The sequence below is a fragment of the Deinococcus actinosclerus genome, from assembly GCF_001507665.1.
Lineage (GTDB): Bacteria > Deinococcota > Deinococci > Deinococcales > Deinococcaceae > Deinococcus > Deinococcus actinosclerus.
On record NZ_CP013910.1, the window covers coordinates 1889892 to 2777475 of the forward strand.

909 protein-coding genes, 14 tRNA genes, 9 pseudogenes and 2 riboswitches (2 of these 934 only partly in view) are annotated in these 887584 nt (G+C 70.6%); of the genes and pseudogenes, 398 read left to right on the top strand and 534 right to left on the bottom strand.

The genetic code is table 11. The features are described from left to right. The 8 genes from serA to AUC44_RS09210 form a co-directional block, all read right to left on the bottom strand. On the bottom strand, positions 1–76 hold the 5' end (the start) of the coding sequence (gene serA, locus AUC44_RS09175; protein WP_062158350.1) for a phosphoglycerate dehydrogenase. The gene continues 1553 nt to the left of window position 1, outside the view; the window shows 76 of its 1629 coding nt (coding positions 1–76); its start codon is at positions 74–76; the stop codon falls past the left edge of the window. An 80-nt stretch (positions 77–156) separates the two neighbouring features. Then, a complete protein-coding gene (locus AUC44_RS09180) occupies positions 157–669 on the bottom strand; it encodes a GNAT family N-acetyltransferase (RefSeq protein WP_062158351.1) in 513 nt (170 codons plus the stop codon). Further along, entirely contained in the window at positions 666–1730 is a 1065-nt protein-coding gene (locus AUC44_RS09185; protein WP_062158352.1) for an ABC transporter substrate-binding protein, read from the bottom strand. Before AUC44_RS09185 ends, AUC44_RS09180 begins: the two co-directional genes overlap by 4 nt. Positions 1731–1748: 18 nt before the next feature. Further along, positions 1749–2270, bottom strand: a complete 522-nt coding sequence (locus tag AUC44_RS09190) for a phage tail protein (protein WP_062158353.1) — start codon at positions 2268–2270, stop codon at positions 1749–1751. 59 nt (positions 2271–2329) lie between these two features. Beyond that, positions 2330–2842 carry a phage tail protein gene (locus tag AUC44_RS09195; RefSeq protein WP_062158354.1) on the bottom strand — a complete coding sequence of 171 codons (513 nt, stop codon included), beginning with the start codon at positions 2840–2842 and terminating at the stop codon, positions 2330–2332. A gap of 9 nt (positions 2843–2851) precedes the next feature. After that, a complete protein-coding gene (locus tag AUC44_RS09200) occupies positions 2852–3358 on the bottom strand; it encodes a phage tail protein (RefSeq protein WP_062158355.1) in 507 nt (168 codons plus the stop codon). Positions 3359–3371: 13 nt separating this feature from the next. Further along, complete coding sequence (locus AUC44_RS09205; protein WP_062158356.1) at positions 3372–6113, bottom strand: hypothetical protein; 2742 nt, start codon at positions 6111–6113, stop codon at positions 3372–3374. Beyond that, positions 6110–7135, bottom strand: coding sequence for a hypothetical protein (locus AUC44_RS09210; protein ID WP_062158357.1), 1026 nt, complete (start codon positions 7133–7135; stop codon positions 6110–6112). The genes AUC44_RS09205 and AUC44_RS09210 overlap by 4 nt, the downstream gene beginning before the upstream one ends. Before the next feature lie 367 nt (positions 7136–7502). Here AUC44_RS09210 and AUC44_RS09215 point away from each other — a divergent pair, with 367 nt between their 5' ends. Further along, on the top strand, positions 7503–8756 hold the full coding sequence (locus AUC44_RS09215; protein ID WP_157445450.1) for an Nramp family divalent metal transporter: 1254 nt from the start codon (positions 7503–7505) through the stop codon (positions 8754–8756). A gap of 59 nt (positions 8757–8815) precedes the next feature. Here AUC44_RS09215 and AUC44_RS09220 read toward each other — a convergent pair whose 3' ends face one another. The 5 genes from AUC44_RS09220 to AUC44_RS09240 all read right to left on the bottom strand — a co-directional run bounded on the left by AUC44_RS09220 (position 8816) and on the right by AUC44_RS09240 (position 14605). Continuing rightward, positions 8816–9613, bottom strand: a complete 798-nt coding sequence (locus AUC44_RS09220; protein ID WP_062158359.1) for a M12 family metallopeptidase — start codon at positions 9611–9613, stop codon at positions 8816–8818. Between the two features lie 87 nt (positions 9614–9700). Continuing rightward, positions 9701–10528 carry an alpha/beta hydrolase gene (locus AUC44_RS09225; protein WP_062158360.1) on the bottom strand — a complete coding sequence of 276 codons (828 nt, stop codon included), beginning with the start codon at positions 10526–10528 and terminating at the stop codon, positions 9701–9703. Positions 10529–10648: 120 nt separating this feature from the next. Continuing rightward, entirely contained in the window at positions 10649–11467 is an 819-nt protein-coding gene (locus AUC44_RS09230) for an alpha/beta fold hydrolase (RefSeq protein ID WP_062158361.1), read from the bottom strand. Continuing rightward, positions 11464–13545: a S9 family peptidase gene (locus AUC44_RS09235; protein ID WP_062158362.1), complete on the bottom strand. Its 2082-nt coding sequence runs from the start codon at positions 13543–13545 to the stop codon at positions 11464–11466. The genes AUC44_RS09230 and AUC44_RS09235 overlap by 4 nt, the downstream gene beginning before the upstream one ends. Before the next feature lie 121 nt (positions 13546–13666). Beyond that, the gene (locus AUC44_RS09240) at positions 13667–14605 is read right to left on the bottom strand and encodes an ABC transporter substrate-binding protein (protein WP_062158363.1); all 939 of its coding nucleotides are present in this window, start codon (positions 14603–14605) and stop codon (positions 13667–13669) included. A 186-nt stretch (positions 14606–14791) separates the two neighbouring features. Here AUC44_RS09240 and AUC44_RS09245 point away from each other — a divergent pair, with 186 nt between their 5' ends. Both AUC44_RS09245 and AUC44_RS09250 read left to right on the top strand, forming a co-directional pair. Further along, complete coding sequence (locus AUC44_RS09245; protein WP_062158364.1) at positions 14792–15229, top strand: OsmC family protein; 438 nt, start codon at positions 14792–14794, stop codon at positions 15227–15229. 110 nt (positions 15230–15339) lie between these two features. Further along, positions 15340–15933, top strand: coding sequence for a nucleoside/nucleotide kinase family protein (locus AUC44_RS09250; RefSeq protein WP_062158365.1), 594 nt, complete (start codon positions 15340–15342; stop codon positions 15931–15933). Here the strand turns inward: AUC44_RS09250 and AUC44_RS16500 are convergent. Then, a complete protein-coding gene (locus AUC44_RS16500; protein ID WP_157445262.1) occupies positions 15896–16069 on the bottom strand; it encodes a hypothetical protein in 174 nt (57 codons plus the stop codon). The two genes, AUC44_RS09250 and AUC44_RS16500, sit on opposite strands and share 38 nt — an antisense overlap. Before the next feature lie 81 nt (positions 16070–16150). Continuing rightward, positions 16151–16792: a winged helix-turn-helix domain-containing protein gene (locus tag AUC44_RS09255; protein ID WP_062158366.1), complete on the bottom strand. Its 642-nt coding sequence runs from the start codon at positions 16790–16792 to the stop codon at positions 16151–16153. A gap of 298 nt (positions 16793–17090) precedes the next feature. Here AUC44_RS09255 and AUC44_RS09260 point away from each other — a divergent pair, with 298 nt between their 5' ends. Continuing rightward, complete coding sequence (locus AUC44_RS09260; protein ID WP_062158367.1) at positions 17091–18506, top strand: WGR domain-containing protein; 1416 nt, start codon at positions 17091–17093, stop codon at positions 18504–18506. Positions 18507–18534: 28 nt separating this feature from the next. On the opposite strand, the gene AUC44_RS09265 is transcribed toward AUC44_RS09260, so the two are convergent. Further along, entirely contained in the window at positions 18535–18798 is a 264-nt protein-coding gene (locus tag AUC44_RS09265; protein ID WP_081424489.1) for an acylphosphatase, read from the bottom strand. A gap of 165 nt (positions 18799–18963) precedes the next feature. Between AUC44_RS09265 and AUC44_RS09270 the strand changes: the two genes are divergently transcribed. Next, positions 18964–28845, top strand: a complete 9882-nt coding sequence (locus AUC44_RS09270) for a translocation/assembly module TamB domain-containing protein (RefSeq protein ID WP_231724402.1) — start codon at positions 18964–18966, stop codon at positions 28843–28845. A gap of 236 nt (positions 28846–29081) precedes the next feature. Here the strand turns inward: AUC44_RS09270 and AUC44_RS09275 are convergent, their stop codons facing one another. Further along, positions 29082–29534 (bottom strand): hypothetical protein, encoded by a 453-nt coding sequence (locus tag AUC44_RS09275; RefSeq protein WP_062158368.1) that lies wholly within the window; start codon positions 29532–29534, stop codon positions 29082–29084. Positions 29535–29555: 21 nt separating this feature from the next. Beyond that, entirely contained in the window at positions 29556–31688 is a 2133-nt protein-coding gene (locus AUC44_RS09280) for an ABC-F family ATP-binding cassette domain-containing protein (protein ID WP_231724403.1), read from the bottom strand. Between the two features lie 78 nt (positions 31689–31766). On the opposite strand from AUC44_RS09280, the gene AUC44_RS09285 reads away from it, so the two are divergent. The 3 genes from AUC44_RS09285 to AUC44_RS09295 all read left to right on the top strand — a co-directional run bounded on the left by AUC44_RS09285 (position 31767) and on the right by AUC44_RS09295 (position 33721). Next, complete coding sequence (locus tag AUC44_RS09285) at positions 31767–31988, top strand: hypothetical protein (protein WP_062158369.1); 222 nt, start codon at positions 31767–31769, stop codon at positions 31986–31988. An 80-nt stretch (positions 31989–32068) separates the two neighbouring features. Next, on the top strand, positions 32069–32971 hold the full coding sequence (trhO, locus tag AUC44_RS09290) for an oxygen-dependent tRNA uridine(34) hydroxylase TrhO (RefSeq protein WP_231724404.1): 903 nt from the start codon (positions 32069–32071) through the stop codon (positions 32969–32971). A gap of 165 nt (positions 32972–33136) precedes the next feature. Continuing rightward, on the top strand, positions 33137–33721 hold the full coding sequence (locus tag AUC44_RS09295) for a DUF305 domain-containing protein (protein WP_062158371.1): 585 nt from the start codon (positions 33137–33139) through the stop codon (positions 33719–33721). Positions 33722–33736: 15 nt separating this feature from the next. Here AUC44_RS09295 and AUC44_RS09300 read toward each other — a convergent pair whose 3' ends face one another. Genes AUC44_RS09300 through AUC44_RS09310 form a run of 3 tightly spaced genes read right to left on the bottom strand, consistent with a single transcriptional unit; the run spans position 33737 to position 36255 of the window. Further along, positions 33737–34297 carry a DUF402 domain-containing protein gene (locus tag AUC44_RS09300; protein WP_062158372.1) on the bottom strand — a complete coding sequence of 187 codons (561 nt, stop codon included), beginning with the start codon at positions 34295–34297 and terminating at the stop codon, positions 33737–33739. A 15-nt stretch (positions 34298–34312) separates the two neighbouring features. Further along, positions 34313–34885, bottom strand: coding sequence for a phosphoribosylglycinamide formyltransferase (gene purN, locus AUC44_RS09305; RefSeq protein ID WP_062158373.1), 573 nt, complete (start codon positions 34883–34885; stop codon positions 34313–34315). Beyond that, positions 34882–36255, bottom strand: coding sequence for a dipeptidase (locus tag AUC44_RS09310; protein WP_062158374.1), 1374 nt, complete (start codon positions 36253–36255; stop codon positions 34882–34884). The genes purN and AUC44_RS09310 overlap by 4 nt, the downstream gene beginning before the upstream one ends. A 159-nt stretch (positions 36256–36414) precedes the next feature. Between AUC44_RS09310 and hspR the strand changes: the two genes are divergently transcribed. The 5 genes from hspR to AUC44_RS09335 all read left to right on the top strand — a co-directional run bounded on the left by hspR (position 36415) and on the right by AUC44_RS09335 (position 41850). Beyond that, entirely contained in the window at positions 36415–37134 is a 720-nt protein-coding gene (gene hspR / locus AUC44_RS09315; RefSeq protein ID WP_062158375.1) for a heat shock protein transcriptional repressor HspR, fused homodimer type, read from the top strand. A gap of 123 nt (positions 37135–37257) precedes the next feature. Continuing rightward, the gene (locus tag AUC44_RS09320) at positions 37258–38094 is read left to right on the top strand and encodes a metallophosphoesterase (protein WP_062158376.1); all 837 of its coding nucleotides are present in this window, start codon (positions 37258–37260) and stop codon (positions 38092–38094) included. A 217-nt stretch (positions 38095–38311) separates the two neighbouring features. After that, positions 38312–39874: an ABC transporter ATP-binding protein gene (locus tag AUC44_RS09325; RefSeq protein ID WP_157445264.1), complete on the top strand. Its 1563-nt coding sequence runs from the start codon at positions 38312–38314 to the stop codon at positions 39872–39874. Continuing rightward, the gene (locus tag AUC44_RS09330) at positions 39871–40926 is read left to right on the top strand and encodes an ABC transporter permease (RefSeq protein WP_062158378.1); all 1056 of its coding nucleotides are present in this window, start codon (positions 39871–39873) and stop codon (positions 40924–40926) included. Before AUC44_RS09325 ends, AUC44_RS09330 begins: the two co-directional genes overlap by 4 nt. A 30-nt stretch (positions 40927–40956) precedes the next feature. Continuing rightward, positions 40957–41850: an ABC transporter permease gene (locus tag AUC44_RS09335; RefSeq protein ID WP_062158379.1), complete on the top strand. Its 894-nt coding sequence runs from the start codon at positions 40957–40959 to the stop codon at positions 41848–41850. A 62-nt stretch (positions 41851–41912) separates the two neighbouring features. On the opposite strand, the gene AUC44_RS09340 is transcribed toward AUC44_RS09335, so the two are convergent. Together AUC44_RS09340 and msrP are read right to left on the bottom strand one after the other, a co-directional pair. Next, positions 41913–42491, bottom strand: coding sequence for a protein-methionine-sulfoxide reductase heme-binding subunit MsrQ (locus AUC44_RS09340; protein ID WP_082689176.1), 579 nt, complete (start codon positions 42489–42491; stop codon positions 41913–41915). Positions 42492–42547: 56 nt separating this feature from the next. Next, entirely contained in the window at positions 42548–43549 is a 1002-nt protein-coding gene (msrP, locus tag AUC44_RS09345) for a protein-methionine-sulfoxide reductase catalytic subunit MsrP (protein ID WP_062158381.1), read from the bottom strand. A 260-nt stretch (positions 43550–43809) separates the two neighbouring features. Between msrP and AUC44_RS09350 the strand changes: the two genes are divergently transcribed. After that, positions 43810–44979 carry a BMP family ABC transporter substrate-binding protein gene (locus AUC44_RS09350; protein ID WP_082689014.1) on the top strand — a complete coding sequence of 390 codons (1170 nt, stop codon included), beginning with the start codon at positions 43810–43812 and terminating at the stop codon, positions 44977–44979. A gap of 74 nt (positions 44980–45053) precedes the next feature. On the opposite strand, the gene AUC44_RS09355 is transcribed toward AUC44_RS09350, so the two are convergent. Then, a complete protein-coding gene (locus AUC44_RS09355) occupies positions 45054–45686 on the bottom strand; it encodes an MBL fold metallo-hydrolase (RefSeq protein ID WP_062158382.1) in 633 nt (210 codons plus the stop codon). A 25-nt stretch (positions 45687–45711) separates the two neighbouring features. Between AUC44_RS09355 and AUC44_RS09360 the strand changes: the two genes are divergently transcribed. Continuing rightward, the gene (locus AUC44_RS09360; RefSeq protein WP_062158383.1) at positions 45712–46275 is read left to right on the top strand and encodes a peroxidase-related enzyme; all 564 of its coding nucleotides are present in this window, start codon (positions 45712–45714) and stop codon (positions 46273–46275) included. 15 nt (positions 46276–46290) lie between these two features. On the opposite strand, the gene AUC44_RS09365 is transcribed toward AUC44_RS09360, so the two are convergent. The 6 genes from AUC44_RS09365 to AUC44_RS09390 all read right to left on the bottom strand — a co-directional run bounded on the left by AUC44_RS09365 (position 46291) and on the right by AUC44_RS09390 (position 50147). Beyond that, positions 46291–47136 carry a hypothetical protein gene (locus AUC44_RS09365; protein WP_062158384.1) on the bottom strand — a complete coding sequence of 282 codons (846 nt, stop codon included), beginning with the start codon at positions 47134–47136 and terminating at the stop codon, positions 46291–46293. Between the two features lie 68 nt (positions 47137–47204). Next, positions 47205–48041 carry a 3-hydroxyacyl-CoA dehydrogenase family protein gene (locus AUC44_RS09370; RefSeq protein WP_062158385.1) on the bottom strand — a complete coding sequence of 279 codons (837 nt, stop codon included), beginning with the start codon at positions 48039–48041 and terminating at the stop codon, positions 47205–47207. Continuing rightward, on the bottom strand, positions 48038–48337 hold the full coding sequence (locus tag AUC44_RS09375) for a hypothetical protein (RefSeq protein ID WP_062158386.1): 300 nt from the start codon (positions 48335–48337) through the stop codon (positions 48038–48040). Before AUC44_RS09375 ends, AUC44_RS09370 begins: the two co-directional genes overlap by 4 nt. Next, positions 48337–48645 (bottom strand): YciI family protein, encoded by a 309-nt coding sequence (locus tag AUC44_RS09380; RefSeq protein WP_157445265.1) that lies wholly within the window; start codon positions 48643–48645, stop codon positions 48337–48339. Before AUC44_RS09380 ends, AUC44_RS09375 begins: the two co-directional genes overlap by 1 nt. A gap of 5 nt (positions 48646–48650) precedes the next feature. Next, a complete protein-coding gene (locus AUC44_RS09385; protein WP_062158387.1) occupies positions 48651–49832 on the bottom strand; it encodes a thiolase family protein in 1182 nt (393 codons plus the stop codon). 33 nt (positions 49833–49865) lie between these two features. Next, positions 49866–50147: a nucleoside triphosphate pyrophosphohydrolase gene (locus AUC44_RS09390; RefSeq protein ID WP_062158388.1), complete on the bottom strand. Its 282-nt coding sequence runs from the start codon at positions 50145–50147 to the stop codon at positions 49866–49868. A 67-nt stretch (positions 50148–50214) separates the two neighbouring features. Between AUC44_RS09390 and ffh the strand changes: the two genes are divergently transcribed. Next, positions 50215–51555, top strand: a complete 1341-nt coding sequence (gene ffh / locus AUC44_RS09395; RefSeq protein ID WP_062158389.1) for a signal recognition particle protein — start codon at positions 50215–50217, stop codon at positions 51553–51555. A gap of 127 nt (positions 51556–51682) precedes the next feature. Beyond that, positions 51683–51758, top strand: a tRNA-Lys gene (locus tag AUC44_RS09400). A gap of 547 nt (positions 51759–52305) precedes the next feature. Here the strand turns inward: AUC44_RS09400 and AUC44_RS09405 are convergent. The 5 genes from AUC44_RS09405 to AUC44_RS09420 all read right to left on the bottom strand — a co-directional run bounded on the left by AUC44_RS09405 (position 52306) and on the right by AUC44_RS09420 (position 55687). Beyond that, positions 52306–53445: a tyrosine-type recombinase/integrase gene (locus AUC44_RS09405; protein WP_231724405.1), complete on the bottom strand. Its 1140-nt coding sequence runs from the start codon at positions 53443–53445 to the stop codon at positions 52306–52308. 541 nt (positions 53446–53986) lie between these two features. Continuing rightward, on the bottom strand, positions 53987–54157 hold the full coding sequence (locus AUC44_RS16505) for a hypothetical protein (RefSeq protein ID WP_157445267.1): 171 nt from the start codon (positions 54155–54157) through the stop codon (positions 53987–53989). A 181-nt stretch (positions 54158–54338) separates the two neighbouring features. Next, the gene (locus tag AUC44_RS09410; RefSeq protein ID WP_157445269.1) at positions 54339–54626 is read right to left on the bottom strand and encodes a hypothetical protein; all 288 of its coding nucleotides are present in this window, start codon (positions 54624–54626) and stop codon (positions 54339–54341) included. Between the two features lie 10 nt (positions 54627–54636). Continuing rightward, on the bottom strand, positions 54637–55257 hold the full coding sequence (gene aat / locus AUC44_RS09415; protein ID WP_062158392.1) for a leucyl/phenylalanyl-tRNA--protein transferase: 621 nt from the start codon (positions 55255–55257) through the stop codon (positions 54637–54639). Position 55258: 1 nt separating this feature from the next. Next, positions 55259–55687 carry a PaaI family thioesterase gene (locus AUC44_RS09420; RefSeq protein ID WP_062158393.1) on the bottom strand — a complete coding sequence of 143 codons (429 nt, stop codon included), beginning with the start codon at positions 55685–55687 and terminating at the stop codon, positions 55259–55261. Positions 55688–55894: 207 nt separating this feature from the next. Here AUC44_RS09420 and recF point away from each other — a divergent pair, with 207 nt between their 5' ends. The 7 genes from recF (at position 55895) to AUC44_RS09455 (ending at position 63117) form a co-directional block, all read left to right on the top strand. Next, positions 55895–56983: a DNA replication/repair protein RecF gene (recF, locus tag AUC44_RS09425; protein ID WP_062158394.1), complete on the top strand. Its 1089-nt coding sequence runs from the start codon at positions 55895–55897 to the stop codon at positions 56981–56983. Between the two features lie 47 nt (positions 56984–57030). Further along, the gene (locus tag AUC44_RS09430; protein ID WP_062159775.1) at positions 57031–57840 is read left to right on the top strand and encodes a DciA family protein; all 810 of its coding nucleotides are present in this window, start codon (positions 57031–57033) and stop codon (positions 57838–57840) included. Between the two features lie 71 nt (positions 57841–57911). Continuing rightward, on the top strand, positions 57912–58589 hold the full coding sequence (locus AUC44_RS09435; protein ID WP_062158395.1) for a MogA/MoaB family molybdenum cofactor biosynthesis protein: 678 nt from the start codon (positions 57912–57914) through the stop codon (positions 58587–58589). Positions 58590–58602: 13 nt separating this feature from the next. After that, the gene (locus AUC44_RS09440) at positions 58603–59358 is read left to right on the top strand and encodes a hypothetical protein (protein ID WP_082689015.1); all 756 of its coding nucleotides are present in this window, start codon (positions 58603–58605) and stop codon (positions 59356–59358) included. Positions 59359–59618: 260 nt separating this feature from the next. Next, positions 59619–61109, top strand: coding sequence for a DEAD/DEAH box helicase (locus tag AUC44_RS09445; RefSeq protein WP_062158396.1), 1491 nt, complete (start codon positions 59619–59621; stop codon positions 61107–61109). Positions 61110–61227: 118 nt separating this feature from the next. Continuing rightward, positions 61228–61995 carry a hypothetical protein gene (locus AUC44_RS09450; RefSeq protein WP_062158397.1) on the top strand — a complete coding sequence of 256 codons (768 nt, stop codon included), beginning with the start codon at positions 61228–61230 and terminating at the stop codon, positions 61993–61995. 159 nt (positions 61996–62154) lie between these two features. Beyond that, on the top strand, positions 62155–63117 hold the full coding sequence (locus AUC44_RS09455) for an IS4 family transposase (RefSeq protein ID WP_062159777.1): 963 nt from the start codon (positions 62155–62157) through the stop codon (positions 63115–63117). A gap of 84 nt (positions 63118–63201) precedes the next feature. Here AUC44_RS09455 and secA read toward each other — a convergent pair whose 3' ends face one another. Next, entirely contained in the window at positions 63202–65811 is a 2610-nt protein-coding gene (gene secA / locus AUC44_RS09460) for a preprotein translocase subunit SecA (RefSeq protein ID WP_062158398.1), read from the bottom strand. Between the two features lie 162 nt (positions 65812–65973). Here secA and AUC44_RS09465 point away from each other — a divergent pair, with 162 nt between their 5' ends. After that, the gene (locus AUC44_RS09465; protein WP_062158399.1) at positions 65974–66429 is read left to right on the top strand and encodes a hypothetical protein; all 456 of its coding nucleotides are present in this window, start codon (positions 65974–65976) and stop codon (positions 66427–66429) included. A 58-nt stretch (positions 66430–66487) separates the two neighbouring features. On the opposite strand, the gene AUC44_RS09470 is transcribed toward AUC44_RS09465, so the two are convergent. Both AUC44_RS09470 and AUC44_RS09475 read right to left on the bottom strand, forming a co-directional pair. Continuing rightward, entirely contained in the window at positions 66488–67654 is a 1167-nt protein-coding gene (locus tag AUC44_RS09470) for an amidohydrolase family protein (protein ID WP_197408527.1), read from the bottom strand. 86 nt (positions 67655–67740) lie between these two features. Further along, a complete protein-coding gene (locus tag AUC44_RS09475; protein ID WP_062158401.1) occupies positions 67741–69144 on the bottom strand; it encodes an MATE family efflux transporter in 1404 nt (467 codons plus the stop codon). Between the two features lie 154 nt (positions 69145–69298). Between AUC44_RS09475 and lysS the strand changes: the two genes are divergently transcribed. The 10 genes and pseudogenes from lysS (at position 69299) to AUC44_RS09520 (ending at position 80942) form a co-directional block, all read left to right on the top strand. Continuing rightward, on the top strand, positions 69299–70486 hold the full coding sequence (gene lysS / locus AUC44_RS09480; RefSeq protein WP_062158402.1) for a homocitrate synthase: 1188 nt from the start codon (positions 69299–69301) through the stop codon (positions 70484–70486). A 58-nt stretch (positions 70487–70544) separates the two neighbouring features. Continuing rightward, positions 70545–71378 (top strand): PhzF family phenazine biosynthesis protein, encoded by an 834-nt coding sequence (locus tag AUC44_RS09485; RefSeq protein WP_062158403.1) that lies wholly within the window; start codon positions 70545–70547, stop codon positions 71376–71378. A gap of 55 nt (positions 71379–71433) precedes the next feature. Then, positions 71434–72477, top strand: coding sequence for a dual-specificity RNA methyltransferase RlmN (gene rlmN, locus AUC44_RS09490; protein WP_062158404.1), 1044 nt, complete (start codon positions 71434–71436; stop codon positions 72475–72477). Between the two features lie 86 nt (positions 72478–72563). Next, complete coding sequence (locus AUC44_RS09495) at positions 72564–74189, top strand: tetratricopeptide repeat protein (protein ID WP_062158405.1); 1626 nt, start codon at positions 72564–72566, stop codon at positions 74187–74189. Further along, entirely contained in the window at positions 74186–75259 is a 1074-nt protein-coding gene (locus AUC44_RS09500) for an SPOR domain-containing protein (RefSeq protein WP_062158406.1), read from the top strand. The genes AUC44_RS09495 and AUC44_RS09500 overlap by 4 nt, the downstream gene beginning before the upstream one ends. A 2-nt stretch (positions 75260–75261) precedes the next feature. After that, positions 75262–75960 (top strand): redox-sensing transcriptional repressor Rex, encoded by a 699-nt coding sequence (locus tag AUC44_RS09505; protein ID WP_062158407.1) that lies wholly within the window; start codon positions 75262–75264, stop codon positions 75958–75960. Next, positions 75957–76601, top strand: a complete 645-nt coding sequence (locus AUC44_RS09510; protein ID WP_157445271.1) for a hypothetical protein — start codon at positions 75957–75959, stop codon at positions 76599–76601. Before AUC44_RS09505 ends, AUC44_RS09510 begins: the two co-directional genes overlap by 4 nt. A 1-nt stretch (position 76602) precedes the next feature. Continuing rightward, positions 76603–77754: pseudogene (locus tag AUC44_RS17075) on the top strand (Ig-like domain-containing protein); the annotation flags it as partial. A gap of 23 nt (positions 77755–77777) precedes the next feature. Continuing rightward, a pseudogene (locus tag AUC44_RS17360) lies at positions 77778–78050 on the top strand (Ig-like domain-containing protein); the annotation flags it as partial. Positions 78051–78272: 222 nt separating this feature from the next. Beyond that, positions 78273–80942, top strand: a complete 2670-nt coding sequence (locus AUC44_RS09520; RefSeq protein WP_062158410.1) for an Ig-like domain-containing protein — start codon at positions 78273–78275, stop codon at positions 80940–80942. Positions 80943–81108: 166 nt separating this feature from the next. Here the strand turns inward: AUC44_RS09520 and AUC44_RS09525 are convergent, their stop codons facing one another. The 5 genes from AUC44_RS09525 to AUC44_RS09545 all read right to left on the bottom strand — a co-directional run bounded on the left by AUC44_RS09525 (position 81109) and on the right by AUC44_RS09545 (position 85871). Next, positions 81109–82872, bottom strand: coding sequence for a PxKF domain-containing protein (locus AUC44_RS09525; protein WP_062158411.1), 1764 nt, complete (start codon positions 82870–82872; stop codon positions 81109–81111). Positions 82873–83090: 218 nt separating this feature from the next. Then, positions 83091–83489 (bottom strand): barstar family protein, encoded by a 399-nt coding sequence (locus AUC44_RS09530; protein ID WP_062158412.1) that lies wholly within the window; start codon positions 83487–83489, stop codon positions 83091–83093. Continuing rightward, the gene (locus tag AUC44_RS09535; protein WP_231724406.1) at positions 83486–83971 is read right to left on the bottom strand and encodes a guanyl-specific ribonuclease; all 486 of its coding nucleotides are present in this window, start codon (positions 83969–83971) and stop codon (positions 83486–83488) included. Before AUC44_RS09535 ends, AUC44_RS09530 begins: the two co-directional genes overlap by 4 nt. Positions 83972–83975: 4 nt before the next feature. Then, positions 83976–84983, bottom strand: a complete 1008-nt coding sequence (locus AUC44_RS09540; protein ID WP_062158413.1) for a heme-dependent oxidative N-demethylase subunit alpha family protein — start codon at positions 84981–84983, stop codon at positions 83976–83978. A 63-nt stretch (positions 84984–85046) separates the two neighbouring features. After that, positions 85047–85871 carry an undecaprenyl-diphosphate phosphatase gene (locus AUC44_RS09545; RefSeq protein WP_062158414.1) on the bottom strand — a complete coding sequence of 275 codons (825 nt, stop codon included), beginning with the start codon at positions 85869–85871 and terminating at the stop codon, positions 85047–85049. An 81-nt stretch (positions 85872–85952) separates the two neighbouring features. Between AUC44_RS09545 and AUC44_RS09550 the strand changes: the two genes are divergently transcribed. The 8 genes from AUC44_RS09550 (at position 85953) to AUC44_RS09585 (ending at position 93668) form a co-directional block, all read left to right on the top strand. Next, a complete protein-coding gene (locus AUC44_RS09550) occupies positions 85953–86747 on the top strand; it encodes an aminoglycoside phosphotransferase family protein (RefSeq protein WP_062158415.1) in 795 nt (264 codons plus the stop codon). Between the two features lie 219 nt (positions 86748–86966). Then, complete coding sequence (gene rpsB / locus AUC44_RS09555) at positions 86967–87710, top strand: 30S ribosomal protein S2 (RefSeq protein ID WP_062158416.1); 744 nt, start codon at positions 86967–86969, stop codon at positions 87708–87710. Positions 87711–87842: 132 nt separating this feature from the next. Beyond that, complete coding sequence (gene tsf, locus AUC44_RS09560) at positions 87843–88637, top strand: translation elongation factor Ts (protein WP_046842665.1); 795 nt, start codon at positions 87843–87845, stop codon at positions 88635–88637. A 150-nt stretch (positions 88638–88787) separates the two neighbouring features. After that, positions 88788–89495, top strand: a complete 708-nt coding sequence (gene pyrH / locus AUC44_RS09565) for a UMP kinase (RefSeq protein ID WP_062158417.1) — start codon at positions 88788–88790, stop codon at positions 89493–89495. Between the two features lie 205 nt (positions 89496–89700). After that, positions 89701–90252 carry a ribosome recycling factor gene (gene frr, locus AUC44_RS09570; protein WP_062158418.1) on the top strand — a complete coding sequence of 184 codons (552 nt, stop codon included), beginning with the start codon at positions 89701–89703 and terminating at the stop codon, positions 90250–90252. 79 nt (positions 90253–90331) lie between these two features. Beyond that, positions 90332–91162, top strand: a complete 831-nt coding sequence (locus tag AUC44_RS09575; protein WP_062158419.1) for a phosphatidate cytidylyltransferase — start codon at positions 90332–90334, stop codon at positions 91160–91162. A gap of 63 nt (positions 91163–91225) precedes the next feature. After that, the gene (gene dxr / locus AUC44_RS09580; protein WP_062158420.1) at positions 91226–92416 is read left to right on the top strand and encodes a 1-deoxy-D-xylulose-5-phosphate reductoisomerase; all 1191 of its coding nucleotides are present in this window, start codon (positions 91226–91228) and stop codon (positions 92414–92416) included. 133 nt (positions 92417–92549) lie between these two features. Next, positions 92550–93668, top strand: coding sequence for a M50 family metallopeptidase (locus AUC44_RS09585; RefSeq protein WP_062158421.1), 1119 nt, complete (start codon positions 92550–92552; stop codon positions 93666–93668). Positions 93669–93741: 73 nt separating this feature from the next. On the opposite strand, the gene alr is transcribed toward AUC44_RS09585, so the two are convergent. Continuing rightward, positions 93742–94818 (bottom strand): alanine racemase, encoded by a 1077-nt coding sequence (alr, locus tag AUC44_RS09590; protein WP_062158422.1) that lies wholly within the window; start codon positions 94816–94818, stop codon positions 93742–93744. Positions 94819–94914: 96 nt separating this feature from the next. Between alr and AUC44_RS09595 the strand changes: the two genes are divergently transcribed. Beyond that, on the top strand, positions 94915–96861 hold the full coding sequence (locus tag AUC44_RS09595) for a hypothetical protein (protein ID WP_231724407.1): 1947 nt from the start codon (positions 94915–94917) through the stop codon (positions 96859–96861). A gap of 92 nt (positions 96862–96953) precedes the next feature. Next, on the top strand, positions 96954–97370 hold the full coding sequence (locus AUC44_RS09600; RefSeq protein ID WP_062158424.1) for a hypothetical protein: 417 nt from the start codon (positions 96954–96956) through the stop codon (positions 97368–97370). 57 nt (positions 97371–97427) lie between these two features. On the opposite strand, the pseudogene AUC44_RS09605 reads toward AUC44_RS09600, so the two are convergent. Both AUC44_RS09605 and AUC44_RS09610 read right to left on the bottom strand, forming a co-directional pair. Further along, positions 97428–98125: pseudogene (locus tag AUC44_RS09605) on the bottom strand (ABC transporter ATP-binding protein). 10 nt (positions 98126–98135) lie between these two features. Beyond that, complete coding sequence (locus AUC44_RS09610) at positions 98136–99296, bottom strand: ABC transporter permease (RefSeq protein WP_062158425.1); 1161 nt, start codon at positions 99294–99296, stop codon at positions 98136–98138. Between the two features lie 151 nt (positions 99297–99447). Between AUC44_RS09610 and AUC44_RS09615 the strand changes: the two genes are divergently transcribed. Further along, complete coding sequence (locus AUC44_RS09615; protein ID WP_157445273.1) at positions 99448–100683, top strand: DUF4127 family protein; 1236 nt, start codon at positions 99448–99450, stop codon at positions 100681–100683. 17 nt (positions 100684–100700) lie between these two features. On the opposite strand, the gene AUC44_RS09620 is transcribed toward AUC44_RS09615, so the two are convergent. The 3 genes from AUC44_RS09620 to proB are packed head-to-tail and all read right to left on the bottom strand — an operon-like array spanning position 100701 to position 103466. Further along, entirely contained in the window at positions 100701–101588 is an 888-nt protein-coding gene (locus AUC44_RS09620) for a DMT family transporter (protein ID WP_062158427.1), read from the bottom strand. Beyond that, positions 101585–102331 carry a glucodextranase DOMON-like domain-containing protein gene (locus AUC44_RS09625; protein WP_231724408.1) on the bottom strand — a complete coding sequence of 249 codons (747 nt, stop codon included), beginning with the start codon at positions 102329–102331 and terminating at the stop codon, positions 101585–101587. Before AUC44_RS09625 ends, AUC44_RS09620 begins: the two co-directional genes overlap by 4 nt. A gap of 43 nt (positions 102332–102374) precedes the next feature. Continuing rightward, positions 102375–103466 carry a glutamate 5-kinase gene (gene proB, locus AUC44_RS09630; RefSeq protein WP_062158428.1) on the bottom strand — a complete coding sequence of 364 codons (1092 nt, stop codon included), beginning with the start codon at positions 103464–103466 and terminating at the stop codon, positions 102375–102377. Between the two features lie 127 nt (positions 103467–103593). Between proB and AUC44_RS09635 the strand changes: the two genes are divergently transcribed. After that, a complete protein-coding gene (locus tag AUC44_RS09635) occupies positions 103594–104253 on the top strand; it encodes a hypothetical protein (RefSeq protein WP_157445275.1) in 660 nt (219 codons plus the stop codon). 84 nt (positions 104254–104337) lie between these two features. Here AUC44_RS09635 and AUC44_RS09640 read toward each other — a convergent pair whose 3' ends face one another. Beyond that, the gene (locus AUC44_RS09640; RefSeq protein ID WP_062158430.1) at positions 104338–105000 is read right to left on the bottom strand and encodes a TetR/AcrR family transcriptional regulator; all 663 of its coding nucleotides are present in this window, start codon (positions 104998–105000) and stop codon (positions 104338–104340) included. A 197-nt stretch (positions 105001–105197) separates the two neighbouring features. On the opposite strand from AUC44_RS09640, the gene AUC44_RS09645 reads away from it, so the two are divergent. Then, positions 105198–106070 carry a bifunctional 5,10-methylenetetrahydrofolate dehydrogenase/5,10-methenyltetrahydrofolate cyclohydrolase gene (locus AUC44_RS09645; RefSeq protein WP_062158431.1) on the top strand — a complete coding sequence of 291 codons (873 nt, stop codon included), beginning with the start codon at positions 105198–105200 and terminating at the stop codon, positions 106068–106070. A gap of 56 nt (positions 106071–106126) precedes the next feature. On the opposite strand, the gene AUC44_RS09650 is transcribed toward AUC44_RS09645, so the two are convergent. After that, positions 106127–106939, bottom strand: a complete 813-nt coding sequence (locus AUC44_RS09650) for a GNAT family N-acetyltransferase (RefSeq protein WP_062158432.1) — start codon at positions 106937–106939, stop codon at positions 106127–106129. A 56-nt stretch (positions 106940–106995) separates the two neighbouring features. Continuing rightward, positions 106996–108336: a M28 family metallopeptidase gene (locus AUC44_RS09655; protein ID WP_062158433.1), complete on the bottom strand. Its 1341-nt coding sequence runs from the start codon at positions 108334–108336 to the stop codon at positions 106996–106998. Between the two features lie 71 nt (positions 108337–108407). On the opposite strand from AUC44_RS09655, the gene lepA reads away from it, so the two are divergent. The 15 genes from lepA (at position 108408) to AUC44_RS09730 (ending at position 127182) form a co-directional block, all read left to right on the top strand. Beyond that, positions 108408–110228, top strand: a complete 1821-nt coding sequence (gene lepA, locus AUC44_RS09660; RefSeq protein ID WP_110832402.1) for a translation elongation factor 4 — start codon at positions 108408–108410, stop codon at positions 110226–110228. A 129-nt stretch (positions 110229–110357) separates the two neighbouring features. Further along, on the top strand, positions 110358–111443 hold the full coding sequence (locus AUC44_RS09665; RefSeq protein ID WP_082689017.1) for a sensor histidine kinase: 1086 nt from the start codon (positions 110358–110360) through the stop codon (positions 111441–111443). Beyond that, the gene (locus AUC44_RS09670) at positions 111440–112024 is read left to right on the top strand and encodes a response regulator transcription factor (protein ID WP_046842716.1); all 585 of its coding nucleotides are present in this window, start codon (positions 111440–111442) and stop codon (positions 112022–112024) included. The genes AUC44_RS09665 and AUC44_RS09670 overlap by 4 nt, the downstream gene beginning before the upstream one ends. A gap of 117 nt (positions 112025–112141) precedes the next feature. Further along, on the top strand, positions 112142–112645 hold the full coding sequence (locus AUC44_RS09675) for a hypothetical protein (protein ID WP_062158435.1): 504 nt from the start codon (positions 112142–112144) through the stop codon (positions 112643–112645). 44 nt (positions 112646–112689) lie between these two features. After that, the gene (locus AUC44_RS09680) at positions 112690–113856 is read left to right on the top strand and encodes a pyridoxal phosphate-dependent aminotransferase (RefSeq protein WP_062158436.1); all 1167 of its coding nucleotides are present in this window, start codon (positions 112690–112692) and stop codon (positions 113854–113856) included. A gap of 102 nt (positions 113857–113958) precedes the next feature. Beyond that, the gene (locus AUC44_RS09685) at positions 113959–116193 is read left to right on the top strand and encodes an ATP-binding cassette domain-containing protein (protein WP_062158437.1); all 2235 of its coding nucleotides are present in this window, start codon (positions 113959–113961) and stop codon (positions 116191–116193) included. Between the two features lie 54 nt (positions 116194–116247). After that, complete coding sequence (locus AUC44_RS09690) at positions 116248–117015, top strand: AIM24 family protein (RefSeq protein ID WP_062158438.1); 768 nt, start codon at positions 116248–116250, stop codon at positions 117013–117015. 156 nt (positions 117016–117171) lie between these two features. Continuing rightward, positions 117172–118302, top strand: coding sequence for an undecaprenyldiphospho-muramoylpentapeptide beta-N-acetylglucosaminyltransferase (gene murG / locus AUC44_RS09695; RefSeq protein WP_062158439.1), 1131 nt, complete (start codon positions 117172–117174; stop codon positions 118300–118302). A 17-nt stretch (positions 118303–118319) separates the two neighbouring features. Next, positions 118320–119777, top strand: coding sequence for a UDP-N-acetylmuramate--L-alanine ligase (gene murC / locus AUC44_RS09700; protein WP_062158440.1), 1458 nt, complete (start codon positions 118320–118322; stop codon positions 119775–119777). After that, the gene (locus tag AUC44_RS09705; RefSeq protein ID WP_231724410.1) at positions 119774–120658 is read left to right on the top strand and encodes a UDP-N-acetylmuramate dehydrogenase; all 885 of its coding nucleotides are present in this window, start codon (positions 119774–119776) and stop codon (positions 120656–120658) included. Before murC ends, AUC44_RS09705 begins: the two co-directional genes overlap by 4 nt. Next, positions 120655–121416 carry a cell division protein FtsQ/DivIB gene (locus AUC44_RS09710; RefSeq protein ID WP_231724411.1) on the top strand — a complete coding sequence of 254 codons (762 nt, stop codon included), beginning with the start codon at positions 120655–120657 and terminating at the stop codon, positions 121414–121416. The genes AUC44_RS09705 and AUC44_RS09710 overlap by 4 nt, the downstream gene beginning before the upstream one ends. Next, complete coding sequence (ftsA, locus tag AUC44_RS09715) at positions 121413–122765, top strand: cell division protein FtsA (protein ID WP_062158442.1); 1353 nt, start codon at positions 121413–121415, stop codon at positions 122763–122765. Before AUC44_RS09710 ends, ftsA begins: the two co-directional genes overlap by 4 nt. A 154-nt stretch (positions 122766–122919) precedes the next feature. Beyond that, the gene (ftsZ, locus tag AUC44_RS09720) at positions 122920–123984 is read left to right on the top strand and encodes a cell division protein FtsZ (RefSeq protein WP_062159782.1); all 1065 of its coding nucleotides are present in this window, start codon (positions 122920–122922) and stop codon (positions 123982–123984) included. A gap of 253 nt (positions 123985–124237) precedes the next feature. Further along, positions 124238–125383: a branched-chain amino acid ABC transporter substrate-binding protein gene (locus tag AUC44_RS09725; RefSeq protein WP_062158443.1), complete on the top strand. Its 1146-nt coding sequence runs from the start codon at positions 124238–124240 to the stop codon at positions 125381–125383. A 254-nt stretch (positions 125384–125637) separates the two neighbouring features. Continuing rightward, on the top strand, positions 125638–127182 hold the full coding sequence (locus AUC44_RS09730) for a glycoside hydrolase family 68 protein (RefSeq protein WP_062158444.1): 1545 nt from the start codon (positions 125638–125640) through the stop codon (positions 127180–127182). A gap of 62 nt (positions 127183–127244) precedes the next feature. Here the strand turns inward: AUC44_RS09730 and AUC44_RS09735 are convergent, their stop codons facing one another. The 6 genes from AUC44_RS09735 to AUC44_RS09760 all read right to left on the bottom strand — a co-directional run bounded on the left by AUC44_RS09735 (position 127245) and on the right by AUC44_RS09760 (position 135261). After that, the gene (locus AUC44_RS09735) at positions 127245–128357 is read right to left on the bottom strand and encodes a DUF58 domain-containing protein (protein ID WP_062158445.1); all 1113 of its coding nucleotides are present in this window, start codon (positions 128355–128357) and stop codon (positions 127245–127247) included. Beyond that, the gene (locus AUC44_RS09740) at positions 128354–129316 is read right to left on the bottom strand and encodes an AAA family ATPase (protein ID WP_062158446.1); all 963 of its coding nucleotides are present in this window, start codon (positions 129314–129316) and stop codon (positions 128354–128356) included. The genes AUC44_RS09735 and AUC44_RS09740 overlap by 4 nt, the downstream gene beginning before the upstream one ends. Next, the gene (locus AUC44_RS09745) at positions 129313–130749 is read right to left on the bottom strand and encodes a DUF4129 domain-containing protein (RefSeq protein ID WP_062158447.1); all 1437 of its coding nucleotides are present in this window, start codon (positions 130747–130749) and stop codon (positions 129313–129315) included. The genes AUC44_RS09740 and AUC44_RS09745 overlap by 4 nt, the downstream gene beginning before the upstream one ends. Before the next feature lie 125 nt (positions 130750–130874). Beyond that, a complete protein-coding gene (gene rpoD, locus AUC44_RS09750; RefSeq protein ID WP_062158448.1) occupies positions 130875–132554 on the bottom strand; it encodes an RNA polymerase sigma factor RpoD in 1680 nt (559 codons plus the stop codon). A gap of 206 nt (positions 132555–132760) precedes the next feature. Further along, positions 132761–133990 (bottom strand): class I SAM-dependent methyltransferase, encoded by a 1230-nt coding sequence (locus AUC44_RS09755; protein ID WP_062158449.1) that lies wholly within the window; start codon positions 133988–133990, stop codon positions 132761–132763. Positions 133991–134040: 50 nt separating this feature from the next. Beyond that, complete coding sequence (locus AUC44_RS09760; protein ID WP_062158450.1) at positions 134041–135261, bottom strand: hypothetical protein; 1221 nt, start codon at positions 135259–135261, stop codon at positions 134041–134043. Positions 135262–135395: 134 nt separating this feature from the next. Between AUC44_RS09760 and AUC44_RS09765 the strand changes: the two genes are divergently transcribed. Next, entirely contained in the window at positions 135396–135815 is a 420-nt protein-coding gene (locus AUC44_RS09765; RefSeq protein WP_157445276.1) for a hypothetical protein, read from the top strand. Positions 135816–135926: 111 nt separating this feature from the next. Here the strand turns inward: AUC44_RS09765 and AUC44_RS09770 are convergent, their stop codons facing one another. Further along, positions 135927–136550 (bottom strand): C40 family peptidase, encoded by a 624-nt coding sequence (locus tag AUC44_RS09770; protein ID WP_062158452.1) that lies wholly within the window; start codon positions 136548–136550, stop codon positions 135927–135929. A gap of 500 nt (positions 136551–137050) precedes the next feature. On the opposite strand from AUC44_RS09770, the gene AUC44_RS09775 reads away from it, so the two are divergent. The 5 genes from AUC44_RS09775 (at position 137051) to AUC44_RS09795 (ending at position 140205) form a co-directional block, all read left to right on the top strand. Beyond that, positions 137051–137413 carry a hypothetical protein gene (locus AUC44_RS09775; RefSeq protein WP_062158453.1) on the top strand — a complete coding sequence of 121 codons (363 nt, stop codon included), beginning with the start codon at positions 137051–137053 and terminating at the stop codon, positions 137411–137413. An 88-nt stretch (positions 137414–137501) separates the two neighbouring features. Then, positions 137502–137792 carry a DUF1844 domain-containing protein gene (locus tag AUC44_RS09780; RefSeq protein ID WP_062158454.1) on the top strand — a complete coding sequence of 97 codons (291 nt, stop codon included), beginning with the start codon at positions 137502–137504 and terminating at the stop codon, positions 137790–137792. Between the two features lies 1 nt (position 137793). Then, entirely contained in the window at positions 137794–138234 is a 441-nt protein-coding gene (gene dtd / locus AUC44_RS09785) for a D-aminoacyl-tRNA deacylase (protein WP_062158455.1), read from the top strand. Positions 138235–138297: 63 nt separating this feature from the next. Next, on the top strand, positions 138298–139395 hold the full coding sequence (locus tag AUC44_RS09790) for a LysM peptidoglycan-binding domain-containing M23 family metallopeptidase (RefSeq protein WP_062158456.1): 1098 nt from the start codon (positions 138298–138300) through the stop codon (positions 139393–139395). 18 nt (positions 139396–139413) lie between these two features. Further along, on the top strand, positions 139414–140205 hold the full coding sequence (locus AUC44_RS09795) for an N-formylglutamate amidohydrolase (RefSeq protein WP_062158457.1): 792 nt from the start codon (positions 139414–139416) through the stop codon (positions 140203–140205). Between the two features lie 52 nt (positions 140206–140257). On the opposite strand, the gene AUC44_RS09800 is transcribed toward AUC44_RS09795, so the two are convergent. Continuing rightward, a complete protein-coding gene (locus AUC44_RS09800) occupies positions 140258–141250 on the bottom strand; it encodes a polyprenyl synthetase family protein (RefSeq protein WP_062158458.1) in 993 nt (330 codons plus the stop codon). A 109-nt stretch (positions 141251–141359) separates the two neighbouring features. Here AUC44_RS09800 and AUC44_RS09805 point away from each other — a divergent pair, with 109 nt between their 5' ends. Next, positions 141360–142394, top strand: coding sequence for an alpha/beta fold hydrolase (locus tag AUC44_RS09805; RefSeq protein ID WP_082689020.1), 1035 nt, complete (start codon positions 141360–141362; stop codon positions 142392–142394). Between the two features lie 62 nt (positions 142395–142456). Next, on the top strand, positions 142457–144016 hold the full coding sequence (locus AUC44_RS09810; RefSeq protein WP_062158459.1) for a tetratricopeptide repeat-containing diguanylate cyclase: 1560 nt from the start codon (positions 142457–142459) through the stop codon (positions 144014–144016). Positions 144017–144113: 97 nt separating this feature from the next. Here the strand turns inward: AUC44_RS09810 and leuS are convergent, their stop codons facing one another. The 3 genes from leuS to AUC44_RS09825 all read right to left on the bottom strand — a co-directional run bounded on the left by leuS (position 144114) and on the right by AUC44_RS09825 (position 149651). Further along, positions 144114–146582: a leucine--tRNA ligase gene (leuS, locus tag AUC44_RS09815; protein WP_062158460.1), complete on the bottom strand. Its 2469-nt coding sequence runs from the start codon at positions 146580–146582 to the stop codon at positions 144114–144116. Positions 146583–146847: 265 nt separating this feature from the next. Continuing rightward, a complete protein-coding gene (locus tag AUC44_RS09820; protein ID WP_062158461.1) occupies positions 146848–148677 on the bottom strand; it encodes an arginine--tRNA ligase in 1830 nt (609 codons plus the stop codon). Between the two features lie 59 nt (positions 148678–148736). After that, the gene (locus AUC44_RS09825) at positions 148737–149651 is read right to left on the bottom strand and encodes a transglutaminase-like domain-containing protein (RefSeq protein ID WP_062158462.1); all 915 of its coding nucleotides are present in this window, start codon (positions 149649–149651) and stop codon (positions 148737–148739) included. A 105-nt stretch (positions 149652–149756) separates the two neighbouring features. On the opposite strand from AUC44_RS09825, the gene AUC44_RS09830 reads away from it, so the two are divergent. Continuing rightward, complete coding sequence (locus AUC44_RS09830; protein ID WP_062158463.1) at positions 149757–151799, top strand: thioredoxin domain-containing protein; 2043 nt, start codon at positions 149757–149759, stop codon at positions 151797–151799. 2 nt (positions 151800–151801) lie between these two features. Here the strand turns inward: AUC44_RS09830 and AUC44_RS16515 are convergent, their stop codons facing one another. Then, positions 151802–151966 (bottom strand): hypothetical protein, encoded by a 165-nt coding sequence (locus AUC44_RS16515; RefSeq protein ID WP_157445278.1) that lies wholly within the window; start codon positions 151964–151966, stop codon positions 151802–151804. A 219-nt stretch (positions 151967–152185) separates the two neighbouring features. Between AUC44_RS16515 and AUC44_RS09835 the strand changes: the two genes are divergently transcribed. Genes AUC44_RS09835 through AUC44_RS09845 form a run of 3 tightly spaced genes read left to right on the top strand, consistent with a single transcriptional unit; the run spans position 152186 to position 154022 of the window. After that, positions 152186–152776 (top strand): chromate transporter, encoded by a 591-nt coding sequence (locus AUC44_RS09835; RefSeq protein ID WP_062158464.1) that lies wholly within the window; start codon positions 152186–152188, stop codon positions 152774–152776. Next, a complete protein-coding gene (locus AUC44_RS09840) occupies positions 152773–153291 on the top strand; it encodes a chromate transporter (protein ID WP_062158465.1) in 519 nt (172 codons plus the stop codon). The genes AUC44_RS09835 and AUC44_RS09840 overlap by 4 nt, the downstream gene beginning before the upstream one ends. A gap of 56 nt (positions 153292–153347) precedes the next feature. Then, a complete protein-coding gene (locus AUC44_RS09845) occupies positions 153348–154022 on the top strand; it encodes a spermidine synthase (RefSeq protein ID WP_062158466.1) in 675 nt (224 codons plus the stop codon). A 219-nt stretch (positions 154023–154241) separates the two neighbouring features. On the opposite strand, the gene AUC44_RS16520 is transcribed toward AUC44_RS09845, so the two are convergent. From AUC44_RS16520 to aspS, 4 genes are all read right to left on the bottom strand, one after another. After that, on the bottom strand, positions 154242–154580 hold the full coding sequence (locus tag AUC44_RS16520; protein WP_157445280.1) for a hypothetical protein: 339 nt from the start codon (positions 154578–154580) through the stop codon (positions 154242–154244). 51 nt (positions 154581–154631) lie between these two features. Then, positions 154632–155411, bottom strand: coding sequence for an alpha/beta hydrolase family protein (locus AUC44_RS09850; protein ID WP_062158467.1), 780 nt, complete (start codon positions 155409–155411; stop codon positions 154632–154634). 154 nt (positions 155412–155565) lie between these two features. Continuing rightward, positions 155566–156180, bottom strand: a complete 615-nt coding sequence (locus AUC44_RS09855) for a TapB family protein (RefSeq protein WP_062158468.1) — start codon at positions 156178–156180, stop codon at positions 155566–155568. A gap of 190 nt (positions 156181–156370) precedes the next feature. Further along, complete coding sequence (gene aspS, locus AUC44_RS09860) at positions 156371–157705, bottom strand: aspartate--tRNA(Asn) ligase (protein ID WP_062158469.1); 1335 nt, start codon at positions 157703–157705, stop codon at positions 156371–156373. Between the two features lie 237 nt (positions 157706–157942). On the opposite strand from aspS, the gene AUC44_RS09865 reads away from it, so the two are divergent. From AUC44_RS09865 to AUC44_RS09880, 4 genes are read left to right on the top strand one after another with little or no spacing between them, the layout of a single operon-like run. Beyond that, complete coding sequence (locus AUC44_RS09865) at positions 157943–158494, top strand: TetR/AcrR family transcriptional regulator (RefSeq protein WP_062158470.1); 552 nt, start codon at positions 157943–157945, stop codon at positions 158492–158494. Next, on the top strand, positions 158482–159777 hold the full coding sequence (locus AUC44_RS09870; protein WP_062158471.1) for an MFS transporter: 1296 nt from the start codon (positions 158482–158484) through the stop codon (positions 159775–159777). The genes AUC44_RS09865 and AUC44_RS09870 overlap by 13 nt, the downstream gene beginning before the upstream one ends. Before the next feature lie 34 nt (positions 159778–159811). Further along, positions 159812–160726, top strand: a complete 915-nt coding sequence (locus AUC44_RS09875) for an HpcH/HpaI aldolase/citrate lyase family protein (protein WP_062158472.1) — start codon at positions 159812–159814, stop codon at positions 160724–160726. Continuing rightward, positions 160719–161192 carry a MaoC family dehydratase gene (locus AUC44_RS09880; protein WP_062158473.1) on the top strand — a complete coding sequence of 158 codons (474 nt, stop codon included), beginning with the start codon at positions 160719–160721 and terminating at the stop codon, positions 161190–161192. Before AUC44_RS09875 ends, AUC44_RS09880 begins: the two co-directional genes overlap by 8 nt. 18 nt (positions 161193–161210) lie before the next feature. Here AUC44_RS09880 and AUC44_RS09885 read toward each other — a convergent pair whose 3' ends face one another. Continuing rightward, on the bottom strand, positions 161211–161945 hold the full coding sequence (locus AUC44_RS09885; protein WP_062158474.1) for an MBL fold metallo-hydrolase: 735 nt from the start codon (positions 161943–161945) through the stop codon (positions 161211–161213). 48 nt (positions 161946–161993) lie between these two features. Then, positions 161994–162689 (bottom strand): Crp/Fnr family transcriptional regulator, encoded by a 696-nt coding sequence (locus AUC44_RS09890; protein ID WP_062158475.1) that lies wholly within the window; start codon positions 162687–162689, stop codon positions 161994–161996. A 148-nt stretch (positions 162690–162837) separates the two neighbouring features. On the opposite strand from AUC44_RS09890, the gene AUC44_RS09895 reads away from it, so the two are divergent. Next, entirely contained in the window at positions 162838–163536 is a 699-nt protein-coding gene (locus AUC44_RS09895) for an ABC transporter ATP-binding protein (RefSeq protein ID WP_062158476.1), read from the top strand. Between the two features lie 105 nt (positions 163537–163641). Here the strand turns inward: AUC44_RS09895 and AUC44_RS09900 are convergent, their stop codons facing one another. Together AUC44_RS09900 and AUC44_RS09905 are read right to left on the bottom strand one after the other, a co-directional pair. Then, positions 163642–164292, bottom strand: a complete 651-nt coding sequence (locus AUC44_RS09900; RefSeq protein ID WP_062158477.1) for an outer membrane lipoprotein carrier protein LolA — start codon at positions 164290–164292, stop codon at positions 163642–163644. A 119-nt stretch (positions 164293–164411) separates the two neighbouring features. After that, complete coding sequence (locus AUC44_RS09905; RefSeq protein WP_062158478.1) at positions 164412–165458, bottom strand: hypothetical protein; 1047 nt, start codon at positions 165456–165458, stop codon at positions 164412–164414. Positions 165459–165548: 90 nt separating this feature from the next. Here AUC44_RS09905 and AUC44_RS09910 point away from each other — a divergent pair, with 90 nt between their 5' ends. Genes AUC44_RS09910 through AUC44_RS09925 form a run of 4 tightly spaced genes read left to right on the top strand, consistent with a single transcriptional unit; the run spans position 165549 to position 168233 of the window. After that, positions 165549–166049 (top strand): LEA/WHy family protein, encoded by a 501-nt coding sequence (locus tag AUC44_RS09910; protein ID WP_062158479.1) that lies wholly within the window; start codon positions 165549–165551, stop codon positions 166047–166049. 55 nt (positions 166050–166104) lie between these two features. After that, the gene (locus AUC44_RS09915; RefSeq protein WP_062158480.1) at positions 166105–167298 is read left to right on the top strand and encodes an amidase; all 1194 of its coding nucleotides are present in this window, start codon (positions 166105–166107) and stop codon (positions 167296–167298) included. Then, positions 167295–167723, top strand: coding sequence for a hypothetical protein (locus tag AUC44_RS09920; protein WP_062158481.1), 429 nt, complete (start codon positions 167295–167297; stop codon positions 167721–167723). The genes AUC44_RS09915 and AUC44_RS09920 overlap by 4 nt, the downstream gene beginning before the upstream one ends. A 48-nt stretch (positions 167724–167771) precedes the next feature. Beyond that, positions 167772–168233: a hypothetical protein gene (locus AUC44_RS09925; protein WP_062158482.1), complete on the top strand. Its 462-nt coding sequence runs from the start codon at positions 167772–167774 to the stop codon at positions 168231–168233. A gap of 6 nt (positions 168234–168239) precedes the next feature. Here the strand turns inward: AUC44_RS09925 and AUC44_RS09930 are convergent, their stop codons facing one another. The 4 genes from AUC44_RS09930 to AUC44_RS16195 form a co-directional block, all read right to left on the bottom strand. After that, positions 168240–168572 (bottom strand): hypothetical protein, encoded by a 333-nt coding sequence (locus AUC44_RS09930; RefSeq protein ID WP_157445282.1) that lies wholly within the window; start codon positions 168570–168572, stop codon positions 168240–168242. After that, entirely contained in the window at positions 168524–168967 is a 444-nt protein-coding gene (locus tag AUC44_RS16525; RefSeq protein WP_157445285.1) for a hypothetical protein, read from the bottom strand. The genes AUC44_RS09930 and AUC44_RS16525 overlap by 49 nt, the downstream gene beginning before the upstream one ends. Positions 168968–169223: 256 nt before the next feature. Further along, a complete protein-coding gene (locus AUC44_RS16190) occupies positions 169224–170222 on the bottom strand; it encodes a transposase family protein (RefSeq protein ID WP_082689021.1) in 999 nt (332 codons plus the stop codon). Positions 170223–170496: 274 nt separating this feature from the next. Then, positions 170497–171270 (bottom strand): IS982 family transposase, encoded by a 774-nt coding sequence (locus AUC44_RS16195; RefSeq protein WP_082688957.1) that lies wholly within the window; start codon positions 171268–171270, stop codon positions 170497–170499. Positions 171271–171395: 125 nt separating this feature from the next. On the opposite strand from AUC44_RS16195, the gene AUC44_RS16200 reads away from it, so the two are divergent. Next, positions 171396–172919, top strand: coding sequence for a DUF262 domain-containing protein (locus AUC44_RS16200; protein WP_231724586.1), 1524 nt, complete (start codon positions 171396–171398; stop codon positions 172917–172919). 3 nt (positions 172920–172922) lie between these two features. Here the strand turns inward: AUC44_RS16200 and AUC44_RS16530 are convergent, their stop codons facing one another. The 22 genes from AUC44_RS16530 to AUC44_RS10035 form a co-directional block, all read right to left on the bottom strand. Beyond that, a complete protein-coding gene (locus tag AUC44_RS16530) occupies positions 172923–173132 on the bottom strand; it encodes a hypothetical protein (protein ID WP_157445287.1) in 210 nt (69 codons plus the stop codon). A 3-nt stretch (positions 173133–173135) separates the two neighbouring features. Continuing rightward, positions 173136–173705 carry a hypothetical protein gene (locus AUC44_RS09945; RefSeq protein WP_157445289.1) on the bottom strand — a complete coding sequence of 190 codons (570 nt, stop codon included), beginning with the start codon at positions 173703–173705 and terminating at the stop codon, positions 173136–173138. A 519-nt stretch (positions 173706–174224) separates the two neighbouring features. Beyond that, positions 174225–174497 (bottom strand): hypothetical protein, encoded by a 273-nt coding sequence (locus AUC44_RS16535; RefSeq protein WP_157445291.1) that lies wholly within the window; start codon positions 174495–174497, stop codon positions 174225–174227. Next, a complete protein-coding gene (locus AUC44_RS09950; protein WP_062158485.1) occupies positions 174494–175462 on the bottom strand; it encodes a hypothetical protein in 969 nt (322 codons plus the stop codon). Before AUC44_RS09950 ends, AUC44_RS16535 begins: the two co-directional genes overlap by 4 nt. After that, positions 175452–176585 carry a hypothetical protein gene (locus tag AUC44_RS09955; protein ID WP_157445292.1) on the bottom strand — a complete coding sequence of 378 codons (1134 nt, stop codon included), beginning with the start codon at positions 176583–176585 and terminating at the stop codon, positions 175452–175454. The genes AUC44_RS09950 and AUC44_RS09955 overlap by 11 nt, the downstream gene beginning before the upstream one ends. Beyond that, on the bottom strand, positions 176573–178030 hold the full coding sequence (locus AUC44_RS09960; protein ID WP_062158487.1) for a hypothetical protein: 1458 nt from the start codon (positions 178028–178030) through the stop codon (positions 176573–176575). Before AUC44_RS09960 ends, AUC44_RS09955 begins: the two co-directional genes overlap by 13 nt. A 57-nt stretch (positions 178031–178087) precedes the next feature. After that, complete coding sequence (locus tag AUC44_RS09965) at positions 178088–178552, bottom strand: hypothetical protein (protein WP_062158488.1); 465 nt, start codon at positions 178550–178552, stop codon at positions 178088–178090. After that, the gene (locus AUC44_RS09970; protein ID WP_062158489.1) at positions 178552–178833 is read right to left on the bottom strand and encodes a hypothetical protein; all 282 of its coding nucleotides are present in this window, start codon (positions 178831–178833) and stop codon (positions 178552–178554) included. Before AUC44_RS09970 ends, AUC44_RS09965 begins: the two co-directional genes overlap by 1 nt. Further along, positions 178830–179030, bottom strand: coding sequence for a hypothetical protein (locus AUC44_RS09975; protein WP_062158490.1), 201 nt, complete (start codon positions 179028–179030; stop codon positions 178830–178832). The genes AUC44_RS09970 and AUC44_RS09975 overlap by 4 nt, the downstream gene beginning before the upstream one ends. A gap of 17 nt (positions 179031–179047) precedes the next feature. After that, complete coding sequence (locus AUC44_RS16540) at positions 179048–179206, bottom strand: hypothetical protein (protein WP_157445294.1); 159 nt, start codon at positions 179204–179206, stop codon at positions 179048–179050. Between the two features lie 4 nt (positions 179207–179210). Then, a complete protein-coding gene (locus AUC44_RS09980; protein ID WP_157445295.1) occupies positions 179211–179447 on the bottom strand; it encodes a hypothetical protein in 237 nt (78 codons plus the stop codon). A gap of 194 nt (positions 179448–179641) precedes the next feature. Beyond that, positions 179642–180082, bottom strand: a complete 441-nt coding sequence (locus AUC44_RS09985) for a hypothetical protein (protein ID WP_062158492.1) — start codon at positions 180080–180082, stop codon at positions 179642–179644. Continuing rightward, entirely contained in the window at positions 180079–180708 is a 630-nt protein-coding gene (locus tag AUC44_RS09990) for a hypothetical protein (RefSeq protein WP_062158493.1), read from the bottom strand. Before AUC44_RS09990 ends, AUC44_RS09985 begins: the two co-directional genes overlap by 4 nt. 2 nt (positions 180709–180710) lie before the next feature. Then, positions 180711–180980 carry a hypothetical protein gene (locus AUC44_RS09995; protein ID WP_062158494.1) on the bottom strand — a complete coding sequence of 90 codons (270 nt, stop codon included), beginning with the start codon at positions 180978–180980 and terminating at the stop codon, positions 180711–180713. Then, a complete protein-coding gene (locus AUC44_RS10000; protein ID WP_157445297.1) occupies positions 180980–181228 on the bottom strand; it encodes a hypothetical protein in 249 nt (82 codons plus the stop codon). Before AUC44_RS10000 ends, AUC44_RS09995 begins: the two co-directional genes overlap by 1 nt. 106 nt (positions 181229–181334) lie before the next feature. Next, positions 181335–181853, bottom strand: a complete 519-nt coding sequence (locus AUC44_RS10005; protein WP_157445298.1) for a hypothetical protein — start codon at positions 181851–181853, stop codon at positions 181335–181337. Positions 181854–182103: 250 nt separating this feature from the next. Next, on the bottom strand, positions 182104–182586 hold the full coding sequence (locus AUC44_RS10015) for a hypothetical protein (protein ID WP_062158498.1): 483 nt from the start codon (positions 182584–182586) through the stop codon (positions 182104–182106). Positions 182587–182606: 20 nt separating this feature from the next. After that, entirely contained in the window at positions 182607–182990 is a 384-nt protein-coding gene (locus tag AUC44_RS10020; RefSeq protein ID WP_062158499.1) for a hypothetical protein, read from the bottom strand. Then, complete coding sequence (locus AUC44_RS10025; protein ID WP_197408529.1) at positions 182987–183271, bottom strand: hypothetical protein; 285 nt, start codon at positions 183269–183271, stop codon at positions 182987–182989. Before AUC44_RS10025 ends, AUC44_RS10020 begins: the two co-directional genes overlap by 4 nt. A gap of 25 nt (positions 183272–183296) precedes the next feature. After that, a complete protein-coding gene (locus tag AUC44_RS10030) occupies positions 183297–184016 on the bottom strand; it encodes an ATP-binding protein (RefSeq protein WP_062158501.1) in 720 nt (239 codons plus the stop codon). Between the two features lies 1 nt (position 184017). Further along, positions 184018–184179 (bottom strand): hypothetical protein, encoded by a 162-nt coding sequence (locus tag AUC44_RS16545; RefSeq protein ID WP_157445299.1) that lies wholly within the window; start codon positions 184177–184179, stop codon positions 184018–184020. Next, positions 184176–184709 carry a M23 family metallopeptidase gene (locus AUC44_RS10035; RefSeq protein WP_062158502.1) on the bottom strand — a complete coding sequence of 178 codons (534 nt, stop codon included), beginning with the start codon at positions 184707–184709 and terminating at the stop codon, positions 184176–184178. Before AUC44_RS10035 ends, AUC44_RS16545 begins: the two co-directional genes overlap by 4 nt. Positions 184710–184811: 102 nt before the next feature. On the opposite strand from AUC44_RS10035, the gene AUC44_RS16830 reads away from it, so the two are divergent. Continuing rightward, positions 184812–185820 (top strand): IS630 family transposase gene (locus AUC44_RS16830; protein WP_197408525.1). Its coding sequence is split into 2 segments (ribosomal slippage): positions 184812–185279 and positions 185281–185820, totalling 1008 coding nucleotides; the frame shifts between segments, so codons are not numbered across the junction. 39 nt (positions 185821–185859) lie between these two features. Here AUC44_RS16830 and AUC44_RS16550 read toward each other — a convergent pair. Next, positions 185860–186480, bottom strand: a complete 621-nt coding sequence (locus AUC44_RS16550; RefSeq protein ID WP_157445301.1) for a hypothetical protein — start codon at positions 186478–186480, stop codon at positions 185860–185862. 73 nt (positions 186481–186553) lie between these two features. Here AUC44_RS16550 and AUC44_RS10045 point away from each other — a divergent pair, with 73 nt between their 5' ends. The 6 genes from AUC44_RS10045 (at position 186554) to AUC44_RS10070 (ending at position 192893) form a co-directional block, all read left to right on the top strand. Then, positions 186554–187906 (top strand): recombinase family protein, encoded by a 1353-nt coding sequence (locus tag AUC44_RS10045; RefSeq protein WP_062158503.1) that lies wholly within the window; start codon positions 186554–186556, stop codon positions 187904–187906. 47 nt (positions 187907–187953) lie between these two features. After that, complete coding sequence (gene miaB, locus AUC44_RS10050; RefSeq protein ID WP_062158504.1) at positions 187954–189333, top strand: tRNA (N6-isopentenyl adenosine(37)-C2)-methylthiotransferase MiaB; 1380 nt, start codon at positions 187954–187956, stop codon at positions 189331–189333. Between the two features lie 128 nt (positions 189334–189461). Continuing rightward, positions 189462–189962 (top strand): hypothetical protein, encoded by a 501-nt coding sequence (locus AUC44_RS10055; RefSeq protein WP_157445302.1) that lies wholly within the window; start codon positions 189462–189464, stop codon positions 189960–189962. Positions 189963–190091: 129 nt separating this feature from the next. Then, on the top strand, positions 190092–191246 hold the full coding sequence (locus tag AUC44_RS10060) for a DUF3500 domain-containing protein (RefSeq protein ID WP_157445303.1): 1155 nt from the start codon (positions 190092–190094) through the stop codon (positions 191244–191246). 1 nt (position 191247) lies between these two features. After that, the gene (locus tag AUC44_RS10065; protein ID WP_157445305.1) at positions 191248–191787 is read left to right on the top strand and encodes a hypothetical protein; all 540 of its coding nucleotides are present in this window, start codon (positions 191248–191250) and stop codon (positions 191785–191787) included. Continuing rightward, positions 191784–192893, top strand: a complete 1110-nt coding sequence (locus tag AUC44_RS10070; RefSeq protein ID WP_062158508.1) for a HupE/UreJ family protein — start codon at positions 191784–191786, stop codon at positions 192891–192893. The genes AUC44_RS10065 and AUC44_RS10070 overlap by 4 nt, the downstream gene beginning before the upstream one ends. 111 nt (positions 192894–193004) lie before the next feature. On the opposite strand, the gene AUC44_RS10075 is transcribed toward AUC44_RS10070, so the two are convergent. Together AUC44_RS10075 and AUC44_RS10080 are read right to left on the bottom strand one after the other, a co-directional pair. Beyond that, positions 193005–193619 (bottom strand): hypothetical protein, encoded by a 615-nt coding sequence (locus tag AUC44_RS10075; protein ID WP_157445306.1) that lies wholly within the window; start codon positions 193617–193619, stop codon positions 193005–193007. 135 nt (positions 193620–193754) lie between these two features. Continuing rightward, positions 193755–194195: a hypothetical protein gene (locus AUC44_RS10080; RefSeq protein ID WP_062158510.1), complete on the bottom strand. Its 441-nt coding sequence runs from the start codon at positions 194193–194195 to the stop codon at positions 193755–193757. Between the two features lie 69 nt (positions 194196–194264). After that, positions 194265–194348: riboswitch (cyclic di-GMP riboswitch) on the bottom strand. A gap of 185 nt (positions 194349–194533) precedes the next feature. Here AUC44_RS10080 and AUC44_RS10085 point away from each other — a divergent pair. Next, positions 194534–195127, top strand: coding sequence for a hypothetical protein (locus AUC44_RS10085; RefSeq protein ID WP_062158511.1), 594 nt, complete (start codon positions 194534–194536; stop codon positions 195125–195127). Positions 195128–195235: 108 nt separating this feature from the next. Then, on the top strand, positions 195236–195787 hold the full coding sequence (locus AUC44_RS10090; protein WP_157445308.1) for a hypothetical protein: 552 nt from the start codon (positions 195236–195238) through the stop codon (positions 195785–195787). A 55-nt stretch (positions 195788–195842) separates the two neighbouring features. Here AUC44_RS10090 and AUC44_RS10095 read toward each other — a convergent pair whose 3' ends face one another. From AUC44_RS10095 to AUC44_RS10120, 6 genes are all read right to left on the bottom strand, one after another. After that, on the bottom strand, positions 195843–196793 hold the full coding sequence (locus AUC44_RS10095) for a ring-cleaving dioxygenase (RefSeq protein ID WP_062158513.1): 951 nt from the start codon (positions 196791–196793) through the stop codon (positions 195843–195845). 231 nt (positions 196794–197024) lie between these two features. Continuing rightward, positions 197025–198206, bottom strand: a complete 1182-nt coding sequence (locus AUC44_RS10100) for an acetyl-CoA C-acyltransferase (RefSeq protein WP_062158514.1) — start codon at positions 198204–198206, stop codon at positions 197025–197027. Beyond that, positions 198199–199335, bottom strand: coding sequence for a glycosyltransferase family 4 protein (locus tag AUC44_RS10105; RefSeq protein WP_062158515.1), 1137 nt, complete (start codon positions 199333–199335; stop codon positions 198199–198201). The genes AUC44_RS10100 and AUC44_RS10105 overlap by 8 nt, the downstream gene beginning before the upstream one ends. Further along, positions 199328–200464, bottom strand: a complete 1137-nt coding sequence (locus AUC44_RS10110; RefSeq protein ID WP_231724412.1) for a glycosyltransferase family 4 protein — start codon at positions 200462–200464, stop codon at positions 199328–199330. The genes AUC44_RS10105 and AUC44_RS10110 overlap by 8 nt, the downstream gene beginning before the upstream one ends. 64 nt (positions 200465–200528) lie before the next feature. Beyond that, a complete protein-coding gene (locus tag AUC44_RS10115) occupies positions 200529–200726 on the bottom strand; it encodes a hypothetical protein (RefSeq protein ID WP_062158516.1) in 198 nt (65 codons plus the stop codon). A gap of 10 nt (positions 200727–200736) precedes the next feature. After that, positions 200737–202821, bottom strand: a complete 2085-nt coding sequence (locus AUC44_RS10120; RefSeq protein ID WP_062158517.1) for a 3-hydroxyacyl-CoA dehydrogenase NAD-binding domain-containing protein — start codon at positions 202819–202821, stop codon at positions 200737–200739. Positions 202822–202966: 145 nt separating this feature from the next. Between AUC44_RS10120 and AUC44_RS10125 the strand changes: the two genes are divergently transcribed. Further along, entirely contained in the window at positions 202967–203983 is a 1017-nt protein-coding gene (locus tag AUC44_RS10125) for an NADPH:quinone oxidoreductase family protein (protein ID WP_062158518.1), read from the top strand. A gap of 58 nt (positions 203984–204041) precedes the next feature. Here the strand turns inward: AUC44_RS10125 and AUC44_RS10130 are convergent, their stop codons facing one another. The 3 genes from AUC44_RS10130 to AUC44_RS10140 form a co-directional block, all read right to left on the bottom strand. Beyond that, positions 204042–204485, bottom strand: a complete 444-nt coding sequence (locus AUC44_RS10130; protein ID WP_062158519.1) for a hypothetical protein — start codon at positions 204483–204485, stop codon at positions 204042–204044. A 145-nt stretch (positions 204486–204630) separates the two neighbouring features. Then, a complete protein-coding gene (gene purU / locus AUC44_RS10135; RefSeq protein WP_062158520.1) occupies positions 204631–205518 on the bottom strand; it encodes a formyltetrahydrofolate deformylase in 888 nt (295 codons plus the stop codon). Positions 205519–205585: 67 nt separating this feature from the next. Beyond that, positions 205586–206179 (bottom strand): leucine zipper domain-containing protein, encoded by a 594-nt coding sequence (locus tag AUC44_RS10140; RefSeq protein ID WP_062158521.1) that lies wholly within the window; start codon positions 206177–206179, stop codon positions 205586–205588. A 56-nt stretch (positions 206180–206235) separates the two neighbouring features. On the opposite strand from AUC44_RS10140, the gene AUC44_RS10145 reads away from it, so the two are divergent. From AUC44_RS10145 to AUC44_RS10155, 3 genes are all read left to right on the top strand, one after another. Then, the gene (locus AUC44_RS10145) at positions 206236–207585 is read left to right on the top strand and encodes an MFS transporter (RefSeq protein ID WP_062158522.1); all 1350 of its coding nucleotides are present in this window, start codon (positions 206236–206238) and stop codon (positions 207583–207585) included. Positions 207586–207612: 27 nt separating this feature from the next. After that, the gene (locus AUC44_RS10150) at positions 207613–208701 is read left to right on the top strand and encodes an aminopeptidase (protein ID WP_062158523.1); all 1089 of its coding nucleotides are present in this window, start codon (positions 207613–207615) and stop codon (positions 208699–208701) included. Between the two features lie 193 nt (positions 208702–208894). Further along, positions 208895–209155: a hypothetical protein gene (locus AUC44_RS10155; RefSeq protein WP_062158524.1), complete on the top strand. Its 261-nt coding sequence runs from the start codon at positions 208895–208897 to the stop codon at positions 209153–209155. A gap of 144 nt (positions 209156–209299) precedes the next feature. Here AUC44_RS10155 and AUC44_RS10160 read toward each other — a convergent pair whose 3' ends face one another. Both AUC44_RS10160 and AUC44_RS10165 read right to left on the bottom strand, forming a co-directional pair. After that, positions 209300–209938 (bottom strand): hypothetical protein, encoded by a 639-nt coding sequence (locus tag AUC44_RS10160; protein WP_062158525.1) that lies wholly within the window; start codon positions 209936–209938, stop codon positions 209300–209302. 1 nt (position 209939) lies between these two features. Further along, on the bottom strand, positions 209940–210713 hold the full coding sequence (locus tag AUC44_RS10165) for a phage holin family protein (RefSeq protein ID WP_062158526.1): 774 nt from the start codon (positions 210711–210713) through the stop codon (positions 209940–209942). A 61-nt stretch (positions 210714–210774) separates the two neighbouring features. Here AUC44_RS10165 and AUC44_RS10170 point away from each other — a divergent pair, with 61 nt between their 5' ends. The 3 genes from AUC44_RS10170 (at position 210775) to crtI (ending at position 214207) form a co-directional block, all read left to right on the top strand. After that, the gene (locus AUC44_RS10170; protein ID WP_062158527.1) at positions 210775–211482 is read left to right on the top strand and encodes a class I SAM-dependent methyltransferase; all 708 of its coding nucleotides are present in this window, start codon (positions 210775–210777) and stop codon (positions 211480–211482) included. Between the two features lie 66 nt (positions 211483–211548). Then, positions 211549–212442: a phytoene/squalene synthase family protein gene (locus AUC44_RS10175; RefSeq protein WP_062159786.1), complete on the top strand. Its 894-nt coding sequence runs from the start codon at positions 211549–211551 to the stop codon at positions 212440–212442. A 58-nt stretch (positions 212443–212500) separates the two neighbouring features. Then, the gene (gene crtI, locus AUC44_RS10180; protein ID WP_062158528.1) at positions 212501–214207 is read left to right on the top strand and encodes a phytoene desaturase family protein; all 1707 of its coding nucleotides are present in this window, start codon (positions 212501–212503) and stop codon (positions 214205–214207) included. A gap of 205 nt (positions 214208–214412) precedes the next feature. Here the strand turns inward: crtI and AUC44_RS10185 are convergent, their stop codons facing one another. From AUC44_RS10185 to AUC44_RS10215, 7 genes are all read right to left on the bottom strand, one after another. Beyond that, a complete protein-coding gene (locus AUC44_RS10185; RefSeq protein WP_062158529.1) occupies positions 214413–215582 on the bottom strand; it encodes a phenylacetate--CoA ligase family protein in 1170 nt (389 codons plus the stop codon). Between the two features lie 173 nt (positions 215583–215755). Continuing rightward, complete coding sequence (locus AUC44_RS10190; RefSeq protein WP_062158530.1) at positions 215756–216592, bottom strand: ABC transporter ATP-binding protein; 837 nt, start codon at positions 216590–216592, stop codon at positions 215756–215758. Position 216593: 1 nt separating this feature from the next. Then, entirely contained in the window at positions 216594–217778 is a 1185-nt protein-coding gene (locus tag AUC44_RS10195) for an ABC transporter substrate-binding protein (RefSeq protein ID WP_062158531.1), read from the bottom strand. Positions 217779–217860: 82 nt separating this feature from the next. Then, positions 217861–218940 carry a branched-chain amino acid ABC transporter permease gene (locus AUC44_RS10200; protein WP_062158532.1) on the bottom strand — a complete coding sequence of 360 codons (1080 nt, stop codon included), beginning with the start codon at positions 218938–218940 and terminating at the stop codon, positions 217861–217863. 167 nt (positions 218941–219107) lie between these two features. After that, a complete protein-coding gene (locus AUC44_RS10205) occupies positions 219108–220010 on the bottom strand; it encodes a branched-chain amino acid ABC transporter permease (protein WP_062158533.1) in 903 nt (300 codons plus the stop codon). Beyond that, entirely contained in the window at positions 220007–221947 is a 1941-nt protein-coding gene (locus AUC44_RS10210) for an AMP-binding protein (RefSeq protein WP_062158534.1), read from the bottom strand. The genes AUC44_RS10205 and AUC44_RS10210 overlap by 4 nt, the downstream gene beginning before the upstream one ends. Beyond that, positions 221944–222717 carry an ABC transporter ATP-binding protein gene (locus tag AUC44_RS10215; RefSeq protein ID WP_062158535.1) on the bottom strand — a complete coding sequence of 258 codons (774 nt, stop codon included), beginning with the start codon at positions 222715–222717 and terminating at the stop codon, positions 221944–221946. The genes AUC44_RS10210 and AUC44_RS10215 overlap by 4 nt, the downstream gene beginning before the upstream one ends. A gap of 268 nt (positions 222718–222985) precedes the next feature. Between AUC44_RS10215 and AUC44_RS10220 the strand changes: the two genes are divergently transcribed. Genes AUC44_RS10220 through AUC44_RS10230 form a run of 3 tightly spaced genes read left to right on the top strand, consistent with a single transcriptional unit; the run spans position 222986 to position 225763 of the window. Next, positions 222986–224539 carry an AMP-binding protein gene (locus AUC44_RS10220; protein ID WP_062158536.1) on the top strand — a complete coding sequence of 518 codons (1554 nt, stop codon included), beginning with the start codon at positions 222986–222988 and terminating at the stop codon, positions 224537–224539. A 10-nt stretch (positions 224540–224549) separates the two neighbouring features. Further along, complete coding sequence (locus tag AUC44_RS10225) at positions 224550–225188, top strand: ribonuclease HII (RefSeq protein WP_062158537.1); 639 nt, start codon at positions 224550–224552, stop codon at positions 225186–225188. 23 nt (positions 225189–225211) lie between these two features. After that, positions 225212–225763, top strand: a complete 552-nt coding sequence (locus tag AUC44_RS10230; protein WP_062158538.1) for an MOSC domain-containing protein — start codon at positions 225212–225214, stop codon at positions 225761–225763. Between the two features lie 73 nt (positions 225764–225836). On the opposite strand, the gene AUC44_RS10235 is transcribed toward AUC44_RS10230, so the two are convergent. Together AUC44_RS10235 and AUC44_RS10240 are read right to left on the bottom strand one after the other, a co-directional pair. Further along, entirely contained in the window at positions 225837–226868 is a 1032-nt protein-coding gene (locus AUC44_RS10235) for a homoserine O-acetyltransferase family protein (protein WP_082689024.1), read from the bottom strand. Next, positions 226865–228202 (bottom strand): O-acetylhomoserine aminocarboxypropyltransferase/cysteine synthase family protein, encoded by a 1338-nt coding sequence (locus tag AUC44_RS10240; protein ID WP_062158539.1) that lies wholly within the window; start codon positions 228200–228202, stop codon positions 226865–226867. Before AUC44_RS10240 ends, AUC44_RS10235 begins: the two co-directional genes overlap by 4 nt. A 138-nt stretch (positions 228203–228340) precedes the next feature. Continuing rightward, positions 228341–228435, bottom strand: a riboswitch (SAM riboswitch). 224 nt (positions 228436–228659) lie between these two features. Between AUC44_RS10240 and AUC44_RS10245 the strand changes: the two genes are divergently transcribed. Further along, the gene (locus tag AUC44_RS10245; protein WP_062158540.1) at positions 228660–230723 is read left to right on the top strand and encodes a zinc metalloprotease; all 2064 of its coding nucleotides are present in this window, start codon (positions 228660–228662) and stop codon (positions 230721–230723) included. A gap of 77 nt (positions 230724–230800) precedes the next feature. Here AUC44_RS10245 and AUC44_RS10250 read toward each other — a convergent pair whose 3' ends face one another. The 5 genes from AUC44_RS10250 to AUC44_RS17365 form a co-directional block, all read right to left on the bottom strand. After that, complete coding sequence (locus AUC44_RS10250; RefSeq protein WP_062158541.1) at positions 230801–231340, bottom strand: 3'-5' exonuclease; 540 nt, start codon at positions 231338–231340, stop codon at positions 230801–230803. A gap of 93 nt (positions 231341–231433) precedes the next feature. Next, positions 231434–232342 (bottom strand): hypothetical protein, encoded by a 909-nt coding sequence (locus AUC44_RS10255; protein ID WP_062158542.1) that lies wholly within the window; start codon positions 232340–232342, stop codon positions 231434–231436. A 37-nt stretch (positions 232343–232379) separates the two neighbouring features. After that, the gene (locus AUC44_RS10260; RefSeq protein ID WP_231724413.1) at positions 232380–232889 is read right to left on the bottom strand and encodes a gluconokinase; all 510 of its coding nucleotides are present in this window, start codon (positions 232887–232889) and stop codon (positions 232380–232382) included. Then, positions 232886–233788 carry a UV DNA damage repair endonuclease UvsE gene (uvsE, locus tag AUC44_RS10265; protein WP_062158543.1) on the bottom strand — a complete coding sequence of 301 codons (903 nt, stop codon included), beginning with the start codon at positions 233786–233788 and terminating at the stop codon, positions 232886–232888. The genes AUC44_RS10260 and uvsE overlap by 4 nt, the downstream gene beginning before the upstream one ends. Further along, positions 233785–233961: a DUF2256 domain-containing protein gene (locus AUC44_RS17365; protein WP_082689025.1), complete on the bottom strand. Its 177-nt coding sequence runs from the start codon at positions 233959–233961 to the stop codon at positions 233785–233787. Before AUC44_RS17365 ends, uvsE begins: the two co-directional genes overlap by 4 nt. Before the next feature lie 457 nt (positions 233962–234418). On the opposite strand from AUC44_RS17365, the gene AUC44_RS10270 reads away from it, so the two are divergent. Next, entirely contained in the window at positions 234419–236389 is a 1971-nt protein-coding gene (locus AUC44_RS10270; protein WP_062158544.1) for a carbohydrate binding domain-containing protein, read from the top strand. 133 nt (positions 236390–236522) lie between these two features. On the opposite strand, the gene AUC44_RS10275 is transcribed toward AUC44_RS10270, so the two are convergent. The 3 genes from AUC44_RS10275 to AUC44_RS10285 all read right to left on the bottom strand — a co-directional run bounded on the left by AUC44_RS10275 (position 236523) and on the right by AUC44_RS10285 (position 238663). Next, entirely contained in the window at positions 236523–237626 is a 1104-nt protein-coding gene (locus AUC44_RS10275) for a 3-deoxy-7-phosphoheptulonate synthase (protein ID WP_062158545.1), read from the bottom strand. 209 nt (positions 237627–237835) lie between these two features. Continuing rightward, positions 237836–238276, bottom strand: a complete 441-nt coding sequence (locus AUC44_RS10280; protein WP_062158546.1) for a hypothetical protein — start codon at positions 238274–238276, stop codon at positions 237836–237838. Between the two features lie 81 nt (positions 238277–238357). Continuing rightward, positions 238358–238663 carry a hypothetical protein gene (locus AUC44_RS10285; RefSeq protein ID WP_062158547.1) on the bottom strand — a complete coding sequence of 102 codons (306 nt, stop codon included), beginning with the start codon at positions 238661–238663 and terminating at the stop codon, positions 238358–238360. A 174-nt stretch (positions 238664–238837) separates the two neighbouring features. On the opposite strand from AUC44_RS10285, the gene AUC44_RS10290 reads away from it, so the two are divergent. The 3 genes from AUC44_RS10290 to AUC44_RS10300 are packed head-to-tail and all read left to right on the top strand — an operon-like array spanning position 238838 to position 242409. Continuing rightward, the gene (locus tag AUC44_RS10290) at positions 238838–240598 is read left to right on the top strand and encodes a circularly permuted type 2 ATP-grasp protein (protein ID WP_231724414.1); all 1761 of its coding nucleotides are present in this window, start codon (positions 238838–238840) and stop codon (positions 240596–240598) included. Continuing rightward, a complete protein-coding gene (locus tag AUC44_RS10295) occupies positions 240598–241551 on the top strand; it encodes an alpha-E domain-containing protein (protein WP_062158549.1) in 954 nt (317 codons plus the stop codon). The genes AUC44_RS10290 and AUC44_RS10295 overlap by 1 nt, the downstream gene beginning before the upstream one ends. Positions 241552–241584: 33 nt before the next feature. Beyond that, positions 241585–242409 carry a transglutaminase family protein gene (locus AUC44_RS10300; protein ID WP_062158550.1) on the top strand — a complete coding sequence of 275 codons (825 nt, stop codon included), beginning with the start codon at positions 241585–241587 and terminating at the stop codon, positions 242407–242409. Between the two features lie 71 nt (positions 242410–242480). Here AUC44_RS10300 and AUC44_RS10305 read toward each other — a convergent pair whose 3' ends face one another. Next, a complete protein-coding gene (locus AUC44_RS10305) occupies positions 242481–243086 on the bottom strand; it encodes a YIP1 family protein (protein ID WP_062158551.1) in 606 nt (201 codons plus the stop codon). A gap of 119 nt (positions 243087–243205) precedes the next feature. Here AUC44_RS10305 and era point away from each other — a divergent pair, with 119 nt between their 5' ends. Beyond that, positions 243206–244126: a GTPase Era gene (gene era / locus AUC44_RS10310; RefSeq protein ID WP_062158552.1), complete on the top strand. Its 921-nt coding sequence runs from the start codon at positions 243206–243208 to the stop codon at positions 244124–244126. A gap of 71 nt (positions 244127–244197) precedes the next feature. Here the strand turns inward: era and AUC44_RS10315 are convergent, their stop codons facing one another. Further along, positions 244198–244584 (bottom strand): Fur family transcriptional regulator, encoded by a 387-nt coding sequence (locus tag AUC44_RS10315; RefSeq protein ID WP_062158553.1) that lies wholly within the window; start codon positions 244582–244584, stop codon positions 244198–244200. Positions 244585–244691: 107 nt separating this feature from the next. On the opposite strand from AUC44_RS10315, the gene AUC44_RS10320 reads away from it, so the two are divergent. After that, on the top strand, positions 244692–245162 hold the full coding sequence (locus tag AUC44_RS10320) for a LytS/YhcK type 5TM receptor domain-containing protein (RefSeq protein ID WP_062158554.1): 471 nt from the start codon (positions 244692–244694) through the stop codon (positions 245160–245162). 5 nt (positions 245163–245167) lie between these two features. Then, positions 245168–245323: pseudogene (locus AUC44_RS16215) on the top strand (diguanylate cyclase); the annotation flags it as partial. A 287-nt stretch (positions 245324–245610) separates the two neighbouring features. Here AUC44_RS16215 and AUC44_RS10325 read toward each other — a convergent pair. The 7 genes from AUC44_RS10325 to AUC44_RS10355 all read right to left on the bottom strand — a co-directional run bounded on the left by AUC44_RS10325 (position 245611) and on the right by AUC44_RS10355 (position 249861). Continuing rightward, positions 245611–245844 carry a hypothetical protein gene (locus AUC44_RS10325; RefSeq protein WP_062158555.1) on the bottom strand — a complete coding sequence of 78 codons (234 nt, stop codon included), beginning with the start codon at positions 245842–245844 and terminating at the stop codon, positions 245611–245613. Positions 245845–245922: 78 nt separating this feature from the next. Next, positions 245923–246930, bottom strand: a complete 1008-nt coding sequence (gene pfkA, locus AUC44_RS10330; protein WP_062158556.1) for a 6-phosphofructokinase — start codon at positions 246928–246930, stop codon at positions 245923–245925. A 105-nt stretch (positions 246931–247035) separates the two neighbouring features. Beyond that, positions 247036–247926 (bottom strand): 16S rRNA (cytidine(1402)-2'-O)-methyltransferase, encoded by an 891-nt coding sequence (gene rsmI, locus AUC44_RS10335; RefSeq protein ID WP_082689026.1) that lies wholly within the window; start codon positions 247924–247926, stop codon positions 247036–247038. After that, a complete protein-coding gene (locus AUC44_RS10340) occupies positions 247919–248152 on the bottom strand; it encodes a hypothetical protein (protein WP_062158557.1) in 234 nt (77 codons plus the stop codon). Before AUC44_RS10340 ends, rsmI begins: the two co-directional genes overlap by 8 nt. Further along, the gene (locus tag AUC44_RS10345) at positions 248149–248577 is read right to left on the bottom strand and encodes a hypothetical protein (RefSeq protein ID WP_062158558.1); all 429 of its coding nucleotides are present in this window, start codon (positions 248575–248577) and stop codon (positions 248149–248151) included. Before AUC44_RS10345 ends, AUC44_RS10340 begins: the two co-directional genes overlap by 4 nt. 151 nt (positions 248578–248728) lie before the next feature. After that, the gene (locus AUC44_RS10350) at positions 248729–249493 is read right to left on the bottom strand and encodes a pseudouridine synthase (RefSeq protein WP_062158559.1); all 765 of its coding nucleotides are present in this window, start codon (positions 249491–249493) and stop codon (positions 248729–248731) included. After that, positions 249490–249861 carry a hypothetical protein gene (locus AUC44_RS10355; RefSeq protein ID WP_062158560.1) on the bottom strand — a complete coding sequence of 124 codons (372 nt, stop codon included), beginning with the start codon at positions 249859–249861 and terminating at the stop codon, positions 249490–249492. The genes AUC44_RS10350 and AUC44_RS10355 overlap by 4 nt, the downstream gene beginning before the upstream one ends. 91 nt (positions 249862–249952) lie before the next feature. On the opposite strand from AUC44_RS10355, the gene truB reads away from it, so the two are divergent. Further along, positions 249953–250879 (top strand): tRNA pseudouridine(55) synthase TruB, encoded by a 927-nt coding sequence (gene truB, locus AUC44_RS10360; protein WP_062158561.1) that lies wholly within the window; start codon positions 249953–249955, stop codon positions 250877–250879. Positions 250880–250923: 44 nt separating this feature from the next. Here the strand turns inward: truB and gatA are convergent, their stop codons facing one another. The 4 genes from gatA to AUC44_RS10380 form a co-directional block, all read right to left on the bottom strand. Beyond that, a complete protein-coding gene (gatA, locus tag AUC44_RS10365; protein ID WP_062158562.1) occupies positions 250924–252372 on the bottom strand; it encodes an Asp-tRNA(Asn)/Glu-tRNA(Gln) amidotransferase subunit GatA in 1449 nt (482 codons plus the stop codon). Positions 252373–252449: 77 nt separating this feature from the next. Continuing rightward, positions 252450–253211 (bottom strand): DUF4388 domain-containing protein, encoded by a 762-nt coding sequence (locus AUC44_RS10370; RefSeq protein WP_062158563.1) that lies wholly within the window; start codon positions 253209–253211, stop codon positions 252450–252452. 134 nt (positions 253212–253345) lie between these two features. Then, positions 253346–253879, bottom strand: a complete 534-nt coding sequence (scpB, locus tag AUC44_RS10375) for an SMC-Scp complex subunit ScpB (protein WP_231724415.1) — start codon at positions 253877–253879, stop codon at positions 253346–253348. After that, positions 253876–254505 carry an L-threonylcarbamoyladenylate synthase gene (locus AUC44_RS10380; RefSeq protein ID WP_231724416.1) on the bottom strand — a complete coding sequence of 210 codons (630 nt, stop codon included), beginning with the start codon at positions 254503–254505 and terminating at the stop codon, positions 253876–253878. Before AUC44_RS10380 ends, scpB begins: the two co-directional genes overlap by 4 nt. A gap of 81 nt (positions 254506–254586) precedes the next feature. Between AUC44_RS10380 and pilC the strand changes: the two genes are divergently transcribed. The 3 genes from pilC (at position 254587) to AUC44_RS10395 (ending at position 257615) form a co-directional block, all read left to right on the top strand. Continuing rightward, positions 254587–255807: a type IV pilus assembly protein PilC gene (pilC, locus tag AUC44_RS10385; protein ID WP_062158565.1), complete on the top strand. Its 1221-nt coding sequence runs from the start codon at positions 254587–254589 to the stop codon at positions 255805–255807. A 122-nt stretch (positions 255808–255929) separates the two neighbouring features. Further along, a complete protein-coding gene (locus tag AUC44_RS10390) occupies positions 255930–256883 on the top strand; it encodes a DUF1152 domain-containing protein (RefSeq protein ID WP_062158566.1) in 954 nt (317 codons plus the stop codon). 264 nt (positions 256884–257147) lie between these two features. Beyond that, entirely contained in the window at positions 257148–257615 is a 468-nt protein-coding gene (locus tag AUC44_RS10395; RefSeq protein ID WP_157445311.1) for a hypothetical protein, read from the top strand. Between the two features lie 22 nt (positions 257616–257637). On the opposite strand, the gene AUC44_RS10400 is transcribed toward AUC44_RS10395, so the two are convergent. The 4 genes from AUC44_RS10400 to AUC44_RS10415 all read right to left on the bottom strand — a co-directional run bounded on the left by AUC44_RS10400 (position 257638) and on the right by AUC44_RS10415 (position 262173). After that, a complete protein-coding gene (locus tag AUC44_RS10400) occupies positions 257638–258657 on the bottom strand; it encodes an alpha/beta hydrolase (RefSeq protein ID WP_082689027.1) in 1020 nt (339 codons plus the stop codon). A gap of 50 nt (positions 258658–258707) precedes the next feature. After that, positions 258708–259130, bottom strand: a complete 423-nt coding sequence (locus AUC44_RS10405) for a hypothetical protein (RefSeq protein WP_062158569.1) — start codon at positions 259128–259130, stop codon at positions 258708–258710. 58 nt (positions 259131–259188) lie between these two features. After that, the gene (locus tag AUC44_RS10410) at positions 259189–260397 is read right to left on the bottom strand and encodes an acyl-CoA dehydrogenase family protein (protein ID WP_062158570.1); all 1209 of its coding nucleotides are present in this window, start codon (positions 260395–260397) and stop codon (positions 259189–259191) included. 105 nt (positions 260398–260502) lie between these two features. Next, complete coding sequence (locus tag AUC44_RS10415; protein ID WP_062158571.1) at positions 260503–262173, bottom strand: acyl-CoA carboxylase subunit beta; 1671 nt, start codon at positions 262171–262173, stop codon at positions 260503–260505. A gap of 156 nt (positions 262174–262329) precedes the next feature. Between AUC44_RS10415 and AUC44_RS10420 the strand changes: the two genes are divergently transcribed. The 3 genes from AUC44_RS10420 to AUC44_RS10425 all read left to right on the top strand — a co-directional run bounded on the left by AUC44_RS10420 (position 262330) and on the right by AUC44_RS10425 (position 264383). Next, complete coding sequence (locus AUC44_RS10420) at positions 262330–262806, top strand: hypothetical protein (RefSeq protein ID WP_062158572.1); 477 nt, start codon at positions 262330–262332, stop codon at positions 262804–262806. Continuing rightward, positions 262755–262970, top strand: coding sequence for a hypothetical protein (locus AUC44_RS16555; protein WP_157445312.1), 216 nt, complete (start codon positions 262755–262757; stop codon positions 262968–262970). Before AUC44_RS10420 ends, AUC44_RS16555 begins: the two co-directional genes overlap by 52 nt. Positions 262971–263036: 66 nt before the next feature. Continuing rightward, positions 263037–264383 carry a cytochrome P450 gene (locus tag AUC44_RS10425; protein ID WP_062158573.1) on the top strand — a complete coding sequence of 449 codons (1347 nt, stop codon included), beginning with the start codon at positions 263037–263039 and terminating at the stop codon, positions 264381–264383. Between the two features lie 47 nt (positions 264384–264430). On the opposite strand, the gene AUC44_RS10430 is transcribed toward AUC44_RS10425, so the two are convergent. The 4 genes from AUC44_RS10430 to AUC44_RS10445 all read right to left on the bottom strand — a co-directional run bounded on the left by AUC44_RS10430 (position 264431) and on the right by AUC44_RS10445 (position 269172). Next, positions 264431–265060, bottom strand: coding sequence for a CoA transferase subunit B (locus AUC44_RS10430; protein WP_062158574.1), 630 nt, complete (start codon positions 265058–265060; stop codon positions 264431–264433). Between the two features lie 191 nt (positions 265061–265251). Then, positions 265252–266178, bottom strand: a complete 927-nt coding sequence (locus tag AUC44_RS10435) for an adenylyltransferase/cytidyltransferase family protein (protein ID WP_062158575.1) — start codon at positions 266176–266178, stop codon at positions 265252–265254. A 133-nt stretch (positions 266179–266311) separates the two neighbouring features. Continuing rightward, the gene (locus AUC44_RS10440) at positions 266312–267772 is read right to left on the bottom strand and encodes a nicotinate phosphoribosyltransferase (RefSeq protein WP_062158576.1); all 1461 of its coding nucleotides are present in this window, start codon (positions 267770–267772) and stop codon (positions 266312–266314) included. After that, complete coding sequence (locus AUC44_RS10445) at positions 267769–269172, bottom strand: MFS transporter (RefSeq protein WP_335338661.1); 1404 nt, start codon at positions 269170–269172, stop codon at positions 267769–267771. The genes AUC44_RS10440 and AUC44_RS10445 overlap by 4 nt, the downstream gene beginning before the upstream one ends. 68 nt (positions 269173–269240) lie before the next feature. Here AUC44_RS10445 and nadE point away from each other — a divergent pair, with 68 nt between their 5' ends. Continuing rightward, positions 269241–270080: an ammonia-dependent NAD(+) synthetase gene (gene nadE / locus AUC44_RS10450; protein ID WP_062158577.1), complete on the top strand. Its 840-nt coding sequence runs from the start codon at positions 269241–269243 to the stop codon at positions 270078–270080. Positions 270081–270137: 57 nt separating this feature from the next. On the opposite strand, the gene AUC44_RS10455 is transcribed toward nadE, so the two are convergent. The 3 genes from AUC44_RS10455 to AUC44_RS10465 are packed head-to-tail and all read right to left on the bottom strand — an operon-like array spanning position 270138 to position 272599. Continuing rightward, a complete protein-coding gene (locus AUC44_RS10455; protein WP_062158578.1) occupies positions 270138–270836 on the bottom strand; it encodes a CoA transferase subunit A in 699 nt (232 codons plus the stop codon). Between the two features lie 28 nt (positions 270837–270864). Continuing rightward, a complete protein-coding gene (locus AUC44_RS10460) occupies positions 270865–271596 on the bottom strand; it encodes an alpha/beta fold hydrolase (RefSeq protein WP_082689029.1) in 732 nt (243 codons plus the stop codon). Then, positions 271589–272599: an alpha/beta fold hydrolase gene (locus AUC44_RS10465; RefSeq protein WP_231724417.1), complete on the bottom strand. Its 1011-nt coding sequence runs from the start codon at positions 272597–272599 to the stop codon at positions 271589–271591. Before AUC44_RS10465 ends, AUC44_RS10460 begins: the two co-directional genes overlap by 8 nt. A 175-nt stretch (positions 272600–272774) precedes the next feature. Between AUC44_RS10465 and AUC44_RS10470 the strand changes: the two genes are divergently transcribed. The 5 genes from AUC44_RS10470 (at position 272775) to AUC44_RS10490 (ending at position 277406) form a co-directional block, all read left to right on the top strand. Then, the gene (locus AUC44_RS10470; RefSeq protein ID WP_062158581.1) at positions 272775–273935 is read left to right on the top strand and encodes an ABC transporter substrate-binding protein; all 1161 of its coding nucleotides are present in this window, start codon (positions 272775–272777) and stop codon (positions 273933–273935) included. Positions 273936–274022: 87 nt separating this feature from the next. Beyond that, a complete protein-coding gene (locus tag AUC44_RS10475; RefSeq protein WP_062158582.1) occupies positions 274023–274883 on the top strand; it encodes a branched-chain amino acid ABC transporter permease in 861 nt (286 codons plus the stop codon). After that, complete coding sequence (locus AUC44_RS10480; protein ID WP_082689030.1) at positions 274880–275869, top strand: branched-chain amino acid ABC transporter permease; 990 nt, start codon at positions 274880–274882, stop codon at positions 275867–275869. Before AUC44_RS10475 ends, AUC44_RS10480 begins: the two co-directional genes overlap by 4 nt. Continuing rightward, entirely contained in the window at positions 275866–276651 is a 786-nt protein-coding gene (locus tag AUC44_RS10485) for an ABC transporter ATP-binding protein (RefSeq protein ID WP_231724418.1), read from the top strand. Before AUC44_RS10480 ends, AUC44_RS10485 begins: the two co-directional genes overlap by 4 nt. Beyond that, complete coding sequence (locus AUC44_RS10490) at positions 276648–277406, top strand: ABC transporter ATP-binding protein (RefSeq protein ID WP_062158583.1); 759 nt, start codon at positions 276648–276650, stop codon at positions 277404–277406. The genes AUC44_RS10485 and AUC44_RS10490 overlap by 4 nt, the downstream gene beginning before the upstream one ends. Positions 277407–277458: 52 nt before the next feature. Here the strand turns inward: AUC44_RS10490 and AUC44_RS10495 are convergent, their stop codons facing one another. The 4 genes from AUC44_RS10495 to AUC44_RS10505 are packed head-to-tail and all read right to left on the bottom strand — an operon-like array spanning position 277459 to position 280943. After that, complete coding sequence (locus AUC44_RS10495) at positions 277459–278685, bottom strand: polysaccharide deacetylase family protein (RefSeq protein WP_197408530.1); 1227 nt, start codon at positions 278683–278685, stop codon at positions 277459–277461. Beyond that, on the bottom strand, positions 278682–278987 hold the full coding sequence (locus AUC44_RS16835; RefSeq protein ID WP_197408531.1) for a hypothetical protein: 306 nt from the start codon (positions 278985–278987) through the stop codon (positions 278682–278684). The genes AUC44_RS10495 and AUC44_RS16835 overlap by 4 nt, the downstream gene beginning before the upstream one ends. Before the next feature lie 59 nt (positions 278988–279046). Continuing rightward, a complete protein-coding gene (locus AUC44_RS10500; RefSeq protein ID WP_197408532.1) occupies positions 279047–279763 on the bottom strand; it encodes a hypothetical protein in 717 nt (238 codons plus the stop codon). A gap of 19 nt (positions 279764–279782) precedes the next feature. After that, the gene (locus tag AUC44_RS10505; RefSeq protein WP_062158584.1) at positions 279783–280943 is read right to left on the bottom strand and encodes a heparan-alpha-glucosaminide N-acetyltransferase domain-containing protein; all 1161 of its coding nucleotides are present in this window, start codon (positions 280941–280943) and stop codon (positions 279783–279785) included. A gap of 131 nt (positions 280944–281074) precedes the next feature. Between AUC44_RS10505 and AUC44_RS10510 the strand changes: the two genes are divergently transcribed. Then, positions 281075–284083, top strand: a complete 3009-nt coding sequence (locus AUC44_RS10510; protein ID WP_082689031.1) for an AfsR/SARP family transcriptional regulator — start codon at positions 281075–281077, stop codon at positions 284081–284083. A gap of 55 nt (positions 284084–284138) precedes the next feature. Then, on the top strand, positions 284139–284924 hold the full coding sequence (locus AUC44_RS10515) for a 3-hydroxybutyrate dehydrogenase (protein WP_062158585.1): 786 nt from the start codon (positions 284139–284141) through the stop codon (positions 284922–284924). Between the two features lie 75 nt (positions 284925–284999). Here AUC44_RS10515 and AUC44_RS10520 read toward each other — a convergent pair whose 3' ends face one another. Further along, positions 285000–285491, bottom strand: a complete 492-nt coding sequence (locus AUC44_RS10520; RefSeq protein WP_046844909.1) for a CAP domain-containing protein — start codon at positions 285489–285491, stop codon at positions 285000–285002. A 156-nt stretch (positions 285492–285647) separates the two neighbouring features. Continuing rightward, positions 285648–287698 (bottom strand): annotated as a pseudogene (locus tag AUC44_RS10525) (M3 family metallopeptidase). 85 nt (positions 287699–287783) lie between these two features. Here AUC44_RS10525 and AUC44_RS10530 point away from each other — a divergent pair. Next, positions 287784–288746, top strand: a complete 963-nt coding sequence (locus AUC44_RS10530; RefSeq protein ID WP_062158586.1) for a hypothetical protein — start codon at positions 287784–287786, stop codon at positions 288744–288746. Between the two features lie 69 nt (positions 288747–288815). On the opposite strand, the gene queA is transcribed toward AUC44_RS10530, so the two are convergent. Continuing rightward, positions 288816–289934, bottom strand: coding sequence for a tRNA preQ1(34) S-adenosylmethionine ribosyltransferase-isomerase QueA (gene queA, locus AUC44_RS10535; protein ID WP_062158587.1), 1119 nt, complete (start codon positions 289932–289934; stop codon positions 288816–288818). Between the two features lie 5 nt (positions 289935–289939). Continuing rightward, on the bottom strand, positions 289940–290494 hold the full coding sequence (locus AUC44_RS10540; RefSeq protein ID WP_062158588.1) for a LabA-like NYN domain-containing protein: 555 nt from the start codon (positions 290492–290494) through the stop codon (positions 289940–289942). A gap of 195 nt (positions 290495–290689) precedes the next feature. Here AUC44_RS10540 and AUC44_RS10545 point away from each other — a divergent pair, with 195 nt between their 5' ends. Both AUC44_RS10545 and AUC44_RS10550 read left to right on the top strand, forming a co-directional pair. After that, complete coding sequence (locus AUC44_RS10545) at positions 290690–291964, top strand: aspartate aminotransferase type Ic (RefSeq protein ID WP_062158589.1); 1275 nt, start codon at positions 290690–290692, stop codon at positions 291962–291964. A 114-nt stretch (positions 291965–292078) separates the two neighbouring features. Next, the gene (locus AUC44_RS10550; RefSeq protein ID WP_062158590.1) at positions 292079–292597 is read left to right on the top strand and encodes a MarR family winged helix-turn-helix transcriptional regulator; all 519 of its coding nucleotides are present in this window, start codon (positions 292079–292081) and stop codon (positions 292595–292597) included. 123 nt (positions 292598–292720) lie between these two features. On the opposite strand, the gene AUC44_RS10555 is transcribed toward AUC44_RS10550, so the two are convergent. The 4 genes from AUC44_RS10555 to AUC44_RS10570 form a co-directional block, all read right to left on the bottom strand. Further along, positions 292721–293797 carry a GGDEF domain-containing protein gene (locus AUC44_RS10555; RefSeq protein WP_062158591.1) on the bottom strand — a complete coding sequence of 359 codons (1077 nt, stop codon included), beginning with the start codon at positions 293795–293797 and terminating at the stop codon, positions 292721–292723. A 210-nt stretch (positions 293798–294007) separates the two neighbouring features. Then, complete coding sequence (gene panD / locus AUC44_RS10560; protein ID WP_157445313.1) at positions 294008–294370, bottom strand: aspartate 1-decarboxylase; 363 nt, start codon at positions 294368–294370, stop codon at positions 294008–294010. A 95-nt stretch (positions 294371–294465) separates the two neighbouring features. Next, on the bottom strand, positions 294466–296028 hold the full coding sequence (locus AUC44_RS10565) for an Rqc2 family fibronectin-binding protein (protein WP_062158592.1): 1563 nt from the start codon (positions 296026–296028) through the stop codon (positions 294466–294468). A 104-nt stretch (positions 296029–296132) separates the two neighbouring features. Further along, positions 296133–298724 (bottom strand): BamA/OMP85 family outer membrane protein, encoded by a 2592-nt coding sequence (locus AUC44_RS10570; RefSeq protein ID WP_062158593.1) that lies wholly within the window; start codon positions 298722–298724, stop codon positions 296133–296135. Between the two features lie 313 nt (positions 298725–299037). Here AUC44_RS10570 and AUC44_RS10575 point away from each other — a divergent pair, with 313 nt between their 5' ends. From AUC44_RS10575 to AUC44_RS10590, 4 genes are read left to right on the top strand one after another with little or no spacing between them, the layout of a single operon-like run. Further along, complete coding sequence (locus tag AUC44_RS10575) at positions 299038–299688, top strand: YggS family pyridoxal phosphate enzyme (RefSeq protein WP_062159797.1); 651 nt, start codon at positions 299038–299040, stop codon at positions 299686–299688. Then, positions 299685–300488, top strand: coding sequence for a DivIVA domain-containing protein (locus AUC44_RS10580; protein ID WP_082689033.1), 804 nt, complete (start codon positions 299685–299687; stop codon positions 300486–300488). Before AUC44_RS10575 ends, AUC44_RS10580 begins: the two co-directional genes overlap by 4 nt. Next, positions 300485–301744, top strand: a complete 1260-nt coding sequence (locus AUC44_RS10585) for a cytochrome P450 (RefSeq protein WP_197408533.1) — start codon at positions 300485–300487, stop codon at positions 301742–301744. The genes AUC44_RS10580 and AUC44_RS10585 overlap by 4 nt, the downstream gene beginning before the upstream one ends. A gap of 4 nt (positions 301745–301748) precedes the next feature. Further along, a complete protein-coding gene (locus AUC44_RS10590) occupies positions 301749–302702 on the top strand; it encodes a phosphotransferase enzyme family protein (protein ID WP_062158594.1) in 954 nt (317 codons plus the stop codon). An 82-nt stretch (positions 302703–302784) separates the two neighbouring features. On the opposite strand, the gene AUC44_RS10595 is transcribed toward AUC44_RS10590, so the two are convergent. From AUC44_RS10595 to AUC44_RS16560, 3 genes are read right to left on the bottom strand one after another with little or no spacing between them, the layout of a single operon-like run. Then, on the bottom strand, positions 302785–303516 hold the full coding sequence (locus AUC44_RS10595; RefSeq protein ID WP_062158595.1) for a hypothetical protein: 732 nt from the start codon (positions 303514–303516) through the stop codon (positions 302785–302787). 33 nt (positions 303517–303549) lie between these two features. Further along, positions 303550–303726: a helix-turn-helix domain-containing protein gene (locus tag AUC44_RS10600; protein ID WP_157445459.1), complete on the bottom strand. Its 177-nt coding sequence runs from the start codon at positions 303724–303726 to the stop codon at positions 303550–303552. Between the two features lie 29 nt (positions 303727–303755). Next, on the bottom strand, positions 303756–303920 hold the full coding sequence (locus tag AUC44_RS16560) for a hypothetical protein (protein WP_155299455.1): 165 nt from the start codon (positions 303918–303920) through the stop codon (positions 303756–303758). Between the two features lie 166 nt (positions 303921–304086). On the opposite strand from AUC44_RS16560, the gene AUC44_RS10605 reads away from it, so the two are divergent. Further along, positions 304087–304869 (top strand): DUF554 domain-containing protein, encoded by a 783-nt coding sequence (locus AUC44_RS10605; protein WP_062158597.1) that lies wholly within the window; start codon positions 304087–304089, stop codon positions 304867–304869. Between the two features lie 43 nt (positions 304870–304912). Here AUC44_RS10605 and AUC44_RS10610 read toward each other — a convergent pair whose 3' ends face one another. After that, positions 304913–305302: a hypothetical protein gene (locus AUC44_RS10610; protein WP_062158598.1), complete on the bottom strand. Its 390-nt coding sequence runs from the start codon at positions 305300–305302 to the stop codon at positions 304913–304915. A 195-nt stretch (positions 305303–305497) separates the two neighbouring features. Here AUC44_RS10610 and AUC44_RS10615 point away from each other — a divergent pair, with 195 nt between their 5' ends. After that, complete coding sequence (locus AUC44_RS10615) at positions 305498–306793, top strand: DUF4384 domain-containing protein (protein ID WP_062158599.1); 1296 nt, start codon at positions 305498–305500, stop codon at positions 306791–306793. A gap of 538 nt (positions 306794–307331) precedes the next feature. Here AUC44_RS10615 and nspC read toward each other — a convergent pair. The 5 genes from nspC to AUC44_RS10640 all read right to left on the bottom strand — a co-directional run bounded on the left by nspC (position 307332) and on the right by AUC44_RS10640 (position 312666). Beyond that, positions 307332–308561 (bottom strand): carboxynorspermidine decarboxylase, encoded by a 1230-nt coding sequence (gene nspC, locus AUC44_RS10620; protein WP_062158600.1) that lies wholly within the window; start codon positions 308559–308561, stop codon positions 307332–307334. Between the two features lie 47 nt (positions 308562–308608). Then, complete coding sequence (locus AUC44_RS10625) at positions 308609–310378, bottom strand: sel1 repeat family protein (RefSeq protein ID WP_062158601.1); 1770 nt, start codon at positions 310376–310378, stop codon at positions 308609–308611. Positions 310379–310470: 92 nt separating this feature from the next. After that, the gene (locus tag AUC44_RS10630; RefSeq protein WP_062158602.1) at positions 310471–311190 is read right to left on the bottom strand and encodes a 2-phosphosulfolactate phosphatase; all 720 of its coding nucleotides are present in this window, start codon (positions 311188–311190) and stop codon (positions 310471–310473) included. Position 311191: 1 nt separating this feature from the next. Then, positions 311192–311866: a ribulose-phosphate 3-epimerase gene (gene rpe, locus AUC44_RS10635; RefSeq protein WP_231724419.1), complete on the bottom strand. Its 675-nt coding sequence runs from the start codon at positions 311864–311866 to the stop codon at positions 311192–311194. Between the two features lie 158 nt (positions 311867–312024). Then, positions 312025–312666 carry a YbhB/YbcL family Raf kinase inhibitor-like protein gene (locus AUC44_RS10640; protein WP_157445314.1) on the bottom strand — a complete coding sequence of 214 codons (642 nt, stop codon included), beginning with the start codon at positions 312664–312666 and terminating at the stop codon, positions 312025–312027. Positions 312667–312954: 288 nt separating this feature from the next. On the opposite strand from AUC44_RS10640, the gene scpA reads away from it, so the two are divergent. The 5 genes from scpA to meaB all read left to right on the top strand — a co-directional run bounded on the left by scpA (position 312955) and on the right by meaB (position 317318). Beyond that, positions 312955–315084: a methylmalonyl-CoA mutase gene (gene scpA, locus AUC44_RS10645; protein WP_062158603.1), complete on the top strand. Its 2130-nt coding sequence runs from the start codon at positions 312955–312957 to the stop codon at positions 315082–315084. Between the two features lie 71 nt (positions 315085–315155). Continuing rightward, complete coding sequence (locus tag AUC44_RS10650) at positions 315156–315380, top strand: hypothetical protein (protein ID WP_062158604.1); 225 nt, start codon at positions 315156–315158, stop codon at positions 315378–315380. A 71-nt stretch (positions 315381–315451) separates the two neighbouring features. Continuing rightward, on the top strand, positions 315452–315856 hold the full coding sequence (locus tag AUC44_RS10655; protein WP_157445316.1) for a hypothetical protein: 405 nt from the start codon (positions 315452–315454) through the stop codon (positions 315854–315856). Further along, complete coding sequence (locus AUC44_RS10660; protein ID WP_157445317.1) at positions 315850–316386, top strand: hypothetical protein; 537 nt, start codon at positions 315850–315852, stop codon at positions 316384–316386. The genes AUC44_RS10655 and AUC44_RS10660 overlap by 7 nt, the downstream gene beginning before the upstream one ends. Beyond that, positions 316362–317318, top strand: a complete 957-nt coding sequence (gene meaB / locus AUC44_RS10665) for a methylmalonyl Co-A mutase-associated GTPase MeaB (protein ID WP_062158607.1) — start codon at positions 316362–316364, stop codon at positions 317316–317318. Before AUC44_RS10660 ends, meaB begins: the two co-directional genes overlap by 25 nt. Here meaB and AUC44_RS10670 read toward each other — a convergent pair. Genes AUC44_RS10670 through AUC44_RS10700 form a run of 7 tightly spaced genes read right to left on the bottom strand, consistent with a single transcriptional unit; the run spans position 317315 to position 322023 of the window. Next, positions 317315–317920 (bottom strand): DNA-3-methyladenine glycosylase, encoded by a 606-nt coding sequence (locus AUC44_RS10670; RefSeq protein WP_062158608.1) that lies wholly within the window; start codon positions 317918–317920, stop codon positions 317315–317317. The two genes, meaB and AUC44_RS10670, sit on opposite strands and share 4 nt — an antisense overlap. 57 nt (positions 317921–317977) lie before the next feature. Next, positions 317978–318604, bottom strand: a complete 627-nt coding sequence (locus AUC44_RS10675) for a DNA-3-methyladenine glycosylase (RefSeq protein WP_062158609.1) — start codon at positions 318602–318604, stop codon at positions 317978–317980. Continuing rightward, positions 318601–318984, bottom strand: coding sequence for a hypothetical protein (locus AUC44_RS10680; protein WP_157445318.1), 384 nt, complete (start codon positions 318982–318984; stop codon positions 318601–318603). Before AUC44_RS10680 ends, AUC44_RS10675 begins: the two co-directional genes overlap by 4 nt. Beyond that, entirely contained in the window at positions 318981–319370 is a 390-nt protein-coding gene (locus tag AUC44_RS10685) for a hypothetical protein (protein WP_062158611.1), read from the bottom strand. Before AUC44_RS10685 ends, AUC44_RS10680 begins: the two co-directional genes overlap by 4 nt. Next, on the bottom strand, positions 319367–320332 hold the full coding sequence (locus AUC44_RS10690) for an ABC transporter ATP-binding protein (protein ID WP_062158612.1): 966 nt from the start codon (positions 320330–320332) through the stop codon (positions 319367–319369). Before AUC44_RS10690 ends, AUC44_RS10685 begins: the two co-directional genes overlap by 4 nt. Positions 320333–320366: 34 nt before the next feature. Further along, on the bottom strand, positions 320367–321185 hold the full coding sequence (locus AUC44_RS10695; protein ID WP_231724420.1) for an ABC transporter permease: 819 nt from the start codon (positions 321183–321185) through the stop codon (positions 320367–320369). After that, a complete protein-coding gene (locus tag AUC44_RS10700; protein WP_082689035.1) occupies positions 321178–322023 on the bottom strand; it encodes an ABC transporter permease in 846 nt (281 codons plus the stop codon). The genes AUC44_RS10695 and AUC44_RS10700 overlap by 8 nt, the downstream gene beginning before the upstream one ends. Positions 322024–322219: 196 nt before the next feature. On the opposite strand from AUC44_RS10700, the gene AUC44_RS10705 reads away from it, so the two are divergent. Continuing rightward, positions 322220–322957, top strand: a complete 738-nt coding sequence (locus tag AUC44_RS10705) for a DUF937 domain-containing protein (RefSeq protein WP_062158613.1) — start codon at positions 322220–322222, stop codon at positions 322955–322957. 96 nt (positions 322958–323053) lie between these two features. On the opposite strand, the gene AUC44_RS10710 is transcribed toward AUC44_RS10705, so the two are convergent. The 4 genes from AUC44_RS10710 to AUC44_RS17200 all read right to left on the bottom strand — a co-directional run bounded on the left by AUC44_RS10710 (position 323054) and on the right by AUC44_RS17200 (position 326841). Continuing rightward, positions 323054–323722 carry an MIP/aquaporin family protein gene (locus tag AUC44_RS10710; RefSeq protein ID WP_062158614.1) on the bottom strand — a complete coding sequence of 223 codons (669 nt, stop codon included), beginning with the start codon at positions 323720–323722 and terminating at the stop codon, positions 323054–323056. A gap of 56 nt (positions 323723–323778) precedes the next feature. Further along, positions 323779–324732, bottom strand: coding sequence for a cysteine synthase A (cysK, locus tag AUC44_RS10715; RefSeq protein ID WP_062158615.1), 954 nt, complete (start codon positions 324730–324732; stop codon positions 323779–323781). Positions 324733–324869: 137 nt separating this feature from the next. Beyond that, positions 324870–326687, bottom strand: a complete 1818-nt coding sequence (locus AUC44_RS10720; protein WP_082689036.1) for a PRC-barrel domain-containing protein — start codon at positions 326685–326687, stop codon at positions 324870–324872. A 19-nt stretch (positions 326688–326706) separates the two neighbouring features. Then, positions 326707–326841: a hypothetical protein gene (locus AUC44_RS17200; RefSeq protein ID WP_257721363.1), complete on the bottom strand. Its 135-nt coding sequence runs from the start codon at positions 326839–326841 to the stop codon at positions 326707–326709. A gap of 118 nt (positions 326842–326959) precedes the next feature. Between AUC44_RS17200 and AUC44_RS10725 the strand changes: the two genes are divergently transcribed. The 9 genes from AUC44_RS10725 (at position 326960) to AUC44_RS10765 (ending at position 335883) form a co-directional block, all read left to right on the top strand. Next, the gene (locus tag AUC44_RS10725) at positions 326960–327754 is read left to right on the top strand and encodes a DEAD/DEAH box helicase family protein (protein WP_062158616.1); all 795 of its coding nucleotides are present in this window, start codon (positions 326960–326962) and stop codon (positions 327752–327754) included. Further along, the gene (locus AUC44_RS10730) at positions 327751–328842 is read left to right on the top strand and encodes an enolase C-terminal domain-like protein (protein ID WP_062158617.1); all 1092 of its coding nucleotides are present in this window, start codon (positions 327751–327753) and stop codon (positions 328840–328842) included. Before AUC44_RS10725 ends, AUC44_RS10730 begins: the two co-directional genes overlap by 4 nt. A gap of 112 nt (positions 328843–328954) precedes the next feature. Beyond that, complete coding sequence (locus tag AUC44_RS10735; protein ID WP_231724421.1) at positions 328955–329209, top strand: hypothetical protein; 255 nt, start codon at positions 328955–328957, stop codon at positions 329207–329209. Between the two features lie 114 nt (positions 329210–329323). Continuing rightward, the gene (clpS, locus tag AUC44_RS10740; protein ID WP_062158619.1) at positions 329324–329641 is read left to right on the top strand and encodes an ATP-dependent Clp protease adapter ClpS; all 318 of its coding nucleotides are present in this window, start codon (positions 329324–329326) and stop codon (positions 329639–329641) included. Further along, entirely contained in the window at positions 329638–331854 is a 2217-nt protein-coding gene (locus AUC44_RS10745) for an AAA family ATPase (RefSeq protein WP_062158620.1), read from the top strand. Before clpS ends, AUC44_RS10745 begins: the two co-directional genes overlap by 4 nt. 76 nt (positions 331855–331930) lie before the next feature. Next, positions 331931–332350 carry a hypothetical protein gene (locus tag AUC44_RS10750; RefSeq protein WP_062158621.1) on the top strand — a complete coding sequence of 140 codons (420 nt, stop codon included), beginning with the start codon at positions 331931–331933 and terminating at the stop codon, positions 332348–332350. A gap of 67 nt (positions 332351–332417) precedes the next feature. Further along, the gene (locus tag AUC44_RS10755; protein WP_062158622.1) at positions 332418–332984 is read left to right on the top strand and encodes a GNAT family N-acetyltransferase; all 567 of its coding nucleotides are present in this window, start codon (positions 332418–332420) and stop codon (positions 332982–332984) included. A 54-nt stretch (positions 332985–333038) separates the two neighbouring features. Next, entirely contained in the window at positions 333039–334184 is a 1146-nt protein-coding gene (locus AUC44_RS10760) for an LCP family protein (RefSeq protein WP_062158623.1), read from the top strand. Between the two features lie 100 nt (positions 334185–334284). Next, the gene (locus AUC44_RS10765; RefSeq protein ID WP_062158624.1) at positions 334285–335883 is read left to right on the top strand and encodes an alpha-amylase family glycosyl hydrolase; all 1599 of its coding nucleotides are present in this window, start codon (positions 334285–334287) and stop codon (positions 335881–335883) included. A gap of 79 nt (positions 335884–335962) precedes the next feature. Here AUC44_RS10765 and AUC44_RS16565 read toward each other — a convergent pair whose 3' ends face one another. The 4 genes from AUC44_RS16565 to AUC44_RS10780 form a co-directional block, all read right to left on the bottom strand. Beyond that, the gene (locus AUC44_RS16565; RefSeq protein WP_157445319.1) at positions 335963–336103 is read right to left on the bottom strand and encodes a hypothetical protein; all 141 of its coding nucleotides are present in this window, start codon (positions 336101–336103) and stop codon (positions 335963–335965) included. Between the two features lie 5 nt (positions 336104–336108). Further along, positions 336109–336336, bottom strand: coding sequence for a hypothetical protein (locus tag AUC44_RS10770; RefSeq protein WP_062158625.1), 228 nt, complete (start codon positions 336334–336336; stop codon positions 336109–336111). Positions 336337–336408: 72 nt separating this feature from the next. Next, positions 336409–336999 carry a DedA family protein gene (locus AUC44_RS10775; RefSeq protein WP_062158626.1) on the bottom strand — a complete coding sequence of 197 codons (591 nt, stop codon included), beginning with the start codon at positions 336997–336999 and terminating at the stop codon, positions 336409–336411. 96 nt (positions 337000–337095) lie between these two features. After that, positions 337096–337668 carry a hypothetical protein gene (locus AUC44_RS10780; protein WP_062158627.1) on the bottom strand — a complete coding sequence of 191 codons (573 nt, stop codon included), beginning with the start codon at positions 337666–337668 and terminating at the stop codon, positions 337096–337098. 180 nt (positions 337669–337848) lie between these two features. Here AUC44_RS10780 and hisZ point away from each other — a divergent pair, with 180 nt between their 5' ends. Together hisZ and hisG are read left to right on the top strand one after the other, a co-directional pair. After that, positions 337849–338967: an ATP phosphoribosyltransferase regulatory subunit gene (gene hisZ, locus AUC44_RS10785; RefSeq protein WP_062159803.1), complete on the top strand. Its 1119-nt coding sequence runs from the start codon at positions 337849–337851 to the stop codon at positions 338965–338967. After that, positions 338964–339599: an ATP phosphoribosyltransferase gene (gene hisG, locus AUC44_RS10790; RefSeq protein ID WP_062158628.1), complete on the top strand. Its 636-nt coding sequence runs from the start codon at positions 338964–338966 to the stop codon at positions 339597–339599. Before hisZ ends, hisG begins: the two co-directional genes overlap by 4 nt. Before the next feature lie 79 nt (positions 339600–339678). Here hisG and AUC44_RS10795 read toward each other — a convergent pair whose 3' ends face one another. Then, a complete protein-coding gene (locus AUC44_RS10795; RefSeq protein ID WP_062158629.1) occupies positions 339679–340863 on the bottom strand; it encodes a MalY/PatB family protein in 1185 nt (394 codons plus the stop codon). 88 nt (positions 340864–340951) lie between these two features. Here AUC44_RS10795 and AUC44_RS10800 point away from each other — a divergent pair, with 88 nt between their 5' ends. The 4 genes from AUC44_RS10800 to AUC44_RS10815 all read left to right on the top strand — a co-directional run bounded on the left by AUC44_RS10800 (position 340952) and on the right by AUC44_RS10815 (position 343406). Further along, positions 340952–341650, top strand: coding sequence for a 5'-methylthioadenosine/adenosylhomocysteine nucleosidase (locus AUC44_RS10800; protein ID WP_062158630.1), 699 nt, complete (start codon positions 340952–340954; stop codon positions 341648–341650). 7 nt (positions 341651–341657) lie between these two features. After that, positions 341658–342047 carry a CidA/LrgA family protein gene (locus AUC44_RS10805; RefSeq protein ID WP_062158631.1) on the top strand — a complete coding sequence of 130 codons (390 nt, stop codon included), beginning with the start codon at positions 341658–341660 and terminating at the stop codon, positions 342045–342047. Further along, on the top strand, positions 342044–342700 hold the full coding sequence (locus tag AUC44_RS10810) for an LrgB family protein (protein ID WP_062158632.1): 657 nt from the start codon (positions 342044–342046) through the stop codon (positions 342698–342700). The genes AUC44_RS10805 and AUC44_RS10810 overlap by 4 nt, the downstream gene beginning before the upstream one ends. A gap of 109 nt (positions 342701–342809) precedes the next feature. Continuing rightward, entirely contained in the window at positions 342810–343406 is a 597-nt protein-coding gene (locus tag AUC44_RS10815) for a TetR/AcrR family transcriptional regulator (RefSeq protein WP_062158633.1), read from the top strand. Here AUC44_RS10815 and AUC44_RS10820 read toward each other — a convergent pair whose 3' ends face one another. From AUC44_RS10820 to AUC44_RS10845, 6 genes are all read right to left on the bottom strand, one after another. Beyond that, positions 343407–344081, bottom strand: a complete 675-nt coding sequence (locus AUC44_RS10820; RefSeq protein WP_062158634.1) for a response regulator — start codon at positions 344079–344081, stop codon at positions 343407–343409. It lies immediately after the preceding gene. A 20-nt stretch (positions 344082–344101) separates the two neighbouring features. Further along, the gene (locus tag AUC44_RS10825) at positions 344102–345190 is read right to left on the bottom strand and encodes a DUF4097 family beta strand repeat-containing protein (RefSeq protein ID WP_231724423.1); all 1089 of its coding nucleotides are present in this window, start codon (positions 345188–345190) and stop codon (positions 344102–344104) included. Beyond that, positions 345187–346914 carry a sensor histidine kinase gene (locus AUC44_RS10830; protein ID WP_062158635.1) on the bottom strand — a complete coding sequence of 576 codons (1728 nt, stop codon included), beginning with the start codon at positions 346912–346914 and terminating at the stop codon, positions 345187–345189. Before AUC44_RS10830 ends, AUC44_RS10825 begins: the two co-directional genes overlap by 4 nt. Before the next feature lie 133 nt (positions 346915–347047). Beyond that, positions 347048–347557, bottom strand: coding sequence for a DUF1281 family ferredoxin-like fold protein (locus tag AUC44_RS10835; protein WP_157445320.1), 510 nt, complete (start codon positions 347555–347557; stop codon positions 347048–347050). A 232-nt stretch (positions 347558–347789) separates the two neighbouring features. After that, positions 347790–347864, bottom strand: a tRNA-Val gene (locus AUC44_RS10840). Positions 347865–347871: 7 nt separating this feature from the next. Then, positions 347872–347944: transfer RNA gene (locus AUC44_RS10845), tRNA-Ile, on the bottom strand. A 136-nt stretch (positions 347945–348080) separates the two neighbouring features. Between AUC44_RS10845 and AUC44_RS10850 the strand changes: the two genes are divergently transcribed. The 4 genes from AUC44_RS10850 (at position 348081) to AUC44_RS10865 (ending at position 353024) form a co-directional block, all read left to right on the top strand. Beyond that, the gene (locus tag AUC44_RS10850; RefSeq protein WP_062158637.1) at positions 348081–349469 is read left to right on the top strand and encodes a glycogen synthase; all 1389 of its coding nucleotides are present in this window, start codon (positions 348081–348083) and stop codon (positions 349467–349469) included. Further along, positions 349466–350326, top strand: a complete 861-nt coding sequence (locus tag AUC44_RS10855) for a hypothetical protein (RefSeq protein ID WP_231724424.1) — start codon at positions 349466–349468, stop codon at positions 350324–350326. Before AUC44_RS10850 ends, AUC44_RS10855 begins: the two co-directional genes overlap by 4 nt. A 62-nt stretch (positions 350327–350388) precedes the next feature. Further along, positions 350389–351174 (top strand): RNA methyltransferase, encoded by a 786-nt coding sequence (locus tag AUC44_RS10860; protein WP_062158638.1) that lies wholly within the window; start codon positions 350389–350391, stop codon positions 351172–351174. A 113-nt stretch (positions 351175–351287) separates the two neighbouring features. Then, a complete protein-coding gene (locus tag AUC44_RS10865) occupies positions 351288–353024 on the top strand; it encodes a GAF domain-containing sensor histidine kinase (protein ID WP_082689187.1) in 1737 nt (578 codons plus the stop codon). A 47-nt stretch (positions 353025–353071) separates the two neighbouring features. Here AUC44_RS10865 and AUC44_RS10870 read toward each other — a convergent pair whose 3' ends face one another. Together AUC44_RS10870 and AUC44_RS10875 are read right to left on the bottom strand one after the other, a co-directional pair. Beyond that, positions 353072–353524 (bottom strand): VOC family protein, encoded by a 453-nt coding sequence (locus tag AUC44_RS10870; protein WP_062158639.1) that lies wholly within the window; start codon positions 353522–353524, stop codon positions 353072–353074. Continuing rightward, complete coding sequence (locus AUC44_RS10875; protein WP_062158640.1) at positions 353521–353982, bottom strand: hypothetical protein; 462 nt, start codon at positions 353980–353982, stop codon at positions 353521–353523. The genes AUC44_RS10870 and AUC44_RS10875 overlap by 4 nt, the downstream gene beginning before the upstream one ends. Before the next feature lie 254 nt (positions 353983–354236). Here AUC44_RS10875 and glgP point away from each other — a divergent pair, with 254 nt between their 5' ends. From glgP to AUC44_RS17315, 4 genes are all read left to right on the top strand, one after another. After that, entirely contained in the window at positions 354237–356753 is a 2517-nt protein-coding gene (glgP, locus tag AUC44_RS10880) for an alpha-glucan family phosphorylase (RefSeq protein ID WP_062158641.1), read from the top strand. A gap of 110 nt (positions 356754–356863) precedes the next feature. Further along, positions 356864–357238 (top strand): carboxymuconolactone decarboxylase family protein, encoded by a 375-nt coding sequence (locus AUC44_RS10885; RefSeq protein ID WP_062158642.1) that lies wholly within the window; start codon positions 356864–356866, stop codon positions 357236–357238. Between the two features lie 175 nt (positions 357239–357413). Further along, positions 357414–357929, top strand: coding sequence for an EamA family transporter (locus AUC44_RS17310; RefSeq protein WP_335338662.1), 516 nt, complete (start codon positions 357414–357416; stop codon positions 357927–357929). Beyond that, on the top strand, positions 357896–358264 hold the full coding sequence (locus AUC44_RS17315; RefSeq protein ID WP_335338663.1) for an EamA family transporter: 369 nt from the start codon (positions 357896–357898) through the stop codon (positions 358262–358264). The genes AUC44_RS17310 and AUC44_RS17315 overlap by 34 nt, the downstream gene beginning before the upstream one ends. 86 nt (positions 358265–358350) lie before the next feature. Here AUC44_RS17315 and AUC44_RS10895 read toward each other — a convergent pair whose 3' ends face one another. After that, positions 358351–359925, bottom strand: coding sequence for an ABC transporter ATP-binding protein (locus AUC44_RS10895; RefSeq protein WP_062158643.1), 1575 nt, complete (start codon positions 359923–359925; stop codon positions 358351–358353). Positions 359926–360011: 86 nt separating this feature from the next. Here AUC44_RS10895 and AUC44_RS10900 point away from each other — a divergent pair, with 86 nt between their 5' ends. The 3 genes from AUC44_RS10900 (at position 360012) to AUC44_RS10910 (ending at position 362204) form a co-directional block, all read left to right on the top strand. Beyond that, positions 360012–360488, top strand: coding sequence for a hypothetical protein (locus tag AUC44_RS10900; RefSeq protein ID WP_062158644.1), 477 nt, complete (start codon positions 360012–360014; stop codon positions 360486–360488). Positions 360489–360505: 17 nt separating this feature from the next. Beyond that, positions 360506–361330 (top strand): phosphatase PAP2 family protein, encoded by an 825-nt coding sequence (locus tag AUC44_RS10905; protein WP_062158645.1) that lies wholly within the window; start codon positions 360506–360508, stop codon positions 361328–361330. Between the two features lie 154 nt (positions 361331–361484). Then, positions 361485–362204: a c-type cytochrome gene (locus AUC44_RS10910; RefSeq protein ID WP_062158646.1), complete on the top strand. Its 720-nt coding sequence runs from the start codon at positions 361485–361487 to the stop codon at positions 362202–362204. Between the two features lie 42 nt (positions 362205–362246). Here the strand turns inward: AUC44_RS10910 and AUC44_RS10915 are convergent, their stop codons facing one another. Together AUC44_RS10915 and AUC44_RS10920 are read right to left on the bottom strand one after the other, a co-directional pair. Beyond that, positions 362247–362573, bottom strand: a complete 327-nt coding sequence (locus tag AUC44_RS10915; protein WP_062158647.1) for an HNH endonuclease — start codon at positions 362571–362573, stop codon at positions 362247–362249. A 78-nt stretch (positions 362574–362651) separates the two neighbouring features. After that, positions 362652–363629 carry a DUF1517 domain-containing protein gene (locus AUC44_RS10920; protein ID WP_062158648.1) on the bottom strand — a complete coding sequence of 326 codons (978 nt, stop codon included), beginning with the start codon at positions 363627–363629 and terminating at the stop codon, positions 362652–362654. 147 nt (positions 363630–363776) lie between these two features. On the opposite strand from AUC44_RS10920, the gene AUC44_RS10925 reads away from it, so the two are divergent. Together AUC44_RS10925 and AUC44_RS10930 are read left to right on the top strand one after the other, a co-directional pair. Beyond that, a complete protein-coding gene (locus tag AUC44_RS10925; RefSeq protein ID WP_062158649.1) occupies positions 363777–364142 on the top strand; it encodes a hypothetical protein in 366 nt (121 codons plus the stop codon). 83 nt (positions 364143–364225) lie between these two features. Continuing rightward, complete coding sequence (locus AUC44_RS10930; protein WP_062158650.1) at positions 364226–364783, top strand: hypothetical protein; 558 nt, start codon at positions 364226–364228, stop codon at positions 364781–364783. A gap of 66 nt (positions 364784–364849) precedes the next feature. Here AUC44_RS10930 and AUC44_RS10935 read toward each other — a convergent pair whose 3' ends face one another. Continuing rightward, complete coding sequence (locus tag AUC44_RS10935; protein WP_062158651.1) at positions 364850–365902, bottom strand: M42 family metallopeptidase; 1053 nt, start codon at positions 365900–365902, stop codon at positions 364850–364852. 119 nt (positions 365903–366021) lie between these two features. Here AUC44_RS10935 and apaG point away from each other — a divergent pair, with 119 nt between their 5' ends. After that, a complete protein-coding gene (apaG, locus tag AUC44_RS10940) occupies positions 366022–366417 on the top strand; it encodes a Co2+/Mg2+ efflux protein ApaG (RefSeq protein WP_062158652.1) in 396 nt (131 codons plus the stop codon). A 67-nt stretch (positions 366418–366484) separates the two neighbouring features. On the opposite strand, the gene dusA is transcribed toward apaG, so the two are convergent. Next, the gene (gene dusA / locus AUC44_RS10945) at positions 366485–367519 is read right to left on the bottom strand and encodes a tRNA dihydrouridine(20/20a) synthase DusA (RefSeq protein WP_062158653.1); all 1035 of its coding nucleotides are present in this window, start codon (positions 367517–367519) and stop codon (positions 366485–366487) included. A gap of 61 nt (positions 367520–367580) precedes the next feature. Between dusA and AUC44_RS10950 the strand changes: the two genes are divergently transcribed. Then, on the top strand, positions 367581–368390 hold the full coding sequence (locus AUC44_RS10950) for a group III truncated hemoglobin (protein WP_062158654.1): 810 nt from the start codon (positions 367581–367583) through the stop codon (positions 368388–368390). Here AUC44_RS10950 and AUC44_RS10955 read toward each other — a convergent pair. The 4 genes from AUC44_RS10955 to AUC44_RS10970 all read right to left on the bottom strand — a co-directional run bounded on the left by AUC44_RS10955 (position 368378) and on the right by AUC44_RS10970 (position 371961). Continuing rightward, positions 368378–369697, bottom strand: coding sequence for a LysM peptidoglycan-binding domain-containing protein (locus tag AUC44_RS10955; protein WP_062158655.1), 1320 nt, complete (start codon positions 369695–369697; stop codon positions 368378–368380). The genes AUC44_RS10950 and AUC44_RS10955 overlap by 13 nt on opposite strands. 175 nt (positions 369698–369872) lie before the next feature. Further along, entirely contained in the window at positions 369873–370355 is a 483-nt protein-coding gene (locus tag AUC44_RS10960) for a hypothetical protein (RefSeq protein WP_062158656.1), read from the bottom strand. An 81-nt stretch (positions 370356–370436) separates the two neighbouring features. Next, the gene (locus AUC44_RS10965; protein ID WP_062158657.1) at positions 370437–371210 is read right to left on the bottom strand and encodes a TerC family protein; all 774 of its coding nucleotides are present in this window, start codon (positions 371208–371210) and stop codon (positions 370437–370439) included. Between the two features lie 145 nt (positions 371211–371355). Continuing rightward, entirely contained in the window at positions 371356–371961 is a 606-nt protein-coding gene (locus tag AUC44_RS10970; protein ID WP_062158658.1) for a TetR/AcrR family transcriptional regulator, read from the bottom strand. A gap of 102 nt (positions 371962–372063) precedes the next feature. On the opposite strand from AUC44_RS10970, the gene AUC44_RS10975 reads away from it, so the two are divergent. Beyond that, a complete protein-coding gene (locus AUC44_RS10975) occupies positions 372064–372696 on the top strand; it encodes a phospholipase A2 (protein WP_062158659.1) in 633 nt (210 codons plus the stop codon). Between the two features lie 58 nt (positions 372697–372754). Here the strand turns inward: AUC44_RS10975 and AUC44_RS10980 are convergent, their stop codons facing one another. Both AUC44_RS10980 and lysA read right to left on the bottom strand, forming a co-directional pair. Further along, positions 372755–373045, bottom strand: a complete 291-nt coding sequence (locus AUC44_RS10980; protein WP_062158660.1) for a hypothetical protein — start codon at positions 373043–373045, stop codon at positions 372755–372757. A gap of 3 nt (positions 373046–373048) precedes the next feature. After that, entirely contained in the window at positions 373049–374209 is a 1161-nt protein-coding gene (lysA, locus tag AUC44_RS10985; protein ID WP_062158661.1) for a diaminopimelate decarboxylase, read from the bottom strand. A gap of 101 nt (positions 374210–374310) precedes the next feature. Here lysA and AUC44_RS10990 point away from each other — a divergent pair, with 101 nt between their 5' ends. From AUC44_RS10990 to AUC44_RS11005, 4 genes are all read left to right on the top strand, one after another. Next, the gene (locus AUC44_RS10990) at positions 374311–375003 is read left to right on the top strand and encodes a GntR family transcriptional regulator (protein WP_062158662.1); all 693 of its coding nucleotides are present in this window, start codon (positions 374311–374313) and stop codon (positions 375001–375003) included. Then, positions 374996–375838: a sterol desaturase family protein gene (locus AUC44_RS10995; protein ID WP_062158663.1), complete on the top strand. Its 843-nt coding sequence runs from the start codon at positions 374996–374998 to the stop codon at positions 375836–375838. The genes AUC44_RS10990 and AUC44_RS10995 overlap by 8 nt, the downstream gene beginning before the upstream one ends. 77 nt (positions 375839–375915) lie before the next feature. Next, the gene (mnmA, locus tag AUC44_RS11000) at positions 375916–377094 is read left to right on the top strand and encodes a tRNA 2-thiouridine(34) synthase MnmA (protein WP_062158664.1); all 1179 of its coding nucleotides are present in this window, start codon (positions 375916–375918) and stop codon (positions 377092–377094) included. An 11-nt stretch (positions 377095–377105) separates the two neighbouring features. After that, positions 377106–377519 (top strand): DUF5063 domain-containing protein, encoded by a 414-nt coding sequence (locus tag AUC44_RS11005; protein ID WP_197408534.1) that lies wholly within the window; start codon positions 377106–377108, stop codon positions 377517–377519. Between the two features lie 135 nt (positions 377520–377654). Here the strand turns inward: AUC44_RS11005 and AUC44_RS11010 are convergent, their stop codons facing one another. From AUC44_RS11010 to AUC44_RS11040, 7 genes are all read right to left on the bottom strand, one after another. Continuing rightward, entirely contained in the window at positions 377655–378818 is a 1164-nt protein-coding gene (locus tag AUC44_RS11010) for an alkaline phosphatase family protein (RefSeq protein ID WP_062158666.1), read from the bottom strand. A 46-nt stretch (positions 378819–378864) separates the two neighbouring features. After that, positions 378865–379335: a methyltransferase family protein gene (locus AUC44_RS16220; RefSeq protein WP_197408535.1), complete on the bottom strand. Its 471-nt coding sequence runs from the start codon at positions 379333–379335 to the stop codon at positions 378865–378867. A 175-nt stretch (positions 379336–379510) separates the two neighbouring features. Next, positions 379511–380434 carry an NAD(P)-dependent oxidoreductase gene (locus tag AUC44_RS11020; RefSeq protein ID WP_062158668.1) on the bottom strand — a complete coding sequence of 308 codons (924 nt, stop codon included), beginning with the start codon at positions 380432–380434 and terminating at the stop codon, positions 379511–379513. A gap of 4 nt (positions 380435–380438) precedes the next feature. Then, positions 380439–381002: a GNAT family N-acetyltransferase gene (locus AUC44_RS11025; protein WP_062158669.1), complete on the bottom strand. Its 564-nt coding sequence runs from the start codon at positions 381000–381002 to the stop codon at positions 380439–380441. A gap of 6 nt (positions 381003–381008) precedes the next feature. Then, positions 381009–382034, bottom strand: coding sequence for a 3'(2'),5'-bisphosphate nucleotidase CysQ (locus tag AUC44_RS11030; RefSeq protein WP_157445321.1), 1026 nt, complete (start codon positions 382032–382034; stop codon positions 381009–381011). 30 nt (positions 382035–382064) lie between these two features. Continuing rightward, a complete protein-coding gene (locus tag AUC44_RS11035) occupies positions 382065–382787 on the bottom strand; it encodes an endonuclease III domain-containing protein (protein ID WP_062158671.1) in 723 nt (240 codons plus the stop codon). Positions 382788–382868: 81 nt separating this feature from the next. Continuing rightward, positions 382869–383621 (bottom strand): serine/threonine-protein kinase, encoded by a 753-nt coding sequence (locus AUC44_RS11040; protein WP_062158672.1) that lies wholly within the window; start codon positions 383619–383621, stop codon positions 382869–382871. A 159-nt stretch (positions 383622–383780) separates the two neighbouring features. Between AUC44_RS11040 and lepB the strand changes: the two genes are divergently transcribed. Continuing rightward, the gene (lepB, locus tag AUC44_RS11045) at positions 383781–384578 is read left to right on the top strand and encodes a signal peptidase I (RefSeq protein ID WP_062158673.1); all 798 of its coding nucleotides are present in this window, start codon (positions 383781–383783) and stop codon (positions 384576–384578) included. Positions 384579–384660: 82 nt separating this feature from the next. Here the strand turns inward: lepB and AUC44_RS11050 are convergent, their stop codons facing one another. From AUC44_RS11050 to AUC44_RS11070, 5 genes are read right to left on the bottom strand one after another with little or no spacing between them, the layout of a single operon-like run. Then, on the bottom strand, positions 384661–384975 hold the full coding sequence (locus AUC44_RS11050) for a DUF503 domain-containing protein (protein WP_062158674.1): 315 nt from the start codon (positions 384973–384975) through the stop codon (positions 384661–384663). Between the two features lie 2 nt (positions 384976–384977). Continuing rightward, entirely contained in the window at positions 384978–385202 is a 225-nt protein-coding gene (locus AUC44_RS11055; protein WP_062158675.1) for a heavy-metal-associated domain-containing protein, read from the bottom strand. Continuing rightward, positions 385202–385729, bottom strand: coding sequence for a DUF1999 domain-containing protein (locus tag AUC44_RS11060; protein WP_062158676.1), 528 nt, complete (start codon positions 385727–385729; stop codon positions 385202–385204). Before AUC44_RS11060 ends, AUC44_RS11055 begins: the two co-directional genes overlap by 1 nt. A gap of 58 nt (positions 385730–385787) precedes the next feature. Further along, entirely contained in the window at positions 385788–386678 is an 891-nt protein-coding gene (locus tag AUC44_RS11065) for a ribokinase (protein WP_062158677.1), read from the bottom strand. 4 nt (positions 386679–386682) lie between these two features. Continuing rightward, complete coding sequence (locus tag AUC44_RS11070; protein ID WP_062158678.1) at positions 386683–387261, bottom strand: nucleoside deaminase; 579 nt, start codon at positions 387259–387261, stop codon at positions 386683–386685. 343 nt (positions 387262–387604) lie between these two features. Here AUC44_RS11070 and AUC44_RS11075 point away from each other — a divergent pair, with 343 nt between their 5' ends. Continuing rightward, a complete protein-coding gene (locus AUC44_RS11075; protein WP_062158679.1) occupies positions 387605–389314 on the top strand; it encodes a long-chain-fatty-acid--CoA ligase in 1710 nt (569 codons plus the stop codon). Positions 389315–389397: 83 nt separating this feature from the next. On the opposite strand, the gene tsaD is transcribed toward AUC44_RS11075, so the two are convergent. The 4 genes from tsaD to hpf form a co-directional block, all read right to left on the bottom strand. Further along, entirely contained in the window at positions 389398–390408 is a 1011-nt protein-coding gene (tsaD, locus tag AUC44_RS11080; RefSeq protein WP_062158680.1) for a tRNA (adenosine(37)-N6)-threonylcarbamoyltransferase complex transferase subunit TsaD, read from the bottom strand. Between the two features lie 81 nt (positions 390409–390489). Then, positions 390490–390810 (bottom strand): hypothetical protein, encoded by a 321-nt coding sequence (locus AUC44_RS11085; protein WP_110832430.1) that lies wholly within the window; start codon positions 390808–390810, stop codon positions 390490–390492. Positions 390811–390865: 55 nt separating this feature from the next. Then, positions 390866–391945 carry a butyrate kinase gene (locus AUC44_RS11090; RefSeq protein WP_062158682.1) on the bottom strand — a complete coding sequence of 360 codons (1080 nt, stop codon included), beginning with the start codon at positions 391943–391945 and terminating at the stop codon, positions 390866–390868. A gap of 141 nt (positions 391946–392086) precedes the next feature. Then, the gene (gene hpf, locus AUC44_RS11095; RefSeq protein ID WP_062159806.1) at positions 392087–392650 is read right to left on the bottom strand and encodes a ribosome hibernation-promoting factor, HPF/YfiA family; all 564 of its coding nucleotides are present in this window, start codon (positions 392648–392650) and stop codon (positions 392087–392089) included. 202 nt (positions 392651–392852) lie between these two features. Between hpf and AUC44_RS11100 the strand changes: the two genes are divergently transcribed. Beyond that, positions 392853–393506 carry a TetR/AcrR family transcriptional regulator gene (locus AUC44_RS11100; protein WP_062158683.1) on the top strand — a complete coding sequence of 218 codons (654 nt, stop codon included), beginning with the start codon at positions 392853–392855 and terminating at the stop codon, positions 393504–393506. 56 nt (positions 393507–393562) lie between these two features. Here AUC44_RS11100 and AUC44_RS16225 read toward each other — a convergent pair whose 3' ends face one another. The 3 genes and pseudogenes from AUC44_RS16225 to AUC44_RS11115 all read right to left on the bottom strand — a co-directional run bounded on the left by AUC44_RS16225 (position 393563) and on the right by AUC44_RS11115 (position 396637). Continuing rightward, the gene (locus AUC44_RS16225; protein WP_417926346.1) at positions 393563–394933 is read right to left on the bottom strand and encodes a 3-oxoacid CoA-transferase; all 1371 of its coding nucleotides are present in this window, start codon (positions 394931–394933) and stop codon (positions 393563–393565) included. Next, positions 394930–396173, bottom strand: a pseudogene (locus tag AUC44_RS11110) (thiolase family protein). Before AUC44_RS11110 ends, AUC44_RS16225 begins: the two are co-directional and overlap by 4 nt. 248 nt (positions 396174–396421) lie before the next feature. Further along, complete coding sequence (locus AUC44_RS11115; RefSeq protein WP_155299390.1) at positions 396422–396637, bottom strand: hypothetical protein; 216 nt, start codon at positions 396635–396637, stop codon at positions 396422–396424. A gap of 242 nt (positions 396638–396879) precedes the next feature. Between AUC44_RS11115 and pgi the strand changes: the two genes are divergently transcribed. Together pgi and AUC44_RS16570 are read left to right on the top strand one after the other, a co-directional pair. Continuing rightward, positions 396880–398511 (top strand): glucose-6-phosphate isomerase, encoded by a 1632-nt coding sequence (gene pgi, locus AUC44_RS11120; protein WP_062158685.1) that lies wholly within the window; start codon positions 396880–396882, stop codon positions 398509–398511. A gap of 150 nt (positions 398512–398661) precedes the next feature. Next, positions 398662–401001, top strand: coding sequence for an AfsR/SARP family transcriptional regulator (locus tag AUC44_RS16570; protein ID WP_157445323.1), 2340 nt, complete (start codon positions 398662–398664; stop codon positions 400999–401001). A gap of 431 nt (positions 401002–401432) precedes the next feature. Here the strand turns inward: AUC44_RS16570 and AUC44_RS11130 are convergent, their stop codons facing one another. After that, on the bottom strand, positions 401433–402272 hold the full coding sequence (locus AUC44_RS11130) for a pyruvate, water dikinase regulatory protein (protein ID WP_062158687.1): 840 nt from the start codon (positions 402270–402272) through the stop codon (positions 401433–401435). Between the two features lie 193 nt (positions 402273–402465). Between AUC44_RS11130 and AUC44_RS16230 the strand changes: the two genes are divergently transcribed. The 5 genes from AUC44_RS16230 (at position 402466) to AUC44_RS11155 (ending at position 408089) form a co-directional block, all read left to right on the top strand. Continuing rightward, positions 402466–404616: a bifunctional alpha,alpha-trehalose-phosphate synthase (UDP-forming)/trehalose-phosphatase gene (locus tag AUC44_RS16230; RefSeq protein ID WP_157445324.1), complete on the top strand. Its 2151-nt coding sequence runs from the start codon at positions 402466–402468 to the stop codon at positions 404614–404616. 282 nt (positions 404617–404898) lie between these two features. Further along, the gene (locus AUC44_RS11140) at positions 404899–405837 is read left to right on the top strand and encodes a methionine ABC transporter ATP-binding protein (protein ID WP_082689040.1); all 939 of its coding nucleotides are present in this window, start codon (positions 404899–404901) and stop codon (positions 405835–405837) included. Then, positions 405834–406490, top strand: a complete 657-nt coding sequence (locus AUC44_RS11145; RefSeq protein WP_062158688.1) for a methionine ABC transporter permease — start codon at positions 405834–405836, stop codon at positions 406488–406490. Before AUC44_RS11140 ends, AUC44_RS11145 begins: the two co-directional genes overlap by 4 nt. Positions 406491–406516: 26 nt before the next feature. Then, entirely contained in the window at positions 406517–407293 is a 777-nt protein-coding gene (locus AUC44_RS11150) for a MetQ/NlpA family ABC transporter substrate-binding protein (RefSeq protein WP_062158689.1), read from the top strand. A 28-nt stretch (positions 407294–407321) separates the two neighbouring features. Next, entirely contained in the window at positions 407322–408089 is a 768-nt protein-coding gene (locus AUC44_RS11155) for a MetQ/NlpA family ABC transporter substrate-binding protein (RefSeq protein ID WP_062158690.1), read from the top strand. Positions 408090–408155: 66 nt separating this feature from the next. On the opposite strand, the gene AUC44_RS11160 is transcribed toward AUC44_RS11155, so the two are convergent. Both AUC44_RS11160 and AUC44_RS11165 read right to left on the bottom strand, forming a co-directional pair. After that, the gene (locus AUC44_RS11160; protein ID WP_062158691.1) at positions 408156–408617 is read right to left on the bottom strand and encodes an arsenate reductase ArsC; all 462 of its coding nucleotides are present in this window, start codon (positions 408615–408617) and stop codon (positions 408156–408158) included. A 9-nt stretch (positions 408618–408626) separates the two neighbouring features. Then, positions 408627–408947: an ArsR/SmtB family transcription factor gene (locus tag AUC44_RS11165; protein ID WP_062158692.1), complete on the bottom strand. Its 321-nt coding sequence runs from the start codon at positions 408945–408947 to the stop codon at positions 408627–408629. Positions 408948–409342: 395 nt separating this feature from the next. On the opposite strand from AUC44_RS11165, the gene ppsA reads away from it, so the two are divergent. Then, a complete protein-coding gene (ppsA, locus tag AUC44_RS11170) occupies positions 409343–411706 on the top strand; it encodes a phosphoenolpyruvate synthase (protein ID WP_062158693.1) in 2364 nt (787 codons plus the stop codon). Between the two features lie 67 nt (positions 411707–411773). Here the strand turns inward: ppsA and AUC44_RS11175 are convergent, their stop codons facing one another. The 3 genes from AUC44_RS11175 to AUC44_RS17085 are packed head-to-tail and all read right to left on the bottom strand — an operon-like array spanning position 411774 to position 414017. Further along, positions 411774–412412 (bottom strand): response regulator, encoded by a 639-nt coding sequence (locus tag AUC44_RS11175; protein ID WP_062158694.1) that lies wholly within the window; start codon positions 412410–412412, stop codon positions 411774–411776. A 25-nt stretch (positions 412413–412437) separates the two neighbouring features. Beyond that, the gene (locus AUC44_RS17080; RefSeq protein ID WP_062158695.1) at positions 412438–413052 is read right to left on the bottom strand and encodes a sensor histidine kinase; all 615 of its coding nucleotides are present in this window, start codon (positions 413050–413052) and stop codon (positions 412438–412440) included. Beyond that, complete coding sequence (locus tag AUC44_RS17085; RefSeq protein ID WP_062158696.1) at positions 413037–414017, bottom strand: hypothetical protein; 981 nt, start codon at positions 414015–414017, stop codon at positions 413037–413039. Before AUC44_RS17085 ends, AUC44_RS17080 begins: the two co-directional genes overlap by 16 nt. A 66-nt stretch (positions 414018–414083) precedes the next feature. Here AUC44_RS17085 and kdpF point away from each other — a divergent pair, with 66 nt between their 5' ends. The 5 genes from kdpF (at position 414084) to AUC44_RS11205 (ending at position 419684) form a co-directional block, all read left to right on the top strand. Next, positions 414084–414164, top strand: coding sequence for a K(+)-transporting ATPase subunit F (gene kdpF, locus AUC44_RS17370; protein WP_081424716.1), 81 nt, complete (start codon positions 414084–414086; stop codon positions 414162–414164). Continuing rightward, positions 414164–415843: a potassium-transporting ATPase subunit KdpA gene (gene kdpA, locus AUC44_RS11190; protein ID WP_157445325.1), complete on the top strand. Its 1680-nt coding sequence runs from the start codon at positions 414164–414166 to the stop codon at positions 415841–415843. The genes kdpF and kdpA overlap by 1 nt, the downstream gene beginning before the upstream one ends. Further along, positions 415840–417873 carry a potassium-transporting ATPase subunit KdpB gene (gene kdpB / locus AUC44_RS11195; protein WP_062158698.1) on the top strand — a complete coding sequence of 678 codons (2034 nt, stop codon included), beginning with the start codon at positions 415840–415842 and terminating at the stop codon, positions 417871–417873. Before kdpA ends, kdpB begins: the two co-directional genes overlap by 4 nt. Before the next feature lie 65 nt (positions 417874–417938). Further along, positions 417939–418580, top strand: coding sequence for a potassium-transporting ATPase subunit KdpC (gene kdpC / locus AUC44_RS11200; protein WP_231724425.1), 642 nt, complete (start codon positions 417939–417941; stop codon positions 418578–418580). Between the two features lie 33 nt (positions 418581–418613). Further along, positions 418614–419684 carry a histidine kinase gene (locus AUC44_RS11205; protein WP_062158699.1) on the top strand — a complete coding sequence of 357 codons (1071 nt, stop codon included), beginning with the start codon at positions 418614–418616 and terminating at the stop codon, positions 419682–419684. Between the two features lie 127 nt (positions 419685–419811). Here AUC44_RS11205 and AUC44_RS11210 read toward each other — a convergent pair whose 3' ends face one another. The 7 genes from AUC44_RS11210 to AUC44_RS11240 form a co-directional block, all read right to left on the bottom strand. Then, positions 419812–420288 carry a hypothetical protein gene (locus tag AUC44_RS11210; RefSeq protein WP_062159810.1) on the bottom strand — a complete coding sequence of 159 codons (477 nt, stop codon included), beginning with the start codon at positions 420286–420288 and terminating at the stop codon, positions 419812–419814. A gap of 89 nt (positions 420289–420377) precedes the next feature. Beyond that, a complete protein-coding gene (locus AUC44_RS11215; RefSeq protein WP_062158700.1) occupies positions 420378–420755 on the bottom strand; it encodes a roadblock/LC7 domain-containing protein in 378 nt (125 codons plus the stop codon). A gap of 22 nt (positions 420756–420777) precedes the next feature. Next, positions 420778–421308: a GTP-binding protein gene (locus AUC44_RS11220; protein WP_062158701.1), complete on the bottom strand. Its 531-nt coding sequence runs from the start codon at positions 421306–421308 to the stop codon at positions 420778–420780. Beyond that, positions 421305–421991 (bottom strand): hypothetical protein, encoded by a 687-nt coding sequence (locus AUC44_RS11225; protein ID WP_062158702.1) that lies wholly within the window; start codon positions 421989–421991, stop codon positions 421305–421307. Before AUC44_RS11225 ends, AUC44_RS11220 begins: the two co-directional genes overlap by 4 nt. Positions 421992–422398: 407 nt before the next feature. Continuing rightward, positions 422399–423487 carry a DNA polymerase IV gene (gene dinB / locus AUC44_RS11230; RefSeq protein WP_082689041.1) on the bottom strand — a complete coding sequence of 363 codons (1089 nt, stop codon included), beginning with the start codon at positions 423485–423487 and terminating at the stop codon, positions 422399–422401. Between the two features lie 24 nt (positions 423488–423511). Further along, positions 423512–424720, bottom strand: coding sequence for a 23S rRNA (cytosine(2499)-C(5))-methyltransferase (locus tag AUC44_RS11235; protein WP_062158703.1), 1209 nt, complete (start codon positions 424718–424720; stop codon positions 423512–423514). An 83-nt stretch (positions 424721–424803) separates the two neighbouring features. Beyond that, the gene (locus tag AUC44_RS11240; protein WP_082689190.1) at positions 424804–426054 is read right to left on the bottom strand and encodes a cation:proton antiporter; all 1251 of its coding nucleotides are present in this window, start codon (positions 426052–426054) and stop codon (positions 424804–424806) included. Between the two features lie 234 nt (positions 426055–426288). Between AUC44_RS11240 and AUC44_RS11245 the strand changes: the two genes are divergently transcribed. Then, positions 426289–427164, top strand: coding sequence for an Ig-like domain-containing protein (locus AUC44_RS11245; RefSeq protein ID WP_062158704.1), 876 nt, complete (start codon positions 426289–426291; stop codon positions 427162–427164). Positions 427165–427223: 59 nt separating this feature from the next. Here the strand turns inward: AUC44_RS11245 and AUC44_RS11250 are convergent, their stop codons facing one another. The 7 genes from AUC44_RS11250 to AUC44_RS11280 form a co-directional block, all read right to left on the bottom strand. Then, entirely contained in the window at positions 427224–428417 is a 1194-nt protein-coding gene (locus AUC44_RS11250) for a thiolase family protein (RefSeq protein WP_062158705.1), read from the bottom strand. Positions 428418–428505: 88 nt separating this feature from the next. Then, positions 428506–429687, bottom strand: a complete 1182-nt coding sequence (locus AUC44_RS11255; protein ID WP_062158706.1) for an alpha/beta hydrolase family protein — start codon at positions 429685–429687, stop codon at positions 428506–428508. Positions 429688–429712: 25 nt separating this feature from the next. Then, a complete protein-coding gene (locus tag AUC44_RS11260) occupies positions 429713–432058 on the bottom strand; it encodes a 3-hydroxyacyl-CoA dehydrogenase/enoyl-CoA hydratase family protein (protein ID WP_062158707.1) in 2346 nt (781 codons plus the stop codon). 44 nt (positions 432059–432102) lie between these two features. Beyond that, positions 432103–432996, bottom strand: coding sequence for a phosphotransferase (locus AUC44_RS11265; RefSeq protein ID WP_062158708.1), 894 nt, complete (start codon positions 432994–432996; stop codon positions 432103–432105). A gap of 34 nt (positions 432997–433030) precedes the next feature. Further along, the gene (locus AUC44_RS11270; RefSeq protein ID WP_062159813.1) at positions 433031–433309 is read right to left on the bottom strand and encodes a hypothetical protein; all 279 of its coding nucleotides are present in this window, start codon (positions 433307–433309) and stop codon (positions 433031–433033) included. Next, the gene (locus AUC44_RS11275; protein ID WP_062158709.1) at positions 433306–434073 is read right to left on the bottom strand and encodes a sulfite exporter TauE/SafE family protein; all 768 of its coding nucleotides are present in this window, start codon (positions 434071–434073) and stop codon (positions 433306–433308) included. The genes AUC44_RS11270 and AUC44_RS11275 overlap by 4 nt, the downstream gene beginning before the upstream one ends. Before the next feature lie 223 nt (positions 434074–434296). Next, entirely contained in the window at positions 434297–436204 is a 1908-nt protein-coding gene (locus tag AUC44_RS11280; protein WP_157445326.1) for an AfsR/SARP family transcriptional regulator, read from the bottom strand. Positions 436205–436519: 315 nt separating this feature from the next. Here AUC44_RS11280 and AUC44_RS11285 point away from each other — a divergent pair, with 315 nt between their 5' ends. The 3 genes from AUC44_RS11285 (at position 436520) to AUC44_RS11295 (ending at position 446103) form a co-directional block, all read left to right on the top strand. Next, positions 436520–439183: a DUF11 domain-containing protein gene (locus AUC44_RS11285; protein WP_062158711.1), complete on the top strand. Its 2664-nt coding sequence runs from the start codon at positions 436520–436522 to the stop codon at positions 439181–439183. Positions 439184–439372: 189 nt separating this feature from the next. Next, positions 439373–443260: an SdrD B-like domain-containing protein gene (locus AUC44_RS11290; protein WP_157445327.1), complete on the top strand. Its 3888-nt coding sequence runs from the start codon at positions 439373–439375 to the stop codon at positions 443258–443260. 8 nt (positions 443261–443268) lie between these two features. Continuing rightward, on the top strand, positions 443269–446103 hold the full coding sequence (locus tag AUC44_RS11295; protein ID WP_157445328.1) for a DUF11 domain-containing protein: 2835 nt from the start codon (positions 443269–443271) through the stop codon (positions 446101–446103). A 69-nt stretch (positions 446104–446172) separates the two neighbouring features. Here AUC44_RS11295 and AUC44_RS11300 read toward each other — a convergent pair. After that, positions 446173–446247, bottom strand: a tRNA-Ala gene (locus AUC44_RS11300). A gap of 108 nt (positions 446248–446355) precedes the next feature. Between AUC44_RS11300 and AUC44_RS11305 the strand changes: the two genes are divergently transcribed. Both AUC44_RS11305 and AUC44_RS11310 read left to right on the top strand, forming a co-directional pair. Then, on the top strand, positions 446356–447654 hold the full coding sequence (locus AUC44_RS11305; protein WP_062158714.1) for an HD domain-containing protein: 1299 nt from the start codon (positions 446356–446358) through the stop codon (positions 447652–447654). A gap of 182 nt (positions 447655–447836) precedes the next feature. Then, complete coding sequence (locus AUC44_RS11310; protein WP_062158715.1) at positions 447837–449303, top strand: glycoside hydrolase family 13 protein; 1467 nt, start codon at positions 447837–447839, stop codon at positions 449301–449303. Between the two features lie 57 nt (positions 449304–449360). Here AUC44_RS11310 and AUC44_RS11315 read toward each other — a convergent pair whose 3' ends face one another. Next, entirely contained in the window at positions 449361–450551 is a 1191-nt protein-coding gene (locus tag AUC44_RS11315) for a molybdopterin molybdotransferase MoeA (RefSeq protein ID WP_062158716.1), read from the bottom strand. Positions 450552–450613: 62 nt separating this feature from the next. Here AUC44_RS11315 and AUC44_RS16575 point away from each other — a divergent pair, with 62 nt between their 5' ends. Next, positions 450614–451792, top strand: coding sequence for a CAP domain-containing protein (locus tag AUC44_RS16575; RefSeq protein WP_062158717.1), 1179 nt, complete (start codon positions 450614–450616; stop codon positions 451790–451792). Between the two features lie 103 nt (positions 451793–451895). Then, complete coding sequence (locus AUC44_RS11325) at positions 451896–452375, top strand: FKBP-type peptidyl-prolyl cis-trans isomerase (RefSeq protein WP_062158718.1); 480 nt, start codon at positions 451896–451898, stop codon at positions 452373–452375. Positions 452376–452435: 60 nt separating this feature from the next. On the opposite strand, the gene AUC44_RS11330 is transcribed toward AUC44_RS11325, so the two are convergent. The 3 genes from AUC44_RS11330 to AUC44_RS11340 all read right to left on the bottom strand — a co-directional run bounded on the left by AUC44_RS11330 (position 452436) and on the right by AUC44_RS11340 (position 454555). Further along, positions 452436–452951: an HD domain-containing protein gene (locus tag AUC44_RS11330; RefSeq protein ID WP_062158719.1), complete on the bottom strand. Its 516-nt coding sequence runs from the start codon at positions 452949–452951 to the stop codon at positions 452436–452438. A 92-nt stretch (positions 452952–453043) separates the two neighbouring features. Further along, positions 453044–454018, bottom strand: coding sequence for a thioredoxin-disulfide reductase (trxB, locus tag AUC44_RS11335; protein WP_062158720.1), 975 nt, complete (start codon positions 454016–454018; stop codon positions 453044–453046). Between the two features lie 57 nt (positions 454019–454075). After that, a complete protein-coding gene (locus tag AUC44_RS11340; protein WP_062158721.1) occupies positions 454076–454555 on the bottom strand; it encodes a hypothetical protein in 480 nt (159 codons plus the stop codon). 31 nt (positions 454556–454586) lie between these two features. Here AUC44_RS11340 and AUC44_RS11345 point away from each other — a divergent pair, with 31 nt between their 5' ends. The 5 genes from AUC44_RS11345 (at position 454587) to AUC44_RS11365 (ending at position 458746) form a co-directional block, all read left to right on the top strand. Continuing rightward, positions 454587–455642, top strand: a complete 1056-nt coding sequence (locus AUC44_RS11345) for a CobW family GTP-binding protein (RefSeq protein WP_062158722.1) — start codon at positions 454587–454589, stop codon at positions 455640–455642. 223 nt (positions 455643–455865) lie between these two features. After that, positions 455866–456111, top strand: coding sequence for a 50S ribosomal protein L28 (gene rpmB / locus AUC44_RS11350; protein WP_062158723.1), 246 nt, complete (start codon positions 455866–455868; stop codon positions 456109–456111). Continuing rightward, positions 456108–457034: a metal ABC transporter solute-binding protein, Zn/Mn family gene (locus tag AUC44_RS11355; RefSeq protein ID WP_062158724.1), complete on the top strand. Its 927-nt coding sequence runs from the start codon at positions 456108–456110 to the stop codon at positions 457032–457034. Before rpmB ends, AUC44_RS11355 begins: the two co-directional genes overlap by 4 nt. A 103-nt stretch (positions 457035–457137) precedes the next feature. Next, positions 457138–457860 carry a metal ABC transporter ATP-binding protein gene (locus AUC44_RS11360; protein WP_062158725.1) on the top strand — a complete coding sequence of 241 codons (723 nt, stop codon included), beginning with the start codon at positions 457138–457140 and terminating at the stop codon, positions 457858–457860. Positions 457861–457936: 76 nt separating this feature from the next. After that, entirely contained in the window at positions 457937–458746 is an 810-nt protein-coding gene (locus tag AUC44_RS11365) for a metal ABC transporter permease (RefSeq protein ID WP_062158726.1), read from the top strand. A gap of 156 nt (positions 458747–458902) precedes the next feature. Here AUC44_RS11365 and AUC44_RS11370 read toward each other — a convergent pair whose 3' ends face one another. From AUC44_RS11370 to AUC44_RS11410, 9 genes are all read right to left on the bottom strand, one after another. Beyond that, positions 458903–459907, bottom strand: coding sequence for an NADP-dependent oxidoreductase (locus AUC44_RS11370; protein ID WP_062159814.1), 1005 nt, complete (start codon positions 459905–459907; stop codon positions 458903–458905). 97 nt (positions 459908–460004) lie between these two features. Then, positions 460005–461192: a trans-sulfuration enzyme family protein gene (locus AUC44_RS11375; protein ID WP_062158727.1), complete on the bottom strand. Its 1188-nt coding sequence runs from the start codon at positions 461190–461192 to the stop codon at positions 460005–460007. Positions 461193–461235: 43 nt separating this feature from the next. Further along, a complete protein-coding gene (locus tag AUC44_RS11380; RefSeq protein ID WP_062158728.1) occupies positions 461236–461589 on the bottom strand; it encodes a hypothetical protein in 354 nt (117 codons plus the stop codon). 24 nt (positions 461590–461613) lie between these two features. Then, on the bottom strand, positions 461614–462399 hold the full coding sequence (locus tag AUC44_RS11385) for a nitroreductase family protein (protein ID WP_062158729.1): 786 nt from the start codon (positions 462397–462399) through the stop codon (positions 461614–461616). A gap of 122 nt (positions 462400–462521) precedes the next feature. Then, the gene (locus AUC44_RS11390) at positions 462522–463103 is read right to left on the bottom strand and encodes a PepSY-associated TM helix domain-containing protein (RefSeq protein ID WP_082689043.1); all 582 of its coding nucleotides are present in this window, start codon (positions 463101–463103) and stop codon (positions 462522–462524) included. Positions 463104–463154: 51 nt separating this feature from the next. Further along, positions 463155–463712, bottom strand: coding sequence for a DUF2271 domain-containing protein (locus tag AUC44_RS11395; RefSeq protein WP_062158731.1), 558 nt, complete (start codon positions 463710–463712; stop codon positions 463155–463157). A 38-nt stretch (positions 463713–463750) separates the two neighbouring features. Continuing rightward, complete coding sequence (locus tag AUC44_RS11400) at positions 463751–464764, bottom strand: FAD:protein FMN transferase (RefSeq protein ID WP_062158732.1); 1014 nt, start codon at positions 464762–464764, stop codon at positions 463751–463753. A gap of 82 nt (positions 464765–464846) precedes the next feature. Then, positions 464847–465143, bottom strand: coding sequence for a hypothetical protein (locus AUC44_RS11405; RefSeq protein WP_231724426.1), 297 nt, complete (start codon positions 465141–465143; stop codon positions 464847–464849). Between the two features lie 114 nt (positions 465144–465257). Next, on the bottom strand, positions 465258–467153 hold the full coding sequence (locus tag AUC44_RS11410) for a 1,4-alpha-glucan branching enzyme (RefSeq protein ID WP_062158734.1): 1896 nt from the start codon (positions 467151–467153) through the stop codon (positions 465258–465260). Positions 467154–467282: 129 nt separating this feature from the next. On the opposite strand from AUC44_RS11410, the gene AUC44_RS11415 reads away from it, so the two are divergent. Both AUC44_RS11415 and AUC44_RS11420 read left to right on the top strand, forming a co-directional pair. Further along, positions 467283–467540 (top strand): hypothetical protein, encoded by a 258-nt coding sequence (locus tag AUC44_RS11415; RefSeq protein ID WP_062158735.1) that lies wholly within the window; start codon positions 467283–467285, stop codon positions 467538–467540. Positions 467541–467637: 97 nt separating this feature from the next. After that, the gene (locus AUC44_RS11420; RefSeq protein ID WP_062158736.1) at positions 467638–467841 is read left to right on the top strand and encodes a hypothetical protein; all 204 of its coding nucleotides are present in this window, start codon (positions 467638–467640) and stop codon (positions 467839–467841) included. Positions 467842–467893: 52 nt separating this feature from the next. Here the strand turns inward: AUC44_RS11420 and AUC44_RS11425 are convergent, their stop codons facing one another. From AUC44_RS11425 to AUC44_RS11450, 6 genes are all read right to left on the bottom strand, one after another. Continuing rightward, positions 467894–468934: a branched-chain amino acid aminotransferase gene (locus AUC44_RS11425; RefSeq protein ID WP_062158738.1), complete on the bottom strand. Its 1041-nt coding sequence runs from the start codon at positions 468932–468934 to the stop codon at positions 467894–467896. A 66-nt stretch (positions 468935–469000) separates the two neighbouring features. Then, positions 469001–469624 (bottom strand): VOC family protein, encoded by a 624-nt coding sequence (locus AUC44_RS11430; RefSeq protein WP_062158740.1) that lies wholly within the window; start codon positions 469622–469624, stop codon positions 469001–469003. Continuing rightward, positions 469624–470889 (bottom strand): NAD(P)/FAD-dependent oxidoreductase, encoded by a 1266-nt coding sequence (locus AUC44_RS11435; RefSeq protein ID WP_062158742.1) that lies wholly within the window; start codon positions 470887–470889, stop codon positions 469624–469626. Before AUC44_RS11435 ends, AUC44_RS11430 begins: the two co-directional genes overlap by 1 nt. 402 nt (positions 470890–471291) lie before the next feature. Next, positions 471292–472134: a cytochrome c oxidase assembly protein gene (locus AUC44_RS11440; RefSeq protein WP_062158744.1), complete on the bottom strand. Its 843-nt coding sequence runs from the start codon at positions 472132–472134 to the stop codon at positions 471292–471294. Further along, positions 472131–472826 (bottom strand): SCO family protein, encoded by a 696-nt coding sequence (locus tag AUC44_RS11445; RefSeq protein WP_062158746.1) that lies wholly within the window; start codon positions 472824–472826, stop codon positions 472131–472133. Before AUC44_RS11445 ends, AUC44_RS11440 begins: the two co-directional genes overlap by 4 nt. A 13-nt stretch (positions 472827–472839) precedes the next feature. Then, complete coding sequence (locus AUC44_RS11450; RefSeq protein WP_082689191.1) at positions 472840–473376, bottom strand: copper chaperone PCu(A)C; 537 nt, start codon at positions 473374–473376, stop codon at positions 472840–472842. A gap of 166 nt (positions 473377–473542) precedes the next feature. Between AUC44_RS11450 and AUC44_RS11455 the strand changes: the two genes are divergently transcribed. The 3 genes from AUC44_RS11455 (at position 473543) to AUC44_RS11465 (ending at position 476404) form a co-directional block, all read left to right on the top strand. Further along, positions 473543–474544 carry a LacI family DNA-binding transcriptional regulator gene (locus tag AUC44_RS11455; RefSeq protein ID WP_062158750.1) on the top strand — a complete coding sequence of 334 codons (1002 nt, stop codon included), beginning with the start codon at positions 473543–473545 and terminating at the stop codon, positions 474542–474544. Positions 474545–474627: 83 nt separating this feature from the next. Further along, complete coding sequence (gene trpS / locus AUC44_RS11460) at positions 474628–475626, top strand: tryptophan--tRNA ligase (RefSeq protein WP_062158752.1); 999 nt, start codon at positions 474628–474630, stop codon at positions 475624–475626. 10 nt (positions 475627–475636) lie between these two features. Then, a complete protein-coding gene (locus AUC44_RS11465; RefSeq protein WP_231724427.1) occupies positions 475637–476404 on the top strand; it encodes a segregation and condensation protein A in 768 nt (255 codons plus the stop codon). Positions 476405–476463: 59 nt separating this feature from the next. Here AUC44_RS11465 and AUC44_RS11470 read toward each other — a convergent pair whose 3' ends face one another. The 7 genes from AUC44_RS11470 to AUC44_RS11500 form a co-directional block, all read right to left on the bottom strand. After that, a complete protein-coding gene (locus AUC44_RS11470; protein WP_062158754.1) occupies positions 476464–477297 on the bottom strand; it encodes a shikimate 5-dehydrogenase in 834 nt (277 codons plus the stop codon). 118 nt (positions 477298–477415) lie between these two features. Then, complete coding sequence (argC, locus tag AUC44_RS11475; RefSeq protein ID WP_062158756.1) at positions 477416–478333, bottom strand: N-acetyl-gamma-glutamyl-phosphate reductase; 918 nt, start codon at positions 478331–478333, stop codon at positions 477416–477418. Beyond that, positions 478330–478656 carry a hypothetical protein gene (locus AUC44_RS11480; RefSeq protein WP_062158758.1) on the bottom strand — a complete coding sequence of 109 codons (327 nt, stop codon included), beginning with the start codon at positions 478654–478656 and terminating at the stop codon, positions 478330–478332. Before AUC44_RS11480 ends, argC begins: the two co-directional genes overlap by 4 nt. Further along, positions 478649–479161: an NUDIX hydrolase gene (locus AUC44_RS11485; protein ID WP_082689044.1), complete on the bottom strand. Its 513-nt coding sequence runs from the start codon at positions 479159–479161 to the stop codon at positions 478649–478651. Before AUC44_RS11485 ends, AUC44_RS11480 begins: the two co-directional genes overlap by 8 nt. Beyond that, a complete protein-coding gene (locus tag AUC44_RS11490) occupies positions 479158–479676 on the bottom strand; it encodes a GNAT family N-acetyltransferase (RefSeq protein WP_062158762.1) in 519 nt (172 codons plus the stop codon). The genes AUC44_RS11485 and AUC44_RS11490 overlap by 4 nt, the downstream gene beginning before the upstream one ends. Positions 479677–479746: 70 nt before the next feature. After that, positions 479747–480670 (bottom strand): ornithine carbamoyltransferase, encoded by a 924-nt coding sequence (argF, locus tag AUC44_RS11495; RefSeq protein ID WP_062159816.1) that lies wholly within the window; start codon positions 480668–480670, stop codon positions 479747–479749. Between the two features lie 315 nt (positions 480671–480985). Continuing rightward, positions 480986–482983 (bottom strand): M14 family zinc carboxypeptidase, encoded by a 1998-nt coding sequence (locus AUC44_RS11500; protein ID WP_062158764.1) that lies wholly within the window; start codon positions 482981–482983, stop codon positions 480986–480988. 189 nt (positions 482984–483172) lie between these two features. Between AUC44_RS11500 and AUC44_RS11505 the strand changes: the two genes are divergently transcribed. Then, complete coding sequence (locus tag AUC44_RS11505) at positions 483173–484069, top strand: EamA family transporter (protein ID WP_417926373.1); 897 nt, start codon at positions 483173–483175, stop codon at positions 484067–484069. Here the strand turns inward: AUC44_RS11505 and AUC44_RS16580 are convergent. From AUC44_RS16580 to AUC44_RS11515, 3 genes are read right to left on the bottom strand one after another with little or no spacing between them, the layout of a single operon-like run. Continuing rightward, positions 483969–484829 (bottom strand): hypothetical protein, encoded by an 861-nt coding sequence (locus tag AUC44_RS16580; protein ID WP_157445331.1) that lies wholly within the window; start codon positions 484827–484829, stop codon positions 483969–483971. The two genes, AUC44_RS11505 and AUC44_RS16580, sit on opposite strands and share 101 nt — an antisense overlap. After that, positions 484826–485611, bottom strand: a complete 786-nt coding sequence (locus AUC44_RS11510; RefSeq protein ID WP_157445332.1) for a hypothetical protein — start codon at positions 485609–485611, stop codon at positions 484826–484828. The genes AUC44_RS16580 and AUC44_RS11510 overlap by 4 nt, the downstream gene beginning before the upstream one ends. Positions 485612–485625: 14 nt before the next feature. Next, the gene (locus AUC44_RS11515) at positions 485626–485979 is read right to left on the bottom strand and encodes a VOC family protein (RefSeq protein WP_062158771.1); all 354 of its coding nucleotides are present in this window, start codon (positions 485977–485979) and stop codon (positions 485626–485628) included. Between the two features lie 75 nt (positions 485980–486054). Here AUC44_RS11515 and AUC44_RS11520 point away from each other — a divergent pair, with 75 nt between their 5' ends. The 4 genes from AUC44_RS11520 to AUC44_RS11535 all read left to right on the top strand — a co-directional run bounded on the left by AUC44_RS11520 (position 486055) and on the right by AUC44_RS11535 (position 490314). Then, positions 486055–487047, top strand: a complete 993-nt coding sequence (locus tag AUC44_RS11520; RefSeq protein ID WP_062158772.1) for an MBL fold metallo-hydrolase — start codon at positions 486055–486057, stop codon at positions 487045–487047. Between the two features lie 106 nt (positions 487048–487153). After that, on the top strand, positions 487154–487657 hold the full coding sequence (locus AUC44_RS11525) for a hypothetical protein (protein WP_062158774.1): 504 nt from the start codon (positions 487154–487156) through the stop codon (positions 487655–487657). A gap of 25 nt (positions 487658–487682) precedes the next feature. Next, positions 487683–488468: a histidinol-phosphatase gene (locus AUC44_RS11530; protein WP_062158776.1), complete on the top strand. Its 786-nt coding sequence runs from the start codon at positions 487683–487685 to the stop codon at positions 488466–488468. Positions 488469–488607: 139 nt separating this feature from the next. Further along, positions 488608–490314, top strand: coding sequence for a helix-hairpin-helix domain-containing protein (locus AUC44_RS11535; RefSeq protein ID WP_062158778.1), 1707 nt, complete (start codon positions 488608–488610; stop codon positions 490312–490314). Between the two features lie 171 nt (positions 490315–490485). Here the strand turns inward: AUC44_RS11535 and AUC44_RS11540 are convergent, their stop codons facing one another. Together AUC44_RS11540 and AUC44_RS11545 are read right to left on the bottom strand one after the other, a co-directional pair. After that, complete coding sequence (locus tag AUC44_RS11540) at positions 490486–491049, bottom strand: CAP domain-containing protein (RefSeq protein WP_062158780.1); 564 nt, start codon at positions 491047–491049, stop codon at positions 490486–490488. 397 nt (positions 491050–491446) lie between these two features. Further along, positions 491447–492604: a tetratricopeptide repeat protein gene (locus AUC44_RS11545; protein WP_417926347.1), complete on the bottom strand. Its 1158-nt coding sequence runs from the start codon at positions 492602–492604 to the stop codon at positions 491447–491449. A gap of 224 nt (positions 492605–492828) precedes the next feature. Here AUC44_RS11545 and coaE point away from each other — a divergent pair, with 224 nt between their 5' ends. Then, positions 492829–493443 (top strand): dephospho-CoA kinase, encoded by a 615-nt coding sequence (gene coaE, locus AUC44_RS11550; RefSeq protein ID WP_062158784.1) that lies wholly within the window; start codon positions 492829–492831, stop codon positions 493441–493443. Positions 493444–493536: 93 nt separating this feature from the next. Here coaE and AUC44_RS11555 read toward each other — a convergent pair whose 3' ends face one another. Continuing rightward, the gene (locus AUC44_RS11555) at positions 493537–494118 is read right to left on the bottom strand and encodes a DUF4258 domain-containing protein (protein ID WP_062159817.1); all 582 of its coding nucleotides are present in this window, start codon (positions 494116–494118) and stop codon (positions 493537–493539) included. A gap of 404 nt (positions 494119–494522) precedes the next feature. Here AUC44_RS11555 and AUC44_RS11560 point away from each other — a divergent pair, with 404 nt between their 5' ends. Both AUC44_RS11560 and AUC44_RS11565 read left to right on the top strand, forming a co-directional pair. Beyond that, positions 494523–495371: a GNAT family N-acetyltransferase gene (locus AUC44_RS11560; protein ID WP_335338664.1), complete on the top strand. Its 849-nt coding sequence runs from the start codon at positions 494523–494525 to the stop codon at positions 495369–495371. A 147-nt stretch (positions 495372–495518) separates the two neighbouring features. Continuing rightward, positions 495519–495827 carry a hypothetical protein gene (locus AUC44_RS11565; protein ID WP_062158788.1) on the top strand — a complete coding sequence of 103 codons (309 nt, stop codon included), beginning with the start codon at positions 495519–495521 and terminating at the stop codon, positions 495825–495827. A gap of 12 nt (positions 495828–495839) precedes the next feature. On the opposite strand, the gene AUC44_RS11570 is transcribed toward AUC44_RS11565, so the two are convergent. The 4 genes from AUC44_RS11570 to AUC44_RS11585 form a co-directional block, all read right to left on the bottom strand. Continuing rightward, positions 495840–497264 (bottom strand): alpha/beta fold hydrolase, encoded by a 1425-nt coding sequence (locus tag AUC44_RS11570; protein WP_062158791.1) that lies wholly within the window; start codon positions 497262–497264, stop codon positions 495840–495842. Positions 497265–497456: 192 nt separating this feature from the next. Beyond that, positions 497457–498215, bottom strand: a complete 759-nt coding sequence (locus AUC44_RS11575) for a hypothetical protein (protein ID WP_062158793.1) — start codon at positions 498213–498215, stop codon at positions 497457–497459. Then, complete coding sequence (locus AUC44_RS11580) at positions 498212–498742, bottom strand: mismatch-specific DNA-glycosylase (RefSeq protein WP_082689045.1); 531 nt, start codon at positions 498740–498742, stop codon at positions 498212–498214. Before AUC44_RS11580 ends, AUC44_RS11575 begins: the two co-directional genes overlap by 4 nt. Positions 498743–498800: 58 nt before the next feature. After that, positions 498801–499397, bottom strand: coding sequence for a sulfite oxidase-like oxidoreductase (locus tag AUC44_RS11585; RefSeq protein ID WP_062158795.1), 597 nt, complete (start codon positions 499395–499397; stop codon positions 498801–498803). 250 nt (positions 499398–499647) lie between these two features. On the opposite strand from AUC44_RS11585, the gene AUC44_RS11590 reads away from it, so the two are divergent. Next, on the top strand, positions 499648–500568 hold the full coding sequence (locus AUC44_RS11590; RefSeq protein WP_062158797.1) for a transcriptional regulator: 921 nt from the start codon (positions 499648–499650) through the stop codon (positions 500566–500568). 55 nt (positions 500569–500623) lie between these two features. Here AUC44_RS11590 and AUC44_RS11595 read toward each other — a convergent pair whose 3' ends face one another. Then, positions 500624–501946, bottom strand: coding sequence for a M17 family metallopeptidase (locus tag AUC44_RS11595; protein ID WP_062158798.1), 1323 nt, complete (start codon positions 501944–501946; stop codon positions 500624–500626). A gap of 122 nt (positions 501947–502068) precedes the next feature. On the opposite strand from AUC44_RS11595, the gene AUC44_RS11600 reads away from it, so the two are divergent. Both AUC44_RS11600 and AUC44_RS11605 read left to right on the top strand, forming a co-directional pair. Beyond that, positions 502069–502401, top strand: a complete 333-nt coding sequence (locus AUC44_RS11600) for an Asp23/Gls24 family envelope stress response protein (protein WP_062158800.1) — start codon at positions 502069–502071, stop codon at positions 502399–502401. Positions 502402–502462: 61 nt separating this feature from the next. Beyond that, positions 502463–504028, top strand: coding sequence for a DAK2 domain-containing protein (locus tag AUC44_RS11605; protein WP_062159819.1), 1566 nt, complete (start codon positions 502463–502465; stop codon positions 504026–504028). Between the two features lie 173 nt (positions 504029–504201). Here the strand turns inward: AUC44_RS11605 and AUC44_RS11610 are convergent, their stop codons facing one another. Continuing rightward, the gene (locus AUC44_RS11610; protein ID WP_062158802.1) at positions 504202–504897 is read right to left on the bottom strand and encodes a helix-turn-helix domain-containing protein; all 696 of its coding nucleotides are present in this window, start codon (positions 504895–504897) and stop codon (positions 504202–504204) included. A 30-nt stretch (positions 504898–504927) separates the two neighbouring features. Between AUC44_RS11610 and AUC44_RS11615 the strand changes: the two genes are divergently transcribed. Beyond that, positions 504928–506268 (top strand): amidohydrolase family protein, encoded by a 1341-nt coding sequence (locus AUC44_RS11615; RefSeq protein ID WP_062158805.1) that lies wholly within the window; start codon positions 504928–504930, stop codon positions 506266–506268. 13 nt (positions 506269–506281) lie between these two features. Here AUC44_RS11615 and AUC44_RS11620 read toward each other — a convergent pair whose 3' ends face one another. Next, a complete protein-coding gene (locus AUC44_RS11620; protein WP_062158807.1) occupies positions 506282–507265 on the bottom strand; it encodes an acetamidase/formamidase family protein in 984 nt (327 codons plus the stop codon). Between the two features lie 68 nt (positions 507266–507333). Next, positions 507334–509088 carry a bifunctional metallophosphatase/5'-nucleotidase gene (locus tag AUC44_RS11625; RefSeq protein WP_062158809.1) on the bottom strand — a complete coding sequence of 585 codons (1755 nt, stop codon included), beginning with the start codon at positions 509086–509088 and terminating at the stop codon, positions 507334–507336. Positions 509089–509169: 81 nt separating this feature from the next. Here AUC44_RS11625 and murF point away from each other — a divergent pair, with 81 nt between their 5' ends. The 14 genes from murF (at position 509170) to rpsI (ending at position 522800) form a co-directional block, all read left to right on the top strand. Continuing rightward, positions 509170–510486 carry a UDP-N-acetylmuramoyl-tripeptide--D-alanyl-D-alanine ligase gene (murF, locus tag AUC44_RS11630; protein WP_062158811.1) on the top strand — a complete coding sequence of 439 codons (1317 nt, stop codon included), beginning with the start codon at positions 509170–509172 and terminating at the stop codon, positions 510484–510486. A gap of 125 nt (positions 510487–510611) precedes the next feature. Next, positions 510612–511334, top strand: coding sequence for a hypothetical protein (locus AUC44_RS11635; RefSeq protein ID WP_062158813.1), 723 nt, complete (start codon positions 510612–510614; stop codon positions 511332–511334). Positions 511335–511812: 478 nt separating this feature from the next. Beyond that, positions 511813–512991, top strand: a complete 1179-nt coding sequence (gene pilM, locus AUC44_RS11640) for a type IV pilus assembly protein PilM (RefSeq protein ID WP_062158821.1) — start codon at positions 511813–511815, stop codon at positions 512989–512991. Further along, positions 512984–513679 (top strand): hypothetical protein, encoded by a 696-nt coding sequence (locus AUC44_RS11645; protein WP_062158824.1) that lies wholly within the window; start codon positions 512984–512986, stop codon positions 513677–513679. The genes pilM and AUC44_RS11645 overlap by 8 nt, the downstream gene beginning before the upstream one ends. Beyond that, positions 513669–514313, top strand: coding sequence for a type IV pilus inner membrane component PilO (locus AUC44_RS11650; protein ID WP_062158826.1), 645 nt, complete (start codon positions 513669–513671; stop codon positions 514311–514313). Before AUC44_RS11645 ends, AUC44_RS11650 begins: the two co-directional genes overlap by 11 nt. Further along, positions 514310–515416: a hypothetical protein gene (locus AUC44_RS11655; RefSeq protein WP_157445336.1), complete on the top strand. Its 1107-nt coding sequence runs from the start codon at positions 514310–514312 to the stop codon at positions 515414–515416. Before AUC44_RS11650 ends, AUC44_RS11655 begins: the two co-directional genes overlap by 4 nt. Before the next feature lie 3 nt (positions 515417–515419). Continuing rightward, a complete protein-coding gene (locus AUC44_RS11660) occupies positions 515420–517420 on the top strand; it encodes a secretin N-terminal domain-containing protein (RefSeq protein WP_062158830.1) in 2001 nt (666 codons plus the stop codon). 101 nt (positions 517421–517521) lie between these two features. Further along, the gene (gene aroC, locus AUC44_RS11665; RefSeq protein WP_062158832.1) at positions 517522–518670 is read left to right on the top strand and encodes a chorismate synthase; all 1149 of its coding nucleotides are present in this window, start codon (positions 517522–517524) and stop codon (positions 518668–518670) included. 4 nt (positions 518671–518674) lie between these two features. Continuing rightward, positions 518675–519451 (top strand): shikimate kinase, encoded by a 777-nt coding sequence (locus tag AUC44_RS11670; protein ID WP_231724428.1) that lies wholly within the window; start codon positions 518675–518677, stop codon positions 519449–519451. Next, positions 519438–520493, top strand: a complete 1056-nt coding sequence (gene aroB / locus AUC44_RS11675; protein ID WP_062158834.1) for a 3-dehydroquinate synthase — start codon at positions 519438–519440, stop codon at positions 520491–520493. The genes AUC44_RS11670 and aroB overlap by 14 nt, the downstream gene beginning before the upstream one ends. A 68-nt stretch (positions 520494–520561) precedes the next feature. After that, positions 520562–520993: a type II 3-dehydroquinate dehydratase gene (gene aroQ, locus AUC44_RS11680; RefSeq protein ID WP_058975605.1), complete on the top strand. Its 432-nt coding sequence runs from the start codon at positions 520562–520564 to the stop codon at positions 520991–520993. Then, entirely contained in the window at positions 520990–521808 is an 819-nt protein-coding gene (locus AUC44_RS11685) for an alpha/beta hydrolase (protein ID WP_231724429.1), read from the top strand. The genes aroQ and AUC44_RS11685 overlap by 4 nt, the downstream gene beginning before the upstream one ends. 165 nt (positions 521809–521973) lie before the next feature. Continuing rightward, entirely contained in the window at positions 521974–522399 is a 426-nt protein-coding gene (gene rplM, locus AUC44_RS11690; RefSeq protein ID WP_046843114.1) for a 50S ribosomal protein L13, read from the top strand. Then, the gene (rpsI, locus tag AUC44_RS11695; RefSeq protein ID WP_062158837.1) at positions 522399–522800 is read left to right on the top strand and encodes a 30S ribosomal protein S9; all 402 of its coding nucleotides are present in this window, start codon (positions 522399–522401) and stop codon (positions 522798–522800) included. The genes rplM and rpsI overlap by 1 nt, the downstream gene beginning before the upstream one ends. Positions 522801–522904: 104 nt before the next feature. On the opposite strand, the gene trpD is transcribed toward rpsI, so the two are convergent. The 6 genes from trpD to AUC44_RS11725 all read right to left on the bottom strand — a co-directional run bounded on the left by trpD (position 522905) and on the right by AUC44_RS11725 (position 528834). Further along, positions 522905–523891, bottom strand: a complete 987-nt coding sequence (gene trpD, locus AUC44_RS11700; protein ID WP_082689046.1) for an anthranilate phosphoribosyltransferase — start codon at positions 523889–523891, stop codon at positions 522905–522907. Between the two features lie 14 nt (positions 523892–523905). Beyond that, positions 523906–524532, bottom strand: a complete 627-nt coding sequence (locus tag AUC44_RS11705) for an anthranilate synthase component II (RefSeq protein WP_062158841.1) — start codon at positions 524530–524532, stop codon at positions 523906–523908. 50 nt (positions 524533–524582) lie between these two features. Further along, on the bottom strand, positions 524583–526007 hold the full coding sequence (gene trpE / locus AUC44_RS11710) for an anthranilate synthase component I (RefSeq protein WP_062158843.1): 1425 nt from the start codon (positions 526005–526007) through the stop codon (positions 524583–524585). A gap of 215 nt (positions 526008–526222) precedes the next feature. After that, positions 526223–526507, bottom strand: a complete 285-nt coding sequence (locus tag AUC44_RS11715; protein ID WP_062158845.1) for a DUF1905 domain-containing protein — start codon at positions 526505–526507, stop codon at positions 526223–526225. A 17-nt stretch (positions 526508–526524) separates the two neighbouring features. Beyond that, complete coding sequence (locus tag AUC44_RS11720) at positions 526525–528177, bottom strand: hypothetical protein (RefSeq protein WP_062158847.1); 1653 nt, start codon at positions 528175–528177, stop codon at positions 526525–526527. A gap of 117 nt (positions 528178–528294) precedes the next feature. Then, positions 528295–528834, bottom strand: coding sequence for a DUF2721 domain-containing protein (locus AUC44_RS11725; protein WP_062158849.1), 540 nt, complete (start codon positions 528832–528834; stop codon positions 528295–528297). A gap of 151 nt (positions 528835–528985) precedes the next feature. Here AUC44_RS11725 and AUC44_RS11730 point away from each other — a divergent pair, with 151 nt between their 5' ends. Both AUC44_RS11730 and AUC44_RS11735 read left to right on the top strand, forming a co-directional pair. Further along, a complete protein-coding gene (locus AUC44_RS11730; RefSeq protein WP_157445337.1) occupies positions 528986–529384 on the top strand; it encodes a hypothetical protein in 399 nt (132 codons plus the stop codon). Between the two features lie 87 nt (positions 529385–529471). After that, complete coding sequence (locus AUC44_RS11735) at positions 529472–530635, top strand: aminotransferase class I/II-fold pyridoxal phosphate-dependent enzyme (RefSeq protein WP_062158853.1); 1164 nt, start codon at positions 529472–529474, stop codon at positions 530633–530635. Positions 530636–530691: 56 nt separating this feature from the next. Here the strand turns inward: AUC44_RS11735 and AUC44_RS11740 are convergent, their stop codons facing one another. Then, positions 530692–531000: a hypothetical protein gene (locus AUC44_RS11740; RefSeq protein ID WP_062158855.1), complete on the bottom strand. Its 309-nt coding sequence runs from the start codon at positions 530998–531000 to the stop codon at positions 530692–530694. Between the two features lie 134 nt (positions 531001–531134). On the opposite strand from AUC44_RS11740, the gene AUC44_RS11745 reads away from it, so the two are divergent. The 5 genes from AUC44_RS11745 to AUC44_RS11770 all read left to right on the top strand — a co-directional run bounded on the left by AUC44_RS11745 (position 531135) and on the right by AUC44_RS11770 (position 542012). Next, positions 531135–531914: an exodeoxyribonuclease III gene (locus tag AUC44_RS11745; RefSeq protein WP_062158857.1), complete on the top strand. Its 780-nt coding sequence runs from the start codon at positions 531135–531137 to the stop codon at positions 531912–531914. A 236-nt stretch (positions 531915–532150) separates the two neighbouring features. Beyond that, positions 532151–536284 carry a ribonuclease R gene (gene rnr / locus AUC44_RS11755; protein WP_082689048.1) on the top strand — a complete coding sequence of 1378 codons (4134 nt, stop codon included), beginning with the start codon at positions 532151–532153 and terminating at the stop codon, positions 536282–536284. Positions 536285–536543: 259 nt separating this feature from the next. Further along, positions 536544–538373: a malto-oligosyltrehalose trehalohydrolase gene (treZ, locus tag AUC44_RS11760; protein ID WP_062159822.1), complete on the top strand. Its 1830-nt coding sequence runs from the start codon at positions 536544–536546 to the stop codon at positions 538371–538373. Positions 538374–538393: 20 nt separating this feature from the next. Next, positions 538394–541237 carry a malto-oligosyltrehalose synthase gene (treY, locus tag AUC44_RS11765; RefSeq protein WP_062158861.1) on the top strand — a complete coding sequence of 948 codons (2844 nt, stop codon included), beginning with the start codon at positions 538394–538396 and terminating at the stop codon, positions 541235–541237. Positions 541238–541322: 85 nt separating this feature from the next. Continuing rightward, a complete protein-coding gene (locus AUC44_RS11770) occupies positions 541323–542012 on the top strand; it encodes a Bax inhibitor-1/YccA family protein (RefSeq protein WP_062158863.1) in 690 nt (229 codons plus the stop codon). A 59-nt stretch (positions 542013–542071) separates the two neighbouring features. On the opposite strand, the gene AUC44_RS11775 is transcribed toward AUC44_RS11770, so the two are convergent. Together AUC44_RS11775 and AUC44_RS11780 are read right to left on the bottom strand one after the other, a co-directional pair. After that, positions 542072–543151, bottom strand: a complete 1080-nt coding sequence (locus tag AUC44_RS11775) for a hypothetical protein (RefSeq protein WP_231724430.1) — start codon at positions 543149–543151, stop codon at positions 542072–542074. 17 nt (positions 543152–543168) lie between these two features. Continuing rightward, positions 543169–543930 carry a metallophosphoesterase family protein gene (locus tag AUC44_RS11780; RefSeq protein ID WP_062158865.1) on the bottom strand — a complete coding sequence of 254 codons (762 nt, stop codon included), beginning with the start codon at positions 543928–543930 and terminating at the stop codon, positions 543169–543171. A 35-nt stretch (positions 543931–543965) separates the two neighbouring features. Here AUC44_RS11780 and AUC44_RS11785 point away from each other — a divergent pair, with 35 nt between their 5' ends. The 3 genes from AUC44_RS11785 to AUC44_RS11795 all read left to right on the top strand — a co-directional run bounded on the left by AUC44_RS11785 (position 543966) and on the right by AUC44_RS11795 (position 545251). Beyond that, positions 543966–544466, top strand: a complete 501-nt coding sequence (locus AUC44_RS11785; RefSeq protein ID WP_062158867.1) for a GNAT family N-acetyltransferase — start codon at positions 543966–543968, stop codon at positions 544464–544466. A 74-nt stretch (positions 544467–544540) separates the two neighbouring features. Beyond that, positions 544541–544762 carry a hypothetical protein gene (locus tag AUC44_RS11790; RefSeq protein ID WP_062158869.1) on the top strand — a complete coding sequence of 74 codons (222 nt, stop codon included), beginning with the start codon at positions 544541–544543 and terminating at the stop codon, positions 544760–544762. An 81-nt stretch (positions 544763–544843) separates the two neighbouring features. Further along, a complete protein-coding gene (locus tag AUC44_RS11795; RefSeq protein WP_062158871.1) occupies positions 544844–545251 on the top strand; it encodes a DoxX family protein in 408 nt (135 codons plus the stop codon). Between the two features lie 27 nt (positions 545252–545278). Here AUC44_RS11795 and AUC44_RS16585 read toward each other — a convergent pair whose 3' ends face one another. Genes AUC44_RS16585 through AUC44_RS11810 form a run of 4 tightly spaced genes read right to left on the bottom strand, consistent with a single transcriptional unit; the run spans position 545279 to position 548122 of the window. Continuing rightward, positions 545279–545602, bottom strand: coding sequence for a CAP domain-containing protein (locus AUC44_RS16585; RefSeq protein WP_157445338.1), 324 nt, complete (start codon positions 545600–545602; stop codon positions 545279–545281). Continuing rightward, positions 545599–546267 (bottom strand): PKD domain-containing protein, encoded by a 669-nt coding sequence (locus AUC44_RS11800; RefSeq protein ID WP_157445339.1) that lies wholly within the window; start codon positions 546265–546267, stop codon positions 545599–545601. Before AUC44_RS11800 ends, AUC44_RS16585 begins: the two co-directional genes overlap by 4 nt. A gap of 53 nt (positions 546268–546320) precedes the next feature. Then, positions 546321–547565 carry a sensor histidine kinase gene (locus AUC44_RS11805; RefSeq protein ID WP_062158873.1) on the bottom strand — a complete coding sequence of 415 codons (1245 nt, stop codon included), beginning with the start codon at positions 547563–547565 and terminating at the stop codon, positions 546321–546323. After that, the gene (locus AUC44_RS11810) at positions 547562–548122 is read right to left on the bottom strand and encodes a molybdopterin-dependent oxidoreductase (RefSeq protein WP_231724431.1); all 561 of its coding nucleotides are present in this window, start codon (positions 548120–548122) and stop codon (positions 547562–547564) included. The genes AUC44_RS11805 and AUC44_RS11810 overlap by 4 nt, the downstream gene beginning before the upstream one ends. A 141-nt stretch (positions 548123–548263) precedes the next feature. Between AUC44_RS11810 and AUC44_RS11815 the strand changes: the two genes are divergently transcribed. Further along, complete coding sequence (locus tag AUC44_RS11815; protein WP_062158875.1) at positions 548264–549187, top strand: DUF4384 domain-containing protein; 924 nt, start codon at positions 548264–548266, stop codon at positions 549185–549187. Between the two features lie 297 nt (positions 549188–549484). Further along, a complete protein-coding gene (locus AUC44_RS11820; RefSeq protein WP_082689049.1) occupies positions 549485–551461 on the top strand; it encodes an alpha-amylase family glycosyl hydrolase in 1977 nt (658 codons plus the stop codon). Between the two features lie 63 nt (positions 551462–551524). Here the strand turns inward: AUC44_RS11820 and AUC44_RS11825 are convergent, their stop codons facing one another. Then, positions 551525–552658, bottom strand: a complete 1134-nt coding sequence (locus tag AUC44_RS11825; RefSeq protein WP_062158877.1) for an META domain-containing protein — start codon at positions 552656–552658, stop codon at positions 551525–551527. Positions 552659–552812: 154 nt separating this feature from the next. Between AUC44_RS11825 and AUC44_RS11830 the strand changes: the two genes are divergently transcribed. Both AUC44_RS11830 and AUC44_RS11835 read left to right on the top strand, forming a co-directional pair. Then, positions 552813–553235: a cobalamin B12-binding domain-containing protein gene (locus tag AUC44_RS11830; RefSeq protein ID WP_058977707.1), complete on the top strand. Its 423-nt coding sequence runs from the start codon at positions 552813–552815 to the stop codon at positions 553233–553235. Positions 553236–553265: 30 nt separating this feature from the next. Then, positions 553266–554438 (top strand): MFS transporter, encoded by a 1173-nt coding sequence (locus AUC44_RS11835; RefSeq protein ID WP_062158879.1) that lies wholly within the window; start codon positions 553266–553268, stop codon positions 554436–554438. A 74-nt stretch (positions 554439–554512) separates the two neighbouring features. Here AUC44_RS11835 and AUC44_RS11840 read toward each other — a convergent pair whose 3' ends face one another. Together AUC44_RS11840 and AUC44_RS11845 are read right to left on the bottom strand one after the other, a co-directional pair. Then, positions 554513–555799: a hypothetical protein gene (locus tag AUC44_RS11840; RefSeq protein WP_062158881.1), complete on the bottom strand. Its 1287-nt coding sequence runs from the start codon at positions 555797–555799 to the stop codon at positions 554513–554515. Between the two features lie 233 nt (positions 555800–556032). Then, a tRNA-Ser gene (locus AUC44_RS11845) sits at positions 556033–556122 on the bottom strand. Positions 556123–556243: 121 nt separating this feature from the next. Here AUC44_RS11845 and plsY point away from each other — a divergent pair. From plsY to AUC44_RS11865, 4 genes are all read left to right on the top strand, one after another. Next, positions 556244–556834 carry a glycerol-3-phosphate 1-O-acyltransferase PlsY gene (gene plsY / locus AUC44_RS11850; protein WP_062158883.1) on the top strand — a complete coding sequence of 197 codons (591 nt, stop codon included), beginning with the start codon at positions 556244–556246 and terminating at the stop codon, positions 556832–556834. 155 nt (positions 556835–556989) lie between these two features. Beyond that, positions 556990–557289: a hypothetical protein gene (locus tag AUC44_RS11855; protein WP_062158885.1), complete on the top strand. Its 300-nt coding sequence runs from the start codon at positions 556990–556992 to the stop codon at positions 557287–557289. 185 nt (positions 557290–557474) lie between these two features. Then, complete coding sequence (locus tag AUC44_RS11860; protein ID WP_062158887.1) at positions 557475–558494, top strand: aspartate-semialdehyde dehydrogenase; 1020 nt, start codon at positions 557475–557477, stop codon at positions 558492–558494. A 472-nt stretch (positions 558495–558966) separates the two neighbouring features. Further along, positions 558967–560742, top strand: a complete 1776-nt coding sequence (locus AUC44_RS11865) for a proline--tRNA ligase (RefSeq protein ID WP_062158889.1) — start codon at positions 558967–558969, stop codon at positions 560740–560742. 61 nt (positions 560743–560803) lie between these two features. Here AUC44_RS11865 and AUC44_RS11870 read toward each other — a convergent pair whose 3' ends face one another. The 3 genes from AUC44_RS11870 to AUC44_RS11880 form a co-directional block, all read right to left on the bottom strand. Further along, positions 560804–561355, bottom strand: a complete 552-nt coding sequence (locus tag AUC44_RS11870) for an SRPBCC family protein (RefSeq protein ID WP_062158891.1) — start codon at positions 561353–561355, stop codon at positions 560804–560806. Positions 561356–561421: 66 nt separating this feature from the next. Then, the gene (locus AUC44_RS11875; RefSeq protein ID WP_062158893.1) at positions 561422–562174 is read right to left on the bottom strand and encodes a PIG-L deacetylase family protein; all 753 of its coding nucleotides are present in this window, start codon (positions 562172–562174) and stop codon (positions 561422–561424) included. Between the two features lie 42 nt (positions 562175–562216). Further along, complete coding sequence (locus tag AUC44_RS11880; RefSeq protein WP_062158895.1) at positions 562217–562678, bottom strand: DUF4870 domain-containing protein; 462 nt, start codon at positions 562676–562678, stop codon at positions 562217–562219. A gap of 39 nt (positions 562679–562717) precedes the next feature. On the opposite strand from AUC44_RS11880, the gene rnhA reads away from it, so the two are divergent. Together rnhA and yqeK are read left to right on the top strand one after the other, a co-directional pair. Then, entirely contained in the window at positions 562718–563266 is a 549-nt protein-coding gene (gene rnhA / locus AUC44_RS11885) for a ribonuclease HI (RefSeq protein ID WP_062158897.1), read from the top strand. Positions 563267–563272: 6 nt separating this feature from the next. Then, positions 563273–563917 (top strand): bis(5'-nucleosyl)-tetraphosphatase (symmetrical) YqeK, encoded by a 645-nt coding sequence (gene yqeK / locus AUC44_RS11890; RefSeq protein ID WP_062158899.1) that lies wholly within the window; start codon positions 563273–563275, stop codon positions 563915–563917. On the opposite strand, the gene AUC44_RS11895 is transcribed toward yqeK, so the two are convergent. Beyond that, positions 563918–564325, bottom strand: a complete 408-nt coding sequence (locus tag AUC44_RS11895) for a GNAT family N-acetyltransferase (RefSeq protein WP_062158901.1) — start codon at positions 564323–564325, stop codon at positions 563918–563920. It lies immediately after the preceding gene. Between the two features lie 66 nt (positions 564326–564391). On the opposite strand from AUC44_RS11895, the gene AUC44_RS11900 reads away from it, so the two are divergent. After that, positions 564392–565765, top strand: a complete 1374-nt coding sequence (locus AUC44_RS11900) for an MFS transporter (protein WP_062158903.1) — start codon at positions 564392–564394, stop codon at positions 565763–565765. A 51-nt stretch (positions 565766–565816) separates the two neighbouring features. Here AUC44_RS11900 and AUC44_RS11905 read toward each other — a convergent pair whose 3' ends face one another. From AUC44_RS11905 to AUC44_RS11925, 5 genes are all read right to left on the bottom strand, one after another. Continuing rightward, the gene (locus AUC44_RS11905; RefSeq protein ID WP_062158905.1) at positions 565817–567085 is read right to left on the bottom strand and encodes a glucose-1-phosphate adenylyltransferase family protein; all 1269 of its coding nucleotides are present in this window, start codon (positions 567083–567085) and stop codon (positions 565817–565819) included. 79 nt (positions 567086–567164) lie between these two features. Then, entirely contained in the window at positions 567165–567905 is a 741-nt protein-coding gene (locus tag AUC44_RS17090; RefSeq protein ID WP_231724432.1) for a hypothetical protein, read from the bottom strand. Between the two features lie 43 nt (positions 567906–567948). Beyond that, positions 567949–568473, bottom strand: a complete 525-nt coding sequence (locus AUC44_RS11915) for a DUF402 domain-containing protein (protein ID WP_062158907.1) — start codon at positions 568471–568473, stop codon at positions 567949–567951. 251 nt (positions 568474–568724) lie between these two features. After that, positions 568725–571298, bottom strand: a complete 2574-nt coding sequence (locus AUC44_RS11920) for a U32 family peptidase (RefSeq protein ID WP_231724433.1) — start codon at positions 571296–571298, stop codon at positions 568725–568727. Positions 571299–571381: 83 nt separating this feature from the next. Beyond that, positions 571382–571879, bottom strand: a complete 498-nt coding sequence (locus AUC44_RS11925) for a universal stress protein (protein ID WP_062158909.1) — start codon at positions 571877–571879, stop codon at positions 571382–571384. A gap of 113 nt (positions 571880–571992) precedes the next feature. Here AUC44_RS11925 and AUC44_RS11930 point away from each other — a divergent pair, with 113 nt between their 5' ends. From AUC44_RS11930 to AUC44_RS11950, 5 genes are all read left to right on the top strand, one after another. Then, entirely contained in the window at positions 571993–575313 is a 3321-nt protein-coding gene (locus tag AUC44_RS11930) for an eCIS core domain-containing protein (RefSeq protein WP_062158911.1), read from the top strand. A 2-nt stretch (positions 575314–575315) separates the two neighbouring features. Further along, positions 575316–575774, top strand: coding sequence for a hypothetical protein (locus tag AUC44_RS11935; RefSeq protein WP_157445340.1), 459 nt, complete (start codon positions 575316–575318; stop codon positions 575772–575774). A gap of 447 nt (positions 575775–576221) precedes the next feature. After that, entirely contained in the window at positions 576222–577031 is an 810-nt protein-coding gene (locus AUC44_RS11940; protein ID WP_062158915.1) for a TIGR00282 family metallophosphoesterase, read from the top strand. A 154-nt stretch (positions 577032–577185) separates the two neighbouring features. Then, positions 577186–579681 (top strand): phosphoenolpyruvate carboxylase, encoded by a 2496-nt coding sequence (locus AUC44_RS11945; RefSeq protein WP_062159828.1) that lies wholly within the window; start codon positions 577186–577188, stop codon positions 579679–579681. A gap of 132 nt (positions 579682–579813) precedes the next feature. Further along, positions 579814–581268 (top strand): alpha-amylase family glycosyl hydrolase, encoded by a 1455-nt coding sequence (locus tag AUC44_RS11950; RefSeq protein WP_062158917.1) that lies wholly within the window; start codon positions 579814–579816, stop codon positions 581266–581268. Between the two features lie 56 nt (positions 581269–581324). Here the strand turns inward: AUC44_RS11950 and AUC44_RS11955 are convergent, their stop codons facing one another. The 9 genes and pseudogenes from AUC44_RS11955 to AUC44_RS11995 all read right to left on the bottom strand — a co-directional run bounded on the left by AUC44_RS11955 (position 581325) and on the right by AUC44_RS11995 (position 589755). After that, positions 581325–581717: a hypothetical protein gene (locus AUC44_RS11955; RefSeq protein ID WP_062158919.1), complete on the bottom strand. Its 393-nt coding sequence runs from the start codon at positions 581715–581717 to the stop codon at positions 581325–581327. Between the two features lie 82 nt (positions 581718–581799). After that, positions 581800–582231, bottom strand: a complete 432-nt coding sequence (locus tag AUC44_RS11960) for a hypothetical protein (protein ID WP_157445341.1) — start codon at positions 582229–582231, stop codon at positions 581800–581802. Between the two features lie 10 nt (positions 582232–582241). Continuing rightward, complete coding sequence (locus AUC44_RS11965; protein ID WP_062158923.1) at positions 582242–582583, bottom strand: hypothetical protein; 342 nt, start codon at positions 582581–582583, stop codon at positions 582242–582244. Between the two features lie 46 nt (positions 582584–582629). Continuing rightward, positions 582630–585934: pseudogene (locus tag AUC44_RS17395) on the bottom strand (AAA family ATPase). Positions 585935–585953: 19 nt separating this feature from the next. After that, entirely contained in the window at positions 585954–586499 is a 546-nt protein-coding gene (locus tag AUC44_RS11975; RefSeq protein WP_335338666.1) for a GerMN domain-containing protein, read from the bottom strand. Positions 586500–586501: 2 nt separating this feature from the next. Next, a complete protein-coding gene (locus AUC44_RS11980; RefSeq protein ID WP_062158927.1) occupies positions 586502–587890 on the bottom strand; it encodes an N-acetylmuramoyl-L-alanine amidase in 1389 nt (462 codons plus the stop codon). After that, a complete protein-coding gene (smpB, locus tag AUC44_RS11985; RefSeq protein WP_062158929.1) occupies positions 587887–588309 on the bottom strand; it encodes an SsrA-binding protein SmpB in 423 nt (140 codons plus the stop codon). Before smpB ends, AUC44_RS11980 begins: the two co-directional genes overlap by 4 nt. A 102-nt stretch (positions 588310–588411) precedes the next feature. After that, entirely contained in the window at positions 588412–589122 is a 711-nt protein-coding gene (locus tag AUC44_RS11990; RefSeq protein WP_062158931.1) for an SDR family oxidoreductase, read from the bottom strand. A 165-nt stretch (positions 589123–589287) separates the two neighbouring features. Then, entirely contained in the window at positions 589288–589755 is a 468-nt protein-coding gene (locus tag AUC44_RS11995) for a hypothetical protein (RefSeq protein WP_062158933.1), read from the bottom strand. A 103-nt stretch (positions 589756–589858) separates the two neighbouring features. On the opposite strand from AUC44_RS11995, the gene AUC44_RS12000 reads away from it, so the two are divergent. Together AUC44_RS12000 and AUC44_RS12005 are read left to right on the top strand one after the other, a co-directional pair. Then, the gene (locus AUC44_RS12000) at positions 589859–590509 is read left to right on the top strand and encodes a MazG family protein (RefSeq protein ID WP_062158935.1); all 651 of its coding nucleotides are present in this window, start codon (positions 589859–589861) and stop codon (positions 590507–590509) included. Then, complete coding sequence (locus AUC44_RS12005; RefSeq protein ID WP_062158937.1) at positions 590506–591075, top strand: NUDIX hydrolase; 570 nt, start codon at positions 590506–590508, stop codon at positions 591073–591075. Before AUC44_RS12000 ends, AUC44_RS12005 begins: the two co-directional genes overlap by 4 nt. 94 nt (positions 591076–591169) lie before the next feature. Here the strand turns inward: AUC44_RS12005 and AUC44_RS12010 are convergent, their stop codons facing one another. Next, the gene (locus AUC44_RS12010) at positions 591170–592186 is read right to left on the bottom strand and encodes a DUF4384 domain-containing protein (RefSeq protein ID WP_062158939.1); all 1017 of its coding nucleotides are present in this window, start codon (positions 592184–592186) and stop codon (positions 591170–591172) included. Between the two features lie 130 nt (positions 592187–592316). On the opposite strand from AUC44_RS12010, the gene mqnB reads away from it, so the two are divergent. After that, the gene (gene mqnB / locus AUC44_RS12015) at positions 592317–592979 is read left to right on the top strand and encodes a futalosine hydrolase (protein WP_062158941.1); all 663 of its coding nucleotides are present in this window, start codon (positions 592317–592319) and stop codon (positions 592977–592979) included. An 87-nt stretch (positions 592980–593066) separates the two neighbouring features. Here mqnB and AUC44_RS12020 read toward each other — a convergent pair whose 3' ends face one another. Both AUC44_RS12020 and AUC44_RS12025 read right to left on the bottom strand, forming a co-directional pair. Next, positions 593067–593903 carry a DUF72 domain-containing protein gene (locus tag AUC44_RS12020; protein WP_062158943.1) on the bottom strand — a complete coding sequence of 279 codons (837 nt, stop codon included), beginning with the start codon at positions 593901–593903 and terminating at the stop codon, positions 593067–593069. 47 nt (positions 593904–593950) lie between these two features. Continuing rightward, positions 593951–594379, bottom strand: coding sequence for a response regulator (locus AUC44_RS12025; protein ID WP_062159829.1), 429 nt, complete (start codon positions 594377–594379; stop codon positions 593951–593953). Positions 594380–594589: 210 nt separating this feature from the next. Here AUC44_RS12025 and hisF point away from each other — a divergent pair, with 210 nt between their 5' ends. Then, a complete protein-coding gene (gene hisF, locus AUC44_RS12030; protein ID WP_062158945.1) occupies positions 594590–595387 on the top strand; it encodes an imidazole glycerol phosphate synthase subunit HisF in 798 nt (265 codons plus the stop codon). A gap of 44 nt (positions 595388–595431) precedes the next feature. Then, positions 595432–596106: a bifunctional phosphoribosyl-AMP cyclohydrolase/phosphoribosyl-ATP diphosphatase HisIE gene (gene hisIE, locus AUC44_RS12035; RefSeq protein ID WP_062158947.1), complete on the top strand. Its 675-nt coding sequence runs from the start codon at positions 595432–595434 to the stop codon at positions 596104–596106. Positions 596107–596172: 66 nt separating this feature from the next. On the opposite strand, the gene nucS is transcribed toward hisIE, so the two are convergent. After that, entirely contained in the window at positions 596173–596922 is a 750-nt protein-coding gene (gene nucS / locus AUC44_RS12040; RefSeq protein ID WP_062158949.1) for an endonuclease NucS, read from the bottom strand. 245 nt (positions 596923–597167) lie between these two features. Here nucS and AUC44_RS12045 point away from each other — a divergent pair, with 245 nt between their 5' ends. The 3 genes from AUC44_RS12045 (at position 597168) to AUC44_RS12055 (ending at position 599679) form a co-directional block, all read left to right on the top strand. Continuing rightward, positions 597168–598013, top strand: a complete 846-nt coding sequence (locus AUC44_RS12045) for a DUF4394 domain-containing protein (protein ID WP_062158951.1) — start codon at positions 597168–597170, stop codon at positions 598011–598013. Between the two features lie 186 nt (positions 598014–598199). Further along, entirely contained in the window at positions 598200–599024 is an 825-nt protein-coding gene (locus tag AUC44_RS12050) for a phosphodiesterase (protein ID WP_157445342.1), read from the top strand. An 88-nt stretch (positions 599025–599112) separates the two neighbouring features. Further along, on the top strand, positions 599113–599679 hold the full coding sequence (locus tag AUC44_RS12055; RefSeq protein WP_062158959.1) for a 5-formyltetrahydrofolate cyclo-ligase: 567 nt from the start codon (positions 599113–599115) through the stop codon (positions 599677–599679). Between the two features lie 43 nt (positions 599680–599722). Here the strand turns inward: AUC44_RS12055 and AUC44_RS12060 are convergent, their stop codons facing one another. The 4 genes from AUC44_RS12060 to AUC44_RS12075 all read right to left on the bottom strand — a co-directional run bounded on the left by AUC44_RS12060 (position 599723) and on the right by AUC44_RS12075 (position 601838). Further along, positions 599723–600355 (bottom strand): SDR family NAD(P)-dependent oxidoreductase, encoded by a 633-nt coding sequence (locus AUC44_RS12060; protein ID WP_062158961.1) that lies wholly within the window; start codon positions 600353–600355, stop codon positions 599723–599725. 71 nt (positions 600356–600426) lie between these two features. Next, a complete protein-coding gene (locus AUC44_RS12065) occupies positions 600427–600879 on the bottom strand; it encodes an SRPBCC domain-containing protein (RefSeq protein WP_062158963.1) in 453 nt (150 codons plus the stop codon). A gap of 45 nt (positions 600880–600924) precedes the next feature. Then, positions 600925–601446, bottom strand: coding sequence for a 2'-5' RNA ligase family protein (locus AUC44_RS12070; protein ID WP_062158964.1), 522 nt, complete (start codon positions 601444–601446; stop codon positions 600925–600927). Beyond that, the gene (locus AUC44_RS12075) at positions 601443–601838 is read right to left on the bottom strand and encodes a DUF6979 family protein (RefSeq protein WP_062158966.1); all 396 of its coding nucleotides are present in this window, start codon (positions 601836–601838) and stop codon (positions 601443–601445) included. Before AUC44_RS12075 ends, AUC44_RS12070 begins: the two co-directional genes overlap by 4 nt. A 197-nt stretch (positions 601839–602035) precedes the next feature. On the opposite strand from AUC44_RS12075, the gene gcvT reads away from it, so the two are divergent. The 3 genes from gcvT to gcvP all read left to right on the top strand — a co-directional run bounded on the left by gcvT (position 602036) and on the right by gcvP (position 606514). Further along, complete coding sequence (gcvT, locus tag AUC44_RS12080) at positions 602036–603034, top strand: glycine cleavage system aminomethyltransferase GcvT (RefSeq protein WP_417926374.1); 999 nt, start codon at positions 602036–602038, stop codon at positions 603032–603034. A 59-nt stretch (positions 603035–603093) separates the two neighbouring features. Then, complete coding sequence (gene gcvH, locus AUC44_RS12085) at positions 603094–603456, top strand: glycine cleavage system protein GcvH (protein WP_062158970.1); 363 nt, start codon at positions 603094–603096, stop codon at positions 603454–603456. 178 nt (positions 603457–603634) lie between these two features. Then, positions 603635–606514 carry an aminomethyl-transferring glycine dehydrogenase gene (gene gcvP, locus AUC44_RS12090; RefSeq protein ID WP_062158972.1) on the top strand — a complete coding sequence of 960 codons (2880 nt, stop codon included), beginning with the start codon at positions 603635–603637 and terminating at the stop codon, positions 606512–606514. Between the two features lie 492 nt (positions 606515–607006). On the opposite strand, the gene AUC44_RS12095 is transcribed toward gcvP, so the two are convergent. Both AUC44_RS12095 and AUC44_RS12100 read right to left on the bottom strand, forming a co-directional pair. After that, the gene (locus AUC44_RS12095) at positions 607007–607762 is read right to left on the bottom strand and encodes a sugar nucleotide-binding protein (protein WP_062158974.1); all 756 of its coding nucleotides are present in this window, start codon (positions 607760–607762) and stop codon (positions 607007–607009) included. 100 nt (positions 607763–607862) lie between these two features. Further along, positions 607863–608429, bottom strand: coding sequence for a type 1 glutamine amidotransferase domain-containing protein (locus AUC44_RS12100; protein ID WP_062158976.1), 567 nt, complete (start codon positions 608427–608429; stop codon positions 607863–607865). 134 nt (positions 608430–608563) lie between these two features. Here AUC44_RS12100 and AUC44_RS12105 point away from each other — a divergent pair, with 134 nt between their 5' ends. Continuing rightward, positions 608564–608938, top strand: a complete 375-nt coding sequence (locus AUC44_RS12105) for a nuclear transport factor 2 family protein (protein ID WP_062158978.1) — start codon at positions 608564–608566, stop codon at positions 608936–608938. 107 nt (positions 608939–609045) lie between these two features. Here the strand turns inward: AUC44_RS12105 and AUC44_RS12110 are convergent, their stop codons facing one another. Next, positions 609046–609360, bottom strand: a complete 315-nt coding sequence (locus tag AUC44_RS12110) for a cupin domain-containing protein (RefSeq protein WP_062158979.1) — start codon at positions 609358–609360, stop codon at positions 609046–609048. A gap of 411 nt (positions 609361–609771) precedes the next feature. On the opposite strand from AUC44_RS12110, the gene dnaG reads away from it, so the two are divergent. Continuing rightward, positions 609772–611550 carry a DNA primase gene (dnaG, locus tag AUC44_RS12115; protein ID WP_062158980.1) on the top strand — a complete coding sequence of 593 codons (1779 nt, stop codon included), beginning with the start codon at positions 609772–609774 and terminating at the stop codon, positions 611548–611550. A gap of 86 nt (positions 611551–611636) precedes the next feature. On the opposite strand, the gene AUC44_RS12120 is transcribed toward dnaG, so the two are convergent. From AUC44_RS12120 to ald, 3 genes are all read right to left on the bottom strand, one after another. Further along, the gene (locus tag AUC44_RS12120) at positions 611637–612530 is read right to left on the bottom strand and encodes an aldo/keto reductase (RefSeq protein WP_062158981.1); all 894 of its coding nucleotides are present in this window, start codon (positions 612528–612530) and stop codon (positions 611637–611639) included. A gap of 25 nt (positions 612531–612555) precedes the next feature. After that, on the bottom strand, positions 612556–614406 hold the full coding sequence (locus tag AUC44_RS12125; RefSeq protein ID WP_062158982.1) for an ABC transporter ATP-binding protein: 1851 nt from the start codon (positions 614404–614406) through the stop codon (positions 612556–612558). A gap of 411 nt (positions 614407–614817) precedes the next feature. Then, complete coding sequence (gene ald, locus AUC44_RS12130) at positions 614818–615924, bottom strand: alanine dehydrogenase (protein ID WP_062158984.1); 1107 nt, start codon at positions 615922–615924, stop codon at positions 614818–614820. 162 nt (positions 615925–616086) lie between these two features. On the opposite strand from ald, the gene AUC44_RS12135 reads away from it, so the two are divergent. From AUC44_RS12135 to AUC44_RS12155, 5 genes are all read left to right on the top strand, one after another. Next, complete coding sequence (locus AUC44_RS12135) at positions 616087–616557, top strand: Lrp/AsnC family transcriptional regulator (protein WP_046844319.1); 471 nt, start codon at positions 616087–616089, stop codon at positions 616555–616557. A gap of 38 nt (positions 616558–616595) precedes the next feature. Further along, on the top strand, positions 616596–616808 hold the full coding sequence (locus AUC44_RS12140; protein WP_062158986.1) for a hypothetical protein: 213 nt from the start codon (positions 616596–616598) through the stop codon (positions 616806–616808). 100 nt (positions 616809–616908) lie between these two features. Beyond that, the gene (locus AUC44_RS12145; protein ID WP_082689052.1) at positions 616909–617673 is read left to right on the top strand and encodes a peptidylprolyl isomerase; all 765 of its coding nucleotides are present in this window, start codon (positions 616909–616911) and stop codon (positions 617671–617673) included. A 127-nt stretch (positions 617674–617800) separates the two neighbouring features. Continuing rightward, positions 617801–618472: a phosphatidylserine decarboxylase gene (locus AUC44_RS12150; RefSeq protein WP_062158988.1), complete on the top strand. Its 672-nt coding sequence runs from the start codon at positions 617801–617803 to the stop codon at positions 618470–618472. A gap of 90 nt (positions 618473–618562) precedes the next feature. Next, on the top strand, positions 618563–619501 hold the full coding sequence (locus AUC44_RS12155) for a hypothetical protein (RefSeq protein ID WP_062159831.1): 939 nt from the start codon (positions 618563–618565) through the stop codon (positions 619499–619501). 76 nt (positions 619502–619577) lie between these two features. On the opposite strand, the gene AUC44_RS12160 is transcribed toward AUC44_RS12155, so the two are convergent. After that, positions 619578–620018, bottom strand: a complete 441-nt coding sequence (locus AUC44_RS12160) for an Hsp20/alpha crystallin family protein (RefSeq protein ID WP_062158990.1) — start codon at positions 620016–620018, stop codon at positions 619578–619580. A 354-nt stretch (positions 620019–620372) separates the two neighbouring features. Here AUC44_RS12160 and pyrR point away from each other — a divergent pair, with 354 nt between their 5' ends. The 4 genes from pyrR to AUC44_RS12180 are packed head-to-tail and all read left to right on the top strand — an operon-like array spanning position 620373 to position 623811. Then, positions 620373–620921, top strand: a complete 549-nt coding sequence (gene pyrR, locus AUC44_RS12165) for a bifunctional pyr operon transcriptional regulator/uracil phosphoribosyltransferase PyrR (protein WP_062158991.1) — start codon at positions 620373–620375, stop codon at positions 620919–620921. Next, entirely contained in the window at positions 620918–621862 is a 945-nt protein-coding gene (locus tag AUC44_RS12170; RefSeq protein WP_157445345.1) for an aspartate carbamoyltransferase catalytic subunit, read from the top strand. The genes pyrR and AUC44_RS12170 overlap by 4 nt, the downstream gene beginning before the upstream one ends. A gap of 3 nt (positions 621863–621865) precedes the next feature. Beyond that, the gene (locus tag AUC44_RS12175) at positions 621866–622531 is read left to right on the top strand and encodes a metallophosphoesterase (RefSeq protein ID WP_157445346.1); all 666 of its coding nucleotides are present in this window, start codon (positions 621866–621868) and stop codon (positions 622529–622531) included. Between the two features lie 17 nt (positions 622532–622548). Next, the gene (locus tag AUC44_RS12180) at positions 622549–623811 is read left to right on the top strand and encodes a dihydroorotase (RefSeq protein ID WP_062158995.1); all 1263 of its coding nucleotides are present in this window, start codon (positions 622549–622551) and stop codon (positions 623809–623811) included. A 64-nt stretch (positions 623812–623875) separates the two neighbouring features. Here the strand turns inward: AUC44_RS12180 and AUC44_RS12185 are convergent, their stop codons facing one another. From AUC44_RS12185 to AUC44_RS17205, 4 genes are all read right to left on the bottom strand, one after another. Beyond that, the gene (locus AUC44_RS12185; protein WP_062158996.1) at positions 623876–625096 is read right to left on the bottom strand and encodes an NAD(P)/FAD-dependent oxidoreductase; all 1221 of its coding nucleotides are present in this window, start codon (positions 625094–625096) and stop codon (positions 623876–623878) included. A gap of 93 nt (positions 625097–625189) precedes the next feature. Further along, positions 625190–626293 (bottom strand): Gfo/Idh/MocA family protein, encoded by a 1104-nt coding sequence (locus AUC44_RS12190; RefSeq protein ID WP_062158997.1) that lies wholly within the window; start codon positions 626291–626293, stop codon positions 625190–625192. Positions 626294–626356: 63 nt separating this feature from the next. Next, positions 626357–626572 (bottom strand): hypothetical protein, encoded by a 216-nt coding sequence (locus AUC44_RS12195; protein WP_062159833.1) that lies wholly within the window; start codon positions 626570–626572, stop codon positions 626357–626359. A 56-nt stretch (positions 626573–626628) separates the two neighbouring features. Beyond that, positions 626629–626760 (bottom strand): hypothetical protein, encoded by a 132-nt coding sequence (locus AUC44_RS17205; RefSeq protein ID WP_257721364.1) that lies wholly within the window; start codon positions 626758–626760, stop codon positions 626629–626631. A gap of 188 nt (positions 626761–626948) precedes the next feature. Between AUC44_RS17205 and AUC44_RS12200 the strand changes: the two genes are divergently transcribed. Both AUC44_RS12200 and sufU read left to right on the top strand, forming a co-directional pair. Then, entirely contained in the window at positions 626949–628127 is a 1179-nt protein-coding gene (locus tag AUC44_RS12200; protein ID WP_062158998.1) for a M20 family metallopeptidase, read from the top strand. 4 nt (positions 628128–628131) lie between these two features. Beyond that, a complete protein-coding gene (sufU, locus tag AUC44_RS12205) occupies positions 628132–628569 on the top strand; it encodes a Fe-S cluster assembly sulfur transfer protein SufU (protein WP_062158999.1) in 438 nt (145 codons plus the stop codon). A gap of 64 nt (positions 628570–628633) precedes the next feature. Here sufU and AUC44_RS12210 read toward each other — a convergent pair whose 3' ends face one another. The 4 genes from AUC44_RS12210 to AUC44_RS12225 all read right to left on the bottom strand — a co-directional run bounded on the left by AUC44_RS12210 (position 628634) and on the right by AUC44_RS12225 (position 634064). Further along, a complete protein-coding gene (locus tag AUC44_RS12210; RefSeq protein ID WP_197408536.1) occupies positions 628634–631303 on the bottom strand; it encodes an HD domain-containing phosphohydrolase in 2670 nt (889 codons plus the stop codon). A 206-nt stretch (positions 631304–631509) separates the two neighbouring features. After that, a complete protein-coding gene (folE, locus tag AUC44_RS12215; RefSeq protein WP_062159001.1) occupies positions 631510–632121 on the bottom strand; it encodes a GTP cyclohydrolase I FolE in 612 nt (203 codons plus the stop codon). Between the two features lie 151 nt (positions 632122–632272). Continuing rightward, entirely contained in the window at positions 632273–633490 is a 1218-nt protein-coding gene (locus AUC44_RS12220) for an adenylosuccinate synthase (RefSeq protein ID WP_062159002.1), read from the bottom strand. Positions 633491–633638: 148 nt separating this feature from the next. Then, entirely contained in the window at positions 633639–634064 is a 426-nt protein-coding gene (locus tag AUC44_RS12225) for a secondary thiamine-phosphate synthase enzyme YjbQ (RefSeq protein WP_062159003.1), read from the bottom strand. Positions 634065–634133: 69 nt separating this feature from the next. On the opposite strand from AUC44_RS12225, the gene AUC44_RS12230 reads away from it, so the two are divergent. Genes AUC44_RS12230 through AUC44_RS12240 form a run of 3 tightly spaced genes read left to right on the top strand, consistent with a single transcriptional unit; the run spans position 634134 to position 635942 of the window. Continuing rightward, positions 634134–634451: a hypothetical protein gene (locus tag AUC44_RS12230; RefSeq protein WP_062159004.1), complete on the top strand. Its 318-nt coding sequence runs from the start codon at positions 634134–634136 to the stop codon at positions 634449–634451. A 1-nt stretch (position 634452) separates the two neighbouring features. Beyond that, the gene (locus tag AUC44_RS12235; RefSeq protein ID WP_062159005.1) at positions 634453–635298 is read left to right on the top strand and encodes an FAD:protein FMN transferase; all 846 of its coding nucleotides are present in this window, start codon (positions 634453–634455) and stop codon (positions 635296–635298) included. Then, the gene (locus AUC44_RS12240; RefSeq protein ID WP_197408537.1) at positions 635295–635942 is read left to right on the top strand and encodes a ferric reductase-like transmembrane domain-containing protein; all 648 of its coding nucleotides are present in this window, start codon (positions 635295–635297) and stop codon (positions 635940–635942) included. The genes AUC44_RS12235 and AUC44_RS12240 overlap by 4 nt, the downstream gene beginning before the upstream one ends. A 13-nt stretch (positions 635943–635955) precedes the next feature. On the opposite strand, the gene AUC44_RS12245 is transcribed toward AUC44_RS12240, so the two are convergent. Further along, on the bottom strand, positions 635956–636372 hold the full coding sequence (locus AUC44_RS12245; RefSeq protein ID WP_062159007.1) for a hypothetical protein: 417 nt from the start codon (positions 636370–636372) through the stop codon (positions 635956–635958). A gap of 92 nt (positions 636373–636464) precedes the next feature. Further along, the gene (locus tag AUC44_RS12250) at positions 636465–637301 is read right to left on the bottom strand and encodes an intradiol ring-cleavage dioxygenase (RefSeq protein WP_062159008.1); all 837 of its coding nucleotides are present in this window, start codon (positions 637299–637301) and stop codon (positions 636465–636467) included. 194 nt (positions 637302–637495) lie between these two features. Here AUC44_RS12250 and AUC44_RS12255 point away from each other — a divergent pair, with 194 nt between their 5' ends. The 4 genes from AUC44_RS12255 (at position 637496) to AUC44_RS12270 (ending at position 640733) form a co-directional block, all read left to right on the top strand. Next, positions 637496–638842: a DUF4403 family protein gene (locus AUC44_RS12255; protein WP_231724435.1), complete on the top strand. Its 1347-nt coding sequence runs from the start codon at positions 637496–637498 to the stop codon at positions 638840–638842. 397 nt (positions 638843–639239) lie between these two features. Next, positions 639240–639494 (top strand): cold-shock protein, encoded by a 255-nt coding sequence (locus tag AUC44_RS12260; RefSeq protein WP_046844300.1) that lies wholly within the window; start codon positions 639240–639242, stop codon positions 639492–639494. Positions 639495–639654: 160 nt separating this feature from the next. Further along, positions 639655–640095 carry an acyl-CoA thioesterase gene (locus tag AUC44_RS12265; RefSeq protein WP_062159010.1) on the top strand — a complete coding sequence of 147 codons (441 nt, stop codon included), beginning with the start codon at positions 639655–639657 and terminating at the stop codon, positions 640093–640095. After that, the gene (locus AUC44_RS12270; protein WP_231724436.1) at positions 640092–640733 is read left to right on the top strand and encodes a histidine phosphatase family protein; all 642 of its coding nucleotides are present in this window, start codon (positions 640092–640094) and stop codon (positions 640731–640733) included. Before AUC44_RS12265 ends, AUC44_RS12270 begins: the two co-directional genes overlap by 4 nt. Positions 640734–640786: 53 nt before the next feature. On the opposite strand, the gene AUC44_RS12275 is transcribed toward AUC44_RS12270, so the two are convergent. Then, complete coding sequence (locus AUC44_RS12275) at positions 640787–641455, bottom strand: HD domain-containing protein (RefSeq protein WP_062159011.1); 669 nt, start codon at positions 641453–641455, stop codon at positions 640787–640789. A gap of 106 nt (positions 641456–641561) precedes the next feature. Between AUC44_RS12275 and AUC44_RS12280 the strand changes: the two genes are divergently transcribed. Further along, positions 641562–642407 (top strand): response regulator, encoded by an 846-nt coding sequence (locus AUC44_RS12280; protein WP_062159012.1) that lies wholly within the window; start codon positions 641562–641564, stop codon positions 642405–642407. A gap of 21 nt (positions 642408–642428) precedes the next feature. Further along, a complete protein-coding gene (locus AUC44_RS12285; protein WP_062159013.1) occupies positions 642429–642941 on the top strand; it encodes a hypothetical protein in 513 nt (170 codons plus the stop codon). 32 nt (positions 642942–642973) lie between these two features. On the opposite strand, the gene treS is transcribed toward AUC44_RS12285, so the two are convergent. Both treS and AUC44_RS12295 read right to left on the bottom strand, forming a co-directional pair. Further along, the gene (gene treS, locus AUC44_RS12290) at positions 642974–644632 is read right to left on the bottom strand and encodes a maltose alpha-D-glucosyltransferase (RefSeq protein ID WP_062159014.1); all 1659 of its coding nucleotides are present in this window, start codon (positions 644630–644632) and stop codon (positions 642974–642976) included. Between the two features lie 142 nt (positions 644633–644774). Next, positions 644775–644848: transfer RNA gene (locus tag AUC44_RS12295), tRNA-Gln, on the bottom strand. A 298-nt stretch (positions 644849–645146) separates the two neighbouring features. On the opposite strand from AUC44_RS12295, the gene AUC44_RS12300 reads away from it, so the two are divergent. Next, positions 645147–646826: a 30S ribosomal protein S1 gene (locus AUC44_RS12300; RefSeq protein ID WP_062159015.1), complete on the top strand. Its 1680-nt coding sequence runs from the start codon at positions 645147–645149 to the stop codon at positions 646824–646826. 107 nt (positions 646827–646933) lie between these two features. Here the strand turns inward: AUC44_RS12300 and ppk1 are convergent, their stop codons facing one another. The 7 genes from ppk1 to lon all read right to left on the bottom strand — a co-directional run bounded on the left by ppk1 (position 646934) and on the right by lon (position 657277). Next, the gene (gene ppk1, locus AUC44_RS12305; protein ID WP_062159016.1) at positions 646934–649054 is read right to left on the bottom strand and encodes a polyphosphate kinase 1; all 2121 of its coding nucleotides are present in this window, start codon (positions 649052–649054) and stop codon (positions 646934–646936) included. Between the two features lie 143 nt (positions 649055–649197). Continuing rightward, positions 649198–649689 carry a hypothetical protein gene (locus AUC44_RS12310; protein ID WP_082689053.1) on the bottom strand — a complete coding sequence of 164 codons (492 nt, stop codon included), beginning with the start codon at positions 649687–649689 and terminating at the stop codon, positions 649198–649200. A 55-nt stretch (positions 649690–649744) separates the two neighbouring features. Continuing rightward, a complete protein-coding gene (locus AUC44_RS12315) occupies positions 649745–650785 on the bottom strand; it encodes a hypothetical protein (RefSeq protein ID WP_062159017.1) in 1041 nt (346 codons plus the stop codon). After that, the gene (locus AUC44_RS12320) at positions 650785–653151 is read right to left on the bottom strand and encodes a hypothetical protein (RefSeq protein WP_062159018.1); all 2367 of its coding nucleotides are present in this window, start codon (positions 653149–653151) and stop codon (positions 650785–650787) included. Before AUC44_RS12320 ends, AUC44_RS12315 begins: the two co-directional genes overlap by 1 nt. Before the next feature lie 157 nt (positions 653152–653308). Beyond that, entirely contained in the window at positions 653309–653836 is a 528-nt protein-coding gene (locus AUC44_RS12325) for a YqgE/AlgH family protein (protein ID WP_062159019.1), read from the bottom strand. A gap of 40 nt (positions 653837–653876) precedes the next feature. Then, positions 653877–654743 carry a hypothetical protein gene (locus tag AUC44_RS12330; RefSeq protein WP_062159020.1) on the bottom strand — a complete coding sequence of 289 codons (867 nt, stop codon included), beginning with the start codon at positions 654741–654743 and terminating at the stop codon, positions 653877–653879. A gap of 86 nt (positions 654744–654829) precedes the next feature. Continuing rightward, positions 654830–657277 (bottom strand): endopeptidase La, encoded by a 2448-nt coding sequence (gene lon / locus AUC44_RS12335; RefSeq protein ID WP_062159021.1) that lies wholly within the window; start codon positions 657275–657277, stop codon positions 654830–654832. A gap of 242 nt (positions 657278–657519) precedes the next feature. Here lon and AUC44_RS12340 point away from each other — a divergent pair, with 242 nt between their 5' ends. Beyond that, a complete protein-coding gene (locus tag AUC44_RS12340) occupies positions 657520–658587 on the top strand; it encodes an alpha/beta hydrolase (RefSeq protein WP_062159022.1) in 1068 nt (355 codons plus the stop codon). Here AUC44_RS12340 and AUC44_RS12345 read toward each other — a convergent pair whose 3' ends face one another. Next, positions 658588–659730, bottom strand: a complete 1143-nt coding sequence (locus AUC44_RS12345; protein ID WP_062159023.1) for an acyl-CoA dehydrogenase family protein — start codon at positions 659728–659730, stop codon at positions 658588–658590. Between the two features lie 80 nt (positions 659731–659810). Here AUC44_RS12345 and AUC44_RS12350 point away from each other — a divergent pair, with 80 nt between their 5' ends. From AUC44_RS12350 to AUC44_RS12380, 8 genes are all read left to right on the top strand, one after another. Then, positions 659811–660614, top strand: a complete 804-nt coding sequence (locus tag AUC44_RS12350) for an AfsR/SARP family transcriptional regulator (RefSeq protein ID WP_062159024.1) — start codon at positions 659811–659813, stop codon at positions 660612–660614. Between the two features lie 142 nt (positions 660615–660756). Beyond that, on the top strand, positions 660757–661332 hold the full coding sequence (locus AUC44_RS12355; protein ID WP_082689054.1) for a CBS domain-containing protein: 576 nt from the start codon (positions 660757–660759) through the stop codon (positions 661330–661332). Continuing rightward, positions 661329–661460, top strand: a complete 132-nt coding sequence (locus AUC44_RS17210) for a hypothetical protein (RefSeq protein WP_257721365.1) — start codon at positions 661329–661331, stop codon at positions 661458–661460. Before AUC44_RS12355 ends, AUC44_RS17210 begins: the two co-directional genes overlap by 4 nt. A 1-nt stretch (position 661461) precedes the next feature. Then, entirely contained in the window at positions 661462–662058 is a 597-nt protein-coding gene (locus AUC44_RS12360; RefSeq protein ID WP_062159026.1) for a cupredoxin domain-containing protein, read from the top strand. Next, on the top strand, positions 662055–663785 hold the full coding sequence (locus AUC44_RS12365; RefSeq protein ID WP_082689055.1) for a b(o/a)3-type cytochrome-c oxidase subunit 1: 1731 nt from the start codon (positions 662055–662057) through the stop codon (positions 663783–663785). The genes AUC44_RS12360 and AUC44_RS12365 overlap by 4 nt, the downstream gene beginning before the upstream one ends. 5 nt (positions 663786–663790) lie before the next feature. Then, the gene (locus tag AUC44_RS12370) at positions 663791–664216 is read left to right on the top strand and encodes a c-type cytochrome (protein ID WP_062159837.1); all 426 of its coding nucleotides are present in this window, start codon (positions 663791–663793) and stop codon (positions 664214–664216) included. 101 nt (positions 664217–664317) lie between these two features. Beyond that, positions 664318–664394 (top strand) — tRNA-His (locus tag AUC44_RS12375). A gap of 75 nt (positions 664395–664469) precedes the next feature. After that, positions 664470–664555, top strand: a tRNA-Leu gene (locus tag AUC44_RS12380). A gap of 59 nt (positions 664556–664614) precedes the next feature. Here the strand turns inward: AUC44_RS12380 and AUC44_RS12385 are convergent. After that, positions 664615–664869 (bottom strand): hypothetical protein, encoded by a 255-nt coding sequence (locus tag AUC44_RS12385; RefSeq protein WP_062159027.1) that lies wholly within the window; start codon positions 664867–664869, stop codon positions 664615–664617. A 467-nt stretch (positions 664870–665336) separates the two neighbouring features. On the opposite strand from AUC44_RS12385, the gene AUC44_RS12390 reads away from it, so the two are divergent. Continuing rightward, positions 665337–665627 carry a hypothetical protein gene (locus AUC44_RS12390; RefSeq protein ID WP_062159028.1) on the top strand — a complete coding sequence of 97 codons (291 nt, stop codon included), beginning with the start codon at positions 665337–665339 and terminating at the stop codon, positions 665625–665627. A 136-nt stretch (positions 665628–665763) separates the two neighbouring features. Here AUC44_RS12390 and AUC44_RS12395 read toward each other — a convergent pair whose 3' ends face one another. Beyond that, the gene (locus AUC44_RS12395) at positions 665764–667443 is read right to left on the bottom strand and encodes an FAD-dependent oxidoreductase (protein WP_062159029.1); all 1680 of its coding nucleotides are present in this window, start codon (positions 667441–667443) and stop codon (positions 665764–665766) included. 272 nt (positions 667444–667715) lie between these two features. On the opposite strand from AUC44_RS12395, the gene tig reads away from it, so the two are divergent. The 7 genes from tig (at position 667716) to fabF (ending at position 674250) form a co-directional block, all read left to right on the top strand. Then, on the top strand, positions 667716–669011 hold the full coding sequence (gene tig / locus AUC44_RS12400; RefSeq protein ID WP_062159030.1) for a trigger factor: 1296 nt from the start codon (positions 667716–667718) through the stop codon (positions 669009–669011). A 296-nt stretch (positions 669012–669307) separates the two neighbouring features. Next, entirely contained in the window at positions 669308–670357 is a 1050-nt protein-coding gene (locus AUC44_RS12405; protein WP_062159031.1) for a beta-ketoacyl-ACP synthase III, read from the top strand. Further along, positions 670354–671259 (top strand): ACP S-malonyltransferase, encoded by a 906-nt coding sequence (gene fabD, locus AUC44_RS12410; RefSeq protein WP_062159032.1) that lies wholly within the window; start codon positions 670354–670356, stop codon positions 671257–671259. The genes AUC44_RS12405 and fabD overlap by 4 nt, the downstream gene beginning before the upstream one ends. After that, entirely contained in the window at positions 671256–671792 is a 537-nt protein-coding gene (locus tag AUC44_RS12415; RefSeq protein WP_062159033.1) for a DinB family protein, read from the top strand. Before fabD ends, AUC44_RS12415 begins: the two co-directional genes overlap by 4 nt. Continuing rightward, positions 671789–672538, top strand: coding sequence for a 3-oxoacyl-[acyl-carrier-protein] reductase (gene fabG, locus AUC44_RS12420; protein WP_062159034.1), 750 nt, complete (start codon positions 671789–671791; stop codon positions 672536–672538). Before AUC44_RS12415 ends, fabG begins: the two co-directional genes overlap by 4 nt. Before the next feature lie 113 nt (positions 672539–672651). Then, complete coding sequence (acpP, locus tag AUC44_RS12425) at positions 672652–672882, top strand: acyl carrier protein (protein ID WP_046843145.1); 231 nt, start codon at positions 672652–672654, stop codon at positions 672880–672882. A gap of 123 nt (positions 672883–673005) precedes the next feature. Next, positions 673006–674250, top strand: a complete 1245-nt coding sequence (gene fabF, locus AUC44_RS12430; RefSeq protein ID WP_062159035.1) for a beta-ketoacyl-ACP synthase II — start codon at positions 673006–673008, stop codon at positions 674248–674250. A gap of 63 nt (positions 674251–674313) precedes the next feature. On the opposite strand, the gene AUC44_RS12435 is transcribed toward fabF, so the two are convergent. Further along, positions 674314–677235, bottom strand: a complete 2922-nt coding sequence (locus tag AUC44_RS12435) for an insulinase family protein (protein WP_062159036.1) — start codon at positions 677233–677235, stop codon at positions 674314–674316. 129 nt (positions 677236–677364) lie between these two features. Here AUC44_RS12435 and AUC44_RS12440 point away from each other — a divergent pair, with 129 nt between their 5' ends. The 5 genes from AUC44_RS12440 (at position 677365) to AUC44_RS12460 (ending at position 680254) form a co-directional block, all read left to right on the top strand. Next, a complete protein-coding gene (locus AUC44_RS12440; protein WP_062159037.1) occupies positions 677365–678369 on the top strand; it encodes an Ig domain-containing protein in 1005 nt (334 codons plus the stop codon). Continuing rightward, positions 678366–678836 (top strand): hypothetical protein, encoded by a 471-nt coding sequence (locus AUC44_RS12445; RefSeq protein ID WP_231724437.1) that lies wholly within the window; start codon positions 678366–678368, stop codon positions 678834–678836. The genes AUC44_RS12440 and AUC44_RS12445 overlap by 4 nt, the downstream gene beginning before the upstream one ends. Continuing rightward, positions 678836–679360: a hypothetical protein gene (locus AUC44_RS12450; protein ID WP_062159838.1), complete on the top strand. Its 525-nt coding sequence runs from the start codon at positions 678836–678838 to the stop codon at positions 679358–679360. The genes AUC44_RS12445 and AUC44_RS12450 overlap by 1 nt, the downstream gene beginning before the upstream one ends. Positions 679361–679491: 131 nt before the next feature. Then, on the top strand, positions 679492–679707 hold the full coding sequence (locus AUC44_RS12455) for an RNA-binding S4 domain-containing protein (RefSeq protein ID WP_046843150.1): 216 nt from the start codon (positions 679492–679494) through the stop codon (positions 679705–679707). A gap of 1 nt (position 679708) precedes the next feature. After that, entirely contained in the window at positions 679709–680254 is a 546-nt protein-coding gene (locus tag AUC44_RS12460) for a DUF1684 domain-containing protein (protein ID WP_062159038.1), read from the top strand. 235 nt (positions 680255–680489) lie between these two features. Here the strand turns inward: AUC44_RS12460 and AUC44_RS16595 are convergent, their stop codons facing one another. Beyond that, positions 680490–680630: a hypothetical protein gene (locus AUC44_RS16595; RefSeq protein ID WP_157445350.1), complete on the bottom strand. Its 141-nt coding sequence runs from the start codon at positions 680628–680630 to the stop codon at positions 680490–680492. A 161-nt stretch (positions 680631–680791) separates the two neighbouring features. Between AUC44_RS16595 and AUC44_RS12465 the strand changes: the two genes are divergently transcribed. Further along, positions 680792–681244, top strand: a complete 453-nt coding sequence (locus AUC44_RS12465) for a response regulator (RefSeq protein WP_062159039.1) — start codon at positions 680792–680794, stop codon at positions 681242–681244. Positions 681245–681247: 3 nt separating this feature from the next. On the opposite strand, the gene AUC44_RS12470 is transcribed toward AUC44_RS12465, so the two are convergent. From AUC44_RS12470 to AUC44_RS16600, 13 genes are all read right to left on the bottom strand, one after another. After that, on the bottom strand, positions 681248–681625 hold the full coding sequence (locus tag AUC44_RS12470) for a hypothetical protein (protein ID WP_062159040.1): 378 nt from the start codon (positions 681623–681625) through the stop codon (positions 681248–681250). A gap of 80 nt (positions 681626–681705) precedes the next feature. Beyond that, positions 681706–682311: a glycoside hydrolase family 108 protein gene (locus AUC44_RS12475; protein WP_062159041.1), complete on the bottom strand. Its 606-nt coding sequence runs from the start codon at positions 682309–682311 to the stop codon at positions 681706–681708. Continuing rightward, positions 682301–682630, bottom strand: coding sequence for a hypothetical protein (locus tag AUC44_RS12480; protein ID WP_157445351.1), 330 nt, complete (start codon positions 682628–682630; stop codon positions 682301–682303). Before AUC44_RS12480 ends, AUC44_RS12475 begins: the two co-directional genes overlap by 11 nt. A gap of 8 nt (positions 682631–682638) precedes the next feature. Beyond that, entirely contained in the window at positions 682639–682989 is a 351-nt protein-coding gene (locus tag AUC44_RS12485; protein WP_157445352.1) for a hypothetical protein, read from the bottom strand. After that, positions 682970–683161: a hypothetical protein gene (locus tag AUC44_RS12490; RefSeq protein ID WP_058975531.1), complete on the bottom strand. Its 192-nt coding sequence runs from the start codon at positions 683159–683161 to the stop codon at positions 682970–682972. The genes AUC44_RS12485 and AUC44_RS12490 overlap by 20 nt, the downstream gene beginning before the upstream one ends. A gap of 125 nt (positions 683162–683286) precedes the next feature. Then, positions 683287–685788, bottom strand: a complete 2502-nt coding sequence (locus tag AUC44_RS12495; protein WP_062159044.1) for an SGNH/GDSL hydrolase family protein — start codon at positions 685786–685788, stop codon at positions 683287–683289. 8 nt (positions 685789–685796) lie between these two features. Next, entirely contained in the window at positions 685797–686231 is a 435-nt protein-coding gene (locus AUC44_RS12500; protein ID WP_062159045.1) for a hypothetical protein, read from the bottom strand. Further along, on the bottom strand, positions 686228–687733 hold the full coding sequence (locus AUC44_RS12505) for a hypothetical protein (RefSeq protein ID WP_157445353.1): 1506 nt from the start codon (positions 687731–687733) through the stop codon (positions 686228–686230). The genes AUC44_RS12500 and AUC44_RS12505 overlap by 4 nt, the downstream gene beginning before the upstream one ends. Positions 687734–687743: 10 nt before the next feature. Beyond that, positions 687744–691562, bottom strand: a complete 3819-nt coding sequence (locus AUC44_RS12510; protein ID WP_197408538.1) for a phage tail tape measure protein — start codon at positions 691560–691562, stop codon at positions 687744–687746. 349 nt (positions 691563–691911) lie between these two features. Further along, entirely contained in the window at positions 691912–692508 is a 597-nt protein-coding gene (locus AUC44_RS16250) for an HNH endonuclease (RefSeq protein WP_197408539.1), read from the bottom strand. Then, positions 692501–692821 (bottom strand): HNH endonuclease, encoded by a 321-nt coding sequence (locus AUC44_RS17375; RefSeq protein WP_082689058.1) that lies wholly within the window; start codon positions 692819–692821, stop codon positions 692501–692503. The genes AUC44_RS16250 and AUC44_RS17375 overlap by 8 nt, the downstream gene beginning before the upstream one ends. Continuing rightward, positions 692821–693114 carry a hypothetical protein gene (locus AUC44_RS12515; RefSeq protein WP_157445354.1) on the bottom strand — a complete coding sequence of 98 codons (294 nt, stop codon included), beginning with the start codon at positions 693112–693114 and terminating at the stop codon, positions 692821–692823. The genes AUC44_RS17375 and AUC44_RS12515 overlap by 1 nt, the downstream gene beginning before the upstream one ends. Positions 693115–693158: 44 nt before the next feature. Then, positions 693159–693416, bottom strand: coding sequence for a hypothetical protein (locus tag AUC44_RS16600; protein ID WP_335338667.1), 258 nt, complete (start codon positions 693414–693416; stop codon positions 693159–693161). A gap of 141 nt (positions 693417–693557) precedes the next feature. Here AUC44_RS16600 and AUC44_RS16260 point away from each other — a divergent pair, with 141 nt between their 5' ends. Further along, the gene (locus tag AUC44_RS16260; RefSeq protein ID WP_231724438.1) at positions 693558–693770 is read left to right on the top strand and encodes a helix-turn-helix domain-containing protein; all 213 of its coding nucleotides are present in this window, start codon (positions 693558–693560) and stop codon (positions 693768–693770) included. Between the two features lie 17 nt (positions 693771–693787). Here the strand turns inward: AUC44_RS16260 and AUC44_RS16605 are convergent, their stop codons facing one another. The 18 genes from AUC44_RS16605 to AUC44_RS12595 all read right to left on the bottom strand — a co-directional run bounded on the left by AUC44_RS16605 (position 693788) and on the right by AUC44_RS12595 (position 706093). Next, positions 693788–695386, bottom strand: coding sequence for a hypothetical protein (locus AUC44_RS16605; protein WP_157445356.1), 1599 nt, complete (start codon positions 695384–695386; stop codon positions 693788–693790). 184 nt (positions 695387–695570) lie between these two features. Next, complete coding sequence (locus tag AUC44_RS12525; RefSeq protein ID WP_157445357.1) at positions 695571–695864, bottom strand: hypothetical protein; 294 nt, start codon at positions 695862–695864, stop codon at positions 695571–695573. An 87-nt stretch (positions 695865–695951) separates the two neighbouring features. Beyond that, a complete protein-coding gene (locus tag AUC44_RS12530; protein ID WP_062159051.1) occupies positions 695952–696254 on the bottom strand; it encodes a hypothetical protein in 303 nt (100 codons plus the stop codon). A gap of 17 nt (positions 696255–696271) precedes the next feature. Then, positions 696272–696766 carry a hypothetical protein gene (locus tag AUC44_RS12535; RefSeq protein WP_157445358.1) on the bottom strand — a complete coding sequence of 165 codons (495 nt, stop codon included), beginning with the start codon at positions 696764–696766 and terminating at the stop codon, positions 696272–696274. After that, positions 696763–697002 carry a hypothetical protein gene (locus tag AUC44_RS12540; protein ID WP_062159053.1) on the bottom strand — a complete coding sequence of 80 codons (240 nt, stop codon included), beginning with the start codon at positions 697000–697002 and terminating at the stop codon, positions 696763–696765. Before AUC44_RS12540 ends, AUC44_RS12535 begins: the two co-directional genes overlap by 4 nt. Positions 697003–697004: 2 nt before the next feature. Next, complete coding sequence (locus AUC44_RS12545; RefSeq protein WP_062159054.1) at positions 697005–697466, bottom strand: hypothetical protein; 462 nt, start codon at positions 697464–697466, stop codon at positions 697005–697007. A 2-nt stretch (positions 697467–697468) separates the two neighbouring features. After that, the gene (locus AUC44_RS12550; protein WP_062159055.1) at positions 697469–697813 is read right to left on the bottom strand and encodes a DUF3168 domain-containing protein; all 345 of its coding nucleotides are present in this window, start codon (positions 697811–697813) and stop codon (positions 697469–697471) included. Next, a complete protein-coding gene (locus AUC44_RS16840; RefSeq protein WP_062159056.1) occupies positions 697810–698082 on the bottom strand; it encodes an HK97 gp10 family phage protein in 273 nt (90 codons plus the stop codon). The genes AUC44_RS12550 and AUC44_RS16840 overlap by 4 nt, the downstream gene beginning before the upstream one ends. After that, positions 698079–698396, bottom strand: coding sequence for a hypothetical protein (locus AUC44_RS16845; RefSeq protein ID WP_062159057.1), 318 nt, complete (start codon positions 698394–698396; stop codon positions 698079–698081). Before AUC44_RS16845 ends, AUC44_RS16840 begins: the two co-directional genes overlap by 4 nt. Further along, a complete protein-coding gene (locus tag AUC44_RS16615; protein WP_062159058.1) occupies positions 698396–698932 on the bottom strand; it encodes a hypothetical protein in 537 nt (178 codons plus the stop codon). Before AUC44_RS16615 ends, AUC44_RS16845 begins: the two co-directional genes overlap by 1 nt. Beyond that, positions 698901–699326, bottom strand: a complete 426-nt coding sequence (locus AUC44_RS12570) for a hypothetical protein (protein WP_062159059.1) — start codon at positions 699324–699326, stop codon at positions 698901–698903. Before AUC44_RS12570 ends, AUC44_RS16615 begins: the two co-directional genes overlap by 32 nt. A gap of 52 nt (positions 699327–699378) precedes the next feature. Then, a complete protein-coding gene (locus AUC44_RS12575) occupies positions 699379–700635 on the bottom strand; it encodes a phage major capsid protein (protein ID WP_062159060.1) in 1257 nt (418 codons plus the stop codon). After that, positions 700632–701477, bottom strand: a complete 846-nt coding sequence (locus AUC44_RS12580) for an HK97 family phage prohead protease (protein ID WP_062159061.1) — start codon at positions 701475–701477, stop codon at positions 700632–700634. Before AUC44_RS12580 ends, AUC44_RS12575 begins: the two co-directional genes overlap by 4 nt. Positions 701478–701553: 76 nt before the next feature. After that, a complete protein-coding gene (locus AUC44_RS16620) occupies positions 701554–701835 on the bottom strand; it encodes a hypothetical protein (protein WP_157445360.1) in 282 nt (93 codons plus the stop codon). Continuing rightward, positions 701836–702036 (bottom strand): hypothetical protein, encoded by a 201-nt coding sequence (locus AUC44_RS16625; RefSeq protein ID WP_157445361.1) that lies wholly within the window; start codon positions 702034–702036, stop codon positions 701836–701838. 4 nt (positions 702037–702040) lie between these two features. Beyond that, on the bottom strand, positions 702041–704017 hold the full coding sequence (locus AUC44_RS12585; RefSeq protein WP_062159062.1) for a phage portal protein: 1977 nt from the start codon (positions 704015–704017) through the stop codon (positions 702041–702043). Positions 704018–704030: 13 nt separating this feature from the next. Next, a complete protein-coding gene (locus tag AUC44_RS12590) occupies positions 704031–705368 on the bottom strand; it encodes a hypothetical protein (protein WP_062159063.1) in 1338 nt (445 codons plus the stop codon). Beyond that, entirely contained in the window at positions 705365–706093 is a 729-nt protein-coding gene (locus AUC44_RS12595; protein ID WP_157445362.1) for a terminase small subunit, read from the bottom strand. Before AUC44_RS12595 ends, AUC44_RS12590 begins: the two co-directional genes overlap by 4 nt. Before the next feature lie 35 nt (positions 706094–706128). Between AUC44_RS12595 and AUC44_RS16630 the strand changes: the two genes are divergently transcribed. Next, positions 706129–706425, top strand: a complete 297-nt coding sequence (locus tag AUC44_RS16630) for a hypothetical protein (protein ID WP_157445363.1) — start codon at positions 706129–706131, stop codon at positions 706423–706425. 897 nt (positions 706426–707322) lie between these two features. On the opposite strand, the gene AUC44_RS12600 is transcribed toward AUC44_RS16630, so the two are convergent. The 9 genes from AUC44_RS12600 to AUC44_RS17380 form a co-directional block, all read right to left on the bottom strand. Beyond that, positions 707323–707838, bottom strand: a complete 516-nt coding sequence (locus tag AUC44_RS12600; RefSeq protein WP_062159065.1) for a hypothetical protein — start codon at positions 707836–707838, stop codon at positions 707323–707325. Next, positions 707835–708179 carry a RusA family crossover junction endodeoxyribonuclease gene (locus AUC44_RS12605; RefSeq protein WP_197408541.1) on the bottom strand — a complete coding sequence of 115 codons (345 nt, stop codon included), beginning with the start codon at positions 708177–708179 and terminating at the stop codon, positions 707835–707837. The genes AUC44_RS12600 and AUC44_RS12605 overlap by 4 nt, the downstream gene beginning before the upstream one ends. Then, complete coding sequence (locus AUC44_RS16635; protein ID WP_157445364.1) at positions 708176–708331, bottom strand: hypothetical protein; 156 nt, start codon at positions 708329–708331, stop codon at positions 708176–708178. The genes AUC44_RS12605 and AUC44_RS16635 overlap by 4 nt, the downstream gene beginning before the upstream one ends. Beyond that, positions 708328–708522, bottom strand: coding sequence for a hypothetical protein (locus AUC44_RS12610; protein WP_062159066.1), 195 nt, complete (start codon positions 708520–708522; stop codon positions 708328–708330). The genes AUC44_RS16635 and AUC44_RS12610 overlap by 4 nt, the downstream gene beginning before the upstream one ends. Continuing rightward, positions 708519–708773 carry a hypothetical protein gene (locus AUC44_RS12615; RefSeq protein WP_062159067.1) on the bottom strand — a complete coding sequence of 85 codons (255 nt, stop codon included), beginning with the start codon at positions 708771–708773 and terminating at the stop codon, positions 708519–708521. The genes AUC44_RS12610 and AUC44_RS12615 overlap by 4 nt, the downstream gene beginning before the upstream one ends. Beyond that, a complete protein-coding gene (locus tag AUC44_RS12620; protein WP_157445365.1) occupies positions 708770–709162 on the bottom strand; it encodes a hypothetical protein in 393 nt (130 codons plus the stop codon). Before AUC44_RS12620 ends, AUC44_RS12615 begins: the two co-directional genes overlap by 4 nt. A 10-nt stretch (positions 709163–709172) precedes the next feature. After that, entirely contained in the window at positions 709173–709769 is a 597-nt protein-coding gene (locus AUC44_RS12625) for a hypothetical protein (RefSeq protein ID WP_062159069.1), read from the bottom strand. Between the two features lie 283 nt (positions 709770–710052). Beyond that, positions 710053–712782: a bifunctional DNA primase/polymerase gene (locus tag AUC44_RS12630; protein WP_062159070.1), complete on the bottom strand. Its 2730-nt coding sequence runs from the start codon at positions 712780–712782 to the stop codon at positions 710053–710055. Beyond that, a complete protein-coding gene (locus tag AUC44_RS17380; protein ID WP_417926375.1) occupies positions 712779–714005 on the bottom strand; it encodes a DNA cytosine methyltransferase in 1227 nt (408 codons plus the stop codon). Before AUC44_RS17380 ends, AUC44_RS12630 begins: the two co-directional genes overlap by 4 nt. Here AUC44_RS17380 and AUC44_RS17105 point away from each other — a divergent pair. After that, positions 713946–714095, top strand: coding sequence for a hypothetical protein (locus tag AUC44_RS17105; protein ID WP_231724439.1), 150 nt, complete (start codon positions 713946–713948; stop codon positions 714093–714095). The two genes, AUC44_RS17380 and AUC44_RS17105, sit on opposite strands and share 60 nt — an antisense overlap. 161 nt (positions 714096–714256) lie before the next feature. On the opposite strand, the gene AUC44_RS12645 is transcribed toward AUC44_RS17105, so the two are convergent. The 12 genes from AUC44_RS12645 to AUC44_RS12695 form a co-directional block, all read right to left on the bottom strand. After that, a complete protein-coding gene (locus AUC44_RS12645) occupies positions 714257–714505 on the bottom strand; it encodes a hypothetical protein (RefSeq protein WP_062159073.1) in 249 nt (82 codons plus the stop codon). A gap of 117 nt (positions 714506–714622) precedes the next feature. Beyond that, entirely contained in the window at positions 714623–715261 is a 639-nt protein-coding gene (locus tag AUC44_RS12650; RefSeq protein WP_062159074.1) for a hypothetical protein, read from the bottom strand. 126 nt (positions 715262–715387) lie between these two features. After that, positions 715388–715573, bottom strand: coding sequence for a hypothetical protein (locus AUC44_RS12655; RefSeq protein ID WP_157445366.1), 186 nt, complete (start codon positions 715571–715573; stop codon positions 715388–715390). 20 nt (positions 715574–715593) lie between these two features. Further along, entirely contained in the window at positions 715594–715923 is a 330-nt protein-coding gene (locus AUC44_RS12660; protein ID WP_062159076.1) for a hypothetical protein, read from the bottom strand. After that, positions 715920–716192 (bottom strand): hypothetical protein, encoded by a 273-nt coding sequence (locus tag AUC44_RS12665; protein ID WP_062159077.1) that lies wholly within the window; start codon positions 716190–716192, stop codon positions 715920–715922. Before AUC44_RS12665 ends, AUC44_RS12660 begins: the two co-directional genes overlap by 4 nt. Beyond that, positions 716186–716395, bottom strand: coding sequence for a hypothetical protein (locus AUC44_RS12670; protein ID WP_062159078.1), 210 nt, complete (start codon positions 716393–716395; stop codon positions 716186–716188). The genes AUC44_RS12665 and AUC44_RS12670 overlap by 7 nt, the downstream gene beginning before the upstream one ends. Next, complete coding sequence (locus AUC44_RS12675) at positions 716395–716598, bottom strand: hypothetical protein (RefSeq protein WP_062159079.1); 204 nt, start codon at positions 716596–716598, stop codon at positions 716395–716397. Before AUC44_RS12675 ends, AUC44_RS12670 begins: the two co-directional genes overlap by 1 nt. Next, the gene (locus AUC44_RS12680; RefSeq protein WP_062159080.1) at positions 716595–716786 is read right to left on the bottom strand and encodes a hypothetical protein; all 192 of its coding nucleotides are present in this window, start codon (positions 716784–716786) and stop codon (positions 716595–716597) included. Before AUC44_RS12680 ends, AUC44_RS12675 begins: the two co-directional genes overlap by 4 nt. Beyond that, complete coding sequence (locus AUC44_RS12685) at positions 716783–717076, bottom strand: hypothetical protein (RefSeq protein WP_062159081.1); 294 nt, start codon at positions 717074–717076, stop codon at positions 716783–716785. The genes AUC44_RS12680 and AUC44_RS12685 overlap by 4 nt, the downstream gene beginning before the upstream one ends. 60 nt (positions 717077–717136) lie before the next feature. Then, positions 717137–717292 carry a hypothetical protein gene (locus AUC44_RS16640; RefSeq protein ID WP_157445367.1) on the bottom strand — a complete coding sequence of 52 codons (156 nt, stop codon included), beginning with the start codon at positions 717290–717292 and terminating at the stop codon, positions 717137–717139. Next, positions 717289–718044 carry a hypothetical protein gene (locus tag AUC44_RS12690; protein WP_157445368.1) on the bottom strand — a complete coding sequence of 252 codons (756 nt, stop codon included), beginning with the start codon at positions 718042–718044 and terminating at the stop codon, positions 717289–717291. The genes AUC44_RS16640 and AUC44_RS12690 overlap by 4 nt, the downstream gene beginning before the upstream one ends. Before the next feature lie 64 nt (positions 718045–718108). Beyond that, positions 718109–718333 carry a helix-turn-helix transcriptional regulator gene (locus AUC44_RS12695; RefSeq protein ID WP_062159083.1) on the bottom strand — a complete coding sequence of 75 codons (225 nt, stop codon included), beginning with the start codon at positions 718331–718333 and terminating at the stop codon, positions 718109–718111. A gap of 58 nt (positions 718334–718391) precedes the next feature. Between AUC44_RS12695 and AUC44_RS16850 the strand changes: the two genes are divergently transcribed. Next, a complete protein-coding gene (locus AUC44_RS16850) occupies positions 718392–719009 on the top strand; it encodes a helix-turn-helix domain-containing protein (RefSeq protein ID WP_197408542.1) in 618 nt (205 codons plus the stop codon). Beyond that, a pseudogene (locus tag AUC44_RS17110) lies at positions 718969–719328 on the top strand (ImmA/IrrE family metallo-endopeptidase); the annotation flags it as partial. The gene AUC44_RS16850 and the pseudogene AUC44_RS17110, both read left to right, overlap by 41 nt. Positions 719329–719413: 85 nt before the next feature. On the opposite strand, the gene AUC44_RS16280 reads toward AUC44_RS17110, so the two are convergent. After that, positions 719414–720187 carry an IS982 family transposase gene (locus AUC44_RS16280; protein ID WP_082688957.1) on the bottom strand — a complete coding sequence of 258 codons (774 nt, stop codon included), beginning with the start codon at positions 720185–720187 and terminating at the stop codon, positions 719414–719416. Positions 720188–720275: 88 nt separating this feature from the next. On the opposite strand from AUC44_RS16280, the gene AUC44_RS12710 reads away from it, so the two are divergent. From AUC44_RS12710 to AUC44_RS12720, 4 genes are all read left to right on the top strand, one after another. Beyond that, on the top strand, positions 720276–720500 hold the full coding sequence (locus AUC44_RS12710) for a hypothetical protein (RefSeq protein ID WP_157445370.1): 225 nt from the start codon (positions 720276–720278) through the stop codon (positions 720498–720500). Positions 720501–720585: 85 nt separating this feature from the next. After that, positions 720586–720978 (top strand): hypothetical protein, encoded by a 393-nt coding sequence (locus tag AUC44_RS12715; protein WP_062159087.1) that lies wholly within the window; start codon positions 720586–720588, stop codon positions 720976–720978. Positions 720979–721161: 183 nt separating this feature from the next. Continuing rightward, positions 721162–722028: a hypothetical protein gene (locus AUC44_RS16645; RefSeq protein ID WP_157445371.1), complete on the top strand. Its 867-nt coding sequence runs from the start codon at positions 721162–721164 to the stop codon at positions 722026–722028. 390 nt (positions 722029–722418) lie between these two features. Next, a complete protein-coding gene (locus AUC44_RS12720; protein ID WP_062159088.1) occupies positions 722419–723831 on the top strand; it encodes a recombinase family protein in 1413 nt (470 codons plus the stop codon). Here the strand turns inward: AUC44_RS12720 and AUC44_RS12725 are convergent. Beyond that, a complete protein-coding gene (locus tag AUC44_RS12725) occupies positions 723817–724416 on the bottom strand; it encodes a ComF family protein (RefSeq protein ID WP_062159089.1) in 600 nt (199 codons plus the stop codon). The genes AUC44_RS12720 and AUC44_RS12725 overlap by 15 nt on opposite strands. Positions 724417–724620: 204 nt before the next feature. Further along, positions 724621–725139 (bottom strand): hypothetical protein, encoded by a 519-nt coding sequence (locus tag AUC44_RS12730; RefSeq protein ID WP_335338668.1) that lies wholly within the window; start codon positions 725137–725139, stop codon positions 724621–724623. A 174-nt stretch (positions 725140–725313) separates the two neighbouring features. On the opposite strand from AUC44_RS12730, the gene AUC44_RS12735 reads away from it, so the two are divergent. Continuing rightward, on the top strand, positions 725314–725592 hold the full coding sequence (locus AUC44_RS12735; protein WP_062159090.1) for a hypothetical protein: 279 nt from the start codon (positions 725314–725316) through the stop codon (positions 725590–725592). A 61-nt stretch (positions 725593–725653) separates the two neighbouring features. Here the strand turns inward: AUC44_RS12735 and AUC44_RS12740 are convergent, their stop codons facing one another. From AUC44_RS12740 to AUC44_RS12750, 3 genes are all read right to left on the bottom strand, one after another. Next, a complete protein-coding gene (locus AUC44_RS12740) occupies positions 725654–726298 on the bottom strand; it encodes a hypothetical protein (RefSeq protein WP_062159842.1) in 645 nt (214 codons plus the stop codon). Positions 726299–726309: 11 nt separating this feature from the next. Beyond that, positions 726310–727761, bottom strand: a complete 1452-nt coding sequence (gatB, locus tag AUC44_RS12745) for an Asp-tRNA(Asn)/Glu-tRNA(Gln) amidotransferase subunit GatB (protein ID WP_062159091.1) — start codon at positions 727759–727761, stop codon at positions 726310–726312. Positions 727762–727834: 73 nt separating this feature from the next. Beyond that, the gene (locus AUC44_RS12750; protein ID WP_157445372.1) at positions 727835–728608 is read right to left on the bottom strand and encodes a M15 family metallopeptidase; all 774 of its coding nucleotides are present in this window, start codon (positions 728606–728608) and stop codon (positions 727835–727837) included. Between the two features lie 176 nt (positions 728609–728784). On the opposite strand from AUC44_RS12750, the gene AUC44_RS12755 reads away from it, so the two are divergent. Continuing rightward, the gene (locus tag AUC44_RS12755; RefSeq protein WP_155299194.1) at positions 728785–729192 is read left to right on the top strand and encodes a hypothetical protein; all 408 of its coding nucleotides are present in this window, start codon (positions 728785–728787) and stop codon (positions 729190–729192) included. A 65-nt stretch (positions 729193–729257) separates the two neighbouring features. On the opposite strand, the gene AUC44_RS12760 is transcribed toward AUC44_RS12755, so the two are convergent. The 3 genes from AUC44_RS12760 to AUC44_RS12770 are packed head-to-tail and all read right to left on the bottom strand — an operon-like array spanning position 729258 to position 730607. Beyond that, the gene (locus tag AUC44_RS12760) at positions 729258–729644 is read right to left on the bottom strand and encodes a hypothetical protein (protein ID WP_062159094.1); all 387 of its coding nucleotides are present in this window, start codon (positions 729642–729644) and stop codon (positions 729258–729260) included. Between the two features lie 4 nt (positions 729645–729648). Beyond that, positions 729649–730107, bottom strand: a complete 459-nt coding sequence (locus AUC44_RS12765; protein WP_231724440.1) for a GNAT family N-acetyltransferase — start codon at positions 730105–730107, stop codon at positions 729649–729651. Continuing rightward, complete coding sequence (locus tag AUC44_RS12770) at positions 730104–730607, bottom strand: MarR family winged helix-turn-helix transcriptional regulator (RefSeq protein ID WP_231724441.1); 504 nt, start codon at positions 730605–730607, stop codon at positions 730104–730106. Before AUC44_RS12770 ends, AUC44_RS12765 begins: the two co-directional genes overlap by 4 nt. A 64-nt stretch (positions 730608–730671) precedes the next feature. Here AUC44_RS12770 and AUC44_RS12775 point away from each other — a divergent pair, with 64 nt between their 5' ends. After that, positions 730672–731535, top strand: a complete 864-nt coding sequence (locus tag AUC44_RS12775) for an EamA family transporter (RefSeq protein WP_062159095.1) — start codon at positions 730672–730674, stop codon at positions 731533–731535. On the opposite strand, the gene AUC44_RS17115 is transcribed toward AUC44_RS12775, so the two are convergent. Together AUC44_RS17115 and AUC44_RS12780 are read right to left on the bottom strand one after the other, a co-directional pair. Continuing rightward, positions 731526–731696, bottom strand: coding sequence for a MerR family transcriptional regulator (locus AUC44_RS17115; RefSeq protein ID WP_231724593.1), 171 nt, complete (start codon positions 731694–731696; stop codon positions 731526–731528). The two genes, AUC44_RS12775 and AUC44_RS17115, sit on opposite strands and share 10 nt — an antisense overlap. Continuing rightward, on the bottom strand, positions 731648–731953 hold the full coding sequence (locus tag AUC44_RS12780) for a MerR family transcriptional regulator (protein ID WP_231724442.1): 306 nt from the start codon (positions 731951–731953) through the stop codon (positions 731648–731650). Before AUC44_RS12780 ends, AUC44_RS17115 begins: the two co-directional genes overlap by 49 nt. A 132-nt stretch (positions 731954–732085) precedes the next feature. Here AUC44_RS12780 and AUC44_RS12785 point away from each other — a divergent pair, with 132 nt between their 5' ends. From AUC44_RS12785 to AUC44_RS12810, 7 genes are all read left to right on the top strand, one after another. After that, complete coding sequence (locus tag AUC44_RS12785) at positions 732086–732763, top strand: VOC family protein (protein WP_082689061.1); 678 nt, start codon at positions 732086–732088, stop codon at positions 732761–732763. Beyond that, positions 732760–733170, top strand: coding sequence for a VOC family protein (locus tag AUC44_RS12790; RefSeq protein ID WP_062159096.1), 411 nt, complete (start codon positions 732760–732762; stop codon positions 733168–733170). Before AUC44_RS12785 ends, AUC44_RS12790 begins: the two co-directional genes overlap by 4 nt. 13 nt (positions 733171–733183) lie before the next feature. Continuing rightward, positions 733184–733705: a DUF1697 domain-containing protein gene (locus AUC44_RS12795; RefSeq protein ID WP_062159097.1), complete on the top strand. Its 522-nt coding sequence runs from the start codon at positions 733184–733186 to the stop codon at positions 733703–733705. Positions 733706–733865: 160 nt separating this feature from the next. Further along, positions 733866–734420, top strand: a complete 555-nt coding sequence (locus tag AUC44_RS16855) for a DMT family transporter (protein WP_197408543.1) — start codon at positions 733866–733868, stop codon at positions 734418–734420. Beyond that, positions 734408–734755, top strand: a complete 348-nt coding sequence (locus AUC44_RS16860) for a DMT family transporter (RefSeq protein WP_197408544.1) — start codon at positions 734408–734410, stop codon at positions 734753–734755. The genes AUC44_RS16855 and AUC44_RS16860 overlap by 13 nt, the downstream gene beginning before the upstream one ends. A 90-nt stretch (positions 734756–734845) precedes the next feature. Further along, positions 734846–737107 (top strand): putative bifunctional diguanylate cyclase/phosphodiesterase, encoded by a 2262-nt coding sequence (locus tag AUC44_RS12805; protein WP_157445373.1) that lies wholly within the window; start codon positions 734846–734848, stop codon positions 737105–737107. Between the two features lie 91 nt (positions 737108–737198). Beyond that, positions 737199–737696, top strand: coding sequence for a hypothetical protein (locus AUC44_RS12810; protein ID WP_062159099.1), 498 nt, complete (start codon positions 737199–737201; stop codon positions 737694–737696). A gap of 88 nt (positions 737697–737784) precedes the next feature. Here the strand turns inward: AUC44_RS12810 and AUC44_RS12815 are convergent, their stop codons facing one another. Both AUC44_RS12815 and AUC44_RS12820 read right to left on the bottom strand, forming a co-directional pair. Then, a complete protein-coding gene (locus AUC44_RS12815; RefSeq protein ID WP_062159100.1) occupies positions 737785–738306 on the bottom strand; it encodes a DUF2268 domain-containing putative Zn-dependent protease in 522 nt (173 codons plus the stop codon). A gap of 19 nt (positions 738307–738325) precedes the next feature. After that, positions 738326–738661, bottom strand: a complete 336-nt coding sequence (locus tag AUC44_RS12820) for a hypothetical protein (RefSeq protein ID WP_062159101.1) — start codon at positions 738659–738661, stop codon at positions 738326–738328. A 118-nt stretch (positions 738662–738779) separates the two neighbouring features. Between AUC44_RS12820 and AUC44_RS12825 the strand changes: the two genes are divergently transcribed. Beyond that, on the top strand, positions 738780–740231 hold the full coding sequence (locus AUC44_RS12825; protein WP_062159102.1) for a sigma 54-interacting transcriptional regulator: 1452 nt from the start codon (positions 738780–738782) through the stop codon (positions 740229–740231). A 53-nt stretch (positions 740232–740284) separates the two neighbouring features. Here the strand turns inward: AUC44_RS12825 and AUC44_RS12830 are convergent, their stop codons facing one another. Continuing rightward, entirely contained in the window at positions 740285–741085 is an 801-nt protein-coding gene (locus AUC44_RS12830) for a MerR family transcriptional regulator (RefSeq protein ID WP_062159103.1), read from the bottom strand. Between the two features lie 97 nt (positions 741086–741182). Here AUC44_RS12830 and gltX point away from each other — a divergent pair, with 97 nt between their 5' ends. The 6 genes from gltX to AUC44_RS12860 all read left to right on the top strand — a co-directional run bounded on the left by gltX (position 741183) and on the right by AUC44_RS12860 (position 747833). Then, positions 741183–742604, top strand: coding sequence for a glutamate--tRNA ligase (gltX, locus tag AUC44_RS12835; protein ID WP_062159104.1), 1422 nt, complete (start codon positions 741183–741185; stop codon positions 742602–742604). Then, positions 742601–742954: a DUF1304 domain-containing protein gene (locus AUC44_RS12840; protein WP_062159105.1), complete on the top strand. Its 354-nt coding sequence runs from the start codon at positions 742601–742603 to the stop codon at positions 742952–742954. The genes gltX and AUC44_RS12840 overlap by 4 nt, the downstream gene beginning before the upstream one ends. 536 nt (positions 742955–743490) lie before the next feature. Beyond that, on the top strand, positions 743491–744546 hold the full coding sequence (pdhA, locus tag AUC44_RS12845; protein WP_062159845.1) for a pyruvate dehydrogenase (acetyl-transferring) E1 component subunit alpha: 1056 nt from the start codon (positions 743491–743493) through the stop codon (positions 744544–744546). Beyond that, positions 744543–745562: an alpha-ketoacid dehydrogenase subunit beta gene (locus AUC44_RS12850; protein ID WP_062159106.1), complete on the top strand. Its 1020-nt coding sequence runs from the start codon at positions 744543–744545 to the stop codon at positions 745560–745562. Before pdhA ends, AUC44_RS12850 begins: the two co-directional genes overlap by 4 nt. A 460-nt stretch (positions 745563–746022) precedes the next feature. After that, positions 746023–747288: a C39 family peptidase gene (locus tag AUC44_RS12855; protein WP_231724443.1), complete on the top strand. Its 1266-nt coding sequence runs from the start codon at positions 746023–746025 to the stop codon at positions 747286–747288. Positions 747289–747308: 20 nt separating this feature from the next. Continuing rightward, positions 747309–747833, top strand: coding sequence for a hypothetical protein (locus tag AUC44_RS12860; protein WP_062159108.1), 525 nt, complete (start codon positions 747309–747311; stop codon positions 747831–747833). A 30-nt stretch (positions 747834–747863) separates the two neighbouring features. Here AUC44_RS12860 and AUC44_RS12865 read toward each other — a convergent pair whose 3' ends face one another. From AUC44_RS12865 to AUC44_RS12880, 4 genes are all read right to left on the bottom strand, one after another. Further along, a complete protein-coding gene (locus AUC44_RS12865) occupies positions 747864–748931 on the bottom strand; it encodes a type III polyketide synthase (RefSeq protein WP_062159109.1) in 1068 nt (355 codons plus the stop codon). A 130-nt stretch (positions 748932–749061) separates the two neighbouring features. Beyond that, on the bottom strand, positions 749062–749964 hold the full coding sequence (locus AUC44_RS12870) for an aldo/keto reductase (protein ID WP_062159110.1): 903 nt from the start codon (positions 749962–749964) through the stop codon (positions 749062–749064). 223 nt (positions 749965–750187) lie between these two features. Then, complete coding sequence (locus AUC44_RS12875; RefSeq protein WP_062159111.1) at positions 750188–750970, bottom strand: nitroreductase family protein; 783 nt, start codon at positions 750968–750970, stop codon at positions 750188–750190. A gap of 25 nt (positions 750971–750995) precedes the next feature. Further along, positions 750996–751319, bottom strand: coding sequence for a hypothetical protein (locus AUC44_RS12880; protein ID WP_062159112.1), 324 nt, complete (start codon positions 751317–751319; stop codon positions 750996–750998). A 65-nt stretch (positions 751320–751384) separates the two neighbouring features. On the opposite strand from AUC44_RS12880, the gene AUC44_RS12885 reads away from it, so the two are divergent. Beyond that, complete coding sequence (locus tag AUC44_RS12885) at positions 751385–751849, top strand: hypothetical protein (RefSeq protein WP_062159113.1); 465 nt, start codon at positions 751385–751387, stop codon at positions 751847–751849. A 39-nt stretch (positions 751850–751888) separates the two neighbouring features. Here AUC44_RS12885 and AUC44_RS12890 read toward each other — a convergent pair whose 3' ends face one another. Together AUC44_RS12890 and ndk are read right to left on the bottom strand one after the other, a co-directional pair. After that, positions 751889–752926, bottom strand: coding sequence for a GGDEF domain-containing protein (locus AUC44_RS12890; RefSeq protein WP_231724444.1), 1038 nt, complete (start codon positions 752924–752926; stop codon positions 751889–751891). Positions 752927–753091: 165 nt separating this feature from the next. Continuing rightward, positions 753092–753508 (bottom strand): nucleoside-diphosphate kinase, encoded by a 417-nt coding sequence (gene ndk / locus AUC44_RS12895; RefSeq protein ID WP_058975395.1) that lies wholly within the window; start codon positions 753506–753508, stop codon positions 753092–753094. 108 nt (positions 753509–753616) lie between these two features. Between ndk and AUC44_RS12900 the strand changes: the two genes are divergently transcribed. The 4 genes from AUC44_RS12900 to AUC44_RS12915 all read left to right on the top strand — a co-directional run bounded on the left by AUC44_RS12900 (position 753617) and on the right by AUC44_RS12915 (position 758970). Beyond that, complete coding sequence (locus AUC44_RS12900) at positions 753617–755569, top strand: ABC transporter permease (RefSeq protein ID WP_062159114.1); 1953 nt, start codon at positions 753617–753619, stop codon at positions 755567–755569. Then, positions 755569–756483, top strand: coding sequence for an ABC transporter permease (locus AUC44_RS12905; protein ID WP_062159115.1), 915 nt, complete (start codon positions 755569–755571; stop codon positions 756481–756483). The genes AUC44_RS12900 and AUC44_RS12905 overlap by 1 nt, the downstream gene beginning before the upstream one ends. A 102-nt stretch (positions 756484–756585) precedes the next feature. Then, a complete protein-coding gene (locus AUC44_RS12910; protein WP_062159116.1) occupies positions 756586–757581 on the top strand; it encodes a RodZ domain-containing protein in 996 nt (331 codons plus the stop codon). 246 nt (positions 757582–757827) lie between these two features. Beyond that, positions 757828–758970, top strand: a complete 1143-nt coding sequence (locus tag AUC44_RS12915) for an AI-2E family transporter (protein ID WP_062159117.1) — start codon at positions 757828–757830, stop codon at positions 758968–758970. Between the two features lie 261 nt (positions 758971–759231). Here AUC44_RS12915 and rplQ read toward each other — a convergent pair whose 3' ends face one another. The 8 genes from rplQ to AUC44_RS12950 form a co-directional block, all read right to left on the bottom strand. Beyond that, a complete protein-coding gene (rplQ, locus tag AUC44_RS12920) occupies positions 759232–759582 on the bottom strand; it encodes a 50S ribosomal protein L17 (protein WP_046843183.1) in 351 nt (116 codons plus the stop codon). 27 nt (positions 759583–759609) lie between these two features. After that, complete coding sequence (locus AUC44_RS12925) at positions 759610–760611, bottom strand: DNA-directed RNA polymerase subunit alpha (RefSeq protein WP_062159118.1); 1002 nt, start codon at positions 760609–760611, stop codon at positions 759610–759612. Between the two features lie 14 nt (positions 760612–760625). Beyond that, on the bottom strand, positions 760626–761246 hold the full coding sequence (gene rpsD / locus AUC44_RS12930; protein ID WP_046843185.1) for a 30S ribosomal protein S4: 621 nt from the start codon (positions 761244–761246) through the stop codon (positions 760626–760628). A gap of 136 nt (positions 761247–761382) precedes the next feature. Further along, the gene (gene rpsK, locus AUC44_RS12935; RefSeq protein ID WP_046843186.1) at positions 761383–761778 is read right to left on the bottom strand and encodes a 30S ribosomal protein S11; all 396 of its coding nucleotides are present in this window, start codon (positions 761776–761778) and stop codon (positions 761383–761385) included. 3 nt (positions 761779–761781) lie between these two features. Beyond that, positions 761782–762162 carry a 30S ribosomal protein S13 gene (rpsM, locus tag AUC44_RS12940; RefSeq protein ID WP_058975383.1) on the bottom strand — a complete coding sequence of 127 codons (381 nt, stop codon included), beginning with the start codon at positions 762160–762162 and terminating at the stop codon, positions 761782–761784. A gap of 2 nt (positions 762163–762164) precedes the next feature. After that, positions 762165–762278: a 50S ribosomal protein L36 gene (rpmJ, locus tag AUC44_RS16285; RefSeq protein ID WP_012693977.1), complete on the bottom strand. Its 114-nt coding sequence runs from the start codon at positions 762276–762278 to the stop codon at positions 762165–762167. A 115-nt stretch (positions 762279–762393) separates the two neighbouring features. Beyond that, on the bottom strand, positions 762394–762636 hold the full coding sequence (gene infA, locus AUC44_RS12945) for a translation initiation factor IF-1 (RefSeq protein WP_012693978.1): 243 nt from the start codon (positions 762634–762636) through the stop codon (positions 762394–762396). Between the two features lie 131 nt (positions 762637–762767). Continuing rightward, positions 762768–763307 (bottom strand): PadR family transcriptional regulator, encoded by a 540-nt coding sequence (locus AUC44_RS12950; protein WP_062159119.1) that lies wholly within the window; start codon positions 763305–763307, stop codon positions 762768–762770. Between the two features lie 68 nt (positions 763308–763375). On the opposite strand from AUC44_RS12950, the gene AUC44_RS12955 reads away from it, so the two are divergent. The 3 genes from AUC44_RS12955 to AUC44_RS12965 are packed head-to-tail and all read left to right on the top strand — an operon-like array spanning position 763376 to position 765148. After that, positions 763376–763888, top strand: a complete 513-nt coding sequence (locus AUC44_RS12955) for a DUF4188 domain-containing protein (RefSeq protein WP_062159120.1) — start codon at positions 763376–763378, stop codon at positions 763886–763888. 37 nt (positions 763889–763925) lie between these two features. Beyond that, entirely contained in the window at positions 763926–764411 is a 486-nt protein-coding gene (locus AUC44_RS12960) for a hypothetical protein (protein WP_062159121.1), read from the top strand. Continuing rightward, positions 764408–765148: a hypothetical protein gene (locus AUC44_RS12965; protein ID WP_062159122.1), complete on the top strand. Its 741-nt coding sequence runs from the start codon at positions 764408–764410 to the stop codon at positions 765146–765148. The genes AUC44_RS12960 and AUC44_RS12965 overlap by 4 nt, the downstream gene beginning before the upstream one ends. Here the strand turns inward: AUC44_RS12965 and AUC44_RS12970 are convergent. The 37 genes and pseudogenes from AUC44_RS12970 to rpsL all read right to left on the bottom strand — a co-directional run bounded on the left by AUC44_RS12970 (position 765131) and on the right by rpsL (position 794609). Further along, complete coding sequence (locus tag AUC44_RS12970; protein ID WP_062159123.1) at positions 765131–767563, bottom strand: EAL domain-containing protein; 2433 nt, start codon at positions 767561–767563, stop codon at positions 765131–765133. The genes AUC44_RS12965 and AUC44_RS12970 overlap by 18 nt on opposite strands. 86 nt (positions 767564–767649) lie before the next feature. Beyond that, on the bottom strand, positions 767650–768828 hold the full coding sequence (locus AUC44_RS12975) for a VWA domain-containing protein (protein WP_062159124.1): 1179 nt from the start codon (positions 768826–768828) through the stop codon (positions 767650–767652). Positions 768829–768853: 25 nt separating this feature from the next. After that, a complete protein-coding gene (locus AUC44_RS12980) occupies positions 768854–770209 on the bottom strand; it encodes a polysaccharide deacetylase family protein (protein ID WP_062159125.1) in 1356 nt (451 codons plus the stop codon). Between the two features lie 42 nt (positions 770210–770251). Further along, positions 770252–772453: a DUF5682 family protein gene (locus AUC44_RS12985; protein WP_157445375.1), complete on the bottom strand. Its 2202-nt coding sequence runs from the start codon at positions 772451–772453 to the stop codon at positions 770252–770254. A gap of 1 nt (position 772454) precedes the next feature. Next, entirely contained in the window at positions 772455–772955 is a 501-nt protein-coding gene (locus AUC44_RS16650) for a hypothetical protein (RefSeq protein ID WP_157445376.1), read from the bottom strand. Between the two features lie 77 nt (positions 772956–773032). Continuing rightward, positions 773033–774124, bottom strand: a complete 1092-nt coding sequence (locus AUC44_RS12990; RefSeq protein WP_062159126.1) for an ATP-binding protein — start codon at positions 774122–774124, stop codon at positions 773033–773035. Positions 774125–774263: 139 nt separating this feature from the next. Next, positions 774264–774767 (bottom strand): hypothetical protein, encoded by a 504-nt coding sequence (locus AUC44_RS16655; protein WP_157445377.1) that lies wholly within the window; start codon positions 774765–774767, stop codon positions 774264–774266. After that, positions 774764–776137: a DUF5691 domain-containing protein gene (locus AUC44_RS13000; RefSeq protein WP_062159128.1), complete on the bottom strand. Its 1374-nt coding sequence runs from the start codon at positions 776135–776137 to the stop codon at positions 774764–774766. Before AUC44_RS13000 ends, AUC44_RS16655 begins: the two co-directional genes overlap by 4 nt. Further along, the gene (locus tag AUC44_RS13005) at positions 776124–777470 is read right to left on the bottom strand and encodes an SWIM zinc finger family protein (protein WP_062159129.1); all 1347 of its coding nucleotides are present in this window, start codon (positions 777468–777470) and stop codon (positions 776124–776126) included. Before AUC44_RS13005 ends, AUC44_RS13000 begins: the two co-directional genes overlap by 14 nt. Before the next feature lie 137 nt (positions 777471–777607). After that, entirely contained in the window at positions 777608–778201 is a 594-nt protein-coding gene (locus AUC44_RS13010) for an adenylate kinase (RefSeq protein ID WP_062159130.1), read from the bottom strand. A 140-nt stretch (positions 778202–778341) separates the two neighbouring features. Next, a complete protein-coding gene (gene secY, locus AUC44_RS13015) occupies positions 778342–779673 on the bottom strand; it encodes a preprotein translocase subunit SecY (RefSeq protein WP_062159131.1) in 1332 nt (443 codons plus the stop codon). After that, positions 779674–780132 carry a 50S ribosomal protein L15 gene (gene rplO / locus AUC44_RS13020; protein WP_062159132.1) on the bottom strand — a complete coding sequence of 153 codons (459 nt, stop codon included), beginning with the start codon at positions 780130–780132 and terminating at the stop codon, positions 779674–779676. Continuing rightward, entirely contained in the window at positions 780129–780296 is a 168-nt protein-coding gene (rpmD, locus tag AUC44_RS13025) for a 50S ribosomal protein L30 (RefSeq protein WP_046843198.1), read from the bottom strand. Before rpmD ends, rplO begins: the two co-directional genes overlap by 4 nt. Next, positions 780293–780814, bottom strand: a complete 522-nt coding sequence (gene rpsE, locus AUC44_RS13030) for a 30S ribosomal protein S5 (RefSeq protein WP_082689065.1) — start codon at positions 780812–780814, stop codon at positions 780293–780295. The genes rpmD and rpsE overlap by 4 nt, the downstream gene beginning before the upstream one ends. Continuing rightward, positions 780804–781142, bottom strand: coding sequence for a 50S ribosomal protein L18 (gene rplR / locus AUC44_RS13035; protein WP_046843200.1), 339 nt, complete (start codon positions 781140–781142; stop codon positions 780804–780806). The genes rpsE and rplR overlap by 11 nt, the downstream gene beginning before the upstream one ends. Next, a complete protein-coding gene (gene rplF, locus AUC44_RS13040) occupies positions 781142–781699 on the bottom strand; it encodes a 50S ribosomal protein L6 (RefSeq protein WP_062159134.1) in 558 nt (185 codons plus the stop codon). The genes rplR and rplF overlap by 1 nt, the downstream gene beginning before the upstream one ends. 93 nt (positions 781700–781792) lie before the next feature. Further along, positions 781793–782194: a 30S ribosomal protein S8 gene (gene rpsH / locus AUC44_RS13045; RefSeq protein ID WP_046843202.1), complete on the bottom strand. Its 402-nt coding sequence runs from the start codon at positions 782192–782194 to the stop codon at positions 781793–781795. Positions 782195–782535: 341 nt separating this feature from the next. Then, on the bottom strand, positions 782536–782721 hold the full coding sequence (locus AUC44_RS13050) for a type Z 30S ribosomal protein S14 (RefSeq protein ID WP_046843203.1): 186 nt from the start codon (positions 782719–782721) through the stop codon (positions 782536–782538). Between the two features lie 13 nt (positions 782722–782734). Then, a complete protein-coding gene (gene rplE / locus AUC44_RS13055; RefSeq protein WP_046843204.1) occupies positions 782735–783274 on the bottom strand; it encodes a 50S ribosomal protein L5 in 540 nt (179 codons plus the stop codon). A gap of 95 nt (positions 783275–783369) precedes the next feature. Continuing rightward, positions 783370–783717 (bottom strand): 50S ribosomal protein L24, encoded by a 348-nt coding sequence (gene rplX / locus AUC44_RS13060; RefSeq protein ID WP_046843205.1) that lies wholly within the window; start codon positions 783715–783717, stop codon positions 783370–783372. Next, positions 783717–784121, bottom strand: a complete 405-nt coding sequence (gene rplN / locus AUC44_RS13065; RefSeq protein WP_022800312.1) for a 50S ribosomal protein L14 — start codon at positions 784119–784121, stop codon at positions 783717–783719. The genes rplX and rplN overlap by 1 nt, the downstream gene beginning before the upstream one ends. Beyond that, the gene (rpsQ, locus tag AUC44_RS13070; protein ID WP_062159135.1) at positions 784118–784402 is read right to left on the bottom strand and encodes a 30S ribosomal protein S17; all 285 of its coding nucleotides are present in this window, start codon (positions 784400–784402) and stop codon (positions 784118–784120) included. The genes rplN and rpsQ overlap by 4 nt, the downstream gene beginning before the upstream one ends. Continuing rightward, a complete protein-coding gene (rpmC, locus tag AUC44_RS13075) occupies positions 784399–784599 on the bottom strand; it encodes a 50S ribosomal protein L29 (RefSeq protein WP_062159136.1) in 201 nt (66 codons plus the stop codon). Before rpmC ends, rpsQ begins: the two co-directional genes overlap by 4 nt. Further along, positions 784586–785011: a 50S ribosomal protein L16 gene (rplP, locus tag AUC44_RS13080; RefSeq protein WP_062159137.1), complete on the bottom strand. Its 426-nt coding sequence runs from the start codon at positions 785009–785011 to the stop codon at positions 784586–784588. The genes rpmC and rplP overlap by 14 nt, the downstream gene beginning before the upstream one ends. Next, positions 785011–785757, bottom strand: coding sequence for a 30S ribosomal protein S3 (gene rpsC / locus AUC44_RS13085; RefSeq protein ID WP_046843209.1), 747 nt, complete (start codon positions 785755–785757; stop codon positions 785011–785013). Before rpsC ends, rplP begins: the two co-directional genes overlap by 1 nt. Beyond that, entirely contained in the window at positions 785757–786155 is a 399-nt protein-coding gene (rplV, locus tag AUC44_RS13090; RefSeq protein WP_082689066.1) for a 50S ribosomal protein L22, read from the bottom strand. The genes rpsC and rplV overlap by 1 nt, the downstream gene beginning before the upstream one ends. Continuing rightward, the gene (gene rpsS, locus AUC44_RS13095) at positions 786152–786439 is read right to left on the bottom strand and encodes a 30S ribosomal protein S19 (protein WP_046843210.1); all 288 of its coding nucleotides are present in this window, start codon (positions 786437–786439) and stop codon (positions 786152–786154) included. The genes rplV and rpsS overlap by 4 nt, the downstream gene beginning before the upstream one ends. Before the next feature lie 13 nt (positions 786440–786452). Beyond that, positions 786453–787286 (bottom strand): 50S ribosomal protein L2, encoded by an 834-nt coding sequence (gene rplB / locus AUC44_RS13100; RefSeq protein ID WP_058975342.1) that lies wholly within the window; start codon positions 787284–787286, stop codon positions 786453–786455. A gap of 13 nt (positions 787287–787299) precedes the next feature. After that, on the bottom strand, positions 787300–787587 hold the full coding sequence (locus AUC44_RS13105) for a 50S ribosomal protein L23 (protein ID WP_062159138.1): 288 nt from the start codon (positions 787585–787587) through the stop codon (positions 787300–787302). After that, positions 787584–788189, bottom strand: coding sequence for a 50S ribosomal protein L4 (gene rplD / locus AUC44_RS13110; RefSeq protein WP_062159139.1), 606 nt, complete (start codon positions 788187–788189; stop codon positions 787584–787586). The genes AUC44_RS13105 and rplD overlap by 4 nt, the downstream gene beginning before the upstream one ends. 3 nt (positions 788190–788192) lie before the next feature. Next, positions 788193–788813 (bottom strand): 50S ribosomal protein L3, encoded by a 621-nt coding sequence (gene rplC / locus AUC44_RS13115; RefSeq protein WP_062159140.1) that lies wholly within the window; start codon positions 788811–788813, stop codon positions 788193–788195. After that, positions 788810–789133 (bottom strand): 30S ribosomal protein S10, encoded by a 324-nt coding sequence (gene rpsJ, locus AUC44_RS13120; protein ID WP_014685998.1) that lies wholly within the window; start codon positions 789131–789133, stop codon positions 788810–788812. Before rpsJ ends, rplC begins: the two co-directional genes overlap by 4 nt. A gap of 5 nt (positions 789134–789138) precedes the next feature. Beyond that, positions 789139–790355, bottom strand: a pseudogene (tuf, locus tag AUC44_RS13125) (elongation factor Tu). Positions 790356–790720: 365 nt separating this feature from the next. After that, a complete protein-coding gene (locus AUC44_RS13130) occupies positions 790721–791149 on the bottom strand; it encodes a hypothetical protein (RefSeq protein ID WP_062159141.1) in 429 nt (142 codons plus the stop codon). Positions 791150–791257: 108 nt separating this feature from the next. Then, the gene (gene fusA, locus AUC44_RS13135; RefSeq protein WP_046843217.1) at positions 791258–793351 is read right to left on the bottom strand and encodes an elongation factor G; all 2094 of its coding nucleotides are present in this window, start codon (positions 793349–793351) and stop codon (positions 791258–791260) included. A 249-nt stretch (positions 793352–793600) separates the two neighbouring features. After that, entirely contained in the window at positions 793601–794071 is a 471-nt protein-coding gene (gene rpsG, locus AUC44_RS13140) for a 30S ribosomal protein S7 (protein WP_046843218.1), read from the bottom strand. A gap of 136 nt (positions 794072–794207) precedes the next feature. Beyond that, positions 794208–794609, bottom strand: a complete 402-nt coding sequence (rpsL, locus tag AUC44_RS13145) for a 30S ribosomal protein S12 (protein WP_046843219.1) — start codon at positions 794607–794609, stop codon at positions 794208–794210. Positions 794610–794936: 327 nt separating this feature from the next. Between rpsL and AUC44_RS13150 the strand changes: the two genes are divergently transcribed. Next, a tRNA-Ser gene (locus AUC44_RS13150) sits at positions 794937–795026 on the top strand. A gap of 57 nt (positions 795027–795083) precedes the next feature. Here AUC44_RS13150 and AUC44_RS13155 read toward each other — a convergent pair. Further along, entirely contained in the window at positions 795084–795515 is a 432-nt protein-coding gene (locus tag AUC44_RS13155; RefSeq protein WP_062159142.1) for a hypothetical protein, read from the bottom strand. A 77-nt stretch (positions 795516–795592) separates the two neighbouring features. Between AUC44_RS13155 and AUC44_RS13160 the strand changes: the two genes are divergently transcribed. From AUC44_RS13160 to AUC44_RS13175, 4 genes are all read left to right on the top strand, one after another. Continuing rightward, positions 795593–796414: an AAC(3) family N-acetyltransferase gene (locus AUC44_RS13160; protein WP_062159143.1), complete on the top strand. Its 822-nt coding sequence runs from the start codon at positions 795593–795595 to the stop codon at positions 796412–796414. Between the two features lie 304 nt (positions 796415–796718). Next, positions 796719–798428, top strand: coding sequence for a GTPase HflX (gene hflX, locus AUC44_RS13165; RefSeq protein ID WP_062159144.1), 1710 nt, complete (start codon positions 796719–796721; stop codon positions 798426–798428). A gap of 98 nt (positions 798429–798526) precedes the next feature. After that, positions 798527–799456 carry an endonuclease/exonuclease/phosphatase family protein gene (locus tag AUC44_RS13170; RefSeq protein ID WP_231724446.1) on the top strand — a complete coding sequence of 310 codons (930 nt, stop codon included), beginning with the start codon at positions 798527–798529 and terminating at the stop codon, positions 799454–799456. A gap of 80 nt (positions 799457–799536) precedes the next feature. Then, positions 799537–799743, top strand: coding sequence for a hypothetical protein (locus AUC44_RS13175; RefSeq protein WP_046843224.1), 207 nt, complete (start codon positions 799537–799539; stop codon positions 799741–799743). Positions 799744–799814: 71 nt separating this feature from the next. Here the strand turns inward: AUC44_RS13175 and AUC44_RS13180 are convergent, their stop codons facing one another. The 6 genes from AUC44_RS13180 to AUC44_RS13205 form a co-directional block, all read right to left on the bottom strand. Continuing rightward, on the bottom strand, positions 799815–800486 hold the full coding sequence (locus AUC44_RS13180; RefSeq protein ID WP_157445378.1) for a M48 family metallopeptidase: 672 nt from the start codon (positions 800484–800486) through the stop codon (positions 799815–799817). Positions 800487–800601: 115 nt separating this feature from the next. Continuing rightward, on the bottom strand, positions 800602–801465 hold the full coding sequence (gene ypfJ, locus AUC44_RS13185) for a KPN_02809 family neutral zinc metallopeptidase (protein ID WP_062159146.1): 864 nt from the start codon (positions 801463–801465) through the stop codon (positions 800602–800604). A gap of 190 nt (positions 801466–801655) precedes the next feature. Continuing rightward, positions 801656–801919, bottom strand: coding sequence for a MarR family transcriptional regulator (locus AUC44_RS13190; protein ID WP_231724447.1), 264 nt, complete (start codon positions 801917–801919; stop codon positions 801656–801658). After that, the gene (feoB, locus tag AUC44_RS13195; protein WP_062159147.1) at positions 801916–804144 is read right to left on the bottom strand and encodes a ferrous iron transport protein B; all 2229 of its coding nucleotides are present in this window, start codon (positions 804142–804144) and stop codon (positions 801916–801918) included. Before feoB ends, AUC44_RS13190 begins: the two co-directional genes overlap by 4 nt. Then, complete coding sequence (locus AUC44_RS13200; RefSeq protein ID WP_062159148.1) at positions 804141–804371, bottom strand: FeoA family protein; 231 nt, start codon at positions 804369–804371, stop codon at positions 804141–804143. Before AUC44_RS13200 ends, feoB begins: the two co-directional genes overlap by 4 nt. Before the next feature lie 90 nt (positions 804372–804461). After that, positions 804462–805481: a D-alanine--D-alanine ligase family protein gene (locus AUC44_RS13205; RefSeq protein ID WP_062159149.1), complete on the bottom strand. Its 1020-nt coding sequence runs from the start codon at positions 805479–805481 to the stop codon at positions 804462–804464. Positions 805482–805780: 299 nt separating this feature from the next. Between AUC44_RS13205 and AUC44_RS13210 the strand changes: the two genes are divergently transcribed. From AUC44_RS13210 to AUC44_RS13220, 3 genes are all read left to right on the top strand, one after another. Then, positions 805781–807502 (top strand): ABC transporter substrate-binding protein, encoded by a 1722-nt coding sequence (locus AUC44_RS13210; RefSeq protein WP_062159150.1) that lies wholly within the window; start codon positions 805781–805783, stop codon positions 807500–807502. 295 nt (positions 807503–807797) lie between these two features. Continuing rightward, the gene (locus AUC44_RS13215) at positions 807798–808820 is read left to right on the top strand and encodes an ABC transporter permease (RefSeq protein WP_062159151.1); all 1023 of its coding nucleotides are present in this window, start codon (positions 807798–807800) and stop codon (positions 808818–808820) included. A 31-nt stretch (positions 808821–808851) separates the two neighbouring features. Beyond that, on the top strand, positions 808852–809874 hold the full coding sequence (locus tag AUC44_RS13220) for an ABC transporter permease (RefSeq protein ID WP_062159152.1): 1023 nt from the start codon (positions 808852–808854) through the stop codon (positions 809872–809874). A 152-nt stretch (positions 809875–810026) separates the two neighbouring features. Here the strand turns inward: AUC44_RS13220 and AUC44_RS13225 are convergent, their stop codons facing one another. From AUC44_RS13225 to AUC44_RS13235, 3 genes are all read right to left on the bottom strand, one after another. Further along, positions 810027–810443, bottom strand: a complete 417-nt coding sequence (locus AUC44_RS13225) for a hypothetical protein (protein WP_062159153.1) — start codon at positions 810441–810443, stop codon at positions 810027–810029. Then, positions 810436–811320 carry a CAF17-like 4Fe-4S cluster assembly/insertion protein YgfZ gene (gene ygfZ / locus AUC44_RS13230; protein ID WP_062159154.1) on the bottom strand — a complete coding sequence of 295 codons (885 nt, stop codon included), beginning with the start codon at positions 811318–811320 and terminating at the stop codon, positions 810436–810438. The genes AUC44_RS13225 and ygfZ overlap by 8 nt, the downstream gene beginning before the upstream one ends. A 132-nt stretch (positions 811321–811452) precedes the next feature. Beyond that, entirely contained in the window at positions 811453–812169 is a 717-nt protein-coding gene (locus tag AUC44_RS13235) for a 50S ribosomal protein L25/general stress protein Ctc (RefSeq protein ID WP_062159155.1), read from the bottom strand. Positions 812170–812393: 224 nt separating this feature from the next. Between AUC44_RS13235 and efp the strand changes: the two genes are divergently transcribed. The 5 genes from efp to AUC44_RS13260 all read left to right on the top strand — a co-directional run bounded on the left by efp (position 812394) and on the right by AUC44_RS13260 (position 816171). Continuing rightward, a complete protein-coding gene (efp, locus tag AUC44_RS13240; RefSeq protein WP_062159156.1) occupies positions 812394–812951 on the top strand; it encodes an elongation factor P in 558 nt (185 codons plus the stop codon). Positions 812952–813130: 179 nt separating this feature from the next. Continuing rightward, a complete protein-coding gene (gene accB, locus AUC44_RS13245) occupies positions 813131–813676 on the top strand; it encodes an acetyl-CoA carboxylase biotin carboxyl carrier protein (protein ID WP_062159157.1) in 546 nt (181 codons plus the stop codon). 98 nt (positions 813677–813774) lie between these two features. Next, positions 813775–815112 carry an acetyl-CoA carboxylase biotin carboxylase subunit gene (gene accC / locus AUC44_RS13250; RefSeq protein ID WP_046843271.1) on the top strand — a complete coding sequence of 446 codons (1338 nt, stop codon included), beginning with the start codon at positions 813775–813777 and terminating at the stop codon, positions 815110–815112. A gap of 63 nt (positions 815113–815175) precedes the next feature. Continuing rightward, positions 815176–815754: a class I SAM-dependent methyltransferase gene (locus AUC44_RS17255; RefSeq protein WP_062159158.1), complete on the top strand. Its 579-nt coding sequence runs from the start codon at positions 815176–815178 to the stop codon at positions 815752–815754. A 147-nt stretch (positions 815755–815901) separates the two neighbouring features. Further along, positions 815902–816171, top strand: a complete 270-nt coding sequence (locus AUC44_RS13260) for a hypothetical protein (protein ID WP_062159159.1) — start codon at positions 815902–815904, stop codon at positions 816169–816171. A gap of 58 nt (positions 816172–816229) precedes the next feature. Here the strand turns inward: AUC44_RS13260 and acs are convergent, their stop codons facing one another. Further along, complete coding sequence (acs, locus tag AUC44_RS13265) at positions 816230–818146, bottom strand: acetate--CoA ligase (RefSeq protein ID WP_062159850.1); 1917 nt, start codon at positions 818144–818146, stop codon at positions 816230–816232. 270 nt (positions 818147–818416) lie between these two features. Between acs and AUC44_RS13270 the strand changes: the two genes are divergently transcribed. From AUC44_RS13270 to AUC44_RS13280, 3 genes are all read left to right on the top strand, one after another. Next, positions 818417–819025, top strand: a complete 609-nt coding sequence (locus AUC44_RS13270) for a helix-turn-helix domain-containing protein (protein ID WP_231724448.1) — start codon at positions 818417–818419, stop codon at positions 819023–819025. Between the two features lie 3 nt (positions 819026–819028). Beyond that, positions 819029–819547, top strand: a complete 519-nt coding sequence (locus AUC44_RS13275; RefSeq protein WP_062159160.1) for a GNAT family N-acetyltransferase — start codon at positions 819029–819031, stop codon at positions 819545–819547. A 150-nt stretch (positions 819548–819697) separates the two neighbouring features. Further along, a complete protein-coding gene (locus AUC44_RS13280; RefSeq protein ID WP_062159161.1) occupies positions 819698–821461 on the top strand; it encodes a diguanylate cyclase in 1764 nt (587 codons plus the stop codon). Between the two features lie 36 nt (positions 821462–821497). Here the strand turns inward: AUC44_RS13280 and AUC44_RS13285 are convergent, their stop codons facing one another. The 3 genes from AUC44_RS13285 to AUC44_RS13295 form a co-directional block, all read right to left on the bottom strand. Then, complete coding sequence (locus AUC44_RS13285) at positions 821498–822706, bottom strand: MFS transporter (RefSeq protein WP_062159162.1); 1209 nt, start codon at positions 822704–822706, stop codon at positions 821498–821500. Between the two features lie 119 nt (positions 822707–822825). Further along, positions 822826–824418: a solute symporter family protein gene (locus AUC44_RS13290; RefSeq protein WP_062159163.1), complete on the bottom strand. Its 1593-nt coding sequence runs from the start codon at positions 824416–824418 to the stop codon at positions 822826–822828. Continuing rightward, on the bottom strand, positions 824415–824705 hold the full coding sequence (locus AUC44_RS13295; RefSeq protein ID WP_062159164.1) for a DUF485 domain-containing protein: 291 nt from the start codon (positions 824703–824705) through the stop codon (positions 824415–824417). The genes AUC44_RS13290 and AUC44_RS13295 overlap by 4 nt, the downstream gene beginning before the upstream one ends. Positions 824706–824924: 219 nt before the next feature. On the opposite strand from AUC44_RS13295, the gene moaA reads away from it, so the two are divergent. Continuing rightward, positions 824925–825929 (top strand): GTP 3',8-cyclase MoaA, encoded by a 1005-nt coding sequence (gene moaA / locus AUC44_RS13300; RefSeq protein ID WP_062159165.1) that lies wholly within the window; start codon positions 824925–824927, stop codon positions 825927–825929. Positions 825930–826080: 151 nt separating this feature from the next. Then, on the top strand, positions 826081–826773 hold the full coding sequence (locus tag AUC44_RS13305) for a GntR family transcriptional regulator (protein ID WP_046843282.1): 693 nt from the start codon (positions 826081–826083) through the stop codon (positions 826771–826773). Positions 826774–826887: 114 nt separating this feature from the next. On the opposite strand, the gene rplT is transcribed toward AUC44_RS13305, so the two are convergent. The 5 genes from rplT to AUC44_RS13330 form a co-directional block, all read right to left on the bottom strand. Next, positions 826888–827241, bottom strand: coding sequence for a 50S ribosomal protein L20 (gene rplT, locus AUC44_RS13310; RefSeq protein ID WP_062159166.1), 354 nt, complete (start codon positions 827239–827241; stop codon positions 826888–826890). A 5-nt stretch (positions 827242–827246) separates the two neighbouring features. Further along, positions 827247–827447, bottom strand: a complete 201-nt coding sequence (gene rpmI, locus AUC44_RS13315) for a 50S ribosomal protein L35 (protein WP_046843284.1) — start codon at positions 827445–827447, stop codon at positions 827247–827249. 155 nt (positions 827448–827602) lie between these two features. Beyond that, positions 827603–828250 carry a GNAT family N-acetyltransferase gene (locus AUC44_RS13320; protein WP_062159167.1) on the bottom strand — a complete coding sequence of 216 codons (648 nt, stop codon included), beginning with the start codon at positions 828248–828250 and terminating at the stop codon, positions 827603–827605. A 351-nt stretch (positions 828251–828601) separates the two neighbouring features. Next, entirely contained in the window at positions 828602–828874 is a 273-nt protein-coding gene (locus AUC44_RS13325) for a hypothetical protein (protein WP_062159168.1), read from the bottom strand. An 8-nt stretch (positions 828875–828882) separates the two neighbouring features. Further along, positions 828883–829335 carry a DinB family protein gene (locus tag AUC44_RS13330; RefSeq protein WP_062159169.1) on the bottom strand — a complete coding sequence of 151 codons (453 nt, stop codon included), beginning with the start codon at positions 829333–829335 and terminating at the stop codon, positions 828883–828885. A gap of 155 nt (positions 829336–829490) precedes the next feature. Here AUC44_RS13330 and AUC44_RS13335 point away from each other — a divergent pair, with 155 nt between their 5' ends. After that, the gene (locus AUC44_RS13335; protein WP_062159852.1) at positions 829491–830072 is read left to right on the top strand and encodes a BsuPI-related putative proteinase inhibitor; all 582 of its coding nucleotides are present in this window, start codon (positions 829491–829493) and stop codon (positions 830070–830072) included. Positions 830073–830123: 51 nt separating this feature from the next. Here the strand turns inward: AUC44_RS13335 and AUC44_RS13340 are convergent, their stop codons facing one another. After that, positions 830124–830654 carry a GNAT family N-acetyltransferase gene (locus AUC44_RS13340; RefSeq protein ID WP_062159170.1) on the bottom strand — a complete coding sequence of 177 codons (531 nt, stop codon included), beginning with the start codon at positions 830652–830654 and terminating at the stop codon, positions 830124–830126. 88 nt (positions 830655–830742) lie between these two features. Between AUC44_RS13340 and AUC44_RS13345 the strand changes: the two genes are divergently transcribed. After that, entirely contained in the window at positions 830743–831963 is a 1221-nt protein-coding gene (locus tag AUC44_RS13345; RefSeq protein ID WP_062159171.1) for a toxic anion resistance protein, read from the top strand. 29 nt (positions 831964–831992) lie between these two features. Continuing rightward, positions 831993–832637 (top strand): nucleoside/nucleotide kinase family protein, encoded by a 645-nt coding sequence (locus AUC44_RS13350; protein ID WP_082689070.1) that lies wholly within the window; start codon positions 831993–831995, stop codon positions 832635–832637. Positions 832638–832685: 48 nt separating this feature from the next. Here AUC44_RS13350 and AUC44_RS13355 read toward each other — a convergent pair whose 3' ends face one another. From AUC44_RS13355 to AUC44_RS13365, 3 genes are all read right to left on the bottom strand, one after another. Continuing rightward, positions 832686–832871 (bottom strand): DUF1540 domain-containing protein, encoded by a 186-nt coding sequence (locus AUC44_RS13355; RefSeq protein WP_062159173.1) that lies wholly within the window; start codon positions 832869–832871, stop codon positions 832686–832688. A 355-nt stretch (positions 832872–833226) separates the two neighbouring features. Next, entirely contained in the window at positions 833227–833736 is a 510-nt protein-coding gene (locus AUC44_RS13360) for a hypothetical protein (protein WP_062159174.1), read from the bottom strand. A gap of 93 nt (positions 833737–833829) precedes the next feature. After that, complete coding sequence (locus tag AUC44_RS13365) at positions 833830–835722, bottom strand: ABC-F family ATP-binding cassette domain-containing protein (protein ID WP_062159175.1); 1893 nt, start codon at positions 835720–835722, stop codon at positions 833830–833832. A gap of 151 nt (positions 835723–835873) precedes the next feature. Between AUC44_RS13365 and AUC44_RS13370 the strand changes: the two genes are divergently transcribed. Both AUC44_RS13370 and AUC44_RS13375 read left to right on the top strand, forming a co-directional pair. After that, positions 835874–837358, top strand: coding sequence for a FecR domain-containing protein (locus tag AUC44_RS13370; RefSeq protein ID WP_157445380.1), 1485 nt, complete (start codon positions 835874–835876; stop codon positions 837356–837358). Beyond that, complete coding sequence (locus tag AUC44_RS13375) at positions 837342–838808, top strand: CHASE2 domain-containing protein (RefSeq protein ID WP_062159177.1); 1467 nt, start codon at positions 837342–837344, stop codon at positions 838806–838808. The genes AUC44_RS13370 and AUC44_RS13375 overlap by 17 nt, the downstream gene beginning before the upstream one ends. Before the next feature lie 82 nt (positions 838809–838890). On the opposite strand, the gene AUC44_RS13380 is transcribed toward AUC44_RS13375, so the two are convergent. The 14 genes from AUC44_RS13380 to AUC44_RS13445 form a co-directional block, all read right to left on the bottom strand. Further along, positions 838891–840339, bottom strand: a complete 1449-nt coding sequence (locus AUC44_RS13380; RefSeq protein WP_062159178.1) for an NADH-quinone oxidoreductase subunit N — start codon at positions 840337–840339, stop codon at positions 838891–838893. Between the two features lies 1 nt (position 840340). Beyond that, complete coding sequence (locus AUC44_RS13385) at positions 840341–841786, bottom strand: NADH-quinone oxidoreductase subunit M (protein ID WP_062159179.1); 1446 nt, start codon at positions 841784–841786, stop codon at positions 840341–840343. Further along, positions 841783–843642 (bottom strand): NADH-quinone oxidoreductase subunit L, encoded by a 1860-nt coding sequence (gene nuoL, locus AUC44_RS13390; RefSeq protein WP_062159853.1) that lies wholly within the window; start codon positions 843640–843642, stop codon positions 841783–841785. Before nuoL ends, AUC44_RS13385 begins: the two co-directional genes overlap by 4 nt. 73 nt (positions 843643–843715) lie before the next feature. After that, positions 843716–844018, bottom strand: coding sequence for an NADH-quinone oxidoreductase subunit NuoK (nuoK, locus tag AUC44_RS13395; protein WP_062159180.1), 303 nt, complete (start codon positions 844016–844018; stop codon positions 843716–843718). Continuing rightward, a complete protein-coding gene (locus tag AUC44_RS13400; protein WP_082689071.1) occupies positions 844018–844653 on the bottom strand; it encodes an NADH-quinone oxidoreductase subunit J in 636 nt (211 codons plus the stop codon). Before AUC44_RS13400 ends, nuoK begins: the two co-directional genes overlap by 1 nt. Positions 844654–844768: 115 nt before the next feature. Further along, complete coding sequence (gene nuoI, locus AUC44_RS13405; protein ID WP_062159181.1) at positions 844769–845308, bottom strand: NADH-quinone oxidoreductase subunit NuoI; 540 nt, start codon at positions 845306–845308, stop codon at positions 844769–844771. A gap of 36 nt (positions 845309–845344) precedes the next feature. Beyond that, a complete protein-coding gene (gene nuoH / locus AUC44_RS13410; protein WP_062159182.1) occupies positions 845345–846502 on the bottom strand; it encodes an NADH-quinone oxidoreductase subunit NuoH in 1158 nt (385 codons plus the stop codon). Next, positions 846502–848673 carry an NADH-quinone oxidoreductase subunit NuoG gene (nuoG, locus tag AUC44_RS13415; RefSeq protein WP_062159183.1) on the bottom strand — a complete coding sequence of 724 codons (2172 nt, stop codon included), beginning with the start codon at positions 848671–848673 and terminating at the stop codon, positions 846502–846504. Before nuoG ends, nuoH begins: the two co-directional genes overlap by 1 nt. Before the next feature lie 103 nt (positions 848674–848776). Further along, positions 848777–850120 (bottom strand): NADH-quinone oxidoreductase subunit NuoF, encoded by a 1344-nt coding sequence (gene nuoF, locus AUC44_RS13420; RefSeq protein WP_062159184.1) that lies wholly within the window; start codon positions 850118–850120, stop codon positions 848777–848779. Beyond that, complete coding sequence (gene nuoE, locus AUC44_RS13425) at positions 850117–850740, bottom strand: NADH-quinone oxidoreductase subunit NuoE (protein ID WP_062159185.1); 624 nt, start codon at positions 850738–850740, stop codon at positions 850117–850119. Before nuoE ends, nuoF begins: the two co-directional genes overlap by 4 nt. Before the next feature lie 47 nt (positions 850741–850787). Next, a complete protein-coding gene (gene nuoD / locus AUC44_RS13430) occupies positions 850788–851957 on the bottom strand; it encodes an NADH dehydrogenase (quinone) subunit D (RefSeq protein ID WP_062159854.1) in 1170 nt (389 codons plus the stop codon). Positions 851958–852127: 170 nt separating this feature from the next. Continuing rightward, positions 852128–852835 (bottom strand): NADH-quinone oxidoreductase subunit C, encoded by a 708-nt coding sequence (locus tag AUC44_RS13435; RefSeq protein WP_335338669.1) that lies wholly within the window; start codon positions 852833–852835, stop codon positions 852128–852130. Beyond that, positions 852823–853359 carry a NuoB/complex I 20 kDa subunit family protein gene (locus AUC44_RS13440; RefSeq protein WP_046843307.1) on the bottom strand — a complete coding sequence of 179 codons (537 nt, stop codon included), beginning with the start codon at positions 853357–853359 and terminating at the stop codon, positions 852823–852825. Before AUC44_RS13440 ends, AUC44_RS13435 begins: the two co-directional genes overlap by 13 nt. Positions 853360–853459: 100 nt before the next feature. After that, positions 853460–853795, bottom strand: a complete 336-nt coding sequence (locus AUC44_RS13445; RefSeq protein WP_062159186.1) for an NADH-quinone oxidoreductase subunit A — start codon at positions 853793–853795, stop codon at positions 853460–853462. 230 nt (positions 853796–854025) lie between these two features. Between AUC44_RS13445 and AUC44_RS13450 the strand changes: the two genes are divergently transcribed. Together AUC44_RS13450 and AUC44_RS13455 are read left to right on the top strand one after the other, a co-directional pair. Further along, entirely contained in the window at positions 854026–854253 is a 228-nt protein-coding gene (locus AUC44_RS13450; RefSeq protein WP_062159187.1) for a hypothetical protein, read from the top strand. Between the two features lie 36 nt (positions 854254–854289). Next, positions 854290–854703, top strand: a complete 414-nt coding sequence (locus tag AUC44_RS13455; RefSeq protein ID WP_062159188.1) for a DUF4279 domain-containing protein — start codon at positions 854290–854292, stop codon at positions 854701–854703. 16 nt (positions 854704–854719) lie between these two features. On the opposite strand, the gene AUC44_RS13460 is transcribed toward AUC44_RS13455, so the two are convergent. Further along, entirely contained in the window at positions 854720–855868 is a 1149-nt protein-coding gene (locus AUC44_RS13460; RefSeq protein WP_062159189.1) for an ATP-binding protein, read from the bottom strand. 104 nt (positions 855869–855972) lie between these two features. Between AUC44_RS13460 and AUC44_RS13465 the strand changes: the two genes are divergently transcribed. The 3 genes from AUC44_RS13465 to AUC44_RS13475 all read left to right on the top strand — a co-directional run bounded on the left by AUC44_RS13465 (position 855973) and on the right by AUC44_RS13475 (position 859657). Beyond that, the gene (locus AUC44_RS13465) at positions 855973–858657 is read left to right on the top strand and encodes a DEAD/DEAH box helicase (protein ID WP_062159190.1); all 2685 of its coding nucleotides are present in this window, start codon (positions 855973–855975) and stop codon (positions 858655–858657) included. 81 nt (positions 858658–858738) lie between these two features. Continuing rightward, positions 858739–858812, top strand: a tRNA-Gln gene (locus tag AUC44_RS13470). Between the two features lie 257 nt (positions 858813–859069). After that, positions 859070–859657, top strand: a complete 588-nt coding sequence (locus AUC44_RS13475) for a DUF4384 domain-containing protein (protein ID WP_062159191.1) — start codon at positions 859070–859072, stop codon at positions 859655–859657. Positions 859658–859715: 58 nt separating this feature from the next. Here AUC44_RS13475 and AUC44_RS13480 read toward each other — a convergent pair whose 3' ends face one another. Next, positions 859716–860537, bottom strand: coding sequence for an SDR family NAD(P)-dependent oxidoreductase (locus AUC44_RS13480; RefSeq protein WP_062159192.1), 822 nt, complete (start codon positions 860535–860537; stop codon positions 859716–859718). 64 nt (positions 860538–860601) lie between these two features. Between AUC44_RS13480 and AUC44_RS13485 the strand changes: the two genes are divergently transcribed. Then, the gene (locus AUC44_RS13485) at positions 860602–861822 is read left to right on the top strand and encodes a S8 family serine peptidase (RefSeq protein ID WP_062159193.1); all 1221 of its coding nucleotides are present in this window, start codon (positions 860602–860604) and stop codon (positions 861820–861822) included. A gap of 57 nt (positions 861823–861879) precedes the next feature. Beyond that, positions 861880–862050 carry a hypothetical protein gene (locus AUC44_RS16865; protein WP_189062538.1) on the top strand — a complete coding sequence of 57 codons (171 nt, stop codon included), beginning with the start codon at positions 861880–861882 and terminating at the stop codon, positions 862048–862050. A gap of 52 nt (positions 862051–862102) precedes the next feature. Here the strand turns inward: AUC44_RS16865 and AUC44_RS13490 are convergent. The 5 genes from AUC44_RS13490 to AUC44_RS13510 all read right to left on the bottom strand — a co-directional run bounded on the left by AUC44_RS13490 (position 862103) and on the right by AUC44_RS13510 (position 864003). Next, positions 862103–862179, bottom strand: a tRNA-Arg gene (locus tag AUC44_RS13490). A gap of 152 nt (positions 862180–862331) precedes the next feature. Further along, positions 862332–862408 (bottom strand) — tRNA-Arg (locus AUC44_RS13495). A 39-nt stretch (positions 862409–862447) separates the two neighbouring features. Beyond that, a tRNA-Ser gene (locus AUC44_RS13500) sits at positions 862448–862535 on the bottom strand. An 18-nt stretch (positions 862536–862553) separates the two neighbouring features. Beyond that, a tRNA-Ser gene (locus AUC44_RS13505) sits at positions 862554–862641 on the bottom strand. Between the two features lie 81 nt (positions 862642–862722). Continuing rightward, positions 862723–864003 carry a nitrilase-related carbon-nitrogen hydrolase gene (locus AUC44_RS13510; protein ID WP_062159194.1) on the bottom strand — a complete coding sequence of 427 codons (1281 nt, stop codon included), beginning with the start codon at positions 864001–864003 and terminating at the stop codon, positions 862723–862725. 107 nt (positions 864004–864110) lie between these two features. Here AUC44_RS13510 and AUC44_RS13515 point away from each other — a divergent pair, with 107 nt between their 5' ends. Together AUC44_RS13515 and AUC44_RS13520 are read left to right on the top strand one after the other, a co-directional pair. Then, entirely contained in the window at positions 864111–864743 is a 633-nt protein-coding gene (locus tag AUC44_RS13515; protein ID WP_062159195.1) for a 5-oxoprolinase subunit B family protein, read from the top strand. Further along, positions 864740–865723, top strand: coding sequence for a 5-oxoprolinase subunit C family protein (locus AUC44_RS13520; RefSeq protein ID WP_231724450.1), 984 nt, complete (start codon positions 864740–864742; stop codon positions 865721–865723). The genes AUC44_RS13515 and AUC44_RS13520 overlap by 4 nt, the downstream gene beginning before the upstream one ends. A gap of 42 nt (positions 865724–865765) precedes the next feature. On the opposite strand, the gene AUC44_RS13525 is transcribed toward AUC44_RS13520, so the two are convergent. Beyond that, positions 865766–867217, bottom strand: coding sequence for a S41 family peptidase (locus tag AUC44_RS13525; protein ID WP_062159196.1), 1452 nt, complete (start codon positions 867215–867217; stop codon positions 865766–865768). A 41-nt stretch (positions 867218–867258) separates the two neighbouring features. On the opposite strand from AUC44_RS13525, the gene pxpA reads away from it, so the two are divergent. The 3 genes from pxpA (at position 867259) to AUC44_RS13540 (ending at position 870137) form a co-directional block, all read left to right on the top strand. Next, positions 867259–868005 (top strand): 5-oxoprolinase subunit PxpA, encoded by a 747-nt coding sequence (gene pxpA / locus AUC44_RS13530; protein ID WP_062159197.1) that lies wholly within the window; start codon positions 867259–867261, stop codon positions 868003–868005. A 128-nt stretch (positions 868006–868133) separates the two neighbouring features. Continuing rightward, positions 868134–869273 (top strand): GGDEF domain-containing protein, encoded by a 1140-nt coding sequence (locus AUC44_RS13535; RefSeq protein WP_062159198.1) that lies wholly within the window; start codon positions 868134–868136, stop codon positions 869271–869273. Positions 869274–869477: 204 nt separating this feature from the next. Next, entirely contained in the window at positions 869478–870137 is a 660-nt protein-coding gene (locus tag AUC44_RS13540) for a potassium channel family protein (protein ID WP_062159199.1), read from the top strand. Between the two features lie 34 nt (positions 870138–870171). Here AUC44_RS13540 and AUC44_RS16660 read toward each other — a convergent pair whose 3' ends face one another. From AUC44_RS16660 to lptB, 5 genes are read right to left on the bottom strand one after another with little or no spacing between them, the layout of a single operon-like run. Continuing rightward, positions 870172–870327, bottom strand: coding sequence for a hypothetical protein (locus AUC44_RS16660; protein WP_197408606.1), 156 nt, complete (start codon positions 870325–870327; stop codon positions 870172–870174). Between the two features lie 25 nt (positions 870328–870352). Further along, entirely contained in the window at positions 870353–870559 is a 207-nt protein-coding gene (locus tag AUC44_RS17125; RefSeq protein ID WP_231724451.1) for a hypothetical protein, read from the bottom strand. Then, complete coding sequence (locus tag AUC44_RS13545) at positions 870556–871545, bottom strand: extracellular solute-binding protein (RefSeq protein WP_231724452.1); 990 nt, start codon at positions 871543–871545, stop codon at positions 870556–870558. Before AUC44_RS13545 ends, AUC44_RS17125 begins: the two co-directional genes overlap by 4 nt. A 45-nt stretch (positions 871546–871590) precedes the next feature. Beyond that, positions 871591–873246 carry a DUF3084 domain-containing protein gene (locus AUC44_RS13550; protein WP_062159200.1) on the bottom strand — a complete coding sequence of 552 codons (1656 nt, stop codon included), beginning with the start codon at positions 873244–873246 and terminating at the stop codon, positions 871591–871593. A 17-nt stretch (positions 873247–873263) separates the two neighbouring features. Beyond that, positions 873264–874040 carry an LPS export ABC transporter ATP-binding protein gene (lptB, locus tag AUC44_RS13555; RefSeq protein WP_157445382.1) on the bottom strand — a complete coding sequence of 259 codons (777 nt, stop codon included), beginning with the start codon at positions 874038–874040 and terminating at the stop codon, positions 873264–873266. Between the two features lie 170 nt (positions 874041–874210). On the opposite strand from lptB, the gene AUC44_RS13560 reads away from it, so the two are divergent. The 6 genes from AUC44_RS13560 (at position 874211) to AUC44_RS13585 (ending at position 881281) form a co-directional block, all read left to right on the top strand. Then, positions 874211–876508, top strand: a complete 2298-nt coding sequence (locus AUC44_RS13560) for a DUF11 domain-containing protein (RefSeq protein WP_062159201.1) — start codon at positions 874211–874213, stop codon at positions 876506–876508. A 47-nt stretch (positions 876509–876555) separates the two neighbouring features. Then, positions 876556–877731: a phosphopentomutase gene (locus AUC44_RS13565; RefSeq protein WP_062159202.1), complete on the top strand. Its 1176-nt coding sequence runs from the start codon at positions 876556–876558 to the stop codon at positions 877729–877731. A 98-nt stretch (positions 877732–877829) separates the two neighbouring features. Beyond that, a complete protein-coding gene (locus AUC44_RS13570) occupies positions 877830–878348 on the top strand; it encodes a hypothetical protein (RefSeq protein WP_417926348.1) in 519 nt (172 codons plus the stop codon). A 139-nt stretch (positions 878349–878487) separates the two neighbouring features. Beyond that, on the top strand, positions 878488–879798 hold the full coding sequence (hisD, locus tag AUC44_RS13575; protein ID WP_062159204.1) for a histidinol dehydrogenase: 1311 nt from the start codon (positions 878488–878490) through the stop codon (positions 879796–879798). After that, positions 879795–880697 carry a drug/metabolite exporter YedA gene (gene yedA / locus AUC44_RS13580; protein ID WP_062159205.1) on the top strand — a complete coding sequence of 301 codons (903 nt, stop codon included), beginning with the start codon at positions 879795–879797 and terminating at the stop codon, positions 880695–880697. Before hisD ends, yedA begins: the two co-directional genes overlap by 4 nt. After that, on the top strand, positions 880694–881281 hold the full coding sequence (locus tag AUC44_RS13585; RefSeq protein ID WP_062159206.1) for an antibiotic biosynthesis monooxygenase: 588 nt from the start codon (positions 880694–880696) through the stop codon (positions 881279–881281). The genes yedA and AUC44_RS13585 overlap by 4 nt, the downstream gene beginning before the upstream one ends. A 58-nt stretch (positions 881282–881339) precedes the next feature. On the opposite strand, the gene AUC44_RS13590 is transcribed toward AUC44_RS13585, so the two are convergent. The 4 genes from AUC44_RS13590 to AUC44_RS13605 form a co-directional block, all read right to left on the bottom strand. Next, positions 881340–882488, bottom strand: coding sequence for a VanW family protein (locus tag AUC44_RS13590; protein WP_062159207.1), 1149 nt, complete (start codon positions 882486–882488; stop codon positions 881340–881342). A gap of 78 nt (positions 882489–882566) precedes the next feature. After that, complete coding sequence (purK, locus tag AUC44_RS13595) at positions 882567–883721, bottom strand: 5-(carboxyamino)imidazole ribonucleotide synthase (protein ID WP_062159208.1); 1155 nt, start codon at positions 883719–883721, stop codon at positions 882567–882569. After that, positions 883718–884203 (bottom strand): 5-(carboxyamino)imidazole ribonucleotide mutase, encoded by a 486-nt coding sequence (gene purE / locus AUC44_RS13600; RefSeq protein ID WP_062159858.1) that lies wholly within the window; start codon positions 884201–884203, stop codon positions 883718–883720. The genes purK and purE overlap by 4 nt, the downstream gene beginning before the upstream one ends. A 161-nt stretch (positions 884204–884364) precedes the next feature. Next, complete coding sequence (locus tag AUC44_RS13605) at positions 884365–884622, bottom strand: hypothetical protein (protein ID WP_062159209.1); 258 nt, start codon at positions 884620–884622, stop codon at positions 884365–884367. A gap of 167 nt (positions 884623–884789) precedes the next feature. On the opposite strand from AUC44_RS13605, the gene AUC44_RS13610 reads away from it, so the two are divergent. From AUC44_RS13610 to AUC44_RS13620, 3 genes are all read left to right on the top strand, one after another. Next, positions 884790–885785: a hypothetical protein gene (locus AUC44_RS13610; protein ID WP_157445385.1), complete on the top strand. Its 996-nt coding sequence runs from the start codon at positions 884790–884792 to the stop codon at positions 885783–885785. Beyond that, entirely contained in the window at positions 885778–886875 is a 1098-nt protein-coding gene (locus AUC44_RS13615) for a [LysW]-lysine hydrolase (RefSeq protein WP_082689073.1), read from the top strand. The genes AUC44_RS13610 and AUC44_RS13615 overlap by 8 nt, the downstream gene beginning before the upstream one ends. Before the next feature lie 100 nt (positions 886876–886975). Then, positions 886976–887584: the 5' end (the start) of an SLC13 family permease gene (locus tag AUC44_RS13620; protein WP_062159211.1), read on the top strand. Its footprint extends 1128 nt past the window's final position; the window shows 609 of its 1737 coding nt (coding positions 1–609); the start codon lies at positions 886976–886978; its stop codon lies beyond the right edge, outside the window.

The window sequence follows — 887584 nt, forward strand, 5'->3', positions numbered from 1 at the left end:
TCATCTCGTCGCAGATCAGGACGCGCAGCGGGGTGGCGGCGGTCTGATCTGCCTGTGCGGGGGCGGTGGCGGTCATGTCCCGAGGGTACGCGCCCCTCGGGTGACCGGCGCTGATTTGGCTAGGGGAAGTCCGGCCGCGCGGGCACGCGGCCCGGCTCAGGGCAGGCTGCCGGCGGATCGGCCCGGCACCCAGCGCATCTGCAGGTTCAGCTCGTCGCCGCCACACGGCTGGAAGCCGGCGCGGCGGTACAGTCGCTCGGCGCGGTTGCCCCGGGCCACGTTCAGGACGACCGCCCGGCCCGCCCAGGTCTGCAGGGCGGCCAGGGCGGCGCCCCCCTGCCCGCGCCCCTGCTCGTCCGGATGCACGGCGAAATCGATCAGGGTGACGGGCTCGCCCCAGTCCACCAGCGCGTAGCCGATGACCTCGTCCCGTGCCGCCGCGCCGTCCGGGGTGAGGCGGCTCAGGAGGTAGGTGCGGTGTGCCGGGTACTGCGCGCGGTACGCCTGCTGCTGCGCGCGGTGTTGCAGGTCGTGCATCAGGCGGCGGGTGGGTTCCGGCAGGGCGTTCAGGTGGGCGCGGTGCCGCTCCGAGACCAGCCGGACGAACGGGTCGTCCGGGCCGGTCTCCTGCCAGCCGGGGGGCAGGTCAGGCGGGGGCGGCTGGCTCACGCGTGCAGGTAGGTGTGCAGCCACCCGCTGCGCAGGCCGGCCGGTTCCAGCTGCAGCAGGTTGGGTGGGGTCAGCGCCTGCGGCTTCCCGGCACCGAGCAGGGTCAGCGGCGCGCGGAGCACGCCGTGGGCGTCCACGCTCAGGGTGCCGCGCGTGCCGGTCACGGCCGCGCAGGCCAGCGCGGTGTGGACCGCACTGGGGGTCAGTGGGCCGGTCAGGGCGGCGCTGATCCAGCGGCCGGCATCGAAGCCCAGCGCCTGGACGGGGGGCAGGCTGGTCGAGACGGCAGCCAGCGCGCGCGGCACGTTCAGGTCCGGCGCGGTCAGCCCCCCGGCACTCACGCTGAACCCGGCGCGGCGCAGGGCCCCCACGGTCGCGGCGCCCGCACCACTGGCCAGCACGTGCACGTGCGCGGCCCCGGACTCCCGGATCTGGCGCGCGAGCGCGGCGTGGTCCGGCGCGGCCGGGTCGAACAGGGCGGTGCCGCTCAGGGTGCCGCGTCCGGCCTGCAGGCCGCTGGTCACCGCGAAGGGCAGGTCGTACCCGCTGTCCAGGTGCGAGATCAGCAGGTACACCCCCGCGTGCCGGGCCAGGGTGCGGGCGTGCGCCCACTCGGCTTCCCAGCTGTGCAGGGACACCGTGAGGGCCAGCGGGGCAGGCTGGTGCAGGTCCGGCCGCTGCACACCGAACTCGGCCGCCAGCACCGGGGTGGGGCGTTCGAGCAGCGCGGGCTGCGCCGCGCGGGTCAGGCCGTCTCCCAGCAGCACCAGCAGGTCCGGGCTGTCGCGCAGCGCGGTGCGGGCCGCCTCGGCCGCCGCGCGGGGTGCCGGGCCGGTCCGGACGGTGCTCAGGGTGACGTGGCCGTCCAGACTGCCGGTCAGGCCGGTCATGAACGTCTCGGCCAGGGCCGGGTAGGGACTGCGGCGGGGCAGCACCACCGCGATGCGGGCGGCGCGGCGCGGCGTGACCTGCGCGGCGGCGGCAGGCAGGGCGGCGCCGCTGAGGGCGGCGAGGGCCTTGAGAAGGCGGCGGCGGGTGGTCTGAGATTCAGTCTTGGTCATGGCGCGCCAGCTTTCCGCTCAGGAGCGGGGGGGGTAGATGCCTTGCAGCGCGATGATGAAATTCATGGTCAGGTAGGGCTGCATGTTGTTGTGCGGTTGACTGCCGCCCTGCACGCTCAGGGTGGACGGACTCAGCGTGGTGCCGGGTGCGGGCGCGGGCGCGTAGGGGGTAATGTTCGAGCCGCGGGCCAGGGCCAGGTTGGCAGGATTGTCGCTTTCTCCCGGATCGATCGCGGCATTCATGGTGTGGGTGTGCGCAGGCATCTGGGTGGAGAGCAGCGTGACGGTGGCCGCGCCGCCGACCTCTCCCAGGCTGCGCGGCGTGAGCCCGGGGCCAGTGCCCCAGTGCATGGGCGCGCGGCCCTGCAGGTTGGGCAGTGCAAAAGTGGTGGTGCCGTTGCCACCGTAGGTCGTGCCGAGCAGGGAGAACAGGGCCGTGTTCTGACTGATGGCGAGGATCTGACCGTTGCAGAGTGCCCAGCCGGTTGGCGCGAATGTCCCGGCGAAGATGCGGATTTCACCGACGTACGCTTCTGACATGAAAACCTCTGTGAGCGAATGGAGGCTGATGTGATGGATCCGGCGCCCGGACCCACGACTCAGGTGGGGCTGGGGAAGATGCCGTATACCGCGATGATGAACGACACGCACAGGTAGGGCGCCATGTTGTTGTGCGGCTGACTGCCTCCACTCGCCGTGATGCTGCTGGCATTCATGGCCGCAGACGGCGTGTCTTCCAGAAACAGGTCCCCGGCGCTGGGCGGCGCCAGCAGGTTGCCGCCGGGCGCGCTGGTCGTGGCGGTGGCGGCCACACCCAGGGAGTGGCTATGCGACGGGATCTGGTTGGTCGTCAACTGGACGTTCTCCGTTCCCAGTGTGCTGCCAATCGGGAAGGACGTCCCCAGGGCGCTGCCCATGTGGATCGGTACGCGGCCCTGAAGATTGGGCAATGCAAAGTTAGTCTGGCCGTCACCGCCGTAGGTCGTACCGATCAGGGCAAACAGTACATCGTATTCGGCGATGGGCAGCAGCTGACCATTACAGAAGAGCCAGCCAGCGGGCGCGAAGTTTCCGGCGAACTGGCGAATCTCGCCGACGTAAGGCTCTGACATGAAGTCTCCTTAGGGACGCGAGGGGTAAATCCCCACCAGCGCGATGATGTAGTTCAGCACCAGGGACGGCTGCATATTCATGTGTGGCTGACTGCCTCCGGTGACTGCGACGGTGCTGCTGATCAGTGCGGCGGCAGCTGGGCCCGCACCGTACATGTTGCCGCCGTGGGCGGGCGCGGCCAGAACAGCGCCGGTGGGCACCGGGGTGCTGCCGGCCTGCGAGCTGGCCTGCACAGTGTGGGTGTGCTGGGGGATCTCGGTCAGCGTGAGGGTGTGATTGACCTCTCCGCCTGCCTGCCCCTGGTTGTACCCGGTTCCCGCGTGGATGGGCATGCGGCCCTGCAGGTTGGGCAACGCGAAATTGGTGGTGCCGTTTCCACCGTAGGTTGTGCCCAGCAGGGAGAACAGGGCCTGATTCTGGTTGATGGGCAGCAGTTGTCCGTTGCACAGGGCCCAGCCCCTGGGCGCGAAGTTGAAACTGGTCAGGCGGATTTCAGCGAGAAAAGGTTCGGCCATGGGGGTCTCCTGATCAGTTGGGCGCCTGGCAGGTGCCAGCGACGGGAGTGAAGGTGGCGGAGTTCCGCACGCGGACGGTGGAGTTGTTGTTGGCGGCCTGCACGCCCGCCGCGCTGGGCGCCGCAGTGTCGATGATGAAGGCGCTGCCCGCCAGTTGCCGAAGGACAAACCCCATGTTCCCGGTCGTGGGTGAAGCGCTGGTGTTCCCGGTAGGTTTGACGCACAGGGTGTTGGTCTGCCCGCTCGTAATCCCACTGGTCAGGGCGATGCCGTCCAGGTTGAGGCCCACAGGGTTGGAGGCAGGACTGGAGACCGCGTTGTTCGTCAGGATGACGTCCATGCGCGCGGCGCCGTCCATGGCCCGGAACTGCATGCCGTACAGGCCGTAGCTGGTGATGGTGTTCCCGCTGACCTCGAAGCGGCCTGAACCCGCCACCCGCTGGGCCAGATCGATGGGGTTGGCGTTGCCACCTGTGGACAGGGACAGGGTGTTGTTCTGGATCTTGCCCTGATCCACGCTGGTACTCCCGCTGGGGCGCTGCGCCTCGTACGTGACGCCGTTGCCTGTACTGGCGTGGGTAAAGGTGTTGTTGCGGATCAGGTACGTGTTGCTGGTGTTGCCCGTGGGGTTCAGGTACACGCTGGAGGCGGCGTTGTTCAGGAACGAGCTGTCCTGCACGCTCAGGTTCAGGGTGCCGGTGCTGGCCGTGCTGAACGGCGTGAACTGCACGCCGTTGTGGTTCTGCTGCACCACCATGCGGTTGAGGTTCACGGTGAGGTTGGCGGTGTCGGGTTGCAGGTGGATGCCGATATTGCCGGCATTGGCTGCGGTCTGAATCACGCCCCCCGAGCCGGCCGAGCCGCTCCCGGTGACGGTCAGGGTGCCGCCCACCTCTTCCAGGTTGACGCCCCGGCCGTTCGTGGCGGCGTTGGTGGCGTCCAGGCGGGTGGCACTCAGGTTCACCGTGCCGCTCTTCAGGCTCAGGGCCAGGCCGTTGGTGGCCTTCACCTGCGTGAGGGTGCCGTTGAACGTGCCGAAGTTCGTGCCGGTGATACCGTCGGTGCTGCCCTGCACGGACAGGCCGGTCAGGGTGTTGTTGGTCCCGAGGATCACGGCCGCGCCGCCGGTCACCTGGAGGGTCGGGGCCGTACCGGCCGGCGCGACGGTGGCGCCGTTCACGACCAGGGCCGTGCCGGCCCCGACGACCGCCTGGGCGTTCTGGAGGGCCAGGGAGGCGGGCTGGGTGTAGGTCCCCGTGCCGTTCGCCACGTAGATCAGGTCGTTGGCGGCGGCGGCGGTCTGCGCGGCGCTGAGCGTGGTGAAGGGCGCGGTCTGGCGGCCGTCCCCGCCGGTTTTCGTGCCGTCGACGAACCAGACCCGCCCGCCGACATTGACCGGAGCGGTCTGGTTGGTCCCCGAGCAGCCCGTGCTCGTGGCGACGCCGTAGCGCAGGGTGTCACTGGTGGCCGCGCCGCCCGTGAAGGTGAAGGTATCTCCGGCGTTGCGGGTCAGCGTGTAGCCGGCGCCGTCGCCGGCTTTCGAGGTGAACGCGAACGAGCCGTTGGCGTTCATGGCGAGCGTGCCGCCCCGGGCCGTGCCGTTGCCGGTGAAGGTCAGGCTGGGTGTCTGGCCTCCGGGGGTGGGGGGATACACGGTGTAGGCACTCGCCAGGCCGCTGGCCGCGTCGACGTTCAGGGTGACGTTCCCGGTGGCGGCGTACGCCGCGGGCAGGGTTTTCAGGGCCAGGTCACCGCCGATATGCGCGGTGCGTGCGCCGGGGGCGCCGGCGGTGGTCACCGACCCGATGAGCAGTGGGCTGGTCAGGGCGCTGCCGCACAGGGCCGCGATCTGCGCGCCACCCAGGGCGGCGGCGCGGCTGGCAGCGCTGCCGCTGCCCTGCTCCTCAACGCTCTCGGTGACGCGGGTCACGCTGTCGTCGGCCACGGCGAAGGTCATCTGGAAGGTGTAGGGGTCGTCGGCCGGGGTGGCCTGCAGGGGGAGTTTCAGTGCGACCGTGACCACGCCGTCAAACTGGTTGGCGCCGGGGTTGGCGCTCAGGGTGCGGGTGGTGGTCAGGGTGCGGTTGCGGGCCACGAACCCGTAGGGGAAGGCGCGCGTCACGCCTGCACTCACGAGCGGCGTGACCTCGTTCTCGGCGTAGGCCTGCAGGTCCTGCGCGCCGGTCATCAGGTCGGGGCGCGCGGTGTTCAGATTGAAGTTCAGGCCGGTGGTGGGCAGGATCAGCGGGGCGATGCTGGCGCTGGCGTCGGTGCCGTCGAACCGCTTGAGCTGACTGACCGGGGTGTTGGACAGCGTGGAGGGGGTGCTGACCGCGACCAGCGTGAGGTTCTGCCGCGCGGTGGTGTACGCCGTGCCGGCGCTGGAGGCGTTACGCACCAGGAAGGTGGCGTACAGGTAGCGCATGCCGTCCACGCCGCGCGTGCCCGTGGTGAACGTGCCGGTGGAGACGGGTTTGAGCTGGATGCTGCCCCGATCGGTCAGGCCCGCGGCGCCCGTGGGGGCCGGCGCGCTGGCCTGCACGGTGGGTCCGGCCTCGTCGTTCAGGCCGCTGAACTGGATGTCCACGAGGCCCAGCGAGGCCAGTGGGGTGGTGCGGCCGGGCGGGGTGGCCTCCACCGGGGCGGCCGGGGTGGGCGTGGGGGTGGGCACGGCGGGGACGGCGACCGGGGCGGGCTGCTTCGCGCAGGCGCCCAGCAGCAGCGTCAGGCACAGCAGGGTGGGCATGCGGGTCATGGGCAGACTCCCTGAACGAGGTAGGTGGCGTCGGCGTCCGTGGCGAGCCCTGCGGAGCGCACCTTGTTGACGCAGCGGCTGGCGACGGCCGTCACGCCGGCCGGGTAGGTGGAGCCGGGCAGCACGGTGACCTGGGTGGCGGCGACACTGGCGGCGCGCTGCGCCACGGGGGCGTTGCTGCCCTGCTCCTCGAGGCTCTGCGTGACCCGGGTCTGGCTGTCCTGCACGACCAGCACCACGATCCTGAAGGTCCAGGGATCACGGCGGATGCCCTCGGGCGGGGTCAGGCCGGCGTCGTCCGGCTGGAGTGGCACCTTCACGGCGAGCGTCACCTGACCGTCGAACTGCCCGGTGGCGGGGTTGGCGCTCAGGGTGCGGCCGCCGCTGGCGGTGCGCACGGTGTAGCCGTAGGGGAAGACGGTGTTGACGCCCAGGTCGGCGTAGCTCAGCGGCTGGGCGCTGCCGTTCTGGATGCTGCCGCTGGCGACTTCCGCCTCGGTGAAGACCTGCAGGTCCTCGCCGCCGGGGCTGAGCACGGGTTGTGCGCTCAGCGGGTCGAATTTCATGGCGTGGGTGGGCAGGACGCTGCGGATGACGCTCTGCGGGACGGCGCTGCCGGCGAAGGTGGTGACGGCCCGGAAGGGTGAGCCGCCCAGGGTGTCCCCGGCGGAGACGGCCAGCAGGGTCAGGTTGCTGCGGGCAGCGGGGCTGGGGGTGCCGTCGGCGTCGGCGTTGCGGACGCGGTAGGTGGCGCTGATGTAGCGCTGGCCGTCCACGCCGCGCGTGCCGGTGCTGACCACCGAGACGCTCAGGGGGTCGAGTTGCAGGCCGCGCGCCTGTTCGGTCAGGGCCTGGGACCCGAGGGTCAGTGGGCGCACGCGGCTGGCGCTCAGGCCGCCGGCCGAGAAGCTGAGTTCCAGCAGGCCCACGGCCTGGAAGGGCGGCGCTGGGGTGGGGGGCGGGGCGGAGGCGCAGCCCGGCAGGCAGATCAGGGCGGCGGCGAGTAGCAGTGACCGGTGCATGCAGCTCCTTGTGACCCAGGGCGAATGAACCCGGATCGTCAGAGAATGTGAACTTCATCAGTATAAGGTGAACAGCCTGAGCATTTCATCAGGGGCGCGGCCGGATCGAGTCCGGACTGGATGAGGTCTTGCAGGGGCCGCGACGCTGGACAGCGCCTCCCAGTCGTCGGATTCGCCGTTCAGCCGGACCAGTTTTGGGGGCAGTCGCGCGGGCTGGCTCACCTGAAGGCAGAGGTCCCCGGCGAGCCAGTCCCCTCGTCCAGCCCATAGACATTTTTTTTAGGCATGCCTAATATGAGGCATGTCCAGCCTCCCCCCGACCACCGAGAGCGCGCCGCCCCCAGCCGGCCGCAGCCTCGACGACCGCATGACCGCCCGGGCCGAGGCCGTGCTGGCCCGGCACTCGCAGAAACGTGGACTGGCCCGCATCCTGCCGTTCCTGGGGCCCGCCGTGATCGCCTCCATCGCGTACATGGACCCCGGGAACTTCGCCACGAACATCCAGGGCGGCGCGCAGTTCGGGTACGCCCTGCTGTGGGTGATCCTCGCGGCGAACCTGATGGCGATGCTGATCCAGAACCTCAGCGCGAAACTGGGGATCGCCACCGGGAAGAACCTCCCGGAGACCATCCGCGAACGCTGGCCGCGCCCGGTCGTGTGGCTGTACTGGGTGCAGGCGGAGATCGTCGCCATGGCCACCGACCTCGCGGAGTTCCTGGGCGCGGCGGTCGCCATTCAGCTGCTGACCGGCCTGCCGCTCATCTGGGGGGCGAGCATCACCGCCGCGTTGACCTTCTGGCTGCTGACCATCCAGCGCCGCGGCTTCCGCCCGCTGGAACTCGTGATCGGGGGCTTCGTGGCGATCATCGGCGTGGCGTACCTGACGCAGTTCGTGCTCGCCCGCCCCGCGCTGGCCGAGCTGGGCCGCGGGTTCATTCCCAGTTTCCAGGGCGTGGACAGCGTGTACCTCGCGGTGGGCATCATCGGGGCGACCGTCATGCCACACGTGATCTACCTGCACTCGGCGCTCACGCAGGGCCGCGTGCCCACCCGCAACGACGACGAGAAGGTGCGCCTGAGCCGCCTGAACCGCATCGACGTGATCGTGTCCATGGGCCTGGCGGGCCTGATCAACATGAGCATGCTGGCCGTCGCCGCCGCCACCTTCTACGGCAAGGGCGTCGAGAACGCCGGGGACCTGGAAACCGCCTACCGCACCCTGACGCCGCTGCTCGGTCCGGCCGCCGCGACCGCGTTCGCCATCGCGCTGCTCGCCAGCGGCCTGAGCAGCAGCGCGGTGGGCACCATGGCCGGGCAGGTCATCATGCAGGGCTTCGTGAACTTCAGCATCCCGCTGTGGCTGCGCCGCACGATCACCATGCTGCCCGCCTTCATCGTGATCATCCTGGGCCTGAATCCCACGGACGTGCTCGTGCTGTCGCAGGTGATCCTGTCCTTCGGGGTGCCGTTCGCGCTGATCCCGCTGCTGCTGTTCACCGCGCGGCGCGACGTGATGGGTGTCCTGACCAGCAGGCCGCTCGTGACCGGTCTGGGCTGGGTGTTCGCCAGCATCATCATCGGCCTGAACGTGTACCTGCTGTGGGGCGCCTTCACGGGGTAGACGCACCGACAGGAGGGCGGCCCGGATCACCTGTCCGGGCCGCCCTTCCTGACGCGCGTTCAGCGCGGGTACATGAAGTTGACGTTGCCCACGTCCGTGCCCGAGAAGCCGTTGCGCTGCCCCATGCGGTTGAGGTCCACGCTGCTGTCGAGCGGCTGGATGGCGATCTTCCCGTCGAAGAAGGCCGGGTAGTGCATGATCGAGTCGAAGTCGTACGCGCCGTACCCGGCGCTGCCGCTGCGGATCTGGTACTGGCTCTGCCAGTCGGCGGGGATGTTCGCCCAGATGATCTTCACGTACCTGTCGCGGTCGGGGCGGGTCTGCTCGTGGAACAGGCCCATGGCGTGCCCGAACTCGTGGATGATCGAGCCGGTCGTGCAGCGGTCGGCCAGGGTCAGGGTCTGACGGCCGCCCACCATGCCCAGGCTGGACGCGCAGCTCGTGCCGGTGTTGTACGTGATCTCCACGTAGTTGCTCTGCGTGGTGCGCGGCGTGACGATCACGTTCGTGGTCGAGCGGATCGTGGAGGCGGCGGCCGCCACGCGGTCACGGATCGCCTGGGGGACGTTCGCGGCGAAGGTGTACGGAATGGTGCGGCCCGTCCAGCGGTAGCGGGTGTCCACGACGTACGTGCCCTGCTCGCCGACTTTGGCGCTGCTGAGGTCCGCGAGGATGATGTCGTCCTCGAGCATCAGGTACCCGTCCTGCTTGAAGCCCATGACCTGCTGCGTCGAACCGTCGGGCAGGATCAGGGTCGCGGGGGCCTTCTCGGGGGTCGTGCGGGCGTCCGGGGTGGGAGACGAGCTACAGGCGGCGAGGACGAGGGAGACGACGAGCAGAGCAGACGCGACGCGCATGGGTGGAACCTCCGTTGTGTGGTGTGCCCCCGGAATGTAGTGAATGCCGGCCCGAAAGTAAAGCGCAGGTGCCGGCCCGCGCGGCTGTCAGGGCAGTCTGGCCCGCAGCCAGTCGAGAATCACCTGCCGGACCTCCTCGCGCGGCTCGTCGTTCAGGAGTTCGTGGTAGCCCCCCTCGACCATGTGCAGGGTCCTGTCGGTGGACGCGATCGTGTCGTGAAACCGCTGACTGCCGCGCGGGTCCGTGATCCTGTCGGCCGTGCCGTGCAGGATCAGGGTGGGCAGCGTCCAGCGGGCGTACTCGGGCCACAGGCGGCCGCTCAGGCCCAGCATGGTGGCGCCGGTCAGGGCCGGGACGTTCCCGTGGTACATGACCGGGTCGGCCTCGTACGCGGCGACCTCGTCGGGCAGGCGCGAGAGGCCGCCGGTGCCGAGGTCGCTGGTCTTCAGGCCCGGCGCAAGGCGCGCGATCACCGGCGCGAGCCGCCGGAGCCACGCCGGTTCGTTCTCCCCCACCAGCAGCGCCGGGCTGGACAGGATCACGCCGCGCAGGCCGCGCGGATCACGGGCCGCGCTGGCCGCCGTGACCAGCCCGCCCATGGAGTGCCCCAGCGCGAACACCGGCAGGTCCTGCGTCCGCAGGGCGTCGCGGGCTTTCAGGTGATCCTCCACGAGCACGTTCAGGTCCGCGACCGCCTGCCGCCCCGGGGATTTCCCGTGGCTGCGCTGATCGTAGGCGTACACGCTGATCCCGGCGTCGGCCAGCGTGGGAATCAGGCGGTGGTAGCGCTCCACGTAGCGGCCCGCGTACTCCCCGAACCCGTGCGACAGCAGCAGCGCCGCCCTCGGGCTGGCCGCCCGCCACAGGTACCCCTCGACCGGCGCGCCCGGTATCGTCCACGCTTCGTTGTGCATGGACCGAGTCTAACGGGGGTGATGGTCGATGGTCGATGGTCGATGGTCGATGGTCGATGGTCGATGGTCGATGGTCGATGGTCAACATCGTGTGCGCGATCCGAGCGGCCACGTCAAGCCTCAGCCACTACCCACCCCCACTCCCTCCTCCCCCAGGAAGGCGTCCACCAGCGCGCGGTACCGCCCCGCCTCCTCCAGCGCGGGGAAGTGCCCGCTGTGGGCGAGGACCTCCTGACGGGCGTGGGGCAGCAGGGCGGCGATCTCCGCTCCGGCGGGGGGAGGGTTGAGGGGGTCGTGCGCGCCGCTGAGGATCAGGGTGGGGGCGGTGACGCGGGGCAGGCCGGGCCGGAAATCGAAGCGTTCCAGGGCGCGGCGGGCAGCCTCGGCCTGTTCCGGCGTCTGGGCCAGTCCGCTCGCGTGGTCGTCGGCGGTGCGGCGGGCGACCTCGGCCCGGATGGCCTGCGGGGTGCCGGGGGCGAACATGCGCTCCAGCAGGAAGGCCTGCACCTCCTGCGGGGTCAGGTCCCGCAGTTCATCCTCGTGCCGGGCCATCAGGGCGGCGGTGCCGCTGGTCTGCCCGCTGGCCTTCGGGACGACCAGGACCAGCCGCGAGACGCGCTCCGGGTGAGTGGTGGCGAGGGCCTGCGCCACGTAGCTGCCCATGCTGGTGCCCATCACGTCCGCCTGCGGGATGCCCAGGGCGTCCATGACGGCCAGCACGTCACTGACGTGATCGGCCAGCGTGAAGTTCGCGGGGCGGCCCGAGCGGCCGTGCCCGCGACTGTCGGGGGCGATCACGCGCCGCGTCCCGGCGAGGTGGTGCAGGTCGGCGTCCAGCCAGCCGCTGTGGCTGCCCAGGCCGTGCAGGAGGATCAGGGGGTGCCCCTCGCCCCGCTGCTGCACGAACAGCGGGGTGCCGTCGGCGGCGGGGATGATCATGGGGCGTCCGGGGTGGGCAGGGTGCCGTCCACCGCGGCCAGCGCGAAGGCGTACTCCTCGGCGATCTCGTTGAGGTACTCGTAGCGGCTGCTGGACCCGCCGTGCCCGGCGCCCATGATGGTCTTCAGGACGGTCACGCCGCTGCCGGGCTGCGCGAGGTCGCGCACGCGGGCGGCGAACTTGGCGGGTTCCCAGTACGCCACGCGCGGGTCGTTCAGGCCGGTGCTGATGAACAGGTGCGGGTACCGCGCGGCCTTGAGGTTGTCGTAGGGGCTGTACGCGGCCATCACGGCGTACTGATCGGCGTGGTTGGGGTTGCCCCACTCGTCGTACTCGTTGGTGGTCAGCGGGATGCTGTCGTCGAGCATGGTGCTCAGCACGTCCACGAAGGGCACGCCGGGGAACACGGCGGTCCACAGGTCGGGGCGCAGGTTCAGGGCGGCGCCCATGAGCAGGCCGCCCGCGCTGCGGCCCATGGCGACCAGCTCGCGCGCGGTGCCGTCCACCTTGAGGGCCTCCCCGGCGGCGACGAAGTCGGTGAAGGTGTTCATCTTGTGCGCCAGTCGTCCGGCGTCGTACCAGCGGCGGCCCAGTTCGGACCCGCCCCGGACGTGCGCGGTGGCGTACACCCAGCCGCGGTCCACCAGCGGCAGGCGCGCGATGGAGAACGCGGGATCCATGCTGAAGCCGTAACTGCCGTAGCCGTACAGCAGCGTCGGCGCGGGCAGGTGGGTGTCCCGGCGCCGCAGCAGGCTCACGGGGACGCGCTCGCCGTCGGGCGCGGTGATCCAGGTCTGCTCGCTGACGTACAGATCGGCGTCGTAGCCGGGGACCGGCGTGGCCTTCACCAGCGTCCGGTCCAGGGTATTCAGGTCAAGGTCGAGGTGCTCGGTGGGCCGGGTGAGGCTGGTGAACACGATCCGCGCGCTGCCCGCGTCGAACACGTGGTTCGCGCCGATGCGGACGGTGACGCTGTCCTCGGGAAACTCGACGCGGCGGGCCGGGCCGTATCCGCCGGGCGTGCGGGCCAGCACCCACAGGCGCGTGAAGCCCCCCTCGCGCCCAGCGAGCAGCAGGTGGTGGCGGAAGAGGTGCAGGCCGGTCAGGTGCCGCGCCGGGTCGTACGGGAGGACGTCCTGCGCGTCGGCCCAGTTCAGCGCGCCCTCCCCTTTCGGGAAGCGCACGAGTTTGAATTCCTCGGCCCCCCCGTGGTTCGTCAGGGCCAGCCAGTGGTCCCCGGCGCCCGTCAGGACAGGGACCTCAGTGCCGCGTTCACGCGGGAGGAGCAGCGTGGGTTGCGCGCCGTCCTGCGCGGTGTCCAGCGCCCACCACTCCTGCGCCATGTTGCTCTGGCTGATCAGCCGCAGCGTGCCGCCGTCCTCGGTCGTCAGGGCGGCCACGCGGAAGGTGGGGTCCGGTTCGTGCAGCAGCCGCTCGTCCTGCGCCTGCGGCTGCCCCAGCGTGTGCCGCCAGATCGAGTCCGGGCGCTGCGTGGCGTCGTCGGTGGCGTAGTACAGCCCCGTGCCCGCCGCGTTCCAGTCGAGCACCCAGCCACTCAGGCCGGTCAGGGGCGCCCCGGCCAGTTCACCCGTCGCGGTGTCGAGCACGCGCAGCTCGAAGACCTCCTGCCCGGTCGTGTCGAGCAGGTACGCCCACAGCCGCCCGTCCGGGCTGGGCACCGCGCGGTACACCCACACGTTCTCCAGACCCTCGCGGACCTTCAGGGCGTTCAGGTCCAGCAGGGTCTCCTCGGGCCCGCCCGCCAGGGGGCGGCGCATGAAGATCGCGTGCGCCTGCCCCTCCAGGGTGCGCTGGAAGTACGCGTACGCGCCGCGCACGACCTCCGGCTGGTCGTCCTGCTCCTGCACGTGCGACAGCAGTTCCCGGTAGATCGCCGCCTGCGTATCCCGCAGCGGGGCCATCACGGCGTCCAGGTGGGCGTTCTCGGCGCTCAGGTACGCCAGCACCTCGGGGTCGGCCTTGCCCTGCGTTTTCAGCCAGTGGTAGTCGTCAGCGCGCTGGACGCCGTGAATATCGTGCAGGACGCCCTTGCGGGCAGCGCGGGGTGCGGAGGTCATACCCCGGAGCATACCGGCACGCCCCGGGGGCGGGTGCTGGACCTGACCGGCCGCCCCTGCCGGGGTGGGTCGGTCAGGCCACCCGGCTCAGTCCAGCATGCGGCTCAGCGCGGCATGCAGATCAGCGCAGCGCCCGGAGCAGTTCCCGCTCGACGAGTTGCGCGGCGATGGGGCCGCGGATGCGGCGGAACAGGTGGTAGTCGAAGAAGTACACCTGCCCGGCCTGACTGGCGCGCAGGCGGCTGGTGATCGCCCCGGCGGTCCACTCGGCGCGGGCGCGGGTGGGCGTGCTGGTGCCCGCCGCGAGGACGATCACGGCGTCCGGGTCCAGGGCCGCGAGCCCCTCCACGCTGACCACGGCGTCCTTCTTCTGGCCGTCGATGACGTTCAGGCCCACGTCGCGCAGCAGGCCGCCGGTCCAGTCGTCGCTGCCGCTGATCGTGAAGGTGTTGCGGGCGTCCCCTCCGGCCGTCCACACGACCAGCACGCGCTTCTTGCCGAACGCGGTCAGCTGCGCGCGGGTGGCCTGCACGCCCTTGTTGTAGGTGGTCAGCGCGGCGCGGTAGGCGGCCTCGCGGTTCAGGACGCGGGCCAGGGTGGGCAGCGTCTTCTGCCAGGCGCCACGGTCGATGCCGTCGAGCAGCAGCGTGGGCGCGATGCGGCTGAGCTGCGGGTACACGTTCGCGGCGTACGTCTCGCCGACGATCAGGTCCGGGCGCAGGGAGGTCAGGATCTCGAGGTTCGGGTTGAAGCGGTCGCCGACGTTCACGGGCGCGCTGGTCACGCGGCTGCCCAGGTACTTGATGTCGCGGATGGGCGAACCGAACGCTGGGGTTTTCAGGAACGTGGAGGCCTCGCCGTAGCCGACGGGCTGCACGCCGATGGACAGCAGCAGGTCCAGCGCGTGCGGGCCGAGCGCCACGACCCGCAGCGGCTGTCTGGGGATGGTGGTCGTACCGGCAGCGTGCGTGACGGTCTGGGGGTACGTGGCGGCGCTGGCAGTCAGGGCGGCGCTGCCCAGGACGGCGGTGAGGGTCAGGAGGGTGGTTCGTGTGGGCATGGGTGTCCTTGTGCGCCGGGGTCCGTGTGGGATGGCCGCGCTGGTGTGGGGGATTGTGCCAGACTTAATCCCGAGTTGCAAGGTCAGGATTTCCCGGCGGCCCGACCTTCGGCACCCTGAACCGTGAAGTTCCGCTCAAGTCACCCCGCAAACGCCACCGCACCCCCACCCGGCACACTGGAGCGCATGGCAGATATCGCACGCAAGGCAATGGCCCACTGGGAAGGCGACCTCAAGCACGGCAAGGGCACCGTGAGCACCGAGAGCGGCGTGCTGGACGGCGCGCAGTACTCGTTCGGCACCCGCTTCGAGAACGGCAAGGGCACCAACCCCGAAGAACTCCTGGCCAGCGCGCACGCCGGGTGCTTCACCATGCAGCTCTCGGCGCTGCTCGCCAATCACGGCCACACGGTCGAGTCCCTGGACACCCAGGCCACCTGCGAGATGGTCAAGGACGGCGCGGGCTTCAAGGTCAGCGCCATGAAACTCGTGGTGCGCGGCAAGGTCACGGGCAGCGACCAGGCCGACTTCGAGGCGCACGTCAAGCAGGCCGCCGACATGTGCCCCATGAGTCAGGTCATGAAGGGCAACGTCGAGATCACCCACGAAGCCATCCTGGAATAAGGTTCCCGTTCCTGCGGCGCCCCGGCCATCGTGGCCAGGGGCGCCGTCTTCCGTTGCGGCAGGCCACTGGGTGCAGGTGCTCAGGCGCGGCGTGTGGCAGGCTGGCGCGCATGAGTTCCCTGTTCTATCTGGTCGGCGCGCCCGGCAGCGGCAAACGCACGGTCGGCAAGGCGCTGTCGGCCCTGACGGGCGCGGCGCTGCTGGACAATCACCTGTTCAACGATCCGGTGTTCACGGCGTTCGGCGTGGACGGCGTGAGTCCGGTGCCGCCGGACCTGTTCGAGCTGGCCGAGGAGGTGCGGCAGGTGGGCCTGCGGGCGCTGCGGCTGGCGCCGCCTGCGCGGTCGCACATCCTGACGAATTACCTGAGTCGCGTGGAGGACGGCGAGGCGGTCGTGGCCGAGTTGCGTGCCCTGGCGCGGGGGCGGGGCGCGGCGTTCGTGCCGGTGTGGCTGGCGTGTCCACTGCCGGAACTGGAGGCGCGGATGGCGCATCCGGAGCGCCGGGAGCGCCTGAAGTTGCGTGATCCGCTGATCCTACGCGGCCTGCTGGAGCGCGGCGGGGTGATGGACGCCCCGGCGGACGCGCTGGTGCTGGATACCTCGTGCCTGGACCCGCACGAGGCGGCGCGGCGGATCGTGGCGTTCGCCGGGGCGGTCAGTGGGTCTACCCGGCCCGGTGCAGAACGGGCAGGTGCAGGGTGACGCGCGTCAGGCGCCACCGGAACTGCCAGCGGACCGGTCGGGCGGCTCTCAGGGTACGGGCCAGTCCGTCGGCCTGCGCCTCGCGGAGCAGCTGGGCGTGATGGTCGAGGGCGTGCTGGTGGCGTTCGTGAAACATGGTGGGCCTCCTGTCAGGGCGTGAGTGGGGTGTCCCGCCGGCCGCCGGGGCGGTCGGGGGTGACGCGTGGGCCGAGAGCGGTCAGTTCAGGTGCAGCTGACCTCTGAAGGTCATGAGGACGAAGGTGCTCGTCCGCGTGTCTTCGGTCTCTCCCGGTTCGTCGGTGTTCAGGCGGTCGAGGATGTCGTTGATGGCGTCCTGTGCGGCGCGGTACTGCTGCGGGCTGAGCTGCACGGTGCGCAGGCGCATGGCGGGCGCGAAGGCACCGGTGTCGGTGCGGGTGTCGGGCGCGCCGCGGCCCAGGTGGATGGTGAGGTCGTCCCCGGTGGCGGGGTAGCCCTGACGGGCCTGCCAGTCGAGGATGGCGTGGGCGTAGGCAGCGGTGATCTCTCGCATGGCGGGGCCGATGACAGTCAGCGGTTCGTCAAGCTGGACCAGGGTGCGCGGGACGTGGAAGGTGCGGGCAGCCGCGACGTACTGCACGCGTTTGCCGCGCTGCCCGGCGACGCGCAGCAGGCCGCAATCACGCAGCTTGCGGACGTGGTAGGTGACGCGGTTGGCGGGCTCGTTCAGGGCGTGGGCGGCGCTGCTGGCGGTGGCGGGCGTCAGGAACTGTTCGAGGAGGCGCGCGCCGTACGTGAAGTCCATCAGGGCGTCGGCCTGGGCGGGGGTCGTGACGTGCAGGGCCTCGGGTGGGTGTCGGGTGTCGGGTGTGGCGGGCATGGCCTCATTCTGCGAACTTCAATTTTCAGTTGAAAGCCGGGATTCTGAAAATAGCCCAGGGTCGCGTCAGGCTCCCCTGTTCAGCCGTGGACGTGCGCCTCATACGGATTGCGTTTGTTTCGCCAACAATCCGGAACTTCACCGGATCGCCGGCTCCACGTCCGGAACCCGTTTCTCTCCTACTCGCATCCGCTCCGATTGAATGGGCTGTAAAGCCCGTTCAATCGGAGTCCGTATCAGTCGGGGCTCAGCTCGGATTCGCTTGCCAGCTTATCGAGAGGTCAGTTACAATAGAATTATGTCTGTAACATATCTGGAGTATTCAGATCCGAACGGAGCTGAGCACAAGTTCTACGAGGTGACGGTGGACGGCGCCGACCTGACCGTCCGCTACGGCCGCATCGGCACCGACGGACAGACCCAGCGCAAGACCTTCCCCAGCCCCGAGAAGGCCCAGGCGGAAGCCGACAAGAAACTCCGGGAAAAACGCCGCAAGGGCTACGAGGACGCCGTGCAGGGCGTGCGCCAGAAACGCGAGGTGGTGCGGCGCACCTTCACCGAGACCCGCTCCACCACCCGCCAGGGCGCGCCGCTGCTGTGGAAGTTCGACACGAAAGCCACCGCGTTCGGCATCTTCGCGGGCGACGATCAGGTCTGGGTGGGCAACGAGGCCGGGCAGGTGCACGCCCTGAGCCCCGACGGCGAGGTGCAGCGCTCCTTCACCCTGCCCGACGGCGTGAAGTGCCTCGTGCGCGACGACCGCTGGACCTTCGCGGGCTGCGACGACGGGAACGTGTACGACCTGAGCGGCAAACTCCCATTCGTGGCGTACGAGGTCGAGGGCAGCGCCGCGCTCCTGTGGCTGGACATCCACGCGGGCACCCTGGCCGCCAGCGACTGGGACGGCAACGTGTTCGCCTTCGACGCCGAGAGCGACCAGCAGTGGGCGAACGTCGCCACCGGCGGCAAGATGGGCTGGATGGTCCGCGTGGACGACCGGGGCGTGTACTACGGGCACTCGGCGGGCGTAGGCATGTACGACCGCACCAGCGGCCTCCCGCTGTGGCAGGCAAAGACGCGCGGCGGCGTGCTGTTCGGCTGGCAGGACGGCCAGGATCTGTACGCGGGCACCACCCAGAACCTCATCCAGCGCTTCACGAAGGCGGGCGAGCACGTGCAGGACTACGCCTGCGACGCCGCCGTGCTGTCCTGCGCCACCAGCCCCGGCGGGGAGTACGTGTTCGCCGGGGACAGCGGCAGCGCCGTGTACTGCTTCACCCGCACCGGCGAGCGCCTGTGGAAGCTGGGCAGCGGGGTGGGCGGGGCCCTGAGCATGCAGTACTCGGGCGGGCGGCTGTACCTCGTGACCTCGCGCGGCACCCTGGCCGCCCTGGACGCCAGCCCCGAGGCGATCCAGGCCGCGCAGCGCGGCGAGGCCCCCGCCCCCCGCGACGTGAAACTCGCCGCGGCCGCGCAGGTCAGCGCGCCCCTGACGCAGCTGGCCGTCACCGCCGACAGCGGCCAGGGCGTGCGGCTGGTCTGCGAGCGTGACGGCACCCGCCTGCGCGTGCGCCCCACCACCCCCGGGTATCACGCGTGGAACGTGCAGTTCCCCCGCAACCTCCGCGAGGCGGGCGCGACGTACCTCGTGGACGACCTCGTGGACGCCGGGGGCTTCTACCGCGTGGTGGGCGACATCCGCCGCGTCGGGTAAGGACCCGCACCGGCAGCCTGTTGCCGCTTCAGTACAGGTGGAAGTCCTTCAGGCCGGTGGCCTCGCTCTGCTGGGTCTGGACGTCTTGCACGCGGGCGTGCGGTGGGCCGCGCCGCAGCCAGTGCAGCAGCCGCGCGAGGTCGTCCTTGTGGCCCTCGGCGACGACCTCGACGCGGCCGTCGCTGAGGTTCTCGGCGTACCCGGCGAGGTTCAGGTCGCGGGCGTAGCGTTGCACGTAGCGTCGGTAGCCGACGCCCTGCACGGTACCGGTGATGAGGGCGGTCAGGCGCATGGGGGGCATGCTAGCGGCTTTCGCCCGCCCGAACGGTGGGTTTCTGACGGTTGCATGAGGATGCCGTGGGTGCGGCATTCACGCGGCGCTGCGTAGAATGCGGGGAATGCGGCCAGGAGCGTGTGGACAGTGGAAGGACCGGGCAACGCCGGGCCGGGTGGAGGCGTGACGGGACCGGGTCCCGAGGACCGTGACGGGGCGCCGGACCAGCCCGCGCCCGAGCCGATGAGCCCGGAGGGCACCCCCACCCCGGACACCCCGCGCCGCCGGGGCCGGGCGTGGTGGTGGGTCCTGGGGGTGCTGGGCGCGCTGCTGCTGGTGCTGGCGTTCCTGCCCGCGCTGCTGGGCGGGGCGCTGCTCTCAAGGTTCGGTGCCCCGGCGGGCGTGAGTGCCGACCGCGTGACCGGGCCGCTGTGGGCGCCCAGCCTGTCGGGCGTGCGGGTGAACATCCCGGGCCTGACGGGCGAGGCGGGCCGCGTGGGCGTGACGGTCGCGGGCGTGAATCCCCTGACGCGGGTGGTGCGGCTGAACGTGCAGGCGTCCGACGCGGCGCTGAACCTGAAGTTGCAGGACCTGTTCGGCGGGGGCGGCGGCGCGGCGGGTGGCGGGGGCGGCTGGAAGGTCGTGCTGGGCGGGCTGGACGTGCAGCGCACCCGATTGAACGTGGACGGGACGGGCTTCAACGTGCCGGACGGGCGCTTCACGGTCACGCCGGGGCAGGGTGGGGCGCTGGCGGTGCGCGGCGCGACCCGCGACGGTGACCTGAATGCGGACGTGCTGGTGGCCGAGAAGGCGGGCGCGAACGTGTTCACGGTGAATCTGGACGCGGACGCGCGGGTACTGAACCACTACTGGCCGGGCGTGACCGCCGGGCGCATCACCGGGCGCTACGTGCTTGGCGACGGCCCGATCAGGGGCGACCTGCGGGTGACGGACGCCGCGCTGCGCGTGCCGGAGGCGAAATTCGTGACGGTCACGGGCGTCAGCGGCGCGGCCACGCACCGGGGCGACGACATCCGCCTGAACCTCGCCGGGCAGGGCTGGAACGGCCCGGTCACCGCGACGGGCGGTGTGGACCTGAAGGCGCAGAACTGGTCGGTGACGGCCGACGCCGCGCCGACCGTGTCGGGACTGGCGCGCGCGCTGGGCACGACCGGGGACGGCACGCTGAAGCTGCGGGTCACGGCGGGCGGCTGGAGCACCGTGCGCGTGAAGGCGTACGCGCAGGGGGCGGGCACGCTGGCCGGCGTGGGATTCAGCGACGCGACCGCCGAATACACCTTCCTGAACGAGAACGGGAACACGGCGGGGCAGACGAACGATCTGGCGTTCAGCGCGGACACGGCGCTGGGCGGGTCGGCGCAGAAACTCGCGGGCCGCTGGGCCTTCGGGCGCGAGGGCCGCGTGAGCCTGAACGGCACCTTCGCGCAGAAGGCGCTGGACGTCGAGGGCCGCATCGACGCGAAAAACCTACTGAGCTTCGGCGGGCAGGGCCTGGGCGGCCCGCTGCGCGGCACCTTCGCGCTGGAGGGCAGCCGCCTGAACGCCGTGCTGAATCCCACGTTCGGCGCGGCGGGCGCTCGCGTGGCCCTGAGCGGCACGCCGGAGGATCTGCGGGCGCGCGTCACGGACGGGCAGGCGGGGCCCTTCACGGGCCTGTCGGGCACGGCGGCCTTCGACCGCCGGGGCCTGCGCGTGGACCTGGGCGCAGCGAGCCTGAACCTGGATAAGAACTTCAGCGGCACCTGGGCCGCCCGGAACCTCTCCGGGGGCGGCGTGACCCTGACCGGCGGGGGCCGCATCGACCTGACGGGCGGGGACGTGACGGGCACACTGAACGCGACCGTGCCGGGCGTGCCGCAGCCGCTGCAGGGGCCGCTGGACCTGAACTACGTGCAGCAGCGCGGGACGTTCACCGCAGGGGCTCAGCAGCTGAGCTGGAACGGGGACGCCTTCGGGCTGCGCGCCCGGAATCTCGCCGTGGCGGGCGGCCTGCGGGTCACGGGGGACGTGACGGTCACGAACACCCTGAAGGCCTTCGGGTCGCTGAGGGCCGTGGGGGCGGGCGTGACGCTGAGCGCCGAGGGCAACGGCACGACCGCGCAGCTGCGCGGCACGTCGAACGGCGTGACCGTCCTGGCCGACGCGGACCTGCGCGCCCCGTACCGCGTGCAGGCGCGCGTGGCGGGTGCGGACATCCGGGGGACCGTGACGCTGGCGGACGGCGTGCGCTTCACGCTGACCACGCGGGGCGATACGGCCAGCGGCACCGTGGACGGCGAGACCATCACCGCGAATGGGCGCGTGAACCTGGGCGCGCTGCGGCCCCTGCTGCCGGGCCTGAACCTGGGCGGCACGCTGGACCTGAACCTCGCGGGGCGGGGCGGTTCGGCGCGCGTGAACGCGCAGGCAGCGGGCGCAGCGGTCCGGGGCACCCTGACCCGGCAGCCGGGAGCGGGCACGCCGGTCACGGCGGACCTGACCGTGACGTCGGGCAGTGGGGCGGGGCGCGTGGCGGCGCAGGTCGCGGGGCGGGTCTTCCCCGACGTTCAGGTGGGCGGCACCGTGCAGGCGCAGGGGCAGACCCTGAACGCCCGCGTGACCGGCCCGTACGGCGCGCTGAGGGCCGCCGTGACCGGCCGCACGGGCGTGCTGTCCTTCGGCGGCGTGACGCTGCCCGCGCAGGCGGTGAACCTGCGGGGCACCCTGACGCCCGCCGTGCGCGTCAGCGGCACCTGGGGTGACCTGACGGCCGCGTACGACGGCCGCAGCGGTCTGGTGCAGGTCAGCGGCGCGCAGGCCCTGACGGCTTTCGGACAGGACGGCCGCGTGCAGGGCCGCGCGTCCTGGGCGCCCGGCCCTGGCGGCTCGTTCCGGGGCGCGGTGAACGCGCGGGGCGTGCTCGATCAGTACACCCTGGCGGTCAGCGGACCGTGGAATGGCCTGAATCTCCTCGTCACGGACGGCGAGGGCCTGCGCGCCGAGGGCACCGCCTCGCTGCCCAGCGGGCGCTACGACGTGGATGTCAGCGGGCCGCTCGGGAACGGGCTGTTTGTGGACGGGAACGTGCAGGGCGCCGGGACCGAGCCGCGCGGGCAGATCGCGGTGCGGGACGCGCAGGGTGGCCGCGCGACCGTGACCCTGGCGGGCTTCGACAACCTGAACCTGACCGCGCAGGGCCTGACGCTGGCCGGGCAGCGGCTGGAGGGGACGCTGACCGCGCGCGGCGGCGTCCTGAACGGCCGCCTGAACGCCGGGCCGTTCCTGGTGCGCGCGGACCGGGGGGCGCTGCGCGTGACCGGCTCGGTCGCGGGGCAGGCCGTCACCGCGACCGGGCGGGTGCGGCTGCCCGCCACGCTGGAGGGCCTGAACCTGCGCGTGACCGGGCCGTACTTCACGGCGACGGCGGGCGGCAGCGTGGCGGACCTGCGCGGCACCCTGACCCTGAAGCTGCAGCGGTTCGCGGCGGGCCCGACCGCGCTGATCGTGCCGGGGCAGTCGTTCCCCGTGCGCGGCTCGCTGACCGGCGCGCGCGCGACCGTGGGCGGCCTGACGTACGCGGGTGGGAACTGGACCGGGACGCTGGGCCTGCGCTACGCGCTGGGAAGCACCCCTGCGACAGAACAGGCAGGCACCGTGCGGCTGGCGGGGCAGGGCACGACCACCCTGCTGGCGCTGCCTTCGGGGCCGCTGAACGGGCGGGTGTCGGTCCTCCCGGCGCTGGGGGGCACGCTGAGCACCAGCCTCATACCGTTCGCGGCGGGTCTCCCGGCGGACGTGCGCGCGGCGCTCGTGCCGGGGCGGCTGGAGGTGGCCCTGGGCAGCAGCAGCGCCACGCTGTTCACGAGCGGCACCCGGTACCTAGGCGACCCGCTGCGGCTGGACGCCCGCGCGGACTGGAAGAATGGACTGACCGTGAGGGGCACCCTCACCCACCCGGGCTCGCGGATTCCGGTGGCGTACAGCGGCGCGGGGCTGACGGTCCGCAGCGCCGTGCTGGACGCCCGGGTGCTGGGCCCGGTGCTGGACGGCGTGCGGGGCCGCGTCGCCCTGAACCTGAGCGTGCCGGATCTGGACTTCGCGCGGGCGACCGGGCGCGCGGACGTGAACGTGCAGGCCGCCGGACAGGCGGCGCGCGGGAGCGTCAGCCTGCTGCGCGGGCAGGTCAGCGCGAACCTGAGCAGCACCCTGGGCGGGCAGGCGCTGAGCGTGCGCGGCCCGCTGTACCCGCAGGCGAACGCCACCGTGACCTTCGAGGACCTGCGCGCCGCCCTGACCGGCCGCGCGGGGCCTGGGGCGGGGGACGCGCTGACCCTGCGCGTGAACGGCTCGTATGCCGGGAAGGCCGTGAACGTCACCGCGACCGGCGTGGCCCTGACGGGCGGCGCGGCCCGCGTGACCCTGGGCGGCAGCGTGGCGGGCGCGGCGCTGGACCTGACCGCCACGCAGCGCGCCGGGGCGGGCCTGGGCGCCTGGACCCTGGGCGGCTCGGCGAACGCGGGCGACCTGCGGCCCCTGCTGGGGCAGGGGGGCCGGGCGTCCGTCACAGTGGGCGGCACCCTGGCCGACGTGCGCGCCACCGCGCAGGGGGAGGTCTCGGGCGTGGCCTTCCGCGCCCCGCTGCGCTACGCGGGCGGCGCACTGCGCGTGGACGGCGCGCAGGCCGAACTCGCGCAGGGTACCGTGCGGGCCAGTGGGCCGGTGTTCCCGGCGCTGAAACTGGACGCGAAGGCGACCCTGACGGACCTGCTGCCCGGCACGTACACGGCGCAGGTGCGTGGCAGCTTCTCCCGGCCGGACGTGACCGCGCAGGGCGTCCTGGCGGACGGGCCGTCGGGCCTGCGCGCGGCGGGCACGCGGGTCTCGGCGCATCTGCTGGGCGGCGCGTACCGCGCGGTGTTCACGGGGGCACCCCTGGCGGGCGAGCTGCGCGGCGAGCTGGGCACCGGCGCGCTGGGCGGCCTGCAACGGGTCGCGCTGACCCTGAACGCGGCCCTAGTGAACGCGGACACGGACGTGCGGCTGCGCGGCCCGATCGGCTGGAACGCCCGCACGGGCTTCAGCGGGGCGCTGCGCGCGGTGGGTGACGTGCCCGGCGGGCCGCTGGACGCCCTGCTGGACGGGACCCCCACGGGGGACCTGACCGTGGCGGCCACGCTGGGTACCGGCGTGCGTGAGGCCCGCGTGACCGGGCGACTGCCCGCCAGCCTCCCGCTGCGGCCGGGCGGCACGCTGACCCTGGCGAGCTTCGACGCGGGCGCCCTGTGGGGCCGCGCGGAGCAGCTGCGCCTGAGCGGCGCCGCCACGCTGGGCGGCGCGTCGTGGAGCGCGCTGAACGCCTCGTTCAGCGGCGCCGTGCAGGACACGCAGGGGGACCTGAGCGGTGACCTGAGCGCCCGCTACGCCGCCGGGAACGCCCGCGTGCAGCTGACCGGCGCGCGCACGAGCGGACTGGCGACCCTGGACAGCGGGCGCTACGCCGCCTCGCTGCGCCTGGACGGCCTGCGCGCGGCGCGGCTGCTGCCCGCCGGGCTGGACGTGGACGCCCTGACCGTGGCAGGCACCCTGAGTGCCAGCGGCACCCTGTCCGGTGGACTGGAGGCACTGAACGCGCAGAACCTCGCGGTGAAGGGCGAGCAGGCGCAGGCCGGGCCGTTCAGCCTGTACGGCCGCGCCGCCTTCGATCCGCGCGCGGACGTGCTGAGCGCCGACCTGAGCGGCAGCCTGCGCGACGGCGTGCTGCGCGCCCAGGGGTCCCTGCCGGGCGGGCTGCGCGTGACCGCGCGCGACCTGAGCACCGCGTACCTGAACGCGGCGTCGCTGGGGGCCGGCACGCTGGGCGCGGACCTGACCTTCTCGGGCCGCGCCGCCGACCCGGCCGTGGCGGGCCGCGTGACCCTGGACACCGACCAGTTCGAGGCGCTGGTCACCGCGTCGGGCCGCGTCCTCGACCCGCGCCTGAACGCCCGCGCGGCCCTGAAGGGCAGCCTGGGCGGCGCGGTGTACGCCGAGGCGAGCGACCTCGACCTCGCGGCGGGCACCCTGCGCGCCCGCCTGTACGGCACGGTCAGCAGCGGTGAGACCCGCGCGACCCTCGACCTGAATGGTGTGTGGCCACGCCTGTCCGGCTCGGTGCGGGCCAGCGTGGCGGGCCTCCCCGACCCCGTGACCCTGACCGGCGACGGGCGCGGCACGTACGCGCTGGCCGCCGGGCGGCTGGGTGCGGGCTCGCTGAGTCTCACGCCGGGCGCGAACCTCGTCCCGGCGCTGGCGGGCCGCCTGAACGTCACGCCGCTGCCGCTGGTGGGCGGCGCGGGCGAGGCGACCCTGAGCGCCAGCCTGGGCGGCACGCTGGTCTCCCCCACCCTGGCGGGCACGCTGAGCACGCGCGGCGCGGCGCTGGCCGGGGTCACGCTGGGCGACCTGAGCGGCACCCTCGCGGGCACGCTGAGCGGGTTGAAGGGCACGCTGACGCAGGCGGGCCGGACGGTCGCGACGCTGGACGGCACCCGCCTGACCCTGAGTGGCCTGAGCGCGGCGGCCTTCGGCAGTGAGCTGGAGGCCACGGGCAGTGCGGCCCTGGACGGCACCGCCGACCTGACCCTGGACGCCTCGGGCACCCTGGCGGGCCGCGTGCAGGTCACCAACCGCGCGCAGACGATCACGGCGCGCGGGAACCTCAGCGGGCCGCAGGGCCTGCGCGCCGCGCTGGACGTCACCGCCGACCGCCTGGGCGGCTGGCGCGGCAGCGCGCGCGTCACGGGCGGCCCCGCCGGGGTGCTGACGCAGCCGCTGACGCTGCGCCTGAGTGGCCCGCTGGGCACGCCGCTCGCGCAGGGCGAGGCGGGCCTGCTCGGCGCGGGCGCCCGCGTGGTCGCCAGTGCACGCGGCGTGCAGCTGCGCCTCGTGGACGGCCCGCAGGCGCAGGGCAGCGGCGTGCTGGAAACCCGCCCCGGCGCGCGCGGCGAGTGGGCGCTGCTGGGCACCGCCAGCCTGACCCGGCCCGAGGGGGCCGTGACCTTCACGGCGGACGGCACCCTGGCGGACCCGCAGGCCCAGCTGTCCGTGCGGCGCGGCGAGTGGCGCGCCAGTGGCAGCGCCAGCCTGCGGGCCGCCGACCTGAACGTCTCGGACGGGCTGGTGGACGGCTCGCTGCGCTGGCAGACGGGGCAGCTCGCGGCGAACCTGCCGGGCCTGAACCTGGGCCGGCTGGGCATCACGGGCCTGTCGGGCCTGCTGACCGCCACGGGCAGCGTGAACACCGACACGACCTCGGGCCACGTGGCCCTGACGGTGCGGGAACTGGACACCCCCTACGAGGTGCCGTACCTGGGTGTGGCGCTGCGCGGCAACCTGGACGGCGAGGTGACGCTGGCCGGGGGCCGCCCCGACGTGAACCTGACGGCCGCTCTGAGCGCGGGCACGCTGACGCTGCGGGCCGCGCAGGGCCCGGCCTTCTGGACCGGCACACTGACCGGCCGCCTGACCCGCGAGTCGGGCGCCCTGGACGTGAACGTGCGCGCGGCGGGCGACGGGCTGCGCGGCACGCTGGGCGTGAGGGCCTACCCGCTGGAGGTCGCCGGGCAGAGCCTGACCCTCAACGGCGCGGTGACCCTGAACGGCCAGACGTTCGCCGCCGATCTGCGCGGCGGGAACGACATGGGCAGCGCCGACCTGAGCGCCTCGGGCGGCGTGGCGGACCTGATTCCCGCCCTGGACGGCGTGCTCGCCGTGCAACCCACCGGCGAGGGGTACACGCTGCGCGCCACGCTGGACGAACTGGAGGTGCGCGACCTGAAGATCGCCCCGGCGCTGTCCGGCCGCGTGAGCGGCGAGGCGAACCTGCGCGACGGGGGCGGCACGTTCGTGCTGCGCGCCGACGCGCTGACCGTCGGCACGAAGGTCCTGCCCGCCCGGCTGGAGGGCACGCAGGTCGGCAGCGACTGGCGCATCCGGGGCTTCCTGGGCCAGTCGGACTTCACGGCAGGCCTGGGGAGCGGCGAGGTCTTCGGACAGGGCAGCCTGCGCGCCCTGCCGGTGGGCGCGCTGGTGGGGGCCTTTACTGGGGAAACGCCCGGCGAGGGCGTCGTGACCGGCGTGGCCCGCTTCCGGTTCCCGCTGGCCGACCCGACCGCCGGGACGCTGAACGTGGTGGCCGAGCGCATCCGCGTGAGTGCCACGAGCGGCACCGGCGAAGGCGCCGTGACCGAGACCCTGACCGGGAGCGGCACGCTGGACTTCGCCACCCGGGAGCTGCGCGGCGTGAACATCCAGCTGGGCGGCGCCGGCACCTGGGACGTGCGCGGCCAGTACACCCGCGAGAACGTGAACCTCAGCGCGCAGTTCACGGACACCACCTTCACGCCGGTGCTGCGGCTGGTGCCGGGCCTGGTGGACCTGACCCCCAGCCTGAAGGGCACCCTGACCCTCTCGGCGGCCGGGACGTACGACCGCCCGCGCGGGCTGCTGCGCGCGCAGAACCTCCAGGGCAGCGTGGCGGGCCTGAGCCTGAGCGTGCCGCAGTTCGCCGGGGACCTGCCCGACAGCGGCGCGTTCACGGCGGGCGGGCGCGTCCTGACCGGCGGCACCGTCGGGTCGGACGGCACGCTGAACGTGGCCGGTCAGCTTACGCTGGGCCGCCTGAGCGGCACCCGCGTGACCTTCACGGGCCTGCTGGCGCCGCAGCCGCTGGGCGCCCTGCCGAACAGCACGGTGACCCTCGCGCAGCAGACCGACGGCCGCTGGACGCTGGACGCGCAGAGCCGCAGCACCACCACGGCCAGCGGGGCAGGCACCCTGAGCCTCACCGGGACGCTCTCGCCCAGGTGGGATCTGAGCCTCGCCGCGCGGAACTACAACCTGCCACTGGCTGTCATCTACGGCCGCGAGAGTGCGCTGAACGCCGATCTGCGCGCCGTGGACGACGGCAGCGTGATCCGCGTGACCGGCGCGGCCGACTTCGCGCGGCTGGTGCTAGGCCGCGTGAACGCCCCCGCCACCATCCCCGCGCCCGGGCAGAGCAAGGTGGACGCCGCCACGGGCCGCACCACCGATAACTTCGTCAGCCCCCTGCCCGAGCAGTTCACGACCTTCCCGCAGCCGCAGGAGGACCCGGCAGCCCGTCCCGCGCGCCCCTTCCTGCAGCGGCTGGTGTTCGAGGACATCCCCATCACCGCCACGAACGGCATCCGCATCGACGAGAACCTCGTCCGGGCCGAGTTCACCGGTGGCCTGACCCTGGCGGGCAGCGGCGACCGCCCGCGCCTGAGCGGCGAGATCCGCTCGCAACGCGGCTTCGTGTACCTGCGCGAGAACGAGTTCGCGCTGCAGAACGGCGCGGTGACGTTCAGCGGGGACAACCTCTACCCGAAATTCAGCGTGCAGGCCAGCGGCACCGTCACCGCCGTCACCACCCGCCAGCGCGTGCCGGTCACGCTGGAACTGAGCGGCGAGTTCGTCACGCGCAGCGGCTCGCCGGTCCTGGACCTGACGACCACGCTGCGCTGCACCGCCGAGGGCAGCAGCTGCGCCGACCCCGCCACGGGCCTCCCGTACGGCGAGGCGGAACTGTACGCGCTGGTCGCCACCGGCGTCCCGAACCTCGCGGCGCTGCCCAGCAACCTGGGCGCGCTGGGGTCCAGCGCCATCCAGACGGCGCTGAACGTGTTCGTGCTGGGCGAGTTCGAGCGCACCATTGCCAACGCTTTCGGCCTGGACGTGTTCCGCCTGACCCCGCAGCTGAGCGTGGAGGACGGCACCGTGGGCGCCACGATCACGCTCGGCTCGTACCTGACCCGCGACCTGTACCTGCAGTATCAGGTGGACCTGAACGGCGAGGGCCTGATCAACGCCGAGTACACCGCGCCCGACAGCCGCTTCACGTTCAAGGTCAGCACGCCCCTGAAGGGCCTGAACCTCCAGTCGATCCGCCCGACCTTCAGCGTCGGGTACAACGTGAACGACCGGACCAACGTGAACTTCGGCGTGGAGAACGGCGAACGCGGCGCCGTGTTCCGCTTCGGGGTGCGCTACCTGTTCGGCCGGTGAGGCGGACTCCGATTGAATGGGCTGTAAAGCCCGTTCAATCCGAGCGGAGCGAGTGGGAGAAAAACGGGTCCCGGACGTGGAGCTGGCGATCCGGTGAAGTTCCGGATTGCCGGCGAAACAAACGGAATCCGTATGAGGTGAGAAACGCGCCCCTGCCCCCACCTCGCCCCGGCACCGGGCCACGAAGAGCGCCGCCCCCGCTGATTGCAGGGGCGGCGCCGACGTGAGGGGTCAGCTCAGCCGACGGTGACGTTCGCGCGGGGTTCCAGCGCGTAGAAGGCCACGACGGCCACCAGGGTGCCCACCCAGCCAGGGGCGCTGCCCAGGTCCAGCTCGAAGGGGCGGCCCAGGACGGTGCTGCCCAGCTGTCCGACGAGCTTCTCGCCGGTCTGCTGCGCCACGACGTTCCAGCCGACGATGGGTTCGCCCATGAAGCCGGTCACGCGGTCCACGCCACGCAGCGTGAGTTTCTGCGCGCCGACGTTGCCACGCAGCTCGCCGTCTTCCAGCTCGATCTTCACGGAGTCGGCGCCGACGTTGCCCTGCACGCCGCGTTCGGTGATCTCGAGGTTGATGTCCTTGCCGTGCAGCTTGCCGCCCGCGCGGCCCTTGATGGTGTCGCCGTCGATGGCGCAGCGGATGCTGTAGCCGTCCGCTCCGCCGAGGCGGCCCTTGATGAGGTCTTCCATGCGCGCGAGTATAGCGTGCCCTCACGGGGCGGGGCGCGTCCCCTCCCGTCCCGGCGCGAGGCCCAGCCGCTCGAAGTACGCCCGGCGGGTCAGCACCAGGCCGCCGTCCCCGAGCCCCACCCGGCCCACGTTCCAGCGTTCGAACAGCACGCGCAGCGCCCCGCCCAGCAGCGCCGCGCCGAACCACGCGGGCGGCTCGCCGTTCCAGCGCAGCGTCTGTCCGTCCCAGGCGAGGTGCGGGCAGCCCTCGTCGTGCGCGGCCCAGAACATCCCGCCCGAGTCGCCGAGGCGCTGCGCGCGGACGGTCAGGGGCGGCTCGCGGACCTCCGCGTCGAACTGCGGAGCACTCCACACCTGCGCGTACAGGCCGTACAGGCCCTGCTGCACGGCGTGCGCCTGGGCGCGCACGCGGGCCTCCTCGCGCCCGGTCAGGCTGCCGGGCGGGCGGTCCAGTTCCGCCCGCAGGGCCGCCAGCTGGGTTTCGAGCGGCGCGAGGCGCTGCCGGGGCGTGGGCGGTGGTGGCGGGGGCGGCGGGTCGCCCTGCAGCGTCGCAGCCGGGTCGAGGTACTCGCGGCTGCCCCAGCCGCTCACCTCGCGCAGCGCGGCGTCCTCGATGACCCACAGGCGCGTGGCGACCTCCCGCGCGAAGCGGCGGTCGTGCGTGACGATCACGACCGCGCCCCCGTACGCCTGCACCGCGCCCTCCAGCGCCAGCAACGCCTCCACGTCCAGGTGGTTCGTGGGTTCGTCCAGCAGCAGCAGGTCCGCCCGCAGGCCACTCACGAGTGCCAGCCCGGCCCGCGCCCGCTCGCCGCCCGACAGCACCTCTGGGGTTTTCAGCCAGTCCTCCGCCCCGAAACCCGCGCGGCCCAGCAGGGTATTCGCCTGCCGCCCGAAGCGCCGCTCGAACTGCGCGTGCAGGCCCTCGCCCGGCGTCAGCCCGTGCCACGTCTGGTCCAGGCTGGCGACCGTCACGCCCGGCGCGACCCGCAGCGCAGGCAGCGGCCCGGTCTCGCCTGTCAGCGGGTCCGGCGCGGGCGGGTCCGGGTGCAGTTCGCCGGACAGCAGGCGCATCAGCGTGGTCTTCCCCGTGCCGTTCGCGCCCATCAGCGCCACCCGGTCCCCCTGCCTGAGCCGGAAGGCGGCCTCCGACAGCACGGGCCGGTCCCCGTACGCCTTGCTCAGGTGCTCGCCCCACGCCACCAGCGGCGCGCGCGCCGTCCCCGCCAGCAGCCGCATGCGGATCTGCCGCTCCGGCAGCGGCGCCTCCGGGACGCTCTGCCGCTCCGCCCGGGTCTTCAGGCCCCGCGAGCGGCGGCCCCAGCGGTCCAGCACCTCCACACTCCTCGAGAGCCGCTGCGCCTCGCGTTCCCCCAGCCGCGCCGCGCGGGCCTGCGTGCGCCGCTCCAGCTCCCGCTGCGCCGACGCCCGCGAGTACCCCCCGGGATACCCGGTCGCCGCGCCGTGCTCCAGCCACACGCTGCGCGTCGCCACCGCGTCCAGAAACTCCCGGTCATGACTGGTCAGCAGCACCCCACCCCGGAACGCCCGCAACCAGCCCTCCAGCCACTCCCGCATGCGGATATCCAGATGATTCGTCGGTTCATCCAGCACGAGCAGGTCCGGTTCACGCGCCAGGGCCAGCGCTAGCGCCAGCCGCGTCCGCTCCCCACCCGACAGCGTGCTCGCGTCCCGGTCCAGAAAGCGCGTCAGGTCCAGCATGCCCAGCACCCGCGCCACGCGCGACGGCCAGCGGAACGCCTCCACGTCCTCCAGGTGCGCGTGCAACGCCGACCAGCGTGCCAGCACCTCCGGATCACCCAGGTCCGCCTCCAGCTCCAGCAGACTCACCTCCAGCGCCCGGTACGGATGCGCCGCGTCCACCAGCGACCGCACACTCCGCCCCGCCGGGTGCGCGTGATGCTGCTCCAGCACCGCCACCCGCAGGCCCTCCGCGCGCCACACCTCACCCTCCTCCGGCACCCGCTCCCCGGTCAGCACGCGCAGCAGCGTCGTCTTCCCCGCCCCGTTCCGGCCCAGCAACGCCACCCGCTCACCCAGCGACACACCCACACTCACGCCGTCCAGCACCACCCGCTCGCCAAACAACACCGACACGTTCGACGCAGCAATCAGGGTGGACGGCACAGACACGCCCGCAAGGCTAACAGAAGGGCCCGAACAGGAAATGCGCCGAAGGGCTCAGTGCATCCGGCGGACGCAGCCTCGCCGGTGCCGCCGCTGATCTCGCTGGCCCTGACCGGCTGGCTGTGCTGGAACGTGTACCAGGGGCGGGACTGGGCCCGCGTGGTCGTGGCGCTGCTACTCCTCTGGACGGGCGCGCTGGGCGGCGTGGCGGTCACGGTGGTGCTGGGCGGGCTGCACATGCTGGCTGCCGCGCTGCTCTTCACGCCGGGCGTCCGCACGTACATGGCCTACGCCCGGCAGCTGTAACCCCTCGTACCACCAGAGCTCACAGCCACCCGTCCGCTATCCTGTGCCGGATGTCGGTCGTGCCTTACCCTGCCCCTGAAATGCCTTCTTCCGCGCCGTTCGTGGTGGCGGCGCTGTATCAGTTCCGGGCGGTGGCGGACCCGGCGGGTCTGCGGGAGCGGCTGCTGGCGATGGGTGAGGCCAGGGGGCTGTGCGGGACGCTGATCGTGGCGTCCGAGGGGATCAACGGGACGGTCGCGGGAAGCCGCTCGGGGATTGACGCGCTGCATGCGGCGCTGCTCGCCGAGGGCTTCGCGGGGCTGGAGTACAAGGAGTCCGGCGCGTCGGCACAGCCTTTTAAGCGGTTCAAGGTGCGGCTGAAGCGGGAGATCGTGACGCTGGGCGTGCCGGTCGCGCCGGAGCGGGAGGTCGGGCAGTACGTCGAGGCGGGCGACTGGAACGCGCTGATCGAGTCGGAGGACGTGGTCGTGATCGACACGCGCAACCGGTACGAGGTGAAGGCCGGGACGTTCCGGGGTGCGGTGGATCCGGGGATCGAGTCGTTCCGGGAGTTTCCCGCGTGGCTGGATGAGCATGCGGAGGAGTTGCGGGGGAAGCGCGTGGCGATGTTCTGCACGGGGGGCATCCGCTGCGAGAAGAGCACGAGCCTGCTGCGGCAGCGCGGGTACCGGGACGTGTTTCACCTGCGCGGCGGGATTCTGCAATATCTGGAGGACGTGCCCGAGGAGCAGAGCCGCTGGGACGGCGAGTGTTTCGTGTTCGACGGGCGCGTGACGGTCGGGCATGGGCTGCGGGAGGGCGCGGCGGTGATGTGTCATTCGTGCGGCTGGCCGCTGGGTGAGGCCGAGCGGGCGCACGCGCTGTTCGAGGAGGGGGTGAGCTGCGAGCACTGCCACGCGCGGACCACGCTGGAGCAGAAGGCGGCGTTCCGGGAGCGGCAGCGGCACTTCGACCGCCAGGGGCAGGAGGGGTGCGGGGCGTGACGGTCGCTTGAACCGGCTTTCGTCTGTTTCGCCGTCCACCCGCAGAGGCCCCGGGGGGCCAACTCCACGCCCGGACTCCGCTCTGCTGCCTCTCTGCGGGGCAGCTCTGCGAGTCGCATCCACTCGGATTGAACGATTCTGGCGAACCATTCGATCCGAGCCCAGATGAACCGGCGCGGCGCGCTGGTCGTCCTGGCGGCCCTGGGGGTGGGCGGCGCGCTGCTGCTCGCCCAGCCCCGCCCGGTCACCCCTGCGCCGGACAGTCCGGAGGTGCGGTTCGTGCAGGACATGCGCATGCACCACGATCAGGCGGTCACCATGAGCGTCCTCGTGCTGAAGGTCGCGCGGGACCGTTCGGTGCGCTCCCTGGCGCTCGATATCCAGCTGGGTCAGGAGGAGCAGAACCGGCAGATGGAGGCGTGGCTGCGCCGCTGGAACGCCCCGGACGGCGCGCCGCCCGGCGCGATGCACGCGGGCATGATGGGCCTCGCCACACCCGATGAACTCCTCTCGCTGAAGACCCTGCCGGTCCGCGAGGCCGAAACGCAGTTCCTGCGCCTGATGCTCCGCCACCACCAGGGCGCGCTGCTCATGGCGCGGCCCCTGACCGGCAGCCCGCAGCCGCTCGTCGCTGGTCTGGCCCGGCAGGTCACCGCCGCGCAGGGTGGCGAGATCCACACCCTGGGCAGCCTGCTGCGCGCGCGTGAGGCCACGCCGCTGCCCGCACCGGCCGGCATGTCCCACCACTGAGACCGGCCTGCCCCCTCAGGTGTACGGGTCTTCCAGGTAGCGTTTCAGGACGTGCAGGGGCGGATAGGTTCCCGACCGGAGCTGGGCCTCGACCTGCCGGGCGTGTGCCCAGGTGGCGTCCGCCTGATCGGGGCTGACGAGGCCCTGCGTGACGGCCTCGTCGAGTTCGTCCCCGTCGATGATGGCGGTCGCGTCGATCACCCAGGGGTCGTGCTCGGCGGGGTGGCCGATCACGTCGAGGTACAGGTCGTCGTGCCAGGGGTGGCCGCTGTCGTGCCAGCCCTCGCCGCCGTGCAGGTCGATGTAGAACTGCACGGGGCGGCCGCTGGGATCGAGCTGCACGGTCAGGGCGCTGCCCGGGACGCCCTCGCCGCTGGTGGGGTGGGCGCGCACCCAGCGGTAGCCGCTGTCGAGGACGCGCCTCAGGCCGGCCTGACCGGGAATGGGGACGTCCAGCGGACGGTGCACCTCGTGGGCCACGAAGTCCACGATCACGTGCCCGGGAACGTGCAGGACGGTCTGGTCGTGCCGGGTCACGCGCGCCCAGGGCCGCAGGTCGAAGACTTTCCGTTTCATGCCCCTCTCCTGTGTCTACGCGAGGCTGCGCACGGCGCGCAGCATGAGGTCGCCCTCGGTGGCCTGCACACGCGCCTTGAGGCTGGTGAGGTCGTCGCCCGGCAGGACGGGCACGCGGGCCTGGGCGAGGATGGGCCCCTCGTCGATCCCGGCGGTGACGAGGTGCACGGTGGCGCCGCTCTCCGCGTCACCGCTGGCGAGGACGCTCTCGTGGACGCGGTCGCCGTACATGCCGCGCCCGCCGTGGCGGGGCAGCAGGCTGGGGTGGATGTTCACGAGGCGACCCGCGAAGTGCGCCAGGACGCGCGGGCCGATCTCGCGCATGTAGCCGCTGAGGACCAGCGTGTCCGCGCCCGCGCCCACCAAGACGCCCAGGATGGCGGCGTCCAGGTCGTCCGGGTCGGGGTACTTCGCGCTGCTGAGGTGCGCGACGGCGAGCCCCGCCTCGCGCGCCCAGGCCAGGGCCGGGGAGCGGCTGTTGTTGCTGACCAGCGCGACCGGCGTGGCGTCCAGCTCACCGCGCTGGCAGGCTCCGACGAGGTGCCGCGCGGCGCTGCCGCCGTGCGAGGCGAGAAAGCCGAGTTTCATTCGGCGCTGGTGGGCGCGCCGAGTTCCTGCAGGAGGTAGGCGCTGGTGAGGATGCCGTTGTGGTAGTCGCTGACGGCGAAGCTCTCGTTGGGGCTGTGGGGGGCGTCCTCGTTCAGGCCGAGGTCCACGAACAGCACGGGGGCGTGCAGCAGGTCGTTGAAGGCCGCCACGATCGGGATGCTCCCACCGGTGCGGGCGAACACGGCTTCACGGCCGAAGACGCGCTTGAGGGCGCGGTTGGCGGCGAGGTTGTAGGGGCTGTTCAGGTCGAACTTGAAGGGGCGGCCGCCGTGGTGGGGGTGCACAACGGCGGTGGTGCCTGCTGGCGCGAGGGTGGGGACGTACTCGCTGATCAGCCCCGTGATGCGTTCGGGGTCCTGGCCGGGGACGAGGCGCATGCTGACCTTCGCGCCGGCCTTGGCGGCGATGACGGTCTTGCTGCCCTCACCCTGGTAGCCGCCCCAGATGCCGTTCACGTCGAGGGTGGGGCGGCCCCACAGGCGCTCGAGGGTGCTGTAGCCGGCCTCGCCGGGCAGGGCGGGCACGCCGATGCTCGCGGCGAACGCGGCGTCGTCGTGGGGCAGGTCGGCCCACATCTGGCGCTCGGTGTCGGTCAGCTCGTCGATGCCGTCGTAGAAGCCAGGGATGGTGACGCGGCCCTGGTCGTCCTTGAGGCGCGTGATGATCTCGGCCAGCGCGTTGATGGGGTTGGGGGCGGCGCCGCCGTAGCTGCCGCTGTGCAGGTCGCGGTTGGCGCCCTGGACGTGAATCTCGACGTAGCTCAGGCCGCGCACGCCGTAGGTGATGGTGGGCACGTCGGGCGCGAAGCGGCTCCCGTCGCTGATGACGATCACGTCGGCTTTCAGTTCGTCGGCGTGGTCGCGCAGGTACGGTTCGAGGTTCGGGCTGCCGATCTCCTCCTCGCCTTCAAGCAGGAATTTCACGTTCACGGGCAGTTCGCCCTGCGAGAGCAGCAGTTCCACGCCCTTGACGTGCGCGTACGCCTGTCCCTTGTCGTCGGTGCTGCCGCGCGCGTAGATGCGCCCGTCCCGCACGGTGGGCTCGAAGGGCGGCGTGACCCATTCCTCCAGCGGCGTCTCGGGCTGCACGTCGTAGTGGCCGTAGATCAGGACGGTGGGTTTGTGTGGGGCGTTCAGGCGCTCGGCGTACACGACGGGATGCCCGGCGGTGGGGTCGATGCGGGCCGTGAAGCCCAGGCCCGCCAGTTTGGCGCGCAGGAACTCGGCGGTGGCGGCCATGTCGGCCGTGCGGGTAGGATCGGCGCTGACGGAGGGAAGGCGCAGCAGGTCGAACAGCTCCGCATTGGCGCGGTCACGGTCGAGCAGGGCACTCAGATCAGGCGTGGTCATGGGGGGATGATACGGGCTGCCGGGCGCGGGGCGTCCGGGATGGGCGGCTGCGAGGCCGGACCCGCGCCCCGGTCGCCGCCCCGCGCTGCCGCGCCCCACCCAGAACCTCTACGCGGCACGGTCTCAGAAACACTGCCTCCGGTATACTCAAGGGAAGGTATGCCCAGTGACGCGAAAAACCGGCCAGTGTACGTGATCTCCGTGGCGGCGGAACTGGTGGACATGCACCCCCAGACGCTGCGCCTGTACGAACGCAAGGGCCTGATCCGCCCCGGGCGCAGCAGTGGCAAGACGCGGCTGTACAGCGAACGCGACATCGAGCACCTGCGCGAGATCCGCCGCCTGACCCAGGAACTCGGCGTGAACCTCGCGGGCGTCGAGGAGGTCATGCGCCTCCAGCACGAGCTCGACGACATGCAGGGCGAGTTCGAGGCGGAGATCGAGCGGATCGAGGGGGAGCTGCGCGAGCAGGCCCAGCGGCCCGAGGCGCTGCCCGCCCCGGACGGCCGGCTCGATCCGCGCGACCGGCCGGTGTACGTGATCAGCATCGCGGCGGAACTGGTGGACATGCATCCTCAGACGCTGCGCCTGTACGAGCGCAAGCAGCTGATCCGCCCGGGGCGCAGCAGCGGCAAGACGCGGCTGTACAGCGAACGCGACATCGAGCATCTGCGCGAGATCCGCCGCCTGACCCAGGAACTCGGCGTGAACCTCGCGGGTGTCGAGGAGATCATGCGGCTGCGCCACCAGCTGGACGCGACGCGCCTGGGCCTGGAGAGCAACGTGCGGCGCATTCAGGAGGACATCACCGAGCGGATGACGAAGTGGCGGACCCTGCCGCAGGGCGAAGAGGCGGGGGACGGTGCGGAGCAGGACTGACCGGCGGCGCCCGGCTGCGGCTGGCGCGGCGGGGCAAGCGTTCATGCCGTCCGCGCGTGGGCGCCGTATCCTGCTGGGCGTGCCGCCCGCCTCCTCCTTCTCCGCGCCGCTGACGGTGTTGCCATGAGACCCCTGTGGGTGGTGGGGGACGTCCACGGCGCGTACGACAAGCTGCGCGCCACGCTGCTGCGCGCGGGCCTGATCGACTTCGACGGTTCGTGGACGGCCGGGGACACCCATCTGGTGTTCCTGGGCGACTACGTGGACCGGGGGCCGCACGGCCTGGAGGTCATCCGGCTGGTGCGCAGCCTGGAGGTGCAGGCGAAGGAGGTCGGCGGGCAGGTGACGGCGCTGCTGGGCAACCACGAGGTGATGTTCCTGGCGGCGCTGGTGTTCCGGCATCAGGATCCGCTCGACCGCCTGGGGTACCGGCAGTACTGGCTGGAGAACGGGGGGCAGCTGCGGGACGCGGATCTGCTCGAACCCAGCGACCTGGCGTGGCTGTCGTCGCGGCCGGTCATGGCCGCGTCGCACGGGTGCCTGCTCATTCACGCCGACAGCATGATGTACGTGCGGCTGGGCAGCACCCTGGAGGAGGTCAATGCCGAGGTGGCGCGCCTGCTCTCGGCCCCGGACGCCGACGAGTGGGGGCTGTTCCTGAACTGGTTCACGGAGCGGCTGGCGTTCGCGCTGGCCCAGGGTGAGGCGAAGGCGCGGCGCACCCTCCAGACCTTCGGGGGGCAGCGGATCGTGCACGGCCACACCCCGGTGTACGTGCTGCTGGATGAGACGCTGCACGGCCCGACGCTGGGGGCGGGCGCGCCGGTGCCCTACGCGAACCGGCTGTGCGTGGCGATGGACAGCGGCATGGCGTACCGCGAGGACGCGGGTTTCATCGCGCGGCTCAACCAGCACGGGATCGCGGAGGTGGTGGCCTTTCCCGGGGGCGCGCTGTACTGAGCGCCGTCGGCGCGCTCCTTGCACATGGTTCCCTCAGGCCCCGGCCAGCCGGGACCGATACCGCCCAGGGGTGTGAGGGGCCGCGCGGCCGGTCACCGGGCCTGTGTGGGCGTGTGGGCACGGCGGCGCGCGGGGTTGGTTAGGCTGTCCGCACACTGGTTTAAGGTTCCGTGAAGGAACCGGCTGGCGGGTGCCCGCCCCGGTGGAAGGATGGACTGTGAAGCATTCGGAGAGGCAGACGGCTGGCCCACCCGCGTTGCGGCTGAGCGGCATCACGAAACGGTTCCCGGGCGTCGTGGCGAACGACGCGGTGGAGCTGACCGTCCACGCGGGCGAGGTGCTGGCCCTGCTGGGCGAGAACGGCGCAGGGAAAAGCACCCTGATCTCGATCCTGTACGGCCTGTACCAGCCCGACGAGGGCGCGGTGGAGCTGGCGGGGCAGCCGGTGCGGATCGGCAGTCCGGCGCAGGCGCGGCGGCTCGGGATCGGGCTGGTGCCGCAGCATCCGCTGCTGGTGTCGCGGCACACCGTGGCGGAGAATCTGGCGCTGGGCCGCGTGGGCGGGCTGTTCCCGGCGCGGCGCGTGGCGGGGCAGGTCCGTGAACTGTCCGCCCGGTACGGGCTGGAGGTGAACCCGGACGCGCGCGTGTCGGACCTGTCGCCCGGCGAGAAGCAGCGCGTGGAGATCGTGCGGGCCCTGCTGGGCGGCGCGCGGGTGCTGATCCTCGACGAGCCCACCAGCGTGCTGACCCCGCAGGAGGCCGAGGGCCTGTTCCGCGTGATGCGCGAACTGAAGGCGGACGGACGCAGCCTGATCTTCATCTCGCACAAGCTGGACGAGGTGCTCTCGGTGGCGGACCGCGTGACGGTGCTGCGCCGCGGCAGGGTCGTGGGCGGCGTATCCACGCAGGGCGCGACCCGTGAGAGCCTCGCGGAACTGATGGTGGGCCGCAGCGTGGACTTCACCCGCAAGCGCGCGGGTGGCCCGGCCGCCGACGCGGGCGCGCTGCTGAGCGTGCGGGACCTGAGCGCGCAGGGCGCGCGGGGCCTGCACGCCCTGCGCGGCGTGAGTTTCGAGCTGCGCCGGGGCGAGGTGCTGGGCGTGGCCGGGATCGCCGGGAACGGCCAGAGCGAACTGGTGGAGGTCCTGGCGGGCCTGCACGCGGCGACCGGCTCGGTCACGCTGGACGGGCAGGCGCTGACCGGGGACGCGGCGGCGCGCTTCCGGTCGGGCGTGGCGCACATTCCCGAGGACCGCATTCACAGCGGCACGGTGCCGAGCATGACGGTCGCGGAGAACCTCGCCCTGCGGGACTTCGAGCGGCCCCCACTGGCGCGCGGACTGGCGCGGGACATTGCCGCCACGGACGAGCGGGCGCGGCGCGAGGTGGAGGCCTACGCGGTCGCCACGCCGGGCATTCACACGCCCACGCGGCTGCTGTCGGGCGGGAACATCCAGAAGCTGATCCTGGCGCGGGAACTGGCGGGGCAGCCGAAACTGATCCTGGCGGTGCACCCGACCTACGGGCTGGACATCGGCGCGACCGATCAGGTGCACCGGGTGCTGCTGGACCGCGCGGGGGACGGCGCGGGCGTCCTGCTGGTCAGTGAGGATCTGGACGAACTGCTCAGCCTCTCGGACCGCGTGGCGGTCATGGTGGGCGGCTCGCTGCTGGGGCCGTTCCCGGTGGCCGAGGTCACGCGCGAGTCGCTGGGCCTCCTGATGGGCGGCGCGCACCCCCACAGCCTGCCCGGAGCCACACAGGGGGTGGGCGCGTGAGGTTCGTGGCAGTCACGGCCCCCTCGGCGGCCCGCACGGCACTGGTCACGGTGGCGTCGGTGGTCGTGGCGCTGCTGGTCTGCGCGCTGGTGTTCGCGCTGGCGGGGCAGTCCCCGGCGGAGGTGTACGGCACGATGCTGCGCGGCACGCTGGGCGACCCGACCGGGCTGGCCGAGGTGGGGCGGCGCACCATTCCGCTGCTCCTGATCGGAGCGGGGCTGGCGCTGGCGTTCCGCGCGCAGTTCTTCAACATCGGCGCGGAGGGCCAGCTGCTGCTCGGCGCGGTGTTCGCGGCGGGCACGGCGCTGTTCCTGCCCGTTCCGGGCGCGCTGCTCGTCCCGGCCGTGTTCGTGGCGGGCTTCATCGGCGGGGGCCTGTGGGCGCTCGTGGCGGCGGCGCTGCGGCGCGTGAACGTGAACGAGATCCTCTCCACCCTGATGCTCAACTACATCGCCGTGGCGCTCGTCACGTACCTGATCGCCGGGCCGTGGAAGGGCAAGGACGTGCGCGGGTACATCTACACCGACACCTTCCCGCAGGGGGCGTGGCTGCCCACCCTGAGCGGCACGCAGGTGCACTGGCCCACGCTGCTGCTGGGCGTGGCGCTGGCGCTGGGCCTCCAGTGGCTGCTCTCGCGCTCCACCTTCGGGTACGCGCTGCGCGTCGTCGGGGAGAACCCCGGTGCGGCGCACTACGCGGGCCTCAGCAGCGCGCGCGTCGCCACGCTGGTCGCGCTGCTCACCGGGGGGCTGGCGGGGCTGGCCGGCGCAGGCGAGGTGGCGGGCATCCACCACCGCCTCCTGGAGGCCAGTCAGATCAGCCTGGGGTACGGCTTCACTGCCGTGATCGTGGCGTGGCTGGCGCGCGGGAACCCGGCGCTGTGCCTGATCACCGCGCCCCTGATGGCCGTGATCCTGGCGGGCGGCGACCTGCTGAAGATCGACCTGAACCTGCCCTTCCGCGTGGTGGACATCTTCAGCGGCGTGATCCTGCTGTGCCTGATCGCCTCGGAAGTCTTCGTCCGCCACCGCGTCAAGTGGGGCCGCGCGTGAGCCGCCTCCTCTCCTCCACCGAGGTCCTGTATGGATAGCATTGTCGTAGAGGCGCTCGTGCGCGCCCTGGCGGTCGGGACGCCGCTGCTGCTCGCGTGCCTGGGCGCGATCCTCAACGAACGCGCCGGGGTGGTGAACCTGGGCGTGGAGGGCATGATGGCCGTCGGCGCGCTCGCGGCGTTCGCGGTGGCGTCCAGGAGTCCGGACGCGAGCCTGTGGGCGGCGGTCGGCGCGGCCATGCTGGCGGGCGCGGCGCTGTCTGGGCTGCACGCCGTGGCGACCGTCACGCTGCGCGCCAACCAGTTCGTGAGTGGGCTGGCCCTGGCGCTAATCGGCACGGGCGCGGCGGGCCTGCTGGGCAAGAAGTTCGAGGGCCTGCCCCTCTTCAACAAGGTTCAGGACTGGACGCTGGGGAGCTTCACGATCAGTCCGTTCACGGTCGCCGCGCTGATCCTGGCAGGGCTGCTGGCCTTCTGGCTGAACGCCACCCGCTCCGGCCTGACGCTGCGCTCGGTGGGGGAAAACCCGGCGGCGGCGGACGTGCTGGGCGTGAACGTCGGCCTGACCCGCGTGCTGGCCGTGCTGGGCGGCGGCGCGCTGGCCGGGCTGGCGGGCGCGTTCCTGGCGCTCTCGTACCGGTCCTCGTGGGCCGACAACATGGTGGGGGGCCTGGGCTGGATCGCCGTGGCGCTGGTGATCTTCGTCGGGTGGCGGCCCCTGCGGGCCATCGCCGGGGCGCTGTTCTTCGGGTTCCTGTACTACCTGCAGTTCCGCCTCCAGGGCAACAGCAACGTGCCCACCGAGGTGTTCAGCGCCATGCCGTTCATCCTCGTGCTCGTGGTGCTGGCCCTGGCGGGTCTGCGCGGACAGGCCGGGGACGCCCCCGCCGCGCTGGGCCGCCCCTACGTGCGCGGCGAACGCTAGGCGCGAAGGCGGGAGGCCCGGCGACTGCACCGCCGGGCCTCCGCCGTCCGGTCCAGGCCGGTTCAGCCGCCGCTGACCGGCCGTGACCGCGCGGCGCCGCGCGCCGGTCGGCGTTTCAGCAGGCGCACGGCGAACAGCGCGGCGATCACGGCGGCGTAGATCAGCGGCTGGGTGTGGTCCTTCTTCACGCCCCAGTAGTAGTGCAGCGCGCCCAGGCTGACCGCCACGTACGCCAGCTGGTGCAGGCGCGTCCAGCGCTGGAAGCCCAGCCGCTTGACCGCGCGGGGCGTGCTGGTCAGCGCCAGCGGCACGAGCAGCAGCAGCGCCGTGAACCCGGCCGTGATGAACGGGCGCTTCAGGATGTCCTCGGTCATCAGTGACAGGTCGAAGGAGTGGTCCAGCAGGTAGATCAGGAAGTGCAGCGCGGCGTACCCGAACGCCAGCAGGCCCAGCGGCTTGCGGATGCGGGCGGGCCACGTCCAGCCGGTCAGCAGGCGCAGGGGCGTGCAGGCCAGCGACAGCACCAGCAGCGCCAGCGTCAGCAGCCCGGTCTGGAGCGTGGCCCGCTGGATGGGATTGGCACCCAGCTGCCCGGTCGCAGCGTCCAGCAGCAGCACCGCTGCCGGCAGCAGACCCCCCACGGTCACGGCCGGGGGCAGCCAGCTCAGGGACGCGCGGCGCGGGCGGGCCGGGCTGGTCAGAAGAACCGCCTCAGGTCCATGCCCTTGTACAGGCCCGCGACCTGTTCGGCGTACCCGTTGAACGGCAGGGTCTTGCGGCGGCCCAGTTCACCGATGCGGCGCTCGGTCGCCTGACTCCAGCGGGGGTGCGGCACTGCCGGGTTCACGTTCGCGTAGAACCCGTACTCCTGCGGGGCCGCCAGCGCCCAGGTCGTCTGCGGCTGCTTCTCGGTCAGGGTGATCCGCACGACGCTCTTGATGCTCTTGAAGCCGTACTTCCAGGGCACGGCCAGCCGCAGCGGCGCGCCGTTCTGACCGGGCAGCACCCGCCCGTCCAGACCGACCGCCATGAACGCCAGGGGATGCAGCGCCTCGTCCAGGCGCAGGCCCTCCACGTAGGGCCACTGCAACACGGCCTGCTTCTGCCCGGGGAGCTGCTTGGGGTCCAGCAGCGCCGTGAACTGGACGTACTTCGCCTTACTCGTGGGTTCCATGCGGCGGATCAGGGCGGCCAGCGGGAAGCCCAGCCAGGGCATGACCATGCTCCAGCCCTCCACGCAGCGCATGCGGTACACGCGGTCCTCAAGCGGGAACCAGCCCTGCAGCGTGTCGATGTCCACGGTCATGGGCTTGCGGACCTCGCCGTCGATGCGCACGGTCCAGGGGCGGGTCTTCAGGCTGCCGGCCATGCGGGCGGGGTCACTCTTGTCCAGCCCGAACTCGTAGAAGTTGTTGTACGAGGTGGCCTGCGCGTAGGGCGTGACGGCCTCGCTGGTGTCGTACGGGCCCAGCGGGCGGGCCGGGCGGGTGAAGGCGGCGCCCTGCGCCTCGGCCGCGCCGGGACCGCCGGGGCGGCGGGTGAGCAGTTCCAGGCCGCCCCCCAGCGCGCCGGCCGTGGCGGTGAACAGGGCGGCGCTGCGCAGGAATTCCCGGCGGGGGTTGGGGCTGCCCGGGGTCAGGATGCGGCGCTCGCTGGACTCGGGATCGGGTCGTTCCGGTGGGGGGGTGCGGTCACTCATGGGGGAACCTCCTGAAGAGTTGTATGCAGCCTGCGCCCAAACGGTTGACATCACTGTCACGCCAGACACCCCACGCGCAGGGCCCAGACACCGTCGCCCGCCCAGGAGATGCGTCCTGGCAGGCCCCGAGGTGACAATCTGCACGTTGGTCCGTCCTCATCCGGCAGAGGTCCGGTCCACCGAGACAGACTGTCCCTTTTCCTGGGAACAAAATGAAGTCACAATAAAGGCAGGCGTCACCCCGTCCCCGGAGGTTCACCATGAAGAAAGCACTCCTCACTGCCCTGCCCCTGTCCCTGGCACTCCTGAGCACCGCCGCCAGCCCCGCCGCGCAGGCCCAGCAGCCCGGCAAACTCAAGGCCTGCTTCATCTACGTCGGCCCGGTCGGCGACATCGGCTGGAGCTATGCCCACGACGAGGCCCGCAAGAAGACCGAGAAGGCCCTCCCCTGGCTGGAAACGAAGTACGTCGAGAGCGTGCCCGAGGGGCAGGCTATGCCCGTCATTGACCGGCTGGTCAAGGACAACTGCAAGGTCATCTTCACCACGTCCTTCGGCTTCATGGACCAGACCTACGACGCCGCCAAGAAGTACCCGAACGTGATCTTCGCGCATGCCAGCGGCTTCAAGCGCCTGCCGAACATGGCGACGTACATGGCGGACTTCTACCAGATCTACTACCTCAACGGCATGATGGCCGCCGCCGTCAGCAAGTCCGACAAGCTCGGCTACGTGGGGGCCTTCCCCGTGCCCGAACTCAAGCGGCACATCAGCGCCTTCGCCATGGGCGCGCGCGCCGTGAACCCCAAGGCGACCGTCAGCGTCAAATGGATCAACGCGTGGTTCGACCCCAACAAGGCCCGCGAGGCCGCCGAGGCCCTGATCAGCGAGGGCGCGGGCGCTTTGGCCTTCACCGAGGACACCGCCAGCGTTGTGCAGACGGCCGCCGCGCGCAAGATCCCGTCCTTCGCGCACTACTCGCCCATGTACAAGTTTGCGCCCGACTACGTGGTCAGCGGGCAGCTCGTGCACTGGGACAAGATCTACATCGACTTCCTGACCAAGGTGCGCAACGGCACCTACACCAACAAGAACCTCCAGACCGTCGACTACTGGAACCTGCTGCGCGGCGGCAGCGTCGAACTGGGCGCGCAGGACGGCATGGCCATCAACCCCAAATGGGTCCCCGCCCTGAAAGCCAGGACGATCACCGTCGCCGGGAAGAAAACCAGCGTGTACGACCGCGTCATGGCCCTGAAAGCCGACATGGAGAAGGGCGGCAAGTTCGACCCGTTCGCGGGGCCGCTGAAAGACCGCAACGGCATCCTGCGCGTCCCCGCCGGGAAGGTCGCCAGCATCGCCGACCTGAACAACATGTCCTGGGTCGCCCCTGGCGTCACCGGTCAGGTCGCCGACGAACCCAAGAAGTGACGCTGTAGAAGTTTGACAGTCGATGGTTGACGGAAGGGAGTGCGCGCCCTCCATTAACCATCAACTGTTCACCATCAACCATTCCGCTCAGCGCGGGCGCGGATCTGCCCCGGCGTGAGGCGGCCACCGTGCCCGGGCCAGACCTCACGCAGGTCGAGGTCCAGCAGGCCCCTGAGCGTCGTCAGCGCCTGCGCGTGGTCGTGGTTGTACGCCGCGCGGGGCAGGTGCGCGCCGTCCGCGCCCCCCACCACGGCGTCGCCCGCGATCAGCACCCCGTCCCGCAGCAGCCCGGTCTGCCCCGGCGTGTGCCCGGGCAGCGGCACGACCTGCCAGCCCAGCACGTCCTGACCGGGCGTCGTGGCCTGCACGGCGCGCAGCTTCGGGTGCGCGCGGGAGATCACGCGGCCCAGGGCGGGAAAGCCGGACGGATAGGGCAGGTCATGCACCTGCCCCAGCAGCGCCGGGTGCTCCAGCGGGTGCGCCAGCACCGGCACGCCCGCCCGCTGCGCCAGGAACGCGTTCCCGGCGTGATCCACATGCGCGTGCGTGAGCAGGAGGGCGTCCGGCCGGAACGCCCGCAGCAGCCGGGCGAACCGCGGCGCGTGCGAGAGGGCGCCACTGTCCACCAGCAGCCGCCCCGCCGGGGTACTCAGCAGGTACACGTTCGCGTACAGGGGACGGACGGCCAGCTTCACGCGACCGATCATGCCACGCGGCGTACCCTGAAGCACCATGAACCGCATCTCCTGGCTGGCCGTCCCCGACGAAGCGACCGCACCCGAAGGCGTGCAGAAACTCTGGGCGAAAGCCCAGGGAAACCTCGGCTTCGTGCCCAACGTGTTCCGCGCGCAGGCCCTGAACCCCGACACGTTCCTGGCGTGGTGGCACGACTTCAACACCCTGGTAAACCGCGAAGGGCACCTGAAGAACGCCGACCGGGAACTCCTGGCCGTGGTCGTCAGCGGCCTGAACCGCTGCGTGTACTGCGCGGTCTCCCACGGCGCGGCCCTGCGCGACTACACCGGTGACGCCGCCCTGGCCGACACGGTCGCCGTGAACTGGCGTCACGCCCCCCTCACGCCGCAGCAGGCGGCCCTGTGCGCCTACGCCGAGAAACTCACCCTCACGCCCGCGCACATGACCGAAGCCGACCTGCGTGACCTCCGCGCGGCGGGCCTCACCGACCACGCCATCCTGGAAGCCACGCAGGTCATCGGGATGTTCAACATGACCAACCGCGTCAGCAGCGCCCTGGGTTTTACCCCCAACGCCGAGTACCACCGGCAGGGCCGCTGACCGCGCCTGCCCCTCTTACCCGCGCGTGTAGCCGGTGGCGCGCCAGCCGCAGCCGTCACGCACCAGGGTCACCGTGCCCGGGTAGGTGTCGCTGGAGCGCGTGCCACTGCCCCGGCTGACCAGATTGATGGTGATCGAGCCGGTCGCGACCGCTGTATTTCCGTTGATCGTCACGCTGGAGATGTTCACCTGATACGTGAAACTGGAGAATCCGGCCGAGTAGGACCCGGCCGCCGCCGACAGCGCCCGCGTGGCCGCGCGGCTGGCCGCCGACCGCGCCGCCGCGCGGTCCTCTTCGGGGGAGACACTGCACTGCGCCGGGGCGCCCTCCCCTGAGCCGGCGGCCCCTTCACCCGCCGCAGCGGCGGGCGCCGCCACCAGACTGCTCAGCGGCCCCACGAACGTGCGGTACGTCAACCCGACCGTCACCCTCGGCCCGGGAATCACGAGCAGGTCGGTCGACAGGCGCTGCACGCCGACTTCCGCGAAACCCTCGACCGGGAAGAGTTCCAGGCCGTAGCGCGCGCCCAGGCCGCCGTACACGACCGGGTTGCCGTCCTGGAGGTTCGCCCCCGCCACGACGTACCCGGTCAGGCCGTTCGTGCTGAACAGATCGAACGTGGCACCCAGGCCGAAGGCCGCAGAGCCGGCCTCACCCTCCACCCCGGAGCGGCAGTACGCACCCTCGCCGTACACCCCGAAGCGGCCCTCCTGCACGCCCGCGCGGGCGCCGGCCACACCGCACGACAGGCCGAGGCTGCTGGTCGCACTCAGGCGCAGATCGGCGGCCTGGGCGGGCGTGGCGAGGGACGTCAGGGCAGCGGCGGCGGTCAGGGCGGTCAACCAGCGGGTTTTCAACATGCTGCGTTCTAACATGAAACCGGGGCTGCCTCCAGAGGGCGCCCCGGGTGCCTGAAGCCGTCGTCAGGTCAGTACGTGTAGAAGCCCTGCCCGCTCTTGCGGCCCAGCAGGCCCGCCTGCACCATCTTGCGCAGCAGCGGGCTGGGGCGGTACTTGTCGTCCCCCAGGCCCCTGTGCAGCACTTCCATGATGGCGAGGCAGGTGTCCAGCCCGATGAAGTCCGCCAGGGTCAGGGGACCCATGGGGTGGTTCATGCCGAGTTTCATGATCCCGTCGATGGCCTCGGGCTCCGCGACGCCTTCCATGACGCATTGGATGGCCTCGTTCAGCATGGGCATCAGGATGCGGTTGCTGACAAACCCGGGGAAATCGTTGCAGCTCAGCGGGGTCTTCCCCATCCGCTCGGCGGTCTGCGTGACGAACTGCGCGGTCTCGTCGCTGGTGCTGTAGCCCCGGATGACCTCCACGAGTTGCATCAGTGGCACCGGGTTCATGAAGTGCATCCCGATGAACTTATCGGGGCGGCCCGACGCGCTCGCCAGCGCCGTGATCGGAATAGAGCTCGTGTTGCTCGCCAGGATGCCGTCCGGCTTCACGATCTGCCCCAGTTGCCCGAACAGGTCGGCCTTCACCCCCTCGTTTTCCACGATGGCCTCCACGACCAGATCGCAGTCCGCGAACGCGTTCAGGTCGGTCGTGAACTCCATACGGCCCAGGATCACGTCCGGGGCGTCCGTCAGGCGGCCCTTCTCGTGCAGTTTCGCCAGGGACTTCTCGATCACGGCGCGGCCCCGATCCAGGAATTCCTGCTTCACGTCCTGCACGACCACGGTAAATCCACTCTGCGCGGCGACCTGCGCGATGCCGCCGCCCATCTGTCCAGCTCCGATCACTCCGAATTTCATTGATTGACTCCCTGCGTCAGGATGAATTCCCTGACCCGTTTCAAATGCTCAAGTAATTCTGGCGCGGCTCCCTGCGCCTCGGCCTTCCACCGAAGACGCGTCACCCCAGCAGCAACGGCTACAAGCTGCTCGGACGTTAACGGGTCGAGTTCCAGCAGATAGGACAGTTGCGCCTTTTCCAGAATCAACTTGAGGGCAGCGTCCTCGCCGTGTGCCACCATCTCGTCGCGGAGGCTCTCAAATACGATGTTGGCGAGGGAGATGTCGTTACTCTCCGTCGAAATAAAAACCGCCATTACTCCACCAGCGGCACGCCCTCGAGCTGCACGGCTTTGCCTCGTTTGACGGGGTTGAAGGCGGTGTACTTGTAGCGGGAGCAGCCTGACTGGACGAAGGGGTCGTGGTCGAACAGGTCCACGAGCTCCTGCAGGGTGTCGGCCTGCGCGACGATCACGCCGCCAGTGTTGTCGACCTTGCGGCCGCTGGTGAGGAACACGCCGCTCTTGTAGTGCTGGTCGAGCCATTCGCGGTGAGCGGGGGTGACCTGGGCGATCTCGTCGGCGGGTTTGAGGTAGGTGCTCTCGATGATCCACAGGGTCGTCATGGTGCTCAGCCTACCCGCTTGACGGCCAGGGCGAGGCCGTTGCCGCCGCCCATGCACAGCGTGGCGATGCCGGTTTCCTTGTTCTGCTGCTTCAGGGCGTGCAGGAGGGTCACGAGGATGCGCGCGCCGGATGCGCCGATGGGGTGGCCGAGGGCGACGGCGCCGCCGTTCACGTTCACGCGGGCGGGGTCCAGGCCGAGTTCGCGGGCGACGGCGAGGCTCTGGACGCTGAACGCCTCGTTCAGTTCCCAGAGGTCCACGTCACCGGCCTGCCAGCCGAGTTTTGTCAGGAGTTTCTGCGTGGCGGGGACGGGCGTCATCATGACCCATTCGGGGGCGAGGCCGCCCGTGGCGTAGTCGATGATCTCGGCCAGGGGGGTCAGGCCGTGGGCCTGGGCGAAGTCGGCGCTGACGACCATCAGGCTGGCCGCGCCGTCGTTCAGGCCGGGGGCGTTCCCGGCGGTGACGCTGCCGTCTTTCTTGAAAGCGGGTTTGAGGCGGCCCAGGGTCTCCTCGCTGGTGTCGGCGCGGGGGCCCTCGTCGGTGTCCACGACGGTGTCGCCCTTGCGGCCCTTGACGGTCACGGGGACGATCTCTTCGGCGAAGCGGCCCTCCTGCTGCGCGGCGATGGCGCGGCGGTGGCTCTGGGTGGCGTAGGCGTCCTGCTCCTCGCGGGTGATGGCGTACTTCTCGGCGACGCGTTCGCCGGTCAGGCCCATGCCCTCGTCGTTGATGGAGCACCACAGGCCGTCCTGGGTGTTCGCGTCGAGGACCTGCGCGTGGCCCAGGCGGTAGCCCTTGCGCGCGCCGGGCAGCAGGTGCGGGGCGTTGCTCATGGATTCCATGCCCCCGGCGAGGACGGCGTGCTGGTCCCCGGCGCGGATGCTCTGCGCGGCGAGGATCACGGCTTTCAGGCCGCTGCCGCACACCTTGTTGATGGTCAGCGCGCCGACCTCGTTCGTCAGTCCGGCTTTCAGGGCGGCCTGCCGGGCGGGGTTCTGCCCGCTACCCGCCTGCACGACCTGACCCATGATGACTTCCTCGATCAGGCCAGCGTCCAGGCCGCTGCGGCGCAGGGTTTCACGCAGGGTGGCGGCGCCCAGGTCGACGGCGCTGACGCTCTCGAGGCTGCCCAGGAACTTCCCGGTGGGCGTGCGGCTGGCCGCGACGATCACTGCTCTTTGCATGGCCGCAGCATAGCGCGGCCTGCCTAACGGGCGTTAGGCTGGCGTCCACCACACCCGGCCCGCGAAGCCGCCCCGCGCGTCCGCCTTCGCACGGCGCAGTGCCTCCAGCTCCTCCGGGCTCAGACCATGCAGGGCCGCCAGGGCCCGCAGGACTTCCAGCACGTCCGCCAGTTCCTCGGCGTCGCCGGAATCGAGGTACTCCGCGACCTCCTCCTCCAGCTTGGCGCGCAGCGCGGCGCAGTACTCCCCCTCCGTCAGGGTGCGGGTCTGCCCGCTGAACAGGTCCGGGATGCGGTCACGCACGAGTTTGCCCATGCCGCGCAGCGTAACAGCCCGCGTGCGCGTCACAGACGCCTGCGGGGCTGCGTGGTAGCGTGACAGCATGTTTGAGTCCCTGGGCAACAAGTTGCAGGACATCCTGGACCGGGTGGGTAAGGAACGCCAGCTGACCGAGGCGCAGGTCAAGGCCGCGATGCGCGAGATCCGCATGGCGCTGCTGGAAGCCGACGTGAACTTCGGCGTCGCGAAGGACTTCGTGGCGCGCGTCTCCGAGAAGGCCGTCGGGCAGTCCGTGGAAGGCAGCCTGACCGCCGGGCAGACCGTCGTGAAACTCGTGCACGACGAACTGATCGAGACGCTGGGTGGCAAGACCATCCAGCCGGAACTGAAGACCGAGGGGAACGTCTGGTTCATGGTGGGCCTCCAGGGCGCCGGGAAGACGACCAGCACCGGCAAGCTCGCCGCGCACTACAAGAGCAAGGGCCGCCGCGTGCTGCTCGTCGCGGCCGACACGCAGCGTCCCGCCGCGCGCGACCAGCTCGAAGTCCTCGCCAAACAGGTGGGCGTGCCGGTCCTGAAGGTCGCGGACGGCGAGAGCCCCGCCGAGACGAAACGCCGGGTGGACGAGCACCTGAAGACCGACTTCCGCGACCTCGTGATCGTGGACACCGCCGGCCGCCTCCAGATCGACGAGGCGCTGATGGACCAGCTGGCCGACCTCCAGCGCGTCATGCAGCCCACCGAGAGCCTGCTCGTCGTGGACGCCATGACCGGCCAGGAGGCGCTGAACGTCGCGCAGACCTTCGACCAGCGCGTGAACGTCACGGGCCTGATCATCACGAAGATGGACGGCGACGCGCGCGGCGGCGCGGCCCTCAGCGCGCGCAGCGTGACCGGCAAACCCATCTACTTCGCGGGCACCAGCGAGAAGATCGCCGGACTGGACGCCTTCCACCCCGACCGGGTCGCGGGACGCATCCTCGGCATGGGCGACGTGCTCGGCCTGATCGAACGCGCGCAGCAGGCCGACCTGAAAGCCATGGAAGTCAAGAAACCCGGCGACTTCGACCTGGAAGACCTGCTGCTGCAACTGCGGCAGATCCGCAAGATGGGCCCGCTGGGCGACCTGCTCAAGCTCATCCCCGGCATGAGCCGCGCGCTGCCCGAAGGCTTCAACATTGACGAGGCGCAGCTCCAGCGGATCGACGCGATGATCAGCTCCATGACCGTCAAGGAACGCCGCAACCCCAAGATCATCGACGGGCGCCGCCGCAAACGCATCGCCGCCGGCAGCGGCCACAGCGTGCAGGACATCAACAAACTCCTGAAGATGCACGAGCAGATGAAGGACATGATGAAGATGCTCCAGCGCATGAGCGGCCCCGGCGCCAAGGGCATGAAACCGCCCCGCATGCCCAACGTCCCCCCCAGCCTCAAACGCTGAAGCCCCACCCATCGACACCCGCCCCCGCAGCGCAGCCGGGGCGGGTGTTGACACTCCGGCACCCGCCCCATATACTCACTCCCGCTGAGAACGCGCCCACACGGCACGCAGCGAGACAAAACCACCTGGGTCGTTAGCTCAATCGGTAGAGCAGCTGACTTTTAATCAGCGGGTTGTAGGTTCAAGTCCTACACGACCCACCAGAAAAACCCCGTCCTAGACGGGGTTTCTTGTTTTACTTCCACCCGCTGACGTGGCCCACTGTGCCCCACGTGGCCCAAACGTGGCCCACCGCGTTTCAGGGGGTCACCCTGCCCCACCGTGCCCGGTCCCGCTCGAAGACCCCCCGCCCTGGCCCCGGCCTGAACCGTCAGCGACCGTCGCCGGGCCAGGGGGGGGCGGGTCATCCTGGCCCGGTCCTCTTCGCAGAAAAAAACACGCCCGAAAGATTCCAGCTCTTATACCTCGAAAAATCTGGGGACATTGGGGACTCAAGCCGTTTCACGCCGTCTGACACGAAGAAAAACCCTGTCCCCACGAAAAACGGGGGTGGGGACTCACTTCCAGAAAACACCGTGCAGGACAGCGTTTCTCCGTGTCCGCACTTTTGGGACTTTGCGTCCCCACTCTGGGGACTCAGGCCGTTCAGGGGTGGGGACCGGCGCAGGAACCGGCGAAGAGGGACGGTCAGACCGCCCCCCCGCACCCCCCCGCCTTTCCAGCGTGCCGACCGCACGCCCTGGCCCTGGCCTACACCTTCCGGCGCGGCCCGCCCTTCCTGACCGCCCCACGGCGCACCGGGGACACGCCCGCCCGCGTCTTCCCTTCGCCGGTCCCGCCTTCCACCTCGAGCGGCCCCCCGCCGGGCACCGTGGGCGCTTCCAGGGGTGCCGGCGCCGCCCGCCCCTGGCCCCGCCCCCGAAGGTCTGACAGCTCATACCCCAGGCCGCGCAGCTTGCCGGGCAGGGCGTGCGCGTAAATGTTCAGGGTGGTACTCACCTGCGCGTGACCCAGCATGGCCGCGACACTCACCGGGTCTTCCCCCCTCGAGATCAGGAACGTCCCTGTACTGTGGCGCAGCGCGTGCGGGGACAGGACTTCTACGCCCGCCGCCTCGCACGTCCGGCGCATCACGGCGCGCAGCGAGTCCTGACGCATGGGGCGGCCGTCCACTGACGGGAACACCGGGGCCGTCTCTGCCACGCCCGCGCCCTGGTACTTGAGTGCCCGCGCCTCGACTGCCACGCGCGCCCGCATGTCTTCCACGATCCCCAGGGCGTCCCCGGACAGGTACACGCGCCGCACGCCCGCCGAAGTCTTCGGCCCGCCCGCGTAGTACTTCCCCTCAAACTCACTGCGGGTCTTCGAGACACTGACGTAAGGCGCGCCCGTGTCATCCTGCCGCACGTCCCCCCACGTCAGGGCCAGCGCTTCCCCGATCCGAAGGCCGGTGTACGCCAGGAAGGCCAGGGGCAGGGCGAAACGGTCCCCCAGGGCCACGGTCACGAACCGCGCCAGGTCTTCCGGCTCGAAGTGCTTGACCTTCGCCTCTTTGACGGCGCCGCCCTTCGAGGGGGACAGGGGCCGCGCGTACTGCGCCGGGTTGTCCCTCAGCAGCCCGTCAGCGATAGCGTGGGCATACGCGCCGTGCAAGAGGACGTGAACCTGTCTCTGCCCGCTGTACCCCAGGGGGGGCCGCATCATTCCCTCTTCGCCGGGCCGCGCCACGCTCAGCAGCTCGAAGTACTCACGCAACCGGCCCGGCAGGACGCCCGCCGCGATCAGGTGGGCCAGATGGGGCGCTATGTGCCGGGTGTACAGGGCTTCGTTATTCCAGGCCGTGCGGTCTGCCCACGTGGCCCGCTTCGAGCGCATGTACTCCGTGACCATCTCGCCCACCGTCAGGGTCCGGGACGCGGGCCGCTTCCCTTCCCCCGCTTCCTGTAGGGCGCGCGCTATCGCTTCGTGCCCTTCCCTCTTCGTGTTCACCGTCCCGCTAGGGCGCGCCGTTGTCCCGTCCGGGTACGTCACCCGGACCCGCCACCGCCACCGCCCGGACGGCAGTTGCGTAACGTCCCCCTGCCGGTCACTGGCCTTGCCCTTCCGCTTCCCCGTCATACGCCACAGGGTAAACCCGGCCTACTCCCCTGGCCCCCGGACAACCCCGGAAGACAGCAGCGTAAACCCGCATCCCCCCGGACGATCCCGGAAGACAGTGGGCCGCGCCCTGGCCCCTCGAGCGGCCCGCCCCTCTTTTACTCAGGTCTGAGTAAAACCCCCTGACGCCCTAAGCCGGGCTTAGACCGTGGGGGCCGGATCATGTGCCCGGCGTCAGGAAGATGTTCCGGGGGCCGCTCGAGCGGGCCAGGGGCACGGCGAAGGGGAAGCCCAGGCACGCGCCCACGCTTCCCCTTCGCCGGTCTTCCAGGTGCTACGCCATGCCCGCCCACAGGACGCCCGCCACGATCAGGGCCAGCACGGCCGCGCCGGTCAGCGCCCAGCGCGCCCAGGTCACCCGGCGAAAGAGGAACGCCAGGAACAGCAGCGCGCACGCCAGGGCGAAGACCTCCCACGGTGCGCCCCGGTCAGCGTTCACGATCACCACCGGCACCGTCCGGCTTCCAGGCGTGCCGCTCACCGCGTGCCTCGCAGGAAGGCCCGGACGCGCAGCGCGGCCCGCACGATCACCCGCGTGGGCCACGGCAGGGGCGGGCCGGTGAACGTGGGACCCAAGGTCGCGTGGGCCTCGGTGCCCTGGAGTCTGCCAGGCCACACGGTCATCCTCACACGCCGCAGGGACCAGGGGAGGCGGCGCAGGTGAGGCTGGCGCCGCCGTCGGGTGAGGCGAGCGCGGCGGGCGGGGCCCAGGGGAGCCCTCTCGCCAGCAGCAGGGCGACGAGCAGCGTCACCGTTCCGGTGATCAGCAGGACGCGGCGCCGGAGGCGCCAGCGCAGCGCTCCCAGGGCCGACAGCGGGAGTACGAGCCCACCCACTGCAAGCTGTGCAGGCAGGGCAGAGCTGTACGAGATGATCACGCCTGTACTCGTCGCGGTGCCGGGTGGCGTGGTCATGGCGTCTCTCCTACAGCGTGGCGTCGGTGGTGAGGGCGGCCTGGAGTCGCCGGGTGTACTCGTCGGCGCCGATCTCGTAGACGCCGAGGGTCTGGAGGTGCGGGTTCTGGATCTGCGCGTCGAGGAGGGTGAACCCCCGGGCGTGCAGGTGGCCGGCGAGGCCGATGAGGGCGGCCTTGCTGCCGTTGGTGACGCGGTGGAATTTGCTCTCGGCGATGAACGCGCCGCCCAGCGCGAGGCCGAGGACGCCGCCCGCGAGTTCCCCATCTCGGTACGCCTCGAAGGAGTGGGCGAGGCCTGTGTCGTGCAGGTGGCCGTAGATGGCGGTGAGGTCGTCGCTGATCCACTCGCCGTCGCGGGGGGGGCTGCCGGGCAGTAGGCCGCGGCACCCGGCGAGGACAGCGTCGAAGTTGGTGTCCACGCGGTAGGTGAAGTGCCGCAGGTCGCGTTTCAGTCGGCGGGCGACGTGCAGGCCGCCTTCCTCGGTCAGGGGCACGATGGCGCGCTCCTCGACGCTGTAGAACTGCACGCCGTCCCCGTTGTCCATCAGGAACGCGCCCTGCGCGTAGGCGCGGGCGACCTGCCGGGTCAGGGGGTCGGGGTGGGTCAGCCAGGGCTGGGCGGCGGGCACCTCAGCGGGGGTACAGCACGGCCTGCGTGCAGCGGAACAGGGCCATGAGTTTGCCGTCCGGCGCGCGGACCTCGGCGTCCCAGACCTGGGTGGTGCGTCCGGCGTGGACGCTCCGGGCCTCGCAGGTGACGGTGCCCTCGCGGGCGGTGCCGAGGTGGTTGCTCTTGAGTTCGATGGTCGTGAACGACTGCGCGCCCTCGGGCAGCAGGATGCGGGTGCCGTAGCCACAGGTCGTGTCGGCCAGCGCGACAACAGTCGCGGCGTGCAGGAAGCCGTTCGGGGCAAGCAGTTCGGGCCGCACGGTCAGTTCGCTGCGCAGCAGTCCCCGCTCGGCGTGCGTGAAGCGGATGCCGATCAGGCCGGGCAGGTGGCCGGCGCCGAACGCGGTCAGGTCGTCCGGGCTGGGGACGGGACGGGGGGTGGTGGTCATGCGGCCCAGCGTACCCTGCCCGCCCGCGCGAATTGGGGGGAGGCTTCCGCGCGGTTTAGAGCAGTTCTGCGAATTACGGCGTCAGGGCAAAGGACGCCTGACGCCTCCATTCTTCGTCCTGCTCCGCCACATTCACTCGCTTCGCTCGGTCATGAAGACCTTATCTTCATGACAAATGCTTTAGTCCGCGTCGCCTAGAATGGGAGGGTGCGTCTGGATTCGCTGTCCACCCTGAATTACCGGAATCTCGCCCCGTGTACCTTGCTGTTCCCGGCGGGCGTGACCGGGGTCTTCGGGGAGAACGGCGCGGGCAAGACGAACCTGCTGGAGGCGGCGTTCCTGGCCCTGACCGGCCTGACGGACGTGACGCGCCTGGAGCAGCTGGTGCAGCAGGGCGAGACCGAGGCGTACGTGCGGGCGGACCTGGAGAGCAGCGGCAGCCTGAGTGTGCAGGAGGTCGGGCTGGGGCGCGGGCGGCGGCAGCTGAAGGTGGACGGCGTGCGCGTGCGCACCGGGGACCTGCCGCGCGGGAGCGCCGTGTGGATCCGTCCGGAGGACAGCGAGCTGGTGTTCGGGTCGCCGTCGGGGCGGCGGGCGTTCCTGGATTCGCTGCTGTCGCGCCTGAGTGCCCGCTACGCGGAGGTCCTGTCGCGGTACGAGCGTACGGTGTCACAGCGCAACGCGGCCCTGCGCGGCGGTGAGGAATGGGCGATGCACGTCTGGGACGAGTCCCTGGTGCGCCTGGGGACCGAGATCATGACGGTGCGCCGCCGCGCGCTGGTGCGCCTGAACGAACTGGCGGCCGAGGCGAACGCCGCGCTGGGCAGCCGCAAGAGCCTGACGCTGAGCCTCGCGGAGTCCACCACGCCTGAGGCCTACGCGCAGGATCTCGCGTCGCGCCGCGCGGAGGAACTCGCGCGGGGCAGCACCGCGACCGGCCCGCACCGGGACGATCTGGTGCTGACGCTGGGGGACTTCCCGGCCAGCGAGTACGCCAGCCGCGGCGAGGGCCGCACGGTGGCGCTAGCGCTGCGCCGCGCGGAACTGGAACTCCTGGCGGAACGCTTCGGCGAGCGGCCCGTGCTGCTGATCGACGACTTCTCGGCGGAACTCGACCCGGGGCGGCGGGCGTTCCTGCTGGACCTGGCAGCCAGCGTCCCGCAGGCGATCGTGACGGGCACCGAGCGCGCCCCCGGCGCGGCCCTGACCCTGCGCGCGCACGGGGGCCGCTTCACGCCGGAGGTCACCGCTGAACCTCTGCCCGGGGAACCGCTGGCCGAGGAGGTGCGCGCGTGACCCGCCGGGGGCGGCGCATGAGCGGCCCGCTGCGGCTGGGGGACCTGATGGGGGCCACGCTGGGCAGCGCGAAACTCACGGGCGGCATCCAGCGGGCGCGGGCGATCCTGCTGTGGCCGCAGGCGGTCGGCCCGGAAATCGCGCGGATCACGCGGCCCCGCACGCAGCAGGGCGGCACGCTGTTCATCGAGGTGCGTGACAGCGCCACCGCGCACCACCTCAGCATGCAGCGGCACCACTTCCTGAAGGCCCTGAACGCCCTGCTGCCCGACGCGCCCCTGACCGAGCTGCGTTTCGGGGTGGGCACCGTGCGCGAACCGACCGCGCCGGTGGCGGTGGCGCCGCTGCCCGCTCCGGACCGCGCCCGCGCACGGGAACTCGTGCAGGACGTTCCGGACGACCTGAAGAGTGCCGCGCTGCGCGCCGCCGAGGCGATCACCCGCGCGCGCAAGTGGCGCGAGGAACAGGGCTTCCGGCCCTGCCCGGTGTGCGGGGAGGCCAGCCGCGAGCAGCCCTGCCGCGCCTGCACGCTGACGCTGGACGACCCGAACGTGCGCCGCGCCGCCAGGGCGCTCATGCGCCACCCCGAGCGGCTGGAGGGCCTGCGCGACACGCTGGGGAACAGTGGCGTGCAGGCCGCGCGGTTCCTGGCGCTGCGGCAGCTGGAGGAACAACTCGAGCTGCTGGCGCTGGAGTGCGTCCGCAGTGGCGAGGGCGGCGGGTACCAGGGGTTCCTGGCCGAGCAGGCGGCGCTGTACCTGACGCTGCTCCTCAGCCGGCCCCGCGCCGCCCTGAAACGCAGTGACCGCGCGTACCTGCCCGAGCGGGTGCGGCACGTCCTGAACGCCAGCGACTGACCCGTCCCGCCCGGCGGAATGCTGGCGCAGGTGCCTGTGCATCGCGCGCGCCGCCCACTATCCTGAAGGGCATGACCGACGCCCCGGACGGCACGCCCACCCCCTCCCCCGTTCAGCCCGGCGGTTCGGCCGGTTCGCACCGTGAGGCCTCGCCCCGGCGGGTGCGGGTGGCGATCCTGACGGTCAGCGACACCCGCACGCCCGAGACGGACACCAGCGGGCAGTTCCTGCGCGCCGAGATCGAGGCGCAGGGGCACGAGGTCGTGGCGTACCGCGTCGTGAAGGACGACGCCGTGCAGATCCGCTCGGCCCTCGTGGCGTTCACGCGCGAGGCGACCGTCGTGATCTCCAGCGGCGGCACCGGCATCACGGGCCGCGACGTGACCGTGCCGGTCGTGGAGAGCCTGATCACCAAACCCATCCCCGGCTTCGGCGAGCTGTTCCGGATGCTCAGCTACCAGCAGGTGGGCGGCGCGGCCATGCTGTCACGCGCCGTGGCCGGACTGGTGCGCGGCGCGGTGGTGTTCGCCATGCCGGGCAGCCTGAACGCCGTGCAGACCGCCTGGAACGGCATCCTGAAGGACGAGCTGGGTCACCTCGCGTTCGAGGTGGAACGCCACGGGCAGCCGGGCGTCCTGACCCCGCCGCCCCTCCCCGGGCCGGACGCCCCGGCGCCACCCCCGATGCCCGGCGCGGGGGGCGGCGTGGCCGCCGGCCTGGGCCGCCACAAGAAAGGCGGGAGCCTGTGACCCCGGGGCGCACGTGGACAGCCTGAGCCTGCCGCTGGCCGTCACGCTGGCCGTCCTCGCCGCGTACTGGCTGGGCCGCGTGATCCGCGCCGCCCGCATGCGCCTCGCGCCGCGCGTGACGTACTGGGCCGCCCCGGGCCTGGGCGCGCTGCTGCTGGCGCCGATGCTGGACGTCCCCGCCCTGTTCGGCGTGGGCGCGGGCCTGATGCTGCTCGCCGAGTACTGGCCGCAGGCGTTCGTGCCGACCCGCACCCGCCCCAGTCCCGGCTGGCCGTTCGTGGTGACCCTGCTGGGCACCGGCCTGGGCGTGAACGTCCTGCGCGGCAGCACCGACCCCTGGATCACGGCGGTCAGCGCCGCGCTGCTCCTGGCGGGGCTGGCGGGCCTGCTGGCCGCCGCCGCGTATCGCCCCTGGCCGGTCACGCCGGCCCTGACCTTCGCCGCGCGCTGGAAGACCGTCACCACGCCCGACTGGCCGGAGCTGACCGTCACCCTCAGCGAGCGCGGCGCGCACCTACGCAACGTGTCGGGCCGCGCGCTGCGCATGGCCGGCTGGTCCCCTGCCGGACTGAACGCGTGGTACCCCGTCCGCACGCCCGCCGGGGAGGCCGTGCAGGAACTCGCCGCCGGGCAGGAGGCCCTGCTGCCCGTCCACGGGCACGACCACGGGGTGCGCGTCTGGTACGCCCCTGCACGCGGCGAGGCCACCCACCTGTTCCGCGCCGACTGGACCCCCACGGCCCACGCCGAGGACCGCGTCCTGAACTGAACCCGAACTGGGGACTGGCCCGGAACGCCGCCCGGCAAACAGAGCGGGCGGCGTTCTGGCGGACGGGTCGTCCGACCGGAAGACCTGAATCGTCACCCCGTGATTTGCCCTGTGGCCCCCCCGCGTGGCAGGATGACGGGTCACGCGCTCAGCGCGACCGGGCCAGGTCGGCCCACCGGGCACGCCCCGCCTCTCAAGCCTCACCTCAAGACACGGCCCCCGCCCCCACCTGTGCGGCGTGCAGGCCGACAGGATCACCCATGACCCAGCACACCCGCGCGCCCCGCCGCGCCAGCAGCACCTCCGCCGCCAGCACCGCCCCCGCCCCCACCGTGCGCGACTGGCAGACCCTCCTGGGCGACCGCACGCCCACTCCCGTGCAGGCGCAGGCGATTCCCGCCCTGCTGGACGGCCGGGACGTCATCACGACCGCCCGCACCGGCAGCGGCAAGACCCTCGCGTTTCTGATCCCCGCCGCCGCGCGCGGCATCGGCATGCGCCCCACGCGCGGCATGCAGCCCGAGGCCCTGGTCATCACGCCCACGCGCGAACTCGCCGTGCAGATCCGCGACGTCGCCACCGAACTCGGCATGACCGCCGGGCGCATCACGGGCGGCATCACCCCCGGGCAGACGACCCGCGAGGCGACCGGCAAGGGCCTGATCACCGGCACGCCCGGCCGCCTGAAGGACCTCATCGGGCGCGGCGAGCTGCGGCTGAACAACCTGCGCTACGTCGTCCTCGACGAGGCCGACGAGCTGCTCTCGCTGGGCTTCCTGCGCGACGTGGGTGACATCCTGCGCCACGCCCGCGACCAGCAGCCGCAGGGCCGCACGCTGCAGATCGCCATGGCCTCCGCCACGTTCCCCGCCGAGATCCGCGACGTCGCGCAGCGCTTCATGCACGACCCCGCGCGCATCGACGTGGCCCCCACCCCCGGCGCGGACGCCACCGGCGACATCCTGGGCGGGGTCAGCACCGCCACGCACCTCCTGCACCACACCACCAAGGACGCCCTCCTGACCGACGCGGCCCGGCACACCCGCGCCGCGCTGAAAGAACCCGGCGGCTGCGTCGTGCTGTTCAGCCGCACCAAACACCTCGTCAAGCGCCGCGCCCAGCACCTCGGCGACCTGCTGCCCGGCGAGCAGGTCAGCCCGCTCGAAGGGAACATGGACCAGAAGAAGCGCGAGCGCACCATGCAGGCGCTCCGTGACGGGCAGTCCCGCATCCTGGTCGCCACCGACATCGCCGGACGCGGCATTGACCTGCCCGAGGTGCGCCTCGTGATTCACCTGGACGTCGCCGCCACCGCCGAGGATCACGTGCACCGCTCGGGCCGCACCGCCCGCGCCGGACGCGACGGCACCAACCTGATCCTCCTGGCGCCCGAACAGCGCGCCCTGTGGCAGGGCATCCGCCGCAAGCTGCCCGCCGCGCTGCAACCCCCCGCCACGCCCGAGGAACGCCAGATCGACCCCGAAGTGCAGGAAAAACGCGGCCAGGGTCGCGGGCAGGGCCAGAGTCAGGGTCGCGGCGGACAGCCGGGCCGGGGCGCCGGACAGCAGCCGCGCAGCGCGCAGGGCGGCAGCCAGGGCCAGCGGCAGGGGGCTCCCCGTCAGGGCCAGCAGGGCGGTGGGCGCAGCGAAGGGCGCCCGCAACGCAGTGAGGGCCGTCCCCAGCAGCGCCAGGACACCCCGGGGACCGGCGCCGGCCGCGTCGGCCCGCAGCGCCCCAAACGCCGCCGCTGAGCAGCCCCACAGCGCCCCAGTCGAACGAGGACTGGGGCGCTGATTTTCTCATTTCCTCTTCCAGCAGAGCACCTGCGCCGCATGCCGACGACCGGCTGTGATACATCCTGAACATCCCATGATGCGCCGCACCATCCTCCTGTGTACCCTGCTCGCGACCTCCGCTCACGCCGCGCCGAGTGGCTTCATCGGGCAGTCCGTCTTCACTCTCTCCCGACAGCTCCTCCAGCTGCCCCCGGACCAACCCCAGTTGGACGCCGTCTGCGATGAGGGTGTCCGGATCGCCCTTCAACCGGACCACACGACAGCACAGACCTGGCCCCAGCTCAGCCAGACGAAATGGGTCCTGCCCAAGGTCTACGAGGACGGTCGGTACACCATCCGTCTGCACGGCGCACCCGAACAGATACTGGTCAGTTGCTACATGGAAGCCCTGCGCCTACAGAAGCTCCAGGCAGAGGGCCGATTCGATCCGGCCATTCACCGATTCGGACCCCTGACCCGCGCACCCCTGATTCTTGATGTACAGGGACCCGGACCGGATGACACCACCTACGCTCTCGCCTCACTCAGCGCGCGGCTCATGAACGACGCGGGTGACGAAGTGTGGATCAAGACGTTCTCCGGACTGAACACGGCCCAGCCCACCTGGGACACCCCGAACAAGGAACGGTACTGGCCTCTCAAGGCCCACTTCAATCTCATCGACCGGGAGTCCGACGAGCGCACACGCGCCGCATTTCAGCAGGCCACCCTGCTCCGACTGGTCCTGGCCTACATGGATGACCAGATCATCCTGGACTTCGACCAAGTAATCGCGAGACAGCTCTGTACCGGACATCTTCAGGTTGAGGCTGTGCTGGACGCAAAATTCCTGAACGTATGATCGGTCGCGAATCGGCACAACAAACGGCGGTGTTTTGGGTGTGTGACCATCCCAGAACCCGCCGATCTCCAGCGTACTGAACTCACCCGCCATTTCAAAGCCTGCGTGCCCTTCCTGCGCCACGACACGCTGCAGCGTGTCGTGGACGTGATCTTCGCGATGGTGACCGCGAGGAGCGTGAACCAGAGTGACCTGTGCGCCCACCTGCCTGGGGCACGCTCCCTCGACGCGAAGAAACGCCGGGTGGAACGAGGGTGCCGGGATCCCCAGCTGACCGGACCGGTGTTCCTGGCCTTCCTGCTGGCCCTGCTGCCCCCTGGGAAACTTCTGCTCAGCATGGACCGGACGACCTGGGAGCGTGGCGAGTCGCCCCTGAACCTCTTGGTCCTCGGCGTCGTGTTGCACGGGTACACGGTGCCGCTCGTCTGGACCGCTCTCGATCACGACGGCAACAGCGGCACGGTCCGGCGCATCCAATTGGTCTCACGACTCCTGAAGGCCCTTCCAGCGGGCCGCTGGAAGGGCCTGGTCGCTGACCGGGAGTTCATCGGTGGGGAGTGGTTCCGCTTCCTGAGGCGCAAGGGCATCAAACGGGCCATTCGCATCCGAAAGAACGCTGTGGTCGACGAGCTGCGCGTGGACGCGTGGTTCGGTGATCTGAAGGTTGGAGAAGTCCGGTGCATGGCTGAGAAGGCGTACGTCTACGGTGAGGTGATGCAGGTCGTGGCCACCAGGTCCCCTGCGGGGGACCTGGTGGCCATTGCCACAGATTTCAGCGTGTGGGACACCTGCGTGCTGTACCGGGCTCGCTGGTCGGTAGAGTGCACGTTCGCGAGCCTCAAGGTCCGCGGGTTCGATGTGGAGCGGACCGGCATCACCCGCCCGGACCGGCTGGAACGTCTGTTCGGGCTGGTCGTCCTGGCCTGGATCAGCTGCCTCAGGGTGGGCGTGTGGCTCCAGGCGCAGGTTCCGGTCAAGGTGAAGGCTCATGGCCGGGCGGCCATGAGCCTCGTGCGGTACGGCGCGGAGCGGCTGTGCCATGCCCTGCGGTGGAATCTCCCCGAGTTACCCGCACTGATCAGGCTGCTGAGCACGCCATTTCACGCGCCAGGCGCGGCTTGAAGGCAAGATGTCCGGTACAGAGGCGAGACAGCAAAGACGCGCACTCCCGTTCCCAGGAGTGCGCGTCTCGTTTTGTTCTCTGTCTTACCCGGCCTGGCCGAACTGCATGCGGAAGACGAATTTGGTGACGTCGGCTTTGAGGTTGTCGATCATCTCGTTGAACATGGTGGTGGCTTCGAACTTGTATTCGGTGAAGGGGTCGCGCTGGCCGTAGCCGCGCAGGCCGATGCCCTGGCGCAGGACGTCCATGCCGTGCAGGTGTTCTTTCCAGAGCTGGTCGACGACCTGCAGGATGACGTAGCGCGAGAGGCTGTTCATCATGGTGGGGCTGAGTTCTTCCTTGCGGGTGTCGAAGGCGTCGGCGACGGCGGCCAGCAGGGTGTCCTGCGCCTCGGCGGGGGTCTTGCCCCGCAGGCTCTCGAAGTCGAAGCTTTCCAGCTGGGGGACGGCGTCGGTGACGGCGGCGCGCAGTCCGTCGATGTCCCAGTTCTCGTGGCTCTGCTCGATGGGCAGGTGCGTGGCGAGCTGGTGGTCGATGAAGTCGGCGATCATGCCTTCGGTGCTCTCCTCGACGTCCGCGTCGGGTCCGAGAAGCACCTCGCGGCGCTGGGCGTAGACGGTGTCGCGCTGTTTGCTCATGACGTTGTCGAATTCGAGGAGCTGTTTGCGGGTGCTGAAGTTGCGGTCCTCGACGCGCGCCTGGGCCTTCTCGATGGCGCCGGTGACCATCTTGGCCTCGATGGGCTGGGTGTCGTCCATGCCGAGGCGGTCCATCATGGCGACGACGCGATCGTTGGCGAACAGGCGCATCAGGTCGTCCTCGAACGACACGTAGAAGCGGCTGGAGCCGGGGTCGCCCTGGCGGCCGGCGCGGCCGCGCAGCTGGTTGTCGATGCGGCGGCTCTCGTGGCGTTCGGTGCCGATGATGTGCAGGCCGCCGAGGTCCTTGACGCGCTGGCGGTCGGTGAGGGTGTCGGCCTGAAGCCCGATGGCCTGGCGGATGAAGTCCTCGTTCATGCCGGGAATCTGCATGCCGATCTGCATGGCGTCAGGGTCCTGGCGGCTGATGGCCTTGATGAATTGCTCGACTTCGGGCACGTAGCGGCTCAGGCCGAGCTGCTGCTCGATGGCCTCCCCGAGGATGAATTCGGCGTTGCCGCCGAGCATGATGTCGGTGCCGCGGCCGGCCATGTTGGTGGCGATGGTGACGGTGCCCGAGCGGCCGGCCTGCGCGACGATGCTGGCCTCCTGCGCCTCGAATTTGGCGTTCAGGACGCTGTGCTGGATGCCCGCCTGGGTCAGCAGGTCGCTGAGCTGCTCGCTGGTGACGATGCTGGCGGTCCCGATCAGGACGGGGCGGCCGGTGGCGTGCATCTCGCGGACCTCCTGCACGACGGCGTTGTACTTGCCCATCTTGGTGCGGTAGACGAGGTCCTCGGCGTCCTTGCGCTGCACGCCCTTGTTGGTGGGGATGACCAGGACGTCGCTGCCGTAGATGTCGAGGAATTCCTTTTCCTCGGTCTTGGCGGTGCCGGTCATGCCCGCGAACTTGTTGTACAGGCGGAAGAAGTTCTGGTAGGTGATCGTGGCGAGCGTCTGGTTCTCGTTCTCGATCTTGACGCCTTCTTTCGCTTCGATGGCCTGGTGGAGGCCCTCGCCGTAGCGGCGGCCGGGCATGCTGCGGCCGGTGAATTCGTCGATGATGATGACCTCGCCCTCGGCGTTGACGATGTAGTCCTTCTCGCGGTGGTACAGTTCGCGCGCGCGGATCGCCTGGGTGATCATGTGCGCCTTGTCCATATTGTCCGGGCTGTACAGGTCGCTCAGGGACAGCAGGCGCTCGATCTTGCTGATGCCGCCTTCCGTGATGTGCACCTGTTTACCCTTCTCGTCGATGGTGTAGTCGCCGGTGGGTTCGGTGCGCACGCCGGGCTCGGCCGGTTCGCCCTTCTGGAGGCGGCGGATGAGTTTGGCGTACACGTAGTAGAGGTCGGTGGCCTTCTCGGCGGCGCCGCTGATGATCAGGGGCGTGCGGGCCTCGTCGATGAGGATCGAGTCCACCTCGTCCACGATGGCGAAGTTCAGGGGGTGGTCGGCGCGCAGGGCGAGGGCCTCGCGGCTCTGGGCCATGTTGTCACGCAGGTAGTCAAAGCCCAGTTCGCTGTTGGTGACGTAGGTGATGTCGCAGGCGTACGCGGCCTGTTTCTCGTGGGGCTGCATCTCGCGGCTGGCGAGGCCCACGGTGAGGCCGAGCGTGCGGTACAGCAGGCTCATTTCCTCCATGCCGACCCGGGCGAGGTAGTCGTTCACGGTCACGAGGTGGCAGCCGCGCCCCTGAAGGGCGTTCAGCGCCAGGGCCAGCGTGGCGACGAGGGTTTTGCCCTCACCGGTGCGCATCTCCGCGATACGGCCCTTGTGCAGGGCGTAGCCGCCGATGAGCTGCACGTCGTAGTGGCGCTTGCCGATGGAACGGCGTCCGGCCTCGCGGATCAGGGCGAAGGCGGGGACGACGACGTCGTCGAGGGACTCGCCGCCTTCCGTGACGCGGCGGCGCAGATCCATGAAGGCAGCGGCGAGATCTTCGACCTTCTTGGTCTCTTCTTCCAGCGCGCCCACAGGCTGCACGATCGTCTTGATGATCTGCGCAACGTCGCGCTGGTTGTTATCGAACATTTTGTTCAGGACACGGAACATGACAAGCGAGTATAACGCGCGGGCCGGGCGCGGCGCGGCGTGATTTCAGTGAGGGGCACGTAAGCAACTTGAGCGGTTTTCGCTCAGGGAGCATGAACGTCCGCTCCATGCGCGGTGAAGGGGGCAGGCGCGTCACTCATGCGCGGCCCTTATCCTGCGCCCATGAACCTGAAAGTCCTGCCTGCCCTGCTGGCCCTGCCGCTGCTGGGCGCCTGCGCGCCCCTGGCCTCCCTGCTCGCGAACTCCGAGACCGAGGGGCCCAGGCCCCGCACCGCCGGCCCGCTCACGGTCGGGCAGACCTGGACGGTCAGCGGGCCGGTGGACGGCGGGACCGTCACGCAGTCGGTGAACATCACCGATCTGGTGGACGTCGCCGACGGCACCGCCAGCGTGAACGGCCGCGATCAGGCCGACGCGTTCAGTACGGGCCGCGCGGGCTTCACCATCGCCACGTACGACGGTGTCCGCCGCACCCTGCGCTTCGACTGGATCGGCGAGAACGGGGCGGCCTACACCTGCCGCATCACCACCCTGCTGTCCCAGCCGTACCAGGGTGAACTGACCCTGAAGACGGGGGGCCGCACGGCGACCGGCACCTGCTCGGCTGTCAGCAACTGACCGTCACGGGGGGAGGGGGCGACCGAGCCGCACGCCGGTCGCCCCCTCCCCTGCCGGGTCACCAGCGGTAGCGCTCGTCCCACGCCTCGCCCCGGCGGATGAAGGGCGCGCGGGTCCCGAGCACGCGGTGCCCGCCCTTCACGGCGGCGCGCACGATCACGCGCGGGTCGAGCCCCGGGTGCACTTCTTGCGCGAAGGCGACGTCCTCGCGCACGTCGAGGTTTCCCCCGCTGGCGACGGAATCGGTGCCCAGCGCGACCTCCACCCCGGCCGCCGCGAAGGCCGCCCAGGGGAACACGCCGCAGTCCAGGTGGTGGTTGCTGCGCGGGCAGGTCACGACGGCGCTGCCGGCCCGGGCGACCCGCGCGATGTCGTCCGGGGTGACGTTCACCATGTGGATCAGCGTGGGTTTCGCGTTCAGGACGCCCAGTTCGTCCAGGTAGCGTACGGGGGTCAGGTCGGGCTCCGGGGCGCGGCCCATGACCTCCGCGAAGGTGTCGGGGTACAGCGCGGCCAGCCGGTTGTCCCAGATGGGTCCGCCGCCGCGCGTGTACAGGTCGTGCTCGGCGGGGTGCTCGGCCACATGGATCTGGAGGGGCAGGCCCTCCCCGGCGGCGTAGTCGCACAGCAGCCGCATCAGGCGATGGCTGACGGTGTGCGGCGTGTGCGGGGACAGGCCCACGCGCGGCCCGCCGGGACGCTCCTGCGCGCGCCAGCCCTCGATCCGTTCGCGCACGGTCCGGAAGATCTCGTTGGCCTTTTCTGGGAAGGTACCCAGCACCTCGTAGTACAGGACGCCGCTCAGGTCCTCACGGGGCAGCAGGGTCTCCATCACGTCCGGGGCGTGCATGTACACGATGTCGCCCACGCCGCCCGCGCCCAGCCCGGCCAGGGTGTCCGCGCCGTGCCGGGCGGCCTCGGCGCTGCGTTTCTCGCGCTGGGGCACGACCACCTCGGGAATCCAGCGGAAGTACGGCAGGGCCGTGAACTCGTACGTGCTCATGTCCAGGTGCGTGTGGGCGTTCACGGGCGGCGGCGCGATCACGGACCCCGCGCGTTCCTCCCGCGCGTGGGGATACGCGGCACGCAGCGTATCCGGGTGCCCGGTCGCCGCGACCGTCCCGCCCACCACGACCACCCCGCCGGGACTCTGCGCGCCGCCCATGCCGGTGTACAGCACGTCGCAGGTGAGCAGGCGGGGCGTGTGCGGGTCGCTGTGGGTCATGCGCGCCATGCTACGCCGCGCGTGCGGGACAGACGGACCGCGCCGCGCGTGCAGGACACGGCGGCGCGGAGGGGCTGAGCCCGGTTTCAGTGGGCGGTCACTTCCTGGCCCTGCTGGTCGCGGGCGAGTCTGTCCCAGTCGATGCGGCGGCGCCGCCATTCGAAGATCAGGACCTTCACGACTTCTTCCGCGCCGCGGGCGAGGAACACGCCCCAGACGCCCAGCGGTGAGTAGAGGCCCAGGCCGATGGCGAGGGGCAGGCCGACGACGAACGCGCCGACGACGTCGCCGATGATGACGCCCTTGCCGTCGGCCGCGCCGGGGAGGACGCCGCCCCCGATGATCATGTTCCGGACCTTGAAGATCTGGAAGGCGGCGCTGATCAGGATGCCGATCAATGCGATGTGATGCACGTCGCTGCCGACGCGCGGGAACAGCGCGGGGACGATCAGGGCGCTCAGGGCGTACAGCAGCCCGAAGCCCAGCCCGGTGACGAGTCCGGCGCGGCTGATGCGCCCCAGCCACAGCTGCGCGGCAGTCGCGTCCCCGGCGCCCAGCGAGCGGCCGATGAAGACGGTGGCGGCGCTCATCAGGCCGAACGAACCCACGATGAAGATGCCTTCCAGCGTGCCGACGATCTGGCTGGCGGCCAGCGCGGCGGTGCCGACGCGGGCGTACACGGCGGCGTACAGGAACCCGCCGAGGCTCCAGGCGAACTCGGTAAACGCAATGGGCGCGCTGATGGTCAGCAGCGGCGCGGCGATGGACCGCCAGGCGTCCCGGGCGGGCAGGGTGAGCGCGGCGAGGTGGCGCGGGCCGTAGATCTGGTAGGCGAGCAGGGCGGTCTTGAGGATGTTCGCGAACACCAGCGCCCAGGCGGCGCCGACCACCCCGAGTTGCGGGAGGGGGCCGACGCCGAACACGAGGCCGTACGCCAGCAGGCTCTCGACGATGACGGTGATGACGGTGGCGACCAGGGGGGTGCGGGCGTGCCCGAGGGAGCGCAGGGCGCCGCTGAGGATCCAGGCGAGGCTGCCGGGGATCAGGGCGAGCATGCTGACCTGCATGTAAGGGGTGGCGGTGCGGGTGACGGCGTCCTCGCCGCCCGCGAGGCTCAGGAGGGGTCCGGCGAGCAGCACGACCGGGAGGGTCAGGAGGGCCGCGGCGAGCACGCTGGTGACGACGCTGACGGTCAGCGTCTGGTTCACGCCGGGCCGGTCGGCGGCGCCGTGGCGGCGGGCGACGAGGATGCTGGTGCCGCTGCCCAGGGCGCCCAGGGTGACGAAGAACAGGAAGCCCAGGCTGCCGCTGAGGCCGACGGCGGCGACGGCAACCGCGCCGAGCGTGCCGACGATGATCTGGTTGATGAAGGTCAGGACGAGCTGGATGACCATTTCCAGGCTGACGGGGACGGCGATGCTGGCGATCTCGCGCGCCGGGCTCTTGATCGATTCAGTTGGGGGTGGGGTGGGGGCCGTGACGGCTGACATGCCTCCACCCTACACGGCGCGGGTCAGCGGGGCATCCGCCAGGTGGCGCAGTCCAACCCCCTCTCGCCCATCTTTTCATTTGTGAACCAATCTGCGATTTTTCTTGACATTTATCAATCACGGCAGGCAGAATGCCCCTCAAGAGGCAGCCCCCATGACCCAGGACCCCAGCGTGACCACCGACCACCCCGCCCCTCTGATCCCCGCGACCTCGTGGGCGATCATCGACTCCACCCTGCGGGAGGGCGAGCAGTTCGCACGCGGGAACTTCAAACAAGGCGACAAGATCGAGATCGCCCGGGCGCTCGACGCCTTCGGGGCCGAATTCATCGAGGTCACCACCCCGATGGTCAGCGCGCAGACCCACGCGGACATCCGCCGCCTGACCAGCCTGGGGTTGAAGGCCAAGTTCCTGACGCACGTCCGCTGCCACATGGACGACGTGCAGCGCGCCGTGGATACCGGCGTGGACGGCCTGGACCTGCTGTTCGGCACCAGTTCGTTCCTGCGGGAATTCAGTCACGGCAAGAACATCGGGCAGATCATCGACAGCGCCCAGCAGGTCATCAGCTGGATCAAGACCCACCACCCGGACCTCCAGATCCGCTTCAGCGCCGAGGACACCTTCCGCAGCGAGGAAGCCGACCTGATGGCCGTGTACAGGGCCGTCTCCGACCTGGGCGTGCACCGCGTCGGCCTGGCCGACACCGTCGGCGTCGCCACGCCCCGGCAGGTGTACACGCTGGTCCGCGAGGTGCGCAAGGTCATCCATGCCGAGTGCGGCATCGAATTCCACGGGCACAACGACACGGGCTGCGCCGTCAGCAACGCCTACGAGGCCGTCGAGGCGGGCGCCACCCACATCGACACGACCATCCTCGGGATCGGGGAACGCAACGGCATCACGCCGCTCGGCGGCTTCCTGGCCCGCATGTTCACCTTCGACCCGCAGGGCCTGATCGACAAGTACAACCTCGACCTGCTGCCGGAACTCGACCGCATGATCGCCCGCATGGTGGACCTGCCGATTCCCTGGAACAACTACCTGACCGGCGAATTCGCGTACAACCACAAGGCCGGGATGCACCTGAAGGCCATCTACCTCAACCCCGGCGCGTACGAGGCCATCCCGCCCGGCGTGTTCGGCGTGGGCCGCCGCATCCAGGCGGCGAGCAAGGTCACGGGCAAGCACGCCATCGCCTACAAGGCCCGCGAACTGGGCCTGCACTACGGCGAGGACGCCCTGCGCCGGGTCACGGACCACATCAAGGCGCTGGCCGAGCAGGACGAACTGGACGACGCCCACCTGGAACAGGTGCTGCGCGAGTGGGTCAGCGCCTGAGGCGGCCCGTGCAGATCACCCGCCCACCCCGCCCGGGACGCTTCGGCACAATGCCCGCATGACCCCCGACCCGACCGCCGCCGCTCCCGTCCTGTACCGAGCCCTGTCCGATGGGGGCGTGGGCGGCAAGCGCGTGGCGGTCTTTCTGGACGGCGGCGATGAGCAGGCGCGGGCCGAGGCGGCCGGCGCGCCGCTGAGCGTGTTCGTGCAGGCTGCCGACCCGACCGGATTGAGGCTGCGGGTCTTCACGCCCACGCGCGAGAAGGGCAGCAGCGACAGCGCCGCCATCGCCGCGCTGAGCGCCCTCCACACGCGAGCGGGTCTGCTGGACGTCGTGGAGGTCACGCAGGGCGACCCGGAAGCGGGGGGCGAGGTCCAGAGCGCGCAGCTGTGCGGCGGCGAGTGGGTGCTGCGCCAGGGCCTCGCCACGGCGCGGGAGGTGCAGGCGGACCTCTCCCCCACCGGGCTGGCCGGGCTGGCGGCGTGGGTGGGCAGCACGGGCCGCCCGAATCTGGTCGCAGAGCTGCCCTCGCTGGCGGCACTGGACGCCTTCATGCCGGACGACGCGGCGATCAGCGGGGTGAACCGCGCCACCGACACGACGGGCCTCGTCCTGTACACCCTGGGCGGCCCCGGGCGGGTGGACGTGAGCTTCCGGGCGTTCGGTCCCCTGAAGGGCTTTACCGAGGACGCCGCGAGCAGCAACATGCTGGCTTGCCTGATCGGCGTGCTGGGCCGGCGCGGACAGCTGCCGCAGGACGCGAACCTGCTGCGGGCCGCGCAGCGCCGCCCCGGGCACCCCGCCCGGCTGACCGCGCAGTTCGCGCCGCTCTCGGGCGGGGTGGAAGTCTGGGTGGGCGGCCGCGCTACCCCGGCGGGCGCGGCGCCCTGAGCGCAGCATGAAGACCCTCACGGAGCGGGTGGGGCCTGACCTTTAGACTGCTCCCATGGAGCTTTTACTCGACCTTCACCCCGACGCCTACCCCCTGGAGGGCTTCCGGCGTCGGCAGCTGCTCGACTGGGTCTTCGGGCAGGGCGCCGGCACCTTCGACGCCATGACCAACCTGCCCGCCCCCACCCGGCAGGAGCTGACCGCCAGCTACCTGCTCAATCCCTTCAAGCTGATCGAGACGGTCCGCAGCGCCGACGGCAGCGTGAAGTACCTCTTCACCCTGCAGGACGGCCGGCAGATGGAAGCGGTGTACATGCCGTACCTCGACCGCAAGACCATCTGCGTGTCCACCATGGTGGGGTGCCCGGCGCGGTGCGCCTTCTGCGCGACCGGCGCGATGGGCTTCGGGCGCAACCTGACCCCCGGCGAGATCGTGGCGCAGGTCCTGGCCGTCGCCGGCGGCGAGGACATCGCCCCGCGCGAGATCCGCAACCTGGTGTTCATGGGCATGGGCGAGGCCATGCTCAACTACGACAACACCATGCTCGCCGCGCGCATCCTGCTGCACCCCGAAGCGCTGGGCATGAGCAAGCGCCGCGTGACGCTCTCCACCGTGGGCATCGCCAAGGGCATCCGCCGCCTGGCGACCGAGGACGACCTGGGCATCAAGCTGGCGATCAGCCTGCACGCCCCGGACGAGGACACCCGGCGCCGGATCATCCCGACCGGGCAAGTGAACTCCATCGAGGAGATCATGAGTGCCGCCCGCGAGTACCAGGACGTCACGGGCCGGCGCATCACCATGGAATACACCATGCTGCGCGGCATCAACGACCACCTCTGGCAGGCCGAGCTGCTGGCCGAACTGCTGCGCGGCCTGGTCAGCCACGTGAACCTGATTCCCATGAATCCCTGGCCGGGCTCGGACTTCGAGAGCAGCACCGAGGAGCAGATCCAGGCCTTCTACGACCTGCTCGAATCGCGCGGCGTGGACGTCAGCGTGCGCCGCTCGCGCGGTCGCGACGCGGGGGCCGCGTGCGGTCAGCTGGCCCTGAAGCGACCCGGCGCGGTGGGGGGGCAGGGCAGCGGCGCCGCCTGAGCGTTCATGCAGTCAGATGAGTAAGGGTTACGAGAGAGGTTAATGCTACGCTACAGGCGTTTCCGAAACGTCAGGAGGCCAATAAGGTGACACATACACGTACCGTTCTGCTGGGACTCACCCTGGCCCTCGTCTCACAGGGCGCGGCGCAGACCATGCTGGAGACGGCCACCACCATCGGCGTGCAGAACACCCTGCAGTCCATCGGCACGCCCACCATGCCCAAGGTCAACCTGCCCGCGCCGGGGACGACCGGCGCCGCACCCTCGACCGCCACGACCCCGGCGACCGCCGCGGCTGTACCCACCGTGACCGTCACGCCCCTCACGGCCGACCAGCAGGTCCTGCTGGGACAGGCGCGCGCCGCCTACCAGGCCGGCACGCTGCCCGAGGCCCGGCGCCTGTACGAGACGCTGGTGACGCAGAACTACACCAATCCGGCCCCGCACTTCGGGCTGGCCCTGACCCTCTTCGCCCAGAATGACGACAAGGGCGCCGCCTTCGAACTGCAGCAGTTCGCGGCGCTGGCCCCGGACCGCTTCGAAGGCCCCTACAACCTGGGCGTGATCGCCACCCGCGCCGGCCGCCACGACGAGGCCCTGACCCTCTATGCCCAGGCCGCCGGCCTCATGAAGGACCAGGCGGGACCCGCGGCGCAGCGTCAGGTGCTCGAGGCGCTGGCCGCCGAGCAGACCCGCAAGGCGGACTTCGCGGCGCTGAGCACCACCCTGGCCGCCGTCAGCGCCATCGACCCGCAGGATCTCGACGTGCAGTACCGGCTGGCGCAGGCGCGCACGCTCAGCGGCCAGGGCGCCGCCGCGCTGCCCGGCGTCTACGCCCTGCTGCAGAGCGCCCCGGACCGCGTGGACGCCGCCCTGCTGCTGGCCGACATCTACGTCGCCCAGGGCCTGCCGGAGCGTGCGCTGCGCGAACTGGACGCCGCCGGCCCCCGCGTGAAGACCGGCGACGACCGCGCCACCCTGCTGCTGCGCCGGGCCGACCTGCTCGCCCAGACCGGCGACACCCGCGCCGCCGTGTTCGCCGCGCAGGCCGCCACCCGCGAGGCGCCCAAGAACGCCGTCGCCTACGCCCGCGAGGGCGAGCTGCGCGCCGCGCGCGGTGACCGTCCCGGGGCCCTGACCGCCTACCTGAACGCCGTGAAGCTCGCGCCGCAGAGTGCCGCCTACCGCGCCGCACTGGCCGGCGTGCGCCTCACCCTGGGCGACAACGTCCAGGCGCAGGCCGACGCCGCCCGCGCCCTGACGCTGCGTCCCGACGACGCCACGCTTGCCCGCGCGCTGTTCGTGCAGGGGGTCGCCGCCTACCGCCGGGGGCAGTACGCGCAGGCCCGCGCCGCCCTGACCTCCAGTCAGACGCGGGCGCCCAGCGCAGACACGGCGCTGTGGCTGGGCCTGAGCGCCTACGCGGCCCGTGACTACGCGGCCGCCGCGAGCGCCCTGGCCGAGAGCGTGAAGCTCAACCCCACCCCTACCGCCCGCGTGAACCTGGGCAGCGCGCTGCTCGCCAGCGCCCGCTACGCCGAGGCCGAGGCCGTCCTGCGCGGCCTGGTCAGCGAGAATCCCAGGAACGCCGAGGCGTGGTATCTGCTGGGCCTCAGCCAGCGCGCCCAGGCCCGCGAAACCGACGCCCGCACCTCGCTGAAGGCGGCGGCGGCGCTGGGCAACGCCCGCGCGCAGGAGGCCCTGAAATGAGCCGGGCCAGTACCCGCCGCTGGCCCGACGTGATGATCGGCACCCTGGTCGTCCTGCTGCTGGGCGGCTTCGGGACCCTGCTGCTGCGCCCCCAGGCCAGCGCGCCCGTCAGCGCCGACGAACCCCAGCCGGCGACCACCGCGACCAGCCCGGTCCCCGGCATCCCCGGCGCGCCCGGCACGACCAGCGACGATGCAGTCGCCGCCCCCGTGACGGCCGCGCCCACCACCACGCAGCCGGCGACCGGCACCGACACCGGCGCAACAGCCGACGCTCCGGCCACCCCGGCCCCTGAAACGACAGACGCACCCGTCATCGCCGCCGCGCCTATCGGCACCCCGGATCCGGCCCTGACCGGCCAGCCCGAGTCCCCCACCACGGCCACGCCCGGCACGGAAGCCACCCCGGCCGCTGAACAGCCGGACGCGGCCGCCCCAGGGACACCCACCCCGAGGACCGGCGGCGCGGTGCCCACGAGCGAGCAGCGCACGCCGCTGCGCAGCGACTACCGCATCACCCTCGGCACCTTCAGCAGCGTGGGCGCCGCACAGACCGCCGCGCAGGGCGTCAGCGCACTCGGCTACGCCGTCTACCCCATTGACCTGGGCAGTCAGGTGGTCGCGCAGGTCGGGCCCTTCGCCGACGAGACCAGCGCCCGCGAGGCCCTGGCCGACGTGCAGCGGGCCTACCCCGGCGCGGTCCTCTACCCCCCCAGGAACCGCAGCCTGAGCAGCGCGGCCACCCCGGCGACCGCGACCCCCTCCCAGACGGAACAGGCGCAACCCGAGCCGACGCCAGCGGCCACCCCCGCCGACCGCGCCGGCGACACGGCCGCCAGCCCCGCAGCCACCAGCACAGAACCCACCTACCTGCAGGTCGGGGCCTTCGACCGCCTGGAAAGCGCGCAGAACCTCGTGCAGCAGCTGCGCGACCTGGGCTACAACCCCACCGTGAACGCCCCGGCCGGCAAGAAGGTCACCGTGCTCGTCGGCCCGTACACCGGCGATCCGCTCACGCGGACCGAGGCGCGCCTCGGGCAGAACGGCCTCCAGTCCTTCCGGGTCCGCTGACCGTGGCTGAAATTCCCACTGCGGCCATCAGCCGCCTCGTCACCTACCTGCGCATTCTCGAACAGCTCGAACTTCAGGACGTCAGCCGCACCAGCAGCACGGATCTCGCCGAGCGCGCCGGCGTGACGGCCTTCCAGGTCCGCAAGGATCTCGCCTATTTCGGGCGCTTCGGCACGCGCGGCATGGGGTACACCGTCCCCATCCTCAAGCGTGAACTCGTGCGCGTCCTGGGCCTGAACCGCACCTGGAACGTCGTGATCGTCGGCGTGGGCCGCCTGGGTCAGGCCATCGCCAACTACCCGGGCGCCAGCGACTACCAGTTCCAGTACGTGGGTCTGTTCGACGTCAACCCGGATCTGGTGGGCACCCAGGTGCGCGGGCTGACCGTCCAGCACCTCGATGCGCTGCCCGCCTTCACGCAGGCGCAGCCCGTCGACATGGGCTTCCTGGCCGTGCCGCCGGACCGCGCGCAGGACGCCGCACAATCGCTTGCAGACGCTGGCGTGAAAGGTATCCTGAATTTCGCTCCCACCGTGATTCAGCCCCGCACCATCGAGCGCCCCGGGTTCAGCGACCTCAGCGACGAGTGGCGCGGCGTGATCGTGGAGAACGTCGATTTCCTCGCCGGCATGAAACGCCTCGCCTTCTACATTCTCAACCCCCACCTGAAAGACGCCCCCACCCCGGAGGACCCCGCATGAAGAAATTAGCCGCACTCGCCTTACCGCTCGTCCTTGCCGCCTGCGGGCAACAAAGCGTGAATATCGGCCAGGGCTTCCAGATGACCCCCTCCTTCGACGGCGCGACCGTAGCCGCCAACGTGGTCAACGTGTACGCCAAGAATGCCGACGGCAGCCGCGGCGCCTACCTGGGCAGCCAGGTCAAGAGCTACACCGTCACCCAGGGCCGCCTGAACGTCGCCGTGCGGGAGGGCAGCCTGGGCATGACCGTCAAGCAGGTGAACGTGAAGTACACCGACGCCTCCGGCAATCCCTTCGGCGGCGAGTACAGCACCTTCAACGTCTCCTCCGCCTTCAACATCCCCGAGGGTTTCGTGTGTCCTGACGGCACCAATACATGTGATTTCACCCAGAAGAAGGCGCAGAACGTCCTCTTCAGCAAGACCGAGGATCTGTACCAGCTGAGCGAACAGATCGCCATCGCCGCAGCAGACACCTGCGTGGACGGCTCGACCGTCGTCGGTACGTCGGCCGCCTGCGCCGAGGTACGCATGAACATCACCCTGAGCGGCACCGATAGCCTTGGCGCGCCGCGCACGATCAACATTCCCCAGGCACAGGTGCGGGTCTACGTGAGTACCGTCACCGACGAGGTCCGCTGATATGAAGACTGCCCGCAATCCCCTCCTGCTCCTCCTGACCGGCACCCTGGTCGCCTGCGGCGGTGGCACCACGCCCGCGGCCACCAACACCCCCCCCAGTGTCAGCGTCAAGTCCGACGGCCGCGCCATCACCACCAGCACCTACCTGCGCAGCGGCAGCGCCGTGCAGATCGCGGCGACCGATCCGGACGTGGGCGGCAGCATCACCAAGGTCACCTACGCCATCGACGGCGGCGCCCGGGTCTCGCTGACCCCGGCGGCCAGCATCACGCTGCCCGTCGGGAACCTGCGCGGCGGTCAGCACGAACTGGCCGTGGACGCCACCGACAATCAGAACGCCACCACCAGCATCAAGGTGCCCTTCCTGATCGACGCGGCGGCCCCCACCATCACACAACTGACCCTGAACGGTCAGGCCGCCGCCTCCACCACCACCTACACCGTCGGGGACGCCGTCCTGCTGGATATCGCCGCGCGTGATACCCGCGGCGACGCGGCCAACACCACCGGGCCCATCGCTGCGATCCGCGTCTACGAGAACGGCAGCCTGGTGAAATCCGGCAGTGGCGGCACCCTGAACGTCGACCTGAGCAAGACCGCCGCCGGCGCGGCGCGCGCCGCCGGCACCTCGGTCATCACGGTGGAGGTCGAGGACAGCGTCGGCTACGTCACCACCCGCACCCTGACCCTGACCTTCAATGCTGGCACCGACAACGGCGGCGCCGTGGCGCCGACCTTCACGTGGCTGAGTCCTGCCAGCGACTTCGTCAAGGGTGGCGGCAGCGTCACCCTGCGCGCCACCGCGACCCGCAACGGGCAGGATCTGAGCAGCCAGATCGTGTACACCGCCACCTGCGGCACCATCAGCGGCAACGTGTGGACCCTGGGTGCCGACTGCGCCGACGGCAGCAAGCAGAGCGTGACCGCCACCGTCACCGACGGCGGCCGCAGCTTCAGCAGCCCCGCCCGGGTCATCACCGTGGACGCCAGCGATCCCACCGTGCAGATCACCAGCCCCCAGCAGGGCCAGAGCTTCACGCAGAACCCCATCAAGATCTCGGTCACCGGCACCGACGCCGTCAGCGGACTGGACCGCATCCTCGTGGAAGCCAGCAGGGACGGCGGCGCCAGCTACACGCAGGTGGGCGTGGTCACGGCCGCCAGTGGCGAGGTCACCTGGGCGCCCATGAACGGCACCTACACCCTGCGCGCCACCGCCACCGACAAGACCGGGCGCACCAGCAGCAGCACCCTGGACGGCATCAAGGTCAACCTGACCAGCAGCGACGCCACCCCCCGGCCGTCACCCTCGCCCCCCTTCCCACCACCCCGCAGCGCGCCACGGTCACCGTCACCGCCACCGCCACCGACACTGACAGCGGCGTCGCCAAGGTCGACCTGTACGACGGCGGCACCCTCATCACCTCCAACGCCACGGGCATCAACGGGAAGTACACGTTCAGCGTCGATACCACCAAACTCAGCGACGGCACCCACACCCTCAGGGCGGTTGCCTTCGACAACGCCGGCCTGAGCTCCGAGACCAGCGTCACCCTGACCGTCGACAACACGGCTCCCGCGGTCAACTGGGTCAGTCCCGCCGACGGCGCCATCACGGGCGGCACCGTCACACTGAACGCCACCACGAACGAGGGAACCGTCACCTACACGGTGGACGGCACCCCGCTGAGCGGCAACACCGTCACCTTCCAGCGCGACGGCGAGCACACCATCACGGCCACGGCCACCGACGCCGCCGGCAACTGCACTGTCAACAGCATCAGGGTCACCAGCGACGCCACCAAACCCACCGTGCAGATCACCAGTCCCACCCAGAACCAGATGTTCACCAGCAGCCCGGTGTCCATCAGCGTGATCGGACAGGACGGCGAAACGGGCCTGGCCAACATCAAGGTGTACGCCAACGATGGCGTGACCGACGAGCTGATCAGCACGCTGGGCGCGGCCGGCACGGTCACCTGGTATCCCCGGAAAACTGACGGCACCCCCTACACCATCAGGGCGGTCGCCACTGACCGGGCGGGCAATACCAGTGACGCCGCGCAGGTCGGCAACATTCAGGTGAAGACCGCCAGCAAGCTGATCGCCAGTCCCGCTGTGACGATCACGCCACCGGCCGCGGCGCCCCGGGGCAGCACCTACAGCGCGAACGCCCGACTGTACGTTCGTGGACCGCTCACCGTGCAGGCCACCGCCACCACCGACGCACCCAGCCTGACTCAGGCCGACCTGCAGATTGACGGGCAGACGCTCACCAGCACCACCACCGCTCCCGGCACGCCGACATTCAACTTCGATTTCGATACCCTCAACGAGGGACTGCACGACGTGGGCGTGCGCTTCACCGACTCGGTCGGCACCACGGGCATCAGCAAGACCAGCGTCTACGTCGACAAGACCGCGCCAGTCATCACCTGGAATACCCCAGCCAGCGGCGCCCTGTCGAACACGGACGTTACCCTGAGCGCCACGGCCCAGGACAACGCCTCTGGTGTGAAAGGCAGCGTGACGTACACCGAGAGCGGCCAGCCGATCACCAGCCCCGTGACCAGCGAGGGCCTGCACACGGTCACCGCCACCGCCACCGATAACGTGGACAACGTGGCCACCCGCACGGTCAGCTTCACCATCGACAAGACGGCGCCCGTGGTCGTGCCTGGCCTGCCCGCCACCACGCAGGAATTCAACACGGCGCCCGTTACCCTGACAGCCACCGCCACCGACAATCTCAGCGGCGTGGCCTCCATGGAACTCCTGGTCGGCCAGAGCGGTCAGCCCCTGACTACCCTGGGCCAGCAGAGTGGCGCCTCCTACAGTGCCGTGTTCACCCCGACCCAGACCGGCACGTACGACGTGCGGTACGTGGCGCGGGATGTGGCCGGCAACGTCACGAGCAGCGTGACGCGCTCGTTCAGATACTCGGTGACGACCGCCCCCGCCGAGCAGGCGCCCGCACCGGTGCTGGACGTGGTCGGCAGCGCGCCCTTCTCCGGCAATATCTCCGTGAATGTATCGGGCAACTTCGACGCTGCCAGTCAGGTGGACCGTCTGATCCTCCAGATCACCGACTCGAAGGGCGTCGTGGACAACAGCACGTACGTCACCACGCAGGCCCGCGCGACGTTCAGCGTGGATACCACCAAGTTCGCCAACGGCCCTCTGAAACTTCAGGTGATCGCCTATACCAAAACCGGTCTGCGCGGTCTCAGTAGCGAAACCAGTGTGCAGGTGCAGAATATCGAGGCGCCCAGCATGACTATCCTCAGTCCAGATGCAGGGTCTACTATCAACGGCCCCATTACTGTACGAGTCCAGCTTCGCCAGTCCACTGACGCGTTCACTCTTACTGCCCTGGATTCAAGCGGGAATAATGTCCAGCTCGACGTACGAGACTTCGCCGGTCGTAGTGTCAAGACAGTCTTGGGCACGGCCACCAAAGTCAGCAATGGTATTTATGAAGCGTTCATTCCTCTGGACCTGATCGGCTCAGACTTTTCCAGCAACACGTACAGGATTGATGCGAAAGCCCAGACTGTGCTTGCAGACGGGAGTGTCCGGTCCCTCACGGCGACGACTGCCGTTTCGACACAGGTCTCGGATAACAAACCCCCTGCGCTCAGCATCCTCATGCCTGCCTACATCACCGATCCGTACAAGGCAGACGGCCGAGTCACTTTCTCCCGTAAGTCTGCGCTGATGATCCAGGCCAGCGATGACAACGGTATCAGCAGTATCCGCGTGGATCTTGTCTGTGATGCCGCTACGGCCGCAAGTGGACAGACGTGCCCCACTGCACCCTACCAGTACAACTTCCCTGTGAACGTGGCTGGCAAAATCTTCCGGGTCTTCACGCTCGGCACCCTGATGGACGGCCAACCTTACGTGCAGAACGGCAATTACACCATGCGCGTCGTCGCCTACGACGGTAGCAACGCGAACGTGCAGGAGTTCCCGATCCGCGTCGCGCGTGACGCAGCAGCCTCGACCATCGGGCAGATTGCTGTCAATCAGGAGATTGTCACGACTGTTGTGCCAGATCTCACGCCTGGGGCGCTGAACCCCACCTCCGCCACATGGACACTGCCCGGTAACGCCGCACGTGTGCGGGTCGCCACCCTGTTCTACCGGAACGAGCAGGCAGTGGAACTGCCAGCAGAAGTCAGCGTTAATCCTGAAACTTCTATCAGCAACTTCTCAGTCAGCGCCGGCTTTATTGAAGAGGGAAGCTACCGTTACGATTTCATTATTGAAGATCTTGATACGGGCGTAACCCGCTACTATCAGGGCGGGACGGTGCGCGTTAAGAAGAATCCGAGCTGATCTTTCTTTGCGAGGTGTCACGTCGCATGATGACGTGACACCTTTCTCTTGAATGAAAAAAATTCCGATCTGGATGACGGTAAGGCTCAAGCAACCTTCCAAATACCATGACTCGCAACAGTGCAGGGGTGGCAGCGCGTGGCTGTCACCCCTGTACGCTCGTGGGTTATTTGAAGCGGAAGTAGGCTTTCTGGCTGGTGCCGTCGGCCAGGGTGAGGGTGAAGGTGCGGCAGCTGCCGGCCCAGGCGCTGTTGGTCTTCCAGATGTACACGTACTGTCCAGCGGTGGCGTCCCAGGTGAGGCTGCTGTTGCCGGCGGTGACGGTTTCCTCGACGGGGGCTTCGGTGGCGCCGCAGCTGTTGGCGGCGGAGGTGGGGGCGTTGGGCGCGAGGATGGTCATGCCCTGGTAGCCGCCGAGTCTGAATTTGACGGGTACGGCGCTGCCGGCCTTGACGGTGTTCACGACGCCGCCCATGTCGATCGGCTGGAAGAAGCCGGTGAAGGCGTAGGTGACGCTGATGGGGAATGAGCCGGTGGCCTGGTTGCCGGCGTTGTCGGTGGCGGCGCAGGTGGCGAGGGTGGTGCCGACGGAGAGGGTGCTTCCGCTGGCAGGCGTGCAGTTGAGGCCAGCCAGCCCGCTGATGGCGGCGTCAGCGGTGGCGGCGTAGGTCACGGTGGCCTGACTGTTGGCGGTGGCCGTGACGTTGACGCCGCTGGGGAGGCTGAGGACGGGTCTGGTCGCGTCGCGTTTCACGGTGATGCTGGCGGCCGCGCTGGTGTTGCCGGCGTTGTCCGTGCAGGTGGCGGTAGCGGCGTAGGCGGCGCTGTCGGCCGTGAGGGCGGCAGGGGCCGTGCAGGTCCCGATGCCGCTGAGGTTGTCCTGGCCGGTGACGCTGAAGCTGACGTCGCTGGTGTACCAGCCGTTCTGGCCCTGGGTGCCGCTGGGGGTGACGCTGGCGGTCGGCGCGGTGGCGTCGCGTTTCACGGTGACGCTGGCCTGGGCGGTGTTTCCGGCGTTGTCGGTGCAGCTGAGGGCGGCCGTGTGGCTGGCCGCGTCGGTGGTCAGCGGGTCGGTACCGCTGGCTTCGCAGCTGGCGATACCGCTGGTGGCGTCGGCGCGGGTGGTCTCGAAGGTGACGTCACTGGTGTACCAGCCGTTCTGGCCCTGGGTGCCGCCGGGGGTCACGGTGACGTCCGGGAGTGTGGCGTCGCGTTTGATGGTGACGGTCTGGGTGCTGGTGCCGCCCGCGCTGGTCGCCGAGCAGGTGAGGGTCTGTCCGGTGGTGTCCTCGGTCAGGGTGACTGATGGGCAGGGGGCGCTGGTCACGCCGCTGTCGGGATCGGTGGTATTCCAGACGACCGTGACATCCCCGGTGTACCAGCCGTTCTGGCCCTGAGGGCCGGTGATGGTCGGCGTGACCACCGGGGGCGTGCTGTCGGTCGGGGTGGGGGCCACCACCTGCACGGTGAACCGGGCGGCGGTATTGGTGCCCTGGGCGCCCGCAGCGCTGACGGTCAGGGTGACGACTGTGCCGACCGGAGCGTTGGGATTCACGGTGTACGTGAGGGAGCGTGCGTTCAGTGAGCCGCAGCCCGTTATGGGGGAGGAGGGGCCCGCGTTGGCGATGACTGACGGGTCGCTGGAGGCGAGTGAGAAGGTGACCTGGCCGCCGTTGCCGGTGGCGTTGCAGCCCTGTTTCCCGTCGCCGTTGGTGGGGTCGAGGTAGAAGCTGGCCGATCCGGTCTGGCCGGGTTCCTTGGTGACGTTACCGGTCGGGACGACCCCGTTGACGTTCACGATCACCAGGTCCTGGGCCTTGACGGCGCCGCCCGTATGGGCGGCCGGAGGAGCCGGGGGTGAGACTGGGGCCTGGTGGCAGGCGGCAAGCAGCAGGGTGAGGGTGGCGAGGGCCGGGAGGTGTGCCTTCATATGGGCTCCTTTCCGTGGGCGGGTCTCACCATTCGCTCGTTCTGTCCGAGGTGACCGGGTTACGGGACAGAGGTCAATGCGGCCCATGGCGGCGCGCTGGACAGCGAGCCGTTTCGATGTTGAACGTGTATGTTCTGGGCCTCAGCGTAATGCATCCTTTTCTCACATTGCCCATGATGTGCCGCTTGCCGGGGGCATCCTTTCGGGGGGGAGCCCCCCTACCAGCCGTTGGGATCGTAGTCGGGTTCCTCGATGAGGAGCCAGAGGCTGCGGTCCTGCTCGCTGGCGTTGGTCTGGGCGTCCAGCAGGGTGCGTTCCAGTTCCGTGGCGAGGTGGGGGTGGCGGCGGCGGAAGTGGGCGTAGTCGCAGAGGATGAGGGCGTAGCGGGCGCTGATCTGCTCGGGGTCGGTGAGGACGTCGTAGAGGGCGTCCCAGTTGCGGCCGAAGGTGTCGCGCAGGCCCAGGCCCTTGAGGAAGGCGAGCATCAGGCTGTCCTTGTCGTGGACGGTGCCGAAGTTGATTTCGCGCACGGCGATCTGGTAGCCGGCGGCGATGATGCGGGGTTCGTGCGGCGCGGTCTGGAGACCGCTGGGGGGTTCGTTGAAGATCTGGATCATGGCTGGAGGCTCCTGAAGGTGCGGTAGTGGTCGGCGGTGTAGTAGCAGTCGTCGGTGCGGGTGTCGGGCTGGCCGCCGCAGATGATGCGCCGCGCGCCGCGGTCGGTCTCGCCGGGCGTGGGGACGGTGTACTCGCGGTAGTAGCCGCCAGGTTGCCGGGGGAGGCGGCGTTCGCGGTTGCCGAAGGGGCTGCCGTCCTTGGCGTAGCGGAAGGGGCCGCCCTGGGCGATCTGCCGCATGACCTGCTGTCCCTCGCGGGGCAGGGCGCTGACGGGGAGCGCGCCGCGCGTCGTCTGCTGGGTCGTGGTGGTCTGGCGCTGGCTGACCGTGCCGGGGTTGGTGGGGCCGCTGCCTGTCGTGACGGTGGTGCGGGTGGTGACCCGCGTGCTGTCGCTCCGGATCACGGTGGCGTCGTCCGGGGCGGCGCAGGCACCCAGGAGCAGGGGAATGAGGAGGAGCAGGGCGGGGCGGGCGGGCTTCACCCGGTTAGTCTAGGCTGCGGGCTCTGAGCCACCCCAGCAGGTCTTCTTGCAGGTGGGTTAATCCCTTGTACGTGACCTGTGTGGGCGTCATGGATTCGATGGCGGCGGCGAGGGCCTGGGCGTGCGCGGGCGTCTGCACGGCCTCCCGCAGGGGATGGATCAGCGGGCGGATGGTGAACAGGGCGCCATACGCGGCGGGGAAGCCGGTGAGGGTCTGGCGTTCCACCCGCAGGACGGCGCGGTCCGGGTCGAAGCGGGTGTGCGCGGCGCGGTCCTCGTCGGGTGGCGCGGCGGGGTGATGGTCCAGGCGACCCGTCATGCTGAGGCCCCACGCGAAGCGGATGAACGGCCCGCGCGTGACGGCGGCCTCCACGAGGCGGGGCGCCGTGGCGTTCATGGGTGCGCTGCCCGCGACGGGTTCGTGAACGGCGCGGAAGTCGCGGCCCAGCTTGTCGCGCGGGTCCCAGTGCTGCGGCAGCAGGACGTGCGTGGCGGCCAGCCAGTCCGCGCCGGTGTAGGGGTCGCGGGCAATGAGGGCGAGGTCCTCCTGCGCGTTCAGGCCCAGGAAGTCCAGGGCGTGCAGGGGCTGCACCCCGTCGACCAGCGCGGCGTGCGGGGCGGGGAAGTGCCTGAGGTCGTGCACGGCGTTCCAGCGGGGGTCGAGGGTGGCCTGCCAGCCCAGCAGGTCGTTGCGCAGTCGCGCGCCATCCCAGGTGATCATCCCGCCACTGTCGCGGGCCAGGGTCGCGGCGATGTGGGTCAGCGCCGCCCCTCGCAGGTCCGGGGTCAGGGCGGCCTCACCCATGTACTCGTGGGCAGCGCGGGCGTGCGCGGCGACCTTGCCCGCGATGAATGCGGGGTACGCGTCGTCCAGCGTGAAGGTGTGCCCCTCCGGGCGGGGGTCGTCCAGCCAAGGAATGGGCTGCTGGCCCATGCGGTACAGGCCGGCAGAGACGGCGTACGTCCCGTTCAGGAACGGGCGGTAGAGGGTGGGTGGGGCCACGCCCCGCATTCTGGCAGGACAGCGGTGGGGGCGGCCTGTCGTGTGGATCAGGCCGCCCCCGGTGTCAGAGCCTCAGGCGAGGTTGCCGTTGTTCAGCACGCCCGCCGCGATCAGCACGAGGATCAGTACGCCGACCACGACGCGGTAGATCGCGAAGGGTTTGAAGTTGTTGGTGGACACGAAGCGCAGGAGCCACCCGATGGACAGGTACGCCACCACGAAGCTCACGGCGGCGCCCAGCAGCACGTTCAGCACGCCGATCTCGGCGAGGATGTCGCGGCTCTTGATGAAGTCCAGCAGCGCCGCGCCGCCCAGGGTGGGCACGCCCAGGTAGAAGCTGAACTTCGTGGCGGTGGGCCGGTCCAGACCCAGGATCATGCCGCCCAGGATGGAACTCGCGGAGCGGGAGAACCCGGGCCACAGCAGCGCGAGGCACTGCAGCGTGCCGATCATCAGCGAGCGGCGCACGCCGATCTTCTCGATGGCGTCCACGTTGGGCGTGACGCGGCGCGATTCGATCAGCCACATCAGGATGCCGCCCACGATCAGCGCCCAGGCGACCACGCTGGGACGGAACAGGTACGCCTTGATGGTGTCGCCGAACAGCACCCCCAGGATCACGGCGGGAATGCAGGCCACGACCACGCCCAGCCACAGGTTCTGCTGGGTCTTATCGCGGCCGATGTGGCGGATCTGCAGGAAGTCCTTCCAGTAGTAGGCGAGCACGGCCAGGATCGCGCCGCCCTGGATGACGACCTCGAAGGTGTCCTTGACTTCCTTCGACCACGGCACGCCCATCAGGTTGCCGGTGAGGATCAGGTGCCCGGTGGAGCTGATCGGCAGGAACTCGGTGATCCCCTCGACGATCCCGTAAACGATGGCGTAGAACCAGTCCATAAGGGCCAAGTGTAAGCCCTGTCACGCCCTGCGGCGCGTCCCCCTTTGGATGCACCCCCGTTCCGGGGCAGACTGACCGGCATGAGTCTGGAGGCTGACCTGATCCGCTGGGGGCTGACGCCGGACGGCGCGGCGATCCGCACGCCGGGCAGCGATCTGATGCCCGTGTGCTGGCAGGGCCGGGCGGCGATGATGAAGGTGGCCCGCAGCGCGGAGGAGGTGCGGGGCCACGACCTGATGGTGTGGCTGGACGGGCAGGGCGCGGCCCGTGTGTTCAAACATGGGGGGGAGGCGCTGCTGCTGGAACGCCTGGAGACGACCCCATCGCTGGCGGGCTGGGCGCTGACTGGCCGGGATGACGTGGCGACGCGGGTGCTGTGCGGCGCGGCGGCGGGTGTGCATGCGGCGCGTGTGACTCCCTGGCCGGACCTGCCGGGTCTCCCCCGCTGGTTCGGGTCGCTGGAGGCTGCACAGGGCCGGGGCGAGGGATTTGCGCGGGCCTGGGCCACCGCGCGGCGCCTGCTGGCTGACCAGCGGGACGTGCGTCCGCTGCACGGTGATCTGCATCACGGGAACGTCCTGCGCAGCCCGGAGCGGGGCTGGCTGGTCATCGATCCGAAGGGACTGATCGGGGAGCGGACCTTCGATTTCGCGAACATGCTGTGCAACCCGAATCTGAATCACGCGCTGAGGCCGGAGCGGCTGGCGCGGCAGGCGGCTCTGATCGCCCGGGAGGCCGGGCTGGACCACGCGCGGCTGCTGGGGTGGGTGGGGGCATATGCGGGTCTCTCGGCGGCGTGGCATCTGGAGGACGGTCAGGAGGAGCAGGCGCGGCAGTCGCTGGCGATCTCGGCGCTGGCCCACAGCCTCCTCTGAGCGGCCTGTCCGCCCTGTTCACCCGACCTCCGCTCTCCCCTTCCCGCTCGGGCCTCCCATCGCGTATAATTTCCGTTTGGGTGCCCCCGTGATCCTGCCCTGCGCGCTCGAGCGTCGCGCTGCGGCCTGGCCCCACCACATGCGGAAGGACGTTCTTCCTGACGCGGGGCTGGCACGAGGACGGCAAACTTTTCCCGAACACAACGCTCAGGAGTCACCATGTCGTACATCAGCATGAAACAGCTGCTGGAAGCCGGAGTTCACTTCGGTCACGAAACCAAGCGCTGGAACCCCCGCTTCAAGCGCTTCATCTTCGCCGAGCGCAACGGCATCTTCATCATCGACCTGCAGAAGACCCTCAAGCAGGTCGACCGCAGCTTCGACTTCATCAAGGAACTCTCCGAGCGCGGCGGCGTCATCCTGTTCGTCGGCACGAAGAAGCAGGCGCAGGAGATCGTGGAGCTCGAGGCGCGCCGCACCGGCATGCCCTTCGTCACCAGCCGCTGGCTGGGCGGCATGCTCACGAACTTCAAGACCATGCGCACCCGCATTGACCGCCTGAACGAACTCGACGACCTGTTCGAGTCCGAGCGCGTCAACGACCGCACCAAGGCCGAGCGCATCAAGCTGGCCGCCGAGCGCGAGCGCCTCCAGCGCTTCGTGGGCGGCATCCGCAAGATGACCCGCCTGCCCGACGCGATCTTCGTGGTGGACCCCACCAAGGAAGTCATCGCCGTGCAGGAAGCGAACAAGCTCGGGATTCCCGTGATCGCCCTGGCCGACACCGACAGTGACCCCGATGTCATCGACTACATCGTGCCCGGCAACGACGACGCGATCCGCAGCATCCAGCTGATCACCCACCGCATCGGTGACCTGCTGGTCGAGGCGCGCGGCGGCGGCGAGGACGTCGGCGCGGCCGAAGCCGAGCAGACCGAGGCCACCGAAGCAGCCGAAGCCTAAGCACGGGACCCAGGGGGGACGCGTCCCGGCGCAGGCCGATCAAGGGCGCGCCCCCCTTTTCCCGCGCAGCGCAGCTCCGAACCCGACTCCGAAGCCCGAGATGCGGGCTTCACGCCCACAGGAGGCAACACCATGCTGGAATCGATCAAGAAACTCCGCGAACTGACCGGCGCGGGCATGATGGACGTCAAGAAGGCCCTCGCCGACGCCGACAACAACGAAGAGAAGGCCATCGCCCTGCTGCGCGAGCGCGGCATCGCCAAGGCCGTCAAGAAGGGCGACCGCGAAGCCAAGGAAGGCATCGTGCGCTTCGCCGTGGACGGCAACCGCGCCGCCATCGTCGAAGTGAACAGCGAGACCGACTTCGTGGCCCGCAACAGCGACTTCCAAGCTGTCGTCGAGAAGCTCGCGCAGGCCGCGCTGGCCGCCAAGACCAGCGACCTCGACACCTTCAAGGCGTACACCGTGGACGGCGAGACCGTCGCCGACCTGGTCGCCGCGACCGCCGGCAAGATCGGTGAGAACATCGTCCTGAACAAGGTCGCGTACCTCGAGGGCAGCACCGTCGCCGGCTACGTGCACAGCAACGGCAAGATCGGCGTGCTCGTGGACGTCGAGGGCGGCAGCGAGGCCCAGGCCAAGGACGTCGCCCTGCACGTCGCCGCCGAGCGCCCCCAGTTCCTCACCCGTGACGAAGTGGACTCCAGCGACATCGAAAAAGAGCGCGAGATCCTCACGAACAAGGCGCTGAACGAAGGCAAGCCCCAGCAGATCGTCGAGAAGATCGTCGAGGGCCAGATCGGCAAGTTCTACTCCGAGAAGGTGCTGCCCGAGCAGGCCTTCGTGAAGGACAACAGCCTGACCGTCGCCAAGTACCTGGGCGGCGCGACCGTGAAGCGCTTCGTCCGCTTCGAGATCGGCGCTTAAAGTCCCTCACAGGCCCCCCGCTGCGGGGGCCTTCGCGCGGCGGCCCCCGCGTCACAGCTGGCCGTACCCGTCAGGGGCACCCGGCAGCCGCCCCGCGCGGTTGCCGGTTTCTCCTGCCCCTTCCCGCCCCCCCATTCGTAGAGGTGAAACATGTTCAAGCGTGTCCTGTTGAAATTATCTGGTGAGTTCCTGGCTGGCGAGTCGGGCTTCGGGATCAGCCCCGAGACGACGGCCGCGCTGGCCCGGCGCATCACGGACGCGCTGGACGGCACCGACATCGAACTGTCGATCGTGATCGGCGGCGGGAACCTGTGGCGCGGGGCGCGCAACGGGCAGGGCATGGACCCCGCCACCGCCGACTACATCGGCATGCTGGGCACCGTGATGAACGCCATGGCCCTCCAGGACGCCATGGAGAGCGCCGGGCGGCCCACCCGCGTCATGAGCGCCATCCAGATGGCGGCCGTGGCCGAGCCGTACATCCGCCGCCGCGCGATCCGTCACCTGGAAAAGGGCCGCGTCGTGATCTTCGGCGGGGGGAACGGCGCGCCGTTCTTCACGACCGACACGACAAGCACCCTGCGCGCCCTGGAAGTCGGCGCGGACGTCGTGCTGATGGCGAAGAACAAGGTGGACGGCGTGTACGACAGCGACCCCCGCAAGAACCCGGACGCCAAGTTCATCGAGCAGGCCACGCACCTCCAGGTCGTCGAGCAGCGCCTGGAGGTCATGGACGCCACCGCCCTGACGCTGTGCATGGACAAGGGCCTGCCCATCGTGGTGTTCGACCTGTTCCAGGAGGGCAACCTGCCGCGCCTGTTCCGGGGCGAGCGGGTGGGCACACTCATCCAGAGCTGAGACTGACTTCGGTGGAACGGCTGATTTCAGATGTTCCATCCGAGCGGATGCGAGCAGAAGCAAAACGGGTTCCGGGCGTGGAGTTGGCCACCCGGTGCAGTGCCGGGTAGCCAAAGGAACAGACGGAATCCGTACGACCCCTGAACGGGCACCGGGCGCCCTGATCGCTTAGACTGGCGACACTTTCCCGCAAGGAGACTCACCCATGGCTGACATGAAAACCATCCAGGCCGACACCCGCGAGAAGATGGGCAAGGCCATCGAATCGCTGGAAAATAACCTCTCGGTGCTGCGCACGGGCCGCGCCAACCCCGGCATCCTGAAGAAGATCGTCGTGGACTATTACGGCAGCACCATGCCGATCGATCAGGTGGCGAGCATCACCACGCCCGACGCCCGCACGCTGGTCATCACTCCCTGGGACCGGGGCGCGCTGAACCCGATCGAGAAGGCCATCCGCGACAGCGACCTGGGCCTGAACCCGAACAACAAGGGCGACACGATCTTCATCAGCCTGCCCATGCTGACCGAGGAGCGCCGACGTGACCTCGTGAAGAACGCCAAGAGCTACTCGGAGGACGCCCGCATCGCCGTGCGCAACATCCGCAAGCACGCGCTGGACGAGGTGAAGAAGGTCGAGGGCATCGGCGACGACGAGATCAAGCGCGGCGAGGCCGACGTGCAGAAGATCACCGACGAGTTCATCGCGCGCGTGGATCAGACCTTCCAGAAGAAGGAGCAGGAAATCCTCGGGTGAGGCCCCCCGCCTCCCCTGCCCGTGACCGCCGGTCTCCCCGGCGGCACTTTCCTATGGCCCGCCTGAGCCCGGAGGCCGCGTGGAGTCGCTGAGCAGCCGCGTCCTGACGAGCGTGGTGGGCTTCGCGCTCCTGAGCGTGATCGTGTGGATCGGCTGGGTGGCGCTGCTGCCTGCGCTGATCGTCGTGGCGCTGATGTGCCTGTTTGAGTACATCCGCATGCTCGACCGCAACGACATCGACGTGCGCCGCGTGAGCCTGGGCGTGTTCACTGTGGCGATCATGATCGCCAGCCTGCCGCTGTGGCCGCACGCGCCGTGGCCCGGCGGGTCGTGGCGCGAGGCGGTGCTGACGGTCGCGCTGGGCTACATGCTGGTCGTGGAGGTCATCCGGCCCGGGGAGCGGCCGCTGGAGCGCATCGTGTACTCGATGTTCGGGCTGCTGTACATCCCGTGGCTGATGGGGTACTTCCTGATGCTGCGTTACAGCCCGGACGCCGGGGACGGCCTGCTGTACTTCGCGCTGCCGCTGCTGGCGACCTTCGCGGCGGATATCGGCGGGTACTTCGTGGGGCACTTCTTCGGGCGGCGCAAGCTCGCCCCGGAGGTCAGTCCCGGCAAGACCGTGGAGGGCTCGGTGGGGGGGCTGGCGTTCAGCTTCCTGGTGGTGCTGGCCCTGACGACCTTCACGCACGTGTGGACGCCGTTCGAGGCGCTGCTGTACTCGATCCTGGTCGCCAGCGCCAGTCAGCTGGGCGACCTGTCCGAGAGTCTGCTGAAGCGGGCGCTGAAGACCAAGGACAGTGGCAGCAGCCTGCCCGGGCACGGGGGGTTCCTCGACCGGGTGGACAGCCTGCTGTTCGCGGTGCCCGCCACGTACCTGTTCCTGAACATCAGCGTCTTCACCCGCTGAGGGCAGCGCCAATCGTGCGCGGTCCCGCCGCTTCCGTCCCCCGCGTCGTCTAGCATGCGGGGGATGAGTCTTTCCGAGGGTGCAGGGCGCGGGATCGCGGTGCTGGGCAGTACGGGCAGCATCGGCACGCAGACGCTGGACGTGGCGCGGGAGCGCGGCTGGCGGGTGACGGCGCTGGCGGCCGGGCGCAACGTGGAGTTGCTGGCCGCGCAGGTGCGGGAGTTCCGGCCCGGACTGGTCAGCGTGGACGCGGGTGTGCTGGCGCAGGCACGGGAGGCGCTGCCGGGCGTGCGCGTGATCGCCGACCCGGCCGAGGTGGCGAGTGTGCCGACCGGGGTGGTCGTGAACGCCATGAGCGGCCTGATCGGCCTGTCGCCCACCCGCGCGGCGCTGGAGGGGGGGCAGGCCGTGGCGCTGGCGACGAAGGAGGCGATGGTGACGGCCGCGCACCTGATGTGGGAGGCCGCAGCCGTGGGCGGCGGGCGCGTGGTGCCCATCGATTCCGAGCACACCGGGGTGTTCCAGTGCCTGACGGGTGAGGACATGGCGGACGTGGCCGAGGTGATCCTCACGGCGTCCGGCGGGCCGTTCCGCGAGGGCCCCGCCGACCTGAGCGGCGTGACACCCGAGCAGGCCCTGCGGCACCCGTCGTGGAGCATGGGCCCGAAGGTCACGATCGACAGCGCTACTCTGATGAACAAGGGGCTGGAGGTCATGGAGTGCGCCAGCCTGTACGGCCTGCCGCTGTCGCAGGTGGGCGTGGTGGTGCACCCGCAGAGCCTGATCCACGCGGCGGTGCGCTTCCGCGACGGCAGCCTGAAAGCGCAGTTCGGCCCGACCGACATGCGCCTGCCCATCGCGTACGCCGTGGACGCCGCGCCGACCGGCATGACGCGCCCCGGGGACGTGCGCGGCGCGCGGCGCGGACGCGAGGTGGGCACGCACCTGGGCTGGCCGATGCGCGGCACCTGGGAGTTCCGCGAACCGGACCTGGACCGCTTCCCGTGCCTGGGCCTCGCGTACCGCGCCGGGGAAGCCGGGGGGCTGCTGCCGGTCGCGCTGAACGCCGCCGACGAGGTGGCGGTGGACGCCTTCCTGGCCGGGCAGATCGGCTTCACGGATATCCCCAGGCTGCTGGAACGGGTGCTGGACGACACGCCTGCCGGGACCCTGACCTGGGACACGCTGGCCGAGACGGACGCGTGGGCCCGCACCCGCGCGCAGGAACTCGCCGGCAGCGGGGTACGCGCGTGAGACGGACACCGTCTGTTGCGTTCGCCCTCCGGGAGGTCGCCGAAGGACGAACTCCACGTCCGGTGCCCGTCCTGCTCCCACTCGCATCCGCTCGGATGGCACGGCTGAACCCCGCCGTCCCATCGGAGGCCCTGTGAATGTCGTGCAGGGCATCGCGGCGGCCCTGACGCCGCTGGGGCTGCTGTGGACGGTGCTGATCATCGGCGTGGCGACGTTCCTGCACGAACTGGCGCACTACGCGCTGGCGCGGCGGCAGGGCGTGGCCGTGCACTCGTTCAGTGTCGGCATGGGCCCGGTGCTGCTGCGGCGGCAGTGGCGCGGCACCGAGTGGCGCCTGAGCCTGCTGCCCATCGGCGGGTACGTGGAGATCGACGGCATGGCCCCCGAGGAGGACGGGCAGGGCGGCTACCGGCAGCCCACGCGCGGCTTCGCGGCGCTGCCGGTGTGGGGCAAGGTGGCGATCCTGCTGGCCGGGCCGCTGACGAACCTGCTGCTGGCGATCGGCCTGATGACCGTGTCGTTCAGTTCGCAGGGCGTGGCTGTGCCCGACCGCGCCCGCATCGAGGAGGTCGTGGCCGGCAGCCGCGCGCAGACGCTGGGCTTCCGCGTCGGGGACGTCATCACCGCCATCGACGGGCAGGACATCCCGGAGACCGCGCAGGTCGGCGGGCAGACGGTGGCCGGGTGGGAGGGCGTGCGGGACGTGCTCACGAAAGCCGGGCCGCATACCTTCACGGTGGTGCGCGACGGGCAGCCCCGCGACGTGCGCTTCGACTGGACCCCCACCGTCGGCGGCCAGAAACAGCTGCTGGGCATCCGCTACGCACCGGACGTACAGCCCGTCAGTGTCGGCGCGGCGTTCGTGCGCGCGTGGCAGGTGACCGGTGAGGCCGTCCCGCAGGTCATCAAATCCTTCGCCGGGCTGTTCCAGCGCTTCTTCACCCTGAACTTCACGCGGGACGAGAACGTCAGTGGGCCCATCGGCACCGCCGAGATCGTCTCCCGCGCCGCCGCCGTCAGTCCCTGGGCGCTCGTGCAGGTCGCCATCCTGCTGAACCTGTCCCTGGCGTTCTTCAACCTGATCCCCATTCCCGGCCTGGACGGGGGGCGTATCGTGCTGGCGCTGGTGGGGGCGCTGCGGGGCCGCCCGCTGACCTTCCAGCAGGAGCAGGCGATCAACTTCGCGGGCTTCGCGTTCGTGATGCTCCTCATGGCCTTCGTGGTCGTCCGGGACGTCAGCCGCTTCTTCTGAGTCAGGCGGCAGCGGGGCCACCGGGATGTCCTCCGGTGGCCCCGCTGCCGCAGATCTCGGGTGAGGACAGCCTTCAGGGGGCGACGCGCCGCTCAATGCGGTCGCCCAGCCCGGTCAGGACCTCGTATTCGATGGTGTCCCCCCAGGCGGCGACGTCGGTGACGGTCAGCCCCTGCTGCTGCCAGAGGGTGACGGGATCGCCCACCTGCACGGTCAGGCCGGTGACGTCCACCATGAGCTGATCCATGCAGATGCGGCCCAGGACGGGGCGGCGCTGGCCCGCGACGAGGACCTGGGCGCGGCCAGTGGCGTTGCGGGGGTACCCGTCGGCGTAACCGATGCCGACCGTGGCGACCTGCGTGTCCCGCTGGGCGCGCCACAGGCCGTTATAGCTGACGGTCTCGCCGGTGTGGGCGGTGTGGAGGTGCGTGACCTGCGCGGTGAGGGTCATGACCGGGCGCAGGGGGAGCACGTCGCGCAGGTGTGTGGGGGCGAAGCCGTAGGAGGCGAGGCCGGGCCGGGCGAGGCGCATGCCGGGCAGCGCCCCGAAGGACAGGATGCCGCCGCCGTTGGAAGCGTGGGCCAGCAGGGGCTCGGGCGTGGCGGGCAGGGCGTCCAGCACGGTCTGGAAGCGGCGCAGCTGTTCGTGCGCAAAGCTCAGGTCGGGTTCGTCGGCGGTGGCGAAGTGGGTGTACGCGCCTTCCAGCAGGCCACGTTCCGCGAGGCGGGTGCCGACCCGGATGGCCTCCTCGGGGCGGGCGCCCAGGCGGTTCATGCCGGTGTCCACCTTCAGGTGCGCGCGGGCGTGGGCGGGCAGGGCGTCGGCCTCGGCCAGCGAGGCGACGGGCAGCCGGACGCCCAGGTCGGCCAGGACGGGCACCTCGGCGGGGGCAGGGGGTGTGAGGAGCAGCACGGGCCGCCCGGTGTTCAGCGTGGCGACCTGCGCGGCCTCGCGGGGCGTGGCGACCGCGAGGCCCCACACGTCCGGGTGGCGGGCGGCCAGGGTGACCACCTCGCGCAGCCCGTGCCCGTAGGCGTTGGCCTTGACGGGCAGCAGCAGCGGCACCCCGGCGCGGCGGGACAGGTGGGTGAGGTTGCCGTGCAGGGCAGCTTCGGAGAGGTGGGCGTGGGCGCGGGCGGCGAGGGTCATCGCCCGCGATGCTACCCCCAGGGACCGCCCGGTGGGGATCAGGTGTCCAGCCGGGACGGGCCTGTATGCTTTTTCTCAGCGATGCCCAGCTTACCGATGACTGTCCGTGCCGTTCCCGTCCGCCTCGCTGTCCTGAGTGGCCTGCTGCTGCTCGCCGCGCCCGCCGCCGCGCAGACCGGCGGCACCCTGCCGCTGGTGTCGGTGGGGGACAAGTGGCCGCAGGCGCAGGAGACCTACGTGATCCGCGTGTCCGCGCAGGACGCCGGCAAACCCCTGGGACTGGAGGTCTACTCCCCCACCTTCAACCTCGCGGACTACGTGGATGGCCGCCGCGCCGAGGGGTATTTCGGGGATGAGCTGTACGCGAAGAACGAGCCCTTCGAGACGACCTTCACGCTGTCCGGCCCCGGCGGCACGGTGCTGGAGCGGCGCTTCAGCCTGAACCGCGAGCACACCTGGGACAGCCTGTTCAGCGGCGGCCTGGGTGCCGGGACGTACACCCTGAAGGTCACCAGCAGGGGCAACGGGAAGAACTCGTTCGCGCTGCGCGTGGCGGACCCCTTCCGGCTGGAGACGAGCGACTTCAGCGTGAACGCCCGTTCCACCGACGAGAACGCGCTGCTGGCCGCGCGCGTGAACGTCACCGCCGACTGGGTGGGCAGGACTCTGGGCCTGCTGAACTACGACGTGGACGGCGCGCAGGAGGCCGAGATCTGGGCGGTGCAGCCCGGCGGGGCGCGCGTGAACCTCACGCCCAGCGAGAACGGCCGCACGGCCACCGACGCGTTCCGCATCACGCCCGAGCTGGTGGGCGAGTGGCAGCTGTACATCCGGGTGCTCAGGACCACGAAGCAGTACAGCAACGCGATCCGCTTCTCGTTCCGCCTGAACGACCAGCCCATCACGGGCAGCGTGGGGGGCTTCGTGGTGCCGGGCGGCGCCAAGATCGCCAACCAGCTGCTGGTGGACGTCGTGGACCCGCAGGGCCGCCCGATTCCCGGCGCGTCGTACGCGCTGGTCGGGGACGCGGTGGTGCGCCCGGTGCTGCCCGGCGGGTACGTGCCCGTCAGCAGCACCCTGATCCAGGGCACGGGCAACATCGTCTCGCCCACCGAGGTGCGCTACCAGCCGGGCTTCACGAAGATCCGCTTCGTGGCCCGCCCGCCACAGGGGCAGCTCCAGGTGGAGGCGGTGGCGCTGTACGCCGGGCAGCGCATCCCGCTGACGGGCGTGCCGTTCCAGGTGGGCGGGCAGACGCTGAGCACGCCCACGACGGTGCCGCTCGCGCCGGGCGACTACCCGGTCACCCCGACGGCGGTGCCGGGCAGCACGGTCACGCCGCCCCCGGCAGGCCGCGTGACCGACAGCGGCACCGAGCGCGTGACCATCGAGTACCGCGTGCTGACGGACGTGACGCTGGTCACCTCGCCGGACATCCTGAACGTCTGCGACGTGACGCAGCTGACGGCGCTGGCGAAGACGGACTTCCCGTACCGCCTGCCCGGCAAGCTCAGCCTGAACCTGCCGACCGGCTGGACGACCGACTATCCGCTGGAGGCGAACGGCGACTTCAGTCAGGGACTGCCGCTGCGGCTGAAGGTGCCGGTGCGGGTGTGCCGCAGTGACACCGCCGAGGCGGTGCTCGACCCGGTGGGGCTGCGCACGACCGGGCAGGCGCGGGTACGCAACCCGGGCGGCGCGAACGTGACCCGTAACGTGCAGGGCGGCGCGCGCGCCAGCCTGTCCAAGGCGGTGGAGGCCGCCCCGCAGGGCCAGGGGTACGTGGTGACGCTGGTGTTCACGGTGGACAGCACCCTGGAGAACGTGCGGCTGATCGACCCCCTCCCGGCCGCCGGGGCGCAGCCGGCGGTGCGCGGCCCGCTGCAGGTGCAGGGGCCCAGCCTCGCGAACCTGAACCCGCGCCTGGAGGGCGACGCGATCGTGCTCACGCGGGTGATTCCCGGCACCTACACGCTGTCGTACACGCTGCTCACGGATCAGCCGGCCGACCGGGTGGTCACGGCCCCGGATCTCGGCTGGTAGGCCGCCGCGGGGCGCGGGCTAGCGCGCGGGGGTGAACGGCCCGTGAGTCAGGTGTTCACCCTTCCCGGGGGCTTCTCAGGTACACTCCTCTCATGAAGCGATTTGCGCTGTGCCTGCCGCTGCTGCTGGCGGCCTGTGGGTTCTCACCGGCGGTGCCGCCGTCGGTGGGCGACCTGCTGAGTGCCCCGACGGCGCTGAACGTGGGCGGGCAGGTCGTGACGCTGGACTCGGCGTCCGCCAGTGGCGCGGGCGGCTTCGGCGTGAAGGTGCGCCTGAACTCACGGGACGCCCTGCCGGCCCTGCGGCTGGACGGGGTGTTCGTGGTGAGCGGCACGGACCTGTGGAAGTCCCCGCTGCGCGCATCGGGCGCGCAGGGCAGTGCGTTCGGCCGGTCCGGTGCGGGCGTGCAGCCGGGCGAGACCGTGCAGGTCGTGGTGCGCCTGCGGGACGCGCAGGGCCGCCCCCTGTGGCTGCGCGACGGCGAGACCCGCGTGGGCACCGCCCCCTGACCAGGAAGCAGTGAGCGCGGCCCGGACAGCTCATCCGGGCCGCGCTTCCTTGTGTGGTCAGCCGGGCGTGACCACGCCGTCACGCACGCTGAGGTGATGGTCGGCCTGCGCGGCGATGTCGCGGTCGTGGGTGATCAGCACGACCGTACGGCCTGCGTCGGCCGCGCCGCGCAGCAGCGCCAGGATGCGTTCGCCGGTGCGGGTGTCGAGGTTCCCGGTGGGTTCGTCGGCCAGCAGCACGCCCGGATTTCCGGCCAGTGCGCGGGCGATGGCGACGCGCTGCGCCTCCCCGCCGGACAGCTGGCTGGGCAGGTGGTCGGCGCGGCGCTCCAGGCCGACGAGGGCCAGCAGTTCGCGGGCGCGGGCCTGCCGCTCGCGGGGGGCAGGCCCGCCAGGGTCAGGGGGAATTCGACGTTCTCCTGCGCGTTGAGGATGCTCACGAGGTTGTGGTTCTGGAACACGAAACCGTAGTGCCGCAGCCTGAGGTCGGCGCGGCTGGTCTCACTCAGGGCGGTGAGGTCGGTGTCGCCGACCTGCACGTGGCCGGTGGTGGGCGTGTCGAAGCCCGCCAGGAGGTTCAGCAGGGTGCTCTTGCCGCTGCCCGAGGGCCCGACGACGGCAGTCAGGCCGGGCGGGAAGGCGTGCGTGAAGGGCGCCAGCGCCTGCACCTGTCCGTCCCCGCTGGGGTACACGCGCGACAGGTTGTGAACACTGAGGGTGGGCGTAATGGCCGCAGTGCTGGCTGGCGTGGTCATGGCGGTCATGTCAGACCCTCCCGAGGGCGCCCACGATGCTCAGGCGGCTGGCGTTCCGGGCGGGCAGCAGGCCCGAGAGCAGCCCCAGCAGGAAGCTGATGCCCAGTGCCAGAAGCGTCAGGCGGGGCGTGAGGGCCGCCGCGTCGATCCCGGCGAGCTGCTGCGTGTACAGGTTCACGATCACGATGCCCACGAGGCCCAGCAGGACGCCGCCCACGCCACCCACCAGCGAGAGCAGCAGCGACTCGGTCAGGACGAGCGCGCGCACGAACGCGGGCCGCGCCCCGATGGCGCGCAGCGTGGCGAACTCGCGGGTGCGTTCGAAGACGCCCATCATGACGGTGTTCGCGACGGCCAGCCCACCCACGATCAGCGCGATCAGGGAGATCCCGAAGCGCACGGCGTCGCTGATGCGCAGCGCCCGCTCGATGAAGCTCAGGAAGTCCGACTGCGTGGCGGCCTCCAGGTTCAGGCGGTCACTGATGCTCGTGGCGACCGCGCGGGCCTGCCGGGGATCGTTCAGTTTCACGGCGACCAGGGACACGCGGCCCTCGGCGCCCTCGCTGCGTTGAAGGGGCGTCAACGGCATGAAGATGAAGTTGTCCACCAGCCCGGACTGCGGCGCCAGGACGCCCACGACCTTCACGCTGGCGCGGCGGTTGAGGTTCAGGGTGCTGCCCAGGCCCAGGCGCAGGTTCTGCGCGGCCTTGGCGCCCACGACGGCCGCACCGGTCTGCTCGTCGGCGGGCAGCAGCAGGCGGCCCTGGGCGAGCGCCGTGTTCGGGAAGACCGCGCCGATCCCGCCGCTGGCGGGCAGGCCGTACAGCACGACGCTCTGGGTGGGGTCCAGGCCGCCCCGCACGGCCATCACGACCGGCGTGACGGTCTGGAGGCCCAGTTCCGGCGCGAGCGCCTGGAGCTGCTTGACCGTGTCCTGCGGGAGGTTCGGGTGCAGCGCCAGGCCCTGCGAGAGCGGCGTGAGGCTCACCTGGATGTCCGGGCCGATGCCGCCCAGTTCGCTGGTGAATACCTTGCGGATGCCCTCGCCCAGGGACAGGAAGATCACCATGCTGGCGACCGCCACGGTGATGCCCAGCGCGGTCAGGAAGGTGCGTACCCGGCGGCGGGTCAGGCCGCGCCACGCGAGTCGCCACAGGTCACTGGCTTTCATGAGGTTCAGGCTACCCGCCTGTACCCGGGACAGGTGGCATGCCCGCGTACAGAGCCCGCCGTGGACTCCATGAAACACCCAGCGGGTCCTCACGGGTGGCCGCTAGGGTCGGGGCACGATGCGCCGCACCTCTTCCCTCCTGAAGGCCCTCATGCCCCTCGCGCTGCTGGGCGCGGCGGACGCGCAGACGCTGCTGCCCCTGGATTCCCGCCCAGCCACGCGGGTGCTGCCCGCCCTGATCGGGGGCCTGCGCGGCGACGCGCTGCACGTGCCGGACGCGGCGCTGCTGGGCACCGCGGCGCGCGGCGCGGACCCGGCGGCGCTGGGCGCGTGGCTGGACGCCCAGCCGCGCACGGGGCCGCTGATCGTGTCCCTGGACGCCCTGGCGTACGGCGGGCTGGTGCAGTCCCGCACGAGCCCGCTGACGGCACAGGAAGCCCTGGCGCGGCTGGATCCGCTGCGCACCTGGACCGAGCGGACGGGCCAGCCGGTGTACGCGTTCATCACGCTGCCGCGCGAACCGGACGCCACCGACCGCGCGCGTAACCTGGAGGTCGTGCGTGCCGTGATCGGCTGGGCGCGCGAGGGCCGCCTGAAGGAACTGGACGTCACCTGGGACGACGCGCTGCCCGGCAGTCCCGCCCCGCAGGAGGGCGCCGCGCTGGCGAAGGACGCCCCGGCGAACGTGCGCGTGTACCCCGGTGCGGACGAGGTGCTGTCCATGCTGACCGCCCGCGCCCTGGCCCCGGAAGCGGCGACGGTGCGCGTGGAGTACAGCGACCCCGACGCGGCGCAGCAGGTCATGAAGTACGAGGGGATTCCCCTGACGCAGAGTGCCACCAATCACGCGCAGGGCAGCGGGTTTCAGGTGGTGGATGGTCGGGCCGACCTGACGCTGTTCGTGTTCAACGGCGGCGACCCGCGCCGCGCGGCCCTGCGGGTCAGCAGTCTGCTGCGCGCCGGACGGGTCGCGGTGGCGGACGTGGCGCAGGTGAATCTGGGCAACCCGCGCTTCTGGTCGGATCTGCGCACGCTGCGCCAGCACGCGAACCTTCAGGCGCTGGCGGCGTGGGGCACACCCGGCAACAACCTCGGGACGGCCCTGGCGCACGCGAAACTGGCGCGGGGGGCCGATCCGGTCCGGCAGGACGCGTTGCTGGCCCGTGAGTTCGCCAACGACGTGATCTACAGCTCGGAGGTCCGCGCGCAGCTACGCAGGCTGATCCCGGAGGCGCAGCTGAACACCCCGCAGGCGCAGGAAGCCCTGATGCGGCTGGCCGGCGGGTTCTTCCCGCTGCGGGTGGGCGACAGCTACACCCTTAGCGGCGCGGCGCTGCCGTGGGGCCGCTCGTTCGAGTGGGACTTCACGCTCGACCAGCAGCCCTGATCAGTCCGCCGGTCTGATCATTCGGCTGGCGGGTGGCGTTCGGTATCGCTGGGCCCCACGCTCAGGAGCAGCGCCGCGCCGATCACCAGGGCAGCACCCAGCAGGGCCAGCGCGGAGAGGCGCTCGCCGAACAGCAGGGCGGCCAGTGAGGCGGCCACGACGGGCTCCAGGCTGGCGATCACGCTGGCGCGCGTGGCAGGCAGGCGCTTGAGGCCCCAGGAGTACGCGAGGTACGCGAGGTAGGTGCTGAACACGGCGATCGCGCCCAGGCTGCCCCACGCGCCGGGGGTCTTCTCCGTGAAGGTCACGAAGGGCAGCAGGACCACGGCCCCCACCGGCAGGGCCACCGCGAGCAGTGCGGGCGGCTCGTAGCGGGTGAAGAACGCCTTGCCATACAGGTAGTACAGGCTGTACGTGAACCCGGCGGTCAGGCCCCAGGCGAGCGCGGCGGGCGTGACGGTCACGCCCTGCCCGCCGCCCAGGCTGATCAGGGCGATGCCGCCCAGCGTGCCCGCCACGGCCAGGAGTTCACGGCCGCCCAGGCGTTCGCGCAGGAACGCCCAGCCCATCACGGCCACGAAGGCGGGCGCGGTGTACAGCAGCACGCTGGCGAGGCTGGCCCCACCCGCGCGCACCGCCAGCTGGTACGAGCCGTAGAAGATGCTCACGCCGGCCACGCCGAACGCGGCAGTGATCAGCAGGTCACGCCCACGCGGGAGGCGGGCGCGGATCACGGCGGCGTGAGCGGCGTACAGCGTCCCGGCCAGCGCGGCGCGCCAGAACGCGACCTCCAGCGGGTCCAGACCGGCGGCCTGCGCCTGCTTGCCCAGGATGCCCAGCAGGCCCCACAGGACGGCGGCGGCCAGGATCAGCAGCGGGGCGGGCAGGGCCGGGCGGGCCGTCACGGCCTCACGCGCGCATTCAGTCGCCGCCAGACGGCGACGGTGGCGATCACGGTGATCAGCAGGCCCACGCCGCCCAGCGCGAGCAGCCCGATTCCCACGAGGTCACGGGTCTCCCCCACCGGGGCCAGGGTGCCGCGCGTGTACGCCTGGGTATCCCCGGGCGCGGCCATCACGTCCACCGGGACCGGCGCGTCGGCGCGGCCCGCCTGAAGGGCCGTGGAGCCCGGTGTGGTCGTGGGGCGCAGCACGCCGTCGCGCGTCAGCGGGGAGTACACGCTGTTCGTCACCCAGTAGCCGTAGCGGCCCTCGGGCACGGCGGTCTGCACGATCAGGTTCGTGCCGGACACCTGCACGGTCGGCGTGGCCAGCGGGCGTTCCCGGCCCTGGGCGTCCACCTCGGTCAAGGTGCTGCCGCCCGGCGAGACGCGCAGGTGGTACTGCCAGCCGCCGCCACTGGTGCGCAGGCCCAGGTCACCCAGGGTCGCCTGACCACCCAGCGCGCCCTTCACGAAGATGTCGGTCACGCCGGCGCTGAAGCCGCCCGGGGCGTTCCAGGGGTTGCCCAGCTGGCCGTACGTGACCGTGAACTGCATCCCTTGCGGGGTGCCCTTGGTGCTCAGGGCGCGCAGGTCGAGCATCTCGGCCGTGAAGGGGGGGCGGGTGGGCAACACGTACCCGCCGTCGCCACGGGCGTCTCCGGCCGGGTCGGTGAGTTGAGCTTGGGAGGCGAGCAGGGCCAGCACGCCCGGCAGTATAGAGGCGGGGCTCACCGCGCGGCGCCCGCCCTCACAGCCGCACGAGGTCGTCGCGGTGCACGGCTTCCGGGCCGTAGGTGTAGCCCAGCAGGCCCTCGGTGGCGCTGGAGTGCTGCCCGGCGAGTTTCAGCAGGTCCGCCGAGGCGTAGCGGGTCAGGCCGCGCGCGAGTTCGGTGCCGTCGGGGCCCAGCAGGCGGATGGTGTGGCCGCGCCCGAAGCGGCCCTGCACCCCGGTGATCCCGGCGGGCAGCAGGCTCGCGCCGCGCTCGGACACGGCGCGGGCGGCCCCGGCGTCCAGGGTGACGCTCCCGGCGGCGATCTCCGCGAGGATCCAGCGCTTCCTGGCCTCCAGGCGGGACCCGGCGGCCAGGAAGCGCGTGCCGACGCTCTCGCCGGCCAGCAGCCGGGTCAGGACGTCGCGGGCGTCGCCGGGCGCGACCACCACCGGGGTGCCCGCGCGGGTGGCGATCTCGGCCGCCTGGATCTTGGTGTGCATACCGCCGGTGCCCCGGTGCGACCCCGCACCGCCGGCGCGCGCCCAGACGTCGGGGGTCACGCGCTCCACGACGGGAATCAGGGTGGCGCCTGCGTCCCGGCGCGGGTCGGCGGTGTACAGGCCGGGCGCGTCGGTCAGGATGACCAGCAGGTCCGCCTCCACGAGGTTCGCCACGAACGCCGAGAGGGTGTCGTTGTCGCCGACCTTGAGCTGTTCGAGCGCCACGGCGTCGTTCTCGTTGATGACCGGCATCACGCCGCGCGCCAGGCAGGTGTCCAGGGTGGTGCGGGCGTTCAGGTAGCGCGTGCGGTCCCGGAAGTCGTCGGCGGTGAGCAGCACCTGCGCCACGGGCAGGCCGTACAGGTCGGCCAGCTGCGCGTACGTGTGCATCAGGCGGCCCTGCCCCACGGCGGCCAGCAGCTGCTTTTCCGCCAGCGTGCGGTCGCGCGGCGGGAAGCCCAGCGCCTCCCAGCCGGCCAGGACCGCGCCGCTCGTGACGAGCACGACCTCGTGCCCGGCCTCGCGGGCGGCGGCCAGGGTGCGGATCAGGTCCACCATGCGGGGGCGGTGCAGGCGGTCCGTGCCTGCCGTGAGGACGCTGGTGCCGAGTTTCAGAACGACGCGCATACCGCCGCCAGCATACGGGCGCGTCCAGGCGGGGCGGGTCGCCCTGTGCAGCCGGGGGCCGAGCGTCCCCCCTCCTCCCCGGCGGGTGCAGCGCGCCGCGCCGGGAGGATCAGGCACACTGGGGCGCGTGCGTCCTCACGCCTTGGCCCTCCTGCCTGTCCTGCTGGCCCTGCCGGGTACCGCAGCCGCCCAGCCGGGCGCGCTCAGCCCGGCGCGGGGCGCGCAGCTCTTTGTCCAGAGCTTCCAGTCGCTGCCGGGCGAGACGTCCCTGCTGGCCCTGGCGCGGCGGGAGCGGCTCGACTGGACGGCCACGCAGAACCTGTTCGCCACGCAGGTCACCGACGAGGAGCACAGCTTCCTCGACTGGCGCGGCAGCAGCGTGGAGGCCGGGGGCCGCACCTTCACGACCCTGCGGGCCGCCACCTACCCCCAGGGGAACCGGGCGCTGCTGGTGCTGAACCGCGAGTGGTGCCGCGCCGGGTCGTGTCAGCAGCGCACGGCCTTCGGCTGGGTGGACGCCCGGGGGCTGAGGCCCGTGCCGGAGGCGGACGTCATCCAGCTGATCCGCGACGCGGATTTCCTGGTGGGCCCGCCGCCCGCCTGCCTGCGCGGGGTGAGTCTGGGCGTGCAGTACCTGCCGTCGCGTCAGCGCGCGGGCCTGACCATCCTGCCCGTCGTGCCCGACCCCGTCCGGCGGACCTGCGAGGCGGCGGGCGCGAACCTGACGGCGGCGCTCCGGGCCCTGCAGCTCAACTGGGTGCCGGGCGCCGGAAAGTTCCGCTGGTGACCCCCGGGGGTCTGCGCCGGCATGCCAGACAGGCGAACCTCCGGGCGCCGCTGCAGGTGCCCGGAGGTCACGGGAGGGGCGGGTTCAGACCGCGTTGGCGCGGGCGTCCTGAGCGGCCAGCTGCTCGACGATGCCGCGCAGCGCGAGTTCGAACTCGGCGCGGTACTCGCCGGGCAGCTCGGCCCGGGGCTGTCCGGTCCTGGGGTCCAGGCCCGGCAGGCTCTCGCGGAACTGCTGCCAGCCGATGGCCAGGGCGTACAGGTGACGCAGCAGGCGCAGCGTGACCGGCGCGCTGTAGGGCATGTGCTGCACGAGGCGGTGCAGCTGGCTGTCGAGTTCACGGCGGAATTCCAGGCCCAGTTCAGGGCGCACGTTGCGTTCCAGCACCGTGCCCAGCAGCACGAGCAGGCGGCGCAGCGGCGTGAGGCTGTCGGCCGAGTCGAGCAGCACGTCGGTGACCTGCTGCGGCGTGCGGGGCTGGCGCTCGATCAGCAGGTCGCTGGTGCGGGTGATCCACTGCCCGAGGTGTTCGCTGAGCAGCGCCAGGAACAGTTCTTCTTTCGTGTCGAAGTACAGGTACAGCGTGCCCTTGGCGAGTTTGGCCTCGCGGGCGACCTGATTCATGCTGAGTTCGGCGTAGGTGGTGGTCGTCCACAGGCGCTCGGCGGCACGCAGGATGTCGTCGCGGCGCTGGTTCTTTTCTTCGGCGCTGCGGGCGCGGGCGGGTCGGACGGATTCGGAAGGCATCAGGCTAGACCATAGCTTTGTGAGTTTTCTGACGCTGTGAAGCACTTCACGGTATCCCCCCCCAGGGGATCGGTGCCCCCCCCAGATGCCCCCGCCGCCTCAGGGCCGGGTATGCTGGGCGGGACGCCTTCCCGCACGGGAAACGGCCCGCCCGTCCCGACCTCTGCGCCCTCTGACTTCACCCTCTGGATCTCCCCATGACTGACCTTGCACCCACCCCCCTGGCCCTGCCAGGTAAACCCCGCGCCGACCAGGTCACCCGGCAGGTGCGCGCCGATCTGAGCAGCTGGGACTTCCAGCCGCACCTCGTGAGTGTCCTGGCCTCCGGCGATCCGGCCAGCCGCGTGTACGTGGACAGCAAGGCCCGGCAGGCCAAGCGGCTGGGCGTGCGCTTCACGGTGCGCGACCTGGGACCGCAGGCCACCCAGGAGAAGCTGCACGCCACGCTGCACGCGCTGTCCAGCGATCCGGACGTGCACGGCATCATGCTGGAGCTGCCGCTGGCCGCGCCGCTGGACGCGGACGCCGCGCTGCTGCACCTGACGGCCCGCAAGGACATCGAGGGCCTGAGCCCCGCGAACCTCGCGCTGATCGCCGCCGGACGCGAGGGAGAGGCGCTGCTGCCCCCCACGCCCCGCTCGATCCGGTTCCTGCTGCGCGAGGCGCTGGGCGACGACCTGCGCGGCGCGCGCGTGGCCGTGATCGGGCCGGGCCGCACGGTGGGCCGCCCGCTGACGTTCATGCTGAACAACCGCGGCGCGACCGTCACGCTGTGCAACGAGCACACCCGCGACCTGAGCGGCGTGCTGGCCGCGCAGGACGCCGTGGTGATCGCGGTGGGCCGCGCGGGCCTGCTGCGCGCCGGGCACGTGCAGCCACACCACGTGGTGATCGACGCCGGGATCAACGTGCCCGCCGACGGCAGCGGCGTGGTGGGCGACGCCCAGGCGAACCTGCCGGTCCGCGCGCAGACGCCGGTCCCCGGGGGGGTGGGGCCGCTGACGAGCGCGCTGATGTACCAGAACCTCGTGCGCGCCGTGAAGTTGCAGCGCGGCGAACCGGTCGAGTAGACGCTGAACGCCGGTGGGGCACCCCGTCCTCAGGCCCAGGGGTGCCCCACCGGCGTTCACTCCTGCGGGCGCCGTTCCAGGGCGATCTGCACCTCAGTCGGCGTGAAGCCCACGCTCTCGTACAGGCGCTGGGCGTGGTAGTCCGGGTCGGCCACGATGACCAGCGTGCGGGTGCCCAGCTGCCCGCGGGCCCACTCGCCCGCGCGGTGGACCAGGGTGCCCGCCAGGCCGCGCGAGCGGGCGTCCGGGTGCGTCTCGACGCTCTGGTAGCGGGCGACGCCCTCCCCCGCGCCGAAGATGCCCAGGCCCGAGAGCATGTCGCCCCGGTCGTCGAAGGCGCCCAGCACCGCGCCGTGCCCGGCGGCCTGCGCGGCGCGGTAGGCGGCCAGCTTGCGTTCGGCGAACACCCGGTAGCCTGCCGGCTCGTGCCCGTGCGGGTCGGCGGCGTTCACGGCCTCGCGCAGGCGCAGGGCGGCACTCCAGTCGGCGTCGCCGTCCAGCACCCGCACGGTCGCGTCGCGGTTTATGCGGCGGGGCGCGTGGGTGCGCCCGGCGGTCAGGACCGTGTCGGCACGCACGTCGTACCCGGCTGCCCTGAACTCGTCGGCGGCCGGGCCCTCCAGCGCCGGGCCGGGCACGTCCACCCCGAACACGCGGTGCGCGGCGTGCGGATACTCCTGCGTGAACGCCGCCTCCCAGCCCGGACGGTCGCCGGGAGCGGGCAGCGCGGGCATGAGCAGGAAGTTGCCCCACCAGAACGTGGGATTGGCGGGCGACCGGACGACCGCGTAGGCCGGGCCGCGCGCCACGAGGCTCCCCTCCTGGCGGCGCAGCGCGAGATCCGTGAAGTAGGCGAGGGACCGGGTCATGCCGCCCAGGCTAGCGGGCCGGGTGATCCAGCAGCCTCCGCCAGATGGCGTGCTTCTCAGTGGCAGTCGCGGCCGGTCAGCCCGCACTCGGGACGCGGCGTGAACGGCGCGGCCAGTGCCGCCTGCCCGATCGTCCAGGCGGCGTCGGCCGCGTCCTGCACGAGGGCGGTGTTCAGCGCAGTGTCCTGGGCGGTGTGGTACTGCCGGTCCACGCCCCGGTGCAGGAACGCGGCGGGAATACGGACCGCCTTGAAGGCCGCGTGGTCGCTCAGGCCGGTCGGGCCGGCGCTGCGCCCGAAGGTCTCGCGGGTGGACTGGGGGTCGTCCTCGAACTCGCGCAGGCCGGGCCGGGCGGCGCGGATCAGCGGCAGCAGGTCCTCGGTGGCGGCCACGCCCAGCGGCTGGGCGTTCACGCCCACCATGTCGAGGTTGATCATGACGCGGGTCTGCTCCATGGGGTAGGCGTACGTCTTCACGAACTGGCGGCTGCCGGTCAGGCCGAGTTCCTCCCCGTCGAAGAGCACGAACCAGGCCCGCTCCGCGTCCGGGGTGCCCGCCGCGCGCCGGGCGAGGTCGAGCACCGCCAGGACACCGCTGGCGTTGTCGTTCGCGCCGGGCGCCCCGGGGACGCTGTCGAGGTGCGCGCCGTAGATGACCTGCGGCTGCCCCTGGACGCGCCGCGCGACGAGATTCCCCGCCTGCACCGTGTGCGTACCGGTCCGGGCGGTGAAGGTGACGGTCTGCCCCAGGTGCGCCTCCAGGGCCGTTCCAGCCGCGCGGTCCAGCACCAGCATGGGCAGCGGTGTGGCCGGCGCGCGGGACAGGGCGGGCGGACGGGCGCAGTCGTCGATGATCGCCTCGCCGAACGCCCCCTGGTCGATGAGGTCGGCGGCGAACGCCCCCCAGGGCCGCGCGGGGCAGTGCGTGAGGACCAGTTTCATCTGGAGGTCCAGGGCGTCCACCTGCGACTCGGTGGCGTCCCCGGACACCGCCACGAGTGCCCCCTGCTGGTCGGCACCCTGCGAGCCGTACAGGGCGCGGCCCGTGACGGTCAGCCCACCGGGACCGGCGACGGTCGCGCCGCCGTCCGTCCAGACCTCCAGCGGGAAGGCGTCGCGGGTCACGTGGTAGCCCAGCGCGGTCAACTGCGCCTGCGCCCAGTCGAGGGTGCGGTCGTGGCCGGGGGTGCCGGGCGCACGCGGCCCGAACGTCTTCAGGGTGGCCCAGTCGCCCGCAGCGGTGCCCTGCCGCGCGGCGGGCTGCACGGCGGGATTCACGGGGCGGGTGACCCAGCTATACGCGCCCCACCCCAGCGCCGCCGCGCCGAGCAGGGGCAGGATCACTTTCCAGGCGGGAAGGGCGGGGCGGGTGGGCAGGACGCGGGTGCGGGGGAACATGCTGCCCTCTTCATACGCTGCCCGGGCGGGCCGGGTTGCCGCAGGTGCCGCGGCGGGGCGCGGGTCAATGCATGCTTACCATGCGCCGCGCTAGACTGCGGGTTGTGAACGTCAGGAACTTCTCGATCATCGCCCATGTGGACCACGGGAAATCGACCCTCGCGGACCGCATCCTGGAGCGGCTGGGGGCCATGTCCGAACGGGACAAGCGCGACCAGACGCTCGACACACTGGAACTGGAGCGCGAGCGCGGCATCACCATCAAGTCCACCCCGGTGCGCCTCACGTACCGGCGCGAGAACGGGGAGGAGTACACCTTCAACCTGATCGACACGCCCGGGCACGTGGACTTCAACTACGAGGTCTCGCGGTCGCTGGCGGCCTGCGAGGGCGTGCTGCTGCTCGTGGACGCCTCGCAGGGCGTCGAGGCGCAGACGATCGTGAACGCGTACCTCGCCATCGACAGCAACCTGGAGATCGTGCCGGTCATCAACAAGATCGACCTGCCCGCCGCCGACCCGGAGGGCGCCGCGCAGGAACTCGAGGAGGTCATCGGGATTCCCGCCTCGGACGCCGTGTTCGCGTCCGGCAAGGCCGGGATCGGTATTCCCGAGATCCTGGAAGCCATCGTGGAGCGCATCCCGGCGCCCAGCGGCGACCCCGAGGCCCCGCTGAAGGCGCTGATCTTCGACTCGTTCTTCGACGCCTACCAGGGCGTGATCCTGTTCGTGCGGGTGCTCGAAGGCACCCTGAACCCCAAGGATCAGATCCGCCTGATGAACGCCGGGAAGAACTTCGAGGTGGACAAGGTCGGCACCTTCAGCCCCGGGCTGGTCGTGGGCGAGTCCCTCCCGGCCGGCGCGGTGGGCTGGGTGGCGGCGGGCATCAAGGACATCCAGGACGCGCAGGTCGGGGACACCCTGACCGGGCGCGAGCGGCAGACCGCCGAGCCGTTCCCCGGCTTCAAGCCCGCCCAGCCCGTGGTGTTCTCGGGCCTGTACCCCACCGACACCGAGGACTACCGCAAGCTGCGCGACGCGCTGGAGAAGCTGAAACTGAACGACGCGGCCTTCTCCTTCGAGCCCGAGACTTCCGAGGCGCTGGGCTTCGGGTTCCGCTGCGGCTTCCTGGGCCTGCTGCACGCCGAGATCATCCAGGAGCGCCTGGAACGCGAGTACGACCTGGACCTGATCGCCACGGCGCCCGCCGTGGTGTACCGCGTGACCCTCACGAACGGCGAGGTGTTCGAGACGCAGAACCCGGCCGAGTTCCCCACCCGGGACCGCATCACGACCGTGGAGGAGCCGTACATCAAGCTTAGCATCATGCTGCCCGAGGACTACGTGGGGCCGGTCATGCAGCTGCTGCAGGAGCGCCGCGGCTCGATGATCACCATGAACTACGTTGGCAAGCGCGTGGAGCTGCTGTACGAGGTGCCGTTCGCGGAGATCCTGTACGACTTCCACGACCGCCTCAAGAGCATCAGCCGCGGCTACGCCAGCATGGACTACGAGCAGCTCGGCTACCGCGAGGGCGACCTGCGCAAGGTCGACATCATGGTGAACAACGAGGTCATCGACGCGCTGGCCGTGATCGTGCACGAGACCAAGACCTACGGGCTGGGCCGCAAGATCGTGGACAAGATGGCGGACGTGATTCCCCGGCAGATGTTCCCGGTGCCGGTGCAGGCCGTGATCGGCGGGAAGATCATCGCGCGCGCCACCGTGAAAGCCTTCCGTAAGGACGTGCTCGCCAAGTGCTACGGCGGGGATATTTCCCGCAAGAAGAAGCTGCTGGAAAAGCAGAAGAAGGGGCGCGCCCGCATGAAGCAGTTCGGCACGGTCGAGGTGCCGCAGGAGGCGTTCCTGGCGGTGCTGAGCACCGAGGAGTAACCGGCCCCGACTTCACTGGCCGCCCGCGAACACGCGTGGGCGGCCATCCCATGTGGGGGCGTGCGGCGGGGGTGGGGCTTGACAGGTGCGTGACGGTTCTGTCAGACCCTGGCCCCTATCCTGAGCTTCATGAGCTCCGGATCAAGTGTGATCGTGCCAGCGCGGCCCGGCCGGAGCCGCCGCCTGCGCACGACCATGCGCGGTCAGTTCACGCTGGTCATCTTCCTGATGGCGTTCGTGCCCAACCTGGTGATGACCGTCATGGCCCGCCCGGCGCTGCCCAGCGGCGCCATCATCGCCTGGATGGTGCTGGTGGGCGCCGCGTGCGTCCTGGTGGGCTTCTTCCTGAGCGGGGCGCTGCTGACGCCGGTCAGCCGCCTGCGCCGCGAGGTCATGAGCGGCCGCTTCGGCGAGGTGCATCCGGACGATCCGAACGAGATCCTGGCGCTGCGCGCGGCGTTCTCCGCGCTGCTCGAACGGCTCCGGACCGAGCAGGCGCGGCGCAACGCCTTCATGGCGACCCTGGTGCACGACCTGAAGACGCCGCTGATCGCCACCGGGCACCTGACCAAGATCATCACGACCCTGCCCGTCCCGGACGCCGAGCGCCGCATGATGGGCGAGCAGATCCAGGCCGAGACCACGCGCCTGCTGGCCCTGGTGCAGCAGATGGCCGACGCGCACCGCTTCGAGCAGGAGGACGTGCAGGTGCGTCTGGCCCCCACCGACCTGCGCGCCGTGCTGGACGAGGTCGCGGCGGGCATCACCACGCAGGCGCAGGAGCGGGGCGTGCGGGTGCGCGTCGCCGGACACGGGGTCGCGGCGGCTGACGCGCCCATCCTGGAACGCGCCGTCACGAACCTGGCCGTGAACGCCCTGCGCTACGCCCACACGCAGGTGACGCTGGAGGTCACGGCTTCCGGCGTCAGCGTCAGCGACGACGGTCCCGGCCTGCCGGCCCCGCTGGACGAGCTGGCGCAGCCCTTCAACGCGCAGCCCACCACCATCGCCGGTCAGCAGTACACGTCCGGCACCGCCGGGCTGGGCCTGTTCATCGTGCGCCGCATCGCGCAGGCGCACGGCGGCGACCTCCACTACGACCGCGTGCCTGCGCGTCCCCCTGACGGACCCGACCCACCGGATCCGCCCCTGACCGGCCCGGCCCTGCCCACCCTGACCCGCTTCGCTCTGTCCCTCCCGGAGGTTCAACCATGAGACTAGTCATCGCCGACGATCACCCCCTCTTCCGCATGGGCCTGAAGTACGCCCTGATTCACCAGGGGTTCGACGTGGTCGCCGAGGCCAGCGACGGCCTGGCCGCGCTGGAGGCCTGCCGGGCCCTGCAACCCGACGCGGCGCTGCTGGACGTGAAGATGCCCGGGATGACCGGCATCGAGGTGTGCGAGCGGCTGCGCCAGAGTAACCCGCGCCTGGTCAGCGTGCTGATCACGACCTTCGCGGAGCCCGCCATCGTGCAGGCCGCCCGGGCCGCCGGGGCGCGCGGTTACGTGAGCAAGGAGACGGACCCCGAGAGCCTCGCGCGTCAGCTGCGCGACATCGTGGCGAACCCCGATATCGACCGCCTGCCGCACGTGGACGTGCCCCGCCTGACCCCCCGCGAGTCCGAGGTGCTGCCCCTGCTGGCGCAGGGCTACAGCAACAAGGAGATCGCGAAGAACCTGGGCGTCAGCCCCGACACGGTCAAGGATCACCTCGCGCGCCTGTACGCGAAGCTGGACGCCGGGGACCGCACCGAGGCGGTCAGCCGCGCCCGCTCCATCGGCCTGCTGCACTGACGTCAGCCCCGAACCCCGGTCTGCACGGACGCGCGCCGCCTCTCCCCCGCCGGGGGTACAGGGCGGCGCGCGTCATGTGTGGCCGGCGGCGTGCGGCGCGGCCCGTACACTCACCGGATGAACCTCCTGAAGTCCTTCGTGGTGGCGGCGTTCCTGTCGGGTGCGGCCGCCGCGCAGTCCACATCCATCCAGACGCCGTCCACCGATCTCCCGCGCGGCGCGACCGTGTGGGTGAATACCGGCACGGAGATCGTCCTGCTGCCCGCGCTGGGGCTGTCCGTGAGTGTCCCGGTCGGGAGCGTGGACGTGCGCGGCAGCGTGGGCACCATGTTCCTTCCGTTCGCCGCTGACGGTATGGGTGGGCCGGCCAGCGTGCCTGTGTTCGCCAGTGTGGACGCGCTGTTCAACTTTCCGCAGGGGCCCGTTAACCTGTACGCGGGGCCCGGGGTGGGCACGGTGAGTGGTCAGGCGCTGCTGCTGAACGCCACGGCGGGGGTGCGCGGCGAGTTCCGGGGGGGCCGGCCGGGCTGGTTCTCGGAGGCGAAACTGCGTGGGTACGTCATGGACGGCAGTTCCGTGGTCCTGCCGGGACTGCACCTGGGCGTGACGTACCGCTTCTAAACCTCTCGCCCGTCCGGGTGTGGGCCGCCTGTACCCTGCGGGGTATGAGTGGCCCTTTTCTGCTGTCCGAGCGTGCCCTGAGCCTCAAGCCTTCCGCGACGGTCGCGGTAACCAGCCGTGCGCTGGAGCTGCGGCGGCAGGGGGTGGACGTGATCAGCATGAGCGTGGGCGAGCCGGATTTCGATACGCCGGCGCACGTGAAGGCGGCGGCCACCGCGGCCATCGAGAGCGGCAAGACGAAGTACACGGCCGTGAACGGCATTCCGGAGCTGCGTGAGGCGATCAGCGCGAAGTTCGCCCGGGAGAACGGCCTGACCTACGCGCCGGACTGCGTGACGGTCACGAGCGGCGGGAAGCAGGCGCTGTTCAACGCGTTCTTCGCGCTGCTGAACCCGGGGGATGAGGTGCTGATCCCGGCGCCGTACTGGGTGAGCTACCCGGAGATGGTGGCGCTGACGGGCGCGGTGCCGGTGGCGGTGCCGACCACCCCGGAGTCGGGCTTCCTGCTCGACCCGGAGGCGCTGGAGGCGCGCGTGACGCCCCGGACGCGGATGATCGTGCTGAACAGCCCCGGGAACCCGACGGGCGCGGTCTTCCCGCCGGAGGTGCTGCGCGCGGTGGCGGCGGTGGCGCAGCGGCACAACCTCGTGATCGTGACGGACGAGATGTACGAGCATCTGGTGTACGACGCCGAGCAGGTCAGCATCGGCACCTTCGCGCCCGAGCACACGCTGACGATCAACGGGGCCAGCAAGGCGTACGCGATGACCGGGTGGCGCATCGGGTACGCGGGCGGCCCGAAAGGCGTGATCGCGGCGATGAACGCCCTGCAGTCGCAGAGCACGAGCAACGCGAGCAGCGTGTCGCAGTACGCGACGCTGGCGGCCCTGTCGGATCAGGCGCACACGGCGGCGTTCGTGGACATGGCCCGCGCGGCGTACCGCGAGCGGCGTGACCGGATCGTCGCGGGGCTGAACGCGCTGGGGCTGCGCACGCCCACGCCGCAGGGCGCGTTCTACGTGATGGCGGATACGACCCCCATCCACCTCGACGAGCTGGAGGCGGCGCGGCGCATCCTGGACGACGCGCGGGTGGCGGTCGTGCCGGGGACGGATTTTGCCGCGCCGGGGCAGGTCCGCCTGAGTTACGCCACGAGCATGGCGAACATCGAGGAGGTGCTGCGCCGCATCGGCGGCCTGCTGAGCGCCTGAGCCCTGACGGTGCGTTTCCCCTTCGGTGAAGCTTCCATGAAGCTCTGCCGTGGGGGGTTTTCACATGTTGCTCAGAGACGCTGGATGTTCAGGAGGCACACCATGACCGACCGGGCTTTCATTGAGGTGCGCGGCGCGCGCGAACACAACCTGAACAACGTCTCGCTGGACATTCCCAAACGGCAGCTGACCGTCTTCACGGGCGTGTCGGGCTCCGGGAAGTCGTCGCTGGTGTTTGACACGCTGGCCGCCGAGGCGCAGCGGCAGCTGAACGAGACCTTCACCGCCTTCGTGCAGGGGTTCCTGCCGCACTACGGGCAGCCGGACGTGGACCGCGTGGCGAACCTGAACGCCCCGGTGGTCATCAACCAGAAGCGGGTGGGGGGCGGGGCGCGCTCGACGGTGGGCACGTACACGGACATCGCCGCGCCGCTGCGGGTGCTGTTCTCCCGCGCGGGGCAGCCGTCGGCGGGCCCGGCGTTCGCGTACTCGTTCAACACGCCGCAGGGCATGTGCCCGGAGTGCGAGGGGATCGGCCGCACCACCCAGCTCGACCTGGACCGCCTGCTCGACCGCAGCCTCTCGCTGAACGGCGGGGCGATCCAGCACCCGGATTTCAGACCCGGCAAGTGGCTGTGGAAGACGTACGCGCTCAGTGGCCTGTTCGACCCCGACCGGCCCGTGCAGGCGTACAGCGAGCACGACCTGCACCTGCTGCTGCACGGCCGGGACCTGAAGGTGTCGCTGGGCGAGATCAACATGACCTATGAGGGACTGGTGGACCGCTTCGAGCGGATGTACCTGAAAAAGGACGCGGCCGCCATGTCCGACCGGGGCCGCGCGGTCTTTGAGCAGTTCGTGACGGGCCGCACCTGCCCGGTCTGCCATGGCGCGCGCCTGAACGCGGCGGCGCTGGCCTCGCGGATCGAGGGGCGCACCATCGCGGAGCTGGCGGATCTGGAGGCCACCGAGCTGCTGGACTTCCTGCGTGGCCTGAGCGACCCGGCGGCGGCGCGGGTGGCGGGGCACCTCGCGCAGCGGCTGTCGCACCTCGTGGAGATCGGGCTGGGTTACCTGAGCCTGAGCCGCGAGACGGCCACGCTGTCCGGCGGCGAGGGCCAGCGCCTGAAGCTGGTGCGGCACCTGGGCAACAGCCTCACCGACATGCTGTACATCCTGGACGAGCCCAGTGTGGGCCTGCACGCGCGGGACGTGTCGCGCCTGACCGGGCTGCTGGGCGCGCTGCGCGACAAGGGCAACACGGTGCTCGTCGTGGAGCACGACCCGGACGTGATCCTGGCAGCCGATCACGTCGTGGACCTGGGCCCCGGGGCGGGCGTGCGGGGCGGCGAGGTGGTGTTCCAGGGGCCCGTCGCCGCGCTGCTGGCGGCCGACACCCTGACCGGGCGGCACCTCGGGCAGCCGCTGCCGCTCAGGGCGCAGGTGCGCGCCCCGACCGGCTGGCTGCGCGTGGCGGGCGCGCGGCGGCACAACCTCAAGGACGTGACGGTGGACATCCCTACGGGCGTCCTGACGGTCGTGACCGGCGTGGCCGGGTCGGGCAAGAGCACCCTCATCCACGACGTGTTCCTGCCGCTGCATCCGGACGCCGTGGTCGTGGATCAGTCGCGCGTGACCACGAACAGCCGCTCGGCGCCCGCCACGTACACCGGGATCATGGACCCGATCCGCAAGGCCTTCGCGAAGGCCAGCGGGCAGAGCCCCTCACTGTTCAGCTTCAACTCGGAGGGCAGCTGCCCGAACTGCGCCGGGCTGGGCGTCGTGTACACGGACCTGGCCTTCATGGAGGGCGTCTCAACCGTGTGCGAGGTCTGTGAGGGCCAGCGCTTCCGCCCGGAGGTGCTGCGCCATCAGCTGCGCGGGCAGTCCATCAGCGACGTGCTGAACATGACCGCCGGGGACGCCCTGGCCTTCTTCACAAAAAAGCCCGTGCGGACCGTGTTGCAGGCCATGACGGACGTGGGCCTGGGCTACCTGACGCTGGGGCAGCCGCTGAGCACCGTCTCGGGCGGCGAGGCGCAGCGCCTGAAACTCGCGACCGAACTGCACAAGAAGGGCAGCGTGTACGTCATGGACGAACCCACCACGGGCCTGCACCTGAGCGATATCGGGCTGCTGCTGGGCATCGTCGGCCGGCTGGTGGACGGCGGGAACACCGTGATCCTGATCGAGCACCAGCTGGACGTGATCCGGCAGGCGGACTGGCTGATCGACCTGGGCCCGGAGGGCGGGCGCGCGGGCGGCGAGGTGCTGTACAGCGGCCCGCCCGCCGGACTGCGCGGCGTGGCGCGCTCGGTCACGGCGCGTTACCTCTGATCCGCAGCCCCGGCTGGGAACCCGGGCGCGCGGGGCGTCGTACTGTGGCTTCGTATGACGAATATGCACCCGGGCAGTGACGGCACCTACAGCCTCCGTGACTTCATCGCGCAGACCGCCGAGCGGGACAATCCCGGCGAAGTGTTCGAGCTCGAGAGCAGCAAGATGCTGGAAGTGAAGGTCAACGGCCGCATCTGGAGCAAGCTGGGCGCCATGGTCGCCTACAAGGGCAACCTCTCGTTCACGCGCGAGGGCATGCTCGAGGGCGGCCTGATGAAGGCCCTGAAGCGCGCTGTGTCGCAGGAGATGAGCCCCCTGGCGAAGATCGAGGGGCGCGGCGTGGCGTACCTCGCCGACCAGGGCAAGGAGGTGCAGATCCTGCGGCTTCAGGGCGACGCGCTGAACGTGAACGGCAACGACCTGCTGGCCTTCGAGGACACCGTGCAGTACGACATCACCATGCAGCGCCGCATCGCGGGCATGGCGGCGGGCGGGCTGTTCAGCGTGCGCGTGCAGGGGCACGGCATGGTCGCGATCCTCAGCCACGGCAAGCCGCTGACGCTGCGCGTGACGCCGCAGGAGCCGATCTTCACCGATCCGAACGCCACGATCGCCTGGAGCGGGAACCTGCAGCCGCAGCTGCGCATGGATTCCAGCATGCGCAGCATGTTCGGCCGGGGCGGCGGCGAGACGTACCAGATGGTCTTCCAGGGGGACGGCTTCGTGGTCGTGCAGCCGTACGAGGAGTTTGAGGCGGGCATGCTGGGCGGCGACAGCCACGGCGGCAGCGTCGGCAGGAGCCTGGGCGACCTGTTCGACTGAGCGGCGCGGCCGGCCAGCCCGGCAGGGTCGGCAGGGCAGGGGCGGGGGCGGCGGCTCCCGCCCCTCGTGCTGCCCGGTCGCCGGCTGGGCCGGCCTGACCCACCCCGGTGGCGGCCCCCGACATCCGGCGCGCCGCACGGGCTACACTCGCCCGCGATGAGTCTGGTTGTAATGGCGACGGGGGGCACGGGGGGGCACATCTATCCGGCGGTGGCGACGGCGCGGGAGCTGTCGCGGCGCGGGCACGAGGTGCTGCTGCTGGGGCAGCGGGGCGGCATGGAGGAGCGCGTCTCGCGCGAGCAGGGCCTGCCGTTCGAGGGCGTGGACGCCGGGAAGCTGGCGCGCAGCGGCCAGGGCCGCCCAGACCCGCGCGAGCTGCTGCGGGCCGGGCAGGGCGTGTTGCAGGCCCGCTCGCTGCTGAACCGGCTGAAGCCCGGCGTGGTCGTCGGGTACGGGGGCTTTGCGAGCCTGCCGGGCGTGCTGGCCGCGCAGAGCCTGGGGGTGCCGACCGTGCTGCACGAACAGAACGCCCGGCTGGGGCTGACGCAGCGGCTGGCGGTCCGTAAGGCGCGGGCAGTGGGCACGGCCTACGAGCGCGTGATCGGGCTGGACGCGCAGTTAGCGACCATGGTGGGCATGCCGGTGCGCGAGGAACGCCTGCCGCGCGCGGAGGCGCTCGCGCGGTTGGGGCTCCAGGAGGGGCCGCTGACGATCTTCGTGATGGGCGGGTCGCAGGGGTCGCTGTTCCTGAACCAGACGGTGCCGGACGTGCTGCGCCACGCCTTCGGGCCGGAGGGACTGCTGCCGCCCCCCGCGCGGGGCGTGGTGGACCTGGACTTCACGGGATCGGCGGCGGGTGGGGTGCAGGTGCTGCACTCGACCGGGCCGCGCTGGCTGGCGGAGGTCGCGCCGGGCGTGCAGGACCTGGAGTGGTATGAGGCGGCCGGGTACGTGGACGCCGTGGCGGCGTGGTCGGTGGCGGACCTCGCGATCACGCGGGCGGGGACCAGCACGCTGGCGGAGGCGGCGTTCCACGGGGTGCCGCTGGTCATGGTGCCGCTGCCCGAATCGGCCGAGAACCACCAGTTCCACAACGCGCAGGCGGTGGCGGCGGCGGGGGCGGGGCTCGTGGTGGAGCAGCGCAGCGCGTCAGAAGCGCTGGGGCGGGCGGTGTTAGAGTGTGCCTCAGCGGGGACGCGCGCCTCGATGAGAGAGGCGGCGCTCGGACGGGCCCAGACGGGTGCGGCGGGGCGTTTCGCGGACCTGATCGAACGGCACCTGCGTTAGTGGGCCTCACCCCTCTCATGACTGACCTCCCTGAAGCTGTTTCCCCGCCCGGCGTGGCCGCGGCGTCTTCAATCCGTCCTTCCCGTCCCGATTTCCAGAGCCTGCACTATCACCTGATGGGGGCAGGCGGGATCGGCATGAGTGCCTTCGCGCGCCTGCTCTCGGCGCAGGGCCACCGCGTGAGCGGCTGCGATGAGCACGCTTCCGAGCTGACGGCCCGTCTGGCGCAGGAGGGCATCCCGGTGGCCCCGGGGCACGCGGCGTCGCACGTGACCGATCCGCCGTTCGGGGCGCCGTTCGGCCCGATCGACGTGCTCGTGGCCTCGGAAGCGATTCCAAAAACCCACCCGGAACTGGTGGCGGCCCGCGCGTCCGGCGTGGAGATCCGCCCGCGCATGGCCCTGCTGGACGCCCTCCTGCGCGGCGGGCCCAGCATCGGCGTGATCGGCACGCACGGCAAGACCACCACCACGAGCATGATCGCCGTGGCGCTGGCCGGCGCCGGGCTTGATCCCTCGGCGTTCGTGGGCGGCATCGTGCCGGAATTCGGCAGCAACGCCCGCGTGGGCGCGGGGCCGTTCGTGGCCGAGGTCGACGAGAGCGACAAGGGCTTCGCGGCACTGGGGGCGGGCACGGCCGTCTTCACGAACGCCGAGGACGATCACGTGGGCGGCACGCAGGCCACCTACTGGGAGACCGTCGAGGAGCAGCACGCGGCCTTCGCGCAGTTCGTGGCGCAGTCGGGCCGGGTGCTGCTGTGCGCCGACTGGCCCGGCCTGGACGAGCTGTGCCTGGGCGCCCGCGAACGCCTCACGTACGGGCAGGCCGAGGGCGCGGACTACCGCGCCGCGAACCTGCGCCCGGACGCGGACGGCACGACCTTCACGGTCACGCGCCGGGGCGAGGCGCTGGCCGAGGCGCGCGTGGCGCTGCCGGGCCTGCACAACGTCCTGAACGCACTGGCGGCGCTGGCGGTCGTGGACCTGCACGGCGGGGACGTGCCCCGCGCGGCGGCGGCCCTGGCCGAGTTCCGGGGACCCGGGCGGCGCTGGCAGCGCATCGGGGAACTGAACGGCGCGCTCGTCATCGACGACTACGCGCACAACGCCACGAAGGTCGCGGCGGCGGTACAGGCGGCCCGGCAGACCGGGCGGCGCGTGCGGGTGGTGTTCCAGCCCCACCGCTACCTCCGCACGCAGCAGTCCTGGCCGCGCCTCGCGGACGCGCTGATGGACGCCGACGAGGTGCTGCTGCTGGACATCGCGGCGGCCAGCGAGACGCCCATTCCCGGCATTCACGCCACGCTGATCAGCGACCGCATGAGTGCGGGCGGGCACACGGGCGTGCGTTACCTCCCGGACCGCGCCGAGGTGCTGCGCGTGCTGCGCGAGACCGCCGGGCCCGGCGACCTGATCGTCACGATGGGCGCCGGGGACGTATGGACCCTCTCGCGGGACCTGGTGGGGCCGCTGTGACCGCCCTGCTCAGCCGCACGGGCGCGCGCGTGGAGCGGCTGCCCCTGTCGCGCTTCACGACGCTGGGCGTGGGCGGCGAGGCCGAGGTGTGGTTCGTCGAGTCCCACGAGCAGCTCGCCGAGGCGATGGAGCAGCCCTACCGCATCCTGGGGGGCGGCAGCAACCTCGTGATCGCCGACGAGGGCGTGCCGGAACGCGTGATCCGCCTGAGCGGCCCGCTGGCCGAGCGTGACCTGACCCCGGACCCCGCCCTGAGTGACGACACCTGGGTCGTGACCGGCTGGGTGGGCGGCGGCGTGCCCCTGCCCGGGCTGATCCGGCAGCTCCAGAAGCTGGGCCTGAGCGGCCTGGAGGGCACCGTGGGCATTCCGGCGCAGGTGGGCGGCGCGGTGTGGATGAACGCCGGCACCCGCTACGGCGAGATGTTCGACGGGCTGCACACCCTGGAGATCGTCACGCCCGAGGGCACGCGGCAGGTCACGCCGGACGACCTGAACTGGGGCTACCGGGACAGCGGCATTCCGCGCAACCACATCGTGACCCGCGTGCGCCTGCGGCTGCGCCGCGCCGCGCCCGAAGAGGTGCTGGCGAAGATGGACTTCGCGGATCAGGCCCGCAAGGGCCAGCCGAAAATGAAGACGCCGGGCTGCGCGTTCAAGAATCCGGGCGGCGTGAGCGCCGGAAAACTGATCGACGAGGCCGGCCTGAAGGGCTCCCGCGTGGGCAACGCACTGATCGCGCCCGAGCACGCCAACTTCATCGTGAACCTGGGCGGGGCGAGCGCCGCAGACGTGCACGCGCTGCTGGCACTCATCCGTGACCGCGTCCCGGTACCGATGGAACTGGAGTACGAGCTCTGGCCTGCCCCGGGGAACGCGTGAGCGGCCCGCCCCGACCCCGCAACCGCCGGCTGGACCCGCCCGCGCCCGCCCGGGGCGGCCCGGGCGACGACCCGGCCCTAGGGGCCGCCCCCGACACACCCGACCCCACCGCCGGCCTTCCCGATGCCGCCGCGCCGCGCCGCCGCTCGCGCCGTCCCCTGTGGGCGGCCCTGGCGGCGGCGCTCGTGGTGGCGGCCGGGGTGGGCGCCTGGTTCGCGCTGCCGGTCAACACCGTGACCGTCAGCGGCAACGCCCGGCTCAGCGAGGCCCGGGTCAGGGCGCTGGCGGGCCTGGAGGGTCACTTCGGCTGGCTGTACTACGGCGGCTGGCGGGCGCGGGGCCTGCTGGAGAGCCCCTGGGTGCAGTCGGCGGTGGTCACCCGCACCTTCCCGGACCGCGTATCGATCGCAGTCACCGAGCGGACGCCGCGCGCCCGCTGGCAGCGCCGCAGCGGCGAAGTGGTGGCGCTCGCGGCCGACGGGACGGTGCTCCCGGCCGCGACCGGGACGGCGCAGCTGCCGCTCATCCGCGGCTGGGGCCCGGACCGGGTGCCGGAAGCCCTGCACCTGCTCGACACGCTGGCCCGCTACACTGTGCAGTCGGTCACGTACACCCCGTCCGGGGTGAGCGTGAAACTCAAAACCGGTTCAGTCTGGAGTGGCGACCTGCGCGCCCTTGTGAAGTATGCTGGGAGCATCAGCATGTATCCAGACCGTGACATTTTTATTTACCCCTGGGGGGTGAGCGTCCAGGAATGAAAGAGAACAGCATCATCGTTGGCCTGGACATCGGGACGACGAAAATCACCACCGTGATCGGCGAGGTCGGGCCGAACGGCAGTGTTGACATCATCGGTGAAGGCACGGTGCCCAGCGAGGGCATGAAGCGCGGGTCGGTCGTGAATCTGGAACGCGCCACACACGCGATCCGGCAGTCGGTCCAGACCGCCGAGCGGGTCAGCGGCGTGAAGGTCGAATCCGTGTACGTGACGGTGGCCGGCAATCACGCCAAGGCCATCACCAGTCACGGCCTCGCCGCGATCCGCCGTAATCAGGAGATCGCCCAGCCGGACGTGGACCGCGCCATCGAGAACGCCCGCGCCGTGCCGCTCGACCCGAACCTGGAGATCATCCACACCCTCCCGCAGGAGTACGTCGTGGACGGCCAGGAGGGCATCAAGAACCCCGTCGGCATGCACGGCGTGCGCCTGGAAGTGGACGTGCACATCGTGGCCGGCACGGCCGGGCCGCTGCTGAACCTGCGCCGCTGCGTGCAGGAGGCCGGGCTGCGGGTGGAGGGCTTCGCGCTGCACGCCCTGGCCAGCGGCCTGGCGACCCTGGAAGCCGCCGAGCAGGCCCAGACGGTGATCGTGGTGGACATGGGCGGCGGCACGACCGACGTGGCGGTGTTCAAGCGCGGGAACCTGACCCACTCGGCCTGCATTCCCATCGGTGGGGATCACGTCACGGCGGATCTCGCGCAGATCCTCAAGATTCCGGCCGAGGAAGCCGAGAACGTCAAGCGCCGCTACGGCGCGGCCCTGCCGGAACTCGCCGATCAGGACCTCACGCTGGAGATCACGACCTCCTCGGGCAGCACGCACGCCATCACGGCCTTCGAGCTCTCGCGGATCATCAAGCCGCGCCTCGCTGAGATCTTCGGCATGATCCGCGACGAGATCGACCAGACCCTCGGGCCTGTCGAACTCGTGGCGAACGGCGTGATCCTCACGGGCGGCGCCGCGCTGCTGCGCGGCACACCCGAACTCGCCCGCGACCGCTTCCGCCTGCCGGTGCGGGTGGGCCGCCCGCGCGGGATCGGCGGCCTGACCGATATCGTCAGTGGCCCCGGGCACGCGGGCAGCGTGGGCCTGGTGCTGTACGGCATGGTCGAGGACGGCCGGGTGCCTCACCTGGTCTACGGCGACATGGCGCCGGTCACGCCGCCGCAGCCCACCCCCGCAGCCCCCAGCGTGGCGGCGCCCCTGGCGCCCGAGCCTCAGCCGCAGACCGCCGAGCCGCGTGCCGCCGCACCGGCGCGCGAGAAGGAGAAGCAGGGGCCCAGCCTGGCCGAGCGCATGCGCAACTGGTTCAAAGACTGGATGTGATGACCGGCCAGAGGGGCAGGCCGGGACCCGCTGCGGCGCGGGAACCTTCTGCGGCGCATGCAGGGGGTACCGGCCTGCTATCGTGCGCTAAACTACAACGCAGTCAACGGTGTCAGCCTGATTTTCAGGCTGTTCGCCGTGGTAAGGAGACATGATGCAAGCGGCCAGAATTCGCGTGATCGGCTTGGGCGGGGCGGGCAACAATGCCGTCAACCGCATGATTGAATCGGGACTTGAAGGCGTGGAGTTCATCGCCGGGAACACGGACGCGCAGGTGCTCGCCAAGAGTCACGCGGAGATCCGCATTCAGCTCGGCGACCGCCTGACGCGCGGCCTGGGCGCGGGCGCGGATCCCGAGGTGGGCGAGAAGGCCGCCCTGGAAGACCGCGAGCGCATCAAGGAATACCTCGACGGGACCGACATGCTGTTCATCACCGCCGGAATGGGCGGCGGGACCGGCACCGGCAGCGCGCCGGTCGTGGCCGAGATCGCCCGCGAGATGGGCATCCTGACGGTCGCCATCGTGACCCGGCCCTTCAAGTTCGAGGGGCCCAAGCGGCTGCGCGTGGCGGAGGAGGGCATCAGCAAGCTCGCCGACCGCGTGGACGGCATGATCGTCGTGAACAACGAGAAGCTGCTGACCGCCGTGGACAAGAAGGTCTCGTTCCGCGAGGCGTTCCTGATCGCCGACCGCGTGCTGTACTACGGCGTGAAGGGCATCAGCGACGTGATCAACGTCGAGGGCATGATCAACCTGGACTTCGCGGACGTGCGTAACCTGCTGGCGAACAGCGGCACCGTCCTGATGGGCATCGGTGCGGGGCGCGGCGAGAAGGTCGCCGAGGAGGCCGCCATGAGCGCCATCCACAGCCCGCTGCTCGAGCGCGGCATTGAGGGCGCCCGGCGCATCCTGGTGAACGTGACCGGCAGCTACGACCTGAGCATGACCGACGCGAACGAGATCGTCGAGAAGATCCGCGAGGCGACCGGCTTCGAGGAACCCGACATCCTGTTCGGCATCACGCCCGATGAGGACGCCGGGGACGAGGTGCGCGTGACCGTGATCGCCACCGGCTTCAACGACATGCCGGTCACCGTGGCCGGGGGCCTGCGCTCCAGCGTCATCGACACGATCGTCAAGCCGGTCCGTGGCGGCAGCAGCTACGACCCGAAGGACTACGACATCCCGGCGTTCCTGCGCAACGTGGACCGCGACTGACCCGCGCCTCACCCCTGTCCCCCACCCGCGCGGTGGGGGTTTTTGCTGTCCCGCCCACGCGGGCGGCCGGCCAGGGGGCCGGGAGCTGTGTAGACACACTGACCTTCACAGGGCCGCATTTGTCCGGACATCCGGCCGGGCGCGCGGCTGGGCCGCCTATCTTGAACGCCCAGCCCCGGCCGCTCCGGCGCCGCCTCTGTCCCCTGCACCGCTCACACCTGCCCGCGCGGCGGGTGTCCCGAAGGAGTTTTCCATGAAGCGCATCCTGACCCTGACCCTGCTGGCCCTGAGTGCCGGCGCGCACGCCCAGAGTACCGTCAAGCTCGCCACCCTCAGCCCGCTGTCCGGTTCGATCAGCAACCTGGGCGCGCAGGTGCGCAACGGCGCGCAGCTGGCCGTGAACGAGTACAAGGCGCCGTTCAAGAAACTCGGCTTCGACCTCGTGCTCGCGCCCTACGACGATCAGGCCGATCCGGCGACCGGCACGGCGGCCGCGCGCAAGATCGCCGCCGACCGGCAGGTCCTGGCGGTGGTGGGGGCGCTCAACAGCGGCGTGACCATTCCCGCAACCGCCGCGCTGAGTGCCAGTCGCGTGGCGGTCGTGAACTCGGGCAGCACCGCCAATCAGGTGACCGACCGCGGCCTGAAGAACGTGAGCCGTATCGTGCCGCGCGACGACGCGCAGGGGCCCGCCGGCGCGAGTTTCCTGACCGGCACCCTGAAGGCTAGGCGGGTGTACATCCTGAACGACAAGACCGCGTACGGCGAGGGCCTGGCCGGTGAGGTCGAGAAGACCCTGAAGGCGCGCGGCGTGAAGGTCCTGGCGAACGAGGGCACCGAGGAGAAGAGCGACTTCTCCGGCGTGGTCGCCAAGATCAAGTTGCAGCGCCCTGACGCGATCTATTTCGGTGGCGTGTACAACCAGGTGGGGGTGTTCCTGGCGCAGCTGCGCGGCGCGGGCGTCACGGTGCCGGTGGTGGGCGGCGACGGGCTGGACAGCCCGGAACTGAGCCGCGTGGCCGGCGCGGGCGCCACGAACGTGTACTACACGACCGTGTCGGCGCCCCTGAGCGCCCTGCCGGCCGCGAAGACCTTTGCCACGTCGTACCGCAAGGCGTTCGGCAGCGATCCGCAGGGGTTCGCGGCCTTTGCGTACGACGCGGCGCGCGTGGCGCTTCAGGGCGTTCTGAGCGCCGCGAAGGCGAACGGCGGGAAACTGCCCAGCCGCGCGCAGGTGGAGACGGCGGTGCGGGCCGGGTCGTACTCGGGCCTGCTGTCCGGCAGCGTGAAGTTCAATGCGGTCGGCGACCGGCAGAGCGCGAAACTGTACGTCATGAAGCTCACGGGAGGCAAGCTGAGCCTCAGTACCAGCCTGACGGTCCAGCCAGCCCGCCGCTGATCACGGCCCGCAGCAGTGGATGTGAGGCGGCTCTCAGGGGCCTGTAGGCGGGTTGATCCAGCCTCAAGCCGCTGGTCCCGAAACGCTCAGATTGTGTGGATTCGCACGTCAGCTCAGGGCGCCGACCAGCACACTGCCTCACACAACTCACACCGGATAGCGCCGCATCCGTCCGCCTGACTCTCCCCCGCCCCGGCGTCACCCTGCACGCCGGGGTGACGTTCTGTTTGGGCCGCCCCACACGGAGACCCGTCATGCCTCGACTGCCCCGGCCCCGACTGCCGCTGCCCCGCCACGCCGCCACTGCGCTCATCAGCCTGCTGCTGGCCGCCTGCGCTCCAGGCAACGCGCCCACGCCCGCCCCGGAACCGGCGCCGCCCGACACCCGCCCCGAGGGCACCTTCACGGACCGCTGGACGCTGCAGGAAGCGCTGCAGCTGCCGGCCGACACCGAGAAGACCGCGCAGACGACCATGCCGCTGATCACCAGCTGGCCGCAGGGCGCGCAGAAGACCCTGCCGGACCAGTGGGTGTGGGACACGTGGCCGCTGAAGACCGAGGACATGCAGATCGCCACGGTGCGCGCGGCGGACGGCACGCCGTACTACGTGCTCATTCACCTGAGCGTGGACGACAGCGTGCTGCCCGGCGCGCGGCACGACCTCGCCACGCTGCGCTACTCGTACTCCACCGACGGGCGCAGCTGGCAGCCGGGTGGGTACCTGTTCCCGGAGGGCGTGGTGCTCGGCTCGCGCAACTGGGCGGGTTCGGCGCTGCTGAAGGCGGACGGCAGCGTGGAGGTGTACTACACCGCGACCGGTGAGCGCGACGAGGGGCCGGTGCAGGGGCCGTCGTCGGTGCTGGAACGCCAGCAGGTCGGCGACGTGCAGGGCCCGCTGACGGCCGACGGGCAACTGGTTCCGCAGAGTGGCAGCGGCTTCCCGAACGAGGGGGGCATCGGCTTCGAGCAGCGGATCGCGCTGGCCGACGGCGTGAAGGCCGAGGTCGTGAACGGCCGGGTGGTCTTCAGCGGCACCTGGAAGCACCGCGTGATCCTGCGCGCGGACGGCACGCTGTACCAGACGGTCGCGCAGTCCGACGCGGGCCCGCTGTACGGCTTCCGTGACCCCTGGGCCTTCCGCAACCCGGCCGACGGGAAACGCTACGTGCTGTTCACCGGGAACATGGGCGGCCTGAAATCCCAGCAGACCTGCCAGCCCGAGGATCTGGGCGACGCGGCCTTCCGCGCCGGCCTGGGCGCCCTGAACGCCGAGATGCCGCTGCACAACGGCGCGATCGGACTGGCGGTGGAAACCGCGCCCGGCGCGTGGAAACTGCTGAACCCGCTGCTGACGGCCCGCTGCGTGAATCAGGAACTGGAACGGCCCCACCTCGTCATGAAGGACGGCCAGGTGTACCTGTTCTTCAGCAGCCACATCGGCAAGTTCGCGCCGTACGGTGACCTGCGCGACCGGGGCGAGGAAGGGCTGTACGGCTTCGTGGGCGACTCGCTGCGCGGCGACTACACGCCGCTGAACCGGGGCGGACTGGTGCTGAACACCCCGCTGACCCAGCGCTACCAGAGCTACTCCTACGACGTGCTGCCCGGCGGCCTGACCACCCTGTTCGTGGACGTGCCGGGTATCGGCAACCAGGACATCAGCGTGGTGTCCACCCTGCCTCCCGAGGAGCAGCGGGCGGTGTTCGGCGGGACGCTGGGCAAGACGCTGAAGATCGACATCAGCGGCAGGTCCACGGCGCTCGTGTCGGAACTGAACTACGGGCAGATCATTCCCTGACCCGGCGTGGCGGCGGCGGGGCCGCAGTGGCCGGATCACCACTGCCGCCCCGCCGCTGTGGATCAACCGGCCAGGGTCAGGACGCTCTGGTTGCCGCGCAGGACGTACACCAGGATGCCGGACTCGGCCAGCACGGCGGCGCGGCGTTCCAGGTCCCGCACGGCGTCCGGCAGGCCCGCCCACTGCCGCCGGGCCTGCTCGCCGGGCTCAAGGTAGAAGCCCTCGGGGAGCGCGACGATGCTGACGCGGCTGGCCGTGGCGCGGGCGCGCAGCGCCTGGGTGGTCAGGTCGGCGCTGGGCCGCGCGGTCAGGATGATCAGGTTCCCCCCGGCGCGCGTGGCCGGCAGCGCGGGCGGCGCCGGGTCGGGGTCCAGCCGGGCCAGCAGGTGCAGCGCGGCGTGCAGGGCGTCCGTGCCGCGCCCGGCGGGCGTGACCTGTCCCCCGGCGGCGGCCGCCACCGGAAGGCCCAGCGTCTGCCCCTCGCGCAGCAGGCTGGCGGCCAGCCGCACGGCGCTGTCCACGAAGGTCGGCCCACCGGCGCTGGCATCCACGAACACCGTCAGGCTGCTGGCCGCCGTGCGTTCAGGTTCCCGCACGACCAGCTCGCCCCGGCGGGCGCTCAGGCGCCAGTGGATCCGGCCCGGCGCGTCCCCGGTGACGTACTCGCGGGCGCTGCGCAGGCTGAGGGGATCGTCCAGCCCCAGCTGCCGCGACAGGCTTCCCTCCGAGAGCAGGGGCCGCAGCAGGTCCGGCAGGAGCAGCCCGTGCGTGCCGGGGTACACGGTGACGGCCGTGGAGGCGGGCACCGTGGTCTGCTGCCAGAACAGCCCCAGCGGATCGGCCCAGGCGAGGTCCAGGCCCGGCCACTCGAACTGGCCCCGGCGGTTCAGCCGCAGGGTGGTCGTGAAGGTGTGGGTGGTCTCGCCGAGGTGCAGCGCGGCGGCGCTCAGCTCCTGGCGGACCACCACGCTGCGCGGCGCAGGATCACTGAACTGCACGCGCAGCGGGCGGCGTGAACGCACCGTGACGGTCACGGTCAGGGGCAGCTGGCCGCCCTCGAAGCCGCTGGGCGGCACGTCCCGCGTGACGGTCACGTGCGGCGGGCGGCGCGAGAGGCCCCACAGGCCGCCCGTGACGGCGAGGATCAGAGCCAGCCACAGCAGCGCCGCCGTCATGCGTGCGCGGCGTCCTCGACCGGGACCGGCTGGGCGCGCAGCACCTCGCCGACGATGCCTTCGGCACTCTGACCCTGGAGGCGCGCCTCGATCCGCAGGCTCAGGCGGTGCGCCAACACGCCCGGCGCGGCGCGCTGCACGTCGTCCGGCGTGACGAAGGACCGCCCCGCCAGCCACGCCAGCGCCTGCGCGGCGCCCTGCAGGCCCAGACTGGCGCGCGGCCCGCCCCCCAGCGTGACCAGGGGGTGCGCGCGGGTCGCGGCGCTCAGACCCGCGATATACGCCCGCACGGGTTCCGACACGAACACGCGCCGCACGGCCTCCTGCGCGTCCAGCAGCGCCGCCGGGGTCGTCACGGCCCGCAGCGCCCCGATGGGATGCTCGCCTTGAAGTCGGCCCAGCATCCGCACCTCCTCCTCCGGCGTGGGGTACCCCACCGAGAGTTTCAGCAGGAAGCGGTCCAGCTGCGCCTCGGGCAGGCGGTAGGTGCCCTCGTGCTCGACGGGGTTCTGCGTGGCGATCACCACGAACGGCGCGGGCAGCGGGTGGGTCACGCCGGATTCCGTGACCTGCCCCTCGGCCATGGCTTCCAGCAGCGCGGACTGCGTCTTGGGCGTGGCGCGGTTGATCTCGTCGGCGAGCAGCACCCCGGTGAAGATCGGCCCGGGCACGAAGCGGAACTCGTGGGTGTCCGGGCGGTACACGCTCACGCCGGTCACGTCGCCGGGCAGCAGGTCCGGCGTGAACTGCACGCGCCGGAAATCCAGGCCCAGACTGAGCGCCAGGGCGCGCGCCAGCATGGTCTTCCCGGTGCCAGGGGCGTCCTCCAGCAGGACGTGCCCACCGGCCAGGACGCCCGCCAGCGCGAGCCGCGTGACGTCCTCCTTGCCCACGAGGACCTGGGCGACGTTGTCGAGAATCGAGCGGGCGAAGGCGGGCGTGGGCGCAGTGTGGGTCATGACAGGTCCTTTTGGTCGGAGGGATGATCGGTGGGCGTGAGGGTCGGCGCGACCCCCTGAATGGTCCGGGCGACCTGCTCGGCCTGTTCGGCCTGCTCGTCGGTCAGCTGGCCGCCGTAGCGGACGGGTTCGTACAGGGCGGTCAGGGTGCCCAGCGCTTCAGCCAGTGAGGGGTGCTGGGTGCCGAGCCGCGCGGCGTACCCGGCGGGCGTCTCGTGCGCCGCGCGGCCCAGTCCGGCGTCCGACAGGGCCGCCAGCGCCCCCCGGTACGCGACGCGCACCCGGTGCAGCGGGGCAGACAGCGTCGCGCCGAGCGGCAGGTCAGGGATGGCCGCCTCTGCTGTCGCGGCAGACGACTGGTGACGGTAGGCCCACAGCAGCGCGACCATTGCCCCCAGCAGGCTCAGGAGCGCCACGAGCTGCGCGGCCGGGGCCAGCCAGCTCACATTCACCAGCTGGTCCGTCGCTCCGGCCGCGACCGCCGCGGCCTCCTGGGACGCCGACTCCGGTGGGGGCGCTGCGTCCAGTGGCATGGCTGAGGCACGGCCGCCCTGATTCAGCAGGAACGCCGACGCGAACCACAGCAGCCCGCTCAGCACCAGTCCGGCCGTCATCAGGACCTCGGCCGGGTGCGGCGGCCGGCCCGCGCGGCGGCGCAGCTGCGGCAGGCCCAGGGCCAGCAGCAGACACACCACGCCCAGGCCCATCAGCAGTTCCGGCGGGAGCAGCGGCGCGCCCAGATTGAACTGCACCCCCGGGGCAGACTGACCCCGGTGCAGGAGGTCTGGGGTCACCGGGTCCGCCGGCCGACCGGCAGCCGCCGCTGGCGGCCCCGGGGGAGCGGCGTCGCTGGTGGCAGGCGGCGTGAGCGCCGCGCCGATGTCGGGCCGGGGCGAAGGCAACAGGGCCGACAGCAGCGCCACGGCCAGCACACCACCCGCGGCCCAGGCCCACCAGGTGGGCGCGGCCTGCCCCGCATGCCGGGCGTCGCGCCCGGGCCGCGCCAGGGCCCCCCCGGCCAGCGCCAGGATCAGACCAGGCTGCGGGGCGAGGAGGCCGGGCAGCAGCCCCAGCAGACCGCGCCGCTCCCCGTCCTCCAGCGCCTGCGCGCCCCAGGTCAGTGCCAGGCCCGACAGGCTGAGCAGCAGGTAGCCGCCCGCCACGGCGAGCAGTTGACGGGGCTGACCCAGGGCGGCGGGCACCTGCGCGGCCACGCTCAGGCCGATGATCAACTGCGTGATCAGCAGCCGCCCCTGTCCCCAGGCCGGCAACCGGACGCCCAGCGCGAACAGGCCGCACAGCAGGCCCACTCCCCACAGTGGCATCAGCCCGGCGAGGCCCAGGGGCAGCAGCGCCAGCCCGTACGCGGTCAGAGGCGGGCCGGTGCGGGGCGCGGCGAGGTCGTCCGGCACCGGGGAGGTGAGGTCAGTCATGGTTGCCGGAGAATACGCGCGTCCCCGCGCGGAAGTTGCCGCAGATGGGGGGCCTGCGTCCGAGCGCGCGGCATGGCAGCGCCGCCCCGATCCGGTGTGGATGCGGGGCGGCGCTGGGGCGGAATTCAGTCGAGGAAGTCGCGGAGCTTGCGGGTGCGGCTCTCGTGGTACTTGAGTTTGCGCAGCGCCTTGTTCTCGATCTGGCGGATGCGTTCGCGGGTCACGCTGAAGCGCTGCCCGACCTCCTCCAGGGTGTGCTCGCGGCCGTCCACGAGGCCCTTGCGGAACTTCAGGACCATCGCTTCACGCTCGGTGAGTTTCGAGAGGGCCTTTTCCAGTTCCTCGCTCAGGAGGGTCTTGGCGGCATTCTCGACGGGGCTGTCGAGGTTCTCGTCGGGGATGAAGTCGCCGTAGAAGGAGTCCTTCTCGTCACCGATGGGCGTCTCGAGCGAGACGGGTTCCTGGCTGACCTTCTGCACTTCCTCCACCTTCGTGGCGTCCCAGCCGGGGCCCATGGCCTCGGCGATCTCCTCGTAGGTGGCCTCGCGCGACAGTTCCTGCTGAAGCTGGCGGGCGGTGCGGGTCAGTTTGTTGATCGTCTCGACCATGTGCACCGGGATGCGGATGGTGCGGGCCTGGTCGGCAATGGCGCGGTTGATGGCCTGCCGGATCCACCACGTGGCGTACGTGGAGAACTTGTAGCGGCGGCGGTACTCGAACTTCTCGACCGCGCGGATCAGGCCCTGGTTTCCTTCCTGGATCAGGTCCAGGAAGCCCAGGCCGCGTCCGGTGTACTTCTTGGCGATGCTGACCACGAGGCGGAGGTTGGCCTCGATCAGGCCCTGGCGGGCGGCGGCGCCGTCCTCGGTCTGGCGCATCAGGCGGCGGCGGGCGCGGTCCTCGAGTTCGAGGTCCTCCTCGAGCACCTTGCGGGCTTCCTCGCCTTCCTCGATGCGCCGGGCGAGCGCGATCTCCTCTTCGAGGGTCAGCAGGGGCACGCGGCCGATCTCGTGCAGGTACTGGCGCACCGGGTCGTTGGACACGGCGCGGGGCATGTCGTCGAAGTATTTCTCCTCGTCGTCGTCCTGCGCGGCGGCTGGGCCGTCCTCGGCAGCTTCTTCCTCGTCGGCCTCGTCCTCTTCGTCGAGGTCCTGCACCTCGATGTTCTGCCCGGCGAGGTACAGCTGCATGTCCTCGAAGGCGTCGGGGCTCTCGGGGTCAAGACCGTTGGCTTCGAGCGCGCTGGCGAGCGCGGTGGCGATGTCCTCGCTGGAGAGCACCCCGGCGGCGCGCCCGGCCTTCAGGAGTTCCTGAATACTGGCGTGCGCGTAGTAGGGCTTCTCGGGCTGGCCGCCCTTGACGGGGCCGGCCGCCGGTTTGGCGGCAGGTTTCGCGGCGCGCGCGGTGGGCTTGGCGGCCTTGGCGGGCTTGTCGGCCGGTTCGGCCTTCGCCGCAGTTTTCTTCGCGGCGGGCTTCTTGGCCGGCTTGTCGGCGTCGTCCTTGGGCGCCGCCTTCTTTGCGGCCGGCTTCTTGACGGGCGACTCGACGGTTTCCGTGGCGACCACCGGCGCCGCGACACTGGGCGCGGGTTCGGCTGGTGTCGCCTGGACGGCGGGGGCCGCCTCGACTTTCGGCGCGACCTTCTTGGCCGGCGCGGGCTTGGCCGGGAGGGGGCTGGTGGCGGTCGTGACGGGTTTGGGGGTGGTGCCGGGGGCCACGCGGGCGCGGGCGCGCGCGGCGGCTTTGGGTTCGCCGCTTTCGGCGTCGACTTTCTTGCGGGTGCGGACGGTCGTGGAATCTGCCATGCGGCCTCCTGGGGTGGGGTCGGGGCGGGTTTGTGGGGGTGGGGGTGTCCGGGCGGCGGACCGTGCGCCGGGCACCTGAACGCGTCAGTCTAGCAAACGCGCCTTGCACCGCATCGTGACGTGGGAAGGGGCCGGTTGCGGAACGCCGGGCTAGCAGATCACATACGAGGTCCGGGGCCGGCCGGTTCCCACCCCCGGCTGGGGGATCAGGGGCGGGTGACGGTCAGCACCTTGAAGCCGGCCTCGCGCAGGGTCTCGCGCACCTCGCCCAGGGCGCGCAGGTCGGCCTCGTAGGGCAGGAAGTCGTTGGCGACGAGGTGCAGCGTCCCGCCCGGGCGCAGGCGACGCCCGGCGGCGGCGATGAATTCACGGGCCACGTCCAGCACCACGCCGCGTCCCATGTGGAAGGGCGGGTTGGTGAGGATCACGTCGAAGGTCGCCTCGGCGTCCAGGGCGGCGTCCACGTCCGAGTGGATCGCCACGCCGCTCAGACCGCTGGCCGCCAGGGTGGCCTGCGCGCTGCGGACACTGGGCAGGTCGCCGTCCACGAGCGTGACGGTCGCGCCGCGCCGCGCGGCCCACGCGCCGATCAGGCCCGTGCCGCAGCCCAGGTCCAGCACGTCCTTCCCGTTCAGCGCGCTGCCGTCCGGGTCGAGGCGTTCCAGGGCGCCCAGCATCAGCGAGGTGGCCTTGTCGGGTTTCGCGGCGCTGAACACGCCGGGCAGGCCGACGACCGTCACGCCAAAGGCCTCGAAGCCCTCGGGGTCGGGCAGGGGCGGGGTGGGTCCGGGACGGCGGATGAGTTTCGCCACGCGCATCCCGCCGTCGCGGGCCACGACCTCGCCGGCACCGAAGGCGTTCCCGGCGAGCCGCACGTAACGGTCGAAGCCCTTGTCGCGGTCGCCGGCGATGTACAGCGTGCCGCCCGGGGGCGTGCTGGCGTGCGCCCACGCGACCTGCGCGGCGGCGTAGGCGTTCCCCCGGTCACCGGCCAGCACCAGCGCCACGGTCCGGGCGCGGTCCGGCCAGCGGTCCTGGAGCGGGTCGCCGGGCGCGGCGGCGTGGGCGTCCAGCCCGGCCGCCTTCAGGGCGCTCAGGGCGGCGGCGCTGCCCTCCACGGCGCGCAGGGTCACGCCCGGCAGGCTGCCCAGCAGGCCGCCCATGGCGCTCAGGTCCAGCACCTCGCCGCGCACGCGGTCCCTGCGCATCACGCCCGCCAGCAGGGCCTGCGCGGCGTCCACGTCGGGGTAGCCGCGCACGCCGCTCTTGGTGAGGGCCTTCAGGGAATCCAGGCGGGGCGGGAGGTTGGCGGGGCGCACCTCAAAGTAGTTCACGGGGGGCCGCGCCTCCGGGCGGCTACCGGTCGCGGCGGCCGGGCGCTCGGAGGCCGGTCGGTCGTTCTTGAATCGGATCTTCTGCTTGGGCCTGCGCGTCACCCCCACAGACTCGCACACCTTCGCCCCCACCGGGCCCTGCGGGCCCCCGGTCAGTCGTCGTGGGGGGGCGGCGCGTCCGGGTCGCAGTAGTCCAGGCGGCTGGGTTTGAAGTCCCCGACCACGACCTCCCGCTTGAAGGGGTAGCCGATCCGGACGCCCTCGGCGGCGCACTCGATCGTGAAGCGCTTGCCCCGGGTGACGGGCGTGTCCCCGATTATCACGGGCCGCGCCGCCTCGTAGATCGCGGCCCAGGGCGTGCAGAAGTAATGGCCGATCAGGCGGCCCCCGTTGCGGCCGTAGGTCACGTCGCCGCGCGCCATGGCCGCCTGGATGTCCTGCCACAGCGCCACGCTCTGGCGCGGGTCGGGGTCGAGCGCCCACATCTCCGTGATGACCTCCCGCGCGCGGGGATCGGCGCGCAGGCTCGGGGCGGCCACCGGGTCGGTCATCACCCAGGGGTCGAAGCCGGGCTCGCCGGGCAGGGCCACGTGGACGGCGCGGCCCCCCGCGCCACCGGGTGACGGCCGCTGGCGGGGGGCCTGCCGGGTGTGCAGCGCCGGGTAGCTGAGCACCTGTCCGGCGTGGTACAGCGCCTCCACGGCCCGCTTGGCGTGTTCCTCGACCTGCTCGTGCAGCGCCTGGCTGGCGCCCGGCGTGTACATCCGCTCGGCGTACTCGGCGCGGCTGACGGCCTCGGCGAACAGGCCGCGCACCCCGGCCAGCTGGCCGCGGTCGGCCTCAGGGGTGGCCTTTTCCAGGGCGTTTATGACCGATCCGGCGTGCAGGCGCATGGCTCCCAGGGCGGCGATCATGGCGTCCAGGTGGGGGCGCGGGCAGGGTTCCACCGGCGACCAGTCCGGCAGCGGTGCGGGCAGCGGGCTGTCCGGCTGGAAGTGCGGGTCGTGCGCGGCGCGCGTGGCGTGCGCCAGCCAGCGCTGCACGTCCTGGTAGTACGCCTGCACCTGATTGAAGGTCACGGGCGGCACGAAACCGGCGGTGGCCGGGTCGGCGGTCTCGTCGGCGCTCAGCATGCGGTCACCCAGGGTCTGCAGCGCGAAGGCGTTCCAGATGCACGCGAGTTCCGTGCCGACCTGGGCGGGCATCCCGAACGGACTCGTGCCGCTGGCGGCCAGATCGAAGCGGCGGCGTTCGGCGGCGTCCAGCAGCTCGTGCACCGCGCCGCCGGCGCGCTGGTAGGCGTAGAGGGTCTCGGCGTTCTGTTCGCCACTCAGGGCCGCGCGGAGGCGGGTCCAGACGGTCGGAGGTTCCATGTCCCTGCACAGTACCGCCCGGGGGGCGCGGCGGTTCCCGCAGGTGCGGTCGGCCGATCCAGTGCCGTGCGCCGGGGCACCGGTTCGGTGGTCAGGAGAGGAACCCAGGTGCGCGGCGCGGTAGCCTGCGGCCCATGCGTGCTCCTGCTGTCGCTGCCGTTCTCGCCCTGTGTGCCGCCGCCGGGGGGGTGGTCTGGTGGCAGGGCGAATCGCGCTGGCGCGGCGAGCTGTACTGCTTCGCCGATCCCGCGCGGGTGTGGGGGGTCGCGCCGCTACCGCCAGGCGTCACGCCCTCCTGCCCGGCGTCCCGGGGCGTGCGGCGCGAGGTGCGCAGCGGCCAGACGCGCGTGGAGCAGTTCACGCTGCCTGGATGGGCGCCGCAGCAGGTGCGTGAGCTGCTCACGGCGCAGGGGTTCGTGGTGGCCCACGCCCTGCCCGACGACGGGATCCAGGTCGAGGCGGTGCTGACCCGCGCCGGAGAAACCGTGCTGTACACGGCCGCCCACCAGGGTGAGGGGACGTTCGTGACGCTCAGTTCCCCCGGCGAACGCTGAGCTCGGGCTGGCCTGCGCCCCGCTGACGGGCCAGGGCGGGGGCCCAATGCAGCGCCCCCGCCCTGGGAGGGGCGGGGGGGTCGATGAAAGCGCTGCGTTGTGGGTCCGGCTTCAGTTCAGGACGCGGCGGGCGCCGTCGTAGCGGCTGGCCCAGTAGGGGTTGCCGAACAGCGGTTCGATCATGGTCTTGCCGTAGTAGCTGTTGGCGTTGGCCATCATGCCGTCGCCCATGTAGATGCCGACGTGGCTGGCGGTGCGGCCCATGGTGTTGAAGAACACCAGGTCGCCGGCGCGCAGGTCGCGGCGGCTGACGGCGCTGCCCGCGCGCCACTGGGCGGCGGCGGTGCGGGGCAGGTTGATGCCCAGCTGGCGGAACACGTTCAGGGTGTAGCCGCTGCAGTCCAGGGCGCCGCCGCCGGTCGCGCCGAGCACGTACCGGGCGCCCAGGAAGCGGGTGGCGGCGGCGCGGATGGTGACGCTGCTGCGACCGGCCTGTGCGGGGGCGGCCTGGGGGCGCGCGGCGGCCGGGGCGGGGCTGGCGCCACCCGTGCTGAGCTTCTGACCGACCTGGATGGTGCTGCTGCCGAGCTTGTTCAGCTGCATGAGCTTGGCGGCGTCCACACCGGTGCTCTTGGCGATGGAGTACAGCGTGTCACCGGGTTTGACGGTGTAGGTGGCGGCGGTGGCGCTACTGGTCAGGGCCAGGAGGGTCAGGAGGGTGCGTGTGGCTTTCATCGACAGGCAGAGTTTAACCTACCTTTATTTATTCGTCCTTAATTCATCTGCTTTCCCAGGCTTGGTATGCGCCTATACGGCCTCTATGCGTCCCCGAATCTGATTTATGAGTCAGGTCCAGCGGTCGTCGGTCACATTTCTCAGGAATCCTCTCATGGCGCCAGAACCGACCGGAACGCCGTCTTGTACGTTTTCTGGGGTATATGCCGAAAACAGCACGTCCTCATGTTCATCATGTCTGGCCGTCATGCACCGTTGCCGTCGGCCAAAGGAATGACGCCAGACCACACCGACTCCCCTCACTGACCCGACGTTTCTTACACATCATGCACATGAGTATGCGCATAGGCTCATGCGGCCCAGGAGCAGGGTGAGCCTCCAGCCCTGCCCCGCCCACACCTGGGGCGCCCCGTGTGCAGGGGCGCGGCCACTGCCTATACTCGACGCAACGCCCCGCACCTCGCCCGACCAGCGGCGCGCGGGGTACCCTGGAGGACGGCATGAAGGAAATCCTCTCGACCGAGCAGATCCAGACCGGACTCAAGCACTACCGCCGCATCGCCCGGCAGGACATGCTGCGCGCAGGTGAAACCCCGCACCCCGACGCGTTCCTGAAACACGCCGAGTGCCGCCGCGAGGTCTACACCCGCCTCGGCGCGTTCGCCGACGACCACGGCCCCGACGAGGTCATCACCCACGCCCTGGAGCTGTACCGCACCCTGCCCTTCGTGACCGGCACCCCCGAACACGAATACCCGGACATCAAGGGCCAGGAGAACGCGCTGGAGAACTTCTTCCTGCTCGTCGGGCTGGACCCCAAGACCCGCCGCGAGGCGCGCAGCAAACGCCCCCGCCTGAGCTGACCCGCCCCACGCCCGCGCCGCCCCCGACCACCGGCAGGGCGGCGCGGCGCGTTCAGCCACGCCCCTGTCAGCCGCTACACTTCCAGCCATGCCGAACCCCGAATTCGTCGGACTCGTGAACTCCCTCCAGGCGACCGCCGAGGCCGCCCTAGGCGACCTGAACGCCGCCACCGCGAGCGCCGCCCGCGACGGTCTGCTCGAGGAACGCCGCGCCCGCCAGACCGCCGAGCGCAGCCTGAAACTCCTGACCATGCTCGCCGAGAAGACGCGCGGCAACCTGGACTTCACCGAGGCCGACCTGCTCACGGACGCCATCGCCAGCGTCCGTGAACGCCTCGCCGCGCCCAGCCCCAGCGCCGACACCACAGACGCGAACTGACGTGCGCGCCACCCTCCAGCGCGTCACCCGCGCCACCTGCACCGTCGACGGTGCACTGACCGGGCAGACCGGCCCCGGCCTGCTCGTCCTGCTGGGCGTCGCGCCCGGCGACACCGACGCCACCGCCCGCGCCCTGGCCGCCAAGATCGCCAAGCTGCGCATCTTCGGTGACGAGCAGGGCCGCATGAACCGCAGCGTGCAGGACATCGGCGGCGGCATCCTGAGCGTCAGCCAGTTCACGCTGTACGCCGACACGCGCGGCGGCAACCGCCCCAGCTTCACCGCCGCCGCGCCCCCCGAGCAGGCCCGCGCGCTGTACCACACCTTCAACGCCGCGCTGCGAGACCTGGGCCTCCCGGTGGGCGAGGGCGTCTTCGGCGCGCACATGGTCCTCGACCTGACCAACGACGGCCCCGTCACCCTGACCCTCGACCTCGACTGACGCCCTCGCCCCGGATGTGGGTCCGGGGCGGGTTTCTCACGTCCTGCGCGTAGGGTGGGGCGCATGACGCGCCGAACGCTGGCCGCCCTGCTCCTCCTGACCGCGCTGCCGGCCCTGGCGGCCCCGTACGTGGTGCGGGCCGGGGACACGCTGTACTCGATCGCGCGGGCGAACGGGACGACCGTGGACGCCCTGCTGAAACTGAACCGGCTGAGCGGCACCGCGCTGGAGGTCGGGCAGACGTTGCAGCTGCCCGCAAAGGGCGAGACGCCGCCGGGCGCGACCGAGAAGCCGGGTCTGCCCGCGCCGCTGCCGGGCGATCAGCTGGCGCCCACACCGGTCACGGCGCGGATCGCGGGGGTGAACATCACGGTGCCCACCAGCCTGCGCATGGGGGACGCCTTCCTGGTGGGCCTCAGCGGTCCGCGCGCCGCGCAGGCGACCGTGCGCTTCCCCAGCGAGGTGGGCGAGGACGTCCGGCAGCCGAACGAGGTGCTGCGGCCCATCGGTGGGGCGGAGCAGTTCGTGGTGGTGGGCCGCGTGGTGCTCGGCAAGACCACCCCGGTCGTGTACGAGGTGAGCCTGGACGGGCAACTGGTGAGGGGGCGCATTCCGGTGCTTGGGCTGGAGGATCCCATCCAGCACCTGAACCTGCCCCCCAGCGTGAGCAAGGTCCTCGTGGACCCCGCCCGCGCAGCGGAGGACGCGCTGGTGGAGAAGGCGTACGCGCGCCGCACCCCGCAGGCCTGGAGCAGACCCTTCGCGCCCGCGCTCAGGGGCGTGGCGCCGACGAGTTCATCGTTCGGGCAGCCGCGCACGTACGTGGCGGGCGGCCCGGTCGCGTACCACTTCGGGACCGATTACCCCGCGAAGGCCGGCACGCCGGTGCTGGCCGTGAACGACGGAACGGTCGTGATCGCCGGGCGCTACCCGGTGCGCGGCGGGCTGGTCGTCATCGACCACGGGGCAGGCGTGGTGAGCCTGTACTTCCACCAGAGTCGCGTGACCGCCAGGGTCGGACAGAAGGTGAAGCGGGGCGACAAGGTCGGCGAGGTGGGCAGCACCGGCCTGAGCGCCGGGCCGCACCTGCACCTGGAGATCCGCGTGCGCGGCGAGGGGACCAACCCCGCCGGGTGGGTGGGCCGCCTGTGGCCCCGCTGAGGGGCGTATCCTCCGGTCGTGCCTGAACTGAACCGACTGCTGGTCGTGACGCCGCACCCGTCCGGCGCGCTGCCCGCCGAGGTGCTGAGCGACATGCTCGGCCCGGACCTCCTGAACGCAGAGGCGCGGGACGCCCTGCTGAGCCGCGTGTTCCTGGACGGCGACCCGTACACCGACCTGATCTTCCACCTGCCGGGCGCGCGCAGCGTGCAGGCGGCCTGGAGCCGCTTCGCGGTGGACCTGAACCGTGAGCGGGACGACCGGGACGAGAACGGCGTGATCAAACGCGGCACCTTCGACCGTCAGCCCCTCTACCCGCCGGAGTTCACGCTGAGCGAGGCGGCGCGCGAGACCCGGCTGCGCCGCTACTGGGATCCCTTCCACGCGCTCGTGAACCTGGAGGCGCAGGAGGCGGCGCTGCTGATCGTGGGGCACTGCATGGCCCCCAGCGGCCCGGCCCTGAGCCACGACACCGGCACGCCCCGCCCGGGCCTGTGCCTGATGACCGGCACGGACGAGGCCCCCACCTTCCCGCGCGGGGCGTGGGAGGCCCTGCGCGCCGCCTGCGCCGACGCCTTCGCGCCTGTCCTGGCGGGCACCCCCTACCCGGACGTGCAGGTGGGCGTGCCGTGGCAGACCGACACCATCAGTGCCGCGTACGCAGCGCCGGGCCGCGCGGCGTTCGGGATCGAGGTGAACTCTGGCCTCTATCTGAACGCCGACGGCACGCCCCGCCACGACGTGATCCGCGCGCTGAACGGGGCCTTCGCCCGCTTCGCCCCGCAGGCCCTGGACCTCGCCCGGGGCTGAGCCCACAGCAAAGGAGGGAGCGCCGCGGCCCCCTCCGATCTGGAAATCGCTGTCAGTGGTCGCGGGTGGCGAGGGTCCGCATGGCGCCCAGCAGGTCCTGCGCGGCCTGCGGGTTCGCGGCGCCCGCCAGGGTCCCCTCGAGCGCGGCGAGGCCCGTGACCGCCTCACGGTCGGCGTAGGCCTGCGCGTAGGCGACGCTGCCGCTCTCCAGCAGCCAGCGGTGGATGTCCGCGATCACTGCCGGGTCCTTGTCGGGGCGGTCACGGTGCATCTGCGTCAGGAAGGCCTCGCGCTGACCGGCGGGGGCGTGCGCCAGCCAGTGCAGCACGATCAGGGTGCGTTTGCCCTCCAGCAGGTCGCCGCCGATCTCCTTGCCGTACTTCGCAGGGTCGCCGTTCAGGTTCAGCACGTCGTCGCGGATCTGGAAGGCCGCGCCCAGCGCCAGCCCGGCCGGCAGGAAGTCCGGGTGCGGCGCCGCACCGGCGGCCAGCGCGCCCAGTTGCAGCGGCACGACGACCGTGTAGTACGCGGTCTTCAGGCGCACCATGTCCAGGTAGTCGCCCTCGGTCAGATGCCACTCGCGCGCCTCCACCCAGCCCAGGTCGAGGTGCTGGCCCTCGGCGGTGCGGTGGATCATCTCCAGGAACGCCTCCATCGCGCCGGGCACGCCCGCGCGGTGCACAGCCGCCCACATGTAGGCGTGCAGGCCGTCCCCGGCGTTGATCGCCAGGGGGACGCCGTGCAGGCGGTGCAGGGCCGGGCGGCCGCGGCGTTCCTCGCTGTCGTCCTCGATGTCGTCGTGGATGAGCACCCAGTTCTGGAAGAGTTCCAGCGCCGCCGCGAGCCACAGCGCGCCCTCCCAGGCGGGGCCGGGCTGCACGCCGTGCGCGCGGGCGCTGGCGAGCAGCAGGTCGCTGCGGATGCCCTTGCCGCCGCGCCCGGGGTAGTCGCGCAGCATCGCGTGGTACGCGGCGAGTTCGGGCCGCCCGGCGTGGGCCGGGTCGGGCAGCAGGGACAGCACGCGGGACAGCAGTTCGGCACGCATCGCCGCGCAGCATAGAGCAGCCGCCCGCCGCCCGGAGCCGAAGGGCACATGAAGGCACACTGGGTTCTCCCGGACAGTTTCCCTCAGGAGGGGCCGGGAGGATGGAGCCATGACACCCTCCCGAACCAAGCTCCGCGCGACCCCCCGCCCCGGCCGGGTGCGCCGCGCCGTGACCCTCGGCCTGCTGCTGGGCGGCCTGACCCTGGGCGCCGTCGCCGCCGCGCAGGCCGCGCAGACCCAGGCGGCCCCCGCCCAGACCGCAGCCACCCCCGCGGCGACCACGACGCTGCGCCCCGCCCTGAGCGGCGAGCGCCGGTTCCTGACCCTGCCGGGCTTCGGCCGGGTCGCGTACTACGCCGACCCGCGCGGCGAGGGCAGACCCCTGATCCTAACCGTCAGCGTGAACGCCGCCGCCAGCGCCTACGAGATGAAGCCCCTGTGGGACGCCTTCGCCGGGAAGCGCCCGGTGTACGCGCTGGAGTGGCCGGGCTTCGGCAGCAGCGACCGCCCGGACGTGAAGTACACGCCCGCCCTGATGACGGGCGCCCTGACGGCCCTGGTGGCCGAGGTGGGCAGCGACGTGGACGTGGTCGCCCTGAGCCTGGGCAGCGAGTTCGCCGCGCGCGCCGCCCTGCAGGAGCCGCGCATCCGCACGCTGGCCCTGATCAGCCCCAGCGGCCTGGGCCAGCCGCGCGGCGGCACCCAGCGCGCCACGAACGAGGACGGCGGCCAGACCCTCTACAACCGCCTGAACGCCGTCAGCACCCCGCTGTACGCGCTGCTGCGCACCCGCATCAGCATCGAGTACTTCCTGAGCCGCTCCTTCCGGGGCGTGGTGGATCAGGGCCTCGTGAACTACTCGCTGGACACCACCCGGCAGCCCGGCGCGAAGTACGCCCCGGTGTATTTCATCAGCGGACAGCTGTTCACCGCCGACGCCTACGGCGACCTCTACAGCCGCCTGAAGGTTCCCACCCTGGTGCTGTACGACCAGGACGCCTTCGTGTCGTTCGACCGCCTGCCGCAGTTCACGGCGCAGCCCGGCGTGCGCGCCGTGCGCATCGGGGGCACCGACGGCCTCCCGCAGTTCGAGAAGACCGCCGAGGTGGTCGAGGTCCTGAACGCCTTCTGGGCCACGCCCTGAGGCACGCGCCGGCAGGGGCAGCAACGGGCGGCCGGTAAACGAAGTATCGTGCTCGGTGAGCCATGACGGACGCGACAGCCGCACAACTCCTCAGCATGGATCAGGCCTGGGACAGGCGTGACACGGCGCCTGGGCAGGCGCGGGCGGCCGCGCAGGCACAGGTCGGCACGGCAGCGCGCACCCAGGCGCTGGTGGTGCTGGCGTACCTCGACTGGCGGACCGGTCAGCTGTCCCAGGCCACGGAACACGTCACCACGGCCATCAGCACCCTCCGCCTGGGCGAGCCCAGCGTGTGGCTAGGCCGGGGCCTGAACATCCTCGCGGCGCTGCACAGCACGCTCAACCGCCCCGACCGGGCCGTGGAACTGTACGAGGAACAGGTGTCGCTGGCGCGGCACATCCAGGACCCGGAGCTGACCGCCACCGCCCTGCACGACCTCGCCGTGGAACTGCGCCACAGCGATCCGCAGCGCGCCCGCGCGCACATCACCGAGGCGCTGAACACCTTCCGGCAGCTGCGCTCGCCGTTCGGGGTGGCCATCGCCCACGCCAACCTGGCGGAGTTCGACCGCGACGAGGGAGACCTGCCCGGCGCCTACCGGCACGTCCAGCGGGCCCTGCACTACGCCCACCTGGATCAGCACCCCCATCTGGAAGCCAGCCTGCTCAGCACCCTGCTGGTGGTGCTGCCGGCCCAGGCGCCGCAGCGTGAGCGTCGCCGCACCCGGCAGCGGCTGGAGTACCTGCGCACCCACAGCGACAACCCGGAGCTCCGGGCCACCGTGGCGCTGGCACTGGCCGAACATGCCCCGTCCGGCGAGGCGGCCGAACTGCTCAGCAGCGCGCTGGACGACCTGCAACCGCTGGGCGATCACGTGCTGCTGCCGGAGCTGCACGAACGGCTCAGTCAGAACTACAGCGCCCAGGGCCACCATGAGGGCGCCCTCCACCATCTTCAGGAGACCCTGGCGTACGTCCGCCGCACCCACGTGGCGGAGCGGCGGCAGAACATCCAGACGTTCGAGGTGCTCGCGCGCATCCAGGCGCTGCAGGATCAGGCGCGCGAGGAGCGCCAGCGCAACCATGAGCTCCAGACGCACCTGCAGGAACTCCGGGCGCTGAACGCCCGCATCCGTGAACTGAGCCGCACCGATCACCTGACGCGCCTCGCCAACCGCGAGCACCTCTTCAGCGAGGGCCATCACCTCGCGCAGACGGTCACCCCGTACACCCCACTCAGCGCGGCGCTGATCGACATCGACCACTTCAAGCTGGTGAACGACACCTGGGGCCACCAGACCGGCGACCTCGTGCTGCAGCGCGTGGCCCGCATGATCCTGGACGTGACCCGCCCCGGCGACATCGCGGCCCGCTACGGCGGGGAGGAATTCGTCCTCCTGCGCGCCGCGCCGGTCGAGCACCTGGAGGGCAGCTGCCATGACCTGCAACAGCTGATCCGCCTGCACCCCTGGGAGGACATCGCGCCCGGCCTGCAGGTCACGCTGAGTATCGGGCTGGCCCAGACCACCGAGCCGCAGTTCGACACCCTGCTGGGCCACGCCGACCGTCGCCTGTACAGCGTCAAGCGCGCGGGTCGCAACGCGATTCACCTGCGGGACTGACGGCGGAGGCCCGCCCGGCAGCGGGCGGCGCCCTTCAGCCGCACGTCCCCCAGCGTGAACCGGGGGACGGTGACGGTCGGGGCGCTCCCCTGCCGGCTTACTTCACGACGATGTTGATGATGCGGCCCGGCACGTAGATCTCCTTGACGATCTGCTTGCCCTCGATGAAGCGGGCCACGTCGGCGTTCTCTTTGGCGGCGGCCATCGCCTCGTCCTGCGTGGCCCCCTTGCTGATGGTGACCTGCCCGCGCACCTTGCCGCTCACCTGCACGCCCATGGTGACGGTGTCGCGGGTGGCCGCGGCCTCGTCCACCTCAGGCCACGCGGCGGTGTGCACGCTGCCCTGCTGGCCGCGCGCGGCCCAGATCTCCTCGGCGATGTGCGGCACGACCGGGGCCAGCAGGCGGTTGAAGATGTCCAGCGCCTCGTCCCAGGCGGGCGTGCCGAACACCGGGGCGCGCTTGGCCTTCACCAGGGTGTTCGTCAGTTCCATCAGCGACGCGATGATCGTGTTGAAGCTCAGGCGCTCGAAGTCTCCGGTGACCTTCTTCAGGGTGGAGTGCACCGCGAAGCGCAGGTCGGCTTCACTGACGGTCTCGGCGGGGCCGGTGACCTTGTCGTCGGTGAACAGGGTCCACACGCGGCTCAGCCACTTGGCGGGGCCGTTGATGCCCTGCGGGTCCCACGGGCCGCCCAGTTCCCACGGGGCGATGAACATCAGGTACGTGCGCACGGTGTCCGCGCCGTACTCGCGCACCAGGTCGTCCGGGTCGACGACGTTCCCGCGCGACTTGCTCATCTTCTCGCCGTCCTCACCCAGGATCATGCCCTGGTTGCGCAACCTTGCGAAGGGTTCGCTGTGCCTGGTCAGGCCCATGTCGCGCATGACCTTCACCCAGAAGCGCGAGTACAGCAGGTGCAGGATCGCGTGCTCGATGCCGCCGGTGTACAGGTCCACGGGCATCATGGGGTCCTTGGCGGGGTCGAAGGGCCCCTCGTGGTAGTCGGGGCTCAGGTAGCGGTACATGTACCAGCTGGAATCCACGAAGGTGTCCATGGTGTCGGTGTCGCGCTCGGCGGGGCCGCCGCAGACGGGGCAGGTGGTCTTCAGCCACTCGGTGTCCAGTTTCAGGGGGCTCTGGCCGGTCGGGGTGAACTCCACGTTCTCCGGCAGGCGCACCGGCAGCTGATCCTCGGGGACGGGCTGCGCGCCGTGCTCGGGGCAGTGCACGAACGGGATCGGGGTGCCCCAGTAGCGCTGGCGGGCGAACAGCCAGTCGCGCAGGCGGTACGTGGTCTTCGCCTTCGCAATGCCGCGCGTCTCCAGCTGCTCCACGATCCCGGCGATGCTGGCCTTCCCGCCGGGCAGGCCGTCGAACTCGCCGCTGTTCACGATGACGCCCTCGCCGGTGTAGGGCTCGGCGGCATCGGCGGCCATGGGCCCGGCGCCCTCGGCGCGGATGACCTCCACGATGTCCAGGTCGAACTTGCGCGCGAACGCGAAGTCACGGTCGTCGTGCGCGGGCACCGCCATGATCGACCCGGTGCCGTACGTGACCAGCACGTAATCCGCCACCCAGATAGGCAGCTGATGCCCGGTGATGGGGTGCGTGGCGTAGCTGCCGGTGAACACGCCCGTCTTCTCCCCTTCCTGCTGGCGTTCCACGTCGGTCTTGCGGCCCGCGGCGGCCACATACGCCTCGACCTGCGCGCGCTGCTCGTCGGTGGTCAGGTCGGCCACCTTGGCGTGCTCGGGGGCCAGCACCATGAACGTCGCGCCCATCAGGGTGTCCGGGCGGGTCGTGAACACCGTCTCCGGCCCGGCGGGCGTGTCGAAGGTCACCTCGGCGCCCACCGACTTCCCGATCCAGTTCGTCTGCATCAGGCGCACCTTCTCGGGCATGTCGGTGTCACTGAAGTCCAGCAGCTCGTCGGCGTAGTCGGTGATCTTCATGTACCACTGGCTCAGGTTGCGTTTCTCCACGGCCGTGCCGCAGCGCTCGCAGTGGCCGTTCACGACCTGCTCGTTCGCCAGCACCGTCTGGTCCTTCGGGCACCAGTTCACCAGCCCGCCCTTCTTGTACGCCAGGCCGCGCTTGTAGAACTCGATGAAGAACCACTGGTTCCAGCGGTAGTACTCCGGGTCGCAGGTGGCGAACTGGCGGCTCCAGTCGATCATGGTGCCCATCGCCTGGAACTGCCCGGTCATCCGCTCGATGTTCGCGTACGTCCACGTCGCCGGGTTCGTCTTGTTCTTGATGGCGGCGTTCTCGGCGGGCAGGCCGAACGCGTCGAAGCCCATCGGGAACAGGACGTTGTACCCGCGCATCCGCAGCCAGCGCGCCCGCGCGTCCGGCGCGACGTTCGCGTACCAGTGCCCGATATGCAGGTTCCCACTGGGGTACGGGAACATCGTCAGCGCGTAGAACTTCTCGCCCGGCGCGTCCTCGTTGAACTTGTACAGGCCGCTGGCCTCCCAGGCCTCCTGCCACTTCTTCTCGATGGCGTGCGGGTTGTAGCGCTCCATGCGCGGCTCGGGAATGTTGATGGGGTGCTCGTTGTTCATCTGGACTCCTTCGGAAGGTGATGGGTGAAAGTTGACAGGTGATGGAAGGGGCGGCTCTGGCGGTTGCTGAAGCTGGTCTATCAACCATCGACTATCAAAAAAAACGCCCCGGCAGCCAGCCGGGGACGCTCGAACGGACTTAGGCAGTCAGTCGAGGCGTCCCCGGGTGGTAAGCGCAGAGCGGATCATGGGGGAAGTGTAGCGCAGAACCTGCGCGGCCCGCCATCCGCCATCTGAGCAGCGAGAGGACGGGACCACGCTGGGCTTACATCGCCGGGGGAATCTCGATGCCGATCAGGCCGAGGGTGTCCTCGAACGCGGTGCGGACGCGGGCGACGAGTGCCAGCCTCGCTTCGCGCAGGCCTTCGGGGCTTTCAAGGACGTTCGTAATACGTTTGCCCTGCTTGTCCTTGGCGTTGTACCAGGCGTTGAAGGACGTGGCGAGGTCCAGGGCGTACTGGGCGACGCCGTGCGGGGAGTGCGCGCGGACGGCCTGTTCGACGACTTCGGGAAGTTTGGCGACCTGCTTGGCGAGGATCAGGTCCACGTCGGGCAGGGCGTCCCAGGCGGCGCCGGTGCCGTCCGTGGGGTGCCCGGCGTCCTGGGCTTTGCGCAGGATGTTCGCAGCGCGCACGGCGGCGTACTGGATGTACGGGGCGGTGTCGCCCTGCAGGCTGCTGGCTTTTTCCAGGTCGAAGTCGAAGGCGCGGCTGGGTTCGTTGCGCAGCATGGCGAACCGTAGCGCGCCCACGCCGATGCGGCGGGCGATCTCCTGCGCGTCGTCGCGGCCAGCCAGGTCGGGGTTCTTCGCGCTGAGTTCCGCAAAACCCCGCGCGGCGGCCTGTTCCAGCGCGCTGTCCACGGCCAGGGTGATGCCCTTGCGGCCGCTGATGGTCTGGCCGTTCAGGTTCACGAACTCGTAGCTGAGGTGGATGCTGCGCGCTTCCTTCTCGGTTTCCCCGGCGACGCCCAGGCTGCTGCGCACGAGCATCTGGGGGTGTTTCTGGCGGGAGTCGATGACGTTGATAACCTCGTGCGCGTGCCCGAAACGGGTGGCCTGGGCGCTGTCCCCCGTGGGGTCGCTGGTCCAGATGGTGTGGCCGGCGGGGTCGGTCATGAAGGGCTTGAAGGTCATCCCCTCGAACAGGCCGAACTTCCAGAACTGGAAGCCGATGTCCTTGGCGACGTACATGGCGGTGCCGTCGCTGCGGCGCAGCACCACGTTGGATTCCTCCAGGCCGGGCATGAACTCGCTGACGTCCATGATGAACGCGCCCGCGAACTTCCCTTCCGTGGGGTGCGAGGTGTAGCGGCTGCCCTCCAGGATGTCCATGGCGCGGTTCAGGAAGCCGCTGCCGACCACGTCGGACTCCCACACGAGCAGGTCGTACGTCGCACCGATGCGGAAGCAGGTTTCCAGCTGGGCCTTCACGGTCTGCTCGACCAGGGGGCGCAGCAGCCCCTCTTCGAGCTTGTGCATGACCTCGCGGATGCCCGCTTCCATGTCGGCCTTGGCGGGGTCGGCGTTCAGCCGCACGTAGCCCTCGCCCAGCCAGTGGTCGTACTTCTGCTCACCGTTCCACACGCGGCCGTAGTGGTCCATGGCAAAGAGGCTCTCGGCGGCCTGCCGGCCGGTGTCGTCGATGTAGTTCTGCACCTCGACCTCGTACCCGGCGGCGCGGAAGATGCGCGCCATGCTGTCGCCGAGCACGACGTTGCGCAGGTGCCCCACGTGGAGTTCCTTGTTGGGGTTCACGCTGGTGTGCTCGATGACGACCTTGCCCGCCTGCGCGGGGAGGTTCAGGGGCGTCTGCACGACGCCGCGCACAAAGCCGCCAACGTCCACGAAGAAGTTCAGGAACGGCCCGGCGGCCTCCACACGCTCGATGCCGCCTGGCAGCTGCACGGTCTGCGCGAGCGTCTGCGCGACCTGCGCGGGGTTCTGTCCCAGCGCCTTGGCGATCTGGAACGCGGCGGGCGTGCCGTAATCGCCGGGTTTGTTCGCGGGCGTCTCCTGGATGGCGGCGTCCAGCGGGGCGCCCATCTGTGCGGCGGCGGCCTCCACGGCGGTCTTGAGTCGAGCCTTCAGGTCCATAACTGCCAAGTGTACGGGAAAGCGCCTGGGCGGACGACCCCGCCCGGGCGGTCACCGGTTCAGAAGATGCGCGGGTTGGGGGGCGTGTCCAGCGTGGTGTCGGGCGTGGTCTCGTCCGCCCAGACTTTCATGTGAGTCAGGCGGGCGCTGCCGAACGAGGTCGTGAAGGCCACGTCGGACGCGTCGCGGCCCTGCGCGATGATCAGGCGTCCGGCGCGGGGGCGGTTGTGGCGGGCGTCGAAGGTGCGCCACTGCCCGTCGATGAACGCCTCGAACCACGCGTGGAAGTCCATGGGCACCGGGTCGGGCGTGATGTCGATGTCAGGCAGGTACCCGCACACGTACCGGGCAGGGATGTTCAGGGCGCGGCAGAACGCGACGCCCATGTGCGCGAAGTCGCGGCACACGGCGCGGCCGCTGCCGAGCGCCTGGAACGCGGTGGTGGCGCTGGTGGAGCCGTAGCCGTAGGTGCAGGTGTCGTTCAGGTAGTCGCTGATGGCCTGCACCTGCGCCCAGCCGCCCTGGATGTGCCCGAAGCGTTCCCAGGCGTCCGCACTCACGAGGTCGCTGTCCACGTAACGGCTGGGCAGCAGGTACGTGATGGTCTCGTCGGGCAGACCCTCGACGGGCGTCTTGGGCAGGGTCGGGTGGGCGGGGTCGGGGTTGCGGGTGGTCTGGGCGATCAGGTCGTGCCCGATGGTGAACGTGCCGGGCTGCGCGACGGTGCGCCAGACGGTGTTGCCGTGCGTGTCGGTGTAGGTGTGGATGCCCTGCGCGGCCCCCAGGGGTCGCTGGTCGATGATGCGCTGGCGGGTGCCGGTGGGTTCCAGCCGGTCGCGGGGCTGCACGACGAACAGCATGGGGGTGGGGTAGGGCACGTCGAAGGTCAGCTGGAAGCCCGCGCGGATGAAGACCGGTCGCTCAAAGCCGGGGGTGGGGTGGGTGTGGTCGGGGGCAGCATCGGGCTGGGCCATATCCCTCAGTGTGAGGCGCGGTGGGGGCGGCGTGGGTGTGAGGGCACGTATCCCGGGCGTTCATGTTCCGCCCGGGAGGTGCAGGCGGGCGGTACGCTGCGCCCCATGAACCGTCTGGGACAGGAGAGCAGCCCGTACCTTCGTCAGCATGCGGACAACCCGGTGGCGTGGTGGCCGTGGGGCGAGGAGGCGTTCCGGGAGGCGCGCGAGCGGGACGTGCCGGTGCTGCTGTCGGTGGGGTACTCGACGTGCCACTGGTGTCACGTGATGGCGCACGAGAGTTTTGAGGACGAGGCGACGGCCGGGTACATGAACACGCACTTCGTGAACGTGAAGGTGGACCGCGAGGAGCGGCCGGACGTGGACGCGGTGTACATGGCGGCCACGCAGGCCCTGACCGGGCAGGGCGGCTGGCCGATGACGGTGTTCCTGACGCCGGACGGCGAGCCGTTCTACGCCGGGACGTACTTCCCGCCGCGCGACGGGCACGGCCTGCCGAGTTTCACGCGGGTGATGGCCAGCGTGGAGCGCGCGTGGCGCGAGGAGCGGCCCAAGCTGCTGGGGAACGCCGAGGCGCTGACCGAGCATGTCCGCGAGGCCAGCCGTCCGCGCCCCGCCGAGGGCGAGGTGGACGCCGGGCTGCTGGAGCGGGCGGTGGGGAACCTGCGGCGGGTGTTCGACGAGTCGCTGGGCGGCTTCGGCGGCGCGCCGAAGTTCCCGGCCCCGACGACGCTGGATTTCCTGCTGACGCAGCCCACGGGCCGCCTGATGGCGCTGCACACGCTGCGGCGCATGCTGGCGGGCGGGCTGCACGATCAGCTGGGCGGTGGCTTCCACCGCTACAGCGTGGACGAGGCGTGGCGGGTGCCGCACTTCGAGAAGATGCTGTACGACAACGCCCAGCTGACCCGCACGCTGCTGCGCGCCTACCAGATCAGTGGGGACACGGCGTTCGCGCAGGCGGCGCGCGGGACGCTGGAGTACCTGCGGCGCGAGATGCTCGCCCCGGACGGCGGCTTCTTCTCCGCGCAGGACGCGGATACGGGGGGCGTGGAGGGCATGACCTTCACCTGGACTCCCGCCGAGGTCCGGGACGTGCTGGGCGACGCAGACGGCGAGCTGCTGTGCCGTCACCTGGGCATCGCGGACCCTGGCAATTTTCTCGACCCGCACCGGCCCGAGGTGGGGCGCCGCAGCGTGCCGTTCGTGGCGCTGCCCGTCCCGGATCTGGCACTGGAGCGCAGGCAGACGGAAGGCGAGGTCGCGGCGCATCTGGACGCCCTGAAGGTCCGCCTCCTCGCGGCCCGCGCGCAGCGGCCGCAGCCGGGCACGGACGACAAGGTGCTCACCTCGTGGAACGGGCTGGCGCTGGCGGCCTTCGCGGACGCGGCCCGCATCCTGCGTGAGCCCGCGTACCTGGAGGTCGCGCGCCGGAACGCGGTGTTCATCGAGGAGCACCTCGCCCTGCCGGACGGCACGCTGCGCCACACCTGGGGCGGCGGGCAGGCGCGCGTGGAGGGCCTGATGGAGGACCACGCGCTGTACGCCCTGGGGCTCGTGGCGCTGTTCCAGGCGGGTGGCGACCTGACGCACCTGCACCGCGCGCGCGAGCTGTGGGGGGTGGTGCGCCGCGACTTCTGGAACGAGGAGGCGGGCGTGTTCATGGCGTCCGGAGGCCGCGCCGAGCCGCTGCTGGCGCGGCAGGCGCCGGGCTTCGACAGCGCCGTCCTGTCCGAGAACGCGGCAGGGGCGCTGCTGGCGCTGTGGATGCACCGCTACTTCGCGGACGAGGAAGCCGAGGGCATGGCGCGGCGCACCGTGAACGCCTTCCGGGGCGACATGCTGGCCGCTGCGGGCGGCTTCGGCGGGCTGTGGCAGGCCGCCGCGTTCCTCCACGCGCCGCACACCGAGGTCGCCATCATCGGGACGCCCGAAGAGCGTGCCCCGCTGGAGGCGGTCGCGGCGGGCGTGTTCCTTCCCTTCGCCGCGCTGGCGTTCACGGAGGCGGGCGGTGACCTGCCCGTCCTCCAGGACCGCCCCGGCGACGGGCGCGGGTACGTGTGCCTGCACCACACCTGCGACCTGCCCACCACCGACCCCGGCGTGTTCCGCGCGCAGCTGGACCGGGTGGCCGGTGGGGGCCGGTAGGGTCAGGGCAGCTGCGTCCAGGTCAGCTCGACTGAGCCACTGGCCGACTCCAGGCAGGTGAACGCGTACCGTTCCACGATCTCCCCCCGGTCCAGCAGCGTGACGCGGAACCGCTCGGACTTTCCCCCATCGGGCAGAACCTCGAACCGTTCCGCGTTGTACGGCATCCGCACCGACTGCGCCAGATTCAGCGACGCGGCGTCCTGACAGGGCGTCCCGGCGTTCCTGCTCTCGACTGGGCCGCAAGCAGAGTAGCGAGCAGCAGGAACGCTGCCCGGTTCACCCGCCCATCGTATGTCCTCGATCCGTCCGTTCCGTGCATTCTGTTCAGTGTTGTCCCTGGAGTAGTTGCGCTATTCCAGATGTGTGAGCGCTACGCTCGGGGCATGAGCGCGCCCACCACCCCGGCCGCCAGCGCCGCGCCCGCCACCCCCACCCCGCCGCCCACGCCCGCCGGGCTGCTGCGGCTGTTCGTGGGCGTCGCGCTGGTCGGCATCGGCGGCGGCCTCCCCGCCCACACCCGCCGCGCCCTGACCACCCGCGGCTGGATGACCGACGCCGAATTCGCCGAGGCCTACACCCTCGCGCAGCTCACACCCGGCCCGAACGCCGTGAACCTCGCCGCCATGATCGGCGCGCGCCTGCTGGGCGGGGGCGGCGCGGCGCTGGCGGTCGTGGGCATCCTCACGCCCGGCCTGATCGCCATGCTGACCGTCACCGTCTTCACCCTCGGCCTGCCCGGCGGCCTGCCCCCCGCCGTACAGAGCGGGCTGCGTGGCGCGGCCTGCGCGGCGCTGGGCGTCATGCTGACCGCCGCCCTGCCGGTCCTGAAGGTCACCGCGGGCATCCGCTTCGGCCCCACCCTCGCGGTGATCACCTTCCTGCTGCTCGCCGTGCTGCGCGCCGACCTGCTGCTCGTCCTGGCGGGCACCATGATCGTCGGCCTGATCCTCCACCGCCCCCGGAGCGGCGAATGACGGCCGAACCGCTGGATATCCTGCTCACATTCGCGCGGCTGGGCCTCGTGAGCTTCGGCGGCGCCAACCTCCCCGAGATCGAACGCGTGCTGGTCGAACAGAAGGACTGGATCACGCCGCAGCTCCTCGCGAACGGCTTCGCGCTGGGGCAGGTCATGCCCGGACCGAACATGCTGGCCATGACCCACTACGGCTTCGCGGCGGGCGGCTGGCTGGGCGCGTTCGCCGCCACCCTGGGCTTCTACGGCCCCACCGCGCTCCTCAGCGCCGCCGCGATGACCGCGTGGCAGCGCCTGAGCCGCTGGCGCTGGCTGCCCTCCCTGCGCAGCGCGCTGCTGCCCTTCGGGGCGGGCGTGCTGCTCGCCGGGGTGCTGGTCCTCGCCCGCGGCAGCATTCACAGCCCAGCGGGCGCGCTGATCGCCGCCGTGTCGTTCGCGCTGCTGTGGCGCACCCGCGTGAACGCCGCGCTGATCGTCGTGGGCGCCGCCGTGCTGGGCGCCGTCCTCGGGCTGTAACCGCTCGGGTAGACTGGCCGGATGCCGCGCCTCCCCCACGCCCCCCGGAGCCTCTCTTGAAACCCTGGGTTCACCTCGGCTCCGCGCCCGTACCCGGCAGCCCCGACGAACTGCAGTTGTGGCAGCGGGATACCGAGTTCAGCATCCGCGTGCGCGGCACGCCGTACGACCTGATGAACTCCCGCCAGCACGGCAGTGAGGAGGCCCTGGCCGACCTCGCCCTGGCAGGGCTGGAGGCCGCCGCGCCGCGCGTGCTGATCGGCGGGCTGGGCATGGGCTTCACCCTGGCCGCCGCCCTGCGCACCCTGCCCGGCGCGGCGCAGGTGATGGTGGCGGAACTCGTGCCGGAGGTCGTCACGTGGAACCACGGGCCGCTGGGCGAGGTGGCCGGGCATCCCCTGCGTGACCCGCGCGTGACCGTCACGGTGGCCGACGTGGGCGAGGTCATGCGCGCCCACCCCGCCGGATTCGACGCGATCCTGCTGGACGTGGACAACGGCCCCGAGGGCATGACCCGCGCCGCGAACGACGCGCTGTACGGCCCGCGCGGCCTCGCCAACGCCCGCGCCGCCCTGCGCCCCGGCGGGGTGCTGGCCGTGTGGAGCGTCGAGCACGTCCCCCGCTTCACCGACGCCCTGACCCGCGCCGGATTCACCCCCCAGGTGCACCACCCCCGCGCCCGCCACGGCAAAGGCGGCAAACACACCGTCTGGACGGGGAGGAAGAGTTAGCGGGGCTCAGGAGGCAGTGGGGCGCGTTGCCTGGTCACGGTAACCGAGTCCAATAGGGCAACCCGGTCACGACGATTACGGCTGAGCACCAACCCACCGAACAGCGATCTCTGGGGGATTAATGGCGCGTACCGACTCAGCTATCCAGGGGTGCGCCGCTCCGCCCATGAACAGTCCAACGACGACATCGGAGTTCGCCAACCACTTCTCTCTGCCGTTTCACAGCACTCGGTGGACAATCTGACGAACTGCCAGCGGGTCGATGTCATATGCCGAAAAATCTGACGACCAGCCTTGTCCCAGGACCTCTTCAACCTGCTGAAAAAGGACACTGTTCGACAGGTGGAATTCCCAGTCAGGCGGTGACCACGGCGACGTTCCGGCTTCGCGCAGAAACGCACGGGTGTTGGCAGTTGGCACGAGGTATGAGAGTTCACCGCCTGAATAGAGCCCAGCGGCATACAAGTCCGCAGCAGCCGTCTGGCTCAACAGCCACTGAAAAAAGGCATCCACAGCGAGGAACAGCTCGTTTTCCAAGTGCAGCAGATCTACGGCCACATCACAGTTTAGCGGCGCGTCCCCCCCACCTCTACCCGACCCACTCCCCCTTCACCCTCCGGTGAGGAACCGCGTCGTCTCGCGGAAGAGGAGGTCCACCTGCTCCAGGTTGTCGAAGGTGTGCCCGGCGCCGGGGATGGCGACGGCGTCGCAGTGCAGGGCCTGGGCGTAGCGGACGCCGTACTCGGGGGGGCAGGTTTTGTCCTGGTCGCCGTGGAAGACGCGGGCTTCGCCGCCCCACGCGGCGGCGGCGTCCAGGGGCCGCAGGCGGGTGACTTCCTGAAGGAATTCGCGGCCCAGTGGCCAGCCGCCGTAGTCGGTGACCGTGGCGGGCAGGAAGCCGCCGCGCAGGAACGGCAGCCACAGGTCGGGCAGGGCGGGGGCCCACAGGGCAAGGCGGTGGGGGCGGGCCTGCGCGGCGCTCTGGGCGGCGACGAGGCCGCCCATGCTGAAGCCGAGCAGCATGACGCGTTCCGGGTCAATTCCGGACTGGCGGCGCATGTAGTCGAACGCGGCGAGGGTGTCCTCGACCTCGCGGGTGACGGTCATCTCGCTGAAGTCGCCGTGGCTCTCGCCGCTGCCGCGGAAGTCGAAGCGCAGGCTGGCGACGCCCCGCGCGGCGAGGTACCGCGAGAGCAGCGGGAAGAGGCGGTGGTCGCTGGTGCGGCTGCCGGTGAAGCCGTGCAGCAGGATCACGCTGGGCCAGCCGTGCGCGGGGATGTCCCCGGTGGGGCGGTGCAGCATGCCGTATACGCGCTGCCCGCCGACGCTGAACTGCGCGAATTCCTCGTTCAGGGCCTGTTCGTTGCTGCCTCGGGCGCGGTCGGTCATGCGCCGATGCTAGGGACTGCCGGGGTGAGGATGCAAGGCGCATTTCGTTCACCGCAGCCGTCAGGGACGCCAGGGAAAACCCTCAGCGTCCCTAATGTGGGCGGAGCGAGCCGTCAGGCGGGCCAGCAACCGGGGTGGCCTCCGGTGTCTGGCCTCAGCGTTTGACCTTCACGAGTTCGATGGTCACGCCGCTGTTCTCGCTGCGGATCATGCCGGTGCCGGGCGCGTACCAGACACTGCTCTTGATGGTGGTGGTCTTGGGCGCGCTGGTCCCCGGGAGGGTCATGGTCATGGTGGAGGTGGTGTCGAGCCGCCACGCGGTGAACGTCCCGGCGGGCACCTTGATGGATTCGCGTTTCACGATCTTGTTGACGCTGGTGCTCTTGGCGGTGATGCCGCCGCCCATCTTGACGTTCTGGTCACTTTTCCAGCTGTAGCCGGGCCGCCAGACGTTCAGGGGCGGCAGGAAGGCGCTGCTGGTCGTCGTGAGGTTGTCCTTGCCGCCGGTGGACATCGTGCCGGTCAGGCCCTTGGCGGTGCAGGTCCAGGTCATGCTGGTGGTGGTGCCGGCCACGGCGGTGGTGGTGGTCACGCTGTTGCTCTTGGCGGCGTTGGTGGTGGTGTAGGTGCTCGGGCCGGGGCCGGACATGCGGTAGGTGTAGACGCCGCTGGGGAACACGTCTTTCAGGGCGCAGGCGGCGTGCGCGGCGGGGCTGGCCAGGGCGGCGAGGGTGACGCTCAGGATGAGGCGGGGGGTGGGTACGCGCATGGGGTGTCCTCCTGTGGGCCGGGGCGTGATGCCGCGTCGGTGGTGCCGATTTGATGGTGCTTGCCGCCAGCGTAGCCGCCTGAAGATGTGAAGACAGGCCCATCCTCCTGGATGAGCCTGCGGGCCGTTCATGGTGTCTTAAGGGTGCCGGGGCCGGAATGCCCGGCCTCTCCCCTGCCTGGCACGCCCTTCAGGGCGTGAGGCGGTGGCGGTCGCGGGGGAAGGCGCGGGCGTAGCGGACGTTGCTGATGCCCAGCAGTTTGGCGGTGAGGCGCTCGGCGCCGATGGCGAAGCCGCCGTGGGGGGGCATGCCGTACTTGAAGACCTCGGTGTAGCCTTCCAGCGTCTCGGGCTTGAGTTTGTACGTGGCGATGGAGTCCATGAGCATGGCGTGGTCGTGGATACGCTGGCCGCCGCTCGTGATCTCGATCCCGCGGAACAGGAGGTCGAAGCCGCGCGTGATCTCACTGCTGGGGGTGCCGTCGGCGTTCGCGTCCGGGTGGGCGTAGAAGGGGCGGGCGGCGCGGGGGTACTTCGTGACGAACACGAAGTCGCTGCCCTCGGTTTCCGCGTAGTGCTGGCACAGCAGGCGCTCGGCTTCCGGGTCGAGGTCCTTGCCGCCCACCTGATGCCCGTACTTCTCGGTGACCAGCGCGCGGGCGTCCAGCAGCGTGATGCGGGGGATGTGGGCGGGCACGTCGGGGATGGTCGCGCCGAGCAGGTCGAACTCGGCCTGCGCGGTGCTCTTCAGGCGGGTCATGATGGCGGCCAGGAGGCGGTTTTCGAGGCTCATGACGTCTTCCTCGTCCTCGATGAAGCCCATCTCGACGTCCAGGCTCAGGTACTCGTTGAGGTGGCGGCTGGTGGCGTGCTCCTCGGCGCGGTAGACGGGCGCGACCTCGAACACGCGCTCGAAGACACCCACCATGATCTGCTTGTACAGCTGCGGGCTCTGCGCGAGGTAGGCGGGGTGCCCGAAGTAGTCGATGGGGAACAGGTTCGCGCCGCCCTCGGCGCCCGCCGAGACGATCTTGGGGGTGCTGATCTCGGTGAAGCCCTCGGTCATCAGGTGGTCGCGGAAGGCGGCGACGAGTTCCGCCTGGACCTTCAGCGCGGCGCGTTCCTTCAGGCCGCGCACGGTGACGACCCGGTAGTCGAGCATGGTTTCCGGGTTGACGTTCCATTCCATCTTGGGAATCTCGACCGGGGCGGGCTCCACGGCCGCACTGATGACGCGGAAGTCCTCGACCTGCACCTCGAAACCGCCGGGGGCCTTGGGGTGCGCCTTGACCTTCCCGGTGACCTCCACGCTGCTCTCGGCCAGGGGCAGGGTCAGGCCGCTGCCGACACACTGGGTGACGCCGCTCACGTCGCGCAGCACCAGGAACTGCACGCCGCCCAGGTCGCGCCGGGCGTGCACGAAGCCCTGGAGGCGCACGGTCTGACCGTCGTGGTTCCTGAGGTCGCGGGTGAGGGTGCGGGGCAGGCGTGTCTGGGCAGGTTCGGTCGGTGCTGGGGTGGTCATGCGGGCTCCTTGTGCATCGGTGTTCACTGAAAAGCCCCCGACTCCGGTGAGGGTGTCGGGGGCGCGGTATGCGGCGTGACGTCCCCTAGCAGGGATCATCATTCACGTTGTTGTTCGCCGCGATCATGCGGGGCAGTGTACGCGCGCCCGGCGGGGGTGGTCAACGCGGGCGGCTAGGCAGGCACATGGGGGCGGGCACCACACATTTACCGACCGTCCAGACGGTATGCTTTTTGTATGGCCCGGACCCGTCAACCCGAACTCACCCGCGCCGCCCTGCTGGACGCCGCCTCAGTCGTCCTGCGCGACCAGGGGGCCGCCCTGTCGCTGGACGCCGTGGCCCGCGCCGCCGGCGTCAGCAAGGGCGGCCTGCTGCACCACTACCCCAGCCGCGACGCGCTGCTGCGCGCCCTGGGCTTCGCGCTGATTGACCGCTTCCGCCAGCAGCTGGACGCCGCCCACGCTCACGAACTCGCCGCGCACGGCCCGGCGCGCGGCGCGTGGCTGCGCGCGTACATCACGCTGACCTTCACCCCCGACCGGGACGGGGAGGCGCTGCACGCGGCCCTCGCCCCCCTGGCCGGCCACCCGGCGCTCTTGGCCGGACTGAGCGAGGCGCAGGCGTTCCTGCTGACCGACGCCGAGGCGGACGGCGTGCCCCCCGGCACCGCGCACGCCATCCGGCTGGCCTGCGACGGCTACTGGATGGGCGACCTGACCGGCCTGCCACGCCTGAACGCCGCGCAGGCGCAGGCCCTGCGGGAGACGCTGACCGCATGGACCCGCTGAAACCAGCTGGACAGCCGGGCCTCCCGGCGGGCGGCGCCGATCCGGGCCCCGGCTGGCAGCGGCGCTACTGGAGCATCTTCGGCGGGCAGGCGCTGTCGCTGATCGGGTCGGCCATGACGCAGTTCGTGCTGCTGTGGTGGATCACTGACACGACCGGCAGCGCCGCCGCGCTGGGCGTGGCAGGCGTGGCGGCGCTGCTGCCGCAGGCGCTGCTCTCCCCCGTGGGCGGCATCCTCGCCGACCGCTACAGCCGCCGCGCGATCATGATCGGCGCGGACGTAATCAGCGCCGCGTGCATGCTCGTGCTGATCGGCCTGTTCGCCAGCGGCGGCGCGCAGCTGTGGCACGTGTACACCATGATGGCCGTGCGCAGCGCCATGCAGGCCTTCCAGACCCCGGCGGCGGGGGCGAGTACCGCCATGCTGGTGCCCGCCAGCTTCCTGCCGCGCGCGGCGGGCCTGAACCAGACCCTCCAGGGCGTCATGACGGTGGCCGCCGCGCCGCTGGGGGCCCTGGCGATCAGCGTGCTGCCGCTGGGCGCGGCCCTGAGCATCGACGTGGCCACCGCGCTGCTGGGCGTCGCGCCGCTGCTGCGCTACGCGGTGCCGCAACCGCGCGTGACCCGCGAGGCGGGGGCGGGCGTCCTGTCGGACTTCCGGGCGGGCGTGCACGTGGTGTGGCGCGACGCGGGCCTGCGCCGCCTGTACCTGCTGCTGGGCGCGGTGGTGCTGGCGGTCATGCCGACCTTCACGCTCACGCCGCTGCTCGTCAAGACCCACTTCGGCGGGGGGGCGGGGCAGGTGGCCCTCATGGAGGGCCTGTCCGGCGTGGGCATGATCGCGGGCGGCGTGCTCGTCGCGGCCCTGAACCCGCGCCGGCCGGTGATGACGATCCTCCTGTCGTTCGCCGCGTCGTGCCTGACGGTGGCCCTGACCGCCCTGGCGCCCGGGGAGGCGTTCTGGCTGGCGGTCGTGTGGTGGGTCGTGAGCGGCGTGACGTTCTCGTTCGGGAACGCGCCCATGACGGCGCTGCTCCAGCGCGTGATCCCGAACGAGTTGCAGGGCCGCGCGCTGTCCCTGCTGAACACGGTCATGGGCCTGTCGGGACCGGTGGGGCTGGCGCTGGCCGGACCGCTGGGCGAGTGGATCGGCGTGCGGGGCGTGTTCGTGGTGGGCGGCGTCCTGAGCGGCGCGGCGGCCCTGGCCGGGTTCCTGTCCCCGGCGCTGCGCCGCCTGGACGCGCCGGCCGGTCACCCGTCCGGCGAGGCGTCCCGCGCCGGGTAGGTTCGCGGGACGCCGAGCCGCTATCCTCTGGGGCATGTCAACGAACGTTCGTTCGGCGGGCCGCCCGTCCGGGCTGGCGCGGCCCCGCAGCCTGCTGTTCGCGCCGGGGAACCGCGCCGACCTGATCGCCAAGCTGCCCCGCAGCGCCCCCGACGCGGTGGTCATCGACCTGGAGGACGCCATTCCCGGCACGCCCGAGGCGAAGGCCGCCGCCCGCCCGGTCGCGCGCGACGCGGCGCGGGACCTGATCGCCACCGCGCCGCACCTGCCGGTGTTCCTGCGCGTGAATGCCGTGCATTCGCCATACTTCGCCGAGGACCTGCACGTGCTCACGCCCGAGCTGGCCGGCGTGGTCGTGCCGAAACTGGAACGCGCGGACGACGTGCGGCAGGTCGTAAACGCCCTGGCGACCTTCGGCCTGACCCTCCCCATCCTGGCCGGCCTGGAGACCGGCGCGGGCGTGTGGCACGCGCACGAGATCCTGCGCGAGGACGCCGTGCGCTGGGCGTACTTCGGCGCGGAGGACTACACGACCGACCTGGGAGGCCGCCGCACGCCCGGCGGGCTGGAGGTCCTGTACGCCCGCTCGCAGGTGGCGCTCGCCGCCCGGCTGACCGGCGTCCCCGCGCTGGACATCGTCGTGACCGCCCTGAACGACCCGGAGCGCTTCCGCGAGGACGCCGCGCTGGGCCGCGCGCTGGGCTACGCCGGGAAGCTGTGCATCCACCCGGCCCAGGTCGAACTGGCCCACGAGTCCTTCGGCGCGACGCCCGCCGAGCTGACGCGCGCCCGCGCCCTGCTCGCCGCCGCGCATGACGCCGCCACGCAGGGTCACGGCGCGTTCAGCTTCGAGGGGCAGATGGTGGACGAACCCATGCTCGCCGCCGCGCGCGCCATCCTCGCGCAGGATCACGCCGGACTCCCCCACCCCGGAGGCTCCCATGAATGAAGACCTGAACCGCCCGCAGGGCCGCTACCTGGAGGAACTGACCCCCGGCACCGTCATCCGGCACCGCGTGACCCGCACGGTCACCGAGGCCGACAACGTGTTCTTCACGACGATGACCATGAACCCGCAGCCGCTGCATCTGGATCACGAGTACGCCGCCGCCACCGAGTTCGGACGGCCCCTGGTGAACAGCCTGCTCACCCTGAGCCTGCTGGTGGGCCTCAGCGTGCACGAACTGACGCTGGGCACCCTGGTCGCCAATCTGGGCCTGACAGACGTGGCGTTCCCGAAACCGGTGTTCCACGGGGACACCATCCACGCCGAATCGGAGGTCCTCGAAGTGCGCGAGAGCCGCAGCCGCCCCGACGCGGGCATCGTGGTCGTGGAGCACCGCGCGCTGAACCAGCGGGGCGAGGTCGTCGCGAAGTGCAAGCGGACCGCGCTGATGCAGAAACGCCCGGCCTGACCGGGTCAGGTCACGGGATCACGCCAGGCTGGCGGCCAGGGCGCGCAGCTGGCCGCCGGCGTCGTCGCTGACCACGCCGCCGTGGTACGTCACGATGGTCTGGACGTCCTCCTGCGCGAGGCGGCGCACGGACGCGTGGGCGGCGGGCAGATCCGGCGTGGCGCGGGGCAGCGGGCCGCTCAGCTGCCCGCCCTGCGAGGTCAGGGCGTCGCCGCTGATGAGTGTCCGCCCACCGGGCACCAGGAGGCTCAGGTGCCCCGGGGTGTGTCCGGGCGTGGCGATGACGCGCACGCCGCCGGGCAGCTGGTCTCCGTCACGCAGGGGCCGCTGCACGGGCACGCGGACAGGGTCGCGGGTCAGCATGGCGCGCAGGGGGGCGCTCAGCTGGGGGTCGCCCAGCATGGCCTGCGCCTGTTCGGGGCTGGGCAGTTTCTGCGCGCGGCGCGCGCCGGTCACGTAGGGCACCTCGTCTTCCAGGGCGTACACCTCGGCGCCAGTGGCCCGCACGATGTCCTCCAGGCTGCCGATGTGGTCGAGGTCGTGGTGCGTGACGACCACGCGCCGCACCTGGCCCAGCGCGTACCCCGCTTGGGCGAGTTCGGCCGTGATGGCCTCCAGCATGCCGGGCAGGCCGGTGTCCACCAGGGTCAGGGTGTGGTCCGGTCCGGCCAGCGCGACCGGGTGGATCAGGGTGGGGCCGTCCAGCAGGGTGGCGGGCAGGTCCAGGACGATCACGTCACCGAGGCGTTGCATGCGTGAAGGGTACCCCGCGCCGGGTGGGCGGGGCGCTTCAGTCTCCCTTCATTCTAGCTGCTCGGCTTCTTCCAGGGTGATGCCCAGCAGGCCGTCCACGTCGAGCAGCGTGACCTGCTGGCCGTTGCTCTTCACGAGCCCGGCGTGTTGCAGGCGGCGCATGACGCGCGAGACGGTCTCGCGGCTTGACGAGATGCGCGCCATGATGTCCTGGGTGCTCAGGGGCAGCACCTCGGGGTGGGGCACGCCCGCGCCGACGCGCTGCTGGTAGAGGTTCGTGAAGACGTGACTCAGGGCCGCCTCGGTGTTCAGGCCGAAGGCGATCAGTTCGTCGTTCAGGAACGTGATGCGCTGCACGAGCAGGGCGCTGAGGTTCCACAGCACGTCGGGGTGGCGGCGCAGGATCTGGCGGAAGTGCTCGCGGTACAGCATCAGGGAGGTCACGTCGCTCAGGGCGCGGACGGTGGCGCTGCGTTCCCCGTCGCCCAGTACGGCGGTCTCGCCGACGACGGCGGGCGCGTAGACGTCACCCATGACGCGTTCGCGGCTGCCCAGGCTGACCCGCGAGACGCGCACGACGCCGTGCGTGATCAGGTACAGCGCCTCGCCCTGGGCGTCCTGTTCCAGGATGACCTGTCCGGCGCGGAAGTGCCGCTCGGTGGTCACGCGCGCGGCTTCCTGAAGCGCTTCCGGCGGCACGTTCCGGAACAGGGGGGATAGTTGAAGGTCGTCCAGCCGGGGCATGTCGCACCATCCTAGCCTGCTGAGGCTTCCCTGAACAGTCTGACCGTTCAGAAAGGAGCGCCGCGGCGCGCACCCACGCGCAGTTTTTCGGCCGCCCGTCCGCGCGGCGGCGGTTCCCGGGGCCAGAGCGCCGCGCCGAGCGGGTAACATGCCCCGCGTGAGTCTTCCGCTTTCCGTGCCGCCCGCCCTGGAGGGCCGCGACCTGCAGCAGGCGTTCGGACCGCAGACCGTCCTGCGCGGCGTGACGCTGCAGGTGCGTCCCGGGGAGGTGGTGGCCGTGACCGGGCCGTCCGGCAGCGGCAAGAGCACCCTGCTGCACCTGCTGGGCGGGCTGGACACCCCGCAGGGCGGCGAGGTGTACTGGGCGGGCACGCGCGTGGACACGCTGGGCACCCAGGTGCGCGCGCAGCGCCGGGCCGCGCAGCTCGGGCTGGTGTTCCAGCACCATTACCTGCTGGAGGACCTGAGCGTGCTGGACAACGTGCTGATTCCCACCCGTCTGTCCGGCCGGGGGGACGAGGGGCGCGCCCGCGACCTGCTGGGCCGCGTGGGGCTGGCCGGGCGTGAGGGGGCCTATCCCGGCGTGCTCAGCGGCGGCGAGCGGCAGCGCGTGGCGGTGGCCCGCGCCCTGGCGGCGCACCCGGCGGCGGTGCTGGCCGATGAACCCACCGGCAGTCTGGACCGCGCGAATGCGCAGGCGGTGGCGCAGCTTCTCGTGAACCTCGCGCGCGAGGAGGGCGCGGGGGTGCTGCTGGTTACGCACGATGACCGGCTCACCCGTTACGCGGACCGTACCCTGCACCTGCTGGACGGCCAGTTCACGGACGAGGCCCCGGACTTCGCCTGAGGCGGGCCTGCGCCGGCGTGGAGCGGTCCGGGGGTGGGGCCTGCCGGCGGGGGGCAGCGTGAAAGCCGCCCGGCGCGGGGCGCGGGCGGCTGGGACACGGCGGGTTTACTGCTTGATGATCTGCGCGTCCTTGGGCAGCTGCCGGATGGCCGCGGCGGTGATGCCGCTGTTCACCTTGTAGCTGCTGACGGTCAGGTCCGCGACGGTCTTGCCGCCGCTGAGCAGCTGGATGCGGGTGGGGCGCCAGCCGGCCTCGGTGATCCAGACGCGGCTGCTGTCACCGCCGCCGGTCTTGGGGGTGGCTTCGAGCTGGTACACGCGCTTCCCGGCGCTGCCGCTCGTGCCGAGCAGCTTGACGTTGTAGCGCGCGAGCATGCTGGCGGTGTTCGTCAGCTGCGTGAAGTCCAGGCCCAGGCCGGCCTGATCGGCGGCCTTCTGGGCGCTGGTGACCGTGATCTGGTTCGTGAGGTACATGTACTGGCGGATCTCGGTCTTGTCGGCGACGATCACGTTGTCGGCCAGGGCGTCGGGCGCCATGAACTGCACGCGCGCGAGGCTCTGGGCGGGAATCGCCTTGACGGTCAGGTCGATCTTCTGGCCGGCGCTGTCGAAGCTAGCGTTGCCGCTCAGGCGGAAGGTGACGTCCTTGGCGGCCTTCTGGGCGGCGTCCACCTTGTTCACGATGTCCTGCGCGCTCTGGGCGCCCGCGACACTCAGGAGGCCCGCAAGGAGGGTCAGGGTCAGGCGTTTGCTCATGCGCGCAGTATCCCGCGCTCCCTCATGAGAAGGGAGCCGCGGGGCTGATGAATGGTTTAACGTCGCGCCAGGACGGCATTTACCGTCACAATCCGGTCAGCAGACGGCCCGGGGACAGCTCAGGGGCGGCCGAGGTCGAACTGGTAGCCGACCTTCACGCCGAAGCCCAGCGCCCCGTCCAGGCCGCGCCCGCCCGCGACGTCCACGTTCAGGAGGCCGCTGCCGGCCGGCACCGCCGCGTTCAGGCCCGCGCGCAGGGGCGAGGCGGCCGCCCGCCACGGCTCGTAGGCCGCGTAGGCGCGCAGGGTGCTGCCCTCGCCCAGCAGGTCGGGGGCCGCCACGCTGCCGCTCAGGCCCCAGGCGCGCTGGCGGGTCTGAACGCGGCGCCAGTCCTGCACGCCGGCCAGCGCGTCGAGGTTCAGGGTGATCCCGGCCGGGGTGGCGTACCCCACGCCGCCCGTGATGGCCAGCAGGTCCGCGCCGGCCCGCACGCCCGCGCGCCAGTTCACGGTACCCGTCACCTCGGTCTCCGGCGCCGGGATGGGCGCCGGGTCGCTGCCGTCCCCGCTGGCCTCGGGCTGGTCGGCCGGGTCGGGCGGCACGATCCGGGTCAGGGGGCGGCGGCCCTCCACGCCCAGCGTGGCGTGCGCCTGCGGCCCGGCCTCGCCGCCCACCACGGCCACCAGATCGCGGTTCACCCGGTAGCGGACACTCAGGTCGGCGTTCCAGCCCTTCAGGCGCAGGTCGACCGGGGCCTGCGCGTAGGCGGCCAGCGGGTCGTTCACGGTGGCGGGCACCGTGAAGGCGGCGCCGCCGGCCGTCACGGCGACCGGCCCGGCACTGCCGCTGGCGCGGCTGCTCAGGCGGTAGCCCTGCCGGGTCACGGTCAGGTCCGTGCTGGCGGTCACGGCCGCCAGGGGCGGCAGGCTCAGGCCCCGGCGGTAGCCGACGCTCAGGGCGCGGGTGGAGACGCTGCCACTCAGGGTGCCGCCCCCCAGGGCCACGTCATCCACGCCGGCGCGGGCCCAGACGGGCCAGGACCAGGGCGACTGCGGCTGGACGTACGCCACGCCGAAATTCAGGCTGGTCGCGTGAGCGGTGGTCAGGGCAGGCGCCGTGAGCAGGCCGCCCAGCAGGACGGCGCGCAGGGAAAATCGCAGGGACATGGGGGCAGCGTAGCAGTCCGCGTCCACCCGGGCGGCCCACTTCATGATCCGGTCAGCTTCGCGTGAGCCTGCGGGGCTACGCTGGGCGGCATGCGTCCCCTGCTCGCCGTGACTGCTGTCCTGCCCGCCCTCGCCCTGGGGGCCTGCGCTCCCCTGCAACAGATCGTGCAGGTGCCGCAGGTCGAGGTGCAGGGCGTGCGCCTGACCAGCCTGACCCTCCCCGGCGGCTTCGGCAGCGCCCCGGTCGCGAACCTGACCATGAACCTGCGCGTCACGAACCCCAACCCGCTGCCGCTGCGGGTGGCGAACCTCGCGGGATCCCTGATCATCGACGGGGCGAACGTCGGGGACGTGACCTTCCCGAACGTGGCCATCCCGGCCCGCGGCGCGGCGGACCAGCTCGCGCAGGTGAGCGTGCCGGTCACGCTGAACACCGCCGCGTCGTTCCTGAAGGTGGCGCGTGGGCAGCTCGTGACCTACCGCGTGGACGGCGGCTTCACCGCTGACTTCGGCCCGCTGGGCCTGCAGCAGTTCGGGCCGTTCACGCTGTCGCAGGGCCAGTGGAAGCAAAGCCCGATCATCCCCTTCTGACGCCTGGAGCGCGCCGGGCCGGCCCTGGCCCGCACCGGCGCGCTACCCTGCGGGCGTGAGTGACCCCGCCTCCCCCACCGGCCGTCCCGACCCGCAGCGGGCCTGGGCGTTCCTCCCGGCTTCTCCCCTGACCGGCGCGCCGGACGGGCCGCTGCGGGGGCTGAGCTTCAGCGTGAAGGACCTGTTCGGCGTGACCGGCTGGCCGCTGCGCGCGAGCACCCGCGCGCCGGTGCCGGATCCCGGCGTGAGCCCGCTGGTCGAGCGGCTCCTGGCGCTGGGCGCCAGCGCGGCCGGGAAGACGCACCTGCACGAGATCGCGCTGGGCATCACGGGCCTGAACGGCTTCGGCGGCACCGGGCACCCCACCCTGCCGGGGCGCGTGCCGGGCGGCAGCAGCAGCGGCGCGGCCGTCAGCGTGGCCCTGAAGCAGGTGGACTTCGCCCTGGGCACCGACACGGGCGGCAGTATCCGCGTGCCGGCCGCGTGGTGCGGCGTGGTGGGGTTCAAACCCACCAAGGATCACCCGGCGTGGCCGACAGGCGGCGTTCTGCCGCTGTCCGTGACCTGCGATCACGCGGGCCCGCTGGCGCGGGACGTGGCGACCGTCACGCGCGTCCACGAGGCCCTGACCGGGCACGCGGCGCCCCCGGTCCCGCTGGACGGCCTGCGGGTGGGCCTGTGGTGTCCGGCGGGATGGGTCACCGACGACGTGCACGCCGCGCTGCTCGACGTGACCGGCACCCTGCGGCGGGTCGGCGCGACGGTGGACCCCGTCGAGTTCCCGGACGTGCTCGACGCCTACTCACCCATCGTGCTGAGCGAGGCCGCGCAGGTCCACCGCGACGCGCTGCGGCTGGACGACCCGGGGTTCCTGCCGTTCACGCTGGCCTCGTTGCGGCAGGGCGCGGCCCTGACCGGCGCGGAGGTCCAGGCGGCGCACGGTCGCCGCGCCGCGTACCGCGCGCAGCTGGACGACCTGCTGACCCGCTTCGACCTGCTGCTCGCGCCCGCCGTGCCCACCCCGCCCCCCGCACAGGGACAGGACGAGGTGCTCCTCCCGGACGGCCCCACCCCGCTGCGCCGCGCCGTGCTGCGGCTCACCGCGCCGTTCAGCCTGCTCGGCGCACCTGTCGTGGCGCTGCCCACCCGCACGCCGTTCGTGGGCGCGCAGATGATCGCCCCGCACGGGCAGGACGACCGCCTGCTCGGCCTCGCCCAGCGCCTGGAACGCACCCTGGAGACCCCATGAAACCCCTGACCATCCTGCCGCTGCTCGGCCTGCTCGCCGCGTGCGCGCCCACCACCCAGGCGCAGCCCACCTACACCTTCGAGGGCAACACCCGCTTCGTGTTCCTGGTTCAGAAAATCCGCGTCACCTACACCGTGAACCCCGTCACGCACGAGGCGCGCGGCGAGTACCGCAACCTGAGCAGCGGCGACACCTTCACCCTGAGGGGCACGCACCTGCCGTCCGCACGCGGCGACCTCCTGACCGCGACGATCGACCCCGGCGACACCCCCCGCCTGAACGCCAGCCTCCTGGGCCTGGGCATCGGCAACGTTTCCCTGAAGGCCAGCGGCACCCTGGCCGCCACCATCACCGCAGGGACCCTGACCGGCACCCTGCGCGTCAATGGCTTCAACTACCCCATCACCCTGACCCGCGCCCCCTGACCCGCCCCCCGTCAGCCCCGCTTCATGAGGCCCGCTTACGCTGACCCCATGCGCCCCCATCCCGCCGCCCGCCCCGCGCTGACCGCCGCCCTGCTCCTGCTGCCGCCCGCCCTGAGCGGCTGCGCGTGGGGCGCGTACTTTCCCGCGATCACACCGCTGGAACGGCAGGTCAACGGCGTGTACGAGGGTGAAGGCAACGGCCCGACCGGACGCGTCCCGTACCGCCTGACCCTGGGCCTCGTGGAACGCGACGGGCGCGCCAGCGGCAGCCTCGTGAACCTGGAGAGCCGCAAGGTGTACGCCGGGAGCGGCAGCTTCAAACGCCTCGTGGACGGCACCGAGATCACGCTGCACCTGTTCGAGAACGGCGCGCACCGCGCGAACCTGTACGTCGTGCGCCGCGACACGGACGGGCAGGTGAGCCTGGACGGGCACCTGCGGACCGTCCTGCTGGGCCGTGAGGCCCTCAGCTACGCCGTCAGCCTGCGTCCCGTGCCCGCGCAGCCCTGAGCGTACCTACCGGTTGAACGGCTTCTCCTGAATGAGGTTGAACCCACGGGTCTTGAGCGGAGCCGGACTGCACCGGGTCGCCACCCGACCCTCCCGCAGCGTCCGGAGGCCCGCGCGCAGGCTCAGCCCCACCTGCACCACGACGAGCGCCGTGAGCAGCCACGACAGCGCCAGCAGGACCAGGGCCGCGAGAAGAAGGTGACCACTGAACAGCTTGACCGGCACGTCGCAGAAGAGGTTCAGGGCGAACACGTTCGTCATCGTGACCGCCGCGACCAGTCCCCCCGCCGTCACGGTCCGGCGGTGCAGGAGCAGCGGCGCGGGGAACACCTCGGCCACGCCAGCCACCAGCTGAGACCCGGGGCTGGCCGCCATGAACCGCCACAACAACCCCATCGGACTGGAGTCCCGTACGTGCCGGCCAGCTGCCAGCTGTTCAGCAGCCCGAACTGCGAGAACGCGAACTTGCTCAGGCCGTACACGGTCAGCCACCAGATCAGCACCACCGGCAGGAAGATCCGCAACGCCGCCCGCTGACCGGCCGTGGGGGCCGCCCGCTGCCGCGCCGCCCAGACCAGCCCGGCGGCCACCGCCAGCAGCAGGCACAGCGTCCACGCCCAGTCGAACGCCGTGTCCCCACTGCCTGTCGGTTGGGGAATGGGCGGCACCGGCACCTGAAAGACTGCCCAGCTGACCACGTCCGCCAGCTGACGCACCCAGGTCAGCGTCGACACCGGCAGGAACAACCTTCAGACTGGTCATAAGCCCGGTGTGACCAGTGCAGCACCGACGTGGGGCCGCACATGCCCGCCGCCAACGGCCGCGCCGCGACCCGCTAGAATCCCTTGCGCTGCCCCTGCCCGCGCGGGGGCGTGGGAAAGGCCCCGGAATCCATCCGTCAGGCTGAGAGGAGAGACAAGACCGATTGCGCAGTTGTGAAGCGGGTGAATGCGGGGAGGCGATGCCTCCCCGCATCTGTGTTGCGGTGGTTCAGGCGAACTGTGGCGCGCGGTTGACGGTGCGGAGGTTGACCAGGCCCGCCACACAACCCCAGAACAGGCCGTGTCGCCGGGTGTCGTTCCGGTAGAACTCCCTGCAAATGCGGAACTTCTTCAGCTTGCAGACCACGTTCTCCACCGTGATCCGCACCTTGGCGATCTGATGGTTGAGCTCCCGGTCCTCCGGGCTCAGCATGCCGCCCTTGGGGCGCATGCGGGGAACGATCACCTCGTGCTGTGGGCAGAGCTTGTCCACTCCCGTGTAGCCCCGGTCCCCCCACACTCGACTTCCCCGCGGAAGTCTCGGCAAGAGTCGTGATTGTTTGAGGACCTTCATGTCATGGGTGCGCCCGCGGGCGGGCGCACTGAGGTGCACGACGAGCCCATCCGGGGTCACCGCCACCTGTGTTTTCAGCGTGTGGGTGCCCTTCTTGACGCTGAAGAACTTCTTCTGGTCCTTGGGCCGCCCGACGGCTTTCTTCCCTGGACCGCTGCCCTTCTTCTTCTTTGGTTGCCCTCGTAGCTGCTCCGTACCGTCAACGATGATGTCGGCGATCTCTGGGAACGCTGCAAGCACGTCCTCCAGGGTGCGCAGCCGACGACGTGGGGCGTCGTCGGGCGTGACCTTGCGACTGTTCAGCGTCCGGGCCCGGAGGGGAGCAGGCAGTGCCTGCTCCAAGAGCGGCAGGAGCGCATGGATGTTCCGGCAGACGTTGGCGGCGTCCATCTCGAACAGCACACCCAACAGATGCATCGGGAGGTAGTGGCGCAGATAGATCAGCGTCAGCAGGAGACGGTGGGGGACGTCGAGTTTGAACTGCCGGCCCGCCCCGATGCGGCGCTTTCGTCCCTCCCGCAGGAGGGACGTGCGGTGCGCCCGGGTCCACAAGGGCTCAAGGTGTTCAGCGAGGAGCGCGAATTCGGTGGGGTTCAGGCCGCACAGCGACTCGAAGGACCGGGAACGCTGCATGAGGCGAACGACCTGAAGCATGCCCCCACTTTGCTCAATTCACCTCAACTGCGCAACGGGTCTACACACATGAAGGCAATGATCGTCACGTCCAGGTGGGCAGCGGGTGTATAAGCCGGTGGTCATATTTTCCCCACCGATGATCACGCCATTGCTACTGTAGCCATATGCCCGCGTCGTTCAGCTCCACTACTTACAACGTTAATACACTTCTAGGCAGAAGTAGCTTTCCGAATTATACGTCGAAACAAATCATAATCCCTCCATTTCAACGTGGATATAGTTGGGACGCCGTTTAGGGTTGGGCAAGGTTGTGAGCGAGTATGGCTAGGACGACACGGAGACGGAGCGACCGCAACGTTTTCGTCTGCACGGAGCGAATCTGAGCCTCGACCAAACCAGAGAACACCGTTTCAATGCGTTTTCGCAGTCGAGGGTGTCGGCCTGGCCGCCACCCCGTGTCATACCGGGTATTACTCTTCGGTGGGAACACGTAGCCCAGGCAGCAGTACCCCTTATCACCGATGATGCGTGGCCCGCCGAAGTCGGGCCACCGCCGGTTGAGCTCGTAGCTTACGGTCGTATCGTGCAAATTGGCTGGTCGGATCAGATACTGCACGATGGCACCTGAAGCGGTGACCCACGCGTGCAACTTGTATCCGTAGACGTCTCCCTGCGTGCCGTAACCCCAACGAGCACCGGGAAACGAACACCGCTTCCCCCGTTTGGGTCGGCAGACGGGCAGAGGCATGGAATCAACGATCACTTCCGTGCAGGACTGTGACGGGGTGGCGACCGCTTCAAGTCGTTCAAGCAATCGCTGTCCCCGTGTATACGCCTGCGTGTAGGAGGGAAGATCGTGTCGATCTTCCCTCAGGATGTTCCACCAGATGGACGGGAATGGATGTTTGAAGACCAGTCGGCTGAGCAACAGGGCGACCAGCAGGGCGTCACTCAATTTCTGGTGCGAACACCGCTTGAGGTCACTGAAATACCGTTTGGCCCAGCGGTGAAGCTGACGGATGACGGCTCGTCGGCCTAAACTGTGATGGAGACGGTATCTAGCCATACCGTCTCCATTTTTTGCTCTCTGGGAACCATTGAACAGGTCATAGCGAGAGCCCTAAACGAGGTAGTTGGGAGAAGAATCATGTTTCTACTTTCTGGGACGACATATCTACTTTTATAGATAAAATAGACACGGCTGGGGCCATTGATACATACTTTTTAGGGCCAGTAGTTTTACTTCCAGATGCAGCAACTGGAGTGATGCTTTTGGATGGCCAGCAAAGACTGACGACAATTACCATACTCCTTGCAGTCATCAGGGATATTGCTAGAATAAATGGAGCTCCTGGAAGTGATTTAGCCAGAGATATACAAAGAGACTTTATCCTTTTGGATGAAGATAGGGCCGTATTTTCTCTTCAGCTTGGAACTTTGGATGCAGATTTCTTTAAAAATAATATTCAATCTGATCCACCTAATAACACTAAAGCCACACTAAGATCGCAGAAATTGCTCTTGGATACTTATAAATTTTTTAGAGTGCAAGTTGAAAATAAAATACAAGGATTAACTCTTGAAAATACAATAAGATATTTAAAAAAATTAAAAAATACATTAGCCGAAAGAATAAAAATGGTTGGTATAGAGGTCAACTCCGAAGATGAAGCGTTCCAGATATTTGAAACGCTGAATGATAGGGGACTGCGTCTATCAGTCCATGACCTGCTTTTGAACTTCTTAATGCAAAAAGCAGACAGCGATCAAGCTCGCCAGAGAATTAGAACAAACTGGAATAAAGTTATTGAGAACGTTGGCTTGAGAAAAATGGGAAACTTCCTTAGATTCATGTGGGTTTCCCATTATGGAGATATTAAAAGCCAAGCTCTATACCGCGAGATTAGAGCTAGTTTTACCAATGATGGTCGCAATCCAGTAGAATTTGCAGTTCTTTGTGCTGAAGAAAGCACAAACTATAAGGCTTTACTGGATTTAGATAGCAACGTCTTAAAAGGTTCTATACCCTATATAAGGTATTTAATTCGAAATCTCGATAGCGACCGCTCTATCCCAGTTCTACTGTCTGGAATGAGCAAACTTAACGAAAATTCGCTGGAAAAGCTAGCCAAACTTTGCATAGACATTACGGTTCGACACAGCATAATTGCCCAGCAAGATCCAAGCAGATTAGAGGCCGCAATGTACAAGGCAGCAAAAAGTCTAAGAGCTGCCCCAAATAACTTATCTGAAAATCAGAAAATTAGCATCGTTAAAGAAGAGTTTAACCGCATAAATCCAGCAAACGATGTGATACTATCACAGATAATTCACACCGAGCTAAATAGAGACCAAGCATCTTATATAATTAAGGCAATTGCCGAGAAGGCTCAGTCGCAGTATGGCAATATTGATCTAAGTGAATACACAATTGAGCACATTCTACCTAGAAATAGAGAAGAAGGGACATGGGAGGGATTCCAAGAGCCCGACCTGCACATATGGAACATCGGCAACTTAACTGTACTAGAAGGGACTCTCAATCGTAGAGAAGGAAATAATGAGTACGCAGATAAGTTAAGGACTTATGCAGAAAGCGACGCCATAATCACTCGAGACATCGCCCATTACCATCCAGAGTGGAGTGCGGCTTCTATCGAGGCCAGAGCCAGGTACTACGGGGGGATTGCAGTAAGGATATGGACAGGCGATTGATTATTATGCTCGTGTCCACGACTCCGCAATTTTAGAGAGTGGATTTGTAATTTCTTGAACATCCTGGAACACTTCAGGGATATTGCTGCCGGCCCAGAAGTTCTTCTCGTCGAGGCTGCGGCTGAGACGTTCGGCGATGATCACGCTGCCGGCGAGGATGGCGAGGGCGACGAGGCCACTCCCGATGAGCACGGTCTGTTCTGTCTTGTTCACGGTTCAGCTCCCCCACCAGCTGGTGGTGCGCAGCTCCGGGTGCCGCTGCGCGATGGCGATGATGGTCGCGCTGTAGGGACGATTCCCGGGGCAGCCCAGTTCTGCCCGGGCCACGGAGACGGTGGTGCTGCAGGTCAGCTCTCCCCTGTTGAAGCGCAGCCAGTTTCCGCGCCCCATGCCGTAGTGCCGCAGGGTGGTCCGGACGCTGCCCGTGCATTCCGCGTAGGCGCTCCGGAGCCACTTCATGTAGCGGACGCCGGCGCGGACTTTGGCAGCCGCGGTCGTCAGTGGCCACGCCACGCCCACCTGGCGGGCGGCCACGGCCGTCACCTGTAGGGGCCCGGCCGCGCCGGAGCTGCGGTTCAGGGCGTTCACGTCCAGCGCGCTTTCGGCGTAGGCGTGCGAGAAGGCCAGATCCAGCGGGTAGCTCTCTTCCGCACACACGGCAACCAGCGCTGTAGCCAGATCACGCGTGGCGATCGGCGAGAGACGCCGAGCGGGCACCTCTTTGTAGATGGCGGCCACACACCGATCGATCAGCTGCGCGCGGGTGGGCGTGCTGGGTGTCGGCACCGGGTTGCTCCCCCCAGGTGCAGGTGCGGGCAGCGTTGGGATCGTGGCCACCGGCCCGCGGTGAGGTTTGGTCACGGTTCGCGTGGCCAGCGCCGCGCCGGTAAGGGCCGCCCCGCCGATCAGCAGGATCCTCCCCTGCTTGGGCGTCAGGCGTGCCATACCGGCACCCATCCCCCATTATCCTGGACGTCGACTGCCAGCAGGCCTTGTTTGGCCAGGTTCAGGCCACCCAGCAGGCCCATGTACTGGCCAGCCTCCCCACCGTACGCCGGAGAGGCTGTCCCGTCCGCCAGCTGAACCCTCGCCATAAATGGGCCGCCTGGTAGGAGGACAGAAGCACCCAGATCCCGCACGGCCGGCAGGATCTGGCGAACCCCTGGCGCGGCCGTCGACGTCGCTGGTGCAGGCAGCCCAGCGGGCGGGGGAGCGGCCGCTGGCTGAGTGGCGGAAGGGGCTGTGTACCGTGAAGCGTGCCAGAGCCAGGCACCACCCCCACAGACAGCAGCCAGGAGGGCAATCTTACCGGCGACGTTCACTGGTGTCCTCCAGGCCTGATAGTCCCCGCGGCGCCATCCGTCGACCGTTGCGCACATCCCAGCCACCACCCACGAACCACGCGCAGGCGTTCAGGTCGCTGTAATCGGTCAGGGCGCCCTCTACGCTGCCCGCCACATGGTTGGCACTGCCGGAGCTGCGCGGCGCCACCCCAGCGGCCAGCACCGGCACCGGCACCGGCACCGGCACCGGGGCAGGCTGCACCAGCTCCGCAGGCGCCGCAGCGGGCGAGATCACGCGCGCCCCCAGGTGACAGACGGGCCGCGCAGCGTGAGGCGGTCGAGATCGGTTTTCGTGACCTCCTGCCCGGGGTCAAACGACCACACCCACGCCAGCCGGTTGTAGTAGTCGGTGGCGCAGCTGAGCGTGACGCCAACAATCTGCCCGTTGAACTGGCTCGTGTCCCAGGTGTACGTCTGCCCCTGGCGCGTGTAGCTGCCTGCCACGTAGGCGCCCGCGCTGCCGCCCGCAGGCCCCGCCGCGCTCCCCTCCATGACGCGCCACAGGTTGTAATCGGACGTCCTGAACGCGGGGTCATCGTAGAGGCTCATGCAGTTCTGGAATCCGCCGAACATGCCGGGGGGCTGCTGCGCGACCATGATCTGATCCACGATTTGAAGGTCGCCCGCATGCCCGCCCACGCCGCACAGATGATACGAGCCGGTGCGCGTGCCGACACCATCAATGGTCACGGCGCCAGCGGTGCGGGTGGTCGGGCCGACCGTGATCTGTAGCGTGTATGTGAGGCGCAACTTCTGCGTGTTGTCCTTACTGATCACGATGGGGGCGCCCTGCGCGTCCCGGAACAGTTCACGCACACTCAGGGACGCGGCGCCGTTCGGCCCATAGCCCCACTCGGTGAGGTTCCCGTTTGCCTCTCCAAACCCAAACTCCCGCTCCAGCACGTAGTTATAGACACCCTCAGCGGTGCGGATAGTTGCCGGGTAGGTGGTACCGATCTGGCGGGTACTCGCCAGCGGCGCCGCGAGGCCGGTCTGCGCGACGGCGGGCGCGGTGCTGCCGGTGCCGACGTGAGCGACGTCCACCGATCCGCGAATGCCGTGAATGGCGTAGTAATCCAGGCCGCTGTTCAGGATGAGGTTATGCTGTTCGCCTTCCTCCACGATCAGGCCACCCTCACTCACGAGTTGGTAGTGCAGCCATCCCTCGACGGTGACACGAACGGGTTTGTCATTGAGCATTGAGTGAACCTCCAGTTAGGCCGCTGACGGTGCCACGCACCGCATCAGGGCCGCGAGAAACGACGATCACAGCGCGGCGAAGCATGCCGGCAGCCAGGCCGGTGACGGTGCCGCGCGCCGCGTCCGGGCCGGTGGCCGCAGTGATCACAACAGGCCGCAGCGCGCCGGCAGACAGACCGGTGACGGTGCCCCAGGCGTGCCCGTCTGCGAGGGGGCGTAGCAGGGTTGAGGGCACCAGCGCGCCAGCAGACAGGCCGGTCACGGTGCCCCAGGCGTGCCCGTCTGCCACCTGTACGCGCTTCGTGACGGGCATCAGGGCGCCGCCACTCGGGCCGGACACGCGGCCTCGCGTCTGGCCGTGCAGGTGCGCGGGATAGAGGCCAGAGCGCAACGTGAGCGGCGCGCGGCTCGCCTCCCCTGCCGCCTGCCACGCCAGCGGGCCGGGGATGATCTGGTCGAGGACCGCGCCGTCCGGCACCGCGTCCGCCACGACGGCAGGGACGGCGTAGCTATCGCGCTGGTGCCGCGCGACCAGCTGCGCGCCGGACAGGTGCATCAGCACCACGTCTGACGCGCTCGGCTCGCCGTGCAGGACGGCATCACACATCAGCAGCGGCTCACGCCCAGCCCACGGGCCGCGCGTCACATACGCCTGTACTGCCGGGTTCCACTGACGCACGAATACCAGCCCGTCACGCTCCCACCCGAACACGGGCCGCGCGGCCTGATCGAACGCGAGCGCAACGTGCCGAACGTCCACCAGCTCGCCCAGCGCGTCGGGGTCGCTGCGGTCCACCCAGACGCCCGCCTGCGCTTGATACAGGCGCGGCCCGCCCTTGTACAGCGCGAGCGACCAGCGCCCACCGTACAGCTCGGCCAGCGTGCCGCCCCCCGGCTGTCCCAGGCGGTACGGCCCAGCCGACACGACCAGCTCCGGGCGCAGGGTGCCGCGCACGCGTTTGGTCACGATCACGCCGCCCAGCTCTGCGGCCGATCCGGGCGCCAGTGTGCCATCCCGCTCCTGACCCCGGATCACGGCAGGGGGCAGGGACGCCCAGGCGGGCCGCTGGAGGCCCAGACCCCAGAACACGCCCCAGGACGCGCCGTAGCTCACTCGCGCCACTCCTGCCAGCGGTGCACGGTGACCGGCGCCGGTTTGCCCAGCAGCCACCCGGCATGCCCTGGATGCGTGAGGATCGCCATACGCCAGGAGGACAGGTCACCCGCGCCGCCTTCCACCCGGCGCTCCTGCGCCTGTAGCAGCTCCCCGGCAGCGTTGTAGAGCCGGTAATCCCAGCTCCAGCCGCGCGCCCGCGTGGTGAGGCTGCCCGTGCTCGTGACGATCTCGATGTCCCGGCGCGTGACCTCCAGGCGGTACCGCTCGCCGCCACGAACGCCATACGTCCAGAGGTTGTCATCCCGGCGCGGCGGGTGAACCAGCGTCAGCGCGAGGTCTATGGGGTTCAGGGACGCGCTGTAGACGGTCTCGCTGCGCTCCCCCATGCCGCCCGTGATGCCCAGCAGGTAGGGCAGCTCGTCATGCAGGCGCGCGTCCGGGTAGAAGGTCGGCAGGAACGAGATTTGGCCGCCCCAGGCGCGCACGTCTGGCGTGTCATCCAGGCTGAATTCCAGCACCCAGCGCGAGGCGAGCGTGCCGGACGGCCCCAGGGGCGTAGCGGTGCGGATCAGCTGCGCGCCCGTGAAGCGCGCCGCGTCCTCGGTCATGTTGGAGGTCACGCCCACAGTCAGGTCCAGGTCGAACACCACCGCGCCGGTACTGCGGCGCCCGTCCGGCCACGCCGGGGAGGGGGTCAGCGCGGCGATGGTCGAGCCGCCCCCGTCCGCCACCGGGTAGGCGTTGGTGTCCACGCTCTGAAACTCGCTCACGGTGTACCGGGGGCGCACCGTGCGGAGCGTCCAGCGCACACCGTAGGCCCCACCGGGCAGCACGCGGCCCACCGGCAGGTCTACGGCCGCCACGGCGGGCACGTCCAGCTGTACGGGTGTGCCGTTGCTGCGGTACACCGTCAGGGTCCGCTGGCTCAGAATCCGCGCGTCACGTGGGGACACGTCCAGCGCCTCGGCCACCGTGGCGCCGTCTGGGCCGATCAGCGCCACGTCATAGCGGGTATCCGCGCACGGCTCCAGTGCCACCGATCCGTCCGGCGCGGTGTAGCCAGCGGCGCCCAGCATCCACAGGAAGGACACCCGCGCGACGTGCGCGGCGCCTGGAAGGTCTACCGGGAGGGTGTGCGTACTCCCGGACGCCGAGAGGCCGTCTGCGGGCGCCCCGTAGCGGTACCCGACCTTCCCGGCGTAGTTGGTCGCAGGGGTCGCAGACAGGAGGCTGCGCGGGCCGCTCAGGGGCGTGCCCTGGATGGTCCAGCCGGTCTCAGGCTCGTTGACCGCGTACTGCGCGGAGGCGTAGGCGTAGGGGCTCAGCGCGGCGGGAGACAGCAGGGTCTCTCGGAGGTACGCCTCTATGGCATCCCACAGATCAACGTCTCTCCCCTCTTCGAACGCACGGGGGCCACGCTGCAGCAGTGCTGTCAGCGTGGCCTCATCCATGCGCTTGTCCCAGGGAGCACCAGGCTCAGGTCGTTTGAGAGACAAGTCGGTTCTCCTTTACTGCATGTACAGCTGGTACTTCGCGGGTTCGCCGTCCACGACGTCGATGATCACCTTGCTGATCAGGCAGGTGAGGCTGATCGTGGTGCCGGGCGGCACGGTGTGACTGGTGCTGGCCTGCCCACCCAGCCCCATCAGGGTGACCTTGAACGGCCCGTCACCCAGGTTCGCGTAGAAGCCTCGGCTGACGGCGCGGCCCTGGTTCAATCCCTCGACGTCGATCTCCTTGCGGTCGGCCGTTTCGGCCTCGACGATCACAGGCAGTTGCGTGAGGCGCCGCGGCGCAACGCGGGAGGTGTCCTGCACGTCCATCACGCCGAACTCGAACGCCAGGGCGCGCTGCTGCGCCTGCGTGGCCTCACGGGTGGCTTTCGCTTCCGCGTAGAGGTGCGCCAGGCAATTCTTCATGTCGTCCAGGCCGCTCTGCAGCATGGGGATGTATTTGGTGAAGTCGGGGAACATCAGCAGCGCTCCGTGAGGCGCTGGTACAGGCGCGGCGCGAGCCAGTGCAGGACGTCCGGCAGGACGACCAGAGCGAAGCCGACACTGCCGATCACCCAGTTGAACTCCGCGGCTGGGGTGACGTAGTGCGTGATGACCGCGACCAGGTACAGGAAGCCGCCCAGGCCCTGACTCCACTCGATGTAGTTGCGGGCCGTGCCGGACAGCACGAAGAGGACGCTGCGGGCGCAGTAGGCCAGCAGCACGGCGTACACGAGGGTGAGAACGATGGTGGTGATCATTCCTTGTCTCCTTCAGGGGGGCTCTGTTCCTTGCGCCGCGCCAGGACTTCCGGGACGCCCAGGACAGCGGTGATCACACCGCCCAGGAAAAGGCTCCAGGTGTTGTCGAGGGGGGCATTACGCCAGATGCTGTTGCCGGCGAGGGCGAGCATGATGACAGTGACGGCGATGATGAGCAGGCCTGCGGGTCGTTGCATGGGGCTCCTGGGGTGAATTACTTCGAGCCGCCGCACCCGCAGCCGCACCCGGTCGATTTGGGGCGGCGGGATTCTGCGAACCGGACGGCGCTCAGCACCACGCCGTACACGAGAAGCGTGCCAACGGCCGTGAAGGCGCCCTGCCGGATCAGTTGTGTGCCAGTGAGTTCTTTCATGGGGTCACCTGTCCAGGAGGGGAAGGGGGTTGCGTTCGTCGAAGATCCAGGGGGGTGTGCCGCCGGGCCACTGCTGCTTCTGGTCTTTCAGCCGCGAAATGATGCTGTCCGAGGCGTACTGCAGGGGGTTCGTGCTCCCGGCCCGCTGCCACACGTCCGTGATGGGAGAGATGACACTAGGTGCCAGCACGGTGGGCGCGGGCGCCACGGGCATGGTCGTCACCGGCGGACGGGTCGGCACGCTGGACGCTGGCGGGAGCACAGGAACGCTTGGAGCGGCCGGGCTCGTAGGGAGTGGGCTGGGAGTGGCCGTGCTGGGCGCACCAGGACTCGGCGCTGCAGCCGGGGACGTGCGCCGCTGCAGCAGGTACGCCGCGCCGGCCGTGCCGGCACCCAGCACGCCCAGCAGCAGCGCCAGGGACACGGCCGTGCGCATCAGTTCCCCCGCCCGTAGAGACTGCCAGCGGAGACGCCGAAGGATCCGGAGCTCGTGCCGGTGTTGCCGGACGGTGTGAAGCCGCTGCTGGTGGTGGCCGCACCCGTGCCTGCGGGTGTGTCGTAGGTATAGCGGTCGCTGTAGCGTTCGCCGTACAGGCCGCCCGGGCGGGGCGCGAGCGGCATGGGCGGCGCAATGCTGTTCACCCAGCGGTCCCAGACGCTGGTATAACTGCCGCTGACGAGATTGTTGTGCAGGCCGAAGTCCGGCACGAGATCCCAGAATCCACTGGGATTCGGGATGGGATTACCGGGGGTGCCCAGATCCGTGCCGTACCCGGCGAGCGGATCCGGACGCATCAGCACCGCGGCCCCGGCGGCCGCCATGGCCACAGCGGCGCCGGCGAGCAGGAGCATGGTGGGGGTGAACTTCTTGGTCATGTCGTCCTCACGGTGAAGGGCTGCTTCGTCACGCCCAGCTGAGCCAGGTTGGCGATGAGGTTCTGCTGCTTGGTGTTCAGTTCGCTCAGGCGGGTCAGGATGGGGCGTTTCTGCGCGGCCATCTTCTGGTCCCAGTCGGCCTTGGCCTTGACGTCCCAGCCTTCACTGAGGTCGTTTCGCTTGTTGCAGCCGAATCCGAAGGTGTAGGCGTCGTAGCAGCTCTGCATGTGCTTGGCGGACCACGCCTGGATGTGCTCCTGGGACATGGGCGCCGCGTCGATGCTGTTGAGCTGATCGGTGAGCCGCTTGATCTCGTTCTGCGCCTCGGAAAGCGCCTGGTCGAGTTCACGGATCTTGTCCGCACGGCGCCACTCCTCCTGCCGTTTCCGTTCGGCTTCCTGCGCGGCGAAGATGTCCGACGCGCTGGGGCCGATGGGGGCAACCACGCCGTTGCCGATCGGCAGGGAAGGAACGCCGGTGGCAGGCGTGCCGGACGTGGTGGCGCTGGGGCTGCCCGGAGAACTCAGGCGGGGTTTGAGCAGCAGGTACCCGCCCACGCCTGCACCCACGAGCAGCAGCGCCCCCAGGGAAACACTGACGGCAAGCATGGCCGTTCCGTCCTTCATGGTCACCAGTCCTTCTTCACGCCGGCGTACGCCCAGCCGGGGCCGATGTAGGAGTAATCGACCGGGCCGGTGTCGATCAGGACACTGGGGGCGTACCCGGTGGCCACACCCACCTGCACGGGTGGCAGGGAGGCGTCGGCCTTCCCAGGCAGCGTGACCGGCGCGCCCGTCCCGCCCGCGGCCACCTGGGGCCGGCGCAGGGTCAGCGCCAGCGCCACCCCGCCGGTCGCCAGGACGCCCAGAAGCGCCACGGCCAGGACGGGGCGGCGCATCAGGCCACCACCCGGTACGCGATGACGCCGAGGGCGACGATGCCCACTGCCAGTAGCCCGTAGGTCAGGGTCTGCTGGGTGGTCTTCGCCTGCAGGCGTTCATGCTCGATCTGAGCCTGGATGGCGGCCGTCTGCGCGTTGGCTGCGGCTTCGGCCGCCTCCGCTTTGGCCTTGCCGGTCCCGGTGAACGAATCGACGATGCTGGCGACGGGGCTGGCGAGTGCCCCCACAGCGGCTAACCATTCCATGGGCCCTCCTGGGGTGCCAGAGCTGATCGTGCTGCTGGCGTGCACCGCGGCCGCCTGCGTGTCATACGCGGCGGTTCGCTGGTAGTTCGTGCCGAAGTCCACGCGCTCAGAGCGTCCCGCCGCGCAGCTTCAGTTCCGCCTCCGCGTTCAGGCGCGCGGCGTCGAGCACGCGGATGGGCGTGTCAAAAAGTGGCAGGCTCAGCTCGTGCCGGGCGTACCGGTCGAAGGGGATGGGCGTGGTGCTGCGCACGGCGAGTTCCAGGCGGAACTGCGGGGGCAGCGGGTACTCGCGGCCGTCACTGCCGAAGGTGGGGGCGCTGCGGGCGTTCACCTGGTTCGTCTCGTTGATGCTGCGCAGCGCGCCGCCGAAGAGTTTCGCGCTGGACACGTCGCTGCCCAGGGGGCGCACCACGCGCAGTTCGAATTCACCGTTGCCGGTCGTGAAGTAGACGGCCACGCGCGTGGCGTTCCCGGGCCGGTCGACCGTGACGGTGCCGGCGTTCCAGTCAACGGCCGTCACGGCCGCGGGCAGCCAGGTCGTGCCGCCGTCCGCGCTGGTGTAGGCCTGCACGTCCGGGTGGCCGGTCGTGGGGAACGCCGCGGCGGGGCGGGGGGAGCGGACCAAGCTGTGCCCGGCGGCCGCCAGATCCACCACGTAGGGGCCGGCCGCGGTGCCGCCCGCTACGCCCACCTCGTGGCGGCCCTGCAGGTAGAAGCGGAAGGGCTCACCCCCCTTGAAGAGCAGCAGGTGCCCCAGCGGACCGCTTCACGCCCGGTCAGCAGGCCCAGGACCTGCTGACCGGGCGTGAAGCGGTCCGCGGTGAGCGTGATGCGCATGGCGTTCCCCAGCACCTGGAAGGGGTAGGCGCCCGTCATCAGTTCAGCTCCTCGAAGTCGATCTGGAAGAACGACTTCGTGGTGTCCACCACGTCAGGGCCCTCGACGTGGATCAGCAGCTGGTGCCCTTCGGGGATCTCAATGCCCAGGTTGGTGTTCAGGTCACTCTGGCTGATGATGGTGGCCTTGAAGTCCTCGTTGCGCTGATCCTGGGTGCTCAGGTCACGCCAGATGCTGTAAGGCAGTGCGCGGTGGAACTTGGGGAACTCGTCGGCCGGGCCGCGCGTGCCGATCAGGACGCGGGAGGCGCCGCTGATCTTGTTGCCGGCCGCGTCGCGCAGGTCCAGGATGATGTAGGTGCCCTGCACGCTGCGGTCGCGCACGTCGTTGCGGTTGTGCAGGCGGTACATGGCGCCGCGGGGCACGGTGATCTTCGCGTAGGGCGTGGCGACGTTCGCCACGTTCGCGGTGAGGGCGACGACGCTGGGATTGCTCTGGCTGGTGATGCTGGTTTTACGCATGGGTCACGTCTCCTTGAAGGTCAGCGGATGGCCGGGAAGAGGTCCTGCAGGATGTGAGCGACCGCCACGGCCGCAATCCCCAGGAAGGCGTACTGGGCGTTGCCGTTCGGCACGTACTCGATGCCTGCCACGGAACCCACAACCAGGCCGAGGCGGGCGAGCTGGCGGTTGGTGCCCAGTTGCGGGGCTTCCGCACCGGCCTTGCCGTCCGCGTCCGGCGCGAAGAACTTCAGCTGACCGCCCTGCAGGCTGGCGATGCCGAACGTGTCGCGCATGCCGGTCCACAGTTGCTTCTCGATCACGGCGCCCACGGCCGCGCCGGCGGCAGTCGCCAGCACGCGCGGATCCGTGAGGGTTTCGATGATGTTGCCGTCCGGTTTACTGAGCCACTGTTCCTTTTTCATGCCTGCTCCTTGAGAGATTCGATGCGCACAGCGGCGTATTCACGGCGGATCAGCGCGCGAATGAGTTGCCGCACCGCTTCCCGCTCTGCCCAGTCGACGACCGGCAGATCCATGTACCGGCCGATGACCGGCAGGGCGTGATCCACCGCCTCAATGCGGGGCATGGCGAGATCCAGCGCGAACGCTTCCCGCTCCTGCCCGTCCACGCCGGGCAGGGCGTTCCAGGCGTGCGCGACGCCCTCACGGGCAAGGGCCGTCACCTGCGCCCAGATCTGTTTCATGACTTCCTGGTTCATGGGGTCTCCTTTACGCGGCGATCGCCACGCGCCCGCCCTGTCCGTCCCGGCGGATCACGACCGTGCGGCCGCGCTTGCTGTCCCGCACGGCGTACTCCAGGGCCTGCCCGTCATCCGGCCGCGCGAACGTTTCCGGATCCGGGATGGACGGGAAGAGCGACTGGATGCGCCTCCGGTCGTTGAAGTCGGTCATGTTGAACACGACCAGGACGTTCACCTGCTTGATGGCCAGGTGCGACAGGGTTTCGCCGGTGGTGCTCTGTAGCGTCTGCGTGATCTTCACGAGGTCGAACCCGAACTTGCGGCCCTCGGTTTCCAGGCGGGCCATGGCGGCCGGCATGCTCTTCTTCGCCAGGAACAGGTGCGTCTCGTCGTACACGACCAGGCACTCCGTGACGCTGGTGTTGTACTGGCCCAGGAGCCACAGGGCGCGGCCCAGGGTGTCCAGGAAGCGCTTGCAGTTCTCACCGGGCGCGACTTCGAAGAACACGCGCTTGTGATGCCGGATGAGGCCCGCGAGGCCTTCGACGTCGTACTCGCGCTGCTGCTGCTCTTCACCCACGTACTCGCGGTGCGCGCAGTGGCGGGACAGCTCCTCGGTGGTGTTGATCATCACGAGGTGCCGGGCGCGGCCTTCCAGGGCAGGCAGGAGATCCTGGTCGACCCAGTGGCTCTTGCCGCTGCCGGACGAGCCGCAGACGAGCATGTTCAGGTACCCGCGGCCGGCCACGTCAGTCCGTCTCGGTCTCGTCGTCCAAGAGTTCCCTGGCCGTGTCCGCGTCGACCACCAAAACGGTCTGGCGGGGACGGGTGGGGATCAGGCCCTCGAGGAGTTTCAGGAGGCCGTAGGCGGCCAGGGTCGTCAGGATGATCTCTTCCGTGCGGTTGTTCATGCGTGCACCACCTTCTGGGTCGTGGGGTTCAGAGCGCTGCGGCCGTTCAGGAAGGCCAGCGGATCCGAGAAGTACTTGCGGGTCAGGGCATCCTCGACGGGATCCAGCCCAGCGAGCGGACGGGCCACGCCGCCGGTCGCGGGGTTGTGCGGGTTGAAGCGCGGGTTGGGCAGGGCGAGCTTGATCACGTCGAAGTGCAGGTGCACGTTGTCGGTGCCGCTGGTGCCCATGCGGCCGATCTGCTGGCCGGCCGTGACGCGCTGGCCTTCTTTGACGTCCCGGGCGTACAGGTGCGAGGACCGCGTGTAGAGGCCCAGCTGCGCGTGGTAGATCACGACGTTGTGGCCATACCCGGAGGCGCTGGCGGGCGGGGTGCTGCTGACGACCACACCGTCAGCCATCGCCACGACCTTCAGGCCCAGCGGGCCCAGGAAGTCGATCCCGGTGTGGTAGCCGTAGCCGCTGCGGTACGTGCCCAGCGCGGCGTGCCCCATGAATCTGGGGCCGATCCGGACGCGGGACAGGTCCACGGGCCAGTAGAAGGGCCCGGCCGGGGTGGGCGTGGACGTGTCGCGCTTGGGGGGCGGGGGCTTATTGATAGCGACGTAAATACGAGCTGGTATGCTGGAGGTGTGGCTGAATGGCATCCATCCAAGTACTCCCGGGCGCAGCTGGAGGAACGCCGACTGGCGGCGACCCCCTGGCTTCAAGGGGGCCAGCATTCACAGCAGGCGATTGCCGATCACTTTGGCGTGTCCGTCCACACCGTCAGTAACTGGAAGAAACGCCTGAAGCGCACCGGCAGTCTCCAGGCAACGGTGACGACAGGACGCCCATCCCGACTCACCGCCGCCCAGCTCGAACAGGTCCGCACCCTCCTGCGGGAGGGTGCGCTGCACCACGGCTTCCCTGATCCGACCTGGAGCACCAGACGAGTCGCAGACCTGATCGGGCGGCACTTCGACGTGTGGTACCACCCCGATCACGTCCGGAGAATTCTTCGTCAGCTGGGGTTCACGCCCCAGATGCCGGATGGACGGGCAGCAGAACGTAATGAACTCCGGATCGCGTCCTGGAAAGAACAGGTGGCTCCGGAGTTGGGAAAAAAAGGTCGCGCAGGGCGCAACCCTGGTGTACCTGGATGAGGTTGGCTTCTCGCTGAAAGGCGTGCGAAGACGAACGTGGTCGACCAGGGGCGTCACGCCCCTGGTCACACTCCCGGCCAACTGGGAAAAACTCTCGACCATCGGGGCGATCACCTCGGACGGTCGATTCTTCCAGCACACGAAGCCTGGGGCGATCCGGAGTGGGGACGTCATCCGGTTCTTCCAGCATCTGTTGCGCCATGCGCAGGGGGAGATCGTGGTGGTGCTGGACAACGCGGGCATTCACCGAGCGAAGGCAACTCAGGCGTTCGTGGATCTCCACGAACGCCTGTCGCTGGTGTTTTTGCCGCCTTACGCTCCAGAGTTGAATCCGATCGAGCTGGTGTGGGCGTACGTGAAGCGGAATGTGCTGGGGAACTTCTGTGCCCGCTCAGTGGGCATGCTGAAAGCGAAGCTGGTGAAGGCCTGGCAGCGGGTTCGGTACATCGACCTGCCTCAACATTTGATGGACTCGAACTTATGCCGTTATCAATAATGCATCGCAGTCAAAGTCAAGTGTGGTTGACCATAGTAATTAAATAGATTTTTTTACTTTTATCGTGTTGCAAGTCTCTTCGATTGTTTTTATGTTCTCCACGCGTTCAGTTGTTCCAAGACATCTAATCCTGGCCAAACCTTCAATTCTCTCAAATGATTCAAAGTTAAAGCGAGTAGTTTGTGAGCTCCGGGCGCCATTTCTAGTTTCGGAGATTTGAATATCCCTATTACTATATCTTCTCACTTCAGTCACTCTGTCGTACATCAAGTTTGGCATATTGCCCGAATTTAAATTATAAATCCCGATTGAAATATTAATGTCTCTGTATTTATCCCTCATCTCTAGCTCGTTGCTTTCACTATCTTGAATTTCAAAAGTACCAAGTGCATTCACGGATAAGTCAAACCTACCCTCATCTTCATTATCTGGAAGGCTGAGTATCTTTGAATATCGAAGAGGTCCAATTTTCTCAGCACTGGCCATAGCACGGGCAATTTCTTTTTTAGCTTTATAGTCAATAAAGATAAATATTGATGAAAATGAAATCCATACTATGCCAAACAACGACACAAGGATTTTAAACATTAAAGATGCTTTTCTACCCATCCACAACAAAGAAGCCACAATTATGATTCCGAACAACATAGTGTAGAGCACACCAGAGTATAACGGCACTTATTCCTTATCGTTGCCTCAAGTGAGGATCACTGTGACTGCACTACCCGCCGCAATGTACCTTCGAGTATCCAGCAAGCCTCAGGCCGGTGAGGACCGTTTCGGCCTTGCCGCCCAGGAGCACGAGTGCCGCGCCTACGCCGCGCGCCTGGGCCTCCAAGTGGCGCGGGTGTATGTCGACCAGATCACGGGCGTCTCCAGCGACCGCGTGCAGTTCCAGCAGCTTCTGCAAGACGCCCCGGCGTACAGCGCCGTGATCCTCGGCGTGCAAGACCGGCTGGCGCGGGACGTACCTCTCTCCTACGCCATGCTGGGCGCCCTGCAGGACGCCGGCCTGAAGGTGTACAGCGCCGGGGAAGGTGCGCTGGACCTGGAAGACGACTCGTCCGCGCTGGGCTTCGGGATCCGCGCGGTGATCGCCGATCAGGAGCGTCGGCGCATCACCAAGCGCATGTACAGCGGGAAGCTGGCCAAGGTGCGCGCGGGGCAGCCAGTCACGCCGATCAGCGCGTACGGATGGCGGAACGGCCAGGTGCTCGAGGAGCAGGCCCGGTGGGTGCGCTGGATCTTCGACCAGCTGGAAACACAGGGTTCCAATCAGGTCATGTGGGCCCTCGAGGCACATGGGGTGCCCTCCCCTGCCGGGCGACCGCGTTGGGGGAAAAGCACGATCCTGAAGCTGGTGCAGAACCCGCTGTACCGGGGCGTGTACGAGTATGGCCGGAAGGGTGAGCGCCTGACTCTGCAGGTCGAGGCCCTGGTCACGCCAGAGCAGTGGTACCGCGTGAACGCGGTCATACAGGGACGCTTCCGTAATCAGGGCCGGGCGGGGTCGCAGGCGCACGTGTACGAGTTACAGGGCGTGGCGCGGTGTGGCGCCTGCGGGCACGTGATTACGTCTACAGGCGTCCAGCATCTCAAGAGTGGGGGCAAGCTCCGGTACTACTACTGCCGGGGCACCCTGAAGGTCGAGGGCGCCAACTGCACGCACTGGACGTACTACCGCATCGAGGAGGTCCACGACGTCGTGCACCAGGCGCTGCGGCAACTGGCAGGGGATGCGGATGCGGTCCTGCGGGCCGTGCAGACACCTGCCCCGCGCGGCCCGGTGCAGGGTGAAGCACTGGCCCGGCTGGACGCCGAGTGGGAACGCTGGAAGGGCGCGCTGCGAGCCGGAGCCATCACGCCGGAGGAGCTAGCCAGCGAACGCCGGCGCATCGATGAGGCCCGGGCAAAGTTGCGCGCGGCACCTGCGGCGGCCGCCCCGCTGGACGTGCAGGCCTGGCAGGCAGCCCTCTCGGACAAGCTGGGCAGCCTACCCCTCGGCGAAACGCTGCGCGCCGCCGGGATCACGGTCTTGCTGAGCGAAGGCGGCGCTGTGACATTCCAGGTGCGTGGTGGTCGCTAGAATCGCCCGCATGTGGTTCTGGAAATACAACCTGGGAGACGTATAAAGTGCGTGCCCACATAGTCACCTACGGGTGCCAGATGAACGAGTACGACACGCATCTGGTGCAGTCGCAACTCGTGAGTTTCGGGGCGGACATCGTGGACAGCGTGGACGTGGCCGATTTCGTGCTGCTGAACACCTGCGCCATTCGCGGGAAACCCGTCGAGAAGGTCCGCAGTCTGCTGGGCGACCTGCGCAAGATCAAGGCCCGCCGCCCCCTGGTGATCGGCATGATGGGTTGCCTCGCGCAGCTGGAGGAAGGGCAGCAGATGGCCCGGAAGTTCGGCGTGGACGTGCTGCTGGGCCCCGGGAGCCTGCTGGAGATCGGGAAGGCGCTGGAGAGCAACGAGCGCTTCTGGGGTCTGGCGTTCCGGGATGAGCTGCACGACCACGTGCCGCCTGCTCCGGTCGGGCAGTTGCAGGCGCACCTGACGATCATGCGGGGGTGTGACCACCACTGCACGTACTGCATCGTGCCGACGACGCGCGGGCCGCAGGTGAGCCGTCATCCGGACGACATCCTGCGGGAACTGGATTCGCTGCTGGTGGCGGGCGTGCAGGAGGTGACGCTGCTGGGGCAGAACGTGAACGCGTACGGCGTGGATCAGGGCGCGCGGCTGGGCGGGTATCCGAGTTTCGCGAACCTGCTGCGGCTGGTGGGGCGCAGTGGGGTGCGGCGCGTGAAGTTCACGACGAGCCACCCGATGAATTTCACGGAGGATGTGGCGGCGGCCATGGCGGAGACGCCCGCGATCTGCGAGTACGTGCACCTGCCGGTGCAGAGTGGGAGCAGCCGCGTGCTGAGGCGCATGGCGCGCGAGTACACCCGCGAGGATTACCTGCGGCACGTGGCGGACATCCGCAGGCACCTGCCGCACGCGGTGCTGGCGACGGACATCATCGTGGGCTTCCCCGGCGAGACCGAGGAGGACTTCCAGGAGACGCTGAGTCTGTACGACGAGGTCGGCTTCGACAGCGCGTACATGTTCGCGTACTCCCCCCGCCCCGGGACACCAAGTTACAAGCACTTCGACGACCTGCCGCGCGAGGTGAAGACCGAGCGGCTGGCCCGGCTGATTGCCAGACAGAAGGAGTGGAGCGCCCGCAAGAACACCGCGAAGGTCGGCACCGTGCAGGAACTGCTGCTGCGCGGGGACGCGCACGACTCCGGGTTTCTGGAGGGGCACACGCGCGGCAATCACCCCACGGTGGTGCCCAAGGCGGTGGGCGTGACGGGCCCGGGGGTTCACCGCGCGCGCATCGAGCACGCCACGCCGCACATGATGTACGCCAGGCTGATCGACGCGCAGGGCAACGACCTGCCGGAGTTGCCGAACCTGAACCCGGAGGCGGCGGCCCTGAGTGCCCCGCTGGCGCTGGCCTGAGGCCGGTTGACCGGCGCGCCGCCCCGTTCATCCGCGCGGGGCGGCGTTCATCTGCTTGAGGGTCCTCCTCTGCGGGTTCTCAGGGAACCATCATGTTAATGGGGGGCTCAGGCGCGAAAGTGAACCGCATGAAGAAAGTGATTCTCGCCGCACTGGCCACTCCTGTCGTCCTCGCGTCCTGCGGTACCGCGCTGGGCGGCAGCGACGGCAGCGAAAAACTCCTGAGCGTCACGACCAGCCACACCAGCGCGGGCGCGCCCGTCCTGTGCAACGCCGTCGGCGGCGTGGACAGCGGCACGCAGATCGTGATCGGCCTCGCGGCGGGCGGCACCATCCAGAACGTCCGCGTGAATCTGAAAGACGAGGCCGGGAAGATCGTCAGCACCACCGACGTCGCCGGGAACTACCTGCTCAAGGGTGACAAGGACGGCGAGTACAAGCTGCCCCTGACCCGCCGCAGCACCGGCGCCCTGACAGTCAACTCGGCCGTGAACACCGTGGCGGCCGTGACGGTGGGGGGCGCGCCCATCCAGACCCTGAAAACGGACATCGTCATCAACCGTACCCGCAGCGCCGTGCCGCTCGCCAGCACGGTAGCGCTGCCCGTGTACGCCACCTGCACGCTGTAACCTCAGCCGGCTCCGCTGTGTGCCCCCGCCCCACGCGGGGGTTTTTCACGCAGGTCTTAACCTTCCCTTAAACGGGGTCAGGTGTGATGCGTCTCACAGGCAGCCGCACGCCGCCTGGAGGAGACACACGTGAAATCACCCACCTGGATTCCCCTGACGGCCGCCCTTGGCGCGGTCACCCTGAGCCTCTCCCTGATGACCGCCAGCGCCGGCAGTGCAGGCACCCCCACCGTGAGCACAGTGAACGGCAGCACGGACGCCCAGACGCAGCAGATCGTGACGGCCGCCCGGGCGTTCCTGGGAACGCTGAGCGCCGCGCAGCGCCAGAGCGTGGCCTTCGCCTTCACGGACAGCGCGCAGCGCCAGCGCTGGTCGAACTTTCCCACCGGCATCTTTCAGCGTAAGGGCCTGCGCTGGGGCGACCTGAACGCCACGCAGCGCGCCGCCCTGACCGCCCTGCTGGGCACCGTGCTGTCCCCGGACGGCCTGAAGATGGTTCAGCAGCAGATGGCCGCCGACGACATCCTGAAAGCCGAGAGTGCCAGCGCAGGCGCGCAGGGGGGCGCACCCCAGGGAGCAACGGGGCAGTCCCCCACCGGTCAGGCCCCGGCCGGGCGCGGCGGTCCCGGTGGCGCGCTGATCTTCGGCAGTGACGAGTACTACGTGTCGTTCCTGGGCACACCCAGCACGACGGGCGCGTGGACCCTCCAGTTCGGCGGGCATCACCTGGCGATCAACGCCACCGTCGCCGGGAAGAACGTCACGCTGTCCCCCAGCCTGACGGGCGGGCAGCCCATCCGCAGCACGGCGAGCGGGAAGACGACCACCGTGATCGAGAAGGTCCCGCAGGAGATCCGGGACGCCAGCGCCCTGCTGGGCAGCCTGAGCGCCGCGCAGAAGGCCAGGGCGGTCGTCAGCACCCAGAGCATCGACCTCGTACTCGGACCAGGGCAGGACGGCAAGACCCTGCAACCCGAGGGCCTGAGCGCCTCCGCGATGACGGCCGCGCAGCAGACGGCGCTGCTGAAGCTCATCCAGGACCGGCTGGGCATCCTGAACGCCGACGATCTGAAAGCCAGGATGACCGACATCCGCAAGAACCTCGCCAAGACCACCTTCGCGTGGTACGGGCCCACGAACGGCTCGGCCGCGTACTACCGCGTGAGCGCCCCCACCGCGATCATCGAGTTCTCCCCGCAGAGCATGGGCGGGGACGCCACGAACCACCTCCATAACATGTACCGCGACCCCAGCAACGACTACGGCGCGGCCTGGACGAAATAACATGAGGATTCGCCCCGTGCCGCTGCTGCTGGCCCTGCTGGGCGCCGCCGAGGCCCACCCGGTGGACGAGGTGGTGCAGGGCGCGTACCTCACCCTGACGCCTGCGGGGGTGGAACTGGAACTGGACATCACGCCCGGCAGCGCCGTCGCCGCGAGCGTCACGGGCAGCCTGGACGCCGACCGCAACGGAACGGTCACGGCCACCGAGGCCGGCGCGTACGCCACGCGGGTCCTGGCCGCGCAGAGCCTGACACTGGACGGCACCCGCGCCCGCTGGACGCTGCGGGACGTGCAGGTGCCACCCCTGGGGAACCTGAAGCTGGGCAGTGACACCCTCAAGATCTTTGCCACCGCTCCCCGAACGCAGCGCAGCGGAGTACATACCCTCAGCTACACGAACTCCTACGCGCCCGCGAAGACGCAGCGGGTGGCGAACATCTTCCTGAAGCCCGGCGGCACCCTGACCGACCGGGTGACCGGGCAGACCCGCAGCGCCGACCTGACCCGCCTGACCGTGCAGTTCACGACCGGGCGGTCATGAGGGGCGCCCTGCGCCAGCTGGGTCTGCGCTGCCTGCTCGTGACCCTGCTGGCGCTGAGCGGCGCGGCGGGCGCGCACAGCCTCACGTTCAGTCAGGTGGACGTGCGCCTGAACCTGAACGCCACGCAGCTGACCGTCACGCTGCCCAGCGCCGCCCTCACGCACGACCCAGGAGCGCTGCCCGCCGGGACGACCACCGCCAGCCTCCAGGCAGCGCCCCTGTCGTCGCCCGTCACGCAGGCCCTCGCGCGGCTGGTGACTGCGCGGCTGCACATCCGGGCCGGCACGCGGAGCCTCCCCCTGACCGTCACCGCTGCCCGCGCCGCCGGGGAGAACGTCACGGTCATCCTGACCGCCCCCGCCGCGCGCGGCGCCGTCACCGTGCAGAGCAACCTCTTCCCCGACGACACCCTGCACAAGACCTTCCTGAACCTGTACCGCGGCCAGAGCCTCGCCGGGCAGTACGCCCTGGACCGCACCCAGACCACCGCCGCGCTGGATGCCCCGCGCGAGGCCACCACGGCGGTCGTCCTGACCTTCATCCGCGAAGGGGTGCGGCACATCTTCATCGGCCCGGATCACATCCTGTTCGTGCTGGCGCTCGTGCTGCTCGGCGGCCGCCCCCGCACGCAGGTCAGGATCATCACGGCGTTCACCGCCGCGCACAGCGTCACGCTGGCCCTCGCCACGCTAAACGTCGTGCAGCTTCCCAGCCGGCTGGTGGAGAGCGTGATTGCCCTGAGCATCGTCGTGGTCGGCCTGCACGACCTGCGCATCCTGCGCCGCGCGGCCCCCGAGGGCATCGGGGCGACCCGCGACCCGCGCGCCGCACTGGCCTTCGGGTTCGGCCTGATCCACGGGTTCGGCTTCGCCAGCGTGCTGCGCGAACAGACCCTCCCGCCACAGGCGGTGGCGTGGTCGCTCGCGGCCTTCAACGTCGGCGTGGAACTCGGGCAGCTGTGCATCCTGCTCGCCGCCGGCGCCGCGCTGCACCTGCTGCGCCGCGCCGCCCGCCCGCACGTCACCCGGACCAGCCTGCGGGTCGCCGCCACGCTGATCACCGCGACCGGCGGTGTGTGGCTGGCCCAGCGCGCGCTGGGCTTCTGAGGGCCACCTTCAGCGCCGTGGTGGATCGGCCAGCGTCCCAGCGCCCCTCAGCTCAGGCCCACGGCCACCCGCACGTCGCCTTCAGGGCGGGGCGCCGCAGCGCGCCGGGACTCACCACGACACGTTCAGGCTCACGCCACCGGTGACCTTCCCGGTCCCGGTATTCACGCTGAGGTTTACGCCCGCCGACCAGCGCGGATCGAAGATGGACTGCTGCACCCCGCTGAGGGCGTAACTCAGGCCCAGGCGGTCACTGCTGGGCGAGTAGTTCAGGGACAGTCCCTGATTCACCTGCTTGGCCTCACCGACCACGTACGGCACGTGCCCGATCACGCGGCCCTCCCGGTTCAGCACCTCCAGAGCGCCGGTGTGGGCGGCCAGGGCCAGCACGCTGACCGTCTGCGCCGTGAACGCCGTCAACCGGACCGGGCTGCCGGGTTCGCCCCGCACCACCAGCCGGGCGTCCGGGCTGCGCAGAAACACCTCGGTCGACACCGGGCTGAGCAGCGAGAAGGTCAGGGTCGCGGTGCTGAACCCCACCCCCAGACGCGCCTCGACCCGCGCCGGCTGCACCAGCACCTCCTGCGCGACCGCCACCGACGGCACCTGCCCCGGCGTGATCGTCACCTGCGGCGCCATGATCTGCGCGCCCCCCACGCCGTGAAGCGACAGCAGCGCTCCCAGCGTCACGGCCAGCCCACGCCGGCTCTGTCTCCGCTTCCCCATGTCTCACTCCCTGCCCGTACCGGGCCGAATACCAGAGAGGCGCGGGATGACCGAACGTCACCCTGCGCCCCTGCGGCTCCACCTCAGTTGTCAGGGGGCCGGCGGACCCGACTCAGGCCCCCTGACACCCGTCGATCAGTAGCTGCTGACGCCCAGGACGTCGTACTTGAGCGTGATCTTGCTGCCCGCCACCACATCAGCCGCCGCGCTCGTGGTGACCTTGATGGTCAGGTTCTGCGTCCCGCCGGGCGTGATGGTCACGTCGTCACTGACCACCGTGGACGCCACGGAATCACTGCCGCTCGTGAGCGCGACGTTTTCGAGGGACACGGTGATGTCACGGTCCGTGGTGTTCACCACGGGAATGGTCACGGTGTACGTCTCGCCGGGCTTCATGACGCTCAGGTCAACGCTGCCGGCGGCCACGTTGAACGAGAGCGCTTGACCGAAGGTGCCGACATCGGCAGTCTCGCCGAGCACGGTGGCGGTGTCGTAATCCACCGGGGTGGAGGCGGCGGCGAAGGCGGGGCCGAAGGACAGCGCGGCGAGCAGAGCAACAGCAGTCAGTGAACGCATCAGAACTCCTCTGGACGGCCACAGGCCATCCAAGTCAGGGAATAGGCTCCGTTCACAGGGAACGGCAGCGTGACGAAAAGCCGGTCGCACCACTTGCTCACCACGTACCAGGTGCCCGGATACAGTACGGGGATCATCGCATCTCTCCGCCAGAACGAGTTCTGTACGAAGTATGAGTAATGTATCAAAGTGAATTTACACTCCCCTTACACCAGGCGAACATGAGGTAGTCACAGGGTCAACAGTGAGTACCGCATCATTTGAACCCCAAGAAATCCTCCACATCACATGAAGCCGCTGTCACCCGGGGGCCGCACGCACCCCACACAGTGAGAGTCATGAAGAAACTGATGCTGGCAGCAGGCGGGCTCACAGGCCTCCTGGCGGGATGCGGTTCATTCGGCGGCGCACCAGACGGCACGAACGCCGTGATGCGCTCGGTCACGACCGAATACAAAGTAGCCGGCTCGAATCCCACCAAATACGTGGGATGCGACCGGATCACCAACCCGACCGATGGCCGTGCCACGAATACGCAGGTCGTCGTGACCTTCAGTGCCGCCGGCAACCTGTCGACAGTGGACGTGAGCCTCGTCGGCGTCCGTACTGGGCAGACCAAAACGCAGACGATCGCCGCCTCCGATCTGCGCAAGAACAGTGCCGGCGACTATCAGGCCATCTTTGACTTCCAGTCCGCCACCAATGACCTGCTGCCCGCCAGCATCATCGTGAACCCCACACTCCGCTCGCCCCGCGATGTGACCGTCAATGATGCCAACAACGTCGGGCAGTTTTACGCCAACCTGACGGTCTCCACGACCAGCGGCTCCACCTTCACCATCACCAGCAAAAATCTCGGGCCATACATCGGCAACATCAGTGTGTACAGCAGCTGCACCCTCAGCGGCACGGCTCAGCCCCTGACGCGCTGAAACCGGCCCTTCATGAACCCCCCCGTGGACCGGGGGGTTTCTTCATTGTTCATGCGGCTTCAGGTGACCATCACAAGACCGTCAGTTTCGACAGGCAGAGTGAGAGGCATGAAAAAGATTGTCCTGGCGGCAGTGGGTCTCACGGGTCTTCTGGCGAGTTGCGGCGGTACGGTCGTGGTGCAACCGTCCGATCCGGTCCGGAACCTTCAACTCAGCGCCTATCAGAGTCAGTACACCCTGCCGACGGATTACCGGGACACGACGACGGGCGTCACGTATCCCCGGGGCACGTCGATCATCTGCGACAACCTGAACACGCGCCTGAGCGTCGACCTGACCTGGGACGGCACCATCAACATGGTCGGCGCGCGTCTGGTCGGCCGCGACACCGGCGCGACGCGCACCGTGTACTCCTCCAACCTGGGCGACCTGTACTCCGCGCGGCCCTCGACTTTCGAGTTCGTGGTCGGCCCGAACACGGCGCCCCTGAGCATGACCCGCACGGGCCTGAGCAGCCAGGCGATTGTCGTGACGCCCGTGAACACCTTCACGGTCAAGGGCGCGACCTTCGTGGACGTGCAGGCGCAGTCCTCGGACGGCACGGTCTCCAACGTGGTGCAGAGCGTCCAGGCCCTTCCCGTCGCCGACTGCACGCTGTAAACCGTCAGGCACACGACGCCGCCCCGATTGACCGGGGCGGCGTTTCGTGATGCGTTCAGGTCAGCGGGGTGAGGCCCGCCTCGATCTGCGCGCGGTGCGGTTCGAGGAACGGGGCGAGCACCAGGGTTTCGCCCAGGTGGTCGGGGTGCTCGTCCACGGCGAAGCCGGGCCCGTCGGTGGCGAGTTCGATCAGGATGCCCTGCGGTTCGCGGTAGTAGATGCTGTGGAACCAGTGGCGGTCGACCTCGCCGCTGGTGCGCAGGCCGAGGCTGCTCAGGTGGGCGTTCCAGTCGTGGTACTGGTCGTCCTGCACGCGCAGGGCGATGTGGTGCACGCCGCCCGCACCGGGCCGGGCGGGGGGCAGGGTCGGGTCGATGCGCAGGTGCAGTTCGGCGTGTGGGCCGCCGTCCTGCATGGCGTATACGTGGATGGTGCGGCTGGGCTGTTCCGGGTCGGGGTAGGTGCCGGCGGGCGTGAGGTGGTAGGCGCGTTCGAGGACGCGGGTGGTGGGGAACAGGTTCGGGAGGGTGAGTTCGCTGGGGCCCAGGCCCAGGATCTGTTTGTCTGCCGGGACGGGGCTGCCCTCCCAGGGGGTGCCGGCCGGGCCGCCCTCGACGAGACTGAGGCGCTGGCCTTCGGGGTCGCTGAAGTCGAGGTGGGCGCGGCCGTGGCGGGTGACGCTGGTGACGGGGGTGCCGCTGGCGGTCAGGTGGGCCTGCCACCAGCTCAGGGTGCCTTCCGGGACGCGCAGGCTGGTGCGGCTGACGCTGTGGTTGCCGGGCTGTTCGCGGGGCACGTCCCACTGGAAGAAGGTGAGGTCGCTGCCGGGGGTGCCGTCGCGGTCGGCATAGAAGAGGTGGTAGGCGGTGACGTCGTCCTGGTTGACGGTCTTCTTCACGAGGCGCAGGCCGAGGGTCTGGGTGTAATAGCAGAGGTTCCCGCGGGCGTCCGCGGTGACGGCGGTGACGTGGTGCAGGCCGTGCGGGGTGAGGGGCGTGGTGGTCATACGCACACTTTAATTCGTTTGATGTTAAGTGATTGTGACGAGCCGACAGCCCTGATGATCTGAGGCAAAGAGCGGGCCGCAGGATCAACACCCACGGCCCACTTCCTCCTTCCCTGGCGATGGTGTCCGGTTCCGGTCACGGGAGAACGGCACTCCTGCCCCCTCCACTTCCCACCACCGCCTCTCGTGTCTTCTCGTTCCACCCGGTTCAGGGCGCGGCCCTGAACGCCGTCACAGCACTTCGAACAGACCGGCCGCGCCCATGCCGCCGCCGATGCACATGGTCACGACGACGTGCTTCGCGCCGCGGCGTTTGCCTTCCAGCAGGGCGTGCCCGGTCAAGCGCGCCCCGCTCATGCCGTAGGGGTGCCCGATGCTGATGGAGCCGCCGTTCACGTTGTACTTCTCCGGATCGATGCCGAGGTGGTCGCGGCAGTACAGGGCCTGCACGGCGAACGCCTCGTTCAGTTCCCACAGGTCGATGTCGTCCACGCTCAGCCCGTGGCGCTTGAGGAGCTTGGGCACGGCGAACACCGGGCCGATGCCCATCTCGTCGGGTTCGCACCCGGCGATGGCGAAGCCCTTGAACAGGCCCAGCGGGGCGAGGCCGCGCTCGCGCGCCACGTCGGCGTTCATGACGACCACGGCGGCCGCGCCGTCGCTGAGCTGGCTGGCGTTCCCGGCGGTGATCACGCCGCCCTCGAACACGGGCTTCAGCTTGCCCAGGCCTTCCAGGGTGGTGTCGGCGCGGTTGCCCTCGTCCAGGGTGCGGGTGACGGTCTGGTCGCTGATCTCGCCGGTGGCCTTGTCCTGCACCTTCATCGCAGCGGTCATGGGGACGATCTCGTGCTCGAACAGGCCGGCCTGCTGGGCGCGGGCGGTGCGCATCTGCGAGTGGTACGCGTACTCGTCCTGCTGCTCGCGCGTGATGCCGTAGCGCTTTGCGACGATCTCGGCGGTTTCCAGCATGGGCATGTAGATGGCGGGCTTGTGTTCCATGAGCCACTCGCCGCGCAGACGGTACTTGTTCGCGTGCTCGTTCTGCGTCAGCGTGATGCTCTCCAGGCCACCCGCGACGTACACGTCGCCCTGGCCGGCCATGACGCTGTTCGCGGCGGTGGCGATGGTCTGCAGGCCGCTGGAGCAGAAGCGGTTCACGGTCTGCCCCGCCACGCCCACGGGCAGGCCAGCGCGCAGCGCGATCTGCCGGGCGATGTTGCTGCCGGTGGCGCCCTCGGGGTTCCCGGCGCCCATGATGACGTCCTCGATCTCGGCGGGGTCCACGCCCGCGCGGGCAATGGCGTGCGTGACGGCGTGCGCGCCCAGGTCGCTGCCGTGCGTGTCGTTCAGGAAGCCGCGGTAGGCCTTGCCGATGGGGGTGCGGGCAGTGGAGACGATGACAGCTTCAGGCATGGGGGTGCTCCTTCGCGGCGTGCGCCGCAGGTGAGGGGTGGGGGACGAGGCGCCGCAGTTGGGTCAGGACGAGCGCGGCGGTGTGATCGGTGGTGTGGTGGTCGAGAACGAACTGCCGCGCGGCCCGCCCGAACGCAGCCGTGCGCCCGGGGTGCGCCGCGAGGGCCCGCAGGGCGCGGGCCAGCACGTCCGGCTGCGCCGGCACCGTCAGGCCCGTCACGCCGTCCTGCACCAGTTCCGCCTGCGCCGGAATGTCCGTGGTCACGACCGGGAGGCCGGACGCCATCGCCTCCAGCGTCACCAGCGACTGGTTCTCCGCCAGCGTGGGTTGCAGCAGCGCGTCCGCCGCGCGGTACAGCTCCGGCATGTCCCAGCGCCGACCCAGGAACCGCACGTTCCGCAATCCCAGCCGCGCCGCGTAGCCCTGCACCAGCGTGCCCACGCTGGAATCCATGTCCCCGACGAACACGAAGTCCAGCTCCGGGGCGTGCCGGGCCGCCCGGACACTCGCCCACTGGTTCTTCTCCGGCGTGAAGCGACCCGGGATCAGGACGGTGAAGCGTGTGAAGCCCAGCGATTCGCGCAGGGTGGCGCGCGCCTCTGGCGGTGCGGGACGGAACTGCCCGGGGTCCACGCCGTTCGTGACGAAGGTCGTGTCCCGCAGGCCCATCGGGCCGCGCAGGAAGTCGGCCCCCCAGCGCGACACGGTCAGCAGGTGCCCGGCGCGGCGCAGCGGGATCGCCTTCGTGCGGCGGTACGTCTCGCGGTACAGCGCCCGCAGCGGCGGCGCGTAGTGGTAGTCCAGCTGGTCGTGCGACACGACCAGCGTGGGCGCGGCCAGCCCCGGCAGCAGCCGCAGGTACGTGCCAGGGTCCCAGGCCTGCAAGAGGCGCAGGTCGAACTCGCGGGTCAGCTCCGGCAGCGCCGTCAGGTCGGTGAAGCGCTGCACCGGAATCCCGGCCTCCCTGAACTGCGCGGCCAGCCGGTCCAGGCTCTCCCCCACCCGCAGGAACACGGTGGGCTGCACGCCGCCCGGCAGGAGGCGCGGCAGGATGTACAGCAGCCACAGTTCACTGCCCGCCACGCGCGGCGCGTCGGTCAGGACGGCCAGCCGCAGCGGGTCAGGCATGCGCCACCGGGGGGGTCAGCAGCACGTCCCGCACCTTGGCGACGGTGTGCTCCAGCGTGTGCCGGCTCAGCACGAAGTCGCGGGCGGCCCGCCCGAATTCCTGCGTGCGCTCGGGGTGCGCCGCGAGGGCGCGCAGGGCGCGGGCCAGCACGTCCGGCTGCGCCGGCACCGTCAGGCCCGTCACGCCGTCCTGCACCAGTTCCGCCTGCGCCGGAATGTCCGTGGTCACGACCGGGAGGCCGGACGCCATCGCCTCCAGCGTCACCAGCGACTGGTTCTCCGCCAGCGTGGGTTGCAGCAGCGCGTCCGCCGCGCGGTACAGCTCCGGCATGTCCCAGCGCCGACCCAGGAACCGCACGTTCCGCAATCCCAGCCGCGCCGCGTAGCCCTGTACCAGCGTGCCCACGCTGGAATCCATGTCCCCGACGAACACGAAGTCCAGCTCCGGGGCGTGCCGGGCCGCCCGGACACTCGCCCACTGGTTCTTCTCGGGGGCGAAGCGGCCCGGAACGAGCACCGTGAAGCGCGTGAAGCCGAACTCGGCTCGCAGCGCCGCGCGGTCCTCCGGGGTGGCCGGGCGGAAGCGGTCCACCTTCACGCCGTTCGTGACGACCTGCACGTCCGGCAGGCGCATGTCGCGCCGCATGAACGCGCCCGCCCACTCGGACACCGTGACCAGCCGGTCGGCCTGCCGGAACGGCGCGGCCTTCGTCCAGGGGTACGTCTCGCGGTACGTCAGCCGCAGCGGCTGCAGGTAGTGGAAGTCGAGTTGATCGTGACTGATCACTATCCGCGGCGAGCGCAGCGCCGGGAGCAGCGTGCGGTACGTGCCCGGCGTCCAGCCCTGCACGATCCGCAGGTCGAAGTCCCGGCTCAGCTCCGGCAGGGTCCGCAGGTCGTCGTAGCGCTGCACGGTCACGCCACCCTCCTCGAAGCGTTCGGCCAGTCCATCGAGCTTCTCCTCCACGCGCAGGAAGACCGTCGCCTGGATGCCGTCCGGCCGGAGGCGCGGCAGGACGTCCAGCAGCCACAGTTCACTGCCCGCCACGCGCGGCGCGTCGGTCAGGACCGCCACGCGCAGCCGCGTGGGGGTGGTGGTCGAGTCAGATTGAACCGGGTCCAGCATCATCCGGTCATGGTAGTGCGGGCCGCCACTCACACGCCACCGCCGACCGCCGCGCGGGACCGCACCGTCATGGGATCCGCTCGGCGGACTGCGGGTCGAACAGGACCGCGCCGGGGCACAGGGCGCCGAAGGCGACCTCCCTGGCCCGGTCGCCGGGGCGCAGGCTGAGCCCCACTCCGGCGTGCCGGGCGACCCGCGCGCCCAGCCCGCCCAGGTCGGTACCGGCCGGGAGAAGCGCGTGGGTCAGGGACGGGGGGACATTCATGGCCCTGGGCTCAGCGGCCCCGGCTGGCGTCCAGCCCGGCGAAGCTACCGCCCTCGTCCGCGAGCCGCTTCAGGAGGGGTGCGGGCGTCTGGCCGTAGCGTTCGAGGTCCGCCACGACGCCCTGCAGGCCCATCTCGTCGGCGTACTGCATGGGGCCGCCGCGGTAGGCGGGGAAGCCGTAGCCGTACAGGTAGATCACGTCGATGTCCCCGGCGCGCGCGGCGATGCCCTCGTCGAGGATCTGCGCGCCCTCGTTCACCAGGGTGTACGCGAGACGTTTGGTAAGTTCCTCGGTGCTGATGTCGCGGGGCGTGACGCCCTTCTCGGTGCGGTACGTGTCGATCAGGGCCTGCACGTCCGCGTTCGGGCGGGGTGTGCGGGTCTCGTCGTAGTCGTAGATGCCGCCGCCCGTCTTCTGGCCCTTGCGGCCGGTCTTCACGATCCGGTCAAGCCAGCCGTCCGGCTCGGGTTCGCCGCTGACCTTCGCGCGGTGCACGCGGATGGCGTGACCGATGTCCAGACCGGCCATGTCGCTCATCTGGAAGGGCCCCATGGGGAGGCCCAGGGCGTTCATGGCGGCGTCCACGTCCTCGGGGCGGGCACCTTCCTCGACGAGCTGGCGGGCTTCCTCGCCGTAGCGGTGCACCATGCGGTTGCCGACGAAGCCGTCGCACACGCCGACGACCACGCCGACTTTCCTGATCCTGCGGGCCAGGGCCATGCTGGTCGCCAGGACCGTGTCGCTGGTCTTGTCGGCGCGGACGATCTCCAGCAGTTTCATGACGTTGGCGGGGCTGAAGAAGTGCAGGCCGATGACGCTCTCGGGGCGGCTGGTGACGGCGGCGATCTCGTTCACGTCCAGGGTGCTGGTGTTCGTGGCGAGGATCGCGCCGGGCTTGGCGATGGCGTCGAGCCGCGTGAAGATGTCCTTCTTCACGTCCATGTTCTCGAACACCGCCTCGATGATGATGTCGGCGTCCGCGAGGCTGCCCATATCGAGGCTGGGCGTCAGCAGGCCCATGCGGGTCTCGACGTCGCCCTGGCTCATGCGGCCCTTCTTGGCGGTGTTCTCGTAGTTGCGGCGGATGACGCCCAGGCCCCGGTCGAGCGCCTCCTGGGTGGTCTCCACGATGGTCACGGGAATACCGGCGTTCAGGAAGTTCATGGCGATGCCGCCGCCCATGGTGCCCGCCCCGATGATCCCGGCGCGGCGGATGTCCAGCGTGGGCGTGTCCTTGCCCAGGCCGGGGATCTTTGCGGCCTCGCGCTCGGCGAAGAAGACGTGCCGCAGCGCGCGGGACTGCGGGGAGTCCTTCGCCTGCATGAACTTCGTGGCCTCGGCGGTCCAGCCGTCCTGGAAGGGGGTGGTGGCGGCCATCTCGGCGAGGTCGATGATGAGTTCCGGGGACAGCTGCCCCCGGTGGGATTTCTTGATGCCCTGGCGGGCGGCGGCGAAGACCTCGGGGCTGGCGCCCTCAACGCTCCGCTCGCTGATGCGCGGGAGGGGCCGGGCGTCGGCGACCTCACGGGCGAAGGCGACTGCGCCGCTCAGGAGGTCCCCGTCGATCAGGCGGTCGATCAGCCCGACCTCCTGCCCCTCGGTCGCCTTGATGGGCTCGCCGCTGAGCATCATCTCCAGGGCCTTCTGGGCGCCGACCACGCGGGGAAGGCGCTGGGTGCCGCCCGCGCCGGGCAGGACGCCCAGTTTCACCTCGGGCAGGCCCAGTTGCGCGTCGGGGGTCGCCACGCGGTACGTGCAGCCCATGGCGAGTTCCAGCCCGCCGCCCAGCGCGGTGCCGTGGATGGCGGCGACGGTGGGTTTGGGAAAGGCATCCAGTTTGTCGATGGTGCCGCGCAGGTCCGGCGCCTGCTCGCGGGGCAGGTTGAAGGTCTTGATGTCCGCCCCGGCCACGAAGGTGCGCCCCCCGCCGATGATCACGACGGCCTTGACGCTGTCATCTGCGGCGGCGGCGTCCAGTCCGGCCTTGAGGCCCTCCGGGACGCCGGGGCTGAAGGCGTTCACGGGCGGGTTCTGGATGGTCAGGATCAGGACGTCGTCCTGGCGGGACTGCGCGACGATGTTCTCGGTGCTCATGCGGGGCCTCCTGCGGGGCGGTTGGGTTGGGGGTGCGGGTCTGCGGCCCCAGCTTTCCACGAAAGGCCGGGGTGGTCAAACACGTTCACGTTCAGAGTGTACGTTGACGTTCACTTCCGCGCGGGGGCGGGGTATGCTGCCGGGCATGACCGACTCCCAGACTGCCGCCACCCCGCAGGCCAGCATGCGCGCCATCCGCGTGGAACGCCTCGGCCCGCCCGACGTCATGCAGCTCCAGGACACGCCCGTCCCCTCCCCCGCCCCCGGCGAGGTCCGCGTGCGGGTCGAGGCGGTCGGCATCAACTTCGCCGACGCGCTGGCCGTCGCCGGGGAGTACCTCACCCGCACGCGCGTGCCGTACACGCCCGGCATGGAATTCGCCGGGATCGTGGACGCCCTGGGTGAAGGTGTCCAGGGCGTGCAGGTCGGCACGCGGGTCGCCGCGCTGGGCGGCAGCGGCGCCATGGCCGAGTACGCCACCGTGCCCGCCGCCGGGCTGATCCCCGTCCCGCAGACCCTGAGTGGCGCGCAGGCCGCCGCGTTCCCCGTGTCGTACTTCACCGCGTACCACGGCCTGAAAACCCTCGGGCGCGGCGAGGCGGGCGAGTGGGTGCTCGTGCAGGCCGCCGCCGGGGCGCTGGGCACCGCCAGCATCCAGCTCGCCAAGGCGCTCGGCATGAACGTCATCGCGCTGGCCAGCACCGACGAGAAACTGGAGATCGCCCGCACCCTGGGCGCGGACGTCACGATCCTCCAGGACGACCCGGACCGCGTGAAGAAGGTCCGCGACGCGGCGGGCGGCAAAGGTGTGCCCCTGATCCTGGAGGTCGTGGGCGGCAAGCGCTTCCAGGAGAGCCTCGACATGGCCGCCAGCCGCGGCCGGATTATCGTGATCGGCAACGCCAGCCGCGAGCAGGCGAACCTGCGCCCCGTGGAACTCATGAAACGCAACCTGACGGTCACGGGCCTGTGGCTGACCAGCCTCATGAGCGACGCGCCCGCCACCGCCGAGGCCGCGCGCGCCCTGGCCGAGCTGGTCGGCAGCGGAAAGGTCATCCCACAGGTGGGCCCCACCTACGCCCTGGATCAGAGCGTGCAGGCCTTCGAGGACCTGCTCAACCGCCGGACGACCGGCAAGGTCATCATCGAACCCGGCCGCTGACCGACAGCTGCGGCAGCAGAGGAGGGCCCGGTACGCACGGGCCCTCCTCTGCTACGGGTTACTGCGTGAAGAAACGCAGCAGGGGCCGCCACCAGGGAATGGCGAGCAGGATGGTCACGAGGCTCAGCGCCGTCCAGAGGGTCGCGGCGCGGAACTTGCCCTGGTCGGTGGCGGCCTTGCGGGCCTGCACGCTGGCCAGGGTGCCGAACACGGCGGCGATGATCCCCAGGCCCAGGTGCTCCCACTGGAAGCTGGTGCGCGGCGCACCCGCGAACACGGGGATGTTCTGCATGCCCATGAACGCGAACAGCAGCAGGCCCAGCACGACCTGCAGGTGCAGGCTGCCCATGAACATCACGACCGGGCGGCGGTCGGCGGGCGTGAAGGTCCGCCCACCGGACGCGCCGGGCACAGTGCGGGTCAGGGCCCAGATGCCCGCAATGAGGATCAGCCAGCGGTTGAGGTTGTGGAGGGTCAGGAGCACGAGGTACAGGGTCGCCATGCCCGTCAGCCTAACCTGACCGATCGGTAAGCTCAAGGGACAGGGAGCTCCGGGCCGTGAGCTGTGGGCTATGAGCAGGAGGATCCTTGACTGCCGGTGTGCCTCACCGCTCAGAGCCCATAGTCTATAAGCTCAGCGCCTCCGCTCAGAACACGACGGTCTTGTTCCCGTACACGAGCACGCGGTCTTCCACGTGCGCCTTCACGGCGCGGGCCAGCACCTGCCGCTCCACGTCGCGCCCGATGCGCATCAGACTGTCGGGCGTCTCGCGGTGCGTGACCGGAATGACGTCCTGCGCGATGATCGGCCCGGCGTCGAGTTCCTCGGTGACGTAATGGCTGGTCGCGCCGATGAGTTTCACGCCCCGGTTGAACGCCGCGCGGTAGGGGTTGGCGCCCACGAACGCCGGCAGGAACGAGTGGTGGATGTTGATGACGGGCCGCCCGAAGGCCCGCAGGAAGTCCCCGCTGAGGATCTGCATGTAGCGGGCCAGCACGGCGAAGTCCGCGCCCGCCTCGTGCATCAGGCGGACCTGCTCGGCTTCCGCCTCGGCCTTGGTGTCCTTCGTGACGGGCACGACGTGGAAGGGAATGCCGAACATCTCCGCGTCGCGGCGCAGGTCGTCGTGGTTGCTGATGATCAGCGGGATCTCGATGTTCAGTTCGCCCCGCCGCTTGCGCCACAGCAGGTCCAGGAAGCAGTGGTCGTAGCGGCTGACGAGCAGCGCCATGCGTTTGGGCTGCGTGGTGTACGAGACGCGCCACTCCATGCCGAACGGCGCGGCGACCACGGTCGCGAAGGCCCGCTCGAACTGGTCCCGGGCGAGATCCAGGCCCGCGAGGTGGAATTCCATGCGCATGAAGAACGTGCCGCCCGCCGGGTCGGTGCTGTGCTGGTCGCTGTGCAGGATATTCGCGCCGTGGTTGTGCAGGAACTGCGAGACCGCCGCGACGATCCCGCCCCGGTCGGGGCAGGTGATGGTCAGGACTGCGGTGTTCAGGGGGTCGAGCGCGGCTGGGGCAGGCACCGTCATATCCGGCGAGGATACCGCACCGCGCCTGAAGCGCGCCGGACCCTGCCCAGACCGTGCGGCGGGCCGGTCAATTCAGGTCCAGCAGGTCCACGCGCAGCCCCACGCGCTGGCCCTCCTCCCGGCCGCTGTACGTGGCGATCACCGCTTCCAGGTCGCGTTGCAGGTCGCGGGCCTCCTGCGGCGTGAGGCGCAGGGTGGCGGTCCGCAGCTGCCACAGGGCGCCGGGCGCGGCGGGCTGGGATTCAGGGCCGTGCTGGATGACGAGGCCGCCCTGGTCGTTCAGGTGAACGTGAATGACCTGCACGTCGTGCGCGGCGCGGGCCATGCGGTCCAGCACGCGGCGGTTCCAGTAGCCGTCCCCGAAGGTGCGTTCCCGGTCGGCCAGGGAAAGGGCGGCCACGTCCACCTCGAAGGTGTCGCTGACGGCGCGGTAGGTGGTCATGGGGCGCCCGCGCCGGGCGCGCTGGCCGGTGACGGTCAGCAGGCCGGCAGCCACGAAGCGCCCCACGGCATGGTGCAGGCGCTTGAACGGTACGCCCAGTTCGCGTGCGGCGGCGGCGACGGTCTGCTCGGAGCGCATGAAGGGCTTGAGGAGCTGCGCGGTGTCCACCTGCGTCAGGAGGGCGGCGGCCGCGGCGGTCGTGATGCGGTGGGGCGGCATGGCTCTAGTTCACAGGACGGGTGGTGGTGGAACAAGAGGGGCGCCTACGGTGCCGTATGACCACTCCTCGTCATCTTCGGGGCCTGCGGGCGTACGCGCTGCTGTGGGCCGGTCAGGGCGTGGGCTCGCTGGGCCTGGGCCTGACGGCGTTCGCGCAGGCGGTGTGGCTGTGGGACCAGACACACTCGGTCACGGCGAGCAGTCTGGTCACGCTGGCCACGACCCTCCCGGCGTTCCTGGCGGCGCCGTGGGTTGGGGCGCTGGTGGACCGCTGGCACGCGCAGCTGCGCCGCGTCCTGGCCCTCGGGGACGGTGCGCGGCTGCTGCTGGCCCTGCTCACGCTGGGTCTGCTGCACGCGGGGCAGCTCACGCCCGCGCTGCTGTACGCGCTGCTGGCGACCGAATCGGTATTCACGGCCTTTCACTGGCCCGCGGCGTCCGCAGCGGCCCGCGCGCTCCTGCGGCCCGACGAGTACACGCGGGGCAGCGGCGTGCAGATGCTGGCCCTGTCGGCCAGTGGCGTGCTGGCCGCGCCATTGGGGGCGCTGCTGTACCCGCGCGTGGGTCTGGGCGGCGTGGTGGCGCTGGACGTCCTGGGAAGCGTCATCGCGCTGGGAAGCGTCCTGCTGCTGCGCCTGCCCGCCCACGCTGGGACCGACACGCCCCGCGCCGCACCAGTGGGCCTGCGGGACACGCTGCGGCGCAGTCTGCGCTTCCTGGCCGCGCGGCCCTCACTGCTCACGCTGCAGCTGGTGCTGACCGGTGGGTACTTCGTACAGGGCGTGTACGCCGCGCTGCTCACCCCGCTCGTCCTGTCGCTGGGGACGGGCGGGCAGGGCCGGCTGGCGCAGGTGTCCATGGCGGGCGGCGGGGCGGCCCTGCTGGGCGGCGCGCTGCTCAGCGTGTGGCGCGGCTGGTCACGGCAGACGCCGGTGTTCGTGGCGGGGTGGACGCTGGTCCTGCTGGGCGTGCTGGGCACCGGCCTGAGCGGTGCGCCCGGCGTGTGGGCAGCCTGCGCGGCCCTGATCGCGCTGGGCATCACGGCGTTCGGCACGGCCAATCAGGCGATCTGGCTACAGCAGACGCCCCAGGAGATTCAGGGCACGGTGTTCGCGCTGCGGCGCATGCTGGGCATGTCCACGCTGCCCCTGGCCGCCGCCCTGTCGGGTCCGCTGGTGGACCGCGTGCTGGCCCCGCAGGTGAAGTTGCCGCTGCTGGGGTCCGGTACGTCCGGCGCGATCCGGCTGCTGCTGGTCACGCTGAGCGTGCTGGGACTGCTGCTGCTGGCGGGCGTGGTCCGCTCCGGCCGCCTGCGCGGCGCGGAACCCGGCCCGGCTCCTGCCCTGGACCGGCGTCCAGACGGCGCGGCCACCGTCCGGACCGTGCCGGGGCGCCGCACGTCCTGAACCGGCGGATACGGTAGCCTCGCGGGCATGCACACCCACCTGATCGCGTATGACCCGGACCTTCACGCGGCCCTGCTGGCCGACTACTGCCTGTCGGCCGCGCCGGGCGAGCGCCTGCTCGTCGCCGGGGGGCAGGCGGCGACGCCGCTGATCCGGGCGGTGACGCGGGCGCTGCTCACGCGCGGCGCGCGGCCTGTGGTGCGCGTGGACTACCCGGGGCAGCAGGAGGACTTCGCGGAGCTGGCCAGTGACGCGGTGCTGGACGCCATCCACCCGGCGGACCTGTCGGACGTGGAGGCGCTGGACGGCAGCCTGCGCGTCCTGACGCCCGCCGAGCCCCGGAGCGTGGACGCCTCGCGCCGGGCGCGGCTGCTCGCGGCGAACGCGCCGGTCGCGTCGGCCCGCGCGCGCAGGAAATGGAGCCTCACGCTGTACCCCACCGCGTACGCGGCGGCGCAGGCAGGCATGAGCGAGGCGCAGTTCGGAGATTTCGTGATGCGCGCCATGTTCCTCGAGCGCGCCGACCCGGTGGCCGCCTGGGGCGAGGTCCGCGCGACGCAGGCCCGCATCATCGAGCGCCTGACCCGCGCGGACGTCGTGCGGATCGAGGCGCCCGGCACGGACCTGACCCTGCGCGTGGGGGGCCGCACCTGGGCGAACAGTGACGGCAAGCGCAACATGCCCAGCGGCGAGGTCTTCACCGGGCCGCACGAGGACAGCGCCGAGGGCGTCGTGACCTTCACGGTGCCCGCCGAGTACCAGGGCGTGATGGTGCGCGGCGCCCGCCTGGAATTCCGGGGGGGGCTGGTCGTGAACGCCAGCGCCGACGAGGGCGAGGCCGCGCTGCACGCCGCGCTGGACACCGATCCCGGGGCGCGGCGCCTGGGCGAACTGGGCATCGGCACGAACGGCGGCATCCAGGTGCCGACCGGGAACATCCTGTTCGACGAGAAGATCGGCGGGACCGTGCATCTCGCCATCGGCAAGAGCTACCCGGAGACGGGCGGCGTGAACGCCAGCGCCGTGCACTGGGACCTGATCACGGACCTGCGCCGCGGGGGCCGCCTGAGCCTCGACGGCGAGGTGGTGCAGGAGAACGGCCAGTTCCTGATCTGAACCGGGGGTCCTCCGGGGCATGGATGGCAGGTTGGTGGCGGCAGGAGTGAGTGGACCGACACCGTTCGGCCGGCGGCCACGGGGTCGTCCAGAGGCCCGCGCGGCGATATGAAGCGCGGCTGAATGTTCGATGATGGTCAACTGAATTCACTTCACGTCCAACAGTCGGGGCAGACCGACACACTGTGAACAGATGAGCCGCTGCCCCCTGGACGCCTGCCTGCGCCTTTCGACGATCGAGGTGCCGCTGCTGGTGCCGGCCGCCGCGCCGCTGCTCTTTGCCCTGGCACGGCGGCACGCCCTGCCCGATCCGGAGGAGTTCACGTATCAGGTATTGAGCCGCGTGGTGCAGGAGCGGGACTGCTGGTTCCGCTCGGATCTGCCCGCCCGCGCGTGGATCTGTGGCCTGGCGATCCAGGTCGCGCAGGTGCACGCCCGGCCCGCCTCCGCCTGAACGCGCAGGGGGCGTCCCGTCCGGACAGGCGGAGAGGGGCAGCGCGGAGAGCCTCTCCCTTCGGCCTCCTGCATCCCGTCCACCGCCCGCCGGGGTCATGACAGCGGCGGCCCCTGATAACGGGGCCGCCGCTCGCCGCGTGGTTCAGCGCCGGTTGGGGTTGCTCAGGTCGTCCGGGGCGATGGGGCTGCCCTCGGCGGCGGCCTTCACGGTGCTGACCGGCGCGCTGGCCGTGGGGGCGGGGGCGGCGCTGCCCTCGGCCGGGGCCTGCTGGGTGTAGCTCTGGGCGCTGGCGGCGGGGGTCGTGCGGGTGAAGGCCCCCACGCCGCTGCTGACACTCGGGCTGACCTGTCCGCCGGGGCCCCGCTGCGCGGGCTGATCGGCGCGGTCGCGGGGATGGCCGGCCTTGTCGAGCAGGCCGTCGGCGAGGGTCTCCAGGCGGGGCGTGATGACCTTGTCCATCAGGGTCTTGACGGCCAGGGTGCCGAGGGTCGCGACGAGCGCGCCGCCCACGCCACCCCCGCCCTTCTGGGTTTTCTGGGCCTTGATCAGCGCCTTCTGGTGCTTGGCGGGGCTCTCAGCGTCCACGTAGATCTTGCGGCTGCGGCGGAACTGCCGGCCCACCACGATCCCCATCAGCGCGCCGACGGCGGAGGCGCCGCCCAGCATCTTCAGGGGGTCTTTCTGCATCTGGACGTGCAGGCTGGCCTGCTGCGTCAGGGCGTCCACGCTCTGCTGGAGGCGCTGGCGGGCTTCCTCGCGTTCCGTGAGGTACTCGGCCATGTCACTTGCCGCCTTTCTGCATGTCCTCGCGGAAGGTGGGGGTGGTGCTGACGCTGATGCCGGGGGCGTCCTTGAGCACCCTGGGTTCCTGGAGGTTGGGGTCGTGGTCGTGGTGGCCGCTGATCTTCTTGTTCAGGCCGCTGCCGTAGTTGGCGGCTTCCCCGCCGGGTTTGCTCTCGTACACGGGGACGGTCTGGGGGCCTTCCTCGGTGCGGACGACGGCCACGCCGTCGGCTTCGCTCAGGACGCGGTTCTCACCGGCGGCGTGTTCCTGCGCGTCGCGGCGCAGCTCGACCTTGGGGCCGCTGTCGTTGTGGGAGTCCCGCGCGGCGTTGCTGCCGGTGGGGGCGGGGGCACCGCGGCCACTACTGGCGCCGCTGCTGGGGCTGACGGGCTGGGTAGGGGTGTACTCCGTGTCGTCCATGCTGTCCCTCCGGTGGCGGGGTTCGTCCATCTGAACGTCCGCGCCGAGTTTCTTGATCCCCATGACGATCAGGGCGGCGGTCACGATGAAGCTGACGATGGCGATGATCAGCGCGGCCGCCCAGGCGCCCAGGCCCAGGCGCATCAGGCCGTAGAACACGGCCAGGATGATGAAGATCAAACCCAGGATGAGGGGCCCGGTGGCGGCGAGCAGCAGCACCGCGCCGATGCCCTTGGCCTTGGCGATCTGACCGGCCTTGCGGGCGACGGCCGTGATCTCCGATTTGACGAGGGTCACGCCCGCGTCGAATACGTCGACCAGGGCGCCTCCCATACTCTTGCGTTCTTCCATGCTTCCTCCGGGTGAAGCCCTCACGTTTCATGAACGGGGGGCGTGAAGTGCCCCCAGCATAATGAACCTCGTGCCCTCTGCCGCGCAGGCGAAAGAAAACCTGAATCCGGACGCACATTCCGCGCCGGCCCTGAGCGCCGCCCAGCGCAGCAACCTCCTGCCCCTGACGGCGTGGGGCTACGCGTGGTGGCGCGAGCGGTCCCTGGGGCTGCTCGGCGCGCGCGGCTTCACGCTGGAGCGCGAGGCCGCGCTGTTCACCGCGCTGTGCCGCCCCGCCACCGGGCAGCGCTGGCTGGACGTGGGCACCAGCGCGGGCTTCTACGCGGGCGTGCTGGCCCGCGCGGGCGCGCAGGTCACGGCCGCCGACCTGAGCCCGGCGATGCTGGCGGTCGCCGCGCGGCGTGAGCCGGATCCCGCGATCACCTGGGCGAACCTGAACGTGGAGGCCAGTGGCCTGCCGGACGCCAGCTTCGACGGGATCACGGTGGGCGCCACCCTGAACGAGACGCACGACCCGGCGCGGCTGCTGGGCGAACTGGAGCGGCTGCTACGGCCCGGCGGGCAGCTGTGGCTGATGTACCTGCGCCGCACCGCCGGGCCCGTACAGGAGCTGCTGTCGCGCCCGGCGCTGGGCGGCCTGACCTTCCCCGACCCGGCCTGGGTGGCGCGGGGGCTGCCCGGCTGCGAGCGCACCGACGGCCTGGGCGTGGGCGCGGCGCAGTTCGACCGGTTCGAGCGGCGCGCGGCGGCCCCCGGGGGCACTCTGTAACAATGCGTGACGTTTACGCGCCCGGCCCCCCGTACACTCCCTGCAAAGGAACCCAACGTGACTGACCTGACCTTCACCTCCGCATCCCCCCCCGGACTCGACCGGGCCGTGGCGCACTGTCAGGACGTGACGCGGGAGCACAGCAAGACCTTCTACCTGGGGTCACGCTTCTTCCCGGCGGCGCAGCGCCGCGCCGTGTGGGCCGTCTACGCGGCCTGCCGCGACGGGGACGACACCGTGGACGAACTGAGCGGCCACGCCGCGCAGCTGGGCCTGGACCAGTGGTGGACGCGCGTGCAGGGCGCGTTCGCCGGCCGTCCCGGCGACCACCCGATCGACATGGCGCTGGCCTGGGCGGCGCGCGAGTACCCCATCCCGCTCTCCGCGTTCGCGGAACTGCACGAGGGCCTGCGCATGGACCTGAGCGGGCACGAGTACCACTCCATGGCCGACCTGATCCTGTACTGCCGCCGGGTGGCGGGCGTGGTGGGATTCATGATCGCGCCCGTCAGCGGGTACAGCGGCGGCGAGCGCACCCTGCACGCCGCGCTGATGCTGGGGCAGGCCATGCAGCTCACCAACATCCTGCGGGACGTGGGCGAGGACCTCACGCGCCGCCGGGTGTACCTTCCCTCAGAGCTGCTGGCCGAGTTCCGCGTGAGCCGCGCCGATCTGGAACGCGGCGTGGTGACGCCCGAGTACCGCGCGCTGATGCGGCACCTGAGTGCCCTGGCGCGCGAGTGGTACGCCGAGGGCCGCCAGGGGATCCCCTGCCTGCACGGCAGCGCCCGCTTGGCCGTAGCGACCGCCGCCCGAGCCTACGAGGGCATCCTGGACGACCTCGCCCGGAACGACTTCGACAACTTCGGCCGCCGCGCGCACGTGAGCGGCCCGCGCAAGCTGATGATGCTGCCGCAGGCGTGGTGGGAACTGCGCACCGCGCCCGCGCCGCTGACCTGAATCCAGCCCTCTCATCCCGCGCCGCCCGCAGCACTGGGGCGGCGGGAGGTTGCCACGAATGACCCCTGACCGCACCACCACGCCCGCTGCCGCACGCCGCAAGACCGCCCTGATCGTCGGGGCCGGGATCGGGGGCCTGTCGCTGGGCATCCGCCTGCAATCGCTGGGCTTCGACACGACCATCGTCGAACGCCTGGACCAGCCGGGCGGGCGCGCGTACCAGAAGCGCACCGCCGACGGGTACGTGTTCGACATGGGCCCCACCGTGATCACCGTGCCGCACTTCATCGAGGAACTGTTCGCCCTGGAACGCGATAAAGGAATGCTGGGCGAGGCCGACTACCCCGCGCAGGTGCTCGCCCCGGACGCCCGCGTGCGCGAGGGCGAAAGCGGCGGCGAACGCACCCGCGACTACGTGAAACTCGTGCCGATCCTGCCGTTCTACCGCATCTACTTCGATGACGGCACGTTCTTCGACTACGACGGCGACCCGGTCAGCACCCGCCGCCAGATCGCGGACCTGGCCCCGGAGGACCTCGCGGGCTACGAGCGCTTCCACGCGGACGCGCAGGCGATCTTCGAGCGCGGCTTCCTGGAGCTGGGCTACACGCACTTCGGGGACATGCCGACCATGCTGCGGGTCGTGCCGGACCTGATGCGCCTGGACGCGGTCCGCACGCTGTTCTCGTTCACGAGCAAGTACTTCTCTAACCCGAAGATGCGGCAGGTGTTCTCGTTCGAGACGCTGCTCGTCGGCGGGAACCCCCTGAGCGTCCCGGCGATCTACGCGATGATCCACTTCGTGGAGAAGACCTGGGGCATCCACTACGCGATGGGCGGCACCGGCGCGCTCGTGGACGCCTTCGCGCGCAAGTTCGAGGAACTGGGCGGCACGCTGCGCCTGAACGCGGGCGTGCAGGAGATCCTGGTCACCGACGACCGGGGCCGCCCGGTGCGCCGCCCCGGCGGGAAGCGCGTGGCGCGCGGCCTGCGCCTGGAGAGCGGTGAGGAGCTGCACGCGGACATCGTGGTCAGCAACGGCGACTGGGCGAACACGTACCTCAAGCGCGTGCCCGCCGCCGCGCGGCTCGTGAACAGCGACGTGCGCGTGAAGGCTGCGCGCCAGAGCATGAGCCTGCTGGTGATCTACTTCGGCTTCCGCCAGGAAGGCCCGGCGCTGAACCTGCGCCACCACAACATCATCCTGGGCCCGCGCTACGAGGAACTGCTCACCGAGATCTTCGGGAAGAAAGTGCTGGGCCGCGACTTCAGCCAGTACCTGCACGTCCCCACCCTGACCGACCCCACCCTGGCCCCCGAGGGCCACCACGCCGCGTACACGCTGGTACCCGTTCCGCACAACGCCAGCGGCCTCGACTGGAACGTGGAGGGGCCCAAACTGGTCGAGCGGGTGTACGACTTCCTGGAGGAACGCGGGTACATCCCGAACCTGCGCGCCCGGCTGACCCACAGCGAGTTCATCACGCCCGACTACTTCGAGGGAACCCTCGACAGTTACCTCGGGAACGCCTTCGGGCCCGAGCCGCTCCTGGCGCAGAGCGCGTACTTCCGCCCGCACAACCGCAGTGAGGACGTCCGCAACCTCTACATGGTCGGCGCGGGCGCGCAGCCCGGCGGCGGCACGCCCAGCGTCATGATGAGCGCCAAGATGACCGCTCGCCTGATCGCGCAGGACTTCGGGATTCACCCGAGCGTCCGCGACGGCGTCCCGGAACGGAACACGGCGGAGCTCGCCGCCGACTGACTCCATCCACGACAGGCGGGCGACCTGCACGGACAGCCGCAGGTCGCCCCTGACCGGCGTTGCGAGTGACTCCACGTCATTCGGAGTCGCCCGGTGATCTCCTCACCCTTCGGCCGCTCCGCTCCTCCCCCGCCCCAGGGGGGAGTGGGCAACGCAACACGATCACCCTGGACACGAGTCACTGTCATCCCGTGTGACGTGCTGTTCAGTGCCGCTCGTCCCGCACGCCCTGCCCCTCGTGCGTGGCGTCTACGGTCAGGTCGTCCAGGCGGAAGGCAAACCGCCGCTGGAAGTCCACGCGCAGCGCCTCCAGGTCGGGGGCACTCGTGCCGGGCAGCGGGGCAGCGGTGACGCCCACGCGGTCCGCGCCGCCCGGCGACCAGACGCGCAGCGTGTGCCGCGCGTGATCCAGGCCGTGCCCGGCCAGCCAGAACGCCACCTCGCGCGGGTAGAGTTTCACGCCCTTGACCTTCAGCATGCCGCTCACGTTCCCGAACACCCCGCCGGGCAGGAACGTGCCGTCCGCGCGCCGGTCCAGGCGGGTCAGGTCGCCCGTGCGGAAGCGCAGCAGCGGCATCGCCTCGCGTGTCAGGTGCGTGACGACCAGTTCACCCCGCTCGCCGTCCGGGAGGGCCGCGCCGGTCTCCGGGTCGATCACCTCCAGGAACACCCAGTCGTCCAGCACGCGCAGGCCCAGCGCGGGATCGGTGGTCTCGGCGGCCATCAGGCCCGCCTCGCTGCTGGCGTACACGTCGGCCGCGCGGCAGGTGACGCCGTCGCCGCTCAGGGCGGCCTGCACCCGCTCACGCCGCCCGGCGACGCTGCTCAGCGGTTCCCCGCTGGCGAGCAGCAGCGGCACGCGCGCGCCGGCCTCGCCCAGCCGCTGCGCGAAGGACGGCGCGCAGGCCAGCACGCCCACCTGCAGGCGGCGGATGGTGTCCAGTTGCGCGTCGGTCTCGCCGGGCCCGAATGGAATCACGCACGCGCCGAGTTCCTCCAGCGGTCCCTGGAACAGCCAGCCGCCCGCGAACCGGTGGAAGCCGAACGCGACCTGCGCGGTCACGCCTCCCGTCACGCCGGCGAGGGCCAGGGCCCGCGCGCCCGCCCGCGCGTGCCCGAGCAGGTCGGCGGGTGTGGCGTACTCGGGCAGCCAGTGTCCGCCAGGGTGCGGGGTGAGGTACGCGCGCGTGGCGGCCGGGTGGCGCAGCTCGCCACGCGTGAACGCCCCGGTCAGGTCCTCGCGGGTCAGGAAGGGCACGTCCGCCCAGGGGGTCCCGGTCGGGTCGGGCAGCGCGCGGTACAGCGGCAGACCGCGCAGGCGCGACAGGAGGTCCGGCGCGTGGGGCGGGGCGGGGGCGGGCAGGGTGACGGTCATGCGCGGGGCACCTCCGGGATGGGGCGTGATCTTGGGCGGGTCACACGGACTCCGGTTGAAAGGTGTGCAGAACCTGTCAACCCGAGCGGATGCGAGGAGCAGCGCGGGTTCAGAGCGTAGGGGTGGCAACCCGGACCTTCACCGGGCTGCCGACGAAACACACGGAATCCGGGTCACATCCAGCGTTTGCGGCGCTTGTAGCTCTTGACGTCACGGAAACTCTTGCGCTGGCCGTGTTCGGTGACGCCCAGGTAGAACTCCTTGACGTCCGGGTTGCCGGACAGCCAGGCGCTCTCGCCTTCCATGACGATCCGGCCGCCCTCCATGACGTACCCGTAGTCGCTGTGGGCCAGGGCGACGGTGGCGTTCTGCTCGACGACCAGGACGCTCAGGCCTTCCTCCCGGTTGATGCGGCGGACGTTCTCGAAGATCTCCGCGACGAGCATCGGGGCGAGACCCAGGCTGGGTTCGTCCAGCAGCAGCACGCGCGGGTGGGCCATCAGGGCGCGGCCGATGGCGAGCATCTGCTGCTCCCCGCCGGACGTGTAGCCCGCCTGCCGGTGGCGCAGCGTGCGCAGCTTCGGGAAGTACGTGTAGATGCGTTCCAGGTCGTCGCGCCAGCGGCCCCGGCCGAGGATCGCCCCGGCGCGCAGGTTCTCCTCGACGTTCAGGTGCTTGAACACGCGGCGGCCCTCGGGGACCTGCACGACGCCGCTCTTGACGACCTCGGTGCCGCCCAGGCTGCTCAGGGTCCGCCCGCCGAAGCTGACGGTGCCCTCGCGGATGCGGCCGTTCTCGGGCTTGAGCAGGCCCGAGATGGCGCGCAGGGTGGTGGTCTTGCCCGCGCCGTTCGTGCCGAGCAGGCTGGTGACCTGCCCGGCCCGGACGGTCAGGGACACGCCGCGCAGGACCTGCACGATGTCGTGGTACACGACCTCGACGTTGTTCACGGTCAGGTCGCCGTGCGGGGCGGGCGCGGGCGGATTCGGGGCGGGGTGCGTGGCTGTCATGTCACTTCAGGGAGTGCACGAGGGGGAAGATCGCGCTGCGCTGCGCGCCGGTGATCGCCTTGAAGTTCCCGGTGCTGTCGGCCTGCAGCAGGCGCAGGCTCTCGGCGCCGATGTGGTCCTTGGCGCTGAACGTGACGGGCCCGACCGTGAAGCCCGGGTTGAACGCGCGGCTGCCGGTCATGGAGGTGATGCCCTTGTACACCCCGGCGGCGCTGGGGTCCTTGCTGCGGCGGATCGCCTCGATGGCGATGCTGGCGGCCAGCATGCCGCTGGTGTAGTGCACGCTGCGGATCGTGTCGGGTTTGCGGTTGTTCGCCGCGCCGATCTTCTTCACGAGCTGAATGCCGGGTTTGTCGGCCTCGTCGAACATGTAGTAGCTGGTCGCCCAGATGAAGTTGTTCGCGGCGTCCCCGGCCAGGCGGGTCAGGTCCTCGCCGCCCGCATAGTGCGCGCCCATGAACTGCATCTTGCCGAGGAGGTTCAGGCGTTTGGCGTCCTTGAGGATGTTCGCGACCGGTCCGGCGGTGTTCTGGTTCAGGACGTACTTCACCCCGGCGGACTCGAAGCGTTTGAGCAGGGCAGTGTTGTCGAGGTTGTTCCCGCCGACCTCCTGTACGTCCACGATCTGCACGCCGAGGCGCTGCGCGGCCTTGCGGACGTCGTCCACGGGGGCGCGGCCGAAGGGGCTGGGGTTGACGACCAGCGCGATCTTTGCGCCGCGGTCCTTCTTCGCGACGTACTCGACGAGGCTCACGAGCTGCTCGGAGTACGAGCTGATCGGCAGGAAGATGTACTGGCTGTCGGCGCCGTCCACGTTCCCGATGTGGTAACTGCCGGGCAGGGTGGGCACCTTGACTTCCTGGACGGTGCTCTTGAGTTGCAGGGTGCCGCCCGTGGAGTAGCCCAGGAAGGCGCTGGCGTTCATGTTCCCGACGTAGTCCTCGAAGTTCCGCTGGGTGTTGGCGTTGTTGTACTGGTCGTCCCGGACCACGCAGTTGAGCTTGATGCCGGGCAGGGTGTTCTGGCTGACGGCGTAGCGGCAGTAGTCCTCGACCCCGGCGGCGTAGCTGGCGCCCGCGTCGCTGGTGGGGCCGGTGATCGCGCCGGACCAGCCGATGGTGGCGGTCTTCTGCGCGGCGGCGAGGCTCAGAGTCAGCAGGGCGGACAGGGCGGCAGCTCGTTTCATGGTGAAACCTCCGTGGGGCTGTGGGCGAGGCTGAGGGCGGGGGCGGAACTTCGGTCGGCCCGGCGGGGGGCGCGTGGGGGGGTCAGAATTTGAACGGCCAGCGTTTGAAGTACAGGCGGGTCAGGCGCCACCAGTTCGCCAGGCCGCGCGGCTCGAACATCAGGAACAGCACGATGGCCATCCCGAACGAGAACGGACGCAGCGCGGAGGCGACGTCCACGCCCTCGGCGAATGCGGTGACGCGGCCCAGCAGGGCGCTCTGGCTCAGGAGTTCCACGCTCCGGTCGAGTCCCACGATGAACAGCGGGCCCAGAAACGAGCCGGGCAGGCTGCCCAGGCCGCCCACGATGGCCATGGCGAGCAGTTTCACGGACAGGCCCAGGCTGTAGTCCTCGATCACGGCGCCCTTCTGGAAGTACATGAACAGCCCCCCGGCCACCCCGGCGTAGAACGAGCCGATCAGGAAGGCCGTGAGTTTGGCGCGACCCGGGTGGATGCCCATGGCGGCGGCGGCGCGGTCGTTGTCGCGCACGGCGATCATGGCGCGGCCGTGGCGGGTGCGCAGCACGTTGCGCCACAGCAGCGCCACACTGATCAGTACCGGGAGGCTCACGAGGTACCAGAAGACGTTGTGGTTCAGGAAGGAGTCCTTCACGCCGAACGCCTGCGGGGTGGGGGGTTTGATCACGCCGCCCTGTTCGAGCAGCGGCGCGTGCCCCACGCCCCACTCGAAGATGATCTGGAACGCCAGCGTGGCGATCGCCAGATACAGGTACTTCAGGCGCAGGCTGGGGAGCCCGACGAGCGTGCCGATCAGGGCGCCCGCCACGCCGCCCAGCGGGATCGCCAGGTAGAACGGGAGGTTCAGGCGGGTGGCGGCCAGCGCGGTGGCGTACGCGCCGACACCCATGAACGCGCCCTGCCCGATGTTGATCAGGCCGGTGTAGCCGGTGGTGACGTTCAGGCCGATCACCGCGACGCTGAAGATCACGATCTGCGTCAGGTACGGGAACCACGCGCGGGGCACGATCAGCGGCAGGACGGCCAGGACGGCGATGAGCAGCAGCAGGCTGAGCTGCTCGGCGTAGGTGGCGAAGATCGTCTGGTCCTGCGTGTACCGCACGCGGTAGTTGCCGGTCTGCGTGAAGCGGGAGGCGGGCATGTCAGCGGTTCTCCTGGGGCATCTGCCGTAACGGCCTGTCGCTCACGGCCGAGCGGGGCGAGTGGAATTCACTGAGGGGGGCGGGCTGGAACAGCTGCGCAGCAGAGAATGGAAGCGTCAGGAATGCCCTTTCCTGCTGCACGTCGGCGCACTGCTCCTGGGGCGCGTTACACACGTTCGATCTCCTTGGTGCCGAACAGACCGTAGGGGCGCAGCAGCAGCACGATGAGCAGCACGATGAACGGGAAGACGTCGCGGGTGCCGCCGCCCGGCACGAGGCCGTCGAGGTACCCGGCGGCGAGGTTTTCCAGCACGCCGATCAGGATGCCGCCCACAATGGCGCCCAGGACGCTGTCCAGCCCCCCGAGGATCACGACCGGGAAGACCTTCAGGCCGATGCCGGCCAGTCCGGTGAGGGTCAGGCCGCTCATGAGGCCCAGGATGACCCCGGCGGCGGCGGCGGTCAGGCCCGCGAAGGCCCAGGCGAGGGCGAAGACCCGCTCGACGCTGGTCCCGACGGACATGGCGGCCATCTGGTCGTCGGCGACGGCGCGCATGGTGATGCCCATGGTGCTGCGGTTGAAGAAGTACGTGAACCCGCCCAGCAGCGCCAGCGCGGCGAGCACCCCGGCGAGCTGCACGCGGGACAGCTGCGTGCCCAGCAGGTCGATCCCGGCGCCGCCCAGCGCGGCGGGCGTGGTGAAGCTGAAGTTGCCCGCGCCGTAGGGCGTGAGGTGCAGCAGGCCGTCGACGACGCTGGCCAGTCCGATGGTGACCATGATGACGCTGATGATCGGTTCGCCCACCATGCGGCGCAGGAACACCCGTTCGATCAGCATGCCCAGCGCGAAGGTGGCGAGCATGGCGAGCAGGCCCGCCAGCCAGAAGTTCATGCCGGACTGGGTGAGGGCGAAGGAGATGAACGCGCCGGTGGCGATCACCTGCCCGTGCGCGAAGTTGATGACGCGGCTGGACTTGTAGATCAGCACGAAGCCCAGCGCGGCCAGCGCGTAGATGCTGCCGATCACGACGCCGGCGAGCAGCAGTTGCGGGAGCAGGTCGAGGTTCATGCGGTCACCTGCCGCGCGCGGGGCGCGGTCACCGGGGCGGGGGAGTCGGCGCGGTGGATCTGCACGTCGGTGTCCATGTGCTGCTCCTGGCCGTCCTGGTAGCGGAAGGTGGCGTGGACGCGCACCTGCTGGCTGCCGTCGTACAGCGCGTCCACGATGGGGGCGTACTTGGCGCGGATGGCCGCGCGGCGGACCTTGCCGGTGCGGGTCAGTTCGTCGTCGTCCGCGTCGAGCAGCTTGTACAGCAGCACGAAGCGCCGCACCCGTTCGTGCTCTTCGAGCAGGTCGTTGATACCCGCGACCTCCTTGCGGATCAGGTCGGCCACCTCGGGTTTGCCGCTCAGGTCCATGTAGGTGGTGTAGGCGAGGCGGTGGCGTTCGGCCCACTGCCCGGCCGTGAGCGGATCGACGTTCAGGAAGGCGGTCACGTCGTCCTGCCCGTCGCCGAACACGACGGCTTCCTTGATGTACGGGCTGAATTTCAGGCGGTTTTCGATGTACTGCGGGCTGAAGGTCTCGCCGCCTGCGGCGCGCATGACGTCCGACAGGCGGTCGATGACCACGAGGTGCCCCTCGGGGGTCAGGCGGCCCGCGTCGCCGGAGTGCAGCCAGCCGTCCCGGATGGTGTCGGCGGTGGCGTCCGCTTTCTTGTAGTAGCCCTGGCACACGGCGGGGCTGCGCGAGAGGATCTCGCCGGTGTCGCTGATGCGGCACTCGCCGCCCGGCAGGGGCAGCCCGACGGTGTCGAAGCGGACGTCCCCGTCGCGGTGCACGTACGCGATGCCGATGTTCTCGGTCTGTCCGTAGATCTGTTTCAGGTTCACGCCCAGGCCGTGGTAGAAGCGGAACACGTCCGGGCCGAGGGCCGCGCCGCCGGTGTAGGCGTGCTTCAGGCGCAGCAGGCCCAGCTGGTCGAGCAGCGGGCGGGTCAGCGCGTGGTACGCGACGAAGCGTTTCAGGGCGGCCAGTCCGGTGGGCCGCTTGCCGCGCAGGCTGGCGTCGGCGGCGTCGGTGCTCCAGCGCAGCAGGGTGCGGTACGCGGCGCGGTTCAGCGGGTAGGATTCCTGCACGCGCAGGAACACCTGGCTCTGCAGGCCCTCCCAGATTCGGGGCGGGGCGAACATGAAGTGCGGGCCGATCTCGACGAGGTCGTGCATGGCGGTGTGGCTGCTCTCGGGGAAATTCACGGTGACGCCGTTGGCCAGCGCCACGCCGACGGTCATCATCTGCTCGCCGATCCAGGCCATCGGCAGGAAGCTCAGGTAGTCCTGCCCGGCGCGGAAGCCCTCGACCTGTCCGAGGGCCTGGCCCATGAACAGCAGGTTGCGGTGGCTGAGCATGGCGGCCTTGGGCTGTCCGGTGGTGCCGCTCGTGAGGCTGAAGTGGCACACGTCGTCCGGGTGGCCCAGGGCGGCCTCGCGGGCGTAGTGGTCCTCGGGTTGCGCGCGGCCCAGCGCGAGCAGGTCGCCGAAGGTCATGATCCAGTCGTCCCCGGCGTGCTTGCTCATGCCGCGCGGGTCCTCGACGATCACGCGCCGGACCTGACCGAGCGCGGCGCGGCGTTCCAGGAGTTTGTCGACCTGTTCCTCGTCCTCGCACAGGACGACGCTGGCATCGGTGTAGGTCAGGACGTACTCGACCTCGGCGGCGACGCTGGTGTGGTACACGCCGACGCTGATCGCGCCGAGGGCCTGGGCGCCCAGTTCGGTGTAGGCCCAGGCGGGGATGTTCTCGGCAATGATGGCGACCTTGTCGCCGCGCCGGACGCCCAGGGCGTGCAGGCCGGCGGCGACCTCGCGGGCGCGTTCGTGGTACGCGGCGTAGGTCGTCTCCTGCCAGATGCCCAGCTGCTTGTGGCGCAGCGCGACGGCGTCCGGGGTGTCGTGGGCGCGCCGGGCGAGCAGCTGCGGGAGGGTCAGGCTGGTGACGTCGGTCATGCGCTGAGCTCCTGCGCGCCGGTGTACGCGGCGATGACGCGCGGGTCGGCGCTGACCTGCGCGGGGGTGCCGGCGGCGATCAGCTGCCCGAAGTCCAGGACGTACACACGGTCGCTGATGTCCATGACGACGCCGAGGTCGTGTTCGATCAGGACGACGGTGACGCCGTGCTCGCGGTTGATGTCGAGAATGAAGCGCACCATGTCTTCTTTCTCCTCGACGTTCATGCCGGCCATGGGTTCGTCGAGGAGCAGCAGGCGCGGCGCGAGGGTCAGGGCGCGGGCGACCTCGACGCGTTTCTGGATACCGTAGGCGAGGGTGCCGACCGGATGGGCGCGGTGTTCCTCGAGTTCCATGAAGTCGATGATGCTCTCGACGTAGGCGCGGTTCTCGGCTTCCTGGCGGCTGGCGCGGCCGTAGTAGAGCAGGCTGCTCAGCAGGCCGTAGCGCAGGTGGGTGTGGCGGGCGAGCAGCAGGTTCTCGGTGACGCTCAGGCCGCGGAACAGTTCGAGGTTCTGGAAGGCGCGGGCGACGCCGTAGCCGGTGATGACGTTGGGCGCGGCGTGCGTCAGGTCGTGTTCCCCGAAGCGGATCTGGCCGCGGGTGGGGTGGTAGAAGCCGCTGACGCAGTTCAGGAGGCTGGTCTTGCCCGCGCCGTTGGGGCCGATGATGCTGACGATCTCGCCTTCGGGAACGGTGAGGCTCACGTCGGTCAGGGCGTTCAGGCCGCCGAAGGTGAGGGTGACGTTCTCCACGTGCAGTTGCGGCATGGCACCTCCCGGCGCGGGGCCGTGGGCGGAACTCGCGGGTGTGGCAGGGGTGTCCGGCTTCGCGGGGGAGCCGGGCGTCGGAACGTGAATTTGGGTGAGTCGATTATGCGGATGGGGTGGGTCGGCTGCCAGCTAACCTGACTAGACAGATCGACCTTTCCTGAGAATATGACTCTATTGATCTAGACAGGTCAGTGAGCCCACCGTTCCATGCGGGCAGACTGATTTTCCGCCCCCACACGCGCCCCACCCCGCCCAGAGGCCCCCCGTGAAGATCCCCCTCAGCCCACTGAGTGCCGTCCTGCGCGCCCTGACCGTCCACGCCCACCGCCCCGCCCTGCAGGCACCGGGCGAAGCGGCGCTGACCTACGCCGACCTCGCCGGGGCCACCGCCCGCCTCGTCACGCACCTGCGGGGGCTGGGCGTGCAGCCCGGCGCGCACGTCCTGCTGATCGGCCCGAACACCGCCGACGCCCTGCTGGCCTTCCACGCCGTCCCGCTGGCCGGGGCCGTGATCGTGCCCCTGAACCCCGCCTTTCCCGACGACGCCCTGCGCTTCCTGGCGCAGCACGCCCAGCCCACCGCCGCGCTCATCGACACCCGCGACCTCCCCCGCGTGCAGGACACCCTGAAGGCCCTGAACGTCCCCGTGGTCCCCACCGGACCCGGGGCGCCGCTGCTGGGGCGCCTGGGCGGCCTCTCCCCCGCCCCGCTGGCCCTGCCGGACACGCTGGACGAGGACCAGCCGATCAGCATCAACTACACCAGCGGCACCACCAGCGACCCCAAGGGCGTCATGCTCACGCACCGCGCCGCGTTCGTGAACCAGGCCAACCTCCTGTACCACCTGAACCTCCGGCCCCCCAGCCGCTACCTGCACGCCCTGCCCCTGACGCACGGCAACGGCTGGGGCAGCCCGTGGACCGTCAGCGCCGCCGGGGCGACCCACCTGCTGCCCGGCGACTCGCTGCGCGCGGACCTGCTCACGCGCGGCGTCACGCACCTGTGCGCTTCACCCGCGCTGCTCGCGCCGCTCTCGGATCCGGCCGCGCCCCTCACGCTGGGCAGCCCCACACGGGTGCTCGTGGCGGGCACCAGCCCCGGCCCGCGCCTGCTCGGCACGCTGACCGGGCAGGGCTTCGAGGTGCTGCACGGCTACGGCCTGATCGAGACGAGCGCCCTCCTCACCCTGACCGACCCGGCCGACCTGCCCCCCACCCCGCCCGGGCAGCTGCCCGCAGCCCTGAACCGCCAGGGACACCCCATGGCGTTCGCCGGGGAGGTGCGCGCCGTCACCGAGGACGGCCAGAGCGTCCCACACGACGGCTTCACGCCCGGCGAGATCGTCGTGCGCAGCAATCAGGTCATGCGCGGCTACCACCGCAACCGCGCCGCGACCCGCCGCGCCCTGGACGGCGGCTGGCTGCACACCGGCGACCTGGCCGTCATGCACCCCGACGGCCGCCTGGAGATCCTCGACCGCGCCGGGGACCTGCTGCACTTGGGCGGGCAGCCGGTCAGCAGCGCGCAGGTGGAGGCCGCGCTGTACCGCCACCCCAGCGTCCGCGAGGCGGTCGTGGTGGCCGCCCCCCACCCGGACGCCGGGCAGATCGCCGTGGCGTTCGTGACCCTGCACCCCGGCGCGCAGGTTCAGGGCCGCGAGTTGCAGCGCTTCTGTGAGCCGCTGCTGCCCACGCACGCCTGGCCGCGCCGCGTGCACGTCGTGACTGACCTGCCGAAAACCGCCAGTGGAAAGGTGCTGCGGCACGTGCTGCGCCGCCGCGCGGCGGGCCCGGAGGCGTCGGCGGCGCCGCTGCGCTAGGGTACGCGCGATGACCCGACCCTCCGTCACCCCCGACTGGTCCTTCGAGCGTGAGCACTGGCGGCGCGGCTTCTTCCGCGTGGCGGGCGTGGACGAGGCCGGGCGCGGCGCGTGGGCGGGGCCGGTGACGGTCGCGGCCGTGATCCTGCCGGGCGCGGCGGCGGAGTACCCGTTCCGGGACAGTAAGCAGCTCAGTGCCGCGCAGCGGGAAGCCTACGCGGCGCAGGTGCGCGAGGTGGCGGTGAGCTGGGCGGTGGAGCACGCCTGGCCGGACGAGATCGACCGCCTGAACATCCTGGGCGCCACCCACGCGGCTGCCGCCCGGGCGCTGGCGCGGCTGGACCCGCCCCCGCAGGCGCTGGTCACGGACTACCTGAAGCTCCGCACGGACCTGCCCCTGACAGCCCCGCCGAAGGCCGACGCGCTGAGTTACTCGGTGGCCGCCGCGAGCCTCCTGGCGAAGACGGAACGCGACCGGCTGATGCTGGAACTGGACGCGCAGCACCCCGGCTACGGTTTCGCGGGGCACAAGGGGTACGGCGCGCCCGCCCACCGCGCGGCCCTGCGTGACCTGGGCGTCAGTGAGGCGCACCGCCGGTCGTTCGCGCCGATCCGGGCGCTGCTGAACGAACCCGAGCGGCTGCTGTAGCGGGTGCGGGGTACGCTCGGCGCATGACGATCCATGAGGCCGAGGTCATCGCCGTCGCGCGGGACGGCACGCACCGCTTCAGCAAGGCGCCGCAGCCGGGGATCACGCTGCTGGCCGGGCTGGGCGTGCAGGGCGACGCGCACGCGGGCGACACGGTGCGGCACCGCTCGCGGGTCCGGGCGGACCCCACGCAGCCGAACCTGCGACAGGTGCACCTGATCCACGCCGAACTGTTTGGTCAGGTCGCGGCAGACGGCTTCCGGGTGCAACCGGCTGACCTGGGGGAGAACATCACGACGCGCGGCCTGGACCTGCTGGCCCTGCCGCGCGGCACGCGGCTGACCTTTCCGTCCGGCGCGGCGGTCGAGGTGACCGGCCTGCGCAACCCCTGCGCACAGATCGACGCGTTCCAGCCGGGCCTGATGCGCCGCCTGATCGGCACGGACGACGCGGGCGCCCCGGTGTTCCTCGCCGGGGTGATGGGCGTCGTGGTGGAGGGGGGCGAAGTGACACCCGGTGACACCATCCACGTGACTCTGCCGCCGGAACCGCATGAGTCCCTGCGGCGCGTGTAACCATGCCGGAAGCGCCCGTCTGAGCATGACTCCCGGACGCGGCGCGGCTTCCTGATGTGGATTGAGGTGGGGCTCAGGCGGTCAGGAACCCGCTGACCTGCTCTGGCAGGTCGCCCGCGTCCATCAGGAACGCGTCGTGCCCGTGGATGCTGTTCAGTTCGATATACCGCGCGTGCGGGAGGAGTGCCGCGCTGGCCTGCACCTCGGCGGCCGGATACAGCTGATCGCTGCTGATCCCGACGGCCAGGACGGGCGTGCGGATGGTCCGCAGTTCCGCGTCACTGGGCTGGAAGGCGTCCATCGCGCCCGTCAGGGCAACGTAGGTGCGTTCGCAGAAGCGCGCCTGAAGCTTCTCGCCCTGGTGGTGCAGGTAGGACGTGATGGCGGGAACGCCCGGGGCGCGCTGCCCAGTTTGCGTGGCGGCGAAACTCTCGGGGCTGCGGTAGGAGAGCATGGCGATCTGCCGCGCGACCTTCAGCCCCTCCCCGCCGGGCGCGGCGCGAATGGCGCTGCGGGCAGCCGTGTTCAGGCCGATGGCCCACGGGGAGTGGCGGGCCGGGGCACCGATGATCACGGCCTTCTCGACCAGGTCCGGGCATTCGAGCAGCCACGCATACGCGAGCATGCCGCCCATGCTGCCGCCTACGATCCGCACGCGCTTCACGCCCAGCTGCTCCAGCAGGGCGCGGCCCGCACGGGCCAGGTCGCGCAGGGTCAGCGGGGCGTCCTGGCCGCCCAGAGTGGGCAGGTCGGCGGGGCCGCTGCTGCCCGCGCAGCCGCCCAGGACATTGGCGCAGATCACGTAATCGCGCGCGGGGTCGAGGGGTTTGCCCGCTCCCAGGAAATCCGGCCACCACTCGTGCACGGCGCTCGTGCCGGTCAGGGCGTGCAGGACCAGGGTGGCGGTCTCCTGCGGCTGGCCGTAGGTGTGGTAGGCGAGACGGACGTCACTGACGGGCAGGCCGCAGTCGAGCAGCAACGGGGCGGTGCGGAACAGCCGCGCGACCCGCAGGCGAGGGCGTTCCCCGGCCTGACATCGTTCGGGCGTGTCATCCGGCGCCGTCAGCGGGAAGAGGGTGGACGCGGGGTGCGTCAGGGCGGTCACGCTTCCTCTCCGACGGTGTCGCCTGCCTCGACCAGCGCGGCGGCCAGCGCCTGCGCGAAGTCCTCGCGGATGTCGTCAATGTGCTCGATGCCCACCGACACGCGCACCAGTCCCGGCGTGACCCCGGCGGCGCGCTGCGCGGCCTCCTCCAGCTGGCTGTGCGTGGTGCTGGCCGGGTGGATCACCAGCGTGCGGGTGTCCCCCACGTTCGCCACGTGCTGCGCCAGCGCGACCGAACGGATGAACGCCTCGCCCGCCGCGCGCCCGCCGCGCAGCTCGAAGGTCAGCACGGCGCCCGCCCCGCGCGGCAGGTAATGCTGCGCGCGGTCGTAGTGCGGGTGGTTGCTCAGGCCGGGGTACGTGACGCGCGCCACGTCCGGATGCGCGGCCAGCCAGGAGGCCAGTGCGTGCGCGTTCTGCGCGTGCCGTTCGGCGCGCAGGCTCAGGGTTTCCAGGCCCTGCAGGAACTGCCACGCCTGCTGCGGGGCCAGCGTGGGGCCCAGGTCACGCAGGCCCTCGGTGCGGGCGCGGATGATGAACGCCACGTTCGGCAGGCCCAGCGGGTTGCCCGCCCCGAAGGTCTCCCAGAAGTTCAGGCCGTGGTAGCTGGGGCTGGGTTCGGTCATCAGCGGGTAGCGGCCGTTGCCCCAGTCGAAGGTGCCGCCGTCCACGATCACGCCGCCGATGCCGTTGCCGTGCCCGCCGATCCACTTGCTCGCGGAGTGCAGCACCACGTCCGCGCCGTGCCTGAGGGGCTGGCAGTAGTACCCGCCCGCACCGAAGGTGTTATCCACGATCACCGCGACGCCCTGCGCGTGCGCGGCGGCCGCGATCGCCTCGAAATCCGGGATGTTCAGCGCGGGGTTGCCGATGGTCTCCAGGTACACGGCGCGCGTGCGGTCGTCGATCAGCGCCGTGAATTCCTCGGGGCGCTCGTCGCGGCTGGTGAAGCGCACCTCGATCCCGAGGCGTTTCAGGGTCACGCGGAACTGGTTCACGGTCCCGCCGTACAGGTTCGGGCTGGACACGATGTTGTCCCCCGCCTGCGCGACGTTCGTGATCGCCAGGAACTGCGCGGCGTGCCCACTGGCGACCGCGAGCGCCCCGACGCCGCCCTCCAGCGCCGCCACGCGCTCCTCGAACACGGCGTTCGTGGGGTTCATGATCCGGCTGTAGATGTTCCCGAACTGCCGCAGCCCGAACAGGTCCGCCGCGTGCTCCGGGGACTGGAACACGTAGCTGTTCGTGGGGTAGATGGGCGTCTGCTGCGCGCCCGTGGTGGGGTCGGGCTTCTGCCCGGCGTGAACCTGCAAGGTCTCGAATTTGTGCGCCATGACTGCGCCTCCTGGGGTGGGGTGCGTCGGTGGGGCGCCAGATACGAAGGCAGCGCCCCTGCTCGTGGGATGCGAGAAGGGGCGCTGAGATATCACCGCGTGACCTTCCCTCTTGCTCCCCGGCGGCGGTCATCGTTGACCCGCCTGCGGGGCTGGCCTTGGCACCGTGACGTGATGAGGTCCGGTTGCCGCGCCGTCAACGAGCCAGGTCTCTCGGGCGCTCTGAAGTGGGTCGCTCCACGCGGGAGCTACCGAAGAGGGTAGCGCGCGCTGGCCGGCAGGGTCAAGGTGACCGGTCAGCTGCGCCGGGCTGCATACCTACACACCTGTTTGGGGGAACAGGAGTAGGATGAGCAGGTCATTCCATTCAGATGTGCTCTGCGTGACCCGCCGGGCATGACACGGACCCACCCTGATCCAGCGCGGATCTCTCACGCCCCCACCCATCAGGAGTCTCATGAACCACAAACTTGTTGCCACTGCCCTGCTGAGCGCCGCCCTCCTGGCCGGCTGCACCAGCCCCAACGCCACCACCACGCCCACCCCGGGCACTGAACCCGGTCAGAGCGCCTTCGGCGTCCTGCAGGCCCTGAAACCCGGGGTGCAGGACACCATCAATACGAAGCTGAAGGTGAACATCGTATTCGTCGGCTACCGCCAGACCCCTCCCGGTCAGCCCGCCACGGCCCGGCAGATCAACACCCAGGATTTCGATCAGCGCCTCCCTGGCAGCTACGACGCCGTGAACCGCATTCCCAGCGCGTACGGCCGCACTGAGAAGACCGGGACCAGCTTCGATTTCGATTACAACTATGTCTTTGCCGACCAGAGCTTCGAGGATGATTTCTTCAAGTTCGTGCAGTCTGCCGGCGCTGAAAAACCCCTGACCGTGCAGCAGAGCGTGTACAACTGCCAGAGCTCGGACCCGGACACCGGCCTGCCCGACTGCGACGCGCCCGCCGGGAACATCAACCGCGTCATCACCGGCAACTTCGAGATCGACGCCCTGAAGACCGAGAACTGGCTGGCGGACAACGGCGCGCGCGTCGGCGTGAAGAACGGCGAGTACACCATCTACTTCGTGAACTGGTATGACCGCCCCGACTTCAAGTTCCACAGCTACACCCGCGCCGACGCGGCCGACACCGACACCGGCACGAAATTCGGCGCGCGTGGCAGCCGCCGCCTGATCGCCTGGGGCGGCAGCGCCCGCGAGAACGCCCCCGCGCAGCGCGTATGGTTCTACGACCTCTCCGCCAACCCCGACCCCTGGACGAATGCCTACGACGTGACCAACGACGACGTGGACGGTGACGGCGCGGCCGACTACCGCATGCCTCCCGTCTGGGAGTACGGCACCCGCAAGGCCAGCATCGGCTACGGCCGCAAGGTCAGCCCCGATCTGGCCCTGGTGGCGCGCTACACCGCCATCAACCTGCTGTTCACGCCCAGTCCCATCTACCGCGCGGCGCTGACGCCCCCCGACATGCCCGAGAAGATCAACCTGGACGTGCACGTCGAGCAGGGCGAGGGCGCCACCGACCCCACCCGGCTGCTGAACAGCGCGCTGCTGCAGGACCGCGTGAAGGTGCTCCAGCCGTTCACGACCTTCAGCTCCACGCGCAAGACCACCGCGCTCGACGGTGACCTGGCCGACGTGTACAAGTGCTTCTTCCCGGTCGTGGCCGACGACATCTGCTCGCCGGACTACGCGGACTTCAGCGGCGAGAAACTCTTCCAGTTCGGCGTGAAGGAACTGCGCGAGGAGTACAAGGCCACGCCCGCAGGCACGTACCAGCTGCCCATCTACTCGTTCAACGACAACCAGGACAGCCAGGGCGGCCTGCTGGGCGTCGCCTACGACGACGGCGAGACCGGTACCCAGAGCTTCGTGTACTCCTTCCTCACGCCCGGCCTGGTCGCCGCCGGATACGGCTTCACCGACACCACGGTGCACGAGACGGGTCACCACCTCAGCCTGAGCCACCCGCACGACGGGTACGACAGCGAGCAGGACCTCTCCTACGGGCCCAGCGGGCAGTTCTACTTCGTGAACACCGGCGACCAGAGTGCTTCAATCATGTCCTACAACGACCTGTCGCGCACCTTCGGGCAGTTCAACCTGGACAGCCAGTACCGCTACCTGACGGCCGCCTACCTGAACAACACCAACGCCATCCTGGAACTCGTGCGCCGCGCCAACAAGGCGGGAACGGTCAGCAGCGCCGCGCAGGGCGCCGACAGCAAGTTCGTGCAGGCCAAGACGAAGTACGACGCCCTGGATTACCTGGGGGCAGCGCAGCTCGCGCACGAGGGCTACCGCAGCGTCCTGAACGCCGCGAAGAGTGCGGGCGTGCCCGTCACTGCGTACAAGTGGTACGAGAACCTCAACGGCCTTGAAGGCCTGAGCGTCGGCAAGGGCGCGAAGATGCGCTTCAGCCCCACCTTCAAGGCCCAGACGGGCGTGGTCGTCTTCCCCGAGGAGACCGCGCAGCAGCGCAAACTCCGCCTGATGAAATAAGGCCTCCGCGCCGCAGGAACCCGGTCGCGCTGGCCGGGTTCTTCCCTTGCCAGTTCAGCCGCCGACCTCGCCCGGACTCAGGTCTGCTTGAGCAGGTCCATCAGGCGCAGGTACGCCTGCGCGGTGACCTGCACGTCCCCGAAGGAGCGGTGACGCCCACCGGGCGCGAAGTTCAGGCCCAGGCGCTCCGCGAGGACGGTCAGGTTGTGGGCGCGCTCCCTCGGAAAGGCACGGCGCGAGAGCTGCACCGTGCAGTATTCCGCCTGCGGGTTCCAGTGCAGGCCGGCGCGGGCGGCGTTGGCGCGCATGAATCCGGCGTCGAAGCCGACGTTATGCGCCACGACCGGCCAGCCGTTCACGAACTCCAGGAACTCGGGCAGAACCTCGCCGATGGTGGGCGAGGCGCGCACCATGTCGTTGCTGATGCCATGCACCTGCTCGGCGCGCCAGGGGATCAGGAGGGGCCGGCCCTCGGCGGTGGTGGGGCGCACCAGGGTCTCGTAGCGCTGCGTCTCGTCCACCTGACCGTCCACGATGCGCACCGCGCCGATCTCGACGATGCCGTCGCGTTCCGGCGAGAGGCCCGTGGTTTCCAGGTCGAACACGACAACATTCACGCCCCGCAGGGTAGCGCGTGCGGGGCGTGAACGGGAGGCAGGTCGGCGCGCTGGGCAGGTCGGCGCGCTGGGCAGGTCGGCGCGCTGGGCAGGTCAGCGCACGAGCAGGGGTTCGTACGCCGTCTTGACCGCGCCGTTCGCGAAGGTCAGCCGCGCGATGGTGTTGAGGCTGGTCACCGTGCGGCCCGGCACCTTCTTCACGGCGAGGCTGACATTCAGGTCGATCACGCGGCCCTGCTGGGTCAGGCGCGGGTCGAGCGGGCCGGGCGCGCGGCCCGGCAGCCACAGTTCCTTCGCCGGCAGGAGTGTCTTGACGTACTGGCCGTTCTGGACGTACTCGATCTCGTACTGGAGTTCGGCCTTCACGACCGGGCTCTGCTCGCCCTTGGTGGTAACGCGCAGGGTGCAGCGCGCCGCCTCGCCCATGGTCAGGTAGCTGTTCGTGCCGCCCGCGCCCACGCAGGTGGTGAAGGTCCAGGTGTTCAGCTTGGTGGGGCCGCTGCTGATCGTGACCGGGGCAGGGGCGGTGCGGGTCAGGTAGGCGCGGTCGGCCCTGACCGTGAAATCGGTGGTGCTGTCCCAGAGTTCGCAGCCTACGTCCGAGGCGCGTTCGTCAGGAGCTCTGACCAGGGTGCGGGTGCTCATGGCGGCGTAACAGGGTTCGACCGGGCCGGTATACGGCACGTAGCCCAGGGCGAGTTTCTGCATCTGCTGGAAGGCCTGCCGGTCGGCGGTGGCGTTCAGCCCGTCATTGCGGACCCACAGTTGGACGCTGACGACGCGGCTGCCGGGCTCACCGGATTCGCGCGTGACGGTCAGTCCCTGGTAGCGGGTGAACGGATACTGCCAGTCGCGGCCCCACACGAACGGTTCGCCGCAGCTGTACTGCTGGCAGAAGGCCGACTGCTGAATCTGGGTGGTGGTGACGCTGCTCCCGATGATGCCGGCGGCGCTGGCGGGGGCGAGCAGCAGGGCGGGGAGGAAGCTCAGGAGTCGCGGCATGTCCGCAGCGTAAGTGGCGGGGTCGGGCGGCGCTGCCTCAGGTGACCTTGAGTGCAGTGAGGGCCTGTGCTAGCAGCGCCGTGGGGGTCGTGGCGGGGGTGACGGGCAGGGTGAGGACGTCGTGCTCGCCCTGCTGAGGGGCCTCCAGGGTGGCGAGCTGTGAGGGGAGCAGGTCCGCCCCGGCGTAGTGGCCGGGCCGCTGGCGCAGGCGCGCAGCCAGCAGGGGTTCGGGGACGTCCAGGTACAGGAACCGGGTCCCGGGCGCGCGAAGCGCGTCGCGGTAGGTGCGCTTCAGGGCCGAGCAGGCCAGCACCACGCGCCCCTGGGCGTCCAGTTCGGCGCGCAGCCGGGCCAGCCAGGGGGCGCGGTCGGCGTCGGTCAGGCCGTGCCCGGCGTGCATGCGTTCACGGGCCTGGGAGGTGTGGTAGTCGTCGCCGTCCAGGAAGGGGGCGTGCAGCGCGGCGCCCAGGGCGCGGCCCAGGGTGCTCTTGCCGCTGCCGGAGACCCCCATGACGACCACGCGCAGGGGACTGTGGGAGGGCGTCACGCGGTCAGGGCAGGGGCGCAGGCCCCCAGGGCGACCAGGGCTTCTTCCTTGCCCTTGGCCTCCACCTCGATCCAGGGCACGTCGTGGTACGCGCTGGGCAGCTGATCGATCAGCCAGCTGTGGCGGCGGTCCTGCGGGCCGTCCAGGCCGTTGCTGAGGTGCACGACCTGCCACTCCGGCGGGCTCCAGGTGCGGCGGGCGGCCAGGACCCACTCGCGCACGCTGGGGTCCTCCTGATCGGGCAGGCGGTCGTGGACGACATGGTGGTGCGCGTCGAAGATCAGCGGGGTGCCGGTGGCCTCGCAGACGGGCAGCAGGTCGCGGGGGCTGTAGGCGCGCTCGTCGTTTTCCAGGCCCAGGCGCAGGCGGACCGCGTCGGGCAGGTCGGGAATGATCGCCTGGAGTTCCTGGGCGCGGCCGCCCTTGCCGCCGTGCAGGAGCAGGAGGTTCCAGGTGCTGCGCTCCAGGTTCAGGGCGTCCATGACCTGCGCGTGGGTGGTGATGGCCCGCAGGCTGCTCGCGCGGACCTCGGGGCGGTCGCTGTTCAGCACGATGAACTGCTCGGGGTGCATCAGCACGCGGATACCGTGGTCCTGGAAGGCGTGCCCGGCGTCCCGAAGCTGCGGGGCGAGATGGGCGAGGACCTGCGCGCCGGTGTCGTCCCCGTCCAGGTCCAGCATGGGAAAGAGGCTGGAACTCAGGCGGTACAGGCGGATGGCGCGCGCGGCGCAGTAGTCGGCGGCGCGGCGCACGCGGGCGACGTTGTCGGCGTACAGGTCGAGCAGCGTGCCGTACCGCTGCGCCGGGGGCAGGGCGCGGTAGCGGGTGAGGGTGATGGTGCGGAAGCGGATCTCGGGCCCGGTGGTCAGGCACACGAGGCCGTAGGCGGGGCCGGTCATTCGGTCCTGCGTTTCGCGGCCGAGCGGCAGCGGTCGGAGCAGTACTTGACGGTGTCCCAGTCGCGTTCCCATTTCTTGCGCCACGTGAACGGGAGGCCGCAGTGGGCGCAGGTCTTGCTGGGGCGCTGGCTGGGCGGGCGTCCGCCGCCGAAGGTGCGTTCCGGGCGAGGCATATCCCCCAGCATGGGCCGATCTGGCGTGCCCTTCCGTAGCGGGGGGTGAAGTTCCCTTCACGGCAGGTCAGGCGGGCCATTCGTTCGCCTGGAAAACTTATACCGATCTTCGGGCAGAGGACCGCGAACCAGCGGAGGTGAGCCCGGTCCATACCGGAACCGGGCTGCGCGGCGTGTGGGGCGACGCCAGTCCGCCCTCCGGAGCGGCACCACCCGAATTCGTGGGTGAGCGAGCGCTATACGCCGCACGCTCCATTCGTTCGCCGGATAGCCAGATTAGGCGTCCTGCCGCGCGAATCCCGGCTTTCGCCTCTGCCTTGACAGCGCTTTCAGCTTGGCTTACGCTCCGGTCAATCCACCGTCCACCGACCCCACCCAGCCGGGGTCACCCCTGTCGTCACGTCCCAGCGGGCGCGGCGCGTCCCGTTCCTGCGCCTGTGGGCGCCCAGGAGGTCTCATGTCCCGTTCTCCCCTGCCCGTCCTCCTCCCCCTGTCCCTGCTGCTCGGCGCCTGCACCCTCACGGACGCCAGCAGCGCCACACCCGTCTGGCAGGACGAATTCAGCGGCACCGGCCTCGACACCAGCAAATGGAGCTACCAGACCGGCAACGGGTTCACGGCCGGCACGGACTACGTGGCCGGGTGGGGCAACAACGAACTGGAGTACTACACCGACCGCGCCAGCAACGTCAGCGTGCAGGGCGGCACCCTCGTCATCACCGCCCGCAGGGAGAAGATCACCGGCCCTGCTGGCCGCACCGCCGGCACCTTCGACTGGACGTCCGGCCGTATCCGCACCGCCGGGAAGTTCAGCCGCGCGTACGGCAAGTTCGAGATCCGGGCCAAGTTCCCCAGAGGCAAGGGGTTCTGGCCCGCCATCTGGATGCTGCCCGAGGAACCCAGCCCCTACGCCAGCTGGGCCGCGAACGGCGAGATCGACATCGCCGAGGGATGGGGCAGCAGACCCACGGAGGTCGCGCACACCATCCACTACGGCGGCGTGTGGCCGAACAACGTGTACGCCAGCAAGACCGCCAGCTACCCGAACGCGGGCAGCATGGACCAGTGGCACACCTACACCCTGCAGTGGACGCCCGGCAAGATCCAGTGGCTGATCGACGGGCAGGTCACCAGCGAGAAGACCCAGTGGTGGAGCGCCAAGAACAATCCCCCCAGCAGCGACGCCGACCTGAACGCCTGGCCCGCCCCCTTCGACCGGCCCTTCTACCTGCTGCTGAATCTCGCCGTGGGCGGCAACTTCGACGGGAACCCCGACGCGACCACCCCCGACCAGGGCCAGATGCTCGTGGACTACGTGCGCGTGTACGGCATGCAGACCGAGACCGGCAGCGCCGGACCGCGCCCCGACATGACCTACCCCTGGACGCCGAAACCCGCCCGCCCGGCCCTGAGCGACGGGAACCTCGTGTACAACGGGTCCTTCGACTGGGCCGACACCGACCCGCGCGTGACGCCCGACACGAGCAGCCTCAGCAGCGCGGCGAACAGCAGGTTCTGGACGCTGTACACCAGTGACGGGCAGGTCACCCTGAGCAACGACGCAGGGGCCCTCAAAGCCGACGTCACCAATGCGGGCAGCGTGAACTACGCCGTGCAGGTCCGCCAGGACGGCCTGAACATCGAGTCCGGCGGCCGGTACGAGGTCAGCTTCGACGCCTGGGCGCAGAGCGCCCGCCCCATGATGCTCAAGGTCGGCGGCGGGCAGGACCGCGGGTACGCCGCGTACTCCGGCGAGCGGGCCGTGCAGATCGGCACCACGAAGGAACGCAAGACCGTCACCTTCGACATGAAGGCCACCACCGACGCCGCCGCCCGCCTGGAATTCAACCTCGGGAACGCCGGCACCGGCCCGGTGTGGTTCGACAACGTGGTCGTGCGGCGCGTCGGGACGGCCGCCGGGGCGCGCCCACCCGCCGCGGACGGCAACCTGCTGTACAACGCCGCGTTCACGCAGGACGCCACCGCCACCGTCCCCGGCATCGCGGGCGTGCCCGGCACTGCGTACTGGACCGCCTGGAGCAACGTGCCCGAACGCCTGAGCGCGGGCGTCAGCGGCGGCGTGATCACCCTGAACGTCAGGGACGTGGACCCCGCGAACAACTGGCACGTGCAGCTGAACCAGACCGAGGTCCCCCTGACCGCCAGGAAGTCCTACACCCTGACCTTCAGGGGCCGGGCCAGCGACGCCCGCGAGGTCGCCGTGGTCATCGGCGAGAACGGCGGCAGCTACGCCCGCTACCTGGACGGCAAGGCCGCCCTGGGCGCCACCGAGCAGACCTTCACGTACACCTTCACGGCGCCCGTCACGAACCCGGCCGCGCAGTTCCAGCTTCTCGGCGCGGTCGGCGCGGCGGGCAGCAGCTACGGCCTGAGCTTCCGTGACTTCCGCCTCGTGCAGAATCCCTGACCTGAACGGGGCCTCTCCCTCACCCTGGCAGGCGTCCGGGGTGGGGGGCTGGTTTCACGGCGGTCACCCAACTCACTCGGAGGCCCTGAGGATGCTCCCCGAGACCTCCGAAGGCTGCGGCCGGATCGTGTGGTCAGCCGCTGACGGTCTCGCGGCCCGCCGCCTGCTTCTCCAGTGCGGCGTGCGCCTCGAGCAGCAGCGCCTCGGTCTCGTCCCAGCCGACGCAGGCGTCCGTGACGCTCAGGCCGGGCACCAGGGTGCTGAGGTCCTTGGGAATGCCCTGCTTGCCGGGACGGAGGTTGCTCTCGATCATCAGGCCCCTCACGGCGCTCTGCCCGGCGGCGCGCTGGTGCAGCACGTCGCGCCACACGAGGCTCTGGCGGGTGTGATCCGAGCCGCTGTTGGCGTGCGAGCAGTCCACCATGACGGCCGGGGTCAGGCCGGCGGCGGTCATGAGGTCGGCGGCCTCCTTCACGAACTGCGGGGCGTAGTTGGGGCCGCCGCGGCCGCCGCGCAGGATGACGTGCCCGTCGGGGTTGCCGAGCGTATGGACGATGCAGGCCTGCCCGTCGTCGTCGATGGTGAAGAACGCGTGCGAGGCGCGCGCGGCGACGATGGCGTCCACGGCGAGTTTGATGCCGCCGCCCGTGCCGTTCTTGAAGCCCATCGGGGCGGACACGGCGCTGCTCATGACGCGGTGCGTCTGGCTTTCGGTGGTGCGGGCACCCAGGCAGGCCCAGGCGACCGCGTCGAACACGTACTGCGGGGCGAACGGGTCGAGGAGTTCCGTGGCGACCGGCAGGCCCAGCTCGCTGACCTGCACCATCAGCTTGCGGGTGAGTTCCAGGCCCTTGTTGATGTCGTTCGCGCCGTTCATGTCGGGGTCAAGCAGGTAGCCGCGCCAGCCGACGGTGGTGCGGGGTTTGTCCACGTACACCCGCATGTGCACTTCCAGCCGGTCTCCCACCCGTTCGCGCAGCGCGGCGAGGCGGCGGGCGTAGTCGAGCGCCTGCTCGTGGTCGTGGATGGAGCAGGGCCCCACCACCACGAGCAGCCGGTCGTCGCGGCCATGCAGGATGTCCTGCGCGGCGCGGCGGCCCGCGAGCACCGTCGCCTCGGCCTGCGGGGTCAGCGGGTGCAGGGCCTTCAGGGCGCGGGGGGTGATCAGGGGCGTGAAGCCGCTGACGTTCAGGTTCTCGGTGCGGCCGGCGTGGATGGTGGGTTCGGGGTGCGTCATGGCGGGGCTCCTGGGGTGTAAGGCAGCGCCCGGTGGCTTGTGGGCTCACCGGGCGTCGGGGGTGGAATGCAAGCGCGACTAGGCCCGGTGGGAACCGAACCAATAAAAGAAGAAGCCGCGCGGGGTCATGCCCTGAAGTGTAGGCCCACCCCCCGGCGTGAACCGGGTGGGCGGTCTAGGGCACCGGCAGACAGGCCGCGCCGCCCGCCTCAGGGCAGGTAGGGTTTCAGCGCCACCTGGATGGCGGGCGCGTCCGCCAGCTGCGCGGGGTTCAGGTGCAGCACCGTGACGATGGCCCGCTGCGCGCCGGCGGCCTCGGTGGCCGGCGTGGGGGGGCGGCGGCGGTCCCGGCCGTACGAGCGGGAGGACAGAATGATGCCCGCAAACGGCGTCTGCGTGCGGGGATTGACCAGCACGTAATCCACCTTCACCTGCGCCTTCTGGGCCAGGGTGCCCTGGGGCCGCGCGGGCAGCACCTCGAAGGCCAGCACGTCCCTGAGGATGGTGGGCCCGCGCACCTCGACCGGCTGGTCCTGCAGCGCCAGGCGAAGTTGCTGCTCGAACCGGTCTTCCTGGCGTGACCGTTCGGTCCGCGGCGCCTTCGCACCTGGACGCTCGACCTCTCCCCGTTTCAGGAAATGCAGCGGCATGGATCATGGTACGCGCTGGGGCGCGCCTGCCGCTGCGCCCGCCCGTCAGGGGCATCCGCACCGGCCCGGGGGGGCCCCGGCTCAGCCCTGGGCGATGCGGCGCAGGTTCTCGACGCGGGTGGCCAGTTCCGGCAGTTCGAGGGCGCGCAGGGCCTTGGTCGTGCGGGCCAGGCCGGCGTCGTCCACGCGGCCCTGGTTCCAGCCGGCGATCAGCATGGCGCAGCCCTGCAGGGCGTCACTGACGGTTTCCTTGTGGAACATCGCGGCCAGGGTGCCGCTCTGGGCCGGCGCGGTCTGCTGCGCCTGAGCCTGCACGTCCAGCACGACCTGCATGAACACCTGATCCAGGCGGGCCCGGTCGTCGGCTTGAATGGGGGTTCCGGTCATGGGGCGCAGTGTATCCCGGGCCGTGCGGCTTTCTTCATGTCGCCTCTCATGACTCGCGGGGGCGCGGGAGCGCTGCGTATCTTGGTGCATCTCAGGGGATGCGGGGAGGGCAGGACTGCAATGAAGTACGAGCCGGGGAGCAGGTTTTATGACGAGATGGTCACCGCTGATGGCGTGGCACGCGCCCATTACCAGGGGGTGCAGGCGTACCTGGACGCCCTGGGGGTGAGCGAGTTCCGGCGGCGGCATCAGCTGCTGGATCTGGCGTTCCGCAATCAGGGGATCACGTTCACGGTCTACGGTGACGCGCAGGGGACCGAGCGCACCTTCCCGTTCGATCCGGTGCCGCGCATCATTCCGGCGACCGAGTGGTCGCATATCGAGGCGGGGCTGACCCAGCGGGTAAGGGCGCTGAACGCCTTCCTGACCGACATCTACAGTGGCGCGCAGATTCTCGGGGACGGCGTCATCCCGGCGGAACTGGTGTACACGAGCGCCCACTTCCGGCGCGAGGTGCACGGGGTGCTCCCGCCGGGCGGGGTGTTCACCCACGTGGTCGGCACGGACCTGATCCGCAACGAGCAGGGCGAGTACCTGGTGCTCGAGGACAACCTGCGCTCGCCGAGCGGCGTGTCGTACCTGCTGGCCAACCGGCAGGCGATGACCCGGGTGTACCCGGGCATGTTCGAGGGGCAGGGCGTGCGGCCGGTGCAGCACTACGCCTCGGCGCTGCTGCGACTGCTGCTCGACAGCAGCCCGCGCGAGAACGGTACGGTGGTCGTCCTGACGCCGGGGATGTACAACAGCGCGTACTTCGAGCACGCCTACCTGGCGCAGCAGATGGGCGTGGAACTGGTCGAGGGGCGTGACCTGTTCGTGGACGGCGGCCGGGTCTGGATGCGCACGACCGGCGGCCGTCAGCAGGTGGACGTAATCTACCGCCGCGTGGACGACGACTTCCTGGACCCGCTGGCGTTCCGCCGGGACAGCGCGCTGGGCGTGGCCGGACTGGTGGACGTGTACCGGCAGGGGCGCGTGGCGATCGCCAACGCCATCGGGACGGGCGTCGCGGACGACAAGGCGGTGTACGCCTACGTGCCCGACATGATCCGCTACTACCTGAACGAGTCGCCGGTCCTGAACAACGTGCCCACCTACCTGGGCTGGAACGCCGAACATCTGGAGTTCATGCTCGCGAACGCGCAGGAACTGGTGTTCAAGTCGGTGGGCGAGGCGGGCGGGTACGGCATGCTGATCGGCCCGGACGCCACGCGGGACGAGGTGCGGGCGTACCTGGAGAAGGTGCGGCGCGATCCGCGCGACTTCATCGCCCAGCCGGTGGTGGGCCTGTCGCGGCACCCGACCTTCTACCCCGACAGCGGCGGGTTCGAGGCGGCGCACGTGGACCTGCGGCCGTACATCCTCTTCGGGCAGGACGTGACGATCGTGCCGGGCGGCCTGACGCGCGTGGCGCTGCGCCGGGGCAGCCTGGTCGTGAACAGCTCGCAGGGGGGCGGCAGCAAGGACACCTGGGTCCTCGATCACGACGGTCCGGCGGCGCCGCTGGGCATGACGCAGCTGCTGCACGGAACGACCGATCCGGTCGGCGGGCAGGGCCAGCGTCAGACGCAGTCCCAGTCGGGCGGCGGGCAGGCGCAGTCACAGTCGCAATCCCAGTCGCAGTGGCAGGGGGGCTTCGGGGCGGTGCCGCTGGGCGAGCCGCTGTCTCCCGACTCGCTGGCCGTGCTGGCCGACCAGGCGGCGCTGCACCGCGCGCAGGCGGCCGACGAGGCGCAGGTGGCGGCCTACGGCGAGAGTCAGCGCGCCCCGGAGGGTCCGCCGCCCGCAGGCGTGGCGTCCGGGCGCAGCGGGCCGCAGTCGTACCAGCAGCAGCTGGAAAAGGATCAGCTGGACGCTGACGGGGAGGACCGCTGATGCTGCTGCTGTCTCGACTGGCGGAGAACCTGTTCTGGATGGGCCGCTACATGGAACGCGCCGAGAACACGGCGCGGCTCCTGAGCGTGAACTACTACGCCACCCTGGAATCGGCAGGCAGCGCCCGCGACCACTGGCGCCCGCTGCTTGATCTCACGGGGGGCGAGGGGGCCCTGCGCGCTCACTACGGCCGGGTGGACGCCCGCAGCGTGGGGTCGTGGCTGGCGTTTGACCGCGAGAATCCATCCAGTATCGCCAGCAGCCTCGCGTTTGCCCGCTCAAACGCGCGGGGCCTGCGCGACCGGATTCCCAGCGAGATGTGGGAGGCCGTGAACCGCGCGTACCTGAACCTGTGCTTTGAGACCGGCGACATCCTCGACCGGGACGGGCTGTTCGAGTTCTGCGTGGCGGCGCGCGACGCGTCGCAGTTCTTCTTCGGGATCGCGTTCGCCACCCTGCCGCGCGACGAGGGCTGGTCGTTCATGCGCGCCGGTCAGATGCTGGAGCGGGCGGACAACACGCTGCGCGTCCTGCAGGGCCGCCTGACACCCGAGGCCCTGCGCGGCGCGCTGGAGCCGGCCGCGGCCGTGCAGATCGAGCAGCGCTGGGCGCAGGTGCTCAAGGGGGCCAGCGCCTACGAGGCGTACCGCAAGCGCATCCACGCGGGCATCAATCCGCGGCTGATCGCCGGCTTCCTGCTGCTCGACGAGTACTTCCCGCGCAGCGTGCGCTACAGCGTGCAGAACCTGCACGACGCGCTGGAGCAGATTCACCGCTGTCACCCCGGCGAGCATCCGGAGGTGCTGCGCCTGTCGCGCTGGCTGGTGGCCCGCCTGGAATTCGCGCAGGTCGACGACATCCTGACCCGGCAGCAGCCGGGCCTGCCCGACCTGCTCGTCGATGTGAACGGCGTGGGCGCCGCGATCACCGCGGCGTACTTTGAGCAGGAATGAGGCGCGGCGGGCAAGGGTTCAGGGAGGTGAACGGTGCGCTGTGAGATCCGGCACGTGACCGAGTACCGCTACCCGCAACCGGCGTGGGATTCGTTCAATCAGGTCCGCCTGCATCCCACGCAGGAGGCGCGGCAGGCCGTGCGGTCGTTCCACCTGCATGTGGTGCCTCAGGCCGAGGTCACCTCACACAAGGACTATTTCGGCGCGATCGTGCATCACGTGCACGTGCACGACCAGCACACCCAGCTGCGGATTGAGGCGCAGGCGATGGTGGACACCCACGCGCTGCCCGACCCGGGGCCGACCCCGGTGATGGCCCTGCGCGGCACGCGCGGTCCCCTGACCGAGTTTCTGGTGCCGTGTCAGCGGGTCCCGGCCGGGCCCTGGCCAGAGGTGTTCGGGGTGACCCGCCCGGGCGAGCAGGACGATCTGGGCGAGTACCTGCAGCACCTCAACTCGTTCCTGTACTCGCAGTTCACCTATGACGCCAGGGCCACGACAGTCAGCACCCCCCTGGCGGAATTCGCCCAGCACAGGCGGGGCGTGTGCCAGGACTTCACGCACGCGATGCTGGGCATCACCCGGCAGCTGGGCATCCCGTCGCGGTACGTGAGCGGCTACCTGTACAGCGGCGGCGAGATGCGCGGCGCGGAGGCCACCCACGCCTGGGTCGAATGCTTTATCCCGGAGTACGGGTGGCTGGGGCTGGACCCCACGAACAACTGCGTGGCGCGCGAGAAGCACATCAAGATCGGGCATGGGCGCGAGTACAGCGACGTCTCGCCGGTGCGCGGCACGTACTACGGGGGCGGCAAGGGCAGCATGTCGGTGGCGGTGTACGTGTACGGCGAAACCTAGCGTCCGCCCAGCGGCAGGTGGTAGCGAGGCGGGCCCCCAGGTGACCGGGAGCCCGCCTGCCGCTGGGCGGCTCAGTTGCCGGAGATGACGCGCCCGGTCAGGAAAAGGCCGCTGATGAGGCCCCCGATCACGCCGGCCACGATCAGCTGGGCGATCCAGGCGAGCACCAGCGTGACGATCGCCTGGGTCTGGTCACGCAGGTTCAGGCTGCTCTGGGCGGCCAGGAACCCGAAGTAGATCATGACCAGGCCGATCACGAACATCACCAGCCAGCCCAGGATGGGGATGATGCCCAGGAGGGTGCTGACGATGCTCAGCGGCACGTAGAACAGCGCGAAGGAGTAGGCGACCTCGGCGTAGGTGCCGGTGCCCTTGAAGAGGGTCCGGCCGATCAGGTAGACCGCGCCGGTGTAGGCCAGGAAGCCCAGGGGAATGCTGATCAGGCGGCTCAGGAGCTGGCCGAAGAAGGTCACGTCGCTGTGCAGCCCGGCGAACAGCGCGGCGATCACGGCGGAGACGACGGCCGCGATCATGACGTATGTCAGGGCGCTGCTCAGGCCGCCGCGGCGCTCGAAACGTTCGAAGGTGGCGGGGCTGGGGCGGCTCAGGACGGCGACGCTCTGGGCGAACATGTCCTGCACGCTGCTCTCGGGCCGGCTGGTCACGGGGCTTTTCATGGCACGGAGTACGGCCGCTGGGCCAGCGAAGTTGCCACATGGCCCGTTCATCCTCCCTTCATGTCCGGACGGGGCGGGGGCACCTTTGTCTGCGCCCCGGCATGTCACAATGCGGCGCGATGACGGAACCTTCCATTACCTCCGGCGAGCAGACCCACTCCGGCTTCGTGGCCATCGTGGGCAAGCCCAACGTCGGCAAAAGCACCCTTCTGAACGCCTTCCTGGGGACCAAGGTGGCCCCCACCAGCCCCCGGCCCCAGACCACCCGCCGGGGCGTGCGCGGTATCCACACCAGCGGCGAACGTCAGATCGTCTTCGTGGATACGCCCGGGCTGCACAAACCCAAAGACGCGCTGGGCAAGTACATGAACCACGAGGTGCACAGCGCCCTGGCCGACGTGGACGCGGTCGTGTGGGTCGTGGACCTGCGCCACCCGCCCACCGACGAGGATCAGCTCGTGGCGCGGCAGGTGCGCGAGCTGCCCAAGCCGCTGTTCCTAGTGGGCAACAAGACCGACGCCGCCAAGTACCCCGACGAGGCCATGAAGCTCTACCGCGCGCTGCTCGAGGGCCGTGACGCCGAGCTGAGCGACACGATGCTCAGCGCGCAGAACAACCCGAACGCCGTGGCGACCCTGCGCGAGCAGCTGCTCGAGATCCTGCCCGAGAGTCCCTTCTTCTTCCCGGTGGGTCCCGCCAGCGACCAGAGCCGCGAGCAGTGGGCGGCCGAGATCATCCGCGAGGAGGCCATGAAGAAGCTGCGCGACGAGCTGCCCTACGCGGTCGCCACCCGCGTGAACCGCTGGACGGAACGCGAGGATGGCCTGCAGCGCATCGAGGGCGAGATCGTTGTGGAGAAGAACGCGCACAAGGGCATGGTGATCGGCTCGGGCGGCAAGCAGCTCAAGGAGATCGGTCAGGCGGCCCGCAAGCAGCTGGAGGTCTTCCTGGACCGCAAGGTGTACCTGGGGCTTGAAGTCATCGTGATTCCCGGCTGGCGCGAGGATGTCGAGGCCCTGCGCGAACTCGGCTACGAGTAAACCCGCCGGCCCCTGGCAGCGCCGCCCTTCACTGGTCGTGGAGGGCGGCGCTCTGCTGCTTCCGGCAGGCGTCAGCTGGCCTGCGCGCACTGCGGGCACTGGCCGTACAGGGTCACCTCGTGCGCTTCCACGATGAACCCGCCGGGGTAGACGGTGCCGCTGGGCAGCGCGACCGGGCAGGTGTGCAGCGTGAACACGCGCTGGCAGCGGGTGCAGGCGAAGTGGTGGTGGTGGCCCTTGCCGCTCGATTCGTAGAGGGTCTCGCCGTCCAGGGTCACGGGATGGATGCGGCCCTGGTCGGTCAGGAGTTTCAGGGTGCGGTACACGGTGGCGACGCCCAGGGCGGGCAGGTCCGTGCGGGCGCGTTCCAGCACGTCCCCGACGCCCAGGGGTCCCTCGGCGTCGTGCAGGACGCGGGTGATCACGTCGCGCTGGCGGGTGCTGCGGGTGGCGGTCATGGACTCAGGATACCACTTGTTGAGACGCCCCGATCAATAAAGAGGCAGCCGCCGCGTATCTACACTGGACGGCACCGGAATGATCGTGCCGCGCGCCGGGGAGCCGAATGCTGCGTGAACTCTTCTTCAACTTCTGCCTGCTGATCAGCGTTCATTCCGTCCTGCGCTTCACCTTCCGCTCCTGGCCCACCTCCCGCAGCGGCCCCGTGCCCATGGCGCGGCTGGCCGCCTTCGCCGCCGCCACCCTGCTGCTCCTGCTGTTCCCGGCGCAGCCCACACCCGGCATCGTGCTCGACGCGCGGGCGGTGCCGGTCGCCTTCGTCACCCTGCAGTTCGGGCCGCTGCCGGGCCTGCTCGTGGCCTTGCCCGCCCTGGCGTACCGCATCTGGCTGGGCGGAGCCGGCGTGTACGCGGCCGTGCCCAGCCTGCTGGCCGTCATCGGCGTGACGGCCCTGCTGCGCCGCCGCATTCCCGCGGTGGGACCGCTGTTCTGGCCGCACTGGCCCAGCCTGATCCTGATGTTCGGCGCGAACGGCCTGCCACTGCTTCTGCCCGGCGGCAGTTCGATCTGGACCTGACCGCCATGGGCCCCGGCGACGCCCTGCTGCTGGTCGATGTCGATCACTTCAATCGGGTCAACGACACCTTCGGTCATCAGGTGGGGGACGAGGTGCTGCAGGAGGTGGCGCAGGTCCTGCAACGCGAGGGGCGCGGCCGTGACCGGGCGTACCGCTACGGTGGGGAGGAATTCGCCGTCATCCTGCGCGACGTGAAGGTGGACGGCCTGCGTCACGCGGCCGTGTATCGGGGGCGTGGCCTGGATGGCCGTCTCGACCACGCAGCTGACCCAGCGCGCCGACGAGGCCCTGTACAGCGCGAAGACCGGCGGGCGGAACCAGACTTGCCTCTGGCAGTCCCCTTCCCCGGCGCGCCGGGCCTGACCCGGCAGGGGCAAAGACCCCCGGGCCTGAACGCGCAGCGCCCACGCCGGAAGAAACTGGCGTGGGCGCTGCGCGTCGGGACGCTTCAGCTGTCGCTGTCGCCCATGTTGGTGCTGGGGGGATCGCTGGCGTCCATGCTCTGGGTCATGGCGACGTCCTGCTTGTCCAGGCCCTCCTTGCGGTACTCGCTGGGGGCCTTGTTCTCGGCGTCCACGGCGGCGTCGATCTCCGCTTCGGGGTTGCTGCGGCCCATGAACTGCAGGTCGACGTTGCTGATCTCGTCCTCGGTCTTGATCTGGTCGCGTTTGTCGTCAGTCATGAGGTCACGCTACCGCCCGGGCGTGGGGCGCGCCTGAACGCGCCCTTCATGTCGGCTGGAGGTTCGCCCGGGCGCCGCTCAGATGCTGAGGGTCTTGGCGCAGCGGTACAGGTCGCGGCTGACGTCCTTGCGTTTCTCCCAGGTGTCGGCCAGGGGCGTGAAGCTGGTGCCGTGGTTCTGGCGGCCCACCATGACGTCACTCCGGCCCTCCATCAGGGCGTACACGGCGGCCTCGCCCAGGCGGCTGGCCAGGATGCGGTCCGAGGACACCGGGCTGCCGCCGCGCTGGATGTGACCCAGGATGCTCACGCGGGTTTCCATGCCGGTCCCGTCCTCGATGGCCTTGGCCACGCCGGTCGCGCCGCCGGGGTAGCCCTCGGCCACGATGATGATGCTGCCCATCTTGCCCTTCTTCACCGAGGCCTTGACGATGTCGAGCACGCCCGCGACCTCCTTGGCGTCCTCGGGGATGAAGACCTCCTCGGCCCCGCCCGCCACGGCGACGTCCAGGGCGATGTGCCCGGCGTGGCGGCCCATGACCTCGATCACGAAGATGCGCTCGTGGCTGGCCCCGGTGTCGCGCAGCTTGTCCACGGCGTCCAGGGCGGTCTCGACGGCCGTGAAGTACCCGATGGTGTGATCCGTGCCGTACAGGTCGTTGTCGATGGTGCCGGGCAGGCCGATCACGGGGATGCCGTGCTCTTCCTGCAGGAAGTGCGCGCCGTGGAAGCTGCCGTCCCCGCCGATGACGATCAGGGCGTCCACGTCGTGGGCGCGCAGGTGCCGCGCGCCGCGGGCGCGGCCTTCCGGGGTGCGCCAGGTGTGGCTGCGCGCCGAGAGCAGGATGGTGCCGCCGCGCTGGAGGGTGTTGGCCACGTCGCGCGGCCCGAGGGTGATGAAGTCGCCGCGGTGCAGCCCGGAGAAACCGCGCCGGACGCCGATGACCTCGATGCCCTGGGAGGTGGCGGTGCGCACGACGGCGCGGATGGCGGCGTTCATGCCGGGAGCGTCGCCGCCGCTGGTCAGGACGGCCACACGCTTGATGCCGGCGGGGTTGGGGTGGGGATCGCAGTGGGGTTCGGTCATGCTGGGCCTCGCTGTCGGGGTAGGGAGTGGAACTGAGCGCACCGTGGAAGCACTTCCAGGCTGCCGCGCCGCCCCGCCGGGTTGGGCGAGGGCCGCGCGCCGGGGTCAGGCGTCCGAGGTCGCCTGGAGTGCCAGTGCATAAGCGTCATTCTTACGCAAACCCTCCCGGATGAGAAGGTCACGTATATCCCGAGTACCCAGGCCCTGCGCCGCCAGCTCCCGGGCACGCGCCGCGTGGTCCACCTCGTCACCCCTCGCCTCGCCCTCGGGGCGGCCCGCGACGACCACCACGAGCTCACCGCGCACGCCCGACTTGAAGTGCGCGGCCAGTTCGGCCAGGGTGCCGCGCACCGTCTCCTCGAAGCGCTTGGTCAGCTCGCGGGTCACGCTCGCGGCGCGCTGTGGCCCGCAGGTGTCCCTCAGATCCTCCAGTGTCGCGTGCAGGCGGTGCGGACTCTCGTACAGCACGCTCGTCTCGGCGCGGGCGGCCACGGCGGTCAGCCGCTCCCTGCGGTCGCGGCCCGAACGGGGCAGGAACCCCTCGAAGGTGAAGCGCCCGGTCGGCAGGGCCGACAGCACCAGCGCCGGCACGAACGCCGTCGCGCCCGGCAACGCCTCCACCGGCACGTCCGCCGCCACGGCCGCCGCGACCAGCTCCGCGCCGGGGTCGCTGATGCCCGGCGTGCCCGCGTCGCTCACGTAGGCCAGCCGCGCGTAGCGCTCGAGCACCTGCGGCGCGCGGCCCATCGTGTGGGCGTCGAGCCGCACGAGCGGTTTCCTGATGCCCAGGTGCGTCAGCAGCGCCCCGGTGCGGCGGGTGTCCTCGCAGGCGACCGCGTCGGCGGCGCGCAGCACCTCCAGCGCCCGCAGCGTGATGTCCCCCAGGTTGCCCACCGGGGTCGGGACCAGCCACACCCGCGCCCCGTCCGGGATGGTCACCGGGGAGACGTCGGGCAGGTCCAGTTCGGGCGTCGCAGCAAACTCCGGCTCAGTCATCGCTGCCGAGTATGCCGCCCCCGGCCCCACCCAGACCGGACGTCGCCAGGCCCGTGTTCGGCTTCAGGCGCACCTTGACCTTGCGGGGCCGCTTGAGGACGTTCGTGATCCGGGCGCGCAGCAGCTCGCCCTCCCCCACGGTGACCGTCACGACCGTTCCCTCGGGGAGGCGGCCCCCGATGATCACCACCACTCCGTTTTCCACCACGCCCTTGTAGGCTTTCATGCGTTCCCCCCCTGCGCGCGGCGCTGACGCCGCTCCGCGCGTGACAGCGCCTCGCGCAGCGCCACGATCTCCGACTCGCGCGCTCCGCCCAGCCGCGCGTACCGGTCGATGACCTCCGCCGCCTCACGCCGGCGATCCAGCCGCAGCAGCAGCGTGCCCAGATGCTCCCCACCCACGAAGTACGCCCGGGGGTTCTGCGGGTCGGCCGCCACCTGCGCCCGCGCCGCTTCCAGCCGCGCTAGGTGCGCGCGGTGCCGGTTGACCTGCCAGCGCACCGTGAACGTCGCCAGGCCGAACGTGACCAGCGCGCCCAGCAGGGATATCACGACCGCCTCCGGCACGCCCACCTGCGCGGCCAGCTGCACCGTCAGCGGGAAGCAGAAGGCCAGGACGACCAGCACGGCCAGGGTCGCGGCGTAGTTCACCTGTGCTCCCGGCGCCGCTCTCCGTTCACGCCACTCATGAGGCACAGTCTAGCGGCATAGCCCCCGCCCGCGCCGCCCACCCGGTCACGAACCCACCGGCCCGCGGCTGCGGCCCCCGGCGTGGACCCCGGTGCGGCCCTGCACGCGGTCGTCATCCCCAGCGCTTCTGGATGCGGTCCCACTGGCGCTCCCAGATGGGCGCGGGTACCTTCTCCGGGTGCAGCAGGTCCTGGAGATCCCGCTCGTCGAGCTGCTGGTACTCGCCGACCTCCATGTTGCCCAGCCACAGGCCGCCCACGCGGTAGCGCAGCAGGCGCGTGACCGGGTGGCCGATCTCCTCCATCATGCGGCGCACCTGCCGGTTGCGGCCCTCACCGAGCGTCACGAACGCCCCACCCCGCGCGGGCGTCGCCAGCAGGGCGCGGGCCGGGCCGTCCTCCAGCTTCAGGGCGCCGCCCGTCAGGGCGTCCAGATCGGCCTGGGTGGGCTCGTGGGGCCCGTCCGTCCAGGCGCGGTACGCCTTCTCGTGGCCGTAGCGCGGGTGGGTCATGGTCAGCGTCAGGTCGCCGTCGGTGGTCAGGAGCAGCAGCCCCTCCGAGTCGCGGTCGAGCCGGCCCACCGGGTGCAGGCCCGGAATGCGGGGCATGGCGTCCAGCACGTTCCGGCGGCCGTACTCGTCGCGGGCGGTGGTGACGTACCCACGCGGTTTGTACAGCATGTACGTGACCTTCGGGACGCTCTCGGTCTCGATGAGCTGCCCGTCGAGGCGGATGTCGTCGGCGTCGGTGACGGTGCGGCCCAGCGTGGCGACCTCGCCGTTCACGGTGATCCGCCCGGCGCTGATGAGCTCCTCGGCGGCGCGGCGCGAGGCGACCCCGGCGCGGGCGAGGCGCTTCTGGAGGCGTTCGGCGCTCACAGCCGACCCCGGCGCGACGGCGCGCCCAGCAGCCCCAGGACGGCGAGCACGGTCAGCACCCCCGCGACGACCAGCAGGACCGTGCGCACGGGCGCGGGCAGGGCGTCCCCGCCACGCAGCGCGGCCGGCACGAGCGCCGCCACGAGCAGCAGGTGCCCGCCGACCAGCCCGCCGATCTTCACGCGGTCCGGCGCAAAACTCGCCGCCACCTGGAAGGCCCCCCACGCGAACACCAGCGCGCCCGCTGCGCGCGCCAGCCACAGCGGCGACACGCCGACCAGGGACGCCACGTCCGGCGGCAGGAAGTAGAGGTACAGGCCCAGCGGGATGAACAGCAGGGCGGTCAGCCAGAACGCGACACGCAACACGAGACCCAGTTTACGCGCCGGACGGATGAGGGACGCGGGGGCCGCCCCGTCCGCGCGACGCCCCCCGCCGCGCTCTGCTAGCCTCGCGCGTATGCCCGTGATCGCCGTGGACAAGCCGCTGAACCTCACCTCGCACGATGTCGTCAACCGCGCGAGGCGGGCGCGCAGCACCAAGCGCGTGGGGCACACCGGCACCCTGGACCCCCTGGCGACCGGGGTGCTGGTGCTGTGCGTGGACGACAGCACGAAGGTCGTGCAGTTCATGGAAGCCGACAGCAAGGATTACCTCGCGTGGATCAGCCTCGGGGCCGGCACGCCGACCCTGGACGCGGAAGGGCCGGTGGACGAGGTGGCAACCGTGCCGGAGCTGGACACCGCGCGCGTGCAGGAGCTCCTGAACACGTTCACCGGGCCGCAGGCGCAGGTGCCGCCGCAGTACAGCGCCATCCAGGTGGGCGGCCAGCGGGCCTACGCGGTGGCCCGCGCCGGGGGTGCGCTGGACCTGCCCGCCCGGCACGTGATGATCCACTCGCTGGACCTGCTGGGCGTGTACCCCAGCGTGGACGCAGCGCCGCGCACCTTCGACCCGCAGAACTGGACCCCGGCGGACACCGGCCACACCTTCACCCTGCCGCCCGCGCTGGGTGAGTTCCCCACCCTGCTCGTGCGGGCCAGCGTGGGCAGCGGCACGTACCTGCGCTCCCTGGCCCGCGACGTCGGTGCGGCGCTGGGCGTGCCCGCGCACCTGGGCGGGCTGGTGCGCACCCGCGTGGGCCGCTACGACCTGCGTGACGCCGTGACCGTGGACGACCTGCCCGGCGCGACCGGCATACCTGATCTGGCCGCGCTGGACTTCCCGGTGATCGAGGCTGACGACCGACTGGCCCGCGAACTGCGCCAGGGTAAACGCCCGGCGCATCCCGCGCAGGGCCGCCACGTCGTCACCCTGAACGGCGACCTCGTGGCGGTCGTGGACGGGGACGGCGAGCAGCTGAAGGTCGTGCGCGCCTGGGCGTGACGGGGTCGTGGTGAGGGTCCCTCACCACGTACCACGCTCCAGGGTCAGTACCCCGGGGCCACCTGCGGCTGCGCGATCCCGATGCCTTCCAGGCCGCCCGCGATCCGCACGAGGCGTTCGTCCTGGAAGGGCGGCGCGATGAACTGGACACCGACCGGGAGGCGCACGCCCTCCGCAGTCTCGAATCCGGCGGGGACGCTCAGGGCGGGCAGGCCCGCGAGGTTGATCGCGACGGTGTCCACGTCGGCGGCGTACATGGCCAGGGGATCGCTGGTCTTCTCGCCGCGCCGGAAGGCGGGGAAGGGACTGGTGGGGGTGACCAGGACGTCGAACTGCGTGAAGGCCTGGGTGAAGCGGTCGGCGATCAGGCGGCGGACCTTCATGGCCTTGCTATAGTAGGCGTCGTAGTAGCCGCTACTCAGGGCGTACGTGCCGATCAGGATGCGGCGCTGCACCTCGGGCCCGAAGCCCTGCTCGCGGGTGAGGGTCATCGCCTCGGTCAGGTCGCTGCCCGCCGCGCGCTGGCCGTACACCATGCCGTCGAAGCGGGCGAGGTTGCTGCTCGCCTCGGGCATGGCGATCAGGTAGTACGCGGCGATGGCGTACTTCAGTTCGGGCAGGCTGACCTCGCTCACGGCGGCCCCCGCGCCGCGCAGGGCGTCCAGCGTGGCGCTCAGGGTGGCGTCCACACCCGCCGTGTTCCCCGCGAGGCTCTCGGTGATCACGCCCACCCGCAGGCCGCGCAGGTCGTCCGGGGTGCCCGCCGCGAACGCCGGGGGCGCGTCCAGGCTGGTGGCGTCCAGCGGGTCGTGCCCGGCGATGACGTTCATGATGAGCGCCAGATCCTCGGCGCTGCGGGCGAACGGTCCGATCTGGTCGAGGCTGCTGGCGTACGCGACCAGCCCCGAGCGGCTCACGCGCCCGTAGGTGGGTTTCAGGCCGTACACGCCGGTGAACGAGGCGGGCTGGCGGACGCTGCCGCCCGTGTCGCTGCCCAGACTGATGTCCACGAGGTTCGCGGCGACCGCCACGGCGCTCCCGCCGCTGCTGCCGCCCGGCACGCGGCCGGTGTCCCAGGGGTTCAGGGTGGGGCCGTGCGCGCTGCTCTCGGTGGAGCTGCCCATCGCGAACTCGTCCATGTTGGCCTTGGCGACGATCACGGCGCCCGCGCGGGTCAGGCGCGCGGCGGCGGTCGCGTCGTAGGGGCTCACGTACCCGCGCAGGATGCGGCTGCCGCAGGTGGTCTCGGTGCCCATCACGTTGATGTTGTCCTTCACGATCACGGGCACGCCCGCCAGCGGCAGGCTCTCCCCGGCGTCCAGGCGCGCCTGCACCGCCTGTGCCTGGGAGCGCGCGTTCGGATTCACGCTGACCACGGCGTTCAGGTCACGGGCCGCCTCGATGCGGGTCAGGGCCTGCGTAGTCAGATCCTGCGGGGAGAGGTCACGCGCCTGAACGCGGCGCGCCTGCTGTGCAGCGGAGGTGAAGGCCATACCGCGCCAGTGTACCGGGCGGCTCGCCGGCCCCGGCGGGGACGCCCAGACGGGCTGACGCCCGAACGGGCCCATGGTCAGACAGGTTTGACGAGCACGCTCTCACCGGCGCGCAGCGCGGTGCGCATGAGCAGCTCCGGCGGGATCATCAGCTGCGTCGTCAGGTTGCTGCCCGCCCGCACCGGCAGCGACACCACCTTGCCCGAGTCACCCCGGATCGCCACGAACTGCGGGTGGCGCACGATGTCCTCCTTCCAGCGGCGCATGATCAGTTCGTCCACCAGCACCACGTCCCGCACCTGCCGCGTGACCGTCACGACCAGCCGCGCCGTCCGTGACCGCCGGGCCACCAGCAGCCCCATGCGCACCAGTTTCAGCAGCATGCGCTTGACCTCGGGATCCGCGACCAGGTCACTCACGGGTTTCTGCGCCTCGATCATCTTCAGGACGTCAAGTTCCTTCAGGCTCCAGCGCATGCGGCTCACCCGTTCCGGCGAGGTGATCCGGCCGGGCCCGTCGAAGGGCAGCTCCCTGACCGGCAGCGCCTCCAGCGCCTCCAGCGTCACCTCGTCGAGCGTGGCGTCCAGCCGCGGGCGGGGATGCGTGACCCCCTCGTCGAACTGGAAGCGGCCCACCGGATCCTGCATCAGCCGCGCCAGCGCGGGCACTCCCAGATCGTCTCCCAGTTGCAGGTGCCGGACCCGGCCGCCCTCCAGCCACGCCTGGAACTGTCCGTCGGGCCGGTGCACCGACAGCACGCCGCTGCGGCCCTGCTCGGAGAGCAGGTACAGCAGTTCCAGAAAATCAAACGTTTCGAGGCTGGCAGTGGATTTCGTCATGTAGGAGGGGGCTGAGGACAATCCTGCTCCGACACGGAAGACCCTCGGAGGCTCATGTTCGCTCATCCGGCCCGCCCGGGCAAGTGCACTCTCCCCAGCGGACGCACCCACGGCCGCCGCGACCGCCCCGGCCCTCAGCTGCGCAGGAGGTGCGCGAACGACCCGGATTCCAGCGGCGGCAGGTCCGCCAGGGTCGTCAACCCGAAGTCCAGCAGGAACCGCTCGGTGGTGCCGTACAGCAGCGGCTGTCCCACCGCGTCAGAGCGGCCCACCACCTTCACGAGTTCCCGTTCCTGCAGGGTCACGACCGTACTGGCACTGCCGCCCCGCATCGCCTCGATCTCCGCCCGCGTGACCGGCTGCCGGTACGCGATCACCGCGAGGACCTCCAGCGCGGCGCTGCTCAGCACCGGCAGCGGCGGCGGCGACAGCAGGGGTGACAGGTACGGGGCGATCACCGGGGGCACCACCAGCCGGTAGCCGCCCGCGACCGCCTCCACCTGAAAGCCGAGCTCCGCCTGCGCCACCCGGTCGGCAAACCCCTCCACCTCACGCCGGACCGCGTCCTCGGGCACCCCCAGCACCTGCGAGAGTTCACGCAGCGTCACCGGGCGCCCCGCCGCGAGCAGCGCCGCGCCCACCAGCGCCGGCAGGCCGGGCCCGCTCACGCCAGACCGTCCAGCGCCGCCAGCACCCGGGCCGCCGGCACCGCGCCCTCGCGCAGCACCCGCCGCGCCGGGACGTCCAGCACCGTACTCGGCAGCCCCTGGGCCGGCACGCCCGCGTCAGGCAGCACCAGATCAGCCAGGTCCAGCGCACGGGCCTGCGCGAAGGTCAGGGCGGCGGCCTCCCCACTGCGGTTACAGCTGGTGGTCGCCAGCACGCCGCCCACCTGCGCGAGCAGCGCCTGCGCGACCGGGTGATCCGGCACCCGCACCCCCACGCGCCCGCCCGGCGCCAGCGCCGCCGGACACGCCGCCGAGGCCGGGATCACCAGCGTCAGTGGCCCCGGCAGGAAGACCGCCAGCGCCTCGAAGGCCCGGTCCGGCTGCACGAACGCCCGCGCGGCCTCCAGATCCAGGAAGGACCCCTGCACCGGCTTGCCCTCATCCCGCCCCTTGCGCCGGAACAGCTGCGCCGCCGCGTCCGGCAGGGCCGCCAGCCCCCACACGGTCTCGCTGGGGTACGCGACCACGCCGCCCGCCCTGAGCACCCGCGCCGCCTCAAGGAGCAGCGCGGCCCAGGGAACGTCCGGCTGCCGACTCGTCAATCTGTTCGTCAAACTGTTCATCATGCCTGTCAGCCGCGTCCTGATCCAGGGTTTGCCCCCGAATCTGTAAGGTCACCGCAAGGCCCACAGTCTATACTGACCGGCATGCCCGTCTTCGAATACCGCGTGCGAGACCGCTCCGGCAAGGTGCTGAAATCCCAGATGGAAGCCGAGACGGCCAACCAGGTCCGCGACACCCTGCGCTCCAAGGGCCTGATGATCGTCGAGATCAAGGCCCCCAAGACCGGCCTGAACGCCGACATCAAGATCCCCTTCCTCGACAACCGCCCGCCCAGCCTGAAACAGGTCGCCATCTTCAGCAAGCAGCTGGCCACCCTGATCAACGCCGGGGTGCCCCTCGTGCAGTCACTGGCGATTCTGCAAAAACAGATCGAGCACAAGGGCTTCCAGGGAGTTGTCAAGGAAATGCGCGGTGAGATTGAGGCCGGGACGCCCCTGAGCGAGGCCATCGCCAAGCATCCCAAGATCTTCAACCGCCTGTACCTGAACCTGGTCCGCGCCGGGGAAACGAGCGGCACGCTGGACTCCGTGCTGGAACGCATCGCCGCTTTCCAGGAAAAGGAACTGGCACTGCGCGGCAAGATCAAGAGCGCCCTGACCTACCCAGTGGTGGTCCTGGTCTTCGCCATCCTCATCACCTACTTCCTGCTCACGACGATCGTGCCGCAGTTCGCCGGGATCCTGGCGCAACTGAACGCCCCGCTGCCATTCATCACGCGCATGCTGATGGCCGTCTCCAACTTCCTTCAGCATCAGATTCTGATCATGATCGCCATTGCCGCTGTCTGTACGTTCGCCTACCGGGCCTACTACAACACACCCAAAGGGCGGACCGTCATTGACGACATCAAGCTCAAGGTGCCGATCCTAGGCAACCTCATTCAGAAGAGTGCGATTTCCTCGTTCGCCCGCACCTTCGGCCTGCTCATCAGCAGCGGGGTCAACATCATCGAGAGTCTAGAAATCACCAAGGGCACGGCCAACAACGCGATTGTCGAGGCGAGTATCGACAATGCCAAGAACGTCGTGATGGTAGGTGAGCAGATGAGCAGCAGCCTCGCGACCAGCAAGGTCTTCCCCCCGATGGTCGTCAGCATGATCAGCATCGGTGAAGAAACCGGCTCCCTAGACGACATGCTCGTCAAGGTCGGCGACTTCTACGACCGTGAAGTGGACGAGGCCGTCGACAGCATGACGGCCGCCATTGAGCCACTGATGATCGTCTTCCTGGGTGGCATCGTCGGCACCATCGTTGCCGGCATGTTCCTGCCCATGTTCAGCATCATCGGCCAGCTCAGTCAGTAGACTCTTTGCCCGAAGGAGGACCGCCCTCAGAAGCACGTGAGGGCGGTCTTCCTTTAGAAGTCTACGGGCTTCAACCAAGAGAGTGCGGTCCACAATGACAGTCCATGCCAGAATGGTGTCCCATGCCTTCCCTCCATCTGCCCTTCTTCCGGGAACTTCAGGACTCGCACCGCGTGCTGATCGCCGGGATGGGTGGTGGATTCGACGTGTTCTGCGGGCTCCCGCTGTACTTCGCACTGAAGGCCGAGGGGAAAGAGGTATTCCTGGCGAACTACTCGTTCACCAGCCTGGGCCTCGGCCCGAACGGCCCGCTGCCGCACGCGGTGGTGCCCGTCACGCCGGATCTGTTCGTGCCGCTCGGCGAGTACTTCCCGGAGTACTGGCTGAGCCGCTGGCTGGTCACGCAAGGTGAACCGGGCACCGTGTACGCCCTGCGGAAGGTGGGCGTGAAGCCCCTGAAAAGCGCATACGAGGCGCTGGTGCAGCATCTGAGCATCGACACGATCATCCTCGTGGACGGCGGGACCGACTCCCTGATGCGTGGCGACGAGTCCGGGCTGGGCACCCCGCACGAGGACGCCACCAGCCTCGTCGCCGTGAACGAACTGCGCGGCCCGAAGAAGCTGCTGGCCTGCCTGGGCTTCGGCGTGGACCACTTCCACGGCGTCTCGCACGCCGATTACCTGGAAGCCACCGCCGAACTCGCCCGGGGCGGCGCGTACCTGGGCGCGTTCAGCCTCACGCCCGACATGCCCCCGGTACAGAAGTACAAGGAAACCTGCGAGGCCGCCTTCCAGATGATGCCCCGCTACACCAGCATCGTGAACAGCAGCGTCGTCAGCGCCATCGACGGGCAGTACGGCGACCACCACGCCACCAGCCGCACGGACGGCAGCAAACTGTGGATCAACCCGCTGATGGGCCTGTACTGGACATACCACCTGCCCGACGTCGCCCGCCGCCTCCAGTACTACCAGCCCATGCTGGACACCATCACGCTGAGCGACGTGGGCCTCGTGATCGAACGACACCGCGAAGAAATCACGATCAGGCCGCGGGTGGACATTCCAGTCTGATGTCTGATCACTGTTCTGGGCCCGGGCCCTGCTGACGCCGCCAGGAACGTGCCTGAGATATGCAGGTGAGCACCTCTCACACGGCGATCTCCGGAGTCTTCTCATAGAGCGCCGGCCCAGATTACTGTCCTCTCCTGGCGCCCAGCCGCCGGAGGGCCCGGCAGTTCCTGTGCCTGTCCTCATCTTCTGCCCAGCCGTGCAGGGCGAACTCTCAGGCGGCCACCATGGGCAGCCTTTACCTTGACCTTCTCCCAGGAGGTCACCATGAATGCCCGTTCCATCACTGTTCTGACGGCACTGAGCATCACCGGACTGGCTGGCGCACAGTGCGTCAGAGCGCCCACGCACGCGTTCAACGGACTGGTGAAGATTCCCTACCCGTCCGGTGGCGGCGGCGCCCTGCTGCAACAGGCCTGCGACGCCGGAGCTCAGCAGTTGAAAGCGGAGATCATGGCGAACGCCCGGGCCAGGGGCGTTCCCGTGAAGTGGATCGAGATCTACGGCGCCCGCAACTGGAGCTCGACCTTCCACGACCTGATCTATAAGACCCGGTCCCTGGGCTACAGCCAGGCGGCGTACTCCAGGTACAACGCCCTCCCCAGCTCTCGCCTGAGTGGCTCAGAACTTCTCGTCTACGCCACGAAGGCGGGTAAGTACATCGCCATGAGTTCACAGCGAGAGGGGAACACGAGTGCCAGCACCACCGATGTCTTCGTGGTGTACGGGAACTGACTGAAAACCGCCCGGGACCTCTTCAGGACAGGCTCAGCCCGCTCCGCAGGGCCTTCAGGGCGGAGGCCGTGAATGCACGGGCAGCCGAGGAGTCCGGCGTGAAGCGCTCGAAGGCGTGGTACGCGCCGGGCACCTCCACGTACTCGCAGGGCACGCCCGCCGCCTGAAGTCGCTGGGCGTACTCGCGGTCCTCCGCGTGGAAGAGGTCGAGGGTGCCCACACCGATCCACGCGGGCGGCAGGCCGGTCAGGTCGGCGCGGCGGGCGGGCGCTGCGTACGCCGGGGCACTGTCCAGGCGCGGTGGGCGGCCCAGGTACGATGTCCAGCCCAGCACGTTCGACGCGGGCCGCCAGATGAACTCACCCCGCCCGGCGTGATCGGCGTTCAGGGCCGTGCGGTCGTCCAGCATGGGGTAGTACAGCAGCTGGAAGGCGGGCGTGACCTCGCCCCGGTCGTGCGCGAGTTGCGCCAGCGCGGCGGCCAGCCCGCCCCCGGCACTGTCCCCCACGAGCGCGATGCGGGCCGGGTCGATCCCCAGCGCCTCTGCGTCACGGGCCATCCACGTCAGGGCCGCGTAGCAGTCCTCCAGCGGGCCAGGGAACGGCGTGGCGGGTGCGAGGCGATACTCGACGCCCACCACGACCACACCAAGGTCCCGCGCGTACCCGGCGCTCTGCGGGTGGTACGCCGCCGCCGAGCCCGTCACGTACCCGCCCCCGTGAATGTTCAGGATCGCCGCCGCACCCGCCGCCAGGGTCGGGGGCCGGTACACGAACACCGTCACGTCCGGCGCCCCGGGCGGTCCCGGAATGCGCCGCTCCTCCACCGCCACCCCGTCCGGCAGCGCCGGAGCCTTCGCGCGGGCCTGCACCGCCTGCATCAACGCCACGACGCCCCGCGTGAAGGGCGGCGAACGGAACCGCACGAACGGAGAACGCAACTCCGGGTGCAGCTGAGCATACGAGGCGGCTCGGCGGGTCGAGAGGAACCAGGCGCCCAGCACCAGCGCCGCCCCACCACCCAACAATCTTCCGGGGTTCATGACTGATTGTGACACTGGGAGATCACCGGCAGGCTGACCGATTTGCGTGTTCAAGCGTGCAGCGCGAGGGTGACGTTCCAGAGCCGTCCCTCCTGAAGAGCGATCAGGGCTCCGGAGGGGGCACTCCAGAGTTGCCCCCCTCCCTCCTCATGCATCAGGGTGACGGGAATCCCCTGCGCCGCGCACCATCCCAGGAGATCGCCGGAGAAGGGGTCGAAGCCACACCAGTTCACGAGGTCGGACAGACCGTGCTGGGCGCTGGTTGTCACCTCGACGCTGTCGAGACGACCTTCGATGAACCAGAACACCAGATTGTTGCGCTGAAGGTGCGACACACCCTTCCCGGTTCGTATCGCACCGAACGGCACATGGAATCGCTCCAGCACATGCTCCAGCCGATCATCCGAACGAAGGGGGAGTTTCACTCTGGCCGTGAGCAGTGTTCGGAGGGACATGGTGTTGAGGCGCGGCACCCCTCCATGCTGGGCGCCGCGCCTCGGGTTGTCATCCGCACCCTGGCGGACACGGGGTTCAGTCCGCGAAGCGTTTGAGGACGTCGCGGCTGATGACGAGGCGCTGCACCTCGTCGGTGCCCTCGCCGATGCGGGTGAGGCGGTTGTCACGCCACATGCGTTCCACGGGGTACTCCTTGATGTAGCCGTACCCGCCGAGCATCTGGATGGCCTCGTCGCAGGCCTCGACGCCGACGGTGGTCGCGAAGAGTTTGGCGCGGGCGACGGGCACGGTGAAGTTCATGCCCGCGTCCTTGAGGTCGGCGGCCTTGCGGATGAGCAGGCGCGCGGCTTCCAGTTTGGTGTCCATGTCGGCGAGGCGGAACGCGAGGTTCTGGTTGTGCCCGATGGGTTTGCCGAACTGTTCGCGCTGGGTGGTGTAGCGGGCGGCGTACTCGAATGCGGCGCGGCCCAGGCCCAGGCCCATCGCGGCGATGCCGACGCGCCCGCCGTCGAGGACTTTCATGACGTCCTTGAAGGCGTTCCCACGCTCGCCCAGCAGCGCGTCAGCAGGGAGGTGGATGTCCTCGAAGATCAGCTGCGCGGTGTCGCTGCTGCGCAGGCCAAGTTTGTCTTCCTTGCGGCCGATGGAGAAGCCCTGCACCTCGTCGCGGTTGAACACGAACGCGCTGATGCCGTCGTTCTTGCCCTTGCCGGGGCGGGCGGCGTCGGTGCGGGCCAGGACGACGTACGTGCCGCCGACGCTGCCCTGCGTGATGAAGTTCTTGCTGCCGTTCAGGATCCACGAACCGTCGGGCTGCTCCTTGGCATTGCTCTGCATGCCGCCGCTGTCACTGCCGCTGCCGGGCTCGGTGAGGCCCCACGCGCCCAGTTTCTCCGCGCTGGCCAGGGCCGGGAGGAACTTCTGCTTCTGCGCCTCGGTCCCGCCGATCAGGATGTGCCCCTGGCACAGGCTGTTGTGCGAGGCGACCGTCAGGCACAGGCTGCCGTCCACGGCGGCGATCTCCTCGATGATCATCGCGAACGTCGCCGTGTCCAGCCCGGCCCCGCCGTACTCCTCGGGCGTCTGCGCGCCCATGATGCCCATCTCGCCCAGTTCACGGACGATCTGCATGGGGAACTCGCTCGTCTGGTCGCGCTCGGCCGCGCCGGGTTCCACCTTGTTCTTCAGGAAGCTCCGCAGCGCGCCGATGATGGTGCGCTGGTCATCGTTCATGGACTGCGTGTTCGGGTTGCTGACATCGGGACGGTTCAGGGTGCTGGTCATGGAATTCTCCTTCGGAGGGCAGATGGCGGATGGCAGATGGAGAGGGGTGGGGGTGTGGCTGGGGCGTTATAGGCCATAGGCCATCGGCCTTCAGCCATCCGCCCCCTACACCTGGAACACGCCGACGCGGAATTCGTCCTGGTGGGGGTTCTGCGCGCAGGCTTCGAGGGCGCGGATGAGGCGGTCGCGGGTGTCGTTGGGGGGGATGATCTCGTCGACCCAGAGGCGGGCGGCGGCGTAGCGGGGGTCGAGTTCGGTGTCGTACTTGCTCTTGACCTCGTCGTAGAGGCGCTGGAGTTCCTCGTCGTCGGGCTGGTGGCCGCTGCGCTTCAGGGCCGCGAGCTGGATGTCGAGCAGGGTCTTGGCGGCGGCGTTCCCGCTCATGACGGCGTACTTGGCGCTGGGCCACGCGAACAGGAAGCGGGGGGCGTAGGCCTTGCCGTTCATGGCGTAGTTCCCCGCTCCGAAGCTGCCGCCGGTGATGATGGTGATCTTGGGGACGACGGTGTTGGACACGGCGTTGACGAGTTTCGCGCCGCGCCGGATGATGCCTTCCTGTTCGCTGTCGCGCCCGACCATGAAGCCGGTCACGTCGCTCAGGAACACGAGGGGCACGCCGGCCTGGTTGGCGTCCATGATGAAGCGGGCGGCCTTGTCGGCGCTGTCGCCGTAGATGACGCCGCCGACCTCGATGCGGGTGCGCAGGCCGGGTTCGCCGCCGCTCTTGAGTTTCTTCTTGATGACGGTGCGCTGGTTCGCCACGAACGCCACGGGGTAGCCACCGGCGCGGGCGAAGCCGCACACGAGCGTCTCGCCGTACTCGGGTTTGAACTCGTGGAACTCGCCGCCATCGACCAGGGCGGTGATGAGGTCGCGCACGTCGTACGTCTTGCTGCCGTCGAAGCCGACGAGGTCGGTGAGGTCGCGTTCCGGGGCGGGCAGCGTCTCCTTGCGGCGTCTGGCAAAGGGGGCGCTTTCGCCCTGCGCGTACAGGTCGGCCAGCGCGCGGATGCGCCTCAGTGCGGCGGCGTCGTCGGGTTCCTTGTAATCCACGGTCCCGGCGATGGAGGCGTGCATGCCCGCCCCGCCGAGGTCCTCACTGTCCACGACCTGTCCGATGGCAGCCTTCACCAGCGCAGGTCCGGCGAGGTACAGCCCCGAGCCCTCGGTCATGATCAGGGTGTCGCACATGACGGGCAGGTACGCGCCGCCCGCCACGCAGTTGCCCATGATCGCGGCAATCTGCGGGATGCCGCGCGCGCTCATGCGGGCGTTGAGGTAGAACACGCGGCCGAAGTCGTCCTGATCGGGAAAGATCTCGTCCTGCATGGGCAGGTACACGCCGGCACTGTCCACGAGGTACACGACCGGGAGGTGGTTTTCCAGCGCGATGGTCTGCGCGCGGATGACCTTCTTCGCGGTGATCGGGAAGAACGCGCCGGCCTTCACGGTGGCGTCGTTGGCGATGATCATCCAGGGGCGGCCCTGGATGGTGCCGATGCCGGTGACGGTCCCGCCGGACGGGCAGCCGCCGACATCCTGATACATCTCCCAGCCGGCGAAGGTCATCAGTTCGTCGAAGGGGGTCCCATCGTCGATGAGCTGGCGGATACGTTCGCGGGCGGTGAGGCGGTTCTTGTCGTGCTGGCGCTGCTGGGCCTTGGCGCCGCCACCGGCGTGGACGGTCAGGCGGTCGGTGACGAGGCGTTCCAGGGCGTCCTGCCACGCGCTACGGGTCGGGGGCGCCGGGGGGGCGCTGGTGTCGGGCTGGGTCATTGTTGCCGCCAGTCTAACAAACGCTCGTTAGGGGTGTGTGGGATACCCGGCGCTGTCCGGCCCTCAGCGGACTGCAACGGCGGCGCAACGGTGCCCGTTGCAGGCTGGCCGCACAGACGCTTCAGTCCCAGTCCCCGGCGTCTCCAAGGAGCACCCATGCGTCACCTCACGACCCTGCTGGCCCTGACCGCCCTGTCCATCGCCGCCGCCGCCCCCGTGACCCTCACCCTGAACGGGCAACCCACCACCGTGAACACCAGCGTCATCGGCGGGGTGACGTACATCAAACTGGCCGACCTTCAGAAAGTCCTGGCGGCGCAGGGCGGCGCGAACGCGAAGGCCAGCGTGACCGGCTGCGTGAACGAGTGGCTGTTCAACGGCATCTGGCGCCTGCGCGTCACGAAGGTCACGCCGTTCCACAACAACCCGTACGGCGACGGGTACGCCGTCACGGTCGAGGTGAAGAACGGCACCACGCAGACCCTGACCCTGGATGACGCGGGCATTCACTACAACAGCGCGCGGAACCTGACCTTCGCCGACGGCGACAGCTGGGCGAAGATGACCCTGGGCGTGGGCGCGTGGCAGGACAAGACCTACGCGAAACTGCCGCAGGGCACGGGAACGGTCTAACCTTCCAGATCTTCCCGGAGGAGAAACTGGACGCCGCTGCCGTCGCCGCCGCGACCCCCCAGAAGTTCCTGTTCGAGGTGGACCCGAAGCTGGACAGCAGCGTCAAGGCGCGCTTCTCGGTGCTGGACCCGAGTTTCCGGGTGGACCTGACCTGCCGCAAGTGACCCCCCAGGGGGGAGGCGGGAGACACCAACCCACACCGCCGACCGGGTGTCAGACTGGAGGTCACTGTGACTGCTTCCTCTCCCCTGCCGCCCGGCCCCCGCACCTCGCCGCTGCGCTCCGCGCTGGACCTGCGCCGCGACCCGCTGGGGTACCTGCGCCACCTGCGCGCCGCGTACGGGGACGCCTTCCGCGTGCGGATCGGCCCGCGCGAGGTGCTGATGGTCACGCACCCGGACGCGGCGCGCGAGGTCCTGGTCACGCAGGCCGCGCGGTTTCGCAAGGGACGCGGCATCCAGAAGATGCAGGACTTCCTGGGCACCGGCCTCCTGACCGCCGAGGGGCAGACGTGGCGCACCCACCGCCGCCTGATGCAGCCCTCCTTTCACCGCGCGGCGCTGAGCGGTATGGCAGACGACATCGTGCAGGCGACCCGGCCCACCCACGCGGCCCTGCTGAAGGCCGCCGACTCCGGGGCGGGGCTGGAGGTGGGCGGCGAGATGCTGCGCGTCACGCTGCGCGCCGTGGCGTCGGTCCTGTTCGGCACCGGCCTGACCGACGAGGAACTGGCCGTGGTGGAGGCCGAACTGCCGCCCCTGCTCGATCACACGGCCAGTCGCGTGCGCTCGGTGGTGGACCTGCCGCGCTGGCTGCCCACCCCGGCCGGGCAACGCTCGGCAGCGGCCAGCCGGGCGCTGGACGCCATCGTGGCGCGCATCATCGCCGCGCGCCGCGCCGAGCAGGAGGCCGGCGCCCCGGGGAACGACCTGCTGGGCTTGCTGCTCGCCGCCCGCGACGAGGAGGGCGGCGGCCTGAGTGACCGCGAACTGCGCGACGAGGTCATGACCCTGTTCCTGGCCGGGCATGAGACGACCGCGAACACCCTGACGTTCCTGCTGCTGCTGCTCTCGCGCCACCCCGAGGTGCAGGCCCGCGTGCAGGCCGAACTGCGCGGGGTACTGGGGGACCGCGACCCCACCGCCGCCGACCTCCCGCGCCTGCCGCTGCTGCACGCCTGCATCCAGGAGACGCTGCGGCTGTACCCGCCCGCGTGGCTGGTGCCCCGGCAGGCGACCGCCCCGGTCCGCGTGGCGGGCTTCGACCTGCCGGAAGGCGCGGCGGTGTCGGTGTGCATCTACCTGCTGCAGCGGCACGCGGCGTACTGGCCAGATCCCAACGCCTTCGTGCCGGACCGCTGGCTGCGCGGCGAACGCACCCCGGACGCGTTCATGCCGTTCGGCTTGGGGCCGCGCATGTGCATCGGGAACAACCTCGCGCTGATGGAGGCGGGGCTGATCGCCGCGCTGCTGCTGCGGGACGTGCGCGTGACCGTCCCGGACGGCGGCCCCACCGGCCTGAACGCGGGCGTGACCCTGCGCCCGGACGGCCCGGTGACCGCCGTGTTCCACCGCTGAACGACGACCGGCCCCGGCGTGACACCAGGGCCGGTCGCCTGAACGGGTTACGCGTGGATGGGCGCGCCGGTCTTCGCCTGCAACTCCTCCAGCGTCACGCCCGGGGCGAGTTCCACCAGTTTCAGGCCATCCGGCGTGACGTCCAGCACGCCCAGGTCTGTGATGATGCGGTTCACGACCGCCTGCCCGGTCAGCGGCAGGGTGCAGTCGGGCAGGATCTTGTGCGCGTCCCCTTTGGCGACGTGCTCCATGAGGACCACGACGCGCTGCACGCCCGCCACGAGGTCCATCGCGCCGCCCATGCCCTTGACCATCTTGCCGGGAATCATCCAGTTCGCCAGGTCACCCTTCTCGCTGACCTGCATGGCGCCCAGGATCGCGAGGTTCACGTGCCCGCCGCGGATCATGGCGAAACTGTCCGCGCTGGAGAAGAAACTCGCGCCGGGCAGCGCCGTGACGGTCTGCTTCCCGGCGTTGATCAGGTCGGGGTCCACCTGCTCCTCGGTGGGGAACGGCCCGATGCCGAGCAGGCCATTCTCGCTTTGCAGCATGACGCTCACGCCGCCTGGGATGTGGTTGGCGACCAGGGTGGGCAGGCCGATGCCCAGGTTCACGTAGTAGCCGTCCTGCAGTTCACGGGCCGCGCGGGCAGCCATCTCGTCTCGGGTCCAGGGCATGGGTGACCTCCTTGAAGTCAGTGGGGGGTGGGCTTGTGAAAGTCAGGGGCAGCTTGCGGCGCGGGTTGCCGGGGTGTCAAGCCGCCGGGCCCGCTGGAATGGACAGGGCCATCATGCCCGGCGCCCGTCACAGGCCCGTTTCAGACAGGCGGATGGCCGATGGAGGATGGCTGATAGGCAGCCTCTGCCTGTCACGCGCGACTGCGGCCCGCCCCAACCTCCAGCCTCCGCCGGAGGATGACGTGGTGGTCCTCGAAGAACTGCCGGGGCCGCGCCAGCGCCCGCGCGAGGGCCACGGGGCGGGTGCCGGGCGGCGGCGCGGCCACGCGGACGACGTGCGCGGTGGTCGGCACGCCCAGCGAGCGGGCCGGGTGGGCGAACACGGCGGCCCCTGCGGGCCGCGCCTCCGGGGACAGGGGCGTGGCGGGCAGCGTCCACAGGCCCGCACCGACCGGGCCGGGGCGGCGGGCCAGCCACACGCAGTCCTCGCCGTGCTCGCGGGACAGGTGCAGGTCGAGGCGCTCGTGACGGGGCGTGCCGTCCCAGGCGGCCAGTTCGGCCTGGAGGGCCATCCACTCGGCGCGCAGGCGGGTGAGCGCGGGGGTGTCCCGGAAGCGGGTCAGGAACGCGGCGACCGTCGGGGGCAGGTGGGCGGGCACCTCGTCCCGTTCCAGCAGGGCTCGGCGCACCGCCGTGGCGTTCAGCACGCCTTCCTGCGCCGTCACGGGTGGGCTGGGGTCGAGGGTCCAGTCGGGAAACCAGTGCAGGTAGCTGCTGCTGGCGTCCTTCTCGAAGCCGGTCAGGTGGACCGGGGCGTCCCCGGCCTCCGCCCGCGCGAGCTGCCGCACGTGCGCCGCCCAGCGGGTCGCGTCGAACTCGTCCGGGAGGGGCCGCAGGGTCACGCGGCCCGGCGGGACTCCAGACTCGCGCAGCGCGGCGCGGATCATCCCGGCCCGTTCGCGCGGCGTGAACGGATTGCGGGCGCTGCGGGCGAGGTTCGCGCTGCCCAGCAGCACCAGCAGCCGACCGTGCCGGTCCAGGGCCGCGTGCATGGTGTGCAGGTGCCCGGCGTGCGGCGGCTGGAAGCGGCCCACGTACACGGCCAGCGGGCCGGTCATACGGACTCCGGTTGAATGGGCTGCAAAGCCCATGCAATCCGAGCGGATGCGAGTGGGAGCGGGGCGGGTTCCGGACGTGGAGCCGGCAATCTGGTGACGTTCCGGATTGTTGGCGAAACAGACGGAATCCGTATCACAGCCCGTGGCGGTCGCGCAGGGTGGCGATCAGCGCGTCGCGCCGCGCCTGGAGTGCGGCACCCAGACTCACGTGGTAGCGGTGCGGGTTCAGGAGGCGGCGGGTGCCTTCAGGCAGCGCGGCGATCTCCGCGCGGGCGCGGGCCTGGAGGTCGGTCAGCGGTTCGGGCGCCTGGCGGCGCACGCCGCCGTCCATGACGACCACGCGCGGGTCGGTCCAGGTCAGTCCGGCGGGCACGCGGCGCGACCCGAGGGGGTTGGTGGGGTCGCTGACACGCTCGCCGGGCTGCGGCGCGGGGTCGTCCAGGCCCGTGATGACGTCCATGACCAGTCCGCCCTGCTCGGTGCGGGCGCGCCAGACGCGTTTGTCGCCGGGCACGCTGGCCTTGGCGGGGTCCCCGGTGAGTTTCATGCGGTCCTGCCCGCCCAGCGCCACGAGCTTGAACACGCCGCCCAGCGCGCCGCCGCCCTCGCCGCCGCCCGTGGCGAGCTGGGTGCCGACGCCGTACACGTCCACCCGGCCGCCGCCCTTGATGACGCTCTCGATCACGAATTCGGACAGGTCGTTGCTGGCGACGATCTGCACGTCCGGGAACCCCGCCCCGTCGAGCGCGGCGCGCACCTGCGCGGACAGGTACGCGAGGTCCCCGCTGTCCAGCCGCACGCCGCGCAGCTCGTGCCCGGCCGCGCGCAGTTCCCGCGCGACGGTCAGGGCGTTTGGGAGACCGCTGCGCAGCGTGTCGAAGGTGTCCAGCAGCAGCGTGGTGGCGTCCGGGTACAGCGCGGCGTAGGCGCGGAAGGCGTCCAGTTCGGTGGGGAACGCCTCGACCCAGGCGTGCGCGTGCGTGCCGGTGGCGCGCAGGCCGTAGCGGGCGGCGGCCTCGACGTTGCTCGTGCCGGTGGCCCCGCCGATCACGGCGGCGCGCGTGGCGCCCAGCGCGCCGTCCGGGCCCTGGGCGCGGCGCGCGCCGAACTCCACGACCTCGCCCCCGTGCGGGCTGGCCTGCGCGGCGGACACCAGCCGGGCGGCCTTCGTGGCGATCAGGGTCTGGAAGTTCAGGACGTTCAGCAGCGCCGTCTCGACGAGCTGCGCCTCCCACAGCGGCCCGCGCACGGTCAGCAGCGGTTCGTGCGGGAAGACCACGCGGCCCTCCGGGAAGGCCGTGACCTGCCCGCTGAAGCGCCAGCCGCGCAGGGCGCCCAGGAAGGCGGGGCGGAACAGACCGGTGCCCTCCAGGTACGCGAGGTCCCGGTCCGTGAAGCGCAGGCCCTCGAGCGCACTCAGGGCCGGGTCCAGTCCGGCCCACACCGCGTACCCGCCGTGAAACGGCGCGCGGCGGCAGTACAGGTCGAAGGTGGCGGTCTGGGTGTGCAGGCCGGCCTCGTGGTAGCCCTGCATCATCGTGAGCTGGTAGAGATCGGTGAACAGCGCCGATCCCAGCGGTGAGGCGTCGTTCATCCCTGCTCTCCTTCGGGAATGGGCTGACCACGCGGTTCCAGCCCGGTGGCCCACACGCACCCGGCCGAGATGATAAACGACGCGGCGAACACGGTCAGCGCCTGTTCCAGATTGCCGCTGAGCAGCAGCCCGCCCGCCACGGGCGAGACCAGACTGCCCAGCCGCGCGGCGGCGCTGACCGTGCCCATGCCACTGGCGCGCAGGGTGGTGGGAAACACCTCGGCCGCGAAGGCGTACAGCGCGCCCCACGCTCCCAGCAGCGAGAACGACAGCGCCCCCGAGGCCAGCAGCGACCAGGCCGGGCTGTCGGAGAGCAGGAACAGGTACGCGCCCGCCGCGCTGGCGAGCATGAAGGCCAGCAGGGTCGCGCGGCGGCCCACCCACTCGACGAGCAGACTGGCGAGCAGGTACCCGGGCACCTGCGCCAGGGCCAGCAGCATGGTCGTCCGGTACGCCTCGCCCAGGTCCACGCCCTGCGTGCGCAGGTGGGTGGGGAGCCAGGAGAAGATGCCGTAGTACCCCAGGCTCATGCCGAACCACGTGAGGCTCAGCAGCAGCGTCCGGTCGCGCAGGCGGGGCGCCAGCAGCGCCGCCCAGCGGGGGGGCCGCGCGGGCACGTGGCGGGGCGCCAGCAGCGGTCCGGGCGGCAGGGGACGGCCGCTGAGCTGCGCGACGCGGGCCAGGGCGGCGCGCGCCTCGGGCAGCCGGCCGCGGGTCAGCAGCCAGCGGGGAGAATCCGGCACGCCAGTCCGCACGAGCAGGCCGACCACGCCGGGCAGCGCCGCGATGACCACCAGGACCCGCCAGCCCTCCTGCGGGGGCAGCAGCTGGCCCAGCAGGTACGCCAGCGCGCCGATCAGCAGCGTCCCGATCGCCCAGAAGCCCTCGGTGAGGACCAGGAAGCGTCCGCGCACGCGCCGGGGAACGAACTCGGCCATCAGGGCGTAGTCCACGGCCATGGTGCCGCCGATGGCGAAGCCGGCCAGCACCCGCGCGATCACCAGCACCCAGATGTTCGGGGCCATGGCGCCCACCAGACCGAAGATCACGCCGGCCAGCACCGTGAACAGGAACACCGGGCGGCGCCCGTGCAGGTCGGCCTGCCGGCCCCAGAAGGGCGCGCCGATCAGCATGCCCGCGAACGTCGCCGAGAGCAGCATGGTGGCGCCCAGCGCGCCGGGCGGCAGGCCGAAGGTGGCGTTCACGCCCGGCAGCGCGAAGCCCATCAGCAGGACCTCCATGGCGTCGGCGGCGAAGGTCAGGCCGCAGATGAGCAGCAGCCGGATCTGGAACGGCCCGACCCCCAGCGCCTCGATCACGCCGTCCACGGTCAGGGTGCCGGGGGTGGGCGCGGCCTGCACGTCGTCCGGGAGTTGCAGTCGCGTGGGCCGCTCGGTCACCCGTTCAGTGTAGAGCGTTCCTGTGCGCCCACCTGCGCCACCTGAGCGCATCTGGAATACTGCGCGGCATGAGCATGCAGCAGATCATCCGGCGTGAACTGGGCGTCCAACCCGAGATCGACCCGGCGGCGGAGGTCGAGCGCCGCGTGGCGTTCCTGTGCGCGTACCTGCGGGCGTCGGGCACGCGGGGCTTCGTGCTGGGGATCAGTGGCGGGCAGGACAGCACCCTGGCGGGGCGGCTGTGCCAGCTGGCCGCCGAGCGTCTGCGCGCCGACGGGACCGAGGCCACGTTCGTGGCTGTTCGCCTGCCGTACGGCGTGCAGGCCGACGAGGCGGACGCGCAGCGCGCCCTGGCGTTCATCCGACCCGATCAGAGCGTGACCGTGAACGTGAAGGGTGCCGTGGACACCGCCTCGGGTGCCGCCGCCGCCGCGCTGACCGAGGCCGGGGCGGGCGGCGAGCTGCGCGACTTCGTGCGGGGGAACATCAAGGCCCGCGAGCGGATGGTCGCGCAGTACGCGCTGGCCGGGCAGCTGAACCTGCTCGTGGTGGGCACCGATCACGCCGCCGAGGCGGTCACGGGCTTCTTCACGAAGTACGGGGACGGCGGCGTGGACCTGACCCCCCTGACCGGCCTGAACAAACGCCAGGGTGCGCAGCTGCTGGAACACCTGGGCGCGCCCCGCGAGACGTGGCAGAAGGTGCCCACCGCCGACCTGGAAGACGACCGGCCCGGCCTGCCCGACGAGGTCGCGCTGGGCCTGACGTACACCCAGATCGACGACTACCTGGAAGGCAAGCCGGTCGCGCCGGAGGTGGCGCAGAAGCTGGAGCGCCTGTACCGCGTCACCCGCCACAAGCGCGCCGTGCCGGTCACGCCCTTCGACGGGTGGTGGCAGGAGGCGTAGACGGACCGGGGGTCACACGGGGTAGACGTTCCCGCGTGACCTCCCCTGCGACCGGACCTACCCGGCGCGGACGGTGCGCTGCTCGATGCGCTTCTCGGGCGTGGCGTTGAGCACGACGCGCTGCACGAAGATGCCGGGGGTGTCCACGTCGTCCGGGTCGATCTGACCGATCTCGACGATCTCCTCGACCTCCGCGACCGTGACCCGGCCGCAGGTGGCGGCCATCGGGTTGAAGTTGCGGGCGGTCTTGCGGTACACGAGGTTCCCGGCGCGGTCGGCCTTCCAGGCCTTCACGAGCGCCACGTCGGCCACGATGCCGCGTTCCAGGATGAACGTCTGGCCGCCAAAGTCCTTGTGTTCCTTGCCCTCGGCGACGGTGGTGCCCACGCCGGTCTTCGTGTAGAAGCCGGGGATGCCCGCCCCGCCGGCGCGCATGCGTTCGGCCAGCGTGCCCTGCGGCGTGAATTCCAGTTCGAGTTCCCCGGCGAGGTACTGGCGTTCGAATTCCTTGTTCTCGCCGACGTAGGAGCTGATCATCTTGCGGATCTGGCGGGTCTGGAGCAGCAGACCCAGGCCCCAGCCGTCCACGCCCGCGTTGTTGCTCACGGCGGTCAGGTTGGTGGCCCCGCTGTCGCGCAGGGCCAGGATGAGCTGTTCGGGAATGCCGCACAGGCCGAAGCCCCCCACGGCGATGGTCTGGCCGTCGGCCACGATGTCTGCAAGCGCCGCGTTGGCGTCGGGGTACACCTTGTTCATGTTGGCTCCAGTGTAGAACGAACGGTCGTTAGGACGCGGGGAGGGTGTCCAGGAATCCCTCCAGCAGCGCGCGGAAGGCCGCCGGGTCCTCCTGCGGGAAGCCGTGCCCGCGCCCGGGCAGGACGGTGGCGGCCGTGCCCAGCGCCGCCGCCTGCGCGCGCACGAGGCCAGGGGTGATCAGGGCGTCCAGTTCGCCCCCCAGCACCAGCGTCGGCAGCCCCGCCAGCCGCGCGGCGTCCACCTGCCACCCGGCCAGCGCGCGGGCGTTCCCGCTGTAGTGCGTGGCGGCCATGTTCGCCCCGTCGGTCAGCAGGTCCGCGAAGTTCGCCGGTCGACCGGAGGGAAACAGCGCGCCCAGGCTGGCCTCCAGCAGAGCGGGCGTGGTGCGCAGCAGCTCCAGCACCGGGTAGTGCTCCTCGGGCGTGACCAGCCCGCTCAGGGGTGCGCTGGCCGCCAGCACCAGCCCCGACAGGGCCTGCGGGTCACGCGCTGCGACATCCAGCGCCACCGCGCCGCCCAGCGAGTGGCCCAGCAGCGCGGGCCGCGTGACGCCCTGCGCGCGCAGCCACTCCTGCACCCAGTCCGCATACGCCCCGATGGAGACGGGACCCGAATGCGGCGTGCCCGCGAAACCCGGCAGGTCAGGGGCGAGCACCCGCCACCCGGCCGGCGGCGCGGCGAGCAGGTCCACCCACCAGCGGGACGAGGCGAAATTACCGTGCAGGGCCACCAGGGTGCGGGTCACGCCTTCATCAGACATGGCGCACCTCCGCCGCGTCCAGTGCGGGCGGCAGCGGCGCCGTGTCCATCAGGTCCCGCAGGGCGTCCTCGAAGGCGGCAGTGTCGGTCAGGCCGCCCAGGTGCCCGCGCGGCGAGTCGAACTCCAGGTGGGTGTGCGCCACGCCCGCCGCCTGCGTCTGCGCGGCGAAATCGCGCATCTCGGCGGCCGGGAAGAACTGGTCGCCGCGCACGTTCACGCTCAGCAGCCGCGTGCCCTGTTCGCGCCAGCGGCGGCACAGGTCGTCCAGCGGGGCCACCTCCAGCAGATCGTGCGTCTGCACGGCCCGGCCGATGTCCAGCACGTGGCTCAGGTCGGCGGTCGCGGTGCGCGTGCGCAGGTAGGCGTCCACGTCCGTGTCCCGGAACAGCAGGTCCACGCCGTCCGCGCCCAGCCCGAAGAAGGTGATCAGGCGCAGCGTCTCGCGCAGCGCCCCGTCCGGCTCGCCCTGCGCCGCCGCGTGCAGGAGCGGGCCGAACACGCCGCGCAGCACCGGCCCCGCGACCGGGCTGCTCACGACCGCCGCCACGCGCGGCGCCAGCGCCGGGGTGCGCGCCGCCCACTGTAGGGCCTGCATCCCACCGAAGCTGGGCCCCACCACCGCGTGCCAGTGCGGCGCCCCCAGAGAGCGCAGCAGCCCGCACTGCGCCCCGTGCAGGTCGGCCATCGTCCACGCTGGGAACCGCTCCCCCCAGGGCTGCCCGTCCGGGTGAGGGGTGGCCGGGCCGGTCGTGACCACCTCTGGGTCGCGCACCTGCACGTTCCCGGGCGTGTTCAGGCACGCCACGTAGAACCGGTCGGTGTCCAGCGCGCGGCCCGGGCCGATCAGGGCGTCCCACCAGCCGGGCGTCCCGTCGGGCTGCTCGCCAGCGGCGCGCATGGTGCCGGTGTAGTGATGACAGACCAGCACGGCGTTGTCCCGCGCGGCGTTCAGTTCACCCCAGGCCCGGCCGCCCAGGCGCAGCGGCACCGTCTGGCCCGCCACGGTCAGGTCACCTCTCAGTTCAAAGGCGCCAGGTGATTCTCCTGGCATCCACGTCCACGGACTGTCTCGCATCGCGGTTCAGGCTAGGCGCGGGGCGTCACGGGGCGGTTACACGCCCGGTCAGCGGCGGGTGTAACGCGCGTGTGACGGCCCGGCCCTACACTGCGCAGCGAACATGAAAACACTCCTGATGACGGGCGTTCTGCTCGCGCTGTCTGGCGCGGGCGCAGTGAAGGTCGGCGTGCTGCTTCCCCTGAGCGGGGCGGGCAGCGTGTCCGGCCAGGCCGCAAAAAACGGGTACCAGCTGGCGCTCGACGAGATCAACCGGGCGGGCGGCGTGCTCGGCAAGCCCCTGGAACTGGAATTCGCCGATGACGGCAGCGCGCCCGCCAAGGCCGTGCCGGAATTCGTGAAGCTCGTGACGGTCGAGAAGGTGGACTTCATGGCGGGCGGCGTGAGCAGCGCCACCAGCATCGCCATCAGCGGGCCCGCCAAGCAGTACAACACCTTCATGGCCTGGATCGGCGCGGCCGCCGTGCCCGTCGAGGACGCCTTCGCGGACCACCCGTACTTCTTCCACTACCACCCCTGGTCGTACTACAACTTCGAGGCGATCCTCGGGTACTTCAAGTACCTCAAGACGTACAAGAAGGCCAAGAACATCGCCATCGCGTACGAGGACGGCCCCTTCGGCAGCGCGGGCATCGACGCGACCGTGGACGCCTTCAAGAAGGCCGGGTTCAACGTCGTCATGACCGAGAAGTTCAAGACCGGCAGCGGCAACTTCGGCCCGCTGGTCAGCAAGGCCAAGGCCGCCAGGCCCGACATCCTGTACTGGGTCGGCTACGACACCGACGCCCTGCCCCTGGCGACCGAGATCAAGCAGCAGAACCTGCAGCTGGGCCTGCTGTACGGCACGCCCCCCAGCTGGCCCGTGGGCTTCGAGAAGAACAGCCTCGCGGACAACGTGGCGGGCCTGAGCCTGTGGCTGTCCACCAGCCCCAACAAGGACAGCCGCACCTTCGTCGCCGCGTACAAGAAGAAGTACGGCACGGTCACCGACGAGTACTTCGCGCCGCTGGCGTACGTGAACCTCAAGACGCTGGCCGCCGCGATCAACCGCGCGGGCACGACCGACAAGGCCAAAGTCGCCGCCGAGATGGCCAGGACGAACGTGTCCACGCCGTTCGGGCAGCTGACCTTCAGCCCCAGCCTGAAAACGAAGTACCAGGGCTTCAAGGCCGGGAACTGGCTGCACTTCCAGTACCTCGGGGACGCGCGCGTGCCGGTCTTCCCGATCAAGTTCGCGCAGAAACCCATGGTGTACGGCAAGTAACGAGGTCACTCGCCCGGACCGTCCGGGTTCTGAGCGGGGGTCGTCCTGTGTCGCCTTGGACGACCCCCGGTCTGTTGGAGGAACGAGATGGACTTATTTGTGCAGACGCTGGTCAACGGCCTGCTCCAGAGTGGCCTGTACGCGCTCGTCGCGTCGGGGCTGGCGCTGGCGGTGGGCGTGGTCGGCATCGTGAATTTCGCGCATGGGGAATACCTGATGATCGGGGCGTTCCTGGCGTGGGCGGGCAGCGCCTTCCTGGGTGTCGATCCGCTGCTGAGCCTGCCGGTGATCGCGGTCGCCGTGTTCGCCATCGGGGCGCTGACGTACCGCGTGAGCATCCGGCACGTGCTGCTCGCGCCGGAACTGAACCAGATGCTGCTGACCTTCGGGCTGGGCATCCTGCTGCAGAACCTCGCGCTGATGCTGCTGGGCGGCAACACCCGCACGGTCACCACGCCGTACCAGGCGAGCAGCCTGCAACTGGGTGACCTGAGCGTGGGCGGCCCGAAGGCGCTGGCGTTCGGACTGGCGGCGCTGCTGCTGGGCGCGCTGTACGTGGTGCTGTACCGCACGACGCTGGGCCGCCAGATGCGCGCCGTGGCGCAGAACCGCCGGGGCGCGCAGCTGATCGGCATCAACGTGGACCGCGTGTACCTGATCGCGTTCGGCGTGAGCTGCGCCCTGGCGGCGGTGGCGGGCGTGCTCGTGAGCGTGCTGCTGTTCGCGTCCCCGACCGTGGGGCTGGTGTTCGCGCTGAAGGCCTTCGCGATCATCGTGATGGCGGGCCTGGGGAACCTGACGGGCGTGCTGTGGGCGTCGGTGCTGCTGGGCGTCAGCGAGGCGCTGGTGCAGACGTACGTGCCGGGCGGCGGCGGCTGGAGTGACGCGGTGTTCTTCCTGATGATCTTCGGGACGCTGGTGCTGCGCTCCTTCCGGGGGGCGAAATGAGCGCCCGTCAGGCCGAGGCCGGCGCACCCGTGCGCGCGGCGCCGCGCCGCGAGATCACGCCGGGCGCCGCGCTGCCCCTGCTGGGGTTCCTGCTGCTGGCGGCGCTGTTTCCGTTCCTGCCGCTGGGTACCCGCGCGGAGTTCCTGTTGCAGATCGCGTTCTTCACGCTGGTGGCGGGCATCATGGCGCTGTCGTGGGACATCCTGGCGCGCAGCGGGCAGGTAAGCCTCGCGCACGCGGCGTTCTACGGGCTGGGTGCGTACGGGTACGCGCTGCTGCTGAAAGCGGGCCTGCCGTGGCTGCTGGCCATGCCAGTCGCGGCCATCATGGCAGGCGGCGTGAGCCTGATTCTGGGCGCGGTCACCATGCGTCTGAGCGGCATGTACTTCGCGATCGCCACGCTGGCCTTCACGGAGGTGGTCCGCACGATCATCCAGAACCTCCCCGAGAGCGTCGCGGGCGGCGCGACCGGCCTGCTCGTGCCCGCGCTGCTGGGCGGGAACAGCCGCGCGCAGTACTTCCTCGCGTGGGGCCTGCTGGCCTTCACGGTGCTCGTCAGTCTGGCAGTGCGCCTGACGCGGCTGCACTTCGCGTTCGCCGCGATCCGGCAGGGCGAGGAAACGGCGCGGGTGCTGGGCGTGAGCATCGTGCGCTTCAAGCTGCTGGCGTTCTTCATCAGCTCGTCGCTGGCGGCGCTGGCGGGCGTGCTGTACGCCGGGAAGACGTTCTTCATCAACCCGCTGGAGACCTTCAGCCTGGCGAACTCCATCGCGCCGCTGACCACCTCGATCTTCGGGGGTCTGTACACGACGCTGGGGCCGGTGCTGGGCGCGACTGTGCTGCGCGTGGCCGAGGAACTGCTGCATGGCAGCGTGAAGAACGGTTACCTCGTCGTGTACGGACTGGTGCTGATGCTGAGCATCCTGTGGCTGCCGCGCGGCCTGATGGGCCTGCGCCGCAACAAGAAGCATGGAGGTGACCTGTGACCGCTGCCACCACATCCGGGGGCGCCTTCTCCCCCACTCCGCAGGGCACCGAGGTGCTGCGTGCCGAGGGCCTCTCGAAGCGTTTCGGGGGTCTGAAGGCCGTGCAGGACGTGTCGTTCACGCACCATCAGGGTGAGATCCTGGCGGTGATCGGGCCGAACGGGGCGGGCAAGACGACGCTGCTGAACCTGCTGTCCGGCGTGTACCGCCCGTCGGCGGGACGGCTGCACCTGATGGGCCGCGACGTAACGGCACTGCCCATGGAGGCCCGCTGTCACGCCGGGCTGGGCCGCGCGTTCCAGATCGTGCGTCCCTTCCCGGAGATGACCGTGCACGAGAACGTCACGGTGGGCGCGCTGTTCGGCAAGCCCGGTCAGCGCCTGCCGGAGGCGCGCGAGCGGGCCTGGGCGCTGCTGGAACGCACCGGGCTGGCCGCGCACGCCGACAAGGCCGCGCATGAACTGACGCTGCTGCAGGACAAGCGGCTGGAGGTGGCGCGCGCCCTGGCGACCAACCCCAGCGTGCTGCTGCTGGACGAGGTGATGGCGGGCCTGCGTCCCGGCGAGGCGCAGGAGGCCGTGGCGCTCGTGCGCGGCGTGCGCGAGAGCGGCGTGAGCGTGCTGTTCATCGAGCACATCATGCCGGTCGTGCGGGATCTGGCCGACCGGGTGGTCGTGATGGATCAGGGGCAGGTGCTCGCGCAGGGCACCTACCGCGAGGTGACGGCCGACCCGCGCGTGGTCAGCGCGTACCTGGGCACGGAAGAAGGATTACAGGCATGACCGACACACTGCATCGGACGACCCCCGCAGCGAATGACGTGGGGCAGGAATTGAGGATCGAGGGTCTGGCCGCCGGGTACGGGAAGGTGCAGGTGCTGTGGGACGTCTCGCTGCACGCCGCGCCGGGCGAGTTCGTGGCGGTGATTGGCGCGAACGGGGCGGGCAAGACCACCACGCTGCGCGCCGTGAGTGGCGTCGTGAAACCCAGCGCGGGCCGCATCACGCTGGGCGGCGTGGACATCACGCGGGCCGAACCGAGCCGCGTGGTGGCGCTGGGCCTGGGGCACGTCCCGGAAGGCCGCGAGCTCTTCCCGCACATGACGGTCCGCGAGAACCTGGATCTGGGCGCGGCCATGAGCGCCGCCGCCCGCGCACGCGCCGCCGAGACGCTGGGCGAGGTGTACGCGCTGTTCCCCCGGTTGCAGGAACGCGCGGGGCAGCTGGCGGGCACGCTGTCGGGCGGGGAGCAGCAGATGGTCGCGGTGGGCCGCGCGCTGATGGCCCGCCCCAGCGTGCTGGTCGTGGACGAACCCAGCCTGGGCCTGTCGCCGCTGATGACGCAGACGGTGTTCGAGGCGCTGAAGGCCGTGAACGCGCAGGGCGTGACGGTCGTGCTCGTCGAGCAGAACGTGAACCTCAGCCTGAAGCTGGCGCACCGGGCGTACGTGCTGGAGAACGGGCAGGTCGTGGGGGAGGGCACGGGCGCGGCGCTGCTGGCCGACCCGGCGGTGCGTGAGGCGTATCTGGCGCTGTGAGCGAACAGCAGGGGCGGGAGGGGACGATTACACGTCCCCTCCCCTTTTTCTGTTATTTCGGGAGGCCGCCGACGGTGGTCAGGGCCACGCCCTCCTGCCGGGCGTAGCGCAGGAAGTCCCGCAGCACATCGAGCATCTGCGGCGCGTTGTCGTGCAGCAGCACGATCCCGCCCGCATGCAGGTGGGCGCGGTAGCGGCGTTCCAGGACGGTGTCGCCGGGGTTCTGGAAGTCGCCGGGATCGTCCGTCCAGAACACGGTGGTCAGGCCCGCGTCGCGCGCCGCCTGGAGGGTCGCGGGCGTGTACTCACCGCCGGGCGGGCGGAAGTAGCGCACGGGTTTGCCGGTCAGGTCGCGCAGCAGGGCGTCGGTGCTCTGGAGTTCGTCCTGCACGGCGGCCGGGCTCAGGGGTGGCAGGCGGACGTGGTGGTAGGTGTGGTTGCCGACCTCGTGGCCCTGGGCGGCCATGTCGCGCACGAAGTACGGGTACGCCTGGGCGTTGCGGCCGATCACGAAGAACGTGGCGTGCGCGCCGCTGCGGCGCAGCAGGTCCAGCAGCAGCGGTTCAAACAGCGGGTGGGGCGCGTCGTCGAAGGTCAGGGCGGCCAGATCCGTGGTGCCCCGGCGGGCGCGGTACAGCAGGCCGCCGTGTTCGCCACCGGCGACCTGGGCGGTGGTGTCGCGCAGCCGCGCGCGGTTCTGGGCGGTCAGGGGCGCGGCCGGGTCGGTGGTGAGGGTCGGGGTGGTCTCGCGCACGCGGTCGGCGGGGCGCGGGGCGACGGCGGCGGGGCCGGGGTTGACCCAGGCGCGCTCGTACGCGCCGTGTCCGGCGGCCCAGGTCTGGAAGTCGGTCAGGCGGGCGCGGGGCACGCTGGCGGTCAGCAGGGGCAGCGGCCCGCCGAAGCCGCCGTAGCTGCCCGCGTCGTACACGCTGACGTCCACCTCGGTCAGGTCGGGGCGGGCGGCGAACACGCGCTGCACGGCCGTTTCGGCCAGGGTGCGGGCCTGGGGGTGCTGCGCGGCGTTCAGGGTCAGGATGGCGTGCGCCACCGTGATGAACCCGTTGCTGAGCACGTTCACGGTATGCACGTACGGCAGGGCGGGCGTGAGGGTCAGGGTGGGCAGTTCCGGCGCGGCGCGCGTGCCGGGCGCGACCGGTTGAATCTGGCCCGGCAGCGCGGCCAGCACGAGTGCGTGCGTGGTGGCCGTGCTGGCCTGGGCGGCGAGGGTCAGCGTGGCCAGCAGGGCGAGCAGGGGACGGGCGGGGCGGGTGGGGTTCAATGGGCACTCCGGGTCAGCAGGGCGAGGATCGGGGCGGGCAGGTCCAGGAAGCGGCCGGTCGTGTCGGCCCACTTCAGGTTGGCCTGCATCCCGGCGGGCGTGTGGCCCTGGGCGGCGTACAGGGTGGCGGCGGCGCGGTACTGGGTGCGGGCCGCTCCGGTTTGGCCTTCCTTGCGCAGGGTGGTGCCCAGCACGCTGGCGGCCAGGGCGTTGCGGGGTTCCTCGGTCAGGGCGCGGCGCAGCAGGGTCTCGCTGGTCTTCAGGCCCTGCGGGGTGCTGCGCCCGGTGCCGGTACCCAGCACCCCGCCCACGGTGCGTTCGGCCCGGTAGTAGTCGTACTGCGAGCGGAGGTACGCGAGGCTCAGGAATCCCAGGCCCGCGCCCGGTACGCGGCCCCCCCGTCTGCCCGGGCGTAGGCGGTCATGCGGTCGCCCTGGAAGGTGGGGGTCACGAAGCGCCACGCGCCGTCCACGCGGGCCAGCAGGCCCTGGTGCCGCGCGAAGGGCGTGGGTTCGCTGGCGTCCACCTGCACGTCCCCGCCGGGCAGGCGCAGCACGCTGGTCACGTGCCCGAGGTTGCTCTCCTGCCCGGTCTGGCTCTTCCAGACCATGACCAGTCCGGCGTCCAGGCCCGCGCGCTGGAGCAGGGCGGCGATGATGGTGCTCTGGAGCAGGCACTGCCGCTCGCCGTACAAGGCGGTGGCGGCGAACTCGTAGCCGCGCTCCAGGCTGAAGCGCGGGATGCTGGCCTTGACGTAGCGGTGCGCCCAGGCGGCGGTGTCCAGCGCCAGCTGGTCGTGCGCGGCGCCCCTCAGACCCTTCAGGTGGGCGCGGCGGGCGTCCAGCGCGGCGCCCAAGGTGGCCTGTCCCTCCAGCTTCACGCTCTGGCGGGCGTAGGCGGTCGTCAGCCAGTCCTCGAAGGTGCCCTTCAGCCCGGCGCGGGCGTACGAGTCGGCCGCCAGGGCGCGGAAGGCGGGGCCGCCCAGGTGCAGGTCGGCGGGCACTGTGGGGGGTGGGGCGGCGTGGGCCGGGGCAGCCAGCAGGGCGAGCAGGGTCAGGGATGTCAGGAGTCGGTTCATGGGGACCTCGTGCGGGGGGTCAGAGTTTCAGGATGAGGTCGCGGCGGGCCATCCAGGCCAGGCCCAGCCAGACGGCGGCGACGTAGCCCAGGGTGTACGTCCAGCCGCCGCCGACCGCGCCGAGGTGCCGCTGCGCGAGGGTCAGCAGGGCCGCGCCCATGGGCTGCGCGCTCCCCGCCCAGGTCACGCGCCAGTCCTGCAGGATCCAGACCTTGATCAGGATGGGCAGCACGTACCCGGCCAGGGCGTTGCGGCCCGGGATGGTCAGCGGGGCCAGCAGCGCCGCGCCGCGCGGCACGCGGCCCGAGTCGGCGATCAGCCAGGTCAGCAGCAGGGCCAGGGTGCCCAGGCCCGCCGCGTACAGGATGTACGGGGGTGTCCAGAGGGTCTTGCTCAGCGGCAGGTGCCCGCTGGCCGCCCAGCCGAAGCCCGCGGCGCTCAGGATCAGGCCCAGGCCCAGCAGTTTGGCGGGCGCGCGCGGGTCGCGCACGGACAGGACGCGCGCGGCGACACTGCCCAGCAGCACGAGCGCGGTGGTGGGAATCACGGAGAGCAGGCCGCGCAGGCCCAGCGGGTTCAGGACGGCGTCGTTCAGGGCCTGCACGGGGTTGCTGGTCTCACTGACCACCCCCACCCCGCCGGGGTGCGCGCCGAGTGTCAGGAACGCGGCGTACCCGGCGAGCAGCAGCGCCGCGATCAGCAGGCGGGTGCGGCTACGCAGGTCGCCGGGCAGCGCGGCGAACAGGGTGGCCAGCGCGATGAGTTGCAGCACCCCCAGCCCCAGCGTGAGGTGGTGGGTGGTGACGCTCGTCTCGAAGGCGCCCAGCAGGTACAGCAGCGCGGCGCGTTCCAGCAGGCGGCGGGTGCGGGCCGCGCCGGTCAGGCCCGCGCGGGTCATAGCGGCCTGCGAGAACGGCAGGGCCGCCCCGGCGCAGTAGAGAAACCACGGGAAGACGAGGTCCGTGAGGGTCAGCCCGCCGAACGGCGCGTGCATGAGCTGCTCCGGCGTGGCGCTGCCCAGCGCGACGTTGTTCACGAGCAGCATGAGCAGCACGGTCGCGCCGCGGAAGGCGTCCAGTGCGGTCAGGCGGGGCCGCGCGGCGCGGGGTGGGGCGCCGCCCTGGAGGTCGGGGGTGGGATCGCTGTGGCCGGTGGTGGGGGGCGGGGCCGGGAGCGTCATGCGCGCACGCTAGTCCTCTCATGAGCCGCGCAGGTGACTGAAATTTCCGGGTTGGGTGAGTCGTGTGAGCCACCCCCACAGGGCGCGCTGAACAGGCGTTCAGCACGGCGAAATACGCTAGATTTCCTCGCGTGACCCTTCACTGGCGGGACCTGACGTCCGCGCGGCGCACGCGGCTGCCGGCGGTGCGCGGCGCGGTGGCGCGCGAGCGGCTGCTGGCGGCGCTGGACGCCCGCGTGCTTCTCGTGACCGCACCGGCCGGGTACGGCAAGACGACGGCGCTGGCAGGCGCGGCGACGGGTCGGCCCGGTCCAGTCGCGTGGCTGACGCTGGACGGCGACGACGCCGATCCGCTGGTGCTGGCGGCCAGCCTGTCACTGGCGGTGCAGGCGCTGCCCGGGGGCGCGCGGCCCGGGGACGCGCTGGGCGCCGGGGCGTCGCCGCGCCGGGTGGCGGGACTGGTGGCGGACGTGCTCGACGACTGCGGGGCGCTGCTCGTGCTGGACGAGGCGCAGGTGCTGTCGGGCTCGGCGGGGACGGAGGTGCTGGGCGGGCTGCTCGCGCCGGGCGAGGGGCGGCTGGCGCTGCTGTCACGCACCGCGCTGGACCTGCCGGAACTGGCGCGGCTGGAGGTCTCGGGGGACGCGGCGCGGCTCTCGGCGGCGGAACTGGCGTTCACCCCGGCCGAGATCGCGGCGCTGTTCGCGGCGCAGGGCCTGACCCTGACGGGCGCGGAGGTCCGCACGGCACACGCGGTGACCGAGGGCTGGCCGATCGCGGCGCGCTTCCTGGCGCAGGCGGCGGCGCAGGGCCGCGTGACGCTGGCGGACCTGGCGGACTTGGAGGGCGGGGACGCGCCGCTGGGGACGCTGTTCACGTACCTCGCGCAGGAGGTGCTGGGTCCGCTCGACCCGGCGCTGCGGGGGCTGCTGACGCGCAGCAGCGTGTTCGAGGAACTCATTCCGGCGCTGCTGGAGGACGCGCTGGACGAGCCGCGCGCGCGGACACTGCTGGAGACGCTGGCGGGCAGCGGGACGTTCCTGACCCGGGCGGGCGAGGACACGTATCGGGCGCATCCGCTGCTGCGCGCGCACCTGCGCGGCCTGCTGCCCCCGGCGGAGGCGCGGGAGATCGCGGCGCGCGGCGCGGCGTTCTTCGAGCGGACCGGGCGGCTGCGCCGGGCGCTGGCGGCGCACCTGCTGGCGGGGAACACGGCGCGGGCGGCCGCACTCCTGGCGGGCCGGGGCGGCGCGTGGCTGGCGCAGGGGCGCGTGACGCTGGTGGACCGCAGCCTCGCCCGGCTGCCGCGCGCGGACTGGACGCCCGCCCTGCACGCCCTGGCCGGGGACGCGCTGCGGCTGGCGAGCCGCTACGACGAGGCCCGCGCCGAGTACGCCCTGGCGGACCCGCTGGAGCGGGCACTGGGCGAGGTCCGGCTGGCGCTGGATACCGTGCAGCCCGAGCAGGCCTGGGGTCCGCTGGACATGGCGGCCGCCCTGATCGGCGGGGAGCGGCAGGCTGAACTGCGCCGCCTGCGGGCGGAGAACCTGCTGAACGCCGGGCAGCTGGCCGGGGCGGTGGCGCTGGAACCCGAATTGCGCGGCGGGGCGCGCTACGCGCTGCGCTCCGGGGATCTGGACGCGGCCCTGGCGCGCGCGCACTCACTTGCGGACGGCGAGACGGGCGGCGCGCGGGCCGCGCAGAACCACCGCGAGGGCCTGCTGCTGGCGAGTTTCCTGCACGCGGCGCGCGGCGAGGTGCACGAGGCCGGGGCGTGCGCCCGCCGGGGCCTGAGCGAGGGCGAGCGGCTGGAGAGCCCCTTCGTGCAGTCGCTGGCGCTGGCGCGGCTGGGGCACGCGCAGCAGGCGGCGGGGGACTTCGCGGCGGCCCGCGAGAGTTACGACGCGGCGCTGCGGCAGGCGCAGCCGGTCACGGGGCGCCTGCGGGTCGAGCCGCTGATGGGTCTCGCGGCGCTGGCAGGCCGGGCGGGAGACGGGGCGCGCGCGCAGGCCCTGACCGCCGAGGCGCGCGGACAGACCGGCGGGGACAGCTATATGGCGGGGCTGCTGATCCTGACGTCCGCGCTGGGACTGGCGCAGGGCCCGCAGGCGGCGCAGGCCGTCCCGGGATTGCAGGAGGCCGCCGCGCTGTTCGGCGCGTGTGGGGACGCCTTCGGGCAGGCGGCGGCGGCGCTGGCCCTGTTCGCACTGGACGCCGGGCCAGCCGAGGCCGCCGCGCAGGCCGCCACGGCGTACCCGTTCCTGCTGGGCCGCCCGTCCCTGTTCGCCCCGGCCGCGACCCGCGCGGGCCGCGCGGCGCTGCTGGCCCGCCTGGGCGAGGCGCAGCCCGGTGCGCGCGGCCCGCTGACCGGCGCGGCCCGCCTGCTGGGGTACCCGGCGGTGCCGGACCCGGCCGACACGCCGGGGTTCGAGGTTCACGTGCAGGTGCTGGGCCGCGTGGCGGTCACCCGCGAGGACGGCCGGATCCGCGAGTGGGGCCGCGCGAAGGCCCGGGACCTGCTGGCGCTGCTCGCCGTCCACCCGGCGGGCCTGCCGCGCGAGGCCGCGCAGGAGGCGCTGTTCCCCGACGCCGACCCGGGCGTGGGCGAACGGAATTTCCGCGTGACCCTGCACGCCCTGGGGCAGGTGCTGGAAGAGGGCGCGCGCAGCGGCGTGTTCGTGGAACGCGGCGACTGGCTGCGCCTGCGCCCCGGTCCAGAGTTGCACGTGGACCTGGCGGCCGCCTGGGCGCAGCTGGGGCAGGCGGCAGGCACCCCGGGCCGCCTGGACGCCCTGCTGGCGTTGCCCCCCGCGCTGGCGGACGTGGATCTGGAAGACGTGGCCCGTGAGGCCGAACGGTACGCGGCGGCGCTCCCCGAGGCGCTGGCCGCCGAGGCCGACGTGGCGCTGGCCCTGGCCCGCCCGGACCGGGCCGCGCTGGCCGCCGGGCGCGCCCTGAGCCTCGACCCGGCGCACGAACCGGCCGCGCGGGCTCTGATGCGCGCCCAGCACGCGCTGGGGCGCGGCGCGGCGGCCGGGCGGGTGTACGCGGCCCTCACGGCGGCGCTGGCCGACCTGGGCCTGAAGCCCCTGCCGGACACGCAGGCGCTGTGGCAGGCGCTGTCCGGCGCGCGGGCCTGATCGGTCTTCCTGTGGCCGTAACCGCCGAGTGACGCCTGCGGCCTACACTCCGCGCATGACGCAGGACACGCACAGGCAGGGTACGGAAGGCAGGGCCGCGCTCGTCACGGGTGGCACGAGCGGCATTGGGCTGGCGATCGCGCGGCGGCTCGCGCAGGATGGGCTGAGGGTGGCGGTGCTGGACCTGGACCGCCCGCAGGCGCGCGAGGTGGCGCAGGCGCACGGCCTCACGTTCATCGGGGCGGACCTGTCGCGCCGGGCGGACTGCCGCCGCGCGGTGGACGAGACGGTGGCGGCGCTGGGTGGCCTGGACGTCCTCGTGAACAACGCGGGCTTTCAGCACATCGACCCCATTGCCGCCTTCCCGGAGGATACCTGGGACGCGATGCTGCACGTGATGCTCACCGCGCCGTTCCTGCTGAGCAAGTACGCGTGGCCGCACCTGACCCGCTCCGGGCAGGGCCGCATCGTGAACGTCGCGAGCATCCACGGGCACGTGGCCAGCCCCTTCAAGAGTGCGTACATCAGCGCGAAGCACGGCCTGATCGGCCTGACCCGCACGGCGGCGCTGGAGGCCGGGGAGCAGGACCTGACCGTGAACGCCATCTGCCCCGGGTACGTGCGCACGCCGCTGGTCGAGGGTCAGATCGCCGATCAGGCCCGCACGCGCGGCCTGACCGAGCAGGAGGTCGAGCAGAAGGTCATGCTGGAACCCGCCGCGATCAAGCGCCTGCTGAACCCGGAGGACATCGCCGCGCTGGCGAGTTACGTGGTCAGCCCGGCGGCGTGGGGCATGACCGGCGCGGTGCTGGACCTGGACCTGGGCTGGACCGCCCGGTAACAGTCGAACGGCGACATCTCAGAGCAAGAAAATGGAGGACGGTTCCATCAACCATCCTCCATCGCCTATCAACCCTTAGCGGGGCTGGCTGCTGAGGACCATCACGTACGCGGTGCCGCGGGAGCCCTGCACGACGGCGGCGCCGACGTGGGTGTAGCGGCCCTCGTTCATCCAGAAGCAGTGCACGGGGGACTGCAGCCACCAGCGGATCGCGCTTTCCGGGTTCTGGCTGCCGCCCATGAAGACGATCTCGGTGACGCTGACGGCGTTCACGCCGGTGCTGGCGGCGCGCACGCGGGGGGTGCTGCCGTTGGCGCCGGTGTGGGTGATGCGCCCGGTGGCGCTCATGTACCCGGCCTGCTGGCGGGCGGCGGCGGCCAGGGCGGGCGTGAAGGTCAGGCTCCCCGCGACGGGCCGCTGGCCGCTGCCGGGGCAGGTGACGCCCTGGGCACGCACCTGGTTCAGGCGCGCGACGAGTTGCCCCTCTGCGGAGGACTGGGCCGTGGCGGGAAGTCCCAGGGCCACCAGGGCCGCCAGGGCTCCCAGCGTACGCTGGGCGGTCTGCATGAGCATCGTGAACCGATCTTAACCTGAATGGCAGATGAAGGAGATGGGAAAATCGACGTCGGCTCTCATGCAGGGCCCGGACGGTCGTCCGTCGAAAGGGTGAAGGGGCCACGAGCTGCCGCCCTGGCCCCCTCCCCCTCCGGTTTCCTGTGTGCTTTACAGCAGGCCGCTGCGGCGCAGCAGGGCGTCCGCGTCGGGGTCACGGCCCATGAACTCGCGGTACAGCTCGGCCGGGTCGGCGCTGTTGCCGCGGCTGAGGATCGTGTCCACGTAGGCGCGGCCGGTGTCGCGGTTGAAGATGCCTTCCTGCGCGAAGCGGCTGAACGCGTCGGCGTCGAGCACCTCGGCCCACTTGTAGCTGTAGTACCCGGCGCCGTAGCCGACGGGGCTGCTGAACAGGTGGTTGAACGCGGCGATCATCGCGTAGTGCTCGGGCAGCGCGGTGGGGTTGAAGGTCGCCATCAGGTCGCGGGCGTACGTGACGTGGTCGGCGTCGCCTTCGGGGTCGAACTCGACGTGCAGGCTCAGGTCGGTCAGGCCGAAGGAGTACTGGCGCATGGCGGCGTTCGCGGCGCGGTAGTTGCGCGCGGCGATCATGCGGTCGAACAGCACCTGCGGGATGGCCTCGCCGGTCTGGTAGTGGCGGGCGAACAGGTCGAGCGCCTCGCGTTCCATGACCCAGTTCTCCATGATCTGGCTGGGCAGTTCCACGAAGTCCCACGGCACGTTGGTGCCGCTCAGGCTGCGTACCGGCACGCGGCTCATGGCGTGGTGCAGCAGGTGCCCGAACTCGTGGAAGACGGTCTCGACTTCACGGATGGACAGCAGGGCGGGCGTGTCGCCGTCGGGGGGGTCATGTTGCCGCACATCAGGCCCAGGTGCGGGTCGACGCCCTGCTCCCTGGGGCCGCCGGTGATGAAGGCGTTCATCCAGGCGCCGGCGCGTTTGGTGTCGCGGGGGAACCAGTCGGTGTAGAAGCTCGCCACGTGCGTGCCGCTCTCGTCGTGGATGGTGTAGTAGCGCACCTCGGGGTGCCAGCCGGGGGCCTCGCTCTCGGCCACGGTGATGCCGAACACCCGCCGCGTGATCTCGAACAGGCCGCTCAGCACGCCGTCCATCGGGAAGTAGGGCCGCAGGGCCTCCTCGTCGAAGTCGTATTTCGCCTGCCGCTGCTTCTCGGCCCAGTACGCGACGTCCCAGGCGTCCAGTTCGGGGGCGTCTGCGCCCAGCTGCTCGCGGTGGAAGGCGCGCAGCTCCTCGTTCTCGCGGTCGAAGGCGGGGCGGGTGCGGGCGTCCAGGTCGCGCTCGAAGGCCAGGGCGCGCGCGCCGCTGCCCGCCATGCGGTCCTGCAGCACGTAGTCCGCGAAGTTCGCGAAGCCCAGCAGCTGGGCCTTCTCGCGGCGCAGTTTCAGGATCTCGCGGATCAGGGGGCGGTTGTCGCGGCCCTCCTGCTGGCCCACGCGGCTGTTCGCCAGCCACAGGTCGCGGCGCAGCTCGCGGTCGTCCGCGTACGTCAGGACGGGCACGAGGACCGGGGCGTGCAGGGTCAGGCGGTGCCCATCCTGGCCCTTGCTCTCCGCGTCGCGGCGGGTGGCGTCCTGCACGCGCTGCGGCACGCCCGCCAGCCGCTCGGTGGGCACGTACAGCTCGAAGGCGGCCGTCTCGTCAAGGACGTTCTTGCTGAACTCGCTGGTCACCTCGGCGAGGCGGGTGTTCAGGGCCAGCAGGCGCTCCTGCTCCTCACCCTGGAGGTCGGCGCCCTCGCGGCGGAACTCGTCGATGGTGAGTTTCAGGTGCCGGGCGCGCACCGGGTCGAGCGCGGTGGCCTCGGGCGTGGCGGCGAAGGCCTTCAGCGCCGCCCACAGGCCGGGGTGCAGGCTGAGTTTCGTGTAGAACTCGCTGGTCTTGGGCAGGATCGCCATCTTCGCGGCGTGCCACTCGGGACCGTTGAGCACGCTGTCGAGGTGGTGCACGATGGTGTTCACGGTGTCGAGCTGCTCGGTCAGGGTGTCCAGGTCGGCCATGAAGTTGGCAAAGCCGCGCTCGCCGCTGCGGGCGAGGTCCTCGAGTTTCGCCTGCGTCTGCGCCAGGAGGGTGTCCACGGCGCCCTCGGCGTGCTCGGGGCGGATCTGGTCGAAGGGGATGCGGAAGCCGACGTTCAGCAGCGGGTTGCTGGCGCCGGTCACCTCGGTCTGGGTTGCAGTCATCACCCCGGAGTATAGAGAGGGGGGCTGAGGGCGCCGTAAGCCATTTGACGTGCCCGGCCGTCCGGGGCGCGTGCTGTAATCACGCATGGACGCGACCCTCCCCCACCTGACGCCCATCGCGGACGCCGATCTGGCCGCGCTGCGCACCCTGGCCCACCCGGACAGTCCGGTGAGCGTGGCCGACCTGACCCGCCTGAGCGCCACCCGCCTCCCGGGCGAACACCACACCCAGCAGGCCGCCTTCGAACGCGGCGAGGCGAGGGGGGCCCTCACGACGGGCGTGCCGCGCATGGACGCGCACGACGGCTGGCTGGACCTGACCCTCACCCTCCACCCGCAGGAGGCCGGGGGACCCCTGGCGGACGCGCTGCTGACGGCCGGGCTGAGTGTGCTAAGCGAGGCGGGCGCGACGACGGCCGTGACCCGCGTGCGCGAGGACTGGTGGGAGCATGACTACCTGCGGGCGCGCGGCTGGCAGGAGGCCGACCGCATGTGGCTCAGCAGCCTCGACCTGCGCACCCTGGATTTCACGGCCTTCGCCGCCGACGAGGCCCGCGCCCGCGCGAGCGGCGTGCGGATCGTCCCGCTGAGCGACCTGGGCGGCTGGGACGCGACGGCGCGCGAGCATTACGACCTGATCCACGCGCTGCTGACCGACGTGCCCAGCGCCCGCCCCGTGCAGGTCTGGCCGTTCGAGGTCTGGCTGGAGCGCATGCACACCCTGCTGCCCGACACGAGCGGCATCATGATCGCCGTGGCGCCGGACGGCACATGGGTGGGGACCAGTCAGCTGTCGCAGCCCATCGCTGGCCGCCCCGGCTTCGTCCACAACGGCCTGACCGGCGTGCGTGCCGGGTGGCGCGGGCACGGTCTGGGCCTCGCGCTGAAACTCGCTGCCGCGCGCGCCGCGCTGGGCCGGGGCTTCACGCACTCCCGCACCGGCAACCACGTCACCAACCGTCCCATGCTCGCCATCAACGAGCGGATGGGCTTCGAGCGCGAGGCGGCGACGGTCACGCTCACGCGGGAAGTGGAAAGTCGGGAATAGGAAGTGGAGAGAGAAGGTGGGCGCGTCGCCGTGACGCGCCCACCTTCCTGTGTCCCCACTCACCACTCCCTACTCCCCACTGACCCCGGATCGTGCGCCGCGCACGTTCGTCAGGAGCATCGCGTCGCCCAGCGAGTAGAAGCGGTACTCGCCGTCCAGGGCGGCGTCGTACGCGGCGCGGATGCGGTCCTCCCCGGCGAACGCGGCGACGAGCAGCAGCAGGGTGCTGCCCGGCAGGTGCAGGTTCGTGATCAGCAGGTCCGGCACGTTGACGGGACGGCCGGGCGTGATGAAGATCTGCGTGTCGCCCTCGCCGGGCTGGACCTGCGTGCCGTCCCAGGCGCTTTCCAGCGTGCGGACGGTGGTGGTCCCGACGGCGATGACCCGGCGGCCCTCGGCGCGGGCGGCATTGATCGCCTGCGCGGTCTCGGGGGTGACGTGCCAGCGTTCGGCGTGCATGACGTGGTCGGCCACGCTGCCGCTGATGGGCCGGAAGGTGCCCGCGCCGACGTGCAGGGTGACGTGCGCGGTCTGCACGCCCATCGCGGCCAGCCGGGCCAGCAGGTCGGGCGTGAAGTGCAGGCCGGCGGTGGGCGCGGCGACGCTGCCGGGCTCGCGGGCGTACACGGTCTGGTAGCGGTCGCGCCACGTCTCGTCACTGTCCCCCGCGTCGATGTACGGCGGGAGGGGCAGGCGGCCGATGTCGTCCAGGTGCGGCAGGATGTCGTGGTCGAAGCGCAGCAGCCGCGCGCCGTCCTCCAGCTCCCCGACGACCTGGGCGCGGTGCCCGCCCTCGTGCTCCAGGCCGCCCAGCCACAGTTCAAACCCGGCGCGGCGGGCGGGTTTCAGGTACGCGCTCCAGACGTGTCGGCCCAGTTCGGGGCGTTCCTCGGTGCGCAGCAGCATGACCTCCACGCTGCCGCCGCCGTGCCCGTGGGCGTCCACGGGTTTGCGGGCCATGACGCGCGCGGGGATGACCTTGCTCTGGTTGAACACCAGCAGGTCACCCGCGCGCAGGAACTCCGGCAGGTCGCGGAACACGCGGTGCTCGAGTGCTTCGCCCACGATCATCAGGCGCGAGGCGTCGCGGGGTTCCGCGCCGGTCTGCGCGACGCGGTCCTCGGGCAGGTGGAAGTTCAGGCGGTGCAGGACGGCGTCCGCCCCGGCGTGCGGCGTGGCGTCGGTCATCGGGGTTATTCCTCGGTCTTGGGCGTGGCGGCGCGGGTCTGGCGGGCGGGCATCAGGCCCCCGTCGATGTCGGGCAGGTGAGTGAAGCGGTCGGCGGCGTCCACGAGCTTCTGCGCGGTGTGCTCCCGGAACGCGATGACCTCCACGCGCTTGCCGCGCTCCTGCAGCACCTCGACGATATCGGTGAAGTCCCCGTCGCCGCTGCCGAGCACAATGACGTCGAGGTGGTCCATCAGGCGCACCATGTCGGCCACGATGCCCATGTCCCAGTTGCCCTCGTAGATGGCCTTGCCGCCGTCGGTGACGTGGTGCAGCGTGAGGTTCATGCGGCGAACCTTGAAGCCCAGCGTGGACAGCTTGTAGATGAACGGGCGGGCGGTGGCCTCGTTCTCGCGTTCCACGGTGTAGCTGATGGCGTGCACGAGTTCGCGGCCCTCGGTGGCGCTCCTGAGGATCGTCTCGAAGTTCACGGTGCGTTCCATCAGGTCGCGGGCCGAGTGGTAGAGGTTCTGCGTGTCGATGAACACCCCGACGCGGGGGCGGTGCACTACGTATTGCATGTGGATTCTCCTGTTGTGGTCGAAGCTAGGTGGGAAAAGGCGGAAGGGGAAAGGAACGAAAGGGAGGCAAAAGCTGGCCCGGCGGGCGCAGCGCTGGCAGTGTAACACCCCCCGCCCCGTCCTCCGCTTCCCGGTGTCCCGTCAGGGGTAGACACGTCCCTGCCCTGCCCGGCTGGGGGCGGGTACGCTGGGCGCATGACGAGTGACGTGCAGAGTGAGGCCCTGGCGCAGGCGTGCGCGGCGTACGACGCGGTGAAAGCCAAGGGGTTGAAGCTGAACATGCAGCGCGGCCAGCCTGCCGACGCGGACTTCGACCTCAGTAACGGCCTGCTGACCGCGCTGGGTGAAACGGACACGCACCTGGACGGCCTGGACCTGCGCAACTACCCCGGGGGCGTGGCGGGCCTGCCGTCCGCGCGGGCGATGTTCGGCGCGTACCTGGACCTGAAGCCCGAGAACGTGATCGTGTGGAACAACGCCAGCCTGGAACTCCAGGGCTACGTGCTGACGTTCGCGCTGCTGCACGGCCCGCGTGGCGGGCAGCCCTGGGCGGGGCAAAACCCGAAGATGATCGTCACGACGCCCGGGTACGACCGGCACTTCCTGCTGCTACAGACGCTGGGCTTCGAACTGCTGACCGTGGACATGCAGCCCGACGGCCCGGACGTGGAGGCCATCGAGCGACTGGCCGCGGCGGACGCGAGCGTGAAGGGTGTGCTGTTCGTCCCCACGTACTCGAACCCCAGCGGTGAGACGATCAGCGCCGGGAAGGCCCGCCGGCTGGCCGGCGTGAAGGCGGCCGCGCCGGACTTCACGATCTTCGCGGACGACGCGTACCGCGCCCATCACCTCTCCCCCGACGCCGCCGAGCAGGATCAGCCGGTGAACCTCGTGACGCTGTCGCGGGACGCCGGGTACCCGGACCGGACGTTCGTGTTCGCCAGCACCAGCAAGATCACCTTCGCGGGCGCCGGGCTGGGCTTCGTGGGCAGCAGCGAGGACAACATCCGGTGGCTGTCGACGTTCCTGAATGCGCAGAGCATCGGCCCGAACAAGGTCGAGCAGGCGCGTCACGTGAAGTTCCTCCAGGCGTACCCTGGTGGGCTGGAGGGCCTGATGAAGGATCACGCGGCGCTGATCGCCCCGAAATTCCGCGCGGTGGACGAGGTGCTGCGCGCGGAACTGGGGGACGGCGGCGAGTTCGCCACCTGGGGCAGTCCGCGCGGCGGGTACTTCATCAGCCTGGACACGGCCGCGCCGGTCGCCTCGCGCGTGGTGCAGCTCGCCGACGAGGCCGGCGTGAGCCTCACCCCGGCGGGCGCCACCTACCCCGGCGGGCGGGACCCGCACGACCGCAACATCCGCCTCGCCCCGACCCGCCCGCCGGTCGAGGAGGTCTACGAGGCGATGCGCGCCGTGGCGACCTGCGTCCGGCTGGCCACCGAGGAGTACCGCGCGGCCCAGCGCTGAGGCCGGGCCGCGCTGACGCCGACCACCGCTGAGGCCGGGTGCAGCGTCACCGGCCGCCCCCCTGACCGGCCGCCCAGCTTGACTTCATGAGGGCCCGCCCCGACCATGGAGGCAATGCCGAACCGTTACGCAGGTTCACCGGAAGACCGCGCCGCGCTGGACGCCTACGTGAAGTTGTGGCGCGCCGCGCACGCGGTCGAGGTGAACGCCAACCGTCATCTTTCCGACTACAACCTCACCATCAGCCAGTTCGGCGTGCTCGAAGCCGTCTATCACCTGGGCCCCCTCAGCCAGCGGCAGCTGGCCGACAAGATCCTGCGCTCCAGCGGAAACCTCACCATGGTGATCGACAACCTGGAGCGTGACGGCCTCGTCCGGCGCGACCGGGACGAACTGGACCGCCGCATCATGCGGGTCTCCCTGACGGAACCGGGCCGCGCACTTATCGGGCGCGTGCTGCCCCGGCACGTCACCGGCATCCGTGAGGTCTTCAGCGTGATGACCCCGGACGAGCTGGCCCAGCTGAGCGCCCTGACGCGCAAGCTGGGGCTGGCGCTCGGCGACCACCCGGCGAACGCCGCCTCCGACACCGAACCCCGCCGGACACGGCGGGCCCGGCCCACCCTCGACTGATCCGGCCTGTCCGCCGGCCAGCGCCGCGCCTCCTCACTGGAAGGGGCGCGGCGTTCTGGTGGCTGGCGCGTCAGCCGGGGGCAGGCAGTGGCGCAGCGGGACGGAACAGGCCACCGGGCACGCCTAACTCACCTGGGTCCGCCGCAGATCGGCCAGGTGCACGTCGTTGCGGCCCTGCTCCTTGACGTGGTACATCGCCAGATCGGCGCGCTGCACCACCTCCACCGGATCCTCCGCCGGACTGGCCGTGGCCACGCCGAAGCAGGCGGTGACGCCGTTGACCGTTCCGTAGCGGTGGTGGCGCAGGTCGGCCCGCAGGCGGTCGAGCAGGGGCCGCAGGTGCTTGTCCCGCTGCTCGGGCAGGATGAGGAGGAATTCCTCGCCGCCCCAGCGGGCCGCGAGGCTCCCCTCCGGCAGGTGCTGGCGCGTGATCTCAGCCACGCCGCGCAGCACCAAGTCCCCCATGGCGTGCCCGTGCATGTCGTTCACGCGTTTGAAATGATCGAGGTCGAACAGCACCAGCGTGTACGTCTGCCCGCCCTGCGTGAGGGCGGTCAGGCGTTCCTCGGCCGCGCGGCGGTTGGCCAGCCCGGTCAGCGGGTCGGTGAGCGCGGCGGCGCGCGCCGCCTGGAACTGGGTGCGCTGCACGCCCAGCGTGGCCTGCATGAGCGTCAGGACGGCGCCCATGAGCAGGAACTGCGCGCACGGCCCGATCAGGTGGTGCCGGGCGTCAGCGGGCACGGTCAGCCACAGGTTCCCGGCGCAGATCAGGGTGGCCACCCCCAGGATCAGGGCGGCGGCGCGGGTGGCCTGCCGGGGCTCGTACACCAGGAACGCCGCGACATAGATCACGGCGAACCAGTAGGTGTTTTCCATCAGCGCCTGCGACTGCACGGTCAGCACGCTGAACTGGTGATTCAGTGCCAGCAGCACGTACCCGGCGGTGCCCACGAACGTGACCTGCACGGCCGTGCCGATGGACACGGTGCCGAGGCGCATGAGCAGTTGCAGGGCCAGCAGCGTGGTGCCCAGGGTGGGCAGGGCCCAGAGGTCGAGCGGGTCGAACTCGGGGTACTGCGAGCCCAGCGCGGCGCAGCAGGCCAGGGCGCCCAGCCAGACGAGCCAGGTGAACATGCGCCGCTGGCGGGTCAGCCACGGAGCAGCGTCAGGGGTGGAGGGAGCGGCGGTCGGCTTCGTCAAGGATCATCCCGGCACTGAGGGGGTGGCTGATTCAGGTGTGTACCAGCCAGTGTACTTCACATGAGAACCGGATGACTGTGCGCTCTGCCCCACCGGACTGGGCGCCTGGCCCCTACACCGCGCTCTGCCGTGGGCCGTCCGCGACCACGAGGCGCCCCGCACCGGTCCTCACGCGCTCCCCAGTTGCCGCTGACCCGCCCCACGTGGGGTTCAGGCGGGTTGCAGTTCGATCCGGCGGTTGCGCGCGTCCACGTGCACGACGTGCGGCTCGAGCGCGCGGGCCTCCTCCTCGCTGTAGTTTCCGAACGCGGCGATGATCACGAGGTCACCGGGATTCACGAGGTGCGCGGCGGCCCCGTTGATGCCGATCACGCCGCTCCCGCGCGGGCCACTCAGGGCGTAGGTGCTCAGGCGGTTGCCGTTGGTGATGTTGTAGATGTCCACCCGTTCGTTCACGAGGATGTCCGCCGCGTCGAGCAGGTCCTGGTCGACGGTGATGCTTCCCACGTAATCCAGGTCGGCCTGGGTGACGGTGGCGCGGTGAATCTTGGCCCTGAACATGATGCGTTCCACGAGCGGCCATTGTACGTGGTGCCGGGCCGCGCACCGGGCGGCGGGTCACGGTCCGCTGCCCGGCCCCCGAGTCGGCGCCGGCCGGGGCCCGGTGGCTACTCGGGCAGGGTGCCGTCCACGAACACGGTCTTCTGGTCGGTGTAGTGCACCTGCCCGGCGGGGGCGCCGCGCGGCTTCCACACGTGCTTGATGCGCGTGTAGTCCACGGGGACGTTGCTGCTGCCGCGCGCCTTGCTGTTCGCGGCGGCCAGCCGCGCGGCGTACAGGATGTCCGGCAGGTCCAGGTCGCGCCCGCCGCTGCGCACCAGGACGTGACTGCCGGGGTACCCCTGCGCGTGGAACCACCAGTCCAGGCTCCGCCCGATGCGGTGGGTCAGGGTGGCGTTCTCCTTGTTGTTGCGGCCCACCAGGGCCTCCAGCCCGCTCGGCGTGGTGAAGCGCGTGCCGTAGGGGCTCTTTTCCGGGCGTTCCTGCTGCACCCGGGCACTCAGGGCTTCCAGGTCGGGCAGGTCGGCGGTGTCCAGCGCCTGCACGCGGGCCTCGGCCTCGGCCAGTTCGGCGCGCAGGGTGTCCTCACGCTCGGCGAGGCGCAGGTACACGTCCTCACGGCGCCGGGCGCGGGCGTAGCGCTTCTCGGCGTTCTGCACGGCGCTCAGCTGCGGTTCGAGGCTGACGGGCCGCTCGCCGCTCCCGTCGAAGGCGGGCAGGGTGACGCTGCCGGCGCCGGTGGGCACGGTGTGCGCGTAGGCCATGAGCAGGTCGGCCTCCTCCCGGTCGCGGGCGGCGTCGGTGAGGCCCGCCTCGGCGCGCGTGACGTCCGCGAGCTGGTTGCGCAGCAGCGTCACGCGCTTGTCGAGCGGTTCGCGCAGGGCCTTGCGCAGCGTGGCGGCCTTCTCACCGCGGGCCGCCTCGCGCGCGCCGTCCTGCAAGGCGCCCTCGCTGACGGTCGGGTCGGCCACCAGGGACTGCACCGCCGCCAGGACGCGCGGCCACGCCTCACCGGGCAGCTCGGCGGGGCCCAGGTCCGCCCGGCGGGCGAGCTCCGCGCCCAGCAGCGGCCCCAGGCCGTCGAGCTGCTCACGCCAGCGCCCGACAGGAACGCTGCGCAGCGCCTGGGCCTGCTCGGGGCTGAGGGCGCGCGGATTGAGCTTCTCGTAGGGCGGCGGCGGCGTGTAGCGCCCCCCGGTGCGGATGGTGCGGAAGCGGTTGCGGCTGCCGGTGATCTCGCGCGCGGCCATCACGATGCGGCCCTCGAAGCCCTCCCCCTCGTCGAGGACGAGGAGGTTGGCGTTGCGGCCCGTCACCTCGAACAGCAGCCGGGTGGGCGGCTGATCCACGAACCCCGTCTCGCCCGCGAAGTGCAGGGTGATCACCCGGTCGAGTTTCAGCTGCTCGGCGCGCAGCAGGTCACCCCGCACCCGCGCCGCCAGGAAGCGCTGGAAGGGGCTGCGGGGATCGCCGCGCAGCCGCTCGCGCGACAGGTACACCACGGGCTGCGGCGGTCGGTAGGCGAGCACCAGATTGCTGGGGCCCCCCAGGCGCGGCCCGTCGAGCAGCAGCGCGGCGGTCGTCTCGTCCGGGAAGACCCAGCCCAGGGTGCGCAGGGGCAGCTGGGCGCTCAGGTCGCGCAGCACGCGCGCGAGCATCAGGCCTTCCACGGGCGGCCTCCGGGGTGGGGGTGAGCAGTCATCCGGGCATGCTAGCGCGCGGGCCGCCCCCGGCCGTGAAGCTGGGGGCGGCCCGCGCGGGGCGGATCAGGGGGTTACCAGAAGTTCCCGATGCGGAAGTAGAACTTCCCGGTGCCGGTCTGGGGGCTGAAGCCGTAGTCGAAGCGCAGGCTGGGCAGCAGCGCCCCGCCGATGCCGAGGTTGAGCTGCGCGCCCGCCCCGATGCCGTATTTCAGGCTGGGATCGGTGTTCGTGGCGCTGCCGCCCCAGGCAGTCCCGGCGTCGGCGAACAGCACGCCGTACAGGCCCTGGGCGATCCCGGCTTTCAGGCCGAAGTCGTAGCGGTACTCGGCGCTGGTGGTGAAGTAGTTCGTGCCGAACAGCTCGCCGTCCTTCAGGCCGCGCAGCTGGAAGGGCGTGGCGACGCTGCCCCCGCCGACGGAGTACCCGGTACCGGCCGGGGCACTGTCGACGCCCAGCACGGTGCCGGCGTTGGCGCGCACGGCGAACACCTGCTGCTTGTTGCTGACGCCCAGGTCCTTCTCGATGGTGCGCCCGAAGCCGTAGTAGGTGCTCGCGCCGCCGCCCAGCGTCGTCCAGCGCAGGGGCGTGTCGCCCTGACGGCCGAAGCTGTACGCGGCGCCCAGGCTGGCGCGCACGCCCTTGTCGGGGAACTCGCCGCTGGTGGTGCTGTCGTAGTTCAGGCCACTGGACAGGCGGGTGGTCAGGTTGGTGTCGGGCAGCAGCGCCTCGGCGTCACCCTGGCTGAAGGTGCGGGTCTGGTCGGCGCCGCTGGCGTCCTTGTACGCGACCGTGTTCTTGTCACCGCTCTGGAGGGCTTCGAGGTAGTAGGTCTTGTAGCTGATCCCCACGCCCACGTTCGCGGTGAGGTTCCTGGCGAGGCTGCGCCCGGCGCTGACGCTGAAGCTGGTGTCGCGGGTCGTGTAGTCCCAGCCGGTGTCAGTCCTTGCGGGGGTGTCGGTGCTCCTGGTAAGCAGGGCGTTGTTGCCGAAGACGTTGGTGCCCGCGCTGAAGCTGAGGCTGGTGGGGGTCTTGCGGAAATCCAGGAAGTCGATGTCCAGCCAGGGAATCGTGTAGCTGGCGTTCGCCACGAGGTTCTGTCCCGCCTCGTTCTGCTGCCCGCCCAGGCTGGCCGTCAGGTTGTGGCCCAGACCGAAGACGTTGTTGTTGGAGTACCCGGCGTCCCCGGCGAAGCCACCGTTGAACTGGTCGTAGCTCAGGCCCAGGTTGACGGGGATGCCGCTCTTGGTTTCCGCGATTCCCAGCACGTAGGTGATGCTCTCGGGGTTCTGCGGGTCGGCGCGGACGCTCTCGGTGGTGACGCGCACGAAGCCCAGGCGGGCGATGCGGCCCAGCGCCGCGTTCAGCTCGTTGCGGTTGAAGGCGCTGCCCGGCGCGGGCAGTTCACGGGTGATCACGCGGTCCTTGGTGTTGTGGGCGCCCTGCCACTGGAGTTCGTAGGCGGCGACCTTCACCTCGCGTACCGCGAAGGTCAGGGTGCCGTCCTTGAAGGTGATGGCGTCGCGGGTGCTGATCTCGTAGCCCTGCTTGCGGTACGCGTCGCGCAGCGCCAGGAAGTCCTGCTGGGCCAGCTGCGGGGAGTACACGTCGCCCACCTTGGTCTTCAGGGCGGCCTGGAGGGTCGCGGTGGGGATCAGGGTGTTGCCCTGGATGGCGACGGCCTTGACCGGCCCGGTCTCGACGCCGGCGGAGCCGAACAGCACGGTGACCTGCGCGGGGTTCTGGGGATCGGCCTGGATGGCGAAGCCCACGGGCTTGCCGGTCTGGTTGGAGAGGGTGCGGACGTCGGCCTGGAGTTTGCTGAGGCTGACGGGCTGCCCGGCCTGGGTCTGCAGGGTCACCTGGGGGTTGCCCAGGTCGTCGAGGTTGACGGCCGTGACGCGGCCCTCGATGACCTTGATCTTCAGGACGCCGCCTTCCAGGGTGCTGCTCTGCACGTCGACGCCTGCCTGGACGTAGCCGGCGTCGTCGTAGGCCTGCTGGAGCTGCTGCACGGCGCCGTAGTACGCGTCGGGCGTGAAGCGCTTGGCGTCGTACAGCGGCTTGAAGATGCCCGTGATCTGAGCGGCGGGCAGCAGCGTGACGCCGCTGACCTCCACGCGGCTGACGGGGGCGGTCTCGTCCACGACGAAGTTCACGGTGACGGTGCCGTCGGCCGCCGCCTTCACGTCGGCGCTGATGCTGGGCGCGAAGGGGTAGCCTTCCTGCTCGAAGTTCTGCGCCAGGGCCGTCTTGGCTTCCTCGATGCGCTGGTTGTTCAGTGTGGCGCCGGGGGCGATGTTCAGGAGGTCAGCGACACTCTTCTTGAAGCCGTCGGCGGGCAGGAAGGTCAGGCCCGTAATGGTGACGTCCTTGATGGTGGCGTTGGGCACCACGGTGATGACCAGGGTGTCCTTGCCGCCCACGCTGCGCAGTTCGGCCACGGCGCTCTTGAAGTATCCGGTGGCCACGACCTCCTGCTCGACCTGGCGGAGGTTCACGCTGCTCAGGGGCGTGCCGGTCTGGGTGCTGAGGGTGGCGCGGATAAAGTTGGCCAGCAGGTCGCTGGTGCCGACCACGGTCACGTCCTGCACGGTGCCCGCGGTCTGGGCGACGGCAGGCGCGGCAAGAAGGACGGTCACGGCGAGCGTCAGGGGGTGTCGCATGCTTCTCCTAGTGTCGCACACCCGTGGACATCGCCGGCGGCCGCTGGTGCTGGCTGCAGGCTGGGGTGCGCATCGTTGCTCACAGTTGCGGGGCTGAGCCTGAGAAGGGTGAAGATTGGGTGCGGGCGACTTACGAGCGGCCAGGCGCCGTCCCGGCGCGCCCCGTCACCGGGCCCGCCGCCGCATGAGTGCGCGGTGGGCGCGGCGAGGGCGCGCGAAGCTTCCGCTTGAGCCGCGTGGGGGGCGCAGGTGAGAATGGGCCGGTGAAAGCATCATGTCAGCGGGTGAGGCGCGCGCGCGCCGGGAGTCACCCATGAGTCTGCCCGGGGTCCTGGCCGGCATCCGCGCGGCGGAGCAGGCAGCGGGCCGCGCACCCGGCAGCGCGCGGCTGGTCGCCGTGACCAAGGGACAGGATCTGGACGCCATCGAGCGCTGCGTGCTGGCGCACGGCGCGTTTCCCCTGGGCGAGGGCCGCGCGCAGGAACTGCGGGACAAGTCGGCGCTGCGGCCGGAACTGGAGTGGCATTTCATCGGGTCGCTCCAGCGCAACAAGGTGAAGTACCTGCGGCACGTGACGCTGGTGCATTCCATTGAGGCGCCCTGGCAGGCCGAGGCCATCGCGCAGGCCGCGCAGGGCTGGGGGCGCGCGCCGGACGTGCTGCTCCAGGTGCACAACGGCGAGGCCCAGAAGCATGGCGCCGAGACACACGAGCTGGCCGGCGTGCTGCGCGAGGTGGAGCAGACCGGCCTGACGGTGCGGGGCCTGATGGTGATGGCGCCCGATCTGGACGATCTGCCGCTGCCCGAGCGGGACGCCCGGCTCCTGACCCTGTTTACGGACACCGCCCGGCGCGCGCATGATCTGGGTCTGTCAGAGTTGAGCATGGGCATGAGCGGGGATTACCCGCTGGCCGTTGCGGCTGGAGCCACCCTGGTTCGGGTGGGAAGGAGTCTGTTCACGTGAAATTCACTCCCCTCGATGTGCGTCACCAGGAATTCCCCAACCGCATGGGCGGGTACGAACGCAGCGGCGTGCGCGCCTTCCTGAACGATCTGGCCGACGATCTGGAACAGCAGCTGCAGCAGCATCAGACGCTGCTCGAACGAGTGGCCGTACTGGAAAAGGAACTGGAGGCGCAGCGGCAGAACGAGGACGAGATCCGCCGGGCCGTGATCGCGGCCGAGCGCATCTCGCACGAACTGCGGGAGAACGCGGCGCGTGAGGCGGAACTCATGGTCGCGCAGGCCACCACCGAACGCGACGGCCTGCTGCGGGAGATCGAGTCGCGCCGCAACGAGCTGGAGGCCGGCCATCAGGCCCGCCTCTCGGCCCTCGACGCGGCCTTCCGGGGCCGCTTTGCCGATCTGGAACGCGACCACCACGCCCTGATCCTGGAACGCGAGCGCGCGCAGGCGCAGCGGCTGGGTGAGCTGGAGCGGGCGTTCAGCGAGCAGCACGCGGCGCTCACGACCCGCCTGACCATGGCCCGGCAGGAGTACGCGCAGTTCCTGAGCGGCTACCGGGCCCTGGTGGCGTCGTTCTCCGAACTCGCCGCGCGCCACGCCCTGCCCGAGGAACCGGCCCTGCCGGCCACGAGTCTGCCCGCCGGGCCGGTGGAAGCCGGGCCCGCGGCGGACGCCCACGACCCGGCCGGCGCACCGGAGCCGGCGGCCCTGCTGGGCCACGCGCTCGTCACGGCCGGGGCCCTGACCCCGGACGCCGAGGACCGGCCGATGCGCGTGGAGGCGCAGCAGTTCCTGTGAGCGCGCCCACGTCTTCCCTGCCGTCATTCAGCCTGCCGGTCGCGGACGCGGCGTTCGTGCGCGACCCGTACCCGCTGCTCTCGCGGCTGCGCGCCGAGCAGCCGGTGTTTTTCGATCCGGGCATGAACCGCGTGGTGCTGACCCGGCACGCCGACATCAGCGCCGTCCTGCGCGACCGGCGCTTCGGGCGCAGCGCCCTGCACCGCTTTTCACGCGACGAGCTGGGCTGGCCGCTGCCGGACCCCCGGCAGGCGAACTTCGACGCGTTCAACAGCAATCACCTGCTCGACAGCGAACCGCCGAAGCACACGCGCCTGCGCTCGCTGGTGGGGCTGGCGTTCACGCCCCGGCGCGTGGAGGCCCTGACGGAGCGGATCGAGGCGATCCTGGAGGCGCAGCTGCGCGACCTGGGCCGCGCCGGGCCGTTCGATCTGGTGGAGGGCTACGCCGAGCCGCTGCCCGTGACGGTCATCGCCGAGCTGCTGGGCGTGCCGCAGCAGCGCCGCGACCGGCTGCGCCCCTGGTCGGCCGCCATCGTGAAGCTGTACGAACCGGCGCCCACCCCCGCCGACCAGGACGAGGCGGAGCGGGCGGTGCTGGACTTCAGCGCGCTGCTGCGTGAACTCGTCGCGCAGCGCCGGGCCGCGCCGCAGGACGACCTGATCACGGCGCTCGTGCAGGCCGAGGAGAACGGCGACCGCCTGACCGAGCAGGAACTCATCGACACCTGCATCCTGCTGCTCAACGCGGGGCACGAGGCCAGCGTGAACGGCCTGACGGCGGGCGTGCTGGCCCTGCAACGCGACCGGCGGCACTGGGAGGCGCTGGTCGCGCAGGCCCACGCGCCAGACAGCCTGCCGGTGTTCCGCCGCGCCATTGAGGAGCTGCTGCGCTTCGACACGCCGCTGCCGATGTTCGAGCGGATCGTCCTGGAACCGCTGACGCTGCGCGGCGCGGAGCTCAGACCCGGCGACCGCGTGAGCCTGCTGTACGCCAGCGGGAACCGCGACCCGGAGCGGTTCGAGGCGCCGGACGAGCTGCGGCTGGACCGCGACCCGAACCCGCACCTGACGTTCGGGCTGGGCATCCACTACTGCCTGGGCGCGCCGCTGGCCCGGCTGGAACTCGCGCTGAGCCTGCGCGCACTGTGCCGCGCCCTGCCGGACCTGCGCCTCGTGAATCCGCAGGAGCCGGGGCAGTACACCGGGGGCTTCGTGATCCGGGGGCTGGCGCGGCTGGACGTGCAGGCCGGGTGACCGGGTGACCGCCCCGACCCCGGCGGCCGTCGCGGCCCACTGGCCGGTCGGGGAGATCCGGGCGGTGACCCCGCTGGGCGGCGGGAGCATCAACGCCGCCTTCCGCGTGCAGGCGGCAGCGGGCACGTTCCACCTGCGCGTGTACCGTGACCCGCAGCGCGGACGGGCCGAACGTGAACACCGGGCAGTGCGGCTGGCCCGCGCGTGCGGACTGCCCACCCCGGACCTCTCGGTCACGCGGGAGGGCGGCACGCTGGCCCGGCTGGGGAACCACTGGGCAGCGCTGTTCGAGGTGGCCCCCGGTGCGCCCGTCCCGCGCAGCGCCCTGAACCCGGAGCACGCGGCGGGGCTGGGCGCGCTGCTGGCGGAGCTGCACATCCGCCTGCCCGGGGCCGCGCCGTTCGCCGTGCCTGCGCTCGCCCCGCCCGCGGACGTGGCGACCACCCTGGCGCGCCTGCGGGCGGTCGAGACGGCGATCCTGGCCCTCCCCCACCCGGACGCCACGGACGGCTGGGCGCTGGCACGCACCCGGCAGCGGCTGGCTCACCTGCGGCGCGCTCCCCTGCCGGATGCGCCGTGCCCCCCGGCGCGCCGTTTCGTGCACGGCGACTATCACGACGGGAACGTGTTCTTCCGCGGCGGCGCGCCGGTCTCGATCATCGACTGGGAGCAGCCGCGCCTCGCACCGCGTGCGTGGGAGGTGGCGCGCTGCCTGCATCTCAGCCTGCGGCTCGATCCGGCGCTGGGCGCGGCGTTCCTGCGCGCCTACCGCGAGCGCCTCCCCCTCCCGGCCGAGGAACTGCGGCTGGGCGCGGCGCTGTACGCCACCCTGCAGGAGCGCACCGTGTATGTGTACGAGAGCGTGTACCTGCGCGGCAATCCCGGACCACGGGCGTTCATCCGCCCGCCGCCGTACGTGCCGTTCCCGCAGGCGTGGGCGGCGTCGGGGCTGCGGTGACAGCGGTGTCCAGTTCCACCCTGGGGCCAACACCACGACCCAGGGCTCCACTTCCAACCGCCGCCATTCTCAGGTGCTCGATTCAGAGGGATTGAGAAAGACCTTCAGTCCCTCTGAATTCTGCGCTGAACGCCCACCAGCCGGGGTGCAGGTCGCCCGCGCGGGCCTCGGCGTGGGCCTCGCCCGGGCGGACCAGGGCCAGCAGGGCCAGCACCCGCGCGGGACTACGTGGCGCACTGCGCTCCAGGGACTTCGCGGCGGTCGCCTGACCTTTACGGGCGTTCAGACGCGCCTGGGTGTGGGCCAGCACGGCCAGCAGGTGCGGGTCCGCGCTCTGTCCGGCGATCTCGGCGACCTTCAGACCCTCGGCCAGCGTCCGCAGGGCCGCGTAAGGCTCGGCCTGCTCCCCCTCCGCGAGCAGGGTCGCGGCGGCGATCAGGGCGGCGCTGTCCCCCTCCTGGCGGGCCAGGGTGCGGGCGTGCGCGGCCAGGGTAGGCGCGTCCTGCGCCCCGCTCAGGGCGGCAGCGCGGGCCCGCAGCAGCGCCACGCGGGCGCCTGCGGGCTCACCGGCCAGCTCGGCCAGGGCCGGCCCCGACTCACCCAGGCGCAGGTGCGCGGCGGCGCGGCGCAGCGGGTCACGACTCCAGGCGAGCGCGGCGCGGGGCGCTCCCCACTGGAGGGCCAGGGCCGCCGCCGCCTCCACCTGAGCGTCATCCAGACGGGCGGGCAGGGACAGTGCGGCTCCACGGAACTCCGGGGTGGGCAGGCTCAGGGCGGCACGCAGGTCACGCAGCGGATCGGTCACGCCCGCCATTGTGCCAGCGCCGCGCCGGACGCGCCCTGCCGGTCAGGCGCTGAGGGCCAGATCGAGACCCAGGAAGCGCCACAGCGAGCGGCGGGGCACACGCAGTCCACTGGGGTGTTCCACGGCGCTCAGGCGGCCGTCGCGGATCCAGCGGCGCACGGTGCGTTCGTGGGTGCCGGTGAAGTCGGCCACTTCGCTGACTTTCAGGAGTTTGGGCATGTTCTGGTACTGGTCGCTCAGGGTCACGTTCAGACCTCCTTCAACGCAGCGGGGCCGCCCGCAGGCAGCCCCGTAACAGATTCGATGTCGATGCCAGGAAACAGGCAGTGCGCCGGCATGGGTTTCAGCGGCGCGCCGCCCGGCCCGCCGCGCAGGAGCGGCTCAGGCAGGAGGATGTGCAGCGGACGTTTCAACTTGCGATGAACGTACCATACCCGCTGTCAGCGGGAGGTCAAAGATCTTGCCCTCTTCTTGATCACCCCTGAAGGGGGCCTTGAGGTTCGCGGCGCCTGCCCGTGCCGGGTGAGACTGGACAGCGCCGGCACGCCGAACAGGCGGCGTGCTCTACAGTCAGCGGCGATGAGCGTCCTGTCGCAGCTGTCCGGCACCCTGGTCAACGTTGTCACGGTTGTGCTGGGCACCGCCGTGGGCCTCGCGGTGGGCGGCCGGCTGCCCGAGCGGACGCAGCGCACCCTCCTCCAGACCCTCAGTCTGGTGACGCTGTTCATCGGTCTGGACATGGCGGGCAGCCTGAACCACGTCTCGGGCGGCGCCGTGCCGGGCGTGATCCTGGCGCTGGTTAGTCTGGCGCTGGGCGCCGTGATCGGTGAGGCGCTGGGCATCGAGGAGAGCCTGGAACGCCTGGGCGAGACCCTGAAACGCCGCTTCCGGGGTGGGGGCCGCTTCACGGAAGGCTTCGTGGCGGCCAGCCTGCTGTTCTGCATCGGTCCGATGACCGTGATCGGCGGGCTCCAGAACGGCCTGACCGGGGACAGCGCCACGTACGTCCTGAAAGCCACGCTCGACGGCATCGCCGCGCTGGCGCTGGCCGGCGCCTACGGCATCGGGGTGGGCTTCAGCGCCCTGACCGTGCTGATCGTGCAGGGCGGCATCAGCCTGCTGGCAGGCACCTTCGCCGCCGGGCTGCTGGGCGGCGCCGACCCGCAGATTCTCAAAACCAACCCGTACGTGCTGCTCATCACCGGGGCGGGCGGCCTGACCATCATCGGGATCAGCTGGAACCTCATGCTGGCCGGGCTGGGCTTCGAGGACCGCCGCGTGCGGGTGGGCAGCCTGCTGCCCGCGCTGCTGCTGGCGCCGCTGGCCCTGTGGCTCGCCACTCGCCTGAGCGGAGGCGCCTGAATCGGGGCGGCCGGGCTGGACCGCGCGCAGTGAACGTGACCCGTTACGGGCGCTGCGCCTGACGCACCTGCGCCTGCCACCACGCCCGCACCCACACCCGGAACCGGTCGTAGTCGCGGCCCAGCAGGCGGCGCACCTTGCGGTCCTTTTCGGCGTTCATGGCGGCCAGCTTCACGTTCAGGGCCCGCGCCGCGGCGGTTCCCAGGGGCCGCGCCGCCTGCGCGTAGGCGCGTTCACTGCCCGCCAGCCGCTGCAGTTCGCGCACCTGCGCCACCGTGAGGTCGAGGGTCCGGATCAGGCGCTCACTGTCCTGCCGCCCCGAAGCGAGGACGAATAGGCGCGTCAGGACCGGCGCGCGTGGCCAGGGATCCGCCACCGTCTGCGCGGGGGCGGCGCCCCAGCCCAGCGCGAACAGCAGCAGCAGGCGGCGCATGTCCCTGAGGGTAGACGATCAGCCCGGCCACTTCACCCCCGGTCGGCTTAACGCGCCGGCACGCCACTCTCACGAACGCCCCGGCAGCTGCCGCCGATCTTCAGTCAGCCTTGAGGGTGCCTTTCAGGACGGGCTTTTTTCAGCAACCGGTCAGAGAGGCGGGGTACGGTGCGCCTCACCACAAGGAGGCACACCATGCTGAAACGAACCCTGATCCTGAGTACGCTGCTCCTGGGCGCCGCGAGCGCCAGCCCCGCCAAGATCACCGCGCAGAGCATCATCGTGAACCCGGTGGAGACGAAACTGAACGTGGAAGTCTGGGTGAACAAGGACGCCAGCGGCAAGGCCAACCCCACCTACCGCAAGGGCGAGGCCATCCAGGTGGCCGTGAAGACCAACCAGGACGCCTACGTGTACCTGTTCAACATCAACGCCAACGGCGTCGTGGACATGTTCTTCCCCAACAACTTCGAGGAGAGCAACTTCGTCAGGGGCGGCGTCACGCGCGTCTTCCCGCAGCAGGGCGCCAAGTACGGCCTGAACGTGGGCGGCCCGAACGGTCAGGACCGCCTGCTGGCGATCGCGAGCAGCAAGGAACTCGACCTGCGTGACATCGCTACCTTCGCGCAGAACCAGTCCTTCGCCCAGGTGAAGGTCAAGGGGCAGGCGAACCTCGCCAGGGCCCTGAGTATCGTCGTCAATCCCCTCCCGGCCGACGGCTGGACGACCGACGTCGTGACCTTCAAGGTGGGCGGCCAGCCGGTCAGCACCCCGGTCAACCCACTGCCCGGCACGGCGACCGGCACCGTGACCATCACGCCCGGCCAGGGCACGCAGCCCGCGCCGCAGCCGGCCCAGCCGCAGCCCACCCAGCCGGCACCCGCGCAGCCCGCCCCCACGACGCCCGCACCGCAGCCCACCACGACCATCCAGCCCGGCGAGAAGCAGAGCGGTGAGCGCGATCAGGCCATGGTGGACGCCTACGCGCGCCTGAAGGGCACCGAGAGCCTGGGGCAGGCGACCACCTACGCGGTGCCCTGGGGCGACGGCCTGTGGCAGAAGTTCAAAGGCGTCGGTGCCTACGGGGACGCCGTGCTCCTGCATGCCAACGGCAGCAGCCGCGCCTACGCCGTCCACGGCATGCTGCTGGAACGCTACCTGGCACTCGCCAAGGCCGAGAACGGCGCCACTCGGCCCCCCAGCCGCCTGGGCTGGGCCGCCGGTGACGAGAAGGTCATCCCGCAGAACAGCCTGGGCACCAGCGGCCTGTACGGCTTCTTCCAGAACGGCGCGCTGTACGGCACCGAGAAGTACGGCACCTTCTGGCTCAGCGGGAACGTCCTGAAGACCTACCAGGGTCTGGGCGGCAGCGGCTCGTTCCTGGGTTTCCCCACCCGTGACCAGTACACGATCAGCGGCGCCTGGGCCGCCGACTTCGAGGGTGGCACCATCCGCACCGTGAACGGCGTGACGAAGGTCTACCGCAAGTAAGCCTGAACCTGTCAGGTGGGCCGCTCCTCGGGGGGGCGGCCCCTTTCTGGTCTGGTGAGAGCAGGCGAATGCTGGCATGACGATCCGTCTCACCACCGCAAGACCAGCCTGGCAGTCCAGACGCACGACGTGCCCGGCAGGCTGCGGAGAGACAGGCCCTGCACCGATGGGCAGAGGACAGCACCCATGGAGCCGCCTTGATCTCCGGTGAAAGCGTATGAGCGGAGAAAGCGCGTGCATGAGGCGGAATATCAGTGGCCGGTCAGGTGCGGCGCCTATGCTGGGCTCACCTCGAAAGAGGTTAAGACCACTCAGCCATCTCGTGCTGCCGGAGGGACACACTGCACGCCCCCGGCCCACCCCTCCCCCCGCAGGCGACGCCGCAATGTGCGCGGCTACCACACGGGGTTCCAATCGGCGCCTGTGCCGCGCAGGCAGAGGCACACCCCCTTCACCGAAGCTTCGTTGTCCAGCACCCGGGCCGCCCCCACGCGCAGAGGAGGCGGCCCGGACCCTGTGCCACGTCAGACCGGCGCGGTCAGCTGAGCTTGGCCCTGAACTCCTCGTAGCCGAAGGTCTTCACCCGCTCGTACGAGCCGTCCAGGTGCAGAATGCCGATGTCCGGGTGCTTCACGCCGTTGAAGAACGTCGTCTTCACCATCGTGTAGTGGATCATGTCGTCGAACACCACGCGGTCCCCGATCTCCAGCGCCCGGTCGAACACGTACTCCCCGACCACGTCCCCCGCGAGGCAGGTCGTCCCGCCGATGATATACGGATGGCCGCCCGCGCCCTCGGTCGTCTCGCGGTGGTGATCCAGCTCGGGCGGGTCGCCTGCCCCCAGGATGCGGGGCCGGTAGGGCATCTCCAGCACGTCCGGCATGTGCGCCGACACGCTGATGTCCAGCAGCAGGGCGTCCTTGACGTTGTGCACCACGTCCAGCACGCTGCTCACCAGCCAGCCGGTCTGCCAGCCGAACGCGCTGCCGGGCTCCAGGATCACGTGCACGCCCCACCGCTCACGGAAGGCCCGCACCACGCGGATCAGGCGCGGAATGTCATACCCTTCGCGGGTCATCAGGTGCCCCCCGCCGAAGTTCACCCACTTCACCTGCGAGAGCACGTCCCCGAAGTTGCGTTCCAGCACCTCCAGCGTGCGCTCCAGCGTGTCACTGTCCTTCTCGCACAGCGTGTGGAAGTGCAGGCCGTCCACGCCGTCCATCAGGTCCATGCGGAACTCGCGGCGGGTCACGCCCAGCCGCGAGAACGGCCCCGCCGGGTTGTACAGGTCCGTCTCCACCTCGGCGTACTCCGGGTTCACGCGGATGCCCACGTGCACCGTCCGGCCCGCCGCGCGCGCCGCCTCCACCTGCGGCCTGAAGCGCGCCCACTGCGAGAACGAGTTGAACACCAGATGATCCGCCAGCTCAAGAATGCGCGGGAAATCCTCATCGCTGTACGCCGGCGCGTACACGTGCACCTCGCCCCCCATCTCCTCTCTGGCCAGGATCGCCTCGTTCAGGCTGCTGGCCGTCGCCCCGGTGATCCCGTACTCACGCAGCGTCGGGAACGCCGACCACATCGAGAAGCCCTTGAAGGCCACGATGATCTGCGCGCCACTCTCGCGCTGCACGTACGAGATCAACTCCAGGTTCCGGCGCAGCCGCGACTCGTCCAGCACGAACGCCGGGCTGGGGATCGCCGCCCAGTCCACCGCGTTCACGGGCGTCACGGCACTTAACTTGAGATCAGAGGGAAAAACAGTCACGCCCCACAGCGTAACGGCTGACGCGCGAAGAAAGAGTCAGCGGGGATTCAGGGGGACTTGGGAGTCACCGGCTCGAAGTGGATGCCGTCCTTCTCGAAGACGGGCTGGAGTTCGCCGGCCGCCACGCGCTCGATCAACCGCTGGTGCTCTGCGCTGATCTCGCGCTGCTCAATCCGTTGCCTCGGATCAAACAAGGCTGCGGTGGACGAATCGTTCATGTGACTGCACGCACGGAACACCCCGAAGATCAGTGCCGCGATCAGGAACCACGGCACCCGGAAGGGTCGGGAGTCCGTCTCGTCCTTCGGGGTCAATCGTCTGGCGCGCACCGCTTTCAATTTCAGGCGTCTCGCCGTGACTTCCTGCCAGTCTTTCTCCTGCGCGGACTTCAGCGCCTTGCGTGAGGGTCCATGATCGGTCATGGCCGCACGCTCCAGCAGATGCCGTGCGTACTCCAGGCTGGCCTGGATGGGCTGAGTGTCCACGGGGCGCAGCACGCCGTCCTCGCCCAGTTCGACATTCCCGGCCCGCAGCTGCCGGGCCAGTTCGAAACGGGCGTCGTTTTCACCACCGTCGGCGGCGCGGTGCAGGTACTTGAAGCGTTGCCGTGGTTCCAGATTGAACTGCCGCTGGAATTCCGGGAACTGCTGGTACACGTGCCAGCTCATTTCTCCGCTGAGCAGGTCGGCCGCCTTGAGGACGTCTACTCGCCGCTGCTCGACTGGCGCGGAGGTGTGCTCGCTGAGGTAGGCGAGGGTTTCAGCCGCTGCCGTATGGCCCTGGTCACGGGCGATTTCCAGAACGGCGCGGGCACTCTGCGTCCCCCAGGCGGGATGGACCAACTGCATGTGCCCGAGCAGGACGGCCGAATCGGCGTCTCCGTCCTGCGCTGCGCTGGCCAGCAGGGCGGTGATGCGTGGCAGCTCGGGCTTGATCCAGTCTCCAGCCTTGAGCACAGCCCAGCCAAAATTTCCAGACGGCACGCTGTTCTCCTGCTGCGCGGCGGAAAGGTAACGGCGCAGGGCGTCCAGACGCTCGGATGGACTGGCGTCCGCTCCGGTCAGGGCGATCAGGAGCTGCTCGGACTGGAGCGGGTCGAGTTCAGCGGCGATGCGCGCGCGTTCCACGGCCAGTGCGTGATCCTGCGAAAAATGCTGCGCGTGGTGCGCCACGCGACTGTGGAATGCGGCCCAGAGGCGCTGCATGTCGGTCTGACCCAGCAGTCCGGCGTCCTGCTGCTGGCGCACGAAGGTGAGCATGTGTTCCTCACTGCCGCCCCACTCGGTGCGCAGGTGCAGCAGCATGACGCGGCGCAGGGCGAGGGTGCCCGGGTTGTCCTGAACAGCGCGCGTGAACCAGTCGGGGTACTGCTGCGTCTGCACGTCGCGCAGGCTCAGCTGGCAGCCGCGCGTGTTGCTGGCCAGTCCGATGACGTTCCAGGCGGCCAGGGGATTGTCGGTGAGGGTAACGGCGTGGCGGGCGCACCCGTCCGTCTGGGTCAGGAAGTGATCCAGGGAGCGCCAGCCCTGGTCACTGACGCGGTTGGACGTGTGACCGCCGCGCGCTTCCCAGCCCCGTCCCAGGAACCAGCCCGCCAGGGCGACGTGCGGGGCATACGTGCCGGGATGAGTCTCGGTCCACTTCTGGAAGCCTTCTGCCAGGGTCAGGTCGGAGGTCTGGAAGGCACCGAAGGCCCTTAGCAGGTCGCCTTCACTGATCTGCCCGGCCTCGAACTGCGCCTGCAGGTTGGTGAGGTGGGCGTGCAGGGGTTCGATGTCGCCGGTGCGGAGGAGGTTCAGGAGGCTTGGGCCGTTCATGGAGCCTTCATGCTAGCGAATCCCCTCAGGCAGAACGGACGAAACCGCCCGCCATACCGGGGGGCAGGCGGGCGGGGATGGGGGTACACGACTCACCCAGCGGTGAATTTCAGGGTGCCGTCCGGGGCGCCCTCGGGGATCAGGGTGGGGACGATGGTGCTGGTGCTCAGTCCGGCGGCGGCGCGGACGTCCTCGCCCAGGCCCAAGCGCATGAGGTGCTGGCCGTGGCCGCTGCTGCCCAGGGCTTCCAGGGGGTTGCCGCCGTTGCGGCGGACCGTCAGGGCGATGCGGGCGCCGTCGTCGATGCTGAATTCACCCATGGCGAGCAGGTACTCGGCGAGGACCCCGGCGGCGTACACGTCCTCCAGGCCGACGTGTTCGTCGGTGCCGGCGCAGACGATGGCGATTTCCTCGGTGGCGGCGGCGCGGGCGCGGCGGGCGGCGGCGTGCGCGTTCGTCAGGGCAGCCAGGAAGATGTGCTTGCCGCTCTGCGCGGCGGTGTGGGCGGCGCCGGTGCCGTTGGTGGTGTTCATGACGACCGTCTTGCCGGTGAAGTTCTGCCCGGCGGCCTCGACGGGGCTGTTGCCGAAGTCGAAGCCAGGGATGGGCAGGCCGCCGCGTTCTCCGCCGAGCAGGTAGGGGCTGCCCTCGGTGCGGAGGTTCAGGGCGATCTCGGGGGTGGCGGTGAGCAGCAGGGCGTCCGCGCCGCGTTCGAGGTACGTGACAGCGGTGGTGGTGGCGCGCAGCACGTCAATGATGACCACGACGTCCGGGTAGTTGCCGTGTGGGAGGAGGTCGACCCTCAGGCGCATGTTATTTCAGGGCCTCGCGCAGGCGTTCCAGTCCGGCCTGCGCGCCGTCCTTGCCGAACACGGCGCTGCCCGCGACGAGGTTGCTCGCCCCGGCGGCGACGACCGCGCGGGCGTTCGTAGCGCTGACGCCCCCATCAACCTGGAGTTCGGCAGCGCTGCCGGTCTCGTCGAGCCAGCGGCGGACGGTGCGGATGCGCTCCAGGCTGTGCGGGATGAACTTCTGGCCGCCGAAGCCCGGGTTGACGCTCATGATGAGCACGAGGTCCACGTCGGCCAGCACGGGCCGCAGGGTCTCCAGGGGCGTGCCGGGGTTCAGGGTGACGCCCGCCTTCTTGCCCAGTTCCCGGATCTGCTGCACGGCGCGGTGGACATGCGCGGTGCTCTCCACATGCACGGTCAGGCCGTCGGCGCCGGCGTCGGCGAAGTCGCGCAGGTACCGTTCGGGCCGCTCGATCATGAGGTGAACGTCCATGAACAGCGGGCTGGCGGCGCGGGCGGCGGCCAGGATGGGCAGCCCGAAGCTGATGTTGGGCACGAACTGGCCGTCCATGACGTCCACGTGCGCCCAGTCGGCGCTCTCGATGGCGCGGAGTTCGTCGCCCAGGCGGGCGAAATCACTGGCGAGGATGCTCGGCGCGAGCTTCACGCGCCTCGCTTCGGGGGTGTCGGCGGTCACGCGCAGAAGCTTAGCATTCCCCACACGAGGAGTTCACGGGGGGCGAATCGGCGCGGCAGGGTTCGCGCTGGGGCAGAACGCTGGCGCAGAACACCGCCGCACGAACCGCCCGCCCCGGCGGGTGCGCGGGGCGGGTCGCAAAGGCACCGGGCCTCCGCTCAGCGGCCGTAGTAGGCGGTCAGGCTGGTCTTGGCGAGCACCTTGCCGTTCAGCATGAAGCCCAGCGCGGCGGGGCTCGTGCCGGCGGGCAGGTCGAGGGTGCTGCTCAGGGCGTACAGCGTGAACACGTAGCGGTGGGCGGGATCGCCGACCGGGGGGCACGCCCCGATGAAGCCGGGCTGCCCGCCGTCGTTGTTCAGCTGCGTGGCCCCGGCGGGCAGGGTGCCGCCGGGATTGCCTGCGCCCTGCGCGAGGCCGGTGGCGCTGGCGGGAATGTTGAACACGGCCCAGTGCCAGAAGCCGCTGCCGGTGGGGGCGTCCGGGTCGTACTTGGTGAGCACCAGGGACTGCGTGCCGGTGGGCACACCGCTCCAGTTCAGGGCGGGGCTGGTGTTGGGGCCGCTGCACCCGAAGCCGCTCGCGACCTGCGCGGCGGGGTACGCGCCGCCATTGGCGAAGGTGGGGCTGGTGAGGCTCAGGCCCATGGCGGTCGCGGTGGGGGCGGGCTGCGCGACGGTGAGTCGCTGGGCGGGGTTCAGGCCGGCGTTCATGGGGTTGGCGCCGCCGATCATCTGGGTGGGGGCGCAGGCGGCCAGGGCGAGGGTGGGGACGGTCAGGGCGGCGGCGTGCAGGTGGCGCATGGGGGTCCTCGGGGTGCGCGGCAGGGGTTTGCGTCCCGGCGCGCGTGGCGACGGGGGCGCGGGCCGCGCAGATGCTTCGACGCTAAACGGTCAGGCTCACGGGGCGGTTACCGGGGCCACATTCTCAAGGGTGCCTCACCGGCAGCTTCAGGCTGCGTCAAGAGGCAGGTCAGGGAAGGGCAGCTGTCTCACACGCAGGAACAGCCCCTCCCCCTTGGAAACCGAACGGTCGTTTGGTGCCGGGGCAGGGTGGGTGGCATCATGGCGGCAGCACACGGAGGAACACACATGCCCGACCTGAGTGCCTGGAAAGCCCAGGCCAGCAAGGACCTCAAAGGCGCCGACCCCGCGCGCCTGAACCGCGAGACGCCCGAGGGCATCACCCTCCAGGCGCTCTACACCGCAGACGACGTGCAGGACGTGGACACGGCCTCACTCCCGGGCCTGCCACCCTTCACGCGCGGCCCCAGGGCCACCATGTACGCCGCGCGCCCCTGGACGATCCGGCAGTACGCGGGCTTCAGTACCGCCGAGGAGTCGAACGCCTTCTACCGCCGCAATCTCGCCGCCGGGCAGAAGGGCCTGTCGGTCGCGTTCGACCTCGCCACGCACCGCGGGTACGACAGCGACCACCCACGCGTGGTGGGGGACGTGGGCAAGGCCGGGGTCGCCATCGACTCCGTCGAGGACATGAAGATCCTCTTCGACGGCATCCCGCTCAGCGAGATGTCGGTGTCCATGACCATGAACGGCGCGGTCCTGCCGATCCTGGCGGGGTACATCGTGGCGGGGCTGGAGCAGGGCGCCACGCTGGATCAGCTGTCCGGGACCATCCAGAACGACATCCTCAAAGAGTTCATGGTGCGCAACACGTACATCTACCCGCCCGCCCCCAGCATGCGGATCATCGCAGACATCATCGAGTTCACGGCGCAGCGGATGCCGCGCTTCAACTCCATCTCCATTTCCGGGTACCACATCCAGGAGGCCGGGGCGAACGCCGCGCTGGAACTCGCGTATACCCTCGCCGACGGGCTGGAGTACGTGAAGGCCGCGCTCGGGAAGGGCCTGCACATCGACGAGTTCGCGCCGCGCCTGAGTTTCTTCTTCGGGATCGGCATGAACTTCTACATGGAGGTCGCCAAGCTCCGCGCCGCCCGCCTGCTGTGGAGTGAGCTCATGGCGCCCTTCGAGCCGAGGAACCCCATGAGCCGCGCGCTGCGCACCCACTGCCAGACGAGCGGCTGGAGCCTCACCGAGCAGGACCCGTACAACAACGTCATCCGCACGACCGTCGAGGCCATGGCCGCCGTGTTCGGCGGGACGCAGAGCCTCCACACGAACTCCTTCGACGAGGCCATCGGTCTGCCCACCGATTTTTCAGCCCGCATCGCCCGCAACACCCAGCTGGTCATCCAGGAGGAGACGGGCATCCCGCACGTCGTGGACCCCTGGGGCGGCAGTTTCATGATGGAACGCCTCACCCACGACCTCGCCGAGAAGGCGCGGGAACTGATGCGCGAGGTCGAGGGGCTGGGCGGCATGGCGAAGGCCATCGAGAGCGGCGTGCCGAAACTGCGCATCGAGGAGTCCGCCGCGCGCAAACAGGCCCGCATCGACCGGGGCGAGGACGTCATCGTGGGCGTGAACAAGTACCGCCCCACCCAGGACACCCCGGTGGACGTGCTGGACATCGACAACGCTGCCGTGCGCGAGGCGCAGATCGCCCGCCTGAACCGCGTGCGCGAAACGCGCGATCCGCAGGCCGTGCAGGCCGCCCTCGCGGCCCTGGAACACGCCGCCCGCTCCGGCGAGGGGAACCTGCTGGCGCTGGCTGTGACCGCCATGGGGGCCCGCTGCACGGTCGGCGAGGTCAGCGACGCGCTGGAGCGCGCATGGGGTCGCCACGCCGCCGAGATCCGCACCCTCAGCGGCGTGTACGCCGCCGGATACGACGGCGACGAGGGCTTCGCGTCCCTCCAGGGTGAGATCGAGGCCTTCGCCGAGGCCGAGGGCCGCCGCCCCCGCATCCTGGTCGTGAAGATGGGACAGGACGGGCACGACCGCGGCGCGAAGGTCATCGCCACCGGCTTCGCCGACCTGGGCTTCGACGTGGATGTCGGCCCCCTCTTCCAGACGCCCGACGAGGCCGCGCGGCAGGCCATCGAGAACGACGTGCACGTCGTCGGCGTGAGCAGTCAGGCCGCCGGGCACAAGACCCTGGTGCCGCAACTCATCGCCGCGCTGCGTGACCAGGGCGCGGGCGACATCCTGGTCGTGGTGGGCGGCGTCATCCCGCAGCAGGACTACCCGGCGCTGCGCGAGGCCGGCGCGGCAGGCATCTTCGGCCCCGGCACGCCCATCCTCAGCAGCGCCCGCGAAGTGCTCAACCTCCTGCGGGAGCGTCAGCCCGCGTGACCGATCCCCAGCCCCAGCCGTCACCCCCGGACCCACTCGCCCGGACGTGGCGCCGGGTGGGGTGCGGCGGCATGGCGCTGGGAGCACTGGGCGCGCTCATGGGGGCGCTGCTGGTGCTCCCCTCGCTGGGGACAGGCGTCGCGCTCGTGCTGGCGGGCGGCGGCCCGGACGCGACCGACCCACTGCCGGAGATCCGGTTCGGCAGCGCCCTGGTGTACGGCTCGGGGATGCTGTTCGTGCTGGGGCTGATCGCGCTGGCGGTGTCGTACCAGTTCCGCCCGGTCGGGGAGCCGTGAGCCCGGCCCCCTGCAACCTCTGCCCACCTCGCCGCGTACCTGCGCGCATGCTGAGGCGACTGAGGGCTGTGGTGGCGTGTGCCGTGCTGGGCGTGACTGGTCTGAGCGATGCGGGCGCGGTGGGGATGACCCTGCCCGCGCCGCCTGCCGGGCCGCCCGCGCAGGTGGGGGGCCTGCGGGTGTGTGAGCAGGGGGACACGACGTTCCTGCTGGACCGCTCGGGCCGCGTGCGGAGCCTGACGTACGCGCGGCTGGTGCCGGACAACACGCTGCGGGTGCGGCAGAGTTACGACCGGGCGGGGCGACTGACGGGCCTGAGCGTGCAGTGGAGCGGCTTCGCGGGCCGCCTGCTGGACGCGCGTGGGTCGTTCGACGCGCGCGGGCGACTGGTGAAGGAGACGGGGTTCCGCGCGCGGGGCGTGACGACACCACTGCGGTCGTACCTGCGCGCGGTGCCGAAGGGAGTGACATGCTGAAATTGCTGCTGGTGGGGCTGCTGCTGAGCGCGCCGCTGTCGGGCGGGGCCGCGCTGGCGGGCGGTGCGGGCGGGCCGGTGGGCCTCTCCCCTGCCGCGTCCGCTCGGGCGGTCGTGACCGGGAATGACGCCGCGCTGGGAGGCTGGCAGGCGTTCCAGGGCTCGTCCATGCCCTGCATCATGGACGCGTTCTTCGACGTGCAGACCTGGACGGACGCGCGCGGCACGGTGCGGCGGCTGGTGTTCCGCGCGGCCTCCGGCTGGAACCCGGACCGGACCGAGCAGCGCCTCGACTGGGACGAGGCGGGCCGCCCCCGGGCGTACTCGTGGGTGCTGCGCCGCACGCCCGGCCAGGACACGGTCGCCGCGCGGATCGAGCTGCTGATCGGCCCCGCCGGGCAGGTCGTGCAGACCCGCGAGTGGGGCGACGTGCAGCCCGAGCACCGCGTCCCCTGGCCGACCCTGGAACGCGAACTGCGCCCCGCCGAGCTGATCGAGAGGTTCACTTGTCCCCCGCGCCCCATCCCCTGACCCTGCCGCTGCTGTCGGGTGCGCGGCGGGCACTGGCGAAGGCGATCACGCTGGTCGAGTCCACGCGGCCCGAGCATGAGGCGCAGGCGCAATCCCTCCTGTCGGAGGTGCTGCCGCGTGCGGGGCGGTCGGTGCGGATCGGCCTGACGGGCGTGCCGGGCGTGGGCAAGAGCACGTTCATTGAGGCGCTGGGCGTGCGGCTGGCCGACGCGGGGCACCGGGTGGCGGTGCTGGCCGTGGATCCCAGCAGCGCCCGCACGGGCGGGAGCATCATGGGCGACAAGACCCGCATGCCGCGCCTGACGGTGCATCCGAATGCGTTCATCCGTCCCAGCCCCAGCGGGGGCACGCTGGGCGGCGTGGCGCGGCGCACGCGCGAGTCCATCACGCTGTGCGAGGCGGCGGGCTTCGACGTGATCCTCGTGGAGACGGTGGGCGTGGGCCAGAGCGAGACGCAGGTGGCCGCCATGACGGACCTGTTCGTGCTGCTGACCCTCCCGAACGCCGGGGACGAGTTGCAGGGCATCAAGCGGGGGATCATGGAACTTGCGGACGTGTGCGTGGTGAACAAGGCGGACACGAACCCGCAGGCGGCGGTGCGCGCCCAGACGGAACTCCGCACGGCGCTGACGCTGCTCACCCCGCACGACGCGCCGTGGCGACCCGCAGCGCTGCGGGCGTCCGCGCTGACCGGTGAGGGACTGGACGGCGTGTGGGCGAACGTCGAGGCCTACCGCGCCGCGGTGGACCTGCGCGTGAAACGCCAGGGGCAGGCGGCGCAGTGGTTCGACGAACTGCTGCGCGAGGCGGCGTGGCGGGCGTTCCAGGCGGGCCTGGACCCGGCGCGGCTGCACGCCCTGCGCGCCGAGGTCACGCGCGGGGAGCGGACAGCGGTGCAGGGCGTCACGGCCCTGCTGACGCCAGATCTCTAGGCGCTGGGTTTCCCCGCCGATACCCAGGGGTTGCCGGTGATCAGGAACCGCCAGGGCAGGTCGGCGCCCCGGCGCAGGCCCACGCGGGCGGTGGTGGTCACGTCCCCGTCCGGCAGGGGGTCGCCGGGCACGAGGTAGAAGTCCGGGCCGTCCACCGGCTGGCCGCGCAGCTCGGGTCCCAGGTGCAGGGCCGTGACGAGCTTGGCGGGGCCGTTCGTGAGGTCCAGGCGGCGCTTCACAGGCCGCCGCTCACGCATGCGCTCCTCGCCCGCCAGGGGTTCGGCGGCGCGGATCAGGACGGCGGCCTGCACGCCCTGGGGCCGGCACACGATGTTCAGCAGGGGCTGGTCGTACGCGACGTGGTAGTACACCCGGCCCGGCGGGCCCGCCATGCTCGCCGCCGCGCCGGGCAGCCGGGCGACGACGTGGCAGCTGGGGTCGCGCGGGCAGTCGTAGCCCTCGGTCTCCACGATCCGCGCCGCGAGCCGTTCGCCGCCGGGCAGCACGCGCACCAGCGCGGCCCCCAGCAGGTCGCGCGCCAGGGTGACGGGATCGCCCGCGAAGGTCTGGGCGCTCAGGGCGCGGGCGTGGGAGAGGTCCATGCGCGCCAGCGTAGGGCGCCGCCCGGCGGTGGACTGTACGCCCCGGCCCGTACGGTGCTACTCCTCGCTGGCCGGGCGGGCGAGGTCCATGCTGGGCGCGGCGGGCGACACCCAGGGGTTGCCGCGAACCGTGAAGCGCCACGGGAGGGTGCGGCCCTCACGGATGCCGACACGGGCGGTGACCTCGACCAGTTCGTCGGGCAGGGGCGCGGGGGGCGGCAGGAGGTGCAGTTCCGGGGCGTTCACCGGCCGCCCGCTGATCTGCGCGGGGTTCAGGCCCAGCGCGTACACCAGTTTCGCCGGGCCGTTCGTCAGGTCCCGTTCACGGGTGACGGGCCGGAAGGTCAGCATCTGGCCCACGCCGTCCAGCGGCTCGATGGCGCGGATGAGCACGCTGGCCGACACCCCCTCGGGGCGGCACGCGACCTGCAGCAGCGGATGACCGTGTGCCGTCCAGAACAGCCACGTGCCGGGCGGGATCGCCATCTCGGCGCTGCGGGCGGCGTGGAAGCGCCCGGCGGTGCAGGCGGGGTCGCGGGGGCAGTCGTAGGCCTCGACCTCCACGATCCGCCCGGTCAGGCGCTCCCCACCGTCCAGCACGCGCACCAGCGTCCCGCCCAGCAGCGCCCGCGCGATGGGTACCGGGTCACCCCGGAAGTGAGCCGGCGGGAGCGGGGCGGTCATGCCGGAGGAGAGCGGCGCAGCAGCAGGACCGCCAGCCCGAGACTCAGCACGCCGCCGATCAGCAGGGCGGCGCGGGCGGGCGGCAGCGGCTGGCCCGTCAGGAGGAGCAGCGTCACGCCCGAGAGGTTCAGAACGGCCATGCACAGGAAGAGCGGGCCCAGGATGGTCGCCTCGGGGGTCCAGGACGACCGCTGGTGACGCAGCCGCAGCGCCCACCACGGCAGGGGCGCGAACGGCGCCGCCGCGCACAGGAGGCGCAGCGTCCGGTCGTCGGGGCGGCCCAGCAGGTTCGCCGCGTGGCCGAGGACACTGATCGCCATCAGCACGAGCAGCAGGATGCCGAACGCCCGCTCGCCGGGTGACCGGGGTCTGCCCCTCACCGGGCGCCCGTCCGGTGGGTGTAGATGGCCGCGCCGGTGAATGCCAGCAGGCCCAGCCCCAGGATGGCCCACTGCCCCGCCGCGAGGGGCTCACCCTGCGCGAGCCGGAGGGCCGCGCCGGACACGGGCAGGCTGAGGAGGGTAGCGCAGACGGGCAGGAGCGGGGCGGGGAATGGACTGGGCACGCCGCGCGAACGCCAGACGGCCACGGCGGTCCACAGCAGCGCGGCGAAGGGCAGGGCGGCGCAGACGATTCGCAGGGGGCGGCCCTCGGGAACGACCGTCAGGGACAGGGTGTTGAAGGCGACCGCGAAGGTCAGGATCACCAGGAACAGCGCGCCCGTGCTCACGCTGGGCGCCGGGCCTGCCCCGTCAGGAGTGGTCATGCCCCTGAGCCTACCCCGGCGCGCAGCAGGTCGCCCTCGTAGATGCGGCGGATGGTGGCCTCGATGTCCGGTTCGCGCACGGTGAGGTCGCGGACGGGGGCGTGCGCGGTGACGCGGGCGATGGGGTCCGCGGCCGGGCCGGTGAAGGCGTACGTGGCACGGCCCGAGTCGCTGCTCAGGAGGGTCAAGTCGGGCACCCGGGCGTCCCCAACGGGTTCGCTGAACTCCACGTGCAGTTCACGGTGCGAGCCGTAGCGCGCCTGGAGGCGGGCGAGGTCGCCGTCGAATAGCAGCTGCCCGTGGTCGATGATCAGCACGCGCCGCGCGAGCCGTTCGACGTCGCCGAGGTCGTGCGTGGTCAGGAGCACCGTGACCTCGCGCTCGCGGCTCATGTGGGCGATGAACTCGCGGATGCGGTCCTTCGCCACGACGTCCAGACCCACGGTGGGTTCGTCCAGGAACAGCAGCTCCGGGTCGTGCAGCAGCGCGGCGGCGAGATCGGCCCGCATCCGCTGGCCCAGCGAGAGGGCGCGGGCGGGGGTGTGCAGGAACGGCCCGAGGTCGAGCAGTTCGGTGAAGGTGGTCAGGTTCGCCTGCCACCTCGCGTGCGGGATGCGGTACACGTGCCGCAGCAGGCGCAGGCTCTCGATGACCGGCAGGTCCCACCACAGGGTGGTGCGCTGCCCGAACACCGCGCCCAGCCGCGCGACGTGGCGGCGGCGGTCCTGCCAGGGCGTCAGGCCGCCCACGCTGACGGCGCCGCTGTCGGGCACGAGCAGCCCGGTGAGGATCTTGACGGTGGTGCTCTTCCCCGCCCCGTTCGGCCCGAGGTAGCCGACGATCTCGCCGCGTGGGACGTGGAAGGACACGTCCCGGACGGCCTCGTGCGTGCGCCGCTGTGCGCTCAGGAAGCGGCCGGTGCGGGTGGTGAAGGTCTTGTGCAGGTGCTCGACGTGAATCATGGGGTGCCTCCCTTCGGGTCTGTGGCGAGCGGTTTCATGTCCCGGTGCCCTGGTAGCGCCGCACGCCGACGCGCCAGAACGCGAACGCCCCGGCCAGCACGAGTGGCCCGGCCAGCGGCCCGATCAGCGCGGCCCAACCGGGCAGGCCGTCGGGCAGGGGGCGGCCCAGCAGGTGCAGGGCGGGCAGGTAGGACAGGAACGCGGCGGGGATCAGGTACGTGAAGGTGCGGCGCAGCCACGCGGAGTAGATGTCCATGGGGTAGCTGATCAGGGTGCGGCCGCCGTAGGTGAGGACGTTCATGGCCTCGACGCTGTCCACCGTCCAGAAGGTGAGGGTGCCGCCGATGACGAACAGCCCGCCGAAGAAGCAGATCATGCCGAGCACGGCGGCGCCGAGGAGGGCGGCCGTCTCGGGCCCGGCGGCCAGGGGCGCGTGCGTGAGGCCGTACCCGGCGATGGCGGCGGCGAGCAGCACGCGCGGGATGCGGCGCAGCGCGAAGTCGGAGGCGAACACCTGCAACGTCAGCGGGGCGGGGCGCAGCAGGAAGGTACTGAACGAGCCGGTGCGGACGTGCGTGGAGAGGTTGGGCGCGTCGAAGCCCCCGAACAGGATGTCCATGAGGACGAACGCGAGTTCCGCGAGGCCGTACAGCAGGCAGATCTCGCCCAGCGTCCAGCCGCCCAGCCCGCCGAAGCGCGGGAGCACCAGCGCGAGCGCGGCGAACTCGGCGGCGGTGATCAGCAGGCTGCCCAGCGCGTCGAGCATGAACGAGGTGCGGTGCGCGCCCTGCGAGCGGATCTGCGCGCCCAGCAGCCGCGCGTAGAGGGTCAGGTGATGCCGGAAGTCAGCCACCGGCGACCTCCAGCCGCCGCAGACCCGCGCGCAGCGTGACCTGACAGGCCAGCAGCAGCGCCAGTGTCCAGCCCAGCTGCGTGCCCAGCGCCGCCCACGCCGCCGGGCCGGTGGTGACGCCCACCCACAGCTCCACGACGGTGTTCAGCATGCCGGGAAAGGGCGTCCAGGCGAGTAGCGCGCGGAACCACTCGGGGAAGAAGGCCAGGGGCATCAGGAACCCGCAGCCCAGGCCCAGCACCGCCCACGCGAAGCGCCCGAACCCCACGGCGTCCGGCGACCAGAATGCCGCGCAGTTCACGAGGAAGCGGAACAGGAAGCCGCAGGCCCAGGCGAGCAGGACACTCAGGGTGACCTGCGCCCAGGCGAGCGGCCCGGGCGGCCAGTTCAGGCCCCAGATGACCTGGAAGATCAGCAGCATGGGCAGGCCGCGCAGCGCCAGCTGGCCCAGGGCGCGCCCGGCGTCCTGCGCGGCCCAGAAGCCCAGCAGGCTGGCGGGCCGCAGCAGGTCTGCCGTCACCTCGCCCCGGTGGATGACGCGCATGAAGTCGAACCAGCCGAAGAGGCTGAACGCCATGATGAACGCCTGGGTCAGGCCGGTGTACGTGATGGCGTCCTGCGGGGTGTACCCGGCCACCTGCGGGCGGGTGCCGAACAGCGCCAGCAGCACCGCGACGCGCAGCAGGCCGAAAAACGAGTTGGTGATCAGGCCCCACAGGGCCGCCTGCGGGTACGCGAACTGCCGCTGGAAGCCCAGCCGCGTGACGGCCCAGGGCAGCGCCAGCCGGGACAGACGTGAAACGGGGCCCCCCGTGGGGGGGGCAGGCGTGGTGGTCATGACTTCCTCCCTACTCCAGTTGCCGAACCGGAAGCGTTCAGGGTACCGGGCCGGGCGGCGGAAGCGGAATACGCCGGGTGGCGGAGGGACCGGCGCCGCCAGCGGGGCGCGAGCGTCAGGATTTGCTGAACGGCCCGCCCACGGACGCCGCGCCGGGGGGGCTTAGGCTGGGCGCATCCCAAGGGAGGAACGCATCATGATGGACATCTTCAACATGCTGGGCGGAATGGGGCAGGCAGAGCAGCGGATCGGGCAGCAGGCGGGCACGACGCCCGGGCAGACGCAGGCGGCCATGCAGGCGGCGTTGCCGCTGCTGCTGGGCGCCCTGACCCGCAACGCCGCGCAGCCCGGCGGGCTGGACACCCTGAGCGGCGCGCTGGACCGCCACGACGGCTCGGCCCTGGACGCCTTCGCGCAGGGGCAGGTGCCCGACACGCAGGACGGTCAGAAGATCCTGGGGCACGTGTTCGGCAGCCAGCAGGCCCAGGTGGCGCAGGCCGTCAGCAAGCGGGCCGGGATCGACCCGCAGCTCGCCATGCAGATTCTGAGCATGCTGGCCCCGCTGGTCCTGGCGTACCTGGGCCGCCAGCGGCAGGGGGGCGGGATGAGCACGAACAGCGGTCAGACCGGCGGCCAGGGCGGCCCGGATCTGGGCAGCATCCTGGGCGGTCTGGTGGGGGGCGGCGGTCTGGGCAGCGTGCTCGGCGGCATCCTGGGCGGCGGGCAGCAGCGCGCGCCGGCGCAGCAGCCGCAGTCGGGCAGTGTGCTGGGGGGCGGCAGTGTGCTGCCCGGCTACCCGGACGCGGGGGCCGCGCAGACGGGCACGACGGGCGGCAGCGGTGACCTGTTCGGCACGCTGAACCGCGCCCTCGACGGCGACGGGGACGGCAACGCCCTGAATGACCTGATCGGCATGTTCAGCGGGCGCCGCTGACGGCACCGCGCCACCCAACCGACCACATAGGGAAGAGGCCCGGGGGCACGCAGCGCCCGGGCCTCTTCTCTACGCAGACTTCGGTACGGAGACGGGTCAGTTCAGCTGTTCCGGCACGCGGCGGGGCGTGACGCCCTCGGTGAAGGCTGCCACGCCGGCACCGATGGCCGCGCCAAGCAGCGGGCCGGCCCAGTACACCCACTGGTCCGCCCAGTGTCCGCCGATCAGGGCGGGGCCGAAGGCGCGGGCGGGGTTCATGGCCGCGCCGGTCAGGGGCCCGGTGGCGAGGATGTCCATGACGATGGTCAGGCCCACGATCAGGCCGCCCAGCACGTGCCGCTGGTGAATGGCGACCTTCACGACCACCAGGACCAGAAAGGCGGTGGTGATCACCTCGGCGAGCAGGCCGCCACCGAGCGTGATCCCATTCAGGGCGGGCGTGCCGTAGCCGATGGCCTGCATGCGGGCGGGTCCGGCGACGCCCAGCGCGGCCAGGGCGCCCAGGGCCGCACCGATCAGCTGGGCGGGAACGAAGCTCAGGGTGGTGCGCCAGTCCTGGTGGCCGCTGAGGCTCAGGGCGACGCTGACAGCCGGGTTGAACTGCCCGCCGCTGACGGTGCCCAGGGCCATGGCCATCACGGCGATGGCCAGACCGTGCGCGAAGGCGACGCCCAGCAGGGTGGCGTTGTTGCTGATGGCGAGCAGGCCTGCGAAGACCAGCGCGAAGGTCCCGATGAGCTCGGCGGTGAGTTTCTGTGGTGACATCCGCGCCAATGTACCGGCGGCGCGGAGGGCTGGACAATCACCCCGACTGGTGAGGCTTACGCGGTGCGTTGGCGCGAGCGGGGCAGGTACCCGGCGGGCGTGTCGCCCTCGCCCGCGAAGAGGCTGGTGGTCAGGTAGCGGGCGCCGGTGTCGCAGGCGATGGTGGCGACGCGCCGGCCGGGGCCCAGGCGGCGGGCGACCTCCAGCGCGGCCCAGGCCATCGCGCCGCTGCTCATGCCGACGAACACGCCTTCCTCCTGCGCCAGGCGGCGGGCCAGTGGGTAGGCGTCTTCCTCCCACACGTCGATCACGTCGTCGATGACGCTGCGGTCGAGGTTGTCCGGGATGAAGCCGGGGCCCATGCCCTGGAAGCCGTGGGTGCCCATCTCGCCGCCGGTCAGGACGTTGCTGCGCGCCGGTTCACAGGCGATGATCTGCACGTCCGGGTTCATGCGCCTCAGGTACCGGCCGACGCCGCTGATGGTGCCGCCGGTGCCGCTGCCGTACACGAAGGCGTCGATGCGGCCGTCCATCTGCTCCCACAGTTCGGGGCCGGTGGTGCGTTCGTGCACGGCGGGGTTGGCGGGGTTACCGAACTGGTTCATCATGACCGCGCCGCGCTCCTGCACGAGCTTCTCGGCTTCCTCGATGGCGGCCAGCATGCGGCGGGTGGGGTCGGTGAGGATCAGTTCGGCGCCGTACGCGACCAGGGTGCGTTTGCGTTCCTCGCTCATGCTGGCGGGCATGCACAGGATCAGTTTGTAGCCCTTGGCAGCGGCGACCTGCGCCAGTCCGATGCCGGTGTTGCCGCTGGTGGGTTCCACGATGGTCCCACCGGGTTTCAGGACGCCGCGCCGCTCGGCGTCCTCGATGAGGCCCAGGGCGGTGCGGTCCTTGATGCTGCCGCCGGGGTTCTGACCTTCGAGTTTCACGAACACGTCGGCCATGCCGGGCTCGACGACGCGCGTCAGTTGCAGGAGGGGGGTGTGCCCGATGAGGGACTCGATCATGCCGCTCAGGATAGGCGCTGCCGGGCCGCGCCGTGGTGGCGGCGCAGACAGGTGGCGCGCAGACAGGTCGCAGTCCCAGACAGCGCGCGTCCGCCCGCGCCTGGGCTGGCGGGGCGGACGCGATTGGGGGGAGGGACTCAGCTCAGGCGGTCGTCGGGCGCGACGGGAAGGGTCGCGGGGCGGCGCTCGTCGGCGGCACCGGACGCAGGGGCACTGGGTGCGGGGACGCTGGGTGTGGGGACGCTGGGCGCGGCAGGCTGGGCACCGACCTGGGCCGTTGCGGGGTGCACGGGGTCGGGCTGGCTGTCCAGCGCGGCCTCACCGGTCGCGTCGGGCCGGCTGGCCAGCGGGTCGAGGTCGGGGGCCTCCTTGTTCACGCTCTCCACCAGGATGTCCAGCATGTCACCGTCACGCGCGGCCTGCACGGCCTTGTGCGTCACGATCTCGCCCACGTTCAGGATGATGCTGTCGTCCGGCGCCAGGATCACGCGCGTGACGGGCCGGCCCAGCGCGTCGCGCACCTTCTGCTCCTGCGCCTCCTGCTGGCGCTGGTCGATGGCCTGCTCGGCCTGCTCGCGCTTGTCACCCAGCCAGTGCTTGGCGCGTTCCAGCAGGTTGCCGGCACTCTCGCTGACGTTCCCCAGCCCCTGGCTGACGGCGCTCGTGGCGCTCACGCCGGGCCGCGTGCTGCCGGTCGTGGCGTCGATCAGGGCCTGCTGCGCCCCCACGTGCCGCGCGCGGTCCAGGATGGCGGGCGTCACGATCTGGCCCTGCGCGGCCACGAGGCTGCCGCCGGGGGCGCGCACGTCGGTCTTCACGCGGCGGCCGATGGTCGCCTCGGGGCTGTTCGGGTCGAGCTGCTGGCGCTGGCGCAGCCCCTCCACGCCCTCCTGGATGGCGCCACCGGTCGCGGCGGCGGTCAGGGCGGCGAGGCGGCCGGTCTGTTCGGCGCGGTCGGCCTGGAAGCTGGTGATGGTCGCCCCGGCAGGCACGATGACCTCACCCGCGTCGGTGGTGATCTCGCTGCGGGCGGTCTTGCCGGTCACGTAGGCCTTCTGCCGTTCGGCGGTGGCGTCCTTGACGTCCTCGTAGGATTCCTGCACGCGGTCACGGGCGCTGCCGTAGGCGCCGGCGATCACGCCGCCGGTCGCGGCGGTGGCCAGCGCGGCGAGCTTCCCGGCCGCCTCGGCGTCGTCGGCGTGCGCGGCGGTGATGGTCTCGCCCTTGGCGACGATCAGGTGGCCGTCGGTGGCGGTGATGTCTCCCCCGGCGGTCTTGCCGACCACGTATTCCTTCTGGCGTTCGCGGGTGGCCTCGGCGATGTTCTCGTAGGCGCCCTTGACCCCTTCGGCGGCGTTGCCGTAGGCGTCCTTGATGCCCTCGGCGGCGTTCTGGTACGCGCCGCTGATGCTCTCACCGGCGCTGTTCAGGGCGCCCTTCAGGCCGCCGTCCTCCTGTTCCTGCATGGCCTGCGCAACCGTGACGGGGACGATGGCGGTGTCGGTGCCGATCTGCACGCTCTCGGGCGCGGGCACGAAGGTGCGGCCGCTGCTCAGGTCGGCGAACAGGCCGCCGGTGGCCTCGTAACCCTCGACGCGGCCGGTGTGCTCGTCGAAGAACACGTCGGCGATGCGGCCCAGGTTCTGCCCGTCGGTGGTCAGCAGGGTCAGGCCGACCAGGCTGGTCTTGCTGTCCAGCGCCTCTTTCAGGCGGCCGTCCTCGCGGGTGGTGGTGACGTCGTCGGGCGTGCCGATCATGATGGCGTCCTCACCGACGCTGCGGATGCGCTCGAAGGGCACGACCTTCGCGGCGCTGAACCAGCCGCCCTCGTCGACGAGCAGACCCAGCACCTGATTGGCCTGGTGGTCGAAGATGACGTCATGCACGCGGTCGACCTTCTCGCCGGTGCTGACCGCGATGATGGAACGGTTCAGGATATCTTTGCCTTTGATCATGGGGTCTCCGGGTCGGGCGTCAGAAGCCCAGGTTGAGCAGGCCCTGCGGCTTGAGGTACAGGAAGTACGCCAGCAGGAACAGAACGATGAGCAGGACGAGGACGAGCAGGATGCGACCTCCGCTGCCTCCGGGTTTGCCTTTCAGTCGGGTCATGGTGCCTCCACGAGCGAGTGTAGGCAGCGGCGCGCCCTGTTCCGTGGGGAGCCACTGACGCTGGCTTGACTGAACCTTGCGGCCCTCTTTAGGCGGCAGGGGGGCTAGCCTGTGCGCCATGAGTGCCGCCTCCCCTGCCCTGCCGTTCCTGCGTGCGCCCGGCGCGCCGCCCGCCGCCGCCGAGCGGCCCTTGGCCGAGCTGCCCCTGACCGTCCTCGTGGGCGTGACCGGGGTGGGCAAGAGCACCGCGCTGGCCGCGCTGACCGGCGCCGACGCGGGCATGCGGGTCCTGCCGGACCGGCGCGACGTGACCGACGCCGTGATGATCCTCCCCGCCACGGGCGGCGCGCCCGTGCGGGACCGCGAGGACCGCTTCCGGCTGACGGCGGCGTACCGGCAGGCGCATCCGGGTGGGATGGCGCAGGCGCTGGGGTCACTGATCGCGGACGTGAGCCACTGGGGTGAGACGCCGGTGTTCGACGGGCTGCGCGGTCTGGATGAGGTGGAGTACGCGGCGCAGGCGTTCCCCGCGTGGCGGTTCGTGGCGCTGGGCGCGCCGGACGCGGTGCGGGTGCGGCGGCTGCTGGGCCGCGCGGACGCCTTTGATCAGGTGGGGGCGGGTGGGGGCGGCGCGCTGCGCGAGGAGCTGGCGGCGCTGAGAGGCGTGGACGCGGTGTTCACCCCGGCTGAACTGGATGAGCTGGCGGCGCTGGCGCAGGCGGGGTTCGCCCCGGCGGACGTGCTGGCGAAGGTGAAGATCGTGGTGTCCGAACGCCGCAACTACGACCCGGCGGCCGCCGAGGCGTTCCTGCGGACCCTGCCGCCCGCGCGGGCGCTGGTACTGGACACCGTGGCGCTGGACCCGGCGGGCGTGGCGGCGGCGGTGCGCGCCTGGGCCGGAGGTGAGGCGTGAGCGCCCCGACGGTCGCGCGGGTGGAGGGCATTCCCTTCCGGCTGCCGCTCACGTCCGCGCTGGCGTGGGGGGCGCACTCGGCCCTGAGTGCCGCCGAGCACGTCCTCGTGCGCGTGACCCTCTCGGACGGAACGGTGGGGCAGGCCGAGGCCACGCCGCGCCCCACCATCTACGGCGAGACGACCGCGAGCGTGCTGGGCATCCTGGCCCAGCTGGAGGTGGGGTTAAGCGGCACGGTGATTACGGACGAGGCCGGGCTGAACCGGGTGCGGAACAGCGTGGTGAACAACCACACGGCGCGCGGCGCGCTCGATATGGCGCTGCATGACGCCCGCGCCCGCGCGCAGGGCCTGACCCTGTTCGACACGCTGCTGGGCCCGAACACGCGGGTGCGGCCCAGTTTCATCCTGGGGATCGCCCCCCCGGAGGAGATGCTGGCCGAGGCGCGGCGCGTGGTGGCGGCGGGGGTGCGCTGCCTGAAGGTGAAGGTGGGCCGCGAGCACGAGCGCGACCTGCGCGTGATCCGCGAGCTGCGCGCCGAATTCGGCCCTGAGGTGCTGCTGTACGCCGACAGCAACGAGACCCTGACGCCGCAGTCAGCCCCGGCGGCGCTGGACGCCATGCGCGAGGCGGGGCTGATGTACGTCGAGGAACCGCTGCCCGCCCGGAACCTGCGGGCGCGGGCCGAGCTGCACGCGCAGGGGCGGCTGCCGATCGTGGCAGACGACTCGTGCTTCACGCCCGCGGACTTGGAGCGCGAACTGGACTTCGACACCTTCGACGTGCTGAACGTGAAGACCGCCCGCAACGGCTTCACGGACGGCCTGCAGATGCTGCGCCGGGCGGCGGCGGCGGGCAAGCGCGGCATGGTGGGCTCGCAGGCCAGCACGGGGCTGGGTACCATCCACGCGGCGCTGCTCTCGACCCGGGCCGAGGTGACCGAGCCGTGCGAGCTGAGTTTTGTGCTGAAGTTGCAAGACGACCTGCTCACCGGCGGGATCGGGTTCCGGGATGGCTGGCTGGATGTGACTTCTATGAGAGAACTGGCAGTGGATGAGGTGAAGCTGAGCCGCTACCGCCTTTCATGAAGGGCCTGTCCAGGCAGTTCCAGTCGCATGAATCCCCGCGTCTCACCTGAAGGGCCCACAGGGTCATATGCCTGTCATGGTTGCCCTTCAATAATGAGGTATGGCTCAAGAGATGCTTAACGCTCTGCTGCTGCCGCTGCTGTTCAGCATGGCAGGCGGCACCTTCGTCTTCCTGCGGCGTCCCGATCAACGCACGCGCGGTCTGCTGGTCATGATCCTCTTCCAGCTCGTCGGCGCGGCTGGCAACGTCATGCAGTCCAGCCCGGAACTGTACGCACTGCTGTGCGTGCACGCGCTGGTGGTGCTGATCCTGATGACCCGTCATCTCCAGTCCCCCCACGTCACGCCGCACCCCAGCGGCGAGTAAACCGGGCAGCGGGCAGGGCGGCTCCTCCGGATGGGCCGCCCTGCCCGCTGGTCCGGGACCCTACCGTGAGGCCCGCCGCAGCCCGGGGCAGCGCGGGCGGGTACACTCGGGCGCATGACGCGCCGCGACCCCGACTCGCGCACCCAGACGCTGGAACGCACGCACACGCAGCGGCCCCGCCTGTTCCGGGTGCTGCTGCTGAACGACGACTACACCCCCATGGAATTCGTGGTGATGGTGCTCAGGCGCTACTTCCGCAAGGCCGAGCAGGAGGCGGAGCTGATCATGCTGGCCGTGCATCACAAGGGGCAGGGCGTGGCGGGCGTGTACACCCGCGACGTGGCGGAGACGAAGGTCGCGCAGGTCATGAATCACGCGCGCCGCGACGGGCATCCCCTGCGGGTCGTGGCGGAACCGGAGCCGGACGCATGATCGGCGATCATCTGCAGGTCACGATTGGCCGCGCGGCGGACTACGCGCGCGAGGCGGGCCACGAGCTGGTCACGCTGGAGCACCTGCTGCTGGCCCTGACGCACGACCCGGAGGCGCGCGAGGCGCTGCTGGCGGTGGGCGTGGACGTGGAGCGGCTGCGCGAGGACCTCCAGGGCCTGCTCGCGGAGTTTGAGGCCGTGCCGGACGCCGAGCCGGACTTCACGCTGGGCGTGCACAGGGTCGTGGAGGGCGCGGTGCTGCAGCTGCATGCCAGCGGCAAGGGGCACGAGGTCGCGGACGGCGCGCGGGTGCTCGTGGAACTGCTCGAAGAACCCGACAGTCCGGCGCGCGCGGCGCTGGAGGCGCGGGGGGCGTCGCGGCTGGACGTGCTGAGTTTCGTGTCGCACGGCGCGGCGAAGGTGCCCGGGCGTGACCGCGAGCGGCGCGTGGACGGCGTGGACGGCCCGGCCCCCGAGGCGGCCCCGGAGGAGGCCGATCCGCTGGAGGCCTACGCGGCGGACCTGACGGCGCAGGCGCGCGCCGGGGCGTTCGATCCGGTGATCGGGCGCGTGGCGGAACTGGAGCGGGTGGTGCATGTGCTGGCGCGGCGCGGGAAGAACAACCCGGTGCTGGTCGGCGAGCCGGGCGTGGGCAAGACCGCGCTGGCCGAGGGCCTCGCGCAGCGGATCGTGGACGGTGAGGCGCCCGGTTTCCTGCGGGGCGCGTCGGTGTTCGCGCTGGACCTGGGGGCGCTGCTGGCCGGAACGCGCTACCGGGGTGATTTCGAGGCGCGGCTGAAAGCGGTCCTCGCCGCGCTGGACGGGCAGAACGCGGTGCTGTTCATCGACGAACTGCACACCCTGGTGGGCGCCGGGGCGACCGAGGGCGGCAGCGTGGACGCCGCGAACCTCCTCAAACCGGCCCTCGCGCGGGGCAAGCTGCGGGTGCTGGGGGCGACCACCCCGGCGGAACTGCGGCACCTGGAGAAGGACCGGGCACTGTGGCGCCGCTTCCAGACCGTCGAGGTGCCCGAGCCGGGAGAGGAGGACGCGCTGAAGATCGTGCAGGGCCTCGCGCCCCGCTACGAGGCGCACCACGGGGTGGTGTTCACCCCGGACGCGCTGGACGCGGCGGTGCGGCTGTCGGTGCGGCACCTGCGCGACCGCTTCCTGCCGGACAAGGCCATCGACGTACTGGACGAGGCGGGCGCGGCGCGCAGCAGCGCCGGGACAGGCGGCACTATCGACGTGCCGGACATCGAGGGCACGGTGGCGCGCATGGCGCGCGTCCCACTGGGCGCCGTGAAGGCCGAGGAGGTCACGTCCCTGGCGACGCTGGAGGCCGACCTCAGGGCGCGGGTGTTCGGGCAGGACGCGGCGGTGGGCGCCGTGGCGAGCGCCGTGAAGCTGGCCCGCGCGGGCCTGCGCGACCCAAACAGACCGCAGGGGGCGTTCCTGTTCGCCGGGCCGACCGGGGTGGGCAAGACCGAACTGGCCCGCGCGCTGGCCGAGCGGCTGGGCATTCGCCTGGCGCGGTTCGACATGAGCGAGTACCAGGAGGCGCACACGGTTGCGCGCCTGATCGGGGCGCCCCCCGGGTACGTGGGCTTCGATCAGGGCGGCCTGCTCACCGACGCGGTGGCGAAGCATCCGCACGCGGTGCTGCTCCTCGACGAGATCGAGAAGGCCCACCCGGACGTGTACAACGTGTTCCTGCAGCTCATGGATCACGGGACGCTGACCGACCACACCGGGAAGAAGGTGGACGGGCGCGGCCTGATCCTGGTGTTCACCACGAACGCCGGCGCCGCCGACGCCTCGCGGCCCGCGCTGGGCTTCGGGCGCACGGGCCGCGCGGGCGAGGAGGCGGAGGCTGTGAAGCGGACGTTCACGCCGGAGTTCCGCAACCGCCTAGATGGGGTGCTGCACTTCGCGCCGCTGTCGCCGGAGGTGATGGGCGGCGTGGTGGACAAGTTCGTGCGGGAATTGCAGGTGCAGCTGGAGGAACGCCGCGTGACCCTGACCGTGACCCCGGCGGCGCGCGCGCGGCTGGCGGCGCTGGGGTACGACCCGCTGATGGGCGCGCGGCCGCTGGCGCGCGTGATCGAGGCGCAGCTCAAGCGGCCGCTGGCCGACCTGATGCTGTTTGGCCGCCTGAAAGGTGGGGGGCGCGTGCGGGTGGGCGTCAAGGACGGGAGCTTTACGTTCACTTAATTTCGCGTGCTGGACGTAAAGATTCCCTGGGATTGTCCTCACATGAGAACCGCCGGAAATCGGGAAGATGACAGGCATGAAACCCACCCTGCTGGCCCTTCTGACTGCTGCCCTCCTCGCCTCCTGCGCGCCGAAGACCGAGTCCACCGAGACCTCCACCGACGGCACCACCACCACCACCACCACGGACACCGGCGTCGCCGCCGACAGCACCCTGAACAACGGTGACACCGCCAACGCCAGCGAAGAAGCCGACATGGCAGCCGGCGACGGCCTCGAAGGCATGGTCATGAACTTCGACGGCACCGCCAAGACCTTCGGTCTGAACGAAAACGACAAGAACTACAACGTCAGCGTGACCGACACCACCACCTATGAGGGTAGCGCCACCACCGCCGACGAGTTCTTCGGCACTGACCGCAACGACGCCAACGTGTCCGTCGAAGGCGAGATCAACGGCGAGAGCCTCGTCGCCAGCAAGATCACCCTGAACTAAACCACCCCACACGCCAGGGCCGGGTTCCTACAGGAGCCCGGCTTTGGCATGACGCTACGCTGGGCAGATGACCGACGTGCTCATCCGCCCGGCCCATCCGTTTGATGCGGCGTTCGCCGTTCCGCTGATCCAGGCGACCATCGGGCCCATCGGGCTGGCCCTGACCAGCGCCTCTGCCAGCGTGGAGGCCGAGCGGGCCCTGCTGGGCTTCTACCCGCTGCGGGGCAACCGCCTGAGTTTCGAGCATCAACTGATCGCCCAGTCGCCCACCGGGGAGGGGCTGGGCCTGATCCTCGCGTACCCGGGCGAGCACGCCGAGGCGCTGGATGATCCGTTCCGCGAACGGCTCCGCGCCCTGGGCCTGCCGGGGCGCATCGAGTCCGAGGGCACGCCCGGCGAACTGTACGTGGATACCCTGGCGGTCACGGAGACCGCGCGGGGACGCGGGATCGGCACCCGGCTGCTGGACGCGGCGGCCGATGGCGCCGTGGCGCTGGGGCTGAACCGGGTCGGCCTCCTCGTCGAGGACGGCAACCCGGCCGCGCGCCTGTACGACCGACAGGGCTTCCGTCCGGCGGGCACCCGCCGGCTGGCGGGCGGCACGTACACGCATCTGGTCCGCGACCTGACCTGAGCGTCCCCCTTCCGACTGATCCACGGTGGGGGCGGCGGGCGGTATGCTCCGCGCGTGCGCACTCCGGTTGTCGTTGGTCTGGTCGTCCTGGCGGGCGTGGTGGCGGTCGTGTCGCCCGCCGCGCCGTTTCTCGCGCGGTACGGCACGCTGCCGCGCAAGGCCGAGGGGCCGGTGAATCTGGTGCTGGCCGGCGTGGACGTCGCTTACGATGACCGCTCGGCCGTGTGGCCGTGGCCGGCCAAGGCGGAAACCTTCTCGACCCGGACCGACACGCTGATGCTCGCGCAGGCCTGGCCGGACGGGCGCGTGAACATGCTCAGCATCCCCCGCGACTCCTGGGTGAACCTGCCCAAAGCCGGCTGGGGCAAGATTAACGGCGCGAACGTGCATGGCGGCCCGGAGCTCCTCATGCGGGCCGTGCAGGACCTGACGGGCCTGCCGGTGGACGGATACGCGCTGCTCAGCCTGAACGCCGTACCCGCCCTGACGGACGCGGCGGGCGGCGTGACGGTGGATGTGGGACAGGCCATGAAGTACGACGACAACGCCGGGAAGCTGCACATCGACCTGAAGCCCGGTCGGCAGCGCCTCAGTGGCGAGCAGATGGTGGGCTTCCTGCGCTTCCGGCACGACAACCTGGGCGATATCGGCCGGATCGCGCGGCAGCAGCAGTTCGTGGGGGCGCTGGGCGCGCAGGTGCGTAGCCCGCTGAACGTGTGGCGGCTCCCGCTGATGGTCGCGGCGGTGGACCGCAACATGAAGTCGAACCTGACCCGCGCGCAGGTGGCGGCGCTGATGGGCGCGGGCCTGAGCGGCGTGAAGATCAAGACGCATCAGGTGCCCGGTAATTTCGGGTACCGGGGCGCGGCGAGTGTCTGGGAGGTGGACCGCGCGGCGCTGGGCGCGCTCATCGCCAGGGAGTTCCGTGACCCGAACGATCCGCGGTCGCTGGGCGTGGCGGTCGTGAACACCGACGCCCCGGACGGCAGCGCCCGCCGCCTGAAGGAGCGGCTGGAGGGCCTGGGCTACGCGAACGTCTGGATCGTGAACGAGCCGCGCGGCCCGGCCAGGACCACCGCGTCGGGCGCGGCGGCGGCGCGGGTGCTGCGTGACGTGGGCTTCGGGACGGTCAGCGAGCAGCCCCTGGCCTCCGGGGCGGACGTGACCGTGCGGCTGGGCTCGGATACACCCGCGCCCTGAGGACGGGAGCGCAGGGCGCGGGGGAGCCGGTCATGGCTCCCCTCGCCTGTCTGCTTGTGCCCACTTGATCTGAAACGATTCAGACCGTACTGTGCTGGGCATGACCTCCTCCCTGACCGGCGAGCTGAAGTGGTGGCAGAGCGGCATCATCTACCAGATCTACCCCCGTTCCTTCCAGGACGACAGCGGCGACGGCGTGGGCGACCTGCGCGGCATCACCCGCCGCCTGCCGTACGTGGCGAGCCTGGGCGTGAAGGCCGTGTGGCTCTCCCCCATCTTCAAGAGCCCCATGCGCGACTTCGGCTACGACGTCGCCGACTACTGCGACATCGACCCGCTGTTCGGCACGCTGGAGGACTTCGACGCCTTCGTGGCCGAGGCGCACCGCCTGGACCTGAAGGTCATGCTGGACTACGTGCCCAACCACTCGTCCAGTGACCACGCGTGGTTCCAGGAGGCACTGACGGGCAAGGGCAGCGCGAAACGCGACTGGTACGTGTGGCGCGACCCGGCCGAAGGCGGCGGCCTGCCGAACAACTGGAAGTCCTTCTTCGGCGGGCCCGCCTGGACGCTGGACGAGGCCAGCGGGCAGTACTACCTCCACCAGTTCCTGCCCAGCCAGCCGGACCTGAACTGGCGCAACCCGGCCGTGCGGCAGGCGATGTTCGACGCGCTGCGCTTCTGGATGCGCCGCGGCGTGGACGGCTTCCGCGTGGACGTCATCTGGCTGCTGGCCGAGGACGACCGCTACCTGGACGAACCCGAGAACCCCGACTGGCAGCCCGGGCAGCCCGAACACTGGAGCCTCCTGCACCCCTACACCCAGGACCAGCCGGAGACGCACGAGTACATCCGCGAGATGCGCGCCGTGCTGGACGAGTTCGATGACCGCATGATGGTCGGCGAGATCTACCTGCCGGTCGAGCAGCTCCTGCCGTACTCCGGCACGGAGGACGCGCGGATGGTGCACCTGCCATTCAACTTCCACCTGATCCTGATGCCCTGGACGGCCGGGGACGTGCGGCGCTTCACGGACAGCTACGACGCGGCGTGCCTCGCGGCGGGCGCGTGGCCGAACTGGGTGCTCGGCAACCACGACCAGCACCGCTTCCGCAGCCGGGTCGGCGACGCGCAGTACCGCGTGGCTCAGACCCTCCTGCTGACCCTGCGCGGCACGCCCACCGTGTACTACGGCGACGAGATCGGCATGCACGACGTCGAGATTCCCGCCGACCGCATCGTGGACCCCGCCGCGCTGCAACAGCCCGACAGCCCCGAGGCGGGCCGTGACCCGGAACGCACCCCCATGCAGTGGGACGCTGGCGTGAACGCGGGCTTCAGCGCGGAGGGCACGATCCCCTGGCTGCCCATCGCGGATGACTGCGCCACCCTGAACGTCACCGCGCAGGAGGGCGACCCGGCCAGCGACCTGAACTACTTCCGCGCGCTGACCCGCCTGCGCCAGGAACACCCCGCGCTGATCGGCGGCACGTACCGCAGCGTGGACGCCCCCGATGACGTGTTCGCCTTCGTCCGCGAGGAGCATGGCGAGACCCTGACCGTCCTGCTGAACTTCGGCGCGCAGACCCACGACCTCGGCGCCCTGGCAGGCGGCGAGACCCTCCTGAGCAGCCTGGGAGACCAGCCCGCGAGCGGCGCGGCCCTGCGCCCGAACGAGGCCCGCATCCTGCGGGGGTAGTGGGAAGGAGGCAGTGGGGAGTGGGAAAAACAAAGAGGGGGGGAGGTTGTCGGGTGACAGCCTCCCCCCCCCTCTGCTGCTATGGCACGCGGGGGTGGATGTTCGCGCTGATCGCATCGGCGCTGTACAGGCACCCGTAGGGATACACCGTGACGCGACCGCCGTCGTGACTCGTCAGTTCACCCCGCACCTGCCACAGCTCCGGGGTGAGGGCCTTCACGCCGGTCAGCCGGTTGGACTGCTCTGCTTCTCTGCGCCGTGATACTGCTTGGCCAGGACGAGGCGCGCGGAGCTCACGCACCGCTGCGTGATCACCTTCGGCTCGGGCAGGGGGGCAGTCACCGCAGGGGGCGGCGCCGTCCTCGCACCACGCTTCGCCCGCAGTCCAGCCCCGAGCGTCACGGCCAGCAGGACGCACGCCAGCACCACACCCAGCCTCTGCATCGTCGTCATCCCAGCCTCCGATCAGGAGGGGTGGGCTCCGTCACCGGACGAAGCCCACCCCTCCAGTGCCCACGTCCAGCGTCAGGTCGCGCGGCGGGCCTGCATGACCTTCAGCAGGACGGGCACGATGCTGATCACGACGACGCCCCCCACGATGAGCAGGATGTAGCGGTCGAGGTGGGGAATGCGGTCGCCCAGGAAGTACCCCAGCGCGGGCACGCTGACCCCCCACAGCAGGGCGCCGAGGATGTTGTACAGCGTGAACGGCACCAGGGGCATGCGGCTCACGCCCGCCATGGTGGGGACCAGGGTGCGCACGACCGGCACGAAGCGCGCCAGGACGACGGCCAGCCAGCCGTAGCGGGTGAAGAACAGCTCGGCGCGGGTCACGTACTCGGGTTTGAAGTACCGGGCGTCCTGGTTGGCGAACACGCGCGGCCCGAACTTCCCGCCGATAAAGTACCCGGCGACGCACCCCAGGATCGCGCCCGCCACGACGGCCGCCATGATCCCCCCGAGACTCAGGGCGCCCCCGGCGGCGAGGACCCCGGCGGCCAGCAGCAGGGTGTCGCCCGGCAGGAAGAAGCCCAGCAGCAGTCCGGTCTCGGCGAAGACGATGGCGAAGAGCCCCACGTAGGACGCGGAGAGGATCAGGCTGGTCAGGTCGTGCATACCCGATCAGGCTAGCGTGCCGGGTTGCACCCGCGCGTCACTCGCAGGATGGAGGGCGCGCTTCATGAAGGCCCCCGCGCCGCTGCGGGGCGGCCCTCAGCGCGCGCGGAGGTTGGTGGTGTTCCCGGCGGTGTCGGTGACCACGATGTCGGCCCAGATGCCGGTCGTCTCGGCGTAGAACTCGACCTCCTTGCCGGGCGTGATGTTCAGGCGGTTGCCGTCCACGCTGACCTGCGCGACGCGGACGTTGTCGCTGGCGACGCCGGACACGCGGATCACGTTTCCGCTGCGCTCGAAGCGGGTGACCTTCACGGTGGGCCGCGTGGGATCGACACTGACGGGCAGCACCAGTTTCGCCGCGTTCCCGGCGGCGTCCCGGGCGGTGATGGTGTACTGCCCGGTGGGCGTGGACAGCACCGCCTGGAACTGGAAGCGGGCGATCTTGCGGCTGCCGGGCTGGATGGGGATGCTCTTGCCGTCCACCTGAATGTCGGTGACGCCGGTGTCGTCGAGGACGTAGCCCTGGACCAGGAAGCCGTTGGCGCTTCGGGTCGCGCCGGTATCGGTGACGCTGATCCGGGGCGTGAAGTTGTCGGCCGTGCGGGCGCAGCTGCCCAGCGCGAGGATCAGGCTGGCTCCCAGCAGGGCGAGGATGGGGGAGCGGCGCATACAGGGCAAGTATACCCGCCGCGTGGGCGGGCCTGGACCGGAGCGCGGCGCAGACCGGCGCGGCCGCGCGGACCGGGATGACGGTGGGCGGCGCGGGTGGCGCTTAGAATGCCGGGCGTGAATTCGTCCGCCTCATCATCCGCTGCCGCAGCCGGCTCCGCGCCGCGCGTGTCGGCGTTCATTCCGGAGGGCACGCGCGACGTGCTGCCGCCCGAGTGGGCGCAGCGCGAAGCGATCCGCGCGCAGCTGTCCGGCCTGTTTTCCCGCTGGGGCTACCGGGGCGTGGAGGTCCCCGCCCTGGAGTACGCCAGCGCGCACCATCCGCAGGACGCCGTGGCGTTCAAGCTGATCGACTCGGGCGGGCAGGTGCTCTCGCTGCGCAGCGAGTTCACGACCGCCGTGGGCCGCCTGGTGCGCACGCGCTACCCGCACGGGCCGTTCCCGCTGCGGCTGCAGTACTCGGGGCGGCTGTGGCTGCGCGCGCAGAACAGCGAGCTGGGCCGCCTGCGCGAGTTCAATCAGCTGGGCGTGGAACTGATCGGCGTGGAGTCCGCCCGTTCGGACGCGGAGCTGCTGCATCTGGCGGCGGCGGCGCTGCGTGAGGTCGGGGTGGGCGCGGCGCTGGAGGTCGGGTACCCGGGCTTCGTGGACGCCGTGCTGGAGGACGCCGGGCTGCACGGCGCGGCGCGGGCGGCGCTGCATGACGCGATCGACCGCAAGAGTGGCGCGGACGTGGACCTGCTGTGCGGCCAGTTCGGGCTGGGCGGCGAGACGCGCCGCACCCTGCACGCCCTGACGGACCTGTACGGCGGCCCCGAGGTACTCGACGCCGCGCAGGCGCTGGCGCAGGGCACGCGCGCGCACGAGGCGGTGGCGCACCTGCGGCGCGTGGCCGCGCTGTACGCGGGGCCGCTGCTGTTCGACCTGGGCGTCAGCCGCCGCTACGACTACTACACCGGGCTGACCTTCCGCGCGTACGCGCCGGGCCTGAACCAGCCGGTGCTGGGCGGGGGCCGCTACGCGCTGGAGGGCGGCCTGCCGGGCGCGGGCTTCGCGCTGGGCCTGGAACGCCTGATGCGCGCCCTGGCCGGCGACCTGCCCCCCGAACCGGAACTGGTGCTGGCGCTGGACCTCGCGGCGGCCGAGGCGGCGCGCGCGCAGGGCCTGCACGCGGAACTCGCCTGGACGGACGACCGGGCTGACTTGCAGGCGTTCAGCGCGGCGCGCGGCATCCGCCGCTGGGCCTACACCGACGGCGGCACGCTGATCTTCCAGCCCGCCACGGAGGTGACGCTGTGACCCCCGCCCCCACCCGGGACCCCGGGCACCTGACCCTGGCGCTGCCCAAGGGCCGCATCCTGGAAGACGCCATCGCGCTGCTCTCGCAGGCGGGCCTGCCGCTGACCATGCCCGAGAAATCCCGCGCGCTGCGCCACGAGTTCCCCGGCGTGACGGTGCTGGAACTGCGCAACCAGGACGTGCCGGTGTACGTGGACCTGGGCGTCGCGGACGCCGGGATCGTCGGGAAGGACGTGCTGATCGAGTCGGGGCGCACCGTGTACGAACCGGTGGACCTGCGCTTTGCCGGGTGCCGCCTCTCCCTGATCCGCGAGGTCGGCGCGGGCGGCGACATCGCGCGGGTCGGCACGAAGTACCCCCGCGCGGCCCGCGCGTACCTGAACGCGCGCGGCATTCCCGCCGAGATCGTCAAGCTCAGCGGGAACATCGAACTGGCGTGCCTGACGGGCCTCGCGGACGCCGTGGTGGACCTCGTGCAGACGGGCAGCACCCTGCGCGCGAACAACCTGGAGGAGGTGGACGTGCTGTTCCACTCGACCGCGCGGCTGGTCGTGAACCGCGCGGCCCTCAAGACCCGCCGCGAGCGCCTGCGGCCCCTGATCGAGCGTCTGCGCGAACTGACCTCGCAGTAAACGCAGGAAGTGGAAAGTGGGGAGTGGATGCGGCGCAGCTCCACTCCCCACTTCCTACTGCCCACTCCCCTCTTCCGGCCTACTTCGCGGCGTTCAGGGCGCGTTCCATGCGGGTCAGCGCCTCGGTCAGCAGTTCGCGGCTGGTGGCGAAGTTCAGGCGGATGAAGCCCTGGTACTGCGGCTTGTGGCCCTCGTGCGCGAAGACCGGGCCGTCGTGGATGGCGACCCGCGCCTCCTCCAGCAGGAAGGTCTGGATGTCCCCGGCGCGCGGGTGGGCACGCAGATCCAGCCACGCGAGGTACGTCGCCTCGGGGACGTGGAAGCGCACCCAGGGGAGCCGCTCGCGCAGGAACGCCGCCATGAAGTCGCGGTTCTCCCGCAGGTACTCGACGGTCTCGGCCAGCCAGGGGCCACCCTCGGCCAGGGCGGCGCGCCACATGGTGAGGCTCAGGGCGCTCTCGTGGCCCATCAGGCCGCCCGCCGCGCCGCGCACGCGGGTCAGCAGCTGGGCGCTGTGGCTGATCATCGCGCCGATCCCCAGGCCGGCCGTGTTGAACGCCTTGCACGGCCCGGTCAGGGTGATGGTGCGGCTCTGCACGCGCGGGTCGGCGGCGAACGACTCGAACGGTCCGTCCGTGAAGCGCAGGTCGGCGTGCAGCTCGTCACTCATGACGAACAGGTCGCGCGCGATCACCAGGTCGCGCAGTTTCTGCAACTCCTCGGCCGTCCAGACGCGCCCGGTGGGGTTGTGCGGGTGGCACAGCAGCAGCAGCCGCGACCCGCGCGACGCGGCGTCCATCGCCGCCCAGTTGATCTCGAAGCCGTTCTCGCCGTCGCGCAGGGGCACGCCTGCCACGCGGCGGCCCAGATCCGTGATCGCCAGATGGAACGGGTGGTAGATGGGCGTCATGGTCACGACCGGTTCACCCGGCGTGGTCAGCGCGTGCACGGCGGCGTAGATGCCCGGCACGACGCCCGGCAGGAACGTGAGGTTCTCGGCCGTGAGGCTGTCGAGTCCCTGCGCGGCCAGTTTCGGCAGCAGGGCGTCTTTCAGTCGGGTGTCGCCGCGCAGCTGCGCGTAGCCCAGGCCCTGATCCAGCCGCTCGTGCAGCGCCTTCATGATGGGCGGCGCGACCGGGAAGTCCATGTCCGCCACCCACATGGGAATGACGTCTTCCGGGTACAGCGTCCATTTCAGCGAGTCGGGGTGACGCAGGGCGCTGACGTCCAGGGTGTCGCGCGGGTTCCGGGCAGTGTCCGTCATGAGGGCGAGCATACCCCCCGCCCATGAGGAGGCGGGCAGGGAGCGCCTCTCGTCCCCCGCACGCCGCCGCGGGGCTACACTGCTCGGCATGCTGGCGATCATCGGCGCAATGGACGAAGAAATCGAGTTGCTCTTGGGGGACCTGCGGGAGCGTGAGGACCTGAGCTTTCCGGGCGTGACCCTGCACCGGGGCGCGCTGGACGGCGTGCCGGTCCTGCTCACGCGCGGCGGGATCGGCAAGGTGAACGCCGCGATGACCACCACGTACCTGCTGATGCAGGGCGCGACCCGCGTGATCTTCACGGGCGTGGCGGGCGGCGTGCACCCCGAGCTGCGGGTCGGGGACATCGTGGTGAGCACCGACTGCGTGCAGCACGACGTGGACGTGACCGCGCTGGGCTACGCGGTGGGCACCGTGCCGGGTGAACTCCCGGCGTGGCCCGCCGACGACACGCTGCGCGCGGTGGCGCTGGAGGCCGCGCGGGACGTGGAGGGCGTGCGCGTGCTGGACGGCCGCGTGGCGAGCGGGGATCAGTTCATCGCGTCCAGGGAGGGCGTGACGCGCCTGTGGACGGGCTTCGGTGCGGCCTGCGCCGAGATGGAGGGCGCGGCGGTCGCGCAGGTGTGCGCGAAGGCGGGCGTGCCGTTCGTGGTGATCCGCTCGGTCAGCGACACGGCCGACCACGACGCGAAGGTGGATTACCGGGAGTTCATGCCGCTGGTGGCCCGCCACGCCAAGCAGGTCGTGCGCGGCATGCTCGCGCGCCTGAGCGCCCAGGCCGGCTGAGTCCCGCGTGACCCCGCCCGGCTCGGTCACGGCGCGCCTGCCGGTCCCGGCCCGGTTCGTGCTGGGCCTGGGGCTGCTGCTGGGGTTCGCGGCGGCCGGGCAGGCCCTGACGCATGCGCTGGGCCTGCCGCTGCCGGGCTCGGTGGTGGGGCTGGCGCTGCTATGGGCGGCGCTGGGCCTGAAAGTGGTTCGGCTGCACTGGATCACGGACGCCGCCGACGGGCTGCTGGGCGTGCTGGGCCTGCTGTTCATTCCCGCCACCGCAGGCTTCCTGCAATTCCTGAGCGCCGGAGCGGCGTGGGGCCTGTGGCTGCTCGTCATGACGGCGGGCCTGCTCGTGGGGGCGGGCGCGGCGGGCCTGCTCGCGTCGCGCCTGCTGCGCCCGGAGGACTCTTGATCTGGGTCATGGTCACGCTGCTGGCCTTCGCGGCGGGCGTGCTGGCGCAGCTGCGGCTGCGCTCCCCGCTGGCGAACCCGACCCTGATCGGCACGCTGATCGTCGCGGCGGCGCTGCTGCTCACGCGGGTGCCGTACGACACGTACCTGCATGACGTGCAGCCGCTCTCGGTGCTGCTCACGCCCGCCGTGGTCGCGCTGGCCGTACCGCTGTACCGCCTGCGGGCACTGCTGGCCCGGCAGTGGCGGGCGCTGCTGCTGGGCGGCCTGAGCGGCACGGCGCTGGGCGTCGGGGTGGACACGCTGCTCGCGCGGGCGCTGCACCTCTCCCCCGACGCGCAGCGGGCCCTGCACACGGCGCCGGCCACCAGCCCGGTCGCGCTGCAACTCGCCCCGTTCACGCACGCGCCCCCCGCGCTGGCGGCCACGCTGGCGGTGCTGTCCGGGCTGATCGGCGCGCTGATCCTGCCGCCCGTCCTGAACGCCCTGCGCGTCCGGCACCCGCTGGCGCGCGGCATCGCCATCGGGTCGGTCGCGCACGGCATCGGCACCGCCCGCGCACGCGAGGAAGGCGAGTGGGCGGGCGCGGCCGCCTCCATCGGCATGGGGCTCGCCGCGCTGACCGTCACGCTGATCGTCGCGCTGCTGGCGTAGACCGGCAGCCGCCCGCAGGTCGCCCGCGCCCCGCCGGTCACCCCGGCCTCCCCCTCTGCCCCGCCTGCCCTCCTTGACCTCCACCCGCGCAGCCGGGATGCTGGGCACAATGGCGCGCAAGGTGAACCCCATTCAGGACCGGTTGCGGCGCGCGGCGCTGGAGAAGGCGGCGTACCTGGCCATCTACGAGCGGGGGTACGCGGGCGTGACGCTGGCGGACATCGCCGCGCACGCCGGGGTCAGCCGGGGCACGCTGGTGTATCACTTCGGCAGCCGGGCGGGCCTGCTCGCGGCCGTCATGCGGCGCTTCTCGCGGACGATCGCGGTGGCGACGCGGCGCGCGGTGCGGCTCTCGGACACCCCGGAGGGGAAACTGCGGGCGTACGTGGACAACCAGTTCTACGGACTGGTGAACACCCGGCGGTTCTACACGGTGTCCCTGGACTTCCTGGCCGCCGCGACGCGCGACGCGGACCTGATGACCATGCAGCGCGCGTTCCTGGCCGAGTCGCTGGCGGTGGATCTGGAACTGGCGCGCCTGACCGGCCGCGTGGGCGCGGAGGGCCGGGCGCGGCTGCTGCGCGCCATCGTGGAGGGCCTCAGCGTGCGCTTCCTGGCCGACCCCGAGCCGGATCTGGCGGTGTACCGCGCCGACTGCATGACGGGCCTGCGCGCCGTGCTGGGCTGGCCGGACGACGCCGCGTAGTTACACGTTCACGCCGTCCAGCGTGGCGATGCCGTGCTTCAGGGCGTACAAGGCGGCCTGGGTGCGGCTGTCCAGCCCCAGCTTGCTGAGCAGGCGCGACACGTGGGTCTTGACGGTGGCCTCGCTGACGCCCTGGTCGGTGGCGATGTCGCGGTTGCTGTAGCCGTGCGCGAGGAGTTGCAGGACGATGGTTTCCTTGGGGGTGAGGCTCTCGCGCATCTCGCCGCCCCGGAAGTCCCGCACGAGACGCTTGGCGGCCTCGGGGTGCAGGCGCACCTCGCCGCGCGCAGCGGCGTGGATGGCGTCGGCCAGCGTGTCCGATGACGCGTCCTTGAGCATGTAACTGATCGCGCCCGCCTCGATCGCGCCGTTCACCTTGTGTTCTTCCAGGGTGCTCGTCAGGGCGATGACCTCGGTGTCGGGGTGCTGGCGTTTGAGGGTGCGGGTGGCGGTGATGCCGTCCATGACGGGCATCATCAGGTCCATGATCACCACGTCGGGGCGCAGGCTGGCGGCGGCCTGGAGGGCCTCCTCGCCGTTGGCGGCCTCGCCGATCACGTCGATGTGCGGGTCGAGGCCCAGGAACAGGCGCAGGCCCTGGCGGACGACGGCGTGGTCGTCCACGAGCAGCACGCGGACAGGAGCGGGCGGGGTGGGGGCAGGGTCATGGGTCATGGCAGGTCTCCGGGAGGGGCTCAGCGGCGCAAGGGGCGGGTGGGAGTGGAGTCGGTGGGGGCCGGGGCCGTCACGCCGGCGCGGGCGTCGTCCTGGGCCTGACTGAGGGTCACGTTGACGGCGCGGCCGTCCACGAACACGTCCAGGTCCGGGGCGGGGCTGGGGGGCTGCCCCGGGGGAAAGGTCTGCGTGTCGCGGTCGGGGTAGCGGACGCGGGCGGTCAGGCCGGGCGGGAGGAGCAGGGTCACGTGGCCGCTCTGGGTGCGGACATCCAGGGTGCCGCGCGTGCGGGTCGTGGCGGTCAGGCGGATGTCGCCGCTGCCGGTGGTAACGGTCCCGCGCCCGGTGATGGCGGGGAGGGTCATGCGGACGTCGCCGCTGTCGGTGCCGATCCCGAGGGTCTGGGTGGTCAGCCCGGTGAGGTTCAGGGTCTGGTCGCCGCTGCTGGTGTTCACGCGCAGGGCGTCGGTCAGGCTGCCGCGCGGGGCGGTCAGGGTCACGGCCCCGCTGCGGCTGACGGCGCTGACCGCCCCGGCCTCGCGGGCGGGCAGGCTGAGGGTCTGGTCGCCGCTGTCACTGCGGACGGTCAGGGCCCGCAGGCGCAGCGGCGTGAGGGTCAGGTGCTGGTCGCCGCTGGCGGTGCTGGTACTCAGCGTGACAGGCAGGTCACGGCTGAGCGCCAGATCCAGGGTGTGCTGCACGCCCTCGGGGCCGCTGATGATCACGCCGCGTTCCCGCAGCGGCTGCACGTTCAGGCTCACGGACGCCGTGATGGCGCGGCCCTGGCGGGTCACGTCGGCCTGCACCGGGTTGCGGGCGCGGTGGTGCGCGCGCCCCCGCAGGGCGTACTCGCTGCCGCCGGGCAGCGGCGTGACGGTCAGGTCGCTGCGGTCACCGCTGGCATTCACGGCGGCGCTGCTGGCCAGGTCCAGCGGCAGCGGGCCGTCCAGGAGCACGCTGATCGGCGTGTCCTGCACGCTCATGCCGGGCGTCAGGGTGCGGCCACTGCCCTGCCACACGAGCACGAATCCGGCGGCGGCGAGCAGCAGCCCCCAGGCCATGCGGCCCAGCGTGGGCGCCAGCGGGCGCGACGGCGGCACGGTGGTCACGCGCTGACCTCCAGGGCGGCGGTGGCCTGCGGGGCGCGCGGGAGGATGAGGGTGACCCGGGTGCCCTGCCCGGGCGCGCTGAGCACCTCCAGGGTGCCGCCCGCCCCGGCGGCGCGTTCGCGCATGGAGCGCTGGCCCAGCGTGCCGCGCCCCTGGGCGGTCACGTCGAAGCCGCGCCCGTCGTCCCGGACGCTGAGCGTCACGTGCGCGGCGTCCTGGGTCACGCTCAGCCACACCGCCTGCGCGCGGGCGTGCTTCACGGTGTTGTGCAGCGCCTCCTGCGCCACGCGGTACGCGGCGGCCTGCGCGTCGGGGCTCAGCTCGGGTTCCTCGCGCAGCTCGGTGTGGACGCTCAGGCCGTGGCGGGCTTCCAGGGCGTGCGCATGCTGCGTGAGGGCGGCGATCAGGCCCCCCTCCTCCAGCGCATCGGGGCGCAGGCTGAACAGCAGCGCCTTCATCTCGGACACGCCGCCCTCGGCGAGCCGGATGGTGTATTCCAGGCTCTGACGGGTGCGCTCCGGGTCGCGGTCCAGGGTGGCGCGGGCGGTCTTGGCGCCCAGCGTGATGCCGTACAGTGCCTGCGCGACACTGTCGTGCAGTTCACGGGCCAGCCGGGCGCGTTCCAGTTCACCGGCCCGCGTGCCCGCCCGCTCGATCAGCTGCGCGGCGTGCAGGGCCGTGCCCGCGTGGTCCGCGATGGACAGCAGGAACGCCAGTTCGTCGGCGCCGGGCCGCGTGCCGGGGGCGTACAGGGCGCGCAGGGTGCCGCCGTCCACCCCGGTACTCGCGGGCAGCGCCACGGGCAGGATCGCCAGGGCGGCGCCGCCGCCCAGCAGGGTCAGGCTGGCCTCGCCGGGCGCGGGCGGGCGGGTCAGGGCGCCGCCCAGCAGGCTGGGGGGCAGGTCACCGAACCCGGTGTCCAGGGCGCGGGGCGTGCCGTCCGGGGCCACCAGCGCCACCGCCTCGGCGGTGCTGGCCTCGCGGGCCTGGGTGGTCAGGTCCCGCAAGGTGGCCTCCAGATCGTCTCCCAGTGCCACCCGCCCGGCCGCGCGGCGCAGCGCGATCACTTCGCGCCGCGCGGCCTCCCCGGCGTCCTGGGCCAGCAGCGCCGTGCCCAGGCGCGTCCACATGCGGCCCATCAGGTTCAGGACCCCGGCCGTGACCAGCAGCGCCCCCGCCCCGCTGAGCATCAGCCCGGCGGTCGCCAGCGGGCCGGGCCGCAGCGTCCATTCGTTCCAGACCAGCGGGACACTGGCGTCCATCAGCCACAGCGGCGCGCCCAGACCCAGCACCACCAGGGCCAGCAGGGCGGCGAGCACCACCCAGCACACCAGCCCCAGCGGCAGCTGGATCACGTGGAACAGCAGCGTGCGGTACGTGACCGGGTCCGAGAGCGTGGCGCCCAGCCAGCCCAGCACGCCGCTTGTGGTCGGCTGCGCCGGGCGGACAAACCGCACGCCCAGCACGCTGACCAGCGCGCGCTGCATGTCACCCAGGGCGCCCACCAGCCACAGCGCGCCCAGCAGGAACAGCGCGCCCACCAGCACCGGCAGGGTCAGCAGTCCGGCGAGCACCGCGCCGGTCAGCAGGGCCGCGACCAGCCCGCCCAGCGGCACGCTGAGCAGCACGTACGCCCCCACCCGGTACGTGCCGGGGTCAAGCAGATCCGCCAGCGCCGGGAACCGGGGGGGGCGGATGGGGTGGGGCGGGCGTCCCTGGTCCATCGGCCTTATCATGCCGCGCAGCGTAGCGGCCTGCCGCGCCGCGCCGCGTCCCCCGAAAGGCGCAGCACGTCATCCGGCGGCCAGCGCCGGGCGGGGAGGGTCACGGCCACCACCGGCAGCGCCCTGCCGGGCTTCACCCGTCCGGGTCGTAGCCCCAGGCGCTCAGTTCCTCACCGGTCGGGTCTCGCTCCTCCAGCCGGGTCACGCGGCCCGCCTCCAGCTGCGCGTGCACATACAGGTCGTTGCCCGGCTCGATGCTCCACAGCTCGAAGCGCAGGGCGGGCCACGCCGCCGCGACGGCCCGCAGCCACGGCACCGGCGCCGCCCACGCCGTCGCGAAGTGCAGGACCAGCCCGCCGGGCCGCTCCGTGACGGTCACGTCGTCCGCGTCCCGGCTTGAGCCCCAGTGCAGGGTCTGCCAGGACTCGCCGTCCAGCGGCAGGTGGGGCGCGGGGTCCTCACCGCCGGCTTGCAGGGCGATCACCCGCTGCAGGTCGCCCGGTCCAGCCGCGCGGTAGCCCCGGCGGATCACGGTGGCAGGCACCGGCACCTGGGCGTGGAAGCTCAGCGCCTGAGCGGCCTGCCGGGCCCCGCCATAGGCTGCGGTCGGCCCCCGCTGCGCCGCGCGCCACGCCGTGAGCACGGGGCCAGCCCCGCTCACTTCCAGTCTGTTCTGGCACCAGTTGGTCATCGTCCTCCCGTGGTGGAGGCTCGGGCCGACCGGGGCACGGCGCCCCAAGCCTCCGCGTCACCTCGCCTGTCAGGGAACCACATCCGGGGGCGGGCGCGCGTGAGCCGTACCCCCGACCCCCGGGGTGTTCGTGGGGACAGCAAGAAAAAAACGCGCCTCCCGGCTGGGGAGGCGCGTTTCTGTATGGTGGGCGGTATAGGATTTGAACCTACGACCCTTCGCGTGTGAAGCGAATGCTCTACCGCTGAGCTAACCGCCCGTGTTGATGGGCCCTGCCGGATTTGAACCGGCAACCAATCGGTTATGAGCCGACTGCTCTGACCGTTGAGCTAAGAGCCCTCAGAGCTTTTCTGGCCGCCCTGGCGTTCAGGGCGAGGGGAAGTGTAGCAACGGGGTGGGTGCTTGTCAAACCCCCGCGGCCCCCTGCCTGAGTGACGCGCGGCCGGGGACGCCGCGGGCGGGTAGAGTGCGGGGCATGCGTGTCGTGCATGTGGCGTCCGAGGTGTTCCCGTTCTCGCGTTCCGGTGGGCTGGGGGACGTGCTGGGCGCGCTGCCCGCGCAGCAGGCCCGGCTGGGGGCGGAGGTGACGGTGGTCTCTCCGTGGTACGCGGATATCACGCAGCCGGTGCGCGAGCTCTGGCGCGGCCCGCTGACCGTGCCGGGCACGGTGGCCCTGGAGGACGTGCGGGTGGGAGAACTGGTGCAGGACGGCGTGCAGTTCCTGTTCGTGGGGCTGGGGGCGTTCGACCGGCCGGGCCTGTACTTCCCGGACGACGTGTGGCGGTTCACGCAGTTCGGTCGGGCGGTGCTGCCGGCCCTGGAGCGGGTCGGCGTCCGGCCGGACGTGCTGCACGGGCACGACTGGCAGGCGGGACTGGTGGTGGCGCTGGCGCGCCTGGCGGGGGTGCGGGCCGTGTTCAGCGTGCACAACCTCCAGTACCAGGGCCGCTGGAACCTGATCGACGGGACCGGATGGACCGGGCTCCCCGACTGGGTGTACACGCACGAGGGCCTGGAGTTCCACGGGGACGTGAACCTGATGAAGGCGGGGCTGGTGTTCGCCTCGCAGGTCACGACGGTCAGCCCGACGTACGCGCAGGAGATCACCACGCCCGAGTACGGCGAGGGGCTGGAGGGCCTGCTGATCCGCCTGACGCACGAGGGGCGCCTGAGCGGCGTCCTGAACGGGCTGGATCAGGCGCGCTGGGACCCGCGCACGGACGCGGACATCACGCCGTTCACGGACCCGGCCGGCAAGGCGGCGTGCGGGGCGGCGCTGCGGGCCGAGTACGGCCTGGACGAGGCGCCGATCCTGGCGACCGTCAGCCGCCTCGCGGAGCAGAAGGGCATGGACCTGCTCATCGGGGCGCTGCCCGAACTGACGCGCGACTGGAACGTGGTCGTGCTGGGCGGCGGTGACCCGCGCCTGGAGGCGGCGCTGCGCGAGTGGGACGCCCATCCCCGGGTGGCGTTCGCGCAGGGCATGAACGAGCCGCTGGCGCACCGCATCTACGCCGGCGCGGACGCGTTCGCGATGCCCAGCCGCTTCGAGCCGTGCGGCCTGTCGCAGATGATCGCCATGCGCTACGGAACGCTGCCGGTGGTGCGCGAGACGGGCGGGCTGGTGGACACCGTGCCGCACGAGGTGGGCTTCCGCTTCGGTCCGGCCTCCGTGCAGGGGCTCGTGGACGCCTGCGCCGCGGCGAGATCGACCTTCGACGACCGCGCCGAGTGGACGGCCCGCGCCGCCGAGGCCATGAGCCTGGACTTCAGCTGGGACGGCCCCACCCGCGAGTACCTGGGGCTGTACGCCCGCGTGCTGAGCAGTCCGCTGCGGCCCCTGACGGGTCTGGCGGGCGCGTGAGCGGGCCACAGGTGAGCGCCGTGCAGGTCGAGCGGCTGTCCGGCGAGGGCCTAACCACCGCGCTGGCCGCGCTGTACGACGCGCCGGCCGAGGCGGTCGCGTGGATGGCGGACGTGTGCACGGCGGCGTGGGTGGCCTTCGAGGTGCAGCCCGGCGAGGCCGGCGAGGTGCGCGAGGTGGTGCTCGGCGCGGCCGGCACGCGCCCCAGCCCGGCGCATGGAGCGGAACTGCTCGGCGGGGTGTTCAGCGGCGCGCGGCGCGACGAGGCGGCGCTGGCACTGGCGGACGCCGCACGCGCCGAGGTGGGCCGCGCGTACGTGTTCGCCGACGGGCATCTGTTCCCGCCGGAGCCGTTCCTGACGCTGGGCTGGCGCGAGACGGGCGCGTACCGCCGCCTGGAGGGCCGCGTGCCCTACCGGCACGTCACGCCACCCGAGGGCGTGACCCTGCGCGCCCTGGCCGACACGCCTCACGCGGCGCGGCTGGAGGCGCTGCGCACCTACGAGGACCGCATCGGGCATCACGCGGTGCACGAGGACGCCGCGCGGGACGGCGCGGGGGAGTTCGACGCGCACGTCAGCGTGATCGCGCTGGACGACCAGGGGCGCGGGATCGGCGTGTGCCGCGCCGCCATCGAGGACGGGCAGGGCCGCGTGGACGCCCCGGGCGTGCACCCGCTGTGGCGGCACACGGCGCTGCGCTCGGCGCTGCTGAACGAGGTGAATACCCGCCTGCGCGCCCGGGGCGTCACGCAGCTCAGCATGGACTCCTGGGGGGACACGCCCGAGGACCTCGCGCACGACCTGAAGTGGGGCCTGCACGTCGTGGACGAGACGCCGCTGCTCAGCTCGCCCTGACCTGCGCGCTGAACGTGGGCGGCGGCGCGGTCGAATTGCGCCGCTGAGGTACCATCGGGGGTGTGAATCTCGCGGTGGTGCTCGTTTCTCCTAAAACTCCTGGCAATATCGGTTCGGCGGCGCGCGCCATGCTGAACATGGGGGCGCGGGACCTGCGACTGGTCGCGCCGCGCTGCGATCACCTCGATTCCGGCGCGGTGGCGATGGCGGTCCATGCGGCGGATCTGCTGCGCGAGGCGAAGGTCTACCCGACGCTGCGCGAGGCGCTGGCCGACCGGGACCTGAGTGTGGGCACCACCGCCCGCCTGCGCGCGGACCTGGCGCCGCCGCAGCACCCGGCGTACGTGCGGCCGCTCGTGCGCGCGGCGGCCGCGCCCGCGCTGGTGTTCGGCCCCGAGGAGACCGGGCTGATCAACAGCGACCTGGAGCAGTGCCAGCTGGCGGTGCGCATCCCGACCGGGGACTACGCGAGCCTGAACCTCGCGCAGGCGGTGCTGCTGGTGTGCTACGAGTTCCTGCAGGGGCAGGACGAACTGCCCGAGCGGCAGCGCAAGACCGCCACGCGTGAGGAGATGGAGGCCCTGTACGGGCACCTGCGCGAGACGATGACCCTGATCGGCTACACGGACGCGGTGCGGGCGCGCCACACGCTGCGGCTGTGGCGGGCGGTGCTCGACCGGGCGCTGATGAGCAGTGCCGAGAGCCGCCTGTTCCGCGGCCTGCTGCGGCAGGTGCACTGGAAGGTGGAGGACGCCGCCGCGCGCGGCACGACCGCGCCCCGGCAGGCTCCTGCGCCGGACACCCCCGAGCTGGACCTCCCCGCTACCGACGACCAGCCCGGGCGCTGAGGGGGGGCGCCGGGACGGCCCGCCCGGCGCGGCGGGCCTAGACTGGGGGCATGACGGACGCTCCCGCGCCGCGCCAGCCTGTCCCTGACGCCCTGACCCCCGACCTCTCCCCCATGCCCGATCATCTGCCGGACGCCCTGCCCGAGGCGCTGGACGGCGCGCCGGTACGGGGGCCGCGGGGGTTCCGGCTGTCGGACCGGGTGCGGGTGGTGCGCAATGTCCTGCCGCCGCTGATCGTGCTGGTGGTGGGCGTGGTGGAGTTCCTGATCTCGCTGCTGCCCGGCGCGGCGCTGGAGCTATGGGCGCACCTGCTGTTCTACGGGCTGGTGGGCCCGGCGGTGACGTACTTCAGCGTGGAGTGGATCGCGGAGGGCACCCGCGCGCGTGAGCGGGCCGAGCGGCAGCTGCTGGACCTGTACGGCGAGCTGCGGGTATCGCACGCGCGGCTGGGGGCGGTGCAGGAACTCATGCGGGACCTGTCGGACGCGGCGGACATGGGCGCGGTGCTGGACGTCGCGGCGCGCGGCGCGGTGCGCGTGACCGGAGCGCAGCGGGCGACGCTGACGGTGCCGGGCGGCCTGAGCGGCACGGCCCGCGCCGAGGGGTCCAGCGAGGCGTCGGGGCCGCTGCATCCGCTGAAGGTGCCGGTGCCGGGCGGCGGGGCGCTCGCGCTGCACTTCCAGGACGCCCCCCCGGCGGACGCCGAGGCGCTGGCGCAGGCGCTGGCCTCGGAGGTCGCGCGCGGCGTGGAGGCGGTGCGGCAGCGGACGCTGGACCTGATGACGCTGTACTCGGTGGATCAGAGTATCCGCGCCGAGCGCAACATGCGCCGCCTGCTGGGCCGCGTGACGCACGCCATGGCGGGCCGCGTGGGGGCCGGGGCGCGGGCGGTGGTCCTGAGCGATCAGGACGGGGTGCTGCGGCTGGAGTACGCGCAGGACGCGCACGGCGAGCGGCGCGGCGGGGTCGCTCCGGCGTTCGCGCAGCGGGTCGCGCAGGCCGAGGCGGCCCTGAAGGCCACCGACGAGGAGGCCGGGGAAGTGTTCCCGGAGGCCCGCAGCGTGCTGGGCCTGCCCATGCGCGACGAGGAGGGCCTGGTGGGCGTGCTGCTGCTGGGCGACCCGGACCCGAACGCCTTCGACGACGCGCGGGTGTCGCTGCTGGCGCTGATGGCGGGGCAGGCGACGCTGGCGGTCCGCAACGCGCGGGCGTACCTGTACTCGGAGGAACTGGCGATCAGTGACGAGCGCGCCCGCATCGCGCGCGAGATTCACGACGGGGTGGCGCAGTCGCTGGCCTTCGCGGCGCTGAAGCTGGACGTCGTGGCCCGGCAGATCCACACCGATCCCCCGAAGGCGGAGGCCGAGGTGCGCGCCGCCACGACGCTGCTGCGCGAGCAGATCCGCGAGGTGCGCCGCTCGATCTTCGCGCTGCGGCCCATCGACCTGGAACGCTACGGGCTGCTGGAGACCGTGCGCCGCTACGTGCTGGATTTCGGCGAGCAGAATGGCCTGCGGGTGCACCTGAACGTGAGCGGGGACGTGCACCTCGCGCCGGGGGACGAGGCGGTCGTGTTCCGGATCCTGCAGGAGAGCCTGAACAACGTCGCCAAGCACGCCCGCGCGCAGGAGGTCAAGGTGACGCTGCACGGCGCGGAACAGGTGACGCTGCGGGTGCAGGACGACGGCGCGGGTTTCGATCCGGAGACCATCACGGGCCGCGTGAGCAGCGCGGGCGGCCTGGGCCTCTTGCAGATGCGCGAGCGGATCGAGGCGCGTGGCGGCCTGTACCGCGTGCTGTCGAGCCCCGGGCACGGCACGCTGGTCGAGGCGGAACTCCCGCAGGGCTGAGCGTCCCGTGACGGCGCGCCGCGCCTGGCAGCGGGCCCGCCCTGCGGTCAGCGGGGCAGCTGGATGAATTCCAGGATGGTGCCGTCCGTGTTGTGCAGGTACGCCAGTCGCGCGCCGACCGGGCCGGGTCCCTCGGTGACGACCGCCACCTGACCCCGGACCTGCCAGCCCCAGGGCGCGCTGTCGCGGATCAGGGCGTCAAGGTCCGCGACGCGGAACGCGAGGTGCCAGGAGCCGATGTCGGCCGGGCTGGGCCGGTACGAGGCGCGGCTTCCTGGGGCGAGCGGCTGGTACAGTTCGACGGTCTGGCCGTGCAGGGCGAGCATCGCGAGGCGGCTGCGCAGGCCGGGCACGCCGGTTTCCTGTTCGGGGAGGGGGCCGCCCACCTCGGTGGTGCCGAGCAGGGTGAAGCCCAGGACCTGCTGCCAGTAGCCGAGTTCATGGGTCAGGTCGCTGACGGCGATGGCGGTGTGGTCGGTTCCGAGGACATGGCCGCTCATGAGCGGGGCAGGACGGCGCGGATCTGCGTTTCCATGCCGGTCAGGACGCTGGGGTGGCGCAGCGCGGCGACCAGGGCGCGGGTGGCGTGGTGTTCGCTGCCGCTCAGGCCGTCCTGGAGGTGCGCGTGGATGGCGGGGTGCAGGTGGCCGCGCGGCCACAGCAGGTCGCGTAGCAGGTCGGCGGCGGGCAGGTCGCGCAGGGGCTGGCCCGCGCGGGTCAGGTGCAGGGTGGCGTGCCCGTGGGCGTCGCAGGTCAGCTGGGCGTGGACGGGGTGCCCGGCGTGGCGGGTGACGTGTTCCAGGGTCTGCCCGAAGGCCTGCACGAGGTTCAGGGCGAGGCTGCGGCCCAGCAGGGTCAGCCGCGCCGGGTCGTGGGTGGTGACGCGCAGGGTCTGCGTGAGCTGCCGGGCGAGGCGGTCGCCTTCGGCCATCAGGGCGGTGTGGGGGTCTGGGGTCATGGGTGGTCTCTGGGTGGGGGAAGGCCCGGGGCTGTCTGGACAGCTGCCGGGGTGGGACGGGGGGATCGGGGGGCGGGCGGCGCGCGGGTGGGTGGGCGAGGGTGGCTGGGCGGGTCGGTGCGGCGCGCGTCCAGACGCGGCCTGGGCGGGGGTCTGGCCCGGCCGGGTGGGGCGCCGGGGGCCGGGGGGCGGCTCAGGAGGGGCGGGCGCGGCGTTCAGCAGATAAAGAGAGGCTTAGTGTAAGCTCATCGGGTATGAACGTCATTGGCAAGGTCACTGTGCTGCCCCAGCTGCCGCCCAGCATCGCGCGGCTGTCGGAACTGGCTTACAACCTCTACTGGTCGTGGACTCCTCACGCTCAGGCGCTGTACGAGGAACTCGACGCCCCAAATTGGGAGCGCTTCCAACATAACCCGGTGCGCCAGCTGCTCGAGGTGCCCCAGGCCCGCCTGGAACAGGCCGCCGCCGACCCCGCGTACCTCGCGCGCTACGCGAAGGTCATGGCCGACTTCGACGCCTACATGGGCAAGAAGGACACCTGGGCCGCGAAGAACGCCGCCGACATGAAGCCGGTTGCGTACTTCAGCATGGAGTACGCCTTCCACGAGTCCCTGCCGATCTACTCCGGCGGCCTGGGCGTGCTCGCGGGCGACCACTGCAAGAGTGCCTCGGACCTCGGCATTCCCTTCACGGCGGTCGGCATGCTGTTCCACCAGGGCTACTTCCGGCAGCTGTTCGACAAGGACGGCTGGCAGAACGAGGCCTACGACGAACTCGACCTGACCACCCTGCCCATCACGCCCGCCCTGACCGAGAAGGGTGAGGAGGCGCGCGTGAAGGTCCGCATCGGCGAGCGCGACGTGCACGTCCGCATCTGGAACCTGAACGTGGGCCGCATCAAGGTGCTGCTGCTCGACACGAACGTCCCCGAGAACAGCGAGGACGACCGTAAACTCACGGCCCGCCTGTACGGCGGCAACCAGGAACTGCGCGTGCAGCAGTACGTCCTGCTGGGCGTGGCGGGTATCCGCGCGCTGCGCGTCCTGAACGTCCCCGGCGACGTGTACCACATGAACGAGGGCCACGCCGCGCTGCTGGGCCTGGAACGCACCCGCGAGTACGTGGCGCGTGGCCTGGACTTCAAGACCGCCCTGGAAACGGTGGCCAGCTCGACGCTGTTCACCACCCACACGCCCGTCGCCGCCGGCAACGACGCCTTCGCGTACGACCTGATGGACCGCTACATCGGCGCGTGGCCCGCGCAGCTCGCCACCAGCCGCGACGAGCTGTACCGGCTCGCCGAGCACGAGCAGATGTGGGACGGCCACCCGGTGCCCACCTTCTCCATGACGGTGTTCGCGCTGAACATGAGCCGCGCGGCGAACGGCGTGTCCGAACTGCACGGCGAGGTCAGCCGCGACATGTGGAAGTTCCTGTACCCCGGCGCCGAGACCGAGGAGGTGCCGATCGGGCACGTCACGAACGGCGCGCACAACCTCACCTTCACCAGCCAGGCCATGCGTGACCTGCTCTCGACCGTCTTGCCCGCCGACTGGACCGAGCGGCTGGAAGACGAGCAGATGTGGACCGCCGTGGAGAAGCTGACCGACCAGCAGCTGCAGGACGTGCAGCGCGACATGAAGCGCGACATGATCACCTTCGTGCGCGGCCGCATGCGCGAGCAGATGCTGCGCAACGGGGCCTCCGCCGCCGACGTGGCCGCCACCGACACCCTGCTCGACGAGAACACCCTGACCATCGGCTTCGCGCGCCGGTTCGCGACGTACAAACGCGCCACGCTGCTGTTCCGCGACAAGGCCCGCCTCAGCCGCATCGTGAACCACCCCGAGCGGCCCGTGCAGTTCGTGTTCGCCGGCAAGGCCCACCCCGCCGACAACCCCGGCAAGTCCTTCATCCAGGAGATCTACAAGATCAGCCAGGAACCCGAGTTCCGCGGCAAGATCGTCATCCTGGAAAACTACGACATGCACGTCGCCCGTCACCTCGTGCAGGGCGTGGACATCTGGCTGAACAACCCCCGCCGCCCCCTGGAGGCCTCCGGCACCAGTGGCATGAAGGCCAGCTTCAACGGCAGCCCCAACCTCAGCATCCTGGACGGCTGGTGGCGTGAAGGCTTTGATGGCACGAACGGCTGGCCGATCGGCGAGGAACGCGAGTACGCCGACCTGAACGTGCAGGACGACGCCGACGCCTTCAGCATGTACCACACGCTGGAAACCGACATCACGCCCCGCTACTATGGCGGCCTGAGCGGCCAGCCCACCTGGGCGTCCACGGTGCGCCGCGCCATCCAGACGGTCAGCCCGCGCTTCTCCATGCAGCGTCAGGTGATCGACTACGTGCAGAAGTACTACCGGCCCATCGCCGGGCGCGGCGCGAGCCTCGCCAGCGGCAACAGCACCCGCGCCCGCGAGATCGCCGCGTGGAAGGGCTGGGTGCGCCAGCAGTGGCCCTACACCACCCTGACCGCGACCGCCCAGCTGCCCGCCACCGCCCGCCCCGGCCAGAGCGTCCCCGTGACCGCGCAGGTGAACCCCGCCGGCATCAACCTGGACGAACTGCGCGTCGAGGCTGTCCTGAACCGCGGCGGCCACCTGACCCGCGTGCCCCTGGTCAGCCGCGGCGGCGGCACGTACAGCGCCGAGATCCCCCTGAAGGACAGCGGCCTGTACTCGGTCGGCGTGCGCATGCTGCCCGTCATCGACGGCCTGAGCAACGACCTGGAAGCGGGCCTGATCAAGTGGGCCTGAGCCCCTCCTGAGCCCTGCCCCCTCCCCCGGCCGGGAGGGGGTTTCTGCTGTCTGGTTCTCTCCCCCGGACGGTGACAGGGCCGCCCTGTTCACGCCGGGTACGCTCAGGCATGAGCGAGCAACTGGAACGCGGCAAACGCAAACGCGCGCAGGTCATGGGGCAGGAGTACGTGGACCGGGCATTCAGTGGGGACCCTGAGGCGTTCGGCGCGGACTACCAGCGCTTCCTGACCGAGTACGCCTGGGGCGCGGCGTGGGGCCGCGGCAACCTGACCGACCGCGAGCGGCACATGGTCACGCTGGGCATCCTGGCGGCGCTGGGCCGCGAGCGGGAGTTCGAGGGGCACGTCCGGGCGACGCGCAACACGGGTGTCAGCGAACGTGACCTGAGTGACGTGCTGCATCAGGTGGCGATCTACGCGGGCGTTCCGGCGGGCCTGAGCGGGTTCACGATTGCCAAGAGGGTGCTGGGAGAACAGGAGTAGGCATTCCGGCAGCGCAGACACCTGCGCCCGCCGGATGGGCGCCGGGTGATCTAATGCCCGCCATGTCCTGCCCCCTGCCCCACCCCGTCCGTCCCGCCCGGCTGCGGGCCGCCGCTGCCCCGGTGACCCGGCCTTGACGAGCGCCGCCACCCGGGCGCGGCCCAGCCTGCCGCCCGTGCCGTCCCTGCTGCTGGCGATGCTGAGCATCCAGGGCGGCGCGGCCTTCGCGAAGACGCTGTTCCCGACGCTGGGCCCGGCGGGGACGACCACCGTCCGCGTGGCGCTGGCGGCGGCGCTGCTGATGCTGGTGTTCCGCCCGGCGCTGCACCGCCTGACGTGGGGGCAGTGGCGCGCGATCCTCCCGTACGGCGCGGCGCTGGGCCTGATGAACCTCGCGTTCTACGAGTCGCTGCGGCTGCTGCCGCTGGGTCTGGCGGTCACGCTGGAGTTCGTGGGGCCGCTGCTGCTGTCGCTGGCACTGTCGCGCCGCCCGCTGGACGTGGCGTGGGTGGCGCTGGCCGGGCTGGGCATCGTGCTGATCTCGCCCCTTGGGAGTGGGGGGGCCGCGAACGCCCCGGTGCTGGGCATCGTGCTGGCGCTGGTGGCGGGCGGCATGTGGGCGCTGTACATCCTGGCGGGGGGGCGGTGGGCCGCCGGGTGCCCGGCACAACCGGCGTGGTCGCGGGCATGATCGTCGCCGCGCTGGTCACGCTGCCGTGCGGGGTGATCCAGGCCGGCCCGGCCCTGCTCACCCCGCACGCCCTGCTGCTGGGCCTGGGCGTCGCGGTGCTGTCCAGCGCGCTGCCGTACACGCTGGAGATGCGGGCCCTGCGCGCCATTCCCGCCCGCATCTTCGGGGTCATGATGAGCATCGAGCCGGCCCTGGCGGCCCTGAGCGGCCTGCTGTTCCTCGGTGAGCGCCTCACGGCCGTGCAGTGGGCCGCGATGGCCTGCGTGATCGCCGCCAGCGCCGGGATCAACCTGACCGGCAAGGCCGCGCACAGCGAACCGGACCCGGTGAACTAGGGAGTCACACGAGAAGGCCCGCCAGCATGGACGCTGCGCGGGCCTTCTTCACGGGTGCACGCGGGCCTGTCCCCCGCTTCCGCCGGTTACCAGTTCGCCTGGGTGGTGGTGGTGTCCCCGCCACTGCCGGTCATCAGGAGGCCCAGCTGGGTCTCGGTGGCGTTCGCGGCGTTCACCTCACCGACGATCCTGCCCTCGTACATGACCAGGATGCGGTCGGCGAGGTTCATGACCTCCCCGAGGTCGGCGCTGACGAGCAGCACGGCGAGGCCCTGGTCGCGCGCCTCGACGATGCGGGAGTGGATGAACTCGATCGCGCCGATGTCCACCCCGCGGGTGGGCTGGCTGGCGACCAGGATCTTGGGGCCCTTGCGCATCTCGCGGGCGACGATGATCTTCTGCGCGTTCCCGCCGGAGTAGCTCCCGGCGGGGAGGGTGGCGCTGCGGGGGCGGACGTCGTACTGCTCGCTGAGGGTGCGGGCGTTCTCGTCGATGACGTCCTGCTTGAGGATGCCCAGCGGCCCGGCGAAGGGCGCGCGGTCGTGTTCGCCCAGGATGAAGTTCTCGGCGGTGGTCATCTCGAGCACGAGGCCGCGTTCGTTGCGGTCCTCGGGCACGTGCGACAGGCCGCTGGCCTCGACCTCGCGCACGCCGCGCGCGGTCTTGCCGAGGTACGTGATCTGGCCCTGGTACGTCTGGAGGCCGGTGATCGCCTCGACGAGTTCGCTCTGGCCGTTGCCCTCGACGCCCGCGATGCCCACGATCTCGCCGGCGCGCACCTGGAAGCTCACGCCGTCCACGGCGTTGCGGTGCTCGCCCTTGACGGTGACGTTCTGCACGTCCAGCGCGGCGGCGCCGGGGTTGGCCGGGGCCTTGTTGACCTTCAGGGTCACGTCGCGGCCCACCATCATGCGGGCCAGGATCTCGGTGGTGGCGCCCTGGGTGGGGATCGAGCCGATCATCTTGCCGTCGCGGATGACGCTGATGGTGTCGCTGATGTGCAGCACCTCGTGCAGCTTGTGGCTGATGAACACGACGGCGTTGCCGCTCTTGGCGTACTGGTTGACCAGGAAGTCGAACAGCTCGTCGGTCTCGCTGGGGGTCAGCACGGCGGTGGGTTCGTCGAGAATCAGGATGCGCGCGCCGCGGTACAGGGTCTTGAGGATCTCGACCTTCTGCTGGAGGCCCACGGCCAGTTCACCCACGATGGCGTCGGGGTTCAGGGCGAAGTTGAACTGCTTGATGAGTTCCGCGACGCGCTTGCGGGCGGCGGCGTAGTTGATGCTGCCGCCGCTGGTGGGTTCCATGCCCAGGATGACGTTCTCGGTGACGGTCAGGGTCTCGACGAGCATGAAGTGCTGGAAGACCATGCCGATGCCGCGCTTGATGGCCTCGCTGGGGTCGGTGAGGTTCACGACCTCGCCGTCCACGACGATCTCGCCGCTGGTGGGGGGCTGGATGCCGTACACGATCTTCATCAGGGTGCTCTTGCCCGCGCCGTTCTCGCCGCACAGGGCGTGGACGCTGCCCCACTTGACCTGCATGGAGATGTTGTCGTTGGCGAGCACGAGGGGGAAGCGTTTGGTGATGCCGCGCAACTCCAGCGCGTTCGGGGAGTTGTGCTGAACCGCGCGCAGAACGTCGGCCTGTGGAACAGTCATAACGTTCAGTCTAGCTTTCGCGGGCTCGTCTGGACAGACCCCGGGGGGGCCGCCCGACTCGCCCGGTCGCCCGCTACGCTGGCGGCATGCGGCAGCCCATCACGGCCCTGATGCGCACCCCGGCCGAGGTGCAGGACATTCACCGGAGTGCGGCCCGGCCCGATCTGCCCTTCTTCGCGGCGGGGGCGTGTCACGTGCTGGCCTTCGCGTTCCTGGAGCGGTATCCGCGGGCGGGCTTCCGGCCGCGCTTCATCCGGCCCGCGCCGGGGTGCCGTGGGGCGCACGTGTTCGTCTCGGACGGTCAGCTGGCGTTCGACGCGCAGGGCTACGTCGCGGAGGCCGAGCTGCTGCGCGGGCACGCGCTGGCCTGTCAGCAGCTGCACCCGGGCTGGGCGGCGGAGGTGGTGGCGATCGAGGTGCCGCTCGCGGCGTTCTGCGCCGCGAACAACCACCGGGCGCCGTGGGACTTTCCGGGCGACGTGTGGGCCCGGGCGCTGGCGTACCTGAACCGCTTCCCGGCTCCGCCCCGGAGTGTGCTTCACGCACGTTCAGGGGAGGAATGAGGCATGATGAGGCCATCATGGAAACGCTGTGGTTGACGGTTACGAACCTGGGTCGTGACGAGGTGTTCATCATCGTGCTGGCACTGTTCACGTGGCTGGTGCGCCCGCAGGGGGGGCGGGAGCTGGGCGTGGCGTTCGCGCTGAGCTACCTGCTGAACTCCGCGCTGAAGTACGGCCTCGATCTGCCGCGCCCCTTCACGAACGATCCGGCGCTGGCGTCGGAGGCGGCGAAGGCCACGGCGGGCGGGCCGGGCCTGCCGAGCGGGCACGCGCAGATGAGCGCGACGCTGTGGCTGGGCATCGCGGCGCAGCTGCGCTCGGCGGGCTTCACGGTGTTCGCCGCGCTGCTGGTGGCGCTGATCTGCGCGTCACGGCTGCTGCTGCACGTGCATTACCCCAGCGACATCGCGGTGGGGCTGCTGCTGGGCGTGATGTTCGCACTGCTCGCGGCGCGGGTGCACTTCCCGCAGGCGGGGGTGCTGCGCTGGGGGATTCCGGCGGCGCTGCTGGTTGTTGCGGCCTTCATTCCGGCGGGCGCCCCGCGCGAGTTCGGGACGGGGCTGGGCCTGCTGGCGGGCTTCTGGGCGGCGCGGCCCACCTTCGCCCCGCCGCGCGACTGGGCGGGCCGCCTGATCGTGGCCGCGCTGGGGCTGGTGATGGTGTTCGCGGTGTACTTCGCGCTGGGGGCGCTGCCGCAGGAACTCAAGGACATGGGCGTGGTGCGGGCGCTGCGGTACGCGGCTCTGGTGCTGGTCGCCGCCGAGGGCGTGCCGCTGGCGCTGCGCCGCTGGCTGCCTGCCCAGGCGAGTGCCGCGCAGGGAGCGCCGCAGGTCGTACACTGACGGTCATCAGACCCGTGCGGGGCAGGTCAGACCTGTCCCTTTTTCCTTCCCGGATAGTCGTTGCCACGTCCTTTCGTCGCCCTGTTCCTGCCCTGCACGCACTGTTCCTCTGCCCTGCTCCCGCCCCGTACTGCCGCGCCCCGTGGAGGCCTCTATGAACCGACGTTCCCTGCCTGCCGCCCTGCTCATCGTCACGCCGCTGCTGGCCGGTGTGGCCGCGCTGGCCCAGACCGGCCCCGCGCCGGCCAGTCCTGCCGCGTCCACCACCCTGAAGGCAGGTCCGGCCGACCCCGCGCGCGGCGAGGCGATCGCCGCCAGTTGCAGCGGCTGCCACGGCCCCACCGGCCGCGCGCCCGTCCTGAAGGGCCAGCCCGCCGCGCAGATCCAGAACGCGCTGCTGGCCTTCCGCAGCGGCACGCGCCGCAACGGCACCATGCAGGGCGTCGCCTCGCGCCTGAGTGACCAGGACATCGTGGACGTCGCCGCCCACTTCGCCGGCCCGCCCACGCCGCCCGCGGCCCCTGCCACCACACCGCCCGCCCCGCCCACCCCGGCAGCGCCGCCCACGCCCACGCTGCCCACGACCACCGCCGCGCCCGGCACCCTGGGCCGCACCCTCTACCTGGAGGGCGACCCGGCCCGCGACCTGCTGGCCTGCGCGGTCTGCCACGGCGAGGACGGCCGGGGCGCGGACGCGGTGGGCATCCCGGCCATCGCGGGCCGCAGCGCCGCCAGCGTCCTGGCGACCCTGAAGGACTACCACGCCATGCCGCCCGTGGGCATCGCCTACCCCGACGCCATGCGGATCGCCGTCAAGCCGCTGTCGGACGCGGACATGAGCGCCGTTGCCCAGTTCGTCGCCACGTTGAAGTAGGCGCCAGCGACAGGGCTCCCTACCGCCGTCCGGGTGCCCCGCTCAGCGCACCCGGACGGCCTTCGTGGCGGGCTGCGTGCGGAGCCAGCGCACGAAACGCTGCACGTCCTCGTGGGTGCGCAGCGCGGCGAGGTCGCTGTACTCGCGGGCCAGTTCCACGTTCGAGAAGGTGCGGTGCAGGAACTTGTGGCACGGGCCGCACAGCATGGTGGTGGGCAGGTCCGTGACGCGCAGGCCCTGACGCCGCCCCTGCGAGCGGGGCAGCAGGTGATGCTCGGTCAGCTGCGGCACCGCCCGCTCGCACAGCGCGCAGGTGGGCGCCTCGCGGGGCGGCGGGGGCCACGTGGATTCGGGCTGGCGGCGGGCCATGACCCGCCCAGGATAGGTCAGGCCCCCGGCGGGTCACTGCGCCGGGGGTCGCAATCCGTCCTGCTCGGCGGACGGGGTCTACAGGCGGGTCAGGCTGGGGTACTTCTGGATGGCCTCGTCCTCGGAGAGGAACTCGCCGGGCGCGTCGGGGCTCCAGACGACGTCCGCGCGGATCAGGTCGCCCGGGGCGACGCTGCTGATGGCACTCAGGGCCGCGCGGGCCTCCTGCGCGGTGGTCACCCCGGCGGGCGGCAGGGCCGAGAGGGCATGGGCGGCCACCATGATCGTCACCGCGAGGTACTGGTCGCTGGGGTCGCCCTTGAAGGTGTAGTCGTCGCGGTGCTGGTAGCCGCTGTGCGGGTCCCTGTTCTGGTAGTTGCTGGTGGTCTGCTCGGTGAAGGCGGCGCGGGCCTCGGTGGCCCAGGCGCCCACCTGACTGTCCGTGGTGCTGGCCGAGCCCTGGGCGCGCTGCACGTTGCCGTACACCCAGCGCTCCGGGTGGCGCAGCGCGACGAGCGCGGCCTCCTGGAGCATGCGCGCCAGGCCCTCGTTCGTGTCGGGGTCGCCGCTCTGCGCCACGCGCTGCAGGGCGCGCTTGACCTCGTCGCCCTCCGCGAGGAGCAGCTGCACGCTGACGGCCTGGGCGGTGCCGCTGACGCTGCTCAGGCCGCGCGCACCCCCGCCCAGGTTGCGGCGCATGACCATCACCACGGCGAAGATCACCACCCCGAAGATGATCAGGCCGACCAGCCCGAAGCCGCCGCCCCCGGTGCTGTACCCGTAGCCGCCCCCGTACCCGCCGTTGTTGATGATGATCGGGCCGCTGTACCCGCCGCCGTAGCCGCCGCCGTAACTGCCGCCCCGCGAGGAACTGCCGCCACTGTAGCCGCCCCCGGACCGGGAACTGCCGGAGCTGGAACTGCCGGAACTGCGGCCCCCGAAGCCCCCACCGGACTGTGCGTGGGCGACGGAGGCGATCAGCGTGGTCAGGACGAGCAGCAGGGCCGCCAGCAGCAGCAGGCGGCGCGGGGCTGCGCCGGGGTGGGCTCGGGTCATGCGTCAGTCTACGGGGCGCGCGCGGCGCACGTTCCGCCCCGCCCCTGCACGCTTCCTTCACGCCGGGGGTCGGCTCGGCTCCTTCACGCCGGGACGGCACTGGGCCGTCACTGAGGCGCCACCGGGGCGGGGGCTACACTGCGGGGTATGGAGAACGTGATCACCCTGACTGCCGATGCCTGGGAGGCCTTCCTGGCTGGCCTGTACGAGCGCGACGACCGACTCAACCTGCGCCGGGACGGCGAGACGTACGCGCGCGACGAGGTGGTGGACGCCTGGGTCATGAGCGGGCACGCCGAGGCGCTGCGCAGCGCCGATCTGGACGGCGACGTGTGGGGCACCCTGGAGGACATCGAGGAGCAGGCCCCGGACGAGGCGGCGGCTTGGGCGAAGATCCGCGCGTTCTACCTGGAGCGCGGCTGCGTGCTCGTGCAGGTGCAGGGGTACGACGAGCCGGAGGACTGGATCCTGACCGAGGCGCTGGCCCGCCGCCTGGGCCTGATCCCGGCTTGAGGGGCCCATCCATCAGGAAGCCCTGAACGCCGTGTAAATCGCGCCTCATCCTGCACAGATGAGCGGGGCGTAGGCTGGCTCTCATGAAAAGCGACCGTCACTTTCCCGTGAAACGCCTGCTCGTGCTGGGTGCCCTGGTGGGCGCCGGCGCGTACTACTTCAGCCGTGAGCAGAACCGCCGCGCCCTGGATTCCAAACTGGCCGAACTGGGCCTGAAGGACGCCGCGCACGACGTGGGCGAGAGCGTCACGAAGGGCTGGGAGAAGACCAAGGAGGCTGCCAAGGACGCCGGGGCCGTCATCGCCGACAAGGCCGGCGAGGTCAAGGACGCCGCCGCCGGTGGCGCGCAGGCCGCCGCCGACAAGGTCAAGGAAGTCGCGGGCGACGTGAAGGACGCTGTGCAGGGCGCCGCTGACAAGGCCGGGGACGCCGCGAAGGACGTGGCCGGCACCGCCAGCGACAAGGCGAGCGACGTGAAGGCCGCCGCCCAGGACAAGGCGGGCGACCTGAAAGCGGCCGCGCAGGACAAGGCCGCCGAGATCAAGGCCGACACCCAGGCCAAGGTGGCGGACGTGAAGGCCGACGCGCAGAAGGCCGCCAACGACGTCAAGAGCGCCGCCCGCGACGCCAAGAACTCCTGATCCATTCACGGTAGAAGCAGCGCCCCGCCAACCAGTGGCGGGGCGCTGCCGTGCCGCGGGGTGCGGTCAGCGGCGGGTGAAGTCCGCGCCCTGCGGCAGCCGTTCCAGCCACGCGGCGATGATGTCCGTGCAGGCCTTCACGTCCCGCTCGTCCACCATCTCGCTGGGCGAGTGCATGTAGCGGTTGGGAATGCTGACCACGGCAGTCGGCACGCCCGCGCGCACCAGGGTCAGGGCGTCGGCGTCGGTGCCGGAGTAGCGGCCCGAGGCGCTCAGGGTGAACGGCACGCCCGCCTCGCGGCCCGCGTCGGTCATCTGGCGGGTCAGGACGGGGCTGACCATCGGGCTGACCGTCAGGTTCGCGCCGGACCCGAAGGGCACCACGCCGTACTTCTTCTCGCTCACGCCCGGCTGCTTGGTCTCGTGGGTGACGTCCACCGCGACGCCCGCGACGGGGTCCAGGTGGTAGCCGCCGAGCTGCGCGCCGAAGCAGCCGATCTCCTCCTGGCTGGTGCCCACGGCCACCACGCGGTACGGGAGGTCCTTCCCGGCGACGGCGCGCAGCGCCTCCAGGACGATGAACGCGCCCACGCGGTTGTCCAGGGCGCGGCCCACGACGCGCGTGCCGACCATGATGGGGCCCTGCTCGATCACGGCGTACGTGCCGACCGGCACCTGTTCCGTGACCTCCTCCTTGCTCAGGCCCAGATCGATCCAGAGGTCCTCGATCCGGCTGGCCTTGGTGCGCTCGTCGGCGTCCATGACGTGAATGGCCTTCTTGCCGATCACGCCGATCAGGTCCCCGCCGGGCGCGAGCACCCGGATGCGCTGCCCGACGAGCACCTGCGGGTCCCAGCCGCCGACCGGCAGGACGCTCAGGAAGCCCTCGTCCCCCACGTGCGAGACGATCAGGCCGATCTCGTCCAGGTGGCCCATCAGGGCGACGGCGGGGGCGTCCTCGGGGCCCACCTCGGCGTACACGTTGCCGTAGTGGTCCTCGTGCGTGCGTGCGAACGAGGCCGCCTCGGCGAGCCAGACGTCGGCGGCGCGGCGTTCCAGGCCGCTGGGCGCGGCGGCGTCCAGAAGTTTGAACAGGAATTCACGGTTGATGCTGGTCACGTCCGCGAGTCTACGCCGGAACGGGCGTTCGTTCGCAGGGGGTCATGGGCACACCGTCCGGCTGGGCCGTGCCGCCCGCACGCCTGGGAGGCCGCCCATCCGCCAGAATGCAGGCACTCATGCCGGACGCCATCCCTTTCACCGACAGCCCCGACATCCAGGTGCGGGTCGAGGTGCTGTTCATGCCCTCGCACAGCCAGCCGGGTCGGCTGGTGTTCGCGTACATCATCCACATCGAGAACCGCAGCGACCAGACCTGGAAGCTCCTGGCGCGCCACTGGAACATCGTGGACGGCCTGGGCCGCGAGACCAGCGTGGACGGCGAGGGCGTCGTGGGCGAGCAGCCGGTCCTGCCGCCCGGCGGGTCGTTCACGTACGACTCGTTCGTGACGCTGGAGGCCGCGCCCGGCCACATGGGCGGCCATTATGTCATGCAGGACGCCTGGGGCGCGCGTGCGCGCGTGCCGATCGCGCCGTTCATCCTGGCGGAACCGGGCGCCCGCACCCTGAACTGAGACGAACTCCGGTTGAATGGTTGGTCAAAACCGTTCAACCCGGGCGGACGCGACTCGAAGAGCGGCCTCAGACCGGGACGCGCTGACCCGGGCGCTCGTCGAGCACACTGTCCGGCACGCCCGCCAGGGCGGCGTGGACGACCTCCAGGCCCGCGCCGGGCTTGTGGCCCTGTTCGCTGATGGTGCGTTTCCAGTGGCGCGCGCCGGGCTGGCCGGCGAAGAGGCCGAGGGTGTGTTTCATCATGCGGTTCAGCGGCTGCCCGGCCTGGAGTTGTGCGGCGACGTAGGGCAGGTACGCCTCCACGGCCTCGCGACGCGTGACGGGCGGGGTGGCCTCCCCGAAGATGTCGGCATCCGCGCGGGCGAGGATGAACGGGTCCTGGTACGCGGCGCGGCCGATCATGACGCCGTCCGCCCAGGTCAGCGCGGCCTGCGCGGCGTCCAGCGTGAGCACGCCGCCGTTCAGGACGATGGTGAGGTGCGGGAAGTCGGCCTTCAGCTGCCGCACGACCTCGTGCCGCAGGGGGGGAATCTCGCGGTTCTCCTTGGGGGACAGGCCCGAGAGCCACGCCTTGCGGGCGTGCACGATGAACGTGTCGCACCCGGCGGCCTCCACCGTGCGGATGAAGCCGGTCAGGTGTTCGTAGCTGTCGAGATCGTCGATGCCGATGCGGTGCTTGACGGTCACCGGGAGGCGGGTGGCGGCGCGCATGGCGTCCACGGCGCGCGCCACGACGTCCGGGGTGCCCATCAGGCACGCGCCGAACGAACCGCTGCTCACGCGGTCGCTGGGGCAGCCGCAGTTCAGGTTCACCTCGTCGTAGCCGTAGCCTTCCGCGATGCGGGTGCAGTCCGCGAGGGCCCGGGCGTCGCTGCCGCCCAGTTGCAGCGCGACCGGGTGCTCTCCCGCGTCGAAGGCGAGGTGCCGGTCGCGGTCACCGTGCAGGATCGCGCCGGTCGTGACCATCTCGGTGTACAGCAGGGTGCGGCGGGTCAGGGTGCGGTGAAAGACGCGGCAGTGCCGGTCGGTCCAGTCCATCATCGGCGCGACCGACAGCGTGTGCGGCGGCCGGGTCTGTGGGGGGCGGGCAGGGGCACTCATCAGCCCGTCAGTGTACGCCGCGCCCGCCGCCCGCAACCGTGAGGCGGGTATCCTGCCCGCGATGCTCCTGACGTCCTCTCCCCTGCCCGGCTGGCCGGACACCCGCCCACTGGGCAGCGTGCCCATTCGGGAGGCGGCGGGCCTGCTCCTGCCGCACGATGGGGGCCCGGTGGCCGACCTGCGGGATCAGCCGGAGCGCTGGGCGCTGCTGACCGACGTGACGGCGGCGCTGCGCCGGGGCATGCCGGTCCTGGGCTGGGGCACGGGCGCGGCGCTGCTGGGCCGCGCGCTGGGCGCCCAGATTCACGGCCCGGATGGGGGTCTGGAATGGGCGGCCCTCCCGCGCGGCGCGCAGGTCCACAGCTGGGCCGGTGAGATGCCGCGGCACTGGACGCAGGGGCGGGCGGCGGCCTGGGCCACCCCGGACCTCCCCGGGTGGGTGCGGACTGCGTTTCTGGCGGCGCTGCCCGGCTGGGCGGACCGCACGCCCGGCTCCCCGCTGGAGGAGCTGGGGGGCGTGCCCACGCTGGAGGGGGTCGTGACCGAGTTCTACGCCCGCGCGCGCCGCGACCCGCTGCTGGGGCCGGTGTTCGCAGCGCATGTCGAGGACTGGCCCGCGCACCTGGGGCGCGTCACGGCGTTCTGGGTGACGCTGCTGGGCGGCGACGCGGACCTCGCTCCGTGGCGGGGGAACCTGAACGCGGCGCACGCGGGACTGGGCGTACGGGGCGAGCACCTGCGGGCGTGGCTGACACTGTGGGAGACGACCGCGCGTGACCTCCTGCCCGCTCCCGCCGCCGACCTGCTGACGGCACGCGCCCGGGCGATGGGGGCGCGTCTGGGTGGCCCTGGTTCACGTCAGCGGGCGTAACGGCGCCCGGTGTAGTTCGTGAACACCCCGATGCCGTAACTGACGCGCCGCACGCTGTCCAGCACGGCGCGGCCGTTCCAGGCGATCCCGGCGCTGCTGCCCCCGTCGAGCAGCAGGGCGTCGCGCACGCCCAGGCGCAGCAGCAGCTTGCCCATCTCGGTGGTGGTGAGTTTCGCGTGCGTGCTGACGAGCACGAGGTCGCGGTTGCTGACCAGCCCCACGGCGCTGCGCGCGGCCCGCCCGAACAGCGCCGGGTCGCGGAACGCCGTGCTGTAGCGCGTGACGACCTGCCCGCCGCTGAGGATGCGCGGCCCGGTGGCGATCACGGTCTCCATGCCGGTCCAGCTCGTGTCCAGCGGGCGGCCCAGCAGCGCCGTGGCGCTGGGACGGATCGCGGCGCGGTTGTCCGGCGTGATCGCCAGCGCCTGCGGGATGCGGCCCCAGGTGAGCAGCCGCCCCTGCATCACGATGTCCCCGGCAGGCGCGAAGGACTGCGGGTGGAAGTAGCTGCCGTTCACGAGCACGCGCGCGCCGCTGCGCCGGGCGAGTTCCCCGACCCGCGCGCCGGAATTGAACACCAGCGCCCGCCCGGGCAGCACCGGGGCGACCAGCGTGCTGCGCCAGCGCAGGTCCACGTTCGCGATCTGCATGGGCACGTTCAGGGGTGTCAGGCGCTTGAAGGTCACGGGATCACGCTGCGGTTTCGGGGGGATCGGAACGGGCACCCGGGACGGCACGAGCAGTTTCTTGCCGGGCACGATGTGCTTGAAACTCCCCAGTCCGTTCAGGCGGCGCAGGTCGTCCACGCTCAGGCGGTAGCGGGCCGCCAGGGCCTGCGGGGTGTCCTTCACGCCCACGCGGACGTAGCGGTACACCACGCGGACCTCGGTGGTGGGAGGCCGGACGGGCGCGGCCACGCGGGTGCGGGGCGGGATCTTCAGGCGCTGCCCGACCGCCAGCGCCGTGCCCCGGAGGCTGTTCCCGGCCTGGAGCGCCGCGACCGTCACGCCGAACCGGGCCGCGATGGCACTCAGGGTGTCGCCCTTTTTCACGGTGTACGGGCCCGCGCTGCTGGCCGGACGGACCGGCGACGCGGCGCCGGCCGGGCCCACGAGGCGCAGGACCTGCCCGGCGCGGATGGTGGTGCCACTCAAGCCGTTCAGGCGCTGAATGTCGGCCACGCTGACCCCGGTGCGGGTCGAGATGCGGAACAGCGTGTCGCCGGGCCTCACCGTCACGCTGGCCGGAAGCGCCAGTGCGGCGGAACCCAGACCGGCCAGCAGAAGAGAAGAGAACAGTCGCCGCATGCGGTCACACCTGATCACAGTTGCCCCCCCCGGGTCGTGAACTGAAGCTGACGTGACGTTCATGCCCCGGTGGCGACGCCCGGGGCCTTCAGCCCTCACCCGGACGCCAACCGGGCCGCCGGGCCGCCTCGGTCCCGGCCCGTGAGCCCCCACCGCGCGAGGCGCCGGTCGGGATTCAGGTGCCGGGAGTGCTGCCCGGGAAGACCGCCACCCGCCCCACCATGTAGGCGCAGCCGTACAGGAAGAGGGTCGCCACCGGCAGCAGGCGCAGGCCCAGCCGCTGCGGCGTGAGCTTCTCGCGGATCATCAGTTCGATCACGTACAGGGTCAGCAGACAGAACCCGGCGTACATCCAGTGTTCCCAGTCGCGGCTGGGGTCCGCCGGGAACCCGTACTTCGTGACGCCCTTCCCGACGTCCGTGGCGCTGGGCACCTTCGCGCCGCCCAGGGCCAGCAGCACGCCGGTCACGCCGGGCAGCAGGGTCAGCACCCAGGTCAGGCGCAGCCAGACCATGAAGCCCGGCCCCACCCGCCCCTTGATGGCCGGCGCGACACTCCAGATGAACAGCACCAGGGTCGCCAGCGCGTACGGGGTGGGGAAGAAGAACGCGGCGGCGTTGTTGAACTGGTACCCGTGGATGAGGCGCAGGAACTCCATGCGCGCAGCGTAAAGCATCGGGCGGGCAACAGAAGACCCCGCCCAGGGTGGGGCGGGGCCGCAGAGACGGTGGGGGGGCGTTCAGCCCGCGTCGGGGTGGCGGTTGGTCTCGTGCAGGTGCACGGGCTTGCCGCGCCGGGCGCGCAGGTTCAGGAGTTCCACGGCGATGGCGAAGCCCATCGCGAAGTACGTGTACCCCTTGGGGATCTTGAAGCCGAAGCCGTCCGCGATGAGGTTCACGCCGATCAGGAGCAGGAACGCCAGGGCGAGCATCTTCACGGTGGGGTGCGCCTGCACGAACTCCCCGATGGGGCGCGCGGCGACGAGCATGATCAGCACGGTCACGACGACGGCCGCCACCATCACGCCGATGTCGTCGGCCATCCCGACGGCCGTGATGACGCTGTCGAGGCTGAACACGATGTCGAGGATCATGATCTGCCCGATGATCGCGGCGAAGTTCGCCCCCGCCACCTTCCCGGCGGTGGGCGCACCCTCGTGCGCGCCGGGTCCTTCGAGCTGCTCGTGCATCTCCTTGACGGCCTTGTACAGCAGGAACAGGCCACCGAAGATCAGGATCAGGTCCCGTCCCGAGAAGCCCATGCCGAACAGGGTGAACAGGTCGTTTTTCAGACTGTAGATCCAGCTGATGGAGAACAGCAGCCCCAGGCGCATGACCATGGCGGCCAGCAGGCCGATGGTGCGGGCCCGCTGCCGCTGCTCCGGCGGCAGCTTCCCGGCCAGGATCGAGATGAAAATGACGTTGTCGATGCCAAGGACAACTTCAAGCAGCAGCAGCGTACCGAACGCCAGCCACGCTTCGGGCTGGGTGATCCAGCCGAACAGTGATTCCATTGTGTCACTCCGCGAAACAGAAAGCGGACGCTGCCACGCACGTCCAGGATGCCGTTGGGGGTAGTAACCCGAGTCCGCGCCCGTGCGGCGCGCCAGGGATCATGTTCCCCGACACCCGGGGGGCCGGTCAAGACCCGTCAAATCTTCATGCTGCGCCCTGGCGGGGGGTAGCGCCGTCCAGGAACACCGCCAGCAGCGCCCGGGCGGTGCCCTGCGGATCGCTGGTGGGCGCGCCGGTCACCAGCGGGTACGTGATCGCCAGGAACGCGCGGGCCAGCATCGCCGGGGGCAGGTCGCCGCGCAGTTCGCCGCGCGCCGCCGCGTCCTCGAACAGGCGCGAGAGTCCGCCGACCCAGACCCGGCGGTACTCCTGCTCGAACGCGGCGCGCCGCTCGGGGCTCACGTGCCGCAGTTCGCTCGCCAGTTGCAGCCCGACGCGCTGCTCGGGGGCGCTCGCCAGCAGTTCGTACACCAGGGTGTCCAGTTGCAGGCGGATGCCCACCTGCGAGTTCGCGGCCTGCACGAGGCGGCTCAGGCCCGCCAGGGTGCCCTCCAGCATGGCGAGGAACAGCGCCTCCTTGTCGGCGTAGTGGTGGTACAGGGCGGGCTTGGTGACGCCGACGGCCTCCGCGACCTCGCGCATGCTGACCCCGTGGTAGCCGCTCTTCACGAACAGCCGCGCCGCCTCCTGCTGAATGCGGGCGCGGGTCGTATCGGGCACAGCGGGGGAAGACACAGGAGGAACCGTCATTGCCGCTCATGATAGCGGGCCGTGGGCTGGCACCACCCTGACACGGACGGGTAGAGTGAGAGGCGTCACACAACCCATCGCCCCCATTCCCGGAGGACCCCCATGCGCCGACTTGCCGCCGCTTTCACCCTTGCGCTGCCCCTGGCCCTGGCCGCCTGCTCCCAGCAGGCCGCCCCCACTGCCAGCCCCTCACCGTACGCCGACCGACCCGAGCTGCAGGACTCGGGCAGTCAGGCCATCCTGGCCCGCTACGGCAGCGACCCCGGGCTGACCGCCGCCCTTCAGGAAGCGTACGGCGAGCGGCCCAGCACCCTCGCCTACCCCAGCGTGCCCGCACTGAACACGCAGGACTACGCCAGTGACCGCCTCGCGTACGTCAAGCGCACCGGGTGGGGCACCGTGGGCAACTACAACGCGCAGTACAGCGCGTACGCCGGGACCAGCCTCCCGTACACCGGCCTGGACTGGACCCGCGACGGGTGCAGCGCCCCCGACGGCCTGGGCCTGGGCTACCGCGAGGACTTCCGCCCGGCGTGCAACGTGCACGACTTCGCGTACCGCAACCTCAAGGTGTACCAGCGCACCGACGCCAACCGCCTGACGAGCGACGACGTGTTCTACACGAACATGAAAGCCATCTGCGCCGCCAAGAGCTGGTACGCCCGCCCCGCCTGCTACAGCGCCGCGTACGCCTACTACCAGGGCGTGCGCATCGGCGGCAGCGACAGCTTCTAAAGCGGGGGGCGCAGGACACGGGAGGTGGGGTTGACTGCGCCCCGCCTCCTTCCCGTGTTCAGGCCGGGTTCGTCCAGTACGCCCAAGTGTGCCCGCCCGCGCAGGTCGCGGTGAACTCCGGGCCGCGCTTGCTGACCTTCCCCGGCTGCCCACACGCCGCGCACACCGGCTTGGCGGGCGTGTTCCCACCGCAGTCGCCGCAGTTCAGGTAGTACCCGTACTTCCCGAACTGCACGGTCACGTTCGCGGACGCACACGTGCGGCACGCCACGTCCGGGCGGGGCCGCGCCTGCGCCTGCCGCTCCTGGGAGGTCCGGACGCTGGCCCGCTGTCTGTCCCCATTGCCCACTCCCTACTCCACGCCCTCTTCCGCGCGCCAGATGTCCTGCGGGGTTTCGCGCTGGCGGATGACCGTCCAGGTACCCGCGTCGTGCAGGACCTCGGCGGGGCGGGCGCGGGTGAGGTAGTTGCTGCTCATGGCGGCGCCGTACGCGCCGGCCTCGTGGATGGCGAGGAGGTTGCCGGGCTGCGGGTCGGGCAGGGCGAGGTCGCGCGCGAGGAGGTCGCCGCTCTCGCAGGCGGGGCCGGCGAGGTCCCAGGTGGCGTCCTGTGTGTCTGGGCCGCCCAGGTCCCAGAGGGGCGTGACGGGGTGCTGCGCGCCGTACAGCATGGGGCGCAGGAGTTCGGTCATGCCGGCGTCCACCAGCACGAAGTTCCGCCCGGTGCGTTTGGTGCCCACCACGCGGGTCAGGAGGGTGCCGGCCTGCGCGACGAGGTACCGGCCGGGTTCGACCCAGAGTTGCGCGCCGAAGGTGGCAGCGGCGGCGCGGGCCTCGCGGGCGATGCCGTGCAGGTCGGCGCCCAGACCCCAGCCGCCCCCGGCGTCGAGGACGTCCAGCGGGCCGGTGTGGGCGCGCAACTCGCCGAGGCGGTGGAAGGCGGCGGTGAAGTCGTGCGCGTCGCGGATGGCGCTGCCGATGTGCACGTGCAGGCCCAGGGCCGTGTGCCCGGCGGCGCGCAGGGCGTCCAGCACGCGCGGGGCCTGGTCCAGCGTGACGCCGAACTTGCTGCCGGCGGCGCCGGTGGCGAGGTGGTCGTGGGTGCTGACGTTCAGGGCGGGGTTCACGCGCACGAGTGCGCGGGAGGCAGGCGGGAGCAGGCGGACCTCCTCTTCCCGGTCGAGGATGAAAGTCGCGCCGAGGTGCGCGCCGGTGGCGTACTCGCCGGGGGTCTTGGCGGGGCCGTTCACGAGGATGCGGTCACCTGCCGCGCCCACTCGGGAGGCGCGGGCGAGTTCCCCGGCGCTGACGCATTCGAAACCGACGCCCTGGGCGTGCAGGCGGCGCAGCAGGGTCAGGTTGGGGTTGGCTTTCATGGCGTAGTACACGCGGGCGTCCCCGAACGCGGCGCGGACGCGCGCCAGGGCAGCGTCGAGTTCGGCGGCGTCGTAGACGTACAGGGGCGTGCCGTACGTGTGCGCGGCGGTCTGGAGGACGTCGGCGGGAAGGCTCATGCCGGGGAGTGTACCGGGCGGGGCGGACTTGACGTACAGATGGTGGTCAGCCCAGACTGGTCAGACCACTGACCACTGAGCTGAATCTTCCGGAGGTTCATATGCCTGACCCTGCCCCCATCCCGCTGCGGCCCGCGCTGCACGCCGAGGACACCCTGCTCGCCCGCCTGCTGGACGGCACGTACCCGCCCGGGAGCACCCTGCCCGCCGAACGGGAACTGGCCGTCAGCCTGGGCGTCACGCGCCCCACCCTGCGCGAGGCGCTGCAACGCCTGGGCCGCGACGGCCTGCTGGACATCCGGCAGGGTAAACCCACCCGCGTCCTGCACCCGCACGAGGGCGGGCTGCGCGTCCTGGCGCACCTGTCCCGGCATGGTGAGCTGGGCGGCATGGTGCCGGACCTGCTGGACCTGCGCGCCGCGCTGCTGCCCCACTGGGTCGCGCAGACCGCCGCGCGCGAGCCGCAGCCGCTCCGGGATCACCTCGCCACGCCGCCGGCCGAATCGGACGACGCCGACCTGCCGCGGATCTTCACCACGTTCGACTGGACCTTCCAGACGCTCGCCGCGCACGGCAGCGGGAACGCGCTGGCCCCGCTGCTGCTGGGCGCGTTCGCCGAGGTGTACGCCCGCGCCGGGGCGATCTACTTCGGTGACCCGCACCGCCGCGAGCGCTCCCGCGAGCACTACCGCGCGCTGCACGCCGCGCTCCCCCTGGGCGGGATCGCCGCCGGGCAGGTGGCGCGCAGCACCAGCCTCGACAGCCTGCACCTGTGGGAGGCGCGCCATGTTTGACCTGATCCGCACGGCGATCCCCGTCTTCCTGCTGTCCCTGCTGATCGAGTGGGCCGCTTACCGGTACCTCAGCCACGACCACGACGGGCCGCACGAACACTCCGGGTACGGGACGCGCGACACGATCACCAGCCTGAGCATGGGCGTCGGAAACGTCCTGATCAACTTCTTCTGGAAGGGCGCCGTCGTGACCCTCTACGCCGCGCTGTACAGCGTCACCCCGCTGCGCCTGCCCGAGCATGCGTGGTGGGCGTGGGCCCTGCTGTTCCTCGCGGACGACTACGCCTACTACTGGTACCACCGCGTCAGCCACGAGGTCCGGCTGTTCTGGGCCAGTCACGTCGTGCATCACTCCAGCCAGCACTACAACCTGTCCACCGCGCTGCGGCAGACCTGGGTACCCATGACCGCCCTGCCGTTCTGGCTGCTCCTGCCCCTGCTGGGCTTCGCGCCGTGGATGGTGCTGCTCGCGCAGGCGTGGAACCTCCTGTACCAGTTCTTCGTCCACACCGAACGCGTGCGCCGCCTGCCCGCCCCCATCGAGTACGTGCTGAACACGCCCAGCCACCACCGCGCGCACCACGGCAGCAACGACGTGTACCTCGACCGCAACTACGGCGGCATCCTGATCGTCTGGGACCGCCTGCACCGCACCTTCCAGCCCGAGACGGAACCCGTCCGCTACGGCCTCGTGCACAACATCCACACGCACCGGCCCGTGCAGGTCGCCTTCCACGAATTCGCGGCCCTGTGGCGTGACGTCCGCGCCGCCCGCAGCTGGCGCGACCGCCTGCACTACCTGACCCGCCCGCCCGGCTGGCACCCCGAACGGTAACCCTACCCGCGGCCCCGTCTCAATTGCCGCGCGCGTCACCGCCGGTTCAGGGGCCGGATGGTAAGCTGCGCGGCTGTATGAGTGCCCCCTCCCCTGCCTCCGCGACCGTCCCCGCCCCTGCCGCCGCTGCGGGGGAACGGGTGCTGTGCGCCATGTCCGGCGGCGTGGACAGCAGCGTCACGGCGGCGCTGCTGAAGGACCAGGGGTATCAGGTGGTCGGCGCGATGATGCGCTTCTGGCCCGACGACAAGCGCACCGACACCTTCGACTCGTGCTGCTCGCCCGACGCGGCGTACGAGGCGCGCCGCGTGGCCGAGCAGGTGGGCGTGCCCTTCTACCTGCTGGACTACCGCGAGCAGTTCCAGCGGCACATCGTGGGGCCGTTCATCGACGAGTACAGCAAGGGCCGCACGCCCAACCCCTGCGTGAACTGCAACACCAAGGTGAAGTTCGACGAACTGGTGAAGAAGGCCAAGATGCTGGGCTGCCGCTACGTCGCCACCGGGCACTACGTGAAGCGCGTGGAAAACGCGCAGGGTGAGGTGGAGTTCCACCGGGGCGACGATCCGCGCAAGGACCAGACGTACTTCCTGTGGGGCACGCCGCGTGACGCGCTGCCGTACATCCTCTTCCCCGTTGGGGAACTGGAAAAGCCCCACGTGCGCGAGATCGCGGCGGAACGCGGCCTGCTGACCGCGCAGAAACCCGAGAGTCAGAACATCTGCTTCGTGCCCGGCAAGGTGCAGGACTTCGTCGCCGAGCACATCCCCCAGGCGCAGGGCTTCATCCGCGAGATCAGCACGGGAGAGGTCGTCGGGGAGCACCTGGGCACGCAGTTCTACACGCTGGGCCAGAAGAAGGGTCTGGGCCTGTACCAGTCGCACCGCGTGCGGCACGTCGTGCACCTGGCACCCGACACGAACACCGTCTGGGTGGGCGACTACGACGACTGCCTGTGGACCGGCCTGAAGGCGCAGAGTGCCAACTACCTGATCGACCTGACCGACCTGCCGGGGGAACTGGAGGTGCAGGTCCGCTACCGCACCGCGCCCGTGAAAGCCCGCGTGGTCCGCGCCGACGAGAGCGGCTTCGAACTGGCCTTCGCGGACCCGCAGTTCGCGGTCGCGCCCGGCCAGAGCGCCGTGCTGTACGCCGGGCCGCGCCTGCTGGGCGGCGGCCTGATTGAGGACCACGTCCCCACGCTGCCCGAACCGAAAGCCCCGCCGAAGAAACGCCCGGCGGTCCTGCTGTCCTGATGCTGGCGCACGTGCGCCGAGTCCACGCGGCCCTGATTGACCGAGGGAACCTTACGCCCGGCGCGCTGGCCGACCTGCTGAGTGACCTGCGGCGAGAGGTGCAGGAACTGCCCTTCGGCGCCCCAAACGCTGATGCCCTGCCGCGCGAGACGTACCGCGACCTGCGTGCCCGCATCGCCCGAGCGTGGCCGGAACCCGGCTTCTACGACCCGGCCACCGGACGCGCCCTGGGCCACTGCGACCTTCCCGCCGAGATCGGCGACGCCCTGGACGACCTGACGGACCTCGCCCTTGACCTGGGGACCGCTCTCGCGCTGACTGATACGGACGCGGCCGATGTGCTGGCGTGGCTGCGCCTCTCCCACGACATCCACTGGGGCGATCACGTGCAGGACGTCACGCGGCACCTGCGCTGGCTGGGTTAGACGGACTGCCGTTTGTTGCGCTGACAATCCGGAATTTCACCGCCCCTGCCAGCTCCACGTCCGGAGGGCGCCCTGCTCCCACTCGCATCCGCTCGGATTGAACGGTCTTTGCAGCCCATTCAATCGGAGTCCATGTTAGACCCGCCCGCTCAGCACGGGCACGAGCGTCTCCTCGGCGGTCCAGCCGCCGTGCAGGCCGAGCATGGGGGCGGGGCTGGTGGGGCGGCGGATGGCGTGCCCGGGGTGCGGGACGGCGATCAGGTCGCCCACGCGCGGGCGGAAGCGGGCCCCGGCGTGGGCGGGTGGGCCGAACAGGCCGCCGGTCCAGGCGTCGTCGGCGGTCAGGAGGGTGGCGTGCGGGGCGAGCAGCGCCGCGATCTCGGCGTGGTGCCCGGGCTGGGGGCGCAGGTACGCGGCGCGTTCCTCCCCGGCGACGGGGCCGCGCAGGGCCGTTTTCATGACCTTCTTGGTGATCGCATCCACGTAGCCGTCCGGGGGCTGGGGGCTCTGGCCGTGGTCGGCGGTGAGGACGACCAGCGTGTCCCCGGTCCTGGGTAGCGCGGCGAGGAGGTCCGCGACGATGCGGTCGGTGCGGCGCAGTTCGGCGTGCGCCTCGGGGCTGTCGGGGCCGGAGCCGTGGCAGATCAGGTCGTACTCGGGGAAGTACACCAGCGTGTACGACGCCTGCCCTGGCTGGATGGTCGCGGCGGTCAGCTCTGGCGTTTCCTCGGGCTGAGCGTAGGGGTGGTATTCGGCGCCGTCGCAGGCCCAGCGGGTCAGGACGCTGTGCTGGTACGCGGCGGGCATGACGACGTGCGCGGCCACACCCCGGTCCCGCACCTGGCGGTACAGGGACGGCACGGCGGCCAGGAAGCCCGCGTCCGCCAGGGGGGCGTGGGTGTACACGTCGTACAGGCGGATGAGGTTCACGACCGCCTGCGCCTCGTCCAGCCACACGGTCAGGCCCAGGTAGCCGTGCTCGGCGGGCGCGCGGGCAGTATGCAGGGTGGTCAGGGCGGCCATGGTGGTGCTGGGGAACACGCTGGTGACCGGGCCAGGGGTGGGCGTCAGGGATGCCAGGGTGGGCGCGTCCCCGCGCGTGATGGCGTCCCGCAGCTGACCGGCGCCCAGGGCGTCCACGACGATCAGGACAACGTGCCGCGCGCCGTCCAGCGGCAGCGGATGGCGGTACGGGGCGTGGTGGGTGGGCACCCCAAAGTGCGCGCCCAGGGTCGCGGCGAGGTTCAGGACACTGCCGCCCGCGTAGTCGGGCCGGATCGCGTGCGGGGGCAGGTGCATGGGTGAAGATAGCCGCCGGGGTGTCCGGTCCACCTTGAGGCTTCGTTCAGCGCCGCCCGTGGCGCGGCAGGAACGCCCCGGTGCGCGCCCGGTACGCCGCGTGGTCGGGGTGACGTGCGGCCAGCGCGGCGTCCTCGATCCTGGCCTTGTGCCGCAGCAGTCCCGCGAGCAGGAGGGTCCCCGCAGCGCGCGTCCGCCCACCCCGCGCGACCGTCCAGCCGCCCGCCAGCAGGAGCAGCGCCGTGTAGATCGGGTGCCGCACGTGCCGGTACGGGCCGCGCTGCACGAGGCTGCCGCCCGCGACCGGGGTGGGCAGAGGCGTGAGGTTCCGCCCCAGGGTGCGCCCGCTCCAGACGAGCAGGCCCAGCCCACCTGCACTCAGCACCGAGCCCATCACCTGAACGAGTCGCGGCCGACCTCTCCCCCGCTGGCCACCGGCCAGGATGACGGCCAGCAGCGCGAACTGCGCGGCGACCAGACCCCGGTCGCGGTTTGCGTCCCTTGCCTCAGTACCCATAGCCGGCGGCTCACGCCTCCTAATGATTCCGTCTGTTTCGCCGACAACCCGGAACATCACCGGGTTGCCAGCTCCACGCCCGGAACCCGCCTCGCTCCTTCTCTGCTGGCGCAGCTCTGCGAGTCGCATCCGCTCGGGTGAACAGGTTCTGCGCTCCTGTTCACGGAGTCCTTCCTCAGTACGTGCGGCCGGCGGTGACGCGCCCGTCGGGTTCGCGGCCCTGTTGCAGGTCGATCAGGAAGTCGCGGGTGAGGTGCGCGCCGCGCGCGACGAGGTCGGTGGTGGTGCTGGCGATGTGCGGCGTGAGGATCACGTTCGGCTGCTCCCAGAGCGGGTGCCCCTCGGGGAGGGGTTCGGGGTCGGTGACGTCGAGGACCGCGCCGCCCAGTTGCCCGCCCTCCAGCGCGGTCAGGAGGTCGTCGGTGACGACGAGGTTCCCCCGGCCGACGTTCACGAGCCACGCGCCGCGTTTCAGGCCGCGCAGGGTGGCGGCGTTCACGATGCCGCGCGTGTCCGGGGTGCTGGGCAGCAGCAGGACGACCCAGTCCGCCTGCGCGAGCAGCTCGTCGCGTTCGCCTTCGGGGGTGGTGCTGCGGATGCCGTGCACGTGCGCGCCGTGGGGGGCCAGGAGTTCTTTGAGGTGCCGGCCGATGTGCCCGTGGCCCCACAGGACGACGTGTGCGCCGTCCAGGGTGGTCAGGGCGGAGTCGCCGGGCCGGGCGGGGGCGTCCCAGTGGTGTCGGCGCTGCGCGTCCCGGAAGCGGTGCAGGCCGCGCGCGGCGGCGAGCATGCCGCTCAGGGCGTGCACGGCGACGGCGCGGTCGTGCAGGCGGCTGGCGTTGAACAGCGCGGCGCCGGGTGGGAGGTGCGCCTGCACGTGTTCGATCCCGGCGGTCAGGGTGAGCACCCACTTCACGCCGGGCGTGGCGAGCAGCGCGGTGCGGGTGGCGGCGTCGGTCAGCCACAGGACGACGCCGTCGGCCTCGCCGTCGGGTACGTGGCCGCGCCGGTAGTGGTCGAAGGTCACGCCGGGCACGCCGCGCTCGTCGTGCTGGCTGAGGGCGCGGAACTCGGGCAGGTCGGGCAGCAGGACGCGCATGGGTCTATTCTGACCCGCCGGGCGCGTGCGCGGCCAGCCAGTCGGGGCGGGTGAGTTCCATGTGCACGTCGGTGCGGCCCTCGCGTTCGGTGCGGTGCACCTCGCGGAAGCCGCAGGCCAGGAAGGCCCGCTGGGCGCGGCGGTTGTGCCCGAAGGTGGTCAGGCGGATGCGGTTCAGGGTGGGGTCGCGGCGCGTGAACGCCCACTGCAAAAGGGCCTGCACGGCCTCGCGCCCGTAGCCCTGCCCCCACAGGCTGGGCACGCCGATCATGACGCCCAGCGTGGCGGTCGTGGGGGTGAGGGGCGGGGAGGGCCGCAGGTCGTACAGTTCGGCGCTGCCGATCAGGGTGCCGCGCTCGTCCAGCACGCCGAATCCGTGGCGTTCGCCGGTGCGTTCCTCGTCCTGCATGATGCGGCGGAACAGGAAGCCGGGCAGGCGGATGGGTTTGGCGTCGTTCCAGTCGGCCAGTTCCCGGTCGCGGAAGAAGCCGTGCAGGACGCGCCACTCGTGCGGCGTGAAGTCCAGCATGGGCTTGAGGGTCACCCGGGGCGTGAGGGGATCGGTCATGCCGCCTCAGCCCGCCAGGGTGCCCAGCGCGCGGGTCACGTCCCGGGTGAGGCGCTCGAGGTGGAAGGCGTCCCCCTCGGCCCGCTCGACCTGCCGCGTGCCGGGGTTCACGACGAGCAGGGCCAGCACCTCGCCGTCCGCGTGGCGGACGTTCACGCCGGGATGCCCGCCAAGCGCGGCGCGGTCGGATTCGGGCAGCAGCGTCCAGGCAGGGTCGGCCGGGGTCAGGCCAAGGTGCGCGACGGGCAGCCGGTGCCCGCGCAGCTGCCCCTCCAGCCAGTCCAGCGCGGCGGGCACGCCGCCGATCAGTCCCTGTTCGATGTGCGGGCGCGGCCGGTTGTACTGGACAGGGCGGCCGTCGCGGCGGCGCAGCTCACCCCCGGCGGCGCGCAGCAGGGCGTGCCCGGCGGCGATGTCCCACTCGCTGCGGGGCGACATGGTGAAGGTCGCGTCGACCTGACCGGCCGCGATCCGCGCGAGCTTCAGGGCGATGCTCCCGCTGGGTTTCATGCCGGGGAGTGCGGTGCCGCGCAGTTCCCGTCCGTGCTCGGTGTCGGACACGGCAATGCGCCAGTCCGGCCCGACATGCGGCACGGGGGCAGGCTGGCCGTTCAGGGTGACGCCCTGCCCCACCACGCCGCTGAACAGTTCGTCCGTCTCCGGGGCGTACACGACGCCCAGCACCGGCTCGCCGTCCACCGCGAGACCGATGCTCACGCAGTAGTCCGGCAGGCCCGTCGAGTACTCCTTCGTGCCGTCGATGGGATCCACGATCCACACCCGCGCGGCACTCAGGCGGTCCTGGCTGTCCTCCTCCTCCTCGGACAGCAGGCCGTCCAGGGGGAAAACCTGGGCCAACCGGGTCGTGATCAGGGTGGACGCCTCGCGGTCGGCGACGGTCACGGGGTCGTCGGCACTCGTCTTGTGTTCCACGGTGAACCCGGCGCGCAGGTGCGAGAGCAGCAGCGCCCCGGCCTCGCGCGCCAGCGCCGACGCGACCGAGAGTTCATGCGAGAAGGTGGGAGCGGTCATGCCCCCGAGCATAGCCCGCGCCTCCGCACCTCAGCCCGGTCCGAGCAGCGCGGCCGAGGGGCACAGGTCGGCCAGCACGCAGGCGTCGCAGCGCGGGTGGCGGCTGAGGCACACCTCGCGCCCGTGCCGGACCCCCGCGACGTGCAGGCGCAGGCGGTCCGGGGTGGTGCGGGGCACGACCGCGTCGTACCAGCGTTCCACCCGCGCGCCCGTCCAGGCGTCCGGCACCCACTCCAGCCGCCGCGCCAGCCGGTCCAGGTTGCCCTCGACCGGCATGGCGGGCCGGTGCAGGTCGAACAGGAGCATGAGTGCGGCGGTGTGGCGGCCCACGCCGGGCAGGGCCTCCAGGGCCGCGCGGGCGTCCTCGTCGGTCAGGCCGGACAGGTGCGCCAGGGTCAGGGGGCCGTCCTCGTCCGGCCCGGCCAGGGCGCTCAGGATGCCGTGCACGCTGGCGGCCTTGCTGCGGTGCAGGCCGCCCCCCGCGCCGCGCAGGGTGTCCTCGATGCCGTCGGGGCCGTCGAGAAGCGCGGCCTCCCACGCCGGGTAGGCTGCGCGCAGCGCGCGGTACTGCCGGTCGGCGGCGGCGCGGGTATTCTGCTGGCCCAGGATGGTGCGGATCAGGCTGTCCAGGAGTTCGGGCGGGCGGGTGCGCGGGAAGGGCAACTCTCCGTCCGGCAGGTACTGCCCGGTCAGGCGGCGCGTCACCTCCGGCAGGGTGGCGGGCGCCGTGAACGTGGGGGCGGGGCGGGGCATCCCGGCAGGCTAGCGGGCGGGGCGGGCAGCAACCGTGCCGGGGCGCGCGATCCTGGCCCTGGCGTCTGCGCGCCGCGCGGGTCAGTACGGCAGGCCGGCCAGCCGCAGCAGTTCGGCGCGGACGCGCGCGGCGTCGTTGGGGCGCTCGGCGCGCTCGGCGCGGGTCATGCTCAGGTGCAGCGGCGCCAGCGGGTCCAGGGTATGCGGGTAGGGCTCGTCCGGGTCCGGCAGCGCGCCGTGAATGCCCCACCCCAGCAGAATGCCCACGCCGTACAGGTCGCTCTCGGGGCCGAGCGGTTCACCGCGCGCGGCTTCCGGACTCTGGAAGGCGGCGGTGCCCATGCGCAGCGGCGCGTCGAAGGTCTCGAAGGCGGGGCCGGACAGGTCGAAATCCACCAGTTTGGCGCTGCCGTCCTCCTCCACCAGGATGTTCTCGGGCTTGATATCGCGGTGCACCAGCCCCCGCTCGTGCAGGTAGCCCAGGGCGTCCAGGAGGTGCACCAGGGTGAGCAGGAAGGCGCGGCGCTCGGCGTACACGGCGGGCCGCTGGGCGTAGCGGCGGAACAGCACCTCGCCGCGCGCCAGGGTGCTGATCAGGGCCGGCTGCTCATCCACGACGGCGCGGTCCATCACGCGCACCAGCCGGGGGTGGTGCAGGTCGTGCGCGTGGTCGAATTCACGGTCGGCGTACCCGCTCAGGTGCGCGGGGAAGATCTTGACGGCGCAGGGCTGACCGTCGCGCGCCACGGCGAAATACACGAGGCTGTGAGAGCCGCGTCCGACCGGACGCACCAGTCGGACACCGTTGCCCACCACCTGTCCCGCAAGAGGCATCCCCCACACCGTACCCTACCGGTCCGCAGGGCGGATAGGGCCGCGCGCCCCCGAAGGCCGGATGCCCGCGCCCCGGCGCTCTGCCGGAGCGGGGTCGTGCACCATGCGGGGCCAGCCCCCGCCCGGACGGGCGCCGCCATCCGGTATTCTGCGCGGTGCATGACCACCCCTGAGTCCGCCCCCGCCCCGTCCAAGCCCCCGCAGACCGCGCTGCAGAAACTGTGGAAGGAAATCCTGGAGCCCATCGTGTTCGCGGTGGTGATCACGCAGTTCGTGGCGACCCTGGTGGGCGTGGACGGCGTGAGCATGATGCCGAACCTCCGCAACGGGGAGCGCGTGTTCGTGCCGAAGTACGAGACGTGGCTGCACAAGGCGGGCGTGGGGGAATTCAAGCGCGGCGACATCCTGATCTTCAAGCCGCCCCGCGAGGCCAGCGCGAAGATCGAGAACCTGAACAAGAGCGCGTTCGGGCTGTGGTCGTACCGGCCGTTCCTGATCAAGCGTCTGATCGGTCTGCCCGGCGACCGGGTCAGCATCCGGGCGGGCGAGGTGACCGTGAACGGTCAGCAGCTCGATTCCAGCTGGACGACCGCGTTCTGGCAGGCGCAGGGCTGCTGGGACACCCAGAGCGAGGTGGCGAACAACGTCACGTCCGCCAGCATCGCGGGGCAGACCGTGAACGTCGTGCCGGACCGTCAGGAGTTCACGGTGCCCGAGGGGCAGTACTTCGTGATGGGGGACAACCGCACCGCGACCGGCAGTGAGGACTCGCGCATCATGGGCGCCATCGCGCGCCGGGACGTGGCGGGGCGCGCGGCGGCGGTCGTGTGGCCGATCATGCGCAAGACCAACGCGAAGTACGACTGCAACGGCTACGGCCAGCCGGAATTCAGCGGGCCCAACGAGCTGAACTGGCGGGTCCTGACCCGCCCGGCGGGCTTCGGGCAGCTGAAGTAACGCCCGCAGCAGCGCGCCGGATCGGGACTGACCCGGTCCGGCGCGCTTCACTGTGAGGGGGCGTCTGCGCAGGCCCGGGCCTCTACTCGTCCTCGTCGTGCCCCAGCGGCGTGATCTCGATCTCCTCGCTCGTCACGCGGTAGGGGCCCTCCTTGGCGACGTAGTCGGCGGCCATGCGCAGGGTTTCCTCGACCCAGCCGTAGTCGTTGCTGAGGGTCGCCACGCCGATGACCTCCCAGTCGTGGGCGTCGAGACCGTCGAGCCGCGCGACGGTCAGGGGAAAGCGGGCCTTGAGGCGCTCGACGACCGGGCGCACCAGGGCGCGTTTCTCCTTCAGGCTGGCGACCCAGGGCATCTCGACGCGGATGGTCAGGACGCCCACGTACCCGAGGGCCACGGTCAGATCATGCCGGCCAGGAAACCCTGTCGGCGGATGGCGCGCACGAGATCCATGACGGTCAGCTGCGAGGGGTCGTAGTGGACTTCAAGCTGGCCGTCGTCAGGGGTGGCCTTCACGACGCCGGGAATGGCCCTCAGGGCCTCGGCGACGGTGGTTCCGGCGTCGCGGTTCATGCCGCGCACGCCCAGCAGCACGCGGGTGGCGGTGTTGGTCATGCCCGACATTATGCGCCCTGGGCGGGCGGGGTGCGCCGCTCATCGTCCGACGGCTGCCCGTCCAGCCGCTCGCCGGGCGCCGTCTGCGCGCGGGTGCCCAGGTGCGTCACGGCGTACGCGCCGGTCAGGACGGCGCCCTCGGCGGTCGCGGCGGCGCGCAGGGTGGGCGGGACCGGGTAGTGGATCTCGTACACGGCGGTGTCGTAGGCGCTCTTCACGGTGGCGTGCAGCAGCCCCTCGGCAGTCCCGGCCGGCGCGTCCGGGTGGACGCTCAGGGTGCGCACGAGCACGATGGGGCGGTCCCCCTGCCACACCGACTGGGCGAACACGAAGCCGTGCAGGACGCCGCTGTCCTCGGCCACGAAGGAGTGCTCGCTGCGTTCGTAGAACTTCAGGGCGGGCAGGCTGGTGTGCAGCCGCCCGGCCCGTTCCCGCTCGGCCAGGGTGTCGAAGGCGGGGGCCAGCGCGCGCTGCACGTCTAGGTCGAGGGCCTGCAGGGCGGCGTAGTCGTGATCGGTGAAGGTGCGGTAGCGCATGCGCTGAGCGTAGCCCAGCCCCCGCGCGGGGGCCAGGGTCAATCGGGTCGGGGCCGCCTCAGGCGGGGGCCAGGACGGCCTGCACCTCTGCCCAGCGCGGCATGGCGTCCTGCGCGCCGGGGCGGGTGCAGGCCAGGGCGCCCGCGACCCCGGCGGCCCGCAGCGCGGCCGGCAGCGGGTCCCCGGCGGCCAGCCGGGCGGCGAGCACGCCGCAGAAGGTGTCGCCCGCGCCGGTGGTGTCGGTGGCCTGCACCGGGTGCGCCGCGAGGCGGTGGGTGCCTTGGGCGGTGACGGTCAGGCTGCCCTGCGCGCCCAGCGTGACGGTCACCGCCTGCGGGCCGCGCGCCAGGATGGAGGCCGCCTGCCGCTCCAGGGTGCCGCCGTCCGGCCGCAGGGCGGTCAGTTCGTGCTCGTTCACGATCAGGTGCGTGACCTGCCCCAGCAGGTCGGCCGGCAGGTCGCGGGTGGGGGCGGCGTTCAGCAGCACCGGGACGCCGGCGGCGCGGGCCTGCCGGGCGGCGTGCAGGGTCACCTCGGGTGGGAGTTCCTGTTGCAGCAGCAGGTGGCTCACGCCGCCCAGGTCTTCTGGCAGGTGCGCGGGGGTCAGGTGGGCGTTCGCGCCACTGGCGACCGTGATGGCGTTCTCCCCCTGCGCGGAGACCGTGATGAGCGCCAGACCGGTGGGGGCGTCCAGGGTGAGCAGGCCGCCTAGGTTCACGCCCGCGCCCTGAAGGCCGCGCAGGGCCACGTCCCGGAAGGTGTCCTGCCCGACCGCGCCGATCAGCGCCACGGGCGCGCCGGCCAGCGCGGCGGCGACCGCCTGGTTGGCGCCCTTGCCGCCGGGCGAGGTGACGGCGTCGCCGCCCAGGACGGTCTCTCCGGGGGCGGGAATGCGGGCGGTCCGGACGGTGAGGTCCGCGTTGACGCTGCCGACGACGAGGACGGTCATCGGTCTATTGTGAGGCCTGCGCGTCCTCCACGGCGGCCGTCTCCTGCGGGTAGCGCCGCTGCCACAGCGCCCAGCCCTCGTCCGGGAAGGCGCGCCTGGCCTCGGGAGCGAACAGCGCCGCGCCCTGGTGTTCCAGGTCGGGGTGGGGGGTGGGGACCACCTGGGTGTCCTGCATGGCGGGGTGGTCGGTCCACCTGATCAGGCGGCCCGAGCCGCCCCAGGGGTCGTCGGTGGCCCACACGATCCGCCCGACGCCCAGCAGGGCGCTGGCGCCGCCGCACATCAGGCAGGGTTCGAGGCTGGTGTACAGGGTCAGGGTGTGCGGGTCGTCCAGCTTGCCCGCCTGGAAGAACAGGTCCATCTCGGCGTGGGCGACGCTGGCGTCCCCGACGTGCTGCGGGGTCTGGGGTTCCCCGACGCGGTTGCGGCCCCGCGCGATGATCTGGCCCGCGTGGTTCACGAGGACGGCCCCGACGGGGGAGCTGCCGGCGGCCTGGCCCTCCCGGGCGAGTTCGAGGGCCTCGCGCAGGTAGGGGGCGTGGTCGAGGTCGGGGAGGCGTGGGGCGGGCCGGTCGTCACTCATGGGGTTCAGGGTGGGGGCGGGGCGCCGGGTCTGGGTGCGGGGTGAGTGAGGGGGCCTTCATGCCCCGCCGCGCGGTGTTGTTCCCCGGGCGGGCACAGTCTCACCTGTCTGCCTGCCCGGGGGCGTGCTGGACGGCCTTCCGGTCCCGGTCGCCGGCGGTCGGCCCACCGGGGGGTCCCCGCACACACCCTTGAAGCGCGCGCCACAATGTTTATACTGAGTTTAATTTCAGACCTGGCCCAACAGGCCACCGATCGGCCGAGATCACCTGCCCCGCCCACCGGCGGCGCGGACGCCGGGAGCCGCCCCCAGGGCCCCCCCTATCCCCACCCCGAGGAGTGACATGACGCAACCTCCCCTCCCCCAGCCCTGGCTCGCCCACTACGAAGCCGGCGTGCCCCGCTCCTTCCGCCCCAGCGGCCTGACCCTGCCTGCCCTGCTGGAACGCACCGCCCGCAAGTACCCGGACCGCACCGCCCTGAGCTTCGTCGGGGCCCACACCAGCTACCGCGACCTGTGGCAGCAGGTGCAGCGCTTCGCCTCCGGCCTGCAGAAGATGGGCGTGCAGCCCGGCGACCGCGTGTCCATCATGCTGCCCAACACCCCGCAGTTCGTGGTGGCCTTCTACGGCACCCTGCTGGCGGGCGCGGTGGCCGTGAACACCAGCCCCATGTACACCCCCAGCGAACTGGAGCACCAGCTCCAGGACAGCGGCAGCGAGACGCTGGTCATCCTCGACACCTTCTACCCCCGCTACGCCGAGATCCAGGGCCGCGTGAACGTGAAACGTGTCCTCGTGACCGGCGTGCAGGATGCCCTGAGCTTCCCGAAGAACCTGCTGTACCCCGTGAAAGCCAGACGTGAAGGCACCTGGGTGCCCGTGCCCTACGGCGAGCGGGTACTGTCCATGCGCAAGGTCATCGACTCCCAGACGCCCACCCCGCAGCCCGTGACGGCCAGCCCCGACGACGTGGCGCTGCTGCAGTACACCGGCGGCACCACCGGGGTGCCCAAGGGCGCCATGCTCACGCACGGCAACCTCGTTGCCAACTGCGAGCAGGCCAGCTCCTGGATGACCGACCTGCGCGAGGGCCAGGAGGTCACGCTGGCCGCCATTCCGTTCTTCCACGTGTACGGCATGACGGTCGCCATGAACCTCAGCCTGCTGAACGGCGCGACCATCGTCCTGATTCCCAACCCGCGCGACCTGAACATGATCCTGCGGGCCGTGCAGCAGAGCCGTGCGACCCTCTTCCCGGCCGTGCCCACGCTGTACAACGCGATCAACAATCACCCCGACACGCCCAAATTCGACCTGACCAGCATCCGCGCCTGCATCAGCGGCAGCGCGCCCCTGCTGCTCGAGACCGCCCGGAAGTTCCGTGAGATCACGAACGGCGCCAACCTCGTCGAGGGCTACGGCCTGACCGAGGCCAGCCCCATCACGCACGTCAACCCCATCTACGGCGAGCAGCAGGACGGCAGCATCGGCCTGCCCATGCCCGGCGTGGACGCCGTCGTGGCCGGAGACGACGGTCAGATCGTCGCGCCGGGTGAGGTAGGCGAGCTGTGGGTGGCCGGGCCGCAGATCATGAAAGGCTACTGGCAGAAACCCGAGGAGACCGCCAAGACCCTGGTGGACGCCCACGGCCGCACCTGGCTCATGACCGGGGACATGGCCACCATGGACGAGCGCGGCTACTTCCGGATCGTGGACCGCAAGAAGGACCTGATCATCGCGGGCGGCTACAACATCTACCCGCGCGAGGTCGAGGAGGCCCTGATGAGCCACCCGGCCGTGCTGGAAGCCGCCGCTGTCGGCGTGCCCGACACCTACCGCGGCGAGAGTGTGCACGCGGTCGTCGCGCTGAAGCCCGGCGCGACCGCCACGGACGCCGAGATCATCGCGCACTGCCGTGAACTCCTGAGCCCGTACAAGGTGCCCCGCAGTGTGGAATTCCGCGCGGAACTGCCCAAGACGGCCGCCATGAAGATCCTGCGCCGTCAGCTGGCCCAGGAAGCCCGCGACGCGCGGGCCGCCCGCAGCGCCTGAGCAGGGCATCCACGAGGAGTAGTTCAGACAGAGGGGCGGCCCCGTTCAGGCCGCCCCTTCCCCCTGGTGCCGCGCAGCCCTCTTCAGGCGTTCGCCAGGGGCGCGTACGCGGTCGCGCCGCCGTCCAGGGCACTGGCCGGGCGTCCGGCCTGGATGGCGGCGGCGCCCGCCAGGGCGATCATGGCGCCGTTGTCGGTGTTCAGGCCCCTGCCGGGGAACACGACGTGCAGGCCGGTGGCGGCGAACGCGTCGCGCAGGGCGCGGTTGGCGGCCACCCCGCCGGACACGACGACCGTGCGGCGCCCGGTGGACTGCGCGGCGCGGACGGTGGTGTTCACGAGAGTCTGCACGGCGGCCCGCTGGAAGCTCGCCGCGAGGTTCTCCGGGGTGGCGCCCGCGCGGTGGGCGAGGAGCGCCGCCGTCTTCAGGCCGCTGAAGCTGAAGTCGAAGCCGCTCTGGCCCTTCAGGGGTTCCTTGAACGGCACGGCGTTCGGGTCGCCGCGCGTGGCGGCCTCGCTGATGGCCGGGCCGCCGGGGTAGCCCAGCCCGGCGAGGCGGGCGACCTTGTCGAAGGCCTCACCCGCCGCGTCGTCGCGGGTCGCGCCGACCAGCACGTACTCGCCATCGCGCGGTACGTCGAACAGGTGGGTGTGTCCGCCGCTGACGACCAGCGCCAGGAACGGGGCGCGCAGCTCGGCCTCGCTGGCCGCCGCGAAGATGTGGCCCTCCAGGTGGTGCGCCGCGTGGAAGGGCACGTTCAGCGCCTGCGCGAGGCCCTTGCCGTACATCAGGCCCACCAGCAGCGCGCCCACCAGTCCAGGCCCGGAGGTCGCCGCGACCGCGCCGATGTCGGTGACGCTCAGGCCCGCCTCGTGCAGGGCGCCTTCCATGATCTGGTCGATGCGCTCGACGTGCTCGCGGCTGGCGAGTTCCGGCATGACGCCCCCGTACTGCGCGTGCACCGCCTGCGACCACACCCGGTTCGCCAGGACCGTCACGCGGCCGTCCGGCGTGAGCTCCACGATCCCGACGCCCGTGTCGTCGCAGGACGTGTCGATTCCCAGGATGCGCAGCGGACGGGGGCGATCAGTCATCGCCGGGGAGTGTAGCAGGGGGCAGGCGGGGCAAATGGACGCTGGAGGCAGAATGGTGGGCGGGTGAACGGGCAGGGCCGGTCAGCGCTGCTGGTCGCGCACGGCCGCGAGGGTCTCCTCGAACTCGTCGAGGAACTCGTCTTCGAGCAGGCGGTCGCGGATCAGGGCGTCCTGCTCGGTGGTGGCCTGCTCGCGGGTCCAGCGCAGCCGCGCCTGCCGCGCGCCGCTCACGTTGCCCTTCCCGGCGATGAAACGCGCGGCGTGCCGCACGGCCTGCACCGGGTCCTCGGTGGGCGCGGTGACGGACAGGTTGCGCAGCCCGCCCTGGTCGTTCACCAGCGAGCAGGTCACCTCGATGCGCGGGCCGCGCCGGGCCAGGAACACCTGATCCACGCGCCACATGCTGGTCGCGCGGATGGGCTCCGGGGCGCGCTGGGGGGCTCGGCGGCGGGCCACGTCAGCACCCCGGCCCGGCGGGCGGCGTCCACTCGCGCAGCGCCTCCTGGCCCAGCAGGACGCGCCCGGCCCCCTCGGCCAGGGCCTCAAGTTCCAGCTCGCCGGGAATCACGAACACCGGGGCGATCCACGCGACGCGCCGCTCGATCCGGTCCACGAGTTCGTCCCAGCGGGCGATGCCGCCGGTCAGGACGATGGCGTCCGGGCGGGCGCTGAGCGCGCCGGTCTGCTCGCCGATGGCCTTGGCGGCCTGATGCACGAACGCGGCGGCGACGATGCTGACGTCCGGGTCGCCCAGGCTGCGGCCCTCCAGTTCACGCAGGTTCGCGCTACCGGTCAGGGCCAGGAAGCCGCTCTCGGCAGCGAGGTGATGCAGGGTCTGCTCGCCCAGCTGCGCGTGCAGGCGCAGCAGGTCCCGCGCGGGGACCGGGCCGCTCTGGCGCGCGCCCATCGGGCCGCCGTTGGCGCCGCTGCCCGTGGTGTCGATGGCGCGTCCGGCCTCGAAGGCGGTCACGCTGGTCGTGGCGCCCAGGTGCGCGACGACCACGCGGGCGTCCTGGAAGCGTTTGCCGACCTCGTACGCGGCGCGGCGGGCGACCGCTCGGGCGTTCAGCGCGTGGAATTCCGCGCGGCGGTTCACGCCCCGCAGGCCGGTGGGGCGCGCCTCGGGCAGCAGTTCGTCCGCGCTCTGCGGGTCCACGATGAAGGCGGGCACGCCGCGCGCCTTCGCCACGGCCAGGGCCAGCGGGCCGCCCAGGTTCGGGGGGTCCTGCCCGGCGTCGCAGGCCAGCGCGAAGGCGGCGAGTTCCTCAGTGACGCGGTACGTGCCGGTCGTGACCCGCCCGATGAATCCGCCGCGCCCCACCACGGCGTCCGGCGCGGGCCAGTCTGCGGTCAGGGCCAGCACCTGCCGGGTGAGGTCGGGCAGGTCCCCGGCGGTGGGGGGGGCGTCCAGCGACAGTTCGGCGCGCGTCAGGCTCAGGCGCAGCTGTCCCGGCAGGGCGGGGTTCTCGCTGGGCTCGATCTGGGCGCAGGCGAGTTTCACGCCGCTGGTTCCGGGATTGATCACGTGGGCGATCACAACGCCGCAGCGTACCAGATCAGGCGGTGATCAGACCGGGACAGGCTGCCCGCCTCACCGGCACAGGCAGAAGGGACGGGCGGGAGCGCCCCGTTCCCGGAGGCTCCCGCCTGTCCCTGCGTCAGGCCAGCTGCCTGCAGGTCAGCTGGGTTCGATCAGGCCGTAGTGGCCGTCCTTGCGGCGGTACACGACCCCGCAGGCGTTCGTGCGCATGTTCATGAACACGTAGAAGTCGTGCCCCAGCGCCTCCATCTGCGCCACGGCGTCTTCGGGGCTCATGGGGCGCAGGTCGAAGCGTTTCTGCCGCACGATCTCGGGCGCGAACTCGGTCACGTCGTCCATCCCGGCGTTCACGTCGGCCTCGGCGGGGCCGGGCTCGGGCTGGGGTGTGGCATCGTGGCGGTGCTTGAGGTAGCGGGTCTTGAATTTGCGCAGCTGGCGTTCCAGGACGTCGCTGGCCTTGTCGATCGCGGCGTACATGTCCGAGTGGTGTTCCTCGGCGCGGATGATGCCGCTGGGGACATTGAGCTGCACCTCGACGCGGTTGCGGCGCCCGGCGTCGCGCACGTCACGGACGGTCAGGGTCACGCGTGCATCGGTGATCTGGTCATTGAAACGATCCAGGCGCGTGAGTTTCTCCTCGACGTAATCGCGCATGGCATCGGTGATTTCAACGTTACGGCCAGACAGCTTGTAGATGTGCACGGCTTTCACCTCTTCCTTTTCCCGGAGGAGTGGGTCGGGCTCCGGTGATTCACTGTAGTCGCAAGGTCATGAGACTGTCATGCGAGCAGTTCACAGCGTCCCCCTCTTGTTTCGCGGTATGCTCCGGGGTAGAGCGCTCCCCCCATTTGCATGAAGGTGGCGGGGGCTGACCGGCGTGAGCCGCGCGCGCTAGCATGGGAGCGTGAAGGTAGACCGGCAGGAACAGGACGACGCGCGGCGCGAACGCATCGCCCGCGCCGCCTTCGAGCTGTTCGCCCGCAGCGGCCTGGACGCGATCAGCGCGCAGGACATTGCGCAGGCCGCGTTTGTCAGCCGCACGAACCTGTACCGCTATTTCCCCAGCAAGGTGCACATGCTCCTGGCGCACTTCGAGAAGGCCGTGCAGGCCAGCCGTGACGACGCGCTGGAACGCCTGCGCGCCGGCGCGAACCCGCAGCAGGTGTGGGACAAGGTCACGGCCCGCATGGCCGACCTGGGCGTGCGCTACCGGCATCTGGTGGGCGCGGTGGGGCAGGCGGTGCTGGGTGCCCCGCCCGAGGCCGAGCGGGTGGGCGCCCCCGACCGCGCCCCGGGCGACGGCCTGCGCACCGCGCTGACGCTGGCGGCGCTGGTGCAGCCGGTGCTGCTGGCCATGCAGGCCCAGGGTCGCCTGCGCCCCGAGGCGAACGTGCAGATGCTGAGCGTGCTGCTCGTGGACGCGTTCATCCTGGCGCTGCTGCACGGCGGGCACCGCGACCAGCGCGAGGTGCTGCGCGACTGGCAGGACCGCTTCAGCCTGCTGATGTACGGCGCGCTGGCCCCGGAGAGCACGGCCAGGGGCGAACTGAAAGACTGACCCCGGCACGGACGACGGGCCGCCCGGATCACCAGGGCGGCCCGTTGCCGTTCGGGTTACAGCGCTTCCGTGAAGGCCGCGCCCGTGCTGGCGCGCACCTCGTCCAGGGTGGCGCCGGGCATCAGTTCGGTCAGGGTGAGCGTCCCGTCCCGGAACTCGAAGACGGCCCGGTCGGTGATGATCATGCTCACCGCGCCGCGCGAGGTCAGCGGCAGCGTGCACTCGGGGACGACCTTGGGCGTGCCGTCCGGGTCGGTGTGGGTCATCAGGACGATCAGTCGCCGCGCGCCGCTGGCGAGGTCCATGGCGCCGCCCACACCCAGCAGCGGCTTGCCGGGCACCGCCCAGTTCGCGAGGTTCGCCTGCGAATCCACCTGCAACCCGCCCATGACCGCCACGTCCACGTGCCCGCCGCGGATCATGCCGAAACTGTCGGCGCTGTCGAAGTAGCTCGCGCCGGGCAGGGCCGTGACCGGAATCTTCCCGGCGTTCACCGGGTAGTCCAGCGCGCCGCCCTGCTCGGGGGCGGGGCCGACGCCCAGCATGCCGTTCTCGGTGTGCAGGTTCACGCCGTGCTCCGGGGTGATCAGATCGGCGACCAGCGTGGGAATCCCGATGCCGAGGTTCACCACGTCCCCTCGCCGCAGCTCTTGCAGCGCGCGGCGGGCCATGTGCATGCGGGCCTCGTCCACCTTCTTGGCGCTGCCCTTCACGTCGGCGCTGCTGCCGAGTGCCTCGGCGGTCAGGGTCGCCTGTACGAGGTAATCCACGTACAGGCCCGGCGTGTGCACCCCCTCGGGCGGGATGGTCCCCACCGGGACGATCTCCTCGACCTCGGCAACCACGAGGTCGGCGGCGGTCGCCATGGCGCGGTTGAAGTTCTGCTCGGTCAGGCGGTACTGGAGGTTCCCCGCCTCATCGGCCCGCCACGCGCGCACGAACGCGACGTCGCCGCGCAGGGCGGGCACGAAGACCATCTCCCGGCCATTCAGGACGCGCACGTCCGCGTCCCCGGCGATGACGGTCCCGGCGGCGGTGGGCGTATAGAACCCGCCGATGCCGGCGCCCCCGGCCCGCAGCGCCTCGGCCAGACTCCCCTGCGGGATGAGCTGCACCTCCAGGCGGCCCTCCTGCGCGGCCGCCACCGCCTCACGGTTGCTCGTGAAGAACGACCCGATGGCCTTTCTCAGCTGCCCGTTCCGGAGAAGCCGCCCACCACTCAGGCCCGCCTCGCCCACGTTGTTCGCCACGTACGTCAGGTCGCGCACGTCCGTCTCGGCCAGCGCGTGCACGAGGTGCACCGGGTTCCCGGTCATGCCGAAGCCGCCCACCAGCAGCGTCTGCCCGGACTTCACGAGGGCCGCCGCCTCCAGCGCAGTGATGACCGGCACGTGCTTCAGACCCGTCGGGGGTGCCGTCGCGGTCATGCGCCGACCCGCTCGATGATCGCGGCCTCGCCCTGCCCGACCCCCACGCACAGTGTCGCCAGCCCGTAGCGGCCCTCACGGCGGGCCAGTTCGTGCGTCAGCGCCACGACCAGGCGGGCGCCGCTCATGCCCAGCGGGTGGCCCAGGGCGATGGCGCCGCCGTTCACGTTTACCCGGTCCTCGGGCAATTCCAGTTCGCGGATGCAGGCCAGGGCCTGCGCGGCGAAGGCCTCGTTCAGCTCGATCAGGTCCAGGTCCTGCACGCTCAGGCCGGTGCGGTCCAGCACCTTGCGGGTGGCGGGGATGGGGCCCAGGCCCATCACGCGGGCCTCCACGCCGGCCGCCGCCGCGCCCACCCAGCGGGCCAGTGGCGTGACGCCCAGTTCGCGGGCCTTCGCGGCGCTCATCAGGACCAGCGCGGCCGCGCCGTCGTTCAGGCCGCTGGCGTTCCCGGCGGTCACGCTGCCGCCCCCCGGAAGGCAGGTTTCAGGCCCGCCAGGGTGGCCTCGTCGGTGGCGAGGGTGAACCCCCCCTCGGTGCGGGTCACGCGGGGGTGCTCGTCGGTGTCGAACACGGTGACGCCCTTGCGGCCCCTGACCTGCACGGGCACGATCTCGTCCCGGAAGCGGCCGACGTTCAGGGCGTCCAGGGTCTTGCGCTGACTGTCCAGCGCGAAGGCGTCCTGATCCTCGCGGGTGATCTCGCCGCCGGCATACGCGCCCTCGCGGGAGCGCCCCACGATGTTCTCGGCGGTCTCCCCCATCGCCTCCAGCGGGAACAGGGCCTCCATGGCGGGGTTCGGGAAGCGCCAGCCCAGCGTGGTGTCGTACGCGGTGACGTTCCCGTTCGCGAAGGCCTGCGCGCCCTTGGGCATCACGAGAGGCGCGCGGGTCATGCTCTCCACGCCGCCCGCCACGTACACGTCCCCGTCGCCGTTGCGGATCGCGCGGGCCGCCGTGTTGATGGCCGACAGGCCAGAGGCGCACAGGCGGTTCACGGTCAGGCCCGCCACGGAGTCCGGCAGGCCCGCGAGCAGGGCGGCCATGCGGGCCACGTTGCGGTTGTCCTCGCCCGCCTGATTCGCGCAGCCCAGGATCACCTCCTCGATCTGATCGGCGGGCACACCGCTGCGCGCGACCGCCTCACGGATGGCGTGCGCGGCGAGGTCGTCGGGGCGGACGGTGGACAGCGCGCCACGGATCGCGCCGATGGGCGTGCGGACGGCCGCGACGATCACCACGTCACGGTCGTGCAGGTCTTGAACTCTCAGGGCTGGGGTCACGGTCGGAAACCTCCGGGAATGCAGGCGGGAGGGCCTCCGGTCAGACTTCAGGGAGGCCCGGGGTGAGTGCAGTTGACGGCTGCATTCAAGCGCGCCCTGCCCCCGATTGGAAGGGCCGCCGGCCTGTCAAACGGAACGCGGCCCCTGACACCTGAGAGGCGCGGGGGCCGCGAACGGAGAGCGGATGTAAAGGAGGGCCTCGGAATTCAGCCCAGGCGGCTGCGGCGCAGGCGGCCCAGCAGGGCGAACACCTGCCGCTGCTCCTCGGCGTGGATGGCGCGGCGGATCGCCTCAGGCGAGAGGGGGCGCAGATCGGTGGGACTGCTCACCACCGCCGGTACGGGCGTGTCCTTCTGCTCCTCCAGGTAGGGGGTGCCCCAGCGGCCCCATGTAGCGTCCATATCCCTCACCTTCCTGGTCATGAGCTCAGCCTAGTCATGTCACTCACACAATTCTCTGACGAAACCTGACGGGCTCACGCCGCGCAGGTGGCCTCCACCACGCCGTGGAGGGTGATCTTCGCGCCCACCCCCACGGGGCCCTTGTATGAGAATCACTTCAAGGCCGCCTACACACCTCGCCTCCCCGCCAGGACGGCCAGAGTATCCTCGCGGGCACACAGGCCGCGCCCACCTCAACCCAGGCCGGCCGAAGGGAGACGCGCATGACCATCACGCAAACGGCCGCCTGGAGCGCCCTGCTCGACCACCACCGCGCCCTGGAGGGCACCCACCTGCGCGACCTCTTCGCTCAGGACGCCGCGCGCGGCGAACGCCTGAGCGCCGAGGGCGCGGGCCTGTACCTCGACTACAGCAAGAACCGCGTGACCGACGAGACCCTGACCCTGCTCCTGAACCTCGCGCGTGAAACCGGCGTGGAAGCCAAGCGGGACGCCATGTTCGCGGGCGAGAAGATCAACGTGACCGAGGGGCGGGCCGTGCTGCACACCGCTCTGCGCGCCCCGGCCGGCGCGACTGTCCTCGTGGACGGCCACGACGTCGTCCCCGACGTGCACGAGGTGCTGGGCCGCATGGCGGCCTTCGCGGATCAGGTGCGCGCCGGGACGTGGCTGGGCTACACGGGGCGGCCCCTGAAGAACATCGTCAACATCGGCATCGGCGGCAGCGACCTGGGCCCGGTCATGGCCTACGAGGCCCTCAAGCATTACGCGCAGCGCGACCTGACCCTGCGCTTCGTGTCGAACGTGGACGGCACCGACCTGACCGAGAAGACCCGTGACCTCAACCCGGCCGAGACGCTGGTCATCGTGAGTTCCAAGACCTTCACCACGCAGGAAACCATGGCGAACGCCCGCAGCGCCCGCGCGTGGCTCCTCGCGGCGCTGGGCGACGAGTCGGCCGTCGCGCGGCACTTCGTGGCCGTGTCCACCAACGCCGAGGCGGTCCAGCAGTTCGGGATCGACACCGCCAACATGTTCGGCTTCTGGGACTGGGTGGGCGGCCGGTACTCCATGGACAGCGCCATCGGCCTGAGCCTGATGCTCGCCGTCGGCCCCGCCGGGTTCCACGAGCTGCTTGCCGGCTTCCACGCCATGGACGAGCACTTCCGCACCGCCCCGCTGGAGAGCAACCTGCCCGCCCTGCTGGGCATGCTGGGCATCTGGTACAACAACTTCTTCGGTGCCCAGAGCCACGCCGTGCTGCCCTACGACCAGTACCTCGCGTACTTCCCCGCGTACCTGCAACAGCTCGACATGGAAAGCAACGGCAAACACATCACCCTGGACGGCAGGGCGGTGGACTACCAGACCGGCCCGGTCATCTGGGGGCAGCCCGGCACGAACGGCCAGCACGCCTTCTACCAGCTGATCCACCAGGGCACCAAACTCATCCCCTGCGACTTCATCGGCTTCTGCCAGACCCTCAACCCCCTGCCTCTGGAAGGCGGCGCGCCCCACCACGACCTCCTCATGGCGAACGTATTCGCGCAGACCGAAGCGCTCGCCTTCGGCAAGAGCCTCCAGCAGGTCCTGGACGAGGGCGTCCCCGAAGACCTCGCCCCGCACCGCGTGTTCGACGGCAACCGCCCCACCAACACCATCCTCGCCGACCGCCTCACCCCGCACACGCTGGGCGCACTGATCGCCCTGTACGAACACAAGGTCTTCGTGCAGGGCGCCGTGTGGAACATCAACTCCTTCGACCAGTGGGGCGTCGAACTCGGCAAGGTCCTCGCCGGGAAGATCGTCCCCGAACTGCACGCGCCCGCAGCACCGGAGCTGCGCCACGACAGCAGCACCAACGCCCTGATCCGCCGCTACCGCGCCCGCCGCTGACCCGCACCCACCCCCACCGCCGGAGGCTTCCGTTCGGAGCCTCCGGCGTCTCATATCCCGAAAAGCCCACAGTTTCCAGACGGCGCCGCCTGCTATACATGCCCCTAGATCCCCCTCAACCCCCCGTTCGAAACCCCCCCAGGAGGCGCAGTGCGACTCACGCTGCAACCCACCCCCGAGCAGGCCCACGCCCTGAACGACACCCGCACCCACGTCAGCCGACTCATGAACGGCCTGCTCGTGCAGGCCCGCCGTCACCCCGACACGCCCACCGACGACCTCCTGCACGCCCACCCCGACGCCCCCACCCTGCCCCACGCCACCCGCCGCGCCGCCGCGCAGGCCGCACACAACGCCCGCCACAACACCCGCGGCGGCCTGAAAGGCGAGAGCTACTGGCTCGACGCCCGCAGCCTGCGCCTCAACCCCGACACCGGCCACGTCACCCTCTGGACCCTCCAGGGGCGCCACACCATCCCCACCCGGCTGGGCAACTACCAGCGCCACCTGCTCAAATCCGGCCGCGTCCAGGGCGGCCGCGTCACCCAGGCCCGCAACGGCGACTGGTACGTCAACGTCCAGCTCGACACCCCCGCCGCCCCCACCCGCCCGAAAGCAGGCGCCGATCCCCTGGCCTCCCGCACCGACCAGCTCGAACGGGAGGGGAAATACAGCGACATCGTCCGCCTCCTGCGCCGCCGCACCCTCACCTCGAAACAGAAGGGACAGCTCGCCCTCTCGCTGCTGGAAACCGGGGAGACAGACGCCGCAGAGATCCTTCTGCTGCGCGCGGCGGGTGACCACTATGCCGATGCCCGGATCCACCTGGGACTCAGCCTGCTGGCCGCCATGCGCAGCGATCCTGAAGCCCGGCTGGCTCATGCACGGCGCGGCCTGGATGCCAATCCGGATCAGGTGACGCGCTGGTGGCTGATCTGCTCACAAGCACGCGCTCTGGTGGAGCTTGGCAGCTCATCAGAAGCGCAGGAACTCATGGCCAGCGTCCTGGAGGAGATTCCGGTTTCAGAATTGCGGTCAAGAGCACGCGCGCTGTACTTTGCACAAAATGTGAGCGCGTCCATGGATGATTTTGAGTCCCAGGATCGCTATGCACGTGAAGCTCTGCGCTTATTTGATCTTCTGGGTGGTCATAGTGAAAGCCTGTCACTAAGGATGGACCTGGGATACCGCCTCTTCTTTGAGGGACGCCCGGAAGAATCGCTCAGTATGATTCATGAGGTTTTACGGCGAGCCGAAGAATCAAATGACCACCGCCGCGACACCACACATCTCATCCTGGGAGAGTTGTATCTTTTACAGGAGAAATTTGATACTGCACTTCACCATCTTGATCTCTCGATAGAAACCCAGAGCGTACAGGGGAGCGACCGTCTCAATGTACTGGCCCGAGCATTCAGAGCTGAATGCCTCTGGAGAACCAGCAAAATAGACCTCAATACATTTGAACGCCAGATAGATTCTCTGAATCCAAAACAGGAATTTGATTACATCGCACAGTCTTTCTATTCAGGATTAATCCACACAGAAAATAGGAATTATAATCTTGCCTTGCCAAAATTCGAAGCCGTGATTGATGGTGTGGCCTTATTAGATGGTTTCAGACTACGCGCTCATGCATTCAGGACGTTCTGCCGATGGTCAACCCATGCACCATTGGAGCAAGCCAGCACCGAACTAATCGAAGTGCTGTCCCGCATTGGCGGCGAACTGGCACTCGCCATCGATACAGACCGGCTCGCTCCCCTGTATGCGGCCTTCGCGGAACTTAAACTGGGCGGCGGTGCCGCGCGCCGTCTCGCGCTTCGCGCAAGGCCCGTCTTGAGGGTCACGCTGCTGGGTCAATTCACCCTTACTGTCAACGGCACAGAAGTACCAATCCGACTCAAGAAATCGCGTGAACTCTTAGCTTTCCTGTGTCTGAATGGTTCAGCCACACGCGACCAGTTGATGACCGCTCTTTGGAATGGAGAGATGCGGAGCGAATTGAATTCTTATTTCAAGCAGGCACTTCACGGCCTCCGGCAGGCACTCAAGCCGTTTCTTGGCATTCAAGATCCGCTGCCCTTAGCCGGCGGTGTCTACCGCCTGGCTGAAAAATTCGAAATTCGCTGCGACGCGACAGCCCTCCAAAACTGGCAACAGGCCAGCAGCGCCGTAGATAAACATAGGCTGGCCGACTCCTACCCTGGTGCACTTCTGCCGGAAGCCGAAACTGAATGGGCGACTGAAACACGCGAATTTCTGGAGAATCAATGGCTTGCGCTTGTCATGGCGGTCGGTAGCGAGATTGAAGTGACTGACCCTGTAGCGGCCGCACACCTGTATCTCAAAGCTACCCATCTCAACCCCCTCTTTGAATCAGCCTGGAGCGCAGCTATCACCGCCTATGCGAAAGCCGGGCTCTCACATCTCAGCCAGCACACCAGATCGACCGCAAAACGCGTTCTGAACGGCGAAATCTCTCATTAGCCCAGCTGTAACCGTACGACATTGAAACCAGACCAGACACATTGGCCATCAGTTAACCGGGTATGCGCCACACTGAGCGCAGTCAAAAGGACCGGAGGTTAGAGGATATGAAGAGTGTTCTAGGACGTAGCGTTATTCTTGTCTTGTTCCTTTTTACACAGGTCAAGGCTGCGCCCGATCTCCACGCTGCGTTTGACTGCTGCATCACCGGTCAAGGGCCAGCGACCCTCAAGACTACCAAATAACTTCACCTTCTTCGTTCGCGGTTTTGAGTCGAGCGTCTCCTCCAGCGTCTTCCCGATTCGTTTTCCAGCTCGTCATCTTGTTCGTCTTCTTCAGCGTTTTCTCTTCCGTCTTCTTTCGTTTTCTCTGACTCTGGGGGTTCCGGGCGCGCAGCCGGAACCCCCGGCCGCGTGTGGGGCCGGTCGTGCTCAGCTGGGCATGGTCGGCCCTGCTCTTTCCTGGCTGGCGCGCAGGGCGCTGAGGATGGCGGCGGCGATTTCCTCGACGCTGGCGCTGGTGGTGTCGCGGACAGGAAGGCCGGCACGCTGGAAGAGGCGCTCGGCGCGGCGGACCTCGTGTTCGCACTGTTCGAGGCTGGCGTAGCGGCTGCCGGGTTTGCGCTGAGTGCGGATGGCGTGCAGGCGGCGGGGGTCGATGGTCAGGGCGTGGAGTTTATGCCGGTGCGCTTCGAGCGGCAGGGGCAGGCCGGTGCGCTCGAAGTCGTCCTCGGCCAGGGGGTAGTTGCTGGCGCGGACGCCGTGCTGGAGGGCCAGGAAGAGGCTGGTGGGGGTCTTGCCGGCGCGGGAGACGCCCACCAGGATGACGTCGCTGTGGGCGTACTGTTTGTCGCCGATGCCGTCGTCGGTGGCGAGGGCGAAGTCGAGGGCGTCCATGCGGGAGAGGTAGGCTTCGCTGTCGTGCATGTCGTGGTGCCGGCCGATCTGACGGACGGCGGGCAGGCCGAACTGCCGTTCGAGCACGCTCAGGCCGGGGCCGAGCAGGTCGAAGACCTCGGCGGGGGCGGTCTGGAGTTCGCGCAGGACGTCCGGCTGGGTGACGGTGGTGAAGATGATGGGCTGTTCACCGCGCCCGAACAGGGCCGTGACCTCGCGGCAGACGGCGCGGGCGGCCTGAAGGTCGGCGGTGAAGGGTCGGCGCAGGTAGCGCAGGGGCTGATCGGGGAAGTGGGCCAGGAGGGCGCGGGCCATGTTCTCGGCGGTCAGGCCGGTGTGGTCGCTGACGATCAGGACGGTGCGGGGGTCGGGCATGGGTTCAGCGTGACATGCGCCGCGCGCAGGAGAGGTGTGGTTCAGGCTGATTGGACGGCCGGGTGCGCCTGGGCAGGGCGACGGGAAGCCCGTCAGCGGCGGGGCGGCGCCCCCATCGTTCGTTCACGCTTCGCCGCTCCCCTACCGCCTCATGCTCCTGTCTGGCATGGTGTCAGGCACGCAGGGAGGCATCATGGCGGTCATCGTTCTGTCCAACCGGGAACCCTATGCGCCGCGCACCGGCCCGGACGGCCGCGTCCACTGGACGGCGTCCATCGGCGGTCTCACCACGGCCCTTGATCCCGTCATGCAGCGCGAAGGCGGCACCTGGATCGCCTGGGCCGAGACGCACCCCGAGCTCAGGACCGTGCACCTGCCCGAGGCGCAGCCCCGGTACCGGGTCGAGCGCCTCCCGCTGGCCGAGGACGACGTGCGGCTCTTCTATCACGGCTTCGCCAACGGCGCCCTGTGGCCCATGAGTCACTATTTCCTCGAGCGGGCCCAGTACCGCCGGGAGGAGTGGGACGCGTACCGCCGCGTGAACGAGACGTTCGCGCAGGCCGCGCTGGACTGCGCGCAGGACGGGGACGTGTTCTGGGTGCACGACTACCAGCTGGCCCTGGTGCCGGGGCTGATCCGCCGCGCGCGTCCTGAGGCCCGGATCGGGTTCTTCTGGCATATTCCCTGGCCGGCGCAGGACGTGTTCCGCACGCTGCCGTGGGACCGCGAGCTTCTGGAGGGAGTGCTGGGCGCCGACCTGATCGGCATGCACACTCCCGCGTACACCCGGCATTTCCTGGAGGCGTGCGCGCGCACGCTGGGCGCCGAGACGGACGGGGGCACCGTGCGGGTCGGGGCGCGGACCGTGCAGGTCGAGGCGCGGCCCATCGGCATCGACACGGCGACCTTTGAGACCCTCGCGGCGAATCCGGTCACGGCGGAGCGGGCGCAGCGGCTGCGGGACAACCTGCGCACCCTGATGCTGCTGTGCGTGGACCGCCTGGACTACACCAAGGGCATCCCGGAGCGCCTCGCGGCGTTCAGCAGCTTCCTGGAGTGCCACCCGGCGGCGCGGGGCCGGGTGACGCTCGTGCAGGTGGCCGTGCCGAGCCGCGAGCGGGCCCCGGCCTACCAGCAGCTGCGCACGCAGGTGGAGGGCCTGGTGGGGCGCATCAACGGGCAGTTCAGCCGGGACGGGTGGACGCCCGTGCACTACATCTACCGCGGCCTGGACCGGGAGGAACTGGTGGCCCACTACCGCGCGGCGGACGCCATGCTGGTCACGCCGCTGCGCGACGGGCTGAATCTGGTCGCCAAGGAGTTCGCGGCCAGCAGCCAGGACGGCGTGCTGCTGCTTTCGCGGTTTGCGGGCGCCGTGGATGAGCTGCCCGGCGCGATCGAGGTCAACCCGTATGACGTGGACGGCCTGTCGGCCACGTTGATGAGCGCGCTGCGGATGCCGCTGGAGGAGAAGAAGGCCCGGCTGGCGCAGATGCGGCAGGCCCTGCGGCAGCGTGACCTGCGGGCGTGGACGGCGGACTTCCTGCGGGATCTCGCGGGGGTGGCCGCCCTGCCGGGCCCGCTCGTGCAGCTGGGGGACCGGCCGCTGCTGATCCTGTGCGACTACGACGGGACCCTGGCCCCGATCGCGCGGCTGCCGCGTGACGCCGACCCGCAGCCCGGAGCCCTGCAGGCGCTCTCGGCACTGCTGCACCATCCCCGGCACCGGGTGGCGGTCGTCACGGGGCGGCGCAGCGTGCAGGTTTACGGGTTCCTGCCCCTCCCGGACCTGACGGTGGTGGGGCTGCACGGAATGGAGTGGCCGGGGCAGACGCCGCCGCCACCGCAGCGGGAGGTGCTCGAACGGCTCGCGCGGCAGTTTCCGGCGGCGCGGGGCGTGCGCGTGGAGGACAAGCGCTGGACGGTGGCGGTGCATTACCGCAACGTGGCGCCGGCGGAGCAGGGCGGCGTGGAGCGGTCGCTTGATCAGGTGCCGCTGGAGAGCGGCTGGGAGAGGATTGCCGGGAAGGCCGTGCGGGAGTTCAGGCCCAGCGGGTACGGCAAGGGCCGGGCGGTGCGGGCACTCATGGACGGCGCGCCCGGCTGGTACCCGGTGTTCATCGGCGACGACGCCACGGACGAGGAGGCCTTCGGGGCCGTGAACGCTGCTGGTGGCCTGAGCGTGAAGGTGGGCGCGGGCGAGACGGCCGCGCAGGTGCGGCTGCATGACCCGGCGGCAGTGGTGGCGCTGCTCTCGGCCTGGGCGGACGGAGGCCGTGAAGCGCTGACCCGGGAGCGCGGGGGCCGCGCGGCGCTTAACGGCGTGAATCCCGGCCTTAGTTGACAGAGTTGGTCAACTGCCCTAGAGTCTCCTCCGGCTTCACCGAAGCCACCTTTATCCAGAGTCGGCGCGAGGTCACTGGGCCCCGGACCGCCACAGCAACCAGCCCTCATCACGGCGGGTGCTTTCCAGCCCTGCGCGCCCCAACGATGACCCCGGGCCGCAGATCGGGTAAAGGAAGGGTGCACCTCACTGCAACGCACGATTGCCGTCCCCTTCCCGAGCGACCAGCCCAGGAAGGGGACGTCTGCCGTTCCCTCCGCCCATACCCACCGGAGGTCACCCGTGCCCGACGCGCACGCTCCGGACGTCCTGGCCTTCCAGAACGTCTGCAAAACCTATCCCGGCCAGCCCCGCCCGGCCCTGCACAACCTGACGCTGCGCGTGCCGCGCGGCAGCCGCACCGGCATCATCGGTCGCAGCGGCGCCGGCAAGAGCACCCTGGTGCACCTGCTCAGCGGCCTCGACACGCCCGACGCCGGCGAACTGCGCGTGCGCGGCGAGGTGCTCGGCCCGGCCACGCGCGCCGCGCACCAGGCGCGCACCGGCCTGGTGTTCCAGCAGTTCAACCTCCTCGCGCAGCGGACCGTGCTGCGCAACGTCACCCTGCCCCTCGAACTGCGCGGCGTGCCCCGCGCCCGCCGCGAGGCCCTGGCCCGCGAGCAGCTGGACCTCGTGGGCCTGAGCGAGTACGCCGGCCGCTACCCGGCGCAGCTCAGCGGCGGGCAGAAACAGCGGGTCGGTATCGCCCGCGCGCTCGTCACCGCGCCGGACCTGCTGCTCGCCGACGAGGCCACCAGCGCCCTCGATCCGGAGACGAGCGCCGGCATCCTGAACCTGCTGCTGGACCTGCAACGCGAGCGGGACCTCACCCTGGTGATCGTCACGCACCAGCTTGAGGTCGTGCGGGCCGTGACGACCCACGTGGCCGTCCTCGAAGGCGGGCAGCTCGTGGAGAGCGGCGAGACGGCAGCCGTGCTGCGCGACCCGCACCACGCGGCCACCCGCGCGCTGCTCGACGCCCACCGCCCGCAGGTGACGCTCGCACCCGGCGAGACGCTGCGGCGCGTGACGCTGCCGGACCTGACGGCCGGCACGCTCGCGGCCCTGGCCCGCAGCGGCGCGCGCCTCGTGCAGGCCGAGCCGCACCCGCAGGGCATGGACGTCTGGTTCGCCGCGCCGGCTGCGGAGGCCGCGCCGCAGCCCGGGGCGGTGCCCGCATGAGCTGGGAGGCCCTCTGGCCGCTGCTGGCCCAGGGCACGCTGGACACCCTGTGGATGGTCGTGCCCGCCGCGCTGTGCGCGCAGCTGCTCGGCACGGCGCTGGGCGTGCTCCTCACCCTGACCCGCCCGGGCGGCCTGCACCCACTGCCGCCCCTGTTCCGGACGCTCGACGCGGTCGTCAACGTGGGCCGCAGCCTGCCGTTCATCATCCTGCTGGTCCTGCTGATTCCCTTCACGCGCCTGATCACCGGCACGAGCATCGGCGCCACGGCCGCCATCGTCCCGCTGACCGTCGCGGCCATTCCCTTCGTCGCCCGCCTCGTGGACGGCGCCCTGAAGGACGTTCCGCACGGCGTGGTGGACGCCGCGCGCGCCATGGGCGCCACCACCGCGCAGACCGTCTTCAAGGTGCTGCTGCCTGAAGCGCGGCCCGCCCTGATCCACGCGTTCACCGTCATGTCTGTCAGCCTGATCGGGTACAGCGCCATGGCGGGCGCCATCGGCGGCGGCGGCCTGGGCGACCTCGCCATCCGCTACGGCTACCAGCGCTTCGAGACCGGCGTGATGTTCGCCACCGTCGCCGCGCTGCTCGTGCTCGTGCAGGTCACGCAGTGGGCCGGCGACCGCGCCGCCGCCCGCAGCGACCACCGCTGATCCCCTCACCCCCAAGGAGTCCATCCATGCGCCCTACTGCCCTGCCAGCCCTGCTCGGCGCCCTGCTGCTCACCTCCGCCTCTGCCGGCACCCTGCGCGTGGGCGCCACGCCCGTCCCCGCCGGGGAACTGCTGAGCTTCGTCAAACCCATCCTGGCCAAACAGGGCGTCACGCTGGTCATCCGGGAATTCAGCGACTACGTGCAGCCCAACGTGGCCCTCGGCGAGGGCGCGCTGGACGCCAACCTCTTCCAGCACGTTCCGTACCTGAACGCCTTCCAGCAAAGCCGCCCGCTGAACATCGTGCCGGTGCGCAGGATCTACCTGCCGCCGCTGGGCCTGTACTCGCGCCGCGTCACGCAGGTGACCGAGCTGCGCCGGGGCGCGACCGTCGCCATTCCCAACGACCCCAGCAACGGCGCCCGCGCGCTGCTGCTCCTCGAACGCGCCGGCCTGATCCGCCTCAAGGCCGGCGTGGGCGCCCGCGCCGCCGTGACCGACATCACCAGCAACGTCAAGGGCCTGCGCTTCCGCGAACTGGAAGCCGCGCAGCTGCCGCGCAGCCTCGCGGACGTGGACGCTGCGATCATCAACACCAACTACGCCCTGGAAGTGGGCCTGAACCCCGAACGGGACGCGATCTACCGCGAGGGCGCGAGCAGCCCGTACGTGAACGTCCTGGCCACCACCCGCGACAAGCTCGGCAACCCCGACCTCGCCAAGCTCGCCGCCGCCCTGACCAGCCCCGAAGCGAAAGCGTGGCTGCTCCGGAAGTACGGCGGCAGCGTCATCCCCGCCTTCTGACCCCCACCCCATCCAAGGAGTTCTCACCATGCGCACCCTGATCCTGTCCGCCCTGCTGCTCGCCACGACCGCCGCCGCCGGCACGCTGCGCGTCGGCGCCAGCCCCGTCCCGCACGCCGAGATCCTGAACTTCGTCAAACCGATCCTGGCCAAGCAGGGCGTCACGCTGGTCATCCGCGAATTCAACGACTACGTGCAGCCCAACCTCGCCCTGGCCGACGGCAGCATCGACGTGAACTTCTTCCAGCACGCCCCGTACCTGGGCGCCTTCCAGAAGGACCGCCCGCTGGGTATCGTGGCCGGCGCGACCGTGCACGTGGAACCCATGGGCCTGTACTCCCGCCGCGTGAAGGCCCTGCGCGACCTGAAGACCGGCGCGACCATCGCCATTCCCAACGACCCCAGCAACAGTGGCCGCGCCCTGAAACTCCTCGAACGCGCCGGGCTGATCCGCCTTAAGGCCAGCGTCGGCACCGCCGCGACCGCGCTGGACATCACCAGCAACGTCAAACGCCTGAAGTTCCGCGAGATCGACGCCGCGCAGCTGCCCCGCACCCTCGCGGACGTGGACGCCGCGGTCATCAACACCAACTACGCGCTGAACGCCGGGCTCAACCCGCTCAAGGACGCCCTGACCCTCGAAGGCGCGAGCAGCCCCTACGCGAACCTGCTGGCCGTCAAACCCGCCACGCTGAAGAACCCGGACTACCTCAAGCTCGTGGCCGCGCTGCGCAGCCCCGCCACGCGCACGTTCATCCTGAACACCTACAAGGGCGCGGTCGTTCCCGCGTTCTGAGGACACCCCCGCTCCGGGGCGGCGTCTACAGCCGCTCCGGGACGAGTCCCGAGGTCCGTCCTCCCCTCAGGCGAGGCGCACGGCGGGACTCTGCTCGTAGGTGGGGGGCGCCTCGCGTCCCTCGTGCAGGGCGAGCACGAACGCGCCGAACTGGGTGCTGATCTGGTCGCGGACGGCGCGCCAGCGGTCGAGGCTGCCGCCGCTGGGATCAACGAAGGGGTAGTGGCGCCGGACCGTCCGGCCCGGGTATGCGGGGCAGGCCTCGGCGGCGCTGTCGCAGACCGTCACCACGTAGTCGAAATTCTGCGCGTCCGGGACGTCCCAGAGGGTCTTGCTGGTGTGACCGGACAGGTCCAGGCCCAGTTCGGCCATGACGGTCCTGGCGTCCTCCTTGACCCGGGTGGCCTCGGTACCGGCCGAGTGGACCTCCAGCTCGGCGCCGAGCCGCTGCGCGGCGGCGCGGGTCAGGGCTTCGGCCATCTGCGAGCGGGCCGAGTTGTGGGTGCAGAGAATGAGGACACGGAGCACGCCCGCACGCTAACACACCGAATCGGTTTGATGCGTCAGGGGTGACCGGTCGGGCAGCAGGTCGGTGAGCAGGTGCCCCCCGAGGGTAAACAGCGGCGCCCGCCGCAGGGTGTAATACATGTTCTTGCCCCGCTGCTCAGAGACGATCAGGCCCGCGTCCCTGAGGATGCCCAGGTGGTAGGACACCCTGGACTGCGGCAGCTCCAGCAGGGATTCCAGGTCACAGACGCAGCGTTCGCCCTGCGCCAGATGCCGCACGAGTTCGTAGCGGGTCTCCTGCGCCAGCGCCTTGAGTTGATCCAGCACCGTGGGGTCAGCGAGCGTGGTCACACCTTCAATGTATCAACTGGACTGGTTGCGTGCTGCCATTCCCAGGCACGGCCGACACCGTCCAGCTCCACAGGGCCCGCACCACCGACCCGCTGGCCTCCCGCCCGGCCCATGTACCACCCCCGTTTACCGCCTCCGGGACGGCTCTCAGTCCTCGCCTCGCGGCACAGGTGCCTTTTCTGCGTGGCACCCGGGCCCGGTTCCGGACCGTCACGCCGGGGCGGGCCGCGAACGATCAGGTCGGGGGGGTGGTTCGGGCTGTCTGGACGGCCGAGTCGGGTGTGCCCGGGCGGGTAACGCACCCGGGCGGTCAGGTCAGGTAAGGTGGATCCAGAAAGAAACACTAATTCGCCTCTTTCCAGTCCGCTGGAGCTTCTCAGGAACGGTGAAAAGCAATGGATATGATTCGCGTGCTGGGTACACTAAGGATGACCGACGTGGAGATCGTCGGCGGGAAGAACGCCTCGCTGGGCGAACTCATCCAGGGCCTCGCCGGGGCCGGCGTGCGGGTCCCCGGCGGTTTCGCCACCACCGCCGACGCGTTCCGGCTGTTCCTGCAGGAGAACGGCATCGAGGAGAGCATCAACGCCCGCCTGCACGCCCTCGACGTGAACGACGTCGTGGCGCTGGCGCAGGCGGGCCGCGAGATCCGCGCGCAGGTTGAGGCGGCCACCCTCCCCGCCGCGCTGGAAACGGCCATCCGCGACGCGTACGCCGCCATGACCGCCGAGTCGGGCGGCACCGAGCCGGACGTCGCCGTGCGCTCCAGCGCCACCGCCGAGGACCTGCCCGAGGCGAGCTTCGCGGGGCAGCAGGAGACGTTCCTGAACGTGCGCGGTATTGACGACGTGCTGCGGCACGTGCGGCTGGTGTTCGCCAGCCTGTACAACGACCGCGCCATCAGCTACCGCGTGCACCACGGCTTCGCGCACAGCGAGGTGGCGCTGTCGGCGGGCGTGCAGCGCATGGTCCGCAGCGACCTGGGGGCGTCCGGCGTGGCGTTCACGCTGGACACCGAGAGCGGCTACCGCGACGCGGTCCTCGTGACCAGTTCGTACGGGCTGGGCGAGATGGTCGTGCAGGGCGCCGTGAACCCGGACGAGTTCTTCGTGTACAAACCCGCCCTGAACGCCGGGCGCAAGGCGATCCTGCGCCGCACGCTGGGCAGCAAGCAGAAGCGCATGGAGTACGCCCCGGAAGGTGGCGTGCAGACCGTGGACGTGCCCACCGAGCAGCAGCGGTCGTTCAGCCTCTCGGACGACGACCTGACCGAACTCGCGCGGCAGTGCGTGACCATCGAGAACCACTACGGCCGCCCCATGGACATCGAGTGGGGCAAGGACGGCCGCGACGGCCTGATCTACATCCTCCAGGCACGCCCGGAGACCGTACAGAGCCGCACCGGAAAGACCCTGGAACGCTTCGAACTGACCGGGAAGGGGAGCGTGCTCGTCGAGGGCCGCGCCGTCGGGAACCGCATCGGGGCGGGCGTCGTGCGGGTCGTGCGGGACGTGTCCCAGATGGACAGCGTGCAGGACGGCGACGTGCTCGTCGCGGACATGACCGACCCGGACTGGGAACCCGTCATGAAACGCGCCTCGGCGATCGTCACGAACCGCGGCGGGCGCACCTGCCACGCGGCGATCATCGCCCGCGAACTGGGCATTCCGGCGGTGGTCGGCAGCGGGAACGCCACCCGTGAACTGCGCAGCGGGCAGGAGGTCACGGTGTCCTGCGCCGAGGGCGACACCGGCTTCGTGTACGAGGGCCGCCTCGCGTACCGCGTGAACCGCGTCGAGCTGGGCCACATGCCCGAGGTCGGCATGAAGATCATGATGAACGTCGCCTCGCCCGACCGCGCGTTCTCCTTCGCCGCGCTGCCAAACGAGGGCGTGGGACTCGCCCGCGTGGAGTTCATCTGCTCAAACGTGATCGGCATTCACCCCCGCGCGCTGCTGGACTACCCGGACGTCCCCGACGATGTGAAGGCGCAGATCGAGGAGCGCGCCGCCGGGTACGCCTCGCCCCGCGACTTCTTCCGCGAGAAGCTGGCCGAGGGCGTCGCCAGCATCGCCGCCGCGTTCGCGCCGAAACCCGTGATCGTGCGCCTGAGCGACTTCAAGAGCAACGAGTACGCGCACCTCATCGGCGGCCCGGCCTACGAACCCACCGAGGAGAACCCCATGATCGGCTTCCGGGGCGCGAGCCGCTACCGCTCCCGCGACTTCGCCGCCGCGTTCGCGCTGGAATGCGAGGCGATCAGGTCCGTGCGGGACGACATGGGCCTCACGAACGTGCAGGTCATGATCCCCTTCGTCCGCACCGTCGGCGAGGCCAAGCAGGTCATCGAGATCCTCGCTAGGAACGGCCTGAAACGCGGAGAGAACGGCCTCAAGATCATCATGATGTGCGAGATTCCCAGCAACGCCATCCTCGCCGACCAGTTCCTCGAACACTTCGACGGCTTTTCCATCGGCAGCAACGACCTCACGCAGCTGACCCTGGCGCTGGACCGCGACTCGGGCCTCGTGGCGGACCTGTTCGACGAGCAGAACGAAGCCGTGCTGGCCCTGATGAGTCAGGCGATCCAGGCGGCCAAGCGCGCCGGGAAGTACGTCGGCATCTGCGGCCAGGGCCCCAGCGACCACCCCGCCCTCGCCCAGTGGCTCATGGAACAGGGCATTGACTCGGTCAGCCTCAACCCCGACAGCGTGCTGGGCACGTGGCTGCACCTCGCCGGAGAGACCGTCCCGGCGTAAGCGGACCGTGAGGGGTGGGCGCTGAGGCTGGGGGAGGCCCTCCGCTCGTCGCCCACTCCTTCTGGATCTACAGCAGACCCTGCCTCAGCGCCTGCACGGCGGCCTGGGTGCGGTCGGCGGCGTGGAGTTTCACGAGGATCTCCTGCACGTGGAGTTTCACGGTGCTGACGCTGATGCCCAGGCTGGCGGCGATGTCGCGGTTGCCCTGTCCGTCGGCGATGAGGCGCAGAACCTCGGTCTCGCGCGGGGTGAGGGGTGAGGTCGCGTGGGGCGTGCGGATGCTGCCCAGCACGTGGTGAGCGATCTGCGGGTCGAGGTACGCACTGCCGGACGCGGCGGCGCGGATGCCGAGCAGCAACAGGTCCGGGTCGGCGCTCTTGAGGCAGTAGGCGTGCGCGCCGGACGCCAGCGCGGCCAGCACCTCGTCGCGCAGGTCGTGGGCGGTGAGCATCACCATGCGGACCTGCGGGTAGCGGCGGCCGATCTCGGCGGCGGTCTGGATGCCGTCCATGCCGGGCAGGCCGATGTCGAGCACGGCAACGTGGACGGGTTGCGGCCCGGTCTGGGTGCGGGCCAGGACGTCCAGGGCCTCCTCGCCGCTGCGGGCCTCGGCGGTGACGCGCAGGTCGAGTTCGAGGTTGATGGCGGCGCGCAGGCCGTCGCGGGTGAAGGCATGATCCTCGACGAGCAGGACGTGGGTGGTCACGCGGGGTTCCGGTGAGGGGATGCGGTCATGCGTCCTCCAGGGGCAGGGTGAGGGTGAAGACGCTCTGGGCGCGGGCGGTGCGGGCGTACGTGACGGTCCCGCCGTGGCGTTCGGCGATGCGGCGGGTGAGGTACAGGCCCAGGCCGGTGCCGCCGCCCGCGCCGCCGGAGCGGAAGCGCTGGAAGAGGGAGGGGACGCGCGGCGCGCTGACGCCGGGACCGCTGTCGAGGACGCTGAGGATCGCCTCGCCGTCCGCCCGGGCCAGGGTGACGTGCACGGCGCTGCCGGGTGGGGCGTAGCGGACGGCGTTGTCAAGGAGGTTCTGCACGGCGCGGCGCAGGTCGTGTTTGCGGCCGGGGACGCGCGCGCCGTCCAGGGTGGGTTCGATGGTCACGCCGCGCGCGGCGGCGGTGGACTGGAGCTGCTCGGTGACGTTCAGGACGAGGTCACGCAGCGGCACGCTCTGGAGTTCGCTGTCCTCCTCGCCGCTCTCGTACTTGGCGACGAGCAGCAGCTGATCGGCCAGGGTGAGCAGGGCGGCGTTGGCATCCAGGCCGTTGCGGAGCGTGGCGGCGTAGTCGTCCGGGAGAGGCCCGTAGGCGCCTTTCAGGGCCGAGCGCATGTTCACGGCGTTCGCCATGAGCGGGGTGCGCAGGTCGTGACTGAAGGAGTAGATGAGGTCCTGGAGTAACTCCCCGCGTTCCTGGAGCTGGGCCTGCCGGGCATGCAGGTCGTCGAGCAGGGCGGTGCGGTCGAGGAGTGGCTGGAGGGTCTGCACGGCTTCCGAGAGCTGGTCGGGGGGGCGGCGGGGCGGGTGAGGAGGATCAGGAGTTCCGGGTCGCTGGGGCGGGTGAGGCGGGCCACGTAGGTGTCGCCGCCGCCGACCGCCCATACCTGATCGGGTCTCCCCTGCCCTGGGTCGCGGGTGGCGGGGCGGGCCAGCAGGTCCAGGGGCAGGCGGCGGCCCAGGCTGCCCTCGCCGGGGCCGGTGTAGGCGTGGGGTTCGCGCAGCACGGCGCGGTCGACGCTGCCGATCTCGACAGCGGCCGCGCCGGTCAGGGCCTGGAGGGCGTGGGCGGCGCGCGTGACGAACTGCGCCTGCGTGAGGGGCCCACTGACCGCCTCGATCAGGGCGCGCAGGGCGCGTTCGCGCTGGAGGCGGCGTTCCTCCTCGTGCAGGCGGGCGGCGCGGGTGGCGGCCTCACGCGCGCGCAGGCTCAGGAATCCCACGAGCAGCGCGGCGAGGATGCTCACGGCGCGGTTGCCGAGGTCGGTGGGGGTCGCGCCGTCCCGCGTGGCGTTCACGAGGCCCGCCAGGACGTTCCCGGTGACGGCCAGCGCGGTGAGGTTCACGGTGGCGCGCCGCGTGGCGCCCAGCGCGGCCAGGGCCAGCGGGGCGCTGACCAGGGTGCCGATGACCAGGGACGCCGGGGTGAGGATGTCCGTCAGGACGATGGCGGTGATCAGGCCCGCGCTGGCGGCCAGCAGGCGGCGTTCGCTGCGTTCCGGGGTGGTGGGGGTGGCCGGGTTAGGGGTGGGTGGGGTGGTCATGTGGCGTCTGGCGTTCAGCGTAGGGGCGCGGTGGGCGGCGTGGGGACTGGCCATCTGGCCAGGGGGGTGGGCCGGTCGGAGCATACCGCCCGGGTGGGGGGGCGGCGCAGGCTGGGCGGCATGGACGCACTGCTTCTCATTCTGGTGCTGGCGCTGGGCGCGTATCTGCTGTACGCCCTGGTGAAGGCGGAACGGTTCTGATGGATATCCTGCTCACCTACGGGCTGGCGCTGGCGCTGGCCCTTCCCCTGGGGCTGTTCATGGCCCGGCTGATGGAGGCCCCGGCGCCCCGGGTCACGGCGGGTCTGCTGCGCGCGTGCGGCGTGGACGCCGCGCGGGGCATGTCGTGGCGCGCGTACGTGGGGGCGCTGCTGGGCACGAACGTGATCGTGGGGCTGGTGGCGCTGGCCACGTACCTTTTGCAGGGTGGCCTGCCGCTGAACCCGGACGGCATCGCGAACCTGCGCTGGGACACGGCGGTGCACACGATGGCGTCGTTCATCACGAACACGAACCAGCAGCACTACAGCGGGCAGAGTGGCCTGTCGTACCTGTCGCAGATGCTGGGCATCACGGCGCTGCAGATCTTCACCCCGGCGGTGGGATTCGCAGCGCTGTTCGCGGTGCTGCGCGGGCTGCGCGGGGACGCGCACCTGGGGAACTACTTCCTGGACGTGACGCGCGGCGCGGCGCTGCTGACGGTCTCTTCGGCGGTGCTGGCACTGCTGCTGACGTGGCAGGGCGTGCCGAGCACCTTCGCGGGCGCGCGCACGGCGACGCTGGTGCAGCCTCAGACCGTGGAGGGGCAGGCGGTGACCACGCAGACCATCCCGGTGGGGCCGGTCGCGCCGATGGTGGCGATCAAGCAGCTGGGCACGAACGGGGGCGGCTGGTACGGGCCGAACTCGACGGTGCCGCTGGAGAACCCCACGCCGCTGGCGAACCTGCTGGAGACGGTCAGCATCATCCTGTTCCCGCTGGCGCTGGTCGTGGCGACCGGCCGGTTCCTGCGCCGCCCGCGCTTCGGACTGGTGCTGATGGGCGTCATGAGCGTGCTGTCCGCCGCACTGACGCTGGGCGCGGTGCTCGCCGAGCGGATGCCGAACGCCGCCCTGGCCGGCCTGTCCGCACTGGGCCCGAACATGGAGGGCAAGGAGGTCCGCCTGGGCGCGGACGCGACGGCGCTGTGGGCCGCGCTGACCACGCAGACGAGTAACGGGAGCGTGAACGGCATGCTGGATTCGTTCACGCCGCTGGGCGGGCTGGTGCCGCAGCTGGGCATGTTCCTGAACGACGTGTACGGCGGGATCGGCGTGGGGCCGATCAACATGCTGGTGTTCGTGATCCTGACGGTGTTCGTGGCGGGCCTGATGGTGGGCCGCACGCCGGAACTGTTCGGCCGGAAGATCGAGGCCCCCGAGATCAAACTGGCGTCGCTGATCCTGCTGCTGCAGCCGCTGCTGGTGCTGGGCTTCACGGCGCTGGCCCTGGCGAACCCGGCGGTCACGGCGAACTCGAACCCCGGCTTCCACGGGCTGTCGCAGGTGCTGTACGAGTACAACTCGGCGTTCGCGAACAACGGCAGCGGCTTTGAGGGTCTGGGCGACAACACGCCCTGGTGGAACCTCAGCTGCGCGCTGGTGCTGCTGCTGGCCCGCTTCCTGCCGATCGTGGGGCCGCTGGCGATCGCGGGCCTGCTGGCCGCCAAGCGCGCCGCACCTGAAGGCAGCGGGACGCTGCGGGTGGACACGCCGGTGTTCGCCGGGATGCTCCTGAGCGTGATGCTGCTGCTGCAACTCCTGAACTTCGCCCCGGCGCTGGTGCTGGGCCCGGTGGCGGAACAGATGACCCTGAATACCGTGAAGGACGTGACGAAATGACCGCCGCGCCGCAGAAAACCCCGAAGGGGGGCGTGTTCGCCCCGGCGCTGATGCGCGCCGCGCTGAGGGCCGCCTTCGTGAAACTCGATCCGCGCTTCATGGTGCGCAGCCCGGTGATGTTCGTGGTGCTGCTGGGCGGCGTGCTGACGCTGCTGCTGACCGTGCAGGCCGCCGCGAGCGGGCAGGCGTGGGGCTACCCGGCGGGCGTGACGGTCTGGCTGCTCTTCACGGTGGTGTTCGCGAACTTCGCCGAGGGGCTGGCCGAGGCGCGCGGGAAGGCGCAGGCGGCCACACTCCGCTCGGCGCGCGAGGACACCCCGGCCCGCCGGGTGCTGGACGGCCGCGAGGAGGTCATCCCCAGCACGGGGCTGCGGCGCGGGGACGTGATCGTGGTGCAGGCGGGCGAGATGATTCCCGGCGACGGCGAGGTCATTGAGGGGCTGGCGGCGGTGGACGAGAGCGCCATCACGGGCGAGAGCGCCCCGGTGATCCGCGAGGCGGGGACCGACCACAGCGGCGTGACGGGCGGGACGCGCGTGCTGTCCGACCGGATCGTGGTGCGGGTGACGTCGCAGCCCGGCGAGAGCTTCCTCGACCGCATGATCGCGCTGGTCGAGGGCGCCAGCCGCCAGAAAACCCCCAACGAACTGGCCCTGTCGATCCTGCTGGCCGCGCTGACGCTGGTGTTCCTGATCGTCGTGGCGACCCTGCTGCCCCTGTCGCGGTTCGCGGGGGCGACGGTGGACGTGGTGACGCTCGCAGCGCTGCTCGTGTGCCTGATTCCCACGACGATCGGCGGTCTGCTGCCCGCCATCGGCATCGCAGGCATGGACCGGGCCTTGCAGGCGAACGTGATCGCCAAGAGCGGCAAGGCAGTCGAGGTCGCCGGGGACGTGGACATCCTGCTGCTGGACAAGACCGGCACGATCACCGTCGGCGACCGTCAGGCGACGCGCTTCCTGCCGCTGCCCGGCGTGAGCGGCGAGGAACTGGCGGGCGCGGCGGCGCTGGCCTCGGCGGCGGACCCCACCCCGGAAGGCAAGAGCATCGTGACGCTGGCCCGCACGCAGGGCGTGACGCCCGCCACCCCGGCGGACGCGGCGTTCATCGAGTTCACCGCGCAGACCCGCATGAGCGGCGTGGACGCGGGCGGCGTGAGCATCCGCAAGGGCGCCGCCGACCGCATCACCCGCCTGGCCCGCGAGCGGGGCGGCAGCGTCCCCACCGAACTGTCCCCGCTGGTGGACGAGGTGGCGCGCGCGGGTGGCACGCCCCTCGTGGTGCTCCAGGACGAGCGGGTGCTGGGCGTGGTGGCCCTGTCGGACGTGGTGAAGCCCGGCATGCGGGAACGCTTCGAGCAGCTGCGCCGCATGGGACTGCGCACCGTGATGATCACCGGGGACAACCCCCTGACCGCCGAGGCGATCGCCCGCGAGGCCGGCGTGGACGGCTTCCTGGCGGAGGCGACGCCCGAGGACAAGCTCGCCATGATCCGCGAGGAGCAGCGCGGCGGGAAGCTGGTCGCCATGATGGGCGACGGCACGAACGACGCGCCCGCCCTGGCGCAGGCGGACGTGGGCCTCGCCATGCAGAGCGGCACCCAGGCGGCCAAGGAAGCGGCGAACATGATCGACCTGGACTCCGACCCCACCAAGCTGATTGAGGTCGTGGAGATCGGCAAGGGCCTGCTGATGACGCGCGGCGCGCTGACGACCTTCTCGATCGCGAACGACGTCGCGAAGTACTTCGCGATCCTGCCCGCGCTGTTCGCCACGCAGATTCCCGCGCTGGCCCCGCTGAACGTGATGGACCTGCGCAGCCCGCAGAGCGCGATCCTGTCCGCTGTGATCTTCAACGCGCTGGTGATTCCGGCGCTGATTCCGGTGGCGCTGCGCGGCGTGCGTTACTCGCCCGGCAGTGCCGACGCGCTGCTGGCCCGCAACCTGCTCATCTACGGGCTGGGCGGCGTGCTCGTGCCGTTCGTGGGCATCAAGCTCATCGACGTGCTCCTCGGGCTGATAGGCGCCTAAGCACTCCCTCCCGGCGAGGTCCGGGGGACTGGCCCCCACCTCGCCCCCCACAAAGAGGTTTCATCATGACCCTGAACGACATGCCCTCCCCTGCCCTTCCTGAATCGGCCCTTCCCCAACCGACCCTGCCTGACGCGCCCCAGCCGGGGTGGAGTGCGTGGCTGCGCTTCTCGGCGCTGTGGCTGGTGCTGGGCGGCCTCGCGTACCCGGCGGTGACAACCGCGCTGGGCGGCGCGCTGTTTCCCGCGCAGGCGACCGGTTCCCTGATCCGCGACCGCGGCCGGGTGGTCGGCTCGGCACTGATCGGGCAGCCCTTCACGGGGGGCCGCTACTTCATCGGGCGGCCCAGCGCCGCCGGGAACGGCTACGACCCGGTGAACGCGTCAGGCAGCAACCTCGCCGTGAGCAACCCGGCGCTGCGGGAGCGCGTGCAGGCCCAGGCGCAGACGATCGCCGCGCGGGAGAACATCCCCGTCACGCAGATTCCGGTGGATCTGCTCACCGCGAGCGGCAGTGGCCTCGACCCGCACGTGTCCCCGGCGGGGGCGGCGGTGCAGGTGGCGCGGGTGGCGCGCGCGCGCGGCCTGACGGACGCGCAGGTGCAGGCGCTGGTCCGTGACCACACCGAGCGGGGCGTGCTGGGCCTGGGACAACCCGGCGTGAACGTGCTGGAACTGAACCTCGCCCTGGACCGGCTGGGACGGTGAGCCGTCACGCCGCCTGAACCCGAGCGGCTGGCGATGCCCGGCGCCGCCCGCCCCGTGCGGGGTCGGCACCGGGTGTTCGTGGGCATGGCGGCGGGGGTCGGGAAGACCACCCGCGCGCTCAGTGAACTACGCGACCGCCTAGCGCGCGGCGAGGACGCCCTGATCGGCGTGCTGGAAACGCACGGGCGGGCGTTCACGCAGGCGGCCGCGGCGGGCCTGCCGGTCTTCCCGCGGCTGGAGGTCGTGCGGGGCGGCGTGACGCTGGGTGAACTGGACGTGGCGGGCCTGATCGCGCGCCGTCCGGACGCGGTGCTCGTGGATGAACTGGCGCACTCGAACGCGCCGGGCAGCGCGCGGGAGAAACGCTGGATGGACGTCGAGGCCCTGCTGGACGCGGGCGTGAACGTGCTGTCCACCGTGAACGTCCAGCACCTGGAGTCCCTGCACGACACGGTGGCACGCCTGACCGGCGTGCGCGTCCGCGAGCGCATCCCGGACGCCGTACTGCGCGGCGCGGACGAACTGGTGCTCGTGGACCTGACGCCCGCCGACCTGCGCGAGCGGGTGCGGTCCGGCGCGGTGTACGGCGCGGAGCGGGCCGAGCACGCCCTGACGAACTTCTTCACGCTGCCGAACCTGACGGCGCTGCGGGAACTGGCGCTGCGGCAGGTGGCGCAGGTCGTCGAGCAGGGCGCGGCCGGTCTCGCGGCAGGCCTGGGCGTGCAGGAACGCGTGGTGGTCGCCGTGGCCGCCGAGGAGACCGGCGCGCGCCTGATCCGCCGCGGCGGGCAGCTCGCGCAGCGCCTGCACGCCGACCTTCAGGTCGTGACCGTGCGGTCCGGGCGGATCAGTGCCGAGCGCGCGCGGCTGCTCGACACCTTCCGTGCGGTCACGGTCGCGCTGGGCGGCGAGTTCATCGTGCTCGACCCGGCGGGCGGCGTGGCGGCCACCCTGATCCGGCACGTGCGGGCCGCGCAGGCCACGCAGGTCGTGCTGGGCGAGAGCAGCCGCTCCCGCTGGGAGGAAGTCCTGCGCGGGGACATCATCCGCTCGGTGCTGCGGCAGACCCGCAACGTGGACGTGTACGTCATCACCCGCGAGTAGGGGCCACTTGTACAAAGGCAGCGGCCCGCCGTGACAGCGGGCCGGGCGGTCTTCTGTCACGGGGCCGGGCGGGCCCGGCAGACCGCGCGGGGCCCACCCGGGTTCTGCCCGTGGCCCCGCGCGGCGCTCAGAGGGGGCTGAAGACGAACTTGTCGCAGCTGCCGCTGCGCAGCACGCTCTCGGTCTGCTCTCCCAGGAAGGTCTGGCCGGTGATGGCTTCCAGCGCACCCCACACGGCGCCCAGCGTGAAGGTGCAGCGGCGGTCGCTGCCCGGCGCCTCCCCGGCGGAGCAGACGGTGTCCTGCGTCTCGATCACGATGTTCTCGCCATCCGTGTACGAGCGGGTCACGGCGGCCAGGCGGGTGCCGTCCCGGCCGATGGCGGCGTTCAGCAGCCCGGCGATCTGTTCCGTGGGCGGATTGCTGCCGGTCAGGCCGAGGTCCCGCGCGAGGGTGTGGCCGCGCACCTTCCCAGCGCGCGTGAAGACGACCGCGGCCCCGTCGCGGCCGAGGGTATCCTCGACCCCGATGATCACGGCCTTGAAGCAGACGATTGAACTGAAGTCCCCGAGCTGGGGGCGTAGGGTGGACAGCGTGGCAGTCATGACGTTCCTCCTGGAATAGCGGGTGGCGAGCAGCTCGCGGAGTTCGGCGGGCAGGTCCATCCGGGCGGCGGGCGGGGCAGGCGACCGGGTTACAGGGTGCCGGCGACGCGCTCGGCGGCGTCACGGGCTTCCATGTGCAGCAGGCCCAGGTTCACCCCGGGCGGGGTGACGACCGCGAGCACGCCCTTGTGCCCGGCGGCGTAGATGAACACCTGTCCGCTCTGACCGCCGATCCCCATGTCGGTCAGGGTGCCGGAGCCGAGGGTGTCGTTGATGCGTTTGCCCAGCCCCAGGGCGGTGGCGGCCATGGCGGCCACGCGGTTGGCGTCGGCGCCGTCGCCCATGGACTGCGCGATGGGCAGGCCGTCGACGGTGGCGACCAGGACGCCGCGCAGTTCGGGCATGGCGCCGCGCAGGTCGCTGAGGATGACGTTGAGGCGGTCTTGCTTGCTGAGGGTTGCGGTCATGGTGGGCTCCTTGTGGGGATCGTCAGGACGACTGGGGCTGAAGGGTGAGTTCCAGCAGGCGGATGAGCACCCGGCGGGCGGCACCGGGTTCGGTGGCGTTCAGGCCGGTCACGTGGGGGGCGGGCAGGTCGAAGTACAGGGCGACGTCGCCGGGCGTCCAGACGCGCGGCTGATCCTGGCGGGTCACGCCGATCAGGAACGGCACCGCGACGCGGCTGGTGATGAATTCCAGGATGTTGCGGGCGTGGGCGAAGTCCTGAGGGCGGTCACCGGCCACGAGCAGTACGAGGCCCAGGTCGCCCTCGCACAGCACCTCCCACATGAAGTTGAAGCGTTCCTGGCCGGGTGTGCCGTACAGATGGACGGCCTGTCCGTCGAGGGTCAGGGTGCCGAAGTCGAAGGCGACGGTGGTGTGGCGCTTGCCGATGTCCTCGCTGGCTTCCGCCTCGGTGGCGATGACGGGCGTTTCCGAGAGGGTCTGCACGAAGGTGGTCTTCCCGGCGCCGACCGGGCCGGCCACCACGAGTTTCAGCGGGGCCTGCGGGGGCGTCACGCGCGCACTCCGGTGAGGCGGCGCAGCGCCCCGAGCAGCCGGCTGATGAGTGGGGCCGGCGCGGCGGCACCCGCGCCCGCGGCGGGCGTGAGCTCCCACACCGGAAGGCCCGGGGTGGGGGCGTCGGCCACGCCGCTCCGCCGGACGGGCGTGACGAGCTCCGCGGCCCGCAGGTGGTGCAGCGTGACCCGCACGTCGCGTTCGGCCTGCCCGGTCAGCCGGCTCAGTTCAGCCGCGCTGGCGCCCTGCCGCAGATGGGGCGCGAGGGAAGCCCAGCGGGCCTGGAGTGCGGTCGGGACGGGCGCGCCGGTGGCCGAAACCTGGAAGCGGGTCTCCGGGTGAGGCAGCTGCGCTTCCGGAACAGCGGTGGCGGTGAACGTCTGAAGCGTCTCCAGCAGCGGCACGACGTAGAGGGTCGGTTCGGCGGAGGTCAGGACGCGGGCCTGGAACTCGAATTCACCCTGGGGCCGGGCGCTCACGGCGCGCAGGATGTCGCCGGCCTGCGCGGGCGTGGGCACCGGAAATCCGTTGACGTACAGCGCGAGAAGCTGCCCGCGCATCAGGGTGAGTTCCAGGGTGCGGCCCTGGTAGGCTTCGTGAAGGTAGAGGCTGCCGGTCTGAGGTCTGAGCACCTTCGCCAGATCGGTGAAGGCATGGTGTGCGAGGTCACCGAAGAGGGCCATATCAACTCCTTTCCGTGAGAGAACCTGTGCGGGTTGTCGGAAGCCGGGCACCTGCGGGCGCAGTGGCGTGACCGGTTCCGTTGCTGTAGTTGTCTCACGGGTCAATTGAAGAATTTCTTACATACGCCGTGAGCTGATCCCCAATTCGTGGAGCGGTCAGCCGGCCTGTCCACCGGCCGGGCGCGGCCCCCAGCCACCGCAATCGGTTCCACCCCGTGCTGGACGGCCCCGGCTGTCAGCCCCGGCAGTGGGCAGGGGGCCGCAGCGCCCGTCCACCGTCCCCCTGCCAGGGGGGACCCTGGGGTCCTCCACCCCCACCCGGCGGTGGGGCGCCTGTGTGCGGGCCACTGGGCCACGGCACCCGGCGCCCCGCACAGAGGCGGCGCAGGTGCCCCCAGACGGGGGATTCAGCGGACCGGGTCCGGCGCGCCCAGCAGCAGCGGTTGCGTGGGCGTCTGCCCGGCCGGCACCAGCGAGGCTGCCGTGATGCCCGCCAGTCGCACGCCCCGGCCCGCGAGCAGCTCCGGCGTCAGGAGCCGCGCGGCGGCGCGGGCCAGATCCGGCGCGGCGTGAACCGGCAGCGGGAGGGTGACCCGGCGCGTGATGACGCTGCGGTCGTCGAACTTCAGTTTCAGCACCACCGTCCTGGCCGCCAGCCCGGCCCGCTCCAGGCGGCGTTCCACGCCCTGCGCCAGCACGGGCAGCCGGGCCGCCACCGCGTCCACGCCACGCAGGTCGTGCCCGTAGGTCTCCTCGGTGCCCACGCTGCGGTGCGGGCGGTCCGGTTCGACCGGGCGGTCGTCCAGCCCGCGCGCGATCCGCGAGAAGTGCGCGCCGTGCACCCCAAAGCGCGCCGTCAGGGCCGCCGGGTCGGCGGCGCGCAGCTGCGCACCCGTGTGAATGCCCATCCCGGCCAGTTTCGCGGCGGTCGCCGGGCCGATCCCGTGAAAGTCCCCCACCGGCAGTTCGGCCAGCAGCGCGTCCACCTGATCCGGCAGGATCACGGTCAGCCCGTCGGGCTTGTGCAGGCCGCTCGCGAGTTTCGCCAGGAACTTGTTCACGCTCACGCCCGCCGTCGCCGTCAGGCCCGTCCCCTCGCGGATCTGCCGCCGGATGGCCTGCGCAATCCGCGTCGCACTCGGCCCGCCCGTCAGGGGCGCGGTGACGTCGAGGTACGCCTCGTCCAGCGACAGCGGCTCCACCAGCGGCGTGAACGCGGCGAACACCGCGCGGATCTGCACGCTCACCTCGCGGTACGCCTCGAACCTCGGCTCCACCACCACCAGCTCCGGGCAGCGCTCCAGCGCGCGGTACAGCGGCATCGCCGACCGCACCCCATAGGGCCGCGCCTCGTAACTCGCGGTCAGGACCACCGACCGACGCCCACCCCACGCGACCGCCACGGGCCGCCCCCGCAGCCGCGCGTCGTCCCGCTGCTCCACCGACGCGTAGAAGGCGTCCATGTCCACGTGAATGATCTTGCGGGGCGAGGGCACCCGCCCATGCTAGAGCGAGCCGGGTCAGTCGAACTGGATGAAGATGGCCTTGAGGTACTGCGCTTCCGGGAAGGTCGCGTGGTGGTCGGGGGCGTGCTGGCTGGTGTGCAGTTCGCGCCACGTGCGGCCCGAGCGGGTGGCGGCGCCCCGCACGGCGTCCCAGAATTCCTCGGCGCTGACGTGCGCGGAGCACGAGGCGCTCAGGAGGATGCCACCCGGCGCGAGGCGGCGGATGCCGTCGGCGGCGAGTTTCCCGTACGCGCGGATCGCGCCGGCCCGTTCCGTCTCGCGGCGGGCCAGGGAGGGCGGGTCGAGGATCACGAGGTCGAAGTCACGGTCGGTCTCGGCCAACCATTCGAACACGTCGGCCTGGACGGTCTCGTGCGGGGCGCTCAGTTTGGGGTTCAGGGCGTAGTTGCGTTCGGCGCTGTCCAGCGCGTGCGCGCTGATGTCGAGGCTGACGACGTGCGCCGCCCCGCCCCGCGCGGCGTACAGCGAAAAGCCTCCGCTGAACGAGAAGGCGTTCAGGATCCGGCGGCCCCGGGCGTACTTCTCTACGCGGCGGCGGTTGTCACGCTGGTCGAGGAAGAAGCCGGTCTTCTGGCCGCGCAGGACCTCCGCCTCGAAAGCCAGCCCCGTCTCGTGGAACACGACCGTGCCACTCCCGACACTGCCCGCCAGGAGCTGCCCGTCGAACAGGCCGTCCTCGCGCGCGCGGGTCTGGATGTTGCGGCTCAGGCGCAGCACCAGCGCAAAGTCCGGAAAGCGCTCCGCGAGGAGGCCCAGGATGCGCTCCAGGTGCGGGAACCACGCGGCGGTGTACAGCTTCACGACCAGCGTGCTCGCGTAGCGGTCCACGACCAGTCCGGGGAAGCCGTCGGACTCGCCGTTCACCACGCGGTACCCGTCGGTGTCCGGGCCGAACAGCGGCGCGCGGCGCAGCAGCGCCTCGTCCAGCCGCCCGGCCCACCACGCGTCGTCCAGGGTGGCCGGGGTGCCCTGGTGCAGCACCCGCACGCGCAGCGGGCTGTCCGGGTCGAACAGCCCGATCGCCAGGAAGCGGTCGCGGCGATCGTAGATCACGGCGAGTTCACCCGCGTCGCCGTCACGGTTCTGGGCGCGCAGGCTGGACTCGTACACCCAGGGGTGCCCGGCGCGCACGTGCGCCTCGGCGGCTGGGGAGACCCGCAACCTCAGGCGGGCACGGGTGGGGGCGGCGGGAGCGTCCGGCATCCCTCCAGGGTACCGCACGGGCCACAAAATGCGGGAGGGGGCGGGTGCCACGCGGGCCCGCCCCCTCCCCTGCCGCGCCCGACTCAGGCGGCCGGCACGTCCCGCTCCGGGCGGGGGGCCAGGGCGCGCAGCACCAGCGGGGCCAGCACGGTCGTGAGCAGCACCATGAGGAGCACCTCCGCGTACACCTGCTTGCCGATCACGCCCGCCGCGAGGCCCAGGCTGGCGACGATCAGGCCCACCTCGCCACGCGGGACCATGCCCACGCCGACCAGCAGCGACTGCCGCCCGCCCATGCTGCGCGCGCCGATCAGGCCGCCCGCGACCTTGCCGATGACGGCCAGCACCGTCAGGATCAGGCCCGCGACGATCACGGTGGTGTTCCCCAGCACGCTCAGGTCCAGCTGCAAACCCACGACCACGAAGAACACCGGCGCGAGGAAGGACTCCAGCGCGTGCACCTTCGACTCGAATTCCAGTTCGTCCTTCACCTCGGCCAGCACCATGCCGGCCAGGAACGCCCCGATGATGGGCGCGAGACCCGCCACGGTGCTCAGCGCGGCCACGCCCAGGCCCACCACGATCGCCACGTTGAACATGCGCGACAGGCTCAGGTTCCGCAGACGGGGCTGGAAGCGGCGGATCAGCGGAATGCCCACCGCGAGCACCAGCGCCACGAAGCCCACGCTGAGGCCCAGGATCAGCCCCACCTGCCCGGCACTCATGCTCTCCCCGGCGCCCAGGCCGCTCACGACCGCCAGCAGCGTCAGGCCCAGGATGTCGTCAATGACGGCCGCGCCCAGGATCACCTGCGCGAACCGCGCGTCCAGCACGCCCATCTCCTGCAACACCTTCGCGGTGATGCCCACCGACGTCGCCACCAGCGCCGTTCCCACGAACAGCGCGCTGACGTTCTCCTGCCCCTGCCACAACCCGAAGCCGAAGCCCAGCGCCAGCGGGAACACGATGCCCAGCACCGCCACGAGCAGCGCCTCCTTCCCCACCGACAGCAGATCCCGGAAGCGGGTCTCCAGCCCCACCATGAACAGCAGGAACACCGCCCCCAGTTCCGCGAGGCTGAGCAGGAACTCGTCCGGACGCACCAGATTCAGCACGCTCGGCCCGATCAGGATCCCGGCCAGCACCTGCCCCACCACCGCCGGAACCCCCAGCTTCGAGGCCACCGTGCCGAACACCGCCGCGGCCAGCACCACCCAGAACAGACCAAACAGCAGATCCGCCGTTCCCGCCGAACTCGCCGCCAGCGCGCCGCCCGACAGCAGCACGCCCAGCGGCAGCGCCGCACGCCAACCCGATCCCTTGAACACCACCATCACCTCCACACCTGAAAGAGCGAAAAGCAAAAGGCATGGAGTCAGGCCAACTTGACCTGACTCCACCCCGGCGGCCTATGGGAACCGCACCCCGCCGCACCGAAGCGACGAACTTGCTCTCCATCCTAAAGGAGCAGGCCCCGCCTTGATCAGAATCTTAATGTCAGGTGAACAGCGGGGGGGGTGCCCAGGGTGCGCCACATGAGAGACCGGGGCCACCCTACAGTGAGCCTCGTGAAACTTGCCACTCCCCTCCTGCTCCTGACCGCCACCCTCATGACCGCCTGTGGCGGGGGCAAGACCGCGAACACCCCCGACACCACCGGCCCGCAACTCACCCTGACCCAGAGCGCGCCTCTGGAAGACGGCACCGTTACCCTGACCGCCGCCGCCACCGACGACAGCGGAATCAGCAAAGTCGAGTTCTACCAGAACGGTACCCTGCTCGGCACAGACACCACCGCCCCCTACACGTATCCGGTCGATCTGGTCAACGACAGCCGAAGCGGATACACCGCCAAGGCGTACGACACCAAGGGCAACGCCACCGTCACCGCCACGTTCAACGTCACTACCAAGTACCAGGGGGGCTGGTACTGGGTGGCGACGGATGGCAGCGGCGGCGTCATCGCAGACGGCATTTCCACCTTCATCACAGAGGTGCCGGTCAATGGACAGCAGGTGGCCGGGGGCATCTACTCGGATACCGATCAGACCCGCCTGGGCATCAGTCTGATGGGGCCGATCTTCAGCACCACGACCCTCGAAACCGCCTTCACAGTCAGCACCGACAACGCGGATCTGTACCTCGCCGCGCAGGATGATGACGGGACCATCGGTACCTACGAGGGCCGCCCCGTCTTCGAAGGACGAGGTGCCATTCTCGACACCGCGACGTCCAGCAGCATTCCCGTCTACTTCGGCATGCTTCAGATCAACACAGATGTAGACGCGACGGTCAACACGCAGACCCAGACCACTCTGCGGGCCATGCTGAAAGGCAGCCTGAGTGCTCAGCGCCTGAACCGCCCTGCCCGAGTGGGAGTGGCCCTACCCAGCACCCTGAACGTCAAGCTGCCCGACCTCAGCCGCTTCAAGCTGCCCCAGTAACCTTCACGGAAGCAGGGCGCCCCCTTCCCGGCGGGCGCCCTGCTTCTATCCTGCTCGGGTCAGTCGGCGGCCTGGTCCGCGCCGTACACTTCGATGATCCCGGCGGCGCCCATGCCCCCGCCGATGCACATGGTGATCAGGGCCTTCCCGCCGCCACGGCGCTGCAGTTCGTAGATGGCGGTCGTGGCGAGTTTCGCGCCGCTGCACCCCAGGGGGTGGCCCAGGGCGATGGCGCCGCCGTTGACGTTCATGATGTCCTGGTTCAGGCCCAGTTCGCGCGCCACGGCGAGGGACTGCGCGGCGAACGCCTCGTTCAGCTCGATCAGGTCGATGTCGTCGAGGGTCAGGCCGGTCTGCGCGAGCACCTTCGGCACAGCCTTCACAGGGCCGATGCCCATCAGTTCGGGCTCCACGCCTGCCACGGCGAAGCCGAGGAACTTCGCCAGCGGTTTCACGCCGAGTTCCTGCGCCTTCTCGCCGCTCATGATGAGCACGGCGGCCGCGCCGTCACTGAAGGGGCTGCTGTTCGCGGCGCTGACGGACCCGGTCGCCTTGAACGCGGGGCGGACCTTCGCCATGTCCGCGAGGTTCGCGTCCCGGCGGATCAGTTCGTCCTTGTCGAAGTTCACGGTCTCGGACTTCATCTTCGTGCCCTTCAGTTTGTCCACGCGGACGGGCACGGGCACGATCTCAGCGTCGAACTTCCCGGCGTCCTGCGCCGCTGCGGCGCGCTGGTGGCTGCGGAACGCGAACGCGTCCTGATCCTCGCGGCTGATGCCGTACTTCGCGGCGACGTTCTCGGCGGTCATGCCCATGCCGATGTACGCGCCGGGACGGGCGTCCACCAGTTCCGGGTTCGGGCTGGGGTTGTGGCCGCTCATGGGCACGAAGCTCATGCTCTCCACGCCACCGGCCAGCATCACGTCCGCCTGCCCGGTCTGAATGGCGGCCGCGGCCATCGCGATGGTCTGCAGGCCGCTGGAGCAGAAGCGGTTCACGGTCACGCCGCCCACACTGTCGGGCATCCCGGCGCGCAGCGCGGCCAGACGGGCCACGTTCAGCCCCTGCTCTGCCTCGGGAATCGCGCAGCCGAGGTACACGTCCTCGACCAGGGCGGCGTCCACACCGGCGCGCTTCACGGCCTCATTCAGCACCAGCGCCGCGAGGTCGTCGGGGCGGGTGTTCGCCAGGGTGCCTTTCACGCCACGACCAACGGGCGTCCGGACGGCAGAAACAATAAAGGCGTCACGCATCAGGGTTCTCTCCTTGCACCGTCGCTCTCGGACGGTTGAGGTTGAATGGGTCCAGTCAGGGACTGAACGAGGTTGAACTTGAGCCCGCTCATCCCGCCACCTCTGGCAGCACCCTGCCGATGAAGGTGTCGAGTTGGGCGTCGTACTGTTCGGGGTTGATGTTCCACACGCGGATGTGTTTGCCGCCTTCGACCCGGTGGTATTCGATGAGGTCGGGGCGGGCAGCGGCGAGCGCGTCGGCCTGACTGACCGGGATGGTGCGGTCGCGCGTGCCGTGCCACATGAGGATGGGGAGGTTGAAGCTGGGTGCGGCGCGGATCTGGTCGACGGTGTCGAAGTCCTGGCCGCTGCGGCGCGTCACGACCCACTGGGTGAAGGTGGCGACGTGCCGCGCGAGGAAGGGTGGGAGGCCGAAGCGTTGGCCCTGGGAGAGGATGGTGGCCCGCCAGTCCAGCGCGGGGCAGTCGAGCATGACGCCCGTGACGGGAATCGGGTACGGCTGGTGCCGGGCGCGCAGGGCGCTGAGGGCGATGTTGCCGCCCATGCTGAACCCGTACAGCACGGCCCGCCTGTACCCGGCCCCCTGCGCCCAGTGCAGCGCGCTGATGACGTCCTCGGCTTCCTGGTCGCCCAGGGTCAGGTAGCCGCTCTCGCTTCGGGGGGCGCCGTGGGCGTTGCGGAACGTGACGAACAGGCTGGCCGCGCCGGTGCGCCGCAGCGCGGGCAGCATCCGCAGCGCCTGGGCGCGCTGTCCGCCGTGACCGTGGATGACGATCACGACGGCGTCCGCGCGGCCGGGGGCGTCGCCGCTGGGTGGAATGTGCCACGCGGGCATGTCCCCCAGCGGGGTGTGCACCTTCGTGTCCTCGAACTCGACGCCCAGCTGGGCGGGTGTGCCGTTGTACACGAAGGTGCTGGCCCAGGCGAGCGCGCCGTTGGGCAGCACGCCGCGTTCCTCCTGCACCGGGCGGCGCACGAGGGTGCCCACGACCTGCCGCTCACCCAGGACCGCGTGCCCCTTGTTCGGGAGCAGTGGCACGATGCCGATGGGGCCGCGCGACAGCGTCTCCGCACTGGCGGGCAGGTACACCTCGTTCCCCCGCCGACCCACCGGCACGAACACGCCCTTCACCCAGCGGGTCTTGCTGCGCAGGGTGATATCAGCTCCCACCAGCGCACCCGCCAGCACCACCCCGGCGTAGGCCAGGGCGGCCCAGCCGAGGGCGCGGCGTTTACGGACGTTCAGGAGTCGGTCGGTCAGGCGGGTCATGAGGTCATCCTGTCAGGCGGGGGCTTCAGTTGCGCAGGGGTTTGCCGGTCTTGAGCATGTGGTCGATGCGCTGCTGGGTGCCTTTCTTCCCGAGGAGGGTGAGGAAGGCTTCGCGTTCGAGGTCAAGGAGGTGCTGTTCGGACACTTTGGCGGTGCGGTTGTTGCCGGTGCCGCCGCTCAGGACCTTGGCAAGCTGTTCGGACACGACGAGGTCGTAGTCGGTGATGTAGCCGCCCTGGTGCATGCCGTGCAGGGCGCTTCTAATGGCGCCGATGGCGGCGTCACCCATGACGGGGATGTCCTGGCGGGGGGTGGGCTGCACGTAGCCGGGGGCCAGGGCGAGGACCTGACGCTTGGCGTCCTCAAGGATGTGGTTCTTGTTCATGGCGACGGTGTCGGTGTCGCGCAGGAAGCCGAGGTTGCGGGCTTCGAGGGCGCTGGTGCTCACCTTGGCGGTGCCGATGAGTTCGAAGGCGCGCTGCACGGCGGGCAGCAGGGTGGCGCCGAGGCGCTGGCTGGGCTGCTGCATGTCCGTGAAGCGCAGCAGCATTTCCTTGGTGCCGCCGCCGCCGGGGATCAGGCCCACGCCGACTTCCACAAGGCCCATGTACAGTTCGGCGCTGGCGACGACGTGGTCGGCGTGCAGGGTGAACTCGGCGCCGCCGCCGAGCGTCAGGCCGAAGGGGGCGGCGACGGTGGGGTGGGGGCTGAAGCGCAGCGACGTGGTGACCTGCTGGAACTGCTTGATCATGTCGTCGAGTTCGTCCCACTCGTCCGCCTGCGCCTGCGAGAGGATCAGGGGGAGGTTCGCGCCCGCGCTGAAGTTGTCGCCCTGGTTGCCGATGACGAGGCCCGCGTAGCCCATGTCCTGCACGAGCTTGTGGGCGTCCTGCACGGTGCGGAGCTGGTCCTCGCCGAGGGCGTTCATCTTGGCGTGCCATTCGGCGAGCAGCACGCCGTCGCCCAGGTCGATGACGCTGGCCCCGGCGCGTTTCTTGACGATCTTCGTGGCATCCTTCTTCAGGTCGGTCAGGATGAAGTACGGGGCCTCGTACGCGGTGGGCTGGCCCCCCGGGGTGACGATCTCGCCGCCCTGGTAGAAGGCGTCGCGGCCACTGGCCTTCATGGCGGCCAGCAGCGGGGGCAGGGTGCGGCCCTCGGCCTCGAGGTTGGCGATGACGGTCTGGACGCCCAGGGTGTCCATCGTCTCGAAGGGACCCTGTTCCCAGCCAAAGCCCCATTTCAGGGCGTTGTCGATGTCCTGGAGGCGGTTACTGACGTTGCCGGCCATCTTGGCGGCGTACCAGAAGCCGTCGTTCATGACGCCGCGCAGGAAGTCGCCTTCCTTACCTTCGGCGCCGTACAGGGCCTTCACGCGCTCAGCCAGGGCGCGGCCCTTGACGGCGTCCACAGCGGCGACCTTGACCTTGCCCTGGTCCTCGTACTCGAAGGTGTCGAGGTTCAGGTTCAGGATCTTGGTCTTGCCCTTCTCGTCCTTGGTCTTCTTGTAGAAGCCGCTGCCGGTCTTGTCGCCCAGCCACTTCTTCTCCTCGACCAGGGTGCGGAAGGCGGGCGTGAGGGTGAAGTCCTCGTCGTCCGGCGTGGCCTTCCCAAGGTCGTTGGACACGTGGTAGATGATGTCCAGGCCGGAGAGGTCGGCGGTGCGGAAGGTGGCGCTGCTGGCGCGGCCCAGGGCGGGGCCGGTGAGCTGGTCCACCTGCGCGGGGGTCAGCCCGGCCTTGACCATGTGGTCCATGGCGCGGACGATGCCGTACACGCCGATGCGGTTGGCGACGAAGCCGGGCACGTCGTTGGCGACCACGATGCCCTTGCCGAGGGTGGTTTCCGCGAACTCGCTGAAGGTCTTCACGATCGCCGGGTCGGTCTTGGGCGTGGGGATGACTTCGAGGAGGTGCAGGTAGCGGGGCGGGTTGAAGAAGTGCGCGCCCACGAAGCGGCGCTGGAAGTCCTCACCCCGGCCCTCGATCTGGAGGTGCATGGGGATGCCGCTGGAGTTGCTGGAGATGATCGCGGTCTTCTTGGCAACGGCCTCAACCCTCGCCCACAGGTCGCGTTTGGCGTCGAGTTTCTCGATGATCGCCTCGATGATCCAGTCGGCGTCCTTGAGTTTTTTCAGGTCGTCTTCGAGGTTCCCGACCTGGATCAGGGCGGCGCGGGCCGGGTCCATGAAGGCGGCGGGGCGGGCTTTCAGGGCGCGCTGCACGCCCTGCTTGGCGAGGAAGTTGCGGTCGGGGTTGTCGGGCAGGACGATGTCCAGCAACATGACGGGAATCCCGGCGTTGGCGAGCTGGGCGGCGATGGCAGCGCCCATGACGCCTGCGCCGATGACTGCGGCTTTCTGAATCTTCATGCGACCTCCTGCGAGATACCTATAAAATTAGACTCGGTTCAAGTTTAAGACCGCGGCGGGGCGTTTGTCCACCAGCCCCGCAGGCCCGTCAGCGCCCACCGTCCCGCCTCCAGATACGCGGGCCGGCCCTCCCGCACCGCGAACGCCAGATCACCCAGCGCGCGGCACAGCGCGTACCATGCCGCGCGCTCCCACACCGCCCCAGACGCCGGGTACGCCGCCTGCGCGGCGTGCCACAGCACCGGGTTACCCCAGTGGAGCAGACCCGCCAGGTCCCGCGCCGGGTCCCCCAGCGCCGCGTCCGCCCAGTCCAGCACACCCGAGAGGCGTCCCGCCCCGTCCAGGTGAACGTGCTCGGCCGCGAAATCCCCGTGGATAGGGACCGGCCCCACCTCCCGCAGGTCGGGCACCGCCTGCACACGCGCCGCCCACCACGCCGCGTCCGGCAGGACCCCTGCCACCGACGCGACGTGCAGGTCGTCCAGCGCGGCGTTCTGCCAATCGTGCCCGGTCGGGTCGAGATCCACGCTTAGCTCGGAGCCCTGCGGGTTCAGTCTGTGCAGGTCGGCCAGCCAGCCCCCCAGTGCCCCACCCAGCGCGCCCGGATCGGATAGCGGCTGCCCCAGTGCCGACACGCCAGGCACGCGGCGGGCCACGCTGAACCCCTCCGGGGCCAGGGGCGCCGGGTCACTCAGGCGCATCACTTCCGGCAGCGCCGCGCCGGGCAGCCGGGGGGTCAGCCACGCCAGCAGCCGGGCTTCGCGCCGCAGGGCCTCTCCCCCGCCGGGCCAGCGGGGCAGACGAACGACGCGGTTCCCCTCCAGCGTGTAGGCGCGGTGGTCGCTGCCCACGCCCAGCAGGCCCACGGCGTCCGGCGGGGCGCGCAGCAGGGCCGCCACCTGCCGCGCACTCAGGGCCGGAAGTTCAGAAGCGGTCACGCCTCACAGTCCAGCACGCCCCGGTTCCGCGGGGTTACTTGATGAAGCCTTTCACCACGAACACCAGCGCCAGCCCCGCCAGGGCCAGCAGCGCCGCGCCGCTCAGGCGGCGGTCCGTGCGCCAGCCCGCTGCCGCCACCCACAGCGCCGCCAGGACCGGCACGGCCGCCACCCACACCACGCCCACCCACGCGTAGTCCGGCAGCAGCACCCCCACCGCCAGCAGGGCCACGCCCACCCAGAAGCCCAGCGGGTACAGCCACGCGGGCAGCCCGGCCAGTTCGGTGTTGTCCCTGCGGTCCGGGGCGCTCACGCCTGCCCCCAGTACTTCCACAGGAGTTGCAGGGCGGTGAAGATCAGCAGCAGGCTGAAGAACAGCTTCAGTTGCGCGGCGGGAATGCGGCTTTGCAGGCTGGCTCCGGCGCGCGCGCCGATCAGAACGCCCAGCGCCACCCCGGCCGCCAGGCGCAGGTCGAGCAGGCCGCCCGCCTGGTACACCAGCGCGTTGCTGACGGCGGTCAGGCCCATGATGAAGGTGCTCGTGGCGATGGCCTGCCGGATGGGCACGCCCGCCATGAGGTTCAGCACCGGGACCTGCACGGTGCCGCCGCCGATGCCCAGCAGGCCGCTCATGACGCCCGCGAAGGTCATGGCCGGAGGCACCAGCCGCGAGGGTTCGCGTTCGACCTCCACGCGTTTCAGGCCGCGCAGGAGGTTGTAAGCGGAGTACAGCAGCAGCGCCGCGAACACGGTCGCGACCGCGCGCGCCGGGAGGATCAGGCCCAGGAACGACCCGGCGGCCCCGCCGACGATGGTGTACGGCGAGAGCAGGTACCCGGTCCGGGCGCGCACGAGGCCCTGCTGCAGGTAGCTGGCCGCGCCGCTGAGGCCCACGGCGAGCACGCCGATCTGGCTGATGGCGACCGCCTGCGCGATCGTGATGTCCCGCCCGAAGTGCGGCAGCAGGAATTCCAGCGCGGGGACGACGACCACGCCGCCACCCAGGCCCAGGATCGCGCCGAGCACCCCGGCGAGCAGGCCCACGCCGATCACGGCGAGCGTCACGGCGCTGATCACGCGCGGCCCCGCCCGGCGGGCGCGGTCAGGAGGCGGACACGGGTTGAACTCACGTCCCGGAGGCTAACACGGCCTGTGGGGCCGCGGCGGCCGGCCACCGGTTCAGGCTGGACACCGACTGCACGCGCCTCGCCGACCTCCTGTGCCCCGCGCGACCCCGGGGCAGGAATCAGCGGCCCGCAGGGCGAGTCCTGCGCCTGCCCGGCCAGGGCGTCCGGTGCGGTCAGTTCGGCAGGGGGGCCAGGGTGCCCATCAACCGCTGCTCCCAGTCGGGGCGCAGGCCCAGCTCCTGCTGCGCCCGCTGCGCCGCGCCACTCAGCGCCCGCTGCGCGGCCACGCGGCCCTCCAGCTCCAGGGTGGCCGTCACCAGATACTCCACCAGCGCCTCGTCACAGGGATCGATGTCGAGCAGCCGGGCGGCCAGATCGGCGCACTTCTGGTACTCGCCGCGCTCGCTCCAGCGCTTCATCAGGCTCAGGCCGGATTTCATGACAGTCCACTCCAAGGCGTCACGCTCCTCGCGCACCCACTGGGTATCGACGTCCGGCAGGAAGAGGCCGGGCAGAGACCGGATGGTTTCGGCCACCTCATCCTCGCTGTCGGCGCTGAGTTCCCGCTGAGTGAATTGCAGGTCCCACTGAAACAGCGCGCCCTCGCAGCTCACCCGGTACTCGCCGCTGCCCTTGTCGAGCAGGATACGCAGCCACGGCAGGTGCCGCGACAGCTCGCGCTTGGCCTGATGGAAGTAGTTCGCGGCGCGCCGGGGGTCATCGTCCCCCCACAGGGCGGACAGCAGCTGGCTGCGGGTGGCCGGGCCCCGCAGCAGCAAAAAGGCCAGCAGTTCCACCGTGCGCCGCATGCCCAGCCGGATCTCCTGCCCGTCCACCAGGACGGCCGTCTGCCCCAGGGTGCGCAGTTCGATCAGGAAGGGTTCGTCCGGGAAGGCCGCGCGCCAGTCCGCCTGGAGCGCCTGAGCGGCCAGCGACGGCCGGCGTGACTGCAGCAGCGGCAGCAGGTGGGGCAGCAGACGCAGCTCCGCCAGGAGCACGGGGCTGCCGTGCGCGTGTCGCGCCTGCAGCGCATCCTCCAGCGCGCGCTGCGCCGAGGTCAGATCCGGCAGCAGCGCCGCGCTGCGGTGCAGGTCGCACCAGGCGGTCTCCCGCGTCAGGTGCAGGGCCACGAAGGCGGCACGCGCCAGATTCAGGTACTCCAGGGCCTGGGTGTCCCCGCGCGCGGCGTGCCAGGCGCCCAGCCGCAGGTCCACGAGCGCGCGCAGGTAGGGGGTGGGACTCAGACGCTGCGCGCGGAGCAGTTCCGCGTGCGCGGCGCCCCAGGCCTGCTGCGCGGTCAGCAGCGCCGCGCGCCCCAGCGCCGCCTGACACTCGGTGCCCAGTTCACCGCTGCGCTGGGCCAGCCGCCGCGTCTCCTCAAACGCGGCCATGGCGGTCTCCCAGCGGCCCCGCGCGCAGGCCAGCTGACCCAGCAGGAGGTGGTGCCCCCCCGCCGCGACCGGAGCGCCGTCCAGGTGCGGCCGCGCCTGCTCGAGCGCCTGCGCCGCCAGGTCGAACTGGGCGGCGTCCAGAGCGATGCGCGCCTGGGCGTGCAGGGCCAGCAGGCGTTCGGGGCCCTGCGCGTGGGTCAGGGCGCTGCTCAGGTAGTGCTGCGCGGGGGTGCTGAGCCCCAGCTGGGCATAGGTGGAGGCCAGCAGCCGCGCCGCGCGGCAGCGCTCGGGCCGACTGACCGCCTGGGGACTGAGCAGGACCCCGGCCGCCGTGAAGTGGTCGTGCGCGCGGCGCAGCTGGCCCTCGGCCAGGTCGAGCGCCCCCAGTTCCAGCGACAGGAGGGCGCGGTTCTCGGCGCTGTACTCCTGCGCCAGCAGCGGGGTCAGGAGCGCCCGCGCCGCGCCGGCCTCACCCGTGAAACGCAGCGTGCGGGCCAGATCGACCGCCGCCGGGACGCAGCCGCACTGCACGGCCTGGGTGAACAGGTCACGGGCGGTCAGCAGTTCACCCCGCAGGAAGTGGGCGCGGCCGGCCGCATGCACCTCGGCCGCCTGCAGGCCGACAGGAGCATTGTGTGCACCAGCCTGACCGTCCCCGGGCGGGAGGAGCGGAAGTCCTGGATTCGACATGAGAGCACCTTACCGGTCGTTCACGAACTTGGCGCCGAAATTTAGCATAGAGCCTCGTAAATGAAGATTCGCTCATGGAAGCGTGGACACCAGGTAAACATTCAGTGAGGCCAGTCAGGACCTAAGTGAGGCCAGCAGCAGCGCCTCCTACGGTTCAGTCACGCTCTGGAGGGCGTTATCCGTGTGCATGACTGCCCCTGATCTGGTCCGTCCACCTCCCCCCGAATCCTGCGCGAGCGCCCATACCCGGGGCCCCTGATCCCGCCCCGGTCAGCGGCCCTGTCCACCCCGCGCCCCGCCCACCAGAGGTGATCCATGCTCACGAACAGCCTGGCCCGACTGCTGTCCACCGCCGCCCTGAGTCTGCTCTCCGCCGCCCTGGCTGCCGGCACGCCCGCCAACACGCCCATCTCGAACACGGCCAGCCTCACCTACCTCGACGCGCTGAACGTTCAGCGCACCCAGCCGTCGAACGTCAGCGTCGTGACCGTCCGGCAGGTGTACGTCGTGAGTGTCGATCCCAGCGCCCCCGAGAACGCCATCCCCGCCGGGCGACAGTTCGCGGCGGCGCCCGGCACCACCACCCGTATTCCCTACGTCGTGGTCAACGGCGGCAACGGCAGCGACACCTTCACGCTCACCACCGTGCAGTCCGGCACCGACGGTTTCGACGTGACCACCCGCCTGCTGCCCGACGCCAACTGTGACGGCGTGGGCGACGGCGCCGCCATTGACGGCGTGCCGCAGGTGCTGGCGGCCGACGCGACACTCTGCGTGGTGATCGAGGCGGACGTGCCCGCCGGCACGCCGGCCGGCGCAGCGGCGAGGTTGAGCCTGACTGCCACCTCGCAGGGCAATCAGGCCGTGACGGATACCGAGAACTACGCCCAGGTCACCGCCGCGGCCACCGGCACCCTGAGTCTCAGCAAGGCGGCCAGTCCCACCACGCCCGTCGCGCCCGGCGGCACCCTGACCTACACGGTCAGCGGCACGGTGCAGAACGCCCCGGCCGGCGCGGTGACCGGCGTCGTCACGGTCGACGGCACCGCGCGCACCGGGGTCCTGATCCGCGACGTGCTGCCCGCCGTCACCTTCGGCGCCGTCACCGCGGCCAGCGCCAGCAGCGGCGCGCCCACGCCCCTGTACTCCACCGACGGCGGCGTCACCTGGAGCGCGGCCGCGCCCGCCAGCGGGGTCAACGCCGTCGGCCTGCTCGTCGAGGGCACCGGCGCCTTCCTGCCGGTGGGCAGCACCCTGACCCTGAGTTTCACCGCCACCATCCCCACCGGCCTGGCCGCCGGCACGACCATCCGCAACAGCGCCGTCAGCACCCTGGACGGCAACGGCGACGGTGACGGCGCCGACCCCGGCGAGACCGCCACCACGCCCGAGACCACCTCGACCGTCGCGGCCGTCACCAGCGTCGCGGTCGGCCCGGCCGACTTCCCGCAGGGCGGTGCCAGCGGCTCGTACACGCTGCTGGGCGCCAGCATCACCCGCGCCGGCGACACGCAGACCCTCACGACCCCCGTCACAGCCGGCACCGACGCCACCTTCCGCCAGACGCTGCAGAACACCGGCAACGCCCCCACCAGCGTGACGCTGGACGTGACCGCCGCGCCCGCCGGCTGGAGCTGCACGGTGGCGAGCATCAGTGCCAGCGACACCCTGGGCACCCTGACGAACCCCGTCACCCTGGCGGCCGGGCAGACCCTGGACTTCGCGGTGCGCTGCGCCGTGCCCGCCGGGGCGGCCGGCACCGTCAACGCGGCCCTCACGGTGAGCGCCACGCCCCAGGGGGGCAGCGCCGACACCACCACCGACACCGTCGCGCAGGTCGTCGCGGCCGCCCCGGCGGTGCTCGGCAACGGCGACCGGGACCCCACCACCCCGCCCGATCAGACCAGCGTGACGGTCAGCACGCCCCCCGGCACACCCGCCAGCTTCCCACTGGAACTGCGCAACGGCGGCGTGAGCCCCGAGAGCTACGACCTGACCAGCAGCGTCAACACGCAGTTCTTCATCGACACCAACTGTGACGGCACGCCCGACGGCGCCGCCATCACGACCACGCCCAGCGTGCCGGCGGGCAGCACCCTCTGCCTGGTGGCGCAGGTGACCGTCCCGGCCGGCGCCGCCGCCGGCACCAGCCCGGCCACCTTCACCGCGACCTCCACCGCCGACCCCACGCGCGTCAGCAGCGTGACCGACGCGGTGCAGGTCAACGCGGTCGCCAGCGGCACCATCGCCCCGGACGGCGCGCAGAGCACCGTCGCGGGAGGCAGCGTCACCTACGCGCACACCCTGACGAACACCAGCAACGGCGCCGTGACCTACACGGTCGCCCCGTACACCTCGGCGCAGGGCTTCACGTACACCTACGCCACCAACCCGAACGGCCCCTTCAGCGCCACGCTGACCGGCACCCTGGCGGCCGGCGCCAGCACCCCGGTTTACGTGCGGGTGGACGTGCCGGCCGGCGTGACCGGCACCCCCAGCGAGGCCGCCACCCTGACCGTCACCCTGAGCGCGCAGGACGCGCCGCAGCCCACCGCGACCGCGCAGGTCACCGATACCACCAGCGTGCAGACCGTCCAGGCCAACCTCGTCAAGAGCGTGCTGCGCTGCCCTGACGTGGCCTGCGCCGCGCCGGCCGCCATCCCGGGCGACCTGGTCAGCCCGGACGACATCCTGCGCTACACCCTGCTGGCCCAGAACACCGGCACCAGCGTCCTGAGTAACGTCACCATCCTCGACGCGGTACCGGCCAACACCACCTTCCTGTCCGTGGCCGCCGCGCCCGGCGTGCTTTTCAGCGTGGATGGCGGCGCGACCTGGACGGCCACTGCCCCCACCAGCCTGCCGACCGGCGAGTTCCTGGCCGGGCTGGACAGCGACGCCAACGGCCGCATCGACGCCGCCGACACCCTCGCCCCGGGCGGCAGCTTCCAGGTGACGTTCACCGTCCAGGTGAACTGACCCCCCGGCGCGGCGCCCCGGCACGAGGATCCGCCGGGGCGCCCGCACTCCACCTGTGTCCTCCAGCACCTGTGTCAGCCCAGACCGGCGCCTCACTCCAGGCCCTCCGGGTGAGCCCGCGCCCACCCTGTCCCACCGCGAGGACCAGCGCACCACCCCCGCTACACCCCCTGCAAAGAGGTGCAGACCGTGCCTGATATCCCGCCGAGCTTCCTCCGGTTCCTGAGTGTCCTGCCGCTGCTGGGCGCCCCCGCCGCCGCGCAGGCCACCCAGGTCAGCAACACCGCCCAGCTGCGCGTGGGTGCCACGCAGCTGCCCTCCAACACCGTCACCCTCCAGCTGGCCCAGGCCTGCCTGCCCCGCGTGAGCCCGGACGGCACGCCCGGCGCTCCGGGACAGCGGGCGCAGCTGCGTACCCCGGGCCTGACCACCCTGCCCTACCGCGTCACGCAGGGCGGCACCCAGGCCGCCACCATCGACCTGAGCGCCACCGCGCAGGGCGTGGAGGGCGTTCAGGTGCGCGTGCAGACCAGCGCCGCGCCCGACGCCACCCCCCTGAGCCAGCTGACCCTGCAGCCCGGCGAGTCGCGCGACGTGACGGTCGCCGTACTCACCGACCGGGCCCTGGCCGGGGACGTGCTCGTGAATCTCGCGGCCCGCTGCGGCGACGCGCAGGATCCCGTGAACACGTCCCTGGTGACCCTGGAGCCCAGCCTGGCCCTGCTGCTCAGCCACACCGTCACGCCCGGCGCGGCCGAGATCGGCGACCGGGCCACCTTCACCCTGACGCTCCCCTCCCCCGGACCGCAGGCGGTCACGCCCGAGTTCCGCGTGCAACTGCCGCCGGGCGTCACGTACCTGCCCGGCAGCGCCCAGCAGGGCGGCGCGCCCGTGCCCGCCACCCTCAGCGAGGACGGGCGGAGCCTCATCCTGAGCCCCACCACGCCGCTGCGGCCCGGCGAGACGAGCACGGTCACCTATCAGGTCACCCTGGGCCCCGCCGCCGTCACGCAGACCGTCCTCGCCGTGGACGCCCAGGCGACCGCCACGCTGAACGGCACCGCGTACCGCAGTCCGGTCGCCACCGCCCGCGTCCGGGTGCGCGCGGCCGTGTTCGACCAGCGCGCCACCCTGATCGGCAGCGTGTACCGCGACCTGAACGGGAACGGCGCGCGTGAGCCCGGCGAGCCCGGCGTCGCCGGCGCGCGCGTCCTGCTGAGCAACGGCGCGCAGGTGCTGACCGACACGCGCGGCGAGTACACCTTCCGGCAGCTGCTGCCGGGGCCGTGGCGCGTTCAGCTCGACCGGGCCGGCCTGGGGCTGGCCGAGTCGCCCGCGCGGCTCGTGGACGTCAGCGGCCTGAGCCGCGCGGATTTCCCGCTGCCGCCCGCCGCCGCCCCCGTGGCGCCCGGCCGCCCCGCCGGGACCGAAGGCACCGGGCTGATCCGCCTGCCGCTGGAGGGCAGCGTGATCCGCAGCGGTGAGCGCGTGAACGTCACGCTGCAGGGCCCGCCCGGCACGCCGCTGCAGCTGCTGGTCAACGGCGAGCCCGTCCCGGACACCCTGATCGGCGAGGCCGGCGCCGACAGTCAGGCCCAGCGCGCGCGGTACGTCGGCGTGCCCCTGCGGCCCGGCCTCAACACCCTGGAAGCCGTTGCCGGGGAGCGGCGTGAGCAGGTGCAGGTCACGCTGGCCGGCGCGGCCACCACCCTCGAACTCAGTCTCGCCCCGGGCACCCAGGCCGACGGCCGCACCCCCGTGAGCGTGCAGGTCCGCAGCCTGGACGCGCGGGGCGTGCCGAGCGGGCAGGGCGCCGTGACCCTGACCCTGCCGGCCGAACCCCTCGACCCGGACATCGACCCGGCCACGCCTGGGTATCAGATCGCGCTGCGTGACGGCGAGGGCCGCGTGCGCCTGACCCCGCAGACGAGCGCCGCGACCCTGACGGTCGCCGCGCGCCTGGGCGAACTGCGCGTCAGCACCCCCCTGACCGTGCCCCCGGCCCAGCGCGATACCGTCACGGCGCAGGCCAGTGTGGGCGTGCGCCTGAGCCCCGGCGGGGAGGCGCAGGCCACCGTGCAGGCCCGCGCCTACACCGAGCAGTCCATCGCGGGCGGCGAGCTGCAGGTCGCCGTGGACACGGCGGGCCTGCCCCGCGCGGCCGACCCCGCCCAGGCGCCCGCCCGGTTCCCGGTGGTCGGCTCCGGGCAGGAGGCGCGCGCGCCCCTGACGAGTGACGTGGGCTTCGCCTTCCGGTACGACCACCCGAACCTGAGTGCCGGGTACTACGACGCGCCCCTGACCCTGACGCCGCTGACCGGGCTGCCCCGCAGCAGCGCCCTGCGCGTCTCGACCGGTGGAAACGGCTGGCAGGTGCAGGCGTTCCTGGCCCGCGTGCCCGGCGGTCAGCTGAGCGAGACCTTCGGGCCGGACGGCGGCCGCACCTACCGCCTGACCCGCAGCGCCCGGCCCGGCAGTGAGGTCGTCAGCGTGGTGCGGGCGGGCGGCACCGACACCCTGACTCCCGGCCGAGACTACGTGTTCGATCCCCTGACCGGCACGGTCACGCTGGCGTCCGGCCTGACCCTGTACGGCCGCGACTTCGAACGCCAGACCCTGATCGTCACGTACGTGCCGGATCAGGCCGCGCCGGGCGCCCTGGCGTTCGGGGTGGGGGCCAGCACCACGCAGGGCCCCTGGACGCTGGACGCCGCTGCCGCGCGCGTCGACCGGGACACCCTCTACGGCGTGCAGGTCGCGTACCGCAGCGCGCAGTTCAGCGCCCGCGCCGCGTACGTCCGTGATCCCCAGCGTCCCGGCGGTCAGCTCAGCACCGACGCGCACTACCGCAGCGGGCCCGTCAGCGCCAACGCCACCCTGAGCTACGCGCCCGTGACCGGCCTGACCGGCAGCGCCGACCTGAGCTACCAGGCCGGTCCGTTCCACACGCGCCTGTCGCACACGGCCCTGAGCAGCGATCAGCGCACGCTGCTGAGCGTCGACCGGGCCCTCACCAGCCACCTGTCCGCCGGGGCTGGCGTGGAACTCGTGTGGCCCGGGACCACCCAGCCCGGCGTGGGCGTGAACGCCGTGGCGCTCGTCCGTTACGCCGGCGGCCCCCTGACGGCCGAACTGAGCCACGCCCAGCCGCTGCTGGGGCCCACCACACCCCAGACGCGCCTGAACGCCAGCGTGGCCCTCAGCGACGACACGGCCCTGCAGGCCCGCCTGATCCAGGACTGGCAGACCGGCCTGACCGGCGAGGTCGGCGTGCAGCAGGCGCTCGGCGCGGCGAATCTGGACGTCACGTACCAGCTGTCCAGCGCCTCCGGGCAGGGATCACGCGCGCGGCTGGGCCTCAGCGCGCCGCTGACCTTCAGTGACGACCTGAGCGGCACGGTCGGGGCGTCGGTCACGCGGGACATGACCAGCGGGCAGCTGGCGCTGGGCGGCACGTTCGGCGTGCGCTACACGCAGGACCACCTGATCGCCACGCTGGGCGTGGACGGCAGCACTGGCCAGAATGGCCTGCTGCTGCTGCGCGGCGGCCTGACCGGCGAGCGCGGCGCGCACACCTTCGGGCTGGACGCCCGCGTGCAGCTGCGGCCCACCCTGGCGCCGAACGTGACCTTCAGCCACGCCTGGCGCGCCGCGAACGTCGCCCTGCTGCAGGTGCACACGCTCGCGCCCTCCGCCGCGAACGGGGACCTGACCCTGTCCGGCGAGGCGGCCCTGAACGTGCAGTGGCCCCGGACACTGCGGCTCGACCTGAGTCCCAGCGTCGCCTACCGCTGGATCCTGCCGCGCCCGGACGCGTCCGTGGTGCAGGCCGGCGTGGGCGTGGGCGTGGGCGTCACCGACCGGCTGGGCTTCGGCGTGAACGGCTTCCTGATCGCCCAGCCCGGCCAGGGCCTCCTGAACGCCGCCTACGGCGCCGAGCTGCGGTACCTGATCGTGGACGGCGTGCGGCTCGTCGCCGGCTACACCGTCACGACCGGCGACGTGAACCTGCCGGCCCTGACGCCCGCCGCGCGCCCCGGCGCATACCTGAGACTCGACCTGACAGGGGGCAAATGATGCAGTGGTTGACGTACCTGATCCGCACGCCCCTGGGGCGCGCCGCGCTCTGCCTGCTGGCCCTGCTGGGCGGCGCCTCCGGCCGCGCCGGCAGCTGCGTGGGCACCGCGTGCGTGGTCGCCGGACCCCGGCTGCTCAGCGTGGACTCCGGCCGCAGCGTCATCCTGAACACGCTCATCGAGGGACTGCTGGGCGGCGGGAACCTCAGCGCGACGGCGCTCGACTGGAACGCCGTGGCGCAGGCGGACGTGCGGCTGGACACCTTCCTGAATCTCCTGCAGGCCCGGGTCAGCGCCGCGAGCGTGCAGGACGCGCTGAATACCCAGATCACGGCCGCGACCCTCTTCGAGGTGGCCGCGCAGGCGGCCCAGGCGGACGGCAACGTGGCCGCCGCCAGCGCCCTGAACCTCCTGGCCGCGCGGGTGGGCGGCCTGAGCGGCACGCTGCGTCTGGGTGAGCTGCTGCAGCTCAGCTTCCCGCCCGGCGCATTCACGGACGCCCGGCTGAACCTGCTCAATCTCGTGCTGGGCGGCGCGCAGCTGTTCAACACCCGCAACGCCGTCACCACCGGCACCACGCCCATCACCCTGACCGGCGTCAGCGTGGACCTCAGCGCCCTGGGCCTGGGCCTGGGCACCGTCACGCCCACCGTGCAGGCCTTCGTGCAGGTGATCGAGCCGCCCGTCTACGTCTGCGGTCCCCAGGGCGCCGAGTTCCACACGGCGGCCGTCCGCGTCAAGCTCGACGTGAACCTCGGCAACCTGAACGTGGGCGTCCCGGCCGCCGGCCTGACGCTGACCCTCACGCGGCTGAACCTGTACCTGGAAGTCGCGCAGGCCGCCGGCACCATCGGCCTGATCGACGCGGTCGCCGACGCCGTCACCCTGAGCGCCACCCCCGGCGTCGCGAAGCTGGGCCTGGGCACCATCCCGGACGCCACCTTCTTCAACCGCACGGTCGCCGATCCCTTCACGGCCCTGACGCCCGCCATCATCGGCACGACGCAGATCAGCGTGTCACTGCCACTCGTCGGGTCACAGAGCGTCAATCTCGACGTGAACGCGCGCGGCCTCGCCAGCGGCACGCCCGGCCCCGGCAGCCTGACCTTCAGCGGCCCCTATCCGCAGACCCAGACCGTCAGCAGCGGCGCCGTGGGGGTGACCAGCCTCGTGACCAGCCTGGTGGACAGCCTGACCCTCTCGCTGACCGTCAGCGCCGGGCAGTCGATTCTTTCCGGACTACAGACCGTGCTGAACGCAGCCATCTCCAATGCCCTGGCCCCCGTCACGTCCACCCTGAAACTGGTGCTCAGGCCCGTCCTGGTCGCCGTGCTGAACGCCGCAGTCGATCAGGTGCTGACCCTGCTCGGCATCCGCATCGGGGAAGCCGTCCTCACGGTCACGGGCGTGAACACCGTCTGCACGGTCACCGGCCGGGTCTACAGCGACCAGCAGCCCGACGGAACGCCCGACCCGGGCGAGACCTGGCCCGGGCCCACCGTCACCGTCAACGCGCTGCGCGGTGGCCGGGTGGTCGGCACCGTCAGCGTGCCCGCCGGCAGCGGCGCGTACAGCCTCAGCGTGCCCGAGAACACCGACGCCCTGCTGCTGAGCACCTCGCCCACCAGCCTCACCCCCACCGCCCCCGGTGGCTTCGTGTTCGTGAACCCGCCCACCGGGCAGGTCACCCTGAGTGTCCCGCCCGGCGCCACCAGCGTGCCGGACCAGAACTTCGGCCTGTTCGCCGGGGACCGGCTGACCACCCTGGTCTTCCGGGACGACGGGCGGGACGCCGTGATCAACGGCGTTCCCGTCAGCGGCGTGCCCCACGACGTGCTGCGCCAGCTCAGCGAGCTGCCGGTCGCGGGCCTGACCCTCACCGCGCAGGGCAGCGGCGGCACCCGCAGCGCCACCACCGATCAGACCGGCGCGGCCACCCTGTACCTGCCCCTGGGCTGGACGGGCGTCACCCTGAGCGCCGGCATCGTCCCCGCCCGCGACGCCCTGACGGGCCTGCGCGTGGACAGCGCCGTCGTCCTCGCCACCGACCCGCTGGGCAGCGGCCTGTCCCCCGCGCCCCTGCCCACGCCCGCCGGAACCGTCCGCGCCGCCCAGCTCGGCCTGACCGGGCGGCCGGCCCTCAGCCCCAACAACGCCGCCAGCACCGAGGCGCCCGCCACCCTGACCTACACGCACCAGCTGGAGCCCGGCACGCTGGGCACCCTCACGCTGAGCGCCACCGGGCCCTACCCGGTCAGTGTGGCCGTGGACCGTGACTGCGACGGTACCATCAGCGCCGCCGAACGCAGCGCCGGCCCGACCCTCACGGTCGACGGCCGCTGGCCCCGCGACGCCAGCGGCCGCCTGCGCGCCTGCGCGGCCGAGACGACCGTGACGGTCCCCCCCACGGCCACACCCGGCACGACCGGCGTCACGACCACGACCGCCACGCTCAACTGGGCGCTGCGCCCCGTCACCGACAGCGCGCAGGCCACCGACACCACCACCGTCATCCCGGGCGCCACCATCAGCAAGACCGTGCAGAACCTCACCCGCCAGGAAGGGCCCGCCGCCAGCGTCGGCGCGCGCCCCCAGGACACCCTGCGGTACTGCCTGAACGTGCAGAACACCACCCCGAACCCCATCACGGGCGCCGTGATCAGCGACACCGTCCCGGGCCCCACGCAGTACGTGAGCGGCAGCCTGACCCTGAACGGCCTCCCAGTCAGCGACATCGCCGACACCGACGCCGCCGAGATCACCGCCGGCACGGTCACGTACCGCCTGGGCACCCTGCCACCCGGCGCCACCGCCCGCGCCTGCTTCGACGTGACCGTCCCCTGAGCGCGCAGGCACCGGCCCGGGCTCCCGGGCACAAGACAGAAGGACGCGGCCTAAGCCGCGTCCTTTCCTTGGTGGAGGCTTGGGGATTCGAACCCCAGACCCTCCGCTTGCAAAGCGGATGCTCTCCCGCTGAGCTAAGCCCCCTCAGCGCCCGGCAATGTATCAGAGGGGTGCGCTTCTGGCAAGGGGCAGGGGGTGGCGTAGGCCAGGGCGCGCATGGCGCGGGGGGTGGGGGCGGGTAGCATGGCGGGCATGTTCCGTCGCCGCGCCCCTCTGCCGCCGTTTCCGCCGGGTGGGGTGCTGGTAGGGGGCGCGGCGCGGGACTGGTTGCGTGGGGTGGCGGCGAAGGATTTCGACTGGATGGTGCCCGACCCGGCCGGGGCGGCGTGGGGGCTGGCGGACGCGCTGGGGGGCTCGGCGTTCGAGCTGGACGCGGCGCGGGGCTACTGGCGCGTGAATGCGCCGGGTGGGGTGCAGCATGATCTGGTGCCGCGCCCGGCGGACGTGCAGGAGGACCTGCGTCGGCGGGATTTCACGGTGAATGCGCTGGGGGTGCTGCCGGGTGGGCGGGTGCTGGACGTGGTGGGCGGGCAGGCGGACCTGCGCGCGCGGCGGCTGCGGATGGTGTCACGGGAGAATCTGCGCGCGGATCCGCTGCGGGCGTGGCGGGCGGCGCGGTTCGAGCTGACGCTGGGCTTCCGGCTGGAGCCGGGGACGGAGACGGCGCTGCGGGAGGTCGCCTCGGATCTGGCGGGGGGCCGCCTGCCGCTGCCCGCGTGGGAGCGGGTGCGGGATGAGGTGCACGCGCTGCTGCGATCCATGGACGCGGCGCGGGGCGTGGGGCGGCTGGAGGACCTGGGCCTGCTGGCCCTGACCGTGCCGGAGCTGCGCGAGGGGCGGGGCGTGGCGCAGGGCGGCTTTCATCACCTGGACGTGTTCGCGCATGGGGTGGAGGCGCTGCATCAGCTGATCGGGCGCTTCCCGGATGCCCCGCTGCCGCTGCGCTGGGCGGCGCTGCTGCATGACGTGGGTAAACCCCGCACGCTGGTGCGTGACGAGCTGACCGGGCGGGCGTCGTTCCACGGGCATGACCGGGTGGGGGCGGCCGTCGCGGCGCAGGTGCTGACGCGCCTGAAACTCCCCGGGGAGGACGTGCGGCACGCCTCGGCGCTGGTGGGGGCGCACATGGTCCCGCTGCCCGCCACCGAGCGGGAGGCGCGGCGCTTCGTGCACCGCCGCCGCGCGCTGCTGCCGGACCTGCTGGCAGTCATGCTGGCCGACCGCGAGGCGGCGCGCGGTCCGCTGAGCAGCGAGGCGTCCCGCCGGGCGTACGCGCGCGGCATCGAGCGGGTCCTGGCGGCGCTGGAGGAGCAGCCCAGCGCCCCGCCTCCGCTGCTGCGCGGCGAGGAGATCATGGCCCTGCTGGGCGTCCCCTCGGGCCCCCGGGTGGGCGAGGCGACCCGCGCGCTGGCCGAGGCGGCGGCCCTGGGCGAGGTCGGCACCCCCGAGGAGGCCCGCGCGTTCCTGCTGGCCTGGGCCGCCGCGAACTGAAGCAGTTCTCCGAATTACGGCATCGGAACAACAGACTTCCCATGCCTCCATTCTCCGTCCTGCTCGGCAACATTCACTCGCTCCGCTCGGCCATAAGGAAGGCATCTTCATGGCAAATGCTCTAGCCGGGTGGGGGGGCCGTCAGCATTCCGACAGGGCCATGGGGCTATCCTGGCCCGGTCATGAACGCGCTTCACCCGGACCACACCCTCGATCCCCGTCCTGTCACGCCGCAGTGGGTGACGGACGCGGTGTTCTACCAGATCTTCCCCGACCGCTTCGCCCGTTCGGGTCGCGTGCGGGGCCTGAACCTGCAGGAGTGGGGGGACACGCCGCACTTCAACCGCTACATGGGCGGCGACCTGTGGGGCGTGGCGGCGAAACTGGACTACATCCAGAGCCTGGGCGTGAACGCCATCTACTTCTGCCCGGTGTTCCAGTCCGCCAGCAACCACCGCTACCACACGCACGACTACTATCAGGTGGACCCGATGCTGGGCGGCAACGAGGCGTTGCGGCACCTGATCGACGAGGCGCACGCGCGCGGCATGCGTGTGGTGCTGGACGGCGTGTTCAACCACGCCAGCCGGGGGTTCTTCCAGTTCAACGACCTGCTGGAGCAGGGCGAGGCGAGCGCGTACCGCGACTGGTTCCACGTGGACGCGTGGCCGCTGCACCCGTACGACGACGCGCAGCCCGCGAACTACGCGGCGTGGTGGGGCAACCGCGCGCTGCCCAAATTCAACACGGACAACCGCGCGGTGCGGGCGTTTCTGTGGGACGTCGCCGAGCACTGGATCCGTTTCGGGGTGGACGGCTGGCGGCTGGACGTCCCGAACGAGATCGACGACGATTCGTTCTGGCAGGAGTTCCGGCGGCGCGTGAAGGCCATCAACCCGGACGCGTACATCGTCGGGGAGATCTGGGGCGACGCGCACCGCTGGCTCCAGGGCGACCAGTTCGACGCGGTCATGAACTACCACTTCACGCGGCCCTGCCTGGCGTTCTTCGGGGCGCACACGCTCGATCACCCCATGAACGAGCGCAGCGGCACGGGGCGCGTGGACGCGATGGACGCCGCGGCGTTCGCGCAGCGCATGACCGAGGTGACGCGCATGTACCACCCGGACGTGGTGCGCGTGCAGCTGAACCTGCTCGACTCGCACGACACGGCGCGCTTCCTGACCGCCGTGGGGGGGGATCACTCGGCGTTCCGGCTGGCGACGGTGTTCCAGATGACGTACGTGGGCACGCCCTGCATCTACTACGGCGACGAGGTGGGCCTGCCCGGTGGCCCGGACCCCGACTGCCGCCGCGCGTTCCCCTGGGACGAGGGCAGCTGGAATCAGGAGACGCTGGCCCTGACCCGCAAGCTGACGGCGGCGCGTCACGCCACGCCGGCCCTGCAACGCGGGGATTTCCACGTGACGCACGCGCAGGGCGAGCAGCTCGTGTACGCGCGCCGTCACGCGAGCGGCGCGGCGTTCGTGGGGCTGAACGCCGGCCTGAAGGACGCGCACCTGCCGTTCACGGGGGTCACGCCCGGCGATTACCGCGACGTGCTCACGGGCCGCACCGTCCACCTGACCGGCGACACGCCCCTGAGCGTACCCGCACGCGGCGCGCTGGTGCTGGTCCCCCTGGGGTGAGTGGGCAGTAGGAAGTGGGGAGTGGAGTGAGCACGACCTCCACTCCCCACTCCCTACTTACAGCAGGATCACGTCCACGTCGTCGCCGGACTGCACGGCCTGCCCTTCGGGCACGATCACCAGGGCGCCCGCGTCACTCAGGGACCGCAGGATGCCGCTGCCCTGCTGGCCGTAGTCGCGGACCTGCCCGCCGTCGATCACGCCGCGCCAGAACGCGGTCTTGTCGGGCAGGGCGCGGAAGGGCGTGGCGGCGCGCAGGCGCAGCGTCTGGGGGGGCTGCCCGGTCAGGGCGGGGCGTACGATCACGTGGAACACCACGAGGCTGCTGACCGGGTTGCCGGGCAGGCCGAAGACGGGCAGGCCGTTCCAGCCGCCCAGGATGGCGGGCCCGCCGGGGCGCATGCGGACCTTCCAGAAGCTCACGCGGCCCTGCTCGACCAGCAGGTCCCGCATGAAGTCGTACTTGCCCATGCTGACGCCGCCGCTGGTCAGCAGGACGTCCGCGCCGCCCGCCGCGGCGATGGCCGCCTGGAGCGCCTGGGGGCTGTCGGGCGCGTGACCCAGCGGGAGGACCTCGCACCCGGCTTCCAGCAGCATGGCGTGCAGGCCGACGCTGTTACTGTCGTACACCTGCCCGGCCGTCAGGGGCTGGCCGGGCGGGACGACCTCGTCCCCGGTGGAGAGCAGCGCGACCCGCAGGCGGCGCTGCACGCTCAGCCGCGCGTGCCCGAGGGCCGCCGCCAGCGCCAGCCGGGGGGCCGTGAGGAGCTGCCCGGCGTGCAGGACGACCTCGCCCGCGCGGAAGTCGCCGCCCTCGTGGCGGACGTCGGCGGGACTGGCGGCGCGGCGCAGGAGCACCCCGTCCGGCCCGTCGTCGAGCAGCTGTTCGACCGGGCAGATGGCGTCCGCGCCCGCCGGGAGGGGCGCGCCGGTGTAGATCCGCACGCACTCGCCCGCCCCGACCGTGCCGGTGAACGCGGCCCCGGCGCGGCTCTCGCCGATCACGCGCAGGTGCGCCGGGGCGTCCGGGGAGGCGCCCAGCGTGTCGGCCTCGCGGGCGGCGATGCCGTCCAGGGCGCTCTCGGTGGCGCTGGGGTGGCTGACCAGCGCGGGCACATCCGCGGCCAGGGTGCGGCCGTACGCCTGCGCGAGGGGCACCGTCTCGGCCGTCCGGGCGGGCAGCAGGGCGCTCAGGTGGGTGCGGGCGTCGTCCACGCTGACGTGCATGGGGAAGGTCGGGGCGGTCATGAAGGCAGGATAGGCGCGCGGCGCACGCGGCGCAGCCCCGGCCCGTCTAGCCTGAAGGGATCATGGTGCGTTGGAGGCGGGCCCTGTGGGCGATCCTGGGTGGCGCGGCGCTGTTCGCGCTGGGCCTGAGCGGCCTCTGGCTGGCCGGGTGGTGGCCGGGTCGGGACGCGGCCCGGCCACCCGCGCCACGCGTGGAGGCACCGCTCGCCCTGCCGTCCGTGGCGTCCGAACCGGAGGTCCCGGCCGCCCCTGAGATTCAGGAGGCGCCCGCCCCCACGGACCTCGCCGGGGTGCGGCAGGACCCTCTGGGCACGGTGCCCCCCGCCCCGGCCACAGAGGAGCAGACGCCAGAGGAAAGCACGCCCCCCGCCTCCGCCCAGTCGGCGCCGGACACGCCGGAACCGCTGCTCGCTCCACCAGCGGCGGCCTCACCAGAGTCGGCCCCACCAGAGTCGGCGGGTGCCCGGACCTCTCCCCTGCTGGCGGGCCTGAACCGGGTGCGGGCCCGGGCCGGACTTCAGACCGTGACGGCCGAGGCGGCGTGGCAGGCGGGCTGCGCGGGGCACGCGCGGTACCTCGTGCGGGCGGACCGCGCCGAGCACCGCGAGGACCCTGCCAGTCCCTTCCGGTCGGCGGCGGGCGAGGCGTGCGCGCCCGGCCATTACTTCGTGTCCAGCCGCGCGGAGTCCGGGCCCGAGCGGGCGCTGACGTACTGGGTGGGGGGCGCGTTTCACCTGCCGCAGCTGATCGATCCGCGGCTGACCCGCGTGGCGTCCGGGGTGGCGCATGACGCTGCCGGGGCCTTCCAGTCGGCGGTGGTGCTGGATGTCCGGCGCGGCCTGATAGGAGCGGGGCGTTACCCGGTGCGGTACCCGGGCCCGGGCCAGGCGGCACCCAGCCTGCGGGCCGCGACGGGCGAGTGGCCGGACGCGCTGGCCGGGTGCCCGGTGGTGGCCGCGCGGGGCGCGCCGGTCGCGTTGCTGCTCGGGCCGGACCGGGCGGACGAGGTGAGCGGCGTGACGCTGCGCGTGAACGGACAGGCGGCAGGCGCGTGCCTGCTCACGGCGTCCACCTTCACGGGGGCGAACGAGGCCGAGACGCGCGTGGGCCGGGGCGTGCTCGCGGCCCAGGGGGCGGCGCTGGCCCTGCCGGACGCGCCGCTACCGGCCGGGGCGGGCGTGCAGGTCAGCTTCGAGACGCCGCGCGGGCCGGTGTCGTGGGCGTTCCGCACGCAACCGTGACCGTCAGGAGACCGCGACCTGCGGGTCCCGGGGTACACTCCTGAGTGGCGAGCACGCCTCTCGCGCCCACCTGATCTCGGTGGGGCCGCGAAACGGAGACCCCATGAACATCACCCAGGACAAGGTTGTCGAACTCGACTACAAACTCACCGTGAACGGCGAGGTCATCGACCAGAGCGAACCCGGCGAGCCGCTGGTGTACCTGCAGGGCCACAGCAACATCATTCCCGGACTGGAGCGCGCCCTGGAAGGCAAGGCCGTCGGGGACGAGCTGCAGGTGACCGTGCAGCCCGAGGACGGCTACGGCGAGCGGGACGACGAGAACGTCGAGGAACTGTCCCGCGAGGACTTCGAGGACGACATCGAGGTCGGCGCGACGTACTACGCGCAGGACGAGGCCGGCAGCGTCATCCCCTTCACCGTGATGGACGTCAGCGGCGACACCGTCAAGGTGGACTTCAACCCGCCCCTGGCCGGCATGGTCCTGAACTTCGACGTGAAGGTCCTGAACGTCCGTGACGCGACGCCCGAGGAACTCGAGCACGGGCACGCGCACAGCGACGGTGACCACGACCACGAGTAAGCCCTGAACCGGAGCAGCGCCGCCCCCCGGCATGGGGGGGGCGGCGCTGCTCCGGTTCACCTACTCCTGATCGTCGTAGAGATGCAGGAGCATGGCCTCCGGGTCCCCGCCCGGGTGGTGGTGCCGGGCGACCAGCCGGGCCACGCGGGGCCGCGCCCCGGCATGCGCCAGCAGCCTTGCGCCGAGTTCCGGGTGGTGCGCGCGGATACCGACCGCCCCGACGGGCGGCAGCAGGCGTGTCAGCCGGTTGGGAATCAGGCCGACCAGCACGCGTTCCCACAGGTAGTAGGGGCGCAGGCTCTTGCCGCAGTCGTGCAGCAGCGCGGCGGCGACCAGTTCGGGGTCGGCGTGCGGGTGGTCGCGCAGCAGGTGCCGGGTGACGCGGCAGGCGTGCTCGCGGTCGCGGGGGTCCATGGCTCGGTACACGACCTGCTCGGCGGGGGTGAGCAGGTGCTCGGCCCAGGGATCGTCGGGGTGGGCGTCCTCGGCGTTCACGCTGCGCAGCAGGCGGCGGGCCTTGGCTGCGTACCCGTTGGCCTTGCGGCGGAGTCGGGCGAGGAGGGAACGGCGCGGCATGCGCTGAGCATAAGCGAGCGGGACGTGCCGGTGCTGCCCGGACGTCCCGCTGTGGCGCTGAAGTGTTCTTAATGGCCGGTGAGGCGGGGGCCTCAGTCGGCGGCGGTCTCGGTTTCGAGTTCCAGGGCGGCCAGGGCGCGTTCGGCGCTCATGGCGGCGCGGGTGCCAGCGCCAACGCTGGTGCCCAGCTGGCGGTAGATGTAGTCGCTGACGTCCCCGGCAGCGAACAGCATCGGGACGCTGGTGTAGATCTCGTCCGTGACGTCCACGTACCCGTCGGGGCGCAGCTTGACGGTGTCCTTGACGAATTCGGTGTTGGGGGTGTGGCCGATGAAGATGAACACGCCGTCGGTGCTCATGTCGGTCTCCTCGCCGGTCTTGAGGTTCTTCAGGCGCACGCCGGTGACGGTGTCCTCGCCCTTGATCTCCTCGACGGCGGTGTCCCAGATGAATTTCATCTTGGGGTTCGCGAACGCGCGGGCCTGGGCGACCTTGTTGGCGCGCAGGGTGTCGCGGCGGTGGATCAGGATGACCTCGTCGGCGAACTTGGTCAGGAACAGGCCCTCTTCCACGGCGGCGTCCCCGCCGCCCACCACGACGACCTTCTTGCCGCGGTAGAAGAAGCCGTCGCAGGTGGCGCAGGTGCTGACGCCCTTGCCCCAGAAGTGCTCCTCGCCGGGCACGTACAGGCGTTTGGGGTTGGCGCCGGTGGCGAGGATGACGGCCTTGGCGCGGTAGGTGCCGCCGTAGCCGGTGACGGTGAAGGGGTAGGCGTGTTCGCGGTCGTCGTCGGTGCGGGTGATGCTCTGCACCTCGTCCATCTCGATGACGCCGCCGAACTTCTCGGCCTGCTGCTGCATGCGGCTGGCGAGTTCCATGCCGCTGATGGGTTCGGGGAAGCCGGGGTAATTCTCGACTTCCTCGGTCTGGGCGATCTGCCCGCCGGGGAGGCCCTTTTCGAGGATCAGGGTGCTGAGGCTGGCGCGGCCGGTGTAGATCGCGGCGGTGAGGCCGGCGGGGCCGCCGCCGACGATGACCACGTCGTAGTTCTGGGTGTTGCCCGTCATGGGTGAAGCGTACCACCGGGCACGATTGGGGATGGTCAGCCACGCACAGTTTATTTTTTAAAGCATGCCGGACCCAGCGGTGGACTGGAGCGGCACAGTGACGCCCCACACCGGCATGCCCGGCAGGCCGCCGATGAATGCGCGCCAGGGGTCCAGCGCACCCATCACCGGGCGGGGCGGGCGGTGCAGGGCCACGAGACCCTCGCGGTAGGCGGCGCCGTGGCGGGCGGCGATCCAGGTTTCGTGGGTGTGAAGGGCGGCGCGCAGGTGCAGGCGGCCCTCGGTAGCGGGTACGGTGCGGCCGCCGCGCGTGAAGGTCTGGGTGCGGCGGTTGAAGTGCAGCGGCTCGCCGGGCAGCAGCAGGGTCAGTCCGGCGGAGTGCAGGCTGAGGCCGTCCAGGGTGTAGCGGCTGCTGCCGTGCGGGGTGGGAGTCTTGCAGAAGCCGCGCAGGGTCAGGTCGCCCTGGCGGGCGTCGAGGCCCAGGAACCAAAACTGGGCGGTCAGCGGGCAGCGCCTACGGATGTGGAACCTTGCCATATTATTGATAATAGAATATCGTTATCAGTACATGCCTACTCCTGTTTCCCGTTCCGTCCCCATCACCGTCCTGTGCGGCTTCCTCGGCGCGGGGAAGACCACCCTCCTGAACCACCTCCTGACCCAGACCGGCGGGCAGCGCGTCGCCGTGATCGTCAACGAGTTCGGCGCCGTGAACATCGACGCCAGTCTCGTCGTGAAGACCGACGAGCAGACGGTCGAGCTGAGCAACGGCTGCATCTGCTGCACCCTGCGCGGCGACCTGCTGCACGCCGTGCACGACCTGCTGGAAACGCGCGACCTGGACGCCATCCTGATCGAATCCACCGGCATCGGCGAGCCCCTGCCCATCGCGCAGAGCTTCTGCCTGACCCCCGAGGAACTGGAGATCGAACCGGAAGACGGTCAGGCGCCCATTCCCAACCTGCTGGGCCGCGTGCACGTGGACGCCATGATCACCGTCGTGGACAGCGCGCAGTTCTTCACACTCTGGAACCGCCAGGACACCATCCCCGGCGACGACGAGGGGCGTGGCTTCGGGGAACTGCTGGCCGAGCAGCTGGAATTCGCGGACATCGTCGTGCTGAACAAACTCGACCTGGCCGCCCCGGACGACGTGCGGCAGCTGCGCGACCTGATCCGCATCACCAACCCCCGCGCCCGCGTGCTGGAAGCCACGCGCGGTGGACTTCCCGCCACCGAGCTGCTGAACATCGGTCTGTTCGACTTCGACCACGCCAGCCAGCTCGACGCGTGGATGGCTGAACTGGACAAGGAGCACACCCCGGAATCCGAGACGTACGGCCTGGGCACCCACATCTTCCGCACCGAACGGCCCTTCGACCCGGACCGCCTGACCGAGGCGCTGACGCTGGGCCTGCCGCGCAACGTGATCCGGAGCAAGGGCTGGGTGAACCTGGGCAATGGCGTGGCGACCCTCTGGAACCACACCGGGCGCCAGCTGGCGCTGGAAACGGCCGGTGAGTGGCTCAGCCCCGACGAGGCGTTCAGCGAGCTGGTGTTCATCGGGCACGACCTCAACCCGGACGCGCTGGATCAACTGCTGACCCGTGCGCTGCGCGCCTGATAAGGACTCGGATTGAATGGCCTTGTAAGCCATTCAATCCGAGCGGACTCGTAGAGCTGCGCAGCAGAGCGAGCAGGAGAGAAACGGGTTCCGGACGTGGAGTTGACAGATCGGTGGTGTTCCGATCTGTCAACGGAACAAACGGAATCCGTATGACCGGACCGGCGGAACGTGCGCCGGTGAACCTTCCCCCCACCCCCATTTGTGATAAGGAGAAATCAATATGAGTCGTGAATGCTACCTGACCGGCAAGAAGAACCTCGTGGTGAACAGCGTCACCCGGCGCGGCAAGGCCCGCGCGCAGGGCGGGGTGGGCCGCAAGGTCACCGGCGTGACCCGGCGCGTGCAGCGCGCCAACCTCCACAAGCGCGCCATCTGCGAGGGCGGCGTCACGAAGACCGTCTGGCTCAGCGCCAGCGCCCTGCGCACCCTCAGCCGCGGCCCGTACCGGGGCATCGAACTGCTGTGAGGCGCCCCCACCTCCTCCTGCCCGCGCTGCTGCTCGCCGCGTGCGCCGCGCCTAGCGCGCAGGCCGCGCCCCTGCAGGTCAGCGCCACCACCACGATCATCGCGGACTTCGTGAAGGCCGTGGGCGGCACCCGTGTCAGCGTGAACGTCATCGTGCCGCCCGGCGGGGACACCCACACCTTCCAGCCCAGCACCGGCGCGATCCGCGACCTCGCCCGCAGCCGCACCCTCTTCGCGAACGGCGCGGGCCTGGAGCCCTGGCTGCCCCGACTGAAGGCCAGCGCGCCGAAGGTGCCGGTGCAGGAACTCACGGCGGGCCTGAAGCTGCACCCCGCCGGGGAAGGCGAGGACCACGCGGCGGCCGGGCATGACGGGCACGACGACCACGGCGCGCTCGACCCGCACGCGTGGTGGGACGCCAGTCTGGCCGCCGGGTACGTGAAGAACGCCCAGGCGGCCCTGACCCGCCTCGACCCGGCCGGGAAGGCCACGTACGCGAAGAACGCCGCCGCCTACCTGAAAGCCCTCAGCGCCGCCGACGCCTACGCGAAGGGGCAGTTCGCCACGGTCCCCGCCGCGCGGCGTGTGCTCGTGACGAACCACGACAGCCTCCACTACCTTGCCGAACGGTACGGGCTGCGCCTGATCGGGGCCGTCATTCCGGGCCTGAGCACCGAACGGGAACCCAGTGCCCGCGAACTCGCCGTGCTGACCCAGACCATGAAGAAGGCCGGGGCGAAGGTGATCTTCACGGAGAACACCGTCAACGCCCGCCTCGCCCAGACGCTCGCCCGCGAGACCGGCGCCCGCATCGCCCCCGCGCTGTACACCGACGCCCTGGGCCCCAAAGGCAGCGGCGGCGAGACGTACCTCAAGGCGTTCCGGACGAACGTGGACATCATGGTCAAGGCCCTGAAGGGCTGACCGGCACCGGCGGCGGCGGGTGGAGGCGGACCCCACGGCTCCACCCGCTTCACTTTTGATTCTGCACTCGCAACATCACCGCGTGGGGAGGTATGCTGGTCTGATGCTGGGCGTCGAGAACCTGACAGTCAAATACGGCCCGCAGACGGCGCTGGAGCGCGCCAGCGTGCGCTTCGAGGCGGGATCGTTCAGCGCGATCATCGGCCCGAACGGCGCGGGCAAGAGCACCCTCCTGAAGACCCTGGTGGGCCTGCTGCCCGATCCCGAAGGCGCCGTGCGCTTCGACCCGGGCCACACTGCGCGCGGCTGCATCAGTTACGTGCCGCAGCAGCAGACGCTCGACTGGGGCTTCCCCGTGACCGTCTGGGACGTCGCCATGATGGGCCGCACGGGTCGCCTGGGCTGGCTGCGCTGGCCGGGCCGGAAAGATAGGCAGATCGTGGAGGACGCCCTGAAGGAGACCGGCGTGTTCGACCTGCGGGGGCGCCACATCGGCGCGCTGTCCGGCGGGCAGCGGCAGCGGGTGCTGCTGGCCCGCATGCTGGCCCGCCAGGGCCACCTGCTGCTGCTGGACGAACCCCTGACCGGCGTGGACGCCGCCACGCAGGAGACCCTGATGGCCCTCCTGCGGCGGCAGGCCGACAAGGGGCGCGCCGTCGTGATGGTCACGCACGACCTCGAACAGGCGCGGCGCTGGTGCGACCACCTCGTGCTCGTCAACCGCCGCGTGGTCGCGGACGGCACGCCCGAGCAGGTGTACACCACCCAGAACATCGAGGCGACGTTCAGCACCAGTTTCCTGGGCCACACGCACGCCGAGGCGTGAGGTGGATGGGTGATGGTTGAAAGATGATGGATGACACACCCGGCCTGACCACCTTCCCGCACCTTCGAGGACTCCCGTGTACCTGCTGACCGACCCCCTGCAATTCGACTTCTTCACCCGCGCGCTGCTCGCCGTGGTGCTCGTCAGCGTCCTGTGCGCCCTCGTCGGCGCGTGGGTGGTGCTGCGCGGCCTCAGTTACATCGGGGACGCCATGAGCCACGCCGTGTTCCCCGGCATCGTCGGCGCGTTCCTGATGAAAGGCAACCTCCTCGTCGGCGCACTCATCGCGGCCGTCCTCACCGCGCTGGGCATCGGCGCCATCGGGCGGCGCAGCGGCCTGAAGCAGGACAGCGCCATCGGCATCGTGTTCGTCGGGATGTTCGCGCTGGGCATCGTCATGCTGTCGCGCGCCCCGACCTTCACCACCGACCTCAGCAACTTCCTGATCGGCAACCCCCTGGGCGTCACGCCCGCCGACCTGTGGGGCGCGCTGGCCGTCACGGTCGTCGTCGGCGGCATCCTCACCGCCGTCCAGAAGGAACTCCTGCTCGCGTCCTTCGACCCCACCGAGGCCCGCGCCGTCGGCCTCCCGGTGCGCCGTCTCGAGAGCCTGCTGCTGATCCTCATCGGTCTCGTCGTCGTGCTGACCGTGCAGCTCGTCGGCACGACCCTCAGCGTCAGCCTGCTCATCACGTCCAGCGCCGCCGCGCGCCTGCTCGCCCGCAGCCTCAGGAAGATGATGCTCCTCGCCGCCGCGCTGGGCACGGTCGGCGGCGTCACCGGCCTGTACCTCAGCTACTACCAGGACACCGCCCCCGGCGCGACCATCGTCCTCGTGAACACCGCCGTCTTCCTGCTCGCCCTGGCGTTCCGCAGGCGGGAATAGCGGGCCATCCCGGCAGGAAGCAGGGCAGGAGGTTGCATCCCTCCTGCCCTGCTTCCTGTGGTGCCCCTGACCGGCGCGCGTGCCAGGGCTCTCCAGGGTCCGCTGCGGTCAGCCCCGAAGCGCAGGGAGGGCGGTCCGGTCCCGCCCGCCCTGCCCTCAGAGTTTGACGATCATCTTGCCGGTGTTCTGGCCCTGCAACAGGCCCATGAACGCGGCGGGCGTCTGGTCGATGCCGTCCACGACGGTCTCATCGAATTTCAGTTCGCCGCTGGCGATCCAGCCACCGACTTCCTGCGCGAAGGTGTCGAACAGGTCGTAGTGCGGCCCGACGAGGAAGCCGCGCAGCGTGAGCTGCTTGCCGATGACCTGCACGAGGTTGCGGGGGGCGGGCGTGGGTTCGGTGGCGTTGTACTGGCTGATCATGCCGCAGATGGCGGCGCGGCCGTGCGGGCGCATGGCGCTGATGGCGGCTTCCAGGTGCTCGCCGCCCACGTTGTCGAAGTACACGTCGATCCCGTCGGGCGCAGCGGCTTTCAGCTGTTCAGCGACCGGGCCGCCTTTGTAGTTGAAGGCCGCGTCGAAGCGCAGGGTGTCGGTCAGGTGGCGCACCTTGTCGGCGCTGCCGGCGCTGCCGATCACGCGCGAGGCACCCTTCAGGCGGGCGATCTGCCCGACGGCGCTGCCCACGGCTCCGGCCGCGCCGGACACGAACACCACGTCACCGGCCTTGAATTCCGCCACGCGCAGCAGGCCGGCGTAGGCGGTCAGGCCGGGCATGCCCAGCACGCCCAGGTACGCGCTGAGGGGCACGCCGGGCAGTTCGGGCAGCACCTTCACGCGCTTGGCGTCGATGTTGGCGTGGGTGCGCCAGCCCTGATCGTGCAGGACGTGCGCGCCGACCGGCACGCTGGCGTCCTCGCTGTGCGTGACGACGCCCACCGCGCCGCCGGTCATGGTCTCGCCGATGGCGAAGGGCGCGGCGTAGCTCTTGGCGTCGTTCATGCGGCCGCGCATGTACGGATCGACCGTCAGGTAGAGGTTGCGGACCTGGATCTGCCCGGCGGCGGGCGCGGCCAGGGTCAGGTCCACGAGGTTGAAGTCGCTGTCCCTGGGAGCGCCGACGGGACGGGCGGCGAGTTGCACTTCGCGTGAGGTCGTCATGCCGGCCACTGTGCGCCCTCATGAGAGGGCCGGATGGTAAGCGCGGTGACGTTGAATCGGTCACGGGCGCCCGGACACCCGGCCCCAAGCCCCTGACTTACTCGTCCAGCGCGCGTTCGAAGTCGCCCAGCAGGTCGCCGATGTCCTCGATGCCGATGCTCAGGCGCAGCAGGTTCGGGGTGATGCCCAGGCGGCGGCGTTCGCCTTCGGGCAGGGGGCGGTGCGAGGTGCCCCACGGCCACGACAGCGTGGTCACGACGTCCGCGAGGGAGGGGGCAAGCGGAATCCGCCCGGCGAGGGCCTTCACGAAGCGCGGGGCGTCCTCGATGTCGGCGCTGAGCATCCCGCCGAAGCCCTGCGGGAAGAGGTCCATGGCGAGGTGGAACTGCGGGTGGTCGCTGAGGCCCGGGTGGTACACGGCCTTCACGCGCGGGTGGTTCACGAGGACGTCCGCGATGGCCTGCGCGTTGCCGCTGTGGGCACGCATGCGCAGGCCCAGCGTCTTGAGGCCCTGCATGGTCATCCAGGCGTCGAACGCGCTGATGGTGCCGCCCAGGCGCAGCAGGCGCGTGCGTGCCAGCGCGACGAGTTCCGCCGAGGCGCATAGCACCCCGCCGAATGCCGTGGAGTGCCCGCTGAGGTACTTGCTGACCGAGTGCGTGACCAGATCGGCGCCGTGCTCGGCGGGGCGGAACATGGCGGGGCTGGCGAAGGTGTTGTCCACGCTCAGCAGCGCGCCGCGCTCGTGGGCGAGGCGGGCCAGGGCGGGCACGTCCGGCACGGTCAGCAGCGGGTTGGTGAGGCTCTCGACGTGCACGACGCGGGTCGTCGGCCGGAAGGCGGCCTCGACCTCGTTCAGGTCGCAGGCGTCCACGAAGGACACCTCGATGCCCAGGCGGGGGAATTCTTCGGCCAGCAGCGCGTACGTCACGCCGTACACGCGCGCGTCCGTGATGACGTGGTCCCCGACCTTCAGGACGCCCAGCAGCGCCGCGCTGATCGCCGCCATGCCGCTCCCGGCCACCAGCGCCGCCTCGGTGCCCTCCAGGGTCGCCAGGGCGCGTTCCAGCGTCGCGGCGTTCGGGGTGCCGTTGCGGTAGTAGAACGCGGCGGGTTCCGCGCCGCTCATGGCCCGGTCCAGGTCGTCCAGGTCCGCGAAGGCGTACACGGTGCTCTGGTAGATCGGCTCGACCAGTGCGGGCGCGCGGTTGGGGCGCGCCTCCTCGCCCGCGCGGGCGGCCAGGGTGGTCAGGTCGTAGGTGGGGGCGGGCTTGGGGTCGCTCACCCGCGCATTCTACGAAGGTGAGCCCGCGCGGGCGGGCAGACCTTCAGACCAGCCGCAGCGCGGCTTCCAGAACGAAGCAGGTCGCCCCCGCTGTCCCGAGCCGCAGGATCAACGGCCAGGGCAACCCCGCGCCGCGCCCCCCGCGTCCCAGACCGGCACCTGTGGCCGCGTCCACCTCAGCGGACTGGTACGCGCCCCAGGTGATCAGACCTGCCAGCACCACCAATAGGATGCCCGTACGGTCCACCCACGCCGCGCCGTGCGCGGGCACCCAGCCGCCCAGGCTCAGGCCGATCAGGGAGGCCAGGACGCCCAGTCCGGCGCCCTGGCCCGCGAGGGTGCGCAGGGCCTGGGCGCCGGACTGTGGCTGGAGGGTGGACGCAGGAGGTCGCAGCATGCCCACCGGTACGTGACGCGACCCTTACTCGTTCCCGGCCCAGAGGCCCTGGCGCTTGAGGGCCGCGACGAGGCCGGGTTCGCGTTTCTCCATGCCGCCGCCCTGCCCGAAGTACGCGGTCAGCAGGCGCGCCCAGTCGCCGGGCTGGCCATTGCGCGCCGCGATGGGATTCATGACCTCGGTGGCGTGGCGGATCTCGTCGTCGGTGCCGTCGTGGTACGTGTCGGTGTGGATGACGAGGGGCCGGGGCACGCGGGGGCGGTACGGGGCGTGCTCGGCGGGGCGGCCGATGGTGAGCGCCGCGAAGGGCAGGACGCCCTGCGGGAGGTTCAGCTCGTCGATGATGCCCTCCAGGCCGTTCAGCACCCCGCCGATCCAGCAGCCCTGGTAGCCGAGCATCTCGGCGGCGGTCAGGAGGTTCGTCCCGGCCATGACGGCGTCCCCGATGCCGAAGTGCACGGCGATCGCGGGCCACGTACCTGTCTCCTGCCCGGCGACCTCCAGCACCCGCTGGACGCGGCGCACGTCGGCGCACACGACGAAGGCCTCGCTGGCGGTGGCGATATGCGCGTTCGTGGTGAGGTCCGCCACGCGGGCGCGCAGGTCGGGGCGGGTGATGCGGATCAGGGAGTACAGCTGCGCGGTCGCGTCGGTCGGGGCGCGCTGTGCGGCGTGCAGGATGACGTCCAGGTGCTCGTCCGGCATCGGCAGGGGCGTGCCGTCCTCATGGGTCTCGTACTGGCGGACGGTGCGGTGCGCGTCGTAGAAGGCGCGGACGTCCTCGGGGCGGCGGTGGCGTTCATCGGTCATGCGGCGCAGCATACCTGCCCCGACCGGCCCGGAAGTGCGGGAGGCGCGACAGAACGCCACCCTCCCCGCGCGGGGCGGCAGAGGGTGGTCGCCGGGGGTGCGGCCGTGGTGAGCGGCTGTGGCTAGCGGCTGGCCTGCCACGCGAGCAGCACGGTCAGGACGGCCCCGATGCCCATGACGCTCAGGGCCTGCACGCGGGTCTTCTTGAGGTACAGCAGGATGCCCAGCCCGGTCAGCGAGATCACGGTCAGGAACGCGCCGCTCAGGTCGATGACCCACTTCCAGGCGGGGCTGGCGTCGCGGCCCTTGTGCAGGTCGTTCATGACCGCCACGGCGCCCTGTTCCAGGATGGTGGTCTCGTACGTGCCGGTCTTCACGTCGATGACGGTGTCGGCGCTGTAGCCGGGCGCCAGGAAGGAGATGTCGGCCTGCTGGTCGTCCGCGCGGGGGGCGCTGGCGCGGCCCCTCAGGCCCTGCTGGGCGCGCAGTTCCTCCGCGACGGTCAGCCAGTCCGGCTGGCCGTTCTTGATCCACCCGCCCGGGAGGGTGCCCGACACGGTGCGCGTGACGTCCTTCGTGCCGAACACCCAGTCCGGGTGGTTCAGGGTGATGCCGGTCAGGCTGAAGAACAGCACGACGAGCAGGCTGATCATGCTGGTGTACGTGTGCGCCCAGCGCAGCCAGAGGTTCGTGCGGGCCTTCAGCGTGCGCGGTCGGGGGCGGGCCGGGCAGCCACTGCCCCGGCCCCGCCCGGCTCAGGCTTTGCCGAAAGCGACACTGGCCGCCTCGATGTCGTTGTCGGCGCTCAGGGTCTTCTTGAAGGCTGCCGTGCCCACCGTGATCTTCTCGCGCACCAGCGAGTACGGGCCGTGCTCGCGGGCCGCTTCCACGCACACGTAGTACGTGCCCTGCGCGGCCAGGGCGCCCTTATCGGTCTTGCCGTCCCACGCGACCGCGTACGTGCCCGGGTTGCGGGTGGCGCTGCTGACGGTCGTCAGAAGGTCGGCGTTGCCCCGGTACCAGCGGCGCAGTTCGGACAGCCAGCGGGGGTTCATGCGCGACTGCTGCACCCACACGGTCAGGTTCCGGACGGTGTTCCCGGATTCGTCCTCGATCCACACGGCCACGTAGGGGCGTTTCACGCGCCCGGTGGCTTTCGTGGCGACTGTGAAGGCCACGTCCAGGCTCATGCCGGCAGGCCACTTCTTGGCGGTGGCGGCGGCGGCAGCCTGGGCGGGGGTGAAGCGGGCGACGGTCAGGGCGGCGGCGGTCAGGCCGAGGCGGTTCAGAAAGCGGCGGCGCGTGTGGGTCATGGGGTGGATCCTCCTGCGGGCAGGGTGGCGCCGCCCCGTTAGCGGGCGGTTAACAGGGGCCGCGCGCCGCGTCCCGGCCCGGCCGCGAGGGCCGCGCCGCGCCAGCCGGGCGAGGCGTGCCGCTGGCCGTCGGCCGTGATGATCAGCGCCTCGCACTCGGGCAGGCCCGCGAGCAGTTGCAGACCCGCGCGGACGTCCAGAACACTCAGGACCGTCGCGAGGGCGTCGGCGGTCACGCACTCGGGGGCGGTGACGGTCACGCCCGGCACGTCCTGCACCGGCTGCCCAGAGCGGGGATCAAGGACGTGCGAGTAGTGGACCGCGCCGATCCGGACTCCCCGGTGGGCCTGCCCGCTGGTGGCCAGGGCGCCGCCGCGCACCTGCACCCGCGCGGCGGGCGGGGCGTCGTCCCGGGCCGTGAAGGGATCGGCGATCAGCACGTTCACGCGGGCCGGTCCGGTCACGCGCAGGTCGCCCCCGGCGTTGATCAGGACGCTCCGGACCCCCGCGCCGCGCGTGGCGGCCAGTACCGCCCGGTCCACGATGTACCCCTTGGCCAGGGCGTTCAGTCCCAGGGGACCGCTGGCGTGCAGGGTGGCGCTGCCGTCGGCGTGCAGCGTCCAGGGCGCGGCCCGCAGGGCGCTGACCTGCCGGGCCAGCGCGGCCTCGCTGGGCCGCTGACCGGTCGCGGCGGCCTGCTGCCACAGCTGGCCCAGGGCGTCCGCGCCCGGGTGGAACGCCCCGCCGCTCAGGGCGCGCCAGTGGTCCGCGAGCCGCAGGACATGCTGGAGTTCCAGGCTCAGCGCGACGTGGGTGGCGCCGGGCCGAGCCTGCCAGCGGCACAGTTCGCTGCCGGGGTCGAAGCGGTTGAAGATCAGGGTCAGCCGCTCGATCTCGGCCAGGGCCGCCTGCTCCGCCGCCTCGGCCTGCGCGGCCGTGCGGGCGACCACCTGCACCTCCACCTCGGTGCCCAGCAGGCGCTCGTAGGTGGTGTGCAGCCGGTGGGGGGGCCGCAGGACGGCACGCAGGGCACTGGAGATCACGTGCCGCATTCTGCGCTGGCTTTCTGACCGGTGCGTTAAAATGTGACCAGAGCCACGAGGAAGAGGTAGAGACCACCCAGGGGCGTGACGCTCAGGCCGGCTGACGGCTGGCGACGTTGAAGATCAGCGCGATGAGGAGCAGGTCCAGCGCCCAGCTGACCGGGCGGCGCAGCCGCGGATCACGGCGGGCACGCAGGAGCTGCACGCCCAGGCGCGCCAGCAGCAGCCCGCCGATCAGGTACGGACTGGGGGCAACGCCGCCGGTCACGAGCGGCCAGAGCAGCAGCGCGGCCAGTACGGCCAGCAGCAGGAAACTCAGGGCCGTCAGCGCGTCCGGGGTGGGGCGGCGGCCCGGCTGGTCAGGCGTGGGGTCGGGCGGGGTCGTCACGCGCTGCATTCAAGCACAGGCCACCCCACCCGACTGTCCCCCACGCACGGGCCGACGGGTCAGGGCGATCCACGGGACGGCTTGGCCTCCGTGGATCGCCCTGATCTCCCCTGGTCAGCGGTCGTCGCTGACGATCGTCTCCCCGGTGGGCGCGAGCACCAGCACGCTGTTCGGGGGCAGGTTCAGGCGCAGGTGGTGGGTCTGCCCGTGCCAGCCTTCCTCCCTGGCGGTCAGGTCGGGCTGCTGCGTGCCGAAGCCGCCGAACTCGCCGTCGTCGGTGGAGAGCAGCAGGCGGTACGCGCCGCCCTGCGGCACCCCGACCGGGTACACGTCGCGGTACACCGGGGTCAGGTTCGCCACGACCACGCTCCACGCGCCGCCCACCGGGTCGCGGCGGATGAAGGCGTACACGCTGTTGTCCACGTCGTCGGCGTTCACCCACAGCATGCCCTCTTCCTTCGTGTCGGCCACGTGCCAGTCCGGGCGGGTGCGGTACAGGCCGTTCAGGCGCCGCACGAGGTTCAGCACGCCCCGGTGGTCCGGGTGGTCCGCGAGGTGCCAGGGCAGGCCGGCGTCGTGGTTCCATTCGGTGGGCTGCGCGAACTCCTGCCCCATGAACAGCAGTTTCTTGCCGGGCGTGGCCCACATCAGCGCCAGGAACGCGCGGTAGCCGGCGCGCTGCGCGTACCAGTCGCCGGGCATCTTCATGACCATGCTCTTCTTCAGGTGCACGACCTCGTCGTGACTGATCGCCAGGACGTAGTTCTCGCTCGTGCGGTACACGTTGAAGAACGTCAGCGCGTGGTGGTGGTGCTTGCGCCACAGGGGGTCCTGCTCGAAGTACCCCAGGTTGTCGTTCATCCAGCCCATCGCCCACTTGTAGTCGAAGCCCAGCCCGAACGGGCTCGGGGTGGTCACGCCGGGGAACGAGGTGCTCTCCTCCGCGACGATCATGCAACCCGGGGCCATGTGATGCACGACCTCGTTCAGGCGCTTGAGGAACGCGATGGCCTCGAGGTTCTCGCGGCCGCCGTGCACGTTCGGGATCCACTCGGTGCGGGAGAAGTCGAGGTACAGCATGCTGGCGACCGCGTCCACCCGCAGGCCGTCCACGTGGAAGTCCTGCAGCCACTTCAGGGCCGAGCCGATCAGGAACATCACGACCTCGTTGCGGCCGTAGTCGAAGATGTACGTGTTCCAGTCCTGGTGGAAGCCCTTGCGGGGGTCGGCGTACTCGAACAGCGGCGTGCCGTCGAACTTCGCCAGGCCCGCGCTGTCGGTCGGGAAGTGCCCGGGCACCCAGTCCAGGATCACGCCGATGCCCAGGCCGTGCAGGTGGTTGACGAGGTACTTGAAGTCCTCCGGGCTGCCCATGCGGCTGGTCGGCGCGTAGTACCCGGTCACCTGATAGCCCCACGAGCCGTCGAAGGGGTGCTCCATGACCCCCAGCAGTTCCACGTGGGTGTAGCCCAGGAACTGCACGTACTCGCCCAGCCGGTGCGCGAGGTCGCGGTAGTTCATGAACCAGCCGTCGTCCCGGCGTGCCCAGGAGGGCAGGTGCACCTCGTAGATGCTGACCGGACGGTCGAAGCCCGCGCTGCGGTGCGCCATCCAGCCGTCGTCGGACCACGTGAACGGCTGGTCCCACACGATGCTGGCCGTGGCGGGCCGCACCTCGAAGAACGACCCGTAGGGGTCCATCTTGTCCTCGGTGCGGCCGTCCGGGCCAGTCACGCGGAACTTGTAGCGCTGCCCGTTGCGGGCCGCCGGGACGAACGCGCCCCAGAACCCGAAGTCGAGGCGCTGCATGGCGTTGTCGAAGCCGTTGTAGCCGTTGAAGTCCCCCACGACGCTGACATGGTGCGCGTTGGGGGCCCACACGCCGAACCGCACGCCCTCCACGCCATTCTCGGTGACGACGTGCGCGCCCAGCAGGTGGTCGGGCCGCACCAGGTCCGCCGTGACCAGTTTCTGCAGGTGCCCGTGATCGAGCGGAAGCGGTTCATTCATGAAGGTCAGTCTAGCCGCGCCTCCACGGGCACGCTGAGGGCCGGTCCAGAACATGAAGGAAACGCTCAGGGCCACCCACGGCCGTCATGTGTGGCGTGAGCAGTGGTCCCCGCCGCCTATGCTGCCCCGGTGACGGCCACCACACCCACGACGCCCGACCTGATCCTGCCCGCCCTGGCCGACCTGCTGGGTTGCGGCGCGGACGACCTGCGCCCCCTGCTGCCGCAGCTGATCTCCGCATGGACGGCAGAGGACGGGTCGGGCGCGATTGCCCTGCGCCTCACCCCCCGCGCGGACCTGGAGGTGCTGGGCGGCGCCCGCCCCGGCCCCCGACAGACCCAGGTTGCCCTGACCCTCCTGCGGGCCTGTCCTCTGGCGCGACCCTGAGCGCCTACGCGGACGACGCCATGGCCACGTCGCGCTGGACGCCTCCGGTCAGGGCGTCGGGGTCTGCCGCGCGTGGCTGGCCGGCGACACGCTGACCGTGGGCAGTCCCGGCGTCCACCCGGCGCTGCGCCACACCACCCTGCGTCACGCCCTGCTGCGCGCCACCGGCGACGCCGCCCGCGAACGCGGCGCCCGGCGGCTGGTCATGCAGGCCTGGGGCGACACGCCCGCCGAGACCCAGGCGGACGCAGGGCTGGGCCTGGACGCCGAGACGGTCACCCCCATCCACCTCTCGCGGTAAACAGAGAGGCGGCCCGCTCATCGCGAACCGCCCCCACTTACTTCATCTGCCGTTACACCTTGACGATCCAGCCCTCGGGCGCCTCGCGGTCGCCGGACTGGATGCCGACCAGTTCGTCGTACAGGCGGCGGGTGACTGGCCCGACCTTGGTCTCACTGTGGAACACGTGGAAGGTGTCGCCGTGCTGGATGCCGCCGATGGGCGTGATGACGGCCGCCGTCCCGCACGCGCCCGCCTCGGCGTACTCGTCCAGGCGGTCGATGTACACGTCCCCCTCGACGACGTTCAGGCCCAGGCGGTGCTCGGCCAGCCACAGCAGGCTGTACTTCGTGATGCTGGGCAGGATGCTGGGCGACTTCGGCGTGATGAACGTCTGGCCGTCCTTCGTGATGGCGAAGAAGTTCGCCGCGCCGACCTCCTCGATCTTCGTGTGGGTCGCCGGGTCAAGGTAAATCGCGTCCGCGAAGTGGCGGTCCTTGGCCTGCGCGCCGGGCATCAGGCTCGCGGCGTAGTTCCCGCCGACCTTCGCGGCGCCCGTACCATGCGGCGCGGCGCGGTCGTACTCGCTGGTCATGAAGTTGTGCGGGGTCAGGCCACCCTTGAAGTACGCGCCCACGGGAATGCAGAACACGCCGAACAGGAACTCCGGGGCGCTGCGCACGCCGATGTTGTCGCCGACGCCGATCACGTACGGACGCAGGTACAGCGCGCCGCCGCTGCCGTAGGGGGGCATCCAGCGCTCGTTGGCCTGCACGACCTGACGGCACGCCTCGATGAACTGCTCGGTGCTGACCTCCGGCATGAGCAGGCGGCGGCAGCTGGCCTGCATGCGCGCCGCGTTCTGATCCGGGCGGAAGAGGTTGATGCTGCCGTCCGCCGCGCGGTACGCCTTGAGGCCCTCGAAGCACTGCTGACCGTAGTGCAGCGCCGTTGAGCCCTCACTGATATGCAGCACGTTGTCCAGCGTCAGCGTCCCGGCGTCCCACGCGCCGTCCCGCCAGTGCGACAGGTAGCGCTCGTCGGTGCGGACGTAACTGAATCCCAGCGTGTTCCAGTCGAGATCCACGGGCGGGCGGGCAGTCTGGGTGCTCATGACGCCCATTGTGGCGCACCCCGACCGGGAAGGGTCAAGACTGCCGGACACGCCCCCACGGCACCCCTACAGCTCCACCGGCCCGTGCGGCGTGTCCAGCGTGGCGCGCAGCTCGACCTGCGGGGCCTCCACGACCTCCACCTCACCCTGGAAACGCAGGGCGTCCAGCGCCGCGCGCAGCCCGTCCGGTTCGGGCGAACCCAGCCGCAGGCCCGACAGGCGCACCCCCACGTCCGGCAGCCGCGTGGGCGGCGGCGGCGTCAACCAGTGAATCAGGGACGGCGTGGCCCCACCCCCCGGCAGGCCCCCGTCCGGCGGCACGGTCAGCACCCAGCGGTTCTCCCCGCGCGACAGCGGCAGCGCGTCCGGCCCGCCCGGCACCTCCGGCACCTGCGCCACCCAGTGCACCAGCGCCGGACCGTGCGACAGCCGCTCCTGCATCCCCGGCGTGTCCAGCGCGAACCAGCGGGCCCGCGCGGGCGGCGGCGCGGCCGGATTCACGGCGATCACCTCCAGGTACGCGTCCGGACCCAGCGACAGCAGCAGGTTGTGCGTGCCGAACAGCTCGTGCTCCCCGCCCGGCTGGAGCGGCACGCGCAGGCGACCCTCCAGCCAGTCCCGCCCCTCCGCCAGCGAACGGGCCGCCACCACCAGATGATCCAGACGCGCCCCGCTGCCCGCCACGGCCATCACGCTCCCCGTGGGCGGCTCATGCCGACCGGGTCGTTCAGGACGATCGCGGCGGCCTTCTCGCCGCTTTCCATCGCGCCCTGGATGCCGCTCATGGCGGTGGCCTCGCTGGCGATGATCACGCCCGGTAGAGGCGTCGCGTGGCCGGGCAGGACAGCGGCGTACTCGGGTGGCTGCGGGTACTGCGCGTGACGGATGCGTTCCACGAGCAGGGTGCGCAGCGCCTGCACCTGCGCGGGTGGGTACCAGCGGCCCAGTTCGCCGCGCACGCGGGCGTCCAGCGCGTCGTCATCCAGGTCCGGTTCACCCAGGACCGTCACGGTGAGCAGGTGGCCGCCCGCCGGAGCGCGGCCCGGGACGGCGTTGCTGAGCCAGTGGGCATTGTTGATGAACCCGTCCTCGGCGTTCAGGAGCAGCCGCACCTCCCGGTCGATCTGCTCTGGGCTCGCGTAGTACAGGTACGTGCTGCTCACGCTGCCACGCGCCGCGTCCGCACCGGTCAGGCGGGCCGCGGTGCCCGGATCGGTCGCCACGATCACCTGCCGCGCCTCCAGCTCCCCTGCCGCCGAATGCACCGTCACGTGCCCCGCGTGCGTGCTCAGGCGCTGCACCGGCACGTTCACGCTGACCTCCAGCCCCTGCGCGAGCTGCGCCGTCAGGGCTCCCATGCCCGCGCGGGGCAGCGCCGCGCCGCCGTCCATCAGCATCCGGAAGTAGTACCGGAACAGCCGCGCACTCGTGCCCAGGCTGCGGTCCAGGAAGATCCCCCCGAAGAACGGCCGGAAGAACGCGTCCAGCGCCCCCTCACTGAACCCCTGCCGCCGCAGGTAGCCCTCCGTGGACTCGTCCGCACCACGCAGCAACTCGAACGCCGCGGGTGCCCGCAACCGCAGTGCCAGCGCCGCCACCCGCGCCTTGTCCGCCACGCCCAGCGACCGCGCCGCCAGCGTCCCCGGCAGCGCCGCGAGATCCCCGAACGGACTGCCCAGCGTCTCCCGTTTCTCTCCCCGCACCACCACCGCGCCCGGCGGAATCGCCACCAGATCCAGCGCCCCCAGGTTCACGTGCCGCCGCACCGCCGGGTACGCCGGGAACAGCACCTGATACCCCGCGTCCAGCACGAACCCACCCACCACCCGCGACCGCACGCGCCCCCCGAACTCCGGCGCGGCCTCCAGCACCCGCACCCGCTCCCCCGCCCGCGACAGCACCCGCGCCGCCGTCAGGCCAGCCAACCCAGCACCGACCACCACCACGTCATACATGCGCGCAGGCTACCCCGCGCGCCACACGCCCGACTGAGCGAATGGACGGAAAGTGAAGGGGGGAAGTGGGTTGTGGGCAGTGGGGAGTGATCTTGGGGGCTGAGGGCGGGTACGCGGGTCACACGCCCCCTCACCCGCCCCTGCGGGGCACCCTCTCCCACGAGGGGAGAGGGCCGTCAGGTCGATCAGCCGCCCGCACCTGCCGGGCCCGCCGTCGCCGGTCACCCCGAGCCGTCGGACGCGCAGCGTCCGGGCCTTACCATCTTCACGGCAGCAGGGCGTCGAGGCCGGACACGTCAGCACCCATCAAAGAACCGCCGATCAAGTCACATCTCTTGGCCGAGCGCAGCGAAAAGCCCCCCTGCCCTCTGTGTAGGGGGGTTGGGGGGTGGGTCTCGCAGTTCAGTTCTCAGCGTCGGAGTCAGGCACGACGCGCGCGGGCGGCATGCCCTGCGTTTCGGACAGTTTGATCAGCCACGCGAACAGCTGGATGAACGCGAGGGCCAGCGCGGGGAGGCCGGCGAGCATCATGATCCAGCCGCTGAGCTGCTGGTTCTGGATGGGGGTGTAGTTCCAGAGGCACAGGGCCCCCACGTAGGGGGTGTAGAGGACGCGGGGGCTGTACAGCCAGACGCTGGCGACGCCCATCATGGGGAGGGCGGCGAGGAGGCCGAACCAGCCGCGTGAGCCGATGTCGGCGGGTTGCACGGTGGGGAGGGGGCGGAGGATGACGCTCCAGACGAGCAGGCTGCTCAGCAGGTACAGCCCCGGCAGGAGGGGGGCGGCGGTGTTGCTGACGACGCTGGCGTTGAAGCCGGCGGGGACGTTCCAGTAGATGATGACGGCCGTCCAGAGGGCCAGGGCCACCCAGGGGTCGAGCAGGAGGTTGAGGACCCTCCCGGGGCCGCGCCGGGGGTCGGGGCGCAGGCGGGGCAGGCCGAGCACGAGGAGGGGCGGGACGACCTCGGCGAGGACCATGAGGCGGGTCATGTAGAGGGCCATGCTGCTCTGGGTGAGGGTCGCGGCGCGGCTCTGGGTGGTCATCAGCAGGAGGAGCACACCCAGGGCGAACAGGGCGGCTTTCCAGGCGGGCCAGTCCTGCGCGCGGCCTTCACGGTGGGCCCGCAGGAAGCCCCAGAGGTACGCGGCGGCGATGAGCAGGGTGGGGATCAGGAAGAGGGGGTCGAGGCTGGGGCTGAGCAGGTCGGCCAGCGTGGGGTTGAGGGTGGAGGGCGGGGCGCTCATGGGGTCTCCATGACGTGTTGCAGGTCGGCCCGGACGCGCTCGACCTGGGGAAGCTGGGTGTAGTCCCACAGGACGCGCAGGTTGCCCTGGGCGTCGACGAGGTAGGTGGCGGTGGTGTGGTTGATCTGGTAGTCCGCGCCCTGGATGTCGGCCTTCTGGTAGCCGACGCCGTATGCCTGGGCGACGTTCGCCAGCTGCGGTTCGGGGACATGCACGCCGACGCCTTCCTTGCCGAAGTACGAGGCGTATTCGTTCAGGCGCCCCGGGGTGTCGCGGGCGGGGTCGACGCTGACGAGCAGGATGCGGAAGCGGGCCTTCTGGTCCTCGGGGAGGGCGTCACGGACCTTGTTCAGGTACGAGAGGGTCAGGGGGCAGATGCTGGCGCAGTGCGTGAACCCGAAGAACACGGCGGTGACCTGGCCCTGGCCGGGCGTGAACGTGAACGCGTGGGGCGCGGCGGTGGGGGTGTCGCTGACGGTGCCCGTGAAGCCCGTCGCGGCGGTGCCCTGCGGGTACGCGGTGCCGAAGAACGGGTAGGGGCTGCGCAGCCGCGCGGCGGCCCAGGCGCCCAGCAGGAGCAGGGTCACGGCGACGAGGGCCAGGATCGCGGACACGTACCAGGGCCGCGCGGGGGGGGCGCTGGTCGTCTCGGGGCTGATCGACTCGGGGCTGGGGGCGGGTTCGCTGGTCATCAGGGGGTCACCGTCATGGTTTCATCACGGGCGCCTGGATGGTCAGGGAGCGGCCCTGGTCGTCGGTCAGGGTGATGGGAATGGTCTGCCCGGGCTGGAGGGGCTCTGTCAGGTCCATGAGCATGAGGTGGTCGCCGGTGTCGCTGAGGGTCAGCGTACCGCCCGCCGGGAGGGTGAGGGCATCGGTCATGCTCATGCCGGTCATGTTGTCCTCGGTGCGGGTGACCATCAGCATGGCGTGCCCGGCGGCGGGGCTGCTCACCTCGGTCAGGCGGACGTCCGCGTCCCCGGTGCTCCGCAGGGTGGCGAACACGCTCGTCTCGCGGATGCCGGGGGGCACGGCCACCACGCGGGCGTCCATGACGCGGGCGGGCAACGTGCTGCTGGCTGCCGTGGCCGCAGGGCTGGCCTGCGAGGCGGTCTGGGGTGCGGGGGTGCTCGTGGTGGCGGGGCGGGGGCGCAGCAGGGCAGCGGCCAGCGCGGCGGCGAGGATCAGCAACGCGGCGATCAGGAGGGGCCGGGCGGGTCCGGCGCGGCGGGTTGAGGTCATGGGTCGCTCCTTCATGGCGGGGCGTGCCCGGCGCGGGCAGCCGTCAGGGTGCAGTGTAGGCGCGCGCGCGGGGGGGCATTGTCCCCGCCGCACCGCTGCGGGGCCGGCGGCGCTCATGAAGTGCGTGGAACCCGTTCCATAAAAAGCGTATCCTGAGTGCCAAATCATGCGGAAACCCACCATTCAGGATGTAGCCCGGCGCGCCGGGGTCGGGGTCGGCACCGTCTCGCGGGTGCTGAATAATCACGTGGCCGTCAAGGGAGCCACGCGCGAGAGCGTCCTCAAGGCCATCGCGGACCTGGAGTACACGCCCAACCCGCACGCCCGGCGCATCGCGGGAGGCCGCAGCTACACCATCAGCGTCCTGCTGCCCGTCCTGACCACCGAGTTCTACGTCCGCCTGCTCGACGGGCTGGAAACGGCGTTCCAGGAAGCGCGTTACGACGTGGCGATCTTCCCGCTGCTCGACCGCTCGCGGCTGGAACGCTACCTGGGCTCGCACACCCTGGCGTACCAGGCCGACGGGCTGGTCATGGCGACCTACAACCTCACGCAGATGTTCCACGAGCGCCGCCTGCGCACCCAGCAGCCCACCGTGCTGGTGGACGCCTTCGCGGACAACGTGGACTCCTCGTTCATGGACAACGTCGCGGGCGGGCGCATGGCGGGCGAGTACGCCGCGCAGTTCAGTGGCGACCTGTACGCCGTGTGGGTCGAGACCGAACTCGATCAGCTGTTCACCACCCGCGTGTTCGAGGACCGCCGCAGCGGCTTCATGAGCGCGCTGGACACCGCCGGGCGCACCATGAAGGCCGAGTACACCAGCTCGTTCGATTCGCTCGCGGCGCGCAACACGGCCGCCACCGTCCTCGATCAGGCGCAGGCGTCGGGCCTGCCCTGCACGGTGTTCGCGTCGGCGGACATGCTGGCGGGCGCGCTGCTCGACGAGGTGCGCCTGCGCGGCCTGAAGATCGGGCAGGACGTGCGCGTGATCGGCTTCGACGACCAGCCCTGGGCCGCCGAGCGCGGCCTGACCACCCTGCACCAGCCGGTCGAGAGCATGGGCTACGAGGCCGCGCAGCTGCTGCTGTCGCGCCTGAACGGCTACAAGGGCCCGGCCCGCGCCCGCCGCTTCGAGCCGCGTCTGATCATCCGCGGCAGCGCGTAAAGGAAAGCGTGGAGCAGCGGGTCGTGGGCCAGCGCCTGCGGCCCGCTTCCTTTGCAGCCTCCATCCTCTAGAATCTCCGGGTTATGCCGCGCGTCTTTTCAGGGATTCAGCCCACAGGTGAACCGCACATCGGGAACTACTTCGGGGCCATGCGCAACTACGTGCGGCTGGGCGAGGAGTTCGGGAAGAACTCCATCTACTGCGTGGTGGACCTGCACGCCATCACCAACCCCGCCGCCTCCGATCCGAGGCTGCTCGCGCAGCGGACCTTCGAGATGGCGGTCGCGAACTTCGCGGTGGGCCTCGATCCCAGCCGGGTCACGTTCTTCGTGCAGTCGCACGTGCCGGAGCATCAGGAACTGTCGTGGATCTTCACGACCCTCACGCCGGTCGGCGAGCTGGAACGCATGACGCAGTACAAGGACAAGTCCGCGCAGCTCGAGAGCGTCCCGGCGGGCCTGCTGATGTACCCGGCCCTGATGGCCGCCGACATCCTGCTGTACAAGGCCGACACCGTGCCCGTCGGTGAGGACCAGACGCAGCACATCGAACTGACGCGTGAGATCGCCCGCAAGTTCAACCACGCCTTCGGCGAGACGTTCCCTGAACCCAGGGCCGTGTACAACAAGGACGCGCTGCGGATTCCCGGTGTGGACGGCAACGGCAAGATGGGCAAGAGCAAGGGCGAGACGAGCACCATCGGCATCCTGGAACCGCTGGATTCCATCTGGCAGAAGCTGCGCGTGGCGCCCACCGACCCGGCCCGCGTGCGCCGCACCGACCCCGGCGACCCCGAGAAGTGCCTGATCTTCGACTACCACAAGCTGTTCAGCGACCTGGACACCATCCAGACCGTGGACGCCGGGTGCCGCACCGCCGGGATCGGCTGCATTGACTGCAAGAAACAGCTCATGACCGGCGTCACCGCGCACCTGACACCCATCCAGGAGCGGGCCGAGACGCTGAAGGCCGACCCGGACTTCGTGCGCGACGCCCTGGCGCAGGGAGCGCGCGAGGCCCGCGCGATCGCGCAGCCGATCATGGCCGAAGTGCGCGAGAAAGTCGGCTTCCTGACCCTCTAAACCACCTGCCGTGACCGCCGCGCCCGCGCTGCCCACCCCCACCCCGCCGCCCCCGGCCGGGGTGGGCTTCAGCGTGGCGCTGCCCGCATTCAGCGGCACCCTGGCGGAACTGGCCTCCGCGCTGCGCGCCGGCCGCGTCCAGCCGGGCGAGGTGCCCCTGCTGACCCTCACGCGCGACGTGCTGGCCTGGGCGCAGGCGGTCACGGGCGGCCCGCTGGAGGGCGCGCACCCGGACCTGCTGCCCACCCTGGCCGCCGTCATCGCGCTGAAGGCCCGTCTGCTACTGCCGCAACCCGAGCCCGAGGAGACAGAGGCGGGCGGCGACTGGTTCGAGCCGCTGGACGACGTACTGGAAGGCGTGGAGGCCCTGGCGGAACTGGGCGCCCTGGTGGACTTCCTGGCCGCGCGCCGCCGCGAACGCGAGGGCCTGATTCCCGCCCGCGCCGTGCCCGTGACCCTCCCACGCCGCGAACGGCCCCGCAACCCGCAGGGCAGCCTCGCCAAACTCGTGAAGGCCGCGCAGAACGCCGTGCGGCAGGTCGAGGTGCCCCTGCTGGCCCGCGACCGCCTCTCGCTGGCCGACGCGCTGGGCGCGCTGCGCGCCTTCGGCCGCCGCCTGCGGACCTTCACCTTCCGGGGCATCCCCGCGCAGGACTGGGGCGAGCAGACCACCTACTTCGCCGCGCTGCTCGAAGGCGTGAAGGAAGGGAACTTCAGCGTCGAGCAGACCGACACGTACGGCGACATTCAGGTGCAGTCCCACCTCGCGCAGGACTGACCGCCGATGAACTGGGGGGAGAGGCCGGTGCGACCTCTGCCCCAGGCTGTTCCTGCGCGTCAGGTGCGGGCGAACTCGACGGCGGCCTGTACCTGCTCTTCCGATGGGCGCACGCCGGTGTACAGCACGAACTGCTCCAGCGCCTGCAACGCCACGACCTCCAGCCCGGTCACGACGGGCCTCCCCTGCCGCCGGGCCTCCACGATCAGGGGCGTCTCGCTGGGCAGGGCGACCACGTCGAACACCGTGCCTGCGCGGGCGATGGCGTCAGGGGTGAAGGCGAGGTCGTCCGCCTCCGGGCCGCCCGCCATGCCAATCGGCGTGACATTCACGAGCAGGTCACCGCCTTGCACGCCCGGCGTCGTGGGGTGCCAGTCCCAGCCGCAGCGCGCCGCCAGTGCCCGCCCGGCCGCCTCGTTGCGGGCGACGAGCACGCCGCGCGTGAAGCCCGCGTCGCGCAGGGCGCTCGCCACGGCCCTGCCCATGCCGCCACTGCCGCGCAGCACCACCCGCGCGTCCCGGTTCAGCGCGTGCCGTTCGATCAGGAGCTGAATGGCGGTGTAATCGGTGTTGAAGGCCTTCAGGTGCCCGCCGGTGTTCACGATGGTGTTCACCGACCCGATGGCGGCCGCCGAGGCGTCCAGTTCGTCCAGCAGCGGGATCACGGCCTCCTTGAACGGCATGCTGACCGCGCAGCCGCGCACGCCCAGCGCCCGGATACCCGCCACGACGCCCACGATGTCCTGCACGCCGAACGCCTTGTACACGAAATCCAGACCCAGCGCTGCGTACAGGTGATTGTGAAAACGAGTCCCGAAGTTGCTCGGGCGGGCCGACACGCTCATGCACAGCGTCGTGCCCCGATTGATGTCCAGCTTGCTCGCGCCTGTCATGACTGCCACGCTCCGGCGACTGCGCTGCGTGCCCTGCGCTCCGCTCCGGTCACTCCACTCCGTCTCCGTCGTCTCATTCCTGCTCCTTCCAGTCGGCTCCGGGTCACCCGGAGCGGAATCACAGTCCCAGCATCAGGTTCAGGTTCTGCACCGCCGCGCCGCCCGCGCCCTTCCCGAGGTTGTCCAGCCGCGCGACCAGCAGCACCCGCTCGCCGTTCGCGGACGGGTACACGAACAGCTCCAGATCGTTCGTGCCGTTCAGGGTCTGCGGGTCCAGCACCTCCGGGTTGGCGGCCATGTCAAACACCCGCACGTACCGCTGCCCGGCGTAGTGAGCCTTCAACGCCGCGTGCAGGGCGTCGGGCGTGGTGCCCAGCTCGCGCAGGTGCAGCGGGATGGTCACGGTCATGCCCTGCGCCCACGCGCCCACGTTCGGCGTGAAGATCGGCGTGCGGCTCAATCCCCCGTAGCGCATCGTCTCGGGGATGTGCTTGTGCTCCAGCCCCAGCGCGTAACTCAGGAACGCGCCCTTCATCGGGTGATCCTCACCCTTCTCGTGCGCGTCCACCAGCGCCCGGCCCCCACCCGTATACCCGCTGTACCCCTGGATGCTGACCGGGAAGTCCGCCGGGATCAGGCCCGCGCCCGTCAGCGGCGCCAGCAGTGAGATCGCGCCGGTGCTGTAACAGCCGGGGTTCGCCACGAAGCGCGCCGCGCGGATCGCGTCCGCCTGCCCCGCGTTCAACTCCGGGAAGCCGAACACCCACGCCGGATTCACCCGGTGCGCCGTGCTCGCATCCAGCAGCCGCGCGGCCGGGTTGGTCGTCAGCGTGACCGCCTCGCGCGCCGCGTCGTCATGCAGGCACAGAATCGACACGTCCGCCGCGTTCAGCAACTCCGCCCGCGCGTCCGCATCCTTGCGCCGCGCCGGGTCGATGCTCAGCAGCTCGATATCCGACCGGCCCTCCAGCCGGGAGCGGATCTGCAGGCCGGTCGTTCCGGCCTCACCGTCAATAAATACCTTGGGGGCTGTCATGCTTGATTCTCCATCAGGGACTGAGTGACCTGCGCGTGCAGGCGTTCGAATGTCATAGCCAGGGACGTTCCCGGTTGCAGGTGCGTCCAGAGGTCCGGCGTCATGGGCACGATGCGGATCACGCCGTGTCCGCCGCGCCCGATGACCTCCGGGTCATGGTTCTCCCACCATGCGTACGCCTTCACCAGCTCTCCGGCGCGATGGAAGCTGAAGACGCTGCCGTCCATCGCGCCCACGTTGTCCCCGAAGCGCCGGTGGATGAATGACGTCGTCCGGTCATCCGGCAGGTGAACGCAGGCCAGCAGGAACGCCGCGTCACGCACCGCCCACCCCGTAGCACAGCTGCACGAGCCGCTTCAGGTCGCCCTTGGCGGGGTCGCCCTGCTCGATGCGGCGCAGGAGTTCGGCGGGCGTGAGCCACTCGGCGCTGCTGAAGTCGTCCGGGTTGAAGGCGGGCGGGTCGTCGCGGCGCAACTCGTACACGTGCATGAAGGCACTCAGGCCGTCGCGTGGGCCAAGGCGGGCGATCTGCTGCCAGGGGAGGTCGTCCACGGTCAGGTTCAGTTCCTCCTGCGTCTCGCGGCGGAAGGCCTGCTCGTACGTCTCGCCGCGTTCCACGTGCCCGCCGACGCTCATGTCGAGGCAGCCGGGGAACAGGCGTTTGTGCGCGGTGCGGCGCGGAATCCACAGCTGACCCGCGCGGTTGATCAGGAAGGCGTTGATGACGCGGACGGTCAGGCCGCGCGCGTAGGCGTCCTCGCGGGTGACGGTGCCCACGACCTCGTCGTGCTCGTTGACGACGTCCAGCCACTCTGTCTGCGCCGTCATGCCGTCCATTCTGAAGCCAGGACGGCGTAGAGGGCGTCGTCCGTCCATTCGCCCCGGTGCAGGTAGCTCTGGAGACTGGTGCCCTCATGCCGGAAGCCCAGGTGGGTGAGCAGCGCCGCGACCGCAGTGTTGCGCGGGTCGATGCTGGCGTGCACGCGGTGCAGGCCCAGGTCCGCGAACGCGTAGGTGACCAGGGCGTGCAGGGCCTCGCGGGCGTACCCGTGCCCCTGCGCGCGGCGGGCGAGCGTCACGCCGAGTTCCGCCTGCGGCCCCTGCGTGTTCAGGGCGACGTCGCCCACGAGGTCACCGCCCGTCAGGGTGACGGCGCGCTGCACCCAGCCGGGCGCCCCCAGCGGCGCGTCCGACACGAGCCCCGACACACTGTCCGGCGTGGCGGGCAGCGGCCAGCCCTGATACCGGGCGACCTCCGGATCGTTCCGGTACGCCAGAACACACGGCAGGTCGTCCGGCGTCAGGGGCCGGAGTGTCAGGCGAGGTGTGTGCAGGATGGTCATGGGGTCAGCGTGGCAGAGAAACCGGCGGGCGCGCATCCGCGTGACGGCAGATGCGCGCCACGGCGGAGGTTTACCAGCGGGGTTTCAGGTCACCCATGAGGTGGTACATCAGGGCTTTCTGCGCGTGCAGGCGGTTTTCGGCCTGGTCGAACACGCGGCTCTTGGGGTGTTCGGTGGCTTCGGGGACGGTCTCCTCGCCGTAGTGGGCGGGCAGGCAGTGCAGGAAGATGCCGTCCGGTGCGATGGAGTCGAGCATCTCGGGCGTGACCTGGTAGCCCTGGAAGGCGCGGCGGCGGATGTCGGCCTCGGCTTCCTGGCCCATGCTGATCCACACGTCGGTGTACAGCACTTCGGCGCCCTGCACGGCGGCAAGGTCGTTCGTGAGGGTGATGTTGACCCCGGCGCGCACGGCGTCCATGAGGACTCCGGCGTTCGGTTCGTAGCCGACGGGGGTGACGACGGTGACGTCGGTGCCGGTCAGGATGCCCATGTGGATGTGGCTGTTGGCGAGGTTGTTCCCGTCGCCGATGTACACGACGCGGCGGCCCGTCAGGTCGGTGCCGAATTCTTCCTCGATGGTCTGGTAGTCGGCGAGGAGCTGCGCGGGGTGCAGCATGTCCGACAGGCCGTTGATGACGGGGATGCTGGCGTGCTGGGCGAGTTCCTGGAGGGTCTGCTGGAGGTACACGCGGCCCATGACGGCGTCCACCCAGCGTTCGAGGTTGCGGGCCACGTCGCTCACACGTTCGCGGGTGCCGAGGCCGATCTCGGTGTTGCTGAGCGTGATGGCGTGACCGCCGAGCTGGTACATGCCGACGTCGAAGGTGGTGCGGGTGCGCAGGGACGCCTTCTCGAACACCAGCGCGATGCTGAGGCCTGCCAGGGGTTTCACGGCGCGCCACTCGCCGCGTTTCATGGAGTGGGCAGTGTCCATGACGGCGCGCAGTTCAGTGGCGGTCATGTCGAGGTTGCTCAGGAAGTCCCGCCCGGCCATGACGGGCTTGGGGAGGGTGTCCGGAGTGAGCAGCACGGGCGCAGCGACCGGCGCGGTGGCTGGCGCCATGGCTGCATCTTTTTTCGTGACAGCCTTGCGCGCCGCGCCGGTCTTCTGCGGGGCGGCGCTGGCCTGGGCCTGGGTTTTCTTTGAGCGGGCGACCTTCGTCATAGGCGAGGAGTATACCCGCTTCCCGTCAGCGCACGATCACTCCGTGCAAGCTACGCATGAATATGCATTCTGAATGACTGGACATGCAGAGTGGGGAGCGGCGCGGGGCCCTGACGGCTGCCCGCGCGCTGCGCCCCACCTCCCTTACTTCGTTTCGGTCAGGCTGTAGCTGCCGCTGCCGCTGTAGGCGTACACGCGCCAGCGGTACGTGCCGCTCGCGGCGGCGTATTTGATGGCCTCGGCGCTGCTGCCGCCCTCGCTGGCGGCCACCTGCGTCCAGGTGGTGCCGGAGAGTTTCTGGAGGTACAGGTCGAAGTCCGTGCCGGTGGGGCCGCTCAGGTTGCCCTGCAGGGTGCCGCCCGCGTAGGTAAAGCCGGTGCTGGACGGCTGGTAGGAGTTGCCGGCGGCGGCGACCGTACCGGTGTAGGTGGTGGTCGTGCCAGTGGTCGTGCCGACCGTGACGAACAGCGCGGAGACCGGCCCGTACGTGCCGTTGTTGTTTTTCGCGCGCACGTACACCATGTGCTTCCCGGCGCTGAGCCCGCTGGTGGACACCGTGGCCTGTACGCTCTCGGTGGCGGCGTTGAACGCGCCGTCAGCGGCCGTCATGGCGCGCGCGGTCCCGCCGGCCCAGGGGGGCGTGTCGATGAAGTACTCCGCGCCGCTGATCGTGCGGGTGGGTTCCGCGCCGTTGCTGGTGTTGAAGCGGGTGTTCGTGGCGCTGGCGCTCAGGGTGAAGCTGGCGCCCGTGGCGACGCTGGCGGGGGCGTTCAGCGTGACGCTGTCCGGGCCGCTGCCCATGGTGTACGGCTGGCGGGCCACGCGCAGCGCGTACAGCAGGGCCGCCTGGTTCTTGGGCAGGGTGGTGCCGGTGAAGGTGTTGCACGGCTCGAAGAACGCGCTGCCCAGTTCGATGGTGTAGGCGGGCACGCCCAGCTCGCCGTACGCGAAGTCGTCGGTGGTGCCGCTGGTGGGGTACAGGCCGACGCTCTGCTCGGGCGTGTAGCCGTTGAAGTACGCGAACTTGCGGCCCAGGCTCTGCATCTGCGTGCCGTTCGGGGCGACGGTGGTGGTGTCTCCCCAGGGCCACAGGACCAGCTGGGAGTAGCTGTGGATGTCCATGTACAGGCCGCTGGTGGTGTCGGGCGCGGCGTCGGTGCGGGCGGGGCCCCGGTTGTCCGCGAAGGCCGCCTTGATCAGGGCCTGGAGGTTCTGCGTCTCGATTTCACTCGCGGCGGCGGTGCCCTTGTACGTCTCGTTGCAGGGGTCGGCGCTGGATCCGCCGGTGCCCCAGGCGTAGTTGAAGTTGCGGTTCAGGTCCACGCCGTACAGGCCGTTGCTGCACGCCTGGGTGTCGTTCACGTTCTTGCGCCAGGACGCGCCCGCCTCGGCCTTCTTGCGGCCGTCCGGGTTGCTCTGGAGGACCAGCCAGACCTCCTGACTGTCGAGCATCCAGGTGACGTCGGCGTCCTTGCCGTAGTTGGCGAGCAGGTACTCCGCGAAGCGGGTCGTGAGTTCCGCCGGGGTGTACTCGCGCGCGTGGATGGACGCGGTGATGAGCAGCCGGGGCTTGGTGCCGGTCACGCTCTTGTTGGTCAGTTTCAGGACGTTCATGTCGTACCCGCCGCGCCCCTTGCTCTTGAGCCACGAGGAGCCGAAGCTGCTCCAGCTGGCGAGGTTCGGGTACTGCGTGACGAGGCCCTGCGCGCTGGCGTAGGTTTCCTCGACGGTGCGGTAGCAGGAGTAGCCGCTGATGCTCAGGGCGCTCAGCGGGGTTTTCAGCGAGGCGCTGTGGCGCTCGGTCTGGGTCTGGTCGATCTTCACGGTCCAGCCGCGGGCGAGGCCGGTGACGCGCAGCTGCTCGAATTCGGGTCGGCTGATGTCCAGCAGCACGTAGCCGTCGTCCAGGCTGCCGCCGACCGGTTCGAAGGTCTTGACGATGTCCAGCCAGTCGCGTTTGGTCTTGAAATCCACGCGGGACACGACGACCGGGTACTGCTGGAAGGTGCTGCACTCGTCGGCGGTGGCGACCAGGGAGTCGCTGCCCTTGGGGGCGGCCGCCTGGGGGGAGGCGGGGGTCTGCGAGCAGGACGCGAGCAGCAGGGTAGCGCTGAGCAGGGAGACGGACAGACCTTTATGCATGGAGCCTCCATCGGCGGCGGCCCCGTCCGGGGAGACCGGCAGGACGTCGCCTGGGTTGTGTGGTGCTGCGCTACTCTAACACCCCCCCGGCGCGCAAGCGAAAGTTCCACTGTCCATCATGGATGAACGTGCCCGAGGGGGCCGGGCGTACACTCCCGCGCAATGAGCGCCCCCGCGTCCCTGTCGCCCCTGAACACCCGCGCGCTGCTGCTGGCGCTGCTCATCACGGGCATCTGGGGCGTCAATTTCATCGTGATCAAGTGGAGCGTGGCGGGCGCGCCGCCGCTGCTGGTGGCCGCGCTGCGCTTCGCGGTGGCTGCCCTTCCCGCCGTGTTCCTCGTGCCGCGCCCGCAGCTGCCCGCGCGGCTGCTGTGGAGCTACGGGCTGCTCGTGGGCGTCGTGCAGTTCGGGCTGCTGTACCTCGCCATCCAGCTGGGCATGAGCGCCGGCCTGGGCTCGCTGCTCATGCAGATGCAGGCGTTCTTCACGGCGCTGCTCGCCGCGCGGCTGCTCGGCGAGCGCATCCAGCCGTGGCAGGCCGCCGGGATGACGGCCGCCTTCAGCGGCATGGCCCTGATCGGCGCGCTGTCCGGCGGCGACCTGCCCCTCATCAGCCTGGGGCTCACGCTGCTGGCCGCGCTGGGCTGGGCGGGCAGCAACCTCGTGGTGCGGGCCTCGGGCGGCGCGAACATGCTCTCCCTGGTCGTCTGGAGCGCCCTGATCCCCCCCATCCCCCTGACGCTGCTGGCCGGCCTGACCGGCGGATGGGCCGCCGTGGGGCACACCCTCACGCACAGCGGGTGGGGCTTCTGGGCCGCCATCGTGTTCATGGGGCTGGGCAACACCGTGCTGGGCTTCGGGCTGTGGTCGCTGCTGATCCAGCGGCACGGCGCGGCGCGGGTGGCCCCCCTGTCGCTGCTGGTCCCGGTGTTCGGCCTGATCGCCAGCGCCCTGGCCTTCCACGAGGCGTTCCCGCCCGGCAAGGCTATCGGCGCGCTGCTGGTGTTCGCGGGCCTGACCCTACACGTGTTCGGGGGCCGCTGGCAGCGCGCGCCGCGTCCTTCAGGGCCAGCACCAGAAGCGTGAGCAGCAGCGCGGGCCACGCCAGCCCCTCGGGCGTGTCCAGCCACGTCCAGCGCGCGAAACTGATGAGCTGACCCAGGTCGGCCTTCAGCGGGACCGCCGTCACGTCCGGCACGGCGTCCAGGCTGTCCGTGAACGCCACGGTCAGCGTCGGCTGATCGTGGAAGCCCAGCACGCCCAGTTCCATCAGCCACAGGAACACGCCGCTCAGGACGGTGCCCAGCACGGCGCCCAGGCGTGGGCGCAGGTGCGGCCACACGTGCGCGCGCAGGACGTGCGCGGCGCCGCCGCCCAGCGCCGCCGCGCCCTCCACGAACGCCTCCTGGCGCACGGCGGCCACCTGCGCCGCCACCAGCCGCGCCGTGAGGAGCGCCGCGCCGCCCGCCAGCACCAGCCGGAACGACCCGCGCCCCAGCAGCAGCGCCGCGAGCAGCAGCGCCGGGAGTTCCGGGGGCCAGCTGAGCGCGCCGCGCCAGCCGCGCCACAGGCCCAGCAGCACGCCCGGCAGCGCCCCCCACGCCAGCGCCCACAGCGCCAGCCCCAGCGACCGCCGCAGCGCGCGCGGCAGCACGCACGCCGCGTCCCGCCCGAAACGGTCGGTGCCCAGGGGAGCCAGCCGATCACCGGGCCGCAGCGGCGGCACCCGCAGCGCGGCGGCGTCCGTCACGCCCGGCGGGGCGATCAGGGGCCGCACCGGGCACTCGGCGCGCGGGGCCAGGAGCGCCAGCCCCAGCAGCGGCCCCAGCAGCCAGCGCCACCTCACGTGGGCTCCGGCGCGGGGCGCGGATCGAGGCGGGACGCCACGGCCTGCTGCGCGCCCCCAGCCACGCTGCCCAGCCCCAGCAGGACCGCCAGCGCTGCGCTCAGGGCCGCGCCGTCCACCGAGCCCGTGGCGGGCGCGCCGCTCAGCGCCGCCTGCGCGGCGGCGTACACGGTATTGCCCACGCCGGGAAACTGAAGCAGTCCCTCCAGGACGGTCAGCGACAGCGTGACGTTCAGGGTGTCGCCGGTCAGGCTGCGGGCCGCGACGGGCCGCGCGACCGCCCAGGCCCGTCCCGCCAGCCGCGCTTCCGGCAGGCCCATGGCGCGGGCCGCGCGGGTGTGCGGGGCGGCCCAGGCGTCCCGGAACGCGCCGCGCCCCTGCGTGGCGGCGCGGGCGGCGGCCGGGAGTGCCAGGGCCAGCGTGAACAGCGTGAGCATCAGCGGGGCCCAGGGCGTCAGCGGGAACGCCCAGCCGCGCGCGGTCGTGACCGTCAGCCCCAGCGCCAGCGCCGCGAGGAGCAGCCCGAACGGCGGGACGGATTCCAGCACCCACAGCGTGGGCAGCGGAACCCGCCGCAGCGCGCCCACCAGCGCCCACGCCACCCCGAGGCCGAGCAGCAGGTACGTGCTGCTCAGCAGCGCGGCGGACCCCACCCCCGCCCACACGCCGGGATCCAGCGCGCCGCGCAGGGCGGCGCCGTACGCCGCGAGCCGCTCCGGCCAGGGCAGCGAGCGGTTCAGGCCCAGCCACAGGGCCGCGTGAGCGACCACCAGGAGCGCCACCCGGGCCAGCATGGTCAGCGGCGGCGGTAGAGGGTCAGCGCGTGCCCGTCGGGGTCGCGGGCGTCGAGCGCCTCGCCCCAGCCCATGCGCTGCACGTCGCCTGCCGTGCCGCCCGCCGCGAGCAGCGCCTCGCGCGCGGCGTCCACGTCCGGCACCTCGAAACCCAGCTCCACCCCGCCCGGCTGCGGCGCGGCGCTGCTGGCCGCCGCCGGCTGCAGGATCACGGTCACGGGTCCCGCCTGGAGCATCACGAAGGTCGGCCCGGCGTCGGGCGCGTCCGGCAGGTCGAGCACCGACCGGTAGAACGCGCGGGACGCATGCGGGTCCCGCACGACCAGGGTCACGTTCCGCAGGGAGGCAGGCGGCATACGCCATCGTACCGGGCCCGGGCTCCGCCGAAGCGCCGTGGCCCGCCCGTACCCGGCGCGGCTAGACTGCCCCGCATGTTGAGGGCACGGGTGCTGGGCCGACCAGCGGAAGACAACGCGCTGTGGGTCACGGCGGACAGCGGGCAGGGCCGCACGCGGCTGCTGCTGGACTGCGGCGCGCGCGTGCTGGACACGCTGCCCTTCGCGGAGGTGCAGGCCACCGATCACCTGCTGCTGTCACACCTGCACATGGATCACGTGGGCGGCTTCGACGACTTCTTCCGGGCCACCTTCGACCGCGCGGCGCCCACGCACGCCTGGGGGCCGCCCGGTACCGCCCGCATCCTCGGGCACCGCTTCCAGGGGTTCTGGTGGAACCACGCGCCCGAGCTGCGCGGGCAGTGGGTGGTGCACGACGTGCACGACACGCACGTGCGGTCCTTCCGCTTCGAGGCGCGCGAGGCCTTCGCCGTCCCCCACGAGGCAGGTACTCGCCCGCACGACGGCCCTATCCTGACCACCCCGGAAGTGACCGTGCAGGCCGTCCCGCTGGAACACCACGGGCGCAGCCTGGGTTTCATCCTGCGGGAACCCGACCGGGAACGCGTGAACACGGGCGCCCTGACGGGGCTGGGTCTGCGCCCCGGCCCGTGGCTGGCCGAGCTGAAAGGCGGCGCGACCGGCGAACTGGACGTGAACGGTCAGCCGCACGACGCCGCCGGCCTCCGCGCCGCGCTGCTGGAACGCGAGACCGGGGAAAGCCTCGCGTACCTCACGGACTTCCTGCTGGACGCCGCGCAGCAGGCACGCCTCGCCCCGCTGCTGCGCGGCGTGCAGACGCTGTACGCCGAGGCGCAGTACGCCCCCGAAGACCACGCCCTCGCCGCGCGGCACGAGCACACCACCGTCACACAGGTCGCTGCCCTCGCCCACGCGGCGGACGTGCCCGCGCTGACGCTGCTGCACCTGAGCCGCCGCTACCGGCCCGAACAGTGGCCCGCCCTGCTGAGCGCCGCGCAGGCCATCCACCCCGCCACGCGCTTCCCGAACGGCTGGCTGGACGCCTGAGACGGCCGGTTCGTGTGCCAGACCGTCCCCCTTCCCCTATCCTGCCCGGGTGACCTCCTCTCTCGCTGCGCCACGTCACCCACACGTCACGGCGCTGTGGGGCTCAGTGACCGCTTTCTGCCTGCTGCCCCTGTTCACACCGGACCGCCCGCTGACCCCAGTCCTGCTGGCCGCCCTGCTGCCCTTCACGCTCCGTCTGACCCGCTGGATGACGGCAGGGCACTCGGGGCAAGAGGCGACGCCGCACGCCCGGGCACTGAACGTCTGGGCGCTGCACGGCGTGGCGCTGGGCCTCATCTGGGTGGGGGTGGGGCTGTGGCGACAGCGGGCCGGGTGGATGCCGGACGGTGCCGTTCAGGTGCTGACGGGCGCCGCGCTGGCGTGGACGTCCTGGGCCTTCCGTTCCGTGATTCGCCGGCCAGCCGGCCCGCCCACGGACGCGACGCTGACCCGCTGGAGCTGGTCGCTGAGGGGCTGGCAGGTGGCCCTGCTCATGAATCTGATCTGGACTGCACTGCGGTTTCCGCTGAACCCACAGATGCTTCAGCCGCTCGCGCTGATTCTTGCGGCGGAACTCCTGCACCGTTCCGTGCAGGGCCGCGCCCGCTGACTCCGGCTGCCGTACCCTGTGGGGCATGACTGCTCCGCTGTTCGATTCGCACATGCACACGCCCCTGTGCGGGCACGCCACGGGGGCGCCGCGCGAGTACGCGCAGGCGGCGCTGGACGCCGGACTGGCGGGCATCTGCTTCACGGATCACATGCCGATGCCCGCGTGGTACGACGCGCCGTGGCGGATGCGCCGCGACCAGCTCGCGCAGTACGTGGCGGACGTGCAGGACGCCCAGGCGGAGTTCGCGGGGCGACTGGAGGTCCGGCTGGGGCTGGAGGCCGACTTCCACCCCGGCACGGAACGGTACGTGGAGGAGGTGCTGGGCGCGCACCCGTGGGATTACGTGATCGGCAGCGTCCACTACATCGGCGCGTGGGGCTTCGACAACCCGGAATTCATAGCGGAATACGACAGCCGCGACCTGGGCGGCCTGTACCGGGACTACTACGCGCTGGCCGAGGGCGCGGCGAAATCAGGGCTGTTCGACAGTATTGGGCACCTGGACCTGCCCAAGAAGTTCGGGCACCGCGACCCGGACGGGTACGCCGCGCTGCACGCGCTGGACGTCATTGCCGAGCGCGGCCTCGCGCTGGATTTCAACACCGCCGGGTGGCGCAAGCCCGTCGCCGAGGCGTACCCCGCCCCGGACCTGACCCGCGCCGCCGCCGAACGCGGCATTCCCTTCGTGCTCGGCAGCGATGCCCACACCCCCCAGGAGGTCGGTCACCGCTTCACCGAGGCCATCAAGCAGATTCACGACGTCGGTGGGCGGATCGTGACATACCAGGGCCGCGTCCGGCACGGATAACACGTGGACTCCTGGCTCCCCCTGGGGGAAGGTGGCCGCGCAGCGGACTGAGGGATCATCGACCGGCCCGGCTGATCCTTGCCTGCGGATCGGCCATCGCCCCTCCTCTCTCCCCATGCCCCTCCCTTACCCTGGGGGTATGGAAGTCACGAAGAAGTCCCTGGCGGGGGTGCTGAAGACGACGGCGGATCTGCTCGATCTGCTGGGCGTGGGCGACGATCCGTTCCGGGCGCAGGCGTTCCGGAGTGCGGCGCGCAGCCTGGAGGCGTCGGCGGACGAGGCCGAGGCGCTGGTGGCGCGTAGTTTTGCGGGCGTGCCGAAGGTGGGCAAGGCGATCGCGCTGGACCTGATGGAGTTCGTGGAGACTGGCGTGTTCGGGCCGCTGGAGGACGCCGCGAGTCTGATTCCGGCGGGTGTGCTGAGCCTGTTCCGGGTACGGGGGCTGGGGCCCAAGAAGATCCGCGCGCTGTGGGACGCCGGGATCGATTCGCTGGAGGGGCTGCGGGAGGCCTGCCGGGACGGGCGGGTGGCGGCGCTGAAGGGCTTCGGGGCGAAGAGTGCGGCGTCGTTCCTGGCGGCGGTGGAGTTCGCCCTGAGCGCGCAGGAGCGGCAGCACCTGAGCACGGCGACCGAGGTCGCGGAGGGCCTGTGCCGCGTGCTGGATGGTCTGGAGGCGCGGCTGGCGGGGGATGTGCGCCGGGGACTGGACACGGTGCGGGTGGCGCGCGTGACCGTCACCGCCGACCCGGACGTGGTGGCAGCGCGGCTGGCGGGCGTGGTGGAGGGCCTGGAGCGCGTCGGGCAGAAGCCGCTGTTCGCGGGGCGGGTGGATGGCGTGCCGGTCGAGGTGGCGTTCGCGCCGCGTGGGGGCGTGCGGGGCGCGCTGGACCTGATGATGGGCGGCCCCGCGGCGTACCGCGAGGCGCTGCGCGCCGAGGCGTCGGCGCGGGGCTTCGACCTGAGCGGGCACGGCCTGATCCGGGCGGGCGAGGTACTGGACACGCCCAGCGAGGCGGACGTGATGACGGCGCTGGACCTGCCGCTCCGGCCCGCCGAGTACCGCGAACCCGAGCATGACGGCGTGTGGGAGGCCCTCCCCCACCCGGATGAACTGGTGACGGTCTCGGACCTGCGCGGGATGCTGCACACGCACTCGACCTGGTCGGACGGCGCGGCGAGCATCGCGGACATGGCGGCCGCGGCGGTGCGGCTGGGGCACGAATTCCTGGGGACCGGGGATCACTCGCGCGCCGCGCACTACGCGAACGGCCTGAGCATCGAACGCCTCCAGGCGCAGCTGAAGGAGATCCGCGAGTTGCAATCAGCGGGCGTGCCCCTCGTGGCGGGCGCCGAGGTGGACATCCTGGAGGACGGCTCGCTGGACTACCCGGACGACATCCTGGCGGAACTGGATTACGTGGTCGCCAGTGTCCACAGTCTCTTCACGCTGCCTGCCGAGCGGCAGACCAAGCGGCTCGTGCAGGCCGCGCGACACCCCCTCGTGACCATCCTGGGGCACCCCACGGGCCGCCTGCTGCTGCGCCGCCCCGGCTACGCGCTGGACCTGGACGCCGTGATGGCCGCCTGCGCCGAGCGGGGTACCGTCGTGGAGATCAACGCGAACGCGTACCGCCTGGATCTCGACTGGCGCGTGGCGCTCGCGTGGCGCGACCGCGTGCGCTTCGCCGTCAACACCGACGCCCACGTCCCGGCCGGACTCGCCGACGCCCGCTACGGCGTGCTGGCAGCCCGCAAGGCCGGCCTGACGCCCGCGCACGTCGTGAACACCCTGGACCGCGAGGCGTTCCTGGCGTTCGTGCAGGCGCAGCGGGCCGCCCGGACCTGAGGACAGGGGGGTGAAGCCAGGCCGACGGGTCACCCCTGGGTGGACCTGCGGCGGGCGAGCCCGGTCACACGTCGTGGGCGGGACGACTCCCCTCACAGAGTCGTCCCGCCCAGGTGTCTTCGCGGTGGGGGCGGGCGCCTAGACGGCCGTCGCCCCGGGGTGGGGGGAACTTCAGCGCGTGCCGAAGTCCTGCACCCAGTACGTGCCGTAGGGGGTGCCGGGCTGGTAGGTGTAGCCGATACCCACCTCTTTCAGCGTGGCGTCCATCAGGGTCTTGCAGTGGCTGGGGCTGTCGATCCAGCCCTGCATGACGTTCGCGACGGTGTACCCGGCGGCGATGTTCTCGGCCACTTCCGTCCAGCCGCTGTACCCGGCCCGCTCGACCCGCTGGGCGGGGGTGGTGCCGTCGGGGGTCACGTGGTCGAAGTAGCGGCGCTGGGCCATGTCCGCCGCGTGGGCGCGGGCGGCGCCGGCAAGGTAGCCGTTCCAGGTGACGGGCGGAGCGGCCGCGAAGCGCTGGTCCCCGCAGGTACGGGGGGTGGCGCGGGCCTCGTTCAGGGCCCTGAGGATCTGCGCTTCCTCACTGCTCATGGTCTGCGGCCCGGCGTCCTGCTGGCCGCCGCTGGGCCCGCCGGTACTGGTGGTGCTGCCGACGGCGCTGGGCGTGCCGGCGCCGCCGCAGGAGGCGAGCAGGGCGGTCAGGGGAAGGAGGGTGGCCAGGATGAACTTCTGCATGGGAGGATCCTTTGACCGGTGGAACTGTGGGGACCGGTCGGAAGTGTCCTCAAGGTAGTCAGCCGGCTCTCTCGGCTCCCTCACGGCCACAGAGATGAAGACGCCAGTGCCCGCTCGCCGGCGCCGGGGGATCCTGCGGGCGGGCCAGGGGACCGCCAGCCCGCTCCAGACCGCATTTTTTCCCTGAGCGGCGCGGCGGGTGGGGCACGGGGCCCGGGTCGCGGCGGACTGGCGGGGCATGCCTGTCCGGTTGTCATGAACCTGTGACAGCGCAGGCCCGCCTGGCGTGAAGGCGGCCGCCCCGGCAGCCAGCAGGGCCCGCGGCTGGCGCACGCGCCACAGACCGAAACAAGCCCCCCAGGCTGTTCCTGGGGGGCCAAGGGGGGTGGAGGTCAGGTCAGCGGACGCGGTTCAGGGCGTCCTGCGCGTCCTTGTAGCCCGGGGTGAGCTTGAGGGCCCGCTCGTAGTTCTCGCGGGCTTTCAGGCGGTCCGGCGCGACGGCCCCGGCGCCCCGCTCGTAGCTCAGGCCCAGGTAGTAGGCGTACTCGGCGTTCTGGCTGCCGAGCGCGGCGGCCCGGGTGAACTGCTCGCGGGCGGCCTTCAGGTCACCGGCGTCCAGCGACAGGCGGCCCAGGTAGAAGTAGAACTCCGGGTAACGCAGGGGATCGAGGGCCACGGCCTGGTTCAGCTGCGCGCGGGCGGTGACGGCGTCGCGCGCCAGGTAGCTGACCACGCCGTACTGCCCGACTGCGTAGGCGTTCTTCGGGGCGAGCCGCGCGGCCTGGGCCGCCTCGGGCTTGGCGGCGGTGACGTTGCCGCTCAGGGCGAGCAGCTTGGCGTAGTAGGCGCGGTTGAAGGGGTCGCGCGGGTCGAGGATCACGGCCTGCTGCAGGTTGTCGAGCGCCAGGGGAATGTTGCCGGTGGCGTAGTACATGTCGCCCAGGTTGTACAGCAGGATGGCGTTGTCGCCGTTCAGGGCGATGGCCTGCTTGAAGGCCGTGATGGCCTTGGGGGCGTCGCCCTGGAGTTTGTACACGTAGCCGCGCTCGTTCCACACGCGGCTGAGCAGCAGGTCGCGGTTCTGCGTGGCGCCCTGCGCCAGCGCCTCGGCGTCCTGCAGGGTCCGCAGCGCCTCGCCGAGGTTGCTGCTGACGACCGTGCGGTCACCGGCACCGATGAACTGCTGCACGTACGCCTGTGACAGCGAGATGTACGCGTCGAAGTTGCGGCTGTCGAGGGTCACGAGCTTTTTCAGCGTGGTGATGCCGGCGCTGTACAGGCGCAGTTTGACCTGTGAGCGGCCCAGGCCCAGCAGCGCGGCGGGGCTGTTCGGTTCGAGTTCCGCGGCGGCGCGGTAGGCGACGTAGGCCTGGTCGAACTGACCCTGTTCGTAGTAGTAGCCACCCACGGCGACGTAGTTCGCGGCCGGAATGGGGCGGGCGGCCGCCGGAGCGGCGCTGGGGGTGGCGGGGGTGGCGGGCGCGGTCTGGGCGCTGGCCGGGGCCAGCATCAGCATGAGGCCCAGCAGTCCGCCGGTCATGTTGCGTCGATTCACTCGGAAACCTCCGTGGGGGTCAGGCCGGCCGGTGGGCACAGGTCTGACCTCGCACTGCCAGGGGTGGGCATGGGCGCATGATACGTGAGAACGGCTTCAGGCGGGGTGAAGTGCCCGTGAGAGGCGCGAAAATGACCGGCGAGGCGGCACATGACGGCAGTCTTGCCGCGCGACTTGACCGGCGTCTGATCCAGCCCAAGGCAGCGGCTGCTACAGTGCCGCCCATGAGCGTGCCCAGGCGGATTGGACTGACCGGTTCTATCGGGGCGGGCAAGAGTACCGTCGCGGCCCTGCTGCGCGCCCGGGGCCTGACCGTCCTCGACGCCGACGAGCAGGCGCGGCTGGTCACGCAGGAAGCGGAGGTGCTGGCCCGGCTGGAGGCCCGGTTTCCCGGCGTGGTGCGCGGCGGGAGCCTCGACCGCGCCGCGCTGGCCGCGCAGGTCTTCGGGGACGCGGCGGCGCTGGCGGACCTGAACGCGATCACGCACCCGCGCGTGCGCGCCCGCATGGCGGCCCTGGAGGCGCAGGCAGCGGCCGGCGGCGCGCAGGTGGTGGTCCAGGACGTCCCGCTGCTGTTCGAGGGGGGTCTGGCGGCCCAGATGGACGGGGTGATCGTGGTGGACGCCCCGCTGCCGCTGCGTGTCGCGCGGGTGCAGGCGCGCAGCGGCCTGAGCGAGGCCGAGATCCGCGCCCGGGACGCCCGGCAGTGGCCGGCGGCGCAGAAGCGGGCGCGGGCGACGGCCGTGCTGGAGAACGACGGTGACCTGGGGCACCTGGAGGCGCAGCTGGACCGCGCCCTGAAGCGCCTGGGCATCGGTGGGCCGCCGCCTGCACAGTGACCGGGCCCCAGGGGGCGGCCCGGCGCGACCGGTCAAGGAGCATGGGGGCCGCGGTCCCGGCGGTCTACGGCCCCCACGCCTGTGCCCGGCCGGTCAGGCGCTCTTCTTCCAGCGGCCCTTGCCCCGGTGCCCGACGCGGTTGCCGGCGGGGGCGGTGCGGGCACGGACCTGCTCGTCGTCGTAGCGGAGCATGACGGCCAGCCGGGCGCGGCTGATGATGTGGTGGGGGTGCTTGGGCACGAACGCCGTGACGATGTCCACGTGCCCGTCGCGTTGCGGCTGCGCCACGACGTGCAGCGGCAGCGCCACGCCGCAGGCCTCGAAGTACCCGCAGACCAGCCAGCGGCGCTCCTCGGTGTACACGGCACGCACGCGGCCGGTCAGCAGGACGTTCAGCACGTCGTGCTCGAGGAACCCCTCGGCGCGGGCGTGGCCGATGGCGTGCGGGCACAGGTGGTAGCGACCGTCGTACACGGCGTCGCGCAGCCGGGCGTGCGCCTGCGCGAGGCTGAAGTCGTCGGTGCTGACCCCGCTGAGTTCGGCCTGCCGCTGTGGTTTCAGCGGCGCCTGTACCCGGGCGGGGCGGGCGGGCGTGGGGGGCGGCGCGCGCCGGGCGGCCTTCTCGGCGCGGGACAGCTGGGCACGCAGGGCAAGCAGGTCGGCGCTGGCGGCCAGCGTGGTGGCGTGCGACGGGTCGGCGGGGCGGCCTGGGGCGTCGGTGTTCGGGCGGGCGCGGCGGGGCGGGGGCCCAGAAGCCGATTTGCTGGACTGTTTCGTCACGGCGGTGCACCTCCGGTTCTTCCGGGTCTGCTGGCGGCGCTGCGTGGCCGCCCCTTTCAAAAAGAAAAGGCCCCTCAAACACGGCTTCGTGTCTGTGGGGAGGCAGGCGGCGTACCCTGTTCAGGGCATGCGCGCAGCATAGCATGGGCCCGGTGCGGGGCAGGGTGAGCGGCGGAACAGACGCGCGTGCCCGGGCGTCTCTAGGCTGGGGGTCAGCATCCACCGGCCGTTCGCGCTGACGCCACGTTTCCCTGTGCACCTGGTCATTTGCGCCTGGAGGTCACCTCATGATCCGACCCATGCTGGCCACCGATGTCCCCGACGTGCTCGCCCTGCTCACCTGGATGGACGACGCCCCCGAACGCGAGGTCTTCTCCCCCGACGCCCGCGACCCGCGCGAGTTGCAGACCGAATGCGAGGACAACCTCTGCCTGGTGGACGTGGATGAGGAGGGCGTCCTGGCGTACTGCGCGCTGTCACCCTTCCGGGACGGCCTGGTCCTGGAGGGGCCGGTCAGTGACGGCGGGCATGTGCAGGCGCTGCTGGGCCGGGCACTGGCCCACACCGACGGCCTGCCGGTCTACGCGTTCTCGGCGCAGGACAACGTGCCGGTGCGCGCGGCGCTGGAGGCCGCGGGCTTCGCGCCGATGCACACCACGGACTTCTACAGCGCGCCGCTCTCGCACCTGACCCCGCAGGCCTGCGCGCCCGCCGGGCACCGCATCGCCCGGAAGCTGCCCATCGCGGCCTACCGTGAGCTGTTCAAGTCCAGTGAGGACGCCTGGGCGGGCCGCCTGACCTGGACGCCCGAGCAGTTCGACGGGCACTTCGCGCGGGACGACGTGCGGCTGGTGGCGCTGCTGCGCGGGGACCGGCCGGTGGGGTTCGCCGAACTGGAATTCTGCCCGGAGGACGCGCGCGCCGACGTGACCTATCTGGCCGTGCACCCCGCCGAGCGCGGGCAGGGCTACGGCCTGAAGCTGCTGGCCCTGGCCGCCGCCGAGGCCGACACCCACCCGGAAGTCCGCACGCTGCGGGTGCGCGCCCACGACCACATGAAGCCCGCCCGCGCCCTGTACGCCCGCGCGGGCTTCACGCACTGCCGCAGCATCGTGACGTACATGCGGGACGGCGACGAGGACGTGTAGGTCCGGCCGTGTAGGTCCCCCCTTTCAGCCTGCCCCGCCGGCCGGGAGGGGCGCACGCGGGACGCCGCACCTGCTTCCAGGGCTGCCCTGCGGCATGGGGGCGCGCGCCACACATGCGCGCGGGGGGCGGGGGTACGCTGCGCGCCTATGGCGAAGAAGGATCGGCGTTCCCCGCAACCGGCGTTCGTGACCCTGCGGGACATGCCGGGCACGCGGGTGATGTTCTGGGTGGTGGACGCCTGCCCGTACTGCGGCGAGCGGCACGCGCACGTGATCGGCAACCTGCGCACCGCCGACCCGGTGGATGCGCTGGGCGAGATTCCCGCGCCGTGCCAGCCGGACCGGCTGTACGTGCTGTCCCTGCCGCCCAAACCCAAGCGCAAGGGCGGCAAGGAGGAGCGCCGCCGCGCCCGCCGGGACGGCAAGCGCGAGGAACTGGACGACGAGACGTGGTGACCTGACGCTGACTTACGCGCGGCGCAGGGGGCGCAGCCAGTCGAGGATCCAGCGGGCGACCTGATCACCGCTGGCCGTGGTGACGTCCAGGTGCGCCGCGCCCTTGAGGGTGTGCACGGTCAGGGGGGCGTGGGTGCCCGCCGCGTACACGCGGAACTGCGCCTCGGTGGTGACGCCCTGCTCGGCCGCGATGCCCAGGATGGGCAGGGTCAGGTCGCGGGCGCTCCGCACGGACAGGGTCTTCTCGAACGGGGTGCCGGTCGTGTCGGTGCGCGCGGCGGCCAGATCCAGGGTCAGGCGGTTCGGGAAGTACCACTCGGCGTAGTCGCTCTGCGGGGTCAGGTAACGGCGCACGAAGTCGCGGGCGTCGGTGACCTGCCCGGCGTCGCTGCCCCAGCCGACGGGCCGGGCCGGGTCGGCCGCACCGGTGATCCAGCGGGTGTCCCTGGCGCCCAGCACGCGGTTCAGGAGGTACGGGGCGTCAGTGGCGTTCGTGGGGCGTCCGGCCCGGATCGCCAGGAACGGCAGCAGGGCGTAGCGCTGGTCCAGGCGGGTCATGGCCGCGGCGAGGTTCGTGGCGGGAAAGGTCGTGAATCCGTCCTGCGGGGCGGGAGCGTCGGGTTGCAGGGCGGCCAGCCGGGCCTGCGCGGCGGCGCGGACGGCCAGGGCAGGGCCGAAGTAGAAGGTGTCCACGTACGGCGCGCGGGTCAGGCTGTTCAGGCCGGGCAGGGGGCCCAGGGGATTCAGGGCGCCCTGCTCGTACTGGTCCGTGGTGAGGGGCTGGCCGCTCATCAGGCCGGGCAGCCCGTCGAGCATCACGAGGCCGCGCACGTCCTGCGCGCCGCGCGCGCCCCTGAAGTCGTACGTGGCGTACAGACCGGTCAGGGTGCCGCCCATGGAGTGCCCGCCGATGAACACGTTCGGGGTCAGGGTGCGGGCCTCCAGCACGGCGGCGCGCCAGTCGCGCAGGGTCACGTCCAGGCCCCAGTCCTTCATGAACGGCACGCTGGCGGGACTGCGGGTGGGCAGGGCGCGCTGCACGATCTGCGCCAGCTGCGGGGCCCCACCCGTGAGCAGAGGCGTGTGGTCCTCCAGCAGGTTCGAGCGGCGGTCCACGGCCCACACCGCCAGGGTGGGGTCGAGGTTCACGAGTTGCCGCGCCAGCCGGTCGAAACTGCCCGCGCCGCCCAGGTAGCCGGGCATGAGCAGCAGCACGGCGGCGGGTTTCGAGGGGCCGTAGCGGACGGTGACGCTGGCGTTCAGGTCAGCGGGCGTACCGGGCGCAGGCGCCCCGGGCCGCACGACGCGCGCCGCAGGCACGAGGTTCAGGGTGACGGCGGCCTGGGCGTTCAGTTCGTCCAGGGCGGCGTCCTGGGCCGTGGCTGCGGTGGTGCTCAGGGCACCGAACAGGAGGAGGGAGCGGGCGGCGCGGCGCATACCTCCCCAGGGTGGCAGGCGTGCGGGCGCGGCGTGTCCCAGCCTGCATTGACAGGACTTGGGTGTTCCTGTAGGGGTCCTTTAGAGACCGGCAGCCAGCGGGTGTGGCGCCCGTCACCGGGTCGGGCTGCGGGGGCATGTCCCCAGACGCGCCACTGAACGGACGTCGACCACCCCCTCCGGTCTGCGCGGCTAGTCCTGCGGCGGGGTGTACTTGTCGCGCAGGTAAGTCGTGCCGGCCTGCTGGTCGCGGCGCTGCGCCTCGGCCTGTTCGCGGGCGATGCGGGCCATGCGTTCCTCGATCAGCCTCAGCTGGCGGGTCAGCTCGCGGTCGTCGCGGCCCTGCGGCGCGGCCGTCTGGTAGGTCTCCAGGATGCGAGGCAGGTCCTCACGGGCGGCCTGCCGGGCGTCGAACACGTCGCGGGTGAGGGTCGAGACCTGGGCGGTGGCGCGCAGCGCGTCGCGGGTGGCGGTCACGGCGCCCAGGAGGGCCGGCAGGGTGGGGGCGGGCAGGGCGCGTTCGTGCTGGCGCAGGGTGCGCAGCAGGTCCTGCTCATCCGGGGGGGCGGCCTCCAGGGTCAGGGGGTCGGGCGTGGGGGCGCGCAGGAGGCGGCGGGCGCGGCGTACGCTCCAGCCGATCACGATCAGGCTCAGGAGGAGCGTGGCGCCCAGCAGCCACCCGGCCACGTCACTGCCTGAGGCCACACCGATGCCCAGCAGGACGGCCAGCGTGCCCAGGAACGACAGGGCGGTCAGGGTCAGCACGGCCAGCAGGCCCACCCCGGCGAAGCGGCGGGCCTGGGTGCGGCCGTGGGCCAGGGCGGCGCGTGGGTCGCGGCCCGGCTGGAGTCGCCAGGGGTCGGCGGGGTTCAGGGGACCATAGGTGGGGGGGCTGAGGAGGTCGCGGGCGGCGCGCACGCCGCCCCGCAGGATCGTGCGGGAGCGGGTCATGATGCCGGTACGCCGTCCGGAGCGTCCGGGTTCCCGCGCAGCGCCTGCACGCGCGCCGCGAGGGCCTGCCAGGGCGCGAGCTGGAAGTGCGTCTGGCCCAGGGGACTGGTGCTGGGCAGCACCCACAGCTCGCAGCCTTCCAGGGTCTGCGGCTGCTGGCCGTAGGGCAGGCGCCCGGTGGGCAGCCCCAGCGTCTCGGCCGCCCCGCGCTTGCTGGTGAACGCCACCAGCCGGGGCCGGTGGGCGCGCAGTTTGGCGCGCAGTTCGTCGGGTGCCCAGGCGTGGCCGGGCAGGGCGGCGTCCACGCCGCTGTGCCGCTTGGCGACGTCGGTCAGGCCGATGCCGAACTCGGGCAGGCTCGGGTACTCCTGTGGCAAGAGCAGCCTGGGGGTCAGGCCGACCTCGTGCAGGGTGCGCCAGAAGCGGTTGCCGGGGTTGGCGTAGTACGCGCGGGCGGCGGCGCTGATGCGGCTGGGCGCGGTCCCGACGAGCACCAGCGTCAGCCCGGACCGCAGGACGTCCGGCACGAGGTACTCGCCGCTCCCGGTCAGGTCGGGCGCGCCGGGGGACTGGTCAGTTAGCGGGTCAGTCGTCGTCGTAGCGTTCCTCCGCGAAGGGATCGCCGCGCATGTGGTACCCGTTGCGCTCCCAGAAGCCGGGCTGGTCGGCACTCATGAATTCCAGGCCGGAGAGCCACTTGGCACTCTTCCAGAAGTACAGGTGCGGCACGACCAGCCGCAGCGGCCCGCCGTGCTCGGCGTCCAGCGGCTGCCCGTCGAAGGTGTGGGCCAGCAGGTTCTCGGGCCGCAGGAAGTCCTCCAGGGCGAGGTTGGTGGTGTAGCCGCCCACCGAGTGCTGCATGACGTGCGTCGCGCCGGGTTTCAGCCCGATGTGCTCCATCAGGTCGGTGACGCGCACGCCGGTCCAGGTGGTGTCGAGCTTGCTCCAGTGGGTGACGCAGTGGATGTCGTAGGTCAGGGTGGTCTGCGGCAGGGCCATCAGGTCCGCCCAGGTGAAGGTGCGTTCCCCGGCGAGGCCCGTGATGCGGATGACCACGTCCTCGGGCCGGTAGTGCTGGGTGGGGCCGTAGGTCAGCACCGGGAAGCGCGTGGTGAGGGTCTGCCCCGGGGGGACGCGGCCGCCCATGTCGTCGGCGGGTTTCTTGAAGAACTTGCCAAGCATGCCGCATTCAACACCCCTGGCGCGCGCGGTCCAGGGACGCGGCACACCATCCGGCGCGACATGAAGCGAATCAGAAGGCCGCCGCGCGGCCCGCAGGGTCTGCTGGGGGCAGAGGGCATTCGTCACCGAATCCTGACACGCGCAGGTGTACACTGCACACCAAGTCCGGGCTTCTCTCTCCCGGCGGTGACAGAGGCGACCCGGCCCCCGCGCGCCCCCCCAGGGGGGACACAAGGAGTGAGCCAGTCCCATGTCCATCTTCGATCAGGCCAAACACGACGTCGAACGCGCCCGTTTTCTCGGGGACGTGCGCGACCTCCTGTCCATCCTGCGGCGGCAGCCGAACGAACTGCTGCCCTTCGACTGGGTGCGTCACCTCTCGCCGGACGGCGAGCACCAGCGCGGCCTGGAGACCATCGAGGTCGACCACATCATCGGGTCGGTGGACCGCTACCGCGAGTTCGACCGGCACTACCTGCCCAAGGAAGCGCACCTGGACGAACGCTGGATCGGCGTGCGCGCCGCGCAGCTCCAGGGCAAGGAACTGCCGCCCATCCAGGTGTACAAGGTCGGGGACCTGTACTTCGTCAAGGACGGCAACCACCGCGTGTCCGTCGCCCGCCGTCAGGGGCAGAAGTTCATCGACGCGTACGTGATCGAACTGCACGTCACCGTCCCGCCCGAGGAGGGCGACACCCTAAAGGACCTGATCATCAAGGGCGAGTACGCGCAGTTGCTGAAGGCCACGAACCTCGACACGCTCGTGCCGAACCACCACCCGATCCGCTTCACCACGCCGGGCCGCTACGAGAAACTGCTCGAGCACATCCGCACCCGGCAGTACTTCATGGACCGCAAACCCGACCGCGCGGGCCTGCCGCCCGTCACCTGGGAGGAGGCCGTGGAGAGCTGGTACCGCCGCCTGTACTGCCGGATCGTGGAGAACCTCGACCTGCACGACGTGATGTCCCGCTTCCCCGGGCGCACCGAGGCCGACCTGTACCTGTGGATCATGGACCACCGCTACTTCCTGACGCAGAAGTACGGGCATGACGTGGGCAGCGAGGAGGCCACCATGGACTTCCGCGCGCAGCACTCCCCGCCGCTGTACAAGCGGCTGGGGCAGCGCATGAAGCTCGTGCTGCGCGGGAAGATCAACCCCGCGATGTGAGCGAACAGTGGGGAGTGGGAGGCGGAGTCACCACGCTCCACTTCCCACTTCCCGTCTACCTCGCCAGGACGTATTCCACGAGCGTGCCGACGCCCCAGCCGGTGGCGTGTTCCTCGCGCGTGGCGTTCCCGGCGATGTCCAGGTGCGCCCAGGGCCGCGTGACGAACTGCCCCAGGAACAGCGCGGCCTTGATGCTCGCCCCGGCGGGCTGCATGTCGCTGTTCTTCAGGTCGGCCACCGTGCCCTTGCGGTAGGTCTTCAGGTACGGCTGGTGCAGCGGCAGTTCCCAGACGTGCTCGCCCGCGTCCTGCGCGGCGGCCTTCAGGCGGGCGGTCAGGGCGGGGTCGCTGCTGAACAGCGCGGCGATGTCGTTGCCCAGCGCGCTGACCTTCACACCGGTCAGCGTGGCGAGGTCCACGAGTTCGGTCGCGCCTTCCTCGCAGGCGACGGTCAGCGTGTCGGCCAGCACGAGGCGGCCCTCGGCGTCGGTGTTCGTGATCTCCACGTGCAGGCCGTTGGCGGCGCGGTACACGTCGCCGGGGCGCATGGCGTCCGGGCCGACCATGTTCTCGGCGGCGGCGACGTAGGCGCGCACCTCGACGCCCTCGGGGATCAGGTCCCGCAGGGCGGCCAGGGCGCGCACGGCGCCCAGCACGGCGGCCGCGCCGCCCATGTCGCTCTTCATGTTCACCATGCCGGCGGCGGGCTTGATGGAGTACCCGCCGGTGTCGAAGGTGATCCCCTTCCCGACGAGCGCGACGACCGTGTGGGCCTCGCCCCGCGCGGGAATGGTCGCGCGGATCAGGCGCGGCCCCGTGGCGCTGCCCGCCGCGACAGCGGCGAGGAGGTTCATGCCGCGCGCGGCGATGTCGTCGCCGTCCCAGACGTCCACGTCCACGCCGTGCGCTTCCAGGGTGCGGGCCTCGCGGGCCAGCGTGGCGGGGTTCAGGACATTCGCCGGGGCGCTCACGAGGTCCCGCGCGAGGGTCAGGCCCGCGCCCAGCGCCTCGATGCGGGCCTGCTCGTCGGCGCCCAGGCCTTCCACGAACAGCTGGACCGGTGCGGGGGTGGTCTGGCGGTAGCGGCCGTCACGCCAGTCCTCGGCCAGGGCGGCGGCGGCCAGCGCGGCGGCGTGCTCGCTGGCGGGCACCCTCACGCGCGTGGCTTTCAGTTCGCGGGCCAGTCGCATCAGCGCGGCGCCCACCTCGCGCGCCTCGGCGGCGCTGGTAGGGCGCGGGGCGGCGGCCTGATCGCCGTCCTCGTGGCGGGCAGTCAGGCGGACCTCTCCCCCGTTCAGGTCCCGGGTCAGGCGGCCCCCGTCCGGCGTGACGAACGACAGGGTGAGGTCGGCGGCGTCCATGGCAGTGACCAGAGGCATGCGCGGAGTAGACCACGCGCCGCCCTGGCCGGGTTCCGCAGGGCGGGACGGGCTCAGGGATGGTGCGCGGCGGCGGGCCTGCCGGGAGGGAACAGGGGCGGACGGGTATACTGCCCTTTACTGTGAATGGCTCCATTCAAATCACCGAGGCGGCCCTCGCCTCACTGATCGGGCTGACTGCCCACGAGATCCCGGGCGTGGTGGGCATGGCCCCCAGCAACCTGAAAGAGGGCCTCAGCCGCGTGCTGGGCCGCGCGAACGTCAGTGACGGCGTCGTGATCAGCCGCGACGGCGCGAAGTACGCCGCCGACCTGTACGTGGTCGTCGCGTACGGCGTGAGCATCCCCACCGTGGCGCGCAATATCGTGGAGCGCGTGGAACACACCGTGAAGACCCAGGCGGGCATCGACCTGAGCGCCGCGCGCGTGCACGCCGTGGGGGTGCAGCGTGTCTGACGTCCCGAACGCCGCGAACACCGGCCACCGCGCGCACCTGAACCCCGCCGATCTGGCCCGCATGCTGCGCTACGCCACCGACTGGCTGGGCGTGTACCGCGAGCAGGTCAACGCGCTGAACGTCTACCCCGTCCCGGACGGCGACACCGGCACGAACATGCACCTGACCATGCAGTCCGTGCGCCGCGAACTGGACACCTGCGACGAGAGCAGCATGCCCGGCGTGGCGCGCGCGATCAGCTACGGCGCGCTGCTGGGCGCGCGTGGGAACAGCGGCGTGATCCTCTCGCAGCTCCTCAAGGGCTTCGCCGAGGCGATCAAGGATCTGAAGGTCGTGGACGCCGCCGCGCTGGGCCGCGCGTTCCAGGCGGCGCAGAAGACCGGATACGGGGCCGTCATGAAGCCCGTGGAGGGCACCATCCTGACCGTCGCGCGCGGCGTGGCCGAGGGGGCAGCGCAGGCGGGCGAACACATCGAGGACGTGCTGGAGAACGCCCTGTTCAAAGGTCAGGAACTGCTCGACCAGACGCCCGAGATGCTCCCGGCGCTGAAGCAGGCGGGCGTGATCGACAGCGGCGGGCAGGGCTACCTGTACATCGTGCAGGGCATGCTCGCGCAGCTGCGCGGCGAGGCGCTGCCGCCCGCGCCGGAGATCACCAGCTACGCGCAGGAGCAGTTCGAGAACGAGGAGTTCGGCTTCTGCACCGAGTTCCTCATGAGCGAGGCCACCAAACCCATCGAGGAGATCCGTGAACTCGTCACGCCGTTCGGGGACAGCCTGCTTGTCGTGGGCGCCGAGGGGTACGTCAAGGGCCACATCCACACGAACGAACCCGATCAGCTGCTCGCCACGGTGGGCCGCTACGGGAAGATGCTCAAGACGAAGGTCGAGGACATGAGCGAGCAGCACACCGAGATCCTCGGCATGGCCGGTGCCACCGCCCGCGCCGAGGAGGAACTGGCGCCGACCGGTCTCGTGGCGGTCGCCAGCGGGTACGGGCTGGTCAAATTGTTCCGGGGCTTCGGGGCGCGGATCGTGTCCGGCGGGCAGACTGCGAACCCCAGCGTGCAGGACATCGTGGACGCTGTCCGCAGCGTGAGCGCCGAGAAGGTCATCATCCTGCCGAACAACAAGAACGTCCTGATGGCCGCCGAGAAGGCCATGGAACTCATGGAGGGCCGCGCGGTCGTCATTCCCACCCGCACGCTGGGCCAGGGCATCGGCGCGGCGCTGAACTTCAACCCCGACGTGCCCGCCGAGGAGCTGGTGGACGGCATGACCGAGGCGTCCCGCGCCGTCACGACCTTCGAGGTGACCCGCGCCAGCCGCACCACGAACATCACCGTGAAGGACGGCCGCACCCTGGACATCAGGGAAGGCGACGTGATCGGCCTGATGGACGACGAACTCGTCCAGAGCGGCGGCAGCCCCGAGGACAGCGTCATGGAGATGCTCAACCGCCACTACCAGGGCCAGGAGATCATCACCGTGTTCGGGGGCCCGCAGCACACCCAGGAGGACCTGGACGCCCTGGCCGGACGGATCGGGAAGGAATTCAGCATGGCCGAGGTCGAAACCCACCCCGGCGGGCCGGACCTGTACGACTACCTCGTCACGGTGGAATAAGCGCAGTCAGCAGCGCAGTCAGCACTGTGGAATGAATTGAGGACAGCACCGGGCAGGGGTCGGCGTTCACTTGAGCGTCGGCCCCTGCCTCTGCCACCCTGACCTGACAGGTGCAACCGCCAAGCCACGGCAACGGACCTGAGGGCACCCCCGAACGCCTCCAACGTCTGCGCTCAGCGGTGCAGGTTCCGGAGTTCATCCTCGGTCAGCGGGGCCAGGCCCAGGCGCAGCAGCACGGGCTGGCCTGCCCCGGCATTGGCGGCGCTGAACTCTGCGACCTTGCGCATCAGGAGGATCAGGTCGCGCTGCACCTCGGTCACCTGGGCGGTCGTCAGGTGGGCGGTGGGGGTGCCGCTCAGCATCCGGGCCGGGGGGCCCTGCCACTCGTCGAGCGGACTGAGGCGGCGGGCGCTGCGGGGCCCCTCCAGCACCGCGAATCCCGGCGCGTCCGGCGTGGCGTACACCCGCAGGCCCCAGCCGGGCGAAAAATCGCTCAGGGCGCGGCGGAATTCCCTTGCCACCGCGTGGTGAAAGAGGGGATCCAGCGCGGCCGCCTGCCCCTCCCCCGCCTGTTGGGGCAGATGCCGGGCGTCCACGAACAGGTCGTCCGCATGGGCGCGGTACATCTTCACGGGCCGCCCGGCGCGCGCCTGCTCGCGGGTCACGCGCAGAAGGCCCGCCCGCCGGAGGGCCTGCACGTCCCGGTGCACCACCCGGAGGTCCAGCCCGGTCTCGCGCGCCGCGCCAGCCACGGTCTGCTCGCGGCCCAGGAACGCGCCCAGCACCCGCCGGGTCCGGTCGTGAACAAGGAGGGTCACGGCGGCCAGGTCGGTCACCTCGTGCGGGCTACTCACCGTGGGGCCTGTCATGGCGAGCAGCCTACCCGTGAAGCTGGCTCCATGCCCACCTTCACGCTGCCCACCCTGCCCGACCTCTCCCCCAGCGCGCCGGTCCTGTGGCGGGGTCGCGTGTGGACCGGGGTGGAGGACGCCCCGCTGGACGACGGCGCGGTCCTCACCCGCGCGGGGCGGATCGAGGCGGTCGGCCCCGCCGCCCAGCTGGTCGCCTTGGAGGACGCCGTGACCGTGCAGACCGGCGGCACGATCCTGCCGGGTCTGATCGACCTGCACGTGCACGCCCGGACGGGGTACCTGCCGTGGTTCGTGGCGGCGGGCGTGACGACCGTGCGGGACGCCTGCAACTCGCTGGAGACCGTGGCGGCCCTGCTGACCCCGGCGGGGCTCGCGCCACGCGTGCTGCCCTCGGGGCCGCTGCTGGACGGCCCGGACGCCTTCTTCCGCCAGTTCGGGCCCGGCGCGGTCCACGAGCCGGGCGACGGGCAGGAACGCAGCGCCGGGGCGCTGATCGTGCGCACCCCCGCGCAGGCGGAACGAGCGGTGGCATTCCTGGCCGATCAGGGCGTGACGCACCTCAAGCTGTACGAGGCGCTTGCCCCGGAGGCCTACGCGGCCGCCACGCGCGCCGCCGCCCGGCTGGACCTGCCGGTCATGACCGACCTGGGCCTGCTCACCACGCGGGGCCGCGCGGCGCAGGTGGACGCCCGGCAGGCCCTGGCGCTGGGTGTGCGCTCGGTGGAGCATGCCAGCGGGTTCGCCCTGGCCGCCACGCGCGCGGGCTTCGACCCGGCGGGCGAGCTCCCCACGGCGCTACTGGACGAACTGGCCGCCCTGACCGTGGCGGCGGGCACGGCGCTGGTGCCGACCCTGAGCGTGTTCGCGCCGCTGACGACCGACACCCTGCCCGACCAGCGTGACCTGCCGCTCGCCGGGCAGGGCGGGCCCCTGCGGGAGAGCCTGGAGGCACAGTGGAATGCCGTCCACGCGGGCACCCGGTCCATCCGGGCCCTGGCGCGGGCGGACGCGCGACTGGCCGCGCAGCTCGCCGTGCGGGTCGCCCGGCTGGGCGGGCGGGTCGGGGCGGGCACCGACACCCCGGCGGGCGCGTTCACCCTGCCCGGCGGGAGCCTGCACGCGGAACTCGAACGGCTGGTGCGCGCGGGCCTGACCCCCACGCAGGCCCTGCGCGCCGCGACGGGCACGGCGGCCGACATCCTGGGCCGCGCCGATCTGGGCCGCGTGCAGCCCGGCGCGGTGGCGGACCTGCTCGTCGTGGCGGGCGATCCCACCGCCGATATCCGCGCCACCCGCGACGTCCGGCTGGTGGTGCAGGGCGGGCGGCCCCTGACCCTGGCGAGCCTGCGCGCCGCGCTGGAGGCGTGAGGGCGCCGGCCCGTCACGCCTCCCGGAAGATGTCGAGCGGCAGGAACGCGCTGACGGTGTAGGTGGGGGCGTCCACGATCTGGCTGATCTTCAGGTCCGCGCACGCGCTCGCCAGGACGTAGGCGTCTTCCAGGCTGAGGCCGCGCGCTTCCAGGCGGCGCAGCAGGGCGCGCAGGGCGATGCGGGCGGCCTCCATCAGGTCGGGGTGGTGGCCGGTGGTGGCGTGCCACTGGCGACTCTGGCCCCCGCTGGTAGGCGTGACGAATTCCGGGGTGGTGATCCCGGCGTCACGCTCGACGTGCACCCGCAGGGTCAGTTGCCCGTTCGTCTCGATGCCGGTACCGCTGACCTCGCCGTCCCCCTGCGCGGCGTGGAGGTCGCCCGCCGAGAGGAGCGCGCCGGGCACCTCCACCGGCAGCCACAGGGTGCTGCCCGCCACGAGCTGCCGCACGTCCATGTTCCCGCCCACGTGCCGGGGCGGCGCGGTGGGGTGCGGGCCAGGGGCGGCGGGGGCCACGCCGATCACGCCGGGGAACGGCGCGAGGGGCACGCGGATGCCGGGTCGGAAGTCGGCGTGCGTGCCGGCGCGCAGGTCCCACAGGTGCGTGTGGGGGCGCAGGCCCTCGGCGGCCAGCGCGGCGTCGAGCAGGCCGATGCCGTCCGGGCGGCAGCCGGTCCAGCCCCACGCGGCGGTCTGCACGTCCAGGATCTCGAGGCGCAGGGCGTCGCCGGGCTGCGCGCCGTCCACGAACAGCGGGCCGGTCAGCGGGTGCCCGCGCGGGCCGTCCAGGGGGTCGCGGACGTCCGCGAGGATCAGGGCGCGCAGATCGTCCGGGGCGCTCAGGTCACCGCTCGCCACCCGGCGGGCCACGCCGCCGCCCGAGGCGTCCAGGGTGTCCAGCGTGACGGTATCCCCGCTGGCGACGGTCAGGGCAGGCGGCAGGGCGTTGTCCCAGACGGTGTGCAGGGCGTCCAGGCGCAGGTGGTGGCGGGTCATGGCTCCAGGGTAGAGCAGAACGCCCGCCCCGGCGCATGTGGACCGGGGCGGGCGGGTGGACGCTCAGCTCAGAGCTTGACGATGCGGCCCTTGACGACGTTCTTCAGGCTGGGCCCGAACGCCTTGAGGTAGGTGCTGAGCACGTCGGTGTCGCTCAGGCCGGGCAGCTGCACGACGTTCGTGGCGTTCTTGAACACGGTGAAGTTGTCGCCACCGGCCGCCAGGAAGTTGTTCGTGGCGACGCGGTAGGTGGCGGTCGCGCTGATGGGCGTGCCGTTCAGGGTGATGTCGGCGATGTTCACGCGCTGCCCGTCGGGGTTGCTCAGCGTGTACTTGTAGCTGAAGCCCTCGGACACCTGCAGCAGCTTGATGGCGCTGGCGTTCGCGCCGCTCCACTGCTGCTCGAGCAGGTCCTTGATCTGCTGGCCGGTCAGGGTCAGGACGGTGGTGGTGTTGCCGAAGGGATGCACCGCGAACACGTCGCCGAAGTTCACGGCGTTGCCGGGCTTGATGGCGGTCGCGTCGGGCAGGTCGGCGCGGATGCCGCCGGGGTTCATCAGGGCGATCTGGCTGCCCTGGGCCTTGGTGGTGTACAGCAGGGCGTCGGCGATCACGTCGCCCAGCGCGGACTCGGTGTTGCGGGCATTGCTGATGCCGCGCTGGATCTGCGGGTCACCCAGCGTGGCGATCTGCACGTTCTTGATCGCGGCGACCTTGTCGTTCGCCTTGTTCACGATCGCCGTCATGTTGGCGGCCAGGGTGCCGCTGGCCTTGCGGGCGTCGTAGTTCACGACGAGATTGGCGGCCTTGACCTGCATGACCTTGTGGTTGGCCTTGTCCACGACCAGATCCAGGCGCTGCAGCAGGTGCCCGTAGTAGTCGCCCTGGATCACGATGCGGTCCTTACCGGTGGGATCAGGCACCAGGCAGTTGTAACCCTGGTGGGTGTGGCCGCTGATGATGGCGCTGACGGCCGGATCGACGCGCTTGGCGATGCCCACGATGGGGGACGTTTCGTCGAGCGCCTTGCAGCCCACCGTGTTGTAGGTGACGTCCTTGTTGATCTCCTTGCCGTCCTTGTCCTTGCGGAGGATCTCGCCGCCCTCGTGGATCAGCATGATGATCGCGTCGGGCTTCTTGGCCTTGATCTCGGGGATGTACTTGTTGACGGCGGCGGCCTCGTCGGTGAAGTTCAGCATCTTCACGCCGTCGGGGGACACGATGCCGGGCGTGGTCTTGGTGACCGCACCCACGAACGCGATCTTCAGGCCGTTGATCTCCTGGATGACGTAGGGCGCAAAGGGCGTGCCGGTCTTGCCGGAGGTGGCGTTGTACTCGACGTTCGCGCCGATCCACTTGAAGGTGGCGCCGGTGTAGGTCGTGTCGTACTTGCAGGCCTTGCTGGCGTCGTTGCTGTTGCAGCCGCCGTTCTGCATGCGGAACAGCTCGTCCAGGCCCTGGTCGAACTCGTGGTTGCCCAGCGCGCTGACCTTCATGCCCATGTCGTTCAGGGCGTACACGGCGGGTTCGTCGCGCAGCAGGCCGCTGGTGATGGGGCTCGCGCCGATCAGGTCACCGCCGCCGACCAGGATGGTGTTGGGGTTGGCCTTGCGGGCGTCGTTGACCTCCGCGGCGATGGCCTCGATGCCGCCGGCGCTGATCTTGGCGCCCTCGGCAGTCGTGAAGCTGGTCGGAGTGAGGTTCCCGTGGAAGTCGTTCAGACCCAGGATGGTGACGTTGGTGGGCTCGGGAACGAGGGTACCGGTGGTGCAGGCGGTCAGGCCCAGGGCCACGGTCAGCAGCAGAACAGGCATGGTTTTCATATGACCTGCACAGTCTACTCATCTCCGCAGGCGGTGTGGTGTGTACCCGGTCAGGCCGGTGGGGGTGTTAGCCTGCCTGCCATGCTGGATCCGCACCTGCCGCTCCCGTTCACTGCCGCCGTTCATCCGGAGGCCCGCGCGGCGCGGCGCCTGACCTGGGATTCGCGCGAGGCCGGCCCGGCGGTGGCCTTCGTGGCGCTGCCGGGGGAGCGGACGCACGGCAACGCCTTCGTCGAGCAGGCGCTGGCGGCGGGCGCGCCCTTCGTACTGACGGATCTGGACGTGCCGCGCGCCGTGCGGGTGGCCGACGCGCAGGCGGCGCTGTTCGCCTGGGCGCGCGCGGAGCGCGCCTGCGCGCCGCTGGTGGTGGGCGTCACCGGCAGCGCCGGGAAGACCACCGCGAAGAGTTACGTGGCGGCGGCGCTGGACGCGCTGTTCATGCCGGTCTTCAACACCATGCCCGCGATCGCCTGCTTCCTGATCGAGTCCGGCCGGGCCGGGCGGCCGCTGGTGGTGGAGATGGGGATCGACCGGGTCGGTGAGATGGCCGAGCTGGTGGATCTGGTGCGGCCGGACGTGGGCGTGATCACCACGATCGGCCCGGCCCACCTGGAGCAGCTGGGCAGCATCGAGGGCATCGCGCGGGAGAAGGGCGTGATCCTGCGTGACGTGGCGGGGCAGCCGGTGCGGGGCTTGGTGGGCTCGCAGGCGGCGGCGTTCTACCCCGGGGTGGACAGTTACGGCTTCGGGGACGTGACCTTCGCGGGCGAGGCCCTGACGGTCACGCCCGAGGGGGCGTCGTTCCGCTTCGGCGGGATGCCCGTGACGCTGCCGCTGGCCTCCACCGTGCAGGCGGAAGCGGCGGTGCTGGGCCTCCAGCTGGCCCGCGAGGCTGGCCTGCCCCTGCCCGCAGCGGCGGCGCGGCTGGGGGGGGTCAGCGTGCCGGGGGGCCGCTACCGGGTGCATCCGGGACGCTTCACGGTGATCGACGACGCGTACAACGCCTCACCGGTGGCGGTGCGCGCCGCCCTGGACGCCCTGCACGGCTGGGCGCCGGCGGGTGGGGGCCGGCGGATCAGCGTGCTGGGCCGCATGCTGGAACTCGGTCGGACCGAGCAGGCCCTGCACGCCGAGGTGGGCGCCTACGCCCGCGAGCGCGCGGACCTGACCTTCGGGGTGGGCGCCTTCGGCCGGGAGCTGGGCGAGCGGGCCTTCGAGTCGGTGCCGGCCCTGACGGCCGCCCTGCTGACCGAGGTGCGTGACGGGGACGTGGTGCTGATCAAGGCCAGCCGCGGGATCAGCTGGACACCCGAGCGCCGCGCGCAGGAAGGCGTTGGCCTGGACGTGGTGGTGCAGGCGCTGCTGACGGTCCGCGACGGCGCCCCGGAGGGCCGCTGACCGGGGAAGGGTCGCTCTCCCCGCTCTGAGGGCGACGGGCGGCCGTCGTGTCGGCAACAGCCTCCGCCCGGCACCGGCGACCGCCCCTTCATGCCCCTCAGGGACGTGATGGTCAGAATGTGGGCATGCGCCTTCTCCTGAGTGCCCTGCTGCTGAGCCTGACGGCCTGCGCCCCGTCCATGACGGCCCCCGCCCGCGCGCCAGTTGGCCTGCGCGCGGCCTTCAGTGAGGCAGGGGTGGCCTGGGTGTCGGGCGGGCGGGCGTGTGTGGCGCGGGCACCGTCCTTTCAGCCGAGCTGTCCGGCGCTGCCTCCGGCCGTGGACGTTGCGTGGCATGGCGGTCAGGCCTGGGCGGGGGTGCCGTCCCTGGCGGCGGTGGTCACGCTGGACGGTGCGCCCGGCAGCGTGAACGTGGGTCGCGTGGCGGCCATGAGCGCCAGCCGGGTATACCGCGAGAACGGCAGCGCCGTGACATACGACGGGACGGACGCTGCGGGCGCGCTGGGCCAGCCGGAGGCGGCCCTCACGGGCGGGGACGGTCTCGACTACCTGCTGCTGGGCGGCCGGGTGGTGCGGGTCGCCGACGGCGCGGCCCTGCCGGGTGAGGGGTTCACAGTCCTGAACTGGGCGCCCGGCGGCGTCCGCGGCGGCACCCTGCCGGAGGTGGGGACGGGCGTGGGGACCTACCGCCTGACCGGCGCGGCCCTGGAACGGCTGGACGCGGCGGGCGTGGTGCGGGCCCGGCTGCCTCACGGCCCGGGCCGGATCGGGGTGGTGGGGGCGTGGCTGGTGACCGTCTCGGCCAACGGCACCCTGCGCGTCTTCGGGCCTGATCTGTCGGCCCGCTGAGGTCGGGAACCTCCCCGGCAGGAGTCTGCCCGGGTGGGATCACCGACGCCCGCCCGGAACAGGGGCCGCCTCGCGGAACTTCCGGCTGCCCTCCCTGCGCCCTGACGCGCCGGTAGGGCCTCACCGCATTCATACCGCAGCCTCATCCGGACGTGAGGTATTCCCTGAACGTGCGGGCTGACTTGTGGTGTACTAAAGCACCCCGTTCAAGAACCCTTCATGTTCGGGGTGGGTGACCGGGCTGCGCGCGCCGTGCCCACCGGGCTATGGAGGCGGCAGCAGGTAACCGGAGTTGGGAAACGGCCGCGCAGGACCGCGGGCGTTTCAGGATGTCAGGGTTACGTGAGGGGCGAGGTGCTTGAATACCCTACCCATGTCCCTCACTGCGTCTTCCCGTGCATCGTCTGCCCACCGCCCACTCCGTCCCTCCCGTCGTCAGATGAGTGAATGCTAAAATCCGCGTGATCCTGGAGGGAGAATGTCGAGTTTCCTGAACCGCTTACTCAGTCCGCGCCCGAATGCCCTGGGCGTGGAAATTGGCACCAGCGCCATCAAGGTCGTGGCGCTGCGCCCCGGCTCACCACCGTCCCTCCAGCACGCCGTGATGGTGCCCACGCCCATCGGCAGCATGCGGGACGGACTGGTGGTCGAGCCGCAGGCCGTCGCCACCGAACTGAAGAACCTGCTGGCCGAGCACCGCATCACCAACCGCTTCGCCGTCACCTCGGTCCCGAACCAGGTGGCGGTGACCCGCAACATCATGGTGCCCAAGATGGACCGCAAGGACCTGCAGGAGGCCATCAAATGGGAGGCGGAACGCTACATTCCGTACCCGATCGATGACGTCAGCCTGGACTTCGACCTGCTGGACGACCCGGCCAACGTGCCCGACGACGGCCAGATGGAGGTCGTGATCGCCGCGGCCCCCACCGAGGCCGTGGCGCGTCAGGTCGAGGTGCTGCGCCTCGCCGGCCTCGAACCGAGCATCGTGGACCTCAAGTCCTTCGCGGCGCTGCGCGCCCTGCGCGGCAACCTGCTCGGCGAACACCTCACCAAGAGCACCCTGACCGGCAGCAACTACACCGAGTCCGGCGAGGTGGCGCTGGTCATGGAGATCGGCGCCAGCAGTTCCGTGATCAATCTGGTGCGCGGCGACCGCGTGCTGATGGCCCGCAACATCAACGTCTCGGCCGACGACTTCACGACCGCGCTCCAGAAGGCCTTCGACCTGGACTTCAGCGCCGCCGAGGAGGTCAAGCTGGGCTACGCGACCGCCACCACCCCCACCGAGGACGAGGAAGACCTGCTGAACTTCGACATGGCCCGCGAGCAGTACTCCCCGGCGCGCGTGTTCGAGGTGGTGCGCCCGGTGCTGGGCGACCTGATCACCGAGATCCGCCGCAGCCTGGAGTTCTACCGCGTGCAGAGTGGCGACGTGGTCATCGACCGCACCTTCCTGGCCGGCGGCGGCGCGAAGCTGCGCGGCCTGGCCGCCGCGATCAGCGACGCGCTGGGCTTCCGGGTGGAGGTCGCCAGTCCCTGGCTGACCGTGCAGACCGATCAGGCGAACGTGGACACCGGGTACCTCCAGGCCAACGCGCCGGAATTCACGGTGCCGCTGGGGCTGGCGCTGCGGGGGGTGACGACCCGTGGTTGAGATCAACCTCCTCCCGCAGCAGTACCGCAAGCAGAGCGAGCCGACCCTCTGGCAGCCTGCAGCGGTGGGCGTGGTGGTCCTGACCGCCCTGATCCTGATCGGGGTGGAGGTCGCCACCGCCACAAAGGTCGGCAACCTGACCAAGGAACTGGACAGCGTGAACGGAGAGATCGCCGCGCTGACCCCCGCCTCGCAGGAATTCGGCCGGCTGAACCAGGAAAAGAACCAGCTGACGCAGGTCACCGCGATCGCCGTGCAGCTGCGCGACGCCAAGACCTACTGGGCCAACGACATCGCCAGCTTCACCGCGCAGCTGCCCGGTGGCAGCGGGGTCGCGCTGCAGAGCATGACCATCCGCCCGCTGGACGCCGGCGCACTCGCCAGTCAGCAGCAGAACGGCGTGTATACCGGCAAGAACGTGACCCGCGAAATCGAGCTGAACGGCTCGGCCAGCAGCCAGCAGGCGGTCGTGAACTTCCTGCGCACCTTCGAGAACAACCCGAACTTCGGGCTGAACTTCCGCAGCATGCAGGCCGAGGGCGACACCGGGCAGTACACCTTCAGCGCGACGGTCGGCATCGTGAAGGGTGAGGCCACCGCGCCCGCCAGCACGGACGGCAGCTCACCGGCGACGCCCGCCGCTCCCGGCGCACCCGTCAGCTCAGTGGGAGGCGGACGTGTCAATTAAACTCACGCCCCGCAACCTGTTCTTCGTCGTCCTGGCGGCCTGCATCCTGGCGTCCGTCCTGTGGTACACCCTGCGCTTCCAGGCGCGCCAGCAGCAGATCAGTCTGCTCCAGTCCGACCTGGACGCCGCGCAGGCCCGCGTGGCGGTGCTGCGCAGCAACGCCCAGCAGCTGCCCGCCCTGCGCGAGGAGGTGGCCAAGCTGAAGGTGGAGCAGGACGAGTTCCTGGCGGCCCTCCCGCAGACTGCCCGGTACTACAGCGTCCTGGACGAGATCCGTCTCAACGCGGCGGCGGCCGGCGCCACCATGTCCTCGTTCAGCGTGACGAACGGCAACGCCACCAACCTGCCCGGCGGCGTGCGGCCCATCAACCTGGCCGTGAACGTGTCGGGCACCTTCGGGCAGCTGTTCCAGCTACTGCGCTCCGTGGAGACCATGAGCCGCTTCACGAACGTGAACAACGTCAGCCTGCAACTGCCGCAGGCCACCAGCTTCGATCCCAAGCTCGAAGGGACCCTGGCCCTGACCGTGTACACCTTCGATCCTGCGCAGGCCAGCCCCACCTCGACGGGCACCAGCCCGCAGGCGCCCAATACGGCGCCCGCCGCGCCTACCCCTGCCGGAGGCACCCAGTGACGCGCGCGCCCATCAAACTCTCCCGTGAAATGAAACTGGTGCTGGGCCTGCTGCTGCTGGTCGCCGCGATCGGCCTGTGGTACGTCCTGACCAACCGGGGCGCCGCCCCGGCGACTGAGGTGCAGACCCCCACCACGCCCAGCGAGACGGTGCCGGTCACCCCCACCCCGCCGTCCGGCACGACGGACGCGGCGCCCAGCAGCGGCGTCCAGTCCGGCGGTCAGGTGGACGTGGAGGTCATTCCTCCCTTCCCCACCGACGCGACCGACCCGGCGCAGGGAGCGGCCGCAGCGGTCACCGACACGCCCCCCACGCCCTCCGGGATCAATCCGGCCGGCACCCTGGCGAGCGTCCCCGGCAACAACCCCTTCCGTCCCCTGAGCGTGACCGCGGACGCCCAGGCTGCCGCGGGGACGCCCACCCCTGCGACCCAGCCCCAGCCCGGCAGTGCCTCCAGCACCGCGCCGGTGGCGAGCACGCCGGAAGTGACTCCCATCGCCTCAGGCGGCGCCCTGGGCCTGACGCCGGTCTCCGGCTCGGCGGGTACCCCGGCCAGCGGCGCGATTCCGCTGCCCACCATTCCCAGCTCGGGCAGCACCCCGCCGGTCGTGACGCCCATCGGCTCGGGCGGCACCGTGGTCGTGACCCCCGGCGGCGCCTCAGGGAGCGGCACCGGCACGCCCGTGGCGATCACGCCGGTCAAACCCCCGGTGGCCGGCGTGAATGTCCCCGCCGTGACCAGCCTGCCGGACACCACCGCGGCGCGGCCCGGCGGCCAGGCGGGCACCACGCCGGCCACGACCCTGCCGGCGACCACGCTGCCCACAGCCGTCACCCCGCAGGTGATCAGCGAGATCGGCAGCGCCGAGACGGCCGCCGCGTCCCCCCTGGACAGCTTCGTGCAGGCGCAGGGGCTGGCGTTCAACGCCGTGGTGCTCGGCCCGGTGAACACCGCGATCTTCCGCAGCAAGGACGGCTACGTGGTCGTCGCCGTCGGGCAGACCCTGCCGGACAGCCAGGTCACCGTGAAGGAAGTCACGGCGACTGGCGCCACCCTGAGCCTCGGTACCGACTCCAAGACCCTCGAACTGGATAAAAGGTGAGCCATGACTAACCGCTTCGCTTCTCTCCTGCTGACCGCTGCGCTGGGCATGGCCGCCGCTCAGACCGCTCCCACGACCTCCCCGGTGGCCGACACCAGCCTGACGAACGCCAACGTGACCATCGAGATCGGCCGTTACGCCGGTCCGCTGTCGAGCCTGCTGGCCGCGCTGGCCAAGAGCGCCGGGTACGGCCTGATTCTCGACACGAACGTGGACGCGCTGCCCCAGGCCGCCGGCACCACTGCCGCCGGCGCGGCGACCACGGGTGCCAGCGGCGTCAGCACTGGCGCGGCCGACACCGCCCGCCCGGTCGTGTACTCCTTCCAGAACAAGCCCTTCAACGAGGTCTGGCCCCTCCTGATGGACGTGTACGGCCTGAGCTACGACGTCGTCACTCTGGCCGGGCAGCCGGTGCTGCGCGTGAGCAACACGCCCATCCAGCGCACCGTCACCCTGAAGAATGCGGACGCCACCCAGGCCAGCCAGCAGGTCAAGCTGTTCTTCGGCACCCCCGCCTACAGCGAGACCCCGCAGCGCGACGCGCAGGGCAACACGGTGGGCGTGACCCGCACCCTGGCCGACGTGAAACTGGACAGCGCCACGCTGCGGATCGTGCCGGACGTGCGCAGCAACGCCGTGATCGTGCGCGGCACGAACAAGGAAGTCGCGGAGGTCACGCGCCTGCTCGCGCAGCTGGACAGCGCGCCCGGCACGCAGAGCAGCGCGGCCAGCACCCCCGAGACGCAGACCGTGCAGCGCGTGTACACCGTCAAGGGCGCGCAGGCCGATATCGTGGCGCTGCTGGCCGCGCAGTACCCGGGCCTGAAGGTCACCCCGGTCGGGCAGACCGGGCAGCTGGTCGTGACGGGCCCGCAGAACCAGCTCGACGCCGCACTGACCCTGCTGGGTCAGGTGGACCGGGTCGCGCCGGTCGTGGCGAGCGCGCAGATCACCCAGCGGGTCTTCCAGCTCGTGAACGCCAGCGCCGAGGAGGTCAAGGCCACCCTGGAGGGCACCCTGGCACGCGAGGTCACCCAGACCACGCCCGCCCTGGCCAACGTGCCGGTGAACGCCACGGACGCCAACGGCAACGCCATCACGGTGACGGTGCCGACCACGAACACCTCTGCGGCGCAGCCCACCGCCAGCGCGGCGGCCACGGCCCCGAAGACCACGGACGCGGTGACCATCATCGCGGACAAGCGCACGAACACCGTGATCGTGCGCGGCACGGCCACCCAGGTGGCGCAGGTGGCCGAGCTGATTCCCCAGCTCGATCAGCGTGTGCCGCAGATCAACGTGCAGGTGCGCATCCAGGAGATCACCGAGCGGGCGTCCAGGGCGCTGGGCCTGAACTGGAGTGCCGGGTTCGGCGGTTTCAGCGTCTCGTCGAATAGCTCGACGGGCCTGGGGCTCTCCTTCGATCCGACCCGCAGCCTGGTGGGCTTCAACCTGGGCGCCACGCTCAACGCCCTGGAAGGCCAGAACCTCTCCAAGAACGTCTATGACGGCACTATCACCATGCAGAGCGGTCAGCGGTCCCTGGGCGCCTCCAGTGACACGCAGAATGCGTCCAGCGGGGCGGCAGCGAGCATCAAGAGCGGCGGTCGCCTGGAGATCAACATTCCGTCCAGCTCCGGCAACATTCAGAAGCAGATCGACTACGGCGTGAACCTCGACTTCTTCAGCCCGCAGGTGGCGCCGGACGGCACGATCACCCTGCGTGTCCGGGGGCAGGTCAACAACCTGACGACGGATATCAGCACCATCTCGGTGCCCAACATCCTGCAGTTCACGAACAGCGAGGCGCAGAGTACGCTGACGTTCAAGACCGGGGAGACGCTGCTGCTCAGCGGCCTGCTCGCCACGAAGACCACGAACACCAAGGATGGCACGCCGTTCCTGTCGAGCATCCCGGTGATCGGCAGCCTGTTCGGGAAGCAGTCCACCTCCTCCGAGAAGACGCAGCTGCTGGTGGTGATCACGGGCAATATCGTCCAGTAACGCCGCTGCCCGCCCGCGCCCCCGCCGCTCCGGCCCGGGGGCGCGCTTTGTTTGTGCAGGGGCGCCGGGCCGGGGCGGGGCAGGCGGTACAGTCGGGGGGCATGAGGTACCTGACCGCTGGCGAATCGCACGGGCCGCAACTGACGGCCATCATCGAGGGGCTGCCCTCCCAGTTGCCGCTCGGCAAGGGGGACATCGACCCGTGGCTGCGCAGGCGTCAGGGGGGATATGGGCGCGGGCGGCGCATGGTGATTGAGACGGACGAGGCCGAGATCCTCTCCGGGGTGCGGGCCGGGCGGACGACGGGCGCGCCGGTCACGCTGGCGATCGCGAACAAGGATCACCGGAACTGGACGGAGATCATGTCGCCCGAGCCAGGCGGCGAGCCGCGCAAGAAGGCCCTGACGGACGCGCGGCCCGGGCACGCGGACCTGACGGGCGGCGTGAAGTACCGCCACAAGGACCTGCGGGACGTGCTGGAGCGGGCCTCGGCGCGGGAGACGGCGGCGCGCGTGGCGGTCGGGAGTATCGCGCTGAAGCTGCTGTCGGAGCTGGGCGTAGAGGGCGCGAACTACGTGTCGAGCCTCGCGGGGATCGAGACGAAAGTGCCGTTCAGCTGGGACGCGCTGGAGGCCATCGAGAACAGCGACCTGCGCACACCGGACGAGGATGCCGCCGCCATGATGCGCGAGCGGATCGATCAGGCGAAGAAGGACGGGGACACGCTGGGCGGCATCCTGGAGGTGCGCTTCCGGGGCCTGCCGGTGGGCCTGGGGTCCTTCGTGCATTACGACCGCAAGCTGGACGGGAAGATCGCGCAGGCGGCCCTGAGCGTGCAGGCGATGAAGGGCGTGGAGATCGGCCGGGCGTTCGAGAACGCCACGGCGCCGGGCAGCCGCGTGCACGACGCCGTGTACTACCGTGAAGGGACCTACGCGCGGGACACGAACGGTGCGGGCGGCCTGGAGGCCGGGATGACGAACGGCGAGGAGCTGATCGTGCGGGTCGCCATGAAGCCGATCGCCACGCTGATGAAGCCGCTGCCGACCGTGAACGTGGTCACGCACGAGGCGTCCGACGCGGCCCGCGAGCGCAGCGACACGACGGCGGTCCCGGCGGCGGGCGTGATCCTGCAGTGCGTGATCGGCTGGGTGCTGGCCGAGGCGATGCTGGAGAAGTTTGGTGGGGACACCCTGCCGGAATTGCAGGAGCGCGTGGCGGCGGCCCGGGCCTTCGCGCAGTCGTACTGAGCGCATGCTGAACGACACCGAGGGCGGGGTCCGCCACCTGCAGGGGTTCCGGGCCGGGCTGGAGGCCGGGCTGACGGCGCACCTGCGGGACCTTCCTGAAGATCCGATCGGGGGACGCGTCACGCCGCTGCCGGAGGATTCCCGTACACTGTCCCCCATGTTCAGTTCGGGCCTCATTGAGCGTCCGGTGTCGTGGGTGGCGCTGGCGGGCTTCATGGGCACCGGCAAGAGCCGGATCGGCTGGGAGCTGTCGCGGGCGCTGGCGCTGCACTTCGTGGATACCGACAAGCTGATCACGCGGGTGGTCGGCAAGAGCATCCCGGAGGTGTTCGCGCAGGAGGGCGAGGGGTATTTCCGCGCCTGCGAGCACGAGGTCGTGGGGCGCGTGACGCGGCTGGAGCACGCCGTGATCAGCCTGGGCGGCGGGACCTTCATTCAGGAGGACAACCGCCGCTGCCTGCTGGAACGCGGGCCCGTGGTGGTGCTGTGGGCCACGCCGGAAACGGTGTACCAGCGCACGAAGCACAGCGACCGGCCGCTGCTGCGCACCGAGGACCCCCTGGAGCGCATCCGCACGCTGATGGACGAGCGCGCCCCGGTGTACCAGCAAGGCACCATCCACGTGCACAGCGACGGGCGGCCCAGCGAGGAGATCGTCGAGGAGATCATCGACCGCCTGTGGTCGTGGGCGGACGCGCAGCACGCCTGGGCCCTCGATCACGCGGCACTGGATCACGCGCCGGAGACGGCGGGCAGCGGGGAGTCACGTGCGTCGGATTGAGGTGGGCGGCGCGCAGCCGTACGCGGTGGAGGTCGGAGCGGGACTGCTGGGTACGCTGAGGGTCCCCGAGCGGCACGTCGCCCTGATCCACCCGGTGGACCTGCCCCCCGAGTTCGTGGCGCGGGTGCAGGCGGCGCTGACGCCCGTCGTGACGATTCCCGTGCCTGCTCGTGACGACTGCAAGACGCTGGAGGTCCTCTCGGGCGTCCTGTCGCGGCTGGCGGCGGCGAACATCCCCCGGGACGGCGCGGTCGTGGGCCTGGGGGGCGGCGCGGCGACCGACCTGGCGGGCTTCGCGGCGGCCAGTTACCTGCGCGGCGTGGCGTTCTACACGCTGCCGACCACGCTGCTGGGCATGGTGGACGCGGCGGTGGGCGGCAAGACCGGCGTGAACCTCCCCGAGGGGAAGAATCTGGTGGGCGCGTTCTGGCCGCCGCGCGCCGTGTGGTGCGATACGGACACCCTGGGGACCCTGCCCGGCGCGGTGTTCCGCGAGGGCGCCGCCGAGGCGTTCAAGCACGGCCTGATCAGCGACCCCACCCTGCTGGACCGTGTGCTGTCGCCGGACTTCCGCCCCGGCGGTCCGCTGCTGGAAGGCACCCTGGCCGACGCGATCGCCGTGAAGGCGGGCGTCGTCACCCGTGACCTGACCGAGCGCGGCGAGCGGGCGTACCTGAATTTCGGGCACACGCTGGCGCACGCGCTGGAGGCCGTCACGCACCACGGCGTGTCCCACGGCGACGCGGTCGGGTACGGGATGCACTACGCGGCGCGGCTGTCGCGCGCGCTGGGCGGCGCGGACCTGACCGGGCACACCCGCGCGTTCCTGACATGGCAGCAGCCGGCGCCGCTGGCCCCCGTGAGCTTCGAGGACGCCCTGACCTTCATGGCCCGCGACAAGAAGGCGGACGCGGACGGCGTGCGCTTCGTGCTCCTGCGCAACCTCGCTCAGCCCTACCTGACGCGCGTCCCGGAAGACGTGCTGCGCGAGGAATTCAGCGGCTGGCAGGACGACCTGCGCGACCTCAACCTGCTGGCCTGACCGCCCCCATCCATCCGGGCTGCACAATCCGCCCCTGGCCCACACGCCGGGGGCGGTACGCTGCGGGCATGCTGCTCGTGCTGAACGGCCCCAACCTCAACCGACTCGGCCTGCGGGAACCCGGCGTGTACGGCTCCCAGACCCTCGAAGACCTGGAACGGCAGTGCGACGCCTGGGGCGCGGAACTCGGGCAGGCCGTCACCTGCCGCCAGAGCAACTACGAGGGCCAGCTCATCGAATGGATCCACGAGGCCGAGGAGCACGGCTTCACCGGCATCGTCCTGAACCCCGGCGCGCTGACGCACTACTCGTACGCGCTGCGCGACGCCATCGCCGGACAGCGCGTCCCCGTGATCGAGGTGCACATCAGCAACGTGGACGCCCGCGAGGAATTCCGCCACAGGAGCGTCACGGCCGCCGTGTGCCGCGGCAAGATCAGCGGCCTGGGGTTCCTGGGCTACCGCCTGGGCCTGGAGGCGCTGGTCGAGGGGCAGGCGTGACCGGCTGGCGGCCCTACCCGCGCCGGGCGGACAGCACCGTCACCGGGGAACTCTGGCAGCTGGACGGCGTCGGCGACGCGCAGCATGCGCCCCGGCCCGTGCTGGTGTGGCTGCCCCCCTCGTATCACGCGGAGAGTAGGCGGCGGTACCCGGTCGTGTACTTCCACGACGGGCAGAACGTGTTCGACGCCGCCACCAGTTACAGCGGCGAGTGGGGCGCGGACGAGACCCTGAGCGCCCTGGCCGAGCAGGGCACCGAGGCCATCGCCGTCGGCATCCCAAACGGTGGCGACCGCCGCTTTCACGAGTACAGCCCGGTCGAGAACACCGACTACCCGCAGGGTGGTGGGGGCGGCGCGGAGGCCTACGTGGCGTTCCTGACCGGCACGGTGAAACCCGCCGTGGACGCAGCGTTCCGCACGCGACCCGGCGCGGACGACACGGTCGTGATCGGCTCCAGCATGGGCGGCGTGATCAGCCTGCACGCCTGGCTGACCCGCCCTGACGTGTTCGGGCACGCCGGGATCATGAGCCCCGCCTTCTGGACGAACGCCGGCTTCTCACTGCGGCAGGCGCAGCAGGCCCCCCTCCCAGCCGGGCGCGTGTGGGTGGACATCGGCGGGCAGGAAAGCCCGGAGTTTCCCGACCGGATGCGCGCCTACTGGGACGAGGCGCACACCCTCGCGGACACCCTGAGGGCCCGGGGGCTGGGCAAGAGGCTGCGCTTCCAGGCCGACCCGGCCGCCCCACACCACGAGAGCGCCTGGGCGGCCCGGCTACCCGCCGCACTGCGCTTCCTGCTGACCGGCCGGTAGTCCCACATGACTTGCCCCACCAGCGCTCATCTGGTACCCTTGCGTTTAGTGTCTCGCGCTTGGTAGGGCCGAGATGACCGGGAGGCACCCGGACACGCCAGCAGCCCTCTCCCCCGTCGGCCTGGACCGTGTCGCAGCCAAATCCCCCAACTTCGGAGTTTCACGGTGAAAACCTACATCCCCAAAAATGACGAGCAGAACTGGGTCGTCGTGGACGCCACGAACGTGCCCCTCGGCCGCCTCGCGACGCTGATCGCCAGCCGCATCCGTGGCAAGCACCGCCCCGACTTCACCCCCAACATGATCCAGGGTGACTTCGTGGTCGTCCTGAACGCCGCCCAGGTCGCCCTGACCGGCAACAAGCTGGACGGCAAGGTCTACACCCGCTACACCGGCTACCAGGGCGGCCTGAAGAAGGAAACCGCCCGCGAGGCGCTGAAGAAGCACCCCGAGCGCGTCATCGAGCACGCCGTGTTCGGCATGCTCCCCAAGGGCCGCCAGGGCCGCGCCATGCACAGCCGCCTGAAGGTGTACGCCGGTGAGGCGCACCCCCACGCCGCCCAGAAACCCCAGACGCTCGAGGTCAAATAATGGCGATTCAGCAACCCGAACAGTTCTACGGCACCGGCCGCCGCAAGAGCGCCGTCGCCCGCGTGTTCCTCCGCCCTGGCGAAGGCAAGATCATCGTGAACGGCAAGGAATTCCAGGCCTACTTCCGTGGTCTCCTGCGCGCCGTGCACGCCCTGCAGGCCTTCCGTGAAACCGGCACCGCCGGCCGTTACGACGCCGTGATCACGGTCGTCGGCGGCGGCCCCACCGGCCAGGCCGACGCGATCAAGCTGGGCATCTCCCGCGCCCTGCTGAAAGTGAACCCCGACTTCCGCGCGCAGCTCAAGCCCAAGGGCCTGCTGACCCGCGACCCCCGCGAAGTCGAGCGCAAGAAGTACGGCCTCAAGAAGGCCCGCCGCGCCCCCCAGTTCAGCAAGCGCTGATCCCCGCGAAAAAAGCCCCCGCACCTTCGGATGCGGGGGCTTTTTGTGTTGATGGTTGATAGGTGATGGGCTGCTCCCCTCTATCAACCATCGACTCTCCTCCATCAACGCCTCGTATGCGCGGCGTACCGCTCCAGGATGTCCCAGCCCTGCCCGCCGCGCATGACTTCTCGGGCCTGTTCGACGCCCTCGCGGATGCTCGCGGCGCGGCCCGCAGTGCGCAGGGCTGCCCCGGCATTCAGGGCCACGATGTCGCGCTGGGCCGGGGTGCCGCCGCCGGTGAGGAGCGCGCGGGTGATCTCGGCGTTCTCGGCGGGGCTGCCACCCACGATCGCCTCGCGCGGGTGGACGCTGACGCCGGCCTCCTCGGGGTGGAGGGTGCGGTCGATGATCTCGCCGTCGCGTAGGCCCGAGACGGTGTTCACGCCGCTGACAGTGAACTCGTCCAGGCCGCTGCCGTTCACGACGGTCGCGCCGCGCGCGCCCAGCAGGCGCAGCACCTCGGCCAGGGTGCGGGTCAGTTCCGGTTTGAACACGCCCACGACGAGGTGCGTGGCGCCCGCCGGGTTGCTGAGCGGCCCCAGGATGTTGAACACGGTGCGGGCCGCCAGTTCCGAGCGGACGGGCGCGGCGTGCCGCAGCGCCGGGTGGTAGTTGCGGGCGAACATGAACCCGATGCCCAGGGTGTTCACGGCGTCCGCGACGACGTCCGGCGTGGCGTCCAGGTTCACGCCCAGCGCTTCGAGCACGTCGGCGCTCCCGGCGCGGCTGCTCGCGGCGCGGTTGCCGTGCTTCGCAACCGGCACGCCCGCACCGGCCACCACGAACGCCGTCGTGGTACTGATGTTGAAGGTGTGCGCGCCGTCCCCACCGGTCCCCACCACGTCCAGCAGGACCTCGCGCGGCTGCACGTTCACGCGCACCGCATGCTCGCGCATGGCCTGCGCGAAGCCCGCGATCTCCTCGGGCGTCTCGCCGCGCACCCGCAGGGCCGCCAGCGCCGCCGCGAGGCGCACGCCGCTCAGTTCGCCCTCCATGACCTCGCGCATGAATGTCGCCGCCTCCGCCTGTGAGAGGCGCTCTCCGTTCATCAACCTCGCGTGCATCACTTCGTCTCCTCCTGACCTGCGCGGAACGCCTGCACCTCGGCCAGGAAATTCCGCAGCATCTCCAGTCCGTCCTCGGTCGCGATGCTCTCCGGGTGGAACTGCACGCCGAACACCGGGAACTCCCGGTGGCGCAGCGCCATCACGACCTCCTCGCCCGGGTCGGTCGTCCAGGCGGTCGCCACCAGCTCCGGCGGCAGGTCACGCACCACCAGCGAGTGGTACCGCGTGACCGTCACGCCGTCCCGCAGGCCCGCGAACAGGCCCGAGCCGTCATGCCGCACCGGACTGGTCTTGCCGTGCACGGGCAGCAGCGCGCGGCCCACCTGCGCCCCGAAGGCCTCCCCGATGCTCTGGTGACCCAGGCACACGCCCAGCACCGGCACGCTCGGCCCCAGTTCGCGGATCACGGCGACACTCTGCCCCGCCTCGGTCGGCGTGCACGGCCCGGGCGAGACCACGATCGCGTCCGGGTTCAGGGCCCGCACGTCGTCCAGCGTGAAGGCGTCGTTGCGCCACACCGTCAGCTCCGCGCCCAGCGCCCCGAAGTACTGCACCAGATTGAACGTGAACGAATCGTAGTTGTCGATCAGGAGGAGGCGGAGGGGCGCGGCGGGCTCGGTCATCGGTGAGTCTCCTGAGGGGGTGGCGGTCGGTGCGGGCGGCGTGACGGCCATCACAGCCCACCTGCCGCGAGTTCGACGGCGCGCATGAGGGCGGCGGCCTTGTTGCGGGTTTCCTGCTCCTCGCTGGCCGGGTCGCTGTCGGCGACGACGCCCGCACCGGCCTGGATGTGCACGCGGCCCTTCGTGATGACCATGGTGCGCAGGGTCAGGGCCATGTCCATGCTGCCGTTCAGGGCGATGTACCCGAAACTGCCGCCGTACGGGCCGCGCCGGACGGGTTCGAGTTCGTCGATGATCTGCATGGCGCGGATCTTGGGCGCGCCGCTGACGGTGCCCATGGGTTGCACGCTGGCCAGCGCGTGCAGGGGCGTCTGGTCGTCCCGCAGGGTGGCGGTGACGCTGGAGACGATGTGCATGACGTGGCTGTAGCGTTCGATGGTGAAGGCGTCGTGCACGCGGACGCTGCCGTACTCGCTGACCTTTCCGAGGTCGTTGCGGCCCAGGTCCACGAGCATGAGGTGCTCGGCGCGTTCCTTCTCGTCCGCGAGGAGTTCGTCCGCGAGATCCTGATCGTGCCCCTGGGTGGCGCCACGCGGGCGGGTCCCGGCGATGGGGCGGGTGGTCACCGTCCGGCCGTCGCTGGCGAGGAGGCTCTCGGGGCTGCTGGCGACCAGCGTGACCGGCCCGAGTTGCAGGTACCCGAGGTACGGGCTGGGATTCACGCGGCGCAGCGCGCGGTACAGCGCGAAGGGGTGCAGGTCGCCCAGGTCGGCGCTGAAGCGCTGGCTGGGCACCACCTGGAAGATGTCCCCGGCGCGGATGTACTCCAGGGCCTCTCTGACGGCGGCCTGGAAAGTGTCCGGAGTGAAGTTGCTGGTGAACTCGGGCGGCGTGGTGGGCATGCAGCCCGGCACGGCCGGCAGCGGCCCGCGCAGGCGCTGGGTGAGGCGCTGCACCTCCTCCTGCGCGTCCGCCTGGGTATCGGCGGTGGCGACGGTGATCAGGCGGTGCTTGAGGTGGTCGAAGATGACCATGCCGCGCGGCGCGATGAAGCACGCGTCCGGGACGTTCAGTTCGTCGGGGTTCGCGTCGGGCAGGCGCTCGTAGTTGCGGATCAGGTCGTACGCGGCGTACCCGATCGCGCCGCCGATCAGCGCCGGGAGACCGTCCGGGACGGTCGCGGGGCGGACGGTCGCGTGGTACAGCCGCGCCAGGGGATCGGTGTCCTGTCCACCGAAGTCGCCGAAGGTGCCGCTGCTCGTCACGTGCGCGCCGCGCGCCTCGAAGCGGCCCTGCTCACCCACGCCGATGAACGAGTAGCGGCCCAGTTTCTCCCCGGCCTCCACGCTCTCGAGCAGGAAGGTGACCGTCTCGCCCTGCGCGACTTTCAGGTACGCGGTGACGGGCGTGTCGAGGTCGGCGTTGAGTTCCTGCACGGCGACGGCCAACGGGGAGCGCGGATTCGGATGCGTCATGGGTCTCCTGGGATTCGGGGGCGGGGGGTCAAAAAAACGCCCGGGTGGGAGTTCCACCTGGGCGCGTCTGTGCAGTGTCGGGGCGACAAGCGTGATCAGACCCAGGAGTTTCTGGGCCACCACCACGCACCGGACACGGTCATGCGTGGCAGGATAGCGCGCCGCCCCCAGCGGCCGGGGGGGTGTGTAGACAGGTCACCGCTCAGCCAGGCGGGTCACCCAGGCGTGACGCTCACCGTGACCGCCTGCCCCTCCTCCAGCGACTCCGCGCGGCGCACCACGACCTTCACCGGCAACAGGTACCCGCCATCCTTCGGGAAGATCGAGGTGCGGAACCGGGTCTCCCCCACCACCGCCTCGCACGGGATCATGCCCCACCCGTACGTCACGAACCGCGCGGCGTCCTTCAGGTCCGGCACCAGTTCCTCCGGCACCCGCAGGAAGTAATGCGGGGCGGGACCACGCCAGTGAAACAGCTCGGCCGTGAACGTCAGGGGCATGCAGGCAGCGTAGCGGGTCAGGGGGTGACGGTCATCCAGAGGACGGTGCGGCCCACCTCCTGACCGTCCTTGCGGAAGGTGAGGGTCATGGGCGAGTCCCCGGTCGGCACGGTGGCATCGGCCTGGAATGTCAGCGTCGTCTGGAGGGCCTCAGCTGTCAGACCCTGTCCGGTCAGACTGGGCAGATTCAGGGTCGCCGGACTGACGGTCACGCCCGGCACGTCCACGTGTAGGGTGACGGGCCCACTGATCGCGCCACTCTGACGCAGGTCAAACGGCACTGCCGTGGGCTGACCGGTGCGGAGCAGCAGGTCGCTCCCCCAGGCAGGCGAGGCGACGCCGACCCACAGGCCACCCGTCGGGAAGGTCAGCCGGGACCACGTGCCCACCGGGATAGACGTGCGCTGAATGGTGTACTGGGTGTCCGTGCTACTTCTGCGCTTCTGGATCAGATTCCAGCCCTTCTTCAGATCCAGTTGATCCACGTACGTGAGCGTCAGATCGAGCGACGTGTCATCACAGCGGCCCTGCACGCGGATGTCGCGGTCGACGTACAGGCGGATCAGGCCGCTGCCGTCCAGACCAACCGAGTTGAGCACCCCCAACAGATCACCCTCGCGGCTGCTGACGCGCAGGCGGGGCGTGGCGCTCAGGGCGTCGGGCTGCGAACGGTCTCCGACGAAGTCCGAGCACTCGAACAGGCTGCTCAGCGCCCCGACCGGTGGGGTACTCAGCGTGAAATCCACCTGCCCGTCGGCGGCCAGCGGGACCCGCTGGGCCACGACCGTCTCGCCTGCGCCCCAGTCCACGTATTCCTCCTCAACCAGGGCACCCTGCCCCAGCGTGGCGTGGTGCAGGGTGCCGACCACCCGCGCCGGGTCGGTGGGGCCGCCCACCTCGCTGCCGGTGGCGTCCTGCGCAGGCGTGAACAGCAGGCTGAAGCTGAAGACCTGCGTCTCGGGGTGCTGGCGGTCGACCGGAAAGTCCACGGCGAACGTCACGGGCACGCTGGCGCCGGGAGCGAGTGTGCCGGGCACCAGCCAGCCGCCACTCTGGGTGGTCACACTCAGGCCAGCGGGTGGGGTGACCTGCACGCCGCGCAGGTCGAGGTCCGTCAGGAAGGGCGTGCCCTGCGGGTGCGGGCGGGCCACGCCGGTCTGGAGGTCGAGGTCCTGGGCGCGGGTGGCACTCAGTTGCGGGGCCTGGGCGGACGCGTCCTGGCCGTCGAAGCGTTGCAGGCGGCGGAACGGCGTGCCGGCGATGGTGGGCGCCATGGCGTTGTTGTTCGGGTCGCCGTCCGTGTCGTTCAGGGCGACGGGCAGCAGCACGAGGTTCGTGATGGGTGCGCCCGTCGGGTTGGTGACCAGGAACGTGGTGTTCACGTGCCGGACGTCCTGGGTGCCGCGCCGGCTGATGAACGTGACGGCGCTGACGGCCTGGGCACTGAGTTGCACGTCACCCGGCGTGGCCTCCAGCCGCTGCGCGGTCAGCCGAGTGGGGCGCAGGGAGTGCAGGGTCGCCTGCGCGCCCTGCGGGCCGCCCACCCGGATGTCGAGGGCGTAGACCTGACCGCTGGACGCGGCGGGCCGGGTGGGCGGGGTGGAGGTCGGCGCAGAGCAGCCGAGGAGCAGCAGGGTCAGGGCCGGGATCAGGGACGCGCGCTTGAACATGGGGAACCTCGGGTGAAGGGGAACTGGAGGTTCAGCGTAGCGGACGGCAGCGGGCAGCTCTGCCTCACCTGCGTGCGAGCCGGCGCCCTGAGGCCGCTCCGGGGTGGTCGGGCAGCTCTATTGCTGATCGACGCCCTGACGGACGCCGCTCATGAGCGCCTCGTCGTACAGGCCGGCGTAGTGGTCCCCAAGATTGACGAGGAACTGCATCTCCTCCTTGGTGGTGCGCGCGCTCAGGCGCGTCTCAAAACTCAGCAGGAGCGCGCCGTAAGCGAGCGAGGCGGCGCCCGCGATAGCCAGGATGACCGGCAGCGGCCCGGCCTGGGCGCCGAGCAGGGCGCTGCCGCCGATCAGGATGCTGGTCAGGACGAGCAGCGCCACGGCGAGGTACAGGGACGTCATGGCCCGCACGATGATGCGGCTGCGCCGCGCCAGCCGGGGCAACTGCTTGACGATCATGCGTTTCTCGTCCCTCGCCAGCGGTTCGGCGCGGCCGTCCTCGGTCACGAGCACCTTGAAACGCGCCGTGAGCTGCCGCACCCGGTCGGTCACGCGGCCCAGGCGGCTGCTGGTGCTCATGAGCAGGGTGCCCGCGCCGCTGATCAGCACGGCCGGGGTGATCATGGCGGTCAGGACCTGCAAGCTCGCGTCGGCCATGCCCTGAAGGTACGCTAAAACCCCACTGGGACGTCTTCGATAAATCTGCACATTCCCTGCAAAGACCCTGCACGCACGCCGGTCATCCTTTGACCCAGGAGAAGGGCAGCGGCCAGCAGAGGCCGCACCCGGACCGCAAAGGAGACCCACCATGAAAAAGATGCTGCTGACCGTCGCCGCTGCCCTGAGCCTCGCCACCACCGCCTTCGCGGCCACCCCCGCCACCGTGTACGCCACGGACGGGAACGGCAACCAGTTCGATGGCCTGTACACCGAATCGAGTTGGATGGCCGTCGAGGTGCCGCTCGCAGACCTGGGAGGCCGCGTGCCGAGCGACCTGAGCATCGCCGTGAGTGGCCTGCCGGAAGGGACGTACGTGACGCTCGACAGCGTGAGCACCCAGGGCAGCTACGCGCTGCTGCACGTCTCGGTGACCCGCGACAGCACCGCCAGCAACGTGAACAGCCTCGCGCAGATCGCCGTGAACTCGGGCAGCGCGACGCTGACCACAGTGCAGCTGCCGGTGTACGGCGCAGCCTACAGCGAGTGACCTCCCACTGGCCTGCCAGGGGAACGCCCATCTCTTCGGAGGTGGGCGCTTTTTCATGCGGGCCTCTGATGCTCTAGGCTGCAGGGCATGTGGGAGTCACGGCGGGCGGCGGCAGTTCCGGGGAGCGTGTTCGCGCTGATGGACGCCGCGAAGGGGCGGGCGCGGGCGGCGGGGCTGGGCGTCGTGGACCTGAGTATCGGGAGCAGTGATCTGCCGCCGCCGGACGCGGTGCTGGAGGTGCTGCGCGGCGCGACCCGCGATCCGGGCACGTACCGGTACCCGCTGTTCAGCGACACGGCTCCGCTGCGTGAGGCGGCGGCGGCTTATCTGGCGCGGCGGTTCGGGATGCGGGTGGACCCGGAGCGGGAGGTGCTGCCGCTGATCGGCGCGCAGGAGGGGCTGGCGCACCTGCTGCTGGCCGTGACCGATCCGGGAGACACCCTGCTGCTACCGGATCCGTGCTACCCGCCTTACCTGGGCGCGGCGGCGGTGGCGGGCCTGAATGTGGTCACGCTCCCCCTGCGGCCCGAGGCGGGCTTCCTGCCGGACCTGGACGCCGTGCCGCAGGGCGTGCAGCCGCGCGTGCTGCTGCTGAACTACCCGAACAATCCGACGTCGGCGGTGGCGGACGCGGCCTTCTTCCGGCGGGCGGCGGCGTGGTGCCGGGCGCGGGGGACGCTGCTCGTGCATGACCATCCGTACGCGGAACTGACCTTCGGAGCGTACCGCGCGCCGAGTGCGCTGGAAGCCGGGCTGGACGGCGCACTGGACGGGGTGGTGGAGCTGCACTCGCTGAGCAAGACGCACCACATGGGCGGTTTCCGGGTGGGGTTCGCGGCCGGGGACGCCGGGGTCATGGCGGCGCTGGCGCGGGTGAAGGGCGCAGTGGATTTCCACCCGTACCTGGGTATCCAGCGGGCGGCGGCGCACGCGCTGGGGCTGCCGGACGGGGTGGGCCAGGCGGGCGCGGCGGTGTTCGAGGCCCGCCGTGACGCGCTCGTGCCCGCGCTGCGGGCGCTGGGCTGGGAGGTGGCGCTGCCTGAGGCGAGCATGTATGCGTGGGCGCGCGTGCCGGGGCTGACCGACAGTGTAGCGTTCGCGGTGCGCGCCGCCGAGACGACCGGGGTCGCGGTGAGTCCTGGCGCGGCGTTCGGGGCTGGCGGGGAGGGGTTTGTACGCTTTGCCCTCGTGCAGCCGCCGGAGGTGCTGCGCGAGGCCGCGCGGCGGCTGGGCACGGTCTCGGTCGACTAGCTCAGACGGAAGGGGGGGCGCCGCGCGGCTGCGCGGCGCCCCCCCTTCTGCGGCGTTTACTTGTCGAACTTGTCGTATCCGGCGGCGCTGCGGCGCTGGGCGCCACGGGCGTAGTCCATCTGCATCTCGACGGTCTCGTGCTTGCCTTCGGTGAAGGTGCTGTCGTGGATCCAGTAGTTGAGCCGGTCGTCGCCCAGCTGGACCCACAGCTTGTGCTCGTCTTCGGGGTCACGCCAGAAGGCGACGTGCTCGAAGGCGTTGAGCTGCGCCCAGGCCTTGATGTCCGACAGGACGCGCGCGGCCTTGGGATGGGTCATCTGGAATTCCTGACCGTCGGCTTCGTTGCGGAACTTGATCTCGACCATGATGCGTTCAGCGTAACAGACCCCGGGTGAACTGCGTACAGAGTTCCGCGAACGGCCCTTCATGTGTGCGGGACAGCATGGAAGCGGTACCGGTCCGGTGGGGACCGCAGCCCGGTCACGCTAGGGTGGGGGCGATGACGGACGTGTTGAAGGTCACCACGCTGAACGTGAACGGGCTGCGCAGCGCGCTGCGCAAGGGCCTGCGCGACTGGGCGGCGCGCGAACGCCCGGACGTGCTGCTGCTGCAGGAGGTGCGCGCCGATCCGATGCCGGGCGCGCTGGCGGATCTGGGCTACGACAGCGCGTGGTTCCCGGCGCAGAAGGCGGGGTACAGCGGCGTGGCGATCCTGTCGCGCCGGCCCCTGACGGACGTCCGCGCGGGCATGCCCCACGCCGAGATGGACGCCGAGGGCCGCGTGCTGAGCGCCGTGGTCGGCGGCGTGCGTTTCGTGAGCGTGTACCTCCCGAGCGGCAGCAGCGGCCCGGAGCGGCAGGGGTTCAAGGACCGTGTGCTGCTGGACTTCCAGGCCTGGACGGACGCCCTGCTCGCCGAGGGTCGGCCCGTGGTGATTGGTGGGGACTACAACGTCGCGCACCAGCCGATCGACCTGAAGAACTGGCGCTCGAATCAGAAGAACAGCGGTTTCCTGCCCCATGAGCGCGAGTGGATGACCGCGCACCTCGCCGCCGGCCTGACGGACACGCACCGCGCCTGCCTGGGCGACGCGGCGGAGTACACGTGGTGGAGCAACCGCGCGAACGCCTACGCCAACAACGTGGGCTGGCGCATCGATTATCTCCTCGCTTCGGGCGTGACCGTGCGGGAGGTCCGGGTGGACCGCGACGCGCGGCTGAGCGATCACGCGCCGCTCAGCGGCGTGATCTGGCAGGGCAAGCCGCTGAGGGAAGCGTAAAGTCCGCGTCAGATGAGGCCCGGGGGCCCGTGATATGCTGGGCGGGCTGCCGGGTTCAGGACAGCGCCCAACCCACGGCACGGTTCTGCATCTGAACCTGAGGTGAGGGGGCGCAACCCGAGGAAGCGATTACCTGTTCCCGTGGGCGGGTTGCGCGCACCAGCGCCAAAAGCCTGAGAAGCGCGTCTCACACGAGTTTACCCCCACGGGCGCGTCCTGAGTGACCAGGAACGTACATGCCGAAAACGAAGAAGACGGAAGCGGTGCCGGTCACCGAGAGGAACGGCACCGACATCACCAAGACCACCCCATCCAAGCGCGGCGCGAAGACAGCAGCCGCCCAGACTGAACCGAAGGCAACCCGCGCGGCGAAGAGCACCGCTAGCAAAGCCGCTGCCAAGGCCCCCGCGCCCCGCGCCAAGAAAACTTCGGCGGCCGCACCCCAGCCGGTGACTGAACCGGCCACATCTGCCGAGGTCGTGCACGAGGCCGCAGCGATGCCGCCCGTGCCCGCCCCTGCAAAGCGCGGCGGGCGCAAGGCGGCCGCACAGCCCACCCCGATGCCGGCCGAGGCAGCCCCTGAAGAGCCAACCACTGAAGCGGTGGCCGCCGAGGTCGAGCCGATCAGCCCGATACCCACCCCCACCGAGCCGACGCCCGCGAAGGCCCGCCGGGGTCGTCCGGCCAGAGCGAAGCCTGCGGCCGAACCGGCCGTGGCGCAGGCCGTCCAGCCGGTCGAGGCTCCACAGTCGGAGCAGCCCAGGACCGGCCGCGGCAAGACCGGCCGCCGGACCACCCCGGTGGTGCCGGAGGCTGAAGCGGCCACTCCGTCGACCGAGATGGATGCCGCTCCCGCCGCACCGGTAGAGGAGGTGGCAGTGGCCGCACCGGTCGCCACGGCGGGCCGGAAGACCGGGCGTGGGCGCCGTCAGGCGGCACCCGTGACTGAGCGGGAGCCGGACATCCAGGCGGCCTCGCCAACCGAGGCGGAGGGACAGGTGCCCGCCGCGGAGCCTCAGCCGGAAGCGGCCGCACCGGCCGTGACCCCTGCGCGCCGGGGCCGCAAGCCCAGGGCCGCGCCCGTACAGGACCCCCCGGTCAGCGAACCGCAGGTCGTGGCGCAGGCCCAGCCCGAAGCGGCTCCCGTGGACGCCGATCCGGTGATCCTGGAGGTGCCCCGCAAGCGTGGCGGCCGCCGCAAGAGCACACTGCCGAGCGCGCCGCTGGAGGACGTGCTGACGGGCGTGGAAGCCGTCACGAGCGAGCCTCAACCGGCAGCCGAGGTTGTCGAGACTGAGCCTGTCACCGCCGAACCCCTGGTCACCGAGGCACCTGCGGTCGAGACGAAGGGGCGCCGGGGCCGCAAGAAGAAGCCGGAGGCGACGCCCGCACCCACGCCGGTGGCCGCTGATGAGCCCACGCCCGCCGTGGATCAGGCCACGGAGTCCGTCGAGGAGCCAGAGGCCGGGGAGCCGCTGCCGGGCCTGGATCCGCTGCGGGATCTGGTGGTGGCGCAGCTGCGTAAGCTGGGCCGCCCGGTGCACGTGCGGGATCTGGAGCGCACCTTCACGCGGCAGACCATGAACCGCCTGGGCGGCTGGCGCGAGCTGACGGACCTGCTCGACACGCTGGTCGAGGACGGGCAGGTCATCCGCACCCGCAAGAAGACGTACGGACTGCCCGAGGCGATGAGCCTCATCCGTGGGCGCTTCCAGGCGTCGGCGGCGGGCTTCGGCTTCGTGATTCCCGACAGCGGCGGCGAGGACTACTACGTCCCGGCCGAGCAGACGCTGGAGGCCTGGAACGGCGACATCGTCCTCGTGCGTCAGGAGGGCCGTGGGGACAGCCGGGATGACCGCGGCCGGGGCGGGTCGCGCCGCGGGCAGCGGGGCGACGGCAATCCCCGCGCCAGCGTGGTGCGGATCGTGCAGCGCGCCTACCGCCAGCTGGTGGGGACGCTGGAATTCCATCACGGACACCCGATCCTGAAGCCGGACGATCACCGCGCGCGGCACCGCATCCTGCTGCTGCCCGAGGGTCTGGACGGCCTGGAGGCCGGGGCGCGCGTCGTGACCGAACTGTTCTGGCCCGAGCATACGGGCGAGGACGAGGTGTTCGGGCAGGTGTCGCGCGTGCTGGGCGACCAGGATGATCCGGTCACCGAGACGGAGGCCGTGATCGTGAAGTTCGGCCTGCGTGGCGACTTCCCCGAGGACGTGCTGGAGCAGGCGAACGCGATTCCCACCCGGATTCCCGAGGAGGCCCTGAAGGGCCGCCTGGACCTGCGGGACTTCAACATCTTCACGGTGGACGGCCGGGACGCGAAGGACTTCGACGACGCGATCCACATCCAGCCGACGCCCGAGGGCACCTTCGTGGTGGGCGTGCATATCGCCGACGTGAGTCACTACGTGCAGGAGGGCTCGCCGCTGGACGAGGAGGCGTACGCGCGGGCGACCAGCGTGTACCTGCCGGGCCGGGTGCTGCCCATGCTGCCCGAGCACCTCAGCAACGGCGTGTGCAGCCTCGTGCCGTACGAGGACCGCCTGACCATGACGGCTCTGGTGGAACTGAGTGCCGAGGGCGAGATCCTGAAGGTGCAGCTCGCGCCCAGCGTGATCAACAGCAAGGCCCGCCTGACCTACGACGAGGTGCAGGCGTACAGCGAGGCGACCGCCACGCTGCCCGAACACGCCCGGCACCTCGAGGGCGACCTGCACCTGCTGCTGAAGATCACCACGAAGCTGCGCCAGAAGCGCCTGCGTGAGGGGTCCCTCGACTTCAAGCTGCGCGAGGTGAAGGTGGACGTGGGCCCCGACGGGCGCATGGAACTCATCCCGATCCGCGAGGAGACGGCGCGCGGCATGATCGAGGACCTGATGCTGCTGGCGAACAAGGTCGTCGCGCACGAGCTGATCCAGCGCGAGATCCCGGCCCTGTTCCGCATTCACGAGGAACCCACCCTGCAACGCTTCCAGGACGTCACGAACGCCATCGGGCGCCTGGGGCTGGCCTTCCCCGGCGGGGAACCCACCCCGCAGGCGTACCAGGCGGTGCTGAAGCAGGTGCGGGGCACGCCGCGCGAGAGCGTCGTGAACACGCTGCTGCTGCGCTCCATGCAGCAGGCGAAGTACGCCGGGGAGAACCTGGGGCACTTCGGGCTGGCGTTTGGCGAGTACCTGCACTTCACCTCGCCGATCCGCCGCTACCCGGACCTGCTCGTGCACCGCGTGCTGCGCGGCATGCTGAGCGGCGAACTGAAGGCCGGGGGCCGCGCGGTGGCGCAGTTGCAGGCGCGCCTGCCCGGCATGGGCGAGCACACCAGTGAGCGCGAGCGCGCCGCGACGGAAGCGGAGCGGGACCTCACGAAGTACTACCAGGCGAAGTGGGCGCAGGAACACCTCGGGGAGTCGTTCCCCGGCACGGTGTCCGGCGTGGTGGCGAGCGGGCTGTTCGTGGCGCTGGACAACGGCGTGGAAGGCAAGCTGCACATCTCGCACCTGGACGACGACTACTACGTGTTCATCGAGGACGCGCAGATCCTGCGTGGCCGCAGCCGCGGGCGGTCGTACCGCCTGGGCGATTCGCTTCACGTCACGATTCAGGCCGTGAACCCGCTGGCTCGCCAGACGGATTTCACGCTGGCCGACCCGACCGACCCGGACTACCGCCCGGGCGACCTTCATCAGGAGACCGATATGGATTCACCCGTCAAACCCCGTGCCCGCCGCCGTGAGGACCGCGAGCAGGAGAAACGCGAGAAGTTGCAGAGCCTGCCCGTGAGCGAACCGAAGAAGTTCACGCTGGAGGATCCCTCGAACCGGCCCACGCTGTCCCCCTCGGCGGGCGGACGCACGGGGCGCGGACGCGGCCAGGGCCAGGCGCCCAGAGAGGGCCGCAGTGAGGGCCGTGGAGAGGCGCGCGAGCGTGGACAGGGGCGCACCTTCGGCGGGGTGAGCATGGGCCGCTCACGGCGCGTGATCACGCTGGAACGGCCCCGCAATGAGCACCTGCGCCCCGTGAACATCACGGTGCAGCGCATGTACTTCGGCGACTGGACGCTGGAGAACATGCCGCCCGAGGACGGTCAGGGCGGCGGGCGCGGCGGGCGTCCCCCCGTGCGGGAGCGCAGCGGCGGGGAACGCGGGCGCGGTTTCACGCGCGGCGGGAACGACCGGGGCGCGGTGCAGCGCGTGAACGGCCGTCAGCAGGGACAGACCGGTCAGGGCCGTCAGCGGGAGGCGGCGGCGCAGGTGCAGGCGCCGCAACCCGCACCCGCCGCCGCGCAGGACGCGGCCGGGGACGACGCCAAGCGCCGCCGCCGCCGCCGGGGCCGCCGGGGTGGCGGCAGCACGACCTCGCAGAGCTGAGTGCAACCTCTGTGAGCGGGCCGGTCTCCTGTGGGAGGCTGGCCCGCTCGCTTGGTGGAATTCCCATCTTGACACTTTGACCGCAGAACACCGTAGCCGTCGCTCCAGAGGGGACGGAACGCTGGACACCTGGCGGGTCGGTCGCCTATGCAGGTGCCCGGAACACGGGCACGCCTTAGGGTTTCTATCATCGGGTGGGTGGCGGCGCGCCTCTAGGCTGTCCTGATGCGCCCGGACGGGCGTGCAGGAGGGAACAGTCATGACCACGTCGGAACAGCCAGGGACTCAGCGTCAGCGCTCCCGCCTGGGGGCGCAACTCCTGCCGGGGGGCCGGGAGACGCGCTTCCGGGCCTGGAGTACCCGCGCCGGGCAGATGTGCGTGCGGATCGGGAACGAGTCTCACGTGATGGAGCCGCAGCCCGGCGCGTATTTCGAGACGGTGCTGCCGGTCGGGGCGGGCACCCGCTACTGCTTCGAACTGGACGGTCACGCGTTGCCGGACCCGTACGCGCGTTTCATGCCGCACGGCGTGCACGGCGACTCGGAGGTCGTGGATTTCTCCGTGTACGCGTGGCAGCATCCGGACTGGACGGGACGGGCGCTGGCCGAGTGCGTGTTCTACGAACTGCACGTGGGCACGTTCACGCCGGAAGGCACGTACAGGGCGGCGCAGGCGCGGCTGCCGGAGCTGGTGGACCTGGGCGTGACCGCGATCCAGATGATGCCGGTCGCGGCCTTCCCCGGCGAGCGGGGCTGGGGGTACGACGGCGTGGCGCTGTTCGCGCCGTTCGCGCCGTACGGCCGCCCCGAGGACCTGATGGCGTTCGTGGACGCCGCGCACGGTCTGGGCCTGGCGGTGTTCCTGGACGTGGTGTACAACCACTTCGGGCCGGACGGGAACTACCTGACGAGCTACAGCCCGTCGTACTTCACGGACCGCTTCCACACGGCGTGGGGGCAGGGCCTGGACTACGCCGAGCCGCACATGCGCCGCTACATCACCGGGAACGCGCGCATGTGGCTGCAGGACTACCGCTTCGACGGCCTGCGGCTGGACGCGACCGCCAGCATGCAGGACGACAGCGAGGAGCACATCCTGCACGAACTGGCGCGCGAGACGCACGCGCTGGGCGGCGGGCACATCCTGCTGGCCGAGGATCACCGCAACCTGCCGGAACTGGTCACCGAGACCGGCCTGGACGGCATCTGGGTGGACGACTTCCACCACGAGGTGCGCGTGACCCTGACAGAGGAGCAGGAGGGCTACTACGGGGGCTTCCGGGGCGGCGCGCGCGAACTGGCGCACGTCATTGGCAGGGGCTGGCAGTACGAGGGGCAGTTCTGGAACGTGACCGGCGAGGAACACAACCGCGGCCGGCCCGCCACCGACCTGGAGGCGCCGAGCTTCGTGTACTGCATCCAGAATCATGATCAGGTGGGGAACCGCGCGCTGGGCGACCGCCTGCACCACTTCGACTCCGTGACGCTGGCCGAGTACCGCGGGGCGAGCACGCTGCTGCTGTCGCTGCCGATGACGCCGCTGCTGTTCCAGGGGCAGGAGTGGGCGGCGAGCACGCCCTTCCCGTTCTTCAGCGACCACGCCGGCGAACTGGGGCAGATGGTGACCGAGGGGCGGCAGCGCGAGTTCGCGTACTTCTCGGGCTTCAGCACGCTGAACGTGCCCGACCCGCAGGCCGCCGGGACGTTCGAGAGCGCGAAGCTGAACTGGGCCGAGCGCGGGGAGGGCGAGCACGGGCGCACGCTGGCGCTGTACCGCCACCTGCTGCGCCTGCGCCGGGAGGATCCGGTGCTGCGGGAGCGGTCGCGCCGCTTCATCCGGGCGGGCGCGGTGGACACCGGCGCCGGGGAGGCGCTGTGGGTGCGCTGGGAGACCCCGCAGGGCGTGCGGGCCCTGCTGTGGAACCTGACACACACGCCGCTCACGCCGGGGCTGCTGGCGCTGCCGTTCGCGCTGCCGCCGGAGGTGCTGCTGCACTCCGAGGGGGACCTGCACGCGCCCGCCGCGCTGGGCGAGCTGCACCTGAGTCCGGGTGAGGCCGCGCTGCTGGCCGGGCCGGTGGAGGCGTGACCACGGGTTCCCGAGACGGGGTGTCTCCGGCCGGGGCCGCACGGGCCAGCACCGACGGCGTCCGGACCCACCTGCCGGGCGCGACGTACCGCCTCCAGCTGCACCGGGACTTCGATTTCGCGGCGGCGCGGCGGGTGCTGCCTTACCTTGCGCGGCTGGGCGTGACCGACGTGTACCTCTCCCCCATCTGGACGAGCACGCCGGGCAGCACGCACGGCTACGACGTGACCGACCACGCGCAGGTCAACCCGGAACTGGGCGGCCTGAAGGGCCTGAAGAGCCTGTCCGCGCGGGCCCGCGAGCTGGGCCTGGGCCTGATCGTGGATTTCGTGCCGAACCACATGGGCATCCAGGGCGGCCACAACCCCTACTGGGAGGACGTGCTGGAGCACGGGCAGGCCAGCCGCTACGCGCATTTCTTCGACATCTCCTGGCATCCGCTGAAGCGGGCGCTGGACGGCAAGGTGCTGCTGCCGGTGCTGGGCGACCAGTACGGGCGGGTGCTGGAACGCCGTGAGCTGCGCCTGGAACGGCAGGGCGGCGCGTTCAGGCTGCGCTACTGGGAGCGGCAGCTGCCCCTCTCGCCGCGCAGCGTGGGACAGCTGCTGGCCTGGACGGCAGACGCCCTGCCCGCCGCGACGGACACGGTCACGCTGGGGGAACTGGCGAGCATCCGCCGCTCGGTGGATACGCTGCCGCGCAGCACCTCGGCCGACCTGACCGACACCGACCGCGTGATCCGCGCGCAGGAGGTGCAGGTCATGACCCGCCGCCTGGGCGCGCTGCTGGAGGACTCGGGAGCGGTGCGCGGCGCGCTGGACGCCACGCTGGACGCCGTGAACGCCGACCCGGCGCGGCTGGACCGGGTGATCAGCGAGCAGAACTACCGGCTGGCGTTCTGGAAGGTCGCCGCCGAGGAGATCAACTACCGGCGTTTCTTCGACATCAACGACCTCGCGGCGCTGCGCATGGAGGACCCCCGCGTGTTCGCCTGGGCGCACGGGACGCTGTTCGACCTGCTGCGTCAGGGGCTCGTGCAGGGCGTGCGGCTCGATCACACCGACGGGCTGTTCGACCCGGCCGGGTACTTCCAGGCCCTCCAGGAAGGCGCCGCACAGGCCCTGGGCCGCGAGATGGGCGACGGGCTGCCGCTGTACGTGGTGGCCGAGAAGATCCTGGAGCCCGGCGAGACCCTGCCCGAGGCCTGGGCGATTCACGGCACGACCGGGTACGACTTCCTGGCGCAGCTCAGCGGCACCTTCGTGGACGGCGCGAACGAGGAGGAACTGAGTGCCATCTACCGCCGCTTCAGCGGGGACCGGCTGTCGTACGGGGAGCACCTGTACCGCGGTAAGCACCTGATCCAGCGGGTCAGCCTGCCGGGCGAGGTGAACGTCCTGACCGAGCACCTCGAGCGGCTGGCCGAGACGGACCTGAACGCGCGGGACTTCACGCTGAGCACGCTGCGCGCCGCGATCCGCGAGGTCATCGCGACGTTCCCGGTGTACCGCACGTACATCCGCGCCGACGGGCAGCGCGAACCCGGCGACGACGCGAAGATCGCCCACGCCATCCGCGACGCGAAGGCCCACAACCGCCGGGACGGCCTGACCCTGGACCCCAGCGTGTTCGACTACCTGCACGCCGTGCTGACCCTGAACGCCCCGGACGGGCGGACGCGCGCGGCCTACGCGGACTTCGCGCTGAAATTCCAGCAGCTGACCGGGCCGGTCACGGCCAAGGGCGCCGAGGACACGGCCTTCTACCGCTACGCGCGGCTGCTGTCGCTGAACGAGGTGGGGGGAGACCCGGCGCTGTTCGGCACGCCGGTCACGACCTTCCACGAGGCGGCGCAGGGCCGCGCGGCGCGCTGGCCGCACGCGATGCTCGCGGGCAGCACCCACGACACCAAGCGCGGCGAGGACACCCGCGCGCGCATCAGCGTGCTGTCCGAGCTGCCGCAGACGTGGTCGGCGTACCTGAGCCGCTGGTCGCCGCTGATCCGCAGCCTGGAAACCGACCTGGAACTGGGCCGCGCGCCCACCACCCTGGACGGGTACGTGCTCCTGCAGAACGCGCTGGGCGCGTACCCGCTGGACGGCCGCACGGAGGACTTCGCGGACCGCCTGAGCGCGTACATGCTCAAGGCGGCGCGCGAGGCGAAACTCCGCACGAGCTGGGCCGCGCCCGACGAGGAGTACGAGGCGGCGCTGGACGCCCTGGTGCGCGGCCTGCTGACCGACGACGACTTCATGACGTCACTGACCGAACTGCACGGCCGGATCAGCCCGCACGGGGCGCAGAACGGCCTGAGTGCCGCGCTGGTGCGCCTGACCGCGCCCGGCGTGCCCGACACGTACCAGGGCAGCGAGGGCTGGAACCAGAGCCTCGTCGATCCGGACAACCGCCGCCCCGTAAACTACGGCGCGCTGAACCGCACGCTGGGGCGCCTGGAACGCGGGCAGGGCACCCTGGCGCTGGCCCGCAAACTGCTCGACACCTTCGAGGACGGCAGCGTGAAGGTCCTGGTCACCTGGGCGGCCCTCCAGGCCCGCGCCGCGCACCCCGAGCTGTTCCGGGAAGGCACGTACCGGCCCCTGGACGGCGGTCGGCACGTCCTGGCGTTCGCGCGGGAACTGGGGACGCAGCGGGCCGTGACGGTCGCGCCGCGCCTGACCTTCACCCTGACGCGCGAGCGGACCCCCTGGGCAACCGGGGCGGCGTGGGGCACGCGGCAGCTGACCCTGCCTGCCGGGACGTACACCAACCTCCTGACCGGGGAGCGGCTGCGCGCCCGCGGCGGCAAGACCCCGCTGGCGAAGGTGCTGGAGGACTTCCCGCTGGCCCTGCTGCTGCGCGAGTGACTCCCACAGGTGGTGGAGGCGCGGGTGAATGCGCCTTCACCACCTGCGGGAACTTCCGGTGCGGCCGCCGCGTACTCTGAGACGTATGCAGACCTATCCCACCACTGCCCGTTCGACCGACATCGTGCGGACGTTCATGGCCCGCACCTATTCCTGGATGGCGGCCGGTCTGGCCCTGACCGCCGGCATCGCGTGGCTGACCGCCAGCAACGAGGCCCTGGCCCTGCAGGTGCTGAACCTGCGCCTGCCGCTGGTCATCGCGCAGCTGGCGCTGGTGTTCGTGCTGAGCCTCGGCGCGCAGCGCCTGCCCAGCGCCCTGGCCGGCGTGCTGTTCATCGTGTACGCCGCCCTGACCGGCCTGACGTTCTCGTCGATCCTGCTCGCCTACGACCTGAGCGCCGTGACGGCCGCGTTCGCCACGACCGCCGGGACCTTCGGCCTGATGAGCGTGGCGGGCTTCGTGATCAAGAAGGACCTGAGCGCCATGGGCCGCTTCTTCATGTTCGCGGTGATCGGCCTGTTCGTCGCCATGATCGTGAACCTGTTCGTGGCAAGCAGCGCCCTGACGCTGGGGATCAGCATTGTGGGCGTGCTGCTGTTCGCGGGCCTCACCGCGTACGACACGCAGATGCTGCGCAACCTCGCCCTGAGTGGCGTGCAGGGCGAGCAGGCCGAGCGGGCCGCGATCAACGGGGCGCTGGCGCTGTACCTGGACTTCATCAACATGTTCCTGTTCATCCTGCGTCTGTTCGGCATCGGCGGCAGCCGCGACTGACTGCTGCATCACTAAACGCCCCCGCCGAGTCACTGGCGAGGGCGTTTCTGCTGTGTCGGTTATTTCGGGTACAGCGTCTTCACGAGCGGGCTGTTCAGGTTCGCGTCGCCGCGCAGCATGGCGTACGGCAGGGTGACCGTCTCGGCGCAGGCCGACACGACGTGCGGCAGGTCGCTGGGCGTCAGATTCACCCCGGCGGCGCTCAGGTGCGCGGTGAACTCGTCGGCGTCTTCACGCAGGACGTTCAGGCACTCGGCGTCCACCTTCGCCTTCACGGCCGACAGGTACAGCGTCTTCTGCCGCGCGGCGCCCAGTTTCGGGAACAGGGTGGTCAGCGGCACGGCGCGGCCCGTCATGCGGTCCAGAATGACGCCCTCGGTCCAGTTGTCGGGGTGCGCGCCGCCGCAGTAATAATCCACGTCGTCGCGCAGGCTGAGCAGGCGGGCGTTCGACAGCGTGATGGCGGCCCTCAGGGTGTACCCCTCCTGCGGGTCCTGCTGCGCGGCCTCGGGCAGCAGGGCGCGGCAGTCTAGGGCGTCCGCCGCGTGGCGCAGCTGACGGTCCTGCAGCGCGGCGTTCAGCGCGCCGCTCGCGCCGGGCACGCGCGGGTACGTCACGCCGGACAGCGGCTCGCGCACCGCGCGCCCCCCGGTGAGCGTCACCCAGGGGCGGTTCAGTTTCAGGAAGGCCAGCGGATCGTCGCGGCGCAGCGCACTCAGGCCCGGCGAGAGGGGCAGCCGCAGCGGCAGCCGAGCGGCGTCCAGCGGGGTCAGGGTGACCTCCTGTGGCCGGGCGGCACCCGGCGCCTGCCACGTCCCCTTCAGGCCGCCCGGGGCGGGCATCAGGCTGAAGCAGCCGGTCACGACCGCTTCGCCGCCCAGTTCGCGGCGCACGCGTTCCTCCAGCACCAGCGCGTTCCCGCTGCGGCGCGCCTCCAGGAACAGGTCGAGGCTGCGGCCCTCGTAGAAGTACCGCGACTCGCCCTTCGGATCGAGGCTCAGGGCGACCGGCAGCGTCCCGAGTGTTCCCCGGTACGTCCCGGCGCGGGCCCAGTCAGGCAGGCCCTCGGTGCCGCCGCACCCGGCAGCCTGCGCGTCCGCACCGAGGACGAGGGCGGCAGTGAAGATCCATCTCAGCATGCGTGCAGCGTACACCGTCAGGGCTGCGGGCCCTCCCACACGCCGTCCCCGCGGGCGTCCATGGTGCCGGTGCGCAGCAGCTGCGCCTCGCCGTCCCCGAAGGGCGTGTGGGTGCAGGCCCAGGCCACGGCGGCCTCGATGTCGTACGGCACGGCGTGGAAGGTGACGGCCCACTGGCCGTTCGCGCGGTCCAGCAGCGTCCAGCGGGCGCGGGGGTCGCCGTCCACCTGATCGCTGACCGACCCGGCGTTCACGAGCAGCGTGTCCCCCACGCGGGTCGTCCCGGCGCGGTGGGTGTGCCCGCACAGCACGACCTCCGCGCCCAGCGGGTCCAGCGCCGCGCGCAGCTCACGCGGGTCGCGGGCCCGGTAGAATCCGCCGTGATCCCACACCCACAGCAGGCTGTGCCACGCGCTGTCCGGCGTGCCGTGGCAGGCCAGCAGCGCGCCGCCCAGCGCGCGGGCCGTCAGGGGCAGGGCCGCCACGCGCGCCAGCAGGGCCGGATCGGTGTGCTCGGCCAGCCACGCGCCGTAGTGCCGGGACAGGGCCGAGCGGCGCCCGCCGGGCCAGAGTTTCTCCTCGTTGTTGCCGCGCACCTCCAGCGCGCCCGCCGCGGCCAGTTCCGCCTGCATCTCCAGCGCGCGGGCGGGGTCGGCGCTCCCCTCGGCCTGATCGCCCAGGTTCACGATCAGGTCCGGGCCGGCGGCGCGCACCTCGCGCAGCGCCGCGTCCAGCGCGAAGGCGTTTCCGTGCACGTCACTGATCACCGCGACCCTCATCAGGGTGCAGGGTAGCGCGGCGCTACACTCCGCGCATGACCGTCCCGCCGCGCCCCCGCACGCCCGACGACCTGCCCGCGCTCGTGGCGGCCCTGCGCGCCGTGCACGAGCAGTCCGGGTACCCCTCCGCATGGCCGGATGATCCGGCGGCGTTCGTGTTGGGCCGCGGCGAGGCCTGGGTGGCGGAACACGCGGGCCGCGCGGCGGGGCAGGTCATGCTGGCGCCCCTGCCCGAACCGCGCCCGGTCTGGGCGGCGCCGCTGGGCCTGCCGGGCGAGATCCTGGAAGTCAAGCGGCTGTTCGTCAGTCCGGACGCGCAGGGGCTGGGGCTCGCGCGGGCGCTGCTGGCCCACGCGCTGCGCGAGTCGCGGGCGCGCGGGGCGTTCAGCGTCCTGCAGGTGAACGCGACCAGCCTGCCCGCCATCCGTCTGTACGAGCGCGAGGGCTGGCGGTTCCTGACGCGCGCGCAGGCCGCGTGGACGGACCCGGACGGCTCGCATCCCTGGGTGCGGGTCTACGCGCAGCCCACGCCTTGAGGCTCGCTTCAGAGATCAAGTGCCGTTCACGTGGCCCTGAGATTTCTCCGCCTCGCGGCTGCCACCCTGAAGGCATGCCAGACAAGGACGACAAGAACAGCGGGCACACCAGCCAGCCTCAGGACTACGACCGCAACAAGAAGGAAGTCCACGAGATCGAGCACGACAACGGGCCGTCCATGAAGAGCGCGAACGACCGCGAGGCCAACGCGCCCCGCAACAACGACAACGGCCTGAGTGACAAGGAACTCAAGGACCGCGAAGAAGCGCGCAGCGTGCCCTCCAGCAACGGCTGACCGCCAACCCAGCTGAACCCCCAAGCGAAGAGGGAGCCCCGACAGGGCTCCCTTTTCGCTGTGGGGGCGTACCCTGTCCGGGTGACTGACTCTCCTGTGCCTCCCCGCCCGAGCGTGGGGACGCTGCTGCTCGCGGCGCTGTTCGTCACGGCGGGCGCGCTGCACTTCGTGGCGCCTGCTCCCTTCGACCGGATCGTGCCTCCCTGGGTACCCCTGACGGCGCGGCAGGCGACCCTGATCAGCGGCGCGGCGGAACTCCTGGGCGGACTGGGCCTGCTGCTCCCGCGCACCCGCCCCGCCGCCCGCTGGGGCCTGCTGGCGCTGCTCGTGGCGGTCTTCCCCGCGAACGTCTGGATGGCGCAGGACCCCGGGCGATTCGGGGTCAGTCCGGCAGTCGCGTGGGGCCGCCTGCCCCTGCAACCGCTGCTGATGTGGGCGGTCTGGCGTGCGGGCCGGGCCCGGCTGGTCGGCGCTGACCCGCCGCGCTGAGCACGGCGCCCGGCCGGCGGGCGCCGGTCAGGGCCGGGCGAAGACCTGCGTCCAGTAGCGGGTGAACTTCGTGCCGGGGCGCTGCACGTAGCTCAGGCCCACCATCGTGAAGTCGCCCATGATGTTGCGGCAGTGGCCGGGGCTGCGCAGCCAGGCGTCCACCACCTCCTGCGGCGTCTGCTGCCCGGCGGCGATGTTCTCGGCGACGCTGATTGGGTTCATCCCGGCGGCCTGCACGCGCCGCAGGGGGCTGCTCCCGTCCAGCGCGCTGGTGTGATCGAAGTAGCCGTACAGTGCCATCCCCGCCGACTGGGCCTGGGCGGCGATGTCCAGGGTCGCGTTGCCCTTCAGGGGGGCAGGCCCGGACCGCCGGGGCGCTGGCTGTCACAGTTCCAGCCCTGCGCGCGCGCCTGATTGGTGAGGCGCAGCACCTCGCCGTCAAAGGGCAGGCTGGCGGTCAGGGGCGCGGCGGTCAGGGTCAGCTGGCGCTGCGTGGGTTGCCCGCTGCTGGTGACCGCCAGGGCCGCCGCCGTGTGCTGCCCCGGACTCAGTCGCGCCGGACCCGTGACGTCGCGGCCGTCGAGGATCAGGCGCGCCGGGCCGGGGCGGTAGAGCACGCTGCCCAGCTCACTCAGGCGGACGGTACCGTCGGCGGCGTGCAGGACGGTCAGCTCGGCGCGCTCGGCGCCACTCCCCCTCACGGTGATGGGCATCTCGCTGCGGCCGACCTCGCGCCCCTGACGGTCGAGCAGGGTGACCTTCACCTGATAGGTGTCCGGGCGGTAGTACGTGTGGGTGACCTGGTCGCCGGTGGCGGTGGCGCCGTCCCCGTACGCCCAGACGACCGTGTACCCGCCGGGCTGCGTGACCCGCAGCGTGACCGTCAGGGGCGCGAGGTGGTCGCTGCTCATGCTGGACCCCACGCGGAACAGTTCGGCCGGCTGCGCCTGCCCGGCCGCAGAGGCGACCAGCGACAACGCGACCATCGGGGCCAGCAGGGGACGTACACGGCGCATGCACAAAGATTAAGGGACGCTGAAGCCCAGCGGCTGTGAAATGCTCCTGAAGATCAGCCTGGCGTCAGCCTGCCCTGGGGCGTGAGGGGACGCACGTGGGTTTCCGCCTGACCGAAGGTCAGCGTGATCAGCAGGCCCCCGCCGGGCGCGTGCGTGAGCATCACGTCCCCGCCGTGCGCGCGGGCGTAGCGCCGCACCAGCGGCAGGCCCAGACCACTGCCGGGCGCGAGACTCTGCGGGCCACGCTCGTAGGGCAGGAACACGCGCCCGCGCAGCTCGTCACTCATGCCCGGCCCGTGATCGCGCACCTGCACGCGCGGCGCCCCCTGCGCGGCGTCCAGCGTGAGCTCCACGGCGCCCTGCGTGTACTTGACCGCGTTCTCCACAAGGTTCTCCAGCATCTGCCGCACACGGTTCGCGTCCACGGGCCACAGCAGCTGCTCCGGGGCCGTCACGTGGACGCGGCTGGACGAGAACCGCCGCACGAGTGCCGTCAGATCCGTCGGCTGCACGCGCAGCGTCACGTCCAGGTACAGGTCGTTCAGGCGGGTCAGGTCGGCCCGGCTGGCGAGCTGCGCGGCGCTGTCCTCGATCTGGGCCAGGAGCCGCTGACGCAGGGTCTCATCCGGCGCGGCCCGCAGGGCGTCCGCTGCCAGTAGCAGGGACTGAAGGGGGCGGCGCATCTCGTGACTGGCGAGGTTCAGGGCTTCACGCTGACGGTCCTCGCGCTGCTGCGCGCGGCGCTGCTCGGCACGCCACAGCAGCAGCGCGCGCAGGATCAAGACCAGGCTCAGCAACCCGGAAAAGACCGCGCTGCCGATCAGGGCGCGGCGAAGCTCGACGAAGGCCTTCTCGTAGGCAGCTCCCTGCGCGGCGCTGTAGTCCCGCACGAGGTTGTTCAGCGCGATCGCCTCGTTGATCGCCCGCTTCAGTCCGGCTGGCGTGCGCCGCTCCAGTCCGCGCTGCACGTTGAGCAGCCTGAACTCGTCGCTGGCCTCGATGCTGTCGAGCAGAACGAACTGCGACCGGTTGCTGGCGCTGCTCAACACCTGTTCGTACCACGCCGCGCGCTTCTCAGGGGTGACCTGCGGGTCCAGCAGCGCAATGCGGTACTGCAGCAGGTCCTGCACCAGCCCCTGATAGGCATAGGGGCTCAGGCCCTTCCCCCCGTGCAGCAGAACGGTATATGCCGGCTGGGTGGCCAGGAACAGCAGCGTCACGGTAGCGATCAGTGGCAGCAGGGCCAGCAGCAGTTCCCGCAGCAGGTCGCGCTGTGGCCGGGCCGGTTGGCCGCTCATTTCAGCGGGGCGATCCGCTCGGCGTACCACACCCAGGCGGCGCCGTATTCCGGGCCGTTCAGCCGCGCGGGCTGGGCGGGCAGCACGACGGTCAGCGGCCCCTTCTGCAGCGTCGTGATGGGTTGCCCGTCCGCACTGTAGGCGAGCATGATCGGTTCGTTCATGTAGTCGTCGGCGTGGATGGTCGTGAAGTACCCGTTCGCGGCGTATACCCGGAGGTCCTTGCCGGCGAAACCGCCCCGCGCGGCGAGGTCGCGCAGCGTGACGCCCTGGTAGGTGAAGGTCTGCTTGAGCTGGCGGTGCAGGATGGTGTAGCGCATGGCCGGCATGGCCTGCAACTGCCGTAGCGTGAGCTTGAGGGTGCCCGTCGTGCCGTCGAGGGCCAGCAGGGTCTTCTCGCCGGGCTTGCGGGCCGGGGTGGGCTGGGCGGCGCGGGCGTACGTGAAGGGCTTCCAGCTCGCGGGGGAGCCCCAGGTCTGCGCCGCAGCGATGTGGAGCAGCGCGGGGTGCAGCAGCAGGACGCTCAGGGCCACGCGGGCGGGGTGCAGCGGGGTCACGTCCCCGATTGTAGGGTTGGCCGGGCGGGTCCTCAACTAGCGGCGTTCGGGCCGGCGGCATGAGCGCCGAGTGAGCAGAGCCGTCCAGTTCTCTGATCGCGCGGTCAGGCTCAGGTCACGCCAGGGAGTCAGGCTGGGGGCATGAACGCGAAACTGTCCCTGACCCTGCTGAGTGCCGCCCTGGGCCTCGGCGCACCCGCACTGGCCGCCCCGACGCTGAGTGCGCAGAGCATCATCGTGAATCCGGTGCAGACCGATCTGGGCGTGAAGGTCTGGACCGACCGTGACAGCAGCGGCTCGGGCACGCCGGCCTACCGCCCTGGCGAGAAGATCAAGCTGTTCACCAGCGTGAACCAGGACGCGTACGTGTACCTGTTCAACGTCGATCCCCAGGGACAGGTGGATATGATCCTGCCCAACCGCTTCCAGGGGGGGGCTAACTTCCTGAAGGCCAACACCGTCAAGGCGTTCCCCAGCGCGGGTGATCCCTTCACGTTCGACATCGCCGCGCCGTATGGCGTGAACAAGGTGCTGGCGCTGGCCAGCCGCACGCCGCTGAATCTGGATCAGATCGCGTCGTTCAGGTCGCAGAATTCGTTCGCTTCGGTGAGTGTCTCCGGGCAGCAGGGGCTGGCGCAGGCGCTGAGCATCGTGGTGTCGCCGGTGCCGCAGACGAGCTGGGTGACGGACACGGCCTTCTACGCGGTGGCCGCGCCCACTGCGGCGGCGCCCCTGCGGACGGCGCCGGCCCCTGCGCCCGCTCCGGTGGCCTCGCAGCCCGCCCCCGCTCCTCGGACCGCGCAGGCCCTGTCCGTGACGGTGCAGCCCAGGAGCCCCTGGGGTGCGGCGCGCGAGTGGTCGGCCCTGGTCGAGAACCAGGCGGACCTGCGGGCGGTCCATGACCGGTACGCGGCGTACCTGCGGGCCGAGGGGTACACGCTGACGGAACTGAAGAGCAAGCCCAGCGAGGTCAAGAGCGAGTACCGCCGCGCGAATGGCGGGAAGGCCGAACTGACCGTGAAGCGCAAGGGCAACCGGATTGAGGTGAAGGTCGAGCGCCGCTGACCTTCCGGGGAAGAAGGCGGGCCGCTGGGTGACCAGCTGGCCCGCTTTCCCGTCTGGGTCAGGGACTGGTACAGGTGACGGAGATCACGCTGGCCACCCCTTCTCTCATGAGAGGCCGGATAAAGTGGCGGGCGCTCACAATGCAAGCAGACTTAGACGAGTTGTCTAAACAGATGCGGTTGTCTGAACCGGTCGCCCTCTTGCCCTGGCAGGCAGGGGGTCGTTTATGATTGGCAGGCACCAAAATTTCTGAAACCGGTTCCACGCCGTTGTGGAACCATTTTCTGGAGGTTTCTTATGAAACGTTCTGTTCTGGCCCGCACCAGCGCGGGCGCGCTCTCGGCTGCCCTTCTTCTTTCCGCCTGCTCCCCTGCCTCGACGCCTGCCCAGAATGGAACCGTTTCCAATTCGAAGCCTGTCAGTGCCCAGGCGATCAGCGGCACCAACATCGACGCCTGGCGGCAACAGGTCATCTACCTCGTCATGCCCGACCGCTTCTCGAATGGCAATACGGCCAACGACGGTCTCGGCCAGCCCAACTGCCTCGACACCGCCAACGCCACCAAATTCCACGGCGGCGACATCCAGGGCCTGCGCAACAAGCTGAGCTACATCCGTGACCTGGGCGCCACCACCGTCTGGACCACCCCCGTCTACAAGCAGGTGCCCATCGTCAACGGCAGCCAGTGCGGCTACCACGGCTACTGGCCTGACTACACCAACCCCAACGACACCGCCATCGAACCCAAGTTCGGCACGAGCGCCGACCTCACCGGCCTGATCAACGACCTGCACGCGGGCGGGCAGAAGTACATGATGGACATGGTCGTGAACCACGCCGGGTACGGCGCGCGGATCGTCAGCCAGAACCCCTCGTGGTTCCACAGCAACTGCACCGGCGACGAGGTGAACTGCCCCCTGGCGGGCCTCCCCGACTTCCGGCAGGAAGACAGCACCGTCGCCACGTACCTGACCAACCTGTCCAAGACCTGGACGAGCACCTACGCCATCGACGGCATCCGCATGGACACCGTCAAGCACGTCCCCACGACCTACTGGCAGACCTCCTGGGTGCCCGGCGTGCTCGCCGCCCGCCCCAACACCTTCCTGCTGGGCGAGGTCTTCGATTCCGGCGACCTGAACAAGCTCAAGACCTACCTCGACGCGGGCTTCGACTCCACCTTCAACTTCCCGCTGCGTCAGGCGATGGTGGATTCGGTCGGCAAGGGCGGCAGCCTGGACACCCTGGCGACCCGCATGCAGTCCACCCTGACCACCTTCGGCCTGGACCGCACCCTGCTGCAGGTCAACCTGCTCGACAACCACGACGTGCAGCGCTTCGTGAACGAACCCGGCAGCGCCGTGGCCGAAGCCGAGATCCGCGCCCGCTACAGTAGCGCCCTGGGCCTGCTGATGACCATGCCCGGCATCCCGCAGCTGTACTACGGCAACGAACTGGGCATGTACGGCGGCTCCGACCCCGACAACCGCCGCGACATGCCCAGCTGGGCCTGGACGGACACGGGCCGCAACGCCACGCAGGCGAACTTCGTGGCCGGCGGCGCGACCCCCAAGGTCACGTACGACCTCACCAAGAAGCTCATCGCCATCCGCAAGGGCAACGAGGCCCTCTGGAAGGGCAGCTACGCCGAGATGTGGCGACCCAACGGCGGGCAGAACGTGTACGCCTTCTACCGTGGCAGCGGCGCCAACCGCGTCGTCGTGCTCGTGAACACCTCGGCCAGCGCCGCCAGCGTCAACCTGGACATCCAGGGCAACACCGGCATCAGCGCGACCGACAAGAGCGCCCTGACGAACGGCACGGTCTTCAACGACCTGCTCGCCGAGGGGGCGCCCAGCAGCGCGACCGTCACCAACGGCAAGCTGCCGGTCACGATCCCGGCCGGGAAGATGGGCATCTACCGCGCCGGGGCGACCGGTACCGGCGGCACGGGCGGCACCGCCGTGCAGGTCACCTTCCAGGTGAGCGCCAGCACGTACTTCGGGCAGGACGTGTACCTCCTGGGGGACCGCGCCGAACTGGGCGCCTGGAACACCGCCTCCGCGCTGGCGATGACGCCCAGCGGCTGCTCGGGCAGCACCTGCACCTGGAAGACCACCGTCAGCCTGCCGCCCAGCGTCGCCGCGCAGTTCAAGTTCATCAAGAAACCCGGCGACAGCGGTGCCAGCGTCACCTATGAAGGCGGCAGCAACCGCACCCTGACCACGCCCGCCTCGGGCAGCACCACCTACAACGGCGGCAACTGGCAGTAAGCCCCACCCACACAGAGAGGAGGCGCCCGGGCATGTCCCGTGGCGCCTCCTCTCTGGGTAGCTTCAGCGCGACTGGAATTCCCAGGTGTCCTCGGCGGTCTTCAGGATCAGGGTGCCGCCCTGCACGCTCACGGTCGGGCGCTGCTCAAAGAACGTCTGGAAGTCCAGGGTGGGCTGATCGGGGCAGGCCATCTTCGTACCCATCAGCCCCCCGCTGAGTTCCACGCGGCCCGCGCGGATCACGTACGCGCCGCCCACGCTGTTGCAGCCGTCACTGCCCCCCAGCCGACCATCCTTGAAGCTCAGCGTGACCGGACGCAGGGTCTGCGGGGCGGGCTGCCCGTTCAGGCGCGTCAGGGTGTACGTGGCGGCCGGGTCGGGCAGGGCGCTGCCGGGGGTGGCCGGGACGGGCGCGCGGGTCAGGGTGAGCTGGCCGCTCTGGCCGCGCAGGATGAGTGTGGCGCCCTGCCGCTCAATGGTCAGTGGGGCGCGCAGCAGCCCGAGGAGGCGGTTCTCGGCCGCCCCCGCCGCGCCGGGGCAGAGCCGGCGGGTGGAGGCCACTCCGCCGAACACGACCTGCTGCCCGACCACGGCGCCGGAACCGGTCACGGTGTTACACCCGGTCAGTCCGGCGACCGTCACCTTCGCGCCGCTGAACGTGAAGCGCAGCAGCGCCTGCCCCCGCTCGGGGCCCGCGGGTCCCGGGGTCACGCGGGTCTGCCAGGTGCCGTCCAGGGAATCGGTGGGGGTGCCGGTCATCACGCCTCCGGTGCGGGTGAAGGTCAGGCGGCCCGCCCCGCCACTGAGAATCAGGGTGCCGCCGCTCAGGTCGTAGCGGGTGGTGGCGTTCAGGAGCCGCAGGTAGTCCTCGCGCAGGCTCAGGGCGGCGTCGGTGCAGCGGTCGCTGCTGCCGCCCTGCACGCCGCGCAGCACGAGCGCCTGCCCCTTCACGGCAGCCTGCCCGGTCAGGGGGCTGCACCCGGTACTGCCGGACACCGTCAGGGCGGCGCCGCTGCCCGTCAGCCGCAGGGTCGGGCGGGTCAGGGCCGCGCCCGGCGTGATGCTGGCCTGCCCGGTGGGTTGCAGGCTGCCCAGCGTCCAGGTGACGCTCTCTGCGGTGACCGGCGCGGCGCCCGGGGCCGAGGAGGGGGCAGCGGCCAGGGCCGCGAGGGTCAGGGTGGTCAGCAGGGCGCTCATGCTCTGGTTGTACACTGCCCAGCTGACCGGCGGGTGATGACGGGGAGGCGGGACGGCCGCGCCGGGCAGCGCGTAGAATGCCCCCAAACGCCCGTTAGGTTCCCTGACCCCTGCCCCGCGCAGGCGCCGCGGCCCGGCGGGCACCGGAGGAACCATGGAAGACCGCCGAATTCGAGTGCTGATCGCCAAACCCGGCATGGACGGCCATGACCGGGGCGCGAAGGTCGTGGCGCGCGCCCTGCGCGACGCGGGCATGGAAGTCATCTACACCGGCCTGCGCCAGACCGCCGAGATGATCGTGAACGCCGCCGTGCAGGAGGACGTGGACGCCATCGGCCTGAGCGTCCTGTCCGGCGCACACATGCATTACTTCCGCGAGGTGATGGGCCTGCTGCGTGAAAAGGGCGCGGGGGACATCATCGTGTTCGGGGGCGGCATCATCCCCGATCAGGACCTGCCCACCCTGCAGGAACTGGGTGTGGGGCGCGTGTTCACGCCGGGTGCGAGCACGGAGGATGCCGCGACGTACCTGCGCGGCGCCGTGCAGGCCCGCTGGCAGGCGCAGGGCGAGGCATGACCCCGGCTCCCTTGACCGCAGTTACCCAGCGTGAGTGACGCCGCCCGCCCCGCCGCGCTGAGCGGGGCCGCGCGGCTGGCGCCGCTGTACGTGGCGCAGGCGCTGGCGACCGGGGCGACGACCGTCAGCACGGTGCTGGCGAGCCTGATCATGTCGGGGCTGGGCAGCGAGGCGCTGGCGGGGCTGCCCAGCACGCTGATCCAGGCCTCGGCGGCCACGTCGGCGGGGCTGTTCGGGGCGCTGATGCTGCGCCGGGGCCGCCGGCCGGGCCTGAGCCTGGCGTTCGCGCTGGGCACCGTGGGGTCACTGGTGGGCTTCCTGGGGGCGCGCGCGGGTGTCACGCCACTGTTCCTGGCCGGCGCGATGCTGATGGGCGCGGCGCAGGGAGGGTACCAGCAGGCCCGTTACGCCGCCGCCGAGAGCGTCCCGGAGGCGCGGCGCGGCGCGGCGCTGGGGGCGCTGATGCTCATGAGCGTGCTGGGCTCGTTCGTGATGACCGGCTTCGCGCACCCCATCGAGCGGCTGGGGGCGACGCTGGGCGCCACGCCGGAGGTCACGGGCTGGCTGGTGGGCGGCGCGCTGCTGGGCGTGGCCGCCCTGCTGATCCTGTCCTGGCAGCCCCTGAGCGGCCCGGCCGTAGCGAAGCGAGAGCGCCTGCCCCTGGCGGCGGCCTTCCGGATTCCCGGGGTGAAGTCCACGGCGCTGGCGGTGGCGACCGCGCAGGGCCTGATGGTCACCCTGATGAGCCTCACGCCGCTGCGCGCGCATCACATGGGCATGGATCACGCGCAGGTGGCCGCGCTGATCAGCGGGCACATCCTGGGCATGTTCGGCTTCGGCTGGCTGACCGGGCCGCTGATTGACCGGCTGGGGCTGCGCTTCGGGTACGTGAGCGGCGCGCTGCTCCTCGCGGCGGCGGCCCTGACGGCGCCCCTGACCGGTCAGGCGTGGCTGGCGGCCAGCATGTTCCTGCTGGGCCTGGGCTGGAATCTGGCCTTCGTGGCAGGCAGCAAGGCCCTGACGCGCTTCCCAGCGGCGCAGGGCGTGACCGACGCGCTGGGGTACGTCGCAGCCGGGCTGGGCACGCTGCTGGGCGGCGCGGTGATCGCGCGGGCCGGCTTTCCGGCGCTGGCGATCACCTGCGCGGTGCTGGCGGCGCTCCCCCTGGTCAGCGCGTGGCGCGCCCGACCCGCCCGGTCCTGAAACACGAAGGGGGGCACCGGGGACGCGAATCCCGGTGCCCCCTCCCCTTCTCCGGTTCTGGGGCCTGCCCCGGATCAGGGATTCGCGGCGCTGACAAAGGTGTCGTCGCCCGGCGTGGTGCTGCCGCGCCCGCCGTTCTGGTCGTAGCGCACACCGCTGTTCATGACGGTGGTGGCCCCGCCCAGGGTGTTCGCGGCGCTGACCGCCCCGGCCGGCGCGAAGGACTTGCTCCAGAGGTACCAGCGGGGCGCGACGCTGTGCTTGCGGGCCACGCCGCTGGCGGGGTTCAGGTCGAAGACGTACTCGGGGAAGATCTCGGTGCGGCTGACGAACTTCGCCATGCCAGTGTTGTTGTCGCCGCCCAGGTCGTTCACGCGGCTGGACTTGATCCACTCGACCGCCACGCCCTGCCCCTTGAGGGTCTGCGCGATGCGGGCGCTGCGCGCGGCGGGGTTCACGTCGGGGCTCAGGAAGGCGTAGCTGTTGCCGTACCCGGCGCTGGCGGGCGTCCAGTACGGGTCCGCCAGCACCACGCGCCTGGGCCGCTTGGCGGCGCTCAGGCCGGTGTCGGCGTAGGCCTTCTCGGTCATGGCGAGGGCCATCTGCGCGCCCAGCGAGTGGCCCATGACCCGCACGCCCTCGGTCCCCGCGTAGGTCCACTGGCTCAGGGCACTCTTGTACGCCGTGTAGAACAGCTGCCCGGCGCTGACGGTGGGCATCCCGGCCGTGGAGTACGTGCCGCCCGGGGTGCGGTAGCGCATGTTGATGCTCTGGGTGCGGCCGTAGGTGTCCTGGTAGGTGTAGGTGGGCGTCCAGATCTTCGCCTGCGAGTGGTACGGCGCGCCCGCCGTGCCCTCGTCATCGGCGAGCTGCGTCCACTGGTACAGGGCGACGTTCCACCCGGCGTCGATCCAGGCGTCGGCGACGTTGCGGCTGGCCTCGCTGAAGTAGAAGTTGTCGCGCACGCCCGCGACCGTACTGCCGTTCTGCCAGCCGTGCACGAAGACCATCACGGGCTTGGTGGGGTCGTAGTAGCCGGTCATGGCGGCGCCGTCCGCGCGGGCCTTGCAGCCCACGCCGCCCAGCGCGCCGCTCTCACCCTTGCTGTACCAGTACAGGCCGGTGTCGAGCCCACTCTGGCCGTACGGGAGGGCGAGCTGGGTGGGGCAGGCAGCGGCCTGGGCGCGCAGCGTGCCGGCGGTGCCCCCCCTGGCGGCCTCGGCGACGAGGGCGGCGCTGAAGCCGTCAGGCAGGCCGGCCTGGGCCGTCTCGGCGCTGGTCTGGGTGGGGGCGGCGGGGCTGCCGCAGGCGGCGAGCAGGGCGGGCAGCAGGAACGGCAGGGCAGCAGAACGTCGGATCATGATGGGCCTCCGGGCAGGACAGGGCGCCGGAAACCGGTTTCCGGCAGGGGGGTGGATTGTGTGTGCGACGCCCACCCTATCCCCACCGCCCCGCGAAAAAAAAGTCCTCCCGGTTCAAAAATTGACCCGGTCCAATCGACCGGGCTGCCACCGCGAGTCCATTCCATACAGCGTCGCCGCCCGGCGCCGACAAAAGAGCGCCGGGACTTCCTGTCGGAAGTCCCGGCCTGATCTGGCGGAACGGGAGGGATTCGAACCCTCGATAAGCTTGCACCTATACACGCTTTCCAGGCGTGCTCCTTCAACCACTCGGACACCGTTCCAGCGCACAGCAGAGTAGCGGCTTCGCGGGGGAAGTGCAAGCGACCCGCCCAGCCGCGCGCCCCACCCCCCCGGCACCTTCACCGTCAACCCGCTGTAAGGGCGGTGCCCTATCATGGCAACGTGACCCTTTTTGCCGTGCTGACGGTTCTGTGCTCGTACCTGTTCGGAGCGATCCCCGCCGCCGCGTGGGTGGCCCGCCTGCGGGGCGTGGACATCCGCACGGTCGGCAGCGGCAACAGCGGCGCCACGAACGTCCAGCGCGCCCTGGGCAACGGACCCGGCCTGGCGGTCGCCATCTTCGACATCATGAAAGGCGCACTGGCTGTCCTGGCCGCGTACGGGCTGGACCTGGGCCTGCCCGTCATGGCGGCGTGCGGCGTGGCCGCCGTGATCGGCCATAACTTCAGTCCGTTCCTGCGCTTCCGGGGCGGCAAGGGCGTCGCCACCACCTTCGGCGCGGTCGCCGCGCTGCTGCCGGTCGCGGGCCTCGCCTTCTTCGTGCTCTTCATGGCCACCGTGTGGCTCACGCGCTTCGTGTCCGCCGGGAGCATCCTGGCCTCCATCGCGGCGGCCTTCACGGCCTTCCTGGTCGGGCCCGGGTGGCTGGGCGCGGTCGTGACCGCCCTGGCCGCGCTGCTGATCTGGCAGCACCGGGATAACGTGGGCCGCCTGACCGCCGGCAACGAACGGCGCTTCGGCCAGAAGGTCTGACCTGACCCCAAATGCAGAAGGGGCAGGCGCCGCCCACCGCCGCGCCTGCCCCTTCTGCATTTGCGTGCGCTGTACGCTATGCTGTCCGCGTCCCACAATCCACCCCTTCCCTCTTCAGCCCGCGCGGGCGGGCCCGACCCATCCCAGAGGACCACATGACGGCCAGGATTCGCGTGTACGGCAAGGAAGCCACCTTCACCCAGGGCCACTGGGCCTGCGACGACGAGAGCCTCCAGGCGATGCTCCAGGCGCTGGCCGACCCGCGCGCCGTCACCGAGGAACAGGAACGCACGCACGCCCTGTACGCCGCCGGGCGCCTGGGCGGCCTGATCGCCACCGAGTACGGCTGGGAGGCCGCGCCGCACCCCGAGGCGGAGATCAAGATGGAGGACTTCGCCCCGGCGCGGCAGCCGGAACGCGCCGGGTGGCTGAGCTTCCTGCGCCGCCGCAAGTAAGCGCCGCCCAGTCCGCCGGAGGCCACGGTCCCTTCACGCTAGGCAGGCGACCTTGACCCCCAGAGGGGCAGCCCCTACGCTGGGGCGCATGAACGTCATGACCACCATTACCCCGTGAGGGCGGTGTCGATTGACAGCCGCCCCGCGAGACACGCCGGGCGGTTTTTTCATTCAAGGAGACGAGCATGCGCGTAGCGATTGTCGGAGCGACCGGAGCGGTGGGGCACGAACTTCTCAAGGTGCTGGAGAGCAGCAGCCTCCAGTTCGACGAACTGCTCCTCTATGCCAGCCCGCGCAGCGCGGGCACGCAGCTGACCTTCAAGGGCCAGCCCCTGACCGTGCAGGTCACGCCCGAGGGCGCCATCGACGCGGACGTGATCCTCGCGTCGGCGGGCGGCAGCATCAGCAAGGCCCTCGCGCCCAAGTGGGTGGAGGGCGGCGCGGTCGTGATCGACAACAGCAGCGCCTTCCGCTACGACGCCGACGTCCCCCTGGTCGTGCCCGAGGTGAACGGCGACGCCGCGCTGGCCCACAAGGGCATCATCGCGAACCCGAACTGCACGACCGCGATCGCCGTGGTCGCCGTGGCGCCCATTCACCGCGCGTACGGCGTGAAACGCATGATCGTAAGCACGTATCAGGCCACCAGCGGCGCGGGTGCCAAGGGCATGGAGGAACTGCTGGAGCAGACTCGCGCCGAACTGAACGGCGAGCAGGCGCAGGCGAGTGTGTTCGCGCACCCCATCCCGTTCAACGTCATCCCGCACATCGACTCCTTCCAGGACAACGGGTACACCAAGGAGGAAATGAAGGTCGCGTGGGAGACCCGCAAGATCATCGGGGACGACAGCCTGAAGATCAGCTGCACCGCCGTGCGTATCCCCACCCTGCGCACCCACAGCGAGGCGATCACCCTGGAACTGGAACGCCCCGCCACGCCCGACGCCGTGCGTGACCTGCTGGCCGGGGCGGCCGGGGTCGAGGTGCGCGACAACCCGGGGGGCAAGCTGTACCCCATGCCCCTGACCGCCAGCGGCAAGTACGACGTCGAGGTGGGCCGCATCCGCGAGTCCCTGGTGTTCGACGGCGGCATCGACCTGTTCGTCGCAGGCGACCAGCTCCTGAAGGGCGCGGCGCTGAACGCCGTGCAGATCGCCGAGTACCTCCAGCAGAAAGGCGCGCTGAAAGCCAGACAGCGGGCATAAGCGGCAGCCGGGGAGGTGGGGTGTGGGCACTGGACCTGCATCCCACCTCCCCTGTTGCTGTCCCGCCTGCCTCCTGGCGCGCCGCATCTGCGCTTGACCGTCCCCGGACTCGCGTTTAGTCTGGGCGGCATGAGCGTGCAGATCTCCCCCACCATCCGGATCGGTGCGGGCCTGCCCGTGCTCCCGCCACCCTCCGGGGTGTGACATGAACTGTGGTTGAGGGCTCTGCTCAACCCGAGCGGACTTCAAAAGCTGCGCAGCAGAGCGAGAAACAGAAAGGACGTGCAGCCGGAGATGGAGGAGCATTCCGGCGCAGTTTCCGGAATGCACCGGAGTCGGAGGCGGTCCGTCCGACGCTGCCACTTCTGGAGTTTGCCGCCCGGCCCTGAGCTGGGCGTGCCGTCACATCGCATCAGTCCGACCTCGCCTGCTGTCGCGCGGCGCGGGTCGTGATCCCCGAGGGGGGCACCGCATGAAATTGAGTGAGAGTCTGTTCCGGACGTGGCGGGAGACGCCGGAGGGCGCGGAGACGCGCGGGGTGCAGTTCCTGTTGCGGGCGGGGTACGTGCGGCGGGTGGGGAGCGGCCTGTACGCGCACCTGCCGCTGATGACCCGCGTGATGGGGCGGCTGGAGGCCCTGATCCGTGAGGAGCTGGAGGGCGTGTCGCAGGAGGTGAGCTTCCCGGTGCTCCAGCCGCGGGCGCTGTGGGAGGCGTCGGGGCGCTGGGAAACGTACACCCAGGCGGAGGGGATCATGTTCACGGTGACGGACCGCTCGGGGCGGGCGCACGCGCTGGGCCCGACGCACGAGGAGGTCGCGCTGGACGTGGTGGGCGGGCTGGTGCGCAGTTACCGGGATCTGCCGGTCAGCGTGTACCAGTTCGGCCGGAAGTTCCGGGACGAGCTGCGCCCGCGCTTCGGGCTGCTGCGCACGCGGGAGTTCGTGATGAAGGACGCGTACTCCTTCCACGCGGACCCGGCGAGCCTGGAGGAGCACTTCAAGGCGATGAGCGGCGTGTACGGGCGGGTGCTGTCGCGGCTGGGCGTGGCGTGGCGGGCAGTGCAGGCCGACAGCGGGAACATCGGCGGGGCCGAGAGCCGCGAGTTCATGGTCCTGAGTGACGTGGGCGAGGACGAGGTGCTGTTCACCCCGGACGGCCGGTACGCGGCGAACGCCGAGCGGGCCATGTCGCGGGCGTATGTGGCGGCCCCGAGTCCGTTCACGGGGTTCGCGCGGCAGCACACGCCGGGCACGGCAACGGTCGCCGAAGCGTGCGCGGCGCTGGGCTGCGACGCGGCGCACATGCTGAAGAACGTCCTGTACGACGCCGTGTTCCTGCGGGCGGGGCGGCGGGTCCTGCGGCCGGTGCTCGTCAGTCTGCGCGGGGATCACAGCGTGAACCCGGTGAAACTGTGGAACGCCGTGCAGGCCCGTGTGGACGGGGACCTGATCGGGTTGGATGTGGCGCAGCCGGGCGCCTGGGCGGCGGGGGCGCTGCCGCTGGGGTACCTCGCGCCGGACCTGCCGGACACCGCCATCGCCGCGCGGGAGGACGTGGAGGGGACGTTCCTGCGGCTGTGCGACCCGGCGGGCGCGGCGCTGCGGGACTTCACGACCGGCGCGAACGACACCGACTGGCACGTCACGGGCGCGAACTGGGGCACGCAGTACGACCTACCGGAAGAGGTGGACGTGCGGCAGGCCCGCGCGGGCGAGGCGGCGCTGCACGACGCTACGCAGATCCTGCAGTCGGCGCGGGGGATCGAGGTGGGGCACGTCTTCCAGCTGGGTACGCGGTACTCGGCGGCGATGAACGCGACGTTCACGGCGGCGGACGGCAGCGAGCGGCCGTTCCAGATGGGCTGCTACGGGATCGGCGTGTCGCGGCTGGCGCAGGCCGTCGCGGAGGGGCTGTCCGACGAGCGGGGGCTGGTCTGGCCGGACGCCCTTGCACCGTTCCACGCGCACCTGATCGTGGTGGACATCCGCCATGAGGCGCAGCAGGCGGCCGCGCGGACCCTGTACGCCGCGCTGCGCGCCGCCCGGCTGGCCCCGCTGCTGGACGACCGGGACGAACGCGCCGGGGCGAAGTTCGCGGACGCGGACCTGCTGGGCATCCCGTACCGGGTGACGCTGGGCCGCACCCTCGACCGCGGCGAGGTCGAGGTGAAGGACCGCCGCAGCGGCGAGACGCTCACCCTCCCACTGGCGGAGGTCGCGGGCTGGCTGCGCGCCCGCTTCGCCTGAAAGGACCGGGTGCCCGCCACGTCCTCACCGGGAGGCGTGGCGGGCACCTGGCCTCAGGATCTTACTTCCGGCGCCTGGCGGCCTTCGCGGCTTCCTTCGCCGCCTTCTGGTCGGCCTTCTGCTTCTCGGCCAGTTCGCGGCCCATGTCCTCCATGAGCTGCGCGCCCTGGGCGTCCACCGTGCGCTGGAGTTCCAGCAGGGTCGTGGCGACCATGTTGTGCAGCACGCGCTCCACGGGTCCCCGCACCCACTTGTAGCGCACGCGGCCGTTCACGGTCAGGGTCACCTCGGTGCCGCCGGGCATGGGCTTGAACACCCAGCCCTGCGTGAGCTTCTCCAGCGGCCCGACGTGCCGCACGCTCTCCCAGCCGCCGCGCTGCGGGGCCTGAAGCTGCCCGTACTTCGCGGTGAAGCCCAGACCCAGCAGGCGGCGCGTGAACTTGAAGCGCACCAGGGCGTTGTTCGCGAGGCGGCCGCCCTCGCCCTCGTAATCAGCGGACGCGAGGTTCGGGTCCCATTTCGCGCGGCGTTTCGGTTCCAGCGCGAGGCGGTACAGGACGTCCGGGCGGGCACGGACCACGATCGTCTGCTTGATATTGATGGACTCCGACATGCTAACCGCCACTGTAGCGCGTTCCCGGTCAGGCGCGCGTCCCGCTCGCTGGCCGCGCGGCCATGATCAGTGCAGGTAGTCCCGCGCGGGCAGATGCGTGACCCGCAGGTTGAACCGCTCGGCGGCCCCCACGCCCGCCAGACGCCCCAGGTCCACCCGCGCCGTCCGGTACTGTTCCGCCGTCCACTGCCACTTGTAGAACGCCTGATAGAAACCCATGACCTCGGCCCCCACGTCCAGGGTGTCCGCCGTGTTCACGAACACCTCCGGGTAAGGACTGGCGGGCGCGAAGTACTGGTAAAAGCGCACCGGCTCCCGCCACGCGTCCAGTCGGCGCACGTCCTCGCCACTCTCGGGCGCGGCGTCCCCGCTGAGGTCCGGCGCGGGCGGCATCGCCACGCCCCCCGCCTCGTTGATGATCTTCGGGATGCGCGCCAGCGTGATCGCATCGAACGCGATCTTCGCCGTCATCCGGTGATCCGGGTGCGGGTGATCGTCACTCCAGGTGATCACCGCGTTCGGCCGGAACTGCGCGTACAGCCGCGCCAGTTGCAGGGCCTCGGCGCGGCCGCCCGTCATGCGGCTGTCCCCCATGTCGAAGAAGTGGTACCGCGCCCCGATCCGCTGGGCGACCCACGCGCCGTGCTCCCGGCGCACGCGGGTCACCTCCTCGTGCGAGGTGTCCCCGAACTGACTGGCGAGTTCCCCCAGCGTCGTCCAGACCAGCAGCACCTCGTCCCCGCGCGCCGCGTGCTTCGCCAGCGTCCCGATGCACCCGATCTCGTCGTCCGGGTGCGCAAACACAGCCATGATCCGCATGCGGGCAGCATACCCCGGTGCCTTCCCGCTTCACCCAGCGTCTTACTTTAAAAAGCGGATGCTGAGGGGATAGTGGTACGCCTGCCCCGCGCTGACCCGCACCACCGCCAGGATCATGAACACGAACGGCACCACGCTGACGATCAGCAGCACCGGCAGGAAGAACAGGAAGAACGCCCCGAACGACCCCAGGAACGCGAACGCCCCCACGTCCGGCGCGCCCGCCGCCGCCCCCACCGCGCCGCCCAGCAGGCCCAGGCTGAACAGCACGAACGCCAGCACCCCCAGCACCAGCGAGTACAGCCACCAGCTGAGCTGGAAGTTCAGCGCCTCCTTGCCCTGCTCGTCCAGCGCGCGGCTGCGGTCCCGGAACGCCAGCCACGCCACGAGCGGCCCCAGCAGGTTCCCCAGCGTGGGAATCAGGAACCCCGCCAGCGGCGACAGGTGCGTGACGATCGCAGGCGTACGGTCCGGTTCAGGAATGGTCAGGGGCGAGCGGATCATGCTTGACAGTACGGGCTGCCCATCCCTACAGTTCCCAGGATGTCGCGTCCGCACCGCCCCCAATCTGCCGCGCAGAAAGCGCAGGCCGCCGCGCGCGACCGCCTGCCCATCAAGGCCGGCATCCAGCCAGACGCGCCCATCACCGGGGAGAACGTCGAACTGTACAGCGACGGCGCGTGCGACACCCAGGCCGGACACGGCGGCTGGGCCACCATCCTCAACTACAAGGGTAAGGAACTCGTCCTGAGCGGCCACGAGGAAGGCACCACCAACAACCGCATGGAACTGCGCGGCCTCCTCGAAGGCCTGAAGGTCCTCAAACGGCCCTGTCAGGTGCGGGTCGTCACGGACAGCCAGTACCTGCGCAAGGCCTTCACGGACGGCTGGATCCTCAAATGGCAGCGCAACGGTTGGAAGACCGCCGGCGGCGACCCCGTGAAGAACCAGGACCTGTGGGAGGAACTGATCGCGCAGGCCAAGACGCACGCCCTGACGTTCGTCTGGGTCAAGGGGCACGCCGGGCACGGCGAGAACGAACGCGTGGACGAACTCGCCGTGCAGGAGCGCAAGAAACTCCGCCGGAAGTAAATCGGGATGGACCCCCTGCACCTCTGGCCTGAGCCGCTGCGAGCGCAGACCTGGACGGGTGACGCGGGCGACCTGACGGCGCTGGCCGACGACGTGGATACCCTGCTGGCGGCGTGCGGTCGCGAGGTGACCCGTGAGCACATCCCACGTGTCACGGCCGAGGCGCGGCGACTGGCCCGGCACTTCCGTGTGCCAGAGGGGGCGGCGGCGCAGGCGGCCCTGCTGCACGACCTGGGCGGGATCGTGCCGCGTGGGGAGATGGTGCCGCTGTGCAGGGCATTGGGCATCCCGATCTATCCGGAGGAACGGCAGGTGCCGATGCTGCTGCATGCCCAGTTGAGTGTCGTGCTGGCGCGGGAGCGGTATGGAGTCACAGACGAAGGGGTTTTGCAGGCCATCCGGTACCACACGACCCTCCACGCCGCCCCGAACCCACTGGATCTGGTGGTGTTCCTGGCGGACAAGCTGGAGTGGGATCAGGGAGGGGCGCCGCCCTACCAAGCGGCGCTGCGGCGGGCGTTGCGGGACGGACTGGAAGCAGGCGCGACATGGATGCTGCGCTGGATGGCGTCCCCGGAAGCGCGGCTGCTGGTGCCGCACCCCGACCTGCGGGCTGCCTGGGCCGCGTTCGGCGTCACCGCGCGGGGGTGATCACGCCGGCCGGCTGAGCGTGCAGCGGTAGCGGCGGTCCCAGGGGCTGGGAATTTCCTGAACGCTGAAGCCGCTGCGGCGGTAGAAGCCGGCGGCGTCCCCGTCGGTGTCGGCGGTCAGGGTGCGGAGGTCCAGGGTGTCCATCAGCGCGTGCAGGAGGGCGCGGGCGTGACCCTGCCGGGCGTGGTCGGGGTGCGTGACGATGTGCCGGACGGTGGCGTGTGTTCCCTGGGTGGTCAGTCCGGCGGCGCAGACGACCTGCCCGGCGACCTCCCAGGTGTGCAGCTGCCAGCCGGGGTCGGTGCGATAGGGCTGGAGGCCAGTCTGGATGCGCGCCGGGTCGGGGAACATGGCGCGGGCAAGCAGGGCGTCCGTGTCGGGGGTGGGGGTGGCGTGCAGGCGCAGCATGGGGTCAGGGTAGGGCAGGTCATCTGGCGCATGTGCGGCGCGCGGGGGCGGGCCTACGCTGGGCGCATGACGTCCCCTGTTTCCCCCACTCCCCTGTCGCCGCCGGACGGGTGGCGGACGTTCCTGTGGCTGTGGGGGTCGCAGGCGCTGAGTGTCATCGGGTCGGCGGTGGCGGGGTTCGCGTTCAACATCTACCTGACGCAGACGCGCTTTCCGCTGGCGGAGCAGAAGCCGCAGCTGGCGGCGGCGCTGTCGCTGACCGCCCTGGCGTGGGCGCTGACGGCGACGCTGCTGGCCCCACTGGCGGGCGTGTGGACTGACCGGCACGACCGGCGGCGGATCATGCTGGCGTGCGACCTGGCGGGGGTCGCGTTGACGCTGGGGACGCTGCTGCTGGTGGGTTCGGCGGCCACGCCGCTGTGGGCGCTGGTCGCCCTGACGGCGCTGATGGGGGCGGTGTCCACCTTCCACGGGTCGGCGTTCGACGCGAGCTACACGAGTCTGGTGCCACGCGAGCGGCTGCCGCGCGCCAACGGGATGATGCAGACGGTCTGGAGTCTGGCGGGGTTGGTGGGTCCGGCGGCGGCGGCGCTGCTGATCGGCGTGCCCGCCCTGCTGCGCCAGAGCGGGAGTGGTCCGGCGTGGCTCTCGGGCCTGCGCGACGGGGTGCCGTTCGCGTACGCGGTGGACGCGGTGACGTTCCTGGTGGCCGTGCTGATCCTCTCGCGGTTGCGGGTGCCGTCGCCCGCGCGGCGGGAGGGGGCGGCGCGCGGCAGCCTGCTGGCGGACATGCGCTTCGGGTGGGTGTTCATCGGGCAGCGGCGGCCCCTGCTGGCGCTGCTGCTCACCTTCGCCGTGGCCAACCTCTGCACGAGCAACCTGGGCGTGCTGGAGCCGCTGATCGCGAAGTTCGGCCTTCAGGGCGACTGGTCCGCGCGGGGCGGCACCCTCCAGGGGACACTGGCGACCCTGGCGGTCGTGCAGAGCGTGGGTGGCGTGCTGGGGGGCGTGCTGATCAGCACCTGGGGCGGCCTGAAGCGGCAGCGGGTGCTGGGCGTGCTGGTGCCCATGATCGTCTCGGGGCTGGGGTTCGCGGCGTTCGGCGCGGCAGGCACCGTGCTGGGTGCGGCGGCGGCCCTGCTCGTCATGGGGCTGACCTTCCCGGCGATGAACGCGCACTCGCAGAGCATCTGGCAGTCGCAGGTGCCGCCCGAGTTGCAGGGCCGGGTGTTCAGCGTCCGCCGCCTGATCGCGCAGTTCACGTCCCCGGCCAGCAGCGCCCTGGCTGGCCTCCTGGCCGCGCGGTACGCGCCGGGGGCCGTGGCGGTCGCGGCGGGCCTGACCCTGGCGGCCGTGGCGGCCCTGCAACTCCTGAACCCGGCGTTGCGACGCGTGGAGGACCCCGCGCTGTCCGCGCACGCGCCCACCGGGGCGGACTGACCGGCCTCTCCCCTGTCCCCTCCGGCCGTCTGGGCGGGAGGGGGGCCTGCTTTACTCGTCGTCGGTGCGGGGGCGGGAGCCCTTGCGCCAGCGGCGGCCCGGTTCGACCTGCACGTCCCCCTTCACCGGCGCGGCGATGTGGGCGCGCGCGCCGATCACGGCCACGCCGCCCGGCCCGCCGTCCACGTGGGCCGCGATGACGGCTTCCTCGTCCACGATGGCGCGGCGCAAGCGCGCCCCGGCGCGGATGGTCGCGTCACGCAGGATCACGGCGTCCTCGACGACCGCCCCGGCCTCCACCGTCACGCCGGGGGACAGCACCGAGCGGATCACGCGGCCCTGCACGTGGCAACCGTACGACACGAGGCTGTCCTCCACCTGCGCGCCCTGCGCGATGCGGGCAGGCATGCGCGGGATGCTGCTGCTCAGGACCGGCCACTCGGGGGTGTCCAGGCGCACCGAGCGGCCCGCGAGCAGGTCCTGGTGCGCGCGGAAGTACGCGCCGGGCAGGCCCACGTCCAGCCAGTAGCCGTCCAGGGGGTAGGCGTGCGCCGATTTCGCCTTCACGAAGGCGGGGATCAACGCGTGCCCGAAGTCCCCCAGGCCCTGCCCGGCGGGTGTCCCGGCGCGCAGGTCGTCCAGGGTGCGCAGCAGCGCCGGGGCGTCGTACACGAAGACCTCGGTGGTGATGGGTCCCCCCAGCGGCTCGCCGGGCTTGTAGGCGAAGCGTTTCACGCGTCCGCCCTTCGTGACCTGCACGTTCCCGAAGCGGCTGGCGTCCTCCCCGGCGGGCAGGTCGGTGGTGACCATCGTGACGGCCGCCCCGACCTTCAGGTGGTGGCGGATCACCTCGGCGTAATCCAGGGTGTACACGTGGTCGGCGGACAGCACCACCACCACGTCCGGCGCGTACGAGCGGATCAGGTGCCGGTTGGCATGCAGGGCGTCCGCGTTCCCGGCGCCTTCCAGCGCGCCGGTCAGGGTGTCGGGGCTGGGGGGCAGCACCTCCAGCCCGCCGTAGGTGCGGTCCAGGTCCCAGGGGCGGCCGTTCGTCAGGTGGTCGTTCAGGGTGTGCAGCTGGTATTCCTCCAGCACCCATACGTCCGGCAGGCCGCTGTGCATGCAGTTGCTCAGCGCGAAGTCGATCAGTCGGTACGTCCCGCCGAAGGTCAGGGCGGGCTTGGCACGCTCCTGGGTCAGGACGCCCAGCCGCTCGCCCTTTCCCCCGGCGAGAATCAGGACGAGGACTTTCCTGCCTTCCACGCGGGTGCCGCGCCCGGCGGGAAGGCTGCTGAGACTGCGGGAGGAGAACCGTGCCATCTGCCCCGCAGTCTGCCCCGCCCTCACCACAGGCGGCTGAGGCGCGCCTGAACGCCCTTCAGGTTCAGCCCGGCGGCGGTCAGGGCACCGGGACCGGGTCGCTGCCGCCCTCGTGGTACGTCAGGTCGCCGGTCACGCGGACGGTCAGGGCCTCCAGCGCCGCCTGCCGCGCAGAGGCGTCCGGCGCGGTCAGCACGGCCCGGAGGTCGTGGGCGGCCTGCCGATCGCGCTCGGCCAGCGTGTCCAGCCAGCGCTGCGCTTTGACCTTCCACCAGCCGCGCGCTCCGAACAGCGCCTCCACGGCCAGTCCGGCGGCGCGGCACGCCACGAGCACGTGCAGCGGATCGCCCGCCGCGGCCAGGGCGCGGGCGTCCATGACCTCCTCGACCAGCCGGAAGCGGGCCTGCTGCCCCAGAGGGCGCGGGTCCGGCCCGGCGGCGTACAGGGCGCGGGCCTCGGCGATCAGGGCGTCCAGGTCCGGGTGCGGCCAGACGGGGCGGCCCTCGGCGTACATGGTGATCGTGTCGCCCTGCCCGGCAGCGAACATCGCGCGGACCTTGCGCAGCGGGTTATGGAGCGCCTCGACCGGCACGCCGTCCACGACGTAGTTCGCGCGCCAGCGGTCGTCCCCGCTCACGAGCACGTGGAAGTCGAGGTCGCTGTGCGCGTTCCCCTCACCGCGCGCGGCACTGCCGCACCACAGGGCCGCGTAGGCGCCCGGCGTGGCCCGCAGGCGCTCCAGCGCGGCGGGCAGGGCGGCCTCCAGTCGGGCCTGCGGATCGGTGGGCACGGTGGCCTCAGGCGTGGGCTCGGCGGTCATGCCCGCCAGGGTAGCGGTGCGGGGCCCCCTGGGCCGCCGCAGGTCAGCGGCTGAGCAGGCTCCACTCGTGCCAGTGCAGCCGCACGCCGCGCGTCGCCAGCCAGTCGTTCAGGCTGTAGCGCGCGTGGGCCAGGCCGGACAGCGTGTCGTGCGCCATCTGCACGGCCCGCAGCGCCTCGGCCTCGCCGATGAAGCCCGCGCCGCGCGCCGCAAGCAGTTCGTCGGTATCCACGATCTCGGCCATCAAGCCGTCGTGCACGATCAGGTCGAGGTACAGGTCGCGCACCTCCCACACGTCCCCACTGTCCGTGATCGTCGCCACGTCCAGGTAGTAGTCGTGCTCACGCCGCCCGTGGAAGTCGTAGCGGCACGCCACGAGGTTCAGTCCCGGCAGCAGGTGCGCCTGCCAGTGCCGGATGCGCGGGTGGCCCGCGAAGGTCCGCGCGACGTACAGGCCGTGCGGGGTACGGTGGTACGTGTGCACCGGGCGGACCCCGGTGTTCGTCGAATGTTGTCTCCCCGGCACGTCGTGCCGTTCCACCTTGACCGGGTGCGCGGGGGTCGCCATGACCCAGCGTACACAGCCGCGCGCCGCGTACGTGAGAAATGCCTCAGGTCAGCACGAAACCCCCGGCAGGGGGCGGGAGAGGCGCGGTTTTTCCCTGACCGGTTCAGAGACCGGGTTATGCGGTTTCCGTCTGGTCCGCCCTCAACCCGGAACTTCACCGGGTTGCCAACTCCACGCCCGAAACCGACTCTGCTCCCGCTCGCATCCGCTCGGGCTGAACGGGCTGTGAAACCGTTCAGCCCGAGGCAGGATCAGCTCAGGATGGGCAGGGCGTCGAGCAGGCCGAAGTCGTTCGGGACGAACAGGCTGCCCTCGGTGGTGCCCTGCTCCGTCAGGTCGTCCAGCGCCGCCTGGAGCTGCGCGGCGGTCAGGTCGCCCCGCAGGTACGCGCGGTGCGCGGCGATGACCTCGCGGACCTGCTCGGGCGTCTCGTGCACGAATTCCACCCTGAGGTCGCGGATGCCCGCCGCCTGCCAGTCCCGCAGGTGCGCGGCGGCCACCTGGGGGCGGCCCTCGAACACGGTGTTGCGGCAGCCGACGTCCGCCATGACCGGGTGCGCGCGGCCCTTCTCGTCCCGCAGGGCGACGCGGTGTGACTCGCAGGGATGCCCGCAGTTCGTGTAGTCGGTGCCGCTGCTCAGGAAGCGGCAGAACACGCAGTGCTCGGTGTGGAAGACCGGCAGGTGCCCGTACGCGACGGGTTCCAGCGCCGCGCCGCCCACGAGGGAGGCCAGTTCGGTGATCTGCTGCGCGTTCAGGTCGAAGGTGGGCGTCAGGCGGCTCAGGCCCAGGTCCAGCAGCGCTCGGGCGGTCAGGACGTTCGCGGCGTTCAGGCTGAAATCCCCCGTGAGTTCCGCGGTCGTCCCGGCGCCCTGCAGGCCCTCCAGCAGGCCGCCGCTGCGGACCAGGATGCCCGCGTCCAGGGATTCGAGGAACTTCTGGAGGTTCTGCTCGGTGGGTTTCAGGATGCGGGGGCTGGCGACCCGCACGGGCAGTCCAGCGGCCCTGACGCGTTCCACGCTGGGTTTCAGGCCGTACAGTTCGAGGTAGTCCAGCGTGACCGAGTCGGGCCGGCTCTCCAGCGCGGCGTCGAGCTGTTCGGGCGTGCGGACCAGCGCGTGCAGGCGCACCTGGGCGGGCGCGGGGGCCTGCGGGCGGGTCAGGGCGGCCAGCGCGTCGTCCAGGCGCGGCGTGACCGTGCGCTCGGGCGCGGCCGCGCGGGCGTCGGTCAGGGCGGCGGCGGCCTCGCGGCGCAGGGCGTTCAAGGCGCTGACCGGCAGGAAGCCCGCCCCGCGCAGGTCGGTGCTCAGGGTCCCGAGGTGGTACGGGGTGCCGCCCAGTTTGCCCAGCTGCTCGCGCAGGCCCGCCTCGTCCAGCGCGCGGTTGCGGGCCTCGGAGAGCGGCTCGGGCAGCGTGACGGTCACGGTGCGGCCCTGCCCGTCGGTCAGGGTCAGCGCGGGCGGCTGGCCCACGTGCCCCATGAAGTGCGCGTCCACCGGGCGGGTGTGCAGCGGGTCGGCGGCCTCCACCAGGGGTCTGACGCGCGCGGCCAGCGTGGGGTCCTGGGTGCGCCACACCGGGTCCCCCTCGCGCACGCGGCGGCCGTCCACCGCGCCGCGCCCGAAGCGCAGCTCGTACAGGCCACCCACGCGGACGGCGGCCAGCCCAGCGTCGTCGAGCTGACGGCCGTCCTGCCACAGGCCGTACAGGAAGCCGCCCTCCTCGCGCCCCTCGGGGGTGCGCCAGTTCGCGGGGTCGAACACCAGTCCGTCGCCGGGTTTCACGACCTCGCTCAGTTCGACCAGCACGCCGCGTTCGGTCACGCCGCGCACGGTCCCGACGCGCACGCCACGGTGCCGGGGCGCGCGGCCGCGCACGACGGTCTGGTGGTTGGTGCCTGCCATGAAGTGCGGCCCCAGCCCGCGCGAGTACACCTGCTCCAGGTCGCGTTCCTCCTGCGCGGTGACGCTCAGCGGGAGGCCCGCCCAGGCCTCGTCCACCGCCTTGCGGTACGCGGCGGTCGTCAGGGCGACGAACTCGGCGTCCTTGTAGCGGCCCTCGATCTTCAGGCAGTCCACGCCGATCCGCACGAGCTCCGGCACCTGATGCAGCGCGTACAGGTCACCCGGCGAGAGCAGGTAGCGGGCGTCGCCCAGGTCGCGGTGTTCGCCGTCCACGAACAGCTCGTACGGAAGGCGGCACGCCTGCGCGCACTGCCCGCGGTTCGCGCTGCGCCCACCCCAGGCCTCACTGGAAAAACACTGCCCGGAGTAGCTGACGCACAGCGCGCCGTGCACGAACGTCTCCAGTTCGATGTCGGTCGCGTTCTTGATCCGCTCGATGTCGCGCAGGCTCAGCTCGCGGCCCAGCACCACGCGGCTCGCCCCGAAGCGCCGCGCGAGTTCAGCGCCCTCGGCAGACGTGATGCTCATCTGCGTGCTGCCGTGAATGGGCAGGTCCGGGCAGATCTCGTGCGCCAGTCGCGCCACGCCGTGATCCTGCACGATCAGCGCGTCCACCCCGGCCTCCGCCAGCGCCATCAGCTGCCGCTCGGCCTGCCGCAGTTCCCGGTCGAACACGAGCACGTTGAACGTCACGAAGCCCAGCACGCCGCGCGCATGCAGGCCCCCCATGATGTCCGGCAGGGCCTCCAGATCGAAGCCCACCTTCGCGCGGGCGTGGAAGCCCGCCCCGTCCGCGCGGCCCTCGCCACGCGCGGGATTCACGCCGAAGAACACGGCGTCCGCGCCGGCCTCCACTGCGGCGCGCAGTTGCGCCTCACCGCCCACCGGGCTCATCACTTCTGGTTTCCTGACCGCCGCCATAACGCGCCAGTCTACCCGCCCACGGGTCAGGAGACGGTGACCCGCGTCCCCCCGGCGCGCGGACTGCCCTCAGCCCCGTCAGGTCAGGCGACCGGACCGTTCGGCGTGACGGCCGGGACGCCCGACGTGCCGGGCACCGCCCAGGCGGTCACGGACTGCCCGGCGCGCACCAGCAGCACCGGCGCGGGCGCGTGATGCGCCACCCCCTCCGCCACGCTGCCCAGCAGCGCCCGGCCCAGCCCGCTGCGCCCGTGCGTGCCCATGACGATCAGGTCCGGTCTCAGTTCCGCAGCGACGTCCAGGATGACGCGCGTGGTGTGCCGCCCACGCGCCAGTTCGGCCCGCACCGCCGCGCCCGGCAGCCGCGCGGCGAGGTCCGCCTCGGTCGCGCGCAGACGCGCCTCCTCGTCCGGCCCGCTGACGGGCGGAACGTACGCGAATTCCGAGGCCAGCATGATGTCGTCCGGAACGACGCTCAGCACCGTCAGCCCTGCGTGCAGGGCGTCCGCCAGGGCCCGCGCGTGCGGGAGAGCCAGGTGACCGAGTTCGCTGCCGTCCGTCGTGACCAGGATGTGTGTCATGGCGTGAATCCTCCTGACCTCACCGTGCGCGCCCAGCATTACCGACCCGTTACCACACCCGAACTGGTCAGAAAATCTGACCCGCCGATCAGTTCCGGGCTACGCTGAACCTCATGAGCGCTCCCCTCACGATCCGGCGCAGCGTGAAGGACCACCCTGCCCGCGTCCCCTCCCCAGCCGCTCCATCCGCCCCCACGCTGGCCCTCTCGTCTGCCGCGCCGGTGCAGCGGTTCCTGAGCCGCCCGACGCGCGCGCAGGGTCAGGTCGCCCAGCCCGTCCTGCGCGCCGCCACGCTCCAGCGACAGGAGGACACCCGCCTGTCGGGCGCCCGCGAGGTCGTGCAGCAACAGGTCGCGGCCCTGGGTCATGTGCCGCCCGTCCAGCGGCTCGTCCACACGCCGGTGCCAGACAGACCCGTCACCCCCACCGACTGGGTCACTGTGATGCGGGCCCGCGCCGAGGGGATCGAGGGACAGCGCCTTGACGCCCGCACCTTCGGCGAGTTCCAGACCCTCCAGCGGCAGGTGGCCCAGTCCCTGGGTCACGCCTTCCGCGCGGACCGGGGCGAGCCCGCTGCCCGGTACGCCACGTACGGCGAGCACCTCGCCACGCTGCACCGCCACCCGCTGAGCGCCCCGGTGTCCCGCGTGGTCCTGGGCCTGATCCCTCCTGCTGAGCGAGTGCCCCTTCAGCGGGCCACGGACGAGGCGCTGCAACGCCAGATGGCGCAGGAGCAGGCCGCCCTGAACTTCGACATCCACGCGGCCCTGCAACGCCAGCTGGCAGCGTTGGACGCCGAGGCCACCCAGCCTGTCCTGGCGCGCATCCAGGCCCGTCGGGGCGCGGGCAGTCCCCTCCCGGAGGCGATCCAGCGGCACCTGGAGCAGGGCCTGAACCACGACCTGAGCCGCGTGCGGATTCACGACGACGCCGAAGCGGACAGACTGGCCAAAGGTGTGAACGCACTGGCGTTCACGACGGGGACGGACATCTTCTTCCAGGCGGGGCGGTTCAATCCGAACACGCAGACTGGCCTGGAACTGCTGGCGCACGAGGTGACGCACACCGTGCAGCAGAGCCAGGGCCGCGTCGGGAAAGGCATTGACCCCGACGCTGGACTGGAAACCGAGGCCAGAGCCATGGGCGTCAAGCTCAGCCGTACCCTGCCCAGCCCGAAGAGTCTCTTTCCCGCCAGTCCGCATGCCCCTGGCGTGTACAGCCAGGGTGCGGCGCTACGCCGCGCGCAGACCGCGGCGGTGCAGCGCGTGGCCCTCAAGCCGCTGTATGACCTGCACCCGCAGGCGGTGCAGCGCTGGGGCAATCCATTCAGCTGGGCGGCCGACAAGGTCAGGGACGGCGTGAGTGCTATCGCGGATAAGGGCAAGGAACTGATCGCCGGGGCCCTGACCGCCCTGCCGGGGTACCGCGAGCTGTGCATGGCGTTCGGGAAGGACCTCGTGACGGGCAAGGCCCTGGCCGCCAACCCGGATGCGATTCTGGACACCCTGACCGGCTGGGTGCCCGGCCCGCTGAAGGACATCCTGAAAGCCCTCAAGGAAACCCAGGCCATTCCCAGGGCGTGGACGTGGTTCAAGGGCGAACTGGGCAAGCTCGACCTGGGCGGCGCGCTGGGCGAGGTTGCCTCTGCGATCGGCAAGGCGGACCTGGGGGCGGCCAGGACGGCCGTGACCCGGCGGATCAGCGGCCTGAGGAGCCTCATCACGGGCAGCGCCCGCAGGATTGCCGACATCGGCCTGACGGCCCTGGCCGCCGGACTCGGCCCGGTCGGGCAGCAGGTCGTGGCGCAGCTGCGCCGGGGGGGCGACCTGATCCTGCAGGTGCTGAAGAACCCCGCCGAGTTCGCCCGGAACCTCCTAGGGGCCCTCAAGGGCGGCTTCTCCCGCTTCGCCGGGAACGCCCCGAAGCACCTCCAGAACGGCCTGGGTCAGTGGCTGACCGGGGCCAGTGGCGTCACCTTTCCCGCCCGGCTGGACCTTCAGGGCGTGTTCCTGACCGCGCTGAGCGTCATGGGCCTCACGTATCAGGCCCTGCGCGGGCGCCTCGTGCGGGCCATGGGGCCGAACGGCGAACGGCAGGTCAGCGCCGCCGAGGGCACCCTCGATACCCTCAAGACCATCCGCACTGGCCTGCACAAGGCAGACGAACTGAAAACCAATCAGGCGCCCATCGGTACCGAGGTCGTCAGCGGCCTGAAAACTGAAGTGACGAAGAGTGTCGTCACGGCGGGCATCACGAAGGTGGCCAGCATGCTCATTCCCGGCGGGGGCTTCGTGCAGGCGCTGCTGGGCGCGTTCCGCAGCGTGCAGTTCGTCGTGCAGCAGGGCCAGCAGATCATGGGCGTCGTCGGCAGCGCCATTCAGAGCGTCAGTGCCATCGCCGCCGGGAACCTCGGCGCGGCCATCAGTGGCGTCGAGACCACGCTGGCGCGCAGCATTCCCGTCGCGCTGGGCTTCCTGACCAAGGTGCTGGGCCTGGGCAGCATCGGCACGAAGATCAAGGCCGTCATCGGCAAGGTCCGGGGAAAACTCGACGCCCTGCTGGACCGGGCCGTGGCGCGGATCAAAGGCCTGATCTCGAAACTGAGCCGGAAGAACACCCCAGGGCAGAAACCCGGGACAGGTGAGGACTCATCCCGGAGCGTGGCCGTGAAAGCCAGGGTCCGGACTCACCTTGCGGCCACACTGCGTGGCCCAGCCACCCCCGCCGTCATTCGCAACGCCCTTGAACACACCATGAATCAGTTCAGACCCCAGGGCCTGAATGCCCTCCGGACGCGGAAAGCGGGCCAAGGGAGGTACGGGATCGAGGCGAGCGCGTCGCCATACGAGAATGTCGGGCTGACCGACACGAACATCATGTTCGACGCGGATGATCTGGAACTCATGACCCTGCGCCGGGGCGTGGCGCTGCGCGCGTCCATCAACGGCATCGAGGTTCAGACAGCCAACACGCCCGGCAAGAAGGGCGAGCTCCCCAAGCATGCCGAGGAAAACTTCGTGATCAATGCCCAGCGGATTCTGCAACGGTTCGCGGGACAGACACCCGAGGTGATTGTCCAGCTGTCCAGCAGCCCCTGCGGTGACCCGGGCTGCGACGCCGACCTTCAGAAAAAACTGCATAACTGCGCCTCGACACTGATCGAGTTCGCTCAGCGCCATCAGGTCAAGCTGCGGGTGCAGGTGCTGGGCATCTACTCGCCGAAGGTGAAGGGCGGCAAAGCCCTCTCACGCGACGGACTGCGCCGCATGCTGGATCACGGCATCCGTGTGGAGACGTGGTCGCCCGATCAGGCTCTCGCGCAGCTGGAAGCCTCCGCTGGCCCGCTGGAACCCGGAGTGCGGCAGTCCATCAGCTCGAAATTGCGGAATATCATCAAGGAACTCGAGGCTCTTTCCGGACTCAACCTGAGGTAAACGTGGACAAAGCAAGCATGAGCGAAAGCCAGCTTCAGCAGAGGCAGACGCTGGCACAAGACCTGTCAGCGCAGGGCTGGCAACTCAAGAATGAGGACGCGTTCAACCATGACCTGTGGCTCAGCGCGGAACTGACGGCCCGGAAGCGGATTCCCGAGAGCATCATGGAACTCAACTACAGCTTCGAGAACAGCTATGTCGGGTTCACCGTGGCAAAATTCGACGAAGGCCGGGCCGAGTACATCATCTATTTCGATGACTGGGACACGTCGCAGGGGATTGTTCAGGACATCCTCAGGCACTCGGAGCAGATGACGGTCGCCCGGGCCGCCCAGTGGTCCGTCGAACTTGTCAGGAAACATCCTGGGAACGTGTTCTTCTTCACCGGATCGGACAGCATCGAACTCACGGAGGCGAACGCCCTGGACGTGTTCGAGCGTTTCAATCTCGAAGTGGGTTGACCGGCCCAGGATCACGCAGCACTCCGCTTAAGCGGCTCTGCACGCGGCCCTCCGGAGCAGTTCTCCGAGGGGCAGCTTCAGGCAAGGAATGACCTGATGCCCCCATCCGCGGCTTCGCAGTTGTGCCCGCGAACTGGACGGCCGTGGTCGCCACGGGTGACCGGAAGCTGCGCTGCATTCCCGACGCTGCAGGCCAGACAGACCTGACCCTGCGCCGCATCTGGCAATGCGGCAAGGGCCTGACGGCAGGCCTCCGACGTGGTCGCGTTCCGTTGTGCCCTCTCCCCCTGAGGGACTCGCAGAGCCGCGAAGCAGTGGAGCGACAAGGTGGAAGGCTGAGGGGCCCACCGGGCGACTCCGCATGACGAGGGATCACTCGAATCTCGTATCAGTCCATGGTCAAGGCAGAGCGGCGAGGAGAAGCGCGCCCCGCGCTAGTCTGACCGAATGATCCGGTTGCTGTTTGTGGGGGATGTGTTCGCCGCGGCGGGGCGGCGGGTGCTGGGGTCGCACCTGCCGTCCCTGCGCTCGAAGTCGGATTTCATCGTGGTGAACATGGAGAACGCGGCGGGGGGTTTTGGCCTGCACCGCGAGGGCGCGGACGGGGCGCTGAAGGCCGGGGCGCACTGCATGACGCTGGGGAACCACGCGTGGCATCACAAGGACGTGTACGTGCTCATGCAGGACGAGGGCACGTACCCGATCGTGCGGCCGCTGAACTACAGCGATCCGGGCACGCCGGGCGTGGGCTGGCGCAGCTTCGACGTGAAGACCGCGCAGGGCACCGAGCGGTTGACGGTCGTGAACCTGCTGGGCCGGGTGTTCATGGAGGCGGTGGACAACCCGTTCCGCGCGATGGACACGCTGCTGGAACGCGACGATCTGGGCAGCGTGTTCGTGGATTTCCACGCCGAGGCGACCAGTGAGAAGCAGGGCATGGCGCGGTACCTGGACGGGCGGGTGGCCGCGGTAATCGGCACGCACACGCACGTGCCCACAGCGGACACGCGGATCCTGCCGGGCGGCACGGCGTTCCAGGCGGACGCGGGCTTCACCGGGCCGTTCGAGTCGATCATCGGCAGTGATCCGCACGGCCCGATCGAGCGCTTCGTGACCGAGCGCCCGCACCGCTACGGCGCGGCGGACGGCCCGGCGGAACTGAACGGCGTCTTTGTCCAGATAGAGGGCAACCGGGCCGTGGGGATTGAACGGTACCGTTACGTGGAAGGGCAGGAGAGCGGTGGTCAGCTCTCTTGACGGTGTCCTTCCGGAGAGAGAACTGACCCGAGCGAAGCGAGTACCCGCAGTGGGCAGCGGTCTGGAGTGAAGCCGGTGGGCGTGCTGTCCTCCCGCTGGCGGAACGAAGGAACCGCTGCCGGGATCGCTTCCCTGCCGGCTGAAGGGAGTGAACATGAGCATTCGGAGTGATGTGAACCTGCTGGGCCGCACGCTGGGGCAGGTGCTGAAGGAACAGGAAGGCGAGGCGTTCTTCGAGCTGGTGGAGCGCACGCGCGCCCTGGTGCGCGAGGTGCGGGCAGGGGGCAGTGACGCGGAGTTGCGCGCGATGCTGGCGGGGCTGTCCGGGCCGGACGCGGGGAACCTGGCGCGGGCGTTCACGTGGTACTTCCAGCTGGTGAACCTGGCCGAGGAGTACGAGCGGGTGCGGGTGCTGGCGGCGGCGGGCGGGGTGCGGCCGCAGAGTCTGGCGCAGGCGATGCAGGAACTCCGCGCGCAGGGCCTCACGGCCGAGGAGGTCGAGGCGCTGCTGGCGCGGCTGGACCTGGGCCTGACGTTCACGGCGCACCCGACCGAGATGCGAAGGCGCACGGTGCGCCGTCACCTGGAGCAGGTGGCGCGCGCCATTCCCACCCTCAGTGACGGGGGCGTGGACGGGCCGGAGGCGGCGGGGATCGCCGCGCACGTGGAGGCGCTGTGGCGCACGCCAGAACTGCGCCGCCTGAAACCCACCGTGCTGGACGAGGTGAAGGGCGGCCTGACGTACGTGTCGAGCATCGCGCAGGCCCTCCCGGCCTTGCAGCGGGACCTGCACGCGGCGTTCCGGGAGGTGTTCGGGCGGGATACGGCGGCGACGCTGCCGCTGAGCTTCTCGTCGTGGATGGGCGGGGACCGGGACGGGAATCCGTTCGTGACGCCGCAGGCGACGCGGGAGACGCTGGCGCTGCACGGCGAGCGGGCGCGCGAGGTGCTGCTGGGGCTGATCCGGCAGGCGTTCGCGGACCTCAGCCAGGAGGACGAGGGCGAGGAGGCGTACCGCGAGGAGCTCCAGAGCCTGTTCGATGCGGTCAAAGGCGGGCAGACGCTGGATCTGGTGGGCCGCCTGGAGGCCCTGCATGAGCGTCTGCTCGCCGACGGGCAGCGGCGCACGGCAGAGCAGCTGCTGTCGCCGCTGCTGACGGTCGCGCGGGTGTTCGGGCAGCACCTCGTGAGCCTGGACGTGCGCGAGCACAGCGCGCAGACGGGCGCGGCGGTCGCGGAGCTGCTGCGCGCCGCGGGCGTGGAGGCCGATTACGCCGCGCTGCCCGAGCATGCCAAGCAGGAACTGCTGATCCGGGAGCTGCGCTCGCGCCGTCCGCTGTGGCCTGCCGGGGAGGGGCTGCCCGACACCCTGGAGACGGCGGTCGGCCCGATCCGCGAGGTGCGGGACGCGGTGCGCCGCGCCGGGCCGCGCGCGTTCGGGCGGTACGTGATCAGCATGGCCGAGTCGGTCAGCGACGTGCTCGAACCGCTGATCCTGGCGCGAGAGGTGGGCCTGCGGATCCTGCCGGTCCCGCTGTTCGAGACGCTGGACGACCTCCAGCGCGCGCCGCAGGTCGTGTGGGAACTGCTCTCGCTGCCCGAGTACCGCGCGGTGCTGGGTGACGACGTGCAGGAGATCATGCTGGGCTACAGCGACAGCAACAAGGACACCGGCTTCCTCGCGGCGAACTGGGCGCTGCACGAGGCGCAGCGGCAGATCAGTGACGTGTGCCGCCGCGCCGGGGTGCGCTGGCGCTTCTTCCACGGGCGCGGCACCAGCATCGGCCGGGGGGGCGGCCCGGCCAGCCGCGCCATCCTCGGGCAGCCTGCCGGCACCATCGACGCGGGGCTGCGCATCACCGAGCAGGGCGAGGCGCTGGCCGACAAGTACAGCCACCCGGTCCTGGCGCGGCGCAACCTGGAACAGGCGCTGTACGGGCTGCTGCTGTCCGCCGCGCGCCCGGCCGGAGAGCTGAATCCCGCCTGGACGGACGCCATGACCCGCGCCGCCGCGAGCAGCGCCCGCGCGTACCGCGCGCTGGTGGACGACCCGGCGTTCCTGCCGTTCTTCGAGCACGTCACGCCCATCCACGAGATCGCCCGCCTGAACATCGCCTCCCGTCCGGTGCGCCGCCCCGGCGCGCCCACGCTGGGCAACCTGCGCGCCATTCCGTGGGTGATGAGCTGGACGCAGAACCGCGCCAACCTCCCCGGCTGGTACGGGCTCTGCGAGGGCCTGCAGGAGATCGGCGTGGAGACCGCCCGCGAGATGTACGCCACATGGCCGTTCTTCCGCACCGTGCTCGACAACGCGCAGATGAGCCTCGCCAAGAGCGACCCGCTGATCTTCGACGAGTACCTGCGCCTGCTGCCCGAAGGGGACGCGCACCCGCTCGCCACGCACCTCAAGGACGCCTACGCCCGCACGGTCGCGCTGGTGCAGGACGTGGTGGGCGCCGAACTCATGGCGAACGAGCCGCGCCTGAAAGAGAGCATCAGTCTGCGCAACCCTTACATCGACCCGATTCACCGCATCCAGGTGGAACTCCTGCGCCGCAGCCGCGGCAAGGACGGCGGCCTGGACGAGTTCGAGCGTCCCCTGCTCCTGAGCATCCAGGGCATCGCGGCGGGCGTGCGCAACACCGGCTGACGGCTGGACCGGGCAACGTGGGGAGGGGGCGACCTCTCCCCTTTCCCGTGCGTGGAGACCGGGTGGGACACCTCCTATCACCCATTACCCAGCCACCATCCTCCCCACAGCTGGAAGCGATACCATGTCAGCATGCGTCATTACGCCCTGCTGGGCGCGCTGCTGACCTCCCTGGCGGGCGGTTCGGGCGCGCAGACGGCCCTGCCCATCCCCACCTTCGAGGGGCAGGTGATCTATCAGGTCATGCCCGACCGCTTCTTCGACGGGAACCCCGCGAACAACCAGGGCGTGAACCGCGACGACCCGCGCGCCTGGCACGGCGGGGACCTGCCGGGCCTCACGCAGAAACTCGCGTACATCCAGAAGCTGGGGGCAACGTCGGTGTGGCTCACGCCGGTGTACCAGCAGCAGGCCACGAACTCGTTCGGCACGGCCGGGTACCACGGGTACTGGCCCGCGGACTTCCGGAACGTGGACCCGCACTTCGGGACGCTGGCGGACTTCGGGACGTTCGTGAAGGCCGCGCAGGGCGCCGGGATGCGCGTCGTGCTCGATCAGGTCATCAACCACTACGGGTACGAGGCGGCCGCCGTGCGCCTGCGCAAGGACTGGTTCAACACCCAGGCGCAGTGCGACGCGACTCAAAACAAGGACGTGGACTGCCCCCTGTCGGGCCTGCCGGACCTGCGCCAGAGCAACCCGCAGGTGCGCGACCTCCTGCTCGGGAACGCAAACTTCTGGCGCGAACAGGGCGTGAACGCCTTCCGCTACGACGCGATCAAGCACGTCGAGCGGCCCTTCCTGAACGACCTGCTGGCCGCCGACCGCCGCGCGGGCACCTGGACGCTCGGCGAGTGGTTCGGCGCGGACACCGGCACCGTCGCGGACTGGCAGAAGGCGGGCTTCGACAGCCTGTTCCTGTTCAGCCTGCAGGACGCCATGAAAACCAGCGTGATGGGCGAGGGCAGCCTGGACGCCGTCCGTCAGGTGCTCGCCCGCCAGGGTGAACTGCCGCGCCCGGGCGAGGTGGCGCTGTTCCTCGACAACCACGACGTGCCGCGCTTCGCGCAGGGCAGCCTGTTCGAGGACGTGGGTCAGGAGCGCACCCGCTACGGCCTGCGCGCCCTGATGACCCTGCGCGGCGTGCCCGTCATCTGGCAGGGCACCGAGATCGCCATGCGCGGCGCCGCGGACCCCGACAACCGCCGCGACATGCGCTTCGAGGACGCGTGGACGCCCGCCGAGCGCGCCGTGTTCGGCGCCACGCAGGCCGCCATCGCCGCGCGCAAGGCCAGCCCGGCCCTGAGTAGCGGCTCGCAGACGCTGCTGCCCACCCCGGACAGTGTCAGCGGCCAGCTCCTGCTCTTCACCCGCGAACTGAACGGCCAGACCGTCCTCGCCGCGTGGCACAGCGGCAACGCCCGCCGCACGTACTCCCTGAAACTGGGCAGCCTGGGCATGAAGTGGGCCGCGCTGGCCGCCACGCCCTCGCTGTTCGCCGGGCAGAATGCGAAGGTCAGCGTCAGCGGCGGGTACCTGCACCTGAGCCTCCCCGCGCGGGACGCCGCCGCCTTCCGCGTGCAATAACCCCGCTCCAGCGAGGGGGCGGACCTGCGCGGCCCGCCCCCTCTTCCCCACGCCCGTTATGCCCGCAGGGGCCGGGGGACCGGCAGGGTGTACGTCGCGAACGGCTTCCACTGCCCGCCCGGGTGGTGGCGCGCGATGGGCTGATCGCGGTCGTCCACGTACACCATGCGGTAGCGCACGCGGCCCAGTTCCAGCCCGCCCCGCTGCCGCCACAGCACCTGCACGTCCACGTTCGTGGCGGCCGGATCGGTGTCCCGCGCGGACAGGATGCTGAACCCATCCAGGGTGCCGGGGTACGCGCGGCGCACCTGCCGCACGCTGCGCCGCCGCGTGGGAAAGAGGCGCGCGGGCAGCGCCAGGGCCATCGCATGGTACTGCCCGCCCTGCCAGTGCGTCAGGAACGCGCTGAGCGCCTCCTGCGGCGTGGAGTTGGTCGGCGTGATGTCCATACCCCAGCATGCCACGCCCCGGCCCCGGCGGGCCATCCCACGAATGGCGCAACCCGGCAAGCAGTGAACTCAGCCGAACCTCCTATGCGGACGAGTTGGCGGCAAGACTGCGGAGCCAGGCCTGATACCAGTCGAGCTGATCCTGAACCGTTGCGGGCTGAACGTCAGGGCCAGTCTGGAAGATATCAACGGTGTCCAGGCCACCCCGCACTCCCATCCTCAGACGGCTGCCAACCGATCCGATGCCCATGTTCAGGGCCATGGGGGTCACCGTGACGTTCAGGCTGGTGCCGTAACAGATGAGCAGCCATCCCTGCGCTTCCAGCGCAAGCCGCAGCGCGGTCAATGCATCCCAGCCGGTCGCCTCATGCGCTGTGAGAACTCCAGCCGAGTCCACTTGCAGGCTCAGGGAGATCAGACCGTCTGCCTTCTCCTGAATCGTCAGTGTGGTCTGCCTCTCCTGCCCCGTGGTCATGTTCCGCAGGGCAAGCTGAGAGACGTCGATTTCGGTCACTCACGGCTCCTCAGGCACGCAGCGCGCGCTGCCCCAGGAACAGCGCGCCGGCGCCGATCAGCGAGGTGAGGATCGGTGCCCAGGGCAGCCCTGGCGCGCGGTAGCCTTCGCCCAGGCGGGCGCGCATGCCGCTCTCGCTCTGCGACTGGCCGTTGTGCGAGTAGATGATCGCCCCAGCCAAGAACGTCAGGATCAGGCCGCCCCAGCCGAGGGCAGTGGCAGCGCCCGCGCGGGTCAGGCCGCCCGCCAGGAGCGCCCCGACGAGCACGCACAGCAGGCCGGTCCCCAGACCGGCGCCCAGGCCGTACAGGACAATCTGGCCGAGTCGGGCGGCGCGGGTCTGGGTGGTCATGTGGGGACTCTATGTCCGAAGGGAGCGCGGCTCAAGCGAATCTGTCCTATCCGGCGCGGGCGTCGTCGTGCTGGCGGATGCTCAGGACGCGGCTGGCGCCGGTCTGGTCGGTGGTGACGCCCCACAGGGCGTGCGCGACTTCCATGGTGGCTTTCTGGTGCGTGACGAGCAGGAACTGCGCGCCGCGTTCGCTGAAGCGCTTCAGGAAGGCGGTGAAGCGGCGGATGTTCGCCTCGTCCAGCGGGGCGTCCACCTCGTCCAGCACGGCCAGGGGGAGGCCCCCGGCGCTGCCTTCGCCGCCCGCGTGGTTCAGGGCGAACAGGAAGCCCAGGCCCGCCATGGTGCGTTCCCCGGCGGAGAGCAGCGTCATGGAGCGGGTGCGTTTCCCGCGCGGCTGCACGGCGAGACGCAGGCCGCGCAGGATGCCCGCGTCGTCCGTTTCGGGTTCCAGGTCGCCCTGCCCGCCGAGGAGTTCGGTGCTGTACTCGCGGAAGGCGGTGTTGACGCGGTCGAAGGCGGCGCGGGTGGCGTGTTCCTCGGCCGCCTGGAGTCCCTGCAGGTGCGTGCGGAGTTCCTGCGCGGCGGCGTCCGCGTCGTGCAGTTCGGCCCGCTGGGCGTCCAGCAGCGCGGTCTCGGCGGCGTGGTCGGCCTCGGCGCGGGCGTTCACAGGCCCCAGGGCGTCCAGGGCGGCGCGGGTGCGGGTCAGTTCGGCCGTCCACTCGCGGGGGGTGCCGGGCGGGAGGCAGCCGTCGGGGATGGGTTCGAGGCTGCCCTCGCGCCGGGCGATCAGAAGGCGCAGGTCGTCCAGGCGGGCGCGGGCCTTGTTCTGCGTGCCGATGAGGCTGGCGTAGTCCTGACTGGCCTTCTCGCGGGCGTACTCGGCGCGGGCGTACTCGTTCTCGTCCAGGGTGCCCAGCGCGGCCTCGCGGCGGGCCACTTCGGCGCGGGCGGCGTCCAGGGCGGCGTCCTGGGCGGTCAGCGAGGTGGCGTTCGTCTCCAGGCGGGCGCGCAGGTCCCCGGCGCGGGCGCGGCCGGTGCGGTAGGCGCGCCACGCGGCGTCCGCCTGCTGCGCCAGGGCGAGGGCCTCGGCGGCGTGGCGTTCCTGCGCGCGGTGCGTCTCGGCGTCCCCCCGGGCGGCCTGGAGGCTGGCGGTCAGGGCGTCCACGTCCGGGAGGGGCTCGCCGGGTGCCAGGGGTTCGGGTTCGTCGGGGCCCAGGCGGGCGGCGAGGCGGTCGTGGTTCGCCTGGAGGCTGCGGGTCTGCGCGCCCAGTTCGGTCACGCGGCGCTCGGCACTCGCCTCTTCCTGCGCGGCGCGTTCGCGGGCGGCGAGCAGGGTGGCGTGCCGCTCGGTCCCCCCGCGAGGATCGCCTCGACCTTCTTCAGTTCGGCGTTCAGGCGCGCGCTCTGACGGTCGGCGTCTTCCAGTTCCGCGTCGAGTTCCTGGAAACGGCGCTGGTCGCCCAGGACGCCGCTGCCGGTGTCGCGGGCGCGGCCCCCGGTGATCGCGCCGCCGGGTTCGACGAGTTCGCCGTCCAGCGTGACGAGGCGGGGGCGGCTGGCGTGCGCGCGGGCAATGCGGTTTGCGGCGCGCAGGTCGCGGACGACCAGCGTGTCGGCCAGGATGCTCTCGGCGACCAGGGGTGGGTCGCTGGGGCACAGGTCGGCGAGGTTGCCGATCACGCCGTCCTCGCGCAGCAGCGCGCCGTCGCGGCGGGGCCGGGCGCGGATGAGGTCCAGCGGCAGGAAGGTGGCGCGGCCGCCCACGCGCCTCAGTTCGTCGATAATCTCGCGGGCGTCGTCCGCGCGGTTCACGACGACCTGTTCCAGGCGGCGGCCCAGGGCGGCGCCCAGCGCGGTCTCGTATTCGGCGGGGACGGTCAGCAGGTCCGCGACAGAGCCCACGATGCCCGGGTGGTCGAGGCGCAGGGCGTTGCGGGCGCCCTCGCCGTAGCGGGCGTAGGAGTTGAGGGTCTGTTCCAGCCGGTCGCGTTCGCGCCGCAGTGGGGCGACGCTGGCGTTCACGCGGGCCAGCTCGCCGCGCAGGTGCCGCTCGTGCTGCGTGGCGGCCTCGCGCTCGTCGCGGACGCCCAAGTAGGCGCGCTCGGCCTGCTCCCGGGCGGTGCGGGCGTGCCCGAGGCGTTCCTGCGCGGCCTCCAGCGCTTCGCGGGCCTGGGTCAGGTTGCCCTGGGCGCGCTCGTACTCGGCGCGGATGGTCTCGCGGCTGGCGTCCTGGCGGGCGGCGGCCTCGGCGGCGCGGGCGGCCAGGGCGCGGGCGCGGGTCAGGTCGGCGTCCAGGGTGCGGGCGCGGCGTTCAGAGGCGTCCGCCTGCGTGCGCGCCTGCGTCAGCGCGGCGTCCAGCGCGGTGAGGTCCGGGGCGGGCTGTTCGGGCGGCGTGCGCGGCAGCCCCTCCAGTTCGGCCGTCAGGGTCTGTCGTTCGGCGTCCAGGTGCGCGCGGTAGCGCTGCGCCTGCGCGGCGGCGTCGCGGGCGGCGCGCAGGGTGTCCAGCGCTCCGGCGTACGCGTCGCGCCTCGCGCGGGCGTCCTGCGCGGCGTCACGGGCGGCGTCCACGGCGGTGGCGGCCGCCTGCACGTCGGCGGCCAGGGCGGCGCTGCGGGCCTCCAGCTCGGCCGCTTCGGTGCGGGCCGCGAAGACCTCGCGCGCCAGGGTGAGCTGCCGGTCGCGCCTCAGGGCGTCCTCCAGCGTCAGCATCCGGCCGCTCAGATCGCGGTGGGTGCGGGCGTCCTGCGCGGCGCGCGCCAGCCGCTCCAGCGCCGCCTCGCGTTCGCTGAGCACCAGCCGCAGCGAGTCCAGGTGGGTGTCGGCCTCGCGCAGCCGCGCCTCGGTCTCCTGGCGGGCGGTCACGGCGCGCGACAGTCCGGCGGCCTCCTGCACGTAGCCCAGCAGGGTTTTGCCCTCGGCCTGCACGACGCCGCTGACCTCGCCCTGTCCGATCACGGCCAGTCCGCCGGGGCCCAGGCCGGTGCCGCGCAGCGCGCCCTGCACGTCCCGCACCCGCACGCCGCGCCCGTTCAGGTCCTGCTCGCCGGTCCCGTCGCGGTATACGCGCCGCGCGAGGTTCACGCGCTCCCCGGCGGGCGTCACGAGTTCCAGCTGCACCTCCGCGAGGCCCAGCGGGGCCTTGCCGCCGCTGCCGTGGAAGATCAGCTCGGTGCCGCGCCCGGCGCGCAGGTCACGCGCGCGGGCCTGGTGGGTGGCCCAGCGGATGGCCTCCACGACGTTGCTTTTGCCGCTGCCGTTCGGCCCGATGACGGCGCTGACGCCGGGCCCGAACTCCAGGCGGGTGCGGTCGGCGAAACTCTTGAAGCCCTGCAGGGTGACGCTCTGAAGCATGATTACCGGCCGGCGCCTGTCACTGGTCGGCGCAGTCCCCGGCCGTGAAGGGCTGCGTCAGGTCCATGCGGCCCAGCGCCTCGACCCCCTGCCCGGCCACCAGGAAGGTCACGTCCTGCCCCTTCTGCTCGAGCAGGGTGCGGGTCAGGGTGCACAGCAGCATGCGCTCGCCGCTGGCGCCGTAGCGCAGCTTGGTGTACGCGTCGGGCAGATCCACGTAGTAGTGCTGCCCGCGCAGGTATACCTTCGGGGAGGGCGTGCCGGTCGGCACGACGCCCAGGAAGCTCTTGTCGTACGGGCCGCGCGCCCAGACGTCCACGGCGGCCTGCGCCACCGAGCGGGTGTTCGTGCGCGACACCTGCACGGTGCGGGTCTCGGCCTTCAGGGTCTGCACCTGCAGGTCCGTGAAGTACACCTTGACCTTCAGGGTCTGCCGCTCGGTCAGTTCCAGCTTGGGCGGCTCCGGCGTGGGCGGCGTGCGCTGCACGGCCTGCAGGGCCAGGACCGACACGGCCAGCAGGCCGGCCGCCACCACGTTGAACGGCGAGAACAGCTTGCGCGGCACGCTCACTGCGTGACTCCCTGCGCGCTGAGGTTGGCGTTGTTGTTCGCGCGGGCCGTCAGGTACGTGGCGACCGACCGGGCCACCGCCACCGACAGCACCTTCTGCCGGGCGGCGCTGCCCAGGGTGGCGAGGTCCTGCGCGTTGTTCGCCCAGCCGAGTTCGAGTAGCAGCGCGGCCTGCGGGGCCTCACCGAGGCTCTGCACGCGGCTGATGCTGTCCTGCTGCGCACTGACGCCGCCGCCCTTGAGTTCCCCGCGCAGCAGTTCACCCAGGCGGCGGGTGCTGCCCGCCCCGGCCACGATCAGGGTGCTGTAGGGAACGCTGCTGCCGCCGCGCAGGGTGTTGATCAGCTGACTGCCCGCGCGGCCGGTCTGCTCGTAGACGGTCACGCCGCTGCGCCGGGCGCCGGGCAGGCGGCCGAGGTCCAGGGCGAGATACACGTCGCTCTGGCGCGCCAGGGTCAGGACCTGCTCGCGGTTCAGGGCCGCGGCGCTGTCGCGCGTGACCCGCACCTGCCAGCCCTTCTCGGTCAGCAGCTGCGCGGCCTGCCGGGCGACTTCCAGGGTCACGTCGTCACTCAGGCCGGGCACCAGCGCGGGATCCAGGACGATCAGCGGCGAGTTGATGCGCGAGAGCACCTCCGGGGCGCTGCTGGGCACGCCGGGCCCGGCGTCCACGACGACGCGCACCCCGTTGCCGCGCACCACCTTGAACACCCGGTACCCGCTGCTGGCGGGCAGGGGCAGCGTGACGGTCAGGTCACTGCCGCTGCGCGCGACCTCCGCGCTGGGCATGAAGGCGCCGCGGGTGGTGTAGCGCCGCGCGTCGCCCTGGATGCCCTTCAGCGTCAGGACGACCCGGTCGCCGCGCTGCTCGTCGACGACCTGCACGTCGCGGCTGAGGTCCAGCACGACGCGGTCGGTGTCACGCCCGGCGCGGCTGCTGACGCTGACCAGTTTCGGCGCGGCCAGCGTGAACTTGCCCTGCTCGTACTGGGCGCCCAGGCCGCTGGCCAGCGTGTCCAGCGGCAGGTAGAGGTTCCCGTTCACCAGTGTCGCGGTGCGTCCCTGCACGCGCCGGGTGTCGAGCTGCACGGTGTTGTAGGAGGTCGCGGCGCGCTGCTGGTCCTCGTCCAGGGGCAGCAGCAGGGTGTGGCCCAGGCCGGTCACGCGGACCACGCCGCTGTCCTGGGTGATGCTCAGCAGGCCGCTGAGGTTGCTCTGGCTGGCGTACTCCGCGCCGTACAGCTGGATGCTCTGCACGTCCCGCCCGGCCAGGTTCAGGCGGGAAAAGGCGATCTGCGCGCCGGCCAGACCGATGAGCAGCAGGCTGGCGGCGGCGGCGCTCAGGGCGGTGCGGCGGCCGGGCCGCCCGACTTTCAGGCGCCTCACAGTTCGCGCAGCTCCCGGCGCACGGTCTTCTCGGCCTCGGCGCGGCGCTTGTCGTGCAGTTTCTTGCCGCGTGCCAGCGCGATTTCCACCTTGAAGAACTTGCCCTTCTGGTACAGGCGGGTGGGGACCAGCGTCAGGCCTTTCTGTTCCAGGCCGCGCCTGACCTTGCCGATCTCCTCGCGGTGCAGGAGCAGGCGGCGGGTGCGGCGGGGCTCGTGGTTGTTGTAGGTCGCTTCCTTGTACGTGGGGATGTACAGGCCCTCGAGGTCGATGTTGCCCCCGTGCAGGCGCGCGAAGGCGTCCCGGAAGTCCACGCCGCCCGCGCGGATGCTCTTGACTTCACTGCCGGTCAGGCTGATCCCCGCCTCGAAGCGCTCCAGCAGTTCGTACTCGTAGTGAGCGCGGCGGTTGGTGTACACCCGGGCATTCTAGCAGCACGGGGAAAAGCTGTTGATGGTCCAAAGGTGATGGTTGATGGACGGGACGCTGGCCCCCTCCATCAACCATCACCTGTCAACCGGTTACTTCTTCGGGGGGCGGCTGGGGCGGACCTCCACGCGGCTGGGCAGGGTGCGCTCCGGCATGTGCAGCAGGTCCACGGTAAGCTGCGCGAGGTCCTCGGGCTGGATCTTCCAGGCGTCCTTGTCCTGATCGGGCGTGTGGCCGTTGAAGTGCGTGGCGACGCTGCCGGGCATGATCTGCGTCACCTTGATGCCCCGGTCGCGCAGGTCGAGGTTCAGCACCTCGCTGAGGCCGTTGAGCCCGAACTTGCTGGCGTTGTACGCGCCGCCGCCCGGCAGAGGGTTCTTCCCGGCCAGACTGGAGAGCGTGAAGATGTAACCGCCGCGCTCCGAGAGGGCAGGAATGGCGGCCTTGACGGTGTAGAACGCGCCGCTGAGGTTGGTGTCGATCACGTCCTGCCACTGCTCGATGCTCAGGTCCGCCACGTTCCCGAAGTGCCCGACTCCCGCGTTCACGAACAGCACGTCCAGCCCGCCGAAGGCCTGCACGTGCGCGTCCACGGCGGCCTGCACGGCCTGAGGGTCTTTCACGTCGCAGGCCACGCCGCGCGCGCCCGCGCCCAGGTCGGCGGCGACCTGCTCGATCTCGTCGGCCTTGCGGCTGGTGATGGTCACGGCGTAGCCGTCCGCGATCAGGGCCTGCGCGACGGCGTGCCCGATGCCCTTGCTGGCTCCGGTGATGAAAGCACTCTTCTGGGTGGTCTGCGTCATGGGCGGCACCCTAACACGCCCCCGCCGGCGCGCAGTGTGAAAAGCAAAGCAGTGTGAACGCGGGCTTCAGACCCGGCACCGGACCGGGGCGCCGCGGCCGAGCCGCGCACAACACGCGCCGCCGCGCCTCCAGCTGCGGAGGTGCGGCGGCGTGGGCCGGTCGGCTCAGCGGGGCAGGCGCGTGGCGAGCTGGTCGTACATGTAGTTCACGAATTCCGCGCGGTAGCGCAGCAGCACGCTGATGCCGAAGCTGTCGCTCACGCTGTACTTCTGTCCCTCGGGCATCTGGAGCTCTAGGCGGGCGCCCAGCTTGTTCCAGGGCACCAGCGCGCTGGGGGCCACGAACACCGGGCGCACCTGGATGGCGTTCGCGGTGGGGCCGGCGGCGATGGTGGCCTGCGGGTAGCGGCGCTTGAGCGCGCCGCCGCTGTCGCGTTTCATGGCCTCCAGGATGCTGCGGCGCTGATCGGCATTCACGAGGTTCTGGTTGCCCTCGATCACGGGGTCGAGGATGACGTAGGTGGCGGTTGCCATCCGCTGGGGGCTCAGGGTGGGGGCGGGCTGCGCGGCGGCGACGCCCAGGGCCAGCATCGGAACGGCCAGGGCGGCGCGGGTGAGGGTGGTGGTCTTCATGGCGTCAGTGCATCACACCTTTCCTGACGGAGCGTGAAGTGGGCGTGAGGGGCCGCCCCGCCCCCGATGACTCCCGCGCTCACGCCCGGTCTAGAGTGGGGGCATGCAGGATCTCCTCTCGATCATGCGGCGCCTGCGCGCGCCAGACGGCTGTCCCTGGGACCGCGAGCAGACGCACGAGTCCCTGCGTCCCTACCTGCTGGAGGAGGCGGCCGAGGCGGCCGACGCGGTGAGCAGCCCGGACCCGGCCGACCTGCCCGACGAACTGGGGGACGTGCTGCTCCAGGTGGCCTTCCACAGCGTGATTGCCGAGGAGGCCGGCACCTTCGGCTACGCGGATGTGGAGCGCGCCATCGTGGAGAAGCTCGTGCGGCGTCACCCGCACGTGTTCGGCGAGGCCAGCGTGAGCGGCAGCGCCGAGGTCGTGACGAACTGGCAGGCGATCAAGGCCGCCGAGCGTGGCGGGCGCGTGCGGCGGCCTGAGGACCGCGTGCCCGCCGGCCTGGGCGCCCTGGCGCGCGAGGCGAAGGCGCAGAAGCTGGCCGGGCGCGAGAAGGGAACGCCCGAAGCGGCGCGGGAGGCGCTGCTGGCGGCCACGCAGGACGCGCCCGATTCGGACGCCGGCGTGGCGGACGTCCTGGCGGCCGTGGTGGCCTGGGCCCGCGCGGCAGGGGTGGACGCCGAACTGGCCCTGCGTGAGCGGACGCTGGGCACCCTGCGCGCCCTGCCGGACGACGCCGGCAGGCCGTCATGAGCGATCCGCTCGACGCGGCCTTGAGCGACCCCTGGGCCGCGTGGCTGGGCGAGCGTGAACGGCGCACGCTGCACCTGCCCGAGTACCGGCGCGCCGCCGTGCTCGTGGGCCTGACCCGCGAGGTGGACGCCCGGGTGCTGCTCACGGTCCGCTCGGCCGACCTGCCCACCCACAAGGGGCAGATCAGCTTCCCCGGCGGCAGCCTGGAGCGCGGCGAGACGCCCGTGGAGGCCGCGCTGCGCGAGGCGCAGGAGGAGGTCGGGCTCGATCCGGCGCAGGTGACGGTGCTGGGGGAACTGGACGACGTGTTCACGCCCATCGGGTTTCACGTCACGCCGGTGCTGGCGCGCATTCCGGCGCAGCCCACCCTGACCCTCACGCCGGAGGTCGCGCAGCTGCTGCTCCCCGGTCTGGCCGAGCTGCGCGCCGTGCCCGTGACCCGCGAGACGCGCAGTCTGCCGGACGGGACGCGCGTGCCGCTCTACCGCTACCCCTGGCAGGGCCACGACATCTGGGGGATGACGGCGCGGGTGCTGCACGATCTGCTGCGCGACGGCCCTGCCTGACCACCACGCCACCTGACGGTGCTCCCGCCTGACCGGCGCGGCGCGCAGCAAAACCCCCACCCGCGTGGGGTGGGGGCAAGCAACCTGACTGGACTCAGCGGGTGGGGGTGATGGTGATCTGGCCGTTCTTCGTCACGTTGTACGTGCTCGTGAACGTGCGGTACCCGCTGGCGACCATCGAGATCTCGTGGACGCCGGGGGTCAGGCTCAGGTCCAGCCCACCGTTGCGGATGACGCCGGCCTCGTCGCCGTCGACGAAGATGCGCGCGCCGTTGACGCTGGTGCGGATCGAGACGGTGTAGCGCGTGACGGGGGCGGGCGTCACGGCCTGCGCGAACTCGACGTTCACGTTGGTGGTGCTGCCGCCACGGATGGAGACGGTCGTGGTGAAGTCACGGTAACCGGGGGCCTGCACGCGGATGGGGTACGTGCCGGCACGCAGGTTGCTGTAGGTGACGTTCGCGCCGCCCAGGCGCTGGCCGTTCAGGATCACGCTGGCGTTGTTCACGTTCGTGCCGATGAACAGGCTGCCGGTGCTGACGGGCGTGCGGCCCGCGACGGTGTAGAACGCGGTGTCGCTCACCCAGCTGTTCTGGGGCAGGGGGTTGACCACGATGCTCAGCGCCTGGGCGAGGCCCGCCTGGTTCTTGGCGCTGACGGTGGCGAACTGATCCTGGGTGGTCTTGAAGGAGCTGATCTGATCAAGGTTCAGCGGGGTCAGGCTGGCGAGGGCCAGGACCTTGTTCTGCCCGATGGGGCCGGCGACCGTGAAGTTGAAGTTGTCTTCGGGGGCCGGGAACACCTTGGTGGTGTTGGCCTTCACGAGGTTGCTGTCGCTCAGGCGGTTGGGCAGGATCTGGTCGACGCTGCCGTCGGGGTTCACGTTGAACAGGTACACGTACGCGTCACGGTTGACGGTGGCGCTGATGCTGATCTTGTCACCCACGCGGTAGGCGGGGTTCTGGTTGCCGGTGGTGTCCTTGTCCACACGCACGCTGACGTTCAGGTCGGGCTGCGTGGGGTTCACGATGATGCTCTGGGCACTGATTTTGGGGGCAGCGGCGGCGGTGCTCAGGAGCATGGCGGCCGGGATCAGAAGAAGCTTTTTCATGTAGTACCTCCGCAGATGAGCCTACGTTCGCGCAGATGACGCGCCGTGAGTCCCGGGCGGCGCAACGTTAATGGTGCTTCAGGCCACCGTCAGATTCTGACGGGCGCGGCGTGTGCTCTAGGCTGACGGCATGCATGACACTGGCCGTTCCGGCGCGTCCGTCCTGATCATCGTGGCCACGGCCGGCGAGGCCGCGCGCCTGGCCGACCTCCCCGCGCGGGTGGTGGTCAGCGGCGTCGGCCCGGTCGCGGCGGCGCTGGCGACGCAGCGCGCCCTGACGCAGGCGCCGGCGCGGCTGGTGATCAGCGCCGGGATCGGCGGGGCGTACCCCGGCAGCGGCATGCACCCGGGCGACCTTGCGGTGTCCAGCGTGATGATTCAGGCGGATCTGGGCGCCTGGGACGCCGGGACCTTCCGGCCACTGGGCGAACTGGGGCTGTCGGTGCGGCCGGATGAACCGCAGGACGCCCTCTTCCCGGCCTGGGGAGGGGCGCAGGCCGCAGCCGTCCGGGCGGGCGCCGCGCTCGGCCCGGCCCTGACCCTGAGCAGCGTGACGGGCAGCCTGGAACAGGCGCTGGCGCTGACCGCCCGGTATCCCGGCGCGCTGTGCGAGGGCATGGAGGGCGCGGGGGTGGCCCACGCCGCCCTGCTCCGGGGCGTCCCGGCCGTGGAGGTGCGGGGCATCAGCAACCCGGTCGGGCCGCGTGACCGCAGCGCGTGGCGGATCCCCGAGGCGCTCGCGGCCACCCGCCGGGGGGTGGAGGCCGCGCTGGCCGTGATAGGTGACAGGTGACGGGTGGGCCGCCGGCGCGGCACGCCGTCCCACGGGCCACCTGTCCGCTTCCCCTCTCGTGCGTACCGCGCCCTACTTCCCGCGCCTCTACAGCAGGCGGCCGTCGTCGGGGAAGTCCAGCGGATCGGGGGTCTGCACGGGCACGCCGTGGGCGTTCAGCGCCTCACGCAGCATGGGGATGTTCTTCAGGGCGTGGCCCCTGGTGGTGTTCTCGAAGAACACGTACAGCTCGCTGAGGTCCTCCGCGACGAGCGCGATCTTCTGGGCCCATTCGTCCATCTCGGCGCGGGAGTAGAGATAGTCGTGGCGCTCGGCGGCACTCTGGCCGTCCCACCAGTTCGCGGCGTTGCGGCCGTGCAGGCGCAGGTAGCCCACGTCCGCCGTGACGTGCAGCTGCGGTTCGGGCAGGCCGCCGGCTGGCGGGTAGTCCGGGCTGACCCAGATCACGCCGCGCTCGGCCATGCCCTCGCGCACCTCGGGGCGGTCCCAGTCCTCGTGGCGGATCTCGACGGCCAGTTCATGCCCGGCGAAACGTTCGGTGAGCATCTGGAGGTACCGCCGGTTGGCGGGCGTGCGGTGGAACGAGTAGGGGAACTGCGCCAGGTAGGGGCCCAGCACGCCCGCCTCACGCAGCGGCTCGGGGCTTTGCAGCATGCGGTCGAAGTCGGCGTCGGTGGGCGCGCGGTCGTGCGTGAACACCCGGTGGAGTTTCACGGTGAAGCGGACCCGTCCGGCACTCTTGCGGAGCATGCCCTCGAAGGCCTTCAGGCCGGGAATGCCGTAGAACGAGGCGTTCAGTTCGGCCGCGTCGAAGTGCCGGGCGTAGGTGCTCAGGTAGTCGTCCTTGCGCACGCCGTCGTACAGCAGGCCCGGGGCCGCCCAGTCGTCGTTGCTGTAGCCGCCGCAGCCGATATACACGCGCATGCCTGTCAGGGTAGCGCCCGGGGCGCGCGGCCTCCTTGGCGCATTCTTCAGTTCGTGCGCGGCGGGCGGTTCAGGGCCGTCCAGAAGGCCTGGATGGTGCGCAGCGCTTCGCGGAACTGCTTGAAGTCCATCGGCTTGACCACGTAGGCGCTCGCGCCGTGCGCGTAGGATTCGCGGATGTCGCGGCTCTCCCCGCTGGTGGTGAGCATCACGACCGGCAGGCCCTGCAGGCCGCGCTCGGCCCGGATGGCGTCGAGCACCGCGATGCCGTCCATGTGGGGCATGTTCAGGTCGAGCAGCACCAGATCCGGCAGGGTGCCCTCGTCGCGGGCGCGGCGCAGCAGGGTCAGGGCTTCGGACCCGCTGCCGGCCACATCGACGGCGCTGCCTTCGGCTTCGGACTCGTCCAGGGCAGTCAGGGCGAGTTCCACGTCGTTGGGGTTGTCGTCGATCAGCAGGATTCTGCGGGTGTTCACGGGGGCCTCCCGGTGGGGGTGAGGTCGCCTGACAGGACCGGCGGGCACGGCGCCCACCAGTGACCCGCAGTGTAGCAAAGCCCATGAGCCTTTCCTTAACTCGATTTAACGTTGTGGGGTCAGGCACGGCGCAGTGCAGGGCAGCCCCACACTGCGCCGCGCTGGGCAGCCCTGCACTGCGCCGCGCGGGCAGCGCGTAGACTGCGCCCCATGTTGACCAAGCGCATCATTCCCTGCCTGGACGTCCAGAACGGCCGGGTGGTGAAAAATGTCCGGTTCTTCGAGAACCACCGCGACGCCGGCGACCCGCTGGCGCTCGCGCAGGCCTACGAGGCCCAGCAGGCCGATGAACTGGTGTTCTACGACATCACCGCCACGTTCGAAGGCCGCAGCCTGATGCTGGACGTCGCCGCGCGCGTGGCCGAACAGGTCATGATGCCCCTGACCGTGGGCGGCGGCGTGAACGCCCTATCCGACTTCCGGCAGCTGCTGCTGGCCGGCGCGGACAAGATCAGCGTGAACAGCGGCGCATTGACCCGCCCCGAGCTGATCCGCGAGGCCAGCGACCACTACGGCGCGCAGTGCGTGATGCTCAGCATCGACGCCAAACGCCGCGAAGGCGGCGGCTGGAACGTCTTCCGCGCGGGCGGCCGGGTCGATACGGGCCTGGACCTGATCGAGTGGGCCACGCGCGGACAGGCGCTCGGGGCGGGCGAGATCTGCCTGAACGTCATGGACGCCGACGGCACCCGTGACGGCTTCGCGCTCGACGCCACCCGCGCCGTGGCGCGCGCCGTGGACCTGCCGGTCATCGCGTCCGGCGGCGCCGGGAAGCTGGAAGACTTCCGCGACGTGCTGCGCTCCGGCGAGGACGGCGGGAACGCCGACGCCGCGCTGGCCGCCAGCGTGTTCCACTTCGGTGAGCTGACCGTCCCACAGGTCAAGGCGTACCTGAAGGGCGAGGGGCTGCCGGTGCGGCCCGACTGGCACGACACTGCCCGACTCTGACCTGCCCCACCCCCCACACTCCTGGCCTCCGGAGGGGGCCTGACATGACATCCCCCACACCTCTGTCCCCCGATGCCCTGAACTTCGATCCTCAGACCGGCCTGATTCCGGTCGTCACGCAGGACGCCCGCAGCGGCGCCGTCCTGATGCAAGCCTGGGCCGACCGCGCCGCCGTCCAGCGCACCCTGGACACCCGCGAGGCCACCTACTGGTCGCGCTCCCGCGCCCAGCAGTGGGTCAAGGGCGCCACCAGCGGCCACACCCAGCAGGTCGTGGACGTGCAGGCCGACTGCGACGGCGACAGCCTGCTGTACCGCGTCGTGCAGACCGGCCCGGCCTGCCACACCGGCGCGTACTCCTGCTACCACCAGCCCCTCCTGACCGGCGAGGCGCCCCAGGCCGGCCTGGACGGCACGCTCGACCGCGTGTACGCGACCATCACCGAGCGGCTCGCCACGCTGCCCGAGAACAGCTACGTCGCGCGGCTGCACGCCGGCGGGCTGGACCGCGTGCTGAAGAAGATCAGCGAGGAGAGCGGCGAGGTGCTGCTGGCCGCGAAGAACGCCGACCGCGCCGAACTCGCCACCGAGGTCGCCGACCTGCTGTTCCACACCCTGTTCGCCATGGCCGAGGTGGGCGTCAGCCCCGCCGACGTCGCTGCCGTCCTCCAGGAACGCGAGGGCCGCACCGGACTCAAGGGCCCGAAAGAAGTCGGCTGAGCCTCCGGGTCATGGGGCGAGGGGCTGAGGCACCGGTAACCGCCTCAGCCCCTCGCGCTTTCCCCCTCAGAACAGCATGGGCTGACGCGCCTCCTCCTCCACCTGGGGGAGCGCGTCCACCTTCACGTATTCCAGCCCGGCGGCCTGCGCGACCTTCAGCGCGGGCAGGGTGATGTCCGGCGCAGCGAGGATGCCGCGCACCGGAGCCGTCACCTGCGTGCGCACGGCGTCCACGTAGCGCCCGAGCTGGTGCACGGCCTCGTGCCCGGCCTTGCCGCGCTTGAGTTCCACGACCACGTAGCGGCCCTGCGCGTCGCGGGCGTACAGGTCGATGCCGCCCACCCCCACGAGCAGTTCACGGTCCAGGACGCTCAGGCCCGGCTCGATCAGGTGTGGCGCGCGGGCCAGGGCCTGCTGCATCTGCGCCTCGCTGCCCTGGAGCAGGAACAGCGCCTCGTCCGCGAGGTTCAGCGCCGTGACCTGCGCGCACTGGATCACGCGCACCCGCACGACCTCCGCCGGGCTGCGTCTCTCGGCGTGCAGCACCACGCAGCCGCCGTCCAGGTCCGCCGAGAGGTGATCGGTGCGCGGCTGCCAGTTCACGGGTTTCACGCCGCGGGGGCCATGCACCTGCACGGAACCGTCCGGCTTGACGAGCAGCAGGCGGTCGCCGGCCTCGGCCATGCTGGTGGCCCGCCCGGCGTACAGCACCTCGACCTCCCCGGCCAGATGCAGGGTCACGCGGGCGTGCAGGTGGGCGCGCAGGAACGCCAGCAGGGCTTCGGGGGCAGGGTGGGTCAGGGACTCGATCAGCATGGGTGGGGCGCGCCTCGCGCGCGGCGCAGCATAGTGCGCGGCGGGGGGCGGCGACCAGAGGCGGGGCGCCGCGAGGGAGCCCCTCGCCCACGCCCGGGCCGACCCCACCCATGAAGGATGCATGAAGAGGGCGTGTGATCCGATGGGCGGCGGCCCGCATAGCCCTGGGTAGAGAAGCGGACTCCGACCCGCTTCCAGTCCGCGCTGTCGGCCCCGCCGCTCCCCGCTCCTCCCGGAGGTTCCCGATGAAACACGCTGCCCTGCTGATCCTGTCCGCCCTGACCCTCGCGTCCTGCTCGGCGCCCCGCACCCCCGCCGCACCCGCCGGGCAGGTCGCCTACGGCCTGGGCGGCAACACGCTGTACACCTTCGGCCTGGACAACCCGCAGGCCAGCCTGAGCAGCCTGAGCATCAACGGTCTGGGGGCCGGCGAGACGCTGGTGGATCTGGACGTCCGCAACACCGACGGGCAGCTGTATGGCGTGACGGGCAGCGGCAAGGTGTACCGCATCGACCCGGCCACCGGCTGGAGCACCGACGACAGCAGCGTCGCCCTGAACGGCAAATCGGCCGTGGCCGTGGACTTCAACCCGGCGGCGAACCGCCTGCGCGTGATCGGCACGGACGACGCGAACTACCGCCACACGCTGGCCGCCACGCCGGTGCCCGCGACCGGCGGCACCACGGCCGACGGCACCTTCGCGTACGGGCCCACCGACGCGAATGCCGGCAGGAACCCCAACCTGGTCGCGGCGGCGTACACCAACTCGTTCAACGACACCGGCAAGGCCAACTCCGGTCAGCCGACCACGCTGTACTCCGTGGACGCCGATCTGGACGCCCTCATCACGCACCCGGCAGCGGGCGGCCCGACCTTCAACACCCTCCAGACGGTGGGGGCCCTGGGCGTGGACGTCATGGCCGGCAAGACCGGTTTCGACATCGCCGGCGCGAACACCGCCCTCCTGAGCAGCGCCGGCGCGAGCGGCACCACGCTGTACACCGTCGACCTGACCACCGGGAAGGCCACCGCGAAGGGCAACCTGAATGTCATGCTCGGCAGCGTGGCTCTGAAACTCGCCACGCCCTGACCGGCGGGCACTGTGCGGCGGAGTGGCGAGCGACAGCCGCTCCGCCGCTGCCCGTCCGGCCCCACCGGTCAGGGGGCAGCGGAACTGAAGACTTGATGGACAAATGTGCATTTTTGGTCAGGCGCGAAGAGGCACACTGGAGCTGTGCGCCCCGCCCAGCGGCCGCGCCGGTCAGGGGTGAATGACATGCAGGTGGTTCAGTTCAGCGATCCGCACATCGACCTCCGGTTCCCGCACCGGGCCGCCGCGCTGGCGCGCGCCGTGACGCACGTGAACACCATGCCGGCGGGGCCGGACGCGGTCCTCATCACCGGGGACTGCGTGGAACACGGGCACCCGGACGAGTACGCGCTGTTCCAGGACCTGCTGCGGCCCCTGCGCGCCCCGGTCTTCATCGTGCCGGGCAACCACGACGACCGCGCGGCGCTGCTGACGCTGTACCCGCCGCCCGCACCGAACCTGCCGGGCTTCCTGCAATACGCCGTGGACGACTTCCCCCTGCGCCTGATCGGCCTGGACACCCACCGGCCCGGGCACGGAGGCGGCGAGCTGGACGGCGCGCGGCTGGACTGGCTGGAGGCGCGGCTGCGCGAGGCCCCGGAGCGGCCCACGCTGCTGTTCATGCACCACCCGCCGGTGCGCACGGGCCTGCACGTCATGGACGGCATGGACCTGCGCGGCCGCGAGGCGCTGTGCGACCTGCTGCTGGACCACCCACAGGTGCTGCGGGTGGTGGCCGGGCACCTGCACATGAGCCTCACGGCGGGATTCGCGCACACCACCGTGATGACCTGCCCCGGCACGGACGCCACCCTGCACCCCGACCTGAGCCGGCCGGCGCAGCTGCGCGTGCAGCGCCAGCCTCCCATGTGCCTGCTGCACGCCTGGACGCCCGAGACGGGCCTGAACTCCTTCACGCAGGTCATCGCCCCCGCGCCCTGGCACCCCCTGTTCGACGGGGACCGCTGGCACGACTTCGATCCCCCACACGGCCCGTACCTGTCGCTCTGATCCCCGGCGCGGCCGGGGCGCGCTGACACCGGGACGTGGCTGACACCGGGACGTGCTGGTACCGGGGCGCCCTGGCATAGTGTCGGACGTGCCTGCCGCCCTCCCGCCCGATGCTCCGAAGTCCGAGTGGCGCGCCTGGGCGCGCGCCGTGCGCAGCGAGCTCCCGGACGTGTCCGCGCCGGTCATGGGCGCGCTGCGCGACCTGCTGCGCGGCCTGGGTGCGCGGCGGGTGCTGGCCTATCGCGCGCTGGGCGGTGAACCGGACGTGAGCGCCCTGAGCGGCGACTTCGAGTTCCTGGCCCCCCGCGCCCGCTTCCGGCCCCAGCCGCGCCTGACCCTGCACCCCTGGGACACCGCGACCGAACCCAGCCGCTTCGGCGCGCTGCAACCGCCCGCCGACGCCCCGCAGGTCGCCCTGGACACCGTGGACGCGATCCTGCTTCCGGGGCTGGCCTTCGACCACGCGGGCATGCGCCTGGGCTACGGCGGGGGCTTCTACGACCGCCTGCTGCCCGCATTCCGGGGCGTGACGATCGGCGTGATCCAGGCCGCCCTGCTCGTGCCGGAACTGCCGCGCGACCCGCACGACTGCCCCGCGCAGTGGCTCGTCACCGAGCGGGGCTCGCACGACACCCGCCAGGGCCATCCGGGGTGACCCGGCACGCGGCGGTCCTGAAGGGACGGGGACGCCCGGCCCGCTACCCGTCGATCCGGAGTTCCGCCTGCGCCTCGCCCGCGCGGTCCGCGACGAGGGCGCGCGCCACCACGTCCGGCCCGAGCGCGCCGCGCGGCACGCGGCCCACCTGCGCCCACAGGCCCGTCTCCACGGCGGGCGGCAGCACCAGCGTGATCCCGACGCCCCGGTGCTCCAGCCGCGCGACCTCCGCCGCGCGGGCCAGCGCCGCCTTGCTCGCCGCGTACTGACTGAAGCCCCGCGCCGTCACCAGTTCCGGCCGTGCGCCCAGCAGGTACACCCGCCCGCCGGGCGCGAGCCGCCCCAGCCCGTGCTTCATGGCCCACAGCGCCCCGAAGTAGTTCGCGTTCCACACCCCCCGGACGTGCGTGGGGTCCGCCTCCCGCAGCGGCTCGGGCAGCGCCGCGCCCGCCGCGTACACCAGCGTGTCCAGCTCTGGTGCGGCCTCCAGCAGCGTCCGGACGTGACTCTCGAAGCCCACGTCCGCCACGCGGCCGGTCGCGCCCAACTCGGAGGCCAGCGCCGCCAGTCGCGTCTCGTCCCGCCCGGAGAGGATCAGCGTGTGTCCAGCGGCCGCAAAGGCCCGCGCCGTCGCCGCGCCGATCCCGCCCGTCGCGCCCAGAATCAGGGTATGCATGCCGGTAGTAGGCGACGCCCGGCGCGCCGGGACCGTCGGAGGGCACACCGAACCAGCCCGGCAGCCATCCCTTAGTTAGGCGACAGGTGATCCCGCATGGCCCGCGCCTGCGCCTCGAACCCCGCCTGCACCCACCGCACGGGCACGAGTGCCGCTGCCGGGCCGTGGAAGACCTCCTCGGTGACGTAGGCCGTGTCGCCGTTCGGCAGGTGCCGCAGCGTCTGCACCCTCTCCGACCGCAGGAGGCCCCAGCGGGCCAGGGGACTGTCGTACCGCCACGCGACCAGCGCCGCGCCGCCTGCCGGGGGCTGCACGCGCGTGACCTGCTCGTCGGAGTGCATGAACCGGCCCCCACGCCAGGGCAGCTTGAATCGCATCCGCACGCCCTCGGCCGCACGTTCAGCCCCCGTGACCTCCACCACGAACGGATTCCAGCTGCCGTAGGCACTGAACGCCACCAGCAGGTCGAAGACCCGCTCCAGGGGGGCCTGCACGGTGATCTCGGTCCGGGCGACACGGGGCATGAGCGAGTCTACCGGGTGCAGCGTGCTGCCACGAGGCAACGACCTCTACCCACCCAGCGTCCAGCGCTGCACGGGCCGGTACGCGCCGCCGGGTCCGGGCTTGCGCATCCAGACGAGGTCCGTGGCGGCGAATGACAGCGGGTGCGTGAACGCCTGCCCCGCCGCGTCCAGCAGGGCGTCCATATTCACGTCCCGCCGCCCGAGGGCCAGCGTGAGGTGCGGGGTCAAGTGTGGTCCCTCGTACCCGAAACGGCGCGCGGGCCGCAGGGCGTCCAGCAGGGCGAGGTGCAGCCGCACGGTGCCGGGGCTGCGGGCAGGCAGGTACAGGGCGCTGCCGTTCGGGAACACGCGCGGCGCAAGCAGTTCGACCGGGACGGGCGGGGTCGCCGCCGCCACCGCCGGGACAAGGTCCAGCCAGTGCAGGTCGTCCTCCAGACCACTGCGGGCCTTGACCGTGATGTGCGGCACCGCCGCCGCGTCGCGCACGCCGTGGGCCTCCCGGAACGCCACGATGCGGGCCTCGATCTCCGGCGGAGGCCGCAGCGCCAGCAGGTGCGAGGGGCTCACGGGACGGGTAGGTCGGTCAGGGCGTCGCGTGTGATCAGTGCGTGCAGGACGTCCAGGATGCCCGCGTGATTCTCCCGGTCCGTGCCGGAGTACGCGCGGGTTGCGGCCCACCACGCCTGCTTGCGGTTCAGGAGGTCAGGGTCAGCCTGAGCAACCACCCGCGCGTGCAGGGCATGTTGGGCGTTCAGGGTCAGGGGGCGAGCGTCGGCCTGCCTGGGCACGCCCCGCAGATACCCGTGTTCGGCCAGGGAGACGAATGTGGAGCGTGGGCAGCCCTTCGCGAGCGTGCTGGGTGAACCCTGCACGGACCCCTGCGCGGCGGCCCAGGCGTCGCGGGGGGTGAGGCCCTGCCGGGCACCCTCAAGTGCCCAGCTGGTCAGCTGCTCATACACCGTTCCAGTCTGACGTTTTTCACCCTTTGGAACGCTCTTTTTCCCGGCTGTCATGCCTCAGCGTACACCCCCGGGCGTCCAGACGGCCCGGACGCTCCGGGGGTGGGTCGGCTACAGTTTCAGGTGTGAACCAGTCCCCCACCGAGCCGCTGAAGCGGACGCCCCTGCATGCCGCGCACCTGCGCGCCGGAGCCCGAATGGTGCCCTTCGGCGGGTGGGACATGCCCGTGCAGTACGCGGGCGTGAAAGCCGAACACGACGCCGTGCGCAACGCCGCCGGCGTGTTCGACGTGTCCCACATGGGCGAGTTCCGCGTGCAGGGCCCCGGCGCACTGGCGTTCCTGCAACACGTCACCACCAACGACGTCAGCAAACTCAAGCCCGGCCGCGCGCAGTACAACTGGCTGCCGGGCGTCTCGGGCGGCCTCGTGGACGACATCTACATCTACATGGTCGCCCCGGATGAATACCTGACGGTCGTGAACGCCAGCAACATCGCCAAGGACTGGGCGCACCTCCAGCAGCACGCCGGCGAGTTCGACGTGACCCTGACCGACGAGAGCGACCGCTGGGGCCTGCTCGCCGTGCAGGGTCCCCAGACCGAGAGCCTGCTGCAACCCCACACCGACACCGACCTGAGCGCCAAGAAGAAGAACGCCTTCTTCCCCGCGAAGCTCTTCGGCTTCGACGTGATGCTGGCCCGCACCGGGTACACCGGCGAGGACGGCTTCGAGGTGTTCGTGGACGCCAGCGAGGCCGAGACCGTCTGGGACAAACTCCTGGCGATCGGCCTGACGCCCGCCGGACTGGGCGCCCGCGACACCCTGCGCCTCGAAGCGGGCTTCCCGCTGTACGGGCACGAATTCAGCGACACCATCCACCCGCTGAGCAGCACGTACAGCTGGGTCGTGAAGGACAAGACCCACGTCGGGCACGAGCACATCCGCAGCACCCCCACCCAGACCCTGGTCGGCCTGAAGCTGGAGCGCGTGCCCGTCCGCGAGGGCTACCCCGTCAAGGTCGGCGGTGCGGTCGTCGGGCACGTCACGAGCGGCACGAGCAGCCCCACCTTCGGGCACCCCATTGCCATGGCCCTCGTGAACGCCGAGCACGCCGGAGCGGACGTCTTCGACGTCGAGGTGCGTGGCAAGGACCACACCGCAACCCGCGTCGCCCTGCCCTTCTACAAACGCTGACCCGCCGCCCACGTAGGCCCGCACACACCCCCCACCCCCGAAACCCGGAGAATACGACCATGACCACCACTCCCACCGAACTGAAGTACGCCGCCTCCCACGAATGGCTCGCCGCGGACGGCACCGTCGGCATCACCGACTTCGCGCAGGACCAGCTGGGCGACGTCGTGTACGTCGAACTGCCCGAAGTGGGCCGCGTCGTCGAGGCCGGCGAGACCATCGCCGTCGTCGAGAGCGTCAAGACCGCGTCTGACATCTACGCGCCCGCCAGCGGCACCATCGTCGCCGTGAACGACGCCCTGAGCGGCACGCCCGAACTCGTGAACAGCGCCCCCTACGAGGGCGGCTGGCTGTTCAAGCTCGACGTGACCGGCGAAGGCGACCTGATGGACGCCGCCGCGTACGAAGCCGCGAACAACTGACCCCCCAGCGGGCCGCGCGTTCCCGTAGCACCCCCTCCCCAGCCCTCCCCCCTGAAGGGGGAGGGAGCCCCCAGAGGCTCACACGTCTGACTCCTTCCGCCTGACCGGGGGGAGGTCGGGAAGGGGTGAGCCGCAGCGCCGCCATGCCCCCCCGACGCCCCACACCCAGGAGTACTCCATGACCCGTTCCCTGACTGATCTGCTTCAGACCGCTGATTTCCTCGACCGTCACGTCGGCCCGACCGCCGCCGAACAGGCCGCCATGCTCGCGGAGCTGGGCGTGGGGAGCCTGGATGAACTGAGTGACACGACCCTGCCCGAGAGCATCCGCTTCACGGGTGACCTGAACGTGGGCGGCCCGGTCACGGAAGCGCAGGCGCTGGCTGACCTGAAGGCGGTCGCGGCGAAGAACAAGGTGTTCCGCAGTTACATCGGCATGGGGTACAGCGGCACGCACACGCCGGGCGTGATCCTGCGGAACATGCTGGAGAACCCCGGCTGGTACACCGCGTACACGCCATACCAGGCGGAGATCAGCCAGGGTCGCCTGGAGATGCTGCTGAACTTCCAGCAGGCGATCATGGACCTGACCGCCATGCCCGTATGCAACGCCTCGCTGCTGGACGAGGCGACCGCCGCCGCCGAGGCCATGACCCTCGCCAAGCGCGCCGGGAAGAGCAAGGGCACCACGCTGTATGTCGCGCAGGACGTGCATCCGCAGACCATCGACGTGATCCGCACCCGCGCGGAGTACTTCGGGTACGACATCGTCACCGGACCCGCCGACGCCGACCTGCCCGAAGGCACCTTCGCGGCGCTGGTGCAGACGCCCGGCACGTACGGCGACCTGCACGACCTCTCCCCCATCGCCGAGCGCGTGCACGCCAGCGGCGGCCTGCTGATCGCCGCGACCGATCTGCTCGCCAGCGCCCTCGTGAAACCCGTGGGTGAGATGGGCGCGGACATCGTGATCGGCAGCGCCCAGCGGTTCGGCGTGCCCATGGGCTTCGGCGGGCCGCACGCGGCGTTCCTGGCGTGCCGCAGCGACTTCCAGCGCAGCATGCCCGGCCGCGTGATCGGCGTGAGCAAGGACGTGAAGGGCCGCCCGGCGCTGCGCATGGCGATGCAGACGCGCGAGCAGCACATCCGCCGCGAGAAGGCCACCAGCAACATCTGCACCGCGCAGGCCCTCCTGGCGAACATGGCTGCCGCGTACGCCGTCTACCACGGCCCCGAAGGCATCAAGACGATTGCCGAGCGCACGCACCGCCTGACCGGCATCCTGGCGCGCTTCCTGACGGAGGCTGGCGTTGAACTAGTCAACGGAGAATTCTTCGACACGCTGACGTTCAAGGGTGACGCCTCTGCCATCCGGAGCCGCGCTGAAGGCATGGGCATCAACCTCCGCTACGAGAACGATCTGATCTCGGTCAGCCTGGATGAAACCACCACGCCCGCCGACCTCGAAGACCTGATTGAAGCGATTGCCGGAACCCGCCAGAACGACAACGGTCAGGAGTTCAAGGTGCTGTCCGAGTACCAGCACAAGTTCGTGGACGGCATCCCCGCCGACCTGAAGCGCACCTCGGACTACCTCTCGCACCCGGTGTTCAACACGCACCACAGCGAGCACGGCATGCTGCGCTACCTGAAGAGCCTGGAGAACAAGGATTACAGCCTGACGCACGGCATGATCCCGCTGGGCAGCTGCACCATGAAACTGAACGCCACGACGGAAATGATTCCCGTGACGTGGCCCGAGTTCGGCCAGCTGCACCCCTTCGCACCCGCCGATCAGACGGAAGGCTACGCGGAGATGCTGGCGGAACTGGAGGCGTGGCTGGCGGACATCACCGGGTACGACGCCGTGAGCCTCCAGCCGAACAGCGGCGCGCAGGGCGAGTACGCGGGCCTGCTGGTCATCCGCAAGTACCACGAGAGCCGGGGCGAGGCGCACCGCAACATCTGCCTGATTCCCGCCTCCGCGCACGGCACGAACCCCGCGAGTGCGGCGATGATGGGCATGCATGTCGTCGTCGTGAAGACCGACGCGGACGGCAACATCGACATGGACGACCTGAAAGCCCAGGCGGAGAAGCACAGCGAGAACCTGGGCGCGCTGATGATCACGTACCCCAGCACGCACGGCGTGTACGAGGAACGCGTCATGGAAGCGTGCGAGCTGATCCACCAGCACGGCGGGCAGGTGTACCTGGACGGCGCGAACATGAACGCCCAGGTCGGCCTGACCAAACCCGGCCTGATCGGCAGTGACGTCAGCCACCTGAACCTGCACAAGACCTTCGCCATTCCCCACGGGGGCGGCGGCCCCGGCATGGGCCCCATCGGCGTCAAGGCACACCTCGCCCCGTTCCTCCCGAACCACGCCATGCGCCCCACCTCTGACAGCAGCACCGGGGCCGTCAGCGCCGCGCCGTACGGCAGCGCCAGCATCCTCCCCATCAGCTACCTGTACATCCGCCTGCTCGGCGCGCGCGGCCTGAAAGTCGCCACGCAGGTCGCCCTGCTGAACGCCAACTACATCGCCCACCACCTCAAAGGCGCGTTCCCCGTCCTGTACACCGGCCGCAACGACCGCGTCGCGCACGAGTGCATCATCGACCTGCGCCCCCTGAAGGCCGAGAGCGGCATCAGCGAGGAGGACGTCGCCAAGCGTCTCATGGACTACGGCTTCCACGCCCCCACCATGAGCTTCCCCGTCCCCGGCACGCTGATGATCGAACCGACCGAGAGCGAACCCAAAGCGGAACTCGACCGGTTCATCCAGGCGATGCTCGGCATCCGCCGCGAGATTCAGGACGTGCAGGACGACCTGATCACCGCCGCCGACAGCCCGCTGAAGCACGCGCCCCACACCCAGGCCGACCTGATCGACATGGACTGGAACCGCGCGTACAGCCGCGAAACAGCCGCCTACCCCACCGCCACGCAGAAACAGTGGAAGTACTGGCCCAGTGTCAACCGCGTGGACAACGTTTACGGCGACCGCAACTTCGTGTGCAGCTGCCCACCCGTTGAGGACTACATCGAGGCGTAAGCCCAAAGCGTCAGTGAATCAGAGAGCCTCCTTGTCCGGGAGGCTTTCTTCTGTTCTGCGTCACGTCCTCAATACTGGAGGAACGCCAGCCCCGAGCCGTCGTGCGCGAAGCGCGCGGGCCTTCCAATGGGGTCGGCAGGATGGCGTCGAGGCCGGACACGTTACCGCCCATTACAGCGACGGTGCGGCAGTAGAAATTCTTGCCGAGCGCAGCGACTGCTCCCCCTGCCCCTTTAGGGGACTCGTATGAGCCGCTTGCGGAGGGGGCTGGGGCGTGGGGCAGCACCCAGACAGATAAAATCGGCAGGCAAAAAAAATTCCGCCTTCTTTGGCGGTGTTAAAAATAGGATACCCCGATATGCAGACGGTGTCAATGAGCGATTCTGGATTTGAATTCTGCCGTCTGGGACAGCATTTCAAGCTGAGAGGCTTCGGCAGATTCTGAATAGTCGGGCCAGCTACCACTCACTCCTAACCCGACCTCTCCCCTGTTCAGTTCAGCCCGAGGCGTTCGCGCAGGCTGGGCAGGCGGGTGGTGTCGTCCATCAGCCGCTGGTCGTGCGTGTAGTCGTCCGTCTCCTCGACCTCCCAGTTGCGGTTCAGGTGCCGGGCGAGGTCACGCACGAGTTCAGGGAAGGTGAGGGCGTCGTGGGCGTTGCTGTCCAGGTGGACGGTGCCGCTGGTGCCGTCCTGCGCCAGGGTGGCGAGGGCCTGGGCGGTGTCGGTCATGAACGAGGTGGCGGGGATCCAGTGGCGGCTGGCGCGGATCACGCCGTGCTGGTCGTGTTGCGCCTGGAGTTGCTGGATCATGTTGTTGCCGGTGGCGGTGGGGTGGATCTGCCAGCCGATACGGGCAATGACGGCGTGGGGGTGCGCGGTGCGGATGGCGTGTTCGGTGCGGGCTTTCAGCTGGCCGTAGTCGTCGTGTGCGGTGGTGAGGTCGCCGGGGTGGTGTGGGCCGTCTGGGTGGTGGTCGAAGACCATGGCGGTGCTGGTGAACACGAACGGCAGGTCGTGCTGGCGGGCGTGCGTGGCGAGGGCGTGCGCCCAGGCTTCGCTGCCCAGGGCGAGGTGCAGGATGCCCTGCGGGTTGAGGGCTTGCAGGTGGGCGCGGGCGGCGGAGCTGTCGTCGGCGGGGGTGGTGTGGCGGTTCCAGCCGATGACGGTGTGCCCCTGCGCTTCAAGGGCTTGGGCGACGTGCGGGGCGAGGGTACCGGTCAGGCCGGTGACGAGCCAGGGTCGGGTCATGGGGTGCAGTGTACGGACAGGACCGGGGGAACAGGGCGGGGGGCCGTGCCCCGGTGTGGCGTGCGGCCCCCTGCTCATCTGTGCTGGCCGGACTGCTGGCTCAGCGTTTGCTGCTGTGGTCGCCTTCCTGGAATTCTTCGATCATCTTGGCGTTGAATGCGGGGATGTCGTCGGGGTTGCGGCTGGTTACGATCCCTTTGTCCACGACGACCTGCTGGTCGACCCATTCGGCGCCGCCGAGGGTGAGTTCGTGTTTCAGGCTGGGCCAGCTGGTCATCTTCAGGCCCTTGCTGATGCCGGTCTCGCTGAGGCTCCAGGGGCCGTGGCAGATGGCGGCGATGGGTGCGCCGTGGTCGTAGAACGCGCGGACGAACTTCATGGCGTAGGGGTCCAGGCGCAGCTTGTCGGGATTCACGGTGCCGCCGGGCAGGAGGAGGCCGTCGTAGTCGCTGGGGTTGGCCTGCGTGACGGTGTGGTCGACGTCGTACTTGTCCTGGGGTTCCATGTCGCCTTTCATGCTCTGGATCTGCCCGGCCTTGAGGCTGATGAGGTGCGTGGTGGCCCCGGCGGCTTCCAGCGCTTCGCGGGGTTTCACGAGTTCGACCTGTTCGACGCCGTCGGCGGCGAGGATGGCGATGGTTTTGCCTTTCAGGGGTTGGTCGGTCATGCGTTCAGCGTGCCGTGTGGGGGGGTGCGGGGCGTGATGGTGGTCTGAAGGCGCGTTGAGGCGGGGTTGAGGGGGGCTTGAGTTGGTGTGGGTTCTTGCCTTGCGCGCCCGGGGGGTGTGATGGGGTGGGGGGCATGACACTGACAGACGAGTTCGCGAAGGCCTTGCAGACCGCCGAGCAGTCCGGGGACGTGACGGGGCTGCTGGCCCTGCACGCGGGGGACGTGACGCTGCGGAACCTGACGCAGCAGACCTGGGAGGGCGCGGAGGGTGCGCGGGCGTTCTGGGAGGCGTACCTGGGGAGTTTCGAGGAGGTGCGCAGCGAGTTCACCCGCGTGCAGGAGGAGGGGGGTCTGGGCGTGCTGGAGTGGACGGCGTCGGGTCGCCTGCCGGGCGGGCGGGAGATCTCGTACCGGGGCGTGAGCCTGCTGGACGTGCAGGGCGGCAAGGTCTCGGCGTTCCGCACGTATTACGACAGCGCGGCGTTCGTGGTGGCGACCCCCGCCTGACCGTCAATGAAAGAACGCGCCCGCCCCGGCACAGGCCAGGGGCGGGCAGTTTTATCCCTCTCCGCTGGGGAGAGGGATACGCGCAGCGGCGGAAGGGAGAGGGGGCCTTACTTGTCCGTGCCGGGTGTGGTCACTTCGACGGCAGTGAGGGTCTCGGTGACGCGGAAGGTGTGGGGGGTGCCAGCGGGCACGTGGTAGGAGTCGCCGGGCTGGAGGCTGATCGTCTCGCCGTTCACGATTAGATCGACCTTGCCCTCAATGACGTACCCGAGGGTTTCGTACTCGTGGGTGTGTTCGGGTTTGTCGGCGTTGGGTTCCTCGCGGTGCCACAGGCGCATGCTGCTCTGCTGCCCCTTGACGAGGTGGTGCTCGCCGTCTTTGCCGTGGGTGGTATCGCTCTGGCTGACCTTGTACTGGTTCATGCGGCTCAGCCTGCGCCGCGCGGGTGGGTGCGGGCGTGATGGGCGCCTGAAGGCGGGTTCACGCGGGGTTGGGCGGAACTTGAGGCGGGAGGGCCGCTCACCTGTGGACAGGCAGGAGGTTGTGCTCCTCCCCCTTCATGGGGGACTGGCACAGCTCGCCCCGCGAGAGGCTGGGAGGGGGTGTCCATGGGCGCCGTCCGTCTCTTTTCCCCGCTCTTCTGCGTCTATCTGCGTCTTGTCTCGTGGGTATGGCTGCCGCGTTCCCGTGCTGGACGCATGCCCCGGCGGCACGGTTTTTTTTGTCGTCTCAGGCGCATTTTTGGGCCTCTGGCGGGTTGGGCGGGTGTGGGGTACACTGGGCGTCTCCGGCTGCCCGGTGGGTGGCTGCCAGAAAGGGGGTGAGGTGCTGCCGTGGGAACGAAAGAAGAGGTTCGTTCGCGCCTGAACATTGCGGATGTGGTGGGCGAGTACGTGCAGCTCTCCCCTGCCGGGCGCGGCCGCCTGAAGGGGCTCTGCCCGTTCCATAAGGAGAAGTCGCCGTCGTTCCAGGTGGATACGGAGCAGGGCTACTTCTACTGCTTCGGGTGTAAGGCGGGCGGGGACGTGTTCAGTTTCGTGCAGCGCACCGAGAACCTGAGTTTCGGGGACGCGATGCGCAAGCTCGCGGAGCGCGCCGGGATTCAGGTGGAGGCCCGCTACGGCGAGCGGTCGAGCCGCGACGTGTTCGATGTGAACGCGTTCGCGCTGGCGTACTTCGGTGAGCACCTGCACGGGCCTGCGGGCGAGGCGGCGCTGGCGTACCTGCGGCGGCGTGGCCTGACGGACGCGACCATCGAGTCGTTCGAGATCGGCTTCGCGCCGGACGGCTGGGACGGCCTGTTGAAGCACGCGCGGGTGAAGGGCGTGTCGGAACGGCAGCTGCTGGAGGCCGGGCTGCTCATCGAGAACCCGGAGTCCGGGCGGGTGTACGACCGCTTCCGCGCGCGCGTGATGTTCCCCATCCGCGATCACCTGGGGCGGCTGGTGGGCTTCGGGGGACGCGTGCTGGACGACAGCAAGCCGAAGTACCTGAACACCCCGGAGACGGACGTGTTCCGCAAGGGTGAACTGCTGTACGGGCTGGACAAGGCCCGCCTGGGCCTGAAGAACGGCGGCGAGCTGGTCGTGGTGGAAGGCTACATGGACGTGATCACCATGCACCAGCACGGCTTCACGGGGGCGGTGGCGAGCCTGGGCACGGCCCTGACCGCCGAGCACGCGACGCTGCTGGAACGGCTGGGCGCGCAGAGTCTCGTGCTGCTGTTCGACCGTGACGAGGCGGGCCTGAAGGCAACCCTGTCGGGACTGGATCAGGTGCTCGGCGCGAAGTTCCGCGTGCGCGCCACGAGTGTGCCCAGCGGGAAGGACCCGGCGGACACCCTGCTGGCGGGGGATATCGAGCAGCTGCGCACGGCGCTGAGCAGCGGTCTGGACGAGGTCCGCTACCGCGTGCAGGCCGCCATCGAACGGCACGGGGTGGGCACCAGCGAGGGCAAACGCCGCATCCTGATGGAACTCCTGCCGCGCATGCAGAACCTCGACCCCCTGGACGAGATCGCCGAGGGCGTGCGCGGCGCGGCGTGCGAGACGCTCGGCATCAAGCCCGAGGCGCTCATGGAGTGGATCGCCAGCAAGGCCAAGCGGCGCACCCTGACCGACACGCACCTGGCGGGCATGACGAGTACGCGCAGCGAGGAGGACCGCGAACTGGCCCTCCTGAAGCAGCTGCTCGTTGATCCGTCGCTGCTGGCGAAACTGGACGGCAGCATGCCGTGGCGCAACGAGTCGGTGCGCAAGGTGATGCTGGCCGCGCGCGGCGCGCAGACGCCCGACGACATTCTGGACGTGTTCCGCGGGCAGCCCGAGGAACAGCTCCTGATCCGCCTGATGTTCGAGGGCCGCGACGCGGGCACCATCGGCCGGGAGAACAGCCAGCAGTACGAGCAGAAAGTCAGCGGCTACGCCGCGGCCGCCGTGGACGACATCCAGGTGACCCTCAGCATCGACGCGATGCGCGCCGAGGTGGACCTGCTGAAAAAACAGGTGCCTTCTGCCGCCCCCACCGAGCAGCTGGGCCTCCTGCGGCAGATTCAGGATCTCCAGCGCGCCATCGAAGCCGAGAAACGCGTCCGCGGGGCTGCCCGGGCCTAAGCGCTGTGACCCTCTCCCCCTGTGGGAGAGGGTGCCCCGCAGGGGCGGGGGAGGGGGCGGGTGACCACCCCTGCTCGCCCTGCGCTTTACACTTCCCCGCCCCATTCGAGTCCGTGCTGTGTCCACGCGGCTTCGATATGCGTGAGGACGTCCAGCGGCAGCGGGCCCTGCTGGACGAGGTCGATGTTGCGTTCGAGGTTCTGGATGCTGGCGGTGCCGACGATGGCGCTGTGGACGCCGGGGGCGTACGCGGTGAAGCGCAGGGCGAGGTCGAGCCAGTCGAGTCCGGCCTGCTGGCGGATGGCGTCCATGTTCAGGGTGCGCAGGCGCTCCCAGTAGGTTTCGGCGTAGTCGCCGACGGGGCGGTCCGTGAAGCGCCAGGCGGCGTTGGCAATGGGGCGTTTGGCGATGATGCCCATCCCCGCGTCGTTGGCGGCGGGCAGCAGCTGGCGGCGGCTGAACTGGTCGGCGAGGTTGACGCTGGTCTCGACGCTGCCGAAGCGGCCGCTCTGGATGGCCCAGGCGAGCGCCTCGTTCTCGCCGCTGTACGCGGCGACGCGGATCAGGCCGTCACGCCGGGCGTCGTCGAGGGCGCCGAGGAGGTCGTCGCGGCGCAGGGTCTCGGCAGGGCAGGAGTGCAGGTGGAAGATATCGATCCAGTCGCAGCGCAGCCGCGTGAGGGCCTGTTCGATGCCCAGGCGGATGGCCTGCGGTGTCCAGTCGTCGGCGCCGTCCGCGCTGTAGCCGCCCTTGCTGCTGAGGATGAAGTCGTGGCGGCGGTACGCGAGGTGCCGCCCGATGCGTTCCTCGCTGAGCCCGTAGCCGCGCGCGGTGTCCACCAGGGTGATACCCCGGTCGATGGCGCGATTCAGGAGCGTGCCCGCGTGGTCTTCACTCAGTGCGCCGTCGCCGATCTGCCCGGCGCCGAGGCCGAGGAGGCTGACGCGCAGGCCGGTGGTGCCGAAGTCCCTCTGTTCCATGACGGGTATTGTGCGCCGCTGGCGTTCAGTTGGTGGTGAGGTTCAGGTCAGCCTGGGCGTCCTGTTCGGCGCGGAACTGGAGTTCGTACAGGTCGCGGTACAGGCCGCCCGCCGCGAGGAGCTGCGCGTGGGTGCCGTCCTCGGTGACGCGCCCGGCGTCCATGACGAGGATGCGGTCAGCGTTGCGGATGGTGCTGAGGCGGTGCGCGATGACGAAGGTGGTGCGGCCCTGCATGAGGCGTTCCAGCGCGGCCTGCACGAGGGCCTCGGATTCGTTGTCCAGGGCGCTGGTGGCCTCGTCGAGGATCAGGATGCGGGGGTCTTTCAGGATGGCGCGGGCGATGGCGACCCGCTGGCGTTGCCCGCCGCTGAGTTTCACGCCGCGTTCCCCCACGACCGTGTCGTAGCCCTGCGGGAAGGCGCGGATGAACTCGTGGGCGTTCGCGGCGCGGGCGGCGGCCTCGACCTCGTCTGGGCGAGCGCCGGGGCGGCCGTACAGGATGTTCTCGCGGATACTGCCGCTGAACAGCAGCGTCTCCTGCGGCACGAGGCCCACCTGAGCGCGCAGGTCCGCCAGGGCGTAGTCGCGCACGTCCCGCCCGTCCACGCGTAGGGTGCCGCCCGTGACGTCCCAGAAGCGCGGGATGAGGTTCACCAGGGTGGTCTTCCCCGCCCCGCTCGGGCCGACCAGCGCGACGACCTGCCCGGCGGGAACGTCCAGTGTCACGTCGCGCAGCACGGCAGCCCGCGTCCCTTCAGTCTCACCGTCATAGGTGAAGGACACGCCGCCGAAGGACACGCGGCCCTCCGCGCGGGCCAGCGGGGCAGGCTGCGCGGGCTGCGGCAGGTCGCTGCGTTCGTCCAGCAGCTCAAAGATGCGGCCCGACGCGCCCAGCGCCTCCTGGAACTGGTTGAACACGCCGGTCAGCGCGACGACCGTGCCGCCCACCTGCAGCGCGTAGAACAGGAACGTCACCAGATTCCCCGGCGTGAGGCTGCCCGCCATGACCAGCCGCCCCCCGTACCACAGGACCACGGCCAGGGCGCCGAAGGTCAGGAAGCTCATCACGCCTGCCATGAGCGCCTGAAGCCGGGCGCGTTTCAGGGCGGCCAGGAAGCTCTGCGTGACGCCCTGCCCGTAGCGGCCCTCCTCCACCCCTTCGGCGGTGAAGCTCTGCACGACCCGCACGCCGCTGATGGCCTCCTCGGCGCTGGCGTTCGCGCCTGCCACCGCGTCCTGCACCTCGCGGCTCACGCGGCGGATCCGCCGCCCGATGGTCACGGCCGTCCCGATCACCAGCGGAATAACGGCCAGGGTCAGCAGGCTCAGGCGCGGACTGGTCGTCACGAGCAGCACCACGGCGCCCACCAGACTCACCGACTGCGCCGCCAGCTGCGCCAGCGCCGTACTCGTCACGGTCTGCACGGTGCCCACGTCCGAGGTCAGGCGACTCGTCAGGTCCCCGGTCTTGTGCTCCCCGAAAAAGCGCGGCGAGAGCGTCAGCAGGTGCGCGAACACCGCCCGGCGCAGGTCCGCCACCACGCCCGCCCCCACCCGCGACAGCAGGAACGACTGCGCCGCCCCGAACAGCGCCGACAGCGCGAAGATCCCCAGCAGCGCCACCACCGTCCGGTCCAGCTGCGACGTATCCGTGGATCCCACCCGCAGGAACGAGGCGTCGATCAACCGCCCGAACAATGCCGGGAACACCAGATTCAGGCCGCTGGAGATCAGCGTGGCGACCACGCCCACCACGAACACCCAGCGGTACGGCCGCGCGAACGCCAGCAGGCGCACCAGCTGACGCGGATCGCGCTTCACACGTGGCGCATCCGGACTGAGGGGTGAGGCAGCGCGGCCAGGACGGGAGAACATGCCTACAGGGTACGCGGGAAGCAGCAGGGCAGTGGGAAGTGGGAAAGGAGGCTGCTGCGCAGCGGAACCCCTCAGTCGCCTACGGCGACAGCTCCCCTTAAAAGGGAGCCCTGAACACATGCTTCTGCCGAAGCGAAACAAATTCGATCAGCGGCCCGCACCGTCCCACACGGCAGCCAACCGCAGATCACCACCGGCCGTCGTGCGCGCAGCGCGCGGGCCTTGCGGGGGGCGGACTCGCAGAGCTGCGGAGTAGAGGATGGCGTCTAGGCCGGACCCGTCACCGCCCGACACGAACACGCCGCATCGAAAGAAACTCTTGCCCAGTGCAACGAAAGCCCCCCCTGCCCCCCTGGGGGACTCGTATGAGCCGCTTGCGGAGGGGGCTGGGGGGTGGGGTGAAGTGAAATCTCAGGCCAGCGCCGCTTCCGGGGCCACGTACGCCAGTTCGAACGCGTCCGCAACGCCCTGGTACGTGAGTTTGCCCTGGTGGGTGTTCAGGCCGAGCATGAGGGCCTTGTTGCGGTGCAGGGCGTTCACGCCGTGGTCGGCGAGCAGCAGCGCGTAGGGGAGGGTCTGGTTGGTGAGGGCGAAGGTGCTGGTGCGGGGGACGGCGCCGGGCATGTTGGCGACGCCGTAGTGGATGACGCCGTCGACGGTGTAGGTGGGGTCGTCGTGGGTGGTGGCGTGGATGGTTTCGACGCAGCCGCCCTGGTCGACGGCGACGTCGACGATGACGCTGCCTTCGGGCATGAGTTTCAGCATGTCGCGGGTGACGAGGTGGGGGGCTTTGGCGCCGGGGATGAGGACGCCGCCGATGAGGAGGTCGGTGGTGGGGAGCAGGTCGCGGATGTTGGCTTCGCTGCTCATCATGGTGGTGATCTTGCCGAAGAAGACGTCGTCGAGGTACGCGAGGCGGCGCTGTGACACGTCGAGGATGGTGACCTTCGCGCCGAGGCCCATGGCCATCTTGGCGGCGTTGGTGCCGACGACGCCGCCGCCGATGATGGTGACGTGGCCGGGCTGCACGCCAGGGACGCCGCCGAGGAGGACGCCGCGTCCGCCGACGGGTTTCTGGAGGTGGTACGCGCCGGCCTGGACGCTGAGGCGGCCCGCGACTTCGCTCATGGGGGTCAGGAGGGGGAGGCTGCCGTCGTCGAGTTGCACGGTTTCGTAGGCGACGCCGGTGGTGCCCGCCGCGAGAAGGGCGTCGGTGAGGGGGCGGTCGGCGGCGAGGTGCAGGTACGTGAACAGCAGGAGGTCGGGGCGGAGGTAGTGGTACTCGCTCTGGACAGGTTCCTTGACCTTCACGACCATCTCGGCGGCCCAGGCGTCGTCGGCACTTCCCAGGGTGGCGCCGGCGTTGACGTAGTCCTGATCCGGGATGCCGCTGCCGAGGCCGGCGCCCTGCTGGACGGTGACGGTGTGGCCGCGGCGGACGAGGGTGGCGACGCCGCCGGGGGTGAGGGCGACGCGGTTTTCCTTGACCTTGATTTCTTTCGGGAGTCCGATGTGCATGGTGTGACCTCGTGAGCCGCGCAGGTGTCTCCTGCCGGCAGGTTGATGCTGTCTTGAACGCAAGATTAACAGTTGGTGACGCAATCAGGATTGCCCGCATGTGCCCTTTTCGGGTCACACCCCGCAATCCCGTTGCGCCGATCTGCTAGAATGCGCTCCATCATGTCTCAGAGTGATCTGGATGCCATCGACCGGCAGATTCTGGGGATCCTGCAACGGGACGCCCGCATTCCGAACACGGAACTCGCGGACGAGATCGGCCTGACCCCCGCCCCCACCCTGCGCCGCGTGCGCCGCCTTGAAGAGGAAGGCGTCATTCAGCGGTACGTGGCGCTGCTCGACCCGAAGACCGTCGGGCGCGAGCTGATGGTCATCGTGCGCGTCACGCTGGACAAGCAGACGAAAGCGGGCTTCGAGGAATTCGCGAAGAAGATGCAGGACCGCCCCGAGGTGCTCGAATGTTTCCTGTGCCTGGGCGACATCGACTACCTGCTGAAGGTGTCCGTGCCGGACCTGGACGCATACCAGCACTTCCTGGTGAACACCCTGGCCGCCATTCCCGGCGTGCGCAACACCGCCAGTACCATCGTCGTGAAGCAGGAGAAGTACACGACCAGCCTCCCACTGGATTAGCCTCCCGCTGGAGTGACCAGACCCGGTACGCTGGGCGCATGAACACGAGACAGGGGTTCTGGGCGGACCTGTGGGCGTTCCTGCTGGACGAGGCGCTGCGCTGGATCATCGTGGCGGCGTCCGTACTGCTGGCCGGGGCGGGCATCCTGCTGCTGGACTGGCCCGCCTGGACGATCCTGGCCGTGCCCGCCGTGCTGATCGGGCTGGGCCTGTGGGCGCTGAACCGCTGGGGCCCGGAACGCCCCCGCTGAGGGCCTGTGGCTGTGGCGGGGCGTGAACCTAAACGAACCTCAATCCGGCGGCGCGGGATGGGGCATCGCCTCTCATGAACGCTGTGGAAGACTGGGGGGCATGTCCCGACGTACCCTGATCACCGCTGCCGTCCTGCTGGGTACCACGCTGGCCGCCTGCGCGCCCGCCGCCACCGCCCCGGTGACCACCACGCCGGCTGGTACGGCTCCGGCCAGCACGACCCCGGCGCCCGTTACCCCCGTGCCAGTCTCCCCCACTCCTGCGGCGCCCGCGCCGGTGCTGAGCTTCCAGGCGATGCCGGAGCTCACGCAGGCCCCGGTGCGCTCGTTCAGCAGCGCGCCCGCGCAGATCATCGACGCGAACAAGCGCTACCGCGCGGTCCTGAAGACCAGTCAGGGCGACGTGACCCTGGACCTGTACCCGAAGGTCGCGCCGGTCGCCGTGAACAACTTCGTGTTCCTCGCGCTGAACCACTTCTACGACGGCACGCGCTTCCACCGCGTGATTGACGGGTTCATGGCGCAGGGCGGCGACCCCCTGAGCGCCGACCCCGCCCAGCAGGACCGCTGGGGCACGGGCGGTCCCGGGTACCAGTTCAGCGCGGAACTCGTCAGCGGCGTGCGCTTCGATAAGGCTGGGGTGCTGGGCATGGCGCGCTCGCAGAGCCTCGACTCGCAGGGCAGCCAGTTCTTCATCACGGTCGCGCCCGCCGACTTCCTCAGCGGGAACTACACGGTGTTCGGGCAGGTCATCGGTGGGCAGGACGTCCTGAACCGCCTGCAACGCAACTATACGGGCAGTGGCCCGATTGCCGGGGCGGGCGCGGACACGCTGCTGGGCGTGCAGATCCTCCAGGAGCAGTGAGCTGTGGGCGCTGAGCGGTGAGGCGAGCTTCGGCCCGCTGCTGATCGCAGCCCATGGCCCAGAGCCCGTCCTCATCCCCCAAGATTATCTCTCCCCGGCGCGGCGCGCGTGACCCTAGACTGTGGGCATGCGTGTTCGCCGTCTGATTCCTGTTGCGTTGGCTGCTGGCGCGGCCCTGTACCTGCGTGGCGTGTACCGCTACCGTGACCCGGTGCGTCTCCCGAAGGTGGGGGCCGGTGAGGTTCTGAGTGCTGCCGACGGCGTGGTTGGCTTCGTGCGGCGGGTGCAAGGCGGGCGGGTGGACGGCCTGGACGTGCCGGCGCTGCTGGGCACGCCGGGCGCGGCGGACGGCTGGCTGATCGGGGTGACGGTCGGGCCGCTGGACGTGCATTACGTGTTCCAGCCGGTGTCGGGCGCGGTGTCGTACGCGACGCACGTGGGCGCACGGGTGAACGTGCCGCTGCTGGACGCGGCGGGCACCCTGGGCGCGCTGACGGGCCGCGCGGTGGATACGCTGGTGACGCGCGGGGCACTGGAGAACGAGCGTCAGGCGGCGGTGATCACCACGCCGGACGGCGACGTGACCCTGACGCTGGTGGCGGGTCGCGCGGGCCTGAGCGGCACGTCCTTCACGCGGGAGGGGGACGAGGTGCGCGCCGGATACAAGGCCGCGTTCCTGCAGGAGGGCGGGCTGGCGCTGCTGCACGTGCCGCTGGCGTTCACGCCGGCCGTGGGTGTGGGCGACCGCGTGACGGGCGCGGAGACGGTCGTGGCCCGCCTGGGGGCCGCGCCGGCGTGAATGCCTGAGCGGGTCACGCTGCGGGGGGCCGGGGTCGGGTATGCTGCCCGGTCGGCCCCGTTTCAGAGCGGGGTGCGGAAGGGGGGTGACGTGAAGACGGAGTCGAATGCAGAGCAGCGGTCGGAGCGGCACTCGCCGGAACGGGTCGCGGAGCGGCTGGTCGCCGACCGGAAAGTGCGCGCCGTGGCGCAGGCCGGGAGTCACGGCACGGAATTCCAGTGGGCGGGCAGCGTCCCGACCTTCGTGACGTTCGAGCGCGGCGTGCTGAGCAGCCACGCCGACGCGCGGGCGGGCGTGTCGGTGGAGCACTTCCCGTTCGAGAAGCTGGAGGCGTGGCGCGACTGGGACGTGGCGCGCGCGGAGGCGCCGCTGGCGCTGCTGGCGACCAGCCGGGTGCTGTACGACCCGACCGGACACTACGGGCGGATTCAGCGCATGCTGTGGAACCTCAGCGCGTCGCAGCGGGCCGCGCACCGCGCCGAGCTGCTGCTGCACGCGCAGGACGCCCTGACGGCCGCGCGCGCGGCCCACACCGGGGCCGGTCACGGCGTGCAGGAACAGCTGCTGGCCCTCGCGGACGCCCGCGAGATCGCCCTGACGCTGCTGTACCCGGCGCTGCTGACGTGGCTGCACCTGTGGCCGGAGTTCGAGATCCGCCTCCCGCACGCGTGGCGCGCGTCGGCCGGGCTGCGCTTCCCGAAAGCGGTATACCACCTCGAGAGTCTGTATGCCTTCGGCGGCGAGCCGGAAGCGCGGCGGGTGCTGCTCGCCACGCGCGGCCTGGGCCTCGTGGAGCAGGAGCGGCGGGCGCGGGCCGCGTTCCAGGTCGGGTACTACGACGGGGCGGTGCGCTACCTGCGCGACGAGACGGCCCGCACGCACCGTGAGGACCTCCAGCGGTGGCTGAACCTCACGCCCGCGCGGCGCGAGAAGCTCGGCACCCTGATGGGCGTCACGCGCTCCCCGCTGGGTCCGGCGGCGCTGAACATCGTGCAGGAGCTGCTGGAGGCGGTCCGCGAGGGGGAATAGGGGGTTGATGGATCACCTCACACCACAGCAAGCAGGGCGAGCCACTTGATCGGCTCGCCCTGCTCGTTGAATCCGGTTATGCGCTGGCGGTCTCAGTGTCCAGGACGTTGTTCGTCCGGACGGTGATGGTGCGCTTCTGCGCGGCCTCGCTGCGGGGCACCTTGATGGTCAGGGTACCGTGTTGCAGGTCGGCCTCGACCTTGGTCAGGTCGTACTTGGCGGGCACGCTGAAGGTGCGGGCCAGGGTGCCGTGGGCGCGTTCGACGCGGTGGGCGGTGCGGCCCTCGCGGCGGTCGTAGGCGCGGGTGGCCTGGACGGTCAGCGTCTGGTTCTCGGCCTCAATCTGCACCTGATCGGGGGCGATGCCGGGCAGGTCGAGGGTGAGTTCGAGGCCATGCTCGTCCTCGTGCACGTCGACGGGCGGGGCGAAACGGGCGGGCGCGGCGGGCTGGCCGAAGGCGCGGTCCATGCGCTGGGTGAGTTCCTCGATTTCACGGAAGGGATCGAATCGCATCACTTGAGTACCTCCTGAGACTGGAAGCGCGCCGCACTCTCACAGCACATCTGAGTGCCTTGCGCTCAACTGGCATCATAGTAAAACCTGAGTGCATTCATGTCAAGTTTGGTGCGCCCTCCTGCCCCTGTGGTTCCGGACACGCGGCATGACACGCCCCGGCGCGGCGGTGTACACTCCTCAAGGCCAGTGCCCCGGCTCAGGCCCACAACCCCACACCCCGTCCCTTTCCCGGCAGTCCCGTGAGGCTGCACCCGCCCCGTGAGGCAGGAGAAGGAGCACCATGACCCACCCAACCCCGACCCGTCAGCCCGCGCTGCACGGTCTTTTTTTGATGGCCCGCACCGGAGGCCGAGCGTGACCCCCAAAGCCACGATCCTCACCGCCGACGAGGTCCGCCGCGCCCTGACGCGCATCGCGCACGAGATCATCGAACGCAATAAGGGCGCCGAGAACCTCGCTCTGATCGGCGTACACACCCGCGGCATCCCCCTGGCCCGCCGGCTGGCCGAGAAACTCAGCGCCCTGGAAGGCGTGGACGTCCCCACCGGCATGCTGGACATCACCCTGTACCGCGACGACCTGAGCGAGGTCGCCCAGCAGCCCATCATCCGCGAGACGCAGGTGCCGTTCGACCTGCGCGACCGTCGCGTGATCCTCGTGGACGACGTGCTGTACACCGGCCGCACCGTCCGCGCCGCGCTGGACGCCCTGATCGACCTCGGCCGCCCCGCCGGCATCCAGCTGGCCGTGCTCGTCGACCGCGGGCACCGCGAACTCCCGATCCGTGCGGACTACGTCGGCAAGAACCTCCCCACCGCCGCCAGCGAGGTCGTGAAGGTCAAGCTCCAGGAAACCGACGGCGTGGACAGCGTCGAACTGTGGGACATGGAGGCGCTGCGATGAACGCGCCCACCAGCATGACCACGCGGCCCCGTCACCTCCTGGACTTCCAGGACTGGACGCCCGAACGCCTGCACGCCATCCTCGACAACGCCGACACCATGCTCCAGGTGCTTGACCGGCCCGTGAAGAAGGTCCCGGCCCTCCAGGGCCTGACGGTGTGCAACGCGTTCTTCGAGAACTCGACGCGCACCCGCACCTCCTTCGAACTGGCCGCCCGCCGCATGAGCGCCGACGTCCTCACGTTCGCCGCCGGGGCCAGCAGCGTCAGCAAGGGCGAAAGCTTACGCGACACGCTGGAAGTCCTGACCTCCTACAAGGTCGACGCGTACATCGTCCGCCACCACGCCGCCGGCGCCGCACATCTGGTGGCCCGCTACAGCGGCAAACCCGTCATCAACGCCGGGGATGGCCGCCGCGCCCACCCCACCCAGGCGCTGCTCGACGCATACACCATCCGGCAGGAATACGGCAGCCTGGAAGGCAAGACAGTCGCCATCCTGGGCGACGTCCGCCACAGCCGTGTGGCGCGCAGCAACGCCGAACTGCTGCCCAAACTGGGCGCGCAGGTCGTCCTGTGTGGCCCCGCCACCCTCCTCCCCCCCGGCCTCGCCCAGATGCCGGGCGTGACCCTCACCACCGACCCCCGCAAGGCCGTGCGCGGCGCCCACGCCGTCATGGCCCTGCGCCTCCAGCGCGAACGCATGGGGGGCGGGTTCCTCGGCAGCCTCCAGGAATACGCCGATACCTACCAGGTGAACGACACCCTGCTGAAAGAAGCCGAGAGCGGCGCCATCGTCCTGCACCCCGGCCCCATGAACCGCGACCTGGAAATCAGCAGCGACGCCGCCGACGGCCCCCAGAGCCGCATCCTGAAACAGGTCGAGAACGGACAGGCCATCCGCATGAGCGTCCTCTACCACCTGCTCGTCGGACGGAACTGACCCTTGCCGGGCGCGCCCTCCATCGTGGTGCCGGACATCCACGGCTGCTCCCACTTCCTGGAGTGGGTGGAGGCGCGCTTCCCGGACCGTTCGCTGATCCTGCTGGGCGACCTGCTGCACCGGGGCCCGGATTCACGCGCGGCCCTGAGGCGCGCCCTGGACTGGGCCGAATCGGGCCGCGCGACGCTGCTGTGGGGCAACCACGAACACTGGGTCTGCACCGAGGGGTTGAGCCTGACAGGACAGGCACGCACCGCGTGGTTCCGGGAGCACGAGGCGGAGGTCGTCGCCCAGTACGAGGCGGCCGGGGATGACCTGAACGCCTTCATCACCGATCTGGAACGCTTCCGGGCGCTGGCGCGGCCCTACGTCGTGGAAGGGCCGATGCTCTGCGCGCACGCGGCCCGTCCCAGCCTGGGCGCGCACGCCGACGACCTGCTGGACACCGGGTACCTGTGGGACACGCCCGACCTGGGCCTGCACCCCCTGCCCACGCACCTGCACCCCGGCCTGACGTACTCGGTGCACGGCCACAAACCGCAGCGCGAACCGGTCGTGGACCTGCGCGGCGAGGGCGTGGTGTACCTCGATCTCGGCTCGGCCTCCACCGGCCGCTTCGGCGTGTGGGACGCCCAGTCCAGATCCATTCATCTGTACGACGAGTCCTGAGGCTCGCTGGAGGACACATGATCACGATTACGAACATCAAGCGCGTCGGGTCGGAGAAGACCGAGAGCGTCACCATCGAGGGCGGCCTGATCAAGGGCTGGAACCTGCCGGAAGAGGGCGACATCATTGACGGGCAGGGCGGCACGGTCGCGCCCGCGCTGATCGAGCTGCACGCGCACCTGCGGGAGCCGGGGCAGACGGAGAAGGAGGATCTCGCCAGTGGGCTGGCGGCGGCGGCGGCCGGCGGGTACGGCACGGTGGTGAGCATGCCGAACACCAGCCCCGTCGTGGACGACCCGGCGATCGTGCGCAGCCTGATCGAGAAGGCCTCGGGCCTGGGCTTCGCGCGCCTGCGTCCGGCGGCGGCGCTGACGAAGGGGCAGAAGGGCGAGGAACTGGCCGAACTGACCTACCTGAAAGAGGCGGGCGCGGCGATGTTCACGGACGACGGGCGCACGAACGAGAACGCCCGGACGCTGCGCCTGGGTCTGGAGACGGCCGGGAGCCTGGGCATGGTGATCAGCGTGCACGCCGAGGACGCCAGCCTGCGCGCGGACGGCGTGATGAACGAGGGGCCGGTCAGCGAGGCGCTGGGCCTGCCGGGCAACCCGGCGGCGGCGGAGGCAGCGCGCGTGGCGCGGGATATCGAGATCGTGGCGGGCCTGCACGCGCAGGGCGTCCCGGCGCGGCTGCACATCCAGCACCTGAGCACGGCGCGCGCGCTGGATCTGGTGCGCGCCGCGAAGGCGCAGGGCCTCCCGGTGACCTGTGAGGTCTGCCCGCACCACCTGACCCTGACGGACGAGGCGCTGCGTTCTTTTGACGCGATCTACAAGGTCGCGCCGCCCCTGCGCACTCAGGCGGACGCCGATCACCTGCTGAAGGGCTTGAAGGATGGGAGCGTGGACTGCCTCGCGACCGATCACGCGCCGCACACCCGCGCGGAGAAGGAGCGCGACCTGCTGGACGCGCCCAGCGGCATCGCGTACATCGAACTGGCGTTCCCGCTGATGTACACCCGCTTCGCGGAGACGCTGGGCCTGGAGCGCATCCTGGAGCTGATGACTGCCGCCCCGGCGCGCGTGATGGGCTGGGCGCAACCCACCCTGGACGCCGGCGCGAAGGCCGATCTGGTCATCCTCGACCTGAGCACCGAACGCCCCGTGAACCCCGCCGAGTTCAGGAGCAAGGCGAAATTCACGCCCTGGGCCGGGGAAACGCTGAAGGGCTGGCCGGTGCTGACCGTCGTGGACGGGAAAGTCGCTTACCAGCGGGCTTAAAGGGTCTGAGGGTCCAAGAGTCTAAGGCCACTGCCCAGCCTCAGACCCTTCGACCTTCAGACCCTCACCGGTCCAGGCGGAAGATCCTCAGGTCGCCCGTCTCCTCTCCCTGGATCAGATCGGTGAGGAGGCGGGCGGCCTGCACGCTGTACGTGATGCCGTTCCCACCGTAACCGAGGGCGAACAGCAGCCGGTCGCCCGTCTGCCGGGGGCCGATGTACGCCAGACCATCTTTCGTCTCGCCGAAGGTGCCCGCCCAGGCGAAGGCCGTTTCGGGGTGGAGGTGCGGGAGGAGCTTGCCGAGTTTGCGTTCCAGCCGTTTCTGTTTGGCGGGCAGAGCGCGTTCGCGGCGGGCGGGGCTGTGGTGGTTGTCGTCCTCGCCGCCGATGACGACGCGGCCGTCCTGGGTGGTGCGGGCGTACAGGTACGGGCGGGCCGTCTCCCAGATCAGGCAGCCGGTGGGCCACAGTTCCCCGTCGGTCTGTTCGATGGGTTCGGTCGCCAGGGCGTAGGAGTTCTTCAGCTGCGCGAGGCGCCGGCCGAGGAACTTCTCGGCTTCGTACCCGGTGGCGACCACGACCCAGCGGGCCTGGATCTTCGCGTGCCGGTCGGTGTGCGCGGTGAAGTCATCCCGGCGCCCATCTCTCGGCTCGTCCAGGCGGGTGACTTCCGTGCGGTCGTACACCCGCGCGCCGCGTCCCTGCGCGCGCTTCAGGAGGTGCTGCGCGAGGCGGTAAGGATCGACCTCGCCGCCGTCGGGGCTGAACAGCGCGGCGGGCGCGGTGATCCCGAAGCGGGCCTTGAGGCTGCGGGCGTCCAGATGTTCGACGTTCAGGCCGGCGCGGGTGCGGGCGGCGTGCTCCTGCGCGAGCATGCGGGCGTCGCGGCGGTTGCTGGCGTAGTACAGGCTGCCCCGCTCGCGGAAGCCGCAGTCGTCGGGCAGCTCGGCGGTCAGGTCGCGGACCATGCCGATGGCCTCGCGGCACAGGTGGTAGGCACGTTCGGCGTCCGCCTGCCCGGTCATGGGGATCAGGTCCACGAGGTTCGTGTCGATCTCGTACTGCAGGAGGGCGGTGCTGGCGCTGGTGCTGCCGAACGCGGCGTCGCGCAGGTCGGTCACGACGACGTCCAGCCCGGCCGCGCTGAGTGCTTCGGCGAGCAGCGCGCCCGTGATGCCTGCCCCGATGACGAGCACGTCGGCGCGCTCGTCGCTGCCCAGGGGCGGGTAGGTGTGCATGAGGCCGTTCGTGAGGGGCCAGAAGGCGCGTCCGCTGCGGAGATCCATGAGCAGACTGTAGGAAGCTCAGCCGCAGGGCAGGTGCGCGCGTGGCTACGGTTCCCCGCACGGGACGTTCAGGTTTCGTTGTGGGACGCGGATTTACTGCTGCGGCAGCTTCGGTTTCGTGCCCCGGAACGCGTCCGCGCTGGTCTGGGTGGGCAGGCGCACGACCTGTCCGGTGCGGGCGCTCTCGTATAGGGCGTCCATGACGACGTGGTCCTGCACGCCCTCCTCGCCGGGTGTCCACGGGGTGTCGCCGCTGCGGATGCACTGCGCAAAATGGTCGATCTCCAGCGTGAACTGGTCGTACTCGGGGAAGCGGGGTTCGTGGGTGCCGTCTTCGCCGCTGACCTGTACCTTCAGGCCGTCGTAGGGAAAGGCGGGTTCCATGTTCAGGCTGCCCTTCTCCCCCGTCGCGCGCAGGGAGGTGGTCTTGAACGCGGCGTAACTCGTCTGGATGGTGGCGCTGACCCCGCCAGGGAAGCCCAGCAGGGCGCTCATGGACGCCTCGACCTCACGGAATCTCGGGTCGCCGCCGGGCTGGTGCTGCGTGGCGAACACCCACTCGGGTTCCTGCCCGGTGATGAAGCGCAGGGTGTTCAGGCTGTAGATGCCCACGTCCGGCAGCGGGCCGCCGCCCGCCAGCTCGCGCTTGAGGCGCCAGACCTCGGGGTCGTCTTCGACCTGCGCGTGGATGGAGTGCAGCAGCCTCAGGTCGCCCAGCGTGCCGCCCTGCACGGCGTCGCGGGCCGCCCAGTGTTCCGGGGTGTACTGGCAGCGGTACGCGGCCATCAGGAGCACCCCGGCCTCCCGGCAGGCGTCCACGATGGCCTGGGCGTCCTCGGCGTTCACGCCCAGCGGTTTCTCGCACAGGACGTGCTTGCCCATCCGGGCGGCGCGGGTGGCGTACTCGCGGTGCAGGCTGTTCGGCGTGACGATGTACACCGCCTGCACGTCCTCGCGGCCCGCCAGTTCGCCGAACTGCTCGTAGGTGTAGGCGTCCCCGTCGGTCAGGCCCAGGGCGCGCGCGAAGCCCCGCGCCTTGTCCGCCTCGCCGCTGACGAGCGCCGCGACGTAGGCGTGCTCGCTGGTCCGCGCGGCGGGAATGAGTTCCTCGGCGGTCAACTTACCGATGCCGACCAGGGCGAAGCCCACCCGCGTGTCCTGCGCTTCGGGGGGCGTGATGTTCGGTTTCAGGGGCATGCTCCACCGTAGAGGCGCGCCCCCGCCGGATGGGGGGACGCGCCTTGAGGGGGCCTTACGGGTTCAGAAGAAGCGGCGTTTGCCGGACTTGCCCACCGCCCGCTGCGCCCCACTCAGGAGCGAGTCGATCACGCGGTCGCGTTTGCGGGCGCGGGTGTACTTGGCGCGTTTCTTCTGGCCGTTGCGGGCGGCGACGATGAGTTCCAGGACGACGGGCGCGGCGGCCAGGATGAGGCCCAGCTTGCCGGATCTGCTCTTCACGCGGGTGCGGTTCTTCATGCCCTTCATTACGACACGTAGGGCAGGAAAGTTGCTGAGGGGAAACTCAGGTTCCTTCAGGGACGGTCGGGCTGGCTGCGGCGCGCGTGGGTGGTCGCCAAGTCGTCCAGGGTCTGCCCGGCCAGCAGCAGGTGCCCCCGCGCGGCCAGCAGGTGCGCGGCGTAGCGCGGCACCTCCCCGGCCGTCATGTGGCTGGCCGCCGTGCGCAGGTGGGCGGCGGCGCGTTCGAGTTCGGTGGCGGCGCTCAGGGCGTCCTAGCTGGCCCGGCTGCGGGCGTCTTCTGGATTGGTCATGCCGCCCAGCGTGCCACGTCCACGCTGGCGGGATGGGGTGGCGGCCGGCAGACGCCCCGGCCCGTCAGGCGCTAGGCTGGGGCATGACCGCAACTCAGGACCGGGTGGAAGGACTTCGCGAGCAGCTCGTGGCGTGGCGGCGGCACCTGCACATGCATCCCGAGGTGGGCTTCGAGGAACACGCGACCGCCGCGTACATCGAGGCCGAACTGCGCAAGATGCCGGGCCTGAGCGTGTCACGCCCCACCGCGACCAGCGTGCTCGCCGTCCTGAAGGGCGGCCAGCCGGGGCGGACGGTGCTGCTGCGCGCCGACATCGACGCGCTGCCCATCCACGAGGAGAACACCTTCGAGTTCGCCTCTCAGACCCCCGGCGTGATGCACGCCTGCGGGCACGACGGGCACACCGCGATCCTACTGGGCGTGGCGCAGCTGCTCGCCGGAGACGCCGCGCACGTGCCGGGCGAGATCCGCATGATCTTCCAGCACGCCGAGGAGATCGGGCCGGGCGGCGCCGAGGAACTCGTGATGAATACCCCGCTGATGGACGGCGTGGACGTCGTCACGGGCCTGCACCTGAACAGCCAGCTGCCCGCCGGGGTCGTCGCGGTGAAACCCGGCGCGTTCATGGCCGCGCCCGACACCATCGAACTGACCATCCGCGGCAAGGGCGGGCACGGCGCGCACCCCGAGGAGACGGTTGATCCCATCGCGGTGGGCGCGCAGGTCGTGACGAACCTCCAGCATGTCGTGAGCCGCATGGTAGCCGCGCAGGACGCGCTGGTGGTCAGCGTCACGAAGTTCACGAGCGGCACCACCCACAACGTCATTCCCGACACCGCCGAGCTGATGGGCACGGTCCGCACCTTCGACCCGGCGCTGCGCGAGCGGGCCCCGCAGCTGATCGAGCGCGTGGTCAGGGGCATCTGCGAGGCGCACGGCGCCACGTACGAACTGAAGTACGACTTCGGGTACCGCCCGCTGATCAACACCGACTGGGTGGCGGCGCAACTCAAGGACATCGCGCTGGACGTGGTGGGCGAGGGGCGCTTCCGGGACGCGCGGCCCACCATGGGCGGCGAGGACTTCAGCGCGTACCTGGAAAAGGCGCCGGGCGCGTACTTCAACGTCGGGTCCGGCAGCGAGGAGGCCGACAGCCGCTGGCCGCACCACCACCCGCGCTTCACCATCGACGAGACCAGCCTGGAAACCGGCGTGGAGATGCTGCGCGCCGCCGCGCTGCGCCTCGCCCGCCCGGAGTAGGGCCGTGCAGCTGCCCGAGACGGTCGCCAAGCAGATCATCGCCGATCATCAGCGCCGCCCGCGCCACACCGGGCCGCTGGACGGGGTGGAGGGGATCACGCTGGACAACCCGGGCTGCGGGGATCAGGTGACCGTCTGGGCCGACCTTCAAGGCGGCCGGATCGCGGGCCTGACGTTCAGCGGCAAGGGCTGCGCGATCAGTCAGAGCAGCGCCAGCCTGATGACCGTCACCCTGACCGGAAAGACCCTGCCCGAGGCGCAGGCGCTGGCCGGGCAGTTCCGCGCGATGGTCATGGGCGAGGCCGAGGGAACACCCGGACTGGGCGACCTGCTGGCCCTGGCGGGCGTCAGCCGCCTGCACGCCCGGCGCAAGTGCGCGCTGCTGGCGTGGCGGGCGCTCGAGCAGGCGCTCGCCTCCCAGCCCGCAAGTCTCACGGACTGACTCCGCCGCGCGGGGAATGGCGCGCCGGAGCAGGCTGGCCGGGGCAGCGCGCACCGGGGCCACCTCATCCGGTTGGTTTCGCCGCCGGCTCCTGCACCTGCCCGTCTGCGGCGCGGGGCGTCACCACGCGGCAGAACAGCTCGAGCAGTTCCGGGTCGAACTGCGTGCCCGACCCCTCGCGCAGCACCGCGAGCGCCTCGTCGTGACCCATCGCGCCCTTGTAGGGCCGCTCGCTCGTCAGTGCGTCGTAGACGTCACACAGGGCGAACAGGCGCGCCAGCAGCGGCGTCTGCGTGCCCGCCAGGCGGTCGGGGTACCCTGACCCGTCCCAGCGCTCGTGGTGATGACGCACCACCTGCTGCGCTTCGGGCTCCAGGAAGGGGATGCGGGCCACCAGCGCGGCCCCCAGCGGCGCGTGCCGCTCCACGACCAGCCGTTCCTCGGGCGTCAGGCGCCCGGGTTTGAGGAGCACGGCGTCCGGAATGCACAGCTTGCCGATATCGTGCAGCGCCGCGCCCCGGCGCAGGGCCGTCAGCTGCGCGTCACTCAGGTGCAGGGCCTCGCCCATGCGCCGCGCGAGCCCCTGCACGCGCTGGGTGTGGCCCTGCGTCTCGAAGTCCCGCGCCTCCAGCGCCACGCCCAGCATGTTCAGGGCCGCGTCCAGCGTGGCCTCCAGATCCGTCACGTGCGCGCGGCCCTCCATGACCCGGGCGCCCACGCTGGCCAGCATCTGCGCCAGCGCCTCGTCCGGCGCCCGGAAGGGCCGGTGCTCGTCCCGCAGCAGGCACAGGGCCCCGAGCGGCTCCCCGACCCGGCTCAGCAGCGGCACCACCATCAGGGCCCGGCGATCCGGATGGCTGGCCACCGGCCGGTAGGCGTCACGCGCCATCAGGATGTCGTCCACCCGGATGACCTGTCCCGTTGTCAGGGCCCGCCACGCCATGCCCTCGCCGCGCGCCAGCGTCGGGGGGGGCTCCAGCGGATCGACCGACAACCCGGCCTCCGCTGCGGGGACCAGGGCGTCCATACGCGCGTCGTAGCGCAGCAGCAGCGTGTAGGTGGTGCGCAGCAGGTCGTGGGTGGTCTCGGCTAGGTGCGACCCGAGCTGCTCGTCGCCCGCGCGGCTCAGGTCGCCGTGCAGGTGAGACAGCTGCTCCAGTTCCCGCCAGCGTTCCTGAAGCAGCAGCAGCGCCGCGATCTGCTGCGCGAACAGCGGCGCGTCCTGCATGACGCCCGGCGGGAATTCATCGTCCAGCGCGTGCGAGTCGAGGTTCAGGTGCGCGACCACCTCGCCGTCCAGCACCACCGGCAGGCACAGGTTCAGGCGCAGGCGCTCGCGGTGTCCGGCCCGGTTGAGCCGTCCGCTGTCCTGCGGCCGGAGCACATCGTTGTCGTTCACCCAGACGCGCTGCATGTCGCCGACGTCCGCCACGCGCGGCCGCCCCTGCAACCAGTCCTCCATCCCGCCGCCGTACCACTTGATCTGCGCGGCCTGCGTGAACTCCAGCCCCAGCAGTTCCGGCTCGTACCCCACGACCGCGCACATCCGGAACCGGTTGCCTTCCCGGATATTCAGGCTGGCCGCGTCGACCCCGTCCAGGGTCTCCACCGCGCCGCGCAGCACCTCGTGCCAGTCGGCGTCCGTCAGGGGGCGGCGCTGCGTGAGCAGATGCACCGCCGCCCGCTGCGCCTGCCACAGCGAGTGGCGCGGGCGGATCTCGCCGGGGCTGCCCGGCGCCAGCGCGGGCACGCGCGGCGCGTTCGGACTGAACACCAGCCGGTTCCGCCCGTTGGCTTTCGCCAGATACAGCGCCTCGTCCGCGCGGTGACGCCACTCGCTGGGCTGCTCGCGCGGCAGCCGGGTCGCCAGTCCCGCCGACACGCTCAGGTTCGCCCAGGGCACCTCGCCCGGATCGGCCAGCCGCGCCTGGACGCCCTCCACGACCGCCCGCGCCTGCGCCTCGCTGCCGCTGTCCAGCAGCAGCGCGAATTCCTCACCACTCAGGCGGTAGGCGCCGTCCGGCACCGCGTCGCGCAGCACCTGCGCGATGTAACGCAGCGCCCGGTCACCCACCAGCGCCCCGTGCGTCTCGTTCAGGTGCCGGAACTGATCCACGTCCAGCAGCACGAGCTGATGCCCCGGCCCCACCTCGGTCATGTGCTCGTCGAAGGCCCGGCGGTTGCCCAGGCCGGTCAACTCGTCCTGCCGGGACAGCTGCCGCGCGTCGAACGTCAGGCGCAGCAGTTGCAGGCGCGCGCTGAGCACACCCAGCACGCCCAGCGTCGCCACGCCATGCAGTCCCAGCATGCCCACGTACAGCCACGGGGCCAGCGGCCGCGCCCCCGGCACCAGGAACACCGCCAGGCCCACCCCCAGGTACGGCACCAGCAGCAGCGGCCACTGGGTCAGGCGCAGCTGCTTGAGCCGCAGGGACGGCCGCACCAGCGCGCCCAGCAGCACCACGCTCAGGGCGTTCACCAGGGCGACCATGCCCCCCACATCGGATTCCAGCAGGCGCCACACGACCGGACCCAGCGCCACCAGCAATCCGGCCGGCAGCCCGTAGCGCAGGGTCACGAGGGCCACCGGCACGTACCGCAGGTCCACCTTCAGGTCGCCGACCGGCGCGGTGTACCACACCAGCAGCAGGGACGTGGCGGCCGAACCGAGCACGCGCGCGCAGTGCGTCCAGGCGTCACGGCGGACGGGCCACTCCCGGTAGGAGAGGCTCAATGCGAACGCACACGTGAGCAGCAAGCACAAGTTCAGCAGCACGGCAACCCCGACAGCGCACACTACCCAAGGCCGCCTTACACGGCTCTCACTGCTTTTTCAGGCCAACGGCTCCTAAAGGGGCAGGGGGCACCAGGGTGTCCTCGGCGTTCCCCTCTGCCTGTCACGCCCCGGGCTGAGCCGCCGACCCGGCTGCCGCGCCCTGCTCAGCGGCCCCGCAGCGTGCCCTGCACCGCGCTCATGAACTCCGCGCGGGTGCGGGCGTCACTCTTGAACAGGCCGCGCATGGCGCTGGTGCTGGTGCTGCTGTTCTGCTTCTGTACGCCGCGCATCGCCATGCACAGGTGCACGCCCTCCATCATGACAGCCACGCCCCTCGGCGCCAGCAGTTCCTGCACGGCGTCCGCGACCTGCGTCGTGATGCGCTCCTGCACCTGCAGGCGCCGGGAGTACAGGTCCACGATCCGCGCGAACTTGCTCAGGCCCAGGATCTTCCCGTCCGGGATGTACGCGATGTGCGCCCGGCCGTAGAAGGGCAGCATGTGGTGCTCGCACATGGAGTAGAACTCGATGTCCTTCACGATGACCATCTCGCTGCCGTCGGCCTCGAACACCGCGTCCCCCACGGCCTCCTGCAGCGACTTGTGATACCCGGCCGTCAGGAATCCCCAGGCCTTCGCCACGCGGTGCGGGGTCTTGAGCAGGCCCTCACGTTCCGGGTCCTCGCCGATGGCGCCCAGCCAGTCCTGCGTCAGGGCGCGCAGGCCCGGCACCTCCTGTTTCTCGTCAGCCGCGCTGATCAGCGGTTCAATCGTCATGACCCTCTCCTTCTCACCCCGCCCTCAGCGGCGCGAACATGAATGCGCGGAGTGTAGGCCCCCGCGCGGCCCGCCAACTGTCAAAAGGCTTGCAGGGAAGAGCGGGAGGAGCCCCCGCACAGGGACCCCCTCCCGCCCGCCGGTGAGGCCGTTACGTCCAGCTGACCTGACCGTACGTCTGCTCCCGCGCCGGGCCCGCCGAGAAGATCACCACGGGGCAGCCCACGGTCTCCTCGATCAGGTCCAGGTACGCCTGCGCTTCCTTGGCGAGGGTCGCGCGGCTGTCGGCGCCGTCCGTGGTGGCCCAGCCCTTCATCTTCTTCCAGACGGGCTGACCGTCCGCGTCGTACGCCACGCACACCGGGATCTCGTCCAGGCCCGCCAGGATGTCCATCTTGTTGATGACCAGCCCGTCCAGGCCGTTGACGTCCACCGCGTACTTCAACAGCGCCAGGTCCAGCCAGCCCACCCGGCGCGGACGTCCGGTGGTCGTGCCGTACTCGTCCCAGGGCTTGCTGCCGTCCCCACGCAGGCGCAGGATGCCGGCCTCGTCATGCACCTCGGTCACGAACGGGCCGTGCCCGACGCGGGTGTTGAAGGCCTTCGCCACGCCGTACACCTTGTGGATGGCCTTGTGGTTCACGCCCGCGCCCACCAGGATGCCGCCCACCGTGGGGTGGCTGCTCGTCACGAAGGGGTACGTGCCGTAGTTCAGGTCGAGCAGGGTCGCCTGCGCGCCCTCGAACAGCACGTTCCGGCCCTCTTTGATGGCGTCACGCAGCTGCGCGCCGGTGTCCTGCACGAACGGCGACAGGGCCTCACGCACCGGCGCCAGGGCCTCCATGGCCACCTGCACGGTCGTCCAGCCCGCGTCACGGGTGCTGTTCGGCTTGGCCTCCAGCAGCCGCTCGACGCGCTCGGTCAGCACGCCGTCGTCCAGCAGGTCCCCGAAGCGGATGCCGACGCGGCGCGCGCGGTCCGCGTACGCCGGGCCGATCCCGCGCCCGGTCGTGCCCACGAAGTCCTTGCGGCCATCCACGAACTTGTGATGCGGCAGCACCAGGTGCGCCCGGTCACTGATCCGCAGGTCAGGGTTCAGGCCGCCCGCGATCAGGTTCCGGCGCTCTTCCAGGAACTTGTCCGGGTCGATCACCATGCCGTCGCCCAGCACGCTGACGGTCCCGTCGTGCAGCACACCGCTAGGCAGCAGGTTCAGCTTGAACGTCTGTCCCTTGGCGGTGACGGTGTGCCCGGCGTTCGCGCCGCCCTGGTAGCGCACCACGAACTCGGCTTCCGGCGCGAGAAAATCCGTGATCTTCCCCTTGCCCTCATCGCCCCACTGGGCGCCCACAATTGCGATTCCAGGCATCTCAGCCCTCCGGCCACGCGCACAGACTTGCTCCCTCTGCCCGGCCTGGGGCCCGGCAAAAAAAACACGGCGCGCAGCACCGTGCCTCAGTGTACGGGAAATGTCAGCCCGTCCGGCGGGACTTGTTTACCGGGGTGGACAGGCGGCCTCAGCGGGCCTCGCCGGTCAGGGTGAGCACCAGTCTTCTCAGGCCGCCGTGGTCGCGGTGTTCGCAGAGGTATACGCCCTGCCACGTGCCCAGCGCGAGGCGGCCATTCTGGACGGGAAGGGTCAGGCTGGGGCCCAGGAGGCTGGCCTTGATGTGTGCGGCCATGTCGTCCGGGCCCTCCAGGGTGTGCTGGAAGGGAGCCCAGCCGTCGGGCACGGCGTGGTTGAAGTACGTCTCGAAGTCGGTGCGGACGTCGGGGCTGGCGTTCTCGTTCAGGGTGAGGCTGGCGCTGGTGTGCTGAAGAAAGATGTGCAGCAGCCCGGCGCGGGTGCGCCCCAGTTCCGGGACGGCCGCCGTGACCTCGCGGGTGATGAGATGAAAGCCGCGCCGCCGCTCGGGCAGGGTCAGGGTGTGCTGGGCCCACATGCCCTTCAGGGTACCTGTCACAGGCCGCGTCCTTCGCGGCGGTTTAACCGGCGGGGCGCACCGTGAGGCATGACGCCCAGAACCCCTGCCCGCACGCCCCTGAAGCTCTTCGACGCCCGCCGCGCGACCGGCACGCTGCTCCTGCTGACCGGGAGCCTGTCGCTGGGCCTGACGACCCTGTGGCTGGACCGCAGCGCGCACGCGGTCCAGGCGCAGACGGCGACCCAGCCCGACACCACGGACACCTGGGCCAGCGCCCCGACACAGAGCGGCGTGCAGGAGGACGACTGGCAGGCCAGCGGTGACGACTGGACGCAGGCCGCGCCGCAGGGATCGTTCGACTCGCAGCCCGCGCAGAGTGCGCGCGGCTGGTCGCGGGGGTCGTGACATGACACCCAGCCCGGACCTGAGCCTGCACGCCCTGGGCACCGAGGTGCGCGCGCAGGGCGCCGGGGCCTTCGCGGCGCTGCGCGAGGTGCGCCGCCTGGAGGCGCTGCTGACCCGCTTCCGGCCGTCGCCGCTGACGGCGCTGAACGCGCGGGGCGAACTGCGTGACCCGCCCGCCGATCTGCGGCTGGCATTGACCCACGCGCTGGACGTGGCGCGGCGCACGCGGGGCTTGATCACGCCCGCCGTGCTCGGTGCCCTGGAGGCCGCCGGGTACACCGCCGCGCCCGGCGCGGGGCCCGTGCGACCCGCCGCGCCTGTGCCGGGGCTGGACGTGCTGGCGGGCGTCACCGTCGATGATGACCTGATCCGCCTCCCGCGCGGCCTGCGGCTGGACCTGGGCGGCACGGCCAAGAGCTGGATCGCCGCGCAGGCCGCCCGTTTCCTGAGCGGGGACGCGCTGCTGGACGCCGGGGGCGACCTGCACACGCAGTTCACGCGGCCCGGCACGCTGGGCGTCCGCACGCCGGACGGCTCGCCGCTGTTCCTGAACGTCGGCGCGGGGGTGGGCGGCGTGGCGACCAGCAGCGTCCTGACCCGCGCGTGGGCGGGCGGGCATCATCTGATCGACCCGCGCACCGCCCGGCCGGCCACCACGCCCTGGGTGCAGGTCACGGTCCTCGCGGGCCGCGTGACGGTCGCGGAGACGCTGGCGAAACTGGCGCTGCTGGGCGCGGACGACCTGCTGCGCGACCTCGCCCCGCCCGGCACGCGGCTGATCGCCTTCGATCACGCGCGCCGCGCACACACCTGGGAGGACGGCAGCTGGGGGAGGTGGGCCGCGTGACCACCCGCCCCCCTACCGGCAGACTGCCGGTCAACAGCGTGCTGGACGACGAACGCAACACGGCCCTGGCCGCCGGGCTGCTGCTGGTCTTCGGCCTGGCCTACGTCGCGTGCTGGCTGCACCTCGGGCCGCACACCCTGGCGTGGAGCCTGACCGTCGCGTACCTGCTGCTGGCCGTCACCACCGCGACCGGGGCGCTGCTGGGCAGCCGATACGCCCCCGCGTGGCTGAGCCGCGCCCAGCAGGCCGGATGGCACGGCGTCGCCAGCGGCTTCGCCCTCATCCTGGGCACGCTGCACGGCCTCCTGCTGACCGTGGACGCCACCTACCCGCAGTCGCTGCTGGCCGTCCTGATCCCCGGCCAGAGCACGGTCCTGCCCCTGCCGGTCGCGCTGGGCACGCTGGGCCTGTACGGACTGGCCCTGGTGATCCTCAGCACCCGCGCCCGCCGCCGCCTGAACCCCCGCGTGTGGAAGGCCCTGCACCTGACCGCCTACCCCGCCTTCGCCCTGCTCACCGCGCACGGCGTCACCGCCGGGACCGATCAGCTGGGGCCGCTGTACGCCACGTCCGTGGCACTCGTCGCCTTCACCTTCGGCCTGCGCCTGCTGGAAGAAACCGGGAAACGCAAAGCCGCCCGCTGAAGACCCGCCCCCTTCACCGTGACTGGTTGAGGGGGCCTTCATCTGCCGTGCGCCCATCCAGTCCGGCACGCAACAGCCGACACACCGGCCACCGTTCCTGCTCCTCCAGGTCACCCATCTGGTCTAGATTCATCCAGTAGGCGAGGAGCGCTGCCGTCGGCTCCTGAGAGCGGCGTCGCAGAATGGCCTGCACCGCCTCCTGCGCAGACCGTTCGGTCACCCGGTTCGACAGGAGAGCGTCGTTGACTGATTCCAGCACCAGTTCACCCAGGTAGAACCGGGCCGCCCGGTTGGCGAAATCATCCATATGCTCCCGGTGGAACGCAGCAGAGTCCTCCATCCGGTGCGTGTCGGCGTCGACGATGCCCCAGTCCTGCTCGGGCCAGCTGCACAGGAGCCCCAGGATGTGGCCGGCCCGCGTCAGGTCCATGACCTGAACTGCATGGGCAAAGCGGCCGCCCGGTCCTGTCTGGTCCGGGCGGCGCGGGGGCAGCGTGGTGGGTGGCGCAGTGGGTGATGTGGTCAGCGGGCCAGGCCGACGGTCAGGGTGGCCGAGTAGCCCTTGGTGGCGTTCCCGGTAACCGTGGGCAGCTGGGCGGCATACCCGTCACTGAAGATGTTGTCGCGGCTCAGGCTGGTCTGCGCGAGGTTCCGGGCGCTGCTGCCATACGCGGCCTGGGTGTAGACCTGCTGGCACAGGGCCTGCGGGAGGGCCAGCTGTGAGGTCTGGATCCTGCTGCGGGCGTTCGTGGCGCTGGCGAGGGTGGGGTACACCTCGAAGTGGATGTGGGGCCAGCGGCCGGGGTAGCAGCCGGGCACGATGGTCTGGAAGGTGACGTTGCCACCCGCGTCGCTGACCTGCACGCCGCGCAGGTAGTCCTCGCCGACGACGGGGGCGCTGTACATGCTGTAGTTGCCGTCGGCGGTGCAGTGCCAGGCGTACGCGGCGTACCCGCGCAGGGGCGCGCAGCTGCCATTCGTGTTCACGAGTTTCAGCGTGAGGGTCAGCGGCACGCCGGGGGCCGCGTTGCCGGTGCCGAGGCTGCGGCGCAGGTCGCGGCGGACGACGCCGCTGCGGGTCAGGACGTTCAGGCTCTGGCCGCTGGCGACCGACCCGTCGGCGGGGTACGGCCCGGCGGTCTCGCTGGGAATGGGAGTGCAGGCGGCACCCGCGCTGGTGGCGGCCTGGACGCGGTTCCCGGCCAGCAGCCCGATCCCGAGCAGGCCCAGGCCCAGCACGTGGCGGCGGTCGAGCACACTGCGCGAGAGCATGCTCGCGTCGGCCTGGAGGCCCAGGTTGTTCAGGTCGTCGGGGTGGTCGTGATCGTCGGCGGGGTACGGGCGGATCGGCTCGGTCATGTGGGGGCTCCTGCGCGCGCCGGGGCTCGTGGGGCGGGTGGTCGCGCGGCCCCGTGAGGGTAGTCACGGATGGTTAATCCACCGCGAAGGGCTCATGCGGGGCAGGTAGCGTCTGGAGGATGCCCGCCTCTCCTCTGAACCGCTCCTCCGTTCGCCCGATGCGTGTCCTCACGCCGGTGGTGTTGACTGCCCTCATGTCTGCTCCCGCTGCGCTGGCCGCTCCCGCTCCCTCGACGGTCACGGTGCCGGTGTCGGTGCCACTCTCGGGCGTGCAGGGCGCGGCGAACGCGCAGGTGCCGCTGGAGTTCGCGCGGCTGAACGAGGACCGGTCGTTCCTGGGGGGCTTGCTGCGGGTCACGCTGTCGGGGACGGTGACGCGGGCGGGGCACGTGCAGGTACAAGCGCTGCCGGACGGTTCGGGGCTGCGGGTCAGCGTGCCGATCCGCGCGGCGTTCCGCGCCGAGCCGGGCGGCGTGGGGGCGTTCCTGGCGCGGGACTTCGGGGGCGAGGCGACCGTGGCCCTGACCGTGGTGCCGACCGTCACGCCGGACTGGGAGGCGGACGTGACCGTGAAGGGTGACTACACCTGGACCGACCCGCTGAGCGTGGAGCTGGCGCAGGGCGTGCGGGTCAGCGTGCAGTCGCTGGTGGACGCGCAGGTGCGCGCGCAGCTGGACGCGCTGGCGGCGCAGGTTCGCGCGGCCGTGCGCGAGCAGGCGAGGTTGCGGGAGCGGGCGGGAACGCTGTGGGCACGCGCGCAGCAGCCGTGGGCGCTGCCCACCCCGGACGCCGCGTACGCGCGGGTCACACCGCTGAACCTGAGCGTCTCACCGTTCCGCTTCACGCCGGACGACCTGAAGGTCACATTGGGCGCGCAGTTGCGTCTGGACGCCGGGCTGGGCCGCGCGCCCACGCAGGCGGCGCTGCCGCTGCCGGCCCTGCGCCGCAGCGAGACGCTCACCCCGGACGTGAACCTCAGCGTGCCGGTGCGTCTCCCCTACCCGGAACTGTCGGCGGCGGCCACGCGCGAGGCCGCGAAGCGCACGGTGACGCTCCCGGTGCCGACCTCCCCGACGCTGCGGGTCACGGGCGTGACGCTGACGCCGCAGGGCGAGCAGCTGAACGCCGCCGTGAACCTTCAGATCAGCGGGCCGCTGGGCCTGCGGCTGACCGCCACGACGGACGTGCGCGGCACGCCCACCCTGGACGCGGCGGGGCAGGTGCTGACGCTGCGGAACGTGACCGTCACGACGCGCCGCTCGGGCCTGACCGGCCGGGTGCTGGCGTGGCTGGCAGACGCCCGCGCGCAGGCCTACGTGACGCAGGCGGCCCGTTTCGACCTGCGGCCCCGCCTGGACGGGGTGCGGGCGCAGGTGCAGGGACGGCTGCCGTTCTCGCCCGCGCCCGGCGTCACTCTGGGGGGCACGCTGCGCGCCCTGAAGGTCACGGACGTGCGCGTCACGCCGGACGCCCTGGTCGTGACCGGCGAGGCGCTGGGCACCCTGGACGCCCGCGTGGACGTGGGCCGCGCCGTCCGCTGAGCGCGGCCTTCACAGGACACCGGTGAGCCCACGGCGCACGGTCCTGACGGGGCGGCCCGGATGAACCTCGCGGAGCTGGACAGTCCAGGGATCGTCCAGCGTCATCCGGGGCCGGTATGGCGGCCCAGGTCGTCCCCTGTCAGCGGCAGGCCGGTGGCGGCTGCATCGCCGGGCGGCGTGACACCGGGCGCGCACGCGCATGACGACGCTGTCCAGGACAGTGCGGACGGGAACAGGAGTCCCCGGGTCACCCTGCCGGGCTGGACAGTCCGCTTCACGGGACGGCCCGTTGAGGTATACTCGATCCTGTAGTTTTCCAAGTTCGCATGTTATGTACGCGCACGAGGCAAGAGCTCGTGCGTGTTTTGCGGCTTCTGGAGAACAAGGAGTTGAGACTATGGCAGTAGGCATCGTGAAATGGTTTAACGCGGAAAAAGGCTTCGGTTTCATTCAGTCCGAGGGCAGCCCCGACATCTTCGCGCACTTCAGCGCGATCCAGGGCAGCGGCTTCAAGAAGCTGAACGAAGGCGACGAAGTCGAGTTCGACATCGAAGACGGCCAGCGCGGCAAGGGCCCCCAGGCCAAGAACATCGTCGTGACGAAGGCCGCTCCTGTGAGCGACTTCGGCGGCCGCCGCAACGACCGCTGGTAAGACCCACCCGGGTCTGAAGGGAGTCCCCGCACGGGGGCTCCTTTTTTCATACCGCGCGCAGCCTGTTCCCGGTGCAGGCACGCCCGGCGCCGCTTCTGGGGGCGCCCTGTACACTGGCAAGGTTGACGTGCCCCCACGCGGGCGGCGCGGGGAGGACGCTATGGACGAGACGATGAAGGCGCCGCGCAGCCGGGCGCGCATGCTGGAACTGGTGTTCCCGAAGGACACGAACTACCACGGCACCGCGTTCGGCGGGTGGGTGCTGTCGCTGATGGACAAGGCGGCGAGCATCGCGGCGGTGCGGCACGCCGGGGGCAACGTGGTGACGGCCCGCATGGACGGCGTGGATTTCCACGTGCCGATCCGGGTGGGGGACGCCGTGGCGCTGGACGCGCAGGTGGTACGGGTGGGCCGCACGAGCATGACCATCCGCGTGGACGTGTACCGCGAGCACATGCCGACCGGGGATCAGGAACTGGCCACGACGGGCTTTTTCGTGTTCGTGGCGCTCGATGAGCGCGGCAAGCCCCGCCCGGTGCCGCCCCTGCCGGAGGGGCAGGACACGAGCGCCGCCGAGCCGGATTTCGAGGCCCGGCCATGACTGAACTGGCCGTGACCGAGGAGCCACTGCACCTGACGCTGGTACGCCACGGCGCGACCGACTGGAACGGTGCGGGACGCTGGCAGGGCTGGTCGGACACGCCGCTGGGCCCGGTCGGGGAGGAGCAGGCTGCGCGGCTGCGGCCCCGGCTGGCGGGGCGCCCGTTCGACCGGGCGTTCAGCAGTGATCTGGCGCGCGCGGCCCGCACGGCGGAACTGAGCCTCCCGGCGGGCACGCCGCTCACGCTGGACGTCCGCCTGCGTGAACTGCACTTCGGGCGCTTCGAGGGGGTCACCACGGACGACGTGCTGCACGACGCGGGGTACGCGCAGTGGCAGCTCGACCCGTGGGGTACCCCCGCCCCGGACGGCGAGAGCCTGTCGCAGGTGGGCGCCCGCCTGCGCGAGTGGGCCGAGGAACTGCCGGGTGGGCGCGTGGTCGCGTTCACGCACGGCGCGGCCATCCGGGCGCTGCTGTGCGACCTGTTCGGCTGGCCTGCGCGGCCGCAGCCGGGGTACGTCCTGCCGTTCCCGTACCAGCTGTCCCACACCAGCCTCACCACCCTGACCCGCAGCGGGCAGGGGGCCGGGGCGCGCTGGGCGCTCGTGACGTACAACGACCACGCGCACCTGGAGTAGAGGAGTCGATGGTTGCCAGAAGGTGACCTCTATCAACCATCAACCGTTCACCATCAACCCTGCTGCGGCGGCGCGATTTCGAGTTCGCTGGCGAGCTCGGCGAGGAAGGCGCGCATGGTCAGGGTGCGGCGTCTCGCCTCGGCCTGCCCGGCAGGGGTCAGGAAGGTGCCGTCCAGGCGCAGCAGTTTCGTGAAGAAGTGGTCGACGGTGTACGCGAGGTCGTCGGGGTCGCGCGCCTCGGCCCAGGGGTCGCCGGGGTGCATCAGGGCTCGGCCCAGCTGCCCGCCGACGCCCGCGACGCGCAGCACGCCCAGGGCGCCCAGCGCGTCGAGCCGGTCAGCGTCCTGGAGGGCGCGGCCCAGGGGGGTGGTGGGCGTCGCGCCGCGCGAGTAGCTGTGGTCGCGCACGGCGCCCGCGACGCTGCGGGCATCCTCAGGGGTGAAGCCCAGGGTCGGCAGCCGCTTCAGGACCGCCTGGGCGCTCAGGTCGCTGGCCTGGGCGCGGTCCGGGTGGTTCTTCGGGATGTTCACGACGTCGTGGGTCAGGGCGGCCGCGACGGCCAGGGCGGGCGGCTGGTCCGGGGCGCAGCGGATCGTCCAGCGGGCCACGCGGGCCAGGTGCGCGTCGTCGTGTGCGGCGTCGGGCTGCATCTGCGACTGCACCCAGGTCCATACGCCGGGCAGGCGGGCGTCGAGGGCCAGCAGCGGGGCCAGGGCGTTCATGCCGGCAGGATAGCGGGCCCGGCGGACGGACGGCGCCGCGTGAGATTTCACGCGGCGCTGGGGATCTGTGCAGGCGGTGACAGCGCCGGGCGGCTAGGCTGGGGCCATGCCTGTCATCCCGTCCCGTCGGCCCACGATCCTGATCGTGGATGACAGTCCAGGGGTCCTGCAGAACCTGAACTACCTGCTGTCGCCGCACCTGAACGTCGTCCTGGCCGACAGTGGCGCGCGCGCGCTGGCCGCGCTGACGCCGGAGACCTCACTTGTCCTGACCGACGTGCGGATGCCCGGCATGAGTGGGGTGGAGCTGACGCAGCAGCTGCGGGTACGGGCGCCGGGGCTGCCCGTGGTCTTCATGACCGGCATCGTCGAAGCGGACCTGCGCGCCGAGGCCGAGGCGCTGGACGTGCTGGACGTGCTGCGTAAGCCGCTGCGCCCCGGCGTGCTGTTCCCGGCGCTCCAGGGCTGGCTGGGCCAGCAGGTGCCGGCATCAGGCCCCCCGGCCCGCACGGCCCCGGCGCCCGGGGCTCAGTCCGACCGGGCGGCCCCGGCGGAGCGGCCCGCCGCCCCTCTCCCGGACGCGGCCAGCGCGGACAGCAGCCGCCACCGCCCGCCGGGGCCGGTGACGCAGCAGGCGCAGATGTTCGTGGCGGGCCTGCGGGTCCTGCCCGGCGTCACGGCGGCGTGTGCGTTCGATCTCCAGGGGGTGGCCCTGACCCCCGCCGACGCGCTCGGCGCCCAGGTGGGGGCCTACGTGCGCTTCCTCCTGACGGCGGCCCAGACGCTGGCGCCGCATCTGGGCAGTCAGGCGCCCCTGAAAGCGGCCCAGCTGGAATTCCAGGATCGCGTGCTCGTCGTGTGCCCCTTCCCTGGCGGGGTCGCGGCGGTCCTCGTGCGGGACACGCCGGGCGCCAGCGGCGTCAAGGCCTGGATGCGCGGCCGGCTGACCTGAACGCGGCGCTATGCTGCGTTCATGCTGACCTTCGCGGACGTCCGCTCTGCCGAGCCGCTCCCGCCGGCCGAGCACACCGAGGTCACCCGGCTGCTGACGCTGGGGACACCCGGGGTGATCGTCCCGGCGGCGTTCGAGGAGGCGTTCTACCGGGACGGGAATCTCCCGGAGCAGTTGCGGCGGCTGTTCGCACCCATCCGTCCGGCCCGCATCGACGAGGACGCCCTGGAACCGCTGGCGGCGCGGGCGCAGGCCCTGATCCGCACGTCGTACCTGATGGACGACGCGGTGCAGATCTTCTACCGCACGCTGGCCCGGGCGAACTTCCAGCCGGGGGCGCGCCTGCTGGTCCGCCGCCCGGACGACGGGGGGGGCGCCGAGGAGGTTGCCTTCGTGCCCCCCGGTACGGCGGCGTTGCAGGCGGTGAAGCGCGTGTGGGCGCGAGACTGGACCTTCGGCGCGGTGCTGGGCCGGCTGGACGACTCGGGCAGCGTGGCGCTGGAGACCCGCGCCACGCTGCTGTACCCGGCCTGACCCGGCCCCCGCCAGGGCAGGCCCGGGCGGCGTCAGTTCAGGCGCAGCCAGTAGTAGTCGTACTTCCCGAGGATCATCGAGTACGGCGTGTCCCCGATGGTCGGGAAGGGGCTGGCGCCCGCCAGGGTGACGGGTACGCGCCCGGCGTAGTCGCCGAGGTTCAGGTGGACCGCCTGGGCGTTCGCGGCGAAGTTGCTCACGATCAGCAGCGTCTCGTCCCCGGTGCGGCGCGTGAAGGCCAGGATGGCGGGGTTGTCGGTGTCGATGAAGGTCAGGTCGCCCACGGCGAAGGCCGGGTGGCGGCGGCGCAGTTCCAGCTGGCGGCTGGTCCATTTCAGGAGACTGCTGGGGTCCTGTTCCTGGCTCTGCACGTTCACGCGGCCGTAGCCGTACACGGCGTCGCCGATGGGCGGGAAGAAGCACTGATCCGGCGTGGCGGTGGAGAAGCCGCCGCTCATGCCGGCGTTCCACTGCATGGGGGTGCGCACGCCGTTGCGGTCGGCCAGGGACAGGTCGTCGCCCATGCCGATCTCGTCGCCGTAGTACAGGATGGGACTGCCCGGCAGGGCCAGCAGGACGGTGGTCAGGAGTTCCACGCGGCGGCGGTCGTTGTCGAGCAGCGGCGCGAGGCGGCGGCGGATGCCCACGTTGATCTTCATGCGGGTGTCCGGGGCGTAGGCGGCGTACATGAAGGCGCGCTCGTCGTCGGTGACCATCTCCAGGGTCAGTTCGTCGTGGTTGCGCAGGAACGTCACCCACTGCCCGAACGCGGGGATGGCGGGCAGGCGCTCCATGATCTCGCGGATGGAGGTGGTGTCCTCCTTCTTCAGGCTCATGTACAGGCGCGGCATGACCGGGAAGTTGAAGCACATGTGGAATTCGGGGTCGGCGTCGGTACCGAAGTACTCCACGACCTCCTCGGGCCACTGGTTTGCCTCGGCCAGCAGCACGCGGCCGGGGTAGTCCTGGTCCACCATGCGCCGGAAGCGTTTGAGGATGTCGTGCGTCTCGGGCAGGTTCTCGCAGTTGGTACCCTCGCGCTCGATCAGGTAGGGCACGGCGTCCACCCGGAAGCCGTCCACGCCGAGGTCCAGCCAGAAGCGCGCGGCCTGGAGGATCTCCTCGACGACCCGGGGGTTGTCGTAGTTCAGGTCCGGCTGGCTGGAGAAGAAGCGGTGCCAGTAGTAGCGGCCGCTCTGTTCGTCCAGCGTCCAGTTGCTGACCTCGGTGTCGGTGAAGATGATCCTGGCCCCGGCGTACTCGGTGCCGGTGTCGCTCCAGACGTAGTAATCGTGGTACTCGTTGGGGCTGCCGTCCGGGAGGGTCGGGCCGCGCCGGGCGGCCTGGAACCAGGGGTGGTCACTGGAGGTGTGGTTGGTCACGAAGTCCGTGACGACGCGCAGGCCGCGCGCGTGCGCCTCGCGCAGGAAGACCTTGAAGTCGTCCAGGGTGCCCAGGTCCGGGTGGATGTTCACGTAGTCGGCCACGTCGTAGCCGTCGTCGCGCAGGGGGCTGGGGTAGCACGGGAGGATCCACAGGACGTCCACGCCCAGGCCGCGCAGGTAGTCGAGTTTGCCGGTCAGGCCCGGGAAGTCGCCCTTGCCGTCGCCGTTGCCGTCCGCGAAGGTGCGGACCGAGAGTTCGTAGAAGACGGCGCTCTTGTACCACTCCGGTGCCGGGATCTGGGTCATGCCCCGGAGTCTAAGACACGCCCGGGCTGGAAGCGCTGCCACGCCGTTGGGGGTGCCCTCACCGCGCCTCATGCGTGCCGGTCGAAGTCCGGGAGATTCGCACGCACCACAAGAAGAAACCCACCCTTGCGGGTGGGTGTTCTGGCTGGGGCACTAGGACTCGAACCTAGATCGACAGTGTCAGAGACTGGTGTCCTGCCATTAGACGATGCCCCAACACGGGTCCTGCTCTGACTTGCTTCGCCGTCAGGTGAAGCGTGGGGAAGTATAGAGGGCCCTGCGCTCATTCGTCAAGCACCCCCCTCCAGCGCCGGGCTGGGGCCCGTCAGGGCGGACACGCGGCAAGTATCGCTGGACCGCGTTTAGATCGCAGTTGCCGCAAGTCCTTTGACTCTGGTACACTGAGGTGTTGCCGCGCCGTATGCACCCGGTCCACCGGACCGGACCCGCACGGGAAGCAGGTATCAGGCTGGCGTGCGGCCCCCGTGCCACGCGCCCAGGAGGACAGGAGTTCATGGAAGACAACACCCAGACCCCCGCCCAGCAAGGCGGGACTCAGCCCACGACGGGCACCACCCCCAGCACCCCCACCCCCGTGGAGGAGCGCGAGTACCCCGCGATGACCATGGAGGACATCCTCGCCAGTGAGGCGCAGGAGCCCCAGAACGTCAGCCGCGGCGACATCGTCGACGGCACCATCGTGTTCATCGGCCAGGAAGGCATCGCCGTGGACATCGGCGCCAAGGTCGAAGGCATCATCCCCCTGAACCAGCTGGGCGACGAGCCCGTCACCCTGGAACAGGCCCAGGAGATGTACAAGGCCGGCGAACAGATCGAGGCGTACGTCGTGCGCGTCGACCTGCCCAACAGCCAGATCGTCCTGTCCAAGAAGCGGGCCGATCAGGACAAGGGCTGGCGCGTCCTGGAGAAGATGCAGGAAGCCGAGGAAGCCTTCGAAGTCGAGGTGCTGGAGAAGGTCCGCGGCGGTCTGGTCGCGCAGGTTGAAGGCATCCGCGCCTTCCTGCCCGCTTCGCAGGTGGACACCCGCCGCGTGAACGACCTCGACCCCTACGTGGGCAAGCCCCTGATGGTCAAGCTCATCGAGCTCAACCGCAAGCGCAACCGCGTGATCATCAGCCACCGCGCCATCCTTGAAGCCCAGAAGGCCAAGGCCCGTGAAGCCACGGTCGGCCAGCTGGAAGCCGGCGCGCAGTTCGAAGGCGAAGTCGTGGAAATCACCGACTTCGGCGTGTTCGTGAACCTGGGCGGCATCGACGGCCTCGTTCACCGCAGCGAACTGACCTACGGCCGCTTCAACCACCCCCGCGACGTGGTCAAGGTGGGCGACAAGGTGCAGGTGCAGGTCATGGACGTCGACAACGACCGTGAACGCATCAACCTGAGCATGAAGGCCCTCACCCAGGATCCCTGGGAAGGCGCCACCGACCGCTACAGCATCGGCCAGAAGGTCACCGGCAAGGTCACGAACCTCACCAACTTCGGTGCGTTCGTCGAACTCGAACCCGGCCTGGAAGGGCTCGTGCACGTCAGCGAGATGAGCTGGACCAAGCGCGTCCGTCACCCCAACGAAGTGATGAAGGAAGGCGACGAGGTCGAAGCCGTCATCCTGCGCATCGATCCCAAGGACCGCCGCATCAGCCTGGGTATTCGTCAGACCACCGACGATCCCTGGAGCGCGCTGCCCGACCGCTACCCGCCCGGCACCCCCGTCAAGGGCAAGATCACCGGCATGACCGACTTCGGCGTGTTCATGGAGATCGAGGAAGGCATCGAGGGCCTGATCCACATCAGCGAACTCGACCTGAACCGCGTCAACAACCCCGCCGACCTGTTCAAGAAGGGCGACGAGATCGAAGCCGTCATCCTGAACATCGACCCCGTCGAGCAGCGCGCCAGCCTCAGCCGTCGCCGCTTCCTCGGTGGTGGCGCCGCTCCCACCCAGCGCGACTACGTCAGCCAGGGTGGCGGCGCCCGCAGCGACCGCTACAGCGGTGGCCAGGGTGGTCAGCGCGGCGGTGGCCGTCGCCGTGAAGGTGGCGCCGACTACGCCTACAACGCCAAGGACGCCCAGCAGGGCGGCAAGATCAGCACCAAGCTCGGCGACGTGTACGCCGACCTGTTCGCCCAGTTCGGCCTGGGCGGCGACAAGAAGACCGAAGACGAGCAGGGCTAACCCCCGCCGCGTCAAGGCCCCCGGTGTCCGCACCGGGGGTTTCTTGTGGTGTCTCCACGGCAGAGGGGAGGCCGCAGTGGCCTCCCCCTCCCCTCCTCGACCCCGACCTAGAGCGGGTGCCGCGCCGCCGCGAAGGTCCCCTGCGCGCTGAAATCGCCGGGAATCTTCATGTACTCGCCCGCCTCGTTCAGTTCCCACGAGCCGCGCGTGTCGGCCCACTCGGTATCCAGGATGCTCAGGAACGCCTCGCGGTGGCGGTCGTCCAGCACGGGCGCGATCACCTCCACGCGGCGGTCGAGGTTGCGGCTCATCCAGTCGGCGCTGCCGAAGTACACCTCGGGGCTGCCCCCGTTCCCGAAGGCGTACACGCGGGCGTGCTCCAGGTAGCGGCCCAGCAGGCTGCGCACCCGCACGTTCTGCGACAGGCCCGGCACGCCCGGGCGCAGACAGCACACGCCCCGGATGATCAGTTCCACCCGCACGCCCGCCTGCGCCGCGCGGCACAGCGCCTCGACCATGCCGGGGTCGGTCAGCTGGTTCACCTTCACGCGTACCCAGGCGTCCAGGCCGTCGCGGGCGTGCGCGGCCTCGCGGTCCAGCAGCGCCTCGAAGCCCGTGCGGGCGGTGTCCGGCGCGACCAGCAGGTGCGTGTACTCGGCTTCGGCGTAGCCGGTCAGGTGGTTGAACAGTTCCGCGACGTCCGCCCCCAGATCCGGGTTCGCGGAGAGCAGGCTCAGGTCGGTGTACAGCCGCGCGGTCTTCGCGTTGTAGTTCCCGGTGCCGATGTGCACGTAGCGGCGCAGGCCACCGTCCTCACGCCGGACGATCATGGTGACCTTCGCGTGCGTCTTGAGGCCCGCCACGCCGTACACGACGTGCGCCCCGGCCCGCTCCAGCTTGCGCGCCCAGGAGATGTTGCGCTGCTCGTCGAAGCGGGCCTTCAGTTCGATCAGCGCCACGACCTGCTTGCCGTTCTCGGCCGCCGTGCGCAGCGCCGCGAGCAGCCGGGGGTCGTCCCCGGTGCGGTACAGCGTCTGCTTGATCGCCAGCACCTGCGGGTCGCGGCTGGCCTCCTCCAGGAAGTCGAGGATGTTCGTGAACCCGTCGTAGGGGTGGTGCAGCAGCACGTCCCCCTCGCGCAGGGTATCGAAGATGCCGCTGTCCTCGTCACCGTCGAGGTCCGGCACGGCGGGCGCGAACTCCGGGAAGCTCAGGTCCGGGCGTTTCACCGGCAGGCCCATCAGGTCCGCCGAGCCGAGCGGGCCGTCCAGCAGGAAGATGTCCTCCGGCGCGAGCCGCAGCCGCTCCTGCAAGAAGGCCGTGATGCCGTGCGGCGTGTCCCGCATGACCTCCAGCCGCACCGCCGACCCGAAGCGCCGCCGCCGCAGGCCGTCCTCGATGGTGGCGAGCAGGTCCTCGGCCTCCTCTTCCTCGAACTCGTAGTCGGTGTTGCGGGTCACGCGGAACGCGTGCGCGGCCAGCACGGTGCGGCCCTTGAACAGCTCGCCGATGTGCGCGGCGATCACGTCCTCCAGCAGCAGGATCGTATCGGCGATGCACACCGCGCGCGGCAGCACCCCCACCGGCACCTTCACCCGCGCGAACTCCGGGTCCTCCCCGTCGCCGCCCTCCAGCAGTACCGCGAGGTTCAGGCTCAGGTTGCTCAGGTACGGGAACGGGTGGCTGGGGTCCACGACCAGCGGCGTCAGGACCGGCTGGATCTCCGCGAGGTAATGTTCGCGCAGCTGCGCCCGCGCCCGCTTGCCCAGGTCCGACACCCGCGCGAAGCGCACGCCCGCGGCGTTCAGGTCCCGCAGGGTCTTGCGGGTCACCCGTTCGATCTCGCGCAGCATGCTCTGCGTCCGCTCCCGCACGAGCGCCAGCGTCTCACGGGGCAGCAGGCCGTCGGGGCCCGGCGTGTTCACGCCCGCCGCGATCTGGCGGTGCACGCCCGCCACGCGCACCATGAAGAACTCGTCGAGGTTGCTGCCGCAGATCGCCGCGTACTTCAGCCGCTCCAGCGGCGGGTTGCGCTCGTCACGCGCCTCGGCCAGGACCCGCTCGTTGAAGGCCAGCCAGGACAGTTCCCGGTTCAGGAAGGGGCTCTCCGGGTTGGCGACGGTGCTGTGCGTCCGCACGTCCTCCCCGCCGGGTTCCTCCTTCCGCCGTGAGCGGCCACGAGAGGAAACGGAACGGGCGGGCAGGGACTTTTCAGCAGGCACAGTCATGACTCCTTCGGCAGTCAACAGGATTTTGGTCAGCGGGCCGTCACCGCATTACAGCACGGGACGCCCGCCTCACCCGCTCAGAGCGGCCGTCCCCTCCAGCCTGGAGCGGACGGCCCGCCCCTGCCGGTCCACGTCCGGAGCCCTCAGGCGTCCTGCGCCGGTTCGGCTTCCTCGGCCTCCTGCGCCGCCAGCATCACGTCCCGGAAGGCCCGCACCGCCTCCTGCACGAACGTCAGGTAGCGTGGCAGGGCCTCCACGAATCCCTGTGGCTGCGCGTGCAGCGCCTCCACCCCCGCCCACACGTCCCCGTCCACGGTGTGCAGCTTCACCAGCTTCGCCTCGCGGTTCACGGCGTCACAGGCGAACAGCGCCTGCCCGTACTCCTCGTCGGACTCCAGCGGCCAGAAGTTGGGGAACAGCAGGTGATAGAACGCCGCGTCGTCCTCCTGCGCAGGCACGTAGTACTGCCCGCCCTCGAACATGAACGTCAGGCCCGACTCCGCGTCGGCCTGCACCGCGAACCCCAGCGCCCCCAGCGCGTCCCGCACCGCCGCCAGCCCCTCCGGCAAGGGCGCGGCCACGCGGGGCGGGGGGGCAACCTTCACGACCTTCTTCTTCACTGCCTGAGCAGCCATGTCATACCTCCGGTACACATCCGCCCGCCCATGCCGGGGCGGCGGGAGAGGGGGCTCAATTCGGGCGGTTCGACTCGTCCGAGTACAGATCTTCCGGGAGCTCCTCGGCGAGGAACGTCATGTACCGCATGTTCAGCAGGTGCCGCGTCGCCACTCGCTCGAACGCCGCGCCGTTCTCCTCGGTCTTCGCGTTCCCGAAGCCGTACTCGCCCACCACGAACGTCCCGTCCGGCCGGAAGTACGCGATGGCCGACCCGGCCGGATCACGGAAGTTCCAGCCACTGTCCCCCGCGTTCCCCGGCTCCCGCACCGACTGCGCGAGCCGCTCCTGAATCCGCACGTACCGCCCGTCATCCATCACGGCGTGCCGGAAACCACGCGTGGCGGTCTCGATCATGTACCCGAAGCGCCAGCCGAAGAACCGCACGTCGAAGCGCAGCGGCCCCGACGCGAGCAGAATCGACGTCGCGTCCCGGCTCACCTCCTCGGCCTGGTACTTCTTGCGCATGAACACCGCGAACGCATCCGTCGCCGTCGGGTACACGTTGAAGCCCTCGCCGTAATGGAAGCCGCCCAGCCACTGCGACACGCTGGGCCGCTCGGCCTGGGTGAAGGGCAACCCCAGGTACGCCCGCGCCGCCATCACGCCCTCCTCCAGCATGAACAGCGCCACGTCAATGAGCGTGTCCGCCCGGAACTGCCGGTCGAAGCCCGCCGACTCCACACCCAGCACCAGCTCACCGGACACCGGATCGAACTGCGCCCGCACCCCCGCGCACGTCGAGCACACGTGATCGATGCAGCGGTACGCGAACGCCTTCTCCGCCACCGACCCCGCCCGCAGAATGTTGCACTCCGGCACGCGGGTCGTCAGGGACAGACCGAGCACATTCCGGGTGAACAGCGCTTCTATGCGCAGTCCCCGGTAGGTCAGATGAATGTCGGGCAGTCCCGTACCGATCTCAACATTCTGGAATCCAGCGTCCACTTCGGTCAGGGTCTGGATTGCATTGATGGCGGATTCCCGCATCTCCCCTACCTCAACGCCCTGACGCAGGTGCGGTTCCGCCTGCTTTTTCCTGAACAGCCCGAACATCAGTCGCCTCCTTTCATGTTCAGTTGTTTGGCGGCATCATCCAGAATTTCATCCAGATGCAGGCTGGGGAAGACTTCCTTCAGAACGTCCTCGGCGACTTTCAGCAGACCACTGGCCTCTTCCTCGGTCGCCTTCTTCTTGCTCTTCTCGTCCTTCTCGCCCTTGAGTTCCTTCGCCTTCGCCTTCACGGGCGCGGCGATGGCCGACTCGGCGGCCTTGCTGAGCACCTCGTCCACGGCCTCCGATCCCAGGGTGACCACCGACGCCAGCGGCGTGGTGCTGCGCAGCGCCTGAATCACCTTGCCGTACTTCTCGATCCGCTCGTTGATCGGCACGCGGGCCGGGGTGGTCAGCGCCATGCCCAGCCGCTCGAACGCGCCCTTATCAGCAGCGTTCTTCCCGAAGTACCGCTCCATGGCCTTCTTCGAGGCGTTCAGCGCCTCGGTCTTCATGGCGAGCGTCTGCAGGCCCGTGGAGGGATGCCGCGCGACGAACGTCTCGGCCTGACGGGTGAGCAGGTCAGCCGATTTCTTCACGGCATCCTCTGCGGCCCGCTGTCCACTCGCCACAGCCTCAGCCTGTATGGCACTGTTCACCTGCCGTCCCTGCCTTGTCGCCAGCGTAAGGAACGAAGCTTCCGCATCCTGTGCGACCTTGTCCCGCAGGCGTTTCTCGGCCAGGGCGCGGGCGTGGGCGACTTCCGCCTGGTAGGTCAGGGGGGCGCCCTGCTCGGCCAGGGCCTTGAAGTCCGCCTGGACGCTGCCGTGGCGGCCCAGCAGGCGCGAGAGGTCCTTGTTCAGGTCGTGGCTGGCGTCTGCCCAGACCTTGTTCAGGTGCGTGCGGATGGCGGTGCCGCTGGCGCGGAATTCCACGATGGCCTTGGCGACGTGCCCGTCGGGGTTGCGGGCGATCAGGTCGTCGAGGCGCTGGACGGTGGTTTCCTTGAGGTGCCGGGCGTGCCGGGCGACGCTGGTCTGGCTGATCTTGCCGCCCAGGCTGGCTTTCCAGGCGTCCACGCGGTCGGCGGCCTTGACGCGGGCGTTCGTGAGTCTGCGGCTGAGCGTGTTCCCTGCGCCGTCCACGGCGTCGCGGAGTTTGCGCGCGGCTTTCACGATCGGGCTCTTGCGGGCCTGATTGCGCAGGTACGCGAGGGCCGTGTCGTCCCACTTGCGCAGGGTTGCCACGCTCTTGCGCACGCTCCCGGTGATCGCGTCGGCGCCCCTGCCGGCCAGTTTCCGGAGGGTGGGCGTCTGGGCTTTCAGGTACGCGCGGGCCTGCCGGGCGCGGCGGGTGGTCACGACGCGGACGGTGCGGGCGGCACGTCCTGCCTTCGCGGCGGCGTTGCTGACGCTGGTGGTGACGGCGTTCTTGACGTTGGTGGCGGCGCGGCCCACGGGTTGCGTGAGGTACTTCTGTGCGAGCTTCCCGGCGTTCTTCAGGGCCGTTTTTGCGCCCGTGGGCAGCACCCGGCGGGCGAGGGTGGCGGCGGCCTTCCCGCTGCCTTTCAGGGCGCCCTGCGCGAGGTGCCCGAGGCCCCTCGCGGCAGGCGTGAGGCCCTTCCCGAGGGCGCGGCCCACGCCGACCACGGCCTTCCCGGCGAACTTGAACACCGGGCCGCCCACGCTGCCCACGATGGCGTCCACGGCGACGCTCTTGGCGGTGACGCCCTCGAAGGTGGCGCGCCCTTTGAACGTGTACTTCTTGTCCTTCTGCGCCTTGGCTTTCGCGGCGGCGTTGAAGACCGTGTTCTCCACGACCTGCGCGGCGATGCCGCCCCCGGCACTGATCCCGGCGGCGAGGGCCAGCGCGGGTGCAGTCAGGGCCCCACCGGACGCGACCGTGGCCACACCCACGGCGGTCAGGGCGACGCCCTTCCAGAATTTCGCCTTGCCTTCCGGGGTGGCGTACCACTTCCTGAACTGGTCGAGTTTCGCCCCGGCGAACTTCCCGGCGGCTTTCGCGCCGCCCATGACGCCCTTGACCGGGTTCTTCGCGAAGTCGGCGGCACCCTTGACGACCTTCTTCGCGCCCTCCAGCAGGCCCGGCAGGTTCCTGGCCGCGCTGGCGTGCAGGCCTGTCAGCTGCTTCCGGAAAAACCCCATGACACCCCCGGCCTCGCGGGGCGGCGCGGCGGGACGGCCCGTGACCTTCAGGTTCGGCGTGGGCAGCGTCCTGGGGGTGGTTTTGCGCGCGCCGGGGGGCAGTTGCGGCCCGATCATGGGCGCGGCCTTCACGCCTTTGTGGGCAGTAGCGGGTGTCCGCCCGACCTTCAGCGGGCCGGGCTGGGCGGGACGGGAGGGTGGCTTCGCGGTCTGCGACTTCTTCTGGGTGGCCTTCTGGCCCTTGTGTTGCGGCTGTTCGAGCATGACGGCACCTGCGTGGATCTGGTCTGGGGGCGGCGCGGCAGGGTGGACACGCTAGTCTAGAGATGACCTGCTGTGCAGCCAAGCGGAAATGACCGGCCACGCAGACCGGTCAACCTTCCATGAAGCCAGTTGTCCAGGTACTCGGCGTGCCCGGCGCCTAGGCCTGCGCGCCGCCCGGCACGATCCGTGAGGCGTCCACGCCCAGCCGGTCGAGCGCCGCCTGCCAGCGCCCGTCCGCAGGCACGTCCCACAGCAGGTCGGGGGTGGCCTGCTCCACCCACACCCACGTTCCCTCACGGGCCTCCTCGGCCAGCTGACCTGCACCCCACCCGGCGTACCCGAGCACCAGCATGAAGCGCTGCCCGCTGCGCTCCACGGCCCGCAGCACGTCCAGGCTGCTCGACACGGTCAGGCCCGGCAGCAGGCGCAGTTCGCCGTCCATGTTCACCGGCTGCGCGTACAGGCACCAGCCCAGCGTCGGATCGACCGGCCCGCCCAGCCACGCCCGTTCCGGATGCCCCGCGAGTTCCGGCATCAGCTCCTGCACGCTCTGGGTCATGGGGGCGTTCACGATCAGGCCCATCGCGCCCTTCTTGTCGTGCTCCAGCAGCAGGATCACCGCACCCTCGAACAGTCCGCCGCGCAGGTGCGGACTGGCCACCAGGAACGTCACGGGCGCACTCATGGACACAGGATAGCGCGGGCGCGGCCGGCGACTCGGGCGTTCAGTACGTGATGCGCCGCGTGACCGTCATGAACGGCTGCCCCTGCATGGTGCCGGTCTGCCGCACCCAGTTCCCCTGCGGGTCGTACTCGATCCGCCACTGTTCCTGCACGTCGCCCAGGTCGGCCATCTCGATGTGCGTCACGCGCCCGGCGGCGTCGGTGGTCATCAGCATGGCCGGGAGTTTGTGCCCGTTGGCCTCGTCTTGGATGCGGATACCCGAGCCATCCGGCGCGTAGGTGTAGGTGGTCTGCCGCGTGTTCCGCAGGCCGGGTCCGGGGAGGGTGGCGGCGATCTCCCGCCGGGTCAGGCGGCCCCGCTCGTCAAGCTGCGCGGTGGTCACCTGGGACACGGCCCCGGCGCGGGTAAGGCGTTCGGTCACCTGCCGCTTCGCCGTGGAGTACGTGCAGCTGACCTGCTCTCTGACCGCCCTCAAGTGCTGGTCCTCCCACACCCCGTCATAGGCGGTCAGTCGCCCCTGAGTGTCGAAGGTCAGCGAGACGGATTGCCGGGGTTGTTTCTGCACATCGGCGAGCGTGACCCCCTGCCCGCTGAACAGGGCTTCCAGGCCCGTCCGGACGCTTTGATACCCGGCCCTGCCGGTCAGGGTCAGCAGCGTGCGGGTGCGGTCCCCCGGGGCCTGCGTCTGGATCTGTATCAGCTGACCGCCCTGGAACGTGAAGGTGCGAATGGTCAGGGCCGTTTCACCCGGCCGGGCGGGGTCGGTCTCACGGCGCTCCTCGACCACCTGTCGGGGTCCGCCCTGGAAGCGGGGCAGCGTGCGGTCCTCACCGGGGACGTCGTAGCAGTACGCGGCGTGTGCGGTGGTCAGCGTGGTCAGGAGGACCAGGGGGAGCAGGCGGCGCATGCCCGGCAGGATAGAGCGGGCGGTCCTGCGCGGCATGCAGCAACAGCTCCCCGCCCAGACTGGACGGGGAGCTGTTCGGGTTCGGGTTACGCGCGGGCGTCGCTGCGGCGGGCGCTCTTGCGTTTGGGGGCGGGCAGGGTGGGGGCGGGGCTGCCGTCACGGGGCGTTTCCAGGGCCTTCAGGCCGCCGACGAGGGCCACGTCGAGCACCTGATCCACGGTCTCGCAGGGGTGGAAGCGCATGGTGGTGCGCAGGTGGAGGGGGATGTCGCGCAGGTCGCCCTCGTTCGCCTTGGGCAGGATGATGTGCTTGATCCCGGCGCGGCGGGCGCCCAGCACTTTCTCTTTCAGGCCGCCGATGGGCAGGTAGCGGCCGGTGAGGGTCATCTCGCCGGTCATGGCGACGTCGTGGCGGGCGGGGATGCCGGTCAGGGCGCTGATGAGGCTGGTGACCATGGCGCCGCCGGCGCTGGGGCCTTCCTTGGGGATTGCTCCGGCGGGCACGTGCACGTGAATCTCGCTGTCGTCGATGCGGGACTTGTCGATGTGGAAGCGTTCGGCGTTCGCCTTGATGTAGGTCAGGGCGGCGCGGGCGCTTTCCTTCATGACGTCCCCGAGCTGACCGGTCAGGACGAGGCCCTTGCCGGGGCTGGTGCTGGTCTCGACGAACAGGATGTCACCGCCGACCGGGGTGTAGAACATGCCGGTCGAGACGCCGACCATGTCTTCCTTGCCTTCGGTTTCGGGGATGTGGCGGGCCTGTCCGAGGTAGCGGTCGAGTTCCTTGTCGGTGACCTTGACGCGCTTGACCTCGCCGGTGGCGATGCGGCGGGCGACCTTACGGGCGACCGTGCCGATCTCGCGTTCGAGGTTGCGCACGCCGGCCTCGCGGGTGTAGTGGCTGATGAGTTTTTCCAGCGCGGCGTCGGTGAACGCGATCTGGTTGGCTTTCAGGCCGTTGGCCATGAGCTGGCGCGGCAGCAGGTAGCGCTTGGCGATCTCCAGCTTCTCCTGTTCGATGTAGCTGTTGAAGTCGATGACTTCCATGCGGTCCATCAGGGCCGGGGGGATCTGCTCGGGGTAGTTGGCAGTGGCGATGAACATGACCTCGCTCAGGTCGAACGGCACGCCGAGGTAGTGGTCGGTGAAGTGCTGGTTCTGCGCGGGGTCGAGTACTTCCAGCAGCGCGGCCGAGGGGTCACCCTGGTAGCTGGAGCCGAGCTTGTCGACCTCGTCGAGCAGGATGACGGGGTTCTTGGTGCCGGCGGTGCGGATGCCCTGGATCAGGCGGCCGGGCATCGCGCCGATGTACGTGCGGCGGTGACCACGGATATCCGATTCGTCGCGGGCGCCGCCCAGGGCGATGCGGACGTACTTACGGCCCAGCGCCTTGGCGATGCTCTGCGCGATGGAGGTCTTGCCGACGCCGGGAGGGCCGGTGAACACCAGGATCGGGCCCTTGTTGACGTCCTCGGCACTCAGTTCGCCGCGTTCGGCGCGTTCCTTGCGCAGGCGGCGCACGGCCAGGAACTCCAGCACGCGGTCCTTGACCTTTTCCAGGCCGTAGTGGTCGTCGTCGAGGATCTGGGAGGCCTGCATGACGTCCAGCTGGTCGTCGCTGCGGGTGTTCCAGGGCAGTTCGGTGATCCAGGTGAGGTACGTGCGGATCACGCTGGCTTCGGCGGCGTCGGGGTGCATGCGCGCCAGGCGGTTGACCTCACGGTCGATGTCCTTGCGGACCTCGGGGCGCAGGTCAAGGGCGTCCAGCTTGGCGCGGAACGCTTCGGCCTCGTCGCCTTCCTCGCCGTCGTCGCCACCCTGGAGTTCCTTCTGGATGACCTTCATCTGCTCGCGCAGGTAGTACTCGCGCTGGTTCTTGTCGATCTCTTCCTTGACCTGGGCGCGGATCTTGGCCTGCACGGCCTGCACTTCCTGTTCGGTGTCGAGCAGGGTGAGCAGCTTGCGGATGCGCGCGGTCAGGCTGGGCAGTTCCAGCAGGGCCTGCTTGTCTTCGAGCTTGAAGTCGAGGTTGAAGGCGATGTGGTCGGCCATCTCGCCCAGGTCTTCCTTGCTGTGGATGGTCTGGACGGTCTCGGCGTTCAGCTTGCCGCCGCTGGCGAGGGCGTCGAAGCGTTCGCGCAGTTCACGGCCCAGCGCCTGGAGTTCGACGGTGTCGTCAGCCTCGGCGGCCAGGGGGGTGATGTCGGCGGTCAGGTAGTCGCCGCGCACGTAGTTGCTGGCGCGGACGCGCGCGACAGCCGAGACGAGCATCTGCACGGTGCCGTCGGGGTTCTTGCGCACGCGCAGGACGTTGCAGGCGGTGCCGACGTCGTACAGGTCGCTGCCCTTGGGGTCGTCGATGTCCTTGTCGCGCTGCGAGACGATCAGGATGACCTTCTCGCCGGCCATGGCGGCCTCGATCGCGCCGATGGAGAGGGCGCGGCTGGCGTCGATGTGCTGGACCATCGTGGGGTAGATCACGCTGCCGCGGACGGGGCAGACGGGGACGGTGCTGGGGAGGGTGTTCGTGGGCATCTCGGAACTCCTTTTCGCCCGGGTGGGTCGTGGTGAGAGCGGGTTCCTGAAACTCCTGCATCCAGGAAACTTGAGTGCAACTATATCAAGTTTCCGGGGTGGGGGCAAGCCGCAGCCGACCCGGACGGGATCACGTCAAACCTCGTCCTCCACGACAAAAGCCTACGCCCGCACGCCTGACACAACCCTCACGTGAAGCTGACGAGACCTTCACCACTCCCTGACCCTCCTAGACTGCCTCCATGCCCCGCGTGACCTTCCAGCTCACCCTGCCGCCCGGCACCCCACCAGGGACACTGTTCCTGACCGGCGACCACCGCGCCTGGAGCGACGATCCCGCAGGCTGGACCTTCCGGGAGGGTGTCCTGCACGCCGAGCTGCCCGACGGCCTGCTGGCCCAGGTGAAGGTCCGCCGCGTGAACCCCGACGGCACGACCACCGAGGAAGGTGACTCCTGGGGCGGCCGCGCCCGCGCCCACCGCGTCGTCGTGCGTGGCGACACCACCGTTCCCCTGACCGTGCCGGGCTGGCAGGCCGGCCATGCAGGGACCGCCCGCCCCACGCGCAGCGCCCCACCCCGCGAGGAGACCGTGCTGAGCGCCCCCTGGGGTGAGCAACCCGTGCGCCTGTGGTGGCCCGAAGGGCACGAGGGACCGCTGCCGCTGCTGATCCTGCACGACGGGCAGAACGTGTTCGACGAGGCGCCCACCTTCGCCGGGGACAGCTGGGACGCCGCCGGCGCCGCGCAGGCCCTCGCGGACGCCGGGTACCCGGTCCGCATCGCGGCGCTGCCCGTGAACGACGACCGCAGCCGCCGCTACGTCCCGTTCCCATTCGAACTGAACGCCTTCGACAGCGGCGCCGACGAGTACGCCGACTGGCTCAAAGGCACCCTCCTGCCGCACCTGCACGGCCGCTTCGGGCCCGTCCCCGCAGAGGACACCGCGCTGGCCGGATCCTCGTTCGGCGGGCTGATCACCGCGTACGCCGGCCTGCGCGACCCCGGCACCTACGGCACGCTGGGCGTGTTCAGCCCCGCCGTATGGCCCGCCGACTTCGCGTTCCTGCGCTGGATGGCCGGGCGCGGCGACCCGCACTCACGCGTGTGGGTGGACATGGGCGACCACGAGGGAAGCAGCGTGCAGGCCGCGCAGGAGGTCACCCGGCTGGCCCGCGACCTGACCGCGCAGCTCGCCCCGCACGTCCGTGAAACCCGCTTCACGGTCGGCGAGGGCCACTGGCACGACGAACCCGCCTGGAAGGATCGCCTGCCCGCCTTCCTGCGCTGGTGGCGGACCGGTCAGGTCTGATCAGCGCAGCAGGTCGCCCGCGATGATGAGTTTCTGGATCTCGCTGGTGCCCTCGTAGATGCGCAGGAGGCGCTGGTCGCGGTAGTAGCGTTCGACGGGGCTGTCTTTCATGTAGCCCATGCCGCCCGCGACCTGCACGGCCTTGTCGGCCACCTGGGAGAGGGCCTCGGTCGCGTGGTACTTGGCCACCGAGGCCATGCGGCGGACGTCCTGGCCCTGGTCGACCATCCAGGCGACTTTCTGCCACAGCACGCGGCTAGTCTGCACGGCGATCTCCATCTCGGCGAGCATGAACTGCACCGCCTGGAATTCCGCGATGGGTTTCCCGAACTGTTCGCGGGCCTGGGCGTGCGCGACGGACAGGTCCAGCAGGCGCTGCATGGCGCCCGTGGAGCGCGCGGCGATGCCGACGCGGCCGTTCGTGAGGATGCCCAGCGCCTCGCGGTACCCGAGGTGCTCGGGCCCCAGGAGGTTGGCGGCCGGGACCACCGCGTCCTGGAAGATGACTTCGGCGCTCAGGGCGCCCTTCTGGCCCATCTTCTCGTCGATCTTGCCGATGCTGACGCCGGGCGTGTTCTGCGGCTCGACGAGGAAGGCACTCATGCCCTTGCTGCCGCGCGCGGGGTCGGTGACGGCGATGACGGTCAGCAGGCCCGCGATGGGCGCGTTGCTGATGTAGTGCTTGGTGCCGTTCAGGACGTACGCATCGCCGCGCCGCTCGGCGCGGGTGCGGATGTTCGCGGCGTCGCTGCCGGAGCTGGGTTCGGTGATGGCGAAGCCCGCGACGCACTCGCCGCTCGCCATGCGCGGCAGGAAGCGCGACTTCTGCTCGTCGGTGCCGAGCTTCACGAGGCCACTCGTGCCGATGCTGGCGTGCGCGCTGATCACCCCGCCGAAGCCCATGTGGCCCATACCGAGCGCCTCGTACACGGCGCAGCGGCCCAGGGCGCCCAGGCCGACCCCGCCGTACTCCTCGGGGATGCTCAGGCCGAACAGGCCCAGCTCGGCAGCCTCGCGCAGCAGGTCCTCGGGGACGTGGTTGGTCTCCTCGATCTCATGCGCGCGGGCTTCGACGCGCGTGAGCATGAAATCGCGGATGATCGCCTGCATGTCGCGCAGGTCGCCGGGCAGCTCGAAGTTCATGTGCCCCCCAGCGTACTCCCTGCGGGCGGGACACCTGCGGGCGCGGGCGCGTGGCAGCATGGGGGCAGGAGGTGGCGGGCATGACGGACGGGGACAGGCCGACTGGGGACTGGCTGCTGCGCTCACTGGGGCAGGCGGAGGTGCTGCGCGGCGGCGTGCCGGTCGCGTGGCCCGCCCGCAGCGCCGAGGAACTGCTGTGGTACCTGCACGCGCACCCGGACGGCCGCTACCGGCACGACCTGCTGCGGGACCTGTGGGATCTGGAGGACACCCCGGCCGCCGCGAACCGCTTCCGGGTGGCGCTGCACCGGCTGCGGCACGCGCTGGACTTCCCGGAGGCGGTCACCGAGCGGGGCGGGCGCTACGCGCTGCATCCGGACCTGCTGGCGGCCAGTGACACGGCGGCGCTGCACCGGGCGCTGCGCGGCGCGCGGGAGGCCCAGCTGCCGCGCGAGCAGGAGGACCTGCTGCGCCGGGCGCTGGCCAGTGCGGACGGCGAGTACCTGCCGCACCTGACGGGCGAGTGGGTGCAGGAGGCACGGCAGGCGCACCGCGCGGCGATCGTGGAGGCGCACCTGACCCTGGCGCGGCTGCACTGCGCGGCGCACGAGTGCCCGCTGGCCGCGCAGGATCTCGTGCGGGCCGCGCAGACCGACCCGCTGATCGGGGAGGATCACCACCAGCGGCTGATGGCGTGTCTGGCGATGACCCGGGACCGGTACGCGGCGACCGAGTACTACCGCCGCTACCGGCAGTACCTCCTGACCGAGATCGGGGACACGCCGCTGCCGGAGACGGTGGCGTTCGCGGAGCGGCTCAAGGGGGGCGAACTGCCGTGCGTGAACGCGCCGTTCCGCCCCGCCGGTTCCGGCGACCCCACCTGACGGTCAGACAGGCTGGATGAAGGGCCCTGGTCACCGCCGGGGCCCTCGCTGCTGCCGCGCCCAGACGGCCTGAAGTGGGATTGCGCAGCCGGTAATGGCTTCGTAATGCCCTCACTGGACCCTCACGGCATGGAGGTGTTCCATGCGAGTACTTGATCTGATGACGGCCCCGGTGATCACGGCGGCCCCGACCCTGTCCCTGCCGGACGCGGCGCACCTGATGCGTTCGCGCGGCATCCGCCGCCTGCCGGTGATGGACGGCGCGGCGCTCGTGGGCATCGTGACCGACCGCGACGTGCGCGAGGCGATGCCCAGCCGCGTGTCCAGCCTGTCCCCCTGGGAGGCCACGACGCGGCTGGCGGCCGTGACCGTGGCGGACGTGATGCGCCGCTCGGTGCTCACGACCCGCCCCGACGCGGACGCCCGCGACGCGGCGCACACCATGCTCACCCACCGGGTGGGCGCCCTGCCGGTCGTGGACGACCAGGGGCGCGTGGTGGGCGTCGTGACCGTCAGCGACGTGCTGCGCGACTACGCATATGAGGACGGACTGAACATGGGTTGCGGTGAGTCGCAGACGAACCCGACTGGAAGGAGCAGCAATGGAGACCGGAGGTCAGGAGATGGACGGACGGTCAGCGCTGTCCTGACCGCCCGGGAATCGGATGACTCCGGTCGCAAGCCCGGTGCCGCCAGTGGCGCGGAGGCGCAGGCGTGAGCGGCCCGCACCACCCGCCGGAGGGCGGCGAGGCCCCGCGCGGCGCGCTGGTCGTGGTGGTCACCCTGGTGCTGAGCATCCTGAGCCTGTGGATGCTGGCGCTGGGCGTCCTGCAGGGACGGGCCTGACATGAGCCGCGCTCCTGAGTCCTCTCCGCCCGCCCGGCTGGATCACCACGCGCTGGAACGCTACGAGACCGCCTGGCTGGGCGTCGCGCTGGTCATGACGGCGCTGCTGTTCGTGGGCGTGCTGGCCAGCGTGATCAGCGGCACCTACCCCCTGCTGGACGCGGGCAGCGGGCATGCCCACGACGGGCCCATCGTCCGGGGCCGCGTGGACCCGAAGAATCTGGCCGCGACGCCCTTCGCGAAACCGGGCCTGGTCGTGGACGCGGCCGGGCAGCCCCTTCTGAACGATCAGGGCACCCTGGACGCGTACATCGTGGCGGGGAACTTCACGTTCCAGCCGGCGGTGCTGCGCGTCCCGGCGGGCTTACCGGTCACGCTGCACGTCACCGCGACCGACGTCGCGCACGGCTTCGAGGTGACCGGTACGAACATCAACGCCGAGATCCTGCCCGGGCACGTCGCCTCCCTGACCGTCACGTTCCGCCACCCGGGCGAGCAGCACGCCATCTGCAACGAGTACTGCGGGGTGGGGCATCACAACATGATCACCCGCTTCGTGGTCGATCCGCCTGCCACAGGCGCCAAGGAGACCCAGTGACCACCGCCCTTCCCTCCCAGTCGGCCCCCAGCGCGGCGCTGCCGGGCCTGGACGCCGCCACGCTGAGCAGCCTCAAGAAACTCACGCAGTACTACGCCGTGACCGCCTTCATCGCCCTGATGATCGGCGTGCTGCTGGGGCCGCTGCAGGCGCTGAACTACGGCGGCGTCAACGTGTACGACTATCCCCTGCTGAAGGTCCTGCTGGGGTCATACTACCAGGGCCTGACGCTGCACGGCGTGCTGAACGCGCTGGTGTTCACGCAGTTCTTCATCAGCGGCTGGATGCTGTACCTGCCGGTGCGGGACCTGAACGTCCGCCCGAACATGCGCTTTGCGTGGTTTACGTACCTGACCATGACCGCGGGGCTGCTCACGGCCGCCGTGCCGCTGCTGACGAACAACGCGACGGTGCTGTACACCTTCTACCCGCCGCTGGAGGGCAGCCCGGTGTTCTACATCGGCGCGGCCGTGATGGTCGCCGCGAGCCTGCTGGTGGCCGGGCAGGTCGTGTGGCTGTGGCTGGCGTGGAAACGCGCCCACCCGGGCCGCGTGACGCCCGTCGTGACGTACATGAGCGTCGCCACGTGGCTGATGTGGGTCGTGGCCGCGCTGGGCCTGGTCGTCGAGGTCGTGGTTATGTTGATCCCCTGGTCGCTGGGCCTGACCCGCGGCGTGGACCCGCTGCTGGCCCGCACGCTGTTCTGGTGGACGGGGCATCCCATCGTGTACTTCTGGCTGCTCCCGGCGTACATCTCGTGGTACGCGTTCCTGCCGCGGCAGGCGGGCGGCCGCATGGCCAGCGAGGGCCTGACCCGGCTGGCGTTCGCGATGTTCCTGGTGTTCAGCGTGCCCGTCGGCCTGCACCACCAGTACGCCGATCCGAACGTTCAGAACAGCTGGAAGATCATCCACATGTTCCTGACGTTCCTGGTCGCGGTGCCCAGCCTGCTGACCGCGTTCAGCGCCGCCGCGTCGCTGGAGGACGCCGCCCGCGCCCGGGGGGGCCGGGGCCTGATCGGCTGGGTGCGCCGCCTGCCGTGGGGGAACGCCAGCATGACCGCGCAGGTGCTCGCCATGGTGTCGTTCATCTTCGGCGGGGCGGGCGGCATCGTGAACGCCTCCATGGCCTTCTCGCCCGTGGTGCACAACACCGCGTGGATTCCCGGGCACTTCCACATCACGGTCGGGACCGCGACCACCCTGACGTTCATGGGCGTGATGTTCTGGCTGGTCCCACACCTGACCGGCAAGCGGCTCGCGTCGCCCCGAACAGCGCTGGCGTCGGTGTGGTGGTGGTTCACGGGCATGATGCTCTTCGCGCTCGGCATGCACTGGCAGGGACTGGCGGGCGTGCCCCGGCGCGCGCAGGTGAGCGCCTCGGCGCAGCAGGCGGTGTACGACGCCATGCACCTCGGTCTTCCGAAGGCGATCACGGCGGCCAGCGGCATCGTGCTGTTCGTCGCGGCCATCCTCTTCTACGCGGTGCTGTGGCGCACGCTGCTCTCCCGGCGCGTGGACGACCCGGAAAGCACCCCGATCCCCACGAGCGAGGCCATCAGCGCCGCTGGAGAGACCCTGGCCGGGGCGAGCCCTCTGGTGCGCCGCACCGAGCCGCTGCTGGCCCTGACGTTCGTGGCCCTCGTGCTGGTGATCCTGGTGTACGGCCCGGTCATCGCGCCGATGCTGGCGAACTATCAGTTCATTCCCGGCCAGAGGCTCTGGTGAGCGGCATGAACGAGGCGTACGGGAGCTGGTTCACGCCGGGGCAGATCGCGGGCTTCGTGGGACTGCTGGTGCTGGGCGCGGCGCTGGGCGCCGGCTCGTACGGGGTCGGGCACCGCCTGGCGGGCACGGGCAGCGGCGCGGTCGTCGCGGCGGCCAGCAGCGCCTCCACCCCGGACGGCAGCGTCCTGTACGCCGGGAACTGCGCCGGCTGCCACGGCGCGAAGGCCGAGGGTGCGGTCGGCCCCGCCCTGAAGGTCGTGGGCGGCTGGAGCGCCGCCGACTTCCGTCACGCGGTGCTGGATGGGAAAGCCCCGGAAGGCCGCACGCTGGGCGTCGTGATGCCCCGCTTCGCCACCACCGGCCTGGACGGCGCGCCCCCCACCGACACGCAGCTGGACGCCATCCAGGCGTACGTGAAGACCCTGCCCTGACCGGCACGCGCAGACCGGGGCCGCCCGCACCGCACGTGGGATTGACAGGTGGCCCCGCTGCCTTTAATCTGTGTGGGCCTGACAGGACGTGGGCCAGCGTGGTGGGTTTAGCTCAGCCGGTTAGAGCGCCGCTCTGTGGAAGCGGAGGTCGTGGGTTCAAATCCCATAATCCACCCCACACCGAAATCCCGGCCCCAGGCGTCAGCCCAGGGCCGGATTTCATTTCACGCCGGACAGGTCGGCACACCAGCGTGCGGGGATGGCGGAATTGGTAGACGCACCAGACTTAGGATCTGGTTCCCGTAGGGAGTGAGGGTTCAAGTCCCTTTCCTCGCACCACACGAAGCTCGCTCAGGCGGGCTTTTTTCATGACCGCCCGACCAGTCGCCGGGGTCTGCTCAGGCGTCACGGCCCGGCGGGAGGCGCACCGCCGGCACGAGCGGAATGGAGAAGCGGCCCAGCAGGTCGGCCAGATGCGCGGCGGACACGGGCAGCACCACGCGGCCCTTGAGGTACAGGGCGCTGTCACTGTGCACGGTCTGCCGGATCACGTCGCGCAGATACACCGTGTGCGTGGCGCCCGCGTGGGTGAACCGGACGCGGTCCATGATGCCAGGGACCCAGGTGAAGCTCAGATCGGTGGGTTGGGTCATCGGTTGACTCCTCGCTGGAGTCGTGAGGACAGACATCACTCCAGACTGGGCAGTATGCGCCGTGTGGGCGGCCTCCACTGGTCAGCAGCCGCACTTGGACACAGCGGACGCGCCTATGCGGGGGGAGAGCCGACCGGTTCCGGCACACGGGCAGGACAGGGAAACCATGCACCAGTGTTCGCACTGGTGCGGCAGGTGGCCTCCAGCTGGTACGCGCTGGCACTCATGCAGGGCTGCACGGCGTAGCAGGCGACGGAGATGGGCGTCATGCAGGCGCCACTGTTCCTGAGCGACCTGGGGATCGTGGGCGAGGCGCGCCCCTACCTGACGGGCGCGCGGGACGCCATGCGCACGGCCGAGGGACCCGGCTTCGGCCGCGCCCACTGACCGCCCACCGCGTCTGCCCGCCTGGGCCGCAAAGGAGGCGCGATCCTATTTGAAACGCGGCGCAGCCGCTAGCGTGATGGATGCTCGAACTTCAGGGAACCTACACGGCGCTGCCCAACAAGCGTCTCGTCATTCTGGCCCGCCCCTTTCCCGCCGCGTCCGGTGTGTGGGCGCAGGACATCGCCGCCCTCGACGAGGCCTTCGAGGCCGCGAACCGCTGCGAGGTGCGCTTCCGCACGCCGTTCGGCCTGATGGCCGGCCAGTTGCAGGAGAAGAATGCCCGTCAGGACCGCATGCGCTCCTTCGAGGGATACGTGTGGTTCCTGCGTCCCGCCGCGCCGAGCACCTCCCAGACGACCTCTGGCGCGTAGTCCCCGCGGGCGGCGCTGCGTTCCGGCGACCTGCCGGGACGGAATCCCACGCAGCCGCGTCAACGTCAGGGCCCGGCGGCTCCGGGTTCCACTGGGACGGCGTCCCGTTGCCCTGGTGGTCCCGGTGGCCGGCGCTTCAGGCGGTGGTCGTCTGACCGCCAGCCTGTTCGGCCAGCGCCAGGAACTGGTGCACCAGGGCGATGCTCATGCTGCCCTCGCCGACGCTGCTCGCCACGCGCTTGACCGAGCCGCGCCGCACGTCCCCGGCCACGAACACGCCGGGCACGCTGGTCTCCAGCGGGAAGGGATCACGCCTGAGGGGCCACGCGCCCTGCGGGGCCAGATCAAGGCCCGAGCAGACGTAGCCGCGCTCGTCACGCAGCACCACGCCGCCCAGCCAGTCGGTGCGGGCGTCCGCGCCGATCAGCACGAACAGCGAGTCGGTCTCCACGTGCTCGTCCTCGCCGGTGTCCGAGTGGTGCACGGTCAGGCCCCTCAGGTGCGAGTCGCCGTGCAGGGCCGTGACCTCGCAGCACTCGCAGATGCGGACGTTGTCCTTGGCGCGCAGCTGGTCGATCAGGTACTGCGACATGCCCTTCTCGACGTGCGGCGCGCGGATCAGCAGCGAGACACGCCGGGCGTAGTTCGAGAAGAACATCGCCGCCTGCCCCGCCGAGTTCCCCCCGCCGATCAGGTACACGTCCTTGCCGCGCGTGCCGGGCGCCTCGGTGCGGGCCGCGCCGTACCACACGCCCCGCCCCACGAAACGCTCGGTGCCGCTCAGCGGCAGGGCGCGCCAGGAGACGCCCATGGTGAGGACCACACTGCGCGCGCGTACCCGCGTGCCGCCGTCAAGCTGCACCTCGTGGGCATCCGGGCCCGGGATCAGCGCCGCGACCTCACGGGTAGTGACGACTTCCGCGCCGAAGCGGCGCGCCTGTCGCAGCGCCCGCGCGCTCAGTTCCCCGCCGGACAGCCCGGTCGGGAAACCCAGGTAGTTCTCAATGCGGCTGCTCGTGCCGGCCTGTCCGCCCGGGGCCTCCTTCTCGATCAGCAGCGTGCACAGGCCCTCCGAGGCCCCGTACACCGCCGCCGCCAGCCCCGCCGGGCCGCCCCCCACGATCACCACGTCGTACTCCTCCATGCTGGGTTCCACCTGCAACCCCACGCGCGGAGCGAGGTCCCGCACGCTGGGCCGGACGAGCACCTCACCGTCCGGCAGCACCACGGCCGGCAGGGGACCCACCTCCACACCCGTGGGAATCTCGCAGGCCAGGGTGGGGGCGCCCGGGTCCAGCCAGCGGAAGACCACCTGATTGCGCGACAGGAAGTCCCGCAGCCCGAAGCAGTGCAGGTCGTCCGCCGAGCCCACCAGCAGCGTCACGGCCGCCGGGGCGTCCAGCACCACGCGCTGGAGGTTCTGCACGCGGCGCGTCATGTTCGACAGGACGGTGCCCGCCAGGGTGTCGGAGTAGCGCAGCAGCGCCATGAAATCCTGACCGTCCACCCGCATGACCCGCACCGGGGTCCGGGCGCGCAGGTCCACGGTGGCCGACGTGCCCAGCAGCAGCGGCAGCTCGCCGAACGAGTCACCTGGGCCGTAGGTGTCCACGGCCTGCGTCTCGCCCGCGACGTCCTTCGTGACGTCCAGTTCGCCTTCGAGCAGCACGAAGAACGCGACCGAGTCCCCCTCGCGGATCAGGTACTCGCCCGCGTTCAGCCGGACGTCGGCCGACTCGGCGGCCACCGCGCCCAGCAGGACCTCGTCCAGCCCGGCGAACAGCGGCACTTCCCGCAGGCACTGCGGCGTGATCATGCGCTCTCCTGGGTGCTCGGTCTGTTCATGGCGTCCAGGGCAGTGTACGCCCCGCGCGCCGGCCCCAGGCGGGGAGCCCCGCGCCGGCGCCTCCCCTGCCCACTGCGCGCAAATGCACTATCATGCTTGGCGGCATGTCGCGCCCAGGCCCCGCGGTGGTGGGGAGCCGGTGAGCGGCAGGGCAGATTCAACAGAGGAACGCGCCGCGCACGCCCGCACGCACCCCCACTGGGGCCTGACGGCGGGCGGAGGCGGCGCAGACGGGAGACCCAATGGCAGAGCTGATCAGCAGAGAAGGCAACAAGGTGGAATTCAAGGTGTCGGTGCCCGCCGCCGAAGTGAACCGCGCCTACGACCAGGTGTGGGCCGGTCTGGCGCGCGACGTGCGCGTGCCCGGCTTCCGCCCCGGCAAGGCTCCCCGCAAGGTCATCGAAGGTCGCGTGGGCAAGGGCTACGTCGAGCAGGAAGTCCGTGACCGCCTGCTGGAAACCCACTACACCCAGGCCGCCCGCGAACTGAAACTCAGCCTCGTGGACGCCAGCATCGAGCCGCAGACCCTGGCCAGCGGCCAGACGTTCGAGTTCACCGTGAAGGGCGAGACGTACCCCGAAGTGAAACTCGCCGACTGGAGCGGCCTGAGCCTCAGCGCCGCCGCGCCCGAGATCACCGACGAGGTGCTCGAGCGCACCCTGAACGACCTGCGCGAGCGCAACGCCACCTTCGAGAGCGTCGAGCGTCCCATCGAGGCCGGCGACCAGGTGACCATCGAGGAAGAGGGCGAGGATGGCGGCACGTACCCCGTGTACCTTGACGTCGCCGAGGCGCACGTCCGTGACGCGCTGGTCGGCAAGACCAAGGGCGACACCGTGGAGATCACCGTGCCCGCGCACAGCCACGGCGACCACGAGCACCCCGAGCACACCGTGACCGTCAAGGTCGTGGACGTGAAGACCAAGCAGCTGCAGGAGCTCGACGACGCGTTCGCGGGCAGCCTGAACTTCGACTCGCTGGAGCGCCTCAGAGGCGACCTGAAGGGTGAACTGGAGCGCCGCGCGCAGCAGGAAGGCGAGGCCGCCCGCCGCGAGGAGTTCATCACCGCGCTGGTCGACGGCATGGAAGCCGACATTCCCCAGGCGCTGCTGGACCGCCGCCGAGAGGGCATGCTCGAGGAGATCAAGGACGACCTGGGCCGCCAGGGCGTCAAGTGGGGCGAGTACGAGGCGTTCATGCAGGAGCAGGGCAAGCTGGACGACTTCATGGCCGACCTGGGCAAGAACGCCGAGAGCCGCGTGAAGCGTGACCTGGTGCTGGAGAAGCTGGCCGAGGACCTGAAGGTGCAGGTCAGCGACGCCGAGTTCAACCAGACCATGAACGCGCTGGCGCAGGCCAACGGCCTGACCCCGGCCGAGCTGAGCAAGCAGCTCGGGCCGAACGGCATCAACTCGTACTACATCAGCCTCGTGCGCGAGAAGGGCCTCCAGCAGGCCATCGCCCAGCTGTCCGGCGCCAAGGGCGAAGGCAGCGAGGCCGCCACCGAAGAGCAGAGCACCGAAACCAGCGCGGAGTAATCCCGTCTGAAGGGCCGGGGCGTTCCTGCGGGAGCGCCCCGGTTTTGCTGCTGTCCGTGACTGGAGGAGGCGGGGGAGGATGCTGGCCCGGCCAGCAGGACACGGCCGCGTTCCTCTGTTCCACGTCCGGACGGACGCACGCCCGGTCCCTGCACGCCGGAGCGCGCCCTGTGGCGGGTTCTCGCTCCGAACGGTGCGGGTCGGCGGTGAGCAGCGCACCCGCCGCCGATCTGCGCACCGCCAAAATCTGAACTCAATTCATTGAACGGACGTTCAATGAATGCTACGGTGCCCCCATGAGCGACCCCTCCCCCACCCGGCCCACGCTGGGCATCACGGCGCTGGGCATGTACGTCCCCGAGCGCGTCGTGCCGAACAGCGACTTCGAGGCCCGCATGGACACCAACGCCGACTGGATCGAGTCCCGCACCGGTATCCGCGAGCGCCGCTTCGCCACGCCCGAGCAGTACACCAGCGACGTGGGCGTCCTGGCCGTGCGCGACCTGCTGCGCCGCGACCCGCAGGCCCTGCAAGGCGTGGACGCCGTCATCTGCGCCACCGTCAGCCCCGACGCGCTGATGCCGTCCACCGCCGCGCTGATCGCCATGCAGGTCGGCCTGACCGGCGCGGCCGCCTTCGACCTCTCGACCGCGTGCAGCGGCTTCGTGTACGCCCTGAGTGTCGCGCAGGGCCTGATCCTCGCGGGCAGCGCGCGGCGCGTGCTCGTGGTGGGCGCCGAGGTCCTGAGCAAGATCGTCGATCAGGACGACCGCAACACCGCCATCCTCTTCGGGGACGGCGCGGGCGCCGCCGTGGTCGGCCCGGTGCCTGCCGGGTACGGCTTCCAGGACTTCATCATGGGCGCCGACGGCAACGGCGGGTCCAGCCTGTACCTGCGCTGCGTGGCCCCCACCCTCCCCGGCGGGTTCAACATGGGGGACTCGGTCGGCATGAACGGCCGTGAGGTCTTCAAGTTCGCCGTGCGCGCCCTGGGCGACAGCGGCACGCAGGTCCTCGCCAAGAGCGGCCTGACCACTGCCGACGTGGACTGGGTCATCCCGCACCAGGCGAACGTGCGGATCATCGAGGCCGCCATGGACCGCTTCGGGCTGCCCATGAGCAAGACCATCGTGAACCTCGACCGCTACGGGAACACCAGTTCCGCGACCGTGCCGCTCGTGCTGCGCGAGGGTGTGGACGCCGGGCAGATCACGGACGGGCAGCAGCTCCTGCTGATCGCGTTCGGCGGCGGCCTGAGCTGGGTGGCGGGCACCATGAAGTGGTGGGGCGGCGCGCCCAGCCTGAAAGCCGAGAGCAATGCCCAGCAGACGGAGGTGACCGCATGAAGATCGCCGCACTCTTCCCCGGGCAGGGCTCGCACAGCGTCGGCATGGGCGCCGACCTGACCGCCGCGTTCCCCGAAGCGGCCGAGGTGTACACCCAGGTCGAGCACGTCCTGCCGGGCCTGCGCGCCGTGATCGAACAGGGCCCGCCCGACGACCTGACCCTGACCGCCAACCAGCAGCCCGCGCTGGTCGCCGCGAGCGTCGCCGCGTACCGCGCGTGGCGCGCCCACACCGGCCTGACGCCCGCGTTCGCCGCGGGGCACTCGCTGGGCGAGTACTCCGCACTGGTGGCTGCCGACGCCCTGAGCCTCGGGGACGCGCTGCGCCTGACCCGCCAGCGCGGCGAACTCATGCAGGCCGCCGTGCCGGTCGGTGCGGGCGCCATGAGCGCCGTCATGGGCGACCCGGCGGTCGTCGCGGAAGTCTGCGCCGGGACCGAAGGCGCGCAGCCCGCGAACTTCAACGCCCCCACCCAGACCGTCATCAGCGGCACGAAGGGCGGCGTGGACGCCGCGAACGCCGCCCTGAAAGCACGCGGCCTGAAGGCCATCCCCCTGAAAGTCAGCGCGCCCTTCCACTGCCCGCTGATGGCGCCCGCCGCCGCCGGGCTCGCCCCGGAGCTCCAGACGACCGCGTTCGCGCCCCCCGCCTTCCCGGTGTACGCGAACGTCACCGCGCAGCCGAACACCGACCCCACCGCCCTGCCGGGACTGCTGACCGAGCAGATCACCGGGGCCGTGCGCTGGGTCGAGACCATCCAGGCGCTTGCCGCCGCAGGTGCGGACGTGTTCATCGAGTTCGGTCCCGGCACCGTCCTGACCGGCCTCGTCAAGCGCATCCTGCCCGACGCCCGCACCCTCAACGTCGGCACCGCCGCGCAGGTGCAGGACTTCACCCTGTGAACCTGGCAGCGTTCCAGAACGCGCTGAACGCCCGTGGCGCGGAGGTGGCCGCATTCTTCGCGGCCCTGCCCGCACAGGACTTCACGCGCGCCGCCCCGGAACGCTGGTCGGCCGCGCAGCACCTCGATCACCTGATCCGCTCGCACAAGGTGCTGGCGCTGGCCCTCTCCATGCCGCGCGACCGCTTCGGCTGGGGGCAGCGCACGCCGCCCGGCAGCCGCAGTGCCGCCGAGCTTCAAGCGGCGTACCTGGAGGCGCTGCGCGGCGGCGTGAAGGCCTCAGGCCGCTTCCTACCCGATCCGCAGGGCACCCAGGCGGAACTGGTGCAGACCTACCGCGACTCGGTCGCCCTGCTGGAGCATCACCTCACCGCCTACTGCACAGACACCGAATTGCACGGCGCGACGCTGCCCCACCCGGCCCTGGGTGAGGTCACGCTGGCCGAGATGCTGCATTTCACCCTGTACCACGACCTGCACCACCTGCGGGGCGTGCAGACTGCACTGAAGCCTCAAGCACTGGAGATCCCATGACCGAAACCCCCCGTAAAGTCGCCCTGGTGACCGGCAGCAGCCGGGGCCTGGGCAGAGCCATGGCCCTGAACCTCGCCGCCAGCGGCTTCGACGTCGCCATCCACTACGGCCGGAACGCCGACGAGGCCCGCAAGGTCGCGGACGAGGCCGCCACGCACGGCGTGCGCGCCGAGGTGTTCGGCGCCGACCTGACCGTCCCCGCGAACGCCGGAGAGCTCGTCGAGGACGTCATCAAGGCGATGGGCCGCCTCGACGTGCTCGTGAACAACGCCGGGATCACGCGGGACACCCTCGCGATCCGCATGAAGGACGAGGACTGGGACGCCGTCCTCCAGACGAACCTGTCGAGTGCGTTCACGGCGTGCCGCGCGGCGATCAAGCACATGATGCGAGCCCGCTCGGGCCGGATCATCAACATCGCCAGCGTGGTGGGCCTGATGGGCAACCCCGGACAGGCGAACTACGTGGCGAGCAAGGCGGGCCTGATCGGCCTGACCAAGGCCCTGGCCAAGGAGTACGGCGGGCGCGGCATCACCGTGAACGCCGTGGCGCCCGGCTTCATCGAGAGCGACATGACCGCGCAGCTGCCCGACACTGTGCAGCAGGCGTACCTGGGCAGCATTCCCCTGGCGCGCTTCGGGCAGCCACAGGAGGTCGCGGCGCTCGTGGCATTCCTGGCGAGTGACGGCGCGGGGTACATCACCGGGCAGACCATCGGCGTGGACGGCGGGCTGAACCCTCACTGAACGGCGCGTGCCACCGGTCATTTCATGACCGTTGAACCCCGTTCAAATCAGCTGCCTCTCATGGACGCCGCGTGTAGACTGGCGCAGACTTCAGTATCAGGAGGTACGAACTCATGGCAACTTTTGATGATGTGAAAGACGTGATCGTGGACAAGCTGGGTGTGGACGCCGACAAGGTCAGCCCCGAGGCGCGCTTCGTGGAAGACCTGGGCGCCGACAGCCTGGAGACCGTGGAACTGATCATGGGTCTGGAAGACAAGTTCGGCATCACCATCAGCGATGAGGACGCCGAGACGATCCGCACCGTGCAGGCCGCTGTCGACTACATCGAGAGCAAGCAGTAACTCAGGACGCTCCCCCAACGCGGGGGGCAGCGTGACGGGCGGGGTGCGGGCAGAAATCCGCCTCCCGCCCCAACTTTTTCCGGGTGGCCCCGTGCGGGGCGGGCCCAGTCAGGAGGGAAGCCAGTGGGTGTTTCAGGACTGAAACGGGTGGTGATCACGGGCCTGGGGCCGGTCACGCCCATCGGGGTGGGCGCGCAGGCGTTCGCGCAGGCGCAGCGGGCCGGGAAGAGCGGCATTGCAACCATCACGCGCTTTGACCCGGCGGAGACCGGCAGCAAGATCGCGGGTGAGGTGAACGACGACCTGTCCGCGTTCGTGGACCCGCGCGAGGCGAAGAAACTCGACCGGTACGTGCAGCTGGCCCTGGCGGGCGCGGCGCTGGCCGTGCAGGACAGCGGCCTGAGTGAGGACGAGCTGCGCGGCGAGCGCACCGGCACCGTGATCGGCAGCGGCATCGGCGGCGTGAAGACCTTCGAGGATCAGGCCGGGGTGCTGCACTCGCGCGGTCCGGGGCGCATCAGCCCGATGTTCATCCCCATGATGATCGCGAACATGGCGACCGGGCACGTCGCGATGCGCTACGGCGCGACCGGCCCGAGCAGCACGGTCGTCACCGCCTGCGCCACCGGCACCGGCGCGATCGGGGACGCCGCGCGGTACATCCAGCTGGGTCTGGCGGACGTGATGATCGCCGGGGGCAGCGAGGCCGCCATCACGCCCATCGCCATCGGGGGCTTCTCGAACATGAAGGCGCTGTCCACCCGGAACGACGAGCCGGAACTCGCCAGCCGTCCCTTCAGCGCCTCCCGTGACGGCTTCGTGCTGGGTGAGGGTGCGGGCGTGGTCGTGCTGGAGGAGTACGAGCACGCCGTGAAGCGCGGCGCGACCATCTACGCCGAGGTCGTCGGGTACGGCACCAGCGCCGACGCGCACCACATCACCATGCCCGCCCCCGAGGGCCGCGGCGCGCAGGTCGCCATGCGCATGGCGCTCGCCACGGCAGGCGTGAACCCCGATCAGGTCGGGTACATCAACGCGCACGGCACGAGCACGCACTTCAATGACCTGCACGAGACGCAGGGCATCAAACACGTGTTCGGCGACCACGCCCGCAATCTTGCCATCAGCTCCACGAAGAGCATGACCGGGCACCTGCTCGGCGCGGCGGGCGCCGTGGAGGCCATCGCGGTGGCGCAGGCCCTGAAGGACGGCGTCCTGCCGCCCACCATCAACCTCACCGACCCCGACCCGGCCCTCGACCTGGACTACATTCCCCTGGAGGCCCGCGAGGCGCAGGTGGAGTACGCGCTGAGCAACTCCTTCGCGTTCGGCGGCCAGAACGCCGCGCTGCTGTTCAGGAAGATCTGAGGTTCAAGGAAGCGGCCCCCTCCAGTGATCGGAGGGGGCCGCTTCATGATGTGTTCGGCGGCTTCAGATGGCCTGTACGTCGAATTTCAGGCCCAGTGCGGCGAGGTCGTCGCTGTTGGGGTCGCGGCCGGTGACGACGCCGTACGTGGCGCGTTCCGGGGTGAGGTAGGTGTCCATGACGCGGCGCAGGTCGCCCAGGGTGACGGCCAGCAGGCGGGCCTTGTAGGCCTGCTCCACGTCCTGGGTGTAGCCGGCGTGGTCGCCGTAGATGCGGCGGCGGCCGGCGGTGTCGGGGCTGGTGAGGGGGTCGAGGATCTTGCTGGCGGAGAGGATCGCCTCGGTCAGTTCGCGCTCGCCCAGGTCGCCGCTGAGGAACGTGCGGGCGTCTTTGAACACCTGGAAGGTGCGGGCCACGTGCGGGTCACGGTAGCTGCTCATGGCGAACACGCCCTCGCGCGGGTCGAAGCTGGCGGCGCCGCCGTACGCGCCGCCCTTCTCGCGCAGTTCGGGCAGCAGGTACTCGCTGCGCAGCACGCGGGACAGGACGAGCAGGGCGGGGCTGTCGGGGTGGGTGTAGGGGACGGTGGGGAACGCGACGGCGTTGTACGAGACGGGCACGTCGGTCGTGCGGGCCTGCGGGGCGCGCGTGGGCAGGGCGGGCGCGGGGCGGCCGACGGGGGCGTCGCCGCTGAAGAGATCAGTCAGGGGGCTCAGGTCGAGGTTCAGGTCGTCGGGCGTGGCGGTCAGCGCGAGGAGGGGTTCCGCCGTGCGGATCAGGTCCCGCAGGCGCCCGAAGCGCTCCAGGAGGTCGTCTAGGCCCCCCTCGCCTTCGACGGTGGCTTTCAGGGTGGCCAGGGCGGTCAGGCCGCTGAAGCGTTCCTGCACGGCGCCCGTGACGCTGAGCTGCGCGGCGGCGAGGCGTTCGGCGTAGGCGTTCCCGGCCTGCACGACGCTGGCCTGAAGGCCCGCGAGGCGCTGCTTGAGCAGCTGCTCCAGGCGGTCGCGGGTGAAGTCGGGCGCGGCGATCAGGTCGCGCAGGACCTCCACCAGGGCGGGGGCGTTGCGGGCCAGGGCCTTGCCGCTGAAGGTCACGGCGAGGCGCACGGCGTTCAGGTCGTCCGGGGGGGTGCCCACGCCGACGGCGGCACTGACGCCGCCCGTGACGGCCTCGATGCGGCGCGCGAGGCTCACGTAGTCCCGCCCGGCGGCGCCGCTGCGGGTCACGGCGAAGGTGTACAGCGGCAGCGCGTCGAGCAGGTCGTCGGGCAGGGCCGGGAGGCGCAGCTGCACGTCCAGGTACGTGAGGCCGCCGGTGGGCTGCGCGGCGCGGGCCACGCGGGCGCGGCCGGGCTGCTCGGTCTGGTAGGGCACGGCCGGAGCGGCGGTGGGGATGTCCCCGAGGCCCAGGGTGGGCAGGACGCTGCGGTCGGCTTCCTGACCCTGAAGTTCCTTGAGGCGCAGGCTGTCCGCGACGATGCGGGCGCGGTCCTCGTCGGTGAAGTCGGCGCTCAGGCGCTCGACCAAGGCGGCCTCGTCCGCCTCGGCACGTTCGGCCAGGGCGGGGTCGGGCGTGACTTCCAGCGTGACGCGGTGCGGGTTGGTGAGCAGGTCACGGAGCATCGGCTTGAACACCGCGCCCCGCGCGAGGTCGGCCCGCAGGCGAGAGAGCTGAGCGTCGAGGCGCAGACCCGTGACCGGGTCGCCGCCCTGCATCCAGGGGCCGAGCAGGCGGAACATCACGCTCAGCGCGAAGGGGTAGCCGCTGTTGCTGACTTCCTTCTGCGCGATCTCGAACTGGTGGAGGCTGCTCTCGATCAGTTCCGGCTCGATGCCCTGCGCGGCGATCTCCTCCAGGGTGCGCAGCACGAGCGCCTCGACCTCGGCGGCCTTCCCGGCGGGGAGGCCCTTGAGCCCGGCGGCGAAGGCCCCCTCGCGGAACGAGTCGCGGTAGCCGCTGCCGTCCGCCAGGGCGCTGCCCAGCCCGGACTCGATGAGCGGGCGGGTCAGGGGCGCGGCGGGGTTGCCCAGCAGCACGTCACTCAGGACGCTCCAGCGCAGGTTCAGGTCCGGGTCGCTGGAGTGCCCCAGCTTCCAGCCGACGAGCACCTGCGCGCCGCGTTCCACGTCGGTGCCGGGGTACACGGCGCTCTCGTGGCGGGGCGCGTCGAACGCGGGCTGGTCGGGAATGCTGACGTCCAGCGTCTGCGGCGCGAACTGCGCCATGACGTGGTTCTCGATGGCGTCCAGGATGCGCGCCAGCGGCAGCTGCCCGTACGTGTAGAAGAACGCGTTGCTGGGGTGGTAGTGCGCCGCGTGGAAGGCCCGCAGGCCCTCGTAGGAGAGGTTGGGGATCTCCTCGGGCGCGCCGCCGCTGTTGTTCGCGTAGGTCAGATCCGGGTACAGCGCCTTGCCGAACGCGCGCCACATGACCGAGCCGGGGCTGGCCATCGCGCCCTTCATCTCGTTGTACACGACGCCCTGCAACTTCAGCGGCGTGCTGGGGTCATCGGGGGTGGCGAATTCGAAGCGGTGCCCGTCCTGCCGGAAGCTCTCGTAGCGCATCAGCGGGAAGAACGTGGCGTCCAGGTACACGGCCAGCAGGTTGAAGAAATCCTTCTCGTTGCGGGTGGAGAACGGGTAGGTCGTCCAGTCGCTGGCGGTCATGGCATTCATGAAGGTGTTCAGCGATCTGGGCAGCATCGAGAAGAACGGGTCGGGCACCGGGAACCGCTGGCTGCCCATGAGCACCACGTGCTCCAGGATGTGCGCCACGCCCGTGCTGTCCTTGGGCACGGTGGGGAAGGTCACACCGAACGCCGAGTTGTCGTCCGCGCGGATCACGTGCGCGTGCCGCGCGCCCAGTTCGTGGCGCAGCAGCACCAGCGTGCCCTGCATCTCGGGCAGGGCCTCGACGCGCTCGACGGTGTAGCGGCCCAGCATCTCGCCCACGTGTGGCGCGGCGGGCAGTGAATCCATGATCGTCATATGCCCGGCAGTCTAAACCCGCTCCCGCTGGGCCGTGCGGGAAGTCGGGCACGATTCGGGGCCCGGCGCACCCGGCGGTATCACGGTTCGTTCACCGCCGCGTGGCCCGGCGCGGCTACACTGCTGGGCATGGCACATTCGCGTTTCGCCGCCCGGCGGGGGCTGGGCGTCCTGCTCGCCTGCGCGCTGCCCGTGGGGGCGCTGGTCGCCTGCGGACAGGACCTTGCGGGCACGTCCAGCAGCAGCGCCCGGGACGCGCTGTACTTCAACGACCGCGCCAGCGGCCTGCCCCCGGTGTACCTCCAGGAACCGTACACGACGCCCATCGAGGTCGCGGGCGGCGCGGGACCGTACACCGTGCGCCGGATCGAGGGCACCCTCCCACCCGGCCTGACTCTGAGCGGCACGACCCTGAGCGGCACGCCCACGAAGGCCGGGACGTACACCTTCACGCTGGAGGTCACGGATTCCACGCTGAGCAGCAAGCAGAAGTCGTACACCCTGAACGTGCAGGAGCTGCCGCCCCTGAGCCTGAGCCTGACCCTCCCGGGCGGCGAGATCCGGGGCGAGACGCGCGTGCCGCTGCTGATCACCGCGCCGCGCAGCGTGCGGGCCGCGCGCGTCACGTGGACCCTGCCGGAGAAGGTGACGGTCACGCGCGTGCAACCCGAGGGCGGCGCGCTGGTGTTCTGGCGGCAGGACGGGACGCGCCTGACGGTGGACCTGGGCTTCAAGGCGGTGCCGCGCAGCGGGTCGCGCGTGGCGCTGATCAGCGTGAAACCCGCCGCGCCCGTCACGCTGAGCAGCCCCGACCTGGGCTACGAGGCGCGCGGCGGGGACGGCAAGGCGCTGGCGCAGAAACTGACGGCCGCCGAGCAGAAGGCCGCAGACGCCCAGAAGGCGGCCGAGCAGAAGAAGGCAGACGAACAGAAGGCGGCCGACCAGAAAGCCGCCGAGCAGAAGCCCACTGACCAGAAACCAGCGGAACAGAAACCAGCGGAATCGAAGCCGACCGACGCGCCCAAGACCGGCACGGACACCACCCCGCCGGGTGAGGTCCCGCAGACGGATCCGCCGAAGACCGAGCCCAACCCCACGCCCCCGCCTGCCGGTGGAACGGGAGGTGGCAAGTGAACGCGCGCACGCTGCTGCTGGCCGCCGCGCTGGCGGGCCCCGCCCTCACCGCGCTCTCCCCCGCCCTGGCGACCACGGCGCCCACGCTGACGCTGGCGCAGCAGGCGCAGCGGGCCGAGGTGATCGTCCGCGCCACGCTGGGCACCCCCGCCGAGGTCAAGGACGGGGAGGTCACGTACCTCGCGTACCCGCTGACCGTCACCGAGACCATCGCCGGGGACGCCACGCGCCTGCCACAGCAGGGCGGTAAACCGGCCCTGTTCGTCCTGAAGGGCGTGGACGGCCTGCCCGACTTGCGCGCGGGCCTGGAGGTCGTGGCGCTGCTGTACGCCGCGCGGCTGGACAGCCCCCTCGTGGGCTTCAACCAGGGCCTGTACGCCGTGACGGGCGGCAAGGTCACGGCCGGGGACATCACCGATCCGGTGAAACTGCGCGAGGCGCTGCTGAGCGCCCGGGGAGGCAAGTGATGCGCGCCCGTTCCCTCCTGCTGGCCCTGCTGGGCAGCGTCCTGCTGGGGTCCGCCGGCGCGGTCAGCGTGAAACTCCGCCCGCAGGGCGAGGAACTCACGAAGGCCGTGCAGGCCGCCCTGGCCGCCCTGGCCGGCCCGGACTTCCCGGTCACGCTGGACACCAGCGGCGGCCCCATCCTGACGCTGGGCGGCGCGGCGCCCTTCAGCCCGGACGTGGCCGCCCGTAGCTTCGGCCTGGGCACCGAGCGCCGCATCGAGTTCAACCCGCGCGGCCCGCTGAACCTTCAGGACGCCCTGCGCGCGGAACTGACCCGCGAGTGGAAACTGACCGACTGGACGACCGCCAGCGCCCGCGCCCGCCTGAGCGGCGCGGACCTGAACGGCGACGGGAAGATCGACCTGACCGACCTCGCGCTGCTGATGAACAACTACGGCAAGACGACCAGCATCGGCGACCTGGACGGCAACGGCAGGGTGGACGACGCCGACCTGCGGCTGTTCAGCGCCCAGTACAGGCTCTAGCCGGGCGTGGCGTCGAGTACCCGCACGGGCGCCGGGTACTCGACGGAACAGCCGGAAGTCGCAGAAGAGAGTCCGCGCGCCCCGTCCCGCCCCACAGACAGGCGGGGCGGGGCGCTGCTACGCTGCGCGGCATGACTGGTGAACGAGGGTACCCCGAGCAGGACACGATCGACCTTCAGGACTTCCTGAAAATGCGCGGCATGGTGGAAACGGGCGGCGAGGCGAAGTTCCGCGTGCAGGGCGGCGAGGTGCGCCTGAACGGCGAGATCGAGACGCGCCGCCGCAAGAAGCTGCGCCGTGGGGACATCGTGGAGTACGCCGGGGAGCGCGTGCGGGTGGACTTCTAACGTGACCGCCTCGGCGTACGAGGCGGCGGTGCTGGATTTCCGCCGCCGCAAGGACGAGCATTTCGCGGCCGGGCGCGGCCCGGTGAACCCGGCGGCGTTCGCGGGGCTGTCGTACTTCCCGCCGGATGAGGCGTGGGCGTTCACGGTGCTCCTCGAGCCGCTGCCGCAGGATGACGCGGGAGCGGAGTGGACGCTGGAGACGAACACCGGCGAGACGCGCACCATGGCCCGGATCGGCGAGGTGCACCTGCCCCTGCCCGGCGGCGAGCGCAGCCTGCTGGTGTTCGCGCCGCTGGGCGAGGAACGCCCGGAGCGGGTGTTCATCCCCTTCCGCGACGCCACGAGCGGCGACACCACGTACGGCGCGGGCCGCTACCTGGACGCGCCGCTCGACCGGCAGCTGGGCGGGGACGGCGCGCTCGTGCGGGTGGATTTCAATCTGGCGTACCACCCGTACTGCGCGTACGGGGACGGCTGGACGTGCCCGCTCCCGCCCCGCGAGAACTGGCTGCCGGACGCGGTCACGGCCGGCGAACGCCTGGGCTGAACAGGTCCGGGAGGGTGGACGGGCAGCACCCACCGCCTTCCCGCTGCCGGTTTCAGCGGGCCACGACTGCGACGTACACCTGCGCCGCGCCGGCCTGGAGCAGGGCGTCCTGACAGGCCCGCGCCGTGTGCCCGGTGGTGAGTGGAGGCGCACTCATGCACACGACGTTATCCACAGGCGGGCTGTGGATAACGAAAAAAGCCCCCACCCCAGCGCAGGCCAGGGTGGGGGCGTCTCATTCACCGGAGTTGTCTGAGGGCTGCTTGGTCGTGGCCTGTGGCTGGGGCTCACCTGGGGTGATGGTCCTGGCCCGCAGGTACAGACCGACCGCCAGGAGACCAGTCAGCACGGCGATGATCATCAGCCCGGTGTACATGCCGTCAGCGTAGGCCCGGTCTCAGCCCCTGTCTGCCCAGGTTGACCGTCAGAGCGCGTCAGAGGCTCGAATCTGACGGATTCTTTAGAGTTCTGGACAAATGTCCAGCGATGTTCAGTTGCGTTTGCTGACCTCACGGTCGTGTGCCACTCTGGCCTGTCATGACCGCATCTTCTCCTACTCGTAGGCTGTGCCTCCTGCTGATCGACGACAATCCAGCCGACTGCATGCTCGCGCAGGAGGCGTTCGAGCAGTACAGCGAGCAGGTCAGCATCAAGGTCATTCAGGACGGCCAGAGTGCGCTGGACTGGTTGCACGAGCAGGCGACCAAGCAGTCCCTGCCTGACGTTGTGTTGCTCGACGTCAACATGCCCGGCATGAACGGCTTCGAGGTGTTGAGCGCCCTGCGGAACGAAGCGACCTTCCGGCACCTGCCCGTGGTGATGCTCACGACCTCGACCCGGCAGGAAGACGTCGACCTGGCGTACGAACTGATTGCCAGTTCGTACCTCGTGAAGCAGCCTGATTTCAGGGGGTTTCTGGATCAGATCGATAGTCTGGTGCGGTTCTGGAGTCAGGCACGGTTCCGGCAGCAACCGAAGCCAGTGAACTGAGCCTTACCCGCCGGGGAAGAGTCGCCGGAAGGCCATTTCGATCAGGAAGGCCGCGAACGGGCTGTCCAGCAGCAGGCGGAGCCACTGCGCGCTGGGCGGGGCGAACTCCCGCACCAGAGTCTGCACGACCGCCAGGACGAACGCGGCGCGGGCCGTACCAGCTAGGACGGGCTTGAGTTCCTGGGCGGCCTGCACCGCGGCTTCCAGCAGGGCGCCCACCTCGGTCCACGTGGCGCCGTCGCGGAGGGCCTGCGCCTTGCTGACGAGGTTGGGCAGGTGCTTGTCGAGCCACGGCTGGACGGTGGGGGCGTCAAGGGTAGTGCCGGAGCGGGTAGCGGCGCCGAGGGCGACGATGGCGGACAGGATCGTGAACTGGTTCATGGGGGACCTCAATGGGCGCGGCCCCCTGCGATGGGGGCCGGTGAGAGGGTGGATTGTCAGTGCCCCATGGGGCACGGGGCCTACTCGCGTTCCAGTTGCAGCGCACCGTCTGGGTACAGGGTCAGTCGCGTGCCGTTGTAGATCGTGGGCTTCCCATCCCACTCCACGTTCTTCCCCGCCATGTCCCGCAGGAACACGCGCGGGACAGCGGGCTGCACCGCTTGCTCATCGAGCCAGTCACGCTGGGCCGCCACCCGCCTGAGCCACCCCTTGAGGAAGACCTCCTGACTGGGCCGCGCTTTGACGATCTTCCGGAAGAACTGCTCGCGCGCATCGATCAGCCGGTCCGCGCGCTCCGCCGGGGTGCCTGTGGCAGGGACGCTGCCCAGCATCAGCCGCAGGTTGCCCGGCCCGTGGTTCACGGCGATGTCGTACGCCACGCCGCTCAGCGGCCAGGGCAGCCCGGACGCGGCGGGCCAGTACCGCGCCTCGTACAGTGGCAGCACGTCCGGCAGGGTCAGGGCGCGCATAGGCTTCACGGGCAGGCCGCGCTCCCGGCACCAGCTTTCCCACACGGCTTGGGTTACGCCCAAGTTGGTCGGGCCGCCCTTGTCCGCCGGGTGATTCACGTACCCGCCCTCCCATTTGGCCGTGAACTCGTGGGCCTTCTCGAAGTCAGTCGTCATGCTCTCCCCTTCCCTGCGCTGCCAGCTGCGCCCTGAGCGCCGCGTTGTGCCGCACGGCCCGCGTAAGCCGCACCGAGAGTTCGATGATCGCCAGCACCAGCGCCAGTCCCAGCAGCGTCACGCGCACGCCGTCGCCGAACGGGTAGGCCACGCCCGCCCGGGCCGCCGTGATCGCCTCGTGCGGCCACACCCACATCGCGGCGTAGTACGCGAGGCTCAGCAGGCCTGGCGCCCAGCGGCTGAGCGGGCTGAGCATGAAGCGCCAGCAGGCGACGCTCGCCACGCCCAGCGCCAGCCCGATCAGCAGCAGGCCAATCACGCCGGCGTTCACCGGCGCCACCGGGGCTGCGGTCCCAGCGTGCCCCTGGCGAGCATCAGCAGGATGGTGTTCAGCACCCACAGCCACGCCGCGAACACCGACGTGCGGATCACGCTGTCCAGCGTGGCGTGACTGCTGTTGTCGCGCAGGCTCGCCAGGACACTCGGCACGTCCAGCGCCAGGAGCACGATGTACCCCAGCGCCAGGATGATCAGGAGTGCCCCGCGTTCCTGCCAGTGGGGCTTGGGGGCGATCAGCTGGATCAACAGCATGACGGCGCGGTACGTCACCCCGCCCATGCCGGACACGAAGGCGAGTAGGGCGAGGGCGGCCAGGAGATCAAGGGGTGTTACGGCCATTGCTGTCACCGTCCTTTTTGCGAGTGGCGAGCGCTGTGATCAGGCCGCCGAGAATGGTGCCCATGCCTGCGAGGATCTTGTCGTCGAGCTGCCCAGTGACGGCGTACCGTCCAAGGACGAGCAGCAAGCCGGCACCGACAATCCAGGTGAGGATGACGAGGGGGTCTTTCATGTCGCTCCTGTGGTGGTGAGAAGTTGAGGCATGCGGCTCCAGAGTCCGGCCAGGGTGAATGGGAACCGCCCCAGGGCCGGAGAGGCTGGGGCGGGTGCGGTGGGGTGGAGATCAGGTGTGAGGTGTCACGACGTGCGCCACTCTGCGCCACTCCACGCGATCCACCCGCCGTCCGGTACGGGATCAGCGGTGACGATCTGCCCGTCCGCCTGCACCGTGGCGGTCAGCATGCCGCCATTGGTGTTCAGGCGCAGCAGGTACGAGGTCGGCGGGCGGTACCCTGGCGGCAACGTCATGACGGTGGTCCCCGCCCCGGCGTCCTTGTGGGTGTTGCCGCTCATCTCCACGCGGGAGCCGCGCTTGCTGATCTGTGCGGGTACGTACCCATCCAGGTCGCTCCACCCGGCGGCGTAGGGGGCTGCGATGGTGGTTTCCGCGTCCCCGACGTTGCCCGCCGCCGCCACCCGCCCCGGCAGGCCGCTCAGGGCGGCCACGATCACCGCGTGGTACATCACGGCGTACCCCGTGCCAGTCGGGTGGTTCAGGGCGTTCCCGCTCTGCGGCCCGCCGCTCGCGCCCTGCGGTCCCAGCAGCTCAGCGGTGTTGTATACCCCCGCCGCCTGCACCGGGTCGCGCGGGATGATCTCGAAGCCCAACAGGCGATCCGGCAGGAGGTAGCCGGGGTCATCGGTCCCGACCTGCACAGTCGTCGGCTGGAGGCCCAGGGCGCTGTCCAGCAAGGGCACGTCCGTGCTGTTGTGCGTGAGGCGCAGGCGCGTACCCTCGGCATACAGGTAGATACTCTGCCCCGCTCCGGCCCAGGTGCCGCCGCCTGCCAGTGTCTGTGCCCAGGAGTGCCCGCCCAGCACACGGCCCGCGCCACCCGCAGAGGGAGACTCGAACACCTGCACCGTGTGACCCGTCCACTGCACATTGATCTGCCCCCACCAACCGATGCGAACTTTCACGTTCAGAATTTGCGTGTCCGATCCGAACACGGCAAACGCGCGAATCTCGCCGTCCATGAACTGCGCCGCGTCGCGCTGCATGTAGCCGGTGCCGCTCCCCGTGCGGGTGTAGGTGCCGTCGCTCTGCCGCGCCCAGCTCGCCACGCCACTGTCCGTCCAGCCCACGAGGCCCGCGCCGATGGTCAGCCACGCGCGGCTCGTGCGGGTCTCGGGGTCCAGGCCGTACATCTGCACGTTGCTGAGGCGGTTGACATCCGCCACCGGCAACCCCCGCGCCCGCGCCACGCCGCGCTGCATGGTCCCCATGCCGCGCATCTGGTGCGGCGTTTTGGGGTAGTTCGCTGCGGGCATCATGGGCGTCACGATGAGCACGTCCGGGGCCAGCCCCTGCCACGTCCACCAGTTCGCGCCAATGGTGTCCAGCACGTTGGTCAGGTAGGCGCGCTGCACGAAGTTCTGGTCCCCGTTCGCGTCGCTGTCCTGGTTCATCCCGCACGCCAGGACCACGAGGTCCGCGCCCTGTTCCTGCGCGATCTGCTGCCAGGACTTCCCGACGTTCGCGGCGGCCCACGGGCGGTCCCCGGCGCTGCGCGGCCCGAAACCCAGGTCGATGTTGGCCGGTTCAGTCGCCTGCGCCTTGTAGTTCGGATCGTTGAAGTGCTCGATGCGGCGCTGGCCCAGCGCGAGATTCACGACGCGCACCCGGTTCCCGAAATGCTGTTCCAGCCACCTCGTGAGCCGTCCGGCGTAGGTGTCCTCCAGGCCGTACCCGATCTGGTCCGCACCCTCACTGATGCTGTCCAGCAGGATCAGGACGGTCACGGTGTCCGTGGTGGTGGCGAGGCGCAGGGCCGTGCGCCGGTACGCGCCCGGCGTGGCCGCCTGGGCGTCCGTGATGATCTGCGCGTGGAGGCTGCTCGCCTGTGGCGCACCCCGCAGCGCCACGCCGTACCCGGTGTCCGCCCAGGTGCCGCCCTGGACGCGCCACACGGTGCCCGTCTCGGCCACGAGGTACTGCGTGCCTGCCGCCTGTCCGCCCGGCAGGGCCGCCACGGTATCCACGCGGCCTGTCAGATCGGTCTGCGCCACGAGGTACGCGCTGGTTTCCGCGAGGTTGCCCAGGGCCGCGCCGACGGGTGCGAGCCCCTGAGCGACCTGGCCCGGGATGGCCGTCAGGGCCGCCTGCGCGTCCTGAGTAGCGGACTGCGCGTCTGCCAGGGCCGTCTGCACATCCCCGATCAGATCGGTGAGTTGCTGTGGGGTGGTCCAGGCCGGCGGGTCGATCTCCACCCGCAGATCCAGCACACCCTCACTCGTCTCAACGGGCAGCCGGCGCACCTCGAACGCCTGAGCCGCGCCACTTGGGTACCGGAGGGTCCCCGCAATGATCAGGACTCCCTCCGGCGCTGGATCGCCCTGCTCGAATCGCGCGGCGGCCAGCGGGATGGGCGAGAGGGGCGGGGTTCCCGTGTCGAGCAGCCACGTCCCGGCCAGCAGGTCACCACTGGCCGGCCAGTCGTAGCGGATGGGGTACTCACCCGTTCCCAGTCCCGCCACGGCCCCACCGGCGTAGCTGCGGGTGTAGCGGACAGTGCCGGTGATGCTGGGCCGCTGGGCGGGGTCGGTGGGTACCCGTGGGGCACCGATCAGGTTCGTCATGGGTCTCCTTAAGCGAGCGGGACGGGGTTGCCGTCCGCGTCCGTGAATTCGTGCTGGTTGCTGTACAGGCGCAGGCGGATGCGGTACCCGTTGCCCGTCGGGGCGCGGGTCACCACGCGGATTCGGTACACGGGGAGGGAGAGGTCACCGAACTGCACGCTGGTCGCCACCTCGATGTCCGAGAGCAGGCCAGCCAGTTCGCGGGCCAGGGTGCGGCGCGTCCAGAGTTCCCCCTGGGGCGGCTGCACGTAGCAGTCCAGTTCGATAGGGACGTAGATGCGCTGCCCGCTGCCGGCCAGTTCGCTCGTCTCGCCGTCCACGCTCTGGATGAGCCGCTCGGCGTACTGATGCTGCCGTTCGATGGCGTACGCCTTCACCAGCACGCGCGGGGCGCGCAGGGTCGGGCCGAGGAGCACGAATCGGGTGACGTCCTGCCCGGTCACGCGCCCCTCCGGATCGCCAGCCGGATCGCGCGGGCCTCGTCGTCCTGCCCGTCGCTGCCCAGGCGGGCCAGGGTCACGCCGTACTGGTCCAGGGTGTACTGGTACTCCCACGCACCCGTCTCGCCCGTCACGTCACCGTCTGGGCTGCCCGTCACGGTCAACTGCGGACGCGGCGGCACCAGCCCCCGCAGTTCCACCTCAGTCGGCTGGTAGTACGGTGGCTGCAGGTAGCTCTCCGCAACACGCTGGGCGGCGTCGTCATCCACCACCAGCAGGGTCAGTTCGTAGATCCACATGCTGATCGTCGGTGTGGGCGGATTCGCGTAGACGCTCGTCTCCAGCCCCACCGTGGTCGGCCATGTGGCGCCGTCCATCGACGCGTCCGGCGGGACGATGGCCGTGATGGTGGTCCGCCCGTTCGTGGTGGACAGGTTGACCTGCGCGTCGATGTTCGAGCCCCGGCGGACCAGGACCGCGAGGTCCCAGGCGCTGGCCGCGTTGTACTGCGGCACTTCGTACGTCATCCGGAAGCCCACGCAGCGGCCCGCGAACTGCTCGAGCAGCACTGCCCAGCCGTACCCGATGGGCACGACCGCGTACGAGTCCGGGTTCCCGTCCGAGACGTTCTCGGGGGTCTGTACGGGGGGTGGGGTGCCGCCGACGAGCTGGGTGTACACGGTGGGCGGCAGGGACTGACTCCGCACCACGCTGACACCCTCGGGTGGTTCGACGGCCTGGGACGCGCCGTACAGGGTGTGATCGGCGTGCGTGGCCGTAGTGGTGACGGTGCGGGGCAGGTACCCGGGGCTCAGCTGTCCGTCGCCTGGGAGGCTGGGGGCACTGGCGATGCGCAGCACGGCCTGCGTGCAGGCATCCGCGCCCTGCACACGGAGCCGCTGCCAGCGCTGCCCGGCGTACGGCACGGTGAGAGGCGCGGCATTGGCCGGGCGGAAGAACACGCGGCCCAGCACGTCCACGTCCCAGATGCACCCGGCGGACTTCGCCAGTCCGGTCAGCGTGTCCAGCAGGGTCGCCGTGGGGCTGTAGAACGTCGCCAGGGTGGGGCCAGTGTCGGTGCCGGTCCCGTCCCCGATCAGCGCGGCGCTGTACGTCACGCCGGGCGGGCACAGGCGGCCCAGGATGTCCCGGACGATGGCGTACACGCCGGCATTCCGGTAGACCTTCCCGTCCATCAGGGCTCGTTTCAGGATCTCGCGCCCGCCGAGAATGACCTGCTCTTCCACGTCGGGCTGCTCGATGTGGCTGGGTTCAGGCACCGTGCCGTAGTACCAGGGCGTGCCGTTGATCGTGAGTTGCACGATGTCCAGCGGGCCGAGGCGCAGGCGCTGGTTCATGGCACGCAGCACGAGTTTCACACAGCCCCCGTGCGGGCTGAGTGTCCAGGCGAAGCCGTCGTCGATCCCCTTGAGCACGTCCAGGTTCGTCACGAGGCGGGGCGGCCCGCTCTTGTTCGCGGGCCAGATACTCATCGTCCAGGCCATGGGGCCCTCCTCAGGTGTTGATCAGGCGGTAGGCGAGGCCCACCACGCCGCGAGTTCGCTGACTGCCGGGGGCTTCGGAGGTGTTGATCGTGATGCCCTCAGTGACGAGGCGCTGCATGTACTCCCCAGCGGTCAGGATCATCTGCGCGCCCTGGTACAGGGTGCTGGCCCATTCCGGCGCGGCCGTGACCGTGACTTGTGAACTCGGGATGCTGACCAGGTTGTTCGAGGTGCTGGCTGCGCCACCGGTTGGCGTGGCGCTGCTGGGAGTGCTGCTGGTGGGCGTAGCGCTGGCGCCGCTCTGGCTGATCTTGCTGGCGAGCCCGGCCGCAATACCGGCAATGGCCGCAGCAGCAGCGAGTGCCGCAGCTGCCCCGACGAAGTCGAATGACCCGCCCTTGATGATCGCCATGGCGATCGCCTGCGCTTGGTACGCCGCCACCGCGATGGCGATCTGCTTGACGATGCCCAGCACCATCACGGCCGTGTTCCGGATCACGCCCTGAGCCGTGTCCAGCGAGCCGTCGACGAGTCCTTCGAAGGTCTTGCTGATCACGTCCACGAGCCCCTGTGTTGCCGTCTTGAACAGGTCCAGTTGCTTCAGGCCCGTGTCGAACCCGGCGATCTTGAGCGTGACGTTGATCTCACGGTTCTGAATCTCGGCCAGCACCGCATTGAACTCCGCGACGTTCTCGCTGGCCCGCGCGGCATCCAGTGCGGCCTGAAGCTCAGCGGCACTCATGTCCTTGAGGGTCTCGGTCCACTCCTTGAACCCGATGGTGTTCAGGTTCGCGACCCAGGTCGCGTGAGCGTCCGCTGCGGCCTTCTCAGCGGTGGCCTGGTCGGTCTGGATGCGGGTGATCTCGGCGCCGATCACGGTATACCGCTCGCCCTCACCGTTCTGCAGGGCCTGCGCCTGCGCCGCCTTGAGCTGATCGACCGTCAGGCCTTTCAGCGTCGCGCGGTATTCCTCCTGGCGCCGCGTGGCTTCCAGCTGCGCCTCGGTGCGATCCTTCCAGGCCTGCGCCTCGGCGCTCAGGGCTGTGCGGGCATCGACCGCTGTGGCCGCCGTGGTCGGGGTGGCTGCTGGGCGGGCCGCCACCGGTTCAGGCGTTCCAGTGGGGCGCGTGCCCAGGGCCGGAGCGGGGGTGTCGCTCATGGCGTCCGGCTGGGCCGCCCGGAACTGCGCGCGTGTCCAGAGCGCGTCGAAATTGTCCAGCAGCGTCTGAGCTGCCCGCGCCGCCTTGCCGGTGCCTTTCGACAGGTCGGTGAGGTAGTCCAGGAACCCGTTGGACTTCGCGTCCACACCCTGGGCCGCCAGCTCGGCCAGCTGCCCGGTCAGGAAGTCCACGGTGATCCGGGCGTCATCGGCCGCTGCCTGTTCCGCCTGGAGGTTCTCGACGATCTGGGTGCGGCGGTCGTTGGCGAGCTCGATGGCGCGGGCCGTGATCCGGTCCTCTTCCGCTGCGGCCTCACGGCGGTGCGTGAGGGCATCGGCGTACACCCGTTCAATGATCGCTGCTGCTTCCGGGGCGTACCGCTTGGCATCCTCGAGGGCGGCCTGCACGTTCGCCCGGATGTCCGCCACGCTCTTGCCCGTCACAGCTGCGAGGCTGCGCACCAGCCCCAGGTCGCCCGCCCCGAAACTCTGGCGGTACGCGGCGTCCGTGAACCCCTGCGGGTCACGCCGGGCCGCACTGTTCGCAGCGGCGATCTGGGCGTCTGCGAGGTCGCTGACGGCCCGCGCGGTCTCCTCTGCCCGGCTGCGTTGCTCGGCCAGCACGGCGTTGAAGCGCTGCTGATCCCCGGCACTCTTCGCGGCACTCGCCTGGGTCGCCAGTTGCGCGTCGGTCAGGCTGCCCAGGCCGGCCACGTACGCGTCGAACTTCAGCCCGTCCGTGATCGCTCGGCGGTTCGCGGCGAGCTGATCAGCCTGAGCCTTCGCGGCCTGGGTGGCCTTCTCGGTGGCAGCGGTTGCTGCCTGTTCCCGGCGTTCCAGCTCGGCCTTGATCGCGTTGTACTTGTCGGCCTCGCCGGCCGTGCGGGCAGTGGCCTGAGCCGCTTCCAGCTGAGCGGTCGTGGCGCTCTTCAGACCGTTCACCCAGGCGTCCATGCGGATGGCCTTCTCCAGTTCCGCGCGGGCCTTCTGGGTCTCGGTCAGGACGCCCTTCGCCATCTCGGCAGCGGCCTTCTGAACCACCGGACTCTTGTCCGTGATCCCGTTCGCGAGGCCCTGAGCCGCGTGCTCACCCTGGATGTAGGTTTCCTTCGCGGGGCTCTGGATGCGGAGCTTTTCCTTGATCCCCTTGATCACGCCGCTCGCGAGGTTCCGGGCGGCCTCGATGACCCGCCCCGCGCCCCCCTCGATGCCACCGATCAGGCCTCGGATGATGTTCGCTGCGGCGTCCGCCATCTGGGGCGCCAGCTGGCGGATCAGGCCGAGGATCGTCGAGCCCATGTTGCGCACCTGGCGCACCACGAACACCACGCCGTCCTCGAAGATGCCGCGCAGGGCATTCACGGCGCCGGCCATGTCGCCGCGCAGCAGGGCGCTGACGGCGTTCACCACGCCCGTCACGACCCGCACGATGAGGTTCAGGGTGTTCCCCACCGATGCCACGACGCCCGTGATCAGGGGAGAGATGGTCGTCAGCACAGGCCGCAGCACCGTCTCCCAGAGCGTCCGGATCAACCCGAACACACCTGCGAACAGCGGTCCGATGGCCTGCACGACCGGGCGGAACGTCGCTACGGCCCGCTCGATCTGCGGCCCGAACTCAGTGGCAAACTGGCCCGCCACCTGCCGACCCTGGCGGAAGCCATCCACCAGGAAGCGCACCACGTTCGTCACGACCGGCCCCAGTTGGTTGATGGCAGCCTTGACGCTCGGCATGGCCTCGTTCGCCAGGTCCAGCAGCAGGTCACCGATCGGTTGCAGCTGAATGAGCACCTGCCGCCACGCCGTCTGGAACACGCTGCCCAGGGTGTTCGTGGCGTCCTTGACGGTCTGGGTCGTGCCGCGCAGGTCACCCATCTTCGTCTTGGTCAGGTCGATGTTCAGGATCAGGCTGCCCAGGTCCTCACCGGCGCCCTTGAAGATCTGGCTGATGATCGCCATGCGCTCGGTTTCGCTCTTGACGCCCTTGAGCTTGTCGATGATCAGCTGGAACGCCTGGGTCTGGGTCAGGGTGCCGTTGTCGATCTGCTGGGTGAGCTTCGCCTGATTGATCCCGAGGTCAGCGAACGCGCCCACCATGCCCTTGCTGGTGTCCGAGAGGCTGAACCCGAATTCCTTGAAGGCGTCCGCCACTTTATCGGTGCCGAGGGCCCCCTTGCCCAGCCCGGATTCGAGCGTGCTGAAGAACTCGCCAGTGCTGGCCTTGGCCTTCTCGAACTGCGGCGAGTATTCCAGGATGCTGTCCAGGAAGTCGCCGCTCTTGTTCAGGCCGCGCTGGAATCCGGCGGTCACGAAATCCATGGCCTCCGTCGCGCTGGCGCCGGTGCTCTTCATGACAGCGGAGACAGCCTGAGCGACCTTCGCCTGATCTTCCTGGAAGCGGTCTGCGATGGCGACACTGCCTTCCGTGACGGCCTGCAGGTCGGTGTCGCTCAGGCCTTTGATCTCGCGGCGGACGTTCGCCACGGCGTTCTGCGCCTCAGCGAGACTGCCGGTCCAGTTGTTGCCGAACACCTTCTTGGCGACTTCGCCCAGGCGCTCGGCCTCCGTCCCAGTGACGCCCAGGGACGCCTGCAGGTCCACGACACCCTGCCGGGCCTGCTGCGCGAAGTTGATAGGAGCGGCTACCCCCTGAATGAGCACGGCTGTCACTTGAGCAATTGCCTGAGTTGCGATTCCTACCAGCCCAGCCGAAGCGCCCGCCACTGCACCAGTAAGTAGGCTGCCAAACTTGTTCCCTGCACGTCCGCCACTCTGACCAATGGCGTCTTCCGCTTTCGCTACCCCTCGGCTTGCCTCACGGTCAAAGTTCCCACCGAATCCCGCGCCTGAGCGTTGACCAGAACGCTCGGACTCCTGCTCAAGTTCGCGCAAACTACGTTCCGCCTGATGGGTGCGGACTTGCACGTCTATCCACACCACATCAACTTCCCCGCTGCCATCCGTCATATTCACCTGCCTTTCCCAATAGAAAGGGCGGCCATTAGCCGCCCGAAGCTTTTTAAGGTGGGGTCAAATCTTGAAACGTAAATCTCTCTGGCATGAATTCCCAAGGCATCTTTGCATGCTTGCGCGCATTGCAATCCCAACAGGACATGACTATGTTGGACGATTCATTTTTACCCCCCCTGGAAAGTGGTATCCAATGCTCAACCACTCCCTTTGCAAGACTTGTCTGATTTAATTTGATGCCGCAGTAGTAGCACTTACCCTCCTGAGCTTTGTATTTGAGGTGTATGTCTATTCCGGTGATTCGGCCACGAACTCCGTACCTCAGCGCCCTTCTTGCCTGAGATTCAGCAACACGATTTTCCCGATGACGCGCATAGCTAAGACGGCCCAGCTCTTTTGAACGCTCTGGGTTGCGGCGACGCCAGTTTGATGATTCGACCCTAGCTTTATCCTTCCTTCTGGACTTTGAAATCTTGTCATACGACCTGTAACGCTCAGGGGCAGCATCCTTCAACTCTTTCCTTCTCGCCGCATCGCAAGGTTTGCATCTACCTTTGTAGATTGGCTTAGCTTTGCCCCAGCGAGATATAGGAAAGTTTTCGATTGGCAAAATTTGCTTGCAGCGGGTGCATTGCTTCTCAGTCACGACGGCACCCCGGCGCGAAACGAGCTGGGCGGTACTCCCACGGCATCTTGCTTCCCTTGTCTCGGTTGCACTCTGGGCAGGCGCAGACAATGTTGGTCATCATGTTCGTACCTCCCCGGCTGAGTGGAATGAAGTGATCAACTTGGAACTTGCGCGGACCATCGATTTCAAGCACTTCGCCGCAGTAGTGGCAAAGACCCCCCTGCTTGGCCCGCCGGATGTCCACATCTCCCTTGTCGAAACTGCCAACCGCGCCGACTTTCTTGGCGCGGCGGCGGTGACGACTCTTGTAGGGGTCACCGCCGCGCAACATCAGGCGGCCCTACTCATGGGGTAGGAGGATCGAACTCCCTCCCGGTCAAAGCAACCCGCCTTGTAGTCCTTGTGGACTTCCGCCCCGATCTGCCGGAGTTGTTCCTCAAGGTCAATCACGCCCGGCAGGTGGCCCCACGTGGGCAGCCACACCGTGACCGCCTGACGGATCAGGAACCCCAGGTGGTCATACGCGGCGGTGTACAGCGCGTGGCGGTGCGTGCAGCGCGGGCAGTGATGCTCGGTGAACTGCTCGTTCACGAACGCCAGCACGCCGTCCGGTGCGCCGCACATGTCGCACGGCCCCAGAAGGGGCAGGGGGTGAGCCTGCCCCCCGGTCACGCCGCCACGCTCACGTCTTCACGCAGGCGCTGCGCGAGGCCCTGGCGGATGTGCCAGACCAGCTCGGCTTTCACGGCCTGCTCGATTTCGCCCAGGCGGTCAGCGCGGGTGCTTTCGCCGTTCAGAGCGAAGTCGAACAGGCTGCCGTCGTGAATGACCACGCGGGTCTGAGTGGCGGGGCCGTACGCGTTCACGCGGGCGTAGTCGTACGTGCCATCTGCAACTTTCGGGAGCTGAACTTCGTATCTTGTCATTGACCTTCCTCCTGTGTGGGTCGCATCGAAGGGGCTTGCTTTCCTAGGGCTGCGCCCCTTCTTTGCTGAGTTGATAGTAACATATTTTGCCACCAGTGGCAAGATGTGTTACTATCAACTCGGGAGGGTAGGATGACTGGAATGAATGACCGCGTGCGGGAGGCCGTAAAAAACCGCCTCAAAGAGAAAGGCATCTCTCAGGGGCAGTTAGCGACCTTGCTGGAGGTGGAGCGGCCCAGTATCACCCGACTGTTGTCGGGCACAAGTGGAAAGGTGCCGCAACTTTGGCAGGAGGTACTGGACGCGCTTGATTTGGAGCTCGTAGCCATACCAAAAGGCCAAAATGCTGATTAATGTTTATCTAAAATCCATTACTTATCCTTTTCAGCTGTAGCGGGATCTTTAAATAAATATTTCTGCCACTCAAAGTCATCGAACACCCCATTTTTCATTTTGTTTTCGATTTCAATAATTTCTAATTTTCCAGGATCATTTTCTACTGCAAATTTTATCCACCGCAGGGCATCTTCAAAAAGCTTAGCCCTTATACACATGCTGGCATTTCTCAAAATAATTGCCGTCTCAAGCCTTCTATTTAATTGAAGCCCCAGTGGCTTCATTCTCTGCTTCATATATTTTTCCCAAACTTCAAATGATTTACTGGGTTCCCATTCTGATTTTTCTCCAACAAATGTATTTGCGACTACAGATTCTATATGTGGAGTGTCAAGCTCATTAGTGAAGTTTTCAAGAAATTCTTCGGATCCATCAACGGCAAGATCAGGATGAACCAAGAAATGGTATATAAAATACATCAAAAGCATTGGTCTTCTTTTCTCTACATCTATCCCCTTGGCCTGCTTCTGTATTTCTTGCAGAACTCCCCTTACATCAACCATAAATTCGCGTTCACCAGCAACTAAGGCTGTTGATATATCTAAGAATCCAGATAAGATCTTTTTCGCTTTCGTATGATTGAACCCTTCAGACAGATGGATCCAATACTCTGGAGCCATTTCAGCTATAACAATATTTGGATATGATCTAGTATAGTCAAAATCCTCATATCCAGTAGACTCAGAGTCTTCAACAAATTTTGTGATCACTTTTCTCGCAACTCTAATAATGCCACGAAAAGTCAGAACAGACTCACCATTATTTGAGTAAAGATCTGACTCATGCCAAGGTGTGACCATCATTTTCGGCAAGTCCTGCAATTCATGAACATATTTGGATCTCGCAGCGTAGGCACCACGCAGAGCGCTTTCTAATTGAGGTCTTCCAATTGGATTATTTACACCAACGGCCTCTTCCCGGAAAAATGATTCATCAATATTAGAAAGCACAAACTCTCTATATCTTCTACTTAGACCGAGATACTCGTGTTTTAAAATGGCTTCTCTTATAGGTTGAGCTTTTTCATCCGGAATATCAGCCATGCTCTTATCTAAATCACTCCTCCTTTTCCCCTCTAAGCTTTCCCAGCCAGCTTCAAAATCAGAGAAGTCTCTAGCTAGAGACTCCAGGGAAGCCACAATAATTGTGTAAGCTACGTCAAGGTCATCACCCATGCGATGAATTCCTGTAACAAATCTGCATATAGAGCGCATTACAGCTTCATACTTTTTTCTAGGCAGAGAAATCAGTTTTTCCAAAAACTTCTTCAGCCTGTCCGAATCTTCTACGCTGTACGAAACCTCTTCATCGAATATTCTTTTAACCAATTTACTAACTGGAGATGTTCTTCCAATGGAAGGATACTTACTTCTCGTAAGACGGTACACCAAATCCCTATCTGGACTAAATACCGCACCTAGAACAAAAGTAGCTATGGCGCACAAGTCATTCACCATAGACTCAGGCCCAACAGAGACTAAGAAGGCGGGTTTTATTTCTCCATCATGGTCTTTAGTCTTAGACTCTAGTTTTTCGTTAAACTCATATACGGTTGTCCTCATTTCACTGAGCACAGAAGAAGGATGTAAAGTTCCTACAATCGTTTCAATTGGTATCAGAACGTTATAATTTGTGTAGACTACGCTTTTATGGTTTGTGATGTATAAATCACTGGGATCCTGCGACTTATAAAATTTCCCCGTCATTATCTGCAACAAGGCATTCCTCCACAAACAATATTCATTTCATTCATAAATATTACTTCTTGCTGGCAATGACAGTTAGTAGCCGAATGATCTCAGCGTTCTGCTTGATCTGAATATAGTCGTACCGGACTTGCGCCTCATTAGCGACCTGTGTCACCTGAGCGGCACTAGCAGAGAGCGCCACGTTCTCACTATATTCTGCCAAGATAGCGTCCGCTTCTTTAACGAAATCCGACTTCGTTTTGCCTTTGGCGTTGAAGAGCGTGTCGGGCCCGAAAGCCTGTCCCGCGACAAGCCCGCCCATAAAGAGTCCCATGGCTAGAGCACCGGCATGCATTTTCCTCATGCCTACTTGTATCACCGCCAATTACCACCCTTTGCCGAAAATGCGGATCGTTTCGGCCTAACGCGACGTCGACCTCTGCACTTCCCGTCATGTTTCTTCACCCCCTGTTGCTCGTTTGATCTCGACGCTCACGCCCAGGGCTTCCACCCAGCGCGGCACGCGGCCAGCTTTCAGCGCGGCCATGTACGCCTGGGCCGCGTCCCTGGGGATGCTGCTGCCTTCCCCTTCCCCGAGGTCGTAGTCCTTGATGAAGACCGGCCACGCGCGGCGCGCCAGGGCGTCGTGCTGGCCGGTCTTCGGCATGAGCAGGTTCCGCCAGCCTTCCGGGCCCAGTTCGGCGAAGTCCCGCTTGAGCTGCGGCAGGTCGCGCAGGAACCGGAGGAAGCCCACGCTGCCCAGCAGGGCGCTTAGCTCGCCGGGTTGGAGTTGGTCTCGCTCCCAGGGTTTGATGCCGTACCAGTGGGCGAGGAGGGCGAGGGTTCGCCGTTCCCCAACTGTTCCAGCAGGGCGGCTTCCAGGCGCGTCTCCGTCTGTGCCAGGGCCGCCCGCAGCGTCTTTGGGTCGGCCAGCCTGCCGGTGACGTACGCCTGCGTGAGCTGCGCGATGGTCGTGGGCGTCATGTCCAGGATCAGCTCACGCAGGACGGGCAGGTCGGTCCCGGCCGCGCTGCGCTTGTGCAGCAGCCCAGCCAGCCACTCGGTCGGGTCCTGCTGGCCCAGGGTCCGCTGCGCCTGTTCCACCTGCGCCCGCTCGCGCAGCGTGGCCTCTTGTAGCCACAGTTCCACCTCGGCGGGCGCCGTGACGCCCTGCTCGGCGAGCGCGGCGCGGGTGGTCTCAGGGACGGCCAGCACGACCCGCAGGGTGGGCCGGCCAGTGATGGGCAGGGATTCAGTCTGGGTCATGGGCTCCTCAGGAGTTCCTGCTCGCCCCACCCGTCCTCGTCGAGGTTCAGGTAATCGGGGGGCAGGGTCAGCAAATAGGTGTTCTGCGTTTGTGGGTTGACAAATTCGAGCGGTCCCGTGAGCCCCGCCCGGGCGAACAGCAGCCCGGCGCGCAGGCCGTCAGGGGTGACCTGACAGCCGTACGCGCAGGCGACGGGCTCACCGGCCCGCAATTCGCGGGCGATGAGTTCGAGCATGGTTAGGGACTGTCGGGCGTTTCGACGATGGCGCCCTGGCCGAGGCCGTTGAAGGCGAACGTCAGCTCACCGTCGTACGGGGCGGGTTCGGTGGGGTCCTGCAGGATGACCCGGCCGCCCTTCCACTTCGTGTCACCGGGGCGTAGGCGTTCGATCCAGATGGGCAGGCCGGTGCTCCACGCGTCCCAGAGGTCGCTGATCTGTTCCGCCTGGGTGCCGCCGTCCACGACGTGACCGCCCAGTGTGAACGTCCAGTTTTTCTGGCGGATGGTGTCCCCGTCGCGCCAGCCGCCGTCGGTGCTGTCGTAGTCGCCGTTCGGGGCGTTGTCGAGGTCCTGCCCGCCCTTGATCTCGCTGCTCTGGAGTCCGCTGATGACGGTCAGCCCGCTGCTGGGCCGCGCGGTGGCACCGGCGGCCAGCACCGCCCAGCGGATCTTCGTGCCCTTCCCTTTCTTCACTGCCATGGTCAGCTCCTCGTGTAGTCCTGCGTGATGCCGCTGAGCGTGTCCCCGTCAGCGGTCGGGGTGGGGCGCGCAGACCCCGCTTCGTGCCAGTCGGCAGCGGTGAGCGCGTCGCGCGCCTCGTCTGCCAGAGCGAGGGCCGCTTCGATGGTCAGCCCGAAGGTGTTGACCTGCAGGGTGACCATCCGGCCCGCGCTGTCGTAGTCGCCCAGGCGGCGACTGGTGATGAGGTCCAGCACGATCAGGCGGTCCGGATCGGCTGGCATGTCCTGCCCGCGCACGTGGACGTCCGCCCCTTCGATGAGGGTCAGGGCGTCCTGCGCGTTGGCGATGAGGTCGGTGGTGTTCATGTGCCTCCCAGGGCGTCGCGCAGCGCCTTCCGGAAGAAGGCGGCCGGGGCGGTGAAGCGCGTGCCGAATTCGACGTACAGGGCGTAGGCGACGTTCGTGCCGACGCGCCAGTGGCCGGGCCCGATCTGTTTCAGGCCGATGCTCTGGCGCAGGCGGCCGGTGTCGACAGGCGCGTACCGCACGGCGAGGTTCCGGATTTCCAGCGCCAGCAGCGCGGCGCGCTTGTCCCCGACGGCCTGCACTTTCTTCCGGAGGTGCTTGAACCTCACGGCGTGACCACGCCCAGTACGGTGAACCCGTCCCAGTCGTTCACGAGGGTGATCTGGTACGGCACGCCGTCGAGCGCCACGCGGTGGGTCTGCGGGTTGAGTGCGGTGCGTTCCAGGTACACCTCGCGGCTGACCTTCACGCCGCGCAGCTGGGCGATCTGCGTGACCTTCGTGCCAGCGGGGAAGTGCGCGCAGGGGAGCGGTGTGCCCTGGGGCTGCCACGTGTACGTGACGCTGCCCAGCGCGCCAGGCGCTCCGGCGACCCGCTCGAGCACTTGGCAGGTGCTGGTGAGCATCGACGCGGGCAGCTGCATCAGAACCTCGTGGGCAGCCAGGGCCGCAGCAGCGCGCGGGCGTCGGCGGGCAGTGTTCCGGTGCTGGCCGCGTCCGTGTAGGAGCGCGACACCGGGCCCATGCTCTCGCTCTTGATGCCCACCCGCCCCGCTGCCGCCGCACCCGCCTGGGCCGTGAGCAGCACCGCCTGTCGGATGCCCTCAGGCAGCGTCCCAGCCGCCCAGCCTGCCGTGTAGCTCACGAGGTACGGGAGCGGCGCGTAGTTCGTCCCCAGCAGGCCACCGGTCAGGGCAGGCCGGATGGTCGCGCTCACGTCGATCGTGCGCGGGTTGGTCAGCACGCCGATGACGGGCGCCCCTGCCACGACGAGGGACTGGATGCTCACCGCCGGACGACTCAGGGCGATCAGGCCGCTGCTGCCGATCTCCCCGCTCTCCCCCACCCCGGCCTGCTCAGCGAGGTCCGGCAGGCCCAGCTCAGCGGCCACGAGAGCCTCAGCGAGGGCGAGCTGCGCGGGGGTGAGGTTACTCCCCTCCGGCGGACTGACCAGCGGCATTCGCGGCCTCCTGTCGCTTCGCCAGTTCGGTCAGGGCATCCTCGCGGCCCTGCAGCTTCACGAGGTCGGGGCCTTCACCGAAGTGATACCAGCCGCCTCCCTTCTTGTGAGGTTCCAGCAGGCGGTCCTCCTCGGCCATGACGAGTTCCGCCATGCGGTCGGGGCTGATGACCTGGGAGAGGCTGGCCCAGTCCACCGTCATGTTGATCGTGTCGGTCTGGGCTGCTTCCGCCTCGGCTTTCGCCGCCTGCCGCGCCTCGTACTCCTCCTCGGTTTCCAGCAGGCCCAGCGCGAGCAGGTGCTGCTCGTCCTCGCCCGTCACGGTCACCTGATCGCCGGGCGCTTTGCCGGTGAGCGGGCCGCCCACCGACGCGTGTTTCACTCGGTACTTCATGCGTTCCCTCCCTTCAGGCGAGGCGCACCCGCATCAGGTGCGCCCCAGGCGATCAGCTCGCGGCGTTCTTCACGAACGCGTTGACGTCGTAGATCACGAGCGCCAGGCGCTCCTCGGCGAGGATCGTCACGCGGTTCTTGATGAAGTCGTCCTGGTCCGTGTTGGTCATCTCGACGCGGGCGTCCATGCGGTCGAAGATCTGCGCGCCGCGGCGGAAGTTGCCCATCAGCCACTCGCCAGCGGCGAGCGCCATGGTGTCCCGCACGGGCAGGCCCCACAGGCGCGGCTCGGTGGTCGTGCCGACGTTCACCCAGATGTAGTGCCCGTCGGTGCCCTTCACGAGTTGCACCTTCTCCCAGTCCTCGGGGTTCAGCACGAGTCCGCTGGGCGTGTACTTGGCGAGGCGCAGCTGGGTCATGGCGCGGCGGAAGGTGTCGATCAGCGTGTCCCCGGCCACGGCGCGGGTGTACGCGGGGGCGCTGGTGTACACGCCAGTCAGGTTCTGGCCGGTGCCGTTGCCCTTCAGCAGCTGCACGTCTTCCACGTCGCGCAGGCCTTCGATCAGCTGCGCGTCGATGTAGGACTGAATGCCGGGCGCGTCGTCCAGCAGCTCGTCCGACACCTTCACGTAGTGCGCGATCTTCCGCACGGGGAAGGTCCTGTCCTCGAAGGTCATGTCACTCTCGGGCTTCGCGGCCAGCTCGGCCACCATCGCCGCCGCGTTGGTCAGCGTCTTGCGGACGGGGAACACGAGGCTGCTGGCCTGCGTGGTGCCCTGCGCGAACAGGTCGCGGATGTGGGGCTCGTCCGGCACTTCGTACTGGGCGAGGCGCTGGGGCTGACGGGCCATGACGCCCGCGCTGGCCGCACCAGTGCTCAGGGCCTTCACTTCCGCCGTGGCGATGAAGCGCTGGCCGCGCTTGGCGCCCTCGAAGCCTTTGCTCTCGACGAGCAGCTGGCCGGCACTCTTGATCTCGCCGCCTTCGCCGCCGCTGGCGCCCAGGCGGCCCAGCTTCGTCTGCACGTCGAGCAGGCTCGCCTTGATCTCGGCGTGTTCCTTCTCCAGACCGGCCAGTTCGGTGTCGTAGTCCTTGACCCTGCTCCCGGCCTTGATTTCCTCCAGGCGCTTCTCGGTCTTCTTCCAGATGCCGTCCTCGATCTTCTTCAGTTCCTGGGCGATGCTGGGCTCGTCGCCGTCCCAGAGGGTGGCGGGTCCGCCGAACATCTTGCCGCTGCGGGCGGGGCCGGAAAAAGCCTCGCTCATGGAGAGGGCGAGGCTGGCGAGCAGTGCGTCTTTGCTGTGGGTCATGGGGTCCCTCCCAGGGACGCGCCGAAACGGCGCAGGTCAGTGAGCAGCGAGGCGTTCTTGCCCTCGCGCTCGTACTTCTTGGCTTCCTGTTGCAGGGCGGACAGCAGGCTGGAGTGCTGGCGCGGCTCCGGGCTGCTCTTGGAATCCGTAGTGGTCGTGGTCGAAGTGCCGTCATCGTTGGCGGCTTCATCCAGCCCGGCTGCGGAAACAAGGTCTTGGAGTTCGGAGAGGGCCGTGAGGATCTTCTTCGCGTTCACCGCGGAGAGGACGCGCCCGGCCTTCGTGGAGAGGTTCACTTCAGTGATGGCCTTCCAGCGCTTGATCTCGCGCGCCAGGTCGTCGCCACTCTTGATGCCAGTGATGATGGCGCCCTCGTTCGCTGGGAAGGGCACGAAGCTGTACTCGTAGAGTTTCAGTTCGGTGATGACACGGTAGATGCCGGTCGTGCGGTAGTCCTCGGGGTACTCGGCCTTGATGGCGCTGTAGCCGATGCTCATGCTGTCCAGCGCGCCTTCCTGCGCGAGCGTGTAGATGTCCTGCCCCATCTGGGTCTGGCTCATCTTCGTGCTGGTCAGCAGGCCGTACCCGTCTTCGGTCATGCTGACGGGCTTGCCGACGGGCAGGTGCTGCCACGTGTCGTGGTTGTAGAGCACCTTGACCTTGTCCTTGCGCTCGCTGACGGTCTTGATGAACGCACCCTTCTGGATGACGTCCCCGTAACTGTCGGTGTTGCCGAACGCGGCGGCGTACGCGGTGACGATCCCTTCCCCTTCGGCCTTCACTTCAACGGTGAAGTTCTTGGTCTCAGGGACGCCGCTGGGCTTCTGATTCGTCTTGGTCATGCTGGTTCACCTCCTGTGAATGGCAATGAAAAACCGCCCACTTGGGGCGGCCACCATCGAACTAACATTCAAAAAATCATTTACGGCGTTTCTTAGGCTTCTCCTCAAGATAAAAAATTACCATCCCCTGAAGTCCAGTCAAGCTTTCCAAAACTTCCTGTCGAGCCTTTTCAATTTCTTCTGGACTCAATTCATCTTCTTCATCGAACCACGGCTCAACGGCGTTGTTAAAAAATGTTTTAGGATCTTCAACAGATGCAGTCCAATAAGAGCGCATAATCGGTGTTCGATTCTCACGGATACTGCGCGCAATCTGCTCCAGACGGTTCGCCAACTCTATGTTGCTCACGGCATTCACCTAAGGAAGCTGCTTAAACATACTAATTTGACGATTATTGACGAAGTAGATGCCATCCCCTTCTCGGGAAGCATCATCTGCCAGCCCCATCCAAATTTGCTCCTTGGACGTAATCTGATCCACAATTTTATCGCATTGCTCCTGAGTCAAATTCGGCGTTTCGTACTCCAATCCATTGGACAAGTAGAGGATGAGTTTCACGGGCTTAGCCTACCGGTTGATACAGCGTCACGCACCTGCAATTGACGCCTGCCGGTGCGCTCATAGTGCCGTTGCTGAACGGCTCGTCCAGTGCAACCTGCTCGCCGTCCATGGCCGCATGCGCGTCCCGGGTGCGGCTGTCCCCCGTGGCGGCCCAGACCTTCACGAGCCGCACGCCTTCCTCGGCCGCGATCTGCTCGGCTGACAACTGGTGCGCGGCACCGAACGCGCTACCCACCTCGGTCCGGGCGATGCGGTCCGCCCGGTACCCGGCCCAGTCCTCGGACAGCGCCCTGATCCGCTTGGCGATGTCGCGCGTGCTCTCGCCCGCCTCGACACCCTGCTTGATCTCAGCCCGGAGCGCGGCCTTACTGGTGTCGGTGATCAGCTTGATGTTGTCCCCGACGTGCCGGTCGATCCACTCGGTGACGCCGTCGGCCAGCACGTCGAACGTGCCCCCACCGCCACCTGCCGTGATGCTGCCCAGCAGCGCCGTGTACGCCACCGCGCCCTCGGACTCGATCACTGCGGTGTGGATGGCTTCCAGCAGGACCTGCCAGTCATCCAGACTCAGCTCTGGCTCCCAGGGGTCGCCAGAGGCGTAAGCACTGGCCGCCGCGTTGCCCTGCGCCAGTAGCACATCCGCCACGCGGCCCTTCAGCTCAGCGATCCAGGCATCCATGCGCGCCAGGCGCTCCGTGATCGGGTCACCCTTATCCTTGCGCTCCATGCGTGGCGGGGCCGCCCTCGCTTTCGTGGCGGGGTTGCCCGGCGCACTGGGCACGACCGGCTGCCGGGGCACGTCGCCGCCGTCCACTGGACTGAAACCCAGTGCCAGCCGCTGGTTCACGGCGTTGATCGGGAAGCCCGCGTTCACGAGCAGCACGGCCGCCTGCGCCCGTTCCTTCATGTTGTCCTGGAGCGCCGTGACGCCGCTCAGGTCTGCCACGATCCGGTGGGTCTGCTCGGCGCCGTAGTGCGGCAGCAGGCCCATGCCCAGGCCCTGGCAGAGGTCATCCAGGAGCGGCACGACTGTGTCTTCCCAGAGGATCCGCTTCGCGGCGTCGAGGTTCGCGAACGTCACGGCCTCGCCAGCCACCATCAGCACCGGCGGCACGCCGAACACTGCGCCGATCTCCTCGCGGCTCATGCGCCGGCCTTCCAGCCAGTCCATCTCTGCGGCGTTCAGACTGAGCGGCTGGGCCTTGCTCGCGCCGCCCAGCACCAGGGCCTTGCGGACGCTGTTCCCGTCGATCTGCCCCTGGATGAAGCGCGCCGCGGTCTCCTGCTCTTTGGCGTCGAGGCTGTCGCTGAGGAACACAGCGAGGCTGGGCCGCCCGTCGTTGGCGAGCACCGCGCGGTTCCAGCGGACAGCGGCCGTGTCAGTGTCCACAGCTGAGGCCGCAGCCTTCAGCGGACTGAGGCCCCAGTAGGGCGTGCTCGGATCCACGAACTGCCAGTGCAGCACCTCGTCCGCGCCGAGGTTCCGCCGATCGCTGCCCTGCTTCCACTCGTACCCGGCGATGAACGCGAGGCGGCTGGGGATGGGCTTCACCTCGTCCGGCTTCAACGGCCACAGTTCCACCGGGCGGCCCTGCACGAGCACCTTGTGCCACAGGGCGTTCCCGCCGAGTTCCAGGTGCAGCGCCCAGCGTTCCAGCATGTCCTGCCGGGACATGAACGGGTTGGGGCGGTCCAGCAGCGCCTGCAGCGGGTGCTGCGGGTCGGGCTGCCACTCGTCCCCGGTGCGTTTCTGCACGACGAGCGGCACGCTGGCGAGCGCGGTGCTGATGCGGCGGCAGGCGGTGTACACCCACGTGCTGGCCTTGAGGCCTTCACTGATGGCCTTCTCGGTGCTCCACTCGCTGCTGACGGCGCGGCCGTCCCCGCTGGCCCCTACGAACGGCAACGCGCCCTTGGCGGGCGCGGTCTTCTTGACTTCCAGGCCCAGCCAGGCGCCCAGCGTTTCCTTCCATCCCATGCTTCACCTCCCCTTACACGGACAGCCCGAAGAACCGGGCGCGTTTCTTCTCGCCCCGGAAGAGCATCGACACGGCGTCGGCCTTGTCCGGGCTGCGGCCCAGTGCCGCGCTGATCTGGTCCTTGCTGGTGATCTTGATGCCGGTGCGGGTCACTTCGAACGTCTGCACCGTGAGTTCCTGCGCGAGCTGCTCGTCCGGCGGCAGCGCCAGCTTCGGGTCGTTGCTGGGGTCCAGTGCTTCCCGCAGGCGCCAGTACGCCAGGGCGCGGGCGTTCATGAAGCCGAGGGTGCCCGTCCGGTCCCGCTCGTCCGTGCTCTCCGCGCCGTTGAACGCGGCCGTGGTGTCCTCGCCCCGCGTGTCGCGCAGGTAGTCGAACGCCGCGGCGCCCACGCCGATCACGTCCACGCACGTCGCCGTGCCGCTCCCCAGGTGCGGGAGCGCGAACGCGGCGGCCTGCCCACCCGTGGCGGTCTGCGTGCCGGGCGCGGTGAGCACCTCCGCCACGTAGTCCGGCCAGTACCGCGCGAGGGCCGTGCGGTCTGGGCCGCCGCGCGCGACGTCCAGCGCTGCGCGCTCCGGCGGGCCGGTCGGGGGCGTCCGCTCTCGCCAGCGCTGCACAGCGGCGTCCAGCCACTCGCGCGGGATGACGCGCATGCCGTCCACCTGGGCGTCCACGAACCGGCCGTAGATCTCCTGATCCACAAGCGGCTGTCCGCCCACGGTGAGCATGTCGCGTTCCAGCTGCTCGATGGCCGCGCGGTCCAGGAAGGGGTTGTCGTAGCTGCTGAACGTCCGCGAGTGGTACCCGGGCGCTCCGGCGATGGCCTTCTGGTACAGCTCGAAGTACAGCCCAGCGCGGCCCTTGGGGACACCCACGGCGATCAGTTCGCTGCGGGGGTTGTCGAGCATCATGGGCAGCACCGCGTTCTGGTACAGGTACCGGCCGTTCTCGCCCTGCAGGATGATGCCCGCCTCATTCAGCACGATCCGGTCGTACCCGAAGCCCTCCCAGTTCTCGGGGTTGTCCGCGCTGCGGAAGTCCACGTGTCCGCCGGTGGCGGGGAACTTCACGGTCTTCTCGACGACGTTCCACTCGTGCGGGACGCCCTGACCGCGCAGGACAGGCAGGAAGTAGCGTTCCACGTATCGGCGGATGTTCCCGGCGATCGTGTCACCCCACAGCACCGCGAGCCCTTCAAGGCCCCATTCAATGCAGGCGTGCGCGGCGCCGCGCGTGAAGCCGACGCGGCGGCCCTTGGGGAAGATGCGGTAGCGGCCCAGCGCCTGGCTGTCGAAGAACGCATGGGCCTGCGCGGGGCTGTAGCTGAGGTTCAGTGTCACGGTCGTCACGAGTTGCCCCCGACGATCGTGCGGGTGATCTGGACTTGAACTGGACCGCCGCCCTCACCGCTGTGTTCGACCTTCTCGGTGAACAGCTTGTGGTGCTTCCCGATCAGTTCGAGCGCCTTGATGGGGTCCTGCCGCTTGAACTTCAACCCATGCTGCGTGTACTCCACGGACTCCACGGCGAACAGCACGCCGTTCTCGGCTGCGGTTTCCAGGCTGGGAATGATGCGCGTGCGCGTCTCGGTCCCCACCTGCTTCTGGTACGTGGCATCCGGGTCCAGCGCGAGCTGCACTTCCAGCTCAGCGATCTCAGCCTGGGCCGCCTCGATGCGGGCCTTGAGCATGCCAGGGTCGATGCGGTTCATCTGCCCGATGCGGGCGTTGACCAGATCGATCTTCTCTTGGAGTGGCCGCGCTTCGAAGACGGGCACCTCGTACGCTTCCTCTTTCAGGAACTGGCTGCCGTCGGTGCGAGCGAGCGCGGTGAGGCGCTGCATGACCTCGTCGGCGGGCATGTACTGGGCCATGCGGGCCTGGATGTAGGCCTGCACGTCGGGCCGCTGCAGGATGCGCCAGCCCTGGCGGTGATCGGCGTACCCGGTGGCGCGGCTGGCGGCGCTGCTGTTGAAGTTCAGCCGGAAGTAGTGCTCGACGAACATGCGGTGCTTGTCGGTGAGGGCCGCGCCCAGCTCCTCAGCGGTGGGTTGTGTCTTGGCGTCGGGTTGCATGTGCGGGATCACCTCCAGGGCGGTACGGTGGGCGAATGGAACTCGATGACATTGCCGCCGTCATGCGGCTGGAAAGAACGTGGGCGTCCCTGCTCACGCCAGATCGTGCTTGGACCACCCAGCAACTGAAGCGGCTCGGTTGGCAAGGCTCATTGATGATTGCCAGTCATGAGATCCCCATCACGCTCGCCTTTGAATGGCGATCAACACAGGAAGGCTCTGAGGGGCTGCGCATGGTGTCTGACGCTCTTCCACTTGGTGCTGATTGGGAAGATGCCTTCGATCAAGCTGTCCGACGCGTTCACCGGCATCTGGGGTACTTGAAGGACTGACCTCAGGTGTCGAATGTCAGGACGTCCACTCTGGGCGGCTCAGGCTCAGGCCGCAGCAGGCCCAGGCTGGTCAGGTGCGCCCGGTACCACTGGTCTGCCTCTCGGTACTCGGGTCGGAGCTGGCCGCGCCAGTCTTCCCGGCCCTTCCGATCAGGTGGGCGGACGTGTCGGGGGTCCATGTCACGCCCGGCGCCTGAGGTGGCTGTAGCGCCTGCCGGTGCGGCCCCCGTTACAGCGCGTGCCGTTGATGGTGCGCCAGTGGGCTTTCTTGACCTTCACCTTGACCATGCGGGGCTCCTGTGGGCATGAAAAAGCCCCGCGCTGGGCGGGGTGAGAGCAGTTGTCGTTCCAGGCCATGAAAAACCGCCCCGTGGGGCGGTCATGGCGTGTTATGGGTTCAGCACTTGTAGCCGATGGGGCTGTCGCCACCGGCACCGTCATCCCAGCAGACTTTGCCAGCTGCGGCGCTAGGGGACGCGAGCACGACGAGGACGAGAACACCGGCGATCAGGGAACGGATTGCTTTCATAGTGGTACCTCCGGGTTGGTTGAACTGACGTGAATCTACAGATTTCACTCGTCCTGCAAGCAGGAAATCCATTTGAACTCGCTGCGGCAGTGTGCTAGGTGCTGGTCTTTCGTGGGCAGGGCTCCCGGAATTGCACCGGCGCGGCAGGCATTCACCTGTCGCGTTCTCTTTGCCCTGACGCGTCCCGGCCGCCACGCCCCGCACAATCAGGCGTGACGACTGGGTGTTGGGCCGGACTGTCACCATCCGGCAGTCTCGAAACGCAACGAAAACCGCCCACGTGGGGCGGTTGGGTTGGTCGCTTGACTACTCTTGCGAGCTTACAGAAAGTGTACGTCCAAGTTGCTTTTGGCGCAACAGCATTGCGCTCACTCGCCCGGGCTGGCAGGCGCGAAGGCCAGCAGGGTGTTCCGTGCCGCCAGGGCCCGCGTGTCACCCAGCTGAGCCCCCAGGGTCAGCACGGCCAGGGCGTACTCCCGCGCCCGATCTACCGGATGCACGAACGCGCCCGTCTCGCGCAGCAGCGTGGCCGGACCCTGCCCCTCCCGGATGCGGCCCAGGAGGGGGTCGGTGTTGCACAGGGCTGCCACGGCGCTCTCGCTGACCCAGGCGTGCGGCAGGCGCAGCTTCGTGTACCAGATGGCTCCGCCGGGCGGCCCGCCGTACTGACCGATGCCGACGACCTGCATGCGGCTGGTCTTGCTGGGGCGCGGCCCAGCCCCCACGACGATCTCACCCCCTTCGCGGGCCGTGTCCCAGGCTTGCAGCGCCCGGTACCACGCTTCCGCTTCGGCGCGGGCATCGCGCTGCTGCTGGCGGATGCTGACGAGGCCGCTGGTGACCTCGGCGAGAATCTCGGCCCGGCTGCGCTTCGAGGCGGTCACAGGGCCCTCAGTTCAACGGTGACGCGCCCGCCGGGGTGGTTCTCGCGGCGCACGATCTCCAGCCGGTCAATCTGGCTGTCATCCACGTACACCCCGGCGTGCGTCAGCAGGTCCAGGACCGCCTTGGGCATGTTGTCGAGGTCCCGGCGGCGACGATCAGGCGGGTACACGCTGATGCTGACGCTCAGGCGCACCTCGGCAGGCCAGTGGCGGGGGGACTGGGTCGCCACCACGGTCAGCCCGTTCTCGCGGTACTGGCGGCCCTCCTGGCTGAGGATGTTCCGGCCGCGCACGCTGCGCCACATGCGGTTCACGCTGGGAGGCCAAGGCAGGGTGATCATGCGGCCCACCTGCGGAACAGCTCGACGGTGCGCTGCCAGTCCGCCTCGGTCAGGAGTCGGCGGCGCACGCCCTCCCCCACGCTGGGCACGTTGAACCCGTGCAGGTGCAGGGTGTGCAGCAGGTACGTCACGGCCTGCGCTTCGGCGTTCATGACTTCACCGCCATGCGGTAGACACGCACGGTCCGGCTGGTCAGCTCGCCCAGCTGCGCGAGGTCAGCCAGGAGCTTCCGGGTGTAGTTGTGCGAGAGGCCCAGCCGCACCGCGTAGTGATTCGCGGGCCGCCCGGGGTCCTTGCGGACCAGGGCGAGCAGGTTCTGCATGTCCGTCGCGCGGGTGATCACGGGGTACCTCCGAGCGCCAGGGCGGCGCGTTCCAGAGCGTCAAGCGCAGCGCGGCGGTCCGCACTGGTGCGGGCGTCACGGGCCTGCACGGCGAGGGTGTGGACCTGTTCAACGGCCTCAGTGATCCGGGCCAGCTGGCCTAGGAAGGCGAAGATCTTCGAACGGAGCATGACGGGCACAGGAACGCCGGGGGTCTTGCCCCATTCGGCACGCAGGCGCACCAGCGAGGTCAGGACGAACAGCGGCGTCACTGCACCTCACCTCCCTCGCTGCCCGCCCCGGCCTGAGCGAGCGCGAGGGCTTTCTGGGCGAAGATGCGAGCCTCCTGGGCACCGATGGGAGGCTCCGCCGTGGCGATGGCCTCCACCACCCCCCACGCTTCCGCCTGGGCGCGCAGGGCAGATTCCAACTGCTCGGCGTACGCCTGCCATTCGGCCAGATAGGCAGCGTCATGGCAGACCCCACAGATGCCCTCGGCGTCGAGGCTACCTGAGCGGCCGCCGCACCCCTGACACTCCCCGAATTTGGCGGCGCTGTAGCTCGATTCGGCTCGCTGGGGACGATCCGCCAGCAGCGCCAGCGGGTGCCGGGTGGCGTCTTCGGCTTTCTTCGGGGTGCTCTTGCTGTCTTTTGCGGTCATGTGGGTCACCTCAGAAGGGGGTCACGTCGAGGTCGCACAGGCCGGTCTTGATCGCCCGGTTGAGGAACAGGACGGCCAGGACGTTGCAGTGGAACGCCTCGGATTCGGGGCTGTGGAAGCGCGGGAGGTACGGCGCGGGGGCGTCCATGGGCGGTTGGTACGTGTCGGGCGTCCAGAGGCTGTCGATGCCTGCCCAGGTGAACGTGAACTCCGCGGGGAGGCCGCCGGTGCCGGTGTAGTTCATGGTGTCGGTGCACGTGTCGCGGTAGGCGGGCCAGGTGCGGTCGCGCAGCAGGGTGACTTGCCGGTCGCGCGCGGTGAGGAGTTCGCCCTGGGTGGCGCCGTCGAGGCCGCGCAGGTAGGCGCAGACTTTCGCGAGGCGTTCGTCCTGGTAGTCCGCAGGGAACTGGTGGGCGTAGGGGTCGCCGCTGATCCAGTGGAGGGCGACACGGGCAGCGGTCTGGTAGTAGGCGAGGAGGGCGCGGGTGTCGTCGTCTGCGAAGGGGGTGTCCTGGGCGGCCCATTCGGCGTCGAGTTGGTCGAGGATCAGCTGCAGGTTGATGCGTTTGGTCTTCGGGGCGGGTTTGGTTGCGGGAGTGATCGCCATGGTCAGAGCCCTCCCTGGTTACGCGCTGGGGCGTAACCGGTGACGCTTCGGTTACAGGGAAACTGCCGTGCTGGACGCTTGGTTACGCGGTTACACCTATTTCGGGCATGGGTGTGCCTACAAGGTGTGCGCGTGCGTGCGTGCGCGTGTGCATACACCCTCAATCTCAGATAGGTGTAACTATTTGAGATTGATAGGGTGTTATTGCCGTGCTGGACGGGCGCAAAGTCGGTTACACCTGGGATGTAACTGGGGCGTAACTGGGCGTTACCGTTACGCCTGCTCACTCGCGCATCGCCTCCTCGAATTCACGCAGCAGATCCGCCTCACAACGGGCTGGGATGAGTGCCAGGGCGATTCGCTTACCTCGCACCGTCTTCCCTTCGGGCGTCTTGTGGACGTCACCCTGCTCGAAGTACACGGCCTGCTCGGCGTACTGCTTGAACAGCGTCACGTTGGCGATCGCGGCCCGCTCGCGGTACTGGGCCTGCACGAGGTCCACGCACACCTGGGGGCGGATGATCAGCTGTCCGCTGGTACTGCTGGGCGCCACGTACTGCCGGGGGTTGCTGACCTTCGTGAGGCAGAACGACAGCTGCTGGAGGAACATTTCCAGGTTGGTGATGCCTTCGCTGCCGCCTTCGAGGGTGTTGAACACGCCGTCGGCGAGGGTGTCGAGGATGAGCTGGTCCGTGAATGCGCTGGGTTCCACGTCGTCTTGCAGGACGAGGAGGCCGTACGCGATGAACGTCAGGGCGTACTGCAGGCGTGGGTTGGACGTGCCGCCTGCGGCCTGCTGGGCGAGCTGCTCGGCGCGCCGGAGCCGCGCCTGGTGTTCCTCTTCGCTCGTGTCGCGCGCGAGGGTGTGGAGGTGCCCGGCGTAGGCCCAGAGCGGGAGGCGGTTGATCTCGCTGTACGCTTCGACGCTGCCCCGGTCTTTCTTGCGGGTGAAGTACAGGACGCCTCGGCTCTTCGTGGCGGCGTCGTCCGTGAAGCCTTCCCCGGCGATGATCGTGGGGGCGTTCAGTTCGTACGCGTGGTCTTTGCTGGCCACGCCGCTGCCGCGCCACTTGACGCCCAGGTCGTGATGCTTGCGCAGTTGCGCGTCGTCGATCTCGCCGGGGCGGTACTCGTCGAGGATGCTCAGGAGGTTGTTCGCGCCGCTGTGCGCGATGTCGTACTGGTAGGGGGTCATGCCGCCGGCCTTGGTGATGCGGGCGCTGTACCCGGTGGTGAGTTCCAGCGCGATCTGCGCGGCGGACGTCTTGCCGCTCTCGCGCTCCCCGGCGTTGAAGAGGAACGGGAGGCGGTTGCCGAGGGCTGGGGTGATGCGGGGGGCGAACACGGCCGCCACGGCGTACCCGAGGACGGCGCGGGCGGTGGCGGGGGTGACGAGGCTGGGGAGTTTGATGATGGCGCGGCGGGCCGCGTCGACCTGCTCGGGCGTGGCGTCGCGGGGCGCGCGGTGGCTGCGGCTGCCGGGGTCGATGGGGGTGCCTGCGTAGAAGACGGGGGGCAGGTCGTGGGTGCTGATGGTGCGGTCTTCGAACAGCTCGAGCCACTCGCCGTCCACGAGATGCAGGCCGTAGGACCGGACGCCGCGCGCAGTGGGGAGGTCATCGCCGGCGAGGCTGATGCCCTGGTAGATCTTGGCGATGTCGGTGTTGTTGGTGGTGTAGCAGACAGCCTGGTATCCGGCGATGACTTCAAGGAGGTCTTTGCGGCTGGCCCAGGCGCGCGCTTCGATCTGCACTTCGCCGCGGTGGCGGCCGTTCACGATCAGGGCGCCGCGTTCGCCGACGGCGCCGTCCGGGTACTGGAGGCGCAGGGTGGGCGTCCACGTCCAGTTGGTGAGCTGCTCGGGCGTCCAGTCGACGATCTCGCCGTTCTTCTTGACGGGCCGGTCGATGGTGTACCCGCCGTGCGCGATGTAGATGGGGCTGGGTGGGGGCTCGCTGATCGGTTGGGGGTTCAGGGCGGGGGCGGGTGTGCCTTCGCTGCCCTTGGTGCGCGTGCTGCCGACGGTGATGCCGGGCGTGGCGGGCGGGGTGTGCTTGACGCCCAGTTCACGCGCGGCGGCCTTCACGGCGGCCTTGAAGTCCCCGCCGTGCTGGTAGGCGACGAAGAGGTCGAACGGGTCGTGCAGGTGCCCGTCGTTCAGGAGGTCGTTGGACGAGTGGTGGTAGCTGCACAGGCGGCCCCGCTTGTCTTCGAGGAGGTGCACGCCGCCGGGGCTGGCGTCCGCACCGGGCCGGGTGTAGCGGGTCTTCGTGAAGGGGGTGTACCCGGCCGCGCGCAGCGCCTCGTGGATGTCGTACTTGCCGTTGTACGCGTCGACGACGCTCTCGCCGTCTGCCGGGGCGCGGTGCGCTTTGCTGCGCGTCTCGTGGGCCTGCTGGAGGCGCGTGAGTTCCTGGCGGCTGAGGGGCGCCTGGCAGGTGCTGCGGGCCGCTTCGTGCAGCTGCTGCGCCTGCTCTTCGGTGAGGGTGGGTAGTTCGGCCCAGCTGCCGTGCGCGGGTTCGTAGGTATTCCCGCTGGGGTGCAGGCTGTGCGGGATCAGGACGTACCCGCCCGTACCGCGCGTCTCGATGGCCACGACGCGGCCGGCGGCGATGACCTCGCCGTTCTCGTCCGCCTCGCGGGGCACCCAGGCGAGCTTGGTGTTGCCGGGCGGGAGGGGGCGGCGGTACGCGACCTGCCAGCCTCCCCCGCCGGTCTTCTGGCTGGGCAGGTCCACGGCCCAGTCCGGCGCGGCGTTGATCCACGCGGGGTAGAAGTCGGGCTCGTCGAAGTCGAGGACTTCGGCGCCGCCGCTGATGGCCCCGCACACGAGGGCGAAGCCGGTGGTCTTGGGGTTGCTGGCCCACTTCTGGATCTGCGCGTGATCGGCGCGTTTCTCCTGGTACGGTTTCCAGGCGATCCAGGGGCGCTTGTCCGGGCCGACGGGGATGACGCTGCATCCCGTGTCGGCCAGGGCCAGCGCGAGGGCGAGAAGGTCCGGGGTAGCAGTCACGGCCGGCCTCGTTCGGCAGCCAGGATCAGTGAGCCGATCAGGAGGGCTTCGTGGGGGACGACAGCGTTGCCGAGTCCTCTAAGTCGGTCCACCCGGGCGGGAACCCCATGAGCCACTCGACCCACAGCGGGTTCAGCTGCCCAGATGCCTCCCCCTGTGCGGCAACCTCGCTCAATGGCCTGGAGTTGCGTTCCAACGTCGCGGAAGACGCGCGGCCCGACCGCCAGGGACTGGCGGTCGGGGTTGGCCACCGCTTGGCAGCCCCCAGCAGCGTCAGGTTGCCCCGGCCGTAGCGCAGACTGCCCCGCTCGGCATCCGCAGCCATCGGCGTCGGAAACATCTTGACGATGGCCACCAGTGCCGGTGAGTTGCGGGCTCGTTCCGATGGGCAATCCCCCCGCTCCGCATCCGATGCCCTGGGCGTTGGGAAGAGGCTGTAGCGTCCCATGTCGTAGCCCCGCACCTTTTCCAGCAGGTCGCCCCGCCCGCCCCGTTCCCCGTCCGATGCTCTCGGCGTCGGCCACAGGGAGGCTTTCACGGCGGTCGCCAGTCCATCCCCGCTGGTCTTGCTGGCACCCTTCCGGTTGTAGTTCCCGCAGACCGTCGGGGTCGGCCACTGGCGGATGGCATGACACAGCTGGTGCTGCCCCTTGCCCCTGCGCGTACCGCCCCTGGCGTCCACCGTGTTCGGCGTCGGCCAGCGATGCGGAATGTTCACCTGCTGTGCCAGGGAGAGCTGCTGCCCTTCCTTGTGCGTACTCTGCCCCGGGTGCTCCGCGTTCGATGTCGTGGGGGTACGCCACAAGGAAGACGCGGTCCCTCTCGTGATGGGCGCCGAGGGCCGAAGCCGGTACGCAATCCCACTCCGCGTCATACCCGAGCGCGGCCAGGTCTGCGAGAACCTTTCCGAAGAACCCGCCTCGGCGCCCAGCAAGGCGACTCGATAGTAGCCCTGGGACGTTTTCCGCCAGTACCCAGCGGGGTCTAAGCTCGCGAATGACTCGGGCAAATTCGTCCCAGAGGTCGCGTTCGTCGTTTTCCGCTTTCCGCGCGCCGGCGAGGGAGTGGGGCTGGCAGGGAAAGCCTCCGCAAACAAGGTCGACTGGTTCAAGGTTGTGGCCTCCCACTTCACGCACGTCCCGGTACAGGGGGACGTCGGGCCAGTGCTTCTTCAGGACGCGGCCGGCGTACTCGTTGATTTCGACCTGCCACGCGCAGGTCATTCCGGCCCATTCCAGGCCGAGATCGATGCCGCCAATACCGGCGAACAGGCTGCCGAATCGGAGTGGTCGCTGGGGCTGCGCATCATCTAGGTGCCAGGCGCGGTACTGGTCCAGGGTCATGCGGGTGACGGTGCCGCCCTGGCGTTCCATCAAGGTCTGCCACGTGGCGCCGTACCCCTCAGGCCAGTCGCAGGTGCTGCCCATCAGGTACCCGGTGGCGCTGTGCGCCATCAGGTAGTCGGGTGTGCCTTTCACCGCAGCCACGCCACACCGTCCCGGTCCTGCTGGGCTCCCTGCAGGTGTTGAATCCACCCGGCGAGGGTGTACGTGGGGTTCCCGATGAGCCGTTCGAGCATGGCGGTGGCCTCACCGTCCGTGAGGTCTTCCAGGTCGGTGAGGCTGGGGGTGCCGTTCAGGTACGCGGCCAGTGCGAGCGGCTGGTACGGTTCGTGCTGGGTCAGGGCGTGGTACAGCTCGGGCCTCAGGTCAGCGGGAACCATCTTTGAGGGACCCGCGTATTTCTTGGCAGTGGTCGTGTGTGAGATCATGTGGTGTCACCTCCGGGTGAACGAAGCCCCGCCCCGCCGGCAAGCAAGTGGCGGGGCTTCGGTTTGGAGTCAGTAGCCGTAGTCAGCGTCGCCGCTGGGGTTGCGCCGCGCGGGCGGCGCGCTGGGGGCCGTCATGAGCGGCTCGGTCTCCCCCGTCGCGACGGGGGCCTTCTTCTTCTTGCCGCCGCTGGTGGGCATGGGGCTCGCCCCGGCCGCAGCGCAGGTGTTGTAGCCCTTGGCGTTCACGCCGAGGGTCAGCTGCGCCGCGCGGCCGAACAGGCTCTCGCCGTCGAAGTCCAGCGCCAGCACTTTCAGGAACGCCTTGCGGCCACTGTCGGTCACTTCGCCCACGGCGGCGGCGAGATCGTCGTAACTCTGGATGTCGGGCCCGAGGTCGATGCTCACGCGGGCCGCGTCGTCGTCGGTCAGGGGGCGGCCCACCAGGGCGCTGAGGCGGTTGGTCCACTTGGCCTTGTCGTTCAGGCGGAAGCCCAGGGGGATGCGGACAAAGCTGTCACTGAACGTGTCGCCGTCCTGGTCTTCCCAGACGAGGCGGGCCTGGGGGAACGTCTTGGTCTTGTCGTCGAAGTCGCTGCCTTCGTCGATGATGATTTCCTTGAGGGCGAAGACGTAGGTGCCGGGGTCGCCTTCGAACCGGTTGGTGTCGCCGCTGCTCTGTCCTTTGCTGCTCTGCATGCTGATGGCCATGTGGGTGCTCCTGGGTGGGTCCATCGGTGGTCGGGTGTGTGTCCGGTGGTCGATGGGTGCTGGGGTCGTGGTGTCCGTGCCGCTGGGCCGCGTGTGCGTTGGGCAGCCGCACCCCTGCCAGAGGGGCTAGTACCGGTGCCGCTTCCACTCCTCGTGCAGCGCGGTCTGCATCTGGACGCCGTCTAGGACCAGACCGAGCCCGGCTTTGACCAGCTCGTGGTTCATGGCCCACAGGCGGTCCGCCATCTCGCCGGACGGTGCGGCGGCCTTGGCCTCTTCAAGCAGGGCCTGAGCGCGAGGCAGGGCGGTCATATCGATCTGGTCGGTGGGGCTCACGCCTGCCCGCCCGTGACTTCCAGCAGCTTCAGCAGCGTCTTGCAGCGGTCGACTTCCAGCTGGGCGACGGTGAGGAGCATGCGGTCCTGCGCGACGTCCCTCGCGGCCTTCTCCAGCAGGCCGTAGTCCTCAGCCAGCAGTGCGCGCAGCTGCCCTTCACGGGCCTCGGCGTTCTTCCCGTCGATCTGGCCGGCGGCGATGGCTTCGGACTTGAACTGCTCGAGGCGGGCGCGGCGCTGCAGTTCGATTTCGGTGCTGCTGGCCAGGACGTGCGTGGCGACAGCCACGGCCCCGAAGGCGGCGTTGATCTGCTCGGCGGTGATCACGCGCGCCCCCGGACGGTGACCATGCCGCTGTCGCCTCGGACGGCCGTGCGGGCCAGCAGGGCGTTGGTGAGGCGGGCGCTGTTGATGTGCACGCCCCGCGCGGCCCGGCGCTGCTGGGTGGATTGGGGCGTGTCGCACGCGGCGCAGATGCCGATGGCGCACGGCTCGCCGCATGTGCGGCACTCGTGCATGACGGGCGAGGACGCGTAGGCCAGCGCGGTGATCAGCAGCAGGCCGAGGATGGTGGCGGCGATGAGCAGGGTCAGCATGCGGGTTCTCCCTTGGGCAGCGGGATCAGCGTCTTGCGGTATTCCGGGTCGTTGAACAGCGCGTTGAGGTAGTCGTGAATGGCCTGTTCCAGTTCGGTGTCGCTCAGGGCGCGCCCGGCCCGCTGCTCGTGGAATGCGCGGCGTTGCTCACGCCAGTCCGGATCGACGAAGAAGGTCTGAGCGGAGTCGTTGTAGCGGGCCATCAGCGGCGCGCCTCGATGCAGAGCCAGCAGAGGGTGGTGCCGGGGTCCACGTGGGTGCGGCACTCGGTGCAGGTGGGCAGCGGGTAGTAGCGGCGCTCGATGAGGTGCCCGGCGCGGCGCACGACGATCTCTCCCAGGCCGGCGCGGGCGAGGAACGCGAGGGCATGCGCGGGGCGGGCCTTGGGTGTGGTGCTGAGCTTCACAGCCGCACCGCCCGCACGGCCAGCGCCAGGGCAATCACGCCGTTCAGTGCGGACTCCATGACGGTCTTGACTTCGAGAATCTTCAGGCCGACGCCGACGCCAGCCATGAAGACGATGAACAGCAGGATCAGCAGCAGCGAGCGGCGCCGGGCGCGGGCGATCATGGCGCTGACGAGCGGGGAGCTCACGCCGCGCCGCCGGGGTACAGGGGCACGCTGACCGGGCCGGTCACGGGGTTGCTCAGCGTCACGATCAGGGCCGGGCTGAATTCCATCTGGGCGCCCCAGCGGGCGTGATCAGCGATGCGCACGGTCAGGTCCAGCAGCACCTGGGCCGCCTGATCGGAGCGCAGGGACAGGTCTTTGTAGGTGCCCCAGTCGTAGCGGACGACCTGCCCGCCACTGATCTGCACGAGGACCGGGGTGCTCGGCCCGAAAGTCTGAGGCTTGCTGTACTGGTAGATGCCGTCCTGTATCATGTTCGTACCTCCTCCCCCCGCTGAGCCGGTGCAACGGCATTGACGCGGGGGGTTGTTGTTTCAGCTCGCCTTGGCGGGCTGCGGGGTGGGCTTGCGCGGGATGCTCAGCAGCGCGCGGTGAATGCGGGCGAGGTTCTCTGGGGCGTACGGATCACTGCCGTCTGCCATCACGACGGCCACGACGCGCACGCTTGAGGGGCGGATAGGCTGAGTCATGCCAGGGCCGCCAGTTCACGCAGCACGGCCTTCTTCTGCGCTTCGAGGCTCAGGAGGCGGCGCGCGAGTTGCTCGGTGCTCGTGTCGGTGGGCAGCAGGCGGGGCTGGTGACGCTTCGCGGCCTTGGTGCGGGCTGCGGCGCCCACCACGCGGACAACGGCAGCCACGCCGGGGCGCGCTTCACCCTGGTAGGGCGTGAATGTGGCGTCCGGCCAGATGGCCTGTACGTCAGGCAGGGGGTACAGGTAGGCGGGCGCGCCACAGCGCGATTCCAGGAAGTGGTGCGTGGCTTCAATGCCCTGACGACGCAGGGTCGTGCTGGCGTGACGCGGGGGAATGCCGACTGCGGCACTCACGCCGCGCGCGCTAATCAGGGCGGGCTGGGCGTGACTATTTGTCACGCTCGCCAGCTGACCGATCACGAGGTCTTCGGCCATGTCGCGGAACAGGCGGGCGCGGGCGCTGCGGATGAAGAACCCGAGGCGCACGATCCCGCGCTTCGTCCAGAGGGTCTGCTGACGTTGCAGGTTCCCAGCGTTAGGATTACTAACGCCCGAGGTCACCGTGATCCAGTGCTTGCCTTCGATCAGTTCGTCGGCCTTGCTCAGCTTGTGCTGACGGATGTTCTCCTGGCTCACGCCGTAGCCCAGGGCCACCTGCTCGGTGGTGGCGGTGAATTCGTGGGTCGGGTCAGGGGTCAACACGACCTCCTGAGTTCCGACTTCGAGCACGTAGGGTGTAATCTGAGTCATGTCATTGACCTCCTAGCGGTCAGTGGGCGGGGCGCTCGGACGAGGGGCGTCCCTTTTCTTTTACTCAAGCTGCGCTAGATGCGACACCTAGCAACTTATCGGTAGAGCAAGTGAACAAGTGGGCCAGCTTGCGAAGGTTATCGTGCGAAGGCTCGTTCTTGTCATTCTCCCAGCGGCTGACCTCCCCGGCACGGTCCCGGCGGCCAAGAATGGCTTCAGCGACGTCATATTGCGACATCCCGCGCTGCTCGCGGAGCTGTCGGATGCGCTGCCCGAACGTGTCATCCATACTGTGATGCTACATGTCGCAACACAATCCGTCAAGCGGGAATATTGCACTCTGCGACATGTCGTATTTCGCAATGTGGAACTTCCAAATACTGTTTGACGTATCAAGTCGCATGTCCCTGATCCATGCGGCACGGGAAGTGACCATGCCATTCGACGCCGAGAGAGCCATAAATGAAGCCGTGGATGCGTACCTGACGCCGATCCAGTTGGGCGAAGAACTGCGAAGATTCATCAAGCGGAGTGGGAAAACCCAGCGCCAGGTGGCTGACGAGGCAGGCATGCCTCAGCCAAGTTATCTAAGTCATATGGTCAACGGCCGCATCAACTGGGTCGAGAGTGCCTATTTCCCAGGACTTGTTACTGCTCTCAACTTATCTCTCCGGGAGATCAAAAAACTGCGGCCCGACATCGTGACACAGCTTGTGACTGCTGCAGTTCAAGCAGGCACATTCGATGAACCCGCAATGCCAGCGCCCAAGCCGCGCACCCTCCCCCACGGCTTGCAGGAAGCGGTGGAACTGTATGGCAAGCGGTACAGCGACTTGCAGGACCCCAGCTGGCAGAACTACCTCGCGGGCTTCCGCTGGCGCGAGGGCGAACCAGAAGAACCCGAGGCGTGGCTGGATCTGTACCGTGACCTGCTGCGGGCTGGCGTGGTGCCCGGGAGTAACTGAGTTGAGGACTGCCACGCACGTCGCCATTCAGTTCGCCCTGAACGAGCACCAGCGGGCCGAGTGGACCACCAACCCTGAACGCCTCTGCTGGGCCCTCGGCATCCGCGTCATCCCAGGGCGGCGCAGCAGTGCCCACGCTGGGCCGCCGGCGATCATCACCCTGGCCCGCGAGCACTACGCGCCGCGCCAGAAGTTCACGATCCACCACGAGATCGCGCACATCCTGATTCAGCGCGCCGGTCTGGAAGACGACATCCTGGCTGAAGTGGATGAGGACGACGCGCACCAGCACCTCGAGGCGGTCACGAACTACATCGCGTCCCTGCTCGTCATGCCGGACGTCATGATCCGCCACGCGCTCGACACGTACGGGCAGCACCCCGAGACCATCCTGCTCACGCCGTTTAGGGTTGGGCAAGGTTGTGAGCGAGTATGGCTAGGACGACACGGAGACGGAGCGACCGCAACGTTTTCGTCTGCACGGAGCGAATCTGAGCCTCGACCAAACCAGAGAACACCGTTTCAATGCGTTTTCGCAGTCGAGGGTGTCGGCCTGGCCGCCACCCCGTGTCATACCGGGTATTACTCTTCGGTGGGAACACGTAGCCCAGGCAGCAGTACCCCTTATCACCGATGATGCGTGGCCCGCCGAAGTCGGGCCACCGCCGGTTGAGCTCGTAGCTTACGGTCGTATCGTGCAAATTGGCTGGTCGGATCAGATACTGCACGATGGCACCTGAAGCGGTGACCCACGCGTGCAACTTGTATCCGTAGACGTCTCCCTGCGTGCCGTAACCCCAACGAGCACCGGGAAACGAACACCGCTTCCCCCGTTTGGGTCGGCAGACGGGCAGAGGCATGGAATCAACGATCACTTCCGTGCAGGACTGTGACGGGGTGGCGACCGCTTCAAGTCGTTCAAGCAATCGCTGTCCCCGTGTATACGCCTGCGTGTAGGAGGGAAGATCGTGTCGATCTTCCCTCAGGATGTTCCACCAGATGGACGGGAATGGATGTTTGAAGACCAGTCGGCTGAGCAACAGGGCGACCAGCAGGGCGTCACTCAATTTCTGGTGCGAACACCGCTTGAGGTCACTGAAATACCGTTTGGCCCAGCGGTGAAGCTGACGGATGACGGCTCGTCGGCCTAAACTGTGATGGAGACGGTATCTAGCCATACCGTCTCCATTTTTTGCTCTCTGGGAACCATTGAACAGGTCATAGCGAGAGCCCTAAACGAGGTTGCTCATCCAGAAGATCGCCGGGGTGAGTCTCCCCGCCGCGCTGCGCCGCTTCACGTACGCCCAGCAGGCCGGCGTGACCACACTCGTGACCAGCGGCGCGTACATCGCCGACCTCGCCAGCACCGACCCGTACAACCGCCTGCACCGGCACCAGCGCCTCCCGGACATAGCGGCGGCTCTCCCAGGTGCGCGGCTCCTCTCCCTCCCCTCTGCCCGGCACCGCACGCTCGCCGTGCTGGCCGTGTAGGACAGTGACCGCTCACGTGAGGCAACAACACGCAGCAGGACGTGCCATACCTGAGGCTTACCGCTCAGGTGCCTAAGGAGACGTCATGAAGAAGTTGCTGATGCTCGCCGTTCTGCTCTCCTCTACTGCTTCCGCCATCACCACCCAGCAGGTCATCACGGCGTTCCAGAAGGCGGGGCTGGAAGCATCCAAGCCCACCCCTATCACCCGGGACGGGTACGGCATGGCCCCGCTCGTCGGGAAGGGGGTCCGCTTTCTGATCCCCAGTCTTGGCGAGGGATCAGGGGGCCGGGTGTTTGATGTCCCGAACACAGCTCAGCGCACCAAGCTGGCGCGGTACTACACGTCTCTGGGAGAAGAGAGTGCCATGCTCTACTCCCACGTGTTCGTCTACAAGAACATCGTCGTGCAGATCAACGGGGAACTCAGCGACGCGAAAGCCGCGAAGTACAAATCCGCGCTGATGAAGCTGAAATGACCCGTCCTGCGATCGGCTGCGCGAGTATGCGGCTCCCCTCTCCCCTCCTATCAATGGCAAACGCTGGTCGCGTTTGCGATGTGGCTCAATATGACGCTTACGCCTACTGATCCACCTTCTGTCCAGGTTGGACGCTGGTCGGGTTTTCTAGAAAGAACGCAAGCCGGACCCACCCGCCGACGGATGACCAGCAATTTCATCGCCAGCGCTGACATCATTTCCCCAATTCTCTCAGGAGTGCTCGCTTGGTATGCGGCTAGTCATCAGCTCTCTGCGCAGATGCCTTCTATTTACCTTTCGGCTTTTACAATTGCGATCTATGTCGGCTTTACCAAGACATTGAAGAGCGGTCTGGATCTCCGAGAAAAAGCAAGTAAGCAACGATTAGAAGCGCAACTGGCAGTGGCCGAGCAGGAAGCCACTGACTTAGCGGAAAAGGCTGCCATAAAAGCGGGGCTTACCGTCCTCAACCATTGGAAGACTGTCAGTCAGCACCACGAGGACGGGATGGATAATGCCAACCGCCAATTACAGCCTATGCGGTTCAGGCGAGATGAGTACGTCGGCACCGAAGCTATCTACTCCTACCTTCGGGCGATCATAGCAATCTTTGATGCGTTCTATCAGGACCATGAAGGGGCATTCAGCGCCAACTTAGCCGTGCCTAGCGCTGACCAACGGCGATTATGGTTGGTTTGCATTGAACCCGGCGGCAACGGACGTAGCAATCCGCTTCCTCGAGAGATTGATCTTTCCAGTGACGCATGGGGAGCAGCCGTTGCTTTTAAAACTGCACGAGTGATCTACACCGAGGACGTGGTTCATCACGGGAACCCTGGGGACCGCGGCTACCGGTCCGTTGTGAATCTCCCCATACGCGGCCTAGACGGCTCGGTCATAGGTGTCGTCAACGTTGACAGTCCGTTTCCTCAAGCCTTCGTCTCCGAGGAAAGCGTGCGTGACGCTGGAGGCTACTGTCGTCCCGTCCTTTCGTCATTGGCCTTATGCCTTGGTGACCCCCGACTCTTCCGCAAGGAGAGAGGAGGATGAAGGGCCGCAGGATTAAGACCCGTGTCATGAAGCTGCACTACACTCAAATCAGCTCAAATCTGTCTCGCACCCAGACGAGACGCGGAGGTTCCAATGCCGAGCAAGACCGCAAACCCCACGGTCGTCACAACACCAATAGGGCGATACATCATCGACTCGCGTCGATCGGAGCCCGGAATTACTCAAGGCATGCGCGAAGCCGCAGCCAGAATAGCCAAAGCAGTTCTGAAAGAACCTACGACCCCGGCTTCCAAAAAGTAAGCCGAGCCCAGCGGTGTCACCCTGAAGCCAGTAGGGTGACACCGCTCATGTCTGCTGGGAGTCCATGATGATTCGTCTCGCCATCGGCTGCACGCGCGTCAGCGCCTTGGGACCATCCAAAGGAAAATCATGGAAGCACGTCCCTTAAGCGCCGCCATCTACCTGCGGGTCTCGACAGAAGGTCAGGCCGCGACCGACAAGTACGGCCTGGAGTTGCAAGAAGATGCCTGCCGAAGCTACGCGAAGCGCGCCGGTTTCGAGGTCAAGCAGGTCTACCAGGACGTCATCACAGGCACCACAAGTAAACGCGCGGCCTTCTCTCGCCTGCTCGCGGACCTTCCCGCGTACCACGCCGTCATCATCTTCAGCGTGGACCGCTTGGCCCGTACCGTCCCCATCGCTTACGGCCTGGCCCAGGAGATCGCAGACACCGGCGCTGAACTCCACAGCAGCACTGAAGGCAAGCTCAGTTTCAACGATGACGGCCAAGCCACGGCGTTCGGTCTCCACGCCCTCCTCGCCGATTCAGAACGCCGGCGCATCGTCCGCCGCCTCACCGAAGGCAAGAAGCAGAAGGTCCGCAACGGCCAGCCGCTCGCGCCCCTGCGCTGCTACGGGTACCAGAACGGCGAGGTGTTCGAAGAGCAGGCGCAGTGGGTGCGGTGGATGTACCAGCAGGCCCTCGTGACCGGCACGCACGAGATCATGAACGAACTGCAACGCCTCGGCGTGCCCAGCAGTGCCGGCCACCCCAAGTGGAACCGGGACCAGGTGCTGAAGATCCTCCGGAACAGCGTCTACCGGGGCGAGTACCTGTACGGCCGGGACCGCCGCACCCGCCGCGCCCACCCGGACGCCATCAGCTGCCCCTGCCCCCGCATCGTGGATGACGAGACGTGGTACGCCGTCCAGCGCGCCATCGACTACCGCCGCAGCGGCGCAGGCCGCCGGGGCAGCCGCACCGACCTGTTCTCCCTGACCGGCCGCATCCGGTGCGCCGAGTGCGGGGCGGCCATGGTGGGCCGGCGCCCAGGCGGGCCTGACACCCGGAACGCCGGGTACGTTTACTACGCCTGTGGCGACCCAGCCCTGATGCGCCACCGCAAGGGCTGCACGCACCGGAAGTTCTACCCGGCCGTCGACGTGCACGGCGCAGTGCAGGCTGAACTGGAACGCCTGGCGCGTCAGCCCGCGCAGCTGGCGAGCATGGTCGTCACGCCCACCTCGCGCCCCATCGACACCGACAAGGCCGTGCACGACATCGACGCGCAGCTGACCAAGGCGCGCAACGCCTACCTGCGCGGCATTGACACGGAGGACGAGTACGCGGAGACCAAAGCCACCCTCCTGGCCCAGCGGGCCCGCCTGCTCGCCCTGGCCGAAGGTGGACAGCCTGAGCCGGTGGCGGACGCCGGTCATCTGCAACGCGCCCTGGCCGAGGCGCTGGAGCTGGGAGACCTGCACCAGGCCGCCGGCCGCCTGGGTCTGCTGGTGCGCGTGGCGCCCGGCGGCGAGATCACGCTGGCGCTAGACCCGTCGTAGCCAGTGCATGAGTGGCGATGTGGTGGTGAGCACGTCGTCGATCAGCAGCACCGCGCCGGTGGGCAGGAAGCCCTCGTGGGCGCGGAAGGCCCCGTGGAGGTCCTCGCGCTGCGCGCCGTGACGCCGGGCCTGCTGCGCGCCAGCGCGGGTGCGGGTCAGGGCGGGCACGCACGGCACCGCCAGGGCGCCGGCCAGGGCGCGGCCCAGCAGTTCCGACTGGTTGAAGCCGCGTTCGCGCTGCCGGGTGGGATGCAGCGGCACCGGGATGACCGCCTGCACGTTCCAGGTGTCGGGCACGCCGGTGGCGAGGGTCTCCCCGAGGACGCGGGCGAGGTCGCGGGCCTGCGCGAATTTCAGTTCCCGCACGGCGCGCCGGCGCACGCCGCTGTAGGTCCCGAGCGTCACGAGGTGCGGCTCCGGGTGGGCGCGCAGGGGACTGTGGGCCTGCACCTGGGGGCGCAGGGCGGCGCGGCAGGCGGGGCACAGTCCGGCGTGCGCCCCGAGCTGCGCGCCGCAGCCGGGGCAGGCGCGGGGCAGCAGGGTGCGCAGCGCGCCGAGCAGGGCCGTTCCGAACGCAGCGGTCATGCGGCGAGTGAATCACGCCGCGCGGCGCGGCGCTGCCTCATGTGCACGCGGGTTGACAGGTTGGCCGACCTGTCAGTCCGAGCGGACTCGGAGAGCTGCCCGGCAGAGTGAGCACGAGAGTGACGGTGTCCGGGCGTGGAGTTCGCCACCCGGCGTTCTTCCGGGCTGGGAACGAAACAGCCGGACTCCTGGTCGGGTGAGCCTCTACGGGGCGGGCTGCTGCAACTCGTCCAGGAAGAGGGGCGGGCGGGTCGCCTCGATCCGCTGCCACGCGGCGTTCAGGCCGTCCGGGTCGAGCATCGGCGCGGCCAGCGCGAAGCAGGCGATGTGGTGCGCGCACACCTGCGCCACGCCGCCTGCCCCGAGCCGCGCCTGCTCGGCGGGCGTCAGGAGCCGCGCGAACGCCGCCGGGTCGCCCAGCGCGGGGTGGCTGCCCTCGCGGATCGCGGCGCGCAGGAACGCGGCGACCTCCGAGGGGTTCAGCCAGAAGCCGAACATCAGCTGGTCGCTCAGGGTGTCCAGGCGGCGCATGTGCGTGCCGTCCAGGCCGCGCCGCACCAGCGAGCGGGCGAGGTCCTGGCGTTCCAGGCGCAGCGCGGCGTACTCGTGCAGGCGCAGCTGCTCGCCGGGCGGCGTGACGCGGCCGCCCACGGCGCGGCGCAGGCGGTAGGCGAGCACGTACTCCTGGTACTCGCGCAGCAGTTCGCTGACGGGCAGGGTCACGCCGGTCAGTGTAGGGGGAACACATGGGGCACACGGGGTTTTCACACCCGTTTGACCCTGGGGGGGCATGCTGCGCGGGACAGACATGTTGGACAACTGCCCCGCGGTGGGGACAAAGGCCACCGCGTGACCCCGTACGCTGATGGCATCCAAGTCAGTTTCAAGGAGACCCCCATGCACCTGCTGAGGCGCAACCATCAATTCGAATTCCGTTCCCCTTCCGGCGACGACCGGCACGGCGCGGCCGACCTGTACAGCGACGCCGGGGCCACCCGCGCGGTGCTGGTGCTGCGCGGCATCCCCGCGGCCGAGGCGCCGCGCGCCCTGGCCTCCCTGAACCACTCGTGGCTGCCGTACCTGCTGCGGCCCGACACGACGCTGCTGGTCCTGACGCTGCGGCCGCATGCGGACGGCGAGAAGGCCCGCGCGGTGGTGCTGCCGCTCAGCGCGTAACCCTCATTCACAGGACGGCGCGGCCCCCAGGTTCCGGGGGCCGCGCCGTCTCCCGTCAGGATCAGGCCGGGCGGGGCTGCGGGGCGGTCTGCACGGCCTTCAGGGCCAGCAGGGTTGCCGCCACGTCGAGCAGGGCGTGCAGGCCGTACACGGTCAGGCTGACCGCGTCGGGGGCGCCCGCCAGCCCCGCGACCGGCACGACGTTCACGACGCCCAGGGCGAGGCTCAGGGGCGCGGCCACGTTCAGCCACGACAGCAGCCGCGCGCGGGCCAGTAGGTCCTCCGGGTGCGGCGCGGCGCGCACGAGACTGCCGTACACGGCGTTCTTCGCCAGGATGAACCCCAGTTCGATGGTGGCGATGGCGGTCAGCGCGACCGGGTTGGCGTCCAGGGCGCCGGACAGGTACGCCAGGGCGCTCAGGGCCCACAGCGCCATCCGCAGCGAGGTGAGCCAGGGGAAGAGGGCGCGCAGGGAGCGCAGCACGCCGTCCCCGTCCGGGGTGGGCTGTGCCTGGGTGTAGCGGGCCAGGAGCTGCGTCCACCACACGAGGACCACGGCGGCCAGCAGCGCGCGCAGGGTCGCCAGCCACGCGAACTGATCGGTGACGCCGGCGCGCCACAGGCTGTACGCACCCAGCGCGAGGGTGGCGGCGACCAGCGTCCACAGGGCGGCCAGCGCCGCCGACCTCCAGCGCCCTGGGGTCATGGGCCCGGAGGTCACGACAGGCCCAGTTTCGCGGTCAGGCGCTCACGCACCACCTCCGGCTTGGCCTGCCCGCCCATGGCCTTCATGACCGGACCGAACAGCGCGTTCATGGCCTTCGCGTTCCCGCCACGCACCTTCTCCACGGTAGCGGGGTCGGCGGCCATCGCGGCGTCGATGGCCGCGTCGATGGCCGCCGTGTCGGTCACGACGCTCAGGCCGCGTTCCTGCACCAGGGCGGCGGGGTCGTGCCCGGCGAGCACATCGGGCAGCAGGTCCTTGGCGATCTTGCCGCTGATGGTGCCCGCGTCGATCAGGCCCACGAGCGCGGCGAGGTGCGCGGGCCGCAGGGCGCTGCCGTCCAGCGTCTCCTCGCGCGCGGCGAGCAGGCCGGACACGTCGCCCAGCAGCCAGTTCGCCAGTTTCTGCGCATCCACTTTCTGGGCCTCGGGCCGGGGCTGCGCGGTCAGCGCCTCGTCGAAGAAGCGCGACAGCGGCACGCTGAGGCTCAGGGTCTGCGCGTCCGCCGCGCGCACGCCCGCCGCGAGGTAGCGCTCCAGCTTCTGCGCGGGCAGCTCGGGCATCCGCTCGCGGACGCGCGCGATCCACTCGGGCGTGATGTCCAGCGGCGGCAGGTCCGGCTCGGGGAAGTAGCGGTAGTCGGCCTCGCCCTCCTTGGTGCGCATCAGGAACGTCTTCTGCCCGCCCTCGTCCCAGCCGAGGGTGTCCTGCGTGATGCGTCCCCCGGCGTCCAGGATGCGCGCCTGCCGGGCCGTTTCGAACTCGATGGCGCGCGCCACCGAGCGGAACGAGTTGAGGTTCTTCACCTCGCATTTCGTGCCCCACGGCTCGCCGGGCTTATGCAGGCTGAGGTTCACGTCGCAGCGCATCTTGCCTTCCTCGGGCGCCGCGTCGCTGACGCCCAGCGCCTGCGCGATGGCCTGCACGCTCTCCAGGAACGCGCGGGCCTGCTCGGCGCTCACGATGTCGGCCTCGGTGACCATCTCCAGCAGGCTGGACCCGGCGCGGTTCAGGTCCAGCATCGAGTACGGCGCGTACGTGGGGTGCGTGAGTTTCCCCGCGTCGTCCTCCAGGTGCGCGCGCTTGATACGGACGCGGTGCGTGCTGCCGTCTTCCAGCGTCACGTCCAGGAACCCGTCGCGCGCGATGGGCCGGTCGTACTGCGAGAGCTGGAAGTTCTTCGGGGCGTCCGGGTAGAAGTAGTTCTTCCGGTGGAACTGCGTGAAGCCCGAGACGTCGCAGTTCAGGCCCAGGCCGAACATCATGGCGAGTTCCACCGCCTCGCGGTTCAGGGTCGGCAGGGTGCCGGGCAGCCCCAGCGTGAACGGATCCGTGAACGAATTCGGCTCCGCGCCGTGATACTCCTGCGGGCACGCACTGAAGATCTTCGATTTCGTCTTCAGCTGCAGGTGAACTTCCAGACCAATGACCGCCTGATACGCCATGACACGCAGGATACCGTCATGGGGCGGGAAACCCCGCGCTCAGGACTAGGAAGGCGTCCCCTCACCGGGCCACTCAGCGCCCGGCGGCGCACGCTCCCGTGAGTTCCGGGCGGTACTCGAAGTGCATGGTGTCGAGGTGGTACCAGCGCCCACCCCAGATCCAGCCGCGCCGCTCGAAGGTGTGCACCAGCCCCGCCGGGAACTGGTTGTGCCAGGGAATGCCGCGCTGCCCCTCGTGGAAGCCGCTCCACTGCCAGTACGTGGCGCGGGTGGTGTTCAGGTCGATGGCCGCGCCGAACGAGTGAACGCTGCGCCGGGGCGTGCCCGCCACCGCGCGCCACAGGAACGTGCCCGCACTGGGCGTGAGGAACGCGCGCCACTCCGGGTGCGCCGTCAGTTCCTTCGCGACCGCCCGCAGGGAGTCGGCCGCCCCGTTCACGCGCGTGACCCGCAGGGGCTGCCCGAACCAGTCCACGGTCACGAGGTTCGCGCGCACGGCGGCCTCGGACGCGCCGTACATCTTCCGCAGCAGAGGCTCGAAGCGCACGCGCCCCGGGTCGCTCAGGTACGCAGGAGGCGCCACGGGCGCGCACGCCGGGTACGCGGCGTCCAGCTGATCGAGCAGGCCCGGCGCGTCCAGTCGCCCCGGGTAGGTGGTGGCCGCGCTGCGGGTCAGGGGCATGCGCGTGCCGTCGCGCCACACGAGCGCGCCGCCCTCCACGCCCCGCAGGAACGCCGGGTACGCCGCCACCAGCCGCTGCGCGGCGGCCGACTCGGCGGGGGTCAGGGCCGACGCCCACCCCAGTCCGGCCCCCAGCACCCAGGCCCACACGGCACGTCTCTGCACCCGCGCAGCGTAACGCCTCGTTAACGCCCCCGGGCGCACACTGACCGCGTGCCTGAGCGGCAATGGAAGGGGGCCGGAACCCGGGCCGGCCCGCCCCCCACGCCGCGCCGCGCACCGCCGATTTCCCCTCCGTCTTCCCCACCGAAAGTCGTCACGCCGTGACGCGAAGGCAGCCCATGACGAACTATCCCCTTGCCAACTTCACCGGTTCCTGCGGCGAATCCTCCACCAAAGGCCAACCCAACGCCGTGACCTCTGCCCGCGGCATGCAGCCCAACGAGGCCGCCGCCATCGACGGCAACACCGACCTGTCCACCTGCATGGTCGCCAACGGCGGCGCCAAGGTGTACGGCATCACCCTGACCGGTTCGCCCGGCATCTACGACTACGTCGTGAACGTGGACGCCCAGGGCCCCAGCGGCTTCGGCAGCGGCAGCATGTACCTCGCGTTCACGGATCAGTCCGGCGACACGTACTACCTGTCCATCTACAGCAGCAGCCGCTCGGTGCACACCGTGCGCTACAACAGCCAGCAGCCGGCCATCGTGAAGATGTGGTGGAGCGACTACAGCTTCGACGTGTGATCCGGAGCTTCGACGTGTGATCCAGCCCGACTGAACCGCGCCGCCCCACGTCCGGGCGGCGCGGTTCACGTGTCCAGCCGTTCCGGTGGCCGGAAGTGCGTCCGCGCCGCCGGACTGTTCAGGACGTCGGGCGGGTAGAAGGCGTGCAGGTACGCGGGGTCGAACAGCGCCGGGCAGCGGGCCCCGAAGGCGTCCCAGTCCTCGCTGCTGGTGCCAGTGCGGTCCAGGTGGTCGAGCACCGCGAGGATCCACGCGACCGTCTGCGTCTCGCTGTACTTGTCCTGGAGGCCCATCCGGTCGGCCAGGTCCCGCAGGCCGGCGCGGAACTCCGCCAGGGCCGCCAGCGCAGGCCGGTCACGCAGCAGCTGCCACGCCACGAACAGGTGCGCGGCGTGGTTGAAGCGCCCGTACCGGGCGGTGGCCTGCGTGAAGGCACGCTTGAAGGAGGTCATGCGGTCATTGTGCCTGCGCGGCGCTGAGCGTCCGGGTCATCTCGTGCGCGCTGGCTGTGAAGCCCAGCGCTCCGTACAGCGAGCGGGCCATGTCGCTGCTGCCCAGGCTGACGCGCGTGATCCCGCGCGCGCGCACGGCGTCCAGGCAAGCCGTGACCAGCGTGCGGGCGTGCCCGATGCGGCGCCAGTCCGGGTGCGTCCAGACGTTCACCACCCGCGCCCGCCACGGCTGCGGGTCGCCCCGCGTGGGCCCCCAGTGCAGCAGGGTCACGCCCGCCCCGGCGATCACCTCCGCCCCGTCTTCAAGCAGGAAGCCCAGGTACCCCCCGTCCTGGATGGCCTGCGCGACCCACGCGGCGTATGCGGGCCGCTCGGCAAGGTCGCGGGCGTCCGGGTAGCGGTGCGCGGCGATGATGGCGGCGTCGGCAGGCGTGACCGGGCGCAGGGGTGAGGCCGAGGTCACGCCTGCCGGGTCTCGGCGTGCGCGATCAGGCGGCGCAGCAGCTGCTCAAGCTGCTGGCGTTCAGCGGCGTTCAGGGGGCTGAGCAGGTCCTCCTCGCGGCGCAGGTGGACGGGCAGGTGGTGGCGGACGAGGTCCCGCCCGGCGTCGGTCAGGTGGATGCGCTGGGCACGGCGGTCCTGGGCGTCGGGCGTGCGGCGCAGCAGGCCCCGCGCTTCCAGGCGGTCGAGGCTGCCCGTGACGCTGGCCGGGGAGACCGCCAGCAGCGCGGCCAGTTCGCCGGGGGTCAGGCCGTCCGGGGTGCCGGAGCGGTGCAGGGTGAACAGGAGGTCGCGTGTGGCGGCGGTCAGGTCGGCGTGTGGCGCGGTGGCGCGGATGTGTTCGTCCAGCAGGGCCTGCGCGCGCGTCAGCGTGATGAAGGTGAGCATGGGCGAGGTGTCCAGCCCGGGCTCACAGGTCTGCCAGTCGCGCCGGATGCGGTCCAGCAGGTCAAGGATGGTCACGCAGTCAGTATAGGAAATGGCCTATCTATTTTATATGTAAAAATTTTAGATGTAAAATATATGTATGCGTCTGTCTCCCCTGCTCTTCGCCGCCGCCGCTCCCATCAGCTGGGGCACCAGCTACGTCGTGCTGGAGCACCTCCAGCCGGTCGGGCCGACCAGCGCCGCCGCGCTGCGGGCCCTGGGCGCGGGCCTGCTCCTGCTGCTGCTCGTCCGCCAGTGGCCGCGCGGCGAGTGGTGGTGGAAAAGTGCGCTGCTGGGCGCTCTGAATTTCAGTCTGTTCTTCAGCACGCTGTTCATCAGCGCCGCCCACCTGGGCGGAGGTCTGGCCGCCACCCTCGGGGCCCTGGGACCGCTGCTGATCCTGGCCTTCAATCGCGTCGCCCTGCGCCAGACGCCCCAGCCCGCCGCCCTGCAGGCGGGCGGCCTGGGCCTGGTGGGCGTGGCCCTGCTGGTGCTCTCGCCCGGTGTGCAGGCCGATGCGGTGGGCCTCCTGACCGGCCTGGTCAGCGTGGTGGCCGCGTCCGGCGGGTATCTGCTGGCCGGGGCGTGGGGGACGCCACCCGGCGCGTCGCTGCTGGCCCTGACCGCGTGGCAGCTGTGCTGGGGCGGCCTGCTGCTCGTGCCGGTCGCGTGGTGGCTTGACGGTCCGCTGCCCGCCCTGACGCCCGCCCAGCTGCCCTGGCTGGCATACCTGATCGTGGTGGGCACGGCGCTGGCGTACGCGCTGTGGTTCCGGGGGATCCGCGACACGTCCCCGGTGCAGGTTTCGCTACTGACCCGCCTGAGTCCCGCGGCTGCCCTCACGCTGGATCTGCTGGCCGGACGGCACCTGGGCGCCGCGCAGTGGGCGGGCCTGGCCCTGATCGCCGTGAGCGTCCTGCTGGGCGCGTGGCCGCACCGCCCGGCCCGCGCGGCCTACAGCTGACTGCCGCCCGGCAGGGTGCGGCCCAGCGCGTCGCCGGGGTTGTGCAGCGCGCAGCGGTCCAGGCTGAGGCAGCCGCAGGCGATGCACCCGTCGAGGTCGTCGCGCAGGCGGGTCAGGGTGGCGATGCGGGCGTCCAGCGCGGCGCGCCACGTGGCGGACAGGGCCGCCCAGTCCTGCGCGCTGGGGGACGGCCGCCGGGCAGGGTGTCGAGCGCGGCGCGGATCTCGGCGAGGGGCACGCCCACGCGGGCGGCGGCGCGGATGAACGCGAGGCGGCGCAGCGTGTCGGGCGGGTAGCGGCGCTGATTGCCACCGGTGCGCGCGGCGGTGATCAGGCCCTCGCGTTCGTAGTGGTGGAGGGTGGGAACGCTCAGGCCGCTGCGGGCGGCGAGCTGGGCGGGCGTGAGGGGTGTGGGCATGGGTGGCCTCCTGGGCTTGACCTCAAGTTGACTTGAGGTTCTACCCTTCCAGTATGCGGCGCCCACCCTGTTCCTGCGTCCCCGCCCGCCCGTGACCTCATCCCGCTCGCCCCCACCCCGGAGGGACCTCTGATGCGCCTTGACCACCTGACCCTGCACGCCCCGGACCTGAGCGCCCAGCGGGCCTTCTACGCCCTGACCCTCGGCCTGCCCGTCTGCCACGACACCCCGGAGGCATTCACCGTGCAGGTGGGCCGCTCCCGGCTGTCCTTCCGCCAGGGGCACACGCCCGCCGCGCACTTCGCCGTGGACATCCCCCGCACGCTGGTCACCCAGGCGCAGGCGTGGCTGGAGGCGCGGGCGCCGCTGCTCGCGGACCCGGCCGGGCAGGTGCGGTTCGGCCCGGACGGCGCCTTTCACAGTTCGAACCTGTACTTCCGCGACCCGGCGGGCCACATCGCCGAATTCATCGCGCGGCACGACCTGCCCTTCGATCACGCCGGGCCGTTCGGGTCGCAGCACGCGCTGCACCTCAGCGAGTTCGGGCTGGTCGTGCCGGACGTGACGGGCGCGGTGGACTGGCTGGAGGCGCGGCTGGGCCTGCGCGCCTGGGTGGGCCGCAGCCCCACCTTCACCCCGGTCGGCGGCGCGGACGGCAGCCTGATCGTCGTCCCGCGCGGACGTGGCTGGTTCCCGATCGGCCTGCCGGGGCAGCCCGTCCCGTTCCACCTGACCTACCGGCAGGGTCAGGTGGAACGCCACCTCACCCCGGCGGACCTGCCGTTCCTGCGCCCGCAGGGTCTGACGTGACCGGCCGCCTCTCCCCCGCCCATCACATCCGGCTGGCGCGGCCCAGTCTGGATCTGGACGCCGCGCAGCGCTTCTACGCGGACGGCCTGGGCCTGCGCGTGCTACACCGCAGTGCGCACGACGAGTTCGCCGCGCTGCTGATGCTGGGCCTCCCCGGCGCCGCGTGGCACCTGGAACTCACGCAGGCGCATCACCTCCACGTGGCGCCCACCCCCACTGCCGAGGACCTGCTCGTGCTCTACCTGGACGGCCCGGTTCCGCCCGACCTGATCCGGCGGCTGGAGGCGCACGGGGGCAGGCGCGTCGCGGCGCTGAACCCGTACTGGGACCGCTGGGGCGTGACGGTGCGCGACCCGGACGGTTTCCGGCTGGTGCTGTGTGAGCGGGCGTGGCGGAGCGCCCCATGACAGAATCGGACGCATGATCTTCGTGGCGCTGCTGCACGCGGTGAACCTGGGTGCGAGGCGCAAGGTGCCCATGGCGGACCTGCGCGCCCTGCTGACCGGCCTGGGGCTGGCGGAGGTCCGCACGTACATCCAGAGCGGCAACGCCGTGTTCAGCGCGGACCCGGAGACGGACCTCCGCGGGCGGCTGGAGGCGGCCCTGGAAGCGCGGTTCGGCTTCCCGGTGCCCGTGACGCTCCGCACGGCGCCGGAGTGGCGGGAGGCAGCCCGTGGCTGCCCGGCCCACCTGCGGGACGAGCCGGTGGTGCTGGCGTTCCTGCGCGACCCGCCCGATCCGGCGCGCGTGGCGGCCCTGCGCGGGCGGAACGTCGCCCCGGAACGCTGGGAGATCGTGGACCAGACGCTGTACCAGACGGTCCCGGACGGCGTGCGGAGCATGAAACTGTCCTCGGGCGTGATCGAACGGACGCTGGGCGTGGGGGTCACCGTCCGGAACGAGCGGACCGCACAGGCCATCGCGGCGATGCTGGACACCTGAGCCCCGGTGGGGACGTAGCTGGTTGAGCGCAGTCCTCCGAATTACGGCATCAGAACAACGGACTTCTGGTGCCTCCATTCTTCGTTCTGCTCGGTACTGTTCACTCGCTCCGCTCGGCCAGCAAGACGGCATCTTCCTGGCAAATGCTCTAGCCTGCCGCATGACCCGCCTGCGATTCGCGCCCGCCGCTTTCCTGTCGGCGGCGCCGCTGCTGTTCGTGCTGCTCTGGAGCACCGGGTTCCTGGGCACCAAGGGCGCGGCCCGCAACGCCGATCCGTTCGCGTTCCTAACGGTGCGGTTCGTGCTGGCCGCCGGGCTGATGGCGCTCCTGACGGCGGCGCTGCGGGCGCCGTGGCCCACGCGGGCGCAGGCGGGCCGCGCGGCCGTGACGGGTCTGCTGCTGCACGCCGGGTACCTAGGCGGCGTGACGACCGCCATCTGGCTGGGCCTCCCGGCAGGCGTGACGAGCGTGCTGGTGGGCGTGCAGCCCCTGCTGACCGGCTTTCTGTCCTGGCCGGTGCTGGGCGAGCGGGTCACGGCGCGGCAGTGGGCGGGGCTCGCGCTGGGCTTCACGGGCGTGCTGCTGGTCATGGAAGGCCGCGTGAGCGGTGGGCTGGGCAGTCCCGCCGCGCTGGGAGCCGCGGCCTTCGCGCTGCTGTGCACCACGGCAGGCACCCTCTACCAGCGGCGCGTGGGGGGGACATGCCGCTGCTGAGCGGCACGACCGCGCAGTACGTGGCGAGTGCCGCCGCGCTGGGCGCCGTCACCCTGGCGCGCGGGGGCGGCGTGATCCACTGGAACGCGGAATTCATCCTGTCCCTGACGTGGCTGGTCCTGGTGCTGTCGGTCGGGGCGATCCTGCTCCTCATGCGGCTGCTGCGGGACCTCCCGGCGGCGCGCGTGAACAGCCTGTTCTATCTGGTGCCGCCGCTGGCGGTGCTGGAAAGCTGGTTGCTGTTCGGCGAGCGCCTGAGCGCCGCCTCGCTGGCCGGTCTGGCGCTGTGCGTGACGGGGGTCGCGCTGGCGGCCGTTCCGGCGCGGCCGTCCTGACCGCGCGTCGTCTGACCTCCGTGAGATTTCTGTGCGGCCGGTGCGGTAGCCTGCACCCACCGGAGTCCAATGCACGGGAAGGGTGACCCCATGACGATCCAGGCTGTAAGTGGGCGCGTACTCGAGCGCCGCGCCGAGACCGCGCTGCTGCTGGCCGTGGGGCTGCACGCGGTGCTGGTCAGCGCGGCGTCCACCTCACCCGAACACGCCTGGCTCACCGGGGGCGCCTACCTCGCCGCTCAGCTGGGGTGCCTGCTCGTGGCGGCCGACGCCTGGCACAGTGGGCACGCCGCCCAGCGCCGACTGCTGGGGCTGTTCACGCTGGCGCTGACCTCCCTGTGGCTGGGGGACGCCGTGACCCTCAGTTTCGAACTGCGGGGCCTGCCGCTGCCGCCCGTGTCCGCTGCGGACGCGCTGTACGCCGCGTACTACCTGCTGCTGGGAAGCGCGCTCCTGAGCCTGACGCGCCTGCGCCTGCACTCCCTGCGCACTCTGGCCATGACGCTGGACAGCCTGATCGTCATGACCATCCTGGGCACGGTCACCTGGACGTTCCTGCTGTCCCGGCCCGCGCCGCTGCGCGCGACCGGCGCCGCGTACGCGACGCTGGACCTGGTGCTGATCGGGGTGGGCCTGCTGGCCCTGCGGCAGCAGCGCCTGAACGTGCCTGTGGCCCTGCTGTGCGCCGGGCTGGCCCTGACCGTGGGCGGCGACCTGCACTTCGCCGTGGTGGGCGAGTACGTCTCCGGAAGCGGCGCGGACTTCCTGTACCTGTGGGGCACGGCCCTGCAGGTGCTGGGCCTGTGGTGGCGGCGCGATCAGTCGGTGCGGGGCGTGCAGTGGCGTCCGCCCCGGCCGGTGCGGGTGTGGCTGGCCGCGTTTCCCTACCTGGCGGGCGGCCTGACCTGCGCGGCGCTGCTGCTGGCGCGGCCCGCTCCGGTCACGCTGTGGGGCGCGGCGCTGACCTTCCTGCTGGTGCTGCTGCGGCAGGGGACGGTCCTGCAGGAGAACCTGCTGCTGGCGCGCAAGCTGCGGCACTCGGCGGCGGCCCTGGAGCGCGGCAGCGCCCGGCTGCGGCATCAGGCGCGCCACGATTCGCTGACCGGGCTGCCCAACCGCGCGGCATTCGAGGAGCAGCTGCGCCGGGACCTCCAGGGTCCGGCCGCCGTGATGTTCATCGACCTCGACGGCTTCAAGGACGTCAACGACACCTTCGGCCACCCGGTCGGGGACGAGCTGCTGCGGCTGGTCACGGCCCGCCTGAACGCTCACCTGCCGGCCCGCGCCACCCTGGCGCGCGTGGGCGGCGACGAGTTCACGCTGGTGCTGCCCGGCGCGGACGAGGCGCAGGCCCTCTCGGCCGCGCGGCAGCTGCTGGGCAGCCTGCGCGACCCGGTCGAGATGGCGGGCCTGACCCTGCCCCTCTCGGCGTCCATCGGGGTGAGTCTCGCGCCGCGCGACGGCACGGACGTCACGACCCTGCAACGCCGCGCGGACACCGCCATGTACCACGCCAAGCGCAGCGGCCGGCAGCAGGTGCAGCTGTTCACGCCCGCCCTGGACGACCAGCGCCGCGAACGTTTCGCGCTGGAGGCCGCCCTGCGCCGCGCCCTGCACGCCGGGGAATTCACGCTGCACTACCAGCCGCAGCTGCGCGGCGCGGCGCTGGAGAGCGTGGAGGCGCTGCTGCGCTGGACACCGCCTCACCTGGGGCCGGTGTCGCCGGGCCGGTTCATCCCGGTGGCCGAGCAGTGCGGCCTGATCCTCCCGCTGGGGCGCTGGGTGCGGGAACGGGCGTGCGAGCAGGCCGCCGCGTGGCACCAGCAGGGCCGCCCGCTGCGGGTGGCGGTGAACGTCTCCCCGCTGGAGTTCACGCAGCCGGACTTCGTGCCGCACGTGCACGGCCTGCTGACGCGCCTGGAGCTGCCCGCCCACCTGCTGGAACTGGAGGTCACCGAGGGCGTCCTCGTGCAGGACCTCACGGGAACCGCGGCGAAACTGCGCGAGCTGCGCCGGCTGGGCGTGCGGATCAGCGTGGACGACTTCGGGGTGCAGCACGCCTCCCTGAGCGCCCTGATGGCGCTCCCGGCCGACGCCCTGAAACTCGACCGGAGTTTCCTGAGCGGGCACGCTGGCCTGGGCGGCAGCTGCGCCGCCGCGCCGCACGTCCTGCGCGCCGTGCACACCCTGGGCCGCGAACTGAACCTCGACGTGCTGGCCGAGGGGGTCGAGACCCCGGAGCAGCACGCCCTGCTGAGCGGCCTGGGCTTCGAGTACATGCAGGGATTCCTGTTCTCCCCCGCCCTGCCCCCCGACGAGCTGGACGCCTGGCGCGCCGCCCGCAGCGGCTGAGCTCGGGGCACGGCCGGGCTGAGGCACGGGCTGAACTGGGGCCGGAGGCGCCTCCCGCAACCGCCGCCCCGCTGGCCGCGTACCGGCAGGTATGGAACTGAACGGACGGATCGGCGGGGTCTCGGTGGGTTACGACCTGCGCGCGGCCTGGGACGGCACGCACCTGACGGGCCGCATCGGCGGGCGCTTCGAGGGCAAGGACATCCGCCTGAGCGTGCAGGGCGGGCGCGTGACGGGACGGATCGGGGGCACCGTCGAGGGCTTCGACGCGGCGGGGGACCTGACTGACGGTCGCGTGGACGTGCGCCTGGGCGGCCGGATCGACGGGGACGACCTGCACCTGACCGTCAGCGGCGCGCGGATCGAGGGGCGCTTCTCGGGCCGGATCGACGGGAAGGACGTGAACCTCACGCTGGGCGGCGAGCGGCTGCGCGGGCGGATCGGCGGGGTGGTGGAGGGCAAGGACGTCGACCTGACCCTGGACGGTGTGCCCGTGGCCGTGGCGGCCCTCGCGGCGGCGTGCGCCTACAAGACGCTGGAGGACCAGCAGGCCGCCGCGAGCGCCGCCAGCGCCAGCAGCGGCGGGTGAGGGTCGATACCGGGCGCGCGACCCGCCACCCCACGTCCAGGCCGGGGGCAGACCCCACCTCTTCCACCTGTTGCCCTCGTGGCCGCGGTCACTCCTCCCAGCGCCCGGCCGCCGCCAGGATGACGGCGGCGGGCGTATGGGCGTGACTGGCCGCTGCCCCCCCCAGCTGCCGCAGGGCGCGGCCCACGAGGTCGAAGCCCAGCGTGTACCCGGCCCAGCGCGGCAGGGCCTGCGCGGCCGAGCCGTAGAACCACGTCTCGAACCCGAAATCCGTGGCGCGCAGCAGCGTGTGGCCGTACCCGGGGCCCCGCCAGCGGCGCACATGGTGCAGTTCGTGCGCCAGCGTGGCGGGCAGTTCGGTGCGCCAGCCGGTCCGGACGGCCGCGTGCCCGGGATCGACGGTCAGTTCCACGGAGTGGCCGGTGGGCGCGTACCCGTGCACGCCGGTTTCCGGCAGGCCCCAGGGCAGCACCCGCAGGGCGACGTCCACGCCGTCCAGGTCCAGCCGGGCCGCGTGCCGGTTCAGGGTGTCGGTCAGCTGGTCCTCGATCTCGCGCGCCAGTTCAGGCGGGAGCTGGCCGGCGGCGTTCATGAGGTGCAGGGCGTTCATGTCGGTCCGGACGCGGCGATCAGCGGCGCAGCAGGATGAACCCGGCGGCGCAGGCCAGCGCCAGCAGCAGGGCGGGCGCGCCGAGCATCCAGTGGGCGGTGCCCGCCAGGGCAGCCGTGACGGTCAGGACGCCACTGATCCACCCGCAGGCCAGCAGCGCGAACGTCGCCCAGGGCAGGCGGTTGACGGGGATGAGCAGCAGCGGCGTCAGCGCCACGTAGCGCAGCGTGCGGACCAGGACGCTCGTGGCCTCCGCGTCGAAGGTGGCCCCCGCGATCCACAGGGTCAGGGCAGCGGCCGGGATCAGCAGCAGGATGGGCAGCAGGGCCGTGCGGCGGGCGGTGACAGGGTGCATCTGACCCACAGTACGGTCAGGAACGCCGCCGGGTTGCCTCAGGTGCCCGCACCCCGCGCACCCATTCCCAGCAGGTCGCACAATCCCGTCCGGGGGTGCGTGGTACGTTCCGCGCATCATGACCGTGACTGCGAAGGCGAGGACGTTGGGAGAACTGCTTCAGACCGAAGGGTACGCCGGGCGCGCGCCGTTCGACGGGAAGATCCGCCTGGTGCAGGACGAGGTGCGGGACAACCTGACCCGCAAGCTGCGCAGCGGGGAGGAGCTATTCCCCGGCGTGGTGGGGTACGACGACACGGTGATCCCGCAGCTGGTGAACGCGCTGCTGGCGCGGCAGAACTTCATCCTGCTGGGGCTGCGCGGGCAGGCCAAGAGCCGCATCCTGCGCGCCATCACCGAACTGCTCGACCCCGAGGTGCCGGTCATCGCGGGCGTGGACATGCCCGACGACGTGCTGAACCCGGTGGGCGCCGAGGGCCGCGCGCTGCTGGAGGCGCACGGGCTGGACCTGCCGATTCGCTGGCTGCCGCGCGCGGAGCGGTACGTGGAGAAACTGGCGACGCCGGACGTGACGGTCGCGGACCTGATCGGGGACGTGGACCCCATCAAGGCGGCGCGGCTGGGCACCAGCCTGGGCGACGTGAGAAGCATGCACTTCGGGCTGCTGCCCCGCGCGAACCGCGGCATCTTCGCCGTGAACGAACTGGCGGATCTGGCGCCCAAGGTGCAGGTGGCGCTGTTCAACATCCTTCAGGAGGGGGACGTGCAGATCAAGGGCTACCCCATCCGCCTGGAACTGGACGTGATGCTGGTCTTTTCCGCGAACCCCGAGGATTACACGGCGCGCGGGAAGATCGTCACGCCGCTGAAGGACCGCATCGGCAGCGAGATCCGCACGCACTACCCGACCGACGTGCGCCTGGGCATGGACATCACCGCGCAGGAGGCCGTGCGCAGCGGCGACGTGACGGTCCCGGAGTTCATCGCGGAACTCGTCGAGGAGATCGCTTTCCAGGCGCGTGAGGACGGCCGCGTGGACAAGCTGAGCGGCGTGTCGCAGCGCCTGCCGATCTCGCTGATGGAGGTCGCCGCCGCGAACGCCGAGCGGCGCAGCCTCGTGCAGGGCGACGACGCGGTCGTGCGGGTCAGTGACGTGTACGCGGGCCTGCCCGCGATCACCGGCAAGATGGAACTGGAGTACGAGGGTGAACTCAAGGGTGCGGACAACGTCGCCCGGGACGTGATCCGCAAGGCCGCCGGGGCCGTGTACGCCCGCCGCTACGGCAGCGCGAACACCCGCGAACTGGAGAAATGGTTCGAGAACGGCAACGTGTTCCGCTTCCCGCAGGGCGGGGACAGCGCCGCCGCGCTGAAAGCCACGTCAGAGGTGCCGGGCCTGGGCGAACTGGCCGCCGAGGTGGCCGCGAGCAGCGAGGACGCCGTGCGCGTGTCCGCCGCCGAGTTCATCCTGGAGGGCCTGTACGGCCGCAAGAAGCTGTCGCGCGCCGAGGAGCTGTACGCCGCGCCGGAACCCGAGACGCGCCAGCAGCGCGGCGGCCGCTGGAACTGAGTGACCTGTCCAGAGGGGCGGAGCCGCTGTGCTCCGCCCCCTGCTGCTGACGCTCAGGTGTCCCCGGTCAGGTAGAAGGCGATGTCGGTCTCGTACTCCTGCGGGTTGGGGGTGTGCGGCACGCTCCTGACGTAGAACTCGGCAGTCACGCCGCTGACGCTCAGGCCGCGCCGCAGGGCTTCCTCCACGACCTGCGTGTAGGCCGCGCCGGTCTGGTCGTAGGGGCCCACGAACCGCCCGATGAAGGCCGCGCCGCCGCCCAGCGTGCGCACCTCGATGCGGCCCTCGGAGCGCAGGTCCGCCCCCTCGACGGGCACGCAGACCTCGACCAGACTGCCCGGCCCGGCGGCGTCGGCGTGGTGGATGAAGAAGCTGGGCGCGGCGGGCTGGTAGCCCCGCTGGCGGACGTGGTGCATGAGGGCCTGGAGGGCCTGCGGAATGACCTCGTAGTGCGGCGGCTGGAGCACGGTGCGGATGGTGAGGCACTGGCGGTCGGGCAGCCGGTCGAGTCGGTAGTTCATGGGGGTCTCCTGGCGCAGGTGGCGCAGGTGCGCCAGGGCCTGCTGACGGTCGGCAATCTCGGCGCTCAGGCGCTGTTCGTGGGCGCGCAGCACCTCCGGGGCGCGGCCCGGCTGCTGGATCAGGGTGCGGATGTCGTCGATGGGCAGGCCCAGGGCCCGCCAGTGGCGGATGCGGACAGCCAGGTCAATCTGCGCGGCGCTGTACGCGCGGTAGCCGGTCTGGTCGTCCACGGCCTCGGGGCGCAGCAGGCCGATCTCGTCGTAGTAGCGCAGCGTCTTGGGGGGCAGCCCGGTCAGGAGCGCGAACCGGGAGATGATCAGGCGACCTCGCATGCCCGTCACGCTATGCGTTCCAGCGGCTGGAAGGTCAAGAGGAGCGGTCCGGCCGGGGATGACGTGGCGTCTGCCTGCCTTTCGTATGCTGTGCCCTATGGCTGTTGTGACCCGTATTGCCCCGAGCCCGACCGGTGACCCGCACGTGGGGACCGCGTACATTGGGCTGTTCAACTACACGCTGGCGCGTCAGGGTGGCGGAAAGTTCATCCTGCGCATCGAGGACACCGACCGTAACCGCTACGTGCCGGACAGCGAGAAGCGCATCTTCCAGATGATGGCGTGGCTGGGCCTGACGCCCGACGAGTCGCCGCTGCAGGGCGGCCCCAACGGCCCGTACCGGCAGTCCGAGCGTTTTGATCTTTATGGCGAGTACGCGCGGCAGCTGGTCGCCAGTGGGCACGCCTACTACGCCTTCGAGACGGCCGAGGAGCTGTCGGCGCTGCGCGAGGCGGCGCAGGCGGAGGGCCGCGTGATCGCGGTGCCCAGCCGCGATCTGGACCCGGCGGCGGCCCAGGCGCGCGTGGACGCGGGCGAGGCGGCCGTGATCCGCCTGAAGGTCCCGCGCGAAGGCGAGACGGTCGTGAATGACCGGCTGCGCGACCCGATTCACTTCCAGAACCGCGAGATCGACGACAAGGTGCTCCTGAAGGCGGACGGGTTCCCCACCTACCACCTCGCGAACGTGGTGGATGACCGCCTGATGGGCGTGACCCACGTGGTGCGCGCCGAGGAGTGGATCACGAGCACGCCTATTCACGTGCTGCTGTACCGCGCGTTTGGCTGGGCCGAGCCGGTGTTCGCGCATATGCCGCTGCTGCGCAACTCGGACAAATCCAAGATCAGCAAGCGCAAGAACCCCACGAGCGTCGAGTGGTACCAGGGGCAGGGCTTCCTGCCCGAGGCGATGCTGAACTTCCTGGCGACGATGGGCTGGACGCACCCGGACGGCCTGGAAGTCTTCGACCTGGAGGAATTCCAGAGGGTGTTCCGCCTGGAGGACGTGACGCTGGGCGGCCCGGTGTTCAGTCAGGAGAAGCTGCGCTGGTACAACGGCAAGTACCTGCGCGAGGTGCTGAGCGAGGACGAGGTCGCCCGGAGGCTGCACGCGTTCCTGGCCGATCAGAAGGTGAACCTCCCCCTGGACGACTACTTCCGCTCGGTCGTGCGCCTGATGACGCCGCGCATCGAGGTGTTCAGCGAGTTCCTCGACAAGACGCCTTACTTCTGGTCGGAGGAGTACCCGGTGACCGAGAAGGCGCAGGCGGCGATCGACGGCGCGCGCGAGCTGCTGCCCGAGCTGGCCGCCACGCTGAAGAACCTGCCGACCTTCGACGCGGCCGGCATCAAGGCGGCCTTCGCGGCCTTCGCCGAGGCCAGGGGCCTGAAGCTCGGGAAGGTCATGCCGCCCGTGCGCGCGGCGGTCGCCGGGACGATGGAGAGCCCGGACCTGCCGGACCTGCTCGCCACGCTGGGCCGTGACCGGGTGGTCGCCCGGATCGGTAAGCTGGGCGCATGACCCTGATCGCCGCGGTTCTGGTGGGCCTGATCGCCCTGCTGCACGTGTACATCCTGGTGCTGGAGATGTTCCTGTGGACCACCCCACGGGCCATGAAGGCCTTCGGGACCACGCCGGACCTCGCGGCGCAGACCCGCGTCATGGCGGGCAACCAGGGCCTGTACAACGGCTTCCTGGCCGCGGGCCTGATCTGGGGCCTGATCACGGGTTCGGCGGCGATCCAGCTGTTCTTCCTGGCGTGTGTGGCGGTCGCGGGCCTGTACGGCGCGGCCACCGCGAACCGCCGTATCCTGTTCATCCAGACGGTGCCCGCCGCGCTGGCGATCCTGGCGGTGCTGCTGGCGCGCTGACAGCGGTGTTCAGACGTGTTCAGGGAACTCCTCGGCACGTCTGAACCGAGCAGACTCGCAGAGCTGCGGAGCAGAGCGAGAAGCCGCCAACGAAGCGGTCGGAAGTGGAGTTGAAGGGCGTGCCGTTGGCCGTTCAACGGAACTGGAAACCCCTGTGAGCGCCCGTCCCCGCCTCCCAAACGCTCGTTTGGTTCCCGTGCCTCCCGGCTGCTACGCTGGGAGGCACTTCCCTATCGACGGGGGCGCGCGGCCCCCACCTGCTTGCCCTGCCATGCCTGACGTTCTGCCCTGTCCCGCTCCCGGCCTGCCCCGTCGCAGTGACCGGCTGCTGAACCAGCGCCGCGCGCCCTGACGCGCCCCCACTCGCCGCCTCAGCCCCCGCGCCCGCACGCCGCCCCCAGACAGGAGACTTCATGACCCCAGATGCCAAACCGGCTGCCCCGCAGCCTCACGCCCCAGTTGCAGAGTCGCAGGACACCGCCCCCGGCTACGCGGCGGCGCAGGCCGCCTACGACGCCGCGCAGCAGGACACGGCCATGGTGCAGTGCCTCGCGCCGGACGGCTCGGTCGTCCGCGAGGACCTGCTGCCCGACCCCGAAACGCGCCTGGAGCTGTACCGCCAGATGCGCCGCGCCCGGCACTTCGACGAGCGCGGCTGGGTGCTGTACCGCCAGGGACGCCTGGGCGTCTTCCCGCCCTTCGGCGGCATGGAAGCCAGCCAGGTCGGCACGGCCGCCGCGCTGACGAAGAACGACTGGCTGTTCCCCACCTACCGCGACACCGGCGCGGCCCTCACCCTCGGCCTGCCCATCGCGCGCACCCTCGCCTACTGGCGCACCAGCCCGCACGGGTGGCACATGCCCGCCGACCTGAAGGTCCTGCCCTTCTACATCCCGATCGCCACGCAGTACCCGCAGGCGGTCGGCGCGGCCCTCGCCGAGCGGCGTCAGGGCACCCGCAACGTCGCCATGGCCTTCATCGGGGACGGCGGCAGCAGCGAGGGCGACTTCCATGAGGCGCTGAACTTCGCCGGAGCCCTGAACGCGCCGTGCGTGTTCATCCTCCAGAACAACGGCTGGGCGATCAGTGTCCCCACCCGCACCCAGACGCGCGCCACCGACCTGAGCCGCCGCGCCGACGGGTACGGCATTCCCGGCGTGCGCGTGGACGGCAACGATGCCCTGGCCACCTACCACGTGACCCGTGAAGCCGTGGAGCGTGCCCGCAATGGCGGCGGCCCCACCCTGATCGAGACCGTGACGTACCGCGTCAAGCCGCACACCGTCGCCGACGACCCCAGCCGCTACCGCAGCGAGGCCGACACCGCCGGCTGGGACGCCAAGGACCCCGTCACGCGCCTGCGCACCCACCTCCTGAACGCGGGCCTCATGACCGAGGCCAGCGAGGCCGACCTGCTCGCCGAGATCGCCGCCGAGTTCGAGGCCGCCCTGGCCGAAGCCGACAGCTACCCCGAACCCACCCCCGCCGAGATCCTCGACCACGTGTTCGCGGAACCCACCCCACAACTGAAGAAACAGCGCGCGGAGATCCTCGCCGAGCACGCCGCGCCGAACCAGAAGGAGCAGGCATGACCGCCACCGCCACCCCCACCGGCCACACCGGGGCCACGAAGACCATGACGATGGTCGCCGCCATCAACGACGCCCTCGATATCGCCCTGGCCGCCGATGACGCCGTGCACATCTTCGGCGAGGACGTGGGCGTCATGGGCGGCGTGTTCCGCGCCACCGACGGCCTCCAGGCCAGATACGGCGAAGAGCGCGTGTTCGACACGCCCCTCGCCGAGGCCGCCATCGTCGGCATGGGCATCGGCATGGGCCTCGCGGGCCTCAAGCCCGTCGCGGAAATCCAGTTCGCGGGCTTCCTCTACCCCGCCCTCGACCAGATCCTCTCGCACCTGGGCCGCTACCGGCACCGCACCCGCAGCCGCTACCACCTGCCCATGGTCATCCGCGCCCCCTACGGCGGCGGCGTCCACACCCCCGAACAGCACGCCGACAGCCCCGAAGCGATCCTCGCCCACACCCCCGGCGTGAAGGTCGTCATTCCCAGCACCCCCGCCGACGCCAAGGGCCTGCTGCTCTCGGCCATCAACGACCCGGACCCCGTCTTCTTCTTCGAAGCCATCAAGCTCTACCGCAGCGTGAAAGAGGACGTCCCCACCGGCGACTACCGCGTCCCCATCGGCAAGGCCCGGATGGTCACGGAAGGCGACGACGTCACCGTCATCTGCTACGGCGGCATGGTCGAAGTTGCCCAGAAAGCCGCCGCCGCCGCCGCACAGGTCGGCATCGGCGTCGAGGTCATCGACCTGCGCACCCTCGTCCCCATGGACACCGACACCGTCATCGCCAGCGTCGCCAAAACCGGCCGCGCCGTCATCGTCACCGAAGCGCCCCGCACCGCCGGCTTCCACAGCGAAATCGCCGCCGTCATCGCCGAAGAAGCCATCGAGCACCTCCGCGCGCCCATCGTCCGCGTCACCGGCTTCGACGCCCCCTACCCGCCCTTCACCGCCGTCGAGGACGTGTACCGACCCAACCCGCTGCGCGTCGCGAAAGCGATCCGGCAGGTCATGGACTACTGACCCCCTGAGTGAGCGCGTCAGGGGTGCGCCTGGCGGCGGGCTGCCCCACCCCCAGCCCCCTACCTCAAGGGGGCAGGGGGAGTTTTCGCTGCGCTCGGCAGGTATTTCTCTGACTTTCTGGGCGGGTGACTGGCGGGTTCGGCCACTGATGGGGCTGCAGACCTCCGGTGTCGCTGCGGGCGCCCCGCGCGCTGCGCGCCCAGGAACGAGTGCGCCTACGCCAACGAATCAAGATGAGCGAGGGGCCGCCCCCGAGCGGTCAGGGCCAGTGGCGACGGGCCCGGCTGCCACGACGCTGGATTGGCCCCACACCTTGATCCGTGCCAGAAGGTTCTACTTTTTCCAGCTTCAGCAGCGGCGAGAACCCCGCCGATGGCGCGGAACATTCGCGCCGGAAGCGTGATCTGCGCGACCTTTTCGCCTCAGGGGTGGATCATGAAGGGCGGGGACGATGGAGGGAATGCGCTCCCCTGCCCTGCTGCTGACTGCTGCCCTGCTCGTGGGGGCGGCCGCGTTCGGTGTCACGCGCTTCCAGTCGGGTGCAGACGCCCAGACAGCTGCCGTTCAGCAGACAGCGGTGCCTACGCTGCCGCCCGGTGCGGAACCCGCCCCCGATACGCCCACACCGGTCGAGCCAGAACCCAGCCCGGAACCATCACCCGCACCAGAACCGGTCACCCCCACTCCGGTACAGGTGCAGCCGCCCACGCCCGAGGTCACACCCGCTTCCCCTCCAGCCGCGCCTACCCGGGTGCTGCCAGCGCGGGCCAGCGTCACGGGCATCCGACACGAGTACCAGCGGCTGAACAACTGCGGTCCCGTCACGATCGGCATGGCCCTGAGCCGCTGGGGCGGAACGCTGAACCAGTACGACATCGCCCCGAAACTCAAGCCGTCCAAGGGGGACGTGAACGTCTCGCCGGAGGAACTCGCGGCGTTCGCGCGGACGCAGGGGATGGACGTGCATCTGGCGCGCGGCGGGGACCGGACGCTACTGCGCTCGCTGCTCGCGGCGGGCTTCCCGGTGATCGTGGAGACGTGGTTCGTCACGCCGGACTCGGGCGGGATGGGGCACTACCGCCTGCTGACCGGGTACGACGACGTCACCGGGCAGTTCAGCGCGCTGGACTCGTACCTGGGGCCGCTGCGGATGGACTACGCGAAGTTCGACGAGCTGTGGCGGTCCTTCGGGCGCACCTTCCTGATCGTCACGCCACCGTCGAAACGGGCGGCCCTGGCGGGCGTGCTGGGCTGGCGGGCCGACCGCGCGCAGGAGCAGGCCGAGACGCTGCGGGTCGCCGGGCGCGAGGCGGAACGGCGCAACGACGCGGTGGGGTTCCTGACGCTGGGGCAGGCGCAGCTGGACGCTGGGGACGCCCGCGCTGCCGCCCGCACCTTCGACCGGGCCTTCGCTGCCGCGCCTGACCGCACCCTGGACCCGACCCGGCCCGCGTGGGTGCAGGGCGGGCTGCCGTGGCGCGCGCTGTGGTACTCGTTCGGGCCGTTGGAGGCGTACACCCGCACCGGTCAGTACGGGCGGGTGCTGACCCTGACGGGCGCGGTGCTGCGCTCGGTGCCCACGCACGAGGAAGCGCACTACTGGCGCGCGCGGGCCCTGACCGGATTGGGCCGCACCGCCGAAGCGCAGGCCGCGTACCGCGAGGCGCTGCGCCTGCGCCCCGGCTACGCGGAGGCGAGACAGGGGCTCACGGCTGTTCAGCCATAGCCTGCCCTACGCTATGAAGAATGGCTGACCCTGAATCTGTGCAGGTCTATGCGCTGCTGGGATCGCTCAACGTACTTGAGCACATCCATATCGCTGCACTTGATCTCCGGCAGTTGGGAGTGGATGAGGTCGTTTCCGTGCCAATTACCGTCCGGAACTGCCAAATCGAATCGCTTGATGCGTCCTTCCTGACGTTCAGGGAGTCTGTCGTATTCGATGACTGTCACTTCGGGAGCGTGTTCTGCGTCTCTACCTATTTCATGGGTGGTGCCCGGTTTACCCGCTGCACGTTCGACGGACACGTGACGTTCGAGTGCGGTGGGCATAACCAGCCTCCGGCTGCTTTCAGTCTGGAGGAGTGCAGCTTCCACGAGTTCGTCAACTTTTTCGACTGCTGGTATCCGGGCCCCGTGGTGGTGGCGGGGTGCCGTTTCCACGCTGGAAGTAATCTGCTCGGCAATGTCGGGCAGCCCTTTGAAGCGTCCTTCGCAGTGCCGCCAATGGTTGTGGACACTATCGACGCAATTGATCTGAATGGCGGTTGAAAGCCAGCCGTCCAACGAGAGGTCAACCACTCAGCCGGGGAAGTTCAGCAGGACGTGTTCGGCGCTGAAGCCGGGGCCCATGGCGCTCAGGAGGGCGCGGCCCTGCGGGTGGGCGCGCAGGGTTTCTTGCAGCACGAACAGGACGGTGACGCTGCTCATGTTGCCGTAGTGGCGCAGGACGTGGCGGCTGGCGTCGAGCGCTCCGGCGGGGAGGTTCAGGGCCTCCTCGTAGGCGCTGAGGACTTTCACGCCGCCGGGGTGGACGACGTACGTGCTGACCTGCGTGTGGCACCAGCCGTGCGCGCTCAGGGCGGCCTGCACGTTCCCCTGCATCATGCCGCGCACCAGGGTGGGGATGTCGCGGCTGAAGCGGACTTTCAGGCCCTCGTCCACGACGTCCCAGCCCATGATGTCCTCGCTGTCCTCGATCAGGGTGGAGTACGCGCCGCACAGTTCCGCCAGGGGGGCGGGGCCGGGCTCGTCGGGGTGGGTGAGGACGGCAGCGGCGCCTCCGTCGGAGAACAGGGCCGTGCCGACGAAGTTGCTCTTGGTCTCGTCGCCGTGCACGAGGGTCAGGCTGCACAGTTCCACCGCGACGTACAGAATGCGGCGGTACCCGGCGCGGACGAGGTCGGCGGCGCGGGCCAGGCCGCTGGCGCCCCCGGCGCAGCCCAGGCCCCACACGGGCAGCCGCGCGGCGTGCCGGTTGATGCCCAGGTGCTCGATCAGGTCGGCGTCGAGGCTGGGGGCGCTGATGCCGCTGGTGTTCACGACGACCACGGCGTCCACGTCGGCCGCTTCGATCTGCGCGGCGTCCAGCGCCTCCCTGGCCAGCCTACGGGTCAGGGCGCGGGCCTCCTGCACGAAGACGGCGTTCTTCTCGCCGAAGCCGCGCGGGGTGAGGTACCACTCGAGTGGGCGGGCCAGGGCGCGCGTGTCGATCATGGCGTTCGTGAAGACGTCCAGCAGCTGGGGGCGGGCCGCCATGCGCGGGAAGAGGGTGCGGGCGGCCTCCTGCACCTGCGTCTGCGGCGTCAGGTGTGGGGGCGTGCCCGTCACGAGGGCGCGCAGCTGGGGGGTCAGGGGCATGCGCCGCATTCTGCGCGCCGCGCGGGACAGCCTGTCAGGGGAAAGCCACGGTTGGGGGTTCAGCAAACGTCCATGCACGGCTCACCGCGCCTCACCGTCATGGGAGAGGTGGGCGCGGTGAGGGAGGAACACGGCGGGGTCAGTTCTGCTGTTTCTCCCATTCCTGACGGCCGACCTCGTCCAGCGCGCGGAAGTCCTCGTCGGTCAGGGTGAGGCGGGCGGCGGCGACGTTCTCCTCCAGGTGTTTGACCTTGCCGGTGCCGGGGATGGGCAGCATGACGGGGCTGCGCCTCAGGACCCAGGCCAGCGCCACCTGGGACGGCGTGGCGCCCAGGCGGGCGGCGATCTCGGTCAGGACGCTGCCTTCCCTGGCGAGATTCCCGGCGGCCAGCGGGAACCAGGGGATGAACCCGATGTGCTCGCGCTCGCAATAGTCCAGCACGTCCTCGCTCTTGCGGTTGGCGAGGTTGTAGAGGTTCTGCACGGTCGCGACCGGGAAGACGGCGCGGGCGGCCTCGATCTCCTCGACGCTGACCTCCGAGAGGCCCGCGTGGCGGATGACGCCCTCGTCCATGAGTTCCCTGATCGCGCCGAACTGCTCGTCGCGCGGCACGTTCGGGTCGATGCGGTGCAGCTGCCACAGGTCGATGCGGTCCACGCCCAGGCGGCGCCGGGAGATGTGCGCCTGCTGCTTGAGGTACTCGGGGCGGCCCACCGGAATCCACACGTTCGGGCCGGTGCGGGTCAGGCCGCCTTTGGTGGCGATCACGACCGTGTCGTAGGGGTGCAGCGCCTCGCGGATGAGTTCCTCGCTGACGGCCGGGCCGTAGCTGTCGGCGGTGTCGATGAGGTTCACGCCGAGTTCCGGCAGGCGGCGCAGGGTGGTCAGGGCGCCCTCGCGGTCGGCGTGGTCGCCCCACACGCCGTCGCCGGTGATGCGCATGGCGCCGAAGCCCAGGCGGGTGACGGTCAGGTCGCCGCCGATCTCGAAGGTGCCGCTCGGGGCGGCACTGGGGGTGCTGCTGTGGGTGGTGTCGGTCATGGTGGTGCCCTCCAGGGAGGCATTGTGCGCCGAGTGCCCGCCCGGGCGCGTGGCAGTTTCCTCAAGGGAGGGTAAAGTCATACGGACTCCGACCGAATGGCCTGCAAAGCCGTTCAATCCGGGCGGACGCGACTCGTGGAGCTGCGCAGCAGAAGAGGAGAAAAACGGGTTCCGGGCGTGGAGTTGGCGACCCGGGCTGTCAACAAAACAGACGGAATCCGGATCACTCCCGTTCGGGCTGCTCGCAGGTGTCGCGGTACACGAACTGCTCCAGGCGTTTGCGGTGGCGGCTGCTCCAGTCGATGCTGGGCCGCGCCTGATCGGGCGGCAGGTAACCGAGGCGGTACACGGCCATGAGTTCCAGGTCGCCGGGGACGCGCAGCAGGTCCTGGATGGCCTGCCAGTGGCGGGGGATCTCCATGGGCGTGCTGACGAACTGGATGCCCATGCCCAGCGCGCCCACCGCGTTCCAGATGTTCTCCATGGCGGCGCCCATCCCGAAGACCGAGTAGAAGCCCGACAGTTCGCCGGGGCGGTACTCGCCCTTGTCGAGCAGGACGGCCAGCAGCAGCGGGCTGCCCGCCACGAGCTTGCGGTTGTCCTCCCCGAGTTTTTTCGGCACGCCGAGCTGCCGCATGAGTTTCAGGCCGGCGTCGCTGAACACCTGCCGCGTGAAGGGTTTCAGCGGGCCGGGCAGGTGGTCGATGTGGATGCCGTCGCGCCGCTCCTGCATTTCCTTCTCGGTGAAACGGAAGTAGCGGCGGTAGCGTTCGAAGAACACGCCGCCCTCGATGAGTTCGGTCATGCTCTGCCCGGCGATGGCAGCGACCTGCCCGATGGTGTCCGGGTTCTCGATGAGCACGAAGCGCCACGGCTGGCTGTTGAAATGGCTGGGGGCCGCCTGCGCGACCCGCATCAGCAGGTGCTGGTGCTCGCGGCTGACCGGGTCCGGGCGGAAGGGGCCGTTGGTGGTGCGCCGCGCGAGCATGCCGTCGATCAGGTCCATAGCGGCAGGCTACAGCGCGCGTGACCTACGACCCCCAGACGAGCAGCGCGCCCACCGTGAACGCGGCGGCGCTCAGCAGGGCGCGCTGCCAGTGGTCGGCGCGGCCCGGCCGGGTGCGCGGCATGCTCAGCAGCAGCGCCAGCGCGGGCAGCAGCGCCCACGCGGCCGCCCCGGCCCGCCAGGCCAGCCCCAGGCTGAGCAGCGCCCCGGCGCAGGTCAGGAAGAACAGCGCGTGGTGCGGCCAGCGGGCCGCGTCCCGCCGCCAGCCCAGTTGCAGGCTCAGGCCCAGCGCCAGCAGCGCACTCAGCAGCGCGGCAGTGATCAGCAGGGCGAGGTGGTGCGGGCTCACGCTCCATGCTGGCACGGCGCGCCGCGTGACAGATGCCCTGCCGGGGCGGGTGTACGTTCAGGGCTATGCGTCCCGCTCATCTGCTGCTGCCCCTGCTGCTCCTGACTGCCTGTAAACCCGGCGGGACGGCGCAGGGCGGCGAGGATCTGGTCGCCAGAACCCTGTTCACCGCCACCGGATCGTTCGACGCGCAGGCGGACTCGCGCGAGCGGATCGGGGGTGGGCTGCGCCGCGCCACCTGGACCAGTCGCCCGCCGCTGAACGCCGCCGGGGTGGTCGTGCAGTACGACAGTGACGCGCGGCCCCTGAGCTGGATGCTGGACATCCGGTCGCCGCGGTTCACCGCGCAGGACCTGGCCGGGCCGGACGCGCAGGCCGTGACGACGCCGCAAGGTGCCGCGCTGCACCCGGCGGCAGGCTCCCGGCTGGCCGACACGCTGATCCTGACCACCGCGCAGGGCCTGCGGGTGATCACGCGCGGCTACGCCACGCAGGAGGACGCCGCGCTGCTGCCCGCCTTCCGCCGCTGAGGCCCGGTCCGGACCCGGGGACGGCCCGGCCGGCCGGCGTCAGCGCACGGAGTTCCGGCCCGAGCGTTTGGCGTTGTACATGGCGCTGTCGGCGCGGGCGAACAGGTCCTCGGCGTTGTCCTCCGCGCCGCGCAGGGACCCCACGCCGAAGCTGGCGGTGACGTCCAGTCCGGCGATGGGTTCGCCGGCCACCTCGGCGCGCAGCCGCTCGGCGACGGCCAGCGCGTCGGGGCGGGCCAGACCGGGCAGGATCACCAGGAATTCCTCGCCGCCCCAGCGGCCCACCTGCCCGCCCGAGCCGCCCACGCTGCGGCGCAGGCGCTTGCCGAACGAGCGCAGCACGTCGTCTCCGGCGCCGTGGCCGTGCACGTCGTTCACCCGCTTGAAATGGTCGATGTCGGTCACGATGATGCTCAGCGGGGCGCGGTTTTTCAGGGCCTGCTGGATGCTGCGCTCGAGTTCCTCCTCGGTGGCGCTGCGGCCCAGCACCTCGGTCAGCGCGTCCTTGCGCGCGGCGCGCAGGCGCTCGGTGGTGTACAGGTCCGCGCTGAGGTTCTGCTCGATGAAGGTCACCGTGGAAAAGGCGATCAGGCCGGTGCCGCCCATCACGATCGCGGCAGTCAGCCAGTCCGCGAGGTTGCTGGGCGCGACCGGGCCGTTCATCAGGACGCTGACCAGCATGGTCAGGACGCTCACGACATTGACGCCCGTGCCCAGCCGGGTGCCGAACACCAGGTACGAGACCAGGACGTTCAGGGTCAGCCACAGGGTCAGGTGCATGGGCATGTCGCCCCACGCGACGGCACGCGGAATCTCCAGGATCGCCACGAGCAGGTAGCCCACACTGGTGAGGGCGTAGATGCCCTGCACGTGCCGGGGCTGCCACAGGGTCACGGCGGCCGTCAGGAGGGCCACCGCCGCGGCGATGTTCTTCGGGTTCGCCAGCGCCGCCCACCCCTCGCGCGGAGGATCGACCAGGGCCGTCAGGGCCGCGTAGAGCAGGTACGCGAAGCTGGCGCTGCACACGACCATGACCCGGTTGCGCTGCAGCAGCTGCGGGAGCGGCAGCGGCTTCACTTCAGCGTAACTCCTTGAACGAACGGCGATCTGGCCATGTACTGCCTGGGATTCTGGCACGAAGCGCCGGAACCCGTCGACTCCACATGCTGGGGGCACCCCCGCAGCCCACAAGACGGCGTCCCGTTCCCTGGGCAGGGAACGGGACGCGCGCGCGCCTGGGGTTCAGGCGAGCAGTTCGCCGTCCTTGAAGAACAGGGCCAGTTCGCGCGCGGCGCTCTCGGTGCTGTCACTGCCGTGCGTGACGTTCTCGCCGGTGGTGGTGGCGAAGTCGGCGCGGATGCTGCCGGGGGCGGCGTTGGCGGGGTTGGTCGCGCCCATCATGGCGCGCCAGCCGGCGATGGCGTTCTCGCCTTCCAGGGCGATGGCGACCACGGGCCCGCCGGTGATGAAGTCCACCAGCTCGCCGAAGAAGGGACGCTCCTTGTGCTCGCCGTAGTGCGCTTCGGCGGTCTCGCGGGCGATGACCATCTGCTTGAGGCCCACGACGCGGTAGCCCTTGCGCTGGATGCGGGCGAGGATTTCAGGGGTGAGGCCGCGGCGGACGCCGTCGGGTTTGATCATGGCAAAGGTGCGTTCCATAGCGCCCCCGAGGATAGCAGGCTGGCCCGGGACGGGTGCCGCCTCCACCCCCACCGCCGGGGGCTGCGCACCTGTCCAGACTTGCCTGAAACCCCGTACAATAGGAAAGTGACCCACGATTCTCCCCCTCGCCCATCCGGCGACGCGGCCCGGATTGCGCTGATCGCCTGCGCGGTCGCCGCCCTGGGCATGCTCCTCTTCCCCCTGGCCGCCCTGGGCCGGGGCTTCAGTGCCGACGCCGTCCTGCTTCACCTCACGGGCAGCGTCCTGAACCTCACCTCCAACCAGCAGGCCCCGCTGCCGCCCACCGGGACGGCGCTGGCGCTCGCATGGGCCACCCTGGGCACTCTCCTCGTGACCCTGGCGGGCGCCTGGCAGCGCCAGCGCTGGTTCTGGCTGACGGGCCTGCTCACCTTCGGGCTCGCCACGGCAGCCGTGATCGTGCTGGGCGGCGCGCTGGACGACCAGACCAGGCGCGTGCTGGCCGACACGACCCTGCGCCCCGGCGCGAAGCGGCAGCTGGGCAACTTCTACGCCAGCGGCGGCATGAACCTGGGTCTGTTCCTCCCGGCGCTGGCCGGTCTGATCGCCGCCGGGGCGGGCCTGAGCGCCCGCGCGTGGTGGTGGCAGACCTTCAACCGCATGCGCAGCCTGCTCGTCCCGGCCGCCGCGATCGGGCTGGCCGTGCTCGTCGGCGCGGTCGTCGTGCTGATCGTGCAGCCCAGCATCAACCAGAGCGGCGCGCCCATGAGCCTGTGGGGCGCGTGGCTGGCCAAGTCGGATCTGGTGTACTTCGTGTACTCCACGCTCTTCGCGCCGGTCACCGCCCTGAACCCGCTGCTCGACAGCCTCAAGCTAGCCACGCCGCTGATCTTCACCGGCCTGAGCGTGGCCTTCGCCTTCCGCACGGGCCTGTTCAACATCGGCGCGCCCGGGCAGCTCACCATGGGCGCCATCGCCGCCATGCTGGTGGGCGTGTACGGCCCGGCCAGCCTGGGCTACGGCCTGCTGGCCCTGAGCGTCCTGGCGGCCGCCGCCGGCGGCGCGCTGTGGGGGGCCATTCCGGGTCTCCTGAAGGCGCGCTTCGGCTCCAGCGAGGTCATCAACACCATCATGCTGAACTACATCGCCTCGGCGGTGCTGGTGTTCCTGATCGGCAGCGACTCCTTCCCGTTCCTGGGCCGCGAGTACCCGCAGCCGCTCAAGGCCCCGGGTTCGAACCCACAGAGCGAACTGCTGCACGGCGAGGCCCAGCTGCGGCCCCTGCTGGAAGTCCTGAACGTCGGGCAGAACGGCCAGGTGGCCCTGAGTATCGGGCTGCTGGTGGCGCTGGTGGCCTTCGTGATCGTGCGCCTGCTCGTCCGCAAGAACCGCAGCCTGATCGCCCTGGCCGTGGCCGCCGCGCTGGGCGCGCTGACGTGGCGCATCGGGATTCCCGTCAGCGTGACCGGCAGCCAGCTGAACGGCGCGTTCCTGATCGCGCTGCTGTGCGCGGCGGGCTTCGGGATGCTGATGTGGCGCACCGCCGCCGGGTACGCCCTGCGCGCCGTGGGCCTGTCGCCCAAGGCCGCCGAATACGGCGGGATCAGCGTCGCGAAGAACACCATCCTGGCCATGACCATCGCGGGCATGTTCGCGGGGCTGGCCGGCACGCACTACGTAAACGGCGGCGCGCTCGACGAGTACCGCCTCAAGCAGAACATGCCCGTGAACGTCGGCTTCGACGGGATCGCCGTGGCCCTGATGGGCCAGAGCACCCCGGCGGGCGTGGTGGCGTCGAGCGTGCTGTTCGGCACCATCGACACCGGGGCAGTCAGCGTGACCACCAAGCTCGCCAAGGTGAACAGTGACATCGTGACGGTGCTCAAGGCCCTGATCGTGCTGTTCATCGCGGCGGGCGGCTTCCTGAGCCGCCGCGTGACCTCGCCCCCACCGCCCGCACTGGCGGCCGCCGCCGCGCGCCACGAGACGCCCGCCGCCGTCGAGACCGCCACACCCCTCACCCCGCAGCCGAACGTGGGCCAGGCCAGCGAGGACATCACCCGGGAAGGGAACAAGTAATGGACGGCTTCATCGCTCAGATTTTCACCACGGCGTTCCTCGCCACCTTCATCCGTAGCGTCGTGCCGCTGCTCCTGACGGCACTGGGCGGCCTGTTCAGCGAACGCAGCGGCGTCGTGAACATCGCCCTGGAGGGTCTGATCATCTTCGGGGCGCTGGCGGCGGCCGTCAGCACGCAGCTGCTCACGCCCAGCCTGGGTCAGGCGGCCCCCTGGGTGGGCTGGCTGGTCGGCATGCTGGTCGGCGGGCTCATCGCCTGGATCCACGCGGTGCTCAGCATCAAGTACCGCGCCGACCAGGTCATCAGCGGCACCGCGATCAACCTGCTCGCGACCGGCGTGCCCGCCGTACTGCTGACCGCGCTCTACGGCGTGTCCAACGAGAGCCCCAAGGTCGAGTACGCGCTGCCGCTGTGGGGCGCCGGGGAGCTGCGCTTCTCGCCGCCGGTGTACTTCGCGTTCCTGGCGGTCGCCATCACCTGGTACGTGATGTACCGCACGCCGTACGGCCTGCGCCTGCGCGCCACGGGTGAGCAGCCCGGCGCCGCCGCCAGCATGGGCGTGAACGTGCGCCGCATGCGCTACAGCGCCGTGATTCTCTCCGGCGTGCTGGCCGGCACCGCCGGGGCGTTCCTGAGCATCGGCAACCTCGACTCGTACGTGCGTAACATCAGCGCCGGCGCGGGCTTCATCGCGCTGGCCGCGCTGATCTTCGGCCAGTGGAAACCGCTGGGGGTCCTGGGCGCCACGCTGCTGTTCGGACTGCTGCAGGCCCTGAGCATCGCGCTGGGCGGCCAGAACCTGCTGCCGAGCACGCTGGTCCAGGCCCTGCCGTACCTGATCACGATCCTGGCGCTGATCTTCACCGGCCGCAGCCGCGCGCCCAAGGCGCTGGGCCGCCCGTACGACAGCTGACGTCCGCCGGACGCCGGGGCGGGGGCCACTTCTGGTGAGGTGGCCCCCGCCGCCGTGTCCCGGTCTGCGCGGGGCAGATGCGCTACCCTGGGCGGTACCGTGATGACGTTCGGCGCTGCTCTTCGACAGGCCCGCGAGGGCATGGGTCTCAGCGTGCAGGATGTGGCGCTGCGCACCAAGATCCGCGGGGATTACCTGCGCGCGCTCGAGGACGGGCACCTGACCGCGCTGCCGGAACGCACCTTCGCCCGCTCCTACCTCCACCGCTACGCGCGGGAACTGGGCCTCGATCCACAGCCGCTGCTGGCGGATTTCGACCGGGTGATGCCCACCCCGGTCAGTAGCAGAGGGCCGGTCCCGCCCGTCTCCCGCAGGACGCCACCCGCGCGGCGCCGCCTGCCGGTCGGGGCATTAGTGGGACTCGCCCTGCTGGTGGTGGCGGGCGGCGCCGGTTATCTGGTCAGCCAGCGCACCCAGGGTGCACCCGCCGTCAGTGGGGCCACGACCGGCGAACCGGCGCCCGCCGCGGCAACCCGCACGGTGCGCCTGACCGTGAAGGTGACCCCGCCGGGCGCGCGAGTGTACCTCGACAACCGGGACCTGGGCGCCGCGCCGGTTCTCGCCTTTCCTGCCGACGCGCGCGCGCAGGCCGAACTGCGGGTCGAACTCGCGGGGCGTGAACCCCTGCGGCAGACCGTGGATGTCAGCCGCAGCCGCGACCTGCGCGTGACCCTGAAGCCCAAGGGTACCCCCAGCGTCCTCAGCGACGCCGCTCAAGCCCAGCCCCGGCCCACCGCGGCGGCGCCCTCGGGCAGTGCGCCGGCGGCCGCCGCCACGCCGGATAAGGCCCGCGCGGCAGCCACCCCGCCCGCACAGACCGGCGTGAAGGTCACCTACAGCGGGCCCTCGTGGACGCGCGTGACCGATGGCAGCGGCCGGATCGTGTTCGAGGGTACGCCCGCGGCCGGGACCGTCAAGACCTTCCCGAAAGGAATCACGATCCGCACCGGCAACGCCGCGGCCGTGAAGGTCAGCGTGGACGGCGCCCCCGGGCAGCCCCTGGGCCAGTCCGGGCAGGTCGTGACCCGCACCTTCTGAGGACCGCGCTCACCCCAGGCTGGCGCGCCCGAAACCCCGAACTGATCCGCGTGGCGACCGGCGTTCGGGGCCGGAGCAGGCCATCACGCTGTCCCCCCGTCAGGTGGGATCACCCCGCCCCCGCCTCGCCTCTGAGCCTGCAGGGCGCGTTTCAGCCGGCCGGACCACGCCGGCTGGCGTCCGGCTGGTCCGGAGCCGCAAAGGATTCTCAAGCGGCGTCCCGGCGCCCTGATCTACAGTGAGGGCGTGAGTCGTCCCTCTGCCCGTCCGCCTGCCGCGCCGCCCCAACCGAACGCCTTCCAGTACGTGTGGCGCAGCCCCTGGGTGCGTCTGCTCGTCTTCCTCGTAGGGTTCTACGTCCTGTACCGCTTCGTGGGTCAGATCAGGACCGTCCTGATCGACTTCGCGGTGGCGTTCCTGATCGCCTACCTGGCCAATCCGCTGCTGAACTGGCTGGAACGCGGACGGGTACGGCGCGGGCTGGGGGTCTTCTTCGTGGTGCTGATCTTCGCGGCGCTGCTCAGCATGGCCGGGCTGCTGCTCGCCACGGTGTCCGGGCAGCTGATCACGCTGCTCCAGAAACTGCCCGACCAGATCGGCTCGCTGGGCGACGTGCTCGACCGCGTGACGTCCTGGCTGACGGACCGTGGCGTCCCGGGCCTGGCCGACTCGCGCGAGCGGCTGATCACGGCGGCGCAGGACTACGTGCAGAACATCGGCAAGAACATCGTCCCGATCCTGCAGAACGCGCTGTCCTCGACCGGCACGCTGCTCAGCGGTCTGGTGTCCATCGGGGGCATGGTGGGGCAGATCCTGCTTATCCTGCTAATGAGCATCTACCTGATGATCGACTACAGCCGCGTGAACGCCGCGCTGCTGCGGGTCTTCCCGCGTCCCTGGCAGCCGCGCGTGCAGGAGTTCAGCGATCTGGTCGGCACGGCAGTCGGCGGGTACGTCCGTGGTCAGCTGCTGATCGCGTCCTTTATCGGCGTGTTCGTGTGGCTGGGCCTGACCATCGTGGGGATTCCCAGCGCCGCCGCCATCGGGTTCCTGGCCGGGGCGTTCAACATCGTGCCGTACCTGGGGCCGATCATCGGCGCCACGCCGGCGATCCTGCTGGCCCTGACCCTGCCGGGCGCGCTCATCAAGATCGTCCTGGTGATCGTGGTGTTCGTGGCGGCCAACCAGATCGAGGGGAATTTCCTCAGTCCGTACATCCTGAGCCGCACCACGGACCTGCACCCCATCACGGTACTTGTCGCCATCCTGATCGGCGCGTCCCTGCTGGGCTTTGCGGGGGCGCTGCTCGCCGTGCCGCTGGTGGCCCTGGGCAAGCTGATGCTTCAGCGCTACTACTACCCCAGCCGCGTGTATACCGACGGCCCCTGAACACCTGCGATCACGGTAGAAGCCCGGCGGTCCGTCACAGGACGCCGGGCTTTCTGCGGCCGTCGGATGAGGCGCTCACCCCTGCGCCAGCCGGCGGTCCGGCAACCAGCGACCCGGCAGCCCGCGGCAACCGCAGCCGCGCCGGCGCGTCGAGGGCCCGCTCCGATGCCGGTGAGAGGTGAGCCGGCACCACACACCACATCAGAACGGCGCCCGCTCTCACCGTGTGGGTGGAAGCGGGCGCCGCGGGGGGGGGTCTGATCAGACCAGTTCGATCAGGGCCATGGTGACGCCGTCACCGCGGCGGGTGCCCACGCGCAGGATGCGGGTGTAGCCACCGGGACGCTCGGCGTACTTGGGGGCCACTTCGTCCATGACTTTACGCAGCACGGCGTTGTCGTGGATGTCCTGGGCGACGAGACGGCGGGCGTGCAGATCGCCGCCCTTGGCGGTGGTGATCAGTTTCTCGACGAAGGGGCGCAGCTCCTTGGCCTTCGTGAGGGTCGTCTGGATGCGGCCCTCGCGCAGCAGGGCCGTCGCCTGGGCGCGGGCCAGGGCGGTGCGGGCGCTGCTGTTGCGGTTGAGCTTGCGACCGGCTTTACCGTGACGCATAAGGTATCTCCTTGGGGTTCAGTCGGCTCAGTCGCGCAGGGCGAGGCCGAACTGGGCGAGTTGCTGCTTGATCTCGTCGAGGCTGCGCTCACCGATGCCGGGGACCTTCTTCAGGTCACGGTCGGACAGAGCACACAGGGCGTCCACGCTGTCGATGCCTTCTTCCTTCAGGGAGTGCAGCACGCGGGTGGTGAGGCCCAGACCCTCGAGGGTCACGCGGGGCGAGTCCATCTCGGCGGGGTAGTCGCCGGGGTTCAGGTTCAGGCTGGCGGTGCTGGGCGGCAGGTCGTACACGTTCGGCGCGGTGGGCGCGGGGGTGTAGACGGGCTGCTGATACTCGGGCGCGGCGGCGGGGAGGGTCTCCACGTTGCCGAACACCGTGAGTTCATCACGCAGGATTTCAACAGCCTTGTCCAGGGTGTCCTGGGGGCTGGTGCTGCCGTCGGTCCAGACGCGCAGGATCAGGCGGTCCAGGTCAGTCTGCTGGCCCACGCGGGTGTTCTCGACGTGGTACGCCACGCGGCGCACGGGGGAGAACATCGCGTCGACGGGGATCGAGTTGATGCGGTCCTTGGTGGCGTGCTTGTCCGCGGGGACGTAGCCTTCGCCTTCCTCGATCCGCACTTCCATGACCAGTTTGCCGTCCTCGGCGAGGTTGGCGATGACCAGGTCGGGGTTGACGATCTCGGCGTCGCTGGGAACCTCGAAGGCGCTGGCCTTGACGACGCCTTCGCCCTGCGCGCGCAGGGTGAGGGTCTTGGGGCCGGTCGCGTGGAATTTCACCACGAGTTCCTTGAGGTTCAGGATGATCTGGATGACGTCTTCCTTGACGCCGGGGATGGTGGAGAACTCGTGCAGGACGTCCTCAATGTACACACTGGTCACAGCGGTACCGGGGATGGAGGACATCAGGATGCGCCGGATGGGGTTCCCGATGGTGACGCCGTAGCCGCGGGTGAGCGGTTCCAGGACGAACTCGCCGTAGTCGCCGTCCACACGGGCCTTGAGTTGAGGGCGCTTTTGATCCACTGGGGCCTCCTGATTTAGCGCGAGTAGTACTCGATGATGAAGTTCTCGTTAATGGGGAGGGCGAGGTCTTCACGCGCGGGGAGGCGGGAGAAGGTGCCCTTGAAGTTCTCGGCGTCCAGTTCGACCCAGGGGCTCACGCGGCGGCGCTTCTGCGCTTCCATGTTTTCCTGGATGAAGCCGATCTTGCGGCCCAGGTCGGACACGCTGATCTCGTCGCCGATCTTGACGCGGTAGCTGGCGATGTCGACCTTCTTGCCGTTGACCAGGATGTGGCCGTGGCCGACGAACTGGCGGGCCTGGCGGCGGGTGCTCGCGAAGCCCATGCGGAAGACGACGTTGTCCAGGCGGCGTTCGAGCAGCTGCAGGAACACGGTGCCGGTCACGCCGGGAACGTTGGCCGCTTCCTCGAAGAGGTTACGGAACTGCTTTTCCCCGATGCCGTACAGGCGGGCGAGTTTCTGCTTTTCGCGCAGACGCACGCTGTAGTCGCTGGGGCGGCCGCGGCCACGGCGCTGGCCGTGCTGGCCGGGCGCGTAGGGGCGCTTGTCCAGGTACTTCTGGACTTTTTCGGTCTCCGCGAGGTTGATGCCTTCGCGGCGGCTGAGTTTGGTAATCGATCCACGGAAACGACCCATGTTTGACTCTCCTTGCGGCGCTTCCCCTGGGGGGAGGCCGGGTCTGCGGCCCTCTGTTGCCCGCCTCCGTTGCCTGTGGTGGGGCTTACGTCACGTGGGACGGTGGAGGCGGGGCAGGTGGGCGCGCGCGTGCGCGTTAAGCGCGGAACTTCTTCTTGGGGCGGCAGCCGTTGTGCGGCACGGGGGTGTCGTCCATGATGGACTTCACTTCGATGCCCGACGCCTGGATGGCGCGGATGGCCTGCTCACGGCCGGAGCCGCTGCCGCGCACGATCACGTCGACAATGTTCATGCCGAAGGTCTGCTGGGCCTTCTTGACGGCGTCAGCGGCGGCCAGCTGGGCGGCGTAGGGCGTGCCCTTCTTGCTGCCCTTGTAACCGATCGTCCCGCCGCTGCTCCAGGCAACGCTGTTGCCGTCGAGGTCGGTGATGGTGACGATGGTGTTGTTGTAGCTGGCGTGCACGTACGCGCGGCCAGCGCTGATGTTGCGCCGGGCGCGGCGCGGGGTCTTGCCTTTGGTGCTCTTCGCCATGGCTTACTTCCTCGTGGCCTTTTTCTTGCCGGCGACGGTCTTGCGGGGGCCCTTGCGGGTGCGCGCGTTCGTCTTGGTGCGCTGGCCGCGCACGGGCAGACCGCGGCGGTGACGCAGGCCGCGGTAGGCGCCGATGTCCATCAGGCGCTTGATGTTCTGGCCGACTTCGCTGCGGAGGTCACCTTCGACCTTGTAGGTCTTCTCGATGGCTTCACGCAGGGTGCTCTGCTCGCCTTCGCTGAGGTTCTTGACGCGGGTGTCCGGGTTGATGCCGGTGCGCTCCAGAACTTCTTTGCTGCGGGTCAGGCCGATGCCGTAGATGTAGGTGAGCGCGATTTCGACGCGCTTTTCGCGGGGCAGGTCAACGCCAGCAATACGCGCCATGATTAACCCTGCCTCTGCTTGTGCTTGACGTTGGAGCAAATGACCAGCACGCGACCATGGCGGCGGATCACTTTGCAGTTGTCGCACATCTTTTTGACACTGCTACGAACTTTCATTGCTTCCTCCTCGCGCCGCCGCGCCCGCGCCCCATCATGGGCGGCAGACTGGCAGCGCTCGACCCCCCTCCCACCTCTGCGGGTGGGGAATCTGTTGGGTACTTCGGCCGGGGTCTTACTTGCGGTAGACGATGCGTCCGCGCGTCGTGTCGTAGGGACTGATTTCCAGAACCACACGGTCCCCGGGCAGGATGCGGATGTAGTGGATGCGCATCTTGCCGCTGATGTAAGCCAGGATGTCGTGCCCGGTGTCGAGCTTCACGCGGAACGTGGTGTTTGGCAGCGCCTCTTCAACCACGCCCTCGGCCCGCACGGTATCGGACTCTTCCTTCTTACGCTTTTCCCGCTGTTCCGGCATCTTTCGTCTCGCCACGCAACCTCCAGGCCTGATACAAGCCAAACGTAAAGGTATCATGACCCTTCCCGGAACGGCAAGGCCGGAGCGGGGGTGGGCCGGGCGGCGCCACCGTGATCCGCCCAGGCGTTCGCCTATTCCGGACGCAGGCCGTCGAGGACCTCCTGCCAGAAGTTCAGGCAGGCCTGCTCGTACAGTTCGCCCATCCGCAGGGTGCGCGTGAAGGGGGGTCGGTCGGGCAGCGCGCAGGGATCGGCCTGCATCATGGCGTGGTAGGTGTCCAGCCGCTCCCGGTGCTGGCGCAGCTGCCCGGCGGCCAGGTCGCGCAGGGCGGCGTGATCGTCTTCAGGCGTGAAGAACATCCGCAGCAGCCCCGGGTCGCGCAGCTCCGGCAGCCCGGCGGGACTGCGGCGCCACGCCTCCAGCGCGTCGCGGCCCGCGTCGGTGATCTGGAAGAGGCGGCGGCGGCGGCCCGCGTCCTCCTGGGTCTCGGTAAGCAGGCCAAGCGTGACGAGACGCTGCGGTTCGGCGTACAGCTGCGACCGGGGGAAGGTCCAGAAGAAGCCCACCGACTCGTCCGCCCAGCGTTTGAGGTCGTAGGCGGTGGCGGGTCCCGCGTGATTCAGGAAGCCCAGCACGATGAACGCGGAGGGGCCCAGGGTTGCGTCCGGCATGACTGGAGCGTACCATCAGGTCAGACCATCCATAATGGACCATTTGACCTGGATGGTCAGGAGGAGTCATGACCCGCAGCGCCACGACCATCCCCGACCACCGCCCGGTCCGCCTGACCGCCGAACTGGACGGCCCCTTCGCCGTCTTCCTGATCGGGGCGCGCCTGAACCAGCCCTGGAACGTTCCCGCGTGGCTCCCGGTGTTCCGGGCCATGCCCCGCATGCTGCGCGAACTCCAGGCGCAGCCCGAGCTGGGGCTGCTGGGCGGCCAGACCCACGGCACCACCCTGATCCAGTACTGGCGCAGCGCCGAGCACCTCCAGGCCTACGCGCACGCCCGCGACCACGCCCACCTCCCCGCGTGGCGGGCCTTCAACCAGGCGGCGCGGCGGCATCCCGGCGCGGTCGGCATCTGGCACGAGACCTACCTGATCCAGCCCGGCGGGTACGAGACCATGTACGTGGATATGCCCCCCTTCGGCCTGGGCCGCGCCGGCACCCTGCTTCCCGCCACCGGACGTCGCCAGAGTGCCCAGGGCCGACTGAGCAGCCCCCACACTGCAGCAGGCACCGGCACCTGAGCTCTACTCCCCCGGAGCGGCGTGTCACGCTGACGGCATGCACCCGCCCGCCGCGTTGACCGGCGCCCTGACCCTGATCGCCCGGGCACCCACCCTCTGGCCCGGGTTCGCGCCACGGCGCACGCCGCTGCTGACCTTCGACGGTACATACACGTGGCTGCACCACGCCGATCCGGGTGGGGACGGCTGGGCCCGCGTGGACGGCGCGTGGGTGTGGCCGGGCCGCCACCCGGCGCTGAGCGCGCACACCGCCGTCACCCTGCCGGGCGGCCTGGGCGCGGCGGGCGTGCTGCTGCTCGACCTGCCCCTGCCCGGCGACCCCGATCAGGCGGCGCGGACGCTCGCCGCCACGCTGATCCACGAGGCCTTCCACGTGTACCAGGGCGCCACGCCGTCCCCCGCGTGGCCCGCTCCGGAACTGGCCGCCCTGACCACCCCACCCGGGCGGAGGTCCGCCACGCCCGCGCCGAGGAGACTCACTGGCTGCGACTGGCCCTGCGCGCGGGAGACGGGGCCTGGATGACGCCCGCGCGGCACGCCCTGCACTGGCGCGCCCGGCGGCACGCGCAGCTGGACGCGGCCCACTGCACGTTCGAGACGCGCATGGAGACCACCGAGGGCCTCGCCCTGTACGTCGAGACGCGCTTCCTGGCGGACCACCCCGACCTCGACCCGGAGGCGGCCACCCGGCAGACCCCGCGCGGCTGGAGTTACCGCAGCGGCGCGGCCCTGGCGCACCTGCTGGAGCGCACCGGCACGTCCTGGCCTGCGGAGGTCCTCGCCGGGCGCGCCCTGGCCGACCTGCTGACCGGACAGGTCGGGGCTCCCCGGCCCGCCGCGCCCCACCCGGACCTGAGAGGCGCCGCGCAGGCTGCGGCCGACGGGCACGACGCGGATCTGAGCGCCCGGCTGGCGGCCTTTCACGCCCAGCCCGGTTCCACGCTGCACCTGAGCAGCCCCGGCGGCCTGCGTCTCAGCGGATTCGACCCGATGAACCTGTACCCCTTGGGGGACGGCGCACTGCTGCACGCCCGGCACGTCAGGCTGCGCGGCCCCGGCGCCGACCTGCTCACCGTCGGTCACCCCGTCCTGACGCGCGGCCCGGACCTGTTCGACGTGCACGAGGTGACACTACGCGGCCTGCCCGCACCCACGGTCCACGGGGGACGCTGGCGGATCCGCACGCCCACCCTGACCGTCAACCTGCCCGCCGAGACCGTGCGGAGCACGCCGGACGGCTGGTCAGTCCGTCTCGACTGACGGCACACGCCACGGGCCCCACGTCAGCTCCTCCGGAGCGGCCGGGCGCGCCACGTGGAACCCCTGGATCAGGTCGCAGCCCCACCCGCGCAGGTCCCGCCACTGCTCGGGCCGCTCGACGCCCTCGGCGACCACCTGCACGCCCGCCTCGTGGGCGAAGGTGATCAGCGCCCGCACGATCGGCCGCGAGGACCGCGCCGGGGGGAGCGCGTCCTGATCCTGAATGAGCGACCGGTCGATCTTCAGCCAGCGCGCCGGGAGGCGGTGCAGGCGACTGATGCTGGAGTACCCGGTGCCGAAATCGTCGAGCGCCAGCGGCAGGCCCAGTTCCGCCACGCGCGCCACGTGCGCCTCGCCGTCCTGGCCCAGCACCGCGCCCTCCGTCACCTCCAGGATCAGGGCCTCGGCGTCCAGACCGAACTCGTCCAGGGCGGCCTGCACCACCGCCGCGAAATTCGGCTGCGCCAGCTGACGCGGCGCCACGTTCACCGACACGCGCAGCGCCGGGCGTTCCCGCCGCCACACCTGCAGCTGCCGCGCCGCCTCGCGCAGCACCCACGCGCCCAGCGTCACGATCAGCTCCGTGCCCTCGATCAGCGGAATGAACCGCCCGGGGGGCACCAGCCCCAGCTGCGGATGCCGCCAGCGCAGCAGGGCCTCCAGCGCGCGCACCTCGCCGCCCGCGGCGTCCACGATGGGCTGGTAGTGCAGGCAGAACTCCTCGCGGGTCAGCGCGCCCTGAAGCGCCTGCTCCAGTTCCAGGCGTTCCAGCGCGGACTCGCCCAGCGTGGTGTGAAAGCGCCGCACCGCGTGCCGGTCCTGCTTGGCGAGGTACATCGCCAGATCCGCGTTCTTCTGCAGCGTGCGGACGTCCTGACCGTCGTCCGGGAAGACCGCCACCCCGATCGACGCGGTGACGGTCAGCGTCCGCGTCGCCAGCGTCACCGGAGCGGACAGGGCACCCAGCAGGCGCTGCGCGGCCAGTTCGGCCTCCTCGTGCGCCCGCACGCCCCGCAGCAGCACCGTGAACTCGTCCCCGCCCTGACGCGCCACCAGATCGCCCTCACGCACCGCGCCGCGCAGCCGCTCGGCGATCTGCACGAGCAGCTGGTCGCCGGTGTCGTGCCCGAGCGAGTCGTTGACCTGCTTGAAGTGATCGAGATCGATGAACAGCACGCCCACCCGCGCCTGCGCCGTGACGGCCCGCTGCAGCTCCGCCTCGAACGCCGCGCGGTTGAGCAGTCCGGTCAGTGCGTCGTGCCGCGCCTGATGCGCCAGCCGGGCCTGCGCCTCCTGTAGCGCCACGTTCGCGCTGCTCAGCTGCGCGCTGCGCACGCGTTCCTGCTCGGCCCGGTGCGCGAGCTGTTCGAGTTTCATCTGCGTGGCGGTGACCTGCGTGCGCCGCTGGAGCAGCTCGGTCAGGGCCTGCCGCTCCAGTTCGGCGGTCACCCGCGCCGAGCGCAGCGCCCCGGCTACGTCGCCCTCGGTTTCCAGCAGGTTCGACAGCGCCTGATGCGCCTCGATCTGCCGGAAGATCACGCCCAGCTCGTCCGCCAGGGTCACGGCCTGCTCCAGCGCGGCGCGCGCAGTGCCGTCCCCCAGCGCGAGCAGCGCCTGCCCGCGCAGGACCAGCGCGTCGCAGAGGTTCTCGCGGTCACCGAGGGCCTGCGAGCCGCGCGCCGCCTGCTGCGCCTGCTCCAGCGCCTCCCCGGGGCGGCCCAGCCCGAGCAGGTTCGCGGCCATGTTCGCCCGCAGCAGGAACTCGTGCTGCCGGTAGCCCTGCGCCTGCGCGCGCCTCAGCGTCTCGCGGTTCAGGGCCAGGGCGGCCTCGAACCGGCCGAGGTAGTGGGTGTCCAGCGCGGCGTTGATCGACGCGCTGGACACCATCAGGTCATGCCCGATCTCCCGTGCCAGGGCCAGCGAATCCTGATGGTAGGCCAGCGCCGACTCGTAGTCCCGCAGGTCCAGGTACAGGTTCCCGATGTTGTTCAGCGTGCGCGCCTGCGCCACCCGGTCACCGCTCGCCTGACCCAGCTGCAACCCGTGCAGGTGGCGGTCCATCCCCGCCCCGTACTGCCCCAGCGTGACCAGCGTGATCGCCTGCCCGTTCACCGCGCGGGCCTGCGTGACGACCTCCCCGAGCCGGGCGGCCAGCGCCTCGCTCTGCCCGAACTGCGCCAGCGCCTCCTGGTATTCCGACAGGTAGTAGTGCCCGTAGCCCCGCAGCATCCGCGCGCGCGCCTCGCCCGTCCCGTACCCCAGCGGGCCCGCCAGATTCAGCGCCTGGAGCGCCAGGTCCTGCGACTGCTGCATGGACGTCATGAGCAGCGCGTCGGCCTCGTCGTTCAGGCGATCCACCTCCAGGCGCGGGTCGGCGCCGGAGGAAGCAGGACAGGGGGATTCGGGATGATCCACGGTTGGGGGTCTCCTGGCTGATGTGCCCGCCACCATAGGCGCGCGCCGCTGACAGGTTTCTGAACGGCGCGCGCCGCCCCCTGGCCTTAACCTGCCGCGCCGCCCCGCACCACGAGGCCCTGTTCGCCCGCCCACGCGCCGGGATCCTCGCCGCGCAGCGCGGCGGCCAGCAGGCCCGGGAAGTGCGCGGGCGTGCAGGCGAAGGCCGGGATGTCCAGGCCCGCCAGGGCGCGCGCCACGCCGTGGTCGAAGCTGGGCGCGCCGTCGTCCGACAGGGCCAGCAGCGCCACGACCAGCACGCCACTCTCGCGCAGCGCGCGGGCACGGGCGAGCATCTCGCGCTCGTTGCCGCCCTCGAACAGGTCGCTCAGGAGGACCAGCACCGTCTGCTCGGGCCGCTCGATCACGCCCTGGCAGTACGCCAGCGCCCGGTTGATGTCGGTGCCGCCGCCCAGTTGCAGGCCGTACAGCAGTTCCACCGGGTCGCTCAGGTGCTCGGTCAGGTCCGCGACCGCCGTGTCGAAGGCCACCACGCGCGTGCTCAGCGCCGGAAGGCTCGCCAGGACCGCGCCGAACACCCCGGCGTACACCACGCTGCCCGCCATGCTGCCCGACTGGTCCACACACAGCACCACGTCCCGCAGGCTCCGCCGCCGCCGCCCGTGCCCAATGAGCCGCTCGGGGACGAGGGTGCCCAGTTCCGGCCGGTACGTGCGCAGGTTCGCGCGGATCGTGCCCGGCCAGTCGATCTCGGCCGCCTTCGGACGGCGGGTGCGCTGCGCGCGGCTGAGGCTCCCGGTGACCGCCGCGCGGGTCGGTTCCTCCAGGCGGCGCGTCAGGTCGTCCACGACGCGCCGCACCACCGAGCGGGCCGCGTCCCGCGCCGACGGCGGCATCACGCCCCTGAGGGACACCAGCGTCGCCACGAGGTGCACGTCCGGCTCCACACCGTCGAGCATCTCCGGCTCGAACAGCAGCTGCCGGAGGTTCAGCCGCTCGATGGCGTCCGCCTGCATCACCCGGACCACGTCGGACGGGAAGAACTCGCGCAGGTCCGCCAGCCAGCGCGCCACACGCGGCGCACTCCCCCCCAGCCCACCCCGGCGCTCGCCCTCGGGCGGGTCGTACAGTCCGGCCAGCGCGGCGTCCATCCGGCGGTCCTCCAGCGTGAGGGGCACCTCGGTCCCCTCCTGCGCGCCCAGCCCGTCGGCGTCCCCGCCGCCTAGCACCAGCCGCCAGCGGCGCGTGCGTTCCTCTGTGGTCATCGCTGCCCTCCCTCTGCCCGCCTGCTTACCAGACGGACGTGAACTTCACGCCGAACCGGCCCGCGCCGCTCACCTCGGCGGTGAGGCTGTAACTGCCCACCCGGTACTCCAGCTCCGCGAAGGGCCCGGCCCCCTCGCCCCAGCGGTACCCGCCGCCCAGCCGCAGTGGCCGGCCCTCGCCGTCCTGCCAGGGCAGCGCCGCCCGCAGGCCCAGCTGCGTGCCCGATGCGCCGTGAGCCGCACTGAGCTGCACGTAATCCACCGGAATCAGGGTCGCGCCCGCACCCCACGTCCACGCGCCACCCAGCCGACTGGCCCGCCCCCAGACCTCGCCGTACCCGCCCAGGGACACCGCGCCGCCCAGCAGCGGCCCGCTGCCGTCCCACCCGGCGGCCAGCGTGACCGGCGCGACGTTGAACGCCACGCTGCCCCCGGTGTACGCGCCGTCCACGCGTCCCACCCCCCGGCGTGCGGCGGCGTTCACGCTCCAGCGGCCCTCGCGCCATGCCAGCCGCGTCTCACGCTCGCCGCGCCACGCGACGCTGATCAGTCCGTTCCCCAGCAGCTCGTAATGCGCCGGGTTCCAGGTCAGGGGCGGCTCGACCGCCGGGGCCTCGCCCGCCCCCTGATCCAGCAGGGTGTCGAGCACAGGTTCGGTCACGCCGGCCAGTAGCAGCGGCGCGCGGGCGTCCAGCCCCCAGCGGGCCCGCAGGGGCAGCAGCGTGTCGTCCCAGGGCGTGATGGCCGGCGCGGGCAGCGCCAGCGGATCCGGGCGGCCCAGCGCGGGCGGCCCCCCGGCCACCCCGCACGAGAGCCCCTGCGCCATCGCCGCGCGGCGCACCCGGGCGTCGTGACGGTTGAGCGGGTACGCGACGCAGCGGGCCGCCTCGCCGTCCGGGACGCTCAGCTCGCGGCGCAGGCCCGCCGGGGCGAGGTCGGCCAGCGCCGCGTGCCGGTGCGAGTGCGTGCCGATCTCCCACCCGGCGGCGCGCAGTTCACGCACCTGCGCGCGGCTCAGGCTGCCCGGCTGATCCAGCCGCGACCAGATCACGTACGCCGTGCCGGGCACCCCCAGGTCACGCAGCACCGGGAAGGCCAGCCGGTACACGCTCTCGAAGCCGTCGTCGAACTGGATGACGGCCACCTTCTCCTGCGGGGCGGCGCGCGCGGCCTCGCTGGAGGTCACGAAGCGGTACCCGAGGCGGCGCAGGGTCTCGACCCGCTGCCGCAGGCCCTGCGGCGCGATGCCCAGCGACGCCCCGCTGCCCGCCCCGACCTGGTGGTACACGAGCACCATGGGGCGCGCCTGGGCGTGGGAGGACGCCGCGCCGGAGATCAGGGCCAGGGGAAGGAGCAGCGCGCGCAGGCGGGAGGTCAACATAAGACCCGGTCAAGATAGCGGTCCAGAAATCTCATTTTCCCATCATTTGTGGGAGACCCCCAGCAGGCTCAGCACGACCGGCACGACCCGCGCCGCCCGCGCCCCGTCCACCGCGACCGGCGCGAGACGCGAGGCGGGCGTCCCCCCGCGCACCGCCTCACCGATCGCGCGGCGCTCGGGGGCCTCGAAGCGCGCGAACACCCGCCGCAGCAGCGGCAGCACACTCTGGAACACCTCGGCGTCCAGGCCCGACAGCCAGCTGTCCACCAGCGCCAGCAGGCCCGCGTCATGCACCAGCAGCGCCCCGGTGTCCCCCAGGAAGCCGTCCAGCCACGCCGTGACCGCCAGCGGCGACGGGTCGCTCAGGGCCAGCCCCAGCCGCGCCTCCACCTGACCGGCGTCCAGCACACAAGCGTCGCGCAGGCGGCGCAGCGCGTCCCCCAGCAGCAGCGGATGCGGGTCCTCCCGGTCCGCCGTCCGGCGCAGGGCCGCGCGCCACTCGGCCGTCACGTCCGGATCGTCCAGCAGGCGCACGGCCGCGTCCGCCCCTCGCACAGCGTCCCGCACCCCGGCGGCCGCCTCGTCCCCCAGGCCCACCCCGGCCAGCGGCAGGCCCACCGCCGCGCGGGTCAGCAGCGCCCGGAAGGTCTCCAGCGGGGCCACCTCTCCCCCAGCCGGACCGGCGGCCACAGGGCCGCGCCCACGCACGTCCCCGTAGCGCGCCAGCCGCGCCAGGGGCGGCAGCGCCCGCAGCACGTCCGGCACGTCCGCGCCCAGCGCCGACCGCTCGTCCAGCGCCGCGAGCGTCACCGGCAGCGCGCCGGGCAGGTCAGCGAGGCGCAGCACCTCCAGCAGCGCCGTCAGCTCCGCCAGCGTCCCCGCGCCCCGCGCGGCCTCCAGCGCGGACGCCGTCGCCGCGTCCCGCACCGTCTGCCCCAGCCGACTCGCCTCGACCAGCCGCACGCTGAACTCCGGCCGCCAGCGCAGCTGCCACCCCTCGCGGAACGTCCCCAAGCCGCCCGACCCTCGGGGTTTCGCCCACGGCACGCCCAGCAGATTCAGGCGGTGAAACAGCACGCTGCGCGCCAGATCGTTGTCCGACCGCAGGTCCAGCTCCAGGTCCAGCTTCTCCGGCAGCACCTTCAGCCGCAAACTCTTCTGCTGCCGCGCCACGTCCCGCGCCAGCGGCACCGTCGGCACCCCGTCCGGCACCTCACCCAGCGCCTCCCCCACCACCAGCCGCTCCTCGATCAGCCGCAGCGGCAGGTCCCCGTCCCAGCCGAACACGCTCAGCGCCGCTTCGTTCAGCTCCTCCAGCCCCGGCAGCGCCCGCCCCCGCAGCGCCGCCAGCGCATTCGCCAGCCGCGTCGCCTCAATCACCGACGCGCTGCTCGCCTCCAGCCGCTCCGCGCGCAGCAGCCGCGCCACCCGCGCAAACCAGCGCTCCGCGACCGCGCCGCGCGACGTGAACAGATGCTCGTAGTACCCGGGCGAGCGCACGCCCGCCCCGTACCCGCTCGCCACGCTCAGGCGACCATGCGTCCACGGCACCCACGTCAGCGTCACCTTCGCCTTCGGCAAGCCCCTGAGCAGCGCCGCGTCCGCCTTCACCGGAAACAATGAGACGTCCAGCGCGGGCGCGTGCCATGCCCCACACACCACCGCCACCCGATTGAACCCCTCCTTGAGCGCCGCGCGGATGCCCTGCCGCATGAACGCCTCCCGCTGTGCCTCCCGACCCACCGGCGCCAGCGCGTCCGCCCGCACGGCCCGCATCGCCTCGTTCACCGCCGCGAACACATCGAAATCATCGCCGCGGGCCTCCACCAGCGACTCCCACCACCGCTCGAAATCCGCGAAACCCGCCGCCTGCGCCAGCACCCCCAGCGGATCATCCCACAACTCATCCTCCGGCCCGTCCCGCTCTCCGGCCAGCACCACGCCCGCCGGAAGATCCACGAACCGCGCCCCCGCCCCCGCCCGCGCCGCCCACCGCAGCGCCACGAACTCCGGACTGAACACCGCGAACGGCCAGAACGCCGCGCGGGAAGGATCATCATTCACGTAGCCGAGGAGTGCCACGGGCGGCGTCAGGTCCGCCTGCGCCAGGAACGGCAGCACGGAATCCGCATCGGACGGCCCCTCCACCAGCACCACATCCGGATTGAGCTGCGACAGCGCGTGCTCAAGACTGCGCGCCGAACCGGGGCCGTGATGACGGATGGGAAAGATGGAGACGCTCACATCACTCCTTTGAGACACTGATCGACGGTGGTCTGAACTCAGAGCTTGCGAACCCTGCGTTGAAAGCAGCAAGGATTCTCTCGTCTGCCCAGCCAGTACCAGTTGCCTCGTGGACATCCACGATTAATGGAGGCGCCAATTCGCTCGGCAGGACGACCAACGTTTCCTGCGTTGCGAATTCAGCAGGCAGTGCCAGTTGGACTTGCCAACCCGGCCAACGTTCACGAACAAGGTTCAATAAGAACAGGGAGAGATCACGATATTCAATGAGTTCGTGCATCTCTTCCGACATCTCGTCATAGCCGCGCACGTCAGGTACCCACTCCCAAAATCCAAAGATGACCGAACGCGCGTCGAAATTGACCAAGATGGCAGCTTCAGTGTGAATCTCATCCCAAATAGCCCGTGGCGGCCGATCCACCTGTTCAGCAGTATCAAACTGAGCCTGAAACCAAGCCAGAAACGGCGACTCTCCCAGCGCCATCAGGCTGGGGACATCCAACGCGAATCCTCTATGGCCGCATGCCAACGTTTTCCCATTCTCGTGATGGATCAGGTTGCCTCTATGCCCCATTCCGGTCAGCTCACCGCCCGGCAGGCTTTGTAGAAGTCTTTCCAGTCGTCGCGTTTTTTGGTGACGGTTTCGAGGTATTCGCGCCAGATGAGGGCGTCCTGGGTGGGGTCTTTGATGATGGCGCCGATGAGGCTGGCGGCGATGTCGTGGGGGGTGAGGGTGCCGGTGCCGAAGTGCGCGGCGAGGGATAGGCTCTGGCTGACGACGCTGATGGCTTCGGCGGTGCTGAGGCTGCCGCTGGGGCTTTTGAGGCGGGTTTTGCCGTCTTCGGTGGTGCCGGAGCGGAGTTCGCGGAAGACGGTGACGATCCGGCGGACTTCTTCGAGGGCGGGGGGCTGGGCGGGGATCTGGAGGGCGGCGCTGAGGGCCTGGGCGCGGGCGGTGACGATGCGGACTTCGTCGTCGAGGGTGTCGGGGACGGGGAGGATGACGGTGTTGAAGCGGCGCTTGAGGGCGCTGGAGAGGTCGTTGACGCCGCGGTCGCGGGTGTTGGCGGTGGCGATGAGGTTGAAGCCGTGGACGGCCTGGATTTCGGTGTTCAGTTCGGGGACGGGGAGGGTCTTTTCGGACAGGATGGTGATGAGGGTGTCCTGCACGTCGCTCTGCACGCGGGTGAGTTCTTCCAGGCGGGCGATCTTCCCGCCCTGCATGGCGCGCAGGATGGGGCTCTGGACGAGTGCGGCGGGGCTGGGGCCTTCGGCGAGGAGGCGGGCGTAGTTCCAGCCGTAGCGGAGGGTGTCCTCGGCGGTGCCTGCGGTGCCCTGGATGAGGAGGGTGCTGTCGCCGCTGATGGCCGCGGCGAGGTGTTCGCTGACCCAGCTCTTGGCGGTGCCGGGCACGCCCAGGAGGAGCAGGGCGCGGTCGGTGGCGAGCGTGGCGACGGCAATCTCCATGAGGCGGCGGTCCCCGACGTATTTGGCGGTGATCTCGGTCCCGTCGGGGAGGGTGCCGCCGAGCAGGTACGTCAGGACGGCGTGCGGGCTGAGGTTCCAGCGGGGCGGGCGGGGGCGGGTGTCGTGCGCGGCGAGGGCGGCGAGTTCGTGCGCGTACTGCTGCTCGGCGTGCTGGCGCAGGACGGTGGCGTCAGGGGTGGTCATGGGTGGGCTCCTTCCTGCATCAGTTGTTGCTTGATCTGGGCGCGTATGGACGTGGCGACCTTGTCGACGTGTCGGTGCAGGGTCTGCCTGATTTCGGGGGATGGGTGATCCAGCAGGCGGTGGGCTGCGCCAGCGGGGATCAGTTCGCTGAGGGCCATGCCTTTGATGAAGTCTGGGACCGTTTTGTCGAGGTTGGCACATGGGGCGTTGTCACCGTATTCGACGAGGACTTCAAACCCTGGATCGTCAGATTGCCGGAGCGGGAGGCAATGATGGTCAGGACGTCCAGCGGGGTTGAGGGGTTGCTGGCCAGCTGCCCCTGAATCCTGGCGTTGCGGTGCTGGGCGAGTGTCTCCAGTTCGGTTGGTGGTGTGCTCTTGTTTCCTGCAACGGCGACGAGCAGTTCCATGTCACTGCTCCGGCAGAAGGCAGCCAGCAGAGCCGATGGGGTTCTGGGGTTGCTGGCCAGGGCGAGTCGGACTCTCAGGTCGGGATGCTGGGCAAGTGTAGCCAGGACGTCGGGCGGGGTGTTCTGAGCCCTGGCGAGGTCGGGAGAGAAGTGGGCCAGTTCCAGGCGTCGTTCCGGGGGGGTGTCCTGACGCCGGGCTTTGCGCTTCAATGCTTTCCAGTCCACGGTGGTCATGGGTGCTCCTTGAAGTCGTGCCGGATCTGCCTGCGGGTGTCGAGGGTGCTCGTCAGGTCGTGCCAGACGCTCTGGGCGTGGTGGGGCGCGTCGGGTGGCAGGGGTGGGGGGGGCGTGGTGTCGGGGTGGAGGTGATGGGCGTGGTCGTGCAGGGTGCGCCAGCGTTGCGGCCACTGGGAGGGGTGGTCGACGTGCCGGAGGGTGTCCTGGAGGAGGGCGAGAATGGCGTGGCTGTCCTCGGGGGTCCAGGGGGTGGGGTGGTGCGCCAGGGCGGCGAGGATGAGGTCGGGGTCGCGGGCGTGCAGTCCGCCCTGGAGGGTGCGGGCCGGGTCGGCGAGGGCGCGCAGGGCCGGGGTGGACGCGTGCGCGAGAAGCGCCTGGGCGAGGGGCTGGTGACGGTGTGTAAGGGTGCCCGCGATGAGGTCGTCGAGCAGGTGGTGGTCGCGGGCCAGGGTGATCAGGGCGGGGGGGCCGCCGGGCGTGGCGTGCAGCAGCGCGTCGGGGTGGGCGTGCCGCAGGACGTGGCTGAGTCGGGCCTGGGGGCCGCCGCTCAGGCCGTCGCGGGGGTTGGGTGGCGTGCCGGGGTCGTGGAGCGCGGCGGCCAGTCGGGCGTTCAGGGCGCTGCGCCGGAGGCGCTGAAGGGTCTGCCGGGCGAGGGTCTGCACGTCGGGGCTGCGGTCGTCCAGCGCGCCCTCCAGCAGGGGTTCCAGGGTGTGGTCGTCGTCACTCAGGGTGTCCAGCACGGCGCTCAGGAGGCGTTTGCGGCTGGCAGCGCGTTCCGTGTCGAACTGCGTGCGTAGCAGGGCTCGGGCGGCGCCGGGGTTGAGGGCTCGCAGCACGCGGTGCAGGGTGTCGCGGTCGGTGTCGCTCAGGGCGGCCCAGGTGGGCTCGTCGGGGGCGTCAGCGTGAGCCAGGGCGGGGCTGTCCGCGTGGTGTGCCAGCCAGCGCCCCCGTTCGCCCAGCACGCGGGCGAGGGGGACGCGCAGGCTGCGGTCCTGCGTGGCGAGGGTCAGCAGGCGCGGCAGGTGCAGCGCCGGGACGCGGTAGCCGTGCGCGTGGCACAGGGTCAGCCACTCGTGCAGCAGGGGGCCGCCCAGATGCGGGAGGTGCCGCGCGGCGCGGGCCGGGGCCTCCGGGCGCGGGTCGCTGGGGGCGGGGGTGGGGGCCGGGGCGGGCGGGTCGGGTTGCCGTCCGGCGGTCGCGGCGAGGGTCAGCAGCGCGGCGCGGGCCAGCAGGGTACCTGCCGGGTCGTCCCGGGTGACCCGCGCGGCGGCCTGTCCGGTGGCGTCGGGGCCGGGGGTGGGCAGGGGGGCGCGTTCGATGCCGATCAGCGCGGCGCTCAGGAGGGCCGGGAGGTCAGAAGCCGTCATCTTCCCCTCCGTCCAGGGGGTGCAGGGTGCCGTCCTGCACGGCGCATAGCGGGGTGAGGCTCTGCCCGTCCCATTCGGCGGTGAAGGTCTGCGGGTGCCCGCCACCCAGGGCCAGCAGGGTGAGGCGGGCCGTGTCGCTGCCGCCCAGCAGGAGGCTGCCGCGTGCGTCCCCGGCCCGCCATGGGTCGCCGTCCCGCGTGGGCGGGTGGACCGTGACGGGCCCGAGGTGGTGCGCGGTGCGCTCCAGCCAGGGGTTCAGGGCCAGGGCGGCGCCGTGCGCGTCGAGCAGCCCGTCCAGGGTGACCGGTGCGGGCAGGGGGGCGGGGGCGCTGCGGGTGGCCTCGCCGTCCAGGACGTGCCGCTGGGGGACCGCGCCCTGGGCGGGGCTCAGGCGGGCGCGGACGCTCCCCCCGGCGGGCAGGGCGGGTGGCAGGGGCCAGCCGGGCGCGGCGAAGTCCAGCAGGAGCGCGGTGGTGCCGCCTTCGTGCAGCCAGCTGCGGCGGGTGCGGACGTGTTCCTCGTCGCTGATGGTGTGGCCCAGCACCAGCCAGCGGGTGTCGGTCCCCCCGGCGGCGATGGTGGCGGCCTTGTCCAGCGGGAAGCCCAGCGCGGCGCGCAGGTCGGCCTGTTGCGGGGCGCTCAGTGTGTTGCGGCGCGGCCACGCCTCGGTCAGCAGGTACAGTCGGCCCAGGTGGGCCAGCAGCCGGTCCGGGTGGGGCAGGACTTCGGGGATCATCCGGACCAGTCGCGCGGCGCCGGGCGCCTGGGCGTCCACGAGGCGGGCGGCCTGGGTGTCCCAGTCGCTGTAGGGTCGCGCGGCGGCCTGGGCCAGTCCGTCCCGGACGAGGTCTTTCAGGAAGGTCTGCAGGGCGTCTAGGCCCAGGCTGACCTTCTTCTCGCGCGCGGCGCGGCGTTTGGCCTGCGCGGCGGGGTCAGGGCCGCTGCGGGTCTCCCCTGCCGGGTCGGCGTCGGCGTCGGCGTCGGGTGGAGCGTGCTTCCCGGCCCGGCCGTCCAGCCACGTCCGGATAGCGTCCGGGGTGGGGTCGGTGCCGAAGTGCTGAGGGTGCGATTCATGCAGGAGCAGCAGCGCCAGGGCGTGCTTGCAGGGGAACTTGCGGCTGGGGCAGGAGCACTTGAAGGCTGGGGCGTCCGGGCCGCTGTGGTCCACGCCGGTCAGGTAGGGCCGCGCGCCGCTGCCCTGGCAGTGGCCCCACAGGTGGGTGGGTCCGGCGTGCAGGTCGGGCCAGCGGGCGGGCGTGGCGAGGGTGCGGGCGCTGGCGGCGCTGCCTGCGTCGGGGGCCAGGGTCAGGATGGGGTCGTGGGTGGGCGTCATGGGGCATCCTTCCAGCCGTTACGCTGCCAGCGTAATGTAGTGCATTCCCCCATCCGGCTCAAGCGCACCCCCCGTCGTCAGAAAGGGGCGGGTGGGTCCGGCCTCGACCAGAACCACCCGCCCCTCCCGACTGGCGTTTACTGCATGCTGCCCAGGATGCGGCCGTAGACCTCATCCATGCTGCCCACACCGTCGATGCGGGTCAGCTGGCCCCGCGCGCTGTAGTAGTCGATCAGCGGCTGGGTCTGCTCGCGGTAGATGTCCTGGCGGCGGCGGGCCACCTCCTCGGTGTCGTCGCTGCGCACCGCCTCACCGCGCGCGGCGGCCTGCCGGCCCCGGTCCACGATCCGGTCAATGAGCACCTGATCCGGCACTTCCAGCAGCGGCACGGCACTGACGGGCGCGCCGAGTTCCTCGAGCAGCACGTCCAGTTCCCTCGCCTGGGCGCTCGTGCGCGGGAAGCCGTCGAAGATGACGCGCACGGCGTCCATGCTGGCCAGCTTGTCGCGGATCAGCGCGATCAGGATGTCGTCCGGCACGAGCTGCCCGGCGTCCAGAATGGGCTTGACCTGCTGGCCCAGCTCGGTGCCGCGCGCCACGTGGTCGCGCAGGATGTCGCCGGTGCTGATCTTGACCAGGTCCTTGTCCTGCGCCAGCCGCTCCGCCTGGGTGCCCTTGCCCGCGCCGGGAGGCCCGAGGAAGATCACGACGTTGTGTTTGGGTTGAGTCACTGTAGTCCTCCGTTCACCCTTCAGCATAGAGGCTGAAGGTGCCGTTCGCGCGCCCCTGCCCAGGGGGCGGCTGTCCCCAGGGGGGGAACAAGAGCCGCGCCGCTTCCAGACGGGAGGCGGCGCGGTTCAGGGCAGCGGGCTCAGTTGTCGCGGTTCATGCGGCCGCGGATGCGGCCCTTGCTGATGAAGCCGTCGTAACGGCGGACCGTCAGCTGCGCTTCGAGCTGCTTGAGTGTTTCGAGCGCCACGCCCACGATGATCAGCAGGCCCGTGCCGCTGAACTGGAAGGTCGTGATGCCCGTCCAGCGCTGCACCAGCTGCGGCATGACCGTCAGGATCACCAGGAAGATGGCGCCCCACAGGCTCAGGCGGCTGCTGATCGTGCCCAGGAACTCCGCGGTGGGCGTGCCGGGGCGGACGCCGGGAATGAAGCCCCCGGCCTCGCGCAGCTGCTCCGCGATGCGTTTGGGATCGAACTGCACGCTGTTGTACAGGTACGTGAAGCCGAAGATCAGCAGGGCTTCCAGCGCGATGTACAGCGGCTGCCCGAAGGTCAGGTACGTGCCGATCCAGCTGCTCACCTGCGGCGCGCGGGTCACGGTGCCCTGCTGGATCAGGTTGGGAATGATCAGCATGGCCGACGCGAAGATCACCGGGATCACGCCCGCCTGGTTCACCTTGATGGGCAGCCAGGTGGCCTGTCCGGCGCTGCGGGCCTGTCCGGCCGCGCCGCCGCGGGCGCGGGCGTACGTGACGGGCACGCGGCGCTCGGCCTGGTAGACGTACACGATGCCGGCGATGGTCACGAGGATCACGGCCACGAAGGCCACGATGCGCAGCAGCCACGGCGCGTCCGGATCCGCGCCGACCAGTTTCCCGGTCGCCTGGATCTCGAAGGGGTAGCGCGCGATGATGCCGCTCGTGATGATCAGGCTGATGCCGTTGCCCACGCCCACTTCCGTGATGCGCTCACCGATCCACATGGTGAAGGCAATCCCGGCCACCTGGGTCAGGACCATCACCAGGATGGTGAACAGACCCGGTTCCCAGCCGACCGCCAGGTAACTGGGGTTGGCGTTGATGAAGGACGCGAAGAACGCGGCCTGGAAGGTACCCAGCGCCACGGCCGCGTAGCGGGTGTACTGGTTGATCTTCTTACGACCTTCCTCGCCTTCCTTGGAGAGCTTCTCCAGCGGCGGCAGGGTGGTCGTGAGCAGCTGGATGACGATACTGGCCGTGATGTACGGCAGCACGCCCAGCGCGAAGATCGAGAACTGCGAAAGATTGCCCCCCGAGATCATGCTGATCAGGCCGAACAGGCCGCCGCCGGTGGCACTGCTCAGCGCGGCGCTGTTGACCCCTGGTGTGGGAATGCTGCTCCCCAGCCGGTACACGGCGAGGAGCAGCAGGGTGAAGACAATCTTCCGCTGAAGATCCGGAATCCGGAATGCGTCGCGGAAGGCGCGAAGCATTTACTCCGCCTTCTCGGCTTCGTTCGCTTCGGGCAGGATGACTTTGCCGCCGGCCGCTTCCACGGCCTTCACGGCGCCTTCGCTGGCGGCGTCCACGTGAATGGTCACGGCGCGGGCGATCTCGCCGCTGCCGAGCAGCTTCACGGGGCGGTTCTTGCGGCGCACGAGGCCCGCGAGTTCCAGCACGTTGCGGTCGATGGTGGCGTCCTCGATGTTCGCCAGCTGCGCCAGGTTCACGACTTCGAACGTCACGCCGACGTTGTTGAAGCCGCGCTTGGGCAGACGGGCGATCAGGCGGCTACGGCCACCCTCGAAGAAGCTGCCCTTGCCAGCGCCGCTGCGCGACTTCTGGCCCTTGTGGCCGCGACCGGCGGTCTTGTCGGTGCCACCGGGGCCACGACCGACGCGCTTCTTGGCCTTGCGGCTGCCCGCGTGGGGCTTGAGTTCGTGAAGTTTCATTCTTGCACCTCCAGCAGGTGCTTGACGGTGTTCACCATACCGCGCACGGCGGGGGTGTCACTGACCTCGCGGGTCTGGCCGATCTTCTTCAGGCCGAGCGCCTGGACGGTCTTCACCTGGTAACCAGGGCGGCCGATGACGCTGCGCTTCAGGGTGATTTTCACTGGGCGCCTCCGGTGGGCTGCGCCTCGCCGCGCAGGGCACGGACCTGCTTGGCGGTGCGGAGGTTCTTCAGGCCGTCGAACACGGCGTAGGCGACGTTCACCTTGTTGCGGCTGCCCAGTTCCTTGGACAGCAGGTTGGTGATGCCGGCCAGTTCGGCGATCGAGCGGGGCACGGTGCCCGCGATCACGCCGGTACCGGGGCCTGCGGGCTTGAGCAGCACGCGGCTGGTGCTGTTCACACCCACGATGTCGTGGGGGATGGTGCCGTTCTCGACGGGCACCTGGATCATGTTCTTGCGGGCGATGCTCTTGGCCTTCTCGATGGCCACGGGCACTTCTTTCGCCTTGCCGATGCCCATGCCCACGCGGCCGTTGCGGTCGCCCAGGATCACGAGTGCAGCGAAGCGGAAGCGGCGGCCGCCCTGGTAGGTCTTGCTCGTACGGTTGACGAACAGCATCTTCTCTTCGAATTCGCTGCTTTCGCGGTCCATACGGTCGTTACGTCGGTTAGAAGTCAAGGCCACCCTCCCGCGCCGCGTCGGCGAGCGCTTTCACGCGTCCGTGGTAGCGGTACTGACCACGGTCAAAAACAACCTTCTTGACGCCCTTGGCCAGAGCGGCTTCCGCGAGGGCCTTGCCCACGGCGGTGGCGGTGTCGGTCTTGGTGCCCGTCTTGACAGCGGCGCTGCTGGCGGCAGCCACGGTGACGCCTTTGCTGTCGTCGATGATCTGGGCGTAGATGTGCTTGCTGGAGCGGTACACGCTGAGGCGCAGGCGATCTCCGGCGGCCTGCCGCACTTTGCGGCGGGCGCGGAGCTTGCGGCGCACGGTCGTCTGGGCAGCCATTATTTCTTCCCTTTCCCGCCGGTGGCGCCAGCCTTACCGGCCTTGAGGCTGATTTTCTCACCAGCGAAGCGCACACCCTTGCCGTGGTAGGCGTCGGGCTTGCGGACTTTACGGACGTTCGCGGCCACCTGACCGACGAGCTGCTTGTCGATGCCGCTCACGTCGATCTTGGTGGGTTCGGGCACGGCGAAGCTCACGCCGGCCGGGGGCTCGATCACGACGGGGTGGCTGTAACCGATGGTCAGTTCCAGGGCCTTCCCGGCAAGCTTGGCGCGGAAACCGACGCCCTTGAGCTCCAGGTTGATGGTGTAGCCCTCGCTGACGCCCTTGACGGCGTTGGCGACGAGCGTACGGGTCAGGCCGTGCAGGGCGCGGTGGCGCTGCGCGTCGCTGGGACGCTCGACGAGCAGCTGGTCGCCGTCCTGCTTGATGGTCAGTTCGGTGTTGTAGGGAACGGTAAGTTCGCCTTTGGGGCCCTTGACCTTGAAGACGCCGTCCTGAGCGGTCGTGGTCACGCCGTTCGGGACGGCGATGGGCTGTTTGCCAATTCGGGACATGGTCTGTCCTCCTTCTTCCTTAAATTCGGCCTGCCCGCTGTGGGGGCCGAGGTCAGGTGAGACTCGTACGCGCTGGAACCCTGGAAAGGGGGATTACCAGAGAACGCAGATGACTTCGCCGCCGACGCCCTGCTTGCGCGCGTCGCGGTCGGCCAGCAGGCCCTTGCTCGTGGAGACCACGGCCAGGCCCAGGCCACGCTGCACGCGGGGCAGGTTCTCGGCGCTCACGTACGCGCGGCGGCCGGGGCGGCTGATGCGCTCGATGTGCTTGATGACCTGCTCACGCTTGGCGCCGTACTTCAGGGTCAGGCGCAGCACGTCGAACTTCTGGCCTTCGGGCAGCAGGCGCTCGTAGCTGGCGACGTAGCCTTCGGCCACGAGCAGCTTGGCGAGTTGCTCCTTGAACTTGGAGGCCGGGACGTCCACGGTCTCCTTGTGGGTGCGCGTCGCGTTGCGGATGCGCGTGAGCATATCGGCGATGGGATCACTCAACATGTAGCCTCCATGGGCTGGTGTTGATCCGGGCTGGTTCCCCCTCACGGGGCCTGCTCCCGGCAGGTGGCCCGGCCCCAGGCAAGCTGGCGGTCGGGCGCGGTTCTCCCCAAGTGGAAGCGGGGGCCACAAGGTGGCGCGTCTCTTCTGTTGGGTCTTCACCACCACCGGACGATGACCTCTCAAGGCGACAGGTTCGTATCCGGGGGGCACTGCGACCGCTCCTTTTTCAAGGCACGGCAACTTGGGAGTGTATCAGGTCTGTGCCGCGGCCACAAGACAGGGCCGCGCGGCGCCACGCAAAAGACCTCCCGCGTGGGGAGGCCTTGGGGGGTGTCAGCTGATTACCAGCTGGCTTTCTTCACGCCGGGCAGTTCGCCCTTGTGCGCCATCTCGCGGATGCAGATGCGGCACAGGCCGAAGAAGCGGTAGTACCCGCGGGCGCGACCGCAGCGGCTGCAGCGGTTGTAGTTCTGCACGGCGAACTTGTGGCCGCGCGCAGCTTTGACGACTTTCGAGGTGTTAGCCATTGTTCATCCGTCCTTATTTGCGGAAGGGCAGGCCCATGGCTTGCAGGAGCGCGCGGGCTTCTTCGTCCGTCTTCGCGGTGGTCACGATGGTGATGTCCATGCCGCGCACCTTGTCGACCATGTCGTAGGTGATTTCGGGGAAGATCAGCTGTTCTTTGATGCCCAGGTTGTAGTTGCCGCGGCCGTCGAAGGCGTTGGGGTTCACGCCCTTGAAGTCACGGATGCGGGGCAGGCCGATGTTGATCAGCTTTTCGAGGAACACGAACATGCGCTCGCCGCGCAGCGTGACCTTGATGCCCACGGGCATGCCCTGGCGCAGCTTGAAGTTGCTGATGCTCTTTTTCGCCTTGGTGACGATGGGCTTTTGCAGGGTGATCAGCGCCAGTTCCTTGGCGGCCTTGTCGATCGCTTTGGAGTCTTCCTTGGCGCTGCCCAGGCCTTCGTTGACGACGATCTTCTCGATGCGGGGCACGGCCATCACGCTGGAGTAGCCGAACTGCTGCATCATCGCAGGGCGGACCTGCTCGTTGTACTTGGTTTTCAGTTGCTGCATGGTGGGTTCCTTCGAGCGGTCTCCCAGTTTTTCAGAGAGCGCCGCTCAGGCCGCCGCGTGCCCACCGGGGGGTGGTGGGCGGCGGCCCGGAGTGGTCAGTCGATGTTCTTGCCGCTCGCGACGGCCACGCGGACTTTCTTGCCGTCCACGATGGTCTTGCGGATGCGGGTCGCCTTGCCGGTCTCGGGGTCCACGATGGACACCTTGCTGGCGTGCAGGGCCAGCTCGCGCTGTTCCTGGCCGCCCTGGGGGTTGGCGGGGCTGGGCTTGACGTTCTTGGTGACGAGGTTCACGCCTTCCACGACGACCTTCTGGTCGCGGGGCAGGGCCAGCAGCACTTTGCCGGTCTTGCCCTTGTGCTTGCCGCTCAGGACGATGACGGTGTCACCCTTCTTGATGTGCAGCTTGTCGTTGTGGTGGCTACCAGCGCTGGGACGGGGCATTACAGCACCTCCGGGGCCAGGGACACGATCTTCATGAAGCGGCGGTCGCGGAGTTCACGGGCGACCGGCCCGAAGACGCGCGTGCCGCGGGGCTCGCCCTGGTTGTTGATGATGACGGCGGCGTTCTTGTCGAAGCGGATGGTGCTGCCGTCGGCACGCTTGATGGCGTGTGACGTGCGCACGACCACGGCCTTGACGACGTCGCCGGCCTTGACGGTGCCGCGGGGGGCGGCGTCCTTGACGGAGGCGACGATGATGTCACCCACGTGGGCGTAGCGCTTGTTGCCGCCGCCGCCGGTGGTGAGACCCTTGCCGCCGATGCCGCTGTTCAGCACGCGGATGCACATGATCTCGCGCGCGCCGCTGTTGTCCGCCACGTCGAGGCGGGACTGGGGCATGATCATGCGTTACCCCCTTCGGTTTCCACGGCGGTGGTTTCGATGCCGCGGGGACGCTCGACCAGCTTGGTGACCTTCCAGGTCTTGGTCTTGCTGATGGGGCGCACGGCGATGATCTCGACGCGGTCACCGATCTTGTACTCGTTGTTCTCGTCGTGCGCAGCGTATTTGTGGCTGCGGGTCACGACCTTGCCGTACAGGGGGTGAGCGAACTTGCGCTCGACCTTCACGCTGACGGTCTTGTCGGCCTTGTCGCTGACGACGACGCCGGTAAAGGTCTTCTTCATGCCTGCTCCCCTTTGCTCAGCTCGGCCTGGACGGTGTTGAGCTGGGCCACTTCACGGCGGAGCTGCTTGACGCGGTGGGGCTGGGCGAGGTTGCCCACGGCCGCCTGGAAGCGCAGCTCCATCAGTTCCTTCTTGCGGCTTTCGATTTCCTTGGCGAAATCGGCGGCCTGCAGGTTACGCATATCACTGAGCTTCATCGTAGACCTCGCGCTTCACCATCTTGGTCTGGATGGGCAGCTTGTGACCGGCCAGGCGGAAGGCTTCCTTGGCCTGCTCTTCGGTCACGCCGGACACTTCGAACATCACGCGGCCGGGCTTGACGACGCTGACCCAGTACTCCACGGCGCCTTTACCTTTACCCATTCGGGTTTCGGCGGGCTTCTTGGTGACGGGCTTGTCGGGGAAGATGCGGATGTAGATCTTACCGCCGCGGCGGAAGTGGCGGCTCATGACGATACGGCACGCTTCGATCTGGTTGCTCTTGATCCAGGCGGGCTCGAGGGCGATCATGCCGAAGTCGCCGAACGCGACGTAGTCGCCGCCCTTGGCGTCACCGGTCATCCGGCCGCGGTGCTGTTTACGGAACTTGGTGCGCTTGGGAAGAAGCATCACTCACCTCCGGGGCGGCGCCGCGCGGCGGGGCGGCGGCGGTTGGGGCGATCGCCGTCTTCGCGGCGGCGCTCGTCGTTGCGGCGCTGGGGACGGGCGTAGGTTTCGGTCTTGCCGCCGATGACTTCACCGGTGAAGACCATGACCTTGATGCCCAGCGAGCCGTAAGTGGTCTCGGCGCGGGCGGTGCCGTAGTCGATGTCGGCGCGCAGGGTGTGCAGGGGCACGCGGCCTTCGCGGACCATCTCGGTGCGGGCCTGCTCGGCCCCGCCGAGGCGGCCGGAGAGGATGATCTTGACACCGCGGGCGCCGGATTCCATCACGCGCTGGGCGGCCTGCTTCATGGCGCGGCGGAACGCGAAGCGGCGTTCGATCTGCTCGGCGATGCGCAGGGCGACCAGGGGCGCGCTGATGTTGGGGTTGGGGATCTCGGCGACGTTCACAGCGACGGTGCCGGCGGACACGAGGCGCTCGATGTCCTGGCGGAGTTCCTTGATGGACTCGCCGCCCTTGCCGATCACGATGCCGGGTTTCGCGGCGCTGATGATCACGTTGACCTGCTGGCCGGCGCGCTCGATCTCGATGCGCGCGATGCCGGCGGCGTTCAGTTTGCGCTGAACGAGCTTGCGGATCTTCTCGTCTTCTTTCAGCAGGCCGGCGTACTGCTTCTTGCCGGCGTACCAGCGGCTGTTCCACGTGCGGGTGATGCCCAGGCGGAAGCCGTTCGGGTTGATCTTGTTACCCATTACTTGTTCCCCTTCTCGCCCACGACGATGGTGATGTGGCTGGTGCGCTTCTTGATGATGTTCGCGCTGCCACGGGCGCGGGGGATCAGGCGCTTGAGGGTGGGGCCGGCGTCCACGTACGCGGCGGTGATGACCAGGCGGTCCTCGAGCATCTCGTCGTTGTGCAGCGCGTTGTGCTTGGCGCTGTTCAGGACTTTCGCGACGGGTTCGCTGGCGGCGCGGGGGATGAAGCGCAGCAGGTCTTCGGCGTCACGGACGCTCTTGCCACGGATCACGTCGACGACCAGACGCACCTTGCGGGGGCTGATGCGGACGTACTTGGCGACGGCCTTGCCGGGCGTGCGCAGCTTCTGCTGCTGCTTGCGCTGCTTCTTGTTGCGGAATTCAGGGGCGGTCATTTCTTCTTGCTCCCCTTGGCGTTCTTGTCAGCGCCGTGGCCGCGGTAGTTGCGGGTGGGGCTGAATTCGCCGAGCTTGTGGCCGATCATCTGCTCGTTCACGAAGACGGGCACGTGCTGCTTGCCGTTGTGCACGGCAATGGTGTGGCCGATCATTTCGGGAACGATGGTGGAGCGGCGGCTCCAGGTCTTGATGACGCGCTTGTCCTTCTTTTCGTTCTGGACGTCGACCTTCTTCAGGAGGTGGTCATCCACGAACGGGCCTTTCTTGAGGCTACGGGGCATGTCCTACCCTCCCTTACTTCCCGCCGCGGCGGGTGATGATGAAGCGGTCGCTGTTCTTGCGCTTCTTGCGGGTCTTCAGGCCCTTGGCGGGCTGGCCCCAGGGGCTGACGGGCACGCGGCCCGCGCCGGTACGGCCTTCACCACCGCCGTGGGGGTGATCCACGGGGTTCATGGCGCTACCGCGCTGGTGGGGCTTGCGCCCGAGCCAGCGGCTACGGCCGGCCTTACCGATGTTGATGTTCTTGTGCTCGGCGTTGCCGACGGCACCGATGGTGGCGTAGCACTCGCTGTGCACGCGGCGCAGTTCACCGCTGGGCAGACGCAGGATGACGTAGTCGCCTTCCTTGCCCTGCACCTGGATGCTGGTGCCGGCGCTGCGGGCGAGCTGGGCGCCCTTACCGGGGATCAGTTCCACGCTGTGCACGACGGCACCGACGGGCACGAAGCGCAGGGGCAGCGCGTTGCCGAGTTTGGGTTCGGCTTCGGGGCCCGAGTTCACCATGGCGCCGACCTGCAGGCCTTCGGGCGCGAGCACGTAGCGCTTCTCGCCGTCGACGTAGTTCAGCAGGGCGATGCGGGCGCTGCGGTTGGGATCGTACTCGATCGCGGCGACCTTGGCGGGCACGCCGGCCTTGTCGCGGCGCTTGAAGTCGATGATGCGGTACAGGCGCTTGTGACCGCCGCCGATGAAGCGGCTGGTGATGCGGCCACGGTTGTTACGGCCACCGGTCTTGGGGAGCGCCTCGGTGAGCGCCTTTTCGGGGCGCTTTTTGGTCAGTCCGCTGAAGTCCGCAGTCGTCATGTGGCGACGGCTGGGGGTGTAGGGACGGTATTTCTTGACGGCCATGTTCAGTCTCTCCTTAGGCCTGGCCTTCAAGGGCGGCGATGGTCTGGCCGTCGGCGAGGCGCACGATGGCCTTCTTGCGGTCGGCGCGGTGACCGATGAAACGGCCGACGCGCTTGCGCTTGCCAGGGACGTTCATGGTGCTGATACCGATGACGGTCACGCCGAACGCTTTCTGGATGGCGCCCTTGATCTCGGTCTTGGTGGCTTTGGGGCTCACCCAGAAGGAGTACACGCCGCGTTCCATGCCAGCGTAGGCTTTCTCGCTGATCACGGGGGCCTGGATGATGTCGTAGTGGCTCATGCCTCTTCCCCTTCCTGCGCGGGCTCAAGAACGACCGCGTCAATCACCAGGCGCTCGTGGCGCAGGATGTCGTAGGCGTTCAGGCCGGCGACGGGCAGCACGGTGGCCCAGGCGACGTTACGGGCGGCCTGGCGGGTCGCGGCGTCATCGGTGACGATGAGCACGCGCTCGCTGCCGTCCATGCCGTTCTCTTTGGCCCAGGCGACGAAGTTCTTGGTCTTGCCGTCCTGGTCGTAACCGTCGACGGCGATCAGCTTGCCGGCTTCCTGGCGGGAGGCCAGGGCCATGGCCAGACCCAGCTGACGGACCTTGCGGGGCAGGGTGTAGCCGTAGTTGCGGGGCTTGGGGCCGAAGGCCACGCCGCCGCCCACGAAGCTGGGGACGCTGCGGTCGCCGTGACGGGCGTTACCGGTGCCCTTCTGACCGTACATTTTCTTGCCGGTCTTGCTGACTTCCGCGCGGGTCTTGGTGCTGGCCGTGCCGCGGCGGCGGCTGGCGAGCTGCCAGGTCACGACGTCATGCAGGACGCCGCTGTTCACTTCCGGCAGGTCGAGGTCGATGGTACGGCCCCCGTTCTTGCCGATGACGTTGATCTGCGCCATGTCTTACTTGCCTCCCTTGGCAGCCTGACGCAGCACGACGAGGCCACCGTTGGCGCCGGGGATTGCACCCTTGACCAGGATGATGTTCTCGTCAGCGCGGATCTCGACCACTTCGAGGTTCTGGACGGTGATGCGCTCCATGCCCATGTGGCCGGCCATGCGCTTGCCTTTGTACACGCGGCCGGGCGTCTTGCGCTGGCCGATCGAACCGGGGCGGCGGTGCCACTTCTTGGAACCGTGGCTGGCGGGGCCGCCCTTGAAGTTCCAGCGCTTCATGACGCCCTGGAAGCCCTTACCCTTGCTGGTGCCGGTCGCGTCGATCTTCTCGCCTTCGGCGAAGATGTCGATGCTGACGGTGTCGCCTTCGGGGCTGAAGTCGCGGAATTCACGCAGGAAACGCACGGGGCTGACCCCGGCCTTCTTGAAGTGACCGGCTTCGGGCTTGTTGACGCTCTTTTCGCGCTTGGGCGCGTAGCCGATCTGCACGGCCTCGTAGCCGTCGCTGGCAGCGGTCTTGCGCTGCACGACGGGGCAGGGGCCAGCCAGCACGACGGTCACGGGAATGGCGCGGTCGCCCTTCCAGATCTGGGTCATGCCGATCTTGGTGCCGAGGATGCCCTTCATGCGCGGCCCCCGACGGTCTTGATCTCGATGTCCACGCCGGTGGGCAGGTCGAGGGTCATAAGGCTGTCGATGGTCTTCTTGGTGGGGTTCATGATGTCCACCAGACGGTTGTGGGTGCGGATCTCGAAGTGCTCACGGCTGTCCTTGTTCACGAAGGGGGAACGCAGGACGCAGAAGCGGCGGATGCGGGTGGGGAGGGGCACGGGGCCGCTCACGTCGGCGCCGGTGCGGCGCACGGTGTCCACGATCTTGCTGGCGGACTGATCCAGCGCCTTGTGGTCAAAGCCACGTAGTTTGATACGGATCTTGGGGGCAACCATGTCTATTACTCCAGGACCTTGGCGACGACGCCGGCGCCGACGGTACGGCCACCTTCGCGGATGGCGAAGCGCAGGCCCTCTTCCATCGCGATCGGCTTGATCAGTTCCACCACGAACGTGATGTTGTCACCAGGCATCACCATTTCCACGCCTTCGGGCAGTTCCACCACGCCCGTCACGTCCGTCGTGCGGAAGTAGAACTGGGGGCGGTACCCGCCGAAGAACGCGCTGTGACGCCCGCCTTCGTCCTTGCTCAGCACGTACACGCTGGCTTCGAACTTCGTGTGCGGCTTGATGCTCCCGGGCTTGGCCAGCACCTGGCCGCGCTCCACATCGTCACGCGCCACGCCACGCAGCAGCACGCCCACGTTGTCGCCCGCCATGCCGCTGTCCAGCAGCTTGCGGTGCATTTCGATCCCGGTCACGGTGGTCTTCTTCGTGTCGCGCAGACCGATGATTTCCACTTCGTCCTGGACCTTCACGACGCCACGTTCCACGCGGCCGGTCGCCACGGTGCCGCGGCCGGTGATCGTGAACACGTCTTCGACGGGCATCAGGAAGGTCTTGTCGGTGGCGCGCTCGGGGTGGGGATGTAGCTGTCCACCGCGTCGAGCAGTTCCCAGATGCGGTCAACCCAGTTGTTCTCGCCGCGGGCGGTCTTGGGGTTGGCCTGCAGGGCTTCGAGGGCCTGCAGCGCGCTGCCCTTGATGACGGGCAGGTCGTCGCCGGGGAACTCGTACTTGCTCAGCAGTTCGCGGACTTCCATTTCGACGAGCTCGAGGAGCTCTTCGTCGTCGACCATGTCCACTTTGTTCATGAACACGACGATGTAGGGCACGCCGACCTGACGGGCGAGCAGGATGTGCTCGCGGGTCTGGGGCATGGGGCCGTCGGCGCTGCTGACCACGAGGATGGCGCCGTCCATCTGGGCCGCACCGGTGATCATGTTCTTGACGTAGTCGGCGTGGCCGGGGCAGTCAACGTGGCTGTAGTGGCGGGTGGGGGTGTTGTATTCGACGTGGGCGGTGTTGATGGTGATGCCGCGGGCCTTTTCTTCGGGGGCCTTGTCGATCTGGTCATAGGCCAGTTTTTCGATGGTGGGGTCCATCGCGGCGGCCGTGAAGGTGATCGCGGCGGTCAGGGTGGTCTTGCCGTGGTCGACGTGACCGATGGTGCCCACGTTCACGTGGGGCTTCGTGCGCTCGAACGTTCCTTTAGCCATGTTCTTACTCCCTCCAAGAGGTGGATCTGCACGCAAAAGCGGCCCTTTGATCGGGGCTCCCCCGCGCATGTCGCAGGGTTCTGATGGTGCTGAACCACATTGGGTTGATTCTCGCCAGGGTAGTGTCCCACCGTGCTGGCCACGCTACGCCGCCTCTGCGCCCTGCGCCGGCGGTGGGTTAGGCCGCGGGGCAGTGCCGTGAGTCCACGGCGTACCGAAGAAGTATGTTACAGGATCACCTATCAAAGGGCAAGTGGGGATGAAGAGGTGGGTCATCCTGGGAAATTCCCGCCCAGCGGGCTACCGGCCCCAGATAGCAGCGGTCTGTCACGTGATGCGTGACAGACCGCTCGGGAACTGATGGGTCAGCGGCGGGTGTAGGCCACCACCTGCTTGTCGAACGCCCCGATGAGCATCACGATGCCCAGAATAGTGAAGATGGGGGGAATCAGCAGGCTGAACACACCCAGGACGATGCTGGAGACACGCCCCCAGTTGCGCCCCTCCAGAACAGCCCGGCGGGTGTAGTACACCCACAGGATCTGGACCATGGTCAGCACGAACGAGATCCACAGGGCCGTCTGGACCTGCGCGGGCGTCACGGTCAGGTCTGGGACGCCCATCTGCCGGACCATCTCGCCCGTCGTGTCGGTCAGGGTGGGTCCGGCGAACGGCAGGAACAGCAGGGTGATCGCCGAGTAGATCAGGTTGATCATCAGCGGCACGGTCAGGAAACCGATCCGGGGGGGAAGCGGTCCGCTCGGGGCAGCCGGGTTGGGGGTGGGCACCGTCATGGACGCAGCTTAGCGTGCGCGCCCTCTTGTCTGCCTGAAGCGAAAAAAGAGGAAGCCCCCGCAGTGGGGGCTTCCTCCGGCGTCACCCCGGTGCGGGGCGAGGCGGGTTTACTTCTTCATCAGCTGCTGGGCGATGTTGTTGGGCAGCTGGGTGTAGTGGTCGAAGAACATGGAGTAGCTGGCGCGGCCCTGCGTCTTGGAACGCATGTCGGTCGCGTAGCCGAACATCTCGCTCAGCGGCACGAAGGCCTTCACGATCTGCGCGTTACCGCGGGCTTCCATACCCTGGATCTGGCCACGGCGGCTGTTCAGGTCGCCGATGATGTCACCCATGTAGTCCTCGGGGGTGGTCACCTCGACGCGCATGACGGGTTCCAGGATGGCGGGGCTGCCCTTCTGGACGGCTTCCTTCAGACCCATCGAGCCGGCGATCTTGAACGCCATTTCGCTGGAGTCGACTTCGTGGTAGCTGCCGTCGTAGATGGTGACTTTCAGGTCCACCACGGGGAAGCCCAGCATGGGGCCGCTCTGCATGGCTTCTTCGATACCCTTCTGGGCCGGCCCGATGTACTCCTTGGGCACGGTGCCGCCGACGACGGCGTTCTCGAAGATGAAGCCCGCGCCGGGTTCCAGGGGTTCCACGCGCAGCTTGACGTGACCGTACTGACCGCGACCACCGGACTGGCGGGCGAACTTGCTGTCCACCTCGACCTGCTTGGTGATGGTTTCACGGTAGGCCACCTGGGGCGCGCCGACGTTCGCGTCGACCTTGTACTCGCGCTTCAGGCGGTCCACCAGGATTTCCAGGTGGAGTTCGCCCATCCCGGCGATGGTGGTCTGGCCGGATTCCTGGTCGGTTTCGACCTTGAAGGTGGGATCCTCTTCGGCGAGCTTCTGCAGGCCGATGCCCATCTTCTCCTGGTCGGCCTTGGTCTTGGGCTCGATGGCGAGCTTGATGACGGGCTCGGGCACGTCGATGCTCTCCAGCAGGACCTTGTCGTCGCCGTCGCCGATCAGGGTATTGCCGGTGCCGGCGTCCTTCAGGCCGATCACGGCGCCGAGTTCCCCGGCCTTCAGCTCGGTGACTTCCTCGCGGCTGTTGGCATGCATCTTCAGCAGACGGCCCACGCGCTCGCGCTTCTCCTTGCTGGCGTTGTACACGTAGCTGCCGGACTGCAGGGTGCCCGAGTAGATACGCACGAAGGTCAGGCGGCCCACGTAGGGGTCAGCCATGATCTTGAACGCCAGCGCGGCCAGCTTGCCTTCGGGATCGGCGGGGAACTCGATGGTGTCCTCGCTGTCCTCGACCTTGCCCTTGATGGCGGGCACTTCCAGGGGGCTGGGCAGGTAGTCGATGACGGCGTCGAGGAGCAGCTGCACACCCTTGTTCTTCAGGGCGCTGCCGCAGAGCACGGGGAAGATGCGCTTCTCGATGGTGCCCTTGCGCAGGGCGGCCACGAGCTGCTCCACGCTGGGTTCCTCGCCTTCGAGGTACATCATCATCAGGTCTTCGTCGACTTCAGCGGCCGCTTCGATCAGCTGGGCGCGCATCTCGGCGACCTTATCGAGGTACTCGGCCGGGATGTCGGTCTCCTCGATGTCGGTGCCCAGGTCGTTGGTGTAGAAGTGGGCGCGCTGACGCACGATGTCGATGATGCCCTTGAACTCGTTCTCGGCACCCATGGGGTACTGGACGGGCGCGGCGACGGCACCGAGGCGCTCCTTGATGTCATTCAGCACGAGCTCGAAGCTGGCGCCGGTCTTGTCCATCTTGTTGCTGAACGCGATGCGGGGCACGCCGTAGCGGTCGGCCTGACGCCACACCGTTTCACTCTGGGGCTCCACGCCCTGGCTGCTGTCGAACACCGCGACGGCGCCGTCGAGCACGCGCATGGAACGCTCCACTTCGATGGTGAAGTCCACGTGACCGGGGGTATCGATGATGTTCACGACGTATTCCTGGTCGGTGCCGCTGCGCTTCCACTTGGCGGTCGTGGCGGCGGCCGTGATGGTGATGCCGCGCTCGCGCTCCTGCTCCATCCAGTCCATGGTGGCGGCGCCGTCGTGCACTTCACCGATGTTGTGGGTGCGGCCGGTGTAGTACAGGATGCGCTCGGTGGTGGTGGTCTTACCGGCGTCGATGTGCGCGGCAATCCCGATGTTACGGAAGTGGGTGAGGTACTGCTGGGCTTTGGTGGTCATAAGACTCCCTATTGTGGCGGGTGACGTGTCTCGTCACCGTCAGTTGCGCTGGGTTTCGCTGCACGCGACATGGACGGCAGGGCGAACCTACCGTCCGAGAATTCCTGTGCGGGTGAGTGGGGGTGCGCCTCTCGCTGCACTTCGCGTCAACCGGGAAAGCGCCGCTTGCTGCTGCGTTCCGCGAGAGACCCACCTGCTTCCTGCTCGCTCCGCTCGGATCTCGGGGCCCGGAGGGCCCCTCGACCGGAATTACCAGCGGTAGTGCGCGTAGGCGCGGTTGGCTTCCGCCATGCGCTCCACGTCGTCTTTCTTCTTGATGGCGCCGCCACGGCCCTGGGCAGCGTCCATGATCTCGCCGGCGAGGCGCTCGACGGCGGTGCGCTCGGGACGGCTGTCCACGGCGCTGATCAGCCAGCGCAGGGTCAGGCTCTGCTTGCGGCGCTCGCTGGGCTCGACGGGCACCTGGTAGGTGCTGCCGCCCACGCGGCGGCTGCGGACTTCCACGCGGGGTTTGACGTTGTCGTACGCCTGGCGGAAGATCTTCAGGGACTCCTGGCCAGTGCGCTCCTGAACGAGCTTCATGGCTCCGTAGAAGATGCGGCTGGCGAGGTTCTTCTTGCCATCACGCATGATGCGGTTGATCAAAGCGCTCACCAGAACGTCCTGGTAGACCAGGTCGGGCTGGATGACGCGCACTTCAGCTTGGCGGCGACGTGCCATGGTTGACTCCCTTGAGGCTCAGGTCCCACACGCGGTGGGGTGAGCGCGCGCACTTCAGGCGCGAATATGCTGCTTCATTGGCATCACCCCTGTGGGGGATGGGTTCGGGCGTGCGCCGCGGTGCGGCGCGGCGGCCTTACTTCTTCTTCGCGCCCGCGGCAGCGCCGGCCTTGGGCTTCTTGGTGCCGTACTTGGAACGGCTCTTGTTGCGGTCCTTGACGCCCTGGGTGTCGAGGCTGCCGCGCACGATGTGGTAACGCACACCGGGAAGGTCCTTCACACGGCCGCCGCGGATCAGCACGACGCTGTGCTCCTGCAGGTTGTGGCCTTCACCGGGGATGTACGCGGTGACTTCGAAGGCGCTGGACAGACGCACGCGGGCGATCTTACGAAGCGCGGAGTTCGGCTTCTTGGGGGTGGTGGTCTTGACGACCGTGCACACGCCGCGGCGGAAGGGGCTGCCCTTCAGGGCAGGAACCTTGCTCTTCTTCTGGATCGTCTTGCGACCCTTACGGAGCAGTTGCTGGGTAGTAGGCAGGGGAAATCACTCCTCATCTGGTTCGGCCGCAGCGCGCCGGGTGGCGGCGCGGGCCGGGGGGCGGGTGGCCACCCACGCGTACGGGGCGGCACTGGGTTGACTCATGCGGGCTTGGAGGTGATCACGCACCACTCGGGGCTGCGCGCGCCGGTGGTGGCATGCCGAAAAACCCCCCTGGTGCAACCCGGTACCGGGGCAGTTTTCAACCTTGAAAGCATACGCCTTCCCCGCAGGCCAGTGCAAGCGGGACGTGAAGCCCCGGGAGTAGCGCGCCGCGGGAAGGGCGTGCTATGCTCCCCGTCACCCGTTCAGGCAATCATCAGGTGCGGAGAGGTGCCAGAGTGGTTGAATGGGTCGGTCTCGAAAACCGAAGTAGTCGCAAGGCTACCGTGGGTTCGAATCCCACCCTCTTCGCCAACAGAAAGCCCCCAGGTCAACGCCTGGGGGTTCTTCATTGCCTTAGGAGGCAGGCCGTCAATTGAGGCGCAGGCCGCGCCAGTGTTGCAGGAGCGCCGCCTCCCGCGCGGCGTGCAGGACCGCCCCGTGGGCTTCGCGCTGCGCGGCAGCAGAGAGGGGCAGGAACAGCGCGTCATACAGCGCCTGCCCGGCGCGGGTGAGGTTCACAAGTTCGTCCCGCCACGCCTGCGCGCCCGCCGGCTGCCAGCCCTGCGGGTCGGTCGGGTCGCTGAGCAGCGCGTGCGGGTCGGCGAGGCGCAGCGCGGTGAGTTCCAGCGTGTGCCGCAGCGCCATGACCCGCCCGGCCAAGCCAGGGGCCGCGCGCAGGTCGTCCAGGGTCAGGGCGTGTGCGGCGCGCAGCAGACCGTCGCCAGGTGCGCTGAACAGGCCCGACAGGCCGTCCGGGCCGTACAGCACCTCACGCAGGGTTTCACGCAGCAGGTCCGGCATCGCCGCACAGTACGTCACTTGACCCATGTGCGTTCCGGGGGCGGCCGGTACGCTGCGGGCATGCGTCAGGAAACCCCATGCCAGGGAACAGCGTGAGCGAGGCCGACATCATCGCCCGGACGGACACACCGCGCACCCGCGCGACCCTGGCGGGCGACCTGCGCCGCCTGGGCGTGCAGCCGGGCGACACGCTGATCGTGCACGCCAGCCTCAGCAGCCTGGGCTGGGTGGCGGGCGGCGCGGCAGCCGTCGTGCAGGCGCTTCAGGACGCGGTCGGGCCGCAGGGCACCCTGGTCGTGCCGACCTTCACCCTGAACCTGACCGACCCGGCCGGGTGGGGCCGGACGAAGGTGCCCCAGGCGTGGTGGCCGGTCATCCGAGCCGCGTTGCCCGCCTTCGACCCGGCGGTGACGCCCAGCCGGGGCATGGGCTGCGTCGCGGAGACGCTGCGGACGTGGCCGGGCGCGCGGCGCAGCGACCACCCGCACAGCTCGTTCGCCGCATGGGGCCGCCACGCCGAGCACGTCACGGCGGATCACCCGCTGGCGTTCTCGCTGGGCGAGGGCTCGCCCCTGGCCCGCGTGTACGACCTGAACGGCCGGGTGCTGCTGCTGGGCACCGACGTGAACACCAGCCTGCACCTCGCGGAGGTGCGCGCCGGGCAGCGGCCCACCGTGCCCTTCAGCGGCCCGGTCCTGGCCGGGGGTGAGCGGCGCTGGGTGACCTTCGACGAGGCGGACTACCACGAGCAGGCCTTCCCGCCCGTCAAGGCGGCGTTCGAGGCGACCGGCGCGGTGACTGTTGGACAGGTCGGTTCCGCGACTGCCAAGTTGATGTCGCAGCGCGCCCTGGTGGACTTCGCCACGAGGTGGTGGCGCGACGGGATGACCGAAGCATAGCCATCTGCCATCAGCTATCGACCTGCACCTACGTCAGGTGGCCGATGCGCCCCCGATCGCCTGCCCCGTACCCTGGGGGCACGATGATCAAGAATTTCAAGTGAACCCACACGTTTGCCCCTGACCTGCGGCGCTAAACTGACGTCAATGCAGGCATGGCCGCGCCCCCAGTTCCAGCGTGAAAGCTGGGCGGGGCTGCTGACGGCCCGGCAGTGTGCCCTTCACCTCTCTCCCCTGTTCTGCTCTGCCCTCCCGGCGGGTGGAACGGGGCCAGTATTCAAGGAAGTGACCAGCTATCGATAAAGTGCATGGCAATACGTCGGGCCTCCGCCCGGCCCAGATGAAAGCCCTCGGGAACCTGTACCGCCGCCGGATCGAACCGGGCCGGGTGGGCTCGCCGGAACTCGCGCGGAACCTCGCGGAACTGTCGAACGACGTGCGGCGCGAGGTGGGCGTCCTGATTGACCGGCGGGGCCGCGTGATCTCGGTCAGCGTGGCGGACGCCAAGGGCACCGAGTTCCCGGACCTGCGCATGGGCGAGAACCGCCTGTCTGGTTTCCACCTGCTGCACACTCATCCGCGCGGCGGGGCGCTCAGCAAGGGCGACCTCTCCACGCTGTTCCTGAAGCGCCTGGACGCCGTGTCCGCCATCGAGGTGCGGAACGAGGGCCAGCCGGGGCTGATCCATACGGCGCACCTGACGCCGCCCGGCACGGTCGGGGAGGAGGAGGACTGGCGCATCCTGCCGCCCGTGCCCGCCTTCCAGATCGACGAGTTCGACCTGGGCGCCCAGGTGCAGGCGCTGGAGGAAGAAATTGCCCGCGCGGCCCGCACGCGCGTGGCGAAGAAGGACCACGAGCGCGCGATTCTCGTGCAGATCGACCAGGGTGAATTCGACGCGGAGGACCGCCTAGACGAGCTGGCCGAACTGGCCCGCACCGCCGGGGCGGAGGTCGTGCACCGCGAACTGGTGTTCCGCCGCAACCTGAAGCCCGGCACGCTGGTCGGCGCAGGGAAACTGGAAGAACTGACCAGCCGCGCGTACCACCTGGACGCGGACCTGCTGATCTTCGGGCAGGAACTCGGGCCCGCGCAGGCGCGTGAGATCGAGGCGGCGACGGGCCTGAAGATCATCGACCGCACGCAGCTGATCCTGGATATCTTCGCGCTGCACGCGCAGGGTGTGGAGTCCCGACTGCAGGTTGAACTGGCGCAGCTGCGCTACATGAAGCCGCGCCTGCTGGGTGCCGGGGCGGCCCTGTCCCGCATCGGCGGGGGCGGGGGCAGCGCGGGCGGCGGCGCGATCGGCACACGCGGCCCCGGCGAGACGAAGCTGGAGCTGGACCGCCGCCGCATCAACGACCGCCTGAGCTTCCTGGAGAAGCAACTGGAAGGTGTGGCGCAGCGCCGCGAGGAGCGCCGCAAGGGCCGCGAACGCAACGCCGTACCCGTGATCAGCATCGTGGGGTACACGAACGCCGGGAAGAGCACGCTGCTGAACGCGTTTACGCACGCCGCGGAGGAACCCCGCCGGGTGCTGGCGGAGAACAAGCTGTTCGCCACGCTGCGCCCCACCAGCCGCCAGGGCTACCTGGAAGGCATCGGGCCGGTCGTCCTGACCGACACGGTGGGCTTCATCCGCGACCTGCCCAAGGACCTGACCCGCGCTTTCCGCAGCACGCTGGAGGAGATCGGGGACGCGGACGTGCTGCTGCACGTCGTGGACGCCGCCAGCCCCGGCGCGGACACCCGCCTGGACGCCGTGAACCGCATCCTGGAGGACCTGGGCTTCCGGGACATGCCGACCGTCGTGGCGCTGAACAAGGCCGACGCGGCCGACCCGGAGGCGCTGGAGCGTGAACTGGAGCGCACGGGAGGCATTGCCGTCAGCGCCCTGAAGAACCGTGGGCTGGCCGAGCTGAAGGAGGCCCTGGCGGACGCCGTGTCGGGCGTGCAGCGCGCCGAACTGGCCCGCCAGGAGGAAGCCCGCGCGCTGGCCGCGCAGTACCGGTAACGGACCTGCTCCGCAGGAGAGTGGACGTCACGGGGCGCCCACCCTCTCCCCTTTTGTGTGGACGCGCGGGGCAGGCGGCAGGCGGCACACTGCGCGCTGTGCGTGTCCACCTGCCTGCCCTGCCGCTCCTGACGCCGGTCCTCGTGGCGATCGGCTGGGCGCTGGGTGAGCTGATCGGCGAGCGGACGCTGCCCACCCTGCTGCTCGCCTACGTCCCGCCGCTGCTGTGGGTGCTGCTGTGCCTGCCGGCGCTGGCCTGGGCGGCGTGGCGTGGCCGGGGGCGCGGCGTGGCGCTGGCCGCGCTGCTGCTGGCGGCCTGGGCTGCGGGTTTCCTCCACTGGCGGCCGCAGCAGGCGGGCGGGCTGCGGGTGGTGACCTTCAACGTGCTGGGCGGCGAGCGCATCACCCCGGCCGAACTGGGCGCGAGGCTGCGCGCCCTGAATGCCGACGTGATCCTCCTTCATGAAGCCCGCTTTCACGACCCTGCCTTCGAGGCGCAGCTGCGGGCCGCACTGCCCGGTTACCGCGCCGTGCGCGCGCAGGAGGTCCTGACCCTCACCCGGCTGCCGCTGCTGGGCACCGACACGCGCCCCCTGCCGGGTCTGAACCGCGCCGCGCTGGTGACCCGCCTGCGCTGGGAGGGCCACCCGCTGACGGTCGTGAACGCCCATCCGGGTGCCGTGCAGGTCAGTGCCGCCCTGCGCGACCCGGCCCGGCTGCGCCGCTCCCGCGACCTGCGCGCCGCGCAGCTGGACGTCCTGACCGCCCTGACGCGCCGCACGCCCGGCCCCCTGATTCTGGGCGGCGACCTGAACACCCCGCCGCGAGGACCGGCGTACCGGGCGCTGCGGCAGGCGGTCGGCCCCGACGCCTTTCAGCGTGCCGGGCGCGGCCCCGGCTGGACGTACCCCGGCCTGGGCCTGCGCATCGACCACCAGTTCAGTCGCGGCCTGCGCGCCTCCCGCGCCCGCGTGCTCCCGTGGACCCTCAGCGATCACCGACCCCTGCTGGTCGAGTACCGACCCTGAAGCCCGCTTCATGCACCTCGGGGGTTTATCGCACCCTGGCGCGGCACACTGACGGTCATTCCCACTCAGGAGGTGCCCCGATGACTGGACCGTACGACCGTCCGCCCGCCCCCGCATCCGAACCCACCGACATGCCCACGCCGATGCCCGAGCAGATGCCCGGCACCGGTGACAGCGGCCCCGTGATGGACCCCCCGGTGAACCCGGATACCCCCGGGATGCCCGAGCCGCACCCCACGCCCAATCCGGACACGCCCGGCATGCCGGAGCCGATGCCCGCGATGTAAAGCGGTTTCAGTGTTTGAGGGTCGAAGAGTCCAAGGCGATGAATTCCTTGGACCCTTCGACCCTTTGACCCTTAGAGGGTGTGGCCGTACTCCTTCAGCCACGCCCGGTGCGCCGGCCAGCCGGGCATCAGCCGGGTGACGTGCGCCCAGTAACGTGCGGAGTGGTTCAGTTCGAGCAGGTGCGCGGCCTCGTGCAGCGCGACGTAGTGCAGGACCTCAGTGGGCGCGCGGGTCAGTTTCCAGTGCAGGCGGATACTCCCGTCGGCCGAGCAGCTGCCCCAGCGGGTGCGGGTATCGCTGATATGCACGCCGCTCAGGCGGTCGGCTGCGCCGAGCCTCGCCGCGTACTCCTGCACCAGCGTGCGGTAGGGGGCGGCGCAGGCGCGGCGCGTCCAGGCGGTCAGGGACGTCTCGGCATTCTGGGCGGGCAGGTGCAGGGTGGTCCCGTCACGTTCCGGGCGGGTGCGGGTCGCGTCCAGGTGCAGGGTCAGGTCCTGTCCCAGGAAGGGGACGCGCTGTCCGGTCTGCGGGGCGGGGCGCTGCGGGGGCCGGGCAGCGTACCCGGCGAGGTGCCCGGCGACCCAGTCGCGGCGGGCGTCCAGAATGTCGCGCAGCTGGGACAGCGGAACGCGGGTCGGGGCGAAGAGCGTCACGGCGCCCGGCGTGACCTGCACCGCCACCGTGCGCCTCCGGGCGCTGCGTCTGATCTGCACGGGTACGCCCGCGACCTCCCATCCCGTCATGCCCCCAGGAAAGCGCATGGGGCACCTGGGTGTGGTGAGCCCCGTCACGCCCTGGCATCGCAAGGGGGCGCACCGGGTCTCCCCAGTGCGCCCCGCCTCCGACTGGCAGCGCCCCTTACAGCTGGTTGTAGTTCACGTTGAAGGTGTCGCAGCCGTTCGGGTTGCCGCTCTTGAAGCCGGTCATGAACCACTTGACGCGCTGCGCGGCGCTGCCGTGCGTGAAGGAGTCGGGGGCGACGTAGCCCTGACCCTGCCGCTGGAGGTTGTCGTCGCCGATGGCCTCGGCGGTCGCCACGGCTTCCTGCACGTCCGCCTGGGTGATCTTGGCGTCCTGCTGGGTCTTGTTGCCCCACACCCCGGCGAAGCAGTCGGCCTGGAGTTCCAGGCGCACGCTGTAGCTGTTCGCCTCGGCCTCGGTACGGGCGCTGCGCTGACGGCGCTCGACCTGATCGCTGATGCCCAGTTCGTTCTGCACGTGGTGGCCGACCTCGTGGGCGATCACGTAGGCGTACGCGAAGTCGCCACCACCACCCAGCTGGCGGTCCATCTGCGTGAAGAAGCTGGTATCGAGGTAGATCGTCTGATCGGCCGGGCAGTAGAAGGGCCCGACCGCGCTGTTGGCCTGCCCGCAGCCGGTCGCCGTGCCGCGCACATAGCGCACGAGGCGAGGGTCGTTGTAGGTCCGCCCGGCCTGCTTGAAGACGTCGTCCCACACGAGGTTGGTGTTGCGGTAGATCTGATTGACGAACTGGTACGCCTCGTCGTTCGCGGCGGGCTGCGTCTGGTTGCTCTGACTCTGAGTCTGCGTGTCGTTCCCGCCGCCCAGGATGTCACCCGGGTTGATGCCGAAGAACATGGCGATCAGGGCGATGATCAATCCGCCCACGCCGCCCACGGCAATGCCGCCGCCGGGCAGCCCTCCACCGCCACTGCGATTTTCTGCGTTCCCACCACTGCCGGGAAGATTCTTCCAGTCCATACCCTGCCCCTTTTGACTCCGCGTGAATTCGGCCAGTGCGGGCACGGGTGCGCCACGTGATCCGCTGTGCCGTTGATGCCTTTATTGTAGGAAGGGGTACGTGCTGGACGTCTGATCTCACCTTTAGGCTTTGCAGTGGAGACGTTGAGGCTTCAGCCCAGCCGCTTCAGGTACGCCGCGCCGCGCGGGGTCAGGCGCAGCAGGTGCAGGGGGGTTCGGTGCTGTCGGCGTTGCGGCACATACTTTTCAGGGCGCAGGGGCCGCAGGCGCAGCTGTCCTGCTGCGGGGCGGCGTCCTGCACGTACCCGCCCGAGCGGAGGGTGCGCAGCATGCCGCTCAGGGCGTCCGGGGTGCTGCCCAGCGCGCGGGCGAGTTCGTCCGGGGTGCGCGGCTGGATGCCGATGGCGTGCAGCAGCGCGCCCAGCGGGCTGGCGGGGGGGCGGGCAGCGGTCACAGGACGGCCCGGGCGAGCTGGTACACGAGGAACGCGGCGATCCAGGCGGTGGCGAGCTGGTACGCGACGGTCGTCCACGCGAATCGGCGCCCGTGTTCCTGCGCCAGCGCGCCCACCGTGGCGATGCATGGGGTGTACAGCAGCACGAACACGAGGTAGCTCAGGCCGCTGGCGGGCGTGAACGCGCGGGCCAGGGCGGTGGCCAGGGGGGTGTTCAGGTCCCCGGTGGCGTCGGCGTTCAGGCTGGGCAGCGCGAGGATGGTGGGAAGGGCGCTGACGCTGGCGACCACGGCGTCCCAGGTGGCCCTGCCCGCCTGCACGACGCCGTCCACGAGCCCGAGGGGAGCAGGGCGGGCGGCCTGTTCCCCCAGGTAGATCTGCCCGAGGGTCCCGACGACGACCTCCTTGGCGATGAAGCCGGGCACGAGCGCGCCGGTCGCCTGCCACGTGCCGAAGCCCAGCGGCGCGAAGATCGGGGACATGGCCTGACTGACGCGCCCGAACAGGCTGTCCTGCGGGGCAACCGTGGCGAAGCTGGCGCCGCTCACGGCAGGAATGGCGAGCAGCAGCCACACGCCCGCGACGGTGGCCAGCACCGTGGTGCGGGCGCGCTTAGCGAAGCTGGCGGTGCGGCGCCACGCGTGCTTCCACAGGACCTGCGCGGTGGGGAAGCGGTACGGGGGGAGTTCCAGCAGCACGCCGCTGCCCTCGGCAGGGTAGCTGGTGCGGCGCAGCACGAACGCGAAGGCCAGGGCGACCAGCATGCCCAGGGTGTACATGGCCCACACGAGCAGGCTGGCCTGCCGGGGAAACAGCGCGGCGGCGAACACCACGTACACCGGCAGCCGCGCCGAGCAGCTCATGAACGGCAGGATCATGCTGACGAGCAGGCGGTCGCTGCGGCGTTCCAGGGTGCGGGTGGCGTACACGGCGGGCACGTTGCACCCGAAGCCCAGGATCAGGGGGATGAACGCGCGGCCGTCCAGGCCGACGCTGCGCATGGCACGGTCCATCAGGAATGCCGCGCGGGCCATGTAGCCGCTGTCTTCCAGGAAGCTCATGGCGAGGTACAGCACGAGCAGGGTGGGCAGGAAGCTCAGGACGGTGCCCACGCCGGGAATGATCGCGCCGGTCACGAGGTCGCGGGCCAGCGGGAACCACGCCAGGGCGGCGCTGGCCCAGCCGGTCAGGGTGTCCTGGAGGGGGCCGCCGATCAGGTCCACGAAGGGCGCGGCGACCGTGAAGGTCAGGCGGAATACCAGCAGCACGAGCGCCAAGAAGAGCGGGATGCCCAGCCAGGGGTGCAGCGCCAGCGCGTCCAGGCGTTCGGTGACGGTGCGCCGCGCCTGGGCCTGTGGAGCGGCGGCGCGGGCGATGTCCCCGGCCAGCGCGTAGCGCGCCTCGGCGATCTCGATCAGCGGGTCGAAACCCTGGGTGTCCAGTTCGCGCAGCTGCGCGTCGGCGGCCTGCACGAGCGCCGCGTGCCCGGTGGCGTTCAGGCGGCCGCGCACGCTGGGGTCGCCCTCCAGCAGCGTCAGGGCCAGGTAGCGGTGCGCGTGGGGGGGCAGGGTGTCCACGCCGACCATGCGGGCGGTCAGGGCCTCCACGGCCAGTTCGATGGCCTCGGGGTAACGCACGCCGATGCCCAGCGTGGCGTGGCCCAGGGCGCCGTCGAGCACGGCGTCCGTGCCGCGTGCGCGACTGGCGACCGTCTCGACGACCGGCACGCCCAGCAGGCGCGACAGCGCGCGGGAGTCCACCTGCACGCCCTTCTCGCGCGCCTCATCCACGAGGTTCAGGGCCACGGCGACCGGCAGGCGGTAGTCCATGAGCTGGAGCGTCAGGTAGAGGTTGCGCTCCAGGTTCCCCGCGTCCAGGACGTTCAGCACGGCGTCCGGGGCCTCGTCGAGCAGCGCGGTGCGGGTGATGAGTTCCTCGGGGGTATGCGGGCTCAGCGAGTACGCGCCGGGCAGGTCGAGGAGGTGCACGCGCCGCCCGGCGTGGTTCAGGTGCGCCTCGCGCTTCTCGACGGTCACGCCGCTCCAGTTGCCGACCTTCAGGTTGGTGCCGGCCAGGGCGTTGATCAGGGTCGTCTTGCCCACGTTGGGGTTCCCGACCACCACCACGCGCGGCTCCCGCGCGGCCTTCAGGCGAGCCAGGGTGTCGGCGCAGGCGGCCTCGTCGGGAATCAGGGTGGGGGGCCGGGTCACGGCGGGGGCGGTCACGCGCGCACCCGGATCAGACGCAGGTCGTCTGCGCGCAGGGCCAGCAGCGTCGCGCCGACGCGCAATTCCACCGGGTCACCCAGCGGGGCGCGGCGCACGACCGTGACGGGCGCGCCCCGCACGAAGCCCAGTTCCATCAGGCGGCGGCGCAGCGGGTGGGCGGGGTCGAGGGCCACGACATGCGCGGTCTGACCGGGCGCCAGTGAGTCGAGGGGCACATCCGGCATATACCCGAGTATACAGATACGGATTAACAGGAAGTAAAGAGCGGCCGGCCCCACCACACCGGGGGACCGGCCGCACCCAGGTCAGATCACTCAGCGGTCTTCGAGCGCCAGCTCGACCAGCCGGGTCACCAGCGCGCTGTAGTTCAGGCCCGCCGCCTCGAACAGCTTGGGATACATGCTGGTCGTCGTGAAACCCGGCATGGTGTTCACCTCGTTCAGCAGCAGCTCACCGGTCTCCTCGACGTAGAAGAAGTCCACGCGGGCCAGTCCCGCACAGTCCAGCGCGCGGAATGCCCTCAGGGCCAGCGTCCGGATCTGCTCGGCGACCTCGGGGGGTAGCGGCGCGGGGATGTGCATGCTGGCGCGGCCCTCGGTGTACTTCGTCTCGTAATCGTAGAAATCCGCGTCGAAGCGCAGTTCCCCGACCGGACTAGCGATGGGCGCGTCGTTGCCCAGAATACCGACCTCGACCTCGCGGGGCTTGTGGGCGGTCATGGCCTCCAGGATCACGCGGCGGTCCAGACTGAACGCCAGGTTCAGCGCGCCGTCCAGGTCCTCGGCGCGGGCGACCTTGCTGATCCCCACGCTGGAGCCCAGGTTCGCGGGCTTCACGAACAGCGGGTAGCCCAGCGCGGCGGCACGTTCACGTACGGTGTCCGGCTGCGCCTGCCACTCGCGGCGCACCGCCAGGGCCCACGCGACCTGCGGGATGCCGGCCGAGGCCAGCACCTGCTTGGTCATGATCTTGTCCATGCTGACCGCCGAACCCAGCACGCCGCTGCCCACGAAGGGAATCCCGGCCAGGGTCAGGAGGCCCTGCACGGTGCCGTCCTCACCCATCGGGCCGTGCAGCAGCGGGAAGACGGCGTCGTAGCCCTCGGCACTCGCGGCGCGGTGCAGCACCAGATCACCGCCGGTCGGGGCCTCGCCGGATTCCAGGGCGCGCTGGGTTTCAGTGGGGGGCAGCCAGCGGCCCTGCTTGCTGATGACCACGGGCGTCACGTCGAACTGATCGCGGGGCAGGGCGTTCAGGACGCTGCGGGCACTCATGAGGCTGACCTCGTGTTCACCGGACTGGCCCCCAGCCAGCAGCAGGATGCGCTTCTTCACGCGGCGCAGTATGCCACGCTCTTCTGCGCTACACACGATGCACAACAAGCGTCAGGGCAGCCGGGCACTCACAACACACCCCGTTCAGCCATATGGGACATGCATAAATATAGACAGCTGTCCGGAAACCTCGCAGCCACGAAGTATCCCTGAAGACCGCCCCGCGCACCCGGACGAAAGTCACAACAATCCGTAAAGACCTGCGCTATGATGCCGCCGATCAACCCCTAGACAGCTCCCGCAAGACGCCCAGACGGGCGCCCTTGCTCACACTGTCAAAGTACCAACCTGGAGGATCAATGAAAAAAGTTGCTGCGCTCGCCACCCTGCTGACCCTGACGACTGCCCTGGCCGTCGCGCCCAAAGACACCCTGGTCATCCAGGAGTCCGCCGATATTCCCACCATGGACCCCGGCGTGACCTACGACACGGCCTCCGGCGCCATCACCGAGAACCTGTACGAGACCCTGCTGACCTACAGCGGCGCCAGCCTCACCAAGCTTGAGCCCCTGCTCGCCACCAAGTGGACGATCAGCAACGGCGGCAAGACCTACACCTTCGACCTGCGTAAGGGCGTGAAGTTCCACAGCGGCAACGCCATGACCTGCGCCGACGCCGAATACAGCTTCGAGCGTAACCTGGTGACCAACAGCGCCGAATCCGGCAACTGGTTCATCTCCGAGAGCCTCCTGGGCACCGGCGCCAACGCCAACGACGACAAGACCATCACCTGGGCCCGCATCGACAAGGCCGTCGAGTGCAACAACGCCGGCCAGCTGGTCTTCACCCTGCCCGCCGTGGATCCGGCTTTCCTGGCCAAGCTGGCCTACACCGGCCAGAGCATCGTGGACAGCAAGCACGCCGCCAAGATCGGCGAGTGGAGCGGCAAGGAAGCCGACTGGAAAGCCTGGGTCGGCAAGGACCTGACCAACAGCAACCTCAGCAAGCAGCCCAGCGGCACCGGCGCGTACAAGTTCGTCCGCAAGGACGCCAACGCCTTCCTGGCCACCGCCTTCGACGGCTACTGGGGCAAGAAACCCGCCATCAAGAACATCGTGATCCAGAAGGTCAGCGAGCTCGCCGCGCGCCAGCAGGCCTTCCTGAAGGGCGACGCCGACCTGATCGAAGGCGGCGGCCGCGCTGTGGACGAGGAGCAGATCAAGGGCAAGCCCGGCGTGGTCTGGCAGGACGGCTTCCCCAGCACCTCCGCGACCGCGTTCTTCATGAACGAAAACATCAAGGCGACCGGCCTGCTGGGCAGCGGCAAGCTGGACGGCAAGGGCATCCCCGCCAACTTCTTCAAGGACGCTAACGTGCGCCGCGGCTTCAGCTACGCCTTCAACTATGACCAATACATCCAGGACGTCCAGAAGGGCAAAGGCAAACAGCGCACCATGCTGCTCCCCGACACCTTCCCCGGCTACGACGCCAAGGTGAACACCTACACCTTCGACGCGGCCAAGGCCAAGCAGTTCTTCCAGCGCGCCTGGGGCGGCCAGGTCTGGAAAAACGGCTTCGTCCTGACGGCCAACTACCGCGCCGGCAGCGTGCCCTCGCAGACCGCCATGGAAATCCTGAAGAAGAACATCGAAGCGCTGAACCCCAAGTTCCGCGTGAACATCCAGGCCAAACAGTGGAGCGAGATGCTCGCGTCTTCCAAGAAGGGCGAGGAAGCCATGATCGTCATTGGCTGGGCGCCTGACTACGCCGACCCGGACAACTTCATGTACACCTTCTACAGCAGCAACGGGTACTACTTCCCCCGCAACAACTGGAAGGACACCCAGGTCGACAAGTGGCTCGAGCAGGCCCGCAACACGGTGAACACCGCCGAGCGTAACCGCCTGTACAGCCTCGTGGGCAAGAAAGCCTACGAGCAGGCCCCGTACATCCTGATGCCCGCTCCCGTGGGCTACAGCTTCATGCGCGACAGCCTGGTGGGCGCCGATCAGAAGAGCTTCAACCCCATGATCTCCTTCAGCTACACCGGCACCTTCTGGAAGGAACTCAGCAAGAAGTAAACCAGACCGCCCGCAGTGACCTGCGCGGCCCAGGGCAGCCCACAGTACCGGGCTGCCCTCTTTTATGAGACCTGCCGGAAGCCGGAAAAGTCCGCGCTGCACGCATAGACAGGTTCTCCATACCGGGACAAGCGCCCGCGCCCCTTTGCGTTACACATGCGATTTGGACTAGGCTAGCGGGCGGACTACAGCTCAGCCGTCACGCACAATCCAAGGTTCGTATCCCACTCTCCGTCCCTCCCATCGGAACCCGGCCCGGCTCCGATCCTGGGAGATTTTCCACCCCGAGGCTCTCATGCTTAACTTCATCGTGAAACGACTCATCCAGATTCCTGTGGTGATGCTCGTTCTCTCGCTGATGATCGTCGGCCTGACCCAGCTGCTCACCCCTGAGCAGCGGGCCGCGCCGTACATCCGCAGCGAACAGCAGGCCGCGCGCCTGGAACAGATCATCGAGCAGCGTGGCCTGCGCGACCCCTTCCCCGTGCAGTACGGCCGCTGGCTGGGCAGCACCCTTCAGGGTGACCTGGGGTACTCCAAGGCCAGCAACCAGGACGTGATCGCCACCATCAAGGAACGCCTGCCGCGGACCATCGAGCTGACGATCCTGACCGCGATTCCGATTCTGCTGATCAGCGTGTGGCTGGGGACCCTGAGCGCCCTGCACAAGGACAAGTTCATCGACCAGTTCCTGCGCGTGGTCGTCGTCCTGGGGTACTCGCTGCCCAGCTTCGTGGTGGGCATCCTGCTGCTGGCCGTGTTCTATGCCTACCTGGGCTGGCTGCCTGGCTCGGGGCAGCTGAACGTCGTGAATACCTTCGCGCTGGGCGACATCAGGACCTACACGGGGCTGCTGACCATCGACGCCGCCCTGAACGGCCGCTGGGACATTGCCTGGGACGCCCTGCAACACATGATCCTGCCTGCCCTCACCCTGGTCATCGTGCTCAGCGCGAACATCATCAAGGTGATGCGCAACAACATGCTTGAGGCCCTGACCAGCGACTACGTGCGCACCGCCCGCGCCAAGGGTCTGGCACCGAAGGCCGTCAACCGTAAGCACGCCCGCCGCAACGCCCTGCTGAGCATCGTCACGCTGGGGGGTTTCCTGATCATCGGGCTGCTGGGCGGCTCGCTGATCACCGAGACGATCTTCGCGTTCCCTGGTGTCGGCCAGTGGGTCGTGCAGGCTGCCGTGGGTGTCGATCTGGCCGCCGTGCTGGGCTTTGCCATGCTGACGGCTGTGATCGTGGTGCTCGTCAGCACCGTCGTGGACATCCTGTACGGCGTGATCGACCCCCGCGTGAGGTTCGACTGATGCCCCGCCCCACCACGCACCGGAGGACACCATGACTGTCGCCGCCGCCGCCAAAACGCGGGACCGCACGCGCTTCCAGGAGTTCTGGACGAGCCCCGCCGTCCGCAAACTGCGCCGCAACCCCCTGGCCATCACTGGCCTGCTCATCACCCTGATCTTCGGCCTGGTGGCCCTGTTCGCGCCGCTGATCGCCAAGCCCAGCGGCAACTGCCTGCGCGACCTGAACATCACGTCGGCGAACGAGGTGTACAACCCGGGTCGCGCGGCCTTCTGGGCGGCCGTGTTCGCCCCCCCTGAAAGCTGCTACCGCACCGAACGCCTGAGCTTCCAGCAGCAGCCCACGGCACCCAGCGCCGAAGCGCCCTTCGGGACAGTCAACGGCTACAACATCTTCTACGGCCTGATCTGGGGTACCCGCACGGCCCTGAAGATGGCGTTTATCATCGTGGGCGTGACCCTGGTGATCGGCGTGATCATCGGCGCGATCAGCGGCTACTACGGCGGCTGGATCGACAACCTGATCCAGCGGTTCATCGACGTGCTGTTCTCCCTGCCGCCCCTGATCCTGACCGTGGTGATCCTGACCATCCTGCGCGCCCGCTTCCAGAGCGGCGCCGGGGATTACGACCCGACACTGCCGATCATCGTGGCCTCCTGCGTGACCGGCTGGGCCGGCTACGCCCGCCTGATCCGCGGCGAGGTGCTGCGGACCCGGCAGCTGGAATACGTGGACGCTGCGCGCAGCCTCGGCGCACGCGACTTCCGCCTGATCATGAAGCACGTGGTGCCCAACAGCATCGCCGCCGTGTTCACGATCGCCGTGCTGGATCTGGCCACCGTGCCGCTGGGTATCGCCGGCCTGTCCTTCCTGGGCCTGGGCTTCGAACCCGGCTTCTCCGAATGGGGCCAGCTCGTCGACGCCGCGCGCGCCTGGCTGAAACCCGAGTACTGGTACGTGCTGGTGTACCCGTCCGTGTTCATCGTGCTGTTCAGCCTCGCGTTCAACCTGTTCGGTGACGGTCTGCGCGACGCCCTGGATCCCAAGTCCCGCTGACCGCTGGCAGCTCCTGCGCGCTGCAGGCCAGCTGAAGATGACACCCCGCCCGGGCTCCCGGGCGGGGTGTTTCGTGAGGGACGAGGCCGTCATCCCTGAGCGGAGAACACATCGTTGATGCCAGTACCCTTGAGCCCCGGAATCCTTTCAACTCAGGCGCTGCGGCGCGGTCGGGTCAGCAGGAACAGCGTCAGCGCCGTCCCCCACAGCAGCGCCGCGGCCAGTGGACTGGCCAGGAACGCGCAGCCGATCAGGAACGGCACGGCGGGCACTGTGGCCGCCTGCATGGCGCCCGCCAGCTGGCGCTGAGGCTGGGCCAGCTGCTCGTCGCGCGCCGTGCGGCGGGCCAGCTGCCACGCCACACCGGCCAGCAGCAGCGCCAGCAGCAAGACGCCCAGGAAGGTGACGGGTTCCTGCACCCGCTGGGGGCGCAGCAGGGCCAGCAGCGCTCCCAGTGGCAGGCCAGGAACGGCCAGCGTCAGGAAGGCCAGCTGGTGGGCGCGGCGCGCGGCGCGGACGCGGCTGTGGGCATCCCCGGCGCGCAGGTCGCGGGTCAGGCCGTCAAGCATGCGTGCCCTGCTGGGCAGCGAGGTGGACGGTGGCGGGCTGCCCGGCCACCTGCACCGCTGCCCCCTCGGCAAGTTCCTTACGCACCCGGGCCACGCTGCCCGGCCCGGCGTGCAGGCCGGCCTGTCCGACCACCTTGCCGTCCGCACTGACCTCGGCCCCGGCCTCCCACGGGCCTTCACCTGTCAGGCGCACGAGGTGGTAGCGGGCGTTGCCCCTCGCCTCCAGGCGCGCCATGATCTCCTGCCCCACGTAACAGCCCTTGCGGTAACTGATAGCGGGCAGCGGGCCGCCCAGATCCAGACCCACCTCCTGCGGGAGGGTGCCGGTCAGGGCGTCGCGGGTGACGTCCGGAATCCCGGCCTGGACCCGCGCGGCGTCCAGCTCGGTCAGCGGCACGGCAGCGCCGGGCAGGGCGGCCAGCACCTCGGCCTCATGCCGGGCCAGGTAGTGCAGGTCCACGCCGGGCGTGCCCGTGCGGTTCACGCGGCCCGCCAGGACCGTGCTCCCTGCCAGCGTGAACGTCTGCGCGTCGCCGCCATCCGCCTGCCAGCCGGGCAGCTGTGCACCGGGCCAGACATGCACGCTGCGCAGCTCGTCGCTGACGTCCTGCACCTCCACCTGATCGAAGATGATGTAGCGCCGCAGCCGCGCGGCCAGCGCCCCGGCCTGACCTTCATCGAGATGCAGGTAGACGTCCTGCTCGCGCTTGTAGACGCGGGCGAACTGTTCGATCTGGCCGCGCACGTTCAGGAACGCGCAGGGCACGAGTCCGGGCGTGGGGGCGCCGCGCAGGTTGTTGGTCATCTGACCGTGTACGAAATCCACACGGTCGGCGCCGGTCACGCGCAGGCTGCTGGAAGGAATCCGGGTCCACATGCCGCCCAGGGTACGGGATGCAGCGCCGGGCATGTGGAACGCGGGTCGCAGGGCGGAGGGCCGCAGCCCCGCCGGGACAGCCACAGACGAGCGCCGCCTCTCCGGTGGGAGGGGCGGCGCTCGGGAAGAGGATTACTCTTCGCTCTTCTCTTCGGTGCTCTCGGCGTCGCCTTCGGTCTCGCTGGCGGCGTCGGCCTTGGCTTCCTCGACGGTGGCGTCGCCTTCCAGGATGGCGGCAGCGGCTTCCTCGCTGATCTCGCCCGCGGCGACCAGACCGGCCACCTGGGCAGCCTGCTGCTCGGCGGCGGCTTCGCCTTCGCTGAGGCGGGGCGGCAGGACGCTGATGACGACCTGCTCGGCGTCACCGGCGAGCTTCACGCCGTCGGGCAGCTTGACCTGACCGGCGGTGACGTGATCACCGATGTTCAGCTTGGTGACGTCCACGACGAGTTCCTGGGGGATGCGGCGGGGGCCGGGGGCGATGATGCTGAGGTTATGGACGACGATGTCCACGAGGCCGCCCATGACTTCGCCCTGGCTCTTGCCCTTGGTGTGCACGGGGACGTTCACTTCGACAGGTTCACCGTAGGTGACCATGTAGAAGTCCACGTGGATGGGGGTGCGCTTGCGCTTGTCCATCTGCACGGTCTTGACCAGCGCGGGGAAGGTCTCGCCGCCCTCGATGGTGATGTCGAACAGACCGGTGGTGCTGGTCTGACGGAAGGCGCGGTCGAAGGCCTTCTTGTCGAGGCTGAAGGAGACGTTCTTCTCCTTGTTGTAGGCGACGGCGGGGATCAGGCCTTCAGCGAGCTTTTCCTGGCTCTTGCGGGGTTTGGCGTTCAGTTCCATGTGCTTTCTCCTTCGGGGACGTTCTTCGCCGCCTCACTCTCGCCGCTCGCCGCTCGGGGCGGGGCAGGGGGCGGGCGTGCAACCGTGACAGCATAGCAAACGCGCGCAGGCGGGTGGAAGGGTCATGCGGGCCTCTGCTAGACTCTGTGGCGTTGCCGCGCGGCTCCCCCACCCAGCGCACCGGGTGTTCGGAGGCGGCCCCGGACGGAAGACAAGGAGAAGACATGATCAGTGTGACTGAACTGCGTAACGGCACCAAAGTGGAGATGGACGGCGGCCTGTGGGAGTGCCTGGAGTACTCGCACCTGAAGATGGGCCGTGGCGGCGCGAAGGTCGTCACGAAGTTCCGCAACATGGAAAGCGGCTCGATCGTGGACCGCACCTTCAACAGCGGTGAGAAGCTGCAGGACATCTACGTGGAAGGCAAGAAGATGCAGTACCTCTACCCCGACGGTGAGGACTTCGTGTTCATGGACCTGGACACCTTCGACCAGATCACGCTGGGCAAGGGCCTCGTCAGCGACGCCGCGAAGTTCATGAAGGAGAACACCGAGGTGGAAGTCGCGATGTACGGCGAGAAGCCCCTGAGCATCACGCTGCCCAACCAGGTCATCCTGAAGATCGTGCAGACCGACCCCGGCGTGCGCGGCGACACGGTGTCGGGCGGCACGAAGCCCGCCACGCTGGAAACCGGCGCGGTGGTGCAGGTGCCCCTGTTCGTGGAGCAGGACACGAACGTGAAGGTGGACACCCGCACGGGTCAGTACCTCAGCCGCGCGTAAATGACGTGACGTGACTGCGCCGCCCCCGGTTTCCCCGGCGGGCGGCGTCCTCATTTCCCGTTAGACTCAGTTCAGCCAAACGAGCGTTAGGCTGCGGGTAACACCCCCTCTCACCCGGCACAGGGCATGATTGGGGGCAGCGTCAACCGTAGAACCCAGACGACCTTCAAGGAGGGGCCATGAACCCGAACGACCTGAAACAGATTCTCGATGCCCTCACGTACGCCGACGTGCGTGAATTCAGCCTGCGCACCGGCAGCTTCGACCTGAGCCTCAAGCGCGGCCCGCAGGCCTTCGCCGCGCCCGCCCCCATGCCTGCCACCGGCCCGGCACCGGTCGCGGCCCCCATGCCCGCCCCCGCGTTCGCGCCCATGCCCGCCCCCGCCATGCCTGCCCCCCAGGTGCAGGACAGCGCCCCCGCCGCGCCCGCGCAGGCCAGCGCCCCGGCCCCCACGCCCGCCGAGGCTCCCGCCGAGAAGCCCGCCAGCAAGGGCACGCCCGTCAAGGCGCCCATCGTCGGGACCTTCTACGCCTCCAGCAGCCCCGACGCCGCCCCCTACGTGAAGGTCGGCGACACCGTCGCGGCCGGACAGGTGCTGTGCATCATCGAGGCGATGAAACTCATGAACGAGATCGAAGCCGAGCAGGGCGGCACCATTCGCGAGATCCTCGTGAAGAACGCCGAACCCGTCGAGTACGGCCAGACGCTGTTCATCATCGAATAAGAGGCGGAAGGCCGATGGCAGAAGGCAGCAGGCCGCCCCTCGGCCGCGCTCTCGCCATCCGGCCTTGAACCTTTTGCCATCTGCAAGGAGCGAAGTTCATGTTCAAGAAGATCCTGATCGCCAACCGTGGCGAGATTGCCCTGCGCGTCATCCGGACGGCGCGGGAGATGGGCGTGAAGACGGTCGTGGTGTACTCCACGGCGGACGAGAAGAGCCTGCCGGTGCTGCTGGCGGACGAATCCGTATGCGTGGGCCCGCCCGCGAGCAACCAGTCGTACCTGAACATCCCGAACATCCTCTCGGCGGCGCTGATGACGGGTGCGGAGGGCATTCACCCGGGGTACGGCTTCATGGCGGAGAACCCGGACTTCGCGGAGATGTGCCGCGAGCACGGCATCACGTTCATCGGGCCGACGCCCGAGAGCATGCGCGCGCTGGGCAGTAAGGCCGGTGGGCGCGAGATCGCCGCGCTGAGCAACGTGCCGGTCGTGCCGGGCACCGGCGTGCTGGACACCGTGGACGACGCGCTGCTGGCCGCCAAGCAGATCGGGTACCCGGTGCTGCTCAAGGCCAGCGCGGGCGGCGGCGGGCGCGGGCAGAAGGTCATCCGCACGCAGGAGGAACTCGCCAAGGGCTTCGCGCAGGCGCAGGAGGAAGCGCGGCTGTACTTCGGTGATCCGGCGATCATCATGGAGAAGTTCCTGGAGGAATTCCGCCACGTCGAGGTGCAGGTCATGGGCGACGGGCAGGGCCACGTCATCCACATCGGCGAGCGCGACTGCTCCATTCAGCGGCGCAACCAGAAACTGATCGAGGAGGCCCCCAGCACCCTGCCGGACACGCTGCGCCAGGAGATCCTCGCGGCGGGCGTGCGCCTCGCCAAGCACGTGAACTACGCCGGGGCGGGCACGCTGGAATTCATCGTGGACCGCGACGGGAACTACTACTTCATGGAGATGAACACCCGCATCCAGGTGGAACACTGCGTCTCCGAGGAGATCTCCGGGCTGGACTTCGTGAAGCTGCAACTGGAGATCGCCGCCGGGTACGGCCTGAAACTCCAGCAGGAGGACGTGGTCCTGCGCGGGCACGCCATCGAGTGCCGCCTGAACGCCGAGGATCCCGACAAGGACTTCCGCCCGGCCGCCGGGAAGATCGACGACGTGCACTTCGCGGGTGGCCCCGGCGTGCGCGTGGACAGCCACTGCTACACCGGCTACGTGATCCCCCCGCACTACGACAGCCTGATCGGCAAGCTGATCGTGCACCACGACACGCGCGAGCAGGCGATTGCCCGCATGAAGCGCGCGCTGGAAGAGACGGTCATCCAGGGACCGAAGACGACCATTCCGCTGTACGTGAAGATCATGGACAACCCGTTCTACAAGCGCGGGGCGGTCATGACGAACTTCCTGAAGACGCGAATGGAGATGTAAGAGCCGATGGCAGATGGGCAGAGGCAGAAGGCTGAGGGGCACCCGGCGTCTGCCTCTGCCCGTTTGGGGGCGCGGGACGCGCTGCTCTCGCGCCTGTGTGGGCGCTCATGGCCGGAGGGGCTGCTGCTGGACGCGCTGAGTCTCTCCCCTGCCCTGGACGTGCTGGATGTGGGCGCGGGGGACGGCCGGCTGGTGCGTGAACTGGCGCGGCGGGGGCACGCGGGCCGGGTGGTGGGCGTCGATCCCACGCCGGGGTTGGGGGTGCAGCGTGCATCGGCGGAGGCGCTCCCGTTCCCGGACGCGAGTGTCGACGTGGTGCTGTTCGCACGGGTCCTGGCGCACCTGCCCGATCAGGCACGGGCGCTGGCCGAGGCGCGGCGCGTACTGCGGCCCGGCGGACAGGTCTGGGGCGCCGCGCACGGCCCGGCACACCTGCGGGCCACCTGGGCGGCCCTGGGCCAGCCCCTCGCGCCGGGAGACACGCCGCCCGAACCCGCGTTGACCGTCAAGTGCCCCATCACGGTGACCGGTGACGATGCCCGCTTCCTGCTGGGCACGTACGGGCAGGCGGCCGACATGCCCGGTCCCCTCTTCCCCGTTCAGGACGCCGCGCAGTTGCTGATCTGGTCGCTGGCCCCGTGAAACGGGTTCCGTTTGTCTCCTTCTCGCTCCGCTCGGATTGAATGATTCTGGCAAACCATTCAATCGGAGTCCGTTTGAGGTCAGCTGACCAGTCGGCGCGCCACGCGGCCAGTTTTCCCCCTGCGCGGCGGGGCGCATGCTGCGGGCATGCTTCCTGCTGACCTGCATCAGGCGCTGCGGCCCCTGCTTCCGGAACTTCAGACCCAGCTGCTCGGGGGGTGCCGCCCGGACCCGCTGCGGCACCTGGACATTCAGGTATCCGCGAAACCGTGCGGCACGGTCACCCTGACGGTCCGGGCCGCGCATGACGGGGCGCGCTGGGGCCGCACGGCCAGCGTGGACCTGCACCCGCTGTGGTGCGGGGATCACCTGGAATTGCGGGCGGACGCGCCGGAGTACGCGATCAGCGCCACGTGAATGCATCAGGGGGCCGCGACACCCCAGCCGTGGCGGTGCCGCGGCCCGCTGACCCGCTTTACACGGGTTCCGTCGCGGCCAGCCGGTCGAGCACGCCGGGGTCTTCCAGGGTGCTGGTGTCGCCCTGGATCTCCTTGCCCGCGGCGATCTGCCTGAGGAAGCGGCGCATGATCTTCCCGCTGCGGGTCTTGGGGAGCGCGTCGGCGACGTAGATGGCGTCGGGGCGGGCGAGCGCGCCGATCTCGCGGCTGACGTGGGCGCGCAGTTCTTTCGGGTCAACCGTAAAGCCGCTCTGGGGGAGCACGAACGCGACGACGCTCTCGCCCTTCACGTCGTCGGGTTTGCCGACCACGGCGGCCTCGGCGACGCTGGGGTGGGCGACGAGGGCGGATTCGATCTCCATGGTGCCCAGGCGGTGGCCGCTGACGTTCAGGACGTCGTCCACGCGGCCGATGACGGTGACGTAGCCGTCGGCGTCGCGGCGGGCGCCGTCCCCGGCGAAGTACACGCCGCCGATCTCGCCCCAGTAGGTCTTGCGGTAGCGCTCGTCGTCGCCGTACACGGTGCGCAGCATGCTGGGCCAGGGGCGTTTGATGACGAGCAGGCCGCCGTCGTCGGGCCCGAGTTCCTCGCCCTGGCGGGTCATGATGGCGGGGTCCACGCCGAACATGGGGAGGCCCGCGCTGCCGGGTTTGCTGGCGTGCGCGCCGGGCAGGGTGGTCAGCATGATGGAGCCGGTCTCGGTCTGCCACCAGGTGTCCACGACGGGGCAGCGCTCGCCGCCGATCACGCGGTAGTACCACATCCACGCTTCGGGGTTGATGGGTTCCCCGACCGAGCCGAGCAGGCGCAGGCTGCTCAGGTCGTACGCGGCGGGGATGGCGTCGCCCTGGCGCATGAAGGAGCGGATGGCGGTGGGCGCGGTGTACAGGATCGTGACGCGGTGCTTCTGGATCAGGTGCCAGAAGCGGCCCCAGTCGGGGTGGTTGGGCGCGCCCTCGTACATGAGGACGGTCGCGCCGTTCAGCAGGGGGCCGTACACGCTGTAGCTGTGGCCGGTGATCCAGCCGACGTCGGCGGTGCACCAGTAGATGTCGTCGTCCCGCAGGTCGAAGACGGTCTGGGTGGTGAGGTACGTGCCGATCATGTACCCGCCGGTGGTGTGCTGCACGCCCTTGGGTTTGCCGGTGCTGCCGGAGGTGTACAGCACGAACAGTGGGTGTTCGCTGTCCACGGGCAGCGCGTCGTGGTCGTCGCTGGCGGCGTTCAGGGCGTCGTGCCACCAGACGTCGCGGCCCTCCTGCATGGGGGCGTCGCAGTCGGCGCGGCACACCACGAGGATCTTCTCCAGGCTGGGGGTGAGTCTGGCGGCCTCGTCGGCGTTCGCCTTGAGGTTCACCAGGGAGCCGCGCCGCTGTCCGGCGTCGGCGGTGATCAGGACCTTGCTCTGCGCGTCGTTGATGCGGTCGGCCAGCGCGCTGACCGAGAACCCGCCGAACACCACGGAGTGCACGGCGCCGATGCGGGCGCAGGCGAGCATGGCGATGGCCGCCTCGGGCGTCAGGGGCAGGTACAGGGTCACGCGGTCGCCGGCCTGCACGCCCAGGTCGCGCAGGGCGTTCGCGGCCTTCTTCACCTCGCGCAGCAGCTGCGCGTAGGTGTAGGTGCGGACCTCGCCGTCCTCGGCCTCCCAGATGATCGCCGCCTTGCTGCCCAGGCCGCGCGCGACGTTGCGGTCCAGGGCGTTGAAGGCGATGTTCGTCTGGCCGCCCACGAACCACTGCGCGTGGGGGGGCTGCCAGTCGAGCACCTGCGTCCAGGGGGTGAACCAGTGGAGTTCCCCGGCCACCCCGGACCAGAAGGTGTCGGGGTCGTCGAGACTCTGGCGGTAGCGGCGCTCGTAGTCCTCGCGGGTCACGCGGGCCTGCGCGCGGAAGTCGTCACTCGGCTCGATCACGCGGTGCTCGTGGAGCATCGCGTCGATATGGTCACTGGCCGGGCGGTCGCTGGCGGGGTGGTTGCTGGGCTGGGTAGGGGTCTGGGTCATGGGACACCTCCGGGTGGGGCTTGGGCCGCTGTCAGGGCGACGGGCGTGGGATTGGGCTGTGTGTTGTGCCCACTGTACTCGCGTGAAGGTGGGATTCCGGGTGGGCCGCCAGCGCGGGTACTGCGGCGGTACTGCACCCGGTGCAAGCGGTCAGGTTCGGCCTTGACAGGCGCAAACACCGTTGCGGAAAATCAACACATGACCATGATCAGCAACTCATGTGATGGCGCGGCCGAGCAGGCGGCCGGGCGGCTGGCCCGGCAGATCACGGCCGAGCGGGAGGCGCGCGGCTGGACGCAGGCCACACTCGCGGGGCGCGCCGGGGTGTCGAAGGCCGCCGTGAGCCGCATCGAGCGCGGCGAGATGAGCCCCACCGCCGTCACGCTGCTGCGTCTCGCCGGAGCGTTCGACCTGACCCTGGCCGGCCTGCTCCTGCGCGCCGAGGGTGCCGGAGCGCGCGAGCACGAACGCCTGTCGCGCGCCGCGCAGCAGCCCGGGTGGCGCGACCCCGACACCGGGTACACCCGCCGCCAGCTGTTCGCCGCGCCCACCCACCCGCTGGAGGCCGCGCAGGTCACCCTGCCCGCTGGAGCGAGCGTCACGCTGCCCGCCGGTTCGTACGCGCACATCGCGCAGCTGCTGTGGGTGCAGTCGGGTGAACTGCGCCTGACCGAACGCCGCGCGCCCGACCTCACCTGGGACCTCGCAGCGGGCGACTGCCTGGGCTTCGGGACGCCCTGCGACGTGACCTTCGAGAATCCCGCAGGGCAGCCCTGCACGTACGCCGTCTTTCTCGCCCGGAGGTAACCCATGACCGACACCGTCCGTATCGAGCCGCTGGGTGACGCGCCCGCCACCCTGGACGCCCTGAGCGACCTGCTGATCGCCACCGTCGCCGCCGGGGGCTCGGTCAGTTTCATGCACCCTCTGGCCCCCGCGCAGGCCCGCGCGTTCTGGGCGGGTTCGCTGGCCGCCGCCGCACGCGGCGAGCGCGTCGTGCTGGGCGCGTGGGATGGGCTGCAACTGCTCTCCACCGTCACGCTGATCCTCGACTGCCCGCCCAACCAGCCGCACCGCGCCGAGATCGCCAAGATGATGACCGCCCCGGCCGCGCGGGGGCGCGGGCTGGCCCTGACCCTGCTGCGCGAGGCCGAGGCCCTGGCCCGCACACACGGCCGGACGCTGCTCGTGCTGGACACCGCCAGCGAGGGCGGCGCGTCGGGCCTGTACGAACGCGCCGGGTACGTGTTCGCCGGCGAGATCCCCGACTACGCCCTGAAGCCCCACGGGGGCCTGACCGGCACGCGCCTGTACTACCGGCGGCTCTGAGGCGGCCGGCCCCTCCGGGCAGACCGAAGCGCCCGGTCCCCGCCCGCCGGTACCCCCTCCCCCCCGGTGACCGCTCGGGCGCCCCGTTGGCGGCGCCGGGTCCGGCCCCGTACTGTGGAGCATGTTGCCCGCACCCCACCTGGAGGGCTCATGAGTCTCCCGGCCCACCTGCACCCCTTCGAGGCGCTGCTCCCCCAGGAACCCGGCCCGGCGCGGGTGGACGCCCTGCTGGCCCTGTCGGCGCAGCCTCACCCGCTGGCGGAGCAGGCCGGACTGGCCGAGCAGGCCCGCACGCTGGCGGCGGCGCTGAACGACCCGGCCCGCACCGCCCACGCCGAGCTGCGCCTGGGATCGCTGCTGGACGGCCCAGAGGCCCTGGCGCTGGTCCGGAGCGCCGCGCGGCGCTTCGAGCAGCTGCGAGACCCCGCACGGGAGCTGGCCTGCGCGGTCCGCGAGACGGCGCTGCTGGACGACCCGCACGCGCGGCTCTCGGCGCTGCTGCGCGCCGCCGCGCTGGCCGAGGAGGCCGCGCAGCCCCTGACGGAACTGACCCTGCGGGAGCAGCTCGGCGTGGCCCTGCGCCGCCTGGGCAGCGCCGACCGGGCGCGCGAGGCGTTCACGCGCGCGGCCGACCTGGCCGACACCCATGACGCGCGCGCGCAGGCCACCGGGGCCCTGCTGGGGCTGGGCGAACTGGCACTGGAGTCCGGGGCGCCGCAGGCCGCGCTGGACCCGCTGCGCGCGGCAGGGCACCTCACGCGGGGCGAGGGCACGGCCGCGCAGGCGCGTTCGCTGAGCGGACTGGGCCGCGCGTACGCGGCGCTGGGTGACCCGGCCCGGGCGGCGCGTTTTCTGGATGGGGCGCTCACGGTGGCAGAGGCAAAGGTCAGTCCTGACCCTGACCTGCTCGCCGCGCTGCTGGATGCCCGCGCCGCCACGCACGACGCGCAGCGGCAGCCGGCCGAGGCGCACGCCCTGCTGCGCCGCAGCCTCGCCCTGACGGAACACGGCCATCCCGACGGGCATGGGCAGACCCTGCTGGCCCTGGCGCGGCACCTCGCCGGGCAGGGCCGCGTGGATCAGGCCCGCGAGACGCTGAAGTGGGCGCTGCGGTACGGCCTGGAGCGCGCCCGCCCCGGGCTGGTCGCCGCCGCGCATCTCGCGCAGGCCGACCTGGCCGAGACCGGGGGGGACATGGCCGAGGCAGCGGCGCAGCTGCGCGCCTGGGCGGCCGCCCTGGAAGAGCAGCGCCGCCGCGACACCGCCCGGGCGGCGCAGGTGCAGGAGGCCGTGCGCGCCGCGCAGGAGGCGCTGGCCTGCCGCGAGGCGAGGCGCGACACCCTGCTGCTGCTGGAGGGCACCATGCAGGATGCCAGCACGCGGCTGGCCGCCATGCAGGTCATGCTGGAACGCTGGCGCAGCAGCTCGATGCTGGATACCGGGAGCGGCGCGCACTCGCGTTCCTTCGGGCTGGAGATCCTGGCGCTGCATTTCAACCGTTGCGTGCGTCTGCGCGCGCCGCTGGCCCTGGCGATCGTGGGGGTGGAGGTGCAGGCCCCGCCCACCGACGGCCCCGCCGACCTGTTCCTGAGCAATGTCCTGAGTGCGGTGGCGCGCGTGCTGGAGGGACAGGTGCGGGCGATGGACACGGTCGCGCGGTTCGACCGGTTCAAGTTCATGGTGATCTTTCCCGAGACCAGCCCGGACGGCGCGGTGCATCCGCTCGAACGCGTGACCGACCAGATCCGGACGTACGACTGGGGCGTGCCCGGCCTCGCCGGGACGGTCAGCGTGGCGGTGGGGCTGGTGGGACGCGGGTTCGTGCAGGGCGTGAACCTGCTGATCGACGCGGCGGACGCCGAGCACTACCGCGCGCGGCGGCAGGGACCGAACACCCTGAGTGTGGCCCGCTAGCCGCGCCCCCAGTCACGCCGACAGTCACGCCCGCAGTCACGCCGGGGCCGAGGACCGCCGCCGCGTCAGGCGGCCCTGCACGCGGCCTTCCAGGGCCAGCAGGAGCAGCGCCGCCCCGGCGGCCAGTCCGGCGATCACGACCCACATCCCGCCCGCGCCCAGCCGCTGGAGGAGCGCGCCGCCCAGCAGCGGGGCGAGCAGGGTGGCGAGCCCCGCCATGCTGCCCACCAGGCCGATGTAGGTGCCGCGCTGCTCGGGGGGGCCCAGTTCGCTGATGATGGTCTTGCTGATGCCGTAGGCGATGATCTCCCCCACCGTCCAGACCGCCACGGCCAGCATGTGCGCCCACAGGGTGTGGGCCAGGGCGTGGCCCAGGAAGCCCACGCCGAGCAGCGCCGCGCCCAGGGCCTGCCAGCGCGGGTGGCCACTGCGGGCGATCAGGTGGCCCAGCGGCAGGCCCAGCAGCACGACCAGCGCGCCGTTCACCGCGAGCACCTGCCCGTACTGCGCGGCGCTGAAGCCCTGCTGCGCGAACACGACGGCCAGCAGCTTGTAGCTCTGGTAGGTCAGGCCGAACAGCAGCGACGCGAGGCAGAACTGCCACAGCAGCGTGTCTCTCGGCAGGAGCTGGCGGGCGCGGGCCGCCGCGTGCTGTGCGGGGCGGGCCGCGCGGGGGTACAGCAGCGTCAGCAGCAGCGCGTACGCGGCCATGGTCGCGGCGTCCAGCCAGAACAGCAGCCGCAGGGAACGCCCGGCCAGCCAGCCGCCCAGGACGGGGGCAGTGGCGGCCCCGACGTTGATCGCCCAGTACAGCAGGTTGTACGCGCGGGTGCGCTGCGGGCCCTGCGTGAGGTCCGCCACGGCGGTGCTCGCGGCGGGTTTGTACAGCGCCGACAGCAGCGAGAACCCCAGCACGCCTGCCGCCGTCCACCAGAAGCCCTGCGCGAAGGACAGCGCCAGGATCATGACCGCGCCCCCGCTCAGGGCCAGGATCATGGTGAAGGCCGGGCCGCGCCGGTCGGTCAGCGGCCCGCTGAGGCCCTCGGACACGAAGCGGCCCAGGCCCAGCATCGCCAGGATCACGCTGACCTGCGTGACGCCCAGGTGCGCGTGCGCGGTCAGGTAGAAGCCCAGCAGCGGCACCACGAACTCGCCCAGGCGGTTGAGCAGGGTGCCCCACCACAGCACCCAGAACCCGGTCGGGTAGGCGGAGGCGGCGCGGGTCAGGGCAGTCACGCGCGCCATGCTATACGGCCTCTGGTTGAATGGTTTGCAGAACCGTGCAGTCCGGGCAGGGGCAGCCGCCACTCAGCACAGGGGCCCGGGCTGCCGCGTGGCGTCCGGGCCCCCCCTCCACGTGCGGGTCAGTCGTGTGCGGCGACGCTGCCGTCCACGCCGGCGCCGGTGTAGGCGCGGAACTGCATGTCCTCGAAGGTGCGGTCGTCTTCGGGGGTGTGGCGGCGGGCGCCGATCAGGGTGCCCAGGTACGCGAACAGGAATCCGGCGGGGATGCTGATGATGCCGGGGTTCTCCAGCGGGAAGATCGCGTTGGCCTGGATCAGGTGGCGGCCGGTGGTCAGGGTATCCGGGTCGATCTTCATGATGTTGGGGCTGATGGCGATCAGCAGCAGGGTGAACAGGATGCCGCCCACGATGCCCCACATGGCGCCGGTGGCGTTGAAGCGGCGCCAGAACAGCGTGAACAGGATGACCGGCAGGTTGGCGCTGGCGGCCAGGGCGAAGGCCAGCGCGACCAGGAAGGCGACGTTCTGGGTCTTGGCGGCGAGGCCCAGCAGGATCGCGGCGATGCCGACGGCGACGGTGGCGAGGCGGGCGACGCGGAACTGGTCCTTCTCACTGGCCTGGCCGCCCTTGAGGACGCCGTTGTAGATGTCGTGCGTGAAGCTGGTGGACGCGCTGATGGTCAGGCCCGCGACGACGGCGAGGATCGTGGCGAAGGCGACGGCGGTCACGAAGGCCAGCCCGAATTCACCGCCGGCGGTGCCTGCCCCGCCGAACAGGGCCTGGGCCAGCAGCGGCGCGGCCATGTTGCCGGCCTTGTTGGCGGCCTCGATGGCGTCCTTGCCGAGCAGCACGTTGGCGGCGTTGCCCATGAAGGCGGTCATGACGTAGAACGCGCCGATCAGCGCCATGGCCCACACGACGCTCTTGCGGGCGTCCTGCGCGGTGGGGACGGTGAAGAAGCGCACGAGGATGTGCGGCAGTCCGGCGGTCCCGAGGACCAGCGCGAGGCACAGGCTGATCAGGTCGACCGGGTTGGTGTATTTCACACCTGCACCGAGGAAGGGGGCGCCGTTCTTCGCTTCCACCTGGCCAAGCAGGTTGGAGAAGCTCCAGCCGAAGCGGTTGAGGATCAGGACGGTCATGACGATGGTGGCGAACATCAGCAGCATGGCCTTGATGATCTGCACCCAGGTGGTGGCGAGCATGCCGCCCACCACCACGTAGATGATCATCAGCACGCCCACGAGCGGGATGGCGAGATCGGCGCTGATCGCCCCCTTGGAGAGCAGGCTGATCAGGGAGCCGGCGCCGACGACCTGCGCGATCATGTAGAAGGTGCTGATCACGATGGTGCTCACGGCGGCGTAGGTGCGCACGCGCGGGTCTTTCAGGCGGTACACGAGCATGTCGGCCAGGGTGTACTTGCCGAGGTTGCGCAGCGGTTCAGCCACGATGAACAGCACGGTCAGGTACGCGATAAACCACCCGACCGAGTACATGAAGCCGTCGTAGCCGTTCAGGGCGATCAGTCCGGTGATGCCCAGGAAGCTGGCGGCGCTCATGTAATCGCCGGCGATGGCGATGCCGTTCTGGGTGGCGCTGATGCGGCCGCCCGCGACGTAGAAGTCCCCGGCGCTGGTGTTGCGCTTGCTGGCCCAGAAGGTGACGGCCAGCGTGACGGCCACGATGATCGCGGCGAGCAGGAAGGTCACGCGCGGGCCTCCTGCGCCAGCCGGTCGAAGGTCCGCGCCTTGACGACGTAGATGTAGGCCATGACCCAGCCCATGATGAACTCGGCGAAGGCCAGGACGTACCCGAAGGTGACGTTCCCGAAGACCTTGGTAGCCATCAGGGGCTTGTTGTAGCCGGCCAGGACGGGCAGCAGGAAATACAGCACCAGGAACGTCAGGGTCATGGTGAGCGTGAAGGCGTTGCGCTGCGCGACCAGTTGCTGGTACGCGGCGTTACGCGCGGCGGGTGGGGCGCTGGATACCGTCATGACGACCTCCGGGGATGGGGGTGTGCGGTCGGTCGCGGCCGGCCGCGCGGGCCTGGGTTGTGGACGTTGCGCTCAGGGTAGTCGGACAGGCGCCCCGCCGCAATGCACCCGGTTCAAGCTTCTCGTTCCTGCTCGCGGGACAGCTGGGGGCGTGTGGGCCGGCAGAATTGCGAACCGACCCGCCAAGTTCCCACCGGCAGGCGCGTATGCTGCGGGGCAATGCTCGACCTGCTGGGAAGGCCCCTGCGCGACCTGCGCATCAGCGTGACGGACCGCTGCAACCTGCGCTGCACGTACTGCATGCCGGCGGACGTGTTCGGGCCGGACTACGCCTTCCTGCCGCGCGCCGAACTGCTGAGTTTCGAGGAGATCGAGCGGCTGGCGCGCGCGTTCGTGGCGCTGGGCGTGCGCAAGCTGCGCGTCACGGGCGGCGAGCCGACCCTGCGGCGCGACCTGCCCACCCTGATCGCGGCCCTGGCGGCCATTCCGGACGTGGAGGACGTGGCGATGACCACGAACGGCCTGCTGCTGCCGCGCGTGGCGGCGGACCTGAAGGCGGCGGGCCTGCGGCGGGTGACGGTCAGCATCGACAGCCTCGACCCGGAGGTGTTCGGGCGCATGAACGGGCTGGGCACGCATCCGCAGAAGGTCATGGACGGGATCGAGGCGGCCCTGACGGCCGGGCTGGGCGTGAAGGTGAACACGGTGGTGCAGCGCGGCGTGAACGACGCGGGCCTGCGCGAGCTGTGGCTGGCGCTGCGCGAGCTGGCCCCAGTGCGGTTCATCGAGTTCATGGACGTGGGGAACCACAACGGCTGGAACCTGGACAGCGTGGTGCCCAGCCGCGAGGTCCTGGCCCGGCTGGGGGGCGGGGCGGGGGCCGCGCATTTCCAGCCGCTGCGCGCGGACTACCGGGGCGAGGTGGCCTCGCGGTACGCCGATCCCGAGGGCCGCGAGGTGGGGCTGATCAGTTCGGTGACCGCGCCGTTCTGCGGCGACTGCTCGCGGGCGCGGATCTCGGCGGTGGGGGTGCTGTACACCTGTCTGTTCGCGTCGGGCGGCACGGATCTGCGCGCGGCGCTGCGGGGCGGGGCCTCGGACGCGGCGCTGCGGGAGCTGATCGCGGGCGTGTGGGCGGGCCGCGAAGACCGCTACAGCGAGGAGCGCGGCGAGGCCACGGCAGCCCTGCGCCCGAAGGTGGAGATGTCGCATATCGGCGGCTGATCGCTTGGCAGATGACAGGTCGTGGCCCGGTCAGCACTGCCTAACGCTCGTTGTCTCGCCCCGCGTGACAGCTAGACAAGCTTGTGTACTCTGGACACTAAACTTAAGATGAACAAGGCACCGCCCGCCAGCGGAACGCCCGGAGGGATGCATGGCGAAGTACCCGCTCATCAAGACGACCCTGAAAGACCGCCTGCTCGGCGGCCATTACGCCGAGGGGCTCCCCCTGCCCAGCGAACCGCAGCTCGCCCGCGAATTCGAAGTCTCCCGCATGACCGCCCGCCGCGCCATCGACGAACTGGAACGCGAAGGCTACGTCTACCGCGTCCAGGGGGCCGGTACCTTCCCCACCGGCAAACGCTTCCGGCAGGGCATGTTCCGCGTGCGCCCCTTCAAGGAATGGGCCCGCCACCCGGATCACCGCACCACGGTCCTGCGCGCCATGCAGATCGAGGCCACCCCGGAAATCGCCATCGTGTTGCAGATCCAGCCCGGCGACCCCGTGATCTTCGTGCACCGCCTGCGCACCGCCGGGGACGAGGCGCTGGTCATCGAGAAGCGCTACATCAACGGCAACCTCGTGCCGAACCTGCTGGATCACAACCTGGGCGCCGAGAGCATCCACGAGATCATGATCGGCCTGGGCGTGCCCCTCCAGCGCGTCGAGCAGAACCTTGAGGCCGTCAACCTCCGCCAGGAGGAGGCCGACCTGCTGCGCGTGCCCCTGGGCACCGCCGCGTTCCTGCTGCGCCGCACCACCTACAGCGGCCAGAAACGCGCCAGCTACGTGAACTACTGGGTGCGCGGCGACCGCTACGCCTTCCAGGACACCTTCGAACCCTGAGCTCTGGGCTGTGGGCCATGCGCGAACCACGCTGTGGCCCACAGCCCATACCCCAGAACCGATCAGCAGAAAAGCGCCGCCTCCATCTCTGGGGGCGGCGCCTGCTTTCGGATCTTACTTGGCGTTCTTGGCGGCGTCCACGAGGGCCTTGAAGGCCTCGGGTTCGCGCGCGGCGATGTCGGCCAGGACCTTGCGGTTCAGGTCGATGTTCGCCTTCTTCAGGCCACCGATGAAGGTGCTGTAGTTCATGCCGTGCAGGCGGGCGCCGGCGTTGATACGCTGGATCCACAGGCGACGGAAGTCACGCTTCTTGTTGCGGCGGTCGCGGTACTCGTAGGTCGCGGCGTTCAGCAGGGTCTGGAACGCGTTGCGGTACTGCTTGCTGCGGGAGCCCCAGAAGCCCTTGGCGCGCTTCAGGACCTTCTTGTGACGGCGACGGCGGACGATACCGGTTTTGGCGCGAGGCATCTACTTCACTTCCCCTTCGGCAGCATGAGTTTCATGCGGGCCCATTCACTCTTGGCGAGGACGAAGCCCTTGCCCTTGCCGCGGATCTCGTTGCCGCTCTTGCCGGTGTTCTGGTGGCGCTTGCCACTCTTGAACGCCATGACCTTGCCGGTCCCGGTGATCTTCACCCGGCGGCTGGCCGCTTTCAGTGTCTTCATCTTGGGCATGTGCATGCCTCCTTCGTAGTCCGGTCGCTCGTCTGGGACGGCTTCCGTCTGGGGTTCGGGCCGCCTGGGCGGGCGCGTACGCGCCGCAAGTAGGCTGTTGGTCGCCCTGCCCCGCTTGACCAAGAGAGAATTCTACGCGAGCCCGCCACGGCTGGTCAAGGCGCAGGAGACGCCGGGATGGGCGCGGCGCTGAAATCCAGCTGCGTGGACACCAGCCGCGCGCCGTGCCGGTCGAACAGGCGGCGCATGGCGTGGTTGCCGGCCTCCGTACCGCCCACATGCGTCCCGAAGGTCTGCGCGGCGAGGTGCAGCAGATGCGCGTGCAGCCGCCCCCCGAAGCCCTGGCCGCGCCTGTGGGGCAGGACGCCGATCAGGTGGATCCCGGCCGTGTCGGGCCGACCGCTGGCCCCCAGGGCCGCCAGGGCCACCACCTCGCCCGCGTGGGTCAGGGCGTACAGCGTCCAGTCCTCGCCCGGCGTCCAGTCCTCGCGGCCCAGGGCGGCCAGGGCCGCCGCCACGCCGGGGTCATTCACGGTCACGGGCTGAACGTGGGGGTCGGCCGGGTACGGCCGGGCGCGGAGGTCCGCCGTCTCGTACACGACGTTCGTCTCCTGTAGGGCCCACCCGGCGGCCTGGGCGTCTTCGCGGCGAAGCGGCGCCTGGGTGGAGACGAGGATCAGGCGCGGGGCTGCCGCGCGCAGTTCACGCAGGAAGGCGGTCAGCGCCTCGGCAGGCACGTCCTCGCGCAGCTGCGGGAACAGGGGAACCCGCGGGTTGGTGGGACGCAGGCAGACGCCCTCCACCCCACGCGGCGAACGCAGGATGAGGTACTGCTCGGGACGCAGCGCTCCAGCCTCGATCCGCGAGCGGGTGAAGGTCAGGCGCCGCCCGGCCTCGGCCGGATCGGAAATCAGGGCGACGACATCGGTCAGCGTGTCAGGCTGGGCCGCTTCAAGGGTGTAGGTGTTCAGGTGGGGAACCTCGGCGTGGGCCGGGGCGTCCGCCGGACAGGATCAGGCAGGGGCCCCGGTGGGAACGATCAGTGCAGCAGGCAGATTTCGTGTCATAGGACCTCCGGGGGACAGCGGGAATACGGCACGCTAGCGCCCCCCGGCCCGCCAGGGTGCCGCAGGTGCCCGCTCAGGCCAGAGGAACTAGCGGGTGCGGTCGCGCAGATACTCGTCACGCACGCGGCGCAGCAGGTCCGCGCGGCTGGCGTCCGGGTGGCGGCGGCGCTGCGCGATCACGCCCCGTTCGATGGCGCCCCGGTTGCCGCGCGTCAGGCGCAGGAGTTCCTCCTCCAGCGCCCGTTCGGCGCGCGGGCCACTGCCCCGCGACGCTGAACGGGCGCCGCGCAGGTTCCGCGTGGCGTGCAGCAGCACCCACACGAACGCCGCCAGCAGCAGGATCAGCAGCAGCGCGTCCACGCGGAGCCTCAGCCCATCTTGATGAACATGGGAGGTTTCACGCCGATCATGCGGGCCATCAGCCACACCTGCCCCTTGTGGTGCGCCTCGTGCGTGATGATCGTATCGATCAGCGCCGCGACCGGCATCTCGCGCCCCCCGAAGGCAGGCACGCGGCGCGACAGGTCCTCGTCACTCAGGGCGCTGATGGCCGCCAGGGCGCGTTCCTGCGAGTCCCACAGGCGGCCGCGCGCCTCGGTCAGCGTGGCGCTGGGTTCCGGCATCGCGCCGGGGGCCTGACCCTGCACCATGTTCAGGAAGCGGTCGGCGCTGGCGGACAGGTGATCGGCCAGCCCGATGAAGCTCATGCCGCCGTCCCACGCGGCGAACGTCCCCTGCTCCTCGGGCAGCGTCTCGAGCAGGTCGAGCAGGGCGGAACGGTGGGCCTGGAAGGTGCGGGCAAGGACGGCGCTGCGGTTCATGTCCGGCAGCATACCCAGACCAGGGCCAGCCGACCAGCCAGCCGCGCCGGCCGCCCCCCGGAGGAGGCGCAGCTCGCCGGCGCGGGACGGTGAATCCTCACGTTTCCTTCAGCGGGCCTCACGCAGCGTCAGGCGACATGGCGAACAGTGAAGCCATGACCCTGCGTACCCTGCTGACCGCTGCCGTTCTGACGTCCTCGCTGGCCCAGGCGCAGACGACCATCTTCAACATCCCGGCCCTGCCTCCGCGCAGCAGCGCGCCCGCCACGCCCACGGCTCCCGCCCCCACCCCGGCGCCGGCGCCCACCAGCCCGGCCGCGCCCGGGATCAGCACGCTGCCCATGAAGAACCCTGTCCTGAGCGCCGCGCACAGCGCGAACCTGAACGGCCCCGGCAGCCTGCGCGTCGGTCAGGCCACCACCTGGACGTTCACGCTGACCAACCAGGGCGAGCAGCCCATCAACCTCCAGCACGGGGCGTGCGACGTGCGCTTCGAGGTGCTCGACGCCGCCGGGAAGATCGTGCGGGCCAACCCCACGGACACGGTATGCACCATGCAGCTGGTCATCACGGACGTCGCGCCGGGCGAGACGATGGACGTGCAGGCCATCCGCTGGGACGGCCGTGACAGCGCCGGGAAGGCCCTGCCCGCCGGGGAGTACACCATCCGCGCGGTGTTCAGCGGCGCCGGCGTGCGGATCATGGCCGAGGAGTTCCCGGTCACCATCAAGAACTGAAACGCAGCGGGGAGGCGCGGCGGAGGTCACTCCCCGCGCCTCTTCCCTATGTCAGCCGCGCAGCCGGGCGAGTTTCACGCTGTCCCAGCGCCGCCCCGCCCACGCCCGTGCCTGCGGGATGCGGGCGCACTCGTGAAAGCCCACGCAGGCCGCCGCGCGGATCATCCGTTCATTGCCGCCCCAGGTGGTCAGGGTCAGGACATGCGCGTCCGTCTCGGCGAGGGTCGCCGCCGCCCAGAGGTCCAGCGCCCGCGTGCCCAGCCCGCCGCCCCAGTGCCCCGGGTCGAAGATCAGGATGCCCAGGTCCCACCAGCCGCCGCCCGCCGGGGCTTCCTCGGCGCGGCTGACCTGCCCGATGCACATGCCGTCCAGCGCGATCACCCGCAGGTCGGGACTGGCGGGGCGCGCCAGGGTCTGCTCGCGGTAGGTGTCGAAGGGCAGCGGCTCCGGCTGTCCAGTGTGGAAGTACGGGGCGTCCCAGCGTTTCCACTCGGGGTCCGGCTCGGCGTGCGTCCAGCGCCAGAGGACCGGGAGGTCGTCCGGGCGGCGCTCGCGCAGGGTCAGATCGGGAGAGTCGGGCATCGGCCCCCAGCGTAGCGGCGGGCCCCACCCATGGGATGCGCCTTTTGCCGGATGCAACCCCGCCCGCGGGGGGCGCGTAATGGGGGGCATGAGTGATGGAACCCCCGGACCGCTGACGCCGCCCGACTCGATGCTGAAAGCGCCGGAGGCCGTCCCGAGCGTGCAGCCCGTGCAGGCGCCCGAGATGGTGCCCCTCTCGCCCGAGGACCGCGCGCGGCTGGAGGCGATGGCGCAGGCCTTCGCTCAGGACGTCCTGAGCGCGGGGGCGCACACCCCGGAGTTCAAACGCAAGCTGGACGCCGTGCATGAACTGGGCCTGCCCGAGCAGCGCGCCGCGGCGCAGAGCAGCAACCGCATGCTCGACCGCCCACTGCGGGCCACGCGGGCCGGGGCGCTCGCGGAGGGCAGCGATATCCTGCGCGGCCTGACCGACCTGCGCCGCACCGTCGAGGACCTCGACCCCAGCCGCGCCCCCACGCCCCGGCGCCTGTTCGGGAAGCTGCCGGGCGGGAAGAAGGTGCAGAACCACCTCGACCGCTACCAGAGCGCGCAGTCGCACCTGAACGGCATCCTGGAGGCGCTGTACCGCGGGCAGGACGAACTGCGGCGCGACAACGCCACCATCGAGACCGAGAAGGTCCACCTGTGGGACACCATGCAGAAACTGCGGCAGTACGCGCACGTCGGGAAGGCCGTGGACGAGGCCCTGACGCGCCGCCTGACGGAGTTGCAGGCCACCGACCCGGAGAAGGCCCGCATGGTCAGCGAGGAGCTGCTGTTCGCGGTGCGGCAGCGCGTCACGGACCTCCTGACGCAGCTGGCGGTGAGCATCCAGGGGTACCTCGCGCTGGACCTCGTGCGGCGCAACAACATGGAGCTCATCAAGGGTGTGGACCGCGCCACGACCACCACCGTCAGCGCCCTGAAGACCGCGCTGATGGTCTCGCAGGCGCTCGGGACGCAGCAGGCGGTGCTGGGGCAGGTCACGGCGCTGAACGACACGACCGGGCGCATGATCGGCTCGACCGCGCAGCTCCTGAAGCAGCAGAGCACCGAGATCCAGCGGCAGGCGGGCAGCGCCACCGTGGACCCGCAGATCATCCAGGCGGCGTTCCGGGACGTGTACGGCGCGCTGGACGCCATCAGCGCGTACCGCACGCAGGCCCTTGACCGCTTCCGCGAGACGATGACCGTGCTGGACAAGGAGGTCGCGCAGGCGCAGACGTACCTCGACCGCGAACGCCAGAACGCCGCGCGGGAAGTCGCGCAGGGCCTGAACGTCACCGAGAAAGGCGACCTGAAACTCTGAACGGGCCGCAATCGCAGGACCGGGAGGGTGTGCTGGCGTGGCTCGCGGCCCGCTGGGCGGCCCTCCCGGCAGACCCGGTCGCGCGGGTGGCGGTGGACGGGGTGGACGGAGCGGGCAAGACCACCCTGGCCGACGAGCTCGCCGGGCGGGTGCGGGCGCTGGGGCGGCCGGTCATCCGCGTGAGCACCGACGGCTTTCACCAGCCCCGCGCCGCCCGGTATGCGCGGGGGCGCACGTCGCCGGAGGGCTTCTACCGCGACTCGTACGATCTGGCGGCGCTGGCGCGCGAGGTGCTCTCTCCGCTGTCGCCCGGCGGCACCCGGCGGTACCGCACGTCGGTGTTCGACGTCACCCGCGACGAACCCGTGCCCGGCCCTGCACTGGCGGCCGCGCCGGACAGCCTCCTGATCGTGGACGGGCTGTTCCTGCACCGCCCGGAACTGCGCGGCTGGTGGCACGACTCGGTGTTCCTGCGCGTGCCGTTCGCGGTCTCGGTGCCGCGTGGCGCCGCACGCGGGCCGGGCTTCGGCTCGCCCGACCCGGCGGCCGCCAGCAACCGCCGCTACGTGGCAGGCAACGAACTGTACTTCCACGAGGCGGACCCGGAAGCGCAGGCGGGCGTGGTGCTGGACTACACCGACCTGACGGCTCCCAGGGTAGTCACGGCCCGGTAACCACAGGCAGGGCCGCCTCCAGCTGGAAGCGGCCCTGCTCGCGGCGGTTCAGTGGTTGTCGGCGCTGACGCTCTGGGTGTCCCCCATGCCTTCGGTCGGGCTGAAGGTGAGGCACTGGGCGGTCTGGCCGCTCATGCTGACCTCAATCTGCCCGGCCGTGCAGTTCATGTTGTCGTTGAAGCGGCAGGTGGTGGCGTCGCAGCGGCTGACCAGACTCTGGCTCTCGTCGTTCATGTGAACCTCCGTGACTGCCAGCCTGCCGGGACCGGCGCGGCGGGAACGTGAGGCGCGCTGCAAGGTGAAGGGAGGCTTCAAAACCGCAGTGAGCCGCTCCGATTACGCGGCAGCGGGATGCGGAGACCGTGCTGATCGGGCTCCAACAGGACAGGGGGAGCGGCATTCGCGGCGACGGACCTCAGCGCACCCTCACGGCTGGGACCGTCTCATAGGCGATTCAAATGATTCCACGTCGTTCGGAGTCGCCCGGTGGCCCCCTCACCCTTCCGTCGCATCGCTCCTCCCTCTCCCGCATGGGGAGAGAGGACAACGGAACGCGATCACGGTGCAAGCAAGTCAATTTAATCCCGTATCAGTTCAGCAGTGTGGCGCGGATGCCCTGGGCGCAGGCGACGCGCCACGCGACCTGCGCGGCGTCCAGCTCGCCGTGTTCGCGCAGGCCGGCAGCGATGACCTGCACTTCGCTCCAGGCGCGGCGCAGCCTCGCGCGGGCGCGGCCCCGCAGGACGCTCAGGTACGCGTCGAGGGTCTCGCGTTCGTCCGGGTCGGTCAGGGCGCAGTCCAGCAGCAGGCGCGCGTCGCGTCCGGCGCTGGGGGCGGGCGTGCCGGTCAGCGCGGCGGCCTCGCGGGCGGCCAGGGCGACCATCACGACCTCCTCGGCCAGCGCGCGGTTCAGGCGCAGCGCGGCGGGGTCGGGGGCGCAGCTGTAGGTGACGCCGTCGAGCGTGACCCGCTCCAGGCGCAGTGGGGCGCGGGGATGGGTGTGGGCCAGAAACGCCTCGGCGGCCAGGGCCAGGGCGGTGGCGCCGGGGGCGGGCGTGAGGGCGTCGGGCGCGTGGGGGGTGGGATGGGGGCTGGTCATAATCCTGACTTCCGTACTCAGGATAGGCCGGGAGGCATGAGACGCATGACCCGCTGTCCAGAACAGTGGGACCCCGCCATCAGGCGCTCAGGGTCAGCCGCCCTTCGCCTCCACCTCGGCCTGCTTGGCACCCCAGGCCTCCATCTTCGCTTCCAGCTGCACTTCCAGGTCGTGCGCGGCCTGCCCCAGCGCCACGAAATCCGCGTCTGCCGGCGCGGCGCTCAGCGCGGCCTGCGCGGCCTCCAGTTCGCCCTCCAGGCGGGCGATGTCGGCCTCGATGGCCTCCACCTCGCGCTTGAGGTGCCACAGGCCCTTGCCCTTCGGGGCGGCGGGTTTCGCGCTGACTTTCGGCGCGGCGGCCAGCGCCTCGGCCTCCAGTTCGGCCGCCGTGCGGTGCTTGGCCTTGTAGTCCTCCCAGCCGGGGTACTCGTAGAACTGCCCGTCCTCGATCAGCCAGATGCGGTCGGCGAGGCCCTCAATGAACGCGCGGTCGTGGCTGACCATCACCAGCGTGCCCGAGAAGTCGTCCAGCGCGGCCTCCAGCGCCTCGACCATCTCCATGTCCAGGTGGTTGGTCGGCTCGTCCATGATCAGGAGGTTGTGGTCCTCCTGCGCGAGTTTCAGCAGCGCCAGCCGCGCCCGCTCGCCGCCCGAGAGGATGCGCGCCTGCTTGTCGTGCTGGTCGTACGGGAACATGAAGGTGCCCAGCAGGTCGTGCGCCTCCGGGTCCTTCTGGGTGTAGGCGCGGGCCACGTCGTACAGCGTCTCGCTGGGTTCCACGCCGCGCAGCGCCTGATCGTAGTACCCCACCGTGACGCGCGCCCCGGTCAGGATACGGGTGCGTGGGTCGTCACCGGGTTCCAGGCCCAGCAGGGTGCGCAGGAAGGTGGTCTTGCCCGCGCCGTTGCGGCCGATGATCGCCACGCGCTCGCCCTGGCGGATCTGCACGTTCACGTCCCGGAACAGCTGCCGCCCGCCGGGCAGCACGCGCGTGACGTGCCGGGCGTCGAGCACGACCTCGCCGCTCTCGGGCGCGTGGAAGGTGATGCGGGTGGTGCGCTGCTCGGGGGGTGGGGCGCTCGTGGCGCGGGCCTGCATGCGGTCCACGCGGGCCTGCATGGCCTTGGCGCGCCGGGCGAGCTTGCTCATGCCCAGGCCCCAGATCTTCATGCGGTCCGCGCTGGCCTGTAGCGACGCTATCTGGCGGCTCTCGACGGCGAAGCGCGCCGCCTGCTGTTCCAGCTCGGCGGCCAGCGTCTCACGGAAGGTCGTGTAGTTCCCGGCGTACACCTTCATGGTCCCGCCGCGCAGGTACGCGGTCTCGCGGGTGACGGTATCCAGGAACGCGCGGTCGTGGCTGATCACCAGCACCGCGCCCGGGTAGCGCCCCAGGAAGCCCTCCAGCCACTCGACCATCACGATGTCGAGGTGGTTGGTCGGCTCGTCGAGCAGCAGCACGTCCGGGTTCTCCACGAGCAGCGCCGCCAGCCCCAGCCGGGTGCGCTCGCCGCCGCTGAGGCTGGCAGCCAGGTCACCCTCGCGGCCCCGGAAACCGAACGCCAGGGTCACGGCGTCCTTGCGGCTGCGCCGCTCGAACCCCCCGCGCCGCCCGTAGTGCTCCAGCACGGCCTCGTGGTGCAGGATGCTCTCGGGCGTGCCGCTGCCCATCGCCTCGGCGGCCTCGTTCAGTTCCGCCTCCAGCTGGTCCAGGTCGTGGAAGGCGGCGTCCAGCACGCTGTCCACCGTGGCACCCGGCGGGAACACGGGGTCCTGCTGCAAGGAGCGCACCCTCACGCCCGGCGCGCGCTTCACCACGCCGCCGTCGGGCTGGAGCTGCCCGGTCAGGAGCTTGAGCAGCGTGCTCTTGCCCGCCCCGTTGCGGCCCACCAGTCCCACCCGGTCCCCGGGCTGCACGGCGAAGGTCACGTCCTGCAGGACAGTCAGCGGTCCATATTCCTTACTGGCGTCCACGGCGGCAACAAGCACGCCCCGCAGTATACCGCCGCCGCACAAAACCGGCGCCCTCCCCGGCCACCACCCCCGCTTCCCTTATGAAAGATGTCAGATTTCTCTCTTACACTGAGAGCCGATGAGGTTCCGCCCCGCCCCACTTCACCTCGCGCTGACGCTCGCGGCGATGACTCACGCCTCCTCCCTGGCCGCAGCGCCCACGCTGGAACGCGCGCAGGGGCGCGTGGAGACGCAGCGCGCGGGCGGCACCTGGACGCCGCAGGCCGCGGGCGAGATCACGCAGGGCCTGCGCACCGGGGCGGGCCGCGCCGACCTGCGCGCCGACACCGGGCAGATCACGGTGGGCAGCGTCTCGCGCCTGCGCCGCTACCTGGACGAGGCCGACCTGCTCCAGGGCCGCTTCTACCTGCGCGGCCCGGTCGCCGTCCACGTGCAGGGAAACCACCTCGTCATGGACCGGCCGGGCGCGCTGCGGGCCGACCTGGACGGCCCGGTGCGGCGCGTGGCCCTGCTGAGCGGTCAGGCGCGACTGGACCTGCTGGGTCAGATCGTCACGGTGAGGGCCGGGCAGCAGATCGATCTGCGCAGCGGCCAGATCACGCCGTTCCAGGAGACCGACCCGTGGTACGCCGCGCAGTTCCGCGGTGAGGGCAGCGCCGCCGTGCAGGCCACGCGTGGCGCCGTGACCCTGCGCCACGCCGGACAGACCCGCAGCGCCCTGACCGGCGACACCCTGGAGATCGGCGCCTCCCTGAACACCGGGGCGGGCGCCTGGGCCGAGGTGGGCTTCACGGGGGGCGGCTACCTGCGCCTGAACGAGCAGAGCGAACTGAGTGTCCTGAGCATCGACCGCACGGACCGCGGCCGCGAGGTGCTGCTGAAACTCGCGAGCGGCACCGCCTGGAACGTCGTGCAGAAGGGCCAGGGCGGCTACCGGATCGACACGCCGGTCGTGAGTACCGCCGTGCGCGGCACGGTGTTCCGCGTGGACGCCCAGGGGCTCGTGAAGGTCTTCGAGGGCCAGGTGGCGCTGCCCAGTAACGCCGATCAGACCGTCCGCGCCGGGCAGCAGCGGGAGAGCTCCGGGCACGTGGCCGAGCTGACCCTGGACGCCACGGACCGCTTCAATCAGGCCCTCGACGCCGAGCGGGCCCGGCCCCTCACGCTGAGCCTGCCCCGCACCGGCCTGACCCTGGCGGAACTGGCCCTGAGTGCCCGCAGCCTGCCCGACACCGCCCTGAGCGCCGAGGTCGCCGGGCAGCGCGTGAACTTCAGCGCCGACGGCGGCACGTACCGCCTGGACCGCCTGACCGAAGCGCTGCCTGAGGGGACCTACCCGGTGCGGGTCGTGGCCACGCGCGCCGGGCGGACCGTGCAGCAGACCGTGACGGTCACCATCGACCGCACCGCGCCGCAGGGCACCCTGAGCGCCACGCCGCGCGGGCACCTGCTGCTGCTGAGCGGACAGGTGCAGGACAACCGGGCGGCCCGCGTGCGCCTCACCGCCCGCCTCGGCCCCCGCACCTACACCCGCCTCATGACGCCCGGCGAGCGCTTCGTGTGGGCGCTGCCCCTTCAGGAGCCCGGCGCGCCGCTCACCGTGAGCGCCCGCGACGCCGCCGGAAACGAGCGAGATGTCACGCTCCGCTGAGCGGTCCCTGGCGCTGCTCACCGCGCCCGTCGCGGCCGCCCTGGCGGTCCTGCTGGCCCTCATCATGCCCGCCAACCCCCGCCTGGGCGACGCGCTCAACCGCGCCCTGCCCTCGGGCACCGACCGGCGCGTGGTGCTGGTCGGCATCGACGACGCCACGCTGCGCGACTACGGGCGCGTGGGCAGCTGGCCCCGCGAACTGTACGGTCAGGCACTCGCCACGCTGGAACAGGCCGGGGCCACCGCCGTGGGCATCGACGTGCTGCTCACCGATCCCGCGCAGAACGACGCCCGACTGAAAGACGCCTTCAGCCGCTCGAACGTCGTGCTGGCCACCGCGCCGGGCGAATCCACGCTGCTCGCCAGCCCCGACTGGCGCTCCCCGACCGGCGTCAGCGCCCTGAACGTCAGCCCCGACGGGATCGTGCGCACCTTCCAGACCGCCTACCCCGACGCGGCCGGGCGGCTCGAACCCAGCTTCGCGCGGCAGCTGGCGGTGGCAGCGGGGCGGGGCGTGGACCTCAGCACGCAGCCTCGCCTGCTGCGCTACGCGGCCCCTGATCCGGATCGCCTGCCGGTCATTCCGTTCCGGGACGTCGTCAGTGGCAACGTCCGCTACGGCGACATCCAGGGCAAGATCGTCCTGATCGGCCTGACCGCCAGCGGCACCGGGGGCAGCGGCGTGCGCGACGTGACCGGGCAGACCGTGCCCGGCACCGAACTGCAGCTGCGCGCCGTGTCCAGCCTGCTCAGCCCGCCCTTCACCACGCTGCCCACCTGGCTGACCGCGCTGCTGGGCGCCGTCATCGCCGTGACCGCCGTGCTGGCGCGCGGCCTGTGGGGCTTCGCGCTGGCCATGCTGGCGCTGCTGGCCGCCGGGCCACTGTGGCTGGGCAATGTCCTGCTGCCCGGCGTGACCCTGTCGCTGGCGGCGATCATCGGCACGGCGCTGGTCGCCGCCGAGCGCTGGTGGAACCTGCGCACCCTGGCGCTGCGCGATCCCCTGACCGGCTTCGGGAACCGCGTGGCGTTCACGCGTGCCTTGGAGCAGCGCTGGGCGACCCGGCAGGACCGTCCGCTGGGCCTCCTGCTCGTGGATCTCAGCGGCTTTCGCAAGGTCAACGAGGTGTACGGCCCGCACGCCGGAGATGAACTGCTGCGCGACCTGTCGGGCCGCATCATGCAGCACAAGCGCCGCGGCGACCTGATCTTCCGCTGGGGCCCCGACGAGTTCGCGGTGCTGCTCGATCAAGCCAGTGCGCAGGAGGTCGCGCAGGTCGCGCGGCGCGTCCAGGAGTCGCTCGACCGCATCAGTTACCGTGACCTGCCCCTGCGGGCCAGCGTCGGGGCGTCCCGGACCGGCGACGACATCCAGACGCCCGTCGATCTGGTCGAGGCAGCCAGCCGCAGCCGCTACCGCGTGAAGTACCAGCGCGAGCAGCGCAGCTAGCGCGCCCGGTCAGGGGGTCACGGTAGGTGCGGCCCGCCCTCCAGCGCTGGAGGGCGGGCCGCACCTGCGGTTCAGGCGGCGCTCAGCGTCCGGCGAGCATCGCCCAGATGTCGGGGTGCGCCACGAAGGCGTACCAGAGGTTCGGCAGCAGGCCCAGCACCGTCACGCCCGCCACGCCCAGCGCGACGGCCAGGGTGGTGGGGGCGCGCTGGCCGAGACCGTACTCGCGGGCGGGGGTGCGGTCGGGCATGAACATCAGCATGCCGGGTCGCAGGTAGTACACCAGCGCGGCGACACTGGTGAGCGCCGCGAGGACGCTGACCCACGCGTAGCCGTTCTGGAAGGCCGCCTGGAACACCAGGTACTTGCCGAAGAAGCCGGCGAAGGGCGGCAGGCCCGCCAGCGAGGCGAGGCACACGGCCAGCGCGACGGCGTAGCCGGGGTGGCGGTAGTACAGGCCGCGCATGTCGGTGACGCTGAAGCCTTCCTCGCTGCGCTGCAGGGCGGCGACGATGGCCAGGGCAGCGGCCGTCATCAGGGTGTACACGAGCAGGTAGTACCCGAGGGCCGCGCCGCCCGCGGCCGGGGTGCCGAGCAGCGCCATGCCCAGGAAGCCGGTGTGCGCGACCGCCGAGTACGCCAGCATGCGTTTGAAGTTCGTCTGGCGCAGCGCGGCGAGGTTCCCGACGATCAGGGTCGCGGCGATCAGGACCGCCAGGACCGAGTGCCAGCCCGGGGCGTTGTCCAGCGCGCCGGAGAACACGCGCAGCATCCCGGCGAACGCGGCGACCTTCACGACGGTGCTCAGGAACAGGCTGACGCTGGTGGGCGCGCCGCCGTACACGTCGGGCGTCCACTGGTGGAAGGGGGCCAGCGCGACCTTGAACCCGAAGCCGCACAGCATCAGCAGCGCGCCGCCGACCAGGATGCCGGTGTTCTCGGGGTTCAGGGTGCTCGTCTTCTCGGCGATGACAGCGTAGTTCAGGCTGCCGGTCGCGCCGTACACGAAGGCCAGTCCGTAGATGAGCACGGCGCTCCCGGCCGCGCCCAGCAGGAAGTACTTCAGGCCGCTTTCCTCGGCGCGGCGTGAACCCTGCAACGTGGCGAGCACGTAGGAGCTGAGGCTCATGATCTCCAGGCCGATCAGCATGACGATCAGGTCGCCGGAAAAGGCGATCAGCAGGCAGCCGGTGACGGCGTACATGAGCATCGCGTCGAATTCGGGGAAGGCCACGCGGGCGCGCCACGCGGTGTCCAGCGTGACGAGCAGCGTCATCAGGGTCCCGGCGAGGATCACGAAGCCCAGCAGCAGCGCGGCGTGGTCGGCGCGCAGGCCGCCGCCGAAGGAGGACAGGTCGCGGTTCCACAGCCAGCCGACGCTGAGCGCGGACGCGACCACAGCCCCGATGTTGATGAACGTCAGGGTGCGGCGGCTGAGCCAGAAGCCCAGCAGGGTGCTGCTGATGGCGCCGGCCAGGACGAGCAGGATGGGCAGCAGGGGCGTGAGGGACGCTTCGGGGACTTGCAGCATGTCAGTTGCCTCCCAGGGCGCTCAGGACGGCGCGCACGGCGGGCTGCATGAGGTTCAGGGCGGGGGTGGAGTACACGCCGAACAGCACGAGCAGGCCCAGCGGGATCGCCAGGATCAGCCACTCGGTGTGCACGAGGTCACGGACGGTGACGGCCCCGGCGGGGCGGGCCTGCCAGAAGGTGTGCTGGAAAGCCGTCAGGGCGTACGCGGCGGCGGCGATGGTCGTGATGCCCGCGATGAAGGTCAGCCAGGGCGAGACCTGATACGCGCCGAGCAGGATGCTGAACTCGCCGATGAAGCCCGCCAGGCCCGGCACGGCGATGCTGGCGAACCACAGGGCCATGGTCAGGCCGCCCAGCGCCCCCGCCTGGGTCATGACGCCGCCCACGCGGGTCTCCAGGCTGCCGATGCGTTCCTGGAGCATCCCGACCGACAGGAACAGCGCGCCGGTGTAGAGGTTCTGGAAGGCCAGCAGGTACATCGCGCCGATCACGGCCGTCTCGTTCAGGGAGAACACGCCGAGCGCCACGAAGCCCATGTGGCTGAGGCCCGCGTAGGCCAGCAGGCGTTTCCAGTTCGTCTGCCGGAAGGCGATCCACGCGGCGTACAGCGCGGTGAAGGCGGCCAGGCCCATCAGGATGGGGCGCAGTTCCAGGCTGGCGTCCGGGAACAGCGGGACGGCGAAGGTGAAGATGCCGTACCCGCCGACCTTGTACAGGGTACCCATCACGTCCGGGACGCCGCTGTCGTGGTTCTGCTCGTGGAAGTCCGGCAGCCACGCGTGCAGCGGCCACAGCGGCAGCTTCACGGCCATGGCGGTCAGGAAGCCCAGGTACAGCCACGTCTGCGCGCTGCCGGTCACGAGGTGCTGTTTCAGGTCGGTCATGGCGAAGCTGGGGCTGCCGCCCAGGTAGCGCACGCCGATGATGCTGACGAGCATCAGCAGGCTGCCGAACAGCGTGTAGGCCGCGAACTTCACCAGCGCGGCCATCCTGCCGTTCTTGCCGTACATGGCGAGCATCAGCAGCGCCGGGATCAGCGCGTCCTCGAAGAACACGTAGAACAGCATCAGGTCCTGCGCGGCGAAGATGCCGATCAGGCCCGTCTCCATGGCCAGGATCAGCGAGAGCATCGGGCCGGGGTTGGGGATGCGGCGCGCGGCGTACAGGATCGCGATGAACGACATCAGCGCCGTGACGAGCGCCAGGGCGAGGCTCACGCCGCCCAGCTGCACCGAGTACGTGATACCCAGCGGGGGAATCCAGTCCCAGCGGAACAGTTCCGAGCCGCCGCCGCGCCAGATGGCGAGGCCCGCGCCGAGCGTCAGGGCGGCGATGAAGCCCGCGACCTCGTCCCGGAAGGTTTTCGGCGTGACGAGCAGCAGCAGGCTGCCCAGCAGGGGCAGGAAGATCATGAGGGTGGGGAGCCAGTCGGTGAAGGAGTTCATGCGCCGCTCCCGATGGTCTTGAGGGCCCAGTAGCCGATGATGACGGCCGTGCCGAGCAGCATGCTGACGGCGTAGGCGCGCACGAAGCCGCTCTGCCACAGCGTGAACAGTCCGCCGGGGCCGCTGGCGTTGCGGGCAATGCCGTTCAGGGCGTCGTCGGTGCCGCGGTCCACGGTGTCCAGCGCCCCCGCGATGGCGCGGCTGGGGGCCGAGACGACGCCGTCGTACAGCGCGTCGAGGTACAGGCTGTTGCGGCTGAGGTCACCCAGCGGCCCGGTCGCCAGGGCGCCGCGGCGGTGCGCCAGGAACGCCCAGCCCAGCCCGATCACGCCCGCCAGGACGGCGAGGACGGTCAGCAGCCACTCGGTCGCGACGGGAATCTCGTGCGCGTGCAGCGGGATCGCCCGGCCCAGGTACGAGTCGAAGGCGTGCCCGCCGCCCAAGAACGTGGGGATGTTCAGGAACCCGGCCAGGGTCGCCAGCGCGGCCAGCACGCCCAGCGGGATCTTCGTGAGGGTGTCCGCCTCGTGCGGGTGGCCGTGCCCGCGGTACGCGCCCCGCCACACCAGGAAGTACCAGCGGCCCATGTAGAACGCGGTGAGCAGCGCCACGCCCAGCCCGATCAGGTACAGCGGCAGGCTCTGCTCGTACGCGGCGGCCAGGATCGCGTCCTTGGAGAAGAACCCGCTCCAGATGGGAATCCCGGCGATCGCCAGCACGCCCGCCACGGACACGAGGTGCGTGAACGGCATGAACCGGTGCAGGCCGCCCATCTTCCGCACGTCCTGCTCCTCGTGCAGCGCGTGGATCACGGCGCCCGCCGCGAGGAACAGCAGCGCCTTGAAGAACGCGTGCGTCAGCAGGTGGAACACGCCCGCCGAGTACGCGTGCAGGCCCACCGCCAGGAACATGTAACCCAGCTGCGACACGGTGGAGTACGCCAGGATCTTCTTGATGTCCGACTGGTTCAGCGCGGACAGCGCGCCGTACAGCGCGGTCAGGCCGCCCACCCACGCGACCCACAGGCTGGCGTTCGGGGCGAGGTCGTACAGGAAGTGGCTGCGCGCCACGAGGTACACGCCGGCCGTGACCATGGTGGCCGCGTGGATGAGCGCGGAGACGGGCGTGGGGCCCGCCATGGCGTCCGGCAGCCAGGTCGTCAGGGGCAGCTGGCCGCTCTTGCCGACCGCGCCGACGAGCAGGAACAGGCACGCGAGTTCGATGCCCGCCTGCGCCACCTGCGCGCCCCCCACCCGCTCGGCGAGTTCGGGGATGCTGAGGGTGCCGTACAGCTTGAACAGCAGGAACATGCCCAGCATGAAGCCCAGGTCCCCGATGCGGTTCATGATGAACGCCTTGCGCGCCGCATTGGAGTTGCTGACGGCCTCGGCGTCGCTGGCGGCGCGGACCTGCGCGTCACTGGCTTCACTGTTGCGGCCACTGAACCAGAAGCCGATCAGCAGGTACGACGCCATGCCCACGCCCTCCCAGCCGACGAACATCAGCGGGTACGAGTCGGCCAGCACCAGGATCAGCATCATCGCCACGAAGAAGTTCAGGAACGCGAAGAAGCGCGTGAACTTCGGGTCGTGCCCCATGTACGAGATCGAGTACAGGTGAATCAGGAACCCCACGCCCGTGATGATCAACGCCATCAGCGCCGAGAGCTGGTCGAGCCAGAAGCCCACCGACAGGTTGGCGTTCAGCGCCATGTTCGGCAGCCACGCCCACAGCACCTCATGGGCGGGCGCGCCCTGGTTCAGGTAGCGGATGACGGCCACGACGAACGCCGCGCCGACCATCCCGGTCGCCAGCCAGCCCCCTGTCTTGCTGGGGAACAGGCGCGGCAGCACCATCAGGGCCGTGAAGCCCAGCAGCGGCAACAGGGGCAGCAGGTACAGAGCAGGAAGACTATCCACAGGTTGCCACTCAGCCTTTCAACGCGGCGAGATCGTCCACGTTCGTGGTCTCGCGCTTACGGAAGATCGCGACGATGATCGCCAGCCCGATCGCCACCTCGGCGGCCGCCAGCGTCATCACGATGAACACGGCCGTCTGCCCGGTGGGATCGCCCCACGACCGCGCGAACGCCACCAGTGCGAGGTTCGCGGCGTTCAGCATCAGTTCCACCGACAGGAACACCATGATCGCCGTGCGGCGGGTCAGCACGCCGATCATGCCCAGCGCGAACAGAATCCCGGACAGGGCCAGGTAGGAGGTGGTGGGCACCATCAGGCACGCACCTCCCCGTCCTGGGCGCCGCGGGTCTGCATCAGGGCCGGGGCGGCCCCGCGCGGCACCTGCCGCCGCTCCTCCTGGGGCGCGCCCACCGGTTCCTCCAGTTCGTCCGGCACGCCGTCGGGCTGCGCGGCCGGGCGCTGCACGAGCGCCACCGCGCCCACGATCGCCACGAGCAGCAGGATGCTCACCGCCTCGAAGGGCAGCAGGAAGCGGGTCAGGAGGGTCTCCCCCATCACCAGCGCGGAGCCGTTCTTCACGGCGGCCGCGCCCTCGGCCAGCGGACGCGGGTCCCTGTACGTGAAGGCCAGCACCACGAACGCCCCGGCCAGCAGCGTCCCGCCGATCCCGGCGAGTTCACGCACGTACGGCACCGGGTCGCGTTCCGTGACCGGCTGGTTCGCGTTCAGGAGCATGATCACGAACAGGAACAGCACCATCACCGCGCCCGCGTACACGATCACCTGCGTGGCCGCCAGGAACGACGCGTTCAACGTGGCGAACAGGCCCGCCACGCACAGCAGCGTGCCCACCAGCCCCAGCGCCGCGTGCACCGCGTTCTTCGCGGCAATGGTGATCACGCCGCCCACGATCGCCAGCGCGCCCAGCAGGATGAACGCCAGCATCATGGGCGGCCTCCGGCCACGGGGAGTGGGGTGTGGGCAGTGGGCAGTGGGAGGGACGCCGCGCGCGGGGCGCGGGGCGCAGGACAACCGTCAACTTTCAACCATCGACCCTCGACCCTCACTGGTACTTCACCCCTTCCAGTTCCGCGCGGGGCTGCCCGCCGTCGAGCTGGAAGCCCAGGCGGACGGGCTTACCCAATCGAGTGGCCTCGCGGCGCTGCGGGATGCTGCCGGTCACGCCGACGAGCATGTCCTCCTTGGCGTACACGAAGTCGCGATACCGGTAGTCGGCCATCTCGAACTCGTTGCCCAGCACGACCGCGCCGGTCGGGCAGGCCTCCTCGCACATGCCGCAGAAGATGCAGCGCAGCATGTTGATCTCGTACACCTTCGCGTAGCGCTCGCCGGGCGACACGGGCGCGGCGGGGTCGTTCTCGGCCGCTTCCACGTAGATGGCGTAGGCGGGGCACGCGGCGGCGCACAGCGAGCAGCCGATGCACTTCTCAAGTCCGGTGCCGGGGTGGCGGGTCAGGATGTGCCGCCCACGGAAGCGGGGTTGCAACGTGGCGCGCTGTTCGGGGTAACTGACGGTCACGGGTTTCTGGAACAGTTTCCCCAGCGTGACGCCCATGCCCTTGGCTATTTCAAGAACGCCCATGGTTGGCTCCTGTGGTGGGGTGAGGGGAGGCGCGCATCAGTCGCCTCCGGCGCGGACGATGTCGCCTTCGGGGCGGACGCTGGGCTGGTTCCACAGGACGCGCACGCGGTCGCTCAGGACGAGCAGCGCGAGCACGCCCGCGAAGCTGAGGACGCCCAGGAACCACAGGCCGCCCGAGCCGCGGAAGGCCAGGAACGCGGCGGTCAGCATGGTGTTGGCCAGCGCCAGGGGCAGCACGAGTTTCCAGCCGAAGCGCATCAGCTGGTCGTAGCGCAGCCTCGGGAGGGTGGCGCGCACCCAGATGAACAGGAACAGGAAGAACGCGATCTTCACGATCAGCCAGATCAGTGGCCAGTCGGAGATGCCGGGGATCAGGGCGTTGAGGAACTGCGGGCCCTTCCAGCCGCCGAAGAACAGGGTCGCCATGACGGCGGACGCGGTGATCATGTTCACGTACTCGGCCATCTGGAACAGCGCCCACTTGATCGCGCTGTACTCCGTGAGGTACCCGGCGACGATCTCCTGCTCGGCTTCGGGCAGGTCGAAGGGCGTGCGGTTGGTCTCGGCGAAGGACGAGATCAGGAACAGCACGAAGCCCAGCGACTGGAAGAGGATCATCGGGCCGTTCTGCGCCTGCCAGCCCACGATGCCGTGGAAGGAGGTGGTGCCGACGATCATCAGCAGGCCCAGCAGGCTCAGGCCCATGCCGAGTTCGTAGCTGATCATCTGCGCGCTTGACCGCAGGCCACCCAGGATCGGGTACTTGCTGCCCGACGCCCAGCCGCCCAGGAAGATGCCGTACACGCCCATGCTGGTCAGGGCCAGCAGCGCCAGGATGCCGGTGTCGAGGTTGTACACCCAGGGGTTCTCGCCGAAGAGGCTCCCGGCGGGCCCGGCAGGCAGGCCCCCGAACGCGGTCAGGGCCATGCCGATGGCGACGATGGGCGCCAGGGTGTACACGAGCTTGTCGGCCAGGGTGACGGTGAGGTCCTCCTTGAAGATGCTCTTGATGGCGTCCGCGGCGGGTTGCAGCAGGCCCATGGGGCCCACGCGGTTCGGGCCGGGGCGCAGCTGCATGCGGCCCAGCAGGCGCCGCTCGATCAGGGTCATGTACGCGAAGGTGGTCAGCAGCCCCAGGACGACGAGCACGGCTTTGAGCAGCGAGATCAGGAGTGTGGCGAGCCAGTCGGGCATCAGTCGTCCCCTCCGGGTTGAGGTGCCGCCGGCGCGACCGGCAGCGTCCAGCCGCCCTCCACGAGATCCTGGATGCGGTCCACCCAGTCGCGGTCACGGGAGCGCATCCGCTCGGTCCACAGTTTCGGGGTGTGCGGCGCGGCGGGGGCGACGTAGGTGCGGGCGAAGCTGTGCAGCGCGCCGCCCGCCTGAATCCCGGCGGTGTTCACGCCCAGCCGTTCGGTCAGCAGGGTCTGCGCGCCGCGCTGCCCGCGCACGGGGGCCTTCACGCCCAGCGCCTCGGCCAGGGCGGTCAGGGTGCGGATCAGGTCGGCGGCCTCGCCGCTCTGGATCGCGGCGGGGTTCAGGGGCAGCAGGCGCCCCTCCAGGTTCTGGACGGTGCCGCGCTTCTCGTAGTTCGTCACGGCGGGCAGGACCACGTCGGCCTGCTGGGCGGTGGCGGTCAGGTGCGTGTCGTGCACGACCGTGAAGCCCGCCGCGCGCGTGCCCGGGTCCAGGCGGCTGATGAACGCGGCGGGCACCTCACCCAGGCGTTCGACACCCAGGCCGCCGGTGCGGGGCACGAGGTTCAACGCGGCCAGGCCGTTGCTGTTCGGCCCGGCGGGAATCGCGATGACCTTCGCCCCGGTGCGCGAGGCGAGGTCCGCCAGCATTGAAGCCGCCGACCCGCTCGCGCCGCGCAGGGCGTCCGCACCCAGGATCAGCACGGGCCGCTCGGCGCCGTCCAGCAGGGCCCGCACGGCCTTCAGGTCGTCGGTGTCCGGGCGGGCGAGGCGGGTCAGGGCGCTGCCGCCGTTCGCGCTGACGCGGTGCCCGGCGTGCCCCCACAGGCGCGACTCGCCGCCGATCACGGCCAGCCGCTCGGGGCGGCGGGCGGGGCGTTCCACGAGGCGCAGGTCGGCGATGGCGGTGCCGTGCGCGAACTCGGCGGGCAGCAGGCCGCCGCGCAGCATTTCCAGGATGCGCAGTTCCAGCACCGGCGCTTCCTCGCCCAGGTCCGCACCCAGCACGACGACGGCGTCGGCGGTCGCCACGTCCGTCAGCGTGGCGGTCGGCGCGATGAACACCGAGTGACGCGGGAAGTGATCCACGTGCCGGGCGTTCAGCGCGTCTGCCAGGGCCGACAGCGCCGCGCCTTCCTCCAGCGTGGCGTCCGCACCCACGAACAGGCCCAGGTCCGCCAGCGGCAGGCCCAGCAGCCCACGGTTGATCGCGGTGATCGCCTCGTCCCAGGTGGCGGGCACGAGCGCCCCGTCCTCGCCCCGGATCAGGGGGGTGGTCAGGCGCTCCTCGCTGGCGAAGGGGTGGCCGAAGCGGCCCGCGTCGCAGATCCACGCCTCGTTCACGTCGCGGTTCTCGCCCGCCACGATGCGTTCCAGGCGGCCGTTGCGGGCGTCCACCGTGATGGAGCAGCCGACCGGGCACAGCGTGCAGGTGGTGGGCGTGTGGTCGTACTCCCAGTTGCGGCCCCGGAAGCGCGCCACGTTGTCCAGCAGCGCCCCCACCGGGCAGATGTCCGTGATGTTCCCCGAGAAGCCGGTGGGCAGCCCGCCCTCCTCGGTGTCGATGAAGGTGTGCCCTCCGCGCTCGATGAAGTCCAGCACCTCCTGGCCCGGCACCTCCTCGAAGTACCGCACGCAGCGCTTGCAGTGAATGCAGCGCTCCTGATCCAGGATCACGAAGTCCGACAGCGGGTAGTGCTTCTCCGCGTGGCGGCGGTCAAAGCCGAAGCGGCTCGCGCCGTACCCGTACTCGAACGCGCGGTCCTGCAATTCGCACGCGCCGCCCTTGTCGCAGGTGGGGCAATCCAGCGGGTGGTTCAGCAGCGTGAACTCCATCATGCCCGCCTGCGCCTTCGCCACGACCTCGCTCGTCTTCGCGGTGCGGATGTGCATGCCCTCGGTGGCCTGCATGGTGCAGGACGCCATGGGTTTGGGGAACCAGAAGATCTTCGGCGTCGCCGCGTCCCCCTCGCCTTCCATCACGAACGACCCGTCCGGGTTCTTGCGGGGCGAGCCCGACTCCACGAGGCACATCCGGCACGCGCCCACCGGCGAGAGGTACTTGTGCGCGCAGAAGTACGGCACGTCCCCGCCCGACTGGAACACCGCGTCGATGGCGCTGGTGCCCGCCGGGAGGTCAACTTCGATTCCGTCCACGTGAACTTTCACAGGGCCTCCCTTCGGTCGGCGCAGAAGGCTGAAGGCTGAAGGCCAGGGATCGAATCCGTCGTCATCTTCGCCATCTGCCTTCTGCCATATGCCATCTGCCCGTTCATGCGTCCTTCCAGCGCCGACGCGCGGGGTACAGGGGCTGCTGGGTGGTGGCCAGCGCGTCGTATTCCTCGCGGAAGTGTTTGATGGAGCTCAGGACCGGGCCCAGGCAGGCGTCGGCCAGCGCGCAGAAGGAGCGGCCGCCGATGTTGTCACTCATGTCCAGGATGAGCTGCACGTCGCCGGGCTGGCCGCGTCCGGTCACGAGTTTCTGGTACATGCGGGTCATCCAGCTGGAGATGCCCTCGCGGCAGGGGGTGCATTTGCCGCAGCTCTCGTGGCCGTAGAAGCGCACGAGGTTCCAGGTGGCGTTCACGATGCAGTCCGCCTTCGGGATCAGCGTGACGCCGCCGGTGCCGAGCATGCTGCCCGCAGCCGCGACGGATTCGTAGTCCATGGGCGTGTCGAGGATCGCGTCGGTCCAGGGGAGCATGGGGCAGCTGCTGCCGCCGGGGATGATGGCCTTCATCTCCTCCAGGGGGCCGCCCGCCCAGTCGTAGATGAGTTCGCGGAAGGTGGTGCCCAGCGGCAGTTCGTACACGCCGGGCCGCGCGACCGGGCCACTGATCTGGAAGAGTTTCATCCCCTTGCTCTTCTCGGTACCCATGCCCGCGTGCCAGTCCGCGCCGTAGCGCAGGATCTGCGTGGCGGCGCAGAACGTCTCGACGTTGTTGATGGTGGTCGGCAGGCCGTACAGGCCCGCCGCGGCCGGGAAGGGGGGCTTCAGTCGCGGGTTGGCGCGCAGGCCCTCCAGCGAGTTCATGAGTGCGGTCTCCTCGCCGCAGATGTACGCCCCGGCGCCCCGGTGCACGTACAGCTGGAAATCGAAGCCGCTGCCCAGGATGTTCTGCCCGAGCAGCCCCGCCGCGCGCGCCTCGTGAATGGCGGCCCAGACGCGCTCGGCAGCGTGCACGTACTCCCCGCGGATGTAGATGTACCCCACCGAGGCGCGCATGGCGTACCCGGCAATGATCATGCCCTCAATGAGCTGGTGTGGGTCCTCGGAGAGCAGGTAGCGGTCCTTGAAGCTGCCGGGTTCGGACTCGTCCGCGTTGCAGATGATGTAGTGCGGCTTGCCGTCCTTCAGGGGCATGAACGACCACTTCAGGCCTGTGGCGAAGCCCGCCCCGCCACGCCCGCGCAGGCCGGACTTTTTCACTTCCTCGATCACGGCGTCCGGGCCCATCGCGAACGCCCGTTTCACCGGTTCGTACCCGCCGTTGCGGCGGTAGTAGCCCAGCGTCCAGCTCTCGGCCTGCCCGACGTGCGCGTACAGCGTCGGCGCGAAGCGCGGGTCCTTCGCGCTCGTGATCGGCTTCGGGGGGGTGGGGGCCGTGGCGGTCACGCCTCACCCCCGGCCTGTTCCGGCAGGCGGTGCAGGCCCGTCACGCTCGACCCGATGGCCTGTCCGGTCGCCAGCACCTGCCGCCCGTCCGCCCCCACCGTCACCGGCACCGGGTTGTCCGGCAGCGGCTGAAGATCCTGCCTCAGCGACGCCAGAATCCGCGCGCACTTGCTGGGGCCCACATTCTCGTAGTACCCGTCGTCGTTGATCTGCATCATCGGCGCGGTGCCGCACGAACCCAGGCACTCCACCTTCTGCACGCTGAAGCGCCCGTCCGCGCTCACCTCGCCCGGCTGCACGTCCAGCGTCTCCACGAGGTGATCCCACAGCTCGTCCGACCCGGCCAGCGCGCACATCAGCGTGCTGCACACCTGCAGGTGATACCGGCCCGTGGGCAGCGTGTGGTACGTCGAGTAGAAGCTCATGACCGAACGCACCTCGGTCGCCGTCGTGCCGCACAGCGCCGCGATCTCGGCCATGCGGGCCTCGGACACGAAGCCCTCGGCGTCCTGCACCTCGCGCAGCAGCGGCATCAGTGCGCTGCGCCGCCCCTGCGGTGAATCCGGGTAACGGCTGAAAATATCCGCCACCAGTGGTTGTTTCTCAGCGAAGTAACTCAAAGTAGCTGCACTCCTTGATTGAGAGAACGTCCGGGGTCCGCTGGTACTCAGCGGTCCACGTCGCCCAGCACCGGGTCGATGGTGGCGAGGATGGTGATCAGGTCCGCGAACTGCGCGCCGACGCAGGCGTACTCGAGGGCCTGGAGGTTCACGAAGCTGGGCGCGCGGATCTTCACGCGGTAGGGCATGCTGCCGCCGTCGCTGACGATGTAGTACCCGACCTCGCCGCGCGCACTCTCGACCGGGACGTACACCTCGCCGGTGGGGGGGTGGAAGCCCTCGGTGACGAGCTTGAAGTGGTGGATGACCGCTTCCATGCTCGTTTCGAGTTCGTGGCGGGGCGGGAGGCTGATTTTGCGGTTGGGGTCCTTGACCGGGCCGGGTTTGAGGCGCCTGAGGGCCTGCCGGACGATCTTGATGCTCTCGCCGAATTCGAGGAGGCGCATGTTGAAGCGCGCCAGACTGTCGCCGTCGGTACTGGTGATGACGTTGAAGTCGTAGCTCTCGTAGCCGCAGTAGGGGTTGTCCTTGCGGTGGTCGAGGGGCACGCCGCTGGCGCGCAGGTTGGGTCCGGTGAGGCCCAGGTCGATGGCGACCTCGGGCGGGATGACGCCCACCCCCTTGGCGCGGTCGAGGAAGATGGGGTTCTGCGCGAACAGCGTGCTGTACTCGGTGACGCCGCGTTCCATCTGGTCGAGGAACTTCTCGACGCGGGCGGGCCAGCCGTCGGGAATGTCGCGGTACAGGCCGCCCACGCGGAAGTACCCCTGGTTCATGCGGTAGCCGCACACCGCCTCGAACAGGTCCTGGAGGGCTTCCTTCTCGCGGAAGGCGTAGAAGAAGGGCGTCAGGGCGCCCAGGTCGAGCAGACCGGTCCCGACGAACACGAGGTGGCTGTGGATGCGCCCGAGTTCGTGCAGGATGACGCGCACGGTGGTGGCCCGCTCGGGCACGTCCGCTTGCAGGAGCTTCTCGACGCTCAGGACGTACGCGAGTTCATGCCCGAACGAGTGCAGGTAGTCGGTGCGGGGCGCGTAGGTCACGCCCTGCTGGTACGTGCGGTTCTCGAAGGTCTTCTCGAAGCCGGTGTGCAGGTACCCCATGTGCGGGGTGACCTTCACGACGTACTCGCCGTCCATGTCCACCACGAGCCGCAGCACGCCGTGCGTACTGGGGTGCTGCGGGCCCACGTTCAGGCTCATGATCTGCGTGTGCATCTGCCCTTCGGTCTGCCCGTGCAGCCGCTCGGCGCTCGTGGATTCCTGATGGTCGGGCTGCATCCGCTCGGGCGGCAGCGTCCCGCCGGGCGCCTGCGCGCCGTGGGTGGGGGCCGGGCGGCTGGGCTGATCGGTGCCGGGCCGGTTGGGGCCGGGCTTGTCGGTGGTGGTCACTTGGGCCCTCCTTCCGGCATGACGGGCGGCAGGCGGTCGTCGCCCCGGCCGCGCCGGAGTTCGCCCCGGTACCCGGTGAGGCCCGCGTCGCGCCCGGTGAGGCCCGCGCGGAACGCGGCCGGGTCGAGGTGGCGGCCCTCGCGGAACAGGGTGGGGGTCTCGCCCAGCGGGAAGTCCTTGCGCAGCGGGTGGCCCTCCAGGTCGTCGGGCGTGAGGACCTTGCGCAGGTCGGGGTGCCCGGTGAAGGTGACGCCCAGCAGGTCGTAGACCTCGCGTTCCAGGTAGTTCGCGGCGCGCCAGACCGGGTACAGGCTGGGCAGGGTCTCGCCGTCGTCGAGCCACACGCGCAGGAACAGGCGGCGGTGGTCGCGCGGGTGGTAGATGTTGTGCAGCACCGCGAAGCGCTTCGGGCGGGCTTCGGTGTACGTGCTGTAGTCGATGCCGACGGTGTCCATCAGCATGAACCCGTGGTCCTTGAGGGCCTGCGCGGCGCGCAGCAGGTCGCCGGGCGTGACGAGGGCAGTGGGTTCGGCGGCGTGGTCCTCGGTCAGGCCCAGCTCGGCGATCAGGCCGGTGACGTCGCGGCTGGGCGTAGCCGGAGTCACCGGGACCGGGAACGGGACGACCGGCGCGGCACTGGTGCTGGACTGCGCCACGCCCTCGCGGCCCATAGGTTTCGCACCGGCGGGTTTCAGCGGGTCCATGCGTCCACCATCGGCAGCTGCTGCCCCAGCCCGTCGAACGCCTCGCCGCGCACCTTCTTCTGGAGCTGCATCACGGCGTAGATGAGCGCCTCGGGACGCGGGGGGCAGCCGGGCACGAAGATGTCCACCGGCACCACGCTGTCCACGTTCTGCACGATCGCGTAGTTGTTGAACATGCCCCCGCTGCTGGCGCACGCACCCATGCTGATCACCCATTTGGGGTCCGGCATCTGGTCGTACACGCGGCGCATGACCGGCGCCATCTTCTTGCTCAGGCGGCCCGCGACGATCATCACGTCCGCCTGCCGCGGAGACGCGCGGAACACCTCACTCCCGAAGCGCGCCAGGTCGTTGCGGCCGTCGGTGCTGCTCATCATCTCGATCGCGCAGCACGCCAGCCCGAACGTCGCGGGCCACAGGCTGTTACTCCGACCCCACGCGACCAGCTTCTCCAGGCTGGAAAACAGGATCCCCTCGGACTCAAGCTCCTGCCAGTCCTTCTCGAACAGTTCCTTCAACGGCATGGGCGCACCTCCACGGTGTGGCCTGCTGAGCGTCCGGTGGCCCCAGGCTCAGGGGCGGCCCCTCGCCTCTCTTGATTCGCCGACGCAGGAGTAAGCGCTCTTAGGCCCATTCCAACACCTTCTTCTTCAGGATGTAGACGTACCCGACGAGCAGCAGCAGGACGAAGGTGACGGCTTCGAAGAAGGCGAAGGGGATGAGTTTCTGGTAGGCGACGGCCAGGGGGTAGAAGAAGGCGGTTTCGATGTCGAAGATGATGAACAGCATGGCCACGAGGTAGAAGTGCACCGGGAAGCGCTGGCCGGTGCCGACGCCGCCGCGTTCGGGGTCGTTCCCGCTTTCGTAGGCCATGAGTTTGGTGCGGCTGGCCTTCTTGGGGCCGAGGAGGGCGCTGGCAAGGACAGCAATGATGCCGATGCCGAGCGCGACGAGCAGCATGATGACGAAGTTGGCGTATTCGATGGTCGGTCTCCTTTCTGTGGCTACGCCGCTCCTCACTCCACCCTGCTCGTGAAAAACGGCACTAGTTACTGGAAAAAAAGAGAGTTCCTGGAACGAACTGCACTTCACCGGACTGTTGGTACACCCCTGTTTTATCACGGTTCACACGCCACGCAGCCAGATTCAGCCGACCCCATCCCCGCCAGGCCCAGGTATGGTCATCACACATGCCCGTCCCCCATCCCACCGCCGAGCAGGCCGCCCTCGCAGAACTCCGCTCACCGACCTGCGCCACCACCACCCAGTTCTTCGCCGCGCACGTTCTCGAATCCACCGGTGACGAACCGCGCGTCCACGCCGTTCTGGTGGACGGTGACGTGCATCAGGTGCACTTCAGGCCGCAGGACGAGGACTACTTCCTCGTGGTCATGGTGCGCGCGACGCCGGACGGCTGAAAGGTCCTGGGCGCGCGAGCTTCAGCGCGCGCACGGGTGGCGCTGTCCATCTTCAGCGAGACGCTCAGCGCCGACGACATCACCCGCGCCACCGGCCTGGACCCCACGGACGCCTGGAGTGTCGGGGACGAATGGACACGCCCCGGACGCAAGCCATCCCGCCGGACCTTCACCCGCTGGACCCTCTGCCCCGAAGGTGACCGACCCGGCGAGTTCGAGGACAAACTGACCCGGCTGCTGGACCTGACGCAGGAGGCCGCGCCGCGCATCCGCGCGCTGGCCGACACGGACTCCTGCGACGTCAGCGTGACGGTCGGGTACCGCGGCTACGCGGAACAGATGTGGGGCGTGCCGATCGTGCGGAAAGACCTCAGCCGACTGGCGGCGCTCGGCGCGGGGCTGGACATCGACCTGTACGCCGGCGGTCCAGCCCTGGCCGAGGTGCCCTGAGGGGCCGCCTCCCCGATTACACCAGTTCGACGAAGTCGTCGTCCTCGGCGTCCTGCGCCAGGGGCAGCGTGAAGGAGAAGGTCGCGCCCTTCCCGCGTTCCGAGTCCACCCAGATCGTTCCGCCGTGCTCCTCGACCGCCAGCTTGCAGAACGCCAGGCCCATGCCGGTGTCGAAGCGGCCGTGCAGGGTGAGGCGGGACTGCTCGAACGCCGCGAACAGGTTCGGGATGTCCTCGGCGGGGATGCCTTCGCCATCGTCGCGGACGGTGACCAGCACGGCGTCCGGGGTGCCCTTGACGGCCACGACGATCATGCCGCCGGTGGTGGTGTGCTTCAGGGCGTTGCTGATCAGGTTCGCCAGGACCCGGCGCAGGATTTCCGGGTCGACGCTGGCGGGGCTCAGGTCGGGTTCGACCTCCACCCGCACGTGCCGGTCGCGCAGGCCGCTGCCGACGTCCCCGCGCGCGAGGTCCACGACCTCGCGGAACATGGGGGTGAACATCAGTTCGCGCCGCAGGTTCATCTTGCCTGCCTGGATCTTGCGCACGTCGAGCATGTTCACGGTGAGGTGCAGCAGGTGCTGCGTCTCGTCACGGGCGACCTTGAGCAGTTCGCGGTTGTCCTCGGGCACGCGGGGGTCGTCCTGCACGATCTCCAGCAGGCCCATGACGGCCGCGATGGGGTTTTTCAGGTCGTGCACGAGCATGTGCACGAGCTGGTCGCGGACGCGCTCCTCGTGTTCCCAGGTGTCCATGCGGCGTTGCAGCGTGGCGACGCGGCCCAGCGTGTCGCGGAACTGCTGCGCGCGGCCCAGCAGCGCCCGGACCTGCAAAGCCAGCGCCTCGGGGGGCGTGGCGTCGCTGATCAGGGCGTCCACGCCCGCGCCGAGCATCTCGCCCAGGCCCTGCGAGCCGACCGCCAGCCAGTGGGTGCCGCCCAGTTCGGCGCGCTGGCGCAGCATGGGCAGCACCTGATGCAGCGGCACGCCGGGCGTGTCGGTGTACAGCAGGGCCACGTCGGGGATGGTGACGTGCGACTCGCGCATCAGGAATTCGGCGCTGGGCGCGTGGACGACGTTCACGCGCGGCAACAGGGGAGCCAGCGCCTGCGCGCGGGCCTCCTGGGACGTCACGACAAACACGGTGGGCGGGTCGGGGGTCGTCATGAACTGCCGTTCAGTCTACCCTGCGGGGGCAGCGCGGCGTGACCGGATGGACACCGTGACGCGTTGCCCTCTTGTCCGTGCCCGCGCGGCTCTAGACTGGGCGGATGCTGCCCGCCCGCTCGCCCTTCGCCCGCCTGGAGGGGTTCCTGCGGGACACCCTGGGAAGCGGGGCGACGCGCCTGCACGAGGAGTGGCCGCAGGACGCGCGGACGGTGGCGGCCGCGGGGCTGGGCTGGAGTGACGCGGTCACGCGGGGCTTCGGCTTCCCGGAGGTATTCGCGCATCAGGCGCGCACATATGAATTGATGCGGGACGGCAAGCATGTGATCATCACCACGCCTACCGCGAGCGGCAAGACCGGCGCGTTCTTCCCCGGCGTGTTCGACCGGCTGGAGCGGGACCCGCGCGCGACGGCGCTGTTCGTGTACCCGCTCGTGGCGCTGGGGCAGGATCAGCGGGACAAGCTGCTGGCCTTCCGCGAGCGCGGCGGCTTCCCGTGGGAGGTGGCGGCCTTCCAGGGCAGCGCGCAGGGCTCGGCGGTGTTCCGGCCCGGGGTGCGGATGGTGACGGCCACGCCGGACAAGCTGCACTGGTCGCTGACGCAGCCCGGCGTGCGCGAGTTCCTGCGCCACCTGTCGTTTCTGGTGCTGGACGAGGCGCACACCTACCGGGGCGGCTTCGGGAGCGAGGTGGCGGGCATGCTGCGCCGCCTGCTGGCCCTGGCGCGGGCGCTGGGCGCGAACCCGCAGGTGATCCTGAGCACCGCGACCATCGGGAACCCGGCGGAGTTCGCGCGGGAACTGACCGGGGTGGACGCCGTGGAGGTCAGCGAGTCCGGCGCGGCCCGGCACGGCAAGCGCTTCGTGCTGGCGGACCACAGAGGCCAGCCGAGGCGCTTCTGGAACGCGGTGATGGACGCCAGCGCGCGCTACGACCTGAAGGTGCTGGCGTTCTTCCGGGGCCGCTCGCGGGCGGCGCGGCTGTACTCCACGTACCGCGCTCAGCCGCAGTACGCGCGGCGGGCGCACCTGTACATGGCGGGCACGAGTGACCGCGAGGGCCGCCTGTCGGAATTCCGCCGGGCCCGGAGTGGGGTGATGTTCGCCACGAACGCCCTGGAGGCCGGGGTGGACATCGGGGATCTGGAGGTCGTGATCATCGACGGATACCCCGGGAGCCGCATGGCGTTCCGGCAGATGGCGGGCCGCGCGGGGCGGATCGCGCCGGGGCTGGTGCTGTACCTCCCGGCGCTGAACGAGCAGGGCGTCCCGCAACCGGCGGACGCGTTCTACAGCAACGCGGGCAACTTCCTGGACCTGCTCACCGGCCCGATCGAGAAGGCGGTCGTGGAGGCGCACAACCCGTACCTGTCTCCCCGGCACGCGGCGCGTGCGAACGACGAGTTCACGGCTGCCGGGCTGCCCGCCCCGCACGAGGCGCAGCCCAGCCCGCGCTACTGGAACCTGCGCGGCGAGGGCAGCCTGAAGTTCGCGGTGGTCGAGGCCGCCGAGTGGGAACGGCACGGCGTGCGCGCGCTGGACGCCCCGCTGGAGAGCCCCAGCCAGCACTACGCTCTGACCGAGAAGCACGAGGGCGCGGTGTTCACGCTGGACGGGCAGGGGTACAAGGTGCTGCGCTGGGAGGAACACCCGGCCGGGACCGCGATCCTGGTCGAGAAGCACGACGCGGCGAACCTCTTCACGCGCGGCCTGTACGCCATCGAGGTCACCCCGGCCCGCATGGGCGAGTGGGAACGGCGCGGCCCGCTGGCCTTCCGGCACGGCGAGGTCGTCATCCGGCGGCGCTACACCGGCTACCAGATGCTGCGGCAGGTGTTCGAGCGGGTGTGCGTGGGCTGCGACCGCGAACCCGGCGAGACCGAGCGCAGCTGCGCCCGCTGCGGGGGCCGCATCCAGGACCGCATGCAGGACCACAAGCTCTCCGAGCACCTGTACGAGCAGCCCACCGAACTGCCGCCCTTCCGCACGAGCGCGCTGGAGATCGGCGTGGACCCGCGCGCCACCGAGCGGCCCACCGCCGTGGCGCACACCCTCAAGCACCTGCTCCAGAAGGTCACGCCCGAGCGGGTGGCGTGCGACGAGAACGACCTGGCGGGCGCGTTCCGCGAGGGGCGCGACACGTACTTCTTCCTGTACGACGACTGGCTGGGCGGCCTGGGCGTGGCCCGCCGGGCGTTCGAGCACATGGACGACCTGCTCCAGCGGGCACTGGACCTGACGAGCAAGGCGTGCTGCCAGCAGGCGCAGGGCTGCTTCGAGTGCATCGCGGTCAGCCGCTGCTTCTCACCCACGCTGCCCAGCGGCGAGCGGCGACCCACCGACAAGCTCGCCACGCGCGCGTTCCTCCAGAGCCTCCCGGGCCTGACCGTCCGCCCCGCGGAAGGCCCGGTGCCCGACGCGGAAGATCTCCCGCCCACCTTGCCGGACAGTGCGCCGCTGCCGGACGTGCCGGCGCTGCCGCCCAGCTGGCCCACGCAGGCGCGCGAACTGCTCGACCTGCACGGCCTGTCCCTGCCGGAGGTCAGCGCCCGCCTGGGCATTCCAAGCCGCGAGCTGCAACGCGCCGTGAGCACCACCCAGCCGCTGCGGCTGCGGCACCCGAAGTTCGGGGAGGGCGTGTTCATGCAGGGCTTCCACCAGGGCGAGCGCCGTGAGGTCCTGCTGTACTTCCCCGGCGTGGGCCAGAAACGGCTACTGCTGAAGTTCGCGGGCCTGACCGTCATCGAGGCGGCGCCCACACCCGTGTCGGCCCTGAACCCGGTCTCCTGACCCGCCCCGGCGTCTTGACCTGCGGTGCCGGGCGCCCCTATACTCGTACCCGCCTGAAACAGACGTTCAGGACGGCAGTACAGGGATATGGTGTAATGGCAGCACAACAGATTTTGGATCTGTTTGTCTAGGTTCGAATCCTAGTATCCCTGCCAGACCCAGCGGCCCCCGGAGCGATCCGGCGGGCCGCTTCTGCTGTGCCCCCCGGCCGCCCCGCTGCCGGGCACTTTTCTGACCGGCCGATCATGAGCCACGTCACGTTCCGGCTCATGTTGCGTCAGCCTGCCTTCACCGCCCGTCAGGTGACCTTCCTTACCATTCAGGGCAGGACAACACCCCCGGCCTCCACACACTCCCGCACGGCGAGAATCACCGCGCGGCGGAAGGCCCGGCCCGTCCCCTGGAGCCCCCCATGAAGAAGCCCGCCCTGCTGCTCGCCCTGACCGCTTCCATCCTCGGCGCCGCCACCCCCGCCCTCGCCGCGCCCAAACTGAGCGCGCAGAGCATCATCGTCAATCCCGTGCCCACCAGCCTCAGCGCCCGCGTCTGGGTGGACCGCGACCCGGGTGGCGACCGCACCCCCTTCTACCGCGTCGGCGACCGCATCAGCATCAGCACGACCGTGAACGAGGACGCCTACGTGTACCTCTTCAACATCAACCCCGACGGCACCACCGACCAGATCCTCCCCAACCGCCTGAGCGGCAGCGCCTTCGTCCGCGCCGGGCAGACCCGCACCTTCCCCGCCCAGGGCGACAACTTCGTGTTCAACATCAGCGGCCCGCGCGGCATCAACAAGGTGCTGGTCATCGCCAGCCGCACCCCGCTGAACCTTGACCAGCTCAGCCAGTACCAGCAGGGCGAGACCTTCGCCACCGTGCAGCCCAAGACCCAGGCGGGCCTCGCGCAGGCGCTGAGCATCGTCGTGAACCCCGTCGAGCAGCCGGTCCCGCAGCAGAACTGGACGAGCGACACCGTCCGCTACAGCGTCGGCCGCTAAGCCAGACAGCACCCAGCAGCGCGCCCCCCGATTCACACGGGGGGCGCGTGTCTGGCTCTCAGCGCTTCGTACCAGCACCCTTCGGGTCAGCGTCGCCGCTGTGGTCGTAGCGCCGCCAGATCAGGCGCTGCACGACCGCGTCGCCCAGCGCGGGAATCAGGCCGTCGAGCCACACGAGCGGCTGGTACAGGCGCGGCACGATGGTCTCGGCCTTCGGGCGCAGCAGCACGCGCGCCACGGCCCGGGCGACCACCTCGGGGCCCGGCATGGGGAGGCGGGCGCTGGCAGTCATCTCGCTCCTGACGAAGCCCGGCGCGACCAGGCTGACGTGCACGCCGGTGCCGAGCAGTTCGCGCCGCAGCGCGAGGCTGAAGCCCCGGATGCCGAACTTGCTGGCGGAGTACATGCCGTTCGTGGCGGCCCGCCCGGCGACCGAGCCGATGTTCACGATGTGACCGCTGCCGCGCGCCTGGAGTTCGGGCAGCACCAGCCGCGTAAGTTCGATGGGCGCCTCCAGGTTCACGCGCAGCACGCGCAGGGGATCGGGGTCGTTCCACCACCAGCCCTTCTCGACGGTCACGCCGGCGTTGTTGATCAGGGTATCGATCCGCCCGAAGTGCGCGTGGGCCGCCGCGATCAGTGCGCGGCGTGAGGTGTCGTCGGTGACGTCGGTGGGGACGGCCAGCACCCGCGCGCCGCTGGGGTCGAGCTGCCGCGCCAGGGCGTGGAGTTCGTCGGCGCGGCGCGCGGCGATGACCAGCGCGTAGCCCAGGCTGGCGAGTTCCGTCGCGGTGGCCCGCCCGATCCCGCTGGACGCCCCGGTCAGGAGCACGACAGGCCGCGCGGTGGGGTGGCGGGGGGCAGGGGCAGGCTGGGTCATAGGGGTGATGGTATCCCCAAGGAGCGCTCAGGTGCGCGTCAGCCGCGCGCCGGACACTGGGGGGATGATCCGCCGCCACCTGCCTCACGCGCTGCTGGGGGGCCTGCTGCTGGGCTCTGCCCTGGCCGCCACGTCCATTCCCGGCCGGCCGCCCGCGCCCACCGTGCCGGTCCCCGTGGCCCCGGCGCCGCTGGAGGAGATCCCGCCCCTCTCGCCCAGCACTCCGGCCCCCGGCACCACTCCCAGCACGGTGGCGCCCGCACCGCGCCCGGTCACACCCACGACCCCCGCAGCGCAGCCGGTGACGCCGGGCGATCCGCTGTTCGCCGCTCAGTGGAACCTCGCGCTGATCCGCATGCCGCAGGCCTGGGCGCTGGAACGCAGCGCGCCCGTGACCGTGGCCGTGCTGGACACCGGGTACGTGCGCAGCGCGGAGCTGGGCGCGCGGGCCGTGAACGGCTACGACTTCGTCAGTGACCCCCGGCGCGCCGGGGACGGCAGCGGACGTGACGCGGACGCCAGCGCCGTCGGCACGTTCGCGTACCACGGCGAGGTGATCGCCAACCTGATCGGCGCGGCCCACGACGGACGCGGCATGGCCGGCATCAACCCGGCGGCGAGGATCGTGCACGTGCGCGTGGCCGACACCGAGGGCACCATCACCGTGCCGGACCTCGTGGACGGCCTGAAGTGGGCGGCGGGCATCCCCGTGGCGGGCGCGCCCGTGAACCCGAACCCGGCGAAACTCCTGAACCTCAGTCTGTTCGCGGACTTCATCCCGCTGACGGGCTGCGACGCGCGCGTGCAGGCCGCCGTGGACGCCGTCACCGCCCGGGGCGCGCTGGTCATCGCGGGGGCTGCCAATGACGGCCAGGACGCGAGCGGGTACTCGCCCGCCGGGTGCCGGAACGTGCTGACCGTCACCAGCGTCACCGAGGCCGGTCAGCGGCCCGCGTACGCCAACTGGGGCCGCAGCGTCGCGCTGGCTGCGCCGGGGGGCGACCCTGCGCGCGGCATTCCCAGCCTCAGCGTGAGCGGGCCCGGCGGGCAGCGCAGCCCGAACGGCACCAGCTTCGCCGCGCCGCACGCGACCGGGGTGGCCAGCCTGCTGCTGGGCGTCCGGCCGGCACTCAGTCCCGCCCTGCTGCGCGCGTACCTGACCGGCAGCGCCACGCCCTTCCCCGGTGGGCGCTGCGATCCGCAGCCAGCCCAGACCTGCGGCGCGGGCACCCTGAACGCCGAAGGAGCCCTGAAGCGCGCGCTGGCCTCCAGCCTCGGGAAGTGAGGCGGGACCACCGGCCCCCTGCCCAGCACGTACCCTGTGGAGCATGAGGTTCCCGCAATGAACGCGCCCGCCTGGCGTATCTGGCTCGTCGTGGCCCTGATGTGCGGCTGGGGCATCCTCGCCATCCGTTTCGCCACCAAGCAGGAGTGGCCCATGGCCCTGCTGTGCGTCGTCCTGCTCGTCAGCAACGGCGTCACCCTGTACCGCCTGACGAAAAACGGCAAGTAGGCCGCACCGGCGAAAGCAAGAAACCCCCGCCGTAAGCGGGGGTTTTTCTCTGTGGTGTGCCCGAAGGGATTCGAACCCCTGGCCTTCTGATCCGTAGTCAGACGCTCTATCCAGCTGAGCTACGGGCACGTCCTGTATGGTGCGGTGCGGAGCTCGTTGCTCAGCCGAAAGAGATTACAGGACCCGGGCGGAAATTGCAAGTGCCCGTGAATGGGCCTGGGGAGGCGCCCCGCACAGGGGGTCAAAACAGCGAACCCCCGCGCGGGGCGGGGGCTCTTGTCTGGTGTGCCCGAAGGGATTCGAACCCCTGGCCTTCTGATCCGTAGTCAGACGCTCTATCCAGCTGAGCTACGGGCACGTCCGTGATGCTGTATTCAACGTGTGGCGCGTTGAATGGTGGCGAAGAGGGAGGGATTCGAACCCTCGATACCTTGCGGTATACACCCTTAGCAGGGGTGCGGTTTCAGCCACTCACCCACCTCTCCAGTCCGGTTGTCATGTTTTGGCGAGGGGTGAGGGATTCGAACCCCCGGTAGGTTGCCCTACTACGGTTTTCAAGACCGTTGCCTTCAACCACTCGGCCAACCCCCCCTGCGTGGCGGGGCGCGCCCTGTGCTGAACTCAGGCGCGAGGGGAAGTATAAGAGGGGGGGCGCGTCCTGTCAAATGCCGGTCAGGGGCGGCGGCGCAGCAGCGCCAGTGCCAGGAGGGGCAGCGCCAGCAGGGGCAGCGCGGGCAGCGCCGCGCGCCACGTCCCGGGGCGGGGCGCGTGGGCCTCGCCGCGGAGCAGGGCGTCCAGGGCGTCCTCGTGCGGGGTGCGGGGGGGCGCGGGGCGGGCAGCGGGTGGGAGGGTCAGGTCGGCGTGCAGGGTGTCCTCGCGGTACTCGTTTTCCAGCGGGTGCCCGCTGTGCGCGGCGCGGTCCAGTCCGGCCTGCCGCAGTTCGTCCGGGGTGCCCTCCGTGACCCAGGGGGCCAGGGCCAGGAAGCCGGGGCGCGGGTCGGTCAGGACGTAGCTGCGCAGGCTGGGGGCCTGCTCGGCGGGGCCGGTGATGGCGCTCTGGCCGTCGAAGGTGAGGTCGAGGAGGTTCCCGACGACCATGGGATTCACGGCGTAGGGAATCTGGCGCTGCGCGGTGACCTGCCAGCTGCTTTCCAGCCACGCGACGGGCTGGTCGCGCACCCGGGCGGGATCGGGCGGGAGGCCCTCCTGACTGGTCCAGGGAGCGCCGTTCGCGTCGGGTTGCAGCAGGACGGTGCAGCCCTGCGCGGCCAGCGACCCGATGACGTCCGCGCGGAACGCGTCGAGGCTGATGGCGACGCCCAGGTCCCCGGCGGGCGTGGGAAACACCCGCAGGTCGCTCAGGTCGCCGGGCGTCAGGTCGACGCCGCCGGCCTCCTCGTCGGGCGTGAGGTGCACCTTGTCGGTCACGCCGATCAGGTCGCCGTGCGGGTCGAGCAGGACGGTCTGGTTCGTCAGGACGCCGGGCGCGCGGCGCAGGACCTCGCCGTGGCGCGTATAGCGGGGCATCGGGGCGCTGCCGCAGCACAGGTACACGCCGTACTCGCGGGCCAGCTCGCGGCAGGTCCGCAGGTACAGTTCGGTGTTCGTGTCGATGTCCGCGAGTTGCAGGGCGCGGATGGGCGACACCCGCTCGCGCAGCAGGACCGGCAGGGCGCGCGGCAGCCGCGCGAGGAACAGCGCCAGCGCCACCCGCTCGAAGGTGCGCAGGCGCAGCGCCCAGCCGCCGCCGCGCAGCACGAGCGGCAGGCCGTTCAGTTCGGTCAGCACGACGAGGTTCACGCCGCCCTCCTGGAGGTGCGGGCGGGCCATGTCCAGCTGGGCGCGCATCCAGCGGCGGAACGCGTCGGGCGTCGTGAAGTCGCGCGCACTCCAGTGGGGTTGCACGGCGACCGCGCGGACGTGCCTCGGGGCCTGCGGGGTGGGGGCAGTCATGCCCCGCAGGGTAGCGGGTGCGGCGGGGAACCCGGGCCGCGAATGCGTGAGGAGGGGTGGCTGCACAGCAGCCAGGCGCGGTCCCGCGCGGGTCCGTATGCTGGGGTATGCCTGCACCCTCCGGCCCGCAGCTGCCGATCTTCGAGTGGCTGGGCGACGCGGCCCTGACCGTGCGCACGCCGCTGGCCCGCGAACTGTACGCCAGCCTGCGCGCGCAGCCGCTGCGTGGCGTGCAGGAGGCGGTGCCCGCCCTGGACCTGCTGACGCTGCTGCTCGACCGCTCCACCGACGGCGAGGCCGTCCCGGAGGCCGTGAGGGCGCGGCTGGCGACCCTGCACCCCGCGCCGGGCGGCACCGGGCGGACGCTGGTGGTGCCCGTGACCTTCGGCGGCCCGGACCTCGACTGGTGCGCGGCGCACGCGGGCCTGAGCAGGGCCGGATTCGTGGGGGCGCTGTGCGCGGCCCCGCTGGAGGTGGCGTTCCTGGGCTTCACGCCGGGCTTCGCGTTCCTGACCGGCCTGCCGAGCGAATTGCAGATGCCGCGCCTGGACACCCCGCGCGAGCGGGTCCCGGCGGGCAGCGTGGCGCTGGGCGGCCCCTGGGCGGGCGTGTACCCGCGTGAGACGCCGGGCGGGTGGCGGCTGGTGGGGCGCACGGCCCTGAACTTCTTCGACCTGTCCCGCGCGGCCCCGGTGCCGTGGCAGCCCGGCGACCGGGTACGCTTCGAGGTCCGCGCGTGACCGCCCCCCTGCCCCGGGGGTCCCGGCCGGTGCCCGGTGGGCCGCTCGCCACCGGCGCGACCGTCCTGCGCGCGGGCGTGCAGAGCACCGTGCAGGACGCCGGGCGGCGCGCGCGGGCGCTGGGCGTCCCGGCGGGCGGCGCGGCGGACCCGGTCGCGCGGCGGCTGGCGAACGCCCTGGTGGGCAACGCGGCGGACGCGGCGGGCCTGGAGGTCACGCTGGGCGGTCCCACGGTCCTCTTTCACGAGGCGGCGCTGGTCAGCCTGTGCGGCGCGCCGTTCGACGCGACGCTCGACGGCGTTTCCTTCCCGCTGTGGCGGGCCGTGCCCGTGCAGGCCGGGCAGACCCTGACGGTCGGCGGAACGGCGCGTGGCCTGCGGGCGTTCCTGGCGGTGCGCGGCGGCCTGCACGGGCACGAGGTCTTCGGCAGCCGCGCCACCGATCTGCGCGCCGGCTTCGGCGGGCTGGAGGGGCGGGCGCTGCGGCCCGGGGATCACCTGACGTGGGCTCCCCTGCCCGCCCGGGCGGCGCGGCGGGCGTTCATCGCCCCGGACCTTCACACGCCCACCGGACCACACCACGAGCTGCGGATGCTCGGCACCGGCGACCTGACGGACGACCTACGCGCCGCCCTGCTGGACCGGCCCTTCACGGTCAGTCCGCAGGCGGACCGCATGGGCGCGCGCCTGAGCGAATCGGTCGCGGCCCCGCGCGACCCGGCGCGGCCCAGCCTGCCGAACGTGCCGGGCCTGCTCCAGCTGCCGCCGGACGGCCGCCCGATCCTGCTGCTGCCCGACGCGGGCACGCACGGCGGCTACCCCACGCCGCTGGTCGTGATCCGCGCCGACCTGCCCCGCCTGGGCCAGCTGCGGCCCGGCGACACCCTCACCCTGCGCGAGGTGAGCCGCCAGGACGCCCGCGCCGCGCACCTCGCGCAGGAGCGGGCGCTGCGGCCGGCGGAATGGAGTCTCGCGCTGTGAGCCGGGAGCGGGGCTGACCCCGCCCGGCTGGCGGCCTCCCCCTTATTTCAGCGCGGCTTCCAGGGGCAGGTCGTGGCCGTGCGCCAGCGCGCGCAGGTCGTCCGGCGTGGCAGGGCTGGGGGTCACGTCGGGGCTCAGCGGTTGCCCACGCAGGTCGTTGGCGCGGCCGATCGTGACCGACAGGCCCCGCTCGCCGCTCAGCCCACCGATCACGGTGACGGTATTGCCCACGCCGTAGGTCGGCTCGCCGATCAGGGTGGCCCCACCCTGCGCGGCGAGCTGCGCGACGATCTCGGAGGCGCTGGCGGAGCCCTCGTTCACGAGCAGGGTCAGCCGCCCGGTCCAGCGGGCCGGGGTCTTCACGGTCAGCACCGGGCTGGTAGGGTCGCAGCGCACGCCCGCGAGCACCTGCCCCGCCCGGTACGCGAAGGTGACGTCCTGTCCGTCCAGCGTCTCGATGGTCTCGCCGGCGCGCTCGCCGACCAGGGCGCCCGCCACGCCGATCGCCTCGGACAGCAGGCCGCCGCCGTTGCCGCGCACGTCCACGATCAGGTGGGCCGCACCCGACTGCTGCGCGCCGCTGATCAGGGCGTGCACCTGGTCCGCCACACCGGACGTGGCGAAGGTGGGCAGGCGCAGGAGCACGGTGCCCGGCGCGACCGTCTGCGCCGAGGGCAGGACGGCGCTGCTCAGGACGCGGGGCGTGACGGTCGTGCTCAGCGTGGTCTCGGTCCCGCCCTGGGCGCGGCGGTAGGCGACCGTCACGGGCTGCCCGGCGGCGCTGGCCTGCCCCAGCAGGCCGGTCAGGCGCGCGGCGTGCGCGTCGTCACTGGCGCCGGGCTGGCGGCTCAGCGGCTGGCCGTTCACGCTGAGCAGCGTGTCCCCGCGCCGCAGGCCTGCCTGCGCGGCCGGCGCGCCGGGGAACGCGTCGAGCAGCACCGCGCCGTCCTCGGCCGGGACCGGCGCCCAGCGGACACCCAGGCGGGGCGTGGGGGTGGGCGCGGCGGTGCGGGTGTCCTGGAAAGCGCGGTAGGCGGCGGCGTCCAGGAAGTAGGTGTGGCCGTCGCGCACGCCGTCCACGTAGCTGTTCATGAAGGCGTCGGTCTGCGCGCTCAGGGCGGCGGCGCGCAGGTTGCCGAAGGCCGTGCGGGCGCCGCTCTCGGCCTGCTCGTGCAGCGCCTGGAGGTCGACCTTCGACGTGCCCCAGTAGTTCAGGTTGATGGCCTCGCGGACGTCGAGCAGCTGGTCGTACAGGCTGGGCGTGGCCTGGGCGCGCAGCGGGGCGGGCCGGACGTTCACGTCCATCAGGTGGCGTGGGCCGCCCAGCGCGGCCAGCCACGCGGGGATCAGGGTGCAGGCGGGCTGATCGGGGCGGCCGGGGCGCGCCACGGTGGGCACGTCGTCGTTCTGCGGGGTGGGCAGCGGGTCCGGGGTGGGGGTGGGCGTGCAGGCGGCGAGCAGCAGGGGCAGCAGCAGGAGGTGGGCGCGGGTCACCCCCGTATTGTGGCGCGCGGCGGATGGGTACACTGGCGAACATGACCCGGGCAAGCATCGACCTGAACGCGGATCTGGGCGAGGGCAGCGCGCACGAGGAGGCGGTGATGGCGGCCGTGAGCAGCGCGAACATCGCCTGCGGCGGGCACGCCGGGGACGCGCAGAGCATGCGGGACTCCCTGCGGCTGGCGGCGCGCTTCGGGGTCTCGGCGGGCGCGCACCCGGGGTTCCCGGACCGCGAGGGCTTCGGGCGGCGTGAGCTGCACTTCCCGCCCGACGAGGTGCGGGCCTTCGTGCGCGGGCAGATTGAGGCGCTGAAGGTGATCGCGGCGCGCGAGGGGGTGCCGCTGCGGCACGTCAAGCCGCACGGGATGCTCTACAACATGGCCGTCCGCGACGAGGCGCTGGCCCGCGCGGTGGCGCAGGCGGCGGCCGACAGTGGCGTGCCGCTGTACTTCGGGCTGGCCGCGCCCGGCAGCCTGATGCTGCGTGAGGCGCGCGCCGCCGGCCTGCGCGAGATCGGCGAGGGTTTCGCCGACCGGGGCTACGCACCCGACGGGAGCCTGTGGCCGCGCGCGCAGGCGGGCGCCCTGCTGCCCTTCCCGGCGGCGGTGGCGCAGGGCGTGCGGATCGCCCGCAGTGGCCTGACGGCCGCCGTGAGCGGCGAGGAGGTGGCGGTGCCCGCCCGGACGCTGTGCCTGCACGGCGACGGTGCGGAGGCCGCCGAGCTCGCCGGGGCGCTGCGCGCGGCGCTGGAAGAGGCCGGGCTGCGCGTCACGGCGCCCTGAGCCTGCAGCCACCCCGGGCCGGTTTCCAGACGGACGGTGACCCGGCGCGACGGTGAGTGGCACCTTCAGTATCGGTAAAGACCGCTGTCAGGAGTCCGTGAGAGGGGCTGTGTTGCAATCCGGCACAGATGCTGCCCGATTTCCGATCCGACGTGCTGCGCTCGCCCTTGCATGACGCGGGCGGGGTGTTCCGCACCACGCTCGACCGCCGGATCCTGAACCAGCGGCTGATCGGGGGGATACTGGCCGCGACCCTGCTGGCCGCGCTGTTCCATCAGAACAACCCCTTCGAGCAGCTGGCCCTCACCGCGATGGCTGTGCTGATGGGCGCGCTGCTGGCCGCGCTGACCTTCACGCGGCTGCCACTGCTGACGGTACAGGTGACCGGGCTGCTGGGCGGCTGGGCCTACCTGCTGGCCAAGACGGCGTACGTCCTGTTCGCCCTGCCCGGCGACGCGGGCCTGCCCATGCTGATGGGTCTGGCGCCGTGGGCGGCCGTACTCCTGGCCGCGCACCTGTGGATCCTGGGCGCGCGACGCAGCGCGGTCCTGAACGCGGCCGCGCTGGGCAGCATGGGCGCCCTGCTCCTGATCAAACTCGTCCTGGCCCCGGCCGCCGCGCACAGCAGCGTGACCGGCACGCTGCTGCAGATGCTGCTGGCGAGCGCGGTGCTGCTGTTCGGCCAGCGGCACGCGGCGCAGCGCCTGAGGGCGGACGTCCGCCGCGCGGTGCTGGGGCAGGATACGGCGGGACTCGACGCCCTGACGGGCCTGCCGGACCGCGTGACGCTGGAGCGTCAGCTGGAGGGCCTGTTCCAGCAGGACCCGGAGCAGTTGGTGGTGGCCGCCATCGGCGTGGACACTCCGGGCGGCCAGCCGGCGGACGCGACGTTCCAGCCGCGCCTGGCGGCCCACGTGTCGCGCGTGCTGATGGGCACCGTGCGCGACCAGGACCTGCTGGGCTGCCTGGGCGACGGCGTGGCCGCCCTGGTGATGCGCGCCCCGGACGCCCGCTCGGCCCGCGCCGCCTGCGAGCGGCTGCGGGTGCGCGTGGCGTCGCGGCCCCTGGACGGCATGAACCCCACCGTGACCATCGGGGTGGTGTACGCCGACGGGCACCTGGACGCCCTGGCCCTGCTGCGCGCGGCTGAGGACACCCTGAGCGCCGCGCGGCGCAGCGGCACGAACCGCGTCCTGCTGGGCCCCGTGATCACCGGGGAGGCGCACGAGGCGGCGGAGCATCTGCCCCCACAGGCCCTGCCGGCCTAGCGGGGCTGAACTTTGCGGCACAATTGAGGCGGGGACAGCCCCCGGCCGTGGTGCCCAGTGCCGCCCCCCGCGAGACATCCATCCGCGCGGGCCTCCCTGTCCACCGCGGCGCGTTACCGTCACTCGCCCCGCCCGGCTGAGGGCGTTGGCGGGCCCACCGCCCTCGACCGACCAGCACGCCGCGGTGAGGCGGAAAGGATCACGATGAAAAGCAAACAGTGTCTGGTGATCGGCCTGGGCCGCTTCGGTACGGCGGTGGCGACCACCCTGTACGAAATGGGTCACGAGGTCGTGGCCATTGATCAGCATGAAGACAACGTCGAGCGGGTCATGAACCTCGTGACGCACGCCGCGATCGTGGACGCCAGCGACGAGCGGGCCCTGCGCGCCCTGGGCGTCGGGGATTTCGACGTGGTGGTGGTCGCCATCGGCACGGACGTGCAGGCGAACATCCTGGCGACCATGAACGCCAAGAGTCTGGGCGCTCCGTACGTGGTGAGCAAGGCCATCGACGAGATGGCGCGGCGGGTGCTCGAGCGCATCGGGGCGGATCTCGTCATCCGGCCTGAGCACGACATGGGCGTGCGGCTGGCGCGGCAGATCGCCACGCCGAACATCGTGGACACCCTGGATCTGGGCGGCGACTACGCCATCGTGGAGATCGAGGCGAACGAGCGCCTGAAGGGCACGCTGCGCGACCTGAACCTCACGGGGCGCTTCAACGTGCAGATCATCGCGATCAGCCGCGCCGGGAAGATCGAGGTGACACCCCGCGCCGAGGACGAGCTGCGCCCGCACGACAAGCTGGTCGTGATCGGCACCAGTCACAACATCGACGACCTGCGCCGCTACCTGGGCGAGTGAGCCGCGCGGGGCCACGCCGCGCCGGGCAGGGCGCTCAGGCCGCCCGCAGTGCCACAACTAGGGCGGCCAGCAGGGGCAGCAGGGCGCTCAGGCCCCACACGGTCAGCGGACGCGCCGCGCCGGGCCGCAGCAGGAGCAGCGCGAGCAGCGCCGCGAAGACCAGCGTGGCCAGCAGGTAGAAGGTCGCCATACCCGGCAGCATAGCGTGGGCGGTCCTAGCGCTCCGCGCGGGCCTGCGCGGCGTCCAGCGCAGCCCGGGCACCCAGTTTCCCGGTGGTGGCCTGCGTGATGGCGTCCTCGATCAGGGCTGTCCAGGCGGCGTACTCGGGGGTGGTGGGGCGCGGCACCGCCCGGCCGATCTGGGCATGCGCAGCGCGCAGCTGCGGATTCTTCGCGTACCAGTCGTCCAGCAGGGGCGTCACGGCCCGCCGGGGGGGACGTAGGCGGTGGCCTTCACCCAGTCGGCCAGCCGGGTGGGCTGCATCAGGTACTGCCAGAAGGCCACGGCGCCCGCCTGCTCGGCGGCGGGGGTGCCTCTCGGGACACTCAGGGTCGCGCCGCCCAGCGGGACGGTGCAGGCGCCCTCCTTCTCGCAGGGGAACGGCGCGATCCCCAGGTTGAAGAACGGCAGCCGGCGCGCGTCGGTCCAGTTGGCGACGCTGGCGAGCACGAACACGTTCTGCCCGCGCGCGAAGTCGAACGCGGCGCGCACCGCCTCGTTCAGCCCGCGTGGCTGGGCCTGACCGGCGGCGCTCATGCGGGCCAGCTGCGTCAGGGCGTCCACGGCGTCGGGGCCGTTCAGGCGGGGGCGGTCGCCGCTGCTGAGTGTCCCGCCGCGCGAGAGGACGTTCGCCTCGAAGGTCCAGGCGTCGGCGGCGGCCACCAGGGGGCGGCGGCCTCCGGTCGCCAGCGCGCGGCTCTGGGCTTCCAGCTGCGCCCAGGTATCCGGGGCATTCAGGCCCGCCTTCTTCAGCAGCCCGGCGTTGTACATCAGCACGGGCACGCTGACGTTCCAGGGGAGGCCGTAGGTGCGCTCGTCCAGCTGCCCGGTCTTCCACACGGCGGGGTAGAAGTCACCGCGCAGCGCGCCGGGCAGGTCGTCCACGCGGCCACTCAGGTCGGTGAGCTGCCCGGCGCGGGCCAGTGCGGGGAACTGCGTGAATTCCAGCTGCACGAGCGCGGGCGCCGAGCCGCTCCGCAGGGCCGCCTGGAGTTTGGGCAGCAGGTCACGGTAGGTGCCCTGCGCGACCGGGACGACCTCGTAGGTGCTCTGTGAGGCGTTGAACTCGCGGGCGTAGGTCTGCACGGCACCCTGCACGCCGCCCATGGCGTGCCAGAACTCCACGCGGACAGGCGCGGCGTGCGCGGCGGTGGCGAGCAGCAGGGCGGTCAGGGGCAGGGCGCGCATGATGCGGGCAGCATAGCGGGCGCGCCTGACGGGCGTCTTGGGGGCTCAGGGCAGCACGGGGTACAGATCCACGCGGCTGCCCGGGCGCACGTCGGCGCGCGCGGCGATCCCCACGACCGCCACGCCGGTGCGGCCGTTCAGGCGGGTGATCAGCGGCACGAGCTCTCCCACGTCCAGACCCTGCACGTACTCGCTGGGCACGCCGCGGGACGTGAGGTCGAGGGTGGCGTCCTGCACGAGTTCCCCGATCTGGTCCTGCACGCGCCGCAGGTCGCCCAGCGTGACGGTGCCGCGGCGGATGACCTGATCCGCCCGGTAGAGCATGACGTTGGGCCGCGCGTCGCAGGTCAGGTCCACCGCGAAGCCCACAGCGGCGTTCTGCGCGGCGCGGCACTGCACGAAGGCACTGGCGTTCAGGCCACGCAACTTGGTTTCCAGCGCGCCGCGCGCCACCGGATTCAGGCGCGCGGCCGGGCTGCCCCTGGCTCCGCGGGCGGCGGCGCTGCGCGCGGCGTCACTCAGGAACTGGTCGAGATTGCGCACGCCGGGCACGACCGCGGCGTACACCAGATCGTTCTTGGGGTAGGCGAGGTCGGTGTTGCGGGTGGCGCTGAGTTCGGCGCGGCTGCTGGAGTACTCGTCCTGCAACCGGCCCAGGGTGGCGCGCAGGGCCTCGTTGCTGTCACGCAGCTGCTGCTGCTGCGCCTGCAGGGCGTTCAGGTCGTCCCGGACCCGGTCGCGGTCGCGGGCGGCCTGATCACGGGCCCTGATCAGGCCGCTGCGCTCGGTGTTCAGGCGGTCGCGTTCAGCGCGCAGCTGGTCGCGGGCCTGCTGGGCGTCGCGCTGCTGGGCCTGCGCGGCCTCGAGGGCCTGCTGCGCCTGCTGGAGGTTCCGCTGCGCCGCGCGCAGCGCCTGGTCCGCCTGCGCGCGCGACGCGGCGAGCGAGTCGATCTGGTCGCGGGCCTGCTGTGCCTGGGCCTGGGCCTGCCGCGCGCGGGTCTGGGCCTGCTGGGCCAGGTCCTGCTGCGCCTGCGCGCGGACCTGCGCGGACTCGGCGGCGCGCTGCGCGGCGCGGGCGCGGTCCTGGGCGCTGCGGGTTTCCCGTTCGGACAGCGCGATGCGGACCCCCAGGTCCACGACCTGCGCGTCGAGGTTCTGCGCGCGGGCCTGACTGGCGGTCAGGGACGCCTCGGCGGTCTGGAGTTTCGTGCGGGTCTGCGCGGCGCGCGTCTCGAGGGCCTGCTGCGCGGCGGTGAGTTCCTGCACGCGCGCTTCCAGGGTGCGGGCCTGCTCCTGCACGCGGGCCTGCGCGGCGCGGGCGCCGGTCAGGGCCGTCTGCGCGGCCTTCAGGGCGCTCTGGGCGGCCGCCTGCTGTTCACGCAGGCGCGCGGCTTCCTGCTGGGCGAGGTCGCGGTCGGCCTGCGCGGCGCGGATGTCCCCCCGCAGCGCCTCCAGCTGGGGGCGCAGCTGGTCAGCCTGCGCGATGGTGTTCACGGCGCTGCTGTTCAGGATCAGGAACGCCGCGAGGCTGGCGGCGCTGATGCCCATGCCGGACAGCACCGCCACGACGAGCGCGGTGGTCTTGGGCCGCATGCCGAACCAGCGCAGATGCTTGCGCCCGGCCTTGCGCGCGATGGTGTCGGCGGCGTACGCGACGACCCCCGAGAGGATCACCACGAAGGGGAGGAACAGCCACAGCACCTAGCGGACTCCCCGGGTCACAGCTCGAAGTCGTCGCCGAGGTAGTGCGTGCGGGCGTCCTCGTCCTGCGCGAAGCTCTGCGGGGTGCCCTCGAACTTCACCTCGCCGTCGTACATCAGGTACACGCGGTCGGTCAGGGCGATGGTCTCGCGGACGTTGTGGTCGGTGATGAACACGCCCAGGCCCCGGCGGTCGCGCAGCTCGCGGATCAGGCGCTGGATCTCGCGGATGCTCTTGGGGTCCACGCCGGTGAAGGGCTCGTCGAGCAGCAGGTAGTCGGGATCGGTGGTCAGCGCGCGGGCCAGTTCCAGGCGGCGCCGCTCGCCGCCGGACAGCTGGTACGCGAAGCTGCCCGCCAGGTGCGTCAGCCCGAACTCCTCGAGCAGGGCGTCGGCGCGGGCTTCCTGCTCGGCGCGCGGCAGGCCCTGGTACTCCAGGATGGCGAGCAGGTTGTCGCGCGCGCTCAGCTTGCGAAAGGCGCTGGGTTCCTGCGGCAGGTACCCCAGGCCCAGCCGGGCGCGTTCGTGCATGGGCAGGCGCGTCAGGTCGCGCTCGCCCAGCGCGATGCGGCCCGCGCCGGGGCGGATGAAACCCACCAGCATGTAGAAGGTGGTGGTCTTGCCCGCCCCGTTCGGACCGAACAGCGCCACGATCTCGCCCGGTTCCACCCGCAGGTTCACGTTCCGCACGACCGTCCGCCGACCATAGGTCTTGCCCAGCCCTTCAGCGTGCAGCACGGGGCGCGCGGGCAGGGCAGTCGTCTGGTCGGACAACGGGGACAGGGGCGCGGTCACGCCCGGCAGCCTATCACCCCCGGGGGACGCCGCCCGTGAGGGAAGTGTGATTCTGTACGCTCCCACAGCGCGGCCAGCGACGTGTCCGTCAGATTGCCGTGACGGCTGCTTCACTACTGTGCTTTCACTGCGGGCCCAGCCTGAACCGGCGCCCTCTGAGGAGACCTCCCATGATCCGTGCCCTGCTACCCACCCTGCTGCTCTGCAGCGCCCTGCCCGCCGCCGCGCAGCCCATCTGCGCCTCGCCCGCCGCGGCCGGCAACGTCAGTGGCCTGGGAGGCGTGGTGAACACGTATTACCCCTCACCCACGGCCGACACCACGCTGGGGGCCGGCACCACCACCGTCCTTTTCGGCACGGCGCGGCGTGGCGCGGCCCAGGACACCATGGCCGGTGATCTCCTGCTGGTCATGCAGATGCAGGGCGCGGACATCAACGCGACGAACACCGACAGTTACGGGGACGGCGTGGCCCTGGGGCCCGGCAGCGGGCAGCTGAGCAGCAACCTCTACGCCGGGCGGTACGAGTTCGTGACCGTCACGGCCGTGAACGCGGGCGGCGGACTGGTGAACACCTACGTGAGCCGCGCCGCGACCGCCACGCAGGGCGCGGCGCGTTATCAGGTGATCCGCGTGCCGCAGTACGGCAACCTGACGCTGGGTGCCACAGCCGTCACCGCCGACCCCTGGGACGGCACGGACGGTGGCGTGGTCGTGCTGGACGTGACCGGCACGCTCAACTGGAACGGGGGCAGCGTGAATGTCAGTGGGCTGGGCTTCCGCGGCGGGGGCGCGCAGCAGCTCGGCGGGGTGGGGACCGCGACCGGGTACACGAACCTCGACTACCGCAGCGTCACCGCCGCGAACCTGAACGGCAACAAGGGCGAGGGCTTGGCCGGCACCCCCCGCTACGTGCTGAACCCGGTCACGACCACCCTGCTGGACACCGGTGTGGAGGGCTACCCGAACGGCAGCCGCGCGCGCGGCGCGCCCGGCAACGCGGGTGGCGGCGGCACCGACGGAAACCCCGCCAGCAACGACCAGAACAGCGGCGGCGGCGGCGGCGGCAACGGCGGCAGTGGCGGGCAGGGCGGCAACAGCTGGAGCAGCAACTTGGCGGTCGGAGGATTCGGCGGCAAGGCCGCGCCCGCCAGCCTGAGCGCCCTGTTCATGGGAGGCGGTGGCGGCAGCGGGTCACGCAACAACGGCAGCGGCGTGCAGGGCAGCGGCGGCGCGGGCGGCGGGATCGTGATCATCCGCGCCGGCCAGAGCGCCGGGACCGGCACGGTCACCGCGAACGGGGGGGCCGGCATGGCGTCCGACAACGACGGCGCGGGCGGGGGCGGCGCCGGTGGCACCGTGATCGTCATGACGGCCAGCGGCACCCTGAGTGGCGTGAGTGTCAGCGCCAGCGGTGGCAACGGCGGTAACGCCTGGCCGGCGCAGGCACCCGGCACGAACAACAGTGCCGCGCACGGCCCGGGCGGCGGGGGCGGCGGCGGGATCGTACACACGAACGTGACAGGGGCCAGCGTCACCGCGGCGAACGGCACGAACGGCACCTCCACGACGAACGTCGTCGCGTTCGGCGCGCAGCCGGGCGTGACCGGCACGGTCCCCGGCGGCGTCCTGACCGGCGTCCAGGGCGCGCGTGAGGGCGCCGCCTGCCCGGTGCTGGGGGTCAGCAAGTCCACGAGTACGCCCGCCGTGTGGCGCGGGGCGAAGGCCACGTACAGCGTCACCGTGACAAACATAGGCGGGGCGAGCAGCAGCGTGCGCGTGCAGGACACCCTCCCGGCGGGGTTCACGCTGAGCGGTACGCCGGTCGTCACCCCGGCGGGGGCGCGGGTCACGACGGCGGACGCCAGCACCGCGACCGCACTGGACCTGAAGACCTTCCGGCTGGCGTACGGCGAGTCGCTGAACGTCACCTTCGACGCGCTGACCCCCACCGACCCGGCGCTGCGCGGCACGGTGTACCAGAACAGTGCGGCGGCCAGCACCACCGACGCCGCCGGGAACGCCGTGACCGGCACGTACCTGGGGAGCAGCAGTTCCGCCGAGGACGTCCGCCTGCTGTTCCCCAGCCTGAAGGTCACGAAAGCCGTGCGGAACGTGACGCAAGACGAGAAGAAGACGCCGCCGGTCCGGAATTTCGGCACGAGCGGCGGCGGGTACCCCGGCGACCGCCTGGAGTACTGCCTGACGTACCTGAACGACGGGGACGGCCCGCTGAACGGCGTGAACCTCACGGACAGCATTCCGGCGAACACGGCCGTCCTGACCGGCGCGTACGGGGCGGGCCTGGGCTTGCAGCTCACCCCGGCGTCCGGCGCGGCCGTGACGTACTCCAGCGCCGCCGACACGGACGCCGGGCAACTGAGTCAGGCGGGCGGGCTGAGCATGGCGCTGGGGACCGTGGCGCAGGGCGCGTCCGGCACCGCCTGCTTCCAGGTGAGCGTCCGCTGAAGCGCCCGCCCGCGGCGGGTGGGCGCACGCAGGGCTAGACTGGGGGCATGTTGCTGACGATTGTTGTGCTGGATTCCGTGGGCGCGGGTGAACTGCCCGACGCCGCGAGCTTCGGGGACGCCGGGGCGCACACCCTGAACCACACCCTGAAGGCGGCGCCCGTGCGCCTGCCGAACCTGGCGGCGCTGGGGCTCGCCCAGGTGCCCACCATCGAGACCGGGGACGCGACCGTGCCCGCCGGACCGGCCGCCGGTGCCTTCGGCCGCCTGCGCGAGGTCAGCCCCGGCAAGGACACGAGCACCGGCCACTGGGAGTTCATGGGCATCCAGCTGGAGCACGCCTTCCAGGTGTTCCCGGACGGCTTCCCGCCCGCCGTGATGGACCGTTTCGACGCGGCGACCGGGCGCGGGCACCTGTGCAACAAGCCGTACAGCGGCACGGACGTGATCCGGGACTTCGGGCCGGAGCACCTGAAGACCGGCGCGCCCATCGTGTACACGAGCGCGGACAGCGTGTTCCAGATCGCCGCGCACGAGGACGTCGTGCCGCTGGAGACGCTGTACGCGTGGTGCCGCGCGGCCCGCGAGATCCTGCAGGGCGAGTTCGCCGTGGCGCGCGTGATCGCCCGGCCGTTCCGGGGTGAATTCCCGTTCGAGCGCGCCAACGAGCACCGCAAGGACTTCAGCCTCGTGCCGCCCGCCACCGTGCTGGACGCCGTGAAGGCCACTGGGCAGGCGGTGGTGGGCATCGGGAAGATCCCGGACATCTACGCGAACCAGGGCTTCACCGAGGAGATCCACACCGACGACAACGCCGACGGGATCGCCAAGACCCTGGCCCGCATGCGGCAGGCCGCGCAGGAGGGCACCTCGGGCCTCATCTTCACGAACCTCGTGGATTTCGACAGCAAGTTCGGCCACCGCCGCGACCCCGAAGGCTACAGCACGTGTCTCGCGGCGTTCGACGCGGCCCTGCCCGAGCTGATCGCCGCCGTGCCCGAGAGCGGCGCGCTGATCGTGATCAGTGACCACGGGAACGACCCCACCTGGAAGGGCTCGGACCACACCCGCGAGCACGGGCTGCTGCTGGTGCACAAAGGCGGTGCGGCGGGCGTGGACCTGGGCGACCGCGCCACCTTCGCGGACGTGGGCGCGACCGTCGCCGAGGCGCTGGGCGCGGCGTGGGACGGGCCGGGTGAGAGCTTCTGGACACAGCTGACCTGACCCCCGAGGCGTTCAGCCTGACCCTGTCGCTGGGCGGGCGGTACGCGGGCGAGCAGCAGTGGGCGCTGCACGGCGAGCGCAGCGCCCTGGTGGCGCGCGTGCAGACCGATTTCGGCGGGGTGCTGCCCGGCGTGCGGCGCGTGCAGACCAGCCGCATGCACCCCCGCCTGCTGACCAGCCTGGGCTACGCCGAGGGCGACGGTCGGGGGCGGCCCGGCTTCGAGGTGAGCTTCGACCGCCGCGTGGGCCTGATCACGCTGCGGCAGGGCCGCGACGAGGCCACGCAGCCGCTGACCACCGAGTACCACGACCCGGTCAGCCTGCTGCTGTGGTTGCGGCAGCTGACCGCGCAGGACGGCGGCGGCCCCGAGCGGACGCACGCGCAGCTGACCGGCGGGCGCGTGCTCATCCAGCGCCTCCCGGACGCCGAGGTGGACGGCGCGGCGTGCAGCGGGTTCTTCCTGCGTCCCGGCAACGCCTACGTGTACGTGGAACAGGACGCGCCGCACCGCCTGATGCGCCTGATCCAGCCGACCGATTTCGGTCCGGTCGAGGCGAACGCGCAACCCGCCGGGCGCCGCACCGTGCAGGGCCGCGAACGCCGCCGCCGCGTCTGATTCCCTCCTGCCCCGTCCGGCCTGCCCAGACCTGTGGGTGGGCCGCGCCGGGCGGCAGGTGCCACGATGGACCCCGGCCCACCCCGCGTGTGGGGCGCCGCTTCCCCCACCCTCCTCTCCCCTGTCTACTGGAGTGACGATGCAAGTGCTGCAAGGCCAAGAGGCCCGGTCCGCCCTGACGCGGACGTTCAATGAGATTCCCGTTCCCGACGCCGTGCTGGCCCGCATCGAGGCGACGTTCGGCGAGGCGCTGAGTCCCGCGCAGGTCGTCGAGCGCATCCTGAGTGATGTCCGCGCGCGCGGGGACGACGCGCTGCGCGACTGGACCGAGCGGCTGGACGGCCACCGCCCCGCCGAGCTGCGCGTGCCGGAGGCGGAACTGGCGGCCGCGCAGGTCGCCCCGGACCTGCATGAGGCGATCCTCACGGCGATCCGGCGGGTGCGGGCCTTCTACGAACAGCAGCCCGCACACGGGTTCCTGAACCACGGCCCGGACGGCGCGCTGGGGCAGCTCGTGCGGCCGCTCTCGCGGGTGGGCGTGTACGTGCCGGGCGGGCTGGCCCCGCTGATCAGCACGCTGATCCACACGGCGGTGCCCGCGCAGGTGGCGGGCGTGTCGGACATCGTGGTGACCACGCCGCCCGCGCGGGACGGCCGCGTGCACCCGGCGATCCTCGTCGCGGCGCGCGAACTGGGCCTCACGCAGGTGTTCCGGGTCGGCGGCGCGCAGGCCATCGCGGCCCTGGCGTACGGCACGGCGAGCATCGGCGCGGTGGACAAGGTCGCGGGCCCCGGAAACCTGTTCGTGGTGATCGCCAAGCGGATGGTGTACGGCCAGACCGGCATCGAGAGCCTGCCCGGCCCGACCGAGACGCTGGTCGTGGCCGACGACAGCGCCGACCCGCGCTTCGTGGCGGCCGACCTGCTGGCGCAGGCCGAGCACAACGGCGCGGAACCCGTGCTCGTCTCCACCAGCCGCGAGCTGCTGATCCGGGTGCAGGCGGAACTGAACGGGCAGCTCGAGGCCCTGCCGGAACCGAACCGGGGCTGGGCGCGCGACAGCGTGCAGGCGCGCATGAAGGTCATCCTGGCCGGCACGCTGGAGGAGGCCGTGGAGCTGGCGAACCTGTACGCCCCCGAGCACCTGTGCCTGCTGACCCGCGACCCCTGGAGCCTGCTGGGCCTCGTGCAGCGTGCCGGGGGCGTGTTCGTGGGCGAGGCGAGCATGGAGGCGCTGGGCGACTATGTGGCGGGCCCCAGTCACGTCATGCCGACCGGCGGCACCGCGCGCTTCATGAGCCCGGTGAACGTGCGGGACTTCCAGAACATCATCTCGGTGGTGGGCCTGAACGAGGGCGCGCTGCGCCGCATCGGTCCGGCCGGGGCGACCCTGGCCCGCGCCGAGGGCCTCGAGGCGCACGCCCGCGCCATCGAAAGCCGCCTCTCGTGAGTGCCGGGGCGGCCCCCGCCAGCGCCGCGCGCCTGACGCCGCTGGTGCTGCTGTGCCTGGGGCTGGTGTACGTCGTGTGGGGCAGCACGTACTTCGGGATCAAGGTCGCCATCGAGACGCTGCCGCCGCTGGGCATGCTCGCGGCGCGCTTCGTGCTGGCGGGCGCGCTGCTGCTCCTCGCGCTGCGCGCGCGGGGCGTGGCGCTGCCCACCACGCGCGAGTGGGGCGCCAGCGCTGTCGTGGGCACCCTGCTGCTGGGCGGCGGCACCGGGCTGGTCACGCTGGCCGAACGGGACGCGAGCAGCAGCGTCGCCGCCATGGTGATCGCGGTGTCCCCGCTGTTCGCGGCGCTGTTCGCGCGGCTGTGGGGCGAGCGGACCGGCGGGCGCGAGTGGCTGGGCATCGGCGTGGGCCTGATCGGCATCGCGCTGCTGAATGTCGGGGAACTGCACGCCACGCCGCTGGCGGCGCTGCTGCTGATCCTCGCGCCGCTGTGCTGGACGTTCGGCAGCCAGTGGTCGCGTCACCTGCCCCTCCCGCAGGGCCTGATGGGATCGGCCGCCGAGATGCTCACCGGGGGCGGCGTCCTCCTGCTCCTGAGCGTCCTGATGGGCGAACGCTGGGGCACCCCCAGCGCCGCGAGCCTGTGGGCGCTGGCGTACCTCACGGTGTTCGGGAGCCTCGTGGCGTACAGCGCGTACATGTACCTCGTGGCACACACCCGCCCCGCCCTGGCGACCAGCTACGCGTACGTGAACCCGGTCGTGGCGGTGCTGCTGGGCGTCGGCTTCGGCGGCGAGCAGCTGGGCCCGCTGGGCTGGGCGGCCCTGCTCGTGATCCTCACGGGCGTCGCGCTCGTCGCGTGGCCGCGCCGCGTCCCGGACGCGGAGGCCGTATGAGCGAGCAGCTCCAGTTCGAGGGGCATCAGCCCAGCGACCCGGTCAGTCTGGTCGTCCGCCGCCGCATCCGCCCCGGTCAGGAGGCCGCGTACGAGGCGCTGCTCGCCGAGGCGAACGCGCTGCTGGCCCGCCTGCCCGGCCACCGCGGCACCGGCGTGATCCGCCCCGCGCCGGGCGAGCAGGAGTACACGCTGCTGGCCCGCTTCGACACGCTGACGAGCGCCGCCGCCTGGGAACTGTCCCCCGAGCGGGCCGCGTGGCTGGAGCGCATCGCGCCGCTGGTCGACGAGCACGTCAGTTTCGAGAAGCAGCCGGGCCTGGACTTCTGGTTCACGCCGCCGGCCGCCGCGACCCTGCGCCAGCCGCCCCGCTGGAAGATGGCGCTGCTGACCCTGGCGGCGCTGTACCCGGTGAGCGTCAGCACGTCTTGGCTGTTCGGCGAGGCGCTGAAACCCTGGCTGGGTCACTACCCCATGCCGATCCGCGCCATTCCCCAGATGATCGTGGTCGTGCTGCTCATGACCTATCTGGTGATGCCCGCCGTGACGCGCTGGGCGACGCCGTGGCTGCGCGGCGGCAGGTAGGGTCAGCTGCGGAACAGGGCCCACCTCTGACCTGGAGGTGGGCCCTTGCTTGCCGTGTTCAGTTCAGGCGCTTGTCCTTGGGGTTCACGCCGTACACGGCGCCCCAGGGCTGGTAGACGCTCTTGAGGGTGTCCCTGCTGGTGACCTTACCCTTCACCTTGATGGTGCGGGTGATGACGCTGGTCATGCCCTGCATGGGCGTGTCGAGCAGGCGGCGGCCACCGGGCGCGACGCGGTCGTCCGGGGTGTAGCTGGGGTCGGCGGGGGCCTTGAAGTCGGTGATGACGGGCTTGCTGATGTTCACGGTGCGGCCGGTGTTCGCGCCGAACACGTCGAAGCGCAGGGTCTGGGCGCGGGTGTCCCAGCCTGCCTGGATGAACAGGTGCTTGCCGGTGTCGTTCTTCATGCGCAGGTTCTTGCTGGGAGCGTACACGGTGGCCTCGAAGCCCACAGGGTCGTAGTACTTCACGCGGTGGCTGTGTTCGTGCCGTTCGGTGATGGGCAGGCCCGCCTGGTACAGCGCGCGGAAGATGGTGGTGCTGACCTGGCAGATGCCGCCACCGTCCTCCTTGCTGAGCGTCCCGCCGCTGATCACGAAGCCCTTCACGAAACCGGTGCTGGCGTCGATCTGGCCGATCTCCTCGTTGAAGTTGAATTCGTGGCCGGGCGCGATGAAGAAGTTGTCGAGTTTGCTGGCGCCGACGAGGATGTTCTTCTCGCGGAAGTCGGGGCTGCCCGCGTAGTTGCTGCTGCCCGCCGCGACGTGCCACAGCACGCCCCGCTGAGCGAGGAGTTTCACGCTGCGGTCGGGCACGGCGCGCTTCACCTCGACCTGCGCGGTGTCCTTGCCGCTCAGGATGGCTTTCAGGAGGTTGGCCTTGGTGGCGGCGCGGTCCAGGGTCCAGCCGGTCTGGTCGGTGGCGACCCAGCTGCCGCCGACGTTGCGGAACACGGCCGGCTTGGGCTTGCGGGCGTTGATGGTCTTTTCCATCCGGTCGAGGATGGGCGTGATGGTGGTGCTCAGCCGCTTCACCTTGCGGGTCGCCTGCACGCCGGCGGCGGGCACCGCCCAGGATTTCACGATGGGGGTGGTCTTCAGTTCGCCCTTGCGGATGGTGCTGGCCTCGTCCTTCAGGATCAGTTTGAAGTCGGCCGCGTGGGCGGTGGCGACCAGCGCGAGGGTCAGGGTGGTCAGGAGACGCTTCACGATTCTCAGCGTAGGTGGGGCCGCCTGACGGGCCGTGAGGCGAGGTTACGCGAACCCTGAGCTGCCTTTACGGTGCGCTTAGGGAACCAGGGGTTCCAGGCTGGCCAGCCGGGCCCGCAGTGTCTCGGGATCCGGCGCGACGAGGTTCACGTGCCCCACCTTGCGCCCGTGCCGGTGCGCCTTGTGGTACAGATGCACGCGCGTGCCGCCCAGGGCGTCGATGGCGGCCCAGTCGGGTTCCAGGGGCTGCCCGTCGGGGCCGTCCACGCCGACCACGTTCAGCATGGCGCTGGGGTGCAGGGGCGCCCAGTCGTTCAGCGGGAGGTCGAGCACGGCGCGCACCTGCGCCTCGAACTGGCTGAGGCCGCCGCCGTCCTGCGTGAGGTGCCCGCTGTTGTGCACGCGCGGCGCGACCTCGTTGACCAGCAGATCCCCGCCGGGCAGCACGAAGAATTCCAGGGTGATCAGGCCCTCCAGCGCCCAGGCGTCCGCGACAGCCCGGGCCAGGTCGCGGGCGCGGGCCTCGGTGCCGTCCGGGACCTGGGCAGGGTACACGCTGGTGCGCAGGATGCCGTCCCGGTGGACGTTCTCCACGAGCGGCCCGAAGGCCACCTGCCCGGACGGCGTGCGCGCCACGGCGAGGCTCACCTCGCGCTCGAAGGGCACGAAGCCCTCCAGCACGCACGGCACGCGGTTCAGGTCGGCCCAGGCGGCGTGCAGCTCAGCGTCCGTGTTCACGCGGGCCTGCCCCTTGCCGTCGTAGCCGAGTTCGCTGGTCTTCAGGATGCCGCGCCCACCCACGCGCGCCAGGGCGCCGTCCAGGTCCCCCTCGGTCTCGATGATCTCGAAGGGCGCGGTGGTGGCCCCGGCCTCGCGCAGGGCCTGCTTCTCGCGGGCGCGGTGTTTGCTGCGGGCCAGCAGCGACCCCGCCGGGCGCACGGGCACGCGGCCCTCCAGCGCGGCGAGCGCCCCCACGGGAATGTTCTCGAATTCCAGCGTGACCGCGTCGCACGCGGCCAGTTCGTCCAGCCCGGAGGGGTCGGTGTATGGGGCGGGCAGGTGGCGGGCGCACAGGCGCGCGGGGGCGTGGGCGTCGGGTTCCAGCACGGTCACGCGCACGCCCAGCGGAATGGCGGCCAGCGCGAGCATCTGCGCCAGCTGCCCGCCGCCCAGGATGCCCAGCGTCAATTCGCGGCCCAGCGTGGTGCCGGCAGTGATGCCCGGCGCGGTCATGCCTCGCCCGCCTGGGGGTGCCCGTCGAAGAACGGGTCGTCCAGCACGCCCTGCGTCTGCGCGGCGCGGAAGGCGTTCAGCCGGGCGCGCACCGCCCCGTCGGTCGTGGCGAGCATCGCGGCGGCGAACAGCGCGGCGTTCTTCGCGCCCGCCGCGCCGATGGCGAAGGTCGCCACAGGCACCCCGGCGGGCATCTGCACGATGCTTAGCAGGCTGTCCTGGCCGCTCAGGGCGCGGGACTGCACCGGCACGCCCAGCACCGGCACGCGCGTGAAGGCCGCCAGCATGCCCGGCAGGTGGGCCGCGCCGCCCGCCCCCGCGATGATGCACGCCAGCCCCAGCCGCTCGGCCCGCGCGCCGTACGTGGGCAGCAGCGCCGGGGTGCGGTGCGCGGACAGCACCCGCACCTCGTACGCCACGCCCAGGTCCCGCAGGAGGTCCAGCGCGCCCCCCATGGTCTCAAAATCGCTGCGGCTGCCCATCACCACGCCCACCCGGGGGGCGGCGTCGGTCACGGGGGTCGGGTCGGCGGCACTCGTCACGCCCCGCAGCTTACCGGGGACCTCGGCCGCGCCGGGCGGGGCCGTCCAGAAAAGCGGCGCGGCCCGGGGACAGCCTCCGGGCCGCGCTGGCAGGAACGGCTTCAGCTCTCTTCGCTGGCGTCGCGGTTCTCGCGGGCGCGGCCGTCGTCGGCGTCGTCGCCGGACTCGATGAGCGCGTCGGGGCGCACGGCGGCGATCACGCCACTGCCCGTCCCGGTCACCAGGGCCGGCACGACGGGCGCTTCCTCGGCCCGCCGCGCCTCGCCCTCGACGGGGCTGTTCACGACGTTGCCGCTCTCCTGCTCGATCTCCTCGACGCTCTTGCCCAGGGGCGCGTCCCCGTACCTGTTGTCGGTCATGCCGCCCAGTCTGGGCCGCGCGCGCTCGGTGGGGGGTGAGAGCCGCGCCCCGCGTCCCTTCATGCTGCCCCGCCCCCACAGGCGCGCGCCGGGCGGGGGCCGCTATGCTGTGGCGCAGCAAGCAGCGGGCCCGGGCAGCTGGCCCGGCCGCGCCGAAGGAGCCGACCATGACGCAACGCCCCAGTGACCGCGCCGCGCAGACCCTGCGCGACCTTGGACTGACCGACGCCCCCCTGAGCGCCCTGGAACGCGAGGACGCGCTGTTCGTGCTGACCCCCGACACGCTGCTGTACCAGGACGCCGGCGGCACGCGCCGCGTGACCCTGCGCGACCTGACCCGCATCCACAGCGACCAGGAGGGCACCCTGCGCGTCGAGACGCCCGCCGGGACGGCCCTGACCGCCAGCCTGCTGGGCTTCGATCCGGGCGCGGTGCAGACCTTCTTCGGCGGGGTGCGCGACGCGACTGCCCGCGCCAAGGAGCAGCCCACCTCGCCCCTGCCGCGGGCGGGCGCGGCGAAGACCTTCGCCCCGGCACCCACCCCGACCCCGGCGGCGACCCCGGCGCCCGGACCGGCCGCCGAGACGAAGCGCCCCGAGTCCCGACCCGCGCCGGCGCCAGAACCACAGGTCATCCAGTCGCCCGTGCACGCCGAGCCGGCGCCCACGCCCGCCCCGGTGCAGCCCCCCGCGCCTGCCCCGGCGACGCACGAACGGCCCGCGCCCACGCCGGTCGTGATCTCCTCGTCGGCGTTCTCCCCCACCCGGCCCGAGCCGAAGGGGCCCGAGCCCAGGGGACCGGAACTGACGAAACCCCAGGACTCCCGCCCCGCGCCGGCCACCAGTGAGCCGGTCACGACCCAGGCGCCGCCTGTGCCTGCGCTGCGCGGCTCGGCGGGCGCGGCGGCGACCCTGGCGCGGCAGACGGACCTCGCCTCAGGCCTGCCGGGTCGCCTGCGGGTGCTGGGCGCCGTGCTGTTCGTGGGCGCGGTGGTGCTGGCGATCTTCCAGTTCACGGGCGGCGAGCGCCTCGCGGGCCTGTGGACGCTGCTGGCGGGCGGTGTGGGCACCATCGCGCTGGTGAGTCTCGCGGACATCGCGCGCCTGCTGGTCAGCCTCGCGCGCGCGCTGGACGCGGGCTCCGGGGTGATGGACGTTGACTGACCCGCACCTGGAGACGGTGCAGGACGCCCGTGACCTGCTGATCGGCGCGGTGGGCATCCCCTCGCTGTCCGGGCAGGAGGGTGAGGTCGCGGCGTTCCTGCGCGACTGGATGGCCACGCGCGGCTTCGAGGCCCGCGTGGACGAGGCCGGGAACGCGGTGGGCGAGCGCGGCCGCGGCCCGCTGACGGTGGCGCTGCTGGGCCACATGGACACCGTGCCGGGCGACATTCCGGTGCGTGTGGACGGGTCGGGCGTGCTGCACGGACGGGGCAGCGTGGACGCCAAGGGGCCGCTGTGCGCGTTCATGGCGGCCGTGGCAACCCTGCCCGACGAGGCGCTCTCGGCGGCCCGCTTCGTGGTGATCGGCGCGACCGAGGAGGAGGCGCCCAGCAGCCGGGGCGCGCGGCACGTCCGCACAGTGGTGCAGCCCGACGCCGTGCTGATCGGCGAGCCGAGCGCGTGGGAGGGCCTGACCCTGGGGTACAAGGGGCGGCTGGTCGTGAAGGCGCAGGCCGTCAAGGAGAACTTCCATACCGCCGGGGACGGCAGCAGCGCCGGGGACGACCTGACCGAGGCGTGGTTCCGCGTGCGGGCCTGGGCGGCGGGGGCCGGCGAGCCGGGCGGCGTGTTCGGCGGCGTGCAGGCCACCATTCAGGACCTGGGGGCGGGCACGGACGGCCTGCACCAGCGGGCGTGGGGCACCTTCGGGCTGCGCCTGCCGGTCAGCGTCTCGCCCGCGCAGGCGGAAGCCGAGATCCGCGCGGCACTGGCCGACCTGGGTGTGGAGCTGACCTTCGTGGGGCACGAGACGGCGGTGCGGCACCCCAAGGACAACGCGCTGACGCGGGCGTTCCGCGTGGCGATCCGCGCGCAGGGCGGCCAGCCGGTATTCAAGATGAAGACCGGCACGAGCGATATGAACGTGGTCGCGGGGCACTGGCCCGTTCCGACCCTGGCGTACGGACCGGGCGACAGCGCCCTGGATCACACGCCCGAGGAGCGGCTGGATCTGGCCGAGTACGACCGCGCGGTGGCGGTGCTGCGGGACGCGCTGACGCGGCTGGCGCTGGGCGCGGCCAAGGCGGATTAAAGAGACCTTCACGCGGGTCACCCGGAGGGGCCCGCATGATCGGGGGCAATGACTCCTCTGCCCTGTCCGCCCCGCCCGTCCCGCCTGCGGGGGCGCTGACGTGGATCCCGTCACGCTGATCCTGATCCTGTTCGTCGCCGCGCTGGTGCTGTTCGCCACCGAGTGGCTGCCGGTGGACGTCACGGCGCTGGGTCTGCTCTCGGCGCTGCTGCTGTTCGGCCTGCTGACACCCAAGGAGGCCTTCGCGGGCTTCGGGAGTGACACGGTGCTCACGCTGGCGTCGCTGTTCATCCTGACGCGGGTGCTGCTGCGCGCCGGGGTGATCGAGTGGATCGGCGCGGCCCTGGCAAGGCGCTCACGCAGCGCCACGGGCACGCTGCGGGCGCTGCTGGGCACCGTGGCGGGCGTCAGCGCCTTCACGAGCAACACCGCCACCACCGCCGTGTTCCTGCCGGTCGTGGCGGGCATGGCCCGGCGCGCGGGCATTCCCGCCAGCCGCGCGCTGATGCCGCTGGCGTTCGCGAGCATCCTGGGAGGCACGATCACCCTGATCGGCACGAGCACGAACCTCGTGGTGTCCGGGGCGCTGCCCGCCACGGGCCAGAAACCGCTGGGCTTCTTCGAACTGGCCTGGGTGGGCGTCCCCGTGGCGATCGTGGGGCTGGCGTACCTGTTCTTCGTCGCGCCGCGCCTGCTGCCCGCGCGGGAC

Bases quoted from the DNA above. Each gene is read 5' to 3' on its own strand.
- rnr (WP_082689048.1), top strand. From the start codon at position 532,151: ATGCCGAAAACGAAGAAGACGGAAGCGGTGCCGGTCACCGAGAGGAAC.
- AUC44_RS11870 (WP_062158891.1), bottom strand. From the start codon at position 561,355: ATGTCGGAGTCCATCAATATCAAGCAGACGATCGTGGTCCGTGCCCGC.
- AUC44_RS13155 (WP_062159142.1), bottom strand. From the start codon at position 795,515: ATGCCGGACCTGCTGCGTGAAACCCTGCGTGAGGTGCTGTACGGCCCG.
- hisD (WP_062159204.1), top strand. From the start codon at position 878,488: ATGCAAGTGCTGCAAGGCCAAGAGGCCCGGTCCGCCCTGACGCGGACG.
- kdpC (WP_231724425.1), top strand. From the start codon at position 417,939: ATGACCCTGAACGACATGCCCTCCCCTGCCCTTCCTGAATCGGCCCTT.
- AUC44_RS12355 (WP_082689054.1), top strand. From the start codon at position 660,757: ATGCGAGTACTTGATCTGATGACGGCCCCGGTGATCACGGCGGCCCCG.
- AUC44_RS12740 (WP_062159842.1), bottom strand. From the start codon at position 726,298: ATGACCCCAGGGCGCTGGAGGTCGGCGGCGCTGGCCGCCCTGTGGACG.
- AUC44_RS11485 (WP_082689044.1), bottom strand. From the start codon at position 479,161: ATGACGGCGCAGACAGAGTGGCTGGACGTCGTCAACGAGCACGACGAG.
- AUC44_RS11255 (WP_062158706.1), bottom strand. From the start codon at position 429,687: ATGACCCGCCTGACCGACCGACTCCTGAACGTCCGTAAACGCCGCGCC.
- AUC44_RS09855 (WP_062158468.1), bottom strand. From the start codon at position 156,180: ATGCGCGTACCCACCCCCCGCCTCATCCTGAGCGTCACCCTCGCCGCC.
- AUC44_RS10910 (WP_062158646.1), top strand. From the start codon at position 361,485: ATGAACCGACGTTCCCTGCCTGCCGCCCTGCTCATCGTCACGCCGCTG.
- era (WP_062158552.1), top strand. From the start codon at position 243,206: ATGACGGAACCTTCCATTACCTCCGGCGAGCAGACCCACTCCGGCTTC.
- AUC44_RS11065 (WP_062158677.1), bottom strand. From the start codon at position 386,678: ATGACCGTCCTCGTCGTCGGCAGCGTCAACGCGGACCTCACCGTCCGG.
- AUC44_RS10640 (WP_157445314.1), bottom strand. From the start codon at position 312,666: ATGCGCCACCTGCACGCCGCCGCCCTGACCGTCCCCACCCTCGCCCTG.
- AUC44_RS09350 (WP_082689014.1), top strand. From the start codon at position 43,810: ATGAAGAAAGCACTCCTCACTGCCCTGCCCCTGTCCCTGGCACTCCTG.
- AUC44_RS12820 (WP_062159101.1), bottom strand. From the start codon at position 738,661: ATGCACCCTGTCACCGCCCGCCGCACGGCCCTGCTGCCCATCCTGCTG.
- AUC44_RS11340 (WP_062158721.1), bottom strand. From the start codon at position 454,555: ATGGCAAGGTTCCACATCCGTAGGCGCTGCCCGCTGACCGCCCAGTTT.
- AUC44_RS10895 (WP_062158643.1), bottom strand. From the start codon at position 359,925: ATGACTGTTCCACAGGCCGACGTTCTGCGCGCGGTTCAGCACAACTCC.
- AUC44_RS11155 (WP_062158690.1), top strand. From the start codon at position 407,322: ATGCGCACCCTGATCCTGTCCGCCCTGCTGCTCGCCACGACCGCCGCC.
- AUC44_RS10055 (WP_157445302.1), top strand. From the start codon at position 189,462: ATGAAGAAAGTGATTCTCGCCGCACTGGCCACTCCTGTCGTCCTCGCG.
- AUC44_RS12260 (WP_046844300.1), top strand. From the start codon at position 639,240: ATGGCAGTAGGCATCGTGAAATGGTTTAACGCGGAAAAAGGCTTCGGT.
- AUC44_RS13510 (WP_062159194.1), bottom strand. From the start codon at position 864,003: ATGACTGCCCCCACCCCGCAGGCCCCGAGGCACGTCCGCGCGGTCGCC.
- msrP (WP_062158381.1), bottom strand. From the start codon at position 43,549: ATGAGTGACCGCACCCCCCCACCGGAACGACCCGATCCCGAGTCCAGC.
- AUC44_RS10160 (WP_062158525.1), bottom strand. From the start codon at position 209,938: ATGGCCGAGTACCTCACGGAACGCGAGGAAGCCCGCCAGCGCCTCCAG.
- purN (WP_062158373.1), bottom strand. From the start codon at position 34,885: ATGAAACTCGGCTTTCTCGCCTCGCACGGCGGCAGCGCCGCGCGGCAC.
- AUC44_RS11990 (WP_062158931.1), bottom strand. From the start codon at position 589,122: ATGACGCAGACCACCCAGAAGAGTGCTTTCATCACCGGAGCCAGCAAG.
- AUC44_RS12095 (WP_062158974.1), bottom strand. From the start codon at position 607,762: ATGACCCGACCCTGGCTCGTCACCGGCCTGACCGGTACCCTCGCCCCG.
- AUC44_RS17375 (WP_082689058.1), bottom strand. From the start codon at position 692,821: ATGTTGCGCGGCGGTGACCCCTACAAGAGTCGTCACCGCCGCCGCGCC.
- AUC44_RS10765 (WP_062158624.1), top strand. From the start codon at position 334,285: ATGACCTCCTCCCTGACCGGCGAGCTGAAGTGGTGGCAGAGCGGCATC.
- AUC44_RS17380 (WP_417926375.1), bottom strand. From the start codon at position 714,005: ATGACCTGCGCGTGGCAGGTCGAAATCAACGAGTACGCCGGCCGCGTC.
- treZ (WP_062159822.1), top strand. From the start codon at position 536,544: ATGACCACGTCGGAACAGCCAGGGACTCAGCGTCAGCGCTCCCGCCTG.
- AUC44_RS12135 (WP_046844319.1), top strand. From the start codon at position 616,087: ATGTCTCAGAGTGATCTGGATGCCATCGACCGGCAGATTCTGGGGATC.
- dusA (WP_062158653.1), bottom strand. From the start codon at position 367,519: ATGAGTGCCCCTGCCCGCCCCCCACAGACCCGGCCGCCGCACACGCTG.
- nucS (WP_062158949.1), bottom strand. From the start codon at position 596,922: ATGCTGATCGAGTCCCTGACCCACCCTGCCCCCGAAGCCCTGCTGGCG.
- AUC44_RS10195 (WP_062158531.1), bottom strand. From the start codon at position 217,778: ATGAAACGAGCTGCCGCCCTGTCCGCCCTGCTGACTCTGAGCCTCGCC.
- tsaD (WP_062158680.1), bottom strand. From the start codon at position 390,408: ATGACTGATCGCCCCCGTCCGCTGCGCATCCTGGGAATCGACACGTCC.
- AUC44_RS12370 (WP_062159837.1), top strand. From the start codon at position 663,791: ATGAACGAGGCGTACGGGAGCTGGTTCACGCCGGGGCAGATCGCGGGC.
- AUC44_RS13465 (WP_062159190.1), top strand. From the start codon at position 855,973: ATGCTGCCCGCCCGCTCGCCCTTCGCCCGCCTGGAGGGGTTCCTGCGG.
- AUC44_RS12795 (WP_062159097.1), top strand. From the start codon at position 733,184: ATGATCTTCGTGGCGCTGCTGCACGCGGTGAACCTGGGTGCGAGGCGC.
- AUC44_RS11470 (WP_062158754.1), bottom strand. From the start codon at position 477,297: ATGACAGGCGCGAGCAAGCTGGACATCAATCGGGGCACGACGCTGTGC.
- AUC44_RS10110 (WP_231724412.1), bottom strand. From the start codon at position 200,464: ATGATGCTGGACCCGGTTCAATCTGACTCGACCACCACCCCCACGCGG.
- AUC44_RS11920 (WP_231724433.1), bottom strand. From the start codon at position 571,298: ATGGCGGCGGTCAGGAAACCAGAAGTGATGAGCCCGGTGGGCGGTGAG.
- AUC44_RS09445 (WP_062158396.1), top strand. From the start codon at position 59,619: ATGACCCAGCACACCCGCGCGCCCCGCCGCGCCAGCAGCACCTCCGCC.
- AUC44_RS12230 (WP_062159004.1), top strand. From the start codon at position 634,134: ATGACGCCCAGAACCCCTGCCCGCACGCCCCTGAAGCTCTTCGACGCC.
- AUC44_RS16865 (WP_189062538.1), top strand. From the start codon at position 861,880: ATGAACGCGCCCGCCTGGCGTATCTGGCTCGTCGTGGCCCTGATGTGC.
- AUC44_RS12980 (WP_062159125.1), bottom strand. From the start codon at position 770,209: ATGTTGACCTCCCGCCTGCGCGCGCTGCTCCTTCCCCTGGCCCTGATC.
- AUC44_RS13585 (WP_062159206.1), top strand. From the start codon at position 880,694: ATGAGCGAGCAGCTCCAGTTCGAGGGGCATCAGCCCAGCGACCCGGTC.
- AUC44_RS12805 (WP_157445373.1), top strand. From the start codon at position 734,846: ATGACGATCCAGGCTGTAAGTGGGCGCGTACTCGAGCGCCGCGCCGAG.
- AUC44_RS11715 (WP_062158845.1), bottom strand. From the start codon at position 526,507: ATGCCCCTGACGTTCACGGCCGAGCTGTTTCACTGGCGTGGTCCCGCC.
- nuoL (WP_062159853.1), bottom strand. From the start codon at position 843,642: ATGGTGCTGCCGCGCCTGTTCCCCAGCAAGACAGGGGGCTGGCTGGCG.
- AUC44_RS11380 (WP_062158728.1), bottom strand. From the start codon at position 461,589: ATGCTGCGACCTCCTGCGTCCACCCTCCAGCCACAGTCCGGCGCCCAG.
- argF (WP_062159816.1), bottom strand. From the start codon at position 480,670: ATGGCCGGGCGGGACTTCCTGAGCAACCTCGACATGACCGCCACTGAA.
- AUC44_RS11915 (WP_062158907.1), bottom strand. From the start codon at position 568,473: ATGGCGACCCCCGCGCACCCGGTCAAGGTGGAACGGCACGACGTGCCG.
- AUC44_RS10105 (WP_062158515.1), bottom strand. From the start codon at position 199,335: ATGCCTGACCCGCTGCGGCTGGCCGTCCTGACCGACGCGCCGCGCGTG.
- AUC44_RS13005 (WP_062159129.1), bottom strand. From the start codon at position 777,470: ATGACGCCCACCCACGACCCCATCCTGACCCTGGCCCCCGACGCAGGC.
- AUC44_RS12535 (WP_157445358.1), bottom strand. From the start codon at position 696,766: ATGACCCAGACTGAATCCCTGCCCATCACTGGCCGGCCCACCCTGCGG.
- nuoD (WP_062159854.1), bottom strand. From the start codon at position 851,957: ATGCACACGCAGATCATGAGCCTGAACGTGGGCCCGCAGCACCCCAGT.
- AUC44_RS11595 (WP_062158798.1), bottom strand. From the start codon at position 501,946: ATGCCTCTGGTCACTGCCATGGACGCCGCCGACCTCACCCTGTCGTTC.
- AUC44_RS10075 (WP_157445306.1), bottom strand. From the start codon at position 193,619: ATGGGGAAGCGGAGACAGAGCCGGCGTGGGCTGGCCGTGACGCTGGGA.
- AUC44_RS13385 (WP_062159179.1), bottom strand. From the start codon at position 841,786: ATGAACTCCTTCACCGACTGGCTCCCCACCCTCATGATCTTCCTGCCC.
- AUC44_RS09730 (WP_062158444.1), top strand. From the start codon at position 125,638: ATGCCTCGACTGCCCCGGCCCCGACTGCCGCTGCCCCGCCACGCCGCC.
- AUC44_RS12515 (WP_157445354.1), bottom strand. From the start codon at position 693,114: ATGTGCGGCGCACCGGACGGCGTGCTGGCGTTCGTGAACGAGCAGTTC.
- AUC44_RS12105 (WP_062158978.1), top strand. From the start codon at position 608,564: ATGACACTGACAGACGAGTTCGCGAAGGCCTTGCAGACCGCCGAGCAG.
- AUC44_RS10865 (WP_082689187.1), top strand. From the start codon at position 351,288: ATGCCCGATCATCTGCCGGACGCCCTGCCCGAGGCGCTGGACGGCGCG.
- AUC44_RS09355 (WP_062158382.1), bottom strand. From the start codon at position 45,686: ATGATCGGTCGCGTGAAGCTGGCCGTCCGTCCCCTGTACGCGAACGTG.
- AUC44_RS09615 (WP_157445273.1), top strand. From the start codon at position 99,448: ATGCCCCTCGCGCTGCTGGGCGCGGCGGACGCGCAGACGCTGCTGCCC.
- rpmJ (WP_012693977.1), bottom strand. From the start codon at position 762,278: ATGAAAGTTCGTAGCAGTGTCAAAAAGATGTGCGACAACTGCAAAGTG.
- AUC44_RS12360 (WP_062159026.1), top strand. From the start codon at position 661,462: ATGAGCCGCGCTCCTGAGTCCTCTCCGCCCGCCCGGCTGGATCACCAC.
- AUC44_RS10600 (WP_157445459.1), bottom strand. From the start codon at position 303,726: ATGCCCAAACTCCTGAAAGTCAGCGAAGTGGCCGACTTCACCGGCACC.
- AUC44_RS11530 (WP_062158776.1), top strand. From the start codon at position 487,683: ATGACTGCTCCGCTGTTCGATTCGCACATGCACACGCCCCTGTGCGGG.
- AUC44_RS09780 (WP_062158454.1), top strand. From the start codon at position 137,502: ATGCCGAACCCCGAATTCGTCGGACTCGTGAACTCCCTCCAGGCGACC.
- trpD (WP_082689046.1), bottom strand. From the start codon at position 523,891: ATGAACGGAGAGCGCCTCTCACAGGCGGAGGCGGCGACATTCATGCGC.
- AUC44_RS11775 (WP_231724430.1), bottom strand. From the start codon at position 543,151: ATGCTGAGATGGATCTTCACTGCCGCCCTCGTCCTCGGTGCGGACGCG.
- AUC44_RS10170 (WP_062158527.1), top strand. From the start codon at position 210,775: ATGAACCTCGTGCCCTCTGCCGCGCAGGCGAAAGAAAACCTGAATCCG.
- coaE (WP_062158784.1), top strand. From the start codon at position 492,829: ATGAGCGTGCCCAGGCGGATTGGACTGACCGGTTCTATCGGGGCGGGC.
- AUC44_RS10815 (WP_062158633.1), top strand. From the start codon at position 342,810: ATGGCGCGCAAGGTGAACCCCATTCAGGACCGGTTGCGGCGCGCGGCG.
- rsmI (WP_082689026.1), bottom strand. From the start codon at position 247,926: ATGACTGAGCCGGAGTTTGCTGCGACGCCCGAACTGGACCTGCCCGAC.
- AUC44_RS12650 (WP_062159074.1), bottom strand. From the start codon at position 715,261: ATGGCCATCAGCATGCAGAGCAGCAAAGGACAGAGCAGCGGCGACACC.
- AUC44_RS10455 (WP_062158578.1), bottom strand. From the start codon at position 270,836: ATGAACAAGGTGTACCCCGACGCCAACGCGGCGCTTGCAGACATCGTG.
- AUC44_RS11955 (WP_062158919.1), bottom strand. From the start codon at position 581,717: ATGGACATCACGCCGACCAACTCCACGCCGCAGGAGGCGCTCAGCGCG.
- AUC44_RS11855 (WP_062158885.1), top strand. From the start codon at position 556,990: ATGACGGCCAGGATTCGCGTGTACGGCAAGGAAGCCACCTTCACCCAG.
- AUC44_RS13050 (WP_046843203.1), bottom strand. From the start codon at position 782,721: ATGGCTAACACCTCGAAAGTCGTCAAAGCTGCGCGCGGCCACAAGTTC.
- AUC44_RS11440 (WP_062158744.1), bottom strand. From the start codon at position 472,134: ATGAGCGCCCCGCCCTCCACCCTCAACCCCACGCTGGCCGACCTGCTC.
- AUC44_RS12735 (WP_062159090.1), top strand. From the start codon at position 725,314: ATGCACCTGCTGAGGCGCAACCATCAATTCGAATTCCGTTCCCCTTCC.
- AUC44_RS10685 (WP_062158611.1), bottom strand. From the start codon at position 319,370: ATGACCACTCCTGACGGGGCAGGCCCGGCGCCCAGCGTGAGCACGGGC.
- rplT (WP_062159166.1), bottom strand. From the start codon at position 827,241: ATGCCTCGCGCCAAAACCGGTATCGTCCGCCGTCGCCGTCACAAGAAG.
- AUC44_RS10725 (WP_062158616.1), top strand. From the start codon at position 326,960: ATGAGTGCCGCCTCCCCTGCCCTGCCGTTCCTGCGTGCGCCCGGCGCG.
- AUC44_RS12965 (WP_062159122.1), top strand. From the start codon at position 764,408: ATGACGCCCGCGCGGCACGCCCTGCACTGGCGCGCCCGGCGGCACGCG.
- AUC44_RS11395 (WP_062158731.1), bottom strand. From the start codon at position 463,712: ATGACCCACACGCGCCGCCGCTTTCTGAACCGCCTCGGCCTGACCGCC.
- AUC44_RS17080 (WP_062158695.1), bottom strand. From the start codon at position 413,052: ATGGCGAACGCCGTGAACATGCGCTCGGCCCTGAAAGGCGCCTACGGG.
- AUC44_RS11800 (WP_157445339.1), bottom strand. From the start codon at position 546,267: ATGCGCCGTGTACGTCCCCTGCTGGCCCCGATGGTCGCGTTGTCGCTG.
- AUC44_RS10490 (WP_062158583.1), top strand. From the start codon at position 276,648: ATGACCGACACACTGCATCGGACGACCCCCGCAGCGAATGACGTGGGG.
- AUC44_RS13215 (WP_062159151.1), top strand. From the start codon at position 807,798: ATGCTTAACTTCATCGTGAAACGACTCATCCAGATTCCTGTGGTGATG.
- AUC44_RS11825 (WP_062158877.1), bottom strand. From the start codon at position 552,658: ATGAGCGCCCTGCTGACCACCCTGACCCTCGCGGCCCTGGCCGCTGCC.
- AUC44_RS11635 (WP_062158813.1), top strand. From the start codon at position 510,612: ATGCGCCTTCTCCTGAGTGCCCTGCTGCTGAGCCTGACGGCCTGCGCC.
- AUC44_RS11625 (WP_062158809.1), bottom strand. From the start codon at position 509,088: ATGAAAACCATGCCTGTTCTGCTGCTGACCGTGGCCCTGGGCCTGACC.
- AUC44_RS13225 (WP_062159153.1), bottom strand. From the start codon at position 810,443: ATGCTTGACGGCCTGACCCGCGACCTGCGCGCCGGGGATGCCCACAGC.
- AUC44_RS12785 (WP_082689061.1), top strand. From the start codon at position 732,086: ATGCGCCTTGACCACCTGACCCTGCACGCCCCGGACCTGAGCGCCCAG.
- AUC44_RS11895 (WP_062158901.1), bottom strand. From the start codon at position 564,325: ATGCTGCGCCTGCACGCCACCCCCACCCCCGACACGGACGCCCTGCTT.
- nuoH (WP_062159182.1), bottom strand. From the start codon at position 846,502: ATGCCCGACTGGCTCGCCACACTCCTGATCTCGCTGCTCAAAGCCGTG.
- AUC44_RS10670 (WP_062158608.1), bottom strand. From the start codon at position 317,920: ATGGACCTCTCCCACGCCCGCGCCCTGAGCGCCCAGACCTTCGCGGGC.
- rpsQ (WP_062159135.1), bottom strand. From the start codon at position 784,402: ATGAAGAAGACCTTTACCGGCGTCGTCGTCAGCGACAAGGCCGACAAG.
- AUC44_RS11610 (WP_062158802.1), bottom strand. From the start codon at position 504,897: ATGACAGGCCCCACGGTGAGTAGCCCGCACGAGGTGACCGACCTGGCC.
- AUC44_RS11720 (WP_062158847.1), bottom strand. From the start codon at position 528,177: ATGTTCAAGCGCGCGTCCCTGATCCCGGCCCTGACCCTGCTGCTCCTC.
- AUC44_RS12580 (WP_062159061.1), bottom strand. From the start codon at position 701,477: ATGACCAAGACGAATCAGAAGCCCAGCGGCGTCCCTGAGACCAAGAAC.
- AUC44_RS12490 (WP_058975531.1), bottom strand. From the start codon at position 683,161: ATGAAAGACCCCCTCGTCATCCTCACCTGGATTGTCGGTGCCGGCTTG.
- AUC44_RS10305 (WP_062158551.1), bottom strand. From the start codon at position 243,086: ATGAAAAGCCCCGTGACCAGCCGGCCCGAGAGCAGCGTGCAGGACATG.
- AUC44_RS12270 (WP_231724436.1), top strand. From the start codon at position 640,092: ATGACTGAACTGGCCGTGACCGAGGAGCCACTGCACCTGACGCTGGTA.
- AUC44_RS09905 (WP_062158478.1), bottom strand. From the start codon at position 165,458: ATGTCCCTGCGATTTTCCCTGCGCGCCGTCCTGCTGGGCGGCCTGCTC.
- AUC44_RS11735 (WP_062158853.1), top strand. From the start codon at position 529,472: ATGTGGGAGTCACGGCGGGCGGCGGCAGTTCCGGGGAGCGTGTTCGCG.
- AUC44_RS11430 (WP_062158740.1), bottom strand. From the start codon at position 469,624: ATGGCCGTGGCGGGCAGCGGGGCGCGTCTGGATCATCTGGTGGTGGCG.
- AUC44_RS10990 (WP_062158662.1), top strand. From the start codon at position 374,311: ATGCCTGACCCTGCCCCCATCCCGCTGCGGCCCGCGCTGCACGCCGAG.
- nuoK (WP_062159180.1), bottom strand. From the start codon at position 844,018: ATGGTGCCCACCACCTCCTACCTGGCCCTGTCCGGGATTCTGTTCGCG.
- uvsE (WP_062158543.1), bottom strand. From the start codon at position 233,788: ATGACCGGCCCCGCCTACGGCCTCGTGTGCCTGACCACCGGGCCCGAG.
- AUC44_RS12695 (WP_062159083.1), bottom strand. From the start codon at position 718,333: ATGGATGACACGTTCGGGCAGCGCATCCGACAGCTCCGCGAGCAGCGC.
- AUC44_RS11115 (WP_155299390.1), bottom strand. From the start codon at position 396,637: ATGACCAGGAAGGTGAGGGATATGGACGCTACATGGGGCCGCTGGGGC.
- AUC44_RS09600 (WP_062158424.1), top strand. From the start codon at position 96,954: ATGAAGCGATTTGCGCTGTGCCTGCCGCTGCTGCTGGCGGCCTGTGGG.
- AUC44_RS10125 (WP_062158518.1), top strand. From the start codon at position 202,967: ATGACCGACTCCCAGACTGCCGCCACCCCGCAGGCCAGCATGCGCGCC.
- AUC44_RS11950 (WP_062158917.1), top strand. From the start codon at position 579,814: ATGCGTCATTACGCCCTGCTGGGCGCGCTGCTGACCTCCCTGGCGGGC.
- AUC44_RS09235 (WP_062158362.1), bottom strand. From the start codon at position 13,545: ATGACCTCCGCACCCCGCGCTGCCCGCAAGGGCGTCCTGCACGATATT.
- AUC44_RS11250 (WP_062158705.1), bottom strand. From the start codon at position 428,417: ATGCGTGACGCCTTTATTGTTTCTGCCGTCCGGACGCCCGTTGGTCGT.
- AUC44_RS10850 (WP_062158637.1), top strand. From the start codon at position 348,081: ATGCGTGTCGTGCATGTGGCGTCCGAGGTGTTCCCGTTCTCGCGTTCC.
- AUC44_RS10530 (WP_062158586.1), top strand. From the start codon at position 287,784: ATGGACGCGACCCTCCCCCACCTGACGCCCATCGCGGACGCCGATCTG.
- AUC44_RS10995 (WP_062158663.1), top strand. From the start codon at position 374,996: ATGTTTGACCTGATCCGCACGGCGATCCCCGTCTTCCTGCTGTCCCTG.
- AUC44_RS12975 (WP_062159124.1), bottom strand. From the start codon at position 768,828: ATGACCACAGAGGAACGCACGCGCCGCTGGCGGCTGGTGCTAGGCGGC.
- AUC44_RS16280 (WP_082688957.1), bottom strand. From the start codon at position 720,187: ATGGCTAGATACCGTCTCCATCACAGTTTAGGCCGACGAGCCGTCATC.
- AUC44_RS09890 (WP_062158475.1), bottom strand. From the start codon at position 162,689: ATGCCCCGGCTGGACGACCTTCAACTATCCCCCCTGTTCCGGAACGTG.
- treS (WP_062159014.1), bottom strand. From the start codon at position 644,632: ATGACCCAGATCCCGGCACCGGAGTGGTACAAGAGCGCCGTCTTCTAC.
- lysA (WP_062158661.1), bottom strand. From the start codon at position 374,209: ATGAGCCTTCCCGCCGACGTCCTCCAGACCGCCGCGCACACGTACGGC.
- AUC44_RS10185 (WP_062158529.1), bottom strand. From the start codon at position 215,582: ATGACCGTCACCCTGCCCGCCCCCGCCCCGCCCCACGCGCCGGACCTC.
- AUC44_RS11360 (WP_062158725.1), top strand. From the start codon at position 457,138: ATGCTGGGCGTCGAGAACCTGACAGTCAAATACGGCCCGCAGACGGCG.
- tig (WP_062159030.1), top strand. From the start codon at position 667,716: ATGGCAGAGCTGATCAGCAGAGAAGGCAACAAGGTGGAATTCAAGGTG.
- acs (WP_062159850.1), bottom strand. From the start codon at position 818,146: ATGCTCCACGAGCACCGCGTGATCGAGCCGAGTGACGACTTCCGCGCG.
- AUC44_RS09320 (WP_062158376.1), top strand. From the start codon at position 37,258: ATGAGACCCCTGTGGGTGGTGGGGGACGTCCACGGCGCGTACGACAAG.
- AUC44_RS09840 (WP_062158465.1), top strand. From the start codon at position 152,773: ATGACGGCCGAACCGCTGGATATCCTGCTCACATTCGCGCGGCTGGGC.
- AUC44_RS11400 (WP_062158732.1), bottom strand. From the start codon at position 464,764: ATGCGGCACGTGATCTCCAGTGCCCTGCGTGCCGTCCTGCGGCCCCCC.
- pdhA (WP_062159845.1), top strand. From the start codon at position 743,491: ATGGTGCAGTGCCTCGCGCCGGACGGCTCGGTCGTCCGCGAGGACCTG.
- AUC44_RS13200 (WP_062159148.1), bottom strand. From the start codon at position 804,371: ATGCCGGATGTGCCCCTCGACTCACTGGCGCCCGGTCAGACCGCGCAT.
- AUC44_RS12625 (WP_062159069.1), bottom strand. From the start codon at position 709,769: ATGGCGATCACTCCCGCAACCAAACCCGCCCCGAAGACCAAACGCATC.
- AUC44_RS12495 (WP_062159044.1), bottom strand. From the start codon at position 685,788: ATGACGAACCTGATCGGTGCCCCACGGGTACCCACCGACCCCGCCCAG.
- purE (WP_062159858.1), bottom strand. From the start codon at position 884,203: ATGGGCAGCCGCAGCGATTTTGAGACCATGGGGGGCGCGCTGGACCTC.
- AUC44_RS09255 (WP_062158366.1), bottom strand. From the start codon at position 16,792: ATGCCCGCCACACCCGACACCCGACACCCACCCGAGGCCCTGCACGTC.
- AUC44_RS09820 (WP_062158461.1), bottom strand. From the start codon at position 148,677: ATGGACCTGAAGGCTCGACTCAAGACCGCCGTGGAGGCCGCCGCCGCA.
- AUC44_RS11565 (WP_062158788.1), top strand. From the start codon at position 495,519: ATGGCGAAGAAGGATCGGCGTTCCCCGCAACCGGCGTTCGTGACCCTG.
- AUC44_RS12470 (WP_062159040.1), bottom strand. From the start codon at position 681,625: ATGAACCAGTTCACGATCCTGTCCGCCATCGTCGCCCTCGGCGCCGCT.
- AUC44_RS11605 (WP_062159819.1), top strand. From the start codon at position 502,463: ATGCTGCGCTACGCCACCGACTGGCTGGGCGTGTACCGCGAGCAGGTC.
- AUC44_RS10755 (WP_062158622.1), top strand. From the start codon at position 332,418: ATGACCGACGTGCTCATCCGCCCGGCCCATCCGTTTGATGCGGCGTTC.
- AUC44_RS13610 (WP_157445385.1), top strand. From the start codon at position 884,790: ATGACGCAACGCCCCAGTGACCGCGCCGCGCAGACCCTGCGCGACCTT.
- AUC44_RS12320 (WP_062159018.1), bottom strand. From the start codon at position 653,151: ATGCTCGAACAGCCGCAACACAAGGGCCAGAAGGCCACCCAGAAGAAG.
- kdpF (WP_081424716.1), top strand. From the start codon at position 414,084: ATGGACGCACTGCTTCTCATTCTGGTGCTGGCGCTGGGCGCGTATCTG.
- AUC44_RS09220 (WP_062158359.1), bottom strand. From the start codon at position 9,613: ATGCGCGTCGCGTCTGCTCTGCTCGTCGTCTCCCTCGTCCTCGCCGCC.
- AUC44_RS13360 (WP_062159174.1), bottom strand. From the start codon at position 833,736: ATGACCAGCCCCCATCCCACCCCCCACGCGCCCGACGCCCTCACGCCC.
- rpsM (WP_058975383.1), bottom strand. From the start codon at position 762,162: ATGGCGCGTATTGCTGGCGTTGACCTGCCCCGCGAAAAGCGCGTCGAA.
- AUC44_RS09645 (WP_062158431.1), top strand. From the start codon at position 105,198: ATGACTGACCTTGCACCCACCCCCCTGGCCCTGCCAGGTAAACCCCGC.
- AUC44_RS10255 (WP_062158542.1), bottom strand. From the start codon at position 232,342: ATGCCGCGACTCCTGAGCTTCCTCCCCGCCCTGCTGCTCGCCCCCGCC.
- rpsS (WP_046843210.1), bottom strand. From the start codon at position 786,439: ATGCCCCGTAGCCTCAAGAAAGGCCCGTTCGTGGATGACCACCTCCTG.
- secY (WP_062159131.1), bottom strand. From the start codon at position 779,673: ATGCTTCGCGCCTTCCGCGACGCATTCCGGATTCCGGATCTTCAGCGG.
- AUC44_RS10775 (WP_062158626.1), bottom strand. From the start codon at position 336,999: ATGCACGACCTGACCAGCCTGATCCTCTCCGCGTCCTACGTGGGGCTC.
- AUC44_RS12120 (WP_062158981.1), bottom strand. From the start codon at position 612,530: ATGGAACAGAGGGACTTCGGCACCACCGGCCTGCGCGTCAGCCTCCTC.
- AUC44_RS09525 (WP_062158411.1), bottom strand. From the start codon at position 82,872: ATGAAGGCACACCTCCCGGCCCTCGCCACCCTCACCCTGCTGCTTGCC.
- AUC44_RS09765 (WP_157445276.1), top strand. From the start codon at position 135,396: ATGCGTGCTCCTGCTGTCGCTGCCGTTCTCGCCCTGTGTGCCGCCGCC.
- AUC44_RS13450 (WP_062159187.1), top strand. From the start codon at position 854,026: ATGCCCGTCCCCCATCCCACCGCCGAGCAGGCCGCCCTCGCAGAACTC.
- AUC44_RS16260 (WP_231724438.1), top strand. From the start codon at position 693,558: ATGAATGACCGCGTGCGGGAGGCCGTAAAAAACCGCCTCAAAGAGAAA.
- AUC44_RS11435 (WP_062158742.1), bottom strand. From the start codon at position 470,889: ATGTATGACGTGGTGGTGGTCGGTGCTGGGTTGGCTGGCCTGACGGCG.
- AUC44_RS10780 (WP_062158627.1), bottom strand. From the start codon at position 337,668: ATGCGCCGCTCCCCCATCCTCGCCCTGCTGGGAGCCAGCCTGATCCTC.
- AUC44_RS09435 (WP_062158395.1), top strand. From the start codon at position 57,912: ATGACCGACGCCCCGGACGGCACGCCCACCCCCTCCCCCGTTCAGCCC.
- rpsC (WP_046843209.1), bottom strand. From the start codon at position 785,757: ATGGGTAACAAGATCAACCCGAACGGCTTCCGCCTGGGCATCACCCGC.
- AUC44_RS11310 (WP_062158715.1), top strand. From the start codon at position 447,837: ATGAACGCGCTTCACCCGGACCACACCCTCGATCCCCGTCCTGTCACG.
- AUC44_RS12255 (WP_231724435.1), top strand. From the start codon at position 637,496: ATGTCTGCTCCCGCTGCGCTGGCCGCTCCCGCTCCCTCGACGGTCACG.
- AUC44_RS11995 (WP_062158933.1), bottom strand. From the start codon at position 589,755: ATGAAGACCACCACCCTCACCCGCGCCGCCCTGGCCGTTCCGATGCTG.
- AUC44_RS09530 (WP_062158412.1), bottom strand. From the start codon at position 83,489: ATGATCCAGATCTTCAACGAACCCCCCAGCGGTCTCCAGACCGCGCCG.
- AUC44_RS09670 (WP_046842716.1), top strand. From the start codon at position 111,440: ATGAGACTAGTCATCGCCGACGATCACCCCCTCTTCCGCATGGGCCTG.
- AUC44_RS09825 (WP_062158462.1), bottom strand. From the start codon at position 149,651: ATGGCCCAGCCCGATGCTGCCCCCGACCACACCCACCCCACCCCCGGC.
- AUC44_RS11620 (WP_062158807.1), bottom strand. From the start codon at position 507,265: ATGACCCGCCACCACCTGCGCCTGGACGCCCTGCACACCGTCTGGGAC.
- AUC44_RS13105 (WP_062159138.1), bottom strand. From the start codon at position 787,587: ATGAGCCACTACGACATCATCCAGGCCCCCGTGATCAGCGAGAAAGCC.
- AUC44_RS12395 (WP_062159029.1), bottom strand. From the start codon at position 667,443: ATGATCACGCCGCAGTGCCTGCGGGAAGTGCCGCTGTTCGCCGGGCTG.
- AUC44_RS16640 (WP_157445367.1), bottom strand. From the start codon at position 717,292: ATGACTCAGCCTATCCGCCCCTCAAGCGTGCGCGTCGTGGCCGTCGTG.
- gltX (WP_062159104.1), top strand. From the start codon at position 741,183: ATGGCTGTTGTGACCCGTATTGCCCCGAGCCCGACCGGTGACCCGCAC.
- AUC44_RS09810 (WP_062158459.1), top strand. From the start codon at position 142,457: ATGACGGACGCGACAGCCGCACAACTCCTCAGCATGGATCAGGCCTGG.
- AUC44_RS09685 (WP_062158437.1), top strand. From the start codon at position 113,959: ATGACCGACCGGGCTTTCATTGAGGTGCGCGGCGCGCGCGAACACAAC.
- AUC44_RS10340 (WP_062158557.1), bottom strand. From the start codon at position 248,152: ATGAAAGCCTACAAGGGCGTGGTGGAAAACGGAGTGGTGGTGATCATC.
- AUC44_RS12775 (WP_062159095.1), top strand. From the start codon at position 730,672: ATGCGTCTGTCTCCCCTGCTCTTCGCCGCCGCCGCTCCCATCAGCTGG.
- AUC44_RS11740 (WP_062158855.1), bottom strand. From the start codon at position 531,000: ATGGTCGAGATCAAGTTCCGCAACGAAGCCGACGGTCAGGAATTCCAG.
- trxB (WP_062158720.1), bottom strand. From the start codon at position 454,018: ATGACGGGCAACACCCAGAACTACGACGTGGTCATCGTCGGCGGCGGC.
- AUC44_RS11260 (WP_062158707.1), bottom strand. From the start codon at position 432,058: ATGAAGATTCAGAAAGCCGCAGTCATCGGCGCAGGCGTCATGGGCGCT.
- AUC44_RS10975 (WP_062158659.1), top strand. From the start codon at position 372,064: ATGCGCCGACTTGCCGCCGCTTTCACCCTTGCGCTGCCCCTGGCCCTG.
- AUC44_RS10950 (WP_062158654.1), top strand. From the start codon at position 367,581: ATGCTCCTGACGTCCTCTCCCCTGCCCGGCTGGCCGGACACCCGCCCA.
- AUC44_RS11615 (WP_062158805.1), top strand. From the start codon at position 504,928: ATGCCCACCTTCACGCTGCCCACCCTGCCCGACCTCTCCCCCAGCGCG.
- AUC44_RS10155 (WP_062158524.1), top strand. From the start codon at position 208,895: ATGAGCCGCTGCCCCCTGGACGCCTGCCTGCGCCTTTCGACGATCGAG.
- AUC44_RS12385 (WP_062159027.1), bottom strand. From the start codon at position 664,869: ATGACCCAACCCACCGATCTGAGCTTCACCTGGGTCCCTGGCATCATG.
- AUC44_RS10145 (WP_062158522.1), top strand. From the start codon at position 206,236: ATGACCACTCCTCGTCATCTTCGGGGCCTGCGGGCGTACGCGCTGCTG.
- AUC44_RS12760 (WP_062159094.1), bottom strand. From the start codon at position 729,644: ATGACCTCCTTCAAGCGTGCCTTCACGCAGGCCACCGCCCGGTACGGG.
- AUC44_RS09990 (WP_062158493.1), bottom strand. From the start codon at position 180,708: ATGAAGGACGGAACGGCCATGCTTGCCGTCAGTGTTTCCCTGGGGGCG.
- AUC44_RS10745 (WP_062158620.1), top strand. From the start codon at position 329,638: ATGATCGGCGATCATCTGCAGGTCACGATTGGCCGCGCGGCGGACTAC.
- AUC44_RS16515 (WP_157445278.1), bottom strand. From the start codon at position 151,966: ATGCCGTACAACGCGGAACGGTTCGAGGTTCTGCCCGATGGGGGAAAG.
- AUC44_RS13160 (WP_062159143.1), top strand. From the start codon at position 795,593: ATGCCAGGGAACAGCGTGAGCGAGGCCGACATCATCGCCCGGACGGAC.
- AUC44_RS09725 (WP_062158443.1), top strand. From the start codon at position 124,238: ATGAAGCGCATCCTGACCCTGACCCTGCTGGCCCTGAGTGCCGGCGCG.
- AUC44_RS12285 (WP_062159013.1), top strand. From the start codon at position 642,429: ATGCTGACCTTCGCGGACGTCCGCTCTGCCGAGCCGCTCCCGCCGGCC.
- ypfJ (WP_062159146.1), bottom strand. From the start codon at position 801,465: ATGGACTGGAAGAATCTTCCCGGCAGTGGTGGGAACGCAGAAAATCGC.
- rplQ (WP_046843183.1), bottom strand. From the start codon at position 759,582: ATGCGTCACGGTAAAGCCGGTCGCAAGCTCAACCGCAACAGCAGCGCC.
- AUC44_RS12245 (WP_062159007.1), bottom strand. From the start codon at position 636,372: ATGGACCTGACGCGGGCCGGCCACATCCTGGGGCTCCTGTGCAGCTGG.
- AUC44_RS10205 (WP_062158533.1), bottom strand. From the start codon at position 220,010: ATGAACCTCGACCTGCTCCCGCAACTGCTGCTCGCCGGCGTCGTGATC.
- rpsD (WP_046843185.1), bottom strand. From the start codon at position 761,246: ATGGGTCGTTTCCGTGGATCGATTACCAAACTCAGCCGCCGCGAAGGC.
- AUC44_RS09195 (WP_062158354.1), bottom strand. From the start codon at position 2,842: ATGTCAGAGCCTTACGTCGGCGAGATTCGCCAGTTCGCCGGAAACTTC.
- AUC44_RS11660 (WP_062158830.1), top strand. From the start codon at position 515,420: ATGACTAACCGCTTCGCTTCTCTCCTGCTGACCGCTGCGCTGGGCATG.
- AUC44_RS11830 (WP_058977707.1), top strand. From the start codon at position 552,813: ATGGAAGACCGCCGAATTCGAGTGCTGATCGCCAAACCCGGCATGGAC.
- AUC44_RS12780 (WP_231724442.1), bottom strand. From the start codon at position 731,953: ATGCCCACACCCCTCACGCCCGCCCAGCTCGCCGCCCGCAGCGGCCTG.
- AUC44_RS09865 (WP_062158470.1), top strand. From the start codon at position 157,943: ATGGCCCGGACCCGTCAACCCGAACTCACCCGCGCCGCCCTGCTGGAC.
- AUC44_RS12250 (WP_062159008.1), bottom strand. From the start codon at position 637,301: ATGACCGAGCCGATCCGCCCGTACCCCGCCGACGATCACGACCACCCC.
- rpsH (WP_046843202.1), bottom strand. From the start codon at position 782,194: ATGTTGAGTGATCCCATCGCCGATATGCTCACGCGCATCCGCAACGCG.
- AUC44_RS16220 (WP_197408535.1), bottom strand. From the start codon at position 379,335: ATGGGTACTGAGGCAAGGGACGCAAACCGCGACCGGGGTCTGGTCGCC.
- AUC44_RS10435 (WP_062158575.1), bottom strand. From the start codon at position 266,178: ATGACCGGCCCGCTGGCCGTGTACGTGGGCCGCTTCCAGCCGCCGCAC.
- AUC44_RS11570 (WP_062158791.1), bottom strand. From the start codon at position 497,264: ATGCGCCGCGCCGCCCGCTCCCTCCTCCTGTTCGGTGCCCTGAGCACC.
- queA (WP_062158587.1), bottom strand. From the start codon at position 289,934: ATGACCGACGCCACGCCGCACGCCGGGGCGGACGCCGTCCTGCACCGC.
- AUC44_RS13175 (WP_046843224.1), top strand. From the start codon at position 799,537: ATGACTGGACCGTACGACCGTCCGCCCGCCCCCGCATCCGAACCCACC.
- AUC44_RS11945 (WP_062159828.1), top strand. From the start codon at position 577,186: ATGAGCATTCGGAGTGATGTGAACCTGCTGGGCCGCACGCTGGGGCAG.
- pfkA (WP_062158556.1), bottom strand. From the start codon at position 246,930: ATGACCGAACCCCACTGCGATCCCCACCCCAACCCCGCCGGCATCAAG.
- rplX (WP_046843205.1), bottom strand. From the start codon at position 783,717: ATGCCCCGTCCCAGCGCTGGTAGCCACCACAACGACAAGCTGCACATC.
- AUC44_RS13435 (WP_335338669.1), bottom strand. From the start codon at position 852,835: ATGGACCCGCTGAAACCCGCCGGTGCGAAACCTATGGGCCGCGAGGGC.
- pilC (WP_062158565.1), top strand. From the start codon at position 254,587: ATGCCCGTCTTCGAATACCGCGTGCGAGACCGCTCCGGCAAGGTGCTG.
- AUC44_RS09540 (WP_062158413.1), bottom strand. From the start codon at position 84,983: ATGCGGGGCGTGGCCCCACCCACCCTCTACCGCCCGTTCCTGAACGGG.
- AUC44_RS09250 (WP_062158365.1), top strand. From the start codon at position 15,340: ATGAGTTCCCTGTTCTATCTGGTCGGCGCGCCCGGCAGCGGCAAACGC.
- rpoD (WP_062158448.1), bottom strand. From the start codon at position 132,554: ATGGCAGATTCCACGACCGTCCGCACCCGCAAGAAAGTCGACGCCGAA.
- accB (WP_062159157.1), top strand. From the start codon at position 813,131: ATGAACCCGAACGACCTGAAACAGATTCTCGATGCCCTCACGTACGCC.
- AUC44_RS09300 (WP_062158372.1), bottom strand. From the start codon at position 34,297: ATGAAACGGAAAGTCTTCGACCTGCGGCCCTGGGCGCGCGTGACCCGG.
- secA (WP_062158398.1), bottom strand. From the start codon at position 65,811: ATGTTCCGTGTCCTGAACAAAATGTTCGATAACAACCAGCGCGACGTT.
- AUC44_RS10245 (WP_062158540.1), top strand. From the start codon at position 228,660: ATGAACCACAAACTTGTTGCCACTGCCCTGCTGAGCGCCGCCCTCCTG.
- AUC44_RS11805 (WP_062158873.1), bottom strand. From the start codon at position 547,565: ATGAGCGGCCAACCGGCCCGGCCACAGCGCGACCTGCTGCGGGAACTG.
- AUC44_RS09910 (WP_062158479.1), top strand. From the start codon at position 165,549: ATGCGTCCCCTGCTCGCCGTGACTGCTGTCCTGCCCGCCCTCGCCCTG.
- AUC44_RS12440 (WP_062159037.1), top strand. From the start codon at position 677,365: ATGGCACATTCGCGTTTCGCCGCCCGGCGGGGGCTGGGCGTCCTGCTC.
- AUC44_RS11370 (WP_062159814.1), bottom strand. From the start codon at position 459,907: ATGACGACCTCACGCGAAGTGCAACTCGCCGCCCGTCCCGTCGGCGCT.
- AUC44_RS13355 (WP_062159173.1), bottom strand. From the start codon at position 832,871: ATGAACGACGAGAGCCAGAGTCTGGTCAGCCGCTGCGACGCCACCACC.
- AUC44_RS10415 (WP_062158571.1), bottom strand. From the start codon at position 262,173: ATGACCCAGCCCGACACCAGCGCCCCCCCGGCGCCCCCGACCCGTAGC.
- AUC44_RS13270 (WP_231724448.1), top strand. From the start codon at position 818,417: ATGACCATGATCAGCAACTCATGTGATGGCGCGGCCGAGCAGGCGGCC.
- AUC44_RS09405 (WP_231724405.1), bottom strand. From the start codon at position 53,445: ATGGTCACGGAGTACATGCGCTCGAAGCGGGCCACGTGGGCAGACCGC.
- AUC44_RS10915 (WP_062158647.1), bottom strand. From the start codon at position 362,573: ATGGCCCGCCGCCAGCCCGAATCCACGTGGCCCCCGCCGCCCCGCGAG.
- AUC44_RS10970 (WP_062158658.1), bottom strand. From the start codon at position 371,961: ATGACGGTTCCTCCTGTGTCTTCCCCCGCTGTGCCCGATACGACCCGC.
- AUC44_RS09430 (WP_062159775.1), top strand. From the start codon at position 57,031: ATGGGGGCCACGCTGGGCAGCGCGAAACTCACGGGCGGCATCCAGCGG.
- AUC44_RS10380 (WP_231724416.1), bottom strand. From the start codon at position 254,505: ATGATGAACAGTTTGACGAACAGATTGACGAGTCGGCAGCCGGACGTT.
- rplP (WP_062159137.1), bottom strand. From the start codon at position 785,011: ATGCTTCTTCCCAAGCGCACCAAGTTCCGTAAACAGCACCGCGGCCGG.
- AUC44_RS16655 (WP_157445377.1), bottom strand. From the start codon at position 774,767: ATGACCACCGTGGACTGGAAAGCATTGAAGCGCAAAGCCCGGCGTCAG.
- AUC44_RS12330 (WP_062159020.1), bottom strand. From the start codon at position 654,743: ATGCGCCGCCTGCTCCCCCTGGTCCTCCTGACCACGCTGACCACCGCA.
- argC (WP_062158756.1), bottom strand. From the start codon at position 478,333: ATGACAGCCCCCAAGGTATTTATTGACGGTGAGGCCGGAACGACCGGC.
- frr (WP_062158418.1), top strand. From the start codon at position 89,701: ATGGCTGACATGAAAACCATCCAGGCCGACACCCGCGAGAAGATGGGC.
- AUC44_RS12810 (WP_062159099.1), top strand. From the start codon at position 737,199: ATGGAACTGAACGGACGGATCGGCGGGGTCTCGGTGGGTTACGACCTG.
- rplN (WP_022800312.1), bottom strand. From the start codon at position 784,121: ATGATCATGCCCCAGTCCCGCCTCGACGTGGCGGACAACAGCGGCGCG.
- AUC44_RS10080 (WP_062158510.1), bottom strand. From the start codon at position 194,195: ATGCGTTCACTGACTGCTGTTGCTCTGCTCGCCGCGCTGTCCTTCGGC.
- AUC44_RS12200 (WP_062158998.1), top strand. From the start codon at position 626,949: ATGACCGCAACTCAGGACCGGGTGGAAGGACTTCGCGAGCAGCTCGTG.
- AUC44_RS16545 (WP_157445299.1), bottom strand. From the start codon at position 184,179: ATGAACAACCGCACGGAAGAGATCATCCTGACGACCCTGGCCGCCTAC.
- rplV (WP_082689066.1), bottom strand. From the start codon at position 786,155: ATGACCGCCCCTGAATTCCGCAACAAGAAGCAGCGCAAGCAGCAGCAG.
- AUC44_RS12950 (WP_062159119.1), bottom strand. From the start codon at position 763,307: ATGCCGGACGCAACCCTGGGCCCCTCCGCGTTCATCGTGCTGGGCTTC.
- AUC44_RS12045 (WP_062158951.1), top strand. From the start codon at position 597,168: ATGAAACACGCTGCCCTGCTGATCCTGTCCGCCCTGACCCTCGCGTCC.
- AUC44_RS10210 (WP_062158534.1), bottom strand. From the start codon at position 221,947: ATGACCGACGTCACCAGCCTGACCCTCCCGCAGCTGCTCGCCCGGCGC.
- AUC44_RS09975 (WP_062158490.1), bottom strand. From the start codon at position 179,030: ATGCAACGACCCGCAGGCCTGCTCATCATCGCCGTCACTGTCATCATG.
- AUC44_RS13220 (WP_062159152.1), top strand. From the start codon at position 808,852: ATGACTGTCGCCGCCGCCGCCAAAACGCGGGACCGCACGCGCTTCCAG.
- lysS (WP_062158402.1), top strand. From the start codon at position 69,299: ATGACCCAGGACCCCAGCGTGACCACCGACCACCCCGCCCCTCTGATC.
- AUC44_RS16595 (WP_157445350.1), bottom strand. From the start codon at position 680,630: ATGTACACCGGGCTGATGATCATCGCCGTGCTGACTGGTCTCCTGGCG.
- cysK (WP_062158615.1), bottom strand. From the start codon at position 324,732: ATGATCGAGTCCCTCATCGGGCACACCCCCCTCCTGCAACTGACGCGC.
- AUC44_RS10545 (WP_062158589.1), top strand. From the start codon at position 290,690: ATGACGAGTGACGTGCAGAGTGAGGCCCTGGCGCAGGCGTGCGCGGCG.
- AUC44_RS09380 (WP_157445265.1), bottom strand. From the start codon at position 48,645: ATGACGACCCTGTGGATCATCGAGAGCACCTACCTCAAACCCGCCGAC.
- AUC44_RS09970 (WP_062158489.1), bottom strand. From the start codon at position 178,833: ATGATCACCACCATCGTTCTCACCCTCGTGTACGCCGTGCTGCTGGCC.
- AUC44_RS11860 (WP_062158887.1), top strand. From the start codon at position 557,475: ATGCGCGTAGCGATTGTCGGAGCGACCGGAGCGGTGGGGCACGAACTT.
- murC (WP_062158440.1), top strand. From the start codon at position 118,320: ATGACTGACCTCCCTGAAGCTGTTTCCCCGCCCGGCGTGGCCGCGGCG.
- AUC44_RS10215 (WP_062158535.1), bottom strand. From the start codon at position 222,717: ATGCCGCAACTGCACGTGGAGAACGTCACCCTCACCTTCGGCGGCCTG.
- AUC44_RS12300 (WP_062159015.1), top strand. From the start codon at position 645,147: ATGGAAGACAACACCCAGACCCCCGCCCAGCAAGGCGGGACTCAGCCC.
- AUC44_RS12340 (WP_062159022.1), top strand. From the start codon at position 657,520: ATGCCCCGCGTGACCTTCCAGCTCACCCTGCCGCCCGGCACCCCACCA.
- AUC44_RS16600 (WP_335338667.1), bottom strand. From the start codon at position 693,416: ATGACAAGATACGAAGTTCAGCTCCCGAAAGTTGCAGATGGCACGTAC.
- AUC44_RS12505 (WP_157445353.1), bottom strand. From the start codon at position 687,733: ATGGCCTGGACGATGAGTATCTGGCCCGCGAACAAGAGCGGGCCGCCC.
- AUC44_RS09830 (WP_062158463.1), top strand. From the start codon at position 149,757: ATGAACCGTCTGGGACAGGAGAGCAGCCCGTACCTTCGTCAGCATGCG.
- gcvH (WP_062158970.1), top strand. From the start codon at position 603,094: ATGACCACCACTCCCACCGAACTGAAGTACGCCGCCTCCCACGAATGG.
- AUC44_RS10440 (WP_062158576.1), bottom strand. From the start codon at position 267,772: ATGAACGACGCCTCACCGCTGGGATCGGCGCTGTTCACCGATCTCTAC.
- AUC44_RS10410 (WP_062158570.1), bottom strand. From the start codon at position 260,397: ATGACCAGCACCCTGAACCGTCCCGATGTCAGCAACCCGAACACGCAG.
- AUC44_RS11670 (WP_231724428.1), top strand. From the start codon at position 518,675: ATGCTGAACGACACCGAGGGCGGGGTCCGCCACCTGCAGGGGTTCCGG.
- AUC44_RS11010 (WP_062158666.1), bottom strand. From the start codon at position 378,818: ATGCACCTGCCCCCGCACGCGATCCGGCCCGACTACGCGGGCGGCAGT.
- AUC44_RS13295 (WP_062159164.1), bottom strand. From the start codon at position 824,705: ATGACGGTATCCAGCGCCCCACCCGCCGCGCGTAACGCCGCGTACCAG.
- AUC44_RS12180 (WP_062158995.1), top strand. From the start codon at position 622,549: ATGATCACGATTACGAACATCAAGCGCGTCGGGTCGGAGAAGACCGAG.
- ald (WP_062158984.1), bottom strand. From the start codon at position 615,924: ATGCACATCGGACTCCCGAAAGAAATCAAGGTCAAGGAAAACCGCGTC.
- AUC44_RS10085 (WP_062158511.1), top strand. From the start codon at position 194,534: ATGAAGAAACTGATGCTGGCAGCAGGCGGGCTCACAGGCCTCCTGGCG.
- AUC44_RS10115 (WP_062158516.1), bottom strand. From the start codon at position 200,726: ATGAATGTCCCCCCGTCCCTGACCCACGCGCTTCTCCCGGCCGGTACC.
- AUC44_RS09995 (WP_062158494.1), bottom strand. From the start codon at position 180,980: ATGCGCCGCCCCGTCCTGGCCGTGGCGCTTCTGGGCGTCCTGGCGACC.
- AUC44_RS09595 (WP_231724407.1), top strand. From the start codon at position 94,915: ATGACTGTCCGTGCCGTTCCCGTCCGCCTCGCTGTCCTGAGTGGCCTG.
- AUC44_RS10475 (WP_062158582.1), top strand. From the start codon at position 274,023: ATGGACTTATTTGTGCAGACGCTGGTCAACGGCCTGCTCCAGAGTGGC.
- AUC44_RS12265 (WP_062159010.1), top strand. From the start codon at position 639,655: ATGGACGAGACGATGAAGGCGCCGCGCAGCCGGGCGCGCATGCTGGAA.
- AUC44_RS11060 (WP_062158676.1), bottom strand. From the start codon at position 385,729: ATGCGCTACCGCACCTTCACCGATCACGACTACGCCGCCCTGCAGGCC.
- AUC44_RS11225 (WP_062158702.1), bottom strand. From the start codon at position 421,991: ATGGCCCTCTTCGGTGACCTCGCACACCATGCCTTCACCGATCTGGCG.
- leuS (WP_062158460.1), bottom strand. From the start codon at position 146,582: ATGAACAACGAGCACCCCATCAACATTCCCGAGCCGCGCATGGAGCGC.
- infA (WP_012693978.1), bottom strand. From the start codon at position 762,636: ATGCCGGAACAGCGGGAAAAGCGTAAGAAGGAAGAGTCCGATACCGTG.
- AUC44_RS09500 (WP_062158406.1), top strand. From the start codon at position 74,186: ATGAGCCGGGCCAGTACCCGCCGCTGGCCCGACGTGATGATCGGCACC.
- trpE (WP_062158843.1), bottom strand. From the start codon at position 526,007: ATGACGCATCCGAATCCGCGCTCCCCGTTGGCCGTCGCCGTGCAGGAA.
- AUC44_RS11075 (WP_062158679.1), top strand. From the start codon at position 387,605: ATGACGCAACCTCCCCTCCCCCAGCCCTGGCTCGCCCACTACGAAGCC.
- efp (WP_062159156.1), top strand. From the start codon at position 812,394: ATGATCAGTGTGACTGAACTGCGTAACGGCACCAAAGTGGAGATGGAC.
- AUC44_RS11040 (WP_062158672.1), bottom strand. From the start codon at position 383,621: ATGCCTCTTGCGGGACAGGTGGTGGGCAACGGTGTCCGACTGGTGCGT.
- AUC44_RS10280 (WP_062158546.1), bottom strand. From the start codon at position 238,276: ATGCCGCTGCATTTCCTGAAACGGGGAGAGGTCGAGCGTCCAGGTGCG.
- AUC44_RS12280 (WP_062159012.1), top strand. From the start codon at position 641,562: ATGCCTGTCATCCCGTCCCGTCGGCCCACGATCCTGATCGTGGATGAC.
- AUC44_RS12190 (WP_062158997.1), bottom strand. From the start codon at position 626,293: ATGCCCCTGAAACCGAACATCACGCCCCCCGAAGCGCAGGACACGCGG.
- AUC44_RS16860 (WP_197408544.1), top strand. From the start codon at position 734,408: ATGCCGCTGCTGAGCGGCACGACCGCGCAGTACGTGGCGAGTGCCGCC.
- AUC44_RS13460 (WP_062159189.1), bottom strand. From the start codon at position 855,868: ATGACGACCCCCGACCCGCCCACCGTGTTTGTCGTGACGTCCCAGGAG.
- scpA (WP_062158603.1), top strand. From the start codon at position 312,955: ATGCCCGACCTGAGTGCCTGGAAAGCCCAGGCCAGCAAGGACCTCAAA.
- clpS (WP_062158619.1), top strand. From the start codon at position 329,324: ATGACGCGCCGCGACCCCGACTCGCGCACCCAGACGCTGGAACGCACG.
- AUC44_RS12855 (WP_231724443.1), top strand. From the start codon at position 746,023: ATGCGCTCCCCTGCCCTGCTGCTGACTGCTGCCCTGCTCGTGGGGGCG.
- AUC44_RS09200 (WP_062158355.1), bottom strand. From the start codon at position 3,358: ATGGCCGAACCTTTTCTCGCTGAAATCCGCCTGACCAGTTTCAACTTC.
- AUC44_RS10325 (WP_062158555.1), bottom strand. From the start codon at position 245,844: ATGACTGACGACAAACGCGACCAGATCAAGACCGAGGACGAGATCAGC.
- AUC44_RS09310 (WP_062158374.1), bottom strand. From the start codon at position 36,255: ATGACCACGCCTGATCTGAGTGCCCTGCTCGACCGTGACCGCGCCAAT.
- AUC44_RS12435 (WP_062159036.1), bottom strand. From the start codon at position 677,235: ATGACGATCATGGATTCACTGCCCGCCGCGCCACACGTGGGCGAGATG.
- AUC44_RS09850 (WP_062158467.1), bottom strand. From the start codon at position 155,411: ATGACCGACCGCGCCCGAGGCAGCAACGAACAGGCCCTGAACGAGGAA.
- AUC44_RS10925 (WP_062158649.1), top strand. From the start codon at position 363,777: ATGGAGAACGTGATCACCCTGACTGCCGATGCCTGGGAGGCCTTCCTG.
- AUC44_RS09610 (WP_062158425.1), bottom strand. From the start codon at position 99,296: ATGAAAGCCAGTGACCTGTGGCGACTCGCGTGGCGCGGCCTGACCCGC.
- ffh (WP_062158389.1), top strand. From the start codon at position 50,215: ATGTTTGAGTCCCTGGGCAACAAGTTGCAGGACATCCTGGACCGGGTG.
- AUC44_RS10275 (WP_062158545.1), bottom strand. From the start codon at position 237,626: ATGACGCACCCCGAACCCACCATCCACGCCGGCCGCACCGAGAACCTG.
- AUC44_RS16615 (WP_062159058.1), bottom strand. From the start codon at position 698,932: ATGCCGCTGGTCAGTCCGCCGGAGGGGAGTAACCTCACCCCCGCGCAG.
- AUC44_RS11785 (WP_062158867.1), top strand. From the start codon at position 543,966: ATGACCGTCCCGCCGCGCCCCCGCACGCCCGACGACCTGCCCGCGCTC.
- AUC44_RS10200 (WP_062158532.1), bottom strand. From the start codon at position 218,940: ATGCCCGCCTCCCGCTTCACGCAGACCGGCAACTACCGCGTGCGGTAC.
- AUC44_RS17365 (WP_082689025.1), bottom strand. From the start codon at position 233,961: ATGCCTCGCCCGGAACGCACCTTCGGCGGCGGACGCCCGCCCAGCCAG.
- ftsZ (WP_062159782.1), top strand. From the start codon at position 122,920: ATGCAAGCGGCCAGAATTCGCGTGATCGGCTTGGGCGGGGCGGGCAAC.
- accC (WP_046843271.1), top strand. From the start codon at position 813,775: ATGTTCAAGAAGATCCTGATCGCCAACCGTGGCGAGATTGCCCTGCGC.
- AUC44_RS10505 (WP_062158584.1), bottom strand. From the start codon at position 280,943: ATGACGCTCCCGGCCCCGCCCCCCACCACCGGCCACAGCGATCCCACC.
- AUC44_RS13180 (WP_157445378.1), bottom strand. From the start codon at position 800,486: ATGACGGGATGGGAGGTCGCGGGCGTACCCGTGCAGATCAGACGCAGC.
- AUC44_RS10460 (WP_082689029.1), bottom strand. From the start codon at position 271,596: ATGTCTGATGAAGGCGTGACCCGCACCCTGGTGGCCCTGCACGGTAAT.
- AUC44_RS10605 (WP_062158597.1), top strand. From the start codon at position 304,087: ATGAGCGTCCTGTCGCAGCTGTCCGGCACCCTGGTCAACGTTGTCACG.
- AUC44_RS12465 (WP_062159039.1), top strand. From the start codon at position 680,792: ATGACCGCATCTTCTCCTACTCGTAGGCTGTGCCTCCTGCTGATCGAC.
- AUC44_RS16230 (WP_157445324.1), top strand. From the start codon at position 402,466: ATGGCGGTCATCGTTCTGTCCAACCGGGAACCCTATGCGCCGCGCACC.
- AUC44_RS11280 (WP_157445326.1), bottom strand. From the start codon at position 436,204: ATGTCGAATCCAGGACTTCCGCTCCTCCCGCCCGGGGACGGTCAGGCT.
- AUC44_RS12065 (WP_062158963.1), bottom strand. From the start codon at position 600,879: ATGCCCCGTGTCGCCCGGACCGAGATCACCGTGCAGGCCCCCCTGGAG.
- AUC44_RS13335 (WP_062159852.1), top strand. From the start codon at position 829,491: ATGACCCTGCGTACCCTGCTGACCGCTGCCGTTCTGACGTCCTCGCTG.
- AUC44_RS12690 (WP_157445368.1), bottom strand. From the start codon at position 718,044: ATGACTCAGATTACACCCTACGTGCTCGAAGTCGGAACTCAGGAGGTC.
- pgi (WP_062158685.1), top strand. From the start codon at position 396,880: ATGACCATCACGCAAACGGCCGCCTGGAGCGCCCTGCTCGACCACCAC.
- tsf (WP_046842665.1), top strand. From the start codon at position 87,843: ATGCTGGAATCGATCAAGAAACTCCGCGAACTGACCGGCGCGGGCATG.
- AUC44_RS13560 (WP_062159201.1), top strand. From the start codon at position 874,211: ATGATCCGTGCCCTGCTACCCACCCTGCTGCTCTGCAGCGCCCTGCCC.
- AUC44_RS10570 (WP_062158593.1), bottom strand. From the start codon at position 298,724: ATGCGACACCCCCTGACGCTCGCCGTGACCGTCCTTCTTGCCGCGCCT.
- rplB (WP_058975342.1), bottom strand. From the start codon at position 787,286: ATGGCCGTCAAGAAATACCGTCCCTACACCCCCAGCCGTCGCCACATG.
- AUC44_RS09550 (WP_062158415.1), top strand. From the start codon at position 85,953: ATGAGTCTGGAGGCTGACCTGATCCGCTGGGGGCTGACGCCGGACGGC.
- AUC44_RS11900 (WP_062158903.1), top strand. From the start codon at position 564,392: ATGACGTCCCCTGTTTCCCCCACTCCCCTGTCGCCGCCGGACGGGTGG.
- AUC44_RS11820 (WP_082689049.1), top strand. From the start codon at position 549,485: ATGAAACGTTCTGTTCTGGCCCGCACCAGCGCGGGCGCGCTCTCGGCT.
- AUC44_RS13540 (WP_062159199.1), top strand. From the start codon at position 869,478: ATGAAAAGCAAACAGTGTCTGGTGATCGGCCTGGGCCGCTTCGGTACG.
- AUC44_RS10795 (WP_062158629.1), bottom strand. From the start codon at position 340,863: ATGACGGACACTGCCCGGAACCCGCGCGACACCCTGGACGTCAGCGCC.
- gcvP (WP_062158972.1), top strand. From the start codon at position 603,635: ATGACCCGTTCCCTGACTGATCTGCTTCAGACCGCTGATTTCCTCGAC.
- rpsK (WP_046843186.1), bottom strand. From the start codon at position 761,778: ATGGCGAAGAGCACCAAAGGCAAGACCCCGCGCCGCGCCCGGCGCAAC.
- AUC44_RS11345 (WP_062158722.1), top strand. From the start codon at position 454,587: ATGCCTACTCCTGTTTCCCGTTCCGTCCCCATCACCGTCCTGTGCGGC.
- AUC44_RS10320 (WP_062158554.1), top strand. From the start codon at position 244,692: ATGCTGCGTGAACTCTTCTTCAACTTCTGCCTGCTGATCAGCGTTCAT.
- AUC44_RS10720 (WP_082689036.1), bottom strand. From the start codon at position 326,687: ATGATCAAAGGCAAAGATATCCTGAACCGTTCCATCATCGCGGTCAGC.
- AUC44_RS10705 (WP_062158613.1), top strand. From the start codon at position 322,220: ATGATGGACATCTTCAACATGCTGGGCGGAATGGGGCAGGCAGAGCAG.
- AUC44_RS10870 (WP_062158639.1), bottom strand. From the start codon at position 353,524: ATGAGCGGCCATGTCCTCGGAACCGACCACACCGCCATCGCCGTCAGC.
- AUC44_RS09410 (WP_157445269.1), bottom strand. From the start codon at position 54,626: ATGACCACGCCACCCGGCACCGCGACGAGTACAGGCGTGATCATCTCG.
- AUC44_RS11520 (WP_062158772.1), top strand. From the start codon at position 486,055: ATGTTGAGGGCACGGGTGCTGGGCCGACCAGCGGAAGACAACGCGCTG.
- AUC44_RS16500 (WP_157445262.1), bottom strand. From the start codon at position 16,069: ATGTTTCACGAACGCCACCAGCACGCCCTCGACCATCACGCCCAGCTG.
- rplD (WP_062159139.1), bottom strand. From the start codon at position 788,189: ATGGCGCAGATCAACGTCATCGGCAAGAACGGGGGCCGTACCATCGAC.
- AUC44_RS11330 (WP_062158719.1), bottom strand. From the start codon at position 452,951: ATGCCGCGCCGTTCCCTCCTCGCCCGACTCCGCCGCAAGGCCAACGGG.
- AUC44_RS11455 (WP_062158750.1), top strand. From the start codon at position 473,543: ATGCGGAAACCCACCATTCAGGATGTAGCCCGGCGCGCCGGGGTCGGG.
- glgP (WP_062158641.1), top strand. From the start codon at position 354,237: ATGAACGTCATTGGCAAGGTCACTGTGCTGCCCCAGCTGCCGCCCAGC.
- AUC44_RS16845 (WP_062159057.1), bottom strand. From the start codon at position 698,396: ATGCAGCTGCCCGCGTCGATGCTCACCAGCACCTGCCAAGTGCTCGAG.
- aroQ (WP_058975605.1), top strand. From the start codon at position 520,562: ATGCTGCTCGTGCTGAACGGCCCCAACCTCAACCGACTCGGCCTGCGG.
- AUC44_RS12670 (WP_062159078.1), bottom strand. From the start codon at position 716,395: ATGGCCCGCTACAACGACTCCGCTCAGACCTTCTTCGTCGATCCGGAC.
- AUC44_RS09230 (WP_062158361.1), bottom strand. From the start codon at position 11,467: ATGATCATCCCCGCCGCCGACGGCACCCCGCTGTTCGTGCAGCAGCGG.
- nadE (WP_062158577.1), top strand. From the start codon at position 269,241: ATGAGCATGCAGCAGATCATCCGGCGTGAACTGGGCGTCCAACCCGAG.
- AUC44_RS12150 (WP_062158988.1), top strand. From the start codon at position 617,801: ATGCGTGTTCGCCGTCTGATTCCTGTTGCGTTGGCTGCTGGCGCGGCC.
- AUC44_RS12315 (WP_062159017.1), bottom strand. From the start codon at position 650,785: ATGTTCGGGCTGTTCAGGAAAAAGCAGGCGGAACCGCACCTGCGTCAG.
- pxpA (WP_062159197.1), top strand. From the start codon at position 867,259: ATGACCCGGGCAAGCATCGACCTGAACGCGGATCTGGGCGAGGGCAGC.
- AUC44_RS12455 (WP_046843150.1), top strand. From the start codon at position 679,492: ATGACTGGTGAACGAGGGTACCCCGAGCAGGACACGATCGACCTTCAG.
- AUC44_RS17090 (WP_231724432.1), bottom strand. From the start codon at position 567,905: ATGACCGCCGAGCCCACGCCTGAGGCCACCGTGCCCACCGATCCGCAG.
- AUC44_RS09375 (WP_062158386.1), bottom strand. From the start codon at position 48,337: ATGGCGGTTTTTATTTCGACGGAGAGTAACGACATCTCCCTCGCCAAC.
- AUC44_RS13480 (WP_062159192.1), bottom strand. From the start codon at position 860,537: ATGACCCAGCCTGCCCCTGCCCCCCGCCACCCCACCGCGCGGCCTGTC.
- AUC44_RS10400 (WP_082689027.1), bottom strand. From the start codon at position 258,657: ATGAACCCCGGAAGATTGTTGGGTGGTGGGGCGGCGCTGGTGCTGGGC.
- AUC44_RS10470 (WP_062158581.1), top strand. From the start codon at position 272,775: ATGAAAACACTCCTGATGACGGGCGTTCTGCTCGCGCTGTCTGGCGCG.
- AUC44_RS12235 (WP_062159005.1), top strand. From the start codon at position 634,453: ATGACACCCAGCCCGGACCTGAGCCTGCACGCCCTGGGCACCGAGGTG.
- AUC44_RS12755 (WP_155299194.1), top strand. From the start codon at position 728,785: ATGACGAACTATCCCCTTGCCAACTTCACCGGTTCCTGCGGCGAATCC.
- AUC44_RS17205 (WP_257721364.1), bottom strand. From the start codon at position 626,760: ATGACGGCCGGGGAGGTGCCGCGCTACGCCGCGCACCTGCTGGCCGCG.
- AUC44_RS13305 (WP_046843282.1), top strand. From the start codon at position 826,081: ATGGCGAAGTACCCGCTCATCAAGACGACCCTGAAAGACCGCCTGCTC.
- AUC44_RS10690 (WP_062158612.1), bottom strand. From the start codon at position 320,332: ATGATTCACGTCGAGCACCTGCACAAGACCTTCACCACCCGCACCGGC.
- ppk1 (WP_062159016.1), bottom strand. From the start codon at position 649,054: ATGACTGTGCCTGCTGAAAAGTCCCTGCCCGCCCGTTCCGTTTCCTCT.
- AUC44_RS10710 (WP_062158614.1), bottom strand. From the start codon at position 323,722: ATGTCACCACAGAAACTCACCGCCGAGCTCATCGGGACCTTCGCGCTG.
- AUC44_RS12540 (WP_062159053.1), bottom strand. From the start codon at position 697,002: ATGCTCGAACTCATCGCCCGCGAATTGCGGGCCGGTGAGCCCGTCGCC.
- AUC44_RS13345 (WP_062159171.1), top strand. From the start codon at position 830,743: ATGAGTGATGGAACCCCCGGACCGCTGACGCCGCCCGACTCGATGCTG.
- AUC44_RS11025 (WP_062158669.1), bottom strand. From the start codon at position 381,002: ATGACCGATCCCCTCACGCCCCGGGTGACCCTCAAGCCCATGCTGGAC.
- yqeK (WP_062158899.1), top strand. From the start codon at position 563,273: ATGGACCCCCTGCACCTCTGGCCTGAGCCGCTGCGAGCGCAGACCTGG.
- AUC44_RS09265 (WP_081424489.1), bottom strand. From the start codon at position 18,798: ATGCGCCTGACCGCCCTCATCACCGGTACCGTGCAGGGCGTCGGCTAC.
- AUC44_RS13280 (WP_062159161.1), top strand. From the start codon at position 819,698: ATGAGTCTCCCGGCCCACCTGCACCCCTTCGAGGCGCTGCTCCCCCAG.
- AUC44_RS11425 (WP_062158738.1), bottom strand. From the start codon at position 468,934: ATGAGCACCCAGACTGCCCGCCCGCCCGTGGATCTCGACTGGAACACG.
- AUC44_RS12850 (WP_062159106.1), top strand. From the start codon at position 744,543: ATGACCGCCACCGCCACCCCCACCGGCCACACCGGGGCCACGAAGACC.
- moaA (WP_062159165.1), top strand. From the start codon at position 824,925: ATGCTCGACCTGCTGGGAAGGCCCCTGCGCGACCTGCGCATCAGCGTG.
- AUC44_RS11730 (WP_157445337.1), top strand. From the start codon at position 528,986: ATGAAAAAGATGCTGCTGACCGTCGCCGCTGCCCTGAGCCTCGCCACC.
- trpS (WP_062158752.1), top strand. From the start codon at position 474,628: ATGCCGCGCGTCTTTTCAGGGATTCAGCCCACAGGTGAACCGCACATC.
- AUC44_RS12910 (WP_062159116.1), top strand. From the start codon at position 756,586: ATGACGTTCGGCGCTGCTCTTCGACAGGCCCGCGAGGGCATGGGTCTC.
- AUC44_RS10515 (WP_062158585.1), top strand. From the start codon at position 284,139: ATGACGCAGGACACGCACAGGCAGGGTACGGAAGGCAGGGCCGCGCTC.
- AUC44_RS12195 (WP_062159833.1), bottom strand. From the start codon at position 626,572: ATGAAGAACCGCACCCGCGTGAAGAGCAGATCCGGCAAGCTGGGCCTC.
- AUC44_RS12405 (WP_062159031.1), top strand. From the start codon at position 669,308: ATGAGCGACCCCTCCCCCACCCGGCCCACGCTGGGCATCACGGCGCTG.
- AUC44_RS11780 (WP_062158865.1), bottom strand. From the start codon at position 543,930: ATGAGGGTCGCGGTGATCAGTGACGTGCACGGAAACGCCTTCGCGCTG.
- AUC44_RS10090 (WP_157445308.1), top strand. From the start codon at position 195,236: ATGAAAAAGATTGTCCTGGCGGCAGTGGGTCTCACGGGTCTTCTGGCG.
- AUC44_RS09510 (WP_157445271.1), top strand. From the start codon at position 75,957: ATGAAGAAATTAGCCGCACTCGCCTTACCGCTCGTCCTTGCCGCCTGC.
- AUC44_RS10965 (WP_062158657.1), bottom strand. From the start codon at position 371,210: ATGGAATCACTGTTCGGCTGGATCACCCAGCCCGAAGCGTGGCTGGCG.
- truB (WP_062158561.1), top strand. From the start codon at position 249,953: ATGCCCGTGATCGCCGTGGACAAGCCGCTGAACCTCACCTCGCACGAT.
- AUC44_RS09245 (WP_062158364.1), top strand. From the start codon at position 14,792: ATGGCAGATATCGCACGCAAGGCAATGGCCCACTGGGAAGGCGACCTC.
- AUC44_RS09925 (WP_062158482.1), top strand. From the start codon at position 167,772: ATGCGCCCCCATCCCGCCGCCCGCCCCGCGCTGACCGCCGCCCTGCTC.
- AUC44_RS10500 (WP_197408532.1), bottom strand. From the start codon at position 279,763: ATGAACCGACTCCTGACATCCCTGACCCTGCTCGCCCTGCTGGCTGCC.
- AUC44_RS16660 (WP_197408606.1), bottom strand. From the start codon at position 870,327: ATGGCGACCTTCTACCTGCTGGCCACGCTGGTCTTCGCGGCGCTGCTC.
- AUC44_RS10675 (WP_062158609.1), bottom strand. From the start codon at position 318,604: ATGACCGCCCCGCTCCCGCCGGCTCACTTCCGGGGTGACCCGGTACCC.
- aspS (WP_062158469.1), bottom strand. From the start codon at position 157,705: ATGACCACCCCAGCACCGACCGAACCTGCCCAGACACGCCTGCCCCGC.
- AUC44_RS11410 (WP_062158734.1), bottom strand. From the start codon at position 467,153: ATGAATGAACCGCTTCCGCTCGATCACGGGCACCTGCAGAAACTGGTC.
- AUC44_RS11325 (WP_062158718.1), top strand. From the start codon at position 451,896: ATGAACATCACCCAGGACAAGGTTGTCGAACTCGACTACAAACTCACC.
- AUC44_RS12350 (WP_062159024.1), top strand. From the start codon at position 659,811: ATGACGGACGGGGACAGGCCGACTGGGGACTGGCTGCTGCGCTCACTG.
- AUC44_RS09365 (WP_062158384.1), bottom strand. From the start codon at position 47,136: ATGTTGAAAACCCGCTGGTTGACCGCCCTGACCGCCGCCGCTGCCCTG.
- AUC44_RS12665 (WP_062159077.1), bottom strand. From the start codon at position 716,192: ATGCTGACCCTGCTCATCGCCGCCACCATCCTCGGCCTGCTGCTGATC.
- pilM (WP_062158821.1), top strand. From the start codon at position 511,813: ATGTCGAGTTTCCTGAACCGCTTACTCAGTCCGCGCCCGAATGCCCTG.
- hisIE (WP_062158947.1), top strand. From the start codon at position 595,432: ATGACATCCCCCACACCTCTGTCCCCCGATGCCCTGAACTTCGATCCT.
- AUC44_RS10900 (WP_062158644.1), top strand. From the start codon at position 360,012: ATGCGGCAGCCCATCACGGCCCTGATGCGCACCCCGGCCGAGGTGCAG.
- AUC44_RS09295 (WP_062158371.1), top strand. From the start codon at position 33,137: ATGAACCGGCGCGGCGCGCTGGTCGTCCTGGCGGCCCTGGGGGTGGGC.
- AUC44_RS13340 (WP_062159170.1), bottom strand. From the start codon at position 830,654: ATGCCCGACTCTCCCGATCTGACCCTGCGCGAGCGCCGCCCGGACGAC.
- AUC44_RS09215 (WP_157445450.1), top strand. From the start codon at position 7,503: ATGACCGCCCGGGCCGAGGCCGTGCTGGCCCGGCACTCGCAGAAACGT.
- AUC44_RS10735 (WP_231724421.1), top strand. From the start codon at position 328,955: ATGCTTAACGCTCTGCTGCTGCCGCTGCTGTTCAGCATGGCAGGCGGC.
- AUC44_RS11880 (WP_062158895.1), bottom strand. From the start codon at position 562,678: ATGATCCGCTCGCCCCTGACCATTCCTGAACCGGACCGTACGCCTGCG.
- AUC44_RS10875 (WP_062158640.1), bottom strand. From the start codon at position 353,982: ATGACCCCAGACCCCCACACCGCCCTGATGGCCGAAGGCGACCGCCTC.
- AUC44_RS10770 (WP_062158625.1), bottom strand. From the start codon at position 336,336: ATGACGACGATGCAGAGGCTGGGTGTGGTGCTGGCGTGCGTCCTGCTG.
- AUC44_RS10630 (WP_062158602.1), bottom strand. From the start codon at position 311,190: ATGCGCCTGAGGGTCGACCTCCTCCCACACGGCAACTACCCGGACGTC.
- AUC44_RS11815 (WP_062158875.1), top strand. From the start codon at position 548,264: ATGAACGCGAAACTGTCCCTGACCCTGCTGAGTGCCGCCCTGGGCCTC.
- rpmB (WP_062158723.1), top strand. From the start codon at position 455,866: ATGAGTCGTGAATGCTACCTGACCGGCAAGAAGAACCTCGTGGTGAAC.
- AUC44_RS12020 (WP_062158943.1), bottom strand. From the start codon at position 593,903: ATGCGCGTGTATATCGGCTGCGGCGGCTACAGCAACGACGACTGGGCG.
- AUC44_RS09390 (WP_062158388.1), bottom strand. From the start codon at position 50,147: ATGGGCAAACTCGTGCGTGACCGCATCCCGGACCTGTTCAGCGGGCAG.
- AUC44_RS16540 (WP_157445294.1), bottom strand. From the start codon at position 179,206: ATGAAAGAACTCACTGGCACACAACTGATCCGGCAGGGCGCCTTCACG.
- rplE (WP_046843204.1), bottom strand. From the start codon at position 783,274: ATGCAGCAACTGAAAACCAAGTACAACGAGCAGGTCCGCCCTGCGATG.
- AUC44_RS12450 (WP_062159838.1), top strand. From the start codon at position 678,836: ATGCGCGCCCGTTCCCTCCTGCTGGCCCTGCTGGGCAGCGTCCTGCTG.
- AUC44_RS09760 (WP_062158450.1), bottom strand. From the start codon at position 135,261: ATGGAACCTCCGACCGTCTGGACCCGCCTCCGCGCGGCCCTGAGTGGC.
- AUC44_RS11770 (WP_062158863.1), top strand. From the start codon at position 541,323: ATGCAGACCTATCCCACCACTGCCCGTTCGACCGACATCGTGCGGACG.
- AUC44_RS09485 (WP_062158403.1), top strand. From the start codon at position 70,545: ATGACCCCCGACCCGACCGCCGCCGCTCCCGTCCTGTACCGAGCCCTG.
- AUC44_RS11020 (WP_062158668.1), bottom strand. From the start codon at position 380,434: ATGCGCGTCCTGCTGCCCGACCTGCCCGAGTTCCGCGCCCTCAGCCAG.
- AUC44_RS12605 (WP_197408541.1), bottom strand. From the start codon at position 708,179: ATGATCACCCTGCCTTGGCCTCCCAGCGTGAACCGCATGTGGCGCAGC.
- AUC44_RS12110 (WP_062158979.1), bottom strand. From the start codon at position 609,360: ATGAACCAGTACAAGGTCAGCCAGAGCGATACCACCCACGGCAAAGAC.
- AUC44_RS10025 (WP_197408529.1), bottom strand. From the start codon at position 183,271: ATGAAACAGATCTGGGCGCAGGTGACGGCCCTTGCCCGTGAGGGCGTC.
- rpsG (WP_046843218.1), bottom strand. From the start codon at position 794,071: ATGGCACGTCGCCGCCAAGCTGAAGTGCGCGTCATCCAGCCCGACCTG.
- AUC44_RS10285 (WP_062158547.1), bottom strand. From the start codon at position 238,663: ATGACCGGAACCCCCATTCAAGCCGACGACCGGGCCCGCCTGGATCAG.
- AUC44_RS09885 (WP_062158474.1), bottom strand. From the start codon at position 161,945: ATGCAACGCCTCGGTGACGTGATCGTCCTGGACCTGCCCGCCACCCTG.
- AUC44_RS12570 (WP_062159059.1), bottom strand. From the start codon at position 699,326: ATGAAGTACCGAGTGAAACACGCGTCGGTGGGCGGCCCGCTCACCGGC.
- AUC44_RS13475 (WP_062159191.1), top strand. From the start codon at position 859,070: ATGAAGAAGCCCGCCCTGCTGCTCGCCCTGACCGCTTCCATCCTCGGC.
- AUC44_RS10520 (WP_046844909.1), bottom strand. From the start codon at position 285,491: ATGCAGACCGCCCAGCGTACGCTGGGAGCCCTGGCGGCCCTGGTGGCC.
- AUC44_RS10020 (WP_062158499.1), bottom strand. From the start codon at position 182,990: ATGAAAAAGGAACAGTGGCTCAGTAAACCGGACGGCAACATCATCGAA.
- AUC44_RS09875 (WP_062158472.1), top strand. From the start codon at position 159,812: ATGTCAACGAACGTTCGTTCGGCGGGCCGCCCGTCCGGGCTGGCGCGG.
- AUC44_RS10230 (WP_062158538.1), top strand. From the start codon at position 225,212: ATGACGATCCATGAGGCCGAGGTCATCGCCGTCGCGCGGGACGGCACG.
- AUC44_RS11590 (WP_062158797.1), top strand. From the start codon at position 499,648: ATGTCCATCTTCGATCAGGCCAAACACGACGTCGAACGCGCCCGTTTT.
- AUC44_RS13375 (WP_062159177.1), top strand. From the start codon at position 837,342: ATGTCACGCTCCGCTGAGCGGTCCCTGGCGCTGCTCACCGCGCCCGTC.
- rpmC (WP_062159136.1), bottom strand. From the start codon at position 784,599: ATGAAGCTCAGTGATATGCGTAACCTGCAGGCCGCCGATTTCGCCAAG.
- AUC44_RS11305 (WP_062158714.1), top strand. From the start codon at position 446,356: ATGTTCCGTCGCCGCGCCCCTCTGCCGCCGTTTCCGCCGGGTGGGGTG.
- AUC44_RS09950 (WP_062158485.1), bottom strand. From the start codon at position 175,462: ATGCTCAATGACAAACCCGTTCGTGTCACCGTCGAGGGATGGCTGCAC.
- AUC44_RS13210 (WP_062159150.1), top strand. From the start codon at position 805,781: ATGAAAAAAGTTGCTGCGCTCGCCACCCTGCTGACCCTGACGACTGCC.
- AUC44_RS12390 (WP_062159028.1), top strand. From the start codon at position 665,337: ATGCTCGAACTTCAGGGAACCTACACGGCGCTGCCCAACAAGCGTCTC.
- AUC44_RS13260 (WP_062159159.1), top strand. From the start codon at position 815,902: ATGCTTCCTGCTGACCTGCATCAGGCGCTGCGGCCCCTGCTTCCGGAA.
- AUC44_RS10550 (WP_062158590.1), top strand. From the start codon at position 292,079: ATGCCGAACCGTTACGCAGGTTCACCGGAAGACCGCGCCGCGCTGGAC.
- AUC44_RS12875 (WP_062159111.1), bottom strand. From the start codon at position 750,970: ATGGACCTGATCGACGGCATGCTCGCGCGGCGCACCACCAACGGCCCC.
- lon (WP_062159021.1), bottom strand. From the start codon at position 657,277: ATGCCCACGAACACCCTCCCCAGCACCGTCCCCGTCTGCCCCGTCCGC.
- AUC44_RS13565 (WP_062159202.1), top strand. From the start codon at position 876,556: ATGTTGCTGACGATTGTTGTGCTGGATTCCGTGGGCGCGGGTGAACTG.
- AUC44_RS09800 (WP_062158458.1), bottom strand. From the start codon at position 141,250: ATGCGTGCCGAACTGCTGTCCCGCGTGCTGTCCCTGCTGCCCGACCCG.
- AUC44_RS09650 (WP_062158432.1), bottom strand. From the start codon at position 106,939: ATGACCCGGTCCCTCGCCTACTTCACGGATCTCGCGCTGCGCCGCCAG.
- AUC44_RS12840 (WP_062159105.1), top strand. From the start codon at position 742,601: ATGACCCTGATCGCCGCGGTTCTGGTGGGCCTGATCGCCCTGCTGCAC.
- AUC44_RS12185 (WP_062158996.1), bottom strand. From the start codon at position 625,096: ATGGATCTCCGCAGCGGACGCGCCTTCTGGCCCCTCACGAACGGCCTC.
- AUC44_RS10065 (WP_157445305.1), top strand. From the start codon at position 191,248: ATGAGGATTCGCCCCGTGCCGCTGCTGCTGGCCCTGCTGGGCGCCGCC.
- gatB (WP_062159091.1), bottom strand. From the start codon at position 727,761: ATGGCGTATCAGGCGGTCATTGGTCTGGAAGTTCACCTGCAGCTGAAG.
- AUC44_RS11055 (WP_062158675.1), bottom strand. From the start codon at position 385,202: ATGTCGGGCATGACCAACACCGCCACCCGCGTGCTGCTGGGCGTGCGC.
- AUC44_RS11540 (WP_062158780.1), bottom strand. From the start codon at position 491,049: ATGCAGAAGTTCATCCTGGCCACCCTCCTTCCCCTGACCGCCCTGCTC.
- AUC44_RS11445 (WP_062158746.1), bottom strand. From the start codon at position 472,826: ATGACCAGCGAACCCGCCCCCAGCCCCGAGTCGATCAGCCCCGAGACG.
- AUC44_RS11840 (WP_062158881.1), bottom strand. From the start codon at position 555,799: ATGATCCGACGTTCTGCTGCCCTGCCGTTCCTGCTGCCCGCCCTGCTC.
- AUC44_RS11585 (WP_062158795.1), bottom strand. From the start codon at position 499,397: ATGCTTGGCAAGTTCTTCAAGAAACCCGCCGACGACATGGGCGGCCGC.
- mnmA (WP_062158664.1), top strand. From the start codon at position 375,916: ATGAGTGCCCCCTCCCCTGCCTCCGCGACCGTCCCCGCCCCTGCCGCC.
- hisF (WP_062158945.1), top strand. From the start codon at position 594,590: ATGTTGACCAAGCGCATCATTCCCTGCCTGGACGTCCAGAACGGCCGG.
- lepB (WP_062158673.1), top strand. From the start codon at position 383,781: ATGACCACCCCTGAGTCCGCCCCCGCCCCGTCCAAGCCCCCGCAGACC.
- AUC44_RS10540 (WP_062158588.1), bottom strand. From the start codon at position 290,494: ATGCAATACGTAGTGCACCGCCCCCGCGTCGGGGTGTTCATCGACACG.
- kdpB (WP_062158698.1), top strand. From the start codon at position 415,840: ATGACCGCCGCGCCGCAGAAAACCCCGAAGGGGGGCGTGTTCGCCCCG.
- AUC44_RS12475 (WP_062159041.1), bottom strand. From the start codon at position 682,311: ATGACGACTGACTTCGAGAAGGCCCACGAGTTCACGGCCAAATGGGAG.
- AUC44_RS09665 (WP_082689017.1), top strand. From the start codon at position 110,358: ATGAGCTCCGGATCAAGTGTGATCGTGCCAGCGCGGCCCGGCCGGAGC.
- AUC44_RS10395 (WP_157445311.1), top strand. From the start codon at position 257,148: ATGAATGCCCGTTCCATCACTGTTCTGACGGCACTGAGCATCACCGGA.
- AUC44_RS10830 (WP_062158635.1), bottom strand. From the start codon at position 346,914: ATGGACCAGGGACGCCCGCCCCACCCCATCCGCCCCCCCCGGTTCCCG.
- AUC44_RS13235 (WP_062159155.1), bottom strand. From the start codon at position 812,169: ATGGAACTGAACGCCAAACCCCGCAAGAGCCAGGAAAAGCTCGCTGAA.
- purU (WP_062158520.1), bottom strand. From the start codon at position 205,518: ATGACGGTGCCTGCCCCAGCCGCGCTCGACCCCCTGAACACCGCAGTC.
- AUC44_RS10930 (WP_062158650.1), top strand. From the start codon at position 364,226: ATGAAAAGCGACCGTCACTTTCCCGTGAAACGCCTGCTCGTGCTGGGT.
- AUC44_RS12585 (WP_062159062.1), bottom strand. From the start codon at position 704,017: ATGGGATGGAAGGAAACGCTGGGCGCCTGGCTGGGCCTGGAAGTCAAG.
- AUC44_RS10960 (WP_062158656.1), bottom strand. From the start codon at position 370,355: ATGGAGTTCCTGCGCCTCATCCACGGGTACCAGTTCAACAACGCCGCC.
- AUC44_RS12310 (WP_082689053.1), bottom strand. From the start codon at position 649,689: ATGGCTGCTCAGGCAGTGAAGAAGAAGGTCGTGAAGGTTGCCCCCCCG.
- AUC44_RS12655 (WP_157445366.1), bottom strand. From the start codon at position 715,573: ATGACCGCCCTGCCTCGCGCTCAGGCCCTGCTTGAAGAGGCCAAGGCC.
- AUC44_RS10000 (WP_157445297.1), bottom strand. From the start codon at position 181,228: ATGGAATGGTTAGCCGCTGTGGGGGCACTCGCCAGCCCCGTCGCCAGC.
- AUC44_RS12720 (WP_062159088.1), top strand. From the start codon at position 722,419: ATGGAAGCACGTCCCTTAAGCGCCGCCATCTACCTGCGGGTCTCGACA.
- AUC44_RS16855 (WP_197408543.1), top strand. From the start codon at position 733,866: ATGACCCGCCTGCGATTCGCGCCCGCCGCTTTCCTGTCGGCGGCGCCG.
- AUC44_RS11515 (WP_062158771.1), bottom strand. From the start codon at position 485,979: ATGCCGCCTGCCTCCCTGCGGAACGTGACCCTGGTCGTGCGGGACCCG.
- AUC44_RS10820 (WP_062158634.1), bottom strand. From the start codon at position 344,081: ATGACCCATGACCCTGCCCCCACCCCGCCCGCTCCTGTCCGCGTGCTG.
- AUC44_RS12830 (WP_062159103.1), bottom strand. From the start codon at position 741,085: ATGCGAGGTCGCCTGATCATCTCCCGGTTCGCGCTCCTGACCGGGCTG.
- dxr (WP_062158420.1), top strand. From the start codon at position 91,226: ATGAGTCTTTCCGAGGGTGCAGGGCGCGGGATCGCGGTGCTGGGCAGT.
- murF (WP_062158811.1), top strand. From the start codon at position 509,170: ATGCTGGATCCGCACCTGCCGCTCCCGTTCACTGCCGCCGTTCATCCG.
- rnhA (WP_062158897.1), top strand. From the start codon at position 562,718: ATGTCGCGTCCGCACCGCCCCCAATCTGCCGCGCAGAAAGCGCAGGCC.
- AUC44_RS09690 (WP_062158438.1), top strand. From the start codon at position 116,248: ATGACGAATATGCACCCGGGCAGTGACGGCACCTACAGCCTCCGTGAC.
- rplC (WP_062159140.1), bottom strand. From the start codon at position 788,813: ATGAAGGGCATCCTCGGCACCAAGATCGGCATGACCCAGATCTGGAAG.
- AUC44_RS12960 (WP_062159121.1), top strand. From the start codon at position 763,926: ATGCACCCGCCCGCCGCGTTGACCGGCGCCCTGACCCTGATCGCCCGG.
- AUC44_RS09640 (WP_062158430.1), bottom strand. From the start codon at position 105,000: ATGCCTTCCGAATCCGTCCGACCCGCCCGCGCCCGCAGCGCCGAAGAA.
- AUC44_RS13545 (WP_231724452.1), bottom strand. From the start codon at position 871,545: ATGCGCGCCCTGCCCCTGACCGCCCTGCTGCTCGCCACCGCCGCGCAC.
- rlmN (WP_062158404.1), top strand. From the start codon at position 71,434: ATGGAGCTTTTACTCGACCTTCACCCCGACGCCTACCCCCTGGAGGGC.
- AUC44_RS09895 (WP_062158476.1), top strand. From the start codon at position 162,838: ATGCCCCGCGTGAGTCTTCCGCTTTCCGTGCCGCCCGCCCTGGAGGGC.
- rpsJ (WP_014685998.1), bottom strand. From the start codon at position 789,133: ATGGTTGCCCCCAAGATCCGTATCAAACTACGTGGCTTTGACCACAAG.
- crtI (WP_062158528.1), top strand. From the start codon at position 212,501: ATGACCCCTGACCGCACCACCACGCCCGCTGCCGCACGCCGCAAGACC.
- AUC44_RS10070 (WP_062158508.1), top strand. From the start codon at position 191,784: ATGAGGGGCGCCCTGCGCCAGCTGGGTCTGCGCTGCCTGCTCGTGACC.
- AUC44_RS11035 (WP_062158671.1), bottom strand. From the start codon at position 382,787: ATGCCCCGCCCCGCCCCCACGTTCACGGCGCCCGCCACCCTGCCGGAG.
- AUC44_RS10240 (WP_062158539.1), bottom strand. From the start codon at position 228,202: ATGGCGCACAAATTCGAGACCTTGCAGGTTCACGCCGGGCAGAAGCCC.
- AUC44_RS12345 (WP_062159023.1), bottom strand. From the start codon at position 659,730: ATGAACTTCGAGCTGCCCGGCGACCTGCGCGACATGCAGGCGATCATC.
- AUC44_RS12990 (WP_062159126.1), bottom strand. From the start codon at position 774,124: ATGACCACCCCTGACGCCACCGTCCTGCGCCAGCACGCCGAGCAGCAG.
- AUC44_RS11790 (WP_062158869.1), top strand. From the start codon at position 544,541: ATGCCAGACAAGGACGACAAGAACAGCGGGCACACCAGCCAGCCTCAG.
- AUC44_RS11490 (WP_062158762.1), bottom strand. From the start codon at position 479,676: ATGACCATCCTGCACACACCTCGCCTGACACTCCGGCCCCTGACGCCG.
- AUC44_RS12905 (WP_062159115.1), top strand. From the start codon at position 755,569: ATGGACGGCTTCATCGCTCAGATTTTCACCACGGCGTTCCTCGCCACC.
- AUC44_RS11940 (WP_062158915.1), top strand. From the start codon at position 576,222: ATGATCCGGTTGCTGTTTGTGGGGGATGTGTTCGCCGCGGCGGGGCGG.
- AUC44_RS09675 (WP_062158435.1), top strand. From the start codon at position 112,142: ATGAACCTCCTGAAGTCCTTCGTGGTGGCGGCGTTCCTGTCGGGTGCG.
- AUC44_RS09775 (WP_062158453.1), top strand. From the start codon at position 137,051: ATGAAGGAAATCCTCTCGACCGAGCAGATCCAGACCGGACTCAAGCAC.
- AUC44_RS10800 (WP_062158630.1), top strand. From the start codon at position 340,952: ATGCTGGCGATCATCGGCGCAATGGACGAAGAAATCGAGTTGCTCTTG.
- AUC44_RS09920 (WP_062158481.1), top strand. From the start codon at position 167,295: ATGAAACCCCTGACCATCCTGCCGCTGCTCGGCCTGCTCGCCGCGTGC.
- acpP (WP_046843145.1), top strand. From the start codon at position 672,652: ATGGCAACTTTTGATGATGTGAAAGACGTGATCGTGGACAAGCTGGGT.
- AUC44_RS12220 (WP_062159002.1), bottom strand. From the start codon at position 633,490: ATGCCTGGAATCGCAATTGTGGGCGCCCAGTGGGGCGATGAGGGCAAG.
- ygfZ (WP_062159154.1), bottom strand. From the start codon at position 811,320: ATGTGGACCCGGATTCCTTCCAGCAGCCTGCGCGTGACCGGCGCCGAC.
- AUC44_RS10575 (WP_062159797.1), top strand. From the start codon at position 299,038: ATGAGTCTGCCCGGGGTCCTGGCCGGCATCCGCGCGGCGGAGCAGGCA.
- AUC44_RS10095 (WP_062158513.1), bottom strand. From the start codon at position 196,793: ATGACCACCACGCCCCTCACCCCGCACGGCCTGCACCACGTCACCGCC.
- AUC44_RS11285 (WP_062158711.1), top strand. From the start codon at position 436,520: ATGCTCACGAACAGCCTGGCCCGACTGCTGTCCACCGCCGCCCTGAGT.
- proB (WP_062158428.1), bottom strand. From the start codon at position 103,466: ATGCGCGTCGTTCTGAAACTCGGCACCAGCGTCCTCACGGCAGGCACG.
- AUC44_RS09805 (WP_082689020.1), top strand. From the start codon at position 141,360: ATGACACCCTCCCGAACCAAGCTCCGCGCGACCCCCCGCCCCGGCCGG.
- AUC44_RS11210 (WP_062159810.1), bottom strand. From the start codon at position 420,288: ATGACTGCCACGCTGTCCACCCTACGCCCCCAGCTCGGGGACTTCAGT.
- AUC44_RS12100 (WP_062158976.1), bottom strand. From the start codon at position 608,429: ATGACCGACCAACCCCTGAAAGGCAAAACCATCGCCATCCTCGCCGCC.
- AUC44_RS09470 (WP_197408527.1), bottom strand. From the start codon at position 67,654: ATGACCCACAGCGACCCGCACACGCCCCGCCTGCTCACCTGCGACGTG.
- rpsB (WP_062158416.1), top strand. From the start codon at position 86,967: ATGTCGTACATCAGCATGAAACAGCTGCTGGAAGCCGGAGTTCACTTC.
- AUC44_RS11030 (WP_157445321.1), bottom strand. From the start codon at position 382,034: ATGACCGCTCCCACCTTCTCGCATGAACTCTCGGTCGCGTCGGCGCTG.
- AUC44_RS11145 (WP_062158688.1), top strand. From the start codon at position 405,834: ATGAGCTGGGAGGCCCTCTGGCCGCTGCTGGCCCAGGGCACGCTGGAC.
- AUC44_RS09960 (WP_062158487.1), bottom strand. From the start codon at position 178,030: ATGGATGAGGCCACGCTGACAGCACTGCTGCAGCGTGGCCCCCGTGCG.
- AUC44_RS12595 (WP_157445362.1), bottom strand. From the start codon at position 706,093: ATGCAACCCGACGCCAAGACACAACCCACCGCTGAGGAGCTGGGCGCG.
- AUC44_RS12955 (WP_062159120.1), top strand. From the start codon at position 763,376: ATGACCCGCAGCGCCACGACCATCCCCGACCACCGCCCGGTCCGCCTG.
- fabG (WP_062159034.1), top strand. From the start codon at position 671,789: ATGACCGAAACCCCCCGTAAAGTCGCCCTGGTGACCGGCAGCAGCCGG.
- mqnB (WP_062158941.1), top strand. From the start codon at position 592,317: ATGCATGACACTGGCCGTTCCGGCGCGTCCGTCCTGATCATCGTGGCC.
- AUC44_RS12485 (WP_157445352.1), bottom strand. From the start codon at position 682,989: ATGGCCGTAACACCCCTTGATCTCCTGGCCGCCCTCGCCCTACTCGCC.
- AUC44_RS10615 (WP_062158599.1), top strand. From the start codon at position 305,498: ATGCTGAAACGAACCCTGATCCTGAGTACGCTGCTCCTGGGCGCCGCG.
- AUC44_RS16195 (WP_082688957.1), bottom strand. From the start codon at position 171,270: ATGGCTAGATACCGTCTCCATCACAGTTTAGGCCGACGAGCCGTCATC.
- AUC44_RS10045 (WP_062158503.1), top strand. From the start codon at position 186,554: ATGTACCTTCGAGTATCCAGCAAGCCTCAGGCCGGTGAGGACCGTTTC.
- AUC44_RS12050 (WP_157445342.1), top strand. From the start codon at position 598,200: ATGCAGGTGGTTCAGTTCAGCGATCCGCACATCGACCTCCGGTTCCCG.
- AUC44_RS11705 (WP_062158841.1), bottom strand. From the start codon at position 524,532: ATGACCGAGCCCGCCGCGCCCCTCCGCCTCCTCCTGATCGACAACTAC.
- AUC44_RS11315 (WP_062158716.1), bottom strand. From the start codon at position 450,551: ATGACCGCCCCGACCTTCCCCATGCACGTCAGCGTGGACGACGCCCGC.
- AUC44_RS09370 (WP_062158385.1), bottom strand. From the start codon at position 48,041: ATGAAATTCGGAGTGATCGGAGCTGGACAGATGGGCGGCGGCATCGCG.
- AUC44_RS10420 (WP_062158572.1), top strand. From the start codon at position 262,330: ATGCGTCACCTCACGACCCTGCTGGCCCTGACCGCCCTGTCCATCGCC.
- AUC44_RS10140 (WP_062158521.1), bottom strand. From the start codon at position 206,179: ATGCCGCCCCACCGCATCACGACCGCCGCGGCCGCCGCCCTCCTGACG.
- AUC44_RS09465 (WP_062158399.1), top strand. From the start codon at position 65,974: ATGAACCTGAAAGTCCTGCCTGCCCTGCTGGCCCTGCCGCTGCTGGGC.
- AUC44_RS11215 (WP_062158700.1), bottom strand. From the start codon at position 420,755: ATGACCGCAACCCTCAGCAAGCAAGACCGCCTCAACGTCATCCTCAGC.
- AUC44_RS12550 (WP_062159055.1), bottom strand. From the start codon at position 697,813: ATGAACACCACCGACCTCATCGCCAACGCGCAGGACGCCCTGACCCTC.
- AUC44_RS13485 (WP_062159193.1), top strand. From the start codon at position 860,602: ATGATCCGCCGCCACCTGCCTCACGCGCTGCTGGGGGGCCTGCTGCTG.
- AUC44_RS13000 (WP_062159128.1), bottom strand. From the start codon at position 776,137: ATGACGGCTTCTGACCTCCCGGCCCTCCTGAGCGCCGCGCTGATCGGC.
- AUC44_RS12125 (WP_062158982.1), bottom strand. From the start codon at position 614,406: ATGTTCTCCCGTCCTGGCCGCGCTGCCTCACCCCTCAGTCCGGATGCG.
- AUC44_RS09900 (WP_062158477.1), bottom strand. From the start codon at position 164,292: ATGAGCAAACGCCTGACCCTGACCCTCCTTGCGGGCCTCCTGAGTGTC.
- AUC44_RS09385 (WP_062158387.1), bottom strand. From the start codon at position 49,832: ATGCAAAGAGCAGTGATCGTCGCGGCCAGCCGCACGCCCACCGGGAAG.
- AUC44_RS16575 (WP_062158717.1), top strand. From the start codon at position 450,614: ATGGTGCGTTGGAGGCGGGCCCTGTGGGCGATCCTGGGTGGCGCGGCG.
- lepA (WP_110832402.1), top strand. From the start codon at position 108,408: ATGCTTACCATGCGCCGCGCTAGACTGCGGGTTGTGAACGTCAGGAAC.
- AUC44_RS12575 (WP_062159060.1), bottom strand. From the start codon at position 700,635: ATGACCCACAGCAAAGACGCACTGCTCGCCAGCCTCGCCCTCTCCATG.
- AUC44_RS13400 (WP_082689071.1), bottom strand. From the start codon at position 844,653: ATGATGCTGGCGTTCATCCTGCTGGGCGCGCTGGCGATCGTGGGCGGC.
- AUC44_RS10430 (WP_062158574.1), bottom strand. From the start codon at position 265,060: ATGCCCTGGACCCGAGACGAGATGGCTGCCCGCGCGGCCCGTGAACTG.
- AUC44_RS11905 (WP_062158905.1), bottom strand. From the start codon at position 567,085: ATGGCACGGTTCTCCTCCCGCAGTCTCAGCAGCCTTCCCGCCGGGCGC.
- AUC44_RS11235 (WP_062158703.1), bottom strand. From the start codon at position 424,720: ATGCCGGACGCTCCCGCCGCCCCCACCCGTGCCCGCCTGAGGTTGCGG.
- fabD (WP_062159032.1), top strand. From the start codon at position 670,354: ATGAAGATCGCCGCACTCTTCCCCGGGCAGGGCTCGCACAGCGTCGGC.
- AUC44_RS16635 (WP_157445364.1), bottom strand. From the start codon at position 708,331: ATGAACGCCGAAGCGCAGGCCGTGACGTACCTGCTGCACACCCTGCAC.
- AUC44_RS10370 (WP_062158563.1), bottom strand. From the start codon at position 253,211: ATGACGAAATCCACTGCCAGCCTCGAAACGTTTGATTTTCTGGAACTG.
- AUC44_RS09225 (WP_062158360.1), bottom strand. From the start codon at position 10,528: ATGCACAACGAAGCGTGGACGATACCGGGCGCGCCGGTCGAGGGGTAC.
- pyrH (WP_062158417.1), top strand. From the start codon at position 88,788: ATGTTCAAGCGTGTCCTGTTGAAATTATCTGGTGAGTTCCTGGCTGGC.
- AUC44_RS12815 (WP_062159100.1), bottom strand. From the start codon at position 738,306: ATGAACGCCCTGCACCTCATGAACGCCGCCGGCCAGCTCCCGCCTGAA.
- AUC44_RS09450 (WP_062158397.1), top strand. From the start codon at position 61,228: ATGATGCGCCGCACCATCCTCCTGTGTACCCTGCTCGCGACCTCCGCT.
- purK (WP_062159208.1), bottom strand. From the start codon at position 883,721: ATGACCGCGCCGGGCATCACTGCCGGCACCACGCTGGGCCGCGAATTG.
- rplR (WP_046843200.1), bottom strand. From the start codon at position 781,142: ATGGCTGCCCAGACGACCGTGCGCCGCAAGCTCCGCGCCCGCCGCAAA.
- AUC44_RS11560 (WP_335338664.1), top strand. From the start codon at position 494,523: ATGCTGGCCACCGATGTCCCCGACGTGCTCGCCCTGCTCACCTGGATG.
- AUC44_RS09870 (WP_062158471.1), top strand. From the start codon at position 158,482: ATGGACCCGCTGAAACCAGCTGGACAGCCGGGCCTCCCGGCGGGCGGC.
- AUC44_RS11930 (WP_062158911.1), top strand. From the start codon at position 571,993: ATGAGCGCTCCCCTCACGATCCGGCGCAGCGTGAAGGACCACCCTGCC.
- ftsA (WP_062158442.1), top strand. From the start codon at position 121,413: ATGAAAGAGAACAGCATCATCGTTGGCCTGGACATCGGGACGACGAAA.
- gcvT (WP_417926374.1), top strand. From the start codon at position 602,036: ATGGTGCCCTTCGGCGGGTGGGACATGCCCGTGCAGTACGCGGGCGTG.
- AUC44_RS10270 (WP_062158544.1), top strand. From the start codon at position 234,419: ATGTCCCGTTCTCCCCTGCCCGTCCTCCTCCCCCTGTCCCTGCTGCTC.
- AUC44_RS12685 (WP_062159081.1), bottom strand. From the start codon at position 717,076: ATGATACAGGACGGCATCTACCAGTACAGCAAGCCTCAGACTTTCGGG.
- AUC44_RS12620 (WP_157445365.1), bottom strand. From the start codon at position 709,162: ATGACCGCAAAAGACAGCAAGAGCACCCCGAAGAAAGCCGAAGACGCC.
- AUC44_RS11240 (WP_082689190.1), bottom strand. From the start codon at position 426,054: ATGGTGGTGTTCAAGGGATCGGGTTGGCGTGCGGCGCTGCCGCTGGGC.
- ndk (WP_058975395.1), bottom strand. From the start codon at position 753,508: ATGGAACGCACCTTTGCCATGATCAAACCCGACGGCGTCCGCCGCGGC.
- AUC44_RS09965 (WP_062158488.1), bottom strand. From the start codon at position 178,552: ATGTTCCCCGACTTCACCAAATACATCCCCATGCTGCAGAGCGGCCTG.
- AUC44_RS10700 (WP_082689035.1), bottom strand. From the start codon at position 322,023: ATGACCACCACGCCTGCCCCCCCCACGGGGGGCCCCGTTTCACGTCTG.
- AUC44_RS12725 (WP_062159089.1), bottom strand. From the start codon at position 724,416: ATGACCGCTGCGTTCGGAACGGCCCTGCTCGGCGCGCTGCGCACCCTG.
- AUC44_RS09205 (WP_062158356.1), bottom strand. From the start codon at position 6,113: ATGACCCGCATGCCCACCCTGCTGTGCCTGACGCTGCTGCTGGGCGCC.
- AUC44_RS11500 (WP_062158764.1), bottom strand. From the start codon at position 482,983: ATGCATAAAGGTCTGTCCGTCTCCCTGCTCAGCGCTACCCTGCTGCTC.
- AUC44_RS10295 (WP_062158549.1), top strand. From the start codon at position 240,598: ATGCTGCTGCTGTCTCGACTGGCGGAGAACCTGTTCTGGATGGGCCGC.
- AUC44_RS09655 (WP_062158433.1), bottom strand. From the start codon at position 108,336: ATGTTCCCCCGCACCCGCGTCCTGCCCACCCGCCCCGCCCTTCCCGCC.
- AUC44_RS13535 (WP_062159198.1), top strand. From the start codon at position 868,134: ATGCTGCCCGATTTCCGATCCGACGTGCTGCGCTCGCCCTTGCATGAC.
- AUC44_RS16645 (WP_157445371.1), top strand. From the start codon at position 721,162: ATGACCAGCAATTTCATCGCCAGCGCTGACATCATTTCCCCAATTCTC.
- AUC44_RS13285 (WP_062159162.1), bottom strand. From the start codon at position 822,706: ATGGCGCGCGTGACTGCCCTGACCCGCGCCGCCTCCGCCTACCCGACC.
- AUC44_RS10315 (WP_062158553.1), bottom strand. From the start codon at position 244,584: ATGACCGCCACCCGCAGCACCCGCCAGCGCGACGTGATCACCCGCGTC.
- AUC44_RS09680 (WP_062158436.1), top strand. From the start codon at position 112,690: ATGAGTGGCCCTTTTCTGCTGTCCGAGCGTGCCCTGAGCCTCAAGCCT.
- AUC44_RS10480 (WP_082689030.1), top strand. From the start codon at position 274,880: ATGAGCGCCCGTCAGGCCGAGGCCGGCGCACCCGTGCGCGCGGCGCCG.
- AUC44_RS09360 (WP_062158383.1), top strand. From the start codon at position 45,712: ATGAACCGCATCTCCTGGCTGGCCGTCCCCGACGAAGCGACCGCACCC.
- rplF (WP_062159134.1), bottom strand. From the start codon at position 781,699: ATGTCCCGAATTGGCAAACAGCCCATCGCCGTCCCGAACGGCGTGACC.
- AUC44_RS10225 (WP_062158537.1), top strand. From the start codon at position 224,550: ATGACCCGACCCTCCGTCACCCCCGACTGGTCCTTCGAGCGTGAGCAC.
- AUC44_RS11130 (WP_062158687.1), bottom strand. From the start codon at position 402,272: ATGCCCGACCCCCGCACCGTCCTGATCGTCAGCGACCACACCGGCCTG.
- AUC44_RS11450 (WP_082689191.1), bottom strand. From the start codon at position 473,376: ATGACCTCAACCCGCCGCGCCGGACCCGCCCGGCCCCTCCTGATCGCC.
- murG (WP_062158439.1), top strand. From the start codon at position 117,172: ATGAGTCTGGTTGTAATGGCGACGGGGGGCACGGGGGGGCACATCTAT.
- AUC44_RS13330 (WP_062159169.1), bottom strand. From the start codon at position 829,335: ATGAACCGCAGCGCCGTCCTTGCCCGCACCTTCCAGGCCCACCGTTCC.
- AUC44_RS12870 (WP_062159110.1), bottom strand. From the start codon at position 749,964: ATGACCGACACCACCCACAGCAGCACCCCCAGTGCCGCCCCGAGCGGC.
- AUC44_RS10165 (WP_062158526.1), bottom strand. From the start codon at position 210,713: ATGGAAGAACGCAAGAGTATGGGAGGCGCCCTGGTCGACGTATTCGAC.
- AUC44_RS11150 (WP_062158689.1), top strand. From the start codon at position 406,517: ATGCGCCCTACTGCCCTGCCAGCCCTGCTCGGCGCCCTGCTGCTCACC.
- AUC44_RS12275 (WP_062159011.1), bottom strand. From the start codon at position 641,455: ATGAACGCCCTGGCCCCGCTGCTGGCCCTCGACGCCCGCCTGCCCGGC.
- AUC44_RS13515 (WP_062159195.1), top strand. From the start codon at position 864,111: ATGCCTGCACCCTCCGGCCCGCAGCTGCCGATCTTCGAGTGGCTGGGC.
- AUC44_RS16190 (WP_082689021.1), bottom strand. From the start codon at position 170,222: ATGCTTCAGGTCGTTCGCCTCATGCAGCGTTCCCGGTCCTTCGAGTCG.
- AUC44_RS12885 (WP_062159113.1), top strand. From the start codon at position 751,385: ATGCGTCCCGCTCATCTGCTGCTGCCCCTGCTGCTCCTGACTGCCTGT.
- AUC44_RS12145 (WP_082689052.1), top strand. From the start codon at position 616,909: ATGTCCCGACGTACCCTGATCACCGCTGCCGTCCTGCTGGGTACCACG.
- AUC44_RS09545 (WP_062158414.1), bottom strand. From the start codon at position 85,871: ATGGACTGGTTCTACGCCATCGTTTACGGGATCGTCGAGGGGATCACC.
- AUC44_RS10595 (WP_062158595.1), bottom strand. From the start codon at position 303,516: ATGGCGGGCGTGACCGATCCGCTGCGTGACCTGCGTGCCGCCCTGAGC.
- AUC44_RS10885 (WP_062158642.1), top strand. From the start codon at position 356,864: ATGAGCGAGCAACTGGAACGCGGCAAACGCAAACGCGCGCAGGTCATG.
- AUC44_RS11725 (WP_062158849.1), bottom strand. From the start codon at position 528,834: ATGGCCGACGCGAGCTTGCAGGTCCTGACCGCCATGATCACCCCGGCC.
- AUC44_RS11875 (WP_062158893.1), bottom strand. From the start codon at position 562,174: ATGCGGATCATGGCTGTGTTTGCGCACCCGGACGACGAGATCGGGTGC.
- AUC44_RS10190 (WP_062158530.1), bottom strand. From the start codon at position 216,592: ATGACAGCCACGCACCCCGCCCCGAATCCGCCCGCGCCCGCCCCGCAC.
- AUC44_RS10920 (WP_062158648.1), bottom strand. From the start codon at position 363,629: ATGACCCGAGCCCACCCCGGCGCAGCCCCGCGCCGCCTGCTGCTGCTG.
- AUC44_RS09745 (WP_062158447.1), bottom strand. From the start codon at position 130,749: ATGACTGACCTCACCTCCCCGGTGCCGGACGACCTCGCCGCGCCCCGC.
- AUC44_RS09275 (WP_062158368.1), bottom strand. From the start codon at position 29,534: ATGGAAGACCTCATCAAGGGCCGCCTCGGCGGAGCGGACGGCTACAGC.
- AUC44_RS11965 (WP_062158923.1), bottom strand. From the start codon at position 582,583: ATGACCACCCAGACCCGCGCCGCCCGACTCGGCCAGATTGTCCTGTAC.
- AUC44_RS10015 (WP_062158498.1), bottom strand. From the start codon at position 182,586: ATGCGTAAAACCAGCATCACCAGCCAGAGCAATCCCAGCGTCGTCGCC.
- AUC44_RS09475 (WP_062158401.1), bottom strand. From the start codon at position 69,144: ATGTCAGCCGTCACGGCCCCCACCCCACCCCCAACTGAATCGATCAAG.
- AUC44_RS10955 (WP_062158655.1), bottom strand. From the start codon at position 369,697: ATGCGGCGACTGTTCTCTTCTCTTCTGCTGGCCGGTCTGGGTTCCGCC.
- AUC44_RS09260 (WP_062158367.1), top strand. From the start codon at position 17,091: ATGTCTGTAACATATCTGGAGTATTCAGATCCGAACGGAGCTGAGCAC.
- AUC44_RS12170 (WP_157445345.1), top strand. From the start codon at position 620,918: ATGAACGCGCCCACCAGCATGACCACGCGGCCCCGTCACCTCCTGGAC.
- AUC44_RS09985 (WP_062158492.1), bottom strand. From the start codon at position 180,082: ATGACCAAGAAGTTCACCCCCACCATGCTCCTGCTCGCCGGCGCCGCT.
- rpmI (WP_046843284.1), bottom strand. From the start codon at position 827,447: ATGCCCAAGATGAAGACACTGAAAGCGGCCAGCCGCCGGGTGAAGATC.
- AUC44_RS13440 (WP_046843307.1), bottom strand. From the start codon at position 853,359: ATGCCGTTGAAGGAACTGTTCGAGAAGGACTGGCAGGAGCTTGAGTCC.
- trhO (WP_231724404.1), top strand. From the start codon at position 32,069: ATGCCTTCTTCCGCGCCGTTCGTGGTGGCGGCGCTGTATCAGTTCCGG.
- AUC44_RS12645 (WP_062159073.1), bottom strand. From the start codon at position 714,505: ATGGTTCCCGCTGACCTGAGGCCCGAGCTGTACCACGCCCTGACCCAG.
- aroC (WP_062158832.1), top strand. From the start codon at position 517,522: ATGAGGTACCTGACCGCTGGCGAATCGCACGGGCCGCAACTGACGGCC.
- AUC44_RS09420 (WP_062158393.1), bottom strand. From the start codon at position 55,687: ATGACCACCACCCCCCGTCCCGTCCCCAGCCCGGACGACCTGACCGCG.
- AUC44_RS10120 (WP_062158517.1), bottom strand. From the start codon at position 202,821: ATGAGCACCGAGAACATCGTCGCGCAGTCCCGCCAGGACGACGTCCTG.
- AUC44_RS09240 (WP_062158363.1), bottom strand. From the start codon at position 14,605: ATGCCCACACGAACCACCCTCCTGACCCTCACCGCCGTCCTGGGCAGC.
- AUC44_RS09770 (WP_062158452.1), bottom strand. From the start codon at position 136,550: ATGAAAGCCACACGCACCCTCCTGACCCTCCTGGCCCTGACCAGTAGC.
- AUC44_RS13130 (WP_062159141.1), bottom strand. From the start codon at position 791,149: ATGACGGTGCCCACCCCCAACCCGGCTGCCCCGAGCGGACCGCTTCCC.
- AUC44_RS16225 (WP_417926346.1), bottom strand. From the start codon at position 394,933: ATGACCGCGACGGCACCCCCGACGGGTCTGAAGCACGTGCCGGTCATC.
- AUC44_RS11865 (WP_062158889.1), top strand. From the start codon at position 558,967: ATGAAATTGAGTGAGAGTCTGTTCCGGACGTGGCGGGAGACGCCGGAG.
- alr (WP_062158422.1), bottom strand. From the start codon at position 94,818: ATGACCCTCGCCGCCCGCGCCCACGCCCACCTCTCCGAAGCTGCCCTG.
- AUC44_RS09335 (WP_062158379.1), top strand. From the start codon at position 40,957: ATGGATAGCATTGTCGTAGAGGCGCTCGTGCGCGCCCTGGCGGTCGGG.
- AUC44_RS09740 (WP_062158446.1), bottom strand. From the start codon at position 129,316: ATGACCCACACTGCGCCCACGCCCGCCTTCGCCCGCTCGATTCTCGAC.
- AUC44_RS11070 (WP_062158678.1), bottom strand. From the start codon at position 387,261: ATGAGTGACGACCGGCCCGCCCCACGCCTCCCCGACCTCGACCACGCC.
- AUC44_RS11085 (WP_110832430.1), bottom strand. From the start codon at position 390,810: ATGTGGCGCGTGGATCAGGTGTTCCTGGCCCGGCGCGGCCCGCGCATC.
- rplO (WP_062159132.1), bottom strand. From the start codon at position 780,132: ATGAAACTTCACGAACTCAAGCCCCACGCGGGCAGCCGCAAGGCCAAG.
- AUC44_RS12005 (WP_062158937.1), top strand. From the start codon at position 590,506: ATGAGCGATCCGCTCGACGCGGCCTTGAGCGACCCCTGGGCCGCGTGG.
- AUC44_RS10130 (WP_062158519.1), bottom strand. From the start codon at position 204,485: ATGGCGACCCTGTACCTCGTGCTCCTGACCCTCCACAACCTCAACCGC.
- AUC44_RS17200 (WP_257721363.1), bottom strand. From the start codon at position 326,841: ATGACCCGACTGAAAGGCAAACCCGGAGGCAGCGGAGGTCGCATCCTG.
- AUC44_RS11575 (WP_062158793.1), bottom strand. From the start codon at position 498,215: ATGACCCGCTCCCGCACGATCCTGCGGGGCGGCGTGCGCGCCGCCCGC.
- AUC44_RS12010 (WP_062158939.1), bottom strand. From the start codon at position 592,186: ATGAAAAAGCTTCTTCTGATCCCGGCCGCCATGCTCCTGAGCACCGCC.
- AUC44_RS10625 (WP_062158601.1), bottom strand. From the start codon at position 310,378: ATGAACGGCCCAAGCCTCCTGAACCTCCTCCGCACCGGCGACATCGAA.
- AUC44_RS12525 (WP_157445357.1), bottom strand. From the start codon at position 695,864: ATGAGGAAAATGCATGCCGGTGCTCTAGCCATGGGACTCTTTATGGGC.
- AUC44_RS10390 (WP_062158566.1), top strand. From the start codon at position 255,930: ATGCCTTCCCTCCATCTGCCCTTCTTCCGGGAACTTCAGGACTCGCAC.
- AUC44_RS09455 (WP_062159777.1), top strand. From the start codon at position 62,155: ATGGTGACCGCGAGGAGCGTGAACCAGAGTGACCTGTGCGCCCACCTG.
- kdpA (WP_157445325.1), top strand. From the start codon at position 414,164: ATGGATATCCTGCTCACCTACGGGCTGGCGCTGGCGCTGGCCCTTCCC.
- AUC44_RS12545 (WP_062159054.1), bottom strand. From the start codon at position 697,466: ATGGCAGTGAAGAAAGGGAAGGGCACGAAGATCCGCTGGGCGGTGCTG.
- rpsI (WP_062158837.1), top strand. From the start codon at position 522,399: ATGGCGATTCAGCAACCCGAACAGTTCTACGGCACCGGCCGCCGCAAG.
- ppsA (WP_062158693.1), top strand. From the start codon at position 409,343: ATGGATATGATTCGCGTGCTGGGTACACTAAGGATGACCGACGTGGAG.
- AUC44_RS12000 (WP_062158935.1), top strand. From the start codon at position 589,859: ATGCAGGATCTCCTCTCGATCATGCGGCGCCTGCGCGCGCCAGACGGC.
- gatA (WP_062158562.1), bottom strand. From the start codon at position 252,372: ATGGCCTTCACCTCCGCTGCACAGCAGGCGCGCCGCGTTCAGGCGCGT.
- folE (WP_062159001.1), bottom strand. From the start codon at position 632,121: ATGACGATTGAACCGCTGATCAGCGCGGCTGACGAGAAACAGGAGGTG.
- AUC44_RS09790 (WP_062158456.1), top strand. From the start codon at position 138,298: ATGACGCGCCGAACGCTGGCCGCCCTGCTCCTCCTGACCGCGCTGCCG.
- AUC44_RS10610 (WP_062158598.1), bottom strand. From the start codon at position 305,302: ATGCGCCGCCTGCTGCTGCTGTTCGCGCTGGGCTGGGGCGCCGCCCCC.
- AUC44_RS16630 (WP_157445363.1), top strand. From the start codon at position 706,129: ATGGAACTCGATGACATTGCCGCCGTCATGCGGCTGGAAAGAACGTGG.
- AUC44_RS17085 (WP_062158696.1), bottom strand. From the start codon at position 414,017: ATGGCCAGTCCCCACGCCGCCCACCGCGCCCCTACGCTGAACGCCAGA.
- hspR (WP_062158375.1), top strand. From the start codon at position 36,415: ATGCCCAGTGACGCGAAAAACCGGCCAGTGTACGTGATCTCCGTGGCG.
- AUC44_RS12140 (WP_062158986.1), top strand. From the start codon at position 616,596: ATGAACACGAGACAGGGGTTCTGGGCGGACCTGTGGGCGTTCCTGCTG.
- AUC44_RS12225 (WP_062159003.1), bottom strand. From the start codon at position 634,064: ATGTGGGCCCAGCACACCCTGACCCTGCCCGAGCGGCGGCGCGGCTTT.
- AUC44_RS16850 (WP_197408542.1), top strand. From the start codon at position 718,392: ATGTCGTATTTCGCAATGTGGAACTTCCAAATACTGTTTGACGTATCA.
- AUC44_RS09190 (WP_062158353.1), bottom strand. From the start codon at position 2,270: ATGTCAGAAGCGTACGTCGGTGAAATCCGCATCTTCGCCGGGACATTC.
- AUC44_RS13605 (WP_062159209.1), bottom strand. From the start codon at position 884,622: ATGACCGACAACAGGTACGGGGACGCGCCCCTGGGCAAGAGCGTCGAG.
- AUC44_RS12325 (WP_062159019.1), bottom strand. From the start codon at position 653,836: ATGAGTGCGCCCGTGACGTTCCTGGTGGCCAGTCCGCACCTGCGCGGC.
- AUC44_RS12865 (WP_062159109.1), bottom strand. From the start codon at position 748,931: ATGCGGCGCATGCCCCTGACCCCCCAGCTGCGCGCCCTCGTGACGGGC.
- AUC44_RS10660 (WP_157445317.1), top strand. From the start codon at position 315,850: ATGCTGAAATTGCTGCTGGTGGGGCTGCTGCTGAGCGCGCCGCTGTCG.
- apaG (WP_062158652.1), top strand. From the start codon at position 366,022: ATGCCGGACGCCATCCCTTTCACCGACAGCCCCGACATCCAGGTGCGG.
- AUC44_RS11205 (WP_062158699.1), top strand. From the start codon at position 418,614: ATGCCCGGCGCCGCCCGCCCCGTGCGGGGTCGGCACCGGGTGTTCGTG.
- AUC44_RS11535 (WP_062158778.1), top strand. From the start codon at position 488,608: ATGGAAGTCACGAAGAAGTCCCTGGCGGGGGTGCTGAAGACGACGGCG.
- AUC44_RS13275 (WP_062159160.1), top strand. From the start codon at position 819,029: ATGACCGACACCGTCCGTATCGAGCCGCTGGGTGACGCGCCCGCCACC.
- AUC44_RS13445 (WP_062159186.1), bottom strand. From the start codon at position 853,795: ATGCTGCTCGTCGCGCTCGGCATCGGCATCATTGCTGTCCTTGCCAGC.
- AUC44_RS12715 (WP_062159087.1), top strand. From the start codon at position 720,586: ATGAAGAAGTTGCTGATGCTCGCCGTTCTGCTCTCCTCTACTGCTTCC.
- AUC44_RS12860 (WP_062159108.1), top strand. From the start codon at position 747,309: ATGGCTGACCCTGAATCTGTGCAGGTCTATGCGCTGCTGGGATCGCTC.
- AUC44_RS09210 (WP_062158357.1), bottom strand. From the start codon at position 7,135: ATGCACCGGTCACTGCTACTCGCCGCCGCCCTGATCTGCCTGCCGGGC.
- AUC44_RS11745 (WP_062158857.1), top strand. From the start codon at position 531,135: ATGACGGACGTGTTGAAGGTCACCACGCTGAACGTGAACGGGCTGCGC.
- AUC44_RS09735 (WP_062158445.1), bottom strand. From the start codon at position 128,357: ATGACGGCGGCGCTGCTGTGGCTGGCTCTGATCCTCGCCGTCACGGGC.
- AUC44_RS13380 (WP_062159178.1), bottom strand. From the start codon at position 840,339: ATGCTGCAAGTCCCCGAAGCGTCCCTCACGCCCCTGCTGCCCATCCTG.
- AUC44_RS09880 (WP_062158473.1), top strand. From the start codon at position 160,719: ATGAATGAAGACCTGAACCGCCCGCAGGGCCGCTACCTGGAGGAACTG.
- AUC44_RS12825 (WP_062159102.1), top strand. From the start codon at position 738,780: ATGACCGTGACTGCGAAGGCGAGGACGTTGGGAGAACTGCTTCAGACC.
- AUC44_RS10150 (WP_062158523.1), top strand. From the start codon at position 207,613: ATGCACACCCACCTGATCGCGTATGACCCGGACCTTCACGCGGCCCTG.
- AUC44_RS09835 (WP_062158464.1), top strand. From the start codon at position 152,186: ATGAGCGCGCCCACCACCCCGGCCGCCAGCGCCGCGCCCGCCACCCCC.
- nuoI (WP_062159181.1), bottom strand. From the start codon at position 845,308: ATGGGCGTTCTTGAAATAGCCAAGGGCATGGGCGTCACGCTGGGGAAA.
- AUC44_RS10905 (WP_062158645.1), top strand. From the start codon at position 360,506: ATGGAAACGCTGTGGTTGACGGTTACGAACCTGGGTCGTGACGAGGTG.
- AUC44_RS10100 (WP_062158514.1), bottom strand. From the start codon at position 198,206: ATGCCTGAAGCTGTCATCGTCTCCACTGCCCGCACCCCCATCGGCAAG.
- fusA (WP_046843217.1), bottom strand. From the start codon at position 793,351: ATGACCACCAAAGCCCAGCAGTACCTCACCCACTTCCGTAACATCGGG.
- AUC44_RS09185 (WP_062158352.1), bottom strand. From the start codon at position 1,730: ATGACCAAGACTGAATCTCAGACCACCCGCCGCCGCCTTCTCAAGGCC.
- AUC44_RS11385 (WP_062158729.1), bottom strand. From the start codon at position 462,399: ATGACCGATGAACGCCACCGCCGCCCCGAGGACGTCCGCGCCTTCTAC.
- AUC44_RS13370 (WP_157445380.1), top strand. From the start codon at position 835,874: ATGACTCACGCCTCCTCCCTGGCCGCAGCGCCCACGCTGGAACGCGCG.
- AUC44_RS10750 (WP_062158621.1), top strand. From the start codon at position 331,931: ATGAAACCCACCCTGCTGGCCCTTCTGACTGCTGCCCTCCTCGCCTCC.
- AUC44_RS11925 (WP_062158909.1), bottom strand. From the start codon at position 571,879: ATGACACACATCCTGGTCACGACGGACGGCAGCGAACTCGGTCACCTG.
- AUC44_RS12060 (WP_062158961.1), bottom strand. From the start codon at position 600,355: ATGCATACCCTGATTCTGGGCGCGACGGGCGGGATCGGCGCGGCGACG.
- AUC44_RS10650 (WP_062158604.1), top strand. From the start codon at position 315,156: ATGGCGCTGGGAGCACTGGGCGCGCTCATGGGGGCGCTGCTGGTGCTC.